853 protein-coding genes, 10 tRNA genes and 9 pseudogenes are annotated in these 896,634 nt (G+C 59.1%); 511 read left to right on the top strand and 361 right to left on the bottom strand.

Translation table 11 applies throughout. The features are described from left to right. Positions 1–87 precede the first annotated feature (87 nt). Positions 88–3,849 (top strand): CHASE domain-containing protein, encoded by a 3,762-nt coding sequence (locus ALTER154_RS04315; protein WP_160085398.1) that lies wholly within the window; start codon positions 88–90, stop codon positions 3,847–3,849. Between the two features lie 77 nt (positions 3,850–3,926). After that, positions 3,927–6,077 (top strand): EAL domain-containing protein, encoded by a 2,151-nt coding sequence (locus ALTER154_RS04310; RefSeq protein WP_160085397.1) that lies wholly within the window; start codon positions 3,927–3,929, stop codon positions 6,075–6,077. Between the two features lie 28 nt (positions 6,078–6,105). Here ALTER154_RS04310 and ALTER154_RS04305 read toward each other — a convergent pair whose 3' ends face one another. The 4 genes from ALTER154_RS04305 to ALTER154_RS04290 all read right to left on the bottom strand — a co-directional run bounded on the left by ALTER154_RS04305 (position 6,106) and on the right by ALTER154_RS04290 (position 10,931). Further along, positions 6,106–7,011 (bottom strand): acyltransferase, encoded by a 906-nt coding sequence (locus ALTER154_RS04305; protein ID WP_160085396.1) that lies wholly within the window; start codon positions 7,009–7,011, stop codon positions 6,106–6,108. A gap of 239 nt (positions 7,012–7,250) precedes the next feature. After that, positions 7,251–9,344 carry a phosphate acetyltransferase gene (gene pta, locus ALTER154_RS04300; RefSeq protein WP_160085395.1) on the bottom strand — a complete coding sequence of 698 codons (2,094 nt, stop codon included), beginning with the start codon at positions 9,342–9,344 and terminating at the stop codon, positions 7,251–7,253. A 27-nt stretch (positions 9,345–9,371) separates the two neighbouring features. Continuing rightward, positions 9,372–10,559 (bottom strand): acetate kinase, encoded by a 1,188-nt coding sequence (locus tag ALTER154_RS04295; protein ID WP_160085394.1) that lies wholly within the window; start codon positions 10,557–10,559, stop codon positions 9,372–9,374. Beyond that, positions 10,560–10,931, bottom strand: a complete 372-nt coding sequence (locus ALTER154_RS04290) for a DUF3565 domain-containing protein (RefSeq protein WP_160085393.1) — start codon at positions 10,929–10,931, stop codon at positions 10,560–10,562. It abuts the gene before it with no gap. On the opposite strand from ALTER154_RS04290, the gene ALTER154_RS04285 reads away from it, so the two are divergent. The 3 genes from ALTER154_RS04285 (at position 10,900) to ALTER154_RS04275 (ending at position 12,928) form a co-directional block, all read left to right on the top strand. Beyond that, a complete protein-coding gene (locus ALTER154_RS04285) occupies positions 10,900–11,385 on the top strand; it encodes a peptidylprolyl isomerase (RefSeq protein WP_090248959.1) in 486 nt (161 codons plus the stop codon). The genes ALTER154_RS04290 and ALTER154_RS04285 overlap by 32 nt on opposite strands. A 226-nt stretch (positions 11,386–11,611) precedes the next feature. Continuing rightward, positions 11,612–12,094, top strand: coding sequence for a glutathione peroxidase (locus ALTER154_RS04280; protein ID WP_160085392.1), 483 nt, complete (start codon positions 11,612–11,614; stop codon positions 12,092–12,094). A 96-nt stretch (positions 12,095–12,190) separates the two neighbouring features. Further along, complete coding sequence (locus tag ALTER154_RS04275) at positions 12,191–12,928, top strand: nitroreductase family protein (protein WP_160085391.1); 738 nt, start codon at positions 12,191–12,193, stop codon at positions 12,926–12,928. Positions 12,929–12,986: 58 nt separating this feature from the next. Here the strand turns inward: ALTER154_RS04275 and ALTER154_RS04270 are convergent, their stop codons facing one another. From ALTER154_RS04270 to ALTER154_RS04240, 7 genes are all read right to left on the bottom strand, one after another. After that, complete coding sequence (locus ALTER154_RS04270; protein WP_160085390.1) at positions 12,987–14,318, bottom strand: DUF58 domain-containing protein; 1,332 nt, start codon at positions 14,316–14,318, stop codon at positions 12,987–12,989. Between the two features lie 40 nt (positions 14,319–14,358). Further along, entirely contained in the window at positions 14,359–15,465 is a 1,107-nt protein-coding gene (locus ALTER154_RS04265; RefSeq protein ID WP_256665516.1) for a MoxR family ATPase, read from the bottom strand. Next, the gene (locus ALTER154_RS04260; protein WP_160085389.1) at positions 15,462–16,733 is read right to left on the bottom strand and encodes a DUF4350 domain-containing protein; all 1,272 of its coding nucleotides are present in this window, start codon (positions 16,731–16,733) and stop codon (positions 15,462–15,464) included. Before ALTER154_RS04260 ends, ALTER154_RS04265 begins: the two co-directional genes overlap by 4 nt. After that, positions 16,730–18,319, bottom strand: coding sequence for a DUF4129 domain-containing protein (locus tag ALTER154_RS04255; RefSeq protein ID WP_160085388.1), 1,590 nt, complete (start codon positions 18,317–18,319; stop codon positions 16,730–16,732). The genes ALTER154_RS04260 and ALTER154_RS04255 overlap by 4 nt, the downstream gene beginning before the upstream one ends. Beyond that, positions 18,306–19,286 (bottom strand): stage II sporulation protein M, encoded by a 981-nt coding sequence (locus tag ALTER154_RS04250; protein WP_160085387.1) that lies wholly within the window; start codon positions 19,284–19,286, stop codon positions 18,306–18,308. Before ALTER154_RS04250 ends, ALTER154_RS04255 begins: the two co-directional genes overlap by 14 nt. Then, positions 19,283–20,005, bottom strand: a complete 723-nt coding sequence (locus ALTER154_RS04245) for an RDD family protein (RefSeq protein ID WP_160085386.1) — start codon at positions 20,003–20,005, stop codon at positions 19,283–19,285. Before ALTER154_RS04245 ends, ALTER154_RS04250 begins: the two co-directional genes overlap by 4 nt. 101 nt (positions 20,006–20,106) lie before the next feature. Then, on the bottom strand, positions 20,107–20,868 hold the full coding sequence (locus ALTER154_RS04240; protein ID WP_160085385.1) for a hypothetical protein: 762 nt from the start codon (positions 20,866–20,868) through the stop codon (positions 20,107–20,109). A 171-nt stretch (positions 20,869–21,039) separates the two neighbouring features. On the opposite strand from ALTER154_RS04240, the gene sbcB reads away from it, so the two are divergent. Beyond that, positions 21,040–22,470, top strand: coding sequence for an exodeoxyribonuclease I (sbcB, locus tag ALTER154_RS04235; protein ID WP_160085384.1), 1,431 nt, complete (start codon positions 21,040–21,042; stop codon positions 22,468–22,470). 103 nt (positions 22,471–22,573) lie between these two features. Here sbcB and mvaT read toward each other — a convergent pair whose 3' ends face one another. Continuing rightward, complete coding sequence (gene mvaT, locus ALTER154_RS04230) at positions 22,574–22,948, bottom strand: histone-like nucleoid-structuring protein MvaT (protein ID WP_090248939.1); 375 nt, start codon at positions 22,946–22,948, stop codon at positions 22,574–22,576. Between the two features lie 295 nt (positions 22,949–23,243). Here mvaT and purU point away from each other — a divergent pair, with 295 nt between their 5' ends. From purU to ALTER154_RS04215, 3 genes are read left to right on the top strand one after another with little or no spacing between them, the layout of a single operon-like run. Then, the gene (gene purU, locus ALTER154_RS04225; protein WP_090248938.1) at positions 23,244–24,095 is read left to right on the top strand and encodes a formyltetrahydrofolate deformylase; all 852 of its coding nucleotides are present in this window, start codon (positions 23,244–23,246) and stop codon (positions 24,093–24,095) included. 44 nt (positions 24,096–24,139) lie between these two features. Beyond that, positions 24,140–24,565: a CBS domain-containing protein gene (locus tag ALTER154_RS04220; protein ID WP_090248937.1), complete on the top strand. Its 426-nt coding sequence runs from the start codon at positions 24,140–24,142 to the stop codon at positions 24,563–24,565. 27 nt (positions 24,566–24,592) lie between these two features. Continuing rightward, positions 24,593–24,778 carry a hypothetical protein gene (locus ALTER154_RS04215; RefSeq protein ID WP_160085383.1) on the top strand — a complete coding sequence of 62 codons (186 nt, stop codon included), beginning with the start codon at positions 24,593–24,595 and terminating at the stop codon, positions 24,776–24,778. 43 nt (positions 24,779–24,821) lie between these two features. On the opposite strand, the gene ALTER154_RS04210 is transcribed toward ALTER154_RS04215, so the two are convergent. Next, a complete protein-coding gene (locus ALTER154_RS04210) occupies positions 24,822–26,699 on the bottom strand; it encodes a methyl-accepting chemotaxis protein (protein ID WP_160085382.1) in 1,878 nt (625 codons plus the stop codon). 122 nt (positions 26,700–26,821) lie between these two features. Here ALTER154_RS04210 and ALTER154_RS04205 point away from each other — a divergent pair, with 122 nt between their 5' ends. Continuing rightward, on the top strand, positions 26,822–28,318 hold the full coding sequence (locus ALTER154_RS04205) for a helicase HerA-like domain-containing protein (protein ID WP_160085381.1): 1,497 nt from the start codon (positions 26,822–26,824) through the stop codon (positions 28,316–28,318). 55 nt (positions 28,319–28,373) lie between these two features. Here ALTER154_RS04205 and ALTER154_RS04200 read toward each other — a convergent pair whose 3' ends face one another. Together ALTER154_RS04200 and ALTER154_RS04195 are read right to left on the bottom strand one after the other, a co-directional pair. Beyond that, entirely contained in the window at positions 28,374–28,586 is a 213-nt protein-coding gene (locus ALTER154_RS04200) for a hypothetical protein (protein ID WP_090251216.1), read from the bottom strand. Between the two features lie 243 nt (positions 28,587–28,829). Further along, positions 28,830–29,585: an ABC transporter substrate-binding protein gene (locus tag ALTER154_RS04195; protein ID WP_256665513.1), complete on the bottom strand. Its 756-nt coding sequence runs from the start codon at positions 29,583–29,585 to the stop codon at positions 28,830–28,832. A 339-nt stretch (positions 29,586–29,924) separates the two neighbouring features. Between ALTER154_RS04195 and ALTER154_RS04190 the strand changes: the two genes are divergently transcribed. Further along, positions 29,925–30,209, top strand: coding sequence for a hypothetical protein (locus ALTER154_RS04190; protein ID WP_090248931.1), 285 nt, complete (start codon positions 29,925–29,927; stop codon positions 30,207–30,209). Between the two features lie 10 nt (positions 30,210–30,219). Here ALTER154_RS04190 and ALTER154_RS04185 read toward each other — a convergent pair whose 3' ends face one another. Continuing rightward, positions 30,220–30,765 (bottom strand): tetratricopeptide repeat protein, encoded by a 546-nt coding sequence (locus ALTER154_RS04185; protein WP_160085380.1) that lies wholly within the window; start codon positions 30,763–30,765, stop codon positions 30,220–30,222. A gap of 230 nt (positions 30,766–30,995) precedes the next feature. Here ALTER154_RS04185 and ALTER154_RS04180 point away from each other — a divergent pair, with 230 nt between their 5' ends. Further along, the gene (locus ALTER154_RS04180) at positions 30,996–32,129 is read left to right on the top strand and encodes a M14-type cytosolic carboxypeptidase (protein WP_160085379.1); all 1,134 of its coding nucleotides are present in this window, start codon (positions 30,996–30,998) and stop codon (positions 32,127–32,129) included. Between the two features lie 59 nt (positions 32,130–32,188). On the opposite strand, the gene gcvT is transcribed toward ALTER154_RS04180, so the two are convergent. The 5 genes from gcvT to gcvH all read right to left on the bottom strand — a co-directional run bounded on the left by gcvT (position 32,189) and on the right by gcvH (position 39,484). After that, positions 32,189–33,310 (bottom strand): glycine cleavage system aminomethyltransferase GcvT, encoded by a 1,122-nt coding sequence (gene gcvT / locus ALTER154_RS04175; RefSeq protein WP_160085378.1) that lies wholly within the window; start codon positions 33,308–33,310, stop codon positions 32,189–32,191. Positions 33,311–33,391: 81 nt separating this feature from the next. Beyond that, positions 33,392–34,768 carry an L-serine ammonia-lyase gene (locus ALTER154_RS04170; RefSeq protein WP_160085377.1) on the bottom strand — a complete coding sequence of 459 codons (1,377 nt, stop codon included), beginning with the start codon at positions 34,766–34,768 and terminating at the stop codon, positions 33,392–33,394. A 98-nt stretch (positions 34,769–34,866) separates the two neighbouring features. Next, complete coding sequence (gene glyA / locus ALTER154_RS04165; RefSeq protein WP_160085376.1) at positions 34,867–36,120, bottom strand: serine hydroxymethyltransferase; 1,254 nt, start codon at positions 36,118–36,120, stop codon at positions 34,867–34,869. Positions 36,121–36,238: 118 nt separating this feature from the next. Next, positions 36,239–39,091, bottom strand: a complete 2,853-nt coding sequence (gcvP, locus tag ALTER154_RS04160; RefSeq protein ID WP_160085375.1) for an aminomethyl-transferring glycine dehydrogenase — start codon at positions 39,089–39,091, stop codon at positions 36,239–36,241. A gap of 9 nt (positions 39,092–39,100) precedes the next feature. Further along, positions 39,101–39,484 carry a glycine cleavage system protein GcvH gene (gene gcvH, locus ALTER154_RS04155; protein ID WP_090248917.1) on the bottom strand — a complete coding sequence of 128 codons (384 nt, stop codon included), beginning with the start codon at positions 39,482–39,484 and terminating at the stop codon, positions 39,101–39,103. 566 nt (positions 39,485–40,050) lie between these two features. Between gcvH and ALTER154_RS04150 the strand changes: the two genes are divergently transcribed. The 4 genes and pseudogenes from ALTER154_RS04150 to ALTER154_RS21175 form a co-directional block, all read left to right on the top strand. Beyond that, positions 40,051–41,802 (top strand): DUF1302 domain-containing protein, encoded by a 1,752-nt coding sequence (locus ALTER154_RS04150; RefSeq protein ID WP_160085374.1) that lies wholly within the window; start codon positions 40,051–40,053, stop codon positions 41,800–41,802. A 29-nt stretch (positions 41,803–41,831) separates the two neighbouring features. Continuing rightward, positions 41,832–43,202, top strand: coding sequence for a DUF1329 domain-containing protein (locus ALTER154_RS04145; protein WP_160085373.1), 1,371 nt, complete (start codon positions 41,832–41,834; stop codon positions 43,200–43,202). Positions 43,203–43,357: 155 nt separating this feature from the next. After that, positions 43,358–45,586, top strand: a pseudogene (locus ALTER154_RS04140) (helix-turn-helix transcriptional regulator); the annotation flags it as partial. A 126-nt stretch (positions 45,587–45,712) separates the two neighbouring features. After that, a pseudogene (locus ALTER154_RS21175) lies at positions 45,713–45,898 on the top strand (response regulator transcription factor); the annotation flags it as partial. On the opposite strand, the gene ALTER154_RS04135 reads toward ALTER154_RS21175, so the two are convergent. After that, complete coding sequence (locus tag ALTER154_RS04135) at positions 45,895–46,698, bottom strand: transglutaminase family protein (RefSeq protein ID WP_160085371.1); 804 nt, start codon at positions 46,696–46,698, stop codon at positions 45,895–45,897. The pseudogene ALTER154_RS21175 and the gene ALTER154_RS04135 sit on opposite strands and share 4 nt — an antisense overlap. 115 nt (positions 46,699–46,813) lie before the next feature. Between ALTER154_RS04135 and ALTER154_RS04130 the strand changes: the two genes are divergently transcribed. Both ALTER154_RS04130 and ALTER154_RS04125 read left to right on the top strand, forming a co-directional pair. Then, positions 46,814–47,545 carry a hypothetical protein gene (locus ALTER154_RS04130; RefSeq protein WP_160085370.1) on the top strand — a complete coding sequence of 244 codons (732 nt, stop codon included), beginning with the start codon at positions 46,814–46,816 and terminating at the stop codon, positions 47,543–47,545. A gap of 66 nt (positions 47,546–47,611) precedes the next feature. Beyond that, positions 47,612–48,631, top strand: a complete 1,020-nt coding sequence (locus tag ALTER154_RS04125) for a Glu/Leu/Phe/Val dehydrogenase dimerization domain-containing protein (protein ID WP_160085369.1) — start codon at positions 47,612–47,614, stop codon at positions 48,629–48,631. A 65-nt stretch (positions 48,632–48,696) separates the two neighbouring features. On the opposite strand, the gene ALTER154_RS04120 is transcribed toward ALTER154_RS04125, so the two are convergent. Further along, entirely contained in the window at positions 48,697–48,957 is a 261-nt protein-coding gene (locus ALTER154_RS04120) for a YebG family protein (RefSeq protein ID WP_108485834.1), read from the bottom strand. Between the two features lie 147 nt (positions 48,958–49,104). Continuing rightward, positions 49,105–50,103 carry an MBL fold metallo-hydrolase gene (locus tag ALTER154_RS04115; protein WP_160085368.1) on the bottom strand — a complete coding sequence of 333 codons (999 nt, stop codon included), beginning with the start codon at positions 50,101–50,103 and terminating at the stop codon, positions 49,105–49,107. A gap of 144 nt (positions 50,104–50,247) precedes the next feature. Here ALTER154_RS04115 and ALTER154_RS04110 point away from each other — a divergent pair, with 144 nt between their 5' ends. After that, positions 50,248–51,429 carry a diguanylate cyclase domain-containing protein gene (locus ALTER154_RS04110; protein WP_160085367.1) on the top strand — a complete coding sequence of 394 codons (1,182 nt, stop codon included), beginning with the start codon at positions 50,248–50,250 and terminating at the stop codon, positions 51,427–51,429. Positions 51,430–51,550: 121 nt separating this feature from the next. After that, entirely contained in the window at positions 51,551–52,054 is a 504-nt protein-coding gene (locus tag ALTER154_RS04105; RefSeq protein WP_372239913.1) for a phosphate-starvation-inducible protein PsiE, read from the top strand. A 13-nt stretch (positions 52,055–52,067) separates the two neighbouring features. On the opposite strand, the gene ALTER154_RS04100 is transcribed toward ALTER154_RS04105, so the two are convergent. The 4 genes from ALTER154_RS04100 to arsB form a co-directional block, all read right to left on the bottom strand. After that, positions 52,068–54,704: a DEAD/DEAH box helicase gene (locus ALTER154_RS04100; RefSeq protein ID WP_160085366.1), complete on the bottom strand. Its 2,637-nt coding sequence runs from the start codon at positions 54,702–54,704 to the stop codon at positions 52,068–52,070. 175 nt (positions 54,705–54,879) lie between these two features. Further along, positions 54,880–55,758, bottom strand: a complete 879-nt coding sequence (locus ALTER154_RS04095; protein WP_160085365.1) for a helix-turn-helix domain-containing protein — start codon at positions 55,756–55,758, stop codon at positions 54,880–54,882. 86 nt (positions 55,759–55,844) lie between these two features. Further along, positions 55,845–56,600 (bottom strand): ABC transporter substrate-binding protein, encoded by a 756-nt coding sequence (locus ALTER154_RS04090; RefSeq protein WP_160085364.1) that lies wholly within the window; start codon positions 56,598–56,600, stop codon positions 55,845–55,847. Positions 56,601–56,793: 193 nt separating this feature from the next. After that, entirely contained in the window at positions 56,794–57,864 is a 1,071-nt protein-coding gene (arsB, locus tag ALTER154_RS04085; RefSeq protein WP_160085363.1) for an ACR3 family arsenite efflux transporter, read from the bottom strand. A 150-nt stretch (positions 57,865–58,014) separates the two neighbouring features. Here arsB and ALTER154_RS04080 point away from each other — a divergent pair, with 150 nt between their 5' ends. The 6 genes from ALTER154_RS04080 to ALTER154_RS04055 all read left to right on the top strand — a co-directional run bounded on the left by ALTER154_RS04080 (position 58,015) and on the right by ALTER154_RS04055 (position 63,390). Then, on the top strand, positions 58,015–58,788 hold the full coding sequence (locus ALTER154_RS04080) for a metalloregulator ArsR/SmtB family transcription factor (protein WP_160085362.1): 774 nt from the start codon (positions 58,015–58,017) through the stop codon (positions 58,786–58,788). 24 nt (positions 58,789–58,812) lie between these two features. Continuing rightward, entirely contained in the window at positions 58,813–59,523 is a 711-nt protein-coding gene (gene arsH / locus ALTER154_RS04075) for an arsenical resistance protein ArsH (RefSeq protein WP_160085361.1), read from the top strand. 62 nt (positions 59,524–59,585) lie between these two features. Further along, a complete protein-coding gene (locus ALTER154_RS04070; protein ID WP_160090007.1) occupies positions 59,586–59,912 on the top strand; it encodes a YnfA family protein in 327 nt (108 codons plus the stop codon). A gap of 24 nt (positions 59,913–59,936) precedes the next feature. After that, a complete protein-coding gene (locus tag ALTER154_RS04065; RefSeq protein WP_160085360.1) occupies positions 59,937–60,938 on the top strand; it encodes an ArsJ-associated glyceraldehyde-3-phosphate dehydrogenase in 1,002 nt (333 codons plus the stop codon). 244 nt (positions 60,939–61,182) lie between these two features. Next, on the top strand, positions 61,183–62,412 hold the full coding sequence (arsJ, locus tag ALTER154_RS04060) for an organoarsenical effux MFS transporter ArsJ (RefSeq protein WP_160085359.1): 1,230 nt from the start codon (positions 61,183–61,185) through the stop codon (positions 62,410–62,412). 72 nt (positions 62,413–62,484) lie between these two features. Further along, entirely contained in the window at positions 62,485–63,390 is a 906-nt protein-coding gene (locus ALTER154_RS04055) for a DMT family transporter (RefSeq protein WP_160085358.1), read from the top strand. On the opposite strand, the gene ALTER154_RS04050 is transcribed toward ALTER154_RS04055, so the two are convergent. Both ALTER154_RS04050 and ALTER154_RS04045 read right to left on the bottom strand, forming a co-directional pair. Then, positions 63,387–64,568: an AAA family ATPase gene (locus ALTER154_RS04050; RefSeq protein WP_160085357.1), complete on the bottom strand. Its 1,182-nt coding sequence runs from the start codon at positions 64,566–64,568 to the stop codon at positions 63,387–63,389. The genes ALTER154_RS04055 and ALTER154_RS04050 overlap by 4 nt on opposite strands. Before the next feature lie 52 nt (positions 64,569–64,620). Further along, positions 64,621–66,990 (bottom strand): DNA polymerase II, encoded by a 2,370-nt coding sequence (locus tag ALTER154_RS04045; protein WP_160085356.1) that lies wholly within the window; start codon positions 66,988–66,990, stop codon positions 64,621–64,623. Between the two features lie 152 nt (positions 66,991–67,142). On the opposite strand from ALTER154_RS04045, the gene ALTER154_RS04040 reads away from it, so the two are divergent. Then, positions 67,143–69,140 carry a U32 family peptidase gene (locus ALTER154_RS04040; RefSeq protein ID WP_160085355.1) on the top strand — a complete coding sequence of 666 codons (1,998 nt, stop codon included), beginning with the start codon at positions 67,143–67,145 and terminating at the stop codon, positions 69,138–69,140. Positions 69,141–69,169: 29 nt separating this feature from the next. Here ALTER154_RS04040 and ALTER154_RS04035 read toward each other — a convergent pair whose 3' ends face one another. From ALTER154_RS04035 to yaaA, 5 genes are read right to left on the bottom strand one after another with little or no spacing between them, the layout of a single operon-like run. Then, positions 69,170–70,030, bottom strand: coding sequence for a DMT family transporter (locus ALTER154_RS04035; RefSeq protein WP_160085354.1), 861 nt, complete (start codon positions 70,028–70,030; stop codon positions 69,170–69,172). A 43-nt stretch (positions 70,031–70,073) separates the two neighbouring features. Beyond that, positions 70,074–70,463 carry a hypothetical protein gene (locus ALTER154_RS04030; protein ID WP_160085353.1) on the bottom strand — a complete coding sequence of 130 codons (390 nt, stop codon included), beginning with the start codon at positions 70,461–70,463 and terminating at the stop codon, positions 70,074–70,076. Between the two features lie 11 nt (positions 70,464–70,474). Beyond that, positions 70,475–71,305: an SDR family oxidoreductase gene (locus ALTER154_RS04025; RefSeq protein WP_160085352.1), complete on the bottom strand. Its 831-nt coding sequence runs from the start codon at positions 71,303–71,305 to the stop codon at positions 70,475–70,477. Positions 71,306–71,339: 34 nt separating this feature from the next. Then, the gene (locus tag ALTER154_RS04020) at positions 71,340–71,804 is read right to left on the bottom strand and encodes a multidrug transporter (protein WP_090248869.1); all 465 of its coding nucleotides are present in this window, start codon (positions 71,802–71,804) and stop codon (positions 71,340–71,342) included. A 3-nt stretch (positions 71,805–71,807) separates the two neighbouring features. Then, complete coding sequence (gene yaaA / locus ALTER154_RS04015) at positions 71,808–72,587, bottom strand: peroxide stress protein YaaA (protein WP_160085351.1); 780 nt, start codon at positions 72,585–72,587, stop codon at positions 71,808–71,810. A gap of 140 nt (positions 72,588–72,727) precedes the next feature. On the opposite strand from yaaA, the gene dmeF reads away from it, so the two are divergent. The 9 genes from dmeF to ALTER154_RS03970 all read left to right on the top strand — a co-directional run bounded on the left by dmeF (position 72,728) and on the right by ALTER154_RS03970 (position 81,166). Further along, on the top strand, positions 72,728–73,729 hold the full coding sequence (dmeF, locus tag ALTER154_RS04010; RefSeq protein WP_160085350.1) for a CDF family Co(II)/Ni(II) efflux transporter DmeF: 1,002 nt from the start codon (positions 72,728–72,730) through the stop codon (positions 73,727–73,729). Positions 73,730–74,030: 301 nt separating this feature from the next. After that, positions 74,031–75,422 carry a PhoH family protein gene (locus ALTER154_RS04005; protein ID WP_160085349.1) on the top strand — a complete coding sequence of 464 codons (1,392 nt, stop codon included), beginning with the start codon at positions 74,031–74,033 and terminating at the stop codon, positions 75,420–75,422. Between the two features lie 145 nt (positions 75,423–75,567). Continuing rightward, positions 75,568–76,044, top strand: coding sequence for a cyclic pyranopterin monophosphate synthase MoaC (moaC, locus tag ALTER154_RS04000; protein WP_160085348.1), 477 nt, complete (start codon positions 75,568–75,570; stop codon positions 76,042–76,044). Then, complete coding sequence (locus ALTER154_RS03995) at positions 76,041–76,283, top strand: MoaD/ThiS family protein (RefSeq protein ID WP_160085347.1); 243 nt, start codon at positions 76,041–76,043, stop codon at positions 76,281–76,283. The genes moaC and ALTER154_RS03995 overlap by 4 nt, the downstream gene beginning before the upstream one ends. A gap of 2 nt (positions 76,284–76,285) precedes the next feature. Further along, complete coding sequence (gene moaE / locus ALTER154_RS03990) at positions 76,286–76,744, top strand: molybdopterin synthase catalytic subunit MoaE (protein ID WP_160085346.1); 459 nt, start codon at positions 76,286–76,288, stop codon at positions 76,742–76,744. Positions 76,745–77,021: 277 nt separating this feature from the next. After that, on the top strand, positions 77,022–77,798 hold the full coding sequence (locus ALTER154_RS03985; protein ID WP_160085345.1) for an ABC transporter substrate-binding protein: 777 nt from the start codon (positions 77,022–77,024) through the stop codon (positions 77,796–77,798). A gap of 237 nt (positions 77,799–78,035) precedes the next feature. After that, complete coding sequence (locus ALTER154_RS03980; RefSeq protein WP_160085344.1) at positions 78,036–79,085, top strand: PDZ domain-containing protein; 1,050 nt, start codon at positions 78,036–78,038, stop codon at positions 79,083–79,085. Then, a complete protein-coding gene (locus ALTER154_RS03975; protein ID WP_160085343.1) occupies positions 79,078–80,538 on the top strand; it encodes a S1C family serine protease in 1,461 nt (486 codons plus the stop codon). Before ALTER154_RS03980 ends, ALTER154_RS03975 begins: the two co-directional genes overlap by 8 nt. Positions 80,539–80,668: 130 nt before the next feature. Next, complete coding sequence (locus ALTER154_RS03970; protein WP_160085342.1) at positions 80,669–81,166, top strand: hypothetical protein; 498 nt, start codon at positions 80,669–80,671, stop codon at positions 81,164–81,166. 18 nt (positions 81,167–81,184) lie between these two features. Here the strand turns inward: ALTER154_RS03970 and ALTER154_RS03965 are convergent, their stop codons facing one another. From ALTER154_RS03965 to ALTER154_RS03945, 5 genes are all read right to left on the bottom strand, one after another. Then, positions 81,185–81,628 (bottom strand): hypothetical protein, encoded by a 444-nt coding sequence (locus ALTER154_RS03965; RefSeq protein WP_160085341.1) that lies wholly within the window; start codon positions 81,626–81,628, stop codon positions 81,185–81,187. Between the two features lie 29 nt (positions 81,629–81,657). Beyond that, positions 81,658–82,290 carry a transcriptional regulator gene (locus ALTER154_RS03960; protein ID WP_160085340.1) on the bottom strand — a complete coding sequence of 211 codons (633 nt, stop codon included), beginning with the start codon at positions 82,288–82,290 and terminating at the stop codon, positions 81,658–81,660. Positions 82,291–82,371: 81 nt separating this feature from the next. Further along, positions 82,372–83,499, bottom strand: coding sequence for an FAD-binding oxidoreductase (locus ALTER154_RS03955; protein ID WP_160085339.1), 1,128 nt, complete (start codon positions 83,497–83,499; stop codon positions 82,372–82,374). Then, the gene (locus tag ALTER154_RS03950; RefSeq protein ID WP_160085338.1) at positions 83,499–84,452 is read right to left on the bottom strand and encodes an ornithine cyclodeaminase family protein; all 954 of its coding nucleotides are present in this window, start codon (positions 84,450–84,452) and stop codon (positions 83,499–83,501) included. Before ALTER154_RS03950 ends, ALTER154_RS03955 begins: the two co-directional genes overlap by 1 nt. Positions 84,453–84,550: 98 nt before the next feature. Beyond that, positions 84,551–85,498: a GlxA family transcriptional regulator gene (locus ALTER154_RS03945; protein ID WP_160085337.1), complete on the bottom strand. Its 948-nt coding sequence runs from the start codon at positions 85,496–85,498 to the stop codon at positions 84,551–84,553. Positions 85,499–85,618: 120 nt separating this feature from the next. On the opposite strand from ALTER154_RS03945, the gene ALTER154_RS03940 reads away from it, so the two are divergent. The 3 genes from ALTER154_RS03940 (at position 85,619) to ALTER154_RS03930 (ending at position 87,449) form a co-directional block, all read left to right on the top strand. Beyond that, positions 85,619–86,089: a nuclear transport factor 2 family protein gene (locus tag ALTER154_RS03940; RefSeq protein ID WP_160085336.1), complete on the top strand. Its 471-nt coding sequence runs from the start codon at positions 85,619–85,621 to the stop codon at positions 86,087–86,089. 37 nt (positions 86,090–86,126) lie between these two features. Then, the gene (locus ALTER154_RS03935) at positions 86,127–86,447 is read left to right on the top strand and encodes a GIY-YIG nuclease family protein (RefSeq protein WP_160085335.1); all 321 of its coding nucleotides are present in this window, start codon (positions 86,127–86,129) and stop codon (positions 86,445–86,447) included. 66 nt (positions 86,448–86,513) lie between these two features. Beyond that, the gene (locus ALTER154_RS03930) at positions 86,514–87,449 is read left to right on the top strand and encodes a glutathione S-transferase family protein (RefSeq protein ID WP_160085334.1); all 936 of its coding nucleotides are present in this window, start codon (positions 86,514–86,516) and stop codon (positions 87,447–87,449) included. Between the two features lie 33 nt (positions 87,450–87,482). Here the strand turns inward: ALTER154_RS03930 and ALTER154_RS03925 are convergent, their stop codons facing one another. Genes ALTER154_RS03925 through ALTER154_RS03910 form a run of 4 tightly spaced genes read right to left on the bottom strand, consistent with a single transcriptional unit; the run spans position 87,483 to position 91,047 of the window. Further along, on the bottom strand, positions 87,483–87,800 hold the full coding sequence (locus tag ALTER154_RS03925) for a glutaredoxin domain-containing protein (protein ID WP_160085333.1): 318 nt from the start codon (positions 87,798–87,800) through the stop codon (positions 87,483–87,485). Positions 87,801–87,847: 47 nt separating this feature from the next. After that, a complete protein-coding gene (locus tag ALTER154_RS03920) occupies positions 87,848–88,666 on the bottom strand; it encodes a polyphosphate kinase 2 family protein (RefSeq protein WP_160085332.1) in 819 nt (272 codons plus the stop codon). A 2-nt stretch (positions 88,667–88,668) separates the two neighbouring features. After that, positions 88,669–89,676, bottom strand: coding sequence for a nucleoid-associated protein YejK (gene yejK / locus ALTER154_RS03915; protein ID WP_160085331.1), 1,008 nt, complete (start codon positions 89,674–89,676; stop codon positions 88,669–88,671). Positions 89,677–89,712: 36 nt separating this feature from the next. Further along, on the bottom strand, positions 89,713–91,047 hold the full coding sequence (locus ALTER154_RS03910; RefSeq protein WP_160085330.1) for a TAXI family TRAP transporter solute-binding subunit: 1,335 nt from the start codon (positions 91,045–91,047) through the stop codon (positions 89,713–89,715). A gap of 357 nt (positions 91,048–91,404) precedes the next feature. Here ALTER154_RS03910 and ALTER154_RS03905 point away from each other — a divergent pair, with 357 nt between their 5' ends. Next, positions 91,405–92,097, top strand: coding sequence for a hypothetical protein (locus ALTER154_RS03905; RefSeq protein WP_160085329.1), 693 nt, complete (start codon positions 91,405–91,407; stop codon positions 92,095–92,097). A 20-nt stretch (positions 92,098–92,117) separates the two neighbouring features. Continuing rightward, on the top strand, positions 92,118–93,974 hold the full coding sequence (locus ALTER154_RS03900; RefSeq protein WP_160085328.1) for a zinc-dependent metalloprotease family protein: 1,857 nt from the start codon (positions 92,118–92,120) through the stop codon (positions 93,972–93,974). A gap of 50 nt (positions 93,975–94,024) precedes the next feature. On the opposite strand, the gene yjeH is transcribed toward ALTER154_RS03900, so the two are convergent. Continuing rightward, the gene (gene yjeH / locus ALTER154_RS03895) at positions 94,025–95,293 is read right to left on the bottom strand and encodes an L-methionine/branched-chain amino acid transporter (RefSeq protein WP_160085327.1); all 1,269 of its coding nucleotides are present in this window, start codon (positions 95,291–95,293) and stop codon (positions 94,025–94,027) included. Between the two features lie 128 nt (positions 95,294–95,421). Between yjeH and ALTER154_RS03890 the strand changes: the two genes are divergently transcribed. From ALTER154_RS03890 to ALTER154_RS03870, 5 genes are all read left to right on the top strand, one after another. Next, positions 95,422–95,841 carry an Lrp/AsnC family transcriptional regulator gene (locus ALTER154_RS03890; protein ID WP_160085326.1) on the top strand — a complete coding sequence of 140 codons (420 nt, stop codon included), beginning with the start codon at positions 95,422–95,424 and terminating at the stop codon, positions 95,839–95,841. Between the two features lie 8 nt (positions 95,842–95,849). After that, positions 95,850–97,070: an exonuclease subunit SbcD gene (gene sbcD, locus ALTER154_RS03885; RefSeq protein ID WP_160090005.1), complete on the top strand. Its 1,221-nt coding sequence runs from the start codon at positions 95,850–95,852 to the stop codon at positions 97,068–97,070. Continuing rightward, a complete protein-coding gene (locus tag ALTER154_RS03880; RefSeq protein WP_160085325.1) occupies positions 97,067–100,501 on the top strand; it encodes an SbcC/MukB-like Walker B domain-containing protein in 3,435 nt (1,144 codons plus the stop codon). Before sbcD ends, ALTER154_RS03880 begins: the two co-directional genes overlap by 4 nt. A gap of 109 nt (positions 100,502–100,610) precedes the next feature. Beyond that, the gene (locus ALTER154_RS03875) at positions 100,611–101,402 is read left to right on the top strand and encodes an ABC transporter substrate-binding protein (protein ID WP_176600615.1); all 792 of its coding nucleotides are present in this window, start codon (positions 100,611–100,613) and stop codon (positions 101,400–101,402) included. A 69-nt stretch (positions 101,403–101,471) separates the two neighbouring features. Further along, entirely contained in the window at positions 101,472–102,758 is a 1,287-nt protein-coding gene (locus ALTER154_RS03870) for an AarF/ABC1/UbiB kinase family protein (RefSeq protein ID WP_160085324.1), read from the top strand. Here ALTER154_RS03870 and ALTER154_RS03865 read toward each other — a convergent pair. Beyond that, positions 102,755–103,897, bottom strand: a complete 1,143-nt coding sequence (locus tag ALTER154_RS03865) for an ABC transporter substrate-binding protein (RefSeq protein ID WP_160085323.1) — start codon at positions 103,895–103,897, stop codon at positions 102,755–102,757. The genes ALTER154_RS03870 and ALTER154_RS03865 overlap by 4 nt on opposite strands. Positions 103,898–104,018: 121 nt before the next feature. Continuing rightward, on the bottom strand, positions 104,019–104,813 hold the full coding sequence (locus ALTER154_RS03860; RefSeq protein ID WP_160085322.1) for an ABC transporter substrate-binding protein: 795 nt from the start codon (positions 104,811–104,813) through the stop codon (positions 104,019–104,021). A gap of 172 nt (positions 104,814–104,985) precedes the next feature. Here ALTER154_RS03860 and ALTER154_RS03855 point away from each other — a divergent pair, with 172 nt between their 5' ends. Both ALTER154_RS03855 and ALTER154_RS03850 read left to right on the top strand, forming a co-directional pair. Continuing rightward, positions 104,986–106,353, top strand: coding sequence for a hypothetical protein (locus ALTER154_RS03855; RefSeq protein WP_160085321.1), 1,368 nt, complete (start codon positions 104,986–104,988; stop codon positions 106,351–106,353). Positions 106,354–106,585: 232 nt separating this feature from the next. Next, positions 106,586–107,824 carry an SLC13 family permease gene (locus ALTER154_RS03850; protein ID WP_160085320.1) on the top strand — a complete coding sequence of 413 codons (1,239 nt, stop codon included), beginning with the start codon at positions 106,586–106,588 and terminating at the stop codon, positions 107,822–107,824. 10 nt (positions 107,825–107,834) lie between these two features. On the opposite strand, the gene rlmF is transcribed toward ALTER154_RS03850, so the two are convergent. From rlmF to ALTER154_RS03805, 9 genes are all read right to left on the bottom strand, one after another. Beyond that, positions 107,835–108,863 carry a 23S rRNA (adenine(1618)-N(6))-methyltransferase RlmF gene (gene rlmF / locus ALTER154_RS03845; RefSeq protein ID WP_160085319.1) on the bottom strand — a complete coding sequence of 343 codons (1,029 nt, stop codon included), beginning with the start codon at positions 108,861–108,863 and terminating at the stop codon, positions 107,835–107,837. Between the two features lie 90 nt (positions 108,864–108,953). Then, on the bottom strand, positions 108,954–109,517 hold the full coding sequence (locus tag ALTER154_RS03840) for a VTT domain-containing protein (protein ID WP_160085318.1): 564 nt from the start codon (positions 109,515–109,517) through the stop codon (positions 108,954–108,956). 15 nt (positions 109,518–109,532) lie between these two features. Beyond that, a complete protein-coding gene (locus ALTER154_RS03835; RefSeq protein ID WP_090248802.1) occupies positions 109,533–109,829 on the bottom strand; it encodes a helix-turn-helix domain-containing protein in 297 nt (98 codons plus the stop codon). Between the two features lie 52 nt (positions 109,830–109,881). Then, the gene (nhaD, locus tag ALTER154_RS03830; RefSeq protein WP_160085317.1) at positions 109,882–111,258 is read right to left on the bottom strand and encodes a sodium:proton antiporter NhaD; all 1,377 of its coding nucleotides are present in this window, start codon (positions 111,256–111,258) and stop codon (positions 109,882–109,884) included. 211 nt (positions 111,259–111,469) lie between these two features. Continuing rightward, complete coding sequence (gene nhaC / locus ALTER154_RS03825) at positions 111,470–112,933, bottom strand: Na+/H+ antiporter NhaC (protein ID WP_160085316.1); 1,464 nt, start codon at positions 112,931–112,933, stop codon at positions 111,470–111,472. Between the two features lie 101 nt (positions 112,934–113,034). Next, positions 113,035–115,866: a valine--tRNA ligase gene (locus ALTER154_RS03820; RefSeq protein ID WP_160085315.1), complete on the bottom strand. Its 2,832-nt coding sequence runs from the start codon at positions 115,864–115,866 to the stop codon at positions 113,035–113,037. A gap of 112 nt (positions 115,867–115,978) precedes the next feature. Beyond that, positions 115,979–116,377, bottom strand: coding sequence for a DNA polymerase III subunit chi (locus tag ALTER154_RS03815; RefSeq protein ID WP_160085314.1), 399 nt, complete (start codon positions 116,375–116,377; stop codon positions 115,979–115,981). 9 nt (positions 116,378–116,386) lie between these two features. Continuing rightward, positions 116,387–116,806: a DNA polymerase III subunit chi gene (locus ALTER154_RS03810; protein WP_090248792.1), complete on the bottom strand. Its 420-nt coding sequence runs from the start codon at positions 116,804–116,806 to the stop codon at positions 116,387–116,389. A gap of 298 nt (positions 116,807–117,104) precedes the next feature. Further along, the gene (locus ALTER154_RS03805) at positions 117,105–118,595 is read right to left on the bottom strand and encodes a leucyl aminopeptidase (protein WP_160085313.1); all 1,491 of its coding nucleotides are present in this window, start codon (positions 118,593–118,595) and stop codon (positions 117,105–117,107) included. Positions 118,596–118,738: 143 nt separating this feature from the next. Here ALTER154_RS03805 and lptF point away from each other — a divergent pair, with 143 nt between their 5' ends. Both lptF and lptG read left to right on the top strand, forming a co-directional pair. Continuing rightward, positions 118,739–119,860: an LPS export ABC transporter permease LptF gene (gene lptF / locus ALTER154_RS03800; protein ID WP_160085312.1), complete on the top strand. Its 1,122-nt coding sequence runs from the start codon at positions 118,739–118,741 to the stop codon at positions 119,858–119,860. Next, positions 119,853–120,914 (top strand): LPS export ABC transporter permease LptG, encoded by a 1,062-nt coding sequence (gene lptG, locus ALTER154_RS03795; RefSeq protein ID WP_160085311.1) that lies wholly within the window; start codon positions 119,853–119,855, stop codon positions 120,912–120,914. The genes lptF and lptG overlap by 8 nt, the downstream gene beginning before the upstream one ends. Positions 120,915–120,976: 62 nt before the next feature. Here the strand turns inward: lptG and ALTER154_RS03790 are convergent, their stop codons facing one another. The 3 genes from ALTER154_RS03790 to ALTER154_RS03780 all read right to left on the bottom strand — a co-directional run bounded on the left by ALTER154_RS03790 (position 120,977) and on the right by ALTER154_RS03780 (position 122,323). Further along, a complete protein-coding gene (locus tag ALTER154_RS03790; protein ID WP_160085310.1) occupies positions 120,977–121,471 on the bottom strand; it encodes an RDD family protein in 495 nt (164 codons plus the stop codon). 193 nt (positions 121,472–121,664) lie between these two features. After that, entirely contained in the window at positions 121,665–121,877 is a 213-nt protein-coding gene (locus tag ALTER154_RS03785; RefSeq protein WP_090248782.1) for a cold-shock protein, read from the bottom strand. Between the two features lie 361 nt (positions 121,878–122,238). Beyond that, a tRNA-Leu gene (locus ALTER154_RS03780) sits at positions 122,239–122,323 on the bottom strand. 559 nt (positions 122,324–122,882) lie between these two features. Between ALTER154_RS03780 and ALTER154_RS03775 the strand changes: the two genes are divergently transcribed. Both ALTER154_RS03775 and ALTER154_RS03770 read left to right on the top strand, forming a co-directional pair. After that, positions 122,883–123,716, top strand: coding sequence for a tyrosine-type recombinase/integrase (locus ALTER154_RS03775; RefSeq protein WP_160085309.1), 834 nt, complete (start codon positions 122,883–122,885; stop codon positions 123,714–123,716). A gap of 667 nt (positions 123,717–124,383) precedes the next feature. Then, entirely contained in the window at positions 124,384–125,016 is a 633-nt protein-coding gene (locus ALTER154_RS03770) for a recombinase family protein (RefSeq protein WP_160085308.1), read from the top strand. Between the two features lie 76 nt (positions 125,017–125,092). Here the strand turns inward: ALTER154_RS03770 and ALTER154_RS03765 are convergent, their stop codons facing one another. Next, complete coding sequence (locus ALTER154_RS03765) at positions 125,093–125,356, bottom strand: hypothetical protein (RefSeq protein WP_160085307.1); 264 nt, start codon at positions 125,354–125,356, stop codon at positions 125,093–125,095. 493 nt (positions 125,357–125,849) lie between these two features. Here ALTER154_RS03765 and ALTER154_RS03760 point away from each other — a divergent pair, with 493 nt between their 5' ends. Further along, positions 125,850–126,257, top strand: a complete 408-nt coding sequence (locus tag ALTER154_RS03760; RefSeq protein ID WP_256665476.1) for a KilA-N domain-containing protein — start codon at positions 125,850–125,852, stop codon at positions 126,255–126,257. A 17-nt stretch (positions 126,258–126,274) separates the two neighbouring features. On the opposite strand, the gene ALTER154_RS03755 is transcribed toward ALTER154_RS03760, so the two are convergent. Further along, complete coding sequence (locus tag ALTER154_RS03755; protein WP_160085305.1) at positions 126,275–127,276, bottom strand: hypothetical protein; 1,002 nt, start codon at positions 127,274–127,276, stop codon at positions 126,275–126,277. Positions 127,277–127,362: 86 nt separating this feature from the next. On the opposite strand from ALTER154_RS03755, the gene ALTER154_RS21115 reads away from it, so the two are divergent. After that, on the top strand, positions 127,363–127,734 hold the full coding sequence (locus tag ALTER154_RS21115) for a Rha family transcriptional regulator (RefSeq protein ID WP_372239912.1): 372 nt from the start codon (positions 127,363–127,365) through the stop codon (positions 127,732–127,734). Here the strand turns inward: ALTER154_RS21115 and ALTER154_RS03745 are convergent. Further along, positions 127,729–128,472: a hypothetical protein gene (locus ALTER154_RS03745; protein ID WP_160085303.1), complete on the bottom strand. Its 744-nt coding sequence runs from the start codon at positions 128,470–128,472 to the stop codon at positions 127,729–127,731. The two genes, ALTER154_RS21115 and ALTER154_RS03745, sit on opposite strands and share 6 nt — an antisense overlap. Positions 128,473–128,811: 339 nt before the next feature. On the opposite strand from ALTER154_RS03745, the gene ALTER154_RS03740 reads away from it, so the two are divergent. The 9 genes from ALTER154_RS03740 to ALTER154_RS03700 all read left to right on the top strand — a co-directional run bounded on the left by ALTER154_RS03740 (position 128,812) and on the right by ALTER154_RS03700 (position 136,887). Next, the gene (locus ALTER154_RS03740; RefSeq protein ID WP_160085302.1) at positions 128,812–129,096 is read left to right on the top strand and encodes a hypothetical protein; all 285 of its coding nucleotides are present in this window, start codon (positions 128,812–128,814) and stop codon (positions 129,094–129,096) included. Between the two features lie 11 nt (positions 129,097–129,107). Continuing rightward, complete coding sequence (locus tag ALTER154_RS03735) at positions 129,108–129,710, top strand: hypothetical protein (RefSeq protein WP_160085301.1); 603 nt, start codon at positions 129,108–129,110, stop codon at positions 129,708–129,710. 340 nt (positions 129,711–130,050) lie between these two features. Beyond that, positions 130,051–130,533, top strand: a complete 483-nt coding sequence (locus ALTER154_RS03730) for a ribonuclease H (protein WP_160085300.1) — start codon at positions 130,051–130,053, stop codon at positions 130,531–130,533. A gap of 291 nt (positions 130,534–130,824) precedes the next feature. Then, a complete protein-coding gene (gene queA / locus ALTER154_RS03725) occupies positions 130,825–131,874 on the top strand; it encodes a tRNA preQ1(34) S-adenosylmethionine ribosyltransferase-isomerase QueA (protein WP_160085299.1) in 1,050 nt (349 codons plus the stop codon). A gap of 14 nt (positions 131,875–131,888) precedes the next feature. Further along, positions 131,889–133,004, top strand: coding sequence for a tRNA guanosine(34) transglycosylase Tgt (gene tgt / locus ALTER154_RS03720; RefSeq protein ID WP_178126356.1), 1,116 nt, complete (start codon positions 131,889–131,891; stop codon positions 133,002–133,004). Between the two features lie 38 nt (positions 133,005–133,042). Then, complete coding sequence (yajC, locus tag ALTER154_RS03715; protein ID WP_160085297.1) at positions 133,043–133,378, top strand: preprotein translocase subunit YajC; 336 nt, start codon at positions 133,043–133,045, stop codon at positions 133,376–133,378. Between the two features lie 62 nt (positions 133,379–133,440). Beyond that, positions 133,441–135,309 carry a protein translocase subunit SecD gene (gene secD / locus ALTER154_RS03710; RefSeq protein ID WP_160085296.1) on the top strand — a complete coding sequence of 623 codons (1,869 nt, stop codon included), beginning with the start codon at positions 133,441–133,443 and terminating at the stop codon, positions 135,307–135,309. A gap of 9 nt (positions 135,310–135,318) precedes the next feature. Continuing rightward, a complete protein-coding gene (gene secF, locus ALTER154_RS03705) occupies positions 135,319–136,224 on the top strand; it encodes a protein translocase subunit SecF (protein ID WP_160085295.1) in 906 nt (301 codons plus the stop codon). Between the two features lie 126 nt (positions 136,225–136,350). Then, positions 136,351–136,887: a glycine zipper 2TM domain-containing protein gene (locus ALTER154_RS03700; protein WP_090248648.1), complete on the top strand. Its 537-nt coding sequence runs from the start codon at positions 136,351–136,353 to the stop codon at positions 136,885–136,887. Positions 136,888–136,950: 63 nt separating this feature from the next. On the opposite strand, the gene suhB is transcribed toward ALTER154_RS03700, so the two are convergent. After that, positions 136,951–137,766, bottom strand: coding sequence for an inositol-phosphate phosphatase (gene suhB / locus ALTER154_RS03695; RefSeq protein WP_090248646.1), 816 nt, complete (start codon positions 137,764–137,766; stop codon positions 136,951–136,953). Between the two features lie 144 nt (positions 137,767–137,910). Between suhB and trmJ the strand changes: the two genes are divergently transcribed. From trmJ to ALTER154_RS03590, 21 genes are all read left to right on the top strand, one after another. Next, entirely contained in the window at positions 137,911–138,681 is a 771-nt protein-coding gene (gene trmJ, locus ALTER154_RS03690) for a tRNA (cytosine(32)/uridine(32)-2'-O)-methyltransferase TrmJ (protein WP_160085294.1), read from the top strand. Continuing rightward, entirely contained in the window at positions 138,674–139,450 is a 777-nt protein-coding gene (gene cysE / locus ALTER154_RS03685; RefSeq protein WP_160085293.1) for a serine O-acetyltransferase, read from the top strand. Before trmJ ends, cysE begins: the two co-directional genes overlap by 8 nt. A 139-nt stretch (positions 139,451–139,589) precedes the next feature. Continuing rightward, positions 139,590–140,081 carry a Fe-S cluster assembly transcriptional regulator IscR gene (iscR, locus tag ALTER154_RS03680; protein WP_090248642.1) on the top strand — a complete coding sequence of 164 codons (492 nt, stop codon included), beginning with the start codon at positions 139,590–139,592 and terminating at the stop codon, positions 140,079–140,081. A 47-nt stretch (positions 140,082–140,128) separates the two neighbouring features. Beyond that, the gene (locus ALTER154_RS03675; protein ID WP_090248641.1) at positions 140,129–141,343 is read left to right on the top strand and encodes an IscS subfamily cysteine desulfurase; all 1,215 of its coding nucleotides are present in this window, start codon (positions 140,129–140,131) and stop codon (positions 141,341–141,343) included. 47 nt (positions 141,344–141,390) lie between these two features. After that, entirely contained in the window at positions 141,391–141,777 is a 387-nt protein-coding gene (gene iscU, locus ALTER154_RS03670; RefSeq protein ID WP_040261926.1) for a Fe-S cluster assembly scaffold IscU, read from the top strand. A 12-nt stretch (positions 141,778–141,789) separates the two neighbouring features. Further along, complete coding sequence (iscA, locus tag ALTER154_RS03665) at positions 141,790–142,113, top strand: iron-sulfur cluster assembly protein IscA (protein WP_090248639.1); 324 nt, start codon at positions 141,790–141,792, stop codon at positions 142,111–142,113. A gap of 7 nt (positions 142,114–142,120) precedes the next feature. Then, entirely contained in the window at positions 142,121–142,642 is a 522-nt protein-coding gene (hscB, locus tag ALTER154_RS03660) for a co-chaperone HscB (protein ID WP_160085292.1), read from the top strand. Between the two features lie 49 nt (positions 142,643–142,691). Next, positions 142,692–144,557, top strand: coding sequence for a Fe-S protein assembly chaperone HscA (gene hscA / locus ALTER154_RS03655; RefSeq protein ID WP_160085291.1), 1,866 nt, complete (start codon positions 142,692–142,694; stop codon positions 144,555–144,557). A gap of 2 nt (positions 144,558–144,559) precedes the next feature. Next, positions 144,560–144,901 (top strand): ISC system 2Fe-2S type ferredoxin, encoded by a 342-nt coding sequence (gene fdx / locus ALTER154_RS03650; RefSeq protein ID WP_160085290.1) that lies wholly within the window; start codon positions 144,560–144,562, stop codon positions 144,899–144,901. Positions 144,902–144,915: 14 nt separating this feature from the next. Beyond that, positions 144,916–145,116 carry a Fe-S cluster assembly protein IscX gene (gene iscX, locus ALTER154_RS03645; RefSeq protein WP_090248633.1) on the top strand — a complete coding sequence of 67 codons (201 nt, stop codon included), beginning with the start codon at positions 144,916–144,918 and terminating at the stop codon, positions 145,114–145,116. A gap of 94 nt (positions 145,117–145,210) precedes the next feature. Further along, positions 145,211–145,642, top strand: coding sequence for a nucleoside-diphosphate kinase (ndk, locus tag ALTER154_RS03640; protein WP_090248631.1), 432 nt, complete (start codon positions 145,211–145,213; stop codon positions 145,640–145,642). 23 nt (positions 145,643–145,665) lie between these two features. Further along, positions 145,666–146,814 carry a 23S rRNA (adenine(2503)-C(2))-methyltransferase RlmN gene (rlmN, locus tag ALTER154_RS03635; protein WP_160085289.1) on the top strand — a complete coding sequence of 383 codons (1,149 nt, stop codon included), beginning with the start codon at positions 145,666–145,668 and terminating at the stop codon, positions 146,812–146,814. A gap of 13 nt (positions 146,815–146,827) precedes the next feature. After that, positions 146,828–147,586 carry a type IV pilus biogenesis/stability protein PilW gene (pilW, locus tag ALTER154_RS03630; RefSeq protein WP_160085288.1) on the top strand — a complete coding sequence of 253 codons (759 nt, stop codon included), beginning with the start codon at positions 146,828–146,830 and terminating at the stop codon, positions 147,584–147,586. After that, a complete protein-coding gene (locus ALTER154_RS03625; RefSeq protein WP_160085287.1) occupies positions 147,586–148,614 on the top strand; it encodes a RodZ family helix-turn-helix domain-containing protein in 1,029 nt (342 codons plus the stop codon). Before pilW ends, ALTER154_RS03625 begins: the two co-directional genes overlap by 1 nt. 1 nt (position 148,615) lies before the next feature. Continuing rightward, positions 148,616–149,725, top strand: a complete 1,110-nt coding sequence (gene ispG / locus ALTER154_RS03620; protein WP_160085286.1) for a flavodoxin-dependent (E)-4-hydroxy-3-methylbut-2-enyl-diphosphate synthase — start codon at positions 148,616–148,618, stop codon at positions 149,723–149,725. Positions 149,726–149,743: 18 nt separating this feature from the next. Then, a complete protein-coding gene (gene hisS / locus ALTER154_RS03615; RefSeq protein ID WP_160085285.1) occupies positions 149,744–151,033 on the top strand; it encodes a histidine--tRNA ligase in 1,290 nt (429 codons plus the stop codon). A 100-nt stretch (positions 151,034–151,133) separates the two neighbouring features. After that, complete coding sequence (locus ALTER154_RS03610; protein ID WP_256665680.1) at positions 151,134–151,715, top strand: tetratricopeptide repeat protein; 582 nt, start codon at positions 151,134–151,136, stop codon at positions 151,713–151,715. Next, a complete protein-coding gene (gene bamB, locus ALTER154_RS03605; RefSeq protein WP_160016427.1) occupies positions 151,708–152,859 on the top strand; it encodes an outer membrane protein assembly factor BamB in 1,152 nt (383 codons plus the stop codon). Before ALTER154_RS03610 ends, bamB begins: the two co-directional genes overlap by 8 nt. A gap of 128 nt (positions 152,860–152,987) precedes the next feature. After that, complete coding sequence (gene der, locus ALTER154_RS03600; RefSeq protein ID WP_160085283.1) at positions 152,988–154,460, top strand: ribosome biogenesis GTPase Der; 1,473 nt, start codon at positions 152,988–152,990, stop codon at positions 154,458–154,460. Positions 154,461–154,580: 120 nt separating this feature from the next. Continuing rightward, positions 154,581–155,729, top strand: coding sequence for a pyridoxal phosphate-dependent aminotransferase (locus tag ALTER154_RS03595; RefSeq protein WP_160085282.1), 1,149 nt, complete (start codon positions 154,581–154,583; stop codon positions 155,727–155,729). Further along, positions 155,717–156,511 (top strand): amidohydrolase, encoded by a 795-nt coding sequence (locus ALTER154_RS03590; protein WP_160085281.1) that lies wholly within the window; start codon positions 155,717–155,719, stop codon positions 156,509–156,511. Before ALTER154_RS03595 ends, ALTER154_RS03590 begins: the two co-directional genes overlap by 13 nt. 9 nt (positions 156,512–156,520) lie before the next feature. Here ALTER154_RS03590 and ALTER154_RS03585 read toward each other — a convergent pair whose 3' ends face one another. Together ALTER154_RS03585 and ALTER154_RS03580 are read right to left on the bottom strand one after the other, a co-directional pair. Continuing rightward, the gene (locus ALTER154_RS03585; protein WP_218585075.1) at positions 156,521–157,276 is read right to left on the bottom strand and encodes an ABC transporter substrate-binding protein; all 756 of its coding nucleotides are present in this window, start codon (positions 157,274–157,276) and stop codon (positions 156,521–156,523) included. Between the two features lie 85 nt (positions 157,277–157,361). Beyond that, positions 157,362–157,736, bottom strand: coding sequence for a MerR family transcriptional regulator (locus ALTER154_RS03580; protein ID WP_160085280.1), 375 nt, complete (start codon positions 157,734–157,736; stop codon positions 157,362–157,364). Positions 157,737–157,812: 76 nt separating this feature from the next. Here ALTER154_RS03580 and ALTER154_RS03575 point away from each other — a divergent pair, with 76 nt between their 5' ends. Continuing rightward, positions 157,813–158,886 carry an SDR family oxidoreductase gene (locus ALTER154_RS03575; RefSeq protein ID WP_160085279.1) on the top strand — a complete coding sequence of 358 codons (1,074 nt, stop codon included), beginning with the start codon at positions 157,813–157,815 and terminating at the stop codon, positions 158,884–158,886. A 117-nt stretch (positions 158,887–159,003) separates the two neighbouring features. On the opposite strand, the gene ALTER154_RS03570 is transcribed toward ALTER154_RS03575, so the two are convergent. Next, on the bottom strand, positions 159,004–160,104 hold the full coding sequence (locus ALTER154_RS03570) for an alkene reductase (RefSeq protein WP_160085278.1): 1,101 nt from the start codon (positions 160,102–160,104) through the stop codon (positions 159,004–159,006). 119 nt (positions 160,105–160,223) lie between these two features. Here ALTER154_RS03570 and ALTER154_RS03565 point away from each other — a divergent pair, with 119 nt between their 5' ends. Beyond that, positions 160,224–160,592: a helix-turn-helix domain-containing protein gene (locus tag ALTER154_RS03565; RefSeq protein ID WP_275113183.1), complete on the top strand. Its 369-nt coding sequence runs from the start codon at positions 160,224–160,226 to the stop codon at positions 160,590–160,592. 53 nt (positions 160,593–160,645) lie between these two features. Here the strand turns inward: ALTER154_RS03565 and leuA are convergent, their stop codons facing one another. The 3 genes and pseudogenes from leuA to ALTER154_RS03550 all read right to left on the bottom strand — a co-directional run bounded on the left by leuA (position 160,646) and on the right by ALTER154_RS03550 (position 163,865). Further along, positions 160,646–162,316 carry a 2-isopropylmalate synthase gene (gene leuA / locus ALTER154_RS03560; protein ID WP_160085277.1) on the bottom strand — a complete coding sequence of 557 codons (1,671 nt, stop codon included), beginning with the start codon at positions 162,314–162,316 and terminating at the stop codon, positions 160,646–160,648. 320 nt (positions 162,317–162,636) lie between these two features. Next, positions 162,637–163,218 (bottom strand): annotated as a pseudogene (locus tag ALTER154_RS03555) (mechanosensitive ion channel family protein); the annotation flags it as partial. Between the two features lie 182 nt (positions 163,219–163,400). Continuing rightward, positions 163,401–163,865 (bottom strand): helix-turn-helix domain-containing protein, encoded by a 465-nt coding sequence (locus ALTER154_RS03550; RefSeq protein WP_160085276.1) that lies wholly within the window; start codon positions 163,863–163,865, stop codon positions 163,401–163,403. Positions 163,866–164,144: 279 nt separating this feature from the next. Between ALTER154_RS03550 and ALTER154_RS03545 the strand changes: the two genes are divergently transcribed. Both ALTER154_RS03545 and ALTER154_RS21170 read left to right on the top strand, forming a co-directional pair. Beyond that, on the top strand, positions 164,145–164,591 hold the full coding sequence (locus tag ALTER154_RS03545) for a hypothetical protein (RefSeq protein ID WP_160085275.1): 447 nt from the start codon (positions 164,145–164,147) through the stop codon (positions 164,589–164,591). Between the two features lie 3 nt (positions 164,592–164,594). Continuing rightward, positions 164,595–164,993, top strand: coding sequence for a hypothetical protein (locus ALTER154_RS21170; protein WP_372239911.1), 399 nt, complete (start codon positions 164,595–164,597; stop codon positions 164,991–164,993). 616 nt (positions 164,994–165,609) lie between these two features. On the opposite strand, the gene ALTER154_RS03540 is transcribed toward ALTER154_RS21170, so the two are convergent. Both ALTER154_RS03540 and ALTER154_RS03535 read right to left on the bottom strand, forming a co-directional pair. Further along, complete coding sequence (locus tag ALTER154_RS03540) at positions 165,610–166,359, bottom strand: hypothetical protein (protein ID WP_160085274.1); 750 nt, start codon at positions 166,357–166,359, stop codon at positions 165,610–165,612. 33 nt (positions 166,360–166,392) lie between these two features. Continuing rightward, a complete protein-coding gene (locus ALTER154_RS03535; RefSeq protein ID WP_160085273.1) occupies positions 166,393–167,301 on the bottom strand; it encodes a restriction endonuclease in 909 nt (302 codons plus the stop codon). 134 nt (positions 167,302–167,435) lie between these two features. Here ALTER154_RS03535 and ALTER154_RS21165 point away from each other — a divergent pair. The 5 genes and pseudogenes from ALTER154_RS21165 to ALTER154_RS03515 form a co-directional block, all read left to right on the top strand. Continuing rightward, a pseudogene (locus ALTER154_RS21165) lies at positions 167,436–167,540 on the top strand (hypothetical protein); the annotation flags it as partial. A gap of 184 nt (positions 167,541–167,724) precedes the next feature. After that, a complete protein-coding gene (locus tag ALTER154_RS03530; protein ID WP_160085272.1) occupies positions 167,725–168,882 on the top strand; it encodes an ATP-binding protein in 1,158 nt (385 codons plus the stop codon). A 1-nt stretch (position 168,883) separates the two neighbouring features. Further along, positions 168,884–171,109, top strand: a complete 2,226-nt coding sequence (locus tag ALTER154_RS03525; protein WP_160085271.1) for a hypothetical protein — start codon at positions 168,884–168,886, stop codon at positions 171,107–171,109. Positions 171,110–171,360: 251 nt separating this feature from the next. After that, on the top strand, positions 171,361–171,684 hold the full coding sequence (locus tag ALTER154_RS03520) for a hypothetical protein (protein ID WP_160085270.1): 324 nt from the start codon (positions 171,361–171,363) through the stop codon (positions 171,682–171,684). A gap of 10 nt (positions 171,685–171,694) precedes the next feature. Beyond that, entirely contained in the window at positions 171,695–172,618 is a 924-nt protein-coding gene (locus ALTER154_RS03515; protein ID WP_160085269.1) for a JmjC domain-containing protein, read from the top strand. Here ALTER154_RS03515 and ALTER154_RS03510 read toward each other — a convergent pair. Next, positions 172,603–173,478 carry a 2OG-Fe(II) oxygenase gene (locus tag ALTER154_RS03510; protein WP_160085268.1) on the bottom strand — a complete coding sequence of 292 codons (876 nt, stop codon included), beginning with the start codon at positions 173,476–173,478 and terminating at the stop codon, positions 172,603–172,605. The two genes, ALTER154_RS03515 and ALTER154_RS03510, sit on opposite strands and share 16 nt — an antisense overlap. Then, entirely contained in the window at positions 173,479–174,162 is a 684-nt protein-coding gene (locus ALTER154_RS03505; protein ID WP_160085267.1) for a 2OG-Fe(II) oxygenase, read from the bottom strand. It lies immediately after the preceding gene. 446 nt (positions 174,163–174,608) lie between these two features. Between ALTER154_RS03505 and ALTER154_RS03500 the strand changes: the two genes are divergently transcribed. Next, a complete protein-coding gene (locus ALTER154_RS03500; RefSeq protein WP_160085266.1) occupies positions 174,609–174,839 on the top strand; it encodes a hypothetical protein in 231 nt (76 codons plus the stop codon). 41 nt (positions 174,840–174,880) lie between these two features. On the opposite strand, the gene ALTER154_RS03495 is transcribed toward ALTER154_RS03500, so the two are convergent. From ALTER154_RS03495 to xseA, 17 genes and pseudogenes are all read right to left on the bottom strand, one after another. Next, positions 174,881–176,857 (bottom strand): hypothetical protein, encoded by a 1,977-nt coding sequence (locus ALTER154_RS03495; RefSeq protein ID WP_160085265.1) that lies wholly within the window; start codon positions 176,855–176,857, stop codon positions 174,881–174,883. 276 nt (positions 176,858–177,133) lie between these two features. Beyond that, entirely contained in the window at positions 177,134–177,790 is a 657-nt protein-coding gene (locus ALTER154_RS03490) for a hypothetical protein (protein ID WP_160085264.1), read from the bottom strand. 2 nt (positions 177,791–177,792) lie between these two features. Next, on the bottom strand, positions 177,793–178,152 hold the full coding sequence (locus ALTER154_RS03485; protein WP_160085263.1) for a hypothetical protein: 360 nt from the start codon (positions 178,150–178,152) through the stop codon (positions 177,793–177,795). A gap of 58 nt (positions 178,153–178,210) precedes the next feature. Beyond that, complete coding sequence (locus ALTER154_RS03480) at positions 178,211–178,564, bottom strand: histone-like nucleoid-structuring protein, MvaT/MvaU family (RefSeq protein WP_160085262.1); 354 nt, start codon at positions 178,562–178,564, stop codon at positions 178,211–178,213. Positions 178,565–178,634: 70 nt separating this feature from the next. Next, positions 178,635–180,497 carry an AAA family ATPase gene (locus tag ALTER154_RS03475; protein WP_160085261.1) on the bottom strand — a complete coding sequence of 621 codons (1,863 nt, stop codon included), beginning with the start codon at positions 180,495–180,497 and terminating at the stop codon, positions 178,635–178,637. Then, positions 180,494–180,934 carry an ABC-three component system middle component 2 gene (locus ALTER154_RS03470; RefSeq protein WP_160085260.1) on the bottom strand — a complete coding sequence of 147 codons (441 nt, stop codon included), beginning with the start codon at positions 180,932–180,934 and terminating at the stop codon, positions 180,494–180,496. The genes ALTER154_RS03475 and ALTER154_RS03470 overlap by 4 nt, the downstream gene beginning before the upstream one ends. After that, positions 180,931–181,995: an ABC-three component system protein gene (locus ALTER154_RS03465; protein WP_160085259.1), complete on the bottom strand. Its 1,065-nt coding sequence runs from the start codon at positions 181,993–181,995 to the stop codon at positions 180,931–180,933. The genes ALTER154_RS03470 and ALTER154_RS03465 overlap by 4 nt, the downstream gene beginning before the upstream one ends. Before the next feature lie 24 nt (positions 181,996–182,019). Further along, positions 182,020–182,634 (bottom strand): hypothetical protein, encoded by a 615-nt coding sequence (locus tag ALTER154_RS03460; protein ID WP_160085258.1) that lies wholly within the window; start codon positions 182,632–182,634, stop codon positions 182,020–182,022. Positions 182,635–182,828: 194 nt separating this feature from the next. Next, positions 182,829–183,458 (bottom strand): hypothetical protein, encoded by a 630-nt coding sequence (locus ALTER154_RS03455; RefSeq protein WP_160085257.1) that lies wholly within the window; start codon positions 183,456–183,458, stop codon positions 182,829–182,831. Between the two features lie 243 nt (positions 183,459–183,701). Beyond that, positions 183,702–184,130, bottom strand: a complete 429-nt coding sequence (locus ALTER154_RS03450; protein WP_160085256.1) for a hypothetical protein — start codon at positions 184,128–184,130, stop codon at positions 183,702–183,704. 41 nt (positions 184,131–184,171) lie between these two features. Then, complete coding sequence (locus tag ALTER154_RS03445; RefSeq protein ID WP_160085255.1) at positions 184,172–186,148, bottom strand: integrase; 1,977 nt, start codon at positions 186,146–186,148, stop codon at positions 184,172–184,174. After that, positions 186,145–188,037 (bottom strand): integrase, encoded by a 1,893-nt coding sequence (locus tag ALTER154_RS03440; protein WP_160085254.1) that lies wholly within the window; start codon positions 188,035–188,037, stop codon positions 186,145–186,147. The genes ALTER154_RS03445 and ALTER154_RS03440 overlap by 4 nt, the downstream gene beginning before the upstream one ends. Further along, entirely contained in the window at positions 188,003–189,445 is a 1,443-nt protein-coding gene (locus tag ALTER154_RS03435; protein ID WP_160085253.1) for a site-specific integrase, read from the bottom strand. The genes ALTER154_RS03440 and ALTER154_RS03435 overlap by 35 nt, the downstream gene beginning before the upstream one ends. Positions 189,446–189,520: 75 nt before the next feature. Next, positions 189,521–190,210, bottom strand: a pseudogene (locus ALTER154_RS03430) (mechanosensitive ion channel family protein); the annotation flags it as partial. A gap of 113 nt (positions 190,211–190,323) precedes the next feature. Beyond that, entirely contained in the window at positions 190,324–192,009 is a 1,686-nt protein-coding gene (locus ALTER154_RS03425) for a flagellinolysin (RefSeq protein ID WP_160085251.1), read from the bottom strand. Positions 192,010–192,113: 104 nt separating this feature from the next. Then, the gene (locus ALTER154_RS03420; RefSeq protein ID WP_160085250.1) at positions 192,114–192,938 is read right to left on the bottom strand and encodes a peptidoglycan DD-metalloendopeptidase family protein; all 825 of its coding nucleotides are present in this window, start codon (positions 192,936–192,938) and stop codon (positions 192,114–192,116) included. Positions 192,939–192,956: 18 nt separating this feature from the next. Further along, positions 192,957–194,336 (bottom strand): exodeoxyribonuclease VII large subunit, encoded by a 1,380-nt coding sequence (xseA, locus tag ALTER154_RS03415; RefSeq protein ID WP_160085249.1) that lies wholly within the window; start codon positions 194,334–194,336, stop codon positions 192,957–192,959. Positions 194,337–194,441: 105 nt separating this feature from the next. Between xseA and ALTER154_RS03410 the strand changes: the two genes are divergently transcribed. Then, positions 194,442–194,996: a sugar ABC transporter ATPase gene (locus ALTER154_RS03410; RefSeq protein WP_160085248.1), complete on the top strand. Its 555-nt coding sequence runs from the start codon at positions 194,442–194,444 to the stop codon at positions 194,994–194,996. 31 nt (positions 194,997–195,027) lie between these two features. Here ALTER154_RS03410 and ALTER154_RS03405 read toward each other — a convergent pair whose 3' ends face one another. After that, positions 195,028–197,145, bottom strand: a complete 2,118-nt coding sequence (locus ALTER154_RS03405) for a TonB-dependent siderophore receptor (protein WP_160085247.1) — start codon at positions 197,143–197,145, stop codon at positions 195,028–195,030. A gap of 169 nt (positions 197,146–197,314) precedes the next feature. Here ALTER154_RS03405 and guaB point away from each other — a divergent pair, with 169 nt between their 5' ends. The 5 genes from guaB (at position 197,315) to tadA (ending at position 205,204) form a co-directional block, all read left to right on the top strand. After that, a complete protein-coding gene (gene guaB, locus ALTER154_RS03400; protein WP_090248601.1) occupies positions 197,315–198,784 on the top strand; it encodes an IMP dehydrogenase in 1,470 nt (489 codons plus the stop codon). Between the two features lie 92 nt (positions 198,785–198,876). Beyond that, positions 198,877–200,457: a glutamine-hydrolyzing GMP synthase gene (guaA, locus tag ALTER154_RS03395; RefSeq protein WP_160085246.1), complete on the top strand. Its 1,581-nt coding sequence runs from the start codon at positions 198,877–198,879 to the stop codon at positions 200,455–200,457. A 217-nt stretch (positions 200,458–200,674) separates the two neighbouring features. Beyond that, the gene (locus tag ALTER154_RS03390) at positions 200,675–203,203 is read left to right on the top strand and encodes a mechanosensitive ion channel family protein (RefSeq protein ID WP_160085245.1); all 2,529 of its coding nucleotides are present in this window, start codon (positions 200,675–200,677) and stop codon (positions 203,201–203,203) included. Positions 203,204–203,348: 145 nt separating this feature from the next. Beyond that, the gene (locus ALTER154_RS03385) at positions 203,349–204,719 is read left to right on the top strand and encodes a multicopper oxidase family protein (protein ID WP_160085244.1); all 1,371 of its coding nucleotides are present in this window, start codon (positions 203,349–203,351) and stop codon (positions 204,717–204,719) included. 2 nt (positions 204,720–204,721) lie between these two features. Beyond that, positions 204,722–205,204, top strand: coding sequence for a tRNA adenosine(34) deaminase TadA (tadA, locus tag ALTER154_RS03380; protein ID WP_160085243.1), 483 nt, complete (start codon positions 204,722–204,724; stop codon positions 205,202–205,204). A 223-nt stretch (positions 205,205–205,427) separates the two neighbouring features. On the opposite strand, the gene mltF is transcribed toward tadA, so the two are convergent. Then, the gene (gene mltF / locus ALTER154_RS03375) at positions 205,428–206,888 is read right to left on the bottom strand and encodes a membrane-bound lytic murein transglycosylase MltF (protein ID WP_160085242.1); all 1,461 of its coding nucleotides are present in this window, start codon (positions 206,886–206,888) and stop codon (positions 205,428–205,430) included. Between the two features lie 164 nt (positions 206,889–207,052). Here mltF and purL point away from each other — a divergent pair, with 164 nt between their 5' ends. The 3 genes from purL to ALTER154_RS03360 all read left to right on the top strand — a co-directional run bounded on the left by purL (position 207,053) and on the right by ALTER154_RS03360 (position 211,713). Next, positions 207,053–210,949, top strand: a complete 3,897-nt coding sequence (gene purL / locus ALTER154_RS03370; RefSeq protein WP_160085241.1) for a phosphoribosylformylglycinamidine synthase — start codon at positions 207,053–207,055, stop codon at positions 210,947–210,949. A gap of 18 nt (positions 210,950–210,967) precedes the next feature. Next, positions 210,968–211,237, top strand: a complete 270-nt coding sequence (locus ALTER154_RS03365) for a CDGSH iron-sulfur domain-containing protein (RefSeq protein WP_160085240.1) — start codon at positions 210,968–210,970, stop codon at positions 211,235–211,237. Between the two features lie 158 nt (positions 211,238–211,395). Next, the gene (locus ALTER154_RS03360; protein ID WP_160085239.1) at positions 211,396–211,713 is read left to right on the top strand and encodes a YqfO family protein; all 318 of its coding nucleotides are present in this window, start codon (positions 211,396–211,398) and stop codon (positions 211,711–211,713) included. 45 nt (positions 211,714–211,758) lie between these two features. Here ALTER154_RS03360 and ALTER154_RS03355 read toward each other — a convergent pair whose 3' ends face one another. Together ALTER154_RS03355 and ALTER154_RS03350 are read right to left on the bottom strand one after the other, a co-directional pair. Continuing rightward, a complete protein-coding gene (locus ALTER154_RS03355; RefSeq protein WP_090248586.1) occupies positions 211,759–212,262 on the bottom strand; it encodes a murein L,D-transpeptidase family protein in 504 nt (167 codons plus the stop codon). A gap of 15 nt (positions 212,263–212,277) precedes the next feature. Further along, complete coding sequence (locus ALTER154_RS03350; protein ID WP_160085238.1) at positions 212,278–212,835, bottom strand: NUDIX hydrolase; 558 nt, start codon at positions 212,833–212,835, stop codon at positions 212,278–212,280. Positions 212,836–213,008: 173 nt separating this feature from the next. On the opposite strand from ALTER154_RS03350, the gene ALTER154_RS03345 reads away from it, so the two are divergent. From ALTER154_RS03345 to ALTER154_RS03325, 5 genes are read left to right on the top strand one after another with little or no spacing between them, the layout of a single operon-like run. After that, the gene (locus ALTER154_RS03345) at positions 213,009–213,614 is read left to right on the top strand and encodes a CoA pyrophosphatase (RefSeq protein ID WP_090248583.1); all 606 of its coding nucleotides are present in this window, start codon (positions 213,009–213,011) and stop codon (positions 213,612–213,614) included. A 19-nt stretch (positions 213,615–213,633) separates the two neighbouring features. Next, a complete protein-coding gene (locus tag ALTER154_RS03340; protein ID WP_160085237.1) occupies positions 213,634–214,158 on the top strand; it encodes a gamma carbonic anhydrase family protein in 525 nt (174 codons plus the stop codon). After that, positions 214,158–214,349: a DUF1289 domain-containing protein gene (locus tag ALTER154_RS03335; RefSeq protein WP_160085236.1), complete on the top strand. Its 192-nt coding sequence runs from the start codon at positions 214,158–214,160 to the stop codon at positions 214,347–214,349. Before ALTER154_RS03340 ends, ALTER154_RS03335 begins: the two co-directional genes overlap by 1 nt. Before the next feature lie 27 nt (positions 214,350–214,376). Further along, the gene (gene purT, locus ALTER154_RS03330; protein ID WP_160085235.1) at positions 214,377–215,558 is read left to right on the top strand and encodes a formate-dependent phosphoribosylglycinamide formyltransferase; all 1,182 of its coding nucleotides are present in this window, start codon (positions 214,377–214,379) and stop codon (positions 215,556–215,558) included. After that, complete coding sequence (locus tag ALTER154_RS03325) at positions 215,555–216,295, top strand: SGNH/GDSL hydrolase family protein (protein WP_256665442.1); 741 nt, start codon at positions 215,555–215,557, stop codon at positions 216,293–216,295. The genes purT and ALTER154_RS03325 overlap by 4 nt, the downstream gene beginning before the upstream one ends. Here ALTER154_RS03325 and ALTER154_RS03320 read toward each other — a convergent pair. Then, complete coding sequence (locus ALTER154_RS03320) at positions 216,261–217,550, bottom strand: HlyC/CorC family transporter (RefSeq protein WP_160085234.1); 1,290 nt, start codon at positions 217,548–217,550, stop codon at positions 216,261–216,263. The genes ALTER154_RS03325 and ALTER154_RS03320 overlap by 35 nt on opposite strands. 10 nt (positions 217,551–217,560) lie before the next feature. Further along, positions 217,561–218,361: an inner membrane protein YpjD gene (locus tag ALTER154_RS03315; RefSeq protein ID WP_090248574.1), complete on the bottom strand. Its 801-nt coding sequence runs from the start codon at positions 218,359–218,361 to the stop codon at positions 217,561–217,563. 156 nt (positions 218,362–218,517) lie between these two features. Between ALTER154_RS03315 and ffh the strand changes: the two genes are divergently transcribed. The 6 genes from ffh to ALTER154_RS03285 all read left to right on the top strand — a co-directional run bounded on the left by ffh (position 218,518) and on the right by ALTER154_RS03285 (position 222,664). Continuing rightward, the gene (gene ffh, locus ALTER154_RS03310) at positions 218,518–219,891 is read left to right on the top strand and encodes a signal recognition particle protein (RefSeq protein WP_160085233.1); all 1,374 of its coding nucleotides are present in this window, start codon (positions 218,518–218,520) and stop codon (positions 219,889–219,891) included. Positions 219,892–220,144: 253 nt separating this feature from the next. Beyond that, positions 220,145–220,396: a 30S ribosomal protein S16 gene (rpsP, locus tag ALTER154_RS03305; RefSeq protein WP_090239277.1), complete on the top strand. Its 252-nt coding sequence runs from the start codon at positions 220,145–220,147 to the stop codon at positions 220,394–220,396. Between the two features lie 5 nt (positions 220,397–220,401). Then, entirely contained in the window at positions 220,402–220,938 is a 537-nt protein-coding gene (gene rimM / locus ALTER154_RS03300) for a ribosome maturation factor RimM (RefSeq protein ID WP_090248571.1), read from the top strand. Between the two features lie 5 nt (positions 220,939–220,943). Beyond that, complete coding sequence (gene trmD / locus ALTER154_RS03295; protein WP_160085232.1) at positions 220,944–221,696, top strand: tRNA (guanosine(37)-N1)-methyltransferase TrmD; 753 nt, start codon at positions 220,944–220,946, stop codon at positions 221,694–221,696. 40 nt (positions 221,697–221,736) lie between these two features. Beyond that, entirely contained in the window at positions 221,737–222,087 is a 351-nt protein-coding gene (gene rplS, locus ALTER154_RS03290) for a 50S ribosomal protein L19 (RefSeq protein ID WP_090248568.1), read from the top strand. Between the two features lie 172 nt (positions 222,088–222,259). Next, the gene (locus ALTER154_RS03285) at positions 222,260–222,664 is read left to right on the top strand and encodes an acyl-CoA thioesterase (protein WP_090248566.1); all 405 of its coding nucleotides are present in this window, start codon (positions 222,260–222,262) and stop codon (positions 222,662–222,664) included. 22 nt (positions 222,665–222,686) lie between these two features. Here the strand turns inward: ALTER154_RS03285 and ALTER154_RS03280 are convergent, their stop codons facing one another. Next, positions 222,687–223,364, bottom strand: coding sequence for a hypothetical protein (locus tag ALTER154_RS03280; protein ID WP_160085231.1), 678 nt, complete (start codon positions 223,362–223,364; stop codon positions 222,687–222,689). Positions 223,365–223,587: 223 nt separating this feature from the next. On the opposite strand from ALTER154_RS03280, the gene xerD reads away from it, so the two are divergent. The 6 genes from xerD (at position 223,588) to ALTER154_RS03250 (ending at position 229,311) form a co-directional block, all read left to right on the top strand. Then, positions 223,588–224,484: a site-specific tyrosine recombinase XerD gene (gene xerD, locus ALTER154_RS03275; protein ID WP_160085230.1), complete on the top strand. Its 897-nt coding sequence runs from the start codon at positions 223,588–223,590 to the stop codon at positions 224,482–224,484. A 93-nt stretch (positions 224,485–224,577) separates the two neighbouring features. Continuing rightward, positions 224,578–225,303, top strand: a complete 726-nt coding sequence (dsbC, locus tag ALTER154_RS03270) for a bifunctional protein-disulfide isomerase/oxidoreductase DsbC (RefSeq protein WP_160085229.1) — start codon at positions 224,578–224,580, stop codon at positions 225,301–225,303. A gap of 112 nt (positions 225,304–225,415) precedes the next feature. Then, on the top strand, positions 225,416–226,720 hold the full coding sequence (locus ALTER154_RS03265; RefSeq protein WP_090248560.1) for a homoserine dehydrogenase: 1,305 nt from the start codon (positions 225,416–225,418) through the stop codon (positions 226,718–226,720). A gap of 65 nt (positions 226,721–226,785) precedes the next feature. Next, a complete protein-coding gene (gene thrC / locus ALTER154_RS03260) occupies positions 226,786–228,195 on the top strand; it encodes a threonine synthase (RefSeq protein WP_160085228.1) in 1,410 nt (469 codons plus the stop codon). An 89-nt stretch (positions 228,196–228,284) separates the two neighbouring features. Continuing rightward, complete coding sequence (locus ALTER154_RS03255; protein WP_218585074.1) at positions 228,285–228,545, top strand: ribosomal protein L7/L12; 261 nt, start codon at positions 228,285–228,287, stop codon at positions 228,543–228,545. A gap of 31 nt (positions 228,546–228,576) precedes the next feature. Next, positions 228,577–229,311 (top strand): ABC transporter substrate-binding protein, encoded by a 735-nt coding sequence (locus ALTER154_RS03250; protein ID WP_160085227.1) that lies wholly within the window; start codon positions 228,577–228,579, stop codon positions 229,309–229,311. An 83-nt stretch (positions 229,312–229,394) separates the two neighbouring features. Here the strand turns inward: ALTER154_RS03250 and ALTER154_RS03245 are convergent, their stop codons facing one another. Beyond that, positions 229,395–230,594, bottom strand: a complete 1,200-nt coding sequence (locus ALTER154_RS03245) for a CaiB/BaiF CoA-transferase family protein (RefSeq protein WP_160085226.1) — start codon at positions 230,592–230,594, stop codon at positions 229,395–229,397. 259 nt (positions 230,595–230,853) lie between these two features. Here ALTER154_RS03245 and ALTER154_RS03240 point away from each other — a divergent pair, with 259 nt between their 5' ends. From ALTER154_RS03240 to recJ, 3 genes are all read left to right on the top strand, one after another. Next, positions 230,854–231,417, top strand: a complete 564-nt coding sequence (locus ALTER154_RS03240) for a rhomboid family intramembrane serine protease (RefSeq protein ID WP_160085225.1) — start codon at positions 230,854–230,856, stop codon at positions 231,415–231,417. Between the two features lie 94 nt (positions 231,418–231,511). Continuing rightward, on the top strand, positions 231,512–232,051 hold the full coding sequence (locus ALTER154_RS03235; protein WP_160085224.1) for a YaeQ family protein: 540 nt from the start codon (positions 231,512–231,514) through the stop codon (positions 232,049–232,051). 172 nt (positions 232,052–232,223) lie between these two features. Next, complete coding sequence (gene recJ / locus ALTER154_RS03230; protein ID WP_160085223.1) at positions 232,224–233,936, top strand: single-stranded-DNA-specific exonuclease RecJ; 1,713 nt, start codon at positions 232,224–232,226, stop codon at positions 233,934–233,936. 4 nt (positions 233,937–233,940) lie between these two features. Here recJ and ALTER154_RS03225 read toward each other — a convergent pair whose 3' ends face one another. Then, complete coding sequence (locus tag ALTER154_RS03225; protein ID WP_160085222.1) at positions 233,941–234,612, bottom strand: transglutaminase-like cysteine peptidase; 672 nt, start codon at positions 234,610–234,612, stop codon at positions 233,941–233,943. 364 nt (positions 234,613–234,976) lie between these two features. Between ALTER154_RS03225 and ALTER154_RS03220 the strand changes: the two genes are divergently transcribed. Beyond that, positions 234,977–235,723, top strand: coding sequence for a tellurite resistance TerB family protein (locus tag ALTER154_RS03220; protein ID WP_090248548.1), 747 nt, complete (start codon positions 234,977–234,979; stop codon positions 235,721–235,723). A gap of 91 nt (positions 235,724–235,814) precedes the next feature. After that, positions 235,815–236,609, top strand: a complete 795-nt coding sequence (locus tag ALTER154_RS03215; protein ID WP_160085221.1) for a hypothetical protein — start codon at positions 235,815–235,817, stop codon at positions 236,607–236,609. Positions 236,610–236,612: 3 nt separating this feature from the next. On the opposite strand, the gene ALTER154_RS03210 is transcribed toward ALTER154_RS03215, so the two are convergent. Beyond that, positions 236,613–238,250, bottom strand: coding sequence for a diguanylate cyclase domain-containing protein (locus tag ALTER154_RS03210; RefSeq protein ID WP_160085220.1), 1,638 nt, complete (start codon positions 238,248–238,250; stop codon positions 236,613–236,615). Between the two features lie 170 nt (positions 238,251–238,420). On the opposite strand from ALTER154_RS03210, the gene prfB reads away from it, so the two are divergent. The 7 genes from prfB to ALTER154_RS03175 all read left to right on the top strand — a co-directional run bounded on the left by prfB (position 238,421) and on the right by ALTER154_RS03175 (position 245,081). Then, positions 238,421–239,516 (top strand): peptide chain release factor 2 gene (gene prfB, locus ALTER154_RS03205; RefSeq protein WP_160085219.1). Its coding sequence is split into 2 segments (ribosomal slippage): positions 238,421–238,492 and positions 238,494–239,516, totalling 1,095 coding nucleotides; the frame shifts between segments, so codons are not numbered across the junction. A 61-nt stretch (positions 239,517–239,577) separates the two neighbouring features. Further along, positions 239,578–241,080, top strand: coding sequence for a lysine--tRNA ligase (gene lysS, locus ALTER154_RS03200; RefSeq protein WP_090251173.1), 1,503 nt, complete (start codon positions 239,578–239,580; stop codon positions 241,078–241,080). Between the two features lie 127 nt (positions 241,081–241,207). Continuing rightward, positions 241,208–241,921: a TetR/AcrR family transcriptional regulator gene (locus ALTER154_RS03195; protein ID WP_160085218.1), complete on the top strand. Its 714-nt coding sequence runs from the start codon at positions 241,208–241,210 to the stop codon at positions 241,919–241,921. Between the two features lie 30 nt (positions 241,922–241,951). After that, positions 241,952–242,503 carry a hypothetical protein gene (locus ALTER154_RS03190; RefSeq protein WP_160085217.1) on the top strand — a complete coding sequence of 184 codons (552 nt, stop codon included), beginning with the start codon at positions 241,952–241,954 and terminating at the stop codon, positions 242,501–242,503. A gap of 20 nt (positions 242,504–242,523) precedes the next feature. Continuing rightward, positions 242,524–243,819 (top strand): flavohemoglobin expression-modulating QEGLA motif protein, encoded by a 1,296-nt coding sequence (locus tag ALTER154_RS03185; RefSeq protein ID WP_090248540.1) that lies wholly within the window; start codon positions 242,524–242,526, stop codon positions 243,817–243,819. Between the two features lie 117 nt (positions 243,820–243,936). Beyond that, entirely contained in the window at positions 243,937–244,683 is a 747-nt protein-coding gene (locus ALTER154_RS03180; protein ID WP_160085216.1) for a TIGR00266 family protein, read from the top strand. A gap of 92 nt (positions 244,684–244,775) precedes the next feature. Beyond that, the gene (locus tag ALTER154_RS03175; protein ID WP_090248537.1) at positions 244,776–245,081 is read left to right on the top strand and encodes a hypothetical protein; all 306 of its coding nucleotides are present in this window, start codon (positions 244,776–244,778) and stop codon (positions 245,079–245,081) included. Positions 245,082–245,083: 2 nt separating this feature from the next. Here ALTER154_RS03175 and ALTER154_RS03170 read toward each other — a convergent pair whose 3' ends face one another. Then, on the bottom strand, positions 245,084–245,425 hold the full coding sequence (locus ALTER154_RS03170; protein ID WP_160085215.1) for a pilin assembly protein: 342 nt from the start codon (positions 245,423–245,425) through the stop codon (positions 245,084–245,086). A gap of 160 nt (positions 245,426–245,585) precedes the next feature. Between ALTER154_RS03170 and ppc the strand changes: the two genes are divergently transcribed. From ppc to ALTER154_RS03135, 7 genes are all read left to right on the top strand, one after another. Further along, positions 245,586–248,222 (top strand): phosphoenolpyruvate carboxylase, encoded by a 2,637-nt coding sequence (gene ppc / locus ALTER154_RS03165; RefSeq protein WP_160085214.1) that lies wholly within the window; start codon positions 245,586–245,588, stop codon positions 248,220–248,222. Positions 248,223–248,468: 246 nt separating this feature from the next. Then, positions 248,469–249,116, top strand: a complete 648-nt coding sequence (gene adk, locus ALTER154_RS03160) for an adenylate kinase (RefSeq protein ID WP_090248532.1) — start codon at positions 248,469–248,471, stop codon at positions 249,114–249,116. A gap of 194 nt (positions 249,117–249,310) precedes the next feature. Next, positions 249,311–250,096 carry a 5'-nucleotidase, lipoprotein e(P4) family gene (locus ALTER154_RS03155; protein ID WP_160085213.1) on the top strand — a complete coding sequence of 262 codons (786 nt, stop codon included), beginning with the start codon at positions 249,311–249,313 and terminating at the stop codon, positions 250,094–250,096. A gap of 161 nt (positions 250,097–250,257) precedes the next feature. After that, positions 250,258–250,938, top strand: coding sequence for a tRNA (adenosine(37)-N6)-threonylcarbamoyltransferase complex dimerization subunit type 1 TsaB (gene tsaB, locus ALTER154_RS03150; protein WP_160085212.1), 681 nt, complete (start codon positions 250,258–250,260; stop codon positions 250,936–250,938). A 134-nt stretch (positions 250,939–251,072) separates the two neighbouring features. Continuing rightward, positions 251,073–251,414, top strand: coding sequence for a hypothetical protein (locus ALTER154_RS03145; RefSeq protein ID WP_160085211.1), 342 nt, complete (start codon positions 251,073–251,075; stop codon positions 251,412–251,414). Between the two features lie 137 nt (positions 251,415–251,551). Next, positions 251,552–252,412, top strand: a complete 861-nt coding sequence (locus ALTER154_RS03140; RefSeq protein WP_160089995.1) for a DUF72 domain-containing protein — start codon at positions 251,552–251,554, stop codon at positions 252,410–252,412. A gap of 13 nt (positions 252,413–252,425) precedes the next feature. Next, complete coding sequence (locus ALTER154_RS03135) at positions 252,426–253,118, top strand: extensin family protein (RefSeq protein ID WP_160085210.1); 693 nt, start codon at positions 252,426–252,428, stop codon at positions 253,116–253,118. A gap of 8 nt (positions 253,119–253,126) precedes the next feature. Here the strand turns inward: ALTER154_RS03135 and ALTER154_RS03130 are convergent, their stop codons facing one another. After that, positions 253,127–253,891: a hypothetical protein gene (locus tag ALTER154_RS03130; protein WP_256665419.1), complete on the bottom strand. Its 765-nt coding sequence runs from the start codon at positions 253,889–253,891 to the stop codon at positions 253,127–253,129. 106 nt (positions 253,892–253,997) lie between these two features. On the opposite strand from ALTER154_RS03130, the gene ALTER154_RS03125 reads away from it, so the two are divergent. Then, positions 253,998–254,786 (top strand): class I SAM-dependent methyltransferase, encoded by a 789-nt coding sequence (locus tag ALTER154_RS03125; RefSeq protein ID WP_160085209.1) that lies wholly within the window; start codon positions 253,998–254,000, stop codon positions 254,784–254,786. Positions 254,787–254,947: 161 nt separating this feature from the next. On the opposite strand, the gene ALTER154_RS03120 is transcribed toward ALTER154_RS03125, so the two are convergent. Continuing rightward, positions 254,948–255,586, bottom strand: a complete 639-nt coding sequence (locus ALTER154_RS03120) for a TetR/AcrR family transcriptional regulator (RefSeq protein ID WP_160085208.1) — start codon at positions 255,584–255,586, stop codon at positions 254,948–254,950. Between the two features lie 91 nt (positions 255,587–255,677). Between ALTER154_RS03120 and ALTER154_RS03115 the strand changes: the two genes are divergently transcribed. The 3 genes from ALTER154_RS03115 (at position 255,678) to ALTER154_RS03105 (ending at position 261,687) form a co-directional block, all read left to right on the top strand. Beyond that, positions 255,678–256,799 carry an efflux RND transporter periplasmic adaptor subunit gene (locus ALTER154_RS03115; RefSeq protein ID WP_160085207.1) on the top strand — a complete coding sequence of 374 codons (1,122 nt, stop codon included), beginning with the start codon at positions 255,678–255,680 and terminating at the stop codon, positions 256,797–256,799. 5 nt (positions 256,800–256,804) lie between these two features. After that, complete coding sequence (locus ALTER154_RS03110; RefSeq protein WP_090248522.1) at positions 256,805–259,885, top strand: efflux RND transporter permease subunit; 3,081 nt, start codon at positions 256,805–256,807, stop codon at positions 259,883–259,885. 362 nt (positions 259,886–260,247) lie between these two features. Beyond that, on the top strand, positions 260,248–261,687 hold the full coding sequence (locus ALTER154_RS03105; protein WP_090248521.1) for a sodium:solute symporter family protein: 1,440 nt from the start codon (positions 260,248–260,250) through the stop codon (positions 261,685–261,687). 1,569 nt (positions 261,688–263,256) lie between these two features. Here the strand turns inward: ALTER154_RS03105 and ALTER154_RS03095 are convergent. From ALTER154_RS03095 to plsB, 4 genes are all read right to left on the bottom strand, one after another. Next, the gene (locus tag ALTER154_RS03095; RefSeq protein WP_160085205.1) at positions 263,257–263,799 is read right to left on the bottom strand and encodes a hypothetical protein; all 543 of its coding nucleotides are present in this window, start codon (positions 263,797–263,799) and stop codon (positions 263,257–263,259) included. 202 nt (positions 263,800–264,001) lie between these two features. Then, on the bottom strand, positions 264,002–264,679 hold the full coding sequence (locus ALTER154_RS03090) for a DUF4197 domain-containing protein (protein WP_160085204.1): 678 nt from the start codon (positions 264,677–264,679) through the stop codon (positions 264,002–264,004). 137 nt (positions 264,680–264,816) lie between these two features. Continuing rightward, complete coding sequence (locus ALTER154_RS03085) at positions 264,817–265,032, bottom strand: hypothetical protein (protein WP_160085203.1); 216 nt, start codon at positions 265,030–265,032, stop codon at positions 264,817–264,819. A gap of 20 nt (positions 265,033–265,052) precedes the next feature. Further along, complete coding sequence (gene plsB, locus ALTER154_RS03080) at positions 265,053–267,536, bottom strand: glycerol-3-phosphate 1-O-acyltransferase PlsB (RefSeq protein ID WP_160085202.1); 2,484 nt, start codon at positions 267,534–267,536, stop codon at positions 265,053–265,055. Positions 267,537–267,747: 211 nt separating this feature from the next. Here plsB and ALTER154_RS03075 point away from each other — a divergent pair, with 211 nt between their 5' ends. From ALTER154_RS03075 to ALTER154_RS03040, 8 genes are all read left to right on the top strand, one after another. Beyond that, positions 267,748–268,047 (top strand): hypothetical protein, encoded by a 300-nt coding sequence (locus ALTER154_RS03075; RefSeq protein ID WP_160085201.1) that lies wholly within the window; start codon positions 267,748–267,750, stop codon positions 268,045–268,047. A gap of 23 nt (positions 268,048–268,070) precedes the next feature. Continuing rightward, entirely contained in the window at positions 268,071–268,913 is an 843-nt protein-coding gene (locus ALTER154_RS03070) for a DUF692 domain-containing protein (RefSeq protein WP_160085200.1), read from the top strand. Then, positions 268,910–269,617: a DUF2063 domain-containing protein gene (locus ALTER154_RS03065; protein WP_160085199.1), complete on the top strand. Its 708-nt coding sequence runs from the start codon at positions 268,910–268,912 to the stop codon at positions 269,615–269,617. Before ALTER154_RS03070 ends, ALTER154_RS03065 begins: the two co-directional genes overlap by 4 nt. A gap of 45 nt (positions 269,618–269,662) precedes the next feature. Further along, a complete protein-coding gene (locus ALTER154_RS03060) occupies positions 269,663–270,262 on the top strand; it encodes a DoxX family protein (protein ID WP_160085198.1) in 600 nt (199 codons plus the stop codon). A gap of 227 nt (positions 270,263–270,489) precedes the next feature. Continuing rightward, positions 270,490–271,821 carry an OprO/OprP family phosphate-selective porin gene (locus ALTER154_RS03055; RefSeq protein WP_090248507.1) on the top strand — a complete coding sequence of 444 codons (1,332 nt, stop codon included), beginning with the start codon at positions 270,490–270,492 and terminating at the stop codon, positions 271,819–271,821. 85 nt (positions 271,822–271,906) lie between these two features. Next, positions 271,907–272,824 (top strand): ParB/Srx family N-terminal domain-containing protein, encoded by a 918-nt coding sequence (locus ALTER154_RS03050; protein WP_160085197.1) that lies wholly within the window; start codon positions 271,907–271,909, stop codon positions 272,822–272,824. Between the two features lie 82 nt (positions 272,825–272,906). Next, positions 272,907–274,028 carry a GNAT family N-acetyltransferase gene (locus ALTER154_RS03045; protein ID WP_160085196.1) on the top strand — a complete coding sequence of 374 codons (1,122 nt, stop codon included), beginning with the start codon at positions 272,907–272,909 and terminating at the stop codon, positions 274,026–274,028. Positions 274,029–274,101: 73 nt separating this feature from the next. After that, a complete protein-coding gene (locus ALTER154_RS03040; protein ID WP_218585073.1) occupies positions 274,102–274,842 on the top strand; it encodes an MgtC/SapB family protein in 741 nt (246 codons plus the stop codon). Between the two features lie 158 nt (positions 274,843–275,000). Here the strand turns inward: ALTER154_RS03040 and ALTER154_RS03035 are convergent, their stop codons facing one another. The 4 genes from ALTER154_RS03035 to ALTER154_RS03020 all read right to left on the bottom strand — a co-directional run bounded on the left by ALTER154_RS03035 (position 275,001) and on the right by ALTER154_RS03020 (position 279,278). Continuing rightward, positions 275,001–276,833: an ABC transporter ATP-binding protein gene (locus ALTER154_RS03035; RefSeq protein ID WP_160085195.1), complete on the bottom strand. Its 1,833-nt coding sequence runs from the start codon at positions 276,831–276,833 to the stop codon at positions 275,001–275,003. A gap of 124 nt (positions 276,834–276,957) precedes the next feature. Beyond that, on the bottom strand, positions 276,958–277,512 hold the full coding sequence (locus ALTER154_RS03030) for a peptidylprolyl isomerase (RefSeq protein ID WP_160085194.1): 555 nt from the start codon (positions 277,510–277,512) through the stop codon (positions 276,958–276,960). 11 nt (positions 277,513–277,523) lie between these two features. Continuing rightward, positions 277,524–278,336, bottom strand: coding sequence for an alpha/beta fold hydrolase (locus ALTER154_RS03025; RefSeq protein ID WP_160085193.1), 813 nt, complete (start codon positions 278,334–278,336; stop codon positions 277,524–277,526). Between the two features lie 15 nt (positions 278,337–278,351). Next, positions 278,352–279,278, bottom strand: coding sequence for a LysR family transcriptional regulator (locus ALTER154_RS03020; RefSeq protein ID WP_090248496.1), 927 nt, complete (start codon positions 279,276–279,278; stop codon positions 278,352–278,354). Between the two features lie 77 nt (positions 279,279–279,355). On the opposite strand from ALTER154_RS03020, the gene ALTER154_RS03015 reads away from it, so the two are divergent. From ALTER154_RS03015 to rarD, 3 genes are all read left to right on the top strand, one after another. Continuing rightward, positions 279,356–279,670, top strand: a complete 315-nt coding sequence (locus ALTER154_RS03015; protein WP_090248494.1) for a 3-phosphoglycerate kinase — start codon at positions 279,356–279,358, stop codon at positions 279,668–279,670. Positions 279,671–279,812: 142 nt separating this feature from the next. Continuing rightward, positions 279,813–280,412, top strand: coding sequence for an FMN-dependent NADH-azoreductase (locus tag ALTER154_RS03010; RefSeq protein WP_160085192.1), 600 nt, complete (start codon positions 279,813–279,815; stop codon positions 280,410–280,412). A 200-nt stretch (positions 280,413–280,612) separates the two neighbouring features. Beyond that, positions 280,613–281,509: an EamA family transporter RarD gene (rarD, locus tag ALTER154_RS03005; protein ID WP_160089992.1), complete on the top strand. Its 897-nt coding sequence runs from the start codon at positions 280,613–280,615 to the stop codon at positions 281,507–281,509. Here the strand turns inward: rarD and ALTER154_RS03000 are convergent. Beyond that, positions 281,504–282,058, bottom strand: a complete 555-nt coding sequence (locus ALTER154_RS03000; protein WP_160085191.1) for a dihydrofolate reductase family protein — start codon at positions 282,056–282,058, stop codon at positions 281,504–281,506. The two genes, rarD and ALTER154_RS03000, sit on opposite strands and share 6 nt — an antisense overlap. A gap of 95 nt (positions 282,059–282,153) precedes the next feature. Next, on the bottom strand, positions 282,154–282,807 hold the full coding sequence (locus ALTER154_RS02995) for a 7-cyano-7-deazaguanine/7-aminomethyl-7-deazaguanine transporter (RefSeq protein ID WP_090248490.1): 654 nt from the start codon (positions 282,805–282,807) through the stop codon (positions 282,154–282,156). 253 nt (positions 282,808–283,060) lie between these two features. Between ALTER154_RS02995 and ALTER154_RS02990 the strand changes: the two genes are divergently transcribed. Next, a complete protein-coding gene (locus ALTER154_RS02990; RefSeq protein ID WP_160085190.1) occupies positions 283,061–284,410 on the top strand; it encodes a DEAD/DEAH box helicase in 1,350 nt (449 codons plus the stop codon). 67 nt (positions 284,411–284,477) lie between these two features. Here the strand turns inward: ALTER154_RS02990 and ALTER154_RS02985 are convergent, their stop codons facing one another. Then, complete coding sequence (locus tag ALTER154_RS02985; RefSeq protein ID WP_160085189.1) at positions 284,478–285,458, bottom strand: zinc-dependent alcohol dehydrogenase family protein; 981 nt, start codon at positions 285,456–285,458, stop codon at positions 284,478–284,480. Between the two features lie 121 nt (positions 285,459–285,579). Next, entirely contained in the window at positions 285,580–285,885 is a 306-nt protein-coding gene (locus ALTER154_RS02980; RefSeq protein WP_160085188.1) for a hypothetical protein, read from the bottom strand. Positions 285,886–286,059: 174 nt separating this feature from the next. On the opposite strand from ALTER154_RS02980, the gene ALTER154_RS02975 reads away from it, so the two are divergent. Continuing rightward, positions 286,060–286,452 (top strand): transcriptional regulator, encoded by a 393-nt coding sequence (locus ALTER154_RS02975; protein WP_160085187.1) that lies wholly within the window; start codon positions 286,060–286,062, stop codon positions 286,450–286,452. Between the two features lie 127 nt (positions 286,453–286,579). Beyond that, complete coding sequence (locus ALTER154_RS02970; RefSeq protein WP_256665411.1) at positions 286,580–287,359, top strand: ABC transporter substrate-binding protein; 780 nt, start codon at positions 286,580–286,582, stop codon at positions 287,357–287,359. 16 nt (positions 287,360–287,375) lie between these two features. Here ALTER154_RS02970 and ALTER154_RS02965 read toward each other — a convergent pair whose 3' ends face one another. Both ALTER154_RS02965 and ALTER154_RS02960 read right to left on the bottom strand, forming a co-directional pair. After that, on the bottom strand, positions 287,376–289,601 hold the full coding sequence (locus ALTER154_RS02965; RefSeq protein ID WP_256665409.1) for an LTA synthase family protein: 2,226 nt from the start codon (positions 289,599–289,601) through the stop codon (positions 287,376–287,378). 228 nt (positions 289,602–289,829) lie between these two features. Further along, on the bottom strand, positions 289,830–290,018 hold the full coding sequence (locus ALTER154_RS02960; RefSeq protein WP_169852821.1) for a hypothetical protein: 189 nt from the start codon (positions 290,016–290,018) through the stop codon (positions 289,830–289,832). Between the two features lie 312 nt (positions 290,019–290,330). On the opposite strand from ALTER154_RS02960, the gene ALTER154_RS02955 reads away from it, so the two are divergent. Further along, positions 290,331–291,173 carry a S1 RNA-binding domain-containing protein gene (locus tag ALTER154_RS02955; protein ID WP_160085185.1) on the top strand — a complete coding sequence of 281 codons (843 nt, stop codon included), beginning with the start codon at positions 290,331–290,333 and terminating at the stop codon, positions 291,171–291,173. A gap of 115 nt (positions 291,174–291,288) precedes the next feature. After that, positions 291,289–291,364 (top strand) — tRNA-Thr (locus ALTER154_RS02950). A gap of 14 nt (positions 291,365–291,378) precedes the next feature. On the opposite strand, the gene ALTER154_RS02945 is transcribed toward ALTER154_RS02950, so the two are convergent. Further along, a complete protein-coding gene (locus ALTER154_RS02945; protein ID WP_256665408.1) occupies positions 291,379–292,161 on the bottom strand; it encodes a thermonuclease family protein in 783 nt (260 codons plus the stop codon). Between the two features lie 35 nt (positions 292,162–292,196). Here ALTER154_RS02945 and ALTER154_RS02940 point away from each other — a divergent pair, with 35 nt between their 5' ends. Next, positions 292,197–292,532, top strand: coding sequence for a hypothetical protein (locus ALTER154_RS02940; protein WP_256665407.1), 336 nt, complete (start codon positions 292,197–292,199; stop codon positions 292,530–292,532). A 201-nt stretch (positions 292,533–292,733) separates the two neighbouring features. Here ALTER154_RS02940 and ALTER154_RS02935 read toward each other — a convergent pair whose 3' ends face one another. The 6 genes from ALTER154_RS02935 to ALTER154_RS20950 form a co-directional block, all read right to left on the bottom strand. Then, positions 292,734–293,171 carry an ABA4-like family protein gene (locus tag ALTER154_RS02935; protein WP_160085184.1) on the bottom strand — a complete coding sequence of 146 codons (438 nt, stop codon included), beginning with the start codon at positions 293,169–293,171 and terminating at the stop codon, positions 292,734–292,736. A 121-nt stretch (positions 293,172–293,292) separates the two neighbouring features. Continuing rightward, a complete protein-coding gene (gene msrA / locus ALTER154_RS02930) occupies positions 293,293–293,961 on the bottom strand; it encodes a peptide-methionine (S)-S-oxide reductase MsrA (protein WP_160085183.1) in 669 nt (222 codons plus the stop codon). A 2-nt stretch (positions 293,962–293,963) separates the two neighbouring features. Next, positions 293,964–294,479: a peptide-methionine (R)-S-oxide reductase MsrB gene (msrB, locus tag ALTER154_RS02925; RefSeq protein ID WP_160085182.1), complete on the bottom strand. Its 516-nt coding sequence runs from the start codon at positions 294,477–294,479 to the stop codon at positions 293,964–293,966. 118 nt (positions 294,480–294,597) lie between these two features. Next, the gene (locus tag ALTER154_RS02920) at positions 294,598–295,635 is read right to left on the bottom strand and encodes a GGDEF domain-containing protein (protein WP_160085181.1); all 1,038 of its coding nucleotides are present in this window, start codon (positions 295,633–295,635) and stop codon (positions 294,598–294,600) included. Between the two features lie 129 nt (positions 295,636–295,764). Continuing rightward, positions 295,765–296,199 (bottom strand): GNAT family N-acetyltransferase, encoded by a 435-nt coding sequence (locus tag ALTER154_RS02915; RefSeq protein WP_160085180.1) that lies wholly within the window; start codon positions 296,197–296,199, stop codon positions 295,765–295,767. 68 nt (positions 296,200–296,267) lie between these two features. Continuing rightward, complete coding sequence (locus tag ALTER154_RS20950; RefSeq protein ID WP_256665405.1) at positions 296,268–296,399, bottom strand: hypothetical protein; 132 nt, start codon at positions 296,397–296,399, stop codon at positions 296,268–296,270. A gap of 280 nt (positions 296,400–296,679) precedes the next feature. Here ALTER154_RS20950 and ALTER154_RS02910 point away from each other — a divergent pair, with 280 nt between their 5' ends. The 4 genes from ALTER154_RS02910 (at position 296,680) to ALTER154_RS02895 (ending at position 301,417) form a co-directional block, all read left to right on the top strand. Continuing rightward, entirely contained in the window at positions 296,680–297,453 is a 774-nt protein-coding gene (locus ALTER154_RS02910) for a PP2C family serine/threonine-protein phosphatase (protein ID WP_160085179.1), read from the top strand. Between the two features lie 23 nt (positions 297,454–297,476). Continuing rightward, the gene (locus ALTER154_RS02905; protein WP_160085178.1) at positions 297,477–298,979 is read left to right on the top strand and encodes a serine/threonine-protein kinase; all 1,503 of its coding nucleotides are present in this window, start codon (positions 297,477–297,479) and stop codon (positions 298,977–298,979) included. 133 nt (positions 298,980–299,112) lie between these two features. After that, a complete protein-coding gene (locus tag ALTER154_RS02900) occupies positions 299,113–299,967 on the top strand; it encodes an FHA domain-containing protein (protein WP_160085177.1) in 855 nt (284 codons plus the stop codon). 136 nt (positions 299,968–300,103) lie between these two features. Beyond that, on the top strand, positions 300,104–301,417 hold the full coding sequence (locus ALTER154_RS02895; RefSeq protein WP_160089984.1) for a phospholipase: 1,314 nt from the start codon (positions 300,104–300,106) through the stop codon (positions 301,415–301,417). Here the strand turns inward: ALTER154_RS02895 and ALTER154_RS02890 are convergent. The 7 genes from ALTER154_RS02890 to ALTER154_RS02860 all read right to left on the bottom strand — a co-directional run bounded on the left by ALTER154_RS02890 (position 301,374) and on the right by ALTER154_RS02860 (position 307,514). Further along, complete coding sequence (locus ALTER154_RS02890; protein ID WP_218585072.1) at positions 301,374–302,279, bottom strand: hypothetical protein; 906 nt, start codon at positions 302,277–302,279, stop codon at positions 301,374–301,376. The two genes, ALTER154_RS02895 and ALTER154_RS02890, sit on opposite strands and share 44 nt — an antisense overlap. Before the next feature lie 113 nt (positions 302,280–302,392). After that, positions 302,393–304,135, bottom strand: a complete 1,743-nt coding sequence (locus ALTER154_RS02885; protein WP_256665404.1) for an amidohydrolase family protein — start codon at positions 304,133–304,135, stop codon at positions 302,393–302,395. Between the two features lie 114 nt (positions 304,136–304,249). After that, positions 304,250–304,576 (bottom strand): DUF2025 family protein, encoded by a 327-nt coding sequence (locus tag ALTER154_RS02880; RefSeq protein ID WP_160085175.1) that lies wholly within the window; start codon positions 304,574–304,576, stop codon positions 304,250–304,252. Between the two features lie 141 nt (positions 304,577–304,717). Beyond that, entirely contained in the window at positions 304,718–305,296 is a 579-nt protein-coding gene (locus tag ALTER154_RS02875; RefSeq protein WP_160085174.1) for a hypothetical protein, read from the bottom strand. A gap of 14 nt (positions 305,297–305,310) precedes the next feature. Next, entirely contained in the window at positions 305,311–305,919 is a 609-nt protein-coding gene (locus ALTER154_RS02870) for a hypothetical protein (RefSeq protein ID WP_160085173.1), read from the bottom strand. Between the two features lie 90 nt (positions 305,920–306,009). Beyond that, complete coding sequence (locus tag ALTER154_RS02865; RefSeq protein WP_256665403.1) at positions 306,010–306,624, bottom strand: hypothetical protein; 615 nt, start codon at positions 306,622–306,624, stop codon at positions 306,010–306,012. 188 nt (positions 306,625–306,812) lie between these two features. Then, positions 306,813–307,514: a YebC/PmpR family DNA-binding transcriptional regulator gene (locus tag ALTER154_RS02860; RefSeq protein ID WP_160085172.1), complete on the bottom strand. Its 702-nt coding sequence runs from the start codon at positions 307,512–307,514 to the stop codon at positions 306,813–306,815. Between the two features lie 272 nt (positions 307,515–307,786). Here ALTER154_RS02860 and ALTER154_RS02855 point away from each other — a divergent pair, with 272 nt between their 5' ends. Then, on the top strand, positions 307,787–308,671 hold the full coding sequence (locus tag ALTER154_RS02855; RefSeq protein ID WP_160085171.1) for an EamA family transporter: 885 nt from the start codon (positions 307,787–307,789) through the stop codon (positions 308,669–308,671). On the opposite strand, the gene ALTER154_RS02850 is transcribed toward ALTER154_RS02855, so the two are convergent. From ALTER154_RS02850 to sstT, 3 genes are all read right to left on the bottom strand, one after another. Beyond that, entirely contained in the window at positions 308,668–308,919 is a 252-nt protein-coding gene (locus ALTER154_RS02850; protein WP_160085170.1) for a hypothetical protein, read from the bottom strand. The genes ALTER154_RS02855 and ALTER154_RS02850 overlap by 4 nt on opposite strands. A gap of 150 nt (positions 308,920–309,069) precedes the next feature. After that, positions 309,070–309,351, bottom strand: a complete 282-nt coding sequence (locus ALTER154_RS02845) for a peptidylprolyl isomerase (RefSeq protein ID WP_090248458.1) — start codon at positions 309,349–309,351, stop codon at positions 309,070–309,072. A gap of 197 nt (positions 309,352–309,548) precedes the next feature. Continuing rightward, on the bottom strand, positions 309,549–310,769 hold the full coding sequence (gene sstT, locus ALTER154_RS02840; RefSeq protein WP_160085169.1) for a serine/threonine transporter SstT: 1,221 nt from the start codon (positions 310,767–310,769) through the stop codon (positions 309,549–309,551). Between the two features lie 274 nt (positions 310,770–311,043). Here sstT and ALTER154_RS02835 point away from each other — a divergent pair, with 274 nt between their 5' ends. Further along, the gene (locus ALTER154_RS02835) at positions 311,044–311,703 is read left to right on the top strand and encodes a YceH family protein (protein ID WP_160085168.1); all 660 of its coding nucleotides are present in this window, start codon (positions 311,044–311,046) and stop codon (positions 311,701–311,703) included. A 52-nt stretch (positions 311,704–311,755) separates the two neighbouring features. On the opposite strand, the gene ALTER154_RS02830 is transcribed toward ALTER154_RS02835, so the two are convergent. Beyond that, complete coding sequence (locus ALTER154_RS02830) at positions 311,756–312,391, bottom strand: phage infection protein (protein WP_160085167.1); 636 nt, start codon at positions 312,389–312,391, stop codon at positions 311,756–311,758. A 446-nt stretch (positions 312,392–312,837) separates the two neighbouring features. Between ALTER154_RS02830 and ALTER154_RS02825 the strand changes: the two genes are divergently transcribed. Genes ALTER154_RS02825 through ALTER154_RS02810 form a run of 4 tightly spaced genes read left to right on the top strand, consistent with a single transcriptional unit; the run spans position 312,838 to position 316,747 of the window. Then, on the top strand, positions 312,838–314,079 hold the full coding sequence (locus tag ALTER154_RS02825; protein WP_178126355.1) for a glutamine synthetase family protein: 1,242 nt from the start codon (positions 312,838–312,840) through the stop codon (positions 314,077–314,079). Positions 314,080–314,133: 54 nt separating this feature from the next. Next, complete coding sequence (locus ALTER154_RS02820) at positions 314,134–315,450, top strand: MFS transporter (protein ID WP_160085165.1); 1,317 nt, start codon at positions 314,134–314,136, stop codon at positions 315,448–315,450. Then, positions 315,447–316,139: a TIGR04283 family arsenosugar biosynthesis glycosyltransferase gene (locus ALTER154_RS02815; protein WP_160085164.1), complete on the top strand. Its 693-nt coding sequence runs from the start codon at positions 315,447–315,449 to the stop codon at positions 316,137–316,139. The genes ALTER154_RS02820 and ALTER154_RS02815 overlap by 4 nt, the downstream gene beginning before the upstream one ends. Further along, complete coding sequence (locus tag ALTER154_RS02810) at positions 316,136–316,747, top strand: TIGR04282 family arsenosugar biosynthesis glycosyltransferase (RefSeq protein ID WP_160085163.1); 612 nt, start codon at positions 316,136–316,138, stop codon at positions 316,745–316,747. Before ALTER154_RS02815 ends, ALTER154_RS02810 begins: the two co-directional genes overlap by 4 nt. On the opposite strand, the gene ALTER154_RS02805 is transcribed toward ALTER154_RS02810, so the two are convergent. From ALTER154_RS02805 to flgA, 4 genes are all read right to left on the bottom strand, one after another. Next, positions 316,744–317,493, bottom strand: coding sequence for a flagellar brake protein (locus ALTER154_RS02805; RefSeq protein WP_160085162.1), 750 nt, complete (start codon positions 317,491–317,493; stop codon positions 316,744–316,746). The genes ALTER154_RS02810 and ALTER154_RS02805 overlap by 4 nt on opposite strands. Positions 317,494–317,573: 80 nt before the next feature. After that, positions 317,574–318,041 carry a flagella synthesis protein FlgN gene (locus tag ALTER154_RS02800; RefSeq protein WP_160085161.1) on the bottom strand — a complete coding sequence of 156 codons (468 nt, stop codon included), beginning with the start codon at positions 318,039–318,041 and terminating at the stop codon, positions 317,574–317,576. Between the two features lie 85 nt (positions 318,042–318,126). Continuing rightward, positions 318,127–318,471 (bottom strand): flagellar biosynthesis anti-sigma factor FlgM, encoded by a 345-nt coding sequence (flgM, locus tag ALTER154_RS02795; RefSeq protein WP_160085160.1) that lies wholly within the window; start codon positions 318,469–318,471, stop codon positions 318,127–318,129. A gap of 158 nt (positions 318,472–318,629) precedes the next feature. Next, positions 318,630–319,388: a flagellar basal body P-ring formation chaperone FlgA gene (gene flgA / locus ALTER154_RS02790; RefSeq protein WP_160085159.1), complete on the bottom strand. Its 759-nt coding sequence runs from the start codon at positions 319,386–319,388 to the stop codon at positions 318,630–318,632. A gap of 73 nt (positions 319,389–319,461) precedes the next feature. Between flgA and ALTER154_RS02785 the strand changes: the two genes are divergently transcribed. Together ALTER154_RS02785 and cheR are read left to right on the top strand one after the other, a co-directional pair. Continuing rightward, positions 319,462–320,394 carry a chemotaxis protein CheV gene (locus ALTER154_RS02785; protein WP_090248441.1) on the top strand — a complete coding sequence of 311 codons (933 nt, stop codon included), beginning with the start codon at positions 319,462–319,464 and terminating at the stop codon, positions 320,392–320,394. 44 nt (positions 320,395–320,438) lie between these two features. Further along, positions 320,439–321,266, top strand: a complete 828-nt coding sequence (cheR, locus tag ALTER154_RS02780) for a protein-glutamate O-methyltransferase CheR (RefSeq protein ID WP_167354419.1) — start codon at positions 320,439–320,441, stop codon at positions 321,264–321,266. Between the two features lie 72 nt (positions 321,267–321,338). Here the strand turns inward: cheR and ALTER154_RS02775 are convergent, their stop codons facing one another. Beyond that, positions 321,339–324,422, bottom strand: coding sequence for a transglycosylase domain-containing protein (locus ALTER154_RS02775; protein WP_160089978.1), 3,084 nt, complete (start codon positions 324,420–324,422; stop codon positions 321,339–321,341). Positions 324,423–324,723: 301 nt separating this feature from the next. Between ALTER154_RS02775 and ALTER154_RS02770 the strand changes: the two genes are divergently transcribed. Then, positions 324,724–325,410: a bifunctional 2-polyprenyl-6-hydroxyphenol methylase/3-demethylubiquinol 3-O-methyltransferase UbiG gene (locus tag ALTER154_RS02770; protein ID WP_160085158.1), complete on the top strand. Its 687-nt coding sequence runs from the start codon at positions 324,724–324,726 to the stop codon at positions 325,408–325,410. Between the two features lie 18 nt (positions 325,411–325,428). On the opposite strand, the gene ALTER154_RS02765 is transcribed toward ALTER154_RS02770, so the two are convergent. From ALTER154_RS02765 to metR, 7 genes are all read right to left on the bottom strand, one after another. Continuing rightward, positions 325,429–325,758: a DHCW motif cupin fold protein gene (locus ALTER154_RS02765; RefSeq protein WP_160085157.1), complete on the bottom strand. Its 330-nt coding sequence runs from the start codon at positions 325,756–325,758 to the stop codon at positions 325,429–325,431. A 25-nt stretch (positions 325,759–325,783) separates the two neighbouring features. Then, on the bottom strand, positions 325,784–326,524 hold the full coding sequence (locus ALTER154_RS02760; protein WP_160085156.1) for a glutathione S-transferase family protein: 741 nt from the start codon (positions 326,522–326,524) through the stop codon (positions 325,784–325,786). A 126-nt stretch (positions 326,525–326,650) separates the two neighbouring features. Beyond that, positions 326,651–329,797, bottom strand: a complete 3,147-nt coding sequence (locus ALTER154_RS02755; protein ID WP_160085155.1) for an efflux RND transporter permease subunit — start codon at positions 329,795–329,797, stop codon at positions 326,651–326,653. A 1-nt stretch (position 329,798) separates the two neighbouring features. After that, positions 329,799–330,881 carry an efflux RND transporter periplasmic adaptor subunit gene (locus ALTER154_RS02750; protein WP_160085154.1) on the bottom strand — a complete coding sequence of 361 codons (1,083 nt, stop codon included), beginning with the start codon at positions 330,879–330,881 and terminating at the stop codon, positions 329,799–329,801. Between the two features lie 5 nt (positions 330,882–330,886). Next, positions 330,887–331,543 carry a TetR/AcrR family transcriptional regulator gene (locus tag ALTER154_RS02745; protein ID WP_160089976.1) on the bottom strand — a complete coding sequence of 219 codons (657 nt, stop codon included), beginning with the start codon at positions 331,541–331,543 and terminating at the stop codon, positions 330,887–330,889. A 106-nt stretch (positions 331,544–331,649) separates the two neighbouring features. Beyond that, positions 331,650–332,414 carry an ABC transporter substrate-binding protein gene (locus ALTER154_RS02740; protein WP_206677978.1) on the bottom strand — a complete coding sequence of 255 codons (765 nt, stop codon included), beginning with the start codon at positions 332,412–332,414 and terminating at the stop codon, positions 331,650–331,652. A gap of 36 nt (positions 332,415–332,450) precedes the next feature. After that, a complete protein-coding gene (metR, locus tag ALTER154_RS02735; protein ID WP_108487605.1) occupies positions 332,451–333,371 on the bottom strand; it encodes a transcriptional regulator MetR in 921 nt (306 codons plus the stop codon). Positions 333,372–333,521: 150 nt separating this feature from the next. Between metR and metE the strand changes: the two genes are divergently transcribed. Together metE and ALTER154_RS02725 are read left to right on the top strand one after the other, a co-directional pair. Further along, complete coding sequence (gene metE / locus ALTER154_RS02730; RefSeq protein WP_160085153.1) at positions 333,522–335,825, top strand: 5-methyltetrahydropteroyltriglutamate--homocysteine S-methyltransferase; 2,304 nt, start codon at positions 333,522–333,524, stop codon at positions 335,823–335,825. 199 nt (positions 335,826–336,024) lie between these two features. Next, positions 336,025–337,014 carry an alpha/beta fold hydrolase gene (locus ALTER154_RS02725; RefSeq protein WP_090248424.1) on the top strand — a complete coding sequence of 330 codons (990 nt, stop codon included), beginning with the start codon at positions 336,025–336,027 and terminating at the stop codon, positions 337,012–337,014. Between the two features lie 15 nt (positions 337,015–337,029). Here the strand turns inward: ALTER154_RS02725 and ALTER154_RS02720 are convergent, their stop codons facing one another. From ALTER154_RS02720 to ALTER154_RS02685, 8 genes are all read right to left on the bottom strand, one after another. Continuing rightward, positions 337,030–338,115, bottom strand: a complete 1,086-nt coding sequence (locus ALTER154_RS02720) for an ABC transporter permease (RefSeq protein WP_160085152.1) — start codon at positions 338,113–338,115, stop codon at positions 337,030–337,032. Then, positions 338,112–339,077, bottom strand: coding sequence for an ABC transporter ATP-binding protein (locus ALTER154_RS02715; RefSeq protein ID WP_218585071.1), 966 nt, complete (start codon positions 339,075–339,077; stop codon positions 338,112–338,114). The genes ALTER154_RS02720 and ALTER154_RS02715 overlap by 4 nt, the downstream gene beginning before the upstream one ends. Next, on the bottom strand, positions 339,064–340,026 hold the full coding sequence (locus tag ALTER154_RS02710; protein ID WP_160085151.1) for an HlyD family secretion protein: 963 nt from the start codon (positions 340,024–340,026) through the stop codon (positions 339,064–339,066). Before ALTER154_RS02710 ends, ALTER154_RS02715 begins: the two co-directional genes overlap by 14 nt. Then, on the bottom strand, positions 340,016–340,687 hold the full coding sequence (locus tag ALTER154_RS02705; RefSeq protein ID WP_160085150.1) for a TetR/AcrR family transcriptional regulator: 672 nt from the start codon (positions 340,685–340,687) through the stop codon (positions 340,016–340,018). The genes ALTER154_RS02710 and ALTER154_RS02705 overlap by 11 nt, the downstream gene beginning before the upstream one ends. 122 nt (positions 340,688–340,809) lie before the next feature. Continuing rightward, positions 340,810–341,316, bottom strand: a complete 507-nt coding sequence (locus ALTER154_RS02700; protein WP_160085149.1) for a DUF1993 family protein — start codon at positions 341,314–341,316, stop codon at positions 340,810–340,812. Between the two features lie 155 nt (positions 341,317–341,471). Beyond that, positions 341,472–341,942, bottom strand: coding sequence for a MaoC family dehydratase (locus ALTER154_RS02695; protein ID WP_090248421.1), 471 nt, complete (start codon positions 341,940–341,942; stop codon positions 341,472–341,474). Further along, a complete protein-coding gene (locus ALTER154_RS02690; protein ID WP_160085148.1) occupies positions 341,939–342,901 on the bottom strand; it encodes an alpha/beta hydrolase in 963 nt (320 codons plus the stop codon). The genes ALTER154_RS02695 and ALTER154_RS02690 overlap by 4 nt, the downstream gene beginning before the upstream one ends. 72 nt (positions 342,902–342,973) lie before the next feature. After that, complete coding sequence (locus tag ALTER154_RS02685) at positions 342,974–343,702, bottom strand: ABC transporter substrate-binding protein (protein WP_160085147.1); 729 nt, start codon at positions 343,700–343,702, stop codon at positions 342,974–342,976. A gap of 185 nt (positions 343,703–343,887) precedes the next feature. On the opposite strand from ALTER154_RS02685, the gene fadD2 reads away from it, so the two are divergent. Continuing rightward, positions 343,888–345,576 carry a long-chain-fatty-acid--CoA ligase FadD2 gene (gene fadD2 / locus ALTER154_RS02680; protein WP_160085146.1) on the top strand — a complete coding sequence of 563 codons (1,689 nt, stop codon included), beginning with the start codon at positions 343,888–343,890 and terminating at the stop codon, positions 345,574–345,576. 378 nt (positions 345,577–345,954) lie between these two features. Then, positions 345,955–347,643, top strand: a complete 1,689-nt coding sequence (gene fadD1 / locus ALTER154_RS02675) for a long-chain-fatty-acid--CoA ligase FadD1 (protein WP_090248415.1) — start codon at positions 345,955–345,957, stop codon at positions 347,641–347,643. A 92-nt stretch (positions 347,644–347,735) separates the two neighbouring features. On the opposite strand, the gene ALTER154_RS02670 is transcribed toward fadD1, so the two are convergent. The 4 genes from ALTER154_RS02670 to ALTER154_RS02655 all read right to left on the bottom strand — a co-directional run bounded on the left by ALTER154_RS02670 (position 347,736) and on the right by ALTER154_RS02655 (position 352,902). Then, positions 347,736–348,107 carry a hypothetical protein gene (locus ALTER154_RS02670; protein WP_160089970.1) on the bottom strand — a complete coding sequence of 124 codons (372 nt, stop codon included), beginning with the start codon at positions 348,105–348,107 and terminating at the stop codon, positions 347,736–347,738. A gap of 2 nt (positions 348,108–348,109) precedes the next feature. Continuing rightward, positions 348,110–348,913, bottom strand: a complete 804-nt coding sequence (locus ALTER154_RS02665; protein ID WP_160085145.1) for a putative RNA methyltransferase — start codon at positions 348,911–348,913, stop codon at positions 348,110–348,112. Positions 348,914–349,059: 146 nt separating this feature from the next. Next, positions 349,060–350,214 (bottom strand): succinyl-diaminopimelate desuccinylase, encoded by a 1,155-nt coding sequence (dapE, locus tag ALTER154_RS02660; protein WP_090248412.1) that lies wholly within the window; start codon positions 350,212–350,214, stop codon positions 349,060–349,062. Between the two features lie 93 nt (positions 350,215–350,307). Further along, entirely contained in the window at positions 350,308–352,902 is a 2,595-nt protein-coding gene (locus tag ALTER154_RS02655; protein WP_160085144.1) for a glycosyltransferase, read from the bottom strand. 250 nt (positions 352,903–353,152) lie between these two features. Between ALTER154_RS02655 and tcdA the strand changes: the two genes are divergently transcribed. Together tcdA and ALTER154_RS02645 are read left to right on the top strand one after the other, a co-directional pair. Then, a complete protein-coding gene (tcdA, locus tag ALTER154_RS02650) occupies positions 353,153–353,974 on the top strand; it encodes a tRNA cyclic N6-threonylcarbamoyladenosine(37) synthase TcdA (RefSeq protein WP_160085143.1) in 822 nt (273 codons plus the stop codon). Positions 353,975–354,048: 74 nt separating this feature from the next. Next, positions 354,049–354,852 carry an ABC transporter substrate-binding protein gene (locus ALTER154_RS02645; protein WP_256665392.1) on the top strand — a complete coding sequence of 268 codons (804 nt, stop codon included), beginning with the start codon at positions 354,049–354,051 and terminating at the stop codon, positions 354,850–354,852. On the opposite strand, the gene ALTER154_RS02640 is transcribed toward ALTER154_RS02645, so the two are convergent. The 7 genes from ALTER154_RS02640 to map all read right to left on the bottom strand — a co-directional run bounded on the left by ALTER154_RS02640 (position 354,831) and on the right by map (position 362,761). Continuing rightward, positions 354,831–355,262, bottom strand: a complete 432-nt coding sequence (locus ALTER154_RS02640) for a SufE family protein (protein ID WP_160085142.1) — start codon at positions 355,260–355,262, stop codon at positions 354,831–354,833. The genes ALTER154_RS02645 and ALTER154_RS02640 overlap by 22 nt on opposite strands. Beyond that, positions 355,259–356,464 carry an aminotransferase class V-fold PLP-dependent enzyme gene (locus ALTER154_RS02635; RefSeq protein WP_160085141.1) on the bottom strand — a complete coding sequence of 402 codons (1,206 nt, stop codon included), beginning with the start codon at positions 356,462–356,464 and terminating at the stop codon, positions 355,259–355,261. The genes ALTER154_RS02640 and ALTER154_RS02635 overlap by 4 nt, the downstream gene beginning before the upstream one ends. An 83-nt stretch (positions 356,465–356,547) precedes the next feature. Then, on the bottom strand, positions 356,548–357,582 hold the full coding sequence (dapD, locus tag ALTER154_RS02630) for a 2,3,4,5-tetrahydropyridine-2,6-dicarboxylate N-succinyltransferase (protein ID WP_160085140.1): 1,035 nt from the start codon (positions 357,580–357,582) through the stop codon (positions 356,548–356,550). Between the two features lie 39 nt (positions 357,583–357,621). Further along, positions 357,622–357,969 carry an ArsC family reductase gene (locus tag ALTER154_RS02625; RefSeq protein ID WP_160085139.1) on the bottom strand — a complete coding sequence of 116 codons (348 nt, stop codon included), beginning with the start codon at positions 357,967–357,969 and terminating at the stop codon, positions 357,622–357,624. Further along, a complete protein-coding gene (gene dapC / locus ALTER154_RS02620; protein ID WP_160085138.1) occupies positions 357,969–359,165 on the bottom strand; it encodes a succinyldiaminopimelate transaminase in 1,197 nt (398 codons plus the stop codon). The genes ALTER154_RS02625 and dapC overlap by 1 nt, the downstream gene beginning before the upstream one ends. Positions 359,166–359,233: 68 nt before the next feature. After that, positions 359,234–361,936, bottom strand: coding sequence for a [protein-PII] uridylyltransferase (locus tag ALTER154_RS02615; protein ID WP_160085137.1), 2,703 nt, complete (start codon positions 361,934–361,936; stop codon positions 359,234–359,236). Between the two features lie 42 nt (positions 361,937–361,978). After that, the gene (map, locus tag ALTER154_RS02610) at positions 361,979–362,761 is read right to left on the bottom strand and encodes a type I methionyl aminopeptidase (protein WP_090248397.1); all 783 of its coding nucleotides are present in this window, start codon (positions 362,759–362,761) and stop codon (positions 361,979–361,981) included. A 285-nt stretch (positions 362,762–363,046) separates the two neighbouring features. On the opposite strand from map, the gene rpsB reads away from it, so the two are divergent. The 23 genes from rpsB to ispD all read left to right on the top strand — a co-directional run bounded on the left by rpsB (position 363,047) and on the right by ispD (position 388,777). Next, positions 363,047–363,790, top strand: a complete 744-nt coding sequence (gene rpsB, locus ALTER154_RS02605; RefSeq protein ID WP_090248396.1) for a 30S ribosomal protein S2 — start codon at positions 363,047–363,049, stop codon at positions 363,788–363,790. A gap of 182 nt (positions 363,791–363,972) precedes the next feature. Further along, positions 363,973–364,839, top strand: coding sequence for a translation elongation factor Ts (gene tsf, locus ALTER154_RS02600; RefSeq protein WP_160085136.1), 867 nt, complete (start codon positions 363,973–363,975; stop codon positions 364,837–364,839). Positions 364,840–365,029: 190 nt separating this feature from the next. Further along, complete coding sequence (gene pyrH / locus ALTER154_RS02595) at positions 365,030–365,779, top strand: UMP kinase (protein ID WP_090248393.1); 750 nt, start codon at positions 365,030–365,032, stop codon at positions 365,777–365,779. After that, a complete protein-coding gene (gene frr, locus ALTER154_RS02590; protein ID WP_090383231.1) occupies positions 365,769–366,326 on the top strand; it encodes a ribosome recycling factor in 558 nt (185 codons plus the stop codon). The genes pyrH and frr overlap by 11 nt, the downstream gene beginning before the upstream one ends. Positions 366,327–366,342: 16 nt before the next feature. Next, positions 366,343–367,098 (top strand): polyprenyl diphosphate synthase, encoded by a 756-nt coding sequence (gene uppS, locus ALTER154_RS02585; RefSeq protein ID WP_160085135.1) that lies wholly within the window; start codon positions 366,343–366,345, stop codon positions 367,096–367,098. Beyond that, complete coding sequence (locus ALTER154_RS02580; RefSeq protein ID WP_160085134.1) at positions 367,098–367,913, top strand: phosphatidate cytidylyltransferase; 816 nt, start codon at positions 367,098–367,100, stop codon at positions 367,911–367,913. Before uppS ends, ALTER154_RS02580 begins: the two co-directional genes overlap by 1 nt. After that, entirely contained in the window at positions 367,910–369,094 is a 1,185-nt protein-coding gene (gene ispC, locus ALTER154_RS02575; RefSeq protein WP_160085133.1) for a 1-deoxy-D-xylulose-5-phosphate reductoisomerase, read from the top strand. Before ALTER154_RS02580 ends, ispC begins: the two co-directional genes overlap by 4 nt. Before the next feature lie 21 nt (positions 369,095–369,115). Further along, on the top strand, positions 369,116–370,468 hold the full coding sequence (gene rseP / locus ALTER154_RS02570; RefSeq protein ID WP_160085132.1) for a sigma E protease regulator RseP: 1,353 nt from the start codon (positions 369,116–369,118) through the stop codon (positions 370,466–370,468). A gap of 89 nt (positions 370,469–370,557) precedes the next feature. Continuing rightward, complete coding sequence (bamA, locus tag ALTER154_RS02565) at positions 370,558–372,906, top strand: outer membrane protein assembly factor BamA (protein ID WP_160085131.1); 2,349 nt, start codon at positions 370,558–370,560, stop codon at positions 372,904–372,906. A 43-nt stretch (positions 372,907–372,949) separates the two neighbouring features. Next, entirely contained in the window at positions 372,950–373,453 is a 504-nt protein-coding gene (locus ALTER154_RS02560) for an OmpH family outer membrane protein (protein WP_090248384.1), read from the top strand. After that, positions 373,453–374,514, top strand: a complete 1,062-nt coding sequence (gene lpxD, locus ALTER154_RS02555) for a UDP-3-O-(3-hydroxymyristoyl)glucosamine N-acyltransferase (protein ID WP_160089966.1) — start codon at positions 373,453–373,455, stop codon at positions 374,512–374,514. Before ALTER154_RS02560 ends, lpxD begins: the two co-directional genes overlap by 1 nt. 48 nt (positions 374,515–374,562) lie before the next feature. Continuing rightward, complete coding sequence (gene fabZ / locus ALTER154_RS02550) at positions 374,563–375,003, top strand: 3-hydroxyacyl-ACP dehydratase FabZ (RefSeq protein WP_160015687.1); 441 nt, start codon at positions 374,563–374,565, stop codon at positions 375,001–375,003. After that, positions 375,000–375,776 (top strand): acyl-ACP--UDP-N-acetylglucosamine O-acyltransferase, encoded by a 777-nt coding sequence (lpxA, locus tag ALTER154_RS02545; protein ID WP_090248379.1) that lies wholly within the window; start codon positions 375,000–375,002, stop codon positions 375,774–375,776. The genes fabZ and lpxA overlap by 4 nt, the downstream gene beginning before the upstream one ends. Positions 375,777–375,779: 3 nt before the next feature. After that, positions 375,780–376,913 (top strand): lipid-A-disaccharide synthase, encoded by a 1,134-nt coding sequence (gene lpxB / locus ALTER154_RS02540; protein WP_160085130.1) that lies wholly within the window; start codon positions 375,780–375,782, stop codon positions 376,911–376,913. Continuing rightward, the gene (rnhB, locus tag ALTER154_RS02535) at positions 376,913–377,509 is read left to right on the top strand and encodes a ribonuclease HII (protein WP_160085129.1); all 597 of its coding nucleotides are present in this window, start codon (positions 376,913–376,915) and stop codon (positions 377,507–377,509) included. Before lpxB ends, rnhB begins: the two co-directional genes overlap by 1 nt. Positions 377,510–377,620: 111 nt before the next feature. Next, positions 377,621–381,142: a DNA polymerase III subunit alpha gene (dnaE, locus tag ALTER154_RS02530; RefSeq protein ID WP_160085128.1), complete on the top strand. Its 3,522-nt coding sequence runs from the start codon at positions 377,621–377,623 to the stop codon at positions 381,140–381,142. Between the two features lie 168 nt (positions 381,143–381,310). After that, positions 381,311–382,261, top strand: a complete 951-nt coding sequence (locus ALTER154_RS02525) for an acetyl-CoA carboxylase carboxyltransferase subunit alpha (protein WP_160085127.1) — start codon at positions 381,311–381,313, stop codon at positions 382,259–382,261. A gap of 60 nt (positions 382,262–382,321) precedes the next feature. Beyond that, entirely contained in the window at positions 382,322–383,638 is a 1,317-nt protein-coding gene (gene tilS / locus ALTER154_RS02520; protein WP_160085126.1) for a tRNA lysidine(34) synthetase TilS, read from the top strand. A gap of 168 nt (positions 383,639–383,806) precedes the next feature. Then, positions 383,807–385,438, top strand: coding sequence for a CTP synthase (locus ALTER154_RS02515; RefSeq protein ID WP_160085125.1), 1,632 nt, complete (start codon positions 383,807–383,809; stop codon positions 385,436–385,438). A gap of 4 nt (positions 385,439–385,442) precedes the next feature. Next, complete coding sequence (kdsA, locus tag ALTER154_RS02510) at positions 385,443–386,288, top strand: 3-deoxy-8-phosphooctulonate synthase (RefSeq protein WP_160085124.1); 846 nt, start codon at positions 385,443–385,445, stop codon at positions 386,286–386,288. 145 nt (positions 386,289–386,433) lie between these two features. Beyond that, entirely contained in the window at positions 386,434–387,723 is a 1,290-nt protein-coding gene (gene eno, locus ALTER154_RS02505; RefSeq protein ID WP_160085123.1) for a phosphopyruvate hydratase, read from the top strand. 65 nt (positions 387,724–387,788) lie between these two features. Continuing rightward, the gene (gene ftsB, locus ALTER154_RS02500; RefSeq protein WP_090248365.1) at positions 387,789–388,070 is read left to right on the top strand and encodes a cell division protein FtsB; all 282 of its coding nucleotides are present in this window, start codon (positions 387,789–387,791) and stop codon (positions 388,068–388,070) included. Further along, positions 388,067–388,777, top strand: coding sequence for a 2-C-methyl-D-erythritol 4-phosphate cytidylyltransferase (gene ispD, locus ALTER154_RS02495; protein ID WP_160085122.1), 711 nt, complete (start codon positions 388,067–388,069; stop codon positions 388,775–388,777). The genes ftsB and ispD overlap by 4 nt, the downstream gene beginning before the upstream one ends. Here the strand turns inward: ispD and ALTER154_RS02490 are convergent. Further along, positions 388,774–389,661 (bottom strand): LysR family transcriptional regulator, encoded by an 888-nt coding sequence (locus tag ALTER154_RS02490; RefSeq protein WP_160085121.1) that lies wholly within the window; start codon positions 389,659–389,661, stop codon positions 388,774–388,776. The two genes, ispD and ALTER154_RS02490, sit on opposite strands and share 4 nt — an antisense overlap. A gap of 125 nt (positions 389,662–389,786) precedes the next feature. Here ALTER154_RS02490 and ALTER154_RS02485 point away from each other — a divergent pair, with 125 nt between their 5' ends. The 9 genes from ALTER154_RS02485 (at position 389,787) to rpoS (ending at position 397,823) form a co-directional block, all read left to right on the top strand. Beyond that, positions 389,787–390,899, top strand: coding sequence for an S-(hydroxymethyl)glutathione dehydrogenase/class III alcohol dehydrogenase (locus tag ALTER154_RS02485; RefSeq protein WP_090248360.1), 1,113 nt, complete (start codon positions 389,787–389,789; stop codon positions 390,897–390,899). A gap of 40 nt (positions 390,900–390,939) precedes the next feature. Further along, entirely contained in the window at positions 390,940–391,785 is an 846-nt protein-coding gene (fghA, locus tag ALTER154_RS02480; RefSeq protein WP_160085120.1) for an S-formylglutathione hydrolase, read from the top strand. A 100-nt stretch (positions 391,786–391,885) separates the two neighbouring features. Next, positions 391,886–392,359: a 2-C-methyl-D-erythritol 2,4-cyclodiphosphate synthase gene (ispF, locus tag ALTER154_RS02475; RefSeq protein WP_160085119.1), complete on the top strand. Its 474-nt coding sequence runs from the start codon at positions 391,886–391,888 to the stop codon at positions 392,357–392,359. Beyond that, positions 392,356–393,414, top strand: coding sequence for a tRNA pseudouridine(13) synthase TruD (gene truD / locus ALTER154_RS02470; RefSeq protein WP_160085118.1), 1,059 nt, complete (start codon positions 392,356–392,358; stop codon positions 393,412–393,414). The genes ispF and truD overlap by 4 nt, the downstream gene beginning before the upstream one ends. Then, a complete protein-coding gene (gene surE / locus ALTER154_RS02465; protein WP_160085117.1) occupies positions 393,402–394,151 on the top strand; it encodes a 5'/3'-nucleotidase SurE in 750 nt (249 codons plus the stop codon). The genes truD and surE overlap by 13 nt, the downstream gene beginning before the upstream one ends. Before the next feature lie 41 nt (positions 394,152–394,192). Next, the gene (locus ALTER154_RS02460; RefSeq protein WP_178126354.1) at positions 394,193–394,828 is read left to right on the top strand and encodes a protein-L-isoaspartate(D-aspartate) O-methyltransferase; all 636 of its coding nucleotides are present in this window, start codon (positions 394,193–394,195) and stop codon (positions 394,826–394,828) included. Positions 394,829–394,850: 22 nt separating this feature from the next. Beyond that, on the top strand, positions 394,851–395,786 hold the full coding sequence (locus ALTER154_RS02455; protein ID WP_160085116.1) for a DUF368 domain-containing protein: 936 nt from the start codon (positions 394,851–394,853) through the stop codon (positions 395,784–395,786). A gap of 66 nt (positions 395,787–395,852) precedes the next feature. Beyond that, positions 395,853–396,707, top strand: coding sequence for a peptidoglycan DD-metalloendopeptidase family protein (locus tag ALTER154_RS02450; RefSeq protein ID WP_256665388.1), 855 nt, complete (start codon positions 395,853–395,855; stop codon positions 396,705–396,707). Positions 396,708–396,812: 105 nt separating this feature from the next. Further along, entirely contained in the window at positions 396,813–397,823 is a 1,011-nt protein-coding gene (gene rpoS / locus ALTER154_RS02445; protein ID WP_090248349.1) for an RNA polymerase sigma factor RpoS, read from the top strand. Between the two features lie 566 nt (positions 397,824–398,389). On the opposite strand, the gene fdxA is transcribed toward rpoS, so the two are convergent. Then, entirely contained in the window at positions 398,390–398,713 is a 324-nt protein-coding gene (gene fdxA / locus ALTER154_RS02440; RefSeq protein WP_090248347.1) for a ferredoxin FdxA, read from the bottom strand. A gap of 138 nt (positions 398,714–398,851) precedes the next feature. Then, entirely contained in the window at positions 398,852–401,425 is a 2,574-nt protein-coding gene (gene mutS, locus ALTER154_RS02435) for a DNA mismatch repair protein MutS (RefSeq protein ID WP_160085115.1), read from the bottom strand. A gap of 78 nt (positions 401,426–401,503) precedes the next feature. Between mutS and ALTER154_RS02430 the strand changes: the two genes are divergently transcribed. The 3 genes from ALTER154_RS02430 to recX all read left to right on the top strand — a co-directional run bounded on the left by ALTER154_RS02430 (position 401,504) and on the right by recX (position 403,626). After that, complete coding sequence (locus ALTER154_RS02430; RefSeq protein WP_160085114.1) at positions 401,504–402,016, top strand: CinA family protein; 513 nt, start codon at positions 401,504–401,506, stop codon at positions 402,014–402,016. Between the two features lie 90 nt (positions 402,017–402,106). Then, a complete protein-coding gene (recA, locus tag ALTER154_RS02425; RefSeq protein ID WP_160085113.1) occupies positions 402,107–403,150 on the top strand; it encodes a recombinase RecA in 1,044 nt (347 codons plus the stop codon). Positions 403,151–403,161: 11 nt separating this feature from the next. Next, a complete protein-coding gene (recX, locus tag ALTER154_RS02420) occupies positions 403,162–403,626 on the top strand; it encodes a recombination regulator RecX (protein WP_160085112.1) in 465 nt (154 codons plus the stop codon). A 198-nt stretch (positions 403,627–403,824) separates the two neighbouring features. On the opposite strand, the gene ALTER154_RS02415 is transcribed toward recX, so the two are convergent. Then, positions 403,825–404,904, bottom strand: coding sequence for an LOG family protein (locus ALTER154_RS02415; protein ID WP_160085111.1), 1,080 nt, complete (start codon positions 404,902–404,904; stop codon positions 403,825–403,827). Between the two features lie 132 nt (positions 404,905–405,036). Then, positions 405,037–406,440 carry an MBL fold metallo-hydrolase RNA specificity domain-containing protein gene (locus ALTER154_RS02410; protein ID WP_160085110.1) on the bottom strand — a complete coding sequence of 468 codons (1,404 nt, stop codon included), beginning with the start codon at positions 406,438–406,440 and terminating at the stop codon, positions 405,037–405,039. A gap of 129 nt (positions 406,441–406,569) precedes the next feature. On the opposite strand from ALTER154_RS02410, the gene ALTER154_RS02405 reads away from it, so the two are divergent. Together ALTER154_RS02405 and ALTER154_RS02400 are read left to right on the top strand one after the other, a co-directional pair. Continuing rightward, positions 406,570–408,972: a xylulose 5-phosphate 3-epimerase gene (locus tag ALTER154_RS02405; RefSeq protein ID WP_160085109.1), complete on the top strand. Its 2,403-nt coding sequence runs from the start codon at positions 406,570–406,572 to the stop codon at positions 408,970–408,972. A 36-nt stretch (positions 408,973–409,008) separates the two neighbouring features. Then, on the top strand, positions 409,009–409,209 hold the full coding sequence (locus tag ALTER154_RS02400; protein ID WP_160085108.1) for a hypothetical protein: 201 nt from the start codon (positions 409,009–409,011) through the stop codon (positions 409,207–409,209). Positions 409,210–409,212: 3 nt separating this feature from the next. Here the strand turns inward: ALTER154_RS02400 and ALTER154_RS02395 are convergent, their stop codons facing one another. After that, entirely contained in the window at positions 409,213–409,611 is a 399-nt protein-coding gene (locus tag ALTER154_RS02395; RefSeq protein WP_090248333.1) for a quorum-sensing-regulated virulence factor family protein, read from the bottom strand. Positions 409,612–409,829: 218 nt separating this feature from the next. On the opposite strand from ALTER154_RS02395, the gene ALTER154_RS02390 reads away from it, so the two are divergent. After that, entirely contained in the window at positions 409,830–410,540 is a 711-nt protein-coding gene (locus ALTER154_RS02390; RefSeq protein ID WP_090248332.1) for a tRNA-uridine aminocarboxypropyltransferase, read from the top strand. Positions 410,541–410,543: 3 nt separating this feature from the next. Here the strand turns inward: ALTER154_RS02390 and ALTER154_RS02385 are convergent, their stop codons facing one another. After that, positions 410,544–411,431: a DMT family transporter gene (locus tag ALTER154_RS02385; RefSeq protein ID WP_160085107.1), complete on the bottom strand. Its 888-nt coding sequence runs from the start codon at positions 411,429–411,431 to the stop codon at positions 410,544–410,546. Positions 411,432–411,629: 198 nt separating this feature from the next. Here ALTER154_RS02385 and erdR point away from each other — a divergent pair, with 198 nt between their 5' ends. Together erdR and ALTER154_RS02375 are read left to right on the top strand one after the other, a co-directional pair. Beyond that, positions 411,630–412,289, top strand: coding sequence for a response regulator transcription factor ErdR (gene erdR / locus ALTER154_RS02380; protein WP_160085106.1), 660 nt, complete (start codon positions 411,630–411,632; stop codon positions 412,287–412,289). Positions 412,290–412,356: 67 nt separating this feature from the next. Then, on the top strand, positions 412,357–412,722 hold the full coding sequence (locus tag ALTER154_RS02375; protein WP_160085105.1) for a diacylglycerol kinase: 366 nt from the start codon (positions 412,357–412,359) through the stop codon (positions 412,720–412,722). A gap of 8 nt (positions 412,723–412,730) precedes the next feature. Here the strand turns inward: ALTER154_RS02375 and ALTER154_RS02370 are convergent, their stop codons facing one another. Further along, positions 412,731–413,657 carry a LysR family transcriptional regulator gene (locus ALTER154_RS02370; protein WP_160085104.1) on the bottom strand — a complete coding sequence of 309 codons (927 nt, stop codon included), beginning with the start codon at positions 413,655–413,657 and terminating at the stop codon, positions 412,731–412,733. Positions 413,658–413,778: 121 nt separating this feature from the next. On the opposite strand from ALTER154_RS02370, the gene fpr reads away from it, so the two are divergent. Then, on the top strand, positions 413,779–414,558 hold the full coding sequence (gene fpr / locus ALTER154_RS02365; RefSeq protein WP_160085103.1) for a ferredoxin-NADP reductase: 780 nt from the start codon (positions 413,779–413,781) through the stop codon (positions 414,556–414,558). A gap of 48 nt (positions 414,559–414,606) precedes the next feature. Here fpr and ALTER154_RS02360 read toward each other — a convergent pair whose 3' ends face one another. The 11 genes from ALTER154_RS02360 to ALTER154_RS02310 all read right to left on the bottom strand — a co-directional run bounded on the left by ALTER154_RS02360 (position 414,607) and on the right by ALTER154_RS02310 (position 424,820). Next, complete coding sequence (locus ALTER154_RS02360; RefSeq protein ID WP_160085102.1) at positions 414,607–415,941, bottom strand: GGDEF domain-containing protein; 1,335 nt, start codon at positions 415,939–415,941, stop codon at positions 414,607–414,609. A gap of 195 nt (positions 415,942–416,136) precedes the next feature. Beyond that, a complete protein-coding gene (locus ALTER154_RS02355) occupies positions 416,137–416,550 on the bottom strand; it encodes a VOC family protein (RefSeq protein ID WP_160085101.1) in 414 nt (137 codons plus the stop codon). Between the two features lie 92 nt (positions 416,551–416,642). Next, positions 416,643–417,338 carry a tRNA (N6-threonylcarbamoyladenosine(37)-N6)-methyltransferase TrmO gene (gene tsaA / locus ALTER154_RS02350; RefSeq protein ID WP_160085100.1) on the bottom strand — a complete coding sequence of 232 codons (696 nt, stop codon included), beginning with the start codon at positions 417,336–417,338 and terminating at the stop codon, positions 416,643–416,645. Positions 417,339–417,377: 39 nt separating this feature from the next. Next, entirely contained in the window at positions 417,378–418,148 is a 771-nt protein-coding gene (locus ALTER154_RS02345) for an SDR family oxidoreductase (protein WP_090248321.1), read from the bottom strand. 370 nt (positions 418,149–418,518) lie between these two features. Continuing rightward, positions 418,519–418,980 carry a DUF1456 family protein gene (locus ALTER154_RS02340; RefSeq protein WP_090248320.1) on the bottom strand — a complete coding sequence of 154 codons (462 nt, stop codon included), beginning with the start codon at positions 418,978–418,980 and terminating at the stop codon, positions 418,519–418,521. A gap of 48 nt (positions 418,981–419,028) precedes the next feature. Beyond that, positions 419,029–419,739, bottom strand: coding sequence for an rRNA pseudouridine synthase (locus ALTER154_RS02335; protein ID WP_160085099.1), 711 nt, complete (start codon positions 419,737–419,739; stop codon positions 419,029–419,031). 188 nt (positions 419,740–419,927) lie between these two features. After that, positions 419,928–420,629 (bottom strand): ABC transporter ATP-binding protein, encoded by a 702-nt coding sequence (locus tag ALTER154_RS02330; protein ID WP_160085098.1) that lies wholly within the window; start codon positions 420,627–420,629, stop codon positions 419,928–419,930. Further along, a complete protein-coding gene (livG, locus tag ALTER154_RS02325) occupies positions 420,629–421,396 on the bottom strand; it encodes a high-affinity branched-chain amino acid ABC transporter ATP-binding protein LivG (protein WP_090248317.1) in 768 nt (255 codons plus the stop codon). Before livG ends, ALTER154_RS02330 begins: the two co-directional genes overlap by 1 nt. Next, positions 421,393–422,661: a high-affinity branched-chain amino acid ABC transporter permease LivM gene (locus tag ALTER154_RS02320; RefSeq protein WP_178093306.1), complete on the bottom strand. Its 1,269-nt coding sequence runs from the start codon at positions 422,659–422,661 to the stop codon at positions 421,393–421,395. Before ALTER154_RS02320 ends, livG begins: the two co-directional genes overlap by 4 nt. After that, positions 422,658–423,581, bottom strand: a complete 924-nt coding sequence (gene livH, locus ALTER154_RS02315) for a high-affinity branched-chain amino acid ABC transporter permease LivH (protein ID WP_090248315.1) — start codon at positions 423,579–423,581, stop codon at positions 422,658–422,660. The genes ALTER154_RS02320 and livH overlap by 4 nt, the downstream gene beginning before the upstream one ends. A gap of 117 nt (positions 423,582–423,698) precedes the next feature. Beyond that, positions 423,699–424,820: a branched-chain amino acid ABC transporter substrate-binding protein gene (locus tag ALTER154_RS02310; RefSeq protein WP_160085097.1), complete on the bottom strand. Its 1,122-nt coding sequence runs from the start codon at positions 424,818–424,820 to the stop codon at positions 423,699–423,701. 309 nt (positions 424,821–425,129) lie between these two features. Between ALTER154_RS02310 and ALTER154_RS02305 the strand changes: the two genes are divergently transcribed. The 4 genes from ALTER154_RS02305 to ALTER154_RS02290 all read left to right on the top strand — a co-directional run bounded on the left by ALTER154_RS02305 (position 425,130) and on the right by ALTER154_RS02290 (position 427,667). Beyond that, complete coding sequence (locus ALTER154_RS02305; RefSeq protein ID WP_160085096.1) at positions 425,130–425,447, top strand: DUF2288 domain-containing protein; 318 nt, start codon at positions 425,130–425,132, stop codon at positions 425,445–425,447. Positions 425,448–425,522: 75 nt separating this feature from the next. Further along, positions 425,523–425,891 carry a DUF5064 family protein gene (locus ALTER154_RS02300; RefSeq protein WP_160085095.1) on the top strand — a complete coding sequence of 123 codons (369 nt, stop codon included), beginning with the start codon at positions 425,523–425,525 and terminating at the stop codon, positions 425,889–425,891. 85 nt (positions 425,892–425,976) lie between these two features. Beyond that, positions 425,977–426,882, top strand: a complete 906-nt coding sequence (locus ALTER154_RS02295; protein ID WP_160085094.1) for an NAD(P)-dependent oxidoreductase — start codon at positions 425,977–425,979, stop codon at positions 426,880–426,882. Then, positions 426,879–427,667, top strand: coding sequence for a hydroxypyruvate isomerase family protein (locus tag ALTER154_RS02290; protein ID WP_160085093.1), 789 nt, complete (start codon positions 426,879–426,881; stop codon positions 427,665–427,667). Before ALTER154_RS02295 ends, ALTER154_RS02290 begins: the two co-directional genes overlap by 4 nt. A gap of 52 nt (positions 427,668–427,719) precedes the next feature. On the opposite strand, the gene ALTER154_RS02285 is transcribed toward ALTER154_RS02290, so the two are convergent. Beyond that, entirely contained in the window at positions 427,720–429,924 is a 2,205-nt protein-coding gene (locus ALTER154_RS02285; RefSeq protein ID WP_090248305.1) for a hypothetical protein, read from the bottom strand. Between the two features lie 309 nt (positions 429,925–430,233). Between ALTER154_RS02285 and ALTER154_RS02280 the strand changes: the two genes are divergently transcribed. Next, positions 430,234–431,565 carry an MFS transporter gene (locus tag ALTER154_RS02280; RefSeq protein WP_160085092.1) on the top strand — a complete coding sequence of 444 codons (1,332 nt, stop codon included), beginning with the start codon at positions 430,234–430,236 and terminating at the stop codon, positions 431,563–431,565. Positions 431,566–431,613: 48 nt separating this feature from the next. Here ALTER154_RS02280 and rapA read toward each other — a convergent pair whose 3' ends face one another. Next, on the bottom strand, positions 431,614–434,457 hold the full coding sequence (rapA, locus tag ALTER154_RS02275) for an RNA polymerase-associated protein RapA (protein ID WP_160085091.1): 2,844 nt from the start codon (positions 434,455–434,457) through the stop codon (positions 431,614–431,616). A gap of 174 nt (positions 434,458–434,631) precedes the next feature. On the opposite strand from rapA, the gene ALTER154_RS02270 reads away from it, so the two are divergent. The 4 genes from ALTER154_RS02270 (at position 434,632) to ccoM (ending at position 436,006) form a co-directional block, all read left to right on the top strand. Beyond that, complete coding sequence (locus ALTER154_RS02270; RefSeq protein WP_090248302.1) at positions 434,632–434,931, top strand: aspartate-semialdehyde dehydrogenase; 300 nt, start codon at positions 434,632–434,634, stop codon at positions 434,929–434,931. A gap of 41 nt (positions 434,932–434,972) precedes the next feature. Further along, positions 434,973–435,575 (top strand): alpha-ketoglutarate-dependent dioxygenase AlkB, encoded by a 603-nt coding sequence (locus tag ALTER154_RS02265; protein ID WP_160085090.1) that lies wholly within the window; start codon positions 434,973–434,975, stop codon positions 435,573–435,575. After that, on the top strand, positions 435,572–435,733 hold the full coding sequence (locus tag ALTER154_RS02260) for a hypothetical protein (RefSeq protein ID WP_090248299.1): 162 nt from the start codon (positions 435,572–435,574) through the stop codon (positions 435,731–435,733). Before ALTER154_RS02265 ends, ALTER154_RS02260 begins: the two co-directional genes overlap by 4 nt. Before the next feature lie 156 nt (positions 435,734–435,889). After that, positions 435,890–436,006, top strand: a complete 117-nt coding sequence (gene ccoM / locus ALTER154_RS21110; RefSeq protein ID WP_275941110.1) for a cytochrome c oxidase subunit CcoM — start codon at positions 435,890–435,892, stop codon at positions 436,004–436,006. Positions 436,007–436,098: 92 nt separating this feature from the next. On the opposite strand, the gene ALTER154_RS02255 is transcribed toward ccoM, so the two are convergent. Both ALTER154_RS02255 and ALTER154_RS02250 read right to left on the bottom strand, forming a co-directional pair. Continuing rightward, the gene (locus ALTER154_RS02255; RefSeq protein ID WP_160085089.1) at positions 436,099–438,030 is read right to left on the bottom strand and encodes a sensor histidine kinase; all 1,932 of its coding nucleotides are present in this window, start codon (positions 438,028–438,030) and stop codon (positions 436,099–436,101) included. Next, positions 438,023–438,709, bottom strand: coding sequence for a response regulator transcription factor (locus ALTER154_RS02250; protein WP_160085088.1), 687 nt, complete (start codon positions 438,707–438,709; stop codon positions 438,023–438,025). The genes ALTER154_RS02255 and ALTER154_RS02250 overlap by 8 nt, the downstream gene beginning before the upstream one ends. A 255-nt stretch (positions 438,710–438,964) precedes the next feature. On the opposite strand from ALTER154_RS02250, the gene ALTER154_RS02245 reads away from it, so the two are divergent. The 13 genes from ALTER154_RS02245 (at position 438,965) to ALTER154_RS02185 (ending at position 452,425) form a co-directional block, all read left to right on the top strand. Beyond that, complete coding sequence (locus ALTER154_RS02245) at positions 438,965–439,222, top strand: Flp family type IVb pilin (protein ID WP_218585070.1); 258 nt, start codon at positions 438,965–438,967, stop codon at positions 439,220–439,222. Between the two features lie 51 nt (positions 439,223–439,273). Beyond that, positions 439,274–441,217 (top strand): hypothetical protein, encoded by a 1,944-nt coding sequence (locus ALTER154_RS02240; protein WP_160085087.1) that lies wholly within the window; start codon positions 439,274–439,276, stop codon positions 441,215–441,217. Further along, complete coding sequence (locus tag ALTER154_RS02235) at positions 441,214–442,131, top strand: hypothetical protein (RefSeq protein ID WP_160085086.1); 918 nt, start codon at positions 441,214–441,216, stop codon at positions 442,129–442,131. The genes ALTER154_RS02240 and ALTER154_RS02235 overlap by 4 nt, the downstream gene beginning before the upstream one ends. A gap of 4 nt (positions 442,132–442,135) precedes the next feature. Further along, on the top strand, positions 442,136–442,801 hold the full coding sequence (locus ALTER154_RS02230) for a hypothetical protein (protein WP_160085085.1): 666 nt from the start codon (positions 442,136–442,138) through the stop codon (positions 442,799–442,801). Continuing rightward, on the top strand, positions 442,801–443,826 hold the full coding sequence (locus ALTER154_RS02225; RefSeq protein WP_160085084.1) for a hypothetical protein: 1,026 nt from the start codon (positions 442,801–442,803) through the stop codon (positions 443,824–443,826). The genes ALTER154_RS02230 and ALTER154_RS02225 overlap by 1 nt, the downstream gene beginning before the upstream one ends. Positions 443,827–443,939: 113 nt before the next feature. Beyond that, positions 443,940–445,991, top strand: a complete 2,052-nt coding sequence (gene cpaB, locus ALTER154_RS02220; RefSeq protein ID WP_160085083.1) for a Flp pilus assembly protein CpaB — start codon at positions 443,940–443,942, stop codon at positions 445,989–445,991. A gap of 106 nt (positions 445,992–446,097) precedes the next feature. Next, complete coding sequence (locus ALTER154_RS02215; RefSeq protein ID WP_160085082.1) at positions 446,098–447,549, top strand: type II and III secretion system protein family protein; 1,452 nt, start codon at positions 446,098–446,100, stop codon at positions 447,547–447,549. Positions 447,550–447,558: 9 nt separating this feature from the next. Further along, positions 447,559–449,196: an ATPase, T2SS/T4P/T4SS family gene (locus ALTER154_RS21105; RefSeq protein ID WP_160085081.1), complete on the top strand. Its 1,638-nt coding sequence runs from the start codon at positions 447,559–447,561 to the stop codon at positions 449,194–449,196. Next, a complete protein-coding gene (locus ALTER154_RS02205) occupies positions 449,197–450,054 on the top strand; it encodes a type II secretion system F family protein (RefSeq protein WP_160085080.1) in 858 nt (285 codons plus the stop codon). A 2-nt stretch (positions 450,055–450,056) separates the two neighbouring features. Then, a complete protein-coding gene (locus ALTER154_RS02200; RefSeq protein ID WP_160085079.1) occupies positions 450,057–450,935 on the top strand; it encodes a type II secretion system F family protein in 879 nt (292 codons plus the stop codon). Then, positions 450,935–451,288, top strand: coding sequence for a DUF192 domain-containing protein (locus tag ALTER154_RS02195; protein ID WP_160085078.1), 354 nt, complete (start codon positions 450,935–450,937; stop codon positions 451,286–451,288). Before ALTER154_RS02200 ends, ALTER154_RS02195 begins: the two co-directional genes overlap by 1 nt. Continuing rightward, positions 451,276–451,728, top strand: coding sequence for a tetratricopeptide repeat protein (locus ALTER154_RS02190; RefSeq protein WP_160085077.1), 453 nt, complete (start codon positions 451,276–451,278; stop codon positions 451,726–451,728). The genes ALTER154_RS02195 and ALTER154_RS02190 overlap by 13 nt, the downstream gene beginning before the upstream one ends. After that, positions 451,700–452,425 (top strand): TadE/TadG family type IV pilus assembly protein, encoded by a 726-nt coding sequence (locus ALTER154_RS02185; RefSeq protein ID WP_160085076.1) that lies wholly within the window; start codon positions 451,700–451,702, stop codon positions 452,423–452,425. Before ALTER154_RS02190 ends, ALTER154_RS02185 begins: the two co-directional genes overlap by 29 nt. Positions 452,426–452,434: 9 nt before the next feature. Here ALTER154_RS02185 and glpD read toward each other — a convergent pair whose 3' ends face one another. Next, the gene (gene glpD, locus ALTER154_RS02180) at positions 452,435–453,976 is read right to left on the bottom strand and encodes a glycerol-3-phosphate dehydrogenase (RefSeq protein WP_160085075.1); all 1,542 of its coding nucleotides are present in this window, start codon (positions 453,974–453,976) and stop codon (positions 452,435–452,437) included. A gap of 166 nt (positions 453,977–454,142) precedes the next feature. Further along, complete coding sequence (locus tag ALTER154_RS02175) at positions 454,143–454,901, bottom strand: DeoR family transcriptional regulator (RefSeq protein WP_090248296.1); 759 nt, start codon at positions 454,899–454,901, stop codon at positions 454,143–454,145. Between the two features lie 97 nt (positions 454,902–454,998). Between ALTER154_RS02175 and ybaK the strand changes: the two genes are divergently transcribed. The 4 genes from ybaK to ALTER154_RS02155 all read left to right on the top strand — a co-directional run bounded on the left by ybaK (position 454,999) and on the right by ALTER154_RS02155 (position 458,748). Then, complete coding sequence (gene ybaK / locus ALTER154_RS02170) at positions 454,999–455,469, top strand: Cys-tRNA(Pro) deacylase (RefSeq protein ID WP_160085074.1); 471 nt, start codon at positions 454,999–455,001, stop codon at positions 455,467–455,469. Positions 455,470–455,506: 37 nt separating this feature from the next. Next, complete coding sequence (gene glpK / locus ALTER154_RS02165; RefSeq protein ID WP_160085073.1) at positions 455,507–456,994, top strand: glycerol kinase GlpK; 1,488 nt, start codon at positions 455,507–455,509, stop codon at positions 456,992–456,994. 44 nt (positions 456,995–457,038) lie between these two features. Further along, positions 457,039–457,815, top strand: coding sequence for an ABC transporter substrate-binding protein (locus ALTER154_RS02160; RefSeq protein WP_160085072.1), 777 nt, complete (start codon positions 457,039–457,041; stop codon positions 457,813–457,815). A gap of 132 nt (positions 457,816–457,947) precedes the next feature. Then, a complete protein-coding gene (locus ALTER154_RS02155; protein ID WP_160085071.1) occupies positions 457,948–458,748 on the top strand; it encodes a PhzF family phenazine biosynthesis protein in 801 nt (266 codons plus the stop codon). 1 nt (position 458,749) lies between these two features. On the opposite strand, the gene ALTER154_RS02150 is transcribed toward ALTER154_RS02155, so the two are convergent. Both ALTER154_RS02150 and argF read right to left on the bottom strand, forming a co-directional pair. Next, the gene (locus ALTER154_RS02150; protein WP_160085070.1) at positions 458,750–459,856 is read right to left on the bottom strand and encodes an ABC transporter ATP-binding protein; all 1,107 of its coding nucleotides are present in this window, start codon (positions 459,854–459,856) and stop codon (positions 458,750–458,752) included. Beyond that, complete coding sequence (argF, locus tag ALTER154_RS02145; RefSeq protein ID WP_160085069.1) at positions 459,853–460,773, bottom strand: ornithine carbamoyltransferase; 921 nt, start codon at positions 460,771–460,773, stop codon at positions 459,853–459,855. The genes ALTER154_RS02150 and argF overlap by 4 nt, the downstream gene beginning before the upstream one ends. A gap of 308 nt (positions 460,774–461,081) precedes the next feature. On the opposite strand from argF, the gene ALTER154_RS02140 reads away from it, so the two are divergent. Beyond that, a complete protein-coding gene (locus ALTER154_RS02140) occupies positions 461,082–463,190 on the top strand; it encodes a molybdopterin oxidoreductase family protein (protein WP_160085068.1) in 2,109 nt (702 codons plus the stop codon). 120 nt (positions 463,191–463,310) lie between these two features. After that, complete coding sequence (gene grxD / locus ALTER154_RS02135; RefSeq protein WP_090248284.1) at positions 463,311–463,637, top strand: Grx4 family monothiol glutaredoxin; 327 nt, start codon at positions 463,311–463,313, stop codon at positions 463,635–463,637. Between the two features lie 70 nt (positions 463,638–463,707). Here grxD and bfr read toward each other — a convergent pair whose 3' ends face one another. Both bfr and ALTER154_RS02125 read right to left on the bottom strand, forming a co-directional pair. Then, positions 463,708–464,178: a bacterioferritin gene (gene bfr, locus ALTER154_RS02130; RefSeq protein ID WP_090248283.1), complete on the bottom strand. Its 471-nt coding sequence runs from the start codon at positions 464,176–464,178 to the stop codon at positions 463,708–463,710. Positions 464,179–464,374: 196 nt separating this feature from the next. Further along, entirely contained in the window at positions 464,375–464,593 is a 219-nt protein-coding gene (locus ALTER154_RS02125) for a bacterioferritin-associated ferredoxin (protein ID WP_160085067.1), read from the bottom strand. Positions 464,594–464,971: 378 nt separating this feature from the next. Here ALTER154_RS02125 and flgB point away from each other — a divergent pair, with 378 nt between their 5' ends. The 34 genes from flgB to ALTER154_RS01955 all read left to right on the top strand — a co-directional run bounded on the left by flgB (position 464,972) and on the right by ALTER154_RS01955 (position 506,360). Continuing rightward, the gene (flgB, locus tag ALTER154_RS02120) at positions 464,972–465,379 is read left to right on the top strand and encodes a flagellar basal body rod protein FlgB (RefSeq protein WP_160085066.1); all 408 of its coding nucleotides are present in this window, start codon (positions 464,972–464,974) and stop codon (positions 465,377–465,379) included. Between the two features lie 15 nt (positions 465,380–465,394). Continuing rightward, a complete protein-coding gene (gene flgC / locus ALTER154_RS02115; RefSeq protein ID WP_090248278.1) occupies positions 465,395–465,838 on the top strand; it encodes a flagellar basal body rod protein FlgC in 444 nt (147 codons plus the stop codon). 25 nt (positions 465,839–465,863) lie between these two features. Next, positions 465,864–466,532, top strand: a complete 669-nt coding sequence (gene flgD / locus ALTER154_RS02110; protein ID WP_160085065.1) for a flagellar hook assembly protein FlgD — start codon at positions 465,864–465,866, stop codon at positions 466,530–466,532. Between the two features lie 54 nt (positions 466,533–466,586). Then, the gene (gene flgE / locus ALTER154_RS02105; RefSeq protein ID WP_160085064.1) at positions 466,587–467,903 is read left to right on the top strand and encodes a flagellar hook protein FlgE; all 1,317 of its coding nucleotides are present in this window, start codon (positions 466,587–466,589) and stop codon (positions 467,901–467,903) included. A 206-nt stretch (positions 467,904–468,109) separates the two neighbouring features. Then, positions 468,110–468,850: a flagellar basal body rod protein FlgF gene (locus tag ALTER154_RS02100; protein WP_160085063.1), complete on the top strand. Its 741-nt coding sequence runs from the start codon at positions 468,110–468,112 to the stop codon at positions 468,848–468,850. A 46-nt stretch (positions 468,851–468,896) separates the two neighbouring features. Next, complete coding sequence (flgG, locus tag ALTER154_RS02095) at positions 468,897–469,682, top strand: flagellar basal-body rod protein FlgG (protein ID WP_090248273.1); 786 nt, start codon at positions 468,897–468,899, stop codon at positions 469,680–469,682. Positions 469,683–469,803: 121 nt separating this feature from the next. Beyond that, the gene (gene flgH / locus ALTER154_RS02090; RefSeq protein ID WP_160085062.1) at positions 469,804–470,544 is read left to right on the top strand and encodes a flagellar basal body L-ring protein FlgH; all 741 of its coding nucleotides are present in this window, start codon (positions 469,804–469,806) and stop codon (positions 470,542–470,544) included. A gap of 11 nt (positions 470,545–470,555) precedes the next feature. After that, on the top strand, positions 470,556–471,659 hold the full coding sequence (locus tag ALTER154_RS02085; RefSeq protein ID WP_160085061.1) for a flagellar basal body P-ring protein FlgI: 1,104 nt from the start codon (positions 470,556–470,558) through the stop codon (positions 471,657–471,659). A 13-nt stretch (positions 471,660–471,672) separates the two neighbouring features. Continuing rightward, positions 471,673–472,845, top strand: coding sequence for a flagellar assembly peptidoglycan hydrolase FlgJ (gene flgJ, locus ALTER154_RS02080; RefSeq protein ID WP_090248269.1), 1,173 nt, complete (start codon positions 471,673–471,675; stop codon positions 472,843–472,845). A 6-nt stretch (positions 472,846–472,851) separates the two neighbouring features. Next, complete coding sequence (flgK, locus tag ALTER154_RS02075; RefSeq protein ID WP_160085060.1) at positions 472,852–474,891, top strand: flagellar hook-associated protein FlgK; 2,040 nt, start codon at positions 472,852–472,854, stop codon at positions 474,889–474,891. Between the two features lie 30 nt (positions 474,892–474,921). Beyond that, positions 474,922–476,601, top strand: coding sequence for a flagellar hook-associated protein 3 (locus ALTER154_RS02070; RefSeq protein WP_160085059.1), 1,680 nt, complete (start codon positions 474,922–474,924; stop codon positions 476,599–476,601). Between the two features lie 338 nt (positions 476,602–476,939). Continuing rightward, the gene (gene rfbF / locus ALTER154_RS02065) at positions 476,940–477,710 is read left to right on the top strand and encodes a glucose-1-phosphate cytidylyltransferase (protein ID WP_160085058.1); all 771 of its coding nucleotides are present in this window, start codon (positions 476,940–476,942) and stop codon (positions 477,708–477,710) included. Further along, on the top strand, positions 477,701–478,765 hold the full coding sequence (rfbG, locus tag ALTER154_RS02060; protein ID WP_160085057.1) for a CDP-glucose 4,6-dehydratase: 1,065 nt from the start codon (positions 477,701–477,703) through the stop codon (positions 478,763–478,765). Before rfbF ends, rfbG begins: the two co-directional genes overlap by 10 nt. After that, positions 478,762–480,087, top strand: a complete 1,326-nt coding sequence (rfbH, locus tag ALTER154_RS02055) for a lipopolysaccharide biosynthesis protein RfbH (RefSeq protein ID WP_160085056.1) — start codon at positions 478,762–478,764, stop codon at positions 480,085–480,087. The genes rfbG and rfbH overlap by 4 nt, the downstream gene beginning before the upstream one ends. Further along, a complete protein-coding gene (locus ALTER154_RS02050; RefSeq protein WP_160085055.1) occupies positions 480,087–480,779 on the top strand; it encodes a sugar phosphate nucleotidyltransferase in 693 nt (230 codons plus the stop codon). Before rfbH ends, ALTER154_RS02050 begins: the two co-directional genes overlap by 1 nt. Next, positions 480,779–482,143 carry a CBS domain-containing protein gene (locus ALTER154_RS02045; RefSeq protein WP_160085054.1) on the top strand — a complete coding sequence of 455 codons (1,365 nt, stop codon included), beginning with the start codon at positions 480,779–480,781 and terminating at the stop codon, positions 482,141–482,143. The genes ALTER154_RS02050 and ALTER154_RS02045 overlap by 1 nt, the downstream gene beginning before the upstream one ends. Continuing rightward, positions 482,122–484,053 (top strand): N-acetylneuraminate synthase family protein, encoded by a 1,932-nt coding sequence (locus ALTER154_RS02040; protein WP_256665380.1) that lies wholly within the window; start codon positions 482,122–482,124, stop codon positions 484,051–484,053. Before ALTER154_RS02045 ends, ALTER154_RS02040 begins: the two co-directional genes overlap by 22 nt. Then, a complete protein-coding gene (locus ALTER154_RS02035) occupies positions 484,046–485,242 on the top strand; it encodes an FkbM family methyltransferase (protein WP_160085053.1) in 1,197 nt (398 codons plus the stop codon). The genes ALTER154_RS02040 and ALTER154_RS02035 overlap by 8 nt, the downstream gene beginning before the upstream one ends. A 5-nt stretch (positions 485,243–485,247) precedes the next feature. Beyond that, positions 485,248–487,038 carry a thiamine pyrophosphate-binding protein gene (locus ALTER154_RS02030; protein ID WP_160085052.1) on the top strand — a complete coding sequence of 597 codons (1,791 nt, stop codon included), beginning with the start codon at positions 485,248–485,250 and terminating at the stop codon, positions 487,036–487,038. Between the two features lie 2 nt (positions 487,039–487,040). Next, entirely contained in the window at positions 487,041–487,922 is an 882-nt protein-coding gene (locus ALTER154_RS02025; RefSeq protein WP_160085051.1) for a sugar phosphate isomerase/epimerase, read from the top strand. After that, positions 487,919–488,974 carry a Gfo/Idh/MocA family protein gene (locus ALTER154_RS02020; RefSeq protein WP_160085050.1) on the top strand — a complete coding sequence of 352 codons (1,056 nt, stop codon included), beginning with the start codon at positions 487,919–487,921 and terminating at the stop codon, positions 488,972–488,974. Before ALTER154_RS02025 ends, ALTER154_RS02020 begins: the two co-directional genes overlap by 4 nt. After that, positions 488,967–489,797, top strand: a complete 831-nt coding sequence (locus tag ALTER154_RS02015; protein WP_160085049.1) for an SDR family oxidoreductase — start codon at positions 488,967–488,969, stop codon at positions 489,795–489,797. Before ALTER154_RS02020 ends, ALTER154_RS02015 begins: the two co-directional genes overlap by 8 nt. Continuing rightward, positions 489,791–490,660, top strand: coding sequence for a class I SAM-dependent methyltransferase (locus tag ALTER154_RS02010; RefSeq protein WP_160085048.1), 870 nt, complete (start codon positions 489,791–489,793; stop codon positions 490,658–490,660). Before ALTER154_RS02015 ends, ALTER154_RS02010 begins: the two co-directional genes overlap by 7 nt. A 1-nt stretch (position 490,661) precedes the next feature. Continuing rightward, positions 490,662–491,732, top strand: coding sequence for an NAD(P)-dependent oxidoreductase (locus ALTER154_RS02005; RefSeq protein ID WP_160085047.1), 1,071 nt, complete (start codon positions 490,662–490,664; stop codon positions 491,730–491,732). Positions 491,733–491,845: 113 nt separating this feature from the next. After that, positions 491,846–496,894 carry a glycosyltransferase gene (locus ALTER154_RS02000; RefSeq protein WP_256665379.1) on the top strand — a complete coding sequence of 1,683 codons (5,049 nt, stop codon included), beginning with the start codon at positions 491,846–491,848 and terminating at the stop codon, positions 496,892–496,894. Between the two features lie 291 nt (positions 496,895–497,185). Continuing rightward, positions 497,186–498,670: a flagellin gene (locus ALTER154_RS01995; RefSeq protein WP_160085045.1), complete on the top strand. Its 1,485-nt coding sequence runs from the start codon at positions 497,186–497,188 to the stop codon at positions 498,668–498,670. A 72-nt stretch (positions 498,671–498,742) separates the two neighbouring features. Next, positions 498,743–499,135, top strand: a complete 393-nt coding sequence (locus ALTER154_RS01990; RefSeq protein WP_160085044.1) for a flagellar protein FlaG — start codon at positions 498,743–498,745, stop codon at positions 499,133–499,135. A gap of 77 nt (positions 499,136–499,212) precedes the next feature. Beyond that, positions 499,213–500,673 (top strand): flagellar filament capping protein FliD, encoded by a 1,461-nt coding sequence (gene fliD / locus ALTER154_RS01985; protein ID WP_160085043.1) that lies wholly within the window; start codon positions 499,213–499,215, stop codon positions 500,671–500,673. A gap of 2 nt (positions 500,674–500,675) precedes the next feature. Next, the gene (fliS, locus tag ALTER154_RS01980; protein ID WP_090248247.1) at positions 500,676–501,068 is read left to right on the top strand and encodes a flagellar export chaperone FliS; all 393 of its coding nucleotides are present in this window, start codon (positions 500,676–500,678) and stop codon (positions 501,066–501,068) included. Between the two features lie 72 nt (positions 501,069–501,140). Beyond that, the gene (gene fliS, locus ALTER154_RS01975; RefSeq protein ID WP_160085042.1) at positions 501,141–501,521 is read left to right on the top strand and encodes a flagellar export chaperone FliS; all 381 of its coding nucleotides are present in this window, start codon (positions 501,141–501,143) and stop codon (positions 501,519–501,521) included. Positions 501,522–501,548: 27 nt separating this feature from the next. After that, positions 501,549–501,845 carry a flagellar protein FliT gene (fliT, locus tag ALTER154_RS01970; RefSeq protein WP_160085041.1) on the top strand — a complete coding sequence of 99 codons (297 nt, stop codon included), beginning with the start codon at positions 501,549–501,551 and terminating at the stop codon, positions 501,843–501,845. Between the two features lie 236 nt (positions 501,846–502,081). Beyond that, positions 502,082–503,554 (top strand): sigma-54 dependent transcriptional regulator, encoded by a 1,473-nt coding sequence (locus ALTER154_RS01965; protein WP_090248242.1) that lies wholly within the window; start codon positions 502,082–502,084, stop codon positions 503,552–503,554. A 184-nt stretch (positions 503,555–503,738) separates the two neighbouring features. Continuing rightward, positions 503,739–504,947 carry a PAS domain-containing sensor histidine kinase gene (locus ALTER154_RS01960; RefSeq protein WP_160085040.1) on the top strand — a complete coding sequence of 403 codons (1,209 nt, stop codon included), beginning with the start codon at positions 503,739–503,741 and terminating at the stop codon, positions 504,945–504,947. 6 nt (positions 504,948–504,953) lie between these two features. After that, positions 504,954–506,360, top strand: coding sequence for a sigma-54 dependent transcriptional regulator (locus ALTER154_RS01955; protein ID WP_160085039.1), 1,407 nt, complete (start codon positions 504,954–504,956; stop codon positions 506,358–506,360). 78 nt (positions 506,361–506,438) lie between these two features. Here the strand turns inward: ALTER154_RS01955 and lapD are convergent, their stop codons facing one another. The 4 genes from lapD to ALTER154_RS01935 form a co-directional block, all read right to left on the bottom strand. After that, on the bottom strand, positions 506,439–508,388 hold the full coding sequence (lapD, locus tag ALTER154_RS01950; RefSeq protein ID WP_160085038.1) for a cyclic di-GMP receptor LapD: 1,950 nt from the start codon (positions 508,386–508,388) through the stop codon (positions 506,439–506,441). Between the two features lie 9 nt (positions 508,389–508,397). Beyond that, positions 508,398–509,090 carry a cysteine protease LapG gene (gene lapG, locus ALTER154_RS01945; RefSeq protein WP_160085037.1) on the bottom strand — a complete coding sequence of 231 codons (693 nt, stop codon included), beginning with the start codon at positions 509,088–509,090 and terminating at the stop codon, positions 508,398–508,400. Positions 509,091–509,199: 109 nt separating this feature from the next. Beyond that, the gene (locus ALTER154_RS01940; protein WP_160085036.1) at positions 509,200–509,613 is read right to left on the bottom strand and encodes a YbaN family protein; all 414 of its coding nucleotides are present in this window, start codon (positions 509,611–509,613) and stop codon (positions 509,200–509,202) included. A 9-nt stretch (positions 509,614–509,622) separates the two neighbouring features. Further along, on the bottom strand, positions 509,623–510,210 hold the full coding sequence (locus ALTER154_RS01935) for a YecA family protein (RefSeq protein ID WP_090248233.1): 588 nt from the start codon (positions 510,208–510,210) through the stop codon (positions 509,623–509,625). A gap of 165 nt (positions 510,211–510,375) precedes the next feature. Here ALTER154_RS01935 and recQ point away from each other — a divergent pair, with 165 nt between their 5' ends. From recQ to ALTER154_RS01900, 7 genes are all read left to right on the top strand, one after another. Next, complete coding sequence (gene recQ / locus ALTER154_RS01930; protein ID WP_160085035.1) at positions 510,376–512,502, top strand: DNA helicase RecQ; 2,127 nt, start codon at positions 510,376–510,378, stop codon at positions 512,500–512,502. 98 nt (positions 512,503–512,600) lie between these two features. Further along, entirely contained in the window at positions 512,601–513,764 is a 1,164-nt protein-coding gene (locus tag ALTER154_RS01925) for a diguanylate cyclase (RefSeq protein ID WP_160085034.1), read from the top strand. A 115-nt stretch (positions 513,765–513,879) separates the two neighbouring features. Then, positions 513,880–514,896: a DUF2804 domain-containing protein gene (locus ALTER154_RS01920; RefSeq protein WP_160085033.1), complete on the top strand. Its 1,017-nt coding sequence runs from the start codon at positions 513,880–513,882 to the stop codon at positions 514,894–514,896. Positions 514,897–514,988: 92 nt separating this feature from the next. Beyond that, positions 514,989–515,423 carry a MarR family transcriptional regulator gene (locus ALTER154_RS01915; protein WP_090248226.1) on the top strand — a complete coding sequence of 145 codons (435 nt, stop codon included), beginning with the start codon at positions 514,989–514,991 and terminating at the stop codon, positions 515,421–515,423. Then, positions 515,423–516,826: a DHA2 family efflux MFS transporter permease subunit gene (locus tag ALTER154_RS01910; RefSeq protein WP_160085032.1), complete on the top strand. Its 1,404-nt coding sequence runs from the start codon at positions 515,423–515,425 to the stop codon at positions 516,824–516,826. The genes ALTER154_RS01915 and ALTER154_RS01910 overlap by 1 nt, the downstream gene beginning before the upstream one ends. Positions 516,827–517,182: 356 nt before the next feature. Further along, entirely contained in the window at positions 517,183–519,147 is a 1,965-nt protein-coding gene (locus ALTER154_RS01905; protein WP_256665377.1) for a FimV/HubP family polar landmark protein, read from the top strand. 114 nt (positions 519,148–519,261) lie between these two features. Beyond that, positions 519,262–519,549, top strand: a complete 288-nt coding sequence (locus ALTER154_RS01900) for a SelT/SelW/SelH family protein (RefSeq protein WP_160085030.1) — start codon at positions 519,262–519,264, stop codon at positions 519,547–519,549. On the opposite strand, the gene ALTER154_RS01895 is transcribed toward ALTER154_RS01900, so the two are convergent. The 3 genes from ALTER154_RS01895 to ALTER154_RS01885 form a co-directional block, all read right to left on the bottom strand. Further along, entirely contained in the window at positions 519,550–520,401 is an 852-nt protein-coding gene (locus ALTER154_RS01895; RefSeq protein WP_090248220.1) for a DMT family transporter, read from the bottom strand. Beyond that, a complete protein-coding gene (locus tag ALTER154_RS01890) occupies positions 520,398–520,733 on the bottom strand; it encodes a tRNA-binding protein (RefSeq protein ID WP_160085029.1) in 336 nt (111 codons plus the stop codon). The genes ALTER154_RS01895 and ALTER154_RS01890 overlap by 4 nt, the downstream gene beginning before the upstream one ends. A gap of 108 nt (positions 520,734–520,841) precedes the next feature. After that, positions 520,842–521,591 (bottom strand): AraC family transcriptional regulator, encoded by a 750-nt coding sequence (locus ALTER154_RS01885; protein ID WP_160085028.1) that lies wholly within the window; start codon positions 521,589–521,591, stop codon positions 520,842–520,844. A gap of 125 nt (positions 521,592–521,716) precedes the next feature. On the opposite strand from ALTER154_RS01885, the gene ALTER154_RS01880 reads away from it, so the two are divergent. After that, positions 521,717–522,535 carry a UDP-2,3-diacylglucosamine diphosphatase gene (locus ALTER154_RS01880; protein ID WP_160085027.1) on the top strand — a complete coding sequence of 273 codons (819 nt, stop codon included), beginning with the start codon at positions 521,717–521,719 and terminating at the stop codon, positions 522,533–522,535. Next, on the top strand, positions 522,532–523,590 hold the full coding sequence (locus ALTER154_RS01875) for a glycosyltransferase family 1 protein (RefSeq protein ID WP_160085026.1): 1,059 nt from the start codon (positions 522,532–522,534) through the stop codon (positions 523,588–523,590). Before ALTER154_RS01880 ends, ALTER154_RS01875 begins: the two co-directional genes overlap by 4 nt. Here the strand turns inward: ALTER154_RS01875 and ALTER154_RS01870 are convergent. Further along, positions 523,583–524,971, bottom strand: a complete 1,389-nt coding sequence (locus ALTER154_RS01870) for an adenylate/guanylate cyclase domain-containing protein (protein WP_090248212.1) — start codon at positions 524,969–524,971, stop codon at positions 523,583–523,585. The genes ALTER154_RS01875 and ALTER154_RS01870 overlap by 8 nt on opposite strands. 171 nt (positions 524,972–525,142) lie before the next feature. Then, the gene (locus ALTER154_RS01865) at positions 525,143–525,460 is read right to left on the bottom strand and encodes an Mpo1-like protein (RefSeq protein ID WP_160085025.1); all 318 of its coding nucleotides are present in this window, start codon (positions 525,458–525,460) and stop codon (positions 525,143–525,145) included. Positions 525,461–525,612: 152 nt separating this feature from the next. Here ALTER154_RS01865 and ALTER154_RS01860 point away from each other — a divergent pair, with 152 nt between their 5' ends. Further along, positions 525,613–526,614, top strand: coding sequence for an AraC family transcriptional regulator (locus ALTER154_RS01860; protein WP_090248209.1), 1,002 nt, complete (start codon positions 525,613–525,615; stop codon positions 526,612–526,614). A gap of 8 nt (positions 526,615–526,622) precedes the next feature. Here ALTER154_RS01860 and ALTER154_RS01855 read toward each other — a convergent pair whose 3' ends face one another. Beyond that, positions 526,623–528,077: a TrkH family potassium uptake protein gene (locus ALTER154_RS01855; protein WP_160085024.1), complete on the bottom strand. Its 1,455-nt coding sequence runs from the start codon at positions 528,075–528,077 to the stop codon at positions 526,623–526,625. A gap of 72 nt (positions 528,078–528,149) precedes the next feature. Next, on the bottom strand, positions 528,150–529,604 hold the full coding sequence (locus tag ALTER154_RS01850) for a TrkH family potassium uptake protein (protein WP_160085023.1): 1,455 nt from the start codon (positions 529,602–529,604) through the stop codon (positions 528,150–528,152). Between the two features lie 154 nt (positions 529,605–529,758). Here ALTER154_RS01850 and ALTER154_RS01845 point away from each other — a divergent pair, with 154 nt between their 5' ends. Further along, the gene (locus tag ALTER154_RS01845) at positions 529,759–530,130 is read left to right on the top strand and encodes a YkgJ family cysteine cluster protein (protein WP_090248204.1); all 372 of its coding nucleotides are present in this window, start codon (positions 529,759–529,761) and stop codon (positions 530,128–530,130) included. A gap of 74 nt (positions 530,131–530,204) precedes the next feature. Next, the gene (locus ALTER154_RS01840) at positions 530,205–530,771 is read left to right on the top strand and encodes a nitroreductase family protein (RefSeq protein WP_160085022.1); all 567 of its coding nucleotides are present in this window, start codon (positions 530,205–530,207) and stop codon (positions 530,769–530,771) included. On the opposite strand, the gene ALTER154_RS01835 is transcribed toward ALTER154_RS01840, so the two are convergent. The 5 genes from ALTER154_RS01835 to ALTER154_RS01815 all read right to left on the bottom strand — a co-directional run bounded on the left by ALTER154_RS01835 (position 530,737) and on the right by ALTER154_RS01815 (position 534,152). After that, positions 530,737–532,080 (bottom strand): HAMP domain-containing sensor histidine kinase, encoded by a 1,344-nt coding sequence (locus ALTER154_RS01835; RefSeq protein ID WP_160085021.1) that lies wholly within the window; start codon positions 532,078–532,080, stop codon positions 530,737–530,739. The genes ALTER154_RS01840 and ALTER154_RS01835 overlap by 35 nt on opposite strands. An 86-nt stretch (positions 532,081–532,166) precedes the next feature. After that, entirely contained in the window at positions 532,167–532,586 is a 420-nt protein-coding gene (locus tag ALTER154_RS01830; protein WP_160085020.1) for a Spy/CpxP family protein refolding chaperone, read from the bottom strand. Positions 532,587–532,716: 130 nt separating this feature from the next. Beyond that, complete coding sequence (locus ALTER154_RS01825) at positions 532,717–533,394, bottom strand: response regulator transcription factor (RefSeq protein ID WP_160085019.1); 678 nt, start codon at positions 533,392–533,394, stop codon at positions 532,717–532,719. 3 nt (positions 533,395–533,397) lie between these two features. After that, a complete protein-coding gene (locus tag ALTER154_RS01820) occupies positions 533,398–533,799 on the bottom strand; it encodes a translation initiation factor 2 (RefSeq protein ID WP_160085018.1) in 402 nt (133 codons plus the stop codon). A gap of 53 nt (positions 533,800–533,852) precedes the next feature. Further along, a complete protein-coding gene (locus ALTER154_RS01815; protein ID WP_160085017.1) occupies positions 533,853–534,152 on the bottom strand; it encodes a YciI family protein in 300 nt (99 codons plus the stop codon). A gap of 151 nt (positions 534,153–534,303) precedes the next feature. Between ALTER154_RS01815 and ALTER154_RS01810 the strand changes: the two genes are divergently transcribed. From ALTER154_RS01810 to rluB, 7 genes and pseudogenes are all read left to right on the top strand, one after another. Next, complete coding sequence (locus ALTER154_RS01810; protein ID WP_160085016.1) at positions 534,304–535,167, top strand: PHP domain-containing protein; 864 nt, start codon at positions 534,304–534,306, stop codon at positions 535,165–535,167. 13 nt (positions 535,168–535,180) lie between these two features. Then, positions 535,181–535,810, top strand: a complete 630-nt coding sequence (locus ALTER154_RS01805; RefSeq protein ID WP_090251107.1) for an L-threonylcarbamoyladenylate synthase — start codon at positions 535,181–535,183, stop codon at positions 535,808–535,810. Positions 535,811–535,854: 44 nt separating this feature from the next. Beyond that, entirely contained in the window at positions 535,855–537,069 is a 1,215-nt protein-coding gene (locus ALTER154_RS01800) for a tryptophan--tRNA ligase (protein ID WP_160085015.1), read from the top strand. 173 nt (positions 537,070–537,242) lie between these two features. Then, entirely contained in the window at positions 537,243–537,941 is a 699-nt protein-coding gene (locus ALTER154_RS01795; protein ID WP_167144217.1) for a ScpA family protein, read from the top strand. Positions 537,942–537,943: 2 nt separating this feature from the next. Continuing rightward, positions 537,944–538,720: pseudogene (gene scpB, locus ALTER154_RS01790) on the top strand (SMC-Scp complex subunit ScpB); the annotation flags it as partial. Positions 538,721–538,768: 48 nt separating this feature from the next. After that, the gene (locus ALTER154_RS01785) at positions 538,769–538,948 is read left to right on the top strand and encodes a DUF1289 domain-containing protein (RefSeq protein ID WP_090248187.1); all 180 of its coding nucleotides are present in this window, start codon (positions 538,769–538,771) and stop codon (positions 538,946–538,948) included. Positions 538,949–539,069: 121 nt separating this feature from the next. After that, positions 539,070–540,269 carry a 23S rRNA pseudouridine(2605) synthase RluB gene (gene rluB / locus ALTER154_RS01780; protein ID WP_160085012.1) on the top strand — a complete coding sequence of 400 codons (1,200 nt, stop codon included), beginning with the start codon at positions 539,070–539,072 and terminating at the stop codon, positions 540,267–540,269. A 131-nt stretch (positions 540,270–540,400) separates the two neighbouring features. Here rluB and ALTER154_RS01775 read toward each other — a convergent pair whose 3' ends face one another. The 5 genes from ALTER154_RS01775 to ALTER154_RS01755 form a co-directional block, all read right to left on the bottom strand. Then, entirely contained in the window at positions 540,401–541,327 is a 927-nt protein-coding gene (locus ALTER154_RS01775) for a GGDEF domain-containing protein (protein ID WP_090248184.1), read from the bottom strand. A 216-nt stretch (positions 541,328–541,543) separates the two neighbouring features. After that, positions 541,544–542,284, bottom strand: coding sequence for a YciK family oxidoreductase (locus ALTER154_RS01770; RefSeq protein ID WP_090248183.1), 741 nt, complete (start codon positions 542,282–542,284; stop codon positions 541,544–541,546). 60 nt (positions 542,285–542,344) lie between these two features. Beyond that, positions 542,345–543,016, bottom strand: coding sequence for an N-acetylmuramic acid 6-phosphate phosphatase MupP (gene mupP / locus ALTER154_RS01765; protein WP_160089955.1), 672 nt, complete (start codon positions 543,014–543,016; stop codon positions 542,345–542,347). 266 nt (positions 543,017–543,282) lie between these two features. Continuing rightward, on the bottom strand, positions 543,283–543,981 hold the full coding sequence (gene ubiG / locus ALTER154_RS01760) for a bifunctional 2-polyprenyl-6-hydroxyphenol methylase/3-demethylubiquinol 3-O-methyltransferase UbiG (RefSeq protein WP_160085011.1): 699 nt from the start codon (positions 543,979–543,981) through the stop codon (positions 543,283–543,285). Between the two features lie 125 nt (positions 543,982–544,106). After that, entirely contained in the window at positions 544,107–545,426 is a 1,320-nt protein-coding gene (locus tag ALTER154_RS01755) for a TRZ/ATZ family hydrolase (RefSeq protein ID WP_160085010.1), read from the bottom strand. A 137-nt stretch (positions 545,427–545,563) separates the two neighbouring features. Here ALTER154_RS01755 and mtnA point away from each other — a divergent pair, with 137 nt between their 5' ends. From mtnA to ALTER154_RS01580, 36 genes are all read left to right on the top strand, one after another. Next, positions 545,564–546,640, top strand: coding sequence for an S-methyl-5-thioribose-1-phosphate isomerase (mtnA, locus tag ALTER154_RS01750; protein ID WP_160085009.1), 1,077 nt, complete (start codon positions 545,564–545,566; stop codon positions 546,638–546,640). A 244-nt stretch (positions 546,641–546,884) separates the two neighbouring features. Further along, positions 546,885–549,653, top strand: a complete 2,769-nt coding sequence (gene gyrA, locus ALTER154_RS01745; protein ID WP_160085008.1) for a DNA gyrase subunit A — start codon at positions 546,885–546,887, stop codon at positions 549,651–549,653. Positions 549,654–549,746: 93 nt separating this feature from the next. Continuing rightward, complete coding sequence (serC, locus tag ALTER154_RS01740; protein WP_160085007.1) at positions 549,747–550,832, top strand: 3-phosphoserine/phosphohydroxythreonine transaminase; 1,086 nt, start codon at positions 549,747–549,749, stop codon at positions 550,830–550,832. Next, positions 550,832–551,938 (top strand): prephenate dehydratase, encoded by a 1,107-nt coding sequence (pheA, locus tag ALTER154_RS01735; protein ID WP_167141464.1) that lies wholly within the window; start codon positions 550,832–550,834, stop codon positions 551,936–551,938. Before serC ends, pheA begins: the two co-directional genes overlap by 1 nt. A 91-nt stretch (positions 551,939–552,029) precedes the next feature. Further along, complete coding sequence (gene hisC / locus ALTER154_RS01730) at positions 552,030–553,136, top strand: histidinol-phosphate transaminase (protein ID WP_160085006.1); 1,107 nt, start codon at positions 552,030–552,032, stop codon at positions 553,134–553,136. Then, positions 553,133–555,388, top strand: coding sequence for a bifunctional prephenate dehydrogenase/3-phosphoshikimate 1-carboxyvinyltransferase (locus ALTER154_RS01725; RefSeq protein ID WP_160085005.1), 2,256 nt, complete (start codon positions 553,133–553,135; stop codon positions 555,386–555,388). The genes hisC and ALTER154_RS01725 overlap by 4 nt, the downstream gene beginning before the upstream one ends. Then, positions 555,385–556,071, top strand: coding sequence for a (d)CMP kinase (gene cmk / locus ALTER154_RS01720; protein WP_160085004.1), 687 nt, complete (start codon positions 555,385–555,387; stop codon positions 556,069–556,071). The genes ALTER154_RS01725 and cmk overlap by 4 nt, the downstream gene beginning before the upstream one ends. Before the next feature lie 152 nt (positions 556,072–556,223). Next, positions 556,224–557,915: a 30S ribosomal protein S1 gene (gene rpsA, locus ALTER154_RS01715; RefSeq protein WP_160085003.1), complete on the top strand. Its 1,692-nt coding sequence runs from the start codon at positions 556,224–556,226 to the stop codon at positions 557,913–557,915. A 152-nt stretch (positions 557,916–558,067) separates the two neighbouring features. Continuing rightward, positions 558,068–558,352: an integration host factor subunit beta gene (gene ihfB, locus ALTER154_RS01710; RefSeq protein ID WP_160085002.1), complete on the top strand. Its 285-nt coding sequence runs from the start codon at positions 558,068–558,070 to the stop codon at positions 558,350–558,352. A gap of 408 nt (positions 558,353–558,760) precedes the next feature. Then, on the top strand, positions 558,761–559,045 hold the full coding sequence (locus ALTER154_RS20940; RefSeq protein ID WP_256665375.1) for a hypothetical protein: 285 nt from the start codon (positions 558,761–558,763) through the stop codon (positions 559,043–559,045). A gap of 163 nt (positions 559,046–559,208) precedes the next feature. Continuing rightward, positions 559,209–559,412 (top strand): hypothetical protein, encoded by a 204-nt coding sequence (locus ALTER154_RS21160; protein ID WP_372239910.1) that lies wholly within the window; start codon positions 559,209–559,211, stop codon positions 559,410–559,412. Continuing rightward, positions 559,372–560,442 (top strand): LPS O-antigen chain length determinant protein WzzB, encoded by a 1,071-nt coding sequence (locus ALTER154_RS01700; protein ID WP_256665374.1) that lies wholly within the window; start codon positions 559,372–559,374, stop codon positions 560,440–560,442. The genes ALTER154_RS21160 and ALTER154_RS01700 overlap by 41 nt, the downstream gene beginning before the upstream one ends. Before the next feature lie 104 nt (positions 560,443–560,546). Beyond that, on the top strand, positions 560,547–561,860 hold the full coding sequence (wbpA, locus tag ALTER154_RS01695; RefSeq protein WP_160085000.1) for a UDP-N-acetyl-D-glucosamine 6-dehydrogenase: 1,314 nt from the start codon (positions 560,547–560,549) through the stop codon (positions 561,858–561,860). Between the two features lie 77 nt (positions 561,861–561,937). Then, a complete protein-coding gene (wbpB, locus tag ALTER154_RS01690; protein ID WP_160084999.1) occupies positions 561,938–562,888 on the top strand; it encodes a UDP-N-acetyl-2-amino-2-deoxy-D-glucuronate oxidase in 951 nt (316 codons plus the stop codon). Between the two features lie 199 nt (positions 562,889–563,087). After that, on the top strand, positions 563,088–563,669 hold the full coding sequence (gene wbpD, locus ALTER154_RS01685) for a UDP-2-acetamido-3-amino-2,3-dideoxy-D-glucuronate N-acetyltransferase (RefSeq protein WP_160084998.1): 582 nt from the start codon (positions 563,088–563,090) through the stop codon (positions 563,667–563,669). A gap of 3 nt (positions 563,670–563,672) precedes the next feature. After that, entirely contained in the window at positions 563,673–564,782 is a 1,110-nt protein-coding gene (locus tag ALTER154_RS01680; RefSeq protein ID WP_160084997.1) for a DegT/DnrJ/EryC1/StrS aminotransferase family protein, read from the top strand. 95 nt (positions 564,783–564,877) lie between these two features. Continuing rightward, the gene (locus ALTER154_RS01675; RefSeq protein WP_160084996.1) at positions 564,878–566,107 is read left to right on the top strand and encodes a lipopolysaccharide biosynthesis protein; all 1,230 of its coding nucleotides are present in this window, start codon (positions 564,878–564,880) and stop codon (positions 566,105–566,107) included. Further along, positions 566,104–566,715, top strand: coding sequence for an imidazole glycerol phosphate synthase subunit HisH (gene hisH, locus ALTER154_RS01670; RefSeq protein ID WP_160084995.1), 612 nt, complete (start codon positions 566,104–566,106; stop codon positions 566,713–566,715). Before ALTER154_RS01675 ends, hisH begins: the two co-directional genes overlap by 4 nt. Further along, positions 566,716–567,462, top strand: coding sequence for an AglZ/HisF2 family acetamidino modification protein (locus ALTER154_RS01665; RefSeq protein WP_160084994.1), 747 nt, complete (start codon positions 566,716–566,718; stop codon positions 567,460–567,462). A 15-nt stretch (positions 567,463–567,477) separates the two neighbouring features. Beyond that, positions 567,478–568,767, top strand: a complete 1,290-nt coding sequence (locus ALTER154_RS01660; RefSeq protein ID WP_160084993.1) for a hypothetical protein — start codon at positions 567,478–567,480, stop codon at positions 568,765–568,767. A gap of 59 nt (positions 568,768–568,826) precedes the next feature. Beyond that, positions 568,827–569,978, top strand: coding sequence for an N-acetyl sugar amidotransferase (locus ALTER154_RS01655; protein ID WP_160084992.1), 1,152 nt, complete (start codon positions 568,827–568,829; stop codon positions 569,976–569,978). A gap of 20 nt (positions 569,979–569,998) precedes the next feature. Continuing rightward, a complete protein-coding gene (locus ALTER154_RS01650) occupies positions 569,999–570,739 on the top strand; it encodes an AAC(3) family N-acetyltransferase (protein ID WP_160084991.1) in 741 nt (246 codons plus the stop codon). Next, complete coding sequence (locus ALTER154_RS01645) at positions 570,739–571,878, top strand: hypothetical protein (RefSeq protein WP_160084990.1); 1,140 nt, start codon at positions 570,739–570,741, stop codon at positions 571,876–571,878. The genes ALTER154_RS01650 and ALTER154_RS01645 overlap by 1 nt, the downstream gene beginning before the upstream one ends. Positions 571,879–571,925: 47 nt before the next feature. Further along, positions 571,926–573,014: a glycosyltransferase family 4 protein gene (locus ALTER154_RS01640; protein WP_160084989.1), complete on the top strand. Its 1,089-nt coding sequence runs from the start codon at positions 571,926–571,928 to the stop codon at positions 573,012–573,014. Between the two features lie 2 nt (positions 573,015–573,016). Continuing rightward, positions 573,017–574,105, top strand: coding sequence for a non-hydrolyzing UDP-N-acetylglucosamine 2-epimerase (gene wecB, locus ALTER154_RS01635; protein WP_160084988.1), 1,089 nt, complete (start codon positions 573,017–573,019; stop codon positions 574,103–574,105). Positions 574,106–574,177: 72 nt separating this feature from the next. Beyond that, positions 574,178–576,001, top strand: a complete 1,824-nt coding sequence (locus tag ALTER154_RS01630; protein WP_160084987.1) for a glucosamine 6-phosphate synthetase — start codon at positions 574,178–574,180, stop codon at positions 575,999–576,001. 16 nt (positions 576,002–576,017) lie between these two features. Further along, positions 576,018–577,247, top strand: a complete 1,230-nt coding sequence (locus tag ALTER154_RS01625; protein WP_160084986.1) for a glycosyltransferase family 4 protein — start codon at positions 576,018–576,020, stop codon at positions 577,245–577,247. After that, positions 577,244–577,837 (top strand): sugar transferase, encoded by a 594-nt coding sequence (locus ALTER154_RS01620; protein WP_306108823.1) that lies wholly within the window; start codon positions 577,244–577,246, stop codon positions 577,835–577,837. The genes ALTER154_RS01625 and ALTER154_RS01620 overlap by 4 nt, the downstream gene beginning before the upstream one ends. Then, positions 577,837–578,454, top strand: coding sequence for an acetyltransferase (locus ALTER154_RS01615; RefSeq protein WP_160084985.1), 618 nt, complete (start codon positions 577,837–577,839; stop codon positions 578,452–578,454). Before ALTER154_RS01620 ends, ALTER154_RS01615 begins: the two co-directional genes overlap by 1 nt. Positions 578,455–578,465: 11 nt before the next feature. After that, entirely contained in the window at positions 578,466–579,638 is a 1,173-nt protein-coding gene (locus ALTER154_RS01610; RefSeq protein WP_160084984.1) for a DegT/DnrJ/EryC1/StrS aminotransferase family protein, read from the top strand. A gap of 114 nt (positions 579,639–579,752) precedes the next feature. Further along, positions 579,753–581,681: a polysaccharide biosynthesis protein gene (locus ALTER154_RS01605; protein WP_372239941.1), complete on the top strand. Its 1,929-nt coding sequence runs from the start codon at positions 579,753–579,755 to the stop codon at positions 581,679–581,681. A 162-nt stretch (positions 581,682–581,843) separates the two neighbouring features. Further along, positions 581,844–582,167, top strand: a complete 324-nt coding sequence (locus ALTER154_RS01600) for a ComEA family DNA-binding protein (protein WP_160084982.1) — start codon at positions 581,844–581,846, stop codon at positions 582,165–582,167. Positions 582,168–582,294: 127 nt separating this feature from the next. Then, the gene (locus ALTER154_RS01595; RefSeq protein ID WP_160084980.1) at positions 582,295–582,666 is read left to right on the top strand and encodes a DUF2784 domain-containing protein; all 372 of its coding nucleotides are present in this window, start codon (positions 582,295–582,297) and stop codon (positions 582,664–582,666) included. 105 nt (positions 582,667–582,771) lie between these two features. Then, positions 582,772–583,578 (top strand): SDR family oxidoreductase, encoded by an 807-nt coding sequence (locus ALTER154_RS01590; protein WP_090248132.1) that lies wholly within the window; start codon positions 582,772–582,774, stop codon positions 583,576–583,578. Between the two features lie 128 nt (positions 583,579–583,706). Beyond that, the gene (locus ALTER154_RS01585; protein WP_160084979.1) at positions 583,707–584,873 is read left to right on the top strand and encodes a CynX/NimT family MFS transporter; all 1,167 of its coding nucleotides are present in this window, start codon (positions 583,707–583,709) and stop codon (positions 584,871–584,873) included. Positions 584,874–584,983: 110 nt separating this feature from the next. Beyond that, positions 584,984–585,412 carry a hypothetical protein gene (locus tag ALTER154_RS01580; protein WP_160084978.1) on the top strand — a complete coding sequence of 143 codons (429 nt, stop codon included), beginning with the start codon at positions 584,984–584,986 and terminating at the stop codon, positions 585,410–585,412. A gap of 15 nt (positions 585,413–585,427) precedes the next feature. Here ALTER154_RS01580 and ALTER154_RS01575 read toward each other — a convergent pair whose 3' ends face one another. The 5 genes from ALTER154_RS01575 to ALTER154_RS01555 all read right to left on the bottom strand — a co-directional run bounded on the left by ALTER154_RS01575 (position 585,428) and on the right by ALTER154_RS01555 (position 593,513). Next, a complete protein-coding gene (locus ALTER154_RS01575) occupies positions 585,428–585,676 on the bottom strand; it encodes a YheU family protein (protein ID WP_090248127.1) in 249 nt (82 codons plus the stop codon). Between the two features lie 168 nt (positions 585,677–585,844). Next, on the bottom strand, positions 585,845–588,598 hold the full coding sequence (locus tag ALTER154_RS01570) for a hybrid sensor histidine kinase/response regulator (RefSeq protein WP_160084977.1): 2,754 nt from the start codon (positions 588,596–588,598) through the stop codon (positions 585,845–585,847). A gap of 80 nt (positions 588,599–588,678) precedes the next feature. Further along, positions 588,679–589,869 carry an osmoprotectant NAGGN system M42 family peptidase gene (locus tag ALTER154_RS01565; RefSeq protein WP_160084976.1) on the bottom strand — a complete coding sequence of 397 codons (1,191 nt, stop codon included), beginning with the start codon at positions 589,867–589,869 and terminating at the stop codon, positions 588,679–588,681. A 61-nt stretch (positions 589,870–589,930) separates the two neighbouring features. Next, complete coding sequence (ngg, locus tag ALTER154_RS01560) at positions 589,931–591,670, bottom strand: N-acetylglutaminylglutamine synthetase (RefSeq protein ID WP_160084975.1); 1,740 nt, start codon at positions 591,668–591,670, stop codon at positions 589,931–589,933. A gap of 73 nt (positions 591,671–591,743) precedes the next feature. Next, positions 591,744–593,513: an N-acetylglutaminylglutamine amidotransferase gene (locus ALTER154_RS01555; RefSeq protein ID WP_160084973.1), complete on the bottom strand. Its 1,770-nt coding sequence runs from the start codon at positions 593,511–593,513 to the stop codon at positions 591,744–591,746. Positions 593,514–593,624: 111 nt separating this feature from the next. Here ALTER154_RS01555 and ALTER154_RS01550 point away from each other — a divergent pair, with 111 nt between their 5' ends. After that, entirely contained in the window at positions 593,625–594,098 is a 474-nt protein-coding gene (locus tag ALTER154_RS01550) for a MarR family winged helix-turn-helix transcriptional regulator (RefSeq protein WP_160084971.1), read from the top strand. Positions 594,099–594,135: 37 nt separating this feature from the next. Here ALTER154_RS01550 and dacB read toward each other — a convergent pair whose 3' ends face one another. Next, positions 594,136–595,584, bottom strand: coding sequence for a D-alanyl-D-alanine carboxypeptidase/D-alanyl-D-alanine-endopeptidase (gene dacB, locus ALTER154_RS01545; protein WP_090248117.1), 1,449 nt, complete (start codon positions 595,582–595,584; stop codon positions 594,136–594,138). A 234-nt stretch (positions 595,585–595,818) separates the two neighbouring features. On the opposite strand from dacB, the gene ALTER154_RS01540 reads away from it, so the two are divergent. Beyond that, positions 595,819–596,160, top strand: coding sequence for a YggL family protein (locus tag ALTER154_RS01540; RefSeq protein WP_090248116.1), 342 nt, complete (start codon positions 595,819–595,821; stop codon positions 596,158–596,160). 60 nt (positions 596,161–596,220) lie between these two features. Here ALTER154_RS01540 and ALTER154_RS01535 read toward each other — a convergent pair whose 3' ends face one another. From ALTER154_RS01535 to ALTER154_RS01505, 7 genes are all read right to left on the bottom strand, one after another. After that, positions 596,221–599,178, bottom strand: coding sequence for an HD domain-containing phosphohydrolase (locus tag ALTER154_RS01535; protein WP_160084970.1), 2,958 nt, complete (start codon positions 599,176–599,178; stop codon positions 596,221–596,223). Positions 599,179–599,277: 99 nt separating this feature from the next. Continuing rightward, on the bottom strand, positions 599,278–600,348 hold the full coding sequence (locus ALTER154_RS01530; RefSeq protein WP_160084969.1) for an FUSC family protein: 1,071 nt from the start codon (positions 600,346–600,348) through the stop codon (positions 599,278–599,280). A gap of 3 nt (positions 600,349–600,351) precedes the next feature. Continuing rightward, the gene (locus tag ALTER154_RS01525; RefSeq protein WP_160084968.1) at positions 600,352–601,683 is read right to left on the bottom strand and encodes a deoxyguanosinetriphosphate triphosphohydrolase; all 1,332 of its coding nucleotides are present in this window, start codon (positions 601,681–601,683) and stop codon (positions 600,352–600,354) included. Positions 601,684–601,765: 82 nt separating this feature from the next. Continuing rightward, a complete protein-coding gene (locus ALTER154_RS01520; RefSeq protein WP_160084967.1) occupies positions 601,766–602,929 on the bottom strand; it encodes an EAL domain-containing protein in 1,164 nt (387 codons plus the stop codon). A 73-nt stretch (positions 602,930–603,002) separates the two neighbouring features. Next, the gene (locus ALTER154_RS01515; RefSeq protein ID WP_160084965.1) at positions 603,003–603,359 is read right to left on the bottom strand and encodes a hypothetical protein; all 357 of its coding nucleotides are present in this window, start codon (positions 603,357–603,359) and stop codon (positions 603,003–603,005) included. After that, on the bottom strand, positions 603,356–603,739 hold the full coding sequence (locus ALTER154_RS01510) for a phage holin family protein (protein ID WP_160084964.1): 384 nt from the start codon (positions 603,737–603,739) through the stop codon (positions 603,356–603,358). Before ALTER154_RS01510 ends, ALTER154_RS01515 begins: the two co-directional genes overlap by 4 nt. A gap of 12 nt (positions 603,740–603,751) precedes the next feature. Continuing rightward, positions 603,752–604,069 carry a YqjD family protein gene (locus ALTER154_RS01505; protein WP_090248105.1) on the bottom strand — a complete coding sequence of 106 codons (318 nt, stop codon included), beginning with the start codon at positions 604,067–604,069 and terminating at the stop codon, positions 603,752–603,754. Positions 604,070–604,446: 377 nt separating this feature from the next. Between ALTER154_RS01505 and ALTER154_RS01500 the strand changes: the two genes are divergently transcribed. Continuing rightward, entirely contained in the window at positions 604,447–605,655 is a 1,209-nt protein-coding gene (locus ALTER154_RS01500) for an ammonium transporter (protein WP_108487423.1), read from the top strand. Positions 605,656–605,728: 73 nt separating this feature from the next. Here ALTER154_RS01500 and ALTER154_RS01495 read toward each other — a convergent pair whose 3' ends face one another. Continuing rightward, positions 605,729–606,982: an OprD family porin gene (locus ALTER154_RS01495; RefSeq protein WP_160084963.1), complete on the bottom strand. Its 1,254-nt coding sequence runs from the start codon at positions 606,980–606,982 to the stop codon at positions 605,729–605,731. A 259-nt stretch (positions 606,983–607,241) separates the two neighbouring features. Between ALTER154_RS01495 and ALTER154_RS01490 the strand changes: the two genes are divergently transcribed. The 3 genes from ALTER154_RS01490 to ALTER154_RS01480 are packed head-to-tail and all read left to right on the top strand — an operon-like array spanning position 607,242 to position 609,619. Then, positions 607,242–608,396 (top strand): DUF5610 domain-containing protein, encoded by a 1,155-nt coding sequence (locus ALTER154_RS01490; protein WP_160084962.1) that lies wholly within the window; start codon positions 607,242–607,244, stop codon positions 608,394–608,396. A 50-nt stretch (positions 608,397–608,446) separates the two neighbouring features. Continuing rightward, positions 608,447–608,695 (top strand): glutaredoxin family protein, encoded by a 249-nt coding sequence (locus ALTER154_RS01485; RefSeq protein WP_160084961.1) that lies wholly within the window; start codon positions 608,447–608,449, stop codon positions 608,693–608,695. A 39-nt stretch (positions 608,696–608,734) separates the two neighbouring features. Next, a complete protein-coding gene (locus ALTER154_RS01480) occupies positions 608,735–609,619 on the top strand; it encodes a chemotaxis protein CheV (protein WP_160084959.1) in 885 nt (294 codons plus the stop codon). A 53-nt stretch (positions 609,620–609,672) separates the two neighbouring features. Here the strand turns inward: ALTER154_RS01480 and ALTER154_RS01475 are convergent. The 3 genes from ALTER154_RS01475 to mobA all read right to left on the bottom strand — a co-directional run bounded on the left by ALTER154_RS01475 (position 609,673) and on the right by mobA (position 610,771). Then, positions 609,673–609,749: transfer RNA gene (locus tag ALTER154_RS01475), tRNA-Pro, on the bottom strand. 141 nt (positions 609,750–609,890) lie between these two features. Beyond that, the gene (locus ALTER154_RS01470; protein WP_090248095.1) at positions 609,891–610,112 is read right to left on the bottom strand and encodes a YgdI/YgdR family lipoprotein; all 222 of its coding nucleotides are present in this window, start codon (positions 610,110–610,112) and stop codon (positions 609,891–609,893) included. Between the two features lie 77 nt (positions 610,113–610,189). After that, on the bottom strand, positions 610,190–610,771 hold the full coding sequence (gene mobA / locus ALTER154_RS01465) for a molybdenum cofactor guanylyltransferase MobA (RefSeq protein ID WP_160084958.1): 582 nt from the start codon (positions 610,769–610,771) through the stop codon (positions 610,190–610,192). A 67-nt stretch (positions 610,772–610,838) separates the two neighbouring features. On the opposite strand from mobA, the gene moaB reads away from it, so the two are divergent. Beyond that, the gene (gene moaB, locus ALTER154_RS01460; RefSeq protein WP_160084957.1) at positions 610,839–611,378 is read left to right on the top strand and encodes a molybdenum cofactor biosynthesis protein B; all 540 of its coding nucleotides are present in this window, start codon (positions 610,839–610,841) and stop codon (positions 611,376–611,378) included. Further along, positions 611,375–612,589 carry a gephyrin-like molybdotransferase Glp gene (gene glp / locus ALTER154_RS01455; RefSeq protein WP_160084956.1) on the top strand — a complete coding sequence of 405 codons (1,215 nt, stop codon included), beginning with the start codon at positions 611,375–611,377 and terminating at the stop codon, positions 612,587–612,589. Before moaB ends, glp begins: the two co-directional genes overlap by 4 nt. 58 nt (positions 612,590–612,647) lie before the next feature. On the opposite strand, the gene ALTER154_RS01450 is transcribed toward glp, so the two are convergent. Then, positions 612,648–613,670: an AraC family transcriptional regulator gene (locus ALTER154_RS01450; protein ID WP_160084954.1), complete on the bottom strand. Its 1,023-nt coding sequence runs from the start codon at positions 613,668–613,670 to the stop codon at positions 612,648–612,650. Between the two features lie 125 nt (positions 613,671–613,795). Between ALTER154_RS01450 and ALTER154_RS01445 the strand changes: the two genes are divergently transcribed. From ALTER154_RS01445 to ALTER154_RS01435, 3 genes are read left to right on the top strand one after another with little or no spacing between them, the layout of a single operon-like run. Further along, on the top strand, positions 613,796–615,391 hold the full coding sequence (locus ALTER154_RS01445) for an FAD-binding oxidoreductase (RefSeq protein WP_160084952.1): 1,596 nt from the start codon (positions 613,796–613,798) through the stop codon (positions 615,389–615,391). Between the two features lie 2 nt (positions 615,392–615,393). After that, positions 615,394–617,001 (top strand): glycerol-3-phosphate dehydrogenase/oxidase, encoded by a 1,608-nt coding sequence (locus ALTER154_RS01440; RefSeq protein ID WP_160084951.1) that lies wholly within the window; start codon positions 615,394–615,396, stop codon positions 616,999–617,001. Further along, the gene (locus ALTER154_RS01435; protein ID WP_160084950.1) at positions 616,998–618,557 is read left to right on the top strand and encodes an FGGY-family carbohydrate kinase; all 1,560 of its coding nucleotides are present in this window, start codon (positions 616,998–617,000) and stop codon (positions 618,555–618,557) included. The genes ALTER154_RS01440 and ALTER154_RS01435 overlap by 4 nt, the downstream gene beginning before the upstream one ends. Before the next feature lie 52 nt (positions 618,558–618,609). Here the strand turns inward: ALTER154_RS01435 and ALTER154_RS01430 are convergent, their stop codons facing one another. After that, positions 618,610–619,308, bottom strand: coding sequence for a pirin family protein (locus ALTER154_RS01430; RefSeq protein WP_090251100.1), 699 nt, complete (start codon positions 619,306–619,308; stop codon positions 618,610–618,612). A 209-nt stretch (positions 619,309–619,517) separates the two neighbouring features. Between ALTER154_RS01430 and yegS the strand changes: the two genes are divergently transcribed. Both yegS and ALTER154_RS01420 read left to right on the top strand, forming a co-directional pair. Next, a complete protein-coding gene (gene yegS / locus ALTER154_RS01425) occupies positions 619,518–620,414 on the top strand; it encodes a lipid kinase YegS (RefSeq protein ID WP_160084949.1) in 897 nt (298 codons plus the stop codon). A gap of 153 nt (positions 620,415–620,567) precedes the next feature. Next, positions 620,568–621,503 (top strand): chemotaxis protein CheV, encoded by a 936-nt coding sequence (locus ALTER154_RS01420; RefSeq protein WP_090248080.1) that lies wholly within the window; start codon positions 620,568–620,570, stop codon positions 621,501–621,503. Positions 621,504–621,540: 37 nt separating this feature from the next. Here the strand turns inward: ALTER154_RS01420 and ALTER154_RS01415 are convergent, their stop codons facing one another. Next, a complete protein-coding gene (locus ALTER154_RS01415) occupies positions 621,541–622,020 on the bottom strand; it encodes a DUF1499 domain-containing protein (RefSeq protein ID WP_160084948.1) in 480 nt (159 codons plus the stop codon). Between ALTER154_RS01415 and ALTER154_RS01410 the strand changes: the two genes are divergently transcribed. Further along, complete coding sequence (locus tag ALTER154_RS01410; RefSeq protein WP_160084947.1) at positions 622,019–622,825, top strand: MOSC domain-containing protein; 807 nt, start codon at positions 622,019–622,021, stop codon at positions 622,823–622,825. The two genes, ALTER154_RS01415 and ALTER154_RS01410, sit on opposite strands and share 2 nt — an antisense overlap. 48 nt (positions 622,826–622,873) lie before the next feature. Here ALTER154_RS01410 and ALTER154_RS01405 read toward each other — a convergent pair whose 3' ends face one another. Beyond that, positions 622,874–624,799, bottom strand: coding sequence for a transglycosylase SLT domain-containing protein (locus tag ALTER154_RS01405; RefSeq protein ID WP_160084946.1), 1,926 nt, complete (start codon positions 624,797–624,799; stop codon positions 622,874–622,876). Between the two features lie 369 nt (positions 624,800–625,168). Here ALTER154_RS01405 and ALTER154_RS01400 point away from each other — a divergent pair, with 369 nt between their 5' ends. Then, complete coding sequence (locus ALTER154_RS01400) at positions 625,169–627,082, top strand: ATP-binding cassette domain-containing protein (RefSeq protein ID WP_160084945.1); 1,914 nt, start codon at positions 625,169–625,171, stop codon at positions 627,080–627,082. A gap of 58 nt (positions 627,083–627,140) precedes the next feature. Further along, positions 627,141–627,827, top strand: a complete 687-nt coding sequence (locus ALTER154_RS01395; RefSeq protein WP_160084944.1) for a hypothetical protein — start codon at positions 627,141–627,143, stop codon at positions 627,825–627,827. A 30-nt stretch (positions 627,828–627,857) separates the two neighbouring features. On the opposite strand, the gene ALTER154_RS01390 is transcribed toward ALTER154_RS01395, so the two are convergent. Beyond that, positions 627,858–628,298, bottom strand: coding sequence for a universal stress protein (locus tag ALTER154_RS01390; protein WP_090248071.1), 441 nt, complete (start codon positions 628,296–628,298; stop codon positions 627,858–627,860). 87 nt (positions 628,299–628,385) lie between these two features. Between ALTER154_RS01390 and ALTER154_RS01385 the strand changes: the two genes are divergently transcribed. After that, positions 628,386–628,823, top strand: a complete 438-nt coding sequence (locus ALTER154_RS01385; protein WP_160084943.1) for a hypothetical protein — start codon at positions 628,386–628,388, stop codon at positions 628,821–628,823. A gap of 83 nt (positions 628,824–628,906) precedes the next feature. Here the strand turns inward: ALTER154_RS01385 and ALTER154_RS01380 are convergent, their stop codons facing one another. Then, on the bottom strand, positions 628,907–629,725 hold the full coding sequence (locus tag ALTER154_RS01380) for a hypothetical protein (protein WP_160084942.1): 819 nt from the start codon (positions 629,723–629,725) through the stop codon (positions 628,907–628,909). A 481-nt stretch (positions 629,726–630,206) separates the two neighbouring features. On the opposite strand from ALTER154_RS01380, the gene fadB reads away from it, so the two are divergent. From fadB to ALTER154_RS01350, 6 genes are all read left to right on the top strand, one after another. After that, a complete protein-coding gene (fadB, locus tag ALTER154_RS01375) occupies positions 630,207–632,354 on the top strand; it encodes a fatty acid oxidation complex subunit alpha FadB (protein ID WP_160084941.1) in 2,148 nt (715 codons plus the stop codon). A gap of 30 nt (positions 632,355–632,384) precedes the next feature. Next, positions 632,385–633,560, top strand: coding sequence for an acetyl-CoA C-acyltransferase FadA (fadA, locus tag ALTER154_RS01370; RefSeq protein ID WP_090248066.1), 1,176 nt, complete (start codon positions 632,385–632,387; stop codon positions 633,558–633,560). A gap of 160 nt (positions 633,561–633,720) precedes the next feature. Next, positions 633,721–633,957 (top strand): DUF1653 domain-containing protein, encoded by a 237-nt coding sequence (locus ALTER154_RS01365; RefSeq protein ID WP_090387350.1) that lies wholly within the window; start codon positions 633,721–633,723, stop codon positions 633,955–633,957. A gap of 125 nt (positions 633,958–634,082) precedes the next feature. Further along, a complete protein-coding gene (gene topA, locus ALTER154_RS01360) occupies positions 634,083–636,692 on the top strand; it encodes a type I DNA topoisomerase (protein WP_160084940.1) in 2,610 nt (869 codons plus the stop codon). Positions 636,693–636,774: 82 nt separating this feature from the next. Beyond that, positions 636,775–637,293 carry a DUF6586 family protein gene (locus ALTER154_RS01355; protein ID WP_160084939.1) on the top strand — a complete coding sequence of 173 codons (519 nt, stop codon included), beginning with the start codon at positions 636,775–636,777 and terminating at the stop codon, positions 637,291–637,293. Between the two features lie 78 nt (positions 637,294–637,371). Next, a complete protein-coding gene (locus tag ALTER154_RS01350; RefSeq protein ID WP_160084938.1) occupies positions 637,372–637,605 on the top strand; it encodes a hypothetical protein in 234 nt (77 codons plus the stop codon). Positions 637,606–637,708: 103 nt separating this feature from the next. On the opposite strand, the gene sulA is transcribed toward ALTER154_RS01350, so the two are convergent. Together sulA and lexA are read right to left on the bottom strand one after the other, a co-directional pair. Next, complete coding sequence (gene sulA, locus ALTER154_RS01345; RefSeq protein ID WP_160084937.1) at positions 637,709–638,185, bottom strand: SOS-induced cell division inhibitor SulA; 477 nt, start codon at positions 638,183–638,185, stop codon at positions 637,709–637,711. Positions 638,186–638,195: 10 nt separating this feature from the next. Beyond that, positions 638,196–638,807: a transcriptional repressor LexA gene (gene lexA, locus ALTER154_RS01340; RefSeq protein WP_160084936.1), complete on the bottom strand. Its 612-nt coding sequence runs from the start codon at positions 638,805–638,807 to the stop codon at positions 638,196–638,198. A 272-nt stretch (positions 638,808–639,079) separates the two neighbouring features. Here lexA and ALTER154_RS01335 point away from each other — a divergent pair, with 272 nt between their 5' ends. From ALTER154_RS01335 to ALTER154_RS01320, 4 genes are read left to right on the top strand one after another with little or no spacing between them, the layout of a single operon-like run. Further along, complete coding sequence (locus ALTER154_RS01335; protein WP_090248055.1) at positions 639,080–639,787, top strand: TetR/AcrR family transcriptional regulator; 708 nt, start codon at positions 639,080–639,082, stop codon at positions 639,785–639,787. Positions 639,788–639,834: 47 nt separating this feature from the next. Beyond that, positions 639,835–640,359 carry a L,D-transpeptidase gene (locus ALTER154_RS01330; protein WP_160084935.1) on the top strand — a complete coding sequence of 175 codons (525 nt, stop codon included), beginning with the start codon at positions 639,835–639,837 and terminating at the stop codon, positions 640,357–640,359. A 21-nt stretch (positions 640,360–640,380) separates the two neighbouring features. Next, positions 640,381–641,379, top strand: coding sequence for a beta-N-acetylhexosaminidase (gene nagZ / locus ALTER154_RS01325; RefSeq protein WP_178126323.1), 999 nt, complete (start codon positions 640,381–640,383; stop codon positions 641,377–641,379). 10 nt (positions 641,380–641,389) lie between these two features. Then, positions 641,390–642,127, top strand: a complete 738-nt coding sequence (locus ALTER154_RS01320) for an S-methyl-5'-thioinosine phosphorylase (protein WP_160084933.1) — start codon at positions 641,390–641,392, stop codon at positions 642,125–642,127. Between the two features lie 62 nt (positions 642,128–642,189). Here ALTER154_RS01320 and ALTER154_RS01315 read toward each other — a convergent pair whose 3' ends face one another. Together ALTER154_RS01315 and mfd are read right to left on the bottom strand one after the other, a co-directional pair. Beyond that, on the bottom strand, positions 642,190–642,729 hold the full coding sequence (locus tag ALTER154_RS01315) for a CsiV family protein (protein ID WP_160084932.1): 540 nt from the start codon (positions 642,727–642,729) through the stop codon (positions 642,190–642,192). An 11-nt stretch (positions 642,730–642,740) separates the two neighbouring features. Beyond that, entirely contained in the window at positions 642,741–646,178 is a 3,438-nt protein-coding gene (mfd, locus tag ALTER154_RS01310) for a transcription-repair coupling factor (protein ID WP_160084931.1), read from the bottom strand. A 131-nt stretch (positions 646,179–646,309) separates the two neighbouring features. On the opposite strand from mfd, the gene ALTER154_RS01305 reads away from it, so the two are divergent. Next, a complete protein-coding gene (locus ALTER154_RS01305) occupies positions 646,310–647,776 on the top strand; it encodes a glyceraldehyde-3-phosphate dehydrogenase (protein WP_160084930.1) in 1,467 nt (488 codons plus the stop codon). Positions 647,777–647,838: 62 nt separating this feature from the next. Here the strand turns inward: ALTER154_RS01305 and ALTER154_RS01300 are convergent, their stop codons facing one another. After that, positions 647,839–648,399: a chalcone isomerase family protein gene (locus ALTER154_RS01300; protein WP_160084929.1), complete on the bottom strand. Its 561-nt coding sequence runs from the start codon at positions 648,397–648,399 to the stop codon at positions 647,839–647,841. 273 nt (positions 648,400–648,672) lie between these two features. Between ALTER154_RS01300 and ALTER154_RS01295 the strand changes: the two genes are divergently transcribed. The 9 genes from ALTER154_RS01295 (at position 648,673) to sthA (ending at position 657,297) form a co-directional block, all read left to right on the top strand. Then, positions 648,673–650,010, top strand: a complete 1,338-nt coding sequence (locus ALTER154_RS01295; protein WP_160084928.1) for a Na(+)-translocating NADH-quinone reductase subunit A — start codon at positions 648,673–648,675, stop codon at positions 650,008–650,010. A 3-nt stretch (positions 650,011–650,013) separates the two neighbouring features. After that, positions 650,014–651,225, top strand: coding sequence for an NADH:ubiquinone reductase (Na(+)-transporting) subunit B (locus tag ALTER154_RS01290; protein ID WP_160084927.1), 1,212 nt, complete (start codon positions 650,014–650,016; stop codon positions 651,223–651,225). Next, complete coding sequence (locus tag ALTER154_RS01285) at positions 651,218–652,006, top strand: Na(+)-translocating NADH-quinone reductase subunit C (protein ID WP_160084926.1); 789 nt, start codon at positions 651,218–651,220, stop codon at positions 652,004–652,006. Before ALTER154_RS01290 ends, ALTER154_RS01285 begins: the two co-directional genes overlap by 8 nt. Beyond that, on the top strand, positions 652,003–652,677 hold the full coding sequence (locus ALTER154_RS01280) for an NADH:ubiquinone reductase (Na(+)-transporting) subunit D (protein WP_178126322.1): 675 nt from the start codon (positions 652,003–652,005) through the stop codon (positions 652,675–652,677). Before ALTER154_RS01285 ends, ALTER154_RS01280 begins: the two co-directional genes overlap by 4 nt. After that, positions 652,677–653,285: an NADH:ubiquinone reductase (Na(+)-transporting) subunit E gene (nqrE, locus tag ALTER154_RS01275; protein ID WP_090248035.1), complete on the top strand. Its 609-nt coding sequence runs from the start codon at positions 652,677–652,679 to the stop codon at positions 653,283–653,285. The genes ALTER154_RS01280 and nqrE overlap by 1 nt, the downstream gene beginning before the upstream one ends. Before the next feature lie 15 nt (positions 653,286–653,300). Further along, on the top strand, positions 653,301–654,527 hold the full coding sequence (gene nqrF / locus ALTER154_RS01270; RefSeq protein ID WP_160084924.1) for an NADH:ubiquinone reductase (Na(+)-transporting) subunit F: 1,227 nt from the start codon (positions 653,301–653,303) through the stop codon (positions 654,525–654,527). Between the two features lie 2 nt (positions 654,528–654,529). Further along, a complete protein-coding gene (locus ALTER154_RS01265) occupies positions 654,530–655,555 on the top strand; it encodes an FAD:protein FMN transferase (protein ID WP_178126321.1) in 1,026 nt (341 codons plus the stop codon). Continuing rightward, positions 655,552–655,779 carry a (Na+)-NQR maturation NqrM gene (gene nqrM / locus ALTER154_RS01260; RefSeq protein WP_160084923.1) on the top strand — a complete coding sequence of 76 codons (228 nt, stop codon included), beginning with the start codon at positions 655,552–655,554 and terminating at the stop codon, positions 655,777–655,779. Before ALTER154_RS01265 ends, nqrM begins: the two co-directional genes overlap by 4 nt. A 123-nt stretch (positions 655,780–655,902) precedes the next feature. Continuing rightward, positions 655,903–657,297 carry a Si-specific NAD(P)(+) transhydrogenase gene (gene sthA / locus ALTER154_RS01255; RefSeq protein WP_090248029.1) on the top strand — a complete coding sequence of 465 codons (1,395 nt, stop codon included), beginning with the start codon at positions 655,903–655,905 and terminating at the stop codon, positions 657,295–657,297. A 156-nt stretch (positions 657,298–657,453) separates the two neighbouring features. Here the strand turns inward: sthA and ALTER154_RS01250 are convergent, their stop codons facing one another. From ALTER154_RS01250 to ALTER154_RS01240, 3 genes are read right to left on the bottom strand one after another with little or no spacing between them, the layout of a single operon-like run. Further along, positions 657,454–658,170 (bottom strand): glycerophosphodiester phosphodiesterase, encoded by a 717-nt coding sequence (locus ALTER154_RS01250; protein ID WP_090248028.1) that lies wholly within the window; start codon positions 658,168–658,170, stop codon positions 657,454–657,456. Further along, positions 658,167–658,469 (bottom strand): phosphodiesterase, encoded by a 303-nt coding sequence (locus tag ALTER154_RS01245; RefSeq protein ID WP_160084922.1) that lies wholly within the window; start codon positions 658,467–658,469, stop codon positions 658,167–658,169. The genes ALTER154_RS01250 and ALTER154_RS01245 overlap by 4 nt, the downstream gene beginning before the upstream one ends. Before the next feature lie 12 nt (positions 658,470–658,481). Then, positions 658,482–659,063: a PilZ domain-containing protein gene (locus tag ALTER154_RS01240; protein ID WP_160084921.1), complete on the bottom strand. Its 582-nt coding sequence runs from the start codon at positions 659,061–659,063 to the stop codon at positions 658,482–658,484. A 94-nt stretch (positions 659,064–659,157) separates the two neighbouring features. Here ALTER154_RS01240 and ALTER154_RS01235 point away from each other — a divergent pair, with 94 nt between their 5' ends. Genes ALTER154_RS01235 through ALTER154_RS01225 form a run of 3 tightly spaced genes read left to right on the top strand, consistent with a single transcriptional unit; the run spans position 659,158 to position 662,373 of the window. Beyond that, complete coding sequence (locus ALTER154_RS01235; RefSeq protein ID WP_160084920.1) at positions 659,158–660,408, top strand: lipoprotein-releasing ABC transporter permease subunit; 1,251 nt, start codon at positions 659,158–659,160, stop codon at positions 660,406–660,408. A gap of 37 nt (positions 660,409–660,445) precedes the next feature. Next, the gene (gene lolD / locus ALTER154_RS01230; protein ID WP_167144197.1) at positions 660,446–661,129 is read left to right on the top strand and encodes a lipoprotein-releasing ABC transporter ATP-binding protein LolD; all 684 of its coding nucleotides are present in this window, start codon (positions 660,446–660,448) and stop codon (positions 661,127–661,129) included. Then, positions 661,129–662,373, top strand: a complete 1,245-nt coding sequence (locus ALTER154_RS01225; protein WP_160084919.1) for a lipoprotein-releasing ABC transporter permease subunit — start codon at positions 661,129–661,131, stop codon at positions 662,371–662,373. Before lolD ends, ALTER154_RS01225 begins: the two co-directional genes overlap by 1 nt. Positions 662,374–662,424: 51 nt before the next feature. Here the strand turns inward: ALTER154_RS01225 and ALTER154_RS01220 are convergent, their stop codons facing one another. Then, the gene (locus tag ALTER154_RS01220; protein ID WP_160084918.1) at positions 662,425–662,958 is read right to left on the bottom strand and encodes a DUF2062 domain-containing protein; all 534 of its coding nucleotides are present in this window, start codon (positions 662,956–662,958) and stop codon (positions 662,425–662,427) included. Positions 662,959–663,092: 134 nt separating this feature from the next. Between ALTER154_RS01220 and ALTER154_RS01215 the strand changes: the two genes are divergently transcribed. From ALTER154_RS01215 to murB, 8 genes are all read left to right on the top strand, one after another. Continuing rightward, the gene (locus tag ALTER154_RS01215) at positions 663,093–665,318 is read left to right on the top strand and encodes a DNA internalization-related competence protein ComEC/Rec2 (protein ID WP_160084917.1); all 2,226 of its coding nucleotides are present in this window, start codon (positions 663,093–663,095) and stop codon (positions 665,316–665,318) included. A 72-nt stretch (positions 665,319–665,390) separates the two neighbouring features. Next, a complete protein-coding gene (locus ALTER154_RS01210) occupies positions 665,391–666,023 on the top strand; it encodes a MotA/TolQ/ExbB proton channel family protein (RefSeq protein WP_090248017.1) in 633 nt (210 codons plus the stop codon). Then, positions 666,020–666,448: a biopolymer transporter ExbD gene (locus tag ALTER154_RS01205; RefSeq protein ID WP_090248015.1), complete on the top strand. Its 429-nt coding sequence runs from the start codon at positions 666,020–666,022 to the stop codon at positions 666,446–666,448. Before ALTER154_RS01210 ends, ALTER154_RS01205 begins: the two co-directional genes overlap by 4 nt. Positions 666,449–666,461: 13 nt before the next feature. Further along, positions 666,462–667,463, top strand: coding sequence for a tetraacyldisaccharide 4'-kinase (gene lpxK / locus ALTER154_RS01200; RefSeq protein ID WP_160084916.1), 1,002 nt, complete (start codon positions 666,462–666,464; stop codon positions 667,461–667,463). Between the two features lie 61 nt (positions 667,464–667,524). Further along, entirely contained in the window at positions 667,525–667,710 is a 186-nt protein-coding gene (locus tag ALTER154_RS01195; protein ID WP_090387286.1) for a Trm112 family protein, read from the top strand. Further along, positions 667,711–668,475, top strand: coding sequence for a 3-deoxy-manno-octulosonate cytidylyltransferase (gene kdsB, locus ALTER154_RS01190; RefSeq protein ID WP_160084915.1), 765 nt, complete (start codon positions 667,711–667,713; stop codon positions 668,473–668,475). It abuts the gene before it with no gap. After that, complete coding sequence (locus tag ALTER154_RS01185; protein WP_160084914.1) at positions 668,475–668,939, top strand: low molecular weight protein-tyrosine-phosphatase; 465 nt, start codon at positions 668,475–668,477, stop codon at positions 668,937–668,939. Before kdsB ends, ALTER154_RS01185 begins: the two co-directional genes overlap by 1 nt. After that, a complete protein-coding gene (gene murB / locus ALTER154_RS01180; protein ID WP_160084913.1) occupies positions 668,936–669,955 on the top strand; it encodes a UDP-N-acetylmuramate dehydrogenase in 1,020 nt (339 codons plus the stop codon). Before ALTER154_RS01185 ends, murB begins: the two co-directional genes overlap by 4 nt. Before the next feature lie 103 nt (positions 669,956–670,058). Here the strand turns inward: murB and rne are convergent, their stop codons facing one another. Beyond that, positions 670,059–673,157: a ribonuclease E gene (gene rne, locus ALTER154_RS01175; protein ID WP_167141175.1), complete on the bottom strand. Its 3,099-nt coding sequence runs from the start codon at positions 673,155–673,157 to the stop codon at positions 670,059–670,061. 581 nt (positions 673,158–673,738) lie between these two features. Between rne and rluC the strand changes: the two genes are divergently transcribed. Genes rluC through sppA form a run of 3 tightly spaced genes read left to right on the top strand, consistent with a single transcriptional unit; the run spans position 673,739 to position 676,362 of the window. After that, a complete protein-coding gene (rluC, locus tag ALTER154_RS01170; protein ID WP_160084911.1) occupies positions 673,739–674,692 on the top strand; it encodes a 23S rRNA pseudouridine(955/2504/2580) synthase RluC in 954 nt (317 codons plus the stop codon). Then, positions 674,685–675,395, top strand: coding sequence for an HAD-IA family hydrolase (locus tag ALTER154_RS01165; protein ID WP_256665367.1), 711 nt, complete (start codon positions 674,685–674,687; stop codon positions 675,393–675,395). Before rluC ends, ALTER154_RS01165 begins: the two co-directional genes overlap by 8 nt. Further along, positions 675,385–676,362 carry a signal peptide peptidase SppA gene (gene sppA, locus ALTER154_RS01160; protein ID WP_160084909.1) on the top strand — a complete coding sequence of 326 codons (978 nt, stop codon included), beginning with the start codon at positions 675,385–675,387 and terminating at the stop codon, positions 676,360–676,362. Before ALTER154_RS01165 ends, sppA begins: the two co-directional genes overlap by 11 nt. A gap of 50 nt (positions 676,363–676,412) precedes the next feature. Here sppA and ALTER154_RS01155 read toward each other — a convergent pair whose 3' ends face one another. Then, on the bottom strand, positions 676,413–676,991 hold the full coding sequence (locus ALTER154_RS01155) for a nucleoside triphosphate pyrophosphatase (protein WP_372239909.1): 579 nt from the start codon (positions 676,989–676,991) through the stop codon (positions 676,413–676,415). A 122-nt stretch (positions 676,992–677,113) separates the two neighbouring features. Between ALTER154_RS01155 and ALTER154_RS01150 the strand changes: the two genes are divergently transcribed. The 13 genes from ALTER154_RS01150 (at position 677,114) to ALTER154_RS01090 (ending at position 687,166) form a co-directional block, all read left to right on the top strand. Then, the gene (locus ALTER154_RS01150) at positions 677,114–677,641 is read left to right on the top strand and encodes a YceD family protein (RefSeq protein ID WP_160084908.1); all 528 of its coding nucleotides are present in this window, start codon (positions 677,114–677,116) and stop codon (positions 677,639–677,641) included. A gap of 13 nt (positions 677,642–677,654) precedes the next feature. Beyond that, positions 677,655–677,837, top strand: a complete 183-nt coding sequence (rpmF, locus tag ALTER154_RS01145; protein WP_090247995.1) for a 50S ribosomal protein L32 — start codon at positions 677,655–677,657, stop codon at positions 677,835–677,837. Positions 677,838–677,840: 3 nt separating this feature from the next. After that, complete coding sequence (plsX, locus tag ALTER154_RS01140) at positions 677,841–678,851, top strand: phosphate acyltransferase PlsX (protein WP_160084907.1); 1,011 nt, start codon at positions 677,841–677,843, stop codon at positions 678,849–678,851. A 104-nt stretch (positions 678,852–678,955) separates the two neighbouring features. Further along, entirely contained in the window at positions 678,956–679,894 is a 939-nt protein-coding gene (gene fabD / locus ALTER154_RS01135; RefSeq protein ID WP_160084906.1) for an ACP S-malonyltransferase, read from the top strand. 15 nt (positions 679,895–679,909) lie between these two features. Then, a complete protein-coding gene (fabG, locus tag ALTER154_RS01130; protein WP_090247991.1) occupies positions 679,910–680,653 on the top strand; it encodes a 3-oxoacyl-ACP reductase FabG in 744 nt (247 codons plus the stop codon). A gap of 196 nt (positions 680,654–680,849) precedes the next feature. Next, a complete protein-coding gene (gene acpP, locus ALTER154_RS01125; RefSeq protein WP_058066290.1) occupies positions 680,850–681,083 on the top strand; it encodes an acyl carrier protein in 234 nt (77 codons plus the stop codon). Between the two features lie 107 nt (positions 681,084–681,190). After that, positions 681,191–682,435: a beta-ketoacyl-ACP synthase II gene (gene fabF / locus ALTER154_RS01120; protein ID WP_160084905.1), complete on the top strand. Its 1,245-nt coding sequence runs from the start codon at positions 681,191–681,193 to the stop codon at positions 682,433–682,435. Then, on the top strand, positions 682,435–683,250 hold the full coding sequence (gene pabC, locus ALTER154_RS01115) for an aminodeoxychorismate lyase (protein ID WP_160084904.1): 816 nt from the start codon (positions 682,435–682,437) through the stop codon (positions 683,248–683,250). The genes fabF and pabC overlap by 1 nt, the downstream gene beginning before the upstream one ends. A 3-nt stretch (positions 683,251–683,253) precedes the next feature. Then, positions 683,254–684,306, top strand: a complete 1,053-nt coding sequence (gene mltG / locus ALTER154_RS01110; protein WP_160084903.1) for an endolytic transglycosylase MltG — start codon at positions 683,254–683,256, stop codon at positions 684,304–684,306. A 9-nt stretch (positions 684,307–684,315) separates the two neighbouring features. Next, a complete protein-coding gene (gene tmk, locus ALTER154_RS01105) occupies positions 684,316–684,948 on the top strand; it encodes a dTMP kinase (protein WP_160084902.1) in 633 nt (210 codons plus the stop codon). After that, a complete protein-coding gene (locus ALTER154_RS01100) occupies positions 684,941–685,927 on the top strand; it encodes a DNA polymerase III subunit delta' (protein WP_160084901.1) in 987 nt (328 codons plus the stop codon). The genes tmk and ALTER154_RS01100 overlap by 8 nt, the downstream gene beginning before the upstream one ends. Positions 685,928–685,963: 36 nt before the next feature. Continuing rightward, positions 685,964–686,320, top strand: coding sequence for a PilZ domain-containing protein (locus tag ALTER154_RS01095; protein ID WP_090238100.1), 357 nt, complete (start codon positions 685,964–685,966; stop codon positions 686,318–686,320). Positions 686,321–686,383: 63 nt separating this feature from the next. Next, entirely contained in the window at positions 686,384–687,166 is a 783-nt protein-coding gene (locus ALTER154_RS01090; protein ID WP_160084900.1) for a TatD family hydrolase, read from the top strand. 236 nt (positions 687,167–687,402) lie between these two features. Here the strand turns inward: ALTER154_RS01090 and ALTER154_RS01085 are convergent, their stop codons facing one another. Further along, the gene (locus ALTER154_RS01085) at positions 687,403–688,536 is read right to left on the bottom strand and encodes an aminotransferase class V-fold PLP-dependent enzyme (protein WP_160084899.1); all 1,134 of its coding nucleotides are present in this window, start codon (positions 688,534–688,536) and stop codon (positions 687,403–687,405) included. Between the two features lie 76 nt (positions 688,537–688,612). Here ALTER154_RS01085 and ALTER154_RS01080 point away from each other — a divergent pair, with 76 nt between their 5' ends. The 5 genes from ALTER154_RS01080 (at position 688,613) to ALTER154_RS01060 (ending at position 692,469) form a co-directional block, all read left to right on the top strand. Beyond that, a complete protein-coding gene (locus ALTER154_RS01080) occupies positions 688,613–689,251 on the top strand; it encodes a TetR/AcrR family transcriptional regulator (RefSeq protein WP_090247979.1) in 639 nt (212 codons plus the stop codon). 79 nt (positions 689,252–689,330) lie between these two features. After that, the gene (locus ALTER154_RS01075) at positions 689,331–690,299 is read left to right on the top strand and encodes a GTP 3',8-cyclase MoaA (protein WP_160084898.1); all 969 of its coding nucleotides are present in this window, start codon (positions 689,331–689,333) and stop codon (positions 690,297–690,299) included. A gap of 27 nt (positions 690,300–690,326) precedes the next feature. Continuing rightward, a complete protein-coding gene (locus ALTER154_RS01070; protein ID WP_160084897.1) occupies positions 690,327–691,217 on the top strand; it encodes a radical SAM protein in 891 nt (296 codons plus the stop codon). Between the two features lie 76 nt (positions 691,218–691,293). After that, a complete protein-coding gene (locus ALTER154_RS01065) occupies positions 691,294–691,896 on the top strand; it encodes a DUF4823 domain-containing protein (RefSeq protein WP_160084896.1) in 603 nt (200 codons plus the stop codon). A gap of 3 nt (positions 691,897–691,899) precedes the next feature. After that, entirely contained in the window at positions 691,900–692,469 is a 570-nt protein-coding gene (locus ALTER154_RS01060) for a DUF1285 domain-containing protein (protein WP_160084895.1), read from the top strand. A gap of 68 nt (positions 692,470–692,537) precedes the next feature. Here ALTER154_RS01060 and ALTER154_RS01055 read toward each other — a convergent pair whose 3' ends face one another. Further along, positions 692,538–694,202 (bottom strand): electron transfer flavoprotein-ubiquinone oxidoreductase, encoded by a 1,665-nt coding sequence (locus ALTER154_RS01055; protein WP_160084894.1) that lies wholly within the window; start codon positions 694,200–694,202, stop codon positions 692,538–692,540. A gap of 320 nt (positions 694,203–694,522) precedes the next feature. On the opposite strand from ALTER154_RS01055, the gene ALTER154_RS01050 reads away from it, so the two are divergent. After that, a complete protein-coding gene (locus tag ALTER154_RS01050) occupies positions 694,523–695,272 on the top strand; it encodes an electron transfer flavoprotein subunit beta/FixA family protein (RefSeq protein WP_160084893.1) in 750 nt (249 codons plus the stop codon). Next, positions 695,273–696,202 carry an electron transfer flavoprotein subunit alpha/FixB family protein gene (locus tag ALTER154_RS01045; protein ID WP_090247967.1) on the top strand — a complete coding sequence of 310 codons (930 nt, stop codon included), beginning with the start codon at positions 695,273–695,275 and terminating at the stop codon, positions 696,200–696,202. Positions 696,203–696,268: 66 nt separating this feature from the next. Here ALTER154_RS01045 and ALTER154_RS01040 read toward each other — a convergent pair whose 3' ends face one another. Further along, on the bottom strand, positions 696,269–697,198 hold the full coding sequence (locus ALTER154_RS01040; RefSeq protein WP_160084892.1) for an alpha/beta fold hydrolase: 930 nt from the start codon (positions 697,196–697,198) through the stop codon (positions 696,269–696,271). A gap of 112 nt (positions 697,199–697,310) precedes the next feature. On the opposite strand from ALTER154_RS01040, the gene ALTER154_RS01035 reads away from it, so the two are divergent. The 8 genes from ALTER154_RS01035 (at position 697,311) to ALTER154_RS01000 (ending at position 704,798) form a co-directional block, all read left to right on the top strand. Then, the gene (locus tag ALTER154_RS01035) at positions 697,311–698,138 is read left to right on the top strand and encodes an ABC transporter substrate-binding protein (protein WP_160084891.1); all 828 of its coding nucleotides are present in this window, start codon (positions 697,311–697,313) and stop codon (positions 698,136–698,138) included. Positions 698,139–698,147: 9 nt separating this feature from the next. After that, positions 698,148–698,504 carry a DUF4398 domain-containing protein gene (locus ALTER154_RS01030; RefSeq protein WP_256665362.1) on the top strand — a complete coding sequence of 119 codons (357 nt, stop codon included), beginning with the start codon at positions 698,148–698,150 and terminating at the stop codon, positions 698,502–698,504. Next, complete coding sequence (locus ALTER154_RS01025; RefSeq protein ID WP_160084890.1) at positions 698,501–699,313, top strand: OmpA family protein; 813 nt, start codon at positions 698,501–698,503, stop codon at positions 699,311–699,313. The genes ALTER154_RS01030 and ALTER154_RS01025 overlap by 4 nt, the downstream gene beginning before the upstream one ends. A gap of 233 nt (positions 699,314–699,546) precedes the next feature. Then, positions 699,547–700,986: a PLP-dependent aminotransferase family protein gene (locus ALTER154_RS01020; protein ID WP_160084889.1), complete on the top strand. Its 1,440-nt coding sequence runs from the start codon at positions 699,547–699,549 to the stop codon at positions 700,984–700,986. Positions 700,987–701,064: 78 nt separating this feature from the next. Then, positions 701,065–702,798: a VWA domain-containing protein gene (locus ALTER154_RS01015; RefSeq protein WP_160084888.1), complete on the top strand. Its 1,734-nt coding sequence runs from the start codon at positions 701,065–701,067 to the stop codon at positions 702,796–702,798. Further along, positions 702,795–703,376, top strand: a complete 582-nt coding sequence (locus tag ALTER154_RS01010; protein WP_160084887.1) for an RNA polymerase sigma factor — start codon at positions 702,795–702,797, stop codon at positions 703,374–703,376. The genes ALTER154_RS01015 and ALTER154_RS01010 overlap by 4 nt, the downstream gene beginning before the upstream one ends. Then, a complete protein-coding gene (locus ALTER154_RS01005) occupies positions 703,373–704,149 on the top strand; it encodes a hypothetical protein (RefSeq protein ID WP_160084886.1) in 777 nt (258 codons plus the stop codon). The genes ALTER154_RS01010 and ALTER154_RS01005 overlap by 4 nt, the downstream gene beginning before the upstream one ends. Positions 704,150–704,300: 151 nt before the next feature. Next, on the top strand, positions 704,301–704,798 hold the full coding sequence (locus ALTER154_RS01000; protein ID WP_160084885.1) for a hypothetical protein: 498 nt from the start codon (positions 704,301–704,303) through the stop codon (positions 704,796–704,798). 34 nt (positions 704,799–704,832) lie between these two features. On the opposite strand, the gene ALTER154_RS00995 is transcribed toward ALTER154_RS01000, so the two are convergent. Then, positions 704,833–706,659, bottom strand: coding sequence for a long-chain-acyl-CoA synthetase (locus ALTER154_RS00995; protein ID WP_160084884.1), 1,827 nt, complete (start codon positions 706,657–706,659; stop codon positions 704,833–704,835). Positions 706,660–706,838: 179 nt separating this feature from the next. Here ALTER154_RS00995 and ALTER154_RS00990 point away from each other — a divergent pair, with 179 nt between their 5' ends. Further along, positions 706,839–707,213, top strand: coding sequence for a VOC family protein (locus tag ALTER154_RS00990; RefSeq protein ID WP_160084883.1), 375 nt, complete (start codon positions 706,839–706,841; stop codon positions 707,211–707,213). A 104-nt stretch (positions 707,214–707,317) separates the two neighbouring features. Further along, the gene (locus ALTER154_RS00985) at positions 707,318–708,100 is read left to right on the top strand and encodes an ABC transporter substrate-binding protein (RefSeq protein ID WP_160084882.1); all 783 of its coding nucleotides are present in this window, start codon (positions 707,318–707,320) and stop codon (positions 708,098–708,100) included. A 5-nt stretch (positions 708,101–708,105) separates the two neighbouring features. Here ALTER154_RS00985 and ALTER154_RS00980 read toward each other — a convergent pair whose 3' ends face one another. From ALTER154_RS00980 to ALTER154_RS00950, 7 genes are all read right to left on the bottom strand, one after another. Continuing rightward, positions 708,106–708,924: an NAD(P)-dependent oxidoreductase gene (locus tag ALTER154_RS00980; protein ID WP_160084881.1), complete on the bottom strand. Its 819-nt coding sequence runs from the start codon at positions 708,922–708,924 to the stop codon at positions 708,106–708,108. Positions 708,925–708,959: 35 nt separating this feature from the next. Beyond that, positions 708,960–710,948 carry an acetyl/propionyl/methylcrotonyl-CoA carboxylase subunit alpha gene (locus ALTER154_RS00975; RefSeq protein WP_160084880.1) on the bottom strand — a complete coding sequence of 663 codons (1,989 nt, stop codon included), beginning with the start codon at positions 710,946–710,948 and terminating at the stop codon, positions 708,960–708,962. Positions 710,949–711,003: 55 nt separating this feature from the next. Then, a complete protein-coding gene (locus tag ALTER154_RS00970; protein ID WP_160084879.1) occupies positions 711,004–711,801 on the bottom strand; it encodes an enoyl-CoA hydratase/isomerase family protein in 798 nt (265 codons plus the stop codon). A 149-nt stretch (positions 711,802–711,950) separates the two neighbouring features. Then, entirely contained in the window at positions 711,951–713,108 is a 1,158-nt protein-coding gene (gene atuD / locus ALTER154_RS00965) for a citronellyl-CoA dehydrogenase (RefSeq protein ID WP_160084878.1), read from the bottom strand. Positions 713,109–713,126: 18 nt separating this feature from the next. Continuing rightward, positions 713,127–714,743 (bottom strand): geranyl-CoA carboxylase subunit beta, encoded by a 1,617-nt coding sequence (gene atuC, locus ALTER154_RS00960; protein ID WP_160084877.1) that lies wholly within the window; start codon positions 714,741–714,743, stop codon positions 713,127–713,129. Positions 714,744–714,747: 4 nt separating this feature from the next. Further along, complete coding sequence (locus tag ALTER154_RS00955) at positions 714,748–715,617, bottom strand: SDR family oxidoreductase (RefSeq protein ID WP_160084876.1); 870 nt, start codon at positions 715,615–715,617, stop codon at positions 714,748–714,750. Positions 715,618–715,619: 2 nt separating this feature from the next. Then, positions 715,620–717,419: an acyclic terpene utilization AtuA family protein gene (locus ALTER154_RS00950; protein WP_160084875.1), complete on the bottom strand. Its 1,800-nt coding sequence runs from the start codon at positions 717,417–717,419 to the stop codon at positions 715,620–715,622. Positions 717,420–717,661: 242 nt separating this feature from the next. Between ALTER154_RS00950 and ALTER154_RS00945 the strand changes: the two genes are divergently transcribed. From ALTER154_RS00945 to ALTER154_RS00935, 3 genes are all read left to right on the top strand, one after another. Next, a complete protein-coding gene (locus ALTER154_RS00945) occupies positions 717,662–718,285 on the top strand; it encodes a TetR/AcrR family transcriptional regulator (RefSeq protein WP_160084874.1) in 624 nt (207 codons plus the stop codon). A 108-nt stretch (positions 718,286–718,393) separates the two neighbouring features. Beyond that, entirely contained in the window at positions 718,394–719,179 is a 786-nt protein-coding gene (locus ALTER154_RS00940) for an ABC transporter substrate-binding protein (RefSeq protein WP_241693705.1), read from the top strand. A 72-nt stretch (positions 719,180–719,251) separates the two neighbouring features. Continuing rightward, positions 719,252–720,073, top strand: coding sequence for an amino acid ABC transporter substrate-binding protein (locus ALTER154_RS00935; RefSeq protein ID WP_372239908.1), 822 nt, complete (start codon positions 719,252–719,254; stop codon positions 720,071–720,073). On the opposite strand, the gene ALTER154_RS00930 is transcribed toward ALTER154_RS00935, so the two are convergent. Further along, entirely contained in the window at positions 720,024–720,782 is a 759-nt protein-coding gene (locus ALTER154_RS00930; protein WP_160084873.1) for a CPBP family intramembrane glutamic endopeptidase, read from the bottom strand. The two genes, ALTER154_RS00935 and ALTER154_RS00930, sit on opposite strands and share 50 nt — an antisense overlap. A 20-nt stretch (positions 720,783–720,802) precedes the next feature. Further along, positions 720,803–720,970, bottom strand: coding sequence for a DUF2897 family protein (locus ALTER154_RS00925; RefSeq protein WP_090247932.1), 168 nt, complete (start codon positions 720,968–720,970; stop codon positions 720,803–720,805). Between the two features lie 183 nt (positions 720,971–721,153). Here ALTER154_RS00925 and ALTER154_RS00920 point away from each other — a divergent pair, with 183 nt between their 5' ends. Together ALTER154_RS00920 and ALTER154_RS00915 are read left to right on the top strand one after the other, a co-directional pair. Further along, positions 721,154–722,458, top strand: coding sequence for an ATP-binding protein (locus tag ALTER154_RS00920; protein WP_160084872.1), 1,305 nt, complete (start codon positions 721,154–721,156; stop codon positions 722,456–722,458). A gap of 1 nt (position 722,459) precedes the next feature. Then, the gene (locus tag ALTER154_RS00915) at positions 722,460–723,371 is read left to right on the top strand and encodes a response regulator (protein ID WP_160084871.1); all 912 of its coding nucleotides are present in this window, start codon (positions 722,460–722,462) and stop codon (positions 723,369–723,371) included. Positions 723,372–723,425: 54 nt separating this feature from the next. Here ALTER154_RS00915 and ALTER154_RS00910 read toward each other — a convergent pair whose 3' ends face one another. From ALTER154_RS00910 to ALTER154_RS00885, 6 genes are all read right to left on the bottom strand, one after another. After that, positions 723,426–724,772 carry a class II 3-deoxy-7-phosphoheptulonate synthase gene (locus ALTER154_RS00910; protein WP_160084870.1) on the bottom strand — a complete coding sequence of 449 codons (1,347 nt, stop codon included), beginning with the start codon at positions 724,770–724,772 and terminating at the stop codon, positions 723,426–723,428. 106 nt (positions 724,773–724,878) lie between these two features. After that, positions 724,879–726,669, bottom strand: coding sequence for an amidohydrolase family protein (locus tag ALTER154_RS00905; RefSeq protein WP_160084869.1), 1,791 nt, complete (start codon positions 726,667–726,669; stop codon positions 724,879–724,881). Beyond that, a complete protein-coding gene (locus ALTER154_RS00900) occupies positions 726,666–727,406 on the bottom strand; it encodes a sulfite exporter TauE/SafE family protein (RefSeq protein WP_160084868.1) in 741 nt (246 codons plus the stop codon). Before ALTER154_RS00900 ends, ALTER154_RS00905 begins: the two co-directional genes overlap by 4 nt. After that, the gene (locus ALTER154_RS00895; protein WP_160084867.1) at positions 727,406–728,188 is read right to left on the bottom strand and encodes an SDR family NAD(P)-dependent oxidoreductase; all 783 of its coding nucleotides are present in this window, start codon (positions 728,186–728,188) and stop codon (positions 727,406–727,408) included. The genes ALTER154_RS00900 and ALTER154_RS00895 overlap by 1 nt, the downstream gene beginning before the upstream one ends. Beyond that, on the bottom strand, positions 728,188–729,123 hold the full coding sequence (locus ALTER154_RS00890) for a bile acid:sodium symporter family protein (protein WP_160084866.1): 936 nt from the start codon (positions 729,121–729,123) through the stop codon (positions 728,188–728,190). The genes ALTER154_RS00895 and ALTER154_RS00890 overlap by 1 nt, the downstream gene beginning before the upstream one ends. After that, the gene (locus ALTER154_RS00885; protein ID WP_160084865.1) at positions 729,123–730,463 is read right to left on the bottom strand and encodes an NAD(P)/FAD-dependent oxidoreductase; all 1,341 of its coding nucleotides are present in this window, start codon (positions 730,461–730,463) and stop codon (positions 729,123–729,125) included. Before ALTER154_RS00885 ends, ALTER154_RS00890 begins: the two co-directional genes overlap by 1 nt. A 163-nt stretch (positions 730,464–730,626) precedes the next feature. Between ALTER154_RS00885 and ALTER154_RS00880 the strand changes: the two genes are divergently transcribed. Beyond that, the gene (locus ALTER154_RS00880; RefSeq protein ID WP_160084864.1) at positions 730,627–731,400 is read left to right on the top strand and encodes a spermidine synthase; all 774 of its coding nucleotides are present in this window, start codon (positions 730,627–730,629) and stop codon (positions 731,398–731,400) included. 6 nt (positions 731,401–731,406) lie between these two features. On the opposite strand, the gene ALTER154_RS00875 is transcribed toward ALTER154_RS00880, so the two are convergent. Further along, complete coding sequence (locus ALTER154_RS00875) at positions 731,407–732,198, bottom strand: crotonase/enoyl-CoA hydratase family protein (protein ID WP_160084863.1); 792 nt, start codon at positions 732,196–732,198, stop codon at positions 731,407–731,409. A 352-nt stretch (positions 732,199–732,550) separates the two neighbouring features. On the opposite strand from ALTER154_RS00875, the gene ALTER154_RS00870 reads away from it, so the two are divergent. Further along, positions 732,551–734,263 (top strand): DEAD/DEAH box helicase, encoded by a 1,713-nt coding sequence (locus ALTER154_RS00870; protein WP_169852824.1) that lies wholly within the window; start codon positions 732,551–732,553, stop codon positions 734,261–734,263. Between the two features lie 71 nt (positions 734,264–734,334). Here ALTER154_RS00870 and ALTER154_RS00865 read toward each other — a convergent pair whose 3' ends face one another. Further along, positions 734,335–735,105: a class III extradiol ring-cleavage dioxygenase gene (locus tag ALTER154_RS00865; RefSeq protein WP_160084862.1), complete on the bottom strand. Its 771-nt coding sequence runs from the start codon at positions 735,103–735,105 to the stop codon at positions 734,335–734,337. 169 nt (positions 735,106–735,274) lie between these two features. On the opposite strand from ALTER154_RS00865, the gene ALTER154_RS00860 reads away from it, so the two are divergent. Beyond that, positions 735,275–735,931, top strand: coding sequence for a thiopurine S-methyltransferase (locus tag ALTER154_RS00860; protein WP_160084861.1), 657 nt, complete (start codon positions 735,275–735,277; stop codon positions 735,929–735,931). A gap of 53 nt (positions 735,932–735,984) precedes the next feature. Here the strand turns inward: ALTER154_RS00860 and htpX are convergent, their stop codons facing one another. The 4 genes from htpX to ALTER154_RS00840 form a co-directional block, all read right to left on the bottom strand. Next, positions 735,985–736,857, bottom strand: coding sequence for a protease HtpX (gene htpX, locus ALTER154_RS00855; RefSeq protein WP_090247912.1), 873 nt, complete (start codon positions 736,855–736,857; stop codon positions 735,985–735,987). A 144-nt stretch (positions 736,858–737,001) separates the two neighbouring features. After that, positions 737,002–737,454 (bottom strand): hypothetical protein, encoded by a 453-nt coding sequence (locus ALTER154_RS00850; protein ID WP_160084860.1) that lies wholly within the window; start codon positions 737,452–737,454, stop codon positions 737,002–737,004. After that, positions 737,454–738,197, bottom strand: coding sequence for an SDR family NAD(P)-dependent oxidoreductase (locus tag ALTER154_RS00845; RefSeq protein WP_160084859.1), 744 nt, complete (start codon positions 738,195–738,197; stop codon positions 737,454–737,456). Before ALTER154_RS00845 ends, ALTER154_RS00850 begins: the two co-directional genes overlap by 1 nt. 11 nt (positions 738,198–738,208) lie before the next feature. After that, the gene (locus ALTER154_RS00840; protein ID WP_090247908.1) at positions 738,209–739,420 is read right to left on the bottom strand and encodes a pyridoxal phosphate-dependent aminotransferase; all 1,212 of its coding nucleotides are present in this window, start codon (positions 739,418–739,420) and stop codon (positions 738,209–738,211) included. A 245-nt stretch (positions 739,421–739,665) separates the two neighbouring features. On the opposite strand from ALTER154_RS00840, the gene msrB (ALTER154_RS00835) reads away from it, so the two are divergent. The 3 genes from msrB (ALTER154_RS00835) to ALTER154_RS00825 all read left to right on the top strand — a co-directional run bounded on the left by msrB (ALTER154_RS00835) (position 739,666) and on the right by ALTER154_RS00825 (position 741,127). After that, positions 739,666–740,061: a peptide-methionine (R)-S-oxide reductase MsrB gene (msrB, locus tag ALTER154_RS00835; RefSeq protein WP_090247906.1), complete on the top strand. Its 396-nt coding sequence runs from the start codon at positions 739,666–739,668 to the stop codon at positions 740,059–740,061. 110 nt (positions 740,062–740,171) lie between these two features. Next, positions 740,172–740,657, top strand: coding sequence for a glutathione peroxidase (locus tag ALTER154_RS00830; protein ID WP_090387165.1), 486 nt, complete (start codon positions 740,172–740,174; stop codon positions 740,655–740,657). Beyond that, positions 740,654–741,127 carry a MarR family winged helix-turn-helix transcriptional regulator gene (locus ALTER154_RS00825; RefSeq protein ID WP_160084858.1) on the top strand — a complete coding sequence of 158 codons (474 nt, stop codon included), beginning with the start codon at positions 740,654–740,656 and terminating at the stop codon, positions 741,125–741,127. Before ALTER154_RS00830 ends, ALTER154_RS00825 begins: the two co-directional genes overlap by 4 nt. Here ALTER154_RS00825 and ALTER154_RS00820 read toward each other — a convergent pair. Next, positions 741,103–743,415, bottom strand: a complete 2,313-nt coding sequence (locus tag ALTER154_RS00820; protein ID WP_160084857.1) for a response regulator — start codon at positions 743,413–743,415, stop codon at positions 741,103–741,105. The genes ALTER154_RS00825 and ALTER154_RS00820 overlap by 25 nt on opposite strands. Before the next feature lie 99 nt (positions 743,416–743,514). Between ALTER154_RS00820 and ALTER154_RS00815 the strand changes: the two genes are divergently transcribed. After that, positions 743,515–744,408, top strand: coding sequence for an ATP-binding protein (locus ALTER154_RS00815; protein ID WP_090247898.1), 894 nt, complete (start codon positions 743,515–743,517; stop codon positions 744,406–744,408). After that, a complete protein-coding gene (locus tag ALTER154_RS00810; RefSeq protein ID WP_160084856.1) occupies positions 744,401–744,883 on the top strand; it encodes a GAF domain-containing protein in 483 nt (160 codons plus the stop codon). Before ALTER154_RS00815 ends, ALTER154_RS00810 begins: the two co-directional genes overlap by 8 nt. A gap of 72 nt (positions 744,884–744,955) precedes the next feature. Here ALTER154_RS00810 and ALTER154_RS00805 read toward each other — a convergent pair whose 3' ends face one another. Continuing rightward, on the bottom strand, positions 744,956–745,618 hold the full coding sequence (locus tag ALTER154_RS00805) for a glutathione S-transferase family protein (protein ID WP_160084855.1): 663 nt from the start codon (positions 745,616–745,618) through the stop codon (positions 744,956–744,958). A gap of 50 nt (positions 745,619–745,668) precedes the next feature. Beyond that, entirely contained in the window at positions 745,669–746,436 is a 768-nt protein-coding gene (locus ALTER154_RS00800) for a hypothetical protein (RefSeq protein ID WP_160084854.1), read from the bottom strand. 223 nt (positions 746,437–746,659) lie between these two features. On the opposite strand from ALTER154_RS00800, the gene ALTER154_RS00795 reads away from it, so the two are divergent. The 4 genes from ALTER154_RS00795 to ALTER154_RS00780 all read left to right on the top strand — a co-directional run bounded on the left by ALTER154_RS00795 (position 746,660) and on the right by ALTER154_RS00780 (position 747,065). Further along, positions 746,660–746,735, top strand: a tRNA-Glu gene (locus tag ALTER154_RS00795). 38 nt (positions 746,736–746,773) lie between these two features. Then, a tRNA-Gly gene (locus ALTER154_RS00790) sits at positions 746,774–746,849 on the top strand. A 43-nt stretch (positions 746,850–746,892) separates the two neighbouring features. Beyond that, positions 746,893–746,968 (top strand) — tRNA-Glu (locus ALTER154_RS00785). 21 nt (positions 746,969–746,989) lie between these two features. Continuing rightward, positions 746,990–747,065: transfer RNA gene (locus tag ALTER154_RS00780), tRNA-Gly, on the top strand. A gap of 111 nt (positions 747,066–747,176) precedes the next feature. On the opposite strand, the gene ALTER154_RS00775 is transcribed toward ALTER154_RS00780, so the two are convergent. Both ALTER154_RS00775 and ALTER154_RS00770 read right to left on the bottom strand, forming a co-directional pair. After that, the gene (locus ALTER154_RS00775) at positions 747,177–747,587 is read right to left on the bottom strand and encodes a PA2817 family protein (RefSeq protein ID WP_160084853.1); all 411 of its coding nucleotides are present in this window, start codon (positions 747,585–747,587) and stop codon (positions 747,177–747,179) included. A 66-nt stretch (positions 747,588–747,653) separates the two neighbouring features. After that, a complete protein-coding gene (locus tag ALTER154_RS00770) occupies positions 747,654–750,101 on the bottom strand; it encodes an acyl-CoA dehydrogenase (protein WP_160084852.1) in 2,448 nt (815 codons plus the stop codon). 151 nt (positions 750,102–750,252) lie between these two features. Between ALTER154_RS00770 and ALTER154_RS00765 the strand changes: the two genes are divergently transcribed. The 5 genes from ALTER154_RS00765 to ALTER154_RS00745 all read left to right on the top strand — a co-directional run bounded on the left by ALTER154_RS00765 (position 750,253) and on the right by ALTER154_RS00745 (position 757,031). Further along, complete coding sequence (locus ALTER154_RS00765; RefSeq protein ID WP_160084851.1) at positions 750,253–750,912, top strand: transglutaminase family protein; 660 nt, start codon at positions 750,253–750,255, stop codon at positions 750,910–750,912. A 208-nt stretch (positions 750,913–751,120) separates the two neighbouring features. Continuing rightward, complete coding sequence (locus ALTER154_RS00760; RefSeq protein ID WP_160084850.1) at positions 751,121–752,053, top strand: ABC transporter ATP-binding protein; 933 nt, start codon at positions 751,121–751,123, stop codon at positions 752,051–752,053. Positions 752,054–752,064: 11 nt separating this feature from the next. After that, positions 752,065–752,844 (top strand): ABC transporter permease, encoded by a 780-nt coding sequence (locus ALTER154_RS00755; RefSeq protein WP_090251084.1) that lies wholly within the window; start codon positions 752,065–752,067, stop codon positions 752,842–752,844. Positions 752,845–752,934: 90 nt separating this feature from the next. Then, positions 752,935–753,966 carry an efflux RND transporter periplasmic adaptor subunit gene (locus ALTER154_RS00750; protein WP_160084849.1) on the top strand — a complete coding sequence of 344 codons (1,032 nt, stop codon included), beginning with the start codon at positions 752,935–752,937 and terminating at the stop codon, positions 753,964–753,966. Then, positions 753,963–757,031 carry an efflux RND transporter permease subunit gene (locus ALTER154_RS00745; protein ID WP_160084848.1) on the top strand — a complete coding sequence of 1,023 codons (3,069 nt, stop codon included), beginning with the start codon at positions 753,963–753,965 and terminating at the stop codon, positions 757,029–757,031. Before ALTER154_RS00750 ends, ALTER154_RS00745 begins: the two co-directional genes overlap by 4 nt. A gap of 48 nt (positions 757,032–757,079) precedes the next feature. Here ALTER154_RS00745 and ALTER154_RS00740 read toward each other — a convergent pair whose 3' ends face one another. Beyond that, the gene (locus tag ALTER154_RS00740) at positions 757,080–758,087 is read right to left on the bottom strand and encodes an NADP-dependent oxidoreductase (RefSeq protein WP_160084847.1); all 1,008 of its coding nucleotides are present in this window, start codon (positions 758,085–758,087) and stop codon (positions 757,080–757,082) included. A gap of 224 nt (positions 758,088–758,311) precedes the next feature. Between ALTER154_RS00740 and ALTER154_RS00735 the strand changes: the two genes are divergently transcribed. Together ALTER154_RS00735 and ALTER154_RS00730 are read left to right on the top strand one after the other, a co-directional pair. Beyond that, positions 758,312–759,073, top strand: a complete 762-nt coding sequence (locus ALTER154_RS00735; protein WP_090247880.1) for an SDR family oxidoreductase — start codon at positions 758,312–758,314, stop codon at positions 759,071–759,073. Between the two features lie 146 nt (positions 759,074–759,219). After that, entirely contained in the window at positions 759,220–760,104 is an 885-nt protein-coding gene (locus ALTER154_RS00730) for a bile acid:sodium symporter family protein (RefSeq protein ID WP_160084846.1), read from the top strand. A 61-nt stretch (positions 760,105–760,165) separates the two neighbouring features. Here the strand turns inward: ALTER154_RS00730 and cysB are convergent, their stop codons facing one another. The 5 genes from cysB to ALTER154_RS00705 form a co-directional block, all read right to left on the bottom strand. Next, complete coding sequence (gene cysB, locus ALTER154_RS00725) at positions 760,166–761,140, bottom strand: HTH-type transcriptional regulator CysB (RefSeq protein WP_090247877.1); 975 nt, start codon at positions 761,138–761,140, stop codon at positions 760,166–760,168. 113 nt (positions 761,141–761,253) lie between these two features. Next, positions 761,254–761,754 (bottom strand): universal stress protein, encoded by a 501-nt coding sequence (locus tag ALTER154_RS00720; protein WP_160084845.1) that lies wholly within the window; start codon positions 761,752–761,754, stop codon positions 761,254–761,256. 157 nt (positions 761,755–761,911) lie between these two features. Then, positions 761,912–762,817 (bottom strand): 5'-nucleotidase, encoded by a 906-nt coding sequence (locus tag ALTER154_RS00715; RefSeq protein ID WP_160084844.1) that lies wholly within the window; start codon positions 762,815–762,817, stop codon positions 761,912–761,914. 9 nt (positions 762,818–762,826) lie between these two features. Further along, positions 762,827–763,774, bottom strand: coding sequence for a putative 2-dehydropantoate 2-reductase (locus ALTER154_RS00710; RefSeq protein ID WP_160084843.1), 948 nt, complete (start codon positions 763,772–763,774; stop codon positions 762,827–762,829). Continuing rightward, complete coding sequence (locus tag ALTER154_RS00705; RefSeq protein ID WP_256665677.1) at positions 763,774–764,100, bottom strand: co-chaperone YbbN; 327 nt, start codon at positions 764,098–764,100, stop codon at positions 763,774–763,776. Before ALTER154_RS00705 ends, ALTER154_RS00710 begins: the two co-directional genes overlap by 1 nt. A 59-nt stretch (positions 764,101–764,159) precedes the next feature. Between ALTER154_RS00705 and ALTER154_RS00700 the strand changes: the two genes are divergently transcribed. Together ALTER154_RS00700 and ALTER154_RS00695 are read left to right on the top strand one after the other, a co-directional pair. Then, positions 764,160–764,579, top strand: coding sequence for a PilZ domain-containing protein (locus ALTER154_RS00700; protein WP_160084841.1), 420 nt, complete (start codon positions 764,160–764,162; stop codon positions 764,577–764,579). Between the two features lie 169 nt (positions 764,580–764,748). Next, a complete protein-coding gene (locus ALTER154_RS00695) occupies positions 764,749–765,825 on the top strand; it encodes a 3-deoxy-7-phosphoheptulonate synthase (RefSeq protein WP_167141038.1) in 1,077 nt (358 codons plus the stop codon). 64 nt (positions 765,826–765,889) lie between these two features. Here ALTER154_RS00695 and ALTER154_RS00690 read toward each other — a convergent pair whose 3' ends face one another. The 3 genes from ALTER154_RS00690 to ALTER154_RS00680 all read right to left on the bottom strand — a co-directional run bounded on the left by ALTER154_RS00690 (position 765,890) and on the right by ALTER154_RS00680 (position 768,291). Beyond that, positions 765,890–767,086: a benzoate/H(+) symporter BenE family transporter gene (locus tag ALTER154_RS00690; RefSeq protein WP_160084840.1), complete on the bottom strand. Its 1,197-nt coding sequence runs from the start codon at positions 767,084–767,086 to the stop codon at positions 765,890–765,892. Then, a complete protein-coding gene (locus ALTER154_RS00685; RefSeq protein ID WP_090247865.1) occupies positions 767,086–767,697 on the bottom strand; it encodes a LysE family translocator in 612 nt (203 codons plus the stop codon). The genes ALTER154_RS00690 and ALTER154_RS00685 overlap by 1 nt, the downstream gene beginning before the upstream one ends. 150 nt (positions 767,698–767,847) lie before the next feature. Then, a complete protein-coding gene (locus tag ALTER154_RS00680; protein WP_090247864.1) occupies positions 767,848–768,291 on the bottom strand; it encodes a MarR family winged helix-turn-helix transcriptional regulator in 444 nt (147 codons plus the stop codon). A 97-nt stretch (positions 768,292–768,388) separates the two neighbouring features. Here ALTER154_RS00680 and ALTER154_RS00675 point away from each other — a divergent pair, with 97 nt between their 5' ends. The 3 genes from ALTER154_RS00675 (at position 768,389) to ALTER154_RS00665 (ending at position 772,231) form a co-directional block, all read left to right on the top strand. Further along, positions 768,389–769,546: a PLP-dependent aminotransferase family protein gene (locus ALTER154_RS00675; RefSeq protein ID WP_160084839.1), complete on the top strand. Its 1,158-nt coding sequence runs from the start codon at positions 768,389–768,391 to the stop codon at positions 769,544–769,546. Between the two features lie 33 nt (positions 769,547–769,579). After that, on the top strand, positions 769,580–770,182 hold the full coding sequence (locus ALTER154_RS00670; protein ID WP_160084838.1) for a glutathione S-transferase family protein: 603 nt from the start codon (positions 769,580–769,582) through the stop codon (positions 770,180–770,182). A 114-nt stretch (positions 770,183–770,296) separates the two neighbouring features. Continuing rightward, positions 770,297–772,231: a DEAD/DEAH box helicase gene (locus ALTER154_RS00665; protein ID WP_160084837.1), complete on the top strand. Its 1,935-nt coding sequence runs from the start codon at positions 770,297–770,299 to the stop codon at positions 772,229–772,231. Between the two features lie 7 nt (positions 772,232–772,238). On the opposite strand, the gene ALTER154_RS00660 is transcribed toward ALTER154_RS00665, so the two are convergent. From ALTER154_RS00660 to ALTER154_RS00635, 6 genes are all read right to left on the bottom strand, one after another. Continuing rightward, positions 772,239–773,180 carry an iron-siderophore ABC transporter substrate-binding protein gene (locus ALTER154_RS00660; RefSeq protein WP_306108822.1) on the bottom strand — a complete coding sequence of 314 codons (942 nt, stop codon included), beginning with the start codon at positions 773,178–773,180 and terminating at the stop codon, positions 772,239–772,241. Positions 773,181–773,184: 4 nt separating this feature from the next. Next, positions 773,185–774,021: an ABC transporter ATP-binding protein gene (locus ALTER154_RS00655; protein WP_160084836.1), complete on the bottom strand. Its 837-nt coding sequence runs from the start codon at positions 774,019–774,021 to the stop codon at positions 773,185–773,187. Further along, the gene (locus ALTER154_RS00650; protein ID WP_160084835.1) at positions 774,021–775,064 is read right to left on the bottom strand and encodes an iron chelate uptake ABC transporter family permease subunit; all 1,044 of its coding nucleotides are present in this window, start codon (positions 775,062–775,064) and stop codon (positions 774,021–774,023) included. Before ALTER154_RS00650 ends, ALTER154_RS00655 begins: the two co-directional genes overlap by 1 nt. Positions 775,065–775,066: 2 nt before the next feature. Further along, the gene (locus ALTER154_RS00645) at positions 775,067–776,104 is read right to left on the bottom strand and encodes an iron ABC transporter permease (protein WP_160084834.1); all 1,038 of its coding nucleotides are present in this window, start codon (positions 776,102–776,104) and stop codon (positions 775,067–775,069) included. 58 nt (positions 776,105–776,162) lie between these two features. Beyond that, positions 776,163–778,136 carry a TonB-dependent siderophore receptor gene (locus ALTER154_RS00640; protein ID WP_160084833.1) on the bottom strand — a complete coding sequence of 658 codons (1,974 nt, stop codon included), beginning with the start codon at positions 778,134–778,136 and terminating at the stop codon, positions 776,163–776,165. A 61-nt stretch (positions 778,137–778,197) separates the two neighbouring features. After that, complete coding sequence (locus ALTER154_RS00635; RefSeq protein WP_256665355.1) at positions 778,198–779,418, bottom strand: MFS transporter; 1,221 nt, start codon at positions 779,416–779,418, stop codon at positions 778,198–778,200. A gap of 214 nt (positions 779,419–779,632) precedes the next feature. On the opposite strand from ALTER154_RS00635, the gene fhuF reads away from it, so the two are divergent. Then, on the top strand, positions 779,633–780,367 hold the full coding sequence (gene fhuF, locus ALTER154_RS00630; RefSeq protein ID WP_160084831.1) for a siderophore-iron reductase FhuF: 735 nt from the start codon (positions 779,633–779,635) through the stop codon (positions 780,365–780,367). A 41-nt stretch (positions 780,368–780,408) separates the two neighbouring features. On the opposite strand, the gene ALTER154_RS00625 is transcribed toward fhuF, so the two are convergent. The 4 genes and pseudogenes from ALTER154_RS00625 to ALTER154_RS00610 form a co-directional block, all read right to left on the bottom strand. Then, positions 780,409–781,011 carry an NUDIX domain-containing protein gene (locus ALTER154_RS00625; RefSeq protein WP_256665354.1) on the bottom strand — a complete coding sequence of 201 codons (603 nt, stop codon included), beginning with the start codon at positions 781,009–781,011 and terminating at the stop codon, positions 780,409–780,411. A 28-nt stretch (positions 781,012–781,039) separates the two neighbouring features. Next, positions 781,040–781,483: pseudogene (locus ALTER154_RS00620) on the bottom strand (NUDIX hydrolase). A 26-nt stretch (positions 781,484–781,509) separates the two neighbouring features. Continuing rightward, on the bottom strand, positions 781,510–782,055 hold the full coding sequence (locus ALTER154_RS00615; protein ID WP_160084830.1) for an AAA family ATPase: 546 nt from the start codon (positions 782,053–782,055) through the stop codon (positions 781,510–781,512). Positions 782,056–782,191: 136 nt separating this feature from the next. Beyond that, on the bottom strand, positions 782,192–782,593 hold the full coding sequence (locus tag ALTER154_RS00610) for a hypothetical protein (protein ID WP_160084829.1): 402 nt from the start codon (positions 782,591–782,593) through the stop codon (positions 782,192–782,194). Positions 782,594–782,707: 114 nt separating this feature from the next. Here ALTER154_RS00610 and ALTER154_RS00605 point away from each other — a divergent pair, with 114 nt between their 5' ends. Continuing rightward, positions 782,708–783,121: a hypothetical protein gene (locus ALTER154_RS00605; RefSeq protein WP_160084828.1), complete on the top strand. Its 414-nt coding sequence runs from the start codon at positions 782,708–782,710 to the stop codon at positions 783,119–783,121. Between the two features lie 82 nt (positions 783,122–783,203). Further along, complete coding sequence (locus ALTER154_RS00600; protein WP_160084827.1) at positions 783,204–783,707, top strand: plastocyanin/azurin family copper-binding protein; 504 nt, start codon at positions 783,204–783,206, stop codon at positions 783,705–783,707. 69 nt (positions 783,708–783,776) lie between these two features. Here ALTER154_RS00600 and ALTER154_RS00595 read toward each other — a convergent pair whose 3' ends face one another. Further along, on the bottom strand, positions 783,777–784,148 hold the full coding sequence (locus ALTER154_RS00595) for a glutaredoxin (protein WP_090247853.1): 372 nt from the start codon (positions 784,146–784,148) through the stop codon (positions 783,777–783,779). A gap of 134 nt (positions 784,149–784,282) precedes the next feature. Here ALTER154_RS00595 and ALTER154_RS00590 point away from each other — a divergent pair, with 134 nt between their 5' ends. Next, the gene (locus tag ALTER154_RS00590) at positions 784,283–784,519 is read left to right on the top strand and encodes a DUF3820 family protein (RefSeq protein WP_090247851.1); all 237 of its coding nucleotides are present in this window, start codon (positions 784,283–784,285) and stop codon (positions 784,517–784,519) included. A gap of 129 nt (positions 784,520–784,648) precedes the next feature. Here ALTER154_RS00590 and mqo read toward each other — a convergent pair whose 3' ends face one another. From mqo to nhaD (ALTER154_RS00560), 6 genes are all read right to left on the bottom strand, one after another. After that, positions 784,649–786,244: a malate dehydrogenase (quinone) gene (gene mqo / locus ALTER154_RS00585; protein ID WP_160084826.1), complete on the bottom strand. Its 1,596-nt coding sequence runs from the start codon at positions 786,242–786,244 to the stop codon at positions 784,649–784,651. Between the two features lie 387 nt (positions 786,245–786,631). Next, positions 786,632–787,180, bottom strand: coding sequence for a GTP cyclohydrolase I FolE (gene folE, locus ALTER154_RS00580; RefSeq protein WP_090247849.1), 549 nt, complete (start codon positions 787,178–787,180; stop codon positions 786,632–786,634). 86 nt (positions 787,181–787,266) lie between these two features. Then, a complete protein-coding gene (locus ALTER154_RS00575; RefSeq protein ID WP_160084825.1) occupies positions 787,267–787,824 on the bottom strand; it encodes a Smr/MutS family protein in 558 nt (185 codons plus the stop codon). Between the two features lie 310 nt (positions 787,825–788,134). Then, the gene (locus tag ALTER154_RS00570; protein ID WP_090247847.1) at positions 788,135–788,455 is read right to left on the bottom strand and encodes an LPXTG cell wall anchor domain-containing protein; all 321 of its coding nucleotides are present in this window, start codon (positions 788,453–788,455) and stop codon (positions 788,135–788,137) included. A gap of 123 nt (positions 788,456–788,578) precedes the next feature. Next, a complete protein-coding gene (locus ALTER154_RS00565) occupies positions 788,579–789,175 on the bottom strand; it encodes a cysteine hydrolase family protein (RefSeq protein WP_090247845.1) in 597 nt (198 codons plus the stop codon). 319 nt (positions 789,176–789,494) lie between these two features. Beyond that, entirely contained in the window at positions 789,495–790,724 is a 1,230-nt protein-coding gene (nhaD, locus tag ALTER154_RS00560) for a sodium:proton antiporter NhaD (RefSeq protein WP_178126320.1), read from the bottom strand. Between the two features lie 267 nt (positions 790,725–790,991). Here nhaD (ALTER154_RS00560) and prmB point away from each other — a divergent pair, with 267 nt between their 5' ends. Beyond that, positions 790,992–791,924, top strand: coding sequence for a 50S ribosomal protein L3 N(5)-glutamine methyltransferase (gene prmB / locus ALTER154_RS00555; protein WP_160084823.1), 933 nt, complete (start codon positions 790,992–790,994; stop codon positions 791,922–791,924). Between the two features lie 10 nt (positions 791,925–791,934). On the opposite strand, the gene ALTER154_RS00550 is transcribed toward prmB, so the two are convergent. Next, on the bottom strand, positions 791,935–795,411 hold the full coding sequence (locus ALTER154_RS00550; protein WP_160084822.1) for a PAS domain-containing hybrid sensor histidine kinase/response regulator: 3,477 nt from the start codon (positions 795,409–795,411) through the stop codon (positions 791,935–791,937). A gap of 242 nt (positions 795,412–795,653) precedes the next feature. Between ALTER154_RS00550 and ALTER154_RS00545 the strand changes: the two genes are divergently transcribed. Then, positions 795,654–796,223 (top strand): GNAT family N-acetyltransferase, encoded by a 570-nt coding sequence (locus tag ALTER154_RS00545; RefSeq protein WP_090247839.1) that lies wholly within the window; start codon positions 795,654–795,656, stop codon positions 796,221–796,223. Positions 796,224–796,226: 3 nt separating this feature from the next. Continuing rightward, entirely contained in the window at positions 796,227–797,060 is an 834-nt protein-coding gene (locus tag ALTER154_RS00540; RefSeq protein ID WP_160084821.1) for an AraC family transcriptional regulator, read from the top strand. Here ALTER154_RS00540 and ALTER154_RS00535 read toward each other — a convergent pair. Next, positions 797,057–797,848: a hypothetical protein gene (locus ALTER154_RS00535; protein WP_160084820.1), complete on the bottom strand. Its 792-nt coding sequence runs from the start codon at positions 797,846–797,848 to the stop codon at positions 797,057–797,059. The genes ALTER154_RS00540 and ALTER154_RS00535 overlap by 4 nt on opposite strands. Positions 797,849–797,912: 64 nt before the next feature. Further along, a complete protein-coding gene (locus tag ALTER154_RS00530) occupies positions 797,913–798,908 on the bottom strand; it encodes a S9 family peptidase (RefSeq protein WP_160084819.1) in 996 nt (331 codons plus the stop codon). A 162-nt stretch (positions 798,909–799,070) separates the two neighbouring features. Between ALTER154_RS00530 and aroC the strand changes: the two genes are divergently transcribed. From aroC to ALTER154_RS00505, 5 genes are all read left to right on the top strand, one after another. Further along, a complete protein-coding gene (gene aroC / locus ALTER154_RS00525; protein ID WP_160084818.1) occupies positions 799,071–800,162 on the top strand; it encodes a chorismate synthase in 1,092 nt (363 codons plus the stop codon). 58 nt (positions 800,163–800,220) lie between these two features. Beyond that, a complete protein-coding gene (locus ALTER154_RS00520; RefSeq protein ID WP_160084817.1) occupies positions 800,221–801,372 on the top strand; it encodes an MFS transporter in 1,152 nt (383 codons plus the stop codon). A 58-nt stretch (positions 801,373–801,430) separates the two neighbouring features. Then, a complete protein-coding gene (locus ALTER154_RS00515) occupies positions 801,431–801,979 on the top strand; it encodes an acireductone dioxygenase (protein ID WP_160084816.1) in 549 nt (182 codons plus the stop codon). A gap of 75 nt (positions 801,980–802,054) precedes the next feature. After that, complete coding sequence (locus ALTER154_RS00510; protein WP_090247827.1) at positions 802,055–802,246, top strand: PLDc N-terminal domain-containing protein; 192 nt, start codon at positions 802,055–802,057, stop codon at positions 802,244–802,246. A 2-nt stretch (positions 802,247–802,248) separates the two neighbouring features. Further along, the gene (locus ALTER154_RS00505; protein ID WP_160084815.1) at positions 802,249–802,803 is read left to right on the top strand and encodes a histidine phosphatase family protein; all 555 of its coding nucleotides are present in this window, start codon (positions 802,249–802,251) and stop codon (positions 802,801–802,803) included. Between the two features lies 1 nt (position 802,804). Here the strand turns inward: ALTER154_RS00505 and ALTER154_RS00500 are convergent, their stop codons facing one another. The 4 genes from ALTER154_RS00500 to ALTER154_RS00485 form a co-directional block, all read right to left on the bottom strand. After that, complete coding sequence (locus tag ALTER154_RS00500; RefSeq protein ID WP_160084814.1) at positions 802,805–803,302, bottom strand: methylated-DNA--[protein]-cysteine S-methyltransferase; 498 nt, start codon at positions 803,300–803,302, stop codon at positions 802,805–802,807. Between the two features lie 4 nt (positions 803,303–803,306). After that, positions 803,307–804,191 carry a DNA-3-methyladenine glycosylase gene (locus ALTER154_RS00495; protein WP_160084813.1) on the bottom strand — a complete coding sequence of 295 codons (885 nt, stop codon included), beginning with the start codon at positions 804,189–804,191 and terminating at the stop codon, positions 803,307–803,309. Positions 804,192–804,289: 98 nt separating this feature from the next. Continuing rightward, complete coding sequence (locus tag ALTER154_RS21155; protein ID WP_372239940.1) at positions 804,290–804,829, bottom strand: methyl-accepting chemotaxis protein; 540 nt, start codon at positions 804,827–804,829, stop codon at positions 804,290–804,292. A gap of 1,032 nt (positions 804,830–805,861) precedes the next feature. Next, positions 805,862–806,884 (bottom strand): AraC family transcriptional regulator, encoded by a 1,023-nt coding sequence (locus ALTER154_RS00485; protein WP_160084812.1) that lies wholly within the window; start codon positions 806,882–806,884, stop codon positions 805,862–805,864. A 119-nt stretch (positions 806,885–807,003) separates the two neighbouring features. Between ALTER154_RS00485 and ALTER154_RS00480 the strand changes: the two genes are divergently transcribed. The 8 genes from ALTER154_RS00480 (at position 807,004) to ALTER154_RS00445 (ending at position 815,031) form a co-directional block, all read left to right on the top strand. After that, positions 807,004–808,479: an NAD(P)/FAD-dependent oxidoreductase gene (locus tag ALTER154_RS00480; RefSeq protein ID WP_160084811.1), complete on the top strand. Its 1,476-nt coding sequence runs from the start codon at positions 807,004–807,006 to the stop codon at positions 808,477–808,479. Then, a complete protein-coding gene (locus ALTER154_RS00475) occupies positions 808,463–809,392 on the top strand; it encodes an alpha/beta hydrolase (protein ID WP_160084810.1) in 930 nt (309 codons plus the stop codon). Before ALTER154_RS00480 ends, ALTER154_RS00475 begins: the two co-directional genes overlap by 17 nt. Next, positions 809,393–810,154, top strand: a complete 762-nt coding sequence (locus tag ALTER154_RS00470; RefSeq protein ID WP_160084809.1) for an SDR family oxidoreductase — start codon at positions 809,393–809,395, stop codon at positions 810,152–810,154. A gap of 315 nt (positions 810,155–810,469) precedes the next feature. Next, positions 810,470–810,805: a ribonuclease E inhibitor RraB gene (locus tag ALTER154_RS00465; RefSeq protein WP_108490342.1), complete on the top strand. Its 336-nt coding sequence runs from the start codon at positions 810,470–810,472 to the stop codon at positions 810,803–810,805. Between the two features lie 111 nt (positions 810,806–810,916). Beyond that, positions 810,917–811,624 (top strand): type 1 glutamine amidotransferase, encoded by a 708-nt coding sequence (locus ALTER154_RS00460; RefSeq protein ID WP_160084808.1) that lies wholly within the window; start codon positions 810,917–810,919, stop codon positions 811,622–811,624. A 250-nt stretch (positions 811,625–811,874) separates the two neighbouring features. Beyond that, positions 811,875–813,284, top strand: a complete 1,410-nt coding sequence (locus tag ALTER154_RS00455; protein ID WP_160084807.1) for a circularly permuted type 2 ATP-grasp protein — start codon at positions 811,875–811,877, stop codon at positions 813,282–813,284. Positions 813,285–813,286: 2 nt separating this feature from the next. Next, positions 813,287–814,237 carry an alpha-E domain-containing protein gene (locus ALTER154_RS00450; protein ID WP_160084806.1) on the top strand — a complete coding sequence of 317 codons (951 nt, stop codon included), beginning with the start codon at positions 813,287–813,289 and terminating at the stop codon, positions 814,235–814,237. Next, positions 814,234–815,031 (top strand): transglutaminase family protein, encoded by a 798-nt coding sequence (locus tag ALTER154_RS00445; RefSeq protein ID WP_160084805.1) that lies wholly within the window; start codon positions 814,234–814,236, stop codon positions 815,029–815,031. Before ALTER154_RS00450 ends, ALTER154_RS00445 begins: the two co-directional genes overlap by 4 nt. Positions 815,032–815,649: 618 nt before the next feature. Here the strand turns inward: ALTER154_RS00445 and ALTER154_RS00440 are convergent. Continuing rightward, positions 815,650–816,462: a cytochrome c gene (locus ALTER154_RS00440; protein ID WP_178126319.1), complete on the bottom strand. Its 813-nt coding sequence runs from the start codon at positions 816,460–816,462 to the stop codon at positions 815,650–815,652. Then, entirely contained in the window at positions 816,459–816,818 is a 360-nt protein-coding gene (locus ALTER154_RS00435) for a rhodanese-like domain-containing protein (protein ID WP_160084804.1), read from the bottom strand. The genes ALTER154_RS00440 and ALTER154_RS00435 overlap by 4 nt, the downstream gene beginning before the upstream one ends. Before the next feature lie 674 nt (positions 816,819–817,492). On the opposite strand from ALTER154_RS00435, the gene ALTER154_RS00430 reads away from it, so the two are divergent. The 3 genes from ALTER154_RS00430 (at position 817,493) to ALTER154_RS00420 (ending at position 821,375) form a co-directional block, all read left to right on the top strand. Next, on the top strand, positions 817,493–818,698 hold the full coding sequence (locus ALTER154_RS00430) for an acetyl-CoA C-acetyltransferase (RefSeq protein WP_160084803.1): 1,206 nt from the start codon (positions 817,493–817,495) through the stop codon (positions 818,696–818,698). 16 nt (positions 818,699–818,714) lie between these two features. Continuing rightward, complete coding sequence (locus tag ALTER154_RS00425) at positions 818,715–820,859, top strand: 3-hydroxyacyl-CoA dehydrogenase NAD-binding domain-containing protein (RefSeq protein ID WP_160084802.1); 2,145 nt, start codon at positions 818,715–818,717, stop codon at positions 820,857–820,859. Between the two features lie 114 nt (positions 820,860–820,973). Next, positions 820,974–821,375: a lysozyme inhibitor LprI family protein gene (locus ALTER154_RS00420; RefSeq protein ID WP_160084801.1), complete on the top strand. Its 402-nt coding sequence runs from the start codon at positions 820,974–820,976 to the stop codon at positions 821,373–821,375. Between the two features lie 3 nt (positions 821,376–821,378). On the opposite strand, the gene ptrC is transcribed toward ALTER154_RS00420, so the two are convergent. Further along, positions 821,379–821,576, bottom strand: a complete 198-nt coding sequence (gene ptrC, locus ALTER154_RS00415; RefSeq protein ID WP_160084800.1) for a type III secretion system co-regulatory protein PtrC — start codon at positions 821,574–821,576, stop codon at positions 821,379–821,381. A 26-nt stretch (positions 821,577–821,602) separates the two neighbouring features. Continuing rightward, on the bottom strand, positions 821,603–821,737 hold the full coding sequence (locus ALTER154_RS20935; RefSeq protein WP_256665350.1) for a hypothetical protein: 135 nt from the start codon (positions 821,735–821,737) through the stop codon (positions 821,603–821,605). A 221-nt stretch (positions 821,738–821,958) separates the two neighbouring features. Here ALTER154_RS20935 and ALTER154_RS00410 point away from each other — a divergent pair, with 221 nt between their 5' ends. Further along, positions 821,959–822,687, top strand: coding sequence for an amidotransferase (locus ALTER154_RS00410; RefSeq protein ID WP_090247794.1), 729 nt, complete (start codon positions 821,959–821,961; stop codon positions 822,685–822,687). A 117-nt stretch (positions 822,688–822,804) separates the two neighbouring features. On the opposite strand, the gene ALTER154_RS00405 is transcribed toward ALTER154_RS00410, so the two are convergent. The 6 genes and pseudogenes from ALTER154_RS00405 to ALTER154_RS00385 form a co-directional block, all read right to left on the bottom strand. Continuing rightward, positions 822,805–823,776, bottom strand: a complete 972-nt coding sequence (locus tag ALTER154_RS00405) for a magnesium and cobalt transport protein CorA (protein WP_090247792.1) — start codon at positions 823,774–823,776, stop codon at positions 822,805–822,807. A gap of 132 nt (positions 823,777–823,908) precedes the next feature. Beyond that, positions 823,909–824,634 (bottom strand): 1-acylglycerol-3-phosphate O-acyltransferase, encoded by a 726-nt coding sequence (locus ALTER154_RS00400; RefSeq protein WP_090247790.1) that lies wholly within the window; start codon positions 824,632–824,634, stop codon positions 823,909–823,911. A gap of 12 nt (positions 824,635–824,646) precedes the next feature. After that, complete coding sequence (locus ALTER154_RS00395; RefSeq protein WP_160084799.1) at positions 824,647–824,949, bottom strand: hypothetical protein; 303 nt, start codon at positions 824,947–824,949, stop codon at positions 824,647–824,649. 92 nt (positions 824,950–825,041) lie between these two features. After that, positions 825,042–825,869 (bottom strand): methyl-accepting chemotaxis protein, encoded by an 828-nt coding sequence (locus ALTER154_RS21150; RefSeq protein WP_372239939.1) that lies wholly within the window; start codon positions 825,867–825,869, stop codon positions 825,042–825,044. Between the two features lie 30 nt (positions 825,870–825,899). Continuing rightward, positions 825,900–826,925: pseudogene (locus tag ALTER154_RS21145) on the bottom strand (cache domain-containing protein); the annotation flags it as partial. Positions 826,926–827,096: 171 nt separating this feature from the next. Beyond that, a complete protein-coding gene (locus tag ALTER154_RS00385) occupies positions 827,097–827,786 on the bottom strand; it encodes a crotonase/enoyl-CoA hydratase family protein (RefSeq protein WP_160084797.1) in 690 nt (229 codons plus the stop codon). Between the two features lie 171 nt (positions 827,787–827,957). Between ALTER154_RS00385 and ALTER154_RS00380 the strand changes: the two genes are divergently transcribed. Next, positions 827,958–828,200, top strand: a complete 243-nt coding sequence (locus ALTER154_RS00380; protein ID WP_160084796.1) for a hypothetical protein — start codon at positions 827,958–827,960, stop codon at positions 828,198–828,200. 92 nt (positions 828,201–828,292) lie between these two features. Continuing rightward, positions 828,293–828,382 (top strand) — tRNA-Ser (locus tag ALTER154_RS00375). 94 nt (positions 828,383–828,476) lie between these two features. Here the strand turns inward: ALTER154_RS00375 and ALTER154_RS00370 are convergent. From ALTER154_RS00370 to ALTER154_RS00310, 13 genes are all read right to left on the bottom strand, one after another. After that, on the bottom strand, positions 828,477–828,740 hold the full coding sequence (locus ALTER154_RS00370; protein WP_090247780.1) for a Txe/YoeB family addiction module toxin: 264 nt from the start codon (positions 828,738–828,740) through the stop codon (positions 828,477–828,479). Beyond that, complete coding sequence (locus ALTER154_RS00365) at positions 828,737–828,979, bottom strand: type II toxin-antitoxin system Phd/YefM family antitoxin (protein WP_090247778.1); 243 nt, start codon at positions 828,977–828,979, stop codon at positions 828,737–828,739. The genes ALTER154_RS00370 and ALTER154_RS00365 overlap by 4 nt, the downstream gene beginning before the upstream one ends. Positions 828,980–829,039: 60 nt before the next feature. Continuing rightward, positions 829,040–830,026, bottom strand: coding sequence for a tyrosine-type recombinase/integrase (locus ALTER154_RS00360; RefSeq protein WP_160084795.1), 987 nt, complete (start codon positions 830,024–830,026; stop codon positions 829,040–829,042). Beyond that, entirely contained in the window at positions 830,026–831,306 is a 1,281-nt protein-coding gene (locus tag ALTER154_RS00355; protein ID WP_160084794.1) for a hypothetical protein, read from the bottom strand. Before ALTER154_RS00355 ends, ALTER154_RS00360 begins: the two co-directional genes overlap by 1 nt. Positions 831,307–831,447: 141 nt before the next feature. Beyond that, positions 831,448–832,635 carry a zonular occludens toxin domain-containing protein gene (locus ALTER154_RS00350; RefSeq protein ID WP_160084793.1) on the bottom strand — a complete coding sequence of 396 codons (1,188 nt, stop codon included), beginning with the start codon at positions 832,633–832,635 and terminating at the stop codon, positions 831,448–831,450. Between the two features lie 12 nt (positions 832,636–832,647). Continuing rightward, positions 832,648–832,977, bottom strand: a complete 330-nt coding sequence (locus tag ALTER154_RS00345) for a DUF2523 domain-containing protein (protein WP_160084792.1) — start codon at positions 832,975–832,977, stop codon at positions 832,648–832,650. Position 832,978: 1 nt separating this feature from the next. Then, entirely contained in the window at positions 832,979–833,752 is a 774-nt protein-coding gene (locus ALTER154_RS20930; RefSeq protein ID WP_256665349.1) for a virulence factor TspB C-terminal domain-related protein, read from the bottom strand. Between the two features lie 633 nt (positions 833,753–834,385). Further along, positions 834,386–834,595, bottom strand: a complete 210-nt coding sequence (locus tag ALTER154_RS00335; protein ID WP_090247769.1) for a major capsid protein — start codon at positions 834,593–834,595, stop codon at positions 834,386–834,388. 13 nt (positions 834,596–834,608) lie between these two features. Further along, entirely contained in the window at positions 834,609–834,821 is a 213-nt protein-coding gene (locus ALTER154_RS00330; RefSeq protein WP_090247767.1) for a hypothetical protein, read from the bottom strand. Between the two features lie 106 nt (positions 834,822–834,927). Next, the gene (locus ALTER154_RS00325) at positions 834,928–835,296 is read right to left on the bottom strand and encodes a hypothetical protein (RefSeq protein ID WP_160084791.1); all 369 of its coding nucleotides are present in this window, start codon (positions 835,294–835,296) and stop codon (positions 834,928–834,930) included. Between the two features lie 179 nt (positions 835,297–835,475). Beyond that, positions 835,476–835,754 carry a hypothetical protein gene (locus tag ALTER154_RS00320; protein ID WP_160084790.1) on the bottom strand — a complete coding sequence of 93 codons (279 nt, stop codon included), beginning with the start codon at positions 835,752–835,754 and terminating at the stop codon, positions 835,476–835,478. A gap of 4 nt (positions 835,755–835,758) precedes the next feature. Then, the gene (locus ALTER154_RS00315) at positions 835,759–836,019 is read right to left on the bottom strand and encodes a DUF5447 family protein (RefSeq protein ID WP_372239938.1); all 261 of its coding nucleotides are present in this window, start codon (positions 836,017–836,019) and stop codon (positions 835,759–835,761) included. A 111-nt stretch (positions 836,020–836,130) separates the two neighbouring features. Then, positions 836,131–836,355: a DNA-binding protein gene (locus ALTER154_RS00310; protein WP_160084788.1), complete on the bottom strand. Its 225-nt coding sequence runs from the start codon at positions 836,353–836,355 to the stop codon at positions 836,131–836,133. A gap of 137 nt (positions 836,356–836,492) precedes the next feature. Here ALTER154_RS00310 and ALTER154_RS20925 point away from each other — a divergent pair, with 137 nt between their 5' ends. Both ALTER154_RS20925 and ALTER154_RS00305 read left to right on the top strand, forming a co-directional pair. Continuing rightward, positions 836,493–836,762, top strand: a complete 270-nt coding sequence (locus tag ALTER154_RS20925) for a hypothetical protein (protein ID WP_256665348.1) — start codon at positions 836,493–836,495, stop codon at positions 836,760–836,762. A 75-nt stretch (positions 836,763–836,837) separates the two neighbouring features. Then, positions 836,838–837,347 (top strand): hypothetical protein, encoded by a 510-nt coding sequence (locus ALTER154_RS00305; protein ID WP_160084787.1) that lies wholly within the window; start codon positions 836,838–836,840, stop codon positions 837,345–837,347. Between the two features lie 148 nt (positions 837,348–837,495). Here ALTER154_RS00305 and ALTER154_RS00300 read toward each other — a convergent pair whose 3' ends face one another. The 7 genes from ALTER154_RS00300 to ALTER154_RS00270 form a co-directional block, all read right to left on the bottom strand. Next, a complete protein-coding gene (locus ALTER154_RS00300; RefSeq protein WP_160084786.1) occupies positions 837,496–837,996 on the bottom strand; it encodes a hypothetical protein in 501 nt (166 codons plus the stop codon). 93 nt (positions 837,997–838,089) lie between these two features. Further along, positions 838,090–838,857, bottom strand: coding sequence for a DUF1883 domain-containing protein (locus tag ALTER154_RS00295; protein ID WP_160084785.1), 768 nt, complete (start codon positions 838,855–838,857; stop codon positions 838,090–838,092). 98 nt (positions 838,858–838,955) lie between these two features. Next, the gene (locus ALTER154_RS00290; protein ID WP_160084784.1) at positions 838,956–839,516 is read right to left on the bottom strand and encodes a hypothetical protein; all 561 of its coding nucleotides are present in this window, start codon (positions 839,514–839,516) and stop codon (positions 838,956–838,958) included. 97 nt (positions 839,517–839,613) lie between these two features. Further along, on the bottom strand, positions 839,614–840,312 hold the full coding sequence (locus tag ALTER154_RS00285) for a hypothetical protein (RefSeq protein WP_160084783.1): 699 nt from the start codon (positions 840,310–840,312) through the stop codon (positions 839,614–839,616). 122 nt (positions 840,313–840,434) lie between these two features. After that, entirely contained in the window at positions 840,435–840,794 is a 360-nt protein-coding gene (locus ALTER154_RS00280; protein WP_160084782.1) for a hypothetical protein, read from the bottom strand. A gap of 156 nt (positions 840,795–840,950) precedes the next feature. Beyond that, positions 840,951–841,472, bottom strand: coding sequence for a hypothetical protein (locus ALTER154_RS00275; protein ID WP_160084781.1), 522 nt, complete (start codon positions 841,470–841,472; stop codon positions 840,951–840,953). Positions 841,473–841,948: 476 nt separating this feature from the next. After that, the gene (locus ALTER154_RS00270) at positions 841,949–842,404 is read right to left on the bottom strand and encodes a hypothetical protein (RefSeq protein ID WP_160084780.1); all 456 of its coding nucleotides are present in this window, start codon (positions 842,402–842,404) and stop codon (positions 841,949–841,951) included. A 486-nt stretch (positions 842,405–842,890) separates the two neighbouring features. On the opposite strand from ALTER154_RS00270, the gene earP reads away from it, so the two are divergent. Further along, positions 842,891–844,024, top strand: coding sequence for an elongation factor P maturation arginine rhamnosyltransferase EarP (earP, locus tag ALTER154_RS00265; RefSeq protein ID WP_160084779.1), 1,134 nt, complete (start codon positions 842,891–842,893; stop codon positions 844,022–844,024). A 46-nt stretch (positions 844,025–844,070) separates the two neighbouring features. Further along, positions 844,071–844,643 carry an elongation factor P gene (gene efp / locus ALTER154_RS00260; RefSeq protein WP_090247751.1) on the top strand — a complete coding sequence of 191 codons (573 nt, stop codon included), beginning with the start codon at positions 844,071–844,073 and terminating at the stop codon, positions 844,641–844,643. Positions 844,644–844,788: 145 nt separating this feature from the next. Here efp and ALTER154_RS00255 read toward each other — a convergent pair whose 3' ends face one another. Beyond that, positions 844,789–845,745, bottom strand: coding sequence for a LysR family transcriptional regulator (locus tag ALTER154_RS00255; protein ID WP_160084778.1), 957 nt, complete (start codon positions 845,743–845,745; stop codon positions 844,789–844,791). A 106-nt stretch (positions 845,746–845,851) separates the two neighbouring features. On the opposite strand from ALTER154_RS00255, the gene ALTER154_RS00250 reads away from it, so the two are divergent. Beyond that, positions 845,852–846,607: a sulfite exporter TauE/SafE family protein gene (locus ALTER154_RS00250; RefSeq protein ID WP_160084777.1), complete on the top strand. Its 756-nt coding sequence runs from the start codon at positions 845,852–845,854 to the stop codon at positions 846,605–846,607. On the opposite strand, the gene ALTER154_RS00245 is transcribed toward ALTER154_RS00250, so the two are convergent. Continuing rightward, positions 846,597–847,451 carry a LysR family transcriptional regulator gene (locus ALTER154_RS00245; protein WP_160084776.1) on the bottom strand — a complete coding sequence of 285 codons (855 nt, stop codon included), beginning with the start codon at positions 847,449–847,451 and terminating at the stop codon, positions 846,597–846,599. The two genes, ALTER154_RS00250 and ALTER154_RS00245, sit on opposite strands and share 11 nt — an antisense overlap. Positions 847,452–847,548: 97 nt before the next feature. On the opposite strand from ALTER154_RS00245, the gene ALTER154_RS00240 reads away from it, so the two are divergent. The 3 genes from ALTER154_RS00240 (at position 847,549) to queF (ending at position 849,687) form a co-directional block, all read left to right on the top strand. Further along, positions 847,549–847,782 (top strand): DUF1127 domain-containing protein, encoded by a 234-nt coding sequence (locus ALTER154_RS00240; protein WP_160084775.1) that lies wholly within the window; start codon positions 847,549–847,551, stop codon positions 847,780–847,782. A 280-nt stretch (positions 847,783–848,062) separates the two neighbouring features. Next, complete coding sequence (gene pyrF, locus ALTER154_RS00235; protein WP_178126317.1) at positions 848,063–848,761, top strand: orotidine-5'-phosphate decarboxylase; 699 nt, start codon at positions 848,063–848,065, stop codon at positions 848,759–848,761. 95 nt (positions 848,762–848,856) lie between these two features. Continuing rightward, a complete protein-coding gene (gene queF / locus ALTER154_RS00230) occupies positions 848,857–849,687 on the top strand; it encodes an NADPH-dependent 7-cyano-7-deazaguanine reductase QueF (protein WP_160084773.1) in 831 nt (276 codons plus the stop codon). A gap of 48 nt (positions 849,688–849,735) precedes the next feature. On the opposite strand, the gene ALTER154_RS00225 is transcribed toward queF, so the two are convergent. Beyond that, positions 849,736–850,002, bottom strand: coding sequence for a DUF4404 family protein (locus ALTER154_RS00225; RefSeq protein ID WP_160084772.1), 267 nt, complete (start codon positions 850,000–850,002; stop codon positions 849,736–849,738). 141 nt (positions 850,003–850,143) lie between these two features. After that, positions 850,144–850,854, bottom strand: coding sequence for an HAD family phosphatase (locus ALTER154_RS00220; RefSeq protein ID WP_160084771.1), 711 nt, complete (start codon positions 850,852–850,854; stop codon positions 850,144–850,146). Between the two features lie 233 nt (positions 850,855–851,087). Between ALTER154_RS00220 and ALTER154_RS00215 the strand changes: the two genes are divergently transcribed. Beyond that, positions 851,088–851,789, top strand: coding sequence for a VacJ family lipoprotein (locus tag ALTER154_RS00215; protein ID WP_160084770.1), 702 nt, complete (start codon positions 851,088–851,090; stop codon positions 851,787–851,789). Between the two features lie 129 nt (positions 851,790–851,918). Here ALTER154_RS00215 and ALTER154_RS00210 read toward each other — a convergent pair whose 3' ends face one another. Then, positions 851,919–852,218, bottom strand: a complete 300-nt coding sequence (locus ALTER154_RS00210) for a PilZ domain-containing protein (protein ID WP_160084769.1) — start codon at positions 852,216–852,218, stop codon at positions 851,919–851,921. Between the two features lie 218 nt (positions 852,219–852,436). Between ALTER154_RS00210 and rssB the strand changes: the two genes are divergently transcribed. Together rssB and rssC are read left to right on the top strand one after the other, a co-directional pair. Next, complete coding sequence (rssB, locus tag ALTER154_RS00205; RefSeq protein WP_160084768.1) at positions 852,437–853,621, top strand: two-component system response regulator RssB; 1,185 nt, start codon at positions 852,437–852,439, stop codon at positions 853,619–853,621. An 8-nt stretch (positions 853,622–853,629) separates the two neighbouring features. Beyond that, positions 853,630–854,112: an anti-sigma factor antagonist RssC gene (rssC, locus tag ALTER154_RS00200; RefSeq protein ID WP_090251069.1), complete on the top strand. Its 483-nt coding sequence runs from the start codon at positions 853,630–853,632 to the stop codon at positions 854,110–854,112. A 57-nt stretch (positions 854,113–854,169) separates the two neighbouring features. Here the strand turns inward: rssC and tal are convergent, their stop codons facing one another. Together tal and dusA are read right to left on the bottom strand one after the other, a co-directional pair. Next, positions 854,170–855,096, bottom strand: a complete 927-nt coding sequence (tal, locus tag ALTER154_RS00195) for a transaldolase (protein WP_160084767.1) — start codon at positions 855,094–855,096, stop codon at positions 854,170–854,172. A gap of 41 nt (positions 855,097–855,137) precedes the next feature. Continuing rightward, the gene (gene dusA / locus ALTER154_RS00190; RefSeq protein ID WP_160084766.1) at positions 855,138–856,121 is read right to left on the bottom strand and encodes a tRNA dihydrouridine(20/20a) synthase DusA; all 984 of its coding nucleotides are present in this window, start codon (positions 856,119–856,121) and stop codon (positions 855,138–855,140) included. Positions 856,122–856,332: 211 nt separating this feature from the next. Here dusA and ALTER154_RS00185 point away from each other — a divergent pair, with 211 nt between their 5' ends. Beyond that, the gene (locus tag ALTER154_RS00185; protein WP_160084765.1) at positions 856,333–856,821 is read left to right on the top strand and encodes a sigma-70 family RNA polymerase sigma factor; all 489 of its coding nucleotides are present in this window, start codon (positions 856,333–856,335) and stop codon (positions 856,819–856,821) included. Between the two features lie 86 nt (positions 856,822–856,907). Here the strand turns inward: ALTER154_RS00185 and ALTER154_RS20920 are convergent, their stop codons facing one another. After that, positions 856,908–857,042 (bottom strand): hypothetical protein, encoded by a 135-nt coding sequence (locus ALTER154_RS20920; protein ID WP_256665344.1) that lies wholly within the window; start codon positions 857,040–857,042, stop codon positions 856,908–856,910. On the opposite strand from ALTER154_RS20920, the gene ALTER154_RS00180 reads away from it, so the two are divergent. The 6 genes from ALTER154_RS00180 (at position 856,998) to ALTER154_RS00155 (ending at position 867,210) form a co-directional block, all read left to right on the top strand. After that, positions 856,998–857,870, top strand: coding sequence for a FecR family protein (locus ALTER154_RS00180; RefSeq protein WP_372239937.1), 873 nt, complete (start codon positions 856,998–857,000; stop codon positions 857,868–857,870). The two genes, ALTER154_RS20920 and ALTER154_RS00180, sit on opposite strands and share 45 nt — an antisense overlap. Positions 857,871–857,975: 105 nt before the next feature. Next, complete coding sequence (locus ALTER154_RS00175) at positions 857,976–860,846, top strand: TonB-dependent receptor (protein WP_160084763.1); 2,871 nt, start codon at positions 857,976–857,978, stop codon at positions 860,844–860,846. Between the two features lie 18 nt (positions 860,847–860,864). Then, positions 860,865–863,654, top strand: coding sequence for a M16 family metallopeptidase (locus tag ALTER154_RS00170; protein WP_160084762.1), 2,790 nt, complete (start codon positions 860,865–860,867; stop codon positions 863,652–863,654). Next, positions 863,651–865,336, top strand: coding sequence for an ABC transporter ATP-binding protein/permease (locus tag ALTER154_RS00165; protein ID WP_160084761.1), 1,686 nt, complete (start codon positions 863,651–863,653; stop codon positions 865,334–865,336). Before ALTER154_RS00170 ends, ALTER154_RS00165 begins: the two co-directional genes overlap by 4 nt. 106 nt (positions 865,337–865,442) lie before the next feature. Further along, complete coding sequence (locus tag ALTER154_RS00160; RefSeq protein WP_160084760.1) at positions 865,443–865,721, top strand: hypothetical protein; 279 nt, start codon at positions 865,443–865,445, stop codon at positions 865,719–865,721. Between the two features lie 229 nt (positions 865,722–865,950). Next, positions 865,951–867,210: a nitrite reductase gene (locus ALTER154_RS00155; RefSeq protein ID WP_160084759.1), complete on the top strand. Its 1,260-nt coding sequence runs from the start codon at positions 865,951–865,953 to the stop codon at positions 867,208–867,210. Positions 867,211–867,223: 13 nt separating this feature from the next. On the opposite strand, the gene ALTER154_RS00150 is transcribed toward ALTER154_RS00155, so the two are convergent. The 5 genes from ALTER154_RS00150 to ALTER154_RS00130 form a co-directional block, all read right to left on the bottom strand. Then, the gene (locus ALTER154_RS00150) at positions 867,224–867,997 is read right to left on the bottom strand and encodes an ABC transporter substrate-binding protein (protein ID WP_160084758.1); all 774 of its coding nucleotides are present in this window, start codon (positions 867,995–867,997) and stop codon (positions 867,224–867,226) included. A 1,178-nt stretch (positions 867,998–869,175) separates the two neighbouring features. Beyond that, the gene (locus ALTER154_RS00145; protein ID WP_218585068.1) at positions 869,176–869,355 is read right to left on the bottom strand and encodes a hypothetical protein; all 180 of its coding nucleotides are present in this window, start codon (positions 869,353–869,355) and stop codon (positions 869,176–869,178) included. Between the two features lie 209 nt (positions 869,356–869,564). Beyond that, complete coding sequence (locus tag ALTER154_RS00140; RefSeq protein ID WP_256665343.1) at positions 869,565–869,906, bottom strand: cyclophilin-like fold protein; 342 nt, start codon at positions 869,904–869,906, stop codon at positions 869,565–869,567. A gap of 97 nt (positions 869,907–870,003) precedes the next feature. Further along, a complete protein-coding gene (locus ALTER154_RS00135; protein WP_160084756.1) occupies positions 870,004–871,245 on the bottom strand; it encodes an MFS transporter in 1,242 nt (413 codons plus the stop codon). Positions 871,246–871,261: 16 nt separating this feature from the next. Further along, positions 871,262–872,290 carry an alpha/beta hydrolase gene (locus tag ALTER154_RS00130; protein WP_160084755.1) on the bottom strand — a complete coding sequence of 343 codons (1,029 nt, stop codon included), beginning with the start codon at positions 872,288–872,290 and terminating at the stop codon, positions 871,262–871,264. A gap of 183 nt (positions 872,291–872,473) precedes the next feature. Between ALTER154_RS00130 and ALTER154_RS00125 the strand changes: the two genes are divergently transcribed. Together ALTER154_RS00125 and ALTER154_RS00120 are read left to right on the top strand one after the other, a co-directional pair. After that, the gene (locus ALTER154_RS00125) at positions 872,474–873,367 is read left to right on the top strand and encodes a LysR family transcriptional regulator (protein ID WP_160084754.1); all 894 of its coding nucleotides are present in this window, start codon (positions 872,474–872,476) and stop codon (positions 873,365–873,367) included. Positions 873,368–873,501: 134 nt separating this feature from the next. Next, a complete protein-coding gene (locus ALTER154_RS00120; RefSeq protein ID WP_372239936.1) occupies positions 873,502–873,741 on the top strand; it encodes an ABC transporter permease in 240 nt (79 codons plus the stop codon). Between the two features lie 76 nt (positions 873,742–873,817). Here ALTER154_RS00120 and ALTER154_RS00115 read toward each other — a convergent pair whose 3' ends face one another. Together ALTER154_RS00115 and ALTER154_RS00110 are read right to left on the bottom strand one after the other, a co-directional pair. Next, a complete protein-coding gene (locus ALTER154_RS00115) occupies positions 873,818–874,144 on the bottom strand; it encodes a hypothetical protein (protein WP_160084753.1) in 327 nt (108 codons plus the stop codon). A 469-nt stretch (positions 874,145–874,613) separates the two neighbouring features. After that, positions 874,614–875,495: a LysR substrate-binding domain-containing protein gene (locus ALTER154_RS00110; RefSeq protein ID WP_160084752.1), complete on the bottom strand. Its 882-nt coding sequence runs from the start codon at positions 875,493–875,495 to the stop codon at positions 874,614–874,616. Positions 875,496–875,628: 133 nt separating this feature from the next. Between ALTER154_RS00110 and ALTER154_RS00105 the strand changes: the two genes are divergently transcribed. The 8 genes and pseudogenes from ALTER154_RS00105 (at position 875,629) to ALTER154_RS00070 (ending at position 884,714) form a co-directional block, all read left to right on the top strand. After that, entirely contained in the window at positions 875,629–876,681 is a 1,053-nt protein-coding gene (locus tag ALTER154_RS00105) for an agmatine/peptidylarginine deiminase (RefSeq protein ID WP_160084751.1), read from the top strand. Between the two features lie 4 nt (positions 876,682–876,685). Next, entirely contained in the window at positions 876,686–877,594 is a 909-nt protein-coding gene (aguB, locus tag ALTER154_RS00100; RefSeq protein WP_160084750.1) for an N-carbamoylputrescine amidase, read from the top strand. Positions 877,595–877,596: 2 nt separating this feature from the next. Continuing rightward, a complete protein-coding gene (locus ALTER154_RS00095) occupies positions 877,597–878,694 on the top strand; it encodes an extracellular solute-binding protein (RefSeq protein ID WP_160084749.1) in 1,098 nt (365 codons plus the stop codon). Positions 878,695–878,969: 275 nt separating this feature from the next. Continuing rightward, positions 878,970–880,094 carry an agmatine/peptidylarginine deiminase gene (locus ALTER154_RS00090; RefSeq protein ID WP_160084748.1) on the top strand — a complete coding sequence of 375 codons (1,125 nt, stop codon included), beginning with the start codon at positions 878,970–878,972 and terminating at the stop codon, positions 880,092–880,094. Between the two features lie 249 nt (positions 880,095–880,343). Then, positions 880,344–881,803: pseudogene (locus tag ALTER154_RS00085) on the top strand (OprD family porin). A gap of 17 nt (positions 881,804–881,820) precedes the next feature. Beyond that, positions 881,821–883,605: an amidohydrolase gene (locus ALTER154_RS00080; protein ID WP_160084747.1), complete on the top strand. Its 1,785-nt coding sequence runs from the start codon at positions 881,821–881,823 to the stop codon at positions 883,603–883,605. 90 nt (positions 883,606–883,695) lie between these two features. Next, the gene (locus ALTER154_RS00075; protein WP_160084746.1) at positions 883,696–883,926 is read left to right on the top strand and encodes a hypothetical protein; all 231 of its coding nucleotides are present in this window, start codon (positions 883,696–883,698) and stop codon (positions 883,924–883,926) included. Between the two features lie 98 nt (positions 883,927–884,024). Next, on the top strand, positions 884,025–884,714 hold the full coding sequence (locus tag ALTER154_RS00070) for a PA2778 family cysteine peptidase (protein ID WP_160084745.1): 690 nt from the start codon (positions 884,025–884,027) through the stop codon (positions 884,712–884,714). A 66-nt stretch (positions 884,715–884,780) separates the two neighbouring features. Here ALTER154_RS00070 and ALTER154_RS00065 read toward each other — a convergent pair whose 3' ends face one another. Then, positions 884,781–886,064 (bottom strand): FAD-binding oxidoreductase, encoded by a 1,284-nt coding sequence (locus ALTER154_RS00065; RefSeq protein WP_090256185.1) that lies wholly within the window; start codon positions 886,062–886,064, stop codon positions 884,781–884,783. A gap of 186 nt (positions 886,065–886,250) precedes the next feature. On the opposite strand from ALTER154_RS00065, the gene ALTER154_RS00060 reads away from it, so the two are divergent. From ALTER154_RS00060 to ALTER154_RS00015, 10 genes are all read left to right on the top strand, one after another. Beyond that, positions 886,251–886,327, top strand: a tRNA-Val gene (locus ALTER154_RS00060). Positions 886,328–886,568: 241 nt separating this feature from the next. Continuing rightward, positions 886,569–888,491, top strand: a complete 1,923-nt coding sequence (gene thrS / locus ALTER154_RS00055) for a threonine--tRNA ligase (RefSeq protein WP_160084744.1) — start codon at positions 886,569–886,571, stop codon at positions 888,489–888,491. Then, complete coding sequence (gene infC / locus ALTER154_RS00050; RefSeq protein WP_169852835.1) at positions 888,491–889,042, top strand: translation initiation factor IF-3; 552 nt, start codon at positions 888,491–888,493, stop codon at positions 889,040–889,042. Before thrS ends, infC begins: the two co-directional genes overlap by 1 nt. A gap of 60 nt (positions 889,043–889,102) precedes the next feature. Continuing rightward, on the top strand, positions 889,103–889,297 hold the full coding sequence (gene rpmI / locus ALTER154_RS00045; protein ID WP_079202156.1) for a 50S ribosomal protein L35: 195 nt from the start codon (positions 889,103–889,105) through the stop codon (positions 889,295–889,297). Positions 889,298–889,322: 25 nt separating this feature from the next. After that, positions 889,323–889,679, top strand: a complete 357-nt coding sequence (gene rplT / locus ALTER154_RS00040) for a 50S ribosomal protein L20 (RefSeq protein WP_040069108.1) — start codon at positions 889,323–889,325, stop codon at positions 889,677–889,679. A gap of 95 nt (positions 889,680–889,774) precedes the next feature. After that, positions 889,775–890,791 carry a phenylalanine--tRNA ligase subunit alpha gene (pheS, locus tag ALTER154_RS00035; protein ID WP_160084743.1) on the top strand — a complete coding sequence of 339 codons (1,017 nt, stop codon included), beginning with the start codon at positions 889,775–889,777 and terminating at the stop codon, positions 890,789–890,791. A 45-nt stretch (positions 890,792–890,836) separates the two neighbouring features. Further along, positions 890,837–893,215, top strand: a complete 2,379-nt coding sequence (gene pheT, locus ALTER154_RS00030; RefSeq protein WP_160084742.1) for a phenylalanine--tRNA ligase subunit beta — start codon at positions 890,837–890,839, stop codon at positions 893,213–893,215. Between the two features lie 3 nt (positions 893,216–893,218). Then, positions 893,219–893,521: an integration host factor subunit alpha gene (gene ihfA / locus ALTER154_RS00025; RefSeq protein WP_003243414.1), complete on the top strand. Its 303-nt coding sequence runs from the start codon at positions 893,219–893,221 to the stop codon at positions 893,519–893,521. Further along, complete coding sequence (locus ALTER154_RS00020; RefSeq protein ID WP_160084741.1) at positions 893,502–893,858, top strand: MerR family transcriptional regulator; 357 nt, start codon at positions 893,502–893,504, stop codon at positions 893,856–893,858. Before ihfA ends, ALTER154_RS00020 begins: the two co-directional genes overlap by 20 nt. A 90-nt stretch (positions 893,859–893,948) precedes the next feature. Continuing rightward, positions 893,949–894,025: transfer RNA gene (locus ALTER154_RS00015), tRNA-Pro, on the top strand. A gap of 408 nt (positions 894,026–894,433) precedes the next feature. On the opposite strand, the gene umuC is transcribed toward ALTER154_RS00015, so the two are convergent. Both umuC and ALTER154_RS00005 read right to left on the bottom strand, forming a co-directional pair. After that, complete coding sequence (gene umuC / locus ALTER154_RS00010) at positions 894,434–895,708, bottom strand: translesion error-prone DNA polymerase V subunit UmuC (RefSeq protein ID WP_160084740.1); 1,275 nt, start codon at positions 895,706–895,708, stop codon at positions 894,434–894,436. Next, on the bottom strand, positions 895,701–896,138 hold the full coding sequence (locus ALTER154_RS00005) for a LexA family transcriptional regulator (RefSeq protein ID WP_160084739.1): 438 nt from the start codon (positions 896,136–896,138) through the stop codon (positions 895,701–895,703). Before ALTER154_RS00005 ends, umuC begins: the two co-directional genes overlap by 8 nt. Between the last annotated feature and the right edge of the window lie 496 nt (positions 896,139–896,634).

The raw sequence follows: 896,634 nt of genomic DNA, 5'->3' as shown, positions 1-896,634 counted from the left end.
CGTGACTAGACTGCTGGCAGTGGTTCATTTCAACCCTGCTGCCGCAGTGCCCAAACTGCGCCGACATGGACGATGACTGGAGAGCGCATGGACGATCGACTCATATTTCTCGCCCGCAAACCCTGGCTACCGTTGTGGGCCTCTCTGTTGGTGCTGGTCAGCCTTGGCAGCGTGTCGCTCTGGCAATGGCATGCTTGGAACCAGCGTGACCATCAACAGCGCCAGCAACAGTTTGAGGTGGAAGCGCTGGACATCAGCCAGCGCGTCATCAGTCGCATGCAGGCTTATGAAATGGTGCTGCGCGGTACGTCGGGCTTGATGACGGGCAGTGACTATGTGTCGCGTGAAGAATGGGAGCGCGCGATTGATCAGCTGCAGTTGCAGGATCGATACCCCGGTATTCAGGGGCTGGCGTGGTCCCGTTACCTGGCTCATGAGCAGCTTGAAGCGTTCCTCGCCGCGGAGCATGCGGCTGGGCGTGAGAACTTTCGTGTGTTCCCGCCGGGGCAGCGTGAACACTACCTATTAATTGATTACATCAGCCCCTTGGACTGGCGCAATCGACGGGTTCTGGGGTTTGACATGCTCAGCGAGGCCGTGCGCCGAGCGGCGGTTGATCAAGCCATGGACAGTGGCGTTGCAACCCTGAGCGCGCCGGTCACCCTGCTGCAGGAAACCGAAGAAAATGTGCAGGCCGGCGTACTGTTGTACCTGCCGGTGTACCAGCCTGGCAGGCCGCTGAGTACCCCCGAAGAGCGGCGCGCTGCTGTGCTCGGCATGCTCCACGCCGTCTTTCGCAGCCATGATTTGATGGAAGGGATTCTGGGCGCCCAGTCCAGCCGTTTTGCCATCACCTTGAGGGATCAGCAGGCTCCCGACATGCTGTTGCTCAGCGGTGGCATAGAAGGCGTTGACGCGGAAGCCTCGTTCCGTCATGCCATCGAACTGCCCTTGTACGGGCGTAATTGGCTGCTGGAAGTTAGCAGCACGGCCGTCTATGACGCTGCGCAGGTCAACCTAGAGGGGCATGCCAGCCTATGGCTGGGGCTGGTGGCTGCCGCCTTGCTGGCCTTGCTGGTTGGCGGCTACTTGTACCTGCGTGAACGTGAGTTGCACGCCAGCCACTTGGCGACCGACCAACTGCGTGAGCGTGAAGAGCGCTTCCGTCTGTTGATCGAGCGTCTGCCCGTAGCCACCTTGCTGTGTAACGCCCAGGGGCGGATCGAAATGGCCAACCGCAGCGCCGCCGATTTACTCGACTCAACGCCCGAAGGGTTGGTCGGTGAGCGGGTCAAGCGCTTTTTGCCCAGTATCGAGCAGCTCAGTTCGCTGGCGATTGATCGTGACAGCGCGGAGTTGTCCAACGAGTACCAGGCGCGCCGCGACCTTGGGGAAGAAGTCCCGGTGGCACTCAGTCTGAGCGTGTTGGGCGATTCAGGCGGGGTCAATTACCTGATCAACCTGATTGACCTGCGCGCCCGCAAAGGCGCCGAAGAGCGCTTTCGCCTGGTGGTCGAGGCCTCCCCCAACGCCATTGTGTTGATCGACGAGAACGGCTGCATCGCCATGGTCAATCGGCAGACCGAGCAGTTGTTCGGGTACGACCGCGAAGCCTTGCTGGCACAACCGGTGGAGATCCTGCTGCCCACGGCTTTGCGTAGCAGCCATGTGCCGATGCGCCAGGACTATCAGCGCAACCCGGAACCGCGGCGCATGGGTAATAACCGCGAGCTGTTTGGCCTGCACCGTGATGGCCGACAGATTCCGCTGGAGGTCGGATTATCACCAATCCGAGGCAGTGAAGATGCCTTGGTGCAGGCCGTGATCATCGACATCAGCGAGCGCAAGGCCGCCGAGCAACGCCTGCGTGATCAGGCCGAGCAACTGATTTTGGCCAACCGCTACAAGTCGGAATTTCTTGCCAACATGTCCCATGAGCTGCGCACGCCGCTCAACAGCATCCTGATCCTCAGCGATCAGCTACGCCTGAACAGTGCCGGCAACCTGACCGAGAAGCAGGCCAAACATGCCGATATCGTGCACCGTGCCGGCAGTGACCTGCTGCAATTGATTAACGATGTGCTGGACCTGGCCAAGGTCGAGTCCGGACGCATGCAGCTCAAGCTCGAACCGCTGAGCATGCAGGATATTCTCGTTGAGCTGGATGCCAGCTTACGGCCGATGGCGGAGATCAAAGGATTGCGCCTGCATACCCAGCTGGAAGCCGGGGTGCCGCGGGTGATTCACGCCGACCGCATTCGCCTGCAGCAGATCCTGCGTAACTTGCTGTCCAACGCATTGAAGTTTACCGAGCACGGCGAGGTGAGCCTGACGGTGTCCTGCGCCAGCGGTGAGCCGGAGGAGGGACATGAGCTGCTCAATTTCAGCGTGCGCGACAGTGGGATCGGTATCCCTGCCGAGCAGCATGAGCAGATTTTTCAGGCTTTTCAGCAGATCGACGGCTCTACGAGTCGGCGCTTCGGTGGCACGGGTCTGGGGCTTGCCATTACCCGTCAGCTGGTGCTGGCGATGGACGGCGAGATCAACCTGCAAAGCACCTTAGGCGAGGGCTCCTGCTTTACCGTGCAACTGCCGGTGCGGGTGGTGGCGCAGACTCAGGTGGAGTCGGCCGTGGACGCGCCGCAGCGCAGTGGTGAGGGCCCAGCTGTACTGATTGTTGAAGACGACGTGAATTTTGCGGCGGTACTGGCCGAGGAGGCACACGCCCACGGTTTTGCCAGTGTGCATTGCCGTTCTGGGGTGCAAGCCCTCAACTTGCTGCAGAGCGAGTGCTTCAGCGCGGTGATCCTGGATATTCTGCTGCCGGATATCAGCGGCTGGCAGCTGTTTCGCCGCCTGCGCAGCCAGGCCAGCCACCGCATCACGCCGGTGCACATCATCTCCTGCGTGCCGCAACCGGTGGACTGGAATGATGACGGCACGCGCTATCTGGTCAAGCCGATTCAGCGGGCTGATCTGGAGCAGGTGTTTGTCGACTTGCAACAGCTTGCCCCGTCGCCTGCCCAGCGCTTGCTGTTGGTCGAGGATGTTGAGGTTGAGCGCGAACATTACCGCGAGCATCTGCAGCAGCTGGGCTTTGACGTGCAAGCCTGCGCGCGAGCTGATGAAGCGCAGCGAGCTTATGCCAGCGGAGTTTTTAGTGCGTTGGTGATCGACCTTGATCTGCCTGATCAGGATGGCTTTGAACTGCTGGAAACCCTTAACCGGCAGCGCCCGCTGAATGGCACGCGTGTTGTGATCAATACCGGGGTGGATGTCACCCGCCAGGCCTTGCAGCGCTTGCGTCGTTACAGCGCGGTGGTGGTGCACAAGCATGGTGAGGACATGCAGGACCTGAGTGAGGCCGTGCAAGGCTTCCTGGGCAGCGTGCGCAACCCCACGCGGCTGGGAGCGCCACGCGCCGAGAATCCGCTGGAGGGCCGGCGCGTGCTGCTGGTCGATGATGACGTGCGCAATGTTTACGCCCTGACGGCCCTGCTTGATGAGGTCGGGCTGATTGTCAGCTCAGTCAAGGACGGGCAGGAGGCCATCAACTGTTATCAGCGCGAGCCGTTTGACCTGATCCTGATGGACATGGCCATGCCGACCATGGACGGCTACACCGCCACCCGTTTACTCAAGACCGAGCATGGGTGCAGCATTCCGATCATCGCCCTGACCGCCCATGCGATGAAAGGTGACCGGGAGAAATGCATCACCGCAGGCGCGGATGACTACCTGGCCAAACCGGTCAGTCGCGAGGCCTTGCTGGATTTACTGGTGCGTTGGCTGGCCAACAACGGTCCGCAAAACGGCTCATTTGCAGCATCTGCTGCACCACCGCAATAGTTTCGCTGTGGCCTGCTAACCTCAACCTCAACCGCAACAGGAGTCGCAAGACGCTCGCCAGGGACAAGGGAGGATTTATGGCACATGTACAGCTGAAGAGCGTGCCCAGCACGCAGATTCTGCTGGTGGTGGATGACCGTCAGGAAAACCTGGTGGCCATGCAAGCTCTGCTGGAGGAGGGCGACTGGCAACTGCGTTGTGTCGACTCGGGCGAGAGCGCCTTGCAGTGCATGCTCGAAGAGGACGTTGGCCTGGTGCTGCTGGATGTGCAGATGCCGCACATGGACGGCTTTGAGGTGGCGCGGCTGATGCGTGGTAACCCGCGTACGCGCTACACCCCGATTATCTTCGTCTCTGCCATCGCGCAGACTCAGGATTCGGTGATCAAGGGCTACGCCACCGGCGCAGTGGATTTCATGCTCAAGCCCTTCGATTCCAGCGTTTTGCGCCATAAGATTCACGCCCTGCTCGAACATGAGCGCAACCGCAGCGAGCTGCTGCAACTGACCCAGCAACTGGACACCGCGCGGGCGTTTAACGCCTCGGTGTTGGACAACGCCGCCGAAGGCATCATGGTGGTGGGCGAGGATGGTCGGATCAATTTCGCCAACCCGGCCATGGCACGCATGCTTGAGGGCTCGATAAACGATCTGGAAGGCAGTGAAATGCTCTCCTATCTGGTTAGTCCGCAAGTCACCAGTGACTGGCGGTTGTCCGAGTTTTACCTGCAGTGGCGGCGCGGTGAGGCCTATCGCCTGCATGACGCCAACCTGCGCACGCTGAACGGCGGGCAGGTGCCGGTGGCGCTGTCTTGTTCACCCTTGCCGCGTCTGCAGCACGCCATGGTGGTGATGGCGCTGGATATGTCGGTTGTGCGCCATCTGCATCAGCAACTGGAGTCACAGGCGATTACTGATGCCCTGACTGGCCTGCTCAACCGGCGTGGTTTCTATCAGGCGCTGGAGTCGGCGTTATCGCGGATCGAACGCAGCGGCCAGCGTATGGCGGTGCTTTATCTTGATCTGGATGGCTTCAAACGGATCAATGACTCCCTCGGCCACGACGTGGGCGACCGCTTGCTCAAACTGGTCGGTGAACAGCTAAAGGCCAGCCTGCGCCCCTATGACAGCCTGGCGCGGATTGGCGGCGATGAGTTCACTGCCCTGCTCGACAGTCTGGAACATCCGGAAGACGCCGCGCGCATCGCCGAAAAACTGATCGAGCAGGTGTCGGTGCGACATAACCTCGACGGCATCGAGGTGACTCTGGGCGCCAGTGTGGGCATTGCCTGTTTTCCCGAGTGTGGGCAAACCGTGGAAGGCTTGCTGCGCGCCGCTGACATGGCCATGTACGAGGCCAAGCGCACCGGTCGTCAGCAGTACCGTTTCTTCTCACAGGAAATGAACGGCCGCGCACGCTCACGGTTGATGCTTGAGGAAAGCCTGCGCAACGCCATCGAGAATGATGATTTCGTCCTGGTCTACCAGCCGCAGATTTACCTGGAGAGCGGGCGCCTGCGTGGCTTCGAAGCGTTGCTGCGTTGGCAGCATCGGGTTGCCGGCACCGTGGCGCCGGGGGTGTTTATTCCGCTGCTGGAGGAGACTCGTCTGATCAACCGCCTGGGCGGCTGGATCTTCAAGGCCGGGATCGAAAAATGCCAACAGCTGAGCCAGCAGTTCGGCAACGAGCTGGTGCTTAGCCTGAATGTCAGCCCAGTGCAGTTCGGCATGCCGCAGCTGGTCGACGACCTGCGCCGGGTACTTGAAGAGCACCAGTTGAACCCTCGGCAGCTGGAAGTTGAAGTTACCGAAAGCGCGTTGATGCAGGATCTGGAAACCAGCCAGGAACAGCTGCGTCAGTTGCGTAAGCTCGGGGTGAAGATCGCCATCGATGATTTCGGCACCGGTTATTCGTCACTGGCTTACCTGCGACATTTCGAGCTGGATACGCTGAAGATCGATCGCCTGTTTATCTCCAATATGCTCGACTCGCCGCGTGATGCTGCGGTGGTCAGCACCATCATCGACCTGGGCCGCAACCTGGGATTGGAGGTGATCGCCGAGGGCGTGGAAACCATGGCTCAGCGTGATTGGCTGGCGGCGCACAACTGCGCAATCATGCAGGGTTTTCTAGTCGCGCCGGGGTTAAACGCCGAGCAGATCAAAACCTTTCCCGCGCAGCTGGATTGGCACAATTTGCCGTTGCGTAACGAAAAGCCCGCTGGTTAGGCGGGCTTGAGGATTCAGCGATAGCGGCTTAGCGCGCGGGATAGCGCTTCTTCAGCTCGTCGAGCTGCGCATCCTTGTCCAGCCACAGCTGGTTGACCCATTGCTGGAACTGCAAGCGGTAGGCTTCGTCCTGATCATAGTTGCCGCCAATAAATTCCTTGGGAATCTGCAGCTGATCGAAACGCACGACTACCTGATCAATCCGTCCGCACAGCAGGTCCCAGAAACCGGGGTTGCCTTGTGGGTAATGGATGGTGACATTGACCAGGCTATGCAATTGCTCCCCCATGGCGTCCAGCACAAAGGCAATACCGCCGGCCTTGGGTTTGAGCAGGTGCTTGAACGGTGACTGCTGTTGCGCGTGCTTAGCCGGCGACAGGCGCGTGCCTTCGAGGAAATTGAACACCGACACCGGGTTGGTCTTGTAGCGCTCGCAGGCCTTACGCGTAGTGGCCAGGTCCTGGCCGCGTTTTTCCGGGTGCTTGGCTAGGTATTCCTTGCTGAAACGCTTCATGAATGGAAATTCCAGCGCCCACCAGCACAAGCCAATCACCGGCACCCAGATCAGCTCCTGCTTGAGGAAAAACTTGAGAAACGGAATACGCCGATTGAGCTGGTATTGCAGCACCAGAATATCCACCCAGCTCTGGTGGTTGCTGGTCACTAAGTATGAGTGCTGTTTATCGAAGCCACTCAGCCCGGCCACATCCCAATGCGTTCGGCCGACCAGGTTCATCCAGAACTTGTTGATGGAAATCCAGGCTTCGGCACTCGCGTGCATCATAAAGCGCAGGATGCGGTGTACCTCAGGTATGGGGACTAGCAGTTTCACCAGTGCCAGGATAAACAGCGGCCAACACCAGAACAGGGTATTGAGTGCCAACATCAGGCCGGCAAGCAGGCCGCGCAGTGGAGCAGGCAGGAAATGCAGCATTGGGGCAGGTGCCTCCAGAAAATGGGGCCAGGCTGGTTGCGGGCCATTGCTGTGGCGCTCAAGCGGCTTGATCCCCGACTTATCTACGCCTGCGGTTTTGCACCGCAGATCGGTCGGCGCACAGGTTAACGTCTGTGCACCGAACTGCAACCCCTCGAAATATGGGTTATCGCAGCGATTCGCGGATGTTTAGCACTTTTGCCTGGCCAGGGCCGCCTTTGAGCAGCCCTGGCTGCGCATCACTGCGGCAGGTTGGCGGCCTGGATTGCGGTCAGGGCGATGGTGAAGACGATATCGTCGACCAGTGCGCCGCGAGACAGGTCGTTCACCGGCTTGCGCAGACCCTGCAACATCGGGCCGACGCTGACGCAATCGGCGCTGCGTTGTACCGCCTTGTAGGTGGTGTTACCGGTGTTCAGGTCGGGGAAGATAAACACCGTGGCGCGGCCGGCGACCGGGCTGCCAGGGGCCTTCTGCCGGCCGACGCTTTCAATCGCCGCCGCGTCGTATTGCAGCGGGCCGTCGAGCAGCAGTTGTGGGGCGATGGCCTTGGCCAAGCGGGTGGCCTCGCGGACTTTCTCGACTTCTTCGCCGCTGCCGGAGTCACCGGTTGAGTAACTGAGCATCGCCACCCGAGGAATGATGCCGAAGGCGCTGGCCGAGGCCGCGCTTTGCAGGGCGATTTCCGCCAGCTCCACTGCTGTTGGATCAGGGTTTACTGCGCAATCACCGTAGACCAGCACCTGGTCGGGCAGCAGCATAAAGAACACCGACGACACCAGCTTATAGCCCGGTGCCGTCTTGATCAGCTGCAGGGCGGGGCGAATGGTGTTGGCGGTGGTGTTGATCGCCCCGGAAACCAGGCCGTCGACCTCATCCAGGGCGAGCATCATGGTGCCCAGCACCACGGTGTCCTCCAGTTGCGCGGCGGCCATCGGCGCGTTCAGCCCTTTGCCCTTGCGCAACTCGACCATGGGCTCGACATAGCGCTCGCGAATCAGATCCGGGTCGAGGATTTCCAGCCCTTCCGGCAGCTCGATGCCATGGGCGCGGGCCACCGCGTGGACGTCATCCGGTTTGGCCAGCAGCACGCAACGGGCGATGCCGCGTGCCTGGCATATGGCCGCGGCCTGCACGGTGCGTGGCTCGCTGCCTTCCGGCAGAACGATGCGTTTGTTGGCGGCCTTGGCACGTTGCACCAACTGATAGCGGAACGCCGGCGGCGACATGCGCAGCTCGCGTGGCGTGCCGCAGCGGGCGAATAGCCATTCATGGTCGATATGACTGGCGACGAAGTCGGCGACTTTATCTGCACGCTCCTTGTCGTCGACCGGGATTTCTTTGTTCAACCGGTTGAGGTTGGTCGCGGTGTCGTAGGAGCCAGTGCTCACCGTCATCACCGGCAAACCGCCCTGCAACGCGCCTCGGCACAGTTCCATGATGCGTGGGTCAGGCGCAAAGTCGCTGCACAGCAGCAAACCGGCCAGCGGCATGCCGTTCATCGCAGCCAGGCTGGCCGCGAGGATGATGTCGTCGCGGTCCCCTGGCGTCACCACCAAGGTGCCAGGCTTGAGCAGTTGCACGGTGTTGGCCACCGCGCGGGCGCAGAGCACGATCTTCAGCATGCGCCGCTGCTCGTAATCGCCGGCATTCAGCACCCGCGCGCCGAGCAGGTCGGCGATGTCGCGGGTACGTGGGGCGTTCAGTTCTTCCAGCCAGGGGATGCAGCCGAGCAGGCGGAAGTCATCGCCCTTGAGCAGTGGCGAGAGTTCTTTCAGGCGATTGGCGAAGGCTTCGATACCATCGTCACTGCGTACCTTGTTGAGGATCACCCCGAGCACTTTCTCGTCTTTTGGCCCGCCAAACAGTTGGGCCTGAATTTCCACTCGGTCGCTCAATTCGCTGAGGCTTTCCTGTTCCGGCGCTGAGACCAGAATCACCTCGGCATCCAGGCTTTTGGCCAGGTGGAAATTGACCCGCGCGGCGTAGCTGGCCTGGCGCGTCGGCACCATGCCTTCGACGATCACCACGTCTTTATCTGCAGCGGCCTGCTGATAGAGGCTGATGATTTCTTCCAGCAGTTCATCCAGCTGGCCGTCACCGAGCATGCGCTCGACATGCGCCAGGGCCAGCGGTTTTGGCGAATGCAGGCCGTGGGTACGGGCGATCAGCTCGCTGGAACGCTCGGGGCCCATGTCGCCCTGATGCGGCTGGGCGATGGGTTTGAAAAAGCCGACCTTGAGGCCAGCACGCTCCAGGGCGCCGACCAGACCCAGGCTGATCGAGGTAAGGCCGACACCGAAACCGGTGGGGGCAATAAAGAAAGTGTGCATTCGCGCTCCGTAGTAGTCAGGTGACGGTCAGGCTTCAAGTAGCGCCAGGGTGTCGAGGGCAATCTGTCGTTCTTCATTGGTCGGTACGACCAGCACGCGCGGGTGCCCGTGGGCCTGGATCGGCCCGGCCGCACCGCGCACGGTGCGAGCGTTGGCCTGCTCATTGAGGGCCAGGTTGAGCAATTTCAGGTGAGTGACGGTTTTGCTGCGGATCAGTGCCGAGTTCTCGCCAATACCGCCGGTAAAGACCAGGCCGTCGAGTTGTGGCAGTGCGCAGCTCATGGCTGCCAGGGATTTGGCCAGGCGGTAGCAGAACACCTCGATGGCCAGGGTGGCGCCGGCATGGCCCTGCTCGCGGGCTTGCTCCAGGGTGCGCATGTCGTTGGATAAACCAGACAGGCCCTGGAGGCCACTGTCTTTATTGAGCATGGCTTCGATCTGCTCCAGGCTCCAGCCCAGGGTGCGCGCCAGGTGGCTGTGCAGGTTGGGGTCGACATCGCCGCTGCGGGTGCCCATCACTACGCCTTCCAGCGGCGTCAGGCCCATGCTGGTGTCGCGGCTTTGTCCATCGACGATGGCGCAGGTCGAGCAGCCGTTGCCCAGGTGTGCCACCAGCCAGCTGCTGGCATTGACCGGCAGCCCGGCCATTTCTGCGGCGCGCTGGCTGACAAAACGGTGGCTGGTGCCGTGGAAGCCATAGCGGCGTACGCCGTGTTCGCGATACAGGTGTTCGGGCAGGGCATAGCGATAGGCGTGTTCGGGCAGGGTCTGGTGAAAAGCCGTGTCGAACACCGCCACCTGAGTCAGGTCGGGGAACAGCTTGATCGCCGCTTCGATGCCCAACAGGTTGGCCGGGTTATGCAGCGGTGCCAGCGGCGCGGTGGCGCGAATCGCCGCAAGGCTCAGCGCATCCAATCGACAGGCAGCAGTGAAATGCTCGCCGCCATGCACCACGCGGTGGCCAATACCGTGCAACTGACCGCCAGCGGCGGCCTGTACCAGGGGTAACACCTGGGCGAGGGCGGCGCGGTGATCGGCATGGGGCAGTATCAGGCTGTCTTTGCTATCGCCTTGTTGCCAGTGGACTTGTGCATCCGGGCTGCCCAGGCGTTCGGCCAGACCACTGAGAATAAAGGCATCTTGGTCTTCGTTGATCAGGGCAAACTTGATTGATGAGCTGCCGCAGTTGATCACCAGAATATTGCGTGCGGGCATTTACCGCTCCTTGTTCAAATCGTGGTTCGGGCGTTCTGTCGTCGCCTCGCTTGCGCTATTTTCAGCCGCGCACCAGCCGCAGAGGAACAGTTCTCCCACGTGCGCCTGGCGTTGATGAGCATCCAGCACCCACGCGCGATTCTGCCAGGGCGGCTGGTGGCGCAGGTGCTGAGTATGGCCGCAGGACAATACTGCCACCCAATGGCCGTGCTCATCCTGACGAAAATCAAGCACGCGCACTGAGGCCGCGCGTGGCCGTCCGTCTGTGTCCGGTTCGCTTTCGCGCGTGCCCTTGGGTAAACTTGCCCGCTCTTTATTTCCAAGCAAAAGGTCTCGCCCCATGCTGATCGCCGCCAATAAGGCCGTCTCCATCGACTATACCCTGACTAACGATGCCGGTGAGGTGATCGACAGTTCCGCAGGCGGCGCGCCGCTGGCTTATCTGCACGGTGCCGGCAACATCATCGGTGGCCTGGAAAAAGCCCTGCTGGGCAAGCAAGCTGGCGATGAGCTGGACGTGGCCGTTGAGCCAGAAGATGCCTACGGCGAATACAGCGCCGAGCTGGTAGCCACCCTCAATCGCTCGATGTTTGAAGGCGTTGATGAGCTGGAAGTCGGCATGCAGTTCCACGCCTCTGGTCCGGACGGTGGCATGCAGATCGTTACTATCCGTGAGCTGGAAGGCGACGACGTGATCGTTGACGGCAACCACCCACTGGCTGGCCAGCGCCTGCACTTCAAGGTCAAGGTTGTCAGCGTGCGTGATGCCAGCGAAGAAGAAGTTGCGCATGGCCATATCCATGGCGAAGGCGGTCATCATCATTGATGGTTTAGCCTTATGTGGTCGCCACGAGTCGACTTATGGTCGTATCAACCGTTGGCTTGACTGCTAAGCTGCAACAGAAGAAAGGCGCCTTCAGATAGGCGCCTTTTTTATGAGCCACCATCCTTGGCGGCTCACCCTGCGGGCCGTCGCGGTGCGACGTTAAAAATGGCTCCCGGCCATTTTTTGTCCGCTATACGTAACCTGTGTGTTCTCAAGGAGTTAGACCATGAGTGCCTTTCACGACCTCAACCTGCGTGCACTGGATGGCCAAGAGCTGCCGCTGGCACCCTTCAAGGGGCAGGTGGTGTTGGTGGTCAATGTGGCTTCCAAATGTGGCCTGACGCCACAGTACGCGGGCCTGGAAAAGCTCTATCAGCAATACAAAGGACAGGGCTTCAGCGTGCTCGGGCTGCCGTGCAATCAGTTTGCTGAGCAGGAGCCCGACAGCGAGGACGCCATTCGCGCGTTTTGCAGCCTCAACTACGGCGTGACCTTCCCGTTGGGCAGCAAGCTTGAAGTGAATGGGCCGGACCGCCATCCGCTGTATCGCCTGCTGGCAGGCGAGGGCGCCGAGTTCCCGGGTGACATCACCTGGAATTTCGAGAAGTTTCTCGTCGGTCACGACGGCCGTGTGCTGGCGCGTTTCTCGCCGCGCACCACGCCAGATGACCCGAGCCTGATCCAGGCGATCGAAAAGGCGCTGGGTTAAGGCCATTTGCGCCAAGGCTGCGGACTAAGCCGGTATACGGCTTGTTCGTGGCTGGGCATCGCGGCTTAATCGGGCAACCTGCCGAGGATGCCCCTGATGAGCCTGTTTCCCGCTGATACCGCCATTTCTCCCGCGACCCCCGCCGCACTGCGTGAGCTGATCGAAAGTCGCCGCGCAGTCCGCCGCTTTAAGGCCGAAGCGGTGCCTGATGAGGTGGTGCGTGATTGCCTAGAACTGGCAGTGCTCGCGCCCAACTCCTGCAACTTGCAGCCCTGGAGTTTCCAAGTGATTCGCGATCCGGCGTTGCTGGCCCGCTTGCACCCGGTGTGCATGAGTCAGAACGCCGCCAAGGCGCCGCTGATCATTGCCGTACTGGCGCGGCCGGACACCTGGAAGCAGGCTTGCCAGAACATCATCGACTATTGGCCGGAGCCGGAAGTACCTGCGCGGATTCGCAGCTTCTACAACAAGACCGCACCCTTTCAGTACAACCAGGGCCCATTCGGTCTGTTTGGGCTGTTCAAACGTCAGCTGCTGCGGGTGGCAGCCTGGCGCAAACCGTTGATGCGCGCGCCTAACAGCCAGGCGCAGATGCGCATCTGGGCGGTGAAATCCACGGCTCTGGCGGCGCAGAACCTGATGCTGGCCTTCCAGAGCCATGGCTATGCCACCTGCCCGATGGAAGGCTTCGATGAGGTGCGCCTGCGCAAGACGCTGAACATCCCGCGCCAGGCCTTGCCGATCATGCTGCTGGCGGTGGGCAAGCAGGACGAGAAGGGCGTGTACAACCCGCGTCTGCGCTTTCCGTTGGAGCAGCACGTGACGTGGCTATAGCCGTAGGTTGGGGCGGGGCGCTCAACGCCAACCTAGGTCGGCGTTGGCGTGGCCAGTGCTAGAGAACGCCGGCTTTTTTCCAGGCGAGATAACTGCTCACCAGCTGCGGTCCCAGTTCGCTCGGCCGCGCATCCAGCACCGGCACCTTGTTGGCAATCAGGCGTTCGTGCAGGCCAGCGCGGGCATTCAGGTAGTCAAGTGTGCCGCAGTAGTCCAGGGCGCCGGAGAGGTCCTGCACCGGGGTGTGGCGCAGGGTATCCAGCACTTCCTCACGCAGGCTGGCGACCAGCACGCGGTGCTGGCGGCTCAGGCGTTTGACCGCGCCGAGCAGGGCCTGATCATCTTCATCACGTAGGTTGGTCACCAGCACCACCAGGGCGCGGCGGCGCTGGCGGCTGAGCAGGTTTTCCACAGCGGCGGTGAAGTCTGCCGGTTGTTGGGTGCTGCGCAGGTCATACAAGGCATTAAGCAGCACATTCAGCTGCGCTTGGCCTTTGACCGGGGCGAGGAAGCGGTTTTGCTCGCCGGCAAAGGTCGATAGGCCAACCGCATCGCCTTGGCGCAGCGCTACGTAGCTGAGCAGCAGGCATGCGTTGAGGGCGTGATCGAAGTGCGACAGCTCGCCGTCCTGGCTGCGCATGCGTCGGCCGCAGTCGAGCAGGAAGACGATCTGCTGGTCGCGCTCGTCCTGATATTCGCGGGCAATCGGTGTGCGTTTGCGCGCAGTGGCTTTCCAGTCGATCTGCCGCAGCGTGTCGCCGTCGCGGAATTCGCGCAGCTGGTGAAATTCCTGCCCCAGGCCGCGGCGTTGCTGCTGGCGTACGCCCAGCTGGCTGAGCCAGTCATCTACCGCCATCAGTTGCGCGCCGTAAAGCCGGGCGAAATCTGGGTAGACGCGGGTTTCACCGGCTACGGGCAGATAACGCCGGGCCCGCCACAGGCCCATGGGGCTGGGCAGGCTGACTTCGCACTGCGGGAAATAGAAATGCCCGCGCAGCAGTGGGCGTACGCGGTAGCTGACCTGGGTCTGTTCGCCGGGGTGCAGATCAACCCTGAGCGGCAGGTGCTCGAAGGCCATATCGCCGGGCAGATGGTCGAACACCTCCACCTGCAGCGCACGTGTGTAGCTATGGTGCAGACTCAGCCGCACGTCGCTCCAGCGTCCAAGCGGCAGGTTGCCGGGCAGCTGGCGTTCGATGCGCGGCGAAGGTACTTGGCGCAGCAGCAGGGCGTCGATCAGCGTCAGACCGAGCAGCATCAGCAGCAGGCCCCAGTAAATCGGGGTGAAGCTGCGCGGCACGGCAACGCCCAGGGCGCTGCAGATACCCAGGGCAATGCCGAGCACGAACAGACCGGCGAGCAGCGCCAGCAGCGCGCGTGAGGGTTTCATGCGAGAGCGCCTTTCAATGCGGGCTTTTGCCAAGTGCGGGTCATAGGCGCGGTGCCGGGACCTGGTCGAGCAGCTGTTGCAGCACCTGATCCACCGACAGGCCTTCGATATCCAACTCCGGCGACAGCCGCACGCGGTGGCGCAGTACGGCCAGGGCGCAACCCTTGATGTCATCTGGCAGCACGAAATCACCGCCGCGCAGCAGCGCTCGGGCGCGGCCGCAGCGTACCAGGGCAATCGAGGCGCGCGGCCCGGCGCCGATGGCCAGACCCGGCCAGGTGCGGGTGGCGCGGGCGATGCGCACAGCGTAGTCGAGCACCTGCTCATCAATCGGCAGGTCGCTGGCAATTTTCTGCAACGCCAGTACATCGCGGGCCTGCAGCAGGGTGCGCAGCGGGGTTACTTCGAGCATGTCGGCTTTGCTTGAGCGCGCCACCTGGCGAACCATATTCAGCTCTTCGCTCTGCTCGGGGTAATCCATGCGCAGCTTGAGCATAAAGCGGTCGAGCTCGGCTTCCGGCAGCGGGTAGGTACCTTCCTGCTCAATCGGGTTCTGCGTGGCCAGCACCATAAAGGGCAGCGGCACATTCAGGGCGCGGCCTTCCAGGGTGACCTGACGTTCCTGCATGACTTCCAGCAACGCCGCCTGGGTCTTGGCCGGGGCGCGGTTGATTTCATCCGCCAGCAGCAGGTTGGTGAATACCGGGCCCTTGCGCAGTTTGAACTGCTCGCTTTGCAAGTCGTACACAGCGTGGCCGGTGACGTCGCTGGGCATCAGGTCCGGGGTGAACTGGATGCGCGCGAACTCGCCGCCAAAGCAGCGCGCCAGGGCACGCACCAGCAGGGTTTTGCCGAGGCCGGGAACGCCTTCGACCAGCACATGACCGCCGGCGATCAGGGCGCTGAGCACATCATCAATCACCGCCGTTTGGCCGATCAGGGCTTTCTGCAACTCCGCACGCAGCGCCTGAGCCAGCTGGCTGGCGCGCTGGCGCTGCGCATTCGGATTCGCCGCTGCGGGTGCCGGGGCAGCTGGTGCTGGGGCCGGTACAGGCGTTTCGGTGGCCGCAGCTTCGACAGTTTCAGCGGCGACAGGGGCTGATTCGATCTCGCTGTCCTGCTGTTCGGGTGTGTGTTCGCTCGTCATAGGGCATTCCTGAGGGTTTGCAGGTTGGCGACCTGGCGGGTGAAGTCGGCGGCAGCCAGGCGCTGCTTGGGCAACGGCCGCATGGCTTGGCTGATAACGCTAGAAGGCTGGCGGGTCAGGCGGCTAAGCACCTGCCACTGCTCGGCCACGGCAAGGCGTTCGAAACCGGGGTGACGATGCCGCGCGCGGCGCTGGATGTCTTGTTGCAAGCCTTGCAGCAGGCTGTGCTGGCCGTTGTGGCGCAGCAGGAAGTCAGCGCTACCGCGCAGATGTTCCTGCAGTTGGCGGCGATTGCGGCTGGCGGGCAACAGCAGCGGGCCTTGGCGCATGCCCAGATGCCACAGGCCGAATGCTAGCAACAGCACGAGTGCAACCAATGCCTGGGGGAAGTGCTCAAGCAGCAGGCTGAACAGGTCATCGCGGTCGGCGCGGTAGAGCAGGGTGACCTGGCTGTCTTGGGTCATGTACCAGAGCAACCAGGCGTTGTCGTATTCGCCGATGCCCTGGTTTTGCCAGATCCAGCTGTCGCTGACCACGCTGATCAGGCCATCGCCATGGTAGAGCTGCAGCAGGTGGGTGGCGGCGTCGCTGTTGGCCCAAGCGTGGGCACGGTTCTCGGAGTCGTAGAGGTGGAAGTCGGTGTCGAAGTTGAAGTAGGCCGGCGCCTCTTCGTTTTCCAGATACAGCTGGGTCAGTTCTGGGTAGGCATTGTCTGAACCTGTGGCTGCATCTGCCGCAGCCGCAGCCGCAGCCGCAGCCGCAGCTTCCGCTTCAGCCTGCGGCTCAGCGTCGGCCGTGTCCTCAGTCGAGGCGTCTTCTTCCGTTGCTTCGCTGGCATCTTCGTCGAGTTCTTCGCTTTCGTATTGCTGGATGCCCAGGCTGTCGAGCAGCAGATCGCCGCTTTTGCCTTCCTCTTCATCCCACAGCCGCTCGGCGACAAACAGCAGGTGGCCGCCTTTGGCCGTCCAGGCCAGCAGGCGTTCGGCCTGCTTGGGCGTCATGCGGTTGCGGTCGCCGAGCAGCAGTAGGGTTTGCCCGGCGCTCGGCAGGTCCTTCATGACCTCCAGGCCATCGGCGCGTTGTATCTGCAGGCCCTGTTTGCGCAGGAAATGCTCGGCGGCGAGGTAAGGGTTGGCCCGGGCCTCGGGTGCGGGGCCGTGCTCGAGGGTCTCCTCATAGGGCGTGAGTTTGCCCAGCAAGTAGATGCCGAGCAGGCCGAGCACCAGCAGTAATCCGGCACCGAGGAGGAACTGGAGACGCCGGTTCATGCCTGCGCCCCTTGTTCGAACAGGCGTCGCCAGGCATTGCACAGGCCCTGTTTGAGTGCCGCGGGCGGCAGTCGATGGCCGTAGGCGAGGTTCTGCCAGTGGCGGGTCAGGGCCTGGCTGAAGTGGCTGAGGTCTTTCTGCTGCAGCGCCTGCACCAGTTGCAGCACTTCGGCTTCGGTGTGCGAGTTTTTCAGCGGCAGGCGCTGTTCGTGCAGCATACGGCTGAGCAGGGCGCGGTAAAGCAGGCCGAGGGCGGCGCGTGGCTGTTCATCCCAGAGTCGTTCCACTTCACCGGGGACATCCGCTGGCAGGCTTTGTGGGGCTACTTCCAGGCCAAATAGCTGCTCAGGTGGCTGATAGGTGCGGGTTTGCGGCAAACGCAGGCGACCGGCAAAGGCGCTCAGCCAGTCGCGGTAGCGCCACAGCAACCAGGCGATCAGGCTGAACAGCGCCGCCCACAGCAGCACCTCGAAGAACAGCGCCACTGCATCGACGCTTTTCCAGAACTCGGTGAGTTTGAAGAATTTTTCCAGCAGTTCGATCAGGGCTTTGGCGTCTTCCTCGCTCGGCTCCTTGGGCTCTTCGCCGAGGCGCCAACGGGTGACGGTTTCACGGTGCTCGAAGGGCGGCTGATCGAGCAGCTGGCCTATGCTTTTTTGCGCTTCGGCGCTGGTCAGCGGCTGCTTGAGCAGGCGCTCGGCTTCTGGCCCTATGGGGTCTTCAACCGGCAGCGGGCAGCTGCTTGCGGTTGCGGTTTGGGTATCGGAGGCCATGGCGCTGTTTGGCAGCTGCATCAACAGCAGGCCGCAGCCCAGCAGCAGGGCATAAGCCACGCCCGTCAGGCGCTGGCGTAGCTGGCGGAAGACCAGTTCGATGTCCCAGGCTTCCAGAGCGGTGCGGCGGTTCAGGTAAAGGGTAAAGCCGCAGGCGACGTAGATCGGTTCCCAGAGAATCAGCATCAGAACGTAGGTCAGGTTGGACAGATGTTCCAGCCATAGCCACTCGCCAGACGCCGCATTGATCAGGCTGTCCCATGTCCAGTCTAGCTCAATCTGCGCCGGCAGCAGCATGTAGACGAAGCTGATAATGCCGAACCACAGCGCCATTTCCAGGTGCACGCCGACGATGGTGAGCCAGCTGGCACCGCCGGCATCGCGCTGGCCGAGGACAATCAGGCGTTGGCTGCGCGCCTTGCCGGACAGGCCTTCCAGCTGCATCACCGGCAGGTCGAAGCTGCGTGTGGGGCTTAGCCGGCGCCAAGTCAAACTGGCCAGCAGTTGCGGTTTGAGCAGACCGGGCAGGGCTTTTAGCGCCTGCTTGAGGCTCGGTGTGGCGCCGAACAGGGCATGCGAGAGGATGTACAGTGGCAGGCGTTCGAAAGCCGGTTTCAGCCACCAGAAAATCAGTACGGCGATGCTTGGGTAATCCCACAGCAGCAGGCACAGCAGGGCGAAAATCGGCACGGTGACCAAGGCCCAGCTGAGCATCAACAGGCCGGCCTGCTGTTTGGCCAGCAACACGCCGAGGTCGACGGCTTCCCAGGCGCTACGGGGGCGGATGGCGACGCTGGCATCAGTCAGGCGCATGTGCACCTCGGCCAGCCAGGAGGAGATAAGCCAGCACCAGCAGCCAAAGACCAGCGCCGACTGCATATTTGATCGCGGGGCTGGCCAGGTCCATGGATGACCAGTAGGCCTCGATAAACGCCGCCAGCAGCAGAAATACGATCACTCCGCCGACCAGCCGCACGCTGCTGCCGGCCGCGACCCGCAGCGCCTCGCCGCGTGGCAGGCGGCCGGGAACCAGCAGCGCCCAGCCGAGCTTCAGGCCGGCCGCGCCGGCCAGGGCAATGGCGGTGAGTTCGAAAGAACCGTGGCCGATGACGAACGACCAGAAGGTTTCACCGTAGCCAATTTGCGTCAGATGGCCGGCCACTGCGCCGATCATCAGGCCGTTGAACAGCAGGAAGAACAAGCTGCCCAGGCCAAACAGCAAGCCGCTGGCAAAGGTCTGAAAGGCGATGCCGATGTTGTTCATGATGTAGTAGCCGAACATCATCCAGTCATCGCCGGAGTCGCGTTCGCTGAAGCGGCCGATGCGCCTGGCGTCGGGGTCGTACATCTTTTCCATCTCGCCGACCTGGTCAGGCGCCATCACCCCGTAGACTAGGTCGGGGAAGTGATACACCAGCGTGCCCATCAGCAGCAGGCTGCCGAAAAACAGCAGGCTGGCGACCACGACAAAACGCCACTCGGCGCGCACCAGGCGTGGAAATCCAGCCAGGATAAACCCGAGCAGTTGCGCCCCCAGTGGGCTGCGATGGCGATAAAACTGCTGATGGCCGCGCATGGCCAGCAGCTGCAATTGCTCGATCAGGTGGCTGCTATAGCCCCGGCTCTGGGCCAGGGCTAGGTGCTGGCACAGGCTGCGGTAGTTGGCGGCAAAGGCCTTGCATTGCTGGCTATCGGCCTTGCCGCGCTCAATGGCTTCTAGCTGCGCATTAAAGGCTTGCCACTCGGCTTGGTGCTGGTGTTCAAACAGGCTCTGTTTCATGTCGGCCCCAACAAGCCACGGGCAATCCCGTGGATCTGCTGTTCGGCCAGCTCAGCAGGTACCTGCAAGGGCTCGGCAAGAATGCTTGCCAGCTCCTGACGCCGTGCACTGGATAGACTCTGCGCTCGCTCGGCAAAGCTGAGCAGGGCGCGCTGCTCACTCAGGCTCATGCTGAACGGTGCACGGATGGGCTCGGCTTGCGGTAGCTCGGGTGCTGCTGGGGCGTTATCGCGGTAAACCACCAAGGTGCCGGCGGCGATATCGCCGAGGCGCTTGAACGCTGGGTGATTCAGGCAGCTGAGAATACCCAGGGTGTAGCCAAACGGCAGGATGTCGACGAAACGCAGCAAATTGCGCGTAAGCGAGGCGGCCCAGCCAATTGGCGTGCCGTCATCATGAATCACCCGCAGGCCCATCATCTGCTTGCCCGGTGAGCGGCCCTGGTTGAGCACCTCAAACAGCACCATGTACCACCAGGTCACCAGAAACAGCAGGATGGTGCCCAGGCCCATACCGAACTGGCCGAGCAACGCCAGCACGGCAAACAATGCGCCGAGCAGCGCACCGCGAATCAGCAGGTCAATGCTAAATGCCAACGCGCGCGGCACTACCCCAGCTGGGCGCAGGATCAGGTCGATGCCTTCCGGTGTTTCCACCTTATAGCGGGTATCCAGCAGCGGGCGAGCGGCGACTGAAGCAGGGGTTGGCGTGGGCGACATCGGCAGACTGCGTCGAGGAAAGCCCGATGCTAGCCAGCAGCAGGCAGGGAAGCAACCGGCTCAGTGATCTGAACCGGCGCAGCGGGGTTATTTAGTCAGGATTATTGCGGCGCGGGCAGTACACCGAAGATGGTGCGATAGAGCACGCCCATGGCGATGACAAACAGCGGAATGCTCCACACCAGACCAATACCGAGCGGAATAGCGCTTATAAGCGTGATCAGGCCCAGCAGCAGGAACAAGCCGAACACCTTGAACCAGTGCTGGGTAATCGCCTTGCGCGAGGCTTCCAGGGCTTGCCACGGCGTCAGGCCGCGCTCCACCACCAGCGGAATGGCCAGCATATAAGCGATGGCCAGGTACAGGCCGGGAATGATCAACAGGAACATGCCGAGGTAGATCAGCAGCATGCTGATAATCGCGGTGATCACTAGCGGCACGGTGCGGCCGAAGTGACTGAAAATGTCATTGAAGCTGATCGGTTGGTCGGCGGCGCGACGGATACCGATCATATTGATCCCAGCCATAAAGGGATAAGCCAGGGCCGAAGCCAGAATGCCGATGACCAGTTCGGCCACGACCGCGAGCATTGGGCTGTCGCTTACCACGCCCAGCAGGCCGAAGAATCCGCCAATCAGAAAGGATGCAGTCAGCAGGACGACGTAGAACACCAGAAAACCACCGATGATGATGCCCTTGGTGCCTTTTACCCGTTGCCAGGCTTCGCTGAGCAGGTCACTGATGGTGAAGTCGTAGCCACGGCTCAGGGCTTCTTCGATGCTGGGCACCTGGCTGTCGCGCGGCGCTTCTTGCAGTGCACTGGCTGGAGCGGCGTAGGGATTGCTGGGGTTGATCTCACTCATGGGGCGTCCTTGTTCAGAGTGGTTAATCGGGCTTCCCACTTTAGTCTCCGCCAGGGTGCCCTACAAGGCACAGACCCCACGTGCGGCGTGCGCTGGCGCAAGGTTCTGCGCTTGTCTGCGTGATGCTGACGGGGTGGTAGACTGCCTGCGCCTCAGCATCAGGACATAACTGTGACTTCCAGCCTCTTTTGGTACGACTACGAAACCACCGGTATTGACCCGCGGCGCGACCGGCCGCTGCAGGTCGCGGGGATTCGCACCGATGAAGACCTCAATGAAATTGCTGAGCCGCTGAACATCTACTGCCAGCCCAGCGACGACATCCTGCCGCATCCGGCAGCTTGCCTGGTGACCGGAATTACCCCGAGCAAGCTGGCGCAGCATGGCCTGGATGAAGCCGAATTTATGAGCCGTGTGCATGCCGAGTTGTCGCAGCCGGGCACCTGCGGGGTGGGCTACAACAGCCTGCGTTTCGATGATGAGGTGACGCGTTACAGCCTATATCGCAACTTCTTCGATCCCTACGCTCGTGAATGGCAGGGCGGCAATAGCCGCTGGGATCTGATCGACCTAGTGCGTACGGCTTATGCATTGCGCCCGGAAGGCATCGTCTGGCCGGAAGAAGAGGGGCGGGTGACGCTCAAACTGGAGCGTCTGACTGCTGCCAACGGCATCGAGCATGGCCAGGCCCACGACGCGCTGTCCGATGTGCGAGCAACCATCGCCCTGGCGCGTTTGCTGCGCAACAAGCAGCGCAAGCTCTATGACTACCTGTATCAACTGCGCAGTAAACAGCGGGTGCAGGATCAAATACGCCTGTTGCAGCCGTTGGTGCATATCTCCGGGCGCTATGCCGGTGCGCGGCATTACCTGGCGGTGGTCTTACCGTTGGCTTGGCATCCGCGTAATCGCAATGCGTTGATTGTTTGTGATCTGCAGGCCGATATCTCGCCGCTGCTCAATGAGTCAGCTGAAACATTACGCACGCGCTTGTACACCCGTCGCGATCAATTGGCCGACGGCGAGTTGCCGGTGCCGCTGAAGTTGCTGCATATCAATCGTTGTCCCGTTGTTGCTCCGATGAATGTATTGCGCGCCGAGGATATTCAGCGTCTGCAGCTCGATGTCTCGGCCTATCAGGCACAAACCGAACAATTACGCAGTAGTCCTGGGCAGTGGCAGGAAAAACTGGTGCAGGTGTATGCCGAAGAGCAGTTCGCCGCCAATCAAGACCCTGAGCAGCAGTTATATGAGGGCTTTATTGGCGATCGCGATCGCCGACTGTGTGAGCAGGTAAGGCGTGCCGAACCGCAGCGTTTGGCCGAGGCAGTTTGGCCATTTGATGATGGGCGTTTGCCGGAGCTGTTATTTCGATACCGCGCGCGAAACTTTAACGCGACGTTGAGTGTTGAGGAGCAACAACGCTGGCGAACATTCTGTCAGCAGCGTCTGACGCAGCCCGAATACGGTGCCCCGAATACGCTTGAACAGTTCAACCAAGCACTTGCGGGCGTTCTTTCAGAGAGTGATTCGGTGCAACAAGCTATTTTGTTGGAGTGGCGCGATCATGCAGAACAGTTACGCCAGCGTTATGCCCTGTAGTTGATAGGTCTAAATGCTGTAGGCGTGACTGAAACAATGCCCATAAAAAACGCCAGCATCGCTGGCGTTTTTGCGTGAAGCTTGTGGCGCTTAAGCAGCAGGCTTAGCCCAGCAGGGTTGCCCAGCCTTCAACGACGTCACCGCCCCACTTGGCTTTCCACTCTTTCAGCGTCTTGTGGTTGCCGCCTTTGGTTTCGATCACTTCGCCGGTATTCGGGTTTTTGTACTGCTTAACTTTACGGGCACGTTTGGTGCCAGTTGTTTTGGCGGCGCGGGTGATTTTGCTGCCTTTGGCTTCTGGGTCGAGCATGGCAATGATGTCGCGCAGCGATTTCTGGTATTCACCCATCAGTGCGCGCAGTTTGCCTTCGAATTCCAGCTCTTTCTTCAGTTTGTCGTCTTGCGACAGATTTTTCAGGCGATCTTGCAGTTCTTTGATTGCTTCTTCGGTGGCGCGGTATTCGTTGATCAACGACATGATGGGTACCTGTATTCGGGATTGGCGATTAAGTGATAGCAATAGTAGTCAGGCACTTTTAACAAGTAAACCGCTTTATAGGTATTTTTTATGAATTGTATTGTTAAGTAACTGGGTGGCCGCTTGGCCTGTTGTATATAGCGAGTTATTAACTGTTTGGGCGGTAGTACTGCACTATTTCGCCAGCGGTAACTGTCCTGTTCTGTTGCCTGCCCTGGCATGTGCTGTCTGAGTACTGCAGTTTTTCCATGTTGAGACTAGAATGGCCGACTTTATTTGAGCCCCGGAGCCGTTGATGCGTACTTTTCGATTGGTCATTGCCTGTCCTGATCGGGTTGGAATTGTGGCTAAGGTGAGTAACTTTCTGGCCACCTATAACGGCTGGATTACCGAAGCCAGTCATCATTCGGATAATCAGAGTGGCTGGTTTTTTATGCGCCACGAGATTCGCGCGGACTCGCTGCCATTTGATTTGGATGGTTTTCGCCAGGCTTTTGCGCCGATTGCCCGTGAGTTTTCCATGGAGTGGCGGGTTACCGATTCGGCGGTTAAGAAACGTGTGGTGCTGATGGCCAGTCGCGAATCGCACTGCCTGGCCGATTTGCTGCACCGCTGGCACAGCGACGAATTAGATTGCGATATTCCATGCGTCATTTCTAACCACGATGACCTGCGCAGCATGGTGGAGTGGCATGACATTCCGTATTTCCATGTGCCAGTTAATTCGCAGGATAAACAACCGGCATTTGATGAGGTGGCGCGGCTGGTAAAAGCCCATGCCGCCGACGTAATTGTGTTGGCGCGCTATATGCAAATTTTGCCTGCGCCACTTTGCGCCGAGTTCTCCCAGCGCGTCATCAATATCCATCACAGCTTTCTGCCGTCGTTTGTCGGTGCCAAGCCATATCACCAGGCATCGTTGCGAGGGGTCAAACTGATTGGTGCGACCTCTCACTATGTAACCGAGGAGCTGGACGCCGGGCCGATCATTGAGCAGGACGTGGTGCGCGTCAGCCACCGCGATAGCATCGAAGAGATGGTGCGTCTGGGTAAAGATGTCGAGAAGATGGTGCTGTCACGTGGTCTACGCTATCACTTAGAAGACCGAGTGCTGGTGCACGACAATAAAACAGTGGTGTTCGACTGAGGCGTCATTAGGGTTCGGTTCAGCGCAGATAGAGGGTATTACTGATGCTCAAGTCAATCAAAGTGCGAGATTACATGACCCGCAATCTGGTGACTTTCCGGCCTGAAATGAACCTGTTCACCGCGATTAACCGCTTGCTTGAGCACCGAATCTCTGGCGCGCCGGTGGTTGACGGACAAGGGCATCTGGTGGGTTTGTTGTCGGAGGGCGATTGCTTGCGCGGCATCCTTTCTGGCGCCTACTACGAGTCAGCGGGCGGTGATGTCAGCGCTTACATGACCACCGAGGTGGAAGTGATTTCGCCGGAGGCGGATATCATCGAAATCTCCGAGCGCTTTCTGCGCGGCCGGCGCCGACGCCTGCCAGTGGTCGAAGACGGCCGTTTGATTGGCCAGGTCAGCCGCAGCGATGTGCTGCGTGCGGTCAAAGAGTTTGCCCAGCATGACGAAGGCCGTGTGGTGCTGAGTTGAAGGCTGGTAGCGTTCATTGGAGGTGTTATGACTGATCCACTCGCGCGTGGCACATCCAGCGCGCCACCAGTGCTTGGTGAGGGTTGTACGCAGCGCTATGACCCTGAGGCTTTAAGTCCTGAGGACGGTAGCGAATTTACCGATGCCGCCGAGTTATGGCGGCAGTTGCAGCAAGACGAACAGTCGCCAACGAACCACGAAAAGCAGAAATAAAAACGGGGCGCTCACTGAGCGCCCCGTTTGTTTTCCGCATGGGTTAAATGCGGAAGCTGTCGACCAGTTGCTTCAGGCGGCTGGCCTGTTGCTCCAGATCGCCGCAGGCACGCAAGGTGGCGTTGAGGTTTTCCACGCCTTCCTGGTTGAGGGTGTTGATTTCGGTGATGTCGACGTTAAGCGATTCGATCACCGAGGTCTGCTCCTCGGTTGCGGTGGCCACCGACTGGTTCATGCCATCAATTTCACCGATGCGTTCGGTGACGCTGCTTAGGCGGGCGCCGGCTTGGTTAGCGATCTCCACGCTTTCTTCGCTGTAGCGTTGGCTTTCAGTCATGGTGGTGACCGACTCGCGGGAGCCGACTTGCAGCTCTTCGATCATCTTCTCGATTTCCTGCGCCGATTCCTGGGTGCGGTGGGCCAGGTTGCGTACTTCATCGGCCACTACTGCGAAGCCACGCCCGGCTTCACCAGCGCGCGCTGCCTCGATAGCAGCGTTGAGCGCTAGCAGGTTGGTTTGCTGGGAGATGCTTTTGATCACCTCAAGTATCTGCCCGATATTCACCGTCTTGCTGTTGAGGGTTTCGATATTGCCGCAGGATGCGCTGATTTTTCCGGACAGTTCGTTCATCGCTTTGATGGTTTGTTCCACCACTTGGCGGCCGTCCTCAGCCAGGTGGCGTGCATCGGAGGCTTGGTTCGATGCATCGGCAGCGTTACGCGCAATTTCCTGCGCGGCGGCGCCCAGCTCATTAATCGCAGCGGCCACACTGTTGGTTCGGCTGGCCTGCTCGTCGGAGTTGATCATCGACGAGTTAGAGGCACCGACCACCAGTTTCGCCACTTCATTGACCTGGCTGGTGGCGGATGACACCTCGCGGATTGAACTGTGGATACGCTCAACAAACTGGTTGAAGGCACTGGCCAGGCGGCCAAATTCGTCGTTGGATTGAATGCTCAGACGCCTGGTCAGGTCACCCTCGCCTTGGGCGATGTCTTCCATGGCTTTACCCATGACATTCAACGGTTGCATCAGCACGCTGATCAACATGCTCAGCAGCAACATGATCAGCACCACCGCGATGATGGTGGCAACGATCGCCGAGGCGCGGAACTCGCTGAGCATTGAGTAGGCCTTGGCCTTGTCAATGGACAGGCCGACATGCCAGTTAACTGAGGGCAGGCCCTTGACCGGAGCGAAGGTGAGAATGCGCGTCTCGCCATTGAGTTCCGCTTCGCTGAACTCGCCGCTGATGCGCGGGGTATCTTGCGGGTAGACCTCACTGATGTTCTTCATCACCAAGGACTTGTCCGGGTGCACGAGAATCTTGCCATCCGCGCTGATCAGAAAGGCATAACCCATGCCGGCAAAGTCCAGCGAGTTGATGATGTCGACCAGGGTGTTTAGGCTCAGGTCGCCGCCAACCACTCCTGCCGCTTTGGCGGGCGTGGCGATGGTGATGATCAGTTCGCTGGTGGCGGCGTCGACGTAAGGTTCGGTGAGGGTAGTGCCGCCTGCTGCCATCGCATCCTTGTACCAAGGGCGTTGACGCGGATCGTAGCCATCCGGCATGTCCTCGTCCGGGCGCATGGTGAAGCTGCCATCAGCGCTGCCCAGGTAGGTGAAGGCGAAAGTGGAGGCCAGTACCTTCTGCTCCAGCAGTCCGGTCAGAACGTCGCCGGAAGAGTCGCGGGCGACGGATTGAGCAACGTTTTCTACCAGCAGAATGCGCCCTGACAGCCAGTTGGAAATATTACTGGCGGTGACATTCCCCATCTCCTTTAGGTAGCTTTCCAAATCATCTCGGATCGCGTTGCGTTGCAGGTAATCGTTGTAAAGCGTGAACAGCGAGAATGCGGCGATCACCACCAGCGAGGCGGCGAGCAGAATCTTGTGGCTGAACTTCAGGTTGTTGGTCATGGCGTCTTGCGTCCGGTGAGTTCTGGCATCAGTCTTGGGCTGATGTTAGGCAGTGGCTATTGCAGGGCACGCTAACTATGTCGGCCTAATTGCAGTAAAGCTTTAACCATGGAGATAACAAGATGGTGCAAACCGATCAGTTTGTTGTGGGGGCCGATCTTGAGGGGCTGCCGGTGGGGCAGGCGTTGCGTCTGGCGAACCGTCACGGACTGATTGCTGGCGCGACGGGCACCGGTAAAACCGTGACATTGCAACGCTTGATCGAAACCTTCAGCGATGCTGGCGTTGCGGTGTTTGCCGCCGATGTGAAGGGGGATCTCTGCGGTCTGGGGGCGGCTGGCGCACCGCAAGGCAAAGTGGCTGAGCGCATTGCCAGTATGCCCTGGCTCAACCATCAGCCGGTGGCCTACCCGGTAACCCTGTGGGATGTGCACGGCAAGAGCGGCCATCCACTGCGCACCACGCTGAGTGAGATGGGGCCTTTATTGCTCGGCGCGCTGCTGGAGTTGACCGACAGCCAGCAGGCTGCACTCTATTCCGCGTTCAAGGTGGCAGACCGTGAAGGGTTGTTGCTGCTTGATCTTAAAGACCTCAAAGCGCTGCTGGCACACTTGAAAAATCACCCCGAGGTGTTGGGGGAAGACAGCGCCTTGTTCACGGCCACCTCATCGCAAGCCTTATTGCGCAAGTTAGCCGGTTTGGAACAGCAGGGCGCCGAGGCACTCTTTGGTGAGCCGGCACTGCAGCTGGAAGACATTCTGCATCCAGACCGCGATGGTCGCGGGCGTATTCACCTGCTCGACGCTAGCCGCCTGGTGCATGAGGCGCCGAAGGTCTACGCGACCTTCCTGCTCTGGCTGTTGGCTGAGTTATTTGAACAGCTGCCTGAGCGCGGGGATGCCGATAAACCGCTTTTGGCACTGTTTTTCGATGAAGCGCACCTATTGTTTGCCGATACCCCAAAAGCCTTGCAGGAGCGCTTGGAACAGGTGGTGCGACTGATCCGTTCAAAAGGCGTCGGGGTGTATTTCGTCACCCAATCGCCAGGCGATTTGCCAGATGATGTGCTGGCGCAACTTGGCCTGCGTATTCAACATGGCTTGCGTGCGTTTACCGCGAAAGAACAGAAATCGCTGCGCGCGGTGGCCGATGGCTTCCGTCCGAATCCGACCATCGACACGCTGAAGGTGCTTACTGAACTGGGTATCGGTGAGGCCCTGGTTGGTACGCTGGAAGCTAAAGGCACGCCGGCCATGGTTCAGCGTGTTGCTGTTGCGCCGCCGCAGTCGCGTATCGGTCCGTTGAGTGAAAGCGAGCGAGCAGCGTTGATCCAGCAGTCCGCGTTGCGGGGACGTTATGACAAGCCAATTGATCGTGAGTCCGCCTATGAGTTGCTGACAGCGCGTGCAGAGCAAGCTGCGCAGCAGGCAGAGTCCAATAAACCGAGTTCAGCGAGCAAAGGCGAGGTCGGAGGCGGTATGGCCGGTGCTGCGGGCGAGCTGCTTGGCGGTTTGGCCAGCCAAGTGATGAAAACCGCCATGCGCCAGGCGGCCAATCAGATTGGTCGGCAGTTGGTACGTGGTTTGTTGGGGTCGCTGATGGGTGGTAAACGGCGCTGAAGGCGTGGCCATCCAGTTAGGGATGGCCACGCTATCTGACTGATGCGGCGGGGCGTCAGCCAGCTGCTTCGTCGGCCTTGGATTGGAGCTCTTTTTCGATTTTTACCAGTTCTTTTTCAAACGCTTGGTCGAGAAGGTTAGCCTTCTTGCGCCACGGCTTGCGCTCGGGGTCCGGTTGAGCGGCGTAGGTAATCACTTCTCCGCCGTATACATCCTTGTAACGCTGCGCCTGGCGCTCGAGTTCGGCGCGCAGTTCGTCTTTCGTCACGTAGTTACCCATGGTCTTGAACAGAATAGTGGCTGGATGCCAGGCATAGGGCCTGGGCACATGAGGCCGCCAAACAGGTTTAGTTCGCGCATTTAATAAGCGTGGCCAATAGTGTTGATGACTATTGCCGCGCCTGTTTGCCCTTTTATTGTGGATTACCTGAGCGAGTTGTCAGGTTTGTTAAAGGGCTAATTAGGCTGCGCCCGGCAATTATGGCGAAGCCAAGTTAAATGTCCAGCGTGCTTAATTGGCAGGTTGTAGACCGTAACGCTGCACGATGGTTGCAAGCTGGCCGTTATTGCGCAGTGAATTCAGCCCGCGATTAAATGCCTGGAACTTTACTGGGCTGACTCGCTTGCGGGAAAAACCAATGCCGTATGAAATTGACGTCAAATGTCCGGCGTTACGCAGCGCGTAGAGATATTCATGCTCGATCAAGTGACGAGCAACATCGCGATTAAGTAATACCACACCCTTTTCACCAAAGCGCCCGGCATTAAGCATCAGGAGCAGACGATGGTTGTTGGTCACCAATTTAATGTCGACATCCGGGGTGTTTTTCAGGCTTTCCTGCAGGACGAATGAAGTTCCGGACGGTCCGTATACGCCGATCTGGCGACCACGCAAATCATCGGGTTGAGTGAATTGAAAGTGATTTGAACGCAGGGTGTAAAAGTCGTAGCCGGAGGTCACCATCATGGGGGTGATTAGAAATGCCTTACGCCGTGCAGGCGACTGAATCACAGTGAAAATACCATCAACCTCACCGTCTTCGGCTTGTTGCAAGGCGCGCCGCCAAGGCAATACTTCAATTTCGCAATGCCACTGCAAGAGGCTACAGGTTGCATTAACTATCTCGGGCAGCGCGCCGCTGGCAATACCGCCGCGCGAAAAACTGAACGGTGGGAATTCCTCGGTTACAAAGTGAACCGTTTCGGCTGCAGCCGGGACGGCAGTTATCAAGGCCGTGACGAAAAACAATGCATGGCGTAACAGCACGACTTAATCCTTTAGTTGCGATGAACGCTCGCGGGTCTGCATGACCTAGTGTTTCTGGTGTGTACAGGGAACATTATTAACCGCGTCTGCGCGTAATTGCCTAGTGTCCTTTTGTGCCAGCGAAATGAACGATGTATTACGCATAGCACCCTGCATTGCCAGTGCGCGCCTAGCTGACTGGTAACACCTTGCAAACTCTATGCAATTGAGTAAATCCGTGTGCCTCCCTACATTTGCGCCCGCACCAGTGAGTCCCTGTTAGTGCTGGATCAATCCGGGTCATGGTCACTGGATCGCGGTCGTCAATCAGACCGCTCACGGCTGCTTATGGAGAACGTTATGCGTAAGTCGATGCAAATGGGTGTGCTGGGGTTGGTACTGATCGGCCTGGTCGGTTGTGAGGCGGCTGAGCAGTCTGCGCAAAAGCTGGCTGAAAAGGCCGAACAAGCCGTGGTGGATGTCGCCCGCGAAGCGGTTGATGAGACGGTGAAAGAGCTCAATAAGCAGGTGGACGAGGTGCAGCAGTCAACCAATGAGTGGTTGGGCGAGCCGGTTGATGAGGCTGAGCCGCAACAGCCTGAGCAGCCGGCAAGCGAGCTGGCGGAGCCCGCTACCGAGGCTTGATGCGAGGTTGTTAAGGGGCCTTGTTGAGTGCTTCACAGCTGGCGGCATAGCGTTGCTGGCAGGCGCTCTGGAACAACGCTTTGGCCTGGATCGGGTCGCGCGGCACGCCTTGTGCGCCCTTGAGGTAAAGGTTGCCAAGGATGTGTTGAGCCATCGGGTTGCCACCAGCGGCTGATTGGTTGAGGTACTTGAGCATCAGTTGGGGGTTGTTGAAGTCTGGATTGTCGCGGCCGGTGTACAGGTAGGCCAGGCTCACGGCAGCCATGGCATGGCCTTTGTCGGCGGCGAGTTTCCACCAGTACTCAGCCTGTTTGAGGTCCTTGTGCGGTTTGCCGACGAAGTACAGGCTGCCGAGCTGGAACTGACTGTTGAGGTCACCCCGGTTGGCCTGGCTGCGCAGGTTGGCCTCGTCGACGCTATTTTCGCTGGTCGCAGCGGTTGTCTGGGTCGGCGGGGCGTTACGGTTTTGCTCTGACTGGTTGGCGCAGCCGACCAGCAGCATTCCTGCGCAGAGCAGTATTACGAGTGAACGATGGCTTGGCAGCGGTTTGATCATGCGGATGGCTGCTCCCTTAAAGGTGGCGTTGGGGGTTAAGTCGAACCTGAGGCGGTTAAACACCAGACTGCAGGCTTACCGGTAAGTTGCGCGTTGTCCGAGGGCTGTCGCAGGCGCGAGTGTCGGGCGCAGTTGCAGAATCCATATCAGTTTGTCGCCTGCAGCGTTTCGCTGCTGCGCCAGAGCTGCGATTCTTGTTCATTCTTGCGCCCCAAGCCATCGAGGTCCCCATGCAGATCAGCTCCAACTTCGACAGCGGCAATATCGAGGTCATCGACGCCAGCAACCCACTGCAGGTGCAGCTGGCGATTCGTCCGGATCTCAACAGTGAACATTTCCAATGGTTCCACTTTAAGGTCGAGGGCTTGCAGCCTGGTCAGCCTTACGGCTTTAGCCTGGGCAACGCCGGGCAGTCGTCTTACAAGAATGCCTGGAGCGGTTACCACGCCGTAGCCTCTTACGATCAGCGCGACTGGTTTCGGGTGCCCAGCCGCTTTGAAGAGGGCGCGCTGAACTTCGACATTGAGCCGCAGCATGGGCAGATCTGGTTCGCCTATTTCGAGCCCTACAGCCGCGAGCGCCATAGCCAGTTGATCGAGGATGCGCAGCGTTTGGCGGGCGCCGAGCTGTTTGCCACGGGTAAGAGCATCGAGGGGCGGCCAATCGAGTTGTTGCGCATCAGCCGTAATCCGCAAGCGCAGCGCAAGATCTGGCTAATCGCCCAACAGCACCCCGGCGAGCATATGGCCGAGTGGTTTATGCAGGGGCTGCTTGAGCGTCTGCAGCGGCGCGATGATTCCGAGCTGAATGCCCTGCTGGAGAAGGCCGATCTGTACCTGGTGCCGAACATGAACCCGGACGGCGCCTTCCGTGGCCATTTACGTACCAACGTCGCCGGTCGCGACCTTAACCGCGCCTGGCAGTCGGCCAGCGAGGCGGACAGCCCGGAGGTGTATTTCGTCCAGCAGCAGATGCGCGCGGTGGGCGTCGATCTGTTTCTGGATATCCATGGCGATGAGGAAATTCCTCACGTGTTTACCGCTGGTTGCGAAGGTAATCCTGGCTACAGCCCGCGCCTTGAGCGATTGGAAAACCAGTTCCGCCAGTTGTTGATCGAAAACGGCGCCGAGTTCCAGACCACCTTCGGCTACCCGCGCGACGAACCGGGTCAGGCCAATACCACCCTGGCCTGCAATGCGGTGGGTATGGAGTTTGATTGTTTGGCCTTCACCATCGAGATGCCATTCAAAGACCACGATGATCGGCCCAATCCGCTGACGGGTTGGAATGGCGAGCGGTCGATGCAGCTGGGCAAGGATGTGCTCAGCGTTGCAGCCGCCATGGTCGGGCAGCTGCGCGATTAACAGGACGCTGGCGGGCAGGGTTGTTTGTCCTGCCCGCCAAGGTTGTCGCTAAGGTCGCTTTAGCCGCGGTAGTAGCGCTGCGGCACAAACGGGGTTTTGGCCACTTTCATCGCCACGCGCTTGCCGCGCACCATGGCCCATACCTCGGTATCCAGAGCGATATGGCTGTTCTGCACATAGCCCATGGCTACCGGCGCAGCCAGGGTAGGGCCGAAGCCGCCGCTGCATACGGTGCCGATCACCGTGCCATCGGCATCGACAATTTCTGCGCCTTCACGTACCGGTACACGCTCCTGCGGCAGCAGGCCGACGCGCTTGCTGGCAACGCCTTCTTGTTGCTGGGCGAAGATTCGCTCGGCACCTGGGAAGCCGCCAGCACGTGCGCCATCGGCGCGACGTGGCTTGGACATGGCCCACAGCAGGCTGGCCTCGATCGGCGTGGTGCTGGTGCTCATGTCGTGGCCATACAGGCATAGGCCGGCTTCCAGGCGCAGTGAGTCGCGCGCGCCAAGGCCGATGGCGGCCACTTCCGGTTCGGCCAGCAGGCTGCGCGCCAGGGTTTCGGCGTGGGCAGCCGGCACCGAGATTTCAAAGCCGTCTTCGCCGGTGTAGCCAGAGCGGCTGACGTAGCAGTCGACACCCAGCAGACGCACCGGGGCGAATTGCATAAAGGTCATCTTGGCGACTTCAGGGGCCAGGCGCGCCAGCACATCGACGGCTTTCGGGCCTTGCAGGGCGAGCAGGGCGCGGTCGAAGCAAGCTTCGATCTGGCACTGGCTGGAGATCTGCAGTTGTAGGTGCATGAGGTCCTTGTGCTTGCAGGCTGCGTTGACCACCAGAAACAGGGTGTCGTTGCCCAGGTTGGCGACCATCAGGTCGTCAAGGATGCCGCCCTGGTCATCGGTGAACATGGCGTAGCGCTGCATGCCCACGGGCAGGTCGATGATATCCACTGGCACCAGGCGCTCCAGGGCCTGTGCCGCCTGGGGGCCGCGCAGAATGATCTGACCCATATGCGACACGTCGAACAGGCCGGCGGCTTCGCGGGTGTGCAGGTGTTCCTTCATCACCCCGAGCGGGTATTGCACGGGCATGTCGTAGCCGGCGAACGGCACCATGCGCGCGCCCAGTTCGAGATGCAGGGCATGTAGCGGGGTTTTCGCCAGGGTTTCAGTGGTCATGCGGTTCTCCATGTCGGTAAAGGTTGTTTGTGGAGGCGCGAGCTAAAAGCGTCACGTCTACAGGCTTTATGGGATGCCGTGTCAGCACTCGACAATATTCACGGCCAGGCCGCCGCGGGCGGTTTCCTTGTACTTGTTGTTCATATCGGCACCGGTCTGGCGCATGGTACGGATCACTTTATCCAGCGAGACGAAATGCTGACCGTCGCCGCGCAGGGCCATGCGTGCGGCGTTGATCGCCTTCACTGAGCCCATGGCGTTGCGTTCGATACACGGCACCTGCACCAGGCCGCCGATGGGGTCGCAGGTCAGGCCAAGGTTGTGTTCCATGCCGATCTCGGCGGCGTTCTCCACCTGATTGACGCTGCCCCCAAGCACTTCGCACAAGGCGCCAGCGGCCATCGAGCAGGCCACGCCGACCTCACCCTGGCAGCCGACTTCGGCGCCGGAGATCGAGGCGTTTTCTTTGTAGAGGATGCCGATGGCGGCAGCGGTGAGCAGAAAACGCACCACGCCGTCGTCGTTAGAACTGGGGATAAAGCGGCTGTAGTAATGCAGCACCGCCGGCACGATACCGGCCGCGCCATTGGTGGGCGCAGTGACCACGCGGCCGCCGCTGGCGTTTTCCTCGTTCACCGCCAGGGCGTAGAGGTTGACCCAGTCAAGCACGCTCAACGCATCGCGCAGGCTGGCTTCCGGGTGCTTGCACAGCTGGCGGTGCAGGGCGGCAGCGCGGCGTTTGACCTTGAGCCCGCCGGGCATGATGCCCTCGTTGCGGCAGCCGGCCTCGACGCAATCCTGCATCACCTGCCAGATATGCAGCAGGCGCGCGCGGGTCTCGGCTTCCGGGCGCCAGGCGGCTTCGTTGGCCAGCATCACCTGGCTGATCGACAGGTTGTGTTCGGCGCAATGCGCCAGCAGCTGTTTGCCGGTGGTAAAGGGGTACTGCAGTACGGTGCTGTCTTCGACGATGCGGTCGGCGCCGGCGGCTTGTTCATCGACGACAAAACCGCCGCCCACCGAGTAGTACTCGCGCGAGCGGATCTGCAAGCCAGCGGCGTCGAAGGCGCGAAAAATCATGCCGTTGGGGTGAAAAGGCAGCGGCTTGCGGATCATCGCCAGGTGCTGTTTTTCGACAAAACGGATGGACTTTTCGCCGAGCAGTTTGAGCTCGCCGCTGCTGCGAATCGCTGCCAGGCGGGCGTCGATGGTATTGGTGTCGACGCTGTCCGGCTGTTCGCCTTCCAGGCCGAGTAGCACGGCTTTGTCGCTGCCATGGCCCTTGCCGGTGGCGCCGAGGGAGCCGTATAGCTCCACTTTCACGGTATCGGTGGCGGCCAGTAGCTCATCGCGGCGCAGGCCTTCGGCAAAGCGCAGGGCGGCCAGCATGGGGCCGACAGTGTGCGAGCTGGACGGGCCGATGCCGATCTTGAAGAGGTCAAAAACGCTAAGTGACATGCTTGCTCCGACTGCGTGTTTTGCTGCCGCCCTTGTGGGGCGGCGATTATGCGGCGCGCTGGGTAACCGCGCCGCGAGTGGCAAAATTGCGTGCTGTCTTAGTTAGCGTAGACCGGGAAGCTGGCGCATAGGTCCGCAACCTGACCGCGAACGCGCTCGATCACGGCTGGGTTGTCCAACTCATCAAGGATGTCGCAGATCCAGCCGGCCAGGGTGCGGCACTCGCCCTGCTTGAAACCGCGGGTGGTGACTGCCGGGGTGCCGATGCGGATGCCAGAGGTGACAAACGGCGACTGCGGGTCATTCGGCACGGCGTTCTTGTTCACTGTGATATGCGCCGCGCCTAGGGCTGCGTCGGCTGCCTTGCCGGTGAGGCCCTGCTTGATCAGGCTGACCAGCATCAGGTGGTTGTCGGTGCCGCCGGAGACCACGTCATAGCCGCGTGCAACGAACACCTCGGCCATGGCCTGGGCGTTGTTGATCACCTGCTGCTGGTAGGTCTTGAAGCCGGGCTCCAGCGCTTCCTTGAAACACACGGCCTTGGCCGCGATCACATGCATCAACGGGCCGCCCTGGCTGCCGGGGAACACGGCGGAGTTGAGCTTCTTCTCTATCTCTTCATTGGCCTTGGCCAGGATCAAGCCGCCGCGCGGGCCGCGCAGGGTTTTATGGGTGGTGGTTGTGACCACGTCGGCGAACGGAATCGGGTTGGGATACAGACCAGCTGCGACCAGGCCAGCAACGTGGGCCATATCGACAAACAGCAGTGCGCCAACCTTGTCCGCTATGGCGCGGAAACGGGCGAAATCCAGGGTGCGCGAATAGGCGGAGAAACCGGCGACGATCATCTTCGGTTTGTGCTCGACAGCCAGGCGCTCGACCTCGGCGTAATCGATCAGGCCCTGTTCGTCGATGCCGTACTGCACCGCGTTGTACAGCTTGCCGGAGGACGACACCTTGGCCCCGTGGGTCAGGTGGCCGCCGTGGGCCAGGCTCATGCCGAGGATGGTGTCACCAGCATTCAGCAGCGCCAGGTACACCGCGCTGTTAGCGGAAGAGCCAGAGTGCGGCTGCACGTTGGCATAGTCAGCACCGAACAACTGCTTGGCGCGTTCGATGGCCAGGGCTTCGACCTTGTCGACATGCTCACAACCGCCGTAGTAACGCTTGCCTGGATAGCCTTCGGCGTACTTGTTAGTCAGGCCGCTGCCCTGGGCCTGCATCACGCGCTGGCTGCAATAGTTTTCCGAGGCGATCAGCTCGATATGGTCTTCCTGGCGCTGCTCTTCGGCGTTAATCGCAGCGAGCAGGGCGTCATCGTAGCCTTGCAGTTGGTCGTGCTTGCTAAACATGGTGAGGCCCTCTGGTTTTTATATGAGGTGCAGCTAACCCGCCTCGGGTAGAGGTGAGTCGAAAATTGGGGAGAAAGCAGTCCTGCGGCCCGGAGGTGTTCCGGGCCGCGGGCTGTTATCACGCGTCCTGGTACGCCTCGATGGACGGGCAGGCGCAGATCAGGTTGCGGTCGCCGAACACGTTGTCCACGCGGCCGACCGGCGGCCAGTACTTGGCCTCGATCAGGCTGGCCACTGGGTACACGGCTTGTTCGCGGCTGTAGGCGTGAGTCCACTCGCCGACCAGTTCCAGTGCGGTGTGTGGGGCGTTTTTCAGTGGGTTGTCGTTGGCATCCAGCTGGCCAGCTTCCACCGCACGAATCTCGTTGCGGATGGCGATCATGGCGTCGCAGAAACGGTCCAGCTCTTCCTTGGATTCGCTCTCGGTCGGCTCGATCATCAGGGTGCCAGCGACCGGGAAGGACATGGTCGGGGCGTGGAAGCCGAAGTCGATCAGGCGCTTGGCCACATCGTCAACGCTGATGCCGCTGCTGTCCTTGATCGGACGGATATCCAGGATGCACTCGTGCGCCACCAGGCCGTTGCTGCCCGAATACAGCACGGGGTAGTGCTCTTCCAGGCGGCGGGCGATGTAGTTGGCGTTGAGAATCGCCATCTGCGAGGCGCGCTTGAGGCCTTCGCCGCCCATCATGCTGATGTACATCCAGGTGATCGGCAGGATGCTGGCGCTGCCGAACGGTGCGGCGCTGACGGCACCTTCCTTACGGGCCATATGGCCGTGGCCGGGCAGGAAGGGGATCAGGTGTTCTTTCACGCCAATCGGGCCGACACCAGGGCCGCCACCGCCGTGCGGGATGCAGAAGGTCTTGTGCAGGTTCAGGTGGGACACGTCGCCGCCGAACTTGCCCGGGGCACACAGGCCGACCATGGCGTTCATGTTGGCGCCGTCGATGTACACCTGGCCGCCGTTGTCATGAATGATCGCGCAGATTTCGCGGATGCCTTCCTCGAAGACACCGTGGGTCGACGGGTAGGTGATCATCAGCGCAGCCAGGCGGTCTTTGTGCTCTTCGGCTTTGGCCTTGAGGTCGGCGATGTCGACGTTGCCGCTGCTGTCGCAGGCGGTCACCACCACGCGCATACCGACCATGCTGGCGGTGGCCGGGTTGGTGCCGTGGGCCGACTGGGGGATCAGGCAGATATCGCGCTGATCATCGCCACGGCTCAGGTGGTAAGCACGAATGGCCAGCAGGCCGGCGTACTCGCCCTGGGAGCCGGCGTTCGGCTGCAGGGAGATGCCGTCGTAACCGGTGGCTGCGCAGAGCATGGCTTCCAGTTCGGTGGTCAGCTGAGTGTAACCCTGGCTTTGCTCGGCAGGGGCGAAGGGGTGCAGGTTGCCGAACTCGGCCCAGGTCACCGGGATCATTTCGCTGGCAGCGTTGAGCTTCATGGTGCAGGAACCCAGCGGAATCATGCTGCGGTCCAGCGCCAGGTCCTTATCGGCCAGTTTGCGCAGGTAGCGCATCAGCTCGGTTTCGCTGTGGTAGCGGTTAAATACTGGATGAGTGAGGATTTCGCTTTCGCGCAGCAGGCCTTTTGGCAGCTGAGCGATTACGCCGGCAGCCAGTTCAGCGAAGGCTGGAACGGTCTTACCTTCGGCGAAGACCGCCAGCAGGGCTTCAACGGCGACTTGGTCGGTGGTCTCGTCGAGGGACAGGCCCAGGCGCTCGCCATCGATTTCACGCAGGTTGATGCCGGCCGCACGGGCGGCTGCATGCAGGGCTGCCGTTTTGCCGCCGGTGGCCAGGGTCAGGGTGTCGAAGAAGAATTCCTGCTCAACCGTGTAGCCCAGAGCGCGTATGCCCTTAGCCAGGATCGCGGTGAACTGGTGCACGCGCTGAGCGATTTGCACCAGGCCTTTCGGGCCGTGGTACACCGCGTACATGCTGGCGATGTTGGCCAGCAGCACCTGAGCGGTACAGATGTTACTAGTGGCCTTCTCGCGGCGGATATGTTGCTCGCGGGTCTGCATGGCCAGGCGCAGGGCCGGCTTGCCGAAGCGGTCAATGGACATGCCGACCAGACGGCCCGGCATGTCGCGCTTGAATGCATCGCGGGTGGCGAAATAGGCGGCGTGTGGGCCACCGAAGCCCAGCGGCACACCGAAGCGCTGGGCGCTGCCCAGGGCCACGTCGGCACCGAATTCGCCCGGTGCAGTGAGCAGGGTCAGTGCCAGCAGGTCGGCAGCGACGGCCACCAGCGCATTGGCGGCGTGGAAACGCTCGACCAGCTCGCGGTAATCGAAGATGTCGCCATTGCTCGCTGGGTATTGCAGCAGCGCACCGAAGTAGACGCTGGCGTCAGTGATCGCAGCTTCGTCGCCGATCACAACTTCGATGCCCAGCGGCTCGGCACGGGTGCGCAGCACGTCGAGGGTCTGTGGGTGGCAATGCTGGGAGGCGAAGAAGGCGTTGCTGGCCTTGTTCTTCGACAGGCGCTTACAGAAGGTCATGGCTTCGGCAGCGGCGGTGGCTTCGTCCAGCAGCGAGGCGTTGGCGATCTGCATACCGGTGAGGTCGCTGATCAGGGTCTGGAAGTTCAGCAACGACTCCAGACGACCCTGAGAAATCTCTGGCTGGTACGGGGTGTAAGCGGTGTACCAGGCCGGGTTTTCCAGCAGGTTGCGCAGGATCGGGCTCGGCGTGTGAGTGCCGTGATAGCCCTGCCCGATATAAGTTTTGAACTGCTGGTTCTTGGCCGCAATGGTCTTGATCTTGGCCAGGGCGTCGGCTTCCGACAGGCCCGGCAGAGAGCCCAGCACGCTGGTGCCCTTGATGCTCTCGGGGATGACGTTATCGGTCAGTGCGTCGATGCTGGCGTAGCCGAGCAGTTCGAGCATGGCCGCGGTATCGGCATCACGTGGGCCGATGTGGCGGGCGACAAATTCGTTCTGGGTGGTCAGCTTGGTCATCACAATCTCTCAGGCGTCAGCATTGGCGTTGAGCAGGCGCTCGTAGGCGGCCTGGTCGAGCAGGTCGGCTACCGCGCTGGCATTGGCTGGACGGAAACGGAAGAACCAACCCTTGCCCAGGGGATCTTCGTTGACCAGCTCAGGGCTGGATTCTAGCTCGCCATTGACCTCGACCACCTCACCGTCCAGCGGCATGGCGATATTGCTCGCAGCTTTTACCGATTCCAGCACCGCTACTTCGTCACCCTCGGCGTAGCTCTGGGCTTCCGGCAGCTGAACGAATACCACGTCACCCAGGGCTTCCTGGGCATAGGCGGTGATGCCCACGGTAACCAGGCCATCGGCATCCTGACGCAGCCATTCGTGCTCAACGGTAAAACGCAATTCGCTCATGTGTACTCCTCAAGGGGGGTGACTCGCCCTTTCTGCTGGGGGCGATGTGCTGGACGCGCGTGCTGGGCACGAGCGGAAGGTGAAAAGACCATAGCAAAGTAGGTGCCATTGTTATTTTTATCAATAAAAACAATAACTTAAGTGCTTTTAGTTGGTATGGGTTTTTGTTGGTGTGTATTGAATTCAATACGCCGCTGATCGGCGCGTTCGCCACGCGCTGCGCAAAGGCTCTGGTGTCGTGGGCTGAACGGTTTGTGTCGCTTTCATTACGGTGTATTTAAATCGATACGTTTTTGTTGGGCTTGCGGGTTGTGTTGGAGTCACAGCGCCTGGAGGTGCAGGCAGCAACGTCAGCAGTGGTCAATACGTAACGGGCCGTCACTGTCATTCATCCGCCCTATAAAGCGCCATTGAACGGGTCGATGGATCGGCGGCGGGCTGGCTTTTTAGGGGCGTATTCACTCTTTTGGCTGACAGGGCAAATACCTCTTTCGGGCGCTTATCCCACTCAAGGTGGCTGGGTAGCGTGGAGGCTCAACACGAAACCCGCTTTCCAGGAGAGCCGCATGAGAACAAGAACAAGACATGCCATCTTCCAGCCCAGTGTTTTGGCGATTGCCATTGCTGTTGGCTGTGTCGCGCCTGTCCAGGCTATTACATTCAATATTGGTGATGTCGAAGCGCAGTTCGACTCTTCACTTTCTGTGGGGGCCAGTTGGAGCGTGCGCGGTGCCGATCCTGACTTTATCGGTACACGTAACGGCGGCAAGGCGTCCTCTCAGACCAACGATGACGGCCGCCTGAACTTCAAGAAAGGCGAAACCTTTTCGAAGATCTTCAAAGGCATTCACGACCTTGAATTGAAGTACGGGGATACCGGCGTGTTTATTCGCGGCAAGTATTGGTACGACTTCGAGACCAAGGACGAAAGCCGACTGCTGTATGACATCGACGACCACAACCGCAAGACGGCGGCACAAGCCTCTGGCGCGGAAATTCTCGATGCCTTCATTTATCACAACTACAACCTGGGTAGCATGCCGGGCAGTGTGCGGGTTGGTAAGCAAGTGGTCAGCTGGGGTGAGAGCACCTTTATCGGCAACTCGATCAACTCGATCAACCCCGTGGATGCTGCAGCGTTTCGCCGGCCTGGTGCGGAGATCAAGGAGGGGCTGATTCCGGTCAACATGCTCTATGTCTCGCAGAGCTTGACCGACACCGTCAGCATGGAAGCGTTCTACCAGCTGGAGTGGGACCAGACTGTTATCGATAACTGCGGGACGTTCTTTGCACCCAGCGACACGGCCGCCGATGGCTGTAACGACCGCCTGGTGGTCGCCGGGGCTGACGTCGCGCCTGATGCGTCAAAAAACACCGGTGCGCCAGGTAATCCGGTGTTCATTCCGCGCGGAGGGGATCGTGATGCGCGCGACAGTGGGCAGTTCGGCGTTGCCCTGCGCTGGTTTGCCGAGTCGCTGAACGACACGGAATTCGGTCTGTATGCGATGAATTACCACAGCCGTAGCCCGAGCGGCAGCATCATTGTCGGCACCGGGGCGCCACAGGCTGCCCGCTATTTTCTGGAGTACCCGGAAGATATTCGTCTCTACGGCGTCAGTTTCCAGACCAACGTTGAAGGCACTGCGTTGTCGGGTGAACTCAGTTACCGGCCTAACATGCCAATTGGTATCAACTCCACGGACATGACCTTTGCATCTCTGCGCCAGGGGTTTTCACCGGTATTTACCAGCGGTCATGGGCGCAATGCCGTGGGTGAGGAAGTGGCCGGTTACGTGCGCAAGCCAGTGACCCAGGCGCAAGTCTCGGCGGTGCAGTTTTTCGACCGAGTGCTCGGAGCCAGTCGCCTGACCCTGGTGGGCGAGGTGGGTTACAACCATGTCAGTGGCATCAGTGATGATCTCGGCGAGCTGCGTTTCGGTCGCGATCCGGTCTATGGCATTGGTCAGCTCAACCCCAACACGACCTGTACGGCAGGGGTGAACACCGCCAACCCTGACCAGTGTAATGACGATGGTTTCTTTACCAGCAGCTCCTGGGGCTACCGTCTGCGCGCCAGTCTCGACTACAGCAACGTCTTCGCCGGGGTCAACCTCTCGCCAAGCATTGCCTGGTCGCATGACGTCGATGGCTATGGCCCCAACTTCAGTGAAGGTAGCAAGGCGGTGAGCCTGGGCCTGAATGCTGACTACCAGAACACCTACAACGCCAGCCTCAGTTACACCGACTTCTTTGGTGGGGATTACAACACCAACGTCGACCGTGACTTTGTTGCCCTGAGCTTCGGTGTGAACTTCTGATCAACGCAGTGCAAAAGGATCCGTACACCATGAAAAATACAAGAATCCTGCAAGCTGGTGCGCTGCTGCTGACGTTGTTAGCCAGCAGCGTGATGGCCGCAGTCTCTGAGCAAGAAGCGGCGCAGTTGGGCACCAGTTTGACGCCGCTGGGCGGAGAAATGGCTGGGAATGCCGATGGCACTATCCCGGCCTGGGAAGGTGGCCTGTCTACCAGTGCGGCAGCGGTCGACGCCAAGGGGTTTCTCGCTGACCCCTTTGCCAACGAAACGCCGCTCTTCACCATTACTGCCGCCAATGCCGAGCAGTACAAAGACAAACTCTCCGCTGGGCAGATGGCGATGCTCAAGCGTTACTCGGACAGCTATACCATCCCGGTATACCCCACTCATCGGACTACATCCGTACCCGCTGCGATCGGCGAGGCAGCCAGGGTCAGTGCGGTCAATACCACGCCCGTTGACGGCGGGAACGGCCTGCAGAACTTCAACGCCAGCCGTTACTACGCCTTCCCCATTCCCAAGACTGGGGTTGAGGTGATTTGGAACCACATCACCCGTTACCGGGGCGGTAACACCCGTCGCGTGGTGACGCAGGCCACGCCGCAGACCAATGGCTCATACAGCTTGGTGAAGTTCGAGGACGAGGTGGCCTTCCCGGCGGACATGCCCGATCTTGATCCGGCCAAGGGCAGCAATATCCTGCTGTATTTCAAGCAGCGGGTGACCGCGCCTTCACGTCTGGCGGGTAACGTGCTGCTGGTGCACGAGACCATTGATCAGGTGAAAGAGCCGCGTCTGGCCTGGATCTACAACGCCGGTCAACGCCGAGTACGCCGCGCACCGCAGGTGGCTTACGACGGTCCGGGTACTGCTGCTGACGGCATGCGTACGGCCGATAACTTCGATTTGTTCTCGGGCGCGCCGGATCGGTATGACTGGCAACTGATCGGCAAAAAGGAAATGTACATTCCCTATAACAGCTACAAGCTGGATTCGCCGGCGCTGTCGTACGACGACGTGATCAAGGCCGGACACATCAACCAGGAGCTGACACGCTACGAGCTGCACCGCGTCTGGGAAGTGGTTGCCACGTTGAAGAGCGGCGAGCGGCACATCTATGCCAAGCGCCATATGTACATCGACGAGGACAGCTGGCAGATCGCACTGGTTGATCACTACGATGGCCGTGGTCAGCTTTGGCGTGTTGCCGAAGGACATGCGCAGCACTACTACAACCATCAAGTGCCGGGCTACACCCTGGAAGCGTTGTATGACCTGGTGGCCGGTCGTTACTTGGCTCTGGGCATGAAAAACGAAGAGAAGTCGGCGTATAACTTTGGTTTCAAAGCCACCGCTGCCGACTACACGCCAGCCGCCTTGCGCAGCTCCGGCGTTCGTTAGGCCGCACACTGCACGAAATACTCCGTGATTGGGCGGCCTTCGGGCCGCCTTTTTTATCGTTGGCCATCACCTCTCGTGATAGAGCTGTGAGCGATAGATGTTGAGGTTTAGCCTGCAGCAATCCGGTTCCTGCAAGAACAATAAAACGAGCCGTCATGAACGCATTAGCGCCTTTCCCGCAAAGCGCCACAGCGTCCGCGTGTGGCGGCGTACAACGCCCGCCACCTGGGCATATCGCTCGGCTATCCCTGCAGCAGCGGCTTTTGTCGCACGACTGCCGCCTGCGCTTGCTAGTCGGTCCGGCCGGGTTTGGTAAAACCGTACTGCTGGCAGATTGCGCCCGAGAGTGCCCGGCCACGCATCACCTGCTCTGGCTGAGCTGTGCAGGTGAAGGCTGGCATGCTGAACAGCTGGCGCAGCAGCTCGGCAAACTCCTCAATTACCCCGCAGACCTCAGCAGTGGTGAGTTGCTGGAGACCTTGGCGCAGGAGTCGCGGCCGCTGTGGATCATGCTCAATGACTACCCGGCGCAGCCGAATCTCGCCCTCGATGCGTACCTCAATCAGCTGCTGATGGTCACCCCCCCTGGCATTTGTTGGTGGCTGGGCAGCCGGCGGCGGCCGGTCTGTAACCTTTCCCGCCTGCTGCTGGAGGGCGAGCTGCTCGAGTTGGGTAGCAGTGAGCTGGCCTTCAATGAAGCAGAGGTGCTGGCCTGGCTGCAACAGCTGGACCCTGGCCGAAACGCCTGGGCGCACGCCCTGCATACACTGACCCAAGGCTGGCCGGCGGCCTTGCGCCTAGTGCTGTTGGCGGCTCAAGCCGAGCCGGCTGCGCTGAGCGCACCGCAGGACGGCGAACATGACCAACTGCTGGTCGAGTATGTCGAGCGCGAGGTGCTGCAACCGTTGCCCGATGAGCTGTTGCGCATACTTGAGCAACTGGCCCAGTTGCCGCGATTCAATCCGTCGCTCTGTGACTACTTGTTTGGTGTCGGCGAAGGCGCGCAGTGGTTGCGAGCGCTGATTGAGCGTGGCGTATTTATTCAGGAACTGGACACAGCCAAGGGCTGGTATGTGCTATTCCCACCGCTGGCTCGGTTGCTGCAGCGGCAGGCCATGAATCTGCCGTGCAGCGCGTTGCATGTGCATGCCAGTCAATGGTTTGCCAGTCATGGTGATATTCGCGCAGCGGTAGAGCACGCCTTGCTGGCCGGGCAACCGGACGTGGCCGGCAGTTTTCTTGAGCGTTTTACCGAGGAGCAGGTGCTGCAAGGGCAGGACCTGGCGCTGATTCTGCGCTGGCGCAGCGAGCTGCCGGACAGCCTGCTGTGCAGCACGCCACGGCTGATTCTGCTGAATGCCTGGGTGCTGCTACTGGTTGGCCGTCTGGATGAAGCGCAGACCTGTATCAATCAACTGGCACGCTTTCAGCCGCGCAGCGATGGCGCGCGAACCCGTGAGCTGTTCGCTCACTGGCAAGCTATTCAGGGCATCATCGCCTACGGCCGAGTCTGTGCCGTGGATGCTCGCGCCCACCTGCATGATGCTCTGCAAGGGCTGCCGCAAAGTGCGTGGGCGCAGTCGTTGCTATGTCGTTCGGCATTGACCTTGGTGGCCATTGGCGAAGGTCAGCTTGAGGTGGCACAGAAGCTCAGTTTTGAAGCGTTGAAGCAGGCGCGCCTGCATGGCAACCCAGTGTTTGAAGCCCTGCTTGAACTGGACCACGCCCTGTTGCTGGAAACGCGGGGTGAGTTTGCCCGCGCCGAAACGCTGCTGCAGCGGGTGCTGACGGCAACTGCACCGACCGCTTTACGCAACACACCGGTGCTGGCGCGGCTTGAGTTGCGTCTGGGGCGTCTGCAACTGCGCCAGGGGCGTGCAGATGAAGCGGAGGTAGCGCTGCAGCGCGGACTTGAAAATGCTCTTGTCTGTGGCGATCCAAGCGCGTTTCATGGCTACCTCGGCCTGGCCGAGTTGGCGATGGGGCAGGGTGATATGGCCACAGCCTTTGCTCACCTTGGCCAGGCTGAACGACAGATGCAGCGTCAGCGCGTCAATGAAACCCTGTACCGCGGCACCCTATTGTTGGCCAGCAGTCACCTGTGGATTGCCCAGGGCCACTATGCGCGGGCGCGCGTCGCGGCGACTCGGGTATTGAGTTATGAGCAGCGGGTTAAAGCGGTGTTGCCGACGCCGAACTTTCCCGAGCTGATTCCGCGGTTTCAAGCGTTATTGCTGCAATTGGACCGCATGCAGGGTGAGGATGTGCGCGAGCCTCTGCGGCAGTTGTTGGCGAAGGTGGCTGAGCAGGGTAGGCAGGCCCTGGTCAGCGACTTATGGCTGAGCTATGCCGATGCCTGTGCGGCCTGTGACGATAAGACGGGTGCTGAACAGGCTCGGCAAATCGGCCAGGCACTGCAGCAGCGCCTGGGCTATCGACGTCCGTGGTTCCGCGTGAAGAGCCCGGTGGAGGGCACGCCGTCTGCTGTGACCGTCGCCAGCAGCAATGCGCTGAGCAGCCGTGAGTTGGCGGTGCTTGGGTTGATAGCCCAGGGGCTGTCCAATCAGGAAGTGGCCGAGCAGCTGTTTATATCCCTGCACACAGTGAAAACCCATGCACGCCGAATCAACGGCAAGCTGGGGGTGGCGCGGCGCACTCAGGCGGTGGCCAAGGCCAAGGCGTTGGGCTTCTTCTAGTGCAGCGCTGGGCTGGCGCTGAGCAGGCGTAGGCGTTGGCTGAGTTGCAGGTGCTGCGCCGGGTCATCGCTGAGCAGCAGGGCGCACTGCAGATCGAAGCGCTCGCCCTGCGGGCAGTCGAGCCGTTGATAAATCTCGGCGCGGGCCAGGTGGTCCTGCAATGTTGGCGTGCCGAGCAGCAGCACGCGCTCGGCATCGCGCAGCGCGGCCAGCGGATCATCGTCCAGTTGATGCAGTTGCCGCAGGTTGCGCGACAGGCGCTGCACCATGCTGCGTGCGTCGCAAGGCTGCAGTTGGCTGGCGTTTAATTCGGCAGTCGGCCCCAGATGGCGTTGCAGCAGCTCGCGGCACTCGCGGGTATACAGCCGCCGGCCGCTGCAAGGGTCGAGTAGATGGTCGGCGCCGGGTACGCGTAGCAGGAAATGCCCGGGAAAATTGACCCCCTGTAATGGAATTCCCAGGCGCCTGGCCAGCTCCAGTGCCAGTAGGGCCAGAGTGAGCGGCTGGCCGCGGCGGCGCAACAACAGCTGATCCAGCAACGCGGCCCTTGGCCGTAGCGGGCGTTCGTCGTCCTCATGGAAGTCCAGCTCACTCAGCCGACGCAGCAGCGGTTGCGCCAGCTCCTGCAGCGGCAGGTTAGGCAACCCCTGACTGACCTGCTGCTGCAAACCGTTGAGCCGTTGCAGCACGTCGGTCGGTTGCAGCGTGGGCTGGTGTTCCACGGCAATCCACAGCGCAGCCTCAAACAGCGCAGGTGGTGTTTGTTCCAGGCAGGCAAGGCAGGCAGCGCGTGGGGTCATCACATTCTCCCAGGGTCTCTGGCTTTGTAGTCAAGCGCCTAACCTTCGTCCAGTACATTGTTGTTTCAGGGCTGTGGCAGTGTGGCTGCTGTGTTGTTGAACAAGGACGCCAAGCATGCCTGCAACCCTTCGCCGTTACACCCTGATCGTGCTGATACTGATGAGCCCTGTGCTGAGCGCGGCACAGGCTTCGCAAGCGCCGCTCCTGGCTCAAGAGTTGTCAACGTACCGGCTGCTAACGCTGTTTCACTTATTGCGTTTGGAGCAGGGGTCACCTGACGTGCAGGCACGCCTGGAGACAGAAGTTCAGCATTTCGCCGGTTTGTTAACTGCGCACCCTGAGGCGTTGCCAGCGCCGTTGCAGCAACAGGCGCAGCATTTTCAGGCGGTGTTGCTGAACAATGCCCGGTTGAACTACGAAGCGATTGATTTTTATGCCCTCGATACGCTTTCGCAGAGCGCCCATGACCTGCTGCAACTCAATCGGCAGCAGCAGGCGTTAGCGCCGGCCGCATCACCGACGTTGGACCTGCGTCAGGCCATCCTGATGCAGCAAATTGCTGCTGAGTATGTGCGTGAGGCCGCCAGTTTTGACTCCGGATCGGCGGTGTACGACAGCGCGCAGGAACGCTTTGAGCCTGTGGACGTGCTGGCCAAGGCCTTTCGCCAGCGGCTTGAGCAGCTGCAGCTAACCCTGGCCGGCAGTGCCGAGCAACGTAAAAAGTGGGGCCAGGTGCAGGTGATCTGGAATTACATTGAACAGCCGCTGCTGGAATACCGCGAGCGCTCGCTGCCCTTTGTCGTGAACCGCTACAGCGAACAGATTGTCACCCTGCTGGTGAACTGATCACCGGCGGGGTGTGATCAGTAGTGCTGCCTATACTGATGAGCAACGCAGTAGGGGAGCGACAGCATGTTTACCCTGATGGAAAGCGCTCGGCTGGAGTCGCTGCATTTTGCCGATGACCCGGCCACAGGCCTTAAGGCCATCATTGCTATTCACAACAGCCGCCTTGGCCCTGCGCTGGGCGGTTGTCGATACCTGCCCTATGCCGATGAACAGAGTGCCGTGGACGATGCCCTGCGGCTGGCCAAGGGCATGAGTTACAAGGCCGCGCTGGCCGGCTTGGCGCAGGGCGGCGGCAAAGCGGTGATCATCCGTCCTGCGCATGTCGAGAATCGTGGCGCGTTGTTTGAAGCCTTCGGGCGCTTTATCGACACCCTTAACGGCCACTACATCACCGCGATGGACAGCGGTACTTCCAGCGTTGACATGGACTGCATCGCTCAGCACACCCAGCATGTCACCAGCACCACGGCCGAGGGGGATCCGTCACCGCACACGGCGCTGGGTGTGTTTGCCGGTATCCGCGCAACCGCCCTGGCGCGCCTGGGCAGTGACAACCTGGAAGGTTTGCGGGTAGCGATTCAGGGGCTGGGCAATGTTGGCTTTGCGCTGGCCGAGCAGCTGCATGCTGCGGGGGCCGAATTGTTGGTCAGCGACTTGGATCACGGCCGCGTTCAGCTGGCAGTTGAACAGCTGGGTGCGCGGCCGGTGGCCAGCGAAGCCCTGCTCGCCACGCCCTGCGACATCCTGGCGCCATGCGGGTTAGGGGGTGTGCTGAACAGCACAAGCGTCGGGCAACTGCGTTGCTCGGCAGTGGCGGGCGCAGCGAATAACCAATTGGCCAGTGCCGATATTTCCGACAGCCTGCAGGCGCGGGGGATTTTGTATGCGCCGGATTATGTGATCAATGCGGGCGGCTTGATCTACGTGGCGCTGAAGCATCAGGGGGAGCCTCTGCCGGCAATCACCGCGCATTTGACGCAGATCAGCCGGCGGCTGACCGAGATATTCGGCCATGCCCAGGCCGACAAGCGCTCACCGGCAAGGGTCGCCGATGCGATTGCCGAGCGCTTGTTGTATGGCTGAATGTGGCACTGATAAAAACGCAAAACCCCAGTCATGGACTGGGGTTTTATTGACTGCCGCCGGCGTTACTCGGCAGCCGGTTCGCTCAGTTCACTCAAGGCATCAGGCTGGTTCTTGAATGCCTTGGCGAAAATGTCGCGGTTCTTCGCCATGTAGATACCCAGCTCTTCACCCTGGGTTTCATTCAGCGATGGCACGGCTTTTTGCAGCACTTCGGTGAGCAGCTCGGCCAGTTCGAGCATTTTGTCATGACGATCGGCTTCGGCTTTATCCATGAACAAACGCTCCAAATCCCGGCTGCTGCGGTACACCACTTCGACGGCCATTCATCACCTCTACGCCTTCACGCTAATAGGTTGCAGTTAACTGTTTATCTGTACAGTGGTTGCGAGCATAAAGAACTCGCCAGCATTTGACCAGCAGCAATTGCCATGCCGGCTAACACCATAGCCGATTCTGTGCGTCACAGCCGTTCAGCGGTCGCTGCGCAGCGGGCCGAACTCGGCCGGTACCCAGGCGTAGCCTGCACCTTCTTTGCGCACATGGCCCAGCCCTGGGAAGGGCATATGCGCACCAGCCACCCAGAGTTTTTCGCGGCTGGCGTTGGCGAATATCTGCTGGCGCGTAGCCTTGGCCTGTGTGCTGTCGATGTCGAACTCGATCACCACTTCCGGCTTGGCGAACTGCACCGCGTGGCTGTGCACAATATCGCCCCAGACCAGCAGGCTCTGGTTCTGTGAGGTGAACAGGTAGGAGCTATGACCGGGGGTGTGGCCGTTGCTCGGCACCAAGCTGACGCCTGGGAGCAGTGCGCTGTCCGGGGCGTACAACTTGAGACGCTGCTGAGCGTCGTAGGGTGCCACGGACTGCTTGGCCATCTGGAACATGCCGCGCATGGGCTCCGGGGCCTTTGCAGCCGCCTCATCGCTAAGCCAGAAATCCGCTTCGGCCTGGGGCACGTAGACGCTGGCATTCGGGTAGGCGGCCTGGCCGTCGCTGTTCAGCAGGCCGCAGGCATGGTCGGGGTGCAGGTGGGTGAGCAGCACAGTGTCCACCTGTTCCGGGCTATAACCGGAAGCTTTAAGGTTGTTCTGCACCACGCCCAGGGTTGGCCCGAAGCATTGCGCCGCCCCCGTGTCGACCAGCACCAAGTGGCTGCCTGTATTGATCAGGTAAGCGTTGACGGCGGTTTGCACGCCCTTACTGGAGTCAACGAACATGCGCGCCAGCAGGCTCTGGATATCCTCGGCGCTGGCGCCGGTGAGGATTTTGCTGTCGAGGTCAACGTAGCCGTCGTACAGCGCCGTCACTTCGAATTCGCCCAGGGTCATGCGGTAGAAGCCGGCGACCTGATTCTGCTGTTTGGCCACCGGCGCCGCATTGGCACTCAGGGGCAGGGTGTAGCCCAGGATCAGGGTCTGGGCTGCAAGCAGTGCGCTAAACAACCGAGTGCGGGTGAATGAGCTTGGCATGCTGATGTCCTCGTGTGGTTAGAAACCTATACGCAGCTTATACAGCTGAGACGAAATACTTGTACATTGTCGCCATAAGCTATTGTTGGGCGCAGTGGCCAACTCTACTATTCGGCACGCCATCGGCTCTCTGTGAGGTGCACCATGTTGCTGTCTGCGGGTCGAGTCGAGCGCAAATTGCTGGCCCTGTTGGCTGTTGCCTATCTCAGTCTATTCGTCATTGTCGGTGCCATCTGGGGCAGCCGCGCCCACTTGATCGACGGGCAGCGTGTTGAGGTGCTACACACCTCGCTTTATCAGCTCAGTGAAACCCTGTCCTTGCTCAAGGATGCCGAGACTGGGCAGCGCGGCTTTCTGCTGACGGGCGAAGAGTCATTTTTACAACCCTATAACGTGGCGGTGCAGCACTTGCACAGCCAGTTTCAAGCGTTGCGCGCGATACCGTTGATGGAGATGTACGCCGACGACATCGCGCGGATTGAGCAGCTCGCCGAGTTTAAAATGACCGAGCTAAGCGAAACCATCGCACTGCGTCGTTTGGCTGGCGCTGAAGCTGCCCGCCAGCGCGTGATGGACAATCAGGGCCGGCGTTACATGGATGAGCTGCGTGAGCGGATTAGCAGCCTGGAGGGCAACGTCAGTGATGAGCTTGAAGCGCTGCATGAAAGCACCGATGTTCGCTCGCAAGTCGCCATCTGGGGCGGCAGTGCGGTGGCGTTGCTGATGCTTGGACTGCTCGGCCTGACCTACCTCGACCTGCGCCGTGACCTGCGCGAGCGTGAGGAGCTGCTAAAACGTCTGGCCTTTGAATCGCAGCATGACGCCCTGACTCAGCTGCCAAATCGTCGCGTCTTTAACGATAGCCTCGATCAGGCCCTGGCCTTGGCGCGGCGCGCCGAGCGGCCGCTGGCGCTGATCTACCTGGATCTCGATGGCTTCAAACCGGTCAACGATGAACATGGTCACGCCACTGGCGACCGTGTGCTCAAGGCCATTGCTCAGCGCTGGCGGACGTTACTGCGCGAGGGCGAGGTATTGGCTCGGTTAGGTGGCGATGAATTTGCCGTGGTGGCCGAAGGGGATGTGGCGGCTATCGAGTGCCTGGCCGCCCGCATGATTACTGCACTGGATACGCCGCTGCTGGAAGAGATGCCGCATGTGCGAGTGGGCGTGAGCATCGGTATGGCGCAGTTTCCTCAGCATGGTGAAGACCGGCGTCGCCTGGTGGCGGCAGCGGATACTGCCATGTATCGGGCCAAGGAAGCTGGTAAGCATTGTTTCGCCTGGCCTGAGTCCAGCAGCGCCATTCCAGCCGCGGCGCTCTGATGCGCCCTGGGACGTGTCTTGGCCCACGTGAGTGCCATCTCCTGAGAGCTGGTCTTGTTTCTGCATGGTGCAGGTACATTCCGCGTTGGAGCGGACCGTCGATTTTGGGAGTGCAAGGATCGTGAAGGACAATCTGGCTGAACGCGCCCGCGAGCGCATGCATGGGCTGGCGGAATCGCTGGGCAATCTGTTGATGGAGGCGTTCCACTACCTGGCGCTGTTCGCCATCGGCGCCATCACCGCCTGGGCCGCGATCATGGCCTTTCTTGGCATGCTGGAGAAGGGCCATATCACGGTAGACGACATCCTGCTGCTGTTTATCTACCTCGAGTTGGCGGCGATGGTGGGGATCTATTTCAAGACCAACCACATGCCGATCCGCTTCATGATCTATGTGGCGATTACCGCGCTGACCCGCCTGATGATTTCCGATATCTCGCATAACCATAAGCCCGACATGGGTGTGGTGATGGTCTCCGGGGCGATTCTGTTGCTGGCGCTGGCGATCTTTGTGGTGCGCTATGCCTCTTCGCGCTTCCCCGCAGTGCAGGCCGGCGGTGCGCGGAAAAAGACCAATGCGGCGGATGAAGCGGCCGAGCGTGATGATGCGCAGAGCGATGACTGAGGCGTAGGGCTGATCAGTCGCTTAACGGCGCAAACAGCGCCTGCAGGTCGTCTTCGCTGAGCTGCAGCTGGGTCTGGCTGCCGCCTTCCAGCACGCCGCGGGCCAGGTTGGCTTTGGCCTGTTGCAGCTGCTGGATCTTCTCTTCCACGCTGCCACGGGCGATCAGTTTGTAGACGAACACCGGCTTGTCCTGGCCGATGCGATAGGCGCGGTCGCTGGCTTGTGCTTCGGCGGCGGGGTTCCACCACGGGTCGAAGTGGATCACCGTGTCGGCGGCGGTCAGGTTCAGGCCCGAGCCGCCGGCTTTCAGGCTGATCAGGAAGATCGGCAGTTCGCCGGCCTGAAACTGCTGCACCGGGGTGCGCCGGTCCTGGGTGCTACCGGTGAGCTTGGCGTAGGGAATGTTGCGCGCCTTCAATTCGGCTTCGATCAACGCCAGCATCGAGGTGAACTGCGAGAACAGCAGCACCCGCCGGCCTTCGGCAAACAACTCTTCAAGCATTTCCAGCAGACCGCTGAGCTTGCCGGAATCCAGGCTGGTTAGATTGCTGTCGCCCTCATCGCCGAGCAGGCGCAGGTCGCAGCAGGCCTGGCGCAGGCGTAAAAGCGCTTCGAGAATCACGATCTGACTGCGCGCCAGACCCTGGCGGGCAATCTCTGCACGGACCTTCTGGTCCATGGCCAGGCGCAGGGTTTCGTAGCGGTCGCGCTGCGCCGCGCTGAGTTCGACCCAGTGGGTGATTTCGGTTTTCGGCGGCAGCTCGCTGGCCACCTGCTCCTTGGTGCGGCGCAGGATAAAGGGCTTGATCCGCCCGGTTAGGTGCGTCAGGCGCTGCTGGTTGGCGTTTTTTTCAATCGGTGTGCGGTAGTCGCGGGTAAAGCTTTTGCTGTCGCCCAGCCAGCCAGGCATGAGGAAGTTGAACAGCGACCACAGCTCGCCGAGGTGATTCTCCAGCGGCGTGCCGGTCAGGCACAGACGTTGCCCGGCCTGCAGTTGCCCTGCGGCGACGGCGGCCTTGCTGCGTGGGTTCTTGATGTTCTGCGCTTCATCGAGAATCAGCAGGCGATAGCGGTAGGCGCTCAATGCCTTGAGGTCGCGCGGCAGCAGGGCGTAGGTGGTGAGGATGATCTGGTGCTCGTCGATCTGCTTGAACAGCGCACGACGTTTCGGCCCGTGCAGGGCCAGCACCTTGAGCTGCGGGGTGAAGCGCGCGGCTTCATCCTGCCAGTTGGGAATCAGGCTGGTGGGCATGACGATCAGTGCCGGCTGCTGCAAACGTCCGGCGTTGAACTCGCAGAGGATATGGCCGAGGGTCTGCAGGGTTTTGCCCAGGCCCATGTCATCGGCCAGCAGGCCGCCGACCTCCAGCTCAGCCAGGCCCTGCATCCAGGCCAGACCTTGCAGCTGATAGGGCCGCAGCTCCGCTTGCAAGCCGGCGGGCGCTTGCAAGGTGGCGCTGTCCAGCCGCTGCAGGCGTTCGGCGAAGTCGCGCAGCGGGCCGCCGCCTTGCCAGCTGATTGCCGGGCCTTCTTGCAGGTGATTCAGCCGTGCGGCATCCAGGCGCGACAGGCGCAGACGCTGGCTGGACTCGCCCGGCTCGCGCACGAACAGCTCGCCCAGGGTTGCCAGCAGCGGTTTCAGTCGCGCCAGCGGCAGGGCCACGCGCTTGTGGTTATGCGGCAGGCTGACCAGCAGCACCTCATCGTCATCGCGCTTGTTTAGCGCCTCGCCATTGAGCAGCCAGGGTGCGCGGCGGATGGCTTGCAGCAGAATCGGCAACAGGCTGATGCGCTGGCCTTCGACCTCGATCCCCAGTTCCAGATCGAACCAGGTTTGCTCGGGATCTTCTTCGACTTCGGCGTACCAGTCATCGACCTGTACCAGGTTGAACTGGAAGTCCGGCTGCATGCGGATTTGCCAGCCCTCTGCGCGCAGCGCTGGCAGATGCTCACGAATAAACTGCAACCAGGCAGTCTCACTGGGTTGCTCGTAAGCTTCGCCGGCGCTTTCCGGCAGCGCTTCGCTCTGCCGCAGTGCCACTTGCAGGCCTGTTTGTTCCAGGCGTTTGCGCAGCTGGGTTTCAGCGCTGATGTCACGCACGATGCGCAGGCTGTGCTGGGCGCTCTGCTTGATCAGCAGGTCTTTACCCTGTTTGCCGGAGGCCAGGTGGCCCTGGTAATCGAAGGCCAATGCGGCACGGTGCTGGGTCTGCTCCTGCATACGGCCCTTGCGCGCATCGAAGTGCACGCGCACCAGGCTGCCGAGGCTCAGTACTGGGCTGGGCTGCAGGTTTTCCAGGCACTCTTCGCGGGCCTGCGGGCTGCTGACGATCAGTGGCGAGAGGTCGACGCCTTGTTCCTGCTGGGTTTGCAGGGTGAGTAGGGCGCTGGCCACGTGTTTACAGTTGAAGCCCACCGGGCAGCTGCAATGGCCGGTTACGCCCCAGCCCTGGCCGTAATGATGCAGGGTGATGCGCTGTTGATAGGTTTGCGCACCGGAGCCACGGCAGCTGGCCAACAGGGTGCTGTCTTTGAGGCTGAGCAAACGGCTGCGGCCTTGTGCGGCATAGGCCTGACCGCGCAGCAAGTCGCCGTCGCCGAATTCTGCGCGCCAGTCTTCCTGGCGTAGATGCAGGATGTCGAGGGCCATCAGAGGCACCGGGCGGGCGAGTAGATGAATCGTGGCATGGGCAGCTTTCTCGAAGGCAGCCGATGATTCTTGCACAGCCAGCGTGGGATTAGCAGGCTGTTTTCAGGCTCATGGTGCGCAAGCTGCGTTGCCTGATAGGCGGGTATGCGGCGGGCTGATGCTGCTTGGCGTGGGCTCAGGGGCGTTGCAGGGCGGCGCGGTATTGCCCCGGCGTGGCGCTAAAGGCCTGGCGGAAACGGTTGTTGAAGTGGCTGGCACTGGCAAAGCCGCAGGCCAGGGCCACTTCAGCCAGTGGCAGCGTGCTGTGTTGCAGCAGTTGCTGGCCATGGCGCAGGCGTTGCGCCAGCACATAACGGTGCGGCGGCAGGCCGAAGCTGAGTTGGAACATTCTGGCGAAGTGGTATTCGGAGAGCGCACACAAACTGGCCAGCTGACCCAAGCTGAGCGCTTCACTGAGGTTGGCCTGGATAAACTCGCGCACTCGGCGGCGCTGGCTGGGTGCCAGGCCGCCGGTCAGGCGCAGGCCTTCGCGGCGGCCCACTTGGGACAGCAGCGCGTGGTTGATCAGGCCGTGGGCCAGGCTGCTGCTGAGCAGACGTTCGGCCGGTTCCTGCCAATCCAGCTGGCTCAGCTGACGAAAGCGCTGGGCCTGCTGCGGGTCGTCGAGAAAGGTGCCTTCGCGCAGTTCCAGTTCCCGTGGTTCGTGGTCTAACAGGTTGACGGCCGCCAGGGCGAATTGCTCCTGGCTGATATACAGATGGGCCAGATGGATTTCACCGTTGATCACCCACTCCGACTGATGGCCGGCCGGAAGGATGCACAGCTTGTCTGGCGCGCCTTTGCTGTGTGGGCTCTCGCGGCGGAAGGTGCCGGTGCCGCCGGCCAGGTAGCAGGACAGCGTGTGATGGCTGGGGGCTTCGTAATCGCGGGCATCATGACGGTTGCTCCACACGGCAGCCGCCAGCCCGTCGCCCAACTCGGCGCTGCGGTGCAGGCGGGTGTTGGGCGAGCTGTGCATGCTCTGGAAAACCTGTAGGTGCTCAAGTTGCGACATAAATCCTCCGTCGCTCCATGCTACGCCGGGCATGCCCGCGTGCCAGCCCCCGCGCGCGGAAAAGCGCAAGATTATGCAAGGCGCGGTTATCTGTAGCTGTCGAGTATTTCCAGGTAGCGTGGCTGTTGCTTGAGCGCATTCAGGCTGTTCTGCAGCCGGGTGAGCTGCACCGCGTCGGTGTCCAGGCTGAAGGCGTAATACATGGCGCTTTCCTTGAGCACATGCACCGGGGTGAAGTCGTGGCTGTGCATGTCCAGGTTGCGGATAAACCAGTAGGCGGTGGTTTCGTCGTAGGCCCATAGGTCGATACGGCTGTTATGCAGCAGGTTGGCCAGCTGAATCGCGCTGGCAGAGATCTGCAGCTGGTTGTCCTTGATACCAAGGCTATTCAGCAGGTGATGGCCGACATCATCGCGAATTACACCGATGCGGTGCGCGCTGAGATCTGCCGGTTGCTTGATCTGTAACTGGCGATCCTTGCGCGCCAATAGCACGATGCGGCTGGGCATGATCGGCCCGACCCACTTGAACTGCGGGCCTCGCTCCTCGGTGCGGGTCATGGAAAACAGCATCACCCCCGGACCTTTGCGCGCCATCTGATAGCCGCGCGCCCAGGGCAGTGAACGAATATCCCGGCGCGCGATGGGTAGGCCGGCGCTGGCGGCCGCTTCCAGCAGGATGTCCACGGTAATGCCACGGGCGATGCCGCTTTCGGTGTAGTTGTAGGGTGGGAATTCTTCGGTGATGAAGTCCAGCGACTCCCACTTAGCTTCGGCATACAGCGTCAGGCTGAAAAAACACAAGGAAACAAACGCAAGCGCGTTGCCAAGGCGAGAAGACATGCGGCGTACCTCAGGCTACAGCGACCGGCAACGCCGGGTGGCTCAGGCAGTGTGGCGGGGGCGCATGCGTCAGCGACACCCTGTATTGACGCTAGCCTGCCGGGCATAGGCTGTCGACCCGCCGCATATACCGCTCTGGATGGTAATTTTCGGGCATGCGAGTGAATGGCTATTAACCGTCGGGATCGAGCAGTCAGCCCTGCGTGCGCTCGTACCAACCCTTGCTGTTATTGACCATGCGCACCAGCCAGAGCATCACCGGCACCTCGATCAGCACACCGACCACCGTGGCCAGCGCTGCGCCGGAGTTGAAGCCGTAGAGCGCGATGGCCACGGCTACGGCCAACTCGAAGAAGTTCGACGCACCGATCATCGCCGCCGGTCCAGCGATATCGTGGCGCACCTTGAATTGCCGGCACATCCAGTATCCGAGGGCCGCGATAAACAGCGTCTGCAGCAGAATTGGCACTGCCAGCATGGCGATGATCAAAGGCTGGGCAACGATGGTCTGGCCCTGGAAGGAGAACAGCAGCACTAGGGTGGCCAGCAGGGCGAGGATGGAGAACGGGCCGATGCGCGCGAGCACCGCTTGCAACGCCGCATCACCCCGGCGCAGCAGATGCGCGCGGATCAATTGGGCGATGGCCAGGGGGATAACGATATACATCACCACCGACAGCAGCAGGGTGTCCCACGGCACCGGGATCGACGACACCCCCAGCAGCAGGGCGACGATGGGGGCGAAGGCGAACACCATTACCAGATCGTTGATCGCCACCTGGGTCAGGGTGAAGTTGGCGTTGCCCTTACACAGGTTGCTCCAGACAAACACCATAGCCGTGCAAGGCGCGGCGCCGAGCAGAATCAGCCCGGCTACGTAGCTGTCGATCTGTTCGGCTGGCAGCCAGTCGGTGAACACATGGCGCAGAAACAGCCAGGCCAGAAAGGCCATGGTGAACGGTTTGATTAGCCAGTTGATGCTCAGCGTCACGCCCAGGCCGGCGCGCTGCTGATAGACCTCACCAATCGCGCGAAAGTCGATCTTCATCAGCATGGGGATGATCATCACCCAGATCAGCAATCCCACCGGGATATTCACCTGAGCAACTTCCAGAGCGCCCACCGCTTGCGCTGCTTCGGGGGCGAACAGGCCGAGCAGGGTGCCGCCGATAATGCAGAGAAATACCCAGAGCGTCAGGTAACGCTCGAACAGACCGAGCGGCGAGCGGGTTTGAGGAGCGGAGGATTCTAGGGCATTGGCCATGCTGGATTCCTTGGGTGAGGGGCGAGTCTAGCCACTCCCGCTGCGGCCGGTGTTGATCTGGGTCGGCTTGGGGTAGATGGAATATACGGTTTACAAGATATATGGATATCAATATATTCGCCAAACCGTATTTGCATGACACCCATCGCCATGAGCCAAAAGATTCGCGTGCTGTTTCTCTGTGTGGCCAATGCTGCCCGCTCGCAGATGGCCGAAGCGCTGCTACGCCATACCGATCCCGAAGGCTACGAGGTTTTTAGCGCCGGCACTCTGCCTGGTGAGGTTGATCCGCGTGCACGTCAGGCCCTGGAGCAGTTGGGCGTCAGCAAGGAAGGCCTGCACAGCAAGGCGCTGGAGAGCTTCGATGGCCAGCAGTTCGATTACGTGATCACCCTGTGCGACAAGTCCGCCTTCGAGTGCAGCACCTTGCCCGGGGCTGGCGAATACATCGCCTGGGACTTCGAGGACCCGGCCAGCAGCCAGCAGCAGAATGCCTACACGCGTTGTCTGCAGCAGATCCACGAGCGCATCAAGATGTTCGTGCTGGTCAAAAGCAAATTCAGCCAGCCCACGCAGATGCTCGCCCCGGTGACCCTGTTCAAATGCCTGGCCGATGACACCCGCGCACGCATGACTCAGCTGATTGCTCAGGAGGGCGAGCTGTGCGTCTGCGAGTTGACCGCCGCCCTTGAGGAGAGCCAACCGAAGATCTCCCGCCATCTGGCCCAGCTGCGCGGCAGCGGCCTGTTGCAGGACCGCCGCGCCGGGCAGTGGGTCTACTACCGCCTGCATCCGCAACTGCCGGCCTGGGTCGGGCAGATCCTGAAGCAGGTGCTCCAGGCTGAAGACCCGCAACTGGCCGAGGATCGTTTGCGCCTGCACAGCATGCGTGACCGTCCTGATCGCGCCTCGTTGTGCGGCTGAGCCATTGTTTTCTGGAGCAAGACCATGATCCCCGAGTTGCCGAATATCGACTCTGAGCTGCTGGACATTCCCACGGCGGACACGCTGGTTCAGCCCACCGTCACCCATAAGCCGCGCATTCTGCTGCTGTATGGCTCCAACCGCGTGCGTTCCTACAGCCGCCTGCTGAGCGAAGAAGCCGCGCGCCTGCTTGAGCAGTTCGGCGCCGAAACGCGGATCTTCAACCCCAGCGGCCTGCCGCTGCCGGACGACGTCCCCGAAGACCACCCCAAAGTGCAGGAGCTGCGTGAGCTGGTGCTGTGGAGCGAGGGCATGGTCTGGTGCTCGCCGGAGCGTCATGGCGCGATGACCGGGGTGTTCAAGTCGCAGATCGACTGGATTCCCCTGAGCATGGGCGCGGTGCGCCCGACCCAGGGCAAGACCCTGGCGCTGATGCAGGTCAGCGGCGGCTCGCAATCCTTCAATGCGTTGAACCAGATGCGCGTGCTGGGGCGCTGGATGCGCATGTTCACCATCCCCAACCAGTCCTCGGTGGCCAAGGCCTTCCTCGAATTTGATAACGACGGGCGGATGAAGCCTTCAGCCTATTACGACCGCGTGGTCGACGTGATGGAGGAACTGATCAAGTTCACCCTGTTGCTGCGCGGCCAAACGGACTACCTGGTGGACCGTTACTCCGAGCGCAAGGAGTCCGCCGACGAGTTGAGTAAACGGGTCAATCAGGGATCCATTTAAGGTTCAGCCGCCAACCCTCCACACGCGTCCAGACCGACTGCGGGTCGGCTATTGAGGTCAGCATTCTAAACACCATTGGGCTTTTCGCCCTTACGGCCCTGGCCGAAATTATCGGCTGTTACCTGCCGTACCTGTGGCTCAAGCAGGGTAAGAGCATCTGGTTGCTGCTGCCGGCCGCTGTCTCGCTGGCGCTGTTTGCCTGGCTGCTGACTCTGCATCCAACTGCCGCTGGGCGGGTGTATGCCGCTTATGGCGGGGTGTATGTGGCGATGGCGATTATCTGGCTATGGCTGGTGGACGGTATTCGCCCGACCCATTGGGACCTGCTGGGCGCCGCTGTGGCCATGCTCGGCATGGCGATCATCATGTTTGCGCCGCGCAATATTTAACCTGTTCAACGAGAGAGTCTGTACATGGCTATCAAGGTAGGTATCAACGGTTTTGGTCGTATCGGTCGTCTGGCGCTGCGCGCTGCTTGGGGCTGGCCGGAATTTGAGTTTGTGCAGATCAATGATCCGGCCGGCGATGCGCCGACCCATGCCCATCTGCTGAATTTCGACTCGGTGCATGGCCGTTGGCAGCGCGAGGCCAGCAGTGAGGGCGAGTGCATCCTGATTGACGGAAAACGCATTCAGGTCACGGCCAACAAGACCATCGCCGATACAGACTGGAGCGGCTGCGATCTGGTGATCGAGGCCAGCGGCAAGATGAAAACCGTTGCGGTGCTGCAGGCGTATCTGGATCAAGGCGTTAAGCGCGTAGTGGTCTGCGCGCCGGTAAAAGAGCAGGGCGCGCTGAATATCGTGATGGGCGTTAACCAGCAGCTATTCGACCCGGCGCAGCACCGCATCGTGACGGCGGCGTCCTGCACCACCAACTGCCTGGCCCCGGTGGTCAAGGTGATCCACGAAAACCGTGGCATTCGCCACGGTTCGATCACCACCATCCACGACCTGACCAACACCCAAAGCATTCTCGATACGCCGCACAAGGATCTGCGCCGCGCACGTGCCTCAGGCATGAGCTTGATCCCAACCAGCACCGGTTCGGCCACGGCGATTGCCGAGATCTTTCCCGAGCTGCGCGGCAAGCTGAATGGCCACGCCGTGCGCGTACCGCTGGCCAACGCCTCGCTGACCGATTGCGTGTTCGAAGTGGAGCGCGCCACTACGGTGGAGGAGGTCAACGCACTGCTTAAGGCTGCCGCCGATGGGCCGCTGGCGGGCATCCTGGGTTATGAGGAACGTCCGCTGGTGTCCATTGACTACCGCACCGACCCGCGCTCTTCGATTATCGATGCGCTGTCGACCATGGTGGTCAACGGCACCCAGGTGAAGCTCTACGCCTGGTACGACAACGAATGGGGCTACGCCAACCGCGCCGTGGAGTTGGCGCGGATGGTCGGTGCGCAATAACTGCGGCCCTCTCCCCCAACCCCCGCTCTGCGCCCCAGCCCTTCGCAGAACTCAGGGCGCGTTAGCGGGCGAAGCAGTGCTTCGCTTTCCCCGCACCGCCCCGCAAGCGGGAGAGGGGAGTGTTACGCCTCCCGCTTTATTTCGTGGATTTCTTCAAGCCGCATGAAATCCGCTCCCTCGCCCCTTTGGGGAGAAGGTTGGGGAGAGGGGCTAAAGACACCGCGATTGATCAGGAAATCAGCACATGCACGCCTTATCCCGCCTAGCCCCCGAAGTGCGCCAATACCTGCTGGTTACCGGCAACTACTGGGCCTTTACCCTCACCGACGGTGCGCTGCGCATGTTGGTGGTGCTGCATTTTCATAGCCTGGGTTACACACCGCTGCAGATCGCTGCGCTGTTTCTGTTCTATGAGATTTTCGGTGTGGTCACCAATCTGGTCGGCGGCTATCTGGGCGCGCGCTTGGGGCTTAATCGCACCATGAATATCGGCCTGGGCCTGCAGGTGGCGGCGTTGCTGATGCTCACCGTGCCCGCGGCCTGGCTGACGATTCCCTGGGTGATGGGCACGCAGGCGCTGTCCGGTATCGCCAAAGATCTGAACAAGATGAGCGCGAAAAGCTCGATCAAGTTGCTGGTGCCGGACAGTCAGCAGAGCACGCTGTACAAGTGGGTGGCGATTCTTACTGGTTCGAAGAATGCGCTGAAGGGCGTGGGTTTCTTTATGGGCGGCGCACTGCTGGCGCTGCTCGGGTTCACTGGCGCAGTGCTGGCCATGGCGGCGGTTTTGGCGCTGATCTGGCTGGCCAGCCTGTTGCTGCTGAAAAAGGATCTGGGCAAGGCCAAGGCCAGGCCGAAGTTCCGCGATATTTTGTCCAAGGGCCGGGCGATCAACATTCTGTCAGCCGCACGCTTGTTCTTATTCGGCGCCCGCGATGTGTGGTTTGTGGTGGCGCTGCCGGTGTACCTGTCCAGCGTGTTTGGCTGGGATTTCTGGATGGTTGGCGGCTTTCTCGCGGCGTGGGTGATTGGCTACGGCATGGTGCAGTCCTTCGCCCCAGTCATCACCGGCAATGCCAGCGGCCAGTTGCCGGATGGCCGCGCGGCATTCGCCTGGGCTGCGGTGCTGGCCGGGTTGCCCGCCGCCATTGCCCTGGGTCTGAGCAGTGACTTGCCGGCGCAGTGGGTCTTGCTCGGCGGGCTGATGGTGTTTGGCGCGCTGTTTGCGGTGAACTCCTCGCTGCACAGCTACCTGATCGTCAGCTACGCAAAGGAAGACGGTGTGTCGCTGGATGTCGGCTTCTATTACATGTCCAACGCCCTCGGCCGGTTAATCGGCACGCTGCTGTCGGGCTGGGTGTATCAGGCCTATGGCTTGGAAGCCTGCTTGTGGGTGTCTTCGGCTTTTGTTCTGCTGGCGGCGCTGATCTCCATTGGACTGCCTCGGCACCGCGCGATCAGTCTGAAGGAGTAAAAAGCGCAAGTTTGTGCAAGAACAGCCAGGCCGATCAGGCGCAGACTTTTGAGTATTCCAAGGGAGTCTGTGATGAACCTGTCGCTCTATCTGTTGACCGTACTGATCTGGGGCACCACCTGGATCGCCCTCAAGTTGCAACTGGGCGAGGTGGCAATTGCTGCTTCCATCGCCTATCGCTTTGCCTTGGCCGCTGCCGTGCTGTTCGCCGTCCTGCTGCTTAGCGGCCGCCTGCAGAAACTCGATAAGCGCGGCCAGCTGATCTGCCTGGCGCAGGGGCTGTGTCTGTTCTGTATCAACTTTATGTGCTTCTACACCGCCAGCCAGTGGATCCCCAGCGGCTTGGTGGCGGTGATTTTTTCCACTGCAACGTTGTGGAATGCGATCAACGCGCGACTGTTCTTCAAGCAGAAGATCGCCGCCAATGTACTGGCCGGCGGCGCGCTGGGGCTGGGCGGCCTGGCGCTGCTGTTCTGGCCGGAACTGGCTGGACAGGAAGCCAGTCGTGAAACCCTGCTGGGTATCGGCCTGGCGCTGATTGGCACCCTGTGTTTCTCCGCCGGCAATATGCTTTCCAGTCTGCAGCAGAAGGCCGGGCTCAAGCCACTGACCACCAATGCCTGGGGCATGCTGTATGGCGCGCTGATGCTGGTGGCGATCTGCCTGGTCAGCGGCACGCCGTTTGGTTTCGAGTGGAACACCCGTTACATCGGCACCTTGCTGTACCTGGCGATTCCCGGTTCGGTGATCGGCTTTACCGCCTACCTGACCCTTGTCGGGCGCATGGGCCCGGAGCGCGCGGCCTACTGCACCGTGTTGTTCCCGGTGGTGGCACTGAATATCTCGGTGTTTGCCGAGGGCTATCAATGGACGGCCCCGGCGCTGTTCGGCCTGCTGCTGGTGATGCTGGGTAACGTGCTGGTGTTTCGTAAGCCCAAGGCGCTACCGGCAACGGTTGCCCTGGCCGCCAAGGGTTAACTCGGCCACTTCCACGCCGGCTCATCGAGCATGCCCTGGCCCTGGATCACGGTTTGTCCCAGCTGCTTTTCCAGGACGATGGCATTGCACTCGGGGTGTTGCTCCAGGGTGGCGATCAGGCGGCTGGCGTGGGATACCACCCAGACTTGGGTGTGCTGCGACGCGGCGATGATCAGCCGGCCGAGGGCTGGCAGCAGGTCGGGGTGCAGGCTGGTCTCCGGCTCATTCAGCACCATTAGCGATGGCGGCCGTGGGGTGAGTAGGGCGGCGACTAGCAGCAGGTAGCGCAGGGTGCCGTCCGACAGTTCGCTGGCCGACAACGGCCGCAGCAGGCCTTCCTGTTGCAGTTCTACGGCGAAACGCCCGCCTTGTTGAAAGTCGATACGCAAACGTGCGCCGGGGAAGGCGTCGCTGATGGCCGCATCCAGCGCAGCGGCATCGCCGATTTCACGAATGGTCTGCAACGCCGCCGCCAGGTCACGACCGTCGTGGTGCAAAACCTGCGTGCGGGTGCCCAGTTGCGGCTGGCGCGCGGGCGCGTCGGCATCGCTGCGGAAGTGATCGTAGAAGCGCCAACGGCGAATATGCTCGCGCAGGTGGGAGACTTCCGGGCAGGCCGGATCATTGCCGATCTGCTCATACAGGCTGTCGAAGCTCGGCAGGTGCTGGGCCATCACCTGCCAGTTGCGCCCCTCACGCATACGCACCATCGCGCCGGCGCGATCCACCAGCAGCGAGGCGGGGCGAAAGCTGCCCCTGGCCCAGATGCATTCACGTTTGATCTCGGGATCCAGAGCGAAAGCGCTGGGCATATCGCGGCTCTCACCGGAGTTGGACTCAGGTAGCCCGAGGGAAATGGCATAGCTGAAGTCATCGCCGGCAAAGCCCAGGCGCAAACGTCGGGCCTCCTTGCGTGGACCGCCTTGCACCGGCACCTCGCCGCTGAGCATGCGCCGGCTGAGGGTTTCCGGCCCGGCCCAGAAGGTGGAGTCCAGCCCGCCTTCGCGAGCCAATGCATTGACCACGCCGCCCTGGGCGGTTTCCGCCAGCAGGCGCAGGGCGCGATACAGGTTGGACTTGCCGCTGCCGTTGGCCCCAGTGACCAAATTGAGCCGCCCCAGCGGCAGCACCAGATTGTTGATCGAGCGGTAGTTGGCGACAGCGAGGGTGTGCAGCATGGGTGTCGTCCTGACGGTGGATTGATGGATGCTGGCAGCGTGTAGGGTGCGTTTAAAACAAGCCCAACTGTCCGCCGATCAGCGTGGCGAAGTCATCTTCTACAAACGGCAGGATGGCATCGGCCACCGGTTGCAGCTGGCGGCTCAGGTAGTGGTCGTAGTCGATGGCGGCGTTGCGTGCTTCCAGCGGTTGCGGGCCAGCGGTGGTGATCACGTAGCTGATCCAGCCGCCGCGTTGGTATTGCAGCGGGCGGCCGTGGGCGGCGTTGAACTCGTCAGCCAGGCGCGCGGCGCGCACATGGGGCGGTACGTTGCGTTCGTAATCGGTGAGCAGGCGGCGCAGGCGTTTGCGGTAGACCAGTTGCTCATCCAGCTCGCCGTTCAGGGTGCGCTCGACGTAGCCACGCACATAGTCCTGATAGGGTTGGCCGAGAAAGATGCGTTCGTACAGCTCGCGTTGAAATTGCTGGGCCAGCGGCGACCAGTCGCTGCGCACGGTTTCCAGGCCTTTGTAGACCATCTTGTGGCCACCGTCAGGCTGGGTGATCAGGCCGGCGTAGCGCTTCTTGCTGCCTTCCTCAGTGCCGCGAATGGTCGGCATCAGAAAGCGCCGGTAATGGGTTTCGAACTGCAGTTCCAAGGCGCTTTCCAGGCCGTACTCATCACGCAAGTGATCGCGCCACCAGGCATTGACCTTGGCCACCAGTGCACGGCCGATCTGTGCGGCGTCCTCTTCAGCATGCGGGCGTTTGAGCCAGACAAAGGTGGAGTCGGTGTCGCCGTAGATCACCGCATAACCCTCGGCTTCGATCAGCGCGCGGGTGCGGGCCATGATCTCGTGGCCGCGCAGGGTGATGGACGAAGCCAGGCGCGTGTCGAAGAAGCGGCAACCGCTCGAGCCGAGCACGCCGTAGAAGGCATTCATGATGATCTTTAGCGCCTGCGACAGCGGCGCGTTGTGTTCGCGTTTGGCCGCCTCACGGCCCTGCCATACGCGCTCAACTATGGCCGGCAGGCAATGCTGCGTGCGGGAGAAGCGCGCACCACGAAAGCCCGGCACCGAATGGGCGTCATCCGGCTGGCGCAGGCCCTCGATCAGCCCCACCGGGTCGATCAGAAAGCTGCGGATAATCGACGGGTACAGGCTCTTGTAATCGAGTACCAGCACTGACTCGTACAGCCCCGGCTGCGACTCCATGACAAAGCCGCCTGGGCTGGCTTGCGGCGGGTTGTCCCCCAGGTTCGGTGCAACAAAACCACGGCGGTGCATCAGCGGCATATACAGGTGCTCGAAGGCCGCCACCGAGCCTCCGCTGCGGTCGGCGGGCAGGCCGGTGACCGTGGCGCGCTCCAGTAGGAAGTCGAGGATCGCGGTCTTGCCGAAGATGCGTGTGACCAGCTCGCAGTCGCGCAGGTTGTAGCGTGCCAGAGCGGGTTTGTCCTCGCGGAACATGCGGTCGATTTCGTCCATGCGCTGGTAGGGCGTGGAGATGTCCTTGCCCTCACCGAGCAGGGTTTGCGCGACGTTTTCCAGGCTGAACGAAGGGAAGCTCCAGGTCGCCGAACGCAGCGCCTCGATGCCGTCGATGATCAAGCGGCCGGCGGCGTCGGCAAAGAAGTGACCGTTGCCGCTGCCATGCTCGCGCCACTGCATCTCGCTGCCATCACGGCCCAAACGCAGGGGGATGGCCAGGTTGCGCGCATGTTCATGCAGCACGCGCAGGTCGAACTGCACCAGGTTCCAGCCGATGATCGCGTCCGGGTCATGTGCGGCCATCCACTGGTTCAGGCATTCGAGCAACTCGCCACGGCTTGCGCAGTAGTGCAGCTGGAAATCCACCTGCGGCGGTTGTTCGGGCGCACGGCCGAGCATGTACACGTTGCGCTGGCCGCAGCCTTCGAGGGCGATGGAGTACAGCTCACCAAAGGCATTGGTTTCGATATCCAGCGAGGCCAGCTTGAGCGTGGGGCGGTAACCCTCGCAGGGCTTGATCTGTACCTCCAGCAGCAGGGCTGGATTGGTTGCATCGGGCGTGCCGGTGAACTGCACGGGAGCGGTGATAAAACGCTCCATCAGGTAGCGCTCGGGCGGTCGCACATCGGCTTCGTAAACGTCCAGGCCAGCGCGGCGCAGCTGTTTGTCGAGGTCCATCAAGGTACGGTGCTGTTGGCAATACAGGCCGAGCACCGGGCGCAGGTGAAAGTCCTTGAGGCCCAGCGGGCGTAGCTCGACGCCGCGCTCGTTGGCCAGCAGCGCTTGCGCCTGCTCGCGTTGCGCAACCGGGATAAAGGCCACCGAGGTTTGCAGCGGCAAGCGCAGCAGGCGCGGGCCGCTGTCGGTGGCCAACCAGAACTCCACCTGCGTGCCGGCCGGCGTATCACGCCAGTGTCGGGTCAGCAGAAAGCCCTGTTGTAAGTCCACCGCGTTGCTCTCGGGTCTGTATTGAGAGGCAATTCTACGCAGGCTTTTATCTGTATGCCTATACAGTTGTTGTGCGGCTGCCAAGCGGGCACAGACAAATCAGCTATTCCGAGTAAAATGCTCGGCCTGATTGACTGCCCGATAGCGAAACCATGTCCCTGCCCAAGCACCACCTCGAATTGCTGAGCCCCGCGCGTGATACCGCCATTGCCAAAGAGGCCATCCTGCACGGCGCCGATGCCGTGTATATCGGCGGCCCCGGCTTCGGTGCGCGGCACAACGCCAGCAATAGTGTGGCGGACATTGCCGAGCTGGTGCAGTTCGCCCACCTGTTCCATGCGCGGGTGTTCGTCACCCTCAACACCATCCTGCATGAGGATGAGCTGGAGCCGGCGCGGCAGATGATCTGGCAACTCTACGAAGCGGGCATTGATGCGCTGATCGTGCAGGACATGGGCGTGATGGAAATGGACCTGCCGCCCATCGAGATCCACGCCAGCACGCAGTGCGACATCCGCACCCTGGAAAAAGCCCGCTTCCTCGACAACGCCGGCTTCTCCCAGCTGGTGCTGGCCCGCGAGCTGAACCTGGAAGAAATCAGCAACATTTGCCGCAACGTCGATTCGGCGGTGGAGTTCTTTATCCACGGCGCGCTCTGTGTGGCCTTCTCCGGGCAGTGCAACATCTCCCACGCGCAAACTGGCCGTAGCGCCAACCGTGGCGATTGTTCCCAGGCCTGCCGCCTGCCATACACCTTGAAGGACGATCAGGGCCGCGTGGTGGCGTTTGATAAGCACCTGCTGTCGATGAAGGACAACAACCAGACCGACAACCTGATTCATCTGGTCGATGCCGGCGTGCGCTCGTTCAAGATCGAAGGGCGCTACAAAGATATGAGCTACGTGAAGAACATCACCGCGCACTACCGCCGCGAGCTGGATGCGATTCTCGAACAACGCCCGCACCTGGCCCGCGCAGCCAGCGGTCGCACCGAGCACTTCTTCACCCCGGACACTGACAAGACCTTCCACCGCGGCAGCACTGATTATTTCGTCACCGACCGCAAGGTGGACATCGGCGCGTTCGACTCGCCGACCTTTACCGGCTTGGCGGTGGGCTATATCGAGAAAGTGAACAAGCGCGACTTGATCGCCGTTACCGATACGCCGCTGTCCAACGGCGATGGCCTGAACGTGCTGATCAAGCGCGAAGTGGTGGGTTTTCGTAGCAACATCTGCGAGCTCAAAGGCGAGTTTGAAGAAGACGGCGAGAAGCGCTACCGCTACCGCGTCGAGCCTAATGAGATGCCCGAAGCCATGCACCGCGTGCGCCCGCAGCATCCGCTCAACCGCAACCTCGACCACAACTGGCAACAGGCCTTGCAGAAAACCTCCGCCGAGCGCCGCATTGCGGTCAGCTGGCAGTTGGCGGTGCAGGGCGATCAGTTGAATGTGAGCGTCACCAGTGAAGAGGGCATCAGCGCTCGCGTTAGCCTGGCCGGGCCGTTCGCCGCCGCCAAGGATGCTGAGCAAGCTCGCGAGCAACTGGCCGATGGCCTGAGCAAACTGGGCACCACCATCTACTACAGCACTGGCGCGCAGATTGACTGTGAGGCCGTGCCGTTTGTCCCAGGCTCGCAACTCAAGGCCCTGCGCCGCGAAGCCATCGAAGCGCTGACTCAAGCGCGCGTTGCCGCTCATCCGCGTGGCGGGCGTAAGCCGGTGAGCGTGCCGCCACCGGTCTACCCGGAATCGCACCTGACCTTCCTCGCCAACGTCTACAACGACAAGGCGCGCACCTTCTACAAGCGTTACGGCGTGCAACTGATTGATGCGGCGTATGAGGCCCATGAAGAGGCAGGCGATGTGCCGGTGATGATCACCAAGCACTGCCTGCGCTTCTCCTTCAACCTGTGCCCCAAACAGGCCAAAGGCGTGACCGGCGTACGCACCAAGGTCTCGGACATGCAGCTGATCCATCAGGACGAAGTGCTGACCCTGAAGTTCGACTGCAAACCGTGTGAGATGCACATCATCGGCAAGATGAAGGGCCATATCCTGCATCAGCCACAGCCGGGCAGCGCGCAAAGCAGCGGCGGTGTAGTGGGCTATATCACCCCGGATGACCTGCTCAAGACCATCAAGCGCTGAGTGTCGGTCAGCGGTTGCACACCGCCGCGTCAGCGGCGGGTTGGGCTGGCCTGCTTGCCAGTCAGGATCACCGGCGCAATGCCGCCGAGTATGGCCAGTGAGGCCAAGAGCAGACGCAGGCTGAGCGGTTCGGCGAGCAGCACCACACCGCCCAGCGCAGCGATCACCGGTACGCTGAGTTGCACGCTGGCGGCCGTGGTGGCTTTCAAGGCCGGCAAGGCGCTGTACCAGACGGCATAGCCGAGCCCGGATGCCAGCGCGCCCGAGGCGATGGCGTAGGCGATTCCTGCGGAGTGTTGCAGCGAGAGATCGCCGAGCATGGCGACACTCAGAATCAGCGCAATCGGCACCGCTCGGAGGAAATTGCCGGCGGTGACCTGCAGCGGATCGCCCGTGCCTTTGCCGCGCAACGAATAGATTCCCCACGCCATGCCCGCACCCAGCATCAGTGCCGAAGCCAGTGGCGGCGGTGCAGAGATACCCGGTAACAGCAACCCAACCAGCCCGCCAATGGCCAGCAACAGGCCGCCAAGCTGGGGCACTCGCAGGCGTTCGCCGCGGTACAGGCCATAACCGATCATGGTGCTTTGCACTGCGCCAAACAGCAGCAGGGCGCCGGTGGCCGTCGACAGTTCGAGGTAAGCGAAGGAAAAGCCGGCGGCGTAGGCAAACAGGGCCAGTGCTGATAGCCAGTTGCCTTGGCCAGCGGCGCTACCGGCGCGGATACGCACGATCAGCCAGAGCACGGCGGCCCCGGCGAGCAGGCGAATGCTGGTAAAACTGGCGGCATCAATGCTGCCGTCGGCGAGTGCCGCCCTGCAGAGCAGGGAGTTGGCCGCGAAGGCGATCAGCGCGAGTGTCGTCATGCAGACAAGGCGGGTGGATGACATGGGCGTTCCCACGGCGGCGTCAGTGGGACGTTTGGGGAGGCAGTCACTCACTGCGCTTGCCAAAACCCTTGGCGAGAAACAGCCAGGCCATCAGCGGATAACAGAAATAATGCAGGCCAAAGATCAGCAAACCCATGGGGCTGGGATCATCCTTCCACGCCATCATGGCCAGTAACCCCAGGTAGAGCAGCGCCAGGATGCCGCCATACAGCGCGACCAAGCGGCGACGTTCGCCTTGCAAGGGTGCGCGGCGGTTGCGCCAGGAGAACCACAGGGTCATACCAGCGGCCACCAGGGCGGCGATCAGCACCGTGGTCAACAGCCCGCCGAGTTTGACGAAGGTGCGCAGCAGCAGGTTGAGCACGATAACCGCCACCACGCCGCCAATGGCCAGGCGGGTAACCGCGACGCTGCTGGGGCTTGGCTCGCGCATGAGGCGTGCTCCTAGAGGCTGCGATTAAGGCCGAAACGTTTCTTTAAAACGGCTTCGAGCAGGCGTTTAGGCAGCAGCGCCGCCAGCAGCGGCATGCTGCGGCTGCCATTACCCAGGCGTACCAGGTTCGGCCGGGATTTACTCTGCACGGCGGCCAGCAGGTTGCGGGCAAAGTGGCTGGTGGGCGTGGGGTTATCCTGCGAGGCGTTGGCGCGGGCGCGGATGCCGTCTCGTATCGGCCACCACGGAGAGGCTTCATCAATCAGCTGTTCGGCCTGTTGGCTGGCGTTGGCGCCAAAGCTGGAGGCAATCGCGCCGGGCTGCACTTCCATCACCTCGATAGCGAAGGGTGCCAGTTCCAGGCGCAGGGCGTCGGTCAGAGCATGCACGGCGGCCTTGGAGGCGCAGTAGGCGCCTGCAAACGGGGTGACCAGCACGCCGGAGACGCTACCGATATTCACCACCAGCCCTTTGTTCTGCCGCAGAAGCGGGAACAGCGCGCGGGTCACGCCGACCAGCGAGAACACATTGGTTTCGAATTGCTTGCGCATGGCTTCGACACCACCATCGAGCAGTGGGCCCATGGCGCCGTAGCCGGCGTTATTGATCAGTACGTCGAGCCCGCCGATCTCCGCTTTCAGGCGTTCGGCCAGTTGGCCAAGACCCAGGCCATCGTTGACGTCCAGTTGTACGGCGTTAAAGCCCGCTTCGCTCAGGGCATTAAGGTCTTCAGCTTTGCGCGCAGTGGCCCAAACTTGATAGCCGGCCTGCTGGAACACCTCGGCCAAGGCGCGGCCAATGCCGCTGGAGCATCCGGTGATCAGTACGCTGGGCTGGGTCATGCAACTTTCCTTATTGTTTTAATGGGGGTAGCCGTCAACGGCTAAAGCTGCCCTGCAGGCGCTCAGCACGAAACTCCAGGGTCTTGGCGCGGTAGCCGCTGCGCAGCGTGGGCAGCGGCAGGCAGGCTTGCCAGTCGTCACCGGGCAACAATTCGCCAGGGCCACTGTAGTGCGGGGTTTCATACAGGCGCTCGGCCAGGTTGACGCTGTCGCCAGGGCGATAGGCGGCGATCTGCCAATGCAGCTCAAGCAGTGCGGCTTCGCTGCCATTCTTCAGGTTCAGGGCCAGCGGGCGATCCGCCGGGCAGCGCTCGGGGGCATAGTCGAGGCGTAATTCGAGGTGGGCCAGGTGGCGGTTCTCGCGGCTTTCCTGCCAGAGCACCCAGCTGGCGACCAGGCCCAGGCCGATCAGCGCCCCGAGGGAGATCGGCAGTGCCTTGCTCGGGTAGCGGATCAGCAGTATCAGCCAGCTCAACAGCAGAATTGCGCCGAATAGCATTATTCAGGCCTCGGGTTGGTCACGCAGGAACACCAGACTATCAGCCTTGGAGTGTTCCGCCGAATAGCGATAGCCCTGGTAGTTGAAGTCCTTGAGGCCGGCTGGGTCAGTCAGGCGCTCTTTGATCACGTAACGGGCCATCAGGCCGCGGGCTTTTTTCGCGTAGAAACTGATGATCTTGTACTGGCCGTTTTTAAGGTCTTTGAATTCGGTGTCGATGATCCGTGCATTCAATGCTTTGCGTTTCACTGCACTGAAGTATTCGTTGGACGCTAGGTTGAGCAGCACCTCGTCGCCCTGAGCCGCCAGCGCCTCATTCAGCCAGCCACTGATGCGCTCGCCCCAGAAGTCATAGAGGTTATTGCCGCGCGGGTTGGCCAGTTTGGTGCCCATTTCCAGGCGATAGGGCTGCATCAGGTCGAGCGGGCGCAGCACGCCATACAGGCCGGAAAGCATGCGCAGGTGGGTTTGCGCGAAGTCGAAGTCGGCCTCGCTGAAATCCTCGGCGTTAAGCCCGGTGTACACGTCACCCTTGAATGCCAGCAGCGCCTGTTTGGCATTGGACGGATTGAACGGCCGCACCCAGCTACCGAAGCGTGCAGCGTTAAGGCCGGCGAGTTTGTCCGAGAGGTGCATCAGCTCGGCGATCTGCGCCGGGGTAAAGTCGCGCAGCTGCTGGATCAGCTCCTGGGCGTGGTTGAGGTGTTCCGGTTGGGTAAAGCGTGGTGTGGCGGGCGGCGTCTCGTAATCGAGGGTCTTGGCCGGGGAAATCACCATCAACATAAAACTGTGCTCCTGAAAGTCTGCGGCGATTCTAGAAGCTGCTGGCGCTTGAGACTACCTATAAGGGCGATTGAGACGCTTGACCCAGGGGCCGCCACGGGGTTGTAGTCTGCCCAGGTCGAATCCTCCAAGGAGCTGTCATGACCGCCTGCAACCATTCGCGCTGGGAGCCATCCCACGATTACCGCCCGCTGGAAACCACTGCAGAGCGTCAGGCCTGGCGCGTTGCCGCGCTGACCGGGGTGACCATGCTGGTGGAGATTGTCGCCGGTTATGCGTTCAACTCCATGGCCTTGCTCGCCGATGGCTGGCACATGGCCTCGCATATGCTCGCGATTGGCCTGACGGCTCTGGCCTATCTGCTGGCGCGGCGTTACGCCAACGACCCACGTTTTGCTTTTGGCACCTGGAAGGTCGAGGTACTGGCCGGGTTCGCCAGCTCACTGATGTTGCTGGTGGTGGTGGCGATGCTGGCGTTCGAATCCTTCTGGCGTTTGTTGCAGCCCCAGGTGATTGCCTTCGAGATGGCGCTGTGGGTCGCCGTCGTTGGCCTGTTGGTCAACCTGGCTTCTGCCTGGCTGCTGCGTGATAGCCATGATCACGGGCATGCCCACGGCCAGGGCCATAGTCACGCTGGCGCGCATGCGCATGCTGATCACGATCACGATCACGATCACGCAGCGCCAGCGGCGGGCAAGGATCTTAATCGCCATGCCGCCTTTATCCACGTACTGGCCGATGCGTTGACTTCGGTGGCGGCCATTGTCGCCTTGCTGGGTGGCCTGCTGCTGGGCTGGGACTGGCTCGACCCGCTGATGGGCGTGATTGGCGCGGTAATTATCGCGGTGTGGGCCAAGGGCCTGCTGATCGAAACCGGCAAGGTGCTGCTCGATCGCGAGATGGACAGCCCGGTGGTCGAGCGTGTACGCAGCGCTTTGGCCCAGGAGGCAGACACTGAACTGGCCGATCTGCACCTATGGCGCGTTGGCCGGGCGCAGTTCGCCTGCATCGTCAGCGTGGTGACCCATGGCGACGGCTCGGCAGATCGCTACAAAGCGCGGCTGGCGGGGATTGCGGAGTTAGTGCATGTGACCGTGGAGGTCAATCGCTGTGCTCGTGAGCACGGGGTGGAGCGGGGCTGACGGGTAAAAATCTTACGGCCCGAAAGCCGGTGGGACTTCCGACTTTAACGGCGACCGCACAGGTCGCCAAGCGCTATTTGTCGCGCCGATAAATAAACCGGTAAATGCCGAAAAAAACGTTTTTCTGTCATCTTTTTTGGAGTATCTAAAAGGCAAGACCGCCGAACCCTGCAGACAGGTGGCGGCCATTGGCCCTCACCTTTTTGCAGCCTTCTCAGCCTCGGCACTGAGGAGTCGACGGCCCCTCCGCGGCGCAGACTCGCCCCTGCGTTGCTTGGCTACTACAAGAAGGTGACCGAGTATGGATGACCACGGACGCTCCAAGCCCACCGCCCCAACCCTGTACGCCCTCGACACCAATGTGCTGATCCACGACCCCAACGCGCTGCTGAATTTTCAGGAGCACCACGTTGCGATTCCCATGACCGTACTGGAGGAACTGGACAAGCTTAAAACCGGCAAACAGGGCGTGGCCGCCGAGTGCCGCCAGGCCATCCGTCTAATCGACAAGATTCTCGGCAGCGCCAACCCGGAGGAAGTGGAACACGGCGTTGCCATTCAGCGTGACAAGAGCGGCCCCTGTGGGTATTTGTCGATTCTGATGAGCAAGAGCGCCACCCCAGTCACCTGGCTGCCGGAAGACCTCAACGACAACAAGATCATCAACCAACTGGTCGAGCTGAAGTCCCGTCGCCCCGGTCTCAACGTGGTGCTGGTCACCAAAGACATCAACATGCGCCTCAAGGCGCGCGCCTGTGGCATCGATTCCGAGGATTACCATACCGACCAGTTGGTCGACGACGTGTCCTTGCTGTCGCAGGGTTACCACAACATGGACGGCTCCTTCTGGGACCGCGTGAACAAGGTGGAAACCCGTCAGGATCACGGCCGTACCTGGCACCGTGTGCAACTCACCGACAACCTGCCGGCGGTGCACGTCAACGAGTTCATCATCGACGAACAGGGCTTTGTTGGCTGGATCAAGGGCATCAAGCATGGCGAACTGCTGATTCTCGACATGCACCAGGAACCCTTGATGCATCAGGAAGCCTGGGGCTTGCGCCCGCGGGATATCTATCAGTCACTGGCGCTGTTTGCCCTGCTGGATCCGGACATTCACCTGGTCAACCTGTCCGGCGCAGCCGGTTCCGGAAAAACCATCCTGGCCCTGGCAGCGGCCATCGAACAGACCATGGTCAGCAAGCGTTACCGCCGGATTATCGCCACCCGCAGCGTGCAGGGGCTGGATCAGGAGATCGGCTTTCTCCCCGGCACCGAAGCCGAGAAGATGGAGCCTTGGCTCGGCGCGATCACCGACAACCTCGAAGCCCTGCATATGGACGACGAGAATACCCATGGCAGCGTCGACTACATCCTGCAAAAGGTCCCGCTGCAGTTCAAATCCCTCAACTACATCCGGGGCCGCAGCTTCCAGCAGAGCCTGATCCTGATCGACGAATGTCAGAACCTTACCCCGCACCAGATGAAAACCATCATCACCCGTGCCGGCAGCGGTTCCAAAGTGGTGTGCTTGGGCAACCTGGCGCAGATCGATACGCCTTACCTGTCGGCGCCCAGCTCGGGCCTGACCTACCTGACGGAGCGCTTCAAAGACTTCGAGCATGGCGTGCATATCACCCTGCAGGGTGTGCCGCGTTCGATCCTTGCCGAGTACGCCGAAACCCATATGTAACCCTCATCCGCGCTCGCCCAGCAGGCCGTTATGCCTGCTGGGCCGGACGCCGCTGTAACCTCCCGTCTGAATCACCTGGCATTCACAGGTGCCGAAACCTGACCCCTGGGTTTACAATCGCCGGACACCTGCCTGGAGTCTGTCTGTGTTAACCCATCTCGATTCCCAAGGCCGCGCCAATATGGTCGATGTCAGCGATAAAGCCCTGACCGTCCGTGAAGCCGTGGCCGAAGCTTTGGTGCGCATGCGCCCAGAAACCCTGCAGATGATTGCTCAGGGCGATCACCCCAAGGGTGACGTGTTCGCCGTGGCGCGTATTGCCGGTATTCAGGCAGCGAAGAAAACCAGCGACCTGATCCCGCTGTGCCACCCGTTGATGCTCACCAGCGTCAAGGTCGAGCTGACCCCTGAGGGCGCGGATGTCGTGCGCATCACTGCGCGCTGCAAGCTGACCGGGCAGACTGGGGTGGAAATGGAAGCTCTGACCGCTGCTAGCGTCGCCGCGCTGACCATCTACGACATGTGCAAAGCCGTGGATCGCGGCATGGTGATCGAAAGCGTGCGCCTGCTGGAGAAGGTCGGTGGCAAGAGTGGACACTTTATAGCTGGGGAAGAAGCATGATCCGCGTGCAGTATTTCGCCCGTTACCGCGAAGCCCTGGGTCTGGATGGTGAGCAGTTGAGCGCTGAATTCACCAGCCTTGATCAACTGCGTCAACACTTGCTGGCGCGTGGCGGGGTCTGGGAAGTACTGGCTGAGCAGAACCTTATGTGTGCACGCAATCAGGAACTCTGCAGCCTGAATGAGCCGCTGGCAGCAGGCGATGAAGTGGCGTTTTTCCCTACGGTCACCGGAGGCTGAGTATGGCCATCCGCGTCCAGTCGCAACCCTTCGATCCGGGCGTTGAGCTTAACGCCCTGCATGCCGCCAACCTGGGCATTGGCGCGGTGGTCTGCTTTGTCGGCTATGTGCGTGACTTCAACGAGGGGCGCGAAGTCGGCGGCATGTTTCTCGAACACTTCCCCGGCATGACCGAGAAGGCCCTGGGCAAGATTGCCGAGGAAGCCACTCAGCGCTGGCCGCTGTTGGGTATCGAGATCATCCACCGTATCGGTCGCTTGGAACCAGGCGAGCCAATCGTCTTTGTCGGCACCACCAGCGCCCACCGTCAGGCAGCCTTCGATGCCTGCAACTTCGTCATGGACTACCTGAAAACCCGCGCGCCGTTCTGGAAGAAGGAAGACACCGCTGAAGGCCCGCGCTGGGTCGAAGGGCGTTGCTCCGATCAGGCTGCTGCCGAGCGCTGGAAACAACAACCTTAAGCGGATTGTGCATGCATCGCCTGCGCTGGTATTTCAGTCGCAGCGATGACTGTTGCCCGGTTGACGATTTATACATATAAGTCCAGTATGGAATTTAAAGTATAAATCGAGACTGGCAAATGACCCGTCCACGTATGCTTATCAGTCATCGCTTCCCGCTCAGGTGCACACCTGATGCGCCTTTCTTCTGTCTTGCAGCAACTGTCGTTGCCCGCTTTACCTGCGCCGTAATGCCAGGTGAAACGGGCCTGTCACTCCCTCAGCAGGAATCCGCACAATGAAGAAAATCGTCCTGGCGGGCGGCATCGCCCTGAGCCTGATTGCATCCAGTCTGTTCGCCGCAGACAAACCCTTGCGCCTGGGTATCGAGGCCGCCTATCCGCCGTTTGCTTATAAAGAGGCCAGCGGGCAAATCGCCGGTTTTGATGTGGATATCGGCAACGCCCTGTGCGCTGAGATGAAGACCGAGTGCCAATGGGTCGAGCAGGAGTTCGATGGCCTGATTCCATCGCTCAAGGTGAAAAAGGTCGACGCCATTCTGTCGTCCATGACCATCACCGATGACCGGCGCAAATCGGTGGATTTCACCGGCAAGTACTACTACAGCCCGGCGCGCCTGGTGATGAAGGCTGGCAGTGAAGTCGCCGCTGATTTCAGCAACCTCAAGGGCAAGCGCATCGGTGTGCAACGCTCGACCACCACCGACCGCTTCGCCAGCGAGGTGCTGGCCGCACAAGGAGTTGAAGTGGTGCGCTACAGCTCGCAGAACGAGATCTACCTGGACCTGATTTCCGCGCGCCTGGACGGCACCTTGGCTGACGCCATCCCGGTCGATGAAGGCTTTCTGAAAACCGTTAACGGCAAGGGCTTTGCCTTCGTCGGCCCGGCGTTTACCGATCCGAAGTACTTCGGTGAAGGCGCCGGCATCGCCGTGCGCAAGGGCGACGCTGAACTGCTGGGCAAGCTGAATGCGGCCATCCAGGCTATTCGCGCCAGCGGCGAATACCAGAAGATTCAGGACAAGTACTTCACCTTCGATATCTACGGCGACTGATTGCATCAGGCAGTAAAAAGCCGCGCAGTGCGCGGCTTTTTACTGTTCGGCTTGTGTTTACAGCATGCCTAGTCACTTATCACCGCTCGCCTTCGCGGTAGCTCGCCCCGTCATATACAACATCAAGGCAAATTGCCATGATGCCGAAATCTATTACAAGCACGCTTGCGTGCGTTGGAGGTTTCAATGGTCGGGCACCCTACGAAGTCAGCCTGCTACCTGTTACTGGCCTTTTCCATGCTGGGTCTCAGCGGCTGCGCCTCCGATGGCGGCCTGGGGGAGTTGGCGGTTGTGGCGGCGATGGTTGCACCCATTCCTGGGGATGCCAGCGCGCTGCTTACAACGGCAGCCGTTGCAGGTGGAGCCGTCGCATTGGCTTCGGTCAGCTCGACAGAATCGACGCCTGGTGCTGTGCCTGTGCCGGGGCAAGCCGCGCCGTATAAACCGGACCTGCAGATGCTGGTGACCCGCGAAACGCCTGAACGCTATCGCCCACGTTCCTGCGAGTACATCGAAATGGCGCTGATTGAAGTGCCTGGCTATGTCGGCAGTAGCGAGCCTTTGCTGCAGCAGGCGGGCGAGGCCCGTAAGGTCGCTGCCAGCCAGGTCTGGTATGAAAAGGGTTGTACCCAGGCGAACCTGCCGCGCGGGATCATTGGCGTGCACATGGATACGGTTGACGCCGTCAGTGCCGCGCGGATATCAGCACCGACGACGGGCGTGCTGATCGATCGCACCGGGCCAGGCAGCAGTGCGCAAAATGCCGGACTCCTTAGCGGCGACATCGTGGTAGCAGTCAATGACCAGCCGATTGCAGACTCCGTCGACTTTCGCCTGGCCATTGCCAAAGCTCCCATCAGCTCCAGCATCAATCTCAAATACTGGCGTGCACACAACTTCTATACCGTTCCGGTCCTTATTGCCTCGTCGGGTAATCCGCCCCCGTTACTGCCGCTTGCCGCGCGCGGTAGCGCCACGCCGCTCAAGGCCACTTCTGCCTCGTTGCAGGGCATGAGCCTGGGCGTGGTGACGCCGTCTTACGCCAAAGCAGTGGGGCTGGCCTCGGCGAAAGGTGCCTGGGTGACGGACACCGTCAAGGGCAGTGCGGCGGATCGGGCGGGCATCAAGCCGCTGGATGTGATTGTCGAAGTCAGTGGCCAGGAAGTGGCCTCGGCCCAGGATGTCGCGGATATTTCGTCGCGCATGCGCGCCGGTTACAAGGCCACAGTCAGCGTCTGGCGCAACCAGGCTAAACGCGACGTGCAGATGGTGCTGCGCAATGAGTGATCACACCGTACTGGCTTTGCGTTTAGCGGCGCTGGCGGTTGCTTCGGCAGCGCTCTCCGGTTGTATGCATGCTGCTCACGCGGTGTTTTCTCCCGCGATGGAGGCGGCGATGGAGGCCTCGATAACGCCAGAAAAACTCGGCATCACCACCTCCACCTGGCGCGGTAAAAGCTGTAGTGAGCTGGAGGAAAGCCACGCCTATATGCTAGAGCTTCATCAGAAATCCAACCCATCAGGTGACCCGGGCATGGCCAGGGTTGATGGTTGGCAGATGGATGCGCTTAATCAGGTGCGCCGCGAGCAGGACTGCTTTGGCAGTACGGCCACGGTGCCGGCCTCTGGGCAGGTCACGGCTTACGGCTACTGCTTTTCCGGCACGGAAACGGTCAACTACCTGACTCCGGTGTTTACCTATCGCGACTTTTACACCGACGGCGGCGCGGCGGAGACCGCGGCGTTCAATGCGATGCTGCGCTCGACCTACGGGGTTACGGACGGCCGGGGTGGTTGCCTGATGGAGGACAGCCCGGCCAATGCCGCTGCAGAGATCGAGCGCCTTGCAAACCTAACCAGGCTACAAATGAACTGGGACACGGTGCACGTGCCCTGGACTCCGCCGCCGATTGAAAAGGCCGCCAAGCTAGCAACGCGAGCAGCAGCGGCGCCGGCCAGCGTTTCGCCTGCTGCGGCTAACATCGGCAGCAGCAGTATCGAGGCCACGGACCTCGGCTTGACCCTGGAAAGCCCGAGCTCGGAATTGGTCAGTGCCCTTGGCCTGAAAAGCCCTACCGGTGCCTGGGTAGTCAGCGTCACCCCTGGCAGCCCTGCGGCAAAAGCTGGCCTAAAGTCGATGGATGTGATCCTCGATGTGTCTGGTCAGGAAGTGCGCGGGCCAGAGGATGTGCAGTCGATCACCAGCCGTCTGCGCAGCGGCTACCGCGCGCCATTGGGTGTATGGCGCAATCGGGCGCAGCAGGAGCTTACGCTGGCCATTCCGACGCGCGCTGCGCCAGTTGCAGTTGCAGTTGCTGCCGTTGCTCAGCCGCCGGCGCCAGTGCCAACTCCGGTGATTGCTGCGCCTGCTGCCGCGCCCCAGGGCAATACCTTCTGCCATGCCTATATCTATGTGGTGAAGAAGCCCGGCGGCGTGCAATCGGCGATCTTCCAGAGCCCCAGCCCGCAGATAACCTCGGCCGGCATGATGACCACGCTCTCTGCCTTTGTGAACAAGGTCAGGCAGCAGCAGCCCGAGGCCTGGCGGCCGTTCAGCTTCCCTGAGGTGCAATGCAGTCCTCCTTCGGGTTACTGCTTTGCCAATGCGCAGAAGGCGTTGTTCAAGCCCGACCAGATGGCCGGCCAGTTCTGCTTCGCCACCCGCGCCGAAGCGCAGACGCATTACGACGAGTTCAACTCGGTGAAGCCGGTTTATGAAACGCTGGAGTGGCAGCCTTAAGCGCTTTCCAGCAGCCACCGCGCCAGGCTCAGCAGCATATGGCCGACGCACTGAGCCAAGACTGAATACACTATGCGCCAGACTATCCTGGGCCATAACTATGGCTCTACCGAACAAGGACCGCGCCTCCATGGCTTCCCCAGATAAACAGCAGAAACGCGTCCAGCGGGCCAAAGCCAAGGCCAAGCAGAACCGTTCGGGCAAGGCTAAAGCCCATGTCGTACACCCGCTGCTGGCCAACCCGTTGATTAACGAGCCGTTCGATGATGTGGAAATCGACCTGAGCACCTTCGACTTCAAAGACATCGAAGAGAACGGTTTCGACCCTGCGCACTTCGACGACCTGTTCCAGGCGATGAAGGTCGGCGAAGGCATCAGCCTGTTGGCAATGTGCCTGATATTCCTGCAATACCCGGTGTTGGAGTTGGTAGTGGCGGAGGAAGCGGAAGAGGCTGCCACGGACTTTATGATGGGGCTGCTTATTGTTTATCGCGCGATTTTCCACGATGAAGATGAAGACACTGCAGTGGTTTGGATCGGCAGCGACGCCTTCCAGCATGCCTACAACGAAGCATCGATGATCCTGCAGAAGAAAAACGCTCGCGGCATTTATGGTGCCCGCACTTAGTCGCAAAGCGTGATTTGCTCACATCTGTGTGAGGCGTCTGCGTAGTGACATTGCGAGAACATCAATAAGCCACCACAGCAGCAGGCCAGGTAGTAGAGCGATTGCAAGCAGATGCAGGCGCCCGAGAAACAGGGCGATGAAAATCGCTGACTGCGTCCAGGTATTACCAAAGGCTTGGGCGAATACCACGCAGCTAAAATAGGCCGCAAGCACAGCCAGCAGAACAAAGCTGGCCGCTCGCAAACGACGATTTTTCAACACTCTGATGAGGGCGGCGTAGAGCAATATGCTGGGCAGCGAGAGCAGCAGGATTTCCAGCAGCGGGTAATCGACATCGATTAAAAATGGCCATTCCAGCGTGCGACGCGGCTCACCGGTGACGGCGCAGATAAACAGCCCAGCCACCAGGGGAATGCCCAGCGCCTGAATGGTTGCGAGGATAAAACTGAGAAAGCGTTGCATGTCTGGCAGTCCTTGCCGAATGAGCGGGCTCAGGCCTCGCCCTTGATCTCTTTGAGGTGTTTGTACACCGTTGCGCGGCCCATATTCAGCACGTTGGCCACGTAGTTGGCGGCGCTTTTGCCTTTGAAGGCGCCTTCGGCGTGCAGGGCTTCGACCAGCTCGCGTTTGTGCTCGCGGGTCAGCAGGTTGAGACCGAGCTGGCGCTGGCGTAGCCAGCTGTGCAGGAAGGTGTTGATGCGCTCCTGCCAGTCGTCGCGGAACAGCGCGTCGGGCTGCGGCACCAGTTTGCTGGAGGAAAGAAACAGATCCAGCGCCTGCTTGGCGGTCTCGAACAGCGAGATATTCAGGTTGATGCACAGCACCGCGATGGGCGTGCCGGTGGCGTCGCGTAGCACGCTGCTGACCGAGCGAATCTTCTGGCCGTCCCAGTTGAGCTTTTCATAAGGGCCGATGGTGCGTTCGTCGACGTCGCCACTGAGCATGTCTTCCAGCGCCGCGTCATCACCGATCACCCGTTTGGAGATGTTGTTGGCGATGTAGTCGACCTTCTGCGTGCGCAGGTCGTGCAACACCACTTCGGCGTGGGGGAAGAACAGCGTGGCGATGGCGTCGGCGATGGTGCGGTAGTTGTCCAGCTCGGGGGCGGGGCGGGGCGGCGTCATGCGGCTAACTCTTCGGGCTCAGGTGGCGTTGCGAGTGTGCCGCAAAGCGCCCGAGGCGTCATCCTCGGGCGCTGCGACTGATTATTTGAGTAGGCGGGCAGGGGAGAGCATGGCTTCCGTAAGGCCAAATTGGCGCAAGTGTTCGGGCAGCGATTCACCACGAGCCAGGGCGGCGCAGGCCATGCCCATGGCGGCTGAGGTCTGGATGCCGTAACCGCCTTGCGCGGCCACCCAGAAGAAGCCCGCCATCTGCGGGTCGAAGCCGCCGACCAGATCGCCATCGGCGACGAAGGAGCGTAGGCCAGCCCAGGTATGCGCCGGGCGGCGAATGCTCAGGCTGGTGTGCTCTTCGATCTGGTAGATGCCCAGGGCGATATCCAGCTCTTCCGGCTGTACATCGTGGGGCTCGACCGGGTCGGCGTTGGCTGGCGAGCCGAGCAGCAGGCCGGCATCGGGCTTGAAGTAGAAGGATTCGTCCAGACTGACTACGCAGGGCCAGGCATGGCAGTCGATGCCTTCCGGCCCGTTAAAGGTAAAGGCCGCACGACGTTTGGGGATTAAGCCGATGGGGGCCACACCCGCCAGAGCGGCGATCTGGTCGCACCAGCCGCCGGCGGCATTGATCAGCACCTTGGCGCGGTATTGCGCGCTGCCGCAGTCCACCAACCAGACATCGCCGTCGCGCTGGATGCGTAGCACTTCGCAGTGGCTGTGGATTTCCCCGCCCTGCTGGCGTATGCCGCGCAGGTAGCCCTGGTGCAGGGCGTCGGTGTCGATGTCGGCGGCGCTGGGGTCGAGCATGGCGGCCTGCACCTTGTCGCGGCGCAGCACCGGCACCAGGGCGCAGGCTTCGTCGGCGCTAAGCAGGCGCATTTCCGCCACGCTGGCTTTGCCGCTGTCGAACTGGCGTTGCAGCTCGGCGGCATCTCCGGCGAAGTCCACCACCAGCTCACCGCGCGGGGTCAGTAGCGGGTGCTCGGCAAAGCCGGCCGGCGGCGCGTCGTAGAACGCGCGGCTGGCGGCGGTCAGGGCGCGCACCTGCGGCGTGCCGTAGGCTACGGTGTAGAGCGCGGCGGAGCGGCCGGTGGAGTGATAGCCGGGCAGTTGCTCACGCTCCAGCAGGATGGTTTTGCCATGGGCGGCGAGAAAGTAGCCGGTGGACGCACCGGCTATACCGGCGCCGATGATCAGGTAGTCCGCCTGGTGCATCAGCAGGTCTCCTGCTTGAGCTGGTATAGCGCGTGGGCCAGGGCGACATCTTCCAGGCCCAGGCCGATGGAGCGGAAAAATACTGAGCGGCGATAGTCCGGGCGCACGGCCTTACCGCTGACGAGCCCAGCCAGATCACCCAGGATGTCGGCACTGCTCCAGCCCAGACGGCTGGCCAGGAGCATTTCCCCCGCGCTATCCGGGGTGGTAGCGCGGTAGTCGCAGTAGACATCCATATTCAGCAGACTGGCGGGCGTTACTTCATGGGCGCGCGGCGCGTTAGTGCTGATTGAGGTGATCAGCGCCGGTTTATCCAGCTCGACGGGATCGAGCAACGGTTTCGCCGATGAAGTGCAGAGCATCACCACATCGGCATCGCGAATGGCGTCTGCCTGGCTGGCGCACAGCTGGATGCGTGGGTCGAGTTGCTGCAGCTTGAGCAGCTGCGCGCCGGTTTTGCCGGCCAAACCTGGTGAGTAAAGGCGGATGCTCTGCCACTGTCGCAGCTGTTTGGCGTAATGCACATGGGCTTGCGCCACGGCGCCGCTGCCGATCACCGCCAGGCGGTTGGCTTCGGGCGTGGCAAGGGCATCCACGGCCACTGCGGTGGTGGCGGCGGTACGTGCGGTGGTCAGGCTGCCGGCATCGCACAGCAGCAGTGGCTGGCCGGTTTGCATCGACATCAGCAGGGTCCAGGCGGTAATCAGCGGGCCTTGCTCGCGGACGACATAGGGCGAGGTTTTCACCCCGTACACACCCGCTCCGGCGAGTACGCCCAGGTAGTTGATAAAGTCGCCAGCCCCGTTGGGGAACTCCACCAGCTGCTGCGCCGGCTGCACCGCATGACCGGCGGCCAGCTCGCGGAACATGGTGACCATGGCCTGGTGTACATCGACCTGGGCCAGCAGCTGTTCGGCAGCGGTTTTATCCAGCACATAAGGGGTGGTCGACATGGGCGGCTCCGTACGAATTAAACATTTAATTCCATTTTGGACTTTAGTGTATTAATCGACAAGCGCTGACGCGGCATCTTGATACGCGGTGGCGACGTTCAGTGTGCTTGGCGTAAACGCTTGCGAAACGCCCCAGGGCTTTCCCCGCAGAGTTGCTTGAACAGCTTGGCAAAGGTGGCGCGGTCGGCGTACCCGACCTGCTCGGCGATCTGCTCCAGCGACGCCGGGCTGCGCAGGGCGCGCTGCGCGGCGCTAATGCGCACGCGCTGCAGATAGTCGTTGGGCGTCAGCCCGGTGCTGGCCTTGAAGCGGCGCAACAGGGTGCGCGATGAGCAGTTGGCTTCAGCGGCCAGGCGGTTGAGGTCGATAGCTTCGCCGTGATGGCGGTGCAGCCACTGCAACACCGGTGCGAGCGGACAATCGCTGCTGGGCGGCGGCAGCAGCGGGGCGAAGCGTGATTGCTGACCGCGCTGGCTGTCGAACACCAGGGCATTGGCGACCTGTTGTGCCAGCGCGTCACCCGCATGCTGGCGGATCAGGTGCAGGCACAAATCGAGTCCGGCGTGTGCGCCGCCGGAGCTGAGCAACTGGCCGTCTTCGCAGACCAGTTGCTCGATCTGCAGCTTGACCTGCGGGAAGCGCTGGCGGAACTGGCTGGCAAGCGCCCAGTGGGTGGTGGCGCGGCGCCCGTCGAGTACACCGGCAGCGGCCAGCAGAAAGGCGCTGCTGCACAGACTGGCCAGTTGTTGGGTGGGTGCGCGTTGCGCCAGCCAGGGCAGCAGGGCGGCGTTATCGCTCAGGGTGGTATCGATGGCGCTGCCGCTGGCAGCGAGCAGAATCAGCTCGGCATCCTCGGCCAGGCTCAGGTCGCCATCGACCTGGATCTGCGCAAAGCCCAGATCAACCGCCTTCCCATCCAGACTGACGCGCTGCAACTCGAACAACCGTTGCTCGGCCAGGCGGTTGGCCAGGGCAAAGGCGTCCATGGCCATGCTCAGGCTGGAACACACAGTTTGCGGGCAGACGTACAAGGCGATTTTCAGCATGACGTGTTCAGGCTTGATGAAGGGTTGGCGATTATTGACACAAGTATGTCTTTTGCGCCAATCGCGCGGCGGCGATTTAACGACAATACTGCTCGCACGTTCCCTACCGGAGTTCGCCCCATGACCCACCCCAACGCCGAGCTGATCACCCGTTTCTACCAAGCCTTCCAGCAGCTGGATGCCGAAACCATGGCCAGTTGTTACAGCGAGGATGTGCAGTTCAGCGACCCGGTGTTTACCGACCTGCGCGGCGCGGCTGCCGGTGATATGTGGCGCATGCTCTGCGCCAAGGCTCAGGGCTTTTCTCTGACCTTTGATGGCGTGGCGGCGGATGATCACTCTGGCAAGGCGCGTTGGGTGGCTACTTACACCTTCAGCCAGACGGGCAATCAGGTGGTCAACCATATCGAGGCCAACTTCCGTTTTCGCGACGGCAAAATCAGCGAGCATCGCGATCACTTCGATCTGTGGCGCTGGGCAGGTCAGGCGCTGGGCGTTAAAGGTCAACTGCTGGGTTGGGCGCCGTTTGTGCAAAACGCCATTCGCCAGCAGGCGGGTAAAGGTTTGGCGGCGTTCCGGAAGAGCCGTTAAGCTCGGCGACCTTGCTTATTGCCTGCCGATTTAACTGATGCCTGACTCCTCTTCTGTGCCTGAAACACCTGCCGCTAAACCCTGGTTTGTCTACCTGGTGCGTGCGGCCAATGGTGCGCTGTACTGCGGCATCAGCGACGATCCGCACAAGCGTTTTGCCAAGCACCAAAGCGGTAAAGGTGCGCGTTTCTTCCACTCCAGTCCGGCGCAGGCACTGGTGTATATCGAGCCGTGCGCCGGCAAAGGTGATGCATTACGCCGTGAACGGGCGATCAAGGCCATGAGCAAGTTGGCCAAGGAAACCCTGGTGGCCGCCGTGCCTGTTATCGCCGTAGCTGATAACGCACCATCAGGCTAAGCGGGTAGGCTGCTTCGGCTTGCGCGGGTAAGCTGCTGGTTTACCTGACCCCTTGCGGAGCCTGCCATGCACGAGTTGATCCTGCACCATTACGATGCCTCACCGTTTGCCGAGAAGGCGCGCCTGATGCTGGGTTTCAAGCAGCTGTCCTGGCGCTCGGTGGATATTCCGCGAATCATGCCCAAGCCCGATTTAGTGGCGCTGACCGGTGGCTACCGCAAGACTCCTGTGCTGCAGCTGGGGGCCGATATCTACTGTGATACTGCACTGATTGCGCGTCGCCTGGACGCGGAGAAAGCAACCCCTGCGCTCTTCCCTGAGGGCCAGGAGTTCGTTACGGCGAGCTTTGCTCAGTGGGTCGACTCGCAGATTTTTCAGCATGCGGTGAGCCTGGTGTTTCAGCCAGAGTCGGTCGCGGTGCGTTTCGGCAAGCTGCCGCCTGAGGCGGTCAAGGCCTTTGTCGCCGACCGTGCCGGGCTGTTTAGTGGCGGTAGCGCCACGCGTGTACCGGTGGAGGTGGCCAAGCACAACTGGCCGTCGCTGATGGGGCGGGTTGAGCAGCAACTGGCGCGCGAGGCGGGCGACTTCCTGTTTGGTGAGCCGTCGATTGCGGACTTCTCCCTGGCCCATTGTCTGTGGTTCCTCAAAGGCACCCCAGTGACCGCGCCGCTGGTCGATGCCTATCCGAATGTCAGCGCCTGGCTCGGCCGCGTGCTGGGCTTCGGTCACGGTGCATCCAGTGCGCTGAGTGCAGAAGACGCTATCGCCATCGCCCGTGCGGCGACGCCGGCGGCTCTGCCGGACGAGCCGTTCGCGGAACCCAACGGCCTCACGGTCGGTCAGCGGGTGCAGATTGCCGCCACCGATTACGGTGTCGACCCGGTAGAGGGCGAGCTCGTGTTCGCCGGTGCTGAAGAACTGATCCTGCGCCGCGAGGATGATCGTGCCGGTACCGTGCATGTGCATTTCCCGCGGCTGGGCTTTGCCATCAAGGCGTTGTAAGAGCCTGCTTACGGTCTATTGCGCGCTGGCTTTTCAGTAGGCAGCGCGCATCGTCTGCGGATCGTAACCGTGAATCAGCGTGCCCTTGATATCCAGCAAGGGCACGCCGCGCCCACCCAAAGCCTTGAAGGTCGCCTGGCCGGCGGGGTCTTTCTCGATATCAATTTCCCGGTAGGCAATCTGATCCTGTGCCAGTTGCTCGCGGGTTTTCGCGCAGTAGCCGCACCATTGCGTGGCATACAACACCACTTCGCCTGGTCGATCAGCCAGCGGCGGTTGAAACCAGCGTTGCACCGTGTCCCAGTGTTGGAAGAGCGCCAGGGCGCTAAGCAGCAGAATGACTTTCTTCATGGGGCGTTCCTTTGCCTGCTTGTGTCGATGGTCTGGTGAACCGTGTGCTAGCTGCGCTGCAAGTCTTCCAGACTGAACGGCGGCGGGGTATCCGGCCAATCCAGTTTTAGCCGCTCCAGCTCGCGGGCCAGCAGGCTTGCCACCAGCCAGTCGCGCAGCCAGCGATGATCCGCCGGAATTACATACCAGGGTGCTGCGTCGCTGTGGCTGGCTGCAAGTTGCTCGGCCCAGCGCTGTTGGCGCAGGTCAAATTCGCGGTAGGACTGCAGGTCGCTGCTGTGCAGTTTCCAGCGTTTATGCGGTTGTTCAACACGCTCCTGCAGGCGACGCTTTTGTTCATCTCTGGATAGCTGCAAAAAGCATTTCAGCGGTTGAATCGACTGGCTGATCAGCTGCGCCTCGAAGGCGTGAATCGCCAGTTGGCGCGCGGGGAGTTCGGCGGCGCTGCACAGGCCATCCAGCGGATCGCTGATCAGCCCTTCGTAGTAACTGCGGTTGAATACCCCGAGCAGGCCCAGCCCCGGCAAACGCCGTTGATAGCGCCAGAGAAAGTCATGGCGCTGTTCGCAGGCATCGGGCTTCTGAAAACTGTGGATGCGCAGACCCTGGGGATCGAAGCTGCTGATCACCCGGCGAATCACGCCATCCTTACCGGAGCAATCGGTGCCTTGCAGGATCAGCAGCAGGGCATGACGCCGGTTGGCCCAGAGCATGCGCTGTTGCTGGTTGAGCCAGGGGCGCAGTTCTGCCAGAGCCAGTTTGGCCGTTTGCTTATCCAGGCCGAAATCGCGCGCCGGGTCCTGGGCAAAAGGCGCTGCCGGGTCACAGCGGCAGGCATCCAGCAGGCTATCCGGCAGGCGGCTCATGCTTAGTTTTTACGGCGCTTAAGCTGATCGGTCAGCTGCGTCGGCAGGTTACGGATCACCAGGGTGTCAGTGCTTTCGTCGTACTCGATCTTCGAGCCGAGCAGGTGTGCCTCGAAGCTGATCGACAGGCCTTCTGCACGCCCGGTAAAGCGCTGAAACTGGCTGAGGGTGCGTTTGTCCGCCGGAAATTCCGGGGCCATGCCGTAATCCTTGTTGCGTATATGGTCAAAGAAGGCCTTGGGCCGTTCTTCGTCGATCAGTCCGGATAGCTCATCGAGGGTGATAGGCTCGCCTTGTTTGGCCTGGTTCGCCGCATAGCTGACCAAGGTCTTGGTCTTCTCGCGGGCCTGTTCTTCCGGCAGGTCTTCACTTTCCACGAAGTCACTGAAGGCTTTCAGCAGGGTGCGTGTTTCGCCCGGGCCGTCGACGCCTTCCTGGCAGCCGATAAAGTCGCGGAAGTACTCCGAGACCTTCTTGCCGTTCTTGCCCTTGATAAAGGAGATGTACTGCTTGGAGTTGGCGTTGTTGCGCCACTCGGAGATGTTGATGCGCGCCGCTAGGTGCAGCTGGCTCAGGTCCAGGTGCTTGGCGGCGGTCACGTCCAACGCCTCGTTCACCGCCACGCCTTCACTGTGGTGCAGCAGGGCGATCGACAGGTAGTCGGTCATGCCTTGCTGATAATGAGCGAACAGCACATGGCCGCCGGTGGACAGGTTGGATTCTTCCATTAGCTTCTGCAGCTGCTCGACCGCCTGACGGCTGAATGCGGCAAAGTCCTGACCTTCGTCGAGGTAGTGCTTCAACCAGCCGCTGAACGGATAGGCACCGGACTCCTCGTGGAAAAACCCCCAGGCCTTGCCCTGCTTGGCGTTATAGCTCTCGTTGAGGTCGGCGAGCATGTTTTCGATGGCTTGCGAGGCGGCCAGCTCGGTGTCGCGAGCATGCAGCACGGCGGGAGTGCCATCAGGCTTTTTGTCGATCAGGTGAACGATGCAGTGGCGGATCGGCATAGCGGCCTCGTGGTGCGTAAACGGAAAGCGCGCATCTTACCCGACCAGCTGCTTGGCAGTCGTGCGCTGCTGCAGTGCATGCAGGCGTTCGATCATGTAGCGCAGGTGCATATGCAACTGGTACAGCTCGCTGGAGTAGGACAGCGGTACTTCAATCCGCGCCAATTCATCCTCCAGGCGTTCCAAGCGGAGGATCTCAGCATCCAGGTCGCTGGGCAGTTTGCCTTTGTAGAGCTGCTGGTCGATCTCGCGCAGGTGTTTGTACCAGCGGTAGATGCGCGCGCGGATGCGCCACTGGTAGATCGGGCCGATGGCCTTGAACAGCGGGAACAACAGCACCAACAGTGGAATTGCCAGGATGATGTAGCGGTCAGCCAGGGAGGCAATACGGAACGGCAGATAGCGCTGCAGGATGGGCAGGCCTTTGTCGTAGTAGTACTCGGCTTCGTTCAGGGTATTGAGTGATAGCGGCGGTTTGGCCGGATAGCTGCCGGCCGGGTCGAGCAGGCTGCCATTCTTCAGCACAGTTTTCGCCGCTTCGAGGATCAGCGGGGTGAGTGACGGGTGGAATTCCTCGCCGGCGACCAGCGTGGCGACCGGGCCCAGGGTCACGATGTCTCGGTCTGGTGTGTTGTGCTGCATATCGAGCATGCCTTCGCCCACCTGCAACTGACTTAAGTAGGGCAGGCGTGCTAGGTAGGCTTCGGTGCGGCGCAAGCTGACCAGGCGTACTTTGGGCTCCGCAGCCAGGCGCTGGATCAAGGCATTTTCGGCGGGGCCCACGAAGAAGGCCGCGTCCAGTTCGCCCGCTATCAGCGCATCAGCGGCCTTGCTGCCGCCCATTTGTTGCCAGCGCTGTGGGTACTGTGGCGGCTCGATGCGGTTGGCGGCAAAAAGTGCCGCGGTTACTGCCTGGGTACCACTGTTGGCGGAGCCGATGGCCAGGCGCAGCTTGATCAGATCGCTCAGGCGTTCGAATTTGACTGTGTCGCCGAGAAACAGCCACAGCGGTTCGCGGTACATCACGCCCAGGCCATTGAGGGTGCTGCGCGCCTCGTCGCTAAGGGTCAGTTCCTGGCCGCTCTGGACCATGGCCAGTTCCACGTCGCCGCGACCCAGTTTGCCCAGATTGTCTGCAGAGCCCGCGCTCTCTACCAGTTCCAGGCTGAAACCCTGCAGCGCCAGTTCGTCCCGCAGCCGCTCGCCAAATGCATGGTAGCCACCGCCCACTGCGCCGGTCGCCATGCGGGCATGCATGGGCGGTGGTGGGGCAACAAAGTAGAAGAGGGCACCGACCAAGGCGGCCACTACGGGCACGATCCACAGGTTGGTCAACAACATAATCTTTAGGTCGCGCAGGATTCTTCGCATTGCAGTTCCTTGGCCTTGCTCTGAGTGCGTAAAGGTTAACCGTCCGGCGTCTTTTTCGCCTGTTGCCCTTGTACACGTGCGTCGTGCGGGCTGTGCCTGGCGCTCGATTTAGAGCGGAAACGAAGCGTCAGACAGCTTTATAAGCTTCTGGAATGCGTTTTTCAGGGTTTCTCTATAGCGAATTCGTCTTTGTGGGCGATGATAGCACTGTGATATCAATATTTTGACGTCAATAAAACGAACAACAACCGACCGTTGCTCCACGACGGTTTAACCTGTTCCGCGGTCTTTCAGGGATGCTCTTCCGTGGCTTCGCTCTAACCCGGCTGTTGCGGGTTGAACGTAGGAAGGTGGCCTATGCCCCGAACCCTGCTTTATGTGGCAGTAGCCCTGCTTGCCTCAGGTGCCACGCTTGCATTTTTACTGCACGAGCCTTCAACGGCCAACGTCGCTGTTACGCCTTCTGCCCCGTTGCCTTCTGCCCTGGCTGCTGCGGCGCCGTCCACTGGTTTGCTGCCGTCCAAGCCGTTCAGTGCACCGTCGGTTGCTGCTGCGGGTGTGGTCGCGAGCACGCCAGTTAAAGACGTATCGGTACAAGCGGCTGCACCGGCTGACAACGTGATTGAGCTCTGGGACAGCCGTTCGCTGGTGCCTGAGCAGCAAGACGAAATGACCCTCTACCGCACCAACATGCCGGTTTCTGCCCTTGGCACCCTGGCCGTGGGCAAAACCCTGCAGCTGGCCGTGCCGGGGCGCAAAGAACCGCTACGCGCCACGCTGGACGAGACCCACAACACCGGTGTCGCCGTTTGGAGCGGGTCGGTGCAAGGGGGGCAGCCGGAAGACTCGCTGACCGTCGTGCGCGGGCAACTGGAGACCCACATCACCCTGGCGACCAGCGATAAGACCCTGTCGTTTGTGGTGGACAACGCCACCGGCAGCACGCTGATTACCGACCAGAACGAGCTGCTGCTGCGTGCCACCCCGGACGCCCTCGTGACCCCTGAATCCACGCCGTTGCAGCCACTCCCACCGCCAACCCGCGGCTGAGTGCTACAGGATTAGACATCATGAAAAAATTATTCGTCTGCCTGGCCATGCTCTTGCTGGCCCCGTTGACTCAAGCTGCCACCGAACCGCGCACCGTCGATCTGCTGGTGCTCTACACCAAAGAGGCGCAAGCCCTGCCTAATGGGCGTGACATTGACGCACGCATCGCCAGCTACATCGAATTTGCCAACAACGCGTTCAAGAAAAGCAACGTCAACCTGCGTCTGCGCTTGGTCAACCGGCAACTGCTGAACTGGGCCAGCTACCCGACCATATCTGGCAAAGATTTGTCTGCGTTCGCCGCCGACCCGCGGGTACAACAACTGCGTGAAACCTACGGCGCCGACGTGGTGCAACTGATCAGCCGTACCCAAGTAGGCCAGGGCTATGGGGTGTGCGGCATTGGTTACGTGCTCTCCGGTCCGAAGAACAGCGGCACGTTCCAGAATGGCGCCTGGGCCAGTGCCTACGGCATCACCGGCGTGGATTGCAGCCTGAGCACCATGGCTCATGAGATTGGCCACAACCTGGGACTGCGTCATTCCTACGAGCAAGACCAGACCGAGGGTTACTACACCTACCTAGCCCGTGGCATTCACCAAGGCACCTATGAGTGGGGCCGCGGCTATGGCGTGCAGGGTCGTTTCGCGACCATCATGGCCTACCCGCAGGCGTTTAACGCGTCGGTGCAGGCGCCGTTGTTTTCCACCCCAGCCCTGGCTGACAGTACCTGTGCCAACCAGGCGTGTGGCCGTGCCAGCTATGCTGACGCCGCTCGCGCGCTAAATGACATGGCCGCACACATCGCCGCACTGCGTCCGACAAAAGTGCCCGAAACGGTCAACCCCACCAGCACGCCGACCAAACCTACTACGCCGACCACGCCCACTAAACCAACCACACCGATCCCGCCCGTAGCACCGCCGGTAACGGCTTGGTGCGCCAAGCCCGCCCTCACGAGCTTGGTAACCAACGGTGAGTTCCGCACCCTGGATGGTTGGAAAACCTTACTTAACGTGGCCAAGCTGAGCCAACTTAACGTCGGTAAAACCTGCCGTGACGACGCGTTGCAATTCGACCTACCGGCTGGTCGTGACGATATGCTCGCCACCTCTGTCGGCGCGCTCAAGGTGGGCGCCACCTACCGGTTGAAAGCCAAGGTCATGCTCAAGGGCACCAACGTGCGCGGTAACGTGTACTTAGGCATGGTCCATGAGGAAAACGCCGGTATCAGCTACAGCAGCGCCAACGGCGCGATCAAGTCGGTGACCAGCAGCGAGTTCACGCCCATCGACATGACCTTTATCTACCAGCCGCCACCCACCGTCATTCGTAACACCTACCTGGGCCTGTTAAGCGTCAACCGTTTGGGTGTGCTGCTGGACGAAGTTCAGCTCAGCGAAGTGACGCCCACCTCCGCGGTCAAGCCAGTTACGCCAGCGGCATTCAGTTGGCCGTTCGACAGCGCGATCGGTGAGTGGACTGGCTTCTACGGCAGCAATCGGCTCACCGCGCTGGCGAAGACCGGCAAGTCGCTGGAGGTCTATGCGCGTAAGGCCGATGGCACTGGCGCTAGCCTGTTGCTAGCCGGCAAGGTGCAGCCAGGTTTGTCGTATCGCTTTAGCGCTGACGTGATGGTGAGCCGCACCGCCAGCGTCGCTGCGCTGTCCTATGCCTACCTCTACCTTGAAGACACGTCCGGCAAAGCTCGTACGCTGTCACTCGGTGTGGTGAATACCAAGGGCGGCGTTTGGAGCAAGTTGCAGCAGAGCTTCCAGGTGCCGGCCGGCGCTTATCGGCGCATGGAACTGCTGGTGCTTGGTACCCGCCCAGACCAATCGCTGTACCTGGATAACATCAGCCTTAACCGGCTCTAGCCGAAAAAAACTGGCGCCCGTGGTTGGGGCGCCAGTTTTTTTGCCTGACGTTAATGCGCCGAAGAGGGTGAGGTCGGCGTACGACGGCTGCGAATACAGTCCAGCGCCGCCAAGGCCAGCAGCAGGCCCATGGCATACCAGGCGTCGTTACCCAGGGCGATCATCACCAGGGCACAGAGCAGCGCGCTAAACGCCGCCACCCACCGCCACAGCCCTTTTAACAGCACCCAACCAGCGGCCATGCTTAACAGATAAATCAGCACAAAGTTGCCATTGGCGTAGCGGATGAGTTGGTCCACCGACAGTTGCATCACCGCTGCCAAGCTGGCGCACAGGGCGCAGATCACCACCACCAGCAACAAGGCGCGAGCCGGCACACCGTGATGGTTGCGTTGGGCCAGCGGGCGCGGCAATTTGCCTTCATCGGCCAGGCTCCAGATCAACCGCGCAAAGCCCTGCACATAGACATTCATCGAAGCAAAGCAGGCCAAGTAGCCGATCAGCGCACTAAGCCAGCGGGCCTTGGCGCCGAACAGTTGGTCGAGCATACGCGGCAGGGACGCAGCATCGGTCTGCACATCGCCGTAGGCATGAAAACTCAACACCGCCACCGAAAAGGCCCAGTACACCAGGCCTGCCAGCAGCACACCCAACAGCAGCGCCAGTGGGAAGTCGCGTTCAGGGTTCTTGAATTCCTCGCCCATATGGGTAAAGGCTTCGATGCCGACAAAACACCAGAACATCACCCCCAGCGCGACGGGCAACAGATGCCAGGAACCACTCAGTTCCGGCAGCAAAGGTTGATTGGCGTGGGGCAAATCACCGGCCCACCAGATCAACCCCACCATGGCAATAATCGCCAAGGCAATCGCCCCCTGCACCATGCCCGAGGCCTTTGCCGGACGTTGGCCGAGGAGCAACATCGCCCCCAGCGTGGCGAGCTGAATCAGCAGCGCTTCACCGCGGCCGATGGCAAACAAGGCCTGGAAAAAACCGGTGGAAATATTCAGCGCTGCCGGCAAACCCACCGGCAACACCGCAAGAAACAGTAGGGCGCTGATACGCTCCATCCGCGACCCAAAGGCGCGGCCAATCAAATGCGGCGCGCCGCCAGCATGGGGAAAGTGCCGACCCAGCTGAGCGAAGGTAAACGCCACTGGCAGCACCAGAGCGATCAGCAGCATCCAGGCCCATAACGACGCCTCGCCGGCAGCAGTGGCGGCCAGCGCCGGGATCACAAAAATCCCGGTGCCCAGCAGTGAAGTACTTAGCAGGCCAATCCCTTGCAGCAGGCCCAATTCCGGGTTCAGACGACTCATGTTGTATGCTCTGCGGTTTCGTTAGCCATGTTAAATCGCCCGTCTGTTACAGGCTGCTGGCGAAGCGTCGGCTTTAACCGACGATCTGGCGCATTTGGCCGTCAAATTGCCTTTTCCGAGAGCCCCGCGTGGACAAGTTCGATCAGCAGATACTCGCCCTGTTACGCGCCGATGCGCGTTTGCCCGTCAGCCAGATCGCCCGCGAGGTCAACCTGTCGCGTTCGGCGGTCAGCGAGCGCATTCGTCAGTTGGAACACAGCGGCGTGATCAGCGGCTATCAGGCCCAGGTGACGGTGCCGGGCGCTGCTGGGATCAAGGCCTATCTGGAGCTGTTCTATCAGGGAGGGCGCTGCGAGCACTATGTCGAGCTGATGCGCGTATACCCGGAAGTGCGCCGTTGCAGTGGCATCAGCGGTGAGACCGATATGCTGGTGTCCATCGAAGCCGCGTCGATGCAGCGCCTGAGCGAGATTCGCGGCGAGATCGAAAACTTCCCCGGTATGCAGAAAGTGAAGACCCATATGGTGGTCAAGGACTGGCAGTTTTGACTCAGCCCATACGCATTTTGCACACCTCCGACTGGCACCTCGGCCAGCACTTTATGGGCAAGACCCGCCAGGCCGAGCATCAGGCGTTCTGCGCCTGGCTGATCGAACAGGTACGGGAGCAGGCGGTCGATGCCGTGCTTATTGCCGGCGATATCTTCGACACCGGCGCGCCGCCCAGCTACGCCCGCGAACAGTACAACCGCTTTATCGTCGAACTGCGTGGCACCGGCTGCGAGCTGGTGGTGCTCGGCGGTAACCATGATTCGGTGGCCATGCTCGGCGAGAGCAAGACGCTGCTGGCGCAGCTCGGTACGCGGGTGATTCCCGGCGTCTGCGAGCAGATGGATGAACAGCTGCTGGTGCTGCATCGGCGCGACGGTTCGCCCGGTGCGATCCTCTGTGGCATTCCCTTTATTCGTCCGCGCGATGTATTGCTTAGCCAGGCCGGGCAGAGTGCGCAGGACAAGCAGCAGTCGTTGCAACAGGCGATCCAGCAGCACTACCAGGATCTCTATGTCTTGGCCGAGGCCAAGCGTGCCGAGCTTGGTGTAGACCTGCCGATTATTGCCACGGGGCATCTCACTACTGTGGGTGCCAGTGCCAGCGATTCGGTGCGCGAGATTTATGTCGGCAGCCTGGAGGCCTTTCCCACCAGCGCCTTTCCGCCCGCGGCCTATATCGCCCTGGGGCATATCCACCGCCCGCAGAAGGTCGGTGGCCTGGAGCATATCCGCTACTGCGGTTCGCCTATTGCGCTGAGCTTCGATGAAGCCAAACAGCAGAAAGAGGTGCTGCTGGTGGAGCTGGATAGCAGTGGCTTGCGCCAGATCACCGCGCTGCCTGTGCCGCGTTTTCAGCCGCTGCTGTCCTTACGCGGCTCGCTAAAAGAGCTGGACGGGCAGATCAAGCAAGCGGCGGAGCAGGGCAGTGTCGAGCTGCCGGTATGGCTGGAAGTGCTGGTCGGTACCGACGATTACCTGAGTGATTTGCAGCTGCGTATCGCCGCCCTATGCGACGGCCTTCCGGTGGAGGTGCTGCGCATTCGCCGCGAGCGCGGTAATGCCAGCGCGAGCTTGCAGGGCCAGGCCAAGGAAACCCTGGATGAGCTAAGCGTTGATGATGTATTCGCCCAACGTCTAAGCAGCGAAAGCCTGGACGAAACCGAGCAGCAGCGCCTGCTGGGGCTGTATCAGCAAGTGGTAAGCGAGCTGCGCGAGGGCGAGGTATGAAGATCCTTAGCCTGCGCCTGAAAAACCTCAATTCGCTCAAAGGCGAGTGGAAGATCGACTTTACCGCCGAGCCGTTTAAGGACAACGGCCTGTTTGCGATCACCGGCCCGACCGGCGCGGGCAAGACCACGCTGCTCGACGCCATCTGCCTGGCGCTGTACCACCGCACGCCGCGTATGAGCACGGTGTCGGCCAGCGCCAATGAACTGATGAGTCGGCACACCGCCGACTGCCTGGCCGAGGTCGAATTCGAGGTCAAAGGCGTCGCCTACCGCGCGTTCTGGAGCCAGCGCCGCGCCCGCGATAAAGCCGATGGTGCGCTGCAGGCACCCAAGGTGGAACTGGCTGATGCCAGCGGGCAGATCATCACCGACAAGATCAACGAGAAGCTGCGTGAGACCGAGCGTCTCACGGGTCTCGATTTCGAGCGCTTTACCAAATCCATGCTGCTGGCTCAGGGCGGTTTCGCCGCCTTTCTCGAAGCCAATGCCAACCAGCGTGCCGAGCTGCTGGAAGAGCTGACCGGCACCGACATTTATGGGCAGATTTCTCAGCGGGTGTTCGAGCAGTGCCGCGAGGTCAAGTTTGCCCTCGACCAGCTGCGCGCCCGTGCCGATGGTGTCGAGCTGCTAAGTGAAGAGCAGCGCGCCGAGTTGCAAGCGCAGTCCAAACAACTGGCTATTGATGAAGCCGCACTTGGCGCCCAGCATGGCGAGTTGCAGCGCCAGCGCCGCTGGTGCGAGGAGCTGAGCAAGACCCAGGCTCAGTTGCACGCCAGCCAGCAGGCCGAGCAGGCGGCGCAACATGAGTTACAACAGGCCCAGCCGCAGCTGGCGCAACTGGCCGCCAGCGAGCCTGCGTTGCGTTTGCAACCGTTGCACCATGACTGGCAGCAGGCCCGCCAAAACCTGGCGCAGACAGAGCAGGGCTTGCAGCAGAATGCCGCTGAGCAGCGCCAGGTTGAGCAGGCGATTGCCGAGCACAGTTGGCAGGCCCGCGAACTTAGCGCCTTGCTGCTTGCCGATTGCCAGGCGCAGCGTCAGCAGCTGGCCGAACGCCTGCAGCTGGTGCAGCAACAACTGGCCGCGCAGCCGCAGCATGGCCGTCTGGGTGAGCAGCTGGGCAGTTGGGGCGAGCAGCTTAAGGTACGCGAGCAACAGATTGAGGAAATCGCCCAGCTGCAACTGAGCCAGCAGCAACTGCAAGAAACTATCACCGCGTCGCAGACGCAACTGAACCAGCAAACTGAACAACTTGGCGCCGAACAGCTTCGTCTGCAGCAGGCCCGCGAGCAGGAAAGCGCCGCGCAGCAGCAACGCGATGAGCTATTGGTTGGGCGCAGCGAACTGGCCTTGCGTGAGCGCTGGCAGCAGCTGCATATCCAGGGCGGTGTGCTGACCCAACTGGGCGAGTTGGCCACGGCCCAACAGCGCCTGGCGGTTGAGCAGAACCAGCTGACAACCGCCCTGATTAGCTTGCGTGAGCAGCATCAAACCAAGAACGCCGAAGTGGCGCAGCTGCGTCTGAGCTACAAGGACTTGCAGCAGCAGGTGCAGGCCCAGGAAAAACTGCTGGAGCAGGAACAGCGCATTCAGGCCCTGGAAGCCCATCGCGCCCAGCTGCAACCCGGTGAGGCCTGCCCGCTGTGTGGCTCTGAGTCTCACCCGGCGATCAGCGCCTACCAGGCCCTGGATGTTTCGGCGACCAAGGCGCTGCTCAATAACAAACGCACTGAGCTGGAAGCCCTGACTGAACAAGGTCGGCAACTGACTGGCGAGCTGGAAAAGCTCGCCGCGCGCCTGGAGCAGCAAGAGCAGCAGTTCGAGCGTGGCCAGCAGACCCAGGCCGAGCAGAGTGAGCGCTGGCAGGCGCTTAATGCTCAGCTGGAAACCCCGCTGACCGATGCCATTGCCCTGGCTGAGCAACAGGCGCAACAGCGCATTGAGCTGCAACAGTTGCAGCAGAGCCTCGAGCAGCTGCAACAGCTCAATAGCCGCCTCGAACAGTGCCAGCAGGCACGGCTGGTTCTGCAGCAATTGTGCAGCCAGCTGGAACAGCAGCAGGCGCTCAACCGCCTGCAACTGCAGCAGCGCCAGGAGCAGAACGAGCAAGGCCAGCTGCGTCTGCAGCAACTGTTGCAGGTTGCCAGCGAGCGTAGCGCCAGCCTAAGCCAAGCTTTGGCCGAGTTCGACTATCAGCTGCCGGACGACGCCAGCGCCTGGCTGGCTGAGCGTCAGGCCGAGTGGCAGCGCTGGCAGCACAATCAGCAGCAGTGCCTGGATTTACAGCGCGAGTTAAGCGAGCTGGATCATGGGCTACAAAACGCAGCTCAGCTTGCCCGGCTCTGGCAGCAACGCTGGGATGTATTGGGCCTGGCCGATCAACCGGCTTTGGCCAAGCCCGCCGATGCGCAGGCGGCTTTGCAGCAGGCGCAGATGCAACTGGAAGAGGCGCAGCGCCGCCAGCAGCAGCTTTCCGGTAGCCGTCAGGCCCTGGCCAGCCGTCTGCAGGATGATCAGGCGCGCCTGCAACAGACCGAGCAGCTGTGGACGGCCGCTCTGGTTGCCAGCCCTTATAATGCCGAAGCCGATTATCTGGCCGCCTTGCTGGATGAGGCGCAGCGTGCCGCGTTGCAGCAATTGCGTCAGCGTCTGGAGAAGGCCTTGAACGATGCTCAGGCCTTGGTCCGTGCCGCCACGCAGCAATTGGCCGCCCTACAAGCTAGCCCGGCCACCGCGCTTAGCCTGGCGCAGTTGGATGAGCAGCTGCTTGCTCTGAACGTCCAGCTAAAAGCCCTAAGCGAACGCCAGGGCGAAATCCGCGCTCAGCTGCAAGGTGACGACGCCCGAAGGCAAGGCCAGCAAAGCCTGTTTGCCGAGATCCAAGCCAAGCAGGGTGAATACGACTTATGGCAGCAACTTAACAGCCTGATCGGCTCGGCCGATGGCGCCAAGTACCGCAAGTTCGCCCAGGGACTGACCCTGGATCATCTGGTCTACCTGGCCAATCAGCAGCTCGAACGCCTGCACGGCCGCTACCAGTTGGCGCGGCGCAGCAGCGGAGAACTGGAGCTGGAGGTGATCGACACCTGGCAGGCCGATGCGGCGCGCGACACCAAAACCTTGTCCGGCGGCGAGAGCTTTCTGGTCAGCTTGGCCTTGGCCCTGGCGCTATCTGATCTGGTCAGCCATAAAACCAGCATCGACTCACTGTTTCTCGATGAAGGCTTCGGCACCCTGGACGGGGAAACCCTGGAGTTGGCGCTGGATGCGCTGGATAACCTCAACGCCAGCGGCAAGATGATTGGCGTAATCAGTCATGTCGAGGCGCTCAAGGAGCGCATCCCAGTGCAGCTGAAAGTGCACAAGGGCGTCGGCATGGGCTACAGCGGCCTGGATAAGCGCTTTGCGGTGAGTGTTCGAGACAATTGATCTGCGCCAGCGTTGCTTGGGCTATGCCTACCTATACTGAAAAACAGCGCGCAGGAAGCCGCACCCATTATCAGGAAACGACGCTTTCCACTGTCTCGGAGCATTGCACTTGGCCAAGCTGTTGATCTACCTGCTGTGCTGCTGTTGCCTGGTTTTTGATGCCCACGCGGCCCCACGTTCGGCCGAGGCTTTGACCCTCTGTTATGAAGACAAGAACTCTTACCCCTGGGTGATGGCCGACGGCCGCGGGCTCAATCTGCAGCTGCTGCGCCTGGTTGCCGATGCCTTGCCAGTGCAGTTCAGCTTTGTTGCCGTACCCTGGAAACGCTGCCTGTCCGGGCTTGCTCAAGGTACTTATGACGGCGCTTTTGCCTCCAGCTTTAAGGAGGAGCGTTTGCTTCTCGGTCGCTACCCACAGGATGCCGAGGGCCGGCTGGATGAACGCAAGCGACTGCACACCTCGATCTATGCCCTGTACCGACGCAAAGACAGTCTGGTGAGCTGGGATGGTGAAGAGTTTCGCCAACTGCATGGGCGGGTGGGGGCTTTGAGCGGCTTTTCGGTTGCCGATTTTATTCGCGCTCAGGGCGCCGAGGTGGACGAAACCAGCCGTGATCCCCTGGCGCTGTTGCAGATGCTCAGCCTTAAACGCATCGAAGCGGCGGCGCTACAGAGCCTGCGTGGCGACTTTGTGCTGCAGAGCAATCCTGAGCTGGCAGCGCTGCTGGAGAAGGTCAAACTGCCGCTGGAAGAGAAGGCCTACTACCTGATGCTGTCCAACGCCTATGTGGCGGATAACCCCGCGTATGCCGCGCGTATCTGGGATGAAATTGAGCGTCAGCGCGAGTCGGTGACGTATCGGCAGCAGGTGCGGGATTTTCTGGCACGCTCTCAGCCCTGAGTCGGTTAATGCTTGGAGCCTGTCAAGGGCAGGTGCATGATCGTGCTTCGCCTCAATGAGTATTGCTGCATGGCCAAGCCTCCCGCCGCTCCACCGTCTGCCTCTGCGCTTGGGCGCTTTCTGACCTTGGCCGGTACGGCCACACGTATCGGCGGTAGCGTATTGGGACAACGGTTGCGTCCAGGGCGCAGCGCGATTGATTGGCAGCCGGTGGGCGATCTGCTCACCGATGTCCTGGGTGAGATGAAAGGCCCGGTGCTGAAGCTGGGGCAAATGGCTTCGCAGTGGCAGGGTGTGTTGCCTGAGCCGGTGGCCAAGGCGCTGGCCTCGCTGCAGAACCGCGTACCGGCCTTGCCCTTCAGCGCACTTCGCGGGCACCTGCAGCAGGTGTATGGCGCGGACCTCGGGCAGTTCTTCCAGCAGATTGATGAGCAGCCTTTCGCCGCTGCGTCCCTTGGCCAGGTGCATCGCGCTATCGCGGCGGATGGTCGGGCGCTGGTGCTCAAGGTGCAATACCCAGGCATCGCCGAGATCTGCCAGGCGGATCTGCGCCAGCTGCGCCGCTTATTGCCGCTGGGGCGTCTGTTCCGCGCGCCGGCCGCGCAGCTGGAAGGGCTGTATCAAGAGCTGACCGCCGTGATTGAGGCCGAGCTGGATTACCCAGCGGAGATGCGCCGCTTGCAGGGTTTTCGCGCGCATTTCGCCGATTGGCCTGGCTTGCGTCTGCCGCAGCCGCAGGAAGACCTGTGCCGGCCCGGCGTGCTGGCGCTCAGCGAGGAAGCGGGCTTGCCGTTTGCCGAAGTCAGCCAGGCCAGTGCCGACGTGCGCGAGCGCCTGGCCCTGACGCTGGTGCGTTGGTTGAGTGCTCAAGCCTTTGAGCTGGGCCTGCTGCATGCTGATCCGCATCCGGGTAATTTCGCCTACACCGCCGCCGGTGAGCTGGTGGTGTATGACTTCGGCTGTGTGCAGGCACTGTCCGCGCCCTTGCTGGCGGCCTATGTACAAACCTACAAGGCACTGCAGGCCCGCGACGGCGAGCAGCTGGAAAAGGCCTTCCAGGCGCTCGGTACACGCCAGCCGCAATCCACCACACCCTATGGCTTGTACCGCCAGCTGCATGGCTTGCTCGGGCCGCTGTTGCAACCTGGCGTGCACTGGGACTTTGCCGCCACGCCGTTGCATGAACAGGTGCAACGGCTGTTACCCGATGTGCTGGGTGCGTTGGGCAGCCTGCAACCGGCACCGGCCACCTTGCTGGTCAATCGCACGTTGGAAGGGCATTACTGGAACCTCAGCCGCCTCGGCGTGGCGCTGCCGGTGGCCGATCTGTTGCAGGTACAGCTGGCTGGGCGTTAGCGCATGGTCTTGACGGGTACGGCTTGGCCATTTTCGATACGGGTCAGAAAGACCGCGCTGGAGCCCTGATGCTGACTGCGCGAGAACGCCACCTTGAAGCCGCCCAGGTCCGTTTCGAGGTGTTCCAGCGCATCGAGAAACGTCTCGCGTGTAGGCTCAGTACCGGCTTTGCGCAACGCCTGAGTAAACACCGCCGCGCCGATATAGCCCTCCAGCGAGGCATGGTCAAAATCGCCGGGTTGCATATCGGCCTGATAGGCGCGCACCAGCGCCAGCGAGCGGTCGTCAGGTGAGGGCACTACCTGGGATATATACACCCCATCACCATCACTGCCGATCTCACGGATAAACCCCTCGGTGCCGATAAACGACACGCTGATAAAGCGTGTATTGAAGCCCAGCGCTTTCGCCTGTTTGATCGAGGCCGCCAGTTGCCTGTAAGTGCCGACAAAGAACACCGCTTCCGGCCGGGTGCGCTGCAAGGCCTGGATGGCAGCAGTCACGTCCAGCGAATTGCGCTGGATGCGCGCTTGCGCATGAATCTTCAGCTCGCGCTTGAGCAGGGCGCCATTAAGGCCGCCCTTGACCGATTCACCGAAGGAGTCGTCCTGCATCAGGATGGCGATCTTGCTCAGCTTGAGGTCCTGGGTCATGCGCTCGACCAGATGCTCGGTTTCCTCGATATAGGACGCGCGAATATTGAACACCCCAGGTCTTGCCGGTGTGCGCAGAAACTCGGCGCCGGTAAAGGGGAACAGGTAAGGCACTTGCGCCCGCAGCGCCAGCGGCACGGCGGCGCGTGAGGTGGGCGTGCCGACATAGCCGAGCAGGGCGAACACCTGCTGGGTTTTCAGCAGGCTGCGGGTGTGTGCGGCGGTCTGGCTGGGCTCGTAGCCATCGTCGCGGCTGAGCAGGGTGATGCGCCGGCCATGCACACCGCCTTCGGCGTTGACGCGCTTGAAGTAGGCCTGAGCGCCATTGAGCATGCCCAACCCCAGGGCTGCCGCCGGGCCGCTCTGCGCATTGACCATGCCGATCCGCACTTCATCCGTGCTCAGGCCTGGCTCCGCTGCGCTGGCAAAACCCGGTATCAGCAGGCAGCTGATCACCAGGCCACGCAGCAGCTGTCGAGAGGTCATCGATACGCTCCTTGCCCTGATTGCAGGCGACTGCAGGACCTGCTCGTCCATTTCTTCTTGTTCTGGCTGTGCATGTGATCCTCTAAAACACTCTAGTCAGTTGTGCATAAAAGACCGGTTTTTACTCATTTGTGGGTGATGCTGACGGCTCCAGCTGGTACTTGCCTTGCTGTAGATCATCGAAATAACGCTGGTAACGGCCGCTGTCACGGTAAAGCTGCAGGCGCTTATTAAAGCGTTCGAGCAGCGCCGGGCTACTTTTCAGGCTTTTCGGCAGCATCAGGTAGCTGAGGTTGACCAGCAATGGTTTGGGGTGATGGGTGATCTTGGCCTGATCTTCCGCGCTGAAGTGGCTGCGCAGGGCGGCGTAACCGACGTTCATCTCCTGCGGGTAGAGCACCACACGCTCCTTGAGCAGTTTTTCGAAGTTCTGCTGGTCGCTGGAGACGCGCTCCATCTTCACCTTGTTCTCGGCGAGAAAGGCATCGAACTGCGGGCCATAACTGTATTCCAGGCCGCCGCCGAGGGTCATGCCTGTGAGATCATCAAAGCGCTGCCAGTCAAAGGGCAGGCTTTTCAGGTGAAAGAACACGAATTGCTCGTCGAGCAATGGCGCGCTGAAGAGAAAGTCAGCCTCGCGCTCGGCTTTGTGCATCCACACCGCGCTGGCGTCAAAGCGGCCCGCCGCAGCTGATGAATAAGCGCGTGGCCAGGGCAGAAATTGAAAGGTGACGCGATAGCCTTCATCGGCCAGCAGGTCACTGATCAGGTGGGCGATCACCCCGTTGTGTCGTAACTCGCTGGACAGATAAGGCGGCCAGTCGCCGACGCTGATCTTCAGTTCTGGCTGTTCGCTGGCTTGCGCGGGCAGCCCCAGCAACAGACAGAACCCGACGAACAGGTTTTTCCACTTCATCAAAGCCCCTTAGTGACTACCGGGAATATCGCCAACACGTGTTAATGACCTAGTAATACCACTGCGCAGGCGCAGATAAAACGCCATTAATGTTTCATTAAAACGTCATCGCGCGGGTGAAGACTGCTGCGGATTTGTTCAATCCCCATGTCTCTGCATAAGGATAGTTGCTGTGCTGCGAATCCCTACACTTTGCGCGCTTTTTGCCCTGGCTCCGTTGGCCTCTGCCCTTGAGCTTAAACCCCTGGCGCTGTACGAGAGCGGCTTTGCGGCCGGCACTGAAATTGTCAGCGCGCAGGCCTCGAGCATGCGCGTGATTGTGTCCAATAGTGCCGAAGGCTTGGTCGATGTGCTGCAGCTGGACCCGGCCAAGGGTCTCAATCGCATTGCCCGGCATAACCTGGTGGCAGCCGGTACGGGGGAAATCACCTCGGCGATTTTCCACCCCAGCGAAGACCTGTTTGCCGTGTGCATCCGCAACAGCGATGGCCTGAAAAACGGTCGCGTCGAGTTGCGCTCGGTGGCTGATGGCAAGCTACTCAATACCGTTGAAATTGGCATCTGGCCTGACAGCCTGGCGTTTTCGCCCAAGGGCGACTTCATCGTGGTGGCCAACGAAGGCGAAGGCTATGTGCGTGACGGTGAGGGTTTCCGCAGCGGTGAAGGCTCAATCAGCCTGATCGACCTGCGTGGCGGCGTGGCGGCGGCCAAGCACAGCCTGATCACCCTGCCGGACCTGAAAGGTGTCGAGGGCGCGACCCAGGATGAGCACAAGCGTCTGGTGGAACGGGTGATCGACGGCGAAGAGTTGAAAGTGCCGTTCGGCACCAGCCCTGAGCATATCGAACCGGAATACGTGACCTTCAGCCCGGACGGCGCGCGTGCCTACGTCAGCCTGCAAGAGAACAACGCGATTGCTGTGGTGGATGTGCTGCAAGGCAAGCTGGACAAAGTGTTTGGCCTGGGCACTGTGCGTCATGCCGCGGACATCGTCGATGACGGCAAGTACGCCCCGGCAGCCGAGCTGTTTGCTCTGCGCGAACCCGATGCCCTGGCGGTGAGCGCCGATGGCCGTTACCTGGTCAGCGCTGATGAAGGTGATACCGACCCGAAAATCGCCAAAACCAAGGCTGGCTTGCCTAGCGGTGGCGGTCGCACGGTCAGTGTGTTCGATGCCATGAGCGGCAAGTTGCTCGGTGATACCGGCAGCCAGCTCGACGATATGGCCGCCCAGGCCGGTGTTTACCCGGATGCGCGCAGCCCCAACAAAGGCAGCGAGCCGGAAGGTGTGGTGAGTTTCGATGCCTTCGGCAAACGTCTGGCGGTGGCAACCCTGGAGCGTGCCGATGCCCTGGCCCTGATCGACCTGGACCAGGCCGAGCAACCCAAAGTGCTGCAGGTCGTAGGTGCCGGTGAAGGCGCCGGCTCCGGCAACCTGGCGCCGGAAGGTTTGGCTCATGTTGAGCGTGAGGGTCGGCATTTCCTGGTCACTGGCCTGGAGAAGAGCGGCAACGTGGCGGTGTTCGAGCTGCTCAAGTAATACGCCTGTTCCGGCCAGGCGCGCTGTCTGCGCCTGGCCGAGTCTCAAACAAGCCGGCCTGTGCGCCGGCTTTTTATGGCCTGCCATCCCTGGTGGCCACCTTTCGCGTCGACGCTGCGCGACGTTGAAAATAGCTCCTGGCCCCTTTTTCTTTGCGGCCAGTTCCCCGTCAGCTTCAGGCCCTTTAGAGTGCTGCAGCGCAATCGCGCGGTTAACAGGGGATGACTGGCGCATGACCGTTTTGGTCGTTTCAATTCTGTTTGTATTGACCTACCTGGGCATGGCCGCAGGGGGCATTCGTGGCCTGCGCGTTGATCGCAGCTGGATTGCTGGCTGCGCGGCGGTGTTGCTGCTGGTCAGCGGCGCACAATCCCCGGCCGAGGCGGCCAGCCATCTGGATGCCGGTGCACTGTTGCTGCTGTTGGCGCTGATGCTGATCAGTGCGCAGTTCGACTTCTCCGGCGTGTACGCCTGGCTTAACCAGCAGCTCAGCCACTATGCCGAGCAGCCTGCACTGCTGCTGTTGGGCGTGGTTCTGTTGGGCGGCGTGCTGTCGGCGCTGCTGGTCAATGACATCGTCGCCTTTGCCCTGACCCCGTTGCTGTGCCATAGCCTGCTGGCCCGTGGCCTCGATCCACGGCCATTTCTCCTGGCATTGGCGCTGTCGTGCAATGCCGGCTCCTCCGCGAGCCTGATCGGTAACCCGCAGAACATCCTGATTGGCCAGGCCGGCGGCCTGGATTTCTGGTCTTACACCTTTATCGCCGGGCCACCTGCGCTGGCCGCACTGGCCATTACTTACGCGGTGATCTGGCTGCAGTGGCGCAAACGCTGGGGCACGGCCAAGCCGGCGGTACAGGCAGAGACTCCGGTGCAGCATATCTACGGCGTACGCAGTTACCTGAAGCCGCTGCTGGGCAGCCTGGTGCTGCTCGGGCTGTTTTCCACCAGCATGCCGCGGGAGATTTCTGCCCTATTGATCGCGGTGCTGGTGATGATCTCGCGGCGGGTGGACAGTCGCGACTATGTGCAGAAGGTCGACTGGAACCTGTTGCTGCTGTTTGCCGGGCTGTTTGTGGTAACGGGCGCGGCGATGAGCCTGCCGCAGGTCGCCGGTCTGGCCGGCAATCTGGCCGACTTGGGCCTGCTGCCGCACGGGGTGATCACCCTGGCGAGCCTGTCGCTGCTGGCCGGCAACCTGATCGGTAATGTGCCCTATGTGATGTTGTTGTTGGGCGTATTACCGGAGGCCAGTGAGGCCTTGTTGGTGAGCCTGGCGATCATGTCGACGCTGGCCGGCAACTTGCTGCTGATCGGCAGCGTGGTCAACCTGATCGTCGCCGAAAGTGCGCGGCGTCAGGGCGTGCCGCTGAGTTTTATCGACTTTGCCCGCAGCGGCGTGCCGGTGACCCTGCTGAGTATGGGCCTGGCTGGGGTATGGCTGGCGTTGGGCGGCTGGCTGCCCTGGTAAGTCTCCGCGGTTATTGCCAGCGGTTCTGCCGCCAGCGCTGTTGCTGTTCCGGCGTTTGGAAGGTCCAGGCGACAAAGCGGCTCTGCTTCTGGCCCTGCGCCATCTCAACGGTCTGTACCTGCAGCGCGCCGGCTTTCTTCAACGCGCTGTACACGCCCGGCAGGTTGCCTGCCTTGGAAATCAAGCTGCTAAACCACAGCACCTGCTGGCCAATCTCGACACTTTCCTTGATCAACTGGCTGACAAACGCCGCTTCGCCGCCCTTGCACCACAGCTCCGCCGCCTGGCCGCCGAAGTTCAGCACCGGCAGTTTGCGCTTGGGGTCGAGTTTGCCGAGGTTGCGCCATTTGCGCTTGCTGCCGCTGCTGGCTTCTTCCGCACTGGCGTGGAAGGGCGGGTTGCATAGGGTCAGGTCGAAGCGCTCATCGGCATGCAGCAAACCCTGGAAGATATGCGTGCTGTCGCGCTGCTGGCGCAGCTCAATCGCCTCGCTCAAGCCCGGATTGCCCTGCACGATGGTCTTGGCCGAGGCGATGGCGTTGGCAGCGATGTCCGAGCCGAGAAACTGCCAGGCGTATTCGCGGTGGCCCAGCAGTGGGTAGATGCAGTTGGCCCCTACGCCAATATCCAGCGCACGCACTTTGGCGCCGCGCGGGATTTCGCCGCCGTTACTGGCGGCCAGCAGGTCGGCCAGGTAATGCAGGTAATCGGCGCGGCCTGGGATCGGCGGGCACAGATAATCCGCCGGAATATCCCAATGCTGGATGCCATAGAACTGCTTGAGCAGCGCCCGGTTGAACACCTTGACCGCCGCCGGGTTGGCGAAGTCGATGCTTTCCTTGCCATAGGGGTTGATGATCACGAAGGTTGCCAGCTCAGGGCTGGCCTTGATCAGCGAGGGGAAGTCATAACGGCCCTGATGGCGATTGCGTGGGTGCAACTGGCCTTTGCTCGCATCGGCCTTGTTGGCCGCAGGTTTACTGGGCGCAGGACGCGGTGCGGCAGGTTTACGGCTGGGACGTTTTGGCGGCAGGGACATGGCAGGCGAATCTAAGACTTGGGGCGCGGGATTTTCCCACAGCTGGACGCAGGTTGCTTGCCGACTGTAGGTAAACGCTGGATGCCGGCGCTAGTGAGCAATATTGAGCAGCATGGCCAGGTAGTCGAAGAACACGCAGTACAGGGCAATGGGCAGCGGCAGGCCGAGCAGGGTGCCGAGCAGGTAGATACGAAAGCGCACGCCAGACAAGGCCAGCGCGTAGTTCAACGCCGGCACGGTCTGAAACAGGATGCGTAGACTGATGATGCTGGCCAGCGGATGGCGATCAAGGCCGCTTAGCAGGCGTTGCGCCAGCGGGTTGTTCAACTCACGCAGGGCGTTTCCGCCCAGATAGCGAATGGTGATGTAGGTGACGGTGCAGGACACGCAGGCCGCTATATAGGTGACGACACCGCCATACACCCGTCCCAGGGCCAGCACCGCAGCGGCGAGAAATACCCAGCCAGGAATCTGGATCAGATTGCCCAGGGCAAATAGCAGGGTAAACAGCAGCAGACCGACGACCGGATGCATCAGGAGCAGCGCCTGCAAGGCGTCGAGGTTGAACTTCGCGCGGATGCCCAGGGTTTCGAACAGCACGAATAGACCCAGCAGAAACAGGATGACCAGCAGCAGGCGGGAGGAACTGCGCATGGTGGCCTCGTGGCTTCAGGGGTAGCCGAGTACGGCTTTTATCTGCGCCAGGTTGGCGGCAATCCACTGCGGATTGATCGCGCCCCAGTCACGAATCTCGTAGTGCCCGGCGTTATTGCGCTCACCGCTTTGCTGGGCAAAGGTGCACTCGATATCCAGCTCGGCCAGGGCGCTCAGGGTGTCCTGGGCGGTACGCCGGGGCATGCCGGTGGCGTCCATCAAGGCGGGTACGTTGGTCGCTGTACCGCTGTCAATCAGCCAGGCCACGTATAGGCGACGGTAGAAGCTGCTGCGGGTTTTGCTGACATCCATGGGCATGTACCTGGTGTGATGCCGTGCGCAGGGCGCACGGCCTGGTGAAGGGTCAGCTCAAGGTGGCAATCGCGATATAGGTCGCGGCACCGGAAATGTAGCCGAGGAAGGCCAGCAGGCTGATCTTCTTCAAGTACCAGATAAAGTTGATCTTCTCCATGCCCATGGCCGCCACGCCGGCTGCCGAACCAATAATCAGGCAGCTGCCGCCGGTACCGGCGCAGTAAGCGAGCATTTCCCAGAAGGTGCCGTTGACCTGGAAGTTGCTCAGCCAGGCGGTGTCGGCACCGGCCAGTGCCAGCGCCTCCGGTGTGACCAGTGGGTACATCTTCATGGCGCCGGCTACCAGCGGTACGTTATCGACCACCGACGACAGCAGGCCGATGGCGATATTGATCGCATACACATTGCCCAGGCTTTCACGCAGCGCGACGGCAACCTGGGTCAGGTGGCCCGCAGTGGCCAGGCTGGAGACCGCCAGCAGAATGCCGAGGAAGAACAGCACGCTGGTGGTGTCGATACGTCGCAGTACGCCAACCACCGAGAGCGGGTGCTTGTCTTCGTCGTTCTTGCCGCGGTGAATCACTTCGGTGACCACCCAGAGCACGCCCAGACCGAAAAGGATGCCCATATACGGCGGCAGGTGAGTCACGGTCTTGAATACCGGCACGAACACCAGAGCGCCAATGCCCAGGGCAAACACCAGGTTGCGCTCGAAGGGCGTAGTCGGGTCGCGGCGTTCCTCGTCCGATTCGCTGATCAGGGGGCGCTGGATTTCGCCCTTCATGGTCATGCTGAGTACCAGCAGCGGCACCAGCAGGCAGACCACGCTGGGGATAAACAGGTTGGCGATGATGCCGCCGGTGGTGACTTGATTGCCGATCCACAGCATGGTGGTGGTTACGTCACCAATCGGCGACCAGGCGCCACCGGCGTTGGCGGCAATCACCACGATACCGACGTAGAACCAGCGCTCTTTTTGATCCGCTACCAGTTTGCGCAGCAGCGAAACCATGACGATGGTGGTGGTCAGGTTATCCAGCACTGCCGAGAGGAAGAAGGTGATCAGCGCCACCACCCAGAGCAGGGTGACGCGCTTGTTGGTGCGAATGCGGTCGGTGATGACCTTGAAGCCTTCATGGGCGTCGATCAGCTCGACGATGGTCATGGCACCCATCAGGAAGAACAGGATCTCGGAGATTTCGCCCAGATGATGGCGCAGCTCTTCGGTGACGTGATGGTCATTGCCACTGGCCCCGGCGGTGGCAGCACCGATCAGCGGCAGAATGCTGTCCGCACCGAGGACCAGCAGGGTCCAGCAAATCACCGCAGTCAGGATGGCCGACGCGGCTTTATCGATTTTCAGCGGGTGTTCGAGGGCGATGCACAGGTAACCGAGGACAAAGATCAGTGCCATCAACGCATACATGGTCAGAATTCCATTTGCAGGGCTTTTTTATTGATTTAGAGGTGCCGCGAGCTTTTGATGCGTGGACGAAGATGCCTGAAATGCTCAGAAATTGGGAGGGTATTTATCGTCAGTTAGCCTGCCTGCGACTTGCATAGGCGTTTTCTGACTGACCGGTTAGCGTTCGCGCGCCCGGACTGCGCGGGATACGCAGTCGCGGGCGGGTTTTGGCTCAGGCCTGCGACAGGTCGTCGCGTTCAGCGCTGTCCGGCATCACGGGCTGCGGCGGGAAGATAAACGCCAGGCAGATGGCCAACAGCGGCATCAGTAGATTGAAGAAGCAGTACGGCAGGTAACTCAGGGTCGCTACGCCCAGAGTGGCTGCCATATAGGCGCCACAGGTGTTCCACGGCACCAGCACCGAGGTCAGGGTGCCGCCGTCTTCCAGGGCGCGTGACAGGTTGACCGGGGCCAGCCCGCGCTTTTCATACTCGGCGCGGTACATACGGCCCGGCAGTACCAGGGCGATGTATTGGTCGGCGGTGATGATATTGGTGCCGATACTGGTGGCTATGGTGCTGGCTATCAGGCTGCTGGTGCTTTTCGCCAAATGCAGGGTGCTTTGCAGCAGGCGCTGGAGCAGGCCGAGTTTTTCCAGCACGCCGCCAAAGCACATGGCGCAAATGATCAGCCACACCGTAGTGAGCATGCTGCCCATGCCGCCTTTGGACAGCAGACCGTCAAGCGCAGGATTGCCGCTGCTGGATTCATAACCGGCGAACAGCGCCGTCCACACGGTTTTCAGCGGTGCCAGGCTGCCGGCCGCCGGATCGGCCAGACGTGCCATGACCTCGGGTTGAAACACCACCGCAAATACCCCGCCGAGCAGCGCGGCGACAAACACCGCCGGAAAGGCGGCCCACTGACGCACGGCGAGAAACAGCAGCAGCGCCACCGGCAGCAGCAGGTGCCAGCCGAGGCTGAACTGGCTTTCCAGTGCCTGCAGCACTTCGGCGATGCGCGCGGTGTCATGGCTGCTGTCGGCGCGCTGGCCGAGAATAAGGAACAGCACCAGGGCGATCAGCAGGGCCGGCACCGTGGTGCGCAGCATCAGGCGGATATGCGCAAACAGCTCGGCCCCGGCAGCGGCAGGCGCCAGGTTGGTGGTGTCGGAGAGTGGCGAGAGCTTGTCGCCGAAGTAGGCACCGGAAATGATCGCGCCGGCGGTAATCGCCGGGTCCAGGCCCAAACCGGCGGCCACGCCCATCAAACCGATACCCAGAGTGCCGGCCACGGTCCAGGAACTGCCGATGGACAGGGCGGTAAGGGCGCAGATCAGGCAGCTGGTGACGTAGAAGTATTCTGCCGAGATCAGCTTGAGGCCCAGCCAGATCATGGTCGGCACGGTGCCGGCAAGAATCCAGGTGCCGATCAGCGCACCGACCGCCAGCAGAATCAGGTTGGCCTTCATCGCCATATGGATGCCGGCGAGGATGCCTTCCTCGATCTGCGCCCACTGCAGGCCGTTCTTCAGGCCGACCAGGCCGGCGACAAAGGCGGCGCTCATTAGCGCGATCTGGTTCGGTCCGCTGGAGGAGCTGTCGCCATACAGGTAGACGGAGAGGCCCAGCAGCAACACCAGCACGCCAATCGGCAGCAGGGCATCGAGCAGGGAAGGGGAGCGTGTATCAGTCATGGGTGTACCGGTCGATCAATGAAACTGTGGCTGGAAAGCCCAACCCAGAAAAAACGAAACCCGCGCCGGTAAGGGCGCGGGCTGCGGGAGTTGCCAGAGGATCAGAGTGCGGCGATCTTGCCGCGCTGCTCAACCATCTTGCTCAGGGCTTGCTCAGCTTCGGCCAGCTTGGCGCGCTCTTTATCGAGCACTTCGGCCGGCGCCTTGGCGACGAAGCCTTCGTTGCTTAGCTTGCCGCCGACGCGCTGCACTTCACCGGAGAGACGGGCGATCTCTTTATCCAGGCGCGCCAGTTCGGCGTCCTTGTCGATCAGCCCGGCCATCGGCACCAGCACCTGCATATCGCCAACCAGAGCGGTGGCGGCCATCGGCGCTTCTTCACCGGCTTCCAGCACGCGTACCGACTCCAGCTTGGCCAGCTTGTTCAGCAGCGGCGCGTTGTCGGCCAGACGACGTAGGTCTTCCGCGCTGGCGTTCTGCAGGATGATATCGATGCGTTTGGCCATGGAGATTTTCATCTCGCCACGGATCTGCCGCAGGCCGAGCATCAGCTGTTTGACCCACTCGATATCGCCTTCGGCAGCGGCATCGATGCGGCTTTCATTGGCCACCGGCCAGGCCTGCAGCATGATGGTGTCGCCGCTGACGCCGGCTTGCGCCTTGATGCGCTGCCAGATTTCTTCGGTGATAAACGGCATAAACGGATGGGCCAGACGCAGCGCCACTTCCAGCACGCGAATCAACGTGCGGCGGGTGCCGCGCTGGCGTTCGATTGGCGCGGCTTCGTCCCACAGCACCGGCTTGACCAGCTCCAGGTACCAGGCGCAGTACTCGTCCCAAATGAACTCGTACAGTGTCTGCGCCGCCAGGTCGAAGCGGAAGGCGTCGAGGTGACGGGTCACGTCGGCTTCGGTGCGCTGCAGGGCCGAGATGATCCAGCGGTCCACCGAGGACAGTTCGACCGGCTCACCGTTGACGCCGGTGTCCTGGCCGTCGGTGTTTTCCAGCACGAAGTTGGCGGCGTTCCAGATCTTGTTGCAGAAGTTGCGGTAACCCTCAACGCGGCCCATGTCGAACTTGATGTCACGGCCGGTAGACGCCAGCGCCAGGTTGGTAAAGCGCAGGGCGTCGGTGCCGTAGGCAGCGATGCCTTCAGGGAACTCGGCGCGGGTCTGCTTGGCGATCTTCTCGGCGAGCTTGGGCTGCATCATGCCGCTGGTGCGTTTTTCCAGCAGCTCGTCGAGGGTAATGCCATCGACGATATCCAGCGGATCGAGCACGTTGCCCTTGGACTTGGACATCTTCTGGCCCTGGCCATCGCGCACCAGGCCGTGTACGTACACGGTCTTGAACGGGATCTGCCCGGTCAGGTGAGTGGACAGCATGATCATCCGGGCGACCCAGAAGAAGATGATGTCGAAGCCGGTGACCAGCACGTCGGTCGGGTGGAAAGTCTTCAGCTCGGCAGTCTGCTGCGGCCAGCCGAGGGTGGAGAAGGTCCACAGGCCCGAGCTGAACCAGGTGTCCAGAACGTCTTCGTCCTGGCGCAGGTTGGCGTCACCCAGGTTATGGGTGGCGCGTACTTCCGCCTCGTCACGGCCAACATAGACGTTGCCGGCATCGTCGTACCAGGCTGGAATGCGGTGGCCCCACCAGAGCTGACGGCTGATGCACCAGTCCTGGATATCGCGCATCCAGCTGAAGTACATGTTTTCGTACTGCTTGGGCACGAACTGAATCTCGCCGCTCTCGACCACGGCGATGGCTTTTTCGGCCAGCGGCTTGGTGCTGACGTACCACTGGTCGGTCAGCCACGGCTCGATGATGGTGCCGGAGCGGTCGCCTTTCGGCACTTTCAGGGCGTGGGCGTCGATGCTTTCCAACAGACCAGCGGCCTCGAAGGCGGCAACGATCTGCTTGCGCGCCTCGAAACGATCCAGGCCGGCGTATTCGGCCGGCAGGCTGCAGTCGATCTGGCTGTTGACGCTGCCATCGACATTGAACGCCTGGACCTGCGCAAGCACGGCGGCGTTCTTGTCGAAGATATTCAGCAGCGGCAGGTTGTGGCGCTTGCCGACTTCATAGTCGTTGAAGTCGTGGGCAGGGGTGATCTTCACGCAGCCGGTGCCGAACTCGGGGTCGCAGTAATCGTCGGCGATGATCGGAATGCGGCGACCTATCAGCGGCAGCTCGACAAAGGTGCCGATCAGGGCTTTATAGCGCTCGTCTTCCGGGTGCACGGCCACGGCGCTGTCGCCGAGCATGGTTTCCGGGCGGGTGGTGGCGACGATCAGGTAATTCTTGCCGTCGGCGGTGGTGTTGCCGTCAGCCAGCGGGTAGCGCAGGTTCCACAGGCTGCCTTTCTCGTCGTGGTTTTCCACTTCGAGGTCGGAGATGGCGGTGTGGAACTTGGTGTCCCAGTTGACCAAGCGCTTGCCGCGGTAGATCAGGCCATCTTTATGCAGGCGCACAAAGGCTTCTTTCACCGATTCGGACAAGCCGTCGTCCATGGTGAAGCGCTCGCGCGACCAGTCCACCGAGCTGCCCAGGCGACGGATCTGCCGGGTGATGGTGCCACCGGACTGCTCCTTCCATTCCCAGACTTTCTCCAGGAATTTCTCGCGGCCCAGATCGTGACGACCAATGCCGTCGGCGGCCAGCTGGCGCTCTACCACCATCTGGGTGGCGATGCCCGCATGGTCGGTACCCGGCTGCCACAGGGTGTTGCGGCCCTGCATGCGGCGGAAACGGATCAGCGCATCCATGATCGAGTTGTTGAAACCATGGCCCATGTGCAGGCTGCCGGTGACGTTCGGCGGCGGGATCATGATGGTGTAAGGCTCGCCTGCACCCTGCGGGGCGAAATAGTTGTTCGCCTCCCAGTTCTGGTACAGGGCGGTTTCAATGGCGTGCGGCTGGTAGGTCTTGTCCATGCGCGGCGGGACCCTTATGACGGCTAGACGGAAAAGCCGGCAAGTATAGCGGGGATGGCCTATATGACGTAAGGGCGCGCGCGGTACGGCTGACTGGTGGGCGTGCGTGTGGTTACGGACGACGCGGCGGAAGCAGTCGGGTCAGGCGCGCATCCAGGCGGCGTTTCAGCTCGGCCTCGATCTGCGGCACGAAATCGTCGATCACATCCTGCAGGATCAACTGGGCGGCGGCGCGCAGTTCACTGTCCAGGCGGTTCAGTTCGCTGTCGCGGCTGACGCTCTGGCTCACGGTTTCACGCAGGGTTTGCGCAACCGTTGGCTTGGGCGCGGGTGCTGGGGCGGCGGCCACGGGCGGTGGAGTGACGATCTCCGAGAGCAGGGGGATGCTGTCCGGATCGAGCGTGTCGACCAGCAGCGGTGGTTCGAGGTTTTCATCGCCCAGCAGTTGGCGGATCGACTCCAGGTCGTTCAGCAGTTGGGCGGGTTTTTGCGGCGGTTTTGGGGTGTCCATACTGTGCAACTAGAGTTCGACTCGTTTGGGATCATACCCGCGCTGCCGGTAGCTGCGGAAATTCTCCCGGCAGGCTGTCAGCAGGTCGGGTTCCTGGTTGACGATTTCAATCACCCGGCTAAAGCGCTCGACCTGGGGTGAAAGGGTGCTGCCGAGGTTGATCAGCACGCCCTGAGTGCTGCTGGGTTCTTCGTCCTGGCCAATCACCACCGGTGCGTGCGCGTCATCCTGGTAGAGGCTGTGCGGCACAAAGCTTTCCGCCTTGAAACGCCACAACAGTTCATCCACCTCGCTGCATTGCTGCGCATCGCTGCCGCGCAGAAACACCGGCAGGCCGGCGCGCCAGGCTTTCATCGCCAGCTGGCAGGCTGCGCGCAGGCGCTCGGCCGGCACGGCAGTAGACAGTACATAGAATTCTATTCGGGGCATGACGGCACGGTTTGGCGTTAGTTGCAGGAGCGGCTTGCTGACAGGCGTGCAGCTTACCAGTCAATCGCGGTTAACACCGCTCCCACAATGCGCCTGGAACTTAGAACCTGTTTCGGATCTCGCGAGCTAGAGCGAGACAAGGCAACAATGGCCGAGGAAGCGGAGTTTACGAGCTGTAAATGAGCATTACTCGTTTCACTCGCCCTTCGGGTCGCGCTAAAGCACGTTAGCCGCAAGCGGCTTTCGAGGCCATTTTTAACGCCGTATCGCCGACGCGCAGCAGATCCGATACAGGTTCTCAGGCGTTGCTGCGATCCAGCAGGTACTGCGTCAGCATCGGCACCGGGCGACCGGTCGCGCCTTTGTCCTTGCCACCGCTGATCCAGGCAGTGCCGGCGATATCCAAATGCGCCCAGTTGTAGGCCTTGGCAAAGCGAGAAAGGAAGCAGCCAGCGGTGATGGTGCCGGCTTTCGGCCCACCAATATTGGCGATGTCGGCAAACGGGCTGTCCAGCTGCTCCTGGTATTCGTCATACAGTGGCAGCTGCCAGGCACGGTCGTCGGCGGTCAGGCCGGCGCCGAGGATTTGCTGCACCAGTTCGTCGTTGTTGCCCATCAGACCGGAGACATTGCTGCCCAGGGCCACGATGCAGGCACCGGTGAGGGTGGCGATATCGATCACCGCTTGCGGTTTGAAACGCTCGGCATAGGTCAGGGTGTCGCACAGCACCAGACGGCCTTCGGCGTCGGTGTTGAGGATTTCCACGGTCTGCCCGCTCATGGTGGTGACGATATCGCCAGGGCGAGTCGCGCCGCCGCTTGGCATGTTCTCGGCGCAGGCCAGCAGGCACACCAGGTTGATCGGCAGTTGCAGCTCCAACACGGCCTTCAGGGTGCCGAACACGCTGGCGGCGCCGCACATGTCGTACTTCATCTCATCCATGCCGGCAGCAGGCTTGATGCTGATGCCTCCGGTGTCGAAGGTGATGCCTTTGCCGACCAGCGCGTAGGGTTTCTCGGTTTTCTTGCCGCCCTGATAGTTGAGCACGATCATCCGCGGCGGCTGGTCGCTGCCCTGGGCAACGGCGAGGAAGGCGCCGGCACCGAGTTCCTTGAGCTTCTTCTCATCAAGGATTTCGATCTTGAGGTTTTTGTAGGTCTTGCCCAGATTTTTGGCTTCTTCGGCGAGATAGCTTGGGTGGCAGAGGTTCGGCGGCAGGTTGCCGAGGTCCTTGGTAAAGGCCATGCCGGCGGCAATCGCCTGGGCGTGCGTGCTGGCGCGCTCGGCGTCGGCCAGGTTGGCTTTGTCCGTGAGCAGGGTGAGCTTTTTCAGCGCGCCGGCTTCGGCCTTCTGGCTCTTGAAGCGGTCGAAGCAGTAGCCGGCGTCGGCCAGGCTTTCCACCATCAGGCGGGTTTTGCCGTAGGTCTCGCGGCCCTTGACCTGCAGCTCGTCGAGCGCGAGTACCGCGTCGCTGCCACCGAGGCTTTTCAGGTTGTTGTAAACGGCTGTGATCAATTTACGCAGTTGGCGGTCAGACAGTTCGCTGTCTTTACCGGTGCCGACCAGCAGCACGCGTTCGGCTTTGAGGTTTGGCAGGTTGTGCACCAGCAGGGTCTGGCCGACCTTGCCGGCCAGGTCGCCGCGCTTGAGCAGGGCGCTGATCGCTCCAGCACTGGCGGTGTCGATGGCCTTGGCGGTTTCGCCGAGTTTTTTGCCCTCACCAACAGGGATAACCAGGGTGGCGGTTTTTAGTGTTTCTGGGCGTACGCTTTTAACAATAAATTCCATTACGTGGTGTCCCCAAGACAAGGCGTCGGTATTGCAGGATAATGCCGGCTATTTTTCGATGGTTCGCCAGTTGGGCGAGCCGGCAAGCAGTGCGGCTAGTTTGATCTTAGCCGCCTGAGCCTGACAACCCTGGAGTGTCTGGTTTGATCGTCTTCCGTTATCTGTCCCGTGAAGTGTTGCTGACCTTGAGTGCCGTGAGCGCGGTGCTGTTGGTCATCATTATGAGTGGCCGTTTTATCCGTTACCTGGCTCAGGCAGCGCAAGGGCTGCTCGATCCCGGTGTGCTGCTGCTGATCATGGCGTACCGCATTCCTGGTTTTTTGCAGCTGATCCTGCCGCTGGCGTTGTTTCTCGGCATCCTGCTGGCGTATGGCCGCATGTACCTCGACAGCGAGATGACCGTGTTGTCGGCCACCGGCATGAGCCAGCAACGCTTGTTTGCCTACAGCCTGGCACCCGCAACCCTGGTGGCGCTGCTGGCTGGCTGGCTGAGCCTGGGACTGGCACCGCAAGGCATTGAGCATGTGGCGCGGATTTTGAACCAGCAGAGCGCCATGACGGAGCTGGATACCCTGGAGCCTGGGCGTTTTCAGTCGATGAAGAATGGCTCGCGGGTGACCTACACCGAGGAGTTGTCCGAGGATCGCGGCTCGCTGGCTGGGGTGTTTATCTCTGAGAAGCAGCTGTCCAGCAGTGGTGATAAGGAGCGTGGTATCTCCGTGCTGGTGGCTGAATCCGGCCGTCAGGAGATTCAAACGGACGGCAGTCGCTACCTGATTCTGGAAAATGGCTACCGCTATGACGGTAACCCGGGCCAGGCGGATTATCGCGCTATCCAGTACGAAACCTACGGCGTGCTATTGCCCAAGCCGGAAGTGGCAGTGGAAATCACCGACCGCGAGGCCATGCCTACGCGCGAGCTAATTGGCAGCGACAAGCCACGTATGCAGTCTGAGCTGCAGTGGCGTTTGTCGATTCCAGTACTGGTCTTTGTCGTCACTCTGCTGGCTGTGCCCCTGTCGCGGGTTAATCCACGGCAGGGGCGCTTTCTCAAGCTGTTGCCGGCCATTCTGCTGTACATGGCTTACCTGGCGCTGTTGATTGGCGCGCGCGGTGCTTTGGATAAAGAAAAGATCCCCGCAGCCCTGGGCTTGTGGTGGGTGCATGGGCTGTTCGCATTGATCGGGCTGCTGTTGCTGTATTGGGAGCCGTTGCGCTTGCGCTGGGCAGCCCGTCGTGTGGCGTTGGAGGTGGCCCGTGGTTAAGTTGGATCGCTACATCGGCGCTCAGGTGTTTGTCGCCATTCTTGCTGTGCTAGGCATCATCGTCGGTCTGGCACTGCTGTTTGCCTTTATCGATGAGCTTGGGGATGTCGAAGGCAACTACGGCCTACTTGATGCCCTGGGGTATGTGCTGCTGACGGCGCCGCGGCGAATTTATGAAATGTTGCCGATGGCCGCCTTGATTGGCTGTTTGATCGGGTTGGGTTCGCTGGCCAGTAACAGCGAGCTGACCATCATGCGTGCGGCGGGTGTATCGATCGGGCGGATTGTCTGGGCGGTGATGAAACCGATGCTGGTGCTGATGCTGGTCGGCGTGCTAATTGGCGAGTACCTGGCGCCTTACAGCGAAAATCAGGCTCAGGCCAGTCGCGCCATGGCCCAAGGCGGCGGCGAAGCACAGAGCGCCAAGCGTGGCCTGTGGCATCGCCAGGGGCAGGAATATGTGCACATCAACGCCGTGCAGCCCAATGGCGTGCTGCTCGGGGTGACTCGCTACCGCTTCGACGACCACAAGCGTATGCAGTCCTCCAGTTTCGCTCGACGTGCGCAGTACCAGGGTGATCACTGGCAGCTGGAAGATGTTGCAACCACGCACTTCCGTGAGCGCAGCAGTGAGGTCATCAAGCAGGACAATGAGCGCTGGGATGTCGAGTTGACGCCGCAGTTGCTTGGCACCGTAGTCCTGGCACCTGATGCGCTGTCTATCACTGGGTTGTGGAGCTATATCCACTACCTGGCCGAGCAGGGGCTGAATAACAGTCAGTACTGGTTGTCGTTCTGGACCAAGGTGCTGCAGCCGCTGGTAACCGCAGCGCTGGTGTTGATGGCGATTTCCTTTATCTTCGGCCCGCTGCGCTCTGTGACTTTGGGGCAGCGGGTGTTTACCGGGGTGCTGGTGGGGTTCGTGTTCAAGATCAGTCAGGACTTGCTCGGCCCATCGAGCTTGGTGTTCGGCTTCTCGCCGCTGCTGGCGGTGTTGATTCCAGCCGGTATCTGCGCGCTGGCCGGCGTCTGGTTGCTGCGCCGCGCCGGTTGATTCAGGCGTAAAAAAGCCGGCGTGCACTTATTGGGCACGCCGGCTTTTTTGTATCTGGAGGTCTACTTCTTGTGGATGTTCTTCGGCAGCTGAATCACTTGGCTGTCCGAGTAGATGTCATGCCAGCTGCGCTTTTCTTTATCCCAAAGCACCCACAGAAACCCCAGGCCCAGCAGTAGCCAGGAGCCGATGGCAACCAGAAAACGCAGCAATGCCTGCCATAGGCTGATCGCCGTACCGTCGGGATTCTGAATGCGCAGGCCCCACACCTGCATGCCCAGTGTCTGGCCGTTATGCGTCCAGAACTTGGCGAAGAAGCCAAACAGGCTGAGAAACAGCACGGTCGAGAGCAGCGGGTCGCCATCCAAGGCACCAGCGTCGGACATCTGCTTTAGTTGCGCCTCGCCGTAGAAACCCATCAGGATCAGCTTGTAGACAAAGGTCACGACGATCAGCAGGGCGATACACAGCAGGAAGTCATAAAACATCGCGGCGAGGCGGCGGATTAGCCCCGCGGTGGGGAATTCACCCTGCGGGCGCAGCAGGTGTTTCGTCATGGTCGGCTCTTTAGTTATTCGGCTGGCGGAATGGCGGCAACAATAAGGCATCCGTGGGGGTGGTCGGCCATAAAAAATGATCGGTAATCATTTTTAACCTTGCCCAGCGACGGCTCCCAGGGATGGTCATCATGGATGACAAGGCACAAAAAACCCCTGATGTTGCCATCAGGGGTTCTTCAATGCGGCAGGATTATTCCTGGATTTGTACTTCGTCAGCCTGCATGCCTTTCTGGCCTTGCACAGCGATAAAGCTGACTTTCTGACCTTCTTTCAGGCTCTTGAAGCCGTTGCCTTGGATCGCGCGGAAGTGCACGAACAGATCCGGACCGCTTTCTGGCGTGATAAAGCCAAAACCTTTCTCGTCGTTAAACCACTTCACGGTACCGTTCTGACGATTCGACATGATGTATTTCCTTGAACCTTGAGTTGATGACAGCCGCTACTCGACATGAGGGGCTGAATACTGGTTGCAAGGTGGCAGGCGACGTCGAGCGGGATGTAGCGGATCTGGATGATCTACTGCACCAGGTCACGATTTTCGGCGACCCATGCAAACACAGTGGGGCAGACTTTACGCCAACTTCCCGGCAAATGCCAAGCCCGTGCAGGGCATGTAATTGCTGGGGTTCAGGTGTTTTCTGCGGCGCGTTGAGTGTGCCTTTATGGCGCGTTTGCGCGTGAGAAAGATGTCGCATCTGCATGCGCCCGGCTTTTTCGTAGGCAATAAAAAAGGCCTTGAATCTCAAGGCCTTTTTTCGAATCTATGGTGCCCCGGGGGAGACTCGAACTCCCACTTCTTTCGAAAACGGATTTTGAATCCGCCGCGTCTACCGGTTCCGCCACCGGGGCACAATGGCGGCGCAGTATAGGGATGGTGTTGGGGTTGGTCAATGCACTTGCTGCAAATCCTTGTATTTCAATGCTTTCGGGCCTCTTGAAGGCTTCCTGACGCTACCTCTCTGAGTGTGGAAGGCCCACGTCTGGCCGTTCACAGCTGAGTCACGCCCATGCACTTTGGTGACGCAGCGGTGTAGCAATGGTGACGCAGAGTTCAGCAGCAAAACGCTTCCTTCTTTCCGATTCCTCGGTCGCTCGGGTCAATTGTTCAGGACATGCGCGACAGGTCATCCACGACAGCCACTTGGTCGGCTTCCAGATGGTCGCAGGGGCGCGCTCAAGGGTTTTCCGGGTTCGCCTGCGGGGAAGCTATAGGACGCTTGGCCATTGGCCTGTAATGAGCGCGGAGGAGGCCAGGGCGGCAGCGCTGGATGCCTTGAGAGCAAGGCTTGGGGTTACTTCTAGGCAGGATGTTGCTCGGGTTGAGGTTGCGCCACTCCCAGCACCAGCGCTCGCACCTCCGGCTAAGCCAAAGACCAAGCCGGCACCGACACTGCAGGCGGTCTTCAACGTGTACCGCAACACTCGCAAGCTGAAGCCATCCACCGCTGACGACTATCAAAAGGTCTTCAACCGCTATGCCACTGACTGGCTTGAGCGAAGCTGGCTGGCCACAACCTCGGATGTCTTCGAGAAGCGATTCAACGAGGTCAGTGCTAAGTCCAAAGCGCAGGCCAATCAGCTTGCCCGTATCTTCTCTGCGGTCTGGTCGTTCGGGGCTGCTAAATACGGCATCACGGCCATCAACCCGACGCAGAGACTTAAGGCTATGGGTGGTCTTCACCACATCAAGCCAAGAGATGGCGTCATTCCTGACGCGCTGCAGCCAAGGTGGTGGAGGGCTGTTGAAGCATTGCCCGACAAGGAGGCTTCAGCGGCCTTCGTCTTCATTGCTCTGACCGGTTGCAGAAGAGGGGAGGCGCTGCGGCTGAAGACCACGGACATTGATTGGCAGGCAAAGACAGTCACCTTCCACGACACCAAGAACCGTAGCGACCACCGGTTACCGTTGTGCCGGCGGCTCTATGCGCTGCTGAAGGTTCACTGTGAGGGGCGTCAGGGCTTGGTCTTCCAGCTCACGACCCGTCGCTTGGAGTTGATGGTCGAGCATCTGGTCAATCAGCTGCAGTTCAAATGGTCGCCCCACGACTTGCGTCGGACGTTTGTCACCATTGCTCAGAGGACGCTCAAGGACTTGGCTACAGTCAAGCGGATGGTCAACCACAGCGTCGGTGGTGACGTGACCATGAAGCACTACCTGCGGTTGAGTGTGGAGGACTTGAGGGAGCCGATGCAGGCGGTGGAAAATGTATTCATGCAGTTGCTAGGGCGCGATTACAGGTAGGTGGGGTATGCAGGGTAAAAGTGTGGTCGTATCGGTCGTCATTGCGTGCATGTTGCTCATTCCAATGCTTTCCGTCGCTAACTGGTCTGCCGGTGAGAAGGCGCAGGCTATCGGTGAAACTGTTCTCGGTCAGGTCAGTAAGCCTATTGGAGCAGCGCTCACTACCCGAGATGTCGTCCAGGTATTGGGGGCGCATGGCTGTAATGCGTACCTACTGGATTTGGCGATTGAAGCCGTTCAACGACAGCGCTACGCCGAAGCATTAGAGTTAGACCATCGCCGAAAGTACTGCTTCCGATCTTCATGATGGGTGCTGCTGTGACTGTCCAGAATGTTTCTGGCGAAAAAATCTGAGCGCCCTTCTGTAATAAGGATTTGGTCGGCTTCCCCCGTACCGGGGGGGCTTTCATTTCGTCCCGACATCAAGCCCAGGCTTACCCTACCCATTGTCGACAGCCCAGCCTTGGCGTCCCTCTTTGCAGACCTTCGCTGCTGCCTGAGCCTAGGCATTGCCCCCTTCCAGCACCGCTCCGGGCGTTCTCTTTGGGTATACCTCGGCGACAACAGCAACAGCCCTTGAGTTTGTTGTCGTTTGACAGGGTATTGACCACTCATACGGCAACATACATAGTGACAACACCTTAACGACAACAAGGAGCTGTCACCCATGTTTGTCCGCGCATACCTCCGGGCATCCACCACTGAACAAGACGCCAGCCGCGCACGCTCTGCACTGGACGCCTTTGCACTGAGTCATGGCCTAGCCATTGCCAGCTACTACACTGAGAACGAGAGCGGCGCGTCTCTGCAGCGCCCTGAGCTGTTTCGCCTGCTGGCTGACGCAAAGCCGGGGGATGTTCTCTTGGTTGAGCAGGTCGACCGCTTGAGCCGTCTCACTGAGGGCGACTGGCAGCAACTCCGGGCGACCATCAAGGCGAAGGAGGTGCGGGTCGTAGCACTGGACTTGCCGACCTCTCACCAGTTCATGGCCACAGCCAACGCCACCACAGCCGACGCCTTCACCTCTCGGATGCTGGGGGCCATCAATGACATGCTGCTGGACATGCTCGCAGCGGTAGCCCGGAAGGACTACGAAGACCGACGCAGAAGGCAGGACGAAGGCATAGCCAAGGCCAAGGCTCAGGGGGCTTACAAGGGCCGAGGCATCGACAAAGACAAGCACGCCAGCATCCTAGCTCTGCTGAACAAAGGGACGGGCATCAGGGAGACGGCCAAGCTCTTGGGGGTCAGCACCAGCACTGTCCTGCGGGCGAGAGACAAGGCCACCGCCACAGCCTGACGCCTATCACCTACAACACAAAGACGAAGCCCCCGGAGGTCACCCAACGGGGGCTTGGCGTATCTGGGGGGGATGCTCAGGCTAGGAAGTCAGTCAGCCCCAGCGCCTCTAAGGCATCCTCCGGGCGATCTACTGTAGTGAACCACCAATCAGAGCAGGCAGCAGTCGCCACCACTTCCCCTGAGGCCTCCAAGGCCTGCGCCAGCGACCTAGTCACCAGCCACCACGCACCGGGGATATTCGGCACCCTGTCGGCTACTTCCGGCCAGTAATCCAACAGCGTCAGCGTCTGGTTAACAAAGACGTGCGGGCTGTTCTTGGTCGGTACTGCAACTTGCATCCGTTCTACTCCTTGTCTGTGGTCTTGAAACTTCCCCAGGCAGCCCCTGGAGAGGCGCATAGGATGCACAAGACCGAGCAGGATTTGCAGTCTACCCAGCACGATAGCTACACTTTAGACGCACGTTCAGAGCCAATTACAACCGCTTCCGAACACATCAGCCCAAGCGAAGACATCAAGCGTCTCGCGCTTTCCTCCCGTCGGTCTCATCCCCTGTTGTTTTCTACATTCCACTGTAGGAAAGGCCGCGCACACTGGCTGCGAAGCTATCACTGGAACTCAAGAGAGCGGCCATTAGCCGTCAGCGCGAAAGGTGAAGACGGCCGGCTCAGGGTGGCCCCAGTTACCGCCGTTACGGCCTCCGGGGGAGCCAATGATATTGCGGGAGATGTCCGCATTTTCCCGCCCCACGATGTGCTAACCGAGACACAATTAAATGAGCTGTTTCCGGCACAATTTCCACAAGAGCCTGCAGGCAATAGCAGGTAGTTAAATGTCGGGTTATCCGACTATTAATCCCTCCAAACCCAGGGGGTACTTCAACATGACCAAGGCTGCGAAGGTTTTCGGTAAACGCATGGACAACTTCTTCGCCAACGAGGGGACGCTTGAGTACATCAACGAACTGGAAAAATTAGTCCCTGGAATCCCAGTGATTAATACCAAGACCGGGAACGGGAAGTCTCCGATGGTAGGCACCTGGGGCCACCCGAAGCTGGCCGTCTTTTTCGCCCGTTGGCTGGACGTGAAGTTCGCTGTGTTCTGCGACATGGTCATCGACGACATCCTGAACAAGAAGGCCGAAGTCACCTTCACCTCTGAGGCTACAGCATCGAAGCTCGCCAAGACCCACCTCGACACTGCGCGTGAACTGGTCGCCACCCTGGAGGAGAACGCCTAAATCACGTAGGCCGCCCCCTATCTCTTGGGGGGCATGTCTTTACGGCTGATACCGAGACTCAAGCCTCTTGGAATTTGCTCAAGAGCTATGAGCGCAGTATTACTAGTAATAATTTTATTATTGAACAATATGGCGTAGGACGGAAACCATCTAAGAGTTTCCTTGTCAAACTCATATACCAACTGTTGAGCAGGAGTTCCTCTAGATTTCATTCTGTCTATTAGTTCTGCCGCTTTCATAGCTGCGCCTGAAAGCTCCTCATGGGCTTTAAAGTGCATAGACCTATCATTGCCACGAAGCAAGAATGAAACTTGGCAGCCCTTCTGATGTGTATGAATATCAAGAACAGGATTCATCCTGTCTGAGAGTTCCTCGCAAAGTTTTTTGATCCATGAATTTACAAGTCTGTAGGTGTCTTTACCGGCCTCAGATGCAAATGATTTGACAAACGGATTCCATACAAGAGCAACAAAAGCCAAGCCTACTATTATTAGCTCTTGTGCAGACTCAGCGGCATTATGAGAAAGCTCTACACGTTCCACTGCAATCGGGGCGCTTGATGTAACGCGACCTAGCCATTCTTCATCCACTTCCCTGGGGTCTGTCGCGACAACAATACAGCAGTCACTTGGAAAAGTAGGTAAGTTAGTGGGGAGCGAAATCTCCTCGTTTATTTCTAAGCCTAGCTCTTCAAAAGTTGAAGCATCCCCGCCAGCGTAATAACCCAATACAGCCACTACGAAGCATTCAGCTTCCTCGCTCTCAAAGTAAGCACTCTCAAGAACTTGGCCTGCCGGCTTGCCTGGGTCGTGATTGTTCAGAAGAATAAATGGAGATGTATTTATTTTTCTCACAAGCTCTATCGGGTCGACGGGGACTATTAACTCTCCCGTACTGTCTTTTTGAGCAGTCCACAATACAGCAGAAACGAAACTACCATACGCCTCATCACTACAGCGTTTGAACGCATCTTCTAGCCATGCTTGGGCGGCAGGTACTTTATCGATCAAACTAGACATGAAAGCTCCTTGGTCTCCATATCAGGAGTTATAACGCACTGACCACCTTCAACACCAACGCCACCCTGACCATGAGCAGCCGCGAAATGGCTGAGCTGACTGGTAAGCGCCACGACAGTGTGAAGCGCACCATCGAGACCCTTGTGGAGCGCGGTGTAATCGAATCTCCACAAATTGTGGAAATTAAAACTGCGACCAAAACCGGCACCGAGTACCGCATCGGCAAGCGCGACAGCTACGTCATCGTCGCCCAGCTAAGCCCTGAGTTCACCGCCAAGTTGGTTGACCGCTGGCAGGAACTGGAAGCCCAGGTAGCAGCCGCACCGAAGCTACCTCAGACCTTCGCTAAAGCCCTGCGTCTCGCCGCATGCTCTGCGTCGGCGAAGGCCACCTGCTATATCGGGATAATCAGCGGGTGTAGCCGGTCGACAGGAGGACTTCTCAACGTGTCTCTATAGCTTTCCGCTGGCAACCATTTGGTCGCAGACCGCCACGCGGTATTGGCCTCGTGTGTCAAGCGGGTATCTGTTACTAAGGTTCTTGCTAGCAAATTCAAATGCCCTAGTAATACGGCTTGCACTAGGGTTATCGTCTTTGTATAAATCTAAGATAGCTCTATACCGCCTCATTCTCTCTGCCTCGGAAACCATTATGTTATTCGTATCCAAACTACCGGTATAACAGGCCAGCGTCAGCGAGCCTAGAAGATTGTTCTTTCTGGCCACATAACCGCCGAACTCTACTTTTCTCTCAATCAAAGAGGCTGAAGCGATGGCTTTTATTTCACTTTCTGGCCGCCTGCATTCCTCAGCCTCTCTTTCAGTTACATTGTCACCAAACAATAACCGAGCGATACCGTTTTTCTTGTCGACCTCATAATAGCACTTGTTTTTATTGCCATATTCATAGTCGAAAACGGGAGCCTCATGCCACGTCAAAATTCCTTGGTCATTCAGATTTTCAGCCTCTTCCACAGCACTTTCATGCCAGCACACTCCTGAGCCGTATGGCCCACTCGCCTCACTCACTAGACGCCCCTTATCGTCTTTCGTCCATACACAATCTGTATCTAGACTACTAATGCGAGTAATTGCATACGGCTTGTCTAAAAATCTAACTTGATCTTTAGCACTCTCAGAAAGCGCAAAAGTTTGCGCCGAAATGAAAAAAACTAAAAAGGAAAATCTTGGTTTCATAAAATCAATCCGTACATGATGTATATTTATTAAACTCTGAAACTAATTTAGCGGATTACTCCGAGAGATGACGTTTTCTTCAGAAATTTCCAAGCCATGATTGGCATGCTGTTTGAACAACCCAAGGTATCGTAGGAGTTTGTTTTAGATACAAGCCTCAATGACACGCAGCCCGCTACTTCAGCTTCCGCAATACCCCCAGTACTAGCAGAAAGGCAAAGCGCTCAAAGCCCCGTCTTTCCTGCCTTTCAACACTCCCCGGCGACTCCTCCCGACACCCTGCAGGGCTAACCCTTGGCGGGGCGATGGCGTTCGCCTATCACACAGGAACACTACCCGATGAAGCATCAACTACCTGCGCCCCTGGTGCGCTTCCATGTCCATATGCGCCGCGACCATGCCACTCAGTTGGTCACCCTGGCCAACGCCTTGGCGGCACAGAAAGGTCGCGATACACGCCTGGGCGAAGCCCTGGAACTAGCCCTGGCTGCTGGCCTCAGCAATCCGCCTGCCGACCTCTTGGAGCTAGCCCAGGACGACAAGAGCGCGCCTCACTGGCTGCAGCTTGGCCCGGTCAATCGAATGGGCGGGAAGGCTCTCACCCCTGCTGAACTGAGCCGCTAAGGGGGGGGCGCATGGAGCAACTATCGAGCACACTTCCTGTTCTTGTCGAGGCCAAGACCGTTGCTGTTGTGCCTTGCGGTCTTGGTCTTCGCTTTTTCGTCGATATTGAGTCTGGAGAAATCCTGAATCCTACTGAGCAGATGCAGGCGAAGCTTCCGAAGCGCGACCTGCGCAGGTCTGCCTATGTTGGTATCACAACACCTTGGCCGGCCGCTGCCAGGGACGAAGATGAGCTGTGGAGAGCTGTTGAGTCATTCGACTGGTGGATGGGGCAGTCTATGGTCAACGCCCACAATATATTGCAGCTCTTGGATGTCGGCCTGAGCGACAAGGCTGTCAGGGTCTTCCACCATCTGGCCCGCGCTATATCAGGGCGTAATGTCTGGTTCGGGTCAGTGGCAGGATTGGTCGAGGCACTCGGCATCCCCCAGCGAACTGTCGAGCGAGCCTTGACCGAACTTGAGCAGTGGCGATTGATTGAGCGAAAGCACCAGGGGCGTCATTGGCCGTTGAAAGTCTGTCTTCATCCTTGGTATGCCTGGAGGGGTGACCTGCAACTCAGAGACCGGGTACTGCAGCAGTGGGTACTCAGAACCGCCAAAGCTGGCGGCTGATATTGGCTGTAGGCACCTTGTATCAAGGTGGTGGGAAAGCCCCCAGTAATATAAAAGACCACCAGCCCCACTACCTCCTGGAGGTCTCCGGGTGTTCGCCGTGGTGCTGTCGTTGTAGTTGCCCCTTTCAAAGGCAAGCCAAGCAAAGACCACCACCTGGGCCATCCCCAGGCGCAGCTCTAGGCGCGTCTCTCGGCCATCACATGGCATCCCCTTAAAACTTGGTCTTCCCCTGAAGGCCTTCGGCCTCGACTACCTGACCCGCATCACTGGAGGTCTTCACCTGAGTAACGTCAGGAGGTGGAGGCCTGCCCACGCATTTAACAAGGAGTACCTACCCATGAATGCTTACACGATCTACACCGACGGCGCATGCCACAACAATGGAAAGCCCAACGCCAGAGCAGGCTGGGGCGCAGTGCTGACCAATCCTCAAGGCGACACTCTGGAGATTGCCGGGCCAGTTCCTGAGGGGCAGCCACAGACCAACGGCAGGGCCGAGCTTATGGCAGTCGTCGAAGCCCTGGAGCGCTGCACCCAGGCTGCGCCTATCACTCTCAACACCGACAGCGCATACATCGCCAAGGCATTCCAAAGCTGGCTGGCGATCTGGAAGGCCAAGGGCTGGAGGAAAGCCGACAAGAAGCCCCCGGAGCATGTCGACCTATGGCAGCGGATTGACCAGTTGCTGCAAGGGAAGGAGGTCACCGCCTACTGGGTTAAGGCTCACAGCGGCATCCCTAGAAACGAGCAGGCCGACGCCTTGGCGACGCTTGGGGCAGGCGGAAATGTCGTCAAGAAGCGCTGCAATCTGCAGGTCTGATGCCGTTTGCTTTGGGTGGTCTTGAAGATGCCTGACGAGGCTGTCAGGATTGAGTCTTAACCGTGACTCAGTGGTGTAGCAGCGGCCTTGATGGCCTGAAAAGTGCGTTCTAGAGCGGTCTGGTAGTTGGTTGGAGTCATTTTGAATCCGCCGCGTCTACCGGTTCCGCCACCGGGGCACAATGGCGGCGCAGTATAGGGATGGTGTTGGGGTTGGTCAATCCACTTGCGTGGTCAGAATGCACTATTTCCGGTAAGCTTTGCCGCCCTGCTAGACGACCTCCTTCCTACCATGCGCGTTGCCGACTTCAATTTCGAGCTGCCAGACGCTCTGATTGCCCGCCATCCCCTTGCCGAACGTCGTGCCAGCCGTTTGCTGGTGCTTGATGGGCCGACGGGGGAGCTGGCTCATAAACAGTTCAGTGATTTGCTGGATTACCTGCGCCCTGGCGATCTGATGGTGTTCAACAACACCCGAGTGATTCCGGCGCGGCTGTTCGGCCAGAAGGCTTCGGGCGGCAAGCTGGAGATTCTGGTCGAGCGCGTGCTGGACGCTCATCGCGTGTTGGCTCATGTGCGTTCGAGCAAGTCGCCCAAACCGGGCTCGAGCATCCTGATTGACGGTGGTGGCGAGGCCGAGATGGTTGCGCGACACGATGCGCTGTTCGAGCTGCGCTTTGGCGAAGAAGTACTGCCGCTGCTGGAGCGGGTAGGGCATATGCCGCTGCCGCCCTATATTGATCGGCCGGATGAGCAGGCGGATCGCGAGCGCTATCAGACGGTGTATGCCGACCGTGCCGGCGCTGTCGCGGCGCCGACCGCCGGGCTGCATTTTGATCAGCAGCTGCTGGCTGCGATTGCCGAGAAGGGCGTTGAGCAAGCGTTCGTGACCCTGCACGTCGGTGCGGGTACCTTTCAGCCGGTGCGTGTTGAGCGCATCGAAGACCACCATATGCACAGCGAATGGCTGGAGGTCAGCCAGAATGTGGTCGATGCCGTTGCTGCCTGCCGCGCGCGTGGCGGTCGGGTGATTGCCGTCGGCACCACCAGCGTGCGTTCGCTGGAAAGCGCCGCGCGCGATGGCGTGCTCAAAGCCTTCAGTGGCGACACCGATATCTTTATCTACCCCGGCCGGCCGCTGCATGTGGTCGATGCGCTGGTGACCAATTTCCATTTGCCGGAATCGACCCTGCTGATGCTGGTGTCGGCGTTTGCCGGTTACCCGGAAACCATGGCGGCTTATCAGGCGGCGATTGCCGGCGAATATCGTTTTTTCAGTTACGGTGATGCCATGTTCATCACCCGCAATCCCGCGCCGCGCGGGCCAGAGGAACAGTTATGACGCGCACCTGCCGCATGTCTTTTGAATTGTTGGCAACCGAGGGCAAGGCGCGCCGTGGCCGGCTGACCTTCCCCCGTGGTGTGGTCGAGACCCCGGCGTTTATGCCGGTGGGTACCTACGGCACAGTCAAGGGCATGCTGCCGCGTGATATCGAGGCGATTGGCGCGCAGATCATCCTCGGCAACACCTTTCACCTGTGGTTGCGTCCCGGTACTGAGGTGATCAAGAAGCACGGCGACCTGCATGACTTTATGCAGTGGCAGGGGCCGATCCTTACCGACTCCGGCGGCTTCCAGGTGTTCAGCCTGGGCGCGATGCGCAAGATCAAGGAGGAGGGCGTGTACTTCGCCTCGCCGGTCGATGGCGCCAAGGTGTTTATGGGGCCGGAAGAGTCGATGCAGGTGCAGCGCGACCTAGGCTCGGACATCGTGATGATTTTCGACGAATGCACGCCGTATCCGGCCGAGTTTGATGTGGCCAAGCGCTCAATGGAGTTGTCGCTGCGCTGGGCGAAGCGCTCGAAAGAGGCCCATGGCGAAAGCACGGCAGCGCTGTTCGGTATCGTTCAGGGCGGCATGCATGAGGAGTTGCGCAAGGTCTCTCTGGATGGGCTGGAGCAAATCGGCTTTGACGGTTATGCCATTGGCGGCCTGTCAGTCGGCGAACCGAAAGACGAAATGATCAAGGTGCTCGATTACCTGCCCGCTCAGCTTCCGGCCGATAAGCCGCGCTACCTGATGGGCGTGGGCAAGCCGGAAGACTTGGTTGAAGGTGTGCGCCGTGGTGTGGACATGTTTGATTGCGTGATGCCGACGCGCAATGCGCGTAACGGCCACCTGTTTGTCGACACCGGCGTGCTGAAAATTCGCAATGCTTTCCATAAGCATGACAATTCGCCGCTGGACCCGACCTGCGACTGTTACACCTGCAAACATTTCTCCCGCGCCTATCTGCACCATCTGGATAAATGCGGCGAAATGCTCGGTAGCATGCTCAATACAATCCACAACTTACGGCACTATCAGGTGCTTATGGCTGGTTTGCGCGAGGCTATTCAACAGGGTACATTGGCCGCCTTTGTCGATGCCTTCTACGCCAAACGCGGGCTGCCAACGCCGCCACTGGATTGATCCCCAACTTTTAAAGACCCTTGCTACAGGAGTGTTACATGAGCTTTTTTATCCCCGCTGCTTTCGCTGAAGGCGCCGCACCGGCTGCCGGTCCTGCTGGTAGTGGCTTTGAATGGGTATTTCTGGTCGGCTTTCTGGTCATCTTCTATCTGATGATCTGGCGTCCACAGGCCAAGCGTGCCAAAGAGCACAAAGGTCTGATCAGCAGCCTGCAGAAAGGTGATGAAGTGGTAACCAGCGGCGGTATCGCTGGCAAGGTGTCGAAGGTTTCCGATGACTTCGTGGTAATCGAAGTATCCGACACCGTCGAGCTGAAGATTCAGAAAGTGGCGATTGCCGCTTCGCTGCCTAAAGGCACGCTGAAAGCGATCTAAGCAACACACCTTTACCATTCGACGGGGCGCTTAATGCGCCCCGCGTCATAACGGGCGGCGTCATGCTCAACAAATTTCCCCTCTGGAAGTACCTGCTGATTCTGGCCGTGCTGGCAATCGGCTTCTTTTATTCCGCGCCCAATCTGTACCCGGATGATCCGGCGATCCAGATCAGTGGCAACAGCTCCGCCATGCGCGTCGAGCAGGCCGACCTGGACCGCGCCAGCCGTGCGTTGGAAGCGGCCGGTATTAGCGTCAAAGCCGTCAGCCTGGCCAATCAGGGCCGTGCCGGTTTGCTGCGTTTGAACAGCGCTGAAGACCAGCTGCCAGCCAAAGAGCTGGTGCGCAAGGCCTTGAGTGATGAATTTGTGGTGGCCTTGAACCTGGCACAAACCACGCCGGACTGGCTGCGCAACTTGGGCGGCAGCCCAATGAAGCTTGGCCTGGACTTGTCCGGTGGTGTGCACTTCCTGATGGAAGTAGACATGGACAAGGCGCTGGATGCGCGCCGCAAGGTTTACGAGGGCGAGGTCAAGAGCCTGCTACGCAAAGAGCGCGTGCGTTATCGCAGCCTGCCTGAGCTTAATGGTGCCATCCAGTTGGGCTTTGCCGATGAGGCTGCGCTGGAGAAAGCCCAGCAGCTGATTCGCAAGGACTTCAACGATTTTGATATGACTACCGTGCAGCGCAGTGAGCTGCAGGTGCTGCGCCTGACCCTGACTCAGGCCAAGCTGGTTGAGATTCGCGAGTACTCGATCAAGCAGAACTTGACCACCGTGCGTAACCGGGTCAACGAGCTGGGTGTTGCCGAGCCGCTGGTTCAGCGTCAGGGTGCCAACCGCATCGTGGTTGAGCTGCCAGGTGTGCAGGACACGGCCGAAGCCAAGCGTATTCTCGGCAAGACCGCCAACCTGGAGTTCCGTCTGGCCGCCGAGCCGGACGCTGCCAAGGCTGCGACCGAAAGCTTCGAATTCCGCGAGGAAGGTCGTCCGCCAGCGCAGCTGGAGCGTGATCTGATCATCACCGGTGACCAGGTCACCGATGCTCAGGCCAGTTTCGATGAGAACGGCAGCCCGCAGGTCAATATCCGTCTGGATGGCCGCGGTGGTGACCTGATGAACCGCGCGACCCGCAATAACGTCGGGCGCAGCATGGCGGTGATCTTTATCGAGCAGAAGCCGGTAACCCGCTACGTGCGCCAGGTGGTTGATGGCGTCGAGAAGGAAGTCGAGCTGCAGACCTTCGTCGAAGAGAAGAAAATCATCAGCCTGGCCACCATTCAGTCGCCGCTGGGTAGCCAGTTCCGCATCACCGGTCTGGATGGTCAGGGCGAGTCGTCCGAGCTAGCCCTGCTGCTGCGTGCCGGTGGCTTGGCTGCGCCGATGTACTTCGCGGAAGAGCGCACAATTGGCCCGAGCCTGGGTGCTGACAACATTGCCAAGGGCGTTAGTGCCTCGCTGTGGGCGATGCTGTTCGTTTCGCTGTTTATCATCGCCATCTACCGCTTCTTCGGTGTACTGGCGACCATCGCTCTGGGTCTGAACATGGTGCTGTTGTTGGCGCTGATGTCGTTGCTCAGTGCCACGCTGACCCTGCCGGGTATCGCCGGTATCGTGCTGACCATGGGTATGGCGGTGGACGCCAACGTGCTGATCTTCTCGCGTATTCGTGAAGAGATCGCCAATGGCATGTCGATTCAGCGGGCCATCCATGAAGGTTTTGATCGGGCTTACTCGGCGATTGTCGACGCCAACCTGACCACTCTGCTGGTCGGCGGCATCCTGTTCGCCATGGGTACCGGGCCGGTCAAAGGCTTCGCGGTGACTCTGTCGCTGGGTATTCTCACCTCGATGTTTACCGCCATTCTGGTGACGCGTTGCATGGTCAACCTGACTTGCGGCGGGCGTGACTTCAAGAAGTTGTGGATTTAAGGGGCTGTGATGAATCGTACGATCAACTTCATGGGGGTACGCAATATTGCGTTCGCCTTCACCCTGCTGCTGACGTTGCTGGCACTGGTTAGCCTGTTTACCAAAGGGCTGAACCTGGGGTTGGATTTTACCGGTGGTACGCAAATCGAGCTGAGCTACGAGCAGCCGGCAGACCTCGGTAATATCCGTGAGCAGCTGGCTGGCGCTGGCTATGCCGATGCCGTGGTGCAGAGCTTTGGTGCCACCACCGATGTGGTGGTCCGCATGCAGGGCGATGACCCTGAGCTGGGTAATAAAGTAGCCGCAGCGTTGCGCCAAGCCGGAGAGCAGCTTGAGGTGAAAAAGGTCGAGTTCGTCGGCCCGCAGGTGGGTGAAGAGCTGCGCGATCAGGGTGGTCTTGGTCTGCTGCTGGCATTGGGCGGGGTGATGCTCTACCTGGCCTTCCGCTTCCAGTGGAAGTTCGGTTTAGGGGCGATTATCTCGCTGATCCATGACGTAATTGTCACTCTCGGCATTCTCTCGTTCTTCCAGATCACCTTTGATCTGACGGTGATGGCGGCGTTGCTGGCAATCATCGGTTACTCGCTGAATGACACCATTGTGGTATTCGACCGGGTGCGTGAGAACTTCCGCATGCTGCGCAAGGCAACATTGATCGAAAACATCAATATCTCCACCACGCAGACCCTGCTGCGCACCATGGCAACCTCAATCTCCACTTTGCTGGCAATTGCTGCGTTGCTGCTGTTCGCCGGCGACAATCTGTTTGGCTTCTCGGTAGCGCTGTTTATCGGTGTGAGTGCGGGTACCTACTCCTCGGTCTATATCGCTAACGTGGTGCTGGTGTGGCTCGATCTGACGGTCGATGACCTGATTCCGCCGGTGGTCGAAGAAGAGGTTGATGAGCGCCCCTGAATCTGTGCGTCCTATCGCAAATAGCTGAATGAGCCGGGCAGGTGTTGAACTTGCCCGGTTTTTTTATGCTCCAAGGCTGGGAGTTAGGCGCGTTAAGCGCTAAGCAGCGGTTTCAAGGAGGTATGTATGAATAAGTCGATGTTGGTGGGCGCGGTACTGGGGGCGGTGGGTGTGACGGCGGGTGGAGCAGTGGCTACTTACAGCCTCGTCAGTGCGCCTGAATATGCCGAAGTGCTGGCCGTTAAACCGGTCAAGGAAACCATCAAAACCCCGCGGGAAGTCTGCAAGGACGTGGCGGTCACTCGTCAGGCGCCGGTCAAGGACGAGCACCAGATAGCCGGTACGGCGATTGGTGCTGTGGTGGGTGGCCTGCTCGGTAACCAGGTGGGCGGCGGTAACGGCAAGAAACTGGCGACTGTTGCGGGTGCGGTGGGTGGTGGCTATGCCGGCAATAAGGCGCAGGAGCACTTGCAGAGCCGTGATACCTACACCACGACTGAAACCCGTTGCAGCACGGTAACAGACACCAGTGAGAAGTTGGTGGGTTACGACGTTAAGTACGAGTTGGATGGCAAAGTGAGTCAGGTGCGAATGGCCAGTGACCCGGGTCGTCAGATCCCGGTCAAAGATGGTCAGTTGGTGCTGGTTGATCAGTCCAACTGATCGAAGCATGTTTAGCAGGTACAAAAAAAGCGCCCCGCGGGGCGCTTTTTTATTGCGACTTAATCAGCGCTTCAAAGAAGCTGACAAGTGCGGCTGAATGGCTGTCAGGACAGCCTTGAAGCACTTGGTGTTGCCGGCAACGATCTGGCCTTTCTCCAAGAATTCGTGGCCGCCGCTGAAGTCGCTGATCAGACCGCCTGCTTCCTGAATCAGCAGTGCGCCGGCAGCCATATCCCACTCGGACAGGCCGAACTCCCAGAAGGCGTCGAAGCGACCAGCAGCCACGTAGGCCAGGTCCAGGCTGGCGGCACCCGCGCGGCGTACGCCAGCGGTTTGCCCAACCAAGCTGCGGAACATGCCGATGTAGTTTTCCAGGTTTTCCATCTGGCTGTCGCGGAACGGGAAACCGGTGCCGAGCAGGGCGCCTTCCAGGCTCTTGCGATTACCGACGCGCAGGCGGCGGCCGTTGAGGGCTGCGCCACGGCCACGGCTGGCGGTGAATTCCTCCTGGCGTACCGGGTCGATGATCACGGCGTGTTCAAGGCGACCGCGGTATTTACACGCAATGCTGACGGCGTAATGCGGAATGCCGCGGATAAAGTTGGTGGTGCCATCCAGCGGGTCGATAATCCACAGGTAGTCTGCGCCGTCGCCGCTGCCTTCGCTTAGGCCGCTTTCCTCGCCGAGGATGCCGTGGTTCGGGAATGCTTTGCGCAGGGCCTGAATGATCAGCTGCTCAGCGGAGCGATCAATTTCAGTGACATAGTCCTTGGCTTCTTTCTCGTCGACCGAGATGACGTCCAAGCGTTCGGTCGAGCGGAAGATCATTTCGCCGGCGCTACGGGCTGCGCGCAGCGCGATATTCAGCATGGGCTGCATGGATGTTCACCTGGGTCGTTAAAGAAAGCCGGCCATTCTAGCAGAAAAGCCCGGCGGTTGAAGTGCAACCTGCGTCTTGCGTGGCGTAAGGTAGGTGGCTTCTGTAAGATTTGCCCCTCAAAGCCTTGTCTGTGAGCGTTTGCGTTGCTGGAAAATATTCGCGTTGTGTTGGTCGGTACCAGTCACCCGGGCAATATCGGTGGGGCGGCACGGGCCATGAAAAACATGGGGTTGTCGCAGTTGGTACTGGTTGATCCGCGGGATTTTCCGAGCGAAGACGCGGTGGCCAGGGCCTCTGGCGCTACTGATATTCTCGATGCGGCGCAGGTGGTGGCCACGCTTGAGGAGGCGCTTGTCGGTTGTCGCCTGGTGCTGGGTACCAGTGCACGGGATCGGCATATTCCCTGGCCGATGCTGGAACCGCGAGAGTGTGGTGTGGCGGCGTGCGAGCAGGCCAAGCAAGGTGCGCAAGTTGCCTTGGTGTTTGGGCGCGAGTATGCCGGTCTGACTAATGAGGAGCTGCAGCGCTGTCACTATCATGTGCACATTCCCTCCGATCCGGCGTTCAGTTCGTTGAATCTGGCGGCGGCGGTGCAGGTGCTGGCGTACGAAGTGCGTATGGCCTGGCTGGCAACTGAGGGGCGGCCGGCCAAGCAGTCTGCAGTCGTCGATCCGGATGAAGAGCCGGTTGCTGCGGATGAGCTGGAATCGTTTTATCGTCACCTGGAGCAGGCGCTGGTTGAGATTAGGTTTCTTGATCCTGCCAAGCCGCGACATCTGATGAGTCGCCTGCGTCGCTTGTATGGGCGTAGCGCAGTGAGCAGGCTGGAAATGAATATCTTGCGCGGTATCTTGACGGAAACCATCAAGGCGGCGCGTGGCGAGCACCCTAAGCAGGAGAAGGCAGATGTTTGAGCGCATGCAAGAGGATATCCAAAGTGTATTTCATCGCGACCCGGCGGCGCGTAATGCCTTTGAGGTTGTCACTTGCTATCCGGGGTTGCATGCAGTCTGGTTGCATCGCGTAGCGCACGCGCTGTGGAGCGGTGGCTGGAAGTGGCTGGCGCGCGTGGTGTCGAACTTCGGTCGCTGGATGACTGGTATCGAAATTCATCCGGGCGCGAAGATCGGTCGGCGCTTCTTTATTGATCACGGCATGGGCATCGTTATCGGTGAGACCGCCGAAATCGGCAACGACGTCACCCTTTACCAGGGTGTGACCCTTGGTGGCACCAGCTGGAACAAAGGCAAGCGTCATCCGACGCTAGAAGATGGTGTGGTGGTTGGTGCTGGTGCCAAGGTGCTGGGGCCGTTCACGGTCGGCGCGGGCGCGAAGATTGGCTCCAATGCTGTGGTGACTAAAGAAGTCCCGGCGGGCGCTACGGCAGTCGGCATTCCTGGGCGGATCATCGTCAAAACCGACGATGAACAGGAGGCCAAGCGTCAGGCTATTGCCGAGAAGCTGGGTTTCGATGCCTACGGCGTAAGTCAGGACATGCCGGACCCGGTGGCGCGCGCCATTGGTCAGCTGCTTGATCACCTGCATGCGGTGGATGGGCGCCTGGAGGGCATGTGCGGCGCTCTCAAGTCTTTGGGCAGTGACTACTGCGCCAAGGATTTGCCGCAGCTGCGTGACGAGGACTTCGCTGGTGTGGTCAAAGACGCAGACAAGCCCGCGGCGTGATGGTGTGGTGAGGCGCATTTTGCTATGATACGCGCCCTCCATTCTGGCTAATCCCGACTAAAGCACTAGGTCTTATAGTTGACTTAAATGCTCGGGAATTGCATACTCGCGGCATATTGCGATCACGCGGTAATCCCTTATGCGACTCACCACCAAAGGCCGTTACGCTGTCACCGCCATGCTTGATCTGGCGTTGCACGCTCAGCGTGGGCCGGTGTCTTTGGCTGATATCTCCGAGCGGCAGGGTATTTCCCTTTCTTACCTGGAGCAGCTATTTGCCAAGCTGCGTCGTGGCAATCTGGTGTCCAGCGTGCGTGGACCTGGTGGCGGTTACCAGCTGTCGCGCGATATGCAGGGCATCCAGGTAGCTGAGGTGATCGATGCGGTCAACGAGTCGGTCGATGCCACGCGCTGTCAGGGGCAGGGCGATTGCCATGCCGGTGATACCTGTCTGACCCACCATTTGTGGTGTGACCTCAGTCAGCAGATACACGAATTTCTGAGTGGCATCAGTCTCGCTGACTTGGTGACCCGCCGTGAAGTGCAGGAAGTTGCCCAGCGCCAGGATCAGCGCCGCTGCAATGGCAGGACGCCGTACCTGGATAAGATCGAAACGTCCGCCGTCGATTGAGCGCAAAGCGCTGGCTAGCTCGCCTGATACCTGATTAGGAGAAAGTTATGAAATTGCCGATTTATCTCGATTATTCCGCCACTACGCCGGTTGATCCGCGTGTAGCGCAAAAAATGAGCGATTGCCTATTGGTCGACGGTAACTTCGGCAATCCGGCGTCGCGCTCCCACGTATTTGGCTGGAAGGCTGAAGAGGCCGTGGAGAATGCTCGCCGCCAAGTGGCTGAGCTGGTCAATGCCGACCCGCGTGAGATTGTCTGGACCTCTGGTGCCACCGAGTCCAACAACCTGGCGATCAAGGGCATTGCCGATTTCTACAAGAGTAAAGGTAAGCACCTGATTACCTCGAAAATCGAGCATAAAGCCGTGCTGGACACTATGCGCCAGCTTGAGCGTGAAGGCTTCGAGGTGACCTACATCGAGCCAGGTGAAGATGGTCTGATTACCCCGGCCATGATTGAGGCAGTGCTGCGTGAGGACACCATCCTGGTGTCGGTCATGCACGTGAATAACGAAATCGGCACCATCAACGACATCGCGGCGATTGGCGAGCTGACCCGTTCGCGCGGCGTGTTTCTGCATGTTGATGCGGCTCAGTCCACCGGCAAGGTGGCGATTGATCTGGAGTCGCTCAAGGTCGATCTGATGTCGTTCTCCGCGCACAAGACATATGGCCCGAAAGGCGTCGGTGCGCTGTTCGTGCGTCGCAAGCCACGTGTGCGTCTGGAAGCGCAGACCCATGGCGGCGGTCACGAGCGTGGTATGCGCTCCGGCACCCTGGCGACTCACCAGTGCGTCGGTATGGGTGAGGCGTTCCGTATTGCCAAAGAAGAAATGACCCAGGAAAACCAGCGCATCCAGGCCCTGCGTGATCGCTTCTTCAAACAGGTCGATGGTCTTGAAGAGCTGTACATCAATGGCAGCATGACCGCCCGCATACCGCACAATCTCAACCTCAGCTTCAACTATGTTGAGGGCGAGTCGCTGATCATGGCGCTCAAGGATCTGGCGGTGTCGTCCGGCTCGGCTTGCACCTCGGCTTCTCTGGAACCGTCCTACGTGTTGCGCGCCCTGGGCCGCAATGATGAGCTGGCGCACAGCTCTATTCGCTTTACCTTCGGCCGCTTCACCACTGATGAAGAAGTCGATTACGCCGCGCAGAAAGTGTGCGAGGCGGTGACCAAGCTGCGCGAATTGTCGCCGCTGTGGGATATGTACAAAGACGGTGTCGACATCTCCAAGATCGAGTGGGCGGCGCACTAAGTAGTCGCCGAGCAAGAGCGACTCTCTGATGAGGAAGGAATACCAGCATGGCTTACAGTGAAAAGGTCATTGACCACTACGAGAACCCGCGCAACGTCGGCAAGATGGACGCGGAAGACCCAGACGTCGGCACTGGCATGGTCGGCGCGCCGGCTTGCGGTGACGTGATGCGTCTGCAAATCAAGGTCAACGAGCAGGGCGTGATTGAAGACGCCAAGTTCAAGACCTACGGTTGCGGTTCGGCAATTGCCTCCAGCTCCCTCGCTACCGAGTGGATGAAGGGCAAGACCCTGGACGAAGCTGAAACTATCAAGAACACCCAGCTGGCCGAGGAATTGGCTCTGCCACCGGTGAAAATCCACTGCTCGGTACTCGCCGAAGACGCCATCAAGGCTGCTGTGCGCGATTACAAGCAGAAGAAAGGCTTGCTCTAAGGAGGTTTGTCGATGGCTATCAGCATGACCGAAGCAGCCGCTCAGCACGTGCGTCGTTCTCTTGAGGGGCGCGGCAAGGGCGAAGGTATTCGCCTGGGTGTGCGCACCACAGGCTGTTCCGGCTTGGCCTATGTGCTGGAGTTTGTCGATGAGGCCGCCAGCGAAGATCAGGTGTTCGAGAACCATGGCGTCAAGGTGATCATCGATCCCAAGAGCCTGGTTTACCTCGACGGTACTGAGCTTGATTTCGTCAAAGAGGGGTTGAACGAAGGTTTCAAGTTCAACAACCCAAACGTGCGCGGCGAATGTGGCTGCGGCGAAAGCTTCAACATCTGAGGCGCGTGTGGGCAGTCCTTGTCACTTTGCTTTATTCGACCTGCAGCCAGGTTTTCGGCTGGATCAGGAGCTGCTTGCCGCGCGTTACCGTGAGATGGCGCGGCAGATTCATCCGGATCGTTTTGCTGATGCTTCCGAGCGTGAGCAGCGCTTAGCCCTCGAGCAATCTGCCAGTCTCAACGAGGCTTACAGCACGCTCAAGAGTGCGCCGCAGCGCGCTCGTTATTTGCTGGCACTGCGCGGGCCCGAGCTGCCGCTGGAAGTTACGGTGCAGGATCCGGATTTTCTGCTGCAGCAAATGCAGCTGCGCGAAGAGCTGGAAGATCTGCACGACAGTGCCGACCTGGCCGGGGTGGCGCAGTTCAAGCGGCGTCTGAAAGTGGCTCAGGACGAGCTCAACGAAAGTTTTGCCGTTTGTTGGGATGATGCTTCGCGTCGCGAAGAGGCCGAGCGCCTGATGCGTCGCATGCAGTTTCTCGACAAGCTTTCTCACGAGGTCCGCCAGCTGGAAGAGCGCCTCGACGATTAACGCTGGCGCGCCTATTGCGGCGCGCCTGATATCTAAGCACTGATTAATCATGGCCTTACTGCAGATCGCTGAGCCCGGACAAAGCCCCCAGCCACACCAGCGTCGTCTGGCCGTGGGGATTGATCTGGGTACCACCAATTCGCTGGTCGCCGCCGTGCGTAGCGGCCTTTCCGAGCCGCTGGCCGATGCCGCTGGGCAGGTCATTCTGCCGTCTGCAGTGCGTTATCACGCTGATCGGGTCGAGGTAGGCGAGGTCGCCAAGGCGGCCGCATCGGCTGATCCGCTGAATACTGTGCTGTCGGTCAAGCGCCTCATGGGGCGCGGTTTGGCTGACGTCAAGCAGCTCGGTGAGCAGCTGCCATACCGCTTTGTCGGTGGCGAATCGCATATGCCGTTTATCGAGACCGTGCAGGGGCCGAAAAGCCCGGTTGAAGTCTCGGCGGATATTCTCAAGGTGCTGCGTCAGCGTGCCGAAGCCACCCTCGGCGGTGAGCTGGTGGGTGCGGTCATCACCGTGCCAGCCTATTTCGATGACTCCCAGCGCCAGGCCACCAAAGATGCTGCGCGTCTGGCCGGGCTGAATGTGCTGCGCCTGCTCAACGAGCCGACTGCAGCAGCAGTCGCCTATGGCCTGGATCAGCATGCCGAGGGTGTGGTCGCCATCTATGATCTTGGCGGCGGCACCTTTGATATTTCCGTATTGCGCCTGACCGGTGGTGTGTTTGAAGTGCTCGCTACCGGCGGTGATAGTGCGCTGGGCGGCGATGACTTCGATCACGCAATCGCTGGCTGGGTGGTTGAGCAGGCGGGTATTTCCTCTGACCTTGATCCCGCGCAGCAGCGCTTGTTGCTGGAAGCTGCTTGTGCCGCCAAAGAAGCCTTGACCGACAGTCCTTCGGCAAGCCTCAGTTATGCCGGCTGGGCAGGGCAGTTGAGTCGTGAGCAGTTCGATGCGCTGATCGAGCCCATGCTCGCACGCAGCCTCAAGGCTTGCCGTCGCGCGGTGCGTGATGCCGGCATTGAGTTGGATGAGGTTGAAGCCGTGGTTATGGTTGGCGGCTCCACCCGAGTGCCGCGCGTGCGTCAGGCCGTCGCCGAGTTGTTCGCCCGTGAGCCGCTGACCGACATCGATCCTGATCAGGTGGTGGCCATTGGTGCCGCTATCCAGGCTGATGCTCTGGCAGGCAACAAGCGCGGCGATGGCGAAGAGTTGCTGTTGCTGGATGTGATTCCGCTGTCGCTCGGCCTTGAAACCATGGGCGGGTTGATGGAAAAGGTGATTCCGCGCAATACCACCATTCCCGTGGCGCGCGCCCAGGACTTCACTACCTATAAAGATGGTCAGACGGCCATGATGGTACATGTGCTGCAGGGTGAGCGTGAGTTGATCAGCGATTGCCGTTCCTTAGCACGCTTCGAATTGCGCGGTATTCCGCCGATGGTCGCCGGTGCGGCGAAGATTCGCGTGACCTTCCAGGTTGACGCCGATGGCCTGCTCAGCGTTGCTGCGCGTGAGCTGGCTTCGGGCGTTGAGGCGAGTATCCAGGTCAAGCCATCTTATGGGCTGACCGATGGCGAAATTGCCCGCATGCTGCAGGATTCCTTCAAAAATGCCGGCGACGACAAAGTTGCCCGCGTACTGCGTGAGCAGCAGGTCGACGCCCAGCGTCTGCTGGAAGCGGTCGAGGCGGCGTTGCTGGCCGATGGTGAGCGTCTGCTGGAGGTCGATGAGCGTATGGCCATCGATGCGCAGATCGAGCAATTGCGCGATTTGATGGCCGGCACGGATGGCTTGGCGATTGAGCAGCAAACCAAACGATTGACCCAGGTGACCGATGCTTTTGCTGCGCGTCGCCTGGATGCCACGGTCAAGGCTGCGCTGGCCGGCCGTAGTCTTGATGAGATTGAGGAATAAGCATGCCGCAGATCATTTTTCTGCCCCACGCGGTGCTGTGTCCGGAAGGGCTGGTGGTCGAGGTTGCGCCAGGTACGTCTGTGCTCGAAGTGGCGCATGAACACCATATCGAAATTGAAAGCGCCTGTGGCGGTGTCTGCGCCTGCACCACTTGCCACTGCATTATTCGTGAAGGCTTTGACTCGCTGGCCGAGGCCGATGAGCTGGAAGAAGACATGCTCGACAAGGCGTGGGGGCTGGAGGCGCAGTCGCGGCTGTCCTGCCAGGCTATTGTCGGTGATGAAGACCTGACCGTGGAAATCCCCAAGTACTCGCTCAACCACGCTGCCGAAGCGCCGCACTGATTCAAGGAGTTGTTATGAGTCTGAAGTGGGTTGATGTTCTGGAAATCGCCATTCAGCTGGCGGAGTCCAAGCCTGAGGTAGACCCTCGCTACGTGAACTTTGTGGATCTGCATAAATGGATTCTGGCGTTGCCGGAGTTCAGTGACGACCCACAGCGCGGCGGTGAGAAGGTGCTTGAAGCCGTTCAGGCGGCCTGGATCGACGAGGCGGATTAACTGGCCTTTTGGCCTGGCCTACGCATTTAACCGGAACCCGCGTATAATTCGCGGGTTTAATTTTTCGCTTTAATCATTGTTTCTGGAGTTTCACATGGCTGTTCAACGCACTTTCTCCATCATCAAGCCGGATGCCGTTGCTAAAAACGTTGTTGGCGAGATCACCACTCGTTTCGAAAAAGCCGGCCTGCGCGTCGTTGCTTCGAAAATGGTTCAACTGTCCGAGCGCGAAGCGGCTGGCTTCTATGCTGAGCACAGCGAGCGCGGCTTCTTCAAAGACCTGGTTGCTTTCATGACCTCCGGTCCAGTTATCGTTCAGGTTCTGGAAGGCGAAAACGCTGTTCTGGCTAACCGCGAACTGATGGGCGCCACCAACCCTAAAGAAGCAGCTGCCGGCACCATCCGTGCTGATTTCGCTGTTTCCATCGACGAAAACGCTGTTCACGGTTCCGACTCGGAAGCCTCCGCTGCCCGCGAAATCGCTTACTTCTTCGCTGCCACCGAAGTTTGCGCACGTATTCGCTAAGCGAATCGGGTGAGGGTGAAGCCATGACTGAAGCTACCGGTAAAATCAATCTGCTGGGTCTGACCCAGGCAGAGATGGAACAATTCTTCGAAAGCATCGGGGAAAAGCGTTTCCGTGCCGGGCAGATGATGAAATGGATTCACCACTTTGGTATCGATGATTTCGATGCCATGAGTAACGTCAGCAAGGTCTTGCGCGAAAAGCTCAAGGCCTGTGCTGAGATCCGCGGCCCGGAAGTGGTCAGCGAAGATATTTCCACTGATGGCACGCGCAAGTGGGTAGTGCGGGTGGCGTCAGGCAGTTGTGTAGAAACCGTTTACATCCCCCAGGGCGCGCGTGGCACCTTGTGTGTGTCGTCGCAGGCCGGCTGTGCGCTGGATTGCAGTTTCTGCTCAACCGGTAAACAAGGTTTCAACAGTGATCTGAGTGCCGCCGAAGTGATCGGTCAGGTGTGGATTGCCAACAAGTCGTTCGGCAGCGTGCCGGCGAAGATCGACCGTGCCATCACCAACGTAGTGATGATGGGTATGGGCGAGCCGCTACTGAACTTCGACAACGTCGTCGCCGCCATGAAAATCATGATGGACGACCTCGGCTATGGCATCTCCAAACGCAAGGTGACGCTGTCCACCTCGGGCGTGGTGCCGATGATCGACAAGCTCGGCGAAGTGATTGATGTGTCACTGGCGCTGTCACTGCATGCGCCGAACGATGCGCTGCGCAACCAGTTGGTGCCGATCAACAAGAAGTACCCGCTGGAAATGCTGCTGGCGGCGTGCAAGCGTTATGTCTCGCGTCTCGGCGAGAAACGCGTGCTTACAATCGAATACACCCTGCTCAAGGATGTAAACGATAAGACCGAGCACGCTGAGGAAATGATCGCACTTCTCAAAGATGTGCCTTGCAAGATCAACCTGATTCCGTTTAATCCCTTCCCCCACTCCGGGTACGAGCGGCCTAGCAACAATGCGATTCGCCGTTTCCAGGACCTGCTGCATAAAGCCGGGCACAATGTCACCGTGCGTACCACGCGAGGCGAGGACATTGATGCGGCCTGTGGTCAGTTGGTCGGCCAGGTCATGGATCGTACCCGCCGTAGTGAGCGCTATATTGCTGTGCGTGAATTGAGTAGCGAGGCCGAAACGCCGAGTTCCGCCGCCAATCGAACCTGAGGGGAGGATACCCATGACCTTGCGTCCCGCGTTATTGCTGTTGGCCGCCAGTCTGTTAGTCGGTTGCGTTACAACCGGTAATGTCGATCCGATGAAAACGTCCAAAGGACGTGATGAAGCCCGAGATGCTTACGTGCAGCTTGGTATTGGTTATCTACAGCAAGGCGAGACCGAACGCGCCAAGATTCCGTTGAAGAAAGCGTTAGAGCTCGACTCATCGAATGCGGATGCACATGCTGCACTGGCGTTGGTGTTCCAGATTGAAATGGAGCCCAAGCTGGCTGACGATCACTACCGCAAGGCGCTCTCGCAAAACAGTGACGATGCTCGCTTGTTGAATAACTACGGTAGTTTTCTGTTTGAGCAGCAGCGTTACCAGGAAGCCTTCGAGCGCTATTCCCAAGCTGCTCAGGACACGCTTTATCCGGAGCGGTCACGGGTGTTTGAAAACCTTGGGCTGACCTCCTTGCAGCTCAAGCAGCGTGAGCAGGCCAAGGCCTATTTCGAGCGTTCGCTACGGTTGAATAGCCGCCGTCCCCGCGCGTTGATGGAAATGGCGCAGTTGTCCTTTGAGGACAAACAATATGTTCCCGCGCGGGGCTATTACGATAGCTACATGGCGCTTGCTCAGCCAGATGCGCGCAGCCTGTTGCTGGGCGTCCGGCTGGCGAAGATTTTCGAAGAGCGCGACAACGCGGCGAGCCTCGGTTTGCAGTTGAAACGACTTTATCCGGGCACGCCGGAATATCAGCAATACCTGTCGGAGCAATGATGAAAGCGGCGCATCCAGAAGTGCTAGCAGTTCCCCGTATCAACCCGGGTGAGACTTTGCGCAAGGCTCGTGAGGGGCGTGGTTGGACTATTGCCGAAGTTGCAGCGCAGCTTAATTTGACCCCTCAGCGTTTGAGCCAGGTCGAGCAAGGTGCCTTCGATAAGCTCCCTGGGCATACCTTTGCGCGTGGTTATGTCAGGGCCTACGCCAAGTTGCTGGACATCGATCAGAATCGTCTGGTGCTGGAGTTTGACCAATTCACTGGCAGCGATGCGGCGGGTAGCAGTGTTCACAGCTTGGGCCGTATCGAGGAGCCCGTGAGCTACTCGCAACGTATCTTGCGGATGGTCAGCTTTGTCCTCTTGCTGGCGCTAGCCGGTTTGAGCTTCTTCTGGTGGCAGGAGCAAGCCGAGCGGCGGGCCGAAGATCTGGCTTCAACCAGCCTTGAGCATGTTGAAGTAGACGGCGCCGACGGCACCACACAGATCCATCCGTTGGATGAACCGGAAGATCAAGCGGTAGAGGCCGCCCAGCTGGATGCAGGCGTGACGTTACCGCCACTTCCTGAGGGTGCTGCAGAGCTGTCCAGTACAAGCGGAGCCGAAGCTGCTGCCGTGGTTGCCCCTCAAGTTGAGCCGCCACAAACCCTTACCGATATAGCAGGTGCTCCTGCAGTGCCTGCTGCGTCTGCTGAGGTGTCGCCGGTAGTTGCTGACGCCCTGCCCGAAGTATCTTCTGTTGCTGCACCTGCACCTGCACCTGCACCTGTGCAGGCAGCAGCCGGTGAGGCGGTGGTTAGTCTGACCTTTATTGCTGATTGCTGGACGCAGCTGACAGATGCTAATGGCAAGGTGCTTTTCAGCGCCCTCAAGCGTAAAGGCGATAGCTTAGAATTGGCCGGTAAGGCACCACTGGAGCTGCGTCTGGGCTTCGCGCGAGGTGCTCAGGTGAGCCTGAATGGCAGTCCAGTTGATGTGGCCCCGTTTATCTCCGGTGAAACCGCGCGTCTGAAGTTGGGTGGGCAGTAACATGCATTGTGAATCACCGATCAAGCGGCGTGTTTCACGTAAAATCTGGGTTGGCTCTGTGCCGGTGGGTGGTGATGCGCCCATCGCCGTGCAGAGCATGACCAACAGCGACACCAATGATGTAGCAGCCACCGTGGCGCAGATTCGTCGCCTCGAAGATGCAGGCGCGGATATCGTGCGTGTCTCGGTGCCGGATATGGATGCAGCCGAAGCTTTCGGCAAGATTAAACAGCAGGTGCGTGTGCCGCTGGTGGCCGATATTCACTTCGACTATCAGATTGCCTTGCGCGTAGCCGAGCTTGGCGTCGATTGCCTGCGTATCAACCCAGGTAATATTGGCCGTGAAGACCGTGTGCGCGCAGTAGTCGAGGCGGCGCGCGATAAAGGTATTCCGATTCGCATCGGAGTCAATGCCGGGTCCTTGGAAAAGGACCTGCAAAAGAAATATGGCGAACCCACACCCGCGGCATTGGTTGAGTCGGCCCTGCGTCATGTTGAGCATTTGGATCGTCTGAATTTTCCCGACTTCAAGGTCAGCGTAAAGGCCTCTGACGTGTTTATGGCCGTCGAAGCCTATCGCCTGTTGGCCAAGCAGATTGAACAACCGTTGCACCTGGGTATCACTGAAGCGGGTGGTCTACGTTCGGGTACCGTGAAATCGGCGGTCGGACTGGGCATGCTGCTGGCTGAGGGCATCGGCGATACCATTCGTATCTCTCTGGCCGCCGATCCGGTGGAAGAGATCAAGGTCGGCTACGACATCCTCAAATCCCTGCGTCTGCGTTCCCGTGGCATCAACTTCATCGCCTGCCCAAGCTGCTCACGGCAGAACTTCGACGTGGTGAAAACCATGAACGAGCTGGAGCAGCGCGTTGAAGACCTTTTGGTACCGCTGGATGTTGCGGTCATCGGCTGTGTCGTCAACGGCCCAGGCGAAGCCAAGGAAGCCCATATTGGCCTGACCGGTGGTTCGCCCAACCTGATCTATATCGATGGCAAACCGGCGCACAAGCTGGGTAATGACAACCTGGTTGATGAGCTGGAAAAGCTGATCCGCCAGAAAGCAGCCGATAAGGTTGCTGCTGACGCCGCGGTCATCGTGCGCAGCTAAGACTGCTAAGGAATTGAAGTGAGCAAGCCCCTGCAAGCCATTCGTGGCATGAACGATATCCTGCCCGAGCAGACTCCGCTTTGGCGTTATTTTGAAGGTACCGTCGCCAGTCTGTTGGACGGTTACGGCTATCGGCAAATTCGTATGCCGATCGTTGAGTTCACCGAGCTGTTCAAACGTTCTATTGGTGAAGTCACCGATATCGTTGAAAAAGAGATGTACACCTTCGACGACCGCAACGGTGATTCCCTGACGCTGCGTCCGGAAGGTACTGCTGCCTGTGTCCGCGCGGTGCTTGAGCATGGCCTGTCCGGCGGTGGCCAGACCCAGAAACTCTGGTACATCGGCCCGATGTTTCGCCACGAACGTCCGCAGAAAGGCCGTTACCGCCAGTTTCACCAGATTGGTGTAGAGGTCTTCAACATCGACGGCCCGGATATCGACGCCGAGTTGATCGTGCTGACTTGGCGCCTGTGGGGCCTGCTGGGTATTCGCGATGCGGTGAAGCTCGAGCTCAACAGCCTGGGCACCAGTGCCGCGCGTGCCGTTTACCGTGATGCATTGGTCGAGTTCCTGACGGCTCATGCCGATCAGCTGGACGAAGACAGCCGTCGCCGTATGCACACCAATCCGCTGCGCGTGCTCGACAGCAAGGCTCCGGAAACGCAGGCGCTGTTGGTCAATGCGCCGAAGCTGGCGGATTACCTGGACGAAGAGTCGCGCGTGCATTTCGAGGGGCTTAAAGCCCGTCTGGATGCGGCAGGTGTGCCTTACGTGATCAATCCCAAGCTGGTGCGTGGGCTGGATTACTACAGCAAGACCGTGTTCGAGTGGGTGACTGATCAGCTCGGTTCCCAGGGCACAGTGTGCGCGGGTGGCCGTTACGATGGCCTGGTTGAGCAGATGGGTGGCAAACCGACGCCAGGCGTGGGTTTTGCCATGGGTATCGAACGTTTGGTGCTGTTGCTCGAAACTCTAGGTAAAGTACCGGCTGAAATCGCCCGTACGGTCGACGTTTACCTGTGTGCCTTTGGCGAGCCTGCTGAACTGGCTGCGCTGGCCTTGAGCGAGCGACTGCGTGACCAGCTGCCAAACCTGCGTCTGCAGGTGAATGCCGGGGCGGGTAGCTTCAAGAGTCAGTTCAAGAAAGCCGACAAGAGTGGCGCCTTGTACGCCTTGATCTTGGGTGAAGACGAATTGGCCCAGCAAGTGGTAGGTTGCAAACCGCTGCGCGGTCAGGGCGAGCAACAAAGTATTGCGTGGTCGGCATTGGCCGACCATTTGGCGACCAGCGCCGATCAGGCCTGAGCGCCTGTTGAGTGATTTAGCGAATAGGAGTGTTGGGGTGGTTTCGCGTACTGATGATGAAGAACTGGCGGTAATCAAGGACTGGTGGCAGCGCAATGGCATGCCATTGCTGACCGGTGTTGCGCTGGCCTTGGTGGTGGTGTTCGGCTGGCAGGGCTGGCAGAAATACCAGGCTAATCAGTCCCAGGGCGCCTCGCTGGTGTATCAGCAGTTGCTTGAAGCTGCGCTGGACCCGAGCGGCAAGCCCGATGCGAGCAAAGTTGCAGAACTGGCCAACACGCTGAAAAAAGATTTTGCCGGTACCCATTACGCGCAGTACGGCAGACTATTTGTGGCCAAGGTTGCAGTTGAGGCCGGCAAACTGGACGACGCTGCTAGCGAGTTGCAGGCCATTGTCGACAAACCGGCCGATGAAAGTCTGGCTGAGCTGGCCCGTCAGCGCCTGGCGCGCGTACTGGCTGCGCAGGACAAAGTTGAAGATGCCCTGAAGCTACTGGATGCCAAGGTTGCGCCGGCCTTTGTCGCCAGCCGTGAAGAACTCAAAGGTGACCTGCTGGTGCAACTCGGCCGTGCCGATGACGCGCATGCCGCTTACGAAAAAGCCAAGGCTGCGCTCTCTGAAGACGCCGCTGTCGGTGGTCTGCAAATGAAGCTGGATGATCTGGCAAAAGGGGATGCGTGACGTGATGCGCTGGAAGAATGCCGCACTGCTGGCCCTGGCCGTTCTGGCCGTAGGTTGCAGCAGCAATAGCAAGAAGGAACTGCCACCGGCCGATCTGCCCAAGTTTGAGGAAGAGGTTAGCCTGCAGAAAGAATGGAGTCGTTCGATTGGCGACGGCCAGGGCGAGTCCTTCAACATGCTGGTACCGGCGATTGATGGTGAGCAGATTTATGCCGCCGATGTCGAAGGCCTGGTTGTGGCCATGGACCGCATGACCGGCAAGGTCATCTGGAAAGCCGACCTGGAGCTCCCGGTGTCCGGCGCCGTCGGTGCAGGCTATGGCCTGGTTGTGGTTGGTACGCTCAAAGGCGAGATCATCGCCCTCGACACTGCCAGTGGTGAAGAGAAATGGCGCGCCCGCGTGACCAGTGAAGTGCTGGCTCCGCCTGCGCTGAACGGCGACGTGGTGCTGGTACAGACTCAGGATGACCGTCTGATCGCCCTGGACATGAACACCGGTGAGCAGCGTTGGATCTTTGAAAACACCCCGGCAGTACTGACCCTGCGCGGCACTGGTAGCCCGGTGCTGACCAACCGCCTGGCGATCGCCGGCCTGTCCACCGGCAAGGTGATTGCGCTGGATGCTCAGCGTGGTATTCCAGTCTGGGAACAACGTGTGGCTGTGCCGCAGGGCCGTTCCGAACTGGATCGCGTAGTCGATATCGACGGTGGTCTGCTGCTCTCGGCTGGCACCCTTTACGCCGTCAGCTACCAGGGGCGTGTTGCGGCGCTGGATCTGGAAAGCGGTCGTATCCTCTGGCAGCGCGAAGCGTCCAGTTCGGTTGGTGTTGCTCAGGGTTACGGCAGTGTTTACGTAAGCCTGGCCAGCGGTACCGTTGAAGGTATCGACGAGCGTTCGGCTTCGGCCTTGTGGAGTAACGATGCCCTGGCTCGCCGCCAGTTGTCGGCTCCGGAAGTGTTCTCCAGCTATATCGCGTTCGGTGACCTGGAAGGTTATCTGCACCTGGTCAGCCAGGTGGACGGTCGTTTTGTCGGCCGTACGCGTATCGACAGCGACGGCCTGCGTGCCCGTCCGCTGGTCGTGGGTGATTGGCTGTATGCCTACGGCAACGGCGGCAATCTGGTGGCTCTGACCATCAAGTGATCGCTCGCTGACGCGTTGGCTATGCTGCACAGCACCTAGGGTTGTGCAGCATAGCCAGCGTAATGAATTCCGGCCGCTGCCCCTGCAGCGGCTTTTGTATTTTCTGAAATAACGAAGTGGAGAGCCTAATGGTTCCCGTAATTGCCCTGGTGGGCCGCCCGAACGTCGGCAAGTCCACCCTGTTTAACCGCTTGACCAAGTCCCGTGACGCGATTGTCGGCGACCTGTCTGGTCTGACCCGTGATCGCCAGTACGGCGAGGCCAAGTGGCAGGGGCGAACCTATATCGTCATCGACACTGGTGGTATTTCCGGTGACGAGGAAGGCATTGACGCGAAGATGGCCGAGCAGTCGCTGCAAGCCATCGAAGAAGCGGATGCCGTGCTGTTTCTGGTGGATGCCCGCGCCGGGTTGTCCGCTTCCGATCAGATGATTGGTGAGCACCTGCGTCGCCGTAACAAGCGCAGCTTCCTGGTCATCAACAAGGTCGACAATATCGACGCCGACTTGGCCCGCGCTGAGTTCTCCAGCATGGGCATGGGCGAGTCCCTGGCGATTGCCGGTGCTCACGGTCGCGGTATCACTCAGATGCTCGAAGCCGTGCTGGGCTCCTTCCCCAAGGATGCCACCGAGCCGGAAGAGGGCGAGGAAGAAGAGATCGTTCTCGAAGGTCAGGAAGCCAAGCGTATTCCCGGCCCGAGCGAGAAGGACGGCATCAAGCTGGCCATCATCGGCCGGCCGAACGTCGGCAAGTCGACTCTGGTTAATCGCATGCTCGGTGAAGAGCGGGTTATCGTTTATGACCAGGCCGGTACTACCCGCGACAGCATCTACATCCCGTTCGAGCGCGATGACGAGAAGTACACCCTGATCGATACCGCCGGCGTGCGTCGCCGCGGCAAGATCTTCGAGGCGGTGGAAAAGTTCTCGGTGGTCAAGACCCTGCAGGCGATCCAGGATTCCAACGTCGTGGTATTCGTCATGGATGCCCGCGAAGGTGTGGTCGATCACGACCTCAACCTGCTTGGCTTCGTGCTGGAAAGCGGCCGCGCCCTGGTAATTGCCCTGAACAAATGGGACGGCATGGAGCCGAGCGAGCGCGATTACGTGAAAGTCGAGCTGCAACGCCGGCTGTTCTTCGTCGACTTTGCCGATATTCACTTTATCTCGGCGCTGCACGGCACTGGCGTGGGCAACCTGTACAAGTCGGTGCAGGCCTCGTTCAAGTCGGCAATCACCCGCTGGCCGACCAACCGTCTGACCACGATTCTTGAAGACGCCGTCAGCGATCATGCGCCGCCCATGGTCAACAATCGCCGCATCAAGTTGCGCTATGCCCACCTCGGTGGTGCCAACCCGCCGCTGATCGTGATCCACGGCAACCAGGTCGAGGCGGTACCCAAGTCCTATATCCGCTACCTGGAAAACACCTACCGCCGCGTGCTTAAGCTGGTCGGTACGCCGATCCGTATCGAGTTCAAGGGCGGTGATAACCCCTATGAGGGCAATAAGAATACCCTCACGGATCGTCAGGTGAACAAGAAGCGCCGCCTGATGAGCCACCACAAGAAGGCTGAGAAAAAGCGCAAAGACAAGCGCTAAGCTTGGATTTAAACGCTCTATAAAGGCACCTTCGGGTGCCTTTTGCGTCTCTGGGGTATCGGCTATCCTGCCGCATCACTAGCGCTCAAACTCGGCGCTTGGCCCAGGAATATTGCCTCGATGCTTATCAGCAAACTGCCGAACGTCGGCACCACCATCTTTACCCGCATGTCGCAGCTCGCCGTGGAAACCGGCGCGCTCAATCTGTCCCAAGGCTTTCCGGATTTCGATGGGCCGCAGGCGCTGCGTGATGCGGTCGGCCGACATATTGCTGCTGGGCATAACCAGTATGCGCCGATGACTGGCTTACCAGCGCTGCGCGAGCAGGTGGCTGCGAAGATTGCCCGCAGTTATGGCCGCACTGTCAGTGCCGATACTGAAGTCACCATCGTTCCCGGTGCTACCCAAGGCATCTTCTGCGCCATCCAAACGCTGATTCAGCCTGACGACGAAGTCATTGTCTTCGATCCCAGTTACGACAGCTACGAGCCCTCAGTCGAGCTGGCAGGCGGGCGCTGCGTGCATGTGCCACTGGCCTTGCCGGGTTTCTCCATCGACTGGCAGCGCCTGCAGGATGCGCTGAGCGACAAGACTCGCCTGATTATCCTCAACAGCCCGCACAACCCTAGCGGCGCGCTGATTTCACGGGCTGAGTTGGACCAGCTGGCGGGCCTGATCCGCGAGCGCGATATCTACCTGATCAGCGACGAGGTTTACGAGCATCTGGTGTTCGATGGTATCCAGCACGCTAGCGTTCTGGCCCATGACGAGCTGTATCAGCGTGCCTTTGTGGTCAGCTCGTTCGGCAAGACCTACCACGTCACCGGCTGGAAAACCGGCTATGTCGTGGCGCCGCCAGCCTTGAGCGCCGAGCTGCGCAAGGTTCACCAATACGTCAGCTTCTGTGGCGTGACGCCGCTGCAGTGGGCCCTGGCCGACTATATGGCTGAGCATCCCGAGCACGTCGAAGAGCTGCCTGCGTTCTATCAGGCCAAGCGTGATCTGTTCTGCGACCTGCTGGCCGGCTCGCGCTTTACCTTCACCCGCGCCGCCGGTACCTATTTCCAGTTGGTCGATTACTCGGCGATTCGCAGTGATCTGGATGATGTGGCCATGGCCGAATGGCTGACCCGCGAACATGGTGTGGCGGCGATTCCGGTGTCGGTGTTCTATCAGAGCCCACCTGCGGATTTGCGTCTGGTGCGTTTCTGCTTCGCTAAGCGTGAAGAAACCCTGCGCCAGGCGGCGGATAAACTATGCGCGATCTAAGCCTGTTGCCCGACCTCGAACTGGCGCTGATCCAGACCACCATGGCCTGGCAGGACCCAGCCGCCAATCGTGCGCATTTTGCATCCCTGCTGGAGCAGGCACGCGGTGCCAACCTGATCGTGCTGCCAGAGATGTTCAGCACGGGGTTCTCCATGGACTCCGCCGCGTTGGCCGAACCAGAAGATGGCCCAACCAGCCAGTGGCTGCGCGAGCAGGCTCAGTCGCTGCAGGCTGTAGTCACTGGCAGCCTGATTATCCAAACCGTTGATGGTTCCTACCGCAACCGCCTGCTCTGGGCACGCCCGGATGGTACTCTGGCGCGGTATGACAAACGTCATCTGTTTCGCATGGCAGGTGAGCACAAGCACTACAGCGCTGGCACTGAGCAGGTGCTGCTGGAGGTCAACGGCTGGCAGGTGCGCCCACTGATCTGCTACGACCTGCGTTTCCCGGTGTGGAGCCGCGATCCACAGACCACCGACCTGCTGCTCTACACCGCCAACTGGCCAGCCGCACGGCGCCTCCACTGGAACCGCCTGTTGCCAGCGCGAGCGATCGAAAACCTCTGTTATGTCGCGGCGGTAAACCGCATAGGCGAGGACGGCAAGGGCCATGCCTACAGCGGCGATAGCCAGGTGCTGGATTTTCAGGGAGAGCCGCTGCTGGAGCCGGGCGCGGTGGATGGCGTCTTTCGGGTAACCCTCAAAGCTGCCGAGTTGGCCGCTTACCGTGAGCGTTTCCCGGCTTATCGCGATGCGGATTCTTTTACCCTGGCTGACTGATGGGTGGTTTCACTGCTTTAGGTAGTGGTCGTAGATCGCCTGGTAGCGGCCGCTGGCCTTGAGTTGGGCGAGGCCGGCATTGAAGTCGTCGCGGATCTGCGGGTCGCGAAATACCGGTCGGTAGTTCTGCGGGTCTTCCTCGACGAACTGGTGCATGGCGATGGTTTTGGCCTTGAACAGGGTGGTGCGTTCAAGCAGCAGTTCGAAATAGCGATAGATGCTGCGATCACTCAGTACCAGATCGTAACGGCCCTTGTTTAGGCCAAGCACCTGGAGCTCCTGATTGTTCTGCTCGAAGTACAGGCCATCTTTCTGGCTGGCGGCCAACCATTCGGGGTAGCGCTGGGCGGCGCCCTGAAAGGCCACGATGCTAAGGCCCTTGATGTCCTCGGGCTTCTGGATGTCGAAGCGCCGGCCTTTCAGGCTGACAAACACGTTGTAGTAGATCACCGCTGGGTTGCCGTAGTGGCCACTTACAGCGGCAAGGTCCTGACCCAGGTCAGTCATGGCCGCATCCACTTCACCTTTGCGAAACGCCAGTGGCACGCGGGCCAGAGGAAAGTAGCGGGGTTCGAGTTTGTGGCCGCGAAAGGCCAGGGCTTCGCCAATCACTTCCAGCTCGATACCGCTGTCACTCTCTGGAAAGCAGAAGGGCGGAATCTTTTCACCGAAGGCCATGAGCACAGTGGCCGCGAGGCCATTTGCGCTGCAGGCGAGCAGCAGCGGCAGGCTGAGGGTGCACATCCAGTGTGTCAGTGAACGCATGGTCAGGTGCTCCTGCGATCCATGACGTCAGTGTAGTGATCGCCTGTTCGCTCGCCGTGCACTTGGTCTGAATTTCCAGGTTGATTTAGCCAGCTGCAGTGGGCTTCTGTTCGGCGGCGCTGGCTTCCAGGCGCAGTTTCTCACTGCGCAGAAAATCGCGCAGCTGCTGCAGGTCGGCAAGTTTCTGCTCCACCTCAACCAGCTTACGGCTTACCAGCTCGGCGCCCTGGGCGCAGTCGAGCTGTTGCTCGCGCCGGGCTTTGAGGATTTCGCCGATCTCACCGAGGGAAAAGCCCATGCCCTGCGCCTGCTGGATAAAACCCAGGTCATTGAGCGTTTGCTGGCTGTATTCGCGGTAATTGTTGTCGCGCCGCAGGGCGCTGATCAGCCCCAGGCTTTCGTAATAACGCAGGGTGTGACGGCTAGCGCCGCTGCGTTTTTCCAGTTCGCCTATGCGCATGAAAATCTCGCTTGACTGTAGAGTGTGCTCGACAGTTTAGCCTGCTCGGGTCACTAATGGTTCGGGTGGATTGATCATGAACAAACACTGTTTGGTAACCGGCGGCAGCGGCTTTATCGGTCAGCATCTTCTGGCGCTACTGACTCGTCAGGGCCATTCGGCGACGCTGCTGATGCGCCAGCCGCAAACCTTGCCGGCCTTGCGCGCACAAATTGAGCAATTGGGCGGCCGCGGTGAGCTGCTGACGGCGGTGGCCGGTGACTTGGGGCGCGCTGACCTGGGGCTAGATGGCACTGCACGTGAGCAGGTCCGTCAGGCTGCTGTGGTGTTTCACCTGGGCGCGCAGTTCGCCTGGGGGCTGGCTGCCGAGCAGGCGCGCCAGGTCAATGTCGAGGGCGCGTTGGCTGTGGCTGAGCTGGCGGCGCAGCAAGGCAGTCGCCTGCTGATGGTGGGCGGCTTTATGCTGGCGAATTATGAGCATCTACAGCGCATCGGCATTGAGCTGCAGCGGCCCGAGCGCACTGATTGGAACAAGGTCTATCAACGTACTGGCGCCTATGAGGGCAGCAAGCTGGAGGCGCATTTTCGCGTGCACGCGCGTATGGCTGAGCTGCAGGCGCCACTGACGGTGGTGCATCCGGCCACTGTATGCGGTCACAGCCGCAGTGGGCATATTCTGCCGGCGCAGCCATTGGCTGGGCTGGTCGGCAATCTGGCAGGCGGTTTGCTCGGGGCAATACCGGGCTCGACAGCACATTGGCTGCCGCTGGTCAGTGTGGATTTTCTCGCCGAGCTGATCGTGGCCGCGGCTTTTGATGAGCAGCAGGCCGGGCAGGAGATTCTCGCCCTGGATGCCGCGACGCCCAACCTGCAGGGCATGCTTCAGCAATTGGCCCACACGCTAGGCGTCAGCGCGCCAAGTCGGCATGTGTCGATTCCCTTGCTGCGGGCGTTGCTAAAAATTCCGGGTGTGCCGCGGTTGCTGCGTACCGATGCCGAGTCGCTGGATTTTATCCAGACCACTCGTTTCGATACCGCTGCGACGGATGCGCTGGTTCAGCGCCACAGGCTGGTATGGCCCGATATAACTCAAGCCTTGCGGATGACCGCGCGTTACCTGGTGTCTACGCCATCAGCAGTTAATGGCTGAGGCGCTGCGCGATTTACCTGCCATCTAAACTGCTTAAGGGCCGAGCGCATCCAGGTGGCTGTCTGACACATGGCAACAAGCGCCGGGCAAGCACCGGCGTTTGTTGCAGCAGGGGAGTTAGCTCATGCTTGGGTAGTCGGTGTAACCCTCGGCCCCACCGCCATACAGGGTGTTGCCGTCCAGTGGGTTGAGTTCAGCCCCGGCTTTAAAGCGCGCCAGCAGGTCTGGGTTGGCGATATAGGGGCGGCCGTAGGCGACTAGGTCAGCCAGGTTGTTGGCGATAGCCTGCTCACCGCTTTCCGCTGTCTGCCCACCCGCAATAATCAGCGTGCCCTTATAAAGGTTGCGAAGGGCGCGCAGCAGATCATCAAAGCCCTGGAAGGTGCCCCCCAGCCAATCCGGACGGTTGACGTGCAGGTAGGCCAGGTTGCGGCTATTGAGTTGGCTGACCAGGTAGCTGAAGGTCTCCAGTGGATTGGCATCGTGCACATCGCCAAAGGTACCCATGGGCGAAATACGGATGCCGACCTTGCGGCTGTCACCGACCGCAGTCACCGTAGCGTCCAGTACTTCAAGTACAAAGCGCGCGCGGTTTTCCACCGAGCCGCCATAGACATCGGTGCGCTGGTTGCTATTGGAACAGAGGAACTGATCCAGCAGGTAGCCGTTAGCAGCATGCACTTCAACACCATCGAAACCGGCCTTGATCGCGTTTTCACTGCCGTGAGCGTAAGCGCTTACAACGCCTGGCAACTCGCTCACTTCCAGTGCGCGTGGCATGGCAGTGGCAGCCTTGTGGTGGCTACCGTCAACTTCGACTACATAGCACTCGGCCTTAGCCTGGATGGCCGAAGGGGCTACCGGGTCGGCGCCGTTCGGTTGCAGCAGCGGATGGGAGATACGACCCACATGCCACAACTGCAGGAAAATGCGTCCGCCGGCTTTATGCACTGCCTGGGTGACCTGCTGCCAGCCGGCCACTTGCGCATCGCTGTGGATGCCCGGTGTCCAGGCGTAGCCTTGGCCTTCAGGGCAGACCTGGCTGGCTTCACTGATGATCAGGCCTGCGTTGGCGCGCTGGGCGTAGTAGCTGGCATTCAGCTCGCCTGGGACGTTACCCGGCAGACTGCGCTGGCGTGTCAAGGGCGCCATCACCAGGCGGTTGGGCAGCGTCAAAGCGCCAAGCTGCAGCGGTGCTTGCAGGTGTTCAATCGTCATAAAGCCTCCATCAAGGTCTTCGAAGTGGCTGTATAGGCCAAGGCGGCTATTATGCGCGTGGCAATCTTTTTAGGAAGTACGTACGATAAAGGCGGTAACTTACTTAAAGGTAACCATTAATGGCTGAGCAACAAGCCGGGACGGTTGAGAACAAGCGTCTGATGCAAGGCGATAAGGTCTATAGCACACCGATGGATGTCACCTTGGAGGTGATAGGTGGCAAATGGAAGGCTCTGCTGGTGTATCGCCTACTCAACGGGCCACTGCGCTTTTCAGAGCTGAAGCGGTTGGTGCCGGATATCACCGAGAAGATGCTGACTCAGCAGCTGCGTGAATTGGAGCGTGTCGGCGTGCTAACCCGAACTGTATTCGCTGAGGTACCGCCGCGAGTGGAATATTGCGTGACTGAGCATGGTGCCACGTTGCAGCCGGTGCTGGCTGCCATGTGTGAGTGGGGGCGTAGTCACTGGCAGCAGCAGAGTGAATGAGCAGTAGGGTATCGGGTCGCTAGCGGAGAGCGTCCGCCAGCGCCCGGTGCCTATCAGGCAGCTTGCTCTGCTGCCTGGCCGAGGGCGCGATTCAACGCGCTAAACAGCGCGCGGAAACTCGCCGTGGTGAGGTTTTCATCGATACCCACGCCGTGCAGCGCGCGGCCGCCGTTGACGCGCAGCTCGATATAAGCCGCCGCTTTGGCATTAGTGCCGGCGCCGATGGCGTGCTCGCTGTAGTCCATGATTTCCACGTCTACCGGCAGGCCGGCAACCAGGGCTTCCAGCGGGCCTTTGCCGATCCCGCGCCAATGCTGGGTTTCCCCGGCATTGATGACTTCCACATCGACCGCGCTGGTGCCGTTTTCTTCCTGCAGGCGATGGCCTTTCAGGGCATAGGGTGCGGTGGCCTGCAGGTACTCGGTTTCGAGCAACGTGTAGATTTGCGCGGCGGTCATCTCCAGGCCGAGGCGGTCGGTTTCCCTCTGCACCACCTGGCTGAATTCGATCTGCATACGGCGCGGCAGGTTGATGCCGTATTCCTGTTCGAGCAGGAAGGTGATACCGCCCTTGCCGGACTGGCTGTTGACGCGGATCACCGCCTCGTAATCACGGCCGATATCGGCCGGATCGATCGGCAGGTACGGCACTTCCCAGACTGCATCGGCCTGCTGCTGAGCGAAGCCTTTGCGGATCGCATCCTGGTGCGAGCCGGAGAAGGCTGTGTGTACGAGGTCACCTACGTACGGATGGCGCGGGTGCACCGGAATCTGGTTGCAGTCTTCGACCACCTTGCGCACGGCGTCGATGTCGGAGAAGTCCAGCTCGGGGTCAACGCCCTGGGTGTAGAGGTTCAGTGCCAGGGTCACCAGGCAGACGTTGCCGGTGCGCTCGCCGTTGCCGAACAGGCAGCCTTCGACGCGGTCGGCGCCGGCCATCACGGCCAGCTCGGACGCGGCGACGCCGGTGCCACGGTCATTGTGGGTGTGCACGCTGATCAGCACGCTGTCACGGCGGTCGATGCGACGGCCGAACCACTCAATCTGGTCGGCGTAGTTATTCGGTGTGGCGCACTCGATGGTCGCTGGCAGGTTAAGGATCAGCTTGTTTGCCGGAGTCGGCTGGAACACGTTGATCACCGCGTTACACACCTCGACGGCGAAGTCGATCTCGGTGCTGCTGAAGACTTCCGGCGAATACTCGAAGCCCCACTGGGTTTCCGGTGCAGCATCGGCCAGGCGCTTGATGGTCTGGCCAGCAGCCACGGCGATGGCTTTGACACCGGCCTTGTCCTGGTTGAAGACAATTTTGCGGAAGCTCGGCGCACAGGCGTTGTAGTAGTGGACGATGGCCTTCTTCGCGCCTTTCAGCGACTCGAAGGTGCGCTCGATAAGGTCGTCACGGGCCTGGGTCAGCACCTGGATGGTCACGTCATCCGGGATGTGGCCGCCTTCGATCAGCTCGCGAACGAAGTCGAAATCGGTCTGCGAAGCGGACGGGAAGCCGACTTCGATTTCCTTCAGACCCACGGCCAGCAGGCACTTGAAGAAGCGCATCTTCTTCTCGGCGTCCATCGGCTCGATCAGCGACTGGTTGCCATCACGCAGGTCGGTGGACAGCCAGATCGGCGCCCTGTCGATGATCTGGTCTGGCCAGGTACGGTCTGGAATCTGGATCTGGGTGAACGGGCGGTACTTGCTGGACGGGTCTTTAAGCATGCTCATGGTGTTGATCCTTGTGGCGCGGCTGCAAGCGGCGAGCCGGGCAAAAACTGAGAAAACAGGGCAGGGCGTGGGCGTGAAAATTCAGCCACGCAGTCGCTGGCTCACCAGGCAGAGGTTGGCGTGTTGGCGCAGCAGAATAAGGGTGTGGTAGGTGTTCATAGCGCCACCCTAATCTCTGAGGTCAAAGCTGGCAAGCAATGCTGAAAAATTGGTGTTTGAGTGCGGTTTAGGTGTTTTTAGGCGATTAATTTTGCGTAAAAAGTCGTGGGTAAGCGTTTGGATTGCGGGTGGCTCAGGTGTTTAGGCCGCCCGCTGTGGCGTCAAGGCTGAGAGCCAGGCAGCAGGTTGTGTTTCAGTTCACGCATGTCCGCCCCGCTCGGGTGCTGGAAGACCCGCAAACCGAACTCGGGAAGGATCGCCAGCAGGTGGTCGAAGATATCCGACTGAATAGCCTCATAGCGTGCCCAGACGATGGTGTTGGTGAAGCAGTAGAGTTCCAGTGGCAGGCCGTCTGCGGTTGGGTTCATTTGCCTGACCAGCTGGGTCATCTCCTGGTGGATACCAGGGTGCTGACGCAGGTAGTGCTCGACGTAAGCGCGGAAGGTGCCGATGTTGGTGACCCGCCGGGTATTTGCCGGCTCCTGGCTGGCCTCTGCCAGTGCGCTGTTCCAGCTGAGCAGCTCGCTCTGCTTGCTGTTCAGGTACTGGCCGAGCAGCAGAAAACGCTGCAGGCGGGTGATCTGCTCTGGGCTGAGGAAGCTGATGCTGGTTTGGTCAAGCAGCAGGCTGCGCTTGATTCGCCGTCCACCGGACTCCTGCATCCCGCGCCAATTCTTGAACGGGTCGCTGATAAAGCGTTTGGTCGGGATGGTGGTGATGGTTTTGTCCCAGTTCTGTATGCGTGAGCTCTTGCCTTAAATGGACACATCAATAATCGTAAAATCAGTCACTTAACCTTTTTTGCGATTTGTCCGTTTTTTGGACTTTTGAGGGACGTCTTAGCTGAAACTGAAGGCGGGACTACGGCCCACCTGCTCGCATGGGATAGCCGCACTAGATCGAGACAGCGGCAGGGGGGGCTGAGTTATTCGTCTTTAACCCAATATCTCTGCACCGTCCGAAGCCCCGCGCCCAACTTCCGGGCGATCTCTTCTTTGCTCAGCCCCTCGGCCTGCAAGGTAATGACAGCAAAGCGCGTGGCATCTGCCTTCTGCCCTCGAACCCCTCGAATCGCGTCATCCGCCGCAACTGGCTCAAACCGGCCAACGCGCAGCATCTCTTCCAGCCTCCCACTGCTCACTGCGATCTGCTCTTCAATGCTTCGACCAGATTGGCGTGCTTCAACGATCAGAAGCAGATCTGAGAGAGCTACCCCCAGCAGTTCACAGAGTGCAGCAAGAGTATCGAGACGAGGGAGGGTCTGGCCGTTCTCAATTCTACTTAGGTTTGCTTTGTGGATTCGTTCTGCACATTCAGTGCGTGATAGCCCCGCCTGAAGCCTCACATCCCGAAGCACTTGTCCCAGTACCTTTTCAAACCCCATTTTCATTGCGCTCAAAACCCAGCATCAGAGCAGTTTTGACTCGCCACATAGTTAGCTATTAAGCTAACTATGTGGCGTATTATCATAGCAGCAGAGCCTGTCAATACATGCTGATTGGTATTTTTGACGCAAGGTAAGCATGCGTGATGGACGCCAGCGGAACGCCAAGGCCAAGCCAAACGAGTCCGAAAATGCAATACCCAACTTCTGCTCCTAGCACCAAGGATTACGACTCGCCTGCTGGGCGACTTAGCAACCGAACAGATATTCGAAGCGGAGAAAATGATGGCTGCTCAAGCAGGACACACAGACTTTGAGTTCAAATCTGAAAGCCCAGGCCTGTGGTGCCTAAACAAGCAAGGCCGTGATCTCTTCATGAACATTACGCTTGCGCGCACAGGCACCGACAATGTCGTCAAAACAATCGCAAGCAACGACCCTGAGATTATCAAACGGACACTGAGTACCCCCGGTGACGGGCTATACGTCCGAAGTTTTCAGGCGGTTTTCAGTTGCAACTTTCCCGACAACTCTGGAATAGGAGTAGCTGATGTCCTCAAGTTCAAAGAGGAACGAACCAAGCGCGGGGAGCTTATACACCTCGTCCTCACAAAATTTGGCTGCCACCAGTTCGGAGGCCCGGCGAAATTGATGGCCAGCCAAGTGAAAATGGGGTCAGAGGTCGTGCTCTACACAGCTACGTCGCCTGCTCGACGCTATTACGGGGGATGAGCGATGGCCGAGTTACAGGAGATAACCGACCTGCTCTTTAGCACCGGGATTCCCATGCCTGGAGCATTGGTTGATCAGGAGGAAGCCATCAGGATCGTCCGGGAGCGCTTTCCGTACTCGGAATACTGCCTCGTCCGGGATTGGATTTGGATTGACCTATATGTGACGCCTGCACAGCACGCTGAGCTAGTGAGGACTCAGCGTCAGCCCGTACTCGCTTACGCACACACCGTGATTTACGACAGCTCGCGAAGGTGGGACGTAGGCGACTTCGTGCGTACTTCTTACCTGCATGCTTTCCACGACGGCTTTATGTTCCAGACCGTTAATAGGGTCTACATCTTGCTCGGTGACGGCGTGCGCAAGCGTGCAACCCTAGAAACGGTTGGGCGAGTTTTTTGACCACAATCGGCAGCTCGAAGCCATCAAGCACTAACGTAGAAAGCAGTGTGGACACGATGGATGAACCACACCAAGAAGCTCACGGAATGCGCTGCACCCTCTGCGGAGATCCCTGCCATGCAAGGCTTTGCGGCACGCTTAAGGGCAGCCTGCCAGGCGGCCACGAGGGGCAGAGTGACCATTACCTGGTTCACCTCTGCCAAGGCTGCTTCCTGGGTGTCTTGAGCTTCTTGCGGCAGGAGCGCCGGATCATGAATCTCTTCTACAACGAGCCCGGTGCCGATGACGAGTTTGGCCTAGTTACAGAGTCCCAAGATCAGCCGAGGCCATGATGCGCCAGTCTATCCGCGACTAAGTGATGCAGCTGACTTCTCGGCTCGAACAGAGATGTCATCCGCGCGTGGCAGAACAGCACAAGGCGCAGCTCGCCCGCCTTGATACTGCATGCGACGCTTTCAATGCTGCCGGCCAGTGGCGAGGATAGCTGCTAATCCCAATCGGCCAGAAGCAGTCATTTGATAAGAGCGGATTTCGACACTTAGCTGTCGTGGTGACCTGCAACAAGGACTAGACCGCTCACCAATGGCCAGTTGCTGCACCTAGTCGAGTCTAGAGATCAGCCGAAGTATTCCGGATATGCCGCCTGGAGGTAGCGCTTGCATAGCCCAGTAATGTACGCGTGAGCTTCTTCAAGCTTCATTGCGGGCGTCTTATTTGCCTTTACAATCTGCTTGAAGCCGTGGCGCGAATCAAAGCCTGCAAGAGAAAAATTATTGGCAGTATTGGTAAACGCTTTCCTATCTGCTGGCACATCGGTAAGTTGAAGCTTCTTTAAAGCAGCGTGCGAGTCAACGGTCTCCATTAATTTGTAGTAATTAGCCCAACTTCTATCGAGATCTAGATACTTCAAAATCATGTATACATCATGATGCTCAGTAGCTAGCACAAGAAGGCCGAGACGTGGCGATGCTTTTAGAGCATTTATCAGCTCCTCATTTCTTTTGCGGGGAGAGATTGCAGGACGTTGCAGTAGGCCTGAAACCGCGATTTTCTCCGAGAATTCAACGGGCTTCTCTCGAAAATTAATGCCATGAATGGAGAGTTTCCGATAGTCTTGCCAGAAAAAATCGGAGGCACCATTGAACAAACTTACCAGTTCGTATGACACCTGCCACACGATCTCCGAGTCTTGTTCATTCTCGAAGTAAAGTGAGTTGAAGCTGAAGTGATCGTTAAGACAGTCATGCCAGTGATCAATCCCGCCCCAGATCCGAAAATAATCCGTGCTAATGCCCGCTTCGCTGAGCTGGCGTAGATCTCGGGGATCGCCGTTCAGCATCACTTCCCAATCACTTTGTTGACACATACCAGCTTCCATTTTTGGCGTTTTGCCCCATATTTACTGCTTGGTTTTTCCGGTTATGGCATCGACGTAAATCAGGCCTTTCGTTTGTGCGGCTTTAATCTTGCGATCCAGCATCTCGGTGAAACCAAGTAGTCCCTCAAGCACAACAATAAGATCGCCGCCATCTACGAAAACGGTCTTGATAGCCTTACCCGCTACAAGCGAGCCCATTACTTGCTCGCTGAATCCATGAATCGAGAAGAAAAGCCCGCGTCCATACATTTTCCCTTCAATCTTACCGGCAAACTGATATACGGCTTCATTGGCGGCTGCTTTGTCCTGCCACTTTGCTTCGATGATATAGTGCTCTCCGTCGTACTTGACTGCACCGTCGATTTGCTCACCATTCACCCTGAAAGGTTCAGTCACCTCAAGTGAGGCCAGCTGGGCGAGCGACTGTAGAATCTTTTCTAACGCATAGCCTCGTTTTGCTCCGACTTCCTGTCCCTGAAGAAGAGCAATAAACTTGGTCTTGAGCTCAGGTAGTGTTGTGCTTGGGGCGCGAGCAGCAGACTCCTTACGCTCTCGTTCTTTTCGCTGCTGCTGAATCTTATGGTCGCGAATTTCCTGCAACTGCCTTAGATGTGTGATTGCACACTCTGCCTCGGTACGACTCAGTTTCTTGAGCGAGTCGAAGTAGTAAGAGTCGAAATGCTTCCAGGTGATGAGCGCCTGTAGCATCGCCCTAAACTGGCCGAGCCCCCCATCGGGTTTAGCGCTTAGATGTTTGAACATTGCATCAACGATTGCGTATCGATGCATGGCCTTGTGATCGCCAATGGCCTTGATATCGCTCTTTGTACAACTGTTTGTCTCGAAGAAGCCGACTATGTCGTCCTTGGGCCAAAGCAGCTTGAGAATACACTCACGCATGGCGAGTTTGATGTCATTTGGAAAGGTCATAAGGCGGGCGCTGCTGGCTACTGTGATTCACCAGATGGTGCCTTTTGCTACATTTTTTGGCCACTACATCTAGATCTGGACAGGTGGGTTTTGATGCCCATTCCTGGCCGACCGCTACCAAACCCATTGTGTACAAGCTTGAGGATCAATCCGGCGTGAGGCATCTGATCGCGGGGCATCTGAAAGACCGGAGTGATCTGCTTGATGGGCTTGACGTGCGGAGCAGGAACTTTCATTGATCCAAGCGGGGCAATTGTGCCCGCGAGCGGTATCTGCCCGCCTGTATTTGAGGCAGGAGTGATGGGTGTGGCAACGCGCTGTTGCTCAGGTGCCTATCGCGCCGCTTAAACCTGGCTATAAGATGGGGAAGATGTTCCCAGATGCTCGGCCAGTACTCGGAACAATGGATTGTCAGAGGTATTGATGAAGATCGCTAAAAGCCTAACGACCTATGAGCTCGAAGATCTCTATCCCATAGCCCAGGGTGATGCTGTCCTCCGGCTTCCAAAAAGCATGAGTCATGGTGGCTTATTGGGCATAGATGCTGCGCTTGCCCAGCTGGTAATCACCTGGGCTCGTGCTCATGAGCAAAGCGTTCTGCACCTCTATGCAGGAATCGAAGAAGCCCTGGATCAGATCTCGCAGTTAGGTAGATCCGCAGCAGGCCTGGCGGCCTTGATCATGGCTCAGAAGATTATGGCCGAGAAGCATGAATCCGTTGAGAAGCGGGCCGCGCTCACCATGATCAGGCCCTTCATCGAAGCGATGTACGAAGGCGACCTACGCAATACCTCGAATGAGCGTGGCGCACGACCTACCTCCATCAATCTATTCAGCATCAACTTCGCCCAGATGGAGTTCATCAAGCCTTTCTACTACGGGGAAAGTGCTCCGCAGATCCACTCTCACTCATCGTTCGCCAACCTCATTGAGAAATCGTCCGCTTTGATGCATACGAAGCAGGGTAAGAACTCATTGATCCGGGGTGGGCTGCCAGCGCTTGGAAGTGTGGTTGCCGAGTTGATTGCCAATGCTGATCAACACGCCGTTACCGATGTGCATGGCGTGAAGTACAAGAAAGGTTTGCGCGGCATTTCTGTGAAGGCCAGTCGGATTAAAAAACATGACATCCATCTTCATTCAGACAAGGAATCACAGTTCGCACTGTTCGTATTGAAGAATATGCTCAAGGGCGCCGAGTACCTGGACTTCCTGGAGATTTCTGTGATCGACGCAGGGCCTGGTCTTGCACGGAGATGGCTCTCTGCTAAAAAAGGCGTTCCAGTCGAGGATTTGAGTGAGCTTCCGCTGGCCGAGGAGCTGGAGGCGACTCTGGAGTGCTTCAAAAAGCACGTCACGACAAAAGAATCTGCAACCTCCGGCATGGGCCTGCACAACGCAGTGCAAGCGCTCAACAAGCTCAAGGCTTATGTTCGCCTTCGTACAGGTCGACTCTGTCTGTACCAGACGTTTCAGGGGTTCGATCAGGTTGTCGCGTACAACCCCAGGAGCTGGAGTGGTGAGCGCGAACTGACGGCAGCCGAAGGCACCGTATTTACGATCTGCATTCCGGTGAGCTGAGATGACAGATCTCTTCGATTTCGAGGTATGTCTCACCCCCTCTACAGGAGGGGAGCCTGCGCATGTTGTGGTGTTTTTCATTGGGCCTGAGCGGATCACGGCAGCCCATATCACTGAAGCGCTTCAGAGGCGGCTGAACGACTATATCCTCCCAGACCACGTCACGTTCCTTGTGCCTGAGTGTTACCGGCAATGGATTAAAGACCAATGCGCGGATAAAACGACGCCGCTTGCAATCGCTCTCGAAAGGCGTGCTCCAGGTGCGACTCTCTCCTATGGTTTCACCTTCTTCAACGAGCATGGGGATATCACCAAGTACGCTAACGTCGCTGGTGTGGCAAAGGAGATCAATCGGCTGATTACTGGCGCAGCGGATCAGATCGTTCAAGCCGGAATGAAGAAGCTGGTTAAGTGCACCTCGGTGCTTACCAAGGCGCCTGCTGGCTTCTTCTTTTCTAAGCCATCGTCGCGAGCGTCCAACTACTTCATCAGAGCCGAGAATCTGCTGAGCGAAACGCAGCACTCGCACTTTCTCGCTTTTGCATGCCTGAAGGTGATCAAGGACGCCTCCGAGAATGGTGTGCGAGAGCTTGATACGGTCTATCTCGATACGATGGCGTTTCTTCCAATCGCTCTCTCGATCCAACTGTTCCAGGCAAAATTCGGCAAGCCAACGATTCAAACCATCAAATCCTTTCATTCTCACGATGGCTTGCGGGATGGCCCATTGCCGAATGGGGCCTCCTCCTTGTGCTTGATCTCTGCGTCGACCAACTGCGGGTTGGCGAGGGAGTGGGTAAGGGTTAATGCGGCCTCGCCAAGCTTGGTCACGACTTTCCTCTCGTTCCTACCAGAGTCCGACTCGTGCAGAGTGCTTCATACCATCGAGAAACCAGACGATTTCGAATCTATAGCCGAGACCGAATCGACAGATGGCAGGAAGCTAATCCGCATTCACGGTGAGCGATTTGTAGCGGAGCATACCGAGACGCGGTTGCTCAATATCAGCATGGATCATCTGCCCGAAGGGCTTCAGTCCAAGTTCTATTCATACATGGGGCAGGGCCTGTTCACGTGCTTTAGCCAGATACCAAACCGAGAAAGGCAGCGGACTGTAAACGTCGACAAGGACAAGCTGGTAGCCACCAAGGAGTTCAACGACTGGTTCACCCAGGCATTGATGGAGGAGTCGCCGGCCTCTACCTCTTTCATCATCCACGACGATGATACGGCGAGCGAGAAGATGGCCCAGGACGCGCTGGATTTCTTAGTGGCGAGGGGGCTGACGTGCAATGTCGTTAACGCTAAGGATTTCAACCCGGACAAAAAATTTGATGGGTCAGTGATAGTCGTCGCCGCAGCAGCCGAACGGGGTACCCTGTTACTCAGTATCAGCCGCCGACTCAGGTCGGCCCAGAATTCAGGAACGCGCGTTTACCTCATAGGCGCGCTTCTGGGGCGCTCGTACGAACTGATGAGAGAACTAGCCGCCAACCTCATCCAGCCGCCCAAGGGCAGCCGAAAGTATGTGTTTAAGCCATACCTAGAAATTCCAGCTGCCAGCCTGTCCTGCAACAACCACTGGAAGCAAGAGTACAAGCTGTTGAGCCAACTGCTCGCATTCAACGGAGATGGTGCTTCAGATGAGGCGAAAGATCGCCTGAATGCGTTCGACCAGGCCGGCGTAGCAGGCCTTGCTGACCATGCCTTCTGGCAGAGCAGCGATCACCGCGGCCCGATGAGATTGACCAAAGGTTTTGCCTTTGTGAGTGGCACCAAGGATGTCACCGTGGCAGCATGCACAGACATCTTCCTAACCATCTTGTGGGTTCTCCAGAACGCCCGTGAGAATGCAAAGATCAAAGATGCGAAGCGCCTGGAGTCAGGTGAATTGCAGCAAGTGCTGCTATCGCCAGAGGTTTTTTCTCGATACGACGACGGCATCATTCAGGGCGCATTTCTCCGGGCAGCCTTGCCCACGGAGCTCGATTACAGTGCCCACGAATCCTACAGCGCATCCATGGCTGACATCATCCTTCGGGTTGCTCAAGGCTATGGCTATGAGCGGGGTGAGGCCGCCATGGAGTTCATCGCAGCTTTGGCGATAGGTAAGATTCGTTTGCACAAGGAAATCGACAAAAAGCTTAGAGCCAATATCGCGCAAGTCCTTCAGGGCAAGGTAGGCGATGTAGAGCTTTTACTGGGCGATGAAGCTTCCCCAATCTGACGCGCTCCGTTGCCACCCTGCTGTGCAGCAATGAATACGGTCTTAGCGGCACCTGACGCCTGCTTCATGCCTCTTTTAGCCTGTCGCATCAGGCTGGAGTCGGCCAAAAGCCGCCGGTGACGGCTATAAAACTCCCTAGCTAAATTTCCTCCCCCCCCCCACCAAAAAATTGTCATTTGCTGTATCCGAACTCTTCGGCTATAGAGAATAGCGGAGCAATATCACGCAAATAGAAAGCAGGAGCACTACAAATGGCAACGGAAAATACTCAAAAGCTCAATGTAGAAAAAATAGCAGAATTGCGTAAACAAATTGAGGCACAACTGAAGTCCAGCATTGCTGAAGATGGTACGGTTGACTTATTGAAGCTTAGAGAAAATAACAAGCCACTAGCCGAAGTATTTGACATTATTACACTATCAAAAACATGGCGAGACGATCCTAAGCAGTTTGCCAAGGATGTCGCGCGAATGGTCTCAGCCCGCGAACAAGACTCGGATTTAAGTTCCGCGCTTAAAAAGCTAGAAACAAGATTAGCCCCAAAAAAAACCAAGAACCAAAAGACATCCAAGTGATAGGTTTCCTATGCGCAATTTTGGAGATACCGAGGGCTTTGGGAGTGATCTGTTAAAACACCACTGGCGAAAATCGCCAGTCGTTGCCAAAAACGTGATTAACTCCAAAATCATTAGTCGGTTTAGTGAGGAAAATTTTCTGAGCTGGGCTGACAAGACTTCCGGTGCGATGAGAGTTTTCGAAAACAAATCTAATGGCGATTCAAGATCCGGATTGCTGAATCCCAAAAGTGCGCGTAGGTATTACAAACTTTTTAGAGATGCAAAATCAGCTTTCACCTTCCACATGAATGATGTAGAACTCGTAGATCCAGTAATTTTTAATCTCCGACAGTCATTCGGAATCCCCTTTTGGTGGAGACTTGATGACGTAATTTCTACGTTGTCTACACCGGAGTCAGGGATAGGATATCACGCAGGCCATGAGGACGGAATTATCGTTCAACTATATGGATCTCGACGGTGGCGTGTTTGGAAAGAAAGCTTCACTCCAATAGAATATCGGTATCAATTACTCGCACCAATCGAAGGCCCTAATCCCAGAATATCGCGCCCCCACCTTGAACGCGATATTTTGTTAGACGTACAGCTTTTTCCTGGTGATGTTTTGTATATCCCACCTTATTTCCCTCATGAAGGCGTCACAATAAACACCTCAGTGTCCCTTTCCGTTGCGTGGAAAGGAATCGGCCCAGCATCTTTCCTTCCAAATTCTATCTTTAAAGACGCTGCAAAAATAATAAACTCAGAGATACTAAGAAAGTCCACGATACTTTTTGAGGAGTGCTTTTCGGCAAACGAAGCCATTCACTTATGGCAAAGTAAATCTGTGAATACTATGCCTGAATGCTTGCGAGAAGGCCTCCTAGATAATGTTCATACATCTATAGAAAGGCATGTACTTAACTTGGCTCAGCGTTATTGTAATTCATAACGAAGAACGAGGGTTTGACGTGTATCGAATGCCAGCCTGCTCGGGCTTCCTGCCTTATGCGGAAGATCTCCTCTGAAAACAACCAATCTTCCTGGCTTTGGAAAGATAGCCGTGTGCGGCTCTCCACTCTCATTGCAAATAATCAGTTCGCCCCCCCAGTCTGGCTCCCATTTTCGATGGGAAAATAGAAGTGCTGTGATAGTCGGGCCAATCTCTGAGTCACGGTGATATGTTGGAGTATCGCCATAAGGTGTCATATAAGCCTTCGCCTCCACAAGTTTCAATTTTACTGACGGTAATAGCGAACAGCACGTAGCATCTATCCAGCTAATCGTCGGAACAGATTTTAGAATAGCTGATTCACTTTCTAAGGTTCTTACCCAATGTTTAGAGAATGCCGTTTGTTCACAGTCAACATCTGATAAGGAGAAAGCCTGTGTAGAAAACCAAGCCGCTAGCGACTCTATACATTCGGAATCAAACAAGTTGTCTACAACATACAGTGGAAGATTTGAGACGCTTTTCTCAGTGACTACTGGCTCCAAATTTCCGTAAGGTTTAAAGGTTGAGATACAGTCCGAAATTCGAAATCCTTTCCAATATTTTAGGAGTTCATTTCTAGAGGAAGGTATTAGCAAGCAAGCATCAATAAGGTCATCCAGCCTTGAGGGCGCGCTCACTTGATCAAGCGTTTCACATAGTTCTCCGATAGAGGTAGGAACCATACTGTTGCGGAGAAAGCTTAATATTTCACTGGAGAACCCCATGACTCCTGTAACTTTTTTCTCAGACTCAGCAATTGCGAACTGCAGGCGCTGGCCCGGCCAGATAATGGCGCGAGGGTTAGTCACGATTTTCATTCAATCTCCTTTATACTCGCCAGGACTCATTGAACATACCCCATGGGGAACAGATGATATCCGCGCATTCCAGTAATTTGCCAATAGCGTGACTCGGGGATTTGCAGGTGTTGTATTGGCCCAAATTACAGCGTGCGGTATGCTTCCACGGAATACTACTAGACGGCCCGCACGAGGAGACACAAGTTTGAATTCAGGAGGCAAAAATTCATCTTTGGGAAGATTGGTAAATATATGGTCTTGAGGACATGGTTTTTCACTGACCCAGAAAGCTGTTTCCCCTCCTTCGATTCCTTGGTTAGGCCCTACATACAAGACAGTTCCATGTACAGGTGTAAAAATAGTGCCATCCTTAGACCTTAGGAGTTCGTCGTTATCTATATGAAGATACCCAAAGGAGGGTGAATTAACCCCTGATACACGCGACCAAAGTTCCCACCCACCGTCTGCATCAAGATTTATCTGAAGACTTGCTGTTAGACTGTCTAAGTGGCGAGCAAGAAACGTGCTCAGCTGCTTGGGGACATAAGCCTCAAGAGCCTCGGAAACCTTGCCGGCTGCAATTAAATTATTGGAGATAAAAAAAGTAGAAGGCGGAAACCAAATAAACTGAAAAACCTCATGAAGAGCTTCCATTAACTCAGCATCATAGTAAAAATCAAGTATTCTTATCTCTGTACCCATGTATATCTATCCCGCATAAATTTCTACCGCACATCCATATAATCCTAGAATCCTATGGGTTTTTATTGATGAGCAAAAGTATAGATGCTTGCCGATAAATGTAAAATCCGGATCGAAAAGCTGAAAGCTATTAAACAGATATATGTGTTCCGTGATAAATTATCTTCATCTAGTTAAGCCCTGTTATGGTACACGCTACGCCTTACAAAATAACTGCATATGCCAATCTGGCTGTCCGTAAAATCCATTTAAGCCTGCCGTTCAAACCATAGTAATTTGCGTTGCTGCCCCCTGTCGTTGTCGAAGCGTTGCCCTTGCGGAGTTCAATGTTGGTGTTATGGGTACGCCCTTATCCGGCGTTCACCAAGTTTTAATCAAGGGCTGCGGTAGCGCGAAGGCCATAAACTCGCTTCTAAAAAATAGGCCCCCAGTATTGAGCGTAGCCAATGCGTCTATTGCAAATGATTGAGCAAAAATTTATTTCTTGGGGCTCAGGCGTCTTACAGGTGACAGGGAGCTATTGGCCGGAAGCAGGCGCTGGTGACAGGCAGCTACTGGCCGGTTCCTGCCTGTCGCGACAGGCGCCTCTCGGCCAGAAGCTGTTACTAGAGAAAGCTTTAATATTGCTGGAGATTGTCGCTCTCGAAGGTCGAGTTACGATCAAAATCAGCCATTAAGCATATTTAAGCCAGCCAGCGACGTTTAGATTTAGTGCTTTTCAGTTTGTGAAAAAATTTAGTATTTTCTCAGAAAGCCAATTCTCAATTACGCTATTAACCGACTTTACGCTAAGCCCAAACACCCAGCTCGATATCCCCCAAATTATATTTATTACCAATATCCCCATGGTGAGGGTCGGCGACAGTTTTAGCGACGGCAGCGCCGATGGGAAAACATTATCGGGCAACGCCTGCATGGCGGCTAGAATGAGAGAGACAATTAAGGCAAAACAAACAGGTATAGAGATGCAGCGAGCTACGACTCTAGAAAATTTCCTGATTTTCCTCTCTAGTGAAAGATTCTTTTTGAGCAGTCTTTCCTTTTCGCCTTGCTCGACGGCTCTGGCATTTCTTTCAGCTATTACCTCTGCTTGCGCCTCGTTACGCACTCTTTGAATTTCTTCGGCGTTTGCACGCTCAAGCTCCGCCATTGCTTTTTCGGAGTCAAGTAGATACTTGCGTTTTACACCTTCAACAATATCAAAAACATCATCATCTGAAAAATCATCACCAACATCGACAGAGACATCATGGACTGCTCTGAGAAGGTCTGCATCCCAGCGAACTAGTACAAAGTCCTCCTCCGAGATAGCTCCTCTTCGCTTAATGCGCTCTAAACGCTCCAAGAAAGCATCCCAAAACTTATCGTCTGTATATAGCAGACTGTAGGCAGTTGCAACGACCTGGTCTGTGGGTAGCTTATTAGTGATGTCAGGATTTTTTAACCAAAACATTATTGTCATCCACTGCTCTGTTACCACAACAGGAATGGCACTGCGATAATTGTTTTTGCTAAAAAATCCATTTGCAAATTTGGCAAGACCTGTGTTGCCTGTAACAAAAACGGAAAACTGCTCATTAAGACCTTGGATGTGCTTACCTTCACGCATGTTATGGGTGCGTGAGATACAGACGGTATCGTGCGTGAGGTCTTTGTCTTTTTTGAAGTTTTCTGCAATGGCTCGCTCTAAGCTCACTTCATCACATTGGAATCTTTGCTTTGCAGAGAATCCAATAACCACCTCTATTCCTTTGCTCTCTATGGTTCTCTGAAGTTTTTTGATTTCGGTGTCAAGTCGGGCTTCGTCATAGCCCTGAGATCTAAGAAGCTCCAGTGTCTTGGTGTTAAAACGCGTGAACACCTTTCTTGCGATATCATTTTTCCACGCAGACAAAAGGCTTTCTATCTCATCCAATGTTCTGTCATATATACAGACTTTTATCTTCAAATTTCTCAACAGCTCAATGAACTCCTCATTTGCCTGCTGATTAAATGATCCATTAAACCCTAGAAGTCCGATCACTAGAGGAGAATCTAGATATACAGTAATCTTCTCAAAAGTCTTTTTGCTTGTGCTCTTGTCGGCAAAGTATAAATAGTTCGCTAGAAGCATGCCTTTGACGCATCTGCCAAAATGCTCCATCAAATGAGCTTCTTTTCTGTGAATGTGACTAATAAAAGCAGCTATCACATGATTTGTATTCTTAATATCATTGCTCAGCTCCGCCTTGCTGTAAGCTCGCCGACTAATCGCTGATGAAACATTGTCCTGTATAAACTGGAAAATTAAATTTTCAGCATCTCGGAGGGTTAGTTCTTTTTGGAAGTTCTCAGAAGAAAAATCAGAAAGAGCCCCCTTTAAGCTGTCAAGGGATACCTGTAAGTCTTCTTTTTTTCGCTCGTAGCCATTTGACCACTCATCAATTTTTGCTGAGCACGGGATGAATGCATGGTTCTCTCTAATCAACAATCCCTTATTTTTTGCGCGGTTCATCAATACTTTTATGGCAGAAATTGGCGGTCGAAAACCAAAAAGCTCAGCCAGCTTTTCTTGTATCTCTGCAACTTGAACCACAGGCTTCTGAAGTTCGCGTATTGTTACTGCTATGAAGGGTAGAAAAAGGTCAATTTCATCATTAAATCTTTCAGTCTTTAGGGTTTCAAGCAGTGCAAGATTAATTAGTGGGCTTTCCATGGCGACCTTATTTCTGTAGGTTTATTTTTTACGATTTCAGTCCGGCTCATAATCTCAATGGTGGGATTTACAGCAGCCCCAGTATTGTTCTAAGCCTTCAATTGTTTCGTACGGAACGGGAGATTGCCACCCCCCACGAATGACAAAAACCTGTTTCGACATCTGATTGTTTAGGTGTGGTTTCAGAGCACTTCACTTTTTGATGAAAACATCCCCTAACAAATGGCAGCTACGTGGTCGATACCTGTCCTCCGTGAGATCCAACTGAGTACCTTGCTAGTGCGCAGGCTCGGTCTTTTTGGGGTAGGGAGGTTCGGCAGGTGGCAGGCAGTCAGCGAACTCCTTATAAATACCCGTCATGACGCCAGCCTCCGCAGGTACGCCCGCGATGATCAGCAGCAGATTGCCCGCAAGCCCCAGCAGGCCGTTCGAGTGCCGTATCTGCATAAGGGCAAGCTCCATCGGGAAGCCCCGGCCATGGCGATGCACCGCATGGATGCCGCCATGCACGTATGAGCTCAAGGGCTTCCAGGAGTAGTGCTTGAACTCGCGCAGGCCGGCGACAGGTACGTGGGCTGCCTTCGCTTCGATCTCATCGAGCATCCGGCTGAGCATTGGGATCTTGCTCGCTTGCTTAGCAGTCTCGCGTGTCAGCTCTGCAAGCATGAGTTCCACTTCCTGGTCAGAAGCACAGTGGTGCATCCAAATCGCTCGTACCAGGGACTCGTACTGCACGCGCAAGAGTGCCGCTGCTGATGTGCAGAGGCCAGCAGCTGTCAGGTACTTCAAGCTCTGAGCGTGTTCGAAGCAGAGGCTTGCTACCGAGCGAACTGCTTGCAGGCGCGAAGATCCGTCGAAAAGTGGAAGGCCCAGAAATTCTGCGATGCGAGCTTCAAGCTCTGCCGACCGACCAAGAAGTTGATTGAGATCCATAGCTACATCCCAAAATCCGCAACGGCTCTTAGTCGGCGCAATCCCGCTGGAATATGTGCAGCAGGAAGGTCAGACAGGAGGGTAATTGTCAGCCTGCCATGGAGGTGTCGCAGCACCTGGAAGTGCTCACGATTCATGGTGCGAAGTGCTCCGAGCAATGGCCGTTCCCCGGCCTCTACATTTGCCAACAAAAGCCCTATCAGTTGCGCCAACCCATACGCATTCACATGCCGGGGAAGCTCTTCGGCGAGCTTGCCCGTCAGCAGCTTCTCTAGAACGCCCGAGACGTTCTGCTCCAGCACTTGGGCACTGTACTCGACCAGCGCAATTGCCCAGAGCGACCTTGCCTGATCGCGTGTCATACAGCTACCAAAAACGACAAGGGCCGCAAATGCGGCCCTTCCGTACTTCTATACGCGCTTATTGCAGCCAACCATCAACTGTTTCGGCGCCGTACTGTTCTTTCCAAGCTTTGAGAATCTTATGGTTGCCGCCTTTGGTCTCGACCACTTCACCGTTGTTCGGGTTCTTGTAGGTCTTCAAGGCGCGCTCCTTGCGAGCGCCTTTAGGAGCAGCAGCACCTTTGCTTGCTTGCGGATCGAGCAGAGCAATGACGTTCTTCAGCGAGTAGTTGTACTCGGCCAGCAGGCCACGCAGTTTGCTTTCAAACTCGATTTCGCGCTTGAGCTTTTCGTCGCCTTTGAGGGCTTCGAGGCGCTTTTGCTGCTCGGCGATTTGGGCTTCGAGGGCTTTGTATTCAGCAATAATAGACATCGTCAGTCCTACTTTTAGAGATTACTTTTTTACTGCATTCGCAGGCGCTAAGCAATGCCCACAGGTTTCTCTAGCGCGGTTCCCTTTGGACTTGAGAGTAGTCCTTCCCATCAACAGGTGGAAAGAAACCAAATCTTCCCATATTCCTATTTTTCGAGAAATGGTAATAGGTCACGGCTGGGAGCAGAGATACGTCGGGTTCTTGGTTGTCGAAGATGATGATCTGCCGATCCTTGTAGTTTTCGGCAACATCGCTATAGAACGAATACACCATGTCTCCGGCAATCTTGTCAGCTTCGCTTTGCTCTTCGCCACGGTCTTGGTCGGCCTGTTTGTACGTGGTAAGAGGCGAGTCGAGTACTACAAAACCAGGATGTCGACCCAGTGGGGCAAGGTGTTGCATCAGGCCAATGACAAACGATGAAAAGCCGATGGCGCGATAACCCTTTCCGAAGTGAGGTCTTCTCTTGCCAGCGATCACCAAGTCTCGTTTCTTCGTGTCGAACTCAGTTGGCTTGTGGTTAGGAAAGTCCCAGCGCGCCAAGACATTTTCCACGGCTACCGACAGTTGTTTGAGTTCGTTGTTAAAGTCTGGAATTGCGTAATCATTTTGCTTCTCATCGAGCTTTCCTTTGAGTAGATCCAGCTCATGGTCAAGCTCGTCGAAGGAGCTGGCTTTATGTCGGAGAGCCAGGATTTTTCGCTTCAGCTCGTTGCAGTTATCTCTAATACCATTCACCGCGTCCAAGACATCAGTAAAGGACATTGAAAGTTTCTGTTCAATATTGAAAAGAGTATCCTTCAGGCTGTTGATTGAGGTTTGTTCAGTAGAAATCGTATTGCCTAGGTCTGCGAGTGCAACCGACAGCTCGTTTAGGTGGAAGTCAATTTTTGCACTTTCGGCCTGTACAGCAGGCAGGATGTCTGTAGGGGAGTTCTCTAAGTGATCATGGGGGACTTTGCTGCCACAGGTTGGACATAGAACTTCCTCGTATAGCTCAAGCAGGCCAGAGGCCTCGCTTATGCCCAAAAGGCGCTCCGCATCAGAGCGATATTTACCTTGCAGTGAGACAAGTCTATCCATCAGCCCTTGGTTTTCTGCAAGAGATTCAACTGCCGCCGAAAGATTGATCGATATTGATTGCTTGAAGTTTAACAGATGGTCATCTTCAGAGACCAGAGCGTTAAGCTCCCGCTCTCTTAGTTCTAGGAGAGTTTCTTGTTCTTCCAGATTCTCTTCAAGTTCATCGATCTCGGTCTCAAGCGGCAACTTTCCTTCAGGGTAAAGCCGCCCTAACAAGTACTCGACGGTGGAGATCTTCTGATTCAGGGTGGATTTGGATACCAAGTCTTTCTTGATCGACGCAACCTCGGCGTCATCCACCCCTGTTAGTAAAGTGCGCAGCAGCGATAGTTCGGACGTGGCTTCATTATTCTGCCCCGTTCCCAAGGGTGAGTATTCGGCCACAATCCTCGTCTCATCGATAACAAACACCTTCTCTAGGTTTCGCAGAGACAGCGAGGTAGTGGTTAACTTTTCCTTTCCTTGGAGAAGCTTCTTATCACTTAAGGATATCTTGTCCAGGAAGTAGTTCGATAAATTGTTGAGGTCGCCAAACTGATGCTTCGTTTTGAGCTTGCGAGGCGAGCAACCTGGCTCATACAGAAATATGGGTGCCTTTTCGCTCAGTTCCCGCGTTAAGGCGAAGCCAGAGCCATCGTCATGCTCGAACTGAACGGTCAGTGTGGTGTAGCCGGTAGACTCATCGATAGGTTTGGGCGGCTCCTCGGCGCCAAGAATAAATTTTATGCACTGGACGACGTAGGATTTACCTGTGTCGGATGCGCCCACGACTATGTTGGCGCCACGCTCAAAAAATAGTGCAGAGGAAACTTTGTTCTCGCCAGTGACAGTCAGGCTGCGAATAATCATCTGTAGCGAACCCTTGTGGTAAACAAGCTTTTCTGCTCCTCAAACAGCGCATCAAGGTTGTTCTCTATCCACGAGAGATTTTGAATAAGCTTTTTGTAGTAAGAGGATTTCAGCGCGCTTGTGTAGTAAATCGCCTTGTCTGTGGCCTTGTACTTTATGCCATCACGACCAATGCTTGTCGTGATTATGCCCTTGGATATGAAGTAGGCCAGCGTAGCGGGAAGTGTTTCTCTTCGCTTAATGATCTCGGCAAAGTGATTTGGAAGAGGTGGATGAACATTGGCTACACCATTGAATTCCTTGGAGTAGATTAATACATAATCTAAGAAGGCAAGCTGATCCAAATTTAGCTCTATATTTTCAATGTTGGCCAGAATCAGCGCTATGCGAGTGCCGACCTCAATCGGGCCATTGAATATTTCGACTGGTAGATTCATTTTTTAACCCACCGAAAAACCTGATCATTGACGATGTGGTGACACAGCCCCTTTTTGTCTTGAATTTTTATAAAGGGATGGAGTGGATGAGAGCTGTACTGTGCAAGAGCCGATATTTCACAGGTCTTTAAGTAGCGCGCATAGCCGTCCGTGTATTGCTGGTTCACGGTGGCAGAGATAGCCTCGTGGCACTCTTCTTTCAAATCACTGAAGTAACCGATGGGCAACCAGTCCCTGGAGAACCGCTCCAGGGACTCGGCGGCATAGAAGTTATTGCGGGCGCTTTTTAGCTCAACCTTGAAGTCTGGATGGTTGGCGATAGAAGACAGGTCTATGATTTCTCCCTTTTTATCGGAGAAAGCTTCAAGCAGAGCCGCTGTATAAATATGCTCTGACGCCGCAATGGCTTCAGGGGCTTTTGGTATTTCAGGCCTTCTTCTGTTGTAGAGCCCGAAGCGCAGCGTATGGAAAGGGGTTTTGCTGTGCAGCTCAATCAACGCCAGGGGAGGAATATCGTCGAAGATCGAGAAATCAATGGAGTCGATATGTGCAAGAAATTCTGAATCCAGTTCGATGACTTTGGATTTAGTAATTTTGCTTGCACAAGTTTTTTTCCATCGACCTAAAAGCTCAGATTTCAGTTTTTGCGGGTCTTGTAGGGCTTTGATGAGATTGGTGCTACAGCCCTTAGGCGTCACAAAAAAGTAGCGCTCTGGAAGCGGGTATTCGCCGATATAGGTGTAATAGCAAATCTTACCTATTTCTAAGACGGCATCTTCAACACTAAGCTTTTCTTTATAATGCTTGCACTGGTAATTACTCCATCTGGTTGCGGTGTAGGCGATTACGTCACGCCCCATATCCCCGCCGCCACCGCATTTCGTGACTTTGTGATACTGCTCCTTGAGGTAGTGCACGAGCTCAAGCGTGAAATCCTCCCAGTCGTCGGAGGACATTATTAACATTCTGTCCAGCACGGGTACGGGCGCTCCGATTTGGACATCCAAGGCCGTTGCAGAAAAATCAGCTGGCTTTGGTGGAGGGATTTCGCTCTCAATCATTTCGAGCCCCTTCTGGATCGGGCATTAGTATTTCTTGGACACATAAAACAGCCCGTTCCTTTCCTCAAGCTTATTTCCGGTAGAGATCAGTATTGAATCCAGCGCCAAGTCCCAAGGGATATTCTCCAGCGCTAGACTTATTGTCCCTTCCACGTCATTCGAAACGACGAAGTTTTTGCCTGCAAAGTCCGCTATCAGCTGGACGGAAGATCGCACGTCAATATCCATCAATCTGATGGTAATCGATTCGCCAGTAAACTCTCGATCTTGGATAAGGCTTTCTTTATCAAGATGGACAATGATCTTAGGCTTTAGGGAAAAGAGTGAAATCTGATCCGACGCCCCAAGCTGCACAACTCGGTGCTCTTCTTGATACCGGTCGGCTCTGACGGTAACTCCATAACGGCCCTGATTGAGGCACATCCCGTTATAGAAGGGCTTATCGAGCTCATTAATGTCGACCTTGGCCTCGAATGGATAGGCCTCAACCCGCAGGGCGACCTGGTCATTGGGGCAGGAGGAATGGCGGGGGCCAACCTCTAGATTTGCTATGGAAAGAATGCTTTGAAAGGCCGCAATTCCCGCTGTAAAGCCAGAGACGATTAGTCCGAGGGACTTTAGGGATTCGGGGAGGTGCATGGCGATATCCGTATCGACGAAAAGATAGCTTATAACCTGCATGGTCAGTGTAGGGCAATATCAAGTGGCCAGCACCTATCGCGAGCGAGGCTGGAGCACTCGCGCGAGCTTCGGCAGCCATTAGCGCAAACTGATGTACAGAACGCGTTTTATCCTAGGTAGTGACAGGGCTTCAGTCCTAATTTGGCATGCTGTCAGGGCTCTTCAATTTTAAATGAGGCGTGCTGGATCTCGTTAACGGCCTCGGCCACCAATTTGTCATATGTCCCTCGACCATACCTCTTAGCTAGGTAAATGGTCGCTTCATCAAGAACAACCAGGCACTTCATAGGACTTCCCTCCACGGGTTGGAGGGTGCAGGGGGCATCGGTGACAGCGAACTGAATGTAGCCGTCTAAAGTCGCTCTAAATCGATCTGCCCCGCCAAACGAGATGTCGATACTTTTAGTTCGGCATTTGAACTCTCGTTGGCCATCGGCAAATGGGTGGGCTTTATCAAAATCAAGCGGGAGCAGAGTCGCGATAAGCGAACTGTCAAAGCTGATTTGCCTTTCGACGTAAGGGGTGTAGTTGAGCACTTTATCAAGAAGACTTTCCTCCGGTTTTTCAGGCAAGGGGGCGATCAAAGAAATAGAGGCGCCAAAGCCTTTGACCACAACTTTTCCGGGATGCCTCTCAGCATGGATTATGCTGTGGGCAGAGGCTATGACTTTTCGCCCTAAGTAGTGAAACTCAGCATGACGCGCAAAGACAGTGGCTGCATACTCGCCATCAATAGGCCTCGGCTGATCATATTCAGTGGGGTAAAGGAGAGCGAAGACCATAAAAGCCCTTAGATGACTTAATAGGTTAAGTTAAACTGTCACGGTTCACGCTAGACGCGATTATGTAGAAGCGCAAGAAAAGGTAAGAGATGAGGAGCCCCAACTGGCAAATTAACTTTAGAGGTTGGGCGCTCTTACATCGGCGATGTTAATAACATCTGAGTAGTTTCACGAGCAGTTCAGATAGGCAGACTGATCAGTTGCTCATACTCTAAGTATCAGTTGTATATCCAGTGCTCCGTTTCAGGTTCGCTTGGCCTGCGGCAATGGAACGACATTGCTGACTTTCCTGAGCTGTTGCTGGGCCTTATCCCAGGCACGCAGCAGCATGAGCTCCCGCGCTAGGGCGGCTTTATATTTGCTTTCAAAGTCTTCTGCTGATACGCGGGCTTTCTCGGCTTTGAGTCTAGCCACTCGAATCTGGCTAGACCCAGGAGCTGCGTTTTCAGCTTGCTGTTTTGCTCGAATGCGAATTTCTCTGATCAGGGCATCAAAGATAGGCCGGCTCTTCTTGATGCTACCGGCGCTCCTACAGGCCTCCAGTGCCACAGCATTCAGTGTTATCTTGCTGCCTATGGGTACGTGCAAACTCTCGCCAGCCACTAGGCGGTTGAGCGCCGCATAGTAGGGTAATAGCGTTTGGGAGTCTGGGGCTTCGAGCTCATTCGCCATCTGAGGGCCTCTCTATCAAGGGGTAGGTCAGCAATCCAGATTCAGCCTTTCGCGAGGATACGATCTCGCAAAGCAATGAAGTCATCAAGGTTCTGTTTCTCAGCTCGGTGCTCCATGGTGCCGGCTGCGAGTTGCTCTAGGTCAAAAGCCATGACGGCGATGGTCTCGTTCATGACAGACTCTTTGCCAATTAAGGATTTGCAGCCGGGGCATGTGGTGAAATCCCCATGCGCGCGCCGGTCGCAAGGCGCTACAGAAGCGCATCCCCCGAGAGGGGTCTCCGCGAAAGCCATCAGGCCAACCTTCACTTTGTCATGAGTGTATTCCTCTGGCTCGTTTAGCCACACGGCTGAATCTACCCGTCCCTCCATAATTTCTCGTCCATGACTACCAAAAAGTCGTTCGCTTGATTGAAGTACTTCGCGAATGTACATCGCGCCATCGGCCTCCATTTTCGCATTCTTAAGCTCTTTGACGAGCTCGGGGTTTGCGAGATTGAAGTAGTAATTTTTGGCGGAGCAGCCGCGCATGTAGTAGGTCGACATGACGAGAGTTAAATGCCGGAGTAACCGCTTTAAAGATGGCAGCGTTATCAGGCCGCTTTGTCCAGCGAACACTGCGATGGAACGCCTGAACTGGTGGGAACTGACCTTCCAGGGTTGACCTATTTGGAATTTTTTGTCATCTCTCCAGTTTCTGAATGGATCAATTGATTCAAGTTCTTGTATGTCGGCCTCGTTTATAAGGACTGGTGGAAGCCTAAGATCAGGGCTTTTGGATGTGTGTATAGATTTTGTCTGTTTGCGGCTGCGGTTGGTGAGTATTGTAGGGGATAGGAATAGAAGATCATTGTTGTGTTTGGTGTGCGGCGCCAGAAACAAGTTAATTAATTCAAGTGTATTAATTGGCTTAAGGATGGCGTCGGTTGTGATCCATTTCATCTCCTTTTCTTCTGAGAATAATTTCGTGGTAACTCCAGCAACATAGAGAGCCTCATTGTTCCAGCCTTTAATACGCTCTAGGCTGTTGGTGCGTAAAGAGATTACTTCATGATGGCGCATGAGGGTTAGTAAATGAATTAAGTTCTTGCAGCAGTGCTGTACCAGAGCCAAGAAAGACGAAACACTGCTAACCATCTTCCAGTCGTACTTATTTAGAAGTTTCCCAAGGCCGTATTCGTATATGGCTTCCCTGAATCCAGCCGAATCAGCCTGCGAATGATCTGTGGGAGGCTTGTCACCGGTATTAAGTCCAATGCGATACTGGGATTTTGTTGATCGGCCAAAATAAGGTTCAGTGGTCATTTTTTCTAAGAAATTACTGAGTTGACTGTGGTGCTCCATGAAGTCATCAATGCATTCATGATACTGTCTATATTTGATATATAGTATTCTGCTTGGTATTACTGGAAACTGTTGGCCTTCAGTTCTAACTTCTCGTGCTATTTTTTGAATCAATGGGTAAATTGATCCATCAACCTCAAGCAATTTTTCTGCGCTGCGCAATGAGTTGAGTGTCCGGATGAGGCTTACTAATGTTCTGATTAAGCTGGAGGGGAGGTCTTTCTGAAATTCATCGAATGTAGCTAAACTAATGAGTAGGCTTTGAATCGTGATGCGTTTATTGGCGCAAAATTCGCACATATGCCGAAGTGTCAAGAGTACCGTCTGCATGTAACTGACGCGCAATGGTTTGCCTGATTTTGTATTTTGCGAAAACATTCTGATTATGAATATTTTTTTACATGTAGCGGCATTCTCATTTGATAGGGCTGACGATTTATATAGCGGTAAGAAATCGAAGTAAGCGTTGTCGGATACATGGTATGCGAATGCTGCAAGATGCCAAATGTCATGTTCGAAAAGGCTTATTGGTTCTCCGTCTTTTGTTCTTGAAATTACCGTGCCAGGCCCGATCCGGTTAAATGACATTCCATAGTAAATGTCAGTGGCCAGGAATTCATAGCGAAGTGGATATGGAGAGCTTTCTAGGCGAAAATCGCGAGGCTTGGTTTTCATTCAATCACCTTTGTCTTGATTAAGCGTTCATATGTGCGAAGCCAGTACTCAGTTAGTTTGAATTTTTCGTCGATATCTTTTTGAATGGCAGAGATGACACGTTTCATTTGGGGGCGAGCTTTCTTGAGCTCATCTAGAATTCGGTCAATTTGTAGAATTGATTCTCCGTGAACATTGTGAAATTGTTGCTCGGTTGAGCAGGCGGTAAGGTATGCATTGGTCACATACCTCATGCTCAGTAATTTTCGAACTGAAGCCTCGTTGGCGTGGAGCCGAAATTCGCTACAAAACACGCAGCCAATAAAGTCCTTGCAATTAGGCGTGTGTGCTACAGGGGGAGTACCTACGGCTTTAGGCGTTTGTGGCCCAGAGCACTCTCCAGCTGGAGTGTCGAGCTCTTTCGGCGCGTCAAGAATCGATATCAAATGGGTCAGCATCGTGCTGATCTCGTCGATTGCCTTCTTTTCCTCTGCTAGGGAATAGCGCTTGGCAACAGTCCTGACACTGCTCTGCATTATTGCGGCGACTACAGGGATCGGGTGATTCCTGCCAAGCAGGTATACACTTTTATACTTGCGCAGTTTTCTATAGCTTAGGCCTTGAAAGTTTGGGTCAAGAAATCTTCTGATTTGGTCATTGAAATTACCAATCGTCACTGATTTTATCGGCTGCCGGATTGGTTCTCCGTTAGTGATTTTAACAAATAGGTAGGGGTGATTATTGTTGGTGCAAATGTATTCTCTGAGCTTCAAAAACTTGTTCAATTGCTTTTTGAAGGTTTTTTGGATTTCGATTTCAATTTCCCTGCCCGCTGCGCGGGCCTTGGTTATTACGAATCCAGCGTTGTCACTGTTGGTATATTTCCCGCTCAGTGGTTCTAAATTTCTAATTGATGACTCATTCAAGCCAGAGTTTGCTGCGAAGAGAGATATAAAGGCGTCTTGAGCAAATTTTGCAAGCCACATTCTTTTAGGATGCCGAGGGTCATCGTTGGCATTTTTGAGGGTGCCGAGTGCTTCATTGCGTTGTCGAGCTACGTGATATTCTTGCTGAGAGGTTCTTGCTATGCACTCTGATAAACTATTAATCGCTCCTTTGGTGTAATCCCAGAAGATGCTTGCCTGTATCTTGGGGGTCTCTTGAATAATTTCTTCTGTCGTAATGGTGTATTCCGCTGGAAGCAGAATCGCGTTGGTTAAATTAAAGGGGATGGAGTGTGGGAAATCGAGCCCTTCAAGGATAAATTCTGATAGCCCATCAAACAGATATTGGCATGCTGTTAAGTGTGCGGCTATGGCCGCTTCTGAGGGGGTGTCAGTCTGCTCTTCATCAGAGTTACTGTTTGAGATGATCGGGAGGTCGCTCAGGAAGTTTATTTCTGTACTGGGGAAAAATATTCTGCCGCTTCTGAGTGCTTCGCTCTGTAATCTGTTGGCAGTAAAGGCCTTTATCCCATTTGAGTCTTTAATTCGGATCAGTAGGTTTTGGGTGTAAAGGTCAATGGCTTCTTTGTATGCGGACGCAGATTCAAAAAGATGGCTGAGTTTGTTGTCGTCACACCAGTCAACAAAATTGATCAGTTCGCACGCTTTGCAATACGTCGTGTATGCAGATGCACCGGTGAAGTACCTGCTGAGCAGGTCAATACACCAGAGTAGTATGCGTGAGGCGCGCTCTGGTCTCAGCGAGGCTTTGTTTACAGGCTTGGGGTAGACGCGGGTCTTAGTGTTGCGCTCAGCATAACAGACGGCGCCGATGTCGATTCTGCGGTCATTTGTGCAGCGGAGGATTAGATCTTCAATTGGCTTCGAAGCTAAAATTCGCCGGCATTCAACATGGTCGATGGAATAAAGTTCAACATAGTAATGGCGGCGCTCTTCTGGTTTCATTGTTTAACATTTCCTTTGAGATAATGTTCTGTAAGTGATTCTCAAAATCGGATTGCCCGTAAGCTACAAGTCCGCTTTCCTGTGGGAACTTGATGTAAAGCATTGATGTTTCTAAATTGCCGTGATTCATTCTTCTTCTAACTAGGTCTAGAAGTTCTAGTTGGTTCATTTTTCCGCTCTCCAGGTGTTTGCTGTTGTCTAAGACTAAGTTCACGCCAAACGAGGCCCTTAGGTCATGGAACTGATAGTTAAAACTGCTGCACGTTTCTTTAATTAGTTTGTTGATAGTGGCGATGTACTGGCGAATCGCAGAGCCTTTTTCGTTGCTGTAGCTGAAAGTTTCTTCATCAGCTGACGCCACGTAGTAAGGTTTTCCCGTTCTGGTTAAGAATAGATACTGAAGGCCGTCCTCTCTGATAGGTGACTTCATAGCTCTTTCCTTGTGTCGTGTTGAGTTGATGTAAATTTCAAGTTTGTGGTGCAGCCATGCAGGCATTAGCACTGTTTGGGGTTTTCCATTTTTTGCATCTACCGGAGTCCCTTCGCCAATTCTTATGCCATGGAGGGCGTATTGCATCTCATTGCTCTGACCCCCCAAGCCGCGTTTGATGCTGGAATGGCGCAGTGTAAGGACTGACTGAATGCGCATTCCTGTGGTTAGTGCAATTACGTGAACCAACAACATTTCGGTATTGCCAAGGTCGACTAATGTTTCTATTAGCGTTTTTTGGTATTCTTTGCTCAATGGGCAAAGCTTTCCCCCATCATTTATATACTTTCCTGTCGGTATGGGGGCGGCACTACTGAAGGTCAGGTCGGTGCTCGTTACTTGTTTGCTCTGTTGGAAGCCGTGCCTGTCTAGGAAGGCTACACTCCGATTCTTTTTCTCCCACATGTCTTGCTGTGGTTTAAAGCCTCTGCTTGTGAGAAGCCATATGTAGAATCCGATTACGCTATTTATCTTTCTATTTGCTGTGCTTCTTTTTAAATCATGTGTTGCAAGTAATTTTTTTAGCTCAGCTTTGTAGAAATAAGTTGGGCGATTAAAGGCGGGGCCACTGAAGTTTCGATAGTCACGTCCTCCGGCTAAGAGCGTGTTCATGAAGTGAGAGAGGTCTCCTGCGATGTTCGAAGCAGTGGATGCTTTGGTGCCAAGCTCTGTGACCCGCTCGAACAGGTAAAGGCTGCCCTCAGCCCAGAGTGAGCCGTCAGGCTGGACAATGACGAAAAGGCGGTTCGCGGAGGTGCGGTGGAGGGGTATTGCTTTGACTGGGTAGGGATCGAGATCAGTGTTTGCGTCGATCCGCAGCTCGTCTGGATCGCCGGGGGCGCAAGGCTCCCACAATGGGACGTTGGTCAGCCCCACCTTGTGGTAGAGCGCATGGTCTTCGGCTTGTCGACCTAGCATGGAAGACTCCTTGTTAAAGGTGTCTGTCCATAAAAGTAGACATCACGATAACTGTCAAATCGGTCGAGCTCACGCGTAGTTCTGCACCTTGACCGTGTGCAGGGCGATATCGATGACATCGCCGTCGGCGTTCAACTGTGGCATCTCGATCCAGTCACCGACGCGCACAATGTCGCTGGAGGATATCTGCACGCTGGCGACCAGGGACAGCAAGGTGTCCTGAAAAATCAGCATCAGTACGGCGGCCATTGCGCCCAGGCCAGACAGTAGAATCAGCGGCGAGCGGTCGATCAGGCTGGCGACCATGAGTATTGCGGCAATCGCGAAGAGCAGAATCTTCACCACCTGCACATAGCCCTTGATCGGCTTCAGGTGGGCATTCGGGCGCTTCTGGTAGCCGTTGTTGAGCAGCGTCAGCACGCCGCTGATGGCCAGAGCGATAGTCAGTACGATAAAAGCACTGCACACGTTGCCAGTTACCGCCACGGCAGCTTCCGGCAGGTTGGGCACCAGGGTGATGCCGACGGAAATGATCAGCGCAGGAACAATGTTTGCCAGTCGCGCGATCACCCGCGAGTCATGCAGGCTGCCGTCCTGGCCAATCGGCGTGGCCTTGAGTGCGCGGTACAGGCCGCGCAAAAGAATGCGTTTGACCACCCAGTTGGCCAACCAGGCTGCCAGTAGCAGCAGCGAGATGCCGGTCAGGCTATAGAGTGAGGGGTAATGCTCAAGCCACTGCTGTGTGTTGCTGTACAGGTCGTTCATGCCGCTCCTCGGGGCTCGCTCAACTTAATAACAAAGCAACCTTATCAAACGAGCACTTATTGGGCAGGGTGGCTTGGTTGCTGGACGTGTCTTAGGGCGTTGTCGAATTGGGCTTAGCCCAGCAAGCTGAGGACCGCCTGAGGGCGCTGGTTAGCCTGCGCAAGGACGCTTTGCGCGGCCTGCTCGATAATCTGGCGAGAAACCAGGTTAGAAGTTTCAGCTGCAAAGTCGGTGTCGAGAATGCGTGAGCGGCTGGCGGCAGCGTTTTCAGCGATGCTTTGCAGGTTGTTGATGGTGCTTTCCAGGCGGTTTTGTAACGCACCCATGTAGCCGCGTTGGCGGTCGATGTAGGCCAGTGCGTCATCAATATCCATCACCGCCAGGCCGGGTGTCTTACCGAGGTCCAGGCGGCCCAAGGCCATCGCATCGGCACTGAATGAGCTGAAGCCGATCTGGATCGTTTCATAGGCCTGAGCCCCGACTTGGAGCTGGGTGAGGGTGTTGCCGCCTACACCGTTGGCATTGAACAACTCCGGTTCGACCAGCGTAAAGCCCTTGGAACCCGGGAGCCCGGTGCCCTGGTTGGGCAGCACATTCTCGGCGGTGAGGACATTGCCACCGTCAGCGTCGAAGCCGCCAATCGCCCCAGTATCCGCGTTGCTCAGGTCCAGTCCTGCAACATAGGCCGCGGCATCAGCATTGAACTGAGTGCTGAAGTCCGCCTGGCTGCTGAAGGCGCCTTTACTGGCGTTGGTCAGGGCTTGATCCAGGGTAGAACCGCTGTTTTTTTGCAGGTAACCCATGATGTCTTTGATGTCTTTGATGCCTTTGCCACCCGCCGCTTTTATTTCTTCATGCATATACCGCACAGCAGCGTAACCGCCGGAATAACCGGCCGAAGCGCTGACATCGTCGGCATTAAATGCCGCCAGAATGGTCGCGGTATTGGTGCCTCCAGCGGTGTCTCCTGCAAGGCGCTCGTCCGCGCCTTGCAGCGCTTCTGCAGTGCCCTCAATAAACCAACTGGGTAAACCGGCGAAATTCATCGTGCGGCCCATGACGGCATGCGCCATCTCATGCGCGATGACTCGATCGGTATATTGCGGTGTGCTGCCGCCGTTGGGCAGGGTTGAGGCATCGAAGTAAGCCAGGTTGACGTTCAGAACCTGGTCAAAAATTTTGCCGCCGGCACCGGAGGTGCCTGATACAGAGGCCAGGGTTTGGCTGGACGAGTCATTGGTAAAGGTTATTTCCAGTTCAGCGCCATCGGCCGTCAGCCCGAAGGCGTCGAATACCCGCTGCTCACCTTCGCTGATCCAGAATCCTTTGAGGGCGTTCAACACGGCACGCTGATCCGGGTCGCCAAGGACTGAAAAGGTACCTTGGTCAAATACTTTGCGACCAGCAAAGGTCGTGGTTTCGTTGACGCGGTTGATTTCCTGCAACAGCTGCTGCGCTTCTTGATCCAGTGCAGTGCGCTCACTGGCACCGTTGGAGCCGTTCATGGCCTGCAAGCCGAGCGAGCGAATGCGCTGCAGAGCGTCGGTGACGCTTTGTAAAGCACCTTCCGCTACCTGCAGCAGCGATATGCCGTCGTTCGCATTGCGCGTGGCCACGTTCAGCCCCCGCACTTGCGAGGTCAAACGGTTGGAGATTTGCAGTCCAGCAGCATCGTCTTTGGCGCTGTTGATGCGCTGTCCGGTGGACAGGCGCTGCAGCGAAGTACCAAGTGCTGTGCTGTTGCTCTCCAATTGGCGGCGCGTGAACGACGACGAGATGTTGGTGTTAACCGTCAGCATCTACGTGTGTACCCGCTCGGCCGGACGGAAAGCCCGGCGTCACAGGCGTAATCGGCCTGCGCTGAAAAGGCTTGATAGGCTCGGGTGGGTAGGTCGACGAACGGTTAGGGCTTGAACGCACCGATAAAGATCGCGGGATCGACGCGGGCATCATTCAGGCTGACGTTCCAGTGCAGGTGCGGCCCGGTGGCGCGACCGGTGGCGCCGACGTTGCCGAGTAAGCCGCCACGGGGAATTTCATCACCGACTTTTACGCCGATGGCCGAGAGGTGGCAGAACATGCTGATCAGGCCCTGGCCGTGGTCGATAAAAACGGTTTTACCGTTAAAGAAGTAGTCGCCAGTCAGGATCACCTTGCCTGCGGCCGGGGCCTTTATCGGCGTGCCGCTATTGGCCGCGAAGTCCAGCCCGGAGTGCGGGTTGCGCTCCTCACCGTTGAAAAAGCGGCGCAGGCCGAAGGGGCTGGATAGCGGCCCGTTCACCGGCTTATCGAACAGCAGGTTGCTTGGCTGACGTGGACTGAACTGCTGGTAAGCGCGGGTTTGTTCGGCCAGTTCGCGTTCGATGCGCGCAAGGTTCTTGGCGTTTGGGTTGACCTGCTGTTGATTTTTGAGGGTGATGCGCTGTTCGACGTAATGCTTGCTGCCGACCTGAAAGCTCAGGGTCTGGCTGCCGTTAACGCTGATCTGCTGGTTGCCCGGCTTGATGCTCAGCGGAATACCGACAATGGCGATCCAGCGCTGCTGGTCCTCGTGAATCACCAGCACCGGCTTGTTCTGATAGCGCACGCTGGGTGCGCTGGCTGCTGGCCCTAGATCGACTACCGCCACGCCGCCGGGCACGGGTTTATTGAGCAGTCGGCTGATAAAGCCTTCGGCGTGGACGGGCAGGGCAAGGCAGAACAGGGTGAGCAGGGTGAATAGACGCATGGGGGACCTGTGTGGAAATCAATCGAGCAGCGAGAGGGTAACCGGCTGCACATGGTTGTCTTCGACCCGCACATCCAGCTCGCCGTTGCCCAGGCGCGCTTTCAGGCGCTGGCCGGGGCGGGTGTCGGCGGCGTTGCGGATGGCGCGGCCGCGCTCATCCAGCAGGATGCTATAGCCACGCCCGAGGGTCGCCAGCGGGCTGACCGCATGCAGCGTTTGCACGTGGCTATGCAGCTGCAGGCGGCGTGCCTTGAGGCCCTCGCGCATGCTGCGTTGCAGGCGTTCGGCCAGTGCCTGCAAGCGCTGGTCTAGCAGCTTGAGATTACGTTCCGGATGCAGGCTGAGCAGGCGGGTTTGCAGGTGATTCAGGCGTTCGCGGCGGCTATTCAGCTGGCGTGCGAAGGCGCGGGTCAGCCGCATATCCAGATCATCTACACGCTGAGCATGCTGGCGCAGGCGTTCGCCGGGATGGCGCAAGCGCCGCTGCAAACCCTCAAGACGCATGCGTTCGCGTTCCAGGCGGTGTTGCATGCGCAGGTTCAGGCGGCGTTTGAGATTGTGCAGGCGTTGCACCAGCTCGCTACTGTCGGGGGCCAGTAGCTCGGCGGCGGCGGAAGGTGTTGGTGCGCGTACGTCGGCGACAAAATCGGCGATGGACACATCGGTCTCATGGCCCACCGCGCTGACGATGGGCGTGACGCAGGCGGCAATGGCGCGGGCAACCGGTTCTTCGTTAAAGCACCAGAGGTCTTCCAGCGAGCCGCCGCCACGGGCCAGGATCAGCGCATCGAAGCCCTTGCTGTCTGCTACGCCAAGGGCGCGGACGATCTGCGCGGTGGCTTCGCGGCCTTGCACGGCGGTAGGGATCAGGGTCAGTTCGACTTGCGGTGCGCGGCGGCGAAATACGCTGATGATGTCGCGGATCACCGCGCCGGTGGGCGAGCTGATAATGCCAATACGTTTCGGGTGCGCTGGCAGGGCGACTTTGGCCTCGGCGGCGAACAGCCCCTCGGCGCTGAGTTTTTCCTTCAAGGCCTCGAAGGCCAGGCGCAGCGCGCCATCGCCGGCGGGTTCCACGGCATCAAGAATCAGTTGGTAATCGCCGCGCCCTTCAAACAGCGAGACCTTGCCACGCACCTTGACCGCCAGGCCATCACGCATTGCTTGGCGCACCTTGGCGGCGTTCTGCCGGAACAGCGCGCAGCGCACCTGAGCCTGGCTATCTTTAAGGGTGAAATAGATATGTCCGGACGCCGGCTTGGCCAGGTTGGAGATTTCCCCCTCGACCCAGATGCCGCCGAATACATCTTCCAGCAGCAGGCGTGCGCGGTTGTTCAGTTGACTGACGCTGAGCACCTCGCGGTCGAGGTTCAGGCGTTGGAAGGGATCTTTGATCATGGCCGGCATAGTAAAGGCTTTGCCCAGCCTGCCATAGGGGATTGGCCTTGACCGCCGCTGTAAGCCCTTTAAGCTGCGCGCCTTTAGCGCAAACCGAGTCCCGTTATGAGTGAGCAGCAGGCGATCGTCGTGCCGCAGATTTCCAGCTTTCCCGGCCACGAGGCACGCGCGCGGTTGATCGTGCGCTGGCTGGTTAAGCAGAACATCATCGAAGAACAGCTGACCACCTGTGGTCGCACCTTCAAACATATGGGCTACGGCATTGCCGAGGGCGCGCGGCGTGTAGTCGAGCGGCCCGAGTTGCTGCCGTTTGGGCAGGCAGTGCATGGCCTGGAGATCATTTATAAGCGCTGCATCTATACGCCTACGGCGGGCTTTTTAGAGGAGGCGGGCTGCCCTGAGTGTCGGCGCGAAGTGGGCGAAAGGTTGTTCGACAGCCTGGAGGAGTGGATGCCGGGGCATACCGATAACTTTCGCTGCCCGCTGTGCGGCCATGAAGACGATATCAACGGCTTTCTGTTTCTGCAGCCCTGCGGGTTTTCCAGCCTGGGTTTTATTTTCAATAACTGGGCGGATGCTGGCTTTAAGCAGAGCTTTCTCGATGAGTTTGCCGCGCGCTTGGGCTATCCGGTTTCCCTGGTGCGGGTCGATCTTTCTTAAGTAGGCTCATCCCTGAGCCCTGCTGAAAAGGTCAAAAATCGACGCTGGCCGATAGGCGTAGTTCGCGCGGTTCACCGACGGCGACGCGCAGGTTGCCGCCGCTGGAGGGGTAGTACTCCTGGTTGAATAGGTTGCGCGCATTCAGCTGCAGGCGGGTCTTGTCGCCCAGTAGCTGGCTTTCCCAGCTGAGAAACGCATCGGCCGCGGTGTAGCTGTCCAGCCAGAAGCTGTTGGCGTTATCGCCGGCGCGTTCACCGACATAGCGCGCGCCGCCGCCTACTCGCCATTGTCCGGCGTCGCTGGGCAGCGCCAGGTGGTGGGTCAGGTACAGGCTGGCTATATTCTGCGCGGCATTCACCAGTGCGTTGCCCTGGTTATCCGGGTCATCGAGGATTTCCGTATCGGTGTAGGCGTAGGTGCCGAGCAGCTCCCAACGTTCGGCAATTCGCCCGCTGATATCGATTTCCACGCCCCTTGAGCCCACCTTGCCTGCCGCTTCAGACACGGCGTTGTTGGTGACCACGACGTTTTCCTTCTCGATATCGAACAGTGCCAGGCTGGCGCCGATACCCTGGGGGAGGTCAAGTTTTACCCCTAGCTCGTAACTGCGACCTTCCTCGGGGTCGAATGCCTGGCTGGTGTTGGCGTCGGAGGCGTTGGGTACGAATGAGCGGCTGTAATTACCGTACAGCGAAACCTGTTGGTTGAGCTGATAAACCAAGCCGGCAAACGGCAAGAAGGCATTGTCTTGGCGGTCGGTGGTTTTCTTGTAGCTGTTGCCACGGCCTTGTTCGACTAACTGGTCAAAGTGCTGGTAGCGACCACCGGCCACGACTATCCATTGTTCGTTGAGGTGCCAGTTGTCTTTGACATACAGCGAGCGTGAATGCAGTGCGTCGCTTCTGTCGCTCTGCGCTGCGCTGATCAGCGAAGGTTCGGCAAGGTTGCCGTAGACCGGGCGGTAGATATTGAAGCCGCTAACCGCCGGGCCGCGGTAGGTGTCGCCGCGGAAGTTGTCGGCGCGCTCAGTATCGATGCCCAACAGCAAGTCATGTTGTTGGCCGAACACACTGGCGTTGCCGATCCAGTCCCAGGCCAGGTACTGGGTCTGGTTGTCGTGTTCGCTACCGTCGGCGCGGCGGCTGAGTGAGCCGGTGCTGGCGTTAAGCGCGTTGGGCCGCGCTTCGGCATAGTCGTAGCGCTCGTTGTTCCAGCCGTAGGTCAGGCGGCTTAGCAAGTCCGGGTTGAGTTGGTACTCGGCCTTGGCAGTGAGCAGCTCATCGGTGCCTTGGGCTTTAGCCCAGCTTTCGTTGAAGCGCGCGTTGTACTCGGTGCTCGCCGGTTTGCCGTTGATGATCACCGTGCCACGGTCGACCGGGGTCGAGTATTCCTTTTGCTCGTAGGCCAGGGTGATGCGCAGGTCTTCGCCGCTCCAGCTGAGGGACGGTGCGATCAGGCTGTGGTTGTCCGCGCCGAAATTGCGCCAATAGTCTTCGTGCTGGCGTTCGGCTATCAGTCGATAGGCAAAGCTGCTGTCGCCCAATGGGCCGGTGGTGTCGAGCATAAGGTTGCCACCACCTTCGCTGCTGGTTTCACCGCTGATCTGCGTGCTCTGCCGGTATTCAGGCTGCTTGCTGATCACATTGATCAGTCCGCCCGGTTCCATGGCGCCATAGAGCAGAGAAGCCGGACCTTTGAGCACTTCCACGCGCTCGGTGGTGGCGCTGAAGTTGCGCGACAGGCTGGAGCGAATGCCGTCACGCAGGATCGAGCCGTCGGCGTTGGTGCCGAAACCCCGTTTGACGAAGCCGTCCTGGGTGCCGGCCAGGGTGTTGCTCTGGCTTATACCGCTGACGAACTTCATCGCGTCGTCGAGCGATTGCACTTGGTAGTCCTCGATCACCTGCTCGGTGACCACTTGCACCGCCTGTGCTTCCTGCATGATGGGTACGGCGCTTTTGCTGGCGGTGCTGGCCGTGCTGGCGCTGTAGCCGGTTTGGTCTTCACGGGTGGCGGTGACGGCCTGGCTGGGTAGTTCCAATGGGTTGGCTACATCGGCAGCGAGGCTGCTGGCGGCAGGCAGTAACGCCAAGGCAAGGACGCTTAAGCGCCAGCCGGGCTGGGTGGGGGAGAGTCGGTTGAAAGACATGTGCTACTCAGATGCGGATGTTTTTGAGAATCATTATTATATTGTTCTCGTCCGCCTTCTGGATAGCGCCGCGTATGCGCGCAGGGCAATGTTGCAGTTTGCGTTGAGTGCAGGGGGGCGTCTGAGTATAATGGCGCGCTTCCAATTTTCCCGTCCGGGAGCCCCCGCCATGCTGCGTATCAGTCAAGAAGCTCTTACCTTCGACGACGTTCTACTTATTCCAGGTTATTCCGAAGTTCTGCCGAAGGATGTCAGCCTCAAAACGCGCCTGACCCGTGGTATTGAACTGAATATTCCGTTGCTCTCTGCTGCCATGGATACCGTCACTGAAGCCCGTCTGGCAATTGCCATGGCTCAGGAAGGCGGCATCGGCATCATCCACAAGAACATGACCGTCGAGCAGCAAGCTGCCGAAGTGCGTAAGGTCAAACGCTACGAGGCGGGCGTGGTCAAGGACCCGATCACCATCGAAGCCAACGCCACCGTGCGTGATCTGTTCGACCTGACCCGTATGCACAATATCTCCGGCGTACCGGTACTCAGCGATGGCGACCTGGTCGGCATCGTCACTTCCCGTGACGTGCGCTTCGAGAACCGCCTGGATGCCACCGTGCGTGAAGTGATGACGCCGAAAGAGCGTCTGGTCACCGTACCGGAAGGCGCCGACAAAGACGTGGTGCGCGAGCTGCTGCATAAGCACCGTATCGAGAAAGTCCTGATCGTCGATGATGCCTTCCGCTTGAAGGGCATGATGACCGTCAAGGACATCGAAAAAGCCAAAGCTTACCCGCTGGCCAGCAAAGACGACCAAGGTCGCCTGCGTGTGGGTGCAGCTGTCGGCACCGGCGCCGATACCGCTGACCGCGTCGCCGCGCTGGCTAATGCCGGTGTTGACGTAATCATTGTCGACACCGCCCACGGTCACTCCAAAGGCGTGATCGACCGCGTGCGTTGGGTCAAGCAGAACTTCCCGGACGTACAAGTGATCGGCGGCAACATCGCCACCGGCGAAGCCGCCAAGGCCCTGGCCGAAGCTGGCGCTGATGCAGTCAAGGTCGGTATCGGCCCTGGCTCGATCTGCACCACGCGCATTGTTGCTGGTGTCGGCGTACCGCAAATCTCCGCCGTGGCCAACGTTGCCGCCGCACTGGCTGGCACCGGTGTGCCGTTGATCGCCGATGGTGGTATCCGTTTCTCCGGTGACTTGTCCAAGGCCATCGTTGCTGGCGCGTCTTGCGTGATGATCGGTTCGATGCTCGCCGGTACTGAAGAAGCACCGGGCGAAGTCGAGCTGTTCCAGGGCCGCTCCTACAAGGCTTACCGCGGTATGGGCTCGCTGGGCGCCATGGCGCAGGCGCAGGGCTCTTCGGATCGTTACTTCCAGGACTCCTCGGCCGGTGCCGAGAAGCTGGTGCCGGAAGGTATCGAAGGCCGCGTGCCATACAAAGGTGCAATGGCAGCCATCGTGCACCAGCTGATGGGCGGCCTGCGTGCCTCCATGGGCTACACCGGTTGTGCAACGGTTGAGGAGATGCGCAGCAAGCCTGAGTTTGTGCGCATCACCGGTGCTGGCATGGCTGAGTCCCATGTACACGACGTACAGATCACCAAAGAAGCCCCGAACTACCGCGTGGGCTGATTGTTGATCAGTTGATATAAAGCCCGGGGCTGTCGCTGTTGTTTTACAGGGCAGCCCCGAGTCATTTGTGAATTTCGCTACGAGAGACGGTCATGGCTCATCAAGACATCCACGCTCACCGCATCCTGATTCTGGATTTCGGCTCCCAGTACACCCAGCTGATCGCCCGCCGCGTGCGTGAGATCGGTGTGTATTGTGAGCTGCACCCGTTCGACATGGATGAGGACGCGATCCGCGAATTCGCTCCCAAAGGCGTCATCCTCGCCGGTGGCCCTGAGTCCGTGCACGAAGCCAACAGCCCGCGCTGCCCGCAAGCGGTGTTCGATCTCGGCGTGCCGGTGTTCGGCATCTGCTACGGCATGCAGACCATGGCTGAGCAGCTGGGCGGCAAGGTCGAGGGTTCTGATCTCCGTGAGTTTGGCTATGCCCGCGTGGATGTGGTTGGCAAGAGCCGCCTGCTCGATGGCATCGAAGATCACGTCGACGCCGACGGCCTGTTCGGCCTAGACGTGTGGATGAGCCATGGTGACAAAGTCACCAAGATGCCGGCCGACTTCCACGTCCTGGCCAGCACCCCGAGCTGCCCGATTGCCGGTATGTTCAACGATGAGCGCCGTTACTACGGCGTGCAGTTCCACCCGGAAGTGACCCACACCAAACAGGGCGGCCGTATCCTGTCGCGCTTCATTCTCGACATCTGCGAGTGTGAAGCCCTGTGGACGCCGTCGAAGATTGCCGAAGACGCCATCGCCCAGGTGCGCGCCCAGGTCGGTGATGCCAACGTGCTGCTCGGCCTGTCCGGCGGTGTGGACTCCTCGGTGGTTGCGGCGCTGCTGCACAAAGCCATTGGCGATCAGCTGACGTGCGTATTTGTCGACAACGGCCTGCTGCGCCTGCACGAAGGCGAGCAGGTGATGGCCATGTTCGCCGAGAACATGGGCGTCAAGGTGATCCGTGCCAACGCTGAAGCGCAGTTCCTCGACAACCTGGCCGGCGAAGCCGACCCGGAGAAGAAGCGCAAGATCATCGGCCGCACCTTTATCGACGTGTTCGATGCCCAGGCCAGCCAGCTGGATAACATCCAGTTCCTCGCCCAAGGCACCATCTACCCGGACGTCATCGAGTCGGCGGGCGCCAAGAGCGGCAAGGCCCACGTGATCAAGTCGCACCACAACGTCGGCGGCCTTCCGGAAGAGATGAACCTGAAACTGGTCGAGCCATTGCGCGAACTGTTCAAGGACGAAGTGCGTCGTCTGGGTCTGGAACTCGGCCTGCCGTACGACATGGTCTACCGTCATCCATTCCCTGGCCCAGGCCTGGGCGTGCGCATCCTCGGCGAAGTGAAGAAGGAATACGCCGACCTGCTGCGTCGCGCTGACCATATCTTCATCGAAGAGCTGCGCAAGGCTGACTGGTACCACAAGGTCAGCCAGGCCTTCGTGGTGTTCCAGCCGGTGAAATCGGTGGGCGTGGTCGGTGACGGCCGTCGTTACGCCTGGGTTGTTGCCCTGCGCGCGGTGGAGACCATCGACTTTATGACTGCACGTTGGGCGCACCTGCCTTACGAGCTGCTGGAAACTGTCAGTGGCCGCATCATCAACGAAATCGAAGGCATCTCCCGCGTCACCTACGACGTGTCGAGCAAGCCGCCTGCCACCATCGAGTGGGAGTAACCAGAAGGGGCCTGCGGCCCCCTTTTTGTTGGCCCTGATCGGTTGCGCCTGCGTATGGGTATCGGGCAGCCGCTGTTCTCTATTGGCTTAGAGGCAGCGGCTGTTTTTATTCAGTCAGCCGCAGGCTGGCGAAACCTGCAGCGTTTATCGTGGCTATGCTCGGGCGGCGGATTGAACCAGAATCCAGGTGTCCGGCCATTTATGCAGGGAGATCACGATGACCGCACTATTTGCCTTGGCGAGCATGGCGCGGCGTTGCTGCCGTCAGGGCGCTGCAACCGAGGATAAGTTGCTTGGCCATCTGCTGGGGCTGGCCCTGAGCACTCTGCTGCTGGCCGTCAGCCCAGCGTGGGCGCAAGACGAATCAGCTTCTGTTGCTCCAACTGCCACGGCTGCTGCGGCGATTGCCCTGAGTGACATTCTGCTGCGCGCGGATGATGACCAGCGTCTGGCGGACCGTGCCAAACGCAGGGCAGCGAGTGCGGCCCCGGCTGCCGCGCTTGGCGCTCTGCTTGATGACATTGCGCGGCCCGTCGATGAGAAATTGCGGGCCTTCAGCGTGGATGAACTGCGCCAGCTGCCTTTTGTGCGTCTGGAGAGTCTGGCGCGCCACTGGAGCTTCGATGCCCACCGTATTCAAGCCTGGCGTACGCAGACGCGCGCCGTCACCAAACCTTATGCCGATGACACGGCTGAGCTGTCGCTACGCCGTGCACGTTGGCAGGCCACGCGCGTGGCGACCCCGGCAGACAGCATGCCCGTGCCTCTGGCTCGGCAGATCGACTTGATGATCAGCGAGCTGCAGGCGGCCGAGCAGGCGCTTGCAGCGCCGTTGGAGCAGCTGATTGAGTTGGGGCAACGGGCCAATGCGATCAATTCAAGTATTCAGCTTGGGCGCGAAGAAGTGGACAGGGTCATCAGCGGTGTTGATGCACGCCTGTTTAGCCGTGATTCGCTGCCGTTGTGGCAGGCGCTGCATGTACCTGACGACCAGCAAGCCGATGCGGATTCAGTGGTGCCGGGGCTGGATATTGAAGCCCGCTTTGCCGATGCCTACAGCGCGGTGAACGCCATCAAAGTACACACGATGCAAGCACTGCTGGTGCTGCTGTTGCTTGTGTTGCTCTGGCTGGCGCGCCAGCAGCGCTTGGCGCCTCACGTGAGCCGTGATGACGATAGCCAGCGGGTAGCCGCGCGCCCGTTGTCCGCCTGGTTGCTGCTGGCCGTGATGGTCGTGCAGGTGTTCGAGTCGGATGCACCCATGATGGCGCTTGAGGTGCTGACGCTGCTGGCAGTGGTGCCTGCGTTGCGCATGCTCCCGCAGCGTGCCCATGACCTGCTTGGCAGCTGGCCGCTAATGGCGGCTGGCTTGTATCTGGCAGACCGGCTGGGGGCGCTGTTATGGGGCGGTGAAGACTTTTATCGCGTGTTTCAGCTCGGGCTGACGGTCGTCGCGCTGCTACTCACGCTCTGGCTACTGCGGCAGATGCTGCGGCGAGCCGAACGCAGTGTCGGCTGGGCACGAACGATGGTGCGTGGAGCTTTCTGGCTGGGCGGCGGGCTGCTGCTGGCTTCGCTGCTGGCCAATCTGGCCGGTGCCGTGCTGCTGACTCAGACGCTCACCAGCGGGGTGATTGACAGCGGTTATATCGGCCTGCTGCTGTACGCCAGTATGACTTTGGTCAATGCGCTGCTGCGGATGCTGATGGAGCTGCCGGCTGTGCAGCGGGTATGGCTGTTTCGTCGACACGGCCAGGCATTGTTGAGTTGGTTGCGTCGCGCATTGTTACTGGCAGCGGCAGTCAGTTGGCTGCTGTACAGCATGGATCGCTTTCGCGTGTTGTTGCCGGTGCAGGCGTTCGTCAGTCAGGTGTTGGGCTATGACGTCGAGGTCGGCGAGTTGTCCATCAGCCTGGGAGATGTGCTGGTGTTTGCCCTGTCGGTGCTGATCACTATTGCTGCAGCGCGGGCGACCAAGTTGATACTGCGCGAGCAGTTGCAGGGACATAGCCGCTTGCCACGCGGGGTGGGCAACAGCATCGCCTCGCTCACCTATTACGCGCTGCTGTTGCTGGGCTTTTTGCTGGCGTTGTCGGCGGCGGGTTTCAAGGTCAGTCAGTTGACGCTGTTGTTCGGCGCACTGGGTGTGGGTATTGGCTTTGGCTTGCAGGGGTTGGTGAGTAACTTCGTGTCGGGGCTGGTGTTGATGTTCGAACGGCCGATTCAGCCTGGCGACGTTATCGAGATCAACGGCGCCAGCGGCAGCGTCCGCGAAATTGGCCTACGCGCCACCAAGATCCGTACCTTCGATGGCGCCGACATCGTGGTGCCTAATGGCACTCTGGTTGCCAATAACCTGACCAACTGGACGCTGCAGGACCGCAATCGGCGCATTGAAGTGCCGATCGGCGTCGCATACGGTAGCGACCCTGCCCAAGTGATTGAACTACTGGCCAGCGTGGCACGCGCTGTCCCTGGAGTGGCCGCAGAGCCTGCGCCGGTCGTGTTGTTGCAGGAGTATGGTGACAGCTCGCTGAACTTCAGCGTGCGCGCCTGGGCGCAGGACTACGACCGTTGGACCACTACGCGCAGCGAGCTGATGGTGAGCATGCTGCAGGCGCTTGCGGCGGCCAATATCAGCATCCCGTACAACCAGTACGACCTCAATCTACGCGGGGTGCCTGACGAGTTGACCGAGGCGATGCGCCAGGTCGGCCATGGCGGCGGTAAGTTGGACGCTTCCTGATCCCCTATGCCAGCGGTGCGGCAATCAGCCTCGATTTCAGGCTCGTCTTGAGCGCTAGTTAGATGAGAAACTATTGCATCTATCGGGAGTGAGTTCTTCCTCCGATGCATGGCCATGGCATATAGCCAGGCAACCTGGAGTGGATATGTTGTTTTCCCGCAGACAAATGCTGATCGGCCTGGCTGGGCTTGGCGTCGTCGGACTTGGTGCTGGTGGCGTGCGCTACTGGCTGGGTCGTCCGGAAAATGTGGCGACCCATGACTATGAGCTGATCGCCGCGCCGCTGGATATCGAGCTGGTGCCGGGGCAAACCACCTCGGCCTGGGCCTATGGTGGGCAAGCGCCTGGGGTCGAGCTGCGCTGCCGTCAGGGCGAGCGCTTGCGCGTGCGCTTCATTAATAAGTTGGACGTGCCGACCACTATTCACTGGCATGGCATCCGTCTGCCGTTGGCGATGGACGGCGTGCCTTATGTGTCGCAGGCGCCGGTGCTGCCGGGTGAATACTTCGACTACAACTTCATCACTCCCGACGCCGGCAGCTTCTGGTATCACCCGCACGTCGCCAGCGGCGAGCAGCTGGGGCGTGGGTTGGTCGGCGCGCTGATCGTCGAAGAGCGCGAGCCGACGGGCTTTCTCCACGACCACACGCTGAACCTGAAAAGCTGGCATATCGACGAGCAGGGCGCTTTTACCGATTTCAGCGTACCGCGCGAGGCGGCTCGTGGCGGCACCCCTGGGCGACTGAGTACGGTCAATGGCAAGCACGCGCCAACCCTGGATTTACCTGCCGGGCAGGTGGTGCGCCTGCGCCTGATCAATCTGGATAACACCCTGACCTATCGCCTTAACCTGCCCGGCGCGGATGCGCGTATCTATGCGCTGGACGGCAATCCGGTCGAGCCAAGGCCGCTGGGCAAGGAGTACTGGCTGGGGCCAGGTATGCGTATCGAACTTGGGTTGAAGGTGCCTGCGGCCGGCAATGAGCTGTCGCTGCGTAACGGGCCATTGCGCTTGGCGACCTTGCGCGCGCAGCCCAATGCCGAGGGGGCGGGTGAGTGGCCGCCTGCGCTGCCAGCTAACCCGGTGGCCGAGCCTGATCTGGCCAATGCGGAAACCGTCAAATTCAACTTCGAGTGGGCTGGTGCGGTATCGGTCGGTCTGGACCAGGGCGCGGCGCACAGCTTCTGGCAGATCAATGGCCAGGCCTGGGATATCAACGACAAGACCTGCGCCGACCGGCCAATTGCTCGGCTGCAGCTGGGCAAGAGTTATATCTTCGAGCTGCGCAACCTCAGCCAGTATCAGCACCCGATCCATCTGCATGGCATGACCTTTAAGGTGCTAGCCTCGGACCGCAAGTCGATCATCCCGTATTTCACCGACACCTACCTGCTGGGCAAGAATGAGCGCGCGCGCGTCGCGCTGGTCGCCGATAATCCCGGGGTATGGATGTTCCACTGCCATGTGATCGACCATATGGAAACCGGTCTGATGGCATCAATCGAGGTCGTTTAAGCGTGCGCCACCCCCTGATCATTGATCGCAGCCAGGATCAGCACTTTATGCGCGAGGCCCTGGCCCTGGCCGCCGAAGGTGCGGCCTTGGGCGAGGTGCCGGTCGGCGCAGTGCTGGTGCAGGATGGCCAGATTGTCGGGCGCGGTTTTAATTGCCCGATCTCCACGCATGACCCCAGCGCCCACGCTGAGATGGTGGCGATTCGCGCCGCCGCCCAGGCCGTGGATAACTACCGTCTGCCGGGCAGCACCCTGTATGTCACCTTGGAGCCGTGCAGCATGTGCGCCGGGCTGATCGTGCATGCGCGGGTGCAGCGCGTGGTGTATGGCGCAACCGAGCCTAAAGCTGGGGTAGCGTTGAGTCGCGGACAGTTTTTCAGCCAGGAGTTTCTTAATCACCGGGTGTTGATTGAGGGTGGCGTATTGGCGGAGGAGTGCGGTGCGGCGCTGAGTGCGTTCTTCAAGGCCAGGCGCGAGCAGCGCTAGAACTTATCCAAAGTCTGCTGCGCGTCGGCCCTGCGGCGTTAAAACCAGGCTCGGTAAGCCGCTTGCGGCTAACGCGCTTTAGCGCGACCCGAAGGGCGAGCGAAGCGGGTAATGCTCATTTACATCAGTAAACTCCGCTTCCTCGCCGTTTTGACCAGCCGGAGGCTGTTACTACGTAGCGCCTTGCAGGACTCTAGCTCGCGCGCCTTTGAAATAGGTTCTGTTAAAGCGGCGGGGTCTGCTCATTAGGCTGACGTTTGTCGATGCCCGGCACATGCTGATTGCTTTCGGCGATTTGCGAGCCTTCCAGCTGCGGCTGGGTTACCCAGGTGAGGATGTCGTAATAGCGGCGGATGTTGCGCACAAAGTGCACTGGTTCGCCGCCACGGGCATAGCCATAACGGGTTTTGCTGTACCACTGCTTCTGCGACAGGCGCGGCAGGATCTTCTGTACATCCAGCCACTTATTCGGGTCCAGGCCTTCGGCCTCGGTGAGCTTGCGCGCATCTTCCAGGTGGCCGCCGCCGATGTTGTAGGACGCCAAAGCGAACCAGGTGCGGTCCGGCTCTTGAATGCTTTCCGGCAGCTGGTTCTTTACATAGACAATATATTTGGCCCCACCTTCGATGCTCTGCTTGGGGTTCAAGCGGTCTGACACGCCCATGGCCTGGGCGGTGCGCAGGGTCAGCATCATCAGCCCGCGCACGCCGGTTTTCGAGGTGGCGGTGGGTTGCCAGAGTGATTCCTGATAACCCATGGCGGCGAGCAAGCGCCAGTCGACCTGATTGGCTTGGGCAGCTTCGCGAAAGTGTTTCTCGTAGCGCGGCAGGCGTTGTTGCAGGTGCTTGGCGAAGGTGTAGGCGCCGACATAACCGAGTACATCGACATGGCCGTAGTAGCGGTCTTTCAAGCGCTGCAGGCTGCCGTTCTGGTGCGCTCGCTCGATAAAGGCATTCATCTCATCAAGCAGGCTGCGGTCTTCACCAGGGGCTGTGGCCCAGGCCAGGTTTTGCGCATCGCCTAGGTCAAAGGCCACGCGCACGTTGGAGAAGTACACCTGATTCATCGCCAGCTCGTTGGAGTCGACCAGGGTCAGGTCGATTTGCCCTTCATCGACCATGCGCAGCAGGTCGACCACTTCAACGGCAGCTGACTCTTCATAACTCAGTTCGGGCAATTGCAGCTTGAGCGCCGCCAGTTGTTCGGCATGGCTGCTGCCTTTGAGCACCAGAATGCGTTTGCCGAGCAGATCATCCGGGCGGGTCGGGCGTTGCTGGCCGTTGCGATAAATCACCTGAGGGGTGACTTCGAGGTAGGGTAGGGAGAAGCGTGCGTGTTGCTGCCGTCCGTCGCTTTCTACCAAACCGGCGGCAGCCAGTACCGGCCCGTTGGGTTTGTTCAGGCTGGCGAACAGCTCGTCGAGGCTGTCGGCGGTTTCGATTTTCAGCTCAAGACCCAGATCATCGGCAAAGCGCTTCACCAGCTCGTATTCGAAGCCGGTTTCGCCGTTACGGTCCTGGAAGTAGGTGGCCGGGCTGTTGCGAGTGATCACCCGCAGTACACCCTCCGCCTGAACGCGCTCGAGTGTGCTGGGTTCTTCAGCACAGCCGCCGAGCACCAGGAGGATTCCGATCACCGACAGCCAGCAGGCGCAGCGCACGCGGAACGCAGATTGGGCAAACATTGGCGCAGTATACGCAAAGCATGGGGCGCGCCATATCTCGACAGCGGGTTGCTTCTCTGCTAGCGCAGTTGCTACGTTTGGCCCGCCTTCACGGGTGCCGTTGGCGGCGCTTTAGGCTAGAATGCACGGCCTCAAAGTACACCCCTTCCCAGAGGCTGTCCCCGATGTTGATCCTGCGCGGCGCTCCCGCCCTTTCTGCTTTCCGTCACGGCAAACTGCTTGAGCAACTGACCAGCAAGGTTCCTGCGGTCACCGGCCTGTATGCCGAGTTCGCGCATTTCGCTGAAGTCACCGGCGTTCTGACTGCCGACGAAGAGCAGGTATTGGCCCGTTTGCTGAAATACGGCCCGAGTGTGCCGGTGCAGGAGCCAAGCGGCCGCCTGTTCCTGACCATTCCGCGCTTTGGCACTATCTCGCCCTGGTCGAGCAAGGCCAGCGACATCGCTCGCAATTGCGGCCTGGCGAAGATTCAGCGCATCGAGCGCGGCCTGGCGTACTACGTCAGCGGCGAGCTGAATGCCGCCGAGGCGCAGCAGGTTGCCGACGTACTGCATGACCGCATGACCCAGCTGGTGCTGGATAACCTCGAAGGCGCCGCTGCGCTGTTCAGCCACGCCCAGCCCAAGCCGCTGACTGCCGTGGACATCCTCGGTGGCGGTCGCGCTGCGCTGGAGAAGGCCAACGTTGAGCTGGGCCTGGCGCTGGCCGAAGACGAAATCGATTATTTGGTGACCAGCTTCAATGGTCTGGGGCGCAACCCCCACGACATCGAGCTGATGATGTTCGCTCAGGCCAACTCCGAGCATTGCCGCCACAAAATCTTCAATGCCAGCTGGGATATCGATGGCGAAAGCCAGGAAAAATCCCTGTTTGGCATGATCAAGAACACCTACCAGATGCACAACGAAGGCGTGCTGTCCGCTTATAAGGACAACGCCTCGGTGATCGTCGGTAGCGTTGCCGGGCGTTTCTTTCCGGACCCTGAGACCCGCCAGTACGGCGCGACCCAGGAGCCCGTGCATATCCTGATGAAGGTGGAAACCCACAACCATCCGACGGCCATCTCGCCGTTCTCCGGTGCGTCCACCGGTTCCGGTGGCGAGATTCGCGACGAAGGTGCCACCGGCCGTGGTGCCAAGCCGAAGGCTGGGCTGACCGGTTTTACCGTATCCAACCTGAACATCCCCGGTTTCGAGCAGCCTTGGGAAGTGCCTTACGGCAAGCCCGAGCGCATCGTTACCGCGCTGGACATCATGATCGAAGGCCCGCTGGGTGGCGCGGCGTTCAACAACGAGTTTGGCCGTCCGGCCCTGACCGGCTACTTCCGTACCTTCGAGCAGGCGATCCAGACCCCGCGCGGTGAAGAAGTGCGTGGTTATCACAAGCCGATCATGCTCGCCGGCGGTATGGGCAACATTCGTGCAGATCACGTGCAGAAGGGCGAGATCACCGTGGGCGCCAAGCTGATCGTGCTCGGCGGCCCAGCCATGCTGATCGGCCTGGGCGGCGGCGCCGCTTCGTCGGTCGCCACCGGTGCCAGCTCGGCTGATCTGGATTTCGCCTCGGTACAGCGCGAAAACCCGGAAATGGAGCGCCGCTGCCAGGAAGTTATCGACCGTTGCTGGCAGCTGGGTGACAACAACCCCATCGCCTTTATCCACGATGTCGGTGCCGGTGGTATCTCCAACGCCTTCCCGGAACTGGTCAATGACGGTGGCCGTGGTGGCCGCTTCGAACTGCGCAACGTGCCCAACGACGAACCGGGCATGGCTCCGCACGAGATCTGGAGCAACGAGTCCCAGGAACGCTACGTACTGGCCGTCAGTGCTGTCGATTTCGAGCGTTTCAAGGCCATCTGTGAGCGCGAGCGTTGCCCGTTTGCCGTGGTTGGTGAGGCCACCGAAGAAGCCCACCTGACCGTGACTGACAGCCATTTCGCCAACACCCCGGTGGACATGCCGCTGGAAGTGCTGCTCGGCAAACCGCCGCGCATGCACCGTTCGGCCGCCCGCGAAGCTGAGCTGGGCGATGATTTCGATGCCAGCACCCTGGCCATCGACGAAGCCGTGACCCGCGTGCTGCATCACCCGGCCGTGGCCAGCAAGAGCTTCCTGATCACCATCGGCGACCGCACCATTACCGGTCTGGTTGCTCGCGACCAGATGGTTGGTCCGTGGCAGGTGCCGGTGGCTGACTGCGCGGTCACCGCCACCAGCTTCGACGTCTATACCGGTGAAGCCATGGCCATGGGCGAGCGCACGCCGCTGGCGCTGCTGGATGCTGCGGCGTCCGGGCGTATGGCGATTGGCGAGACCCTGACCAACCTGGCCGCATCGCGCATCGAAAAGCTCTCCGACATCAAACTGTCCGCCAACTGGATGGCCGCTGCCGGCCACCCGGGCGAAGATGCGCGTCTGTATGACACCGTGAAAGCGGTCGGCATGCAGCTGTGCCCGGAACTTGGCATCACCATTCCGGTGGGCAAGGACTCGATGTCGATGAAAACCCAATGGCGCGACGAGGGCACGGATAAGAGCGTGACCTCGCCGCTGTCGCTGGTGGTGACTGGCTTTGCTCCGGTCAGCGATATTCGCAAGACCCTGACCCCGCAACTGCGCATGGACAAGGGCGAAACCGACCTGATCCTGATCGACCTGGGCCGCGGCCAGAACCGCATGGGTGCCTCCATCCTTACCCAGGTGTACGGCAAGCTCGGCACCCAGGCACCGGATGTGGATGACGCTGAAGACCTCAAGGCCTTCTTCGCGGTGATCCAAGGTCTGAATGCAGACGGCCATATCCTCGCTTACCACGACCGTTCAGACGGCGGCCTGATGGTGACTGCGCTGGAAATGGCTTTCGCTGGCCACTGCGGCTTGAACCTGTTCCTCGACGCCTTGGCCGATAACAGCGCTGAGCTGGCCGCCGTGCTGTTCAACGAAGAATTGGGCGCGGTGATTCAGGTGCATCAGGACGCCACCCCGGAAGTGCTGGCGCAGTTCAGCGCCGCCGGTCTGGGCGACTGCGTGGCGGTGATCGGTCAGCCGGTCAACAGCGACGACGTGGCCATCAGCTTCAATGGTCAGCCGGTTTTCGGCGGTCAGCGCCGCTTGCTGCAGCGCCAGTGGGCGCAAACCAGCTACCAGATTCAGCGTCTGCGCGACAACGTGCAGTGTGCCGAGCAGGAGTTCGACACCATCCTCGATGAGGAAAACCCAGGCTTGTCGGCCAAGCTCAGCTTCGACGTCAATCAGGACATCAGCGCGCCGTATATCCGTAAAGGTGTACGTCCGCAGATCGCCGTGCTGCGTGAGCAGGGCGTCAACGGCCAGGTGGAAATGGCAGCGGCCTTTGATCGCGCCGGTTTCAACGCGATCGACGTACATATGAGCGACATCCTCAGTGGTCGCGTCAGCCTGGACGGATTCAAAGGTCTGGTCGCCTGCGGCGGCTTCTCCTACGGTGACGTGCTGGGTGCCGGCGAAGGCTGGGCCAAGTCGATCCTGTTCAACAGCCGCGCCCGTGATGGCTTCCAGGCGTTCTTCGAGCGCAAGGACAGCTTCAGTCTTGGCGTGTGTAACGGCTGCCAGATGATGAGCAACCTGCACGAGCTGATCCCTGGCACTGAGTTCTGGCCGCACTTCGTGCGTAACCGTTCCGAGCAGTTCGAAGCGCGTGTGGCGATGGTCCAGGTGCAGGAATCGGCCTCGATCTTCCTGCGCGGCATGGCCGGTTCGCGCATGCCGATCGCCATTGCGCACGGTGAGGGGCATGCCGAGTTTGAGAACGAGGAAGCTCTGCTCGAAGCCGATCTGTCCGGCTGCGTGGCCATGCGCTTTATCGACAATCACGGCAAGGTCACCGAGACCTACCCGGCCAACCCGAATGGTTCGCCACGCGGGATTACCGGCCTGACCAGCCGCGACGGCCGCGTGACCATCATGATGCCGCACCCGGAGCGGGTGTTCCGCGCTGTCCAGAACTCCTGGAAACCGGATGACTGGCAGGAAGATGCCGGCTGGATGCGCATGTTCCGCAACGCCCGCGTGTGGGTGGATTGATCCGGTTGGCGCGGGCTTATGTCGAGTAAGCCTGCGCCGATTCTGCCTGAGGTGCGCCAGGTCAAACCTGGCGATACTTTATTGCTGTGCCGCTGCGGGCGTTCGTCCCAGCTTCCCGATTGTGTTTCTGCCTGCCCTGATGCGCTTAAACTGCAGCCTGAACGTGAGCAGTTTCTGCTGCTTTGCCGTTGCGCGCGCTCGCAACGTCTACCTTACTGTGATGGTAGCCATAACCAGCCGGTAAGCGGCTTCAAGGCCCGCTGGCGGCGATTCTGGCGTGGTTTGTAGCCTGGGCTTATTAAGCTAATACGTTGAACACACAGCACATTATCCGGTCATAGGGTGCAAGTGTGATGGGCTGCGCGAATACCCGATAAGGCAAAATGCCATTATTGTGTGGCATCATTATCGAACTGTTTTTATCAGTCTTGCCGGCGGAGACTTCGATGTACAAGCTGTGTTTTTATGTGCCTGAAACTCATCTGGATGCCGTGAAAAGCGCGGTGTTCAGCGCCGGCGGCGGACGTATTGGTCATTATGATCAGTGTTGTTGGCAAGCCCTAGGGCAGGGCCAGTTCCGCGCTCTGGAAGGCAGTCAGCCATTTCTCGGTCAGCTTGGGCAGGTCGAACAGGTGGCAGAGTGGAAAGTCGAGATGGTCGTGGTCGATGAGCTGATCCATGATGCCGTTAAGGCCATGAAGAAGCAGCATCCCTATGAAACGCCAGCTTTTGAGGTGTGGCGGCTGTCAGATATCCAGTTCTAATTCATAAAAAAGGCGCCATGAAGGCGCCTTTTTTATGTCTATTGATCAGGGTCTGATTTCGATCAGGGTGCCGTCCTTGACCACTGCCCAGACCTCGCGCATATCAATGTTGCGCATGGCGATGCAGCCTTCGGTCCAGTCCAGGGTGTGGAACATCCACTCCGGGTATTCCTCATCCAGCGGCGTGCCGTGAATCATGATCATGCCGCCGGCCGGTACACCCTTGGCGCGGGCTTGCGCCTGGTCGCGGGCGTTGGGGTAGGAGATGTGCATGGACAGGTTGTACTTGTCGCTGGTCTTGCGCCAGTCGATCCAATAGAAACCTTCCGGTGTGCGCAGGTCGCCTTCGCGCTGTTTGGCCCCTTTAGGCTTTTTGCCCAGAGAGATGCGATAGGACTTGAGGGTGTCGCCACGGCTGATCAGGTGCAATTTGCGTTCAGATTTGATCACCAACACCTTGTCGATGGTTTTGCCATTAAGGGTCGGTGTGGTGCTGGCGGGAGCAGCCAGGGTAACGGTCAGGCAGAGTAGGGCGAACAACCAGCGCATCGTATTTCCCGTGAATCAAAAGGCTTTCTTGTAATGTGCGCGCAAGGCTTCGAGCGGCTCGTTGCGGACCGGGTAGTGCTGCTCGCGGCGGTCCGCGAAGTAGCATTCTAAGGTACGCCCGATGGTCGGGAAAGCCAGCTCTGACCAGGGGATGTCCTGTTCGTGAAATAGCTGAACCTCCAGGCTTTCTTCACCGGGGGCAAAGTCCAGGTCGACCAGCTCGGCGCGAAACAGCATATACACCTGATTGATGTGCGGCAGATCGAACAGGGTATAGAGGCTCAGGCTGCGCACCCGCGCGCAGGCTTCTTCATGGGTTTCGCGGGCGGCGGCCTGTTCCAAGGTTTCGCCGTTCTCCATAAAACCGGCCGGCAGGGTCCAGTAACCGCGCCGTGGCTCGATGGCGCGGCGGCACAGCAGCACCTGTTCGCCCCACACCGGCAAGCAGCCGGCGATGATGCGTGGGTTCTGGTAATGCACGGTCTGGCACTGCGCGCAGACGTGGCGCAGGCGGTTGTCCCCCCGCGGGATGATATGGCTTACCGCGCCGCCACAGTTGCTACAGAACTTCATGCAAGATCCTCGCTGCGTGTTGGCTATCTTGGCGCGCATTTCAGCTGCTCGGCAAGCGGCCTGGCAGGGCAAATTATCCAGCGCCTGAATGATTGCCGCTGCTGGCGCAGGGCTTGGGCCGTGCGCTGCTTTCGTGCCATGATCGAACGCAGAATAAAAGACCGAGAATCCTCATGCTGGACGAGTTGCTCCACCGCATGCGTGGCTATAGCCCGCACATTCTGCAGACTGACAAGCGCTACCCTGAGGCCGCAGTGCTGGTGCCCATCACCCGCAGCGATGAGCCGGAAGTGGTACTAACCTTGCGCGCTAGCGGTTTGTCTACCCATGGTGGTGAAGTGGCGTTTCCCGGTGGTCGGCGTGATCCGGAAGATGCCGATCTGGTCGAGACCGCTTTGCGCGAGGCTGAAGAGGAAATTGGCTTGCCGCCGGGTTTGGTCGAGGTGGTAGGTCCGCTAAGTACCCTGGTGTCGCGCCACGGTATTAAGGTCACCCCTTATGTCGGCCTGGTGCCGGACTTTGTCGAGTACAAGCCCAACGACGGTGAGATTGCCGCCGTATTTGCCGTGCCGCTGGCGTTCTTTCGCGACGACCCGCGGGAAACCACCCACCGTATCGATTACCTCGGGCGCAGCTGGTATGTGCCGAGTTACCGCTATGGCGAATATAAAATCTGGGGGCTGACGGCGATCATGCTGGTCGAGTTGGTCAACCTGGTGTTCGACGATGTGCATATCGATATGCATCAGCCGCCCGAGCACTTTATCAAGCTCACCTGAGCTTATTGAGGAAGCATCCATGAAATACCGCCTGGGTTCGTCCCACGTCGAGGCCCATGCCGACAGCTGGGTTGCACCGAATGCCACGCTGGTCGGCAAGGTCAAACTGGAGCCGGGTGCCAGCGTGTGGTTCAACGCCGTGCTGCGCGGCGACAATGAGCTGATTCATATCGGCGAGAACAGCAATGTGCAGGACGGTACCGTGATGCACACCGACATGGGCTTTCCACTGAATGTCGGCACTGGGGTGACCATTGGCCATAACGCCATGCTGCACGGTTGCACGGTGGGCGATTACAGCCTGATCGGCATCAATGCGGTGATCCTCAATGGCGCCAAAATCGGTAAGTACTGCATCATCGGCGCCAACAGCCTGATCGGTGAAGGCAAGGAAATTCCCGACGGCTCGCTGGTTATGGGCTCGCCCGGCAAGGTGGTGCGCGAGCTGTCCGAACCGCAAAAGAAGATGCTCGAAGCCAGCGCTGCCCATTACGTGCACAACGCCCAGCGCTATGCTCGTGATCTGCAGGAGCAGGACGACTGATGCAATCGCAGATACGTCCCGTTGCCTCGCCCTGCGTGCATGTCTGCGCGCTGGATGATGAAGATATCTGTATCGGTTGCCAGCGCACGGTCGCCGAAATCACCCGCTGGAGCCTGATGGATAACGCTGAGCGCCGTGAGGTGTTGGTGCAGTGTCATGAGCGGGCTAAGGCCAAAGGCATTCTGCTGTAACTTTCTTGATCAGTTTGAGGATTCACCATGCCCCGTATCGGAACCCCTTTGTCGCCGAGCGCGACCCGTGTGCTGTTGTGTGGCTCTGGCGAGCTGGGCAAGGAAGTGGTGATCGAACTGCAACGCCTTGGTGTCGAGGTGATTGCCGTTGACCGTTACGCGAACGCGCCGGCCATGCAGGTGGCGCATCGCAGCCACGTGATCAATATGCTCGATGGCGCAGCCCTGCGCGCGGTGATCGAGCTGGAGCAGCCGCACTATATCGTTCCGGAAATCGAGGCCATTGCCACCGCGACCCTGGTCGAGCTGGAGAATGAAGGTTTTACCGTTATCCCCAGTGCCCGCGCTGCGCAGCTGACCATGAACCGTGAAGGCATTCGCCGCCTGGCCGCCGAAGAGCTGGGCCTGCCGACCTCGCCCTATCAGTTTGCCGACTCCTTCGAGCAGTGCCGCGCCGCAGTCGAGAGCATCGGCTTTCCCTGCCTGATCAAACCGATCATGAGCTCTTCCGGCAAGGGCCAGTCGGTGCTGAAAAGCCTGGATGATCTGCAAGCTGCCTGGGATTACGCCCAGGCAGGTGGCCGCGCCGGCAAGGGCCGGGTGATCGTCGAGGGCTTTATCGATTTTGATTATGAAATCGCGTTACTTACCGTGCGCCACAGTGGCGGCACCACCTTCTGCGCGCCTGTTGGCCATCGTCAGGTCAAGGGAGACTACCAGGAGTCCTGGCAGCCGCAGCCGATGAGCGCCAAGGCTCAGGCTGAAGCCGAGCGCATCGCTCTGGCGGTTACCGGTTCACTGGGTGGGCGCGGGCTGTTCGGCGTTGAGCTGTTCGTCAAAGGTGATCAGGTGTGGTTCTGCGAAATCTCGCCGCGCCCGCACGACACCGGTTTGGTCACCCTGATTTCCCAGGATCTGTCCGAGTTTGCCCTGCATGCGCGGGCGATTCTTGGTTTGCCGATTCCAGCGATTCGTCAGTTCGGGCCGTCGGCTTCTGCGGTGATATTGGTCGAGGGCGAGTCGCAGCAGGTCAGCTTCGGCAATCTTGCGTCGGCTCTGGCTGAGCCGGATACCGCTTTGCGTCTGTTCGGCAAGCCCGAAGTCAGCGGCCAGCGTCGTATGGGCGTGGCGCTGGCGCGGGATGAGTCGTTACAAGCGGCGCGGACCAAGGCCACGCGTGCTGCGCAGGCGGTCAAGGTCGAGCTGTGAGTGCGTTACGGGCCTATGCCTGGTGGCTAGGCTTGGCACTGCTGGCGCCGATTGCCTTGCCGCTAGCAGTGCGCACGCGTCGTAGTGCGCTGCGTTTACCGCCAGCTGCAGGGCCATTGAGTGGCGTGGCTGGCGCAGATCTGCCGGGCGAGCCACTGCGCCTGCTGGTGCTGGGTGAGTCGACCGTAGTTGGCGTCGGTGTGGATGAGCTGGACGCCGCGTTGGTCGGGCAGTTGGCTACGGCGTTGGCTGCGCGATGCGGCCGTCCGGTTGCCTGGCGGGCGTGTGGCGAGAACGGCATTACGGCCGCGCAAGCCCGTGAGCGGTTACTACCGCAGGTGCTGGATCAGCCCTTTGATCTGGCGCTGCTGGTCTTCGGCGTCAATGACACCACCCACCTGACCTCATTACCCCGTTGGGACGCCGCACTCGGCGGCATGGCTGAAGCGTTGGCCGCGCGTGGTGCTCGAGTGGCGTTCAGCAGTGTGCCGCCGCTGCAGCATTTCAGCGCCTTGCCCTGGCTGCTGCGGCGTTTGCTCGGTATGCGCGCAGGCTTGCTGGATGCGCGCCTGCGTCAGTTGGTCGTGAGCCTGGGGGCAGGGCATCACGCGGTTGAGCTGGAATTTTCCGCCGAGTACCTGGCGCGTGATGGTTATCACCCGTCAGGTCTGGGCTATCGCGTGTGGGCGCAGGGGCTGGCCGTCAGTCTTGCGCCGGCGGCTCGGCGTGCGTCTTAGGTTTGGTTTGCCAGGCGCGCACGCTTTTTACCCGGTTATCTGACGACTGCAGAATCTCCAGGCGATAAGGGCCGATCTTCAGGCACACGGCGCTGTCGGGGATACTTTCCAGCGCCTCGGTAACCAGGCCGTTGAGGGTTTTCGGGCCATCGCAGGGCAGGTGCCAATCCAGTGCCTTGTTGATTTCTCGGATATAGGCGGCGCCATCGATTACCTGGGTGCCGTCTTCCTGAGGATGAATGTCCGGGCTGCGCAGGGTGTCCTGGTTGCTGAAGTCGCCGACGATTTCTTCGAGGATGTCTTCCAGAGTAACGATGCCGATCACATCGCCGTATTCGTCGACGACGATGCCGATCCGGCGTTTCTGCTTCTGAAAATTGATCAGCTGAGTCGACAGCGGCGTGCCTTCGGGTACGAAATACGGCTCGTTGCAGGCTGCTAGCAGCGCCTCTTTGCTCAGCTCGTTATGCGTCAGCAGTCTGGCAATCTGGCGCATATGCACGATGCCTTCGATCTGATTGATGTCGGTACGAAACACCGGCAGGCGCGTGTGGGTGGTGTTAGTCAGCAGGCTGATGATGCTTTCGAGGTCGTCATCGAGGTTGATGCCGGTGACTTCGTTGCGCGGAATCATGATGTCATCCACCGTCACCCGCTCAAGGTCGAGGATGCCAAGCAGCATGTTCTGGCGATTCTTCGGCATGCCGGCGCCGGATTCGCGCACTACACTGCGCAGTTCTTCGGTGGACAGGCTGTCGCTGGCGCGTTGCGAAGGATCGATGCCGAGCAGGCGCAGCAGCACGTTGCTGATGGTGCTGGTGGTCCAGACTACCGGGTAGAGCAGGCGTTGTAGCAGCAGCAGCAAGCGACTCGCGGGAAAGGCCACCAGTTCCGGGCGCAGCGCTGCCAAGGTTTTCGGGGTGATTTCGCCGAAAATCAGCACGACGATGGTCAGGCCAGCGGTGGCAATGGCGATCCCGGCTTCGCCCCAGATATCCACGGCCAGCACGGTGGCGATGGAGGCGGCGAGGATATTGACCACGTTGTTGCCGACCAGAATCGTGCCGAGCAGGCGGTCTGGGCGGCTGAGCAGGATAGTGACGCGCTTGGCGCCCTTATGCCCTTCCTTGGCCATGTGCTTGAGGCGATAACGGTTGAGGCTAAGCATCCCGGTCTCCGAGCTGGAGAAGAAGGCTGAGCACAGAATCAGAAAAATCAGCAGCCCAAGCAGGTAGCCGGAGTGAAGGTCGTCCACGGAAGGGGTCTCAGATATGCAGGATGAATTCGCGAACCAGCTTGCTGCCGAAATAGGCCAGCATCAGCAGGCAGAAGCCCGCCAGGGTCCAGCGAATGGCTTTGTGGCCGCGCCAGCCGAGTTGATGGCGGCCCCACAACAGCACGGCAAACACCACCCAGGCAAAGCACGAGAGGATGGTTTTATGCGCTAGGTGCTGGGCAAACAGGTCGCTGATAAACAGCGCGCCAGACAGCAGAGAGAGTGACAGCAATCCCCAGCCAGCCCAGAGAAAGCCGAACAGCAGGCTTTCCATGGTTTGTAGGGGTGGGAAGTTCTTGATCAGCCCGGACGGGTGCTTGTGCTTGAGCTGATGGTCCTGCAGCAGCAGCAGCAGTGACTGGAACACGGCAATGGTCAGCATGCCGTAAGCGGTGATCGACAGCAGGATGTGCGCCAGGATGCCGGGTGCTTCATCAATGGCCTGGGTGGTGCCGCTGGGCATAAATTGCGCGAGCAGCACCGTGACAAAGCCCAGGGGGAATAGCAGCAATAGCAGGTTTTCCACCGGGATTCGCATGCAGGCCAGTAGCGTCAGCAGAATAACGGCGGCGGCAATCAGGCTGGCGGCCTTGAAGAAGTCCAGCGACAGACCACTGGCATCGAACATCTGCAGAAACAGGCTGCTGCCGTGCAGCAGCAGCGCCAGTGTGCCGAGTGCAACCAGCAGGCGCTTATTGGATGTGCTGCGCTGTTGCAGGCGCAGGCCTTGATAGAGTGCGGCTCCGGCATAGAGGCAGGCAGCGGCGAGGCTGGGTAGCAGAGGGTGCATAAATCCTTGTCAGGCAAACCCGAAAGGCGGCCAGTGTGGCATACAACCCGTGCGCCACGAAAGCGTCTGGCGGTGTCGGTGCCTTGCAGTCTTCGCTATAATCCGCGACCTGTTGCAAGCCCACCCTCGGCTCGACTGAGCCTGAAAGGAACGCGCATGTTCGAAAATCTGACTGACCGCCTTTCGCAGACCCTGCGAAATGTCACTGGCAAAGCCAAGCTGAGCGAAGACAACATCAAGGACACCTTGCGTGAAGTGCGCATGGCCTTGCTCGAGGCTGATGTTGCCTTGCCGGTGGTCAAGGACTTCGTTAATAAGGTCAAGGATCGCGCGGTCGGCACCGAGGTGTCGAAGAGCCTGACGCCGGGCCAGGCGTTCGTGAAGATCGTTCGCGCCGAACTCGAAGAGCTGATGGGCGCGGCCAACGAGGACCTCGCGCTGAATGCCGTGCCGCCAGCCGTGGTGCTGATGGCAGGTCTGCAGGGTGCGGGTAAGACCACCACTGTCGGTAAGCTGGCGCGCTTCCTTAAAGAGCGCAAGAAAAAGACCGTGATGGTGGTGTCTGCCGACGTTTACCGTCCGGCGGCGATCAAGCAGCTGGAAACCCTGGCCACTGATATTGGCGTGACTTTCTTCCCCTCCGATCTCAGCCAGAAGCCGGTGGATATCGCTGAAGCGGCGATTAAGGAAGCCAAACTCAAGTTTATTGATGTAGTCATCGTCGATACCGCCGGTCGTCTGGCCATTGATGCCGAGATGATGGCGGAGATCCAGGCGCTGCATGCGGCGATCAAGCCGGTCGAGACTCTGTTCGTGGTCGATGCCATGACCGGTCAGGACGCCGCCAACACCGCCAAGGCCTTTAATGATGCGCTGCCGCTGACGGGCGTAGTGCTGACCAAGGTCGACGGTGATGCGCGCGGCGGTGCGGCGTTGTCGGTGCGTGCGATTACCGGCAAGCCGATCAAATTTATCGGTATGGGCGAGAAGACCGAGGCGCTGGAGCCCTTCCATCCGGACCGAATTGCCTCGCGCATTCTCGGCATGGGCGACGTACTCAGTCTGATCGAGCAGGCCGAGCAGACCCTGGATCGTGAGAAAGCCGAGAAGCTCACCAAAAAGCTGAAGAAGGGTAAGGGCTTCGATCTCGAAGACTTCCGTGACCAGCTGCAGCAGATGAAGAACATGGGCGGTCTCGGCGGCCTGATGGACAAGCTGCCACAGATGGGCGGCGTCAATCTGGCGCAAATGGGCAATGCCCAAGGCGCTGCCGAGAAACAGTTCAAGCAGATGGAGGCGATCATCAACTCGATGACGCCTCAGGAGCGCCGCGATCCTGACGTGATCAGTGGCTCGCGCAAGCGCCGCATCGCCATGGGTTCCGGTACTCAGGTGCAGGACATCGGCCGCTTGATCAAGCAGCACAAGCAGATGCAGAAGATGATGAAGAAATTCACCGCCAAAGGCGGTATGGCCAAGATGATGCGCGGCATGGGTGGGATGATGCCGGGCGGCATGCCGAAGATATAAGGAATCCGCGTCGGCAGCGATGTCGGCGCAAACCCCGCTGAGTTGGCGGGTGTTTACAGTAAACCCGCCTTTCGCGGGAGCTGATTGGCCGGTTTGGATAGCGGCCCTCTGGCAAATCTTGCTTGCACGGCCTCATGCGCCTGAAAAAGCCATTTGCAAAAATCCGGATATTCCTTAGAATATGCGGCCTTTCGGGCACCTATGCCCGCTGTGCATTTAGATTTGCAGCACCGACTACAGGAACTATGTTCACATGCTAACGATTCGTCTTGCCCTTGGCGGCTCCAAAAAGCGCCCGTTCTACAAAATCAACGTGACCGACAGCCGTAACCCACGCGACGGTTCGCACAAAGAAGAAATCGGTTTCTTCAACCCGATCGCTCGCGGTCAGGAAGTTCGTCTGTCCGTTAAACAAGATCGCCTGGCTCATTGGCTGAGCGTCGGCGCACAGCCGTCTGATCGTGTTGCTCAGCTGTTGAAGGATGCTGCTAAGGCTGCGGCCTAAGCAATATGAACGCGACGCCTGCTTCTACCGATGACTTGATCGTTATCGGCAAGATCTACTCCGTACATGGCGTTCGCGGTGAGGTGAAGGTGTATTCCTTTACTGATCCTGTTGCAAACCTGTTGGAGTACAAGACCTGGACGCTTAGGCGCGATGGCAGTGTCAAACAGGTAGAGCTGGTCAGTGGACGCGGGAGTGATAAATTCCTGGTCGCGAAGCTTAAGGGTCTTGATGACCGTGATGAAGCACGTCTTCTCGCGGGTTATGAGATCTGTGTTCCGCGCAGCCTGTTCCCTGATTTGGCCGACGGTGATTACTACTGGTACCAGCTGGAAGGTCTTAAGGTTATTGATCAAGCAGGGCAATTGCTCGGCAAGATCGATCATCTGTTTGAGACGGGTGCCAATGATGTGATGGTGGTCAAACCCTGCACCGACAGCCTGGATGGTCGTGAGCGCTTGTTGCCCTACATTGAGCAATGCGTGCTGTCGATTGACCTAAGTGCTGGCGAAATGCGGGTCGACTGGGATGCGGACTTCTAAGCCTGATGCCAAATCTGCGCGTTGAAGTCATTACGCTGTTCCCGGAAATGTTTGCCGCAATCAGTGAATACGGCATTACCAGCCGAGCGGTGAAGCAGGGTTTGTTGCAATTGACCTGCTGGAATCCGCGTAGCTACACCACAGACCGTCACCACACCGTGGATGATCGGCCTTTTGGTGGTGGCCCAGGCATGGTGATGAAGATCAAGCCGCTTGAAGATGCTTTGCTTGAGGCGAAGCGCGCTGCAGGTGGTGCGGCCAAGGTGATTTACCTATCGCCGCAAGGTCGCCAGCTGACGCAGTCAGCAGTACGCGAACTGGCTAATGAGGATGCATTGATCCTGATTGCCGGCCGCTATGAAGGCATTGATGAGCGCTTTATTGAGGCGCATGTCGATGAAGAATGGTCGATTGGGGACTACGTCCTGTCTGGCGGTGAGCTGCCGGCCATGGTGCTGATCGATGCGGTAACGCGCCTTTTGCCTGGTGCATTGGGTCATGCAAATTCGGCCGAAGAAGACTCCTTTACGGATGGCTTACTCGACTGCCCGCACTACACCCGCCCGGAGGTGTATGCGGATAAACGTGTTCCTGACGTGTTGCTTAGTGGCAACCACGAACACATCCGGCGCTGGCGTTTGCAGCAGTCCATTGGTCGGACCTACGAACGACGCGCCGATCTTCTGGAAAGCCGCTCGCTTTCTGGAGAAGAGAAAAAGCTGCTGGAGGAATACGTCCGCCAGCGGGACGATAGTTAATGTATCGATGACCGGCCGAGGCCTGTCTTAGGAGCGCAGCATGACCAACAAGATTATTCAGCAACTTGAAGCTGAGCAGATGGGCAAAGAGATCCCAACTTTCGCACCAGGTGACACCATTGTTGTCCAGGTTAAAGTGAAAGAAGGTGACCGTCAGCGTCTGCAGGCGTTTGAAGGCGTTGTTATTGCCAAGCGTAACCGTGGTCTGAACAGTGCTTTCACTGTTCGTAAGATCTCCAACGGTGTTGGTGTAGAGCGTACTTTCCAGACTTACAGCCCGCTGGTTGATAGCCTGGCTGTTAAGCGTCGCGGTGACGTGCGCAAAGCTAAGCTTTACTACCTGCGTGACCTGTCGGGTAAAGCAGCACGCATCAAGGAAAAACTGGGCTAAGTCTCAGCTTCCTTGTAAAAAAGCAGCCTTCGGGCTGCTTTTTTCGTTTCTGGGCCGGTGACTGGTAAGTTTTACCCGCCTTAGCTCTGCCCATTTGGCAGCGTGAAAATAATCATAATAACCTCCCGCAGCACAGTGGCAGCCACATCCGATTGATTCAGGCAGTAGTGGTATGACCCCGAGAGAGCAAGAAATCCTGCGGCGCATCGAGCTATCGGAAACCCGTGTGACCAAGGCGGTATTCCCGCCGACCACCAACCATCACAACACGCTGTTTGGCGGTACGGCGCTGGCCTGGATGGATGAAGTGTCGTTTATCGCCGCCACGCGCTTTTGTCGCTTGCCCTTAGTGACGGTGTCGTCTGATCGCATCGACTTCAAGCACGCGATTCCCGCCGGCTCGATCGTCGAGCTGATTGGGCGAGTGATCAAGGTCGGCAATACCAGCCTTAAAGTCGAGGTCGAGGTGTTTGTCGAAAGCATGTGCAGCGATGCCCGCGAGCGGGCAATCAGCGGCGTGTTTAGCTTTGTCGCGATTGACGGGCAGAAGAAGCCGGTGCCTGTGTTGCCAGTCTGAAGGCTGGTGTCTGCTGTAGGTTCTATTGGTGCAGGCTGATTCGCAGTGAGGCCTGCGACAGGTCGATATCGTGCAAGCTCAGGCTGCCGAAGCTCTGTCCTGGTGAGGCGCCGGCAACGCGGATGTTGTCGAAGCGCAGCTCACCAATCGAACTCGGCAGGCGCACATTGACTGAGCCATCGGCATTGATCGCAGAGGTCAGTTTGCTGGTGTCGTACTGCACATCCTTCATCGAGGTTTCCGCCTCAAGGCTGCTCAGTACCGGCATCACCAGTTTGCTTAACTGGCCAACGGTGCCCAAACCGTCACCGCTACCGGCTTGTAGAAACAGGCCTTGCAGCACGTCGTCTAGGCCCTGGGCGCTGACATTGCTCATTTCCATATCGCTCAGCGGGCGCAGGCCGCGTGGGGTTTCTTCCTGGCTGATGGCGCTGGGCAGGTTGCGTGGTGCATCGGCACTGGCAATCTGGAAGGGGCTGAGCAGGGCGGCGACCAGAGTGGCGGCCAGGCGCAGGTTGTTCTGTTTGCTGAGGGCTTTTTTCAGCTGGCGTTCAGTTAGCCAGCCTTGCTCGATCAGCGTCTCACCCAGGCGTTTATGGTTGGTGAGTTGCAGTTGAATGGCCGCATCCAGCTGGCCGCGGTTAATCAGTCCTTTGTTGATCAGAACCTGACCAAGGCGTGAGTTCTGTTGGCTGGACATACGTTGGCACCATTGTGCTGTAGTGGCGTGATGCAATCATGGTCTGCAAATGGGCATCTGTCACCCTCCCAAAGATAGGGTGACGACGGCTTTTTTCATTGGTCTCGCCACCGCTGGTCGGTTGTCTATCGACCTTCCGGTGCGGTCTTGCGTGCATGTGCTTAATGCTGGCCCATGACGCTGCGCTCGTGGACACTAGGGGCATATGGTTTGAGGTTTTTTGATGCCTGCTACTGATCACCCGTTGATTGACCGTTTTCTTGAGTCGCTCTGGCTCGAGAAGGGCTTGTCTGTCCATACACGCGCCGCCTATCGCAGCGATTTGGCGCTGTTCAATGGCTGGTTGCAGGCGCGTGATGTGCAGCTGGCTGACGCGGGACGTGAGCTGATTCTCGATCACCTGGCCTGGCGCCTGAATGAGGGCTACAAGGCGCGCTCTACCGCGCGCTTGCTCTCGGGTTTACGTGGTTTTTACCGGTTTCTCCTGCGTGAGCAGTTAATCAGCCGTGATCCGACTCTGCAGGTGGAGTTGCCGCAACTGGGGCGACCCCTGCCGAAGTCACTGTCCGAGGCCGATGTCGAGGCTTTATTAGCCGCTCCTGAGTTGGATGATCCGATTGGTTTGCGCGACCGCGCGATGCTTGAGGTGCTCTATGCCTGTGGCTTGCGCGTGAGCGAGTTGATTGGCTTGACGTTGGAACAGGTCAATCTGCGTCAGGGCGTGTTGCGGGTGTTTGGTAAGGGCAGCAAGGAGCGCCTGGTGCCGTTGGGTGAGGAGGCGATTGCCTGGATCGAGCGTTACAGCAAAGAGGCGCGACCGTTTCTGCTGGATGGCAAACCCAGCGATGTGCTGTTTCCCAGTCTGCGCGGCGAGCAGATGACCCGCCAGACCTTCTGGTACCGCATCAAGCACCAGGCCAAAGTGGCAGGGATCAGTAAAAGCCTGTCGCCCCATACGCTGCGCCATGCCTTTGCCACGCACCTGCTCAATCACGGCGCGGATTTGCGGGTGGTGCAGATGTTGCTGGGGCACAGTGATCTGTCAACCACGCAGATCTACACCTATGTTGCCCGCGCGCGGCTGCAGGAGTTGCATGCGCAGCACCACCCGCGAGGCTGAGAACGCCGTCCGGCCTGCGATGGTCGGCCTCTGTGGGCTTCTATGGTAGGCTGCGCCCATCCATTGTTAGGTCGTCTTCTGCCGGGAGTTTGTATGCGTTTTAACCGCATTGTTGTTGCATTGGCCTTGGGTCTGGCCAGCAGCGTGGGCGTTGCCGCCGATGCCGATCAGGCCATTCGCAACAGCCTGAAAGCTATCGATCCGGCTCTGCCGATTGAGGCAATTGCCGAAAGTCCGATGCCCGGCGTTTATCAGGTCGAACTGGCCGGTGGCCGGCAGCTGTACACCAGCGCCGACGGCCAGTTCCTGTTGCAGGGTTACCTGTTTCAGGTCAAGGACGGCAAGCCGGTCAACTTGACCGAAGCCGCTGAGAGTAAGGGCGTGGTCAAGCTGCTGGATGCCATACCTGCTTCGGAAATGGTGGTGTTTGCGCCTAAACAACCGAAAACCCATATCACCGTATTTACCGACACCGATTGCGGCTATTGCCAAAAGTTGCACAGTGAAGTGCCTGAGCTCAATCGTTTGGGCGTTGAAGTGCGTTACCTGGCCTTCCCGCGTCAGGGTCTGGAGAGTGCTGCGGCCAAAGAGCTGTCGAATGTCTGGTGCGCCAAGGATCAGCAAGACGCCATGAACCGTGCGAAGAGCCGTCAGGGCGTAGCGGATGCTCAGTGCGACAGCCCTGTTGCCAAGCAGTATGCCCTTGGGCAAATGATCGGGGTCAGCGGTACACCCGCCATCGTTCTGGCCAATGGCAAGATCATTCCGGGCTATCAACCAGCTCCGCAGCTGGCGAAAATTGCCCTCGAATCCAAATGATCTGAGGCATGCGCCTGATTGACTAATAAACAGCCGCTTCGTATGGTGCGGCTCTTTTCTACGGCCGGGGCTTGCTCCGGCCGTTTTACGCAGTGCAGATGGGGAGTTCAGTGTGAAACCGGTGAAAGTAGGCATCTGTGGGCTGGGTACCGTCGGTGGCGGTACGTTGAATGTACTCAAGCGAAATGCCGAGGAAATTACCCGGCGCGCAGGGCGCGGTATTGAAGTTGCCCAAATTGCCATTCGCTCGCCCAAGCCGCAGTACGACACGACCGGTATTAGCATCACCAACGATGTGTTTGAGCTGGTGAACAACCCTGAGATCGATATCGTTATCGAGCTGATCGGCGGTTACACCTTGGCCAAGGATCTGGTGCTCAAAGCCATCGAAAACGGCAAGCACGTGGTTACCGCCAACAAGGCGCTGATCGCTGTGCACGGCAATGAAATCTTTGCCAAAGCGCGTGAAAAGGGCGTGATTGTCGCCTTTGAAGCCGCTGTTGCTGGCGGTATCCCGGTGATCAAGGCAATTCGCGAAGGCCTGGCAGCCAACCGTATCAACTGGCTGGCCGGCATCATCAACGGTACTGGCAACTTTATCCTCAGCGAAATGCGCGAGAAGGGTCGCACCTTTGACGACGTGCTGGCTGAGGCGCAAGCGCTGGGTTATGCCGAAGCTGATCCGACCTTCGACGTTGAAGGCATCGATGCTGCACACAAGCTGACCATCCTGGCCTCCATCGCCTTTGGTATCCCGCTGCAGTTCGACAAGGCCTACACCGAAGGCATCACCAAGCTGACCACCGCTGACGTGAACTACGCCGAAGCGCTGGGCTATCGCATCAAGCACCTCGGCGTTGCCCGTCGTACCGACGCTGGTATCGAGTTGCGCGTACACCCGACGCTGATTCCGGCGGATCGTCTGATCGCCAACGTCAACGGCGTGATGAATGCCGTAATGGTCAATGGTGATGCCGCCGGCAGCACACTGTTCTACGGCGCGGGTGCTGGTATGGAACCGACTGCGTCTTCGGTTATCGCTGATCTGGTTGACGTAGTCCGTGCGCTGACAGCCGATCCAACCAACCGCGTGCCGCACTTGGCCTTCCAGCCCGACTCGCTGTCCGATCACCCGATACTGCCGATTGAAGCTTGCGAGAGCGCTTATTACCTGCGCATTCAGGCCAAGGATCATCCGGGTGTGCTGGCCCAGGTGGCGAGCATCCTGTCGGCACGCGGGATCAATATCGAGTCGATCATGCAGAAGGAAGTCGAGGAGCAGGACGGTCTGGTGCCGATGATTCTGGTCACCCATCGCGTGCTCGAGGCACAAATCAATGAGGCGATCAGCGCCCTTGAAGCTCTGACTGATGTGGTAGGCAGCGTTGTGCGTATCCGCGTCGAGCAGCTGAACTAATCCGCTTTTGGCCGCCGCAGCCGGGCTGCGGTGGCTCTCGAAGATTTAACCGAAGGTTTGCCCCTATGCGCTATATCAGTACCCGTGGCCAGGCACCGGCCCTGAATTTCGAAGATGTGCTGCTCGCCGGCCTGGCCAGCGATGGCGGCCTGTATGTACCGGAAAATCTGCCGCGTTTCACCCAGGAAGAAATCGCCTCCTGGGCCGGTCTGCCGTACCACGAGCTGGCCTTCAGGGTTATGCGCCCGTTCGTCACTGGCAGCATTCCGGATGCCGACTTTAAAAAGATCCTCGAAGAAACCTACGGCGTGTTTGCCCATGGCGCTGTCGCTCCGCTGCGTCAGCTGAACGGTAACGAGTGGGTGCTGGAGTTGTTTCACGGTCCGACCCTGGCGTTCAAGGATTTCGCCCTGCAGTTGCTCGGTCGTCTGCTTGATTACGTACTGGCCAAGCGCAACGAGCGCGTGGTGATCATGGGCGCCACTTCCGGTGATACCGGTTCGGCGGCCATCGAAGGCTGCAAGGCCTGCGACAACGTCGACATCTTCATCATGCACCCGCACAACCGTGTGTCCGAGGTGCAGCGCCGGCAGATGACCACCATCCTCGGCGACAACATCCATAACATCGCTATCGAAGGCAACTTCGATGACTGCCAGGAAATGGTCAAGGACAGCTTCGCTGATCAGGCTTTCCTCAAGGGCACCCGTCTGGTCGCGGTGAACTCGATCAACTGGGCGCGGATCATGGCCCAGATCGTTTACTACTTCCACGCAGCCCTGCAGCTTGGTGGTCCGGCGCGTTCCATCGCGTTCTCGGTACCGACTGGTAACTTTGGTGACATCTTCGCCGGCTACCTGGCGCGCAACATGGGCCTGCCGATCAGCCAGCTGATCGTCGCGACCAACCGTAACGACATCCTGCACCGCTTTATGAGCGGCAATCAGTATGTGAAGGACACCCTGCATCCGACCCTGTCGCCGTCCATGGATATCATGGTGTCGTCGAACTTCGAGCGTCTGTTGTTTGACCTGCACGGCCGTAACGGTGCGGCGATTGCCGAGTTGATGGCCACCTTCAAACAGGGCGGCGGTTTCAGTGTTGATCAGGATCGCTGGGCCGAAGCACGCAAGCTGTTCGACTCCCTCGCGGTGGATGATGCGCAGACCTGCGAAACCATCACCGAGGTATTTAACGAGTGTGGCGAGCTGCTTGATCCGCATACGGCCATTGGCGTGCGTGCTGCACGAGAGTGCCGTCGCAGCCTGGCGACGCCGATGGTCATCCTCGGTACCGCGCACCCGGTGAAATTCCCGGAAGCCGTTGAGAAGGCCGGTGTCGGTCAGGCGCCTGCCTTGCCGGCGCACCTGGCGGATCTATTCGAGCGTGAAGAGCGCTGCACGGTACTGGCCAATGACCTGAAAACCGTACAGGGTTTTGTGGCCCAGCACGGTAATCGCGGCAAGCCGCTGTAAGCCCGGCGCTGGTCAATAAAGCCGGTACCCGCAAGGGGCCGGCTTTTTTTGTGGCTATGCTCTGGCTACTTACCGGAGAGGGATGTGCGATGGCTGAGTCTGATCAGGATTTACCCGCGCAGGTAGTGGCGGCGCTTGAGCGTGGGCAGAAAATCGAGGCGATCAAACTGCTGCGCGAGCTCAGGGGGCTGGGCTTGAAAGAGGCCAAGGATTTAGTCGAGGGCTGCGGAACGGATCGACAGAGGGCAGGTGTATCGGTGGTGCAGTCGGGCGGGCATGGCGGTATCGTCTGGTGGCTGGGTTTGCTCGTGCTGGGTGCTGCAGTGGCCTGGTGGTTTGGCGCGTTTTAGCGGCAGAGTGTTGTGCAGTAGAGGTAGTCGGGTGAAGGGGTTGATCAAAGCGGTTGTGCTGCTGTGCGGTTTCTTTCCTCTGGCTGGTGTCCATGCCGCTAGTTTTGATGTTGGTTTTTATAACTACCCGCCGATGATGATCGAGCAGGATAAGACCGGCATCTATCAGGATATTTTCGATGAGTTGGGCAAGCTGACGGGCGATACCTTCAACGTGCAGTACTACCCCTATCCGCGCCTTGGCCTGTTGTTTAATGGCGGGCAACTGGATATCGAGCCGGGTGTTTATCCGGGGTGGGTGCAGGGGCAGTCGACGCCAGGGGTATTTTCGGTACCGTTTGGCAAGGTCGTCGATGTCATGGTATTTGCCCCAGGCAAGGCCTTCCCGGTGGCGCGGCCTGAGGATTTGCGCGGTAAGTCAGTTGGGTTAGTGCGTGGCTATGCCTACCCAGACCTGCGTGCGTTGATTGATGAGGGGCTGCTGGATCGGCGCAATGCACTGAATGAAGCGCAATTGCTGGAGATGCTGGCCAAATCGCGCTTCGATCAAATTGTGGTCAATAAGGCGATTGCGCAATACAGCCTGGCAAAGATCCCTGAGTATCGGGATCTCGAGATTGGCGATGTGATGAGTTCTTTTGATATCAGCATGCGTGTTCAGCCGCGCCATGAGGCCTGGGTCGGCAAGCTTGATGCAGCCATTCTGACGCTCAAGCAGCGCGGCGTTATTGAGGGGATCTACGCCAAATACGGTGTTCACCTCTAGCGTGCTGTTGGAAAACTACCTGCGTTGGCAATCCTGCGTTTAAAGCGATCTGTTAGCACAGTCCTTGTGCTGGAGCTGCTTCATTAGATGGCGCCATCGCTGCGCAAGTTGGCGATCTGTTCGCTGCTGTAGCCCAGACTACTCAGTACTTGCTCATTGTGTTCGCCAAGCTCCGGGCCGACCCAGTTTACCTCGCCTGGTGTGTCGCTCAGTTTGGGTACGATGCCCGGCATCTTGAAGGCTTTTCCGTCTGGCAGCTTGGCTGACAGGAGCATTTCTCGGGCGAGAAATTGTGGGTCGTTGAACATGTCTTCGGCGCTGAAGATGCGGCTGGCCGGCACATCGGCCTGGTTCAGTGTCGCCAGCACATGCTCCAGCGTCAGCGAGCCGACCCAGCGGTCGATCACACCATAAATCTCGTCGCGTCGCGCATCGCGTCCGTCATTGCTAGTCAACGTCACATCGTCTGCCAGGTCCTGGCGGCCGATGGCCTGCATAAAGCGCTTGAAGATCGCATCGCCGTTGGCGCCGATCTGGATATGTTTGCCGTCGCTGCTGGTATGGATGGAGGAGGGCGTGATGCCGGGCATAATGTTGCCGGTGCGCTCGCGGATAAAACCGAACACATCGAACTCCGGCACCATGGACTCCATCATGGCGAAGATCGCCTCATACAGCGCCACGTCCACCATCTGGCCGCTACCGCCGTTCACTTCGCGGTGTCGCAGCGCCATCAGTGCGCCGATCACGCCCCACAGCGCGGCAATCGAATCACCAATGCTGATGCCAGTGCGCACTGGTGGGCGATCCTCGAAACCGGTGATGTAGCGCAGCCCGCCCATGGACTCACCCACTGCGCCGAAACCCGGTTGATCTTTCATGGGGCCGGTTTGACCGAAGCCTGACAAGCGCACCATCACCAGCTTCGGGTTCAGTGCATGCAGCACGTCCCAGCCCAGGCCCAGTTTCTCCAGCACGCCGGGGCGAAAGTTTTCGATCAGGATATCCGCTTCACCAAGCAGCTTCTTCAGTACCTCACGTCCGGCCTCGTGTTTGAGGTTGAGGGTGATCGACTGCTTGTTGCGCGCCTGCACAAACCACCACAGCGACGTGCCCTCGTACAGCTTGCGCCACTTGCGCAGCGGGTCACCGCCATCGGGTGACTCGACCTTAATCACCTCTGCGCCGAACTCGGCGCAGATGCGCGAAGCAAAGGGGCCGGCGATCAGGGTGCCGAGTTCAATCACTTTCAGGCCGGCGAGGGGTTTGTTGGGCAAGGACATGTTGTCTCCTGGGCTGTGGGGCGCGGCTAAGCCTATTGCATTGTGCGCAGTTGGGCTATTGCTCCAGGCTGTTGCTGGAAGGGTGGCAGTTGCAGTGGTCAATCCGGCGCAATTTCCCCTCTGGCAAGCCCTGCGGATATCCGGCATAACGGCTCACCACTCTAATAAGTGCGATAAACACGATGATGACTGTCGAACCTTGCCTGCATAAGCACCTCTTCACCCCGCCGCAGCTGGGTTGTATGAGTGGTGAGCGGCCATGAAAACCTGGTTGCTGGTGCGTCTGCAGTTGCTGCTGGGTATCGCCTTGCTGATGCTGCTTTTGCAGGTGGGTAACAGCCTGAGCGGTTACAGCCTGAATATCTGGGGGGTGATACCGCGGCGGGTCGAATCCTTGCCGGGCATTATCTTTGCGCCCTGGTTGCATGGCGGCTGGGCGCATCTGTTGAGCAATCTCAGCGGGCTGCTGGTGCTTGGTCTGCTGGCGCTACTTGAATCGCGGCGCGACTTTATCAAGGCAAGTGTGGTGATACTGCTCGGCAGTGGCTTGTTGGTCTGGGTGTTCGGCCGCGAGGGTATCCATGTCGGAGCCAGCGGCTGGCTGTTCGGGCTTTGGTCGTTATTGCTGGCTCGTGCCTGGTTTCGCAGTAGTTGGCTGGACCTGCTGCTAGCGGTCCTGGTGCTGCTGTTGAATGGTGGCTGGGTATTCGGTCTGTTGCCGCAGCAGGGTATTTCCTTCGAATATCATCTGGCTGGCGCTTTGTGCGGTGCGCTCTACGCGGCCTGGCGCTATACCCCGCGGCGGCGACAGCAGGGCGGTTGAATGGGGCTCTGCTCCACCGAGCGCTCGGGTTCGTGGCGGGGCTGCCTTTGCGGTAGACTTGCCGGCTTATTCGACCAGTCAAGAAGCCCCGTCCATGGCCCTGCCGTCTACCACTTACAAAATCGAGCTGAACCTCACCGACATGGACCGCAGTGTCTATGAAAACCTGCGTTTTACCGTGGCCAAGCACCCTTCGGAGACCGAAGAGCGCCTGGCAGCGCGGCTGGTGGCCTATTGCCTGTTCTATCACGAGCAGCTGGCGTTCGGTCGCGGCCTGTCGGATGTCGATGAGCCGGCATTGTGGGAAAAGAGCCTGGATGACCGTGTGCTGCACTGGATCGAAGTTGGCCAGCCAGACAGCGACCGCATCACCTGGTGCTCGCGACGTACCGAGAAGTTCAGCCTGGTGGCCTACGGCAACCTGCGCGTCTGGCAGACCAAGGCGCTCGATCCGGTGCGCAGCCTGAAAAATATCAACGTCGTCGCCCTCGACCAGGAAGCCTTGGCCAAGCTGGCGCTGGATATGCCGCGCTCGCTGAACTGGAGCGTGATGATCAGCGACGGTGAGCTGTTCGTCACCGATGAGCGCGGCCAGCATGAGCTGCCGATCGAGTGGTTGGCTGGCGAGCGCTAAGAACCTATTTGCGATCTGCTGCGCGTCGGCCCTGCTGCGTTAAAAACAGGCTCGGCAAGCCGCTTGCGGCTAACGCGCTTTAGCGCGGCCCGAAGGGCGAGCGAAGCGAGTAGTGCTCATTCCCGTTTTGATTTCGGCGGGTTACACCCGCCCTACATGACAAAGAATAACCATGCGTATCGAGTCCCGCCCGCTTCCTGAAATCCTGCCTGATCTTGGCGCTCTGCCGCCACTGCTGACCCGCCTCTATGCCGCCCGTGGTGTGCAATCTGCTGCCGAGCTGGATAAAGGCCTGGCGCGGTTGATTCCCTACCAGCAGCTTAAAGGCATGGACACGGCAGTCGATTTGCTGGTGCTTGGGCTGCAGCAAGGCCAGCGCATGCTAATCGTCGGCGACTTCGATGCCGATGGTGCCACCGCCAGCACGGTGGGGATGCTTGGTTTGCGCATGCTCGGCGCAGCGCATGTCGATTACCTGGTGCCCAATCGCTTTGAGTACGGCTACGGACTTACGCCGGAAATCGTCGCGGTGGCGCTGGAGCGCGAGCCGCAATTGCTGATTACCGTGGATAACGGTATTTCCAGCGTCGAAGGCGTGGCCGCAGCTAAGGCCGCGGGGCTGACTGTGCTGGTTACCGATCACCATTTGCCCGGTGCCGAGTTGCCGGCGGCGGATGCCATCGTCAATCCCAACCAGCCGGGCTGTGCGTTCCCCAGCAAGGCACTGGCCGGCGTTGGCGTGATGTTCTATGTGCTGCTCGCGCTGCGTGCGCGGCTGCGAGAAACAGGTTGGTTCACTGCTCAGCGTCCAGAGCCGAACCTGGGCGAGCTGCTTGATCTGGTGGCCCTGGGTAGTGTCGCCGACGTGGTGCCGCTGGATGCCAATAATCGCATTCTGGTGCATCAGGGCCTCGCACGGATTCGTGCCGGCCGCGCGCGGCCGGGCTTGCGCGCGATTCTTGAAGTGGCAGGGCGTGATCATCGGCGCATTACCTCCACCGACCTGGGTTTTATCCTTGGCCCACGGCTGAATGCGGCCGGGCGGTTGGATGATATGGCGCTGGGCATCGAATGCCTGCTCTGTGAAGACGAAGCGCTGGCCCGCGATATGGCCGTGCAGCTCGATCAGCTCAATCAGGACCGCAAGGCCATTGAGCAGGGCATGCAGCGCGAGGCTTTGGCCCAGCTCAAGGACTTGCCGTTGGAAGACATGCCCTTTGGTTTGTGCCTGTTCGAGGCGGATTGGCATCAGGGGGTGATTGGTATTCTCGCTTCACGGATGAAAGAGCGTTATCACCGTCCGACCATCGCCTTTGCCGATGCCGGCGATGGCGTGCTGAAAGGCTCGGCGCGTTCGGTGCCGGGCTTTCATATCCGCGATGCGCTGGATGCTGTGGCCGCCAAACACCCTGAGCTGATCAGCAAGTTTGGCGGGCACGCCATGGCGGCCGGGTTGTCACTGCCGCAGGAGAATTTCGCGGCCTTCGCTGCCGCCTTCGATGCTGAGGTGCGTCGTCAGCTGTGTGAAGACGATCTGACCGGTCGTTTGTTGTCCGATGGCGCCTTGTCCATTGAAGAGTTCCACCTACCGCTGGCCAAGGAGCTGCGCAATGCCGGGCCATGGGGCCAGCATTTCCCTGAGCCGCTGTTTCATGGCGTATTTCAGCTGGTGCAGCAGCGCGTGGTGGGTGAGCGGCACCTCAAAGTGGTGCTGAAAAGCGAATGCGGCAGCGTGCAGCTCGATGGCATCGCCTTTGGTGTGGATCGCGAAATCTGGCCGAACCCGACCGTGCGCTGGGTCGAGTTGGCCTACAAGCTGGACGTCAATGAGTACCGTGGGCAAGAAAGTGTGCAGTTGCTGATCGCCCATATCAGCCCGCGCTGATTGGCTAGCTCTGCGGTGAGGGCGCGGCTGAGCCATCGGCCAGCGCGCGTTCGCTCAGCTCATTCCAGCGGGCGAGAAACTCCGGAGGCTGGCTGACGCGCTGCGGCGACTTGGCCAGAAACACACCGTGGTTATTGAAGGAATACACCGGCAGCAGATCGCCACGCTCACTGGCCGGGCGTATGCGTGGGTCGAGGTTGTCGAGAATCAGCGGTTGCTGGCTGCCGCTGGGGTAATAGGCCAGCACCATATGCGCTTGGTTCTGCTTGAGTGCCTTGACGAAAGTCAGGCGCAGTTTGTCGCTCGGCACGCCCATACGCACCAGGCTGAAGTATTTGGCGATGGCGAAATCTTCGCAGTCACCTTTGCCCAGGCGGAGTGTTTGCGCCGGCGTGGCCCAGTAATCGTCGGCTCCCCAGGCTTGCGGGTCACTGACAAAACTCACTGAACGGTTGATGAAGTGGTTGACCCGCTCCAGCTGGGCGCGCTCGTCGTCGCCAGCGGAGTTGTCGAGCAGGTTGAGCCAGCTGGCCAGACGCGTATCGCTGAGAGCAGTAGCCAGGGCGCTGTGCTGGGTAGTCGGCGCATCGGCCACCAGCGCCGGGCTGAATAGCCAGCAACTGGCAAGCAGGCTGCGCAGCAAACGGTGAGCGGGGCGATTGGCGCGTGGGTGCATGGCGCGAAGTCTCCGGCGTCGGCTCTTGATAGCCTTTTGCCGTTGCGAGGTTTGTGTGCCCGCCATCCTTGGCGGGCACCCTACGGGCCGTCGCTGTGCGACGTCAAAAATTGCTCCCGGCAATTTTTTGTAGCGCCATCCTATCGGCGTCAAATATAGATCGACCATCGGCAGAATGTGATGGTGACCACTATTTGACATATTTGCAGTCCTGTAACCGGCAGAAAACCGACGAATAGCCGGTTTTCATGGCTTTCACACTCGTTGGCAATCTTTCGAAGCACTCTGGCGTTAGGTGGCGAGAAACCTCCCTCTCTAGAATCGGTCTGTGTGCTTGCACAACCATTTTTAGGGAGAGCGCTTGATGATTACCCGTGGCTTGCTTGATCAGTTGTTGAAATCCGGCCAGGACCTGATGCAACAGAAATCCGCCGGTGGCAAAGGCGGTTCAGCGGGTGGCCTTGGCGGCGCTCTGGGCGGTTTGCTCGGCGGCGCCGGTAAAAGTGGCCAGGGCGGTGATCTCGGCACTCTGCTCAAAGGCGCGGGCGGTGGCGCGTTGGCCGCCGGCGCGCTTGGCATGCTGCTGGGCAACAAGAGTGCGCGCAAAATGGGCGGCAAGGCGCTGACCTACGGCGGCCTGGCCGCACTTGGTGTGGTTGCCTACAAGGCCTACAGCAACTGGCAGGCGCAGCAAGCCAGTGCGCCACAGGCTGAGCCGCAAACCCTGGACCGCTTGCCGGCACCACAGGCCGAGATTCACAGCCAGGCCATTCTCAAGGCGCTGGTGGGCGCTGCCAAAGCCGATGGTCATGTCGACGCCCGCGAGCGGGAGTTGATCGAAGGCGAGCTGGTCAAGCTCACCGGCGACGCCGAGCTGCAGCATTGGCTGCAGGCCGAATTGAACAAGCCGTTGGACCCCGCCGAAATCGCCCGTGCGGCCAGCACGCCGGAAATGGCCGCTGAAATGTATATCGCCAGTGTGCTGATGGTCGATGAAGAGCACTTTATGGAGCGTGCCTACCTGGAAGAGCTGGCCCGTCAGCTCAAGCTGGATCCGGCGCTAAAGGCCGAACTTGAGGCTCAGGTGCGTCAGGAGCTGGTGGCGGGCTAATAGCGCGTAGCGGCCATCTGCCCAGGGTTCTGGCCGCTAGCCGGCGGCCTCCCTATAATCGGCGCCTTTCCTCGCTATGGATGGACGCCCGATGCGCCGCACCTACACGAATTGCCTGCTGAGTCTGGCGCTGGTTCTTTTCAGCGCAATCGCGCAGTCCGCGCCTGATGTGGCGCTGACTCAAGTGCAGCTGGCGCAGGTACAGGTGTTTCGCGCCAGTACCGATCTGTTTATCCACCGCGGTGAAGGCGGGCATGCCGAGCTGGCAGCCAAGGTGCAGGCTGACCTGGGCAAACTACGTGAAAGCATGGCGACCTTGCAGGCGCAGCCGCTGACCGACTCGGCGCGCTTGGCGATGGAGCAGTTGCAGCCGCCATTGGCAGCCTTTACAGCGCTGGTCGAGCAGACCCTGGCCTATAACCCCAGCGAGCCGGACCTGCCGTGGGAATTCAACTTCCAGTACAGCAAGGCCCTGCGCGAGCTGGTGGCGGCCCTGGAGGCACTTGAGCAGCAACTGCTGAAAGGCCTGGCGCAGCCGTTGCCAGCGGCGGATCTGCGTTTGCAAAGCCTGCCGGCCAAGGTGCAATACCTGGCGGCGCGCTACACCGCGCGGGCTTATGTCGGCGATATCGAGACCCTGCCCGAGCAACAGCAGCATTACCTGAATCAGGATATCGATGTGCTGGCCAAGCAGGTTGATGCCGAACTCGCCACCCTAGCCACTGAGTTGACCGGCGAGCAGCAACAGCGTTTGCAACGGGCGCAGACGCGCTGGAAGTTTATCTACTCGCGTCTGGTCGGCTACAACGACAACCTGGTGCCGCTGGTGGTCGAGCGGCACGCGGCCGAGATGGCGGACCAGTTGCTGCGTCTGCGGGCTAAATAAGCCTCAGTGTTTGTAGGCCGTGTGGAACACCGCGCAGTTCTTGCCGGCATGTTTCGCCCGGTACAGGGCCTGGTCGGCCAGTTCCAGTGCTTCGGCCAGGTTGCTGCTGTCCAGCGGCCAGAGTGCTCCGCCGATGCTGCAGCCGACCTTGACCTGATTGTTGCCCAAATCGACCGGCGCACTCAGCGCCGCCAGGGTGCGTTCGGCTATCAGCTGCGCTTGCACCAGGGCTTCGCTGCTGGGTACCTGAAGCACCATCAGGAACTCGTCCCCGCCCAGGCGCGCGACCAGATCACCTTCGCGCAGGCAGCTGCGCAGGCGCACCGCCACCTCGCGTAGCAGCTGATCGCCTGCAGCATGGCCGAACTGGTCATTGATCGGCTTGAAACCATCCAGATCCAGATAGAACAACGCCAGGCAATTGCTGTTGGCCTGGCTGCGTTGCTGGGCGCGTGGCAGGTAGCTTTCCAAGGCGACGCGGTTGGGCAGGCCGGTGAGGGCGTCGTGGTGGGCGAGATTTTCCATGACGCCGAGGGCGTTTTGCTGGTGAGTCAGGCTCTCCACCAAATGGCGGATCGAGTTGCTGAGTGCTTCGATCTCCCGGGTGCTTTTCAGCTCCGGTATCGCACTGATTTCTCCGGCGCTGAGGCGGTCCGCCGCCTCGGCGATCTGCCGCAAGGGGCGGGTGAAGTAGCCGGTGATTAGCCAACCCAATAGCGCAAACAGCAGCGCCAGGACGCTACCCCAAAGCAGAATGTAGAGCGTGGTTTCGCGCGCTGGGGCGTAGGCTTCGTCCAGCGGTTGGCGGGCAATTACTGTCCAGCCCAGCCCCTTGTAATCCATGTGGCCTTGGCTCAGCGCCAGGCCCGTGAGGTACTGCTTGCCGTCCGGCCATTCCTGCACGGCCCACAAGTCATCGCGTTGCGTCACTTCGTTAAGGGCGGGCAGGTGCAGGCGTTGGCCGATCATGTCTTTGGGCGCCAGAAGGATCGTGCGGTCCTTGCCGATCACAAAGAACTCGACATTACGGCGTTTCTGGATCGGTTCGAGAATGGCCCGGCGCACTTCGTCAGCCCACGACCAGGACAGGTGCGAGGCCAACACGCCCACCAGGCTGCCGTCTGTGGCAAACACCGGCAGGCTGATATCAACGAATTTCATGGCCTCACCGGTTGGGTTGGGCAGCAGTTTGGCCAGCAGCACGGCTTCATGCACATCGCCGATAAATACGTTTTTTTGTGCTTCGAGGAACACGGGGCGCTGGCCGATGCTGGCGCCCTCAAGCACGCCATCGCTTGAGGCCAGCACCGTGCCCTGGGTATCGGTAAAACCGATCCAGGCGATGCTCGGGAATTCGGTTTGCAGGCGATCAAGCAACACGCGCACTTCAACAATATCGTCTGGCTGGCGCAGGGCGCGCAGTTTGCCGATCACCTGCAGCATGGCGGCGCGGCTCTGCATGTCACGGTCTAGGCGATCAACCATCATAAAGGAGACTTCGGCGAGGTCGCGGCCCACTTCCTCACGGATGCGCTGGCTGGCGTCATTGCCAATCAGGGTGCCGAGCAACCAGCTCAGGCTGGCGACCAGCAGGGCGATCAGAATGGCGAAGCGGCTACGCAGGCTGTGCGATGAAGTCATGGCACGACGGCTCCTGAGGGCGGGTAGGCAGTGTACAGGTGAGTTTGAGTATAGTGCGCCGTTGGTCTGCATGGCTGTGCGCCAGCGCCAATTGCGGGCTGCAAGGGCGGATTCGAGTGGGGTATACTCGCCGGCTTTTCCGAAAGTTTGACCTACGAGTGCTGCCAGCCATGGAAATCAACCCGATCCTTAATAGCATCAAGGACCTGTCCGAGCGCACCCAGACTATTCGGGGGTATCTTTGACTACGATCACAAGCATGATCGTCTGGTCGAAGTAAACCGCGAACTCGAAGACGCTAACGTCTGGAACAACCCCGAATACGCACAGAACCTGGGCCGCGAACGCGCCATGCTGGCGCAGATCGTCGAGACCATCGACGATCTTACTGGCAGTCTGGCCGACTCGCGCGACCTGCTCGATATGGCCGTCGAAGAGAACGACGAAGGTGCGGTGAGCGATATCGTCAGCGAAATCGAGCGCCTGCGCGGCATTCTCGAGAAGCTGGAATTCCGCCGTATGTTCAGCGGCGACATGGACATGAACAACGCCTACCTCGACATTCAGGCCGGCTCCGGCGGCACCGAGGCGCAGGACTGGGCCAACATCCTATTGCGCATGTACCTGCGCTGGGCTGACAAACGTGGTTTCAGCGCCGAGATCGTCGAGCTGTCTGCCGGCGAAGTCGCCGGGATCAAGGGCGCTACCGTGCACATCAAGGGCGAGTATGCCTTTGGCTGGCTGCGTACCGAGATCGGCGTGCACCGCTTGGTGCGTAAGAGTCCGTTCGACTCTGGCAACCGTCGCCACACCTCGTTCTCGGCGGTGTTCGTCTCGCCGGAAATCGATGACAACATCGAGATCGAGATCAACCCGGCTGACCTGCGCATCGACACCTACCGCTCCTCTGGTGCCGGTGGTCAGCACGTAAACACCACCGACTCGGCGGTACGTATCACCCACGTACCAACCAACACCGTGGTGGCGTGCCAAAACGAACGCTCACAGCATGCCAACAAAGACACCGCAATGAAGATGTTGCGTGCGCGCTTGTACGAGCAGGAAGTGCAGAAGCGCAACGCTGCCTCCCAGGCGCTGGAAGAGACCAAGTCGGATATTGGCTGGGGCCACCAGATCCGCTCCTATGTGCTCGATGCTTCGCGGATCAAGGATCTGCGGACCAACATCGAACGCAGCGATTGCGACAAGGTGCTCGACGGCGATATCGACGAATACCTCGAAGCCAGCCTGAAACAGGGCCTGTAAGACCTTTCAGTTCCTCCCCCTGTGCGGGGAGGTGACGAACCCGTGACGGAAACCGATGACCATGAGCGACCAACAACTCGACCAGCACGACCTGCAACAGGAAGAAAACAAGCTGGTTGCCCAGCGCAAGGAAAAGCTTGCTGCTATCCGTGAACAGGGCAATGCCTTCCCGAATGATTTCCGCCGTGACAACTACTGCGCCGACCTGCAGAAACGGTACGCCGAATCGAGCAAGGAAGAGCTGGCCGAGGCGGCCATTCCGGTCAAAGTGGCTGGGCGCATCATGCTCAACCGTGGCTCGTTCATGGTGATTCAAGACATGACCGGGCGCATCCAGGTCTACGTCAACCGCAAGACTCTGTCGGAAGAAACTCTGGCCGCGGTGAAAACCTGGGACATGGGCGACATCATCTCCGCCGTTGGCACCCTGGCCCGTTCCGGCAAGGGCGACCTGTACGTGGAAATGACCGACGTGCGCCTGCTGACCAAGTCGCTGCGCCCGCTGCCGGACAAGCATCATGGCCTGAGCGATACCGAGCAGCGCTACCGTCAGCGCTACGTTGACCTGATCGTCAACGAAGACGTGCGCCAGACGTTCCGCGTGCGCTCGCAGGTTATCGCGCACATCCGCAGCTTTCTGATGAAGCGCGACTTCCTTGAAGTGGAAACGCCGATGCTGCAGACCATCCCAGGTGGCGCAGCGGCCAAGCCGTTCGAGACGCATCACAACGCCCTAGATATGCAGATGTTCCTGCGTATCGCGCCGGAGCTTTACCTCAAGCGTCTGGTGGTGGGCGGCTTCGAGAAGGTGTTCGAGATCAACCGCAACTTCCGTAACGAAGGTGTCTCGACTCGGCATAACCCGGAATTCACCATGTTGGAGTTCTACCAGGCTTACGCCGACTACGAAGACAACATGGACCTGACCGAGGAGCTGTTCCGCGAGCTGGCTCAGCTGGTACTCGGCACCACCGACGTGCCTTATGGCGACAAAGTGTTCCACTTTGGCGAGCCGTTCGTGCGTCTTTCGGTGTTCGACTCGATCCTCAAGTACAACCCTGAGCTGACTGCTGCCGACCTGACCGACATCGACAAGGCCCGTGCCATCGCCAAGAAGGCCGGCGCCAAGGTGCTGGGTTTTGAAGGTCTGGGCAAATTGCAGGTGATGATTTTCGAAGAGCTGGTCGAGCACAAGCTGGAGCAGCCTCACTTCATTACGCGCTACCCATTTGAAGTGTCGCCGCTGGCCCGTCGCAGTGATGATGATCCGAGCGTGACCGACCGCTTCGAGCTGTTTATCGGTGGCCGCGAGATCGCCAACGCCTACTCCGAGCTCAACGATGCCGAAGATCAGGCTGCGCGCTTTATGCAGCAAGTGGCCGACAAGGACGCCGGTGACGACGAAGCCATGCACTACGACGCCGACTTCGTCCGCGCCCTGGAGTACGGCATGCCGCCGACCGCGGGTGAGGGGATTGGTATCGACCGTTTGGTGATGCTGCTGACTAATTCACCATCGATTCGCGACGTGATCCTGTTCCCGCACATGCGTCCGCAGGCCTGATGTTGCTAAGCCGCCTCCGGGCGGCTTTTTATTGCCTGGCTTTTTATTGTCTGCAGATGGATTATTTTTGAGATTTACTGACTAAGTCATTAGTAATCTTGAATAAACGACAGAGGATCGTCTTGCTGTGACAGCCAAGCCTGCCCAAGAAAGCGCCACCCTGGTGGCCAACGCCGTCGCCGAGAGCGTGCAATACCACGGCCGCAAAGCCAGCCGACAGGGCAGTGAACAGCGCCGCCAGGCCATTCTCGATGCCGCCATGCGTATTATCGTACGTGAAGGCGTGCGTGCCGTACGCCACCGCGCGGTGGCCGCTGAGGCCGAAGTGCCGCTGTCGGCGACTACTTATTACTTCAAAGACATCAACGACCTGATCACCGACACCTTCGCTCAGTTCGTAGAGCGCAGCGCAGCGCATATGGGCCAGTTCTGGAGCAGTACCGAAGGGTTGTTGCGTGAGCAGGTCAACCGTCTAGATGGCAGTGCCGAGGCGCGCCGGCGTCTGGCCAATGAAATCGCCCGGTTGGCGGTGGAGTACGTGCGTCAGCAATTGCTGACCCGCCGTGAGCACCTGCTGGCCGAGCAGGCCTTTCAGCAGGAGGCCTTGCTTAACCCACGCCTGCATGAACTGTTGCGGGCCCATCGGCAGATTCTGCTGCAGGGCGTGACGCACTTCTTTGAAGTGCTGGGCTCACAACAAGCAGAGCAGGATGCCAAGCTCTTGACGGCGATTATTGTGCGCATGGAGTATCAGGGCCTGCTTGATGGCGTTGATCATCTAGACAGTGAAGAGATGTTGGCCATGCTTAAACGTTATATGCATCTGGTACTGGGCTTGTAACCCGGTCAATCCGTTTACAAGGAGAGCTGAATGAAAGCCTGGCGCGCGCTGCTTGCCGTGTCCTTCCTGTTGCTTGGTGGCTGTCTGGTAACCTTCAAGGACCCGATTCCCGCCAATGAAGCAGCCCCGATTCCCTTGCTTGGCGAGTGGTCGCGCAAGAATGAGTGGGGCGAGCAGCTGTATCTGCAAATTACCCGCTCTGGCTCTAACGTTTACAAGGCGCGGGCCTATGTCGACAGCCTGGACAACCTCGACAGCGTCGAGGAGTACGGCTTTACCGTGGCCCATCATGGCCGCCGCTGGTACCTCTCTGTAGGGTTGCCGAAAAGCCTGGGGGCGAACTTCGCCATCGCCGGTTTTGAGCTGACCACCAGCAATGAGCTGGTGATCTACAACCTGGATGTCGACCGCATCCTTCAAGAGTTGGAGCAAGGTGCCTTACAGGGCGAGGTGATTGATGGTGCAGAAGGCGATGGCGTGCTGATCAGCAGCCCGCTGGAGCAGGTGTTCAGCTATCTCGACGATCAGGCCAATTCGGATGTGTTTATCGAAGTCGCGCGTTATCAGCGAGCGGGTGACTAGCAGGTTGTGGTGAGGAAAGCATGAACAGTCATACCGGGTTGGACGATTATCAGCTGATCGTGCGCGCGCTGTCCGACCGTCTAGTCGACGCGCAGACGCCGATTCGCGTGCTGGATGCGGTGAAATGGGACGACTCGATCCGTAGCGAGTTTCTCAAGCACAAAGGCAAGAAACTGCCAGCCGTTGACCGCGCCTACTACGCCAACCGGCCGCTGCCCTTTGATGCGGCGGCGAAGAAGCTGGAATTCCAGAATATCGAGCGCGACATCACTCGCCAGCTTGGCCAGTTCAACCCGGTGGGCAAGATCATGCGGCGCATGTGCCGCGAGTACCGCATGGTTATTCGCATGCTCGAAGCACGCGGCACCGAGGACTTTGGCCTGATCAGCCAGGAACTCTACGGTGCGGCTTCCGACGCCTTCCATGCCGGCGATCCAACCCTGGCCGACCTGGGCCTGATGTTTTCCGACTTCCTGAATAACATCGACAAGCGCGGCGACCTCAAGGATGAAGCCAAGACCCTGACCGCCAAAGAGGCCGTCAACCTGCTGCAACAGCGCCTGAACAAGGTGTTTGGCGAGGAGGAGGGCACCATTCGGGTGTTTGAGTCTGACGGTATTCTCGCCGATGCGGCCGCCGGTGCCGACTACATCAAGATCCGCGCCGATGCGATGTTCAATGAGCGCGATGTAAAAGCCCTGGAAGTGCACGAGGGCCTGGTGCACGTGGCGACCACCCTGAATGGTCTGAGCCAGCCGGTTTGCACCTTTCTGGCCAAGGGCCCGCCCTCGTCCACGGTGACCCAGGAAGGCCTGGCAATCCTGATGGAGGTGATCACCTTTGCCTCCTACCCAACCCGTTTACGCAAGCTGACCAACCGCACCCGCGCCATTCACATGGCTGAAGAGGGCGCGGATTTCCTGCAAGTGTTCGACTTCTACCGCGAGCAGGGTTTTAGCCAGGAGCAGAGCTACAGCAACGCCAACCGGGTGTTCCGTGGTTCCACCCCCAACGGCCTGCCTTTCACCAAGGACCTGTCCTACTTGAAAGGCTTCATCATGATTTACAACTACATCCAGCTGGCTGTGCGCAAAGGCAAGCTGGAGCAGATTCCGCTGCTGTTCTGCGGCAAGACCACCCTGGAAGACATGCGCTCCTTGCGTCAGCTGGTGGATGAGGGGTTGGTTGTTGCGCCCAAGTACCTGCCACCGCAGTTCAGTGATCTCAACTCGCTGTCGGCCTGGATGTGTTTCTCCAACTTCCTCAATCACCTGAGTCTTGATCGGATCGAAGCCGACTACGCCAACATCCTGTGACCATTTTGTTGAGCGCCGCCGCAACTCACTGACCTCTAATTGATCGTAGGTTGAGGCGTTAGTACGCCGCTAGACCCCGCCGCGTCGACGGCCACTGCCATCAGCTCAGGAGCCACTATGCCCAGCCATCAACTCGACTACGAAATCCTTGGCGCCTCCGCGCAGAGCGTGGAGGTCATTCTTGATCCCGGCGAAACGGTGATCGCCGAAGCTGGGGTGATGAACTATATGACCGACGGCATCCGCTTTGAAACACGCATGGGCGATGGTGCCGCCAGCGGTGTGCTGGGCACACTGTGGGGCATGGGCAAGCGCATGCTGACCGGTGAATCGCTGTTTATGACGCACTTCTCCAATGCCGGTAAAACCCCGGCGCGCGTAGCGTTTGCGGCGCCTTATCCCGGCACCGTGGTGCCGATCCAGTTGGCGGAGCATGGCGGTACGCTGATTTGCCAGAAAGACGCCTTTCTCTGCGCCGCCTATGGCACGGCAGTCGGGATCAGCTTTAACAAGCGTCTGGGCGCCGGTTTCTTCGGTGGTGAAGGGTTTATTCTGCAGAAGCTCGAAGGTGACGGCCTGGCCTTTGTGCATGCCGGTGGCACGGTCATTCGCAAGGAACTGAATAACGAAACCCTGCGCCTGGACACCGGTTGTCTGGTGGCTTTTACCAGCGGCATTGATTACGACATCGCCCTGGCTGGCGACCTGAAAAGCATGCTGTTCGGCGGCGAGGGGATCCTCCTCGCTACGCTCAAGGGCACTGGTACGGTGTGGGTGCAGAGCCTGCCGTTCTCGCGCCTGGCCGAGCGCATCTATGAAGCGACGTTCAAAGCACGCGAGGAAGTACGCGCTGGCGGCAAATGATGCGGCAATCTGGGCCTTTGCAGGCGTGAATGTTTGCTGCAAGCTGCGCCGCCTGTGCTTAGCCCGCTAACTGAAAAATCCGAGAGCCTGTTATGAGTGAAGTAAACCCCATCCCGCTGATCCTCACCGGTATTGGCAGCATCTGCGCCACGGTGGCTGTGCTCAGCTATTACGGCTACCTGCACATCGCCAAGCCAGAGGATGCGTTGCTGCTGTCCGAGTTCACCATGCTCAAGACGGTGCCGGGCGAGGACTATAAAGTCTCCCTCAAACCTGCCAGCCAAGTCGCCCAGTGCATTGATGGCGTACTGGTGATGTTTGACCTGGAGCAGAAGGGTCTGAGCGGCGTACTCGTCGACCGCCGCAAGCAGGCTGTGCGCTGCAGCGAAGGCCAATAACCTCAGCCCGTCTGCTTTTGCTGTTCGCTGAGGCGCTGCAAATGTCGGCGTGACAGGGCGAGGAAGCGCGGTGTGAGGCCGATGTCTTCATACAGCGGATCGCCCTGTTCATCGCTGGCCACCACCTTGCTGCCCTGAACGTAGGGCAGGCTGGCCTCCAGCTCATCGAGCGCGGCACCGAGCAATTCCCCGAGCAGCTCTTCAATGTGGTGCTTGGGGTACATCTCCTGCAAGGCCGCCAGACGCGCTTCGGCTTCCAGGTCGAGTCGTATCTGATAAGGCGTTGCGCTCAGCCGCCCTTGGGCATTCTCCTGCCAGTGCTGAACAAGCTCGCGAATCTTCATGATGACCTCGTGTCTGTTCTGTGCCCGCCCTGTGAGTCTGGGCTGGGCTTGCTTAACTCAGACTAGTGCCTGCCCCGATAAGTGCGGCCGCAGCGTCGCGCACTTGTAAGAAGTTGGCGCGCTGGGCACTCTGGAGGCAGGATCAGCGGAGGCAACACTCATGGCAGAAATCGACGCGCGTCTGCGCGAGGACGTCCACCAGCTCGGCGAACTACTGGGTAACACCATCAGCGTGCAGCATGGCGCTGCCTTTCTCGACAAGATTGAGCGCATTCGCAAGGGCGCTAAGGCCTCGCGCCGCGGTTCGCAGGAGGGTGCAGAGCAACTCAGTGCAACCCTCAATCAACTGGATGATGACGAGCTGCTGCCGGTGGCGCGGGCGTTCAACCAATTTCTCAACCTGGCCAATATCGCCGAGCAGTACCACCGTGTACGCCGCCGCGCGCCGGGTGAAGCGCAGCCGTTTGAAGACAATATGCTTGCCGATCTGCTGCAGCGGTTATCCAGCAACGGCCACAAAGGCGAGGCGCTGGCCCGTCAGTTCGGCCGCCTGGATATCGAGCTGGTGCTGACCGCGCACCCCACCGAAGTGGCGCGGCGCACCCTGATTCAGAAATACGATGCGATAGCCGAACAGCTGGCGGCCGGCGACCATAGCGACCTCTCGGCGGCCGAGCGTGAGCAGGTCAAACAGCGCTTGCAGCGGCTGATTGCCGAGGCCTGGCACACCGAGGAAATCCGCCGCAGCCGGCCGAGCCCGGTGGATGAAGCCAAATGGGGCTTTGCGGTGATCGAACATTCGCTCTGGCATGCCATTCCCAATGTGCTGCGCAAGGCCGATCAAGTGCTGCACAGCGCCACCGGGTTGCACCTGCCGTTGGATTCCGCACCGATTCGCTTCGCCTCCTGGATGGGCGGCGACCGCGACGGCAACCCAAATGTCACCGCAAGCATTACCCGCGAAGTGCTGCTGCTGGCGCGCTGGATGGCGGCGGATCTGTACTTGCGCGATGTCGATAACCTGGCCGCCGATCTGTCCATGCAGCAGGCCAGCCCGGCTCTGCTGGCGCGTGTAGGCGAGAGCGCCGAGCCCTATCGTAGTCTGCTCAAACAGCTGCGTGAGCGTCTACGTGCCACCCGCAGCTGGGCCCAGGCCGCGCTGCATGAGCAAGTGCCGGCGTCTGCTGCTGTGTTGCAGGACAACCGCGAGCTGCTCGATCCGCTGACCCTGTGTTACCAGTCGCTGCATGAATGCGGCATGGGCGTGATCGCCGATGGCCCGTTGCTCGATTGCCTGCGCCGCGCGGCGACCTTCGGGCTGTTTCTAGTGTGTCTGGATGTGCGTCAGGACTCCAGTCGCCACGCCGCCGCCATGAGTGAAATCACCGATTACCTCGGCCTGGGTCGTTACGCCGAGTGGGATGAAGAAGCGCGCCTGGCGTTTCTGCTGAAAGAGCTGGAGAACCGCCGGCCGCTGCTGCCGGGGCATTTCAAACCCAGCGGCGAAACCGCAGAGGTACTGGCCACCTGCCGTGAAGTGGCCAGTGCGCCTGCCGCATCCCTGGGTTCCTACGTGATCTCCATGGCCGGTGCGGCTTCCGATGTGCTGGCAGTGCAACTGCTACTCAAGGAAGCCGGGTTGCAACGGCCGATGCGCGTGGTGCCGCTGTTTGAAACCCTCGCCGATCTGGACAACGCCGGTCCGGTGATCAGCCGGCTGCTGGCGCTGCATGGCTACCGCGCGCGCTTGCACGGGCCGCAGGAAGTAATGATCGGTTACTCCGACTCGGCCAAGGACGCTGGCACCACTGCGGCGGCCTGGGCGCAGTACCGTGCCCAGGAAACCCTGGTGCAGGTGTGCCGTGAACAGGATGTCGAGCTGCTGCTGTTTCACGGCCGCGGCGGTACGGTGGGGCGTGGCGGTGGCCCGGCACATGCGGCGATTCTGTCGCAGCCGCCCGGTTCGGTGACGGGGCGTTTCCGCACCACCGAGCAGGGTGAAATGATTCGTTTCAAATTCGGCCTTCCAGATATCGCCGAACAGAACCTCAATCTCTACCTGGCAGCAGTGCTGGAAGCCACCTTGTTGCCGCCGCCTAGCCCGGAGCCGGCCTGGCGCGAGTTGATGGACAAACTGGCCAGCGATGGCGTCAGCGCCTACCGCGCGGTGGTGCGTGAACACCCGTTATTCGTCGACTATTTCCGCCAGGCTACGCCGGAGCAGGAGTTGGGCCGCTTGCCTTTGGGCAGCCGCCCGGCCAAGCGTCGCGAGGGTGGCGTCGAGAGCCTGCGCGCGATTCCGTGGATTTTCGCCTGGACGCAAACGCGCCTGATGCTGCCGGCCTGGCTGGGCTGGGAAGCGGCGCTGGACAATGCCTTGCAGCGCGGCGAAGGCGAGCTGCTCGGGCAGATGCGCGAGCACTGGCCGTTCTTCCGCACGCGTATCGACATGCTGGAGATGGTGCTGGCCAAGGCCGACGAGTCCATCGCCCAGTTGTATGACGAGCGTTTGGTCGAGCCAGCCCTGCGTCCGCTGGGTGAGCATCTACGCGGCCTATTGTCGCAGGCGGTGGTCGCAGTGCTGGGTTTGACCGAGCAGTCGCAGCTCTTGGCGCACAGCCCGGAAACCCTGGAGTCGATCAGTGTGCGCAACACCTACCTGGACCCGCTGCACCTGCTCCAGGCCGAGCTGCTGGCGCGCTCACGGCTGCGTGATAATCAGGCCGACAGCCCTCTGGAACAGGCCTTGCTGGTCAGTGTGGCGGGTATTGCGGCGGGGTTGCGTAACACCGGCTAGGCGTATTGCAGAGGGAAGAGGGGGCTTTCGCTGGAACATATGTAGTGCGCTGGCGAAAGCACTACCTTTCAGAGGTGGTCGCAGGTGTATCCGACTTTCGGTGGCTTGTGCGCTATGGGTGCGCTGTGTATCTTGAGCGGCCTTTCGGCACTCTGGCCCAGTTTGGCAGCGCTGCTTGAACAATTCTGAGATTGGCCCCACGAGGCGAGTCCGACGATTTTTACTTAAATCTTGAGGAGCACATCGATGCGCGTGATTTTGCTGGGGGCGCCCGGTGCCGGTAAAGGTACCCAAGCTGGTTTCATCACCAAGAAGTTTGGTATTCCGCAAATCTCCACCGGTGACATGCTGCGTGCTGCGGTCAAGGCTGGCACTGAATTGGGCCTGGTTGCCAAAAGCGTGATGGACAGCGGTGGTCTGGTCTCCGATGACCTGATCATCAATCTGGTCAAGGAGCGCATCGCCCAAGCCGATTGCGCCAATGGTTTCCTCTTTGATGGCTTCCCGCGCACCATTCCTCAGGCTGAAGCCCTGAAGGAAGCCGGCGTGGTCATCGACAACGTGGTCGAAATTGCCGTTGATGACGAAGAAATCGTCGGCCGTATCGCGGGTCGTCGCGTGCACCCTGCATCGGGCCGCGTCTACCACACCGAGCACAATCCGCCGAAAGTCGCCGGTATTGACGATGAAACCGGTGAAGCGCTGATCCAGCGTGACGACGATAAAGAAGAAACCGTGCGTCATCGCCTGTCGGTCTACCATTCGCAGACCAAGCCGCTGGTGGACTTCTATCAGAAGCTCGCTGCCGCTGATGGCACGCCGAAGTACAGCGCCATCGCCGGCGTTGGCTCGGTCGACGAGATCACTGCCAAGGTGCTTGCTGCGCTCAGCTAAGCCCTGCTGCAGTCAGCCAACGGCCCGCTTTTGCGGGCCGTTGTCGTTTCTGCGGTTGGCGCGCTGGACTCGCTGAGCGTCGTTCATGGAACAGTAACCTTGCTCGCCTAAGTTAGCATCGGTTTGGTCTATACCAGGATGGGCTGGTCGTAGGCATTAAGCCTTTACTTATACTAAGGAAGAGAGCGCATTCAATGACCGAGAAAACAGCAAAGAGTGCCATCTGGTTGGGCCTTGCGTTAGCACTGGTGGGGAGTCCTGCGACCTTCGCCGAGACTCCGGCGAAGCCCAAGACCGACTGCAGCGTTGCCGAGTTCACCATGGGGCTGCGCTTCCAGCAGCAATCGGCGGAAGTTCAGGCCCTGCAGCTGCAGGCGTACAACATCGCGACGCTGAAGCTGGATGCGGCAGTGGCCGCAGCGAAAGATCCGTCCAAGCTGGCCATCGTTACCGACTTGGATGAAACCGTTATTGATAACAGCGCCCTGCTTGCGCGTGATCTGGCCAACTGTCACACCTATGACGCCTGGGACACCTGGCTGCCTTGGGAGCGTGACGGTACTCCTGCGCTGATTCCAGGTGCGAAGCAATTTCTTGAGCACGCCGACAAGCTCGGGGTGACCATTCGCTACATCTCTGATCGCGCCGATGAGCAGAAGAAGTACACCCTGGCCACGCTGAGCAAGCTCGGGCTGCCGCAAATCTCTGAAGAAAGCGTGCTGTTGCTGGGGCCGCCTAAAGTGGAACGTCGCGCCATCGTCAGTGCAGATCATCAGATCGTGTTGCTGCTGGGGGACACCCTGCATGACTTCGATGCGCGTTTTCGCAAGACGCCGCTAGCCGATCAACGCGCTACCGTGGCCGCCGAAGCAGGTAAATGGGGCACCGAGTGGATTGTCTTCCCCAACGCGAGTTACGGCACTTGGTCCAAAGCGCCGTTGCAAGGTTGGGATGCCAAGACCGTTATCCAGCCCTGGTAAGCACGCTTTAGTCAGGCAGCAGCGGGCCTGTTCTGGCTCGCTGCAAGCTTGTGATGCTGTGAGTTCGCTCGCGTGACAGGCGCGCGCGACAGTGATTGCGCTGGAAAAAAATGCCTCAAGCCGGTCTAATGCCCGTCCATTTCGTCACCTGTCCGACTGCAATGACCACTCTCCTGGCCCTGGATACTGCCACCGAAGCCTGCTCCGTTGCCCTGCTGCATAACGGTCAGGTGCTCAGCCACTACGAAGTGATTCCGCGCCTGCACGCCCAGCGTCTGCTGCCCATGATCAAGCAGCTGCTAGCCGATGCCGAGGTGCCGTTGTCGGCGCTCGACGCAATTGCCTTTGGCCGCGGTCCTGGCGCTTTTACCGGTGTACGGATTGCCATTGGCGTGGTGCAGGGGTTGGCGTTTGCCCTGGAGCGTCCGGTGCTGCCTGTTTCCAATCTGGCCGTGCTGGCGCAGCGCAGCTTGCGTGAGCATGGCGCGCAGCAGGTGGCTGCAGCCATTGATGCGCGTATGGATGAAGTCTATTGGGGCTGCTACCGCGCTGAGCAGGGCGAAATGCGCCTGGCCGGCGTCGAGGCTGTATTGCCTCCGGAGCGTGCCTGTCTGCCGGGTGATGCCAGCGGCGACTGGTTTGCTGCCGGTACTGGTTGGGGCACCTTTGCAGCGCGTATTCCAGTTGCCGTCAGCGGGCAGGATGCCGCCATGCTGCCGCATGCCGAAGACCTGCTCAGCCTGGCGCGCTTTGCCTGGGCGCGTGGTGAGGCGCTGGACGCTGACCTGGCGCAGCCGGTCTACCTGCGGGATCAAGTGGCCACGCCCAAAGCCTCGGTTTAAACCGCTGGGTATCGGCGCACCTTCTGTCGCGCATATTGCCGCGTTGCACCGCGCTTGATTGCCAAGCCGGTCTACGGGGGCTAAATTGCCATCACTTGTGTCCATCGTTGGCTAAGCAAGCCGAGCAGTAACTGATGCGTATCGACGGTTTTACCTCCTCTTATTCGCCAGACCGCAGTGCCCGCTCGGGCTCTGCGGTTACGCCATTTCGCGAAGCACAGCGCGAGATTGAGGAGCGTCGCGAGCAGCCTGCATCACCTGCCAGCACCCAGGGCTTTGAGCCAGTAGCCCAAACGCGCAAGGTCGAAGCCGGTAATGCCAGCAGCGACAGCCTGCCTTCGCGCCTGCAAGACCAGCTGTATCAGCCGCCACTGAACAACCGCGCCGCCCAGGCGTTGGCCAGCTACAGCTCAACCGCCAGTTTCGCCAGCGAGGCGGATGCCCAGCAGGTTATGGGCCTCGACCTCTACGCCTAGAAGAACCCCTGCGAAACTACTGCGCTCGGCCATGCCGCGTTGATATCAGCCTCGTCGTACTCATATACAACTCGTACACTGCTCCCCTCAGCTGATTTCGTCTTTGCTCGCTACCTTTCTCAACGGTCTTCGAATTGATCTTGCCTTACTACCTCGGTTGCCCGTCATGGAGCGAGCCCGCCTGGCGCGGTTCTTTGTATCCAGAAGGCAGTCGCAGCGCCGACTTTCTGCCGTTGTATGCTCAGGTGTTCAATGCTGTTGAGGGCAATACCACCTTCTACGCAAAGCCTTCCGTCGATACCGTGGCCCGTTGGGCCGAGCGAATGCCGGCGCATCTGCGCTTTTGCGCCAAGCTACCGCGCGAGATCAGCCATAACGGCGACCTGCGTGACCAACTGAGCGCCAGCGACGATTTTCGCCGCCTATTGGCGCCGTTGGGTAAGCGGGTCGCGCCGTTCTGGCTGCAACTGCCCGCAAGCTTCGGCCCGCAGCGCCTGGCGGAGCTGAGCGCTTTTATCGAGCCTTGGCAGGCCGAGGCGCTGGCCGTCGAGGTGCGTCATCCGGCGTTCTTTGCCAAGGGCGAGGAAGAACGCAGCCTTAATCGTCTACTGCATGGCCGTGGTATTGAGCGCATCTGTCTGGATTCGCGGGCGTTGTTCAGCTGTGTATCCAGCGCGCCAGCCGTATTGCATGCGCAGGCCAAGAAACCGCGTCTGCCGCTGCGGCCCACTGCCTTTAGCCAGGCCCCGCAGCTGCGCTTTATTGGTCATCCCGAGTTACTGGCCAATGACCCTTTTATGGCGCCTTGGTTGGACAAGGTGGCGGGCTGGATTGAAGGAGGGCGCACGCCCTACGTATTCCTACATACCTCGGATAATCGCCTGGCTCCGCAGCTAGCACAGCGCTTCCACCAGCAATTGATGCAGCGTTTGCCAGGGTTGCCAGCCTTACCTCAGGTGCAGGTCGAGGACGAGGTCGAGCAGTTGGGCCTGCTCTGATAGGCTGCGCTCCATGACTTTATTCCGTGCTTTTCTGCTTCTCTGTGTAATGCTCGCCGGCCTGTTGCTGGTGATCTGGCGTGGCTGGCTGGATGTGCCGCCGCGCTGGAACCCCTGGGCAGTGCTGGATATTCGCGAGACGCCGAACCTGCTGACCAGCTTCAAGCTCTGGCGGTTGCAGGACGATCCGGCGCTATGCCAGCAGGCATTGAACACCTCTTCACTGCGCTTTACCCCGCAAGCCGACAGCAGCCCAGAGGTGGCCTGTCCGTTGAACAATACCCTGCGCGTACACAGCTCTGGAGTTGCTTTCAGCAGCAGCTTTATCGCCAGTTGCCCGCTGGCGGCGGCCTTTGCCCTGTTCGAGCAGCATGACTTGCAGCCAACAGCCCAGTCCGTGTTTGGTCAGCGCGTGGCGCGGGTTGAGCATGTGGGCAGCTTTGCCTGCCGTACCATTGCTGGCAGTCAGCGGCGTAGCCAGCATGCCTCGGCCAATGCGCTGGATATCGTCGGGTTTCGCCTGGCTGATGGGCGGCGCATCAGCGTGCTGCAGGATTGGCCCAAAGAGGGCAAGAACGCCGAGTTTCTGCGCCAGGTGCAGCAGGGGGCTTGTCGGCGCTTTAACACCACGCTGGGGCCGGAATACAACGCGGCCCATCGTGACCACTTTCATGTGGATATGGGGTTATGGCGCATGTGCCGTTAAGTAGCGGCTTAACGCTGCGCCAACAATAGGTCGGCAGCCTGGCCGCTGCGGCCGTCGGCGAACTCGAAGCGGCCGAGTTGGGCGATTTCGTCGTAGGCGCCCAGAGCAATCTTCACGTCGCGCGCTTGCAGGTCGATGGCGCTGACGCCAGCCTGGCTTAGCGACTGGCTCGACTGCCGACCCTGCGCGTCGAAACGAAGTAGGCTCAGGCGTTCGAAGATCGCATCCTGGCTGTCGATACGGCCATCGCCGTTGTCATCGTATTTGCGCAGTTCGGCAAAGCCGTTGGCTGCGCCATTCTGGTCGCCAAACAGCTCGCGACCATCATCAATGCGGCCGTTAGCGTTGCGGTCATAAGCGAGCAGGGCATCGTCGCCGGTGGGCACGCTGATCTGGTCGAGCTTGCCGTCGGCATCCAGATCGAAGCGTACCGAGCGGGCCAGGCCGCTGGTGCTGAAGCCGTTACCGGCCAGATCGAGCACCAGTGGATCGGTTTTCTTCGGTTCGGCGTTGATGTTGACGTTCAGCTCCAGCTCGCGCTGGGCTGCCATTTCCTGAAAATCACTGGCCTGGGCGGTGATAGCGGGCGGCTCGCTGGGCGTTTCCGGCGCCTTGGCAGGCGCTTCGGCTTCCACCTCATCGGGCATCAGGGTGCGCCGCAGGATTTGGTAATCCAGCGACGCGCGTTTGCCATCCTCCAGCGTCTCGCTGATTGAACTGGTATTAGCGGCCGACGGCGCGACGCTGCGTGGGGCGGAAATTACATCGAACATGGCGAACTCGGTGCGGCTGGAAGCTGCCGGGTCTGGCAAAATGCCGCTCAGGCAGGTTATCGGCCGCTGTGACGGTCAATTGAGTGATTTTTGAGCACATTTTCTGATGAGTGATGAGCGGCTAATAGCCAGAGTTCGTATGCAAGCCCTCGCTACCCATCTGCAGGCGGCGGCTGAAGCCTGGGCCGCGCGCCTGGGTTTACCGCTGGAGGGCGACAGCGAGTTTGCCCTGCAACTGGGTGAGGGCGGCTTGCAGCTGGTTGAGCTGGGCCCGCAGGCTCCGGGGCCGGTGAGAGTGGATTTTGTCGAAGGCGCTGTGGCGCATCGGCGGCTGTTCGGTGGCGGCAGTGGGCAGATGATTGCCAAGGCGGTTGGGGTGCAGGCTGGGGTGCGTCCGACTGTGTTGGATGCCACCGCTGGCCTGGGGCGCGATGCCTTTGTGTTGGCCAGCCTGGGTTGCCGCATGACCTTGATCGAGCGCCAACCGCTGATTGCCGCGTTGCTTGAGGATGGTCTCGTGCGTGCGGCGCTGGATCGCGATGTGGCGCCGATTGCTGCGCAGATGCGGTTGCTCAATGGTAATGCCATCGAGCTGATGCGCGCCTGGCAGGGCGAGCCGCCGCAGGTGATCTACCTCGACCCGATGTTCCCACACCGCGACAAGAGTGCGCTGGTGAAGAAAGAGATGCGCCTGTTCCGGCCCTTTGTTGGCGATGACCTGGATGCGCCCGCATTGCTTGAAGCGGCGCTGAACCTGGCCAGCCATCGGGTGGTGGTCAAGCGCCCACGCAAGGCCCCGCTGATTGAAGGCGCCAAGCCGGGTTATGCCCTGGAAGGCAAATCCAGTCGCTACGACATCTACCCGAAGAAGAAGCTGCAGCCAGCCAGCGAGTAACGCTGGCGACACCTTGCGCTAGCAGGCCGTTGAAAAACTACCTACGTTGCCAACGCGGCGTTAAAAACAGGCTCAAAATGCTCATTTACAACTTGTAAACTCCGCCTTTTCGCCTGTTTTGCCTTGCGCTGGCTGCCTCGCCTACGTTTTTCAACGGACTGCTACTCGGCGCGGAAGGCGCGCAGAAAAACGTCTACCGCATCGCGCACATGGGCTTCGGCCTCGTTGCCTTGCAAGGCCTCGCCACAGCCGATCAACAGGCGAAAGTTGGCACCGCCCTTGATCAGGCAGAAGAACTGGTCGGCGGCGCTCAGCGGGTCGGGTACGCGCAGCTTGCCGCTCTGGTCGGCGCTGCGTAGCAGCTCTTCCATGCCGTGCAGCACACGCTGTGGGCCGGCTTCATAGAACATCCGCGACAGCGTCGAGTCCTGCGCCGCCAGGCTCACCATCACCCTGTGCAGCTCCACGGACTCACGGCTGTTGATCAGCAGGTTAAAGCCGCGACCGATGTTCAGCAGCGTCTGCGCAATAGGTACCTGATCGTCCAGTTCGAAGAGCAGCTCGGGTAGTTGCTCTTCGCATTTGGACTTCACGGCTTCAGCGAACAGCTTCTCCTTGTCGGTGAAGTGGCTGTACACCGTGAGTTTGGAAACCCCGGCTTCCGCGGCAATTGCGTCCATGCTGCTACCGTCATAACCATTGCTAAGAAACAGGGTCTTCGCCGCTTCCAGAATGGCTTTGCGTTTGGCCAGATCTTTGGGTCGGCCGGGGCCGCTGGGTGGCAACACTTTGTTTGGCATTGGTCGTTTTTAATACTGGACTAGTGAGTTTGCTATTTTTACTATACCCGCCAGTATAAATATTCAAAAGCCTCCACAAAGGTTCGTCATCATGTTTCGTCATGCACTGTCTGTTGCGTTGCCTGTCAGTCTTATCCTGTTGCTCGGCGCTTGCGGTAATGGCGAGCCCGCCAAGATTGCCGTGCGTCCGGCCATGGTGGTGCAGCCGCAACTGGCTGGCGACCTGATGGATGCCTACCCCGGTGAGGTGCGTGCGCGCCTGGAGCCGGAGCTGGCGTTCCGTATCGGTGGCAAGGTGGCCAAGCGCCTTGTTGATGTGGGCGCGCGGGTGAAGAAGGACCAGCCACTGGCCGAACTGGACCCGCAGGACGTGCGTCTGCAGCTGGAGGCTATCCGCGCCCAAGTGGCGGCAGCCGAGGCCAACTTGCAGCTGGTACGTGCCGAGCGTGACCGCTACAAAACCCTGCTGGCGCGTAACCTGGTCAGCCGCTCGCAGTATGACAATGCCGAAAACACCTACCGCTCCGGTGAGGCGCGCCTGAAACAAGTGCGTGCTGAATTCAACGTGGCTAACAACCAGGCTGGTTACGCGGTACTGCGCGCGTCCCAGGACGGTGTAGTGGCGCGGCGGATGGTTGAAGTCGGCCAGGTGGTAGCCGCTGGGCAAACCGTGTTCACCCTGGCTGCGGATGGCGAGCGGGAAGTATTGATCAACCTGCCGGAGCAAGCCTTCGAGCGCTTTAAGGTCGGCCAGGATGTGGCGGTTGAACTGTGGTCGCAGCCGGATCAGCGCTTCCCGGGGCGCATCCGTGAGATGTCGCCATCGGCCGATCCGCAATCGCGCACCTTCGCTGCCCGCGTGGCCTTCGTGGAAGGCAAGGTGCCGGCCGAACTGGGCCAGAGCGCCCGCGTCTTTATCGCCCACAACGGCGACGTGCCGCTGGCCGTGCCGCTGTCGGCCGTGACGGCCGAGAAGGGCCAGCCCTATGTCTGGGTGGTCGACCCCAAGGATTCCACCCTCAAACGTACCGACGTGCGCATTGGTGCCTACGGTGAGAAAACCGTGCCGATACTCGAAGGCCTGCAAGCCACTGATTGGGTGGTAGCGGCTGGTGGTCAGGTGTTGCGTGAAGGTCAGCAGGTGCGTCCGGTGGACCGCGACAACCGTGCGGTGCAGTTGACGGCCAAGGCCGACCTGACGGTCGAGGAGTAAGCCCGATGGATTTCAACCTCTCCGCCTGGGCGCTGCGTAACCGCCAGATTGTCCTGTACCTCATGCTGCTGCTGGCTGTAGTCGGCGCTATTTCCTACACCAAGCTGGGCCAAAGCGAAGACCCGCCCTTTACCTTCAAGGCCATGGTGGTGCGCACCAACTGGCCAGGCGCGAGCGCCGAAGAGGTGGCCCGGCAGGTCACTGAGCGCATCGAAAAGAAGCTGATGGAGACCGGCGACTACGACAAGATCGTCTCGTTCTCGCGTCCGGGTGAATCCCAGGTGACCTTTATCGCCCGCGATTCGATGCATTCCGCCGACATTCCTGACCTGTTCTATCAGGTGCGTAAAAAGGTCAGCGATATTCGCCACACCTTGCCCCAGGGTATTCAGGGGCCGTTCTATAACGATGAATTCGGCACCACCTTCGGCAATATCTACGCACTGACCGGTGAAGGCTTCGACTACGCCGTGCTCAAGGATTACGCCGATCGCGTCCAGCTGCAGCTGCAGCGGGTCAAGGACGTCGGCAAGGTCGATCTGCTCGGTTTGCAGGACGAGAAGGTGTGGATCGAACTGTCCAACACCAAGTTGGCGACCCTTGGCCTGCCACTGGCGGCCGTGCAGCAGGCGTTGGAAGAACAGAACGCGGTGGCTGCCGCCGGCTTCTTCGAAACCGCTTCGGATCGCGTGCAACTGCGCGTCACCGGGCGTTTTGAAACGGTTGATGAAATCCGTAACTTCCCGATTCGTGTGGCCGACCGTACGTTCCGTATCTCTGATGTAGCCGAGGTCAAGCGCGGCTTCAATGATCCACCCGCGCCGCGCATGCGCTACATGGGTGAAGACGCCATCGGCCTGGCCGTGTCGATGAAGGCCGGTGGCGATATTCTGGTGCTGGGCGAGGCGCTGGAAGGTGAGTTCGCTCGCCTGCAGGAAACCCTGCCGGCCGGCATGCAACTGAACAAGGTGTCGGATCAACCAGCAGCGGTGAAAACGGGCGTTGGTGAGTTCGTTCGCGTGCTCACCGAAGCGGTGATCATCGTGCTGCTGGTGAGCTTTTTCTCCCTTGGCCTACGCACGGGTCTGGTGGTGGCGCTGTCGATTCCGCTGGTGTTGGCGATGACCTTCGCCGCCATGTACTACCTCGGCATTGGCCTGCACAAGATTTCCCTCGGCGCGCTGGTGCTGGCGCTGGGCCTGATGGTGGATGACGCGATCATTGCCGTGGAGATGATGGCGATCAAGATGGAGCAGGGATATGACCGCATTAAAGCGGCCAGTTATGCCTGGACCAGCACTGCCTTCCCCATGCTCACCGGCACCCTGATCACCGCCGCCGGCTTCCTGCCGATTGCCACGGCGCAGTCGGGCACCGGCGAATACACCCGCTCGATCTTCCAGGTGGTGGCGATTGCCCTGCTGGTGTCGTGGATCGCTGCCGTGGTGTTTGTACCGTACCTCGGCGCCAAGCTGCTGCCTGATCTGGCCAAGCTGCACGCGGCCAAGCATGGCGGCAGCGCCGACGGCCACGACCCCTATGGCACGCCGTTCTACCGGCGCGTGCGCACGGCGGTGGAGTGGTGCGTACGTCGGCGTAAAACCGTGATCGTGCTGACTATCGCGCTGTTTGTCGGCTCCATCCTGCTGTTCCGCTTTGTCCCGCAGCAGTTCTTCCCGGCCTCCGGCCGTCTGGAGCTGATGGTCGACCTCAAACTCAGTGAAGGTGCGTCCCTGGCCGCCACCGAGGAGCAGGCCAAGCGTCTGGAGAAATTACTCAGTGGCCATGAAGGCATCGACAACTTTGTCGCCTACGTCGGTACCGGTTCGCCGCGCTTCTACCTGCCGTTGGACCAGCAGCTGCCGGCTGCCAGCTTTGCCCAGTTTGTGGTGCTGGCGAAAAGCATCGAAGACCGCGAGAAGATCCGCACCTGGCTGATTGAGGTGCTGAACGACGAGTTCCCGACCCTGCGCACGCGTATCTCGCGTCTGGAGAACGGCCCGCCTGTGGGCTATCCGGTGCAGTTCCGCGTCTCTGGTGAGCATATCGACGAGGTGCGTCAGTTGGCCCGTCAGGTGGCCGATAAGGTGCGCGAGAACAGCCATGTGAGCAACGTGCACCTGGACTGGGAAGAGCCGAGCAAGGTGGTGCGCCTGAACATCGATCAGGAGCGTGCCCGCGCCTTGGGTGTGAGCACCGCCGATCTGTCGCGCTTCCTGCAAAGTTCGCTGACCGGCTCGCCTGTTAGCCAGTACCGCGAAGGTAACGAGCTGATCGAAATCCTCCTGCGCGGCACGGTGAGTGAGCGTCAGGAACTCGGCCTGCTGCCAAGCCTGGCGGTGCCCACCGATAATGGTCGCAGCGTGCCGCTTTCGCAGATCGCCACCCTGGAGTACGGCTTCGAGGAAGGCATCATCTGGCACCGCAACCGTCTGCCGACCGTCACCGTGCGTGCCGATGTGTATGGCAAGGAGCAGCCGGCCAGCCTGATCAAGCAGATCCTGCCAACCCTTGAGCCGGTGCGTGCACAGCTGCCTGACGGCTACCAGCTGGACGTCGGCGGCACCGTGGAGGACTCCAGCCGTGGGCAGAAGTCGGTCAACGCGGGTATTCCACTGTTTATCGTGGTGGTACTGACCCTGCTGATGCTGCAGCTGAAAAGCTTCTCGCGCTCGGCCATGGTGTTCCTCACGGCGCCGCTGGGGCTGATTGGCGTGACGCTGTTCCTGCTGATCTTCCGACAGCCGTTCGGCTTCGTTGCCATGCTTGGCACCATCGCCTTGTCGGGGATGATCATGCGTAACTCGGTGATTTTGGTCGACCAGATCGAGCAGGATATCGAAGCCGGTATGGACCGCTGGCACGCGATCATCGAAGCCACCGTGCGGCGTTTCCGGCCTATCGTGCTGACCGCTCTGGCGGCGGTACTGGCGATGATCCCGCTGTCGCGCAGCGTGTTCTTCGGGCCGATGGCAGTGGCCATCATGGGCGGCCTGATCGTCGCCACCGCGTTGACTCTGCTGTTCCTGCCGGCGCTGTATGCGGCATGGTTCCGGGTCAAGGAAGTGGAAGCGAAACCAGCCTGATTCAGCGGCAGACGATGTGAAAAGCCAGGCCCAGTGCCTGGCTTTTTTATGCCGGTCAGAAAAGTCGTCTGTCGGTCTACTGTCAAAAATATGCAACTGTCAGTGGTGCGCCCCGGCTGACTTTTACTGCGATTACAGTCTGTTACAGAGGTGTTTAGAGCGTTTCTTCGAATTATCTGCTTACGTTTCGTCGTTTTTGTTTGACATATTTTACGTATTTGCCAGACTGCGCGACCTTGAACGGGCGCGTGCAGTAACCCGTCGAGAATGGTCATAACAAAAACCTGTAGCCCATCGATCCGTCCTGCGCAGCCTGCGCGGGCCATGCATGCGGTGGGCTGACGTCTGTGGAACGGGAAAGCATGCTGATCTGGTTCGTTGCGCTCTATTTGCTGGTGACTGTCGCCATCGGTTTCTACGCCTCCACCCGGGTGCACAACACCCGCGATTTCGCCTCCGGTGGTCGCAGCATGGGCTTCCCCATCGTCGCCGCCATGGTGTTCGCCACCTGGTTTGGCTCCGAGGCCGTGCTGGGTATCCCCGCCACCTTCCTCGAAGAAGGCTTTGCCGGCATCGTCGAAGACCCATTTGGCTCATTTGGTTGCCTGTTCCTGGTCGGCCTGATCATCGCCCGGCCGCTGTACCGGATGAACCTGCTGACCATCGGCGACTACTTCAAGAAACGCTTCGGCCCGCAGGTCGAGCTGATCATCAGCCTGGTCATCGTCATGTCCTACCTGGGCTGGATCGCCGCGCAGCTGATTGCGCTGGGTCTGGTGTTCAACGTCATCTCCGACGGCAGTATCAGCACGACCCAGGGCATGTTCCTCGGCACCTTTATCGTGCTGATGTACACCCTGTTCGGCGGCATGTGGTCGATTGCCCTGACTGACTTCTTCCAGATGATCATCATCGTGGTTGGCCTGATCTACCTGGTCTGGCTGTTCAGCGACATGGCCGGCGGCGCCGACCTGGTGATCAGCAAGGCGGCCAGCGATGGCAAATTCACCTTTATGCACGCCTTCGAGCCCAAGGACATCGTCGCCTTTATCGGCGCCGCGGTGACCATGATGCTCGGTTCCATCCCGCAGCAGGACGTCTACCAGCGCGTGATGTCGGCCAAGAGCGAGAACATTGCTGCGCGTGCCTCGATGGCCGGCGCGGTGTTCTATCTGGGCTTCTGCATGCTGCCGATCTTCTTGGTGTACGCCGCCTCGATGATCGATCCGGCGCTGGTCGAGAAGTGGCTGACCGAAGACTCGCAGATGATTCTGCCGCTGCTGATCCTCGAAAAGACGCCGCTGTTCGCCCAGATCATGTTCTTCGGCGCGCTGCTCTCGGCCATCATGTCCACTGCCTCCGGCACCTTGCTGGCGCCGTCGGTAACCCTGACCGAGAACGTGCTCAAGCGCTTCCTGCCGGTGCTTAACGACAAGCAGTTCCTGCTGCTGATGCGCGTGACCATCGTGGTCTGCGCGGCGGCGACCCTGAGCTTTGCCCTGTATTCCGATGCGAGCATCTACGAGATGGTCGGCAACGCCTACAAGGTGACCCTGGTGGCGGCCGTGGTGCCGTTGTTTGCCGGGTTGTTCTGGAAGCGCGCTACCACCCAGGGCGCGCTGGTTGCCATCGCCTTTGGTCTGGTGTCGTGGATTTATCTGGAATACACCTGGAGCGAAGCTGCCTTCTGGCCGCCACAACTGGCGGGCCTGCTGTTCAGCATGGCCGGTATGTTGATTGGTACGCTGCTGCCGCAGTGGAGCCGTAACCACAACGGCACGCTGGTGGCGCAGGCGGAATAAGCCAGGCGCTTGGCCCACTAACCCCGCTGATTGGCGGGGTTTTTTTTTTCTGCCCCGGCGATGGCATGTCTCACCTTTGTAGGAGCGGCCCATGGCCGCGAGCTTTGCTGTTTCTGATTGGTATGGATGTGGCAGGTTTTGCGGCTTTGTTTGCGCCGTTTATGTGTTGTTTGGACTAACGGTTCCGCCCTTACGGCGGGTCACTTCTGGCAAGCGCCCCAGAAGTAACCAAGAGGTCTTGCCCCTTGCATCCGGCCCGACTTCGTCGGGTTCCCTCGCTCCATCATTGCTCCAGGGGCCCGCCGCGAAGGGCCATCCCTGGCCCATCGCGGCTCTCGCGGCATCCATGCCGCTCAACCCCTTGCGCAACGATTCCACTCGGCCTTCTGATGGGGCGTTTGGCGTCGTCTGTGAGGTTGTGGGCAAATGACAAAAAGGCCAAACCAGCGCTGCGTAGGATGGGTGGAGCGCAGCGATACCCATCAATCAACCGCATGGGTATCGCGCTGCTCAACTCATCCTACGAATGTCCGCCGACCTTGTAGGAGCGGGCTTGCCCGCGATGCTTTTGCTTCGGCTTTTCCGCTCTCCCTTCCACAACTCGCCCAAACAACGCGGTCCCCGAACCCCGTCAGGAGGCCGAGCGTAGGTGCTGTGGAGAGGGGCGTTTGGCATGGATGCCAAACGAGGTATGTCGGGCCATGGATGGCCCGTCTTGCCGACCCTCGGAACAGCGCCGGAGCGAGGGGAGTTGAGCGCAGCGAAACCCGGATGCCGGGCGCGCTTTCTCTTTGGTTACTTTCTCTTTGCGCGCGCAAAGAGAAAGTGACTCGCCGTAAGGGCGAAACGGTGACTGATAGTCGATGCGTATATCGCGGATATTAGGAGGTTGATAGGTGCTGCAGCACTCAGAGAACTTTATAAGTTGAAGGTGATACTAGATCTTTGTATGTCTGTAGAACAGATAAGACCCCAGTAATATTTATATTTCTTCTCCAGTTCCATGCAGAGCTGGAATCGCACGCTTGCGCATAGATGTAACGAAGAAATTGAGATGGAAGCATTGGGTTGTTGCAGATGTGGCTGATATTGTTTTTGTTGAGATACCAAACGTAGCCAGCTTTAGTGTCGGAGGTCGAGTAGTCTTTTCTTTGAAGTAATGGTTCCAAAGCGATTTCAGTCATGATCCTGTTATCGAATTTTTCCGAATAAATGACGCAATGTATGTGGGCGTGCGTTATACATCCGCCTGAATGCGAAGTCATAGTGCCGGCGCCGCTCTCGAAAAATACTAGTGTTTTGTCTGTTTTTTCTTGGATGTACGACCGTAATAAGTCTAGGACACCAAACCCCTCATCAATTTCAGCGGTTGATAGTTCGGCGAAACTATTTGCATGTTTCTTTGGTATAAGCATTGCGTGAGAGTGGTTCAGGGGACCGAAGCTTGGAATTACAAGAAAATTTGTTGACTCAAGGATGATGTTTTTCCTGGTTCTAATTAGTTCGCTATATGTTGGGTCGAATTTGTCGGTCTCTAGTCCGGAGACTTCAAGGCAGATGTTGCAGTTGTTAGTCATTGGATGCCTTCGGGATTACTTTTTCTGCCCATGCTGCTAAGCGGCTTAATACTAGGTCAGAGAAATACCCAAGTAAAAAGCACATGGCGAAGGCAGTTCTTGCAGACTCTTTCTCTTTAACTGAAAAAGGAAAGAAGTCGGCAGTGGCTAATAAATATGTAGAAAAAGCTACAAGGGATGACAGAAAAGGCGTCATTATGCGCCAGTAGAACTTATGAGGTTGCCAAGGAAATCCGTGCTGATCATGTTTTCCTCTCGCTGTTACACGATAGAACCATTTTGTGTCGTAGACCCAGCCTCCCAAAAAGCCACCTATGATAGCCATCATGGCCAGCTTGTCTCGGTGTGATATTCCAAGATCATTTCCGTAGAATTGAAGGCTTATCATTACTCCCGAAGCAATAAGTAAAGTAAGTATCAGGTAGAGGAATTCGAATGCAATTTGGCTTCTGTCGTTCGTGAAAAAAGGTACGCACTCGCGCCCCTCAAGGCCGTTATTGATGAGTGGGCTAGCTTTTTCATCTTTTTCAGTCATGCTGTCCCCCAAGTAAATTTAGATACTTTTAGTTCGAAGTTTAGATAAGTCGCTTGCCTAAGGTGCTTAGTCTTAATTTTTTTAGGGCTTTATATGTTTTGTCTGTTGCTTGATCAGTAGATGGTTTTGAAGGCCAGATTACTTATTTGCCCAGAAAAGCCAGACCTCACGGTCTGGCTTTTTCACATCGATCCAACCCGTCTTACAACGCCCCAAATACCTTCTTGGCCAAACTGGTCGCCGCACCAGCCGGATTCTCCCGGATGCTGGCTTCCTGCTCGGCGATCATGGCGAACAGGCCATCCAGCGCCTGCTCGGTTACATAGTTCTCGATATTCGCGCTTTTCGCGTCGATTACGCCGAAGCTCGCGGCTTGGCCGGCGAAGCTGTTGTACTGCTTGGCCAGGCCGACCTGGTCGGTGGCTTGTTTAACGATGGGCAGGAACTTGGCGCGAATCTGTTCGCGGCTGGTCTTGTTCAGGTATTGGGTGGCGGAATCTTGCGGACCGCTGAGGATGCTCTTGGCGTCCTGCACGGTCATCTTTTTCACGGAATCCACCAGCAGCGCCTGGGCTTGCGGTACGGCGGCTTCGGCGGCTTTGTTCATGCTCGCTTCAAGCTGATCAACCTGCGCGCCCATGCCCATCATCTTCATGGTTTTTGCGGCTTTGCCGAGGTTGCCCGGCAGCTCGATGCGTACGTCCGGGTTGTTGCTGAAACCGCCGGGTTTGCCCAGCTGCTGCACGGCTACTTTGGCGCCTTGGGTGAGGGCGTCCTTGAGGCCGCCGCTGGCGTCGCTTTGCGAAAGATCGGCCAGCGACAGGGCGAAAGCACTGCTGGAGAGGGCGAGGCCGGCGGCCAGGGAGATAAGACGGAGCATGATGGGCATCCTTGTGCGGTTGGTAAGGCAGTAACTGGAGCTTAACGGAGTGGCGCGCGCAGGCAAATCTGCAGTTGCGTCGCCGCTCTGGCAGGGCGTCGCGCCAGAAGGTCGCTGGAGAGGGAGAAGGGGCGAAGCTAGTTGGTTAAGCGCTGCAACTCGCGACGCACCATTTGTGCGTAGGCGGCGGGCTTAAGGGCATAAAGCTGGGCCGCCACCCAACTGAGCCAACGGCCACCCAACTCTGTCTTGGCGGCCAGCAGGCGCTGGGCTTCGGCTTCGGCCCGGGTCTGGTTGGCTTGGTGAAACTCCGCACGGGAGGGCCGTGCGGGTTGGTCGTTGGTTTCGCTCATAACGCTGCGGCCAGGCCGGTTTACACCGGCTCGGCGACATCCACGTTGCGATCCATGGTCACCTGGCGAATCGACAGGCGCAGCTCTGCCGGCAGCACGCGCTTGGCGGCGCCTTCGGCCAGTTCGCTGAGCAGCGGGTGGTGGCTGAGCTTGCCGGCTTCATCCTGACGCAGTACGCCCTGGTCGAGCAGGCTCTGGATAAAGTGACGGAACAGGCTCTTGTCGAAGAACTCCGGGGCGTTGAGGCCATGCAGGATCGACAGGCGCTGGGCCATCACGGTGCAGAGGTCTTCCAGCTCTTCGGCGCTGATGGCGTTCTGTCCGGCATTCAACAGCAGGGCGGTGGCCATATAGAAGCGCTGCAGGGTCTGCACGATGGCGCGGGCCAGCAGGGTGAGCAGGACGAACTCGCGCGAGCTGGGCGCCGGGCGGACATACATATCGCCGTCGAGCTTGAGCAGGCCCTGTTCAACGAAGGCGGTCAGCCATTGATCGACCACACCGTCCAGCTCATCCAGGTTCCAGCGGATAAACAGTTCGGCTTGCAGGTAGGGGTAGAGCGCGCGGGTGTAGCGCAGGATCTGCTCGCGGCTCATCCGTGAACTGCTCTGGAAGAAGCTCGCCAGCAGCGCTGGCAGGGCGAAGATGTGCAGCACGTTGTTGCGGTAGTAGGTCATCAGAACGGCGTTTTGCTCGTCCAGATAGAGAATCTTGCCGAGGGCATCCTTCTGTTCGGCGAGCAGGTCCATCTTCTGCACGTATTCGATCAGCGCCTGGCCGTTGCCGTCCGGCAGTGTGGTGTGCGGCGAGTAGGGCACGCTGCGCAGCAGGGCTAGATAGAGGTCGAGCACCCGCGACAGGGCGCGTTCGTCCAGGGCCAGTTTGCTGGTGGAAAGTAGCGCCAGGGCCACCAGGTTGACCGGGTTGATCGCCGCCGCCTCGTTGAGGTGCTGGGCCACGCGCTCGCCGAGGTTGTTGGTGGCTTCATTCAGCCAGGCCGGACGGTACTGCGTGCCGTAATCCTGCTCGCGCCAGTCGGGCTGCTCGCTGTCGAGGAATTCCGCCAGCTTGATCGGCTCGCCGAAGTTGACCCATACATGGCCGAAACGCTGCTTGAGGGCGCCGATGACCTTGAAAATATCGAAGATCGACTCTTTCTTCTTGCTCGCGCCGCGCAGCTCGCCCAGGTAGGTGCGGCCTTCCAGCACGCGCTCATAGCCGATATACACCGGCACAAACACCACTGGCAGGCGGTTGCTGCGCAGGAAGCTGCGCATGGTGATGGCCAGCATGCCGGTTTTCGGTTGCAGCATGCGCCCGGTGCGCGAACGGCCGCCTTCGACGAAGTACTCGACCGGGAAGCCTTTGCTGAACAGGGTGTGCAGGTATTCGTTGAACACCGCGGTATAGAGCGGGTTGCCCTTGAAGGTGCGGCGCATAAAGAATGCGCCGCCACGCCGCAGCAGGCCGCCGATCACCGGCATATTCAGGTTGATGCCGGCAGCGATATGCGGCGGCGTCAGGCCATTACGGAACAGCAGGTAGGACAGCAGCAGGTAGTCGATATGGCTGCGGTGACAGGGCACATAGATCACCTCATGGCCCTGAGCGACTTCCTGCACGCCCTCGATATGGTTGACCTTGATGCCGTCGTAGATCTTGTTCCAGAACCAGCTGAGCACCAGTTCGAGGAAGCGAATGGCGGTGTAGGTGTAGTCCGAGGCGATTTCGTTGCCATAGCGCAGGGCCTGGCTTTCGGCCTTCTCCAGGCTGATGTTCTCGCGTTCGGCTTCTTCGATGATCGCCTGGCGCACCTGCGGGCCATGCACCAGGCCTTTGACCAGGTTGCGTCGGTGCGACACGTCCGGGCCGATCACTGCGGCTTTCTGGTTGCGGAAGTGCACACGCAGGATGCGCTGGACCATGCGCAGGGTGCGCTCGTGGCCTTTGTCCTGCTCGACCAGCTCGCGCAGATGAATCGGCGTGGAGAACTGCACGCGGGTCTTACGGCCGAGAATCAGGATGCTCACCAAGCGGCGCAGACGCCCGGTGACCGCCCAGCTGTCGGCGAACAGCAGCTTCCACGGGCTGGTTTCACGGTCCGGCGACTGGCCCCAGAACACGCTGACCGGAATGATCTGCGCATCGTCCACCGCATGCTGGCTGAGTGCGCTGACCAGGCGTTGCAGGGTCGGCGAGATGCCACGTTTGTCCTGCCGCCCGAGCCAGTCGGGCTCTGGGGTCAGGTAGAAGAAGGCGGCAGGCTCCAGCAGCTCACCCACAGCCACCGGTAGCACCGGACGCGGCAGGCCGGCCTTGCGGCATTCCGTATCGACCACCGCCAGGTCACTCAGCGACGGCTGTTGCAGCACGTAGAACACCGGCTTGCTACGGTCGAGCTTGAGGGTGAAGGCGGACTGGTTGATGGTTTCCGAGCGCACCCAGAGGTACAGCACGCGGCGCAAGGTGCCAAAAACGAGACGGCGGAGCGGAGATCGGGTCATACGGAGTCTGCAGGCTTGAAAACGAGCATTTGCTCGGGGGGCGTAGTGTGCCGGATCGCTTGGCTGGCGGCAAAAATCTTCTAGGGTTTAGCAGGCGTCAGCTGGGTTGCGAAATTTTTTCAGCGCAGCTGTAACAGCCGCCGATCAGGCTCGTCTATTGGGCCGAGGCAGCCAATCGGCCGCCACTGTAAACCACCATCGGAGCGTTGCCATGAACCATCTGAACACTGTTGTTGCATCCCTGGGCGCGGTACTGCTGAGCAGCGCTGCATTGAGCGTACAGGCCGCGAGCAACCCGTTTGCCGCACAGGAACTGAGCAGCGGCTACAGCCTGGCTGCTGGCGAAAAATCTGCTGAAGGCAGCTGTGGCGAAGGCAAATGCGGCGGCGAAATGAAGAAAGCCGAAGGGGAAGGCAAGTGTGGCGAGGGTAAATGCGGTGGCGAAGCCAAGGCCGAAGGCGAAGGCAAGTGCGGTGAAGGCAAATGCGGCGGCGAGCAGAAAGCCGAGTAACGGACTGAGTGCAGGGGCAGAGCATGCAGATGGATTTCGTTAACGGTGCCGGGCTGGGCCTGCGTCGCGGCCTGCTTGGCGCGCTGCAGGAGTGCAGCACAGACGAGGTGGATTTCCTCGAGCTGGCGCCGGAGAACTGGATCGGTGTCGGTGGGCGCCTGGGCAAGCAGCTGCGTGCACTGAGCGAGCGCCTGCCGCTGCTCTGCCATGGTCTGTCCCTTAACCTCGGTGGCTTTGCCCCGCTGGACATCGAGCTGCTCAAAGCCATCAAGGGCTTTCTCGACCTGCATGGCGTACGCGGTTACAGCGAGCACCTGTCGGCTTGCGCCGACCATGGCCAGCTGTATGACCTGATGCCGCTGCCGTTTTCTGATGAGTCGGTGCGGCATATCGCCGAGCGCGTGCGCATCGTGCAGGACGTGCTGGAGCGGCCGCTGATCATCGAGAACGTCTCGGCCTATGCGCAGTTGCCGGGCGAGCTGGATGAACCGGCATTTGTCCGTGCGGTGCTGGAGCAGGCCGACTGCCAGATGTTGCTCGACGTGAACAATGTCTTCGTTAACAGCATCAATTTCAACTTCGATGCGGCCGCCTATATCGCTGCCATGCCCAGTGCGCGCATCGCTTATCTGCATGTGGCCGGGCATTACGACCAGGCCAGTGATTTGAAGATCGACACTCACGGCGCGCCGGTGATCGACCCGGTGTGGACGCTGCTGGAGCAGGCGTATGCCGCGCATGGTGTGCGTCCGACCTTGTTGGAGCGCGATTTCAACTTCCCACCGATTAGCGAGCTGTACGCCGAGGTGGCGCAGATTCGGCAGCTGCAAGCGGCTGCGGCTCCGGTGCGGAGTTACGGCACATGAGTGGCGTCGAAGCACAGCGCGCGTTTGCCGCGCGGATCCGCCAACCGGCAGAGCAGCCGCTGTTTGAGGGCGTTACGGCCGAGCGGATGGCGGTGTATGAAGCGTTGTTCTTCAACAATATCGAAGGCTTTATCAGCGGCGCCTTCCCGGTGCTGCACCGGCTGATCGAGGCTGATCGCTGGCAGCGTCTGGTACGCAGTTTTATTGCCGAGCATCAGGCGCGCACGCCTTATTTCTTGCAGATCAGCCAGGAGTTTCTCGCCTGGTTGCAGCAGGGCTATGTCGCCGAGGCGGGCGATCCGCCATTTATCCTCGAACTGGCGCATTACGAGTGGGTCGAGCTGGCGCTGGATGTCAGCGAGGCCGAGCTGCCTGCGCAGGGCTGGTCGCCACTGGCCTGGCCGCTGGCCTATCAGTGGCCGGTGCAGCGTATTGGTGGCGACTTCCAGCCGACAACGCCGCCGGGCGAACCGACCTGTCTGCTGGTCTGGCGCGATGGGCTGGACAAGGTGCGCTTTATGCAAATCAGCCCCTTTGCCTACCAGCTGGCGACACGGCTGCAGGCTGGTGAAGGCGCTGACGCAGCATTGTTGGCATTGGCCCAGCAGCATGGTCTGAGCGCCGACACACAGTTCTTCAGCAACGCTCACAACCTGCTGGCGGAATGGGGCCGCCAGGAAATCTGGCATTGCCCCACCACCTAATCACTTGACCCCGGCACCCTCGGTGTCGACTTGCGGAGATTTCCCATGCTGAGCTTTCTCAATCGTCTCCAGGATGCCCTGGACGCTACCCGTCGTCTGGATTTTATCGGTCCGTTATTGCTGCGCCTGTACCTGGTGCCGGTGTTCTGGATGGCCGGCATGCACAAACTGGCGGATATCGACGCCACCGCCGCCTGGTTCGGCAATCCGGATTGGGGCCTGGGCCTGCCATTTCCCGAGCTACTGGCCTGGGCAGCGGCGCTCACCGAGGCGGGCGGGGCGCTGCTGCTGTTGTTTGGCCTGGCGGTGCGCTGGGTGAGTATCCCGTTGATCGTCACCATGCTGGTGGCGATCTTTGCCGTGCACCTGCCCTTCGGTTGGCAGGCGATTGCCGATGCCGGCGCGCCGTTCGCCAATGAGCGGGTCATGGACTCGGTGGGCAAGCTCGAGCGTGCCCGCGAGCTGCTCAAAGAGCACGGCAATTACGACTGGCTGACCAGCAGCGGCAAGCTGGTTGTACTGAACAACGGTATCGAGTTTGCCGCCACCTACCTGGTGATGCTGGTGGCGCTGTTTTTCAGTGGGTCCGGGCGTTGGTTGAGCCTCGACTATTGGCTGGCCAAGGCCCTGCGCAAGCAGCCTTGAGCCGAACAGGGCCCGCCGCTGCAATGGCGCGGGCCTCTGGCAAAGCATTGAACTAGATCGGTTTTTATTGCTTATAGGTAAAGGAAGTAAAAAGTTCCGCTGTCATCAAATATTTATATATCAGCAACTGCCGTGAAATATCCCGCCGCCAAGATTCCCTCCAGCACGAACGAGCCCCAGCGCTCGGGTGTTTTCAACACTTAAAAGTCCATTTAGAGGAATCTTCGATGATCCGTAAGCACAGCTTTCGTGGAGTAATGGCCGGCTTCGCAACCAGCGCTCTGGCCCTGGCCGTTTCCGCCCAGGCTTTCGCCGGTACCGTCACCACTGACGGCGCCGATCTCGTGATCAAGACCAAGGGTGGCCTGGAAGTCGCCACCACCGACAAAGAATTCAGCTTCAAACTGGGCGGCAAGCTGCAGTGGGATGCCACCAACTTTGATGGTCTGCGCGCCGCAGCAGAGGACAGCCCGTTCGATAGCACTTTCAACACCTATATCCGTCGTGCTGAGCTGTCTATCGAAGGTGTTGCGTACAAGAACTGGGGTTACGGTTTCACCCTGGAACACGATGGCTCGGATGACAACGCGACTGAGTTTACCGATGCCTACTTCAGCTACGACGGTCTTGATTTTGCCAGCGTGACCATTGGTCGTTTTGGCGTGGATTACGGCTTGGAAAACACCACCAGCTCTTCGTGGATCACTGGTATTGAGCGTCCGTTCATGTACGACTACCTCAATGGTGACGAAGACACCAACTTTGGCGTGGCGGTTAAACACAGCGGCGACAATTATGGTCTGCTGGCTCAGGCTGCTACCTACAAGACCGAATACAACGATGGCGATACAGATAACGATGAGTCGTTTGGTTATACGCTGCGTGCCAACTGGGCTCCTTACATGAACGGTACCGACGTTGTTCACCTCGGCGCCAACTTCCACAGCAACAACCCTGATGACGACCGTGCCCGCGTTCGCACCCGTATGGGCCTGCGCAGTGATGGTGATGACCGTCTGGCCTTCACCGATACTCGCGTGACTGACAAAGATATCGAGTGGTTGCTGGAAGCCGGTGCCCAGTTCGGCGGTCTGCGTGCACAAGCTGAATACTTCAGCCGTAGCATCAGTGGCAAGAGCACAACTGGCACTTCCCAGGACGTTGATGTTGACGGTTACTACGCTCAGGTTGGCTACATGTTTGGCGGTGTTCGTGGTTTCAAAGCTGCCGATGGCAAGTGGGATAAACCAACTGAAGCCGGTGCAATCGAAGTGTTTGCCCGCTATGAAAACAGCACTATCGACGGTGATGCTTCCGCCGTTAGCACCAACATCATCGCCGGCGTGGCTCCGGTTAGCGTCAATGACGAGTTTGAAACCAGTGCCATGGTTGTCGGCGTCAACTACTTCCCGACTAAAGCCATTCGCATGAGCTTGAACTACGTCGATTATGAAGTTGACAACGTCAACACCAATGCCAGCCTGACCAAGAACGGCAAAACCTACAAAGTAGAAGACGACGGCCAGGCCATCGTTGGTCGTCTGCAGTACGTGTTCTAAGTAACACCGCTCAACTGCTGCTCCTATCTTTAAGCCCCGCCTAGTGCGGGGCTTTTTTTCGCAATTTTTATGTGGGGAAGGACCGATGCGCGTTTTTGCTGTGTTGCTACTGATGGCGGGTATGAGTGCTGCGGCTGTGGCTGAGGATTACCGTGCGGCCAAACCGGGTGAGTTGTTGCAGGTGCGCCTTGAACAGTTGCACCCGACCCAGGCCGTGGTGGGTTATGACCAGATTTTTTACAAACTGGGGCGTTTTGCCAAAGAGCCGAACAAACTCTTCGATGAGTACTGCGAGGGCAATGGCCAGGGCGAAAGCAGTAAGGTGCCAAAGGGCGCCAATCTGCATCAGCCGGACAGTTTTAGTTGCCAGGGCGCAGTGGCTTCACGCAGCAGTGAGATGAAAACCGTGGTGGTAGGCCCAGGGGGCCAGCTGTACCTGACCGACGGTCACCATACGTTCACCACGCTGTGGGAGCAGCCTGAAGGCGGTGCCAAGCTACAGATGTGGGTCAAGGTGACCGACAACTTCAGCGACAGCGCGGATCTGGCCAGCTTCTGGCAGCGCATGCAAACCGCGCGTAAGGTCTGGCTCAAGGATGGCCAAGGTCAGGTGATTACACCGGAGCAGATTCCAGCGCAGCTTGGCCTGGCCAATCTGGGCGATGATCCCTACCGCGCGCTGGTGTATTTCACCCGCGAGGTGGCGTACGACAAACCGCGTTCGGGCGACGTGGCCCCTGAGTTTCTCGAGTTCTACTGGGGCAACTGGCTGCGTGGCCAGCTCAATCTGAGTGAGTACGACCTACGCGACAAGGGTGACTACCGCGACGCGATTGCTGCCGCTGCCAAGCTGATGGTCGCCCTGAAGGCCGACAGCACGGTCGGTGACAGCGGCTTCAAGGCGGCGGAGCTGGGCGGCTACTCATCCGTCGACCGCAAGGAAATGGGCAAGATGGCCAGCAAGAAGCTGCCGTATATGGCTGCCTACAAGGCCACGCGCTGACACGGTCATATCGCGCCAGGCAAGGTGTCTGGCGCTGGGCTTGGCGCTATAGTGCAGCCTTGCCCGAATCGCCGAGCTACCGATGTTGCCTACCTGCCTGAAGTCCATCCATGAAATTGCCGCCAGTCAGTGGGATGCTCTGCTGACTGATGCGCAGCCCTTTTTGCGCCACGCCTTTCTCTCGGCGCTGGAGGATAGCGGTAGTGTGGGCGGGCGCACTGGCTGGCAGCCGGCTCATGCAGTTCTACTCGGCGAACAAAGCCAACTGCTGGCCGCCATGCCGGGCTATGTGAAAAGTCATTCCTATGGCGAGTACGTGTTCGATCATGGCTGGGCGGATGCCTGTCACCGAGCGGGCATCGACTATTACCCCAAACTGCTCGGTGCGATTCCCTTCTCGCCTGTGACCGGCCAGCGTGTGCTGGGCGAGCAACAGGCGGCCGGGCAGTTGCTCGATGAGCTAAGCGCTGGCCTTGAGCAGCAGGGGCTGTCGAGCCTGCATATCAACTTCACCACCGAGGCTGAGAATGCCCTGCTGCAGGGCCGTGATGGCTGGTTGCAGCGCCTGGGTTGTCAGTTTCACTGGCAAAACCGTGGCTACCGGGACTTTCAGGACTTTCTCGATGCGCTTAGCTCGCGCAAGCGCAAACAGATGCGCAAAGAGCGCGAACAGGTGGCGGGGCAGGGCATCGCGTTTGAGTGGCGTGAGGGCCATCAGCTCAGTGAGCTGGAGTGGGATTTCGTCTACCTGTGTTACGCCAATACCTACCGCGTGCGCGGCCAGTCACCTTATCTGACGCGCGCCTTCTTCAGCCTGCTGGCCGAGCGCATGCCTGCGATGATCCGTGTGGTGCTCGCCCATCAGGCCGGTAGACCGGTGGCCATGGCCTTTAGCCTGGTCGGCGGCGACAGCCTGTACGGACGCTACTGGGGTTGTCTGGCGGAGTTTGATCGGCTGCATTTCGAGACCTGTTTCTACCAGGGTATGGACCATGCCATCGCCGCTGGCCTACAACGCTTCGACGCCGGTGCCCAGGGCGAGCACAAGCTGATTCGCGGCTTTGAACCGGTCATCACCCACTCCTGGCACTACCTCTGCCACCCCGGCTTGCGCAATGCCGTGGCGAACTTTCTCGCCGAAGAACAGCACGGCGTGCGCGGCTACGCCGAACAGGCTCGCGAGCTGCTGCCGTACCGCCAATAGCACCGCCGGCTCGCGCAGCTTAGCGGGCCGGCAACTACGCTCTGAGCATGTCCGCAGCTGTGCGAGGTGTGTTGTGAGTGCATTTGCCCTGGTCGATAAGCTCTGGCTGCTGCCGGGCGTGGCGGTCAACCTGACCCTGTTTCTGAATATGCTTGGTGCGCTGCTGCTCGGCCTGCTGGTCGGTTATGAGCGTTCCTACCATGGCCGGGCGGCGGGCATGCGCACCTATGGCATGGTCTGCATGGCGTCTTGTGCGCTGACGGTGCTCTGCGTGTACCCGCAGCACTGGTTGGGTGATCACTCACTCTCCAGCGTCGACCCGACACGGGTGATTCAGGGCGTGGTCACCGGTATCGGTTTTCTCGGCGCTGGGCTGATCATGAAAGACGGCATGAGCATTAGCGGGCTGACCACGGCGGCGTCGATCTGGGCGTCTTCGGCGATTGGCGTTCTGGTGGGCGTTGGCTTTTATGGCGCGGCGGTGCTGCTCAGCCTGATTTCCGCCGGGTTGATGATGTGGGGCGCCAAGCTGGAAGCACGGCTGCCATCGCGCCCGGCGCTGGCCATTGTGCTGCGCTTCGCTCCGGGTTTTGTCCGCCCGCATGAGGCGCGTTTGCGCGAGATTGCCCGCGAACGCGGCTATGTGATTGCTGGTGGTTCGTTCACCGTGAGCTTTGAGCAGGGCCAGCTGGAATGGCGCTTTGTCGCCGTGGCGGTGGACGGGCAGAAGAGTGCACGGATCAGCGATATGGCCGATGAGCTGGCGCAGCTGGAAGGGGTGGCGAAGTTTCAGATGGCCCATGCGCGTAACTGAGCTTCGTCCATCCGTTCTTAAAGCCTATTCACGATCTCGCGAGCTAGAGTCCTGCAAGGCAAAAACAGGCGAGGAAGCGGAGTGTACTGTTGTACATGAGCATTCCGAGCCTGTTTTTAACGCCGCAGGGCCGACGCGCAGCAGATCGTGAACAGGTTTTAATCGACGCCGACAAAGCCACCCGTTTGATGCTGCCAAAGGCGTGCATAGAGGCCGCCTGCGGCGATCAGCTCACTGTGGCTGCCGGTTTCGACGATACGCCCCTGATCGATCACCACCAGCCGGTCCATACGCGCAATGGTCGACAGGCGATGGGCGATGGCGATCACTGTTTTGCCCTGCATCAGGGTATCCAGGCTTTCCTGAATGGCCGCTTCGATTTCCGAATCCAGCGCCGAGGTGGCTTCGTCCAGCACCAGAATTGGCGCGTCCTTGAGCAACACGCGGGCGATGGCGATGCGCTGGCGCTGGCCGCCGGAGAGTTTTACCCCTCGCTCGCCGATCTGTGCGTCGAAACCATGGCCGCCCATGCCGTCGTCCAGCAGCGGGATAAAGCTGTCGGCGCGTGCCTTGCGCACGGCGTCGAGCAGCTGTGCTTCGCTGGCTTCGGGTTTGCCGTAGAGCAGGTTGTCGCGGATTGAGCGGTGCAGCAGCGAGGTGTCCTGGGTGACCATGCCGATCTGCGCGCGCAGGCTTTCCTGGGCCACCTCGGCGATGTTCTGACCGTCAATCAGGATCCGCCCGCTCTCCAGGTCGTATAGGCGCAGCAGCAGGTTGGCCAGGGTTGATTTGCCCGCGCCGGACGGGCCGATCAGGCCGATCTTCTCGCCGGGCGCAACCGTCAGGCTCAGGCCGGCGATCACGCCGTTGCGCTTGCCGTAATGAAAGTGGATGTTGTCGAACTGCACGGCGCCCTGGCTGACGTGCAGCGGCTTTGCCTCGGGCTGGTCGAGTACCTGGCGCGGCTGCACGATGGTTTTCATGCCGTCCTGCACGGTGCCGACGTTCTCGAAAATGCCGTTAACCACCCACATGATCCATTCGGCCATGCCGTTGATGCGGATCACCAGGCCCAGTGCCAGGGCGATAGCGCCAGTGCTGATCAGTTGCTGATCCCATAGCCACAGGGCCAGCGCGCCGGTGCCGACGATCAGCATGCCGTTAAGGCAGGTGATCAGGAAATCCAGGGTGGTGATGATGCGCGACTGCAGGCGCACCTTGCCGAGCAATTCCTGCATGGCTTCGCGGGCATAGTGTTCCTCGACCTGGGTGTGGGCGAACAGCTTGAGCGTGGTGATGTTGCTGTAGCCGTCGACCACCCGACCCATGACTTTCGAGCGCGCCGTCGAGGCCGCCGCAGAGCGTTCCTTGATACGCGGCACGAAGTACCAGAGCGCCGCGCAATAACCGACTATCCACAGCAGCAGCGGGGCAATCAGGCGCAGGTCGGCGGCGGCGAACAGGTACAGCGCGCTGACGGCGTACACCAGTACATGCCAGAGCGCGTCAACCACCTGCATCGCCGAGTCGCGCAGCGAAGGGCCGGTTTGCATGATGCGTTGGGCGATGCGCCCGGCGAAGTCGTTCTGGAAGAAGCTCAGGCTCTGCTTGAGCACATAGCTGTGGTTCTGCCAGCGGATCAGGTTGGTCAGGCCGGGGTTGATGGTCTGATGCGTGAGCAGGTTATGCAGGCCGAACACCAGCGGGCGGATGACCAGCGCCACCAGCAGCATCCACAGCAAAGTGTGCTGGTGCTGCTCGAAAAACTCGCCACTCGGGGTGTTCTGCGTCATGTCGATCAGCTGCCCGAGGAAGCTGAACAGCGCCACTTCGATCAGGGCGGCGACGAAACCGACCACCAGCACGGCGAGCATCAGCGGCCAGACCTGGCGCAAATAGTAGGCGTAAAACGCCAGCATGCCGGCCGGAGGCTCGATATCCGGGCTGGCTTTGAAAACGTCGATCAGGTGTTCGAAGTGGCGGAACAGCATGTCAGGCATCCTGCCTAGATCAGGGAATAGCGCCCGATTCTAACGAGTTTGCCGGGGAGGGTGTTGCGCAGAAAAAGCAGGAGGGAAACGCGCGGGGTGAGCAGGCCCACCCCGCGTATGGATATCAGAGACGCTTGGCTTCGGTGATCAGCACCGGCTCACGGGGGACGTTCTGATGGCCGCCACGGTTGGCGGTCGGTACCTGGGCGATCTTGTCGACCACGTCCATGCCCTTCACCACCTTGCCGAACACCGCGTAACCGAAGTCACGCGAGCCGTGGTCGAGGAAGGCGTTGTCCTTGTGGTTGATAAAGAACTGGCTGGTGGCGGAGTCGCGTACCTGGGTACGGGCCATGGCCAGGGTGCCGCGCACGTTGTGCAGGCCGTTGTCGGCTTCGTTCTTGATCGGCGCCTGGGTGTCTTTTTGCTGCATGTCGGCATCGAAACCGCCGCCTTGCACCATAAAGCCCGGAATCACGCGGTGGAACTGGGTGCCAGCGTAGTAGCCGCTGTCGACGTAGGCGAGGAAGTTGGCGGTGCTGATCGGCGCCTTTTCGGCATCCAGTTCGATCTCGATTTCACCGAGGCTGGTGGTCAGCAGCACTTTCGGGTTTTCGGCGGCCAGCAGGCTGCCGGCAAACAGGATGGAGCAGGCGGCGAGGGTGAGGGTCTTGAACATGCGGGTAGTCCTTATTGTTGCGTGGCAGTGGGGGCGGCCTGTTCGACTTCGGCAAGGAAGGCTAGCAGGCTGCTGTTGAATTGTTCAGGTTGGTCCAGCGGTGTGGCGTGACGCGAGTCTTCGATTACCAGCAGGCGCGCATTGGGCATTTCGTCAACGTAGGCCTGCTTCTGCGCCACCGGGGTGTAATCGCGGTCGGCCGTGACCACCAGGGTCGGACAACTGATCCGCGCCAGGCGTTCCCGCACGCCCCAGCCGATAATCGCATCCAGGCTGGCAAGGTAAGCACGCTTGTCGTTCTGCGGCCAGCGCACCAGGATTTTCTGCCGTAGCTCTTCCTGTTCCTGCTTGGGGAACAACAGTTTGCCCAAGGCCTTGGCAATGGTGTCGAGGCTGAGCAGGCGCGACAGCGTCCAGCGTTTGGCGATCTCGATATAGTCGCGCGGGCTTTTCGCCTTCACTTCCGGGCCGCTGTTAACGATGCACAGGCTCTTCAGCAATTCGGGGCGATCCACGCCCAGCTGGAAGCCGATCATGCCGCCCATGGAAATGCCCACCAGATGTACCTGCGCCAGTTGCAGGTGCTCGATCAGCGCCGCCACATCCTCGGCGAAACCTTGAATGCTGTAGCGCTCGCGGGGTTTGTCCGAGCGGCCATGGCCGCGCACATCCAAGGCAATCACCCGGTAATGACGGGCCAGCTCGGGCACCTGGTATTCCCAATCGCGGGTGCTTGAGCCAAGGCCGTGTACCAGCAGCACAGGGGCACCGTGGCCATAGTCTTCGTAGTGCAGCTGGCAATCATCGTTGTTGAAGTAGGGCATCTGCGGGACTCCTTATCAGGCCGAGGGCAGCGGCGCAGCAAAGGCTGCATTTAACGGCGCAGCATCGAAACGCTGAATCAGCTCAACGAGAATCTGTGTAGCGGGCCCCAGGGGCTTGTCCTTGTTCGAGTAGAGGAAGAACAAGGGGTTGCGGCTGCCACCCTGGTCCAGTGGCAGCGGTTTGAGCAGGCCGTCCTTGAGCTCGCGCTCAATCATATGGCGTGGCAACCAGGCAAAGCCCAGGCCGTTGCCGACAAACGTGGCGGCCGTGGCCAGGCTGCCGACCGTCCAGCGCTGTTCGGCGCCGAGCCAGCCAACATCCTTGGGTTGTTGGCGACCTGAGTCGCGAATCACCACCTGCATCTGGGTTTCCAAGTCCTGGAAGGTTACGACGCGCTGCAGGCGATGCAGCGCATGATCGGGGTGAGCCACGGCGACAAACTCCACGGTGCTCATTTCCGCACCGAGAAAGCCGGGAATGTTCAGCGCGCTGATGGCCAGGTCGGCCATGCCGTCCTTGAGCACTTCTTCCACCCCGGACAGCACTTCCTCGCGCAGACGTACACGGCAGCCGCGGCTTTGCGGCATAAAGGCGGTCAGCGCGCGCACCAGGCGGGCGTTGGGGTAGGCGGCATCGACCACCAGGCGTACTTCGGCCTCCCAGCCTTGCTCCATATGGTGCGCCAGGTCTTCCAGTTGGCTGGCCTGTTTGACCAGTTGCCGCGAGCGGCGCAGCAGCACGTCGCCGGCTTCGGTCAACACCGCCTTGCGTCCGTCGATACGCAGCAGCGGTACGCCCAGCTGCTCCTGCATCCGTGCCACGGTATAACTCACCGAAGATTGTGAGCGGTGCAGCACCTCGGCGGCCTGGGCAAAACCGCCGTGATCGACCACGGCCTGCAGGGTGCGCCATTGGTCGAGCGTTACGCGGGGGGCTTTCATATTCGATTCCCGTACTGAGGGTGCAAACACCCACTCAATCAACCTAAACTGGCCGTCTTTTACCGGAGACTGCCCTGATGAAAAAGCTCTGTTGTGCGTTGCTGGCCTGCTTGCCGCTGACTGTAATGGCCTACCCGATCGAGGTGGAAAAACAGCTTAATGGTGCTGAAGTCTCCGCCACCACTCAGGAAATCGACCACAACATGGGTGCTGTGCAGCTGTACAACTATGGCCGTAGCGATGCCAAGTGCACGGCGGTTTTCCGTAACGGCCCTGAAGCGCCGCGCACCCGCAAGGTCGTCCTGCCCGCTGGTGACAGCAACAACTTGGCGGTGAAGTTCAGCCGTAGCATTATCAAGCTGCGGGTCAAACTAACCTGCGAACTGTCTTAATACTGGCCTGAGACTAAGCGCGGCCTGGCTATAAATCAAATTATTAGATTGTTTTGTGCGGTTATTTGCGCTTTTTAATCGAATTAAGTGCGCCTACTCTTTGTCCATCGACGTTCAACACCCCTTCGATGGAGCACACAACATGGCCAACGTCCTAGTAATTGAAAGCAGCGCCCGCCAGCAAGGTTCGGTTTCGCGTCAGCTGACGGCGCAATTTATCGCCAACTGGTCTTCTGCCAATCCGGCAGATCAGATCAAAGTGCGTGACCTGGCGGTTGATCAGGTACCGCATCTGGATGCCAACCTACTAGGCGGTTGGATGAACCCAGCGGAGCAACAGAGCGACGCCGAGCAAGCGGCGCTGGCGCTGTCCAACCTGCTGACCGATGAACTGCTGGCCGCCGATGTGCTGGTGCTGGCCGCTCCCATGTACAACTTCGCCATCCCCAGCACCCTGAAGGCTTGGCTCGATCACGTGCTGCGCGCCGGGGTGACCTTTAAATACACCGAAACCGGCCCGCAAGGCCTGCTCAGCGGCAAGCGCGCCTTTGTCCTGACCGCTCGCGGCGGCATCTACGCCGGCAGCGCTCAGGACCACCAGGAACCCTACCTGCGTCAGGCGCTGGCTTTTGTCGGTATCCACGATGTCAGCTTTATCCATGCCGAAGGCCTCAACCTGGGCAGCGAGTTTATGGAAAAGGGCCTGAATCAGGCCAAGGCGCAACTGGCCCAGGCCATCTGATTTTTCCGCAATATCTTGATCTCCTGGCGTCCGGTGCTCCTGGACGTCTCTGCCCGCTCTGCTGATGCAGTGCGGGCTTTTTTATGCCCTGCATTTTTGCACTGTACGGCTGTTTAAGTACCTGGCTGTGTCGCTTTGTGGCTGTGGTCTTCACTACAAGCCAGGCAAGATGTCAGGGTCTGATTAAGCAGGGTGGAGTGATGCAGCTGTCTGGGCGCGGTGTAGCGCTGTCGATTATTGCCTCGATGTTGTTTGCTCTGGTGCCGGGCTATGTACGGCTGTTAGCACCACTGGATGGCTTGCAGGTGTTTGCCCAGCGGGTGTTGTGGTCAATACCGGCGGTGTTGCTGCTGATCACTTTGTCGCGGCAATGGCCGGTGCTGCTCGCCGCCTGCGAACGAGTGCGGCGCGAGCCGTTGCTGTTCGCCAGTCTGCCGTTGGCCGCGTTGTTGATGGGGATTCAGTGGGCGCTGTTTGTCTGGGCGCCGCTGGCCGGACGCATGCTGGAAGTGTCGCTGGGCTATTTTCTGCTGCCGCTGGCCATGGTGCTGGCCGGGCGGGTGTTTTATGGCGAGCGGCTGCGACCATTACAGCGTCTGGCGGTGTTCTGCGCCTTGCTCGGCGTGGCCCATGAACTGTGGCTGACCCAGGCGTTCTCTTGGGTGGTGATGGTCACGGTGCTGGGGTATCCACCGTATTTCATGCTGCGCCGCTGGATGCGCCTGGACGCCTTGTCCGGCTTTGCCTTCGAGATGCTGTTTATGGCACCGGTGGCGATCTGGCTGGTGCTGCAATGGAGCCCGCCGCAGCTGTTCAGCCAGGCGCCGCAGCTGTGGTGGCTGCTGCCGGGGCTGGCGATCCTCAGCTCCCTGGCGTTTGCCGCGATGATGGCTGCCAGTCGTCTGCTGCCGATGGGCCTGTTCGGTATTCTCAGTTATGTCGAGCCGGTGCTGTTGTTTCTCGTAGCGCTACTGTTTCTCGGTGAGCAGTTCAATAGCGCGCAATGGTTGACCTACCTGCCGATCTGGCTGGCGGTACTGCTGGTCGGCTGGGACAGCGCGCGGCTATTGATCAAGCAGGCGCGGCAAGGTTTATAGAACGACATCCGCAGGGTTTTCCGGCAGCACCTGATAGTGCAGTTGCACCACGCCGCTGCTGAAACTGCGTTGTTCGTGCAGTCTCAGGCTGCGTTCCAGACCGCTGGCGAACATTGGAATACCGGCGCCCAGCAGATAAGGCACCAGGCTCACCACCAGCTCGTCGAGTAGGCCGGCAGCGAAACAGTTACCGGCCAGCGAACCACCGCCCACCAGCCAGATACGCTGATGGCCTTGTTCGGCCAGCGTCGTCAGGGCTTCGCTCGGTGTGCAATGGCGCATGCTTACGCCATCCGGTAATTGTTCGTGCGGATAGCGGGTCAGTACCAGGCAGGGTTTGCCGAGGTAGGGCCAATCCTCCTCGGCGTCCATCAGCGTGTCGAAGGTCATGCGGCCCATTAGCAGGGCGTCGATGCCGTCATAAAAGGCGTGATAACCGTGGTCGTCGCCAGCAGCCTGGATGCTTTCCAACCAATCGGCCCGGCCATCCGGGCGAGCGATATAGCCGTCTAAGCTGGCGGCTACGTAGTAGATCAGAGTGGGTTTCATGCTGATGCCCCCCGGCAACCGAACAAGCCCATGGCGAGGGCTGTTGAACGGTTGAGTCGGATTACGCAGCAAAGTTTCCTGCTGGTCTTGCGCGCTTAGCTGGCGGCCTGAGTACGCCCAGCCAACATGCGCAGAATGGCATTGAGCAACATACCGTAGAGCGGCACGAACAGCAGCAGGCTGACCGCCAGTTTGACCCCGTAATCGACCGTGGCGATCTCCACCCAGTGCTCGGCCATAAACGGGTTGCTGCTGTTCCAGAATGCCACCGAGAAGAACGCATAGGTGTCCAGCAGGTTGCCAAGGACGGTCGAGACTGTTGGCGCTACCCACCATAGCGACAGCTGGCGCAGGCGGTCGAATACCTGAATATCGAGGAACTGTCCCAGGACGTAAGCGAGGAAGCTGGCGATGGAAATGCGCAGCACGAACTCGTTGAACTCCAGCAAGGCGCCGAAACCGCGAAAGCTGGCTTCCTGAAACAGCACCGAGACGATGTAGGAAATCAGCAGCGCCGGCAGCATCACCCGAGCAATCACCCGGCGCGCCGCCTGTTTGCCAAGTAGGCGTACGGTCAGGTCAGTGGCCAGGAAGATAAACGGGAAGCTGAACGCGCCCCAGGTGGTATGCCAGCCGAACAGGGTGATCGGTAGCTGCACCAGGTAATTGCTGGCGATGATGATCAGGATATGAAACAGCACCAGTGCAATAAGCGCATTGCGCAGGCGCTGAGGGGCGGTAATAAGCATGACGGAACCTTTTTGCTGAATGGGGTTAGGGAACCCATGCCACCCGGAATTGAATGGCGGCGCGCATTCTACCGGCGCGATGCCGTATATGCGTAGTGGTCTGACGGGAGGCGTCGATCTGTGCTGTTTCTGCGCGCGGCTGCAGGGCCGACAACTAGGCTACAGACGCCGTTGGCCAGGCCGTTCGGGCTTTTAGCCGGCAGAACCGGTAATCTATGCCACTGTATTGCTGATTTTTTGTCGAGGTATACCCGTGTTTTCCCAATTCGCCCTGCATGAACGCCTGCTCAAAGCCGTGGCCGAGCTGAAATTTGTCGAGCCCACCCCGGTGCAGTTGGCGGCCATTCCGCTGGCGCTGCAAGGAAAAGACTTGCGGGTTACCGCGCAAACCGGCAGCGGCAAGACCGCAGCCTTTGTGCTGCCAATGCTCAATCGCCTGCTCGGCGATGGCGCTTCCCAGCCACGCATGAGCGTACGCGCGATGATCCTGCTGCCAACCCGCGAGCTGGCGCAGCAAACCCTCAAGGAAGTCGAGCGCTTCGCTCAGTTCACCTTCCTCAAGGGTGGTCTGATCACCGGTGGTGAAGACTTCAAGGTGCAGGCCGCCATGCTGCGCAAGGTCGACATCCTGATTGGTACGCCAGGCCGTCTGATCGAACACGCCAACGCCGGCAACCTGCTGCTCGATGAAGTCGAAGTGCTGGTGCTCGATGAAGCCGACCGCATGCTCGATATGGGCTTTGCTGAAGACGTGCAACGTCTCGGCGAGCTGTGCAATGCCGACCGCCAGACCCTGCTGTTCTCCGCCACCAGTGGCGGCGCAGCCCTGCGCGAAGTGGTCGGCAAGGTGCTGAAAGAGCCTGAGCACCTGCAGCTCAACCGCGTCAGCCAGCTCAATGAAGGTACCCGTCAGCAGATCATCACCGCTGACCATAACCATCACAAAGAGCGCTTGGTCGAGTGGTTGCTGAAAAACGAGACCTACGATAAGGCGATCATCTTCACCAATACCCGCGTCCAGGCTGACCGCCTGTACGGCAAGTTGGTCGCCCATGACTTCAAGACCTTTGTGTTGCATGGCGAGAAGGACCAGAAGGATCGCAAGCTGGCCATCGACCGCCTCAAGCAGGGCGCGGTGAAGATTCTGGTGGCCACCGATGTGGCGGCCCGTGGTCTGGATGTTGACGGCCTGGATCTGGTAATCAACTTCGATATGCCGCGCTCCGGCGACGAATACGTACACCGCATCGGTCGCACTGGCCGTGCTGGCGCTGAAGGTCTGGCGATTTCGCTGATCTGTCACAACGACTGGGCGCTGATGTCGAGCATCGAGCGCTACCTCAAACAGCGTTTCGAGCGCCGCAATATCAAAGACCTTAAGGGCATCTACCAGGGGCCGAAAAACCTCAAAGCGTCCGGTAAAGCGGTTGGCCCGAAGAAGAAAAAGGTCGACCCGAAAACGGGCAAGAAGCTGGCGAAAAAACCGGCAACCAAGGCTCCGAGCAAACGCAACACGATCAATCGGCCGAAACCTGATGCGCCGGTGCTGGTCAGCCAGGACGGCTTGGCACCGCTGAAGCGCCGTACTCCCGCAGCGGAATAACTCGGCTGCAGTGTGATTACAACGGCGGGTTGGCTGGGGAGCTAATCCGCCGTCGTCATTTCAGGGCTTACTTCGGTACGATCAATATCTTGCCATCGCGCTCACCACTGGCGGCAGCTGCTACGGCCTGCTTGATCTCGCTGACGTCATAGGTCGCAGCAACGCGGGTATGCAGCTTGCCGCTGGCGATCAGTTGTACCAACTCACCAAACACTTTCATTTGCTCGGCCTGGCTGGCGTTCTGGAACCACTTGGCCAGCCAGAAGCCGCGCAGGCTGACATCGCGGAACACAAACGAGGCGGGCGAAACCTGACACGGCTGACGGCTCATCATGCCGTAGTTGACCAATACGCCGCCCTCGCAAAGGCTGGCGGCCAAGTGATCAGTGGCTTCGCCGCCCACGGCATCAATGCCCAAGCGCACGCTTGTACCGCCAGTGGCGGCACGCACGCGTTTAGCCAGATCCGGACCGTCGACCAGCACCACGTCACCGCCTTCTGCTTCCACGCCGGCCACTGCCGACTCACGGCGTACCACGTTAATGGTTTTGAAGCCGCGCAGCTTGGCCAGCTGGATCAGGTAGCTGCCGACGCCGGAGTTGGCGGCGTTCTGGATCACCCAGTCACCGGGTTTGAGGTCGACGAATTCACTGAGCATCAGGGAGGCGGTCGGTGGGTTAACCGTCATCATCGCCAGTTGCTGTGGGTCGGCTTCCGGCAGGGGAATAAGTTTATTGGCCTGCGCATTCAAATGGCTGACCCAGGTGCCGCAGCCAACCGGTAACAGCACCATTTGGCCGACTTTGAGGTTACTGACCTCGGGGCCCAGTACTTCCACGCGGCCGACCCCTTCGTTGCCGCCTACTGCTGGCAGCGGCGGCAGCATGCCGTATTCGCCGGTCAGCGTAAGTACATCGGAGGGGTTGATCGGCGCAGCCAGAACCTTGATGCGTACCTGGCCCGCGCCAAGCTCTGGCAGCTGCAGTTCTACAGCGGCGATCACCTCGTGAGGTTGTGGGCCACGGTGTTGGTATTCGGCTTTAAGCATGGGAATTCTCCGGTAGAGGCTGAACAAAGTGGCTGAAGTCTAGACCGGAGTGGCCAAGGTGCGACGAATCCTCCGTTATCGATCTGGGTGATCGGCAGCGGTTGAACAAGCCGAGTGGTGGCTAGTTTGGGTCGTCTTGCATGTCATCGCCGGCTTTTTCCAGTTCATTGAGACGCTGGTCGTAGCCTTCGCAAGCGTTTTCCATCTCGTCAGAGGAAGTCTCGGGTGAGGTTTCCTTCAGTTCTGCGCGCAGCTGTTCCGCACGGGCAGGATCTTTTTTGGTGATCTCTGCGACTTTGGCAGCGAGTTGCCCGGCTTTGGCGATCGCCTCCTCGGAACTGCACGAAGCGTAGGCCGTGCTCTGGGCAAATAGAGCGAAGGCAGCGCAAAGGCTCAGAGCGGTTTTACTGGGCAGAGTGATCTTCATGGCAATGTCCTCGCGGGCGAATAGGCAGACGTGTTCGGTTGAGTAGGCCTGGGTGGGGAAAGTTCAGGTCGAACCTAAGCGGGCAGAGGTGGGTCGGAACTTAACAGGGCGGCGTGCAATGCAGCCCTCGCGCTTGCCACTGGGTTGAGCGCAACGCGAATGGGAGAGAGCGATATGTCTTATAACTGGGATCTTATCGAGCGCTTGCTGCATGAAGTGCAAAGTTCCGCCGGTAAAAACTTCGCGCCCCGTGCTTATGCCGAGGAGCTCGCGCAGGAACTTGAGCGTGCAGGTGAGCACACCGATAACTTGGATGCGTTGAAAGCACAGGCGGCGGAGTACGAATTGCAGTTGCTCGGCGCTGGCTTTATCGAACCTCGGCCGGAAGAAGAGGGCGGTAACGGCGAGAACTTCGTGCTGACCCCACGAGGCTTGCAACTGCTCAGCATGATTGATAGCAGCATTCCTGGGGGTGAGCATTCCCGTGAGTTGCTTGACGACCAGGGCCCGGCCGCGTTGTCGCCGGAGGTTTTTGCCGATACGGCGGCTAAAGCCAATCTCGTTTAACAACGTTTGGCAATGCGTGCTCAGCCGCTAGTGCACGGCTGGGCAGTTAGGCTTTCAGTCTTGCACTGAAAGCTGCTGGTGCGTGGCGTATGTCCGATTCGGAATAATCAATCTCACCGATAGAGCAATGCAGAGTCATGCCATAGCCGGCTATGCTGGGCTCTGGTTCAACTTGGGTATCGCTATGAAGTGGTTGTGGGTCTGTTGTTTGTTGTCGTGCAGTCTGAGCGTCTCGGCGCAAGCCTTGCGCGTAGGCTTTGGTACGCACAAACCGCCTTATATCTTCGAGAGTGAGGCCAGTGGCCTGGAGTACGACATCGTGATGACTGCCGCGCAGCGCGGGGGGCTGGAACCGATGGCGTACTACGCGCCGATGGAGCGCTTGAACCTGATGCTGAGCAAGGGCCATATCGACGTTATTGCCACCACCAACGAGCGCAGCGGTGGTTCTATTTTTTATTCGGATGCCTATATCCGCTACCAGAACGTCGCGGTGGCCTTGCGCTCGCGCAACCTGGATATCCAGCGCATCAGCGACCTGGTCGGTTACTCGGTCAATGCCTTCCAGCGTGCGCGCTTTCTGCTTGGCAGCGAGTTTGAGGCCATGGCTGCAAACAACCCGCGCTACCGCGAAGAAGCCTTTCAGATCGCCCGCAACCGCATGCTCTACAGCGGTCGGGTGGATGTGGTGGTGTCGGACATGCGCATCCTGCGTTACTTCAACCGCGAGGTGTATACCCAGGTCGATGTGACGCAGCCGCTGACCCTGTACCCGATTTTTGCGCCCACAGATTACAAGCTGGGTTGCCGCTTGCAGGCCGATTGCGAGCGCTTCAATCAGGGTTTGGCGGCGATTCGGGAGAATGGTGAATACACGACCATCGAGCGCCGTTACGCCGTGTATTGAAGGTCTGTGATTGTCGTCACTGGCTGACGGGCGCCACTTCTTCCAGGCTTTCTTGCGCAGCGAGCAGCTCCTCGCTGGGCAGGGGTAAGCTGCTGACGCTGAAATCAACAATCTCGATTGCACCCTGACCCTGGCCCAGCAGGTGGAAGGAGAACGCCTTGCGTGCTTGCGGGTTATCGAAGGTGAAGCTGACCTGGACGGGCTTATCGCGTGTCAGCAGTGGCAGCGTTGGGATCGCCACGTCGACATCGCGGTCGTATTCCTTAGTTTTCAATTGCAGCGTGGCGCCTTTTTTATCCATACGCAGGGCGCGGATTTTCAGGGTGACGGTGGTCTGGGTAGCTGCACCCAAGGTCAGGTACTGCGCGCCCACCAGGTTGTCTGCCCAATCATCACTGACGCTGGGTTTTAGCCTGATAGGCTGTTGGTTGGCGAACTGATAGCTTTGCTTGATCTGGCCGCCATTGCTCAGTGACTGGTCAAGCAGGGCCGCTTGCTGGCTGATCAGGCGTGCAGGTTTGCCGCTTAAGCGGCCCAGATAGCGTGCGCTGTCGGCAATAAAACCGGTGCTAGCGTAGCGTCGGCAGACATTCTGGAAGTCGCATTCGGTCAGCGTGCCCTGGCCGTCATGCTGGCGCAGCAACCCGTTGGTGTAGGAAATGATCTGGCGGCCAGTGGCGTAATCGCGCAGCAATGAGCGTCCGGCGATATTGCTCGGGACCGGGAAGGCGAAGTAGTCGAGCACCGACGCTGTCAGGTCGACATGGCCATACACGCCTTGCTTGATGGCGGGCAGTTGCGCCTGCTCGGGCGCCAGCAGCAAGTTGAAGCCCCAGGCCGAAGCCAGACGGACGTTTTCCAGGCCGTGTGATTCGTCCGAGGTGACGATCACCAGGGTGTCTTTCATCACGCCCTGTTTTTCCAGCGCGTTGAGAAAGTCAGCAACGGCATCGTCCAGGTAGGCAATCGCCGCCAGCTTGGCGTTAGGGTGGCGGTCCAGGTAGTCCTGCGGGGCGGAGTAGGGCTGGTGAGTACCCACGGTCAGCAGGGTCAGCATCCAGGGTTGGCGCTTCTTGCGCAGCTGTTGCACGTAACCCAGGGCACCTTCGAAGTAGGCCTTATCGTCCATGCCCCAGGGGAATTCGAGGTAGGGCTTGTTCTTGAACCAGTCGCGGCCCAAGGTCTTGTCGAAGCCCATCTGCGGCATGATTTGGTCTTTGGCCATAAAGCGCAGCCCGGCACCTTGCAGAAAGTGCGTACTCAGGCCGCGTTCGCGTAATTGCGCGGGCAGACACTGCTCACTGCGCGCCGGGTTGTTGAGCAGTTCAACGCCCTTCGGCGTGCCGGAGTCGAGTTTTTCGTAATCACCGCAAAGCATGGCGTATAGCCCGCGGATGGTTTGATGGTTATGCAGGACATAATCGGTGGTGAGCATGCCGCGTTCGGCCCACTGGCTCAGGCGCGGCATCGGGTCTTGCGCGTAGCTGCTGCCGATGGCCTGACGGCTGGCTTGCAGATAGGCGCCGGTTACGCCTTCCAGAGTAATGATCAATACGTTGCGGGCGCTGCCGGCTTGCTTGAGCAGCGGTGTACCGTGCAGATCAAGCTGATTCAGGCCGCTGATGTCAGGTGGGCTGCTCGGCTCGTCCCCCGCCAGCCAGTCGGCCAGGTGCTGTTGAGCGCCATTGGTACTTTCCGCCAGTAACTTGTGCGTCAGGTTGAACTGCAACCATTGGTCCGCTTCGCTGGGTTTGAATTGCTGGCCGACGGTGTGCACGACAAACAGGGCCAGTGGCAGCAACAGCCAGGCGCGTGCAAACGGCACGGCACGGCGCGGTGTTTGTACGCTGCGCAGGCCCAGGTAAAGCGCTATCAGCACGGCCATGGCTAAAGCCAATAATGGCTGGCTCAAACCACTGCCTTGGGTTGAATGACTGACAAACTGTGCGTCGCCTAAGTACTGCAAGTCGGCTGGCTCTGGCATGCGGCCTACGGCATTGACCAGCTCGGCGGTGCTCAGGGTGAAAATGCACCAGGTCAGCAGCAGAGCAATGCTCAGCAGCCACGAGCGTTGGTGCAGGATTACCACCAGCAAGCTGCCGATCGCCAGGTCAGACAGATAGCCATAGGTATGCGACCAGCCCAACAGGTAGCGGCTGAGCAATGGCAGGGCGAGTAACAACAAACCGAGGGTAAGCAGGGTGCTGGAAGGGTGTCGCAGCCAATTGCAGGTAACGCGCACGGGTACTCCTGGGGCGATTGCCATCGTTCAGCAGTGGCAATGCCGAAAACGCCGCAAATTGCGGGCTGACATGATTCTGAAACAAGGTTGTGCTAAGCGCCAGTGGGCGGGGCGTAAAAGGGTGAAACAACTGATGTCGGACTGAGGAAGGGGGCTTGGAAGCGGAGGGGGTTATGCACTGGCCAGCGCCTTGTCATTGCGAGCAAAGCGCTGCATGGCCAGAAAGCGTTACTTTTTACCGATGGTGATCTGCTTGGTGGTGCCGTACACCTGGCCGCTGACGCCTTTGGCAATTTGCTGAATTTCCCCGCCGGATTTCAGGAAGGCTTCGATCTGTGCGTCGATCGAGGCGCTGGTTTCCACGGCTGGAGCCGGCTTGGGTTTGCTGTTGGATGCTTTTACGCGCATGACGGCCATTAACCTACTCAAAAATTAATTTGGCCGCGCATAATACTCGAAATGCTTGACAATTGCTTGATAAATAAAGCTCGGATGTGGCGATATGCAGAGAGATTATTCTGTAAATAGCCCGGGTAATTAGCGGATATGCCAGTAAGTGGTTGTTTTAATAAGAATAGATAAATCGTATTGAGGCTGCGCCTTGCGATTTAGGCCATCGGTCGGATTGCTCCGTAGGTCATCAGGCTGGCGCCGTGCGATGGCCGGTAGGCCGAGAAATTCAGAGGCGAGTCGGCTAGAATGCCGGCCTGGTAATGAGGGTAGGGCATCATGGCTGTAATTGGACGAATGAATAGTTTGCAGGTCGTGAAGCACACCGACTTCGGCCTGTACCTGGATGGCGGTGCGGATGGCGAAATTCTATTGCCTAAGCGTTATATCCCGAGCGACACCCCAAGCGAAGTGGAAGACTGGTTAAACGTCTTTATTTACTTGGACAGCGAAGACAAATTAATTGCCACCACAGAAAAACCAAAAGTTCAGGTGGGTGAATTCGCCAGTTTGAAAGTTGTGGATATAAATCGCGTGGGCTTATTCCTGAATTGGGGTTTGCCGAAAGATTTATTGTTACCGCACTCCGAAGAAAAGCGCCCGTTGCAGATTGGTGATTACTGCGTGGTGCATGTATTCCTCGATAAACGCAGCAAGCGCATCACCGCTACCGCACGTCTGGATCGTTACTTGGATAACGTGCCAGCCAACTATACGGCGGGCCAGGAAGTTGATCTGTTGGTGGTCGAATCCACCGATATGGGCTTCAAGGCCATCATCAATGGCAAGCACTGGGGGCTGATACACAAGAATGAGCTGTTCAAGTTCGTGCGCAGCGGCATGCAGGAAAAAGGCTTTATCAAGGAAGTGCGCGCCGACGGCAAAATCAGCCTGAGCCTGCAACCGGTTGGCCAAGAAGCGGCCAGCAGCCTTGGCGAACAGATTCTGGCCAAGTTGCGCGAGCACGATGGCGTACTCAAGGTGAATGACAAAAGCTCGCCTGAAGAAATTGCTGGGTTGTTTCGCGTCAGCAAGGGCAACTTCAAGAAAGCCATCGGCGGCTTGTACAAACAGGGTCGCATCGTGATCCACGAAGACCGTATCGAACTGCCGAGCAAGTAACCACCGTTACACTTCACAGCAGCGCAAAGTCCGTGAGGTGTACGGCCGTCAGCTAGGCTTGGGATGACAGCTTGAGTCGCGTTGCATCTGGTGTGTGCGACTTAAGCAATATCTTGCCGGTGTAGCTCAGTCGGTAGAGCAGCGCACTCGTAACGCGAAGGTCGCAGGTTCGATTTCTGTCTCCGGCACCATCTCCCCCAATTTTCTAGCCGCCACCGAACTGAGAGAACGATGCCGTTCGACTGGGTTTGGTTTTTTGCGGCGCGGCAATTCTGCCGGCGTAGCGCCAGTCCCAGGGCGCGACGATGTCTTCGGCGGGTAGCTGCCAGAGGCCTTTACCCATGTTTCTGGCCAGGGTTTCGGCATCTTTGAGTCGGTGGTCTTTCAGCTGCTTGGTATAGGCCCAGGCAGCGCCTTGCGCGACCAGTGTGTAGTTCACGTCAGTGCCACCGACATAGGCGCGAGCCCGTGTGATGCCATATCGATCCACCTCGTTGACCTGCAGGACGACCTGTTTCTCCAGCACCAAAGCTGACAACGCCTGCTTGGCTTCGGCGCCATAGGGTTGCTTTCTTTCTGGTGCGTCAATTTCTGCGAGGCGAACCCGCAGCCGTTTATTCTCGGTGGTCTGGCAGCTGAATGTATCGCCGTCGCTGATAGCCACTGCCCTGCAGCTGAAGGGATCAGCAAGTGCCAGGTTGGGCAGGCTGATAAGAAATAGTAGAACGATGCGGAAGGTCATCTGGGCATGTTGCTCAAGCGAAGACGTAGTCGGTGATAGTAATAAATGCTTGGCGGATTTTGCGGGACGGGCATCGCGAAACAGCAGGTCAGCTTTACCCACGGGCTTTCTGCATTGGCTACGTGGGGGCTTGTGGTTTTCTGCGATTCGCGGATGATTGCTCAATATTTGAGCAGTTTTACGGCTCAAGTCTGCCAAGGTGGACCACAGGTCGGAACCGCAGGTGGGTTGCTGTTGCCAAACCATCAAGTTCGTTACGCGCCGATGGCGCAGAGGTTGTGATGACGATGTGTCGATATGCGATCAGCCTGGTTGGGCTGCTGTTGGTAACGCCGCTGTATGCCGAGCAGCTGGCGCCGCAGACGTTGCGGGTCATTCCGAAGACCTATATCAGCCCCGGTGCCAGTGGCAGCATCGGCAGCTCACAGACCATCGAAAGCCATAACCTCTATGGCGGGCAGCGCCTACCCGACGGCCTGCAGCGCCATGAGCAGCGCTACGGCAGCCAGTCGATAGAGAATCGCGGAACGATCAAGCAAACGATTGAGTACCCCAATGGCTATCGGGTGCAGCAGTATCCAGGTCAGAGCACTGAATACTATGAGCGCAGCCGCTAACAGGCCGTTGAAGAATTACCTACGTTGCCGATACTGCGTTGAAAACAGGCCGGGACGCGGCGTCTCGGAATGCTCATTTACAGCTCGTAAACTCGTGTGCGAGCCCAGTCCGCTTCCTTGCCGCTTTGAACAGCCTTAGGCTGTTACTAGCGTAGCGCCTTGTCTCGACTGCCTCGCTAACATTCTCAACGGCCTGCTAGCTCAGGCCGCCATCACCAAGCCCCAGCGCAAGCCTAGAAACGCCAGCAGGCCCAGTGGGCCGAACATTAGCGTCAGCACATAACAGGGCAACAGTGCCCAGTGGCTGATGCCGGCGATGGCGCCTTCGTGGCGGATATACAGCCCGACCATCAGATCGAACGCCAGAATATGTATCCAGGCTGCCAGTGCGGCTGTGGGTTGTCGCAGCAGTGAGAGCACCCCGCCGAGGCTAAAGAAACCGGGCCTGCCGCTACCCGGTTCAGGCCGCTGGCGCATGGCGACAAACAGCAGCCAGCTATAGACGATGGCCAGCAGGACCACGCTGAGGCCCAGTACCAGTTCATCGGTATAGGGCCAGAATGGCAGGCAGACCAGCATCAGCCAGCCGAACAGAGCGATCAGCGAGGTGAGTTTGAACAGGGGTTTCAACGGGGCCATGGCGTGCTCACTGGGCTAGGTGTGAACTCAACCATAGCGGATGCGGCGACTGCCGCACCCTGGTATCAGCGGCTGAATACAGCACCATCAGCGGACACGAGGGCTAGCCGATGGGCGCGGTTTATTGCTTCTTGCCCCAGAGTTGCTCCAAGCGTTGATCGCGACCGCAGCCGTTGCGGTAGTAGTTGTAGCGCAGCGGGTTACGTTGGTAATAGTCCTGGTGATAGTCCTCGGCTGGATAAAAGGTGCTGGCGGCGAGGATTTCCGTGACCACCGGGGCCGGCAAACGCCCGGATTTATCCAAAGTGGCTTTGGAGGTTTCGGCCAGTTGCTGCTCTTCGGCGCTGCTGTAGAAGATCGCGCTGCGGTATTGCGGACCGCGGTCGCAGAACTGGGCGTTGGCGGTCACCGGATCAATGGTGGGCCAGTAGGCCTCAAGCAGCTTGGCGTAGCTGGTCTTGCTGGGGTCAAAGCGTACGCGTACCGCTTCGATATGCCCGCTACTGCCGGCAGAGACCTGCTCATAAGTGGGATTGTCGACATGCCCGCCGATGTAGCCGGAGGTGGTGTCAATCACGCCGGGCACTTTGTCGAAGTCTGACTCGGTGCACCAGAAACAGCCGCCGGCGAAGATTGCCACGCCGGGGTTTTCCACTATCGGCGTTGCGGTTTTGGGCTGCGGCTGCGGCGCTTGCGCAGCTGTGGGTTCACAAGCGGCCAGCAGGCCGCCCAAAACGAGGATGCTGCTGGCCAGCAGACGGCGGCGCCAGGTGTAGGTGATAGCAGTCATGTTCAGCTCCGCAGCTCAGGTAAGGCTTCGCCTTGCGGGATAAAGCGCAAGGCCACGCCGTTGTTGCACCAGCGTTCGCCGCGCGGCTTCGGGCCGTCGTCGAAGACATGACCCTGGTGCCCGCCGCAGCGCGCGCAATGGTATTCGGTACGCGGGAAGAACAGCTTGAAGTCGCGCTTGGTACCCATATGGCCGGCAATCGGCTGGGTAAAGCTGGGCCAGCCGGTGCCGCTTTCATATTTGTCCTGGCTGGCGAACAGCGGCAGGTAGCAGGCGGCGCACAGGTAGGTGCCATCGCGTTTTTCCTGATTTAACGGGCTGCTGCCAGGCGCTTCGGTGTCCTCTTCGAAGAGCACGGCATAGGCTTCGGGCGTCAGCAGATCGCGCCAGTCGCTGTGAGGTTTATTCAGAGGCGTCACGCTACTGGCAACAGCTTCTGCCAGGCTAAGTGGGGCGTGACCGAGCAAGGGCAGGGCTGGCAAGAGGGCCATCCCCTTGAGCAGGGAGCGTCTTTTCATGGCAGTGCTCTGTATGAAGTGTGGCCAATAGACAGAGACAAAGCCGAGTTGTTACAGCCTTGCTCGCCGCGCGCGAGAATTTTTCCGCGCAAGTTGTAAGTAAAGATAAATCGAGGGATCAGGCGATGGGTAGGCTGCTGGTTTTATCCACGCCATCATCGATGACGATGCAGTTACGGCCGGCATTCTTGGCGCGATAGAGGCGTTCGTCGGCGCGCTGCAGCAGGCTTTCCCAGTGTTCGTCGCGGCGTAGGATGGCCCCGCCGACTGACATGGTCACCGCACCGCTGGGCCCGCGCAGGTGCTGCGCCACTTGCTGCTGCAGGTGTTGCGCGGCGGCCAGTAAGCCTGCGCGTTCGGTGTTGGGCAGCAGCAGGAGGAATTCCTCGCCGCCGAAGCGGAACAGTCGGTCTTCCTTGCGTGATGAACTTTTGATCAGTTCGACAAAGTCCACCAGCACCAGGTCGCCGGCATGATGGCCATGGTTGTCATTGATCCGTTTGAAATGATCGAGGTCCATCACCAAGACGCCGTAGCTGTTGCCGTGGCGGCGGTAAATGGAGGCGGCGATCTTCAGTTCTTCATTCATCGCTCGGCGGTTACGGGCGCCGGTCAGCGGGTCATGGATGGCCAGTTGCTGCAGTTGATCGCGCTGGGTGCTGGTGCGGTAGGCAAAGACGAAACTGAGGATACTGGCCATCATGCTGGTGACCAGAAATGACACCATCTGGTAGTCGCTTTCGAATACCGAGCCGGGTTTAAGTTGGCCGTAACCGACCAGCGTGGTGAGCACCAGAGTGGTGGCCAACAAGGCCTTGGCCGGCGACACCATAAAGAAATTGAACATGATCAGCGGGTAAATCCAGAACAGGCCGTTTACACCGAGGTTGATGGCAATCAGCGTTGCACCGGCGGAGAAAATGGTGGCCAGGTAGATGCCGGGTTTGATCGTGTCACCGGTGCGCCAGGCATAGATCACCGCCATCACTGTGGAGACAACGATCACGGTGTCGGAGGTGCCTACCAGGTAGTTGCCGGTCGCTAGCCGGTAAACGGCATAGGGGCTAATGCCAATCACGCCAAACAGGCCCATCAGCGTGATGATGGACAACTGGAAGTCGCTACGCAGGCGCCTGAGCAACCGCGATATCTGCATAGTTAAAGGCCACTGTTGTCGTTGTTATGAGCTAAGCATGCAGAGCTTGCCCTGGCGATGGCAATAGTAAAATTCTGCAACGTGCCAGCATGAGCCACTATCTGCCGAATGGTGTTGGTTTATCTGGTACTAAGGTTCCAGCCGTTGAGCGGTAAGGCTCGAGCTCGGCACGCGCACAAATGCCAGCAGGTTTTTGCTGCGCTGATAGCGCCTCAGGCGTTCAGCCAACGGCTGAGGCAGGTCGGTGCAGGGGGAAAAGCCCAGGCGCAGGTAGAAGTCGCTGAGCTGCGGGTGGCAGAACAGCCAGACCGGTGCCGGGCAATCGAGCAACGCAGTCTCGATCAACTGGCGCGCGATGCCTTGCCCCTGCCGAGTGCTATCGACCAGAAGGCTGGTCAGCCAATGTCCGTGCGCGACCGGGTGCAGGCATAGCGCCGCGAGGATATCCCTGTCTTCGGCTACCCAGAGCTGGGCGCCGGCTGCGGCGCGCATGGCTGATCGTTGATTGCGGTAGAACTTGTCAGCCAGTGGCTTGAGCGAGGCGGGGAGTTGGCGGTAGTGCATTGCAGGTACTGTTGCGACGGTGAGTGGATGCCTGAGCGCAAGCGCGATGCTTACCTCAGACGGGTGCTTCAGGCGTTGGCGGCGTGGCTGCCGAGCAGGGTTTTCGCACCTTGCTTGTCTTTCTTGTCCGTACGCTTTTCGCTGGCGGTTTTCAGCGGCTTTTTCTTCACTTGTTTCTTCGAATCCATACCTTTGCTCATGATCTTCACCTCTGACAATGTCGTGGTTGAATGTTCTGGAGCGGGCCATCCCCTCGCGGTGAGGCGAGGCTGGTACTTGGAGTCTACGCCCATGCAGGGCGAATAGCTGAGGCGTTATTTGGGCGTCTGGATGCAGGACAGGGTTCGACTGGTTAACAGTTCACCGGCAAAATCGGTGGATGGCGGTGACAGCCTGAGCGTGCCGCCGCATCATGGGCTTAATTACGCCGTGTACGGCCTGCTTGCTGTGCGACTGTTGAACCCCTAAGCCGAGACGTTGATGGAACAAGCGCTGATTTATGCCGGCCAGAGCGTGCCTGGGCGGGTGCGTGGGCACAATGAAGATGCTCTGTTGTGTTGCCCACAGCTGAATCTGTGGGCGATTGCGGACGGCATGGGGGGGCATCAATGCGGCGAAGTGGCCAGTGCCCTGGCCTTACAAACGCTGCAGGCGGCCTGTGCCGAAGGCCAGGACTTGGTGACGGCGGTGCATGCGGCCAATCGCGAAATCCTCAGCGTGGCGCGTACCGGTGAGCAGCGCGGCATGGGCACGACCTTGGTGGCGGTACACTTTGTTGGCGCGGCCTTCAGCATTGCCTGGGTCGGTGATAGCCGCGCTTATCGGGTCAGCGCCGGGAAGATCGAGCGTCTGACCCGCGATCACAGCTGGGTGCAAACGATGATCGATGCCGGACAGATGAGCGCCGAAGCGGCGCGTAGCCATCCGCAGCGCAATGTCATTCTGCAGTGCCTGGGCCGTGATGATCAGCCGCTGGAAGTCGGCATGTTGCAAGGCTCGCTCGGTGAGCATGAGTTGCTGCTGCTGTGCAGCGACGGCCTGACTGGCGAGTTGGAAGACGCGCAGATCCAGCAGCTGTGCAGTAACGCTCAGACCCTCGATGAGCTGGTAGAACAGCTGCTGGCGCAGGCCAACCAACTGGGCGGCAAGGATAATATCTCCTGTATCGTGCTCGGCCGTGATGCGGCCACGCACAGCGTCGAGGCCAAACCGCGAGGTTTGCTCAGCCGCCTGTTTACCTCCCGCAAGCCCTAATTCGCCGGTGTGCACTGACCCCCATGACTGAACAATTGCTCGAAATCCCCGGTTATCAGGTGCATGGTCGCCTGGGTAAAGGCGGCATGGCCGAGGTGTACCTGGCCACGCAGGCGTCCCTGCAGCGCAAGGTGGCGATCAAGGTGCTGCTGAGCGCGGATGATCAGGCGTTCAGTCAGCGCTTTCTCAAGGAAGGCCACATTGTGGCGTCCCTGCATCACCCCTCGATCATCACCATCTATGACATCGACCAGCTCGCCGATGGTCGCCACTACCTGACTATGGAGTTCGTCCCGGGTGGCGATCTGGCGCAGCACAAGGGCGAGGTGTTCGACCTGCCGCGCGCGCTGCGTATCGTGCAGCAGGTGGCCAGCGGCCTGGCGGTGGTACATGACAAAGGCCTGGTACACCGCGATATCAAACCGGCCAACATCCTCTTTCGCAGCGACGGCACGGCGGTGATCACCGACTTTGGCGTGGCCAAGGAAGTCGAGCTGGACCATGACCTGACCCAGTTCGGCATCGCCGTCGGCAGCCCGTCCTACAGCAGCCCCGAACAGGCGCAGTGCCAGGCACTGGATGCGCGCAGTGATATCTACAGCTTGGGGGTGATCCTGCTGGAGATGCTCACGGGCAGTAATCCCTACCGCGCCGCCAACTACACCCAGACCGTGATGAACCACCTGCAGATGGACGTGCCGCAACTGCCGGCGCATTTGCAGAACTACCAGTGGTTGCTCGATCGCATGCTGGCGAAAGAGCCGGATGAGCGTTTTGCTGACTGCAAGGTGCTGCTTGCCAGCCTCGATGAGCTGACCCACGATGACCCGGACAGCACGCGCATCGCCCCCGCGCTGAGCCTGAGCAAACCGGCCAAACGCAAAACTGCGCGCAGTACGCTGTGGGTCTCGCTGCTGGCCGGCATCGTGTTGCTGGCCGGTGCTGCCAGCGGCGGTTATTACCTGTACCTGCAAAAACAGATCAGCGACTACCTGGCGCGTGCCGAGCTGCGCCTGCAGAACGGCAGCCTGCTGGAACCGCCGCAGGACAACGCCGATTACCTGTTCCGCCAGGTGCTGGCGCTGGATGCGGATAACCCGGAAGCTCTGGATGGCCTGGCGCGGGTGCTGCAGGCGCGGATCAACCAGTACTTGGCGTTGGCTGAGCAGCGTCTGGCTGATCAGCAGTTGCTGCTGCCTGAGGATGACAGTGCGACTTACTACTTCCGTCAGGTGTTGGCCTGGGAGCCCGATAATCTGCTGGCCCTGGCCGGAATCAACCGGGTGGCGCAGCGCTATATCGAGCAAAGCGAAGCCGCCTACAAGCGCCGCGAGTTTGCCCTGGCCTTGGCGCTGGTGCAGCAGGGCCTGGAAGTGGAGCCGGCCAACGAGCCGTTATTGCAGTTGCTGGATGGCCACGAGCAGCGTGTGCGCCTGGCCCAAACGCCGCGGCGCCGGCCGGCAGCTGCTGAACAGCCGGCACCGGTAAACCCCGTCAAGCGGTTATGGAACAACCTATTCGATTAAGTTTTTATGCTGGCATATTGCTACTGGCTAGATTGGCAGGCAGCATGCGCGCCTCGTCCACCGTGCCGTATATGAATACCCAGGTACGACGGGTTACAGCTGGTTGTTTAACCGATGTTGGCGGAGTGCGTAGATGCTCAAAATTCACTTCAGTGATAATCGTCAGGCCCCGATCTGGTTGGTCGACGAGCGTTTCACCATCGGCCAGGACAGCCGCAACAGCCTGGTGCTGGAAGACCCTAGCATCGCTTCGTTTCACGCGGAAATCCGTCAGGATCAGGGCTTCTATTACCTGACCGATGTGGGCAGTCCGAGCGGCTCTTTCGTCAATGACGAGCGCGTCAGCACGCGCTTCCAACTGCGCGCTGATGACCGTGTGCGCCTGGGGGAGGTGGAGCTGCAGTTGGTCGACCCGGCGCGCAGCAAGACCCACACCGAGCAAGCCGCGCGCTGGTACTTGCAGGTGATTCAGGGTGAACACGAAGGCAAGAAATTTCATATCAACGGCTCCATGACTTTTGGCCGTTCGGTGAAGTGCGAGCTGTGCTTCAGCGATCAGGAGTTATCGCGCCGTCACTGTGAGTTCTTCCTCAAGGATGACGTGCTAGAGGTCAAAGACCTGGCTTCGGCTAACGGCCTACTGGTCAACCAACAGAAGGTCACGACGGCGGTACTGCAGCCGGGCGATCAGTTGAAGATGGGCTCGGTGAGCCTGCTGGTGATCGGTCCGAAAAGCACCGTGGCGACAAGCGAGGATGAAGACGCCACGCTGTTTATGCGCGCGGTGGACCTGCCAAAACCGCTCAAAGCGGCGCCGCTTTCCAGCTCGCCGAACAACCAGTCCAACCCGCTGCGCACAAACGTGCAGGCCAACCCGCTGCGTGCAGCGCCGGCCAATGAATCCCCTGGCTTGAACAAGCCGTTGCTGGCGTTGGCTGGGCTGTTGGTAACCGGGTCGGTCGCGGCGGTGGTGGTGTTTGTTCTCTAGCTCTGGCGGGCTCTGCGCGCACTGCGCTGCTCGATTGGTGAATGGGCTGACTTGATACGACAGTGCCAGGTGGCAGCTTTGGCGTTAGGCTACGTCCTTTGCACTGCCATCCGCTGTTGGAGTCTCCGTGAAGCCATTGCTCCTGTTGCTACCTGCCTGTTGCCTGGCGCTTCAGCCGTTCAATGCCCTGGCGTGGTCCAACCACTCGCTGGGCAGTCAGCTGGCCTTGCAGAACCTGCCGCAGTTGCAGCGCACACTGACCTATGAACCGCTGCAGACCTTTCTGGACGCACAGGCGCCGGCAATCGAGCAATTGCTGGATGAGCAGGAAACCTTTGCCCGTGCGCATTTTCCGGACTATCCACCACGCCCTGATGATCTGCGATTCGAGGCCGCGAGCACCCTGCCTGAGCAGCGTCGTGCCGCGTTTCTGCAGGCATTGCGGGTCAACCCGCAGATTCGTCTGGCTGGTTTCGTTCAGCAATTGCCGGGGCAGGCCGATGACGGCCGGCCGCGTCTGGCTGCCGAGCAGGTGCTGGTGTTTCGCAAGATCGGCCCCTGGAGCCACTGGCGTTATCTGGCACTGCAGCCGGGTGAGGCGGTGAGTGCCGTGCAGGTGCTTAGCAGTGCGGCCGATGAGCCGGACTATGGCCACGATATCAACCTGTTCAGCGACAACCCAGGCGATTCCGGCGCGCGCTACAACTTCGGCGTGCAGCCCTTCGGCGATGCGCGCTTCGAGTATTCCTCCCAGGCGCCATTTCATATCGGTTATTACCACGAGCCGGAGTTGGTGCTTCAGGCAGCGCCTTATCTACGCCGCACCCTGCCGCACTGGCGCATCTACCAATACACCGGGCTGGCGCGGCTGGCCTTGGCCACTGGGCACGACTACTGGGGCTATCGCTTCCTCGGCTGGGCGCTGCACTACATGCAGGACCTGACCCAGCCCTACCACGCCAAGACCGTTCCGGGCTTCAGTACGCCAGAGCTGATGCTGATTGCGCTCAAAGGCGCAGCCGGTTACCCGCAAGACCGCCAAGCAGCGATTGCCCGCGTGGCGGATCGGCACACGGCCATCGAGGAGTATCAGCTGGAGCGCATGCAGCACCTGATGGACGAACAAACGCCAGCGCCCCTGTTGCAGGCGTATACGCAAGCGCCACCGGATGCGTATCCGACTTATTCGGTGGATTACGCGCAGCAGGTGGTGGCGGCCGAGTCCTATGCCACGGCGGATGCGCTGGATCCGGTGATTGGTCAGTGGTTGGCCCGCAAGCCCGCGGCTGCGCCAGGGTTTAGCGGGGGGAATCAGCTGACTCAGGCTCAAGCCGACCCGGTACTTGAGCAGATGTTGGTGGTGCTGTTTAAACGCTTTGGCGCACACACCCGCAACGTTGTGCAGACTACTTTGGCGCCCCCTGTGTCTGGCGTAACTGCGTCGGACTGAACCACAGTTCACGCCTCTGCAGCGGGGTGGCACTGGGCAATAGCGGGTTGGGCAGTTCGATCACCTGGCGTTCGGCGTCTTGCAGATGCGCCAGGCTGTTGGCGAATTGTTGCTTGAACAACTGCTCAAAGGAGCCGTCCGCGACGGCGCGCTCCATGCCGATGCGAACGGTTTCGGCCAGTTCCGGACGTCGCGGTGAAAAGAAGAAATACAACGCTGTGGGGTAGTGCAGCAGCACATGCGGGTCGGCGACCAACTGCTGTGCCCGTGGGTTTTGCAGCTCGGTACCGATTTCCAGAATCGATCGCGGGAAGTAATCAAAGCGCCGTGCCTGCAGCATATGAAACAGGCTGGCATAATTGGACGACACCACCACGGGTAAGCCCTGGCTTTGCAGAATGGCGGTATCGGGCCAGTCGTGGCCCTGGCCTGCCGTAAACTGGCGCAGGTCATCCAGGGTTCGCACGTGCTTGAGCAGGTCCACGCGCTCGCGGGGCAGCAACGCGACACGCCAACCGAATAACCCTTTGTCCAACGGTATGCGTACAGGCAGTAGGCGTTCTTCGCGCTCGCGGCTGGTCATGCTCCAGACCACATCCAGGTGTTTGTCGTGTTGCAAATCAACCAACGCACGTTCTTGCTCCATACTGGTGTGCGTGGGTACTAGACGCAGTGGGCTGCCGGCTTTATCCAGCGCCAAGCGTAACTGAGCCAGCATGTAGTTGGAGCGCGACTCATCACCGTCACTCCAGCGCGGGTAGTAAATGGCGGTCGCGTCACTCGCGTGCACGGGCAATAACAAACCGCACAGCAACAGGCATAACAGCCAGCGCCAGACGGTCTGTTGCAAGGGGAGTGGCATATCGATATGAATCCTTTCAATACCGGCCCGGCAGGGTTCAGTGGGCAGTGCGGCGCGCATTATGCCAGCCTGGCGTCGCGACCGTATGCCGTAGGTCGATTGCCATTGTCGACTCAGGCCCTGCTGCGCAAGAACGCTCCGTAGCCACGCGCCTGCCCCAGGTCGCTGGCGAATACGCCTTGCTGGTACGCGATACGCCCGTTGATCACAACAGCATCCACGGCGTCGCCACGGTTGACCATGCGCTGCAAGCCGCCGAAGGCCTCCATCGGCGCTTCCTGGTAGCTGGCCAGGGATTCATCCAGCGCACTGGGGTCAATGATTACCAGGTCGGCACGAGCGCCTTCGTAGAGCCTGCCGGCGTCAATGTTGAACCACTCACCCAGCTCGCCTGTCAGGCGCCAGATTGCCGTTTCAATCGGCATTACCGGTTGGCCGCGTAGCTCGGCATCGCGCACCAGTTTGAGCAGGCGCACACCGAAGTTGTAGAAGGCCATATTGCGGATATGCGCACCGGAGTCGGCAAAACCGATCAGCGTACTTGGCTCGCACACCAGCTTCTCCACCACCTCGGGGCGATGGTTGGCGATCAACGTGCGCCAGCGCAGGCGCGGGCCGTGGGCCACCAGCAGGTCGAGAAACAGATCGGCCGGGTGTTCATTACGGGCCTTGGCCAGTTCGCCAACGCTTTTGCCGACCACGCTGGCGTCCGGGCAGTCGACAATCCAGGCGTCGTCGAAGTCGCGGTGCCAGACCCGTGGGCCGAATTTCTTCTCCACGTCCTGGCGAAAGCGCAGGCGGTAGGCCGGGTCCTGGAACAGTTGACTGCGCATGTCGTGGTTGGCCAGGTGCAGCGCGGCCTGGCCGGCGGGAAACTCCTCGAAAACCACAAACTCCATGCCGTCGGCGTAGGTTTCAAACGGCACCGGCAGGGTTTGCCAACGGAAGTCGGCATGGGTCAGGCGATTGATCCAGCGGGTCAGTGGGCCAAGTACCGGGGCGAGCCACGGGTCGGCTTTGACATCCATCAGGGTGATCAGGGTGGTCTTCAGCGGCTTGCGCCACCAACCGCCGATGCTGTCCCAGAGAAAGGCCAGCACGTTGAGTTTGGTCACCAGGTTCGGCGCGCCCTGATGGATGCGTCCGCGCCGGCGCAGGATCTTGTTCAGCCGCGCGTACTCGGCCCAGGGTGCATACACCGAGGGTAGGGATTTCGAGCGCTGGCGGTCGCCATCGAGCTTGTCCCAAGGGTTGGTCATGCTCGACAGGCCGAGCAAACCGGCGTCCAACGCTTCTTCCAGCAAGCGTTCCATCTGCTGTAATTCACCCTCGGTGGGGCGTACGTTGGCGTCTACGGCGCGTTCCAGGCCAAGCACGGCAACGCGTAAATCAGAGTGGCCGAGGAAGGAGCAGATGTTCGGCCCCAGCGGATGCTGATCGAGAAAGGCGGCGAATTCGCTGGCGCTGTGCCAAGTCTTGCGTGCCTGCAGCAGCGGCAGGACATGCTCGCGCGGCACCGATTCGACGCGGGTGAACAGGTCCGAGCAGTCTTCCGGGCCGGACAACACCATGCTGATCGAGCAGCTGCCGATCATCACAGTGGTCACGCCATGGCGCACCGACTCCTTGAGCGCAGGGGCGGCCACCAGTTCGGCGTCGTAATGGGTGTGCATGTCGATAAAACCGGGTGTCACCCAGCGGTTTTGCGCATCGATCACCTGGCCACAATCGCTCTCATCCAGGGCGCTGGCGCTGATGCAGGCCAGCTTACCGTCACGGATGCCAAGGTGACGCACGACGCCGGGCGCGCCGGTGCCATCGAAAAACAGCGCGTTTTTGATCAGCACATCGAACATCGGCAAGCTCCTTGGCGAGTGATTCTGACCCGTCGAGCTTAGTCTGCCGTACGCCGTTGTTGTGAGGGTGTAAGTGAACAACCCTCGGTCAATTCGGCCACCTCGCCAAGCTGCTCAAGCGTTAAGGCGACGGCGTTCGGCGCTGATCTCCGGCATATCGGTACGCCGCATATAGGCCCGCAGCGGTTCGCTGATCGCCAGGCGGTCATCGATGTTCTGTTCCAGCAGCAGTTGCAGGCGCGCGCGGTCGAGGCTCATCAGTTCGCCGTCAAAGGCACGCCAGACGAATTCGCACGTAGGCGTGATGCTCTGTTCGAGCACGTCGAGGCCAAAGGAGTCTTCGGAAAAACGCACGATATAGCGCCCGGTCTTGGCATTGAAACCGACAAAGCCCTGTAGTTGGTCGGCAGCCGCGCAGATGCTGGCAGAGGTGATGCTCATGGGACCCTCGTCGATGGCAATGGATGTCATCGGCATAGGCTAAAGCGCTCTGGGCAGAGGATCTTGCGATGGATCAATAAGTGAGTGGATGGGCTGTTGGGCACCACGACCATTGCGGTCGTGATGCCTGGTGCGGTGTGGCTAGATCAACTTCTGCCGTGCGGCTTCTTCCAGGCTGCTCTGGGTCAGCTGGTTGAGGATGGGGTCAATCGATTCGTTGAAGGGCACCGCCACGATCAGTAGCAGTTGCATCCAGGTGGTGATGGTTTCGCGTTTCTCGATGCGCCCGAGCACCTTGCCGTCACCATCCTTGAAGGTGGTTTCCATGCTCAGTTCATTGCTGAACTTGCCCGGTATTACAAACAGGGTGAAGCCGGTGATAAAGGCGCTGGCCAGGCTGCCGCGCTCATGGTTGCTGACGCGCACGCTGATATAAATGTCGGCTTTCTGCTTGGCCGTGGTGACGTTGCTGAAACGCTTGCTGTCCTGGTACTGGGTAACGACCAGCTTTTCCAGATTGGCCTGGTTGAAGCCCCCTGCGCGAGTCTGATCATTGAACAGGTATTGGCTATCAACTTTGACGTAGGCCGACTGTGTAGGTTGCTCACTGGCGGTCAGCGGCCACTGTTCAACCTGGGCCAGGTCGTGGTGCGAGTAGGACAGACAGCCCGTTAGCGAAAGTAGGGCAGCGGCGAGTAGGGCGGTAAAGACGGCTTTCATGCGTGACATCCTTGTTAGGGGCGAGCGAGTTGACGGGTGCTGTCCTGCAGCAGTTGTTCAACCAGTTGGTTCAGCTGGTCTGAGCCGAGCGACATGTTGAAATAGTCGTTGTCCCAGAGGCCTGTGTTCTGGTCGAGCTTGACCTGCTGACGGCTGCTGGCGAGCAGCTTGCCCTGGACGTCGGTGATCGACAGTTCGCCGGCCAGGTCGTATTTGTCGACATAGATGGGGCCGTTGACCCAGATCCACACAGTCAGTGTCAGCAGGGCTCCGGGGAAATAGGCTGGATGCGGTGTGCGCTTGCCTTTGAGCGAAGTTAGGTTGAGTTTGAGCAGCACATCCTGTTCGCCTAGGGTGGCGGGGAAGCTGATCACCTTGGCGAAGTACTCGCCCCGCTCGATGCGGTTACTCAGTTGTTCGGTGAACTGGCTGCTCAGGGTTTTGCGCAGGTTGTCGTTGATCTTGTTGTCGGTGATCTGTACGTCATCGACCATCACGGCGCGGGGCTGGGTGTAACTGGCGGGCTGCTTGGGGTCGCCAATCGGGCCGGCTGGGGTGAAGGATACGCAGCCGGTCAGGCTAAGGCTGAACAGCGCGGCTACAAGGTAATGCAGAGTTTTCATGGCTCATCCTTGATTGGGTGTTGCACGGCGATAGGCCACGCCAGGCAGCACATGGATACTGCCTGGCGTAGCGGGAAAGCGGGGGAGGGACTAACGGGTGCTGGAGAAGGCGCTGATCTTGCCGAATGGCGAACTTTGCATGCCCACCTTGACCGCCATCAGCGGCGAGTTGTTGACCCAGACATCGTCGATCACGATGGTTTCACCGATGTCGTCGTTATCGGCGGCTACCAGTAGGTAGTAAGTGCCGTCTTCGGCGGCTTCACCATCCCAGCTCAGGCTGATCTGCCCGACCACGGCCTCGGCACGCGAGGGCTTGTCGGCAATCACTGCGCCGTAGGCATCCAGCAGCATGGCGCGTGGTTTCAGGGCATATTTGCTGACGCCCATGCAGGGGTCGTTGCACAGTGAGTGCACGTTGAGCGTGTAGCGCTCGCCCTTTTTCAGCTGCAGGGAAAAGATCCGGTAGTTGGAGATCGAGCTGCCGAAGTCCAGGCGCGGCTCATCGGCGCTGATCGGCCACTGTGGTGCCAACAGGCCCGGGTTGAGCGGCAGCGGGATGGCCTGAGTGTTGTGGATGGCTTCCAGGGCGCTCTTGGCCATGGGACTTTTGCCCGCCTTGACGTCTTGCTGGTAGGTCGTCTGCGGGTTGCTGGCGCAGGCGCCAAGCAGCAGGCAAGCGGCCAGAATCAGAAACTTGTGCACGGTAAAACTCCTGTGTGACAACGTCCTTGTGTACACGCCGGGCGCTGGTGGCGCGGCGGGCGGCGATTCTACCCGCTTTGCGGGGCGCGGGCAGTGGTTAATCGACCGATTCGACGAACTGCGCACATTGATGGGGCAGTTGGTGGGCCCGCAGCGCATCCTGCACGGCGGGCCTGGTCAGTCTTTGTTTAGCCGGAAAGCCCGACGTAGACGTTCTGCACGTCATCGTGTGCGTCGAGGGCTTCGAGGAAGGCTTCGACTTCTTCCAGTTGTTCTGCAGTCAGGCTGTTCACCGGGTTTTTCGGGATATAGCCGATCTTCGCCGAGTTGACGCTGAAACCCTGTTCCGGCAGTGCGCGGCACACGGCGTCGAGGTCAGTCGGCTCAGTGATAAACAGGGTGTTGCCTTCATCGGCTGGCTCGAAATCCTGAGCGCCGGCTTCGATGGCGGCCATTTCCGGGTCGGCATCGCTCTCGGTACTGGCTTCGATCATGCCCACGTGGTCGAAATCCCAGGTCACCGAGCCGGAAGCGCCCATCTGGCCCTTGCGGAACAGCACGCGGACTTCTGCCACAGTGCGGTTGATGTTGTCGGTCAGGCACTCGATGATCACCGGCACCTGATGCGGGGCGAAACCCTCGTAGGTGGCGGAATGGAAGGTTACGGTGTCGCCCAAAAGGCCGGCGCCTTTCTTGATCGCCCGCTCGAGCGTTTCCTTGGGCATCGAGGCTTTTTTCGCTTGATGGATGGCCAGGCGCAGCTTGGGGTTCAGGTCCGGGTCGGCGCCGTTGCGGGCGGCGATCATGATTTCCTTGACCAAGCGGCCGAAGATCTTGCCTCTGGCGTTGGCCGCGGCTTCTTTAGGTTTGGCTTTCCACTGGGCGCCCATGGGTTTTCTCGTCGTTGCGGGTTAATAGGTGGGTCTCGAACCTGCTGTGCGCCGGTGATTAGGCGTTAACAATGGTCGCGCTTGCGCAGCGCAAGATCCGAAACAAATTCTAAAGGCTGCGATTCTAGCCCTTCGAGGCGCTGGCGGCACCTGTGGCGCTGCAATCTGCCGATCAGTGTTGTGCTGTACGGCTTATTTGCCGGGTTTCTGTATGGGCGTTATGGCGTTGCTGGCCGCTTTAATAAGCGCTGATTGATTAATCTGGAGCGTCCATGCAACCCAAGGATTTACTGCTGGCCCTGGTGGTGATCATCGTCTGGGGCATGAATTTTGTGGTGATCAAGATCGGCCTGCATGAGATGCCGCCGATGCTGCTGGGCGCGTTGCGCTTTCTTCTGGCGGCCTTTCCTGCCGTGCTGTTTATCAAGCGGCCACAGATTCCGCTGCGTTGGCTGCTGGCCTATGGCGTGACCATCTCGCTGGGGCAGTTTGCCTTTCTGTTCTCGGCCATGTCCGTTGGCATGCCGGCTGGCCTAGCGTCGCTGGTGCTGCAATCGCAGGCGCTGTTTACCCTGCTGTTTGCTGTGCTGTTGCTGGGTGAGCGTTTTCGCCTGGCCAATCTGTTCGGCCTGCTGGTGGCGGCCGGTGGGTTGCTGCTGATTGGCTCGCAGGGTAATGGCCTGATGACCCTGGCCGGTTTTCTACTGACCTTATGCGCTGCCGCCATGTGGGCGCTGGGCAATATCGTGACGCGCAAGCTGGGCAAGGTGAATCTGGTGGGCTTGGTGGTGTGGGGTAGCCTGGTACCGCCGTTGCCGTTTTTTGCGCTGTCCTGGCTGATGGAAGGCCCTGAGGTAATCGAGTCTGCGCTGCGCGGCTTTAGCCTGGATACCTTGCTGGTGCTGGTCTACCTGGCATTCGGCGCGACCATTCTGGGCTATGGCCTGTGGAGCCGCTTACTGTCGCGCTACCCAGCCAGCCAGGTGGCGCCGTTCTCGCTGCTGGTGCCAGTAGTCGGACTGACCTCATCGGCATTGCTGCTTGATGAGCGCCTGAGCAGCCTGCAGCTAGTCGGTGCGCTGTTGGTGATGCTCGGTTTGCTGCTGAATTTTTGCGGCGGTTGGTTGCAGGAGCGTTTGCGCGCGCGTTGGGCTTAACGTTTACCCATGGCGCGGCGAGTCCCACTTGGCGCTGGGCCAATCTTCTTTTCGTGGCTCGACTTGTTGCCCTTCTGGTGCCAGGGCTGATCGTCTTGTTTGCCTGAAGCGGCTTTGGCTGCGCCGAACAGCGAGGCAAAGCCGCTGGCTTTAACCGCGTTGGTGGCGTTGCTCTCGCTGGTGGACGGCGCGGCGCTGTCGGCAGACTGAACGGCGAGGGTGGGTTCAGCTGCTGGAATCTGGGTCATGGCGAGGTCCGCGGGTGCGAGAAGAAAAGGCCGGCGAGTATACCTGGCTATTGCCCGAGGTTCTGGACTGTTGGTCAGTGGCGTGGTGCCCGATGGGCGCTGCGCGAAAATAGGATTCGCCGGGCCGAGCGGCCCAGCGAAGAGGCAGGATCAGTCCTGGCGGCTGGTCACTTCCAGCAGGTGATAACCGAACTGGGTCTTCACCGGGCCTTGCACCACGTTGATTGGTGCGCTGAATACTACGGTGTCGAATTCCTTGACCATCTGGCCTGGGCCGAACGAGCCGAGGTCACCGCCGCTGCGGCTGGACGGGCAGCTGGAGTTGTCTTTGGCGACTTGGGCGAAGTCGGCACCGCCTTCGATTGCGGCTTTCAGTTCGTTGCACTTGTCTTCGCTGGCAACCAGGATGTGACGGGCAGTGGCGCGGGCCATGGGAATTACTCCTTATAAAGAAGCGGCAAAGCCTACCGGAATCGTTAGGTTATTCAAACGCTGGGCGTGCGACGTTTATCGGTTGAGTAATAAAAGCTGCCTGGAGCGCTGATTCACGCCGCGTTGCGTTGAACCCTGAATGGCGTGCATAAAAAAGGCTTACCCATGGGTAAGCCTTTTGTTGTTTCGGCCAGCGTTTAGCTGCGTTGTTGCTCAGCTTGGCAAGCGGCGGCGGTGAACAGCACATCGGTGGAGGAGTTCAGCGCGGTTTCTGCTGAGTCCTGCACTATGCCGATAATAAAGCCGACGGCGACCACCTGCATGGCTACATCATTGGGGATGCCGAACAGGCTGCACGCCAACGGGATCAGCAGCAGTGAGCCACCGGCCACGCCCGACGCGCCGCAGGCGCTGATCGAGGCGAGTAGGCTGAGCAGCAGGGCAGTCGGCAGATCGACAGCGATGCCCAGGGTGTGTACGGCGGCCATGGTCAGTACGGTGATGGTGATCGCTGCGCCGGCCATGTTGATGGTCGCGCCCAGTGGGATCGACACCGAGTAGGTTTCCTCATGCAGGCCCAGACGCTGGCAGAGCTGCAGGTTGACCGGGATATTGGCCGCCGAACTGCGTGTGAAGAACGCGGTCAGGCCACTTTCGCGCAGGCAGGTCAGTACCAGCGGGTAGGGGTTGCGACGGGTTTTGAAGTAGACAATCGCCGGGTTGGTCACCAGGGCGACAAACAGCATGCAACCGACCAGGACCAGCAGCAGGTGCAGGTAATCGAGCAGAGCGGACATGCCCGACTCGGCCAGCGTGGCTGCAACCAGGCCGAAAACCCCCAGTGGTGCCAGGCGAATCACCAGTTTTACGATGCTGGTTACTGCGTCGGAGAGGTCAGCGAGCATTTGCTTGCTGCTTGGGCTGGCGTGGCGGAAAGCAAATCCCAGGGCAATGGCCCAGGCCAGGATGCCGATAAAGTTGCCTTTGAGCAGGGCGTTGATCGGGTTATCCACCACATTCAGCAGCAGGGTTTTCAGCACTTCGCTGATGCCGCCGGGTGGCGACAGCTCGGCGCTGTTGCTCACCAAGGTCAGGCTGGACGGGAAGGCAAAGCTGGCGGCTACTGCGATCAGCGCTGCGCTGAAGGTGCCGATCAGGTACAGCAGCAGAATCGGTTTGATATGGGTCTGCTGGCCTTGCTGATGGTTGGCAATCGATGCAGCCACCAGTACGAATACCAGCACCGGAGCCACGGCCTTCAGCGCCGAGACGAACACCTTGCCGAGGAAGCTGACGCTCGCTGCGGCTTCAGGCAGGAGCAGCGCCAGGGCGATACCGGCCACCAGGCCGATAGCGATTTGCAGCACCAGGCTGGTGCGGTTGAGCAGTTGGACAAGCGGGTGTTGGGCAGTGGTCATGACATGCATCTCTACTTGGCGGGCAGGCCTGCGATCTCTTCATATTGCCTGCGGGGCTTGGGGCGCCGGGGGCTGGATGCATGGCTGCGGTGCGCGTTATGAGGCTTTTCGCGGGGGATGAAACAAGGCCACGCTGAAAAATAGCGCGCGACTCTACCACAGTGATCCGCTGTTAAGCGCTGGTGCAGTGCCAGCGCCGCCCAGCGGCAGTCATGCCTATCAACCGGCCGTCAGGCGGGCTAGGCTAGGGCCTTTGCGAGGCCATGAGGTGGTTATGTCCAACGAAGATGCGAACGCTATGGCGGTTGAAACCCTGACGATCGTCGAAGCGCGGGTACTGGGTTGCTTGATCGAAAAGCAGCTGACCACCCCCGAAGCCTATCCCCTGACGCTGAATGCCCTGGTGCTGGCCTGCAATCAGAAAACCAGTCGCGAGCCGGTGCTCAACCTTACCGCCGGCCAGGTCGGCCAGGCTCTGCGCAGCCTGGAGGGGCGTGAAATGGCGCGCCTGGTGATGGGGAGCCGAGCGGATCGCTGGGAACACCGCGCCGACAAAGCGCTGGAGCTGGTGGCGGCGCAGGTGGTGCTGATCGGTCTGTTGCTGCTGCGAGGCCCGCAGACCATCAACGAGCTGCTGACCCGCAGCAGCCGCATGCATGATTTTGATGATGCCGAGCAGGTGCAGCATCACCTTGAGCGCCTGATCAGCCGCGAACTGGCCTGCCTGTTGCCACGCCAGTCGGGGCAGCGTGAAGACCGTTATATGCATGTGCTGGGTGACCCAACGGATTTGCAGGCGGTATTGGCAGCCAGAGCCAGTGAGCCGCAGCGCGCGACGGCGGGGGGGCAGCAGGATGAGCGCCTGGAAGCTTTGGAGGCGCGGATTGCGGCGCTGGAAGAGCGCTTGGCGCAGTTGGAGTCGCCTGCGCAATAAACAAAAAAGGTGCTCGATTGAGCACCTTTTTTGTATTGCCTATTAGCTGTAATCAGCTAAAGCGCAGGCCTGGTGTACGTTCAGCACCACCTTCAGCGACACGGTTTGCGCCAGTGCGGTCGGCACCGTCTTCGGCTACACGCAGACGCTCTTGCAGGCGATCAGCACCCCCTTCAGCGACGCGGTTAGCGCCAGTGCGGTCGGCACCGTCTTCGGCTACACGCAGACGCTCTTGCAGGCGATCAGCACCACCTTCAGCGACACGGTTTGCGCCAGTGCGGTCGGCACCGTCTTCGGCCACACGCAGGCGCTCTTGCAGGCGATCGGCACCGCCTTCAGCGACACGGTTTGCGCCAGTGCGGTCGGCACCGTCTTCGGCCACACGCAGGCGCTCTTGCAGGCGATCAGCGCCACCTTCGGCGACACGGTTTGCGCCAGTGCGGTCGGCACCGTCTTCGGCTACACGCAGGCGCTCTTGCAGACGATCAGCACCGCCTTCGGCGATACGGTTTGCACCAGTGCGATCAGCACCGCCTTCAGTTTGCAGGTTGCTACCAAAACCCATCAGGGTTTTTACGCTGCTGTCCTGCTTTTCACCCAGCAGTGGCTGCGGGTTGTTCTGTGGCAGGGCAAAGGCGCTGATGGACAGGCTGCTCAGGATCAGGGCGGTGAGAATTTGCTTTTTCATGTTCAGGCTCCTCGTAAGGGCGGGTGTAAGTGAGTACGGAGCCAATCATACGGATGAAAATTTGATGAAGAAGTGCAGGCTGGGCATGGTAATCATCGACGGCATCGATAGTTGAATTAATAGTTTATTTATCATGTAGTTATATTTATTTTTGAGTGTCTATACGATGGTTTTTGGAGCGATTGTGCATGATCATTAATATCTAATTAGTCGATACATTTGACTGCGTAGCTTGCGCGTCAGGTATCGGGTGTGGCTTTGCTTGAAATATCGAACGGCTGGTGCGTATTTTGTGCGCCTCGCCGTGCAACTGCGGCCTCTTGCATCAATAAGGACAACAGCAAATGAGTACCCTCGACCGCACCGCCCTGGCTGAGTTGCTGCGTGGTGTTGATGAAGTTGAATGTGTAACGCCTGATCTCAACGGTGTGCCGCGCGGCAAGGTGATGACGGCTGAGGGTTTTCTGGAGGGACGGCGCTTGCAGTTAGCGCGCGGGGTATTGCTGCAATGCATCATGGGTGGCTATCCGGCGCCGTGTTATTACGGCAGTGATGACGGTGACCTGGCCTTGAATGCAGAACCGACACAGATTCATCGGCTGCCCTGGAGTGAAACGTCGCGCGCACTGGCCATCTGTGATGCTGATGAACTGGATGGACGTAGTTCCGGGTTGTCGACCCGCGGCCTGCTTAAGCAGGTAATTGCGCGTTACGCCAGTCATGGCTGGCAGCCGGTGGTGGCGACCGAACTGGAGTTTTTCGTGTTTGCCCGCAATGCCGACCCGCTGCAGCCATTTCAGCCGCCGCTCGGGCTAGATGGTCGGCGTGAAGACGGCGGCTCGGCCTTCGGTGTGAGTTCCAACAACGGGCTGCGTCCGTTCTTCCGTGAGGTTAATCAGTGCATGGCGGCGCTAGGGTTGCCGCGCGATACCTTTATGCATGAGATGGGCGTAAGCCAGTTTGAAATTAACCTGCTGCACGGCGATCCGCTGCTGCTGGCGGATCAGACCTTTCTGTTCAAACACCTGCTCAAGGAGGTCGCGCTCAAGCATGGGCTCACTGTGGTATGCATGGCCAAGCCGCTGGCGCATACCCCGGGCAGCTCCATGCATATTCATCAGAGTGTGGTGGAGCAGGGCAGTGGGCAGAATATCTTCAGCGCGGCCGATGGCCAGGCAACGTCGGCGTTCTATCAATTTATTGCCGGTCAGCAGGCCGCTATGGCTGATTTCACTCTGCTGTTTGCCCCGCATGTAAATTCCTATCAGCGCCTTTGTCATCCTTATGCGTCGCCGAACAATGCCTGCTGGTCGGAGGATAATCGCGCCGCAGGCCTGCGCATTCCGGCCAGTGCGCCAGTGGCGCGGCGGGTGGAAAACCGCTTGCCGGGCGCCGATGCCAATCCTTATCTGGCGCTGGCGGCGAGCCTTGCGGCGGGTTTGTATGGGATTGAACAGCAGCTGCAGCCCAGTGCGCCGATCCAGGGTGAGTTCGAAGTCCCGGACGAATTGGCGCTACCCTGTACCATGCATGCCGCGATCGAGCGTCTCAAGCGCAGTGCACTGGCGCAGGAACTGTTTGGTGCCGAGTTCATCGAAGGCTACATCGCCAGCAAGACGCTGGAACTCACCAGTTTCTTTGATGAAATTACCCCGTGGGAGCGCCGCGTGTTGGCGGCCCATGCCTAGAGTCTGACCGCCGAGCAGGGTTTCGGCGGCTTTTATGGAGACACCTGCCGCCCCATGTCTGTGATCCTCAAGTCATTTAGTTCGCTGTATTTCGCCACCCTGTTGATGCTGTTGGGCTCGGGTTTGTTGAGTACTTACCTGGCGTTGCGGTTGGCGGAAACGGCCGATGGACTCTGGGTCGGTGCGCTGATGGCGGCCAATTACCTGGGGCTGGTGCTGGGCGGCAAGATTGGCCACCGTCTGATTGCTCGGGTGGGTCATATCCGCGCCTATGTCGCCTGCGCCGGTGTGGTCACCGCTGCGGTTCTCGGGCATGGCTTGAGTGACTGGTTACCCAGCTGGTTGCTACTGCGGATGCTGGTCGGTCTGGGCATGATGTGCCAGTACATGGTGATCGAGAGCTGGCTCAATGAGCAGGCGGAAACCAGCCAGCGTGGCCAGGTGTTTGCCGGTTATATGGGGGCTTCCTACCTCGGCTTGATTCTCGGCCAGCTGGTTTTGGTGGTGCACCCGACGCTCGGTCTTGAGCTGCTGATGCTGGTGGCATTGTGCTTTGCCCTGTGCCTGGTGCCGGTGGCCTTGACCCGCAAACTGCACCCTGCACCCTTGCATCCAGCCCCGCTGGAAATGCGCTTCTTTATCGACCGTGTGCCGTTGTCGCTGACCACCATTGTGGTCGCGGGACTGCTGATTGGTTCGTTCTACGGCCTGGCGCCGCTGTATGGCACGCGCATGGGTTTGTCCACTGAGCAGATCGGTCTGTTTATGGGTTGCTGCATCATCGCTGGCCTGGTGGTGCAGTGGCCGTTAGGCTGGTTGTCTGATCGGCATGACCGCGTGCAGCTGATCCGTGGCTGTGCCGCGTTGCTGGCGCTGGCTGCGCTGCCTTTGGCGATTCTGCCGCAGGCCAGTTTGCCGCTGTTGTTTGCCGGCGGCTTTGCGGTGTGTGCCTTGCAATTCAGCCTCTATCCGCTGGCGGTGGCGCTGGCCAATGACCATGTTGAAGCCGAGCGGCGGGTATCACTGACGGCCATGCTGCTGGTGACCTTCGGTGTCGGCGCCAGTATCGGGCCGTTGCTGGCAGGCGTGCTAATGCGCTTTCTCGGCGCGAACATGTTGTATGCCTTCGTCTGCGGCTGCGCCTTGATTCTGGTGCTGCGTATCCGGCCGGAGCGCGTTACCCATCTGCATCAGGTCGTAGACGCGCCGCTGCACCATATCCCCATGCCAGACAGCACCACCAGTTCGCCGTTGACGGCGGCACTTGATCCGCGCGTCGATGAGCAGGTGGTGCAAGAGCAGATGCATGACACCAGTGCCGTGCAAGCGCCTGAAGGTGAATCGCCTACTCAGCCAGAGCCGCGCGGATGAAACCGTTGCTAAGCGTGGTGATTCCTGCGCGCGATGAAGCGCAAGCCCTGCCCGCATTGTTGGATGATTTGGCGGGACTTCGTGCCTCTGGTGCTGAGTTGATCCTGGTCGATGGTGGTAGCAGCGATAGCACTTGCGAGCTGGCACGGGGGCGGGTTGATCAAATACTTCGAGTGGCCCCTGGGCGTGCGTTGCAGATGAATGCCGGTGCGGCGGTGGCTTGTGGTGAATATGTGTGGTTTTTACATGCCGACACGCGGGTTAGTGCCGCGTCGCTCATGCGCTTACACGACGTGCTAAGTGAGCGACCTCTGTGGGGACGCTTCGATGTGCGTTTATCTGGGCAAGGGCTGGCACTGCGGCTGATTGGCGCGATGATCAGTTTGCGTTCGCGCCTGAGCGGTATCGCCTCGGGTGATCAGGGGATTTTTGTTGCCCGACAGTCCTTTGACGCGTTGGGCGGTTATGCACAGATCCCCTTGATGGAAGATTTACAGCTGTGCAAACGACTTAAGTCGCTGGCTCGACCGCGCTGTCTGCGTCCGCCCTTATTGACCTCAAGTCGGCGCTGGGAGCAGAACGGGATTGTGCGTACTGTGCTGCTGATGTGGCGCCTGCGGCTTGCCTACTACTGTGGTGTCAGTCCAGCAAAGCTGGCCCGCCAATACCGCCGAGGGTCATGGCTATGAACCTGTCGATCTCATTGCACCTGCTTGCTCGTTCACCGGTCGCGGGGCAGGTAAAGACTCGCCTGATTCCAGCCCTGGGCGCTCAGGGGGCCTGTGACCTGCAGCAAATGCTGCTAGAGCGCGCATTGCAGTTACCGGCTGACGGCTTTGCTGAGCGCTTTCTCTGGTTGGATGGCGTTCCCAGTACAAGTCTGCAGGCGCTGGCGCAGCGCCTTGGCTGGACGTTGGTCGAACAACCGGCTGGCGATCTTGGCGAGCGCATGCGCCGTATCGCCACGCTAGGGCTGGCTGAAAGTGATGCGGTAATCCTGATCGGCAATGACTGTCCGGCGCTCAATGGCGACTACCTGCAAGCAGCTTGTAGCGCATTGCAGGAGCGGTCTGTCGTGATTGGGCCTGCGGAGGATGGCGGTTATGTGCTGCTAGGGTTGCGTTGTATAGACGCAACTTTGTTCAGTGAGATGCCGTGGGGCACTGAGCGAGTGCTGGATATGACACTGCAACGCCTGCAGCAGCTGGACTGGCATCCGGGGCTGCTGCCCGCGTTGTGGGATGTGGATCGACCTGAAGATTTGTCTCGCCTGGCGGCGTTGAATATCGTGATCTAGAACAGTCCGTCACTTTCAAAGCGCCGCGCTTCGCGCTGCAGCTGGTAGACGAAGCGTTCGACCAGACGCTGTTCCTGGCCATTGATACGGTGAAAACGTGCACCGACAAAAGTGGTGTCTACCTTGTCTTCATATTGCACGTGCCGCATTTCGATGGCCGTGGTCATGGCGCCGAAAGGAAAGCGTGCAGTAAACCGCTCATAGACCTGGCCCGCCTGTAGGCTGCCGGTGATGTTGCCGGGAAAACGCAGCTTGCAGCCGGTTGCAGAGATATCCAGCAAATGCCCCGGTACGGCTGTAAGCAGCTTATCGCCGGCGAGCTCAATTTTGATCAGCTCACTTTGCTTAAGCGGCGCGCGGAAGGCACTACGCCGTTGGTGATAGGTCACCTCAAGCGGCATCGGGCTGAAATAGCAGCGCGCACCTTCATGGTCGGTAATGCGCACGCTTTGTTCGCATGTCCAGGCGACGCGGACACCATCATGGAAGGCTTCGACATTAAACGCCTCGCCATTAGCAAGGTAGCGCTCGCCATCATTCGGCATTAACTCGTCAAGAATCAGCAGGTTCTTGTCGCGATCAACTTCGATTACGTAGCTCTGGAAGCGTTGGTTACGTTCGTGGAAAGTGATGATCAGTGGGTCATGGTTTTGTTGCAGTTGGCGCAGGTTGGCAACTATTTCCACCGGTGCCTTGAGCACCTTGGGCGGCTGCGGGCCATCTTCCTGGCTAAAAGGACTGGACACGGTCCATAACTCTCCGAGCAAATACTATGGCACTAGCATACTGGCAATATGACAGTATGTCCCCTGTGCCTTGTTGGGTTTCAGGCCTGGCTAAGCGGGCGCTGCTGGCCGATTCTAGCGGCACTGCCGCGGCTGTCATAGAGGCTGGGTGTCTCGTTGCCGCGCAGAATGCCGAGCATGCTGTGAGCGGACGCCTGACTGGAACGAATCAACCGGCCATTGCGCAGATTGGCCGCTTGGCAGCGTTCGAGCAGGCTGTTGAGCTGGTCGCCACGCTCCAGCAACAGCTCGCCCTGATTGGACTGAGCTGCAAGCGTTTGCAGGCCAGCACGGTCGGTACTGAGGTTGAGACTGCTAAGCAGCTGGCTGCGTATCTTGCCGTGCTGGTCGAGTAGCGTCAGCAACGGCAGTTTTTCCGTGAGGATACTTTGCAGGCGAGGGAGGTCGCGGTCGCTGAGGGCTTGGAATTCGGTGTCGATCAATTCAAGCAACTGATCGGCGGTGCCGATATCGTTGGTGAACAGTTCAAGCAACTGGGTGTCGTGCATTGCAGGCTCTTCGGGGTAACAGGCACTGATGCGAGTAGCATTCAGCGTCTATTGGGCGACCAATTACCCCAGCGTAGCCCGGTGACTAGCGCTGGGATTCGAAATTAAGCAGTTTGCTGGCAACGCGCTGGCTATCAACTTGGTAACTGCCATCTTCAATTGCTTGCTTGAGTTGGGCAACGCGCTCTTTATTGACGGTTGGCTGGTCGCGCAACTTCTCGCTGACTTTCTGCAGTTGTTGCGCATCACGGCTCAGCTGCACGGACTCACCGCTTTTGCCGGCCTGTTGTGCCTGCTCGGCAGGGTTGGGGACGTTGCCAGGCTGTTTGCCGCTGATGGCTTCGTTCTGGCCACCTGCCTGCGCACTGCCGGCCCGCCCCGAATTGGCTGGCGATGCGGCATTGTTGAGCCGGTTGATGTCAATGACCATGATGCAAAACCTCGAACAGAGTTTGGACGCTTGCCTAGCTTGTCGGCATTGCCCTGGAAAACTTTAGGGCAAAAAAGTGTGCGCCAAATAACAGTCTAAACACAGTGTGGATAATCGTCAGCTCACCGAGTGAACAAAGTTTAAAACAAGAATCATGCCTACATCGCTACTTCAACCTGTCCAGGGCCGATTACACGGGCTCTGATCACTCTGTTCGAGCGTTGATTGCGCACACTGATCTGCTTGCCAATTATGCCGTCAGATAAGGCTTCGCCCTGCATTCGCACGCTGATACCTGCGCTGCGGGCGCTGATAACAACCTGATCACCTTTGCGGATGGCGTCGGCCATTTGTACATGGATGGGCGCAAGCACCTGGTCGGGTAACAAAGGGCGCGTCAATTTTTTGCCGATAGCTTGCTTAAGTGCAGTGAGATAACCCTGGTTGAGTAGGCCGACATCACGCTCAGCCAACATCACGTCCATTTGTGTCAACAGGATGTCGCGCTTCAATGGCCGGCTGGCGATCACCACCTCCCGGTACAGGCGCACTTGTCCGGGCACAAACACCGTCCAAGGCGAGGCGCCGTCACAGCGTACGCGCAGGGTGACGCGGCCAATCGGCTCCGCAGGGCTTTCCAAGGTTGTGGTCAGGGGCTGCTGGCACTCTGGCAGGCGCAAGCGTGGGTCGAGTCGGTTGATTTGAATCTCATGGCGGCCAGCGATGTTGCTACGCTGTAAATAATCGTTCACCGCTTGCTCAAGAAAAACTTCGCCAGCGCCGATAAGTTGTTCAGGTCGTGTGGCGTTGGCTGTTGCCAAAGCGCTATAGCCGACTGCCAGCAAAGCGGGTACAACTGCCAGCCAGTAGCGGCATTTTGCCAGTGAGTGTCGGTTCGTTGTCGTTTCAGTGTTCATATGGGTTAGATAGCAAGGCGCGTGCCGCCTGCTACGCTGACAGCAATCTGTTACTCAAATAAGGAGTTTGGGTATGGCCGGTGTGATGGATTCGGTTAACCAACGAACTCAGTTGGTTGGGCAGAATCGTTTGGAGTTGTTGCTGTTTCGTCTGAACAGCAACCAACTGTATGGGATCAATGTTTTCAAGGTGAAAGAGGTGCTGCAGTGCCCCAAACTCACCATCATGCCGAAATCGAGCCCGGTCGTGCGTGGTGTCGCCAATATCCGTGGCGGTACGATCCCGATTCTTGATTTGTCCATGGCCACCGGCAGCGCGCCGCTGGCTAACATCGACAACAGTTTTGTCATCATCACTGAATACAACACCAAGGTTCAGGGCTTTCTGGTGCACTCGGTCGAGCGCATCGTCAACATGAACTGGGAGTCGATTCATCCACCACCCAAGGGCACCGGGCGTGACCATTACCTGACAGCGGTCACCCACCTGGACGACAAGATGGTTGAAATCATTGATGTCGAGAAGATTCTGGCCGAAGTCGCACCGACATCTGAGGTGATCTCTGAAGGTGTGCTGAATGCGGAGACGCAGGCACGTGCGGTGAGCAAGCGTGTGTTGACCTGCGATGACTCTTCGGTGGCGCGTAAACAGGTGACTCGCTGCCTGGAAACTGTCGGCGTAGAGGTGGTTGCGCTGAATGATGGGCGTCAGGCACTGGATTATCTGAAGGCGATGGTGGACGAGGGCAAGAATCCCGCAGAAGAATTTTTGATGCTGATTTCCGACATCGAGATGCCGGAAATGGATGGCTATACCTTGACCGCGGAGATCCGCGCAGATCCGCGCATGCAAAAGCTGCACATCATCCTGCATACTTCGTTATCGGGCGTGTTCAACCAGGCCATGGTGAAGAAAGTCGGCGCGGATGATTTTCTCGCTAAGTTTCGCCCAGATGACCTGGCTGCACGGGTAGCTGACCGCATCAATATCGCGGCAGGGGACTGAGGGCTTTGCCCTCAGTGAATCATATGTTTGTCGAGGCCTCGCGAGTGTCTACAGGTAATTTGGATTTCGAGCAGTTCCGGACTTTCCTGGAAAAAGCCTGCGGCATCCTGCTTGGCACCAACAAGCAGTATCTGGTTTCCAGTCGGCTCAACAAGTTGATGGAGCAGAACAGCATCAAGACCCTGGGGGAGCTGGTGCAGCGCATGCAGACCCAGCCGCGCAGTGGTTTGCGCGAGCAAGTGGTCGATGCCATGACCACCAACGAAACCCTGTGGTTTCGCGACACTTATCCGTTTGAAGTGCTGAAAAACCGTGTGCTGCCGGAGATGATCAAGGCTAGCCCCGGTCAGCGCCTGCGCATCTGGTCGGCGGCGTGCTCTTCTGGGCAGGAACCGTATTCACTGTCGATGACCATCGACGAGTTCGAGAAGACCAATATCGGTCAGCTCAAGGGCGGTTTGCAGATTGTGGCCACCGACCTCTCGCCCACCATGCTGATCAACTGTAAATCCGGTGAATACGACAGTCTGGCGATGGGTCGTGGGCTTTCCCAGGAGCGTCTGCAGCGCTACTTCGACCCTAAGGGGCCGGGGCGCTGGGTGGTCAAACCTGCGATTCGTAGCCGTATTGAGTTTCGCCCTCTCAACCTACTGGACAGTTACGCCAGCCTCGGCAAGTTCGATGTGGTGTTCTGCCGTAACGTGCTGATCTATTTCTCGGCTGAGGTGAAGAAGGACATCCTCACGCGCATTCATGCCATGTTGAAGCCGGGCGGTTACCTGTTTCTGGGGGCTTCCGAAGCGCTTAATGGCCTGCCTAACCACTACCAGATGGTGCAGTGCAGTCCTGGGATCATCTACAAGGCGAAGTAACAGTCGTTGTATTGAAAAACGGGAGGCCATTTGCCTCCCGTTTTTTATTGCGGACAGTTTTTGATTCGTGCCCTACGAGTTGCTGACATGCGTTGCGGGGCTGGGTGGCAGGCACTGGCTGTGGGTATCTGGCTCAAGGTAGGGCTGCAGAATCGGGGCCATGCCCTTGAGCACCTGCACTGGCAGGGCTGAGGTGAAACGGAAGTTTTCTGCCGCACGGCCTGGGACGAAAGCGGTAAGCGTCCCGTAGTGGCGAGTACCGAGGTAGAACACGAACGTTGCCGTACGGTTCATCGCCCGCGAGCTGAGTACCCGGCCACCGGCGCCAACCGTTTCGATGCGATTGTCGCCAGTGCCGGTTTTGCCGCCGACTTTCAGCGGTTGACCGTCCGCCTGGATAAAACTACCGAGCAGGCGCCGCGCAGTACCGGCTTCAACCACATCGGCGAGGGCGCTGCGCAACGCGGCCGCAACCTCAGAGGCCATCACTCGTTTGCCCTCGGTTTGATCGCGTACCACCAGGGTGTCATAGGGCGTATCCGCAGCGAAATGCAGGCTGTCGATGCGCGCAGTGGGCTGCCGAATGCCGTCGTTCTGAATAATTCCAACCAGTTCGGCCAACGCGGCCGGCCGATCGCCGGAGCTGCCGATGGCGGTGGCCAGTGATGGCACCAGATGGGCGAAAGGGTAGCCGAGGTTTTGCCAGCGCCGATGAATATCGAGGAAGGCCTCTACCTCCAGCATGATGCGGATGCGGCTGTCGCGCGCGCTCTTGTGGCGACTGCGGAACAGCCAGCCGTAGACTTCCTGGCGTTCGTCCTGGCCGGCGGCCACCGCATTGCTGAAGGTCGCTTGCGGTTGTTCGATCAGGTAGCCCAAGAGCCACAGTTCAAGCGGGTGGACGCGAGCGATATAGCCCTGGTCAGGCAGGCTGTAGGTGCCGGGGCCGTAACTCTTATAGAGCTCGGCGATGCGCCTATCGCTGAGTTTTTCCTGGGGCAGGTACTTGCGCAGGAAGGCGGCGAAGCTGGCTTCGTCTGCATGCGGCATCAGGTAGCGGTGTACGGCAGCGAGGCGTACCGAGGTGTGGCGCAGGCCGTTGAGGAAGGTGTCCAGGCGCTGTTGCTCGGGCTGGCCCTGGTATTTACGCCAGAAACGCAGCAGGAAGGTGGTGCCTTCGCGGTCGGCGAAGTCTTGCAGGTAGGCCTGGCGGCGCGGGTCCTTGTCGTCCTTGAGCAGTTCGGCGCTGTTGTTCGGGCCCTGGTAGGTGCTGTAGCGCACCAGATCGCGCATCAGGCGGATAAATGGCAGATTGAGCGACTCGCGCAGGGCTTCGCGCATGCTGGCGATGCGCTGATTGTCCTCGCGGCGGAAGTTGGCGAAGGTGTGAATGCCACCGCCAGTGAAGAAGCGCTCGCCCGGGCTGGCCGAGTATTTGCGCTCCAGCGCGGCATCCAGCATGGCCGGTAGGCTGGCGTTGGGGGTGCTCTGCAGATAGCCGATGGCCCAGCGGGTGAGGTTGTCCTGAGCGTTGACTGCGCGCAATTCGCTGGCGCTTTGGCCGGCATGGCGCTGGTGCAGCTCGGCAATGATTTCCAGGTAGGTGGCCAGCACCCTGAGTTTGGCGGTGGAGCCCAGCTCCAGCTTGCTGCCTTCATTGATGTCGAACGGCTGGTCTGTGCTGTCGGTTTGCACCCGTACCACGCTGCCGTTACTGGTGCGCTCGAACAGGGTGAAGCTGTAGCGCACATCGGCAGTCTTTTCCGGGGACAGCAGACGCTCGCCAAACAGGCCGATTTGCCCGGCAAACTCCGGGTCGGCCAATTGCTGCAGGTAGTGGCTGGCGGCTTGCTGCAGCTGGTTGTTCAGCGTGCTGGTGGTGCTCAGGTCGAGGCGATCCAGGTCATACAGCGGCATGTTGAGCATGGCTGACAGGCGTGCCCGCGAAACGCTGATGCCCTTGTTACCGTCCACCACCTGTAGGTTGGGCTCCAGGGCCCAGTCGCGGTAGACCAGTGACTGGTTCAGTACCGCATCGCGTAGCGCCGCGTCAATCAGGCCGCCGCCGGCCAGCAGACGGATATGGCTATCGGTCAGTTCGGCCAGGTCATTACGCCCCTGAGCCAGGTAATACGAGGGGCGGCGCTGGGCAATCATGAGGGCCAGTACCTGACGCAGCGCCAGGCCGCGCTCGGCCAGGCTGGCATCTGGCGAGCGCGCTGGGTCGAGCAGCAGATTGACCTGGGTGAAGTCCGCGCCGAACCAGATGCGCAGGCCATCGGCCAGGCCATGCACTTCGCCATGCCCGGGAGCGGCAGACAGCGGCACGCTATTGAGGTAGTCGCGCACGATATTTTCCCGCGCAGCCAGTGTCTGCGGGCCGCTCTGGTAGGCGCGCACGCTGGCGGAAAGCATCTGCCGCAGTTTCTCCGTGGCCGACAAGGTCAGGCCATCCGGGGAGTGGCGGTACTTCTCCAGCTGGGTGGCCAGAGTGCTGCCGCCGGCAGACTGATCCTGCATGTCCAACAACTTGCCGACCTGGGAGATGGCCGCCATGACGAAGCGCGGCCAATCCACCGCTGGGTTGGCCAGCGGCTGCTCGGGGTCGAGCAGCTTGCGGTTCTCGATAAACAGCAGGCTGCTGGCTACCAGTGGCGGGATGGCGTTGAAGCTTGGGTAGCGCTGTTGCGGGTAGCGAAATTCATAGAAGGGCGTGCCGCTGCAGTCACTGATGCGCAGGCCACTCTGGATTTTTTCCGGGTAGGGGATAAACAGGCCGCGCTGGGCATAGTCGAGCAGGGCGGGGGAGAACTGCGCCTGCTGCTGCACGATGTAATTGCGCTGGCCAAGCCGTTCCAGCATCAGGGGCAGGTAGGTGTAGCCCTGGCGCTTATCGAAAGGGCCTTCTTTGGGATAGATGATAGATGGGCTGGGGCCTGGCTTGACCTGGTAGCTCAACGTTTGCGCATAGCGGCTGAGTTCCTGAGCCTGAAAGCGTGAGGTGCGCACTTCCTCGGCCAGCCAAAAGCCGGCAGCGATGCACAGCAGTAAAACCAGCAGCCAGAAAGTGACCTTCACTTTACTGATGCGCTTGCGCCGGTTAGGTGGTTCGCCGGCCGGCAGGGTGGTGATATCGAGTTGCCAAGGTGCGCCCATATTCATTTAGCCTGATGTACTCATCCATAGGTTTGACAGGTTGCTGAATAACATCAGCGGGCTTGAGCACTGAGTTCCTCTCAGCTGGCCACTGCCTGTAGTTTAGTCGTTGGCGCACCGGGCAGGCCGGGATGGGCTTGGCAGACGGAGGGTTTTTCATTGTTTTTTATCTGCCGATACGTGGATTAAGTGATCAGCGGCAACATAGATGTCCCGCAACTGGCGCAGGATTGCCTCTGGCGCTGCGGGCAACTGCAGATTGCTAGAATTTTGCCGTGACGGAACAGGCGACGAGTGAGCGATGCAGCGCGACCATCGGGAGCAACTCAACCTCAGTTGGCAGGCTAATGCCGATGCCTGGACGGCGGCCGTGCGCGAGCAGCGCATTGAAAGCCGCCGACTGGTGACTGATGCGGCCATCGTTCAGGCGATTCTGGCTCTGGCGCCCAAGCGTGTGCTGGATCTGGGGTGTGGCGAGGGCTGGTTGTGCCGTGGGTTGGTCGAACATGGCATCGAGGCGGTTGGCGTGGATGCTTCCGCTCCGCTGATTGCTGTGGCGCAGCAGGTGGCGACAGGTGCGTCGCAGTACCGCGTATGCGGCTATGCCGAGCTGGAAAGTCAGGCCGAGCTACTGGGCCGTTTCGATGTTCTGGTGTGCAACTTTGCCCTGCTGGAAGAACCCCTGACGCCGACCCTGAATGCCTTGCATGGCCTACTGGCGGAGGGCGGTCGCTTACTGATCCAGACCCTGCATCCCTGGCGTGCCTGCAACGATGCGAGCTATCGCGATGGTTGGCGGGTGGAAACCTTTGCCGGCTTCGGCGAGGGCTTTGCCCAACCGATGCCCTGGTTCTTTCGCACGCTGGAGTCCTGGCTGGCGTTGTCCAGTGAAACCGGCTGGCGTCTGCAATGGCTGCAGGAACCGTTGCACCCGGAGAGCGAACAGCCGGTTTCGCTGCTGATGCTGCTGAGCTCCGAGCGCAACTGATCAGGCCTGATAAAGCCGTCAGTCGACGATAAACAGCCGCGCCCCGCTGGCGGTGAACGAGCGGTGCGCCTCGGCCTGATCGGCGACCTGATAACTCATGCCTGCCGTCATCACAAAGCGCCGGCCATCTTCCAGCTCGGTGTGCAGTTCGCCTTCCAGGCACAGCAGGATGTGGCCTTTCTTGCACCAGTGATCGGCCAGGTAGCCGGCGCTGTACTCGACCATGCGCACGCGAATGTTGCCAAACATCTGGGTGCGCCAGTAGGCAATACCGGTTTCGCCGGCATGTTCGCTGCGCTCAACCTGGCTCCAGTCGGTAACGCCGAATGGGATATCGCTGAGGTTCATGGTGTTAGTCCTTTGCTCAAGCCGCTCAACTGCGGCGTTGACGGTCTTCTGCATAGCGGCGCATCACCCATTGGCCGGCCGGGTGAGCGTGCAGCTCATCAAGGAACGCCTGAGTCTTGGCATCGTGTCCGGCAATGCCTTCCCACGGCGTATCGGCCGGGGTGAACAGCGGAGCGAACAGGGCGGCGGCGCTGATATCGGCCAGGGTCAGCTGCTCACCGACCAGATAGCGTGATGGATCGCCATGAATACGCGACTCGATCAGTGCCAGGCCTTCGAGCAATTCGGCCTGGGATTTGGCCACCCGCGGCGGCGTAACGCCATACAGGCGTTGTACGCCGTTGATCAGCACCGGCTTCATCAGGTCGCGCAGGCCCAGCAGCGGGCGGTAGACCTTGAGCATGGCGTGCATCACCGAGTCCCATTGCTTGATCTGGCCGTACAACCAGCGGCGTACATGCACACCCAGGCGGTCGAACTGTTCTTCCAGCTCCAGCACCTCGGCGCGTTGTGCCGCGTCGGTCGGCAGCAGCGGACGCTCTGGATAATGCTGCTCCAGGTACAGGGCGATCTGCGTGGAGTCACCGATGACCTGCTCGCCATCCTTGAGGATCGGCAGGGTGACGATATTGGCCAGGCGCTTGCTTTTCAGCCGGTGCAGACCAGGAAAGAGGTTATCCACCTGAAAATCGAGGCCCTTGTGGTCCAGGTGCCAACGGGTTTTTTCGCAGTAGTGGGATATCGGGAACTGATAAAGCGTGCGCATGGTGGGCCCTCGACAATGATGCGCCGAGTGTACGGGCTGTTTGGTCGACTACCCAGTCGCAATCAGCAGTCCAGGCTTTCGTTGGGGGAGCCATTGCCCAGGCCACTGTAGACCTGGGCAAACAGCTTAGGGCGTGCGTTGCAGCTCGACCTTGCCGGTGGCACTGGCCAGCAGATGCTCCGGCAAGTCGAGCAGGTCATCATCGAAGGTTTCCAGCGGCGGCGGGCGACGCTCGAAACGCGAGCCGAGCACCAGCAGGCAAGGGGTCAGCAGCAGGGTCAGCACGGTGGCGAAGCTCAGGCCGCCAGCGATGGCGCTGGACAGCTGGGTCCACCACTGGGTCGACGGCGCGCCAAAGCCCAGGCTTGGGGTGAGCAGGTCAACGTTAACCCCGATCACCATCGGCACCAGGCCGAGGACCGTGGTCACGGCGGTCAGCAGCACTGGGCGCAAGCGCAGGCTGCCGGTTTCCAGCGCCGCCTCACGCGGCTCCAGACCCTGGCGGCGCAGCTGGTTGTAGGTGTCGATGAGGATGATGTTGTTGTTCACCACGATCCCCGCCAGGGCGATCAGGCCCATACCCACCATCACGATGCCGAACGACTGGCCATTGACCAGCAGGCCCATCAGCACTCCTGCGGTGGACAGCACGATGGCCGAGAGCACCAGCAGCGACTGATAGATGCTGTTGAACTGGGTCACCAGGATGATAAACATCAGGAAGATCGCCACCGCAAAGGCGGTGCCGAGGAAGGTCGCGGCTTCACGTTGGTCGGCGTCTTCGCCGGCGAACTTCACCTGCACATCAACGGGCACCTCGCCCATGGCTTCACGCAGGGCCTGCAGGCGCTCGTCTAGGCGCGCGCCTTCGGCGATGTCAGCTTGCAGAGTGATGGTGCGGTTACCGTCGACCCGGCGCAGGGTACCGACCTTCGGCGCCTGTTGCAGCGAGACGAAATTACTCAGCGGAATCTGCCCGGCCGGGGTGTTCAGGGTCAGGCGGCCGAGCTGGTCGAGGGAGCGCCAGTTGGCCGGCAGGCGCACGCGGATATCCACCTCGTCGGTGGCGTCTTCCGGGCGGTAGGTGGCCAGTTTCAGGCCGTTGGTGACCATCTGCACGGCATTACCCACGCTCAGCACGTCCGCGCCAAAACGCGCGGCCGCCTCGCGGTCGACCTTGACCCGCCATTCGATACCCGGCAGAGCACGGTCATCCTCAACATCCTTGAAGCCGCCCAGGCGCTGCATGTTGGTGCGCACCTGTTCGACCCACTGATCGGCCTTGGCCGGGTCCATGGAACTGACCTGTAGCTTCACGGGTTTGCCGCTGCTGGGGCCTTCTTCCTGTTTGCGGAACTCCAGCACGATGCCCGGGATGTCCGCCGTTCGCGTGCTCATGTCGGCGAGGATCTGGCCGGCCGAACGCCGCTCATGCCATTCGACGAACTGGAACTGCAGGGTGCCGATCACATCCGCACCAAGCTGGCCATCCGGCTGCGCTAGGGAGCGGGCGTATAGCGCCTTGACTTCACTCATGCCGAGTAGGCGTTTTTCCACCTGTTGCAGCAGGGCGTCTTTTTCTTGCACCGACAGGTCGCCCCGGGCGCGCAGCCAGATCTGCGCATTTTCCGGCTCGACTTCGGGGAAGAACTCCACGCCATGGTTAAAGCGGCCATAGGCGGTGTAGATCAACGCAATTACTGCGAGGATGCCCAGCAGGGTCAGACCGGGGCGCTTCAGTAACGTAGCGAGCAGGCGGCGATAACCGACGGCGCCACGGCCTGGTTGGGTGGCTTGCGGTAACGGTTGGCCACCGGTGACCGCGCCGAGCACCGGCAGGAATACCAGGGCCATGGCCAGAGAGGCCAGCAGGCAGACGATCACCGTGGCCGGCAGGTATTTCATAAACTGGCCGACTACACCGGGCCAGAACAGCAGCGGCAGAAAAACCACCAGGGTGGTGGCGGTGGATGCGATCACCGGCCAGGCCATCCGCGTGGCGGCATTGGCCCAGGCCTGGCGTGGCGTCTGCCCTTGATGCAGGTAGCGGTCGGCTAGCTCAGACACCACGATGGCACCGTCCACCAGCATGCCGGCCACCAGAATCAGGCTGAACAGCACGACGATATTCAGGGTGAAACCGAGCATCCAGATCAGCAGGATGCCGCTGAGAAAGGCCCCCGGAATGGTCAGTCCGACCAGCAGTGCCGAGCGCATGCCCATGCTCGCCACCACCAGAATCAGCACCAACACGATGGCGGTCATCACGTTGTTGAGCAGGTCACTGAGCATGCTCTGCACCTGCTGCGACTGATCCATGATGTAGCTGACCTTGAGGCCTTCAGGCAGCAGCGGTTGGGCTTTGACCATCAACGCCTTGACCTGCTCGATGGTGTCGATGATGTTCGCGCCGCTGCGCTTGGACACCTCCAGTACCACCGCCGGTTGGCCATTGATCCGCGCGTAGCCGGTGGGGTCCTTGAAGGTGCGGTGAATGGTGGCGACGTCGCCGAAGGTCACCACGCTGTCGCCGACCACCTTGATCGGCATGGACAGTACGTCTTCGAGGTCTTCGATCACCCCGGGCACTTTCATGCTCATACGCCCGGCACCGGTGTCCAGGCTGCCGGCGGCGACCAGGCGATTGTTGCGGCTGACCAGGTTGAACAGCTCGTTGTAATCGATGCCGTAGCTGTCGAGCACCTGTGGGTCTACGACGATTTCCAGCAGGTCTTCGCGGTCGCCGCCGATTTCCACCGACAACACTTCGGCGATGCCTTCGACGTTCTCTTTCAGGCGCCGGGCGATGTAGACCAATTCGGTTTCGGCAATCGGCCCGGACAGGCCAATCGACAGCACCGGAAACAGCGCCACGTTGACTTCATTGACCGTCGGTTCCTCGGCTTCCTCTGGCAGCTTGCTGCGGGCGGTATCAACCTTCTCGCGCACATCGGCCAGGGCCAACTTGGCGTTGAAGCCGGCGTCGAACTCCAGGGTTACCGAGGCATGGCCTTCGCTGGCCATGGAGCGCATTTCCTTGACCCCTTCGAGGCTGCGCAGCTCCTGCTCAAGGGGGCGAACCAGCAGGCGTTCGGCGTCTTCCGGGCTGATGCCTTCGAGGGTTACCGAAACATAGATGATTGGGATGCTGACATCCGGATTGGCTTCCTTGGGGATGGCGAAATACGCCGTCAGCCCGCCCAGCATAAGAAATAGCAGCACCAGCAGGCTGGTGCGGCTGCGGTCCAGCGCCGCAGCGATCAGGCCGTGCATATCAGCTACCCCCTTTGGCCAGCTGGCTGATCACCTGCTGGCCCGGCTCGACAAAGCCCTGGCCGAGGGTGATCAAGGCGACCTTGTTAGGCAGGCCGCTGACCCAGGCGCCCTGGTTGTCGACGCTGATCAGCTGCACCGGAGTGAACTCCACCTGTTGCTGCTCGTTTACCCACTTGACGCCATGCCGGCCGGCTTTATCCAGGCTCAGCAGGGCGGGCGACAGGCGATGGGCCAGGGCTTCGCCGGTCTGTACATGCAGGGTCGCGCTGGCACCCGCCAGGCGCAGGGCTTGCGGGTTATCAACCTTGACCTCGATGCGGAAGCTGCGCGAGCCCGGATCGGCGGCGGCGGCGATAAAGTGCAGCTCGCCCTGCAGTTCGCGGCCGTCGAGCAATTCGACCTTCACCGGCTGCCCCAGCTTGAGTTGGGTGACTTCCTGCTGGGCAATCTGCGCACTGACCTTGAGCTGGCTGATGTCCACCAGGGTCAGCAAGCTTTGCCCCGGCTGAACGAAATCACCCAGCTCGACCATGCGCTGGTCATACACCCCGGCAAACGGCGCGTTGATCTGCGTGTTGCCCAGCTGGATGCGTGCCAGGTCGAGTTCGGCGCGGGCTTTGGCCAGTTCGCTCTGCAGGCGGATCAGTTCATTGGTGGAAACCAGGTTGCGTTCACGCAGGCGTTCGGCGGCGCTGGCGTCGGCGGCGCGCTGGCGTACATCGGCCTCGCCCTTGGCCACTTGGGCCGGGCGGTTGTCGGTGGAGAGACTGAGCAGCAACTGACCCTGCTTGACCGGGTTGCCTTTGTCCTGATCCAGGCGCGTTACCGTGCCGCTGATCTGCGAACGCAGCTCGACCCGGCGCCAGGCTTCGATCTGCCCTTGCACCACATGCTGGCGCTGCATCGGGCTGGCTTCCAGCCACTGCACTTCAACCTTGGTCAGACCCTTTTCCGCCACTGGCGCATCGGCGGTGGCGGTTTCCTGGGTCTTGAACAGCGAGCCGCTGAACAGCCACAGCATGAGCAGCAGACTGATGGCGACGGCGATCAACCAGGGGCGTTTGGACAGCTGACTGAACATGGTGGTTACTCGTGGCAATGGGGTTGAGCAAGCAGTTCGGCGGCCTGAGTGCGCAGGCCAGCAATGATGAAATCGGTGACGCGGGCGAAGTACTCATCCAGGGCAATCGGCTCGGCCCAGTGGGCAAAGCCACCGGAGGCGATGCGTGCCATTACCCCGTTGACGCAGGCTTCCACGCCCCACAACAGGTTCTGACAGTCGCTCTGGCTCAGCGCCTGGTTGTTCAGGGCCACGCCGAGCATGTCGCTGAAGAACAGCTGGAATTCGCGCTCTATATCGAGGAATTGCTGGCGGTACGGGCTTTCCAGGCGCTCCTGAAACTCTGGGCGGTCGCAGTGCAGGCACAGCTGCGCCTGGATCGGGTTGGCCAGCATCTGCTCGAAGGCGCGGTGGATCACCCGGCGCATGGCGTCCTGTGCGGGGCTGGCGGCATGCAGCTGGCGCAGTTCCAGCAGGTTGGCGCGGCTGAGGTCGAGCACCAGGCGCGCATACAGCGCTTCCTTGCTGGGGAAGTGCTTGTACACCGTGCCTTTGCCGATGCCGGCGGCAAGCGCCACTTCGGCAATAGTCACGCGATCCCAGGGCTGCTCGGCAAACAGCTGGCGGGCCGCGTCTAGGAGGGCGTTCTCACGTTGTTCGAAGAGTTGATCTTGGTAGCGCATACGGATTTGTCGGAGGTTGTGACCGGTGGTCATGCTATGACTGTTGGTCACGATGCGGCAAGCCGGCAGTTGTAACAGGCTTTGCCGTGATTGGATGGATCAGCGTTTAAGGATGGTGTGATGTGCTGAGTGGTTGCCAGAGTTGCGCATAACGGCCGCTGTCTTTCAGCTCGCGCAGGCCCTGATCGAAGAGTTGCTGCAGGCGTTCGCTCTCAGGCAACTGGCGGGAGAAAATCAGGTGGTAATCCCAGGTATCGTAGGTTTGCGTGGTGGTCAGGTGGGCGCGTTCCTTGGCGCTGAGTTGGTTGAGCACATGGCTGCCCGAGCCTTTGACGATGTCCACCGCATCAATGCGCCCGGCGGCCAGCTTGCGCAGGTTGATCAGCTCATCCCCGCTGGCTTCGTACCGCACCCAGCCGCGCTGTTCGGCTTGCTCCAGCACTGGCATCTTCGCCGATCCCAACGGAATGCCGATGCGCAGACCATTGAGCTGCTCGGCCCCTGCGAGGCGGCCGTCCCAGCTGATCGGTTTGTCGCGACGGTAGAACAGCACCAGTTCATCGCTGTAGACCACAGCAGAAAACAGACAGTCGGCCTCGCGCTCCGGCGTGCGACCCCAGATGGCCGAGGCTTGCCAGTGACCCTGTTTGACCTCTGTGTAGGCGCGCTTCCAAGGGAAGAAACCGTATTCCACGCTGACGTTCTGGCTGGCGAAGACTTCGCTGATCAACTGCGGCACTACGCCGTAGTGAGGCAGCGATGCGCTGATAAACGGCGGCCATTCGCCGATGGCGATGTGTATTTTTTCCTGGCTATGCAGGGGCTGGCAGAGGCCAGCCCAGAGCAGCAAGACGGAAAGCAAACAACGCATGCAGTGCTCGATATTCAGGCGGCGGGTTATGCAAGCTTAGCCGCGTGCCACGCTGACGCCTTCCAGATTGGCGAAGGAGGTGTCCTTGGCGGTCAGCAGGAAGTCGCGCATAAACGGCGCGTCGAGCATGTCGGTGCGGATGCCGGCGTACAGGGTGGCGAACAGGCCCTTATCGCCCAGGCGTTTTGCCGTCACGTAGCCACGCGAACTGTATTCATGCAGCGCCCAGTTGGGCAGACCACACACGCCGCGGCCGCTGGCCACCAGTTGCATCATCATCACCGTCAGCTCGGAGGTGCGCACCTGCGCTGGTTCGACATCTGCCGGCTCAAGGAAGCGGGTGAAGATATCCAGACGGTCGCGTTCCACCGGGTAGGTGATCAGGGTCTCCGTGGCCAGGTCCTGCGGCTTGATGCACGGTTTGCTGGCCAGCGGATGCTGGTTGGCCACGGCGAGCATGGCTTCATAGGTAAACAGCGGCACATAGGTGATGCCGGCCAGCTCCAGTGGATCGCTGGTTACCACCAGGTCCAGATCACCGCGGGCCAGGGCGGGCAGTGGGGCGAAGGAGAAGCCCGAGGCCAGGTCCAGTTCCACTTCCGGCCAAGCATCGCGGAACTGGTCGATGGTCGGCATCAGCCACTGGAAGCAGCTGTGGCATTCGATGGCCATGTGCAGACGGCCGGCGGTGCCACCGGCCAGGCGGGCTAAATCACGCTCGGCACCGCGCAGCAGCGGCAATACCGTGTCGGATAGCTGCAACAGGCGCAGGCCGGCGCTGGTAAAGCGCACTGGCTTGGTTTTGCGCACGAACAGCGGCATGCCCAGACGCTCTTCCAACTCCTTGAACTGGTGCGACAGCGCTGATTGCGTCAGGTGCAGGCGTTCGGCGGCATCCACCAGGCTTTCGCTTTCGCGCAGAGCATGCAGGGTTTTCAGGTGGCGCAATTCGAGCATGGCGGGCCTCGGTGTTTGGCGGGTCGGCGTTCTAGCGACAAGCAGAACATGAGTAAAACTATAGATCAAGGCGAATAGATTGAGTTTGTCTCACTTAGGCGGGGTGCCGAGAATAGCCAGCATCTTATTGATCTGCTGGAGCGTTCTGACATGGCCCTGTCCCATTCCCTTGGTTTTCCGCGTATCGGTCGCGACCGTGAACTGAAAAAAGCCCTGGAGGCCTACTGGAAGGGCGAACTGGACGAGGCCGGCCTGCGGGCTGTAGGTCGTGAACTGCGCGCCGCCCACTGGCAGTTGCAGAAGGACGCTGGCATCGATCTGCTGCCGGTCGGCGACTTTGCCTGGTACGACCAGGTGCTAACCCACTCGCTGAGCTTCGGCGTGATCCCCGAGCGCTTTCGCCCGGCAGACGGCAAGCCGACCCTGGATACCTTGTTCGGCATGGCGCGCGGTGCCGTTGCAAACAAGAGCAGCCAGAGCGCCTGTTGCGCTGCTCATGCGCAAGAGATGACCAAGTGGTTCGACACCAACTACCACTACCTGGTCCCTGAATTTACCGCCGATCAGCAGTTCCAGTTGAGCTGGGAACAACTGTTCGAGGAAGTCGAAGAAGCCCACGCCCTGCGTCACCGCGTCAAACCGGTGCTGATCGGTCCGCTGACCTATCTCTGGCTTGGCAAAGCCAAGGGTGGCGATTTCGACAAGCTTGACCTGCTGGAGCGGCTGCTGCCGGTCTACGGCGAAATCCTCCAGCGCCTGGCCGCTCAGGGTGTGGAGTGGGTGCAGATCGATGAGCCGATTCTAGTGCTGGACCTGCCGCAAGCCTGGAAGAACGCCTTCGAGCGCGCCTATAACCTGCTGCAGCGCGAGCCCGGCAAGAAACTGATCACCACCTATTTCGCCGGCCTGGAAGACAACCTCGGCCTGGCCGCCAGCCTGCCGGTGGATGGCCTGCATATCGACCTGGTGCGTGCCCCTGAGCAGTTTCCGACCATCCTCGACCGTTTGCCGGCCTACAAGGTGCTGTCGCTGGGCGTGGTCAACGGCCGTAACGTTTGGCGTACCGATCTGCAAGCGGTGCTGGAGACGTTGCAACAGGCCCAGGAGCGGTTGGGCGAGCGCCTGTGGGTGGCGCCAAGCTGCTCGCTGTTGCACAGCCCGGTCGACCTGAACCGCGAGGACAAACTGGATGATGAGCTGAAAAGCTGGCTGGCCTTTGCCGTGCAGAAGTGTGAGGAAGTCGCACTGCTGACCACGGCGCTTAATAACCCGCAGGATGCTCAGGTGCAGGCCGCGCTGGCGCAGAGCCAAGCCGTGCAGGCCAGTCGCGCGCAATCGCCGCGTATCCACAAACCGGCAGTGCAGGCGCGTTTGGCTGCCATTACTGCCGCCGACAGCCAGCGTCAGTCGCCATTTGTCATACGCATCGAACAGCAGCGAGCACGCCTGCAGTTGCCGGTCTTGCCGACCACCACCATTGGCTCGTTTCCGCAAACCGCCGCCATCCGTCTGGCGCGTCAGGCATTCAAGGCTGGCAAGCTGTCGGCGGGGGATTACACCGAGGCCATGCACAGCGAAATCCGTCATGCCGTCGAGGTGCAGGAAAACCTCGGTCTGGATGTGCTGGTGCACGGTGAGGCCGAGCGTAACGACATGGTCGAGTACTTTGCCGAGCAGCTCGACGGCTATGCCTTTACCCGTTTCGGTTGGGTGCAGAGCTACGGTTCGCGTTGCGTAAAACCTGCAGTGATCTACGGCGACCTGAGTCGGCCCAAGGCCATGACTGTGGCCTGGATCGGTTATGCGCAGACCCTTACCCGCAAAGTGATGAAGGGCATGCTGACCGGCCCGGTGACCATGCTGATGTGGTCCTTCCCGCGCGATGACATTTCCCGTGAGCAGCAAGCGCGCCAGCTGGCTCTGGCCATTCGTGACGAGGTGGTGGACTTGGAAACGGCCGGGATCAAGATCATCCAGATCGACGAAGCCGCCTTCCGCGAAGGCCTGCCGCTGCGCCAGGCGCAGTGGCAGGGTTACCTGAACTGGGCCACCGAGGCCTTCCGCCTGTGCGCCTCGGGTGTGCGTGACGAAACGCAGATCCACACGCACATGTGCTATAGCGAGTTCAACGACGTGATCGAGTCCATCGCTGCCATGGATGCCGACGTGATCACCATTGAAACCTCGCGTTCGGACATGGAGCTGCTGGAGGCCTTCGAACGCTTCGACTACCCCAACGACATCGGCCCCGGCGTGTATGACATCCATTCGCCACGGGTGCCGGATAGCGGGGAGATGGTCAACTTGCTGCGCAAGGCTGCGCAGCGCATTCCGCTCGAGCGGCTGTGGGTCAACCCGGACTGCGGCCTGAAAACCCGTGCCTGGCCGGAGACCGAAGCCGCGTTGATCAATATGGTGGCGGCAGCTCGTCAGCTGCGTAGCGAACTGGCCTGATTGCCTTCACGAGCACGCCCCTGTGACTGCCCTGATCGGCTGTCGCAGGGGCTTTCGCTATTTTTTGTCGCGGTAGAAAGACCGCTCGTCTCCCTTCATCAAATTGTCACGCTTGTGTGGCAGCGCGCTCGCACAAACATCACCACACTCGCGTCTTAATGGGGTGCTGCGTTCTGCTGTCCCGGGTCTGGGTGATGTTATGCGTGGGTTGATTCTTCTCGCTGCACTGTTGTGCGGCCTGCCGGTTTTTGCGGCGCAGCGTTGTGATGTGGAGGTGCCGACGCACACGGCGGATGTGGGCGAGGTGCGTCTGGCGTATCAGAGCATTGGTCGCGACAGTGATCCTGCGCTGCTGCTGGTGATGGGCCTGGGCGGGCAGTTGATTCACTGGCCGGATGAAGTGGTGGCTCGCCTATGTGAGCAGGGCTTTCGGGTGATCCGCTTCGATAACCGCGATGTTGGGCTGAGCGCATGGGCTGGCAACGCGCCAGAAATCAATCTGACCTATGAAGCACTGCGTTATCGCCTCGGTCTGTCGGTGGCAGCACCCTACGGGCTTCGCGATATGGCCAAGGATGCCCTGGGCTTGCTGGATGCATTGGCCGTGCGTGAGGTTCACGTACTTGGGGCGAGCATGGGCGGAATGATCGCCCAGCATATGGCCGACCTTGCACCTGAGCGGGTGCAGAGCCTGACCTTGATTATGACCAGCTCCGGTGCCCAGGGGTTGCCGGCGCCAAGTAGCGCGCTACTGAGTCTGCTGGCCAAACGTGAAGCGCCCAACCGCGCGATAGCCCTGGAGCAGCAGGCCGACCTGCTGGCCGCGCTGGGCAGCCCGGCGGTCAGCGATGACCGGCAGTTACTGCTGCAACAGGCGCAGATTGCCTACGACCGGGCGTTCAACCCTGAAGGCGTGCAACGTCAATTGTTGGCGATTCTCGCGGAGCCGAGCAGGGTCGAGCTGCTTAACCGTCTGCGCGTGCCAACCCTGGTGGTGCATGGCACGGCCGACCCGCTGCTGCCGGTGATGCACGGCGTGCATGTGGCGGCGCATATCAAAAACAGCGAATTGAGACTGATCCCCGGTCTGGCCCACCGCTTTCAGGAAGCGTTCAAAGAACCCTTGCTGGCGGCGGTGTTGCCGCACCTGCAGGCCCATCGGGGCGATGGGCAGTGGGCGCGGTTGTAGTGATACGGCAGGCATTCAGTCGAGGCGTTTGCGCACGCGGGTCACGGCGAGACTGAGGGTCAGCAGGGTAAACAATAGCAATGCTGCCAGCGCCGGCCACTGCTCGCTCAGGTTGGCACCGCGCAACATGATGCCGCGTACCAGGCGCAGAAAATGCGTCAACGGCAATAGCTCCGCCAGCCATTGAGCGACCTTAGGCATGCCGGCAAACGGGAACATAAAACCGGATAGCAATATCTGCGGCAGAAACGTGAAGAATGCCATCTGCATGGCTTGAAACTGGCTGCGGGCCAGGGTTGAGACCAGTACGCCAAGTGACAGGCTGGCGCAGATAAACACCACTATCGCCACATACAACTCACCCAGTGAACCGCGCAGGGGAACGGCAAACAGCAGTTTTCCCAGAAGCAGCACCAGACTGGCCTGCAGCAAACCGATGGCGACAAAGGGCAGCACCTTGCCTAGGGTCAGCTCCCAGGGTGACATCGGTGTGGTGATGAGCATTTCCATGTTGCCGCGCTCACGTTCGCGCACCAGGGCAATGGCCGTGAACATCACCATGGTCATGGTCAGAATCACGCCGATCAGCCCCGGTACCGTATTGATTGGCGCCAGGCGTTGCGGGTTATACAGATTGAGCACTTCGATGCTGTTCACGTCACTGCGTGCGCGACCGGGAAGCGGGAAGGCTGCCAGCTGGCGTGCCGCTGATTGCACCACCTGATCGGAACCATCCACCACGATCTGCAGGGCTGGGCGATCGGCCTGCTCCAGACGCCTCTCGAAATCCCGCGGCAGTACCAGCGCTAGGCTGATCTGGCCCCGGCGCAGCAGTTCTTGCAGCTGCGCTGGGGAACTTAATGAATAACGCAGGTTGAGCACCTGGCTGGCGCCCATAGCGGCCACCAGTTCGCGCGAGCGGGCGGTGTTTGACTGATCCAGAACTGCGGCATCGAGGTTGCGCACATCCATGTTGATGGCATAACCGAAGAGCACCAACTGCAGAGTGGGGATGCCGATAATCATGGCAAAGGTCAGGCGGTCGCGACGCAGCTGGCGCAGTTCCTTGAGGACGATGGCGGCTAGGCGACGCAGGTTCATACTGGGTGGCATGCTGTAGGTTGGGTGGCGTGAAGAGGGCGCTGAGTGACACTGACAAACACGTCCTCAAGGTTCGCCGCTGCCGCTGTGATCCTGGCCGGGATACCGGCAGTCTTGAGGTGGGCAGCTATTTGTTCGGCGGGTTCGCCGGCAGTGCTGGCCATCAGCACGCGCAGGGCGTTGCCAACCTGAGTCAGGGCCAACACACCAGATAGGCTTTGCAGGGCTTGCTGTGCCAGGCGTGGCTGAGGGCATTCAACCAACAGGGGGTGACCGGGCAGATTGGCCATCAGCTCATTGGGGCTGCCGTCGGCAACCAGGCGGCCGCGATCGAGAATACCCAGGCGGGTGCAGCGCTCGGCTTCGTCCATGTAGTGAGTGGACACCAGCAGGGTGGTGCCGGCATCGGCCAACTCGAACAGCGAGTCCCAGAACTCGCGGCGCGACTGCGGGTCGACCGCGCTGGTCGGTTCATCCAGTAGCAGCAGATCGGGTTTGTGCAGCACCGCCCCGGCCAGCGCCAAGCGCTGTTTCTGCCCGCCGCTCAGGGTACCGGCGAGTTGCTTGCGCCGGTCGCCGAGCCAATAGCGCTGCAACAGTTCGTCGATTCGCTGGCGGGCCTGACGCCGATCAAGGCCCTGAATAGCGGCAAGAAACTCCAGGTTTTCGCTGATGCTCAGGTCTTCATACAGTGAGAACTTCTGCGTCATATAGCCAATACGTCGTTTCAGCGCTTCGGCATCACGGGGAATCTGGCTGCCCAGTACCTCGATACGGCCCGCGCTTGGTAGCAGCAGGCCACAGAGCATGCGAATGGTGGTGGATTTGCCGCAGCCATTTGGGCCGAGAAAACCGAAGACTTCGGCACGACGCACGCTGAGGTTGAGCTGGTCGACGGCCAGCAGCTCACCGAAGCATTTGCTCAGACCTTCAGCGCGAATGACCAGATCATTCCCCGGCATGGTCAATACGCTCGGCGTGCAGTGGCAATCCGGCGGGCAGCTGCCGCGCCGCATCGCCTTCGAGGACAGCTTCGGCGCGGTAGCTGAGGCGACTGGCATCGTCACCCACCAGGGCATAGTAGGGGGTGAAACTGGCCTCACTGGCAATGCTGCGGATGCGCGCAGCGACCGGTTCGGCGATGCCTTCGACCTGCACCCGCAGCCGATCGCCAATGGCCAGTCCGGCCCGTTGTGACGCCGGTATAAACAAGCGCGCATAAGGCGCTTGACCGCCCAGCAGGCTGACCAATGTGGCCCCGACCGGCGGCTGGTCACCCGGTTTGAAGGGCAGAGCATCGACGCGACCGGCATGCGGGGCACGCAGGCTCAGGCGTTCAAGGTTGAGCTGCTGCTGTTGCAGTACCGCGCGGGCGGCTGCCAGCGCGGCGCTGGCCTGTTCCAGTTGCTCCACACGGGCTCCGGCAGTCAGTTCGTTCAACTGTGCGCGGGCGTTGTTCAGCTCAGCTCGGGCGCTGTCGCGGTTGGCGCGGGCCGGATCAAGCTCGGCATTGGCGGCCATGCCACGCCTTTGCAGGGCCGCGATGCGCTGAAAGCTGCGCTCGCTCTCGGTGAGCCGCGCCTGGCTACGCGCCATCATGGCCTGGGCGGCTTCGATGTTTTCCAGGCGAGCGCCGTTACTTAGCTCACGCCAGCGGGCGCTGGCCTGTTCGACTTCAGCCTGCGCCTGCGCGACACGGGCCTTTTGCCTGCGCGGATCGAGTTCGAGCAGCAGATCCCCTACCGCGACCTGATCCCCTTCGGCCACCAGCCAGCGCAGAACCGGTTCAGAGGCTTCGGCCGGCAAGGCAATGCGATCCCATTCCAGCGTGCCCGGCAGGCTGTCTAGCCTTTGCGGGCCGCAACCTGAGCAGAGCAGGGCAATTGCCAGTAGCAGGTGTCTAGCGTTCATGAGGGGGTTCCAGGCCGTGTTCGAGCAGGGCGATGGTGTGACGTGCCAAGGCGTCATCATCCAGTTCGGCAGCGGGGAAAAAGCCGCGCCAGATCGGTGCGGCCGCATAGGGGAATAGGGTCAGACCGATCAGCGAAACCACCAGCAGCCGCGGATCGAGGTCAGGGTTGAGGGCCCCGCGTTGCTGGGCCGCCGTGAAGCGCGCTGCAAGCATGTGCGGGAGCATGGGGGCAAGGCGGCTCATCAGCAGATCGCGTAAACCGCCGCCTTCGCACAGTACTTCGCGCACCCACAGGGGAGGGAGCCAGGGGTGCTGCGCGACGATTCCGCGCATGCCCTGGATAAATCCGCGGACAAGTTCGATGGGTTCATCGCCGATCTGCCGCAGGTTTTGTCCCAGGCCCATCAGCAGTGGCAATACCCGCTCTTCAACCACGGTCGCGAGCAGTTTCTCCTTGTTGCCGAAGTAGTAATTGACCAACGCGGGAGTCACGCCGGCGGCACTGGCAATGGCACGCAGGCTGCTGTTGGCGATGCCCTGGTGGGAAAACGCGTGGAGTGCGGCATCCAGCAGGCATTCGCGCTGGACAATCGACTCGCCGGCTGGGCGGCCGGGAGCGCGGGGTGTGCTTGGCGAGAGAGGGGGGGCTGAGGTCGTCATAAATTGAATTTAAATTTAAATTTAATTAAATGACAAAAGCGATTTTGTAACGGCCGTCGGGGTGTGTGGAGGGGAGTAAAGCAAGCCCGGCGAACAACTCAAGTGTCCGCCGGGCTAACGGGCTAGCGAGTGCCGAGGAAATCGCGCTTGCCGATGCTGACACCGTTGTGGCGCAGGATGGCGTAGGCAGTGGTGTAGTGGAAATAGAAGTTCGGCATGACGTGATCGAGCAGGAAGGCCTGACCCTGGAAGTGGGTTTCCTTGTCGCGGCGCTTGAGGGTTACGGTGCGTGCTTCGCTGCCGTCGATCTGCGCAGCGTCGAGGCTGTGCAGGAAGTCCAGGGTCTTGCTGATGCGTGCCTGCAGCTCGGCAAAGCTGGCTTCATCATCGGCATGGCTCGGTGCGTCGACCCCGGCCAGCAGGGCAGCGCCGGCCTTGGCGCCATCACAGGCGATCTGCACCTGGCGGCTTAGTGGAAACATATCGGGAGCCAGGCGCGCGTTGAGAAATACGCTCTGCTCGATCTTCTTCTCTTCGGCGTGGGCAGCGGCGATACCGAGGATAGTCGATAGGTTGTTTAGCTGGCGGGTGAAGACCGGGATGGATGCTTGGTACATGGACAGGGACATGAGAATCTCCAGAAGCGCCGAAGCGGATTGCCCTGGCGCGATTGTTTAGAAGTGCGGTGCACCGCCGCAGGCAGCGGCGGTGACGTGGGCTAACAAGCTTAGAAGCTGTTGATGATCTTGCCGCCGAGCAACGGGCAGTCGATCGTGAGCAATTTTTAGCCGATGGTGATGGGCGGCAGCTGAGTCAGTTCAACGGTCTGCGCTTTGCGCGGGGCGAGGATTTCCGCTTCGCCATCGACCACCAGCTCATCGTTCTGGTTGAACACGCGAGTGGCTACACGCACGCGGAATTTTGGCAGTTTCTCAAGGATTTCAAGACGCACGGTGAGGGTGTCACCGAGCTTCACTGGTGCGGTGAAGCGCATGCTCTGGCCGATGTAGATGGTGCCAGGGCCAGGAAGTTCGCAGGCCACGGCGGCGCTGATCAATGCACCGCTGAACATGCCATGGGCGATACGCTCCTTGAACATGGTGGTGGCGGCATATTCAGCGTCGAGGTGCACCGGGTTGTGGTCGCCGGATACTTCGGCAAACAGCTGGATGTCGCGTTCGCTGACGGTCTTGCTGTAGCTGGCGGTCTGGCCGACTTCGAGGGCGTCGTAGGGCGTGTTGCTGCTCTGGGTCATTGGTGACTCTCTTGGCTCTGTTGGTGGCACTGGCGCGGTTGGCTGAGAGCCTGTTGCAACCAGTCGATGATGTAGGCGGTGACGTCGTCGCGGTTGCTCTCGTTGAGCAGCTCATGACGTGCATCGGGATAGAGCTTGACCTGTACGTGCTGGTTGCCGGCGGCGCTCAGGGCATTAGCCAGGTCTTGCTGACGGTGGCCGTCGCTGACCGGGTCACAGGCCCCGCCGATCACCAGCAGCGGCAGGCTGTTGTCGATCTGCGCAAGATTTTCCAGCGGGGTGATCTGTTGCAGGCCGCCGAGCAGGTCGACCCACAGCTGATTGCTGCAGCGGAAGCCGCATAGCGGGTCATTGATGTATTTGTCGACTTCCAGCGGGTCGCGGCTCAACCAGTCGAAAGCGGTGCGGTTGGGCTTGAAGGCTTTGTTAAATGAGCCGAACGAAACGAACTCCAGCAGCGCACTGCGCCCCTGCGCCCCTTGCCGCCAGCGCTCGAAGCGTGCCAGCAACTGGCCGGCGCGGTACAGCGCCACGGGTTGGTAGTTGGAGCCGGAAAGAATAGCGCCCTGCAGGCTGCAGCTGTGGTGCATCAGGTAGGCCTGGCTGATGTAGCTGCCCATGCTGTGGCCGAGCAGGAATATCGGCGTTTGCGGGTGGGTTTGGCGCATATGATGGTTAAGGTGGGCCAGGTCATTGACCACCAGCTCCCAGCCCTTGTTGTCGGCATAGTGGCCGAGCAGGCCATGTTCGGCAGTTTTACCGTGCCCGCGCTGGTCATGCGCATACACCTCGAAGCCTTGCGCCACCAGTGCTTCGGCCAGGCGTGCATAGCGCCCGCTGTGTTCGGCCATGCCGTGAGCGACCATCAGCAACGCTTTCGGCGGCTGTTCGGCGTACCAGCGGTTGATAAAGAGGGGCGCTGCATCGGTGCTATTGAGCCAGAACGCTTGGTGGAGCATGGCGAATCCCTTAAGCCTGCAGAAGCTGCGCATTGTGCACCCCGCGCGGCGCGGCGCAAAGTCCGTGCGGGTTTAAGGATTATGGCTGCGCAATATCTGCATATATTCGCCGCTGCTGTGTAGATCGCGCAGGCCCTGCTCAAACACTGCGCTCCAATCCGGTTCGCCGGGCTTGGCGGGAACAAAGCCGACCAGCAGCGGGACGCGCTCCAGCACATTGCCCTGCCAGCTGAGCTTGCCGCGCAGTTGCTCATCGTTGGCGATCAAATGGTTACCGACGATACGTTCAAGCAACACCATGTCGAAACGCCGGGCATTGAGCTTGCGCAGGTTACTGATGTCGTCCACGGCGTCTTCGAGGGTCAGCCCAGCGTCGAGAATATGCTGTGGGTAACCGTAGCCGCGCACGATGCCCAGGGTGCGCCCGCGTAATTCCTGCAGCTGGCTGAACTGCAGCGGATAACCGTTGCGGATAAACAGCCCCAGTTCGCTGTAAAACAGTGGGCGGGAGGGCTGCAGCCCTTCCTCGTTAATCTCCTTGGGCCACAGCGCCAGCGCGCCCTGGTAGTTGCCGTTGCCCAGCTCAACGCGCGCTCGCGCCCAGGGTAGAAAGTCGATCTGCAGCGGATAGCCGCGTACAGCAAAGGCGCGGCGGGTCAGGGCGACGATGCTGCCGCCATCCGGCAGGTGTTCAGAGCTGTAGGGCGGGTATTCCAGAGTGGCCATGCGCAGTTGTGGCTGGGCCTGCGCCGATTGCGCGAAGAAAAACAGCAATGTTGCAACGAATAGAACGATAGGCATGGGGAGCCGTCAGCGCAGGGTGCAGATTGGTTATAGGTGGCGCGGCAGGATAGTTCCATAGGGAGCGGCAAGATTCAGTGCGTCAATGACGCTGCTCGGCTATTTGCCTGTTTGGCGTTAGCTGTTAACTTCCAGCCAACTCCGCAGCGCGGATTAGACCATCTCAGGGCAAGAGGATAAAAATAATGCAGCCTGATTTCTGGAGTGACAAACGCCCGGCCGGCGTACCCAATGACATCGACCTGGGGGCTTACAAGTCGGTTATCGAGGTGTTCGAGCGTTCGTGCAAGAAGTTCGCCGACCGGCCCGCCTTCAGCAACCTGGGCGTGACCCTGACTTATGCCGAGCTTGATCGGCTCTCGGCGGCCTTTGCCGCCTACCTGCAAAAGCACACTGACCTGCAACCGGGCGAGCGCATCGCCGTGCAGATGCCCAACGTGCTGCAGTATCCGATTGCCGTATTCGGCGCTATGCGCGCCGGGCTGATTGTGGTCAACACCAACCCGCTGTACACCGCCCGCGAGATGCGCCACCAGTTCAAGGATGCCGGCGTGCGTGCGCTGGTGTACCTGAACATGTTCGGCAAGCTGGTGCAGGACGTGCTGCCGGATACCGAGATCGACTACCTGATCGAAGCCAAGATGGGTGACATGCTGCCTAGCCTGAAAGGCTGGCTGGTCAACACCGTGGTGAAGAAGGTCAAGAAGATGGTTCCTGACTACCACTTGCCGCAGGCGGTGGGCTTCAAGGATGCGCTAAAGCAGGGCCAAGGGCATGCGCTGAAGCCGGTCAAGGTCGGCCAGGAAGACATCGCCGTGCTGCAATACACCGGCGGCACCACCGGTGTGGCCAAGGGCGCGATGCTCACCCACGGCAACCTGGTGGCCAATATGCTGCAAGTCGATGCCTGCCTGTCGCAGCTGGGCAACGATGGCACCCCGCTGATGAAGCAGGGCCAGGAAATCATGATCGCGCCGCTGCCGCTCTACCATATCTATGCCTTCACCGCGAACTGCATGTGCATGATGGTCAACGGCAACCACAACGTGCTGATCACCAACCCGCGCGACATTCCAGGCTTCGTCAAGGAGCTGGGCAAGTGGCAGTTCTCTGCCTTGCTGGGCCTCAACACGCTGTTCGTCGCGCTTATGGATAACCCCGAGTTCCAGAAACTGGATTTCTCCAAGCTCAAGGTCACCAACTCCGGCGGCACCGCCTTGGTCAAAGCCACCGCCGAGCGCTGGCAGGCGATGACCGGCTGTACTGTGGTTGAAGGCTATGGCCTCACCGAAACCTCGCCAGTGGCCAGTACCAACCCTTATGGCGATAAAGCGCGTCTGGGCACGGTGGGCATTCCAGTGCCGGGTACGGCGTTCAAGGTCATTGATGATGACGGCGTTGAGCAAGGCCTGGGCGAGCGCGGCGAGCTGTGCATCAAGGGCCCGCAGGTGATGAAGGGCTACTGGAACCGTGAAGAAGCCACCGCCGAGGTGCTGGACGCCGAGGGCTGGTTCAAGAGCGGTGATGTGGCGGTGATCGACCCGGATGGCTTTGTGCGCATTGTCGACCGCAAAAAGGACATGATCATCGTCTCGGGTTTCAACGTGTACCCCAACGAGATCGAAGATGTGGTCATGGCTCACCCGAAAGTCGCCAGTTGCGCGGCCATCGGCGTGCCGGATGAGAAGTCCGGGGAAGCGGTCAAGCTGTTCGTGGTGGCCCGCGACAGCAGCCTCAACGCCGATGAACTGAAGGCCTACTGCAAGGAGAACTTCACCGGCTACAAGGTGCCCAAGCAGATCGTCTTCCGTGATTCGCTGCCGATGACCCCGGTAGGCAAGATTCTCCGTCGCGAGCTGCGCGATATCGCCTGACGCATACACGGTCGCGTCAATACAGCCGCAGGTTAAGCTGCGGCTGTATGAAACCTCCGCCAATCCCCGCGCAACCCCTGTAACTCGCTGCTTTCAGCGTCATCAATAAAAATGACTTAAATTGCCTTGTTGGTCATTTTTGTGACTGCTGCGGCGCTTATTGGTGCTAGTCGCTGTTTGGCAAAGCTGCTACTCTCGGGCGGCTTTTTTGTGATCCACCATCCATGGCGACCCTGCTTTCCAGGCTGTTGCTGTGTGACGTCAAAAATTGCTCCCGGTAATTTTTTTGCCGTTCAAATCGCAGAAAACACGCAAATCTACAATAAACAACCGTCTACGCGCGGTGAAGATCAAGCTGTTGCTGAGGAGTGGGCTTCCATGACCGAAAACTTTTGGAAGGATAAGTATCCCGTTGGGATTGCTGCCGAAATCAATCCTGACCAGTACCCGAACATCCAGGCGGTACTGAAAGAGTCCTGCCAACGCTTCGCCGACAAGCCCGCTTTCAGCAATATGGGTAAAACCATTACCTATGGTGAGCTGTACGAGTTGTCCGGCACTTTTGCCGCTTACTTGCAGCAGAACACCGACTTGCAGCCTGGCGACCGAATCGCCGTGCAACTGCCCAACGTGCTGCAGTATCCGGTTGTTGTCTTCGGTGCCCTGCGCGCCGGTCTGGTGGTGGTCAACACCAACCCGCTCTACACCGCGCGGGAAATGGAACACCAATTCAACGATTCCGGCGCCAAGGCCCTGGTCAGTCTGGCCAACATGGCCCACCTGGCTGAACAGGTCCTGCCGAAAACCGGGATCAAGACGGTCATCATCACTGAAGTCGGCGACATGCTTTCGCCGCTCAAGCGCCTGCTGGTCAACAGCGTGGTCAAGCACGTGAAGAAGATGGTCCCGGCCTACAACCTGCCGCAAGCCGTCAAATTCACTGCTGCCATGGCCAAAGGCCGTGGTCAGAGCGTGAAAGAAGCAGCTCCGGCCAATGGTGAAATTGCCGTGCTGCAATACACCGGCGGCACCACCGGCGTGGCCAAGGGCGCGATGCTCACCCACCGCAACCTGATCGCCAACATGCTGCAGGTCAAGGCACTGATGGGCTCAGAAATGAGCGAAGGCAGCGAAGTGCTGATCGCGCCATTGCCGCTGTACCACATCTATGCGTTCACCTTCCATTGCATGGCGATGATGCTGATTGGTGGGCACAACGTGCTGATCACCAACCCGCGTGATCTGCCGGCGATGACCAAGGACCTGGCCAAGTACAAATTCACCGGCTTTGTCGGCCTCAATACCCTGTTCGTTGCCCTGTGCAACAACGAGGACTTCCGCAAGCTGGACTTCTCTACCCTGAAAGCCACCTTCTCCGGCGGTATGGCGCTGCAACTGGCGACTGCCGAGCGTTGGAAGCAGGTGACCGGTTGCTCGATCTGCGAAGGCTTCGGCATGACCGAAACCAGCCCGGTGGCTTCGGTCAACCCGTTCAGCAATATCCAAATCGGCACCATCGGTATTCCGGTACCGTCGACCGTGTGTAAGGTGATCGACGACGAAGGTGTCGAGCAGCCGCTGGGTTCGATTGGTGAGCTGTGCGTCAAAGGCCCGCAGGTGATGAAGGGCTACTGGCAGCGCCAGGAAGCCACCGACGAAATCCTCGACGCCGAAGGCTGGTTGAAGACTGGCGATATCGCGGTGATTCAGGAAGACGGTTACATGCGTATCGTCGACCGTAAGAAGGACATGATTCTGGTGTCCGGCTTTAACGTCTACCCGAACGAGCTGGAAGACGTGCTCGCCACTCTGCCAGGTGTGCTGCAGTGCGCAGCCATCGGTGTGCCGGATGAGAAGTCGGGCGAAGCGATCAAGATCTTTGTGGTGGTCAAACCGGGTGAAACCCTGACCAAAGAGCAGGTGATGGAGCACATGCGCGCCAACGTCACGGGTTACAAAGTGCCGAAAGCGGTGGAGTTCCGCGACATCCTGCCGACCACCAACGTGGGCAAGATCCTGCGCCGCGAACTGCGTGATGAAGAACTGAAGAAGATGGGCAAGAAGTAAAATCGCGCTAAACAAAACCCCGCCTAGGCGGGGTTTTTTGTGTCTGCGACTAAACCGATCGAACAGCGGTGAGCTTTAGTTTCAGTGGTCGGTCAAGCTGTGCGCCAGGTGATTTCCTCTACGCCATCAGCGCTGATGCGCATCCAGCGGTCGGCTTGCTCGTCGCTTTCTTCTTCCTGCCAGCCGCCCGGCGCGCAGCGGACTTCAACATTCAGTGCGGCGTAGGCCGCTTGAGCGCAGGCCAGGTCGTCAGCCCAGGGCGTGGTATCACTTTCCAGATACAGGCTGTTCCATTTGCCAACCGCTTTGGGCAGCCAGGTGACGGGTACGTCGCCGGCCGTACATTTATAGGTCTGGCCTTTCTGCTGCCAAGGCGTGCAGCTGCCCAGTGCGCTGTTCAGCCACTCGCCGATGGCGGTGTGGTCGGCGTCTTTCAGGTAAATCTCGATATCCGGTTGGCGCATGGTCATAGTCTCTCGATCCAGTCGTAGCGGATGGCGACAGTTACGTCGCAAGGTTCGGCGATTACCGCCGCGCGGCGCTCGGCGCTGGCGCGCCAGCCGTGTGGGGTCATGGCTAGAAGGTCGGCGCGGGCCTCGCTGCTGTCCAGGTGCAGATTAAAGGTCAGGGTTTCGCTGTGGGCCAGGCGCATGCCCTCAGGGATCAGCTCCAGGTGTTTCTGATCATCGTAGTCACGCACTTCGTCGTACAGCTTCTGCCGCAACTCCATCAGGTGTTCGCGGGTCGGGCCCATGCGCAGCAGGCCACCACCGGTGGCGAGCAGGCGCTTGGCTTCTTGCCAGTCGAGCGGGCTGAAGACGCTGGCGAGTAATTGGCAGCTGGCGTCTGCCAGCGGCACACGGGCCATGCTCGACACCAGCCAGGTCAGCTGGGGCGCACGTTTGCAGGCGCGCTTGACCGCCTCGCGGGAGATGTCCAGGGCATAGCCATCGGCCTGTGGCAGGGCGTCGGCGATCTGTGTGGTGTAGTAACCCTCGCCACAGCCAATATCCAGCCAGCGTTCCGGGTTATAACCGGCAGCCAGTTCGGCCAGGCGCTGCGCCAGAGGGGCGTAATGCCCACCGTCGAGAAAGCGCCGTCGCGCCTCGACCATGGCGGCGTTATCGCCGGGGTCGCGGCTGTTCTTGTGCTGCACAGGCAGCAGGTTCAGGTAACCCTGGCGTGCGCGGTCGAAACGGTGGTTGGCCGGGCAGGCCACACCATTGTCGAGCGTCTGCAGCGGCGCCTGGCAGATCGGGCAGATCAGCATGCGAAAAATCCATTAACAGGCCGTCGCGAGCGCCCCGAGAGCAAGGCGGACGGAGCGCAGCGACGAGACATATCAAATAGATAGGCGAGGAGCGAGTACCGCCCAACGCAGCTATCGGGGTGCGTAGCAGGCTTGTTCATGGATTTTCATGCGAGCAGATTGACCAGGGTCTGGTAGTAAATTTCGGTCAGCACATCCAGATCACTGGCCAGCACGCGTTCGTCGACCTGGTGGATGGTGGCGTTGACCGGACCAAGTTCGACCACTTGGGTGCCAAGGGTGGCAATAAAGCGCCCGTCCGATGTGCCGCCGCTGGTAGACGGTTTGGTATCGCGGCCAGTGATGGCCTTGATGCTGGCCGCAACGGCGTCGAGCAAGGCACCTGGCTCGGTGAGAAAAGGCAGGCCGGAGAGTGCCCAGTCAAGTTCAAAATCCAAGCCGTGTTTGTCGAGGATGGCCTGAGTACGCTGCTGCAGGCCTTCTACCGTCGATTCAGTCGAGAAACGAAAGTTGAAGATGGCCTTCAACTCACCCGGAATCACGTTGGTCGCGCCGGTGCCTGCGTTGAGGTTGGAAATCTGGAAGCTGGTCGGCGGGAAGAACGCGTTGCCGTCGTCCCAATGCTCGGCGGCCAGTTCGGCCAGGGCTGGCGCGGCCAGATGAATCGGGTTGCGCGCCAGGTGCGGATAGGCCACGTGACCTTGCTTGCCGCGTACGGTGAGGGTGCAGCCGAGCGAGCCGCGGCGGCCGTTTTTCACTACGTCACCGACCAGGGTAGTGCTCGAGGGTTCGCCGACGATGCACCAGTCCAGGCGCTCGTTACGTTCGCGCAGGCGTTCAACCACCGCCTTGGTGCCATGGTGCGCCGGGCCTTCTTCATCACTGGTGATCAGAAAAGCGATACGGCCTTTATGGTCCGGGTATTCCGCAACAAAGCGTTCAACGGCGATGATCATCGACGCCAGGCTGCCTTTCATGTCCGCCGCGCCACGGCCACATAGCATGCCGTCTTCATCAATCAGTGCATCGAATGGCTGGTGCTGCCACTTCTGCACCGGGCCGGTGGGCACCACATCGGTGTGTCCGGCAAAGCACAGCACAGGACCCTCTTGGCTGCCGTGGCTGGCCCAGAAGTTGTCCACATCTTCGATACGCATCGGCTCGATGGTGAAACCGCAGGCGGCAAGGCGGCGCGTCATCTGCTCCTGGCAGCCTTCATCAAGCGGCGTGACGGAAGGACGACGAATCAGCTCACAGGCAAGCTCCAGCGTCGGGGAGAGGGGCGTGGCGTTGGCGGTCATTGCGGCTCCAAGGCGGCATCAAGCGGAAAGGCCGCCATCTTAAAGCAAAACGGCGGCCATTGGCCGCCGTCTAGCATTCAGGCACACCTGTGATCAGCTGGCCGCGGCGGTTTCCTGCGCGCTTGTCTGAGGCGCCGGCAGTGACGACAGCAAAGCCATGATCAGCGCCGCCAGGTAGGGCAGCGACTGCACCAGCAGCATGGCTACCCAGAACTTCACATCGGCGCTGGGCAAGCCCTGGACGATGCTGATGCCGATGGCCGAACCCCACAGCAGCAGCATGATAAACACTTCTTCGCGGGCCTCGGCCAAGGCCACCAGGATGCCGTGGTTGCTGGCCATCTTCGGTGTGCGGAAGAACGGAATAGTCTTGGTGAAGGTGCCGTAGAGCACCGCCTTGGCGATCGTGTGCGACAACGCCAGGCCTGCCAGCGCAGCCTGGAAGGAGCGCACCAAGTCAACTCCCATGGCCTTGCGGTAGAGGAACAGGATCTTGCCCAGCTTGAAGAGGAACAGCGCCAACGGCGGGATGGCGAAGATCATCAGCGGCGGGTCAACCCGCTGCGGCACGATGATCATCGCTGCCGACCAGAGCAGCGCACCGACGGTGAAGAAGATATTCAGGCCATCGGCGATCCACGGCAGCCAACCGGCGACGAAGTGGTAGCGCTGTCCGCTCTTGAGTTCGGAGTCCTTGCCGAGGAACAGGCTGCGTGCATGCCCCTTCATAATTTGAATGGCGCCGTAAGCCCAACGGAAGCGCTGCTTCTTGTAGTCGATAAAGGTGTCCGGCATCAGTCCCTTGCCGAAGCTTTCGTGGGCGTAGGCGGCGCTGTAGCCTTTCTCGAATACGCGCAGGCCCAGTTCGGCGTCTTCGCAGATGGTCCAGTCGGCCCACTTCAGCTCGTCCATCACGGTACGGCGGATCATGGTCATGGTGCCGTGCTGGATGATCGCGTCGCGATCATTACGCGTCACCATGCCGATATGGAAGAAGCCTTTGTATTCGGCATAGCAGAGCTTCTTGAAGACGTTCTCGTTGCCGTCACGGTAATCCTGCGGTGATTGCACCACGGCAATCTTAGGGTCGCTGAAGTGCGGCACCATGTACTTGAGCCAGTTCTTGTCGACGCAGTAATCAGCGTCGATCACCGCCACCACTTCGGCGTCCGGACAGGTGTGCGGCAGGATGTAGTTCAGTGCACCGCCTTTGAAACCGGCAATTGGTGCGACGTGGAAGAAGCGGAAGCGTGGGCCCAGGACTTTGCAATACGCCTCAACCGGCTCCCACACGGCCGGGTCCTTGGTGTTGTTGTCGATGATGATGACTTCGTAATCCGGGTAATCCAGTGCGGCCAGGGCGTCGAGGGTCTGTTTGACCATCTCCGGCGGCTCGTTGTAGCAGGGTACGTGCACCGATACCTTGGGGCGGTAGGCACTGTCGGCCAAGACCGGCTGGAACGGCCTGCGCCGCGCGCGGGTCCAGGCGGTTTCAGCCAGTTCGTGGGCTTCTGTCAGTAGGACGATAAACACGCCGAAGGCGCCAATGCCCAACAGCAGGCCAACCAAGGTGCTGAACCAAGTGCTGTACTGCTGGCTGTAGTCGTAGCCGATCCATACCAGGGCGGAGCCGCCGGCGAACGCGACAATGGTCAGGAAGGTGCGCCCGCGCTGACGCAGGGCACTGCCGTCGATAAGCATCAGCGCCAGGCTGAGCAGGGCTAGCACCACCGAACCGATGGCTAGCAAGCGCCACTGGGGAATCGCCACCACGGGGCCTTCGAAAGCGAATTTGGCCTGACGTTCGAGGTTGTAAACGCCCCAATACGCACCCACCGAGCCTTCATCGCTGGCTTTCCACGGCTGGTCGAAGGCTTCGATAACGAAGTAGTTGTAGCCTTTGGCATTGAGCGCATTGACCAGCGTACGCAGGTAAATCGCCTGGTCCGCTTGAGAGGCATCGGCGCCGCCGCGCATGCGGCCGTTGCTTGGCCAGCCAACTTCGGAAAGCAGCAGGGGTTTTTTCGGGAAGAGCTTTTTCAGGTCCTTGGCGCGCTCCAGCACGAACTCGGTGGAGTCCTCCATCGGCACGAATTCCCAGTAGGGCAGAACGTGGGCGGCGATCAGATCGACGTGCTGAGCCAGCTCTGGATGGTCCTGCCAGATGTGCCACTGCTCCGAGGTGGTCACCGGCACCTTGACTGCCGCGCGCACGCGGTCGATGTAGGCAATCAGATTTTCCGGGGTCACTTCGCTGCGGAACAGCGCTTCGTTACCGACTACCACGCGCACTACGCTGCGTGAGTTATTGGCTATTTCGATAGCTTTGGCGATTTCTCGCTCGTTGCGCTCCAGATCCGGGCTGATCCAGATACCTAGGGTCACGCGCAGGCCGAATTCTTCGGCGAGCAGGGGGATGTTGCCCAGTGGGCCGTCTACCGAGTAGGTGCGGATGTTGTCGGTGTGCGTGCTCAGCAGCTCCAGGTCAGCGCGCATCTGCTCATCGCTGGGGTAGGTGTCCTGCTGCGGGTTTTGCCCGGCGCGGAAAGGCGAGAAAGAAAATCCGGAAATCTGTTCTGGCCAATCCGGTGCGGTTACCGGGCGGTTATACAGCGCCCAGATACCGGTAAACACGGCGGCAATTGCCAGGAACATGACCAGGTTCAGTCCAAACTTACGCGAAGGCATAGTGTGCAGGTCCAGCGAAGGGGCAATAAAAAGCGACGAGCGTCGGGTGCCGCATGCTACGCCGCCGCCATTGGGCTGTATAGCCGGCAGGCGGGCATATTGATGGGACGATTGTCGGTCGTGAAGGTTCCGATAGTGGCAATGTGCTATGGCTGTTCATCGGATAGACAGGGCTAGGCCAAGACAGGGCTTGGGTGCGGCTCGTCGGCTACCTATAATGCGCGCCGCTTGTGGCTTGTGAGAGTGAAGAATGCCTGTGGATGAACAACGCTTTGCCGGGATCGCCCGTCTGTATGGTCGCCTGGGAGCCGAGCGGCTCGCGGCTGCGCATGTGGCGGTGGTCGGGATTGGCGGAGTGGGCTCCTGGGCAGCAGAGGCTTTGGCGCGCTCCGGAGTGGGCGAGATTTCCTTGTTTGATCTGGATGATGTCTGCGTCAGCAACAGCAACCGTCAGCTGCATGCGCTCGACAGCACGGTTGGTCAGTCCAAGGTCGAGGTAATGGCGGCGCGTATCCGCGCGATCAATCCGGCCTGTGTGGTACATGCGGTGGCGGATTTCGTGACCCGTGAGACCATGGCCGAATACATCACTGAGCACTTGGATGCAGTGATCGATTGCATCGACAGCGTCAATGCCAAGGCTGCACTGATTTCCTGGTGCAAGCGACGCAAGATCCAGGTGATTACTACTGGCGGCGCCGGCGGGCAGATCGACCCGACGCAGATCCAGGTCGGCGACCTGAACAAAACCTGGAATGATCCGCTTGCGTCCAAGGTGCGCTCCACCCTGCGCCGCGATTACGGCTTCTCACGCACGCCTGGGCGCAATTACAGCGTGCCCTGCGTGTATTCCAGCGAGCAGCTGCGCTATCCCAAACCCGACGGTACGGTGTGTCAGTACAAGGGTTTTGTGGGGGAGGGGGTCAAGCTCGACTGCGCTGGCGGTTTTGGCGCAGTGATGATGGTGACCGCGACTTTTGGCATGGTCGCCGCTGCGCGCATCGTCGATAAATTGGTTGCTGGTACTCGGCGGCCGGCAGAGCGGCGGCCCGCACATGATGATGTTGGCTAATATTTAAAGAATGACCGGTTGCGGTCGATGTTCAGCAGGGATGTGCTGGTAGTTCTCTTTTGAGGTGTGCTGTGTTGTCCCTGCTGCGTCATGTATTACGTCATGTCCCGCGATATGCGCTGCTGTTTGCTGCGCTCTCTGCTTGCCTGAGCGTCCATGCCCACTCGGTTGTGCGAGTTGGTACCGGTGACTGGGTGCCCTATGTTGATCAGCAGCGCAAAGATGGCGGCGCCTTGTCGCGGTTGGTGCGGGACATTTTCAAGGCGGCCGGTTATCAGGTTGAGTTCGTTTATTACCCCTGGGACCGCAACCTGCTGATGCTCGAGCAGGGCGGCCTGGATGCGGTGATGCCGTATATCTGCAGTAAGAGTCGCCAGCGTTTCACTGCATGCAGTGATGCCGTTGTGGCGGGGGACGTGGTGTTATTCCAGCGCAGCGACCAGCAACTTGCTTGGACCCGTTTCGGCGATCTTAAGACGTTTCGCATCGCTACGACGCTGGGCTACTCCTATGGTACGGAGTTTGATGCGGCACTAGATGCTGGGCAGTTGCAGGTGCAGCAACATGGCAAAGAAGACACTGGCTTCCGTTTACTGAGCCTGGGGCGGGTTGACTTCCACCCTCAGGATCGAGCGGTCGGTTATGCCATGTTGCGTCGCCTGTTTTCCGAACAGGAGCGAGCGTTGATTACCCATAATCCGCGTATTTTGCATGCTGAACCGCTGCACCTGCTGTTTCGCAAAGGTGATGCCAAGGCCGATCAGTTGCGTGAGATATTTAATACCGGCCTGCGTCGCCTGGCGCAGAGCGGTGAGCTGCAACGTTTGCAACAGGCCCTGTATTCTGGCAATGCCGATCAGTGGCGCGCCGCGCCCTGATCATTGGCATCTAGCAAGTGCTGCATCCGTGTCAGCACGGCCTGCAGGCCATTGCTGCGTGAGGGTGATAGGTGACGGGCCAGGCCAAGCTGGGTAAACCAGTCCTGCAGATCCAGCTGCGCCAGTTCGGATGCCGGCAGGCCGTTGACTCTGGCCAGCAGCAGCGCGAGCAAACCCCGCAACAGTCGTGCATCACTGCTGGCGCGAAACTGCCAGTTAGCGCCGTCCTGCTCAGCCAACAGCCACACCTGACTTTCACAGCCTTGCACCCGGTTGGCTTCAATGCGTTCGGCATCACTCAGCGGGACGAGCTGGTCGCCCCATTGCATCAGAAGGCGGGCGCGCTGTTCCCAGCTGGGGCTGGCGCCAAAGGCTTGCAGTGCAGTCTGCGCAGTGACAGGAAGGCTCATTGCAACAGCTCCAAGGCTTGATCCAGTGCGCTGAAAAAACGCTGTAAATCGCCGCCATCGTTATACAACCCCAGCGACACACGAATCGCCCCGTTCAGGCCGAGGCCCTGTAACAGCGGCATGGCGCAGTGATGGCCGGCGCGCACGGCGATGCCTTGTTCGGTCAGCAGGTGAGCCAAGTCGGCATGGTGCACGGCATCGACCACAAAGCTGACCAGCGCGACAGTCGGTGTACCGAGCAGGCGAAGGCCCTGGCGCTGCTGCAGCCCAGTGATCAGCTGGCTATGCAGGGCTGCTTCGTGGGCGCTTACGGCGCTGGCATTGAGGCTGTTCAGATAATCCAGGCTGGCGCCGAGGGCGATCACCGAGGCAATCGGCGGTGTGCCAGCCTCAAAACCCAATGGTGCTGGGCGAAAGCTGGCGCTGCTGTAGTCGGTGTGCAACAACATCTCGCCACCAAGCTGCCAGTGCGCCAGCTGCTCAAGGGCGTGCGTGCGGCCATAAAGCAGGCCCACGCCGTCCGGGCCATAGAGTTTGTGGCTAGAGCAGATATAGAAGTCGCAGCCCAGGGCTTGCAAGTCTTGGCGACCGTGCACCACGCCTTGTGTGCCATCGACCACAGTCAGTGCGCCTTGCTCCTGTGCCAAGGCCAGCAGCTGCTCAAGTGGCTGCCAGCAGCCGAGCACGTTGGACAGCTGGCTGACCGCCAACAGGCTGGTGCGTGGGCCGATCAGCTGCGCCGCTTGGGCTAGGTCGATCAACCCATGCTGATCCAGCGGCAGCACCACCAGCTTGAGCTGGCGGCGCAGCGCGAGTTGCTGCCAGGGCAGCAGGTTGGCGTGATGTTCCAGGGCGCTGATGACGATCTCGTCACCGGGCTGCAGGCGCTGCTCCAGGCCGTAGGCCAGCAGATTGAAGGCTTCGGTGGCGCTGCGGGTGAAGATGATCTGCTGCGCGCTGGGCGCATTTAGCCAGCGTGCAACCTTCTCCCGCGTGGCTTCGAAGGCGCGGGTGGCACGCTCGCCCGGCAGGTGCTGGGCGCGATGCACATTGGCTGCGCCACCGGCGTAATAGCCGAGCAGGGCATCGAGCATGGCCTGGGGTTTTTGCGCGGTGGCTGCGCTGTCCAGATAGGTCTGGCCTTCGGCCGCAAGGGCCTGAATGCCAGGGAAGTCAGCACGCCAGGGGGAGATCAGTGACATGGGCTAGGGCACCGCAGGAACTGTCTGTTGAGTATAAATAGACAGGCCGGGCATGGGCCCGGCCTGTGGTAACTGCGTGGCGCTTAGTTGTGCGCGTGCAGGGCTTCGTTCAGCTCGATAGCCGACTTGTGGGTTTTGCACTCCACGGCGCCGGTTTGCGAGTTGCGGCGGAACAGCAGGTCCGGCTGGCCAGCCAGGTCACGGGCCTTGAGCACCTTGACCAGCTTGTTGTCAGCATCGAGCAGAGCCACCTTGGTTCCGGCGGTGATGTATAGGCCGGATTCCACAGTGTTGCGGTCGCCCAACGGAATGCCGATGCCGGCGTTAGCGCCGATCAGGCAGCCTTCGCCCACGGAAATGACGATATTGCCGCCACCGGACAGGGTGCCCATGGTTGAGCAGCCGCCGCCCAGATCCGAACCCTTGCCGACGAATACGCCCGCCGATACGCGACCTTCGATCATGCCTGGACCCGCGGTACCGGCGTTGAAGTTGACGAAGCCTTCGTGCATCACGGTGGTGCCTTCGCCCACATAGGCGCCCAGGCGGATACGCGCGCTGTCAGCGATACGCACGCCAGCCGGCACCACGTAGTCGGTCATTTTCGGGAACTTGTCCACCGAGAAGACTTCCAGCAGATCGCCCTTCAGGCGCGCTTCCAGTTGACGCTCAGCCAGTTCACCGAGGTCGACGGCACCCTGGCTGGTCCAGGCCACGTTTGGCAGCAGCGGGAAGATTCCGGTGAGGTTCAGGCCGTGCGGCTTAACCAGGCGGTGCGACAGCAGGTGCAGCTTGAGGTAGGCCTCAGGCGTGCTGGTCAGCGCGGCGTCTTCGGCGAGCAGGGTGACCACCAACGGCTTCTGGCTTTCGGCCAGGCGGGTGAGCAGGGCGGACTGCTGGCTGTCGACATTTTTCAGTGCTTCGGCCAGATCGCCTGCCTGGCTGTTGGTCAGGCTGAGAGCCTGGCTGCCGCCTTGGTACGCGATTTTTTCCAGCACTTTGGCGACCAGTTCGCAGCTCGGGTTGAGCAGTGGCTGGGCGTAGAAGACTTCCAGCCAGGTGCCCTGACGGTTCTGGGTGCCAACGCCGAAAGCCAGGCTGAAGAGGGTTGTGCTCATGTTGTTTTCCTTACCGCAAATTCGTGTGGGCCGGCTGGTTCAAACCAGTTCGGCGGCATAACGGTCAGCCTTGAAGCCAACCAGGATCTTGTTGCCGAGATCCAGCACCGGGCGTTTGATCATCGACGGTTGGGCGAGCATCAGTTCGATCGCCTTGTGCTGATCGAGGTCGCTTTTCTGCGCCTCGTCCAGCTTGCGGAAAGTGGTGCCTGCACGGTTCAGGATGGTTTCCCAACCATGCTCATTGCACCACTTTTCCAGGTTGCCACGGTCTATGCCGCAGGCTTTGTAATCATGAAAGGCGTAGCTTACCCCGTGCTCATCGAGCCACGTGCGGGCTTTTTTCATGGTGTCGCAGGCTTTTATGCCAAACAGGGTCTTGCTCATCAGAGGCTCTTCACAAAATCACGGATACGTTCGGCTGCTGCCGCGCACTCGGCCAGCGGTGCGACCAGGGCCATACGCACACGGCCGGCACCCGGGTTGTTGCCGTCCACTGCGCGCGACAGGTACGAACCAGGCACCACGGTGACATGCTCGCGGGCAAACAGCTCGCGGGTAAATGTTTCATCGTCTATCGGCGTTTTCGCCCACAGGTAGAAACCGCCATCCGGCCGTTGCACATCCAGCACATCGCCAAGAATCGCCAGCACCGCGTCGAACTTCTCGCGGTACAGGTCGCGGTTGGCTTTGACGTGGGCTTCGTCGCTCCAGGCGGCGACGCTAGCTAGCTGGGTTTGCACCGGCATGGCGCAGCCGTGGTAGGTACGGTACAGCAGGAAAGATTTCAGAATGTCGGCGTCGCCGGCGACGAAGCCCGAACGCAGGCCTGGCAGGTTGGAGCGTTTGGACAGGCTGTGGAACACCACGCAGCGTTTGAAATCATGGCGGCCCAGTTCGGCGCAGGCCGTCAGCAGGCCGGCCGGTGGGGTGCCTTCATCGAAATACAACTCGCTGTAGCACTCATCCGCAGCGATCACGAAGTCGAATTTATCAGCTAGGGCGATCAGCTTTTTCAGCGTCGGCAGCGGAATCAGCGCGCCGGTCGGGTTGCCGGGTGAGCAGAGAAAGAGGATCTGGCAACGCTGCCAGACCTCGTCGCTGACGGCGTCGAAATCCGGGTTGAAACCATGTTCTTCCAGGCATGGTAGATAGTGCGGCTGCGCGCCTGCAAGAAAAGCCGCGCCTTCATAGATCTGATAGAAGGGGTTGGGGCTGACTACCAGGCCATCGACATCGCGCTTGACCACCGCCTGGGTAAAAGCAAACAGCGCCTCACGGGTGCCGTTGACCGGCAGCACGTGGCGCGCCGGATCGAGCACGCCGGCCGGCAGGCCAAAGCGGCGGTTACACCAGTTGGCGATGGCTTCACGCAGCGCCGGGATGCCCAGGGTGGTCGGGTAGACCGCAAGCTGGTCGAGGTTAGCGCGCAACGCCTCGGCGACAAACTCCGGCGAGCGGTGTTTCGGCTCACCGATCGACAGGGCAATCGGGCTCTTGCCGGCGGGAGCCTGTAGGGCGCCCAGCAGTGCGCGGAGCTTTTCGAACGGGTAGGGCTGCAGCTGGTTTAACGCGTCGTTCATTGTTGCTTCCTGAGGTCTGCCAGCGCCCGCATCCAAGATGGCGGGCGGCTCAAGGGTAATAAGGGGCTTTAAATAACGATTCGGCTTGGTTCGGCCTGCGTGCCTGAGGCATCGGACAGTTGCGCAACCATGGTTTCCTGCAGGCGTATGCACAGCTCGGGGTCGGACAGCGGCTGGTTGTGCGCATCGGTGACGAAGAACACGTCTTCCACCCGCTCGCCCAGGGTAGCGATCTTGGCATTCTGTAGCGACAGGTCGAAGTCGAGGAAGATTCGCCCGATCCGTGCCAGCAGGCCCGGTCGATCCGGTGCGGTGACTTCGAGGATGGTCACTGGTCGGTGCGCATCGTTATGAATGGTCACTTGCGGCGCAAAAGCAAAGTGCTTGAGCTGGCGCGGTACCCGGCGTTGGATAATGGCCGGGTAGTCGTCTGGGTTCTTCAATGCGTCGACCAAGCCCTGGCGAATCTCTTTGATCCGCACTGGGTTCTCGCCAATCGAGCCGCCTTCGCCTTCGAGCACGATGTAGGTGTCGAGGGTGAACTGGCTGGTGGAGGTGAGAATCCGCGCGTCATGGATATTCAGGTTGAGCTGGGCCATGGCCGCCACGGTCACGGCAAAGAAATCGTGCTGATCCTGGGCGTAGATGAATATCTGCGTGCCACCTTCAAACTCGCGCTGGGTGGTTTCCTTGATCAATACCAACGGCTCGCTGTTGTTGCCGTGTTGCAGGATCGCTTCGCTGTGCCAGGCCACGTCCGATGCCGTATGGCGCAGGAAGTAATCGTCACCCAGTTGCGACCAGAGCTGCTCGGCGTCGTCCGGGTCGGTGCCGCCGCGTACCAGAATGTCCAGCGCCGCGATTTGCGTCAGGCGTATCTGCTCTTCGCGGTCCAGTGGGTTTTCCAGGCCGCGGCGCAGCGCACGCTTGGTCTCGGTATACAGCTGGCGCAGCAGGCTGGCGCGCCAGGAATTCCACAGGCTGGGGTTGGTGGCGTTGATGTCGGCCACGGTCAGCACATAGAGGTAATCCAGGCGGGTTTGGTCGCCGACCAGGCGGGCGAAATCGAAGATTACCTGTGGGTCGGATAAATCCTTGCGCTGCGCCGTGGTGGACATCACCAGGTGGTGTTGCACCAGCCAAACGATCAGCTTGGAGTCCCAGTTTGGCAGCTGGTGGCGTACGCAGAAGGCTTCGGCATCCACTGCGCCGAGCTCCGAATGGTCGCCGCCACGGCCTTTGCCGATGTCGTGGTAAAGCCCAGCCATATAGATCAGCTCGGGCTTGGGCAGCTTGTCGATCAGTTTGCTGGCCAGGGGGAATTTTTCCGCCAGCTCGGTCCACTTGAATTTACGCAGGTGCTTGATCAGGTTCAGGGTATGCGCATCGACCGTATAGATGTGGAACAGGTCGTGCTGCATCTGCCCGACAATATGACCGAACTCCGGCAGGTACAGGCCGAGGATGCCGTAACGGTTCATTCGGCGCAGGTTGCGGTGAATGCCTTGCGGGCTTTTGAACAGTTCAACGAACAGACTGGTGTTGCGGATGTCACGGCGGAAATCATCGTCGATCAGGTGACGGTGCTCGCGCAGCAGGCGGATGCTGTTGGCGCACACGCCTTTGATGTCGGGGTGCTGCGCCATCAGCACGAAGATTTCCATGATGGCAAACGGTGTACGCTTGAAGACGTTGGGGTGCGCGACTTCGATATAACCATCCCGCAGCAGGAAACGACTGTTAAGCGGCGTGGCCTGGCCAATTTCGCCGGCGTTGAGGATTTGCTCTTCGAAGTGCTGGACGATCAGATCGCTCAATTCGGCGATCGCCATCACCACGCGGTAGTACTTCTGCATAAAGCGCTCAATGGCGCGCTTGCTGTCGCTGTCTTCGTAACCCAGTAGGGCCGCTACCTTGCTCTGGTGGTCAAACAGCAGGCGGTCTTCGGCGCGGCCGGCGAGCATGTGCAGTGCGTAGCGCACCTTCCAGAGGAATTCCTGACTGGAGGCAAGCAGGGCGTATTCGCTTTCCAGCAAAAAGCCCTGTCCGACCATGGCGTGCAGGTTCAGTGTCCCGAAATGCCGGCGCGCGACCCAAAGAATGGTCTGGATATCGCGTAATCCGCCGGGTGAGCCTTTGACGTTGGGCTCCAGGTTGTATTCGGTGTCGTTGTATTTGCCGTGACGGGCGCGCTGCTCTTTGTGCTTGGCCAGGAAGAACTGCTTGCTCGGCCACATCTGCTCGGTGCTGGTAACCGCCTGCATACGCTGACGCAGGCGCTCAGGGCCGGCGATGGTGCGGCTTTCCATCAGGTTGGTAATCACCGTGAGGTCGGCGCGTGCCTCTTCAGCGCACTCATCCACGCTGCGCACGCTTTGTCCGACTTCCAGGCCGATATCCCAGAGCAGGGTAAGGAAGCGTTCGATGGGCTCGCGGAAGGTCTCGTGGTCGGCGTTATCGAGCAGGATCAGCAGGTCGATATCGGAGAAGGGGTGCAGTTCGCCGCGACCGTAGCCGCCGACGGCGAGCAGGGCGATATCGGCGTCTTCACTCCATGACAGGCGATCCCAGGCCTCGCGCAGGATCTGGTCGACAAACCAGGCGCGGTCCTCAACCAGGCGGCGCACATCGCGACCACTGGTGAAACGCCCGTCGAGCACTTCGCGGGCGTGGCGAATGGCCTTTTTGAACGCCGCAATAGGGCTGGCCTTGAGGGCCAGTTCCGCCTGGAACTGGCCGCGGTCGAACAGCTCGGGATCTACCTGCGGCATTGCGGCCTTCCTTCTATCTATAAAGCAGACTCAGCGAGCGGCTCAGGCCGATGTACGGGCGATGGTGTCATCACTGCGCAGGGTGAAGATCTCGTAGCCATCAGCGGTCACCAGAATGGTGTGCTCCCACTGGGCGGAGAGCTTGCGGTCCTTGGTGATCGCGGTCCAGCCGTCACCCAGGGTGCGGGTTTCCGGGCGGCCCTGGTTGATCATCGGCTCGATGGTGAAGGTCATGCCTTCCTTCAGTTCCATACCAGTGCCGGCGCGGCCGTAGTGCAGCACTTGCGGCTCTTCATGGAACACCGCACCAATGCCGTGACCGCAGTATTCGCGCACCACCGAGAAACCGTTCTTCTCCGCATGCTTCTGGATCACTTCGCCGATATCGCCCAGGCGCGTACCGGGTTTGACCAGCTCAATCCCTTTATACATGCATTCCTGGGTGATCTTGGCCAGGCGCTCAGCCCACTCTGGCACTTTGCCGACCATAAACATCTTGCTGGTATCGCCGTGGTAGCCATCTTTGATCACGGTGATATCGATGTTGATCACGTCGCCTTCTTTCAGCGGCTTGTCATTTGGGATGCCGTGGCAGACCACGTGGTTGACCGAAGTGCAGATCGACTTAGGGAAACCTTTGTAATTGAGCGGCGCAGGGATGGCCTGTTGCACGTTGACAATATAGTCATGGCAGATGCGATCAAGCTCTTCGGTGGTGACGCCGGGCTTGACGTGTTCGCCAATCATTTCCAGAACTTCGGCAGCCAAGCGACCGGCTACGCGCATTTTCTCGATTTCGTCGGGCGTTTTGATGGTGACGGTCATGTGCGGCTCTCGAACGCGAACAGAAAGGGCGACATCTTAACAGCTACAAGCCGCCAGCCATAAGCGCCACGTTAAACCTGTGGCTAACTTGGCTGCATATGTTGCTGTCTGTGAGTAGCTTGGCCCTGACTTTTATGATATAAAACGCGCCGCTTTACGGGCTGTGTGCCCGAAAGCTTAAACCCACACACGTATCGACACGGTTTCCTGGGTGCCTGGCGACAAGTTCGCCGGGTTGGAGATCGGGATGCGTGGAGGCCTAACCCGACTTATCAAGGAACTATCATGTCCCAAGTCAACATGCGCGATATGCTGAAGGCCGGTGTGCACTTCGGCCACCAGACCCGTTACTGGAACCCGAAAATGGGCAAGTACATTTTCGGCGCGCGCAACAAGATCCACATCATCAACCTTGAAAAAACCCTGCCAATGTTCAACGAAGCACTGTCCTTCGTTGAGAAACTGGCTTCGGGCAAAAACAAGATTCTGTTCGTGGGCACCAAGCGTTCCGCTGGCAAGATCGTTGCTGAAGAAGCAGCACGTTGCGGTTCGCCGTACGTCGATCATCGCTGGTTGGGCGGCATGCTGACCAACTACAAAACCATCCGCGCCTCGATCAAGCGTCTGCGTGATCTGGAAGTTCAGTCCCAGGACGGTACTTTCGCCAAGCTGACCAAGAAAGAAGCTCTGATGCGCACCCGTGATCTGGAAAAACTGGATCGCAGCCTGGGTGGTATCAAGGACATGGGCGGTCTGCCAGACGCTCTGTTCGTGATCGACGTTGACCACGAGCGCATTGCTATCACCGAAGCCAACAAGCTGGGTATCCCAGTTATCGGCATCGTCGATACCAACAGCAGCCCTGAAGGCGTTGACTACATCATCCCAGGTAACGATGACGCCATTCGCGCCATCCAGCTGTACATGGGTGCAATGGCTGACTCGGTAATCCGTGGTCGCACCAACGCTAACGGCGGCGCCGACGAGTTCGTTGAGCAAGCCCCGGCTGCAGAAACTGCTGAAGGCTAAGTAAAGCGCGCTTAGCGTTTGCTTAGTTCGCAAAAAGGGGGCTTAGCCCCCTTTTTGCCACCTTGAAAACCATCGTCGACGTGCAGTTGCAATCGTTTCTGGTCATTGTCGGCAATGCGTTACGAATTGAGCGCCCGTTTTCGCGGGTGGAATGGTTAACAACCTATCCAGAGGATTTTGAAATGGCAGAAATTACTGCAGCGTTGGTTAAAGAACTGCGTGAGCGTACTGGCGAAGGCATGATGGATTGCAAGAAGGCCTTGACCAAGGCTGGCGGCGACATCGAAAAAGCCATCGACGACATGCGTGCTTCCGGCGCGATCAAAGCTGCCAAGAAAGCCGGCAACGTGGCTGCTGAAGGCGCGATCAGCATCAAGGAAGACGGCAAGACTGCCGTCATTCTCGAAGTCAACTCGCAGACCGACTTCCTGGCTCTGCAGGACGACTTCAAGAATTTCGTTGCTGCCAGCGTCGAGAAAGCCTTTGCTGACAAGATGACCGAAGTTGAGCCGCTGATCGCTGCTCAAGAAGAAGCCCGTCTGGCCCTGGTTGCCAAAACTGGCGAGAACGTCAATATCCGTCGTCTGGCGCGTATTGAAGGTGACGTTCTGGGTTCTTACCTGCACGGCAACAAGATCGGTGTTGTGGTTGTGCTCAAGGGCGGCACCGTCGACCTGGCCAAAGACATCGCCATGCACGTAGCTGCAAGCAACCCTGAATTCCTGCTGCCTTCGGAAGTTTCCGCTGAAGCCATCGAGCGCGAGAAAGCCGTGTTCGTCAGCCTCAACGAAGACAAGATCAAGGGCAAGCCGGCTGAAATCGTCGAGAAGATGGTTGCTGGTCGTATCCAGAAGTTCCTGGCTGAAGCCAGCCTGGTTGAGCAAGCCTTCGTTAAGGATCCGGAAATCAAGGTCGGTGCTCTGGCCAAGAAAGCCGGTGCTGAAATCGTTTCCTTCACCTACTTCAAGGTTGGCGAAGGCATCGAGAAGCCAGTCGATAACTTTGCTGAAGAAGTTGCTGCGCAAGTAGCTGCTGCCAGCAAGCAGTAAGACGGCTAACCGCTGTTGCCCCGAAGAGGCTGCCCGCTAACGCGCGCGGCCTCTTTGTCAAATTGAGGGCACAGCTAAGCTGTGGAGTGGTTGGTGCTTTGGCACCAATGACTCAGGGCGCTGTCGAAGCGCTCGATAAAAGCGAACCGAAGGTTTGCACAGAATTCAAACGCCGCAGGAGAGACTCGCAATGGCTCAGCAGATGAGTGGTCGTCAACCGCGCTACAAGCGCATTCTGCTCAAACTTAGCGGCGAGGCCCTGATGGGGTCGGAAGATTTTGGCATCGATCCCAAGGTGCTGGACCGCATGGCGCTGGAAGTCGGCCAGCTGGTCGGTATTGGCGTACAGGTCGGTCTGGTTATCGGTGGTGGCAACCTGTTCCGTGGCGCGGCGCTGAGCGCGGCGGGTATGGATCGGGTAACCGGCGACCATATGGGCATGCTGGCCACCGTGATGAACGCCTTGGCCATGCGCGACGCGCTGGAACGTTCGAATATTCCGGCCATCGTCATGTCGGCCATTTCCATGGTTGGAGTGACCGATCACTACGACCGGCGCAAGGCGCTGCGTCATCTGAAGACCGGTGAGGTGGTGATTTTCGCCGCTGGCACTGGTAATCCTTTCTTTACTACCGACTCGGCTGCCTGCCTGCGCGCCATCGAAATTGATGCCGACGTGGTGCTCAAGGCGACCAAGGTGGATGGTGTGTACACTGCCGATCCATTCAAAGACCCGCATGCCGAGAAGTTCGATCGCCTGACATACGATGAGGTGCTCGACCGCAAGCTGGGCGTAATGGACCTGACGGCTATCTGCCTGTGCCGCGACCATAATATGCCGCTGCGTGTTTTCAACATGAACAAGCCTGGTGCCCTGCTGAACGTTGTAGTCGGCGGCGCTGAAGGCACTCTGATTGAGGAAGATAAACATGATCAATGAGATCAAGAAAGACGCCCAAGTGCGTATGCAAAAGAGCCTGGAATCACTGGTTCATGCCTTCAGCCGAATCCGTACCGGTCAGGCCCACCCAAGCATCCTCGGTGGCGTGATGGTGCCTTACTACGGCTCCGACACCCCGCTGAACCAAGTAGCTAACGTCACCGTCAAGGACGCCCGTACCCTGCAGGTTGTAGCCTTCGAGCGCAACATGCTGTCTGCTGTCGATAAGGCGATCCAGAGCTCCGGCCTGGGCTTCAACCCGACCAATCTGGGTGAGCTGCTGCTGATCTCCATGCCGGCGCTGACCGAAGAAACCCGTAAGGGCTTCACCAAGCAGGCGCGTGATGCGGCTGAAGATGGTCGTGTGGCGGTGCGCAATATTCGTCGTGACGCCCTGAGCCAGTTGAAAGACCTGGTCAAGGAGAAGGAAATCAGCGAAGACGAAGAGCGCCGTGCAGCCGACGAAATCCAGAAGCTGACCGACAAGTTTGTCGCGGAAATCGAAGTGGCAGTGAAGCAGAAAGAAGCGGATCTGATGGCCGTTTAACGGCCAGGATATCGTCATGGAAAAGACCAAAGACGGTAGTCCGTTCGTCGTACCACGGCATGTGGCGATCATCATGGACGGTAACAATCGCTGGGCGAAGAAGCGTCTGCTGCCCGGCGTAGCCGGTCATAAAGCCGGTGTCGATGCGGTGCGTGCGGTGATCGAGGTGTGCGCCGAGGCGGGCGTCGAGGTGCTGACGCTGTTCGCCTTCTCCAGTGAAAACTGGCAGCGCCCGGCCGAGGAAGTCAGTGCGCTGATGGAGCTGTTCCTCAGTGCGCTGCGCCGCGAGGCGAAGAAACTCAATGCCAATGACATCAGCCTGCGCATCATTGGTGATCGTTCACGCTTTCACCCTGAGTTGCAGGCCGCGATGCGTGAGGCTGAAGCGCAGACTGCTGGCGACAAACGCTTTGTCCTGCAGGTGGCGGCCAACTATGGCGGTCAGTGGGATATCGCTCAGGCGGCGCAGCGTTTAGCCCGTGAAGTTCAAGGCGGTCATTTGCGCGCCGAGGACATCACTCCCGAATTGCTGCAGAGTTGCCTGGTAACCGGCGATTTGCCGCTGCCGGATCTGTGCATTCGCACCGGTGGCGAACACCGCATCAGTAATTTCCTGCTCTGGCAGCTGGCTTACACCGAGCTGTATTTCTCCGACCTGTTTTGGCCGGATTTCAAACACGACGCCATGCGCAAAGCCTTGGCCGATTTTGCTAGCCGCCAGCGTCGCTTTGGGAAAACCAGCGATCAGGTGGCTGCTGAGGCCCGTAGCTGATGCTCAAACAACGAATTATCACGGCGCTGGTGCTGTTGCCATTCGCCTTGGGTGGCTTCTTTCTGCTCAATGGCGCGCTGTTTGCGCTGTTTATCGGCGCGGTGGTCAGTTTGGGCGCCTGGGAATGGGCGCGGCTGGCAGGTTTTACTGCGCAGGTGCAGCGCGTGGCCTACGCCGCGCTGGTGGCCGCGCTATTGTTCGGTTTGTATTTGCTGCCAGCGTTGGCGCCTTGGGTGTTGTTGCTTGGGGTTGTCTGGTGGGGCGTGGCGACCTTTCTGGTGTTGGGTTATCCAGCCAGCAGCCGTCACTGGACGCAGGCTCCGGTGAGATTACTGATCGGCTTGCTGATTCTACTGCCGGCTTGGCAGGGCCTGGTGCTGTTCAAGCAGTGGCCTGAAGCGAATTGGCTGATTCTGGCGGTGATGGTGCTGGTATGGGGCGCGGATATCGGTGCCTATTTCGCCGGTCGGCGCTTCGGCAAGCGTAAGCTGGCCCCGCAGGTAAGTCCCGGTAAAAGCTGGGAAGGGGTGTTCGGTGGCCTGCTGGCGACCCTGCTGATCTGTGTGGGCGTGGCGATTTACCGTGACTGGTCGTTTACCAGTTTGTTGCTGGGCTTGATCGGCACCGCCGTGGTGGTGTTGATCTCGGTTGTCGGCGACCTGACCGAAAGCATGTTCAAGCGTCAATCCGGGGTTAAGGACAGCAGTAATCTGCTGCCGGGCCACGGCGGCGTGTTGGACCGTATCGACAGCCTGACGGCGGCAATCCCGGTGTTCGCTGCGTTGTTGTGGCTGGCGGGTTGGGGCGCGCTGTGAGTCATCCGCAGCAGATTACCGTGCTTGGCGCGACCGGCTCGATCGGTCTGAGCACCCTTGATGTCATCGCCCGCCATCCAGAGCGTTATCAAGTATTCGCGTTGTCCGGTTTCAGTCGTCTGACTGAACTGGAGGCGTTGTGCATGATCTACCGCCCGCGCTTTGCTGTGGTGCCGCAGGCTCTGCAAGCTCGCCATCTGCAGGATGGTTTGCGTGCGGCCGGCCTGACCACTCAGGTGTTGCATGGCCCCGAAGGGCTGTGTGAAGTGGCTGCGCATCCTGAAGTGGATGCGGTGATGGCTGCTATCGTCGGCGCGGCCGGTTTACCGCCGACCCTGGCGGCGGTCGAGGCCGGCAAGAAGGTGCTGCTGGCCAACAAAGAAGCTCTTGTGATGTCGGGCGCGCTGTTTATGCAGGCTGTGCGTAAAAGCGGCGCTGTGCTGTTACCAATCGATAGTGAACACAATGCGATTTTTCAGTGCCTGCCGGGTGACTACGCTCGCGGCCTGCAGCAAGTCGGTGTGCGGCGTATTCTGTTGACCGCTTCGGGCGGGCCATTTCGCGAAATGCCGCTGGAACAGTTGCATGCGGTCACCCCCGAGCAGGCGTGCGCGCACCCCAATTGGTCGATGGGGCGCAAAATCTCGGTCGATTCGGCGAGCATGATGAACAAAGGCCTGGAGCTGATCGAGGCCTGCTGGTTGTTTGATGCTACCCCGGCGCAGATTGAAGTGGTGGTGCATCCGCAGAGCGTGATCCATTCGCTGGTCGATTATGTCGACGGTTCGGTGCTGGCCCAATTGGGCAATCCGGATATGCGTACGCCGATCAGTCATGCTCTGGCCTGGCCAGAGCGAATCGACTCGGGTGTTGCGCCGCTGGATCTGTTCGCCATTGCTCGGTTGGACTTCCAGGCGCCTGACGAACAGCGCTTTCCTTGTCTGCGCCTGGCGCGTGATGCTGCGCAAGCCGGCGGTACCGCGCCAGCCATGCTCAATGCGGCCAATGAAGTGGCGGTTGCGGCCTTTCTTGAGCGACGCATCCGCTTTCCCGAAATCGCGAGTATCATCGAAGACGTTTTGCTCGCTGAGCCCGCCCTGGCGGTTGAGAGCCTGGATACGGTGCTGGCTGCAGATGGTCGGGCCCGCTATCTGGCCGAACAATGGCTGAGTCTGCGCTGATCACCGACGCGGAGAAGTTTGATGAGTGCGCTTTATATGTTGGTCGGTACCCTGGTTGCACTGGGTGTGCTAGTAACCATCCACGAATATGGGCACTTCTGGGTCGCCCGCCGATGTGGCGTCAAGGTACTGCGGTTTTCCGTCGGTTTTGGCAGCCCGCTGCTGCGTTGGCATGACCGCCAGGGCACTGAGTTTGTCGTGGCCGCCATCCCGCTGGGCGGTTATGTGAAGATGCTCGATGAACGCGAAGGCGATGTGCCGCCGGAGCTGCTTGATCAGTCGTTCAATCGCAAGTCAGTCCAGCAGCGTATTGCCATCGTGGCGGCTGGTCCGGTGGCGAACTTCCTCCTAGCGCTACTGTTCTTCTGGGTTGTGGCGATGCTGGGCAGCCAGCAGGTGCGCCCGGTTATTGGCGCGGTCGATGCGGGCAGTCTGGCCGATGTCGCTGGTTTGCAGGTCGGGCAGGAGATTGTTGCGGTTGACGGCGAGCCCACCACCGGCTGGGCTGCGGTAAATCTGCAGCTGGTTAGTCGGCTGGGGGAAAGTGGTCGTCTGGATCTCGCGGTACGCGAGCCGGGTTCCTCGGTCGACAGTCCTCGGCAGATCGTCCTGGATAACTGGCTGCGCGGTGCCGATGAGCCAGATCCCATCTCCTCATTGGGTATTCGCCCTTGGCGTCCGGCGCTGCAGCCGGTGCTGGCGCAGCTTGATCCTGAAGGTCCGGCATTTGCTGCGGGCTTGCAGGTTGGCGATCGCCTGCTGGCGCTCGACGGTCAGTCTTTGGCCGATTGGCAGCAGCTGGTGGATCAAGTACGTGGCTTGCCGGGTAAAAAGATTAGTTTGCGGGTAGAGCGCCAAGGTCAGCAGCTGGATGTGCCGTTGACTCTGGCCGCTCGGGGTGAAGCTGAGGCGCTGAGTGGTTACCTGGGTGCTGGTGTCGCGGGGGGCGAATGGCCGCCTGAGATGTTGCGCGAAGTCAGCTATGGCCCTTTAGAAGCCATTGCCGAAGGCGCCAAAAACACCTGGGCAATGAGCGTTTTGACCCTTAATTCACTGAAGAAAATGCTGTTTGGCGAGCTCTCGGTAAAAAACTTGAGCGGGCCGATAACCATTGCTAAAGTGGCGGGCGCTTCTGCTGAGTCAGGTTTGAGTGATTTTCTTAAATTTCTCGCCTACTTAAGCATTAGTCTGGGGGTTCTTAATTTGTTGCCTATCCCCGTGCTGGATGGGGGGCATCTGCTTTTTTATCTGGTCGAGTGGGTGCGTGGTCGCCCGCTGTCGGAACGGATACAGGGTTGGGGGATGCAGATCGGCATCAGTTTGGTCATCGGGGTGATGTTACTGGCCCTGGTAAACGACTTGGGTCGCCTGTAACCACTGCTGAATTACGCTCTCGGTACGAACAATACGTGTCGCACTAAGCGGCAGATTTTTTATTGTCAGTTGGAATAAGAAAGGACTTCATGAAACGTCTGCTGCTACCTGCGGTGCTTGCCGCACTGATGATCACCGAAGTTCACGCCGAGTCCTTCACCATCTCCGATATCCGGGTCACCGGTCTGCAGCGCGTTTCCGCGGGTAGCGTATTCGGTGCCCTGCCACTTAATGTGGGCGCGCAAGCCGATGACCGTTCGCTGGTTGAGGCGACACGCGAGCTGTTCAAAACCGGCTTTTTCCAAGACATTCAGCTCGGTCGCGATGGCGACGTACTGGTTGTGACCGTGGTTGAGCGTCCGTCGATTTCCAGTATCGAAATTGAAGGCAACAAGGCCATCACCAGCGAAGACTTGCTCAAAGGTCTCAATCAGTCCGGTCTGTCTGAAGGTGAGATTTTTCAGCGCGCAACCCTCGAAGGTGTGCGTAATGAGCTGCAGCGTCAATACGTTGCGCAGGGTCGCTACTCCGCCGAAATCGAAGCCGAGGTGATTCCGCAGCCGCGCAACCGCGTAGCGCTAAAGATCAATATCAATGAAGGCTCGGTTGCTGCGATTCAGCATATCAACGTAGTAGGTAACTCGGTCTTTGCTGATGAGGACCTGATTGACCTGTTTGAGCTGAAGACCACCAACTGGCTGTCCTTCTTTAAAAATGATGACAAGTACGCCCGTGAAAAGCTTTCCGGCGACTTGGAGCGCCTGCGTTCTTACTACCTGGATCGCGGCTATATCAACATGGATATCAGCTCAACCCAGGTATCCATTACCCCAGACAAAAAACACGTCTATGTCACCGTCAACGTTGATGAAGGCGAGAAGTACACCGTACGTGAGGTCAAACTCAGCGGTGAACTGAAGGTTCCGGAAGAAGACGTACGGGCCCTGCTGCTGGTTCAGGAGGGTCAGGTTTTCTCGCGGAAAGTGATGACCACTACGTCCGAGCTGATCACCCGCCGCCTGGGTAACGAAGGCTATACCTTCGCCAACGTCAATGGCGTGCCAGAAGCCCATGATGATGGCACTGTGTCGATTACCTTTGTGGTCGATCCGGGCAAGCGTGCTTACGTTAACCGCATCAACTTCCGTGGCAACACCAAGTCTGAAGACGAAGTGTTGCGCCGTGAAATGCGTCAGATGGAAGGTGGTTGGGCTTCGACGTACCTGATCGATCAGTCCAAGACCCGTCTGGAACGTCTGGGCTACTTCAAGGAAGTTAACGTCGAAACCCCACAGGTGCCAGGCACCGATGATCAGGTTGACGTCAACTACAGCGTGGAAGAGCAGGCTTCTGGCTCCATCACCGCCAGCGTTGGTTTTGCCCAGAACGCCGGTCTGATTCTCGGTGGTTCGATTACCCAGAACAACTTCCTGGGTACGGGTAACAAGGTCAGCGTCGGCTTGACTCGCAGCGAGTATCAGAGCAACTACAACTTTGGTTTTGTTGACCCCTACTGGACGCCAGATGGCGTTAGCTTGGGCTACAACGCCTTCTTCCGTGAAACCGATTACGACGAACTGAACACCGATGTATCTAGCTACTCGGTGGATAGCTACGGCGTGGGCGCCAGTATCGGCTATCCAATCAGTGATACTTCGCGCCTGACCTATGGTTTGACCGTGCAGAACGACAGCATCGGTACTGGTGTGTATACAGTCGATGAGATTTTCAACTTTATCGAGCAAGAGGGTGACAGTTATCTGAACCTGAAAGCATCGGTCGGTTGGTCTGAGTCGACACTAAACCGCGGCGTACTCGCTAACCGTGGCCACTCGCAAAGTTTGGTCTTTGAAACCACGGTGCCGGGCAGTGACCTGTCGTTCTTTAAGGTCGATTACCGTGGTCAGGTCTTCAAACCGCTGAGCGACACCTATACCCTGCGTCTGCATAGCCAGCTGGGTTATGGCGAGAGCTATGGCTCTACTTCCGATCTGCCGTTCTACGAGCACTACTACGCGGGTGGTTTCAACTCGGTACGTGGTTTCAAAGACAGCAGCCTTGGGCCGCGTAGTACGCCGAGCCGTGGTACTAACCCTGGTACAGCCTTCGACCCTGATCAAGACCCACTGCCCTTTGGTGGCAACGTACTGATTCAAGGTGGTGCTGAGCTGTTGTTCCCTATGCCTTTCGTGAAAGATCAACGCTCTCTGCGCACTGCGCTGTTCTGGGATGTGGGTAACGTCTTCGACACCAACTGTGGCAAGTCCCAGGAAGAGTGCGGCAGCATCGATCCAGGCAACTTGGCCAGCTCTGTGGGTGTTGGTTTGACGTGGATCACAGCCCTGGGCCCGTTGAGCTTCAGCTTGGCCATGCCAATCATCAAACCGGATGATGCTGATACGCAGATTTTCCAGTTCTCTCTCGGTCAGACGTTCTAAGCGTCGGATTTTTGAATACCAACAGTTTTGCAGGAGTTGCACCGTGCGTAAGTTGACTCAACTGGTTTTGTTAAGCGTTGCCCTGCTGGCAACCCCGGCTTTTGCCGAGATGAAAGTAGCGGTACTGAACTACCAAATGGCCTTGCTTGAATCTGACGCTGCCAAGCGTTACGCCGTGGATGCCGAGAAAAAATTCGGCCCGCAGCTGAATAAGCTGAAAACCCTGGAAAGCGACGCCAAACGCATTCAGGACCGTCTGGTCAAAGACGGCGAAAAAATGCAGACCGCTGAGCGCGAGCGCCTGGAGCTTGAATTCAAGCAAAAAGCTCGTGACTTCCAGTTCCAGTCCAAAGAACTGAATGAGTCTAAGGCCGTGGCTGATCGTGAAATGCTGAAGAAGCTCAAGCCGAACCTGGACAAGGCCGTGGAAGAAGTGATCAAGACCGGTAACTTCGACCTGGTGCTGGAGCGCGGCGCGGTGATTGATGTCAAACCTCAGTTCGACATCACCCGCCAGGTTATTGAGCGCATGAATCAGCTGCGCTGATCATGAGTGCAACGGTTTATACCCTTGGCCAGCTGGCCGAGCGTCTGGGCGCCATCTTGCGTGGCGACACAGGCAAGCCGATCAGCGGCTTGGCTACCTTGCAGGAAGCCGGCGCTGATCAGCTGAGCTTTCTCGCCAATGCGCAATACCGTAAGTTTCTCTCGGGCTGCCAGGCTGGCGCGGTGCTGTTGACCCCTGCTGATGCCGAAGGCTATGCCGGCAATGCCTTGGTCGTTGCTAATCCCTATCTGGCGTATGCCGAGCTCTCCCATCTATTTGACCGCAAGCCCCAGGCATTGCCTGGTGTGCACCCCACTGCTGTGGTGGCTGCGGATGCGCAGATCGATGCGACTGCCAGTATCGGCGCCTATGCGGTGATCGAGAGTGGCGCGCAGATTGCGGCTGGCGTAGCTGTCGGCGCGCAGTGTGTTGTTGGCGCGCGTTCGGTGATTGGTGAGGGCGGCTGGTTGGCCCCGCGAGTGACGCTGTATCACGACGTACGCATCGGTAAGCGGGTAGTTATTCAATCCGGCGCGGTGATCGGCGGTGAAGGCTTCGGCTTTGCCAACGAGAAGGGCGTTTGGCAGAAGATTGCGCAGATCGGTGGCGTGACTATCGGTGATGACGTCGAGATCGGCGCCAATACCACCGTCGACCGTGGTGCGCTGTCGGACACGCTGATTGGTAATGGGGTCAAGCTGGATAACCAGATCATGATCGCGCACAACGTGCAGATCGGCGAAAACACGGCCATGGCCGGTTGCGCGGGTATTTCCGGCAGTACCAAGATTGGCAAGAACTGCATGATCGCCGGTGGTGTGGGCATGGTTGGGCACATCGAGGTGTGCGACAACGTATTTGTCACCGGTATGACCATGGTCACCCGTTCGATCACTGAACCGGGGTCCTATTCCTCGGGCACCGCCATGCAGCCAGCTGCTGAATGGCGCAAGAGCGCGGCACGGATTCGTCAGTTGGATGATATGGCGCGCCGCCTGCAACAGTTGGAAAAGCAGCTGGCGGCCGTGACCCCAACCGCCGACACTTCATCTGATGCCTGAGCCGGTGTTTGCCGGCTTCTCTTTTTTCTCTTACAGGCTTCTCTGCACATGATGGACATTAACCAGATTCGCGAATACTTGCCGCACCGCTACCCGTTCCTCTTGGTGGACCGGGTGGCTGAGCTGGATATTGAAGGCAAGCGAATTCGCGCCTACAAGAATGTCAGCATCAATGAGCCGTTTTTCAACGGGCATTTCCCTGAGCACCCGATTATGCCGGGCGTGTTGATCATTGAAGCCATGGCTCAAGCAGCCGGCATTCTCGGTTTCAAGATGATGGACCTGAAGCCTTCCGATGGCACCCTGTATTACTTTGTTGGCTCCGACAAGCTACGCTTTCGCCAGCCAGTGGTGCCGGGTGATCAACTGATCCTCGAAGCCCGCTACCTTAGCAGCAAGCGCAGCATCTGGAAGTTCGAGTGCAAAGCTAGCGTCGACGGCAAGGAAGTCTGCTCGGCAGAAATCATCTGTGCGGAACGCAAGCTATGAGTTTGATTGACCCTCGCGCCATCATCGATCCCAGCGCCAAGTTGGCTGACGACGTCGTCGTCGGCCCTTGGTCGATAGTTGGGGCCGATGTAGAAATTGGCGAGGGTACAGTGATCGGCCCCCATGTGATTCTCAAGGGGCCGACGCGGATCGGTAAACACAACCGCATCTATCAGTTCTCTTCGGTGGGTGAAGACACGCCTGATCTTAAGTACCAGGGTGAGGCGACTCGACTGGTCATTGGCGACCATAACGTGATCCGCGAGGGTGTCACCATCCACCGCGGCACCGTGCAGGATCGCAGCGAAACCACCCTCGGCGACCACAACCTGATCATGGCCTATGCCCACATCGGCCATGACAGCGTGATCGGTAACCATTGCATCCTGGTCAACAACACCGCGTTGGCCGGGCATGTGTGGGTCGATGACTGGGCGATTCTCTCTGGCTACACCCTAGTCCATCAGTTCTGTCGTATCGGTGCGCACAGCTTTTCCGGTATGGGCACGGCGATTGGCAAGGATGTACCGGCATTTGTCACCGTGTTCGGCAACCCGGCCGAAGCGCGCAGCATGAACTTCGAAGGCATGCGCCGTCGTGGTTTCAGCGCCGAGGCGATTGCCGCCTTACGTCGCGCGTACAAGATTGTCTATCGCCAGGGACTTACGGTTGAGCAGGCGATGGCCGAACTGGCCGAGTCGTCTGCTGAGTTCCCCGAAGTCGCGATCTTCCGCGACTCCATTCAGGCTTCAAGCCGCGGCATTACCCGATAATTTATGACTGACCTGATGCGTGTCGCGCTGGTCGCTGGCGAGGCGTCTGGCGATATTCTCGGTGCGGGCCTGATGCAGGCCCTCAAAGCCAAATACCCACAGATCGAATTTATCGGTGTCGGTGGCCCGCTGATGCAGGCCCAGGGGCTGAATTCCTATTTTCCGATGGAGCGCTTGTCGGTGATGGGCTTGGTCGAGGTACTTGGCCGTCTGCCTGAGCTGCTGTCGCGGCGCAAGCGGCTGATCAATACCCTGATCGCGGCCAAACCGGATGTCTTTATCGGCATCGATGCGCCGGATTTTAATCTGACCCTTGAACTCAAGTTGCGTCAGGCGGGCATCAAGACCGTGCATTACGTCAGCCCGTCTGTGTGGGCCTGGCGGCAGAAGCGCGTGCTGAAGATTCGTGAGGCCTGCGACCTGATGCTGACCCTGTTCCCGTTTGAGGCGCAGTTCTATCAGGATCATCAGGTGCCGGTGCGCTTTGTCGGCCACCCGCTGGCCGATACCATTCCGCAGCAGGCGGATCGCGCCGCGGCCCGTGATGCGCTGAACTTATCGCATGATCAGCCAGTGGTGGCCCTGATGCCGGGTAGCCGTGGCGGCGAAGTATCGCGCCTGGGCAGCCTGTTTCTCGATGCCGCCGTGCGGTTGCGCACCTTGCGCCCCGGTATCCAGTTTGTCCTGCCCTGTTCCAGCCTGGAGCGCCGTGCGCAGCTTGAGCAGATGCTGGTGGGCCGTGATCTGTCGCTGACCTTGCTTAATGGCCGCTCCCATGAGGCGCTGGCGGCCTGTGATGCGGTGCTGATCGCTTCCGGCACGGCGACCCTTGAGGCCCTGCTGTACAAGCGACCTATGGTGGTGGCCTACAAGGTTGCGCCGTTGACTTACCGCATCCTCAAGCGCCTGGTCACCAGTGCTTATATCTCCCTGCCGAATCTGCTGGCTGAGCGTTTGCTGGTACCCGAGATGATTCAGGATGCCGCTACGGCTGAAGCATTGGCCCAGTTGCTGGCGCCATTGCTGGATGGCGGCGAGGTGCAGACCGAAGGCTTTGATGTGATTCACCGCGCACTGCGACGTGACGCTTCGGTGCAGGCCGCCAAAGCTGTGTTGCAGCTGACAGGTCGCGGCTGATGCAGCTCGGGCTGGATTTCACCCAGGTGCAGGAGCTGGTGGCTGGCGTCGATGAAGTCGGCCGTGGCCCGCTGTGTGGCGCAGTGGTGACTGCGGCGGTGATTCTCGATCCGGCGCGACCGATTCTCGGCCTGAACGATTCGAAAAAGCTCACCGAGGCGCGCCGGGAAAAACTCTTCGACGAGATTCGTGAAAAAGCTCTGGCCTGGTGCATCGCCCGCGCTGAGGTCGAAGAAATCGATCAGCTGAATATCCTGCAGGCCACCATGCTGGCCATGCAGCGCGCGGTCGAGGGCTTGAGCGTCACGCCCAAGCTGGCGCTGATCGATGGTAATCGCTGCCCGAAACTGCAGGTGCCCAGCGCCGCGGTGATTAAAGGCGATAGCCAGGTGCCGGCGATTGCTGCGGCATCGATTCTGGCCAAGGTCAGCCGTGATCGCGAGATGCAGCTGCTTGATAAGCAATACCCCGGTTACGGTATCGCCGGGCACAAAGGCTACCCGACTCCGGTACACCTGGAAGCGCTGCGGCGCCTAGGGCCGACCCCGATTCACCGGCGCTCTTTTGGCCCGGTACGTGCGTTGTTGGACGACTGACACAACGCTGGCGAAATTCCCTCGTTATCCTGTGCCCGGTAGCGCTTGTCGCGCGCTGCTGCGGTTGTACAATCCCTGCCTTGTCGTTTTTGCGTTTTGTATAGGACTGCCATGACCGCTTCGTTCGTCCACCTGCGTTTGCACACCGAGTTTTCCCTGGTCGATGGGCTGGTGCGGGTCAAGCCACTGATCAAGTCGGTGGCGGCAGCTGGAATGCCGGCGGTGGCGGTCACCGATATGAGCAATATGTGCTCGTTGGTGAAGTTCTATAAGGCGGCCATGGGCGGCGGTATCAAGCCAATCTGCGGCGCCGACATCTGGCTGGCCAGTGCCGATGAAGATGGCCCGCTCAGCCGCATGACCCTGCTGGCGATGAATGCCAAGGGTTATCGCAACCTCACTGAACTGGTCTCGCGCGGCTGGAGCGAAGGGCAGAGCAATGACCTGGTGATCATCCAGCGTGACTGGGTCAAGGAAGCGGCCGAAGGCCTTATTGCGCTCTCTGGAGCCAAGGAAGGCGAAGTCGGCCATGCCTTGCTCGATGGTGAGCCAGCGGCGGCTGAAGCCTTACTGCGCGAGTGGATGGAGGTGTTCCCCGAGCGTTTCTACCTGGAAGTACAGCGCACCAACCGGGTCAATGACGAAGAACATCTTCACGCTGCGGTGGCCCTGGCTGACAAGGTCGGAGCGCCGCTAGTAGCGACCAACGATGTGCGCTTTATCAAGCAGGACGATTTCGCCGCCCACGAAACCCGCGTGTGCATCGGCGAAGGCCGCAGTCTGGATGATCCGCGCCGTTTGCGCACCTATTCCGATCAGCAGTATCTAAAAAGTCCGGAGGAAATGGCCGAGCTGTTCAGTGACCTGCCGGAAGCGCTGGAAAACACCATCGAGATCGCCAAACGCTGCAATATCGAAGTGCAGCTGGGCAAGTACTTCCTGCCGGATTTCCCGGTGCCGGCCGGGCTGACCATGGACGAATACTTTCGCCAGGTCTCGTTCGAGGGCTTGGAAGAGCGCCTGGCGGTGCTCTGGCCGAAGGAGACCACGCCCAATTACGAAGAGAAGCGTCAGGTCTATATCGACCGGCTGAATTTCGAGCTGGATATCATCATCCAGATGGGCTTCCCCGGTTACTTCCTGATCGTAATGGACTTTATCAAGTGGGCGAAGAACAACGGCGTCCCGGTCGGTCCAGGCCGTGGGTCGGGTGCCGGTTCGCTGGTGGCCTACGTGCAGAAGATTACTGACCTCGATCCGCTGGCCTATGACCTGCTGTTCGAACGTTTCCTCAACCCGGAACGGGTGTCCATGCCCGACTTCGACGTCGACTTCTGCATGGACGGCCGCGACCGGGTAATCGATTACGTGGCCGAGAAATACGGCCGTAACGCGGTGAGCCAGATCATCACCTTCGGCACCATGGCGGCCAAGGCGGTGGTGCGAGACGTGGCGCGGGCGCAGGGCAAGTCCTACGGCTTGGCCGACCGCCTGTCGAAGATGATTCCTTTCGAAGTCGGCATGACCCTGGAAAAAGCCTACGAGATGGAAGAGCCGCTGCGCGACTTCCTCAAGGTCGACGAAGACGCCCGGGAAATCTGGGAGATGTCGCTCAAGCTCGAAGGCATCTGTCGCGGTACCGGCAAGCACGCCGGTGGCGTGGTTATCGCGCCAACCAAACTTACCGACTTCTCGCCGATAGCCTGCGATGACGAGGGTGGCGGCTTAGTCACCCAGTTCGATAAGGACGATGTGGAATCCGCCGGCCTGGTGAAGTTCGACTTCCTTGGTCTGCGCACCCTGACCATCATCAAGTGGGCGATGGAGACCATCAACCGCGAGCAGGCCAAGAAGGGCTTGCCGGATCTGAACATCGACTTTATTCCGTTGGACGACAAACCGACGTTCAGCATGCTGCAGAAGGCCGAGACCACTGCGGTGTTCCAGCTTGAATCGCGTGGCATGAAGGAGCTGATCAAAAAGCTCAAGCCGGACTGCCTGGAAGACATGATCGCTCTGGTGGCCCTGTTCCGTCCGGGGCCGCTGCAGTCGGGCATGGTGGATGACTTTATCAACCGTAAGCACGGTCGTGAGCCGATTTCCTACCCGCATCAGGACTATCAATACGCGGGTCTTGAGCCGGTGCTTAAGCCGACCTACGGCATCATCCTGTACCAGGAACAGGTGATGCAGATCGCCCAGGTCATGGCCGGCTACACCCTCGGCGGTGCGGATATGCTGCGCCGCGCCATGGGTAAGAAAAAGCCCGAAGAGATGGCCAAGCAGCGCGGTGGCTTTATTGAAGGCTGCGCCAGCAACGGGATCGATGCGAACCTGGCGGGTAACATCTTTGATCTGGTGGAGAAGTTCGCCGGTTACGGCTTCAACAAATCCCACTCCGCTGCCTATGGCTTGCTCTCGTATCAGACGGCCTGGCTTAAGGCGCACCACTCGGCGGCCTTTATGGCGGCGGTGTTGTCGGCGGATATGCACAACACCGACAAGGTGGTCACCCTGATCGAGGAATGCCGCAGCATGAAGCTGCGCCTCGATGCGCCGGATGTGAACATCTCCGAGTTCAAGTTCACGGTTAACAACGAAGGCTGGATCGTCTACGGCCTGGGTGCGATCAAGGGCGTCGGCGAGGGGCCAGTGGAGGCTATCGTCGAGGCGCGTCAGGAAGGACCGTTCAAGGACCTGTTCGACTTCTGCTCGCGCGTCGACCTCAAGCGCATCAACAAGCGCACCCTCGAAGCGCTGATCCGCAGCGGCGCGCTGGACCGTCTGGGACCGCATTTCCATGAAGAGCTGAAAGCCTACAAGGCCAATATCGACCGCAATCGCGCGGTATTACTGGGTGCAATGGAGGAGGCTGTGCAGGCCGCCGAACAGACTGCGCGCAGCGCCGAGAGCGGGCATATGGACCTGTTCGGCGGGGTATTTGCCGATGCCGAGGCGGATGTTTACCTCAATCATCTGCGTGCCCGCGAGCTGACGCTGAAAGAGCGCCTCAAAGGTGAGAAAGACACCCTGGGCCTGTACCTGACTGGTCACCCGATTGATGAGTACGAAGGCGAAGTGCGGCGGTTTGCCCGCCAGCGCATCGTCGACCTGAAAGCCGCACGCGGCGATCAGACGATTGCCGGTCTGGTGGTCAACCTGCGGGTGATGAAGAACAAGAAGGGCGACAAGATGGGCTTTATCACCCTCGATGACCGTTCCGGGCGTATCGAGGCCTCTCTGTTTGCCGAAGCTTTTAACAGTGCTCAAGCCTTGTTACAGACCGACGCCCTGGTGGTGGTCGAAGGCGAGGTGAGTAATGACGACTTTTCCGGTGGTCTGCGCCTGCGTGCCAAACGGGTGATGAGTCTGGAAGAAGCGCGAACCGGTCTGGCCGATAGCTTGCGTCTGAAGGTCGCCAGCAGCGCCTTGCAGGGCGATCGTCTGCGTTGGCTGGCCGACTTGTGCGGCCGTCATCGCGGTGCGTGCCCGATCACTGTCGACTACAGCGGCAGTGACGCCAAGGCGCAATTGCAGTTTGGCGAAGGCTGGCGCATTGAGCCGGCTGACAGTCTGATTCAGGCATTGCGTGACCAGTTCGGCCGCGACAACGTCTTTTTGCACTACCGCTGATTTGCGAGGCTCAGGCTTCGCCGGTCGGTCGTGATACCCAGTGGGTTCTGTATTGAAGGCTTTCGTACAGAACCGGGTGTCGACCTGAATGCGCCTGCTGCTATAAGGTAGAGCGCGATAACGGATACAGCTCCCGGCCACTTGGCCGTCGACGCAAGACGGATGACTATGAACCCGAATTTTCTCGATTTCGAACAGCCGATCGCCGACCTGCAAGCCAAGATCGAAGAGCTTCGCCTGGTCGGTAACGACAACTCGTTGAACATCAACGATGAAATCGCCCGCCTGCAGGACAAGAGCAGCTCGCTGACCGAAAGCATTTTCGGCAACCTGAGCAGCTGGCAGATCGCTCAGCTGGCGCGCCACCCACGCCGTCCTTACACCCTGGATTACCTGCAGCACATCTTTACCGAGTTCGATGAGCTGCATGGCGACCGTCACTTCTCCGACGATGCGGCCCTGGTGGGCGGCGTTGCCCGTCTGGATGGTGAGCCGGTGATGGTGATTGGTCACCAGAAAGGCCGTGAGATTCGCGAAAAGGTGCGCCGCAACTTCGGCATGCCGCGTCCGGAGGGCTACCGCAAGGCGTGTCGCCTGATGGAAATGGCCGAACGTTTCAAGATGCCGATCCTGACCTTTATCGACACCCCGGGTGCCTACCCAGGCATCGACGCCGAAGAGCGCAACCAGAGCGAAGCCATCGCCTGGAACCTGCGCGTTATGGCGCGCCTGAAAACCCCGATCATCGCCACTGTAATCGGTGAGGGTGGTTCCGGTGGTGCCTTGGCGATTGGCGTATGCGATCAGCTGAACATGCTGCAGTACTCCACCTATTCGGTGATCTCGCCGGAAGGTTGCGCCTCGATTCTGTGGAAGACCGCAGAAAAGGCGCCAGATGCCGCCGAGGCCATGGGTATTACGGCCGAGCGCCTGAAAGGCCTGGGCATTGTTGACCAGGTAATCGGTGAACCACTTGGCGGCGCACACAGCGACCCAGCTGCCGCCGCCGAGTCGGTGCGGCAGGCCTTGCTGACGCAGTTGTCCATGCTCAAGACCTTCGATACCGACGCGCTGCTCAAGCGTCGTTATGAGCGTCTGATGAGCTACGGAATTGCCTGATTGCTCGGTAGCTGCGCATACAACGGGCCTTCGGGCCCGTTGTTGCTTTAAGCTTGGCCGATGACTCCTGTGCATATTCGTTTGCGTGATGCCCTGCAGCCCTGGCGTAGTGCCTCGGGCTGGTGTGTAGCCTTGTCCGGGGGGCTGGATTCCACGGTGCTGTTGCACCTGCTGGCCAGCCTCGCGCAACGCGAGGCATTGCCGCCTCTTTCCGCCATTCATATTCATCACGGCCTGCAGGCTGCGGCCGATGCCTGGCCGGCGCATTGCCGTGAACTGTGCGCAGATTTGTCTGTGCCGTTGCAGATTGAATATGTGCAGGTAGCTTCCGGTGCCAGCCTTGAGCGTGCGGCGCGCGAGGCCCGTTACGCGGCTTTTGCGGCCCGTCTTGGCATAGGTGAACTACTGCTGATCGCGCAGCATCGTGATGATCAGGCGGAAACCCTGTTGTTTCGCCTGTTGCGCGGTGCCGGCGTGCAGGGTTTGTCGGCCATGCCGATGAGTCGTGCATTGGGGGGGGGGCAGCTGGTTCGGCCGCTACTCAACTGCTCGCGCGATGAGCTGCTGGCGTATGCCTGTGAGCACAAGCTGGCCTGGATCGAAGATCCGTCAAATGCGGATGAGCGCTTCTCGCGCAATTACCTGCGCCGTCAGGTGTTGCCTGTGTTGCTCAGTCGCTGGCCGCAAGCCGCTACCAATATGGCTCGTAGCGCCGCGCACTTGAGTGAGTCCGCGCAGTTGCTCGATGAATTGGCGCAGCAGGATATAGCCGCCGCGCGGGTGTCAGCCGAGTTTGCCTGGCTGCGGTTACCAAATCTGGCACTGCCTACGCTGCGCAGTCTGAGTGAGCCGCGTCAGCGCAATGCCCTGCGTTACTGGCTCCGCCCGCTGACGGCGATGCCGGATAGCGAACATTGGGCCGGCTGGCAGGCGCTGCGCGATGCAGCGCCGGATGCTGCGCCAGTCTGGAAGTTGGCAGCTGGGGAGCTGCGCCGCAGTGATGAGCGGCTGTGGTGGTTGGCCGGCGACTGGCTGCGCTCTCCAGTACCGGTCAATGTGACGGTTCAAGACAATCAGCAGTTGGTATTGCCCGCCAATGGCAGTGTGCGAATTGATGGTCAGCTGCCTGCAGGCAACTGGCAGTTGGGCTATCGCCAGCCCGGTGACCAGATATTGTTACCTGGGCGCGGAAACCGCGACCTCAAGCGTTTATTCAATGAGTTGCGCGTACCGGCTTTTGTCCGTGATCGCCTGCCGTTGCTGCGTCTGGATAACCAGGTGGTTGCAATCGCCAACCTGCCAGGTATGCAGGGCGCCGCTGATGGCAGCTGGCAATTGCATTGGCAGCCACCGACGAATGATCAAGGTTTGAGCTGATAAGCCCTTTCCGGTAGACTACGCTCCCGTCTTACTACAGCTTTTGTTGACTCCCTTTGGGAATCGGCAGGGCTAGCTAATTGCGGTGTATTGCAATTGGCCGCTTCGGTATTCCTTCGCTTTCCCCGGCGGCATTGACCGCTTAAACGCAGACTTCTAGGGTTTTTCATGACGCGCTACATATTCGTCACGGGTGGTGTTGTTTCTTCATTGGGGAAAGGCATCGCCTCGGCTTCATTGGCGGCTATCCTGGAGGCGCGGGGCCTGAAGGTCACCATGCTCAAGCTGGATCCCTATATCAACGTCGATCCGGGCACCATGAGCCCCTTCCAGCACGGTGAGGTGTTCGTCACCCACGACGGCGCTGAGACCGACCTCGACCTGGGCCACTATGAGCGGTTTATCCGCACCACCATGACCCAGAACAACAACTTCACCACCGGCCGCGTCTACGAAGACGTGCTGCGCCGCGAGCGCCGTGGTGATTACCTGGGTGCGACCATTCAGGTCATCCCGCACATCACCGACGAGATCAAGCGCCGCATCATCAAGGGTGCTGGCGATGCTGACGTGGCCATGGTTGAAATCGGCGGTACGGTGGGCGATATCGAGTCGCAGCCGTTCCTCGAAGCCATTCGCCAGCTGCGTGTGGAAGTAGGTGCCAAGCGCGCCATGCTCATGCACCTGACCCTGGTGCCGTATATCGCCACCGCTGGCGAAACCAAGACCAAGCCGACCCAGCATTCGGTGAAGGAGCTGCGCTCCATCGGCCTTCAGCCAGACGTGCTCATCTGCCGTTCCGATCACCCGATCGATATCTCCTCGCGTCGCAAGATCGCGCTGTTCACCAACGTTGAAGAGCGTGCGGTGATTTCCCTGGAAGACGTTGACACCATCTACAAGATTCCAGGCGTGCTGCATGCCCAGGGTCTGGACGACTTCGTCGTCGAGCGCTTTGGCCTGGAATGCAACGGTGCCGACCTGTCCGAGTGGGACCGCGTGGTCGATGCCAAGCTGAATCCGGAGCACGAAGTCACCATCGCCATGGTCGGCAAGTACATGGAGCTGCTGGACGCCTACAAATCGTTGATCGAAGCGATGAGCCATGCCGGCATCCAGAACCGCACCAAGGTTAACCTGCGCTACATCGACTCCGAAGACATCGAGAACAAAGGCACTGCGCTGCTTGAAGGCGTGGATGCCATTCTGGTTCCGGGTGGTTTCGGCCTACGCGGCGTGGAAGGCAAGATCAAGACCGTGCAGTACGCTCGCGAAAACAAGATTCCCTACCTGGGCATCTGCCTCGGCATGCAAGTGGCGGTGATCGAGTTCGCCCGCAACGTCTTGGGCTGGACTGATGCAAACTCCACCGAATTCGACACCGTCAGCACGCATCCAGTGGTCGGCCTGATTACCGAATGGCAGGATGCGACCGGCGTGACCGAGCAGCGTACCGATGCTTCCGACCTTGGCGGCACCATGCGCCTGGGCGCACAGGACTGCCAGCTGCTGTCTGGCTCGCAAGTGCACGCTTGCTACGGCAAAGATGTAATCGTCGAGCGTCATCGTCATCGTTATGAGGTGAACAACAACCTGTTGCCGCAGCTGATTGAAGCCGGCCTTAAGGTCACCGGCCGCTCAGGCGATGGCGCTTTGGTTGAAGTGGTGGAAGCACCGGATCATCCATGGTTCGTCGCTTGCCAGTTCCACCCGGAGTTCACTTCGACTCCACGCGATGGCCACCCGCTGTTCAGTGGCTTCGTGACTGCAGCGCTGACGCAAAAAGCCAAGAAGGCCTAGGGATATGGCGCAGAAAATCATCAAGGTTGGCGACATTCAAATCGCCAACGACAAGCCGTTTGTGCTGTTCGGCGGGATCAACGTCATCGAATCCCGCGATCTGGCCATGCGCGCCTGTGAAGAGTATGTGCGGGTTACCGACAAGCTCGGCATTCCCTACGTGTTCAAGGCCAGTTTCGACAAGGCCAACCGCTCGTCCGTAACCTCATTCCGTGGCCCAGGCCTGGAAGAGGGCATGAAGGTCTTCGAGGAAATCAAAAAGACCTTCGGCGTGCCGGTGATCACCGACGTGCATGAGCCGTATCAGGCGCAGCCTGTGGCCGATGTCTGCGACATTATCCAGTTGCCGGCGTTTCTTTCGCGGCAGACCGACCTGGTCGTGGCCATGGCCAAGACCGGCGCGGTGATCAATATCAAGAAAGCCCAGTTCCTCGCACCCCAGGAGATGAAGCACATCCTGGCCAAGTGTGAAGAGGCCGGTAATGACCAACTGATTCTCTGCGAACGTGGTTCCAGCTTCGGTTACAACAACCTGGTGGTGGACATGCTCGGCTTCGGCATCATGAAGCAGATGAACTACCCGGTGTTCTTCGACGTGACCCACGCCCTGCAAATGCCAGGCGGTCGCGCCGATTCCGCTGGCGGTCGTCGTGCTCAGGTCACTGATCTGGCCAAGGCAGGCATGAGTCAGGGCCTGGCTGGTCTGTTCCTGGAAGCGCATCCGGACCCGGACAATGCCAAATGCGACGGCCCTTGCGCCCTGCGTCTGGACAAGCTGGAGCCGTTCCTCACCCAGCTCAAGCAGCTGGATGATTTGATCAAGAGTTTTGCGCCGATTGAGACTGCCTGAAACGGCAAATCTCCGGTAAAGTGCAGTTTGTATACAATCTGACTAAATAGTCGGTACATATTGTGCGCTGGCTTAACCTTCGGCGTTCAATGAGTGTGCAACTCGGTACTACCCTTTTCGTCAATTTTTTGGAGTGCTACACGCAATGGCAAAGATCGTCGACATCAAAGGTCGTGAGGTTCTCGATTCCCGTGGTAACCCTACTGTGGAAGCCGATGTAATTCTCGAAGGCGGCATCATGGGTAGCGCCTGCGCGCCGTCCGGTGCCTCCACCGGTTCGCGTGAAGCGCTGGAATTGCGTGATGGCGACAAGAGCCGTTACCTGGGTAAGGGCGTGCTGAAGGCCGTGGCCAACATCAATGGCCCGATCCGCGACCTGCTGCTGGGTAAAGATGCAACTGACCAGAAAGCCCTCGACCTGGCGATGATTGCCCTCGACGGTACCGAGAACAAAGCCACCCTGGGCGCCAACGCCATCCTCGCCGTATCCCTGGCCGCTGCCAAGGCTGCCGCTCAGGCCAAGGGCGTGCCGCTGTACGCACACATCGCCGACCTGAATGGCACTCCGGGCGTCTACTCGATGCCGGTGCCGATGATGAATATCATCAATGGCGGCGAGCATGCCGATAACAACGTTGATATCCAGGAGTTCATGGTTCAGCCGGTAGGCGCGAAAACCTTCGCCGACGCGCTGCGCATGGGCACCGAGATTTTCCACCACCTCAAAGCCGTGCTGAAGGCCCGTGGCCTGAGCACCTCCGTCGGTGACGAAGGCGGCTTCGCGCCGAACCTGGCCTCCAACGAAGACGCCCTGGCTGCTATCGCTGAAGCCGTTGCTAACGCCGGCTACACCCTGGGCGACGACGTCACCCTGGCGCTGGACTGCGCTTCCAGCGAGTTCTTCAAGGATGGTCAATACGACCTGGCTGGCGAAGGCAAAGTCTTCAACGCCGAAGGTTTTGCTGACTACCTGGCCGGTCTGTCCGAGCGTTACCCGATCATCTCCATCGAAGACGGCATGGACGAGTCCGACTGGGCTGGCTGGAAAGTGCTGACTGACAAGATCGGCAGCAAAGTACAGCTGGTGGGCGACGATCTGTTTGTGACCAATACCAAGATCCTCAAGCGCGGTATCGACGAGTCGATCGGTAACTCGATTCTGATCAAGTTCAACCAGATCGGCACCCTGACCGAGACGCTGGAAGCCATTCAGATGGCCAAGGCTGCCGGTTACACCGCCGTGATCTCGCACCGTTCGGGTGAAACCGAAGACAGCACCATCGCTGACCTGGCGGTCGGTACTGCTGCTGGCCAGATCAAGACTGGCTCGCTGTGCCGCTCGGACCGCGTGTCCAAGTACAACCAACTGCTGCGCATCGAAGAGCAGCTGGCTGGCAAAGCACCTTACAAAGGCCGCGCCGAGTTCCGTGGTTGAACCCAGGCATGGTAAAAGAGGGGCGGCGCGAGTCGCCCCTTTTTCGTTCGGAAGCTTTTTACGCTATGCGCAATAACTTTTACTGGGTATTTATCGTGCTGATTGCCGTGTTGGCAGGTCTGCAGTATCGCCTGTGGGTCGGCGATGGCAGCCTGGCGCAGGTGGCCCAGTTGCAGCAGCAGATCGCCGATCAACAGGGCGAAAACCAGCAGTTGCAAGAGCGCAACCGGATTCTTGAGGCAGAAGTGCTGGAGCTGAAAAGCGGTATGGAAACCGTCGAAGAGCGTGCGCGGCATGAGCTGGGCATGCTTAAAGAGGGCGAAACCCTCTATCAGTTGGCTGAATGAATACCTCTGAATTACCCCCTTTCTGGGCGCTGATCCCGGCTGCTGGCATTGGTAGCCGGATGCGCGCCGATCGGCCCAAGCAGTACCTACAGCTTGCCGGTAAAAGCATTATCGAACACACCCTGGCGTGCTTTCTCGATCATCCGCAACTGCGTGCGGTAGTGGTCAGCCTGGCGGTGGACGATCCTTATTGGCCGAACTTGGGTTGTGCCAGCGATCCGCGTATCCATCGCGCCGATGGCGGTGTCGAGCGCGCCGATTCGGTGCTGAGCGGTTTGCTGCGTTTGAGTGAGCTGGGTGCCCAGGAGCAGGATTGGGTGCTGGTGCATGATGCCGCGCGGCCAAACCTAGCACGCAGTGATCTGGATCTGCTGCTCAGTGAGCTGGCTGATGACCCGGTGGGTGGCCTGTTGGCCGTACCGGCGCGCGATACGCTTAAGCGTGCTGGCGCCGATGGCCGGGTGCAGGCCACCATAGATCGCTCGATCATCTGGCAGGCCTTTACTCCGCAGATGTTCCGTTTGGGTGAATTGCAGCGCGCGCTAGCCGATGCGCTGATTGCCGGTCAGGCGATTACCGACGAAGCCTCGGCCATCGAGTGGGCCGGGCACGCGCCACGCCTGATAGAAGGGCGTGCGGATAACCTGAAAGTCACCCGTCCTGAAGATTTGCGCAGCTTGGCCAGCCTTTGGCACCTGAAGAGCTAGCGATACTCGCTGCGCTGCGCCAACCCCTGTTTAAGAAAGTCCACCAGTTGCCGCACCTTGGGTGATAGGTGCCGTTGCTGTGGATAGAGAGCCCACACTGCAGTGTCCGGTGGTTGCTGGTTATCAAGCAACGAGACCAGCGCGCCGCTGCGCAAATGTTCCAGCACGTAATAATCCGGTAGCTGACACAGTCCAAGGCCGCGTAATGCAGCTTCCAGCACCGCCTGGCCACTGTTGCAACGCCAGTTGCCCTGTACCCGCAGGCTGGAATCGCGGCCGCTGGCCTGAAAACTCCAGAGGTCCGAACTGCCGATCAGGCAGTTGTGTCGCGCCAGTTCCGACAACGAGTGCGGCCTGCCATAGTGCTGCAGGTACTCGGGGGCGGCGCACAGGTACATCTGCCTTGGTGCCAGGCGTGTGGCCACCAGGCTTGAGTCCTGTAGGCGGCCCAGGCGGATGGCCAGGTCGAGGCCGTCATGCAGCAGGTCGAGGGTGCGGTTGCTCAGTTCGATATCCACCCGCAATTGCGAATGCTGCAGCATAAAGTCGGTGACCAAGGGCACGATAAAGCGTTCGCCGTAGGCCACCGCGCAGGTCATGCGCAGCAGGCCTTTGGGTTCGCTGCCCAGATCGCCCACCGCGCGCAGGGCTTCTTCGCGGGCATCCTGCAGGCGTTGGCAGTGCTGCAAGAAGGTCAGCCCGGCCTCGGTCAGCGCAACACGGCGGGTGCTGCGGTAGAACAGGCGGGTTTGCAGGCGCTCTTCCAGGCGGGCGATTTGTCGGCTGACCTGGGATGACGACAGGCTCAGGCGTTCGGCGGCGGCGGTGAACTGGCCGCACTCGGCTACGGCGACAAATTCATCGAGGCCTTCCCAGCGATTCATGGTGGATATCCTTGGTACGGTTTGATTATCCCTGTATAGCAAGAATGTTTTGTTTTTTGGCGGATTATCTATCTGCATCACTGATCTACACTCTGCGCCACCGTTGAATCCGCTGGAGAGCGATCATGATCAAGTCCCGTGCTGCCGTAGCCTTTGCCCCTAATCAGCCGCTGCAAATCGTCGAAGTCGATGTGGCGCCGCCCAAGGCCGGGGAAGTGTTGGTGCGTATTGTTGCCACCGGCGTGTGTCATACCGATGCTTACACCCTGTCTGGCGAAGATTCCGAAGGGGTATTCCCGGCGATTCTTGGTCATGAAGGCGGCGGCATCGTTGAGGCGATCGGTGAGGGCGTGACCTCGGTCAAGGTGGGTGATCACGTGATTCCGCTGTACACCGCCGAATGCCGCGCCTGCAAATTCTGCAAATCCGGCAAAACCAATCTGTGTAGCTCGGTACGCGCCACTCAGGGCAAGGGTCTGATGCCGGACGGCACCAGCCGCTTCAGCTACAACGGCGAGCCGATCTACCACTACATGGGCTGTTCGACCTTCTCCGAATACACCGTGTTGCCGGAAGTCTCCCTGGCGGTGATCCCCAAGGAAGCGCCGTTGGAGAAGGTCTGCCTGCTCGGTTGTGGCGTGACCACCGGTATCGGTGCCGTGCTCAACACCGCCAAGGTGGAAGAGGGCGCTACCGTGGCGATCTTCGGCCTGGGTGGCATTGGTTTGGCGGCGATTATCGGCGCGAAGATGGCCAAGGCCTCACGCATCATCGCCATCGATATCAACCCGGCCAAGTTCGAGGTGGCCCGTGAGCTGGGCGCGACTGATTTCGTTAACCCGAAAGATTTCGCCAAGCCAATTCAGGAGGTCATCGTCGAGATGACCGACGGCGGCGTGGACTATTCCTTCGAATGCGTCGGCAATGTGCAACTGATGCGCGCGGCGCTGGAATGCGCGCACAAGGGTTGGGGCGAGTCGGTGATCATAGGTGTGGCCGGTGCCGGCCAGGAAATCAGTACCCGTCCGTTCCAGCTGGTGACCGGCCGCGTCTGGCGCGGTTCGGCCTTCGGCGGCGTCAAGGGCCGTACTGAGCTGCCGAGCTATGTGGAAAAGGCGCAGAAAGGCGAAATCCCGCTGGATACCTTCATCACCCACAACATGCCGCTGGAAGACATCAACAAGGCCTTCGACCTGATGCATGAAGGCAAGAGCATCCGCACCGTTATCCACTTCTGATTGCGCTGGGCGGCTGTAACAGCCGCCCAATGGAGGCCCCATGACCTTGGAAAATATTTCCTGCCAGAAGAGTGCCGGCGGCTGGCACAAGCGCTACCGCCATCGATCGGCGGTGCTGGGCTGCGACATGGTGTTTGCCGTGTACCTGCCGCCGCAGGCCGAGCAGGGCGGCAAACTGCCGGTGCTGTATTGGCTGAGCGGTCTGACCTGTACCGATGAGAACTTTATGCAGAAAGCTGGCGCGCACAAGTTGGCGGCCGAGCTGGGGATGATCATCGTTGCGCCGGACACCAGTCCGCGCGGCGCTGAGGTGCCGGATGATCCGGACAAGGCCTGGGACTTCGGCCTGGGCGCGGGTTTCTACCTGAACGCCACCCAGGAACCCTGGGCGCGGCACTACCGCATGTACGACTATGTGGTGCAGGAGCTGCCGGCGCTGATCGAGGCCAACTTCCCGGTATCCGACAAGCGCGGTATCAGTGGCCACTCCATGGGCGGGCACGGTGCGCTGGTCTGCGCCTTGCGCAACCCGGGGCGCTATCAGTCGTTGTCGGCCTTTGCGCCGATCAGCAACCCGAGCAACTGCCCCTGGGGCGAGAAGGCGTTCTCGCGTTATCTGGGCGACGAGCGCTCGCGCTGGCGCGAATGGGATGCCTGCGCCTTGCTCGCCGAAGCAACGGAAAAGCTGCCGATTCTGGTCGACCAAGGTGATCGTGATGATTTCCTGGAAAACCAACTTAAGCCGGATGCGCTCAAGGCCGCGGCGCAGGCCGCAGGGCATCCGCTGACCTTGCGCCTGCAGCCGGGCTATGACCACAGCTACTACTTTATCGCCAGCTTTATCGATGACCACCTGCGTCATCATGCCAAAGCGCTATTGAGCTGAACCGTCGCTGGCGGACGACTTTCGTTTCGCCAGCTAGCCGGCTCCTGTAGGCAGCTTTCAGTTAGAATCACGCCCTGACTTTTTCAGGGCGTTGTTTCTTATGCGTATTGGCCACGGCTACGATGTGCACCGCTTCGGTGAGGGCGACTTCATCACCCTGGGCGGCGTGCAGATTCCCCATAAATTCGGCCTGTTGGCCCATTCCGATGGTGACGTGCTGCTGCATGCCCTGAGCGATGCTCTACTCGGCGCGGCCGCGTTGGGTGATATCGGCAAACACTTCCCCGATACCGATCCGACCTTCAAGGGCGCAGACAGCCGCGTGCTGCTGCGCCATGTTCTCGGTCTGGTGCATGCCAAGGGCTGGCAAGTCGGTAATGTCGACGCCACCATCGTCGCCCAGGCGCCGAAGATGGCGCCGCATATCGAGACCATGCGTGCGCGGATTGCCGAGGACCTGCAGGTGAGCCTGGATCAGGTCAACGTCAAGGCCACTACCACCGAGAAGCTTGGCTTTACCGGTCGTGAAGAAGGCATTGCCGTGCATGCCGTTGCGCTGTTGGTCGCCCGATGAGCGAACTCGAATTGCTCGGCCCGCGCGCCTATGGCGAACCTTGCGGTACGGCGGTACTCAAGGCCGTGGCGGAGGATTTTCAGGTCGATGAAGTGCTGGATATTCCCCTGGCCGGCGAGGGTGAACACCTCTGGCTTTGGGTAGAAAAGCGCGAGCTGAATACCGAAGAAGCGGCCAAACGCATCGCCCGCGCTGCCGGCGTGCCGCTGCGGTTGATCAGCTATGCCGGGCTCAAGGATCGTCAGGCCCTGACCCGTCAGTGGTTCAGCCTGCACCTGCCGGGCAAAGTCGATCCCGATTTGAGCGCAGCCGAAGATGCCAGCCTGAGCATCCTCAAGCAGGTGCGGCATACCCGCAAACTGCAGCGCGGCGCCCATGCCGCCAATGGTTTTACCCTGCGCCTGACCCAGCTGGCTGCAGATCGCGAGGCGCTGGATAAGCGTCTGACGCAAATCGCTGCCCAGGGCATTCCCAACTATTACGGCTTGCAGCGCTTCGGCTATGAAGGCGGCAATGTCGCCCATGCCCGGCATTTTGCGGCGAACAAGAGCCTGCCGGAGAAGCGCAATGTGCGCTCGCGGGTGCTCTCGGCGGCGCGCAGTTACCTGTTCAATCAGGTGCTGGCCGAGCGGGTAGCTGCCGGCACCTGGAATCAGGCGCTGCTCGGTGATCTGCTGGCCTTTACCGACAGCCGCAGCTTTTTCCCTGCTGGCGAGACGGAGTGCAGCGATCCGCGCCTGGCGATTCTCGATCTGCATCCGACGGGTCCGTTGTGGGGCGCAGGCGTCTCTAGCGCCGGCGGTGTGGCGCAGGCGCTGGAGCAGGATCTGGCCGCACGCGAAAGCGTTCTGGTCGACTGGTTGGCAGAAGCGGACATGACGCACGAACGGCGTATCCTGCGCCTCCCCATTGGCGGCCTGTCGTGGCATTATCCCGAGCCTGACATTCTGCAACTGGAATTCGTCCTGCCGGCTGGATGCTTCGCCACCGTCTTGGTGCGTGAGCTCGTCGATCTGTTGCCTGCAGGGCAGACGGACAACCCATGCGTATTCTGATTTCCAATGATGACGGCGTTGCTGCGCCAGGCCTTGCTGCGCTGCATGCGGCGCTGGCCGACTATGCCGAGTGCACGGTCATTGCCCCTGATCAGGACAAGAGCGGCGCGAGCAGCTCGCTGACTCTCGACCGTCCACTGCACCCGACCACGCTGCCCAATGGCTATATCAGCCTGAACGGTACACCGACCGATTGCGTACACCTGGGCCTTAACGGCCTGTTGCCGCACGTGGCGGATCTGGTGGTGTCAGGCATCAACCTGGGCGCCAATCTCGGCGATGACGTGCTGTATTCCGGCACCGTCGCTGCGGCCCTGGAAGGGCGGTTTCTGGCGCGTCCGGCGTTTGCCTTTTCCCTGCTTTCGCGCATGCCGGACAACCTGCTGACCGCTGCCTATTTCGCGCGCAAGCTGGTCGAAGCCCACGAGCAACTCGATTTGCCGCCGCGCACCGTACTCAACGTGAATATCCCCAATCTGCCGCTGGAGCATATCCGCGGCATTCAGCTGACCCGCCTGGGCCATCGAGCCCGCGCTGCGGCGCCGGTGAAAGTGGTCAATCCGCGCGGTAAGGAAGGCTATTGGATCTCGGTGGCTGGTGATGCCGAAGATGGCGGCCCCGGCACGGATTTCCATGCGGTGATGCAAGGGTATGTCTCGGTCACCCCACTGCAGCTGGACCGTACTTTTGCTGATGGCTTCAATAGCCTGCAGCCCTGGTTGGAGGGGCTGCTGTGATCCGCCGGGAACAGGACGAGCTGCAGCATCGCGGCATCGGCATGACCTCACAGCGTACCCGCGAGCGTCTGATTCAGCGGCTGTACGAGGAAGGGCTGTCCAACGCCCATGTGCTGGAAACCATTCGCCGAACGCCGCGTCATCTGTTTGTCGATGAAGCCCTGGCCCATCGCGCCTATGAAGACACCGCCTTGCCAATCGGCAACAACCAGACCATCTCGCAGCCCTATATGGTCGCGCGCATGAGCGAGCTGCTGCTGGCGGCCGGTCCGCTGGACAAGGTGCTGGAGATCGGCACCGGCTCAGGCTATCAGACCGCGATTCTGGCGCAGCTGGTGGAGCGGGTGTTTAGCGTCGAGCGCATTCAGAGCCTGCAGGAAAAAGCCAAGGAGCGTCTGGCTCAGCTCAATCTGCGCAATGTGGTATTTCGCTGGGGCGACGGCTGGGAAGGTTGGAACGCACTGGGCCCGTACAACGGCATCATCGTCACCGCAGCGGCGGCCAATGTGCCGCAGGCATTGCTCGATCAGCTGGCTCCGGGCGGGCGTCTGGTGATTCCTGTCGGGGCAGGCGATGTACAGGAGCTGTTGCTGATCGTCCGTGAAGACGATGGCTTCTCCCGTCATGTGCTGGATGCGGTGCGCTTTGTGCCCCTGCTCAATGGGCCCCTGGCCTGATTCATTGTTTACGGATGAACTCATGAAGAAGTATTTCCTGCTCTACGCCAAAGGCATTGCCATGGGCGCTGCCGACGTAGTGCCCGGCGTATCCGGCGGCACTGTGGCTTTTATTACCGGTATCTATGACGAGCTGCTGCGCTCGATTGCCAGCGTGCCGGTAGCGATAGGGCTATTTCTGCGCGGGCGTATCGTTGAGGCCTGGAAGGCTGCCAATGCGACATTTTTGCTGGTGCTGCTGCTGGGCATCATGACCAGTGTCCTGAGCCTAGCGCGCTTGATCACCTACCTGCTGGATGAGCAGCCGATTCCGGTGTGGTCGTTCTTCTTCGGTCTGATTCTGGTTTCCACGCATTTGGTGGTTCGCGAAGTCCAGCGTTGGAACTGGACGCGGGTTGTCAGTCTGGTGCTAGGAGCGGCATTCGCCTACTGGATTACCGTAGCTTCGCCGCTGCAGTTGGGGCATGACCCATTGAGCCTGTTCTTCGCCGGTGCTATCGCTATCTGCGCGATGATTCTGCCCGGTATTTCCGGCAGCTTTATTCTGGTGTTGCTGGGCCTGTATAGCTTTGTGCTGACGGCGGTGAAGGGCCTGGATATTACTGTGCTGCTGATTTTTGCCAGCGGTTGCCTAGTGGGCATTGTTAGCTTCGCCGGGATTTTGCGTTGGCTGCTGGCGCGCTGGCGTGACCTGACCCTGGCGTTTCTCACGGGGCTGATGATCGGCTCGCTGAACAAGATCTGGCCCTGGAAGGAAACCTTGACCTGGCGTACCGATAGCCATGGTGAGCAGGTGCCGTTGCTGCAGGCGAACCTCTGGCCTGCGCAGTTCGCTGAAATCAGTGACCAAGACCCGCAGTTGCTCTTGGCGATTGCCCTGGCGGTTGCTGGCATCCTACTGGTGCTGGGCCTGGAGTGGCTGGCTGGGCGCAATCCGCAATCCGCAAAGCGCTGGTGATAACCCATAATTGCGGCACAATGCATGCCAGCAAGATGTAAGCAGTTTTACCCGAGGGAGATGCAGGTGAGTTTCACAGCCATTCAATTGCCGATTCGCGCCAGCAGTGCTCGTACCCTGTTGAGTGGCCTTGTCCTCAGTGCGCTGCTCAGTGCCTGTGCGAGCCCGCCACCGGGTGGCGTCAAGGTGGTTGACCGTGCCCATGGCGGTGCCAATCAGGCACCGCAGCGTCAGCCGGTCAGCAGTGGCCAGTATCAGGTGCAGCGTGGTGATACGCTGTACTCGATTGCTTTCCGCTTCGGCTGGGATTGGAAGGCGCTGGCTGCACGCAATGGCATTGCGCCGCCTTACCTGATCCGGGTTGGCCAGATCATTCGCTTTGATGGCCAGCCTGCCAGTCGTCCGCCTGCGGTGGCGACTGCGCCAGTCGTGGCCACGCCTTCCGGTCGGCCGAGCACACCCATTCAGACCAAGCCCGTGCAAACCCAACCGCCAGCGCCAGTGAAAACCACCCCAGCCGTCACTGCGTTACCGCCCACGCAGCGCTCTGCATCGGGCTGGCTGTGGCCTTCCAATGGGGCAGTTATCGGACGGTTTTCCTCAAACGGCAGTTTGAATAAAGGCATTGATATCGCCGGAGAATTGGGCCAGCCTGTTTTAGCTGCGTCTGATGGTTCAGTGGTCTACGCCGGGAGTGGTTTACGGGGCTACGGCGAATTAGTGATCATCAAACATAGCGATACCTACGTAAGCGCCTACGGCCACAACCGCAGGCTGTTGGTGCAGGAGGGGCAAAAGGTCAAAGCCGGGCAGAAAATTGCCGAAATGGGTTCCACAGGAACCGACCGGGTGAAACTTCATTTTGAAGTACGCCGCCAAGGTAAACCTGTCGACCCGCTGCAATACCTGCCGCGACGTTGATCTAGCGCTAGCCTGTCTCCACCACGTGGGAGGGACAGGCTTTGGTGTAACCAGGGATTTGGTCGCGCTAGGGCTTGCTGTCGAACTCAGCAAGGAATAACAAAAATGGCTCTCAATAAAAAAGAAGCGCCGGAGTTTGACGTCGATGATGAAGTGCTCCTGATGGAGCCCGCTATTGTCCTTGACGATGATTCAGACGAAGAAGCGCAACCGCCACTTTCCCGCAGCAAAGCAAAAGCATCCACAGCTAGCAGCAAGCAGCATAAGTACATTGATTACACCCGCGCGCTTGATGCCACTCAGCTGTACCTCAACGAAATCGGCTTTTCCCCTCTCCTGACTCCTGAAGAAGAAGTGTTCTTCGCGCGCTTGGCGCAGAAGGGCGACCCTGCCGGCCGCAAACGCATGATTGAAAGCAACCTGCGCCTGGTCGTGAAGATCGCTCGCCGTTACGTCAATCGGGGCTTGTCCCTGCTGGATCTGATTGAAGAGGGCAACCTCGGTTTGATCCGCGCGGTAGAGAAATTCGACCCCGAGCGTGGTTTCCGTTTCTCGACTTATGCCACCTGGTGGATTCGCCAGACCATCGAACGGGCGATCATGAATCAGACCCGTACTATTCGTTTACCTATTCATGTGGTCAAAGAGCTCAACGTCTACCTGCGTGCTGCTCGCGAATTGACCCAGAAGCTCGACCATGAGCCTTCGGCAGAAGAAATTGCCAACCTGCTGGAAAAACCGGTGGGTGAAGTCAAACGCATGCTCGGCCTGAATGAGCGTGTTTCCTCGGTGGATGTTTCACTGGGCCAGGATTCGGATAAAACCCTGCTCGATACCCTGACCGATGACCGCCCAACTGACCCCTGCGAGTTGCTACAGGATGATGACTTGTCGCAGAGCATCGATCAGTGGCTGTCCGAGCTGACTGACAAGCAGCGTGAGGTGGTGATTCGCCGCTTTGGCCTACGCGGCCATGAAAGCTGCACCCTGGAAGAAGTTGGCCAGGAAATCGGCCTGACTCGTGAGCGTGTTCGGCAGATTCAGGTCGAAGCACTCAAGCGTCTGCGGGAAATTCTGGAGAAGAACGGTCTGTCGAGCGACTCACTGTTCCAGTGAGCTTGATGCGTTAACACTCAACCCGGCCCTGGCCGGGTTTTTTGTACCTGTGTTCCATGCTAGCCACTCTCTAGTGAGCGACATGGATATCGCCATAAGATATTCCTGGCGAGTTTTGTGAGTACTTGTGTAAGCCATTGCTTACAGGGTGCGTAAGCCATTGGTGCGCAAGGTAGCCGGCGAAGTGCTCTGTGTTATTTTAAGTTATTGTTTTTAAACAATATTTAATTTTATTGGCGAAGGCTAAAGACCATTTGGATGGAGTTTTAAGCGCTTGTTAGGAAGGCAGAAATCGCTAGTATTACACCTGTGCTCAGGGACAAGCACAGGTTGTCAGGAAGATAATCAGGATATCGCAAGACGCGATTCATCAGGATGATGAGCTGGGAAATACAGGGACTAGGGACAAAAGAGTGGGCGGCGCGAGCCGCCCCTTTTTTTGCCCGCGTTTTGTGTGCCCACCGTTTGCAGATCACTCTGCGGGCCTTGCTCCAGGCTATTCGGGTCTGCAGAAAAGTAAAAACCCGCGCAAGGCGGGTTTTTTGTGTAGCCAGCGCAGCTAAATACTAGCGCTCCAGATACTGCAGCTTGTCCTTCACGCCATCCCACTCTTCAGCGTCCGGCAGGGACTCTTTCTTCTCGGTGATATTTGGCCAGACTTCGGCCAGATCAGCGTTCAGTTCGATGTATTCCTGCTGATCTTCCGGCACTTCATCTTCGGAGAAGATGGCTTGTGCAGGACACTCAGGCTCGCAGAGTGCGCAATCGATGCACTCGTCCGGGTGGATCACCAGGAAGTTCGGGCCTTCGTAGAAGCAGTCCACCGGGCAGACTTCTACGCAGTCGGTGTATTTGCATTTGACGCAGTTGTCGGTAACGACGAAGGTCATTTCTGATTCTCTCCTCGGGCGCCAGCCTGCCCCGTTCTATGCGGGTTTCAGCAGGCTAGGGGTAATGGCCACGGCTCAGGCTTTAAGTCGGGCAGTCATAAAAATGCGCGCGATTCTAACAGTTCGCACGCAATAACGTTAGAAGCGTGTCTTCCATGTATATAACAGTTCCAGCGCTTTACGCGGAGTCAGATCATCCGGGTTGATCTTGCGTAATTCCTCCTGCAGCGGGTGCGGCAGGCTGGCGAACATATCGCTTTGCATCGGTACGGCCGTCTGCCCTGGCTGTGTAGGCGTTAGTTCGTGGGGCAGGCTGGTGGTTTCCAGGCGCGCCAGATGCTCGCGGGCACGCAGGATAACCTCATTCGGCACGCCCGCCAGTTGCGCTACCGCCAGGCCATAGCTCTGGCTGGCAGGGCCAGGCAGCACGTGGTGGAGGAACACGATGCGCTCATTGTGCTCGGTGGCATTCAGATGCACGTTGGCCACGATGGGCTGGCTTTCCGGCAGCACGGTCAGCTCGAAGTAATGCGTGGCGAACAGGGTGTAGGCGCGCAGCTTGGCCAGCTGTTCGGCAGCGGCCCAGGCCAGCGACAACCCGTCGAAGGTGCTGGTGCCGCGGCCTACCTCATCCATCAGCACCAGGCTGCGTTCGCTGGCGTTGTGCAGGATGTTGGCGGTTTCGCTCATCTCCACCATAAAGGTCGAGCGGCCACCGGCCAGGTCATCGCTGGAGCCGATACGGGTAAAGATGCGGTCGACCAGCGACAGCTCGCAGCTTTTCGCCGGCACGAAGCTGCCAATATGCGCAAGCAGCACGATCAGTGCGGTCTGGCGCATATAGGTGGATTTACCACCCATGTTCGGCCCGGTGATGATCAGCATGCGTGTGTCGTCGTCCAGGCTCAGGTCGTTGGCCACAAACGGCGTGGTCAGCACCTGCTCGACCACCGGGTGACGGCCCTGGTCGATGCGCATGCACGGCTCATCTACAAAGCGCGGGCGATTGAGGTCCAGGTTCAGCGCGCGTTCGGCCAGGTTGCTCACTACGTCCAGTTCGGCCAGGGCCGCGGCGCTGTCCTGCAGCGGGCCTAGGTGGCTGATCAGGCGTTCGAGCAGCTCGTCATAGAGCATTTTCTCCCGGGCCAGGGCGCGACTCTTGGCTGACAGCGCCTTGTCTTCGAACTCTTTCAGCTCGGGGGTGATAAAGCGCTCGGCGCCTTTCAGCGTTTGCCGGCGGATATAGTCGGCCGGGGCCGATTCGGCCTGCTTGCTCGGTAGCTCGATAAAGTAGCCGTGCACGCGGTTGTAGCCGACCTTGAGGTTGGCTAGGCCGGTGCGGGCCTTCTCACGGGTTTCCAGGTCCATCAGGTACTGGCCGGCGTTTTCGCTGAGCGACTGCAGCTCGTCCAGTTCGGCGTCGTAGCCGGTTTTCAGCACGCCGCCATCGCGGATCACCGCCGGCGGGTTGTCGTTGATGGCGCGGGCCAGTAGCTCGGCCAGTTCTGGGTAGGTGCTGACTACGCCTGCCAGCTCGACGAGGTGCGGCGCTTCCAGATTGCTCATGGCCATCTGCAGCGTGGGCAGGGCGGCGAGTGCATCGCGCAGGCGTGCCAGGTCTCGCGGGCGCGCATTGCGCAGGCCAATACGGGCGAGGATGCGTTCCAGATCGCCGATTTCTTTTAACTGCGGCTGCAGGGTTTCGAAGCGGTAGCGTTCCAAAAGGCAGGCAATCGATTCCTGGCGTGCTTCCAGAATGGCCTGGTCACGCAATGGGCGGTTCAGCCAGCGGCTGAGCAAGCGGCTACCCATAGCTGTCTGACAACGGTCGACCACTGATTGCAGGGTGTTCTCGCGACCGCCGGCGAGGTTGATATCCAGCTCTAGATTGCGCCGGCTGGCGCCGTCGAGAATTACCGTATCGTCCAAGCGCTCATGACGCAGGCTGCGCAGGTGGGGCAGGGCCGTGCGCTGAGTTTCTTTGGCGTAGGCGAGCAGGCAACCCGCCGCACCGATGGCCAGGGTCAGGTTCTCGCAGCCAAAACCCTTGAGGTCCTGGGTGGCGAACTGTTGGCACAGGCTCTTATGAGCTGTGTCGCGCTCGAAGTCCCAGGGCGCACGGCGGCGCACGCCACGGCGCTTTTCCGCCGGCAAGCCTTGCGGCCAATCATCGGGAATCAGAAGTTCAACCGGATTCAGGCGTTCCAGTTCGGCCAGCAGGTTTTCCCAGCCGTTGATCTCCAGCACGCTGAATCGGCCGCTGGTGATATCCAGCACGGCCAAGCCAAACAGGCGCTCATCACCTAGCACCGCTGCCAACAGGTTGTCGCGGCGCTCGTCGAGCAGCGCCTCGTCGCTGACGGTGCCGGGGGTGATGATCCGCACCACCTGGCGTTCCACCGGGCCTTTGCTGGTAGCCGGGTCGCCGATCTGCTCGCAGATCACCACCGACTCGCCCAGCTTGACCAGCTTGGCCAGGTAGCCCTCCAGCGAGTGGTAGGGAATCCCGCACATGGGAATCGCCTGCCCGGCGGATTGGCCGCGAGCAGTCAGGGTGATATCCAGCAGCTTGGCAGCCTTTTTCGCGTCCTCGTAGAAGATCTCGTAGAAGTCGCCCATGCGGTAAAACATCAGCTGTTCCGGGTGCTGATTTTTCAGCTTCCAGTACTGCTGCATCATCGGCGTGTGAGAACTGAGGTCGCTTTGGCTCATCGTTTTAACTGTCCGGCTGAATCGCAAAAGCGCCTAGTGTACGGTATCGACCTGGCTGGCTTTAACCCCGGAGTGCAGATGACTGCTAATGAAAATGCCCTGACCCAACTGGCTGCCGAGCTGGGCGGGCAGCTGATTGCCGCCAAAGCTCAGGTGACGACAGCCGAATCCTGCACCGGCGGCGGTATTGCCGAGGCGATTACTCGGATTCCCGGTAGCTCGGCTTGGTTTGAAGCCGGTTATGTCACTTACTCCAACGCGCAGAAAACCAAGCAGCTGAGTGTGCCCGAGATGCTGTTCGCTACGGTTGGCGCGGTGAGTCAGGAAGTGGTCGAGACCATGGTGCGGGGGGCACAAACCAATAGTGGAGCGCGCTTTGCGGTGGCGGTCAGCGGTGTCGCGGGGCCGGATGGCGGTTCGCCAGAGAAACCGGTGGGCACGGTCTGGCTGGCCTGGGGTGATGGTGAGCAGCTATTCAGTGCGCGCCGGCAGTTTGCCGGGGATCGCAGCGAAGTTCGCCGACAAACGGTCGAGGCCGCGCTGGCTGGGCTGTTGCGCCTGCTTGCGCAAGAAAATCCAAACGCGGGGTAGGCGGGCGACTTGCCCTGTGGAATAATACTGTCTACTTATACAGTTGTTGGTGGCCGCTAGCTGGCCCTTCTTGATTACGTGAGGACTTAAATGGACGAGAATAAGAAGCGCGCCTTGGCGGCAGCCCTGGGCCAGATTGAAAAGCAATTCGGCAAAGGTGCAGTGATGCGCATGGGCGATCACGATCGCCAGGCGATTCCGGCCATCTCCACCGGTTCGCTGGGTCTGGATATCGCGCTGGGCATTGGCGGCCTGCCGAAAGGCCGAATCGTTGAAATCTACGGCCCTGAGTCTTCCGGTAAAACCACCCTGACCCTGTCGGTGATCGCCGAAGCACAGAAGCTCGGCGCCACTTGCGCCTTCGTCGATGCCGAGCATGCACTCGACCCTGACTATGCCGGCAAACTCGGCGTCAACGTTGACGACCTGCTGGTGTCGCAGCCGGATACCGGTGAACAGGCCCTGGAAATCACCGATATGCTGGTACGCTCCAACGCTGTTGACGTGATCATCGTCGACTCCGTGGCGGCCCTGGTGCCGAAGGCGGAAATCGAAGGCGAAATGGGCGATATGCACGTAGGCCTGCAGGCCCGCCTGATGAGCCAGGCGTTGCGCAAGATCACCGGCAACATCAAGAACGCCAACTGCCTGGTGATCTTTATCAACCAGATCCGTATGAAGATCGGTGTGATGTTCGGCAGCCCGGAAACCACCACCGGTGGTAACGCGTTGAAGTTCTATGCTTCGGTTCGCTTGGACATCCGCCGTACTGGCGCGGTGAAGGAAGGCGACGAAGTGGTCGGTAGCGAAACCCGCGTCAAAGTGGTGAAGAACAAGGTCGCGCCGCCGTTCCGTCAGGCCGAGTTCCAGATTCTTTACGGCAAGGGCATCTACCGCAACGGCGAGATCATCGACCTTGGCGTGCAGCTCGGTCTGCTGGAAAAATCAGGTGCCTGGTACAGCTATCAGGGCAACAAGATCGGTCAGGGCAAGGCCAACTCGGCCAAGTACCTGGAAGACAACCCGGAAGTGGCACGCACCATTGAAGGCTTGATCCGTGAGAAGTTGCTGGTGGTCAGTCCGACGGTCAAGGCCAACTCCACGGCCGATGATCTGGCTGACGCCGACGCCTGATTTGCCTGCCTATGTCCATTGCTCTGGATAACCCCGTCGCGGTGCGGCGGGCGGCCATGGATCTGCTGGCGCGACGCGAACATGGTCGGGTCGAGTTGACCCGCAAATTGCGCAGTCGTGGGGCGGCAGATGAGTTGATCGAAGCCGCTCTCGATCGCCTGGCTGAAGAAGGCTTGCTGTCTGAGGCGCGTTACCTGCAGGCCTTTGTCAGCTACCGGGCGCGATCCGGTTATGGGCCGTTGCGTATTCGTGAAGAGTTGACCCAGCGTGGCCTGACCCGCAGTGATGTCGAGCAGGCACTACGCGACAGTGGTATCGACTGGCGTGAACATCTGCAGGAAACCTGGCAACGCAAGTTTGCCGGTGAGCTACCCCGTGACGCCCGCGAGCGTGCCCAGCAGGGACGCTTTCTCAGTTACCGGGGTTATCCGCCTGAGCTGATCGGGCGCTTGCTACGCGGTGCGTTGGACGATTAAACCGAAGCTAGTTGTTCGCTGACCAGTTGTATCAGTTCCCTCCGTTCTCCCCGTTGCCTACTCCCACACGCCAATGATGCAGCAGTACCGGAAGCCAATGCTTTCCGTACTGAAATGAGTGAGGTTGATTTTTTCTTGTTAGCCAGCTGAGCCACGATTACCGATAGCCCGCAAGCAGGCTATCGGTTGGGCGATACATCAGCCGTTTTCCGCCCAGTTGTGCGACTGATTGACCAGGTCAAGCAGTTCGCGCAAGCGGCCGTGGTTGCGTCCGTTAAAGGCGAAAGCCAGGCGCGTCATGTGGCACAGCTCCGGTTCGTCCTGCTCGGAGTCGCAGCGCGCTTGCTGCTGGAAGTCGCCGTGCATGCACAGGTCGTGGAACTCATCGTTGAGTTGCTGCATGGCCGCATCGCTCAGCGCGTGGTTGAGGCGGATCACGTAGCGCTCCTTGATCCAGCGGCTGGAGTGATAGTTGCGGTAGAACTGGGCTATTTCCTCGGCTGCTTCTTCGGCGCTGTGCACCAGGCGCATCAGCCGCATATCGCTGGGCATGATATAGCCGTTGTCCTGCAGTTGTTCCTGCAAAAACGTCAGGGCGCTGGTCCAGAAGGTGCCGCCAGGTTGGTCGAGCAGCACCACGGGTACTAGTGGGCTTTTCCCGGTCTGGATCAGGGTCAGCACTTCCAGTGCTTCGTCCAGGGTGCCGAAACCACCAGGGCAAAGCACTAGGCCGTCGGCCTCTTTGACGAAGAACAGTTTGCGCAGAAAGAAGAAGTGGAACGACAGCAGGTTATTGCTGCCTTGTACGGTGGCATTGGCGCCTTGCTCGAAGGGCAGGGTGATATTGAAACCCAGGCTGTTTTCCAGCCCAGCCCCTTCGTGAGCAGCGGCCATAATGCCGCCGCCGGCACCGGTAATGACCATCAGATTGTGCTTGGCTAGAGTCGCGCCCAGGTCTCGGGCCAGACGGTAAACCGGGTGGCTGGACGGGGTGCGCGCCGAGCCGAAGACGGTCACTTTGCGCCGCCGTTTGAACTGTTCCAATGTGCTGAAGGCATGCTCCATTTCGCGCAGGGTCTGCAGCATGATCTTGGCGTCCCAGCGGTTGCGGTCGGCCTGCGCCATGCGCACAACCGTGCCGAGCATGGCCTGGTAGAGCTTGGTGTTGGGGCTGTCGGGCGGTGCGGCGAGGATGCCCAGTTCTTCCACTCGGGTGGTCAGGTCGACGCCACTGGTCTGAAAATGCCGGGACAAAAAATCGTCCGATTCATCGGGCATACAACTTCTCCTTCTGGTTGCCGGCCGAGCAGCTTATTGCCGCGTCGGCCTTGTCCTGAGTATGGCTGCTGGCTGAGGGATTGTGCGACGCATGCCCATGCGTGACAACCGACAGCCCATGCCAGGACTGCATCAGAGGGCGATTTGCTCGCCTGGTTCAGGGATGTTGGCGATCCAGTTCAGACGCTCGCGCAAGGCCAGTTGCAGGGCCTGCATCTTCTCCAGTTCGCCATGCACCAGGTACAGCTCGGGGTGGTGCTCGAAGTGGCTGACCCAGTCGAGCAGCTGTGATTGCCCGGCATGCGCGGAGAAGCCGCCGAGGGTGTGCACCTTGGCTTTTACCGCGATGCGCTGATGGAGGATTTTCACGTTCTCGGCGCCGTCGACGATATTGCGTCCCAGCGTGCCCTTGGCCTGGAAACCGGGAAAGATCAGGTGGCAATTCTCGCGCCAGAGGTTGTGCTTGAAGTGATGGACAATGCGCCCGCCGGTGCACATACCGCTGCCGGCGATGATGATTGCGCCGCTCTGTATCCGGTTTATCGCCATCGATTCTTCCGGGCTCGGCGTGCAGCGCAGGATTGGTAGCCAGTCTTCGATGCGTTTGCTGCCGCGGGCCTGAAAGGCGGCGCGGTCTTCGGCGGCAAACTGGTCCTGAAAACGCGAGTAGATGGCGTTGGCGCGGATTGCCATGGGGCTGTCGAGAAACACCGCTTGCTGCGGCAGTCGCCCTTCGTGGTAGAAACGCCCAAGGTAGTAGATCAGGTCCTGGGTACGACCGACGGCGAAGGACGGGATCAGCACGTTGCCGCCATCGCGATGGGCCTGCTGCAGAATCTCCGCCAGTTCTTCCAGGGTGGCCTCGCTGCAGCGGTGATCGCGGTCGCCGTAGGTCGATTCCAGCAGCACCACATCGGCTTTGTTCAGCGTGCTGGGGTCTTGCATCAAGGGCGAGCAGGTATTGCCCAGGTCGCCGGAGAACACCAGGCGGCGAGTCAGGTGGTGGTCCTGTACTTCGAGTTCGACAATCGCCGAGCCGAGGATATGCCCGGCATCGTGAAAGGTGACCTGCACGCCCTTGGCCACTTCGCGGCTTTCGCCATACAGCATCGGTCTGCGTTGGCTCAGCGTCTGTTCGGCGTCGGCGTTGGTGTAGAGCGGGCTGATTGGTGCCTTGCCCATCCGCGCGCGCCATTTGTTTTCCCACTCCGCGTCTTTCTCCTGAAGAACCGCGGCGTCGAGCAGCATCAATTCCATCAGCTCACAGGTCGCATCAGTGGCGAAGATCGGCCCGCGATAGCCGGCGGCTGTGAGTTTCGGCAGCAGGCCGGTGTGGTCAATGTGCGCATGAGAAATCACCACGGCGTCCAGGCTGTGCGGGTCAAAGGCAAACGGCGCGCGGTTGCCGTCTTCCTCTTCGCGGCGGCCCTGACGCATGCCGCAGTCGAGCAATACCCGTGCCCCGTCGCGGCTTTCGATCAGGTAGCAGGAACCGGTGACTTGTTGAATTGCGCCGAGGAAGTTGAGCAGGGCCATGGCTAATCCTTGAACAAGTTGAATGGGTGGCGCTTAAGGCTGACCCATCAGGTAACCGGGGGTTTTGATACAGGTCAGCATCTGCCTGTATCCCGCGCTCTAAGCTGACTAAAACTATCGGAGCCGCATATGACCCAGCTATTTCCCAGCGCCAGCGAGTTGGCCGAGCATGCCCGCCTTGAGCCAACCTTCGCCGCCTGGCAGCGCGGTTATGGTCCTTTGCAGCACAGTCCGCAGACCTGCGCTGCGGTCTACCGTATGGCCCACCAACTGGTGCAGGCCGGCGCGCAGGCGGATCTGCCGAGCGTCTACCGCCACTTTCACGCGCTGGATCGGCTGACGGCCGCAGGGCTGTGGCTGGTGGTGCATATGACCTATGCCCAGCGCGTGCGCCTCGATGGCGTGGCGTTGGCTGCAGAGGACTTCAAGGTGTCGCCCGAAGGGCATACCGGAGGTGCGCTGAATACGGTGCCGGCCTATGCCGGTTACCTGGCGTTGAATAACCTGACCGGGGAAACCCGTGGCTGGCTGATGGGCCAGGGCCACTGTGTGGCAGCCATCGAGGCGCTCAACCTGCTAACGGCCAATCAGCACCCGGAACAGGCCGAGCGTTACCCCTGTGACGAAACCGGGATGAGCCAGTTGGTGGCGGACTTCTACAGCTATGCGCAGAACGCCGCCGGCCAGGTCAGCGCGCCGCTGGGCAGCCACGTCAATCCGCACACAGCTGGCGGCATTGCCGAAGGTGGTTATCTGGGCTTTGCCGAGCTGCAATATACCCATCTGCCGTTACCCGGCGAGAAGCTGGTGACGTTTCTCTCCGATGGCGCGGCCGAGGAGCAACGCGGCAGTGACTGGATGCCGCGTTGGTGGCGCGCCGAAGATTGCGGCGTGGCGTTGCCGTTGATGATCGCCAATGGCCGGCGCATCGAGCAGCGTACCGAGCTGGCGACGCCCGCCGGGCTGGATAACTTCCGTGAGCACCTGCGTCATTGCGGCTTTGATCCCGTGAGTTTCGATGGCCGCGACCCGGCGGCCTTTGTCTGCGCGCTTTGGGAGATGGAGCAGCGTATGGGGCGCCGCGTGCAGGAGCTGCGTGATGGCGTGCTGAATTACCCGTTGCCGATGCCTTACGGCATTGCCGAAACGCTCAAGGGTTTCGGCTTTTACGGCGCTGGCAGCAATGCGGCGCACAACCTGCCGTTACCGGCCAACCCGCATACCGATAGCGGCGCCCGTGAACTGTTCAATCTGCATGCTGCGCAGCTTTGGGTCGCGCCGGAAGAGCTGAGCGCCGCCTGCGCACTGTTTGCGGATCGAGGCTCCCGCCCGCTGGAGCGCGATAACCCGCTGGCGCTGCGTCATCCAGCGCTGCCAAAACTGCCTGAGTTGCAGTATCAGGACGGCGCCTGCTCGCCGATGCTGGCCCTTGATCGTTTCTTTGTCGATCTGGTGCAAGCCAACCCGCAGTTGCGCCCGCGTGTCGGTAACCCCGATGAGCTGGCCAGCAATCGCCTGGGCGGCGTGCTCAAGGCGCTCAAGCACCGGGTGACCGCGCCGGAGAGCGAGCTGGAAGCGCTGGATGGCGCCATCATCACTGCGCTCAATGAAGAAGCCGTGGTGTCTGCCTGCTTGGCCAACCAGGGTGGCCTGAATCTGGTGGCGAGCTATGAGGCCTTCTGCGTGAAGATGCTTGGCGCAGTACGTCAACGCATTATCTTTGCCCGTCAGCAGAAAGAGGCTGGGCGCCCCGCAGGTTGGCTCGGCTGGCCGCTGGTGGCTACATCGCACACCTGGGAGAACGGCAAGAATCAGCAGTCGCACCAGGACACCACCTTCTGCGAGGCCTTGCTCGGTGAAATGAGCGATATGGTGCGGGTGGTATTTCCAGCCGACCACAATTCGGTATTGGCGCTGCTGCCGGGCATCTATCAGGCGCGTGGCCAGCTCGCCTGCATGGTGATTGCCAAACGTGAGCGGCCTTGTGTATTCACTCGCGAACAGGCCGAGCAGCTGGCGCAGGATGGCGCTGTTGTGCTGGCTGAGAAGCAAGGCGAGCAGCCTTTGCTGTTGATCGCCACCGGTAGTTATCAGTTGGCGGAAATGCAGCGCGCGGCCGTTCGTCTGAGCGCGGCCGGGTGCGCCTGGCGTCTGGTTTACTTGCAAGAGCCGGGGCGTTTTCGTGCGGCTCGCGATACCTGGGAACAGGCGGTGATTGTTGATGCCGAGCGGGTTGAGCGGTTATTCCCGGCTGCCAGCATAAAGCGTGTGCTGCTCACCCATATGCGCCCGGAAGTTGCCCGTGGGCATCTGTGGCCGCTGCTGGGTGAGGCTCGACACAGCCGTGTGCTGGGCTACCGTAATCGAGGTGGCACCCTGGATGAAGCCGGTATGTTGTTCGCCAACCAGGCGAGCTGGGCGCATGTGCTGGAGGCCGCTGCCGCGTTGCTGGAAAAACCGCTTGGCGATTTGCTCAGTGCCGAGGAGCAAGCAGCCGTGCAAGGGCGGGGAGAACCACACTGTCTGCGTTAGTGCAGGCCAGTGGGTGTGGGAAAAGGAGGGGCAGGTATGCCTAAATTGACTTTGGATCTTGATGCGGATTTGTACCGCTTGTTAGAGCAGGCAGCACAGCAGAACCAGATAAGCCTTGAAGAAGAGTGTTTGCATCGTCTTGAGGGCGGCGTTAGGCGTTCGCGCTATATGCATGCCTTGTTAGCCGATCTGCGCGCCGATGATGAGCAGCGGCGCGCGGAGCAAACGGATAGCTGAGGCTTACAGGCCGCAGTCGGCTTTGCTGAAACGCTCGGTGGTCACTGGTCGGTTGCTTTTGTATTCGCTGAATTCATAACGCAGCGCAGCGCCGCGGGCCAATAACTGGCGATACCCGGTGTTGCGGCACACGCTGTTAGCCAGTTGTGCGCGAACCACATCCGGGTTGCCACGCATTTGTGCCGCATGCTCGCTGCGTACGCTGAGGTGGTTGACCAGCTCACTGCCATCAACGGTATAACCTTGATCAAGAATGTCTTCATTGATTGCCCGTGGCGTGCCTACGCTGCTCTCGCGCGCGACTTTTTCCAGGGTTTTGCTCAGCTCAAAGTCTTTCAAGGTAGCGGCATGGGCAAACAGGGGCAGGCTCACTGCCAGGGTCAGGCTGATCAAACGCAGCATGGGGTTCTCCAAAGTCGATTCGCACCTTCTGACCGGCGCTACCGGGCAGAGGTTCAGTGGCGCCTATCTTACCCGTCTGCCGACACTTACGCAGTTACCACGGTAGGCCACGTAAGACGCACGGTTGAATACGCCTGAGCGGGCTTTGATAGACTGCCGCGCTTGCTGACCCCAGGATGACTCATGCCGTTTCTTCTTATCTGTCAGGTGTACGCCTGATGAGCCACGCTGTCTCGCGTTTACGCGCTGCGCGGATTGCCCGCAGTGCTAAACCATTTTTGGCCCGTGGTAGCCGCTCAGTGCGCTGTGACGAGTGCCGTTTGGTGATGACCCATTGCCTGTGTGCCTGGCGTCCGCGCATTGCTGCTACATCAGCGGTGTGTCTGTTGATGCACGATGTCGAGGCGCTCAAACCGAGCAATACCGGCTGGCTAATTGCCGATGTGCTGGCTGATACGTCGGCATTCGGCTGGTCACGTGTCGAGGTTGATGCCGAGTTGCCGGCGTTGCTGAACGATCCGCAGTGGCAGCCTTACCTGGTGTTTCCGGGCGAATACGTGGCCGCCGAACGAGTGGTCAGCGAAGTTCAACCCGCGCCCGGCAAGCGGCCTTTGTTTGTGCTGCTGGATGCCACTTGGAGCGAGGCGCGCAAGATGTTTCGCAAAAGCCCCTACCTCGACAGCCTACCTGTACTCAGCCTTCAGGCTGAGCAGCTGTCACGCTACAAGCTGCGACGCTCCAAACGCGATGACCATTTCTGCACGGCCGAGGTCGCGGCACTGTGCCTAGAGTTGGCAGGCGACCAGCGCGCGGCGGATGGTTTGAATGCTTACCTGGATGTTTTTAGTCAGCACTACCTGGCTGCCAAGGCACCGCGTGCGGTGCCATTGGATGATCCGTTGCACGAACGCCTGCGCGCGTTTCTCTAGCGGCTAGTGGGTCAGCTTCTTGGGCCACAACTGCGCCAACAGCATGCCGGCAAACATCAGTGCGCAGCCGAAGTAGCCGCGCAGTTCCAGTGATTCACCGAGTAGCCAGGTTCCGGCGATGGCGGCGAATACCGCCTCCAGTGAGAGGATGATGGCCGCATGCGAGGCGATGGCGTCTTTCTGCGCCACCACCTGCAAAGTAAAACCAATGGCCACGCCGAAGATGCCGCCATAGAGAATCGCCGGTCCCGCGGCGATGATCGCGTCCAGCTGAATTTCCTCGAAGACTACTGCCAGCACCAGGCTGATTACCGCGCAGGTGATGAACTGCACCAGCGCCAGGCGCAGCGGGTCATGGCGCCCGGCAAAGAAGCCCACCAGCAGTACATGCACGCCCCACACGAACGCCCCGGCCAGTTGCAGCCAATCGCCGGAGGCCACGGTAAAGCCCTCGCCGACGCTGAGCAGGAACATGCCGACCACTGCCAGGCAGGCGCCCAACCAGATACCCAGGCCGGTTTTATGGCCAATAAACAGCCCTAGCAGCGGCACGATGATCACGTACAACCCAGTGATGAAGCCCGAGTTGGTCACGCTGGTAAACAGCAGGCCAACCTGCTGCAGGTTGATACCCAAAGCTAGGGCCAAGCCCATCAGCACCCCGCCACGCAGCAACTGGCGGTTCAGTGGTGCGACTGTCGCGCTTTTGCTGCGACCTTCCAGCAGGCGTAGCACTGGCAGCAGAATCAGTGCTGCCAAGCCAAAACGCAGGCCGCTGTAGAGAAACGGGCCTACGGAGTCCATGCCCAGGCGCTGAGCTACAAACGCCGAGCCCCAGATCATGGCAGTCAGCAGCATTAACAGGTCGGCGCGCAGGGCGTGGCTTCGCATTTCAGGCTCTCGTCGGCAAAGCTGCGAACTGTGCCGCAAAGCGTCGTGCTTGACCACCCCGTCAGTGCTGGGCATGCTTGGTCGCTTTTCTGCGTTTTCAGGCTTGGTTGCGCCGCAACCCTGCGGCCTGTGCGCATTGTTCACCGTGCCCTGGACAGTACCCTGGCGGGTACCCACATAACAAAAACAGGATTCACCATGGCCGCTTTTGAAATCCTCATTGCTGACGATCACCCCCTGTTTCGCAGTGCCTTGCAACAAGCGTTAACCCTGGGGTTGGGGCCGGATGTACGGCTGGTCGAAGCCGCCAGCATTGCCGAATTGGAAGCCTGCCTGGCACAGAAGACCGACTGGGACCTGGTTCTGCTTGATCTCAATATGCCCGGCGCTTATGGCTTCTCAGGCTTGGTGTTGCTCCGTGGGCAGTACCCGCATATTCCGGTGGTGATGATCTCCGCTCAGGAAGAGCCGTCCATCGTTGCGCGCTCGCGGGAGTTCGGCGCCAGTGGCTTTATCCCCAAATCCAGCCCGCTGGAGACGATCCAGCAGGCAGTTCGCCTGGTGCTGGATGGTGAGGTCTGGTGGCCACAGCAGACTCAGGAAGCGATTGCCTTGTCGGCTGAAGCCAAAGCCGCCAGTGCAGGCCTGGCCAGCCTGACGCCGCAGCAGTTCCGCGTGCTGACCATGGTCTGTGATGGCTTGCTGAATAAGCAGATCGCGTATGAACTCAGCGTGTCTGAGGCCACGGTGAAGGCCCATGTGACGGCTATCTTCCGTAAACTGGGAGTGCGTACTCGGACTCAAGCGGCCTTGCTGCTGCAACAGCTGGAGTCGATTCCTTCACAAGCGGATGGTTAAGCGTCCGTTAATCTTTGCCTGGCAGGCTTGCCGCGCTGTTTTCCTTCTCTCGTTGTGATGACCCTCAATGTCTCCATTCAAAGGCCAGACCGGCCTTAAACGTGTACTCAATGCCACTGGTTACTCGCTGGCCGGCCTGCGCGCCGCTTTTACCGGTGAAGCTGCGTTTCGCCAACTGCTGCTGATCAACCTGATACTTGTGCCTTTGGCGTTCTACCTGGATGTCAGCCGCGTTGAACGCGCCTTGATGGTCGCGGTGTGTCTGCTGGCGCTGATCGTCGAACTGCTTAACTCTGCAGTGGAGGCGGCCATCGACCGTATTTCCCTGGAGCTGCACCCACTGTCGAAAAATGCCAAGGACATGGGCAGTGCCGCGCAGTTCACCGCCCTCAGCCTGATTGCCCTGGTGTGGGCGATTATCCTGTTCGGTTAATCCGCCTTTCAGGCAATAGTCGGCAGGACGATCTGGTCGCTGCGCGTCACGCCGGCGGTCAGGGCGCGGCACAGCTCGATGAACTCACGCATGGCGGCGGTCTGGTATTTCTGTTTGTGCCAGATAAAGTAGAACTGCCGGCGTAGATCCAGCTCAGGGGTTTCCACCGCCACCAGGCTGCCGCGGCGAAAGGCATCGCGCAGTGCCAGGCGGGAAATGCAGCCAATCCCTAGGCCTGATTCCACCGCACGTTTGATCGCCTCGGTGTGTTCCAGCTCAAGGCGAATATTCAGGCTGCTGGGGTGATGGCGCATGGCTTGGTCAAAGGTCAGGCGCGTACCGGAGCCTTGCTCACGTAGAATCCACGCCTCGCGCGTCAGCTCGTCGAGGCTCGCTTCACCGCGCTGCGCCAGCGCATGTTGCGGTGCGCAGAACACCACCAGCTCATCTTCAACCCAGGGCTGCACCTCGATATCCGGGTGCTGGCAGTCACCTTCGATCATGCCCATGTCCAGTTCGTAGTGGGCGATCTGCTGTACCACGTAGGCGGTGTTGTGCACCTGCAGCTTGACCCGGCACTCCGGGTGGCGCTGCATAAAACTGCCGATCAGCAGGGTGGCCAGGTAGTTGCCGACGGTGAGCGTGGCGCCAACGTTTAGCGAGCCGTAGCCACTCTTGCCGCCCAGCAGGCGTTCGATTTCCTTGGCCTGGTCGAGCAACGCCACCGCCTGTGGCAACAGTTGCAGGCCTAGAGCGTTGAGGCTGAGGCGTTTACCGGCGCGGTCGAACAGCTGGCAGTCGGACTGGCGCTCCAGTTCGCTGAGCGATGTGCTGGTGGCCGATTGCGACAGGGCCAGGGAGTCGGCCGCGCGCGACACGCTTTCATGCTGGGCCACGGCGACGAAGACTTGCAGTTGTCTGAGGGTAAATCGCATATCTATATAACCGATAACCTATATCTTGATAATCAAGTTAACAGATATTCTGCCGCTCATTACAATGCCGTGCAATTGCGCGCAGGCGCGCAGGCGACATTACCTTTGCGGAGCTCCGAACATGAGCAATCTTAACGCCGAGCGCATTCTTAGCGTTCACCATTGGAACGACACGCTGTTCAGCTTCAAGTGCACCCGTGATCCGGGTCTGCGTTTCGAGAATGGTCAGTTCGTGATGATCGGCTTGCAGCAGGAAACCGGCCGTCCGTTGATGCGCGCCTATTCGATTGCCAGCCCGAACTGGGAAGAGCATCTGGAGTTCTTCAGCATCAAGGTGCCGGATGGCCCGCTGACCTCGCAGTTGCAGCACCTCAAGGAAGGCGATGAGATCATCATCAGCAAGAAACCCACCGGGACCCTGGTACTGGATGACCTCAAGCCTGGCAAGCACCTGTACCTGCTCAGCACGGGCACTGGCTTGGCACCGTTTATGAGTGTGATTCAGGACCCGGAAACCTATGAGCGCTTCGAGAAGGTGATTCTGGTTCACGGCGTGCGTTATGTGAACGAAGTGGCCTACCGCGAATTCATCACCGAGCACCTGCCGAAGAATGAATTCTTCGGCGATGCGCTGAAGGACAAGCTGATCTACTACCCGACGGTGACCCGCGAGCCGTTTGAAAATCAGGGCCGCCTGACTGATCTGATGCGCAGCGGCAAGCTGTTCCAGGATATCGGCCTGCCGCCGATCAATCCGCAGGACGACCGCGCGATGATTTGCGGTAGCCCAAGCATGCTTGATGAAACCAGCGAAGTGCTCAACGAGTTTGGCTTGCAGGTCTCGCCGCGCATGCGCGAGCCAGGTGACTACCTGATTGAGCGCGCCTTCGTCGAGAAGTAAGCCTGCCGTTATCAAAAGCCCGCCAATCGGCGGGCTTTTTTATGCGCGCTATTCCAGCGCTAAGGCGCTGTGCGCACGGTTGCCGCCTTTCTGCTTGGCTTGGTACATGGCGTTGTCGGCATGTTGCAACAGTTGCTGCTCGTCCTGGGCGTGCTGGGGGTACAGGGCGATGCCGATGCTGGGCAGGACGGTCTGGCTCTGGCCACACACTTCAAAGGGTTGATTGAGGCTCTGGCGGATTTTCTCGGCTACCACGCTGGCGTGATCGGTCGAGTGAAAGTCTTCTAGCAGCACGACGAACTCATCCCCGGCAAAGCGTGCCACCGTATCGGATTCGCGCAGGCACAGCTGGATACGTTGAGCGACACCTTGCAGCAGTTGATCGCCCGCGGCATGACCGAAGCTGTCGTTGACCTGCTTGAACTTGTCCAGGTCAAGGAACAACAGCGCGACCTGCGACTGCTCGCGACGTGCGCGGGCCAAGGCCGTGTGCAGACGGTCGCGTAGGAGTTCGCGATTGGGCAGTCGGGTAAGTTGGTCGTACTGCGCCATAAACTGCAGCCGGCTGAGCATTTGCTGGCGCTCAATGGCCGCAGCCACCTGGGTCGAGACGAATTGCAGTAATTCCTGATCACGTTCGCTGTAGCGGGTGGAGGCGCTGCTTTGCACCAGCAGTGCGCCGATGATGCCTCTGTGTGAGTGCAGCGGCACGCCCAGCCAGCTGTGTGGCGATTCAGGATGCGGCTGGCTGGCATTGGGCAACAGCAAAGTGTTGCCGCTGCGAATGACCTGGGCACTCAACGTAACGGCATTCAGCGGCGAATCAGTCAGCGGAATGGGCAGGGGTTCGGCAGGGTAGGGGAAGCTTAATTCGTCGTTTTGTTCGTCATACAAGGCGACGGAAAAGCTCAGGGTTGGCAACAGTTCGCCAATAATCTGGTGCACCTGCTGAAAGAGGCCAAGCAGGTCCTTGGCCGAATGAGCGGCTTCGGAAATACCATACAGCGCGGTCTGCAGGGCTTCGCTGCGCTTACGCTCGGTGATGTCGTGGGCCACGGCGATGCGCACCTGATCATCTTCCGACCAGCGTGCAGACCAGAGGATATGCACGCTACTGCCATCCTTGCGCAGGTAACGGTTTTCAAACTGTGGTTTATGCACCCCGGCCATTACTTCCTTCGCCGCCAGCAGGGTTTTGGCGCGGTCTTCGGGGTGGACCATTTCGATCATCACCTGGCCGATCATTTCTTCTGCGCTGTAGCCGAAAATGCGCTGGCAGGCGGCACTGACAAAAACAAAGCGGCCGCGTTTGTCGACCACGCAGATGGCGTCGAGCAGCAGATCGACAAGGTTTTCGGTCGGCGCGTAGGTGCTGGCTTTCATGCGTTCACAGTGTGTCGATGTGTGATGACGGTTTATCGGGCCGCTTACTGGCGCTTTGGCAGCATGCCCCTTGCACTCACCATACCCGCAAGGCGTTGAACAGTGCACGTCTGTTTGTCGCCTGCAGGGCTATGCCGATCACTGCTGACGGGCGTCTACTCAGTGTAGAACGCCGTGTCGACGGCGTACTGCCTGTTATTGCGCGTGGCTAAAGCGCTGCCCGGAGACGGCCGGATGGTAGATCGGCTGTACCTTGTTGCCGGCAGGGTCGAGCAAGTGGAAGCTGTGCGCGCCGTCGCCATGGGCGAAAGGGCGGTCAAGCAGGGTCACGCCGTGTGCCTTGAAGTAGGCGTACCAGGCGTGCAGCTCATCGATGCTGTCGACGATAAAGCCGTAGTGATCCACTGCCTGCTCGCCGCTGCTGGGCACAGAAGCGCGACCTAGGGAGAGGTTGTCATTACCACAGGTCAGGTAGACCAGGTCCGGATTGGCGCGGTGCAGCACCTGCATGCCGAGAATACCCACATAAAAGCGTTCGCAGGCTTCCAGGTTAGGGACCAGCAGGGCGATATGGCGCAAGCCATTGAGGCGACCGGGGCGTTCGAGCATGATGAGCATCCTATTTTGTATACATTTATCTGGCAAATATAAGACAAAGTAGCTGCTCAGCCTATCCGCGCGTGTTGGGGGCGCGAACTAGATCAGCCGGCGGGCACGACTTCCAGCACGCAAATGCTGCCAGGCTGCGGGTAGTGCCAGTGCACATCGACATCCCAGAAACGCACGCCATAACGGCGCTCGGGACTGGGCTGCTGGTAGGCCGGGCGTGGGTCCTGGGCCAGGCATTGTTCGATCAACTCGACCAGCGGTTCATTCAGGCGCTGCCCATGTTCGTTTGCCTGGATCAGTGCACTGTCCTGCCAGCCGACGTCGATCAGTGCCGGCGCGCTGTCGGCGATGCGGTTGTAGGCTCCGGCGATGCTGTCGGCATAGGGCACGTAGGGTTTGATATCCAGCACCGGGGTGCCGTCGAGCAGGTCGATACCGGACAGCCACAGTTTGCCGGCTTCGACCTTGTCCAGTTTGACCACCGACTGGCCGATGCCATTGGGTCGGTGGGTAGCGCGGGTGCTGAATACGCCGACCGATTGATTGCCGCCCAGGCGCGGCGGGCGCACTTTGAGCCGCGGCTTGTCTTCCAGCGCCTGGTGAAACAGAAACAGCAGCCAGACATGACTGACCTTCTCCAATCCCTGCACTGCATCGCCGTTATCGAAGGGCGCGACCAGCTCCAGCACGCCACGGGCCGCTGGGGCCAATTGCGGCTGACGCGGAATGGCGAACTTCTCCTTGAAGCAGGAGCGAACAAAACCGATGGGGGAAACGGAGTAGGGCATGGCGGCGTGATCGAGTGAAAACGCCGCCATAGTACCTGACTATAGGTGAAAACCGCCGTCGATGGGGATGATCGCACCGGTCATGTAGGCCCCGGCCGTGCTGGCCAGGCTGATCGCCAGAGCGGCCATTTCCTCTTCGCGGCCCCAGCGCTGCATCGGGATCAGCGCGGTGTCTTCGGCCATGGCGGCCTCGTCGGTGGCGATATGCTGAGTCATCTTGCTCGGGAAGCGCCCCGGCGCGATCACGTTGACGTTGATATGTTGGCCGACCAGCTCGCGGGCGAGCATGCGCGACAGCTGATGCAGCGCCGCCTTGCTCGGGCCATAGGCGTAGGCGTCTTCGCCGTGGGAGGTGATGCCGGCGACCGAGCCGATATTGATCACCCGCGCTGGATTAGCCGCGCTGCCTGCCTTGCGCAGTAGCGGCAGCAATTGCTGGATGCAGCTGAATACCGAGGTCACATTGAGCTGCATGACCTTTTCCCAGCCCTTGGCCGGATAGCTTTCTAGTGGTGCGCCCCAAGTGGTGCCGGCGTTATTGACCAGGATATCCAGGCTGTTGATCTTGCCGGCCAACTGCTCAGCCAACACGTGCACACCTTCCTCGCTCGCTAGGTTGGCGGCGATGCCGTGGCAGGTGCCAAAGGCTGATAGTTCGGCAGCGGTTTGTGCGCAGGCTTCGCCGTCACGCGCGCAAACATAGACCGTGGCGCCGGCTTCGACAAAGGCTTTGGCGATCATCTTGCCGATGCCGCGTGTGCCGCCGGTCACCAGAGCGGTGCGGCCTTGCAGACTGAAGTAGGGGTGCATGGCGAATCCTTTTAACGGATGAGTGCCACTACCCTAATCATCTGACCGCGCCATGGCAGTCATCATTGCCTGTGGAAATACGCTGCCATGCGGGCAGGCATGGCAGCGCGGACTTAGAATCTGTTTACGATCTCGCGAGCTAGAGCCAGACAAGGCAAAAACAGCCAAGAAACGCAGCGAAGCGCAGTAACAGCCGCAGGCTGACCCGAAGGGTGAGCGTAGCGAATCAAGCGGAGTTTACGAGCTGTAAATGAGCATTACTCGTTTCACTCGCCCTTCGGGTCGCGCTAAAGCGCGTTAGCCACAAGTGGCTTGCCGAGGCTGTTTTTAACGCCGGATGGCCGACGCGCAGCAGATCGTAAATAGGTTCTTAGCCGCGAACGCGCAAGGTTAGACCCTTAAGGAAGTTGCGCAGGAACTGATCGCCGCAGGTGCGGTAGTTGCTGTGGCCGAACTTGCGGAACAGCGCACTCATCTCCGGCTTGGAAACCGGGCAGTCGACGCTGTTCATGATCGTGTGCATGTCGTCTTCCTTCAGCTCGAAGGCCACGCGCAGTTTCTTCAACACCATGTTGTTGGTCACGGGCAGCTCCAGCGGCTGAGCGGGGCGGCTGTCATCCTTGCCGCGCTTGAAGAACACCAGGCCGTCGAGGAAATGTGCCATCAGCTCGTCGTCGCAAGGAGTAAAGCCTTCTTCGTCTTCCTTCTTGAGCATGGCCGCGAGGTCGCTGGGGGCAACCTGTTTGCCGCTGAGCTTAATGATGTCGACCATCTGCGCGTCGCTGATGTCGAGGGTGTAGCGCAGGCTACGCAGTACGTCGTTGTTAAGCATGGAAAGGTCCTGAAAATGCGGCGGCTCAAAGCAGCCGTTAAAAAATGATTAGAAGCGTTCTTTACCGGCCAGGTAGCGCCATTGCCCAGGTTGAACCTTGGCCATCGGCACACCGCCGATACGGATGCGCTTCATACCCAGCACTTTGAGGTCGACGCTGTTGCACATGAACACGATCTGTCCGGGCAGCGGGTTCTTCAAAGCGAAGCGTAGGCGGGTTTCGTTCTGCCAGCTGACCTTGCAGGGTGGCAAGGCCACGCCATTAAAAGTCAGGCCGTGTGCCAAGCGCTTGAGCTGACTTGCACTCAGAGTGCCGACGACTTCGACCACATATTCCTGCTCCAGTTTGCTCAGGTCTTCCTTGAGCTTGCGCTCGATGCGCCAATCCTGGGTCAGTACATGCAGGCCATCTGCGCCAGCTTGCAGCGGTGCACAGCTGATCAGACGGGCGAAATGGCCTTTTAACGGGCGAACCCCCGAACTGTCTTCCGGCCAGTGATTGGCCGAGCTGATGCCTTCCACTGCGCGTTCCGGGTTATGCCCATTGGGCACATTCAGCAGCAAGGTGACTGGCTCGATCGGCGCCAGGACGGCATCGGGCAGCAGTTCCACGCGCTGTTCAGCGACTTTGAACTGGGGCTCTTCTACGACCACACCATCCACCGTGACCCAGCCGCCTTCGATGTAGAGTTCGGCCTCGCGGCGCGAACAGCCAATCACTTCGATCAGGCGTTTGGACAGGCGAATGGGGTCAGTCATAAAAGCGGTCATCGGCAAAAAAAGGGCCGCCATTGTAACCGGACAGGCCCCCGGTGCACGGAACATCGGGCGAACGGCGGCGATAAAAGCTGTTGTCAGTATTGAGGCAGAGACAGGCGGGCAGGGTTGGCTTTGTCCTCGGCAATAAAAAACCGCTCCGAAGAGCGGTTTTTTCAGCGAGGTAGCGCTTAACCGCCCAGATAGGCGTCGCGTACCTTTGGATCGTTGAGCAGTTGCTCACCGCTGCCTTGCATGACGATCCGGCCGTTCTCCAGGACATAGCCACGGTCGGCCAGCTTGAGCGCCTGGTTGGCGTTCTGCTCGACCAGGAACACCGTTACACCGTCCTTGCGCAGCTGTTCGATGATGTCGAAGATCTGCTGGATGATGATCGGGGCCAGACCCAACGACGGCTCGTCGAGCAGCAGCAGTTTGGGCTTGCTCATCAGCGCGCGGCCGATGGCGAGCATCTGCTGCTCACCGCCGGACATGGTGCCGGCGCGTTGGGCAAAGCGTTCCTTCAGGCGCGGGAACAGGTGCAGGACCTTGTCCAGCTGTTCCTGATTGTCGGCCTTGCTGCCGAAGAAGCCGCCCATCACCAGGTTTTCTTCCACGGTCAGGCGGGAGAACACCCGACGACCTTCCGGCACCACGGCAATGCTCTTGCGCATGATGCTCGAGGTGTCCTGGCCGATCAGCTCTTCACCCTGGTAGCGGATGCTGCCACTGCTCGCCTGGGGCGAGCCGCAGAGAGTCATCAGCAGGGTCGACTTGCCGGCACCGTTGGCGCCGATCAGGGTGACAATCTCACCCTGACGGACTTCGACGTTGACGTCATGCAGCGCCTGAATCTTGCCGTAGAAGGTGGAAACGTTCTCGAAATACAGCATCACGCTTCCCCCAAGTAGGCTTTGATCACGTCCGGGTTGGCGCGGATCTGTTCCGGCGTGCCGTCCGCCAGGGGCGTGCCCTGGTTGATCACGTAGATGTGGTCGGAAATGCTCATGACCAGCTTCATGTCGTGCTCAATTAGCAGCACGGTGACGTTGTGCTGGTCGCTGAGCACGCGGATCAGCGCCTTGAGGTCGTCGGTCTCGCGCGGGTTGAGGCCAGCGGCTGGCTCGTCGAGCATCAGGATGCTCGGGCGGGTCATCATGCAGCGGGCGATTTCCAGGCGACGTTGCTGACCGTAGGCCAGGGTGCCGGCCGTGCGGTTGGCAAACTCAGTCAGGTTGACCTGCTCCAGCCAGTGCGCGGCAAACTCCATGGCTTCGCGTTCGCTTTTACGAAACGCCGGGGTCTTCAGCAGGCCCGCCAGGTAGTTGGTGTTGAGGTGGCGGTGCTGAGCGACCAGCAGGTTTTCCACCGCCGTCATGTCCTTGAACAGACGCACGTTCTGGAACGTGCGCACCACGCCTTTGCGGGCGATCTTGTGGCCGGGCAGGCCTTCGATCTGCTCACCATTGAGGCGGATGCTGCCGCTGGTAGGCTGATAGAAGCCGGTCAGGCAGTTGAATACGGTGGTCTTGCCGGCGCCGTTCGGGCCGATCATCGACACAACCTGTTTTTCCTTGACCTGCAGGTTCACCCCGTTGACGGCCAGTAGGCCGCCGAAGCGCATGGACAGGCCGCTTACTTCTAGAATCGGGCGGCTCATTGCTTCAGCTCCAGGTGTGGACGTTGCATGGGCAGCAGACCCTGCGGACGCCAGATCATCATCAATACCATCAGGGCGCCGAACATCAGCATGCGGTATTCATTGAATTCACGCGCCAGTTCCGGCAGCAGAATCATCACGATGGCCGCGAGGATAATGCCGAGCTGCGAACCCATGCCGCCCAGTACGACGATGGCGAGGATGATCGCCGATTCGATAAAGGTAAACGACTGCGGGCTGACCAGGCCCTGACGCGCGGCGAAGAAGCTGCCGGCGAAACCAGCGAAGCAGGCGCCGATGGTGAAAGCCGAGAGCTTGATCGCGGTGGGGTTCATACCCAGGGCACGGCAGGCGATTTCGTCTTCACGCAGCGCTTCCCACGCGCGGCCGATCGGCATGCGCAGCAGGCGGTTGATCACGAACAGGGTCAACAGCACCAGCAGCAGGGCGATCAGGTAGAGGAAGATCACCTTGTTGATCGAGTTGTAAGCCACCCCGAAGTACTCGTGGAAGGTCTGCATGCCTTCAGCGGCCTTGCGGTCGAACGACAGGCCAAACAGCGTTGGCTTGGGGATCGAGCCGATGCCGTTCGGGCCACCGGTCAGCCAGGTCATGTTGTTCAGCAGGATGCGGATGATCTCGCCAAAACCCAGGGTCACGATGGCCAGGTAGTCGCCGCGCAGGCGCAGCACCGGGAAACCCAGGATAAAGCCGAAGAACGCCGCCATCAGGCCGGCAATCGGCAGACAGATCCAGAAGCTCAGGCCGAAGTAGAACGACAGCAGCGCGTAGCTGTAAGCGCCTACGGCGTAGAAGGCCACGTAGCCGAGGTCGAGCAGGCCGGCAAGACCGACCACTATGTTCAGGCCGAGGCCGAGCATCACGTAGATCAGGATCAGCGTGGCGATATCCACCGCACCACGCGAGCCGAAGAACGGCCAGGCCAGCGCAACGACGATCAGGCCAAGAACGATCCAGCGCTGGGTCGAGGGCAGGGTGAGGAACTCGCTGGCTTTGCCCGGCATGCTGGGCAGCTTGGGTGCATTGCTCCAGGCGGCGCTCAGGTGGTTGCGGAACAGTTGCCAGAAGAACATGGCAATCGAGCAGCCGAAGATGGTCCACAGCACGGCTGGGCTGGCGCCTTGCACTTCGAGCTTGATGCCGACAGTGGAGAGCTTCAGGCCGATAACCGGGTAGGCCACGGCCAGCACCAGCAAGGCGCTGAAGATCGCGGTTCTGAGGTTTTGGGTAATGGAGGTCTTCATACTTTTTCAACCTCCGGACGGCCGAGAATACCGGTTGGGCGGAACAGCAGCACCAGTACCAGCAGGCTGAAGGCCACCACGTCCTTGTACTGGTCGCCGAAGATATCGGCACCAAAAGCTTCGGCCACACCCAGCAGCAGACCACCGAGTACCGCTCCGGGAATGCTGCCGATACCGCCGAGTACCGCTGCGGTGAAGGCCTTGATCCCGGCGAGGAAGCCCAGGTGTGGATTGATCACGCCGTATTGCATGCCCAGCAGCACGGCGGCGATGGCAGCCAGTGCGGCGCCGATGACGAAGGTCAGGGCAATGATGTTGTTGGTGTTGATGCCCAGCAGGTTGGCCATCTTGATGTCTTCAGCGCAGGCGCGGCAGGCGCGGCCCAGGCGTGAACGGGAGATAAACAGCGTCAGGCCGACCATGACAAAGAAGGTGACGACGAAGATCAGTACCTGCATATAGGAAATCACCACGCCATTCATGGCGCTTTCGCCGAAGACGAAGTTGCCTGGTAGCAGGTTGGGGATCGATTTGTCCTTGGAGTCCTGCGCCAGGAGCACCTGGTTCTGCAGGAAGATCGACATGCCGATAGCGGAAATCAGCGGAATCAGACGGTTACCGCCGCGCAGAGGGCGGTAGGCGACCCGTTCGATGCTGTAGCCATAGGCGCTGGCGACAATGATGCTGGCGGCAAAGGCCGCAATCATCACGATGGGTAAACTGTCCAGGCCATACATGGCCAAGCCGGCGACCACAATGAAGGCTACGTACGAGCCAATCATGTAAACCTCGCCGTGGGCGAAGTTGATCATGCCGATAATGCCGTAAACCATGGTGTAGCCGATGGCGATCAAGGCATAGGTGCTGCCAACGGTCAGACCGTTAACCAGCTGTTGCAGGTAGTGATAAAGATCAGGCATTGCCTAACTCCTGGGTTGTCACGCAAGGCAGCGCTTTTGGCGCAGCATGCAACCGGAATTCTTCTAATAAACAAAACCCACTGCCGAAGCAGTGGGTTTTGGGTTCAGGCTAAGAGCTTACTTGGCTTCGGACTTGGTGCCGTCCTGGTGCCATTCGTAGACGACGAAGCTGAAGTCTTTCAGATCGCCCTTCTCGTCGAAGGCCAGGGTGCCAGTTGGGGTGTCGAAGCTGTTGGCGCGCAGGGCTGCGGCCACTTTAGCGGTGTCGTTGTCGCCAGCCTTGGTGATGCCTTCGGCGATCACTTGTACCGCGGCGTAAGCCGGGAACACGAACGGACCGCTGGAGTCTTCGTTTTTGGCTTTGAACGCATCAACCAGCGCCTTGTTGCGTGGGTCCTGGTCGAACGACTTCGGCAGAGTAACCAGCAGGCCTTCGGAAGCTGGGCCAGCGATGGCCGAGATTTCCTTGTTGCCAACGCCTTCTGGGCCCATGAACTTGGCGCTCAGACCTTTCTCAGCCGACTGACGCAGCAGCAGGCCCAGCTCTGGGTGGTAGCCACCGTAGTAGATGAAGTCCACACCGGCTTGCTTGAGCTTGGCGATCATTGCGGAGAAGTCTTTGTCGCCGGCGTTGATGCCTTCGAACATAACGACTTTGGTGCCTTTGCTTTCCAGAGTCTGCTTGACCGCGGTAGCAATGCCTTCACCGTACTGCTGCTTGTCGTGGATCACGGCAACCGCTTTCGGCTTGACGTGGTCAGCGATGAAGTTGCCAGCGGTTGGGCCTTGCAGGCTGTCCAGACCGATGGTGCGGAACACCAGCTCGTAACCGCGAGCGGTGATGTCCGGGCTGGTGGAAGCCGCGGTGACCATCAGAATGCCTTCGTCTTCGTAGATGTCGGACGCTGGCTGGGTGGAGCTGGAGCACAGGTGGCCAACTACGAATTTAACTTCGTCGTTGACGATTTTGTTAGCAACAGCAACGGCTTGCTTTGGATCGCAGGCATCGTCATACACCACGCCTTCGAGCATTGCGCCGTTCACCCCGCCGGCCTTGTTGATCTGCTCGATAGCCATTTTGGCGCCGATGAACTGCATTTCACCGTATTGCGCGACGGCGCCGGTGACTGGGCCTGCCAGGCCAATCTTGATGGTGTCAGCCGCTACCGAGTAGCTGGCAACGCCAGCCATGGCCATGGCGGCAAACAGTTTGGAAATCTGCTTAGTAGCCTTGTTCATAGTGCTCCACTCTTATTGGTTTTGATTGTTGTAGTTCTGGCGGCCAAAGCTGCAGAACCGGGTTGTTCCCCCGGTCATCCCCCCGGCAACTGTACCGGTGCAGTGTAGAGCGCGGCTTTGCGGCTTGAAAAGCGGCTTGCTGGGGGCAAAACCCTGAGGTGTCGCTTTAACGCAATAAACGTATAGAAAAACGGCGTGTCTTGATCGCCGTTGGCAACGTCGCGAACAGCGTTGCGAATTTGCCAGCGGGCTGGTCGACGCTATCATGGCGGCCGATTAAAAAAGCGGTCACCAATGACAGGGCAATCCATGACAGAACAACCTAGCACCCTCTATGCCAAGCTGCTTGGTGAAACTGCAGCTATTACCTGGCAGGAGCTACAACCTTTCTTCGCCCGTGGCGCCTTGCTGCTGGTCGACGGCACTCAGGATCTGATCGAAGTAGCGCAGGCTGTGGCGCAGAACGATCAGGAAAAAGTCGCCGCCTGGCTGGCTGCAGGTATCTTGAGCAAGGCTGACGACAGCCGCGCCGAAGACCTGCTAACCCGCGATCCAGAGCTGTGGGCGGTGGTAGTGGCGCCCTGGGTACTGGCGCAGGAACGCATTGAGCGAGCGCCGCTGCACTGATCTGGCGCGCGTATCACGCTTTATCCAGAGCAACTATGCTGGCAGCACCATGGACTGATTGCAGGAGCTGCCAGCATGTTTGAACCCGGACATCTGCATCGCGCCAATACCTTGGCTACGGCCGATGCGCCGCTGTTTAGTGTCGACTTGCATTACGAAGTACGCCAGGACCCGACCGAAGGCCCGATGTTGCACATGCGCATGCACGGTCAGGTGGAGGGTAAAGCGTTTGAGGAAATCTTCGAACTGCACCGCGATACCGCCTTCAACTTCGCCAGCGTGGCCACGCGCCTGGCGCACAAGCATGGCTTGCCGACCAACAGCAGCCTGATCATGCGCAGCCACGCCGAGTACGACCTGATGTTCGAAGACATCCGCGCCAAGCTCGGCGCGCAGAGCGGCGAGCCGGTCAACCTCGATCATCTGGAAAAAGACGGCCTGTAGGCCTGTTGCTCGGGCGTTGACTGGCGGGACAGGTTCCGCAGCCACTAGGTTAAGATGGCGACCATCAATGAGTCGGAGTCTGCCTATGTCCACCTCCCTTCCTGCTTTGGCATTTGCTGGTATTGGCCTGATGGGCCTGCCTATGACCCAGCGCTTGTTGGCCGCTGGTTATCCGCTGAGCGTGTGGAACCGTTCCCCTGATAAGTGCGCGCCACTGCAAGCGTTGGGGGCGCAGGTGATGACCAGCCCGGCGCAACTCTGTGCTCGGGCCGATATCGTCATGCTTTGCCTGGCCAATACTGAGGTGGTGCGCGAGGTGGTGTTTGGCCCTGGCGGCATCGCGGAAACGGCCAAGCCCGGACAGGTGTTGGTGGACTTCTCTAGTCTGGAACCGGCCGCCACCCGTGAGATGGCAGCTGAGTTGCACGCCCGTTGCGGCATGCACTGGGTCGATGCGCCCGTCTCTGGCGGCACGCCGGGTGCGGCCAATGGCACGTTGGCAATCATGGCCGGAGGGCGGGTTGAGGACATTGAACGCGTTAGGCCGATTCTCGCGCACCTGGGGCAACGCCTGACGCGCATGGGTGATGTCGGTGCGGGCCAGGTAACCAAAGTGTGCAACCAGATGATCGTTGCCTGTAATGCGTTGGTGATCGCCGAAGTAGTGGCCCTGGCCGAGCAGGCTGGGGTTGATGCCAGCTTGATTGCACCGGCGCTGGCCGGCGGTTTTGCCGATTCCAAACCGCTGCAGATTCTCGCGCCGCAGATGGCCGAGAGTCAGTTCGAGCCGGTTAAGTGGCATGTGCGCACTTTGCTCAAGGATCTCGACACGGCGGTCAAACTGTCGCAGCAGGTCGGCTCGGCTACACCGCTCAGCGGTCTGGCCGCGCAGCTGATGCGCCAACACGGCAGCCAGGGCAATCTGGAGCGTGACCCGGCGACGCTGGTGCAGCTGTATCGTGCGCAGCAGCCTCAAGAGCCACGGTCTTGAAGATCGCGGCCAACCTGTCGCTGCTGTTTACTGAGCTGCCGCTTATCGAACGAGTGGTGGCTGCCTCTGCAGCAGGCTTTGATGGCGTGGAAATCCAGTTTCCCTACGAGCTGCCGGCTATTGCTCTAAAAGAGGCGCTGGAGGCTGCGGGTATGCCACTGCGCCTGATCAACCTGCCAGCCGGCGACCTGATGAGCGGCGGGCCAGGTCTGGCTGCAGTGTCTGCGCGGCAGGCCGAGTTTGATGCTGCGTTGCAGCAGGCGTTGAGCTACGCCGCGATGGTGCGTCCGGCGTTGGTCAATGTGTTGCCGGGTCGCCTGGCTGAGGGCGTTAAGTCTGGGCAGGCGTTGGCCTGTTTGATCGCCAACCTGCGCAAGACCGCCGAAGCTTTTCAGCTATTGGGCATTGGCGTCGTGGTAGAAGCGATCAATCCGCTGGATATGCCCGGCTTTCTGATCAATACCCCGGCACAACTGGATGAGTTGCTCAGGGCTGTGGGCCATCCCAACCTGGCGGCGCAGTACGACCTCTACCATATGGCGCGGCAGGGCCTGGATATACAGGCTGGTATCGCGTTGTTGGCAGGGCGTATCGGCCATGTGCAGTTTGCCGATTACCCGGGGCGTGGTGCGCCGGGCCGCGGCGAGTTGCAGTTCGCGCCTTTGCTCAAGGCTTTGCGTGACGGTGGGTATGAGGGCTGGCTGGCAGCGGAATACCGACCGGGAGAGGCGGGCACCCAGGCCGGCCTGAACTGGCTGAGTGAATGGCGAGCCATGCTCGCCTGAGTGAGGCGCCTGTTTTTCGCAGCGACTGCAGCGAAAAACAGGCGCCTCGGCCTTACTCTTGCGGATCTTCTTGGTACTTATTGAGCGAGATAACCCGAGTCTTGCCGATGCGGTGACGGTAGATCTCGCGCAGGTACTTGATCGCTTTTTTAACGCTTTCACGGGACAGACGGATGTCGTTGATCGAGACGAATTTGTCCTGATCGTGGATCAGCTCGCGGTACTTCTTCTCGTACATCGGCTTGATCGCGTACCAGTTGGTGTCGAGGATTTTCGCCGGATTCTCGTACTCGTTGAGCATGGCGTCGACCCGTACTTCGTCGAACTCCTCGCTCATGATGAAATCGAGAATGGCGTTGTCCAGGCTTTCATCGAAACGATGCGGGTCGCGGGCGAAGCAGCGCTTGATAAAGGCCACGATCAGCGTCAGGAAGTCGTCCGACAGGCACGGGCTCTTGGCGATCAAGGTGGTCAACGACAGGTTGGCCGACGCGCCGATGACCAGTGCATAGCGCTTCAATGTGGTATTAGGGAACAAGCTATTGAGGTGGGTCTTCAGCCGGTTCAGGTCCATGTAGGACAGCTTGTAGTCTTTCGGCAGTGAAACGATCGACACCACCGAGGAGCAGTTCTTGAAGAAGTGCAGGTCACTGAGTTTGGCGGCGTTGTAATCGGACTTCTTGTACTCATCCAGCGCTTCGCGATACCGCTTGGACTCGATCGGCAGCAGGCTGATGCCCTCAATGGCCTGGGTGACCTTATTAAAGTGCGGCAGGTCGATGGAGCGGAAGAACAGGTCGTCGATATTCAGGCGTGACGGTTCTTTGTCCAGTACGCGGAATTTGTCCAGCGCGGCGGTGCTTTGTTCAGGCACCACTGATTCGGCATACGCCACCGCCACTGGGCCGGCCAAGCTCATAAACAGGTCGTTGGCGTCCAGGCGAATGGTTTCGCCGATGTCGATGCCCGCGCGGCGGAAGTAGTTCTGGTCGTAGTCGGTGGTCACCGCCTGGGCGGTGAGGATGTTGAAGATTTGCTGCGAGATGTACTGGTTGGCGTGACGCTCCATGGCGTTGACGTCGATGTTCTGGATATTGCCGTCATCGCTTTCCTCGGCGTAACGCATGATGTCGTTGGAAATCAGCATCATGGCGTTCCATGGGCGGATGCGGCGCATCACGCTTTCTTCGCTGTTCTCTTCATTGTCGAAGTTGTAGGAGAAATCCCATTCCTCGGCGAGGTACTTACACAGCAGGCGACCGGCGTTGATGTGCAGGGCTTCGGACATCTCGCTGCGTTGGTCGGAGATGTTCGGCAGGATGCAGATGCCGCTTGTGAAGATCGGCTCGAAGACAAAGCTGTGGTCGCGGTTTTCCGGGGTTTCGTCGAAGCTCTTGGTGTCGAAGGTCTTGCTCATGTAGGCGAATTGCTGGGCCAGGCCGAACTCTGAGGCCATGCCCGAACCGGTGCCGCCGCCGGCGCTGAAAATGTAGAAGTACAGGCGCGACTGATTGGCCTTGATGCCGCAGGAGTCGATCAGGTAGCTGTGAATGAATTTCCAGTCTTCATTGGTAAAGCGCTGGGTATCCTTGTTGAGGATGATCTTGGCCAGGTATTGCCCGAGGATCGGCGCGTTACCGGCGCCGCCGGCATGCACCTCGGAGAGGTCCATGATCTTCATCTTGCTGTAGTCGCTGAGGAAACCGCTGGTTTCGCCCTTGCGCGAGAAGCGGATGCGCCCCTCGATGTCCTTGTCCAGATCGCCGAGCATGACCAGTGGCTCGATCAGAAATACTGGCTTGCTGTCCTTGCTCGGTGCGCGCAATAGGTTGCTGCGAATCCAGCGGGTCGGGCGGAAGTCCTGTTCGGCAACGGTTTTTTCTTCGCTTTTGAATTCGCTCAGGTAGAACTGCCGAGCGTTGTAGACCAGTGAGGCGACATCTAGGGCGATGTTCGAGCCGCAGCGGCCAAGGCCAATCAGGCACACCGATGGGAAATGCTGTACCCGTCGGTCGTTCTCTTCGTCATGTGGCGCTGGAGGAAAGACCAGGCTGCGCAAGCCGTCGAGGTTGTCGAGGATGCGATCAATGTCGCGCTCGGTGAAATACATGTATTGCTCACCGCTGCTGTCGATGCGCACCGGTACCAGCGGTGCGGGGGGCGGCAACGGTTCAAGCGGGGCCAGCAGCGTATCAGCCAAGCCCGCCAGTGTGGCTTCGGTCGCAGGTGGGGTCACAGCGTCTTTTTTTGTTTTCATTTGGAGACAGTCCGGCGGCTAACGAGGGTGGAGCGGCAAATGGCCACATTTCGCTCAACAGGCTTGTTTGTAGCATGAAAAATGGAAAATCTCGCGGTTTCACATGGTTTTACTTAGGCATATTCGGAGTTTTTCCGATGCGCTTTGTGACCTGGGTGCTTGCTCGGGCGCCCATTACCCGGCATACACACCACAAATAGTCACAGACAGCATAGTCGCAAGGCTCTAGATTGCGCCTTCACGTGCTGGATACAGCGGTTGGCCAAGCGTCACCGACTTGCTTCGATAACAACAATAGAGATGGATTCCATGCAGCAGCAGTCCCTTCAAGCGACGAATGCCTGGCGCATTCTGTTCCTGCTTTTTCTCGCCAACCTGTTCAACTTCTTCGATCGCACCATTCCGGCGATCATCATTGAGCCCATCCGCATGGAGTGGAATCTCAGTGATTTGCAGCTGGGCTTGATCGGTACCGCCTTTACCATCGTCTATGCGATTGCCGGCATCCCGCTTGGGCGCATGGCCGATACCGGTGCGCGGCGCAAGATCATGGGTTGGGGCCTGGCGGTCTGGAGTGGCCTGACGGCGGTCAACGGTCTGGCCTGGAACTTCTGGAGCTTCCTGCTGATTCGCATGGGCGTCGGCATTGGTGAGGCCAGTTATGCACCGGCGGCCAACTCGCTGATCGGCGATCTGTTCCCAGCGCACAAACGTGCGCGGGCCATGGGCATCTTTATGCTCGGCCTGCCGATTGGCCTGCTGCTGGCGTTTTTCACCATTGGTGCGATGGTCAAGGCGTTCGACAGCTGGCGTGCCCCCTTCTTTATTGCCGCTGTGCCGGGACTGATCCTCGCTCTGTTTATGTTCTTTATTAAAGAACCCAAGCGCGGCGCGGCCGAACTGGTGCAATCGCGTACTACGCCGGTGGAAAAACCCCTGCGCAAGGTCATGGCGATCCGTACCTTCTGGTGGCTGGTGATGGCCGGCCTGGCCTTCAACTTCGCCACCTATGCCTGCAACTCGTTCATGGTGCCGATGCTGCAACGCTACTTCCTGATGCCGCTGGAGCAGGCCGCGATGGCCACCGGGGTAATCGTTGGGTTAACCGGCCTGGTTGGCCTGACCTTGGGCGGCTGGCTGGCGGACAAGATTCACCAGCGCTGGCAGACCGGCCGCCTGCTGTTTGCCGCACTGAGCATGTTGATTGCCTCTGTCGCCACGGGCTACGCCCTGCTGGCCGGGCAAATTGAAATCGCTGTGTTCGTGGCGCTGTTCAGCATTGGCTGGCTGTTTGCATACAACTTCTACACCTGCGTTTACACCGCGATTCAGGATGTGATCGAGCCCCGCCTGCGTGCCACTGCCATGGCGCTGTTCTTCGCCGGGCTGTATCTGCTTGGTGGCGGCCTTGGCCCATTGGCTGTGGGTATGCTGTCGGATCACTACTCCCATGCAGCAATGCTCGCCGCTGGGGCCAGTGAAATGAACGAAACCTTCAAGGCGGTTGGCCTGCATAACGCCATGTATCTGATTCCCGTGGCCTTGATGCTGACCATGGTGGCGCTGTTGCAAGCCTCACGCTGCTTCGTCGCCGATGCGGCCAAGATGCAGCAGGGTATGACTGAGGCGGTGCCTGCCTGACCCCAAAAAAAGGCCCGCATCTGCGGGCCTTTTGTTTTCTCGGCGAAATTAACCGGCAACCAAGACGCGTATGGCTTCCAGGCGCAACGCCGCCTTGTCGAGCATAGCCAGGCCTTGCTCGCGCAGCTGGCGCAGTGCGTTCAGTTCGCTGTCGCGCACGCTGGGGTTGACCGCTTGCAGGGCGATCAGGCGCGCCAGCTCTTCATCGGTTTCGGCGGCCAGGCGACGCTTGGCTTCGTCGACGCGCGCCGTGTGGCGTTCAGCAACCTTGCCTTCCCCGGCATTAATTAGCGGGTTGAGGCTGTCGCGCTGGGCCTGAACAAACTTGTTGGCACTGGCGCGCGGCACAGGCTCCAGCTGCTCGTTGAGCTTCTCGAACGAAACCTTGGCCGCCAGGTCGTTGCCGTTGGCATCGAGCAGGCAGCGCAGGGCGATCGGCGGCAGGTAGCGGCCCAGTTGCAGGGTGCGCGGCGCCACCACTTCGCTGACATAGAGCAGTTCCAACAACACGGTGCCGGGTTTCAGCGCCTTGTTCTTGATCAGCGCCACGCCGGTGTTGCCCATCGAGCCGGAGCGCACCAGGTCCATGCCGCCTTGCACCATGGGGTGTTCCCAGGTGAGGAACTGCATGTCTTCGCGGGCCAGGGCCAGGTCGCGGTCATAGGTGATGGTCACGCCTTCGTCGTCGCCCAGGGGGAAGCTGGCATCCAGCATCTTTTCGCTGGGACGCAGGATCAGCGCGTTGTCGGAATGGTCTTCGCTGTCGATACCAAAGGCGTCGAACAACTGCTCCATATAGATCGGCAGTGCGAACTGGTCATCCTGCTCGAGGATCGCCTCAACCAATGCCTCGCCTTCGCCAGCACCGCCGGAGTTGAGTTCCAGCAGGCGGTCGCGGCCTGCGTGCAACTCACCTTCCAGGCGAATGCGCTCAGCTTTGGCGTCATCAACCAGCGCTTGCCATTCACCGTCATCGCCGCTTTCCAGCAGCGGCAGCAGGCGGCTGCCGAACTGGTGCTGCAGGGCGTTGCCGGTTGGGCAGGTGGCGAGGAAGGCGTTCAGCGCCTGGTGATACCACTGGAATAGGCGTTCTTGCGGGCTGTTTTCCAGGTAGGGCACATGCAGCTGGATACGGTGCTTCTGACCAATACGGTCGAGGCGGCCGATGCGCTGCTCAAGCAAATCAGGGTGAGCCGGCAGGTCGAACAGCACCAGGTGGTGGGCAAACTGAAAGTTACGACCTTCCGAGCCGATTTCCGAGCAGATCAGCACCTGGGCACCGAACTCTTCGTCGGCGAAGTAGGCCGCCGCGCGGTCGCGCTCCAGGATGCTCATGCCTTCATGGAACACCGTAGCCGGGATGCCTTTGCGCACGCGCAGGGCGTCTTCCAGGTCCATTGCGGTCTCGGCATGGGCACAGATCACCAGCACCTTGAATTTTTTGAGCATCTTAAGGGTGTCGATCAGCCACTCGACGCGCGGGTCGAATTTCCACCAACGCTGCTCTTCATCGACATCCGGCTGCGCCTGGTAGCTGACTTCCGGGTACAGGTCAGCGTGCTCGCCAATCGGCAGCTCCATATATTCATCGGGGCTGGCCAACGGGTAGGGGTGCACTTCACGGTCCGGAAAACCCTGCACGGCGGCGCGGGTGTTACGGAACAACAGGCGACCGGTGCCATGGCGATCCAGCAACTCGCGCACCAGGCGCGCGGAGGCTTCGCTGTCACCGGCGTTGACCGCAGCCAGCAGCTCTTCACCGCCGGCGCCGAGGAAATCATGAATGGTTTTGTGTGCGGCATCCGACAAGCGGCCCTGGTCGAGCAGTTCCTGCACGGCTTCGGCAATCGGCTTGTAGTGCTCACTTTCGGCGCGGAAGGCGGCCAGATCATGGAAGCGGTTCGGGTCGAGCAGGCGCAGGCGGGCAAAGTGGCTGTCCTGACCGAGCTGTTCCGGGGTCGCGGTGAGCAGCAGCACGCCCGGGATGACCTGAGCCAGCTGTTCGACTAGGGCGTACTCGGGGCTAGCGTGTTCCGGATGCCAAACCAGGTGGTGCGCTTCGTCGACCACCATCAAGTCCCAGCCAGCGGCAAACAGCGCGTCCTGGGCCTTTTCGTCCTCGCACAGCCATTCCAGCGCGACCAAGGCCAGCTGGCAGTCTTCAAACGGGTTGCTGGCATCGCTTTCGATAAAGCGCTCTTCATCGAACAGCGCGACATCCAGGTTGAAGCGTCGGCGCATTTCCACCAGCCACTGGTGCTGGAGGTTTTCCGGTACCAGGATCAGCACCCGGCTGGCGCGCCCTGAGAGCAGTTGACGGTGGATCACCAGGCCTGCTTCGATGGTTTTGCCCAGGCCCACTTCGTCGGCCAGCAATACGCGCGGGGCGATACGGTCGGCGACTTCGCGGGCGATGTGCAGCTGGTGCGCAATCGGTTGCGCACGCACGCCGCCCAGACCCCAGAGGCTGGATTGCAACTGACGGCTGGTGTAATCCAGGGTGTGGTAGCGCAGGGCGAACCAGGGCAGCGGGTCGATCTGCCCGGCAAACAGGCGATCACTGGCCAGACGGAACTGGATAAAGTTCGACAGCTGGGTTTCCGGCAGCGTAACGCTTTCATGCTGTGCATTGAGGCCGTGATAGACCAGCAGGCCGTCGATGTCGTCGACTTCCTGTACGGTCAGTTTCCAGCCTTCGAAGTGGGTGATCTCATCGCCCGGCGAAAAGCGTACGCGGGTCAACGGCGCATTGCGCAGGGCGTACTGGCGGGTTTCGCCAGTGGCCGGGTAGAGCACGGTAAGCATGCGGCCGTCCTGCATCAGAACGGTTCCCAGCCCCAGCTCCGCTTCGCTGTCACTGATCCAGCGTTGCCCCGGTTCATACTGCGCCATGCTTGTCTCCCGCGTGAAAAAGCCGACTATGTTAACGCAGCGTCGGGCCGTGGCCAAAGGCGCATTGCTACGCATCGGGCACTTTGTGTGATTAGGTTGATCAAAAGTGTAGCGAGGCAAGGCTCAAGTCGCGGCTTGGCTGGCCGACAGTCTGACCAAAGGAGGGCTAAATAGATGCTGCCGCCGATCCCACACAGTCTGGTTCCGGTTACCGTCCAGCAGGACGTGGTCAAGCCGCGCCCGGAAATCCCGCCGGTTACGGCGTCTGCGGAAAGCTCCAAGGAAAGTGGCGTGAGCCTGGATAAACGCCACCCGCAGGAAGCGGAAATGCTGTTGCGCGAAGAACAGCGCCGTCGCCAGCGCCGTCACGGCTACACACCGGAAGAACTGGCCGAAGGTGAAGTGGCCGAGGCCGATGAGGCGGTGGTCAGTGAACTGCCACGTCAGGGTTTGTGGGTGGATGTGGAAGTCTGAGCTGGGCACACTAGGTGTTCCGCCTGTTCGAGTTTTGTTCCGTGGATCTATTTGCCGACAGCCCGTTGCAGTTGCCTGATGCTGACTTGCAGTTGCACGCGAGCTGGCTTGATGCAGCCACCGCCGATCATTGGCTGGCCGAGTTGAGTGCGCAGACGCCCTGGCAGCAGCCGCAGGTGCAGATATATGGGCGGCAACTGCCGGTGCCGCGATTGGTGGCTTGGTACGGTGACGACGAGGCCAGTTATCGCTATTCCGGGTTGACCCATCAGCCGTTGCCCTGGACGCCGCTGCTGGCGCAGATTCGTGCGCAGGTGGAGCGGGCAGTGGGGCAACCACTGAATGGCGTGTTGCTCAATTATTACCGTGATGGGCAGGACTCCATGGGCTGGCACAGTGATGATGAGGCCGAGTTGGGTGCCAACCCGCTAATCGTCTCGCTGAATCTGGGTGGCACCCGGCGCTTTGATCTGCGCCGAAAAGGGCAGAGCCGCATCGAACACTCATTGCCGCTGCCGCATGGTTCGCTGCTGGTCATGCGCGGGCCAACCCAGCATTATTGGCAGCATCAAGTGGCGAAGACGCGCAGCGCCTGCGCGCCACGCCTGAACCTGACCTTTCGTTTGATCAAGCCGAGACCATGAGCAAAGACGACAAGCTGATTGATTTCGCCGCCGAGCGCGACAAGCGCATCCATGACCTGCGCGACAAGAAACTCAATGAAATGCGCGATGCCTTCGAACAGGCCCTGCCGCTGCCCAAAGGCAAGAAAAAGCCCAAGGGCAAACCGAAAAAGCCTTGAGGCGGCTCCTTCACAGGCTGATTTGTTGATCTGGATCAGCTAATCAAAGCCTCATCTGGCCCGCGCCCGCCGCTTGTTGATCTGGATCAATGGCGCCCCTGCAGCCCCTGTTAACTTGAAGCCATACCCACACAGGCTTCACAGCAGGAGGCAACCATGTTTATCGATGTCGTAGTTCTCGCCGGTATCGGCACCGTCGGTCTGATGGTCGCCTTCTTCGCCGGTGTCGGTTATTTCATCTGGCAGGATTCGCACAAGCGCAAGCAGGGCTGATTCTGCTGTCAGGGGCACGCAAGGCAATTTGGGCGACTTCGGTCGCCCTTTTTTATGGCTGTTTCTCAACGTCAGTTAACAGGGCTTATATTTTATTGCAGGCATTCGCTTGTATGGCTATTTCGCTCAGTAACGACGATAGGCAGCGTTAATGTGACAGTTACGCCAGTCGTGGTGGAGTGCCAGAGAACTTCAGCGCCTATTGAAGCAGCGCGACGCTGTTGATTCTTAAGCCCTTTACCGTTAATTAGCGCGGACTGTTCTGCGCTAAAACCCTGGCCGTTATCTATGATGATGACTCTGATATGAGTCGAATCAGAAGATGTGGTGATGCGAATTTCCGTGGCATTGGTGTGTTTGATAATGTTGGAGAATGTCTCTTGAAGAATGCGCAAGATATGCAGCGCATTGCGCGGGTCAAGCCAGTCAAGTGCGGGAACATTTTGAATATCCCAGCGCAAGCGAATCCCGGCACTTTCCAGTCGCGGTGTTAAGCGGAATCTTAATGTGGCCATCAACAGTAATAAGTCGGCCTCTACGGGTTCCATCGAGTCAATAGTCAGTTTCAGGTCTTCAATGCAGTTTTTCAGGACGTCGGTCAGTGAAGATGCATCAAGATGACCTTTTTCAGCCTCAAGCAATGCAATGATCAATGATGAGCCCATGCCGTCGTGCATATCTTGCATGAGGCGTTGCCGCTCTTTGCTGAGTGTCTGGCGATGTTCTATTACGCGTAGGCGTTGATGGCTTTTCTTTAACTCATCTTCGCGCTCTTGCAGGCGAAAGGCCAAACTGGCATTGGTCATTTTGACATTGTCATTGGCCTTGAGAAAACGTCGAAAAATAATATGCATTACAATCAGGAAGGCGCCAATATTGCTGTAAGGCCCCAAGTAAATAGATTCGATACTTAAATAATTATTTTGCAGTAGCCAGTCATGGCAACCCAGCAACATGCCTGCTATCGCCCATCCGCTTAACAACAAGCCATCATTGCAGCGCGCCTGCCAAGACTGATAGGCGCCAACCCCTGCCACTAAAGAGCCTGTAATAATTAGCGCGCAGTAGATCAGTGGTGACAGGGCATAGGCATTCAGCAGCCCGGACAGCAGCGGCAGCGTAAGCACGCCGGCCAAAAGAGTAACCAAGGTGACAAGCGTACTCAGCCTTCCGGTCGGGCGATGGTGCAGGCTGCGTAGGAAGAAGTGAGTAACTAGCACCATCCAGAACAGCGCGTTGATTGTTAGCCAGCTAAACCAAGATTCCGGTATGGGTAGTTCAGTTTCACCCACGTAATAGTGCAGGGTGCGAATAAAGGATGCCGTTGAAATAAAGAAAAACAGCAAGTACGAGTGTTCGTGACGTGATTTGCACCAAACAAAAAATGAAAATAAGCCGACGGCTAGAAATACCACGCTGCTGGTATACGGCAACTGAACCTGCAGTAAATGCCGAAGCCGATAACGCCAGTTCAGGCTGCTGCTGTCTTGAACCCATATCGATGAAATACCGCCACCCGAATCGCTTGGGCGTTGGATGCGCAAGAGAATAACGCGTGGGCGTGGAGTGTCGGCTGTTGCATTTAAAGAAATACTAAGGGGGATATTCCAGCCATTCCAGTACACACCGCTATGCGACATATAAATAAGCTGGCCGTCTGCGTAGATGGCCAAGTTGCCGTCGGTTTTCCAACGTGGAATGTAAAGTTGTTGTTGTGATTCTGATGTTGAGGCGGGCAGTTGCAGGCGATACCAGGTTTCTATCGTCGGTGTTTTAGCGTTTTCATGCTCGGCTGAAGTGGGCAGCAATTGCCGGGTCAGGGCGTGCGGCAATGTAACCGTGGTCCAATTGTCAGGCAGCAGTTTCTCATCAACCCGTTGGGGTGGGGCGCTAAAACCCTGACTGGGGATGTTTAATAGTTGCGCGCTGGTAATGTGTAAGGATTCTGTTGCAGCCACTGCCGGAATACAGAGCGTTAGCAGTGCAGTTGTCAGCAATACGATCCCTGGCCATTGCTTAAGCACCTAGCAACCCTTGGCTGCGCGCTTCATAGATGGCTTCTGTTTTCGAGCTCACTTCAAGCTTCTTATAAATTCGCCGTACAAAGGTCAGCACCGTATGGCGTGATACGCCCATCAGCCCGGCAATCTCATCCGAATTAAAGCCTTTGGTGATGTACTCCAGCACCTGCTGTTCTCGGGTGGACAAGCGCGCGCGGGCAGCGTTGGCTGCGGTGGGTGCAAGGGGCTGTGTCGTGTCTGGTTGGCGAAAGCGCATGAGGATCTGCCGGGCGATCAGCGGGCTGACCGGGCTGCCGCCTTGGTGCAGGCTGCGGATTTCCGCGGCAATGCTGGCGGTGCTGCTGTCTTTAAGCAGATAGCCCGTTGCGCCGGCCTCAAGCGACTGCATCACATGCATCTCATCGCCAAAGGCGGTGCTGACCATGATGTTGCACTCGGGCCATTTGGCATGGGCGGCACGGATAACATCAATGCCCGAGCCGTCCGGCAGGCCTAGATCAACCAACAGAACATCCGCCGGCGCATGGTCGAGGATGTTTAAGCCTTCAATGCGCGTGCTCAACACGGCCACCAATTGCATATCGGTTGCTGTGGTGAAGGTTTGCCGCAGTGCTTGCTGAAAGGTTACATCGTCCTCAACCAGGATCACTCGAATCGGCATGCTGTCATTTTCGCTGCGCATCTTGATCCTGAATGAGACGAGTTCATTGCTGCGATAGTAGCGCAGCTCTACAGGCGGTATTGCCTTTACGGCTCAAGGCGGCAGCTTTATCTGTAGCTATAAGTGGGGACATACGGTGCGGGTTGCTCTCGCTTAGCATCGGTATACGAGAACGGTGCCTATGGCAGGGCGCCGGTCATCACCGCCCAGGTCAGTGAGTGGTTACGCCAGCAACCCTCCACCAAAACACACTCGGCCCAGACCAGAGGAAGCACCATGTCCATTAAGTTGCGCGCCCGCCAGTTGGGCCAAGGCATGACCGAGTACATCATCATCGTGGCCCTGATCGCGATCTCGGCCATCGTGGTTTACAACCTGTTCGGCAGCACCGTGCGCGAGCAGGTCGGTGACATGGCGGCGGAGTTGGGCGGTGGCGAAGCCAAGCAAGCGGCCGCCACAACAGGTACCGAAGCGCAGACAGCCGCTGGCGCCAAGCACAACTTGAGCAGTTTCAAGCAAGACGAACGCAAGTAATACGCGGCTGATCCCCCGGTTGTGAGCAGGCACCGGCAGTCGGGACAGGCCATGGTCTTTGGCCTGTTCTTCATCGGCATCGCGCTGATTGGCCTGATCCTGATGTACAACCGCGGCATACTGACCCGTGACCGTGTGCAGGTCGAGAACGCCGCGGATGCGGCCGCCTATTCGCAAGCCAAGCTGTTTGCTCGCCACCAGAACCTGATCGCCTACACCAACCGCGCCATCGTCGCTAATGAGATGTCGGTTGGTCAGGTGGTGGCGTTGATGTCCTGGTCCAAGCGCTACGCCAACATCCCGCGTTGGGTGAACACCTTTCCGCTCTACCAGATCCCTATCGCACCAGCGCCCAAGCCGACCGTCGGTGATGTGCTGTCCACCATCACGCTGCCCTATCAGGTACTCGGCACAGTTACGGGTACTGTGGCCAAGCCGCTGCTCGGTATCTACCCCGACGTGATCTCCAGTTTCAACCTGGTGATGGGCTTCTTCCAGAAGATCTTTGCGGTTGCCACCCTGGAGGCGCAGTTCACGGCACCGTTAACAATTGTCGATCGCCACGAGATGCCGGGCACCAACGATGACTTGAAAGTCGTCACCCTCAGCCATCTGTTATTGGCGCAGAACTTTATCCTGACGTACTTCGCCAGTGACCTGAATCTGAGCAGCCTGGCCAGCCAGGCAAAAAGTGCCAGTACGGCTGCCGGCGGCAGTGCGACCTCAGCCGATGACTTTGTCGCCGACTTTCTTGGCAGCCTTGCGCCCTCGACCATGCTGGTCAACACCGCGCCGGAAATGTACGACAACAGCACCGCCCAGAATGCCGACAACAGTGCCGCACGCACGGCAGGGCGCCAGTACGCGGCGATTATGAACAGCAATCGCAACGACTGGCTGGATGCGCGCACCTTCGATGCGACCGTCAGCTTTTCTCCGCCGGAGCTGCCGATTTATCTCGGCTTTATCACCATAAGGTTGGGTTTGGGCGTTGAGGTGGGCGTGTTCAACAATGGCGGCACCGCCTATGTCTACAACCCGAAGAGCACTGCTGCGGGCGGCAAAGGTATTCCGCATTACGGCTGGACGTCTGTCGACTTCAGCTCCATCGGTTTCAAGCTGCAAGTGTCACTGCAAATCGAAGCCTGCCTGCCGTTTGTAGGCTGCATCGAAATTCTCGACACCGACTTCCCCATTGAAATGGGCTTGCCGCTCAGCGCCGGCACGCACCAGCTGGTGGCCAAGGCTGGCGATCAGTTTTTGATTGGTTCGCAGTGGGGCAGCCCCACGCAAAACACCCCTGCCGGAAACCCGCGACCCTACGGCGAAGCCATGCAAACCGTGCATGCGGCAACCTGGATCTATGGCAACGCACTGGGCGTGTTCGGTGCCAATCAGGCGGAAGACGTCAGCACCGGCTATGGCGGCGCGCCGTCTTTTTTTAGCCTCGGTCGCGACTATCAGGGCCGTGGTACCAGTAACGAATTTACCGTGGCGGTGGCCAAACCACTGGGCAGCCTGCGTACCAGTGACAACCCGGCCAGCCTGGGCCTGGATACCGGCAAGTTTGCCCTCGACACCCGGGGCGTAACCGACAACGCGCTGTCGTCGCTGTGGGGCGGCCCTGACAACATGATGACCATCGCCTCGGCAGAGTCCTATTTCGCTCCACCGCCCGGCCGGGTAGAAACCCCCAATCAGTTCAGCCCCTTCTGGGATGCCCGCCTGCGCGAGCCGAGCCGCGTGGTGCAAATGATCGCCGCCGGGCAGATTGACCTGATGGCCGTGCTGGGCCTGCAACCTGGCGCCAGCACCTCGGCCATTGTCGGCGCAGTGCTCGACATTGGCCTGAAAAAACTGATCGAGCCGGGCAAGGATCGGGTCATCGACAAGCTGCCCTCGGTTATCCGTGGCCCGGTCAACCCGGTGCTCGACAAGTTCGTCGACACGGTTACCACCTCCGCAAGCGGCGCCGTCTCCGGGCTGCTGAAATGACCGTGGCCACCCATACATCCCCAACCCGCATGCGCGGTCAGGCCATGGCGGAATTCGTGGTCATGGTCGCGGGCGGCGTGCTGCTGCTGTTCGTGCTGGTACCGGTGGTGGCCAAGCTGGCCGACATGGCTTACACCGCCCAACAGGTGGCGCGCTATGTGGCCTGGGAACGCACCGTTTGGTTCGACACCAACAAGACACCGGGCGAGACCGACGATGGTGATACCGCCCAGCGCGGCAATGAGGCGGTATTGAAAAGTGCGGAAAAACGCCTGATGTCCTACTCGGCGGCGATCCAGCCGTTCACCGCTGCCGACATCGACGGCAACGTCAGCACCAGCAGCAACCACACGCTATGGCGCTGGACCCACGGCGGCGGGGCCAAGCCGATGACGGCCAGCGGCAGCATGCCGAGCACCTCCAGCTTGAGTGCAAAGGACACGCCGTCCTACAGCTACGACGTTATCGGCATTTACAACGACGCCATGGGTGGCGTGATGAAAGTGCTGAGCTTTTTGAAAATCGCCAAGGATGACGACTTTCTGCAAGTCGCCCACGAGACCGAGAACTTCTACAACCCCAACATCGTTATTCCCGTGGCCATGGCCGGCAGCCGCTTAGGCAGCCAGCCGTTGTTTGGCGGCGCCCTGGACAAACAGCTGAACATTCGCGCCCAGTCCGCGGTGCTCGCCGACGGCTGGAACGCTCAGGGCGATGCGCACTTCAAGGAGCGCGCTGACGACTTCGCCGTGGGCACCATGCTCAGCAACCCCCTGATCGAAGCCATTATCTCGACCATCGGCATCTTTGAACCCTCGTTCAAGGATGTCGAGTTTGACTATGTCGGCATCGAGCCCATCCCCGATAAGCCGGCCAAATGCACCAGCAGCACTGGGTTCTGTTACTTCGAATAAGCCTATGAAAATCATCCCGCTGCTCTTCCTCACCTCGTTACTGGCCGCCAATTGGGCGCAGGCCGAGTGTGATTACGACGATTTCCCGCTGATGCCGGACATGTTGGTTGCCAGTATCGGCAGCAACATTCAGTGGAATCAGACGCCCATGGCCGGGCGCAGTTTTCGCGTGCCTGCCGACCTGGCGGCCGTCAAAAACTTTTACGCCGAGGCCTGGGCCGACGAGGTCGACTTCTCGGCGTTCAACGGCTGGGAGCAGATCCTGCACATTAATCAACAGTGCATGATGATGATTCAGGTAAAGCGCCAGAACGATCGCTACAGCTATGGCCAACTGGTCATCACCAACCCCCCGGCAAGCGCTGGCGCGACGCCAGTGCTCGGCGATGGCATGCCGGTGCCGCCCGGCGCCCAGGTGATCAGTGACATGCGCAGCGATGACGACATTCGCCAAGGTCGCCTGGTGCTGTTGCTCAATGAAGAAGACATGAATACCACCGCCCAGTGGTACGAAACCGAACTCAAGCAGCAAGGTTGGAGCCTGGAGCAGCGCAGCCAACAGGCCAACGGCGTGGTGCTCAGCTACAGCCGCGAGCGTGAACTGATGACGGTCGGCTTGTTGCGCCATCAGGACAAGACCCAAGTGTTGGTCAACCGGATGGATCGCTGATGAAGCCCCAGCGCGGACAATCCATGACCGAGTACCTGGTGGTGCTCGGCGTTACCGGCGCGGCGTTGCTGCTGGCGGGCAACGATGTCGAGCGCCTGTTCGACAACGTGCGCAGCAGCTACAAAACCTACTCCAGCGAGATGAACAAGGTTCAGCTGTACAACAACGAAGCCGTGCGTTTCCTCGACCCCAGCCCGGATGACGGCTTCGATGACGGCCAGCCTGAGTCACCGCCGCCGACCGAGCCACAACAGCCTGCGAACGACAAACTCGCAGCACTGGACGAAGTGTATGACGCCAGCGGCGTTTATGTGGGGCGCCTGGAAAATAAAAAGCTAATCGACAGCGATGGTAAGGAAATTGGCAGGGACGACAGTGTAGAACTCGCCAAAATCAACCTGGTCGATCTCAATGGCCAGGCGCTGTATCCCGGCTTCAGCACTCGCCAGGTTTACGTCGACAGCACTGGCAAGCCACTGGTGCTGCAAGCACTGGCCAACGCCAGTGGTGAGGTGCTGGGGTTCGCGTACCTGAAGGGCAACAAGTACTACAACGCCTCCACCGGCAACGCGTTGAGCAAACAGCCTCAAGGGCTGACGCCCATCGCTACCCGTGACGTGCTGAAGTACTTCGAAGGTAAAACCTACGTCGCCAGTTACGAGGCCAACGGCCTGGTGTATGAGAGGGGCGATGCGCTGGGTATGGCCAGCAGTGCATTCACCAGTCCGCGCAAAGTAATTGGCGAGCTGGTCAGTCTCTACCTCACCCCTGCAACCGAAGCCGCCTGGAGCAAGCATTCGCTGTGCATCGTGCGCCCCTATGGCTGGGCCGCCGAGCAGGTCAATCCGCTGCCGGCAGCAGGCGCAACCGTGGTCATTGGCTCCAATGTGTACACCCAGTTCAGCGCACCCGACGCCCAAGTCAGCTACTTAGACAGCGCGGCGGACGCCTGCAAAGCACGCTTCTCTGTGCTGCAAACCAAGGACCCTGTTATCGGGACACAGTGGTCGCTGCGGCACAACTGATGCGCACCCGCGAGCCACGCCAGACACGCTGCAAACGCATAGAAAAACCATAAGAGACACCGATTAAACATTGCGCGTTTGCGCTGACTGCACTTTTTGCACTGGGGAGCACCATGTCATCTGTATCAGGAAAGAAACTGCTGATCATCGCGGTGGCGTGTGGCGTGCTCGCAGGGGCCATGGGCTGGATGTACCTGAAATCCAAGGAAGCCCAATACCGCGATGCCTATAGGCCGCCGGTAGAAGCCAAGGTCACGGTGGTTGTGCCACGGGCGGACATCGGCAAGGCCCAAGTGCTGACCCCGGAGCTGGTCGCCACCCTGGATGTGCCCAAAGACTACCTGGCCTCCAATGCCGTTCTGGCCGAGGACTGGCCCAAGCTTGAAGGCCGCATGACGGTTGCGCCGCTGCAACGTGGCCGGCCCATCAGTTGGGATGCTGTGGAGCAGGAACGCGTCTCGCGCTTCTCGGAGAACGTTGAGCTGGGTAAGCGGGTCAAGACGGTCAAAATCAGCAAGATCAATTCCTTTGACGGCATGCTGCGCCCCGGCGACCACATCGACCTGCTGGGCAGTTTTGCCGTCGGCGACATCGGCCTGCAAAAGCAGCCCAACTATGCCGACGATGTGGTGATCAACATCCTTGAAGACATCATCGTGCTGGCCGCCGGCCGCGAAGATGCCAGCGGCCACAAGTATGAAAACTACTACGACCAGAGCACGCCCGACGGCTTCAATATGAACTTTTCCACCCTGTCGCTGATGCTCACGCCGGCCCAGGTGGCACGGGTTGAGCTGGCGGAAAAATCCGGTGAGATGGTCGCCGTCCTGCGTCACCCCAAAGACACCAGCATGGCCGCACTCGGTCAGGTCACCGTCGCCAACCTGCTGGACCCGCCACCGCAGGAGCTAATCGACGTGGTGGTGGATGCCGACGGCAATCTGGTCGGTCGTATCGTCGGCGACAACATTGTCGGCGCCGATGGTCGCATCCTCGGCAAGATTGTCGACGGCCAGGCGGTGGGCTTCGACGGCAACGTGATCGGCAATATCGTTCGCGGCCTGAATGGCGACGACCCGCTGTTGCGCATGCATGAACGTGCCACGGTGGTGCGCGATGAGCAGGGCAATGTGCTCGGCCGTGTAGTTGACGGCAAGGTTATCGATGCCAGCGGTAACCCCATCGGCACTGTCGTTGATGGCAAGGCGGTCGGCGTGGATGGCAAGTCGCTGGGCAAGGTCGAAGCCTACGTCGTGCTCGACAGCCAGGGCCGCGTGGTCGACATGAGTCGCTCTCGGGTACAGGACCACACAGCACCGGCTAATCAAGAGCGCCAAGTGGTGCGCGATGCGAGCGGCAAGGTGCTCGGTCGGGTGGACGGCGACACGATCGTCGATGCCCAAGGCCAGGTGATCGGGCACCAGCGTGACGGCAAAGCGGTTGATCTCAACGGCAAGCCACTCGGCACGATCAGCACCGTGGTGCAAGACGCACAAGGCAAGATCGTCGGCGAGATGGGCCAAGTGGCGCGCGATGCCGACGGCAAGATCATCGGTCGGGTGGTCGACGGCCAATTGATCGGCAGCGACGGCAACGTGCTCGGCAACGTCAAGGACGGCCAGGTGCTGAGCCGCGACGGCAAGGTGCTCGGCCAGGTCGAGAACATTCAGCTCGACAGCAATGGTCGCCCTGTTGAGGGCAACGTGCGCGTGGCCCGCGATGCCAGCGGCAAGGTGCTCGGCACCCTGGTGGGCGACGACATTATCGATGCCCAGGGCCGCAAGGTCGGCAGCGTCAAAAATGGCGAAGTCCGTGATCTGGCCGGGCAGGTGGTGGCGGGTGCCCAGGTGGCGGTTCAGGGCGATGCCAAAGTCGTGGTGCGCGATGCCGAGGGCAACATCATCGGCACCTTGCGCGGCGACACCGTATTCGGCGCCGACGGCAAGGCCACGGGGAAACTGCTCAACGGCAAGCTCGTCGATGGCAATGGCAACGTGCTGGTCAGCGGCCTGACGGTGGCCGCCGAACAGGCCGCCAACCTGCCCAGCGAACAGTCGGGCAAAGCGCGCAACAAGCGCCTGGAGCCCACCCGCATGATCCAGTTCATTCCCGGCGGTACAGGCACCGCTGGCGTTATTCCCGTGCAGACCCTGCGCCTTGAATAAACCTCACCACCGCGCGCGGGCTGTGCCTGCGTCGACTCACTTAATTGCACACGCTGGGGCGACAATGAAAAGGCTACGAGTGTTATCGATAGTGTGCGGTGCCGCCATGGCCCTGCAGGTTCAGGCCGACGAGATTCCCGCGTCGATGGTGCTGTACGACGGCGATGTGCATGTGATCTTGGCCCCCGGTGTGGAGCGCGTGGCCGTCGGCAACGTGGAGATCATCAGCGCTACCATGCTGAAAAACGAAGAGGTGGTGATTACCGCAGAAACACCGGGGGAAACCACGGTGCAATTGTGGTTTGCCGATGACCAGCGCCAGGAGGTCAGCGTGGTGGTGGCCAAGGCCAATGGCTACCGCCAGGTCGGCGAGCTGCGCGCTTTGCTGTCGGATATTCCGGGGCTGCGCATCCGCACCGTGGGTCGCCAGGTGGTGCTGGAGGGTCGCCTGAGCAGTGAGTACCTGGCACGGGTCAAGGAAGCCGCCAAGTTCTATGAGAACGTGCTGGTGCTGGCCGAAGAGCAGACCGGCGCCGCCATCAAGGCCGACTCGGCCCAGGTGCTGCAAGAGGTCAAGGCCATGCTCGGGCAGATTCCCGGCATTCAGATCAAAGCCGTCGGCCGGCAGATTGTTATCGACGGCGATCTGGATGCCATCGACATCACCCGCATCGAGCTGCTCAAGGCACGCTACCCGGATCTGCTGGTGCTGGCCCAGCCGATGTCCAAGTTCCTCGCGCCGATGATCTATTTCGATGTGCGCATCACCGAGTTCGCCAAGGACGATGTGGAGGAGCTGGGCGTCAACTGGAGCACCAGCATCAATGGCCCGACGTTCGCCTTCAACGCCGACGGTGGCACCAACAACCTCTACCGTGGGCAGTTTCCCAGCGCCTCCGGCACCTTTGACGACCTCAACGATGCGGTTGGTGATGTCGGTTCCCACGCCTATTGGGGCGTGGCCAGTGAGATCACTTCGCGGATCAACCTGCTGGAGAAAAACGGCTCGGCCCTGACCCTGGCCTCGCCACGGCTCAGCGCCCGCAGTGGCGGCAAGGCAGAGCTGACCGTTGGCGGTCAGGTGCCGGTGGTGACCAGCAGCATCAACGGCCCCTCGGTGGAGTACAAGGACTTCGGCATCCTGCTCAATATCGAGCCGCAACTGTACGGCGGCGAAACCATCGCCACCAACGTCAAGGCGGAAATCAGCCAGCTGGACAAAGCCAACCAGGTCGGTGAATACCCAGCCTTCAAAACCCGCCGCACCGAGAACGAAGTGCAGCTCAAAGTGGGGGAGACCCTGGTGCTCTCCGGCCTGGTGACCGAGGACAGCCAATCAACCATTGAAGGCATCAAGTGGTTGATGAACATCCCTTACCTCGGCGCTCTGTTTCGCAATAAAAGCTTCAAAGGCAATCGCACTGAATTGGTGATTTTTATCACCCCGCGCCTGCTCACCGAAGGCGCCGACTCGCCGAACGTCAAAGAGCTCGCCCGCGAGAAACAGATGATCGAGAAGTACGCCAAAACCGTTGGCAATCTCGAACTGATTGATTGAGGGCTGAGCATGTTTGAAGTGGTGGTGACCTATAAAGGCGGCGAGCAGCTCGACATGCTCACCTGCACCTCGGCGCAATGCGAGGTGGGCAAGGCGCGAACCGGGCTTGTGCGCTTGCGCGGCTGGAAGGTGGCCCCCAATCACGCGCGCATCGAGCAATCGCTGGGCGGCCTGTTTGTGGAAAACATCAGCCGCGGCAACGAGCTGCTGGTCAACGGCAAACCCGTGGAACGCTTCGGCCCACTTAGCCCGGAAGACTTGATCGGCATCGGCGCCTACAACCTGCAAGTGCGGGCCGTTGGGCAGATCGAAACCGAGGCCGACACGCCGCTGCCACCGGATGCCGCGATCAGTAGCGGTGAGGACAACGCACCCTATATGGAGTGGTCGCAGTACGTGCAGGCGGAACTGTTCCGCGCCATGGACCTGCGGCGGATGAACCTCGACAGCATGGGCCCGCTGGAGGTGCGCAACAGCTTGTCCGAGTTGATCAACGGCATTACCGAGCAGATCGCCCATCGGCTGCCGGCCACGCTCAGTCGCGAGATTCTGCACAAGATCGTGATCAACGAAGCCGTAGGCCTGGGTCCGCTGGAAGACTTGCTGGCCGACCCCAGCGTGTCGGAAATCATGGTCAACCGTTACGACGATATTTACGTGGAGCGCTCGGGCCGCCTGGAGCGCACCGGCATCAGCTTCAGCTCCGACTCGGCCGTGCTGTCCACCATAGAACGGATCATTTCACCGCTGGGCCGGCGCATCGATGAAAGCTCGCCAATGGTCGATGCTCGCCTCAAGGATGGCTCGCGGGTCAACGCCATCATCCCGCCGCTGGCGCTGCGTGGGCCGTGCCTGACCATCCGTAAATTCTCGGAGAAAAAGCTCACCACTGATGACTTGCTGGGCTATGGCTCGATCAATGAACCCATGGTCGAGTTCCTGCGTATCGCTGTGGAGCAGCGGATGAACATCGTGGTGTCCGGCGGCACCGGCTCGGGCAAAACCACGCTGCTGAACATTCTCTCCAACTTCATCCCGCTGGATGAGCGCGTGGTGACCATCGAGGACGCCGCTGAGTTGAAGCTGGTGCAACCCCACGTGGTCTCCCTGGAAGCGCGCCCGGCCAACATGGAGGGTAAGGGCCTGGTGACCATTCGTGACCTGGTGCGCAACTGCCTGCGCATGCGCCCGGATCGCATCGTGGTCGGCGAGTGTCGCGGCGGTGAAGCCCTGGACATGCTGCAGGCGATGAACACCGGTCACGATGGCTCACTGACCACCGGCCACGCCAACTCGCCGCGCGACATGCTGCGCCGTCTGGAAGTGATGGTGCTGATGGCCGGCATGGATTTGCCCGTGCAGGCCATTCGCGAACAGATCTCCTCGGCCGTGCAGCTGATCGTGCAGCAAACCCGCTTTGGCGATGGCTCGCGGCGCATCATCAGCATCACCGAAGTCACCGGCATGGAGCAGAGCACGATCCTGCTCAACGAGATCTTTGCCTACCAGCAACAGGGCTTTGACGAGCACGGCCGGGTCAAGGGCCATTACCGCGCCACCGGGCAGATTCCCGAGTTCTACGAGGCGCTGAGCAAGCGCGGCATTGGCGTGAACATGGACATCTTTCACACCCCGGAGCGCCTGTAAGTGGCCGCCGTGTGGCTGGTGCTGTGCGCGCTGCTGCTGGCCGTTTCGGTCTGCGCGCTGGCCTTGCTGATCAGCCGGCGGGTGGCCGACAACCTGGACCATTATCGCCGGCAGTTTTCCCGCCGCGCCGAGTTGGAAATGGCCGACATGTTCATTTTCACCAGCGGCCGGCAAGTGGTCATCCTCACCCTGGTGCTGTTGTTGCTGGTGCCGGTGTTGCTCGAACTGCTGTTCCAGCTGCCGGTGGTCACGGCAGCGGGCATTGTGGTGACGCTGTTCACCCCGCACCTGATGTTCAATCACCTGCGCAAGGCACGCCTGAAGAAGTTCGAAGAGCAGTTGCCCGACGCTTTCATGCTGCTGTCCAGCAGCCTGCAATCCGGCGCCAGCCTGAACATGGCGCTGGAGAACGTGGTGCATCAGTCGCCGGCGCCGCTGAATCAGGAGTTCGGCCTGCTGATCAAGAACATCCGCCTCGGCGTCACCTTGGAAGAGGCGCTGATCAAGCTGGAAAAACGCCTGCCGTTGCCCTCATTCATCATGGCCAGCTCGGCCATTCGCATCAGCCGCGAAGTGGGCGGCAACCTGGTGGAAACCATCAACGGCATGGCCGCCATGCTGCGGCGGAAAAAAGTCATGGAGGGCAAGATCGACAGCCTCACCGCCCAGGGCCGCGCCCAGGGCACATTTATGGCCATGCTGCCGATCATGTTGGCCATCATCCTCAGCTTTATTGAGCCGGAAGCCATGCGCCAGCTCTACACCACCCGCAACGGCCTGATGGTGTTGGCGGTGATGGTGGTGATGGAAGTGCTGGGCTTTATGTTCATCAAAAAAATCACCCGGATTGACGCCTGATCATGAGCGAACTTCTTGTCCTGTTCAGCAGTGCCAGCCTGGGGGTGACCGTCACCTGCATCCTGCTCGCGGTGTTGTCGCTGTTCACCTTGCTGCCCGCGGAAAACCGCACCTACATGGACCCGGTGCCCGGCTGGATACGCCCGGTCTGGCCGCTGGTGCGCCTGGTTAGCCACTTCGCCTGCAGCAACCTGCCGCCCAAACTGATGGACTGGCTGGACGTGCGCATGCAGCGCACCGGGGCGCTTTATGTGCTCACCGCCGAAGACTTTCTCGCCCTGTGCATCACCATGGCGCTGCTGTTTCCGGTGCTGGCGATCCTGCCGATGGCCAGCGGCAAGAGCGGCATCCTCTGGTCGGTGGTGTTGTTGATGCTGCTGATGGGCGCCGCCTTGCCCGTCATGTGGATCAGCGACACGCACAAACGCCGCGACCGCGACATTGTGCGCAACCTGCCGGTGTTTCTCGAATACCTGTCCATGTGTGTCGACGCTGGCCTGAACTTCCTCGGTGCCTTGCAGCAGGCCGTGGATAAAGGCCCCGATGGCGCCATGAAAAACGAGTTCCGCATCGTGCTGCGCGATATCCGTTCCGGTCTGCCGCGCGCTGAAGCGCTGGCGCGCATGGAGCAACGCATCAACCTGAAGGATGTCACCACCTTCGTGCGCTCGGTGGTGCAGGCCGAGAAGATGGGCAGCAGCCTGCGCAACACCCTGCAGATACAGGCCCAGCAGCGCCTCGAAGAGCGCTTTCAGCGCGCCGAGAAAACCGCCATGCAGGCCCCCGTGAAGCTGATCATCCCGTTGATCATGTTCATCTTCCCGCTGACCTTCGTGATCTTGCTGTTCCCGATTGTGGTCAAGTTTATGGGGCAAACCTGATGCCTGAAGCCCTCGTCCTGCATGCCGCAGGCCATCGCCCAGCGAGCCGCTTGCAGCTGCAACTCGCCCATACACCCTGGGCACGGCTGCGCGGTTTGCTCGGCTACAAAACCCTGCCGGCCGGCCACGGCTTATGGCTGCGGCCGTGTAATTCCGTGCATTGCTGGTTTATGCGTTTTGCCATTGATGTGATCTACCTGGACGAGCAACAGCGGGTGCTGCAGATCCGCGCCCAGCTGCGGCCCTGGCAACTGAGCCTGTGCTGGCCAGCCAACAGCGTTATCGAAATGGCCGCCGGCGAATGCCAGCGGCTGAACATTACAGCGGGGGACCAGATCCAATGCGTGGCTTAATCCTCATCGCCCTGAGCGTTCTGTTGCAGGGCTGCGCCGGGCTTGGGCTCGGCAGCTCCAACGACCTGCTCGACCTTGAGCGCCAGGCGCAACAGGCCTACGCCAAAGGCAACTACGCACGGTCCAGCGAGTATTACGGCAAGCTGGCGACGCGCATGCCCACCGATGCCGACACCCGTTATCGCCTGGCCAATAGCCTGGCGCGCGAAGGCAATCATGGCCTGGCGATCCAGACTTACCGCGAAGCCTTGCTGCGTGACCCGCAGCACGCCGGCGCCTGGTACAACCTGATGCAGCTACAAGCGCAAGAGCTAACGCTGACAGCCATGGAGGCACGGCGTTATCTGGACCGAAAGAATCCCGGGGCACAGTCGGCCCTGAAACGCGCCGAGCAACTGATCGAGGTGTTTGATGAGCACGTCCCAGCCAGTACCGAGTAGCCGGCTGGATCGTGGGCAGGCCATGGTTGAGTTCCTGATCATCATTCCGGTGTTGATTCTGCTGATCTTCGGGGCGTTTCAAGCGACGTTGATCTATTCGGCGAAAAGCGAACTGAACTACGCGGCATTCCAGGCGGCTCGCCTCGGTGCGGTGAACAACGCGCAGTACGAAAGCATGCGCCGTGGCCTGCTGCGTGGCATGTACCCGATGTTCTCGCAATATCCGGAGGCCGAGCGGATGGACAAAACCGCCGAGGAGGTCGACAACTTCGTGCTGATCACCCGTATCAGCCCAGCGCTCAACAGCTTCAGCGCCTGGCAGGCGCCCCATGCCGGGTTACTGAGCAGCGGCCAAACCGCTCAAGCCATACCCAATGACAACCTGATGTACCGCTCGGCCCAGCAGAACCCGGTGTCGATTCAAGATGCCAATCTGCTGAAAATCCGCGTGCAGTATTGCGTGAAACTGATCGTGCCGATGGTCGAGCACCTGCTCAGCAGCGCATCGAAATTCAATCAGCGCCAATACGGCGGCAGCTTCAGCGAAAACTCCAAGCAGTCATGGGACCAGTACGCGGCCATCTGTGGCAAACGCAAGGGCTTTGTCCTGACTTCAGAGGCAACGGTGCGCATGCAGTCGGCAGCCGTGCATGACACGGAAAATTGCGGCGCGGGCAAGAAGATGCTCTGTCCCTGAAACAATCATTTACGCCGCGTGCGCATCTTCCGGGCTGCGCGGTGATTCGATGCGCAGGTAGCTGTCGAGTTTGGCTTGCTGCGCCGGGGTGGTGAACAGGCCGAGTTTGCTGCGGCGCCAGAGAATATCGTCTGCCTGCATGGCCCATTCTTCCTGGCACAGGTAGTCGACTTCGCGGGTGTACAGGCCTCCGCCCAGGTGTTCGCCCAGGTCGCTGAGGTTGCTCACGCCTTTGAGCATCAACCAGCTGCGGCTGCCGTAGCTGCTGGCCCAGCGCCGCGCCAGTGAGGTGGGCAGCCAGCCAAAGCGGGCGCACAGGGCTTCAATCAGTGCGCTCTGACTGTCCAGTTGTTCGGCGCCGGGCAGCAGGCTGCTGGCGGTCCAACTTGGGCCCATCTTGGGGAAAAAGGGCGCCAGTTGCGCCAGCGCCGATTCGGCGAGCTTGCGATAGGTGGTGAGCTTGCCGCCGAACACCGATAGCAACGGCGCTTCGCCGGGATGAGCGGAAAGTGACAGGGTGTAATCACGAGTGACTGCCGATGGGTCGTCCGATTCGTCATCACACAGCGGCCGCACGCCGGCATAGGTGTGCAGGATGTCGCTGCGCTGCAGTTGCTTCTTGAAGTGGGTGTTGACCACGTTCAGCAGGTAGTCGGTTTCTTCCTCGCTGATCGCCACTTTGGCTGGGTCGCCCTGGTATTCGCGGTCTGTGGTGCCGATCAGGGTGAAACGCTCCTGATAGGGGATGGCAAAGACGATGCGGCGGTCCTCGTTTTGCAGGATGTAGGCCTGCTCGCCTTCGAACAGCTGCGGCACCACGATATGGCTGCCCTGAATCAGGCGAATGCCGTAAGGCGACTCCTGTTTCAGGTCCTCGCGGATAAACCGCGCGACCCAAGGGCCGGCAGCATTGACCAGAGCGCGGGCGCGGATTGAAAACAGGCTACCGTCGCTGCGTTCCAGGTGGATATGCCACAGGCCCTTGCTGCGCCGCGCACTGACGCAACGGGTGCGACTGTGCACGTGAGCGCCTTGCTCGCGGGCTGCCATGGCGTTGAGTACCACTAGGCGGGCGTCATCAACCCAGCAATCGGAATACTCGAAACCGCGGCTGATCTCGCTTTTCAACGGGCTGCCGGCGCCAAAGCGCAGGCTACGCGAGCCTGCCAGTTGCTCGCGCTTGCCCAGATGATCATAGAGAAACAGCCCAGCACGGATCATCCAGGTCGGGCGCAGGTGCGGGCGGTGGGGGAGGATAAAACGCATAGGTTTGACGATATGTGGGGCTTTGCTAAGCAGCACTTCCCGCTCGGCCAGTGCTTCGCGCACCAGGCGGAATTCGTAGTGCTCCAGGTAGCGCAGGCCGCCATGGATCAGTTTGCTGCTGGCCGACGAGGTGTGTTGCGCCAGGTCGTCTTTTTCGCAAAGGAACACGGACAAACCGCGCCCGGCTGCATCGGCGGCAATCCCGACACCATTGATACCGCCGCCGATCACGGCAAGGTCATAAACTTCAGCGAGTGGAGTGTTGCTGGCGGGACGAGTAGGCATGGCGGCACCGAAAGTCAGTATTGAACTTTTAATGTTCACTTTCGAAAATATGCTAGTCGAATATGCACGGCTTCGCCACCCCGAAGTGCGCTTTCGCGCCCAGCGGTTGTGAGGAATTGGTAACGGGATATCGGCTAGGCAGGTGAGAGGGCGAGTGCTGGCGGTCTTACACCAGGTCGAGGTGTACTTTGTGCTCGGTGAGCAGGCGGTTTATGGCCGCGGACGGCGCGGCATCGGTGAACACCCGATCGACCAGGGCGACCGAGCCCAGACGCACGACTGCGTTGCGGCCGAACTTGCTGGAGTCGACGGCCAGAAATACCTGGCGCGCATTGCTGATAATCGCCTGGGAGACCCGCACTTCCTGGTAGTCGAAGTCGAGCAGACTGCCGTCTTCATCGATGCCACTGATGCCGACCAGGGCGAAATCGACCTTGAACTGCTGGATAAAATCCACCGCTGCTTGGCCGACGATGCCGCCGTCGCTGCGCACCGTACCGCCGGCCAGCAGCACTTCGAAGTCGGCCTTGGCGCTGAGCTGGGCCGCTACATGCAGGTTGTTGGTGATGATCTTCAGGCCCTTGTGGCCGAGCAGCTCACGGGCAATGGCTTCGGTGGTGGTACCAATGTTGATGAAGAGCGAAGCGTGGTTGGGGATCTGTGCGGCAATGGCTGCTGCGATGCGTTGCTTTTCATCGCGCATCTGCCCGGCGCGCATGCTGTAGGCGGTGTTCTGCGTACTGGAGCTTTCACTGGCTGCTCCGCCATGGGTGCGGCGCAGCAGACCTTGCTCGGCAAGCTGATTGATGTCGCGGCGGATGGTCTGCGGGGTGACGGCAAACGCCTGGGCCAACTCGTCGATGCTGACATAGCCGCGTTCGCGGGCAAGTTCGAGAATGTCGTGTTGGCGTGGCGGCAGGGTCATGAAAACTCCTTGAAAGTGCGCGCCATTATAGGCTGTCACCGCAGCCAATTTGCGGCTAAGGTACGCCAACTTTGTCAGATTGTTTTCACATTCGAACATGACGCCTGCTATCGATCTGCTGAAAAAGGCTAAAGCTGCGCACCAGGTGCACAGTTATCACCATGACCCCAAAGCCGCTTCCTATGGCCTGGAAGCGGTGGAAAAGCTCAACCTTGAGCCTGCTCAGGTGTTCAAGACGCTACTGGCCGCCAGTGAGAAAGGCGAGTTGCTGGTCGCTGTAGTGCCGGTCGCCGGTACGCTTGATCTGAAAGCCCTGGCGCAGGCCGCCGGCGTAAAGAAAGCCGATATGGCCGACCCCAATGCGGCGCAAAGGGCCACCGGTTATCTGCTCGGCGGCATCAGCCCGCTGGGGCAGAAGAAGCGCCTGCGTACTTTTATCGATGAATCGGCGCAGCAGTTTCCCAGCATTTATGTCAGTGCCGGACGGCGCGGACTGGAGGTGCAGCTAGAAGCTACTGTGCTGGCCCAGCTGACGCAGGCAATCTTTGCACCAATTGGTCGCGGCTAGCAGCCGCTCTACAGCCTATAAAAATAAGGAAATCTGCATGTCTCATTACCTGCTTGCCATCGACCAGGGCACCACCAGCAGCCGGGCTATTGTCTTCAGCGCCCAAGGGCTGCCCGTGGCGCGTGCACAGCAGGAGTTCAAACAGTATTTCCCGCAGGATGGCTGGGTTGAACATGACGGCGAAGAGCTGTGGCTGAGCACCCTCAAGGTCTGCCGTGAGGCGCTCAAGCAGAGCGGTTTGAGTGCCAGTGATGTGGCGGCTATCGGCATCACCAATCAGCGTGAAACCACCTTGGTGTGGGATGCGCAGACCGGTACACCGATCCATCCGGCGATTGTTTGGCAAGACCGCCGTACCGCTGACTACTGCGCCGAGCTGAAAGACGCCGGGTATGAAGCCGCGGTAGCGGCCAAGACCGGGCTGCTGATTGATCCGTATTTCTCGGCCACCAAGCTGCGCTGGATTCTGCATAAAGTGCCCGGCGCCCTTGAGCGCGCCGAACGTGGCGAGCTGCGCTTTGGCACCGTGGATTCCTTTTTGCTGTGGCGCCTGACCGGTGGCAAGTCGCACAAGACTGATGCCAGCAACGCCTCGCGCACCCTGTTGTTCAATATCCATACCCAGCAGTGGGATGAAGAGCTGCTCAAGCTATTCGAGATTCCCGCCAGCCTGCTGCCGGAGGTGCTCGATTGCGCCGCTGATTTCGGCATTACCGACGCCAATCTGCTCGGCGCCGCCATTCCGGTGCTGGGCATGGCCGGTGATCAGCAGGCAGCCCTGATCGGTCAAGCGTGCTTCGAGCCAGGTATGGTCAAAAGCACCTATGGCACCGGCTGTTTCATGATCCAGAACACCGGTAGCACGTCGGTGATCTCGAAAAACCGCCTGCTCACGACGGTTGGCTATCGCCTGAATGGCCAGGTCACCTATGCGGTGGAAGGCAGCATCTTTGTCGCTGGCGCTGCTGTGCAGTGGTTGCGCGATGGCATCAAGCTGATCAGTCATGCCCGAGATACCGAAGCCATGGCCGAGCAGACCGGTGATGCCTGCGGCGTTTACCTAGTGCCAGCCTTCACCGGCCTGGGCGCGCCGTACTGGGACCCGAAAGCCCGTGGTGCAATCTTCGGTTTGACCCGCGATACCGGGATCAAGGAAATCGTCACCGCCGGCTTGCAGTCAGTGTGCTATCAGACCCGTGACCTGCTCGAAGCCATGCGCCAGGACGGCGCGGCCGAACCGAGTGCGCTGCGGGTCGATGGCGGCATGGTGGAAAACAACTGGGTCATGCAGTTTCTTGCCGACATCCTCGGGGTGCCGGTGGAGCGTCCGGAAGTCACGGAAACCACAGCGCTCGGCGTGGCCTACCTGGCCGGCCTGCAAGCCGGGCTATATAAGGATTTGGCGAGCATTGCCCGGCATTGGCACCGTCAGCAGCGGTTCGATCCGCGCATGGCGGACAGTCATCGCAGCAAACTCTATGACGGGTGGCTGGATGCGGTGAAAAGGGTGCGCAGCGAAGGCTGAGGGTGGTAAAACTCCCTGCAACCTTATTGGTCTTGGAGCCCTGCATGTCGATATGCCGTCAGCTGGTCGCTCGTGGATTGTTACTCACGCTGCTGGGTTCTGTCGGCTGGGCGCGGGCAGAAACGCTGGTGATTGCTGGGGATATCTGGTGCCCGGTGAATTGCCAGCCAGGCTCCGAGCGGCCGGGCATTTTCGTTGAGTTGGCGCGGGAGATCTTTGCCGAATCCGGTATCGAGGTGCAGTACCAGGCGCTGAATTGGGCGCGTACTCTGCAGCAGGTGCGCCGCGGGCAGCTGAATGCGGCAATCGGTGCGGGCGTTGAGGATGCGCCGGATTTTCTCTTTGGCTCTACCCCCGTGGCGTCGTCGCGTAGCTGCTTTTTTACCTTGCCGGATTCCACCTGGCACTTTAGCGGTACTGAATCACTCGCCGAGCAACGCCTGGGGGTCATCAATGACTACAGCTATGGCGATGAACTGAACACGTATATCGCCTTGCACCACGGTGACAGCGAGCGCATCCAGATTGCCGCCGGTGATACGGCACTGGCCTTGAACATCGGCAAGCTGATGCACGGCCGGGTGGATGTAGTGCTGGAAAACGCCTGGGTGATGCAGGCCATGCTGGCCAGTCAGGGGCAGGCGGGAGGCTTGCGTGAGGCCGGGTGCCGCGCTCCGGATGTGCCGATCTACCTGGCGTTCTCCCCGGCACTGGAAAGCAGTCCACGTTATGTCGCGTTGTTTGAGCAGGGTGTGCAGCGTTATCGGGCCAATGGTCGCTTGCAGGCTTTACTGGCGGCGTATGGGGTGCAGGGTCCCTGACTGTGGTTGGTATCTGCTTGCCGAGCAAGGCTTGTGGGCGCGCTGTATGGCTGTAATTGGCCGCCGCTGTAGCGGTCATGTCGAGTCTGTTTTCGGCATGCTTTAACGCACGAAGAATCCGGAGTGCGTCCCATGCAGCTTGAATTTCACCAAGTCGATGCCTTTGCCTCGCAACCGTTTACCGGTAACCCAGCGATGGTCTATCGCTTGGATCGTTGGCTGGACGATGCCCTGATGCAGCAGATTGCCGGCGAGCACAACCTGGCGGAAACCGCCTTTGTAGTGAAGGAAGGCGCGGCCTGGCATATCCGCTGGTTTACTCCAACGGCCGAAGTGCCGCTGTGCGGCCATGCCACCCTTGCCAGTGCCCATGTGCTGTTCGAGGTCTACGGCGAACCGGGTGATGTGCTTGATTTCACCTGTTTGTCGGGTGCGCTGCGGGTCAGCCGAGCAGGCGGCATGCTGGTGCTGGATTTCCCTGTGCACCGCGCGCAACCGTGCGACTTACACGCAGACGTTGAGCGGGTGCTGGGGTTGCCGGTGGACAGTGTGTTGGCGTTGCATGAAGGGCAGGGGATTCAGGAACTGCTAGCGGTTCTGCCGAGCGAAGCGGCGGTGCAAGCGTATACGCCGGATCTGGCCGCTGTGGCCACGCTGCCCGGACTGGGCTTGCTGATCAGTGCGCCTGGTGAGCAGCATGACTTCGTCTCGCGCTACTTCGCCCCGTCTATCGGTATCAATGAAGACCCGGTGACTGGCTCAACCCATTGCATCCTTACGCCCTACTGGGCGCAACGCCTGGGCAAGACCCGGCTGAGTGCGTTCCAGTGTTCGGCGCGCGGCGGCGAGTTGCACTGTGAGCTGGTTGGCGAGCGGGTAAAGATTGCCGGCCAGGCGTTGTTGATTGCCAGTGGCCGGTTACTGTTGGGGTAGGTCAGCTGTCGCTGCTGTAGCGACGCACGCCCGACTCACCCAGGTTGACCTGGGCGGCGATGCTGCCGGGTGCGGGGAATACCACCAGATGGTCGGCGGCGACGCGGATGCCGACCTGCTGGCCGGGTAAGTGATCGGCGTGGCTGGGGAAGATTGATTCCAGCTGGCTGCCAGTGGGCAGTTGCAGGCGATACAGGGTCGCTGCACCGAGGAAGGTCTTACCGACGATCAGCGCCTTTTGCGTGCTGTCCGGGTCATACACGATATCGTCTGGACGCAGCAGCACGTCGACCGCACTGCCGGTTGGCCAGTTATAGGCGCGGTTGCCGCGAATCAGGCCCAGCTCAGTCTGAACAGAGTCCGGGCTAAGCAACTGGCCGCGAATAAAGTAGCCCTGGCCGATAAAGCTGGCGACAAACGGCGTCAGCGGTTCGTGGTAGAGGTTGAATGGGGTGTCCCACTGCTCCAGCTTGCCTTCCTTGAACACGCCGACGTGATCGCTGACGGCAAATGCTTCTTCCTGGTCATGGGTCACTAGAATCGCGCTGGTGCCACGGGCTTTGAGAATGTCGCGCACCTCATGGCTCAAACGCCGGCGCAGCTCGCCATCCAGGTTGGAAAACGGCTCATCAAGCAGCAGCAATTGCGGTTCCGGCGCCAGGGCGCGGGCAAGGGCTACGCGCTGCTGTTGGCCGCCGGACAGTTCATGCGGGTAGCGCTTGCCAAGGTGACCAAGCTTGACCAGCTCCATCAGCTCTTGGGTAACCCGCTCGCAATTAGGTTGTTTGCGGATGCCGAAGCCTATGTTCTCCGCCACGCTCAGGTGCGGGAACAGCGCGTAATCCTGGAATACCATGCCAATCCGGCGTTTCTCCGGTGCCAAGGTAAAGCCAGCTTTGGAGATAACCTCATCGGCCAGCTGGATCTCGCCTTCCAGCACCGGCTCAAAACCGGCGATGGCGCGCAGCGTGGTGGTCTTGCCGCATCCCGAAGGGCCGAGCAGACAGCCGATATCACCGGCATTCAGATGCAGATTGAGGTTCTGTACCACCGTGTGTCCGGGGTAGCCGCAGCTCAGGTCACGTAGGTTCAGCAGGGGCTGGTTCATGCGTGGTGGTACGCCGGTTCAACCAGAAATTCGAGCAGTGCCTTTTGTACATGCAGGCGGTTTTCCGCTTGATCCCAGGCGGCCGAGCGCGGGTCGTCGAGCAGATCGAAGCTGATTTCCTCGCCACGGTGAGCCGGCAGGCAGTGCAGGAACAGCACGTCGTCGGCGGCTGCATCGAGCAGTGCACGGTTGACCTGGTAGGGCTGGAACAACTTCAGGCGTTCGGCAGCTTCGTCTTCCTGGCCCATTGAGGCCCATACGTCGGTGCTTACCAAGTGTGCGCCGGCAACCGCTTCACGAGGGTCGCGCACGATTTGCACACGGTCGCCGGCAGCGGCGAGGAACGTGGCGTTTGGCTCATAACCCTCGGGGCAGGCGACGCGCAGTTGGAAGTCGAACTGCATCGCCGCTTCTATATAGGAGTTGCACATGTTGTTACCGTCACCGATCCAGGCCACGGTCTTGCCTTTGATGCTGCCGCGATGCTCCTGATAGGTCTGCATGTCGGCCAGCAGTTGGCAGGGGTGCAGGTCATCGGACAGGCCGTTGATCACTGCGACCCTTGAGTTGGCGGCGAATTCGGTCAAGGTGCTGTGGGCGAAGGTGCGGATCATCACCGCATCAAGCATGCGCGACATGACGATGGCGGCATCGCCGATCGGCTCGCCACGGCCCAGCTGAGTGTCACGTGGGGAGAGGAAAATGGCTTGGCCGCCGAGCTGGATCATGCCGGCTTCAAACGACAGGCGGGTGCGGGTCGAGGCCTTCTCGAAGATCATGCCCAGTACGCGATTCTTCAGCGGCTCAAAGAGTACACCGCGGTTGCGCAAGTCCTTCAGCTCCATACCGCGGCGGATCAGGCTCACCAGTTCATCCGGTGTGCAATCCATCAGCGAGAGAAAGTGTCTTGCGCTCATCGTTAACTACCTTTTGACAGCTGGGCGCAGGTTCAATGGCCTAATTAAATAGAAGAAACGGCAGAACCTGCGGCTGGGGGGCCGCACTATGCGACGAAACGGGGAAGTCGCGATCTTATAAGCAAACGCCGATCAGGCGCAAATTGCCTGCACGGTCACAGCGACAGGGGCTGTGTGAAAGACCATCCATCGGTCGACCTGATGCCGGGCAATTCACGTAACGAACCCTGCTGGTGCAGAGGGCAGGCAGCCGCCATAGTCATGGTTTACGGTGCTGCGTGCATCGAATCAAAACAAGAGGCTCGGCCATGACCAAAACCCTCCACCACCGTGCATGCCATCTCTGTGAAGCCATTTGTGGCCTGACCATTGAGACCGAACTGCAGGACGACGGCTCCACGCAGATCCGTTCGATCAAGGGCGATGCCCAGGACAGCTTCAGCCGTGGCCATATTTGCCCCAAGGCCGTGGCCCTGCAGGATATCCAGAGCGACCCTGACCGTCTGCGTCAGCCTATGCGCAGGGTGGGCAATGAGTGGCAAGCCATCGAATGGGATGACGCCTTTGAGTTGGTGGCCACGCGCCTGAGTGAGCTGCAGGCGCGGCACGGGCAGAACACCGTGGCGGTGTATCAGGGCAATCCGAGTGTGCATAACTACGGCTTGATGACTCACAGCAACTACTTCCTTGGCCAGCTGAAAACCCGTAACCGCTATTCCGCCACCTCGGTCGATCAGCTGCCGCACCACCTGACCAGCCACCTGATGTACGGCCATGGCCTGCTGATTCCGATTCCGGACATCGACCACACTGACTTTATGTTGATCCTCGGCGGCAACCCGCTGGCGTCCAACGGCAGCATCATGACCGTACCGGATGTGGAAAAACGCTTGAAAGCCATCCAGAAGCGCGGCGGTAAGTTGGTGGTGGTGGATCCACGGCGCAGCGAAACAGCAGCGATTGCCGACCAGCATGTGTTCGTGCGTCCGGGGCAAGATGCCGCGTTGCTGTTCGGTTTGCTCAATACCCTGTTTGAAGAAAACCTCGGCCGTGCCAGTCACCTGGCAGTTGATGGGCTGGATGAGGTGCGTCAGGCGATTGCCGGTTTCACCGCCGAAAGCATGAGCGTCCAATGCGGCGTGCCGGCGCAAACGATCCGCCAGTTGGCGCGCGACTTTGCCGCTGCCGAATCGGCGGTCTGCTATGGCCGCATGGGCGTTTCGACCCAGGCTTTCGGCACCCTGTGTCAGTGGCTGGTGCAGTTGATCAACCTGTTCACTGGCAATCTGGATCGCGTTGGTGGCGTACTTTGCACCGAGCCGGCCGTGGACCTGGTGGCCTCAACCTCCGGTGGGCATTTCAACCGCTGGCAAAGTCGCGTATCCGGCTTGCCGGAGTACGGCGGCGAATTGCCGGTGTCGGCTTTGGCTGAGGAAATGCTCAATGAGGGCGAAGGGCAGGTGCGTGCGCTGGTCACAGTGGCGGGCAACCCGGTGCTGTCCACGCCCAATGGTCGTCAGCTGGAGCAAGCGTTGGATGGTTTAGAGTTCATGCTCAGCATCGACTTCTATATCAATGAAACCACCCGCTATGCCGACCTGATCCTCCCACCGACTGGGCCGCTGGAACATGATCACTACGACACCACGTTCAATATGTTCGCGGTGCGCAATGTCACCCGCTTCAATGAAGCGGTGCTGGCCAAACCTGTCGGCGCGCTGCATGACTGGGAAATCTTCGTCGGTCTGGCCAAGGCCTTTGCCGCCAAGACGGGCGTGGAGCTGAAACCTACCATGGCTCCCGAGCAGATGATCGACATGTGGCTGCGGTTTGGTAGTTACGGCGACAAGTCGGAACATAAACTGTCGTTGGCTGCTCTGCGTGAGCACCCGCATGGGCTCGACCTAGGGGCGCTTAAACCCAACCTGAGCGGTCGTCTGAAAACCGCCAATAAGCAGATTCAAGCGGCACCTACGGTGATCATGGCTGATCTGCAGCGCTTTGCCGCGCAGCCTGCTGCCAAGGCGGATGAGCTGCTGCTGATTGGTCGTCGGCATGTGCGCAGTAATAATTCCTGGATGCATAACTATCACCGCTTGGTGAAGGGTAAGCCGCGCCATCAGCTGCTGATGCATCCGGTGGATCTGAGCCAGCGCGGGTTAACCGATGGCCAATTGGTGCGCGTGCGTTCGCGGGTAGGAGTCATTGAGGTAGAAGTTGCCGCCAGTGAAGACATGATGGCCGGTGTGGTCAGCCTGCCGCATGGCTGGGGGCATGCGCGCCCCGGCGTGCAGATGAGCATCGCCAGCGAGCAGCCAGGCGCCAGCGCCAATGACCTGACCGATGAGCGACAACTCGACGCCTTGTCCGGTAATGCGGCGCTGAACGGTGTGCCGGTGCAGGTTGAGGCGGCCTGATCAGGCGATATTCGGCATAAGTAAAGTGGCAGGGAAGGCCGAGCATCACGCTCGGCTTTTCGTTACAATGCCGCCACCGTGCCGACCCGTGAGTCGGGAAGTTAAGTCCTGAGGTGCCCAATGGATATCATCGAAACTATCAAAGAACAGATCGGCAATAACACCGTTCTGCTGTACATGAAAGGCTCGCCGAACGCTCCACAGTGCGGCTTTTCCTCCAAAGCTGCGCAGGTTGTGATGGCCTGTGGCGAGAAATTCGCCTACGTCGACATCCTGCAAAACCCAGAAATCCGCGCCAACCTGCCGAAGTACGCCAACTGGCCAACCTTCCCACAGCTGTGGGTGGGCGGTGAACTGGTCGGCGGCAGCGACATCCTCGCGGAAATGTTTGACAAGGGTGAGCTGCAGACCCTGATCAAGGACGCCGTGCAGAAAGCCAGCGCTTAATTCGTCTGCGCCATAAACAACAAACCCCGCCAAGAGCGGGGTTTGTTGTTTATGGCGCAGTGGTTTGCGCTTATTCGTCCATCTGTGACTGCAGGTAGTTCTGCAGGCCTACGGCTTCGATCAGGCTGAGTTGGGTTTCCAGCCAGTCGATGTGGTCCTCTTCCGAACAGAGAATTTCTTCGAGCAGTTCGCGGCTGGCGTAGTCGCCGATGCTTTCGCAGTAGGCAATCGCCGCTTTCAGGTCGATATGCGCTTTGTGTTCAATCTTCAGGTCGCACTCGAGCATTTCCTTGGTGTTTTCACCGATCAGGATCTTGCCGAGGTCTTGCAGGTTTGGCAGGCCTTCGAGGAAGAGGATGCGCTTGATCAGCTTATCCGCATGCTTCATCTCGTCGATGGACTCGTGATACTCATGCTCACCGAGTTTCTTCAGGCCCCAGTCTTCATACATGCGTGCGTGCAGGAAGTACTGGTTGATCGCGACCAGCTCGTTACCGAGGATCTTGTTCAGATGCTGGATGACCTTCTTGTCGCCTTTCATGTCTGCGTCTGCCTTGCAGGGGGAGTTAGCGTCAAATTCTGGGCCGATGGTTTTCGGCTGTCAAACCTAAGTGTTTGAATTTAAAGTTAAAATTAATATGAATACGAATGCTTAAGTTCTGCGCTTGGGCGCTAAGGTGTTGAATTTTAGGCATAAAAAAACCGGACGCTAGGTCCGGTTTTTTATAGCGCTAAATTCATGCGGCAACAAAGTTTGCCGGGTAGGCCATGGGCGCTTGGCTGCTTTGTACTTCGCTTAGGGTGTCGCGTACCACTTGTTTGGCCAGGCAAGCACATTTACCGCACTGGCTCGCAACACCCAGGGTGGCGCGCACGTCACGGTAGCTGCAGCAGCCTTCGTAGATGGCTTCGCGGATCTGACCGTCAGTAATACCTTCGCAGAGACACACGTACATGGTTAAGGCTCGTGGCAGGGCAGTGGCTAGTGCGAAGGATACTAATGTTAATGAGAATGCTTGTCAAAACTGTGTGTGGTTGATTGCGAATTGCCTGACGGACGGTGCAAGTGAGCGTCTGCCAGCGGGTGAGGTGATTTGCTTTGAGTCATCGCGGCCCATGTGGCAGTTAGCTGTGAGTGATCGGGCGTGCGGCAATCGACCGAGATTCGTTGCCGTCTGCTTGCCCATAGGCGGAAAGCAATTGCCGCTTTGCCACGCTCGGCGCCCCATTTATCAGTTAAGTAGTTGATAAATAAGTAAAAAATAATATGGCACAATCATTGCTTATGGTCTTGCACGGAAAGGCGCACCACCCACCGGCAAAGGTTTTAGACCATGAGCATCAGTTTCGATCGGGCACTCGGCATCCATGAAAAAGCACTGGGCTTTCGCGCTCAGCGCGCAGAAGTGTTGGCCAACAACATCGCCAACGCGGATACGCCGAACTACAAGGCGCGTGATCTGCAGTTTGCCAATGTGCTGGCAGAGCAGAGTGCAAAGAGCCAGCGTGGCCCGGTCAGCCTGAACCGTACGGATAGCCAGCATATTGCTGCCGAGGGGGTGGCCGGCGGTGATGCCAGCCTGGAGTACCGCATTCCTTTCAGCCCGTCGATTGATCAGAACACTGTCGACCTGCAGATCGAGCAATCCAACTACGCCGAGAACTCGGTGCAGTTCCAGGCCAGCTTCACTTTCCTCAACAGTAAGTTCAAAGGGCTGGTCAACGCCCTGCGCGGCGAATAACAGGAGCCTGATGCCATGTCACTAGCCAGTGTGTTCAACATTGCCGGAACCGGTATGAGCGCTCAGAGCACTCGCCTGAATACCATCGCCAGCAACATCGCCAACGCTGAATCGGTTTCTTCAAGCATTGATCAAACCTACCGCGCGCGCCATCCGGTATTCGCCACCATGTTCCAGTCCGCGCAGAACGGCGACCGTGGCTCGCTGTTTGCCGAGCAGGATGAAGCTGGCGTAGGCGTGCAGGTGCTGGGTGTGGTCGAAGATCAAAGCAGCCTGATGCCGCGCTATGAGCCGAATCATCCGGCGGCCGATGCCGGCGGTTATGTGTACTACCCCAACGTCAATGTGGTGGAGGAGATGGCTGACATGATCTCTGCCAGCCGGGCATTCCAGACCAATACCGAAATGATGAATACCGCCAAGCAGATGATGCAGCGCGTATTGACCCTGGGTCAGTAAGCCAGCGGATAAGGAGCGCAGACCGATGAGTACTGTTGGCGATGTGACTGGTTCGGCACTGGATCAATACCAGATCAAGAACGAAACCAAGACGAACAAAGACCTGGGCAAGAACGAGTTTCTTAACTTGCTGGTGGCCCAGTTGAATAACCAGAACCCGCTGGAGCCGCAAGGCAACGGCGAGTTTATCGCCCAGCTGGCGCAATTCAGTCAGGTGGAGGGCATCGAGAAGTTGAATACCAGCATGGGCTCGCTGCTCACGGGGTATCAGTCTTCTCAGGCGCTGCAGGCCTCTTCGTTGGTGGGGCGCAAGGTGATTATCCCAAGCGAAAAAGCCGTGGTTGATACCAGCGAGAGCTTTAAAGCCAGCCTGGTGCTGCCGGCGAGCAGCAGCAACGTCTACGTCAACATTTACGACAAGGCCGGTGCCGCGGTCGGGCGTGTGAACTTGGGTGAGCAGGCGGCCGGTAATGTCAGCTTTATCTGGGACGGCAAGGATGCCAGCGGCAATCTGTTGCCGCCTGGCACATACAAGTTCGAGGCGCAGGCTACCTACGCCGATGGCACCAAGGGGCTTTACACCATGCTGCCGGCTAACGTCGACAGTGTGACCCTGGGCGGCAAAGAGTTGATGTTGAACCTGGCTGGGCTCGGCAGCGTGCCAATGTCGCAAGTCCAGGTGATCGGTCAGTAATTAACAGGTTTTAGCCAGGTTATAGCCGCCGGCTGTCCGGCAAAGGAGTCTTCTATGGGTTTCAATATCGGTCTGAGCGGTCTGCGTGCCGCCACCAGCGACCTCAACGTGACCGGCAACAACATCGCCAACGCCGGTACTGCGGGCTTCAAGCAGTCACGTGCTGAGTTTGCCGATGTGTATGCCGCATCTGTGTTGGGTACTGGTTCGAACCCGCAGGGCAGTGGCGTGCTGTTGGCGGATGTGTCGCAGCTGTTTAATCAGGGCAACATCAATTACACGCAGAATGCCCTGGATCTGGCGATCAATGGCAATGGTTTCTTTCAGACCAGCAACAACGGCGACGTCAGCTACACCCGTGCGGGTTACTTCGGTACAGACCGCGATGGCTTTATGGTGAATAACTTTGGCTATCGGCTGCAGGGCTATGCGGTGGATGCCAACGGCAATTTGCAGAATGGCATCGTGAATGACTTACGTATCGAGACGGCCAGTCAAGAGCCTCGTGCAACCGAGAAACTTGAGCAGGTGTTCAACCTCAACTCGACCAATAAGGTACCGACCACCGTCCCGTTCAACCCGTCGGACCCCACAACCTATAACTCGTCAACCTCAACCAATATTTACGACACTCAAGGTAACTCACACGTATTCACCCAGTACTTTCTCAAGACGGGCCCCAATACCTGGCAGATGAATGTACTGATCGATGGGCGTAATCCAGATGATCCGACGTTGACCACGCCGTCGTCCGTGAATTTGCAGTTCACCACTGCTGGGCAGCTGGATATTCCTGCGCTGATCGCCTCGACACCGACAGGTTTTGCGGTGGATGCAAATGGTGTGATTAACCTGACCACCTGGGTTCCTGCTGCGCCGGATACCTCTATTCCTCCGGTGTGGAGCAGTAACGGTGCTGATGCCAGTGCTGCGGGTGTAGCGATCGATATTCGCCCATCGACACAGTTCTCCAGCAACTTTGCGGTCAATCGGGTCAGTCAGGACGGCTACACCACCGGTCAACTGGCAGGGTTGGAGATCGATGATACGGGTGTGATCTTCGCGCGCTACACCAACGGCCAGTCAAAGGTGCAGGGGCAGGTGATTCTGGCCAACTTTGCCAACGTGCAAGGCCTGACGCCGGTGGGCAAAACTGCCTGGGTGCAGTCCTTCGAGTCGGGTGAGCCGGTACGCGGAACCCCGCGCAGCGGCACCCTGGGTGCTCTACAGTCCGGTGCCTTGGAGGACTCCAACGTCGAACTGTCGGATCAGCTGGTCAACTTGATCGTGGCGCAGCGCAACTACCAGGCCAATGCCAAGACTATTGAGACCGAAAGTGCGGTGACCCAGACCATTATCAACCTGCGTTGATAGGTGTTGCCTGCGGCAGGCGCGTGCCTGTCGCGGGCGGCAAAAGTACGCCGCGCTGGCATTTAGAAGGCTCCTTTCGGAGCCTTTTTTATTTTATAAATTACATATAAATCAATTAGTTATATTTATTTTTTGAGTGCTGGCACAGCCGTTGCTTTAGAGCTTGCATAGAGCAGCAGGGCGGCAAGCCCACTCGGAGAATAACCATGGACAAGATGCTGTACGTTTCCATGACTGGCGCCCACAACAACACCCTGGCCCAGCGTGCCCACGCCAACAACCTGGCGAACATCACCACCAATGGTTTCCGCCGGGATTTCGAACAGGCGCGTTCCATGCCGATCTTTGGTGACAGTTATCCGTCGCGGGTTTACGCCATGAGCGAACGCCCGGGTACTGACTTTACTCCAGGCTCCCTGCAGGAAACGGGACGTGATCTGGACGTGGCGATTGGTGGCAAAGGTTGGTTAGCCGTGCAAGCACCTGACGGCAGCGAAGCTTACGTACGCACCGCCAGCCTGAATGTCGATGCCCTGGGCGTGTTGCGTACCGGCAATGGCTTGCCGGTGATGGGCAACGCCGGGCCGATTGCGGTGCCGCCAGAGCAGAAAATCGAAATCGGCAAGGACGGCACCATCAGTATTCGTGCCTTGGGTGAGGCGCCCAATGTGCTGGCCGAAGTAGATCGTCTGAAACTGGTCAACCCGGACCTCAAGCAGATGGAGAAGGGCACTGACGGCCTGATCCGCTTCAAGGGCCAAGGCCCGGTACAGGCGGACGCCAATATGGAGATTACCTCGGGCTTTCTCGAATCGAGCAACGTCAACGCCGTGGAAGAGATGACTGCGATCCTCTCGCTGTCCCGCCAATTCGAATTGCAAGTGAAGATGATGCGCACCGCCGAAGACAATTCGTCGGCCATGGCGCGCGTCTTGCAGATGACCTAATTATCAGCACGTGGCGTCGTTAAAACGGCGCCCGAGGAGAATCGATATGCTTCCGGCACTGTGGGTCAGCAAGACCGGTCTGTCCGCTCAGGACATGAACCTGACCACCATTTCCAACAACCTGGCCAACGTTTCGACCACGGGCTTCAAACGTGATCGCGCCGAGTTCGAGGACCTGCTGTATCAGATCCGTCGTCAGCCGGGTGGCCAATCCAGTCAGGACAGCCAACTGCCGTCCGGTCTGCAGCTGGGTACGGGTGTACGGGTGGTCGGCACGCAAAAGATCTTCACCGCCGGTAGCCTGCAAACCACTGAGCAGCCACTGGATATGGCGATCAATGGCCGGGGGTTCTTCCAGGTGCTGCTGCCGGACGGCACGGTGTCCTATAGCCGCGACGGTAGCTTTCACCTGAACTCCGATGGCCAGGTGGTGACGTCCAACGGTTATGCCCTAGAGCCTGCCATTGTGCTGCCCAACGAGGTGCGCACATTTACCGTGGGTGAAGACGGCACTGTGTCAGTCACCACCGCCGGTAACCCGCAGCCACAGATCGTTGGCAACCTGCAGACCGCAGATTTCATTAACCCGGCGGGGCTGGAAGCCATCGGCAACAACCTGTTTCTGGAAACAGCTTCCAGCGGCGCGCCGCAAGTCGGTACACCGGGGCTGAACGGCCTGGGCACCACGCTGCAGAACACTCTGGAAAACTCCAACGTCAGCGTGGTTGAAGAGTTGGTGAACATGATCACCACGCAGCGTGCGTATGAAATGAACTCCAAGGTCATTTCCACAGCTGACCAGATGCTTGGCTTTATTTCGCAGAATCTCTGATAGGTAAAGCGGGTTAGTCGCTCAGCGATGGGCTCGGCTTTGGATATGGCAAGGAATCGCTTGAACGGGTACTGGTGGCTCAGGTTGCGCACCACCCCAGGCAACGCATGAGGTAGTAGATATGAACCGGCTGATAATCATAAGTGCACTGCTTGGCCCTTTGGCTTTGAGCGGCTGCATGGCTCCCGCGCCTAAGCCGGATGATCCCTATTACGCGCCTGTGATGCCACGTACACCGCTGCCGGCTGCGCAGAACAACGGCTCGATCTATCAGGCCGGTTTTGAGAATGGTCTGTTCGGTGATCGCAAGGCTTACCGCGTGGGTGACATCATCACCATCACCCTGAATGAGCGCACCCAGGCCAGTAAGAACAGCAACAGCCAGATCAGCAAAGACAGCTCCGCCAATATCGGCGTGCCTAACCTGTTCGGTATGACGGTTTCTCCGCAGAATCCTTTGACCGCTATTGGTGGCCTGGGGCGTGTGGCCGAAGGGCTTGGTATGACTGCGGATAACCTGAGTTTGGGCTCAAGTTTTGATGCCGCACGCTCGGCGGATGGCTCTGGTGCAGCAGGGCAGAGCAATAGCCTTACCGGCTCGATTACCGTGTCGGTGGCCGAAGTGATGCCTAACGGCGTGTTACTGGTACGCGGTGAAAAGTGGATGACCCTCAATACTGGCGATGAGCTGGTGCGGATTGCCGGCCTGGTGCGCGCGGATGACATCGCCACCGACAACACTGTGTCTTCGACCCGTATTGCCGATGCACGCATCACCTACTCGGGCACTGGTGCCTTCGCCGATGCCAGCCAGCCGGGTTGGATGAGTCGTTTCTTTATTAGCCCAATGTGGCCGTTCTGAGGATGGCCACCATGACGCTTCCTAAATACCTAGTGGTGATTGCGGTCATGTTGATGGCGTCGCTGGCGCAGGCCGAGCGCTTGAAAGACCTGGCCAGCATCCAGGGCGTGCGTTCTAACCAGCTGATCGGCTACGGCCTGGTGGTCGGCCTTAATGGCAGCGGCGACCAGACCACCCAGACGCCGTTTACGGTCCAGACCTTCAACAACATGATGGCGCAGTTCGGCATCAAGGTGCCGCAGGGTGGCAACGTGCAGTTGAAGAACGTGGCTGCAGTGTCGATCCATGCTGACCTGCCGGCGTTCGCCAAGCCCGGGCAGACCATCGACATCACAGTGTCCTCCATCGGTAACGCCAAAAGCCTGCGTGGCGGGAGCCTGTTGATGACGCCGCTGAAGGGGATCGACGGCAATGTTTACGCCATTGCTCAGGGCAATCTGGTGGTCGGTGGGTTCGACGCCGAAGGCGGCGACGGTTCACGGATTACCGTCAACGTACCCTCAGCGGGGCGCATTCCCGGTGGGGCAACGGTCGAGCGCCCGGTGCCTAGCGGTTTCGATCAGGGCAACACCCTGACCCTCAACCTCAACCGTCCGGATTTCACCACTGCCAAGAATATTGTTGATCACATCAATGAACTGCTGGGCCCTGGTGTGGCGCAAGCAGTCGATGGTGGCTCGATTCGCGTCAGTGCGCCACTTGATCCGGGTCAGCGGGTGGACTACCTGTCGATTCTGGAAAACCTCGAAGTCGAAATCGGCCAGGCCGTGGCCAAAGTCATCATCAATTCGCGTACCGGCACCATCGTGATTGGCCAGAACGTGCGCGTACAACCTGCTGCTGTGACTCATGGCAGCCTGACTGTGACCATTACCGAAGACCCGATTGTCAGTCAGCCTGATGCCTTGTCGGGCGGCCAGACGGCGGTCGTGCCGCGGTCGAAGGTGAATGCCGAAGAAGAAGCCAAACCGATGTTCAAGTTCGGCCCGGGGACCACGCTGGATGAAATCGTCCGTGCGGTGAATCAGGTGGGCGCTTCGCCTTCCGACCTAATGGCCATCCTGGAGGCGCTGAAACAAGCCGGCGCTCTGCAGGCTGATCTGATCGTGATTTAAGGGAGCGCACGCTATGGACTCTCGCCTTTCAGCCGGTTTGCTCGGCGGCACCAGCACTGTCGACAGTGGTGCCTATAACGATCTCAATCGCCTCAACCAATTCAAGGTTGGCGGTGACAGCGAAAAAAACATCAAGAAGGTGGCTCAGGAGTTCGAGTCGCTGTTTCTTAATGAAATGCTCAAGGCCATGCGTTCGGCCAACGAAGTGTTCGGTGAAGGCAACTTCATGAACAGCAGCGAGAGCAAAACCTATCAGGACATGCACGATCAACAGCTGTCGGTGACCCTGTCCAACCACCAGAACGGCATCGGTCTGGCCGATGTGCTGGTGCGGCAGATGTCGAAGATCAAGGATGCGAGCAGCCGGCCTAACCCGTTTGCCCAGGTGGATGAGCCGGTGCCGAGCGCACCCAGCAAGCCCCTGGCCAAGGTCGACAGTGCGCGAGACGACACCTCATTGATCAACCAGCGGCGCCTGTCTCTGCCGGGCAAGCTGACGGACCGTCTGCTGGCGGGCATCGTGCCTTCGGCCACGGCCGCCGAAGGTCAGCCGTTGGCACAGAATGACTGGATTCCGGCCAAGGCTTTTGCCGCCCCCGCCGATACCGCGCTGGGGCTCAACGGCACGGATGCGATCACCGGCCGGCGCATTGCTCAACCACCGCTGGCGCCGGGCAAAGCCGCGTTCGGTTCGAAGGATGAGTTTATTGCTGCCATGTTGCCGATGGCCGAGAAGGCCGCCGAGAAGATTGGCGTCGATCCGCGTTACCTGGTGGCTCAGGCCGCACTGGAAACCGGTTGGGGCAAATCGATCATTCGTCAGCAGGACGGTACCAGCAGCCACAACCTGTTTGGCATCAAGACCCATAACACCTGGGAAGGCGACTCGGCGAGGGTGCTAACCACTGAATTCAAGGGTGGCAAAGCCGTCAAGGAAGCCGCTTCGTTTCGCGCCTATGACTCCTTCGAGCACAGCTTTAACGATTTTGTGAGCTTCCTGCAGGGCAATGGTCGCTACGAGAAAGCCCTGGCCAGCACTGACAAGCCTGAACAGTTCGCCCGAGAGCTGCAGAAAGCCGGTTACGCCACGGACCCGCAATACGCCCGCAAGATTGCTCAGATAGCGCGGCAAATGCAGACCTATCAAACAGTCGCGGCCGTCAGTACGCCGTCCACCAACGGATGATGAACCATGGCTGACTTACTCAATATTGGCCTGTCCGGTCTTGCCGCGAACAAGACCTCGTTGGCGGTCACCGGTCACAACATCACCAACGTCAACACACCGGGTTTCTCGCGCCAGGAGACTGTCCAGGCCACGCGTATTCCGCAGTTCAGCGGTGCCGGCTATATCGGCTCGGGCACCACGCTGGTCGATGTACGGCGCATCTATAACGAATTTCTCAATACCCAGGTACGTAGCAGCACGGCGCTTAACAGCGATACCCAGAGCTACCTGGGGCAGATCAATCAGCTCGATTCATTGCTGGCTGGCAGCACCACCGGCGTCAATCCTGGGTTGCAGAAGGTGTTTGCCGCGCTGCAAACCGCAGCCGAAGACCCAGCTAACATCCCGGCGCGGCAGCTGGCGCTGTCTGAAGCTGAGGGCTTGGCCAAGCGCTTCAATACTGTGTACGACCGCTTAAACGAGCAGAATGCCTTTATCAACAAACAGCTCTCGGCAGTGACGGATCAGGTCAATCAGTTGGCCACCTCAATCGCTGGGTACAACGAGGCCATCGCGGTGGCCGCCTCCAATGGTCAGCAACCCAACGACTTGTTGGATGCCCGTGAAGAGGCCGTGCGCAAGCTGTCGACCTTTATTGGCGTGACGGTGGTTGCGCAAGATGACAACAGCTACAACCTGTTTGTCGGCTCCGGTCAACCACTGGTAGTGGGCAGTACGGCATCGCGTCTGGAAGTTGTACCGGGCTTGTCTGACCCGCTGCGCAGTGAAGTTCAGTTTGTCAGTGGTAACTCACGCCAGGGCATTACCTCGCTGATTACGGGCGGCGAGATGGGCGGACTGATTCGCTACCGTGAGGATGTACTGGACACCACGCTGAACTCGGTTGGACGCCTGGCCTTATCCGTTACTGATCAGGTCAACCGCCAATTGGGTCAGGGCCTGGACCTCAACGGCCAGTTTGGCAATGGGCTGTTTCGCGAGCTGAATGACCCAGAATTGATTGGTCAGCGCAGTCTCGCGCGTATCGGTAATAGCGATACCACGGCCAACCTGAATGTACTGATTGAAGACACCACCCAGCTGACCACCAGCGACTATGAAGTGGAGTTCACCAGCGCCACGGATTACACCGTGCGACGTGTCAGTGATGGCACCAGCTTTGGTCCCTTCGACATTACCGTAGTGCCAGCGGCGGAGTTTGATGGCGTGTCGTTGAACGTCGCCAGTGGCACCTTTGCTGCCGGTGATCGCTTTCGGGTGATGCCGACGCGCAACGCCGGTGAGTCCATCCGTGCCGATATGAAACGGCCTGAAGAGTTGGCTTTTGCCGCGCCGCTGAAATCGCAAACCAGTCCGGCAAATATCGGCACTGGGGTAATCAGCCAGCCCACGCTGCTGACTGAAATCGACATCTATGACCCAGTGGCTCAAACCAACCTGGAAACCAGCCTGCGCAATGCGCCGCCGCTGCGTATTGTCATGGGTGCCGGTGGCGGGGCTACCCAGGGCTATGACGTCGTTGATATCAATGGCAACGTGATTGATACCGGGGTAATCGTGCCGGGGCAGAACAACAAGATCACGATTACCGTGCCCGCGACCGCTGGCCCACCCGCCGTCCCGGTGCCCTTTGACTATGAAGTGGCCATCAGTGGCCGGCCGCAAGGGGGCGACAACTTCTCGGTTTCCTTCAACACCAATGGGGTGTCTGATAACCGTAATGCCCTGAAGCTGATTGATCTGCAAAATCGCACGACCATTGGGATCAACCCATTGGCTCCAGCAACCACTGGATCAAGCTTTACCGATGCTTACGGCGATCTGGTGGAGCGGGTGGGCACCCTGACCAGTCAGGCGCGGGTTGATGGTGAAGCCACTGGCGCCATTCTCAAGCAGGCCACCGATAACCGTGATTCGATTTCAGCCGTCAATCTGGATGAAGAAGCGGCCAAATTGATTCAGTTTGAGCAGTACTACCAGGCCTCAGCGCAGATCATTCAAGTTGACCGCAGCCTGTTCGATACACTGATTAATACGTTCTGACGCGCCGTCTAGAACTTCGAGGTTAGTTTTATGGTGATGCGCATCTCTTCGATTCAGGCCTTCAATAACGGCGTCAACGGCCTTGGGCGCAACTATTCCAATGTGATCCGGACTCAGGAACAGATCAGCAGCGGGAACCGTATTCTTACCCCGGCCGATGACCCGGTTGCCTCGGTGCGTTTGCTACAGCTCGAACAGCAGCAGGCGGTATTGGGTCAGTACAAGGAAAACCTCACGGCGGCGAAGAACAGTCTGACTCAGGAAGAAACCACGATCACCTCGGTGGTGAACGTGTTGCAGCGTATCCGTGAGCTTGCAGTGCAGGCCGGTGGCGGCGCACTGTCAGGTAATGACCGTCGCTCGATCGCCAAAGAGCTGAGCGAACGCGAGGGTGAGCTGCTCAACCTGATGAACAGTCGTAACGCGCGTGGTGAGTATTTGTTCAGCGGTTTTCTTGGCAAAACCGAACCCTTTCTGCGTAACCCAGACGGCACGTATTCCTATCAGGGTGATGAGGGCCAGCGCAGCCTGCAGGTGGCCGGCTCGAGCAACGTGGCAATCAACGATAACGGCAAGCGCCTCTTTGAAGATGTGGCTAATGCGAATCGGATTATCAATGGGCTTGGCGTGAATAACGCTGCGTTACCAACGCCGCCGTTACCTGCCACCACTATTCCAGCGCTGCCGGCGGCAGATCAGCGGGTGTTTATCTCCCCGGGACTGGTGCAGGACAATCAAGCCTTCAACAGTAACTTTCGCGCTGGCGAGCCCTATTCGCTGGCGTTTGTCAGCGGTACTGAATTTCGCATCTATGACAGTGCTGGTGCGGACGTCACATCTGAGGTGCCCGGCGGTGGCGTGATTGACCCCTTGATCAATAGTGGTAACACCATCAATTTTCGTGGCATGCGTTTCCAGTTAGATGTGGTCCTGCAGCCTGGGGATAATGAGCTCGACCTGGACAACCTGTTGGCTGATACCGCCACACCGGGTACCCCAGGGATCAATACCCACAGTTTTACCCTGCAGTCCGCGCCCACGGACTTTTCAGTTAATCGCTCATCCACCAACAACTCGGCTGCCATTGTTGCTCCAGCAGGGATCAGCAACCAGGCAACCTTTGACAGCCAGTTTCCGACATCCGGGGTTGTCATACGGTTTACCGACGACACCAATTACGAGGTCTACTCTCAGCCAGTGGGACCGGGCAGCCCGGTATTAACGACTGGTGCCGTGGCGGGGCCTTATCCGGCAACCTTCAGCGTGTTCGGTGCTGATTTCACCTTGTCCGCTCCGGCGGCGGTCGCCGGCGGTGACGAATTCGGCGTGCAGCCGCAGTTTCAAGAACAGCGCAGCATTCTCAACACCATCAGCCGCCTGCGTCAGGCACTCGAGTCTTCCCCTACATCGCCGGCGGGTAACCTCGGTGTGCGCAACGAAGTGGCAATTGCCCTGACTAACTTGGACAACGGCATGGGCAGGGTGCTTGAGGTGCAGACTGAAATCGGTGCGCGGATGAACCTCATCGAAACCACCGAAATCGATAACGAAGATGTCACTCTTGTAAACAAATCCGTGCAGGCTGATCTGCGTGAGCTGGACTATGCCGAGGCATTGTCTCGCTTGTCATTTCAAACGATCGTGTTGGAGGCTGCGCAGCAAAGCTATGTGAAGATCGCGGGGTTAAATTTATTTAATCAGTTGCGCTAGCGCCCCCTGGTGCAATGGCCTTAATAGGCTCTGGAGCCATGTGGCAGGTTCTAATATGTTAATTACTTAACGCGAAACCCCAGCTTGCTGGGGTTTCGCGTTTCTCGTGTGTGGGAAGATGGCTGTTTAGCCTGTCTGGACTGTTGCGCTGAAGGATTGTGATCAGGTGTTTTGACCTGGCCAGTAGGTTGCTACTGTTTAATCAAACATAGTTGGCCAAGGTTTTGCTTAATCGGTAGTAGAGTGGGCAATGTGCTGTTTTATTGGCACTTTCCAATACGGCCTGTATTCATGGCCTAAAGGTATTTTTCAGTGATGCCCTGTTTGAGGTTTGAATAATGAAGGCAGTGATTTTGGCTGGTGGGTTGGGCACTCGCATCAGTGAGGAATCCCATCTCAAGCCAAAGCCCATGATCGAAATTGGTGGCAAGCCGATCATTTGGCACATCATGAAAATCTACTCCCACTATGGCATCAATGATTTCGTTATTTGCCTGGGCTACAAAGGCTATGTAATCAAGGAATATTTTGCCAACTACTTCCTGCACATGTCGGATGTCACGTTTGACATGGGCGAAAACCGTATGCACATCCATCAGCGTCACGCTGAGCCGTGGCGCGTAACGCTGGTTGATACGGGTGAATCAACCGGTACAGGCGGTCGTCTTAAGCGTGTACGCGACTACCTAGGTGATGAGGCCTTTTGCTTTACCTACGGTGATGGGGTCTCCGATATCGACATCCCAGCACTGATCGCTTTCCACAAACAGCATGGCAAATTGGCCACTGTTACCGCAGTACAGCCACCAGGTCGCTACGGTGCACTTGATGTCCAAGGGCAGGTGGTCAGTGGGTTTCAGGAGAAGCCCCTGGGTGATGGTGGTTGGATAAACGGCGGTTTTTTTGTACTGGAACCGGCGGTCATCGACTATATCGAGGATGACGCCACGACCTGGGAGTTTGAGCCCATGCGTGCGCTGGCCAGCGAAAGGCAGTTGATGAGTCACCTTCATCGTGGTTTCTGGCAGCCGATGGACACTCTGCGTGATCGGGTGTTCTTGGAGGATCGCTGGAAAAGCGGTGAAGCGGAGTGGCAGCTATGGCGGTGAGCCCGGACTTCTGGAGAGGGCGTAAAGTCCTGCTGACTGGGCATACCGGCTTCAAGGGTGGCTGGCTGGCGCTGTGGTTGCGTCAGCTCGGGGCTGATCTGCGTGGCTTTGCCTTGCCCGCGGCTACCACACCGTCGCTTTGGCAGGTGGTGCAACTGGATCAGCAGATCACGGGTGAGTTTGCGGATATTCGTGATGCCGCAAGGTTGAGTGATGTGTTGCTGGAGTTTCAGCCTGAACTGGTTCTGCACTTGGCTGCGCAACCCTTGGTACGTGAATCCTACCGAGCGCCAGCAGAGACTTATGCCACCAATGTCATGGGTACGCTCAACCTGCTGGAGGCTATTCGCTCTACTGATTCTGTACGCGCTGTTGTGGTGGTGACCACAGACAAATGCTACGAGAATCGCGAGTGGCCATGGCCTTATCGGGAGCAAGATGCTCTCGGAGGTTTTGATCCGTATAGCAGCAGCAAGGCATGTGTTGAAGTGCTGTGCGCCAGTTACCGCGACTCCTTCCTCAGGGCCTCAGGTGTTGCCTTAGCAACTGCTCGTGCGGGCAATGTACTGGGTGGTGGTGACTGGTCTGCGGAGCGCTTGATCCCCGATATCTTCAGCGCTTGGCAGCAAGGTCGAGAAGTGATTTTGCGCTACCCCCATGCGACTCGTCCCTGGCAGCACGTGCTTGATCCATTAATGGGGTATTTACAACTGGCCCAAGGACTGCTGACAGACCCTGAACGTCATGCTGCTGCTTGGAATTTTGGACCAGACAATGCCGGGCTCGCGACAGTGGAGGCAGTCGTGGCGCGTCTTGCGGAGCTCTGGCCAGGTGAGGCGCGCTGGTCTGCTTCTGCTGATGCCCAGCCGCATGAAGCGGGCTTACTGGCGCTGGACTCCAGCAAGGCCAGACAATCGCTGGGATGGGTGCCGCGCTGGTCATTGGATACGACGCTGAAGCACACACTGGACTGGCAGTTGGCCTGGCAAAACGGGCGTGACATGGCATGCGTTACCCGCGAACAGATCGCGGCTCACCAAGGCGAAATTCAATGAGTGACAGCACCGCGCAACAGTTGCGCCAACAGATTGCCGAGTTGGTCGGACGCTATGCCGAACTGCAGATGGCGCCTAAGCCATTTGTGGTGGGGCAGAGCTCGGTGCCGCCATCGGGAAAAGTGATTGGCGCGGGTGAGTTGCAGTCGATGACCGAGGCTGTGCTCGATGGATGGCTGACCACCGGGCGCTTCAATGAGGCGTTCGAGAAGCGTCTGGCCAAGTACCTTGGACGCCGTTGCGTCCTCACCACCAACTCAGGTTCATCAGCCAACCTGCTGGCATTTTCCGCATTGACCTCGCCGCGTCTCGGTGATCGGGCGATCAAGCCCGGTGACGAAGTGATCGGTGTAGCGGCTGGCTTTCCGACTACCGTCAACCCCATCCTGCAATTCGGTGCGGTGCCGGTTTTTGTGGATGTTGAATTGCCGACCTACAACATCGATCCGGCGAAGATCGAGGCGGCAATCAGCCCGAAAACCAAGGCCATCATGTTGGCCCACACGCTGGGTAATCCCTTCGATCTGAGTGTGGTTCGCGCCCTGTGTGATAAGTACGGCCTGTGGTTGATCGAGGACTGCTGCGATGCACTGGGGTCGACCTATCAAGGGCATATGGTCGGTACGTTCGGCGATATCGGTACCCTCAGTTTTTATCCGGCTCACCACATCACCATGGGTGAGGGCGGTGCTGTATTTACCAACAACCCGGCGCTTAAACGCATTATCGAATCCTTTCGTGACTGGGGGCGTGATTGCTATTGCGCGCCAGGTGAGGACAACACCTGTGGCAAGCGGTTTTGCTGGCAGTTGGGCGATCTACCAGAGGGTTATGACCACAAGTACACCTACTCACACTTGGGCTACAACCTGAAGATCACCGATATGCAGGCTGCCTGTGCGTTGGCGCAGATGGACCGCGTTGATGACTTCATCGTTGCCCGCAAGCGTAATTTCACTTGGCTCAGTGAGCGCCTGGCCGGCTGTCAGGATTTTCTAATTCTGCCGCAGGCCACGCCTGGTAGTGACCCTTCCTGGTTTGGCTACCCCATGACCTTGCGTGATGGTTGCGGTATCCGTCGGGTTGAGTTGCTGCGATATCTGGATGCGCAAGGTGTCGGTACACGGCTGCTGTTTGCCGGTAACCTGGTGCGTCAGCCCTATATGCAAGGCCGCAATTTCAGGGTCTCAGGTGAGTTGTCGGTAACCGATAAAGTGATGCACGACACCTTCTGGATCGGTGTGTGGCCTGGGCTTGGCGAGGAACATTTGGAGCACGCTGCGCGTTGTCTAGAGACTTTCTTTGGCTTGAGGGCGGGCTGATGAATGCCTATATCCTCTGCGGTGGCTTTGGCACCCGCCTGCGCAGTGTGATCAACGACACGCAGAAGGCCGTGGTGGATATTCACGGTCGTCCATTCCTGGCTCTGGTGCTGGCGCAATTGCGTGAGGCCGGTGTCAGTCGCGGTGTGCTCTGCGCGCATTATCGTGCTGATCAACTGGCCGCATTGTTGCCCTCGTTAGAGGCAGAGTCTGGTTTGCCGTTGCAGTTGGTGATCGAGGAAACCCCGCTGGGCACCGGTGGTGCTGTGCTGAACGCCTTACTTCAAGTGCCGCCTGATGGGCGTTATCTGGTGCTTAACGCGGACACTTTCCTTGATCCCTACGCGTATCGCCTTGCACTGGACAGCGAGCGAGACGTTCTGGTCGGCGTGCAGGTCGAGGATCGCTCGCGCTATGGCAGTTTGGATTGCTCTGCGCTGGGCGAAGTACTTGGTTTCGAGGAAAAAGGTCAGGCGGGACCTGGTTTGATCAATGCTGGCGTCTATGGTTTTACGGCTGGCGCGCTAGAGAATATGCCTGTCACAAGTTGTTCTATGGAGCATGACCTACTGCCGTCACTTATGCGTCAGCACAGGCTGTATGTACGTGAGTACAGCGGAGCGTTCGTGGACATAGGTACACCTGATTCTCTGGATGCGTTCAAGTCTAAATTGCGCGGGAGTGCCGTCTGATGAGCGTGCTGGTCAAGGAACTCACGATCGACATGCAGCAGACGATTCTTGATGCCATCAAATGCATTGAGTCCGGGAATCTGCAGATCGCCTTTGTCGTTGCCGCGGATATGCGTCTGCTCGGTGTTGTGACCAATGGCGATGTACGCCGTTACCTGTTGCAGGGTGGCTTGACCGATCAGCCCGTCACAGCCTGTATGAACCGCGAGTTTCGCAGCGTATCGATTACCACCCCGCGTGAAGATTTGTTGAAAGCGTTCGATCTCGGGCATAACGCTTTACCAGGTCTGGATGCCGAAGGGCGCCTTGTTGAGGTTTACACCCGCCAGATGGCGGCCAGCGCAGAGGTGCCTGTACTGGCACGTGCGCGTGCTCCGGTGCGGATGAGTTTTTGTGGCGGCGGTGCTGATCTGACCTACTTTTTTATCGACCACCCAGCTGCTGTGCTCAGCTGCACAGTGGGGCTCTATGCTCACGCAACCTTGGTCCCCCGTGACGATAGGCAGATCCATATTTTTTCCGAAGATCTAGGGCGTGAAGAACACTTCAATTCGCTGCCAGCACTGCTGTCGACTGCAGAGAAGAGCTTGCTGGCAACCATCGTTTCGGTGATCAAGCCCAAGTACGGTTTTGATCTGTACCTGCGCTCAGACTTTCCAGTGGGGTCTGGACTGGGAGGGTCTTCAGCGGCCACCATCGCTAGCATCGCGGCGTTCAATGAGTTGCGCCAGGATCGTTGGAACACTTATGAGATTGCCGAACTCGCTTTCCAGGCCGAGCGCCTGTGCTTCGGCATTGCCGGTGGTTGGCAGGATCAGTACGCCTCCGCCTTTGGTGGCTTCAACCTGATTGAGTTCGAGAACCAGCGCAACCTGGTTCACCCGATTCGCTTGGAAGAGGCTATCCGTAATGAACTGGAGTCATGCCTGGTGCTGTGTGACACCGGTATTTCCCATGACTCGGGGCGTTTGCATGAGCTGCAACGTGAAGAGATAGAGGCTGAGTCGTCACAAACTGAGCTGCTCAGCGCCAGTGTGGCGCTATGTCGACGTATGCACCGTTACCTGATGCGTGGTGAGCTGCGTGATTTCGGCCTGTGCCTCGATGAAGCCTGGCAGTTGAAGAAGCGCTTCTCCTCTGCGATCAGCCATGGTCGTCTGGATGCGATCTACGCCGCGGCGCTAGCGGCCGGGGCATTGGGCGGCAAGTTGCTTGGCGCGGGTGGGGGAGGCTTCTTTCTGTTCTACGTACAGCCACAGTATCGGCAGCGGGTTGTGCATGCAGTGCGTGCACTGGGCTGTCAGACCCAGAACTTCCGCTTTGAATCCAGCGGAGTAACCTCATGGCGAACAAAAATCCAATGACTCCTATTTTTCTTGACGGAATTGCGCTGGGCGGCGAGCGCGTCTTTGTGATTGCCGAGGCCGGAAACAATCACAATGGTTCGCTGGCGCTGGCCAAACGCCTGGTGGATGCAGCGCTCGATGCAGGGGCCGACTGCGTCAAGTTCCAGTTGCGCAACCGTGAGGCGCTGTACCGGCAAAAGGCTGATGGCTCGCGGGCCGAAGACCTTGGCGTGGAGTACATCCAGGACCTGCTGGACAAGGTTGAGCTGAGCGTCGAAGAGCATCGTGAGGTACGTGAGTACTGTAAACAGAAGGGTATTATTTACCTGTGCACACCCTGGGATGAGCCCAGTGTCGAGTTGTTGGCGGATTTTGATGTCGCCGCCCTGAAGATCGCCTCGGCTGATCTGTGCAATCCCTACCTGATTGCCAAGGCTGCAAGCCTGGGCAAGCCCCTGATTCTGTCTACCGGCATGTCCTTTGAGCACGAAATCGTTCGGGCCATTGAACAGTTGAATGCGCTTGGTACGCCATTCGCGCTGCTGCATTGCAACAGCGCCTATCCGGCCCCCGAGTCCGATATCCAGCTTGGCTACTTACGCCGGTTGCAGGAACTGCATGATCTGGTTGGCTACTCCGGCCATGAGCGTGGCATCGCCATTACCCTCGGCGCAGTCGCCCTGGGCGCCAAGCTGGTGGAGCGGCACATCACCCTGGATAGGGGTATGGAAGGACCGGATCACCTGGCTAGCCTTGAGCCGAGCGAGTTTCGCCAACTGGTCGACGGCATCCGTCAACTGGAACTTGCATTGCCTTGGCAAGGTCCGGGTCGCCATGCCAGCCAGGGCGAGCTGCTCAACCGCGAGAACCTCGGCAAGAGCGTGATCGCCGCACGCGACATCGCCCGTGGCACCGTCATGGACGCGTCGATGCTGCGTATCGCCAGCCCAGGCCAGGGTTTGCCGCCGTACCGTTTGCCGGAACTGCTGGGCAAACCGGCCGGACGCGATATCGCTCTGGGCGATTTCCTATTCGACAGCGACCTGAGCGAGCAGGCTCAGGAGCAGCGGCTGGCGTTCGACCTGCCGATTCGCTGGGGCGTGCCGGTGCGCTATCACGACTTCCGAGATTACCGTCGGCGGATCAGCCCGGATCTGTTCGAGTTTCACCTGTCCTACCGCGACCTCAGCCTCAAGCCGCAGCCGTTTCTCGCCGAGGTCGACTGTTCGCGCCTGGTGGTGCATGCGCCGGAGTTATTCGAGAACAGCGAGCTGCTGGATCTGGCGTCGGATGATCCGGCGTATCGCCAGCGCTCGATCGACAATCTGCAGCGGGTGGTGGACGCCACGCTGGAAATCGGCGAATTCTTCCCCAATGCAGATGCGCGTTTGATCGTGGCCAACATCGGTGGTTTTTCCGCTGACGAGCCGCGCCCGCTGGCCATGCGCCCGGAACTCTACGAGCGCTTCCACGAGGCCTGCCGTCAGGTGGATTTCGCCGGCACCGAGCTGATTCCGCAGAACATGGCGCCGTTCCCCTGGCACTTCGGCGGCCAGCGTCATCAGAACATCTTCATGATGCCCGAGGAACTGGCCGCACAGGCGCGTGACCATGGTCTGCGCCTGTGCCTGGACCTGTCGCACCTGCAGATGACCTGCTTCCACTTCGGCCTCGACTTCCAGCAAGCGCTGGCCCTGTTGCTGCCGCATTCCGCGCACCTGCACGTGGCCGATGCCAAGGGCACTAACGGTGAGGGCGTGCTGATGGGCACCGGCGACATCGATTGGCCGGCCACTTGGGCGCAGATTCGCCAGCACCCGCAGGTCAGCTTCATTCCCGAGGTTTGGCAGGGGCACAAGGATCATGGCGCAGGATTCTGGTCGGCTTTGCGTTACCTGCAATCATTGCGAGGCAGCAGCCATGTATAGCGAAACATTTATTCAGCGCCTTGATCGTTTGCTGGCCGAGCCACTCGATGAAGTGCGTGAGCGCCAGACGCAAACCCTGGATCGCTTGCTGGGCGGGCTGGATCAGCCATTCATCATGTTCGGTGCCGGCAACCTGGGGCGCAAGGCGTTGGCCGTACTGCAGGCAATGGGCGTCAAGCCAGAGGCCTTTATCGACAACAACCCCGTGCTGTGGGGGACGCAGATCGAGCAGGTGCCGGTGTTCGCACCAGCAGCGCTGGCCCAGCAATGGCAGGGGCCACTGCCAGGTGTAATCGCAACTATCTGGTGTGGCGAGGCGAGCGACCGTATGGTCGACCGACTGGACCCGCTACGCGCTCTAGGGTTCGAGCGCATCGCTCTGTTCGGCCATCTGGCCTGGCGTTACCCGCAAAGCTTCCTGCCGCATTACTCCCTGGATTTGCCAGAGAAGGTGCTGGCCGATGCCGAGCGCATTCGTTCGGCATTTGGTCTGCTGGGGGACGATGAGTCACGACAGTTGTTTATCGATCATGTCGAATGGCGGCTGTTTCTCGATTACGACCTATTACCGCCAGCTGCGCCACAGTCGATCTATTTCGACCGCTATTTCAGCAACGAGAACGTCGACGAGGTGGTGTACGACATCGGTGCCTTCAACGGTGACTCGGTGTTGGGCTATCTGGAAAGTGGTCGCCCCTTTCGCGAAATTCACTCGTTTGAGCCTTCGTCGAGCAACTACCAGGCACTGGTCAAGACTTTGCAGCGTCTGCAAGGGCACGGCAGTTTTCATGCTCACCAAATGGCGGTAGGCGATGCTTGTGGCGAGGTGCTGATCGAGGCTCAGGGCGGTCCGGCCGCGCGCGTGGGCAGTGGTAGCGAGCGGGTCACGGTGACCACACTGGATACGCTTTGCGGAAGCGTCGTACCGCCCACATTCATCAAAATCGATATCGAAGGTTTCGAGCCGCAATGTCTCGAAGGGGGACGCAAACTGATCAGTGAGCGACAGCCGCTGATTGCGGTGTGCGTCTACCACGAGCAGAACCACCTATGGACGATCTTGCTGCAACTTCACGCCTATCAACCTGGCTACAACTTCCGTCTTGGCCCGCATCTGGCCGAGGGCTGGGATCTGGTGCTCTATGCCGTTCCCCATAACCGACTTCCCCTGCATTCCGCTGCCGAGTAATTCCCATGCGCGTTGCCGATTACATCTTCGAATTCATCGCCAACCAGGGCGTCGGGCATGTGTTCTTCCTGCCGGGTGGCGGGGCCATGCACCTCAACAACGCCTTGCTGCGTCAACCACGGCTGACTGCCGTGAGCATGCTCCATGAGCAGGGCGCCGCGATCGCCGCCGAAGGCTATGCGCGTACCAGCGGTAAATTCGGTACCTGCCTAGTCACTTCCGGCCCCGGCGCGACCAATGCCATAACCGGCCTGGCCGGTGCCTGGTTCGAGTCGACACCGGCACTGTTCGTTTCCGGACAGGTCAAGCGTGCCGACCTCAAGGGAGATAGCGGCCTGCGTCAGCTCGGCACCCAGGAGCTGGATATCGTCAGTGTGGTCACGCCACTGACCAAGTATGCGGTGTGCCTGCTCGATCCGCTGCGCGTGCGCTATGAGCTGGAGAAGGCGCTGCACTTGATGCTCAACGGGCGCAAGGGCCCGGTATGGCTCGATGTGCCGCTGGATGTGCAGGCTACCGAGATCGCGCCGGAGCAGTTGGTCGGCTTTACCCCTGAAGCGGATGAACAGTCGCCAGTGCCGGACGAAGCCGCCGTGCACCGACTGGTGCAACGCCTGCGTCAGGCCAAACGCCCTGTGCTGCTAGTGGGCAATGGCGTGCATGCTGCCGGCGGCGAAATCGCCATGCGCGAGCTGACCGAGACGCTGGGACTGCCGACGCTGACTACCTGGATCGGCGCGGATCTGCTCGAATACGAACACCCACTTTACGTCGGCCGCTGTGGCACTGTGGCGCAGCGTGGTGCCAATTTCAGCGTGCAGAACGCCGACCTGGTCTTAGCCATCGGTTGCCGCATGGATTTTTCCATTACCGGCTTCAATCGCAGCCACTTCGCGCGTCAGGCCGAGATCGTGGTGGTGGACATTGATCCGGCGGAAATCGCCAAACTGGGCAACATGCCTGACGAGCGCTTCGTCTGCGATGCGCGCGTGTTTATGCAGCAACTTCTTGCCGCCAACGGTTCGCAGGCGCTGGATTGCCAGAGCTGGCGCGAGCGCTGCCAGGCCTGGAAGGCCGCCTACCCGGTGGTGCTGCCCGAGTACCGCAAACCGAGCGACTACGTGAACACCTACGTGTTCAGCGAAACCCTGTCTGAGGCCATGGCCGAAGGCGATCAGATTATCCCCGGCAGTTCCGGTGCCGCATTGGACACCTTCTGGCTGTCGGTGCGCCTCAAGCGCGGTCAGCGCGCGGTGGCGACTGGTGGACTGGGCTCGATGGGCTATGGCCTGCCGGCCTCCATAGGCGGCTGCCTGGGCAGCGGCAGTAGACGCACCATCTCGGTGGATGGCGATGGCGGTTTCGTGATGAACATCCAAGAGCTGGAGGTGGTGCGCCGCCTGCGTCTGCCGATCAAATACTTCGTGCTCAACAACAACGGTTATGCCTCGATCCGCGCTTCGCAAGGTGGCTACTTCAAGCAGACCATCGGTTGCGACCCGGATTCTGGGCTGACCCTGCCGGACATTTCCGCTCTGGCTGCAGCCTTTGGCCTTCCGGTGCGTCGTATCGATGGCAAGGCCGACCTGCGTCAGGCCATTGATGAGGCACTGGCGCTGGAAGGCCCGGTACTGTGCGAGGTGATGGTCGAGTCCGACCAGGCCATCGGCCCGCGCATCACCTCGAAGATCGGCCAGAACGGCGCCATGGTTTCCAGCCCGCTGGAAGACCTCTTCCCCTTCTTGGAACGCGATGAGTTGCGCGCCAACATGCTGATTCCGTTGGTGGACGACTGAAGATGAGCGATTACCTGAGCCAATACGCCGACGCCGGTCTTTACACCATGCAGGGTCGCCTGGGCGCGCCAGAGGCGGGGCGCTTCCAGTCCTTCCCGCGTCAGGGCTGGCGCCTGGAAATCGCTCGCGCCGCCGAGATCGGCCTGCGCGGTATCGAATGGATCTATGACCTATTCGGCGAAGGCGCCAACCCGCTGGAAACGGCCGAAGGGCGTGAGGAGCTCCGTGGCTTGCTCGCTCAGCACGGGGTCGCCGTGGTGTCGATTTGCGCCGACTATTTCATGGACCGTCCGATGCTGCGTTGCAGCCAGGCCGAGAACGCCGAACTGCTCGATCGCTTGCACTGGCTGCTGGGCATCTGTCCGGAAATGGGCGTGGGCCGCGTGGTATTGCCTTTCGTCGACGCCTCGCGCATTCGCGATGAAAGCGAGCGTGATCAGGTGGTTACTAATCTGCACCAGGTGCTACCGCAGGCCGAGCGCCATGGCGTTGAACTGCACCTGGAAACCGACTTGGCGCCGCAGGCGTTTCGTGAGCTGCTCGACCTGCTTGATCACCCGCTGGTCAAGGTCAACTACGATGCCGGCAACAGCGCCTCGCTGGGTTATCGCCCGGCGGATGAATTCGCTGCCTATGGCGCGCGCGTCGGCAGCGTGCACATCAAGGATCGCCGCCTGGGTGCCACGACCGTACCGTTGGGGCAGGGCGATACCGACTTTCCCAGCTTGCGCGAGCAACTGATCCAGTACGACTACCGCGGCGACTTCGTACTGCAGGTCGCCCGTGGCGAGGCCGGTGACGAACCGCGCTGGCTCGCCGGCATGGCTGCACTCGCATCCGACTGGCTGCGCGGTACGGCCTTCAATGAGAGAAAGACATCGTGAAGATTCTGTTCTGTGGCCTGGGTGGTATCGGCCAGCGCCACTTGCGCAACCTGCGTCAACTGCTCGGTGATGAGCTGCAGGTGCATGCTTATAGAGTACGCGGCCAACGCATCAAACTGCGCGACAACCTGACAGTCGACGAAGGCGCCGACCTCGAACGCGACTATGCCATCGTCGTGCATCACGACCTGGCCGAGGCGCTGGCCGAAAAGCCGGCTGCCGCCTTCATCTGCAACCCTAATTCGCTGCATGTTCCGGTGGCGCTCGAGTGCGTGCGAGCGGGGGTGCCGGTGTTCATGGAAAAACCGCTGGCCAGCGATCTTGCCGGCATCGACCAGTTGCTGGCCGAGGTGGAGCAGCGCCGCCTGCCGTTCCATGTTGGCTACAACTTCCGCTTCCACCCCGGTTTACAGCGCCTCAAGGCGCTACTCGAGAGCGGTTTCTTCGGCCGTGTGCTGAGTGTGCGTTCGGAAATCGGCGAGTACCTGCCCAACTGGCACCGCTACGAGGACTACCGGCAAATGTACGCTGCGCGCGCCGATCAGGGCGGCGGTGTGGTTCTGTCGCAGATTCACGAAATGGACCTGATCTACTGGTTCTTCGGCCTGCCACGCAGCATCGTCACCCATGGCGGCCAGCTCAGTCACCTGGAAATCGACGTCGAAGACACCGCCTCGTCGCTGATGCGCTGTGACGGTGCCATGGGCAGCTTCCCCATCCTGCTGCATCAGGATTACCTGCAACGCCCGCCGGTGCGCTGCTTCAAGATCGTCGGCGACGCCGGCTACGCCGAGATCGACCTGCTGGCCAACCGCTTGCGGGTTTACGGCGCCGAGGGCGAGTTGAGCGAGGAAAACGACTTCCCCGGTTTCGTGCGCAACGACATGTTCCTGGCCCAAACTCGGCATTTTCTCGATTGCGTGAACGGCTCGGCTACGCCGCAGGTGAGCCTGCACGATGGCCTGCAGAGCCTGCGCCTGGCGTTGGCTGCTTTGCGCTCGCTGAAGGAGGGCAGGGAAGTGGCGCTGAGCGAGGTGAACGTGCATGGCTAGCGTAGAAAGCCTGTTCCGTCTGGACGGTCGCGTGGCCGTCATTACGGGTGGTGCCGGCCTGCTGGGGTACCAGCATGCCGCGACCATCGCCGGGCTTGGCGGCATCCCGGTGCTGCTGGATATCAATGACGAAGCCCTGGCCACTAACGCCGCCAGGCTGGCCGAAGAAACTGGCTGCCAGGCTCCGAGCTACGTGGTCGACATCACCGAGCTGCAGGCACTCGAGGCCGTTGGGCAGCAACTCTTGGCCGAGCATGGCCGGGTGGACATACTGATCAACAATGCCGCGCGCAATCCCAAGGTGGAGAGCGCCGGTGACAAGGACTTCTCCCGTCTGGAGCACTTTCCCTGGGAGCAATGGCAACTCGACCTCAACGTCGGGCTGGGTGGTGCATTTAACTGCGCCAAGGTCTTCGGTGCGCAGATGGCGCGGCAGGGGCGTGGGGTGATCGTCAATATCGCCTCCGACCTGGGCGTCATCGCGCCGGATCAACGGCTGTACCGGGTGGATGGGCGTGAGGCCGAGCAGCAGCCGGTCAAACCGGTGACTTACTCGGTGGTCAAGCATGGACTGATTGGTTTGACCAAGTACCTGGCCACCTACTGGTGCGAACAGGGCGTGCGTTGCAATGCGCTCTCGCCTGGTGGCGTCTACGCCGGGCAGAACGATGTATTCGTCAGCAAACTGACGCAACTGATCCCGCTGGGCCGCATGGCCGAGGCCGACGAGTACCGAGGCGCCATCGCCTTCCTCTGCTCCGATGCGTCCACCTACATGAACGGCGCCAATCTGGTGATGGATGGAGGACGTAGCACATGGTGAGTTGCGAGTTGATCGCCCGGCATTGCATTTGCTGTGGTGGCAATCAGCTGCAGCGTTCGCCAGCGGTGTTGATGCCCTTCGTCGCGCACCGGGTTTTTGGTCACGAGCCCGTGGAGATAACCGAGGAGTGGGGCTTGCGCGATTTACGACCGGGCATGGCCTATACCCTATGCAACTCTTTACAGTGCCAGCATTGCGGAGTGTTGTTTCTCGATTATCGCTTTACCGATGAGCAAATGGCGGCTCTATACCATGGCTATCGGGACGAGGCGTATACCCGCCAACGTGATCATTACGAGCCGGGTTATGCCGTTATTGCCAGCCACTATCATCAACGTGAGGCTTACATCGGTGATGTTGAGTCATGGCTGGCTCCGCACTTGCCCGAGCGCCCAATCGTGCTTGACTGGGGCGGCGGTAGTGGGTCGAACACGCCCTTTCTTCAGCAGAGCAACGCGTTATATGTTCACGATATTTCTTCGGTAGAGCTCATGCCGGGTGTTGAACGGATAAGCGCTTCGCAACTCGCTGCAGGGTGTTACGACTTGGTCGTCTGCAGTCAGGTACTGGAGCACGTACCGTTTCCATTGGCCTTGATCAAGCAGATTCTTCCCGCGTTGGATGAACAGACACTGGTTTATCTGGAAGTGCCGTATGAAGCTCTCATGCGTGGGCATCCAGGTAGCCTGGGCCTTGCCGCTCTCAAACGTCATTGGCATGAACATATCAATTTCTTCACCCCACAGGCTTTGCATTGCCTGCTCGAGAGTGCGGAATTGGTACTGGTCGATAGCCATTTGCTGACGGTGGAGCTGGGGTGGCGGCAAAGCCAGGTGATCGGTGTACTGGCGAGGCGCGCCTGAAATGCAAGAGTTAGCCTTTTCACCTGATTCGGCACAGATCCGTGCTGATCTGCAAAACATTCCTGAAACTCTCGGTCTGCACGAGGCGTTAGACGGTAAACACTTGCTGCTCACCGGCGCCACCGGGTTCTTTGGGCGGTGGTTATTGGCTCTCCTGGCGCAGCTCAATGGGCAGGGGATGCGGGTCGATGTCTCAGCGTTGTCGCGCAATCCGTCGCGCTTTCTCGCACTACAGCCGTATTTTCGTGACTTACCTTGGCTGCACTGGGAGCAGGGGGACGTGCGTGACCTGCAGATACCCATGCAAAGAGCGCCGGATATGATCTTGCATGCCGCAGCTGATACTTCCGCTGCGGCGCATGCACGCCCCTTGGAACTTTTCGATAGCATCATCGGCGGGGCACGGAGGGTGCTTGAGCTGGGGGCGCAAAGTGGCGTGGATCGCATTCTACTCATTGGTTCAGGCGCCCAGTACGGTGTCATGTCTGCTTCTCAGCTAGTGGGCGAGGACTATTCGGGGGCTTGTGAAAGCTCATGCGTCAGTAGTGCCTATGGCGAGGCCAAGCGTGCCCAGGAAGTACTGGGAGCGATTTATGCAAAGGATCATGGACTTGATGTAGTCATGGCACGTTGTTTCGCATTTTCTGGTCCGGGGCTGCCGCTCGATGGGCACTTTGCAATCGGCAATTTTGTCCGCGATGCATTGTGTGCCGATGCAATCGTTCTGAAGTCTGCTGGGCAGGCCGTGCGTAGCTACCTGCATGGAGCCGACTTGGCTTGCTGGCTATTGGTTCTATTGCTGCGCGGCCAGTCAGGGCAGGTCTATAACGTGGGTTCCGACCAGGCCATCAGCATCGCTGACCTGGCAAGGCGTGTGGTGGCCAGAATCGCGCCAGACAAGTCGATAAAGATTCTGGGCAATGCTGACACTTGCGGACGATCGTTCTACGTGCCTGATGTCAGTCGAGCACGTGGTCTGGGATTAGACGTGTGGACGTCGTTGGATGCGTCCATAGACAGCATGGCTGCATGGGCTCGAGCCCATGGTTATGGTGAATCGACCGTAGATTGATAAGCCTTGCCGGATGGCAGGGATATGAAGAGGTAAGCGTAATGGAGTGGGCAGGCATAGCAGGCGGACGGTGTCCTGGGGCGCCTTGGCGGATTGGCGTCGCTGGTAGCTCAGTGGGTGATCCACAGCGGATATCCCTGCTCAACGAAAAAGACTGGCAGAGGCTCAGTGAGCTATTGCCTTGGTCGCAATTGCGCGAATACGGCGATGCCAATGGTTTGTTGTTCGAGCCTTTGCAGGCCGTTGATACACAGGGCTTCGACGCTTTGTTACAGGTCGTGCTCACTCGTGAATCTGAACCGAAAGTCTGTTTCGAGTCGCCGCTACGTCGTTACCTGTTGTTGCTGGATGCCGGACAGCGCTGTGAAGCAGTTTATGAGCACCACTTTGCACGCATCTTCATGCCTGGCTGCAACCCCCTCAGCGACGAGCGCCAGATTTGTCTGAACCCGTCTATTGAGATGGCTGAGCAGCCCGCGTCGCGTCCATTCGCTACCGAACAGGTAGCCGTTTATGGCCGAGAGGGCATAGATGATGTCAGCAAAGCGCATTTCGCCTATTGCGAGGGCGCTGAGCGCGTCTCGGGCTGGCTGTCCGATTGTTGGCTGGATTGTTTGCGTAATGGCATGGTGCCTGTGCACGTGGCGGACTGGCCGGTGCCTGCCTGGATCCCGGAAAACAGCTATGTGGACGGCAGGCGCTTTCCTGATCGCGATACGCTTGAGTTGTTTCTCGACACCATGGCGCCTGAGGATTATCGGGCGATGGTGGAGGCGATGCGGCACTTTTGGGCGAGTTCGGATAGCTATCCATACTCCATTGACGCCTGGATCAATGCTCTGACGGCGGCTGTTGCCGCTGATGCGATTCAGGTCAGGGGAGGCACTCCATTGATCAGTGTCATCATCCCCTCATACAACTATGGACGTTTCGTTGGGCAGACCGTCGCTTCGGTTTTGTCTCAGGGCGTCCAGTCTCTAGAGGTTCTGGTACTGGATAACGCCTCCTTAGACGAGACATCCGAGGTGATGAAGTCTTTTGCGACTGATCCGCGAGTTCGCTTCATGCGCAACCGTCGGAATATTGGCCCGAGTCACAATGTACTCAATGGGATGCGTATTGCGACCGGGCAATTCATGACAGTACTCATGGCCGATGACATATTGCTCAGCGGTCATTTTCTTCGATTGTTGCCGTTGTTGCAGGAACACCCTGAGTCTGCGCTTGGCTATGCGCCTGTAAATTACATCGACGACCAGGCCGCACCATTGGCTTCGCCACGCCATCCGGGGCACCGGCTCACGGATTATGTGGGTGACCGAAACGAAGTCGCTGATTTATTGGTATACGACAACTACATCACGCCTTCTGCCACTATCATTAGGCGTCAGGCGTTGTTGTCAGGCTGGTCTTGGAATCCCAGGCTGAAGGGAGCCGGTGACTGGGATATGGCCGTACAGCTAGCGGAGCGTAACCCGGATTTCATATTCACTCATATTCCGGGTGTTGGGTATCGTGTCCACTCTGAACAACATTCCACGGAGTTTTATGCCTCCACCGCTCCACTCGAAGACCACATTCTCATTGTTGAGGGTGTATTCGAGCGCGGCGCCGAACGTCAGTTAAGCGGGCGAGAACTGGATGTCGCGGCGCATCTTCGCGGACGGCTTGGCCAGTACCCCAATGAAAAGCATTCGCCGTTGGGTGCGCGCGTGCAGTCTCTGTGTGTGCGGCTCGAAGCACTGGCCGCGCTTGGCGAGCGCGCTCTGTTCTCCATCATCCTCACCACCTACAACCGCCCGGATCTGCTCAAGGACGCTTTGGCCAGTGTGGGCTCCCAGACCCTGCGCGATTTTGAAGTCATCCTGATCAATGACAACGGCGAGCCGGTCGAGCACCTGCTGGCTGCCTATGACTTCCCAATCACCTACATCCGCCAGGGGCGCAACCAGGGCCTCTCAGCGGCGCGCAACGCGGGGCTGGCGCTGGCGCGTGGGCGTTACATCGTCTACCTCGACGACGACGACATCTACTTGCCCAATCACCTGGCGGTGCTGGCCGAAGCCTTTGAACAGTATCCGGGCAGTGTCATTTATACCGGCGTGGAGTACGTCAACGAGAAGCTGGAAAACGGGCAGCGGCTCGAGTTGGGCCGTGGTCAGCCGTTCAAGCATCAGGTGTTCGACCGCGACCGCTTGTTCGTGCAGAACTACATCCCGGTTAACACCTGGGCGCATCCACGGCAGATGCTGGCGACCGTAGGCGAGTTCGACACCGGCCTCGCCGCGTTCGAGGACTGGGACATGCTCTTGCGTCTGGCCACGCGCTACCCATTTGTTCATGTGCCGGTTGTGACCAGTGAAGTTCATACGCGTGAGCAGAGTCCTAGTGACGATCACATGCTGGGTCGGGAGCGGAAGAACTTCCCGGCGCTTTATCAACTGCTGTATCAGCGTTACCCCGGCTCGGACAGTGAGGTATTGACGCATGAACGTGGGGATATGCTGCAACGTCTGGGCGTATCGGTGGAAGTACGCTCCAAAATACCTACTCTGCAGCGTTGGCTGGCGGAGCGTATTCCGACCGAGACGGAAAATCGCCTGATTAATGAATACCTTCAGGATCAAAATGGCGGCCCGCTAATCGGCATCATCGTGCTTGATCTTGAAGGGCAATCGCCGCCTTTGATGCAAACCCTAAAGAGCCTGATCGGCGAGCGCTGCCTGTATGCCACTCTGAAGATCGTGGTACTGACCAGTAGCGCTGATGTACCGAAAACCTCTGCGGCGGATAAGTTGCACTTCGTTCGACTGAGCGATGAAACCCTGGCGTCTCAGATTAACCGCGTAGTGAATGAGAGCGATTTTGCCTGGTTCATGCTGGCCCACGCCGGCGATGAGTTCACCCCCAGTGGCCTGATGGTCGCCGGGCTCGAGCTGGCGGCAAACCCGGAGTGCCGTGCAATTTATGGTGACCAATTGCAGCGCTTGCCTGATGGCAGCCTGGGTGGCGCCTTTCTGCCAGGGTTCAACCTCGATCTACTGCTCAGTTTCCCGCTGGTCATGGCGCGTCATTGGCTGTATCGCCGAGATATGTTCCTCGCTGCCGGTGCCTTCGACGCCGAGTTTCCCGAGGCATTTGAGTTCGAGCTGTTGACCCGGCTCATCGAGCAGGAAGGGTTGGTTGGTCTCGGGCATGTCGATGAACCACTGCTGATCACGGATGCGCCTGCGCTGCAGGATAACCCGGATGAGCGGCGCGTTATTGAGCGTCATCTAGCTCAGCGTGGCTATCAGGCTCGGGTTGTTCCGGGGTTGCCTGCGCGTTATCGCATTGATTACGGCCATTCGAATACACCGCTGGTATCGATCATTATTGCGGTCGACACGTCCCTTGTCTGTCTACAGCGTTGCCTGGACAGTGTGCTCGAGAAAACCCGCTACGGGCATTACGAGATCCTGTTCGGCGCCCATCAAGCGATGGATGCGGATACTCAGGTGTGGCTGCAGGGTATTGCTGATCTGGCAGATGCCCGGCTCCGGGTTGTTGCAGCTGCGGATATTACCCAGGCCCAGCATCAGGCTGCCCTGGCAGCTCAAGGCGAGTACTTGCTGTTGTTGTCTGGTGAGGCGGTCGCGGTGAGTGACAGTTGGCTGGACGAGTTGCTCAATCATGCGCAGCGTCCTGAAGTCGGTGTCGTCGGCGGCAAACTGCTGAGCGGTGATGGGCGTATTGATCAAGCTGGCTTGCTGCTCGGGCTGCGCGGTCCTGCAGGTCGTGCTTTTGCCGGTGAGGCAATGGACAGCGCGGGTTACCTCCAGCGTCTGCAGGTCGATCAGAACTACAGCGCCGTCAGCGATGCCTGCCTGATGGTCCGCGCTGAGATCTATCATCAAGTCGGCGGGTTGGATACCACGCTGAGTGCCTACCGTGATGTCGATTTCTGCCTTCGGGTGCGTTCAGCGGGTTACCTGACCGTATGGGCTGCTCATGCGGTGTTAATGCATGACCATGTATACCAAGAGGCTGACGTGGCTGAGCAGGATGCTCTCTACGAGCGTCACCTGCCCGATATTGCACGTGATCCTGCTTACAACCGTAATCTGGCGCTAAGCGGGCGCGGTTTTGATTTAGAAGCTGACGCCGGTTTGACCTGGCGTCCACTAAGTTGGCGCCCACTGCCAGTGGTACTGGCGCATCCGGCGGACCCCTTTGGCTGCGGTAACTACCGTGTGATCAAACCGTTCTCGGCGCTTAAAGAGCACGGAATGGTTGATGGCATGATGTCTATTGGGCTGTTGCAGGTGCCGGATCTGGAACGTCTTGATCCTGACGTGATTGTGCTGCAACGACAAATAGGTGATGAGCGGCTGGATGCGATGCGGCGGATCAAAAAGTTCTCGCGCGCTTTCACCATTTATGAGTTGGACGATTACCTGCCCAACCTGCCACTCAAAAGCGTGCATCGTCCGCAGATGCCAAAAGACATACTTAAGTCGCTGCGCAAGGGGCTGAGCTTTGTTGACCGCTTCACGGTATCCACTGCGCCGTTGGCTGAGGCCTTTGCCGGCTTGCATGGGGACATTCGGGTGGTTGAGAACCGCTTGCCGGTGGATTGGTGGAGCGGCCTCTCATCCAAGCGGCAACGCGGCAGGAAACCTCGCGTTGGTTGGGCGGGTGGTGTCAGTCATACCGGTGATCTTGAACTGATCACTGACGTGGTCAAAGAGCTGGCAGGTGAAGTCGAATGGGTGTTTATGGGGATGTGCCCGGACCGAATTCGCCCTTATGTACAGGAGTTGCATGCCGGCGTTGCAATTGATCTGTACCCAGCCGCATTGGCCCGGCTGGATCTGGATCTGGCTTTGGCACCAGTCGAGCAGAACCTGTTCAACGAATGCAAAAGCAACCTGCGTCTTCTTGAGTACGGCGCGTGTGGTTTCCCGGTGGTTTGCAGTGACTTGGTGTGCTACCAGGGCGCATTGCCGGTAACTCGGGTGAAAAACCGTTTCAAGGATTGGGTCGACGCCATTCGTATGCACATCAGTGATCTGGAGGCGAGTGCCAGGATGGGCGATGAGCTACGTCGTCAGGTACAGGATGGCTGGATGCTGGATGGGGCAAATATTGAGGCGTGGAGAGCCTCATGGTTGCCCGATTGATGCCGACAACATGCTGTCGGTTTGTGTGATGCATTAATAAAGCTGTTTTGGTGTGTGAAAAAATTTGGTATTTGCCGTCGGGATGTCGGCAGATACCAAATTTTTCTCGGTGTTGCCACTTAAGTAATTGTTCTATCTGCGGAAAAAAAAATAGAACGAGTTGCTAAAGCTGTTCCTAAGGCCGCCGATATAAAGATCGAATGCGAACTTTATGGGGCGTCTGAGCAAAGCAGGCCCGAAGCTCGCAGGCTCAGACAAACTCAGTAGCACGGTCCTTTGGAGGCAAACACCATGGCCCTTACAGTCAACACAAACGTAGCGTCACTCAACACCCAGCGTAACCTCAACAGCTCATCCAAAGGCCTGGACACTTCGCTGCAGCGCCTGTCCACTGGCTTCCGCATCAACAGCGCCAAGGATGACGCCGCCGGCTTGCAGATTTCCAACCGTCTGACCAGCCAGATCAACGGTCTGAACGTTGCGACCCGTAACTCCAACGACGGCATCTCCCTGGCGCAAACCGCTGAAGGTGCACTGCAGCAGTCGACTGGCATTCTGCAACGTATTCGTGACTTGGCTCTGCAGTCGGCCAACGGTTCCAACGGTGCTACCGAACGTGCCGCTCTGCAAGGCGAAGTGTCGCAGTTGCAACAAGAACTGAACCGTATTTCTGAAACCACCAGCTTCGGTGGTCGCAAGATTCTTGATGGTTCTTTCGGTTCGCAAAGCTTCCAGGTGGGTGCAAACGCCTACGAAACAATCAGCGTTTCGATCGGTTCTGCAGCCACTGATCGTATCGGTATCAACCGCTTTACCACTGATGGTGCAGCCGCAGCTGCTACTGCGTCGGGTGCTGCGTTCAGCGCCACCTCGGGTAGTGCCTACGGTGATGCGTCCTTCAATATCAACTCCAAACTGTCCGACGGTGATGTAGCCATTGCTGGTACAGCCAGCGGCTCGGCGAGTGAAGTGGCTCGTGCCATCAACGCTAAGAGCGACGAAACCGGCGTAACTGCCAACGCTCGTACCGTTGCCACATTGGGTGGTATCACTGCTTCGGGTACTGTTTCCTTCGACCTGTCTGGCCTGACCAGTAAGTCGCTTGAAACTGACTCAGCTACTGTTTCTGCCGTTGTAAACGATCTGACCGACCTGTCTTCCCTGGCCGATGCGATCAACCGTGAAACCGGTAAAACGGGCATCTCGGCTGTTTCCAAAGGCAGCACCATCGAGCTGGTCAGCTCCCGTGGCGATGCGATCAGCATCAGCAACTACGCGGGTTCAGGCGGTGCGAGCCTGACGACTAAGAGTTTTGACGGTGAGACCGATGTAGGTACTGCAGCTACCATTGCTGTTGGTGGCGGCGCGCGGGCTGACGGTCAAGTTCAGCTTGAAGCAGCTGATGCCTTCAGTGTGAACGGTCTGAGTGGTGGTTTGGGCGCTGATGGTTTCAGTGAGCTGGATGCGGTCAACACCATCGACATCAGTACAGCGACGGGTGCTCAGGATGCGCTGGGTATCATCAACGGTGCGATCTCTAACATCGATAGCCAGCGTGCCCAGCTTGGTGCTGTTCAGAACCGTTTCGAGAACACCATCTCGAACCTGCAGAACATTTCTGAGAACTCCTCTGCAGCTCGCAGCCGGATTCGTGACACTGACTTCGCTGCTGAAACTTCGGAACTGACCAAAAATCAGATCCTGCAGCAGGCTGGTACTGCGATCTTGGCCCAGGCTAACCAGTTGCCACAGGCTGTGCTCAGCCTGCTCGGCTAAGGGTAAACGCGCTAGACTGCGGGGAGAAGGGCTTAGCTCTTCTCCCCGTTCCCTCATTCTGAGGAGAAAGTTATGGACATTAGTTCAATTCAGGTTTCGTCGGCATCCACCGCTGTTGCTTCTAAAGCAGAGCGTACGCCCAGTCCATCTGCCAAGGTTGGTGCCGATGGTGTTGAGCGTAAGCCTTCTGAAGACGCTACAACTGGAAGCGCTACACAGTTAGAGAGCGGCCCTGCGGCTTCTCGTGAAGAGGTTGAAGCGGCAGTTGCGACGATTCAGGACTTTGTCCAATCAGTTCGTCGCAGTCTCAATTTCTCCCTTGAAGAAGGTAGTGGGCGTGTCGTGGTTAAAGTGACCGATGCAGGGTCGGGTGATGTGATCCGGCAAATCCCTTCTGAAGAAGCGCTGCAGTTGGCAGAGAATCTTTCGGAGGTCCGTAGTTTGTTATTCAAAGCTGAGGCCTAGCCAACAAGGTTGGCACAGCTTTTGACTGTTAACGCTTATCTAGCGTGATTGCAGTCATTATTTTGGCGAGGTGAAGCATGGTCGGGATTACGGGCATTGGCTCAGGAATCAAAATCGACGAAATCGTCACAGCGTTGGTCAATGCCGAAAGAGCACCCAAGACCAACCAGCTGGACCGTCTCGAGAAAACCACCGTTGCACGCATCTCAGCCATGGGCTCGCTGACCAGCGCGCTCAATACCTTCAAAACTGCCGTCGACTCGCTGAATAAGCCTTCATTATTCGAGTCGCGAACGGCGAGTTCCTCCAATACCAGCGCTCTTAAAGTTACCGCATCTACTACCGCCCCTGCAGGCAATTACAACGTGCAGGTCAAGCAGTTGGCGACCAGCAGCAAGGTAGCGTTGCAGTCGGTCACGGGTGGTAATACCGCTACATTCAACAGCGGTTCACTGACTATTTCTACGGGCAGTTCTAGCTTCGGTGTCAACATTACCTCTGGCAATAACACCCTGGCGGGTATGCGCGATGCAATCAACGAGGCGGGTAAAAGCAGTGGTGTGAGTGCAACCATCATCACGGATGATTCGGGCTCGCGGCTGGTGCTGAACTCAACCAAAAGTGGTGCAGGCAATGATATTCAGGTCGTAGCCAGCGAAGACAATGTCACCACTGGAGCCAACGCGTTGACCTCTCAGGCGTTTGCTCCGACGGTCGACCCCGGCAATGCCGATGCCTTCCTTAAACCTAATTCCACTACGGGTGCTGGTGGTGTGATCACCAAGGCTCAGTCGGCCAAGATATCGATTGATGGTTTGGAGCTGGTGCGCAATACCAACCGCATTGAAGACGCTCTAGAAGGGGTGACGCTGGATCTGACTGCAGCGCAGAGCGCCACTGATTTAGCCGATGGTAAAACCATCAGTGTCACTGTTGGCGTCGATAAAGGCGCAGTGAAAAGCAACCTGCAAAAGTTTGTCGACGCTTATAACGCGTTGATCAGTACAACGTCGCAATTGACTGCTGTCGTTCCAGTCGATGGCGGTAAGCCGGTAACCGGCCCTCTGCTCGGTGATTCGTCCATACGAAATGTGTTGTCCAGCCTGCGTAACGAAATGGTCAATATCACCGGCGAAGGCGGTGTTAAAGCGCTTGGAGGTTTGGGCATTACCTCTGATTGGAAAACCGGTCAGCTCAAGATTGATGACACGACGTTAACCAAGCAGCTGGATAGTAATTTCGATCAAGTGGCCGGTTATCTTGCCGGTGACAATGGCCTGATGGGGCGTCTATCCAACTCTGTTGGCGCTTATGTGGGCGCTACAGGTGTACTTAAGCAACGTACTGATGCGTTGCAAGTCACCAAGCTTGGTGTCGATGAGCAGCGCAAAGCATTGGCTGTTCGAGTCGAGAGTCTGCAAACGCGTCTTTATGCCCAATACAACGCTATGGATTCCCTTGTAGGGCGTCTGCAGAAAACCAGCGAGAGCCTGGCCAACCAACTTGCCAGCCTGCCAGGCTTCGTTAAAAAGGATTAGTAATGAGCAAGAAACCGATCGACACCTATAAACAGGTCAATACCAGTCATGATGTTTCGCCCTATCGCACCGTTCAGTTGTTGCTTGAGGGGGCACTGCAGCGCGTGATGTTGGCTAAGCATGCGCAGGTTGAGGGCGATGCCGAGATTCGCGGTATGGCTGTTGGCAGCACCATCACTATCCTGGGTGTATTGCAGGCCAGCTTGGACAAAGAGCTGGGTGGTGAGATTGCCGAGAACTTGGATTCACTCTACGACTATATGACGCGTCGTTTGGCGGGCGTAGCAGTCGACAGTACGCCGCGTACGCTGGATGAGGTTCAGGCGCTGCTTGAGCAAATCAAGAGCGCATGGGACGCCATCGGTCCAGAGGTTGAGCCAGCTGTAGGAAACTGATTTCGTTGCTAAAGCTTTGTTCTGCAGCGCCGATACCCAAGGTATTCAGTAAACAGAACAGCGAGAACAACGATGAACGCTATGGCGGCTCTCAAGCAGTATCAAACCGTCAACACTCAGGCTCAGGCTGTTGAAGCCAGCCCACATCGCTTGATTCAGATGTTGATGGAAGGTGGGCTGACGCGTTTGGCGCAAGCGCGTGGTGCGATGGAGCGCAACCAGGTCGCCCTCAAGGGCGAGCTGATCAGCAAGGCCATTGGTATTATTGGCGGCTTGCGTGAAGGTCTTAACCATGAGCAAGGCGGTGAAGTCGCTGCCAATCTCGATAGTCTGTACGAATACATGGCCACACGCTTGGTGGATGCCAATGTGCAGAATGAGATCGCGCCGCTTGATGAAGTTGCAGGCCTGCTGCGTAATGTAAAAGCTGGCTGGGATGCTATCGCTGAGTGATGCTGTTTCCCGCCTGAGGAATTGTTTATGAGTTCATCCGTGCAGCGTCTTGAAGAAACCGGTAGCGCATTGCGCACTGCGTTGGCCAGTCAGGATTGGGCCGCCATTGGCGATTTAGACCTACAGTGCCGCCTGGCTGTTGACGAAGCGATGGTTGAATCTGCGAACGATGAAGAAACCCTGCGTGCGCGCATGCAGGAGTTGCTGGATCTTTATCGCGAACTGGTGAATGTGTGCCAAGCCGAACAGCAGCGCTTGGCCCATGAGCTCGTTCAGCTGAACCAGTCGCAACAAGGTGCCAAGGTCTATCAGCTATTTGGTTGATTGGCTGTCTTCGGTCGATGCTGTCCAGTATCGACCTTCTGGTAACGCTTCATCTTCTCTCCATTTCCCCTAAGTTGTTGCTCAAGCTGAGTTTGCTTGGCGAGTCCAATAAAAAGCACGCCATTAAATTGACTATTAACAAAAAATTGACTTAACTACTGGCCAATTGCCGGCGCTGGGTTGAGCGATGTTTAGGCGGCGGGCGCGTTTTTCACTCCAGGATCAGTAAATAAATTATGTGGCGTGAAACCAAAATCCTCCTGATTGACGACAACAGCGAGCGCCGTCGCGACTTGACGGTGATCTTGAATTTTCTCGGTGAAGATCATCTGGCGTGTGACAGTCAAAACTGGCGTCAATGCGTCGCGGAATTGGGGTCTAGTCGTGAAGTACTCAGCGTCTTGCTTGGTGAAGTGAAAGCCAAAGGTGGCGTGCTAGAGATGCTGAAACAGCTGGCCGTCTGGGATGAGTTCCTGCCGACGCTGCTGATTAACGATCAGGTCGCTGCCGAGTGGCCAGAAGAGCAGCGCCGCTGTGTGCTGGCGACGCTGGAAATGCCGATGAGCTACAACAAGTTGCTCGACTCGTTGCACCGCGCCCAGGTTTACCGCGAGATGTACGACCAGGCTCGTGAGCGTGGCCGTCAGCGTGAGACCAACCTGTTCCGCAGCTTGGTTGGTACCAGTCGGGCCATCCAGCAAGTGCGACAGATGATGCAGCAGGTGGCCGATACCGAGGCCAGCGTGCTGATCCTTGGCGAATCGGGCACGGGCAAGGAAGTGGTCGCGCGTAACTTGCATTACCACTCCAAGCGTCGGGAAGCGCCTTTTGTACCGGTTAACTGCGGTGCAATTCCTGCCGAGTTGCTTGAGAGCGAACTGTTCGGTCACGAGAAGGGCGCATTCACCGGTGCTATCACCAGCCGTGCCGGGCGCTTCGAGCTGGCCAATGGCGGCACCTTGTTCCTCGATGAAATCGGTGACATGCCGCTGCCGATGCAGGTGAAGCTGCTGCGCGTATTGCAGGAGCGCACTTTCGAGCGCGTCGGCAGCAACAAGACCCAGAGCGCCGATGTGCGGATCATTGCGGCCACGCACAAGAACCTCGAGAAAATGATCGAGGACGGCAGCTTCCGTGAGGACCTGTATTACCGTCTCAACGTCTTCCCTATCGAGATGGCCCCGCTGCGTGAGCGTATCGAGGACATCCCGCTGCTGATGAATGAGCTGATATCGCGCATGGAGTTCGAGAAGCGCGGCTCCATCCGCTTCAACTCGGCTGCGATTATGTCGCTGTGCCGGCATGACTGGGCGGGTAACGTGCGCGAGCTCGCCAACCTGGTCGAGCGCATGGCGATCATGCATCCCTATGGCGTGATTGGCGTGGGCGAGCTGCCGAAGAAATTCCGCCATGTCGACGATGAAGACGAGAACATGGTGGCTAGCTTGCGTGATGAGCTGGATGAGCGCGCGACTATCCTCGCCGGTCTGCCGGGTGTGGATTCGATGGCCATGCTGCCGCCGGAAGGCCTGGATCTGAAGGATTACCTGGGCAACCTTGAGCAGGGCTTGATTCAACAGGCGCTCGACGATGCCAGTGGTGTAGTGGCGCGTGCTGCCGAGCGTTTACGTATTCGGCGCACCACCCTGGTCGAGAAGATGCGCAAGTACGGCATGAGCCGGCGTGATGATGAGGGGCTGGACGACTGACCTTTCTGCGTCAGGCAATCGTCAGTGACTTGGCGCAGCACCCCTAATAAAGCCGAAGGTTTGACGAAACCTTCGGCTTTATTTTTTATGGCATTGATTTAAAAGAATATTTTTTCAGGCACGGGTATTGCTATCTCTCTTGCAACTGACTGTCTTATGACGGCTCGCTGCGCGAGAGAGAACCATGAACGCCAACGCCCAACGCCCTGAAGAATCCGAAGCGCCCGCTCCCGTGGAGCAGGCCAGCCGTGCTGGGCTCGAACAGGCTTTTGCCTTGTTCAACCAGATGTCGACTCAACTCAGCACCAGCTACAGCATGCTGGAGGCGCGGGTAACTGAGCTTAAGGGCCAGTTGGCGCTGGTAAGTGCTCAGCGTATGCAAGAGCTGGCCGAGAAAGAGCGCCTGGCTCATCGCCTGCAGAGCCTGCTGGATTTGCTGCCCGGCGGGGTGATCGTGATTGATGGTCAGGGCGTGGTGCGTGAGGCCAACCCGGTGGCGCGTAACCTGCTCGGCCAACCGCTGGTGGGCATGCTTTGGCGCCAGGTGATCGCGCGTAACTTTGCCCCGCGCGAGGATGACGGTCACGAAATCTCCCTGAAGGATGGCCGGCGTTTGTCGATTGCCACCCGTTCCTTGCATGCCGAGCCAGGTCAGCTGGTGCTATTAACCGACCTGACAGAAACCCGGCGCTTGCAGGATCAGCTGTCTCGCCACGAGCGTCTGTCTGCCCTTGGCCGCATGGTTGCCTCTCTGGCGCATCAGATTCGTACGCCACTCTCTGCCGCATTGCTCTATGCCAGTCATCTGACTGAACAGGTACTGCCGGTTGAGCAGCAGCAGCGTTTTGCTGGCCGCCTGAAAGAGCGTCTGCATGAGCTGGAGCATCAGGTGCGTGACATGCTGATCTTCGCCCGTGGCGAACTGCCGTTGCCGGATCGCTTGGCGCCCAAGGCACTGTTCGAGGCTCTGCGCAGCGCCGCCGAACCCCACGTGCTTGATATGCAGGTGCGCTGGCAGTGCGACAGCCGCGCGGGCGAGCTGCTGTGCAACCGTGACACCTTGGTGGGCACGGTGCTCAACCTAATCGAGAACGCGATTCAGGCCGGTGGCCGTGAAGCGCGTTTGAAGATTCATCTGTATCAGCGCGGCGAAACGCTGCGCCTGTGCATCAGCGACAACGGTCCTGGCATCGACAGCGCTACGCTGGCGCGGCTTGGCGAACCCTTCTTTACCACCAAAACCACCGGCACCGGGCTTGGCCTGGCCGTGGTCAAGGCAGTGGCGCGTGCCCATCAAGGCGATGTGCAGCTGCGTTCGCGGCCGGGGCGTGGCACCTGCGCCATTCTCACCCTGCCGCTGCTTGGTGCTACGCACCCTTTGATTCAGGAGTAACCATCCATGGCGAGCAAAATTCTACTGGTCGAAGATGACCGCGCGTTGCGCGAAGCCCTGGCCGATACCCTGGCGCTGGGTGGGCATGATTACCGCGCGGTGGATTGCGCCGAAGCGGCGCTGCTGGCGATCGCCGAAGAACCTTTCGGCCTGGTGGTCAGCGACGTAAACATGCCCGGCATGGATGGCCATCAGTTGCTCGCGCAGATTCGTCAGCGTCAGCCGCAACTGCCGGTGCTGCTGATGACTGCGTTTGGCGCGGTGGAGCGGGCGGTGGATGCCATGCGCCAGGGCGCAGCGGATTACCTGGTCAAACCCTTTGAGCCAAAGGCGTTACTGACGCTGGTGGATCGGCATGCACTGGGGCGTATTTCTGTCAGCGAGCAGGATGGTCCCGTTGCCGAAGAGCCGGCCAGCGTGCAACTACTGGCGTTGGCCACGCGGGTGGCGCAAAGCGATTCCACGGTGTTGATCACGGGCGAGTCCGGCACGGGTAAAGAAGTGTTGGCGCGTTTTATTCACCAGCAATCGCCACGCGTCAGCAAACCCTTCATTGCGATCAATTGCGCAGCGATTCCGGACAATATGCTCGAGGCCACGCTGTTTGGTCACGAGAAGGGCGCCTTTACCGGCGCCATTGCCAGCGCGCCAGGCAAGTTTGAGTTGGCCGAGGGCGGCACCATTCTGCTCGACGAGATTTCCGAGATGCCACTGGGTCTGCAGGCCAAGTTGCTGCGCGTGCTGCAAGAGCGCGAGGTGGAGAGGGTTGGCGCGCGTAAGCCGATCACCCTGGACATCCGCGTGCTGGCCACCAGTAACCGTGACCTGGCCGCAGAAGTGGCGGCGGGGCGTTTCCGTGAAGACCTTTACTATCGCCTGTCGGTCTTTCCGCTGGCCTGGCGACCTCTGCGTGAGCGGCCGGCGGATATCGTGCCGCTGGCTGAGCGTCTGCTGGCCAAGTACGTTAAGAAAATGAACCACGCGCCGATTCGGCTTTCCCCGCAGGCGCAGGTGAGCCTGATGAGTCATAGCTGGCCGGGCAATGTGCGCGAGCTAGATAACGCCATCCAGCGTGCGTTGATTCTGCAGCAAGGCGGTCTGATTCAGCCGCAGGACCTCTGTCTGCTGGCGCCGATTGGTTCGGCCGTTACGCCGCCCGCGCAACCGCTGTTGTCGGTCGTGGTCAATAGCATACCTGCGCAGCAGGACGCCTCGCCTGCTGAAGCGGGCGCCTTGGGCGATGATCTGCGTCGGCATGAGTTTCAGATGATCATCGATACCCTGCGTGCCGAGCGCGGCCGCCGTAAGGAAGCCGCTGAGCGCCTGGGCATCAGCCCACGTACCTTGCGCTACAAGCTGGCGCAGATGCGTGATGCAGGGATGGATGTGGAAGGGTATCTGTTTGCCAGCTGAGCCGCTGGAGATGGGCTCTAAGCGCTGTACTTGAATCGGGGTAGGTCGAAGTCGGACTACCCCGTTTGCGTTGGCGGATCAGTCTTTCCACGGTTCTGGCGCGCCCAGTAGGCGACCCATTGCGCCGTACAGCCCCAGCTCCTTGAGCACTGCCAGCTCGCCCTCGGTCTCCACCATTTCCGCAATCAACGGCAGGTCAATGCTGTTGGTCGCGCGGAACACCGCCTCGATAAACATACGTTTGTCGCTTTCCTGATCGATAGCGCGGATATAGGTGCCGTCGAGTTTCAGGTAGGCGAGGCCCAGGTGGGTCAGGTTGCCGATCAGGCTGAAACGTCCGCCGAAGTGTTGCAGCCCGAGGCTAAAGCCGGTGTCGCGGATGCCCTGGCTAAGGGCTTCCAGCTCGGCCGCAGGTGGCAGGTGACGCTCGTCCACTTCCAGGGTCAGCAGGCTGGCCTGCTGCGGGTGCTGTCTGAGTATTTCGAACATGCGCTTGAGTGTTTCACTGTCACGCAGGGTCGCGGCCGACAGGCTCAAGGCCAGCGGCGCTGCATGCTGGCTGAGGTGCGCCAGGCTGTGTTCAAGCATGGCCAGGTCAAAACGCGCGGTCCAACCCAGGCGTTCAATCCATGGTAGGAAGCGACCGGCGGCAATCGCTTCACCTTGCGGGTCAAGCAGGCGCGCCAGCACCTTATGGTGCAGCAGCTGATTACGGTCGGCACATTGCGTGACCGGCTGGAAATACAGCTGCAGCTTGCGCTTGTTGAGTGCTTCGTCGATCCAGATGCGCCAGTCGTGCAATCCCTGAGTCGGTTGTGCGTTGTAATCATCCAGGCGTACCCAGTCGCGGCTCGGATCGTTCTGCGCTTGCGCCAGGGCCTGATCAGCGCGGCTGATGACTTGGCCGGGTTCTTCGCCTGGGCGGAAGGCGGCAATGCCCATGTGCGCTACCGGTGTGCAGTCGCTGGCGCCAGTTTGGCGCAGGCTTTCCAGGCCGGTATACAGCTCGCCGGCGAGCAGGTCGGCTTCTTCACTGCCAATGCCCGGGGCCAGCAAACTGAACTCGCCGCCACGGCTGCGTGAGGCCAGCCAGTCCGAGCGGTTGGTCTGATTGAGTAGGCGCTTGAGCAGCTCGCCAATGGCGGCAATCAGCGCGTCGGTCTGCTGACCGCCGAGGCGCTGGTTGAGCCCGCCGAGGTCGTTGACCCGCAGCAGCAGCAGATAGCCTTCGGCATTTTGCTCACTGACCACTAACTGGTGGGCCAGACGGATATCGAACAGGCGGCGATTGGCCAGGCCGGTGATGCTGTCCTGATAGGCCTCTTCACGCAGTTTTTCACTGCGCGCGGCTTCTTCGGCGAACAGAGTTTTTAGTTTTTCCACCATCTGGTTCATGGCGGTGACGACGCGTTTGAGCTCGGGTGTGCGCGGTACTTTGGGCAGGGTAAGAAACTCACGACGGGAAATGGCTTGGGCTTGCTGCACCATGTTGTCCAGCGGGCGCAGTTGGGTGCGCAGTAACCAGCCTCCGAGTACGGCGCTAACCAAACCACAGAGCAGCAGCCAGAGTAGGCTGCCAATAGCGCTGTCCCAGAGTTTAGCCAGGGCAAATTGCGGGTGGCTGAGGACTTCAACCCGTGCGGCCTGTTCCCAGCCGCGCATGATCAGCGCATCACCGCCCTGGGGCTTTAGGTTGACCAGCTCGCTGAACCAGACCGGAACGGTGTCGGCGCTGGCCTCGTCGCTGCGTCGCTCGACAATCACCTCACCGCCAGGGATGCGCACCACGCGGATGCTGGTGAAATAGCCGCTGTCGAAGATCGAGCTGACCATCAGCTCGATCATTGCTGGGTCATCTACGTGTGGGGTCATCGACAGGCCCAGTGCAGTCGCGGCGTCCTGGGCATGCGAGCGCAGCTGGCTGAGCAATTGCTCACGCGAGCTTTCCACCCCAGCAATAAAACTGCCGGTAAAGGCCACGACCAGAAACAGGCAGATGGCGAGAAATAGCTGCTTGAGTAGAGACATAGGTTCCTCCTAGCCTTCGCCGATGGCGAAGCCCTCCGTGCGCATTTTTTTCAAGATGTCCTGCCAGCGCGAGAGTTTCTTGGAGTCGCTCTTTCTGCTGGTGGAACCCGGTAGATAGAGGCCTTCGGCGTTGAATGCATAGACCGGCAGCAGGTCTTTACGTTGCGAGGCGGGTTTTATTTCATTTATCAGGTTGTCCAGCACCAGTGGTTCGGCACCGGGGCTGGCGTAGTAGGTCAGGACCATATGCGCCTGGTTGTAATTGAGCGCCTTGACGTAGGTGATGCGCAGTTTGTCGCTGGGGATGCCGAGGCGTCGCAGGGTGAAGTATTTGGCGATGGAATAGTCTTCGCAGTCGCCTTCACCCTTGATCAGCATCTCGATGGGCGTGGCCCAGTAATCGTTCTGTTTCCATAGGCGGATATCGTCGGTAAAGCGGATCTGCCGATTGAAGAAGCGGTTGACCTCGGTGAGCTTGTCTCTTTCGCTGCTGCTGCCACTGGCCTTGATTTGTGCTTCCCAGGCCTGGATACGCTGCTTGGCGGCACCGAGGTTGCCATACCGGGTTTCAGCATTTTGCAGGATCACGCCGAAGTCCCAGTTGGCCAGGGCGCTGGCCAAGCCAAACAAGAGTGCGCTGCAGCCAAACGCGGCTCGCTTGAGCGGTATCAGCTTGAGGGGAAGGTACTGACGGGCTGGCATGTAACGCGCCTCGACCAGAGATCAGGCAAGTCTAGGTGCAGCCTGTGCTTTTTGCCGCGTAGAACCTGAATCTGTGATGAGCGCTGTCGGCGATGGCAGAAGTGCGGGCTTAGGGTTTGATCCGGGTTTTCTGCTTGAGGATGTACAAGCTGACCACGACCGCGCTGGTCAGCATAAAAGCACGGGCCCAGAAAAATGGCACCAGGTAGCACGAAAGGCCGATGCTCAGCCACATCAGGCCTATGGCGTAGATCTTACCTTTGAGTGGAATACCCTGGCCTTCGAGGTAATCAACGATCCATGGGCCAAGCTGGCGGTGATTGACCAGCCACAGGTAGAAGCGCTTCGAGCTGCGCATAAAGCACGCTGCCGCCAACAGCAGAAAAGGCGTGGTGGGCAGTACTGGGAGGAAGATGCCGATAACACCCAGTGCCACGCTCAGCCAGCCGATGGCCAGCAGAACGTAGCGAATAACGGGGTTGCGCTGCTCTTGAACAGGCGGCACCGGAATCTCACGCGCCATGGCGCGTGCTTAGTGGTGGCGAGGCTTCAGAAGAGCCGGCTTTTCTTCCGGCGCATGGCACAGCAGGAACAGTGCGGTCAGCAGCTCAGGGATCTGCTCGACCATGCTGTCGACCAGGTCGCGGTCACGGGCGATCTCGGCGAATTCAGGTTGCTCGTCGAAAAGGCCTGAACCGACCATGATCGGCAGCAGCAGCTCGCTGACTTCATCTTCGGCGTCGTCGAACCATACCGCTTCACGCAGGAACACCCCTTCCATAAAGCCGATGCACCAGCCGCGCAGGTCGGAATCGTCTGGCTCTTCGCCCAGGTCGAGGTCGCACGGTACGTCGGGCTCATCGTCGCTGGCCAGTTGGCGGGCGATATGGCTTTGCAGCTGGATCAGTGTCGCTTCGATCTCTTCACGCTCTGCATCACTGCGGTAATGCGGCGCCTCGGAGAACAGCGCGTCAATCCATTCGCGCTCAGGAACCGGCTCTGGGCAGATCGACAACGCGGTCAGGTAGCCATGGGCGGCGATGTAGTCCAGTGCCTCTTCATGCAGCTCATCGGCATCGAGGAAGGCTTGCAGGCGGGAGAGTTGCTCGGCGAAGGACATCGGGGGCTACCTTGAAGGAGTAAACGAGGCTGAATTCTAGTCTAGAGCGGCCAGTGCAGCCATAGGCGCGGCCATGGCGGGTGAAAATCGGATCAAACGCCAGCATGCCTGCGCGTGCCCAAGCGGCACTTGCGTATAATGCGCGGCTTGTTTCGGAGACCCTTCATGCTCGAGCACGCGCAACGCATCCTCAAAGACGTCTTTGGCTACGACAGTTTTCGTGGCCGTCAGGGTGCCATTATCGAGCGCGTGGCCAGCGGTGGTGATGCCTTGGTACTGATGCCCACCGGTGGCGGCAAGTCGCTGTGCTTCCAGGTGCCGGCCCTGTTGCGCGATGGCCTGGCAGTGGTGGTGTCGCCGCTGATTGCGTTGATGGATGATCAGGTCGCCACTCTTGATGAGCTGGGCGTGGCCGCGGTGGCGCTGAACTCGACCTTGAGCGCCGATGAGCAGCGCGAGATCGCCGAGCGAATCAAACGCGGCGAAATCAAGATGCTTTACCTGGCTCCCGAGCGGCTGGTGCAGCCGCGCATGCTGAGCTTTCTGCAGAACCTCGACATTGCCCTGTTCGCCATCGACGAGGCGCATTGCGTGTCGCAGTGGGGGCATGATTTCCGCCCCGAATACCTGCAGCTAGGCCAGCTGGCCGAGCTGTTCCCTCACGTGCCGCGCATTGCTCTGACGGCCACGGCCGACATGCGCACCCGTGAGGAAATCGTCCAGCGCCTGCACCTGCAGAATGCCGAGCGTTTCCTGTCGAGCTTCGACCGGCCGAACATCTTCTACCGCATCGTGCCCAAGGAGCAGCCACGCAAGCAGCTGCTGAGCTTTTTGACTGCGCGCAAGGGCGATGCTGGCATCGTGTATTGCCTGTCGCGCAAGAAGGTCGAGGAAGTGGCCACGTTCCTCTCTGAGCAAGGCTTCCCCGCGTTGCCTTATCACGCCGGCCTGGCCAACGAGTTGCGCGCCTATCACCAGAAGCGCTTTCTCAATGAGGAAGGGCTGATCATGGTGGCGACCATCGCCTTCGGCATGGGCATCGATAAACCCAACGTGCGCTTTGTCGCCCACCTTGATCTGCCGAAATCCCTGGAAGCTTATTATCAGGAAACCGGTCGCGCCGGCCGTGATGGCCTGCCCGCAGATGCCTGGATGGCTTACGGCCTGCAGGATGTGATCTTCCTCAAGCAGATGCTTAACAACTCCGAAGGCGACGAGCGGCATAAGCGCGTCGAGCAGCACAAGCTCGATGCCATGCTCGCCCTGTGTGAGGAAACCCGCTGCCGGCGCCAGGCGCTGCTGGCTTATTTCGACGAAGACATGCCGCAGCCCTGCGGTCATTGCGATAACTGCATCGACGGTGTGCAGACCTGGGATGCCACCGAGCCGGCGCGTCAGGCGCTGTCGGCGATCTACCGCACCGGCCAGCGTTACGGTGTGGGGCATCTGGTTGATGTGTTGCTCGGGCGCGATAACGAGAAAATTCGTACCGTGGGTCATCAGCATTTGGCCGTGTTTGGTATTGGTAAGGCGCTGGCCGAGGGTGAGTGGCGTTCGCTGTTTCGTCAGTTGGTGGCGCGCGGTTTGGCGGATGTTGATTTGGACGGTTTTGGTGGGCTGCGCCTTTCTGACAGTTGCCGGCCTTTGCTCAAGGGAGAGGTCAGCCTGCAGCTACGCCGTGATCTGAAACCCCAGCAAAGCGCCAAAGCCTCCAGCAGCGCCGCCAGCCAACTGGTACGTGGCGAGGAGCGCGGCCAGTGGGAAGCGCTGCGCGCCTTGCGCCGCAAACTGGCAGAAGAGCATGGCGTGCCGCCTTATGTGATCTTCCCGGATGCCACCTTGCTGGAGATGCTGCGTAGCCAGCCCAGCACCCTGGCTGAAATGGCGCGGGTCAGTGGCGTCGGTGCGCGCAAGTTGGAACGCTATGGTGAGGCCTTCCTGGCGGTGCTCGGTGCGGATGATGAAGCACCGCGTGCAGTGGTCGACTTGCGCCACGAGCTGGTCAGCCTGGCCCGCGCGGGCATGACCCCTGCGCAGATTGCCAGCCAGCTGAGTTGCAGCGAGAAGAATGTTTACGGTCTGCTGGCCGAAGCCATTGGTCGGCAGCAGCTGTCCTTGGAACAGGCGCTGGATGTGCCTGAGGGATTGCTCGGCGAAATTCAGGATGCCTTCCTCGATGGCGAAGGTGAGTTGCCACCGGTAGCGGCGATCAGTGAGCAGTTTGCCGGGCGGGTTGAGCTGGGCATCCTGCACTGCGTACGTGCTGCCTTGCAGGCCGAATTCGAGGCCTGACACGCTTCGCGTGGCTGTTATCCCCGCGTATGGTTCGGCTTGTGGCACCCGGTATGAGCGGCTAAGGTGGTTTCAGCCACTCAGCTGCAGAGGTTCCGGTGCCGCTTTCCCATGCCTGGCTAGACGATGTTCGCCCCAGCCCCTATGCCGATCAGCTCGCCTTGGGTTTTCGACTGCTGCGTTTCTCTCGGCCGCTGGAGCAGGAGTACCGCAACTATGTGCGTGACGACACCTTCGATCTCAAGCGCATTGCCCTGGTTGTGGGCATTTTGGTGTGGCTGGCGTTTGCCGCGTTCGATTTCGTCCTGATTCGGGCGCCCGAGGTGTGGTGGATGCTGGCCATCCGCCTCGCCGTCTTACTGTTGCTGTGCCTGTTTGGTGTATTGCTGATTCAGCGCAAGCATGTTCATTTGCTGCAACCGCTTAGCTGGGTCAGCCTGCTGGCACTTGGCGCGGCAGCATCTCTGGTGGTGGGCATTGCCCATCGAGTGGACCCCAGTTACCCCTATGAAGGGCTGCTGTTGGTCTGTATGGCCGCCTACTTTCTGGCCGGGTTACGCCTGATCGAGGCGTTGTGCTGCTCTTTACTGGTGCTGTTGGTATACGTCTGTGTCGAGCTACTGGTCGCCGATTTACCCATGCCTAGGTTGATCAATAACACCCTGTTTCTACTGTTTGGCAACTTGATGGGCGCGGTAGGGTGTTACTTGCTGGAGTTCAAGTCGCGCGAGCATTTTTTGATCAGCCGGTTGATGCGCGTACTGGCCGATCACGACAGCCTGACCGGCTTGCACAACCGCCGCAGTTTCAACCGCCAGTTCGAGCGCCTCTGGCGTCAGGCGCAACGCGAACAGCGCAGCCTGGCGCTGTTACTCTGCGATGTTGATCACTTCAAAGCCTACAACGACCACTACGGTCACCAAGCCGGCGACAACGTGTTGCAGCGCATAGGCAGCCTGCTGCAGGACGCGGCACGGCGCCCACTGGACATTGCCGTGCGCCTGGGCGGTGAGGAGTTTGCCGTGTTGCTTTACGACATCGGTGAAGCCGAAGCGCGGCATCATGCCGAAGCCCTGCGTCAGACTCTGCAGACCTTGAACATCCAACATGTCGGCTCGGATACGGCAAGCATGCTGACTATGTCGATCGGCATTTCCTGCATCCAGCCTGCCGCTGGGGGGGCGTTGGCGCAGCTCTATGAGCATGCAGATCGCGCTCTTTATGAAGCCAAGGCGTTTGGCCGTAATCAGGTCGTGGCCTGAGAGTCTGGGCTTGAGGTGGCCGATTTTGCCGCTGCGCTTGGCGCCTGCGGTGAATGCTTGGAGCAAAGTCGCGGTGCTAGCATCGCTGAGGTTTTCTCCTTGAGTGATTGCTCCGATGGATCGACTGATTCAGGCCAACGGCCAGCCGCATTACGGCATCTTTCCCGCCGCGCCGGGGCTGATCAACTACCGCGATTTTGATTTCCGCTCGCCTATGGGGCGCAAGTTGGGTGCGTTGGCCAAATGGCGGCGTTTTCATCAATTCCAGTATTTCGGCCTGATCAGCGATGAGCTGATTGGCGGCTGCGCGCTGGCCAACCTCAGCCTGTTGGGTGTGGGGTTTGTCTATCTGTTCCACCCAGCCAGCGGGCGCATGATCGAGCGTCAGTTCAAGCTGCCGCTGGGCTTTGGCAGCCAGTTCTCGCAGACCCCAGATCAGGGCGTGTGCGAGGTGCGTAGCGGCGGCAATCTTCTGCGCTTGGAGAACAGCTCCTTATCGAAGGAAAAGCGTCTGCTGGTGGAACTGGATGATGGCACTCGCATCGACGCCTGTTTCTCTGAGGCACAACCTGCTTTTCAGCCGATGTGCATCAACACGCCGACGGCGGTCAATGGCTGGGTCTATGCACAGAAAGTGGCGGGGGTACGCTGCACCGGGCAAGTGCGCAGTGCGCTGGGGGATTTCGACCTGGCGCAGATCGCCGCATTTGCCCACCACGACTGGTCGGCCGGTTATATGCGCCCGGAGACCCATTGGAACTGGGCCTGCTTATCCGGTCCGGCCGGCGAGCAGCGGGTCGGGCTTAACCTGTCCTGCGGGGTCAATGAAAGTAGCTTTACCGAGAACTGCTTCTGGCTGGATGGCGAGCTGCTCAAGGTCGATACCGTGCGCTTTGCCTTTGATCGTGATCAGCCGCTGCAGCCTTGGTTGATCAACTCCTATGACGGCCAGGTGGAGCTGCGCTTCGAGGGACGTGGCCTGCACAAGGAGCGATTGAACGTGGGGCTGCTGGCGAGCAACTTCAAACAGATATTTGGCCAGTTCACCGGCGTGCTGCGCCCGACTGGCCGGCCCGAAGTGCGCATCGACAATCTCTGGGGCTTTGTTGAAGATCAGTATGTAAAGTGGTGAAACGGTTGTAAGCCTTCTGCAGGCTTGCCTCATGAAAAGGGTTATGGTTAGCTGGCTAATAATTAGTTTTTTATAGTTAAGAGCCGTTGTCCATGTCGCATACCGATCAACACCGTTTTGCCATGCAAGTTGCCCAGCTTTCCCGTGCCTGGCGCGCCGAATTGGATCGCCGCCTGGTCGGCCTGGGGCTTTCCCAGGCCCGTTGGCTGGTGCTGCTGCATCTGGGGCGCTTTGCCGAATTGCCGACCCAACGCGAATTGGCGCAGAGCGTCGGTGTCGAAGGGCCGACCCTGGCGCGTCTGCTTGACAGTCTGGAAGCCCAAGGCCTGGTCAGCCGCCAGGCAGTACCGGAAGACCGTCGCGCGAAGAAGATTGCCCTCAGCCCGCAGGCCCGCCCACTGATTGAAAAGATCGAAGCGATCTCTGCGCAACTGCGCCAGGAAGTGTTCGCTGGCATTGATGAAGACGAATTGCGCCGCTGCCAGAAGGTTCATGCCCAGGTGTTGAGTAACCTGGAAAAACGCTGATGCGTGACGACCTGCAGGCCCTGCAGCAACGTTTCGGTCCGCGTTACCCGCAGTGGCTGTTGGCGGTACTGATGGTCGGCAGCATGGCCATGGTCTTGGCCTCCACCAGTATCAACGTCGCCTTGCCGGCAATCATGGCGGACTTCGCCATTGGGCGGCCGCTGGCGCAGTGGTTATCCACGGGGTTTCTAGCGGCCATGACCGCTGGCCTGCTGCTTGCCGCCTGGGCCCAGGCGCGCTTTGGTGCGCGGCGTACGGCGCAGTTTGGTCTGCTGCTGTTTATCCTCAGTTCGCTGGTGGCGTTGGTGGCTCATGCGGCTTGGCAACTGATTGCCTTGCGCATCGTGCAGGGGCTGTGTGCGGGGGTTGTGCAGCCGCTGGCCATGGTGTTGATTTTTCGGGTGTTCGCCGATGGCGGCCGCGGCATGGCGCTGGGCATATATGGCCTGGGGGTGATGCTGGCGCCGTCGTTGGGGCCGGGAATCGGTGGTTACTTGGTCGATCATTTCGGTTGGCCGTCGATTTTCTGGATGCCGCTGCCGATGTGCCTGCTGGCCATGCTCGCCGGGCAGTGGTTGTTGCCCAGTGAACGTGCGGTCAGCACCCCGCGTCTGGATATTCAGGCCTTTGCCTGGCTGTGTGTGGCGATATTTGCAGCGTTGGGCTTTCTTGCCGAGGCGCAGCGTTTTGCCTGGACTGCGCCGAGGGTCTGGTTACCGGGTTGCCTCGCACTGCTGGCAGGTATGGCGTTTATCCTGCGCAGCCGGCGCGCTGCTCAGCCGCTGTTGCCGCTTGTCTTGTGGCGGCATGCCGGGTTCCGTAGCGCTAGTTGGGTCGCCTTGACCCTGGGGTTGGGCTTGTATGGTTCCACCTACCTGATTCCGCTGTATCTGCAGACCGTTGAAGGCTTCAGCGCCGGACGCTCGGGTCTGCTGCTGTTGCCGGCGGGAATCTTGATGGGCATGGCGTCCTTTCTCGGCGGCTGGCTCAGTGATCGGCTGTCTGCGGCCGTGCTGCTGAGTGGCGGGCTGTTGATCCTTGCCTTGTCGGCGGCGGGGATGGCTTGGGTTGAGCAGGGCGCCTCATTCATTCAACTGTGTTTCTGGGCCTGTGTCGGACGCATTGGTCTGGGCGTGTTGCTGCCGGCCTTGAGTACCGGGTCACTGGATATCCTTAGCCCCGATGAGCTGGCCCAGGGCGCAGGGGCTATCACCTTTGTCCGCCAACTGGGCGGCGCATTTGGGGTCAATCTGCTGACTTTCTTTCTGGAATGGCGGCACAGCGCCGAAGGCGGCGATCATTTCGCGGAGATGCTCGCCTTCAAGCAGAGTTTCTGGTTGGTGGCTGGCGTCTTCGCGATCACGGTTTTGGCGGCCTGGGGCGTCAAGTCGACCAGGCACTGACAGCTAAACGGTTGTGTGACGGAGTTGTCGTTTTCTTGGCTAAACGCCTATGCTTGCACCTGTAATGGCTTTTTGCCGAGCGGCGTCGGTTATTCGTCTATTCATTGCGCCGTATTTATGGCCATGCACCAGCCGGGTTAAACACGGAACGTACTTCCCAAGGCAACATTTGCCGATTCCTACTCTGTCGCAAGCGCTGGAAGCGCACGTCTTGGACGTGAAGTGGCGAGGGATTAGGGGGCGGAGTCACGGGAGCGTTTTTTATGGCAAAGGTTCGTCAGTTACTACTAGGTTTGGCGTCAAGTTCAGCTTTGTATTCAGGTTTAGTCCCTGCGCTCGGCTTGGGTGAGATCACCTTGCATTCGGCACTTAGTCAGCCGCTGGATGCCGAAATCGAATTGTTTGATGTAGGCGATCTGACCGCTGAAGACATGCGTGTGCGCCTGGCGCCTGCCGAAGTGTTCAGCCGTTCCGGCGTCGACCGTCTGTATTTCTTTAATGACCTGCGTTTTACCCCGTTGCTGCGGGGCGGCAAGAGTGTGATTCGCGTGGTATCGACGCAGCCGGTGCGTGAGCCTTACCTGGATTTTATTGTTGAAGTGGTCAGGCCCAACGGCCAGTTGTACCGCGAGTACACCGTATTGCTTGACCCACCCAGCTCTGCGGCTTACCGCAGCCTAGCGGCGCCTGCTGCATCTACAGTGCCTGTATTAGCACCGACTGTGACTCGTGCCGAGGCTGTTGAGCCTACACGGCCAGCGGTATTGCCCGCCGCGCAGCAGGGAAATCGCTACAGCGTGGTAAGCGGCGACAGCTTGTGGAAGATTGCCGAGCGTCTGGCCGCTGAGGCAGGGCAGGTAACACCTCAGTCGCTGATGCGTGATCTGCACGCGCTTAATCCGCAAGCCTTTATTAACGGTGATATCAATCGCCTGCGTGCCGGTGCGCAATTGCTCTTGCCCGATAGCCTCGCCAGTGCCGCACCTGCCATCGCCGAAGCCCCTCTTGCCGCAACGCTAGTGCCAGAAACCGATGCTGTGACGAATGATCAGCTGCCGGTCGATCCGCCAGCCGAGTTGCTGATTCAGGAGCAGGCTCGCGTCGAGCAGGAGCTGGCCAGCCAGATTAGTGAGACCCTGCAATTGCAACAGAGCCTGGCGCAGCTGGGCTTGCAGGTTCAGCAGCTGCAGGAGCAGATGGAGGCGCGTGATCAGCAGATTGCTGGCCTGCAGGCCGAGTTGGCCGCGCGTCGTGCGAGCGCCGAAGCAAGTACCGCGCCTGTGCCTGCTCCGGTCGCGGTAACCGCACCGGTTACGGCGGAATCAGGTAGCAACTGGCTGGCGATTATTGCCGGTCTGTTGGCGCTATTACTGGCCGGTGTCGTGGGGCTGTTCTGGCGCAGCAGAAAACCCGTTGAGCCAGCCCCTGTTGCGGTCGCCACTGCCGTGATGCCGGTCATGCAGACGGTGCCCAGCTCTGCTCCAGCGGCAGCCGTCACGCCGGCCGCCGCAGTGGCGCTCAATATGCGCGAGGTGCCGCGTGGTGGGCCGGTATGGCCAGCAGCGGGTGAGGATGCGCTGCAAAGTGCCAACGTGTATATCGCTTATGGCCGCCTGAATGAGGCCGCCAGTACGTTACGCAAGGCCTGGGAGGCTCAGCCGCAGCGCAGTGATATCGGTTTCCGCTTGCTGGAAGTTTTGGCGTTGTTGGGGGATGCCCAAGGTTTTATCGACCATGAAGCCGTGGTGCGGGCATCCGGCTTTACTCCGGCGCGGATCGACGAGTTGAAGGCGCGGCATGCCGGGTTGTTCAGCGCGACGCCGGCCAGTTTGCTGGACGATGTGGTGCTGGAGCTGGATGAGGTCGAGGCGCAGCCGTTGGTGGATGCTGCCAATGATGGCCAGCTCAATCTGGACGATATGTCGCTGGATGCCGACTGGGATCTGGTCAGCCCCTTTGCCCCAACTGCGCCGAACAAATTGGCTGACAAGGCCGGCAGCATTGCAGCGGCCAAGCGTAAGACTTCGGATATCTTCGAACTGTCCAGCAGCCGTGATGCCCGCAGCCCGTTTGCCGAGTCCATGCTGGTGGAAGAAACATCCAATGACGGTTGGGGTGGTGACGTCCTCGATGTGGAGCTGCTGGATGATTTTGATGAGCTGGCCAGCAACCGCGAAAACCTGTCCAAACTGAACATGGCTCTGGCCTATATCGAGCAGGGCAGCCTGGACAGCGCCTGCCAGATCCTCAATGAAGTAATCAACGAAGGCGATGAGGAGCAGAAGCAGGAGGCGCGTCAGCTGCTGGCTAAAATCGCCTGATTCAGAACGCTGTTGCTCAACACCCGCTAGCTTGCGCTAAGCGGGCGTTTTTCTTCTGCTGACCTATGGCAGCTGCGCGTTATCATCGGTTTTTCATCCGCCGTGAGCCTGCCAATGTCCAACCCCAAAGCCGAAGTAGTTATCACTTATTGCACGCAATGCCAGTGGCTGCTGCGCGCTGCCTGGCTAGCGCAGGAACTGCTGTCGACGTTTACCGATGATTTGTCCAAGGTTTGCCTGGAGCCCGGTACTGGTGGGGTGTTTCGCATCACCTGTGATGGTGTGCAGATCTGGGAGCGCAAGGCCGATGGCGGTTTTCCCGAGGCCAAGGTGCTCAAGCAGCGCTTGCGCGATCAGATCGATCCGGCGCGGGATCTGGGCCATAACGACCGCAGTCATTGATCACTTGGCCATCCGCGCTGATAGAAAAATCGCGCTGACAATCAGCAGCCCGCCCGCCAGCATGCGCAGGGTTGGCACCTCACTGAACAGCAGCCAGGCGAAGGCAATGCCGTAGATCGGCTCCAGGGCGAAAATCACCGCCGTAGTGCGTGCCTTGAGTACCCGCAGGCTGGCGACGAACAGGCTGTGCGCCAGGCCCGTGCAGAAGATCCCAAGCATGGCCATCCACAACCAGTCCTGTGCCTGCACGCTGGGCAGGGTTGGCCAGGCCAGCGGCAGGAATACCAGTAGCACGGTGAGGTTCTGGTACAGCGCCGCCTGGACTGGCTCGATGCCACGGGTGCTGGCGCGGTTGAGCAGCGACAGCAGGGCGAATAGCAGGCCGGAAAGTACTGCCCAGAGCAGGCCGCTGGTGGCCTGGCTGCTCAGGTCGAAATGCGGGGTGACCAGCACCAGGCCCAGGCACACCAGCGCCACCATGGCGTATTCGACCGGTCGGGTGCGCTCGCGGAATAGCAAACCTTCGAGCAGTACGGTAAAGGCCGGGAAACTGGCGAAGCCGAGGGTGGCGATGGCCACGCCGGAGATATGCACGGACTCGAAAAAACTCCACCAGTGACCGCCAAGCAGCAGGCCGCCAAGGGCCAGCAGGCTGGTTTGGCGCAGGCCGAGGCGTACCAGACGCGCGTTGCTGATCAGTTTGGCGAACAGCAGTAGGGCCGCCACGGCGAAGATGGCGCGGCCGGCGGATATCATCTGCGGGGTCGTATTCGCCAGCTTGCCAAATATGCCGGACAAGCCGAACAGCAGGGCGCCCAGATGAATTGCCCAGAGGGCATTACGTTGATTCATGCTAGGCGTGCGCCGTTGGGTAGCGGTTTGTCGAAGCCGGCCAGTACCACGCGGTTGTCGGCGTCATACACGCCGGTCACCAGCACTTCGGAGCGCACGCCGGCGATGCGCTTGGCGGCGAAGTTGCACACGCACAGTATTTGGCGGCCGACTAGCTGCTCGCAGCTGTAATGGCCGGTGAGCTGGGCGCTGGAGGTCTTGATACCCAGCTCGCCGAGATCCACTTCCAGCACATAGGCGGGTTTGTTGGCTTTTTCATTAGGTCGGGCGGTGCGAATGGTGCCGACGCGCAGCTCCACTTTTTCAAAATCCTGCCATTCAATGTTTTGCATAGGCGACTCCTCGATTCTGCCGGGCAGTCTAGGTGCCTATCTGCGCGGTTGTCTGTCGCGGGAATCGTGGGTTTTGTCGCCAGGCTCTCACAAAAGAGTGCCGGCAAATTAGTCGGTGCGGCGCAGTTGCCGAGGCGTAACGCCGAGATGCCGTGACAGGGCGGCGCTAAAGGCACTTTGCGAGCTGTAGCCGACCCGCGCAGCGATCTCGCCAATTGCCAGGTTGCTACCTTGGAGCAGTTGACGTGCAAGCTGCAGGCGACGGCTGCGCACGTAATCCATCGGTGTTTGCCCGGTTTCGGCGAGAAAGCGCGGATGAAAACGTGCTGCCGACAGGCCGGCCAGGCGCGCCAAATCGGCCACCTGCAAGGGGTGCGCGGCATGCTGGTCGATATGCGCATCCAGCGCCGCCAGCGGCAGGCGACTGGCGGCGTGGGCAGAAGTCTCGCCATTGGCCAGGCTGGCCAAGAGCAGAGCGGCGCCTTGCTGGGCAATGACCGGGTCATTGATTGGGCTGGCGGCCAGCCAGCTGACCAACTGGCTCTGCGCAGGGTTGAGGCTGACGGCGGCAGGTTTGTCCAGCAGGCGGCGAGTGGCATCCACGTGCCGGCCCAGCTGTTGTTGCAGCCAGCTGTCTGCGGGTACGTCGAGCACCAGGCAACGACTGCCGTCTTTGCTACCGCAGGCGTGCTGCGCAGCGCTGGGTACCACGGCCAGGGTCTGGTGTTTCACCTGGCTGCTTTGGCCTGCCACCTCGAACTCCAGCAGGCCGCTCAAGCCAAACACCAGCTGCGCATGGTCATGACTGTGGCTAAGCAGTTCATGGCTGTAGTGACGCAGCGAGAGCAGCGAGGACATGGTGGGCTCCTTGTTCGGCCAGCCAGTCTATACCCTTTAGAGGTTGTCACCGAATTGCCACGGCGCTGTCATGCGTCTTTCACTCCGTCTGCGCAGACTCGAGCAAACCCAGCCGGAGGTCGTCCATGACCAGCGCTCAGCTCGCCAAGCCCAGCCGCAAGCAACGTGTCCGTACCCTGTGGATTTCCGACGTGCACCTGGGCACCCGGGATTGTCAGGCTGAACACCTGGCGGCGTTTCTCAAACGCTACCAGACTGACAAGATCTACCTGGTCGGTGACATCATCGACGGCTGGAAGCTGCGCAGCGGGGTGTACTGGCCGCAGTCGCACAGCAACGTGATCCGCCGCCTGCTGACCATGAGTAAGCGCGGCACCGAGGTGGTCTACGTCACTGGCAACCATGACGAATTTCTGCGCCGCTATTCCAGCCTGATGCTCGGCAATATTCAGTTGGTCGACGAGGCCGAGCACTTCACTGTCGATGGTCGCCGCCTGTTGGTGATTCACGGTGACCAGTTCGACGTGATCACCCGTTACCACCGCTGGTTGGCCTTTCTTGGCGACTCGGCCTATGGCTTTACTCTGACCCTCAACCGCTGGCTGAATTTCTGGCGTAGCCGCTATGGCTATGGCTACTGGTCGCTGTCGGCGTACCTCAAGCACAAGGTCAAGAGCGCGGTGAATTTCATCAGCGACTTTGAAGAAGCCATCGTCCATGAGTGCGCCAAGCGTGGCTTCAATGGTGTCATCTGTGGGCATATTCACCATGCCGAAATTCGCCCGATGGGGGATGTCGAGTACATGAACTGCGGCGACTGGGTGGAGTCTTGCACCGCCTTGATCGAACATTTGGATGGCAGCATCGAACTGTATCGTCTGGCCGATGATCAGGCGCGCCAGCTGCAAGCAGCTCCAGTTGCGGCTGCCGAGCCTGCTCTGTGAGAATTCTGATCGTCTCCGACGCCTGGACACCCCAGGTCAATGGTGTGGTCACCAGTTTGCAGGCGTTGATCAGCGAATTGCGGAGTTTTGGCCATCAGGTCAAGTTGTTGTCGCCGGCTGACTTTCGCGCGCTGCCTTGCCCCAGTTACCCGGAGATTCCCTTGGTATGGAACCTCTGGCGGGTTGGGCCTGCCATTCGTGCCTTTCAGCCGGACTGCGTGCACCTGGCTACCGAAGGCCCACTGGGTTGGGCCGCACGGCGCTGGCTAAGCAAGCGTGGCCTGGCGTTCTCCAGCGCCATCCATACGCGTTTCCCCGAATACGTGCACACCCGCTGGCCCTGGATTCCACTGCGTTGGGGTTATGCCTTTCTGCGCGTCTTTCACCGGCCGAGTCAGGCCGTGCTGGTGACCACCGAGCGCATGCGCGACGAGTTTTCCAGTTGGGGCTTCAAGCGCCTGGTGCTGTGGTGCAAGGGCGTTGATACACGAGTGTTTCGTCCAGCCAAAACGCTGCCAAGCCCTGCCGAACCAGCGTTTCTGTATGTCGGGCGGATCGCCCCGGAGAAGAATATCGAGGCGTTTCTGGCCCTTGATCTGCCGGGGCAAAAGCTAGTGGTCGGCGATGGCCCGCAGCGCGAGGCATTGCAGGCGACTTATCCGCAGGTGAATTTTCTCGGCTACCAGCATGGCCAGGCCTTGGCTGAGGCGTTTCAGGCCGCCAGCGTACTGGTATTCCCCTCGCGTACCGATACCTATGGTTTGGTGATGCTCGAGGCTTTGGCCTGCGGTACGCCAGTGGCAGCGTTTCCGGTGGCCGGGCCGCTGGATGTGCTGCAAGAGGGCGTAAGCGGGGTCATGCTTGATGACTTGCGCGCGGCCTGTCTGGCGGCCTTGAGCTTGGATCGGGGGCGTTGCGCCGAGTTGGCCGCGCGACAATCCTGGCGGGCGTCAGCACTGGAGTTTCTGGCGCAGCAGCCGCTGCTGGATGGTGAGTTGTGTATGCCTGTTGTGCAGGACTCACACGCAGCGGGGCATAAGCAGGCGCTTACATGATCACCTTGTCACGCAGCTTGTCTGCTGCCTGACTAAGGGCCTGGATGACCTTTTCCTTGTCGAAATTCTGGATGCCATTGGTGTCCAGGTACATGGAGAAACCGGGCAGTTCGTGTTCGACATAGCTCGACGTGGCGCCCAAGTCGCGGCGGAAATCCACCACCTGGTAGATCTGCACCGGACGGGTAAAGCCCTTGACGGTGATCTGGCCCTTGTCGCGGCACATGATCACGTCCTTGATCAGTGAATAGGTCTCATGAGAGATCAGAATTTCGCCAGATTCAGCAGCGCTTTCCAGGCGGCTGGCGAGGTTCACGTCGCGGCCGATGATGGTGTAGTCCATGCGCGTATCGGCGCCGAAGTTACCTACCGTGCAGTAACCGGTGTTCAGCCCCATGCGGATTTCCAGCGGTTTGGTGATGCCCTGAGCCCGCCACTGCTGGCGTAAAACCTTCATATGTTTGCGCATGGCGATGGCCATGGACACGGCATTCACTGCATCTTTCTTGGCGCCTTTGCTGCTCGGGTCGCCGAAAAATACCATCACGCAGTCGCCAACGAACTTGTCGATGGTGCCGCCGTATTTCAGGCAGATCTTCGACATCTCGTTGAGGTAGGTGTTGAGCAGGTCGGTCAGGGCTTCCGCTTCCAGTTCCTCTGACAGCTCGGTGAAGCCTTTGATGTCGGAGAAGAATACCGTGAGCTTTTTACGTTGGGTCTCCAGACGCACGCTCTTCTTACCAGTGAAGATCGACTCCCACACCTGCGGTGACAGGTACTTGGCGAGATTGCGTGCTAACCGGGCAGCTTTTTCCTGTTCGCGGCTGATTTCGCTGCGCACCTGCGCCAGGCGCAGGCCCTGCTGGTGGACAAAATAGGCGGTGATGCAGATATACAGGGTGGTGAAGGCAATGCTGACCAGTGCCACCAGCGCCGGAGTGTGCACGTTGGGCTTGGCCTCAATCATGGCCAGGATAAAAACGGCACTGCTCAGGGCGATCAGGCCAGCCAGGCCGAGGTAACGCAGGCCGCCGATGACCAGGGCACTGAACGTCATGATCAGTAGCGCCATTAAACTGGGTACCACTGAGAAGCCCAGCAGGGCAATCGCACCGCCGCAGTGCAAGGCATCAATAAACAGCAGGCTGAGCATCGTGCGCTGCGGATGATCACGCTTGAAGCGCAGGCTCAGGTGGTGCGCCAGGTGCGGGTAAAGCAGGGCGTAGGGCACCATCCAGAGAATGTCGTAGCTGAAATGTTGGGTGTAGGTGCCGGCGGCAATGCTGGCTGCGATGGCGATATAGGCCAGTACGCGCGAGTAGTACTCACGCAGCGGTGGTGCCGGCAGTGCGGAAATTCGGGGGGCGCTTTTGACATTCATCCGATGGGACAATCCCTGCTGCTCGTCTGGCACCTCTGCTGGGTGCCTGGGTGGCGCGCCGTGCAGGCTGCGCGAAATAAGCCAGGGATCATAACCAAGCCCACCGCAACCGCCAAGCGCGGCGGCTGAACGGCAGGGCCGCATGGGTCAGTGGTCGCGCGCAGTGAGTGCCTAAAACTTGATGCGTCCGGTAAAGGCATCCTTCAGCATGACCCAGTCACCCATCAGCGAGTAGAACGGGTAGTCGAAGGTGGCGGGGCGGTTTTTTTCGAAAACGAAGTGCCCTACCCAGGCGAAGCCATAGCCCAGCAACGGGATGGCCAGCAGCCACAGCCAGTGTTGAGTGACCAGCGCATAGCCCAACACGCAGAGCACCAACAGGCTGCCGACGTAATGCAGTCGGCGGCAGGTAGCATTGCTGTGTTCCTGCAGGTAATAGGGGTAAAACTCGGCGAAGCTGCTGAAGCGTTCGTGGGTTTCAGTACTCATCGGGGGCTCCTCTTATTCTTTTGAGCGTCACCCAGCTTGCAGCTGTGGCGGCTTACTAGCAGTCTAGGTCGACTGACGCGCTGGGCCACTGACATTAGGTGCCAGTTTAGTATCCTTCTGTCGCCCCCTAGATTCCCTTATAAGAACAACTCATGAGCGAACGTACCACTTCATCCAGTTGGGCCTCGGGCATTGTCGCGGCCCTGGAGCTTGGCGGGGTTGATTGCCGCAGCCTGTTTGCCCAGTTGGGGCTCGACTATGCAGCCCTGACCGATCCCGACGCGCGGTTTGCCCAAGATGCGATGACCCGGCTCTGGCACATGGCCGTGGAGGCCTCGGGCAATCCGGCCATTGGTCTGAATATGGCGAAGATCTTGCGACCATCGTCCTTCAATGTGGTTGGGTATGCGGTGATGAGCAGTCGCAACCTGCAGGAAGGCTTTGCCCGGTTGGTGCGTTATCAGCGGATTATTGGCGAAGGGGCCGACCTCAGCTTTCATCCCACCCCGGAGGGTTATGAAATGCTGCTGGCGATCCATGGTGATCGCTTACCCTCGGCCCGGCAGAGCGCCGAAGCCTCGCTGGCGCACTCCCTGGCGTTTTGCCGTTGGCTGACCGGCAAACCGCTGCGCCCGCGGCGGGTGAGCTTTATCGGGCCGGCGCCGGAGGACATGGCGCCCTATGACGAAGTGTTCCAGTGTCCGCTGAAATTCAATGCCGAGCATTACGCCTTGCTGTTCGAGCGCGCGGACCTGGATGCTCCGCTGCCGTCAGCCAATGAGGCGCTGGCACAGCTGCATGACCGCTTTGCCGGAGATTACCTGGCGCGTTTTTCCGGTACACGAGTGACCCATCAGGTGCGTCAGGTGCTATGCCGTCTGTTGCCTCAGGGCGAACCCAAGCGTGAGGCGGTGGCGCAGGCGCTGTTGCTGTCTGAGCGTACGTTGCAGCGGCGCTTGCAGGATGAAGGCACCAGCTACCAGCACCTGCTCGACGATACGCGCCGTGAGTTAGCCGGTCAGTACCTGGGGCAGGCTAACCTGACCCTGCTGGAAATTTCCTACCTGCTGGGTTTCTCTGATCCGAGCAACTTCTTCCGCGCTTTCCGTCGCTGGTTTGACAGTACGCCGGGCGAGTACCGCGCGCGGCTGTAGCGACGCGCTTAGTGTCGCCAGAAGGCCGGCAGCATCAGCACCAACACGGTGAGGATTTCCAGGCGGCCGAGCAGCATGCCGAAGGTCAGCAGCCATTTGGCGGTGTCCGGAAGGCTGGAGAAGTTACCCGCCGGGCCAATGATCGGGCCCATGCCCGGGCCGACGCCGGAGACGGTGCTGGCCGCGCCACTGAGTGCGGTGATCCAGTCCAGGCCGCAGAGCGTCAGGCCCAATGCCAGCACGGCGATGGTGATGGTGAAGAAGAACGAGAAGGTCAGAATCGAGCGGACAATGTCTTCATCCAGATGGTGGCGGTTGTACTGCTGCTTGATCACCGCGCGCGGATGAATCAGCTGCATTAGGTTGGCCCTGAGCAGCACGTAGGCTACCTGAAAACGGAAGATCTTCAGGCCGCCGGCAGTTGAGCCCGAACACCCCCCGATAAACCCCAAGTAGAAGAACAGCATGCCGGCAAAACCGCCCCAAAGCGTGTAGTCACCTAGGGCAAAGCCGGTAGTGGTCATGATCGAGGTGGTGTTGAACGCCACGTGGCGAATGGCTTCGAGCCAGTGCAACTCGGTGCTGATGTAATACCACGTGCCGAGTAGCAGCCAGGTGCTCAGCAGAATGCCGAGAAAGCCCCGCACCTGCTGGTCGCGGATCAGCGCTTTGTAATTGCCGCGCAGCATTGAGGCAAACAGCACGAACGGCACACTGCCGAGAATCATCAGTACGATGGTCACCCAGTGCACGGCGGGCTCGGTCCATTTCCCCAGGGACTGATCAGAGGTGGAAAACCCGCCGGTCGCGATGGCTGACATGGTGTGGTTGATCGCATCGAATACGCCCATGCCAGCGGTCCAGAGTGCCAGGCAGCCGATGAGGCTGATGCCCAGGTAAGCGGCGATCATGTATTTGGCGACCATATGCGAGCGCGGCATGATTTTTTCGGAGCGGTCCGAGGATTCAGTCTGGAACAGGCGCATGCCGCCGATGCGCAGCATGGGCAGAATCGCCACGGCCATGGCGATAAAGCCAATCCCACCGAGCCAGTGCAGCAGAGAACGCCAGATCAGAATCCCCGGTGACATGCTGTCCAGCCCGGTGAGGACCGTGGCGCCGGTGGCGGTGATGCCCGACATGCTCTCGAACACAGCGTCGGTCACGCCCAGGTGTTGGGAAAACATGAACGGCAGTGCGGCGAACAGCCCCACCAGAATCCAGCTGGACACCGTCAGCAAGTACATGTCGCGTGGGCGCAGCTGCACGTCTTTGGGCCGGCCCTGGGCAATCATCGCGATACCCGCTATGCATGTGATCAGGCTGGACCAGAGAAACGCATTGAGCTCATCAGGCCGCGCAAACAATACGAGGGTCAACATGGGGACTGCCATGCTGATCGCCAGGGTCAGAAGAAAGATGCCATTGATAAACGCGATAATCCGCAGGGTCGGCCAAGCCATTTAAGCGTGTTCCATTCCATGAGTAGCAGGAGTCTAGGTGATCGGGCTGGCTTTTCGCTCGGTCGATTTCACTCAATGGCGCCAGAATGCTCGCGTGACCAGAACCAGTACGGTGAGGATTTCCAGTCGACCGAGCAGCATGCCGATGGTCAGCAGCCATTTGGCCGCATCCGGTAAGGTCGAAAAATTACCTGCCGGGCCGATGATTGGCCCTAGTCCCGGGCCCACGTTACAGACGGCTGTCGCAGCACCGGTTAGCGCGGTTACCCAGTCCAGGCCCAGTAATGTAAGGCCAAGGGCAATCACGCCGATGGTGATGGTGAAGAAAAACGAAAAGGTGATCAGCGAGCGGACAATCTCTTCATCGAGGTTGTGATTGTTGTACTGCTGCTTGATCACAGCGCGTGGGTGCACCAGTTGCTGCAGGTTGGCCCGCAGCAGCACATAGGCCACCTGAAAGCGAAAGATCTTCAGGCCGCCGGAGGTGGAACCCGAACAGCCGCCGACAAAGGTCAGGTAGAAGAACAGCAGCACGGCGAAACTGCCCCAGGTGGTGTAATCGCCCAGGGCATAGCCGGTGGTGGTGACCACCGAGGTGACGTTCACCGCAACGATGCGAAACGCATCCAGCCAGCTGTTATCCGAGTGCAGCCACAGCCAGGTACCGAACACCAGCCAGGTGGCCAGCAGAAAGCCGAGAAAACCGCGTACCTGGTGGTCCTTGAACAGCGCTTTGCGGTTGCCGCGCAGTGTGGCGACATACAGGGTAAAGGGCAGGCCGCCGAAGATCATCAATACCACTGCCACCCAGTGCACGGCTGGTTGGCTCCAGTTGGCCAGGGATGAATCCGAGGTCGAGTAGCCGCCGGTGGAGATCGAGGTCATTGCATGATTGATCGCATCGAAGGGCGTCATGCCCGCCAGCCAAAAGCCGAGAAAGCCGATCAGGGTCAGGCTCAGGTAGATAAGCAGAATGTATTTGGCCGCCATATGCGAGCGCGGCATGACCTTCTCGCCCCAGTCGGAGGATTCTGTCTGGAACAGGCGCATGCCACCAACCCGCAGCAACGGCAGAATCGCCACCGCCATGCCGATAAAGCCGATACCGCCCAGCCACTGCAGCATCGAGCGCCAGATCAGCAGGCCCGGTGATGCCTTATCCAATCCAACCAGAATGGTTGAGCCAGTGGTGGTAACGCCGGACATGGTTTCGAAGAAGGCATCGGTGTAGCTGATATGCTGAATCAGCACCATCGGTAGGGCGGCGAAGATGCACACCACCAGCCAGCTACCGGTGGTTAGCAGGTACATGTCGCGCGGGCGCAGATGCGCTTCTTTCGGTCGCCCAGGGAGGACCATGGCAATGCCAGCCACTGCGGTTACCAGGCTGGACCAGAGAAAGGCGTTGAGGTCGTCGGTGCGTGAATAGAGCAGCAGCGTCAACATGGGGATCAGCATGCTGACGGCCAGAGTGATCAGGAAGATGCCGAGAATAAAAGCAATGATGCGCAGTGTCGGCAATGACATGGAGTCGGCTCGGGCTCTGTAGGGCAAAGGGGCGTCATTCTACGCGCGCTGTAGCCGCTGTACAGCAGTCGTAATGCGTGCTTTACAAGCGCTTGGCGCTGCATAGAATAGCCACCAGGTGCCGGCCCTTGCCGGTTTCTGAGCCCGCCAAATCATGTCCGATAGTAATCCTTGTCTTAGCTGTGGCGCCTGCTGCGCGCATTTTCGTGTGTCTTTTTTCTGGGGGGAGTGCCAATCGGCCGGTGGTTTGATGCCGGACGATCAGGTTGTGCTGATCACCCCGCACCGTGTTGCCATGCGTGGCACGGAAAGCAAACCCACGCGTTGTAACGCCCTGCTGGGGGACGTTGGCCAGGGGGTGCGCTGTACGCTTTATGAGCAGCGCTCCAGCACCTGCCGCGAATTTGAGGCCTCCTGGGCCAATGGCGAGCACAATCCGCATTGCGATGCGGCGCGCAGTGCGCACGGCTTGCCGCCGTTAATGCCGCCGGTGTTGCCGAGCGTTTCTCCCGAGCGGGTGGCCTGAGAATCTGTGCGGATTGCCCCTCAGCTGCGCGCAGGCACTAGAATGGTCGACTGTTTCAATTGCCGAGGTGGCTGATGGACGCTCTTGATGCGTTGCTAAACCGTGTTTCTGCGCCGCGCCTGATGGCGCCTGCCCCTGATGCTGCTCAGCGTGAGCTGCTGTTTCGTGCCGCCTTGCGCGCGCCCGATCACGGTCAGCTCAAACCCTGGCGCTTCCTCACAGTGGAAGGCGAAGCGCTTGTGCAACTGGGTGAGCTGTTTGCCCGTGCATTACCTGCTGATGCCAGCCCTGAAGCCTTGACCAAAGCGCGTGCCATGCCACTGCGTGCGCCGTTGCTGGTGGTGGTGATTGCCCGCGTACAAGCCAGCCCTAAAGTACCAGAGCAGGAGCAAGTGCTGGCCGCCGGCTGCGCTGCCCACGGGATTCTGCTGGCTGCCCATGCGCAAGGTATTGGTGCGGTCTGGCGCACCGGTGATATGGCCTACAACCCGCAGGTCGCTGCTGGCCTGGGTCTGAGCGCGGATGAGCAGGTTATTGCCTACCTCTACCTGGGTACTCCGGAGCGCGAGTTACGTGCTGTGCCGCAGGTTCAGGTCGATGATTTTGTTACGGCCTGGTCGGCGCCTGATTCGGCAGAGTAAGCGGTAGGCGCAGGGTGGCGATAAAGCCGCCTTGCGCATGATTACTCAGCTCCAGTTGCCCGCCATGCCGCTCCGCCGCGCGGCGCGCGATGGCAAGCCCGAGGCCATGACCACTACTGGTTTGGCCGGGCGCGCGGAAGAAGGGTTCGCCAAGTCGCGTCAGCAGTTCAGGCGCAACGCCGGGGCCGTGGTCACGTACGCTCAGACATAGTTGCTCGGCGTTTCGGCTTGCCGTCAGTTCAATAGTTTGGCCAACCGGGTTAAAGCGCAGGGCATTGCGCAGCAGGTTATCCAGCGCGCGTTGCAGCATGTCCGGCCAACCGTTGAGCTGCAGGTCGCTTTCCAGCTGAATCTCGATTGTTTGCTCGGGCGCATCCAGGCGCGCATCGTCCTGCAGTTTGTGCAGCAGCTCACCCAGGTTGATTGGCTGCGCTGCGCCCGGTTCGGCGTCGAGGCGGGCGAGGGCGAGGATTTCGCTGATCAGCGCTTCCAGGCGGTCACACTCCTGGCTCAGGCGCGGCCAGTATTTTTCCCGTTCGGCAGCATCGGCGCGCTCGGTCAGCGCCAGGGCGATACGCAGGCGGGCAAGGGGCGAGCGCAACTCATGTGACACGTCGCGCAGCAGTTGGCGTTGGCTGCTGATCAAACCTTGAACACGTTCGCCCATGCGGTTGAAGTCACCCGCCAGTACGCCGAGTTCATCACGTCGCTCGGCCAGTTTGGCCAGGCTGTTCTGCTGGTAGGCAGTTTGTCCCAGGTCATGCACTGCGCCGCGCAGGCGATTCAGTGGGCGGGTGATAGACAGCGTCAGCCAGAGGCTGAAGAGGGTCAGCACCAACATGGCGATGCCCAGCGCGCTAAGCGGCCAAAGCAGGCTGTCGCGCTGCCAGGCGGCAACTTCTGGAATCGGGATGCGGTAAATAAACAGGTAGGTTTCGCCGCTATGTGGGCTGGTGTAATCGACACTCAAACGGCGCCAGGGCAGGCGCTTTTCATTGCGGTGACGGGCTTCAAAAGCCGCCGCACGCGGCGGGAAGGTGCCTTGAACGACCGGCTGGCCGCTGTCATCGAGGACCTGCACATCGATGCGGAACTTGCGTTTGCGTTGTTCGAGCAAATTTTGGGCTGCGCGCGGGCCTTTCTTTTCGTAACGTTGCGTCCACGTCTCGGCGAGGTCGTCCATGCCGGGGTGCTGGCTGAGCAGCCAGGCATCCTGATTGAGCATGCGCCCAAGCAACATGGACAGCCCGGCAACCAGGGCAATGGCCAGCCAGAAGCTGGCAAAAATGCGCCAGAACAGTGACCGCACGGTAGCTCCTTAGTGATGCAATAGTAGAAATGCTAACGCCCACCCGGCTGGAAAACCGGGTGGGCGTAGCGGCAACAATGCCTGGATCAGTTCTTTTTCGCTTGGTCTGCCTGCCAAGCCTTGAATGCCTGGTGCTCGGCGCGGCGCTCTTCCATCTTTTTCTGGTGTTCGTCGAAGGCTTTTTGCTGCTCAGGCTTGAGCAGGGCGCGGATGGCGCTTTGCTGTTTGTCCTTGGCGGCCTGCAACTCGTCCTGCATGGCTTTCTGTTCAGCGGCGGGCAGCTTGTCCAGGTAGCGCTGGGTGATCTCATGGCGACCTTGCATCTGCTCGCCCATCAGCTTACGGATTTCGCGGTGCTGCTCTTTGCTCAGGTCGAGTTCTTTAAACATCCGGGAGCCATGTTCGCCATGATGGCCGCCGCCGTGCCGTGGACCGTCTTCTGGCATGGCCATGGCCAGGGTTGGGAGCGTCAGGGCGAGCAGTACTGCGGTCAGGGTTTTACGCATGGTGTGTCTCCTTGTCTGAAACCGGTAAACACCGGATGAGCCCAGTCTAGGGCGGTCAAGGTCAAGGGCGGTCAGGGCAAGGTAAAGCTTAGGTAAAGAGCGCGGCGCAGCTGAATTACACAACCACGGCTCAGACGCTGTAGTAGTAACCGCGGCTACGTAGCGCCAAAATTCGCTGGCGGCCGTCGGCATGCGGGCCGAGTTTTTTGCGCAGGTTACTGACGTGCATATCCAGGCTGCGGTCATACAGGGTCAGTTTGCGGCCAAGGGCCAGTTGCGCCAGTTCCTGTTTATCCACCGGTTCGCCCGGATGTTGCAGCAAGGCTTCGAGGATGCGGCTTTCCGAGAGCGTCAGCAGCACTTCTTGTTCGCTCAGGGTCACGGTGCCGCGGGCCTGACTGTAATGCAGGTCACCCAGGTCGAGTGGGCTGCTGGGTGTGGCCGGCAGGCTGCGGCGTAACACTGCGCGCAGGCGCGCGGTGAGTTCGCGGGGGTCGCAAGGTTTGGCCAGGTAATCGTCGGCGCCCAGTTCAAGACCGAGAATCCGGTCTAGCGGTTCGCCGCGCGCCGAGAGCATCAGCACCGGCAGCTCCGGATGGTCGCTGCGTAACTGCTTGAGCAGCTCCAGGCCGCTGCCATCGGGCAGCATCACATCCAGCACCACGGCATCCGGGCTGTGTTTGGCGAGGGCATTGCGCGCGCTGTGGCCATCATGGCAGGCACTGACCTGAAAGCCTTCCTGGGTCAGCCAGCTGGTCAGCAGTTCGCAGAGTTCGACGTCGTCGTCGATTAACAGCAGATCACTCATGTGTCAGTTAAGCCACTCGCTGCGTGAGCTGCGGCCACGGCGTAGCAGGGCGCCGATGATCACCCCGAGTAAGCCGGCCCCGGCGCCCGTGGCAAACCACATCTGCTGTTCACTGATCAGCGGCTGCGGGGCGCTGGCGATGGCTTTTTTCAGCTGCAGCTTGAGGCGCTGGTTTTCCTGGCGCAGGCGCTGCAGCTGCACGGTGTCACGTTCGTTGCTGCTGGTCTGCAGTTCAGTCGCGAGGGCTTCGCGTTGCTCTTCGCTGAGCGCCAGTCGCTGCTCCAGTTCATCAATCTGCGTCTGCGCTGAGGTGGCTTCTGCCAATGGCAGCGGAGGGCTTTCCTCGGCCTGAGTGACGGCTGGCAAGCACAGGGTCAAGAGCAGAAACAGCGGGCCTGGACGCATCGGAACTCCTATCTTTGTAATTGTTGTTATGGGTTATTCAGCGGGAGATTGGCTCAAGGCAAGACCAATTTGAAGGGTTTTACCAGCACCGAGGCGTACACCCCAGCGGCGCGGTAAGGGTCGGCCTCAGCCCATTGTTGCGCGGTTAGCAGCGAGTCGAACTCGGCGACGATCAAGCTGCCGGAAAAGCCTGCGGGGCCTGGGTCATTGCTGTCGACGGCCGGGTGCGGTCCGGCGAGGATTAGGCGACCTTCGCTTTTCAGCTGCTCCAGGCGGGCAAGGTGCGCTGGGCGAGCACTCAGGCGGTTTTCCAGGGAGTTTTCCACATCGGTGGCAATGATCGCGTAGAGCATCTCAATCCTTAATAAGGTCGTCGGCGCAGGCCGCTGCCAGGGGAGAAAAGCAGCCCGGTCAGGCAAAGTCGAGGAAATATTGGTGCAAGCCAGCAAGAATCTGCATCTGGCGGCATAATATCAAACATAAATGACTCGGAAAGCGCCCCCTATGGATGTTGATTTGCATTGCCACAGCACCGCTTCAGATGGCGCACTCGCGCCCGCTGTGGTGGTGGCGCGGGCGTTTGAGCGCGGTGTGCGTGTGCTGGCGTTGACCGATCACGACACCCTTGATGGCCTCGATGAAGCAGTCGCAGCGGCGCAGGCATTGGGCATGCAGTTGATCAACGGTATCGAGCTGTCCTGCACCTGGGGCGGCGCGACCATTCATGTGCTGGGCTACGCCTTTAATCGCGATGCGCCGGCGTTACAGCAGGCAATTGCCGAATTGCACGATGGGCGCTGGCTGCGCGCTGCGGAAATCAGTAAGCGTCTGGAAGCCAAAGGTATGCCGGGGGCACTGGAAGGTGCGCGTGCTCTGCAGCAGGAGTTGGGCGACAGTGGCAATGCTCCGGCACGCCCGCATTTTGCCGACTTTCTGGTGCGCAGTGGGTACGTCAAGGACCGCGCTGAAGCATTCCGCAAGTGGTTGGGTTCAGGCAAGTTGGGGGATGTGAAACAGCATTGGCCGGAGCTGGCGCAAACTGTGGATACGTTGCGCCGAGCAGGTGCCTGGGTCAGCCTGGCGCATCCCTGGCAGTACGACTTTACTCGGAGTAAACGGCGTAAGTTAATTGCCGATTTTGTCGGAGCGGGTGGGCATTCATTGGAAGTGGTCAACGGCATGCAGCCGGCCGAACAGGTGGGCAGTCTGGCGATTCTGGCGAGGGAATTTGGCATGTTCGTCACCGCAGGCAGTGATTTCCATGCGCCTGGCCAGTGGTCTGAACTGGGCGTTTACCGCCCGGTGCCCGAGGATCTACCGCCCTTATGGGCACGGTTCCAACATGTCCAGCAGCCTACTGCACTTTGACCCGGGGCCTAGCGTGAGCCAATTCTTCCAGATTCATCCGGAAAACCCGCAAGCACGGTTGATCAAACAGGCCGTGGAAATCATCCGCAATGGCGGTGTGGTGGTCTATCCGACCGACTCTTCCTATGCAGTCGGCTGCCATATTGGCGACAAGAACGCCGTGGAGCGTATTCGCCGCCTGCGCCAACTGGATGACAAGCATAACTTCACCCTGGTATGCCGCGACCTGTCGCAGCTCAGCACCTTTGCCAAGGTTGATACTGCAGCCTTCCGCTTGCTCAAGAGCCATACCCCGGGGCCTTACACCTTTATCCTCAATGCCACACGTGAAGTCCCGCGCATGCTGCTGCATGCCAAACGCCGCACCATTGGCCTGCGTGTGCCTAATCATCCGATTGCCATGGCCTTGCTGGCCGAGCTGGATGAGGCATTGATGAGCGTGACCTTGATTTTGCCGGGCGAAACGCTGCCGATGAGTGATCCTTACGAAATGCGTCAGATGCTTGAGCATCAGGTCGATCTGATTATCGATGGCGGCTTCGGCGGCCTGGAAGCCTCCACTGTGGTCAGCTTGCTCAACGATGAGCCCGAGGTGTTTCGAGTGGGGTGCGGTGATCCGTCGCCTTTTACGAATGGCAACTGATCCTGGCTATAATCGGGTTCCTTTGAGTTTTCAGGTAATCCGTTTTGAGTCTTGTTGACGCTGAACGCCGCGTGCTGTCTGGCATGCGCCCAAGTGGCTTGTTGCACTTGGGGCAGTACCAAGGTGTGCTGAAGAACTGGGTGAAGCTGCAACACACCTATGAATGCTTCTTCTGCATCGTTGACCTGCACGCCCTGACCACTGATTACGACGATGTCGGCCCGCTGTCGCAGCGCGTCATGGACATGGCGGTGGACTGGTTGGCTGCCGGCGTGAGCCCCAGCTCAGCGACGCTGTTTATCCAGTCGCAAGTCCCTGAACACGCCGAATTACACCTGCTACTGTCGATGATCTGCCCGCTCAGTTGGCTGGAACGCGTGCCCTCCTATAAAGAACAGCAGGAGCAGCTGCACGGCAAGGATCTGAGCACCTTCGGCTTTCTCGGTTACCCCTTGCTGCAGGCGGCTGACATCCTGCTATACCGCGCAGGCGTGGTGCCGGTCGGCAGCGATCAGCTGGCGCATATCGAGTTTGCCCGCGATGTGGCGCGGCGCTTCAACCACTTGTATGGCCGCGAGCCGGGCTTTGAGGAAAAGGCCGAGGCGGCGATAATCAAGCTGGGCAAGAAAGCCGCGACGCTCTACAACAACCTGCGCAGGGCCTATCAGGAACAGGGCGACGCTGAGGCGCTGGAAACCGCGCGAGCCCTGCTCAAGGATCAGCAGAGCATCACCCTGGGCGATAAAGAGCGCCTTTACGGCTACCTGGAAGGTGGCGGCAAGATTCTGCTGATCGAACCGCAGGCCATGCTGGGCGATTCGCCCAAGCTGCTTGGGCTTGATGGCGGCAAGATGTCCAAATCCAATAACAATGCGATTTTCCTGCGTGACAGCGGTTCGGCGATCGAGGAGAAGATCCGCCGCATGCCGACTGATCCGGCGCGGGTGCATCGTGATGATCCGGGTAGCCCGGAGAATTGCCCGGTGTGGTCGCTGCATCAGCTGTATTCCAGCAATGAAACCTGCGACTGGGCACAGCAAGGCTGTCGCAGCGCCGGCATCGGCTGTCTGGAATGCAAGGCACCTTTGGTCGAAGCGCTGCAGCAGGAACTGCAACCTCTGCAGGCGCGTGCTGCGGATTATCAGGACAACCCTGATCTGGTCCGGCAGATTCTTGCCGATGGCGCCGAGCGAGCGCGCTCTGAAGCGCGCGAAACCCTCACTGAAGTGCGCCTGGCCCTTGGCCTGAATTACCGCTGAACCTGACGCTGTATCTACCTTCGAGAATGACCATGTCCAGCGTGCCAGCCCAGGAACATCCCGAGAGCCATCCCCAGGATCAGGCCAATGCGCAGCAGGAGCTGCCATTTGCCCTGGTGTATGGCCAGGCGGTCACTGAAATGCCGCTCGATCTGTACATCCCGCCGGATGCGCTGGAAGTGTTTCTCGAAGCCTTCGAAGGGCCGCTGGACCTGCTGCTTTACCTGATCCGCAAGCAGAACATCGACGTACTGGATATCCCGGTGGCGGAAATCACCCGCCAGTACATGGGCTACGTCGAGTTGATGCAGTCGGTGCGCTTGGAGCTGGCTGCCGAGTATCTGGTGATGGCGGCCATGCTCGCCGAGATCAAGTCGCGCATGCTGTTGCCGCGCTCCAGTGAGGCGGAAGCGGAGGAAGACGACCCACGCGCCGAGCTGATCCGCCGTCTGCAGGAATACGAGCGTTACAAGGCCGCCGCAGAAGGTATCGACGGCCTTAGCCGGGTTGGCCGTGACGTCACGGTGCCGCGTCTGGACGCGCCAGAAGCGCGGGCGCGCAAGTTGCTGCCGGACGTCAGCCTGGAAGAAGTGCTGCTGTCGATGGCTGAAGTGCTGCGCCGCGCCGATATGTTCGAAAGCCACCAGGTCACCCGTGAGGCGCTGTCGACCCGTGAGCGCATGAGCGAAGTGCTTGAGCGTCTCAAAGGCGGTGCGTTTGTGCCGTTTGTCAGCCTGTTTAGTGCTGAAGAGGGCAAGCTCGGGGTGGTGGTGACCTTTATGGCGGTGCTCGAGTTGATCAAGGAATCCTTGGTTGAACTGGTGCAAAATGAGGCTTTTGGGCCAATCCATGTGCGTGCGCGGGCTGAATAAGCATGAACCTTAACGAACCTCGCGAGCTGGCCAGCCTGCTCGAAGCCTTTCTGCTGGCATCCGGCAAACCGCAATCACTGGAGCGCTTGTTCGAGCTTTTTGAAGAAGCCGAGCGGCCGGAACCGGCGGTTTTCAAAAAGGCGCTGGCGCATCTGGGCAAGTCCTGTGAAGGGCGCGCCTTCGAGCTTATCGAGGTGGCGTCCGGTTACCGCCTGCAAGTACGCGAGAAGTTTGCGCCTTGGGTGGGTCGCCTATGGGAAGAGCGCCCGCAGCGCTATTCGCGCGCCATGCTGGAAACCCTGGCGCTGATTGCCTACCGCCAGCCGATCACCCGTGGCGAGATCGAAGATGTGCGCGGTGTGGCGGTGAACAGCCATATCGTCAAAACCCTGCTGGAGCGTGAGTGGATTCGTGTGGTGGGTTATCGCGATGTGCCGGGCAAGCCGGCGATGTTTGCCACTACCAAGGCCTTTCTCGATCACTTCAACTTGAAAAGCCTCGACGAGTTACCGCCCCTAGCCGCCCTGCGCGAGCTGGAACCGGAGCCGGCGCTTGCTTTTGAGGATGATCTGGAGGCGCCACAAAGCCTGCAGGCGCGTGCCGACCTGGCCCTGGCCGATGAGCCCGCGGTGGAAGCGAGCGAAGAAACCAGCTTCAGCAGCCTGCTGGCTGAACTCGACTCGATGGAGCAGGGTCTGAAGACTGACTTTGACGACTTACCCGAGCAGGACGATGAGCGTGACGATGCCGAAGATCCTCACAAAACCCTGGATAAAGAGCAGCTGCCTGACTGAAGTGCTGGTGGCACCAGTGAAGGCGTTAGCGCGGTGAAAGACCCCTGCATCAAGCTGTGCAAGTTCGAGCGCGATATCTGTCTCGGTTGCGGGCGCAGCAAGGCCGAGATCAAAGGCTGGAAGAAGCTCGACAAGCCTGCCCGACGTGCCGTTCTGGCCGAAGCGGATATGCGCTTGCTGAGTTTGGCGACCATCGGTCGACGCAAAGGCTGACGGCCACCGATCAGGCGACTAGCCTCAACCCGTGCGTAAGCGCCGCGTTTCGCGTATGCTCCGCGGCCCTTCGACGACTCGAGTCGTCCAATCACTAAAGAAAACACCGGGAGGTGCCCAGATGAGTGAAGAAATCGAAGAATACAGCCCCGCAGGCGAAAAACTGCAGAAAGTCATGGCGCGCATGGGCTTGGCTTCACGCCGTGAAATCGAAGCCTGGATTACCGCTGGCCGCGTCAAGGTCAACGGCGCAGTCGCCAGCCTCGGTGTGCGCGTTGACCTGCACGATGCGATTGCTGTCGATGGCAAGGTGATCCGCCGCGAAGAAGCTGCCGAAAACGTGCGTCGTGTCATCATCTACAACAAGCCTGAAGGCGAGATCTGCACCCGTGACGACCCAGAAGGCCGTCCGACTGTATTTGATCGTCTGCCCCGGCCGAAAGATGGCCGCTGGATCAATATCGGTCGCCTCGACATCAATACCACCGGTCTGCTGATGTTCACCACTGACGGTGAGCTGGCCAACCGCCTGATGCACCCGTCCTTCCAGATGGACCGCGAGTACGCCGTGCGCGTGCGTGGCGAGGTCGACGAAGAGATGATCGAGCGCCTGAAAGCCGGCGTGATGCTGGAAGATGGCCCGGCCAAGTTCACCGACATCAAGGTCGCACCGGGCGGTGTTGGCTTCAACCACTGGTATCACTGCGTGGTGATGGAAGGCCGTAACCGTGAAGTGCGTCGTCTGTGGGAGTCCCAGGGCCTGGTGGTCAGCCGTCTGAAGCGTGTGCGTTTCGGCCCGGTGTTTATCACCTCGGACCTGACCATGGGTCGCTGGCGCGAAATGAGCCAGCGCGAAGTGGATATTCTCAGCGAGGAAGTCGGCCTCAAGCCGGTCGCCTTGCCGGATATGAAGGAAAAAGCCCGCGACAAGATCGACCGTCTGCAGCGTAAGTCGGCCAAGCCAGTGGGTCGTGCCGCCCGCCCAGAGCGGACTCTGCGTCCAGCCCATGGCGGCGGCCCGGCAGCGGCTGGTGATCAAGGCCGTTCGCGTCCTGCCCGTGGTGAAAGTGATGAGCGTGGCGAGCGCCCGGTGCGCACCCCGCGTGCACCGCGTGCGGATCAGAGCAAGGGGACGCCGGTTGCTGAGCGTCCGAGTGATGTCAACAAGAAACGTCCGGCCAAGCCGGGTGCGCAACGCCCAGGTGTTGAGTTGACTGATCGGCCTTCGCGTAAGCCAGCGGGTGCGCCAGTTAAGCGCCGTAGCCAGTCAACCCGCGACGGTCAGCGTCCAGGTTTTGGTCGCGGTCCTAAGCCGGAGTAATCCATTACGGTGGATGTAAAAAGGCGACCCTCGGGTCGCCTTTTTTATGTCCTGCCATTCATGGCTGCCAACCTGCGGGTCGTGGCTGCGCGGCATTAAAAATGTTTCGCAGCCATTGTGTGTCGGCGGTGTTATCCAGCCATCGACAGGCGATTGCGGCCATCACGCTTGGACACGTACAGCGCGTTATCCGCACGGCGCAACAGGCTTTCCATGGATTCGCCCGGCAGCAGGGTGGCGCAGCCGAGGCTGACTGACAGCTCGATGGCACGGTTTTCCACCAGGTACTGGATGCCGAGAACGGCCATACGCAGGCGCTCGCCAACCATCGACGCGGCTTCACGGTTGGTGTTGGAGAGCAGCACCATGAATTCTTCGCCGCCGAAGCGGAACACCATGTCGACATTGCGCAGGCTTTCTTTCAGCGCGCTGGCGACGGCTTTGAGCGCCTGGTCGCCGATCAGGTGGCCGTGGGTGTCGTTGATGCGTTTGAAGTGGTCGATGTCGACCATCAGCACGGACAGTGGCTGCAGGGTGCGTCGGGCGATGTCGACTTCGCGCTTGAGTGTTTGCTGCATGGCGATACGGTTGCCGGTTTCGGTCAACGGATCACGCAATGCGCTTTGCACGGCTGCGCGGTAGAGCAGGGCGTTGCGCAGCGGGAACAGCAGGCTGGCGAGCAGCGATTCGAGTTGGCCCAACTCATCTTCACTGAAGCGCACGTTGCGGCGGAAGGTCAGTTCACCGAGGAATTCGCCGTCGTGATTCAACCGATAGCCAGCCGAATGGTTCGCGCGCTCGCCCAGCTCCAGGCGTAGGTCGCAGGAGGCCAGCTGGTAGCTCAGGGAGCTGAGCGGCACCAGGCGTTGCACTTCGCTGTAGAACAGCTCAAGAATGCGTTCGGCTTCGAGTGAGGTCTGCAGGCGCAGGCTCAGCTGTTGGCGCAACTGTGCCAGACTGACTGGTTTCAGGCTTTTCTGCAGGCGGCCGGCATAGCCGAGGCGCTGTAGTTTGGCAGCGTCGAAATCAATGGTGTTGGACTGGTTGTGCGGGGCCATGAAGCTCTACCTCTAGCGCAGTACGCGGCGATAGTTGGGCTAGAGCGAATTCCGTGCCAATTTCAAAATCACTTTAAAAGTGCTTTTAATTCATTGGCTTAGCGATTCATTAGGCGGGCGTGCGGCAAGGATTTGCCGGTTAACTGGCGGGACTGCTGGCAATCTGATGCCAGTGAATCGGGCTGCCGCCGGAAAACCGGCGGTAGCCGTCATGGTTTATTGCGCGTCAAATGCTTGGCCATTAACGCCTGTGCTGTCCGGTCCCATCAAGTACAGGTAAACCGGCATGATGGCTTCAGGCAGTGGATTGTTCTGTGGGTTCTCTCCGGGGTAGGCCTGGGCGCGCATATCGGTGCGTGTTGCACCTGGGTTGACGCTGTTGGCGCGCACGTTGGCAATGCCGTCGACTTCATCGGCCAGCACCTGCATCAGGCCTTCGGTGGCGAACTTGGATACTGCGTAGGCCCCCCAGTAAGCGCGACCTTTGCGCCCGACACTGCTCGAGGTGAATACCACCGAGGCGTCTGCCGACAGCTTGAGCAGCGGCAGTAGGGTGCTGGTGAGCATAAACATGGCGTTGACGTTGACCTGCATCACGCGCATGAAGTTGTCGCCGGACAACTGTTCCAGCGGAGTGCGCGGGCCAATGATCGAGGCGTTGTGCAGTACGCCGTCGAGTTTGCCGAATTCGGCTTCGATCATCGCTGCCAGTTCGTCGTACTGATGCGGCAGGGCGGTTTCCAGGTTGAACGGGATCACTGCCGCTTGCGGGTGGCCTGCGGCTTCGATGGCGTCATAGACGCGGCTGAGGTTGTCTTCGGTCTTGCCCAGCAGCAGCACCGTTGCGCCGTGGGCGGCGAAGGTCTTAGCGGCGGTTGCACCAATGCCACGGCCAGCGCCGGTCACCAGAATCACGCGGCCCTTGAGCAGGTCGGGGCGGGCGGAATAGTCATGCATGGGTAAAGCCTCATTAATTCAAAAGCGGGTGGCACGTGATGCGCGTCCGGTAAACCGTCTTCAACAGCTACACAGGGCTTGTTCGAGCACGGTGCGAAGTTCCAGTGGGTGGTCCACCACCGCGTCGGCGCCCCAGTTGCGTGGGTTGTCCTGCGGGTGGATATAGCCGTAGGTGACAGCGGCGGTCTTGCAACCTGCTGCGCGACCGGCTTCGATGTCGCGCTCGTCATCACCCACAAACAGGGTGGCGGCAGGTTCTACGCCCATCTTTGCGCAGGCCAGCAGGATCATCTCGGGGTCGGGCTTGCTGCGGCTGACGTGATCTGGGCAAACCAGCACGGCCGAGCGCTGCGCCAGGCCGAGTTGCTGCATGATCGGTTCGGCGTAGCGCACCGGCTTGTTGGTTGCCACGCCCCAGATCAGCTTGGCCTGTTCGATGTCATTGAGCAGCTCATTCATGCCGTCAAACGGTCGCGTCAGTACCGCGCAATGCGCCTGATAGCGGTCGAGAAACTCCAGGCGCAGGGCTTCGAAGCCTGCTGCTTCGGGGTCCATGGCGAAGTTGGCAGCGACCATGGCGCGCGCGCCGCCGGACACCTGGTCGCGGATCAGCTTATCGGCAATCGGTGGCAAGCCGCGTTCGGCACGCATGGCCTGGCTGATGGCGATAAAGTCCGGCGCACTGTCGAGCAGGGTGCCGTCCATATCGAATAAAACCGCGCGCAAGCGCATTGGGCGTGTCATTGGTTATTTCCCTTGCAGCGCCGGAGTATGTTTTGGCGCGAGGCCAGGCACGAGCCGTGAAGTTTGGTTATTCCAAATGAGTGGCGAGAAACGCAGCATCGCGCCAAAACAGACCCGGCCCTACGGGTTGCGCCAGAAAGCCGGCCATGCGTTGTTGCTGTCCTTGGCAATGGAACAACCATTGCCTGCGGCCAGCGCCTAGCCTGGCCGGCTTTCTGGCAGCAACGCTGCAGGGAAATAACGGATGGCACGCCCTACGCCTCCTTGAGGGTCTGGATCATGTAGTTGACGTCGACATCGGCTTCCAGCTTGTAGCGTTTGCTCAGCGGGTTGTAGGTCAGGCCGATGATGTCCTTGACCTCAAGACCCGCCTCGCGGCTCCAGGCGCCGAGCTCGGACGGACGGATAAATTTCTTGAAATCATGGGTGCCGCGCGGCAGTAGGCGCATCACGTACTCAGCGCCAATGATGGCGAACAGGTAGGCCTTGGGGTTGCGGTTGATGGTGGAGAAGAACACCTGGCCGCCAGGCTTGACCATGCGGTAGCAGGCGCGGATCACCGACGCCGGGTCGGGTACGTGCTCAAGCATTTCCAGGCAGGTGACCACGTCGAACTGTTCTGGCATTTCTTCAGCCAGGGCTTCAGCAGTGATCTGCCGGTATTCGACGCTGACGCCGGACTCCAGCTGGTGCAATTGGGCTACTGCCAGCGGTGCTTCGCCCATGTCGATGCCGGTGACGCTGGCGCCGCGCTGGGCCATGGATTCGCTGAGAATGCCACCACCGCAGCCAACGTCGAGCACCTTCTTGCCGGCCAGGCCGACGCGTTCTTCGATCCAGTTGACGCGCAGCGGGTTGATGTCATGCAGCGGTTTGAATTCGCTTTCACGGTCCCACCAGCGGTGGGCAAGGGCTTCAAATTTGGCGATTTCGGCGCGGTCGACGTTGCTCATATAAATCCCTGAATCAGGCGGCGGCGGGAGACTCATGTTGCCAGTTTCGCCGGGTGGATTGGACGCCTGTTATGCGTCCAATGTATGTCAGTTTGTCGCAGTGCCCGAATTCTCTGGGCTGGCTGTCACTTGCCGGCGATTTTCGCGCCCCAGGCGCGGGCGTTGGCGATGATTCGTTGTTCGTCCAGGCGCGTCAGTTGGCCGGCATCGAGCAATTGTTTGCCGCCAACCCACAGGTGTTCGACGCAGGCGCGGCCGCCGGCATAAAGTAGCTGCGATACCGGGTCATAGACCGGTTGCTGGGCCAGGCCGGAGAGGTTGAACGCCGCTATGTCTGCAGCCTTGCCCAGCTCCAATGAACCGATCTGCTCGTCCAGACCTAGGGCGCGTGCGCCGTTCAGGGTGGCCATGCATAGTGCGCTATGGGCGTTAAGTGCCGTTGCCGAGCCGGCCACGGCCTTGGCCAGCAGGGCAGCGGTACGGGTCTCGCCGAGCAGGTCGAGATCGTTGTTGCTGGCTGCACCATCGGTACCGATGGCCACATTGACCCCGGCCTGCCAGAGTTTTTCCACCGGGCAGAAGCCGCTGGCCAGCTTGAGGTTGGACTCCGGGCAATGGATCACGCTGCTGTTACTTTCCACCAGCAGGGCCAGGTCTTCATCATTAATCTGGGTCATGTGCACGGCCTGGAAGCGCGGGCCGAGCAGGTCGAGGCGCGCCAGGCGTGCCAGTGGCCGCTCGCCGCGCTGCTCCAGGCTCTGCTGCACTTCGAAGGCGGTTTCGTGCACGTGCATATGAATGCCGGCGTCCAGCTCTTCGGCGAGCACGCGGATATTTTCTAGCTTGTCGTCACTCACCGTGTAGGGCGCGTGGGGGCCGAAGGCGACGCTCAGGCGCGGGTGGTGCTTAAGGTCGTCGAACAGATTCAGGCCTTTGCGCAGCGCTTCGTCAGCGTCGCGGGCGCCGGGAATCGGAAAATCCAGTACCGGAATGGTGATCTGCCCGCGGATGCCGCTGCTGTGCACCAGCTGGCTGGCGGTTTCCGGGAAGAAATACATGTCGGAGAAGCAGGTAATGCCGCCCTTGAGCTGTTCGGCGATGGCCAGCTCGGTGCCGTCCTGAACAAATTGCTCGTTGACCCATTTGGCCTCGGCCGGCCAGATGTGCTTCTCCAGCCAGGTCATCAGCGGCAGATCATCGGCCAGGCCGCGGAACAGGGTCATTGCCGCATGTCCATGGGCGTTGACCAGGCCTGGCGTGAGCAGTCGTCCGGGCAACTCAAGCACCTGCAGGGCTGCGTGTTTAAGCGCTTCAGCGCGCGGTGCGATCAGTGCGATGCGCCCGTCGCGGATGCCCAGGCCGTGCTCCAGCAGCACCACGCCAGCTGGCTCGACCGGGACCAGCCAGGTGGGCAGTAGCAGCAAATCGAGCGGAGCTTGGGGCATGGGAAGGCTTCCGGCAGTCAGTAGAGTGGCGAGTTTATAGGGGAACGCCCTAGGCTTGAAGCTGCATGCAGCTGATCTGGCGCGATGTGCGCAGTGCTGTGCGTATAATGGTCGGCTTTTTCCGGCGGAGGTGTGTCATGCGCGAGCAACTGCTAGCGGCAGAGAAGGTCAGGGCCATCGAGTGGCGTGACGGCGCTCTGCACTTGCTGGATCAGCGCGCGCTGCCTTTCGAGGAAACCTGGCTGAGCTATCACTCGGCTGCGGATGTCGCCGAGGCGATCCGTAGCATGGTGGTGCGCGGCGCGCCGGCCATCGGCATCAGCGCGGCCTATGCGATTGTCCTGGCTGTAAGGGCTCGTCTGCAGGAGGGCGGCGACTGGCGAGCGGCATTGCAGGCGGATTTCGACCTGCTTGCTGCATCGCGGCCGACGGCGGTCAACCTGTTCTGGGCGCTTGAGCGCATGCGCGACCGACTGGGCCGGCTGAAAAGCCATGACGACCCGCTGACGCTGCTGGAGGTCGAAGCCATCGGCATCCATCAAAGCGATCGTGAAGCCAACCTGACCATGGCCCAGTTGGGCGTCGATCTGATCCGCAAGCACCAGGGCAATCAGCAGAACCTGCTGACTCATTGCAATGCTGGTGCTCTGGCCACGGGCGGCTTCGGTACGGCGTTGGGGGTGATTCGTGCGGCTTTTCATGATGGTTTGCTTGAGCGGGTATATGCCGGCGAAACCCGGCCCTGGTTGCAGGGCTCGCGCCTGACTGCCTGGGAGCTGGCGACTGACGGTATCCCGGTCACGGTGAATGTCGACTCTGCTGCCGCGCACCTGATGAAAACCCGTGGCATCACCTGGGTCATCGTTGGGGCAGACCGCATCGCTGCCAATGGCGATGTGGCCAACAAGATCGGCACCTATCAACTGGCGGTTAATGCCATGCACCACGGTGTGCGCTTTATGGTGGTCGCCCCCAGCTCGACCATCGACATGGCCATGGAGCATGGCGACGATATCGTCCTGGAAGAACGCGACCCCAGCGAGCTGCTGGAACTGGGCGGCAAGCGCATCGCCGGCGGGATCGAGGCGCTTAATCCGGTATTCGATGTGACCCCGGCGGACCTGATCGACTTTATCGTCACCGAGAAGGGTGTGGTTGATCGTCCGGATGCGGAAAAAATGGCGCAATTGATGTGTCGCAAGCGTCTGCACTGAGTTTTTCTGCGGGTGCGCACACCTAGTCGGTAGGGCGGCGCTGGGGATAGGTGCGACGCACTGATTGTGGTAAGCTCCGGCGGTTTTCGGGGGTGCCTGTTATGGGCCTCTTACCTGCGCAGATACATGGCATAACTTATTGATTTGTCGTGAGTCGCTATGAGCCTCAAGGCACGGCGACAGGCTCCACACCACTCAGGACGAGCGGCGCGGAGTTTCACCAGAAAAAGGAACAAGGCTACTCATGGGCGAACTGGCCAAAGAAATCCTCCCGGTCAATATTGAAGACGAACTCAAGCAGTCCTACCTCGACTACGCGATGAGCGTAATTGTTGGGCGAGCGCTGCCGGATGCGCGTGATGGCTTAAAGCCCGTGCACCGCCGTGTGCTGTTTGCCATGAGTGAGTTGGGCAACGACTGGAACAAGGCTTACAAGAAGTCCGCCCGTGTGGTCGGTGACGTTATCGGTAAGTACCACCCACACGGTGATACCGCGGTGTACGACACCATCGTCCGCATGGCGCAGCCATTCTCGCTGCGTTACCTGCTGGTCGACGGCCAGGGCAACTTCGGTTCGGTGGACGGCGATAACGCAGCCGCTATGCGATACACCGAAGTACGCATGACCAAGCTGGCCCATGAGCTGCTGGCTGACCTGCATAAAGAAACTGTGGATTGGGTGCCGAACTACGACGGCACCGAAATGATCCCGGCGGTAATGCCGACCAAGATCCCCAACCTGTTGGTCAACGGCTCCAGCGGTATCGCCGTGGGCATGGCCACCAATATTCCGCCACACAACCTCACGGAAGTGATCAATGGTTGTTTGGCGCTGATCGACAACGGCGAGCTGACTGTCGATGAGCTGATGCAATACATCCCCGGTCCGGACTTCCCGACAGCAGCGATCATCAACGGTCGCGCCGGCATCATCGAGGCCTACCGCACCGGCCGTGGCCGCATCTATATGCGTGCCCGCGCCATCATTGAAGACATCGACAAGGTCGGTGGCCGTCAGCAGATCATCGTCAGCGAGCTGCCGTATCAGCTGAACAAGGCGCGCCTGATCGAGAAGATTGCCGAGCTGGTTAAGGAGAAGAAGCTCGAAGGCATCACCGAGCTGCGCGATGAGTCCGACAAGGACGGCATGCGCATTGTCATCGAGCTGCGTCGCGGCGAAGTACCGGAAGTGGTGCTCAACAACCTCTACGCCCAGACCCAGATGCAGTGTGTGTTCGGCATCAACGTGGTGGCGCTGATCGACGGCCAGCCGAAGGTCCTTAACCTCAAGGACATGCTCGAAGCCTTTATTCTGCACCGCCGTGAAGTGGTCACCCGCCGCACCGTATTTGAGCTGCGCAAGGCCCGTGAACGTGGCCATATCCTTGAAGGCCAGGCGGTTGCCCTGTCCAACATCGACCCGGTTATCGCTCTGATCAAGGCTTCGCCGACCCCGGCCGAAGCCAAGCTGGCGCTGATCGCCACGCCGTGGGAATCCAGTGCAGTGGAAACCATGGTCGAGCGCGCCGGTGCCGACGCCTGCCGTCCGGACGATCTTGACCCGCAGTACGGTCTGCGTGACGGCAAGTATTTCCTCTCGCCGGAACAAGCCCAGGCCATTCTCGAGCTGCGTCTGCACCGTTTGACCGGTCTTGAGCATGAAAAACTGCTGGCCGAATACCAGGAAATCCTCACCCAGATCGGCGAGCTGATCCGCATCCTCACCAGCGCCACGCGTCTGATGGAAGTGATCCGCGAAGAACTGGAAGCGGTCAAAGCCGAGTTCGGCGATGCGCGCCGCACCGAGATTCTCGACAACCGTCTGGATCTGAGCCTGGCTGACCTGATCACCGAAGAAGAGCGTGTGGTCACCATCTCCCACAGTGGCTATGCCAAGAGCCAGCCGCTGCATGCCTACCAGGCGCAGCGTCGCGGCGGTAAGGGCAAGTCCGCCACCGGTGTGAAGGATGAGGACTACATCGAGCACCTGCTGGTTGCCAATAGTCATGCCACGCTGTTGCTGTTCTCCAGCAAGGGCAAGGTGTACTGGCTGAAAACCTACGAAATTCCGGAAGCCTCGCGCGCCGCCCGTGGTCGTCCGCTGGTCAACCTGTTGCCGCTGGACGAAGGCGAGCGCATTACCGCCATGCTTCAGGTCGACCTGGAAGCGCTGCGTCAGCAGGCGCCGGAAGGCGACGAGCCGGACGATATCGAAGGCGTAGTGGTCGAGGCTGAAGAAGTCGAAGACCTGGCCGAAGGCGATGACGTCGACGACGAGACCCCGGATGAACCGACCGGTGCCTACATCTTTATGGCTACGGCCAAAGGTACTGTGAAGAAGACGCCGCTGGTGCAGTTCAGCCGTCCGCGCAGCTCGGGCCTGATCGCCCTCAAGCTGGACGAAGATGACACCCTGATCTCCGCTGCCGTAACTGACGGCGCCCGCGAAGTGATGATGTTCTCCGACGGCGGCAAGGTCATTCGCTTTAAGGAAAGCAAGGTGCGCACCATGGGCCGTACCGCTCGCGGTGTGCGTGGCATGCGTCTGCCGGAAGGCCAGGAAATCATCTCCATGCTGATTCCTGAAGCCGACGCGCAGATTCTCACCGCTTCCGAACGTGGCTACGGTAAGCGCACCGCGATGGCCGAGTTCCCGCGTCGCGGTCGTGGCGGACAGGGCGTGATCGCCATGGTCAGCAACGAGCGTAACGGCAAGTTGGTCGGCGCCGTGCAGGTGCTTGAAGGCGAGGAAATCATGCTGATTTCCGACCAGGGCACTCTGGTGCGTACCCGTGTCAGCGAAGTCTCCAGCCTCGGTCGTAACACCCAGGGCGTGACCCTGATCAAGCTGGCCAAGGATGAAACCCTGGTTGGTCTTGAGCGAGTGCAGGAGCCTTCGGCGGAAGACGACGAAGAGCTGCTGGAAGGCGAAGAGGGTGTTGACGGCGCAGTTGCGGATGCAGGTGATGCACCCGAAGCCGCAGCTGACGAAAGCCCGATCAGCGAAGAGTGATCTGTCGGGGCGAGTGCGCTCGCCCCTGACGGAGTAGGATTTGGCGGCTGCTGGCACGCACCAGCCCGCCCACTATTTTGAGCGAGAGTGGATGTGAGCAAGCGAGCCTTTAACTTCTGCGCCGGCCCGGCCGCGCTTCCTGAAGCTGTTCTGCAACGCGCCCAGGCGGAGCTCCTCGATTGGCAGGGTAAAGGCCTGTCGGTGATGGAGATGAGCCACCGCAGTGACGAGTACACCGCCATCGCGGAAAAGGCCGAGCAGGATCTGCGCGACCTGATGGAGATTCCGTCCGACTACAAGGTGCTGTTCCTGCAGGGCGGTGCCAGCCAGCAGTTCGCTGAAATCCCGCTCAACCTGTTGCCTGAAGATGGCGTCGCCGACTATATCGACACCGGTATCTGGTCGAAGAAAAGCATCGAAGAAGCCAGCCGCTACGGTCACATCAATGTCGCCGCCAGCGCCAAGGCCTATGACTACTTCGCCATCCCAGGGCAGAACGAGTGGCAACTGTCGAAAGATGCCGCCTACCTGCACTACGCCAGCAATGAAACCATCGGCGGCCTGCAGTTCGACTGGATACCCGAAGTCGGTGACGTGCCGCTGGTGGCGGATATGTCTTCCGACATCCTTTCGCGCCCGATCGATGTGTCGAAGTTCGGCCTGATCTACGCCGGCGCGCAGAAGAACATCGGCCCCAGCGGCCTTGTGGTAACCATCGTCCGTGAAGATTTGCTCGGCCGTGCCCGCAGCGTCTGCCCGACCATGCTCAACTACAAGATCGCTGCCGATAACGGCTCGATGTACAACACCCCGGCGACCTTCTCCTGGTACCTGTCCGGCCTGGTGTTCGAGTGGCTGAAAGAGCAGGGCGGTGTGGCCGCCATGGAGCGGATCAACCGCGCCAAGAAAGACTTGTTGTACAAGGCCATCGATACCAGCGATTTCTACAGCAACCCGATTGCCCATAACGCCCGCTCCTGGATGAACGTGCCGTTCCGCCTGGCCGACGAGAAGCTGGATAAGCCGTTCCTCGCCGGTGCCGATGCGCGTGGCCTGCTCAACCTGAAAGGCCACCGTTCGGTCGGCGGCATGCGTGCTTCCATCTATAACGCCGTGGGCCTGGATGCGGTTGAAGCGCTGGTGGCCTATATGGCTGAGTTCGAGAAGGAGCACGGCTGATGACCGATCCAATTTCCGAGCAGGAACTGCAAGCCCTGCGCCTGCGCATCGACAACCTCGATGAGAAGATTCTCGCGCTGATCAGTGATCGCGCCAGCTGCGCTGAAGAAGTCGCGCGGGTGAAGATGAAGGCCCTGCCGGAAGGCGAAAAGCCGGTGTTTTACCGCCCGGAGCGCGAAGCCCAGGTGCTCAAACGCATCATGGAGCGCAACCAGGGGCCGCTGGGCAACGAGGAAATGGCTCGGCTGTTCCGCGAAATCATGTCCTCCTGCCTGGCCCTGGAAAACCCGCTCAAGGTGGCTTACCTCGGCCCGGAAGGTACTTTCTCCCAGGCTGCGGCGATGAAGCATTTCGGTCACGCAGTGATCAGCGTGCCGATGGCGGCTATCGATGAAGTATTCCGCGAAGTGGCCGCCGGTGCGGTGAACTTCGGTGTGGTGCCGGTGGAGAACTCCACCGAAGGCGCGATCAACCACACGCTCGACAGCTTCCTCGAGCATGACATGGTCATCTGTGGCGAAGTCGAGCTGCGCATTCACCACCACCTGCTGGTCGGTGAAACCACCAAGACCGACAAGATCACCCGCATCTATTCCCATGCGCAGTCCCTGGCACAGTGCCGCAAGTGGCTGGATGCGCATTACCCCAACGTCGAGCGCGTGGCGGTGTCGAGCAATGCCGATGCAGCCAAGCGCGTGAAAAGCGAGTGGAACAGCGCGGCGATTGCCGGCGATATGGCGGCCAGTCTCTACGGCCTGACCAAGCTGGCGGAGAAGATCGAAGACCGTCCGGACAACTCCACGCGCTTCCTGATCATCGGCAGCCAGGAAGTACCGCCGACCGGCGACGACAAAACCTCGGTCATCGTCTCCATGCGCAACAAACCGGGTGCACTGCACGAGCTGCTGGTGCCGTTTCACAACAACGGCATCGACCTGACCCGCATCGAAACCCGCCCGTCGCGCAGCGGCAAGTGGACCTACGTGTTCTTTATCGACTTCGTTGGTCACCACCGCGACCCGCTGATCAAGGACGTGCTGGAAAAGATCAATCAGGAAGCCGTGGCGCTCAAGGTGCTGGGTTCCTATCCGAAAGCGGTACTTTAAAACTGCTGCGGCACGCCTCAGGTCTCAAGCTACACGCGCATCGACGCCGGGCTGTACTTGGGGCTTGCGGCTTTAAGCGTGAGGCTTTGCTATGACCGATTTCCTCTCCCTGGCCCAGCCAGGCGTACAGCAGCTTTCGCCCTATGTGCCAGGCAAACCGGTGGATGAGCTGGCCCGTGAGCTGGATCTGGACCCGGCCAGCATCGTCAAGCTGGCCAGTAACGAGAATCCGCTAGGTCCAAGCCCCAAGGCGCTGGAAGCGATTCGCGGCGAACTGGCGGATCTGACTCGTTACCCCGATGGCAATGGTTTCGAGCTGAAAAGCCGTCTGGCTGCGCGTTGCGGCGTGCAGATCAATCAGGTCACCCTGGGCAATGGTTCCAACGACATTCTCGATCTGGTCGCTCGTGCCTATCTGGCCCCCGGCCTTAATGCGGTGTTCAGTCAGTATGCCTTTGCCGTTTACCCCATTTCGACCCAGGCCGTAGGTGCTCAGGGCAAAGTGGTGCCGGCGCAGGACCATGGTCACGACCTGGAAGCCATGCTGGCTGCCATCGACGCCAACACCCGCGTGGTGTTTATCGCCAACCCGAACAACCCGACTGGCACCTGGTTCGGCCCCGACGCGCTTGAGCGTTTTCTCGCTCGCGTACCCGGCAATGTGCTGGTGGTGCTGGATGAGGCTTATATCGAGTTCGCCGAAGGTGATGAGCTGCCGGACGGCCTCAAGTACCTGGCGCGCTATGACAATCTGCTGGTCTCGCGCACCTTCTCCAAGGCCTATGGCTTGGCGGCGCTGCGCGTCGGTTATGCGCTCAGCTCGGCGCAGATCGCCGATGTACTCAACCGTGTACGCCAGCCATTCAACGTCAACAGCCTCGCCCTGGCCGCGGCCTGTGCGGCGCTGGATGATGCCGATTACCTGGCGCAAAGCCGTCAGCTCAATGACGCCGGCATGGCGCAGCTGGAGGCCGGCCTGCGCGAGTTGGGTCTGAGCTGGATCTCGTCGAAAGGCAACTTTATTGCTGTGGACTTTGGCCGTGATACCGCTGCGATCAACCAGGCGCTGCTACGTGCTGGGGTGATCGTGCGCCCAGTGGCCGGTTATGGCATGCCGAACTTCCTGCGGGTGTCGATTGGCCTAACTGCTGAAAACGCGCGCTTCCTTGACGCCCTGGCCAAGGTGCTGAGCGCGTGAGTGAAGCCAAATCTGCTGTCACTCAGGTGCAACCTGCCGCCCCTAAGCTCGGCCGCCTGGTGGTTATCGGCCTGGGCCTGATTGGCGGCTCCTTCGCCAAGGGTTTGCGTGAGCGCGGCCTGTGCCGCGAAGTGATAGGTGTCGATCTTGACCCGGAGTCGCGGCGGTTGGCGGTTGAGCTGGGGGTGGTTGATCGCTGTGAGGTTGATCTGGCTGCCGCCTGTCAGGGGGCCGATATTATCCAGCTGGCGGTGCCTATCCTGGCCATGGAAAAGCTGCTCGCAGAGCTGGCCAAGCTTGACCTGGGTACGACGGTGCTCACCGATGTGGGCAGCGCCAAAGGCAATGTGGTGCGTGCGGCGCGCCTGGCCTTTGCCGGTAAAGCGGTGCGTTTTGTGCCGGGCCACCCGATTGCCGGCTCCGAGCAGAGCGGTGTGGAAGCGTCCAATGCGCAGCTGTTCCGCCGCCATAAGGTCATCCTCACGCCTTGCGAGCAGAGTGATGACGCAGCTCTGGCATTGGTCGACGCCCTGTGGCGCGAGCTGGGCGCGGATGTTGAGCATATGGAGGTCGAGCATCACGATCAGGTGCTGGCTGCGACCAGTCACCTGCCGCATTTGCTGGCCTTTACTCTGGTTGACTCGCTGGCCAAGCGCAGTGAGAACCTGGAGATCTTTCGTTACGCCGCCGGTGGTTTCCGCGACTTCACGCGGATCGCCGGCAGTGATCCGGTCATGTGGCACGACATCTTCCTCGCCAACCGCGAGGCGGTGCTGCGCACGCTGGACGTATTTCGCGACGACCTCGACGCCTTGCGCGACGCGGTCGACGCTGGGGATGGGCATCAATTGCTGGGCGTATTCACCCGCGCCCGCGTGGCCCGTGAGCATTTCGGCAAAATTTTGGCCCGTAGGGCCTATGTGGACGCTATGCACTCGAACGATCTGGTTTTTCTGGCTAACCCTGGCGGCAAACTCTCCGGGCGTATTCGCGTTCCGGGCGACAAGTCCATCTCTCACCGTTCGATCATGCTCGGCTCGCTGGCTGAAGGCACCACGCATGTCGAGGGTTTTCTGGAAGGTGAAGACGCGCTGGCGACGCTGCAGGCATTCCGCGACATGGGGGTGGTCATCGAAGGCCCGCATCATGGCCGCGTGACCATTCACGGGGTGGGGCTGAATGGTCTGAAGGCGCCGGCCGGTCCGCTGTACATGGGCAACTCTGGCACCTCGATGCGCTTGCTCTCGGGTTTGTTGGCAGCGCAACCGTTCGACACCACGCTGACCGGTGATGCCTCGTTGTCCAAGCGGCCGATGAACCGTGTCGCCAAGCCGCTGCGCGAAATGGGCGCAGTGATCGAAACCGGCCCGGAAGGTCGCCCGCCACTGATGATCAAAGGCGGCCAGCGCCTGACCGGGATGGATTACGAAATGCCCATGGCCAGTGCTCAGGTTAAATCCTGCCTGCTGCTTGCTGGGCTTTACGCCGCCGGGACCACCTCAGTGACTGAGCCTGCGCCTACCCGCGACCACACTGAGCGCATGCTGCGTGGCTTCGGCTACCCGGTAACCGTGGATGGCAGCACCGCCAGCGTCACCTCTGGCCATAAACTGACCGCGACCCATATCGAAGTGCCTGCAGATATCTCCTCGGCAGCATTCTTTCTGGTGGCCGGCAGCATTGCCGAAGACTCGGAGCTGGTGCTTGAGCACGTAGGCATCAACCCAACCCGTACTGGCGTCATCGATATCCTCAAGCTGATGGGCGGCGACATCACCCTGGAAAACCAGCGTGAAGTCGGCGGCGAGACCGTGGCTGATATTCGCGTGCGCAGCGCCAAGCTCAAAGGCATCGATATCCCCGAAGACCTGGTGCCCCTAGCTATTGATGAGTTCCCGGTGCTGTTCGTCGCCGCTTCGGTGGCTGAAGGCCGTACTGTGCTGCGTGGCGCCGAAGAGCTGCGGGTCAAGGAATCCGACCGGATTCAGGTGATGGCTGATGGTTTGATTGCTCTGGGCGTCAAGGCTGAGCCAACGCCAGATGGCATTATCATTGAGGGCGGCAGCATCGGCGGTGGCGAAGTTTGGGCGCACGGCGATCACCGCATCGCCATGTCGTTCAGCGTGGCCTCGCTGCGCGCCACTGCGCCGATCCGCATCCATGATTGCGCCAACGTTGCCACTTCGTTCCCCAACTTCCTCGCGCTGTCGGCTCAGGTTGGCATTCGTGTGGCCGAGGAGGGCAAGGCATGATCGTCGCACCGGTTATCACCATCGACGGGCCGAGCGGCTCGGGCAAGGGCACCATCGCCGGCCTGCTGGCTAAACAACTGGGCTGGAATCTGCTGGACTCGGGCGCGCTGTATCGCCTGCTGGCCTTTGCCGCCGGTAATCACGGCGTTGATCTGACCAATGAAGAGGCGATGAAACTACTTGCCGCTCATCTGGATGTGCAATTTATCGCCGCCGGTGGCGGTCATGGCCAGCGCATCATCCTCGAAGGGGAAGAGGTTACTGACCTGATCCGTAACGAGCAGGTCGGCGCCGGTGCTTCGCAGGTGGCCTCGCTGTCCGCCGTGCGTGAGGCTCTGTTGCAGCGTCAGCAGGCATTTCAGGAAATGCCAGGACTGGTTGCCGATGGCCGCGATATGGGCACTGTGGTGTTTCCGGATGCGCCGCTGAAGATTTTCCTCACCGCCAGCGCCGAGGAGCGTGCCCGTCGCCGTTACTTACAGTTGAAGGCCAAGGGCGATGATGTTAATCTCGCGAGTCTTCTTGATGAGATTCAGGCGCGCGATGAGCGCGATACCCAGCGTGCAGTGGCTCCGCTCAAGCCGGCAGTCGATGCGATCCAGCTGGATTCCACCGAACTCTCCATCGAACAAGTGCTTGAACGAATTCTGAGTGAAGTCGCCAATCGCGATCTCGCCGGATGATAAGAGCCACAGCTGCTTTAAGCTGACCGGCTCGCAAGGAGGCGTACGGGAACCCAGTCCTAGTCCCGTTTGCCTCTTTTTAAATGAACGTACCCACATTGTCTGGAATGTGGTTTGGGCGGATTCCCTGCCCTGAATCAACAGGAATTAAAATGAGCGAAAGCTTTGCTGAACTGTTTGAAGAAAGCCTAAAAACCCTGAATCTTCAGGCTGGCTCGATCATCACCGCTATCATCGTCGACATCGATTACCAAGCTGGTTGGGTAACCGTTCACGCTGGTTTGAAGTCTGAAGGCCTCATTCCGCTGGAACAGTTCCACAACGACGCTGGCGAGCTGACCATTAAGGTCGGTGACGAAGTTCACGTTGCCCTGGACGCGGTTGAAGATGGCTTTGGTGAAACCAAGCTGTCCCGCGAAAAAGCCAAACGTGCCGAGTGCTGGATCGTTCTGGAAGCAGCTTTCGCCGCTGAGGAAGTGGTTACGGGCGTTATCAACGGTAAGGTTAAGGGCGGCTTCACTGTCGACGTTAACGGCATCCGTGCGTTCCTCCCAGGTTCCTTGGTCGATGTCCGTCCGGTGCGTGATACCACTCACCTGGAAGGCAAAGAGCTCGAATTCAAAGTCATCAAGCTGGACCAGAAGCGCAACAACGTTGTCGTTTCCCGCCGCAGCGTTCTGGAAGCCGAGAACAGCGCCGAGCGCGAGGCTCTGCTGGAATCCCTGCAGGAAGGCCAGCAAGTCAAAGGTATTGTCAAGAACCTCACCGACTACGGCGCGTTCGTGGATCTGGGTGGCGTCGACGGCCTGCTGCACATCACCGATATGGCTTGGAAGCGCATCAAGCATCCGTCGGAAATCGTCAACGTTGGCGATGAAATCGACGTCAAAATCCTCAAGTACGATCGCGAGCGCAATCGTGTTTCCCTCGGCCTCAAGCAGCTGGGCGAAGATCCATGGGTTGCCATCAAGGCGCGTTACCCGCAGGACACTCGTGTTACTGCGCGTGTAACCAACCTGACCGACTACGGCTGCTTCGCAGAGCTGGAAGAAGGCGTGGAAGGCCTAGTGCACGTATCCGAAATGGATTGGACCAACAAAAACATCCATCCTTCGAAAGTCGTTAACGTCGGCGACGAAGTGGAAGTTATGGTTCTGGATATCGACGAAGAGCGTCGTCGTATCTCCCTGGGTATCAAGCAGTGCAAAACTAACCCGTGGGAAGATTTCTCCGGTCAGTTCAACAAAGGTGACAAGATCTCCGGCACCATCAAGTCGATCACCGATTTCGGTATCTTCATTGGTCTGGATGGCGGCATCGACGGCCTCGTTCACCTGTCCGACATCTCCTGGAACGAAGTAGGCGAAGAAGCTGTACGCCGCTTCAAGAAAGGCGACGAGCTGGAAACCGTTATCCTCTCCGTTGATCCGGAGCGTGAGCGCATTTCCCTCGGCATCAAGCAGCTGGAAGAAGATCCGTTCTCCGACTACGTTGCTGTTAACGATAAAGGCACCATCGTGCGCGGTATCGTTAAAGAAGTTGACGCCAAAGGCGCCATCATCACTCTGGCCGACGGCATCGAAGCCACTCTGAAAGCCTCCGAAATCAGCCGTGATCGCGTTGAAGATGCGCGCAACGTCCTGAAAGAAGGCGAAGAAGTTGAAGCCAAAATCATCAGCGTTGACCGTAAGAGCCGCGTAATCAGCTTGTCGGTTAAGTCGAAAGACGTTGAAGACGAGAAAGAAGCAATCAAAGAAATGCGTACTAAGCAGGACGAAGTTGCTTCTGCTGGTCCGACCACCATTGGTGATCTGATCCGTGCGCAAATGGAAAACCAGAACTAAGTTCAGGTAATCCAGAAAAAGGGCGACTTCGGTCGCCCTTTTTTGTGCCTAAAAATCGCTAAGGTGTTGTTTTATAGGCTGTTCAAATCTGACGAGGCATGCTAAAACCTTTTTATCTAGTGATCTAGCCGCTTGAAAAAGAAGGGAAAACCATGACCAAGTCGGAGTTGATCGAGCGCATCGTCACCCATCAGGGGCAGCTCTCGTCCAAGGATGTTGAGTTAGCGATCAAGACCATGCTTGAGCAAATGTCGCAGGCATTGTCCACTGGCGATCGGATTGAGATCCGTGGTTTTGGCAGTTTTTCGCTGCATTACCGCGCGCCGCGGGTTGGGCGTAATCCCAAGACCGGTGACTCGGTCACATTAGATGGTAAGTTTGTTCCGCATTTCAAGCCAGGTAAGGAGTTGCGGGATCGGGTGAATGAAGATGAATGACCAAACTTGAGCTGCTGCCGGAGTGGGGCGGTCGTAATTATTGAAATCGTCATTTCCCCAGCGTTGCTTTTTCGTCGACTGAGACTGGCTTCATCTTTTTATCATGGCATAATGCGCCCTTCTGAACTACCGGATCAGTTGCAGTCTATCCCGTATTGCTATCTGTCGTTTGGTCATGGACGTACTTTCCCTGAGTTAATGGATTAGCCGATGTACTTCCCCCATATCTTTCATCATGGTGTTGTGTCAGGCGTGGCCGCATCTTGCCGCCTACTGCTTATGGATATCGCCAGCAGGCTGTTGATCGATTGCGGCTTATTCCAAGGGGCAGAAGGTAAGACGAATCATGATGTCCGAGTCGAGGGTTGGCGTGCATAGCAGCCCCAAATCGACTGGTCTAGCCTCCCCGTGATCCTCTACTCCCTATTGGCCAGCCATTTCACTAAGGTCTACCGAGAGCTGTATCCCCTCTGGGAAGCTGAAGCTCTGTCGTGCCTCCAAAACGGGTGCAATCCTTCGGCATTTCGTAACCCGCTGACAGTTGACCATGGCCAGGCTCGCCTGGCCATGGTCAACTGTCAGGCCCAAGCTACTCAGCCTGTCACCTTTATCGCTGGTAACGGAATGTGTTCCAGTGGTTGTATCGTCAACTATCTCAAGGCCATGCAGGAAGGCATTATGTACTGTTTGTAGGGTATCAGTCTAAGGCACCACGGTTCGGCATATACGTCGGTTTCATACAGGCGGGTAAGTGTAAATGGACGAGCAGCGCTATGCCATTCGGGCTTAAGTGCATATCATATGCGGCTTTTCGGTACATGCGGATCTAAATGGATTGCTTTGGTTTTTTACCAGAATGCCCCAATGGCAGTCACAAGTGCGGATTGTTCACGGTCAGCTCGAGGAAAAGGGGCAATTGAGAGATGCACTAATTTTCCGATATCGTGGAAAAGAGCTAGTACTTGGCGCAGTGTTTTATGAGTCATTCTTAATATCGGGGCCGCAATTCAATGAGCGACATGAAAACTTCAAACAGCAGCCAAGCTATCTATGGCGATGAAATTGACTTGGTGGAGCTTTTTTGCGGCCTGTGGGCACAAAAGTGGCTGATTATTTTGGTCACCATGCTGTGCGTCATAGGCGCAGCAACATATGCTTTTTTTACTACGCCAGTTTATGAGGCGCGCATTGCTGTGCAGCCGCCTACTCTCAGTGATATTGCCGGTTTCAACCAGGGCCGGACGGGTGATAAAACAAGAGGTAATGGCTTAAAACCATTTGTGGTTGATGATGTTTATGCGGTTTTTTCCCGAAACCTCCAGTCTGATAGTTCTAAGCGTAAGTTTTTTCGTGAGGTCTATTTGCCGTCTCTGGATGAAGCACAGAGATCGGGGTCGCGAGATAGTCTTTATAAGAATTTCAATAATAAGTTGAGTATCAATGTGCCTGATAAAAACCAGCCGCAACGGTTTTCAGTTGCTGTGAACTATCATTCGCCACAGTTAGCTTCAGCTTGGGCAAAAGAATTTATCGATCAGGTGGCTGAGCGGTCACTGACTGAAATGCTTGAAAACGCGGAGCGCGAACTTGCTGTGCAGGCGCGCAATATTGAGCAGCAAATCAAGTCTGAGCAGGTGGGTGCCAAGAGTCGACGAGATGATCGAATTGTTCAATTGCAAGAGGCATTGAAGGTTGCAGAGGCAATAGGCTTGGACAATCCTCCTGTGATTACAGGGAGGGTTTCAAATGAAAGTGAGCTTTCCGCATTCATGGACGGCAGTCTAATGTATATGCGAGGGACTAAGGCTCTACGTGCGGAAATGCAAGTTTTGGTTGAGCGGTTATCCGATGATCCTTTCGTTCCAGAGCTGCGTGAATTAGAAGCTAAATATCAGGTGTTCTCGAGTGTAAGTATTAATCCCGAGAAGGTTGCAGTCTTTCGGCAAGACGGTGATATAGAAGTTCCAGATCAGCCCATTAAGCCTAAAAAAGCTCTTGTTCTAGTTTTAGGTGTTTTACTGGGTGGGGTGCTGGGTGTTTTTGCCGCACTTATTCGCTTGATACTTATAAAGCGTGCAGCCAGGTTCTGATTTTTTACTAGGGCTGAAAGTATCAGTTAGATGTAGCTCGTTTCATAAGTTTCTGAAAATATATTAAAATTAAGAGTTTAAGTTAGATATATCGGAGTTGTTTAATGTCTCAGCAGAAGCAGTCCAGCATTAATAAATTCAAAAACAAGGAAGCCCTCGTAGGTATCGTCGGGCTCGGATATGTCGGCCTACCCTTGATGTTGCGCTACAACGCAATTGGCTTTCGTGTGTTGGGCATAGATATTGATGAAAGTAAGGTGAGCAAGCTCAACGCTGGTCAGAGCTATATCGAACATATCCCCGCTGATAAAATCACGGCTGCCTGCCAAAGCGGCTTCGAGGCAACTACAGATTTTCGTCGGGTCAGCGAGTGTGATGCTCTGATTCTTTGCGTGCCGACGCCACTGAATAAATATCGCGAGCCGGATATGAGCTTCGTGATCGATACAACCAATGCACTCAAGCCCTATCTGCGTGCCGGCCAGATCGTTTCCTTGGAAAGCACTACCTACCCAGGCACCACCGAAGAAGAATTGCTGCCGCGTGTGCAGGAAGGGGGGCTGGTGGTAGGCGAGTCGATTTTCTTGGTCTATTCGCCTGAGCGTGAAGATCCGGGCAACCCAAACTTCGAAACCCGTACCATCCCAAAAGTTATCGGCGGTCATACCCCGGCTTGCCTGGAAGTTGGTATTGCCCTTTACGAGCAGGCAATCGATCAGGTGGTATCGGTCAGTTCAACTAAAGCGGCGGAAATGACCAAGTTGCTGGAAAACATCCATCGTGCTGTCAACATCGGTCTGGTCAACGAGATGAAGATCGTTGCTGATCGAATGGGTATCGATATTTTTGAAGTGGTCGACGCTGCCGCTACCAAGCCGTTTGGCTTCACAGCCTATTACCCTGGCCCCGGCCTAGGTGGCCACTGTATTCCCATCGATCCCTTCTACCTGACCTGGAAAGCCCGCGAATACGGCCTTCACACGCGTTTCATCGAGCTGTCCGGTGAAGTCAACCAAGCTATGCCCGAATACGTGCTGAGCAAGCTGATGGATGGTCTGAATAATAGCGGTAAGGCAGTGAAGGGCAGCAAAGTGCTTGTTCTTGGTATTGCTTACAAGAAGAACGTTGACGATATGCGCGAATCGCCCTCTGTGGAGATTATGGAGTTGATCGAGGCTAAGGGCGGCATTGTGGCCTACACCGACCCTCATGTTCCGGTTTTCCCTCAGATGCGCGAGCACCACTTCGAGCTTAGCAGCGAAGCTTTGACGGCCGATAACCTCGCTAGATTTGATGCTGTAGTCTTGGCCACCGATCACGATAAGTTCGATTACGAACTGATCAAACAACACGCCAAGCTGATTGTCGATAGCCGTGGCAAATACCGCGCTCCGGCTGCGCACATCATCAAAGCCTGATCACTGGCCCCCTATAACATTGCCTGGCAGGTCCGATTTATAGCCTGCCGGGTACTGATGCAATGCAAGGAACACCCATGAAAAATTTTGCCCTGATCGGAGCAGCCGGATACATTGCTCCCCGACATATGCGCGCTATTAAGGACACCGGCAACGTGCTGGTTTCCGCCTACGACATCAACGACTCGGTCGGAATCATCGACAGCATCTCGCCGCAAAGCGAGTTCTTCACCGAGTTCGAACGTTTCCAAGAACACTCTTATCGCTTGAGACGTGACCCAGCTAGTGCACTCGACTATGTCGCCGTTTGCTCGCCCAACTACCTGCATCATTCGCATATCGTCGCCGGTCTGCGCATGGGGTGCGATGTCATTTGCGAGAAACCGCTAGTACCCACACCGGAAAATCTCGATGAACTTGCCTTGGTCGAGCGGGAAACCGGCAAGCGCCTCTACAACATACTGCAACTGCGTCACCACCAGGCCATTCTCAGTCTTAAGGACAAGGTCGCCTGCGAAAACAGCCAACACAAATACGATGTCGAGCTGACCTACATAACCTCGCGTGGCAAGTGGTACATGGAGAGCTGGAAAGGCGACCCGCGCAAATCCTTTGGCGTGGCCACCAATATCGGTGTGCATTTCTACGACATGCTTCATTTCATCTTCGGCAAGCTGCAGCGCAACGTCGTGCATTTCGTTTCAGACTATAAAGCTGCTGGCTACCTCGAATATGAGAACGCCCGCGTGCGCTGGTTTCTCTCCATCGACGCCAACGACCTACCTGATTCCGTGAAGGGCAAGAAGCCAACCTACCGCTCCATCACCGTCAACGGCGAGGAGGTGGAGTTTTCGGAAGGCTTCACCGATCTACACACCACCAGCTACCAGGAAATCCTCGCGGGTCGTGGTTACGGAATCGAAGATGCGCGGCATTGCGTGGAAACGGTCAACACCATCCGCTGCGCTGCAATCGTCAGTGCGCAGAATAATGAAGGCCACCCGTTTTTGACGTCACAAGTCAAGTAACAGTTATCGGCATACCAAGTGCCTTGTCGCGAGATGGTCTGAAATAATCGGCCGATTTCGGATCATTCTTAGTTATTAAAGAATTGCTAAATTTAATTGGTTTTAAGTTGTCATTTTGTGCGTAGCTCGCCATTGCTATATTTATAGGTTTGGTCCTTTTAGGAAGATTTATTAATAATTAATTTCTGGATATTAACGTATGTCTTATACTCAGCACTCCAGTGCCATCGTCGATGATGGTGCCCAAATCGGCAAAGGCTCGCGCGTTTGGCATTTCGTTCACGTTTGTGGCGGCGCCCGCATTGGTAAGGGCGTATCTCTGGGCCAGAATGTTTTCGTCGGCAACAAGGTCGTGATCGGCGACAACTGCAAAGTGCAGAACAACGTCTCTGTGTACGACAACGTCACCCTCGAGGAGGGCGTATTTTGCGGGCCGAGTATGGTATTCACCAATGTGTACAATCCGCGCTCCTTGATTGAGCGTAAGGATCAGTACCGCGATACGTTGGTAAAGAAGGGCGCTACTCTTGGTGCGAATTGCACTATTGTCTGCGGTGTGACCATTGGCGAGTTCGCCTTCATTGGGGCTGGTGCGGTAGTCAACAAGGATGTGCCAGCCTATGCCCTGATGGTAGGTGTACCTGCCAGCCAGATTGGTTGGATGAGCGAGTTCGGCGAGCAACTGGCTCTGCCAGTGGCAGGCGAAGGTGAGGTTGCCTGCCAACACACCAGGGCACGCTATGTTTTGAGCGGTAATTCCCTAAGCAAAGTGGATGCGTAATACATGATCGAATTCATCGACCTGAAAACCCAGCAAGTCCGTATTAAGGATAAGATCGACGCTGGTATTCAGCGCGTATTAGCCCATGGCCAGTACATCCTTGGTCCAGAAGTCTCTGAACTGGAAGAAAAGCTTGCCGCCTTTACCGGCGCCAAATACTGCATTACCTGCGCCAATGGAACCGATGCTCTGCAGATTGCCCAGATGGCGCTGGGCATTGGACCAGGCGATGAGGTCATTACCCCAGGCTTCACCTACATCGCTACTGCTGAAACAGTGGCGATGCTCGGTGCAAAGCCCGTGTATGTGGATATTGATCCGCGCACTTACAACCTCGACCCGAATCTGCTTGACGCGGCCATCACGACACGTACCAAGGCGATTATCCCTGTGTCGCTGTATGGCCAGTGCGCAGATATGGACGCCATCAACGCTATTGCAATTAAACACGGCATTCCAGTAATTGAGGATGCTGCGCAGAGTTTCGGTGCTACCTATAAGGGCAAACGTTCTTGCAACTTGAGCACCATTGCCTGCACCAGTTTCTTCCCCAGCAAGCCGCTAGGTTGCTATGGCGATGGGGGCGCGATTTTCACCAATGACGACCAACTGGCAAAAGTTCTGCGTCAGATCGCGCGGCACGGTCAGGATCGCCGTTATCACCATATCCGGGTTGGTGTGAATAGCCGATTGGATACTATTCAGGCGGCGATTTTGTTGCCAAAGCTTGAAATCTTTGAGGAGGAGGTTCAGCTCAGGCAGCAGGTCGCAAACGGTTACGCGAGTCTTCTGAACGAAGCCGGCATCGCTGCGCCCTTTATCGAAGCGCATAACCAAAGTGCATGGGCACAGTTCACCGTCCAGTTGGAAAATCGTGAATTTGTGCAGGAACGTCTGAGTCTTATTGGTGTTCCGACTGCTGTTCATTACCCGATCCCTCTTAATCGTCAGCCCGCGGTCAGTGATGCTTATGCGATTCTGCCGGTGGGCGATGTCGTTGCTACCCGAGTGATGAGCTTGCCAATGCATCCTTATCTTTCTGGCGATCAGTTAAATAAAGTTGTAGCGCCACTGGTTGAAATTATGAATGGGGCATACGTTGCTAGTAATTAGTTCATCTGTAGCCTGGGTACCTCTTCGTCTGTATTGGCTCACTACACAAGCTTCATTAGCTCTGTTGAGTGGCTTTTTGCATCAGGCCTCAGCTAGTGAGTAGCTACTGGAAAAGCGTAGCTTCGGTGCTGACGGGTTCTGCCCTAGCCCAGGTTATTCCGATTATCGGATCGCTGGTAATTGCCCGTCTATACGCGCCAGCCGATTTTGGCGTGTTCTCGGCCTGGTTTGGTATAGTGCTGTTGCTCAGCGTGGTATTGACCGGTCGTTTCGAAATGGCTCTAGCGGTCGAGGTGGATGGTGAGCCACGTCGGCTTGCAGTTCTTTCTACACTAGCCACCGCATGTTTTGTGGCCGGGGCTGCGGCCATCTTGCTTGCTATAGGCGGATTGGTCGCGCCAGGCGGGATGAATGCTTTTCCAGCCGTGTTAATTTTCGCGTCGGTTCCGACTGGACTGGCAATCGCTGCCGCACAAACCTGGCAGTCCTGGGCCGCTGCAGAAGGTAGCTATCGTCAACTGTCTATGATGCGCATTGCACAGGCAGGCGCTGTCACGTTCATTCAGGTCATCGCAGGGGCATTTCACGCGTCCGCCGACACACTTGCCATTTCACACCTTATGGGTGTGATTGTCGGACTCGCTGTTTCAGCGTACCTGATGCCAGTGGGCACCTTTCCCGCCGGCCAGGCCATTGTGTCGATTCGAAGTTTCTGGAGTCGTCAACGTCGATTCCCGTTGTTGTCATTACCTGCAGATGCCATCAATACGGCGGCAGCCCAGTTGCCACTCCTTATCGTAGCCAGCCGATTCGGCGCAGAGACCGCCGGACTCTTGGCTATGACCATGCGTATATTGGGGGCACCCATTGGCCTGCTCGGTAAGTCGGTGCTCGACGTTTTCAAACGCCATGCTGCCACCAGTTTTCGCGAGCGCGGCGAGTGCCGCAGTGACTACCTCCGCACCTTCAAAGTACTGGCATTAGGCTCGCTTGCCTTTTGCGCAGTGATGGCCTTCGCCAACGAGCCGCTCTTTGCGCTGGCTTTTGGCGAAGAGTGGCGCGGCGCCGGCACGATCGCGGTTTGGTTGCTGCCTCTGTTTGCTCTGAGCTTTATTGCAAGCCCACTGAGCTATATGGTTTACATCGCGGGAAAACAACATGTGGATTTGTTTTGGCAGATTGCCTTGCTAGGCATGACCATTTCCAGCTTGAGCATCCCGACTAATCATCAACATGCGCTGCAGGCCTATAGTGCTGGCTACAGCATGCTCTACGTCATCTATCTAGTAATGTCGTATCGTTTTAGCCTGGGAGTGAGAAGTTGATTGCAATCATCGACTACGACATCGGAAATATCAGTGCGGTGGCCAACATGCTGCTGCGGCTCGGAATCCGATGCACGATTACCGCTAAACCGGAAGAGGTCGAGCAAGCCGAGCGTATCATCCTGCCGGGTAATGGTTCATTCGATGCATGCATGCAAAATCTCCGTGCAAGCGGACTGATTCCTGTGTTGGAACGCAAGGTACTCGAACAAGCTACGCCATTGCTGGGTATCTGCGTGGGTGCGCAGATGCTTGGCACCGAGAGTGCCGAAGGAATAGAGCGAGGGCTCGGCTGGCTTGACATGCGGGTGCGCCGCTTTCCGGAGATGCCCGGCCTGCGCGTACCTCATATGGGCTGGAATCAGGTGCGCCCTAGGTCGGACAGTCATCGTCTTACTCGCGACATGGCGGCCGAGGCGCGCTTCTACTTCGTGCACAGCTACTACATGGAGCCGTTTGATCCTGATGACGTTCTTCTGCTCGCGCACTACGGCATCGACTTCGCAGCGGGTGTATCGCGCGGAAACATCTCAGGTGTTCAATTCCATCCCGAGAAGAGTCATCGATTCGGTAAGCAACTCCTCGCTTCGTTTGTGAAAGGTGACTGAATGTACCGTGCACGTATCATTCCTTGCTTGCTCGTTCGTGGTAACGGGCTGGTCAAGACCCGTAAATTCAAGGAGGCGGTATACGTCGGCGACCCTATCAATGCGATACGGATTTTCAGTGACAAGGAGGTCGATGAGATCGTCGTCCTCGATATCGATGCATCACGAGAAGGAAGGGAGCCCAACTACGGGCTGATCGAGGAAATGGCTGGCGAGGCCTTTATGCCGCTGGCCTACGGTGGCGGTATCCGCAATCTCGAACAAGTTCGCCGTCTGATCCGCTCAGGAATCGAGAAAGTCGTTATCAATACAGTCGCAACCGAATCAATGGGTGTGATTCGCGAAGCTGCTGACATGTTTGGTAGCCAGGCAGTCGTTGGTGCAGTTGACGTCAAGAAGACTCTGTTCGGCGGATATCGTGTGGTTACAAAGTCGGCAACTGTCGACGCCAAAATTGGTCTCGATGAGCATATAAAGCAGTTGGTATCAGCAGGTATAGGCGAGATATTCATTAACAATGTGGATCGTGATGGCATGATGACAGGATACGATTTGCAGCTCCTGCGCAGTATTACGCAGACGGTAAATGTCCCGGTCGTGGCCTGCGGCGGTGCCGGCACCTTAGAGCACCTCTCGCAGGCGGTTACTGAGGGGGGGGCTTCAGCAGTCGCTGCGGGGAGTATGTTTGTGTTTCACGGAAAACACCGAGCGGTGCTCATCAATTATCCTAAGAATATTTGTCTATAAGTTCGGAAATAGCTAATGTCATCAATATTATCTCGGATAGGAATTTTAGTTTATGTCTATCTTTTGGCTTTAGGTATTATCTTGTCGTACAGTCTTCAGTTGGCTGAGATGAATGAATATATTGGTTATATAAAATTCCCAATAGATATCTACTATTTTTTAACTATACTAGTTACCGTTTCTGTGATTGGTGCATTTCTTCCGGTAGCAATTAGCAAGCCGTCAGATTTCTTTTCTTTTTTATATGGGTTATTTGTGCTCTTGCCATATGCGGTTCTATTTCCTATAAGGAGTATGATCTCTACTCAAGAGTTGGTTCTATATTTTTTTACGCTCGCGGCACCGCTTATCTGTATTCGGTTAGTGAGCCTGGCTGTGCCGCCTCTTAGAATTCCTAGATTGATTACCTTTGAGTCTGGAGTTTTTTTATTGACTCTGGTTTCTGTGGTTGGCGTAATTTTTGGTTTATTTAACCAACCGGTTTCGGCAGGCTTCGGTATTGATACCGCCTATGAGCGACGAATGGAAGGTAGAGATATTTATACTACTGGTTCGCTGTTGGCGTATTTAAGCAGTGCCATTGTCAATGGGTTCGCGCCTTTCTTAGCTTTTGTTGCAAGTTGGCTGCGCCGGATTTGGTTGTGGCTATTTTCGCTATTTTGTGGAGTTTCATTTTTTTACCTCCTTGGTCTAAAGGCACCTTTATTAATAATTGCTGTAGCTTCTGTAATCGGTTATTCGGTGCGTATAGGGAAAATGCATACAATGGTGAGGGCGATCAGTTTTCTATTGTTGGGGATATTCGCTTTGTTTTTAGTTGAGTATATTGCATTCAATTACTCTTTTGTCGCCGATTATTTTATTCGTCGCGCCCTGACCGTACCACCCTGGTTGATTTCAGCATATTTTGAGTTTATGGGGTCGACCGCTATGCATACCTGGATGGCACTGGAGGGTATAAACTCAACGGAACCAGTTACGTTTATTGTTGGTGAGTGGTTTCTTGGTATGGCGGGATTGAATGCTAATACTAACGCGTTTATCTATCAGCTCGCAGCTGGAGGCATTCCCATGTATGTCGCCACGATCCTGCTTGTTACGTTTGTCTTTGCTTTGCTCGATGCTAATTATAAGTGCACGAAAAATCCGGCCCTGATTTACATCGGATTCTCTTACGCAATTCTGCTCACCGAACAAGCAGCTACAACGGCTTTGGTTTCATCTGGAATCGGTATGCTTGTCCTTTTCGCTTTGTTCTCGGATATCGGTAAAACATCTTATAAATATACTCCCGCCCAAATCTGATTCGTCAGAGTAGGATAATTTTTTAGCTAATTTCCATATAACAATTTGGTTAACTCAGTATGCAAAATTCTGTTTCAACGGCTCAAGTCTGCAGCCGATGCGTGATGGACACCTCTGATCCGGAAATCACTTTTGATGAGCATGGCATTTGCAATCATTGTCATCAGTTTGATGAGCGGTCGTGTCGAGAATGGTTTCCGAACGAAGAAGGTCGTCGTCGCTGGGAGGCTCTGGTGCAGCGGATCAAAGTCAGTGGTAAGGGACAGGAGTATGACTGCATTCTGGGGTTGAGCGGTGGTGTGGATAGTTCTTATCTGGCAATCAAAATGCAAGAGTGGGGATTGCGTCCACTGGTTATGCATGTCGATGCCGGTTGGAACAGTGAATTAGCCGTTGCCAATATTGAGTCTATTGTCAAACATTGCGGTTATGATCTTCATACACATGTTGTAGATTGGGAAGAGATGAGAGATCTGCAGCTAGCCTATTTGCGCGCTGCAATAGCCAACCAAGATGTGCCGCAAGATCATGTGTTTTTTTCTAGCCTTTACCATTTCGCTACAAAGAATAACATTCGTTACATCCTTTCGGGCGGTAATTTGGCAACAGAGGGTATCTCACCTTCTGCCTGGCATGGTAGTGCGATGGATGCCATAAATTTGAATGCTATACATAATAAGTATGGCAAATCTAAGCTTAAGAATTATAAAACCATTAGCTTTTCTGAACACTATATTTGGTATCCGTTTGTAAAGAAAATGCGTACGGTACGCCCTTTGAATTACATGGTTTACGACAAGGCGGAAGCCTTGAAGGAATTACAGCAGACTGTTGGCTACAAACCGTACCCTCGCAAACATGGGGAGTCTGTTTTTACAAAGTTTTTCCAGAATTACTATTTGCCGGAAAAATTTGGTATGGATAAGCGCCGTCCTCATCTTTCTAGTTTGATTGTGTCTGGTCAGATGACGCGGGATGAAGCGATTGTGAAACTGGCTGAGCCTCTCTATGATTTGCAGGAGCTTGAGGTTGATATCGCTTATTTATGCAAAAAATTGCGCATATCGCGTGCTGAGTTTGATGAATTAATGCAGGAGCCGAATAGGCATTACACTGATTTCGAAAACTGGGATAGTCGTTATAAGTTACTCAAGAAGGCTCAGTTTTTAGTTGAGCGTATGCTGGGAAGGCGAGTGAATGTCTACTCCTAGCGTTTCGGGGGGCTATTATAATGATCGCGTGTAAATCAGGGATTTTGTATGTGCGTGCTGGTTTAGCGCCACTTGCGAAACAGATTCGAGCAGATAAAGGCGTAATTAATTTTTTACGAAATAGATTGGAGTTTGATGAGCTTATTGTCCCATATTTTCATGGTGCACGGCCTTTGTGGAGAACTCCTGCGCGCGTAGGCGAGCCATACAAAACCAATTCAGGATCATTAGGTAGGCTTGTTTCAGATATGCCTGAAGCGGTTGCTAGTCGACATCCTACTCATGCGTTTGCAGGGTATGGCGAGCGTGTTGCTCAGGTGCTAAAGCGACATAATGCTGATTCGCCTTGTTTTCTGCCGATTAAGGAGTTAGCGGAGCAGTTTGATTTTTCGATGTTACTTTTGGGCTGTGTTGATGAAAGTCCGGGCTTCTCAACAATTCATGTCGCACAGAACATATTGGGGTTGAGTCAACGACACTTAATTCGTTATCTCCTTCGGTGGGATGTAGTGGATGATGAACGAGTTTTTTCGAAAGTAGCGCCGGAGGCACCAGGGTGTAGCGAGTCATTCGGTAAGTTTTATAAACTTTATCAGCAAGATGATAATCTGGTGAAGGGTGAGTGGAACGGTGTGTCGTGGATATTTGTCCCTTCAGCTTTAAGAGCTTTACAGGTGGAGTTATCTGTTCTTCGTGAAAAGCCACGATTCGTTAAGTGTGAAAAGAGCTTCTGCCCAACTTGTAGCTTGAGGCTGTATTGATGAAGGTAAAACTATTTTCATCTAAGGTTAATTTGCAGCCAGGTGAGCCTTTGGGTGGGGGGGATGCAAGCCGAATGTCGTTGAGTTCAAGCGAAATGCTCGAATGCAATGGGTTCGAGGTTTGGACTCCAGATGGTTTTAATTATCGTATCTCTTCAGTCGATGCTTTGTATGCGGGACGTTTGGTCGAGTACTTTAATAAGGGTGATATAAATCATATTTTAGCGGCCACGCATACCCATTATGCTCCAATGCTCGATGATCGAAAGCCGCATATTGGTGAATTTAGTCAGGTTGGTTTTGATGCATATGTTGACGCTCTAGAACAGATGCATCTCGATGAAGTCGAGTCAACGGTATGTCGTCTTTATCGGTCCGAATTGGACGTTCCGGTATATCGTAGATTTGATTATCCAGATAATTTATTAAATCGGTTTTTATCGAGTCGTTTCGGGTTTTATCCGAATGATGCAAAAGTCATTGATAAATCAATTTATTTTTTTGAATTTTGTGATGACAAATGTGCCCATTTTGTCTTGGTTTATCATGCCTGTCATCCAACCAGTCGCGGTGTTAAGTGTGAGTTGTCTTCTGACTACATTGGCGCAGTTCGTCAGGCGGTTAGAGAGCGTTTTGATGTTGAAGTTGTAGTTTTTTTGCAGGGGTGTGCAGGTGATATTCGTCCGAATCTTGCTAAGAAGCGGGTTTCATGGCTTCCGCGTTTTCGTCTCAATTGGAAATTCAATTGGCATCCGGATGCTGCCGACATCCTTCGCTTAAATGAAAAATATATTGAAGCCGTCAAGGCGGCAGTTAAGTATCGAGTGGTCTCGTTGGTGGCCGATGAGTTTAATGTCCAGGCCCGGCAGCTAATTCCACTAGGTGGAGAGGCTGTAGATGCTTTTTCTGTCGAGTTTTTTCCTGGGGTGAAGTTTCATTTTTTTCCGTTCGAGATTTCACATCTCTATCATCTTGAAATCACTGCTTTTGAATCTTCTGATTTTCTTGTCTCATGTGCAAATGACACGATCGGATATCTATCGCATCCGGCCCAGCATAAAGCAGCAGGATACGAAGTTTGTGGCTCATTATATTACATGGGGCTGCAGGAAAAACTCGAAGTTAAGGAGTTGCTTTGATTAAGGTTGTTCATGTTAGTTCAGGTCACCACCGTAACGAGTTACGCGTGCACTTGAAACAATGCAATAGTCTTGCAGCTGCGGGATACCGTGTCTATTTTGTAGTGGCTGATGGTGAGGGTGACGCCAAGATTGGTAATGTCGAGGTTCTAGATGTCGGTATTCCCCATGGACGTTTTCAGCGTATGTTGGTGTTCCCAAAGCTTTTGCTGCGTAGAGCGCGGCAGATAAATGCGAGCATCTACCACTTTCATGATCCAGAGTTGTTGACGATAGCAATTGCGCTCAAGGGGCGTGGCGCCAAGGTCATCTATGATAGTCATGAAGATGTCCCTAGATCTATTATGAGTCGTGATTGGATCCCTTTTTTGATACGTCGAATAGTTTCTATGTGCTTCGAGTTTTTTGAGAACTTTGTCGCGCGTCGAATGGCTTGCGTGGTTGGGGCAACGCCATTTATAGCTGAGAGGTTTTCGAGTATAGGATGTCGGTCAATCGCTATTAATAATTTCCCCCTACAATCTGAAATTATTAGTGTGTCGGCTACTAGAAATCCTAACCCAGTAGTCTGCTTTTTAGGCGGGATCACGCTTGTCCGTGGGGTGCGTGAGATTATTGTTGCTTTAGCATCTCTACAGACAAAGATGGTTTTGGCTGGTCCTTTTGATAGCGACGATACAAGAAAGGAACTAGAGCGACTTCCGGGATGGCGCAATGTTGATTACTTGGGAAATATTGACCGTAAGTCAGCTGTTGAGGCTATGAGGGGGGCAATGGTAGGCATGATCTGCTATTTACCAGAGCCTAACCATGTTAATGCTTTTCCCAATAAGCTATTTGAGTATATGGCGGCTGGATTACCAGTGATTGCTTCCGACTTTCCTCTTTGGCGAGATATTGTTGATGGTGCTCAATGTGGGATTTGTGTCAATCCCGCTAATCCTGATGACATTCGCCAAGCAATTGCGCAAATGATAAGTGATCCCGACGGCTGTGAGCGGATGGGTGAAAATGGTCGTAGAGCAGTTCTAGAAAAGTACAATTGGCTTAATGAAGAAAGGAAGCTGATTCAGCTTTATCAGGAGGTTTTAGCCTCGAATGTTGTTCCGACCAGCGAAGCATCAGAGGGTAAGTAGTCATGAAAAAAGTCCTGACCGTCTTGGGTGCGCGCCCTCAATTTATTAAGGCCAGCGTAGTCAGTCACGCCATCGCTTCCACCTCTGGACTGGCCGAAGTGATGCTTCATACAGGTCAGCACTATGATGCCAATATGTCTGAAGTTTTCTTCGACGAGTTAGGTATGAACAAGCCGGACTATTTCCTAGATATCCATGGCGGTAATCATGGCGCCATGACCGGGCGCATGCTTGAAGCGGTGGAGCAGGTATTACTGCAGGAGCAGCCTGATGTTGTTCTAGTCTATGGTGATACCAACTCCACTTTGGCTGGTGCCTTAGCCGCAGCTAAGCTGGATATCCCAGTTGCGCATGTCGAGGCTGGACTTCGCAGTTTCAATATGAAAATGCCCGAAGAGATAAATCGTATCCTGACCGATCGCATCTCCCGCTGGCTATTTACCCCTACTCATACCGCTAGCGCTAATCTGTTGCGTGAAGGTCATGCGCAGAGCAGTATCACCGAAGTTGGCGATGTGATGTATGACGTTGCCTTACACCATGGCAGTCGTGTACGAGCGGATACCGGCTTGATGGCCGCGCTAGGTCTTACAGAAAAGGGTTATGTGCTTGCGACCATCCATCGTCAGGAAAACACTGATCACCCTCAGCGTCTTGCCGTCATTGTAGAAGCCCTTCGTGTTACCGCCCGTACTCTGCCTGTAGTTTGGCCGCTACACCCGCGTACACGTGCCAAGCTACAAAAAGCCGGTTTGCTGGAGGCGTTGGCCAGTCAAGTTACGTTGATTGATCCGCTTGGTTATCTGGACATGGTGCAATTGGAAAAATTTGCCGCGTTGATTGCTACTGACAGCGGCGGAGTACAAAAAGAAGCCTTTTTCTATCGGGTGCCCTGTATCACCGTGCGTAACGAAACCGAATGGGTGGAGCTTGTACAGGCTGGGTGGAATCGGCTGGCACCGCCGGAGGATGCGAGAGCAGTTCAGGCGGCTATGGATGCTGCTCTGGGTAGTCGAGGGCAAGATGTGCAGCCTTATGGGGCAGGTGACGCGGCGCGACGGGTGGCGGCTTCAATTCTCTTAAATTCTTAACTTCTAATTTAATAATCTTAAGCAAGTTTTCACTGTTCAGACGGTGATGCTGCTACTTTAAAGAGTCATTTTATGTGCGGAATTTTTGGCTTTATTGCCAGAGAGAAGGTTAACCAACAAAGTCTAATGACTCTGGCTTTGCACGCTAGGCAACGCGGGCGTGATTCCAGTGGTCTGATCTATACGGATAGTTCTAGTTATCAAGTCAAACGGGCCGATTACGACATTAAGAAGTTGATTTCTAATGTCAAGCCTTTCGAATCTTCTTTCGTCTTTGGTCATAGCCGTTTGATTACTAACGGTCTTTCTGACAATCAGCCGGTTGTTCGTGGTGATATTTGTGTTATCCACAACGGCATCATCGTCAATGATGCCGATGTGTGGAATCACATCAAGCCCGTCCGCGCTCTCGAAATCGATAGTGAGGTGATTGCTGCCATTGCCGAACAACATCTGGATGAGTCGGGAGACGATCTCGACGGGCTGGCGCATAAGGTGCTGACTTTGTGTGTGGGGGTTGTTGCCTGTGCGATAGTTATTCCTCGTTTGGGCAAAGCGTTGCTTTTCTCAAACAATGGCAGTCTTTATGTTGGTAACGCTCAGGAGGGTATCTGTTTTTCTTCGGAAATGTTCCCGCTTAGTCAGATTGGCTGCTCTGATATCAAGCAGGTTAAGCAAGACGCTTTTGTCTTGGATTTACCGACTTCTACAGTGATCAATGTTTCTGACGATAATCAACGTATTCATAACTTGATTCCGCCTTTTCAATATATTTCGTCCGAAGAAAAGCAACTGCTATATCCTCAGCCGAATCTGCGCCGTTGTACTCGCTGTATTCTTCCTGAGACGATGCCGTACATTATCTTTGATGCGGACGGCGTGTGCAATTATTGTCACTCCTATACACCACGCAATGTCCCTAAGCCAAAAGAAGAGCTCTTCAATCTCGTAGAGGGCTATCGCCGTGCCGGCGTTACCGACTGCATCGTGCCGTTCTCCGGTGGTCGTGATAGCTGTTACGGACTGCATCTGATAGTTAAAGAATTGAAAATGAACGCCGTCACCTATACTTATGACTGGGGCATGGTGACTGATCTTGGGCGGCGCAATATCAGCCGGATGAGCGCCGAGCTAGGTGTGGAGAATATTATAGTTGCCGACGATATCGCCAAGAAGCGTAGGAATATTGCCGTCAACCTTAAAGCTTGGTTGAAGGCTCCGCATCTAGGGATGATCAGTATCCTGACCTCCGGTGATAAGCACTTCTTCCGTCATATCGAAACGGTGAAAAAGCAGACTGGTGTCAGCCTGAACCTCTGGGGCGTTAACCCGCTTGAGGTTACTCACTTCAAAGCTGGCTTCCTCGGTGTTCCACCGGATTTCGAGGAAAAACGCGTATATATGCATGGCTGGCAAAAACAAATGGAATACCAGAGCTTACGTTTTAAAGCGATGCTCAAAAGTCCGGGCTATTTTAACAGCTCGCTTTGGGACACACTGTCAGGCGAGTACTACCGTAGTTTTACTGAGAAGAAGGATTACTACCATATCTTTGATTACTGGCGTTGGGATGAGAAAACCATCGATGACACGCTAATCAATGATTATGGCTGGGAGCTTGCAGTCGATACCAGTACTACTTGGCGTATCGGTGATGGTACTGCGGGCCTGTACAACTATATTTACTACCTCGTTGCTGGTTTTTCCGAGCATGACACCTTCCGCAGCAATCAGGTACGTGAGGGTGAGATTACTCGCGAGCGTGCACTCGAGCTAGTAAGTGAAGAAAACCGCCCGCGTTACCAAAACATTCGCTGGTACCTTGATGCCTTGGGGATGGATTTCACTGAGGTGATCAAAATCATCAATGCAATTCCACGTTTGTACAAAGACTGACGGACCAACTGACGCGATGAACAAAACAATCTGGTACGTCACGAAGTATTTTTCCCCTAAGACTGCCAATAGCCCCGGAGGACGGGGCTGGTTTTTGGTAGATGAGATGCGGCGCGCCGGTTGTCAGGTTGTCGTGATTAGCTCGGATTCCAACAATCTGGTGGATCTACCGGTATTGCAGGCGCGCGTAACGCTGCAGAACGCCGATGGTGTAAAAATCGTCTGGCTGAAAACGATGAAATACTCGGTTGCCAAGTCCTTGCGCAGGATTCTGAGCTGGTTTCATTTCGAGTGGAATCTGTTCTGGCTCGACAAGAGCCAGTTACCGCGGCCTGATGTGGTTATCATTTCCAGCCTTTCGCTGCTGACCATCATTAATGGTCTGTTGCTGCGCTTCAAATATAAGTCTCGGCTAGTATTCGAGGTACGCGACATTTGGCCACTCACCATTGTGGAAGAGGGTGGCTTCAGCAACCGGAACCTGTTTGTCAGGGGCTTGGCCTGGCTGGAGCGACTCGCCTACCGTAAGTCTGACTCTATCGTTGGTACTATGCCCAATCTGGCCGCGCATGTACGCAGCGAGATCGGCTGCGAGCGTCCGGTTTTCTGCGTGCCGATGGGGGTGAGTCAGGATCACTTGAACGACGTTGCCGATCTTCCCGTTGATTACGTTGAGCGCTACCTTTCCAGCAATAAGTTCAAGGTCGTGCATGCGGGCACTATCGGAATCACGAATGCGCTGGATGTGTTTTTCGCTGCGGCACAAGCGATGCGAGAGCACGACGATATCGAGTTCATCATCGTCGGCGATGGCGCCCTGAGGCAAAGCTATCAGAGTCAATATGGTCATCTAACCAACCTAGTGTTCGCTCCGAAGGTTGCGCGGAACATGGTTCAGGCAGTGCTGGAAAAGGGCGATCTCCTCTATTTTTCGGTTCATAATTCCAAGGTATGGGACTACGGTCAGTCTTTAAACAAGGTCATCGATTATATGCTGGCCGCCAAGCCTGTTGTGGCCTCTTATAATGGTTACCCATCAATGATCAATGAGGCTGGGTGCGGTAATTTCGTCCCTGCGAACGATGTTGATGCGCTCGTGGTCGCTATTCTTGAGATGAGTCGCCGGAACCAATCGGAGCGAGAAGAAATGGGTGTGAGAGGGCGTGAATGGTTGCTGCAGAATCGTAGCTACTCGAAGTTGGCCAGCGACTATCTAGCGATTCTTTTTCCAAGGGGCTGCAAGTGAAGCGGCTTCTGGATATTTTGCTTGCCTCGTTCTGTCTGATAGTCCTTGCTCCTATCATTGCCATCGTGGCGGTGTGTATTCATCGCAAACTAGGTTCGCCAGTAATTTTCTCGCAGGTTCGGCCAGGTCTGAACGGAGTTCCGTTTAAGATGGTGAAATTTCGAACCATGCTCGATGCTTTCGATGTCGATGGCAACCCGCTGCCAGACTCTCAACGAATGACGTCGTTTGGCAGTTTTCTGCGTTCCAGCAGCCTGGATGAGTTGCCAGAGTTGTGGAACGTACTCAAAGGCGATATGAGCTTGGTCGGTCCGCGACCACTGTTGATTGAGTACTTACCGCTTTACAGTCCCGAGCAGTATCGGCGTCATGAGGCGCGTCCTGGCGTTACCGGTTGGGCTCAGATCAATGGCCGCAATGCCCTGAGTTGGGACGAGAAGTTTAAGCTGGATATTTGGTACGTGGACAATCGTTCATTTTTGCTGGATTTGAAAATCATCCTCTTGACCATCAAAAAGGTAATTGTGCGCGACGGTATCAGTGCGGATGGGGAGGCAACCATGGCCAAATTCACTGGTAGAAAGTCTTAATGAAACTGGCCATTCTCGGTGCTAGCGGGCATGGCAAGGTGGTCGCAGATACTGCTGAATGCTGTGGATGGCAGACTGTTGAATTTTTCGATGACGCTTGGCCTGGGCTTCAAACAAATGCTGTTTGGCCAGTTGTAGGCGATAGCGCCGTTCTAATGGCCCGGTTAGCGGACTTTGATGGTGTTGCGGTGGCCATCGGCAATAACCGTATACGTCACTCTAAGCTACTTGAGCTGCGGGCGGCGGGGGCTTGCCTGGTAACATTGGTTCATCCCGCCGCCAACGTCAGTCGCTACGCCGCTATTGGTCAGGGGGCGGTGGTATTCGCTGGAACTGTAGTGAATGCTGGGGCATGCGTAGGTCAGGGTGCCATTCTCAATACTGGCTGCAGCATCGATCATGACTGTGTGTTGGGCGATGCCGTCCATATCAGTCCAGGCTCCCGGCTAGCAGGTGGTGTGCAAGTGGGTGACTTGAGCTGGGTCGGTATCGGTTCCAGTGTGCGTCAACTGGTTCGCATCGGCGAGCGCGTGATGGTTGGCGCCGGTTCGGCGGTCGTGAGTGATATTCCAGATGATGTGACTGTGGCCGGCGTACCGGCTAAAAGGATGAGGTAATCAGAGGTTTTATGCTCAACACCCCGTTTTCCCCTTGGCCCTCGTTCTCTGAAGAAGAGGCTAATGCTGTTCGCGATGTAATTCTTTCTAACAAGGTCAATTATTGGACGGGGAAGGAGTGCCGTGAGTTTGAGAAAGAGTTTGCGGCATGGGCCTGTAGCGAGCATGCCATCGCCTTGGCTAATGGCACTGTTGCACTGGATCTGGCGCTGCAGGCATTGGGCATAGGTGCAGGTGATGAGGTGGTTGTTACCCCGCGTACCTTCCTGGCTTCGGTGTCGTGCATTGTCAATGCCGGGGCGATACCGGTTTTTGCAGATGTCGATAGCGAGTCGCAGAACATCACTGCCGAAACCATCCGCGCCGTGCTAACACCGCGTACTCGGGCCGTAATTTGCGTGCATCTGGCTGGCTGGCCCTGCGATATGGACCCGATCATGGCGCTGGCCGTAGAACATGATCTTAAAGTGATTGAGGATTGCGCCCAAGCGCATGGTGCGTACTACAAAGGTCGCCCGGTTGGCTCGATTGGTCATGTCGGTGCCTGGTCGTTTTGTCAGGACAAGATAATGACCACTGGCGGTGAGGGCGGCATGGTTACCACTAACGATCGCGCTCTGTGGTCACGCATGTGGTCGATCAAGGATCACGGCAAATCGTGGGAAGCAGTTTACGAGCGTCAGCATGCGCCGGGCTTTCGATGGCTGCATGAGAGCTTCGGTACCAATTGGCGGATGATGGAGGTTCAGGCAGTTATTGGCCGGATCCAGTTGCAGCGTATGCAGGATTGGCACGCTAAGCGGTTGGCCAATGCCGAGCGTATCTGGTCGTCTGCGCAGGCGCTTGCTGGTTTGCGAGTACCAGCCGTGCCCTCAGAAGTCACGCATGCTGCTTACAAGTGTTATGTGTTTGTTGAGCCGGCTGCTTTGAAACCGGGTTGGGATCGTGATCGTATCCTCAATGAAATGACCGCTAGAGGCGTGCCCTGTTTTTCGGGCTCTTGCTCAGAGGTGTATCTGGAGAAAGCGTTCGATGGTACAGGCTGGCGCCCGGTAGATCGCTTGCCCGTTGTAAAAGAGCTGGGGAAAACCAGCTTGATGTTACTGGTTCATCCGACGCTTACAGACGCAGAAATTAATAAGACTTGTGATGTTCTGGTCGAAGTCATGCGGGAAGCCTGCTAGGCCGGGTTTTATTTTCCAAAGGATTGAGGAGTCGTTGTGCTAAGACTTGCTGAAACGTTGCGCAGTCGTTTGGTTAGTTTGCCACGGCGTCAAAAGCGACTGATTCAGGTGGCCATGGACGTGGTGCTTGTTTGGAGTGCGCTGTGGTTGGCGTTTGTTGTGCGCCTGGGCGATAGCCAGTCTATCGAGCCCCTTGGCGGACATGCCTGGTTGTTCGCTCTGGCGCCGATTATCGCCATTCCGATGTTTATTCGTTTTGGCATGTACCGTGCTGTTATGCGCTATTTCGGCAACGATGCGCTGCTGGCTATTGGTAAGGCTGTCACACTGTCGGCGTTATTACTGGCGTTGGCTGTTTATTGGCATCAGGCGGCGCCTAAGCTCATCCCGCGATCAATGGTGTTCAACTACTGGTGGTTGAGTTTGGTATTGGTCGGTGGGTTGCGTTTGATGATGCGCCAGTATTTTATGGGGGACTGGTTCTCTGCCGACCTGCCAACTAGGTTACAAGGTCGTGAAAGCGGTTTGCCCAAAGTCGCCATCTATGGTGCAGGTGCGGCTGGTAACCAGTTGGTTGCTGCGCTTAGGTTGGGACGCGTTATGCGCCCGGTAGCCTTTATTGATGACGATCCGGGCATTGCCAATCGCACGATTGCAGGTTTGCGGGTATACACCTCTAAGCATATTCAGCAAATGATTGATGAAACAGGTGCCGATGAAATTCTCTTGGCCATGCCTTCGGCGTCGCGTGGGCGACGGCGGCAAATTCTTGAGGAATTGGAAAACTTTCCGCTGCATGTACGCAGTATTCCCGGATTTATGGATCTGGCCAGTGGCCGGGTTAAGGTCGAGGATGTTCAGGAGGTGGATATCGCCGACTTGTTAGGGCGTGATTCCGTTCCGCCACAGCAGGTGCTATTCGAGCGCTGTATTCGCAACCAGGTGGTGATGGTCACCGGCTCTGGTGGCTCAATTGGAGCAGAGTTATGCCGACAAATTCTGCTCAATCAGCCTGCAATGCTGTTGTTATTCGAACACAGCGAGTTCAATCTTTACAGTATTCACAGCGAGCTTGAGGCGCGTATCAAGCGTGAGTCGTTACCGCTTCGCCTAGTGCCGATTCTCGGCTCTATCCGCAATGCCGATAGGCTGCTGGATGTTATGAATGCCTGGAAAGTGGATACGGTTTATCACGCTGCAGCCTATAAGCATGTGCCGATGGTGGAGCACAATATTGCCGAAGGGGTGCTGAATAACGTAGTGGGCACGCTGAATACTGCGCAAGCGGCGATCAGGGCCGGCGTGAGTAATTTTGTACTGATCTCCACCGATAAGGCCGTGCGTCCGACCAATGTAATGGGTAGTACCAAGCGTCTGGCAGAGATGGTGCTCCAGGCTCTTAGTCGCGAGTCGGCGCCAGTCTTATTCGAGGATGACAAGGCGCTGCGCCAACTGAACAAAACGCGTTTTACCATGGTGCGCTTTGGCAATGTGCTGGGCTCATCCGGCTCAGTTATTCCGCTGTTCCATGAGCAGATTCGCAAAGGCGGGCCGGTTACAGTCACTCATCCTAATATCACCCGCTACTTTATGACCATCCCGGAGGCGGCGCAGTTGGTGATCCAAGCCGGAGCGATGGGCAAGGGCGGGGATGTTTTCGTGTTGGATATGGGCGAGCCGGTCAAAATTGCCGAGCTGGCGGAGAAAATGATCCATCTCAGTGGCCTGAGCGTACGCTCTGCCAAGAATCCTCAGGGTGATATCTCTATTGATTTTACTGGTCTGCGTCCGGGCGAGAAGCTTTATGAGGAGCTGTTGATTGGCGATAACGTTAGCCCGACTGAACATCCTATGATCATGCGGGCTAATGAAGAGCACCTTTCGTGGGAAGCCTTCAAGGCGGTGTTAAGCGAACTGTTAGCTGCGGTGGCTCGTGATGACTATGATCGTGTGCGCCAGTTGTTGCGTAAGACGGTTAGCGGTTACAAGCCAGAAGGCGAGATTGTTGACTGGATACATATGAAGCGTCGGCTTGAGCCTTAGGGTTATGCAGTAAGGCCTAGTTGAGCAGGGTATAGCTGCAGGTTTTGCTGCCCGCTTCAGTGATGCATAAAGTTATTTGACAAGTGCATGGCAACAGCTAGTTTTTAGAGCGTGGAGAGGGAAGTCCCACGCTTTGAAAAAAACTAACGAAAGGATTCTCGTATGCTAAAAGTCAAACTGTGGTCTCTGTTTTTCGTTCTTCTTGCTTCTATACCCTTGGCGGTTTCCGCTGTTGAAACTAACACCCAGTCGGCATCCGTAGTTGAAACAGCCGAAGTGGCTCCAGTAGGTAAAGTCAATCTCAATACTGCTGATGCGGCCACTTTGCAACGTGAGTTGCTGGGGATTGGTGAGGTCAAAGCGCAGGCGATTGTTGCTTATCGTGATGAGCACGGCGATTTTGCTTCGGTGGATGAGTTGTTGGAGGTCAAGGGTATCGGCGAAGCAACGTTGGAAAAGAATCGCGACAAGTTGAGTATTAACTGACGCGTTTAGTAGTTTGAATTAAGGCCGGTTATTAACCGGCCTTTTTGCTTTCTGGCAATCAGGTTTTTAATAGTCGTTGCCTGTTATTTGACAACAATAAGGTTGAGGATTAATCGCGAGGCGCTTTATGGTTTGGTTGGCAGTGGCGGCAGATGCGGTGGTGGTCTTTCACCTGCTGTTTATTCTATTTGCGGTGTTGGGCGGTTTGCTGGTGTGGCGTTGGCACGGGCTGGTTTGGTTGCATGTGCCAGCAGCCTTATGGGGTGTGTTGGTGGAGTTGATGCATTGGCCCTGTCCGCTGACGCCGCTGGAACACAGCCTGCGTCTGGCTGCAGGGCAGGTGGGCTACAGCGGCGGTTTTGTGGAGCACTATTTGCTGCCGATCATCTACCCGGCTGGGCTGACACCGCAGATTCAGATTGGCTTGGGGGTGTTTGTTCTGCTGCTCAATGCGCTGATTTATGGCGTGTTGCTGTGGCAGCGTTGGCAGCGGCCGTGAGTTGAGCTTAGGCCGCCTTATTCAGATGGATGATGGTATGCGGGCAAGATAATTTACCCGGCTACACTGGCTCCATCAATCACAGCAGCACAAGGCAGCTTTCCTATGCAAAATCGCATGATGATCACCGGCGCAGGTTCGGGTTTGGGGCGTGAGATGGCCCTGCGTTGGGCGCGTGAGGGCTGGCAGTTGGCACTGTCGGATGTCAACGAGCCGGGCCTGGCGGAAACCCTGCAGATGGTTCGTGAGGCGGGTGGCGATGGCTTTACCCAGCGTTGTGATGTACGTGATTACAGCCAGCTGACTGCGTTTGCCCAGGCCTGTGAGGAGAAGCTCGGCGGCATCGATGTGATCGTCAACAACGCCGGTGTAGCCTCTGGCGGGTTCTTTAGCGAGTTGTCGCTTGAAGATTGGGACTGGCAGATCGCGATCAACCTGATGGGTGTGGTGAAGGGCTGTAAGGCCTTCCTGCCGTTACTGGAAAAGAGCAAAGGCAAAATCGTCAATATTGCCTCCATGGCAGCCTTGATGCAGGGCCCGGCCATGAGTAACTACAACGTGGCCAAGGCCGGAGTTGTAGCACTGTCGGAAAGCTTGTTGATCGAGTTGAAGCTGCATGAAGTCAGCGTGCATGTGGTGTGCCCTTCGTTCTTCCAGACCAACCTGCTGGATTCTTTCCGCGGTCCTACGCCGGCCATGAAAGCGCAAGTGGGCAAGCTGCTGGAAAGCTCACCGATCAGTGCGGCCGATATTGCCGATTACATCTACCAGGAAATCGGCAAAGGCGAGTTCATGATTCTGCCTCACGAACAGGGCCGTATGGCTTGGGCGTTGAAGCAGAAGAACCCGCAGTTGCTCTATAACGAAATGACAGCCATGGCCGACAAGATGCGTGCACCGCGCACCAAGTAATTTGACCTGTAGTGGTATAATTGCTGATTTATCAGTCAACTTTATCCCGTTTAGGGCTTGTCTGGTGTGAACTTGCGCTCTAAGGTTTGCGGCCATGTCGGTATGGCCGCGAAACTGATGGATTTACTGTGAAACCTTTCCCGCGGGCCCTGCTGTTGCTGGGCCTGATCCTGGCTGCAATCAACTTGCGACCCGGTATCACTTCTCTGGCACCGCTGATTGAGCGGATTGCTGAAGAACTGGCCTTGAGCCGTAGCCTGATCAGCCTCACCACTGCGCTTCCCGTGTTATGCATGGGTTTGCTCGCGCCTTTTGCGCCGCGTCTGGCGATGCGCCTGGGGCTCGAACGTACCATTGCCCTGTGTCTGGCGGTTATTGCTGTGGCGCTGTTGCTGCGTGCGGTAGGGCATGCCAGCGCAATTCTGATTGGCAGTGCGGTGCTGCTGGGCGCGGCCATCGCGGTTGCTGGGCCGTTGCTATCGGGTTTCATCAAGCGCCACTTCGCTGGGCGGATGGGCAGCGTGGTGGGCTGGTATTCGCTGAGCATGGCGATTGGCGGTGCGGGCGGTGCAGTACTGACGATACCGGCTACCCAGTGGTTGGCGAATGACTGGACCTATGGCCTGGCCATCTGGGCGCTACCGGCGGTCGTCGGTTTGCTGCTGTGGCTGTTCCTGCCTAACCGTGTCGAAGCCGAAAGCGAAGAGGGTGGCACCGGCTTGCCTTGGCGGCAGCCACGGGCCTGGTTGATCAGTGCATTTTTTGCCATCCAAGCCGGCTTGTTTTATGCCCTCGCCACCTGGGCCGTAGCGCGTTACAACGAAGCCGGGTTGAGCCTGATGCACAGCAATAGTCTGTTCAGTGTGTCGATGCTGATGGGACTGCCCAGCTCATTTCTGTTGCCCTGGTTGGCGCAGCGGTTCAAGAACCGTTACCTGCTGCTGGTCGGCTGTGGGCTGCTGTCGTCGATCAGCTTGGCGATGATTACCTTTCAACCGACCGTGCTGCCTGAACTTTGGGCGGTGACCATCGGCTTTGGTTTAGGCGGCTCGTTTGCCTTGTCGCTGGTGCTGCCGTTGTACGAGGCGGGATCGCCACTGGCGGTAAGCCGCTGGACGGCGATGATGCTGTGCATGGGATACAGCATTGCTTGTTTGACACCGGTATTGACCGGGTTGGCGCGCGATCTGGCGGGTAACTACCAGTTGCCGTTTATGGTGCTTACCGGGCTTGCAGTGCTGATGACGGTGTTGGCCTGGATGATGCGGCGCGGGCCGAAGCGCGCCTTTAGTTGACGCCGCTTAGGCGTCGCTATGCCACGGCAATGACGCTTATTTGGCAGTAGTTCCTTCCTTGCTCTGGACGGCTGTGATAGAAGGCAGCCTTGATTTGCTGGAGTGCCTGCGTGGAGTCCGAATCCATCGTTTATGGTTGCATCCGAGACTGGCCATCGGACAGTCCGGCGGAGAGTCGACTGCGCCGTGAAATCAATCGGCAAGTGCTCGAAGAGCTACCGGCCGGCGATGCCTGGAGCTTTCTCGGGCGTGAGATGTTCGCCTGCTGTGAACAACCGGGCGATGGCTTGTACCAGACCCAGGTGATCCACTTCGGCGCCAGCTACCGTACGGTGGAGTATGAGTGGAGCCTGTGGATCAAGCAGTTCGAGGCGCTGCTCAAGCGTCTTTACTGGGCCAGTGCGGTGGTGCACCTGGAAACCGAGCTGAACGGTACGCACACCTTTCGCTGGGAGTCCGACAGTGGCTTCCACAGCCCGCAGGAAGGTGAATTGCGCGTGCGTTGTGCCTGGGAGCGCGAGGGCGGCCTGCGAGGGTAGCCGGCCACATGCCCCTTAGTCTTCAAGACCCTCAAGCGCATCCAGCCACTCTTTCGGTACATCGCGCTTCAGCGCCAGCTGGCATTGCTGGCTTTCCGCATCAAACACAATCACTGCCTGGCCCTTGCTCAGCGCGTGGCGTACCCGTTCGATACGTGTATCCAGTGGAGTCTCGTCGCCGTTGTCGGTGCCGTCGCGGGTAACGAAGTCTTCGATCAGGCGGGTCAGGGTGTCAGCTTCGAGCAGGTGATAAGGGATCAGCACGGTAAGGCCTCCAGAGCGCAGCGCGGATGCTAGCAGGCCGTTGAGAAATTACCTACGTTGGCAGTGCTGCGTTAAAAACTGCCTTGAAAAGCCGCTTGTGACTAACGCACTTGAGCACGACCTCAGGGGCGATTCACAGGGCTCTGCGTGAGCATCTCTGCCGCGCCGCTACTGAACGGACGGCTCTGCATGCTGCAGATACGCTTCCAGGGTGCTGTACAGCTTGGCACTGTCCAGGGGCTTGCCGAGAAAGTCATTCATGCCTGCATCAGCGCCATGCTGGCGGTGCTCATCCAGGATATGGGCGGTCAGGGCGATGATAGGTACGGCTGGCAGGTTGTACTGACGCTCCAGGCGACGGATTTGCCGGGTGGCTTCGAAACCGTCCATTTCTGGCATTTCGCAGTCCATGAGAATCAGTTGCGTGGCATTGGGGTCGCGTTGGTACTCATTCAGCGCAGCCAGGCCATTGGTCACCAGGCGCACGTTATAGCCACGTTTTTTCAGAAAGCCCTGCACCACCAGCTGGTTCACGGGGTTATCTTCGGCCACCAGAATGCAAGGCGCGGTGCCTGTATCTGTGTGGGTTTTGGGTTGCGGTTGGATTTCCACGATACGCGGCTCTTCGTACAGTTCGAGTAGGGCACTGCGCAGGGCGTTGATGGCCAGCGGCTGAGGCAGCCCGAGCAGGCGCAGGCCGGCGGAGCTGGGCAGTTGCTGACAGTGTTCGGGCGCGCAGAGCAGCAGCACGCGTTGCCCAGGTTGCAGCAGTGGACGCAGCGAATCCAGCCAGTGCTGAATGCTACCCGGCCAAGGTGCCATCAGCACCAGCAGTGGCGGGGCGGAGAAGTCTTCCAGGTAACCTTGTAGGGTTTCCGGGTTCTGGCAGCGCTCGGTGCGCATGCCCCAACGCCCCAGCAAACGGCTCAAGGCATCGAGGCCGAGACCGTCGAGTGACGTCAGCAGAGCGGTGCGGCCCTTGAGCAGCTCGTGCAGTGGATCGGTCGGGAGTTCGTCAGCGCTTTGCGGCACATCGAAGGCAAAGCGCGTGCCCTGGCCGAGGGTGCTCTGCACCTCGATACGGCCGCCCATCATTTCCACCAGCTCCTTGCTGATCGCCAGACCCAGGCCACTGCCGCCGTAACGGCGGGTGGTGCTGGAGTCGCCCTGGGCGAAGGATTCGAACAATTGGGTCAGAGCTGTATCACTGATGCCAATGCCGCTGTCGCTGATGGCGAACACCAGATGCGGTTTGCCCTGGGAATCATTGCGCCGGCAGACATTCAGTGCCACGTGGCCTTCGGCGGTGAACTTCAGGGCATTACTGAGCAGGTTCATCAGCACCTGCTTAAGCCGTGTCGGGTCTCCCAGGGCACGGCGTGGCACGCCACTTTCCAGGCTGACATAGAGGCGCAGACGCTTATCCAGCGCCTGCCCGGTGAACAGGCTGAGGGTGTCGGAAATCAGTTCTTCCAAGTCGAATTCGATGTGTTCAAGGCTGAGCTTGCCAGATTCGATGCGCGCGTAATCGAGGATGTCGTTGATCACCGCCATCAGCGAGCTGCCGGAGCTGGAAATGGTGTCGACATAGAAGCGCTGGCTACGGTCCAGTGGGGTCTCTTTGAGCAGCTGCAACATGCCCAATACGCCGTTGAGTGGGGTGCGGATTTCATGGCTCATCTTGGCCAGAAAGCGGCTCTTGGCCAGGTTCTCGATTTCCGCTTGCTCAGCGGCGCGGCGCGACTGGAAGCCTTCTTCCTTGAGCAGGTTGATGCGGTCGGCCAGGCCGATGGACAGGGTGATCAGCTCGATGGTTACGCCGATTTTCACCACCGTTGCGCCGAACACACCCAGCACTTCCAGGCCCAGCGAGCCAGTGGTGGCTTGAATAAAGGCGAACAGCAAGATGGCCCAGGCCAGCGTGTAATAAGAGCCGTAACGTACACCGCGCCGCCAGACATAGACCCCGGTGAGCAGCAAGATCAGTGACACCAGCGAGACCGTGACGCTGGCCAGAATATTCCAGGCGTTGAAGCCGATCAGCGGCACTGACAACAGGCAGCCGGCGCAAGCCAGCATCAATAAGCGCAGGCCAGTGTCCAGGCGTGGAAAGTACTGCGGCGCATGCAGGAAGTGCCGGCTGAATTGAATGGCGGTGAGGCAATGCAGGTACATCAGGATGTAGATACTCACCGATTGGAACACCACATGCTCGGGCAGTAGCTTGAACAGCATGCCGTCGAAGCAGGCGGCCAGCAGGCCGACGTTGAGGTTGTAGGCCAGGTACCATAGGTAGGCCGACTCGCGCAGTGAGATAAACAGGAACAGGTTGTAGCAGAACATCGCAAACAGCACGCCATAGAACGCGCCATTGAATCCCATGAGGTTTTCCTGGGCGGCCGCGCTGGCTTGGTAGGTGCTGAAGAACAGCGGCATAAAGATCGTGCTGGTGGTCTCGACCCGTACCAGCAAGGTGCTTTCACCGGGCGTCAGCTCCAGTGGAAACCAGAAGTTGCGCACCTGAACGGGGCGCTGGGAGAAGGCAAAGCGGTCGCCGCTTTCCTGCATCTGCCATTGACCATCAGCGTGGCGCAGGTAGACCTGCAGGTGGTCCAGTAGGGGGTAATTGACTTCTAGGTAGCCGGCCAGGTCCTGTGCCAGGCGGTTGTTCAGACGTACCTTGAACCACCAGACCGAATCATTTTTGCCGAGGTTGGCGTGTTCGCCGTTGACAGGGGTAAAGCGCTCATCGCTGAGCGCGCCGACCTGTTCGGCGCTCAGCATGCCTTTTGAATCTTCCAGGTAAGCCATGGACGGGCCGAGTGACAGACGCAAATCGGCGCTGTCCAGTGTGGCAGGCAGCAACGCCCACGCCGGCCCACACAGCCAGAACAGCACCATCGCCAGCCATATCCGAGGCATTCACCGACCTCAATATTATTATCTGAGGCCAGATCCGGCCTCGCGTCATGCTGTCACTTTGCCCGGATGCGTGCGGCCCTTCAAGCGTCCTGATCGCGGGGGCGCAATAAGCTGTCAACCGTCGGTACACGGGTATCACTTTCCATCTGGGCATCGTGCTCCAGTTGGTGGCTGAAGCGATCTAGCGAGCCCTTCGCCGGCTGGGCATCGCTGGAGAATACCGGTGGGCTGAGCACGTAAGCGGCAAGCAAACGGCTGAGGGATTTGAGGCTGTCGATATGCGTACGTTCATAGCCGTGTGTGGCGTCGCAGCCGAAGGCCAGCAGGGCGGTGCGGATGTCGTGGCCAGCGGTGACCGCCGACTGTGCGTCGCTGTGGTAGTAGCGAAACAAGTCGCGACGTACCGGGATTTCATTCTCGCTGGCCAGGCGCAGCAGTTGGCGTGACAGGTGATAGTCGTAAGGCCCGCCTGAGTCCTGCATGGCCACGCTGACGGTGTGTTCGCTGGACTGCTGGCCCGGCGCAACCGGGGCGATGTCGATGCCGACAAATTCGCTGACATCCCAGGGCAGGGCTGCTGCCGCACCAGAACCGACTTCCTCGGTGATGGTAAACAGCGGGTGGCAGTCGATCTCCGGTTCCAGGCCGCTCTCTTTGATGGCTTTGAGTGCGGTTAGCAGCGCCGCGACGCCGGCTTTGTCATCCAGGTGACGCGCGCTGATATGCCCACTCTCGGTAAACTCCGGCAGCGGATCGAAGGCGACAAAATCGCCCACCGAGATGCCCAGTGATTCGCAGTCAGCGCGGGTGCTGCAGTAAGCATCCAGGCGCAGTTCGACGTGGTCCCAGCTGATCGGCAATTGGTCCACGGCGGTATTGAAGGCGTGCCCCGAGGCCATCAGCGGCAGTACGCTGCCACGAATCACGCCCTGGTCGGTAAACACGCTGACACGGCTGCCTTCGGCGAAACGGCTCGACCAGCAACCGACTGCGGCCAAGCCCAGGCGACCGTTGTCCTGCAGTTCGCGGACGATCGCGCCAATGGTGTCCAGGTGCGCCGAGACCGCGCGATCCGGGCTGCTTTGCTTGCCTTTGAGGGTGCCGCGAATGGTACCGCGCCGGGTCATCTCGAAGGGAATGCCGATCTCCTCCAGGCGCTCGGCGACGTAACGCACGATGGTGTCGGTAAAGCCGGTGGGGCTGGGAATGGCGAGCATTTCCAGCAGCACCTTCTGCAGATAGACGAGGTCGGGCTCTGGGAGTTGTTGCATGGAGTCTCCTCTACGGCGATTGCGCCCCTCTGCCGCAGCCGGAGAGGGGCTGGGGAATGGGTTAGCTGGGTGGCTGGCTCAAGGGAAATAGCAGGTCGATAAAGCGCTCTGCCGTGGGTTGCGGCTGGTGGTTGGCCAGGCCTGCGCGCTCGTTGGCTTCGATAAACACGTACTTGGGCTGATCAGCGGCGGGTACCAGCAGGTCGAGGCCAACCACCGGGATGTCCAGAGCGCGGGCGGCTTTTACTGCGGCATCGGCCAGTACCGGGTGGAGGACGTCGGTGACGTCTTCCAGGCTGCCGCCGGTGTGCAGATTGGCTGTCTTGCGCACGGCTAGGCGCTGCCCGGCTGGTAGCACGCTGTCGTAGTCGACGCCGGCGGCATGCAAGGTGCGCAGGGTTTCGGCGTCTTTGGGGATGCGGCTCTCGCCCTCGGTGGCAGCCTGCCGGCGACGGCTCTGTGCGTCGATCAGCTCGCCGATGCTGTGCTGGCCGTCGCCGATCACTTCCGCTGGGCGGCGAATGGCGGCGGCCACGACGGCAAAGCCGATCACCAGAATGCGCAGATCAAAGCCTGGGTGAAAGCTTTCCAGCAGCACGCGGCTGTCAAAGGTGCTGGCGCGTTCAATGGCGTCCTGCACATCCAGCGGCGTGCGCAGGTCCACCGCTACGCCCTGGCCCTGTTCGCCATCCACCGGCTTGACCACTAGGCTGCCATGCTCGGCGAGAAACGCGGCGTTGTCCTCGGCGCTGCCGGCCAGGCGCTGGGCGGGCAGGTGCAAGCCAGCGCGAGCCAGAGTGCGATGGGTCAGGCGCTTGTTCTGACACAGGGTCATGCTGACCGCGCTGGTCAGGTCGCTCAAGGATTCCCGGCAGCGGATGCGCCGGCCACCGTGGCTCAAGGTGAACAGCCCGGCGTCGGCGTCGTCGACCTGCACTTCGATGCCGCGTCGCAGCGCTTCATCGACGATGATTCGCGCGTAAGGGTTCATCGGTGTATGCGGGCCAGGGCCGAGGAACAGGGCTTCGTTGATGCCGTTTTTGCGCTTGATGCTGAAGGTCTGCAGCTCGCGAAAGCCCAGCTTGGCGTACAGGCCCTTGGCCTGTTCGTTGTCATGCAGCACGGACAGATCCAGGTAGCTCAGGCCGCGGCTCATAAAGTGTTCGATCAGATGACGTACCAGCACCTCGCCGACGCCAGGTCGGCTGCAGCGTGGGTCGACCGCCAGGCACCACAGGCTGCTGCCGTGGTCCGGGTCCTGATAGGCCTTGTGGTGATTGAGGCCCATCACGCTGCCGATAACCGCGCCGCTGTCCTCATCCTCGGCCAGCCAATACACCGGCCCACCAAGGTGGCGCGGGGTGAGTTTGCCGGGGTCGATCGGCAGCATGCCGCGCAGTTGATACAGCTCATTGATCGCCTGCCAGTCCTCGGCATTCTGTGCCCGGCGCACTCGGTAACCGCGAAAGCCCCGGCGCGCTGGGCGGTAGTCGGTAAACCAAAGACGCAGCGTGTCGGAAGGGTCGAGAAACAGCTGCTGCGGGGCTTGCGCCAGCACCTGGTGCGGCGCGGCCACATACAGTGCGATATCGCGCTCGCCAGGCTGCTCGGTCAGCAGGTCGCTGGCCAGGGCGGCAGCATCCGGGTAGGTGTGGCCGAGCAGCAGGCGGCCCCAGCCGCAGTGCACGGCTTGCGGCTCGCTGCGCGGTGCGTTGTGGCCCTCGGCCAGGCGCGCCTGCAGGCGCTCGTAGGAGGGCGCTTGGCCGCGTAGCAGGCGTTGATTAAAGGCAGTGGCACGCATTGGAGGGGTTCCTTTGCCGTGAGCAGGTGGCGGATGCTGCGGTGGCGGGTGTGTACCCAGCCACTGCAGCGCTCTACAGGCCGTGTTCGTTCAACCAGAGATTCAGCGCGGCTAACTGCCACAGCTTGGAGCCGCGCAAGGGCGTCAGTTGACCGTGCGGGTCACTCAGTAAACGATCTAGCATGGCCGGGTTGAACAGGCCGCGATCCTGGCTGGGGTCGAGCAGCAGGTCACGCACCCAGCTGAGGGTGGCGCCTTCCAGGTGCTTGAGGCCAGGCACCGGGAAATACCCTTTGGGCCGGTCGATGACGGCGCTGGGGATCACCTTACGTGCCGCTTCCTTGAGCACATGCTTGCCGCCATCCGGTAGCTTGAAACGCCCAGGAATGCGCGCTGAGAGCTCTGTCAGGCGATAGTCGAGGAACGGCGTGCGCGCCTCCAGACCCCAGGCCATGGTCATGTTATCGACCCGTTTGACCGGGTCGTCGACCAGCATCACCGTGCTGTCCAGGCGCAGCGCCTTATCCACAGCGGCCACGGCGCCAGGCTGGGCGAAATGCTCACGAACAAAGTCGCCAGCCATGTCGCCGGTTAGCCAGGCGGGCTGCACGCAGGCGGCGTATTCGTCGTAATCACGGTCGAAGAACGCCGCGCGGTAAGCGCCGAAGGCATCCTCGGCAGCGTCCACCTGCGGATACCAGTGGTAGCCGGCGAACAGCTCATCGGCGCCCTGGCCGCTCTGCACCACCTTGCAGTGCTTGGCCACCTCGCGTGACAGCAGGTAGAAAGCGATGCAGTCGTGGCTGACCATCGGCTCGCTCATGGCGCGGAAGGCGGCGGGCAGCTGTTCGAGAATCTCGTGCTCGCCAATACGCAACTGATGATGACGGGTGGCGAAGTGCTCGGCGATCAGGTCGGAATACTGAAACTCGTCACCGCGTTCGCCGCCGGCATCCTGAAAGCCGATGGAGAAGGTCGACAGGTTGTCCACCCCGGCTTCACGCAGCAAGCCGACCAGCATGCTCGAGTCGACGCCGCCGGAGAGCAGTACGCCGACGTCCACGGCAGCGCGTTGGCGGATCGATACCGCCTCGCGCATGCCGTCGAGCACGCGCTCTTGCCATTCTTCCAGGCCGAAGGCGATTTCCTCGCGCTGCGGGCCGAATGTCAGGTTCCACCAGGTCTGCTGTTCACAGTTGCCTTGGGCGTCGATACGCATCCAGCTGGCCGGTGCCAGTTTCTCCACCCCAGCCAGCAGGGTGCGCGGTGCCGGCACCACGGCGTGGAAGTTCAGGTAGTGGTTGAGGGCGACGGGGTCGAGGGTTTTGCCGATGTCACCGCCAGCCAGTAGTGCGGGCAGGCTGGAGGCAAAGCGCAAGCGTTCGCCCGTGCGTGACAAATACAGTGGCTTGACCCCGAGGCGGTCGCGGGCGATGAACAGTTGCTGGCTGTCACGCTCCCAGATGGCGAAGGCGAACATGCCGTTGAGCTTGGGCAGCAGGTCGCTGCCCCAGGCGTGGTAGCCCTTGAGCAGCACTTCGCTGTCGCCACCGGAGAAGAAGCGATAGCCGAGGGCTTTCAGCTCTTCACGCAGTTCCGGGTAGTTGTAGATGGCGCCGTTAAACACCATCGTCAGGCCCAGCTCGCTGTCGATCATCGGCTGGCCAGACGCTTCGGCCAGGTCCATGATTTTCAGGCGGCGATGGCCGAGGGCTAGCGGGCCTTGGCTGAAGAAGCCGTGGGCATCGGGGCCGCGGGCGGTCATGTGGTGGGTGATTCGCTCGACTGCAGCCAGGTCGGCCGGTCGTTGATCAAAACGTAATTCTCCAGCGATTGCGCACATAATTCCTTACCGGTATTGCCGTTGGGGAGTGGTTCGGGGCTGCCGAACCTTTTACACCAAAACAAAATAATGCTTTCATGTCAAAGTTTTATATCGAATTAAAAGGCGTATATGGTCGATAAAAAGGTTTCTACTGAAATAGATTTGTCATCTATTTCGGCCTTCGAACTGCCGCTGTTTCAGGCCTTGCGGCGTTTGCAGCAGGCCGGGGAAGTACATGCCAAACGGCTCGGTCGCTTTGGTGGGCTGACGCCGATGCAATTGATGATTCTGCAGGTGTTGGCGGGAGAGACACGCCTGACGGCCAGCGACCTGAGTGGTCGTGTCAGCCTGACGGCTGCGACCCTGTCCGGCATGCTCGACAGGCTGGAGGAAAAGGGCCTGTTGCAACGTCAGCGTGATGATCAGGATCGCCGCCGGCAGTGGCTGCTGCTCAGTGAACAGGGCCGCACCCTGCTGCAACAGGCGCCGAGCCTGCTGCCGCCGGAGTTTGTCGCGCGCTTTGCCGGTTTGCAGGAATGGGAGCGGCACAGCCTGACTGCCGCGTTGTTACGCGCGGCGCAGCTGTGTGGGGAAATGGAGTAAAACGCCGCGCCTGGGACGGCGCGGGATTGAGCGAGGGCTAGCGCTGGGCGCTGAGTTTGGGCTGCTTGTACAGATCAATCAGCACCTGATCGAGAATCGACGAGGCGCCCCAGGGGCGTGGATCGTTGAGGATCGCTACCACGGCCCAGCTGTTGCCGTTGCTGTCGCGGCTGAAACCGGCGATGGCACGCACGTTGTTCAGCGTACCGGTCTTGATCCGCGCCTCGCCCACCAGTGGGGTGCGGTGCAGGCGTTTGCGCATGGTGCCGTCCATTGCCACCAGCGGCAGTGAGGCCATGAACTCAGCGGCGTAAGGGCTCTTCCAGGCCGCCTGCAGCAGGGTCGCCATTTCCCGCGCGCTGACCCGCTCGGCACGCGACAACCCGGAACCGTTCTCCATCACCAGGTGCGGCGCGGTGATGCCTTTGCGCGCGAGCCAGCTGCGAATCACTCGTTGCGCTGCCTTGCTGTCGTCCTGGTCGGCGGAGTTGCGAAACTGCGCGCCGAGGCTCAAGAACAGCTGCCGGGCCATGGTGTTGTTACTGTATTTGTTGATGTCGCGGATGATCTCGGTCAGGTCCGGGGAGTAGGCGCGGGCCAGCAGGCGGGCTTTCTCCGGCACTGGCGCAAGACGGTCCTTGCCCATGATGCTGCCGCCCAGTTCCTGCCAGATGGCGCGGATGGCGCCGGCGGCGTAGCCCGGGTGATCCAGCAGCGACAGGTAGGTCTGCGAGCTGCAGCCTTCGGCCAGTTTGCCGGTCACGATGACCGTGGTACCGTCAAATTCGGTGACCGGGTTGTAGCGGACATCCGGCCAGCCCGGGCATTTGGCTGCCGGCAGGGCTTTGACGCGGTTGTCGATGCGAATAGAGGCAATCGGCGGCTCGGCGGCGATATGCACCTTGCCACCCTCGGTGCGGGCGATAAAACGCAGCGCCTTGAGGTTGACCAGCAGTGAGTCGGGGGCCACCAAGAACGGCTTGTTGGCGTCGCCGCCGTCGTCATTGAAGCTGGGCAGCTGTGGCTGTACGAAGTGGCTGCGGTCGAGTACCAGGTCGCCCGTCACCTGCAGCACGCCGTTCGCACGCAGGTCGCGCATCATCAGCCAGAGCTTTTCCATGTTCAGCTTGGGGTCGCCGCCGCCCTTGAGGTACAGGTTGCCGTTAAGCACGCCGTTCTTCAGTTGGCCATCGGTGAAGAATTCGGTTTTCCACTGGTGGGTCGGGCCGAGCAGTTCAAGCGCTGCGTAGGTAGTGACCAGCTTCATGGTCGAAGCCGGGTTGACGGAGATGTCGGCATTGAAATAAGTGCTATTACCCGGGCCGTTGAGCGGCACGGTTACCACAGACAGTGACTGGCTGCTGATCTTGTTGGCTTTCAATGACTGTTGAACTTTGTTTGATAAGCCCGGGGTGGCGGCCGCCAGCGGCAGGCAAACAGGTAACAGCAGGCCGGCGATGGCCAGGTGACGTAGGCTTTTGATCATGGGCGACTCCCCTCTAACTGAGGGACAAAGGTGACGCGAGGCATCTAACGAGGTTCCGTCGCGGGTTGGGATAATGTTGGCAATTATGCCCCAAGACAGTTCCGGCTGAGTGGCAGTAAATGCGATTGGCCGGGCTTTTCTGCAGGCTATCGGTTGACCTGTCGTCTTCCAGACGGGCGCGTAGGCCGCGAAACTGCTAGAGTGCCGCGCGTTATCACTTTTGAGGATTGTTCCATGGCTACTAACCGTTCCCGCCGTCTGCGCAAAAAACTCTGCGTGGATGAATTCCAGGAGCTGGGCTTTGAGCTGAACCTGAACTTCAAACAAGACCTGAGCGATGCAGCCATCGACAGCTTCTTGGAAGATTTTCTGCGTGACGCGATGGTCGCTAACGGCCTGGGCTATGTCGGCGGCGATGACTTCGGTCTGGTATGCCTGTCCAAGCGTGGCTCGGTCAATGAAGAGCAGCGTGCAGCTGTTGAAGCCTGGCTGAAAGGCCGTGACGAGCTGGTAGATTTCACTGCCAGCCCGCTGATCGACGTCTGGTACCCAGACAACTCGATCAATCAGGCCTAAGACCTGTGAGCAGGGCATGCATCGCGCATGCCCTGTTGCTTCGCCCTTCTGCAATTCCCGTCAGTCGCTCAGTCCAGCCTTGGCCAGCAGCGCAGCGATATCAACCTGGTCAATTTGCTCACGGCGCAAAAAGCGTTCGGCGTATTGCAGGTAGATTTTCTCCCGCACGAACAGCCCGAACAGCTCGGGGTCGATGTGTGCCCCCTTGCACATGCCCGCCATGATGTTGAGTGATTCCGACAGCAGTTTGCCTTTCTTGTAAGGCCGATCCACCGCCGTCAGCGCTTCGAAGATGTCCGCAATCGCCATCATCCGTGCTGGCAGGCTCATGTCTTCACGCTTAAGGCGTTTGGGGTAGCCCGTGCCGTCCATTTTTTCGTGGTGACCACCGGCAATTTCAGCGACGTTGGCCAGGTGCGCAGGGAAGGGCAGGTGGCTGAGCATGCGGATGGTCTGCACCATATGGCCGTTGATGATGAAGCGCTCCTCATTGGTCAAGGTGCCGCGTCCAATACCGAGGTTATACAGCTCGCCGCGATTGTGTTTGTAGTGTGGTATGTCCAGCTTGAAACCCCAGGGGTTGTCCTCGGCGATCAGTTCACTCTCAGGGCGCTCGATCAGGTGTTCGGGTTTGTCGCTTAGAAGCGTTTCCTGCACCGGTAAGGGCTGCGCCGGTGTACGTGATTGGCGCAGGTTTTCTTCCCAGGACACTCCCAGGCGATCATCCAAAGTGCGCGCCCAGGTGCGCGCGCCGATGCGGCGCAGGCATTCAAGATCGGCTTCGGCCATGGCTTCACCGCCCAGGTTGCAGCGGGCGATAAAGGCAAATTCGTCATCCAGAGTGGTGAGCAGCTCATCGCGCTCCTGGGCGAGGTTCGCAGCATCGCCACCCTGGCTGAGGTTCTCCCAGTAGCTGATCCAGGCATCGCGCTTGAGCACTTCGAAGCGCATGCGCACCTCGTGGATACGATCACAGATGGTTTCCAGCTTGGTGGCTTTATCCACCACGTATTCGGGCACAGTGACCTTGCCACAGTCATGCAGCCAGGCGGCGATATGCAGGGCTTCCCATTCTTCTTCACTGGGTTGGTAATCGCGGAATGCGGCTTCTTCGCTGGCTTCAGCCGCGCGGGCGAGCATCAGGGTAAGTTCTGGTACACGCTGGCAGTGGCCGCCGGTGTAGGGGCTTTTGGCGTCGATGGCGCCAGCGATCAATTGGATAAAGGCGTCGAGCAGTTTCTTTTGTTGATCGAGCAGGCGCTGGCTCTCAATGCACAGCGCCGCGACGCCGGAAACAGCCTCGACAAAGGCAATGCGCTCGGGGCGTAGCATGGCCAGGTCTGTTTCGTCACCGCTGTCGCGGTGCAGCAGTACCAGCACACCCAATGTCTGACCCTGGCGGTTGTGCAGGCCGGTGCAGACCAGGTGCGCACGCGGGCTGTCGAGGGTATGCAGCAGGCTCTGGAAACCCTGCGCATGCTCGAACCCCAGCGCCACGGTGACGCTGGTGCCGCCGGTGGCCGTTTGCGCTAACCAGCTGGGCAGGGCGGGGTCATCGGGGTCGAAACTCGGGATACGGTGTTCTTCCAGGTTGTGTTGCTGCTCGTTGATAAATAGGCCGTACGGCTCCAAGCGGCCGCTGCTGCTGTCGCGCAAATACAGCAGGCCACCGCTGGCTTCGCTGAGGTCGACGGTTTCACGCAGCACCCGGCGTAGCAAGGCATCGAAACGGGTTTCCGCTGAAAGCGTGGCGGTGATGTCGAGGAAACTGGAGATGGTGTCCTTCATCTTTCCCATCGACACGGCCAACTGGTCGACTTCCTTGACGAAGGAGCGGCCGCTGGCCGGGTAATCGAAATTGAAACTGCGAATGGCTTCGGCCTCGCCCACCAGCAAGCGCAACGGTTTGACCAGAATATTGGAAAGCAGCCAGCCCAGCGGTATGCATAAAAGCAGAATGCACAAGGTCAGTACCGCGCCCTGCCAGCGGATGCGGTAGGCATCCGCCAGCAGCTCGCTTTCCGGGGCCAGCAGGGCCAGGCGCAATCCCTGCGGGCCACCTTCGCTGAACTGGCTGTAAGAAATCTGCCAGCGCTGTTTATTCAGGCGCACGGAGCCTTGGCGATCCGCGTCGAGCCCGAGGCTGAGAAAGTCGGCCAGCACTGGGCTGAGGTCTTTGACTTGCGCCAGTTGCAGTGTTTCTCCTGGGATTACCAGGCGCGCGCTGTCCGGGTATGCAACCGCGCTGCCATCGGGGCTGTACAGCACCACTTCGGTAGAGGGGGTCAGGCGGTGTTCGGCCAGGGTGGCGGACAGGTCATCAAGGGTCAGGTCGGCCCCCACCACTGTGGTTTCAGTGCTTTTGCGAGCCAGGGTGGTGCCAATTTCTCCCGTGGAGAAGAAGGCATAGGGCGCGGTGGTGAAGTGCTCAGTGCTCTGCAGAGCACCGTTGTACCAGGGGCGAGTGCGCGGGTCATAGGTTTCTTTAAGGTTCTGCCGCCGGCTAATCGGTTGCAGTTGTTTGTCGAAGAACAGGTATTCGGAGTCCAGGCGTTGTTCACTGATGCGGTCGATGCTCCACACTTGATAGGCCGCATTGTCGGGTGCGAAGAAGATCTGCCGCAGTTTCTCGCTGCGCAGTGGGCGCACCATAAAGAAACTGCCATCGCCATAGCCGACATAGATTGAAGCCAGCTTGGGGTTGTCGCGCAGCGCCTGGCTGAAAATCGGCAGCATGACCATCCGTTCGTGGCGGTCGCGACCACTAAGCTGCTCGTTGCGCGCGAGCAGGTTGATCATGTTACGAATCGGTTGGTAGGTATTGCGCAGACTCGCCTGCACTTCTTTGCGCATCTGGGTGAACAGCTGGTCGCTGCTGCTGAGGATAATCTTGCTGGTCTGCTGGTAGTTGAAGTACCCCAGCACCACCCCGGAGCCCAGCAAAAGCAGGGTAAACAGCACGCTGATATGGATATGGAGCGGAAAACGTCGTTCCTTAGACCTTGCTGTCTGCTGCATCCGCGCATGTCCTTTTATGCCTTGGCCAAGCGCAAAGCATAGTGGAGCGTTGTGCGTTTTGCCGTGGCGCGAACACAGGTTTCTTGCGCTGCAACAGCTCTAGATTGGGCCTGTGCTGTGCTTGATTTTTTGCAGATTGTTTCGATGATCTAGCCAGCGCTCCAGGCCATACACCAGCAGCGCTACCAGCAATGCCAGGGCCACGCCAAGCAGGCTGTTGAACAAGCGCACCTGAGGCAGCTGCCAGTCATGCGCCAGGCTTTCGGCCAGCAACACGAAGCACACCGTCGTCTGCAGCACAAACAGGCCGTAATGGTTGGCCTGCAGGGCACGGCTAAGGGCGATCAGCGGTAGCAGTGTGGCGACCATCAGTGCCGGGTTTTGCATGCTGTGACCGAGCAGGATCAGCAGTGCTGCGGCGCCCAGGCTGGCGAGGATCGATTGCACGGCCCTTACCAGACTGCCCTGGAAGTCCAGCTGCAGGGTGGTCACTACAGTCAGTGTCAGCCAGTAGCCACGGTGCAACTCAGCCAGGTTGACGATCAGCCCGGAGAGGGCAAACGCCAAGGTGCAACCCAGTGCATGCAGGCGCCACTTTTGCTGTGGCAGGCGCTTGGCGTGGCGTTTGAGTACCTTGAAGATGCTGATAAAACGCGGCATATACGGCCACATGCGCAAGCCATGCATACCGCGCAGGCCGAAGGCCAGCAGCATCACCCAAAGTCCACCGAGGATGAACAGCATGGCAATGGCATACGGGTTGTTTAGCGAGCCCAGGCCCTGCTGACCGTGGCCGAGGCACAGACAGATGGCCAGGCCGATGCCTAGCTTGCCGGCTTCGCTGCCAAAGCGCTGCAGCCAGGCGAGCAAGAAACCAAACACCGCGAACACCAGCAAGCTGGCATACGGATGGCTGGCTGACCAGAAGCCCAACCCGGCGCTACAGGCGCCCAGGCCGCAGAGCATCAACATGCGCAGCATACCCAGGCGGTGCAGCGGGTTGGCCTGGGCAGCCTGGAAGGCACCTGCCGAAGCCCAGAGAAAACCCGGGTGAGCGCTGAACAGCCCGAGCAGCAGCGGCAGTGCACAGCCGAAGCCGGCAACCATCGCGGGGCCCCAGGCGGGCGGCCCGGCATGCCAGCTGAAGGTTTGTCGCAATAGGCTCGTCATGGCTTATACCGGGCTTGAGCGGCCCGTCATCTCGCGGGCCATTTCAGTAGCGTAGCTGTCAGTCATGCCGGCGATAAAGTCGATCATGCGCAGGAATGAGCGGTACAGCGGCCAGCTTGGGTCGGGTGCGTTTTTACCGAGCAGGTCAAGGATGCGTCGGTTCTTGAACGACGGTGTGCGTCCGCCATGCTGCTCCAGCGCTGCGCCGCAGAAGGCATTTAGCAGGATTTCCAGGGTGGTGTAGGCGCCGATCTCATGCAGGGTTTTGCGCTTGTCCTGAAAGATTTTCCGTCGGGCCATGTCCTTGGCACTTTGCACACAGCGCTTGGCGGTGCCGTGCATGTGCTCGACCAGATCACCCTGCAAGGTGCCGGCGAGCAGGGCATCCTGCTGTTCGACAAACGCTTCGGCGGCGGCATTGGTCAGGTGTTCGATGGCTTTGCCGCGCAGGATCGCCAGCTTGCGCCGCCGAGAATCGTCGGGGCCGAGCTGGCGATAGGTTTCTGGCAGGTCATCGCCGACTAGGTCGAGCAGCAGCGCCTCGACTTCGCTGTAATCGAGAAGCTCCATTTCCAGACCGTCTTCCAGGTCAATCAGGCCGTAGCAGATGTCATCTGCTGCCTCCATCAGATAGACCAGTGGATGACGCGCCCAGCGCTGTTCTTCCAGTTGCGGCAAGCCGAGTTTACTGGCGATCTGCTCAAGCAGCGGCAACTCGCTCTGGTAGCAGCCGAACTTGTGCTTCTTGTAGCCCAGCGCTTCGGCGTGACGTGCGGTCCAGGGGTATTTCAGGTAGGTGCCGAGCGTCGCGTAAGTCAGCCGGGTACCACCGTCGAACTGGTGGTATTCCAGCTGGGTGAGTACACGAAAGCCCTGGGCATTACCCTCGAAACTGAGAAAGTCACCGCGCTCGGCCGCACTCATCGAGTCCAGCCAGCCGCGTCCGGCGGCCTGCTGGAACCAGTGGCGGATGGCGTCTTCGCCAGAGTGGCCGAAAGGTGGATTGCCGATGTCGTGGGCCAGGCAGGCGGACTGCACGACCATGCCCAGGTCACTCGGCTCGCACCAGTCCGGCAGGGCATCGCGGATCATCTCGCCAACGCGCATGCCCAGCGAGCGGCCCACGCAGCTGACTTCCAGCGAGTGGGTCAGGCGGGTGTGGATATGGTCGTTGCTGGAGACCGGGTGCACCTGGGTCTTACGGCCTAGGCGGCGGAAGGCGCCGGAGAAGATGATGCGGTCATGGTCTTTGTGAAACGGGGTGCGGCCTAGTTCGACGACGCTGTGCGTCGGCTTGCCGAGTCGTTCACGGTTGAGCAGGGTTTGCCAATCCAAGGGTTGTCCTCGCCGTTACCTGGCTGTGGCAGCTAGCTTCGGGGTTCTAAGCCGATGATGCAAGGCGTGCGGCCCTATGCAGTCAAAACCCCGCTGCGTCGATATCGATCAGCAGCAGCCGTTTGCCGTTGTCGATGAATTGCCCGGCGGTCAGGCAGTACTGATTGGTGGTGGCATCACGGTAGGTGCTGGAGAGAATCAGCCGGCGTTCTTCCCAGCCTTCGGCCAGCAGTTGATAGAAATAGGGGCGCCATGACCAGTTATGCCCGACGTAACGCGCATCGCTGTGCCAGCTGTGCTCGCGCCACTCCAGGTTGGCGGTCAGCTGGGTGCCGTGGCGGTCGCATTGGTAGATGCGCAGCAGCCATGGGTAGGCGTGCGGTTGCGGTAGCTGATCGGGCTGTGAGCCGCTTTCAATCCAGGTCTTGAAGCTGTTCATCAGCTCACCGAGCTGCTGGCGCAGGGTCATCAGTCGCGCGCGTTCGGCGAGTTTTTGCTGCACATAGTGGTCGCGCAGCTGGGCAAAGCGTTTGACGAATGCGCTGCTGCTGAAAAAGGCCTCTTCGGGTTTGGCAAACAGATAGCCCTGCACATAACGCGCGCCGCACTCCAGGGCGAAATCCAGCTCTGCCTCGGTCTCCACGCCTTCTGCAATGATCCAGCAGCCGGTCTTTTCTGCCATCTGCGCCAGCGCCTTGACGATCTCGCTGCTTGGCCCGCCACGGGCGGCTTGCTGAAACAGGCGCATGTCCAGCTTGAGGATGTCCGGCTGCAGGGCCAGTACGCGGTCGAGCTGCGAGTAGCCTGCACCGAAATCGTCGATGGCGATGCGTGCGCCGGCTTCTCGATAGCGTTCCACCACGCCCGGCAGGCGTGAGCTGGCGCCGCCCAGTTCGGTGATTTCAAAGACGATACGTGCAGGGTCAATGCCACTGCGTTGCAGCTGTTTGAGGCTGGGCAAGGCTTGTTCAGGGCGCAGCCGGCTGATCCAGCGTGGCGAGATATTCAGGCTGAGAAACCAGTCTTGCGGGGCTTCATGAAAGCGCTTCAGAGCTTGTTCACGGACTTCGCGATCAAGGCGGCGCAGCGCGGTAGGCGGGGTTTTCGGGTCACTGAACAATGGGCCTGCGGAGTGCAGCTGGCCATCAGCGCTGCGCAGGCGCGCCAGTGCTTCGACACCGGCAATACGTCCGGTGGCGGTATCGATAAAAGGTTGAAAAACAGCAAGCGGTTGACCGTTGAACACTGCGCAGTTCCTTAGCCAGGCAGACGCCCCGGTGGGCGGCGAAGCCAGGTGACTAAGCAAGATCGTGGCCAGTTTAATCCCCTGCGCGGGTATCTTTAGTCGTGTCGGCGGATGTGTCTGGGCGTCGCGGCGGATTGCGCCGCAGCAGCGGGAAGGCGATCAGGGCGATACGCAGCCAACGGCGCCAGTGGCCACGGCGAATGCCGACGGTAGCCAGCAGCAGTGCGCCGCCAGCGACCCAAAGCGGTGCGTTGCTATTGCCCAGTTCTTCACGCCAGTGGTTGCGCCAGTACTGTGCCTGCCGCAGTGGTTGCAGCATCACCAGGGTTTCATGGCGCAGTTCCTGGCGGTGCATTTGCAGACGCATGCGCAGCAGGGTTTTGCGCAGCTCGCGGCGCGAGGCCTTGGCGGGTAGCTCGGGCATAGTCATGGCAGCAGTTGCTCACGGTCACGGGCCAGTTCTTCAAGGCTGGCGCTGAAGGGGGCTGGAGCATTGCGTACACGCTGCAACAGCGTGAACAGGGTGCCCAGCAGGCCCAGTGCATAGAAGCCACACAGGGCGCTGATAACCAGCAGGCGGTGCGTCTCCCAGAAGGCAACCAGCAACGCAGCCGACAGGCCGATGATCAGCAGCAGACCGAACAGCAAACTCAGGCTGGTCAGCACCAGCAGGCTGAGGGTGTGGCTTTGCTGCTCTTTAAGCTCTTCGCCAAACAGCGCGATATGGCCCTGCAATAACCCCAGCAAGGCGCTGGCAAATCGCCGTGGCGAACTGCCGCGACTTGGCGGGGTGGGCGGTGTTGCATCCATTAAGGTTTCTCTTTAGCGCCGGGTAATCAGCATGCCCAATAGCAGGCCAATGGCGGCAGCAATACCGAGGGTCTGCCATGGGTGAGTCTGCACATAGCCTTCGGTGGCTTCAATAGCCGCCTTGCCGCGGGCATGCAGTGCGTCTTCGGCGTTGTGCAGGGTACTGCGCGCACGGCCCAGGCTGCTGCGGATCTGCTCGCGCAGCTCTTCGGCCTGCTCGCCGGCGAGGCTGGCGGAATGCTGCAACAAGCTTTCGGTGTCGCGTACCAGCGCCTGGAACTCGTCGAGTAACTGATCCGAGCTGGACGATACGGGGGTCTTACGAGCCATGGTGTCTCTCCTTATGACGGGGCAGTGTAGGGGGTTCGAGTCCTCTGCGGGGCAGTGGTTCCTTTTTTCTTTGGTGCAGGACGGATGCAGCCGACTGATCGGCTGGTACAGCGCTTGCATTGCGCTGGTGCGCGCCCTTGCAGATGCGCTCCTTTATGGGGCTGTGAGGGTTCTGGCCAGGACGCCGTGGTGCATCAATAACTTATTAATAACTATGGAATAAGTACTTCGAGGCAAGGTTCAGTCAGCACCGGCTTGGTGCTGTACAGCCTGGGCCTCGGCAAGCTGGATCATGATGAGTGCCGCTATATGGTGCGTATTTATTGGTTTGTGATCCGCTTTGGTGCTTTTTCCCCGCGACGGAGTTTTCTTCGCAGATGGAAAACATCAACAGTGCTGTGGAAACCCTGATTCACGGCTCCAATACCTTGTTTATCCTGCTCGGCGCCGTGATGGTGCTGGCCATGCATGCTGGCTTTGCCTTTCTTGAAGTGGGGACGGTCAGGCAGAAGAATCAGGTCAACGCCTTGTCGAAGATCATCTCCGACTTTGCCGTGTCGGCCTTGGCCTATTTCTTTGTTGGCTACTGGATTGCCTACGGCGTGACCTTCCTAGAGCCTGCCAGCGTGCTGACGGAAGGCAACGGCTATGCGCTGGTGAAGTTCTTCTTTCTGCTGACTTTCGCGGCGGCCATCCCGGCGATTATTTCCGGTGGTATCGCCGAGCGCGCCAAGTTCGGCCCGCAGCTGTGTGCCACAGTGCTGATCGTGGCCTTTATCTACCCCTTCTTCGAGGGGATGATCTGGAACGGCAACTACGGCGTCCAGGCTTGGCTTGAGGCGCAGTTTGGCGCCACCTTCCATGACTTTGCCGGCTCGGTGGTGGTGCATGCGATGGGTGGCTGGCTGGCCTTTGGCGCGGTGATCCTGCTGGGGCGCCGTAACGGGCGTTACCGTGATGGCCGCTTGGTTGCTTTTGCCCCGTCAAATATTCCGTTCTTGGCGCTGGGTTCGTGGATTCTGATCATCGGCTGGTTCGGCTTCAACGTGATGAGCGCACAGACCCTGGGCAGCGTCAGTGGTCTGGTGGCGGTCAACACCCTGATGGCGATGGTCGGCGGTACGGTGGCGGCTTTGCTTGTTGGTCGTAACGACCCAGGCTTCCTGCACAACGGTCCGCTGGCTGGCCTGGTGGCGGTGTGTGCCGGTTCCGATCTGATGCACCCGGTTGGCGCTCTGGTTACTGGCGCGATTGCCGGTGCGTTGTTCGTCTGGGCGTTTACCGCGACCCAAGTGAAATGGAAGATCGACGACGTGCTCGGGGTTTGGCCGCTACACGGTCTGTGCGGCGTGTGGGGCGGTATTGCCTGCGGCATCTTCGGCCAAGAGATGTTGGGCGGCCTGGGCGGCGTCAGCCTGGCCAGCCAGTTTGTCGGCACCGCGCTGGGCGTGGTGGTGGCCTTGATTGGCGGCGTACTGGTTTATGGTGTGCTGAAGGCTACCGTGGGTATTCGCCTGAGCCAGGAGGAGGAGTACTACGGTGCTGACCTCTCGGTGCATAAGATTGGCGCTGTCAGCCAGGATTGATCGCTGAGCGTTAATGCAAAAGGCCCGGACAATATCCGGGCCTTTTTTATTACAACCGCTTAAGTGTTGAGGCTTAGAGCAGTGGCAGGGTGTAGCTGACGATCAGACGGTTTTCATCGAGGTCGCCACCAGTTGCAGCGGCGTTGCTGCGAACCATCGCGTTACGCCAGCGAAATGCAAGGTTCTTGAAGGTGCCTTCTTGAATGGTGTAACTGATATCCAGATCGCGTTCCCATTCCTTGCCATCGCGACCACCAGCCCCATCGAAGCCATCACCGGTGACGTAGCGCACGAAGGCATTCAGACCCGGCACACCGTAGGTGGCGAAGTTGATGTCGTAGCGCGCCTGCCAGGATTTCTCGTCCTTGCGGGTGAAATCGAGGATCTGCAGGTAGTTGACGATATAGGGGTCGGTCTCATGGAGGAAAGGGAAGGCGTTGTCGCCGCCGACCTTCTGGTAACCGAGGCGGAAGGTATGCGCGCCAGTGCCGGCCCAGAGATTGACCGAGGTCAGGTCGTTGTCTAACGCGCCGCCGAGGGCGCTGCCATTGTCCTGGGAGTCGAAGTAGGCCAGGTTGGCCCCCAGTTTCCAGTCACCGATGGGTTGTACGTGGATCAGGTTGTAGAGCTTCTGGTCGTAGATATCTTCCAGCTCGCCGTACCACAGGCCGACGGTGGTGTTGCCGCCGTTGAACTTGTAGTCGCCGCCGGCGAAGTTATAGCGGTCGCTCTCGCCGCCAACGTTGGTCGCAGTGATGTCCTGGCTGTCGGTTGAGTCGCGGAAGTTAACCTCGCGCAACTGGCCGCCATTGACGGTCAAGCCGTCAATCTCCTGGGAAGTGAGCATGCCGCCGGTGAAAACCTGAGGCAGCAGACGCGAGTCGCCGGAGGCCACGATTGGCAGTTTGGGCATCAGGCCGCCGACCTTACCGACGGTTTTGGATAGGCGCACCTTTGCAGCAGCGGTGGCTTCGGAATACTCGCCCGGCCCCTCATCGCCAAAGGCGTTGGGAAGCAGTTCGGTGCCGGCGCGCTCATCCGCCGAATCGAGCTTTAGGCCCAGCCCTGCGTAGGCGTCTAGGCCGAAGCCCACGGTGCCTTCGGTGAAGCCCGACTCGGCCTTGAAGAGAAAGCCCTGTGCCCACTCTTCACGTTTGGATTGCTGCGCCGCAGTGCTATTGCGCAGGTCGCGGTTCATATAGAAATTGCGCAGCTCGAGGCTGGCTTTGCTGTCCTTGATAAACTCTGCCTGGGCCAGCGATGGCAGGGTGAGGCAGGTGCCCAGTGTGGCGAATGCCACAGCGCGAGCGAGGGGAGATTGAGTCATTATTGTTAGCTCCTCGTGTGTGCGGGTCGGCTTGTGGCCGATCTGATACAGCGAGGCGCAATAAAGCATGGGGGCTTAGGCTTGGCTTTTAGACTTTGGTCTGCTCGGGCGCGCTCTGTGTGGGTGCAGCGTGCAACTGTCTCCGCTGCAATCGCTCTAGCCTGCTGGATGCGCCGTTGATCGGTTTATCCGCAATCAGGCTAAAGTTTCATCCCGCACGGCCGCCAACCAGTCAGATACACCGCCCAGGTACTTTGCCATGAACCCTCTGGCCGCAAATTTATCCTCTGCTTCACGTCCTACCTCCGCCACTGCTCAGCCGGTTGTGCGCAATGCTGCTGACGCGCAGGCGACACTGGCCAACCGTTTGGCTGAACGCCTTGGGCTTGAGCCGGGTGCATTGGCCGGCAAGGCCAATGATTACACCCCGGAGAAAGTCGCCGGGCGTATTCTCGGTTTTATCGAGCAGCGCCTGCAAAGCGAGCAAGCTGCTGGTGCCGACCCCAGCAAGCTCAAGGGTTTGCTTGAACAGGCGCGCAGCGGCGTAGAGAAAGGCTTTGCTGAGGCCCGTAAGATTCTCGACGGCATGGGGGTGCTGCAAGGCAAGGTGGCGAGCGATATCGACGACACCTACCAGAAAATCCAGGACGGTTTCAGTGACCTGGATAAACGCTTTAATCCTGATGCGGCCCTGGTTGAGGGCTCAACCAATATCGCCGCTTACAGCGAGCGGTTTGCCGCGCAAGCGGAAACCTTCGATATGGAAGTGACCACCCGTGATGGTGACCGCCTGTGGATTTCCATCGCTCAGGCTTCGGCCAACTGGTCGCAGAGTGGCGTTGTTGCCAGCAGCAATGGTAACGGCAGCTCGGTTGTGGCCAGCAGCCAATCCGGCAGCCTTCAGATTGGCGCTTGGCAAGTCAGCGTCGAAGGCGAGCTGGATGATGAAGAACGCGCCGCACTGGAAAAACTCTTCGGCCAGGTCCAGGACCTCTCCAACAAGTTCTATGCCGGCGATCTGTCCGGTGCCTTCGACCGCGCCATGGCGCTGGACATGGATGGCGAACAGTTAGCGTCGATGTCCCTGCGCCTAACTCAAACCACCGTTCGCCAAGCAACCGATGCCTATAGCGCCGTTGCACAGGACGGCGGCCAAGCAGCCAGCGCAGTAAACAGCTCGCTGATTGACTACGCCCAGGGCCTGCTCGACGCATTGCGCAGCGCCAGTCAGGTGGCTGAAGAAGGCACCGCAAAAACCAGCTTGCTGGATATGCTCAAAGGCGGCTTCTCGCTGAATGAGCGTTTTGACAGCGGTCGCCTGGACAAGGCCGAGCAGCTCAACAGCCGCTTGCTCGATGGCCTGCAGAACCTGCTCAACCCCGCCCTAGACAGCAGCAAGTCCTCGGACGCCTGAGTCAGGCGCAGTGCTAAACTGCACCTCCAGTAGTCAGTGGAGGTGCGCAGATGCTCCCGGAATGCCAATTATTCGGTACGCTCGGCTGCCACCTGTGTGAGGTGGCCGAGGCGTTGCTGATGCCTTTTGTCGAGCATGGCCTGTTGGTCGAGCTGGTCGATATCGCTGAGCAGGAGCATTGGGTCGAGGACTATGGTCTGCGCATTCCAGTGCTGCGCCGTATTGATACCGGTGCTGAGTTGAACTGGCCGTTCGAGGCTGAACAGATCGTTGAGTTCTTGCGTAATAGTCATGATTAGTGCGTTGGCACGGATGGCATTTTTACAGGACACATACGCATGAGCATCGTGCTAGGTGACGCACTGTCACTGCTGTTATTCCGCCTGCACAGCGGCCGTCTGTTGGGTATTAATCTCCTGAAAGTGCAGGAAATCATTCCCTGCCCGGCGCTGACCAAACTGCCCAGTCGTCATCCTCATGTCCGTGGCGTTGCCACCTTGCGTGGCTCGGCGCTAACGGTGATTGATCTGGGCAAAGCGATCGGCGAGCAAGGCGTGCCGGGCAATGATGACGGCTGTCTGATTGTGACGGAGCTCAGTCGCTCTCGGCAGGGCCTGCATGTGCAGAGCGTCGAGCGCATCGTGCAGTGCTACACCCGTGACGTTCGTCCCCCGCCGGCCGCGTCCGGCAGCAAAGCCTTTATCACCGGCGTGACGCAGATCGACGGCAAGATTGTGCAGATCCTCGATATTGAAAAAGTCCTGCACGAACTCGCGCCGATGAATATTGAGGAGTTGGATGATCAGCTGTTATCCGAGCGTGAGCGCGCGCTGCTTAAGGGGCGTCGTGTACTGGTGGTGGATGACTCCCACGTCGCGTTACAGCAGACCATGATTACCCTGCGCAAGCTGGAGCTGGATTGCCAAATGGTGCGCAGCGCCGCCGAAGCGCTGGAGTTACTGCAGCGTCAATTCGATGCCGGCGAGCCTATCGAGGTGTTGGTGTCGGATATCGAAATGCCGGAAATGGATGGCTATGACTTGGTGCGCACGCTGCGTAAAAAGCCGGATATCGGCCAGCTCTATGTTCTGCTGCACACCTCGCTCGACAGCACCATGAACACTGAAAAAGCCGAGGCAGTGGGCGCCAATGCGGTGTTGACCAAGTTCTCCACAGTGGACCTGAGCAAGGCCCTGGTGCATGCGTTCGAAAGCTTGCAATAGCTTTTCTCCAGGCATAAAAAAGCCCGCAATTAAGCGGGCTTTTTTATGTGATCTGGTCGGAGAGACAGGATTCGAACCTGCGACCTTCTCGTCCCGAACGAGACGCGCTACCAAGCTGCGCTACACTCCGAATGGGTCGAAATTTTACTGAGAAAGTTTTACCGCACAAGGGCTTAGGTTTTAATTTTTTCTATTGGCCAAGCGCTTTGAATATATCAATCAGAGTCCAGGCGCTGGGCAAGTAGTACGTGGCAGCGCCTGGGTTATCGGCTTACAGCTCTTTGACGGTACGCACTTGATCCTTGTTGACCTTGGCGCGTTTGCCATCGAGTTGTTCGAACTCGTAGAAGCCCGAATCCTCGTCAAAATTCGGCTCGTCGATGGTCTGAATTTCGCGGCCATCATTGAGGGTGATTACCGTTGGCGACGCGCAACCAGTCAGCGCGATCAGGCCCAAGGTAAGCAGCAATGCTGGAATAATCCGCTGAGACATGGGTTTCTCCTTGATTAGATAGATGTTTTTACCCTGCTTGTGACGAAACTTTGCCGTTCAAGTTCCCTTGCCGGTGTTTATCCGCGTGTCGTCAGCAAGTCGGGCGTGTTGAAGTTGGCCAGGCGAGGGTCACCGAGTGGGCACTCCACTGTCAATGGATCAAGGCTGCGCAGCCAGCGTTGCGGGCTGCGTTCGCCGGCTTGCCAGGCCTGCTCCAGGTCAGCATGCAGTGCACGGGGAATGACGCTGAACAGCGGTTCGAGAAACTCGCCCTGACGTACCACGACTGCGCGCTCACCGGCCAGGTTCAGTAGCGCCTCCAGCAGCAGTCTGTCGAGTTGCGGAGCATCACACGGCAGGATCAATACATTCGCCTGGCGTGCGGCGCGCAGGCCGGCGCGAATGCCCGCCAGCGGGCCTTGAAAGTCCGCCTCGTCATCACTGACCAAGCGATCCGCGAAGGGTGCATAGCGCTCGGCGTTGCGGTTGCAGGAGATAAGCAGGTCATCGGTTAGCGGCCGCACCAGCTCGTGCAGCCAGGCGATTAGCGGGCGGCCTTGCCAGTCGAGCAGGCCCTTGTCGGCACCGCCCATGCGTTGCCCACGGCCGCCCGCAAGCAGCAAAACAGAACAGCGGGGCAGGGTCGTGGGAGCGGGCATACGCAGTCTCCGAAAGCGGGCCTGTGATATAACGGCGGGCATTATCGCCCATAACTGGAAGCCTGCCATGAACCACAAGGCCGAGGCACATTTCGTGCCCTTGAATATCGCGGTGTTGACCGTCAGCGACACCCGCAGCCTGGAAACTGACACCTCCGGCCAACTGTTTGTCGACCGCCTGCAGGCCGCCGGCCATCAGCTCGCCGCCCGGGTTTTGCTCAAGGACGATCTGTACAAGATTCGCGCCCAGGTCGCCACCTGGATTGCCGAGGATCAGGTGCAGGTGGTGCTGATTACCGGCGGTACCGGCTTTACTGGTCGTGATAGCACACCGGAAGCGGTGAGCTGTTTGCTGGACAAGCAGGTCGATGGTTTTGGTGAGCTGTTCCGGCAGATTTCTGTGCCTGATATCGGCACCTCGACCATTCAGTCCCGCGCTCTGGCAGGCCTGGCCAATGGCACCCTGGTGTGCAGCCTGCCGGGCTCGACCAATGCCTGCCGTACTGCCTGGGATGGCATCCTCGGTGAGCAGCTGGATAACCGCCACCGCCCGTGCAATTTCGTTCCGCACCTCAAATCGGTGGCCGCCTGCGAGAGCCGTGGATGAGCTGCTGTGACAAGCCGGGATTAATGCCCGTTGAGGCGGCGCTGGCGCGGTTGCTGGCGCAGGCCGAGGCCAGCGCGATTGTTGAATGTGAGCGGGTCAAGCTGAGCGATGCCGCAGGCCGGGTATTGGCCGAGCCATTGCTGGCCGAGTTGGATCTGCCGCCCTGGGATAACAGCGCCATGGACGGGTATGCCCTGCGCTTGGTCGATTGGAATGGCGAGCCGCTGGTTGTCAGCCAACGCATCCAGGCCGGTAGCGCGCCTGCGCCTTTGCAGCCCGGCACCTGTGCGCGGATCTTTACCGGCGCGCCTCTGCCAGCCGGCGCTGATACTGTGGAAATGCAGGAAAACGCCGTGCTCGGTGAGGACGGCCGCGTTGCCTTTAGCGAGCCGCTCAAGCGCGGGCAGAACGTGCGCGCTCAGGGCCAGGAAACCCGTGTTGGCGATAGCGTTCTACCCGCCGGCACGCGTCTAGGTCCGATTGAGCTGGGTTTGGCTGCGTCCCTGGGTTGCGCTGAATTGAATGTGCGCCGCCGACCTCGGGTGGCGGTGCTGTCCACGGGGGATGAGCTGGTCGAACCGGGTCAGCCGCTCGGGCCCGGGCAAATCTACAACAGCAATCGCCGCGTGCTGATCGCTTGGCTGCAGCGACTGGGCTGCGAAGTTGTGGATGGCGGCATTCTGCTCGATGACCTGGAGCAGACCCGCGCAGCGCTAGCTGCGTTGAGTGATGTTGACCTGATTCTTTCCACCGGCGGCGTATCGGTGGGCGAGGCGGATTTCCTTGGCATGGCCCTGCGCAAAGAGGGCGAGCTGGCGCTGTGGAAACTGGCGATCAAGCCTGGCAAACCGCTGACCTGCGGGCAGTTTCGCGGCGTACCGGTGATCGGCCTGCCGGGAAATCCGGCCTCGACCCTGGTGACTTTCGGCCTGCTCGCGCGGCCGTATCTGCTGCGCCGTTTAGGTGTGCAGCGGGTCGAACCGCTGGGCTTTCCGATGCTGGCTGGTTTCACCTGGAGCAAGCCGGGCAATCGCCGCGAATACCTGCGCGCGCGTCTGGAAAACGGACGCGTGGTGCCTTATCCAAATCAAAGCTCCGGGGTGCTACGCAGCGCTGCCTGGGCTGAGGGTTTTGCCGAAGTGCTGGAGGGCACCACGCTTGCCGAGGGCGACAGCCTGAGGTTTATTCCGCTCAGCGAGATACTCGGTTAGATCCGCGTAGTTGCTGCCTCTTTGTAGTGGATGGCGCTTTACCCATCCACCAAGGTTGTCAGCTATTGCGCCGGCTCTCGCGAAATTCGCCTGGGGTCTGCCCGGTCCAGGTCTTGAAGCTGCGGTGGAACGAGCGCGACTCGGTAAACCCCAGATAGCTGGCGATATCCTGAATCGCCAGGTCGCTGCGCAGCAGGTAATGCTCGGCCAGTTCCTGGCGTAGTTCATCGAGAATCTGCTGGTAGCTGGTGCCGGCCAATTGAAGGTGACGCTGCAGGGTGCGCACCGTCATGTTGAATTTCTCCGCCACGCGTTCCTTACGTGGCAGGCCATCCTTGAGCAGCAAGCGCAGGGCGTTTTTTACCCGCTGCGGCAGTGGTTCGTTGTCGTCCAGTCCAGCCATCAGCGTCAGGGCGTGTTCTTCCAGGGTGCGCAACAAGTTGGCGTCGGCCTGGCGCAGCGGCACAGCGAGGTATTCCAGCGGCACGATCAGCGCATTGCAGCTTTGCTCGAAGCGGATCGGGCAGCCGAAAATCGTCTGGTACTCGGCAATATCGGCGCCCTCAGGCAGGGCGTGCTCGAACCACACCTCCCGTGGCGAGCTGTCTGAGTCGGAGATCCAGCGCGCATACAGCAACCACGAAGCCAGTACGTTTTCCACCATGTGCCGGCGGATCGGCTCAGCCTGATGGCGACAGGTCCAGATCAGGCGAACGTGGTCTGCGCCGGCCTCGACCCGGCTGACACCCATGTCCCCCACCAGTTTCTCGTAAGGCACGATGCGGCTCATGGCCTCACCGAGGGTTGCACAGTTCATGGTGATATAGCCCAGCACGCTCCACGAACCCGGCTGCACAAAGCGCGCGCAGTGCAGGCCAAACAGCGGGTCAGCCGATACCTTGAGCAAGTGATCGAGCAGGCGCTCATGGGTTTCACTGGGAATGCGTTTGCTGTTGTCGGCCAGGTCCTCGGTCTTGATGCCGGCGGCCGCCAACGCCTGGTCGATATCCAGGCCCAATTGCTCGGCGTGGCGCAGGTACTTGAGCAGGGAAGGGACAGAGGTATAACCGAGGTTTTCCATGAACTGTTCTTATTCTGAATGTCTTGATTGGCGATATCGCCTGGCTCGATACGACAGTGACGCCTTGAAACGGCCAGCTAGTATAGGCAGCCATCGAGGGTGACTGAAATATCCGGGAGATACAGATGCGACGTTGGAACGGCTGGGGTGATGACGCAACAGTGGTGGAACTGCCGGCCCATGGCGAGGCTTTTCTTGCCGAACTGGTCGGCTCGGGTCAGTTGCTGGCCGATGCCAGCCTGGAGCAGGTTCTGGCACAGGTGCCGGCCTCGCGTCTGCAGGCCCACCCGCTGATTTGCCTGAATGCCGAAGACCGCGTGCGTCACGCCCGTGGCCAGAGCCTGCCGGACTGGCTGGCGATGCGTTCCGGCGATTTTGGCGTGTTTCCCGATGGCGTGGCCTACCCGGAAAGCGCTGCGCAGGTCCGCGAGTTGCTGGCCTGGGCCAGCCAGCATGACCTGATCGTCATTCCTTACGGCGGTGGCACCTCGGTCGCCGGTCATATCAACCCACAGGCCAGCAACAAACCGGTGCTGACCCTGTCGCTGGCGCGCATGAGCAAGCTGATCGAGATCGACCACGACAGCCTGATTGCCACCTTCGGCCCTGGCGCCAATGGTCCGCAAGTGGAAAGCCAGCTGCGCGCTCAGGGCTACACCTTGGGCCATTTCCCGCAGTCCTGGGAGCTTTCGACTTTGGGTGGCTGGGTCGCCAGCCGTTCCAGCGGGCAGCAATCGCTGCGCTACGGACGTATCGAGCAGCTGTTTGCCGGCGGCAAGGTCGAGACCTTCGCTGGCACCCTGGAAATTCCGACCTTCCCGGCCTCTGCCGCGGGGCCAGACCTGCGCGAAATCCTCATGGGTTCGGAAGGGCGCTTCGGCATCATCTCCGAGGTCAAGGTACGCATCACCCGCCTGGCCGAGCAGGAAAATTTCTACGCGGTATTTTTGCCCAACTGGCAGCAGGCGCTGAGCGCCATTCGCAGCCTGGCCCAGGCGCGGGTGCCGTTGTCGATGCTGCGCCTGTCCAACGCCATTGAAACCAAAACCCAGCTGGCCCTTGCCGGCCATCCGCAGCAGATCGCCTGGCTGGAGAAATACCTGGCCCTGCGCGGCGCCCGCGAGGGCAAGTGCATGCTGACCTTCGGCGTTACCGGCAGCCGTACGCAGAATGCCGCCTCGCTGAAGCAGGCGAAGAAGTTGCTGAAGAGCTTTGGTGGCGTATTTACCGGCACCTTGCTGGGCAAGAAATGGGCAGAAAACCGCTTCCGTTTCCCCTACTTGCGCCACGGCCTGTGGGCCGCCGGCTACGCGGTGGATACCCTGGAAACCGCCACCGACTGGAGCAATGTCGATAACCTGCTGAACAAGGTCGAAACGAGCCTGCGCTCAGGCCTGAGTGAGGAGGGCGAGCAGGTGCATGTGTTTACCCACCTGTCCCACGTCTACAACGAAGGCTCGAGCATCTACACCACTTACGTGTTCCGCCCAGGTGCGAACTACGCCGAGGCCATGGCGCGCTGGCAGAAGCTCAAGCATGCCGCCAGCCTGACTATCGCCGAGAACCGCGGCACCATCAGTCATCAGCACGGTGTCGGCCGCGATCATGCGCCTTACCTGCCGGTGGAGAAGGGCGAGCTGGGTATGGCCACCCTCAAGGCGCTGGCTGGGCATTTCGACCCTGAGCAGCGCCTGGCTCCCGGCGTGTTGCTGCAGGATTGATGATGAGCCAGTGGAACGCCGCCTGGCGTGAACAGGCCTTGCCTGAGCTGGCTGCACGCGACTGGGACCTGATCGTCGTCGGCGGCGGCATCAGCGGTGCCGGAATTTTGCGTGAAGCGGCGCGGCGCGGTTGGAAATGCCTGCTGCTGGAGCAGCGCGACTTTGCCTGGGGCACTTCCAGTCGCTCCTCGAAGATGGTGCATGGCGGGCTGCGTTATATCGCCAAGGGCCAGTTCGGCCTGACCCGCGATTCGGTGCGCGAGCGCGAGCGCTTGCTGCAGGAAGCGCCGGGGTTGGTCGAACCCTTGAGTTTTATCATGGCGCATTACCAGGGCGGCTTTCCCGGCCCGCGAGTGTTCGGCGGGCTGCTGGCGGTGTATGACGCCCTGGCCGGCAAGCGCAATCACCTGTACTACCCGTTGCAGCAACTGCGTTATCTCGCCCCAGGTCTGAAGGAAGACGGCCTGCTCGGTGGCACGCGCTTCTTTGATGCGGTCACCGATGACGCGCGCTTGGTACAGCGCGTGCTGGGTGAGGCCCGTGCCGACGGCGGCGAAGCGCTCAATGGCATGCGCGTGGTCGAGTTACGGCGCGAAGAAGGGCGTGTCACTGGCCTGCTCGCCGAAGACAGCGAAAGCGGCCTGCAGTACCGCTTCAAGACCCGTGCGGTGGCGCAGGCCACAGGTGCATGGGCCGATCAGCTGCGGCAGAAAAGCGGGCTGGAGCATATCCGTCCGCTGCGCGGCAGCCACCTGCTGGTGCCGGCCTGGCGCCTTCCGGTGGCACATGCGTTTAGCTTTATGCATGCGGCGGACAAGCGTCCGGTGTTTGTCTTCCCCTGGGAAGGCGCGACGGTGATTGGCACCACCGACCTGGATCATCCGGCACCGCTAGCCGAAGAAGCACGGATCAGCTCGGATGAGGTTAAGTATTTACTAGATGCCTGCGCTCAGCAGTTTCCTACGGCACAGATCAAGGCAGCGGATGTGCTATCGACCTGGGCCGGGGTGCGCCCGGTGGTCACGGATGGCAGTGAAGGGCGCAAACCTTCGGATGAAAAACGCGAACATGCGCTGTGGGTTGAGCCCGGTTGCGTGACCCTGGCCGGTGGCAAGCTGACCACTTTCCGCCTGTTGGCGCTTGAAGTGCTGCAGGCTTGCGCGCCGATGGTTGGCCGTACGCTGGATGATCAGGGCGCGGCGACCTTTGCTGTCGTACCGCAGCAGCCGATGCCGCAGTTAAGCCCGGCTCAGCAGAAGCGCTTGATGGGTCGTTATGGCCGGGCGCTGCCGCAGGTGCTGGCGTTGCTCGATGAGCTGGGTGTCGAGCAGGTGGCCGGCACGGACACGCTGTGGGCCGAGCTGGCCTGGGCGGCCGAGCAGGAGCTGGTGCTGCACCTGGATGACCTGCTGCTGCGCCGCACACGTTTGGGCCTGCTGCTGGCGTGCGGCGCGGTGGCCGAACTGCCGCGTATACGTGCGCTGTGTCAGGCCCGCCTGGGGTGGGATGACGCGCGCTGGCAAGAGGAAGAACAGGCGTATCTGCAACTCTGGCAGCGTTGCTACAGCCTGCCGGCGGAAGATGGATCACGAGGAAGGACGGCGTCTTGAGCGAGAAAAGTTATCTGCTGGCCATCGACAATGGCACCCAGAGCATTCGGGCGCTGTTGTTCGATCTTCAGGGCAATCTGCTCGCCAAGGGCAAGGTGGAGCTTGAGGCCTATTACTCCAAGCAACCCGGCTGGGCCGAGCAGGACCCGGAATACTACTGGGCCAGCCTCGGCGAGGCCTGTGCGCAGCTGTGGCAGCAGGTGGATATCGACCGCAGTCGGATCAAGGGCGTATCGCTGACTACCCAGCGCGGCAGCCTGATCAATATCGATCAGCAGGGCCAACCGCTGCGTCCTGCCATGCTCTGGCTCGATCAGCGCCAGGCCGAGGTGCGCGGGCCGATCAAGGGGCCTTGGGGCTGGCTGTTCAAGATCGCCGGGGTACAGGCCACGGTGGATCATTTTCGCGCCCAGGCCGAGGTCAACTGGATCGCGCAGAACCAGCCGGACATCTGGGCCAAGACGCACAAGGTGCTGTTGCTTTCAGGGTTTCTTACTCACCGGCTGTGCGGCCAGTTTGTCGACTCGCTGACCAGCTGCGTGGCCTACCTGCCGTTCGACTACAAGCGCCTGCAGTGGGCCAAACCGGGCGACTGGAAATGGCAGGCCATGCCGGTGCGCCGCGAGCAGTTGTCGGAATTACGCAAGCCGGGCGAGTTGCTTGGCCACATCACGGCGGCGGCCAGCCGGCATACCGGGATTCCCGAAGGCTTGCCTCTTATTGCCGCAGGCGCTGACAAGGCCTGTGAAGTGCTCGGTGCCGGCGGTGTGGAACCGACTACGGCCTGTCTGTCCTATGGCACCACGGCCACCATCAACACTACACGTAGCAAGTACCTTGAAACCATCCCGCTGATCCCGCCATACCCAGCGGCGATTCCTGATCACTTCAACACCGAGGTGATGATCTATCGCGGTTTCTGGATGGTCAGTTGGTTCAAAAAAGAATTTGGTCTGCGCGAGATGCAGCGGGCCAAGGAGCTGGGCGTCGAGCCTGAGGCGCTGTTTGATGAGCTGGTCAACAGCGTGCCGGCCGGCTCCATGGGCCTGATGTTGCAGCCGTACTGGTCTCCGGGTATTCGTGAGCCAGGGTTGGAGGCCAAGGGCTCGATCATCGGCTTTGGCGACGTGCACACCCGCGCGCATATCTACCGGGCGATTCTGGAAGGGTTGGCCTATGCCCTGCGCCAGGGCAAGGAGAAGATCGAGAAGCGTTCGGGCACGCGCATCACCCGCCTGCGCGTTTCTGGTGGTGGTTCACAGAGCGATGCGGCGATGCAGCTGACGGCCGATATCTTCGGCCTGCCTGCCGAGCGCCCGCATCTGTATGAAACCAGCGGCCTGGGTGCGGCGATCAATTGCGCAGTGGGCCTGGGCCTGCACCCGGATTACCCAGCAGCGATCAAAGCCATGACCCGGGTCGGTGATGTGTTCACACCCAACCCAGAGGCGCAGCGCACCTATCAGCAGCTGTACACCCAGGTTTATCAGCGCATGTACAAGCAGCTGAAGCCGCTGTATCAGACCATTCGCAAGATTACTGGGTATCCGGCGTAAAGCCGCTTAGCGGCGCACAGGTTCTGCTGCGCCGCTAAGCCATCTCTGCTGGCTATGCCACATCCACCAGGATGATTTCGCTGTCTTCGATGGCCGTCACCCGGATCACTTCTACATCGCTGACTGCCACACCATCACGAGCCTGGGCGCTGACGCCGTTGACCTCAATGCTGCCGCTGGCGGCCACCAGATAAGCCTTGCGAGAAGCACCAATCGGATACTCGGTGCTTTGGCCCGCTTGTAGGGTGGCTGCGGCCATCCGCGCATTGGTACGGATCGACAGGGCGTCCTGATCTTCGGCAAAGCCGCTGGCCAGGGTGACGAAGGTGCCGGCGCGCTCACCTTTAGGGAACGGCTTGGCGCCCCAGGACGGCGGTAGGCCCGACTGGTTGGGTTGAATCCAGATCTGGAAGATCTTGGTGGTGGTGTCTTCCAGGTTGTATTCGCTGTGGGCAATCCCGGTGCCGGCGCTCATCACTTGCACATCACCGGCTTCGGTACGGCCATGGTTACCCAAGTTGTCCTTGTGGGTGATGGCCCCTTGGCGTACATAGGTGATGATTTCCATGTCGCGGTGCGGGTGGGTCGGGAAGCCGGTGTGCGGCGCGATTTCATCATCGTTCCAGACCCGCAGCGGCCCCCAGTTCATGCGCGCTGGGTCATAGTATTCGGCAAAGGAAAAATGATGGCGGGCATTCAGCCAACCGTGATGGGCACCGCCGAGCTCGGCGAAGGGGCGTACGTCGATCATCTGCATATCCTCATTTAAGGAGCACCGGCTTTCAGCGGCGGTGTTCATTGGCGATGTAAGGATGATCCAATAAATCAATACGATTAAAAATGCGTAAATATTGAGCTTAATAATCTATTTAGCTGATGTTTATTTCGTCACCAGCCGGCTGGTGCAACCTCATGCCCTGTTGCTGAATCTTTGTGTTGAAACGTGAAAGGATGCTGTGAATGCAAGAACGTAAAGCGCTGCTGATCCTGCATGGCAAGCAAGCTCTCAATGCCGAGGTGCGCGCTGCGGTGCAGGCGCGTCGTGAAGAGGGCTGGCAAGTGGATGTGCGGGTCACCTGGGAGGGTGGCGATGCACAGCGTCTGGTCAACGAGGCGTTGCAGGCGGGCTACCCAACCCTTATTGCCGGCGGTGGTGATGGCACTCTGCGTGACGTGGCTGAAGCTATGGCGTTGGCAAAAACCAAGGCAAGCCTGGCGCTGTTGCCGTTGGGTACAGCCAATGATTTTGCGCGTGCGGCCGGTATTCCGCTCGAGCCACTGGCTGCTTTGAGCTTGTTGGATTTACCGGCGCAGCCGATCGATCTGGGCGAAGTGGATGGTCAGGTGTTCCTAAATATGGCCACGGGCGGTTTTGGCTCTAACGTCACCGCCAACACGTCGGAAGACCTCAAACGCATGCTCGGCGGTGCTGCTTATTTTTTGACGGGCTTGACCCGTTTTGTCGAAGTGCAATCGTCGTTTGGCCGCTTTACCGGGCCTGATTTTCAGTGGGAAGGCGAGTTTCTCGCGCTCGGCATCGGCAATGGCCGACAGGCCGGCGGTGGGCATGTGCTATGCCCGCAGGCGCGAGTCAACGATGGTTTGTTGGATGTCTGCATCGTGCCGGCGGCAGCGGATGTGGTAGGCACCCTCGGTACGCTGCTGTCTGGCGGAATCAATGGCCTGCAGAGTGTAGCCCTCAGCGCACGGCTGCCTTGGCTGGAAGTCGAAGTCCCCGAAGGCCTGGATCTCAACCTTGACGGTGAGCCGATGGAAAGCCGCAAACTGCGGTTTGCGGCCAGGCCGAAGGCGTTACGTGTGCATTTGCCGGAAGACTCGCCGCTGCTGGTTGAATAAGTCGAGCGGCTTCTGCCGCCTGACTGGCCTAGTCGCCGCGCTTATCGCATGATGGCGCTGCGCCATCTGCCTTCAGATGCACGGCAGATGGCCGATACACCCGGGTATGGCTATTTGAGCTAGGCTAGATCGATAAGTGAACAGGAGCGCATGATGGCCGGCATTCTCGACTCAGTGAATCAACGCACCCAGCTGGTGGGTGAGAACCGCTTGGAAATTCTCATGTTCCGCCTGGCGGGTCGGCAACTGTTTGCGATCAACGTCTTCAAGGTTCAGGAAGTCCTGCAAATGCCCAAGCTGACCCTGATGCCGCAGCGTCATCGTTTTGTCTGTGGGGTGGTCAACCTGCGTGGGCAGACGCTGCCAGTGATCGATCTGTCCCAGGCCATCGGCATGCGCCCGATTGTGCCGGATGAGCGCAGCACCATTATCGTCACTGAGTACAACCGCTCGGTGCAGGCTTTTCTGGTCGGTGGGGTTGAACGCATCCTCAACCTTAATTGGGAATCCATCCTGCCGCCACCCGGTGGCGCCGGGCGTCAGCATTACCTGACCGCCATCACCAAGGTTGAAGACCAGATCGTCGAAGTGATCGACGTGGAAAAAGTCTTGGCGGAAATCAGCCCGATGAGCACCAAGGTCTCTCCGGAAAAACTCGCCGATCCGTTACTGGAGCATGCCAAAGGACGCGAAGTGCTGCTGGTGGATGACTCCAACGTGGCTATGAGTCAGCTCAAGGGCACCATGGCGCAATTGGATATCCGTTGCCATGCCGCCAGTGATGGCTTGCGTGCCCTTAACCTGCTGAAGAGCTGGGCTGATGCCGGCGTCGATGTGCATGAAAAGCTGCTGATGGTGATCACTGATGCGGAAATGCCGGAGATGGACGGCTACCGCCTGACCACCGAAATTCGCAACGACTCGCGTCTCAAGGACTTGTACGTGGTGCTGCACACCTCGCTTTCAGGCAGTTTCAACGAGGCCATGGTTAAGAAGGTCGGCTGCGACAACTTCCTCTCCAAATTCCAGCCGGACAAACTGGTTGATGTGGTGCACCAGCGTTTGGCCCTGCTGCACCCCGAGGAATAAGCCTGACGCGGGCGTCAGGCTGGCATGCACCTTCTGTTTATTCGCTTAGCCGCTGGCGCAGGTGTTCAATGCGCTCGCGGTTAACGTCGAAATCCGCGTAGCCCAGGCGCGATGCCGAGCGCACATCCACTCCGGCCGCTCCGATCATAAATTCCACATCATCGACAAAGCGCATCAGCTTGCTGCTGAATTCGGCGCGCAAATACCCCGGAGCCTCCTCCACCACGCTCACGCGTGGCTCTGCACTGAGTAACGCCTTAAGGCGTGCCTGGGTTTCTTCAGCGGTACCTTGCAGTGGCAGCGGTTCAATGGCGTGTCGCGCATCGTTGGCCTGGCTGTTTACGCAGTTCGGTGAGTCTGGACAGGCGCTCAGTTGTCCATCATGGATGCCCAGGTTATCCGGCGCAGTACCGCTGCAAGCGCTTAGCAATACCAGTAGCGGCAGGGCCAAAGCGGGCTTGTAGGTACGTCGGGTTGCTCGTATAAGTGCGTTTTGCCAAACGGAAGCTGGACTCATGTTGCATCTCTCCGGGTTGTACCGTTATCCACTGAAGTCGGCGGCGGGCGAAGCCCTGCGCGAAACGATGCTGGACGCTTTGGGCGTGCAGGGTGATCGCCGCTGGATGGTAGTCGATGCTGAATCCGGGCGCTTCCTTACGCAACGCTTGCTTGCGCAGATGACTCAGTTGCAGGCGCGCTGGCTGGGTAGCACGCACCTGCAACTGAGTGCGCCGGGCATGGCTGATCTGCAGGTAGCAGTGCCGGATGAGCAGGCCCCGCTGCGTGGCGTGACCATCTGGCGCGACAGTTTGCAGGTGCCGGACGCCGGTGATCAGGCGGCGCATTGGCTTAGCCAATTGCTTGGCCGTGCCTGCCGTCTGGTTCAGGTATCGGAGGCGCGGGCGCGGCAGGTCGATACGGCCTATGCCGAGGTCGGCGACAAGGTGGCGTTTGCCGATGGCTTTCCTTTGCTGCTGATCGGTCAGGCGTCGTTGGATGACCTCTCGGCGCGCATCGGTCGACCGTTGCCGATGCTGCGTTTTCGCCCGAACCTGGTGGTCAGTGGCAGTGAGCCCTATGCCGAAGACGGCTGGAAGCGCATTCGTATTGGTGAGCTGGAGTTTCGGGTGGTCAAGGGCTGCTCGCGCTGCATCATGACCACCCTCGACCCGCAGACGGGCGAGCGCAGCGCCGATCGCGAACCGCTGGCTACCCTGAAAACCTACCGTGAGCGTGAAGGCGAGGTGTATTTCGGGCAGAACCTGATCGCCTGTGGCGAAGGGCAGCTGCGTCTGGATATGCCGGTGCAGGTATTGGAGTAAACAGCGCTGCACGCTCAACCGTTGCAGTTGAGCGTGCCTATTAAGCTGTTACTGGTCGAAGTAACGCTCGTGCCAGGCCACCAGTGGCTGCGGCGCGTTGAGCTTCTCGCCGTAAATCACCGAGTAGGACAGCACGTTCTGTACGTACTGGCGGGTTTCATCAAACGGGATGTTCTCGATCCACACGTCATACGACAGATGATCCGCGCCGCGCAGCCACTGGCGCACGCGCCCTGGGCCGGCGTTATAGGCCGCAGAGGCGAGCACGCGGTTACCGTTGAACTGGCCGTAGATCTGGCTCAAATAGGCCGCACCCAGTTGGATATTGACTTCCGGACGGTAAGCCAGCTGTGGCGATGACAGCGGAATGCCAAAACGTTTGGCGGTTTCCTTGGCAGTGGCTGGCATCAGCTGCATCAAACCCATGGCGCCGACGTGGGATTTGGCATCGGCCATAAAGGCGCTTTCCTGGCGGGTGACGGCAAATACCCAGCTGGAATGGATGTCGCGGTTTTTCGCTTCACGCACCAAGTGTTCGCGGTGCGCCATGGGGAAGCGTACGTCCAAATCGTCCCAATACTGTGCCTGGCTGATGGTGCGGATAGCCGGGAAGTACCAGCCCATCTCATAGGCCAGACGCGCCTGGGCAACCATCTCATCGCGGCTGAACAAGCGGCTGACGTTGTACCACTCGCGCCGGCCATCGGCGACCTGACCACGGGCGTGGAACTCTAGAGCACGGCGAATCGCTGCCGAATTACGCACCTTCTGGATGGTCTGTGGGCTCAGGGTCAGTGGCTTGTTATTCAGTTGATAGGGCGCCTGCACCTGGTCGGCGGCCATAAAGCCGTAGAAGTCACGTTCCTTGGCCAGTGCCTGGTACAGCGCTTTCGGTTCCTGGCTGTTGGGCTGCGCCAGTTGCAGGCTGCGCGCCTGCCAGTAACGCCAGCGGTTGGTATTACCCAGTTCCGCAGGCATCCGGCGCGTCAGCTGGTTAGCCTCATCCCAACGGCCCAGGCGCAGCAGCAGGCGGGCGCGCCATTCGCTGACGGTGTTGTCCCGCAACTCGGGGTCGTACTTGGCCATGACCTGTAGAGCGCGGGAGTCGAAGCGCTTGGCCAGGGTCAGGCCGATTTCGCGGGCAATAGCCACCTGCTCGTCGCTGGAGAACTTCATCCGTTGGGCGTAGCCATCGAGCAGCTTAAGTGCGCTTTCCGGATCCTGGCGGGCCAGGCGGCGCAGGCCGAGGCCAACTACATCGGCCATGGCTGGGTCGGCTTGGGTAAAGCGTGCAGTCTGCTTCAGTAGCTCAGGTTTCTGCGCCACTTCTAGCAGGCGCTGGCCCTGGTTGCCCAAGGTTGGCATCGTCTTGATCAGGTGTGTAACCAGGCCATAGTAACGCGCTTCGGCCGCCAGCTTGGCGCGCTGCCAACGTTTCTGTTCGGTGAGTTGGCCTTCTGCGGCCCACATTGCGAACAGCGGGTCACAGGCATTGGGCTGTGATTTGCCCACCAGCCAGAGTTTCTCGGCGGTGGCGTTGCCTTCGGCGCGCATGCCGTGGCTCAGCTGGTACTGGCCATACAGGCAGTCAAGCTCAGTGAAATTCAGCTTCGGGTCGTAGTAATTAATAAAGGTTTGCCACTCGCCACGTTCAGCCAGCCAGCGCAGCCAGCGCAGCTTCATCCAGCTGATTTGCGGCAGGTCGCCATGCTCGGCGAGGAATTTCTCGATTTCGTCATTGCTGGCCCACTTCAGCCGGGCGGTCAGCTCGTCATACGCCAGGTAAGGCTCCAGCGGGTAATCATGTAGAGCACTGGCATAGCGCTGATAAGGACCTTTGTCGCCTTTGGCCAGTGCAGCTTTGGCTTGATCGTAATATTGACGTTGTTGCGTCAGGGTAGCGGCCTGCGCTGCAGAGACGCTCAAGGTGGAAACCAACAGGCAGGACAGCAAGCTGAACAGGGGACCGCGCATGACACTTCCAGGCAAATAGTGCGTATGGCCCTAGCTTAGTCGTTTGCCTATGGGCGGTGAAGGTGCAATGCGTTTCAACGCGTAATTGATCGCGCTCACCGCTGTTTTAGCCTGGGTAAGCGTGCTAGAGGGCTTGGCGCCAGGTGCGCCAGGAATCGCAGCGGAATTTACTGCGTGCACCGTTGAAATTGCCTGCTTGGTCGATGCGCTTCTCGGTTAGAATGCGCGCCCTGTTTTGTGGGTGCTTCCGGCAGCCATAGATGATTTTTTGGGTGTTTCAGGTTGCCGCTGTGCCCTGGATGCAACGAAGCCCGTTGCTCGGTTGCGGTTAAACCGGCTTTCACCCGTCGTTTTTTGTTGAGGCGTGCCATGACCCTGCTCAAGTTCACCGATATTTCCCTGGCTTACGGCGCAATGCCGCTCTTGGACAAGGTGTCTTGGCAGATCGCCCGTGGCGAGCGGGTGTGCATCATCGGCCGCAACGGCACCGGCAAGTCGAGCATGATGAAGCTGGTCAAGGGCGACCAGAAGGCAGATGACGGCGCTGTTTGGCGTGCACCCGGGCTGAAAATTGGTGAGTTACCGCAGGAATTGCCGGTGGCTGACGATCGCACCGTATTTGATGTGGTCGCTCAGGGTCTGGACGGCGTGGGCGAGTTACTTGCGCAGTACCACCACCTGGCGCAGAACTGTGTCACCGAAGCCGATCTGGACAAGTTGATGCATGTCCAGCAAGACCTCGAAGCCCGTGACGGCTGGCGCTTGCAGCAACTGGTCGACAGCACCTTGAGCCGCTTGCAGCTGCCGGCTGACAAGACACTGGCCGAGCTCTCTGGCGGCTGGCGTCGCCGCGTCCTGCTGGCTCAAGCGTTGGTTTCCGAGCCCGATCTGCTGCTGCTCGATGAGCCAACCAACCACCTGGATATCGGCGCGATTGCCTGGCTGGAAGAAGCCTTGGCGGATTTCCAGGGTGCAGTCCTGTTTATCACCCACGACCGTTCTTTCCTGCAGAACCTGGCCACACGCATCCTCGAATTGGACCGTGGCGGCCTGATCGATTGGAACGGCGACTACGCGAGCTTTCTGGTGCACAAGGAAGCCGCATTGGCCGCTGAAGAGACGGCCAACGCGCTGTTCGACAAGCGCCTGGCTCAGGAAGAGGTGTGGATTCGCCAAGGCATCAAGGCCCGCCGCACCCGTAACGAAGGCCGTGTACGCGCCCTCAAAGCACTGCGCGTAGAGCGCAGCGAGCGCCGTGAGCGCACCGGCAAGGCCAATATCCAGCTGGAAACCGCCGAGAAATCCGGCAAGCAGGTGATGGTGCTGGAAAACGTCAGTTTTGCGCATCCAGGTGGGCCGTTCCTGATCAAGGACTTCTCCATGGTGCTGCAGCGCGGCGACCGCATTGGGCTGCTTGGCGCCAACGGCACCGGCAAAACCACCTTGCTCAAACTGATGCTCGGCGGTTTGCAGCCCACCAGCGGTGAAGTGGCCGAAGGCACGCGTATCGATGTGGCTTATTTTGACCAATTGCGTCACCAGCTCGATTTGGAAAAGACCGTGATCGACAACGTCGCCGAAGGCCGCGACTTTATCGAGATCGACGGGCAGAACCGCCATGTACTGAGCTACCTGGGCGACTTCTTGTTCAGCCCGCAGCGTGCGCGCACGCCGGTCAAAGCGTTGTCCGGTGGTGAGCGGGCACGTCTCTTGCTCGCCAAGCTGTTCAGCAAACCGGCCAACTTGCTGGTGCTGGACGAACCGACCAACGACCTCGATGTGGAAACCCTGGAGTTGCTTGAGGAAGTGCTGCTGACCTTCCCAGGCACCGTGCTGATGGTCAGTCACGACCGGGCATTCCTCGACAACGTGGTAACCAGCACCCTGGTGTTTGAGGGTGAAGGGCTGGTGCGCGAATACGTGGGTGGCTATCAGGACTGGCTGCGGCAGGGCGGTTCGCCGCGTTTGCTTGGCGTCGGTGAGAGCAAAGCCGGTAAGCCTGAACTAGCCTCAGCAGTGGTCCCTGCACCCGTTGCAGCGGAGCCTGTTGTGGCCGAGGTGAGCAAGAAAAAACTCAGCTATAAGCTGCAGCGCGAGCTCGAAGCCATCCCAGGGCAGATTGATCTGCTGGAAGGCCAGGTTGCCAGCTTGCAGGAGCAGATCGGCTCGCCGAGCTTCTATCAGCAACCGGCAGAAAAAACCGCCGAAGTGTTGGCGAAGCTGCAGGCCGTGCAGCTGGAACTGGAGCAATTGGTCGAGCGTTGGGCTGAGCTGGAAGGCTAACCCACGGTATTAGGAAACGTGCTCAAACAGGATTTTGAGACTTCTGGCGGAGACAGTCATGGCCATCGAGTACCGCATCACTCTCGACGACAATCATCAGTTCAGCTACAGGATTGAGCTGAACCGAGTCTATGAGGTAGAGGTTGCGCAAAGCGCACCAGCCTGGACACGCCTGGAATATCAGCAGTGCAGTAACTGCCCCTTGAGTAAGGATAACTTCAGTCACTGTCCTGCTGCTGTTGACCTGCATCGGGTTATCGAGGATTTCCAAGGGCTGCCGGCGTTCAAGAAAGTAGCGGTGTGGGTGCGCACGCCCGAACGCGAGTACAACAAGCTGGTGGGTTTGGAAGAGGGCTTGCGTGCTCTGCTCGGGGTGATCATGGCCACCAGTGCCTGCCCAGTGCTGGGTAAGCTCAAGCCCCTGGCGCAACACCATCTGCCGTTTGCCAATAGCCAAGAGTTCATTTTGCGCACGGTGTCGTTGTACCTGACGCAGCAGTATTTCAACCTGCGTGAAGGGCGTGCTGCGGATTGGGAGTTGAAGGGGCTGGTGCGGATGTTCCAGCAGTTGCAGCTGGTGAATCAGGCGTTTTGGCAGCGTATTCATGCCACCTGCGAGGGTGATTCCAACCTCAAGGCGTTCCTCACCTTCTTCTCCATGGCCTCGAGCATGACCTATTCGCTGGAAACCCAGCTGCAGAAGATTCGCCCATTGGTCATGAGCTCACCCGATAGCGGTGAATAACGCAGCCGCGTTATTCACCCATCGCTCGCTTTATTCGGCTTTTTTCAGGCGTACGGCCAGTACATCGCAGGGTGCGCCATGCAGTACGTCATTGGCCGTCGAGCCCAGTAGCAACGCCAGACCATGACGGCCGTGGCTGCCGACAACGATCAGGTCGCATTGCTGTTCTTCCGCCAGGCGATGAATTTCCTGGCGCGGTTGGCCGTAGGCCAGATGGCGATGCTCGGCGCTCAGGTCGGGGTACTTGCCGGAAAATTTGTCCAGGCGCTCGCGGGCCTGGTCGAACTGTTGCTGTTGCAGCATCGATAGGTCCATTGGTACATCGCCACCAAAGGCCATGGCCATGGGTTCGACAATATGCACCACAGACAATGCGGCCCCGCTGCTGGCGGCCAGTTTCAGCGCGCGGTGCATCACCGGGTCGCATTCCTCGGTCAGGTCGACGGCGACCAGAATGTGCTGGTAGGGCATGGGGTAACTCTCCTTGCAAGTGGATCAATGCTTTTAGTATGGCCGTCCTGAGCGCTGATGACAGGCTTTTGCCGGTGAGATAACGATATGAGTCCCTGGTTTTTGCTTTTGCTCCTGGCTTTTTTGCTCAGCCCGCTGGCCTGGCTGGTTCCCTCGCGCCATCAGCGTGGGCAGATGGATGTGCGTCTGCAGGCGCGGCGTATGGGCGTGGCAATGCAGTTGTCGCGCCAGGAATGGCCGCATTGGCTGTTGCGTCAGCCACCGCACGCCTGCCCGCAATACCACCGGGCGCGCAAGCGCGGCCAAGTTGATAGTTGGTGCTACTGGCAGATGGAGCCGGGGCAGTGGGTGAATAAATGGCGCGAACCTTGTGCCGATCAAGCCCTGCTGGCGCAATTGCATACCTTGCCGGTGGATGCGTTCAAGGTTGAGGCGACCGATCAGATGCTGTCGGTCTGCTGGGGAGAGCGGGGTGCTGGCGAGGCGCTGGAAGCAATTGTCGCGTTTCTCCAGGCCAAAGCCTGAATAAAAGAAGGCCCAGTGCGAACACTGGGCCGGAGTACGGCCAGGCAGGCCGGTAAAACGAATGCGTATGGCGGCGGTCGTAATTAGAGGTTGGCGGCCGCGTACTGGCCGGAAATCTGCTCAATGCCTTGAATGATGGTGTTGGAGTACTTGTTAACCAGAAATGGCACGCTGTTCTCGTTGTAGTTGATCAGCGACTTTTCAATATAGCGCCATTTGGTGGCCACACTTTCCCAGGATTGCTTGAGCTGCGGTGTGTTCTTTGGGTCCTTCTCCAGTGCCGCCATCTTGCTGGCGAACTCACTGACCAGCTCCTCAATCGGTCGTGCATCGCCGCCGCCCATAAAGGTAGCGCCCACGGAGGCGCTGCGTGAGGCGTAATCCACTGCAATGCCCTGCATCAGAATGCTTTGCTCGCGGCTGCGTTGGGTCAGTGTCGGCACGCTGTAGCTGCCTTCCTGCTGGATCTTGGTATACAGCTCTTGGCTGAGAGCCATCAATTGCTGGTTGCGACCCGCCAGGTCAGCCACCGGCTGCAGGTCGGTATAGCCTTGGCTTTTCAGTGCGTTGATCAGGTTGTCGAGATCAATTTGGTAACCCTTCCACTGCTGGTCGAGCTGCGAGCGCAGGGCTTTTGAGCCTTCACCGGGCATGTCGGCCAGCGCCGTCATATGGTTGTTCACTTCGCTCAGCGAGTCGTTGATCATGCGTGCGTAGCGTTGATCGCCTTCCATGCCGTTAAACATGTAAAAGTCACCAAGCGATTTTTGCGCAGCCAGGCGTATCTGGTGCAATTTCAGCAAGCTGGTGGCGGCATCTGCAGCATGGGTTGCGGCGCTGAAAAGGGGGAGGGTGATTGCGAGCAGGGTGCTCAAAGCAATGGCAAGCATGCGGCTCGACATGGGGAAACTCCGTGCGCCCTTGATTGGGCTCTAATTGTTTTTGTTTTGGCTACGGGCGGTCTAAAACGGCCGTATTGAGACGACTGTACCTGCAGCTAAATCATTTTGCTAGGTTTGCGCTGGATCACACTTCTGTTCGCATAGCCGAAGAACTGCCGGCATATCGCTGCGGATAGCGGCGTTTTCGCTGCAGAGTAATCTGTGCGTCGGCAGATGCTGGAACGTAATTTTTTGTACGCCCAAGCAGTCACTACAGGCCAATTGACAAGTAGGGGCTTTTCCTTGAAGGTGTGCACACCCAAATCAAACGGGCGTATGAATTGAGCGTTTGCCTTCAAAGGCACCGCCTTTACAGCCCGATTATCGCGTCGGTGGGTGTGCCAGGCTGATTGGGGCTACTCTGAGACGGCTATGCCGTGGAGTAGCTTGCTGGTTGGCTCCGATGTGTACTGTTCAGCTTCCATACCGTGGAGATCAGTTGATGATTTACGAAGGTAAAGCCATCACGGTTAAGGCTCTTGAGAGTGGCATCGTCGAATTGAATTTCGACCTCAAGGGTGAATCCGTCAACAAATTCAACCGTCTTACCCTCAATGAACTGCGTCAATCTGTTGATGCGATCAAGGCCGATGGTTCGATCAAGGGCGTGATTGTCACCAGTGGCAAAGACGTATTTATCGTCGGCGCCGACATCACCGAGTTCGTCGACAACTTCAAGTTGCCGGATGAAGAGCTGGTGGCTGGCAACCTCGAAGCCAACAAGATCTTCAGTGATTTTGAAGACCTCAATGTTCCAACCGTGGTAGCGATCAATGGCATCGCCCTGGGCGGTGGTTTTGAGATGTGCCTGGCGGCGGATTACCGCGTCATGGCCGAAAGCGCCAAAGTTGGCCTGCCGGAAGTCAAACTGGGTATTTACCCAGGCTTCGGCGGCACCGTGCGTCTGCCACGCGTTATCGGTACCGATAACGCCGTTGAGTGGATTGCCGGTGGTAAAGAAAACAAAGCTGCTGACGCCCTGAAAATGGGTGCGGTGGATGCTGTGGTTGCCGCTGACAAGCTGCAAGCCGCTGCCCTGGACCTGATCAAGCGCGCCATCTCTGGCGAGCTGGACTACAAGGCCAAGCGTCAGCCGAAGCTGGAAAAGCTCAAGCTCAACGCGATTGAGCAGATGATGTGCTTTGAAACCGCCAAAGGTTTCGTTGCAGGTCAGGCTGGCCCGAACTATCCGGCGCCGGTTGAAGCGATCAAAACCATTCAGAAAGCTGCCAACTTCGGTCGCGACAAAGCGCTGGAAGTGGAAGCTGCTGGCTTCGTCAAACTGGCTAAAACCCCGGTTGCTGCCAGCCTGATCGGCCTGTTCCTGAACGATCAGGACCTGAAGAAGAAAGCCAAGCAGTACGACGAAATCGCCAAAGACGTGAAACTGGCTGCCGTACTCGGCGCCGGCATCATGGGTGGCGGTATCGCCTACCAGTCCGCTTCCAAGGGCACCCCGATCCTGATGAAGGATATCCGTGAAGAGGGTATCCAGATGGGTCTGGCCGAGGCTTCCAAGCTGCTTGGCGGTCGCGTTGCCAAAGGTCGTATGACCCCGGCGAAGATGGCTGAAGCCCTCACCGCTATTCGCCCGACAATGTCCTACGGCGACTTCGGCGCTGTCGACATCGTTGTCGAAGCCGTGGTTGAAAACCCGAAGGTCAAGCAGATCGTGCTGGCTGAAGTGGAAGGTGTGGTTAAAGAAGACGCCATCCTCGCGTCGAACACCTCGACCATTTCCATCAACTTGCTGGCCAAGGCCCTCAAGCGTCCAGAAAACTTCGTCGGCATGCACTTCTTCAACCCTGTGCACATGATGCCGCTGGTTGAAGTGATTCGTGGCGAGAAGTCCAGCGACGTAGCCGTGGCGACCACAGTTGCTTACGCCAAGAAAATGGGCAAGACCCCTGTTGTGGTCAACGACTGCCCAGGCTTCCTGGTTAATCGCGTGCTGTTCCCGTACTTCGGTGGCTTCTCCAAGCTGCTGGCATTCGGCGTGGACTTCGTGCGTATCGACAAAGTCATGGAGAAGTTCGGCTGGCCAATGGGCCCGGCGTACCTGTCCGACGTAGTCGGTATCGACACTGGTCACCACGGCCGTGACGTAATGGCTGAAGGCTTCCCGGATCGCATGGCTGTTGAAGGTCGTACTGCGGTTGACGTGATGTATGAAGCAGATCGCCTGGGCCAGAAGAACGGCAAAGGTTTCTACGCCTACGAAATGGATAAGCGCGGCAAGCCGAAGAAGGTTTCTGATCCGGTTGCCTACGACCTGCTGAAGTCCATCGTGACCGAGCAGCGTGAAGTGACTGATGAAGACATCATCAACTTCATGATGATTCCTCTGTGCATGGAAACCGTGCGTTGCCTGGAAGACGGCATCGTTGATACCGCAGCTGAGGCCGATATGGGTCTGATCTACGGCATCGGCTTCCCTCCGTTCCGCGGTGGTGCACTGCGTTACATCGATACCGTCGGTGTAGCCGAGTTCGTTGCCCTGGCCGACAAATACGCCGAGCTGGGCGCGCTGTACACCCCGACTGCCAAGCTTCGCGAAATGGCCGCTAACGGCCAGAAGTTTTTCGGTTAATCGCGGACAGACTAGAGCGAGAGTGAATTTATGAGCCTGAATCCTAGAGATGCAGTCATCGTCGACTTCGGCCGTACCCCGATGGGTCGTTCCAAGGGCGGCATGCATCGCAACACCCGTGCCGAAACCATGTCGGCCAACCTGATCAGCGGCGTGCTGGCACGTAACACCAAGCTGGATCCAGCTGAAGTGGAAGACGTGATCTGGGGCTGCGTTAACCAGACCCTGGAGCAGGGCTGGAACATTGCGCGCATGGCGTCGCTGATGACCCAGATCCCGCACACAGCTGCTGGCCAGACTGTAAGCCGCCTGTGCGGTTCGTCCATGAGCGCTCTGCACACTGCTGTGCAGGCTATCCAGACCGGTAACGGTGACGTGTTCGTCATCGGCGGTGTGGAGCACATGGGCCACGTTGGCATGATGCACGGCGTCGATCCAAACCCGCACTTGTCGCTCTACGCAGCCAAGGCCTCGGGCATGATGGGTCTGACCGCTGAAATGCTCGGCAAGATGCATGGCATCAGCCGTGAGCAGCAGGACGCATTCGGTGAGCGTTCGCACCGTCTGGCCCATAAAGCTACCGTCGAAGGCAAGTTCAAGGATGAAATCATCCCGATGCAAGGCTACGACGAGAACGGTTTCCTGAAGGTATTCGACTACGACGAAACCATTCGTCCGGAAACCACTCTGGCAAGCCTGGCTGCGCTGAAGCCTGCGTTCAACCCGAAAGGCGGCACCGTGACTGCAGGTACGTCCTCGCAGATCACTGACGGCGCTTCCTGCATGATCGTCATGAGCGCCCAGCGTGCCCAAGACCTCGGCATTCAGCCAATGGCAGTGGTTCGCGCCATGGCCGTGGCCGGTGTTGATCCGGCGATCATGGGTTACGGTCCAGTACCGTCGACTCAGAAAGCCCTCAAGCGTGCTGGCCTGACCATCAATGACATCGACTTCTTTGAGCTCAACGAAGCCTTCGCTGCCCAGGCCCTGCCTGTGCTGAAGGACCTGAAAGTGCTCGACAAGATGGAAGAGAAGGTCAACCTGCATGGCGGCGCGATCGCCCTGGGTCACCCGTTCGGTTGTTCCGGTGCGCGTATCTCCGGTACCCTGCTGAACGTGATGAAGCAGAATGGCGGCACCTTCGGTGTGTCCACCATGTGCGTAGGTCTCGGCCAAGGCATCACCACCGTCTTCGAACGCCTCTAAGCTTCACTGGGTGTAAGAGATGGAAAAACCGGGGCCAGGTGCCCCGGTTTTTGTTTTTATGCCGACCGTCACTGACGGTCTCCCTCCGGCCATCGCTCTGCGATGTGAAAAGTTTCTCCCGGATTTTTTCTCAGCGGAAAATCTTCAAGGACATGCCCTCATGCAACTACAGCCCGGCCTCTACCGTCACTACAAAGGCCCTGAGTACCGTGTGTTTGGTGTAGCCCAACATTCCGAAACAGAGCAGGCGATGGTGGTCTATCAGGCGCTGTACGGCGAGTTCGGCCTGTGGGTGAGGCCGCTGGAGATGTTCTGTGAAAGCGTTGAGGTGGACGGCGAGACGGTTCCACGCTTTGCTTTGATTCAGGCTGAAACCGCACTGTTTACTCGGCCTTGAGCTGACATCGGGCCATTGCTGCGCTTGACCTCGGCCGGACCACCACTATATATAGCGGTGCCGCGCTAGCAGGCAGTACAGCGCCTCCCGCATTTATTTACCGAATTTCAGGAATTTTCCAATCCATGGGCAAATCGCTGGTCATCGTGGAATCCCCGGCCAAGGCCAAGACCATCAACAAGTACTTGGGCAACGAGTACGTGGTGAAGTCGAGCATCGGCCACATCCGTGACCTACCCACCAGTGGTTCGGCGAGTACCGCCAAAGAGCCGGTCAAGCGTGGCAAGGCCGCTGCAGGTGAAGTGCCGGCGCTGTCGCCCAAGGAGAAAGCCAAGCGCCAATTGTTCGCGCGCATGGGGGTTGATCCCGAACATGGCTGGAAAGCCAAGTACGAGATTCTTCCAGGCAAAGAGAAGGTGGTCGAAGAGCTGCGCCGTTTGGCCAAGGATGCTGACACCATCTATCTCGCAACCGACTTGGACCGCGAGGGGGAAGCCATTGCCTGGCACCTGCGCGAATCCATCGGTGGTGACGACAGCCGCTACAAACGCGTGGTGTTCAACGAAATCACCAAGAAGGCCATCCAGGAAGCGTTTTCCAAGCCTGGCGAGCTGGATATCAACCGGGTCAATGCCCAGCAAGCGCGGCGCTTCCTCGACCGTGTAGTGGGTTACATGGTTTCGCCGCTGCTGTGGGCCAAGATCGCCCGTGGCCTGTCTGCTGGTCGTGTGCAGTCGGTAGCCGTGAAGCTGGTGGTCGAGCGTGAAAAAGAGATCCGCGCGTTTGTTCCGGAAGAATACTGGGAAGTGCACGCCGACCTGGGCACCGCCAAAGGCGCCAATGTGCGCTTTGAAGTGGCCCGTGAGAATGGCGCTGCGTTCAAGCCGCTGAACGAGGCCCAGGCAATGGCGGCCCTGGCCACGCTGAAAGCCTCCAGTTACAGCATCAGCAAGCGTGAAGATAAGCCGACCAGCAGCAAGCCTTCGGCGCCGTTTATCACTTCCACCCTGCAGCAGGCCGCGAGTAACCGCCTGGGCTTTGGGGTGAAGAAGACCATGATGATGGCCCAGCGTCTGTACGAGGCCGGTTACATCACCTACATGCGTACCGACTCGACCAACCTCTCGGCTGACGCCGTGAGCATGGTGCGCGGCTTTATCGAAGGCGAGTTCGGCAAGAAGTACCTGCCCGCCAACCCGATCGCTTACAGCAGCAAAGAAGGCGCGCAGGAAGCGCACGAGGCGATCCGTCCTTCCGACGTCAATCTCAAGCCGACTCAATTGTCGGGCATGGAACGTGACGCCGAGCGCCTGTATGAGCTGATTTGGCGCCAATTCGTTGCCTGCCAGATGCCGCCTGCTGAATACCTGTCGACCACAGTTACCGTGACGGCAGCGCAGTTCGAGCTGCGTGCCAAGGGCCGTATTCTCAAGTTCGACGGTTACACCCGCGTATTGCCGCAGCTAAGCAAGCCGGGCGATGACGATGTATTGCCGGAAATGAATCAGGGCGAAGTGCTCAAGCTGGTCAAGCTCGACCCCAGCCAGCATTTCACCAAGCCGCCTGCACGTTACTCGGAAGCTAGCCTGGTCAAGGAAATGGAGAAACGCGGTATCGGTCGTCCGTCGACCTATGCGGCGATTATCGGCACCATTCAGGATCGCGGCTATGTGGCGCTGCACAACCGTCGTTTCTACTCGGAGAAGATGGGCGACATCGTCACCGAGCGTCTGGCCGAAAGTTTCTCCAACCTGATGGACTACGGCTTCACCGCTGGCATGGAAGAGCACCTGGACGATGTGGCCCAGGGCGAGCGCGAGTGGAAGCACGTGCTTGACGAGTTCTATGGTGACTTCAAGAAGAAGCTTGAAGTGGCTGAGGCCGGCGAGGGCGGCATGCGTGCCAACCAGCCTACGCTGACCGATATCGCTTGCCGCGATTGCGGCCGACCGATGACCATTCGTACCGCATCAACCGGGGTATTCCTCGGTTGTTCCGGTTATGCACTGCCGCCGAAAGAGCGCTGCAAGGCCACCGTCAACCTGGTGCCGGGTGACGAAATTGCTGCGGATGACGAGGGTGAGTCTGAGTCGCGCGTGCTGCTCGGCAAGCATCGCTGCCCGATCTGCTCGACCGCGATGGACGCCTACCTGCTCGATGAAACCCGCAAGCTGCATATCTGCGGTAATAACCCTGATTGCAGCGGTTATGAAGTAGAGCAGGGCCAGTACCGCATCAAGGGCTATGAAGGCCCGAGCCTGGACTGCGACAAGTGCGGCAGCCAGATGCAGCTCAAGACCGGCCGTTTCGGCAAGTTCTTCGGTTGCACCAACAGCGAATGCAAGAACACCCGCAAACTGCTGAAAAGCGGTGAAGCGGCGCCGCCGAAAATGGACCCGGTGAAGATGCCGGAGCTCAAGTGCGAGAAGGTCAACGATACCTACATCCTGCGTGATGGTGCTTCGGGTCTGTTCCTGGCTGCCAGCCAGTTCCCGAAAAATCGTGAAACCCGCGCGCCCTTGGTGCTCGAGTTGATCCCGCACCGTGATGAGGTCGATCCCAAGTACCACTTCCTTTGCGATGCACCGAAGAAAGACCCGCAAGGTCGTGCGGCGGTTATCCGCTACAGCCGCAAGACCAAAGAGCAGTACGTGCAGACCGAAGTCGACGGCAAACCGACGGGCTGGCGTGCGTTCTATGACGGCGGCAAGTGGAAAGTCGAAGACAAGAGCTGATCAACAGCTGATTTAGCACGACGCGCGCTTGCCGCTGGCCGGCGCGCGTATGCTTATCTAATCCGTTATGGAGGGCGCCGCAATGGCCAATGAACTCTATACCCGCACCAATCAAAAAATCTTCTACGCCGGCCTGGCGCTGGAGTCCTGGCGTAAGGCTGAACAAAGCCAGAGCATGAATGCCTTGGCTTTGATCCAGGCTGAGCGTGAGGCCGCTTTGTTTCATCTCTACGGTGCTCTGTTGGGCTTGTGCCATGAGATTGCCGGTTACTACCGCTTGCCGGACAGCGCCGCGCCGCGGGCCGAACGCTTTCTCACCGAGGACGTGTTGCAGGCGGCGCCTAGCCAGGAGCTGGGTGAGCTGGTCGAGCTGGCACAGTCCGCCGACAGCTGGGTTGCTCAGCTGCTCAAGGCTTATGTCGAGCTGTTTCAGCCGCCGCAGGCTGGCAAGAAGTCTAAGGTCGATCCCGCTATACCGTTGATCACCGCGGTCAGCCTAGATGAAGAAGTTATGCCGTTGACGCAGGAAACGCTGGAGACGTGGCGTCAGCAGCTGAAGGCTCTGGCGCAGCGGTTTCGAGAAACCTTGAGCGAGTGGTAAGGCGCTGATTGGACCGGCGGACTAGGGCGAGCCCGAGTCGGCTGTTACACTGTCGGCCTATTGTGGAGAGCTAATCCAATGCCTACATCATTCCTGGAAATTGTTGAATTGCCCGACGGGCGTATTGCCCTGCGTCGTGCAGAGGATGAAGAGTCACTGGTGGTGCTGGTTTTTTCTGCCGATGCCAAAGCCTTCCTGCAGGGGCAGCACGTCGAAGTGGCTAAGGCCATGCTCAATGTTGGTGTGCAGATGGCGGGGCGATTAGCTGAAAATAACTTTCAGCATGAAGAAGGGCCACGGGTTCTGCATTGATTGCAGTTCTCTTGGTGGCTGAAATTACAACGATCTGCCAGCGTTTTGTTGCCTAGACCTCTTTTCGGCTAAGCCGCACGCTCCTTGTGCGACCTGAGGCCAATTATCCCAAACTGATATTTAGGCTTTGCGCCTTTCCCTGTCGGGCAGCCTGCTCAAGCTGTTGCCGCGCCTGACGCTCAAGTGGATGCAGCCAGCTGACAACGGTGTGGCTGCGTCCTAGCATGAGGGCCTGCTGGGCCAGTTCGAGCGGGCTTTGTGTACCCCGGGGATGCAGCAGCAGGATGCGTTCACGGTTCAGGCCCGCGTCGCGTAGCCAAGCTTGGGTCAGGCTTGATGGTGGCGCGATGAGGGTCAGCCAGCGTTCATCGTGGTTGTCACTAAGTTCACGCAAAATCGGCGCTAGAAGGTTCAGGCAGTGCCCAGCTGCCCCGCGCAGCGATAGCTCACTGAAAGCCTCTGTTTCATCATCCGGCCAGGTTAGCTCAGTGCTATCGGCAAATAATGGTGTCACTGTCGATGCCAGGAATGCATCGAACAAAGGCAGTTGTGTACGGTTCAGTGATTGCGGGAACTGCATAAATCCTCCACTAGCGGCGGATAACGCCGACGCTCAAGCCTTCAATAATCAGGTCCTGTTCTTCCAGGTTTACTTCGATCGGCGCGAACTCCGGATTTTCCGCAATCAGCCAGACCTTGTTGCCTTCACGCTTGAAACGTTTGACCGTTACTTCGTCATCGAGACGCGCCACCACTACTTGCCCGTTACGGGCTTCACGGGTGGTGTGTACGGCCAGCAGATCGCCATCGAATATGCCGATGTCCTTCATGCTCATGCCGCGTACACGCAGCAAGTAATCAGCCTTGGGGTGGAAGAAGTCTGGGTTGATCTTGCAGGACTCTTCAACATGCTGTTGCGCAAGAATCGGCGCACCTGCCGCAACGCGACCAATTACCGGTAAGCCTTCGTCCTCTTCAGCATTAGGCTCGAAGCCTGGAATGCGGATGCCGCGTGAAGCACCAGGCGTCATCTCGATTGCACCCTTGCGAGCCAGGGCCTTGAGATGCTCTTCCGCTGCGTTGGGGGATTTGAAACCCAGTTTCAAGGCGATTTCCGCTCGGGTAGGCGGGTAGCCGTTGTCTTCAAGGCACTGCTTGATGAAAGCGAGAATTTCAGCTTGGCGCGGCGTCAGTTTTAGCATGGTTGGCTCTGTTTTTTTGTACAGTGACTGGGATTATATACAGTGATCGGCGATTGGCAATCCTTGTGTTCTGATCTCTACTCAATTGACCTTCGTATCGTCTGTTGCAGTGCACTGTTACTCAGGCCGTTTATGGGGCGTCTAGCTAGGGTTAGCGCGTATCCTTGACGGATGTCTGTGACCACCCGGCCACAAGATGGTTTGCCCGGCTTGACAAGGCGGGCGACTGAAACGTATGTTTCAAACAAGTGTTTGTTCAGATGAAAAGAGTCATGGCCCAGTCGGAAACCGTTGAACGCATTCTTGATGCGGCAGAGCAGCTTTTTGCAGAGAAAGGCTTCGCCGAAACGTCGCTGCGCCTGATCACCAGCAAGGCAGGGGTCAACCTGGCGGCGGTGAACTACCACTTTGGCTCAAAGAAAGCCCTGATTCAGGCGGTGTTCTCGCGGTTTCTCGGGCCGTTCTGTGTAAGCCTTGAGCGCGAGCTGGACCGCCGTCAGGCGAAGCCGGATAGCAAGGTCAGTCTCGAAGAGCTGCTTGAGCTACTCGTTGAGCAGGCGCTGGCTGTAAAACCGCGCAGTGGTAATGACCTTTCAATTTTTATGCGTCTGTTGGGATTGGCCTTTAGCCAGAGCCAAGGACACCTGCGCAAGTACCTCGAAGAGGTGTACGGCAAGGTCTTCCGTCGCTACATGCAGCTGGTCCATGAGGCTGCTCCACGCATCCCACCGCTTGAACTGTTCTGGCGCGTGCATTTTATGCTCGGTGCGGCGGCGTTCAGCATGTCCGGGATCAAAGCCCTGCGGGCCATGTCGGAAACTGATTTTGGGGTTAATACCTCGATTGAGCAGGTCATGCGCCTGATGGTGCCATTTTTGGCCGCTGGCATGCGTTCGGAAACGGGCCTCGCTGATGAGGCTTTGGCCAGCGCTCAACTCAAACCACGTACTAAAGCGCCTGCTGTTCCCAGCAAAGCGTGATCGCTATGGGTGGGCTTGGTGGAGGCGATCCGCTAAGCTAGCCGCCCATGGCGAATCTCGATCTTCTTCATATCTCCCTCGCTGATCAGTGCCTGTATGGCTTTGCCAACGGTCAGCTGCAGCTGCGTCTGAGTGTATCCACTGCGCTGAATGGCGCTGGCGAACGTAACGGGTCTGGCTGTACGCCACGTGGTTTGCACACGGTCAGGGCGAAGATTGGTGAGGGCTTACCAATAGCAGCTGTATTGCGCGGGCGGCGTTGGACCGGTGAGGTCTGGTCGCCGGAGTTGCATGCACAATTTCCTGGTCGCGACTGGATCCTCACACGCATTCTCTGGCTGAGCGGCTGTGAGCCTGGGCGCAATCGTCTGGGCGCTGTCGATACCTTTCGCCGCTATATCTACATACACGGTACGCCGGACAGCGAGCCTATGGGCGTTGCGCTGTCGCATGGCTGTGTGCGCCTGCGCAACAGCGATCTGTTGGAACTCTTTGCGCGTGTCCCTGTTCAATGTGCGGTACAGATTGACGAGGCCGCCTGCCCCGAGTGGGCAGCGGCGCCTCTTATTTAAGGAAGAGTTGTGAGTTCACCCATGCAAGGTTCATTGATGCTGGATATCGCCGGCACCTGGCTGACCGCGGAAGATCGCCAGATCCTGCGTCAGCCGCAGGTGGCCGGGTTGATTCTGTTTGCCCGCAATATTGAAGACCCGCGCCAGGTGCACGAGCTGTCTGCTGCCATTCGCGCGGTTCGTCCGGACCTGTTGCTGGCGGTGGATCAGGAAGGTGGTCGCGTGCAGCGACTGCGTCAGGGTTTTGTGCGCTTACCGGCGATGCGTGCGCTGGCTGATAACCCCAATGCCGAGCACCTGGCTGAGCAATGCGGTTGGGTTATGGCGACCGAAGTGCTGGCTGCAGGGCTGGACCTGAGTTTTGCACCGGTGCTGGATCTTGATCATCAGCGCAGCGCTGTGGTGGGCAGCCGTTCTTTTGAACGTGATGCGCAGCGTGCGACTTTGCTGGCCGGCGCTTTTATTCGCGGGATGAACGCCGCAGGCATGGCCGCCACCGGCAAGCATTTCCCCGGGCACGGTTGGGCCGAGGCGGATTCCCATGTGGCCATCCCAGTGGATGAGCGCAGCCTGGAGCAGATTCGTGCAGTCGATTTACAGCCTTTTGCCCAGTTGAGTCAGCAGTTGGCTGCGGTGATGCCAGCCCATGTGATCTACCCTCAAGTGGACAGCCAGCCTGCCGGTTTTTCGCGGCGCTGGCTGCAAGATATTTTGCGTGGCGAGCTGGCCTTTGATGGGGTGATTTTCAGCGACGACCTGTCGATGGCCGGTGCCCATGTGGTGGGTGATGCGGCTTGCCGTATTGAGGCGGCGCTGACTGCTGGTTGCGACATGGGCCTTGTATGTAATGACCGGGCAGCGGCAGAGCTGGCCTTGAGTGCCCTACAACGTCTCAAGGTTGAACCGCCGCAAGGCTTGGCGCGCATGCGCCGGCAAGCCTTTCCTGGGGTTGAGTACCGGCAGAACCCGCGTTGGTTGGCTGCGCTGGGCAGTCTGCGTGATGCGCAATTAATCGACTGAGGAGTTAGGGATGACGGTTTACGCGATTATCGGCGGTACGGGACTGACCAAGCTGGACGGGCTGACCATCAAGGCCGCGCTGCATATCGATACGCCCTATGGCGCGCCCTCTGCGGCGGTGCTCAAGGGCGATTATGCCGGCCGCGAGGTGTTGTTCCTCGCACGTCACGGGCATCCGCACCGCATCCCGCCGCATCAGGTTAACTACCGCGCTAACCTCTGGGCGCTGCGTGAGGCGGGGGCTAAGGCCATCATCGCCGTGAATGCGGTGGGCGGAATTCACTCGGCCATGGGCACCGGGCACTTCTGCCTGCCGCACCAGATCATCGATTACACCTACGGGCGTGAGCACACCTATTTTGAGGGCGAGCTGGAACATGTCACCCATGTGGATTTCAGCCATCCCTATGACGCTGGGCTGCGCACCAAGCTGGCCAATGCACTGACTGCCGAACACTGTGCGTTCAGCAATCATGGGCTGTACGGCTGTACCCAGGGCCCGCGCCTGGAAACCGCTGCGGAAATCGCACGAATGGAGCGCGATGGTTGCGACATTGTCGGCATGACGGGAATGCCGGAAGCGGTACTGGCCCGTGAGCTGGCTTTGCCCTACGCCTGCCTGGCGCTGGTGGTAAACCCGGCCGCTGGCAAGTCCCGTGCGCTGATCACCATGGCGGAAATCGAGCGCGCCCTGGAAGAGGGGATGGGGACGGTCAAGGCCGTGCTAGCAAGGGTGCTGACCAGTTAGCTGGTCACCCTGCATTCACAAAAAAGGGCCGCATAATGCGGCCCTTTTTTGTGCCTGACTGTTCAGAGCGGGCTGACGCGAATCAGCATGCCCAGGCTGCCATTATCCACAAAGGTTAATTCGCCGCTGGTCAGGCGACTGCTTTGTTTGATGCGTTCGCTGTCCGCGATGGTGCCACTGGTGTCGATCTGATTAACCCAGATGTCGCTCTCTAGTTCGATCACGCGGCCACCTTTGAGGCCGATGGTGCCTTCGATCGGGAAGTGACCGAACTGTTCATCGCCGGCGCTGATAGCGACGCGGCTGATCGATTCACCCAGGCTTTGGGCCCAAGCTTTGTGCAGCAAGACCTCATAGCCGTTCGACGGGTTGAGTTTGCCGGCTTCGGCATTCAATGCGGGTGTGCGACTGTTGCTACCGTCTACTGGCAGCGCATTCTGTGCCCAGTTATCGGGTGGCAATTGGCCGGCGGAAATCGGCGTGGCGGCCTGGCGGAATACGATGACTTCAACCTGGTAGAGGCTTTCAGCCAGGGCGGCAGTGCTATTGAGCAGGCTCAGTAGAATGAGCGGCAGCAGGGCCAAGTTGCGGAGTGCGCGCATGGGGTAATCCTTTATGTAGAGGGAGTCAGGCGCTCGAACAGCGCTTCGAGTGTGTTAAATCGTTCTTCCGGGCGCTCCATCGGCACCTGGAATTTAAACAGCGTCGCACCTTCGAACTTGTAGCGGTTCGGTGCACCCTGAATCAGCTTGATCAGCGTCAGTGGGTCGACGCAGGTGTCGGCAGTAAATTCGATGCGGCCACCTTGCGGGCCCGCGTCGACTTTTTTGATGCCAAGCTTTTCTGCCTGTAATTTCAGCAGGGTGATGCGTACCAAGTTCTTGGTCGGCTCCGGCAGCAGGCCGAAGCGGTCGATCATCTCCACCTGCAGCTCTTTCAGGCCATCCTCGTCAGCGGCGTTGGCAATGCGTTTGTACATGATCAGTCGTGCGTGTACGTCAGGCAGGTAGTCGTCGGGGATCAATGCCGGCACGCGCAGGTTGATCTCAGGGCCGCCGCCAAGCGGTTGGTCGAGGTTGGGTTGCTCACCTTTGCGGATGGACTTCACTGCGCGTTCGAGCATTTCCATATACAGGGTGAAACCGACCGCTTGGATCTGACCGCTCTGGCCGTCGCCGAGCAGCTCACCGGCGCCACGGATTTCCAGGTCATGGGTGGCCAGGACGAAGCCGGCGCCAAGGTCTTGGGCGTTACTGATGGCCTCCAAGCGCTTCTGCGCGTCGTCGGTCATCTGTTTGCGTGGTGGAGTCAGCAGGTAGGCATAGGCCTGGTGGTGGCTGCGGCCAACACGACCGCGCAACTGGTGCAGCTGGGCCAGGCCGAACTTGTCAGCGCGCTCAATGATGATGGTGTTGGCGCTCGGCACGTCGATCCCGGTTTCGATGATGGTCGAGGCGATCAGCACGTTGAAGCGCTTGTGGTAGAAGTCGCCCATCACCTGTTCCAGCTCGCGCTCGCGCATTTGCCCGTGGCCGATGCCGATACGCGCCTCGGGCACCAGTTCAGCCAGGTCGGCGGCGCACTTCTCGATGGTTTTCACATCGTTGTGCAGGTAGTACACCTGGCCGCCACGCAGCAGTTCGCGCAGCAGGGCTTCTTTAATCGTCGGATTGTTCTGCTCCATGACGAAGGTGCGAACCGACAGGCGCCGTGCCGGCGGCGTGGCGATGATCGACAGATCACGCATGCCCGCCACGGCCATGTTCAGCGTCCGTGGAATGGGCGTGGCAGTGAGGGTGAGGATATCCACCTCGCTGCGCAGGGTTTTCAGCTGTTCTTTTTGGCGGACACCGAAGCGGTGCTCTTCGTCGATGATCACCAGCCCCAGGTTGCTGAACTTGACGTCGTCCTGCAGCAGTTTGTGGGTGCCGATGACGATATCCACTTTGCCTTCTGCCAGTTGCTGCATCGCGTCACTGACATCTTTGGCGCTCTTGAAGCGGCTCATCACCTCGACTTTGACCGGCCAATCGGCGAAGCGGTCGCGGAAGCTGTTGTAGTGCTGCTGGGCGAGCAGGGTCGTGGGCACCAGCACGGCTACCTGTTTGCCACCATGTACGGCAATGAACGCGGCGCGCATGGCCACTTCAGTCTTACCGAAGCCGACATCGCCGCACACCAGGCGGTCCATCGGTTTCGCAGTGAGCATGTCGCTGTAGACGGCTTCAATGGCGGCTTGCTGGTCAGGTGTTTCCTCGAAGGGGAAGCCGGCGCTGAAGGTGGCGTAATCGGCCTTCGGGTCGGCAAAGGCATAGCCTTCACGCGCAGCGCGGCGCGCATAGATGTCGAGTAGTTCAGCGGCGACATCGCGCACCTGTTCGGCGGCCTTGCGTTTGGCTTTCTGCCAGGTTTCCGAGCCGAGGCGGTGCAGTGGGGCAAGGGCATCATCGCTGCCGGTGTAGCGGGCAATCAGGTGCAGGCTGGCGACCGGGACGTAGAGTTTGGCTTCCTCGGCGTACATCAGGGCGAGGAATTCGGCGGCCTGGCCGTCGAATTCCATGGTCACCAGGCCCAGGTAACGGCCGACGCCATGGTCGATGTGCACCACGGGTGCGCCTTCGCGTAGTTCGGTGAGGTTTTTAATGACGTTGTCGCCGCCATCACGCGATTTTTCGCGGCGCCGGCGTTGCATAACGCGCTGACCGAACAAGGGGCTTTCGGCTACCAGGGCGAGGTTTTCAAGCAGCAGACCGTCATCCAGCGGGGCGATGCAGATACCGAGGCGCTGCTTGCTGGCTGTGAACGCCGGCCAGCTCTCGAATTCGTTCGGCTTGAGCTTGAGGCGTGCAAGGAGTTCCAGCAGCACTTCGCGTCGTCCGGCAGACTCGGCACAGAACAGCACGCGGCCGGGGTATTCCTCGATAAAGCGCCGCAGTGCTGCCAGCGGCTCACCGGCCTTGGCCTGGATTGCCAGGTCGGGAAGTGGGTTGGCGTCGAAGCGGGTGCGGCCGACGCCTTCTTCGATGTCGTCCTGGCTGACCACCACGCGCGGCCAGTTTTTCAGGCGGGCGAAGCAGTCTTCCACCGGGAGGAAGATATCCGCCGGCGGCAGCAGTGGGCGTTCCGGATCGACGCGGCGATCTTCGTAGCGGCTGCGTGCATCCACCCAAAACTGTTCAGCGGCTTTTTCGATGCCGGGTAGGGAAAATACCTGGGTGTCGGCCGGTAGGTAGTCGAAGAGGGTGGCGGTCTCTTCAAAGAACAGCGGCAGGTAGTACTCGATACCGGCCGGTGTGATGCCTGTGCTGAGGTCCTGGTAGATGGGGCAGCGGCGGAAATCTACATCGAAGCGTTCGCGAAAACGCCCGCGGAAATCGGTGACGGCTTTCTTTTCCAGCGGGAATTCGCGTGCTGGCAACAGCTTGATTGAATCAACCTTGTCGATTGAGCGCTGGGTTTCCGGGTCGAAGGTGCGCAGGGTTTCAATTTCATCATCGAACAGATCGATGCGGTACGGCTGGCTGCTGCCCATTGGGAACAGGTCAATCAGTGCGCCGCGCACAGCAAACTCGCCGTGTTCATACACCGTGTCAACGCAGCGGTAGCCGGCGGCTTCGAGGTTGCCACGCATTTGGTTGACGTCGAGCTGCTGGCCGACTTGCATGACCAGGCTACTGCCAAGCAGAAAGCGTTTCGGCGCTAGGCGGTGTAGGGCGGTGGTGATCGGCACTACCAATACGCCGTGCTTGAGCTCCGGCAGGCGATAGAGCGCTGCAATCCGCTGGGAAATGATGTCCTGGTGCGGTGAGAACAGGTCGTAGGGCAGGGTTTCCCAATCGGGAAAATGCAACACCGGCAACTGCGGAGCGAAAAAACTCAGCTCCTCTTGCAGGCGCTCGGCACTCTGGCTGTCGGCAGTCAGCAGCAGGGTGAAGCGTTTAGCATTGCTGGCGGCTTCGGCAATTGCCAGGCTCAGCGCGGCACCGGGCAGGTTGCCCCAGTGTTGTTTGCCGGCAGTGGCCGGCAGGGACGGTAGACGCAGTACAGGCACGGGCGGCTCACGGTCAGGACACAAGGTCGCCGATTGTAGCGGGCGTTTATGTGTGGTGTCAGTTACGACAGCCGTGCATTGCTCAAGCACGCGTGCGCCGTCATAATGTAGCCCCTTTTTTCAGCCCCTACATGTGGAAGGTACTGCCCGTGACTCAGAAGCCCGACCAGTGTCTCGGTGAGTGGATCGATCGAGAAGCCCTTGCGGAAGCGATGATTCCGATGATTGGCCAACTCTACCGTAACAACAACGTGGTCACCTCGATCTACGGCCGTGGTCTGATCAACCGTTCGGTGATCGACATTCTCAAGGCCCATCGCTTCGCTCGTCACCGCCTGACCGGTGACAGCGAGCTGTCGGTGCACGACACCTTCCAGGTGCTCAAGGCCATGAGCGAGCTTAAGCTGGGTGCTGCCTCTGTTGACCTGGGCAAGATGGTCAGCAAGTTCAAGGTTGAAGGCCAAGGCCGTAGCATCGAGCAGTTCGCCAAAGATGAACTGGTGGAAGTAGCCGGCAAGCAGAACAGCGAAGCCCGTGAAGGCACTGACGTTGTGCTGTATGGCTTCGGTCGTATCGGCCGTCTGCTGGCGCGCATCCTGATTGAGAAAACCGGTGGCGGCGACGGCCTGCGTCTGCGCGCCATTGTTGTGCGTAAAGGCGCGACCAATGACCTGGTCAAGCGCGCCAGTCTGCTGCGCCGCGACTCGGTACACGGCAAGTTCGATGGCACCATCACCATCGACGAAGAGAACAACACCCTCACGGCCAACGGCAACCTGATTCAGGTGATCTACGCCAAATCGCCAGCCGAGGTGGATTACACCCAATATGGCATCAAGAACGCGCTGCTGGTGGACAACACCGGTGTATGGCGTGATGCCGACGGTCTGGGCCAGCACCTGGCCTGCCCAGGTGTCGATCGCGTAGTGCTCACCGCGCCTGGCAAGGGCGCGCTGAAGAACATCGTGCACGGCATCAACCACGGCGAAATTACCGCTGACGACAAGATCATTTCGGCCGCTTCCTGTACCACCAACGCCATCGTGCCGGTGCTCAAAGCGATCAATGACCAGTACGGCATCGTTAATGGTCACGTCGAAACCGTTCACTCGTACACCAACGACCAGAACCTGATCGATAACTTCCACAAGGGCGATCGCCGTGGCCGCAGCGCACCGCTGAACATGGTAATCACCGAAACCGGTGCTGCCACTGCTGCTGCCAAGGCACTGCCCGTGCTGAAAGGCAAGCTGACCGGCAACGCCATTCGCGTTCCGACGCCGAACGTATCGATGGCCATTCTCAACCTCAACCTTGAGAAAGCCACCACCCGCGAAGAAGTCAACGAGTACCTGCGCCAGATGGCCATGCACTCCGACCTGCAAAAGCAGATCGACTTCGTCCAGTCGCAGGAAGTGGTCTCCACTGACTTCGTTGGCTCGCGCCACGCTGGTGTAGTCGATGCTGAAGCAACCATCTGCAATGACAATCGCGTTGTGCTGTACGTGTGGTACGACAACGAGTTCGGTTACAGCTGCCAGGTGGTACGAGTGATGGAAGACATGGCCGGGGTTAACCCGCCAGCCTTCCCGCGCTAAGCGCAGGGTGAATAAAAACGGGAGCTTCGGCTCCCGTTTTTTATTGCGCGCCGTGTGGCGCTTTAATCAGCCAGCAGGCTGGTGCGCAATTCATCCGACAGGCCGTCGGGCGAGAGCCATATGCCCAGATAGGCCCTGGCCAGTGCCGGGTTCAGGCTGGTGTAGGCGACTTTGCCGTTGATTTCCAAGGTGAGGCCGCTGCCGGCAGTGAAGTTCAGGGCGTAGCGATCACCGGGCTGAATATCCTTGAATGTAGCGTGCAGGGCATCCAGTTCGGGGCGTAGGCGTTGCAATGTGGCAGCGTCATGTTGGCGCTCAAGGGTGACCCACGCCGCTTTGACCACGTCTTGGCTGTCGATGTTGCGGAAGTAATAGAGCTCAAGGCGTTGCGTTAGCGGCGTACTGACCGCCTGGCGGGCGCTGGCTTCGGTCGGGGCATAGAAGGCTGCAGCGTAGACATCCGCCCACAGGTAGGTCAGTACGCTTTGGTTTTTGCGTTCCAGATTACTTTGCGCGAGTTCGTGAGTGGTGGCGAAGTTAGCTTCTTGCAGGCGTTCGCGGTTGTTGGCGAATACATCGCCGCTGAGCAGCAGTAGGGTGGTAAGCGCAATTAGCAGGCGCATGGTAAGGCTCCGGGTTGGTCTATTAGTCTTATGTCGCGCGCTGCGGCTTGGCCGTCAAGTTGCCATCTGTTGCCTTCTGTTACGTTAAACCGGATAAAAGCAAGCGCTTGGGTGGCCAGTGGCCGAAGGTGCGACTTATAATCGACCAGATTTTTTCCCGCGACCGACATCCTGTCCAGCGCCTAATGCGTTATTTGGCGTTGCGCCGCATTTTTCTGCGTTGGTGTCGTCCGTATTCTAAAAAAGCTTATAAATCAGTGGTTAGGCAAACCTATGATCAAAATAAAACATGGGCTTGATTTGCCCATAACAGGCGTGCCGGCGCAGCGCATTGAGGCTGCAAGGCCGGTGCGCAGCGTCGCCGTCATAGGCTTCGATTATCACGGTATGAAGCCTTCGATGGAGGTTCAGGTCGGTGACCGGGTCAAGCTTGGCCAGGTACTGTTCTCGGACAAAAAGTCGCCAGGCGTGCAATACACCGCTCCAGCTGCAGGCGTGATCAGCGCCATTCATCGCGGTGAGAAGCGGGTGCTGCAGTCCGTGGTGATTGATGTCGAGGGCGATGAGCACATCACCTTTGATCAGGTAGCAGTGGATCAGCTGGCGACTGTTGGCGATGCCAAAGTGCGCGAAGTGCTGCTGCAATCGGGTTTGTGGACTGCGCTGCGTGCACGTCCCTTCAGCAAGGTGCCGGCTGCTGATGCGAAACCCAGTTCGATTTTCGTCACGGCCATTGATACTCATCCGCTGGCCGCTGACCCGGCTGTAGTGATTGCCGAGTACGCCGCTGACTTTACCCATGGTTTGCAGGTGCTGAGTAACCTGGCCAAGGTGTTTCTGTGCAAAGCCGAGGGTGCGAGCCTGCCTGGCGAGCAGTTGGGTAATGTGCACACTGAAGCCTTTGCCGGCCCACACCCTGCAGGCTTGCCGGGTACGCATATTCACTTCCTGGATCCGGTCAACGCCACCAAGAGTGTCTGGTCGATCAATTACCAGGACGTGATTGCCATCGGCAAACTGTTCACCACAGGACAGCTGTGGACCGAGCGCGTTGTTGCGCTGGCCGGTCCAGTGGTCGAGCAGCCACGCTTGCTGCGTACCCGTTTGGGCGCGAGCCTCAGCGAGCTGACTGCCGGTCAGCTGCAGCCTGGGTTCAACCGGGTTATTTCCGGCTCAGTGCTGGGTGGCCGTACTGCGCAGGGTGCTTTTGCCTTCCTTGGTCGTTATCACCTGCAAGTGTCTTGTCTGGCCGAAGGGCATGAGCGTGAGCTGATGCATTACCTGCGTGCCGGGGTGAACAAGCATTCGGTGTTGAACATCTTTGTGTCCAAGCTGAGTGCAGCGAAGAAGTTCGCGTTCTCCACCACCACCAATGGCAGCCCACGCGCCATGGTACCGGTGGGCAATTACGAAGCCGTAATGCCGCTGGATATCCTGCCAACTCAATTGCTGCGCTACCTGATTGTCGGTGACACCGAGATGGCCCAGAAACTGGGTTGCTTGGAGCTCGACGAAGAAGACTTGGCGCTATGCACCTACGTATGTGCCGGCAAGTACGAGTACGGCCCGATCCTGCGCGATAACCTCGCCCGTATTGAGAAGGAGGGTTAAGTCATGGGTATCCGTGCATTCCTCGATAAAATCGAGCACAACTTCGAAAAAGGTGGCAAGTACGAGAGCTTTTATGCGCTGTACGAGGCCATTGACACCTTCTTCTATCGCCCTGGCAGCGTAACCAAGACCACCGCCCACGTGCGTGACGGCATCGACCTTAAACGCATGATGATCACTGTGTGGTTGTGTACCTTCCCGATGATGTTTTTCGGGATGTGGAACACCGGTTATCAAGCCAACCTGATTTTCGCGAACAGCCCTGAACTGCTGGCAGTCCAGGAAGGCTGGCGCTTTGCACTGATCGGTTCACTGGCTGGGTTTGATCCCAACAGCCTATGGGATAACTTTATCCAGGGCGCGGCGTATTTCCTGCCTGTGTATGCCACGGCGTTCATCGTCGGCGGCTTCTGGGAAGTGCTATTCGCGTCGATCCGCAAGCATGAAGTCAACGAAGGTTTCTTCGTCACCTCCGTGCTGTTCGCCCTGATTCTTCCGCCGAGCATTCCGCTGTGGCAGGTCGCTCTGGGTATCAGCTTCGGTGTGGTGATCGGCAAGGAAGTGTTTGGCGGTACCGGCAAGAACTTCCTGAACCCGGCGCTGACTGGCCGTGCCTTCCTGTTCTTCGCCTATCCGGCGCAGATGTCCGGTGATGCAGTTTGGACCGCGGTTGACGGTTTCGCTGGCGCAACCTCGCTGAGCCTTGCGGCTGCTGGCGGCATTGAGAATGTGGTGAGCAACGGCATCTCCTGGATGGATGCGTTCTTAGGGACCATTCACGGTTCCATGGGTGAGACCAGCACCCTGGCGATTCTGATTGGTGGCGGCATTCTGCTGATTACCAAGATTGCCTCCTGGCGCATTGTGACCGGCGTAATGCTGGGCATGATCGGCTTCAGCCTGCTGCTCAATGTGCTCGGTTCGAACACCAACCCCATGTTTGCTATGCCGTGGTACTGGCACCTGGTAGTCGGTGGTTTTGCTTTCGGTATGTTCTTTATGGCCACCGATCCGGTGTCGGCGTCCATGACCAATACCGGTAAGTGGATCTTCGGTGCCCTGATCGGGGTGATGGTGGTGATGATCCGTGTGGTCAACCCAGCGTTCCCGGAAGGCATGATGCTGGCGATCCTGTTCGCCAACCTGTTTGCACCGCTGATCGACCACTTTGTCGTTCAAGCCAATATCAAGCGGAGGCTGGCACGCAATGTCTAGTCAAAAAGAATCCACCGTCCGCACGTTGGTGGTGGCCCTGTTGGTCTGCCTGGTGTGTTCGGTGTTTGTTGCCGGTGCCGCCATTGCGCTGAAACCGACTCAAGTGGAAAACCGTCAGCTGGATAAGCAGCGCAGCATTCTGGCGATTGCTGGTCTAGGCGATGCCAGCATGAGCAGTGCGCAGGTCAAGGCGTTGTTCGCCGAACGCATCAGTGCGCGCATTGTCGATCTTGACACTGGCACCTTTAGCGATGCGCAGAACCCGGCTACGTTCGACCCTCTGAAAGCGTCCAAAGATCCTAAGCTGTCAGCCGCGCTGTCTGGCTCGGACGATATCGCTTCGATCAAACGCCGTGAGCGTTTCACCACGGTTTACCTGGTGGAGCAGGATGGCAAGCTGGAAACGGTCATTCTGCCTGTGCGCGGCTATGGCCTGTGGTCAACGCTGCACGGCTTTATGGCACTGCAGGGCGATCTGAATACGGTGGCTGGCTTCGGTTTCTACCAGCATGCTGAAACCCCTGGTCTGGGCGGCGAAGTGGATAACCCGAAGTGGAAAAGCCTGTGGCTGGGCAAAACCTTGTTTGATGACAAGGGCGAGCTGGCCATTCAGATCATCAAGGGTAACGTCGATGCGCAGAGCGCGCAGGCGACTCACCAGGTTGATGGCCTGGCGGGTGCAACCCTGACCAGCAATGGTGTGAATAACTTGCTGCACTTCTGGCTGGGAGAGAACGGCTTCGCCCAGTTCCTCGCCAATCTGCAAAAAGGGGAGGCTTGATCATGTCGCAGCCGACTATTAAAGAAGTTCTGCTCAACCCGATTTTCAACAACAACCCGATTGGTTTGCAGATTCTGGGTATTTGTTCCGCTCTGGCGGTGACCTCGAACCTGAAAACCGCACTGGTAATGTCGATTGCTCTGACCCTGGTAACCGGGTTCTCCAACCTGTTTATCTCGATGATTCGCAGCCAGATTCCCACTTCCATCCGTATGATCGTGCAGATGGTGATCATTGCTTCCCTGGTGATCGTGGTCGATCAGGTGCTCAAGGCCTTTGCCTTCAGCCTCTCCAAACAGCTGTCGGTATTCGTCGGTCTGATCATCACCAACTGCATCGTGATGGGCCGTGCTGAAGCCTTTGCCATGCAGAACCCGCCGGTGTTGTCGTTCTTCGACGGCATCGGTAACGGCCTCGGCTACAGCGCCATGCTGATCGTGCTGGGCATTGTTCGTGAGCTGTTCGGCGCGGGCAAACTGATGGGCTACGAGATCATTCCGGTGATCAACGACGGTGGCTGGTACCAGCCTAACGGTATGCTGCTGCTGCCGCCTTCGGCGTTCTTCCTGATCGGCTTGTTCATCTGGGCGCTGCGTAGCTGGAAAAAAGATCAGCTGGAGAAGCCAAGCTTCAAGATGGCTCCGCAGGTCTCGAATAAGGAGGCTTACTAATGGAGCATTACCTCAGCTTGCTGGCCAAGGCGGTGTTCGTTGAGAACATGGCATTGGCCTTCTTCCTCGGCATGTGCACCTTTATTGCGATCTCGAAGAAAGTCGAGACCGCGATTGGCCTGGGCATCGCGGTCATCGTGGTGCAGGTCATCACCGTGCCAGCGAACAACCTGATCTACACCTACCTGCTGAAAGATGGCGCCCTGGCCTGGGCCGGTTTGCCAGAAGTGGACCTGAGCTTCCTCGGGCTGCTCAGCTATATCGGGGTGATCGCGGCCATCGTGCAGATCCTCGAGATGTTGCTGGATAAGTATGTACCCAGCCTCTACAACGCCCTGGGGGTTTTCCTGCCGCTGATCACGGTGAACTGCGCCATCATGGGCGGCACCCTGTTCATGGTTGAACGTGACTACAACCTGGCTGAAAGTACCGTGTATGGCTTTGGTTCCGGCCTGTCGTGGGCGCTGGCGATTGCTGCGCTGGCAGGTATTCGCGAAAAGCTCAAATACAGCGATGTGCCAGACGGCCTGCAGGGCCTGGGTATCACCTTTATTACCATCGGTCTGATGTCTCTGGGCTTTATGTCCTTCTCCGGCGTGCAGTTGTAAGGAAGGGATGCATAGATGATCAATTTAGAGATCCTTATCGCCATCGGCATGTTCACCGGCATCGTGCTGGCGCTGGTGCTGGTTATTCTCGCGGCGCGCGCCAAGCTGGTTTCCAGCGGTGACGTGAGCATCGAGATCAACGGCGAAAAAACCATTGTGGTTCCTGCGGGTGGCAAGTTGCTGCAGACCCTGGCGGCCAACAATATTTTCCTGTCTTCGGCATGCGGCGGCGGCGGTACCTGCGCCCAGTGCAAGTGTGTGGTCGAGCACGGCGGCGGTGAAATGTTGCCAACCGAAGAGGCTGCTTTCACTCGTCGCGAAGCCAAGGCTGGCTGGCGTTTGTCTTGCCAGACTCCGGTCAAGCAGGACATGAAAATCGAAGTGCCGGAAGAAGTGTTTGGCGTGAAGAAGTGGGAGTGCACCGTTGAGTCCAACCCCAACGTGGCCACCTTCATCAAGGAGCTGACGCTGAAATTGCCGGAAGGTGAAAGCGTCGATTTCCGCGCCGGTGGCTATGTGCAGCTGGAATGTCCGCCGCACGAAGTGCATTACAAGGACTTCGATATTCAGGAAGAGTACCGCGGCGACTGGGACAAGTTTAACCAGTGGAAGTATGTGTCCAAGGTCGAAGAGACCGTGATCCGTGCCTACTCCATGGCCAACTACCCGGAAGAAGTGGGTCTGGTGAAGTTCAATATCCGTATTGCGTCGCCGCCACCGGGTAAAGACGATCTGCCACCGGGCAAGATGAGTTCCTACGTATTCAGCCTCAAGCCGGGCGACAAGATTGATGTGTACGGCCCGTTTGGTGAGTTCTTCGCCAAAGACACCGACGCCGAGATGGTCTTCATCGGTGGTGGTGCCGGTATGGCACCGATGCGTTCGCACATCTTCGATCAGCTCAAGCGCTTGAAATCGACCCGCAAGATCAGCTTCTGGTACGGCGCGCGCTCCATGCGTGAAGCCTTCTACGTTGAAGAATACGATCAGCTGCAGGCCGAGAATCCCAACTTCAAGTGGCATCTGGCGCTGTCTGATCCGTTGCCGGAAGACAACTGGACGGGGCTCAAGGGCTTTATCCACAACGTGCTGTACGAGAACTACCTCAAGGACCACCCGGCTCCGGAAGAGTGCGAGTTCTACATGTGCGGCCCGCCCATGATGAACGCCGCCGTGATCAAGATGTTGATCGATCTGGGTGTGGAGGAGGAGAACATCCTGCTCGACGACTTCGGCGGTTAATGATGAGCCATGTGCTACTGCGGCCCGTTATCGCTGTCAGCTTGCTGACAGCCCTAACGGGCTGTTGGTTTTCAGAGCGTGTAGAAGAGTTTGGCGGCCCGACCATGGGCAGCACCTACACCGTCAAATATGTGCGCAGCAAGGATTCACCGAGCGTTGAGTCACTCAAGCGCGAGACCGACGCCATCCTGGCTGAGGTTGACGTGCAGATGTCGACCTATCGCGATGATTCCGCAATCGAGCAATTCAACCAGACCCCAGCGGGTACTTGTCAGACCATGCCGGACGGGGTGCTGGAGCTGGTCGACGCCGGACGCCTGCTGCATGAGCAAAGTCAGGGTGCACTCGACCTGACCCTGGAGCCGTTGCTCGATCTGTGGGGTTTCGGTCCTAAGGCGCGCGCCGAAAAGGTGCCGACCTCTGAGCAATTGGTCGCCGCGCGTGCGCGGGTGGGCATGCAGCATCTGCGTCGTGACGGGCAGCAGCTGTGCAAAGAGGTTGATGTCCAGGTCGACTTCAACAGCATTGCTGCCGGTTATGCGGTGGACAAGCTTGTGCAGCGCTTCACTGAACTGGGCGTGACCAGTTATATGGTTGAGGTAACCGGTGAGCTTAAGGCCGCGGGTAAAAAGCCCGACGGTCAGCCTTGGCGCATTGGCCTGGAGGCCCCGCAGGACGGCCAGCGTGTCGCACAGCGGGTGCTGGCGGTCGATGGCTACGGCATTTCTACCTCAGGTGATTACCGCAATTACTTCGAGGAAGAGGGGCAGCGCTACTCGCACACACTCGATCCGTTGACCGGTGCGCCTATCACCCACAAGCTTGCAGCGGTAACCGTGGTGGACAAATCGACCTTGCGTGCCGATGGCTTGTCTACAGTGCTAATGGTGATGGGCACTGAGCGTGGCCTGGCATTTGCTGAGCGCATGGGGATTGCAGCGTTTTTCGTGACCCGTGATGGTGACGCTTTCGTCACACAGACAACTCAGGCTTTCGAGCAGCTATTCGCTGCAGGAGACGAGCAATGACGTTTTTAGTGGTGTTTCTGGTCATGGTGCTGGTAGTGGGCATGATGGCCGTGGGTGTGATCATGGGGCGTAAGCCCATCGCCGGCTCATGCGGCGGTATTGCCAATTTGGGTATTGAGAAAGAGTGCTCAATCTGTGGTGGCAGCCGTGAGAAGTGCGAAGAGATCAACAGCGAGCCACAAGGCAAAACCGAAGCCCTGGCTTACGACGCGACCAAACGCTAAACGTCCTGTGCCCCGCGAACAAGCTAGGCTGCAGTGAACGTATTGATTGTCAGGCTGCGCGTGCAGTGCTGGCCCTGCCGAGAGCACGGTATAAGTGCTCCGGTGTGATCTGAAGGAGTAAACATGGCGGTCTACAACTACGACGTAGTGGTGCTGGGTTCCGGCCCTGCGGGTGAAGGCGCGGCAATGAACGCAGCCAAGGCTGGGCGTAAGGTAGCCGTGGTCGACAGCCGCCGCGAGGTTGGCGGTAACTGCACCCACTTGGGCACTATCCCGTCCAAGGCACTGCGTCATTCGGTGCGGCAGATCATGCAGTTCAACACCAATCCGATGTTCCGTCAGATCGGTGAGCCGCGTTGGTTCTCCTTTCCGGATGTGCTGAAAAGTGCCGAGCGGGTCATCGCCAAACAGGTCAGTTCGCGCACTGGTTACTACGCCCGTAACCGTATTGATGTGTTCTTCGGCACCGGCAGCTTTGCTGATGAGCACACCATTGAAGTGGTGTGCGCCAATGGCGTGGTGGAAAAACTGGTGGCCAAGCAGATCGTCATTGCTACCGGCTCTCGTCCATACCGCCCACTGGACGTGGACTTTAATCATTCGCGCATCTACGACAGCGACACCATTCTCAGCCTGGGTCATACCCCGCGGCGCATCATCATTTACGGAGCGGGTGTAATCGGCTCTGAGTACGCTTCTATCTTCAGTGGCTTAGGCGTATTGGTCGACTTGATCGACAACCGCGATCAACTGCTGAGTTTCCTTGATGCGGAAATCTCCGATGCGCTGAGTTACCACCTGCGTACTAACAATGTGCTCATTCGCCACAATGAAGAGTACGAAAGTGTCGAAGGGCTGGATAACGGGGTCATCCTGCACCTCAAGTCCGGTAAGAAGATCAAAGCCGACGCCTTCCTCTGGTGCAACGGCCGTACTGGCAATACCGATCAGCTAGGTCTGGAAAATATTGGCATCAAGGTCAATAGCCGTGGCCAGATCGAGGTTGATCAGAATTACCGTACCCAGGTGTCGAATGTCTACGCGGCGGGCGACGTGATTGGCTGGCCGAGTTTGGCCAGTGCGGCCGCCGACCAGGGCCGTTCGGCTGCGGGCAGCATCGTCGATAATGGCAGCTGGCGCTTCGTTGATGACGTACCAACCGGCATCTATACCATTCCGGAAATCAGTTCGATTGGTAAGAACGAGCGCGAGCTGACCCAGGCAAAGATCCCTTATGAAGTCGGTAAGGCGTTTTTCAAAGGTATGGCCCGTGCGCAGATTTCCCATGAGCCGGTGGGCATGCTCAAGCTGCTGTTCCACCGTGAAACCCTGGAAGTGCTCGGCGTGCATTGCTTCGGCTACCAGGCCTCTGAGATTGTGCATATCGGCCAGGCGATCATGAACCAGAAGGGTGAAGCCAATACCATCAAGTATTTCGTCAACACCACCTTCAACTACCCGACCATGGCGGAAGCCTACCGGGTGGCGGCGTTCGACGGCCTCAACCGGCTTTTTTGAGCGGCTCCGGCCGGTGGCCTGAGCCGGCCGGGGAGAACCCGTTCAGCGACTCCAGCGACTGGCGTTGGCCTAATCGCGAAAGTTTCTGATCAGGCTTAACGAAAAACCGGCCCTTGCGGCCGGTTTTTCGTTTCTGTAGCGGGGCTATTCGGGAGGTTATTCCAGGGTCGCCACGGCCAGGCCGGGAAAGTCGGTGATGATGCTGTCCACGCCGAAGTCTGCCAGGCGGCGCATCAGGGCCGGTTCGTTGACCGTCCACACCGAGACGTGCAAGCCGGCTTTCTGCGCTTTGAGCAGGCGTTCCGGGGTGCACAGCGTCCAGTTCAGCGCGAGCAGGTGACAGCCGTAGTGCTTGGCCACTTTCAATGGGTCGAGCCAGGCGTATTCTGCGACCAGGCCACGTTGCAGGTGCGGCGTCAGGCGTTGCAGGGCGCCGAGCACTTCGCGGGAGCTGGAGGTTACGGTGACTTTGTCCGTCAGCTGGTAGCGCTCGGCCAATTCGGCAATCGCCTTGACCATACGCGCGGAGCGAACCTTCGAGGCGCTTTTGACTTCCAGTTGCCAGTGCTCGAAATCACAGTGCTGGAACAGCTCTTCCAGTCGCGGGATCGGGCATGGCGTAACGGCGCCAGGGCCGCCTCTGCGTGCGTCGTAAGTCACCAGCTCGGCCGCATCATGCTCAACGACCTTGCCGCGGTGGCCGGTGGTGCGCTTGAGGGTTGGGTCGTGAATCACCATCAGCTCGCCATCGCGCGACAGGTGCAGGTCCAGTTCGCAGCGGCGCACGCCGTGCTTGAGGCATTGCTGGAAGCTGGCCAGGGTATTTTCCGGCACCTCGCCTTTGGCGCCGCGATGTCCATAGATGACTGTCACTGTTGCTCCTTGTCGGGCAGGGTTGCGCCGGGCTGATGATGACGCACGCTGTTGATCACGTGTTTGTGCTCGAAGTAGACGCTGAATTCGCGGTAATCCCAGCGGGTGATCGGTGGGTTACCAACGCTAGGATGTTCTTCATCGGCCAGGCCGAAACGCTCGAGCACCGCGCGTTGTGATTCGCCGAACTGCGGCAGCTTTAGTATGCCGCCACCTTGCTGGCCGATAGGAATTTGCAGGGTATCGGCGTAAGTGCCGAGAGGCAGGAGCAGGGCGAAAAGCAGAAACAGACGGTGCATGGTGGCTCGCTATCAGGGTTGCAGAGGTTGCTCGCGGGCCTGGCGACGCTCCAGGGCCTGGCGCTGCAGAATATGCCGGGCAAGTAGCTGGCGCTGGGCATCGGTCAGGGCCTCGAATTCTGCACCAATCTCAAATTGCTGTGAGGGCAATGCTTGGCAATGCACCACCTTGGCCCGCAACAGCAGCCCCAGGGCTTGCGGCATCAGCACCATTTTCAGCGCCAGGTGCGCGCCGGCAGCGACCGGTTGAGGGTTATTGAAGCTGACACCGCCCTCGGACAGACTGACCCTGCGCGGCGTACCAATGTCGCGCAGCAGGCTCTGCGCCACGGCCTGACCGAGCAAGTCGATGCGCTTGTTCATCGCCTTGAGGTAGTTGGCCAGGGTGCGATCGCGTTCGGTGATGTGCCGCAGCAGGTGCTGCGACTCGAAGTCCATCAGGTGCAGGTCGCTGAGCAGGTTGAACAATGGCGAGTTGTCGTGAAGCTCGTCACTGGCCAGGGCTTCGGCGCCTGAGAGTAGGGTGAATTCCAGTGCGATCGTATCGTCGATACGATAGTATTCGCGGCGATCATCTTCATCTTGAGTCGGCATGGCGAACCCATGGCAGCAGTAGTGGTCAGAGTGTAAGGCTGCTCGCCAAGCCCCGCCACAAGGACGTTTCTTTTTCCCTCGAATCAGCCCCGACATGTTCAGACCTCTGTTCGTATTTATCGGCACGCGCTACACGCGGGCCAAGCGTCGCAACCACTTCGTATCCTTTATTTCCCTGACCTCGATGATCGGGCTGGCACTTGGCGTGCTGGTGATGATTCTGGTGTTGTCGGTGATGAACGGCTTCGACCATGAAATGCGCACCCGCGTGCTCGGCATGGTGCCGCACGCCACGGTTGAGAGCGCCACACCGATCAAGGACTGGCGCAGCCTGGCCGATCAGGCGCAGCGCAACCCGCAAGTGCTGGCGGTTGCCCCCTTCAGCCAGATGCAGGGCCTGCTGACCAACGATGGCAAAGTGCAGAAAGTGCTGATCAATGCGGTCGATCCGCAGGAAGAAGCCAAGGTCTCGATCATCGGCAACTTTTTTCAGCAGGGTCGCCTGGAGGCGTTGCAGCCCGGTCAATTCGGCATGGTGCTGGGCGACAAGGCCGCGGCCAAGCTCGGTGTTGGTCTGGGCGACAAGGTCACCTTTGTTGCCCCGGAAGTCACTGTTACTCCAGCCGGCATGTTTCCGCGCCTCAAGCGGTTTACCGTGGTTGGTATTTTCCATGTCGGCGCCGGCGAGATCGACGGTCACCTGGCCCTGACCCATGTGCAGGATCTGGCGCGCTTGCAGCGCTGGCAGGCCGATCAAGTGCAGGGTATTCGTCTGAAGTTCGCTGATCTATTTGAAGCTCCACGCACCGCTTGGGCATTGGCGCAAACCTTGGGTGAGGGTGACTACTATGCCCGCGACTGGACCCGTACCCACGGCAACCTGTACCAGGCGATCCGCATGGAGAAGGCGATGATTGGCCTGCTGCTGTTGCTGATCGTTGCGGTCGCTGCGTTCAACATCATTTCCACCCTGGTCATGGTGGTTACCGACAAGAAGGGCGATATCGCTATTCTGCGTACCCTGGGCGCGACGCCACGGCAGATCATGGCGATCTTTATGGTCCAGGGCACGGTGATCGGCGTATTCGGCACGGCGATTGGCGCGGTGCTGGGCTGCCTTGCCGCTTTGAATATCAGCAGTGCGATTGCTGCGTTGGAAGGATTGTTGGGGATCAAGTTTCTCAATGCCGATGTGTATTTCATTGACTACCTGCCCTCGCAGCTGATGCTGGCGGACGTGCTGCTGGTCTGTGGCGCGGCGTTGATTCTAAGTTTCTTCGCCACCCTGTATCCGGCCTGGCGCGCAGCGCGTACCCAGCCTGCGGAGGCGCTACGTTATGAGTGATCAGGTTATGAATGATCAGGTTATGAGTGATTCGGTTATGCAAGATCGTGCAGTGTTGAGTTGTCGCAACCTCGGTAAAAGCTACGACGAGGGCCCGCAATCAGTGGTGGTGCTGCATGATTTGCAGCTGGAACTGCACCCCGGCGAGCGCGTGGCGATTGTCGGCAGCTCCGGCTCGGGCAAGAGCACCTTGCTGAATATGCTAGGTGGCCTGGATACGCCGAGCACTGGCAGCGTCTGGCTGGCGGGCGAGGAGTTGTCGGCGCTGAATGAAAAGCAGCGCGGCCTGCTGCGTAACCGCGCCCTGGGTTTCGTTTACCAGTTCCACCACCTGCTGCCGGAATTTACCGCGCTGGAAAACGTGTGCATGCCTCTGCTGATTGGCCGCACGCCGATCAGCGAAGCGCGCCAGCGTGCCACCGCGCTGTTGGAACGGGTTGGCCTTGGTCATCGCCTGGCGCACAAGCCGTCTGAGCTTTCCGGTGGCGAGCGTCAGCGTGTGGCCATCGCCCGCGCGCTGGTCAATCAGCCGGGTCTGGTACTGCTCGATGAGCCCACCGGCAACCTTGATCATCACACCGCGCAAGGCATTCAGGATCTGATGAAGGAGCTGAGCAGCTCGTCGCAGACCGCCTTTTTGGTGGTGACACACGACATGGCGCTGGCCCAGCAGATGGACCGCATTCTGCGTCTGGAAGACGGCAAGCTGGTGGCCGCCTGATGTTTCGTCCGCTGAGTATCTTTATCGGTATCCGCTATACCGGGGCCAAGCGGCGCAATCACTTTATTTCCTTTATCTCGATGACTTCGATGATCGGCCTGGCCTTGGGTGTATTGGCCATGATCGTGGTGCTGTCGGTGATGAACGGTTTCCAGAAGGAAATGAGCACGCGCATCCTCGGTATGGTGCCGCACGCCAGCATCGCCGGGACGCAGCCGCTGGATAACTGGCAGCAGGTCGCTGCAGCCGCGAAGAACAATCCGCAAGTAGTCGCGGCAGTGCCGTTTGCCGAGCTCGAAGGCATGTTTTCGGTACGCGGAGCGATGCAGCCTGTGCAGTTACATGGCATCGATCCGGCGCTGGAACCGCAAGTGTCGATCATCGACAAGCATATGCAGCAAGGCCGTCTGAGCGACCTGCGTGAAGGTGAGTTTGGCGTGGTGTTGGGTGAGATTACCGCACGGCGCTTTCAGCTGCGGGTGGGCGACAAGCTGGCGCTGATCGTGCCGGAGCTAAGCACTGTGCCGGGTGGTATAAGCCCGCGTATGCAGCGCCTTAACGTGGTCGGCATCTTTAAAGTGGGTGCTGAACTGGACAGCTCGCTGGCGCTGATTCACGTTGCCGATGCGGCGCACATCCAGCGCATGCAGCCGGGTCAGGTGCAAAGCGTACGGCTGAAACTGCAGGATCTGTATCAGGCGCCGCAAGTAGCCGCGCAGATTGTCGGTGAGCTGGGCGCGGGTTACAGCTCAGCGGACTGGACCCTGACCCAGGGCAGCCTGTTCAGTGCAATGAAGATGGAGAAGACCATGATCGGCCTGTTGCTGCTGCTGATCGTTGCAGTGGCGGCCTTCAATATCATTGCGACGCTTATCATGGTGGTGGCAGACAAGGGCGCAGATATCGCCATTCTGCGCACCTTGGGCGCGACGCCGGCTCAGATCATGGGCGTCTTTATGGTGCAAGGTACGGTGATTGGCGTGATCGGTACTGTGATTGGCGCGGTGCTGGGGATTCTCGCGGCGCTGAATGTCAGCCAGTTGGTGGGCTGGATCGAGCGCTTGAGCGGTCAGCAGGTGATGAGTTCGGATGTGTATTTCATCAGCAACCTGCCGTCTGAGTTGCTGCTGTCTGATGTGCTGTTGATCTGCGGTGCAGCGTTCAGCCTGAGCTTTCTGGCTACCGTTTACCCATCTTGGCGAGCATCGCGCATTCAACCTGCTGAGGCGTTGCGTTACGAATAAGCTACGCTGGCAGAAACAAAAAAGCCGTTACTCAGTAACGGCTTTTTTGCATCAGTGCTGTACGTCTTGCTGCCGACGTTTTTCCTGGCGTTTGCGCCAGTTGTGTCGAACCCACCAGCGCCAGTAAGCGTTGGTGGCGAAGTAGCCGATCAGGGCGAACAGCAGGCCGAGTACTAACGAGCCCAGATAGAGCGGCTGCCAGTGGGTTTGCAGAACATGGCCTACCCAGCTAAGGGTGATGTGATCAGGCATTTGCAGGGTAGGCGTGTTCATCAGCCAGGCGCCGAACTTGTAGCTGCAGTAGAACACGGGCGGCATGGTGATCGGGTTGGTCAGCCAGACCAGACCAATCGAAATCGGCAGGTTACTCCGGGCTGGAATCGCCACGGCGGCGGCTGCGGCCATTTGCATGGGCATGGGGATCATTGCCCAGAATAGACCGATGGCCATGGCGCGTGAAACAGAATGGCGGTTGAGGTGCCAGAGGTTGGGATCGTGGATCAGGCTGCCCAGAAAGCGCAGGGATTTATTGCCCTTGATACGGTCTGGGTGGGGCATGTAGCGCTTGAATAAACGACGCGGCATGAAGGCTCTCTGGCGGGTAAAAGCGCCGATATTATGCACCCTTTGATGGCAGTCTGTTTTCACACTTTGTGACAGCAAATAAGCAAAAGCTGATCGATAGGTTAAATGCTGTATTCGACTCACGGAGCGAGTCTATGCGCACAGGGATTTTCGCGCTGGTGGTCGGACTGCTGGTGCTGCGCTACCTCCCGGCTTTGCCGCCCTTATGGCTGCTGGCTGTTCTGCCGGTCGCCGGTTTGATGCTGTTGCCATTTCGCAGCTATCCCATTGCCTTGTTTCTATTTGGCTTCACGTGGGCGTGCGTGTCGGCGCAGTGGGCACTTGATGATCGCCTGGCGCGGCAGTTGGATGCACGTACCTTGTGGCTGCAAGGGCAGGTGGTTGGCCTGCCCGAGGTGGGCGAGGGCGTGGTGCGCTTTCAGCTAGAACAGGTGGTTTCACGACGTGACACATTGCCCGCACGTTTGCGTCTGGCCTGGTATGGCGGGCCGGCAGTGCGCGCCGGTGAAACCTGGCGTTTAGCCGTACGCCTCAAGCGCCCTAATGGTCTGGTCAACCCTCAGGCATTCGATTACGAAGCCTGGCTCCTGGCGCAGCGCATTGGCGCCACGGGCACAGTAAAAAGCGGCGAGCTGATTGCCCCTGCCAGTGGAACAGGAGCCTGGCGCGACCGCTTGCGTCAGCGGCTCTTGGCAACGCCCGCGCATGGCCGCGAAGGCGCGTTAGCGGCTCTGGTGTTAGGGGATGACTCGGGGCTGTCGACTGCAGATTGGCAGGTGCTGCAGAACTCCGGCACGGTGCACCTGATGGTGATCTCCGGCCAGCATATTGGTCTGTTGGCGGCGCTGTTATATGGCCTAGTTGCCAGTTTGGCGCGCCTAGGACTTTGGCCGCGCAGTTGGTCCTGGCTGCCTAGTGCCTGTCTGTTGGCTTTTCTTGGTGCGCTGGCGTACGGCGTATTGGCAGGGTTTGAAGTACCAGTACAGCGCGCTTGCGTGATGATCGGCCTGGTGCTGCTCTGGCGCTGGCGCTTTCGCCATCTGGGTGTGTGGTTGCCTGTGTTGGTGGCATTACTTGCAGTGTTGCTGGGCGAGCCGTTGGCCAGTTTGCAACCAGGGTTCTGGTTGTCCTTTGGCGCAGTGATGCTGCTGATCCTGATTTTCAGCGGTCGGCTCGGTGCCTGGTCCTGGTGGAGCACCCTCCTGCGCGCGCAATGGGCCATGGCTATCGGCTTGTTGCCGCTGCTGCTTGCCCTCGGTTTGCCGGTGAGTGCCAGTGGCCCCTTGGCCAATCTGGTGGCTGTTCCCGTGGTGGGATTACTGGTGGTGCCGCTGGCATTGCTCGGCACCTTATTGATGCCCGTGCCTGGAGTGGGGGCTGCACTGCTCTGGGTAGCCGGCTGGGTGCTGGACCTGCTGTTCGAGTTATTGACGCAATTGGCCCTGTGGCTGCCGGCCTGGTTGCCTAGTGCTTTGCCATTCTGGGCTTGGCTTATGGTGGCGTTGGGCGCGTTGATTTTGCTGCTGCCAGCCGCTTTTCCAATGCGCAGCTTGGGTGCCTTATTGCTGCTGCCCTTGTTGTTCAGCCCGCAGCAGCGCCCGGAATACGGGCGAGCCGAAGTGTGGATGCTGGATGTCGGTCAGGGTCTGGCGGTGCTGGTGCGAACCCAGTCGCATGACCTGCTGTATGACGCCGGACCGCGCTTTGGCGAGTTCGATACTGGTGAGCGCGTCGTACTGCCTTCTCTGCGGGCGCTGGATGTCCGAGCCCTGGATCTGCTGCTGATCAGCCATGCTGATAGCGATCATGCCGGTGGCGCCGCAGCGATTCAGCGCGGTCTGCCGGTCAGGCAAGTGCTCAGTGGCGAAGCGGATAAGCTCGCGCCTTCACTGCAGGCCCAAGCTTGCGCCAGTGATCAGCACTGGCAGTGGGATGGCGTGCAATTCAGTACTTGGCGCTGGGATGGTGCGAGCGATGGCAATCAAGCGTCCTGCGTCCTGCGCATTGAGGCCAACGGCGAGCGCCTGTGGTTGACCGGTGACATCGATAGTCAAGCCGAGCGTGCATTGCTCAACAGCGATCTGTCCATGCCGGCAGAGTGGTTGCTGGCGCCGCACCATGGCAGTCGCAGTTCATCTTCGGCGGCTTTTCTGGAAAAGGTCAGACCCACAGCTGCTCTGGTTTCCCGTGGTGCGCACAATGCCTTTGGCCATCCGCATGCCGAAGTTATTGAGCGTTACCGGACGTTGGAGGCGCGGCTGTACGACACCGTCGAGCAGGGCGCGGTAAGGATTCGTTTAGGCGCATTCGAGCCTGCGCAGGGTTTGCGCTATCGAGCACGTTTTTGGCGGGAAAAATGAGAACGGCGGCGGTCGGCGAGGCCGCGGCCCTATGCTAGAGTGGCGCCACTTTTGTGAAGGGGATCTGCCACCGTGTGGGAACTGGTTAAAGCTGGCGGCTGGATGATGCTGCCGATCATTCTGTGTTCTATCGCTGCAGCCGGCATCATTGCCGAGCGCCTGTGGACGTTGCGGCCGAGCCGCATAACCCCACCCAACCTGCTCGGTCAGGTGTGGAAGTGGATCAAGGATAAGAAACTCAATAACCAGAAGCTCAAGGAGCTGCGCGCCAACTCGCCGTTGGGGCAGATCCTCGCCGCTGGCCTGGCCAACTCCAAACATGGTCGCGAGATCATGAAGGAGTGCATCCAAGAAGCTGCCGGACGGGTCATTCATGATCTGGAGCGCTACCTGAATGCCCTGGGCACCATTGCCGGTATCGCGCCGCTGCTGGGTTTGCTTGGTACGGTGCTGGGCATGATCGAAATCTTCAGCTCCTTTATGGGCTCGGGCATGGCCAATGCGTCCTTGCTCGCCGGCGGTATTTCCAAGGCGCTGATCACGACGGCGGCGGGCTTGATGGTGGCCATTCCGGCACTGTTCTTCCACCGCTACCTGCAACGCCGCGTCGATGAGCTGGTGGTCGGTATGGAGCAGGAGGCGATTCGCCTGGTGGAAGTGGTGCAGGGCGACCGTGATGTCGACATGGGCGAGGATAAGGCGTGAAATTCCGGCGCAAACCGCGGGAGAACGTCGAGATCAACCTGGCCTCGTTGATCGACGTGGTGTTTATCCTGTTGCTGTTCTTCGTGGTCACCACCACCTTTACCCGTGAGACCCAGCTCAAGGTCGATCTGCCGGAGGCCGCCACCGGCACGCCGCCGGAGCAGACCGAACTGAAGCAGCTGGAAATCCTGATTGCCGCCGATGGCAGCTACTCGCTGAATGCCAAGCAGTTGCTGAAAAGCGATCTGGAAAGCCTGATGGCTGCGCTGCAGAAGGAGTCGGAAGGTGATAACAGCCTGCCGCTTATCATCAGCGCCGATGCCAAGGCCCAGCATCAGGCGGTGATTACCGCTATGGATGCGGCCGGCAAGCTGGGTTTTGCCCACCTGCGCATGACCACCATCGAGGCGCAAGCCGCGCCTTGAGGGTTGCCCACTGATGAGCCTGTCCGCACGCCTTACTGCTGCCTGGTACGCCGGTCATCCGGCGCTGGGCCTGCTGCGTCCGCTGGAGTGGCTGTATCGCGCGGTGGTACAGCGCAAGCGTGCACGTTTTCTGGCCGGTGAGGGCGAGATCTACCGTGCTCCCGTACCGGTAGTGGTGGTCGGCAATATCACCGTCGGTGGCACCGGCAAAACCCCGATGATTCTCTGGCTGATCGAGCATTGTCGCCGTCAGGGGCTGCGCGTCGGTGTGGTCAGTCGTGGTTATGGTGCACAGCCGCCGCAGCTGCCCTGGCGCGTGCAGGCTGATCAGGCCGCCAGCGTGGCCGGTGATGAGCCGCTGCTGATTGTGCAACGCAGCGGCGTGCCGCTGATGATTGATCCTGATCGTGGAAGCGCTGTGGCGGCCTTGCTAGCGTCCGAACCGCTGGACCTGATCCTCAGTGACGACGGCCTGCAGCACTACCGCCTGGCCCGAGATCTCGAACTGGTGCTGATCGATGCCGCGCGCGGCTTGGGCAATCGCCATTGCCTGCCTGCCGGCCCGCTACGCGAGCCGGTCGAGCGTCTGCAGAGCGTGGATGCGCTGCTGTATAACGGCGCGTCCAGCGATCCGCAGGATGGCTACGGTTTTACCCTGCAGCCACGTACCTTGGTCAACCTGCGCAGTGGCGAGCAGCATCCGCTCAGTCACTTCCCGGCCGGTCAGGCCCTGCATGCGGTCGCCGGTATTGGTAACCCGCAGCGTTTCTTCAATACCCTCGAAGGGCTACACTGGCGGCCTGTCGCGCATGCCTTTGCCGACCATGCGCCGTACAGTGCCGAGCTGCTGAATTTCAGCCCGGAGCTGCCGGTGCTGATGACGGAAAAGGATGCGGTCAAGTGCCGTGCCTTTGCGGCTGATGATTGGTGGTACCTGGCGGTGGATGCCGAGCCTTCGGCCGCGTTTGTCGCTTGGTTTGATCAGCAATTGCAGCGTCTTGTGCCGCGCGCCTGACTGTTCTGATCATTCGGCGGCCTCGTCCGTCCCAGCAGCTGCTTCCTATCAAGGACCTCCCATGGACCCGAAACTACTCGACATTCTCGCCTGCCCACTGTGCAAGGGCCCGCTGAAGCTCGCCGCTGACAAGAGCGAGCTGATCTGCAAGGCCGACGCCCTGGCTTTCCCGGTTCGCGATGGCATCCCGGTGATGCTGGAAACCGAAGCCCGCACCCTCAACGTCGACGAGCGCCTGGACAAGTAAATGAGCACTGCCTTTACCGTTGTGATTCCGGCGCGTTTTGCTTCCAGCCGCCTGCCGGGCAAGCCGCTGCAGGATATTGCCGGCAAACCGATGATTCAGCATGTCTGGGAACAGGCGTGCAAAAGCAGCGCGCAGCAGGTGGTCGTCGCCACTGACGATGCGCGCATCGTTGAGGCGTGTCAGGGCTTTGGTGCGCAGGTGGTGTTGACCCGCGTCGATCACAATTCAGGCACCGACCGTCTGGCCGAGGTGGCGACGGCTCTAGGCCTGGCTGCTGACGCCATCGTGGTCAACGTACAGGGTGATGAGCCGCTGATTCCGCCATCGATCATTGATCAGGTGGCGGCCAATTTGGCAGCGAATCCGCAGGCGGCAATCGCCACCCTGGCTGAGCCGATTGAGGATGTGCAGGCGCTGTTCAACCCCAATGTGGTCAAGGTAGTCAGCGACAAGACTGGCCTTGCCCTTACCTTTAGCCGTGCGCCGCTGGCCTGGGCGCGGGATGCCTTCGCCAAGAACCGTGACGAGCTGCCAGCAGGCGTGCCATACCGTCGCCACATCGGCATCTACGCCTACCGTGCGCAGTTTCTGCATGACTTCGTCGCCTGGGGCCCGTGCTGGCTGGAAGACACCGAGTGCCTGGAGCAGCTGCGCGCGCTCTGGCATGGCGTGCGTATCCATGTCGCCGATGCCCTTGAAGCGCCGTCTGCGGGTGTCGACACACCGGAAGACCTGGAGCGGGTTCGTCGCCTGCTGGGGGCCTGATGCGCGTTCTGTTTGTCTGCCTGGGCAATATATGCCGCTCACCCACGGCCGAAGGCGTGTTGCGCCACAAGCTGCGTGAAGCCGGGCTGGAAGGGCGCGTCGAAGTAGATTCGGCCGGCACTGGTGACTGGCACGTGGGCAAGGCTGCTGATCTGCGCACGCGTCAGGCTGCGCAGCAGCGTGGCTATGACCTGTCTGCGCTGCGCGGTCGGCAGGTCAAAGCGGCGGATTTTCATGCCTTTGACCTGATTCTGGCGATGGATAACAGCAACCTGCACGACCTGCAGCAGCTGCGTGCGGGCAATGATGCGGCCGAGTTGGACCTATTTCTGCGTCGTTATCAGTTGGAGCTGGATGAAGTGCCGGACCCCTATTACGGTGGTGAAGCCGGTTTTGCCCAGGTGCTGGATTTGATCGAGCAGGCCTGTGATGCCCTGGTTATCGAACTCAAGGGGCGCTTATGAGCTTGCAGGTGCGCACCCAGGTATCGCTGAAGCCCTATAACAGCTTTGCCGTCCAGGCCCAGGCCAGCCATTTTGCCGAGGCTGAGAATGATCAGCAGGTGCGCGAAGCGCTGAGCTATGCGCAAACGCAGCAGTTGCCGCTGTTGTTGCTCGGTGGCGGCAGCAATCTGCTGCTCACCGCTGACGTTGAGGCGCTGGTTTTGCGCATGGCCAGTCGCGGTATTCGCGTACTCAGCGATGACGGCGAGCGTGTGCTGATTGAGGCGGAAGCGGGGGAGTCCTGGCATCCATTTGTGCAGTGGACGCTGGCGCAAGGTTTTGCCGGTTTGGAAAACCTCAGCCTGATTCCTGGCACCGTGGGTGCGGCGCCGGTACAGAATATCGGTGCGTACGGCGTTGAACTGAAGGATCTGTTTGCCGGTTTGACTGCTTTGGATAGGCACAGTGGCGAGCTGCGTGAGTTTTCTTTGCAGGACTGCGCCTTTGCCTACCGCGATAGCTTGTTCAAGCGCGAAAGCGGGCGCTGGGTCATCCTGCGGGTGCGCTTTGCCTTGAGCCGCGCGGCTGCGCTGCATCTGGATTACGGTCCGGTTCGTCAGCGTCTGGCGGAGCAGGGCATTGGTGTCCCGACGGCGCTGGATGTCAGTCAGGCCATCTGCGTCATTCGCAGCGAAAAACTGCCTGACCCGGCTGAGCTAGGCAATGCTGGCAGCTTCTTCAAGAACCCGCTGGTATCGGGTGAGCTGGCGCAACGCTTGCGCGCTGAGCATGCCGATCTGGTGGCTTATGCTCAGGCAGACGGACAGGTCAAGCTGGCCGCCGGCTGGTTGATCGAGCGGGCGGGCTGGAAGGGCTTTCGTGACGGTGATGCAGGTGTGCATCGTTTGCAGGCGCTGGTGCTGGTGAATTACGGTGCAGCCACCGGGGCGCAGTTGTTGGCACTGGCGCAGCGTATCCAGGCGGATATCGCCCAGCGTTTTGCGGTGGAGTTGGAGATCGAGCCAAACGTGCTGTAAGGCGTTTGGCGGCAGGCTGCGACCAGCGTATTGATAGCGCTGTAATAAAAGCCAGAACGCAAAAGGGGATGCCGAAGCATCCCCTTTTTTATTGCCTAGCGGATCAGACCTGCGGTTTGACCGCTTCTTTATCCTGCTCGTCAGCTTCTACTTCAGTAAACAGTGAGCTTTGCGGCTCCTGGCTTACTTCTGCTTCTACTTGCGCGGCGGTTTCGGCCTTGGGCTCGACGGCTTCGATGCTTGCAGGTGCTTCGGCTGCAGTTTCAACTACGGCTTCGGCAACCACTTCTGCAGCCGGCTCTTCAGCTACCGGTGCAGCAGCTTCAACCTGTACGGCAGCAGCTGGTGCTTCGGCGGCTTCGCGGGCGAGACGCTCGGCTTCACGCTGACGACGACGCACTTCGCGCGGATCGTTAGGCGCGCGACCGCTGCTGCTGACGGCAACAACAGGGGCAGCTTCGGCTGCTACAACTTCAGCTATTACGGCTTCGGCAACCGGCTCGGGTGCGGTAACCACGGCAGGCGCTTCAACAACCTCTGCAACCGGAGCTGGCGCCTCTACAACAGCAGGTGCTGGTGCAGCTTCGCTGACTTCGGTGGCATATACAGGTGCTTCGCTGGATTCGACAACCGGGTTGCTTACTGCTTCTACAACTACTGCCTCAACAGCGGCTTGTGGCGCTTCAGCGGCAGCGACTTCGCGTGGCTGCTCCTGCTCGACAACTACCGGTGCTGCTTCAACGGTTGCTTGGGCAGTTTCGTCTGCGCCGGTGATAACGGCGGCGGTTACTGCTGCAACTGTTGCGTTGTCGGCATCAGCTGATACTTCTGCGCCTTCCTCACTGCCTTCGATCGGGTTGCCGTTGGCATCGTTCTGGCGCTCGCGACGATTGCTGCGACGACGCTGGCCACGGGAGCGGCGACGTGGGCGATCGCCACCTTCGCTGCCTTCCTGCTCATCGTCCTGTAGCGCTTCTTCAGCGTTCAGTACTTCTTCATCGGCGGCTACAGCGGCCTGCTCAGCACGCGGCTGACGCTCTTCACGCGGTGCGCGCGGCTGGCGTGGTTCGCGTTGTGGGCGTTCGGCACGGACTTCTTCGCTGACCGTTGCGCTATCACCCGGTGCGGCATCCAGTGGCTCACGCAGTTCGCGCGGCTGGCGCTCTTCACGTGGCTTGCGGTCGCGCGGCTGACGCTCTTCGCGCGGTGGGCGCGATTGGCGCACTTCCTGCGGCTGACGAACTTCTACAACGTCGCGTGGGCTGCGTTCTTCACGTGGCGCACGTTCCTCGCGCGGTGCGCGTTCTTCACGGGCAACGCGTGGCTGACGTTCTTCGCGCGGTGCGCGCTCTTCACGAGGGCCGCGGTCTTCACGTGGTTTACGCTCTTCGCTGCTGCGACCACCGCGGTTGCGGTTCTGTTGGCGACCGTTACGACGCTCATCGCTGCGCTGAGGGCGTTCGCTGGTTTTCTTCTCGACGACGGCAGGCTTTTCCTCTTCCTTACCAGCGAACAGGCTGACCAGCGACTTGACCAGGCCTTTGAACAGGCTTGGCTCAGCGGCAGCAACAGGCTGTGCGGCTACTGCTTCAACCGGAGTTGGTGCAGTGCGCTGCGGCGCGGTTTTGATCGCTGCTTCCTGGCGAACCAGGGTGCGCGTTGCGGCGGCCTGCTTCTCTTCTTCCACTTCAATAGTCGCCATTTCATAGCTGGACTGAGTGGATTGCGCTTCAGGGCTGTCGTCACGGATGCGCGTAACTTCGAAGTGCGGTGTTTCCAAGTGATCATTCGGAATGATCACGATGCGTGCACGCGTGCGCAGCTCGGTCTTGGTGATCGAGTTGCGTTTTTCGTTGAGCAGGAAGGCTGCAACCGGAATTGGTACTTGCGCACGGACTTCAGCAGTGCGGTCTTTCAGGGCTTCTTCTTCGATCAGGCGCAGAATTGCCAGCGACAGCGATTCAACGTCGCGGATGATGCCTTGACCGTTGCAGCGTGGGCAGACGATACCGCTGCTTTCACCCAGGGATGGACGCAGGCGCTGGCGCGACATTTCCAGCAGGCCAAAACGCGAGATACGGCCCACTTGTACGCGGGCACGATCGGCTTCCAGGCTTTCACGGACTTTTTCTTCCACGGCGCGTTGGTTCTTCGCCGGGGTCATGTCGATAAAGTCGATGACGATCAGGCCGCCGATGTCACGCAGGCGCAGTTGGCGGGCGATTTCTTCAGCCGCTTCCAGGTTGGTCTGCAGGGCCGTTTCTTCGATGTCGCTGCCTTTGGTGGCGCGCGCCGAGTTGATGTCGATGGACACCAGGGCTTCGGTTGGGTCGATGACGATGGAGCCACCGGACGGCAGTTTCACTTCGCGCTGGAAGGCGGTTTCGATCTGGCTTTCGATCTGGAAGCGGTTGAACAGCGGCACGCTGTCTTCATACAGCTTGATCTTGCTGGCGTACTGCGGCATCACTTGGTTGATGAAACTCAGGGCTTCCTGCTGCGCTTCGATGCTGTCGACCAGTACTTCGCCGATGTCCTGGCGCAGGTAGTCGCGGATTGCGCGGATGATCACGTTGCTTTCCTGATAGATCAGGAAGGGGGCAGCGCGGTCCAGCGAGGCTTCTTTAATCGCGGTCCAGAGCTGCAGCAGATAGTCGAGGTCCCACTGCATTTCTTCGCTGGAGCGGCCGAGGCCTGCAGTGCGCACGATCAAGCCCATGTCGCTTGGCGCGACCAGGCCGTTCAGTGCTTCACGCAGCTCATTACGCTCTTCGCCTTCGATGCGGCGCGAGATACCACCAGCACGTGGGTTGTTCGGCATCAGCACCAGGTAACGACCGGCGAGGCTGATAAAGGTGGTTAGGGCTGCGCCCTTGTTGCCACGCTCTTCTTTCTCGACTTGAACAATGACTTCCTGGCCTTCCCGGAGCACGTCTTTAATGTTGACGCGACCTTCTGGGGCCTTGCTGAAATATTCGCGGGAGATTTCTTTGAGCGGAAGAAAACCGTGGCGTTCAGAGCCGAAGTCGACGAAAGCAGCTTCGAGGCTGGGCTCTACACGGGTAATTTTACCCTTATAAATGTTGGATTTTTTCTGCTCACGGGCGCCGGACTCGATGTCCAGGTCGTAGAGTTTCTGCCCATCTACCAGGGCAACACGCAACTCTTCGGGCTGAGTTGCGTTAATCAGCATTCTTTTCATGTAGTACCGTCGGTTTCCGGTGCTGGCGGAAGCGGCGTTCGGCACACACGACTTCAGGGGTCGGTGTCAGGTGCGTCAGGAACGGTCGTAAAGCGTTCCAGTGTCTAGCGGCGGTCAGCCAATTGTGCTGGGCCGCGACGGACGTCTCCTGCTCGCTGTGATAACAGAAAGCACTAAGTCAGGAGGAGGAATCAGCTGTTGGTAGCGGACGAGATGAAGCGTCTTGGTAAAGCGAGCTGCTACGCGGACCAACAGTTGTACATCTCCACCCTACACGTATCGCTGAAACTCGGGTGCCGCTCGCGAACATCCGCAGCGGGTTAACTATTACCGCAACCGTCCAAAGGGACTGGCTGCGCATCATGGCTTATAGGCTTTATTTCCGAGTTATTCACAGCCTTGGAGGCTTTTCTTTCGTTGAATAACCCGTCGGACGGCCTCACGTCCCAAATGGGTTGCGTTGGTTGGGGGATGGCAGTTTTGGCGATCATCCGCAAACCAAGCCGCTTTTGGCGGCGTTCCCGACTATAGCAGCAATGATTAAGTGCTTCAATTCCATAAAAAATTGTTATGATTGCGCGATGACAAATCCTTCCCCTCCAACCTCCGGCGTCCAGCTGCTCGAGGTTGCGCCGGAACTTGCCGGCCAACGCATTGATAACTTTCTTCGCACCCAGCTTAAGGGCGTGCCCAAGACTTTGATTTACCGGATTTTGCGTAAAGGCGAAGTGCGTGTGAACAAGGGGCGGATCAAGCCTGAATACAAGCTGCAGGCTGGTGACATTATTCGTGTACCGCCGCTGCGCTTGGCTGAACGCGATGAGCCCGAGCCGTTGGCGCAGGGGCTTTTGCAGCGCCTCGAGGCGGCGATTGTCTATGAAGACAAGGCGCTTATCGTGCTGAATAAGCCGGCGGGTATCGCTGTGCATGGCGGCAGTGGACTGAATTACGGAGTTATCGAAGCCTTTCGTCAGTTACGTCCGGATGCCAAGGATCTGGAACTGGTGCATCGTCTGGATCGTGATACGTCCGGTCTGTTGATGATTGCCAAGAAGCGCAGCATGTTGCGTCACCTGCACGAAGCCCTGCGGGGCGATGGTGTGGACAAACGCTATATGGCGCTGGTGCGCGGCCACTGGGCAACGGCCAAGAAACAGGTTAATGCGCCGCTGCTGAAGAGTAATTTGCGTTCCGGCGAGCGCATGGTCGAGGTCAATCCTGAGGGTAAGGAAGCGTTGACCGTTTTTCGTGTGCTGCGCCGCTTCGGCGAGTTTGCCACCTTGGTTGAGGCCAAGCCGGTCACTGGGCGTACCCATCAGATTCGTGTGCATACACAGTATGCCGGGCACTGCATTGCCGGTGACAGCAAGTACGGCGATGACGATTTCACCAAGGAAATTCGCGATCTAGGCGGTAAACGCCTGTTTCTGCATGCCTATGAGTTGGTTGTGCCGCTGCCTGAGGGTGGTCAACTCAAGCTTGAAGCTCCAGTCGATGAAGTGTGGGCGCGGACTATGGTGCGTCTCAGTGAGTGATTGTCAGGAGCGTGGTTACCAGCTGCTGATTTTCGATTGGGATGGCACGTTGGTTGATTCCATTGGTCGGATTGTCACTGCGATGCATATGGCTGCCGATGCCTGTGAGTTGCCGCGTTGCACGGATGAGCAGGTGCGCGGCATTATCGGCTTGGGTTTGCCTGAGGCGATTCGTTGTCTTTATCCGGATATGCATGATGCGCTTCTTGCGCAGCGCTTGCGGCAAAGCTACAGCGAAAACTACCTGGCTCTTGAGTCCGAGCCTTCGCCGCTGTTCCATGGCGTGGCTGAGGGTTTAGAGGCGTTTCGTGCCGACGGTTATCGCCTGGCGGTAGCGACTGGCAAAGGGCGGCATGGCTTGCAGCGCGTGCTGGCTGATCGTGGCTGGCTGGATTATTTCGACTACAGCCGATGCGCCGACGAAACGGCGAGCAAGCCGGACCCTCTGATGTTGCACGAGATTCTTGCGCAAAGCGGTGTTGCTGCTAGTCAGGCGCTGATGGTGGGTGACTCATCCTTTGATCTGTTGATGGCGCAGCGCGCTGGTATGGATTGTGTAGCGGTGGGTTATGGCGCACAGCCGTTGCAGGCGTTGCGTGAGTGTCAGCCAACGCTGGCAATAGAATGTTTCACCGAGTTGCGCGTCTGGCTAGGTCAGCGTGCGTCTAATCAGTCAGTTGAGGTGGTTTTGCATGGCAGATGAATGGAAGGCGTCGGCTGCTGCTGATGGCGACGGTAAAAGCTGGCAGCTGCTGGAGAAGACCCTGCTGGCCGGTGTGCAGGAGCAGCGTCGGGCGCGGCGCTGGGGGATTTTCTTCAAGCTGCTGACCTTCATTTATATCTTCGGCGCGCTGGCGTTGTTCTCGCCCATGCTTGCGATGAAAAAAGGCGCAACCACTGGCAGTCATACTGCGGTGATCGAAGTGCGCGGGATGATTGCCGATCAGGAATCGGCCAGTGCTGACAATATTGTCAGCAGCCTGCGTGCGGCGTTTGAGGATACCAACACCAAGGGCGTGATCCTGCGCATCAATAGCCCGGGTGGCAGTCCGGTGCAGTCGGGCTACATCTATGACGAGATTCGCCGCCTGCGCGCCGAATACCCGGCGATCAAGCTGTATGCAGTGATCACCGATTTGGGTGCGTCGGGTGCCTATTACATCGCTAGTGCCGCTGACGAAATCTATGCCGATAAAGCCAGTTTGGTCGGCTCCATTGGTGTCACAGCTGCCACCTTTGGTTTTGTGGGGGTAATGGAGAAGCTGGGTGTTGATCGCCGCGTGTATACCTCCGGCGAGCACAAGGCGTTTCTCGATCCGTTCCAGCCGCAAAAGGCCGAAGAGACCAAGTTCTGGCAGGGCGTTCTGGAAACCACCCATCGTCAGTTTATTGCCAGCGTTAAGCAGGGGCGTGGCGAGCGCTTGAAAGATGCCGAGCACCCTGAGCTGTTCTCGGGCTTGGTCTGGTCTGGCGAGCAGGCTTTAAAGCTTGGGTTGGTCGATGCCTTGGGCAATACCAGCTACGTGGCGCGGGAGGTGATTGGCGAGAAGGAAATCGTCGACTTCACGGTGCAAGAATCACCTTTCGATAAGTTTGCCAAAACTTTAGGTGCCAGCATGGCTGAGCGCATTGCCCTGTGGATGGGGTTCCAGGGGCCGGCGTTGCGCTAAGGTCTGTAGCTGTTGCAAGCAAGCCCGGTCATTGATCGGGCTTGTTGTTTTTAGGGGATATCGATGCCGCTGGCTTGCAGCATGTCCACCAGCCGGATCAGGGGGAGGCCGATCAGGCTGTTGCTGTCGCTGCCCTCGGTGCTGCGAAACAGGCTGATGCCCAGGCCTTCGGCCTTGAAGCTGCCCGCGCAGTCGAAGGGTTGTTCGGCGGTCAGGTAGCGCATGATTTGCGCTTCGCTGAGTCGGCGGAAATGCACCGTGAAGGGTACGCAGTCGGTTTGCTGCTGGCCGGTGGCGCTGTTAAGTAGGGTGAGGCCAGTCAGAAAGGTCACGCTATTGCCGCTGGCGGCCATTAGCTGTTCGCGAGCACGCTCCAGGGTGTGCGGTTTGCCGATGATTTGTGAGTCGAGTACCGCGACTTGATCTGAGCCGATGATCAGGTGCTGCGGGTGGCTAGCGCTCAGTGCTTGGGCCTTTTCCAGCGATAATCGGCGTACCAGGGCTTCAGCGCCTTCATTAGGTCGTCGTGATTCGTCGATTTGCGGAGCGCTCCAGGTGAAGGGTAAGCGCAGGCGGGTGAGCAGTTCACGTCGGTAGGGTGAGCTGGAGGCGAGCACCAGAGGCAGCACGGCTATTTCCTTCTATATATAGTTGTTTGCAGAGGGTGGGCGATTCTAGCTGTCGGCCCATATGCTGGACAGGCCGAATTTCCTTTGACAGCGGCGGGTTGCATCCCTAAAATGCGCCGCCTATGTCAAATGGCCCGATTCCACCTCACGTTGATCCGCGCAAATTAGCCGATCGCAGCGCCACCCTTGAAGGTGAGCTGCAACTGTCAGATTTGCAGCGACTCTGCGGCCCGCTTGCCGATAACCAAGGCATGGTGCGTGCGAAGTTCTTCTTCGAGCGCGACGAGCGCAATGCTGTAGTTTTTCACAGCGAGCTTGAGGTTGAAGTCAAGATGGTTTGCCAGCGTTGCCTGGAGCTGGTCACTTTGCCGATCCATAGCGCGTGTGATTACGCTGTGGTGAAAGAGGGTGCGAATACCCAGTCAGTGCCGCAAGGCTATGACGTGATTGAGTTGGGTGAAGACCCATTGGATCTGCTGGCGCTGGTTGAGGAGGAGCTTCTGCTTGCCTTGCCCATTGTCCCGGCTCATGACCCTAAAGATTGCCAGCAGCCGACCGGCCTCGAAGAGCCCGAGTCGAGCGAGGACGAGGTAACGCGGTCCAACCCGTTCAGTGTATTGGCGCAGTTAAAGCGTGACCCAAACGTTTAGGAGTTAATTAGTTATGGCTGTTCAGCAGAACAAAAAATCCCGTTCCGCCCGTGATATGCGTCGTTCGCACGATGCCCTCGAGGCCAGCACTCTGTCGGTCGAGAAAAGCACCGGTGAAATCCACCTGCGTCACCACGTATCGCCAGAAGGCGTTTACCGTGGTCGTAAAGTGATCGACAAGGGCGCTGACGAGTAAATCTTGTCCGCTCCGATCATCGCGATTGATGCAATGGGTGGGGACTTCGGTCCCCACTGCATTGTTCCAGCCTGCATCTCTTGCCTGGCTGAATACCCTTCGTTGCACCTGGTCCTCGTCGGCCAATCCTCGCTTCTTGAATCTCTGATTGCCCGCTATCCCAGCGTCGACCGTACACGCCTGTGCGTTGAGCATGCTGCTGAGATTATCGCCATGGACGAACGTCCGGCCCAGGCGCTGCGTGGCAAGCCGGATTCGTCGATGCGTATCAGCCTTGAGTTACTGCGCAGTGGTGCGGCGCAGGCCTGCGTCAGTGCTGGTAATACCGGGGCGCTGATGGCGTTGTCGCGCTATGTGCTGAAAACCCTGCCCGGCATTGATCGCCCGGCCATGGTTACCGCCATTCCGACTCAGGCGGGCTTTTGTCATCTGCTCGATCTGGGCGCCAATGTCGATTGCAGCGCCGAGCACCTCTATCAGTTTGCCGTGATGGGCTCCGTTACCGCCGAGGCGCTGGGTACGGTGCGTCCGCGCGTGGCGCTGCTGAACGTCGGCACTGAAGACATCAAGGGTAACCAGCAGGTTAAGCTGGCAGCCAGTCTGCTGCAGCAAGCGGAAGGTCTGAACTATATCGGTTTTGTCGAGGGCGATGGGTTGTATCGCGGTGAGGCCGATGTCGTGGTGTGCGACGGTTTTGTCGGCAATATCCTGCTCAAGTCCAGCGAAGGCCTGGCGGCAATGATTGCCGGGCGGATTGAGGTACTGTTCAAATCCAGCCTGGCGGCGCGAATGGTGGGGGTTTTGGCGCTACCGTTTTTGCGGCGCTTGCAGGGTGAGTTGGCCCCAGCGCAGCACAATGGTGCAAGTTTTGTCGGGCTGCAGGGTATTGTGGTGAAAAGCCATGGTGCGGCCGGGCCTGACGACTTTAAAAGCGCTATTCGCCGAGCTTTGCGGGAGATTGAAGAGGATTTACCGCAGCGTTTGCACGGTCGCCTGGGCGAGCACCTGCTTTAGAATGTGACCGCAGCGGGCAGCCTGTCATCCAACTGTCAGTTTCTTGCGCTTGGCTAGGCTGGGCGCGTATTACCGACGATCACGATCATTAGGAACAGGTTTCCATGTCTGCATCTCTCGCATTCGTCTTTCCAGGTCAGGGTTCCCAGTCGCTGAGCATGCTCGCCGAGCATGGTGCGCAGCGACCGCTGATCCTCGAGACCTTCGCCGAGGCTTCCGAAGCCCTTGGTTATGACCTCTGGGCGCTGACCCAGCAAGGTCCCGAAGAACAACTCAATCAAACCGACAAGACTCAGCCGGCGATTCTCACCGCCTCTGTTGCGCTGTGGCGGGTCTGGCTTGCTGAGAGCGCCGCGCGTCCGGCGTTTGTCGCCGGGCACAGCTTGGGTGAGTACTCGGCGCTGGTTGCTGCCGGTAGTTTGTCCTTGGCCGAGGCGGTCAAGTTGGTTGAACATCGGGGTCAGCTGATGCAGCAGGCTGTTCCAGCCGGGAAGGGCGGCATGGCGGCGATTCTCGGTCTGGAAGATGCTGATGTATTGGCTGCCTGCGCTGAGGCTGCGCAGGGTGAAGTGGTCAGCGCAGTGAATTTCAATGCTCCGGGCCAGGTGGTGATCGCCGGCGGCGCTGCTGCCGTTGAGCGCGCCATTGAGGCGTGCAAGGCGCGTGGCGCCAAGCGTGCGATGCCATTGCCGGTTAGCGTGCCGTCGCATTGCGCGCTGATGCGTCCTGCGGCTGAGCGCTTTGCCGAAGCAGTAGCGGCAATTGACTGGCAGGCTCCGCAAATCGCTTTGGTACAGAACGTCAGCGCTGCGGCAGTGACTGATCTGGAAGGGCTCAAGCGCGACCTGCTGGCTCAGCTTTACAGTCCAGTGCGTTGGGTCGAGTCGATTGTCTGCCTGTCTACGCAAGGTGTGACGGATCTGGTTGAGTGCGGTCCGGGCAAGGTGTTGTCTGGTTTGAACAAACGCTGCGTCAAAGGCATCAATACCCATAACCTGGACACCCCGGACGCCTTCGCTGCTGCGAACGCGGCCCTGGTCTGATTAAGGAGAAACGTTATGAGCCTGCAAGGTAAGGTTGCATTGGTCACTGGCGCAAGCCGCGGTATTGGCCAGGCGATTGCCCTGGAATTGGGGCGTCAGGGTGCCGTGGTTGTTGGTACCGCTACCACCGCTTCGGGTGCTGAGCGTATTGCTGAAACCCTGAAAGCCAATGGCATTGAAGGGGCCGGTCTGGTGCTCGATGTGAGCGACAGTGAATCGGTCGCCAGCACCCTCGAACATATCCAGCAACATCTTGGTCAGCCGTTGATTCTGGTCAATAACGCCGGTATCACCCGCGATAACCTGATGCTGCGCATGAAAGATGATGAGTGGTTTGATGTCATCAACACCAACCTGAGCAGCCTGTACCGGCTGACCAAGGCTGTGCTGCGCGGTATGACCAAGGCACGCTACGGGCGCATCATCAATATCGGTTCGGTGGTGGGCGCCATGGGCAACGGTGGGCAGGTCAACTATGCAGCTGCCAAGGCCGGTCTTGAAGGTTTTGGCCGTGCGCTGGCGCGTGAAGTGGGTTCGCGGGCTATTACCGTGAACGCCGTGGCACCGGGTTTTATCGACACTGATATGACCCGTGAATTGCCAGAAGCGCAGCGCGATGCGCTGCTGACACAAATTCCGTTGGGCCGTTTAGGGCAGGCCGAAGAGATCGCAAAAGTGGTCGCTTTCCTCGCTTCTGATGGCGCGGCTTACGTCACAGGCGCTACTATCCCTGTGAACGGCGGGATGTACATGAGCTGAATGTGACGGATGGCTTCAGAAAACTGTCATAGATGCTGTCTAAAATCCGTTATAAAGCTGCAACAGGTTTGTAGGCAGGTCGTTGAAGTGTTTGTGGGGCACCCCGGCATTCAGCTTGAAATGCTAAAAACCCTTTCTATACACTTGGTCGCAGAATAGCGGCCAAGATTTGTCCCATTAGGAGTGAGAACAACGTATGAGCACCATCGAAGAACGCGTCAAGAAAATCGTTGCCGAGCAACTGGGCGTCAAAGAAGAGGAAGTAACCAACAGCGCTTCCTTCGTTGAAGACCTGGGTGCCGACTCGCTTGACACCGTTGAGCTGGTGATGGCTCTCGAAGAAGAGTTCGAGACCGAGATCCCGGACGAACAAGCCGAGAAGATCACCACTGTTCAGGAAGCGATCGACTACGTTACCGCTCACGCGTAAAACGTAATCGTCGGATCCCGACTCGGAAAAGCCGCACTCCCTTCATCAGGCGTGCGGCTTTTCTTTAAGCGCTTTCCAGGCGTTGATAACTAGAAAAGGAGATTGCTGTGTCGCGTAGACGCGTCGTGGTTACCGGTATGGGCATGCTGTCGCCATTGGGTAACGATGTGCCGAGTAGCTGGCAGGGCATTTTGGCTGGCCGCAGTGGCATTGGCCTGCTTGAGCATATGGATCTTTCCGCTTTTTCCACGCGTTTTGGTGGTGCGGTAAAGGGGTTTAACGTCGAGGAATACTTGTCCGCCAAAGAGGCGCGCAAGCTCGATTTGTTTATCCAGTACGGTCTAGCTGCCAGTTTTCAGGCAGTGCGCAACTCCGGCCTGGAAGTCACCGATGCCAACCGTGAGCGCATCGGCGTGGCCATGGGCTCCGGTATTGGTGGCCTGACCAATATCGAGAACAACTGCAGATCGTTACACGAGCAAGGGCCGCGGCGCATTTCGCCGTTCTTCGTGCCTGGCTCGATCATCAATATGATTTCCGGCTTCCTGTCGATCCATCTGGGGCTGCAGGGGCCTAACTACGCCATCGCCACGGCCTGTACTACCGGCACGCACTGCATCGGCATGGCTGCGCGCAACATCATGTACGGCGAGGCCGATGTAATGGTTGCAGGCGGCGCCGAAATGGCCGCCTGCGGTCTGGGTATGGGCGGCTTCGGTGCTGCCCGTGCGCTGTCGACCCGCAATGACGAGCCGGCCAGGGCCAGCCGCCCATGGGACAAAGAGCGTGATGGCTTTGTGCTCTCCGATGGCGCTGGCGCGCTGGTGCTGGAAGAGTTGGAGCACGCCAAGGTGCGTGGTGCGACCATCCATGCCGAGCTGATCGGCTTTGGCATGAGCGGCGACGCTTACCACATGACCTCGCCACCGGAAGATGGCGCAGGCGCAGCGCGCTGCATGACCAACGCCTTGCGCGATGCCGGGCTGAATCCTGAGCAGGTGCAGTACATCAATGCTCATGGCACCTCGACCTCGGCCGGTGACAAGGCTGAAGTAGCGGCGGTGAAGTCGGTGTTCGGCGAGCACGCTTACAAGCTGGCCGTTAGCTCGACCAAATCCATGACCGGCCACCTGCTCGGTGCTGCCGGTGCGGTGGAGGCGATCTTCAGCATCCTTGCACTGCGTGATCAGGTGGCGCCGCCCACCATCAACCTGGATAACCCGGACGAAGGCTGTGATCTGGACTTCGTTGCGCACCAGGCCAAGGCCATGGCGCTGGATGTCGTGCTGTCCAACTCCTTTGGCTTTGGCGGCACCAACGGCTCGCTGGTGTTCCGCCGGTTCGCCGGTTGATGCTGAGCTGGGTCGATGGCCAGCCGGCCGAGCTGCTGTCCGTCAAGGATCGCGGCTTGGCCTACGGCGATGGGCTGTTTGAGACCATTGCCGTAAATGCCGGGCAACCAGTTCTGTTGCAGCGTCATCTGGCGCGCTTGGCCGAAGGTTGTGTGCGGCTGAAAATTCCCCTCGACCTACCCGCTATACGTACCCAGCTACTGGCCTTCAGTCAGCATCTGGGTGACGGCGTGGCCAAGTTGATCCTGACTCGCGGTGATGGGCAGCGGGGCTATGCGCCGCCACAGCCCGCCCAGCCTCGCGTGCTGCTGCAGGCTGCCGCGAAGCCGGTTTATCCCGAAGCCTATGCCGAACAGGGCGTGCGTCTGTTTGCTTGCACTACGCGTTTGGCCGATCAGCCGCTGCTGGCGGGCCTGAAGCATCTCAACCGACTGGAACAGGTACTGGCGCGCAGCGAGTGGCAGGACGCCGAGCATGCCGAGGGCCTGATGCTGGATAGCAGCGGCCGGGTGATCGAGGGCGTTTACAGCAACCTATTACTGGTCAGCGCTGGTGTGCTGATTACTGCTGACCTGTCGCGTTGTGGGGTTGCGGGTGTGATGCGCGCCGAGTTGTTGGAGCAGGCGGCTGCGCTGGGCATCGAGTGTCAGGTGCGTGATATCAGCTACGCCGAATTACTGGCGGCGGATGAAGTCATGCTGTGCAACAGCGTCTATGGCGTGTGGCCAGTTCGCGCTTTACTCGCACACGACTGGCCGGTCGGCCCGCTCACCCGTAAACTGCAGGCCATTGCCCGCGATCTACTGGACTGCTGATTCGTGATACGCAAATTTTTGCTGCTGCTGGAAGGCGTCGTGCTGCTGGCTGGCTTATTGGTTGCGTTTGCCGCTTGGCAACAGCATGTGGCACTGCAGCAACCGTTAAATCTCACTGATGAGCTTGTGGTGGAAGTGCCGGCTGGAGCGACGCCTGGTGGCGTGCTCAATCGTCTTGAGGCTGACGGCATCCTGGATCAGGCCTTCTGGCTGCGTCTTTACTGGCGTTTCAATCTGCGTAATGAAGCGCTGCACAGTGGCGAATACCGCCTGGTTCCCGGCACTACGGCACTGGATATGCTCGGCCAGTGGCGGCGCGGTGAAGTGCTGCAATACAGCCTGACGCTGGTAGAGGGCTGGAATTTCCGCCAGGTGCGCGCGGCACTGGCGCGTGAAACCCGGCTCGAACTCACCCTGAGTGAGCTGAGCGATGCTGAGCTGATGAAGAAGCTCGGCCTGCCCGGTTTGAATCCGGAAGGGCGTTTCTTCCCCGACACCTACAGTTTTGTTCGTGGCATGAGCGATCTTGAGCTGCTTAAGCAGGCGCATGCGCGGCTGGAGCAGGTGTTGGCTGAGGAATGGGCGCAGCGGGCCAAGGATCTGCCGTACAAAGAACCTTATGACGCGTTGATCATGGCCTCGATGATCGAGAAGGAAACCGGCGTGCCGCAAGAGCGCGGTGAAATTGCCGGGGTATTTGTACGGCGTCTGCGTATCGGCATGCGCCTGCAAACGGATCCAACCGTGATTTACGGCATGGGCGAACGCTACAACGGCCGCATCACCCGTGATGACCTGCGTCAGCCGACGGCTTACAACACCTACACCATCGACGGCATGCCGCCGACGCCAATCGCCCTGGTCGGCCGTGAAGCCATCCATGCCGCACTGAATCCGGTGGCCGGCAGCAGTCTGTATTTCGTTGCCCGTGGTGATGGCAGCCATGTGTTTTCTGACACCCTGGAACAGCACAACCGGGCTGTGCGTGAGTATCAGCTCAAGCGCCGCGCGGATTACCGTTCCAGTCCGGCCCCGGCCGTGCCCAATAATCAGTAAGGACAGCCTGTGAGCGGTTTGTTTATCACCTTGGAAGGCCCAGAAGGCGCCGGCAAAAGCACCAACCGTGACTACCTGGCCGAGCGCTTGCGTGAGCACGGTATTGATGTGCTGTTGACCCGCGAGCCGGGCGGTACGCCGTTGGCTGAACGGGTGCGCGAGCTGCTACTGGCACCCAGTGATGAACCAATGGCGGCCGACACCGAGCTACTGCTGGTGTTTGCTGCGCGTGCGCAGCACCTGGCGCAGGTGATTCGTCCGGCCTTGGCGCGTGGCGCTGTGGTGCTCTGTGACCGGTTTACCGATGCAACCTACGCCTATCAGGGTGGTGGCCGTGGTCTTTCCGAGGTGCGTATTGCCTTGCTGGAAGAGTTCGTGCAGGGCGCGTTACGCCCGGACCTGACCCTGGTATTCGATCTGCCGATTGAGGTGGGCCTGGCTCGTGCTGCGGCGCGCGGTCGACTGGATCGCTTCGAGCAGGAAGGCCGGCAGTTCTTCGATGCAGTGCGCCAGACCTACCTGCGCCGCGCCGCCGAGCAGCCGCAGCGCTACCGCATCCTTGATGCCTCGCAATCTCTGAGTCAGGTTCAGCGCGCGCTGGACGAGTTGCTGCCGCAACTGCTGGAGCTGCAGCGTGGCTGACGCTTACCCCTGGCAGGATTCTCTGTGGCAGCAACTAGCTGGGCGCGCGCAACATGCTCATGCCTATCTGCTGCACGGGCCGGCAGGCATCGGTAAACGCGTCCTGGCCGAACGCCTGATGGCGCGGCTGTTGTGTCAGCAGCCCGCTGGCCTGGATGCCTGCGGTCAGTGTAAGTCCTGCCATTTGCTGGCGGCTGGCACCCACCCGGATAACTACATTCTGGAACCGGAAGAGGCCGACAAGGCGATCAAAGTTGATCAGGTGCGTGATCTGGTCAGTTTTGTGGTGCAGACCGCGCAGCTGGCCGGGCGCAAAGTGGTGCTGGTCGAGCCGACTGAGTCGATGAACGTCAACGCCGCCAACGCCTTGCTGAAAAGCTTGGAAGAGCCATCCGGCAATACCGTATTGCTGTTGATCAGCCATCAACCCAGCCGCCTGTTGCCGACGGTGAAAAGCCGCTGCGTGCAACAGGCCTGTCCGTTGCCAAGCGAGGCGATGAGCCTGGCGTGGCTGCAGCAGGCGTTGCCCGGTTGTAGCGCTGAAGAGCATCGCGAGTTGCTCTTCCTTGCCGCCGGCTCGCCGTTAGCCGCGGTGAAGATGCATGAGCAGGGCGTTATCGCGCAGCGTGCGCAGGTGGTTGAGGGGGTGAAGAAGCTGCTCAAACATCAGATTGCCCCCAGCCAGTTGGCCGAAAGCTGGAATGCGGTATCTCTGCAGTTGCTGTTCGACTGGTTCTGCCAGTGGTCGCAGCTGATGCTGCGCTACCAACTGACCCGTGATGAAGACGGCCTCGGGCAAACCGATATGCGCAAGGTGGTGCAGTACTTGGCGGAGAAAACGCCGCAAGCGAAAGTGCTGAACATTCAGGATTGGTTATTGGCGCAGCGTCAGAAAGTCCTCGGCAAGGCTAACCTTAACCGTGTCTTGCTTCTCGAAGCCTTGCTGGTGCAGTGGGCAAGCCTGCCCGGACCGGGCTAGAATCGGCCATTAAGTGAATAAAATCAGGAATGCCGCATGAGTCTGCCTCCTAACTTGGGCCCGCGTAACGGAATTTTGTCGCTGACAATCAAGGACAAATCCGTGCTCTATGCCGCTTACATGCCCTTTATCAAGAACGGCGGCCTGTTTATTCCAACCAACAAGAGCTACAAGCTCGGTGATGAAGTGTTCATGCTGCTCAACCTGATGGATGAGCCGGAAAAGATTCCGGTCGCCGGCAAGGTGGTGTGGATTACGCCAAAAGGTGCGCAAGGTAACCGCGCTGCCGGTGTGGGTGTGCAGTTCAATGATGGCGACAACACCGCGCGCAACAAGATCGAAACCTACCTGGCCGGTGCGCTGACGTCGGATCGTCCGACTCACACCATGTAACTGGTTTTTCCTGCGTATCACGGTGCCCGCTTTGCGGCACCGATTATCAAGTGATTGTTCCCCATGCTGGTTGATTCCCACTGTCACCTTGACCGCCTTGATCTGGCCGCCCATGGCGGTTCACTCGATGCGGCGCTGGATGCTGCGCGGGCGCGCGGCGTTGGTCATTTCCTGTGCATCGGCGTCAGCGCTGACAATGCCGCTGCCGTCAAAGGCTTGGCTGAGCGCTATGCCGATGTCGATTGCTCGGTCGGTGTTCACCCGCTGGACCTTGAACCCGGTGCGGCGCCTGCGTTGGATTGGCTGCTCGGCGAATTGAACCACCCGCAGGTGGTGGCCATCGGCGAAACCGGCCTGGACTATCACTACGAGCCTGAGTCTGCGGCGCTGCAACAAACGTCATTTCGTTTGCACCTGGATGCGGCGCGGATCACCGGTAAACCGGTGATCGTGCATACCCGCGAAGCGCGCGCCGACACCCTGGCGCTGCTGCGCGAAGCGGCGTTGCCGCAAGCCGGCGTGCTGCACTGCTTTACCGAAGACTGGGAAATGGCCAAGGCCGCGCTGGATATCGGCTTTTATATTTCGCTGTCCGGAATTGTCACTTTCCGCAATGCCGAGGCGCTGCGTGAAGTGGCGCGCCAGGTGCCGGTCGATCGCTTGCTGGTGGAAACCGATTCGCCCTATCTGGCGCCGATCCCGCATCGCGGTAAGCCGAACCTGCCTGAGTACGTGCGCGATGTAGCCGAGTACCTGGCGGTGCTGCGTGGCGTGAGCTTCGAGCAATTGGCGGAACAGACCACGGCCAATTTCAAGCGCCTATTTCCGCTGGCCCGTGTGGTTTGATAGCAGTTGCCATATAAAACTGCGGGCAAAAAAAACCCGGCCTCTGGGGGATGAGACCGGGTTAAGACCATTAGGAGTAAATCAAGGTACGCGGTCCACGGTACCTTGCCTGGCGGGGCGCTTGGGGGATACGCCGCACACCAGTACTCCTTAGTATTGGTGAAGATTGCCGATCGTCCAGGCCGTTTGCCGTGATTCTTAAACGGATTTGGAATACAGAGTGCGCTGCTGAGTCCTCAAGCAGTCGCCAACTGCTGCAGCAGCGCCAATGCCTCTTCAATAACCCGAGGTTCTGTGTAGAAATGAGGCGACAGGCGGATACCCGCGCCGCGTTGCGCACAGATCACCTGCTGCTGTTTCAGTTGACTGAACAACGCCGAATTGTCCCAGCCATCCAGGCTGAAGGTCAGAATTCCGGCGCGCTGCTGGCGTTCCACGGCGCTGTGCAGGTGCGCACCAGGGATTTTGCTCAGCCCATCCAGTAGCCATTGCATGCGCTCCTGCAGGGCGTTTTCGACCGCCGTCATGCCCACTTCTTCCAGCAGCGAAAGGCTGGCTTCCAGCGCCATAGCACCAAGCATGTTCGGGCTGCCGCATTCAAAACGCCGAGCGCTCTGGGCGGGTTCCCAGCTGGTGCGCTGGTAGTCGCCGGCATGTTCGAGCATATGCCAGCCGTATTCATGCAGCTTGAGCTGCGCACGCAGGTCGCTGCGGCAATAGAACACCCCAAGGCCTTCCGGGCCGAGCAACCATTTATGGCCGTCGGCCATGGCAAAGGCGCATTGGCTGGCCTGCACATCGAAGGGCAGGGCGCCGAGCTGCTGGATCGCATCGATGCACAGCAGCACGCTGCGCGCCGCGCAGCCCTGGCCTAGGCGCGGCAGATCCAAACGCAGGCCGCTGGCGTACTGCACGGCGCTGATCGCCATCAGCCGGGTGCGCGGCCCACAGGCGGCGAGCAGGGCTGCTTCGGCATCACCCTGATGCAGATTGACCTGCACGACTTCGACGCCCTGAGGTGCGAGCGCTTCCCAGACAATCCGGTTGGAGGGGAATTCTTCGTCGCTGATCACCACCTGATCGCCAGGCCGCCAATCCAGGCCGAAGGCGACAAAAGACAAAGCTTCTGAGGTGTTTTTAACCAGTGCGATATCGCTATGCGAGGGCGCGTTGAGCAAACGCTGTAGACGTTCACGCAGGCGCCGCTCGACCTGTAGCCATGCCGGGTAGTCGCGGGCGCCGGTGCGGGCGTTCTCGCTGGCGAAGCGGCTAACCGCATCGACTGCCCGTTGTGGCCAAGGAGAAACGGCTGCGTGGTTCAGATAGCGCAGGCCGGGAAGTTGCGGAAACTCGTCATGAACTGCGTACATGGTCGGATGATCCGTGCAATTTGCCGTTAGTTAGGCATAATACGCGCCTTCGTTTTTTTGACCCCGTAGTCCTTTTATGCATAAAGAACCCCGCAAGGTCCGTGAGTTTCGCCGCCGCGAACAGGAAATTCTCGACACAGCACTGAAGCTCTTCCTCGATCAGGGTGAAGACAGCGTGACTGTGGAGATGATTGCCGACACGGTTGGTATTGGCAAAGGCACCATCTACAAACACTTCAAGTCCAAGGCGGAGATCTACCTGCGCCTGATGCTCGACTATGAGCGCGATCTCAACGAGCTGCTGCACTCGGCCGATGTCGACCGTGACAAGGAAGCCCTGTCACGCGCCTACTTCGAGTTCCGCATGCGCGATCCGCAGCGCTACCGCCTGTTTGACCGCCTGGAAGAGAAGGTGGTCAAGGGTAATCAAGTGCCGGAGATGGTCGAGCAGCTGCACAAGATTCGCGCCTCCAACTTCGAGCGCCTGACCCAGCTGATCAAGGGCCGCATTGCCGAAGGCAAGCTGGAAGACGTGCCGCCGTATTTCCATTACTGCGCCGCCTGGGCGTTGGTGCACGGCGCTGTGGCGCTGTATCACTCACCGTTCTGGAGCAACGTGCTGGAAGATCAGGAAGGTTTCTTCCAGTTCCTCATGGATATCGGCGTGCGCATGGGCAATAAGCGCAAGCGTGAGGGCGATACCCCGGCTAGCTGAGGTATTCAGCGGGTGGATAACGAATCTGCTGCGTTGGCGGCGCCCCTATAATCGGCGCCTACCTTTGCTGGAGTTATGCATGATCGTTGACCGCCAGGGCAGGCGCTTTCGCAATCTGCGGATCAGCCTGACCGCCGCCTGCAACTATGCCTGCACCTACTGCGTGCCCGACGGTAAGCGGCTGGTAGCCGCTCAGGACGAGCTCTCGGCCGAGGCCATGCTGCGTGGCGTGGCCTATCTGATTGAAGCCGCCGGTATTGAGCGCTTGCGCATCACCGGCGGTGAGCCGCTGGTCAGCCCCAAACTCGACGTTTTTTTGCGCGGCGTCAGTCAGCTCGGTTTGGCCGATATCAGCTTAACCAGCAATGGCCAGCTGCTGGCGCGCAAGCTGCCGCTGCTGCTGGAATGCGGCATCCGCCGCTTGAATATTTCTCTGGACACCCTCGACGCTGCGGCATTTCGCACCATTGCCCGTGGCGGCGATCTGGCGACAGTGCTCGATGGCCTGCAGCAAGCGCGCGCGGCAGGGATGCAGATCAAGGTCAATATGGTGCCGTTGCGTGGGCAGAACCTTGATCAGGTGCTGCCACTGCTCGACTACTGCCTGGCCAATGGCTTCGAGTTGCGCTTTATCGAGCTGATGCGCATGGGCCACCTGGCCCGCGACGGCAACAGCTTCCAGCGCCAGTTTGTCGGCATGCCGGAGCTGTTGGCGCTGATCGGCAGCCGCTACGACTATATTCAGGCGCACGCGCCGCTGGATGCCACCGCGCTGCGTTTCGCCATTCCTGAAGTGGGCCACTTCGGTGTGATCGCCAATGAAAGTGTGCCGTTCTGCCGTACCTGCTCGCGGCTGCGCCTGTCCTCGACCGGCTGGCTGCATGGTTGCCTGTCATCGAGTAATCGCCACTATGTGGGCGATTTGCTCGAAAAACCGCGCCACCAGGCGTTGCCTGCGTTGCAAGGCCTGTTAGTCAAGGCGCTGGGCGACAAACAGGATCTGGCATTCTCTGGCGGCGCGACTGTGATGAAGATTATTGGCGGCTAAGATCGCCACCTGCCTTGAGTGAAGACCATGCAAGATTTCCCCATCAGCTATATCGAGCCGGTGTTCCGCCCGCCCAGCGAAGCCCATTCGCTGATCCTGCCTGTGACCAATGGTTGCTCTTGGAACAAGTGCACGTTCTGTGAAATGTACACTCAGGAACAGAAGAAATTCCGCGCCCGCGATGAGGCGCAGGTGCTCGACGAGATTCGCCTGACCGGCGAGAAGATGATCGTGCAGCGGGTTTTCCTGGCCGATGGTGACGCCTTGGTGCTGCCGACGCGGCGTTTGTTGACCATTCTGCAAGCGATTCGCGAGCACATGCCAGAAGTCGAGCGAGTGTCGAGTTACTGCCTGCCGCGCAACCTGCGCAAGAAGTCTGTGGATGAGCTCAAGGAACTGGCCGATGCCGGCCTGCGCATGGCCTATGTGGGCTGCGAGTCGGGTGATGACGAGGTGCTGGCACGGGTCAACAAAGGCGAAACCTACGAGTCGAGCCTCAGTGCGCTGGTCAAGCTTGGCCAGGCTGGCATCACCCGTTCGGTGATGATCCTCAATGGCCTCGGCGGCACAAGCTTGAGTGAGCAGCATGCGGATAATTCGGCGCGTTTGATGAATGAATCGCAGCCGGAATTTCTCTCGACCCTGGTGGTGAGTTTTCCGACTGGTGAGGCGCGGTTTCGCAAAGGGTTTGCCGACTTCCGGCCGCTCGGTCAGCAGCAGCTGTTTGTTGAAGTGGAGCGACTGCTACAGAGGTTGGAGCTGCGCGATACGGTATTCCGCAGTGACCATGCCTCCAACTATTTGGTGCTCAAGGGCACTCTTGGCGCTGACAAACAGCGTCTTCTGGCACAGGTACGGCAGGCCATCGAGCAGCCGCAACAGGCGCGGTTACGCCAGGAGTGGCAGCGCGGGCTTTGATGCGCAGCAGGTGGCGTGAAATCTGCATCTAGGCTCTATACGCCGGTTTTCTGTCACCGGCTGCGGGAGATGCGTGATGCGTAGTGTGTTGCTGATAGTCGGTGTGGTGCTGCTGAGTGGTTGCATGAAGGCCAGTGACCTGGCGGATGAGGCGATCTATCAGTTGCGTGATGTGGGCGTGCTGGATCACAGCCAGACGCGTCGGGCCAGTCCGTGGCGTCTGCAGGCTGATTCCGTCATCTACATCGCCCAAGGGCATTTTGTGCCGCCCGGTGGTGCCTATCCACGGCCTAATGTGGTGGCCGAGGAAGCCTACAAGGGCTTTGTCGAGTACTTCCCCATGGTGCGTCGCGCCAAGGCGCCATTAGGTCTGGACGAGTCCCTGGCCGAGGCGCGCGAGGCGGGTGCACATTACCTGCTGTACAGCCGTTTCGCCTATGCCGATGACCGTATCGGCACGGTGGAGGAGTGGGAGGATCAGGAGGCACTGGACCGCCTGGGCACCGATCGCGGGGTGATTCAGTTGATGCTGATCGAGACCAATACTCGCTATTTGGTCGATACCACGCGCATTCGTAGCCGCGGAGGCTTCCTCACGCTTTATGATGCCAAGCCTGAGGACTTGATTGGTCCGGCGTTGCAAGATTATGCGCGGCGTTTATTGGGTTTGGGGCGTTGAGTGATGACTGATACAGGCAAGGCCGGCGACCTGCTGGCGCAGATACCCAAAGGCGAGGGCAAGGGCTTGCCACCGGTGCACCTGTGGCACCCGGAGTTCTGTGGCGATATCGATATGCGCATTGCCCGCGATGGCACCTGGTATTACATGGGGACGCCGATTGGCCGCAAGCCAATGGTCAAGCTGTTCTCCACTATCATTCGGCGTGACGGCGACAAGTACGTGCTGGTGACGCCGTTAGAGATGGTCGGCATTCAGGTGGATGACGCGCCCTTTGTCGCGGTCAGTCTGCAGGTAGACGGTGAGGGCGAGGCGCAGGTGCTGCGCTTTGTCACCAATGTCGAGGATGAGGTGGTGGTAGGTGCCGAACACCCGCTGCGGGTCGATCTGGATGCTGTGACCGAAGAGCCGGCGCCCTATGTATTGGTACGCAGCAATCTTGAGGCGCTGATCCACCGTAATGTGTTTTATCAGCTGGTCGAGCTTGCAGTACCAGGCGAGATCAATGGCAAGACCTGGCTGGGTGTGTGGAGCCGTGGTGAGTTCTTCCCTATAGGCCCGCAGCCGGACTGATCGTCTCCTCCAGTCGTGGTTGAATTTAGCGCAATAAAAAAGGCTCCCGAGGGAGCCTTTTTTGCGTCTTACATGTTGGGGTAGTTAGGCCCGCCAGTGCCTTCAGGGGCCACCCAGTTGATGTTCTGGGCAGGGTCCTTGATGTCACAGGTTTTGCAGTGCACGCAGTTCTGCGCGTTGATCTGGAACTTCTGCTCGCCATCTTCCTTGGTGATGATTTCGTAAACGCCGGCCGGGCAGTAGCGCTGCGCCGGTTCGTCGTACATTGGCAGGTTCTTACTCAGCGGAATGCTCGGATCGGTGAGCTTCAGGTGGCAGGGTTGTTCCTCTTCATGGTTGGTGTTGGAGAGGAATACCGAGCTGAGCTTGTCGAAGCTGAGCTTGCCATCGGGTTTCGGGTAGCTGATCTTCTGCGTCTCTGCAGCCGGCTTCAAGCAGGCGTAATCCGGCTTGGTGTCGTGCAGAGTAAAGGGCAGTTTGCCGCCGAAGATGTTCTGATCCAGCCAGTTGAAGCCTGCACCCATCAATGGACCGAACTTGTGCATCGCTGGAGCGAAGTTACGGGTGCGGAACAGTTCGTCGTACAGCCAGCTGGCTTTGAATGCATCGACATAACCGGTCAGTTGATCGCCGCCTTCTTTGCCAGCAAACAGTGCATCAGCCACGGCTTCAGCAGCCAGCATGCCGGACTTCATGGCGGTGTGGCTGCCTTTGATCTTGGCCACGTTCATGGTGCCGAGGTCGCAGCCGATCAGTGCGCCGCCGTTGAAGACCATTTTAGGCAGCGAATTGATGCCGCCTTTAGCCAGGGCGCGAGCACCGTAAGCCACGCGCTTGCCGCCTTCCAGGTACTGGGCAATCACTGGGTGGTGCTTGTAGCGCTGGAACTCATCAAACGGCGACAGGTGCGGGTTGCTGTACGACAGGTCGACGATCAGACCGACTACTACCTGGTTGTTTTCCAGGTGATAGAGGAAGGAGCCGCCGGTGTTTTCTTTGGCGACAATATCCAGCGGCCAGCCAGCGGTGTGCACCACCAGGCCTTGTTCGTGCTTGGCTGGGTCGATGTCCCAGATTTCCTTGATGCCGATACCGTAATGCTGAGCGTCGGCTTCGGAATCGAGGTCGAATTTCTTGATCAGCTGCTTGCCGATATGGCCACGGCAGCCTTCGGCGAACAGGGTGTACTTGGCACGCAGTTCCATGCCTGGGGTGTAGTAACCCTCTTTCGGGTGACCTTCGCGGTCGACACCCAGATCGCCGGTGAGAATGCCGTAGACCGCGCCTTCTTCGTTGATCAGTGCTTCCTGAGCGGCGAAGCCCGGGTAGATTTCTACGCCGAGGTTTTCCGCCTGCTGCGCCAGCCAGCGGCACAGGTTGCCCAGGGAAATGATGTAGTTGCCATGGTTGTGCATGGTCTTGGGTACGAAGAAGTCCGGAACCTTGGAGGCTTTCTCGGCATTCTTGAGAACGTAAATGTCGTCACGCTTGACTGGAGTGTTCAGCGGTGCGCCGAGCTCTTTCCAATCTGGGAACAGTTCATTCAGTGCGCGCGGCTCGAACACCGCGCCTGAAAGAATGTGCGCGCCGACTTCGGAGCCTTTTTCGACCACGCAGACGCTGATTTCTTTGCCGGCCTCGGCGGCTTTCTGCTTCAGTCGGCAGGCGGCGGACAAACCAGCTGGGCCGGCGCCGACGATGACGACGTCGAATTCCATAAATTCGCGTTCCACAGGCTATCTCCTACTCAGGGCTCTCTAATTTTATTTGGCGATCGAGCTCGTTCCGTGAGCGATGCTGGCGCATTATATCCAGACCCTTCGAATGGGCCAATACAAACGTTTGTTTGAATTTTCTGTAGGGCTGTTAGAATCTTACTACATCGCTGACGATTGGCCGCTTCGTTGTATTGACCAGTCTAGGTCGTGCGGTCAAGATACGGGCGGTTTTGTGTCTGCCGTTATTGGTCGACTCCCGGTTCCGGCCGGTCTGCAGTTCCCGCCATGTTCGCTTCTGGCGACATTCTTATTCACCGGAGAGTAACGAGGAATCCATGAAGGTTCTTGTAGCTGTCAAACGAGTGGTCGACTACAACGTCAAAGTTCGCGTCAAAGCGGACAACAGCGGCGTTGATCTTGCCAACGTCAAGATGTCGATGAACCCTTTCTGCGAAATCGCCGTGGAAGAAGCTGTACGCCTGAAAGAAAAAGGCTTGGCGAGCGAGATCGTTGTCGTCACCATCGGCCCGGCCACTGCTCAAGAGCAGCTGCGTACCGCACTGGCGCTGGGTGCTGATCGTGCCATCCTGGTTGAGTCTGCCGACGAGCTGAACTCTTTGGCTGTGGCCAAACTGCTCAAAGCTGTTGTTGATAAAGAGCAGCCTCAGCTGGTCATCATGGGCAAGCAGGCCATCGACAGCGACAACAACCAGACTGGCCAGATGCTGGGCGCGCTGACTGGTTTCGGCCAGGGCACCTTCGCTTCCAAAGTGGAAGTTGCTGGTGACAAGGTCAACGTAACCCGCGAAATCGACGGTGGTCTGCAGACCGTTGCGTTGAGCCTGCCGGCCATCGTGACTACTGACCTGCGTCTGAACGAGCCGCGTTATGCGTCGCTGCCGAACATCATGAAAGCCAAGAAGAAGCCGCTGGAAACCGTTACCCCGGGCGACCTGGGTGTTTCCACCGCTTCCACCGTGAAAACCTTGAAAGTCGAAGCGCCTGCTACTCGTAGCGCCGGCATCAAGGTCAAGTCCGTGGCTGAACTGGTCGAGAAACTGAAGAACGAGGCGAAGGTAATCTAAATGACTATCCTGGTTATCGCTGAACACACCAATGCCGCCCTGGCTCCCGCCACGCTGAACACTGTTGCAGCTGCCGCGAAGATCGGTGGTGACATCCACGTTCTGGTAGCCGGCTCCGCGTGCGGCGCTGCTGCCGATGCTGCTGGCAAGATTGCTGGCGTGGCCAAAGTACTGGTTGCTGACAACGCTGCTTTCGCGCATCAGCTGCCGGAAAACGTTGCGCCGCTGGTTGCCGAACTGGGCAAGGGCTACAGCCACATCCTGGCTGCTGCTACCAGCAATGGTAAGAACATCCTGCCGCGCGTTGCCGCTGCGCTGGACGTTGATCAGATCTCGGAAATCATCGCTGTTGAAAGCGCTGACACTTTCAAGCGTCCGATCTATGCCGGTAACGCCATCGCTACTGTGCAGTCTTCCGCTGCCGTTAAAGTGATCACCGTGCGTGCCACTGGTTTCGACCCGGTTGCTGCTGAAGGCGGTTCTGCTGCCGTTGAAGCCGTTGGCGGCGCAGCTGACGCTGGCAAATCGGCTTTCGTCGGTGAAGAACTGGCTAAGTCTGATCGTCCTGAACTGACCGCTGCCAAGATCGTCGTTTCCGGCGGCCGCGGTATGCAGAACGGTGACAACTTCAAGCACCTCTACGCTCTGGCTGACAAGCTGGGCGCCGCTGTTGGTGCCTCGCGCGCAGCAGTTGACGCCGGTTTCGTGCCGAACGACATGCAGGTCGGTCAGACCGGTAAGATCGTTGCCCCGCAGCTGTACATCGCCGTCGGTATCTCCGGCGCGATCCAGCACCTGGCCGGTATGAAAGACTCCAAAGTGATCGTTGCGATCAACAAGGACGAAGAAGCGCCGATCTTCCAGGTGGCTGATTACGGCCTGGTCGCTGACCTGTTCGAAGCTGTGCCTGAGCTGGAGAAACTGGTTTAAGCCGGTTTCCCTAGTGCAGAAGAAACCCGCTCATCGAGCGGGTTTTTTTATGCCCGCTCTTTCGCGTTAGTTCTGCTGGGCCTGGAGAAAGGCTCGGTAGTGTTCGGCGGTTTCCTGGGGGCGTTCGATCATCGGCGCATGGCCCGTATCCGCCATGATGGTCACGCTGGGTTTGCGCAGCAGCGGTTGCATGACCTCGATGCTGGAGACGTGCAAGGCCCGATCTTCGGCGCCCCAGATGATCAGCGTCGGCGCTTGGATCTTCGGTAGTTCAGGCTCCAGCGGGATATAGCGCTCGATCAAATGGACAAATACCTGGTCGTAGTGGGCGCTGTTGGCGATGGCCTGCTCGGCGAAATAGCGCTTGAGCGATTCTGTCAGGTAGGGCGGCTGCACGAAGATGAAGTCCAATAGGCGCTGAAAGTCCTCAGGGCGTTTCACCACCAGAGGATTAGGCTCGCCGTGCTGTAACCGTTGCATCAGTTCGCTGGGGTGTGGCGATGTGATGCCGGCGTTGTCGAGTAACGCCAGAGATAAAGTTCTATGCGGGTAGCGTGCGGCATACAGAGCGCTGATATGCCCACCCATGGAGTTGCCGATCAGGTGCAGCTGCTCAATTCCCAGTGCATCAATCACGCTGGCCAGTCGCTCGGTCTGGGTGCCTACGTCGTAGCTGCCAGCAGGTTTATCGCTGGCGCCGAAACCTGGCAAGTCGAGGGCTATAACGCGGTAATCCTGGCTGAGGTAGCGGGCGAAGCGCAGCCAGTTGTCCTTGTTGGCAGCAAAGCCATGCACCATCAGGATGGTTTGTGCGCTGCTTGGGCCGCCCTCGTAGTAATGAATGTTAAGATCGCCCACGCTGATTTGTTTAAGGCTCAGCCCGGCACGCTGCCGTTCCACCAGTTGTAGGGTCGTTAACAAGGCGGCAGGCGACAGGTAGAGCTGGGCGGCACTGCCTGCGAACAGCAGCATCAATGCGGCGATCAGTTTTTTCATGGCTAGTCTTTATCGCGAATTTGTATGAATGCGTATTAAGCTAGCATGATTCAGAAATCCCCCCGATGTGTGGCCGCAGACGCCCATCCAAGGTTAAGTCGAGAAGTCGCCAATGCTTGAGCGTGGTTTTTATAGGTCGGTTCTTCAAGTGTTCGCTTTATTGCTGATGCCAGCGTTTGCCGTGGCCGCAGGCAAGTGCGAGCGCCTGGTGGCGACGGGTAATCCGGAGTACCCGCCATATCTGTGGCGTGATCCGCAGAACCCCCAGCAACTGATTGGCGCCAATGCCGATCTGTTGCAACACCTGGCCAAAGAGCTGGGCGTGGTCGTGGATATCATCTACACCGGGCCCTGGTCGCGGGCTCAGGATGAGGTGCGCACCGGGCGTGTTGACCTGATTGCCGGTGCATTTCTGACGCTGCCGCGCCTAGAAAGCATGGACTATGTGCACCCCGCGTTCTATTTCACCCCCAGCGTGGTGTGGGTACATCGCGGTGCTGAGTTCCCCTATGCCGGCTGGGATGACCTGCGCAATCGAACAGGCGATACCTTGGTCAATAACAGCTTTGGTCAGACCTTTGATGCCTACGCCAAGAGCAACTTGACGTTGGAAGGCGTTGCCAGCTTGACCCAGGCGTTCCAGAAGCTTTTGCTGGGGCGCACCGACTACGTGCTGTATGAGCGTTATCCGGGGCAGGCGCTGGCTGATAGTCTCGGCATGCAAGACGATTTGCTGGTGCTTGATCCGCCGATCTCCAGTGAAGGCTTATACCTGACGCTGTCGCATAACTCGGCCTGCAATGACGCGTGGCTGCGCGGCATGCTGGCGAAGAAAATGAACGAGGCAGTTGCCAGTGGTTTGCCGGACGATTTGCTGCAGCGCAATCTACAGCGCTGGAAAGATCAACAGCTCACACCCAGTGCTGACACTGAACAGTAGGGAATACCTGTGATTTATCGACGTATCTGCGCGGCCTTGCTGCCGCTCATGCTCAGCGCTTGTGCATCCGACCCTGCGCCTAACGAGCAGCTTCGCTTGACCGAGCAAGCCCTCAGCCAGGCCAAGGCATTGGGTATGGCCGCCGAACAATCGGCCTCATTACGCCTGGCCGAGGAAAAGCTTTTGTTGGCGCAAACCGCCATGGCCGACGAGGATTACAAGCAAGCGCGGGTGCATGCCGAGCAGGCTGAGTTGGACGCACGTCTGGCCGAAGCGGAACATCTGACCGGAAAAAGTCAGCAGCAATTAGCCGAATTGAGCAACGCCATCAATCGTTTGCGCAAGCAGCTGGGAGGCTTGCAATGAAGCCTATTCTGCTCAGCCTATTAGGACTTGCCGCGGCCGTGTTGTTGGCAGGCTGTGCGTCATCGCATAACTCCAGTGATCAGGCTCTGCAGGCCGCGCATACGGCCTTTCAGCAGGTCAAAGAAGATGCCGATGTGTTGCGCAGCGCACCCAAGGACCTGATTCGCGCGGGCGAGTCGTTGGCCAAAGCCGATCGCCTGTCGAGCTACTGGGGCAGTACCGATGATGTCAGCCATTATGCTTACCTCAGTCAGCAGTACAGTGCGATTGCCAAGCAGAAGAGCGCGCTTAATCTGAACCAGGAGCGTGCAGTCAAATTGGAGCTGGAACGCCAGCGCCTACAGTTGGCCTTGCGTGAAGCCAAGCTGCTCAGCGTGCAGGATCAGAGCAACTGGCTTGAGGAACAGATGGTGAGCCTGGCGACGATTCAGAGCGAACGTGGCCTGGTGATGACCCTGGGCGATGTGCTGTTCGATGCTGGCCACAGTGACCTCAAGGCGTCGGCCAATCGCACCGTGTTGAAGCTGGTGCAGTTCCTTCAGCTTAACCCTCGACGCGTCGTGCGCATCGAGGGCTATACCGACAGCCGCGGCGATGCTCAGGAAAATCTTGAACTGTCTCGCGCACGCGCTCAGGTCGTGGCCGATGTGTTGGTCGATCTGGGCATTGATGCCAAGCGTATCGAAGTACAGGGCCATGGCGAGAGCTTCCCGGTCACCGAAAACGCCTCGGCAAAAGGTCGGGTGCAGAACCGCCGGGTGGAGATCGTGTTCTCTGATGAGCAAGGTAACTTAGGCTCGTCACGCTAAGCTTTCTGCCGTTAAAAGCCTCGGTTAGCCGGGGCTTTTTATTGCCTGCTATTTGGGTGAGTTAACGACTACGGGGTGTCTTCAGGTGCAGTTGCACAATCCGCACAATGAATGATTGAACCGTTACAGTCCTGGCAGATTGGCACTGTATCGCCCACAATTCTGTGAGCTGTACCGGTGCAATTATAAATGCCCGGTTTACTGTTACGGTTCAGTCAAGCAGGAACGCGGTCATGACCAATCTGTTGCTTTATCAGCGCATTGCCCAGCAGCTGGCGGAAGACATCCGCCGTGGCGTCTACCAGCCCGGTGAGCGTGTGCCTTCGGTGCGTAAGATGAGTGCGCAGCTCAGCGTCAGTCACGCGACTGTTCTGCAGGCTTACGCCAATCTGGAAGATCAGGGCCTGATTCGCGCCCGCCCGCAGTCAGGCTTCTATGTCCACCAGACCCCAGCCCTGACCGCGCCCACTCCCGATATTGCCCGCGTAGAGCGGCCTGGCTTGGTCACGCGCAGCAGCATCATCAACCAGGTGCTTACCGAATCTCGCCGCGAGGGTGTGTTTCCCCTCGGCGCAGCGGTGCCGCATGTGGATTACCTGCCGGTGCGCGCGTTGCACCAGCAACTCGCTAAGGTCACCCGTTTTCACAGTGCACGGGCCTTCAGCTATATGTTCAGCCCGGGTTTTGAGCCGCTGCGGCGCCAGGTGGCGATTCGCATGCGCGATGCCGGCGTGGTGGTTGACCCGACTGAAGTTGTGATTACTCACGGCTGCGTGGATGCCCTGCAGATGAGCCTGCGCGTGCTGACCAAGCCGGGTGATCTGATCGCCGCCGAGTCGCCGACTTATTACGGCCTGCTGCAACTGGCTGACCTGCTCGGCCTGAAAGTCATCGAGATTCCCAGCGACCCGACCACCGGCATCAGCCTGGAAGCCCTGCAACTGGCTGCCAACCAATGGCCGATCAAAGCGCTGGTACTGACTGCGCGGCTGAGCAATCCGCTGGGCGGTACCATTCCCGAAGAGCGTCAGCGCCAGCTGCTGCGTCTGGCCGGTGATTACGATATCCAGATCATCGAAGACGATATCTATGGCGAGCTGATGTTCGAGCAGGGCCCGACCAAGGCGCTCAAATCCCATGATCGCGAAGGGCGGGTGGTGTATTGCTCGAGCTTCTCCAAGACCCTCTCACCCGGTGTACGCATCGGCTGGATTGTCGCCGGCAAGTATCAGGATGAAATCCAGCGCCTGCAGACCTTCAGCACCCACTCAGCGTGCAGCGTGACGCAGATGGCGGTAGCGGCGTATCTGGAGAACGGCGGTTACGACCGTCACCTTCGATTTATCCGTCAGGAATACCGCAAAAACCTCAGCGCCTTCCAGCTGGCGGTGCAGCAATACTTCCCCGAAGGCACACAGATGAGTCGGCCCAAGGGCGGCTTTATTCTGTGGGTCAGCTTGCCAGCGCGGGTCAATACCAAGGACCTGCACGTACGCGCCCTGCAGCAGGGCATCAGCATTGCGCCGGGGTTGATCTTCAGTAATACCGAGCAGTTCAACCACTGCATCCGGCTGAACTGCGGCATCCCGTGGAACCGCGAAGCCGAGCGTGCCCTGATGACCTTGGGCATGCTGGCCGGGCAGCTGTGTCAGGAAGGCGCTGCGAGTTTTTAACAGCGGCTTAACCCGATTTAGCCAAGGGCTGCGTCTACCTGAGCGAATGGTTTATTTGATCGCTCAGGAGATGCCCCCATGTCTGCTTACCCCGTATTGCTTACCCGTCCTCTGCTTGCCGGTTTTGCCGCAGGCGTATTGATCAGCCTTGGTGCGTGCAGCGCCGCCAATCCCGAAGCGCCGGCCGCAGAGGCTGGCAGCCCGAAGCTGAGCGATCAGGTCCATAAGCGTGAACGCGCTGAGCTGCATGAACAGCTGGCCGCGGCACCCGCTGAACTGCAACGCAAAAGCCAGGTGATGCCCAGTGTGGCCTATGCGCCGATGCCGATGTCTGTGCAGGCCGATGCCTTGCCGCCGGGCTACCGTGATGAGAACCGCGAGCAGTATCAGAAACTGGCCGACAACCCGGTGCATGCCGTGGCCGAGACGCCGGTGTCGACCTTTAGCATTGATGTGGATACCGGCAGCTATGCCAATGTGCGGCGCTTCCTCAATGGCGGGCAATTGCCACCGCAGGATGCGGTGCGTCTGGAGGAGCTGGTCAACTACTTCCCCTATGCCTATCCGCTGCCCAAGGGCGATGTACCGTTTGGCGTGCACACTGAGCTCGCGGCCACGCCGTGGAACCCGGAGAGCCGCCTGCTGCGTATCGCCATCAAGGCTTCGGATCTGCGGGTAGACGAGCTGCCGCCGGCCAATCTGGTGTTTCTGGTGGATGTCTCCGGCTCTATGGATCGCCGCGATGGCCTGCCCATGGTGCAAAGCACCTTGAAGCTGCTGGTCGAGCAGCTGCGCGCCCAGGACAAAGTGTCGCTGGTGGTTTACGCCGGCTCATCCAGCGTGGTGCTGCAGCCAACATCCGGCAGTGATAAAGCCAAGATCCGCGCGGCTATCGACCAGCTTACGGCGGGCGGTTCAACGGCGGGCGAGTCGGGCATTCAGCTGGCCTACCAGCAGGCGCAGCAGGGCTTTATCGACGGCGGCATCAACCGCATCCTGCTGGCTACCGATGGCGACTTCAATGTCGGCATCAGCGATTTCGAAACGCTCAAGCAACTGGCCGCCGACAAGCGCAAAACCGGCGTCTCCCTGACCACCCTGGGCTTTGGTACCGATAATTACAACGAGCAGTTGATGGAGCAACTGGCCGACGCTGGCGACGGTAACTACGCCTATATCGACAACCTGCGCGAGGCGCGGAAGGTGCTGGTTGATCAGCTCAGCTCGACCCTGGCGACGGTGGCCCGCGATGTGAAGATCCAGGTCGAGTTCAACCCGGCTGAGGTCAGCGAGTACCGTCTGCTGGGCTACGAGAACCGCGCGCTGAAGCGTGAGGACTTCAGTAACGACAAAGTCGATGCCGGTGAAATCGGCGCGGGCCACACGGTAACCGCGCTGTATGAAGTGGTGCCGGTGGGCGGAAAGGGCTGGCTGGAACCGCTGCGCTATCAGCAAGCGGCCAAGGCGGACAGCCCGGCGGGCGAACTGGCCTGGCTACGCATTCGCTACAAGACGCCAGGGCAGGACGTCAGCAAACTGTTGGAGCAACCGATTCAGGCCTCTGATGTACGTGCCGTCAGCCAGGCCAGTGAAGACCTGCGCTTTGCCGCCGCTGTGGCCGCCTTTGCTCAGCAGCTCAAGGGCGATACCTACACCGGGCGCTTCAGCCTGGCCGACAGCGCCGAGCTGGCGCGTAACGCCAAAGGCGATGACCGCTTCGGTCTGCGCGGCGAGTTCGTACAACTGGTGGAACTGGCGCAGAGCCTGCAAACTGCGTCGAATCTTTCCACGACCGCACGAGTACAGCAGTGAATCGACCCCTCACGGATGACGACGCCGCCTTGTTGCGGCGTTACCGCCGCGGTGATGCGGCGGCTTTTGCCGAGTTGTATGAGCGTCACCGGCTCGGCCTGTTTCGCTTTCTATTGGGCTTGTGCGGCGACCACGCCCTGGCCGAAGAGGTGTTTCAGGATACCTGGATGAGCTTGATCCGCAGCCAGAGCGAACAGCGCGATAGCGTGCTGTTCAAGACCTGGCTGTACCAGATCGGCCGCAACCGGTTGATCGACACCTGGCGCAAGCACGGTCGTCACCAGGCGGGGCATGCTGAGTACGATGAACAGCAGCATGCCCCGCACGACCCGCAGCCGGGACCTGAGCAACAGCTCAGCCTGAGCCGCGATCAGCAGCGTTTAGAGGCCGCGCTGGCGGATTTACCGGCAGAGCAGCGCGAAGTGTTTCTGCTGCGCGCCCACGGTGATCTGGAACTGACCGAGATTGCCGAGCTGACCCAGATACCTACAGAAACGGTGAAAAGCCGTTTGCGCTATGCCCTGCAGAAGTTACGTCGGCTGCTGGCTGACCCGGCCGCCGAGGAGTTGCCCGTATGAACCACGATCAACACATACCCGATGAGCAGGAACGGCAAATGCTGGAGCATTTCCGCCAGCACAGCGGCGGCGAGCCCAGTGCGCAGCTGGATGCGCAGATTCTCGCGGCCGCCAGTGCAGCAGCGCGCAGCGCGGCCACAGCTGAAGCCAAGCCTGGCCTGAGCGCACGCCTGCACAGCTGGCTGTTCGGCGCAGGTGGTCGGCAGCGCTGGTCTGTGGCACTAGCTGGAGTCGCTTGCCTGGGGATTGGCGTGAGCCTGACCTGGCGCACCTTCGAGCAGGCTCCGGATGCCTTTGATGCCGTGCCCAGCGGCGCGCCGATGGCGCCGGCTGCGGCGAGGATGGCCCCGCAGTCTGCGCCGATACCCGCGCCGCTGGCGGAATCCGCTGTGGTGGCTGATGAGGCTGAACGCTCGCGTGCGGCGCAGCCTGCTCCGGTGATCCAAGGCTACAGTGCTGATGCCGCCCAGGCCGAGAAAAAGCTTTCGGCCGATGCCTCTAATCAGCTGTTGCACGAAGAGTCCGCAGCCGATGCGTTGCATGAGCAACTGCCACAAGCAGCCCGTGCGCCTGCTGTATCAGCCCCCGAAAAAGCGGCAGACGCAGCTGGCAGTCAGGCCGAACAGCAACTGCGCAGCGAGTTGCAACGCTTACTCAAATTGCGCCGTGATGGTTGGACGGACGAGGCCGATGCCTTGCTGTTACAGCTAATGCGTGAGCACCCTGAGCTGGATATCGACGCGCAATTGCAGCAACTGCAATCGGCTGAATAAGGCTGAATAGGTCAGTCGCTGGCGGCCATCGACACCGGTGGCCGTCGGCTGACTCTTAGCGCGCTGTTACCTGCCGTACGTATTGCGCGCTTGCCAGCGTGGGGGGGAGGGGCCAGCATAGCGACTTGTGTCACTGCCTTTGTACCTGCCCATGTTGCCTATTCGAAGCCTCGCGCTGCTGCTGACAATGCTGTCACTGGTGGCCTGCGAGCAAAGTACCAACCCTCCTGCAAAGCCCAAGGTTGAAACCACCAAGGCGCAACCCGCGCAAACCGTGGTTCCCAGCAAAGCGGACAAGGCTGAGCCGGCGCCTGTTGTGAGCAAGCCTGCACAGCACAAGGCTGTTGAAGCCAAACCTGCGGCAGCGGCACCTACCAAGCCGAAACCTGCTGTGGTTGCAAGCAAGCCCGAGCCCGCTGAAGCGAAAGCGCCGTTGGATCTGAAACTGCGTACTGATGTGTTTGATCCCCTGCAGCCAGTTGCACCGCTCAGCGACCTGTCGATCCCGTTATTGCCGCCTATGTTTGGCGACAAGGATAAGACTGAGGAGCCCTTTCAACTCAATGGCAAGCTGATCACTAACGAGCGCGATGACGATTACTGGCAATCGGTGGAAGGCGCGCAGTTGCAGTTCGAGTTCAAGCAGTAGCAGGCAGCGTTGATAGCCCGCCTGCTACCGTCAATCAGAAGCGATAGGCTTGCTCGCCAATGTCGGCGAACAGCGTCTGATCCAGTGGGGTAAAGCGCTGCTCGCCCGGCAGCCGCACCCACAGCGGCTCCTGTACGGCTGCGGGGTTGTAGGCGGCCTGCTTGAGATCGGTCTTCTTGTATTTGAAGGTGCCGGTGGTTTCCACCTCGCCCAGCTGGCGGATAAACAGCGGCGCGGCATACACCGGTAATTCTGCATCCAGGTACGCGGCAAGGGCGGCGCTATCCAGTTGCTGGCCTTCACTCAGACGCAGCGCGGCCATGCCACAGCGGCCGTTGGTGCCGGGAATTTCCACGCCATACACCACTGCATCTTCCACGCCGGGGAAGGCCCCGAGTACGTTCTCCACTTCGGTGGTCGAGACGTTTTCACCTTTCCAGCGGAAGGTGTCGCCGAGGCGGTCGACGAATTGCGCGTGCTTGCAGCCGATGTCGCGCATCAGGTCGCCGGTGTTAAACCAGGCATCGCCCTTCTTGAACACGTTGCGCAGGATCGCCGCTTCGCTCTTGGCCGGGTCGGTGTAGCCGTCGAACGGCCACTTGGCGCTGATCTCGCTGATCAGCAAACCCGGCTCGCCCTTGTCGGCCTTCTGCAGAAAGCCCTTGGCGTTGCGGATGGCGCAATCGTTCTCCAGGTCGTAGCGCACGATGGCGTAGGTGGCGGGGGAGAAGCCTACGGTGTTGTCGAAGTTGAATACGTTGGTAAAGCCGATATTGCCTTCGCTGGAGGCATAGAACTCGGTGATCTGCTCAACCCCGAAGCGCGCCTTGAACTCGGCCCAGATCGAGGGCCGCAGGCCGTTGCCGATCATGCAGCGCAGGCTGTTGTGCTTCTCCGCAGCGCACTCGGGCTGGTTGAGCAGGTAGCGACACAGTTCGCCGATATAGCCGAAGCATGTGGCTTGATAGCGCTGCACATCTGGCCAGAAGGCGCTGGCGGAGAACCTGCGGCGCAGGGCGATGGCCGCACCACCGGCCAGCGCGGCGCTCCAGCACACGGTCACGGCGTTATTGTGGTAGCAGGGTAGGGTCAGGTAGAGCACGTCCTGGTTGTTCAGGGTCAGGCCGGAGTGGCCGAAGCCGCCGTAAGCCTTGATCCACTTGCCGTGGCTCATGATCGAGGCTTTGGGCAGGCCGGTGGTGCCAGAGGTGTAAATCAGGAAGCAAGGGTCCTTCATCTGCACCTTGGCGCTGTCGGGCAGGTTATCGCTGGCCTGGCTGCGCGCCAGCTGCATCAAATTGGTCCAGCCGTCGGGGGCCTGGCCGGCGTCCTGTAGGCAGTCCCGATCAGCCACCCAGTAACGCGGTGTTTGCGGGTTGTCGAGTTGCTCGGCAACCTCTCTGAAGGCGACGAGCAGTTCTTCGCCGATCAGCACAAAACCTGGCTTGACCAGATTTAGGCTGTGCGCCAGCACCCTGCCGCGCTGGGTGGTGTTGACCAGCGCGCCCACCGCGCCGAGTTTGCTCAGCGCGGCAAGAGTAGCCAGCAGCTCCAGGCGGTTTTCCAGCATCACCGCCACCACACTGCCATGACGAACGCCTTCAGCCTTGAATGCCCAGGCCAGGCGATTGGCCCAGGCGTTGAACTGGGCATAACTGAGGCTGCGCGACTCATCCAACAGCGCCGGGCGCTCGGGGTATTGCTGCGCTGCCCGTTCCAGTGCCCAGGCCAGGGAGAGGTTCTTCTCGCGGTTGCGAATACCTGCGTAATACAGGCCGCGCAACATACGCGGCACTCGCGTTAGGTGCTGCGGTAGGCGGGTTAGGAAACGCAGCGGGGAAATCAGATCGGTCTGGCTCATGGCTCTCGCGCTTATGGTTGTTCTGCGGGGGCGAAGTGCCACTCTAGCCATCGTCCGATAGCGCTGCCATGGCTGTGGCGCATGCCGGACAAGGCAGCTCGGCAAATAACCACACAGGCCGTTGCCGAGCCATTCTGGGTGTGGCATTACAGGGAATGCTTAATGCTGAGGAGCCGGCGATGAACCTGAATCAAGTCACTGTTACGGTCACCGATGTGCCACGCGCGATCCGCTTTTACCAGCAACTGGGGTTGCAGCTGATTGTCGAGAGCCTGCCGGACTATGCGCGGTTCTGTTGCCCGGATGGCCAGGCCAGCTTTTCCCTGAGTCGGGTCGAAAAGGTGCCGGCCAGCCAGACGCTGATTTACTTCGAATGCGCTGCACTGGATCAGACTGTCGCCCACCTGCAGACCCTTGGCATCGTGTTCAGCATGCTGCCGACCGACCAGCCCTGGCTATGGCGCGAGGCCTACCTGCAGGACCCAGATGGCAATCCGCTGTGTCTCTATCACGCCGGCGAAAATCGTCTGAATCCGCCCTGGCGGCTGAGCTGAAACGCCAGGTCGATGTTTTTGCAGGCCGGCAAGCCACTGAAGCTGGCCTACGGCTAGACTCTCTACAGCGTTCAGTTCAACAGGTTTTACCCTAAGGTTTGTGCATGAGAACAACTCGCCGTGTTTCAGCTTCAACGCCTGTGTTTATCCTCTTTGCGCTGATCCTGCTGGCCCCGTTGGCGAGTGCCGACAGCCTGCGCGTTGGCTACTTCGACCTGCCGCCGCATACGCCGTTGCCAGGGCAGGCCGATACTGAAGGGACGGCGATTGCCTACTTCGAGAAAATTGCCGAGCGTATGCAGCTTAAAGCGGTGAGTTATCAACGTTATCCACTGTCGCGGCTGTTACAGATGCTGCAGCGTGATCAGCTGGATATGGCACTGATCCTGGCCAAGACTCCGGAGCGTGAAGCGACGCTGGTCTACCCGGCACAGCCCTTTGTGGTGGTGCAACCGTTGCTGCTGGTGGCCCGTGAGCACCCTCTGCAGCGGGTTGACTCGGTCGAACAACTGCTGCCCCTGCGCTTAGGTGCCTGGCAAGACGGCTACCGCTCGCCCATGCTGCGTGACCCACGCTTGCAACTGCAAACCCTGAGCAGCAGCAACGTATTGAACCAGAGCCTGGAGATGCTCCAGGCCGGGCGCCTGGAAGCGTTCTACTACCCCGATGACTTGGCCGTGCGCTATCAGGTGCAACACCTGAGCATGCAAGACAGCATTCGCTTGCTGCCGTTGCCCAGGGAGCACATGCAGTTGTATTCGGCATTCTCCCGCGCCGCAGCTGGGCGCTACCTGCAACGCTATGAGCGAGCGCAGGCCGAGGTGGCTGCGCAGCAGGGGTATGCGGCGTTTTTTACTGAACACCTATTACCGCCTACTGCGCACTAGGGCGGCTAGTCGACAAACAGATCGTTCATCAGTTTGCCGGCGGGGTCATAGCGGTACTGCTCGAAGTCGCTCTGGCCCTGCTCACGCAGAATTTCCTCGTCGATCAGCAGGCGTCCGCTGATGCTGCGTTCGCTGCTGGACAGGATGGCATGGGCGGCATCTGCCATGATCGCCGGCAGGCGTGCGGCCTTCATCACCGCCGGGCCGCCGGCCTCGAACTCGATGGCGGCGGTGGCGATCACCGTCTTTGGCCACAGCGAGTTGACGCTGATGCCGTACTTTTTGAATTCCTCATGCATGCCTAAAGTCAGCATGCTCATGCCGTATTTGGTGGTGGTGTAAGGGCCGTAATTGGCGAACCACTTGGGATCGAGGTTAAGCGGCGGCGACAGGCTGAGAATATGACCCTTGCTCAGCTTCAAGTACGGCAGGGCCGCCTGGCTGCAGACCATCACTGCGCGGGTGTTGATCTGGAACATCAGGTCGAAGCGCTTGGGTTCGAGTTTCTCCACACCGACCAGCTTGATCGCGCCGGCGTTGTTGATAAGCGCGTCGATGCCGCCAAAGTTTTCGGCTGCCTGGGCCATGGCGGCTTTTACCGCGTTTTCGTCACGTACATCGACTTGCAGGGCTAGGGCCTTGCCGCCGACTTCCTCGACCTCGGCGGCCACCGAGTGGATGGTGCCGGGCAGCTTGGCGTGAGGCTCGGCGCTTTTCGCCGCAATCACGATATTGGCGCCCACGCGCGCAGCGCGCAGCGCGATTTCACGGCCGATGCCGCGGCTGGCGCCGGTGATAAACAGGGTTTTGCCTTGCAGTGACATATGGCGTCTCCAATTTTATTTTTATGTAGGGTGGATCAGGCCTCTGCGGCTTCGATTTCTACCAGCAATTGGCGGTTCTTCACCTGATCGCCACGGCTGACGCCAATCCGCCGTACCACACCGTCGATGCTGGCTTTGAGCGGGTGTTCCATCTTCATCGCTTCCAGCACCACCAGCAGTTGGCCTTTGCTGACGCTGGCGCCTTCTTCCACCAGCACCTCGACAATCGCACCGTCCATCGGCGCCTTGACGCTGCCCGAACCGGCGCCGGCAGCGCTGCTGACTGGCAAATGGGTGATATCAGTTAGCTGCAGATTGCCGTTATGGCCGTACAGCCAGAGGTGTTCGCCGGCCAGGTGATAGGCCAGGCGCTGACGAATGCCATCCAGCTCCAGGGTGGCCCAGCGGCCGTCGCTGGCCAGCAGTGTGAGGCTGACCTGCTGTTCGCCAATCGTGGCCAGCAGGCTGGGCTGTGGGCCGTCGCCCAGCACTTGCAGCTCCACGGCAAATGGCTGTTCGCCCAGCTTGAGCAGAAAGCGCCAGGGCGCGCTGCCAGCATTGCGCCAGCCGGAGAGGCCTGGTTGGTGCGCACGGGCATTGGCCGATTGCTGGAACAGCAAGGCAGCGGCGGCGGCCAGTTCGCTGGCTTTTGGCGGCTGCGGGCTTAGGCTTGGGTCGCTGGCGAAATGCTCGGCGATAAACGCGGTGGTGGCATTGCCGGCGGCAAACTCAGGGTGGCTGAGCAGGTTGGCGAGAAAGCGCTGGTTGCCGTTGACGCCGAGCAGCACGCAATCCTCAACCGCACGCACCAGCTTGCGCCGCGCTTCTTCGCGGGTGGCGCCGTAGGCGATGACCTTGGCCAGCATCGGGTCGTAGAACGGCGTGATCGCTTGGCCTTCGACCAGGCCGTGGTCGATGCGAATGCCCTCGCGCAGCGCCGGCTCCCAGCGCAGGGCGGTGCCGGTTTGCGGCAGGAAATTCTGCGTGGCGTCTTCGGCGTACAGGCGCACTTCCATGGCGTGGCCGGTAAGGCGAATATCGTCTTGCTTAAGCGGTAGCGGCTGGCCTTCGGCGACGCGAATCTGCCAGGCGACCAGGTCCTGGCCGGTGATCAGTTCGGTGACCGGATGCTCCACCTGTAGACGGGTGTTCATTTCCAGAAAGAAGAATTCGCCGCTTTGATCGAGCAGGAACTCCACTGTGCCGGCGCCGACATAGTTGACCGAGGCAGCGGCCTTGACAGCCGCTTCGCCCATGGCCTGGCGCAGCTCGGGTGTCATCACCGGGCAGGGCGCTTCCTCGACCACCTTCTGGTGGCGACGCTGCACCGAGCAGTCGCGTTCGCCGAGATACACGATATTGCCGTGCTGATCGCCAAACACCTGGATTTCCACATGGCGTGGCTGGATCACCGCACGTTCGAGAATCAGCTCGCCGGAGCCGAAGGCATTCTGCGCCTCCGAGCGGGCGGTGCGGATCTGCGCCAGCAGCTCGCTGGATTCGTGTACCAGACGCATGCCACGGCCACCGCCGCCGGCACTGGCCTTGATCATCAGCGGGTAGCCAATACGCGCCGCCTCGCGGCTCAGGGTGTCGTCGTCCTGGGAGGCGCCTTCATAGCCGGGAATGCACGGCACGCCGGCTTCGAGCATGGCAATTTTCGACAGACGCTTGCTGCCCATCAGGTGAATCGCTTCCACGGTCGGGCCGATAAATACGATGCCAGCGGCCTCACAGGCGCGGGCGAAGTCGGCGTTCTCCGAGAGAAAGCCGTAGCCAGGGTGGATCGCGTCGGCCCCGGTTTTCTGCGCCGCGTCGATGATATTGGCGATCAGCAGATAGGACTGGTTGACCTGGGCCGGGCCGATGCACACAGCTTCATCGGCTTGCTGCACATGGCGTGCGCCGGCGTCGGCTTCCGAGTAGACGGCCACGGTGCGGTAACCGAGGTCTTGGGCGGTACGCATCACCCGGCAGGCGATTTCCCCGCGGTTGGCGATCAGGATTTTGTTAAAGGCGGGCATCTGTGTGCTCCTGCTGGGGTCGTAAACCTGGCGATTAGGTCATGTTGTAGGGGGCTTATTCAGCAGCCCACTTCGGTGCACGTTTTTGCATAAAGGCCATGGTGCCCTCGATGCCTTCGCCGCCGGTTACCGCTGCGGCAAACTGCTCGGCGGCGCGGTCCAGCAGTGGTCCGAGGGCTTCGTGTTCGGCGGCCAGTAGCAGGGCTTTGGTCTGGGCATTGGCCTGGGGGGCGCATTGGCGTACTTGGCTGAGTACCTGGTGTAAACGGGCGTCGACGGCTTCGCTATCGGCTTCGCTGAAATGCACCAGGCCCAGGCGTTCGGCTTCGCTGCCATTGAAGCGGGCGGCGGTTAGTGCCAGGCGGCGGGTCTGGGTCAGGCCGATACGCTTGACCACGAAAGGGGCTATTTGCGCTGGCAAAATGCCCAAGGTGGTTTCCGGCAGGCCGAACTTGGCGTCCTGCTGGCAGATGGCGATATCCGACACACAGGCCAGGCCAAAGCCGCCACCAAGCACTGCGCCTTCCAGCACGGCAATCAGCACCTGGGGGGTGTTCTGTGCTTCTTCCAGCAGGCTGCCGAAGGCGCGATTAAGGCTGCGGTAGGCATCGCCACCGGCCGCTCGGGCACCGGCCATATCCTTGATATCGCCACCGGCGCAGAAGTGCCCACCGGCACCGCGCAGGACAATCACGCGCACGCTCAGATCATTGCGCAGGCTTTCCAGCACCGCGCGCAATTCGCTGACCATGGCCAGGCTCATGGCATTGCGGCTGTCCGGGCGATTAAGGGTGATGTGCAGCACGCCGGCGTCGAGGCTCAGCAGCAGGGTTTCGCAGTTCGGTAGAGACATTTCATCGTTCCGTTGAAGTAGGGCGGGTGCAACCCGCGTTGTCATCAGCGCGGGTTGCACCCTCCCTACGGATCAGTCTTCTTATGGCCTGCCATCCCTGGCGGCCACCCTTCGGGCCGTCGCTACGCGACGTTAAAAATAGCTCCCGGCTATTTTTTCTTGCCAGGCAGAATGCCCATCAGCTTGCAGATAATGCCCAGCATGATTTCGTCGGCACCGCCGCCGATGCTCACCAGGCGCACATCGCGGTAAGCGCGGGCCACCGGGTTTTCCCACATGTAGCCCATACCGCCCCAGTACTGCAGGCAGCTGTCGGTGACTTCACGGCCGAGGCGGCCGGCCTTGAGCTTGGCCATGGAGGCCAGGTTGGTCACGTCGCGGCCGCGCACGTATTGCTCAGTGGCCTGGTAGACCAGGGCGCGCAGGCATTCGATTTCGGTCTGCAACTCGGCCATGCGGAAGTGGATGACCTGGTTGTCGATCAGCGCATTGCCGAAAGTTTTGCGCTCTTTGCAGTAGTCGATGGTGGCGTTGATGCAGTGCTCCAGGCCTTTGATCATGTTGGCCGCGCCGAACAGGCGCTCTTCCTGGAACTGCAGCATCTGCATCATAAAACCGGCACCTTCGTGGCCGATGCGATTGCGCTGCGGCACGCGTACGTTGTCGAAGAACACCTGAGCGGTCTCCGAACTGCGCATGCCGAGTTTGTCCAGGTGCGGGCTGAGAGTGATGCCTGGGGTGTTCATCGGCACCATGATCAGCGATTTATTGACGTGCGGTTTGTCGTCGCTGGTATTGGCCAACAGGCAGATAAAGTCAGCGGACGGGGAGTTGGTGATCCACATCTTGCTGCCGTTGATCACGTAGTCGCTGCCGTCTTTCTTGGCCGTGGTTTTCAGCCCGGCCACATCCGAGCCGGCGCCGACTTCGGAAACGCCGATACAGCCGACCATCTCGCCGGTAATTGCCGGTTTGAGGAATTCTTCGCGCAGCTCATCGGAGCCGAAGCGCGCCAACGCCGGGGTACACATATCGGTCTGCACGCCGATGGACATCGGGATACCGCCGCAGATGATGGTGCCGAACTCTTCAGCCGCGACGATCGAGTAGCTGTAGTCGAGGCCCATGCCGCCGAATTTTTCCGGCTTGGAGATGCCCAGCAAGCCGAGGTCGCCGGCTTTCTTGAAAATTTCGTGGATCGGGAAGCGGCCGTCTTTTTCCCACTGCTCGACGTGCGGGTTGATTTCCTTGTCGACAAAGTTACGGACCGTGCGGCGCAGCTCTTCGTGTTCTTGGGTGAAGATCATTTTTTATTCTCCGAAGGGTTACAGGCGGGCTACGCCGAAAGTGGTGGTTTTAAGCGGGCGAACAGCGGCTTCGGCACAGATATCCAGCAGGTAGCCGAGCAGCTTGCGCGTATCGCGCGGGTCGATCAGGCCGTCGTCCCACAGGCTGGCAGTGCCATAGAGCGCGGTGGACTGACTGTCGAGTTTTTGCGCAGTGACTTGCTCGAGCATGTCGAGCATCTTCGGATCGGCTTCCTTGCCTTCCTTAGCGTGCTTGTCCTCAGTGACGATGCGCAGCACCTTGCCGGCTTGGGCGCCGCCCATCACCGCGGTTTTGCTGTTGGGCCAGGCGAAGATAAAGCGCGGGTCCAGGCCACGGCCGCACATGGCGTAGTTGCCGGCCCCGTAGGAACCGCCGACGACAATGGTCAGTTTCGGCACCGTGGCGTTGGCCACAGCCTGGATCATCTTCGAGCCGTGCTTGATCACCCCGAGTTGTTCCGACTCGGTGCCGACCATAAAACCGGTGGTGTTGTGGAAGAACAGGATCGGCGTATTGCTCTGCTCGCACAGCTGGATAAATTGTGCCGCCTTGGCCGCGCCTTGCGGGGTGATCGGGCCGTTGTTGCCGATAAAGCCGCAGGGCTGGCCTTCGATCTGCAAGTGGCCGCAGACCGTCTGGTTGTCGAACTCGTTCTTGAAGTCGAGAAACGCCGAACCGTCAGCAATGCGGGCGATGATCTCGCGTACGTCGTAGGGCTTTTTGGCGTCGGCCGGCACCAGGCCGAGCAGCTCTTCGACCGGATACAGCGGCTCGCTGAAGGCCTTGACTGGGCGCGCCGGCAGTTGGGCATTCCACGGCAGCATGGTGAGGATTTCGCGGGCGATGCGTACGCCGTCGGCGTCGTTTTCCGCCAGGTATTCGGCGGTGCCGGCGACCTGGGCGTGCATCTCGGCGCCACCCAGTTGCTCGTCGGTGGCGATCTCGCCGGTGGCGGCCTTTAGCAGCGGCGGGCCGGCTAGGAACATCTTGGCCTTGCCACGCACCACCACCACATAATCAGACAGCCCCGGCTGATAGGCCCCACCTGCGGTGCTGGAGCCGTGCACCACGGTGATTTGCGGCAACCCCATGGCCGACATGCGCGCCTGGTTGGCAAAGCCGCGCGCGCCTTCGACGAAGATATCCGCGGCGTAGTTGAGGTTGGCGCCGCCGCTTTCGGTCAGCGCCACCACCGGCAGTTTGTTCTCGAAGGCGATCTGCTGCAGGCGCAGGGTTTTCTTCAGGCCGGTGGGGGAGATGGTGCCGCCCTTGATTGCGCTGTTGCTGGCGGTGACCAGGCAGCGCACCCCGGCGATATAACCGATACCGGAAATAATCCCGCCACCGGCCTGGGTGCCGTCCTTGTCGTCATGCAACTTGTAGCCAGCCAGCGACGACAGTTCAAGAAAGGGCGCGCCGGGGTCGAGCAGCAGGTTAAGGCGCTCACGCGGCAGCAACTGGCCGCGCTTTTCAAATTTTGCTTTGGCCTCGGCAGCCTTGTTTAGGCAGTTCTGTTCGATCTGGCGAAAGCTGTCGACGGCAGCGAGCATGGCTTCGCGGTTCTTGGCGAAGTCCTCACCATGCACGTCAATCTCGGAATGGATTACCGGCATGGCGTTACTCCTCGCCCTTGAGTACGTCAGGCACGTAGGCCCGATGGAAGCCGTTATAAGTTTCGCTGTTCTTCGCCTTGCCCAGGGTCCAGGCGCGCGTGCCCTGGCTCGCTGCGCCGTCGATGCGGATGGTATTGCCGCTGATGAAATTGGCGCCTGGCGTGAGCAGGAAGACGATGGCGGCGGCCACTTCCGATTCGCTGCCAATGCGTTGCAGCGGCACGTGATCCTTGAGTGAGCGGATCATGTTCTTCATCGATTCGGGGTAGGTGTCCATGCCGCTGGAGGCGATCCAGCCCGGTGCTACGGCGTTGACCCGTACCCCGGCATGACCCCATTCGTAGGCAGCAGTCTTGGTGAAGTTCTCCATGCCGGCGCGCGCCGCACCGGAGTGGCCCATGCCGGGCATGCCGCCCCACATATCGGCGAGCATGTTGACGATGCTGCCGCCGTGTTTGCTCATGCTCTGCAGGAACACTTCCTTGGCGATCAGAAAACCGCCGACCAGGTTGGTGCGCACCACGGTTTCGAAGCCTTTCTGGTTGATGCCGATCAGTGGCGCGGGGAACTGGCCACCGGCGTTGTTGACCAGGTGATGGATCTGCCCGCGCTCGGCGACCACGGTTTTGACCATGGCCTTGACCGCTTCTTCATCACGGATATCGCATACCTGGAAACTGGCTTGGCCGCCATCTTCAATAATTTCGCCGCAGGTGGCTTCGAGCTTTTCCAGCTTGCGCCCGACCAGCACCACATGGGCACCGAGGTTCGCCAGTTCATGGGCAGTGCAACGGCCAATGCCGCTGCCGCCACCGGTGACCATGATGGTCTGGCCGCTAAAAAGGCCGGGTTTAAACACCGAGTCGTAGCTCATTGTTATTGTCCTTGTTCGAGGCTAGCGGCCAGCGCCTTGGGCACCGGTATCGGGAATTCCAGCAACTGTTGGGCGAAGGCCTTGCCTTGCGGGTCGATGCGCAGGGAGGCGACGCCACCGCCGCCCAGGGCGTTCTCCAGCAGGAAGTTCAGGCTATGGCTGCCGGGCAGATACCAGCGGCTAACCTTGCCGGTTTGCGCATCCAGCGCGTGCTGCATCCATTCGGCCACGGCACCCTCACTCAGCGCAGCGGCGATCCAGGCCAAGTACTCGGGCTTTCTGGCCATTACGCCAATATTGCTGTGATTGCCCTTGTCGCCGGAACGCGCCACAGCCAACTTGATCAGCGGTACGCAGGCGTCGGCCTGGCCGCTTGGTAGCGGGGCGGATATATCGGCGGCGATCTGTGCGCTATCCAGCACCGCGATCTGCGGCAGTGCGACAGGTGTGCGTTCGCCGTTCAGTTCCACTTCCATCGCGCAGGCGCCTTTGTCAGCGAGAAAGCTGAACAGGCGGATTACCGGGTAAACCGTAGGGCGACCACCGACTATGCCGGTCAGCCCCGGTGCCATGCCGGTGGCTGCCTGGGCGATCTCGCGAGAGAACAGAATCAGCGCTTCTTTCTTCGCATGGCGCAAGGCGATCTTGATCACGATCTCGCGGGTGTCGGTGCGCTGGCCACGCTGGCCGTAGGTGGCTTCGGAACCCAGCAGCTCGATGCTGACTTCCTTGTAAGGCCCCCAGCCGCGCTCGACGAACATTTCTTCGGTCTTGCTGATGATCGCCTGGCTGACGCGCTGGGCTTTTTTTACCGCATCGATACCAGCCATCAAGCAGCTGGCGGTACAGCGGAAACCGTCTGGGTGAGTGGCGCTGACCTTGTATTGATCAGTCGGCGGCAGGCCGCGCGCACCTTTTAGCTCCACACGGTTGTCGCCGACCTGGCTCAGTTGCACCTGGGTGAAATCGCAGAGCACATCGGGTAGGTAATAGGCCCGTGGGTCGCCGATTTCATAAAGCATTTGCTCGCCCACGGTAAAAGGCGTGACCAAGCCGCCGGAACCATCCGGCTTGGTCACGACAAAGCTGCCGTCGGCTGCCACTTCCACCACGGGGAAGCCGATATGTTCGTAGTCCGGCACGCTTTCCCAGTCGGTGAAGTTGCCGCCGGTACACTGCGCGCCGCATTCGATGATATGCCCGGCCAGCGCGGCCTGAGCCAGCTGGTCGTAGTCGCTCCAGTTCCAACCGAATTCATGCACCAGCGCGGCGCTGACCACGGCGCTGTCGACTACGCGACCGGTGATGACGATATCCGCACCCAGTTTCAAGGCTTCGACAATACCCGGGGCGCCGAGGTAGGCGTTGACCGAAACGCAGAAGGGCGGCAATGGCGCGCCACTGAACATCTCGACTGTGCCGGCCTTGGCCAGTTCACCGAGCTTGGGTTGCAGGTTGTCGCCATGCAGTACGGCAATCTTCAGGTTGACCCCGGCTTGCTCACAGACAGCGGCCAGGGCAGCCGCGCAGGCGCTCGGATTGACGCCGCCAGCGTTGCTGATCACGCGGATGTTCTTCGCGGCGATCTCGCCTAGCAGCGGTGTCAGCACTTCAACAAAGTCGCGGGCGTAGCCTTCATCCGGCTTCTTCATCCGCGCGCCAGCCATGATCGACATGGTCACTTCGGCCAGGTAGTCGAATACCAAGTAATCCAGTTCGGTGCCCTTTACCAGCTGGGCGGCGGCGGTGCTGGTGTCGCCCCAGAAGGCGGAAGCGCAGCCGATGCGTACGGTTTTAGTCATTGGAATAGGTCCGCAACACATGAATAAGGTGAATTGAAGGCTACCAAGCAAGCGCTTGGTTGAAAAGCCCCGCGGCGAATCTTTCTAACCGAAAGTGTGGCCAAGCGCTTGCTTGGGTGGCTGGTGCAGCATAAATTTCACTAATAACGACAAGCACTTGGGTAAACCAGCTGAGAACCAGCGTGCAATTGCAGGCTGGGCCGCTTGGCCCGAGGCATAAAGAGAGTTGGAGAGTACTTAGCGTGGATGATCAACAAGCGCAGGCGGTGATGCAGCAACTGGTGGCCAGCGGACAGATCACCGATCCGGGCAGTGCACGCGGCAAGCTGCTGCAAACCGCAGCACACCTGTTTCGCAGCAAGGGTTATGAACGCACCACGGTGCGTGATCTGGCCAGTGCCGTGGGCATTCAGTCCGGCAGCATCTTTCATCACTTCAAGAGTAAGGACGAGATCCTGCGTTCGGTGATGGAGGAGACCATCCGCTACAACACCGCGTTGATGCAGGCATCGCTGGCCGAAGCGACGGACCTGCGCGGCCGCGTGCTGGCGCTGATCCGCTGCGAGCTGCAATCAATCATGGGTGGCACCGGTGAGGCCATGGCGGTGCTGGTGTACGAATGGCGTTCGCTGTCGGAGCCCGGTCAGGCGTTTATTCTCGATTTGCGTGATACCTACGAGCAGCTCTGGCTGCAGGTGTTGGGCGAGGCGAAGGCGGCTGGTTACTTCAAAGCTGACCCGTTTATTCTGCGTCGCCTGCTGACGGGTGCGCTGAGTTGGACCACAACCTGGTTCCGTCCAGAAGGCCCCATGACTCTTGATCAACTGGCCGAAGAGGCCCTGTCGCTGGTACTAAAGGACGCTTGAGGAAATTCAGCTACGCTACATGGCCTATTGATAGTATTTTGGCGCCAATGGATTACTGGTGTCTTAGGTCACGGAAGAAGTCGCTGCGTTTTTTCTGAGGTTCGCTGTGTGGCCGCGTTGTTACGGTGGGTACTGCTCGGATTGATGTTTTCTGCGGTGTGCGCTGTGCAGGCCGCAGAAGATGTACGAGTGGGGGCCTACCATTTCCCTCCTTATGTGATTAAACCCGAAAGCGAGCGCCCTGGCGGGCTGCTGCCCGAATTGCTGCAGGCACTCAATCAGATGCAAAGCGACTACCGCTTCAGCCTGGTCGCGACCTCAGCCATGCGGCGTTATCGCGATCTGCAAAGTGGTCGTTTCGACCTGATGCTGTTCGAGTCCCCAGTTTGGGGCTGGCAGGATACCCCGCACACTGCGCTGGACCTGCGTGTCGAAGATGCCGAAGTCTATGTGGCACGTCGGCAGCCAGGTCGTGATGAGCATTATTTCGACGAGTTCGCGGGTAAACGGATGGCCCTGTACAGCGGCTATCACTATGGTTTTGCCGGGTTTAACTCGGACAAACAGTTTTTAACCCATGCATTCAACGCGGTGTTGACCTATTCCCACGACAGCAATCTGATCATGCTCCTGCGCGGTCGCGCCGATGTGGCCGTCGTGACACGTTCATACCTACGCTCGTATCAGCAGCACTACCCTGAGCAAAGCAGCGCGTTGCTGGTTTCCCAGCGAGTCGATCAGATATACCAGCACCAAGCACTCTTCCGTCCGGAGTCGACGATACAGCCACACACTTTTGCCCGGCTGCTTGAGCAACTCAATCATGATAAACAGCTGGATAAGTTGCTTAATCGCTACCATCTGCGTGACGCATCGGCACTTATAAATGACTGAAAACGCTCTGTTCGGTCAGATTTTCCTGGGGTAGGCTGCTGGTACTCAAAAAAATAAGGAAGTTGTCGTCAAATGGGGTTCTTAGGACGCAGGGTAATTAGAGGGCTGGGCACGGGTTTGGCGTTGTTGCTCGCCGGGCCACTTATGGCCGCGCAGGAAGTGCGCGTGGCCTCTGTGTACTTCCCACCTTATGTGTTCAAAGCCGAGCAGACGCGCTCCACCGGCTTGCTCGAAGAGTTGGTCGTGGCACTGAATCAGGCCCAAACGGATTTCCACTTTGTCATGGTGCCAACCGCGGTTAAGCGGCGCTTTCGTGATTTCAAGCAGCAGCGTATCGACCTGGCGATTTTCGAGAACCCCGGTTGGGGCTGGCAGAACGTCCCACATGTGGCTCTGGACATGGGGCTGGAAGACTCTGAAGTGTTTGTAGCCCGCGCAAAGGCGAACCGTGGTCAAGACTATTTCGACTCGCTCAAAGACAAGCGCTTGGCCCTCTATCATGGCTATCACTATGCCTTTGCCGGCTTTGATTCCTCGCCTGAACACCTGACCAAGACCTTTAACGCCACCTTGACCCATTCCCACGAAAGCAATCTATTGATGGTATTGCACGAACGGGCGGAGATCGCCTTGGTCACGCGCTCCTACATTGGGGATTTTCTGGAGCGTAATCGGCAATACGCAGGGCAGTCGTTAATTTCCGAGCGTGCCGACCAGCGCTATCGCCATCATGTGCTGTTACGCCCGCAGTCGCCGATCACGCCTGAGCAGTTTGTGGCGCTGTATGAGCCGCTGCGCGATAGCGGCCAGTTGGAAGCGATTTTTAGCCGCTATCAGGTTGCGGTTATGCCGCGCGCAACGGATAGCTCAGTAGCAGCAGGTGCAGCACATTGACTGCACCATGCAGGGCGATGGCCAGGCTGATGCGTCCGCTGAAATGAAAAATCAACCCATAGCCCAGTCCGGCGACCCCGGCTACCACCGCGAATAAAGGACTGAAGGGCAGGTGCACCGCGGCAAACAGCAGCGTCGTCAGGCCAATCCCCGCCCAGGCACCGAGCCAACTGACCAGGTGGCGCTGCAACAAGGCGCGAAACAGTAATTCTTCGGCCAGCACGGCCACTCCCAGGTTGACCGCCAACCACAGCCAAAACCCGTCTGGCCATTTCGGCTGCCAGCCCACCAAGCCTAGCGCCAACGCCATCAGCGGTACACCGAGCAACGTCAGTGCGGCGGTGAGCCAGGCGTTTATGGGTAGTGGCTTGCTCGGCGTTTTCTGCCCCAGCCACCAGGCCAGCAGCGTGACACCTACCAGCAACTTGTCCCAGGACAGGCGCAGTGCGTATGGCGCGGCATCGACGCTGAGTTGGCGTGGCGACCATAACGGTGTGGCGCTAAAGCCTGGGACGAGGTGTGCGGCAAAGGCAATGCAGGCCAGCAGGCTCAGTCCTGTCCACAGTGCTGGGTGTAGGTGCTTTTCGACATACAACAGCCATGCACCGAGTGCGGCTCCAGCGGCCAACCCCGCCAGGTGGATATAACCCAGGGCAAACCCACTTGCCAGGCACAGGGCGGGGAGCAGCAGGCGCAGATGCAGTGGCATGAAACATCCTTGTAATGGGGTTAGCGCTGGTCAGCGTCCTTGGCTGCCTGTTCGCGTTCACGCTGGTGAATCTTTGTCAGCTGTTCTTCGCTCAAGGGCAGTGGTTTGGCGGTGCGCAGCAGCACCATCAAGCCGCCCACGATTGAGCCCAATACCAGAAGTATGAACAGCCAGATATACCAGGTCATAACACCATCCTTGCAGAGTTGAGCAGCCACCATAGCGCGCGGCAGTCGGTAATTAAACGGCAACAGCGTTTCGACGGGAGGCGCGCAAGGCTCTGGCGTGCGGGGTTAAATGTGATGACTGTCACATGGCGGCAACTTGGCGCTGGTTGAATGGCGGCTTTCCAACGCACAGGGAGTCTGCCGATGACCACTGTCAGCGCGCTCACGCGCTTGCTCAAGCCGGTTTCGCCGTTGGCTGCAGACATGAGCATCGCTGATGTGGCGGATCGTCTGCTGACGCCGGAGCTCAAAGCTTTTCTCTCGCTGCCCATTGTAGATAGCGCCGGCCGGCCGCTGGGCCTGGTCAGTCGCACCACCTTGCAGGACATCTTTATGCAGCGCTTCGGTCGCGATTTGCGCGGCCGTCACGCGGTGCAAGAGGTGATGAATGCGGCACCGCTGGTGGTCAGCCTGGATACCAGCCTGGAGGATGCGGCCAAGCAGATCACCGGGCAGTTGCAGTACCCGATTACTGAGGACTTTATCCTGGTCGACGCCCAAGGCCTGTATCGCGGCCTGGGCACTGTGCTCGATCTACTCAAGGCCATGGAGGCGCGCATCGCCCAGCGCAATTTGGTGCTGCGCAAGGCGCTTGTTGAGCTCAAGGAATCGCAGACTCAACTGGTACAGTCAGAGAAGATGGCATCCCTGGGGCAGATGGTCGCCGGCGTCGCCCACGAGCTGAACACCCCGCTGGGTTATGTGAAAAACAATGTGCAGCTACTGCGCGAACTGAGTGCGCCGCTGTTTGAACTGGCCGAGGCGCAGGCTGCTCTGGGCGATTGCCTGAACGATCCGACCTGTGATGAGGCGCGCCTGGCCATGGCCCTGGAGGTTGCTGCCGAAGCCCGTACTAAGGCTGCTCCGGAACTGTTGGTGGAGGACTTTACCCAGCTGTTCAGCGACACCCTGTATGGCCTGCAGCAGATTGCCGAGCTGGTGGTCGGGCTGAAGGATTTCGCCCGCCTGGACCGCGCCATGAGCGAGGAGGTCGATCTCAATGAGTGCATCCGCAGCGCCCTGGTGATTGCCCGTAACGGCATCAAGGACAAGGCCGAAACCATCCTGCAGCTTGGCGAGTTGCCGCGCATTCCCTGTGCGCCGTCGCAGATCAACCAGGTGCTGCTCAACCTGCTCAACAACGCCGCCCAGGCCATCGATGGTTTCGGTCAGATCCTGGTGAAAACCTGGGCCGACGACAGTGCCGTGTGCATTTCCGTGCAGGATTCCGGGCGTGGCATGCCACCTGAAGTGCTGGCGCGCATCTTCGATCCGTTCTTTACCACCAAACCGGTGGGCCAGGGCACCGGCCTGGGGCTATCAATCAGCTACAAGATCATCCAGGACCACGGCGGGCAGATCCGCGCAGCGTCCGAGCCTGGGCGCGGTACGCGCTTTCTGATCCGCCTGCCGCGTCCGCAGGCGCTGCCACTACAACGGAGTGCCTGATATGAGCGAGCCGATTCGTATTCTGTTTGTTGATGATGAAGAGCGCATTCTGCGCAGCCTGGCCCTGCAGTTTCGCCGTGAATATGAAGTGCTGACCGAGAGCGACCCGCGTCGCGCCCTGGAGCGGCTGAAAAGCGAGAATGTGCAGATCATCGTCAGCGACCAGCGCATGCCACAGATGAGCGGTGCCGAGCTGCTGGCCCAGGCGCGTGAGATTGTCCCCGATACCCTGCGCATTCTGCTGACCGGCTACAGCGATCTGGATGCCGCCGTGGAGGCGCTCAACAGCGGCGGTATCTTCCGTTACCTGACCAAGCCCTGGGATCAGCAGGAGATGGCCTTCACCCTGCGCCAGGCCGCGCAGATTGCTGCACGCCAGTTGCAGGCACCGAAAGTCTCGGCAGTCATACCGCCGGCGGCGCTCAATGTGCTGCTCTTGGATGAGGATGCGTCGACTCTGGATGTGGTGGCCGAGTTCTGCGTGGCCGGCGGTCATCGTCTGCTGCGCTCGGCTTCGCTGAGCGACGCCGTGATGCTGCTTAACAGCCAGCCGATTGATCTGCTGGTCAGTGACTTGCAAGTGGCTGGGGAAGACACTGCACCACTGCTGAAAAGCCTAGCCCAGGCCCATCCACGTCTGCTCAGCCTGGTGGTTACGCCGTTCTGCGATACCCAGGCGCTACTCAAATTGATCAACGAAGCGCAGATTTTCCGTTACCTGCCCAAGCCGATTCGTCGCGGGCTGTTCGACAAGGGCTTGTTGGCAGCGGCCGAACAGGCGCAGATCTGGCGCGCGCAGCCGGCGCAGGTAGTCACCCGCCTGGCGCAGCAGCCGCGTGAAGAACGTGATCGGGAGAAGGTCGGCAGTTTGCTCGGCATGCTCGGGCGTTTGCGTGAACGCCTGACTGCCTGAATGCATCCCGCTGCTGCGCCATTTACGACGTAGCAGCGGGGTTGGCAGCCGCCTTTAGCGGCGTACTTGCTTGAGGGTTTCGGCGATCAGGAAGGCCAGCTCCAGCGACTGGTCGGCGTTCATTCGTGGGTCGCAGTGGGTGTGATAGCGGTCCGACAGGCCGTCTTCGGTGATCGGCCGCGCACCGCCGATGCACTCGGTGACATTCTGCCCGGTCATCTCGATATGGATACCACCGGCATAGCTGCCCTCAGCCTGGTGCACGGCGAAGAACTGCTTCACTTCGGCAAGGATCTGCGCAAAGTCGCGGGTTTTGTAACCGCTTGAGGCCTTGATGGTGTTGCCGTGCATTGGGTCACTGCTCCACAGCACCTGGCGACCTTCACGCTGCACGGTCTGGATCAGGCGCGGCAGGCCCGCTTCCACTTTGTCTGCACCCATGCGCACGATCAGGTTGAGGCGGCCCGGATCGTTGTCCGGGTTGAGGATGTCGATCAGGCGGATCAGGTCTTCGCTGCCCATGCTCGGGCCGACTTTCACCCCAATCGGGTTGCCCACGCCGCGCAGGAACTCAACGTGCGCGCCGTCCAGCTGACGGGTGCGATCGCCGATCCACAGCATGTGCGCCGAGCAGTCGTACCAGCCGCCGGTAAGGCTGTCTTTGCGGACAAAGGCTTGCTCGTAATTCAGCAGCAATGCTTCGTGGGCGGTGAAGAAGCTGGTTTCACGCACTTGCGCCGCGCCGTCCATGCCGCAGGCGCGCATAAAGGCTAGGGTTTCGTCGATGCGGTCAGCCAGCTGGCTGTACTTCTCACCGAGCGCCGAGTTGGCAATAAAGTCGAGGTTCCACTGATGCACCTGATGCAGGTCGGCAAAACCGCCCTGGGCAAAGGCACGCAGCAGGTTCAACGAAGCGGTGGACTGGTGATAGGCCTGCAGCAGGCGCTCCGGGTCTGGCACGCGGCTGGCCGAGTCAAAACCGATACCGTTGACGATATCGCCGCGGTAGGCGGGCAGGGTCACGCCGTCGATGGTTTCATCATTGGCCGAGCGCGGCTTGGCGAACTGACCGGCCATGCGCCCGACTTTGACCACCGGGCAACCGGCGGCAAACGTCATGACGATGGCCATCTGCAGCAGCACCTTGAAGGTGTCGCGGATTTTCGCCGCGCTGAACTCAGCAAAGCTCTCGGCGCAATCGCCACCTTGCAGGAGAAACGCGCGACCCTGGGTGACCTCGGCAAACTGGCGACGCAGTTCACGGGCTTCACCGGCAAACACCAGTGGCGGATAACCGGCCAGGGTCTGCTCGACCTGGGCCAGTTGCGCGGCGTTCGGGTACTGCGGTTGTTGCTGGATCGGCTTGGCTCTCCAGCTTTCAGGGCTCCAGGGTTGCGACATTGCGGCTCTCGGCTTAAGTCAATTTAGGCGGACGGGCATGGTAACCGATAAGCCATCGCCGGCAAGCCGATAGGCGTGATAGAGCCGCTGCATGGTGACGTACGGCTCAGGCCGTGGCGGGTTTGAAACCTGCTGCTGGCGCTGTGCGCGGCGCAACGTCACGGCCAGGCAGAAAGCTGCCAAAGCCGGGTTGCTTGCCCAGCGCGTCGGGGAACTCGGCACCGCGGCGGTAGGCGATGCGACCGTTGATCAGGGTGGCGTCCACCGCCGCGTCATTGCGTTTGACCACGCGCTCCAGGCCGAGCACCTCCATCGGCGCTTCATGGATGTCGTCCAGCTCGTCGGTCAGCCCTTGCGGGTTGACGATCACCACATCAGCACGGTCGCCAACGCGGATAGTGCCGGCGTCGACCCCGATAAAGTCCGCCAGCTCGCCAGTCAGGCGGTGGATGGCGCGGCCCATGTCCATGAACGGGGTGCCGGTAAGTTCGGCATCGCGCACATATTTAAGGAAGCGCAGCGGAAAGTTGTACTGAGCGATGGAGCGCAGGTGTGCACCGGAGTCAGCGAAGCCCGGCTGGGTCCAGGGGCTGGAGAGCAGCTTGTGCATCACCGCCTCGCGCTGGTTACCGTAGCAGGTGGTCCACTTCAGTGCCTCGCGGTACTGGCAGGCCAGCTCGAAGTAGGCGTCCACCGGGTCCAGGCCACGGGCGGCGCCGAGCTGCTTGAAGTTCTTGCCGACCATGCTGGCGGCCGGGCATTCGGTTACCCAGCAGTCGGAGAAGTCGCGGTGCCATAGACCCTTGGTCAGCACGGCCTTGACCTGCTTTTTGAACAGCGCACGGAACTCCGGCTCTAGCACCTTGGCGTACAGCTCGTCCGGGTCTTTGATGTTGCGCAGGATCTCGCCCGCACCGAACTCCTCGAAGGCGTTCACATTCAGCCCTTCCAGGCGCAGTGTGAAGGGCGCTGGAAGAGTCTGCCAGCGGAAATGGCCGCGCAGCACGCGGTTAGCCAGCCAGCCAGAGAGGCGGGTGAAGTAATGCAGCAGCGGCTGGGATTTCAGGTCCAGGGCGGTAAGCATCGAGCATTTCAGCGGCTTTCTAAACCAACCGTGGGCCTGCCAGAGGAAGGCGAACACGTTGACCTTGGTCACTGCGTTGGGCGCCCCCTGCAGCACTGCGCCGCGACGACGCAGGATGGCGAACAGGCGCGAGAACTCCGTCCAGCTGGCGAAGGTCGAGGGCAGCGGGCTGGACCAGGCGCGGTCGCCATCCATCTTGTCCAGGCGCGTGGTCATCACCGACAAGCCGATGCAGCCGGCGTCCAGCGCCTCTTCCAGCAGTTGCTCCATGCGTGCAAGTTCGGCTTCGGTCGGTTTGACTTTGCTGGTGGCGCGCTCCAGGCCCATTACCGCCACGCGCAGTTCGGAGTGGCCAAGGAATGAGCTGACGTTCGGCCCCAGCGGCTGATGGTCATAGAACGCGCGGTAGCCGGCGGCGTCGCGCCAGGTCTTTTTCTGTTGCAGGATCGGCAGCACGTATTCACGCGGCACCGCTTCGACGCGGGTAAACAGGTCGGAACAGTCCTCTGCATCGGCCAACACCATGCTGATCGAGCAGGAGCCGATGGTCACGCTGGTTACACCGTGGCGCACGGATTCTTTCAAGGCGGGGGCGGCGATCACTTCGGCGTCGTAGTGCGAGTGGATTTCCAGAAAGCCCGGGGTGACCCACTTGCCGGCAGCATCCAGCACCTCGGGGCAACCGCTTTCATCCAGCGGGCTTAGGCTGAGTACATCAATGCGTCCGTCCTTGATGCCGATATGCCGCAGTTGCACTGGCTGGTTGCTGCCGTCGAAGTACAGGCCGTTCTTGATGATGATGTCGTGGCTCATAGCAAACTCCAGGGCGCAAGCAGCAGGCCGCCGGTGACCAGCAGCAACAGGTAGATGGCAATGCGGAAATGTTGTTCGTTGAAGCGTTGGTGCAGGCGTTCACCCAGCCACACACCGATCAGCAGCAACGGCGCGTAACTGGCGACTTGCGGCAGGGCGGGCAGCAGGCGGCCGTCGAGCAGAAAGGCCAGGGTCAACAGGCTGTTGAGGGTGAACCACACCGTGACCAGGGTGGCACGCAGGCGCGCCTTGTCCAGTTGCGTGCCGGTCAGGGCGAATACCAGCAGCGGGCCGCCGGAGGCGAACAGGCCGTGACTGATGCCCGCACACAGGCTGAGCAGGCGGCTAAGCCACATGGGGCGCACGGGCTGCACGGCCGCATGACGCAGGCGCCACAGTTCGCGAGCGGCAAACCACAGCACCAATGCGCCAAACAGGCGCTTTGCAAGGGCTGCGTCCAGGAAGGGCAGCAGGGCATAGCCGAGAGCCGTGCCGAGCAGCATGCCGGGCAGGATCATGCCCAGCAGCAGGCGGCGGTCGATCATCTGCCGATGCCGCCAGACCAGGTAGCCGGTCATGCAGATATTCAGTGGCACCAGCACCGGCAGCAGCTGCTCGATGGGCAACAGCAAGGCGCCCAGTGACAGGGCAATCACGATGCTGCCGAAACCAGTGATCGCCTCCAGGGTGTACGCCAGCAGGATAAAGCCCGCCAACGTTAGCCAGATAACGTCCATCAGCCCATCTCCTCAGCGAAGCGTGCACTCATCTTGCGGTAGTAATAACCGGGGGCAATGCGCCAGAGCAGGCTGGCCAGCCAGCTGCCACGGTCGGGAAACAGCCGCTCGCGGCCTTGCCTCTGTGCCTGGAGAATCTGCGCGGCCATCCAGTCGGCGCCGCGTATCTGGCCTACGGTCGAGCGGCCGTGTTGCGCCTGCAGACCGTCGCCGCCAAGGGCGTTCTGTTCGATGGGGGTGTCGAGAAAGCTGGGGTACACCAGCAGCATCTTGATGCCGTCACGGGCGGCCTCAGCGCGCAACACCTCGAAGAACTGGCCAAGGGCGCTTTTCGCCGCGCAATAGCCGGCACGACCGAGTACCGGCATCCAGCCGGCCATGGAGCCAATGGCGATGATCTGCCCACGGCTCTGGCGCAGCAGCGGCAGGGCGCTCAGGGTCAGTTCCACGGGTGCCTGGTAGTCGACGGCCATGACCTTGCGAAACACGGCTGGGTCGGTCTGCAGGGTAGGCGAGCGGTGGGTGATGCCGGCATTGTTGATCAGCACATCCAGGCGGCCGAAGCGCTCGCGGCAGGTTTGCAGCAATTGCTGATGCAGGTGCGGGTCGGTGATATCGCCGGCCAGGCCGATTACCCGCTCGGCGCCCAGCTCATTTACCCGCGCGGTCAGGCCGTCTGCATTGATATCGGTGAGCAGCAGATTGCAGCCTTGGCCGTGATAGGCGCGCGCAAGTTCCCAGCCGAGGCCGCTGGCGGCCCCGGTGATCAATACGATGTGCATTATTTTTCTCCAGCGCTGGCCAGGGCCGTAGGTGCGGGTGAGGCGGCGATGGGCGCGCTGCGCGACCAGATAAAGGCCAGGGTCAGGCCGCTGACCAAATGCCAGCAGCCCCAGAACGCGGCGATCAGCAACATGCCGCTGGCCTGCGGGAAGAAGGTGAAGATGATCACCAGGCCCAGGGCCGAGTTCTGGATACCCACTTCCAGGGTGATCGCCCGGCGATCCGCTGCCGGCAGCCCGGACAGCCGCGCGCAGCCGTAACCCACCGCTAAAGCCAGGGCGTTGTGCGCCACCACCAGCCAGAAGAACAGATGGAAGTGCGCGATGAATTGGTCGAAGTTGCGGCTGAAGGCCAGGGTGACGAAGGCCAGCATCACCAGCAGGGCAAAGATCCGCAGCGGCTTTTCCACCTTGAGCGACAGGCTGGGAAAGCGCCGGCCGATCCACATGCCGGCGATCAGCGGCAGGCCGAGCACCAGCAATACCAGGAGCAGCAGGCTGACTGGATCCATGGCTATCTGCGTCAGCAGTGGTCGGGTCAGCGGATTAAGCCAGGCGTAGAAGCCGAAGTTCAGTGGCGTCAGTACGCTGGCCGCGAGGCTGGATACCGCCGTCATGCTCACCGAGACCGCGACGTTGCCCCGCGCCATCCAGGTCATGATGTTGGAGAAGCTGCCGCCGGGGCAGGCCGCCACCAGCATCATGCCCAGGGCCAGCATCGGCTCGATGCGCAGCGCCCAGCAGGCCAGACAGGTCAGCGCCGGCAGCAGGACAAATTGCGCGAACAGGCCAATCAGCGGTGCCTTGGGCTCGCGGACGATGCGTTTGAAGTCATCCAGGCGCAGATCCAGCGAGACGCCGAACATCATCACCGCGAGGATGATGTTGATCAGCACCAGGCTGCTGGGGTCGAACTGGATATTCACCGGCTCCATCACAGGCTTCCTTCAACAGTGCGGCTGGCGGTAGCAGGCAGCGCAGCCAGGCCGGCGCGCAGGCTATTGCTGTGCTGCGCGATGCTTTGACGATAGCTGTCCTTGTGCACGTAGTAGGCCATGCGCTCCAGTTGCAGGTACTGGTAGCCGCCGTCCAGGCGTATGCCGGCGCGTTCGCGTTTGAGCACCTGGAAGTCTTTGGCCGCCTGGCTGCCGGCTTGCAGTCCTTTGATATAAAGCGCCACCAGCTCAGCCTGCTCGTCACGGCCCTGCCAGCCAAGGCCTGAGGCTTCGACCATGCCCAGCATAAACAGATCGTCGTACTCGGGATGGAACACATTCAGGTACAGCTGCGGCGCGCCGGCGTTGCTCGGCCAGTTAAGGTGCGCACGGTCGATAAAGGGGTAGTCGAGCTTGTAGCCGGTGCCTTGCAGAATCAGGTCGTACTCGGCCTGTTCGCCATCGCTGAAGGTCACCTGCATACCGTCGATTTTGGCCACATCGCGGCGCGCCTTGATATCGCCATGGCCGAGGTAATGCAGCACCAGGGAGTTCATCACCGGGTGTGACTCGTAGAGCTTGTAGTCCGGGTCGGGCAGGCCGTATTGCGAAGGTTTGCCGACCAGCGCGCGTATCAGCAGGCCATCGAGGAATTGCTTGAACGGGCGCGGCAGCTTGATCGCGCCGCCAAGCGTGTCGGTCGGCCGGCCCAGGGTGAATTTGGGCAGGAAGTAATAACCGCGACGCACCGACAGGTCCACCGAGACGGCGCGGTGCACAGCGTCCACGGCGATATCGCAGGCCGAGTTGCCGCAGCCGATCACCAGCACGCGCTTGCTGTCGAACACCGCTGCCGAGCGGTAGTCGCTGGAATGCATCAGCTCGCCGGTAAACGTGCCGGGTAGCGCCGGCTGATTGGGCGTATGCAGGGTACCGTTGGCCATCAGCACGCCGTCGAACAGCCATTCACGCTGCACGCCGTCGTACTCGCTGATCAGCTTCCAGCCCTTATCCAGGCGCTGAATTTCCACCACGCGAGTGTTGAATTGGTAGTGCGCATACAGGCCGAAGTGCTTGGCGTAGTCGCGGAAGTAACGGCGCATTTCACTGTGATGCGGGTAGGGGGCTACCTCGGCGTGCATCGGAAATTCGCTGAACTGGGTGGTGCCCTTGGAGGAAATCAGGTGCGCCGAGTCGTACATGGTGCTGTGCGGATTATCGATGTCCCACAGGCCGCCAACATCCGCGTGCAGTTCGAAACCGACAAAGTCGATGCCGTGCTTGTGCAGTTGACGTGCTGTACACAGCCCCATGGGGCCGGCACCGATAATGGCGTACATGGCAAACCTCGATATTTGTTTTTATTGTTGTAGCCGCATAACGACGAACTCGGCGCTCCCGACTGCGGCAAATTATCGCGTGACCAGGGGAGGGTGCCTCAATGACAATTAGCGCCTTTCCCCCGGCCGAAATGGTCGGGGATGTCACGGTGGAGAGTGGTGGATGCCAGGTTTACCCCCGGTCGGTCAGATGCCGGACCCGCTGTTGATCGCCGAAGTGCACGATGCCTTCGGGGTGATCCAGGTAGTCGAAATGGGTGCTTACCGCTTTCTCGAGTTCGGCGAAGCGATCGAGCAGAGCTGCGTGTATATGCCAGACCCCAGCTGGCTGGAGTACGACTACACCCGCGCCATGCTGCTTGGCGCGTTGTGCCATGAACACCCTGAAAGTGCTCTGTTTCTAGGCCTTGGCGCCGGCAACCTGACCCAGGCTTGCCTGAAGTTTCTGCCGCTGGACGATGTTGAGGTGATCGAGCTGCGCGCCGATGTGCCGCGCCTGGCCATGGAGCACATGGGGCTGACCGATGATCCGCGCCTGACCATTCGTATCGGCGATGCGCTGGAGCTGCTGGAAAGCGCGGAAAAGACCGACCTGCTGTTTGTCGACCTGTACACCGATCATGGCCCTGCAACTGGGCATCTTGCCTGGCGTTTTCTGGAAAATTGCCAGAAGCAGCTCAACCCCGGCGGCTGGCTGATTATCAACCAGTGGGCCGGCAACGACGGCAAACCACTGGGTGCGCCGCTGCTGCGCGGCCTCTACCACCGGCATTACTGGGAGTGCCCGGTGAAGGAGGGCAATGTCGTGTTGCTGGTGCCGGCGGATCTGGAGCAGGAAATCGACTTTGCCGAACTGCGCCGCCGCAATGAGCTGCTGGCGCCGCAGTTCGGTTATTCGCTGGAGTCGTTGATCAAAGCGGTACGTCCTGCGACCTGATCACGTTCAACGCCCTTTAAAGTCGCCCGGACGGCGTTCCTGCATCGCTCGCACGCCTTCCTGCGCATCTTCACTGGCCATCAGGCGAGTCACGGTCGGGTGCAGGCTGGCGGCTGCGGCAGCCGGGCCTTCGACCACGGCCTGGCGCGCCGATGCCAGGGTAGCCTGCACACCCAGCGGGGCTTGTGCGGCAATGCGTTCAGCCAGCCACAGTGCCTTGGGCAGCAGCTCTTCACTGGCCACCACCTGCTGGATCAACCCCAGGCGATAGGCTTCGTGAGCATCGAATTCATCTCCGGTCAGCAGCCAGCGCATGGCATTGCCCCAGCCAGCGCTCTGGTGCATGCGCAAGGTGGCGCCGCCGAATGGGAAAATCCCACGCTGCACTTCCATCTGCGCGAAGCGGGTATTGCTGGCGCACAGGTTGATATCCGAGGCCAGCATCAGTTCGATACCGATCGTGTAGCAGTAGCCCTGAGCAGCGACGATCACCGGTTTGCTCACTCGCGGCCCGCCGAACACCCCCCAAGGGTCACAGCCGTCGTCAGGTATCTTCCAGCCGGCGGCAAATTGCGCCGCTACGTTTGCCAGGTCCAAACCAGCGGTGAAGTGCTCACCGTGGGCAAATACCAGCGCCACACGTGCGTCGCTGTCGCGCTCGAACTCGCCGTAAGCCCGGCACAGATCATCCAGCATGGGCATATCGAAAGCATTGCGTTTGCTCGCTCGGTCCAGGCCGATCAACATGATCTGGCCACGTTTTTCACGGCTGACGCGGCCGCTGGTGCTTTGGGTCATGGCTGGGAGTCCTTGTGCGCAGGTAGGTGGGCTGGGGTTGAGGCCGTTACAGCATGGCAGTTGCAGGCTATCAGAGGATGGCTGTATGGCACGTTATAGGTGCTGCTTATGCATTTTTTATGCGTGGTTGATGGAAAAACAGGCACATCGGCCAGGTTTTCCGGTATAGTGCGCGCCGGTCAATTCTTGGCCACGTTCAGGTAGTACAACTCGCCCGAAGGTTTACTTTGGCAGTTAGTCCGTTTTGCGGACTATCCTTGACGATTCATTTATCACACGTTTTCGCAAATCCCCGCCGACATGGCTGCCAGGGTGACTCTCGGGTCTTACACGGCATGCGCAGCTTTGGAACATGGGTCTTTGCGGATGCACTAGAGGCAGACCCATGACCCAGGAAACCGGCGGCTTCGCCGCACTCGGACTCAACTCCAATATTCTCGCTGCACTGACCGCTGTTGGTTACGAAGAGCCGTCGCCGATTCAGGCGCAGGCCATTCCCGTGATTCTGTCCGGTCAGGACATGATCGGTCAGGCCCAGACCGGTACCGGTAAAACTGCTGCTTTTGCGCTGCCGATCCTGTCGAAAATCGACCCGGCCAAGAAAGAGCCGCAGGCGCTGATCCTCGCGCCAACCCGCGAGCTGGCCCTGCAAGTGGCCACCGCGTTTGAAACCTATTCCAAGCAGATGCCAGGTCTGAATGTGGTTGCCGTTTATGGCGGCGCGCCGATGGGTCCGCAGCTGAAGGCTATCCGTCAGGGTGCACAGGTCATCGTGGCCACGCCGGGTCGTCTGGTTGACCACCTGCGTCGTGATGAGAAAGTCTTGTCGACCATTCAGTACTTGGTCCTCGACGAAGCTGACGAAATGCTCAAGCTGGGCTTTATGGATGACCTCGAAGTAATCTTCGAAGCCATGCCAGCAAGCCGCCAGAGCGTGCTGTTCTCCGCTACTCTGCCGCATTCGATCCGCGCCATCGCAGAAAAACACCTGCGCGATCCGCAACACATCAAAATCGCTTCGAAGACCCAGACCGTGACTGCGATTGAGCAGGCGCACCTGATGGTCCACGCCGACCAGAAGCACGCGGCAGTACTGCGTCTGCTGGAAGTCGAAGAGTTCGACGCGCTGATCGGTTTCGTGCGTACCAAACAAGCCACCCTAGACCTGGCCGCTGCGCTGGAAGCCAAGGGTTACAAGGCTGCTGCACTGAACGGTGACATCGCCCAGAATCAACGTGAGCGCGTGATCGAGTCGTTGAAGGATGGCCGTCTGGACATCGTCATCGCTACCGACGTTGCTGCTCGCGGTCTCGATGTGCCGCGTATCACCCACGTTATGAACGTGGACATGCCGTATGACCCAGAGTCGTACGTGCACCGTATCGGCCGTACTGGCCGTGCGGGTCGTACCGGTCGCGCCCTGTTGCTGGTGACGCCACGTGAGCGCCGCATGCTGCAAGTGATTGAGCGTGTAACTGGGCAGAAAGTGGGTGAGGTGAAGCTGCCGGACGCTCAGCAAGTACTGGACGCACGCATCAAGAAGTTGACCAACAGCTTGGCGCCACTGGTGGCCGATGCCGAAGCCAGTCACGGTGATCTGCTGGATCGCTTGACGGCTGATATCGGTTGCAGCCCACGTGCTTTGGCCGCAGCACTCCTGCGCAAGGCCACCAATGGCCAAGCCCTGACCCTGGCTGAAGTTCAACGTGATCAGCCGTTGGTTCCGGGTAGTGGTAGCAGCGCTCCGCGTGAACGCAGCGAGCGCAGTGAGCGTCCTGATCGTGAAGGCAGCCGCGAGCGCCGTGCACCTGTGCCGTTGGCCGAAGGCCGCGCGCGTTGCCGCACCGCCTTGGGTGCGCGTGACGGGATTGCCGCGAAGAACCTGCTGGGTGCGATCCTCAACGAAGGTGGTTTGACCCGTGAAGACATCGGCCGCATTCAGGTGCGTGAGAGCTTCAGCCTGGTCGAGCTGCCGGAAGAAGGCCTTGATCGTCTGCTGGGTAAGTTGAAAGACACTCGCGTCGGTGGCAAGCCGCTGAAACTGCGTCGTTATCGCGAAGATTGATACTTCGCTGAATAAAAAAGCCCCGCTCAGTGCGGGGCTTTTTTATGGCTGTTACACAGTGGGCATAGGGCTTAGGTGAAGCTGTAGATATCCATCCCCAGCGCGCCCAGGGTGAAGCCGCTGTGCTCGACCTTGAACTGCCCGCCGGCGCTTGCGGCAAAAAATAGCGGCAGCAGGTGTTCATCGCTGGGGTGGTTGCGCGCAGCATAGGGGGCTTGCCGGCGATAATCATCGAGCGTGGCGTTGTCCTGTCTCGTCAGTTTATCCACGATCCAGTCACGGAAAGCCTGCGCCCAGGGCTTGATGACATCTGGACCCGCATGCCAGTCCAGTTCGCCGAGGTTGTGGGTGATGCTGCCCGAGCCGATCAGCAGCACGCCTTGCGCGCGTAAGCTGGTCAGTGCCTGGCCGACGCGGCGTTGCAGGGCAGGACCCTGGTGGCTGGGCAGGGAGATTTGCACCACGGGTATATCCGCCTGTGGGTACATCAGCGCCAGGGGCACCCAGGCACCGTGATCCAGCGGCCGTTCAGGATCCAGCTGGGCCGGAAGGCCGCCTTGCTTCAGCAGATTGACGATCTCGGCGGCCAACTCGGGCTCGCCTGGTGCTGGGTATTGCACCTGATACAGTTCAGCGGGAAACCCGTAAAAGTCATGCCAAGTTTGTGGGTGTACGGCGCTGCCAACCCGCAACTCACGACTTTCCCAGTGCGCCGAAACCAGCGCAATCGCGCGCGGTTTGGGTAGTTGGCTGGCCAGGCGGGCAAGAGCGGGGCCGCTGGCGCCGGGTTGCAGGGCCAGTATGGGTGAGCCGTGGGAGATAAATAAACTGGGCAGTGACATGACAGGCTCCTGATCGGTTTCCTGCATCTTCCATCAGTCAACCTGTACATAAAAGCGTAAAAGACTGGGTATTTAAATCGCTTAAATAGATGGTTTGCGTGGGTGGAGCTTCTTGGTCTTATGGGCCGGGTGCGTCACGATCTTTCGTCGAGTCTTTTCAGGAGTGGGTATGCACGCAGAATTTTGGCAGGCACGTTGGGCGCGCAGTGAAATCGGCTTTCATCTACCTGAGGTCAATCCCTATCTGCAGCAGTACTGGCCGGCGCTGGGTTTGCCGGAGGGCGCACGTGTGTTGGTGCCGTTGTGTGGCAAGAGCCTGGATCTGGCCTGGTTGGCGGGGCAGGGTTGTCACGTCGTCGGTGTTGAGCTGGCGCAGCGTGCAGTGGAAGATTTCTTCGACGAGCATAAGCTGCTGCCGGAGGTTAGTGAGGTCGGCGCGCTCAGGCTGTATCGGGCTGGCGCTGTGGAAATCTACTGCGGTGATTTCTTCGCCCTGACGGCGCAGCAGCTTGCTGGCTGCTCCGCACTGTATGACCGCGCCGCGCTGATTGCTTTGCCGCCAGAAATGCGCGCGCGTTATGTGGCGCATCTGACGCAAGTCTTACCCAGCGGCTGCCAGGGGTTACTGGTGAGCTTGGACTATGACCAGGCGCGGATGGACGGCCCGCCCTTCGCTGTGGCAGATGAGGAGGTGCAGCGCTTGTATACGCCTGAATGGCAGTTGCAGGAGCTGGTGTGCGGCGATGTGCTGGGCGATAACTGGAAGTTTTTAAAGCGCGGTCTCGAGCGCCTGGATGAGCGGGTCTATCAGCTGCGTAAAGACTGAATAACAGCCACAAAAAAGGGCGACTCAAGAGTCGCCCTTTTTGCTTTTGCTACTTAGCCGCGCTGACGCAGGGCTTCAATGCGGACTTCCAGTGGCGGGTGGGTCATCAGCAGACCAGCCAGGCCGCCTTTGAGGCCACCGTTGATGCCGAACGCGGTCAGGCTGTTAGGCATGGTGACCGGCACTTCCTGCTCAGCGCGCAGGCGCTGCAGAGCGGCGATCATGGCACCTGTGCCGGCCAGGCGTGCACCAGCTTCGTCGGCCTTGAACTCGCGCTTACGCGAGAACCACATAACGATGATGCTGGCCAGGATGCCCAGAACAAGCTCGGCGAAGATGGTGGCAACGAAGTAACCGATGCCTGGGCCGTCTTCGTTCTTCAGAATGACCTTGTCGACAAAGTTGCCGAAGATCCGTGCGAAGAACATCACGAAGGTGTTCACCACGCCCTGAATCAGCGCCAGGGTAACCATGTCGCCGTTGGCTACGTGGCCGATTTCGTGGGCCAGCACCGCGCGTACTTCGTCAGGCGAGAAGCGCTCCAGCAGCCCCTGGCTGACGGCTACCAGGGCATCGTTCTTGTTCCAGCCGGTGGCGAAGGCGTTGGACTCGTAGGCCGGGAAGATACCCACTTCAGGCATCTTGATCCCGGCTTCGCGGGACAGTTCTTCCACGGTCTGCATCAGCCACTGTTCATGGCGGGTGCGTGGCTGGGTGATAATTTCGGTCTTGGTGCTCATCTTCGCCATCCACTTGGACAGGAACAGCGAGACCAGCGAGCCGGCAAAGCCGAACACGGCGCAGAAAACCAGCAGGCTGCCATAGTTCTGGCCGGTAAAGCGGTCAACCCCAAGCAATTTCAGGGTGATGCTGGCGATGATCAACACCGCAATGTTGGTGGCCAGGAACAGCATAATGCGCATCATGGTGTATTGAGACTCCTCACGAAAATGTTCTATAAGGCCATTGGAAACCCTGTTTTGGCTGCTTCGCCGGGTTTTCAACGACCACTCTTGGATATGACGGCTATATAAGGGCGCACCCCCAGGCACTTCAACCTGGCGACTATTTCAAACTATGTCGCTTGCGCCGTTTAGGCTGGATTCGAACAGCAGGCGAGTCAGGCGGGCTATGCGCTCGCCATGCCTTTGGCCGAGCGCTTCGCGCAGCTGAAAGGCCAGGGTGGCGTGCACGCGGCGCACGCTGGGCGGCAGGGCGTCACCCTCTGGCAGGGCGTGAGGCACGCCGCGGGTCAGCCGCAGAAAGCCCTTTTCGCTGAGCACGGCCTGATCCAGTGCGTCGTAACCGATGGTGGAGTCAAAGCGGATATAGCCTTCCTCGGCCAGCCACAGCAGGGCGCCCAGGCAACTTTGATGGCGTGGTGTGGGCAGGCCGAACTCATCCGGCTCTTCGCGGCCGATCAGGTCTTCCACATACAGTGCGGATTTACTCGGAAATGCCTGGTACAGAGTCAGCATGCCGGCGGCGGCATCCTTGTAGAAGTCGTCGATCTGCAGGTCCATCAGAATTTGCCAATCATTGAGGTTGGAAGATAAGGCAGCACGCGGCCCAGGAGCGCCCAGGGCCAGCCAGGCACGTAGGCGCTAACATGGCGTTTGTCGATGTGCTTGGCGATCATCGCCGCGCCGCGTTCTACATCAATCAGAAATGGCCGGCTGGCCATATCGCTGTTCAAGGGCGTGTCGATAAAGCCCGGTAGCAGGAGCGTGGTGTCGATGTTCTTACCCAGCAGCTCGGCGCGGGTGGCTTCCATGTAGCTGATCAGGCCAGCTTTACTCGCCGAATAGGCCGCCGTATGCGGTAAACCGCGTTTGCCGGCGACTGAGGCGACGGCAACCAGGTGGCCGTGGCCTTGCTGACGAAACAGTGCGCAGGCGGCATCCAGGCAGGCAATCGCGCCGATCAGGTTGGTTTCCACGGTCAAACGTGCGCGCTTGAAATGGCCACCGCCGGCTTTACCGGTCAGTGCGATACCGGCATTGGCAATAATTCCGTCCAGACCACCGAGCAAGTTGGCGGCCAGGCCTACGGCGTCTTGGCATGCGTCGTAGTCGGTCACATCCAACGGCAAGACCACCACTTTGCGCTTGAAGCGCGCCTGCAGTTCGGCGGCTAAGAGGTGCAGGCTGTCTTCGCGGCGTGCGGCCAGGGCCAGGTCATAACCCTTGGCCGCCAATTCGCGGGCCAGAGCGGCACCGATACCAGAGCTGGCACCGGTTAGCAGGTAGCGTTTGCTCTGGTTCATGTGCGCTCCGATTACTGTTGGTAAGTCTTGAGGAAGCTGCCGATACGGCCGATGGCCATTTCCAGCTCATCCACGCGCGGCAAGGTGACCACGCGGAAGTGATCCGGCCACGGCCAGTTGAACGCGGTGCCTTGAACGATTAGCAGTTTTTCCGAGAGCAGCAGGTCGAGCACAAACTTTTCGTCGTTGTGGATCGGGCAGACTTTCGGGTCAATCTTCGGGAAGGCATACAGCGCGCCCATCGGTTTGACGCAGCTGACCCCGGGGATGTCGTTGAGCAGTTCCCAGGTACGGTTGCGCTGCTCCAGCAGGCGACCTTGCGGCAGCACCAGGTCATTGATGCTCTGGTAGCCGCCCAGCGCGGTCTGGATCGCATGCTGGCTCGGCACGTTGGCGCACAAACGCATATTGGCGAGGATATCGATGCCTTCGATATAGCTTTGCGCGCGGTGCTTGGGCCCGGAAATCGCCACCCAGCCGGAGCGGAAACCCGCCACGCGATAGGACTTGGACAGGCCATTGAACGTCAGGCAGAGCACGTCTGGGGCCAGCGATGCGGTAGAGATATGCTGGGCTTCGTCGTAGAGAATCTTGTCGTAGATCTCGTCGGAGAACAGCACCAGGTTGTGCTGACGGGCTAGTTCGACGATGTCCATCAACACTTCTTTGGAATACACCGCGCCAGTCGGGTTGTTCGGGTTGATCAGCACCAGGGCTTTAGTGTTTGGTGTGATTTTCGCGCGCATGTCGGCGATATCGGGGAACCAGCCCGCCTGCTCGTCGCACAGGTAATGCACGGGCTTGCCACCGGCAAGAGCCACTGCCGCCGTCCACAGCGGGTAGTCCGGTGCCGGAATCAGTACTTCATCACCGTTATTCAGCAGCGCCTGCATGGCCATCACGATCAGCTCGGATACGCCGTTGCCCAGGTAGATGTCTTCGATGCCAACGCCTTCTACCTGCTTCTGCTGGTAGTACTGCATGACCGCCTTGCGCGCACTAAACAGGCCCTTGGAGTCGCTGTAGCCCTGGGCTGTGGGCAGGTTACGGATTACATCCTGCAGAATTTCTTCAGGCGCTTCAAAACCGAACGGTGCCGGGTTGCCGATGTTCAGCTTGAGGATGCGATGGCCTTCCTCTTCCAGGCGTTTGGCGTGCTTGAGCACCGGCCCGCGGATGTCGTAGCAGACGTTGGCAAGCTTGTTCGATTTGCTGAACTGCATGTATGTGATCCCGAATGGTGGACGCCGCTGAATTACCCTGCAAAAAGACGCGATCTAACGAGCCTTGGCAGGTTGTAACGCCGGTGACAGACTGGGGTCGAATGATACGTGGCAGCCCGACCTTGGCAAAGGTACTGGTCGGGCTTTTTTATGGCGTGCCATCCATGGCCGCCACCCTTTGGGCCGTCGCTGCGCGACGTTAAAAATCGCTCCCGGCGATTTTTTCATGTAGAGGAGACTTGCCTGTGGACAAGCTGGAAAAACCCCTGGAAGCCTGGCGCGAAGAACTTTCCGAGGAGCAGTTTCATGTCTGTCGCCTGGGCGGCACCGAGCGCGCGTTTACCGGCCAATACCACGACAGCAAGGTGCCAGGTATTTACCACTGCGCCTGCTGCCAGGCTGAGTTGTTTGATTCGGACGCCAAGTACGACTCTGGCAGCGGTTGGCCGAGTTACTTCCAGCCCGTTAACAGCGAGGCCATCACCAGCCTGGATGACTTCAATCACGGCATGCACCGCATCGAAGTCAAATGCGCCAAGTGCGATGCTCACTTGGGCCATGTATTTCCCGATGGGCCGGCGCCAACGGGGCTGCGTTATTGCATCAACTCGGCATCGCTCAAGCTGGTGCCGAAGGCTTAATGCCATTGCACAGGCCCGCTATCAGCGGGCCTTATTTTGCTTTAATTAAATTGCGTACAATTTAATTGCTCGCTATCTTGCGTCCATTACCACTCCTCAGGATGACCAGCATGAGCAACGCACTCTTCGATATTCCGGTTACCACCATCAAGGGCGAGCAGAAAACCCTGGCCGATTTCGGCGGCAAGGCCGTGCTGGTGGTCAACACTGCCAGCAAGTGCGGTTTCACCCCGCAGTACAAGGGCCTGGAAAACGTCTGGCAGCAGTACAAGGATCAAGGTCTGGTGGTGCTGGGCTTCCCCTGCAACCAGTTCGGCAAGCAGGAGCCAGGTGATGAGGGCGCGATCAGTGAGTTCTGCGAGCTGAACTTCGGTGTGAGCTTCCCGTTGTTCAAGAAGGTCGATGTCAATGGCAGCGATGCCCACCCGCTGTTCGTCAACCTGAAGAAGAGCGCGCCGGGCCTGCTCGGCAGTCAGGGTATCAAGTGGAACTTCACCAAGTTTCTGCTGAGTGCCGACGGCACGGTGATCAAGCGTTTCGCCCCGACCACCAAGCCTGAGGACCTGACTGCAGAGATCGAAGCACTGCTGAAATGACTCAGGCCAGTTTGCACGCGGATGACGGGCTGCAGCTGGACAACCAGCTGTGTTTCAAACTCTACGCCGCTTCACGGGCGGTGATCCGCGCCTACAAGCCGATGCTTGATCAGCTCGGTCTGACCTACCCGCAGTACCTGGCCATGCTGGTGCTGTGGGAGTGGCAGCAGCAACCGCCGGCGTTGCCAACGGTCAAGGCGTTGGGTGAGCGTTTGTTGCTCGACTCCGGCACGTTGACGCCGCTGCTTAAGCGCCTCGAGCAGCAAGGCTTGTTACTTCGCAAGCGTTCGGCCAGTGATGAACGTGAGGTACACCTGGCGTTGACACCGGCCGGTTGCGCCTTGCGTGAGCAGGTGCTGCCGCTGAAAAGCCAGTTGTTGTGCGAGCGCGGTGTTGACCTGGATCAGGTCGCGGCGTTGCGCAGCCAGGTGGGCGTGTTGCTGGATCAGTTTATGACGCTTAACCACTGATCGAGCAGCACCGCTAGCTCGTCTTTACGGAAAGGCTTGGCCAGGTAGTCGTCCATCCCCGCAGCGCGGCAGCGCTCACGTTCATCTGACAGCGCATTGGCGGTGAGGGCAATGATTGGCAACTCGGCGAATTCGCTTTTCTGGCGAATTTGTCGGGTAGTTTCATAGCCGTCCATGACCGGCATGTTGCAGTCCATCAGAATCAGATCGACCGTCTGGTTTTCCAGCAAGGTCAGCGCTTCGCCACCATGATTGGCCAATAACACCTCGCAGCCGAGCTTGCTGAGCATGCCCTTGGCTACCAGTTGATTGACTGGGTTGTCTTCCACCAGCAAGACGCGCGCCTGGCGGCTGCGTTGCGGTTCGCTGTGCTGCTCGGTGGCATGTGCAGCGCCCTGGCCGAGAATGCGGCGTAAGGCCTGCAGCAGCACCTGGCGTGACAGCGGTCGGGCCAGTTGCTCGATAGGCGAAAGGTTCTCCACCTGTTCGCTGCTGAGAAAATTACCGTAGGCGCTGACCACCAGAATGGGCAGGCTGGAGTGCGCGCGCAGCTCATTCAAACGCTGCGGGCTGTCGCTGATCAGCACGTCCGCATCAAGCGGGCCCAGCACGCTGTCGGCATCCTGATGCAGATAGTGCAGGCCCCAAGCGGGCAGCAATCGGCTCAGCTGTTCACTCAGGCCTGAGCTCGCTGGGCTGAGGACAATAACGCGTCCGTGCAACACGGGAAGTGGCTGGGTGTGGTTCTGGCTGGGCAGCGGTAGGTCAACGCAGAAGGTGCTGCCGAAGCCTTCCTGTGTCTCCAGGCTCAGTTGGCCGCGCATGGCTTCGCAAAGCCGGCGAGTCAGGGCCAGGCCCAGGCCGGTACCGCCAAATTGCCGGGTGATACCAACGCCGGCCTGAGCAAACGGCTGGAAGATCCGTGCTTGAGCCTCTTCGGCAATACCGATGCCAGTGTCGCGCACAATGATCCTGACGCCACCGTCATGCGTGCTGACACTGATGTCTACGCGGCCAAAGCGGGTGAATTTCAGCGCGTTGGACAGCAGGTTGCTGACAATCTGCCTGACCCGCGTTGGGTCGCCGAGCAGCTGGTTGGGCAGCAGGGGATCAATCAGGCAGGTCAGTTCAACGCCGGGTGCGGCATTCTGCGACAGCAGGTTGGCGGTGTCTTCGACCATGCTGCCGAGGTCAAAGGGGATATGTTCCAGCTCCAGCTGCCCAGCCTCGAATTTCGACAGATCGAGAATGTCGTTAAGCAGCTCCACCAACACCTTGCCGGAGTCGTGGGCAATCGACAGCTGCTGGCGCTGCTCGTTATTCAGGGGGCCGTCCAATGACAGCGCAAGCATGCCCAGCAGACCGTTGAGCGGGGTGCGAATCTCGTGGCTCATATTGGCGAGGAAGGCCGAGCGCGCCTGGGCCATGTCCAGGGCCGTGCGTTTGGCTTGCTCCAGCTCGCGGTTGGAGTCGAGCAGGCGACTGTTGGCGGCTTCCAGCTGCTCGGTGCGCGCCGAAACCATGTCTTCCAGCTCGGCCAGGTAGCGGGTCAGGCGGGCTTCGGCTTGCTGGCGTTGCTCTATTTCGCTGGCGATGCTGCTCAGTTGGCGGTTGGTCACATCGACCAGCACACCGATCTCGTCGCGTTCATGGTTGGGTGGGTAGGGCAGCTTGGCATTATTGGGGCTGCGCAGGTCACGCTCGCTGAGGGCACGGATAAAGCCAGTGAGTGGCTTGGTCAGCATGAAGTAGAAGAGCACCAGCAAGATCAGTGACAGCAGCAGGCTACGGGCAAAACCGGTCAACAAGGTCAGCAGTGAGCGATTGAGGAAATGGCTGCCAAAGGCGTAGGTGTCGACTTCCAGGCTCAGTTTGCCCAGCGGCTCTTCGGGTGAATGGCTGACGAACAGGGCCGTTTCAAAGTGCCGGCGCTCGCCGAACATGAAATCGCTGAGCACCCGGTAGCGACTTTCCATGGCCGGGCGGCTAACGCTGGCCAGGGTGAGCTGATTGTTGTCGATGATTTGCGCGCTGATCACGGCCGGTGAGCGCAGCAGGCCCAGCACCAGTTCCTGCGCCAGTTCAGCGTCAATGTTGTAGGCGATGCGCGCAGCCGGGTTGTGGCTGATCTCCATCAGTGCGTTGATCTCGCGGTTGATGGAGGCATCTTCGCTGGCATAATCGATGCCCACTTGTATCAAGCTGAGCGCAGTGCCGAGGATGAAGGCTACCAATACGGTCAAACCGGCCTGTTTGAATGACAGGCGTTGGGTAAGCGCTATATCCATATTGGCCGGTTGATCTCATGTTGAATCGCTTGCCAAGCATAGCCCATCTGTTTTGCCGGACGGCAGTGGCAGAACAACTCGAAAACCCTGGAGTGTGTTGTGGATTCGCGTTTGAGTGATTTTTTGTTGCGTGCTGAGGCTGTGTTGGCGCGTCTGGAGCCTTTGCTGCCGGTGCAGCGCCCGGTTATCGACTGGCAGCAAAGCTTGGCTGCCCGCTGGCAGCGTGAGGGGCGCAGTGGCTATTTGGCACCGCTGCAGGTCAGTCTGGATGTGGAGCTGGCTGATTTGATCGGGGTGGATCGCCAGCGTGCTCAGTTGGCGCGCAATACCCAGCAGTTTATCCAGGGCCTGCCGGCCAACCATGCGTTGCTCTGGGGCGCGCGTGGTACGGGTAAATCATCGCTGGTGCGGGCACTGCTGGCCGAGCATGCGGCGGCGGGGCTGCGCCTGATTGAAATCGAGCGTGACCATCTGGCCGATCTGCCGCGCATAGTCGAGCAGTTGAGCGAGCTGCCGCAGCGTTTTGTGCTGTTCTGCGATGACTTGTCGTTCGAGGCCGGCGAGGGCGATTACCGCATGTTGAAAACCGTGCTCGATGGTTCACTGGAGCGTGCGCCGGACAATGTGTTGCTGTATGCCACCTCCAACCGCCGTCATTTGCTGCCGGAAAAACAAAGCGACAACGAAAGCTGGCAGCGGGTGGATGGCGAGCTGCACCCAAATGAGGCGGTAGAAGACAAGATCGCGCTGTCCGATCGTTTCGGCCTGTGGCTGTCGTTCTATCCATTCACCCAGGAACACTTCCTCGACGTGGTCCGGCACTGGGTCGAGGTGCATGCCGCGCAGGCCGGTTTGGCTTGGCAATGGGACGACGAGCTGGAAAAAGCGGCCATACGCTGGGCCTTGGGTCGCGGTAACCGCAACGGCCGCTGCGCCTATCAATTCGCCCGTGACTGGGTGGGCCTGCAATTACTGAGTAAGCACGATGATTGATTTACAACACAGCGGGCCAGGGCTCGATGGCTATCCACTGCTGGTGGCGCAGCTGCAGGCGCTGCTGGCGGGTGAGCGCGACTTTATTGCCAATGCGGCGCAGTTTTCGGCGTTTCTGTTTCAGGAGCTGAGCGACCTGAACTGGGCGGGTTTCTACCTGGCCCGTGGTGAAGAACTGGTGCTTGGGCCTTTTCAGGGCAAAGTCGCCTGCGTACGGATTCCCTTCGGCCGCGGTGTGTGCGGCGCCGCCGCGGCGACTGGGCAGACCCAACGGGTTGACGATGTGCATGCCTTTGCCGGGCATATCGCCTGCGACAGTGCGTCCAACAGTGAGCTGGTGGTGCCGTTTTTCAAGCATGGCCGTCTGCTGGGTGTGCTGGATTTGGACAGCCCGTCGCTGGCGCGTTTTAGCGCCGCAGATCAGGCTGGTATTGAACGCTTGGTCGAGGTATTTGTTGAGCTGACTGAATGCTGAAGGGGTGAGCAAACACAAAACACTAAAAAGCCCGGTGTCGACCGGGCTTTTTAGTGGATGGCGACTGGTTTTTCAGGCCTTACTGGCCATCTTGGCGAGCATTTTCAACTCACCGGGCAATACGCCCTGCACTGAATCACGCGCCATGATACGTGCAGCGTGCGCGCTCAGATTAGGCCAGCGTTGGGCGTCCACCTGCTCATCGCCATGCTGCATGTTGATCAACTGGCAAGTCAGGGCCAGATCGGCCAGGGTCAGGCTGTCACCCACCAGGTAATGGGCCGAGCCTAGGCATTTTTCCAGGTAGTCAAAGTGTGGCGGCAGCTTTTCAAGCAGGGCTTTCTGCACGGCCGCCTCGTCGCATTCTTGCCCCATGCTTGGCTTCAGTGCACGGTTACGGAATACCGTGAAGGTACAGAGTGGCGCCAGTTCATAATCAGCATATTTTTCCAGCCAGCGTACCTGTGCGCGCTGTTCAGCGCTCTGGCCTAGAAGGCTGCTCTGGGTCGGATACTTATCGTCCAGGTATTGGCAGATTACGCTGGAGTCGGCGAGGGTGAAATCACCATCTTTGAGCGCGGGGATACGTCCCAGTGGGCTCATGTCGCGGTACCAGGCTGGTTGGCCGAACGGCAGGATGATTTCCAGCTGGTAGTCCAGGCTCTTTTCAGCCAAAAACAGACGCACTTTACGAACGAAGGGTGACAGCGGTGCACCGTAAACAGTCAGGCTCATGCGCGGCACTCGTGGCAGATGGATAGCGCGCACGTTGTGCGCTGGAGGGGTTAGTCGTAGATGTTTTTCTTTTTCCACTCGTCGCCGCCGAGAGACTCCAGGCCGGCATCCAGTTCGCTGGGCTGCTCGGTGACGGGTTTACTGCTTTCTAGGACCATGGCGTTGGCGCGTGCCAATTGCTCTTCGAATTTCTTCAGAGCGTTTTGATAAGGAGCGGGGTCAGGCTGCTTGCGCAAATATTGTGCGCCGCGCTCGAACGCCAGGCGTGCTTGGCCAGGCTGGTTCTGCTGCAAGGCCTGTTGGCCAAGGTTGCCGAAAAATTCGATATGCACCTGAGTCAGCATGTGGCGCACTTCCTTCAACCAATGCTTGGCCTCACTGGCCGGAATAATTCCGTCTTTTGCAGAGCGGGTCAGTTGACCGTGAAGGCTTTCCAGCTGAAAGCGTACTTCCTTCGCTTTAGCTTCATTAATGATGGGTTGTGGCGGATTGTTTACGGTAATTGACTCGCCTTGGGCGATCATTTTGCGCAGCTCTTCAATATGCGCTTTGAGAGCATTGTTGCCCTTGTCATACGGCAGTACGCGTTCACTGAAGTGCAGCTGCAGGCGGCTCAGCAATAACTTCAATGCTGGCGTCATCAGTTGACCGGGGAGCGCTTCTGCGAGGTCCGTGCAACGGCGCAGGCGATCATTGAGGTCAGCCTTGATGCGCGCCTTCTCCAGTTTGTTGTTCTCGACCATATGATTGATGTAGGCAATGGCGATCAAAATAACGATGCCAGACACAATCAATATGGTAATCACGAGTGGGGACATGGGTGCAGCCTCTCGATCACCGGTTTTCGTCCGAGTGTAGTGCGTTAGCCGGGAGGCTGATAGAGCTGCCTCACATTCGCAGCTGAAGTCGTTGATTTATAAAAATTTTTACACAGAGGTTGACGGGCCTTACAAGGCTCCATAGAATGCGCGCCACTTCGTAGCGCAATGCCTCACGGCAAAACGTGTAGAAGCCGGATAGAAGTTGTAGTTTCCGGGCTGCGTCCCCTTCGTCTAGTGGCCTAGGACACCGCCCTTTCACGGCGGTAACAGGGGTTCGAGTCCCCTAGGGGACGCCACTTCTTTATGAAGTGTGCTGCTAAAAACCAAGTTGTATGCGGGAATAGCTCAGTTGGTAGAGCACGACCTTGCCAAGGTCGGGGTCGCGAGTTCGAGTCTCGTTTCCCGCTCCAAATTAAGGTGATCTGCTCAGGCAGGTAGCCGACAAGTTCCAAGGTCCCCTTCGTCTAGTGGCCTAGGACACTGCCCTTTCACGGCGGTAACAGGGGTTCGAGTCCCCTAGGGGACGCCATTTTGTTGTACCAAGTTGTATGCGGGAATAGCTCAGTTGGTAGAGCACGACCTTGCCAAGGTCGGGGTCGCGAGTTCGAGTCTCGTTTCCCGCTCCAAATAGTCAAAAACGCCGCTCATTGAGCGGCGTTTTTGTTTCTGCTGTTTTTAGTGCCCACAAAAAAGCCCGCCGGTTATGCCGTGCGGGCTTTTTTGTTTCTGACTTAGGCTCAGTGCTTGCCGCCCTGAGCGGGCATGCTCAGCAGCTGCTTTTCCTGATTCCAGTCGAAGGGTTCGTCGTTTTCTTCGGCGTAGAAGCGGCGTTCTTCGAGGGTTTGGTACATTTCGATTTCTTCGTCCGGCATGAAATGCAGGCAGTCTCCGCCGAAGAACCACAGCAGGTCGCGCGGTACCAAGTGAGCGATTTGCGGGTAGCGCTGGAAGATCTGGCTGATCAGGTCCTGGCCCAGGTAGAGGCTGGCCTCTGGGTCGCTCGGCAGGTCGATGAGCAATTCGTCGTAGCGCTCCAGGTACATGGCGTGGCTGTCATCGAGAATCTGCTCGGCTTCGCCCAGGGCGACCAGGATGGTGCGCAGGTGCTGCAGCAGGGCGAGGTGATGGTCGATGTGGGTGTTGGCCATGGGGCAATCCTGTAGGTAAAACGGGCGCGCAAGTATAAGGCTCGCGTCGCCCGCTGTCCCGTCGGTTTAACGCACCTTGCCGGAGCCCAAGGTCAGTTCCTCCTTGGCGAAGTCGTCGACATCGATCACCACCCGCCGCGCCGCTTCAGCCTGATGCAGGCTGTGCGCCTCTTCCGGGTTGAGAACCCCAGCAGCCAACGCGGCATCGATCAGGCTTTGCCCTGGCAGTTCCTGTACCTGGCCGGCTTTGACAGCCTTGTGCAGTTTCTTCTGCAGTCCCTGTACTTCTTGCAGCAGGTTCATCGCATATTGCAGAGCACCCACTGGGTCCTGTTCGGCTTGTGGGCGATAGCAGCCTTCGAGCAATTCCTCCAGCGCCGGATCACCGCTGTTACGGCCGATGATGCCAGCCACTTCGGCGTCCAGTTCATCGCTTGGGCCTTTGTGACGGCGGCCCAGCGGCAATACCAGCACGCGCAGAGCGCAGCCGAGCAGTTTGCTGGGGAAGTTGCTGAGCAGCTCTTCCAGTGCTTGTTCGGCCTTGCCCAAGCTTTCTTCCACGGCCCAGCGCAGCATGGGCTGTGAATGCTCCGGATAACCGAGGTCGTGGTAGCGCTTGAGCGCCGCCGAGGCCAGGTAAAGGTGGCTGAGTACATCACCGAGCCGCGCCGACAGGCGTTCGCGGCGTTTCAGTTCACCGCCGAGCAACATCATGCTGGTGTCGGCGAGCAGGGCGAAGGACGCTGCCAGGCGGTTGAGCGCGCGGAAATAAGGGCGGCTGATGCGATCGCCCGGCACCTGGCTGAAAGCGCCAAAGCCGAGGCTGAGCAGCAGGCTGCTGGCGGCGTTGCTGACGGCAAAACCGATATGTTGCAGCAGCAGTTCATCGAATTCCTGCAGCGCCTGGTCCTGGTCTTCGCGACTGGCCAGGGCCATTTCCTTGAGTACGTAGGGGTGGCAGCGAATCGCGCCCTGACCAAAGATCATCAGGTTGCGCGAGAGGATATTGGCCCCCTCCACGGTGATAAAGATCGGCGCACCTTGCCACGAGCGCGCCAGGTAGTTGTTCGGGCCCATGACGATGCCCTTGCCGCCGTGCACGTCCATGGCGTGGCTGATGCATTCGCGGCCGCGCTCGGTCAGGTGGTACTTGAGGATGGCCGAGAGCACCGAGGGTTTTTCGCCCAGATCCACCGCATTGGCAGTAAGGATACGTGCGCTGTCCATCAGCCAGGCGTTACCGCCGATACGCGCGAGGGCTTCCTGAATGCCTTCAAAGGCTGAAAGCGGCACGTTGAACTGCTCACGCACCTGGCTGTACTGGCCAGTGGTCAGGCTGGTGAACTTGGCAGCGCCGGTGCCGACGGCGGGCAGGGAGATGGAGCGGCCCACGGACAGGCAGTTCATCAGCATCATCCAGCCCTTGCCGAGCATCTCCTGGCCGCCGATCAAGTAATCCAGTGGGATAAACACATCCTTGCCTGAATTCGGGCCGTTCATAAAAGCCGCTCCAAGCGGCAGGTGGCGGCGGCCGATTTCGACACCAGGCGTTTCGGTGGGCACCAGAGCAAGGCTGATGCCCAGATCTTCCTCTTCACCCAGCAGATGCTCGGGGTCATAAGCCTTGAAGGCCAGGCCAAGCAGGGTGGCGACCGGGCCGAGGGTGATATAGCGCTTTTCCCAGTTCAGACGCAGGCCGATCACTTCCTCGCCTTGCCACTGGCCTTTGCAGATGATTCCGGTATCCGGCATGGCGCCGGCGTCAGAGCCAGCCAGGGGGCCAGTGAGGGCGAAGCAGGGGATGTCTTCACCGCGAGCCAGGCGCGGTAGGTAATGGTCACGCTGCGCATCGGTGCCGTAGTGCAGCAGCAGTTCGGCCGGGCCCAGGGAGTTGGGCACCATCACGGTGGAGGCCAGATCGCCGGAGCGGGTGGCCAGCTTCATGGCCACCTGGGAGTGGGCATAGGCGGAAAAGCCCTTGCCGCCGTATTGCTTGGGAATGATCAGGGCGAAGAAGCCGTGTTGCTTGATATGCGCCCAGGCCTCAGCGGGCAGGTCCATCTGCTGGCCGATCTGCCAGTCACTGACCATGGCGCACAGCGTTTCGGTGGGCCCATCGATAAACGCCTGCTCTTCTTCGGTGAGCTGCGCCTTGGGGTAGGCGAGCAGGGTGTCCCAGTCCGGGCGCCCGCTGAACAGCTCGCCATCCCACCACACTGTGCCGGCCTCAATGGCGTCGCGTTCGGTGGCCGACATCGGCGGCAGTACGCGCTTGAACCAGGTAAACAGCGGTGCTGTGAACAGGCTGCGGCGTTGTTGTGGCAACAGCAGTGGCAAGGCCACGGCCAGCAGGAGCAACCAGAGTAGGCCCATCAGCCAGACAGGTGCATGGCTGAACACGCCCATCAGAATTAGCAAGCCGGCCACGATTCCCAGTGCGGGCAGAGGCGCGGTGCGGCGGTGAGCGAGAAAGGCCGTGCTAAGCAGCAGGGCGATTAACCAGAGAGCGAGCATGCAGAATCCTCCATGATGACAATGCGTTGTTACGCACCATCACGAGCGTAGTCGTCATTGATGGCGACAAGAGCGGTGAGCTTGGCCGAATCGTCGTGACATTGGCCGGAGCCGCGTCGTTAGACTGGGTCTCTGTCATGGAGAAACCCTGATGCGTGAATACCTCGAGCCCGGCCGCTTCATCGATAGTGACCACCCAGTGCTGGTGGAGTTCGCAGAAAAGTTTCGCGGGGCCAGTCGTGACCCGCGTCAACAGGCGATCAATCTGTACTACGCGGTGCGCGATGAAATTCGCTACAACCCCTATGTGTTCAGCCGCGACCCCGACACCCTAAAGGCCAGTCACGCACTGCAGGCGGGCGAAAGTTACTGCGTGCCCAAAGCCACTTTGCTGGCTGCCTGCGCCCGCCATTGTGGTATCCCGGCGCGCATCGGCCTGGCGGATGTGCGCAACCACCTGGCTACTCCACGGCTGATGGAAATGCTGCGCAGTGAGGTGTTCGCCATGCACGGCTACACCGAGTTGTACCTTGAGGGCCGCTGGGTCAAGGCCACGCCGGCGTTCAACCTAGCGCTCTGTCGGGTATTCAAGGTGGCACCGTTGGAATTCGATGGCCTGAGCGACAGCGTATTTCACCCGTTCAACCAGCAGGGCGAGCGTTATATGGAATACCTGCATGACCACGGCCAGTTTGCCGATGTGCCGGAGCCGCTGTTCTTCGGTCATCTGGCTGCGTGTTACCCACATCTTTTTGCCGATGACGCGTTGTCGATCAGTGGCGACTTCGCCGCTGAGGCCGTGCCTGGATGATTTATCGACAGGGTTGATAAGCACCATCGGAAACGGCCGGGTTTAATCTGCGCCTGGCGCTGGTAGGCTGCTGCCCAGCCGTGGGGGCGGCAGTTTTGCGCAAAGATGCTGTGGTGGGGAGCTTCCAGGCGCTAGACTTGGGCCACTTCGCGCTGCAGGCGCAGCCCCTCTCGAATTTCTTTTTATCTGATCAGGTGTGCGCATTTTTATGAGTACTGCACTGTCCATTCGCCAGTTGACCAAGACCTATGGCAACGGCTTCCAGGCGCTGCACGGCATCGACCTGGACGTGGCTGAAGGTGATTTCTTCGCCTTGCTCGGCCCCAACGGTGCCGGCAAATCCACCACCATCGGCATTCTTTCCACCCTGGTGACCAAAAGCAGCGGCACGGTGAACGTCTTCGGTCATGACCTGGACAAACAGCCCTCTGCGCTCAAGCGCTGCCTGGGTGTGGTGCCGCAGGAGTTCAATTTCAACCAGTTCGAGAAGGCCTTCGATATCGTCGTAACCCAGGCCGGTTACTACGGTATCCCAGCGAAAATCGCCAAGGAACGCGCTGAGCAGTACCTCAACCAGCTCGGCTTGTGGGGCAAGCACAATGTGCCGTCGCGTGAACTGTCTGGTGGGATGAAACGCCGCCTGATGATCGCTCGTGCGCTGGTGCATCAGCCGCGTTTGTTGATTCTCGATGAGCCGACGGCCGGGGTTGATATCGAACTGCGCCGTTCGATGTGGAGCTTTCTCACCGAGCTGAACGAGCAGGGCATCACCATCATCCTCACCACCCATTACCTGGAAGAGGCCGAACAGCTATGCCGCAACATCGGCATCATCGACCACGGGCGGATCGTCGAGAACACCAGCATGAAGGACCTGCTGAAAAAACTGCATGTAGAAACCTTCCTGCTCGACCTCAAAGAGGCGCTGCTGGTGGCGCCGCAACTGATCGGCTACCCGGCGCAGTTGCTCGACGGGCATACCCTGGAAGTGCAGGTGGACAAGGCGCAGGGCATTACCGAGTTGTTCCGCCAGTTGGCCTTGCAGAACATCGAGGTGCTCAGCTTGCGCAATAAAACCAACCGCTTGGAGGAGCTGTTTGTTTCCCTGGTCGAGAAGAATCTGGCGAAGGTGGCGGTATGAGCACGGCTTATCTGAACTCCGAATTCACCGCCAACATGGTGGCGCTGCGCACCATCGTTTATCGCGAAATCCGCCGCTTTACCCGCATCTGGCCGCAGACCCTGCTGCCGCCAGCGATCACCATGGTTCTGTACTTCGTGATCTTCGGCAACCTGATCGGCAGTCAGATCGGCGACATGGGTGGCTTCACTTATATGGAGTACATCGTGCCGGGGCTGATCATGATGTCGGTGATCACCAACTCCTATGGCAACGTGGTGTCGAGTTTCTTTGGCAGCAAGTTCCAGCGCTCCATCGAGGAGTTGATGGTCTCGCCGGTGTCGCCGCATATCATCCTCACCGGCTATGTGGTCGGCGGTGTGCTGCGGGGCCTGGCGGTGGGTTTTATCGTCACTCTGCTGTCGCTGTTCTTCACCAAGCTGCAGGTGCACCACCTCGGCGTGACCGTGCTGGTGGTGCTGCTGACCGCGACCATCTTCTCCCTGGGCGGTTTTATCAACGCGGTGTTCGCGCGCAACTTCGATGATATTTCGATCATTCCAACCTTTGTGCTGACGCCTTTGACCTACCTGGGCGGGGTGTTTTATTCGATCACCTTGCTGCCGCAGTTCTGGCAAACCGTGTCCTTGGCCAACCCGGTGCTGCATATGGTCAACGCCTTCCGCTACGGCATTCTCGGGGTGTCCGATATCCGCATCGGCGTGGCCATCGGTTTTATGCTGGTCGCTACTGCTGTGCTGTATGGCGTGTGCATCCGCTTGCTGGTTAGCGGTCGGGGCATGCGCCAGTAACCGGCAACCAACATCGGGAAACATTTTTAACGGCTGATCTGCGCGGCTCGGCCGTTAGACTCAGCCTCTACAAAGAATTAGGGGTTGTATATGTTTGCCCGCGCACCTGCTCTGTTCGGTACCGTCTTTCTCGTGTGTTCGCTTGTCAGCGTGCCCGCGCACGCCAACGAAGGGCCACTGGTCGAGGTGGTCAAGGCCGAGCGAAGCTTGGTGCGCGATGAGCTGGTGACCTTTGGCTCGCTGAGCCCTGACGAGTCGGTGATGATCCGACCGGAAATCGCCGGGCGAGTGGCGCAGCTGCATTTTCGTGAAGGCCAACGCGTCGAGGCCGGTGCGTTGCTGATCAGCCTGGATGATTCGATTACCCGCGCCGAGCTGGCCCAGGCGCAAGCCAACCTGAACCTGGCGGAAAAGAACTTTCAGCGCGCACAGATGCTATTCAAGCGCGGCGCCAGTAACGCCCAGGCGCTGGATGAAGCCAGCGCGCAGCAGCAGGCCTCACGCGCCAGCCTGGCGCTGTCTCAGGCGCGCCTGGATAAGACCCGCATCCTCGCCCCCTACGACGGTGTCTTGGGTTTGCGCGCCGTCAGCCCCGGCGATTACCTCAGCGAAGGCCAGGACATCGTTAACCTGGAAGTGCTCGATCCGCTCAAGGTGGATTTCCGCATTCCGCAAAAAGCCGTCAGCCAGATTCGCCTCAAGCAGCTCATCGAAGTCAGCCTGGATGCTTACCCGGATGAGCGGTTTAACGGTGAGATTTTCGCCATCAACCCACGCCTGGACGAAGCCGGACGCAGTCAGGCGATTCGTGCGCATATCAGTAACAGCGATGGTCGCTTGAGCCCAGGGCAGTTCGTGCGCGTTTCGGTGATCCTCGCCGAGCGGCCGAATGCTCTGGTGATTCCAGAAGAAGCCATCATGCCGGTGGGCGATAAGCTGCTGGTCAATCTGGTTGTGGAGGGCAAGGTCGAGCTGCGTGAGGTCAAACTGGGCAAGCGTCTGGCTGGCAAGGTCGAGGTGCTGGAAGGCCTGCAGGGTGATGAAACCCTGATCAGCGCCGGCTGGCAGAAGGTTCGGGCCGGCGCGCCGGTACGCACCAAGGTAGTGGAGCAAGCGTCATGACCCTGTCGGATATCTGCATCCGACGGCCGGTATTCGCCACCGTACTGTCGCTGATTGTGGTGCTGCTTGGCTTGATGGCCTATGACCGCCTGGCCGTGCGTGAGTACCCGAATATCGACGTGCCGATTGTCACGGTCAACGTTACCTATCCGGGCGCCAGCCCGGAAATCATGGAGTCTCAGGTCGCCCAGCCGATCGAGGACGTGCTGTCGGGCATCGACGGGCTGGACTTCGTCAGCTCCATCAGCCGTTCGGAAAACACCCAGATCACCGCGCAGTTCCGCCTGGGCAGCAACTCCGATGAAGCTGCCAACGATGTACGCGACCGCCTGGGCCGGGTGCGTGGCCTGCTGCCGGATGAAATCGCCGAGCCCATTGTGCAGAAGGTCGAGGCCGATGCCCAGCCGGTGATCTGGATCGCCTTCTACAGCGAGCGCTACAGCGCCATGGAGATCACCGACGTGTTGGAGCGGGTGATCAAGGATCGCCTGCAGACCATCCCTGGCGTCTCCGAAGTGCAGATTCGCGGCGCGCGCACCTTTGCCATGCGCATCTGGCTCGACCCGGAGAAGCTCGCCGCGCACAACCTCACCGTGCAAGACGTGGAAGACGCCCTGCGCCGGCAGAACGTCGAGATTCCGGCGGGGCGTATTGAGTCGCAGCAGCGCGAATTCACCGTGCTCTCGGAAACCGACATGAATACCCCGGAGCAGTTTAATCAGCTGATTCTCGATGACTCGCGCGGTTACCTGCTGCGCCTGGCTGACGTTGGTTATGCCGAAATCGGCGCGGCGGACGAACGCAGTATTGTTCGCTATAAGGGCAAGCCGGCGGTTTCGATGGGCATGATCAAGCAGGCTACCGCCAACCCGTTGGATATCTCCGACGGCCTGGCTGAGGCCATGCCCGATGTACGCGCGCTGCTGCCGGAAGGCATGGAAATGGCGGTGGCCAACGATAACTCGCAGTTTATTCGCGAGTCGATCGACAATGTGTTTATCACCATCTGGGAAGCGGTGGGGCTGGTCATTCTGATCATCTTTATCTTCCTGCGTTCGCTGCGTGCCACCATTATTCCGCTGGTGACCATCCCGGTGTCGCTGATCGGTGCATTTGCCTTGATGTCGTTGATGGGCTTCACCATCAACACCCTGACGCTGCTGGCGATGGTGCTGGCCATCGGCCTGGTGGTGGACGATGCCATCGTGATGCTGGAGAACATCCACCGGCATATCGAGGAGGGCATGCAGCCGCTGCAGGCGGCGCTCAAGGGCAGTCGCGAGATTGCCTTTGCGGTCATCGCCATGACACTGACCCTGGCCGCCGTATTTGCCCCCATCGGCTTTATGCAGGGCACCACCGGCAAACTTTTTACAGAATTCGCCTGGACCCTGGCCGGCGCAGTGCTGGTGTCGGGTTTTGTCGCCCTGACCCTGACGCCGATGATGTGCGCTCTGTTGCTTAAGCCGCATCAGGCCGGTGAGCGGCACAACCGGGTGTACAACCTGATCGAGAATTTCCTCAATAGCCTGACTTACAGCTACAAGCATCTATTGGCCAAAGCACTGAGTGCCTGGGTGTTGGTGGTGGGCGTGTTGTTACTGACTATTGTGGCCTGCGTGCTGCTGTTCTCAGGGCTTAAATCCGAGCTGGCGCCGACCGAAGACACCGGCACCATTGTCGGTGTGTTCAACGGCCCTGACGGCGCCACTATCAACTACACCGGGCGTTATGCCCGCGAGATCGAAGCGGCCTACGACAGCATCCCGGAAACCAATCGCTACATGGTCATCGCTGGCTTTCCGACGGTGGCTCAGGGCATTTCCTTTATGAAACTGGAGGACTGGGCGGACCGCTCGCGCAGCCAGTTCGAGATTCGTAATGAGCTGCTGCCCAAACTGCAGGATATTGCCGGGGTGCGCGCTTTCCCGGTCAACCGTCCACCGCTCGGCCAGAGCGCGCGAAACCAGCCGGTGAACTTTGTGATTCGCTCGTCCATGGAGTACAGCGAGTTGCAGGGCTATGTCGATCAGTTGCTCAATCAACTGCGCGATTACCCTGGGTTGGAAAGTCTGGACAGCGATCTGAAGCTCAACGCACCGCAGCTCAAGGTCGCGGTTAACCGCGAACAGGCCGTAGCCGTGGGCACTGATGTGGCCACCATCGGCCGCAGCCTGGAAAGCCTGTTCGGCAGCCGCCAGGTGACGCGCTTCAAGCAGAACGGTGAGCAGTACGACGTGCTGGTGCAGTTGCAGGACGTGGATCGCAGCAACCCGCAGGATCTCGACCGCGTCTATGTGCGCGGCCGCGATGACAGCATGGTGCAGCTGTCCAATCTGATTGAGGTGCGCGAAACCGTGGCGCCGCGCGAGCTCAACCACTTCAACCAGCTGCGTGCGGTAACTGTGAGTGCCAACGTGGGCTCCGGCTACACCCTGGGGGAAGCCCTGGCACACTTGGAAAGCACAGCGCGCACGGTATTCCCGGCAGAGACGCAGTACGACTACACCGGCACGTCGCGAGACTTCAAGGAGTCCAGTGCGGGCATTGCACTGATCTTCGCGCTGGCTTTGGCGTTTATCTTCCTGGTGTTGGCGGCGCAGTTTGAAAGCTTTACTGACCCGCTGATCATCCTGTTCAGCGTGCCGCTGTCGATGGCTGGCGCCTTGCTGGCCCTGACGATGTTCGGCGGCACTTTGAACATCTACTCGCAGATCGGCTTGGTGACGTTGATTGGCTTGATTACCAAGCACGGCATCCTGATCGTCGAGTTCGCCAACGTGCTGCTGCGACAAGGGCATGAGTTGCGAGGGGCGGTGATTGAAGCGTCGGTGCAGCGTCTGCGGCCGATTCTGATGACGACCGGGGCGATGGTGCTGGGTTCGCTGCCGTTGGCGATTGCCACCGGGGCAGGGGCGGAAAGCCGTCAGCAGATCGGTATGGTGATTGTCGGCGGCCTGTTGGTAGGCACCTTCTTCACCCTGTTTGTAATCCCGACCCTGTACATGCTGCTGCGCCGCTGGCGGCCGATAAAGCAGGACAGTGAGGCAATGGCAGTCGCCTGATGCCTGGTTTTCGTAGGAGCGGCGCTTAGCCGCTCCTACGAAATTGCCTCAGTCGACTTTCAGCACCAGCTTGCCGAAGTTCTCGCCACTGAACAGCTTGAGCAAGGTTTCCGGGAAGGTGGTCAGATCGCTGACGATATCTTCCTTGGATTTCAGCTTGCCGCTGGCCATCCAGCCGCCCATCTCCGCCGCTGCTTCGGCAAAACGCGGAGCGTAGGTCATCACCACCATGCCTTCCATGCGTGCGCTGTTGACCAGCAGATTGAGGTAGTTAGCCGGGCCTTTGACCGCCTGTTTGTTGTTGTACTGGCTGATCGCGCCACAGATCACCACACGTGCCTTGAAGGCCAAGCGGGTGAGCACGGCATCCAGAATGTCGCCGCCGACGTTATCGAAGTAGACATCCACACCTTTCGGGCACTCGCGCTTGAGGCCGGCGATCACGTCTTCATTTTTGTAATCGATGGCGCCGTCGAAGCCCAGTTCATCAACCAGGAACTTGCACTTGTCCGCACCGCCGGCGATGCCGACTACACGGCAGCCTTTGAGCTTGGCAATCTGCCCGGCGACGCTGCCGACCGCGCCGGCTGCACCGGAAATCACCACCGTTTCACCCGCTTTCGGCGCGCCGACATCCAGTAGAGCGAAGTAGGCGGTCATGCCGGTCATGCCCAGTGCCGACAGGTACAGCGGCAGCGGCGCGCGCTTGGGGTCGACCTTGTAGAAGCCTTTGGGCTCACCGAGGAAATAATCCTGTACACCAAGGGCGCCATTTACATGATCACCCACGGCAAAGTCCGGGTGCTGCGAGGCCACCACTTCACCCACGCCGAGGGCGCGCATCACTTCACCAATGCCGACTGGCGGAATATAGGACTTGGCATCGTTCATCCAGCCGCGCATGGCCGGGTCCAGCGACAGGTAGGCGTTCTTCACCAGAATTTGGCCGGGGCCGGGTTCACCGACGCTGGTTTCGACATAGCTGAAGGTTTCGCGGCTGGGCAGACCGACTGGGCGTTGGGCAAGCAGGAATTGGCGGTTGAGTGGGGCAGTCATGGCAGGTACTCACTGAACGGAAAGCCTGTTGATAGCCCGTGCTGGTCAGCGGGGCAAGGTTTGCCCGTGGGCCGAATGCTTGTAAATCCATTCGAGTGATAGCCATGCTGGGGTGTTAATCACTCATTTCGATGGGGCTATCACCAGCAATTTGATAGTGCTGCCTTGGTACGCAGCAGCTGATTAGACTCAATGCAGTTTTTAATCCTTGCGAGGACACGCAGATGAGCTTGAGCTTTTCCGGCCGGGTTGCCCTGGTCACCGGTGGTGCAGCGGGTATTGGTCGTGCCACGGCACTGGCATTCGCCAACGAAGGCCTGCAGGTGGTGGTGTCCGACGTTGATGTCGACGGTGGCGAAGCGACTGCCGCGCTGATCCGTGAAGCGGGCGGCGATGCGCTGTTTGTACGTTGCGACGTGACCCGTGATGCTGAGGTCAAGGTGTTGATGGAGCGCACGCTGGGCGCCTACGGCCGCCTGGACTATGCCTTCAACAATGCGGGCATCGAGATCGAGAAGGGCAAGCTGGCCGAGGGCAGCGAAAGCGAGTTCGACGCCATCATGGGCGTCAACGTCAAAGGCGTGTGGCTGTGCATGAAGCACCAGATCCCGCTGCTGCTGGCTCAGGGCGGTGGCGCCATTGTCAACACCGCGTCGGTCGCCGGCCTGGGTGCTGCGCCGAAGATGAGCATCTACAGCGCATCCAAACATGCGGTGATCGGCCTGACCAAGTCAGCTGCTGTTGAATATGCAAAGAAGAAAGTGCGGGTCAATGCGGTTTGCCCGGCGGTGATCGACACCGACATGTTCCGCCGCGCCTATGAAGCCGACCCGAAGAAGGGCGAGTTCGCCGCCGCCATGCACCCGGTCGGTCGCATTGGCAAGGTCGAGGAAATCGCTACTGCCGTGCTGTACCTGTGCTGCGATAACGCGGCGTTCACAACCGGCCACGCGCTGGCGGTGGATGGCGGGGCCACCGCCATCTGATTTCCTTCAGTAATAAAAAAAGCGCCCATCTGGGCGCTTTTTTATACCTCGCCATTTCTTTCACCAAGTTGGCCACTAAAGTCACTGCAGTGTTCTACGTCGTTGTTCAAGATCGCCCAGCGCTTTGATCAAGGAGTTAGAAAGCCGTGACTGCTGACCCGTTATTGACCCTGTTCCTGCCCATCGCCTTGGGCATCATCATGCTTGGCCTGGGCCTGTCGCTGACCCTGGCCGATTTTGCCCGGGTGGTGAAGTTTCCCAAGCCGGTGCTGATCGGTTTGAGCTGCCAACTGTTGCTGCTGCCCGTGGTGTGTTTCTTCCTGGCCAAGGCCTTTGGTCTGGCCCCGGCGCTGGCAGTTGGTCTGATGCTCTTGGCAGCCTCGCCTGGCGGCACCACTGCCAACCTGTACAGCCACCTGGCGCATGGTGATGTGGCACTGAATATCACCCTGACGGCGGTCAATTCGGTGATCGCGGTGCTGACCATGCCGCTGATCGTCAACCTGTCGCTGGCCTACTTTATGGAAGGCGATCAGGCCTTGCCGTTGCAGTTCACCAAGGTGGTGCAGGTGTTTGTCATCGTCCTCGGCCCGGTGGCTATTGGTATCTGGATACGCAGCCGCTTCCCTGGATTTGCCGCACGTATGGAGAAGCCGGTGAAGATCATCTCCGCGCTGTTTCTGTTGATCATCATCATCCTGGCTGTGGTCAAGGATTGGCAGACCTTCGTCGACTACGCCCCCCTGGTGGGCGGTGCGGCGCTGGCGTTCAACCTGATCAGCCTGGCGGTGGGTTACTGGGTGCCGCGTTTGTTTAAGCTAAGCCTGCGCCAGTCGATTGCCATCGGCATGGAGATCGGCATCCACAACGGCACCCTGGCGATAGCCCTGGCACTGAGCCCGATGCTGTTGAATAACGCCACCATGTCGATCCCTGCGGCGATCTACAGCATCATCATGTTCTTCACCGCGGCAGCCTTTGGCTGGTGGGTGAACTTTGCTCATGGCAAAGAATTGAAAGCCACTGAATAAGTATCGCCGAGTATGAAAAAGCCCGTCACTTGGACGGGCTTTTTCATATCTGCAGGTTGGCTCAGTGCAGCGGCAGTTCAACGCCTTCGAACAGCTCTTCCAGCTCGACCTTGCTGTGGCACTGCACGGCTTTGGCCATCATGTCGCGGGTCAGGTGCGGGGCAAATTTCTCGATAAAGTCGCACATGAAACCGCGCAGGAAGGTGCCGCGACGGAAGCCGATCTTGGTCACGCTGGCTTCAAACAGTTCGCCGGCATCCAGCACCACCAGGTCCGGGTCGAGTTTGGGGTCGACGGCCATCTTGGCCACGATGCCCACGCCCAGGCCCAGGCGTACGTAGGTTTTGATCACGTCAGCGTCGGCGGCGGTAAACACCACTTTCGGCGTCAGACCGCGATGGCTGAAGGCTTCGTCGAGTTTGGAACGGCCGGTAAAACCGAACACGTAGGTGACGATGGAGTATTCGGCCAGGGCTTCCAAGGTCAGCTTCGGCAGCTTGGTCAGCGGATGGCCCTGAGGTACCACCACGCAGCGGTTCCAGCGGTAGCAGGGCATCATGATCAGGTCGTTGAACAGCTCCAGACCTTCGGTGGCGATGGCAAAGTCGACGGTGCCGTCGGCCGCCATTTCGGCAATCTGCATCGGCGTACCCTGGTGCATGTGCAGGGACACATCCGGGTATTGCTTGATAAAGGCACTGATCACCGGCGGTAGGGCATAGCGCGCCTGGGTGTGGGTGGTGGCGATGGACAGGGTGCCTTTCTTCTCGTTGGAGAACTCCTGGGCAATCTGCTTGATGCTTTCGACCTTGCGCAGGATTTCCCCGGCGGTGTTGATGATGCGCTCGCCCGCTGGGGTGATGCGGGTCAGGTGCTTGCCGCTGCGGGCGAAGACTTCAACCCCCAGCTCGTCTTCGAGTAGGCGGATCTGTTTGCTGATGCCGGGTTGTGAGGTGTAGAGGCTTTGTGCCGTGGCAGAAACGTTGAGGTCGTGATGCGCGACTTCCCAGATGTAGCGCAGTTGCTGAAGCTTCATAAAAATCCCTCAAAGCAAAAAGACGGCCGTTCAGGTTACCGGCGTTCTATATAACCATAATGATGATTGAAGCATTAAATCTAGACCAAAAATAGAAATGTGCTGCGCTTCTTCTAAAGATCACCTCGGCTGCGATGCTGCAGCATCGGCACCAAGTACACCGGTACTTCTGACAACTGCACCAGGCGCGACGCGGTACGGCCCAGTGGAATGTCCATATCCGTGCCGTGGCTGTGGCTACCTAGGACCAACAAATCCACACCGAGTTGCTGTGCTTCATCGAGTATCACCAAGGGGGGATCGCCCTGTACCACGCGTACCGCCTTGATCAGATCCAAGTCATGCAACGCTTCGCCAATCTCATCGCGAAAGCCCTCTAACACCCGCTGCTCGATACTCGCCATCACTGTGCTGAGGCCGTTGGTGCGCAGGTCCTTAAGGCGCTCTTCATCCAGGTAGGTTTGCAGCACTGATTCCGCAAACAGACCCATGGGCTCCACGGCGTGCACCACATACAGGCTGGCGTTGAAGGAGCGTGTGAGTGCCAGCGCATGCTGCAGGATGTAGGGGGCGTAAAGGCCTAGGTCGGTTGCATAGAGAATCGAGCGAATCATTCGGCCTCCTTGACTGCCAGACTGGCAGGCCTGATCTGAGCTTAGCAGTGCCCTCGATAAGTCAAAGAAAGCCGAAGTTTTGAGGACGAATGGTTATATAGGCTGGGAGATATGGTGCGCTTAGCGGCGAGGGCGATTGATCGCCCCCGCGCGGGGACTAGAGCTGCTGTTCGTTGCTGATACCGTGTGGCACATGGCCGGTAGGTACGACCTTGTTGGCTTTTTCGCAGTGGCCGGTTTGGTCGTCGAAAAACACGTCGGCGCCGAAGGTTTCCAGAATCGCGGCTTTTTCCAGGCCACCAAGGAAGAACGACTCATCCAGGCGGATATTCCACTCGCGCAGCGTGCGAATCACCCGCTCATGGGCCGGCGCCGAACGCGCTGTAACCAATGCGGTACGAATCGGGCACTGTTCTTCGGGAAACTCCTGTTGCAGACGGTGAAGGGCGGCAAGGAAGGGTTTGAATGGGCCGCCGCCGAGCAGCTCGCGGGCCGATTCACGTTCGTGGCTCTGGAAGGCTTCCAGGCCGGCCTGCTGATAGACCCGCTCGGATTCATCGGAAAACAGCACGGCGTCACCGTCGAAGGCGATGCGCAGCTCGTTACTTGCCGCGCGTCGAGCGCCGCCGGAGAGAATGGTCGCCGCACCGAAGCCGGCCCGCAGCGCACTGCGCACATCTTCGGCATGGGTGGAGAGAAACAGATGGCAGCCAAATGCGGCCAAATAAGGGTCGGGGCTACGCCCGCCAACAAAGGCCGCGCGGGATATGCCCAGCCCGTAGTGCTGGATCGAGTTGAACGCGCGCAGGCCGGTGTCGGCGCTGTTGCGCGAAACCAGGATCACCTCAACGCGCTGCTGATTGAGGGCCGTGTTCAGCTCCAGTAGTTTCTCGACCAGCGGAAAGGCATCCCCTGGCGGGAGGATCTCGTCCTCATGCTCAATCTGGTATTGGCGATAGGCCTCGACGCCCTGGCTTTCATAAATCTGATGGCTGTCGCACAGGTCGAATAGCGCCCGCGAGGAAATCGCCAGCACCAGTTTGTCGCCTAATCCCTTGCTCATGGCCGTGTCCTATTGTGCGCGTTGTTCGAGGAACCGCAGGGTCTGATAAAGCATCTCGGTGCGCGGCATGGCGCAGCCGGCCTGCGCCGCAGCGGCCAACGGCGCGGCGTAGATGGCGTGCAGCTCCAGTGGGCGCTGCAGGGCAAAGTCGTGGTACATGCTCGGCAGGTAATCCGGCATGCGGTCTGTGGCCGCCAACAGTTTGCCGGCAAAGCCTGCGGGCAACTGATAGCCACAGGCGCCGGCTGCATCCGCCACCTCTTGCATAATTGCCTCGATCAGCGCGCGGCTGTCAGTGTTGCCCATCAGCGCTGTGGTGGCGCTGTTCAGCAGCACGGCCAGGCCGTTGTAGGGCACGTTCCACACCAGCTTCTGCCAACGTGCCTGGTTCAGTTCGGCCATGGCGGTGGAGTCCAGGCCAGCAGCCTGGAACAGTGCACAGCCTTGTTCGAGGATCTGCTGACGGCTCTCGGCATCACTAGCCGGGCCTGAGTGATAGCCCAGATTGACGCTGCCCAACGCCTGATGCTCGACCACCCCCGGTGCGCTGCGATGGGCGCAGATATAGCAGAGGCCGCCCAGCAGGTGCAGCGAGTCCGGCAGCAGTGGGCGCAGTTCGTCTTCCACGGCCAGGCCGTTCTGCATCAGCACCACTTTGGCGCCGTGGGCGGCGGCCTGGCTGATCAGTGGAGCGAGTTCGGCGTTGCTGGTGGTTTTAGCGCCGATCAGCAGCCAGTCGCACGGCGGCATATCAGCCGATGACTGATACGCCTGCACGTTATCCAGGTGCAGGTTGCCATGTAGGGCACTGTTGACGTGCAAGCCTTGGCTGGCGACTGCGGCGAACTCGCTGCGCAGCAGAAAATGCACATCAAAGCCGGCGCGGGCCAGCATTAGGCCATAGAAGCCGCCAATGGCGCCGGAGCCGATAATGCCGATACGGGGAGTTGGGGTCATCAGGGTAAGTCCTCTGCGGGGCGCGACAGGGCAGTGTCCAGCGCCTGAATAAGTGCGGCGGGCTGCAGACGGCTCTGCAACGCGCCATAAAACTGACCATCGCGCACTACGAATAGCGCCGGGAGCTGAAATACCTCATAACGCGTCACTAAACCGCCGTTGTCGGCCGCATCGACCCAGGCCAGGCGTTGGATGGGTAAGGCTAACTTAGGTAGCTCACGCTTCACCCAGCGGCAACTGGCACAACCTATGCTGGTAAATATCAGCAATGAGATGCCAGGCGCGTCGAGCAAGTAGCGGTCTGCATCTAAATCGGTCAGTTCCAGCTCAGTCACTATACTGGCCAATGTGGTATCAAATTGATGGCATCCGAGGTAGTCATAAGATGCGTCACTTTTTGCGTCATCCCAGTGATATGCCCGTTGAGTTAGTGCTGCGTAAACAGGCGTTCGTGCCCAAGCAGCGGCTGAACAATATCAGTCTCGGCGGTGTGGCTTGCAACTCCAACCGTGCTTTTCGCCGAGGTACGGCCATCGAGTTGCGTATTCCGTTGTTCGGCGAGCATGCGCGTTACCCAGGCCTGGTGGCGTGGTGCCGCAAACAGGAAGACAAATACCTGGTGGGTATCGCCTTTGTCGATGAGGACACGCTGTTTCGCGCGCGTATGGTCGAACAGGTCTGCCAGATTGAGCATTATCGCCATCAACGCGAGCAGGAACTGGGCTGCAGCTTGCCGGTCGAGGTGGTGGCGCAGGAGTGGATCAGCCAGCATGCCGCCGAATTTTCCCGCGCCAGCCTGAATTAGTTGAATCGTCCACTCGGCGCGGCTTAAGCCGCAAAGCCCATTGTCGAGCCAGGCCTATACGCGCTAAGGTTCGGCTTCCCCGCTGTGCTCATATTGCTGTGCTCCGCCACACGGGGATCGCTGGCGGCCGGCACCCGTGACCTGATGACTCTGACTGATGAATAGCACGATGGCTGATTTACCGATTGATGACCTGAACGTTGCCTCCAACGAAACCCTGATAACCCCCGCACAGCTCAAGCGTGAAATTCCGCTGACCGATGCTGCTCTGCGCACGGTTGCCAGCGGTCGTGAGGTGATCCGCAATATTCTCGATGGCAAGGATCATCGCCTGTTCGTGGTGGTCGGGCCGTGCTCGATCCACGATATCAAGGCCGCCCACGAGTATGCCGAGCGCCTCAAGGCGCTGGCTGCCGAGGTTTCGGACAGTCTGTATCTGGTTATGCGGGTGTATTTCGAGAAGCCGCGTACCACTGTCGGCTGGAAAGGCCTGATCAACGATCCGTTTATGGATGACTCGTTCAAGATTCAGGATGGCCTGCATATCGGTCGCCAGTTGCTGCGTGACCTGGCTGAAATGGGCCTGCCGACCGCGACCGAAGCCCTCGACCCGATCTCCCCGCAGTACCTGCAGGACCTGATCAGCTGGTCGGCCATCGGCGCACGCACCACCGAATCGCAAACCCACCGCGAGATGGCCTCTGGTTTGTCCTCGTCCGTTGGCTTCAAGAACGGCACCGATGGCGGCCTGACCGTGGCGATCAACGCCCTGCAATCGGTCTCCAGCCCGCACCGTTTCCTCGGTATCAACCAGGAAGGTGGCGTGTCCATCGTTACCACCAAAGGCAATGCCTACGGCCACGTAGTGCTGCGCGGTGGCAACGGCAAACCGAACTACGACTCGGTGAGTGTTGCCGTTTGTGAGCAGGAACTGACCAAAGCCGGCATACGCCCGAACATCATGGTCGACTGCAGCCACGCCAACTCCAACAAAGATCCGGCCCTGCAACCGCTGGTGATGGACAACGTCGCCAACCAGATTCTCGAAGGTAACCAGTCGATCGTCGGCCTGATGGTGGAAAGCCACCTGGGCTGGGGCAACCAGTCGATTCCCAAGGACCTCAGCCAGCTCAAGTACGGTGTGTCCATTACCGATGCGTGCATCGATTGGGAAAGCACCGAGAAAACCCTGCGCGGCATGCACGCCAAGCTTAAGGATGTGCTGCCGAAGCGTCAGCGCGGCTGATTGCACCGGCTGTAACAAAAACGGGCTTATGTGTATGCATAAGCCCGTTTTTTATACCTGCTAATTACGCGTCTCGCTTGCCCCAGTTAAGAATCGCCAAGGTCAGCAAGCCCGCAACAATCCCCCAGAACGCCGAGCCCACCGAGAACAAGGTCATGCCCGAGGCGGTTACCAGAAAGGTGATCAGCGCCGCTTCACGCTCTTTCGGCTCGCTCATGGCCTGGGTCAGGCCGCCGATGATCGAAGCGAACAGAGCCAGTGCCGCGATGGACAGGATCAGGGCTTTCGGTAGCGCGGCAAACAGCGCGGCAAGGGTTGCGCCGAAGATACCGGCAATGCCGTAGAACACCCCGCACCAGATGGCGGCGGTGTAGCGTTTTTTCGGGTCTTCGTGGGCTTCCGGGCCGGCGCAGATCGCTGCGCTGATAGCGGCCATATGAATGCCATGGCTGCCAAAGGGCGCCAGCAGCATGGATGTCAGCCCGGTGGTGGTGAGCAGCGGGCTGGCCGGTACGTCATAACCATTAGCGCGCAGCACAGCCATGCCCGGCAAGTTCTGCGAGGCCATGGCGACGATAAACAGTGGAATGCCGATGCTGATGACCGCTGCCAGGGAGAAGCTCGGTGTGGTCCATTCCGGCACCGCCATTTGCAGCTCGAATTGCTCGAAATTGAGCAGGCCGAAGACCGCAGCCAGCACGCTGCCGACAATCAGTGCCGCCAGCACCGCATACCGCGGTAGCAGCCGTTTACCCAACAAGTAAGCGAGCAACATCGCCACCACCAGCAGCGGCTGCTGTTCGGCGGCTACGCAGATTTCCAGACCGATTTTGAACAGCACGCCCGCCAGCAGCGCTGCCGCAATGGAGGCGGGAATACGCCGCATTAGGCGGTCAAACGTGCCCGTCAGGCCGATCAGTACAATCAGCCCTGAAGCGAAGATATAGGCGCCAATTGCCTCGCTATACGGCACGCCGGGCAGACTGGTGATCAGCAGGGCCGCGCCAGGGGTGGACCAGGCGATCATGATCGGCGCGCGATAACGCAGCGACAGGCCGATGCAGCAGATCGCCATGCCAATCGACAGCGCCCAGATCCACGATGAAATCTGCCCGTTGGTCAGCCCTGCGGCTTGGCCAGCCTGGAACATCAGCACCAGCGAGCTGGTGTAGCCAGTGAGCATGGCGATAAACCCGGCGACTACCGCCGAGGTAGAGGTGTCGGCCAGCGGCCGAAGGCGGGTTTGCGGCAGGTCGTGCATCAGAGCAGTCCGGTGTCGGCGAAGATGGGGTACAGCGAGGCTACCAGCAGCAGAGCCATGCCGATATTGAATACGCGTAGCGCTCGGGCGTTGCTCAGCCAGTTGCGCAGCAGGCTACCGGCAACCGTCCACAGGCCGACGCTAGGGCAGTTGACCAGGGCGAACAGCGCCGCGATCAGCAGCACATTGACCACGAAGTTTTCCTGCGGGGTGTAGGTGGTGATAGCGCCGATGGCCATGATCCAAGCTTTCGGGTTAACCCACTGAAAGGCCGCTGCCTGGAGAAAGCTGAAAGGTTTGCTGCGCGTTGTGGCTTGGCTGTCTGGTGCGCCGGAGTTAGCAATTTTCCAGGCCAGGTACAGCAGGTAGGCCGCGCCCAGATAGCGCAATACGTCATACAGCAGCGGTACTTGTTCGAACAGCTGGCCCAAACCGAGGCCGACCGAGGCCACCAGCAGCATAAACCCCAGGCTGATGCCGAACATGTGCGGCAGGCTGCGGCGCAGGCCGAAATTCACCCCGCTGGCGAGCAGCATCATATTGTTCGGGCCCGGCGTCACCGAGGTGACAAAGGCAAAGGCGATAAAGGCGAGCAGCAGTTCGGTGGTCATGGCGCAGGCTCATAGCACTTATTGGGGGCAGTGCTGATCAGCCTAGGGGGAGATGCTCAGAGCGTCGCGGTACAGCGATGCAGGCAATGGGCGGTACAGTTTTAGTTGGCTCGGTCGCAGCGTCAGTACAGTTTTGCCGAGGGTGCTCTCTCAGCCTTCATTTGCGCTGTTGTGCAGGGTTTGGTTGACCTGTAACCAGCCGCTCACGGCTGTTTCTCCGGCTTCACTGAACGCCCGTTGCAGCAGCTTGGCCTGTTCACGGCGCAGAGCCTGTTCCAGCTTGGCGCCTTCAGCAGTAAAGCCGAGTAGGCGTTTGCGCTTGTCGTCTTCAGCGGCAAGGCTCTGCACCAGGTTCATTTCCAGCAGCTGACGCAGCGGGGTATTCAGCGCCTGTTTGCTTACACCCAGGTAGCCGAGCAGCTCTTTCATGCTCAAGCCGGGGTACTTGGCGATAAAGAACAGAATGCGGTGATGTACACGCGACAGGCCACGGCGAGCCAGCATCTCATCGGCCTTGGCGGTAAACGCCTGGTAACCGAAGAAGAACGCTTCCATGGCGGTCTGTTGAGTGTTTGGGTTTTTAAGGTCAAGCATGTTGACGTATCCAGGCTGATCGTCGTAGCTTCTGTCAAACAGAGCTTTGGTCAAACAGTTTGACCTATTTTTATTTGCCTTCGCTACCGGTGTATCCATGGCCTTCTCCGAACGTGTTGCCCGCCTGAAAAGCTCCCTGATCCGTGAAATCCTGGCTGCCGCGCAGCGTCCAGAAGTGATGTCGTTTGCCGGCGGTCTGCCGGCCGAGCCGATGTTGCCGCGGGTGGAATGGGCGGATATGCCCACCAGCATGGGGCAATACGGCACCAGCGAAGGCGAGCCTGAGCTGCGTGAAGCGATTGCTGAAGAGGCGCGCGCCTTGGGCGTACCCTGCGACGCCAGCCAGGTGCTGATCGTCAGCGGTTCGCAGCAAACCCTGGATCTGGCCAGCAAGCTGTTTATCGATCCGGGTACCGAGGTGTTGCTGGAGGCGCCGACTTACCTCGCGGCATTGCAGGCTTTTCAGTTGTTCGGCGCCGATTGCATCGCCGTGCCGCAGGAAGCCGATGGCCCGCAGATCGATGCGTTGCGCGAGCGGCTGCAGAACCACAAGCCGGCTTTCGTCTATCTAATCCCAACGTTCCAGAACCCATCGGCGGTGCGCTACAGCGAAACCAAACGCGATGCGGTGGCAGCCTTGCTCGATGAGTTTGGCGTGACCCTGATCGAAGATGAGCCCTACCGCGAATTGGTGTTTGATGATGGCAGCGCCACACCGATTGTCAGCCGCCTTAAACAGGCCAGCTGGATCTACACCGGCACTGTGTCGAAAACCCTGCTGCCTGGCCTACGCGTCGGTTACCTGATCGCCACCCCAGACCTGTACCCCTATTTGCTGCGGTTGAAACAGTCCGCTGACCTGCACACCAACCGTATTGGTCAGTGGCAGGCACTGCAATGGCTGGGCACACGGCATTACCGCGAACACTTGGCTGAATTGCGTGATTTTTACCGGGTACGCCGTGATGCCATGCAGGACGTGCTGGTCGAGCATTTCAGCGACCTGGCCGACTGGCAGATTCCTCAAGGTGGGCTGTTCTTCTGGCTGACCCTCAAGCAGCCGCTGGATACACGTACGCTGCTCGCGCCGGCGCTGGCGCAGAACGTGGCGTTTATGCCGGGCGAACCGTTCTTTATTGATCCGGACGCTAACCCTGGGCATTTGCGGCTTAACTTCAGCCACGTTGCACCGGAGCGCCTGAGTGAAGGCCTCAAGCGCCTGGCCGAGGTGATTCGCCAGGCACAAGCAAGCTAGTCCACGCGTTACGCAGGTTAGGAGGAGGGCGATATGTATAAGGTCTATGGCGATTACCGCTCGGGCAACTGCTACAAGGTCAAGCTGATGCTGCACCTGCTGGATCAGCCCTATGAGTGGATCCCGATCGATATCCTCAAGGGCGAAACCCAGAGCGACGCCTTCCTGGCCAAGAACCCCAACGGCAAGATCCCGGTGCTTGAGCTGGACGACGGCACCTGCCTGTGGGAGTCCAATGCCATCCTCAACTTCCTCGCCGACGGCAGCGCGTTTCTACCCAGCGAGCCGCGTCTGCGCACTCAGGTGCTGCAGTGGCAGTTTTTCGAGCAATACAGCCACGAGCCTTACGTCGCGGTGGCACGCTTCATCCAGCTGTATCAGGGCCTGCCCGAAGCGCGCCGCAGCGAGTACGAAGAGTGCCATGTGCGCGGTCATAAGGCACTCAAGGTGATGGAGAAGCAGCTGCAGCGCACGCCGTATCTGGTTGGCGAGAATTTCTCGATTGCCGATATCGCCCTGTACGCCTACACCCATGTGGCGGATGAAGGCGGCTTTGATCTGACGCCCTATCCGGCCATTCGCGCTTGGTTGGAGCGGGTTGCCAGCCATCCGCGTTATATCGGTATGCTCGACTGATAGCTGTCGGATCAGCTGAGCGGTGAGAGGCGCTGCCCTTTCTCACTGCTCAGTCGCCAGCTCGACGTAAAAAGCACTTATTATTCAACGATCTATCTTCTGGCTGGATCGCGAATGCCATCTGCTGTTCAGCGCTATAAGCGGCTGTTGTCCGCTGCACTGGCGCGCTACTTTCCCCATACCACAGCTTATCTGCGTGCCGAGCGTGAGGCGGCGGCGCAGTTAAAAAAGCCTACACCTAGGGCCAAAAAAGCCGCTAGCAAGGGTCAATCTGCTGGCGCGAAGCCGCCGGCAAATCCGCGCCGCGCTGCGAGTAAACCACGCTCTCAAGGCATTTACGGGCCGGCCATGCTGACAGTCGAGGCCGCGCAAGCTCAGGCCATGCGCGAGCAGGTGGCGCGGGCGGTGACGGCTGGGCTGCTCAGTGCGCCATCGGATGAACAGTGGGCGATGATCCTCAGCAATCATCCGCTGACGCGCATCTTCGCCGGGGCCGGTTCGGGCAAATCCACCACGCTGGTGCTGCGGGTGGTGTTTATGTTCTGTCACATGGGCATCAAGCCCGAGCAGCTGACGGTGATTTCCTTTACCAATGCTTCTTGCGCCGAGCTGCGCGAACAGCTGCTCAAGGTGTTGGGCTTCTTCAACTATCCCTTCGATGCTGTGCAGGGGCGCCAATGCGTGCGCACCTTCCACGCGGCCATGGGCAGCGTGGCCAAGGGCGTACTGAACAATCCACGCTGGTTCGAACAGCTGGACGACCCGCAGGCGGCGAGCCGCGAACTGGATAACCCACTCAGCGCCGGACGGCTGCGGCCGGCCCAACAGCGTCTGCTCAAGCAGGCTTACCAGCAGTGCTATGCCGAGCAGCCGGAGTTTCGTCAGCGGGTGCATAGCCTGCTGCAATTACCCTTGCCGCCGGCTGAGAGTAAGCGTCTGCCGAAGGCGCCGTTGGATGCCTACAAGCTGTCGGGCGAATTCAGTTCTGCGCCGCTCTATGAGGCGTTCTACGCCCAGGCCGGGTTTGCCGAAAGTATCGGCGTTGAGCTGTCGACTGTGCAGCCGCAACGCCTCGACACTGCAACGCCAGTGCGTGAGTTTCTTGAGGCATTGCTGCTGTTCTGGCCCTATTTCCAGCGCGCTTTGCAGGAGCAGGGGCTGTTTACCTTCAACGCCGCCTTTGCCCAGCTCACGGCAAGGCTGAATGCAGACGGGCAGGGCGTGGCAGCGTCACTGCTGACACCGTTCAGCCATCTGCTGATTGATGAGTTTCAGGACATCTCGCCGCAGATCGTCCAGTGGCTGCAGGCCGTGCAGCGCACGCTGGCCGGGCAGGGGGCTGCGGTCAGTCTGATGGCCATCGGCGATGACTGGCAGTCGATCTACGGCTGGCGCGGCAGTTCGCCGGAGCTATTTATCGACTTTGATCGGCACTTTCCCGGGAAAGGTAAAGCCAAGCGCAGCGCCGTTCTGACCATGGCCAACAACTACCGTTCGATTGAGCCGATTATTCGTGACGCTGAAGCGCTGCTCGGCGACGTGCAGCACAAACAGGCAAAGGCCAGCCAGGCGATTAAAGCCACGCAACCGGGCGATCATGGCGTGCGCCTGATTCAGCGCTTCGACAGCAAGGCGCGTTTGCCGGAGCTGTTCAAACAGATCAGCGCGCAGTGCGCTTACGCCGCCGAGCGCAACAGCCGCGAACGGAATGCCGTGCTGCTACTGAGCCGGCGGAATGAGCCACTGCAAGCCATCACCGCGCAGCTGGACAAGAAACTGCCGGTCAAGGCCTACACCATCCACCGCGCCAAGGGCCTGCAAGCTGAAGTGGCGATCATCCTCGATGACTGCCAACCACCCGAGCCGCACCCGCTACGCAATGCGCTGTATGCCTACTCGGGCTTCTTCAGTAGTAGCTACGACCAGGCCATGCAGGATGAAAGCCTGCGCCTGGCCTATGTTGCCGTCACTCGCGGCGTCAGCCGGGTGTTCTGGTACTGCCAGAAGACTCAGGGCGCAACGCGCATCCTGGCGGGGCGGGACAAGTAGCCGTTGCTCAGTTCCTGATCGGCTGTGTATCGGCCTTGCCGAGCAGCTGTTCTATATCGGCGATCACCTGCAACGCGGCCTGCGGGCCGCCGAGCGAGGTCCACAGCGAGCCATCGACCGCGCCGAAACGCCGGCCCTGGATTGCCGACAGTTGCTTGAACGCTGGGGTCTGTTCGGCCTGTTGCAGGGCTTCCACGGCTTCGCCGCTGGTGCTAAGGGTGCCGATCACCAGCCAGTCGGCATCCAGCAGTTGCAGTGATTCCAGGCTGAGGGCCATGGAATGGGTGTGGCCGGGGTCCTGTTGGTAGCTGGGGCGCAGCAAGCCAACGTCGGCGATCACGCTGCTGGCAAATGCATCCTTGAACATGTAGGACGGGCCTTTGGGGTTCCAGCGCACGATGCTGAAAGTCTCGCCTTGGTGAGCCTTCAAACGATCGCGGGCTTCGGCGGCGCGGGCGTTGTAGCGTGCCAGCAGCGCTTCGGCGGCAGCGCTTTGGTTGAGCGCGTTGGCGGTGCGTTGCAGGCTTTCCTGCCAGGGCTTGGCCCAGGCGAAGGTGATCACCGTGGGGGCGATTTCATTGAGAATCGCCAGTTGCTCGGGTTTCACCGGGCCGGTAAGGATCAGGTCGGGCTCCAGTTCCAGCAGGGTTTCCAGGTTCGGGTTGTCGATATCGCCGACCACCTTGATCCCGGCCACCGTTTGGCTGTCGAGGTAACGCGGTGGCGCGGCCTGGCCACGGCCGTTGATGGTGCCAATCGGGGTGATGCCCAGGGCCAGCGCCGCATCCAGATCCAGTTCACTGAGGGTGATTACCCGTTGCGGCGCGCTCGGCACAGTAACCGGGTTGCCGAAGGCGTCTTCGATCTGGCGAGTGTCGGCCACGGCGGTCGCGCTTAACAGCTGGCTGACCAGCAGCAGGGGCAGGCTCCAGCGCAAAAGAGTAGTCATCGGATTAGTCCTGTTCAGAGTGGGCGGGCTTGCGCCGGCGTGGCACCACCACGGGGGCGCCGTCATCAGGCGCCGCGAGGATGTCCACGTCGGTGTGGTAGAGCTGGTCGACCAGGGTTTTATTGATCACCTCGCGGGCCGGGCCCATGGCGGCGATACGGCCGTTGTCGAGGGCGATGATTTCATCGCAGTAGCGCGCGGCCACCCCCAGGTCGTGAATCACGATCAGCACGGTGCGGCCCTCGCCGACGATATTCAGCACCGCCTCCATGACCTCGGCCTGGTGGCCGATATCCAGAGCACTGGTGGGTTCATCGAGCAGCACCAGGTCGGTGTTCTGCGCCAGGATCATACCCAGCCAGGCGCGCTGGGCCTGGCCGCCGGACAGCGAGGAGGCGACCTGTTGCCAGATATCTTGCAGCTGCATGGCATCGCGGGCGCGGGCGACCTGGCGGGCGTCTTCCGCGCTCCACTGGTTGAACCAGCCCTGGTGCGGATGGCGGCCGTATTGCACCAGTTGTTCGACGCGAATGCCTTCGGCCATCACCGGGCGCTGCGGCAGAAAGGCCAGCTCGCGGGCCAGGGCTTTCATTGCGTAGCGTTGCAGCGGTATGCCGTTGAGTTCGACTTGGCCGCCCTGCAATGGCAGTTGCCGCGCCAGCAGCTTGAGCAGGGTGGATTTGCCGCTGCCGTTGGGCCCGACAATGCCGATCAGCTTGCCCTTGGGCAGCTCGAACGAGACGTCCTGCAGCACGCTCTTGGCCTGGTAGGCGAAGCTCAGGTTATGCGCACGCAGTTGCGCAGGTAGGGGCTGGGGTATCGGCGTGGGTAACAGGGGCATCAATCGGAGCCTTTGCGGTCTTTGAGCAACAGGATCAGCAGCAGAACGCCGCCGAGCAGGCGGGTCATGATCCCGGTGGGGATTTCTTCGGGCTGCGCCAGCAGGCGCGCCAGGGTGTCGCTGCCCACCAGCAGCACCGCGCCACATAACGCTGCCAGCCAGATCGGCGCGAGGTGATCGCGGGCCAGCCAGGAGGCGATGATCGGCGCGGCCATGGCGATAAAGATCACCGGGCCGCCGATGGCGGTGCCCAGCGCCGCCACCAGAATCGCCACGCCAAGCACTGTCAGTTGCAGCGCCGCGACCTTGATGCCGAGGTTCTGCGCCGTCGCCTCGCCGAAGCGCAGCAGCGCCAGCGGGCGGTTAAGCCAGGCCAGCAGCGGGCAGAGCGCCAACAGAATCAGCGCAATCGGTGTGACCGTCTGGTAGCTGGCTCCGGCGAAGTGACCCATGGTCCACAGGTAGATGCTGCCCAGGTGCACCAACGGTTGCGTGGCCATCATAAAATCACCGATGGCGCCGAGCAGCTCCGACAGGGCGATTCCGATCACGATAAACAGATAACCCTGCTCGCCTGGCCGGCGGCAAAGTACGAACAGCGCCACCGCTGCCAGCGCCGCACCCAGTGGTGAGGCCCACCAGGGCCAGCTGCCAACAGTCAGATAAAGGGCAAAGCCGATCACCGCCAGCGATGCGCCTTCGTTGACCCCTACCATGTCCGGGGTGGCCAGGCGGTTGCGTACCAGGGTCTGGATCAGGCAGCCAGCCATGCCCATGGCGAGTCCTGCGACCACCACGGCGGCGACGCGGGGCATGCGGATCTTGAACACCATGATGTCGTTGAGCTTGCTGCCCTGGCCGCTCAACGTGGCCAGTACGTCGAGCACGCCCATGCGCCCGGAACCGAGGCTGATGGCCATGATTACCAGCGCCAACAGCACCGCAAGCACCAGCAGGCTGAGCAGCCAGGTGCGCCGATGCAGCAGCAGATTGAGTTGGCCCAAACGCAGATGCCAGAGCCCGGAGGGTTGATGGCTGGGCATGCTTATTTCACCGCCAATAGAGAACGGAAACCGCCGCGCAGGACGATGGCGATCAAGGCCGGCGCGCCCAGCGCAGCGAGTAGGGTGCCTACCGGCAGCTCGTAGGGTTGCACCAGCCAGCGCGCGAGGATGTCGGCGGCGAGCAGAAACAGCATGCCGAACAGGCTGGAAAACAACAGCTGACGCAGCAGACCCACCGGCTCCAGTAGGCGAGCGCAATAGGCCGCCAGAAAGCCGACAAAGCCAATCGGCCCGGCCAGGGCGATGGCGCAGGCGGTCAGCAGGGTGGCGGCGAGCAGCACGCCAACGCGCACCCAGGTAGTCGAGATGCCCAGGGCGCGGGCCTGGCTGTCGCCCATCTGCATCAGCGTCAGTTGCCGGCAGAGCAGGGCGGCGAGCACCAAGCCAAGCAGCGCCAGTGGGCTGATCGTGGTCACTGCAGACAGCTCGGAGGCCGACAGTGAGCCGAGGTTCCAGTAGCGAAACTGCTCCAGCGCCACCCGTGTGGAGAGCAACAGAAAGTTGGCGATACCGCCGAATACCGCCGCCAGCGCCATGCCGGCGAGGATCAGCTTGAGCGGGCTGGCCTGGCCAAGCATTACGCCGATGCCGAGCACCAGCAGATTGCCCAGCAGCGCCCCGGCACCGGCCCAGAGCAGGTAACCATGGGTGGATTCGACGCCAAAGTAGATCAGCCCGATCACCAGTCCGAGCACCGCGCCAGCGTTGACCCCGAGCAGGCCGGGTTCGGCCAGTGGGTTGCGGGTGGCGCTTTGCAACAGAGTAGCGGCCAGTGCCAGGTTGGCGCCGACCAGCAACGCCGCGAGGGTGCGCGGCAGGCGCAGGCTGTTAACCACCATGGCCAGTTTGTCATCGGCCAGGCTGCTGGGGTTGCCCAGTAGAAAACCGAGCACATCCGCCGCGCCGTATTGCCCGGCACCGGTGGCCAGGGATAGCGCCAGCAGGCCAAGCAGCAACAGGCTGCCGGCGAGCAGGACGTGGCGTTGCTGGATATGGAAGGTGCGGGTTAGTCGGCTCATGGTTCTACTGGACAGAATTCGGGTAACCCCGGCGACAGGTGCCGCCGGGGTACGGGTGTTACAGGTCGTAGCTGAAGCCGACGAACACAGTGCGGCCCATCAGGAGATGGTCGATGGACTGCGCCACATCATCACGTTTGCTATCGGTCAGGTTGTTTACCCCGGCCTTGAGCGCGAGTTCCTTGGTGGCCTGGAACTTGGTGCCCAGACTGACGGTGTGGTAAGCATCCGATTCAACACTGGAGGCCTTGTTGGGGATGACCAGCATCTGATTGCCGGTGTACTGGTAGTCCAGGTTCAGGCCCAGTTTCGGCAGTACCTGCCAGTCGAGGCCGATGTTGCCAACGTGCTTCGGGCTGTAATTTAGCTCGTTGCCCGTGTCACGGTTTTCGGCGTCTGAGTAGGTGTAATTGGCGCGTGCGGTCACTGCATCGGTAAAGGCGTAGCTGCCTTGCAACTCATAGCCCTGAATACGCGCTTTGCTGACGTTGGTGTAAGTCATGACACGTGGCCGGTAGAGCGGCGGCCGCCAGCTGTCGCTGACGATCATGTCTTCAATCTCGTTGTTGAAGAACATAATGCCGGCTTGCAGGCGCTCGTCCTGATACAGGGTGCCCAGCTCATAGCTGACCGAGGTTTCCGGTTTCAGATCCGGGTTACCGACGATCTGACACATGCCACGGCAAGCCAGTACGCTGTAGTTCTCGTCGGACTGGGTAATGTCCGGTGCCTTGAAGGCCTTGCCCAGGCCACCCTTGAGCACCCAGTTGTCGGTGAGGTTGTAGATGCCGTATAGGCGCGGGCTAAATGCTCCGCCAAACACTTCGTGGTCATCCCAGCGGCCGGCGAGAGTGATATCGAGGGCGCCAAGGGAAAACTCGTCCTGCAGGTAGACGGCCTTCTGGTCGACTTCGGTTTCCTTGCCGAGGTTCTGGTTGTGCTCCAGGGTTGTGCGACGCAGCTCGCTACCGGCGGTCAGCAGATGGCTGCCCAAGGTGGTCGAGATCTGGCCGTCTACGGTGTGGTTATTCTGCTCCACTTCACCCACACGGCCGCGCAGTGTGGTCATGATCTGCGAGTCGTCGGTCAGATCGACCTCTTCGTAGTAGTAGCGCACGCGGGAGTTGAAGCTGTCCCAGTTGCCGTTATGCGACAGGCCGAAAGTGGTGCGATCCATTTCCTGCTCGTTAGTGACCAGCGGGGCAGGGGCGCCGGCATTGTTCCAGCGTGCCTTGCGCTCATCCTTGCGGTGGCTGAAGTCCAGGTCGATGCTCTGCTGCTCGTCGAGCAACCAGCTCAGTGAGCCAAGCACGTTGGCGCCCTGACGCTTTTCTGTGGCGTCGGTGCCCTTGAGGCTGAGCTTGTCGGTTTGCCAGGCGGCCTGGTCGGTGGATTCGACAATCAGATTGCCCAGCAGCTTGTCCTCAATCAGCGCGCCGCTGAGGTAGCCGCTGCTGATGTGACGGTCACCGTTATCACCCTTGGTCGGGTGCTCGTAGCTGTAGGCCACGCCGGCTTCGGTGCTGTTGGTGGGCTGACGCAGGATCACGTTGACCACGCCGCCCAGGGCATCGGCGCCATATAGCGAAGACATCGGGCCACGGATCACTTCGATGCGCTCAACCGCTGCCATGGGGATCGAGGACAGGTCGAAGTCGTTGGCGTAATTGGAGGTCAGGGCGTCACGTGAGTTGATGCGGCGGCCGTTGACCAGCAGCAGGGTGTAATCCGAATCCATACCGCGAATCTTGATCTCCTTGCGGCCATAGGCCGAGGAGGTATTGATGTGTACGCCCGGCAGACGTTTTATCGCATCGGCTAGGTCGTAGACCGGCATTTTGTCCAGCTCAGCGCGGGTGATAACCGAGGCGCTGGCGGGAACGCTCAACTGGCTGTGTGCCGTTTGCGAGGCGGTGACGATGCTGTCTTCCAGGGTGACGCTGTTGTCGGCCAGCGCCGCGAAAGGCAGCAGACCACCCAGTACGCCCACCGAGATGGCGCGACGGCGATTGATGTTTCTGACAAAAGACATGACAGGTTCCATTTGAGTAGGTGTTGACGCGTTTACAGCTGATCACTGGTGATCGGCGGTTTCAGCCCGCCTGTGTTGTTATGCCTGCGGTGTGGCTGGCGGCGTCGCGTCGCCGGATGCCGCGTTGGAGCAACCACATACCCACCCCCGTGAGTATTCCGACGACCACATAAAAGCCGCTTAACTGGTTGAAGCCTTGAAGCTGGTTGTCTGCGCCGGTGCTCAGGTAGAGCGCCGAAAACAGGCTGCCGAGCCCGGCAGCGACATTGCTGACGGTGCCCTGAAACGCCATAAAGGCGGCGCGCTGGTGCGGTGGTGGGATCGCTGCGGCAATGGTCATGCTGCTGTTGGTGCGCACCGCGCTGGCGGCCATAAACAGCACGAAGACCAGGTAGATCGACAGGCCAATCGGAGTGGCGAAACCCAGTAGCGTGGTCAGTGCCAGACCGAAGCTGCTGAGCAGAATCACCGTCAGCGCCTGGCCACGGTCGATCCAGATACCGCCCAGGCGCATGGCTGCCAAGCTGGCCAGACCGCCGCAGAGAAACAGCAGGCCGATCTGCTCGCGGGGAAAATTCAGGTTGAACTGGAAGTAGTTGGAGAAATGCGGCACCAGCAGAAAGTGGCCGAATATCTGCAGCGCGGTGATCGCCAGTGCGCCCAGGCACAGCGGTGATTTCAGCAGCGGTAACACGGAGCCGCTGGGCCGCGAAGCGCTGGCCTGAATGTGCAGCAGCAGGTGACACAGCAGCGCCAGCGCCAGGCCCAGGCCGCCGAAGACGATAAAGGGCGCCTGCCAACTCCAGCGCAGCGCCAGCTCCAGAGCCAGGGGCACCACCACAATCGCCGCCAGAGAAAAGCCCATGCCGATATAGGCGAGTTTTCGCCCGCGCTCGGCCGGCGGGATGATGTCGAGCATGCTTGCCATCAGCAGCGCGCCCATGGGCCCGGCAACCAGGCCGGAGAGCACAAACAACAGAATCAGCTGCTCGGCGCTGCTGGTCAGGGCGCAGGCCATCAGCAGGGCGAAACGCAGGGTTAGAAGGATCACCAGCGCCTGTTTGCGTTGCAGGCGATCCAGCCAGGGCGCTGCCAGAGCCATGCTCAGGGCCGAGGCGAGCGTGGCGCCGCCACTGATATAGCCGACATGGCTGGCCTGCATGCCGAGGTCGCGTACAAGGTCCGGACCCAGGGGCATCACCATCATCAGGCTGCCGATGGAAAGCAGGTTGATCAGCATCGCCAGATGCACGGCTGCTTTCGAGTGTCCTACATCATCCATGTGCATAACCGCTCTAGATTGGGCGCGGGCTGCATCTTAAGTAATGAATCAGCATTGCGCAAATGCTAATCGTTAGCGTTAATATTGGCTTTTGTGACGAGTAAAGGCATTGCACGCCAAGGATTATTCCAAGAACAACGTTGCTGTTGAGGCGCCGAATTTGCCTGTAACCGCAGCTCTTGCGACCTCAACGGATACCTCTGTGGAGGGAGAAATGTTGTCCGAGCTGACCACGCTGTTCAGTGGCGATCTGGCGCGTTACCGCAATGTTTTTGTGGCGGCAGATGATCCGCGCGAGGCCATCTCTGGCGAGGAATTCCTTCAGCCGCAGACGCTGAGTACCTTGATGGCGCGCTTCCGCCCGCAGTTCGCGACGGCTGACCAGCGCGGTTTGGCGTCGATCTGGGCCAATCAGTACTTTATGCGCCTGTTTCCGCCGGTGATCAGTGCGGCGCTGCTGCTGAACCAGCGTATGCCGCTGCGGATTGAGCAGCTTGCGATCATCGTTGATGGCGAAGGCTTGCCGCTGGTGTTCAAACTGCCTGGGCCGTGCGAGCCGCTGCCGCCGCCGCACAATCCCTTCGAGCGTTTTGCCCATCTGCTCGATGACAATCTGCAGCCCTTTATCCAGGCACTCTGCGCCCATACCGGAGTATCGGCGAAAGTGCTCTGGAGCAATGCCGGCAACTACTTCGAAGCCTGGCTCGGGCAACTGCAAAAACGCAGCGAGCAAGCAGAGTTATTGCTCGATGGCCAGCGGCTGCTAAGCACCGCGCAACGCCCGGATGGTTCGCGCAACCCGCTGTATGCGCCAATCCGCTATATCGATATCGAGCACACCGACGGCCAGGTGCGCCCCTGGCGGCAGCGACGTTTGTGCTGCATCCGCTATGTGCTGCCAGGGGTGGAATTGTGCCCCAACTGCCCACGGTTAAAGCAGCCTAAGTAGCTTGTGCTATGCACCGTGCAGCAGGTCATGGGTGTATTAGGTCAGCTTTTTTGAGTGGCGATGAGCTGCTGTGAGAGCACCTGTAAGGGCTTATGCGTCTCCGCGCTCGTGGCGTAAAGCCGGTTTCTGATCTGTGCCCAGGCTGCCTGAAATAGCGTGTGACAAGGCGCGGGCAAATCAGCATTCAACGGATGCCAGAAGAACTCAAAGACATGTCCGCCATCATCATGTGTGTCGAAACGCCACTGCTGGGGTAGCGACTCTGTGACCTCGCAAAGTTGAAACGACCAGATCTGTTGCTCGTACCTGGAATTCCAACTGCCTAGATCCCTTACTGCCTGGGCATTACGAATGCCCGATTCTTCAGCAAGCTCGCGCACGGCTGCATGTGCAGGCCGCTCAGCCATTTCAATGGTGCCCTTCACCAGTTGGTAACCCGCCAGCGGATGTTTGAATACCAGCAGGTGCTCCATGCCGTCAATGATCCGCATAACCACAGGGCATGCTTTTGTCGCAAGCAGGTCGGGCGCTGGGGCATCCTTCAAGTCAGTCTCCATCAGGGCCTCAGTAATGGGCGCTTTCTGTACCAGGAATTCCAGATTGCTACGAAAATTTCGCATTGCCCACATCGCATGAATTGCCATGTAGCCGCCCCAGACTACCTTCGGGCCGTCACAACAGTGATGCTCGCTTGAGCAGATCGTAGAGTCCTTCAGGTACTAGTGGCGATGCAAGGGTGAAGCTGGCGCTGGAGTGCCACGCGGCTCTGAACGGCGCGCCATCGCTTTCGTGGCCGTCTAGCCAGGGTTGTTCATAGACCTCTGCGTCGTCAAACCTGGCATCGTAGACCTGAACAATCTCGTGCCCCGGCTTGCCTGCTTAGGTGAAGATGCTTTCCAGCGTGCCAATCAGGCGAATGTCGCTGATCGAGCGACCCAGTTCTTCCTGCACTTCGCGGACGATGGCGTCGTGACTCCTTTCGCCGAATTCAATGCCGCCACCAATGGGGCGAAAGAGCGTCCGGTTCTCATCGGCGTCGTGGAATTGGTTGACCAGTATTTTCCCCTGATGATGAAAAATGCACAGCGCGAGCGGGCGAATGAAGTGTTTTGCCACGAGTAATAATCCCTTTATTCGGGTCGTCAGTTGATCGAACTGGGCCGGGTTGCAGGTGTTGCGGGCAACTGAGCCAGGAAGGCGGCAATCTCTCGACCGCCTCGTAGATGCACTGTTGGCACCGTCGGGCCGATGGCCATGCGCACTGCCTCGATACCTTGGCGGTAGCCATGGTCGAACTGCCAGACGAATTTAAGAAAATCCAGAAATGCCCGGTCGAGTTGCTCTCTACAGCCAGCCGGAAGGTCGGGGCGCGGTCGGTTCAAGACGCTACGCACGATGACGCGCCTAAGGCAGGACAGTCGCGGCGTATCCAGCCAGATGATCAGATCGGCGCTGGGCAGGCGCAGGTCGAAGGTGCGGCGGGCGTAGTTGCCTTCGCAGATCCAGGCCTCCGTTGTGAGCGCATTGCGGACCCTTTCACGGAACTGCGCCGCGTCGGGCTCGACCCAGCCGGGCTCCCAGAACAGGGCATCAAGATGCACGACGGCTACGCCGAGGCGCTTGCCCAAGGCCCGCGCCAGTGTGGACTTGCCGCTGCCGGCATTGCCCAAAATCACAATCCGTTGCACGAGGGACTTCCATCCGTGGAAAAGGGGCGGCGATTCTGCTGATTTTTACCAGCCTGTCAACCGCGCGGTCTTCGGCTCATGCAGTCGACCGGGGGTTAGCCCTTTTTGCCATTTCACGACCCTCTTAGCCAGCCCCTCAAATATCGCGAAACAGGTCATGGGCGTTCAGCAGGTCGTAGGCGATCTGCGGGCGTTTCTCCAGACCGCGGCGGATGGCGGTGGGAATGGCCTGACGGGTTTTGCGACAAAGGCCGGGGAGTTCATCGATCTCGATCTGGATACCGCGCATGCTGCGTACTTCATTGAAGCCTGGGGCAACCGCGACGCGCACACCGAGCTGCTCGTAGATGCGTCGCTGCATCTTCTCCAGATCCGCCAGGCTCTCAAGGTTTTCCAGGCGCTCTAGCAGGCGCTTTTCCTCGGTGCGGGTGAGCAAAAGGATACGCACATCGCTATTGGCTTGCTGCAATAGCTGCTCGCGCCCGCAATCGCAGGCACCGGGTGGGCAGGGTTGGCGCAAGGGCGGGATGTTGGTCATGGGCTCCGATCATAGCCAGCTGCGGGGGCTTTTGCCCATGCTCGGGCATGGACAAAGCTGCTATTGGGCGGATAATCCGCCTCCATGTCTTTGCCTACGACAACATCCAACGCCATGCGCTCACTGCGAACTGCCCTGATTTGCATGCTGATGCTCGCCTTGCCAGCGCAGAGCATGGCGGCTCTCAGCATGCAGTTATGCGCGGTAACCCAGCAGAGCGGGCCGATGGCCAAGGCTGATGCGCAAATGGCGGCGCACCATCCGGGCGCGATGGTCATGGCTCAGTCGGCTGAGGCGTCTGCCCATGGCCAACATCACGCCGGCGACAACTCCAGCAAGTTCCTACCTGCCGCCGGTAACAGCTTGTGCAGCCTTTGCGCGTTCTGTGTCGGTGCGGTGGCCCTGAGCACGGTGATTGTCAGTAATTCTCCACTGCAAGCAGTCGAGCCGTCCCTGGCGCGACTGGATCAGTTTGTCGGCTTTATCAGCGAACCCCTCGAACGTCCGCCGCGGTTATTTCTCGTCTGAACACCGTGTTGTTGTGTGTGGCCAGCTCTGTGGCGCGGTCTGCTCACAGCATTTATTCAGTTTTTATTCCGAGAAATTAACCATGAGTGCATCTTCAAGTTCCGTTGTCTTGCTGTTGAGTCTGGGCCTGCTGTTGGGCAGTGGCGCTGCGTGGGCCGCTGGCGAGCATCACGGCGGGCATCACGCGGCAGTGCCGGCCAAGCAGCAGAAGGCCTGGGGGATTGCCGGCGAGCCGGAACAGGTCAGTCGTACCATCGAAATCAGTATGAGTGATCAGATGCGTTTCAGCCCCGATCAGCTTGACGTCAAGCAGGGCGAAACCATCCGCTTTGTTCATCGTAACGAGGGGCAGGTTATGCACGAGTTCGTGCTCGGCACCCAGGCTGAGTTACAGGCGCATGCTGCGATGATGACGACATCTGCGGGCATGCAGCATGAGTCAGCGGATATGACGCATGTTGCGCCGGGACAACAGGAGGAGGTTGTCTGGACCTTCAATCGTGTCGGTGAATTCGACTTTGCCTGCCTGATTCCCGGCCACTACCAGGCCGGAATGGTCGGCAAGGTACGCGTGTTGGCGAACTGAATGGCTGGGCTGAGTGATCAGCTATAGCGCTGAAACAACCGGGGCCGCTAAGCGGCCCCGGTTGTTTGTTCAGACTGCAGCGAAGCGCTCATCGAGATAAGCGATGATCGCTTTGGACTCGTACAGCCAGGTGCTCTGGCCGTTTTCTTCGATGCGCAGGCACGGCACCTTGATCTTGCCGCCTTGCTGTTCCAGCTCGCTGCGCGCCTGGGCGTCGTTTTTCGCGTCGCGCAGGGCCACTGGCACATTCAGCTTGTGCAGGGTGCGGCGGGTTTTTACGCAGAACGGGCAGGCGTGGAACTGGTACAGCGCGAGGTTGCTGGCGCTTTGCTCGACCGCAGCCTGAGCTTCTGGGGTGCGTTTAAGCTTGGCCGGACGGCTGATCCAGTCGAGGAAGATGATCAACTGGCCGAGGCCAATGCGCAGTGCCTTGATAATCATGCGGGGGCAAACCTTGGGTAGCTAAATACGGGCGCGCAGCTTACCCGAGTTTGCTGCGATTGGCCCGGCGCTGGCCGTGCTCCCGGTCGAACGGCATAATTTGCGCTCGATTGCCTGACCCTGCTGAGCCTGCGATGAAACCCGAAGACCTGTTGCTGCTGGTGACCCGCGAAATGCCGTTTGGCAAATACAAAGGCCGTTTGCTCGCCGATCTGCCGGGTAACTACCTCAACTGGTTTGCCCGTGAAGGTTTCCCCCAGGGTGAAATCGGTCGGCTGCTGGCGCTGATGCAGGAGATCGACCATAACGGCCTGTCGGGCCTGCTCGACCCTTTACGCACCAAGCCACGCGTGCCGTTCAAGGGCCAGTAGGCTTTCACAGTGCAATAAAAAACCGGCTTGTGGCCGGTTTTTTATTGCACGCCATCCATGGCGGCAGGGTGTGTCGCCGTAGCGACGGTAAACAGTGCTTCGGGCAATCTGCATTGCCCAGCAGGCGCTTTACTGCGCCTGGCTGACCTCTGGGGTGAGGGCCAGCGGTGGCACTTCAACGAACTCCAGTTGCAGGCGTTCGCTGCTCCAGGCGCGGGTCTGATTAGTCAGCGCCAGGTCGTCATTCAGCTTTTGGCCGTAGGACGGGATGATTTCTTTCAGCTTGGTTTGCCATTCGGGGCTCTGCATCTCGTCCTTGAAGGTCTTCTCCAGCACCGAGAGCATGATCGGCGCAGCCGTCGAGGCACCTGGCGAGGCGCCTAGCAGGGCAGCGATGCTGCCATCAGCGGCGCTGACCACTTCGGTACCGAACTGCAGAATGCCGCCGTGTTCGGCGTCTTTCTTGATGATCTGTACGCGCTGACCCGCCTGGATCAGCTCCCAATCCTCCGATTTGGCATTGGGGAAGTACTCGCGTAGCGAATCCATGCGGTCTTCCTGGCTGAGCATCAGTTGGCCCATCAGGTAGGTGCTGAGCGAGAAATTATCGATGCCGGCATGGGCCATCGGCAGGATGTTGTCGGTGGTCAGCGCGCTGAAGGTGTCGAGCAGCGAGCCATTTTTCAGAAACTTGGTGGAGAAGGTGGCGAACGGTCCGAACAGCAGCACCTTTTGGCCCTCGATTACACGAGTGTCGAGGTGCGGCACGGACATCGGCGGCGAACCGACTGAGGCCTTGCCGTAGACCTTGGCCTGATGCTGCGCGACGATTTCCGGGTTGCTGGTAGCGAGGAACGAGCCGCCGACCGGGAAGCCGGCATAGCCTTCGCCTTCACTAATACCGGACATCTGCAGCAGTTTCAGCGCAGCGCCGCCAGCGCCGATAAACACAAACTTGGCGTTGATGGTTTTCTCGGCGCCGCCGTTGGCCAGGTCGGCCACCTGCACGTTCCAGGTGTTGTCGGCATTGCGCTCGATACCGCGCACTTCATGCTGCAGGTTAAGGCTGACGTTGTCCTGCTGGCTCAGCGAATCGAACAGCTGGCGGGTGATTTCACCAAAGTTGACGTCGGTGCCGATCGAGACGCGGGTGGCGGCAAGTTTTTGCCCAGGCTCGCGGCCTTCCATCACCAGCGGTACCCACTGCTTGATCTGCTGCGGGTCTTCGGAATATTCCATGCCACGGAACAGCGAACTGGCTTGCAGGGCGGCATGGCGCTTCTTGAGGAACTCGACGTTGACATCACCCCAGACAAAGCTCATATGCGGCACGTTGTTGATAAACGAAGGCGGATTGTTAAGCACCTTACGCTCGACCTGATAGGCCCAGAACTGTTTGGAAATCTCGAAGGATTCGTTGATTGCCACCGCCTTGCTGATATCGATGCTGCCATCGGCCAGCTCGGGGGTGTAGTTCAGCTCGCAGAAGGCCGAGTGGCCGGTGCCGGCGTTGTTCCAGGCATTTGAGCTTTCGTCGGCGACGCGGTCGAGGCGTTCGTAAATGTCGATGCTCCAGCCGGGCTCCAGTTCATTGAGGTAGGTGCCCAGGCTGGCACTCATGATGCCGCCGCCAATCAGCAGAACATCCACGGATTTTTCCGGCTCGGGGTGCTTGGCGCAGCCGATCACGCTCAGGCACAGCAGGGTCAATAGGAGCTTTTTCATTAAACCAACCATTTCAATCGGTGAAGTCAAAGTGACGGCCTGCGCCGACACGGGATCAGGCGTGTGGCAATAGCGTGCTGGCCCGTCGGCGAGCGACAGGCGCGGGGCAGGGTGTGCAGGGCGTCGTGTGCATAACGGCAGCGGCCCAAGGCGCGGCGACTGGCGTTGCCTGGGCTAATCGCAAGAAGCATGCCCGCCACTGCAAAGCGTTGGACTGCGGCGCGCTGCCGCAGTTGCACGGGTTTGCTCGACGGCTCTAGGTGGCGTGATCTCGCCATGCTCGGGCGGATTTATTGCGGCTTTTGGCGGAATCTCGCCGCTTGCCTTGAGGATGTGCAGGCAGAAAAAAACCGGCGCAGGGCCGGTTTCTTCTGACTCAGACCTTGATCAGTTATTGATCAGGCTGAGAAATTCACTGCGTGTGGCGGCGTTTTCACGGAACTCGCCGAGCATCACCGAGGTAACCATGGAGGAATTCTGCTTCTCCACACCGCGCATCATCATGCACATGTGCTGTGCTTCGATCACCACTGCAACGCCGAGGGCGCCGGTGACCTGCTGGATGGCTTCGGCGATCTGCCGGCTGAGGTTTTCCTGGATCTGCAGGCGGCGTGCATACATATCGACGATGCGGGCGACTTTCGACAGACCGAGCACCTTGCCGTTGGGGATATAGGCGACATGGGCCTTGCCGATAAAAGGCAGCAGGTGGTGTTCACACAGCGAATACAGCTCGATGTTCTTCACCAGCACCATTTCGCTGTTGTCGGAGCTGAACAGCGCGCCGTTGGTGACTTCTTCGAGGGTTTGCTGATAGCCCTTGCACAGGTACTGCATGGCTTTGGCGGCGCGCTTGGGCGTGTCGAGCAGGCCTTCGCGGGATACGTCTTCGCCAAGTTGGCCAAGGATCTCGGTGTATTGCTGTTCCAGGGACATGGACAATCTCGTAGGTCTTTCTGAAGGGCGCAGGTTAGGCCGCGAGGGTCGGGCTGGCAAGTGCGCAGGCCGCCAGCCGCAGGGGCTTATTCGTCGCGGCCATCCATCATGGTGCGCTTGAGCATCACATACACCGCGCCGGTGCCGCCGTGTTTGGCCAGGCAGGAGGTGAAACCGAGCACTTGTGGGTGTTGGCGCAGCCAGGTGTTGACGTGGCTTTTGATCATCGGTTTGCGGCCGTCCATGCGCACCGCCTTGCCGTGGGTAATGCGCACGCAGCGCACCTCCAGTTTGTTGGCCTCGGCGATAAATTCCCACAGGGTGTCGCGGGCTTTTTCCACGCTCATGCCGTGCAGGTCAAGGCTGCCTTCGAAGCTGATCTGGCCCAGTTTGAGCTTGCGCATCTGGCCATCCTGCACGCCGTTGCCGGCCCAGTACAGCGGGTCTTCGGCGCCGACGTCGATCACGAACTGGTCGGACAGGCCGTCGACCTTGATTGAATCCACGCGCGCCGTAGCAGCCTGACGCAGGGTGGCCAGCTGGGCGCGGTTAGGTTTTGGTTTGCCAGTGTCGGCGCGGTCATGCTTGATCGGTTTGACGCCGCGCAACTCGGCTTTGAATAGGGAAAAATCGTCGTCTTGCATTTAGGGTCTGTTACCGTTTTGTCGTGGCTGCGCCGGAGCCTGTTTTAGCGCGAGGCAAGGCACGAGACGCGAAGTTTGGTGTTCCAAATGAGTGTCGAGAAACGCAGTATCGCGCTAAAACAGGCCCGGCCCTTCGGGTTGCGCGAAAAATCTCGCCATGCGGTGTTGGAGGTCTTGGCAAGGGAGCGACCATTACCTGCGTCCTCCGCCTAGCCTGGCGAGATTTTACGCGGCAACGCGGCTCGCGACAAAACGGTAACAGACCCTAGATCTCCGCGAAGGCCGTTAGTGTAACCAAGCTGCCCGGCACTCAGTCGCGCTTTTTCATCAGATGTGGGGCCATGCTTAGGTCGCTGGGACGGCGCAGGCGGCGTCGGCAGCGGCGCCACAGCAGCACGCCGAAGGTCAGCAACAGCAGCCCGATCACTACAAAAACGCTGGCGGCGGCTGGCGATTCGTTCAGGGGGCCGAGCGCAGCAGGTTGGCCGAGCAGGGTGGCGATGCCTGCCATGCTCAGCAGTATGCCGAATGTGGCAAACAACGCTGCCAAGCCAGCGCCGAGGCGCAGGCGCCAGTTGCTGGCATTGCGTGGGCGCAGGCGGCGTGCATCAAAACCATCGGCGTGTTTCATTCCGATTTCCTCATGCCAAGTTCCTTGGTGGCTATCGGCGGTATGACCGGCCCGGGCTGGCGGGGTTCAACTTCGCCGTTCAGCCGCTGTGCAAGTTGCGAACTGCTGCGCGCTGGCGGTGAATCAGATCAGCGCACTGGCGCGCGGCACCACGGCGGCGAAATTGTCGCCCAGGGCGATCATCTCGGCACGGTGCATGTCGGCCGCGCTGATGACGTGGCCGTCTGGGGTTGGCAGGTCACGGGTGGCGCAGGCGGCATCGACTACGGTGCAGCGGTAACCATAGTCCTTGGTGGCGCGCACGGTGGTGCTGATGCTCGAATGAGTCATAAAGCCGCAGACGATCAGGTCCAGATGTCCTAAGGCCTGTAGGCGCTCGTGCAAGTCGGTGCCGTTGAATGCGTTGGGCATGCGTTTCTCAATGACCAGCTCCCCCGGCAGCGGAGCAGCTTCCGGCAGGTGATGGCCACGTGGGCCGCGTGGGTCGAGCAGGCCGTCAGGAATACCCAGGTGTTTGACGTGAACAATGGCACTGCCTTGTGCGCGAGCGGCTGCGAGCAGTTTGGCGATTTCTTCCAACGCGGCATCCAGCCCCGGGAGTTGCAACACGCCGCTGCGGTATTCCTCTTGCGCATCAATGATCAGCAAGGTCGCATTGCTCAGGCTGGCGGGGGCATGGCCGCGGCCAGTGAGGGCGAACATGGTTTTAGGGGCGGACATGGCAGGAACTCCAGGCTGGCATGGACAGTGGGTCTATTGTCCGCCTGTGCTGCGCTGCTGTGAACCTTTGTGGTCGATGATCTTGCGTACTGCCTATACGGCGAGCAGAATCGAGGGGCTGCCGAGGAACGGCTATTTCAAGCAAAGGAGCTGCAATATGAGCCTGATTGCACTGTTTTCCGAACATTTCTGGCTGTTGTTTGCCGTGGCGATTTCCATCGCTGTGCTGCGCGAATTGCACCTTAAACGAGACTAATGGTGGTGTGCGCCAACGCCGCATTCATCGACAAACGCCAGGGCATGCCCTGGCGCTTTCGTTTTAGTACAGGCCAAACAGTTCGAACTGCAGGTACCAGATACCCAGCGAGCCGAAGAAGTTGACCAGAATGGCCGGCAGAAACTTCAGGTGCACGGCGAAGCTGTAGGTCTTGTCCAGCGACATCGCCATGACTCCCGCAGCGGAGCCGACCACCGTCAGCGAGCCGCCAATCCCCACCATCAGCGCATTCAGCGCCCACTGATTGAGCCCCAGCTGCGGGTTGGACATTAGCGCAGCTGCTTCCACGGGCACGTTATCCATAACACCGGACGCGACCCCTAGCACCACGTTAACGGCGGTGGGGTGCAGCACTTCGAACAGTCGCGAGATATATGACAACCAGCCGACGTGGTTAAGGCAGGCCACCGAAGTGATGATGCCGATAAAGAACAGCAGCGCGTTCCACTCGACCTTTTGCAGTTGATCCTGCCACGGCAATTCAATGCCGCGGCGCATCAGCAGCCAGGCATACAGGGCGACGATGCCCAGGCCGATGCCGATGGCAAACTCGATGCTGACTTTCAGCAAGATATTGCACAGCACCGCGCCAAATACGGCAAAGAAACCGACTATCGCCAGGCCCGCGCCGCCGGGTTTGAGTGCGGATTCGGCCTGGTCGGCCACTTGAATCAAGTCCTGGCCAGTGAGTTTGCGCAAGTAAAAGAAATGCAGGGTCGCGGCAAACAGCAACCAGCCGATCAAGGCTGAGGGGATCAGCAACAGCAGGCCGGCAATGCTGATCTTGCCGGCCAGCACCACCATCAGGCTGGTCGAGGTGCCAAGGAACCACACCCCGGAGTTGGAGGCGACCACGATGTTGCACAGCGAAATATGCGTATAGCGCTGATTGGTTGAGATGTTTTTCACCGTTTTGCCAAAGATCATCGCCGTGGTGATGTTATTGAGAAACGGTGAGAGCAGCGCCGACAGCGCGCCTGTGGCCCAGAACATACCGCGCGCACCGAGGCCCTTACGCATCAGGTAGCCATTGAGGGCGGTGAAGACGTTCCTCTCGTTGAGCAGCTCGACCACCATCCACATAAACGCCATAAAGGCGATCAGACCGAACAGTTCTTCCTTGATCTCGCTCTGCGCATGCAGAAAGAACTGAAAACCATTGGGGTCGTAAAGCGCGTAGTGGGCACCGATAACGATCAAGCCGGACATCATGAACATCGCCGGTTTGAACTTATCCATCTCCAGTTGTGCTTCAAAAACGATTAGCGTCATGCCAATCAAAAATATCGCCAGCACGAGCAAGCCCGTGATCGAGAACGGATCTATGACCATTTTTAGGAATGTCTTGAGAAGGGAGGGAAAGGGTTTGGAATTGGTAACAAAATTATACTGATGCGTATGAGGCTTGTGCAGGCCTACTTTGTGACTGTGGCGGCCTATATAGTCAGCAATGCGTCGCGTGGCTTAACGAACGCTCACCCGGCGCGGGTGGGCGCGCCGGGCTGCTAGAATGGCGCACTTTTTTTGTGGAGAGCTGCCGTGACTGACGCTACACATGCCTACCCAACCCGCCTGCGTACCGTGCGCGACTACATTCGCTGGGCAGTCAGTCGGTTTCATGGCGAGGAGCTGTTCTTCGGCCACGGCACCGACAATGCCTGGGATGAAGCCCGCCAGCTGGTGCTCGGTGCCCTGCACCTGCCTTACGAAATTGCCGACAGCTACCTCGATTGCCGCCTGGAAGACGCCGAACATGCGCACCTGCATGCTTTGCTCGCACGGCGCATCGATGAGCGCGTACCGACCGCTTACCTGCTGGGCGAGGCCTGGTTCTGCGGCATGCCATTTATTGTTGATGAGCGTGTGCTGATACCACGCTCACCGATTGGTGAGTTGATCGAGCAGCACTTCGAGCCCTGGCTGGCGATGGAACCGGCGCGGATTCTCGATTTGTGCACCGGCTCGGGCTGCATTGGCATTGCCTGTGCCTACGAGTTTCCCGAGGCTGAAGTGGTGCTGGGTGATCTGTCGTTTGAGGCGCTGGAAGTGGCCAATCAGAACATCGAGCGCCACGGCCTTGAGGACCGCGTGTACACCGTGCAGGGCGACGGTTTTGCTGGGCTGCCAGGCCAGCGTTTTGACCTGATCGTATCCAATCCGCCGTATGTGGATGCCGAGGATTTCGCCGATATGCCGGCCGAATACCAGCACGAGCCTGAGCTGGGCCTGGCCTGCGGTGACGATGGCCTAGACCTGGTGCGGCGCATGCTCGCCGAGGCGGCAGATCATCTGACCGAAAAGGGCGTGCTGATTATCGAAGTCGGCAATAGCCAGGTGCATGTCGAGGCGTTGTACCCGGAAGTCGATTTCACCTGGCTGGAATTCGAGCGTGGCGGTCACGGCGTATTTCTGCTCGCAGCTGCGCAATGCCGTGAGCATCAGGCGCTGTTCCGCCAGCGCCTGCAAGGTTAAGAGCCGGTTCTCAGCGCAGCGCTAGATGGCGGCTGAGCAGGGCGCGCAAAGCGGCCGGTTTGACTGGCTTGGGCAGGTAATCCAGGCCGGCGGCATGCACCTGAGCGATCAGCTCGGGGCGGCCGTCGGCGCTGATCACCACACCCGGTAGCGGCTCGCCCAAGCGCGTGCGCAGCCAGGCCATCAGCTCGGTGCCGGTTTCGCCGTCATCCAGGTGGTAGTCCACCAGTGCCAGCTGCGGCCGCACGTTTTCACTCAGCAGGTGCTCGCACTCCAAGCGATTGCGTGCCGTCCACACCTGACACCCCCAACGTGACAGCAGGCTGTGCATGCCGGCGAGGATGCTGTCCTCGTTGTCGATACACAGCACCTGGATGCCGGCCAGTGCTTGTCCATTGTGGTCGGGTTGGCTGAGTAGCACCGGCGGTTCGGCGTGCAATGCCAAGGGAATGGTGACGCTGAATACGCTGCCTTTGCCTGGCCAAGAGCGTACTTCCAGCTGATGACCGAGCACTCGGCACAGGCCGTCAGCAATCGCCAGGCCTAGGCCCAGACCTTTTTCAGCGCGGGTTTGGTGGCTGTCCAGACGTTTGAATTCCTCAAAAATCACTTTGCGTTTGTCTTCCGGTATTCCCGGTCCGCGGTCCCAGACTTCCAAACGCAGCTGCTGGCCGTTGCGGCGTACGCCGAGCAGCACACGGCCCTTGGCGTAGCGGAAGGCGTTGGTCAGGAAGTTCTGCAGGATGCGCCGCAGCAGTTTGATATCGCTGTCGACCCGCAGGCGGCTGCCGCGCAGGCGGAAGTCCACGCCGTGTTCGGCAGCCAGCACCCTGAACTCTGCACCCAGGGTGTCGAACAAATTGTTCAGCACAAAGGCATGACGGTCCGGAGTGATGCGGCCGTTTTCCAGGCGCGAGATGTCCAACAGGTCGCTGATCAGGTCCTCGGCCGAGCGCAGCGAGCTGTCCAGATGGCGCACCAGTTCACGGGCATCGGCGGGCAGGGCGTCGTCCTGATGGGACAGGGCGGCGGAGAACAACCGCGCAGCATTCAACGGCTGCATCAGATCATGGCTGACGGCGGCCAGAAAGCGGGTTTTCGACTGGTTGGCGGCTTCGGCTACGCCCTTGGCTTCGGTCAGCGCTTGGTTCAGTTGTGACAGCTCCTGGGTGCGCTCGCTAACGCGTTGTTCCAGGCCTTCGTTGGCGTCTTTCAGTGCGCGCTCGGCTTCACGGAACTCGGTGATATCAGTGAAACTCATGACAAAACCGCCGCCTGGCATGGGGTTGCCGATCAGCTCGATCACCCGGCCGTTGGGGAACAGTCGCTCTGAAGTGTGCGCCGTGCCCTGGCGCATCCAGTACAGGCGTTTGCTGACGTGCTCCTCGATATCACCGCCGCCGAGCAGGCCGCGTTCGGCGTTGAAGCGGATCAGTTCAGCCACCGGGCGGCCGACATACACCTGGCCCTCGGGGTAATTGAACAGCTCGATATAACGGTGGTTCCAGGCCACCAGGCGCAGCGATTGGTCGACCACGCTGATGCCCTGGGTGATGTTCTCGATGGCGCCTTGCAGTAACGCACGGTTGAACTGCAGCACTTCCGAGGCTTCGTCGACGATGCGCACCACATCCTCGACCTGCATCTCGCGGCCTTCGATGGCCGCCTTGACTACGGCGCGCGTCGATGAGGCGCCGAGCACACCAGCCAGCAGGCGTTCGGTGTGGGCGATCCATTCACTGTTGGCGGTCTGGTTGGGGTCGAAGCCTTTGCCCTGGCGGTAGGCGAAACGCATAAAGCTTTGCCGTGCGCGGTCTTCACCGACAAAACGGTTGGCCAGCAGCAACAGGTCGCCGACCTGCACCGCGAGCATGCTGCGGTTACTCGGTTTGTTGCCCAGGTCATGGCCGATAAAGCGCCCGGCCTGCCAGTGCTCGGCCACCCGGGTGCGCGAGAAGTAGGAAACCCAGGCAAACAGCAGGAAGTTGCCGGCCAGGGACAGCACCACCCCACGGGTCAGCGGGTCGACCTGAAAACCAATCGGCCCGTACAGCAGGGTGTGTATGCCCGGTAAGGCATCCACCGGCCAGCCCAGGCTGCGCGATACCAGCGGCATGACCAGGGTGTAGAACCAGATCAGCGCGCCCACGAACAGCCCGGCGAATACGCCCTGGCGGTTGGCCTGCTTCCACACCAGTGCGCCGAACATCGCTGGGGCCAGCTGGCCGATGGCGGCGAAGGAGACCTGGCCGATGGTTGCCAGGCTGGCGTTGGAACCGAGCAGGCGGTAGCACACATAGGCCAACAGCAGAATCACCACGATGCTTACCCGTCGCGCTGTGAGCATCCAGTAACGGAATGCTTCAAAGGGCCGTTCGGTGTTCTGCCGGCGCAGCAGCCAAGGCAGCAGCATGTCGTTGGAAATCATCGTCGACAGCGCCACTGAGGCGACAATTACCATGCCGGTGGCCGCCGATGCGCCGCCGATAAAGGCCAGCATGGCCAGCGCCGGATGGGCTTCGGCCAGCGGCAGGCTGATCACGAAGGAGTCGGGGGTGATACCGGCCGGCAGCAGCATCTGCCCGGCCAAGGCAATGGGCACCACAAACAACGCGGCGAGTATCAGGTAGGCGGGGAACACCCAGCGCGCCAGGCGCAGATCCTTGGGCTCGATGTTTTCCACCACGGCCACATGAAACTGACGGGGCAGGGCGATGATGGCAATCATCGCCAGCCCCGTCTGGGTCATCATCGCCGGCCAGTTCACGGTTTCTGCCCAGAAGCCCGCCAGTTCAGTGCTGGCTTTAGCCTGGCTGAACAAGTCGCCAAAACCGTTGTACAAACCGTAAGTCACAAACGTGCCGACGGCGAGGAAGGCCAGCAGCTTGACCAGTGACTCGAAGGCAATTGCCAGGACCATGCCGCGGTGGTGTTCGGTGACATCCAGGTTGCGTGTGCCGAACAATATTGTGAACAGTGCCAGCACCAGTGAGACGATCAACGCGGTGTCCTGAGCGCCGGTGCCATTGGCGCCGGCGCCTGCGCCGCTGAGCAGGTTGACCCCAAGCACGATGCCTTTGAGCTGCAAAGCGATATAGGGCAATACGCCAACCAGGCAAACCAGCGCCACTACTACAGCCAGCGTCTGGGATTTGCCGTAACGCGCGGCGATAAAGTCAGCAATCGAGGTGATGTTTTCCTGTTTGCTGATCATCACCATCTTCTGTAGCACCCAGGGGGTGAAGACCAGAACGATGATTGGGCCTAGATAAATCGGCAGGAATGACCACAGCTGCTCAGCGGCCTGGCCTACAGCGCCGAAAAACGTCCAGCTGGTGCAGTACACCGCCAGCGACAGGCTGTACACCCAGGCGCGAACCTTCGGATGCATGGGCGTGGCGCGGCGGTCGCCGTAGAAGGCGATGGCGAAAAGAAGGGCCATGTAAATCAGCGCAACCGCGGCGATCAGCCCGCTAGACAGGGTCATGCAAACTCCGAAAACAAACTATAGGGGGCTGCCGGGGTCTTACCTGGCAGCGCAGCGGCTGCCCAGAGCCTACCGCATCAGCGTCGACGGCAGATGATGGGTGTCAGTCTCGCAGCAAAGTCGCGATGCGTCAGGCACGACCAAGGTCGCACTGGTGTAGAACCTGTTGCTGTTGTGGATTGTGCACACGTGTTGGCCCTGTTAGCGTGTCGCGCCTGCGACTCTGTCCGAGGAGGGACCCTATGTTCAAGCCGCAACTGATTACCCTGCAACGTGGTGGTTTGCGCATCGAGCCAATGGTCGATGCCGATATCCCGGCTTTGATCAGCCTGGCCGAAGCCAATCGCCAAGAATTGATCTACATGAGTGGCAGCCTGCGATTGGACTGGTACCGCCTAGGGCTGCTTGATCAGCGCGAAGGGCGGGCCTTGCCCTTTGTGATTCGCCTGGGCGACCAGCTGGTGGGCACTACCCGTTTCGGCGACTTTATGAACAGCTTGCCCGCCGCGGAGATTGGCTGGACCTGGCTGGATCGCAGCCAGCACGGCACGGGCCTCAATACCACTATCAAGTATCTGATGCTCAAGCACGCTTTTGAGCACTGGGGGCTGGTCCGCGTTCAGCTAAAAACCGCTGCGAGCAACCTACGCGCTCAACGTGCCATCGAAAAGCTCGGCGCGCAGCGCGAAGGTCTGCTGCGAAACCATCGCCGCCTGGCCGACGGGCGTTTGGACGACAGCGTGTTGTACAGCATCACGGATCACGACTGGCCGGCGATCAAGCAGCAGCTGGAGGCGCGTTTCAGCGGTTGACTCATGGCGCAGGCACACAGCGAGCAGACACGGTTCTGGCAATCACGCGAGTTGGGCGGGGTAGAGCTGTTGCAGGCGCATTATGTTGAGCAGCGCTTTTCCCCGCATGTGCATGAAGGGTTTGTCTTCACCGTTATTGAACATGGTGCGCAGCGCTTTCGTCATCGCGGCAGCGATCATCTGGCGCCGGCCGGCAGCATGGTGCTGATCAACCCGGACGAGCTGCATACCGGCTCCAAAGCTCATGATCTGGGTTGGCATTACCGCGGTTTTTACCCGGACAATACGCAGGTATGCGGCGTGCTCGCGGAGCTGGAATGGGGTCAAAAGGGCATGCCGTCATTCGCGCTCAGCGTGCTGCATGATCCACAGCTGCATCACCAGTTCGTCACCTTGCATCAATTACTGGACAGCCAGGCGTCGGCGCTGCAGCTGCAAACTGCCTGGCGTGAGGCGATTCTGCTGCTGTTTCAGCGCCATGCGCATCTGCCTGAGGTCCTGGCACCAGGCCATGAGCCGCATGCGGTCAGCCGCGCCAAAGAATTACTCAGCAGCCAGCTGGCGTCGCCTCCTTCATTGGAGGAACTGGCGCAGGTGGTGGGCTTGTCGCCATTTCATTTCGCACGCGTATTCCGCCGCGCCACCGGCCTGCCGCCGCATAGCTGGCTGATGCAGCGCCGCCTGGAACAGGCTCGGGCGTTATTAAGGAATGGCTGTGCGCCGCTGAGTGTGGCGATGCAGCTGGGGTTTGCCGACCAGAGCCATCTGAGTCGGCAGTTCAAACAGGCCTATGGCGTGGCGCCAGGGCAGTATCGCCAGGCCCGCGCCATCCGTTAGCGCGTGGCAATCCAGATCAGCAACCCCGCCTGAAACACGCAGAAGGCCACCAGGCAGGTAATGGTGAAGCGCAGACCGTTGTCTTCGCGTTTGAAAACCTCAATGCGCTCTTCCAGTTTGCGTACTTTCACTTCCTGCTCGCGCAGGCTCTGGTCAGCCTGCTGCAGCATGCTGGCGGCGTCCAGCAACTCGACGATCTGCACTTTTTCCGTATGCCAGTCGCCATGCAGTGAGCTGACCCGTGGTGCGACGCAATGCGCCTTGATATTCAGTGGGTCAAGGTACTCGACGACAAAGCCCTGGGCCTGCAGGCAGTGGTCGCGACGCGTACGGGCTTCTTCACTGAAGGCGTCCTTGCTGGGCAGTATGGTGTTGGCCACTTGATAGTGGGCGAAGTGCTGACGCGCCCAGCTAATCCCCTGGGCCAGCATAAAGCGCCCTAAACCTCGGTTTTCCGGCTGCACCTGCAGTGCGCTGTCGGGGCCGAAACTGAGCAGGCGTTGTTCGTGATCGGCCCAGACTTCGAGAATATTCTGCTCCTTACGCACCCGCTGACCGGGGAGCTGCAAGCTTAAACGCAGCAAACTGTGTTGCTTGCCCAGCCGCTCGACGCGGCCGAACTGGATAAAGCGCAAGGGGCGTGCGCCAGTGTGGCGGTCGGTGGGCAAGGCGGTCAGGCGCAAGAGGCGAAAGTGCTCGGGCGCAAGATCGGCCCACGGGTGGGCTTGCTCGACGACATCCTGCGAAGCGGCGTCGGTATCGTTCTGTGGTTCTGGGTTGTCAGTCATACACGGCGATCCTGTGCGCGACATCTTCAGGTGTCGTCTGATGCGCTTATCGGCCGCCGCTCGGCTAACTGGAGGCTGGCTTTTTGCCGCTGCGCTGGATGAACTGGGCGATCTGCTCGCCCAGCCCCTGTGCCAACGGTAGCCGAGGATTGTCATAGCTGGCCAGTTGCGCCGGTAAATCCAGCGCGCTGATGCGCAGCAGATGGTTCATCCCGGGGATGATCAGCAACTCGGCATCAGGCTTGGCCGCCTGCAAGGCATGGGCATCGGCGACACTGACCTGAATGTCGTGGCTGCCTTGTACGATCAGCGCCGGAATCTGCAGGCGGGCAAAGGCTTGACCGGGGTTCTGCCGCAGCAGCGAAATCAAATAGGGCTGCACACTGGGGCGAAACAGCACCTGCAGGTCTTTGGGCACTTGCGGGGTGAGTTGCCCGGCCAATAGGCGGTCAAGCAGGTGATTGCTCTGCGCCATGAGATGTGGGGGCAAGCGAGCGGCGAGTTGCTCACGTAATAACTGATCAATCGGCCGCGAGCTGCCGGCAATCGCCACCAGGGCATCGGCCTGGGCCTGTTCGGCCGCCAAGCTGGCAATCAGCGCACCTTCGCTGTGGCCGATGAGAATCAGTCGGTCAAACGCCGGATCAGTCCTGAGCAGCTGTGCCCAGCCCACGGCATCGCTGACATACCCCTCGACACTGAGGTTGCGTTCATCTGGGGTGGCGGCGCGGCTCGCGGCTACACCGCGTTTGTCATAGCGCAGGCTGGCGATGCCCTGTTTGGCCAGACTTTGCGCCAGGCGCTTGAGGCTGTCGCTCTGGCCGCCTTCGGGGTTGTTGCCGTCACGGTCGGTGGGGCCTGAGCCGGCAATCAGCAACGCCACGGCCACCGGCTTGCTGTTGCTGGGCTTGAGCAGCGTGCCATGCAGCGTACCTTGACCGGTCTGCAGGCGCATGGGTTGCTGCACGCTGCTGTGTGCGGTGGTGGTGTGGGCGGCGTTGGGCGCGGCATTTAGCAGGGCGCTGCAGAAAAGAAGGGGCAACAGAAGAGCTCGGGTCATGGAAAGGAACTGCCGGGGGTGAGCATCTTGGACGTTTATCTGCCCTGAAGGTTCGAGGATGATCTGCGCGGACGCCACGGGTATACTCGCCGCCTTTATCCAAATGAGGCTTTGCGCCGGCTGGCGTAGCCTCGGAGCTGATTTTCGCGGAGCGTTTTGCACATGTCCGGCAATACCTACGGCAAGCTGTTCACTGTCACCACCGCCGGCGAAAGCCATGGCCCAGCGTTGGTCGCCATTGTCGATGGCTGTCCGCCGGGGGTGGAGATTAGCCTGGAAGACCTGCAGCGCGATCTTGATCGGCGCAAACCAGGCACCAGCCGTCATACCACCCAGCGCCAGGAAGCCGATGAGGTGGAAATCCTTGCCGGTGTGTTCGAGGGCAAGACCACCGGTTGCTCGATTGGCCTGCTGATCCGCAATACCGACCAGAAGTCCAAAGACTACTCGGCGATCAAGGACTCCTTCCGCCCGGCCCACGCCGATTACACCTATCACCACAAGTACGGCGTGCGTGACTACCGCGGTGGTGGCCGCAGTTCGGCGCGCGAGACCGCCATGCGTGTGGCCGCCGGGGCCATTGCCAAGAAATACCTGGCGACTCAGGGCATCGTGATTCGCGGCTACATGAGCCAGCTCGGCCCGATTGAAATTCCGTTCAAGACCTGGGACAGCGTCGAACAGAACGCCTTCTTCAGCCCCGATCCGGACAAAGTGCCGGAGCTGGAAGCCTATATGGACCAGCTGCGCCGTGATCAGGATTCGGTTGGGGCGAAGATCACCGTGGTTGCCGAGGGCGTGATGCCCGGCCTGGGCGAGCCGATTTTCGACCGCCTGGACGCCGAACTGGCCCATGCGCTGATGAGCATCAACGCGGTCAAGGGCGTGGAAATCGGTGCGGGTTTCGCCAGCGTGGCGCAGCGCGGCACCGAGCACCGTGACGAGATGACGCCTGAAGGTTTCCTCTCGAACAATGCCGGTGGCATTCTCGGCGGGCTTTCCAGCGGCCAGCCGATTGTTGCGCACCTGGCGCTCAAACCGACCTCGAGCATCACCACGCCGGGGCGCTCGATCGATGTTCACGGCAACCCGGTGGATATCATCACCAAGGGCCGTCACGACCCGTGCGTGGGCATCCGCGCTACACCAATCGCTGAGGCGATGATGGCCATCGTGCTGATGGACCACCTGCTGCGCCATCGCGCGCAGAATGCCGATGTGCGGGTCAGCACGCCGGTGCTGCCACAGCTGTGATCAACGCTGCTGCGCGGCCACGTGCGCTCCGCAGCACGCTACCGGGTTTGTGCCCAGCATGAGCCCGGTTTTGCCGTACTGGCGTCTGTCCGGTTTCTACTTCTTCTATTTCTCGCTGCTCGGCGCCACCGCGCCCTTTCTCGCGCTGTATTTCGATCACCTGGGGTTTTCCGCTGCGCGGATCGGTGAGCTGATCGCCATTCCCATGCTGATGCGCTGCATTGCGCCGAATATCTGGGGTTGGCTGGGCGATCACACGGGCCAGCGCTTGGCTATTGTGCGCTTTGGTGCGCTGTGCACGCTGCTGTGCTTTGCCGGCATCTTTATCAGCCAGAGCTACGCCTGGCTGGCGCTGATCATGGCGCTGCATGCGTTCTTCTGGCACGCGGTGCTGCCGCAGTTTGAAGTCATCACCTTTGCCCATCTCAAAGAGCAGGCGGCGCGCTACAGCCAGATCCGTCTTTGGGGCAGCATCGGCTTTATCGTCGCAGTGGTGGGCCTCGGCAAGCTGTTCGAGTTGCTCAGCCTGGATGCCTATCCCTGGGCGCTGATTCTGATCATGAGCGGCATCGTCTTGAGCAGTTGGTGGGTGCCTAATGCACAGCCGCAGTTGCGCCCCAACACCCTGGAGCAGGGCGGCTTTCTCCAGCAACTACGGCGGCCGGGGATTCTCGCCTTCTACCTCAGCGCCGGGCTGATGCAGTTGAGCAATGGCCCGTACTACACCTTTCTCAGTTTGCACCTGGAAGCACTAGGCTATTCGCGCGGGGTGATCGGCCAGCTGTGGGCGCTGGGCGTATTGGCCGAAATCGTGCTGTTTATGGTCATGGCCCGGTTGCTGGCGCGCTATTCCCTGCGTACCGTGCTGCTGGCGAGCTTTCTGATTACTGCCGTGCGCTGGCTGTTGCTGGGTAATCTGGCTGGGCATTTGCCGGTGCTGCTGTTCGCTCAGCTGATGCATGCGGCGACTTTTGGCAGTTTCCATGCGGCGGCCATGCATTTTGTTCAGCGTAGCTTTGCCGATCGCCAACAGGGGCAAGGCCAAGCCTTGTATGCCGCGCTGGCGGGCGTGGGCGGCGCATTGGGCGCGTTGTATTCGGGCTATAGCTGGCACAGCCTCGGTGCGGCCTGGACCTTTGCCATCGCCAGCCTGATTGCCCTGGCGGCTGCGGTGATTACCGCGCGCTATATGCGCGATGAGCGTCCTTGAACCTTTAGCTGTTGAATTGAACCGCTGACTTGAAACCGACTGTACGAGAGCCTTGAGCATGAGCAGCCTGACCGTCTACCACCAGTCTTCGCCCGAGTACCCGAACAAGCTGCTGACTCACGCCGAGGACATCGCCAGCACTCTGGCTGCTGTTGGCGTGCAATTCAGTCAGGTGCCGGTTCAGCAGGCGGTCACGGCCGGTATAGCCAGTGATGAGCTGCTGGCGGCCAGTCGCGTACAGGTCGACCAGCTGATGACCGCGTATGGCTACGCCACTGCCGAGGTGCTGAGCCTGTGTGATGAGCGTGGTGAGGGCAGTGAGCTGGCCCGCCGCCTGCGCGCAGAGCAATCTTGTCAGCCGGCCCACCTGCATTACTACCTGGCCGGGCGTGGCCTGCTGGCGCTGCATATCGGCGAGTACGTCTACAGCCTGTTGTGCGAGAAGGGTGATCTGCTGCTGTTGCCCGCCACTACGGCGCATTGGTTCGATGGCGGCGAGCATCCACGGTTTGCCGTGCTGCGTCTGTTTGACAGCGCCAAGGTGCCTGATTTTGTGCCTGTCGCGGGTGAGTTTGCCGCCGCCTTTGCGGGGCTGGATGACTGCTGATAGGTAAAGCGGCTGAACTCTTCTGGCCAGCGTCTATCCTACTTAAGCGATCCCTTCGCATAGGAGCAACACCATATGGGTTCAATGTTCAACGGTTTACTGGGTCTGGTCATTCTGGCGCTGGATATCTGGGCGATTCTCAGCGTCATCAAAAGCAACGCCGAAACGGGCATCAAGGTGTTGTGGATCTTGCTAATCGTACTGTTGCCGGTGATCGGTCTGATCATTTGGGCGCTGTTGGGGCCTCGCGGTACGGTCAAGTTCTAGTTATGCGGCGGGCCGGCGTGTGGTGGTTGGCGCTTTGCCTGTTGAGTGGCGCGGTTCAGGCCAGCGATAAGCACGCCTGGGTTGCGCTGCGTGAAGGCCGCGCCGTACTGCTGTTGCGCCATGCCACAGCGCCCGGTACGGGTGATCCGGCGAATTTCCAGCTGAATGATTGCCGCACCCAGCGCAACCTCAATCAAGTTGGCCGTGAGCAGGCGCAGCGCTGGGGACAGTTGTTGCGTAGTCAGTGGATCGAGCCGCGTCTGCTCAGCAGCCGCTGGTGCCGCGCTCAGGATACGGCCCGCGAAATGGGCTTGGGCGCAGTCGAAGCGCTGCCCGCCTTGGATTCATTCTTTCAAACACCCAACACCGCCCGTGAGCAAACCGCCGCGCTGATCGAGCAGATCAATGCACAACCGCGTGGTGCGCCGTTGGTGCTGGTCTCCCATCAGGTCAATATCACCGCGCTGACCGGCATCTACCCGGCGTCTGGCGAGGGTCTGATTCTGGCGTTGCCGCTAGAGGCTCCGGCGCGCGTGCTGGCGCGGGTTCAGCCCTAGGCTAAATGCTCAGCAAGCGCTGTTCCGGCAGCTGCGCCCCTTCGAGCTTAAGCAAAAGCGCCTTGCGCGGCAGGCCGCCGGCATAACCGGTCAGGCTGCCGTCACGACCGATTACACGATGGCAGGGAATGATGACGGCAATCGGGTTGGCGCCATTGGCTGCGCCGACGGCGCGCACCGCCTTGGGCCGCGCGATCTCGGCGGCGAGGGCGCTGTAGCAGCTGGTTTGGCCAAACGGGATGGTCTGCAACGCTTGCCAAACGGCTTGCTGAAACACCGTGCCTTGCGGCGCCAGGTGCACTTCGAAGCGCTGTCTACGCCCGGCGAAATACTCATCCAGCTGTCTGCACACTTCATCCAGTTCATTGGCGGCGCTACGCCAGCGTTCGCCGATATGCCAGGGCTTGTCATCGATATCCATCAGCAGTTGTTGCAGGCCGGTTTCGTCAGCGGCCAATAGCAGGCGGCCAATTGGGCTGTCGTGGTAGCGGTAGAACATCGCTTCAACCCTCCGAGTAGTTGTGCCACAGGTGTGCCGCGGCATAAGCGCGCCAAGGTCGCCAGGCTTCGGCGCGGGCCTTGAGCTGTTTGGCGTCGATGCCTTCCTGCCCCCACACCGGCGCCTTGAGCAGGCCCAGGTCGCTGGCGGGAAATGCATCGACCTCGCCAAAGGCGCGCAGGGCAATGTATTCCGCCGTCCACGGGCCGATGCCGGGTAGGGCACACAGCTGCTCGACAAAGGCTGTGTAGCCGTTTTGCAAATCCAGACGCAGTGCCCCGCTGGCCACCTGCCCAGCGAAGTGCTGCAAGGTCTGCACGCGTTTGCCGGGCATGCCAATGCCGTCCAGATTGGCGTCAGCAATGGCTGCGGCTGTGGGGAACAGCCGTTGAATATCGGTCGCATCGGCAAACTGCAGTGATTCACCCAGACGCGTAACCAGGCGGCCGGTAATGGTCACTGCCGCCTTGACCGTAACCTGCTGACCCACAATGGCGCGCACGGCCTGCTCGAACGGCTCGAAAGCAGTCGGCAGGCGTAAGCCGGGATTTCGCGCAACCAGCGGGCCGAGCTGCGTATCGTTAGCAAAGTGCGCGCTGATCTGCTGCGGCTGGCAGTCCAGATCAAACATTTTGCGCACCCGCGCAGTAAGCGTCGCCAGACAGGTCTGCAGCGATTCGCTGTAGTGCAGCTGCAGCGCGTGCTGATCAGCCAGGGGTTGCACGCGGAACCAACCAGGTTGGTCCTCCAGTAGCACGCTGCGCGCGTAACTGTGCGGTTGCAAGCTTTCCACCCCAGCCAGGGCACGGAGGGCAAAGTGCGCGTGGAATTGTTGCCACTGCCAGGGCGGTTGATAGCTCAGAAGCAGAGTGTGGGGTGATTGGTTCATGGCCGAACAATAACCGCCGTTCGGCTGGCTGTCAGCGCAGAACTGACTTTCAAACTGGCGTTTACCCTCTCCCTGGCTTGGGAGAGGGTGCGTGCTAGCTAAGCGCTGGCCACGCGCTGATGCAACTGATGCGACAGCTGCTCCAGCTGTTGGCCCAGGTGCACCAGCGACTCCTGAGCATCCAGCAGTTCGGCGCTGGCGGCGCGTTGGCGTTGGCTGGCGTCACGTTGCGCGGCGCTGTTGTCGCGCACGTGCAACAGTTGCTGGTGCGCCTGGGTAAGTGCCTGGCTGTGTTGCAGGATTGAGCTGGAGAGGTTGTCAGTCAGCCCGGCGTTGCTGCTCAGCGCGCTGCCTACCTCACTGACCTGCATCGCCCCGGTGTCGATGATCTGCTGCGACTGGCCCAGCACGCTCTGTACGGTGTCGGCAGTTTCATTGCTGCGCTGTGAGAGGTTACGCACTTCATCGGCCACCACCGCAAAGCCGCGGCCATGCTCACCGGCGCGGGCGGCTTCGATGGCGGCGTTAAGCGCCAGCAGGTTGGTTTGCTGGGCGATGGCGCTGATCATCTGCATGGATTCGGCGATGCGCTGGTTGCTCTGCTGAATGGCCTGCATGCTGGCTTGCGCATCTTCCATGCGCTGTGCGCAGACATTCACCTGGCTGCTGCTGTGCTGGGTGTCCTGGCTGAGCTGCTGCATATGGCCGGTGCTAGCGGCGAGGCTGTCGAGCACTTCATGCAGCGCCAGATCCAGCTGGTGCATGGCATCGGCCTGCTGTTGCACATCGGTATCGATGCTCTGGCAGCGCTGGCGGATACCACCGAGGGTCTGTTGCAGCTTGCCGGCCATCTGTAGCAAATCGCTGGCGGTGCTGCGCACGTCATCGACGATGCCGCCGAGTTGATCCTGATTACGCGCGGCGCGCTGACCGAACTCGCGGGATTCATTGAGCGCCTGTTCGGCATCGGCCAGGGCCTGATTACGCAGTTGTGCGCTGTACCACTGCGCCAACCAGACGGTCAGTACGGGCAGTATGTAGCCCGAGTAGGTGTTCACCGCCGCATCACGCGGGCTCAGTTCGAACACCGGCAGGCTGGCGCCACTGCGTTCCAGGCGGATCAGCCAGAACACGAACAGCACCTGAACCAGGCTCCAGACCATGGCGCTGCGGGTGCCGGCCAGCAGGTAGGCGAAGACGATAATCACCGCCGGCCAGTAGATATGCGCCGAATGCAGGCCGCCCAGCTGGTAGATCAGCAGCATCGAGTAACTGGCCATGCTGGCCAGCGCCATATTGGCTGGCACAGCCAGCGGCAGCAAGGCGCTGCGCAGTACCAGCAGCATCAGCGGCATGCCGAGCACCAGCAGCAACGAGCCATACATCAATGCATCGTTGCCCAGGCGGCCCCACTTGATACAGCTGTACAGGCCAATGACCATGCTGCACAGGGCACTGAAGGCGAGGGTACGGGCCAACAGGATGCTGGCCTGGTCGGTCAAATCATGTGGCAGGAACTGCCCAAGGAAACCCTGTCGCATGAAAACTCCAGTCAGTAGGTTGTTCAGCAGTATCGGCGCAAATGGCCGCCGGCTTTAGGGTGGAAAGTGCCAATTTGGCGGATGAAATAGCAAAGTGCCATCTGCACCGACGACTTGTCAGTCGTATTTTCAGGCCAGCGTTTGACGATACTGCCCAGGCGTGAGGCCTTTCCAGCGTTTGAAGGCATGCAGGAAATTCGACACCTCGCTGTAGCCCAGGCGTTCGGCAATCTCCTCCTGGCTCAGGCTGGCGATGGCCAGCAATTCCTCGGCCAGGGCCTGGCGCACTTCTTCCTGTAACTGGCGAAAGCTGCTGCCTTGCTCTTCCAAACGGCGACGCAGGGTACGGCTGCTGATGTTCAGTTCGCAGGCGATGACTTCCATGTCCGCCAGCCGTCCCGGTGTGCTCAGCAGGCGATCACGAATCTGTCCGGCCAGGCCGCTGCGCACCTGACGTTTGGCCAGCAGGGCCTGGCATTGCTGCTCGCAGAGCTGAGCGCTGTGCGGATTGGCGCGGGGCAGTGGCAGATCAAGCAGGTGACGGGAAAAGCTGATGCGGTTCTCTGCGCAGGCAAACTCCGGCAGCAGGCCGAATTGCTCGATAAAGCGTGCAGTGTCAGCCGGCGCCGGCATGCTCAGTTGTACGCGATCCAGTGGCATGCGGTTGCCGGTCAGTTCGCGCTGAATCACCATCACCGCCACGGTGTCGCGCAGCAGGAGAAAGTCGCGCACCTGATCTGGCAAATGGCTGCCGTCCAGCTGCAGATGCGCCTGGTCGGCGTCTTCACGCAAGCTGATGCGGTTAAAGGCAAAGGTCAGGTCCAAGTAGCGCAGTCCGAGGTCGGCAGCCTGGCGGAAGCTCTGACTGCTGAGCAGGGCGTAACCCCAGATGCCATAGGTGGTCAGTTGATAGCGCAAACCGGCTTGCAGGCCGAGGTCATCCCGGCCAGGCAGGGCCTCGATCAGGTTGCGGATCAGCTGCAGCTCCTGCGCACCTTCGATTTCACTGTGCAGCTCGGCCAGTTGCAGGGGGCTGAGTCCGGTGTCGCGCAGGCAGTGTTCGACACTCAAACCATGGTCGAGGCCCAGCTGGGTCAGCAGTTGCACACTGGTGATGCTGCGTCGTGGCAGGCTGTAGGGAAGAGCCGACATGCAGTTATCCGCTGATTTGTCCGAAAGTCACAACCGATTGGCCGACTATGCCATAACCTCTCACGTGCCGTGCAAGTAGCATCTTGGTATCCGCACTGTTTGCGGTTGGGGATATAAAAATGCACAACACTTCCCAGAACCAGGCCCCGTTGCGCGTGCTGATTATCGGCAGCGGCTTTGGCGGCCTGGGCATTGCCATCCAGTTACAGAAGGCCGGGATCGAAGATTTTCTGATCCTGGAGAAGGCTGCAGAAGTCGGCGGCACCTGGCGTGACAACAGCTACCCGGGGGCGGCCTGCGATGTGCCGTCGCATCTTTATTCTTTTTCCTTCGAGCCGAAAACCGACTGGAGCCGCAAATTCGCGCCCCAGGCGGAAATCCATGGCTACATGCTGCACTGCGTGGCCAAGTATCAGCTGCGGCCGCGTATTCGTTGCAATGCCGAAGTGGCGTCTGCCGCTTTCGATGCGGCCGCAGCGCTGTGGCGGGTAACCCTGAGCTCTGGCGAAGAGCTCTGCGCCGAGGTGCTTATTAGCGCCTGCGGCCAGCTCAATCAGCCGGCCTATCCAGCGTTGCCTGGAATTGAGCAGTTCGCCGGGGAGGCCTTTCACTCGGCGCGCTGGCGGCATGACCTGGACCTGACCGGCAAGCGCGTGGCGGTGATCGGCACCGGCGCCTCGGCGATCCAGTTTGTTCCGCAAATCCAGCCCAAGGTCGAGCTGCTGCAGCTGTTTCAGCGCTCGCCGGCCTATGTGCTGGCCAAGCCGGACCGCGCCTATCGGCCGTGGGAACTAGCGGTAATGCGCCGGCTGCCCTGGCTGCAACGCATCGACCGCGGCCTCAAGTACCTGCAACACGAGGTTCGCGGCCTAGCGTTTATCAGCATGCCGTGGCTGATGAAGCTGTTTCGCTTCAGCTTCGAACGGCACCTTAATCAGCACATCAGTGATCCGCAGCTGCGCACCCAGCTGCAGCCGAATTACCCCATGGGCTGCAAGCGCATCCTGATCAGCAATGACTACTTCCCGGCCCTGGCGCAGCCCAATGTGGCGGTGATCAGCGAGGCGATCAGCCGCGTCGGCGAGCGCGCCATCATCACCGCCGATGGCCGCGAGCACCCGTGCGATGTACTGATCTACGGCACCGGATTTGCTGCCACGGATTTTCTCGCGCCGATGCAAATTCGCGGGCTCGACAGGCAGGAGCTGAACCAGGCCTGGCGCGACGGCGCCGAAGCCTACAAGGGCATCAGCGTCAGCGGTTTTCCCAATCTGTTTATTCTTTACGGGCCGAATACCAACCTGGGGCATAACTCGATCATTTATATGCTCGAAAGTCAGTTCCGCTATGTGCTCGGCTGCATCGATTTGCTGCGCCAGCAAGGCGTCCGTTATGTCGACGTAAAAGCCGCAGTACAGCAGCGCTACAACCAGCAGATTCAGGCCAGCTCACATCGAACGATATGGGAGCAGGGCTGCTCAAGCTGGTACAAAACCGCCTCCGGCAAAAGCACCAATAACTGGCCGGGCTATACCTTCACTTACCGCCAGCAGACCCGCGCACCGGAGCTTGATGACTATGAATGCACCCGTTGAATTCACCGCGCCGGCGGCCGATCAGGCACTGCTGCGCAGCGTTTTGCGTACCAGCCTGCGCCTGCTGTTCCGTGGTCTGGTACGCCCACCCATGCCGATTGCCGGACAGCGCGCGGTGCTGCGCCTGCTGACAGCCGCCAGCCCGGCGCCGAGTGGCGTTACCCGTAGCGCCGGCACCTTGGGCGGGCGATCCTGTGAGTGGCATAAACCACAGAGTAGTCGCGGCACGGTGCTGCTTTACCTGCACGGCGGTGCATACCTGATCGGCGGGGCGAATACCCACCGCACGATCTGCTCGACCCTGGCCAAACGCGGACAGATGGATGTGTGCGCGCTGGATTACCGCCTGGCACCTGAGCATCAGTACCCAGCCGCCCGTGACGATGCGTTGGCCGCGTTTCAGGAGCTGTTGAAGCTAGGTTATACGCCCGAGCAAATCGTGATTGGCGGCGATTCGGCCGGTGGCAACTTGGCGCTGATTACCAGTTTGCGTTTGCGTGATCTGGATCTGCCGCAACCGGCAGCGTTGGTGTGCTTCTCTCCGGTCACTGACTTTACCGGTACGCAGCTGCACGAGCCGCCAGCCGGTGACCCGCTCATCCACCGCAAATGGGTGGAGCAGGCGCTGGCGCTGTATTGCCCGGCAGGCTTGGCGCATGACGACCCTGGCTTGTCGCCGCAGTTTGCCGATCTGCATGGCCTGGCCCCTGTATTGATTCAGGTTGGTGAAGACGAAATTTTGCGTAACGACAGCCTGCGTTTTGCCGACAAGGCCCAGGCGGCGGGTGTGGATGTGCGCCTGCAGCGTTATCCGAACCTGTGGCACGTGTTTCAGGCCCACGCGGGCATGCTCAAGGCCGCCGATTTTGCCCTGGCTGAAGTGGTGAGTTTTCTGCGTGAGCGGGGCTGCTGAGTGAACAATATTCTGATTACCGGCGCCGCGTCAGGGATCGGCGCCGCCACCGCCAGGTTGTTTCATCAACACGGCTGGCAGGTTGGGTTGCTGGATATCAATCACCAGGCGCTGACTCAGTTGGCCGGTGAGTTGGGTAACGTCTGGCATGCCGAGCTGGATGTGGCCGACCCGGCGGCAGTCAAGGTCGCCCTGGCGGACTTCTGCGCTCTGCATGGCGGTCAGTTGCGCCTGCTGTTCAACAGCGCGGGGATTCTGCGGTGCGGGCACTTCGAGGACATCGAGTTGAGCGAGCATGCGCGCATTCTGCAGATCAACGTGCAGGGGCTGCTAAATATGACCCACGCGGCCTTTCCTTATCTGAAAGCCACGCCCGACGCCCAGGTGATCAATATGGGCTCGGCCTCCGGGCTCTATGGCGTACCGCATCTGGCCAGCTATTCGGCCTCCAAGTTCGCCGTGCGCGGGCTGACCGAGGCGCTGGACCTGGAGTGGGCCAAGCACGGTATCCGCGTCGGTGACCTGATGCCGCCGTTTGTCAGCACGCCGATGCTTAACAACCAACGCTTCCAGGCCCCGGTATTGCGCCGTCTGGGCGTCAATCTGGAGGCTGAAGCCGTGGCTCATGCTGCTTTGGCGCAAAGCCATAGTCGTGCAGTACACCGGCCGATCAGCCGACAATTCAAGCTGCTGTACTGGTCCGGCCAGCTGACGCCCGCCTGGCTGACCCGGCGCATCATGGCTTGGCTTAGTCGCGACTGATGGATTGCTTGTGTGGCTGAAACAACTTTCGCTGGGCAAATGCGCGCTGATGGGACTAGTCTGCAACTAACGCTTCTGACTTGTTCGCTCTGAACAAGCCTGCGTTGACCAGCCCTGGTTTCAGGTCTGGCTTATGACATATCAAGCAGCATATCGCTTGATTCTCGGGCGGCACTGCAATCGGTGCCGCAACACCGCTGAGGCTCTGGCGGTAGCAATGGGAAAGCGTTTACCAGGTCGTAGCACTGCAGTATCGACACCTAGTTGGTTCTTTAGCGTCCTGTAAATTTGTCCATCGCCTGAGGAGGTCACTTCATGAGCACAGCCTTGCACGATGATGTCAGTAACGGGGTTTTACGGCGGATGAAGGAGGGTGGCTTCGACTTTGCCAGCTTCCATCCCATCGAGTTCTACGCCCTTTTCCCTGATGAGGAGCGGGCCCGCATGGCCACCCGCAAATTTCGAGGTGAGTCTTTACACGCCCTGGTGACCGAGCGTGATGACGGTGTCTGGCACCTGCAAGTCAGTAAAGTAATGTTCGCGACATACCACGGCATCGATGACTTCGAGCATGACCTGGAGTCAGTCGTGGCGCCGCTTGGCGGCAAACTGGATGGGTGGGGTGTTACCCAGGAGGTAAGGCAGCCCTGAAGTCTGCACACGGGCCGGCCATAAGCTGGCCCGTGTCATTTCTACCTCGCCGACGCGCGCCCAGCCAATCGCCCCTCGACCCCAGCCCGTGCTTTGCTTCAGACTTGGCGCATGACTGACATCCTGATTCTTACCCATATCGATTACTGCCCGCCGGCCCACCTGGGCAAGGTGCTTGAGCAGGCTGGCCACCCCTATACCGTGTTACGCGCTGACCTCGGTGAGCTGGAAGGCATTGATCTGGACCGACCCAAGGCCGTGGCCATCATGGGCGGACCAATGAGCGTCAATGATCAGCTGCCCTGGCTGGCCACCGAGGTCGCCGCGCTGCAGCACTTTATCCGCCGCGATATTCCGCTGATCGGCCACTGCCTGGGCGGCCAGCTGTTGGCCAAGGCCCTAGGCGCGGACATCAGCCGCATGCCTTACACCGAAAGTGGCTGGCAGCAGCTGACCCGTCTGGACCAGGCGGCGCCCAGCCCCTGGTTACAGCATGTGCCTGAGCAGTTCCAGATCTTCCAGTGGCATGGCGACAGCTTTGCTATTCCCGAGGGTGCACAGCCTTTGCTCAGTAGCCCCTGGTGCAGCAACCAGGCATTTGCCTGGGGCGATAAAGTCTTGGCCCTGCAAGGCCACCCGGAAATGGACGAAGCCCTGGTCCGCCAGTGGCTCGGCGACTGGCATCACCTGCTGGATGAAAGCCAACCCAGCCAGCAGAGCAGGGCGCAGATGCTCGACCAACTGCCCGCCAAAATTGCCGAGCTAAACCGCGTAGCAGAAGGCTTCTATCGCCACTGGCTGCAACTGGCCGGGTTCTGATGCTCGGCTAGGGTGGATGACGCTTTCCCATCCACCAGTGGTTGCCGTGCGGTGGATAAAAAGAGCGTTATCCACCCTAAGGACTGGCCGCCTTAAAATGGCGCGCGCTGCGACCTGGCGGTCACCATTGCGCCCTGGCTTGGTGCGTTGCTTGTGTCGTAAATACTCAAGTTACTGATTTAAAACATTTTTATTGTATGGCGCGAGCCTTGCAAAGCTGTCTCCATGTCCGGGTGACAAGGAGTACGGCATGGTCCGCACCTTTTATGACGAGATGTACGACGCGAGTGGCGCTGTCCGCCCGCACTACCAAGCATTTGCCCGCTGGTTAGCGGATACGCCGGATGAACTGCTGGCCCAGCGCCGCCGGGAAGCCGACCTGCTGTTCCACCGCGCGGGTATCACCTTCACCCTGTATGGCGACGACCAGGGCACCGAGCGGTTGATCCCGTTCGACATCATCCCGCGCAGCATCCCTGCCAGCGAATGGCGCATCGTCGAACGCGGCTGCATCCAGCGCGTGCAGGCGCTGAACATGTTCCTCGCCGACCTCTACCACGACCAGCGCATCATAAAGGCCGGCATCGTGCCCGCCGAGCAGGTGCTGGCCAACGAGGGTTACCAGATCGCCATGCAGGGCCTCAACCTGCACCGCGACCTCTACGCCCATATCGCCGGGGTTGATCTGGTGCGCGATGGCGACGGCAGCTACTACGTGCTGGAAGACAACCTGCGCACCCCGAGCGGCGTCAGCTACATGCTCGAAGACCGCAAGATGATGATGCGCCTGTTCCCCGAGCTGTTCGCCGCCCAGCGCGTGGCGCCGATCGATCACTACCCGAACCTGCTGCTCGACACGCTGAAGTCCTCCAGCCCGCTGGATAACCCCAACGTCGTGGTGCTGACGCCGGGGCGCTTCAACAGCGCCTATTTCGAACACGCCTTCCTCTCCCGCGAAATGGGTGTGGAGTTGGTAGAAGGTGCAGATCTGTTTGTGCGCGACGACAAGCTGTTTATGCGCACCACCGCCGGGGCCAAGCAGGTGGACGTGGTCTACCGCCGTCTCGATGATGCCTTCCTCGACCCGCTGGCCTTCAACCCGGACTCCATGCTCGGTGTGCCGGGCCTGCTGGCCTGTTACCGCAGCGGCAACGTGGTGCTGGCCAACGCCATTGGCACCGGGGTGGCGGACGATAAATCCATCTATCCCTATGTCGACGACATGATCCGCTTCTACCTCAGCGAAGAGCCGATCCTGAAAAACGTACCGACTTTTCAGTGCCGCAAGCCGGCCGAGTTGTCCCACGTGCTGGCCAACCTGGAACACCTGGTGGTCAAGGAAACCCAGGGCTCCGGCGGCTACGGCATGCTGGTCGGCCCGGCAGCCACCAAGGCCGAAATCGAAGACTTCCGCGCCCGGCTGATTGCCCGTCCCGAGGCCTATATCGCCCAACCGACCCTGTGCCTATCGACCTGCCCGACCTTTGTTGAACGCGGTATCGCGCCTCGGCATATCGACCTGCGGCCATTCGTTCTATCCGGCAAGGAAACCCGCATCGTCCCCGGCGGCCTGACCCGCGTCGCGCTGCGCGAAGGCTCGTTGGTGGTCAACTCGTCCCAGGGTGGCGGCACCAAAGACACCTGGGTGGTGGAGGACTAACCATGCTTTCAAGAACTGCCTCTGATCTGTACTGGATGTCGCGCTACCTGGAGCGCGCGGAAAACCTCGCGCGCATGCTTGAAGTCAGCTACTCGCTGTCGCTGATGCCGCAGGACGGCCGCGGTGATGGCCTGGAAGAACTGGCCCTGCCGCTGCTGATTACCGGCACCCTCGACGATTACCTGGAGCGCCACGGCCCGCTGCACGCCGAGCGCATGCTGCACTTCTTCGCCCTCGATGCGACCAATCCGGCGAGCATCTACTGCTGCCTGCAGGCCGCGCGCAGCAACGCCCACGCCGTGCGCGGGCGGATCACCGCCGACATGTGGGAAAACATCAACGCCACCTGGCTGGAAATCCACGGCATCGCGCAGCAAGGCCTGAGCCGCTACGGCATCAGCCGTTTCTGCGAATGGGTCAAGGAGCGCTCGCACCTGTTCCGTGGTGCCACCTTCGGCACCATCATGCGCGGCGACCCGTACCGCTTTATCCGCCTGGGCACCTTTATCGAGCGCGCCGACAACACCCTGCGCCTGCTCGATGCGCGCTATGAAATGCTCGGCGAAGACATCGACGAAGTCGACGGCCGACCGGCACGTAGCTACTACCAGTGGACCGCGCTGCTGCGTGCGCTGTCCTCGTTCGAGGCCTTTGCCGAGATCTATCGTGGCTCGCCCGGTACGCGCAAAGTCTCCGAACTGCTGTTACTGCGCGCCGACGTGCCGCGCTCGCTGCGCGCCTGCATGGACGAACTGAGCCTGATGCTCGCTAGCCTGCCTGGCGACAACGGCCGCCCGGCCCAGCGCCTGGCCGCCGAACTGGAAGCGCGGCTGCGCTATACCAGCATCGAAGAAGTACTCGACGAGGGCCTGCACGCCTGGCTCACCGATTTCATCCTGCTGGTCCGCCAGCTAGGCCAAGCCATCCAAAGTTCCTACCTGGAGGTCGCATGAGACTGTCTATCAGCCACGACACTGCCTATCACTATGAAGACCAGGTGCGCACCAGCATCCAGTACCTGCGCATGACGCCGCACGACAGCGAGCGTCAGCAGGTACTCAGCTGGCAGTTGACCCTGCCGCGCCCGGTGCGCGCCCAGCTCGACCCCTACGGCAATATCCTGCATGTGCTGACCATGGATGAGCCGCACGAATCCATCGTTATCGGCGCCCGTGGCCAGGTGGAAATCGACGAAGCGCGAGAGGCCGAGCACGAAAGTCAGTCGGCGCTGCCGTTTCTGCGCTTTACCCGCCTGACCGAAGCCGACGAAGCCCTGCGCGAGTTTGCCAAACTGCAAAGCCGCAGCCGCCCGGACCGCAGCGGTCTGATCGACCTGATGCATGCGTTGAATGCGCATATCCGTTACCAGCCGGGCAGCACCGCTGTGGAAACCAGCGCCAGTGAAGCCTTCGCCGGCGGCAAGGGCGTTTGCCAGGATCACGCTCACGCCTTCCTGGCCTGCGCGCGCAGCCTGGGCGTTCCAGCGCGTTATGTGTCGGGCTATCTGTTTACCGACAGCGAAGACCACCTGGCCAGCCATGCTTGGGCCGAGGCCTGGCTGGACGACGCCTGGTACAGCTTTGATGTGACCAACTGCCTGGCCAAACCGGAGCGGCATTTGAAGTTGGCGGTTGGTCTGGACTATCTGGATGCCTGCCCGGTACGCGGTATGCGTCGGGGTGGCGGTATTGAGCAGATGCATGCGCAGGTGGAGGTTGCACCGCTGGTGCGGGTGCAACAGCAGTAGGCTCTTAAAGCCCCTCTGCCCGCTTGCGGGAGAGGGGTTGGGGAGAGGGGTTTATGGCGTACGACACCGCCCTCGAATGAAGCCTGCTTCGTGGGGTAGATTAGTGGCGCTAATCCGAGATTGATGGTTCTGCTCGGAGCTTGAGCGCCACCTAACCCACCAAGCGTTTGTCGGCTCTAATTTTGGTTTCGCCCCTTACGGGCGAGTCCCTTTTGGCAATTGCCCCAAAAGGAACCAAAAGGTCTAGCCCCGACATCCGGCCCTGCCTGCGGCAGGGTTCGTTCACGCCATCATTGCTCCGAGGGTCGGCGTACAAGGGCCGTCCCTGGCCCTTTACACCTTTCGCCGCATCCATGCGGCTCACCCCTCTACACAACGATTCTGTTCACCCTCCTGAAGGGGCGTTTGGCGTCGTCTGCACGTTTTGTGTGGATTGACTAAAAGCCAAAGCAGATGCCTGCCACCAAGACGATTTGATGAGTATCACGTTGCTCAACCTGCGCGGCCCGACCCATCCTACGAACTGGCGGGCTCTGCGAAACCTGTAGCAGCGGCGGGAACGCCTAGTTATCGGCCGTGATGTTTTTGTATTCACCTCGATTTGCGGCAAGCCCGTTCCTACAAAGGCTGCACTTTGCGCCCCGCCATGTGCCATAAATACTCAACCAACACCCCCAGTTCCTTGTCACTCAATACCTCAACCGCAAACCCCGGCATCTTCCCCTGCGGCCAGCGCCGCAAACTTTGTGGATCGCGGATATAGCGGGTTAGAAAGTCGCCACTGAAATACTCCGTCGGGTTATGCGGAATATTCAGATCGGGGCCGAATTGTGAGTCGCCTGCGCCATTCAGGCGATGACAGGCCATGCAGTTCTTCTGGTATTGGGCAAAACCGGCCTGCACCGCTGGGCTGGCTTCGGCGGCGGGCAGTAGCTGCGGGAAGCGCTGCGCTACCGGGGCCAGTTTACGGATGGTGGCCAGCTGGAAGGGCCATTGCTCGGGGCCGATCTGGCTGGCTGCGGGGTTTTGCCAGACCAGGTAGAACGGCCCGGCGCTGGGTTTGCCGTTGCCCAGGGCGGGCCAGGGTTGGGCTGGATCTTCGATGGCTAGCCAGGCTTTGCTGCCAGCTTGGCTGAGCGCGGGGGCGGCGGAGAGTTCGGCGGCAAAGCCGTCGCTGGCGACCAGTTGCAGGTGGTCGCCCGGCTGCACGCCTTCCAGCAGCGCGGCCAACGGCACGGCGCGGTAGCGCATGCTGCGTTTGTAGCTGACGTCGTCGCTGATCTCGACGTTTTGCGCCTGCGTGTGGGCGAGCAGTTGCGCGCTGCTCAGGCGCTGGCTGCCGTTGCCCAGCTCCAGGGTCAGTTCGGCGGCGTGCAGGTGGGTGAAGGGTAGGAGGGCGAACAGGGCGATACCAAGAGCGCGTTTGTTCAATCCTGCGACTCCAGGGCGAGTTTCAGTTCGTCATAGCCGCCCGCGTTGATCAGGTTGCTATAGCCCATGGCGCGCAGGCTTTCTTCGGCGATGCTGGAGCGACGGCCGCTGCGGCAATACAGCACGATGGGCGTGTCCTTGTCCGGGGCGATGGCGCTGATGCGGCTGGCGATCTGTTCGTGTTCGATCTGCTCTGCCCCGGGCAGTGCGCCAGCGGCGAATTCTTCGGCGGTGCGGACATCGATCAGCACGCTTTCCGGTGATTGCAGGGCGACAACGGCGGCGCTGAGTTCGGCTTCGCCGGCCAGCAGAGGCAGGCTGACCAGCAGGCCGAGGGTGGCAAATAGTGTGCGCATGATGTGCTCCTTGGGTTGATTGAAATCACCCTAGCACAGGCGCTGCTTTGCACGTGTTTGTTGAGTTAGCGCTGCCGCTGCCGGCTCACTCCACGGTGGCAGGCAGGGCAGGAAGTCAGGGGGTTAACTGACCAAGCGGGTCAGGTTGGGAAGAATCAGAATGACGGTGGTGGCAAACACGATCATGCCTGCCTGACGCATTTTCACTAGATTGAACATGGCGGTTGGCCTTGTTGTTTTTTGCGGGTGGTCGTCGCTGTCCTGCGTAATGTGCGGATGCGACGCCACGCCTCGTGTTGATCATTCAAGCCGTCCCGGCAAAACCCGGCGACGACGCCTACAACAGCCGACCTGCGCTCTATTTGCCGGTGGCTTGATTCAACTGTAGGGGCGTGCAGCACCTGGCTATAGACGCCTTGATTACTAAGGTGCGTGGGCTAGTTGCCAGCGGTTATGACGCGCGGCCTGCAACAGGCAAGCGGACCTTGAGCTAGACGCGCTTGTGGGCCTTCGTCCAGTGATTGACCGTTTGTCTGAGCTGAGCGGTCAATAGGCCTGAGCACTTCGGTCATTGAGACTACTTCGGCTCGGCGTATGGTAGGCCCACTCAACAAAAACAGGCGCGGGCCTCACCTGCGCCATCAGCCACCCTCCATTGGAGGTCTGAGGACGCCATGACCGAAGCATATATTTTCGATGCCGTGCGCACGCCCCGCGGCAAGGGCAAGAAGGACGGCGCGCTGTACAGCGTCAAGCCTGTCGACCTGATCGCCGGCCTGCTCAAGGCGCTGCAAGCGCGCAATAACCTGGACACCAGCCAGGTCGATGACATCGTGCTCGGCTGCGTAACGCCGGTGGGTGATCAGGGCGCGGATATCGCCAAAACGGCAGCCATGGTCGCCGATTGGGATGTCAGCGTGTCGGGCGTGCAACTCAACCGTTTCTGCGCCTCGGGCCTGGAAGCGGTGAACCTCGGCGCGATGAAGGTGCGTTCCGGTTTCGAGGACCTGGTAGTGGTTGGCGGCGTCGAGTCGATGTCGCGCATTCCCATGGGCTCCGATGGCGGCGCCTGGGTGATGGATCCGGCGACCAATATGCACACCCACTTCACTCCGCAGGGTATCGGCGCCGATCTGATCGCCACCCTGGAAGGTTTTAGCCGCACCGACGTCGACAGCTTTGCCCTGCGCTCGCAGCAAAAGGCCGCCCGCGCCAGCAAGGACGGTTCGTTCAGCAAATCTATGGTTCCGGTGGCCGATCAGAACGGTATCGTTCTGCTCGATCACGACGAATTTATCCGTGGCGAATCCACCCTCGAAGGCCTGGGCAAGCTCAAGCCAAGCTTCGAGATGATGGGCCAGATGGGCTTCGACAGCACCGCGCTGCGGGTTTACAGCCATGTTGAGCAGATCAACCACGTGCATACCCCGGGCAACAGCTCCGGCATCGTCGATGGCTCTGCCCTGATGTTGATCGGCTCCGAGGCCAAAGGTAAAGAACTGGGCTTGAAGCCGCGTGCACGCATCGTCGCCACTGCTGTGACCAGCACCGACCCGACCATCATGCTCACCGGCCCGGCGCCGGCCACCCGCAAGGCGCTGGCCAAGGCCGGGTTGAACGTCAACGACATCGACCTGTTTGAGGTCAACGAGGCGTTTGCCTCGGTGGTGATGAAATTTATGAAGGACATGGGCGTCAGCGAGGACAAGGTCAATGTCAACGGCGGCTCCATTGCCATGGGGCACCCGCTGGGTGCAACCGGTTGCGCCATTCTTGGCACCCTGATTGACGAGCTGGAGAAGCGCCAACTGCGCTACGGCCTGGCCACCCTCTGTGTGGGCGGCGGTATGGGCATTGCCACGATTATTGAAAGAGTTTGAGGCGGAGATAAGAAAAATGACTGACGCCATCCGTTACGAAAAAGGCCAGGACAATATCGTCGTTCTGACCATGGACATGCCCGGCCAGAGCGCCAATACCATGAACGCGGTGTACCGCGAAGCCATGGGCAAGATTGTTGACCGCCTGGAGGCCGAGAAGGATTCCATTGCCGGGGTCATCCTCACCTCAGCGAAGAAAACCTTCTTCGCCGGCGGCGACCTCAATGAGCTGATCAAGGTCACCAAGGCCGATGCGCCTGCCTTCTACCAGATGATCCTCAATATCAAGGGCCAACTGCGCAGTCTGGAGTGCCTCGGCAAGCCGGTGGTTGCTGCCATCAATGGCGCGGCCCTGGGCGGCGGCTGGGAAATTGCCCTGGCCTGCCATCACCGTATCGCCCTGAACAACTCCAGCATCCAGCTCGGTTTGCCGGAAGTGACCCTCGGGCTGCTGCCGGGCGGCGGCGGGGTGGTGCGCATGGTGCGTATCCTCGGCTTGGAAAAAGCCCTGCCGTATCTGGCTGAAGGCAAGAAAGTGCGTCCCGATGCGGCGCTCAAGGCCGGCCTAATTCATGAACTGGCCAGCGATAGCGATGACCTGCTGACCAAGGCTCGCGCCTTTATTGCCGCCAACCCGACCGCTGTGCAGCCGTGGGACGTGAAAGGCTACAAGATTCCCGGCGGCACGCCGTCCAGCCCGAATGTGGCGCAAATGCTGGCCATCGCGCCAAGCGTGCTGCGTGACAAGACCAAGGGCTGCTTCCCTGCGCCGGAGAAGATCATGTGCGCCGCCGTTGAGGGCGCGCAGGTTGATTTCGACACCGCGCAGATCATCGAAGCACGCTACTTCACCGAGCTGACCACCGGCCAGGTGGCGAAGAACATGATCGGCACCTTCTGGTTCCAGCTCAATGAAATCAACGCCGGCGGCTCACGTCCGCAAGGCTTTGAGCCCTATGTGACCAAGAAGGTCGGTGTGCTCGGAGCAGGCATGATGGGCGCCGGTATTGCCTATGTATCCGCGGTCGCCGGTATCGACGTAGTGCTCAAGGACATCTCCATCGAGGCCGCTGAGAAGGGCAAGGACTACTCGGCCAAGCTGCTGGAGAAGAAAGTTGGCCGTGGCCAGATGAGCGCTGAGAAGCGCGATGGCATTCTGGCGCGGATCAAACCCACCGTCAGTGACGCTGACTTCGAAGGCTGCGACCTGATCATCGAAGCCGTGTTTGAGGATCGTGACCTCAAGGCCAACGTCACCGCAGCTGCTGAGCGCGCGGCGCTGGCTGACGCGGTGATTGCCTCCAACACCTCAACCCTGCCGATTACCGGCTTGGCCACGGCGGTGCAGAAGCAGGATAAGTTTATCGGCCTGCATTTCTTCAGCCCGGTGGACAAAATGCCGCTGGTGGAAATCATCAAGGGCGAGCACACCAGCGACGAAACCCTGGCGCGCGGCTTCGACTACGTCATGCAGATCAAGAAGACCCCGATCGTGGTCAACGACAGCCGTGGCTTCTTCACCTCACGGGTGTTTGGCACCTTCACCAACGAAGGCTTGGCCATGTTGGGCGAGGGCGTGAGCGCGGCGATGATCGAGAACGAAGCGCGCAAAGCCGGGATGCCGGTCGGCCCACTGGCGATCAGCGACGAAGTGTCGATGAGCCTGATGAACCATATCCGTCAGCAGACCATCAAGGACCTCGCAGCCGAAGGCAAGCAGATTCCCGAGCACCCGGCATTTGCCGTGATCGACATGATGCTCAATGAATACAAACGTCCGGGCAAAGCAGCGGGTGCGGGCTTCTACGATTACCCTGCAGGCGGCAAGAAACACCTGTGGCCAGAACTCAAGGCGCGTTTCGAGAAGCGCGATGCGCAGATCTCGCAGATCGACGTGCGTGATCGCATCCTGTTTATCCAGGCCATCGAAACCGTGCGCTGCGTTGAAGAGGGTGTGCTCAAGTCGGTTGCTGACGCCAACATTGGTTCGATCTTCGGCATCGGTTTTGCGGCCTGGACCGGTGGGGCGTTGCAGTTTATTAACCAGTACGGGGTGAAGGATTTCGTCGCCCGTGCCAAGTACCTGGCTGAGCAGTATGGCGAGCGCTTCCTACCGCCGGCGTTGCTGCTGGAGAAGGCGGCGAAGAACCAGAGCTTCTAAATCCGTCGTGTTAAAGCAGATGTACTGAAAACCGGCTCCCTGTGAGCCGGTTTTTTTATGGGCATGACACTAGACTGCTGCAACAGCCACGCAGGTGTGGCGCAAGGAGGTGTTATGAAAATCGGGATAAGCAGTGCGCTGGCAATCAGCCTGGGGTTATTGGCCGCGCCGGTGTGGGCGGATGACTGCGCCAATGCCATGGATCAACTCACTCTCAACCAGTGCGCGGCGGCGGACTACGCCGCACAGGACAAACGCCTGAATCAGCTCTACGGCGATTATCGCAAGCGTCTGGATGATGGGCAGAAGCAGCAACTCAAAGACGTCCAGCTGGCCTGGATCAAATTCCGCGACCTGGCCTGCGCGTTTGAGTCGGCGTCGGTAGAGGGCGGCTCGGCCTATCCGATGGTGCTTAACGGCTGCCTGACGCAAAAGACCGCCGCGCGGGTCAAGGAGCTGGAGCAGCTGGCCGTCTGTGAAGAAGGCGACCTCAGCTGCCCGATGCCAGTGCAATAACTGTCAGCAGGCCTGGCGGCCGCAAACGAGCTGCTGGATAGCCTGACGCTCGCTCAGGTGAGTGGGCATGCGCAGGGTGGTTAAGGTGCCGTCGCTAAGCTGGATAGCCAGCTCGGACTCGAAGTGGATGCCGCTGTCGTCAACAGTGGCATAGGTCACGCCATAGACGTTCTGGTTGCTCAGCGATTGGGCGATGCTCATGGCGTTCTCCTGATTGCGGGGCGCAGTTATCTAGCGGCGTTCTGGTCCGCCTTGAGTTGTGCGGCTTGCACTTTCTCGGCTTGGCGCTGGTTGCTCGCACTGTGGTTGCTGTTGAAGGCGGAAGCGGCAAGCAGGCTGGCGATAGCGGAAAAACTGGTCATGCTGGTGTCCTCTGGTGGAGTGGGCGCACTGCCCGATGGCAAGATCATCTGCGCGTGCCGCTATCGACAGAAGTGAATGGTGCTTATGGTGACTATCGAGGGCGCTGATGGGACCCGGGTAATTGGTCGGGTTTGCCCCGTGGCTATTGCCTTGCAGCCTGTCAGCAGGCACGCTTGCGCGCTGGAAAAACAACCCTCCTGCGCCCTAGGTAACCGCCCATATGCCGCTGCAGATCTGCATCCTGGAAACCGATGTTCTTCGCCCTGAATTGGTCGACCAATACGACAGTTATGGCCGTATGTTCGAGCAGTTGTTCGCCCGTCAGCCGATTGCTGCCGAGTTCAAGGTGTACAACGTGATGGAGGGGCATTACCCGCCGGACAGCGAGCGCTACGATGCCTATCTGGTGACGGGCAGCAAGGCAGACTCCTTCGGCAGCGATGCCTGGATCCAGACGCTTAAAACCTACCTGCTGGAGCGCTACAACCGGGGCGACAAGCTGCTCGGCGTGTGTTTCGGCCATCAGCTGCTGGCGCTGTTGCTGGGCGGCAAGGCTGAGCGGGCGGTGCAGGGCTGGGGTGTGGGCATTCATCAGTACCGTATGGCGAACAAACCAACCTGGATGAGCCCTGATCTGGAAGACCTGACTCTGCTGATCAGCCATCAAGACCAAGTGACCCAACTACCGGAAAAAGCTACGTTGCTGGCCAGCAGCGAGTTCTGCCCGATTGCCTCCTACTGCATCGGTGATCAGGTGCTGTGCTTCCAGGGCCACCCCGAGTTTGTGCATGACTATTCGCGCGCGTTGCTCGATCTGCGTCAGCAGCACATTGGTGAGCCGACCTACTCCAAGGGCGTCGACAGTCTGCAGCGCGATCATCAGGGCCACACCGTGGCTGAATGGATGATGCGCTTTGTCGCCCAGGGCCGTGCCGGTTTGGCCGAATAAGCGACGTTTGTGTAAAAAAGCCCGGTCAGTGACCGGGCTTTTTTTATGGCGTGTCATCCATAACCGCTACCGTGCGGGCCGCCGTTGCGCACCGTTAAAAATCCTTCCAGACGATGATTACAGCCAGCCGGAGCGTTTGAAGCTGATGAAGAGCCCAGCACAACCGGTGGTGATCAGTCCGAGCACTCCGAAGTAGCCGTAGTGCCAGGTCAGTTCCGGCATGTTTTGGAAGTTCATCCCGTAGATTCCGGCTACAGCCGTTGGGAAGGCCAGAATCGCGGCCCAGGCGGCGAACTTGCGCTGGGTCACGCTTTGCCGAGAGGACTCCAGCAGCAAGCCAATTTCGATGGCGTGATCAGCCATTTCGCGCAGGGCGGTTAGGTCTTCCAGCAGGCGGTTGACGTGAATCGCCACGTCGCGAAAGTAGGGCCGCATGTTCTTGTCGATAAACGGAAACTCTAGGCGCTGCAACTCCTGGCAGATTTCTGCTAGCGGCCCGATGTAGCGACGCAGGCGGAGCAGATCACGGCGCAAACCCTGAATGCGCTCGACATCGGCCTGGCTCAGCGGGTTTTTCAGCACGTGCTGCTCCACCTCCTCAAGCTCGCTGTGGTAGCTGTCCATCAGCGGGCGGTAGTTCTCGATCACGAAGCTGAGCAGGGCGTAGAGCACGAAGTCTTCGCCGTGTTCGAGCAGCAGCGGGCGCGCCTCGCAGCGTTGGCGCACCTGCGAGTAGGGCGCGGACTCGCCGTAACGGGCGCTGATGATGTAACCGCTGCCGGCAAACAGCTGGGTTTCGACAAAAGTCAGTTCGTCGTTGACCCGGATGGGCGAGTAGAGCACCAGAAACAGCGCATCGCCGAAGGTTTCCAGCTTGGGCCGGGTGTGCCGCTGCAGGGCGTCTTCCAGCGCCAGTTCATGCAGGTCGAATTGCTGCTGCAGGCTGGTCAGCTCTTCGGAGCAGGGGTCATGCAGGCCAATCCAGACGAAGTGCCCCGGTTTTTTCGACCATGGTTTACCTTCGTCGAGGCTGATAGTGGTGACTTTTTTGCCCTTGCTGTACACGGCGGCAGCCACAACGCGACCCATAAAATCTCTCTTATTGGTGGTGAACTCAGCACGCAGCTTAGCGGCTTAGTCGCTGCCAGTGGACGATGTGAAGTACTGCCAGCAAGAAAAAGCCCAGCACTTGGCTGGGCTATGTAGGCGCAGCGAGCAGTCTCAGGCGCGTTGGCTGAGTTGCTGATCCATGGCGTCGATGCACTGTTGCATCTGCGTGCGGCAGGTGTCGATCAGCTGTGGCAGATCATCCTGCGTCAGGCCTGCCGTAGGAATGGCAGGCAGTGAGCGGATCATGATTTCGCCGCTGTTCCAGCGGTTGAGGTGCAGGTGGTTAACGTAGGTACTGACGCACACCGGGATAATCGGTACACCAGCGGCAATGGCCATCTGAAACGCGCCTTTCTTGAATGGCAGTAGCCCTTTGCCCAAGTTGCGGGTGCCTTCGGCGAACACCCAGATCGAGGTGTCTTTGTGCTTGAGCGTCTCAGTGGTGGTGAGCATGGCCTGCTTGGCGCGCACGGCATTACCGCGATCGAGCAAGACATTGCCCGCCAGCCAGTACAGTTGACCGAAGAATGGCACCCACTTCAGGCTCTTTTTGCCGATGCTTACGGTGCGTTTGGGCACCACGCGGCCGAGCACGTACAGGTCATAGTTGGACTGGTGGTTGGCGACGATCACGCAGGAACGCTGATGGTCGAGCAGTGGCTGTACATCGGTCTTCAACTTCCAGCGTAATAGCCACTGCGCCGGGATGCTGTACAGGCGTGCGCACAAGCGGCTGTTATCTGGATTAAACGGGCGGCAGATGCCAAGCAGCAGGCCTAGGATGCCGGCGAGGATAAAGTGCACGCCCATCGCCAGCATGCGCAGAAGAAAAAGCATTTGGTACGCCCGTCATAGGAAAAAGGCGCGCAGTGTACGGGCGTGCACTGCTTTCGGCAATTGATGCTGATCAGAGGTCGTTACCGCTTGTTGCGCCATTGTTAGAGCCGCTGCCAGGGTCAACCGAGCGTAATATTGATACGTGTATAGCCCATGTGACCCGTGTTCACTGGAGAGGGTAGGGCTTTCAACCAACCTGTTCAGCCCACTGCTGGCAAAGATGCCTTCGCTGCGCATCTGCTGCAGCTTCCAGAGAATCGATAGGCGATCATTGATATACACATCAATACGTTTCGCCTGGGCGATGCTAAGCAAGGCCAGGCACAGGAGCCACGCGACGAGTATGCCTAATCGCTTTTTCGATTGGCGCTGGCAGCACGCGAAGGTGCCGCCCGATGTCGGGAAACTCAGACCTTGAAACGCCCGAGCAGATGGTCCTGCTGGCCGACCTGTTCGACCATCACGGCGCACTGACGCACCTGTTCTTCAGCGCCGGCGGCCACTTCATGGCTGATGTCGCGAATGTTGGTAGTGTTGCGGTTGATTTCCTCGGTGGTGGCGCTCTGCTGTTCAGCAGCGGTGGCGATTTGCAGGTTCATGTCGTTGATCCGGGTGATCGCATCGCTAATGCGCCCAAGCATGTCGTTGGCCGCGCCGGCCTCTTCGGCGGTTTTGCTGGCAGTGTCGCGGCTCTGCTGCATGCGCGATTCGGCCTGTTTCACCCCGGATTGCAGCTGGTCGATCATCTGGCGGATTTCCTGGGTCGACTGCTGGGTCCGTGAGGCCAGTGAGCGGACTTCATCAGCCACCACGGCAAAGCCACGGCCGGATTCACCGGCGCGTGCCGCTTCGATAGCGGCGTTAAGGGCAAGCAGGTTGGTCTGGTCGGCAATGCTGGTAATCACCGACAGGATCGATTCGATGTTGTGGCTAAGCTTGGCCAATTCGTTAATCGCATGGCTGGTCTCGTCCATTTCATCGGCCAGGTGTTTGATCGCCTCGGTAGAGCGCGACACCACGCGTACGCCATTTTCAGTCTCCTCGTTGGCCGCCAGCGCGGCTTGTGCCGCAGCCTGTGCATTACGCGCCACTTCTTCGGCGGTGGAGGCCATTTCCTGCATGGCGGTGGCCAGCTGATCAAGCTCCTGCAGTTGTTGCTGCAAGCGATTGGCCGCCTGGTTGGCTTCGCTGGAGGTCAGTGTGGTGCTTTCACGCACCTGCCTGGAACTGCCCATCACCTCGCTGATCAAGCTCTGCAGGCTTTGCAGGAAGCTGTTGAACTCCTTGGAGACCAGGGCAATTTCATCGTTGCCGGTGGCGGGCAGGCGACGAGTCAGGTCGCCTTCACCGCTGTTTACCTCATGCAGAGAGTTGTGCAGATGGTCGAGGGGCTTGAGCAGGTTGTTCATCAGCACACCCAGCACGATCAGGCTGATGATCACCCCCAGCATGGTGCCTATCACCGCGCGCCAGCTCAGGGCATTGGCTTCGGCCATGACGATGCCCTTGTCCAGCACCACGCCGATATACCAGTCCATTCCCTTGAGGTTGGGCAGCGGGGTGAAGGACACCAGCAGATCCTTGTCGCCGCCACTGGTTTCCTGCAGCTCCTTGTTCAGCGCAGGGCTCTGGCCGTCGAATAGTTCGCTGTAGCTTTTGCCGTTCAGCTCGGTGTTGGGGTGGGAAATGATGTTGCCGTTGCGCGTGAGCAGAAAGGCGTAGCCGGCGCCGTTGAAATCCAGGGTGTTGACGGCATCCGCCACAGTTTTCAAGCGGATATCACCGCCCATTACCCCTAGAAATTCGCCGGCATTGGTGATGCGCGTAACGGCAGAAATCAGGATTTCACCCGTAGTGGAATCCACATAGGGTTCGGTCAGTACGGCTTGTATGCCGTCTTTACCCGTCGCGTACCAGGGCCGTTGACGACCATCCCATTCAGGGGCGGGCTTCCATTCATCGCTGTTCTTGATCGGCTTGCCATCGCTTTGCAGGGCACCAAAGACCAGGATGAATTCGTTCTTCAGCATTGGTGTGTTGACGATGCGCTGGGTTTCTTCGGGGCTGTAGTTGCTGTCGATGCTCTGCGCCATCAGGTCCATCAGCTTGAGCTTGGCGTTGAGCCAGTTCTCGATCTGCCTGGCGAGTGCGTTACTTGATTCTGCGATGCTGGCTGCCACCTGACTCTGGAGGGTGGCGCGAACCTGGGTGACTTGCGCCAGCGACAGCAGGCTGGTGGTGAGGAACAACACGATGGCCGCGGCCAGACCAACCTTGTGGGCAATCTTCATAACACGCTCCCGGCGGCAATTTCGAATCGATTGGTGAGTGCCTCTGCTCCTTGGCCATACTTATTAAAAGTAATACAGCCTGGACAGATTGCTTGCCGGTTTGCCACTGTTTAGCCATTAAATGCAAAAAGCCCGGCGCAAAGGCCGGGCTCCTGGTGCTGCATGATGCGTTTACACCATGTGCTGTTTGTCCAGCTCGACAGCTTGGTCGAGGGCTTCGAGCAGCGCCTTGCGCACTTTCAGCTTGGTGTTCTTATGCGCCGTCATGTTGATTTTCTTCATCTGCTGGGCAACTGCCAGCGCCGTGGCGTGCAGCTGTTCGGCTGGCACCACTTTGTCGAGGAAGCCAGCATCCACAGCGCTTTGCGGGTCAAACATCTCGCCATTGATCACCGAGCGGTGGAAGGCTGATTTGCGCAGGCGGTCACGGGCCAGCTCGATGCCAGCGTGGTGCATGGTCATGCCGATCTGCACTTCGTTGAGACCGATGCTGAACGCGCCTTCAACGCCGATACGGTAGTCGGACGAGAGCAAAATAAAGGCACCCTTGGCGACCGCATGACCTGGGCAGGCAACGATGATCGGGAAGGGGTGAGCAAGCATGCGGCGCGCCAGCGTGGAGCCGGACGCCACTAGGTTGATGGCATTTTGCGGGCCGGAAGTCATCACTTTGAGGTCGTAGCCGCCCGACAGAATGCCCGGCTGGCCGGTGATGATAACGATGGCCTTGTCCTGCACGGCGCGATCCAGAGCCGCATTGAAAGCAGTGATCACGTCCGGGGAGATGGCATTTACCTTGCCATTACACAGGGTCAGGGTGGCAATGCCATCGTCGAGTTGGTAGCTGATCAGGTCGCTCATGGTCGGGTTCCTTGTGCTGAAGTGCAGCAGACGTTACTCATCCGCACTGGCCAGGTAAAGCACGATGGCTGACTGGCTGGTCAGTGAGCGCGGCTGCTTCAGCTATGACCTTGATCAAGATCGGTAATTGGTCGGCTGTGCGGATGCACCGCTACCGTCGACACTTTATTCATGAGCGATGACGCTATGCGTGGTTTAACCCTCTCTTTCAGGTCCTGGCGCGTTGCATTGGCCTTGCTGCTATTGCTCGGGCTGCTCTGGCTGGCCACCGAACCGCGCAGCCAAAACCCTGTCGGCGTGCTGGGCTTGTTTGCTTTCAGCCTGTTTGTCTCGCTTAGCTTTATTCTGTTCGGCCAACACCGATTTGAACCCAATCCCGCTAAGTCCTCCCCCGAGGACCAGCATTTGGCATAAGCACATGAATCTTTTGAAAAAAGATTTTGCCTTTGGCTGGCTGTTCGGCTACATTTGCGCGCCTCGACAGACAGCAATGTGTGTCTAGACCCGGTGAAGTGTCCGAGCGGTTGAAGGAGCACGCCTGGAAAGTGTGTATACGAGAAATCGTATCGTGGGTTCGAATCCCACCTTCACCGCCAGATTGATACAGCTAAAGCCCTGATAACTCACGAGTTGTCGGGGCTTTTTGCTTTCTGGCGTTCGGTGGTGTCGATGAAGTGTCGAAAGGCTGGTTTACTCGTAGTGCGACCAGAGGCGCAGAACCTTCACCACTTGTTCATCCTGCAGCACCATGTAAACCAGACGGTGCTGAATGTTGATGCGGCGTGAGTAAGCCCCGGCGAGATCCCCGACCAACTTTTCATAGGGGGGAGGGTTCTGAAACGGGTTTTCCTGTACGACCGCCAGCAGGGCTTTAGCCTTGTCCTTTAAGCCAGCCGCTGCCAATTTTTGTGCATCTTTCTGAGCTTGCTTTGTGTAGACGAGCTGCCAATTCACCAATCCAGATCCTTAGCACATTCCTCGACCGGTTCAGCCATGCCTTCCTTGATGGACTCGCGCATGCCAGGAACTGACAGCAGATACAGAGTCTCTTGAATCGCTTCCCAGTCTTCTGCAGACACCAGAACAGAGTTGGTGCGCTTGCCTGAAATCAGGATCGGTTGGTGCGATTCGGCGGATTGATCCATGAGCCGGTATAGGTTTGTCCGTGCTTCGCTTGCGGTTAGGGTTTGCATGGGGCCTGGCCTCCTATGTCGTTATGGCTAGCGTACGCCAAAACGTACGTTTTGTTAACGTCATTTGTCGGCCAGCGGGTTGAGCGATAAAGCATCCTGCAGGTGATCGGGTGACAGGTGCGCGTAGCGCATGGTCATTGTCAGGCTGGAATGGCCCAGGATCTTCTGCAGGGTCAGGATGTTGCCGCCACGCATGACAAAGTGACTGGCGAAGGTGTGCCGCAGTACGTGGGTGGCTTGGCCTTCTGGCAGCTTGATCGAGGTGGTTTCCAGTACCCGGCTAAAGGTCACCATGCAGTTACTGAACAGGCCGTTTTGCTTGAAGTAGGTCTGTAGCTGCTTTTCCAGGGCTTCGCTGATGGGGATAGTCCTTGTGCGGCGTGACTTGGTATTGGCGAAGGTCACGGCGCCATTTTTCACCCGTTCAGGCGTTAGGGCCTGAGCTTCACCCCAGCGCGCACCCGTTGCCAGACATACGCGAGCTACAAGGCCAATTCCCGGCGTGGTGTCGCGTGCATCCAAGGCGGCCAGCACTTCGTTGATTTGAGGCACGGACAGGAAGGAGAGGGGCCTTTCCTGCAGGCGAAGGGGCCGGACGTTAATCAGCGGGTTGGGGTAGTCGATTTCACCCAGGCGATGCAGTTCATTGAATACGGCCTTGAGGTAGCCGAGGCGGTTATTCAGGGTTTTGCCTTTCACGCCGCTATCAAACTGTATACGCCGGGTTTCGCAGTAGGCGTTGCCGGTAAAGGTTACGGCAACTGGGTCGCCCAGATCCTTGGACAACTTGGCGAGGATCTGCTTTAGCCGTGCAGCATCCGCCAGGGTGTGGCCGTGCAGGTCATAGTAACGGTCGCACAACTCAGACAGCCGGCGTTTGTCCTTGGGCTTGGGTGACCAACTGGGCGTTTCGATGCATTTGGTTCTGCAGGTCGCTTCAAACCGCTGGGCCTCGCCTTTGGTCTTGAAGGTTTTACGGAAGCGTTTGCCCTTGACGGGTTCTACATCGACCTTCCAACGACCGTCCGGTAGTTGTTCGATAGACATTAGACGGCACGCCCCCAACGTACGTTGCGTTCTTCAAGCAGGTTTTTGATGTGCTTGTATATGTCGTGCTCGCTCATTTCCTTGGCGGCATAGTGGTCGCGAATTACCGGCCAGCATTCCCAGGTTTGCAGCCGGTCAAACGCCTTTTTTGCGCCCACGCGTTCCCTTGCCAGCAGGCTGACGAAGTTACCCAGGAACAGTTCGACGTTTTTGCCCGAGAAGCCACGGGAGGTCTTGTAGTAGCGCTTGTATTCGGTGTCCTCAAGCAGGGAATCAACAGGTAGATCCACGCGCACATCCTCGCGAATGAGTGTCCAGATGGGGGAGAAGTAACCAGGGCGGTCGAGCAACTTGAATTGGCGCAGGCCATAGCGCCACAGGCCGTCCAGATGACCCGCAAACGCTGCAAACGAACTGGTGTCGATGGCTTCACCGGTTCTCACGTCGAGTGAGCCGCTAGCGAATTGTTGGATGATCGAGTGGTGATAGCGCAGTTCTACGCGCCATACGGCTTGGTCGGGGTTGTAGTTGTCGGGGTCTTTTTCGTCGAAGCTGTCACGACGCTTCCAGACGCTTTCCCAGTAGTCGAGCTTGTCAGTTGCGCGGGCTTGCTCGGTCTTGTTGTAGATACAGAGCTGAACGCCGTTGGCAGAGCCAAACATGGAGGTTTCGCCACGTCCGTAGGTGCTGGATTTGGTGGCCCAGTTGATTTCGTTGATGCCGGTTATGTCACGCTGCACGCGGGCTTTGCAGTGCATGCGGGCCACCAGATCGGCGGGAGGTGTCCAGCCCTGGAGGTCTAGCGCGAGGTGTACGGCGCATTGGTTGATTTCTACGTGAGTCAGTACCTGGGCGGCGTAAAAATCTAACCGTGCCTGAAGGCGCTCAGGCGACAGGCTGTCGATTGCATGGGGTGACACTTCGATTTTCAGGTGTGGGCCGATGGTGTCTAGCTTGGCGTTGAAGTTCTTCACCAACAGGATGATGCCCAGGTCAGCATTCTGCAGCTTGTACTGGTAACCCGAGTCACGGCCAACACGGCCTGAGTGCCAACGCTGGCCCGCAAAGTCGACCAGGGTGCCCGGATTTTCGAATAGGGCCATGATCTCGGGGCGGATCAGCCCTTTGTAGAGTTGGCGCACGGTGTCGACGCCACAGCGGAGCAGGCGCACGCCTGACAGGTCAGTGAGTGCAGCACTGGCCGCATCTATGAATAAACGACCTCGTTTGCATTCCAGGCCGGTCAGTCGATCAAGTCTTCTTTGGTCTTTTACGCTCATCTGTTTTTCCTTTATTGACCAATAATGGCCACTTTCATTCGGACTTATATGACGTGTTACAGGGACGTCAGCGCGCGCATTTGGCGCGGCGCTCGTACCTCGCGCATGCGCTCAAATGCGCCAAGCGAAGGCGCTGAGTGATCACCATAGGAATCGGCCTTTCTCGTATGGAATACGGGTCACGGTGACGCCCTTGGGGGCTTCCTGGGGTTGTTGCGGCTGCTGCTGGGGTTGGTTGTTGGCTTGCTGCAGGTCGGGGCGCGCGCCGGGGTCAGGGCGGGCCGGATCGAAGGCGCCGCGCTCTACCGTGTTCTTGCAGTACGAGAACGAGGTTTTGTGCCAGCTGCCTTGCTGGGTGAAGCACTCGCAGATAAAGGCTTTTTCCTGCGTTCTTACGACCCGGTAGCGCTTCGAATTGCGGTCGATGTAGCCCTCATCCGAACTCATGACGCAGGACAGCCGCGGGTAGCTTTGCGGCTTGGTCAGTTCGTCGTAGATAGGGGCGGAGCTGGGCACGTCCGGTATGCGAGGGACACGGGCGGCAAGGTATTCATCCAGGCTGAGTGCCTTCTTGCCTGGTTTGTTGCTGACCGGGTTTATGAGTGAGCCGACCGAGCTTTTCACTTGATCGACCACGCCGGTCGGGGTGCTGGTTTCGGCCTGGGCGTTGGCGGCAGCTTGCTCGGTCTGTTTGCCGGCTTCGTAGCGTTCGTAGGCGCGGTAGACCATGAAGACGGCACCGGCGATGACCAGTACGGCCAAGATGAATTTGGTCGGTAGCTTGGTCTGAAAATGGTGCTGGGCGTTGCTGCTGGTGTAGACGCTGAAAAACTTCTTATCGAGGCGTACCGTGGTTTTCTCGGCATCCTTGAAGCTGGATTTCACTTCTACTTTTTCAATCACCGAATCGGATTCAAAGCGCAGCAGTTGCTGGGATTTGAAGACGCGCCAGTAGTGGATATGACCATTGCACAGGCGGCGCAGGTGCACGTCGAGATAGCGCGGGTCCTGGGTGATCAAGTGCACTTCATGGCCGCTATGGCGCATGGTTTCAAAGCGGGTGATGTGTTCAGGCGGACGCGCCCGAGGATCACGACCACCAAACCAGCCTTGGGCCTCGTCGACGACAATGATTGAGTCGTTGGGCAGTTCGAACCACTTTTCGGGATCATCGAACTTGTACCACGACGCTTTGAGCTGTTCTGGCTGCAGGCCGTTGATGTTGTGGAAGTAGACGGTGCGGCCTTCTGCGTGAGCCTTCTGATCCACTTCCTTGATGGTGTTGAGGGTCTTGCCGTGGCCGGGTTTGCCGGTGCGGATATAGAGCATGGGTGCGCCCCCTTATGCTTCGATGGAGGTGCCGCCCGGCTTGCGCCAGACCTGATTACGTTTGCGATCCTGGGCCTTGTTGATGCCCGCGATGATGAAGCGGGTGAACACGGCGGACAGCATGATGTTTATCGCTATGTCGATCTTGGCCAGCCCAAGGATTTGCTGAATGACGATCCCCGAGTTGCCCATATTGGTGATCATGTAATCGCGGGCGGCGTTGATCAGCGCGTTGAAGCCGAAGTAGGTCACGAAGCCAAAGCCGATGGCGCGAAAAACAGTCATCACCAGCGGGCCGGCGATCTGCCAAAGGAACTGGGCTACCCATAGAAATGCAGGCATATCACTCACCTCCTGAGGCGCGGCCAACGTAGACGGCGTAGAACAGTGAGGCCGCTATGACGATCAGGTAGCCAAGGTCGGTGGCGAACTGGCACAGCGGCTCATAGGAAAATTCAAAGGTGCGGCCACCTTGGGTTTGTAGGGTGAAGGTCTTGGCCGGTGGGCACGCTGCAGGCAGAAAGCGCGGATCGGTCGGGCCGCTGAATAGGCCGGACACATCAATTTCACCGTCGCCTTCGTCGAGCTTGGCGCTGTCGCCTTTACCGTTGATAAAGCCGGTGATGTCGCCTTCTTGTGCGGGGAAGTTTCCAGCGGCTTGGGCATCGCAACGGGCGCGCTTTTGCGTGTCGAGAATGGCGCATTGAATGGCATCACCGGAGCAGGCCAAGGGCTGATCACAGGCAAGACCGGAGGCGCTACCGCCGTCACTGTCGCCGCCACCTGGGTTGGTGCCGCCATTGCCCGGATTGGTGCCACCGTTACCGGGGTTGGTTCCGCCGTTACCAGGATTAGTGCCGCCGTCACCTGGGTTTGTGCCACCGTCGCCGGGGTTGGTGCCGCCATCGCCTGGGTCGGTCGGATCAGTAGGGTCAGTGGGGTCTGTCGGATCCGTTGGGTCAGTCGGATCGGTTGGATCAGTGGGGTCTGTAGGCTCAGGTGGTGGCGGGATTTCCGGCGGGGCTGGGTTGGAGGCGGACGAGCAAGTGGCACCGTCTAGGGTGTAATCGACATTGGCGTAGATCAGGTCATGCAGATTTGAGGCAGGGTCTGGCACTGCAAACAGGTCTTGGGATTGCTCAGCTGACCGGGTGGCATTGCAGCCGGAAAGGCAGAGCGTAGACGGTGCGTTATTGCCGAAGCTGGTGAACGAGGCATCACCAATGGCGCGTTCTTCTCGACCGATAGGGAAAGAGCGAGATTCGCTGCTGTCAGCTTCACAGACAGGCTGCAGGACAGCGGCGACGGTTATGCCACCGACTTGACCGGAGCCTGTCTTTTTTGAACCGCTTGAAGGGTGGGAAAACTCATAGATGCAATTGTTGTTAGGGCCGTTGAGCTCAACAGAATCAGTGAGCCTTGAAGCTGTCCAGCCGGGCTGCGAGAACGGAAACGTGCGAGGATCAATGGCCGACAGAGAAATCAGAGAGCACGCCTGAAAGGGATCAGGGGCATAGAGTTCATCGCCTACGGTGAGCTTGTACGGGCGTTGATTAGCAGCATGAGCCAGCGAGCAGGAAAGGAGCGGCAGCAGGCAAAACAGCAAGCGTAGTTTCATGGTCAGACCCGCCCGAAAAATACGAGGTACAGCGCCACCACGGTGACCAGCAGGACGTAGAGTTCGTAGTTCATTGAGTGGCCCTGAAAAGTAAGTCCCGCCGTAGCGGGACTTGGGTGAAGCGCGCAGCGATTACAGAGCGCGGCGCATGTACTTGAAGGCAGCAGCGGCGACCAGTACGCCGAAGACAGCCCAACCGATGGTGCCGACGTCGGTGCCAGCGGTATCCAGTGCTGCAGTGGCCTCAGGCGGCACAGCGGCATAGGCTTGTTGAGTGGCCAGGACACCCAGGGCAGCGGCAGCGCCGAGGGAGCGTTTCAGGTTTTGCAGTTTGTTTTTCATGGTTGTTACCTCGCTATTTCAGGACTTTTTTCAGAACCAGGAAGCCGAACACCAGGGCAAACAGCACGATGGTTTCGCCCTGCAGCTCGCTGACCTGATCCCAACTGAGTGCAGTGCCATACAGGCCCTGCATTTCCTCGCTTGTGAGGTTGAGCAGCTGACCGGCGCAGATGGGTTCACCACCTGGGCCGGCCACCCATTCGCCCTCGCAGGCCAGAAAGTTCACAGGGGGCTCCGGCAGTGCGGACACGCGCAGATCACACGCCAGCTAGCAGCGGGCGAGGTCTTGCGGCAGTGATTGCAGAACATCCACACCACGGGAGCCGGCCTGCTTAGGACTTGGCCGGGTCAGCAGCCTGGGCCGCTGGTTTGGCTTGCTGCTGGGCGTTGGCTTGTGGAGCGGCAGCGCGGGCGGTTGGTTTGTCTACCGCTTCGATGTGCAGGGCGAGATTCTTGCCCTTGTTCTGGCCACCACGGGCAACATCGAAGGTGATGCGCACCAGTTGCAGGGGTTCGAACTGGGCGCCGGCGTTAAACACTTCGTCGGCGGCGTCTTCGGAGATCGCCATGCCGATGATGGACAGGCCGTGTTCGGTCTTGCCGTCCGGTTCATCGCCGTAAAAGACCTTGGCGTATTTGGTGTCTTCCACCTGGGTCATTTGGGTGCCGAGAAATGCAACTTCCATAGTTGAACGAGCCATCGGTATTTCCTCTTTTCAGTTGCGCGTTAGTGCGCGGTTTTGCCTTTCTGCAGGCCGAGCGATCCCGAGCAGGTGAACTTTCAAAGTTCGAATCTGCTGGGTTGTTTCGGCTTGCCGGGGTTTAAAGCCGGGTGATGCGTTGAACTGTTATGCGGTGGACACCAAGGGCCGCGCCCTTGTCATCCCGTTTCGCCACCTGCGCCCGCGACTGGTAAACCAGTCCCGGACACAGGCGGCGATCTACTGGGCGGGTCTGCCTTGATATGTGTGGCGACAATTGCAGCGAGCAGGCCGCAGGTGAAGCCGTGGAGTTCGGCGCGGGTATAGGCCAAACGTGGATCAGCACTGCTGCGAGTGGCCGTGGTGCGATCCAGGCGGCCCAGGCAGTAGCCGATAGTCAGGCAGGCAATAGCAGCCAGAAACGCAAGAACCATGGGCATATCGTCAAAGCCGCTCATGCGCTCACCCCACCAGTTGGAAAGGTTCGTGCAGAGGCACGAAAGGCACCGGCTTGCCGATGTTGGCCACAACGCTCCAATACTTGGGCGGTCGGTCGCTTGGCGTGTGTTTCGCGCAGGTAAAGGCCGGTGTGATTTCCCACTGGGACAGCAAGGGCGTCCAGACACCAGCGACGAGGCGCATTTTCAGCGTGCGCACGGGTCGGGCAGACGCGGGGCGGCATTGGTCGCAGGGTGTGGACGGGCAGAGATCGGGCTTGGCCATTTCGGCCTTTGACCAGCAGACAGAGCAGTCGCAGTTCTGGGCGTGCTGCTGGTAGCTGTATGGCGTCATAGCTCATGCCCTCACCAGGGAGGCAGGAAACAGAATTAATGGTCATGCCATGAATTCCTTTTCCATGAGGTGTTGGGTGAGCAGCGCGACATTGACCATGACGTGCTTGCCGACCTTGTGAGAGGGGATATAGCCGTTGCGTATCCACCCCCAAACAATGTCGTGGTCATTATTCATGCGAATCCAGTTCGCAAACTCGCGCCAAGGCATCACCGGAGGTGGTGTCAAAAGGTCTTTCAGCGTGAGGTTGATTTCTTCCCCATTCATGGCCTTTCCTGCACTATGTTGGTCTTTATTGGGCTATATGAGTTCATTTCTGGAGTGTAGATATTGAACTCGTTGGGCAATCATAACAGTTCAATCCTAGAGTTCAAATATTGAACTCGGAGAGCTTTTAGATCTTTATGGAATCAATGCAGGACAGGGCCATAACCCTAATTTATAAGACCGGCCTAGACGACCTCGTAAGGCAGTCAGAAATCAGCTACAGCCGATGGAAGAACCTTCGCCACAAAAAGGTGAGGTTGAGTACTGAGGAGGTAGAGGTGCTGGTAAAGATCTACCCGCAATATGCGCTTTGGGTAGCGAGCGGCCATACAGCCCCAGAGTGTGGTCAGACAAGCCCCGAGTACGACGAGGCCAACCGAAACTTGACCAGTCAAAACGCGGGATAGCGATTACCAAGGAAGTGACTAGGCGCTGGTACGCCCGAAAGCACTGGATCAGGTGAGTTAGAAGGGACTCTAGGAATGAATAAACGTGACATCGATGACCAGCTGAAAGTCCTCAGCTTCGACATGGATGAAGAAATTGACGATCGCAACGAACGTCGAGGCTACAGAAAGGTTAGCGCCAGGCGCGCACATCCACCCATGGATACAAGCCACGCAATAATCCTAGCTGCGATGATCATTGTCGGTGGCATATGGGGAGGAAAGCTGGTTTACGACTACATACAAGAGCAGCGCTTAAAGGCCGCGTTAAACGAAGCCGCCATATACATGGAGCGGAGCTTTCGGGAAGCCACCCTGCAGTCGAAGCAGGCACACGCCGAAATGCAGCAACGAATGGCTGCAGCAGAGCGGCTGCGACAACAACGAGAAGCCCAGGTACAAGCAAACAGACAAGCAGAGCTTGCAAGAGTGCAACAGGAGCAACGCTATTCATCTGATGCATGTAAGTTCTGGTGGAATCAATACAGAGTTAATCCATCAGAACGAAATGCGCAAAAAAAGAAAGAGTCTTGTGATTTGCCTTGATGCGACACAAGTCTGTGGGATGTTCCACTAGTGTGTGTTATTTCATGAAACATGACATAACCTAACGTTTGGTTAAGGGGAGGGCGTTAGCCCGTCCCAGTAAGCGAAGCGAAAGAGTTGACCAGTTGTTAGGTTTTTAGCTTACGGATCAAAATTCAAGCTCTTTTGATTTCCGCATTGTTTCTACGACCCGCTCGTGCGCATACACATAAGAGCTTCTTATTCTTTGCAGTCGAATTTTGAATTCATCATTGTTAAGTTTTAGCGCATCGCTTTTAAGTTCTTCGTCGTCATTTTTTACCCGCTCCAATTCTTTTATTGCTCTTTGTAGGTCTGTATCAGCTCTAGATTTTTCTATACGGGCCTGGTGTTGAGCCTTCAAGACGATGCCGCTTGCGATTAAGCTCCCACCAGTAGCCGCTACAGTAAAACCGACGAGTGCAGCTGAAAGTTTAAGATCTGGGAATATTTCCGCGACTAGCTTGATCTCTGACCCATGCTCGAATATGTAGGAGAACCACCCTCCTGTTAGAGCTAAAGCTAATCCACATAAGACTAAGAAAAATGGTTTTCGGTACAAACTCCCTGAGAGTAGTCCCCACGGGCCAACAATAAATGCGAACACAGTAATTAATGCAAACCAAAGCATGATGATCCTTGTTGACCTAATGATTAAGCTAAGGGGCCGGCGTTAGTAGGTCCCAGAGAGTGGAGTGAGCGATTTGAGCGCATTGTTATGCGCTTATTGCGCAGACCTCAATAGCTCAGCAATCTCTTTTGCAATTTCTTCGATGGTATGTGTCGCGGTGCTGCGAGCAACTTTATCCGCAAGGGACGGACTAAAGTCAACAACTTGTTGTTTTGTTATGTTGTGCCAGATAGGTAGAAGAATTTGCTCCCCGGATATTGTTTTTGTAACCATGCCGTCTAGCTCGTAATTGGTCCAGCCTTTCTTTATGAAAGATGGGGATAACACCACTAGTCCGACACGACTATTGGCAAGACCCTTGTCGATTTTTTGTCTTAAGCTGTCACCAATACGAAGAGTCATTTCATCGTACCAAACATTCAAGCCTTCATTTATGAGCGCGTTGGCCAAAGGCCTAACAAAATCATCTTTGTCTTCTGATGCATGAGAGATGAAAACATCATGAGTTTCACCACCTGATTCTGTTGGTGGAGGTAAATTATCTCGTACAAGGCTTGGTACATCTGATAGTGGTCGCTCTTGAATTTCAGCAAGCGCTCCTGGAATAACTCGAACGGAAGCTCGTGTGCTACCTCTAAGGCCTTGCATGTCAACAGCAACATGCCAATGACCGGAGTTTGGAATCTGTAGCCTAATAGGTGATTTTTTTGCCAAGCCTCCAGTGTATCTGTGCTGCCTACCATTCTTATAGCTGCTGAAATTTGAGCTATCCATTAATCGAACATTGGCGCCACTTGTCAGTGTAACTTCAACGATCTCGCCCTTTTTTCTATGACCTAGATCAGTATGTATAAATTGCATTCTGGCTACTCCTTGTCTGGAAAATGGCATAACGTTTAGTTAAGGGGCCGGCTTTAGCCGGTCCCGAGTGAGCGAAGCGAACGGCTTTGAACTAACTGTTATCCGAGTCGACTAGTTATTTTTTGGCCAATAGAAATAGCTGATTTTAGTATTGCAAGTAATTCTTCGAAGGCTTCAGCATCACCTCCTGTTTCAGCTATTGGGCCACCTAGTGTGACGTCTTGAACTACAGCGTCAATTAGTTGATGAAATTCAATTATGCTTGCTGCTAGCGATGGATTAACGATGCCAATATTTGCGACATGAAATTGATAAACTCTAGAGTAGTGCTCTGGAATTCTTACGCTGAATTTATACAGGGCTTCTGTGTTTTCTTTTAGATAAGCCACTGCCTCTTCAACGCTGTCGAGGTATTTTCTGTGTTCGACTATTTTAAGAAGGGCCGATATTTCAGATAGCAGTGCCGTTGTTATGGCATCTTTCTCATGGCGACGTTTTCTTGCTTCTATTATGTATGTGGGGAAAAATGTTGAAACTCCACCTATAAATGCACCGCCAATCGCCGCTATAACAGGAAGCCATTCGTTCTGGTTTTCTGAAAATAGTAACTTAATTGTTTCGATTGTTTGTACTGCTTCTAGCAACTGTTGGGTTTCCATACGGCACTCGCGGCTAGGTTTGTATAATGTTTGGTTAATGGCGGGCTTTAGCCCGTCTCTGCGAGCGGAGCGAGCGATTTGAAACAGTTTTTAGTTGTTACGGCACAATACCTTTTGCAAGGTCTTCGTACATTTCCATGAGCGCTTCAAAATATGTTATGCCTCTATCTTTTACGGAATTTCCAAAGCCTCTTTCAGCCTTGGCTTCCAAAAGATCAGCCGGCCTGTAACTTTGTCGCAACTTATCTTGCCCAAGCATTTTCTTTGCCGTATCAACGAAGTCGGTTATGCATTTGCTAGATGAGTGTGCTGTTCTGTTGCGTATTCGTACGGCATTTTTTAAGGTTTCAATCTTTGGATGTATTACGTTTTGGAAGGGCTGTCCGTGATCAAGGAAAAGCTTCGCGGCATTGATAACGTCGTTTGGTGAGCCAAACCCTATGTAGTTTTTGTATGGGTTAAATTTAGGGTCTCCCATTATTACCTCGTATGAGTGAGAGATACCTGATGTAGCACCCATTCGGAGGGTCGGCTGATAGCCTGAGTCAGTTTTAGCTCCTGCAAGGTAACGAACTAAAACTTGCTCTAAGAAGTCTTCCCAGCTAGCAACCACGCCCATGAATGCAAGTTCCACTACTCGTTGGGCATGCTTTACATGGATTCGTGGCGTGCTTGAGTTTGGGTTAATAGCGGCAACACTCTTTATTTTCGTGACTAGACTTCGTGCCGAATCTATATCTTTTATAAACGATTTTTTTAAGTGATCTACTTTTGGTGGTCTTCCAGCCTTAGCCATTTAGCGATTCCTTTGCGTTGGCACGATATTGATTGAACAGCTAACAATTGATCTAAGTAGCGAGCTTCAGCCCGTCACGGCGAGCAAAGTGAGCGATTTGAGAGCATTGTTAGATGTAAATATTAATCATCAATATCTTCGCCTCTTAAGAGCTTATCCTCTTGTATTTCTTCGATGTCATCCTCAGATAATTTTCTTTGAGAAAGCGGAATAATTATATTGGCCTGATCGATGACGGCTTCTATTGCGGATTCAAATTCAGGCTTAGCTATATCATCTAGCGATGAATTGAGAAATTCATCTGGTAGATCAATTTTTAAGCCTAGATGATCATCATGACGTACCAAAACCTTATCGGTATTCCCAAGATCAACCAAAGCATCTACAAGCTCTTCAACGGTCTCAAATTCAGTGTCAGGATTAAACGAGCCGCCATCACCTAGTATACGAGCAATATCTTCTAAACTTTCAATTTTTTCCATGATATGTAATTTCCTGTGTGGTGTGAGTTGGTAACGCACGTTATTTCGGGATGCTGCTAACGTTTGGTTAAGTGGCGAGCTTTAGCCCGTCCCAATGAGTGAGGTGAGCGATTTTAATCACTTGTTAGCTGGCAAGCCAGCCTGATTGGTCAATGTCTATGATTTGTTTGCCTTTTTATGCTTTCTATTTATGAGGTAGAGCCGGATATTACTCCAAGTAGTTAGCAATTTACCGATAACAACATAGAAAATCCAGCTGTAGTACTTTGCTTCAAAAGACTTATCGAAGCCATGGCCGTAGTTATATTTTCTAAGCTGGCCGGCATCAATAACCTCAACATCAACGCATTGGAGCCTTCCGTTTATTGCTTGATCTAATAGAAACTCTTGCAGAGCTTCACTCGACGAAAGCGACTCTTCAGTTAGTCTGAATTTCTCGAATCGCGGATAGTTGTAGTCGTTAGCATAAATAGGGACTGTCTTTTTATAACCATCTTCGGTGTGCAGCTTGGCTAAATACTTAACATCTGATCCATAATATCCCACACCTTCTTTGGGGCGCATTGGAATTATTGATGCTGTCATATGGTTGTTGAAAAAATCAAAAACAGGATCCCATCTATCTATCCGCTCTTTCACCACATACTTCCCATGAGAAGTTGATAGGACGAGATTCATCTTTACCTTTTGAGGGTTGAGCAATTTGTCTAATTTAACTCGATTCATGCTCAAGCAATAGAAATCGACTGGCCCATAATGATTTGTGTATGATTCATATGATTTTAAAATTTTTGGTTCATGCTCAAAATCATCTAGTTCGATATAGTAGTTAGTGCCAGTCCGCCAAAAAATCTTAAATATAATTACAGATCTATCTTGAAGTTCTCTAGAGTAATACTGCTTACATATTTATCTTCTGCGTATGAGCTAGAGCTAATGCAAAACTGACCTTTAATATGTGTCCCAGACTTTCGTCGGTAATTCCTAACCGCAAAATACAAAGCTGTAAGCGATATCGCCAAAGCTATGTAAGGAATGAGATCCTTGATGCTCAAATCATGCTCCATATGAGGCTAACGATTAAGCTAATGGACGGCCAAAAGTGCAGGTTTTGGACGTCCAGCGAACGGAGTTAGCGATAGTTGAGCGCATTGTTATGCGGAGCTTCCGCTTTGGTTGGATATAAATGGTGTGCGCCGAACCGTGTATTGATGAGAGCAGGCAGGGCAGACATGCGTAAACCTATTGGTGGATAGGATTACCAGTGGACGTTTTTTATGGTCGACTTCCCAGCATTTTAGACAGTAAGGAGCCCCGGTTGCCTTTCCGGATGCGTCGATTTTGTAGTAAGCATCACCATATTTCTTAATTGTTGATTTGCTTTGAAATGCATCTTTAAGCTCTTGGATGCATTTATCTTTTTCTAAGATTTTTTCTTGAATTTCTGATAACTCTATCTTTACATCAGCAAGAGCGCCCACAAGCTCCGCCAATTTAAGTTTTAGTTCCGCTTTTTCCAGCGAAAAATCACTGTCCTTTAATAGTCGGGCAATATCTGTGGCTGTCTTGATCCCGCTTAGAGCTGTTGCGATAAGTGTCATGTCAGCCATAAATTTCTCCGCGATGAATAACTATGATTAGGCGACATTCCTATCGCATAAAACACCTGAAGGTGTCTGATAACGGTCCTTGTCACTCGCTAAGCTTTGAATTTCATCCAAGCCCGAGCAGAAAACACGGCACGGGAAAGATGAAAAGCGGCATGAGGCAAGACTTGGGGCTGATTGATAGCACCATTGAAGTTAGAAGCTACTGGCAGGCTCCATAGCTGTCTAGCCAGCGTGTCGAAAAAGTGTCGAAATCACTAGCCAGAGAAGGCCAGCATTGGACAGAATGGCGGCCTGCAGCGGTGCGGACTTGCTGGTTTTATCCAATAAAGGTCAGCAACGGAGGGGTGTCGAAACGGGTTCGAATCCCACCTTCACCGCCAGATTAATTGACGAAAAGCCCGACCTTGTGTCGGGCTTTTTCGTTTCTGGCATTTGCTGAAGGCTTGGCTGTCTTTAAGGTGAGTGCACTACATAACGGAGCCACCCATGCGCCCCACGTGGGATATTTTCTGCAGCGTTGTCGATAACTACGGTGATATCGGGGTGACCTGGCGCTTGGCTCGACAGTTAGTGGCCGAGCATGGTTTGGCTGTGCGGCTGTGGGTGGATGATTTGAGTGCGTTTGTGCGGCTGTGCCCGCAGGCCGATGTAGCTGCACTTCGACAACACCAGCAGGGCGTCGAAGTCTGTTGGTGGGGCGATGATTGGCAGGCCGTAGACCCCGCTGATGTGGTGATCGAGGCTTTTGCGTGTGAGTTGCCCGCTTCATATATAGCTGCGATGGCAAGGCGTGCGCAGAAACCGCTTTGGCTCAACCTTGAATACCTGAGTGCCGAGGAGTGGGTTGAGGGCTGCCACGGTTTGCCATCCCTGCAGTCCAACGGCTTGTCGAAGTTCTTCTTCTTTCCTGGTTTTACAGCCGGCAGCGGCGGTTTGTTGCGCGAACGTGATTTGCTTGAGCAGCGTCGTGCGTTTCAGGCGGACAGCGGTGCTCGCGAGGTATTTCTGCGCAGTATCGGCGTAGCGCCATTGCCCGGTGCGCGGATGATTTCGCTGTTTGCCTATGAGAACGCCGCGCTGGCCAGCTGGCTGGACGTGCTGGCTGCCGATATCCAGATCAATCAGCTGCTTGTGCCGGAAGGGCGCATTCTGCAGGACCTACAAACGTGGCTCGATTGCTCAGCCTTGCGCACTGGCGATATGCAACAGCGCGGTCAGCTGCATATCCAGGTGCTGCCGTTTATCCAGCAGGATCAGTACGACCGGTTGTTGTGGAGTTGCGATTTCAATGCGGTGCGCGGCGAGGACTCCTTTGTGCGTGCGCAATGGGCTGGCCGGCCGCTGCTCTGGCACATCTACCAGCAGGCTGATGACATCCACTTGGAAAAGCTCGATGCATTTCTTGCGCACTATAAAGCGGGTTTATCAGCGGATGGGCAGCGTGCCTTGGTCGAGCTGTGGCATGCCTGGAATACCGGCCAATCGGTCAAAGAAAGCTGGAGTCAGCTGCTGCAAGGCTGGCCCGAGCAGCAGGAGCACGCCGAACAGTGGTGTCTGCAACGGGCTTCTCAGGCCGATCTTGCCGAGGCGCTGGTGAAGTTTTACCTAAATTGGCTATGATACGCGGCCAAGAATTTTGTAATTCCATCCAAACCCGGATATTCGTATGAAAACCGCACAAGAAATGAAGCCCAACAGTGTGGCCCTGATTGACGGCCAACCTTGGCTGATCCAGAAGGCCGAATTCACCAAGTCCGGTCGTAACAGCGCCATCGTTAAAATGAAGCTGAAGAACCTGCTGAGCGGCTCTTCGACTGAAACTGTTTACAAAGCCGACGACAAAATGGAGCCGGTGATCCTTGATCGCGTAGACGTGACTTACTCGTACTACAGCGAGCCGAACTACGTCTTTATGGACCAAGAGTTCAACCAGTACGAGCTGAACAAAGACGATCTGGAAAGCGTAATGCCGTACATCGTCGATGGCATGACTGACGTCTGCGAAGCCGTATTCTTTGAAGGTAAAGTGGTTTCGGTTGACCTGCCTACCACCATCGTTCGCCAGATCACCTACACCGAAGGTTCCGCCCGTGGCGACACTTCTGGCAAAGTGATGAAGCCAGCCAAGCTGAGCAACGGCACCGAGATCAAAGTTGCTGACTTCTGCAACATCGACGACTGGATCGAAATTGATACCCGTACCGGTGAGTACAAATCCCGCGCTAAAGCACCGGTCTAAGATCGGCTTTAACGGCGAGAAGAAAGAGCCCGACCTAGCGTCGGGCTTTTTTATGGCCAGCCATCCAGGGCGGCCAGTCTTTGGGTCGTCGCCGCGCGATGCTGAGCAAGACTTCCGACCATTTTTGTGCGTGCTGTATCAGCCTTTAACCACGTTGCAGGCCGCTTTGCAGTGCCAGGTCCCATGGCGCTACTGGACCGAAGCGGGCCTTGAGAAACTCCAGCAACAAGCGGCTGCGCGAGTCGGTTTCACGCTCCAGACGCAGGGCGTAGATACCGCTGGGTTCGGGCGCCGGCAGGCCGTTTTCACAGAACAGCGGCCGTAATTCACCACGCAATAAATAGTCGCTTATCAACCAGGTTGGTAGATGGGCAATGCCCAAGCCTGCGAGGGCGCTGAACAACAGCGCCTCGGCATTGTTGGCAGTCATGCGCAGGCGCTTGGGGCGGCACAGTTGCAGCTTGCCATCCTGTTCAAAGCGCCAGGCATAAGGCGGTGCCAGGCTGTCCCAGTCGAGGCCGTCATGCTCCATCAGTTCGCCGGGGCTGCGTGGTACGCCGCGGCGTGCCAGGTAGTCAGGGCTGGCGCAGACGACCCGCACCATCGGCGACAGCGCCGTGGCGACCAGGCGTGTGTCGGCAAGGGGGCCGATGCGCAGCACCAGGTCGACCTCACCCAGGTGCGTGCCATGCAGGTCGACGAAGCTGTCGATCAGGCGCAACTGCACATCCAGCCCAGGATAAGCGACCAGAAACTCGGCTATCGCGGGGGCCAGATGGCGCCGGCCGAACGGTGCCGGGGCGTCGATGCGGATCAGCCCTTCCGGCGCGCTGCTCAGTGATACAGCTTCGGCACGGGCCAGATGTAACTCGGCGAGAATGCGCCTGGCCCGTTCGGCAAACGCCAGGCCGGTGGAGGTGGCGCGTACGGCATGGGTGCTGCGGCTGAACAGGTTGCTGCCCAGCGAACGTTCCAAGGCATCGATGCGCCGTGCCACAGCCGAGGGCGTTAGCGGGTGTCGCCGGGCTGCGGCGGAAAAGCTGCCGGTTTCCAGCACATCGAGAAACAGGCTGAGTTGGTCGGTCAGGCTATCGGGGTTCATGGTCAAGGTCTGCTGTGCGTTATATGCATAGCCATTTTGCGTTGCTGTGCGTTTCGCGGCTAGTGGCGAATAATTAGGCTGTACAGCTTCATTCTGGAGCCTACCGATGACCTTGCTCGATTTTGCCTTGAACCTTCTGCTCGGACTGGCCCTCGGCACTCTTGGCGGTCTGTTTGGGATTGGCGGTGGGCTGATCGCCATTCCGGCGCTCGGCGTGTTGTTTGGCCTGGATCAACAGCTGGCTCAGGGTACGGCGCTGGTGATGGTGGTGCCGAATGTGCTATTGGCGCTGTGGCGTTATCACCAGCGCAACCGTATCGACTGGCGGCATGCGTTGGCCCTGGCGGTGCCCAGCCTGATATTTGCCGTGCTGGGAGCTGGCTGGGCAGTCACTGTGGACGCCGAGCGCATGCGCCATGGGTTCGTGGTCTTCCTGGTGTTGCTGGCGGTCTACAACCTCTCTGGGCTGTACAGCAAGCCTGCCATGCTGTTTGTGGGCATGCGTTATCCCTGGCCTTGGTTGACGCTATTGGGCAGCGGCGCCGGTTTGCTTGGTGGGTTGTTCGGTGTGGGCGGAGCTGTCTTAGCAACGCCTGTGTTGACCACCGTATTCGGCACCAGTCAGGTGGTCGCGCAAGGGCTCTCTCTGGCGCTGGCGGCGCCGAGCACTGCGGTCACCCTGGCCACTTATGCCGCGCATGATCACGTCGACTGGTTGCTGGGCGCCCCTTTGGCGCTGGGCGGGTTGTTGAGCATCAGCTGGGGGGTGAAGTTCGCGCATGCGTTGCCGGAGCGGGTATTGCGCGGCCTATTTGCCGGTTTTCTGCTGCTTTGCGCGGTATTGCTCGCGCTTAAAGTCTGAAACCTCCGACGATTTGTTCGGCCAGAGTCTCGGTGACCTGGGTTTGCGTGTTGTTGTTGCGCAGCAGCACGATGCTGGCAGAGGGCAGGGCCGGCATGCCTTCGGCCTCGCCAATAATCTGCAAGTCTGGGGTGATCAGGCTTTGCAGCTGGGCGGTAATCGCCAGGCCGGCGCTGACCGCTGCCATGATCGCCGACAAACTGGGGCTGGTGTAGGCAATGCGGAAGTTACGCCCCAGCGCTTCCAGGCCGTTGCAGGCCCAGGAACGGCAGAAACACTGCGAGTTGAACATCGCCAGCGGCAGGGTTTCTAGCTCATGTAGGTTGGCGTTGCGCGCTTGCGCCCAGGCCAGGTGTTCCTGGCGCAACAGCTGGCCGATTTCGGTACCTGGCTCGCGGGTGACGATGGTCAAGTCGAGGTCCTGGCGCTGCAGCAGTTGGAAGGACGGTTCGCAGTGCAGCTCGACCTGCACCAGCGGATAGGACTGGGCGAACCGCACCAAAATGCCCTGCATAAAGCGCATCACATAGTCGTCCGGGGTGCCGATGCGCACGGTGCCGACCATATGCGGCTCGCGCATGCTGTTCATCACCTCGGCGTGCAACTTGAGAATACGCCGTGCATAGCTCAGCAACAGCTGGCCCTCGGCTGTGAGGCTGAACTGGCGGCCGTCGCGAATGAACAGTGGACGCTGCATCACGTCTTCTTCCAGGCGCTTCATCTGCATGCTGACCGCTGATTGGGTGCGGTTGACCATTTCCGCTGCGCGTGTAAAGCCACCGTGATCTGCAATCGCGACAAAGGTACGCAGCAGTTCGCTGTCGATGCTCGGGTAACTGGCCATACATCAATCTCTGAGATGCATTGCATAAGTAACATTCGTTGGATTGATCATAAGTCGAGCGCGAGACTGTCGCCAACCCCACAAGGAGGGCGACGAGATGAAAGGTCAAAAAGGTTATGCAATAGCCAGTGCTGGGCGCTTAAAGAGCCGTCGGCCGACTGAAATACTGCGTGCGCTTGGTCGCCAGTTTGCCCGCTGGTGGCAGTTGGCCGAGCAGCGGCGGCGCCTTGCGATGCTTGATGATGCAGCGTTGAAGGATCTGGGTTTAAGCCGTGCGGATGTTATCCAGGAAAGCGAGCGTTCATTCTGGGATGACCCGCTGGTGCGCTGATTGGTGGACGCTACATGCCGAGGCTGTGAACGGATGGGCTTGAGTTCCGGTGGCTATGAATCGTCCACAGCGTGCTTTTCGAGCGCAGCCGCGCTTGTGGACCAACGGGCAGACGCTATTTACGCTCGATAAGAGGCTGTGGCGCCTGCCAAGTCGCTGCTAGCCATTTGTGGTTTAGGCGGTGTAATAGCGTATCGATGTGGGCGGATCACCGGAGCGGCAAGCCTGCGGCGCATCCGCTACAATGCGCGCCGAATTTGTCTTGCCCGAGAGCCCGCCCATGTCCGCTTGCCAGACCCCAATTATCGTTGCCCTGGATTTCCCGACCCGTGATGCCGCGCTGGCATTGGCTGATCAGCTAGATCCTAGGCTCTGCCGGGTCAAAGTGGGCAAGGAGCTGTTTACCCGTTGCGGACCGGAGATCGTCAACGTGCTGGCCGGCAAGGGCTTCGAGGTGTTTCTCGACCTGAAATTCCACGATATTCCCAACACCACGGCCATGGCTGTTAAGGCAGCTGCCGAGATGGGCGTGTGGATGGTCAATGTGCACTGCTCGGGCGGCCTGCGCATGATGGCGGCTTGCCGTGAAACCTTGGACAAGCTCGCTGGGGCCAAGCCGTTGTTGATCGGCGTCACCGTGCTGACCAGCATGGAGCGCGAAGACCTTGCGGGCGTTGGCCTGGATCTCGAACCGCAGGCGCAGGTGCTGCGTCTCGCTGGGCTGGCGGCACAGGCCGGTCTGGATGGCCTGGTGTGTTCGGCTCAGGAAGCGCAAGCGTTGAAGCTCGCTTACCCGGCGTTGCAACTGGTGACGCCGGGGATTCGTCCGGCCGGCAGCGCCCAGGATGACCAGCGCCGTATTCTGACTCCGCGTCAGGCGTTGGATGTAGGCTCGGATTATCTAGTGATCGGCCGCCCGATTAGCCAGGCTGCCAATCCCGCCCAGGCGCTGGCAGCGGTGGTGGCTGAGCTGGCCTGATGCTGCTGTGGCAAGGCCGACATCGGTCTTGCCACACTGAATCTGCTTTCAGAGTTGTATACAATCACCGCGTCTCGACTAGCCAGGTTTTCTCCATGCATCCCGCCGCCGAAGATTCGCCACTGGGCAAATCCAGCGAATACATCGCTACCTACACCCCGTCTTTGTTGTTCCCTATTCCGCGTGCCGCGAAATGGGTCGAGCTGGGCCTGAGCGCCGAGACGCTTCCGTATCAGGGCGTGGATTTCTGGAACTGTTTCGAGTTGTCCTGGTTGTTGCCGTCGGGCAAACCGGTGGTGGCCATGGGCGAGTTTGCGATTCCCGCCGACTCGCCGAATATCATCGAGTCGAAATCCTTCAAGCTCTACCTCAACTCGCTAAACCAGTCGGTGTTCAACAGCGCTGACGAACTGGCGGCGGTACTGATAAAGGACCTCTCGGCAGCCGCCGGCAAACCGGTTGGCGTGCGTGTGCGCAGCCTGGCTGAGGTGACGGCCGACGGTATGCAGGCTGCGCCTGGGACCTGCATTGACGAACTGGATGTAGCCATCAGCAACTATGCGCAGCCGCAGCCTGAGCTGCTGCGCTGCGATACGGATCGAGTGGTCGAGGAAAGTCTGCACAGTCACCTGCTCAAATCCAACTGCCCGGTCACCGGCCAGCCAGATTGGGGCACGCTGGTAGTGGAGTACCGTGGCCTGGCGCTGGATCACGCCAGCCTGTTGGCTTACCTGGTGAGCTTTCGCCAGCATGCGGATTTTCACGAGCAGTGCGTGGAGCGAATCTTTCTCGACCTGCAGCGCCTGCTCAAGCCTGAGCACCTGACGGTGTATGCGCGTTATGTGCGCCGTGGCGGGTTGGATATCAACCCCTATCGCAGCAGCGGGCCCATCAGCCCAGATAATCAGCGTTTGGTGCGCCAGTAATGCAAAACCCCAGCTAAGTGCTGGGGTTTTCGTTAGTGCTGCATGCGTTTAAATACCCATATTGGCCAGGCTCTGCACGATATTACGCAGGGTGCCGGCGAGGGTCGGGTGGCTGGCTTCGAAGCGCTCCACCGCGAGGTTGACCCCGTCGATCAGGGTTGCGTCAGGGGCAGCTGCAGCCTGGCGGGCCAACTGCAGTTCAATTTCCTGAGTCAGCACAAACAGTTCAGCACGTTCTTCTTCTGTCAGTAGTGGTTGCTCGGCCAGTTGGTCGCGCAGGTCTTGCAGTTGTTGCTGCAGGCGGCTTGCAGGCATGAGGTTCTCCCTTTGGTGATCAACTCATTGACTGACCTTGCGCGGGGGCGAAAGGTTCGGCATGTCTTCAGGTTAATCCAAGCCGGAGGGCTTTGCTTGCTTTGGATCAAGCTCCGGGCAATACAGGCCTAGCGCGCTGTTTCAAGGTTTTTCACCTTTTTGCCGACGTAGGCTGAGGTCCGCCAGGCAGGTGGGTAGGTCACTGAGTTGATCAATGACCGAGTGTACGCCAAGGCGGTAAAGACTCAGGGTGGCTTGGCTGCGCAGGCGATCACGCTCGCCCATTGGCAAGCTTTGCCAGTCAGCAAGTGCCAGGCCGCATAATGGGCCACTGATGGCCAAACCTATGGTCCAGATGCCGGCATTTAGCGCGGCTTGCAGCAGGCGCGGTTCACCACTGACCAGTACGCAGCCTTCAATTTTATCAACGTGCATGGCCATCAGGCTGAGCCAGATGGCATCTGGAGCTGGCCATGGGCGATGGCGGTGGGGCGGGAAACCTGGAAGCCATTCTGGGAGTGCACCCGCCAGGCTGATGCTGGCATCGCGCGGCAGTTCATCTAACCAGGCACAGGGCACCGCTTGCTGGCGCAGCTGTTCAAGCAAGGGCAGGGCAGATGCAGTGGCTTCAGCCTGTGCGCGTGCGGTCTCGCACAGTGCTTGCTGGTATGTCAGCCACTCTGCTGGCTCCGGTTCGCGACCCAGAGCGTTTGGCAGGTTCGACAGGTTTACCGCGGTCGGGTACAGGCGTTGCAAGGTGAGAGGGGCCGTGCGAGCGCCAAAGTCCACCAGGCAGCCGGACAGGCTAAACAAAATGGCATTGAAGGCGGGCGAGGTGGTGGGCGACTGCATGGGCCGTCCTTGAAAATGGTCTAGTCCAGGTTAACGGTCCCAGGTTACAAGCAGATGAAGGCTTTATTTCTTTGCGTGTTGTCGCTGAATGCTGAGTTGTATGGCAACAGCCAGTAAGATTTTCAGCTATTTGATCGTCCGCTATGCTGCCTATTTAGTGGGCTGCCGCCTTATACTGCTCGGCCTGATTTGACGGCCTGCGGCCGCCTAAGAATTTTCAAGGAGCGACTGTGATGCGTGTAACCGGTGCGAGTTGGATTGAACGACTGAGCCTGTTGATTGCCTGTACCGGCGTGCTCTTGCTGCCTGCACTGGCGCAAGCCAACGAAGAAGACCCTTGGCAGGGCTACAACCGCTTTATGTTCAAGGTCAACGACAACGTTGATGCCTATACCCTCAAACCATTGGCCCAGGGATATCAGGCTGTGGCGCCGCAACTTGTTGAAGACGGTGTCAGTAATGTCTTCCGCAATATCGGGGATTTACGCAATCTGGCTAACAATCTGTTGCAGGGAAAGTTGCATAACGCCGGCGTGGACAGCGGTCGCTTGATCTTCAATACCACCTTCGGCTTGCTGGGTTTCTTCGACGTGGCGACCCCGATGGGGCTGCAGCGTAGTGATGAGGACTTCGGTCAAACGCTAGGCGCTTGGGGGCTGGGCAGCGGCCCTTACGTGGTGCTGCCGCTACTTGGGCCAAGCACCGTGCGTGATACGTTTGGCCGTGTTCCTGATTCGATGTTGACTGCGCCGATGCACATCGACCACGTTCCGGCCCGCAATGTGGTGACTGGGGTTGAAGCCGTGAGCCTGCGGGCCAACTTGCTAAAAGCCGAGCGTATGGTCAGCGGCGACAAGTACATCTTTATTCGTAATGCCTATCTGCAGAATCGCGAATTCAAAGTGCGCGATGGCGAGGTCGAGGACGACTTCTGAGTCGCTGATGTGCATGTAAACGGCCTGAAGCCGTTCCTTATTGCTCAGCGCTCTCTGCAACGCCCATGCATGAATGGCGAACAACAAAAAGGCGGCCACTGAGGGCCGCCTTTTTGTTGTTTTAACGTGTCAGTTCATGGAAATAATCGCCAAGCCTAATGCCTGGCGGCCATCTTCTAGGGTGCTGACGCGCATCACTTCGGCTTGCGCGTCCAGGCCGCGCAGTTCGTTATGCTCCGACGCGATGTGTACACGCACTTTGTCGCCCGTCTTTACTGCGCTGTCGGCCTCCAGCTGCATGCCGGTGCTGGAAAGGTCGAGGCACAGGGCAGGAATCTCCTTGCCATCGTGGTGCAGGGTCACAGGTGCTTCTAGCCGCATGCGGATGTAATCGCGTTTCTCACTGTAGGCACGATCATTCTGGCTCATGGGGCTTTTTCCTCTTGTTATGGGGGTTGTCCTGCAGCTCTTATAACCTTGGCCGATTTGAGGTGTAAAGTCGTGTTGCGACGACCGGCGTACGCTTGAATCGCATAACGGATGGGAGTACCGTCTGCGCCTTAAAGCAAGCCGAGTTCGCGCGTGTAAGCTCCGGCCCTCACGCACTAAACCCAACCCATACCCGGCGCAGTTTGCCTGGATACCTCATGCACAAAACCAGTGCCACGCTGCTGATTATCGATGACGACGACGTAGTGCGTGCGAGCCTCGCAGCCTACTTGGAAGACAGTGGTTTTCATGTGCTGCAGGCCGCTAATGGCTTGCAGGGGCTGGAAGTCTTTCATGCCGAGTCGCCGGATCTGGTGATCTGCGATCTGCGCATGCCGCAAGTCGACGGTCTTGAACTGATCCGCCGCATCAACGCCCTGCAGGTTGAAACCCCGGTGATCGTGGTGTCCGGTGCAGGCGTGATGAGCGATGCCGTAGAGGCCCTGCGTCTGGGCGCCGCGGATTACCTGATTAAGCCGCTGGCGGATCTCGCTGTGCTTGAGCATTCAGTGCGTCGTGCGCTGGACCGCACCAACCTGCGCCTGGAAAACCAGCGCTACCGCGACGAGCTGGAAACCGCCAACCGCGAACTGCAAGCCAGTCTGCACCTGCTGCAGGAGGATCAGAACGCCGGTCGCCAGGTGCAGATGAACATGCTGCCGGTGACGCCGTGGCAGGCCGATGGCATGAGCTTCGCGCATCAGATCATTCCATCGCTGTACCTGTCGGGCGACTTTGTCGACTATTTCCGCGTCGATGACAGCCGTATCGCTTTTTATCTGGCCGATGTTTCTGGGCACGGCGCGTCTTCGGCATTTATCACCGTGCTGTTGAAGTTTATGACCACACGCCTGCTCTATGAGTCGCGGCGCGGCGGCAACCTGCCGGATTTCAAGCCCTCTGAAGTGCTCGGTCATATCAACCGTGGTCTGCTCAACTGCAAGCTGGGCAAGCACGTGACCATGCTTGGCGGTGTGATCGACCAGGTCAACAACCGTCTGACCTATAGCATTGGCGGCCATCTACCGCTACCGGTGCTCTACAGCGACGGTCAGGCGCGTTACCTGGAAGGCCGCGGTCTGCCGGTTGGGCTGTTTGTAGAGGCAGAATACAACGATCTGGAACTCGAACTGCCTGAGGCCTTCAGCTTGACGCTGCTCTCCGACGGCATCCTCGATCTACTCCCGGGCGATACCTTGAAAGACAAGGAAACCCTGTTGCCGCAGCTGATCAGTTCTGCGGGCGGCACCCTGGATGGCTTGCGCAAGGCTTTTGGGCTGGCCAATCTGGGGGATATGCCGGATGATATCGCCTTGCTGGTGTTAAGCAGGAACCTTGCATGAACCCTGGGATAAGCCCCGGTCGAATCCAGTTTGCCGAACAAAACGGTACCTTCATCCTGAAGTTTGTCGGTGAAGTGCGCCTGACGCTGTGTTCGGCACTGGATGCAACCATTGAGAAAATTTTCACGGCGCTGAATTTCTCAGCCATCGTGATTGATCTCACCGAAACTCGCAGTATCGACAGCACGACCCTCGGGCTTTTGGCCAAGTTGTCGATACTCTCGCGGCAGAAAATTGGCCTGTTGCCAACAGTGGTAACGACGCACGCCGATATCACACGTCTGCTGCAGTCGATGGGGTTTGATCAGGTTTTCAATATTGTCGATACGCCGGTGCCGTGCCCGGATTGTCTGGACGACCTGCCGTCTCAGGATCAGTCAGAAGAGCTTGTGCGTGCCAAGGTGCTGGAAGCCCATCGGATTCTCATGGGGTTGAATGAGTCCAATCGCGAAGCCTTCCATGACCTGGTCAATGCCCTTGAGCATCATTGATTCGAGTGGCTAAAAAAACGGGGCGCTCATTGAGCGCCCCGTTTGCTTTCAGGCCATTCAGGCTTGAGCGGTGAGCAGTTTTTCCAGCTTTTCCTGATCGCGGGCAAACAGACGAATGCCTTCGGCCAGCTTTTCGGTGCCCATGGCGTCTTCATTCATCGCCCAGCGGAATTGGCCTTCGCTCAGGCTCTGCTTGGCTTCGGCAGCTTTGCCAGGGCTGAGCAGGCGCGCCAGTGGTTGCTGATCATCGGCCAGTTGCTGCAGCAACTCGGGGCTGATGGTCAGGCGATCACAGCCAGCCAGTTGTTCGATCTGGCCGATATTGCGGAAGCTCGCGCCCATCACCACGGTCTGGTAGGCGTTGGCTTTGTAGAAGTTGTAGATGCGCGTAACCGACTGCACGCCGGGGTCTTCTGCGCCGACAAAATCACGGCCTTCGGCCTTCTTGTACCAGTCGTAGATACGCCCGACGAAGGGCGAAATCAGGTACACACCGGCATCGGCACAGGCCTGAGCTTGGGCGAAAGAGAACAGCAGCGTCAGGTTGCACTGAATACCAGCCTTTTCCAGCTGCTCGGCGGCGCGGATGCCTTCCCAGGTCGAGGCGATCTTGATCAGTACGCGTTCACGTCCAATACCGGCTTCTTCGTACAGGCCAATCAAGCGCTCGGCACGCTGCAGTGTGGCCTGGGTGTCGAAGGACAGCCGGGCATCCACCTCGGTAGAGATGCGGCCCGGGATGATCTTGAGGATTTCACCGCCCACAGCAACGCCAAAATGGTCACAGGCCAGGCCTAGATCGCCTTTGCCGGCAGTCACTGCGCTTTTCAGCAGTGCGCTGTAACCAGGCATGGCAGCGGCTTTAAGCAGCAGGGAAGGGTTGGTGGTGGCATCAACCGGCTTCAGGCGGGCGATGGCGTCTAGGTCGCCGGTATCGGCGACCACGGTGGTGAACTGCTTGAGTTGATCCAGCTTGGAGGTCATGACACAGCCTTGTCGTTGCAGATGCACCGACCTTACCCGAGTCAGCGGCCTTGCAGCAATTGCGCCGCTTGATCGAACAGCGCCAGTGGTTCGTTGGTCTTGTGAATGTCCACCGAGAGCAGCTGGCGAAAGCGCCGCGCGCCATTAAAGCCCTGGCCCAGGCCGAGCATATGGCGGGTGATGTGGTGCATGCTGCCACCTTCGGCCAGGTGCGCGGCTATATAGCCACGCATGCTCTGCATGGCCTCGAAACGACTCAGCACTGCGCTCGTTGAGCCAAACAGCTGCTGGTCCACTTGGGCCAGCAGGTAAGGGTTGTGGTACGCCTCGCGACCCAGCATCACGCCATCGAAGGTTTGCAGGTGCTGCTGGCAATCCTCAAGGGTCTTGATGCCACCATTGAGGATGATTTCCAGCTCGGGGAAATCCTGCTTGAGCTGCGCCGCCACCTCGTAGCGTAGCGGCGGCACTTCGCGGTTCTCCTTGGGCGAGAGGCCCTCCAGGATGGCGATCCGCGCATGCACAGTAAAACTGCGACAGCCGGCATCACGCACGGTGCCGACGAAATCGCACAGCTCGGCATAGCTGTCGCGGTCGTTGATACCAATGCGGTGCTTCACCGTTACCGGGATATCCACCGCATCCTGCATGGCTTTCACGCAGTCGGCGACCAGTTGTGGATGGCCCATCAGGCAGGCGCCGATCATATTGTTCTGCACACGGTCGCTGGGGCAGCCGACGTTCAGATTGATTTCGCTGTAGCCGACAGCCTCACCCAGCTTGGCGCAGGCTGCCAGATCTGCCGCTACGCTGCCGCCGAGCTGCAGAGCCAGCGGGTACTCCGCCACGCTGTGGCGCAGAAAGCGTGCGGTATCTCCGTGCAGGATCGCCCCTGTGGTGACCATCTCGGTATACAGCAAGGCGTGCTTGGACAACTGGCGTAGAAAAAAGCGGCAGTGACGGTCCGTCCAATCCATCATGGGGGCACAGGAAAAACGGCGGGAAAGGGGAATAGTTTGCTGCATTGAAGATGCCGGTAAAGAAGTATCAGGTGATTTTATCAGCCTGCGCTATGCCACGTCCGCTTGTGGCTGTTAGTTCTTCGGTAATTAACGACGGGCAGTTTCTATTGTTTTTCAGCATTTCGTGAATGGCTGAAAACGGCCAAAATCATCAATTGATAATAATTCCTATTGCTGTTAGATTGGCGTCTCCTTTCTCAAGCCTTCCCATTCCGTGCCCGACTCGCACCATCGACTCGATCTCTATCTCGCGCACCGCTCAGAGTTGGTCGACTATGCGGCTCCCATCGTTGGCAGCCGCGCTGGTGCCGAGGATGTCGTGCAAGAGGCATGGCTGCGCTTTGTCGCTGCGCAGGGCGTAATTACCCAGCCGTCGTCCTATCTGTACCGAATAGTTCGCAACCTGGCGCTCGACCATATAAGGCGGGATCGAGGTGAGGATTCTGGAGACGATGCTTCCTGGCTAGAAGGGGTTGCCGATCAATCCCCGGGGCCTGAGGCTCACGCTGTCAGCAGTAATGAGCTACAGCGTGTCAGTGAAGCACTTGAACGGCTGCCGGAGCGAACGCGACGTGCATTCGAACTCTACCGCCTGCAAGGCTACACGCTGCAACAAGTGGCTGATGCCATGGATATCTCGATAGGTACAGTTCACCAACTGGTGCATACCGCGTTGCGCAGCTGTGTCGATGCGTTGGAGTAGCGGCAGTTGAAATTCTCCATTGCCCGAAACGTCTTTTGGTCATCAGTAGTTGGCTATGCGACCCTATGGGACCTTTTTCGGAACGCTCAACGACAATGACCGCTGATCACCGCGACCCAGTAGATGTAGCTCTGGATTGGCTGCTGCAGGTCCAGCAGAGTCCGGAGGATGGCCAGTTGCGCGAGCGCCTGGCCGGCTGGTTGGCCAGTGATGAGGCGCATCTCATCGCTTATCGAAAGGCGGAGAGGGCGTGGGGGATCAGCGGCCTGTTGCCGGAGCAGCACCTTCCTGTTCAGTTGCCTGTATCCACTTCAAGATTGCCTCCAGCCAGGCCAGGGCGCCGACGACGTTTGGCGCAGGCAGTCGCAGCTATGGCGGCTTGTTGCACTCTGGCGCTGCTCGTGCAGAACCTCTACCCGACTCTGCGTGCGGACATAGTGACCGCTACGGGTGAGCGCAGAGACGTGCAATTGCCGGATGGCAGTCAGTTGACCCTAGATGCGCAGTCCTCCGTTGCCTTCGACTTCGCTGATGGGCGCCGAGAGGTGCAAATACTGGCGGGACAGGCCTACTTCAGGGTGGTCAAGGATTCCGCACATCCCTTCCGCGTGCTCACCGGACAGCTAAGCGTCACGGTGACGGGAACGGCATTCAACATCGACAGTACCCGCCAGCGGGTCAATGTGGCCGAGGGTAGTGTTCGCGTTTCCGGGCCTTATGCTGCCGAAATCAGCCTGCTTCCTGGGGATGGTGTGGCGCTTTCCGCGAGCGGTGCTCTGCAGCCAAATGACCAGCCTGTTGGCCAGGTTGCTGCCTGGCGGCAGGGGCGCCTTATCCTGCGTCAAGAGCGCATCGCCGATGTCATTGATGCTTTGCGCCCTTACTGCCGTGACGTCTTGCTGCTACGCGATAACGATCTGGGCGAGAAGCGTATTACCGGCGTGTATGACCTCGACGATCCGGATAACGCCCTTCGCGCGATCCTGCGAATGCATGGTGGTGAGTTGCGGCGAGTTGGCCCTGTACTGCTGATTGGCCGTAGTCGCTAATTATTTTCAAATAATTCTGAAAAAGTTCGTACCTCACTGCGTCTTTGATCCCGAGCGATCCAATTGATATGGATTCGCATTAACTTTATCGGGAGTTCGCGGTATATGCAGGTGCTCAGAACACGCGGCCGTCCTCGTCTATCCGTACTGGCCTTGGCTCTCGGTACTCTGCTTTCCAGCATACCGGCCGCGGCGGAGCAGGAAGGCGCAGCTAACCTGGCGCAGATCCATCACATTTCCATCCAGGCACAGCCACTGACGGATGCTCTGATCGAGTTTGCTCAACAGAGTGGCGTGCAGGTCAGCGTGGACACCGAACTGCTCGACGGCCTACGGAGTTCGCCAGTCGAGGGTGATCTGAGTGCTGGAGATGCCTTGCAGCAATTGCTCCGCAACAGCGGCATTGAGTGGAAGCTAAAGCAGGACGTACTCACGTTCCATAGACGTCAGGAAGAGAGCGACGTCCTAAGATTGGGCAGCATGGTCATCCTGGGTCAAACGGCGAATCCCTATCAGGGCGAAGAGCGAATTGACCGTCGCGCCATCGAGAACTTTCCCGGCGCCAATGGTGACATCACCAGCCTGCTGAAAATGCACCCAAGTGTTCGCTTCGATACCACTCAGCAAAGCTCCAATACCCCCGGCGAGATCAACCCGGCTGACATCAGCATAAACGGCGCCAAGTTCTACCAGAACAATTTCATGGTCGATGGCGTCAGCATCAATAACGACCTTGACCCTGGGGCCAGCAGCGCTACTCGTAACGACTACAACGGTATTTATGATCTGCCGAGTAATGCCTTTGGCATTGCGCTCGATGCCGATCTGCTGGAGGAGGTGCTGGTTTATGACAGTAACGTGCCGGTCGAATATGGTGGGTTCAACGGGGGGGTAGTCAATGCCATCACCCGCCGCCCACGCGAGGGCTTTCACGGCAAGATTTCCGCTAGCATGACCCGCTCTGAGTGGACTGAGTACCACCTTAATGGTGATGAGATCAGCGATGAGGAGTTCGAACGTTCCAGCGACCAAAGCAACCAGCCGGAATTCAAGAAGCTCACCCAGCGCGTCATGCTTGATGGCATGGTCACGGAGAACTTCGGCCTGATCGGTAACTTTGTGCGTAAGACTTCGGAGATTCCCGTGTACGCCTATGAAGGCGGCTACGTGAGTCAGGGGGACTCGCTCAAGCGTGAGCAGACCCGCGAGATCGACAACTACATGATCAAGAGTTTCTGGACGCCCAACGACAGGCTTGATCTCACCATGAGCTTGGTGGATGCGCCGGCCGGTGGCCAATACTTCAAGGCGAACCAGAAGAACTCTGGTTTCGTCATCGATCAGGGTGGGCAGACCGTAGCCCTGCAGGCGGTCTGGTCTGGTGACACTGTTACCTACATCAACAAGCTGTCTTACAAACAAGTGCAGACCTCGCGCGATGCCGAAAGCAACGTACTCAAGTCGTGGCGGTGGTCGCAGGCGAAGAACTGGGGCAGTCCTTACAACGACGATGGCGTGCTATCGAACGCCTCGACCAGTATCGAGGGCGGCATGGGCGACTTGGAGCAGAGTCAGACTGGCTTCGAGTACAGCCTCAAGGGTGAGGTGCAAGCGTTCGACATCCTGGGCGCAACGCACCGCATCAGCAGCGGGCTGGAGGTCGGCTACCAGAAAGCCCGCTACGAAGTCATGGAGGACTCCTGGACCGCCTCTACGCCCTACTTGACCGCTGCTAACGGCAGTACGTCCTGTACCACCGCTAGCGGTGCAGAGGACGATGAGTATTGTTCGGTCAGCATCAACGCTACGGGTACTGCGCAGCGCCAGTATTTCCGAAACCTCAATTACTATCGCGCCGGCGAGATTGAGGTAGCGCAGACTGACTTTGCAGTGTTTTTCCAGGACGAGATACAGGTCGGCCGTCTCAATCTGCGGCCTGGCCTGCGTTTGGATGGCGACGATTACATGGATAAGAAGACGCTGGCGCCACGGTTTGCCGCTAGCTACGACTTATTCGGTGATCAGAGCAGCATGCTCAGTGCGGGTTTGAACCGCTATTACGGCCGCAACCTGTTCAAGTATCGACTGGCCGATGGCCGAGAGTCTCTGCTATCGCGCGCCACTCGAGGCACCTCGACCGGTAATACCATTACCGATTTCGGTACCCTTGTGGGCTACGGCGTGGATGACACCAGCTTCCGTCGCTTGGACATTCCCTACGACGATGAGTGGATGCTGGGCATCGCCCAAAAGTTTGCCGATCTACGCTTTGATCTCAAATACGTGCATCGCGACGGTCGTGACCAAGTGGTTCGTTCCCGCGCCAAAGATTTGGGTCTGGAGGCTGGCGATGGCAGCAGCACCATCAGCAATTACTTCACCTACACCAACGCCGGTGAGAGCAGCAGCCAGACGGTCACACTGAGCATTACCCCGTTGCACAACCTACGCTTCGCCGGCACTCAAACAACCTGGCAGTTGGCGTTGGACTGGAGCAAGACGGAAAGTAACAACGGGGACTACGAGCAGTACCTCGATACTGAAAAGCTCGCTGATGAAGACGTGTATTTCAATGGCCAGTTATTGCCCTACAGTGAATTGCCGACCAACAACTTCAACCGCCCCTGGACGGCACGTCTGAATACGGTCACCAGCATCCCGCAGCTGAACCTGACCTTGAGCAACTTCTTCCGCTACCGCGGTGCCTACGAGCAGATCTACCAGGCTAACCCAGACACTATCGTGGTCGACGGCACCACTTACGACTACTACCAGACTGGCGATGTGCGAGCAGCGCCAACCTGGGATGCTCGAGTCAAGTGGGAAATTCCAACCGCAGACGAACAGGCTCTGTATGTAGCCGTGGACATCACCAATGTCACCGACGAGGTCAACGACATCGTCAGCGATACGAACGGCAGTCTGAGTTACGAAACTGGTCGCCAGTACTGGCTGGAAGTCGGCTACACCTTCTGAGCATAACGAGAAAGCCTGATGAAAATCCTACGCGCGGGGCTGCTGGCCTCGTTGGCGATGCTTAGCATTGCCTGTACACAGCTGCCTGCTGGCAACGCAACCGATACTGCCCAGCGGGACGAGCGTGTGATCGAAGGGCGTTTGGACAATGGTTTGCGCTATCGCCTTGTACCTACGCAGGAGCAGCCTGGGCGTCTAGATATACGTCTGCGAGTCGATGCCGGCTCGGTGGATGAGCGTGCAAATCAGGTCGGTGTCGCCCACCTGCTGGAGCATATGCTGTTCTATAACCGCGACGCTCGGCAGCGCAGCGTACGCCAGCGGCTGCAAGCAGCTAGCTGGGTGCAGGGCCGCAACTTCAACGCCATGACCAGCGCCGAAAGAACCCAGTATCTGTTGAGCCCACCGGCCGGTAACAAGGAAGTCGAGCTGGCCCTTGGGACGTTGGCTCAACTGCTGTTTAAGCGGGACTTCAGTGCTGCTGATCTGGATTTGGAACGCCCGATTGTCATCGAGGAGTGGCGCGGCGGCTTAGGCGTGGCGCAGCGAATGAATGATCAGCGCCGTGACAGTCAGCGGGTTGGCTCACGCTATGTCGGGCACCCAACGATTGGTTCTGAGGCGGCCATTCGCGGCGCGTCGGTAGCCAGCCTATGGGATTTCCATCAGCGCTGGTACGCGCCCAACAATATGCAGCTGAATATCGTGGGTGATTTCGATCCGGCCGAACTGCAAGCGCAGATTGCCAAGGCTATGGGTGGCGCAAATAAGCGAGAGGTGCCAGCACGCGATCTCGATCTGCCATTGCAGCCGGGACTCAAGACCTTTCGCCTGCAAGACAGTGAGAGCGGAAGCCATCAGGTAGCTCTGCTATTTCGCGGACACTACAAGGCCAATCGCCCTGACACTCTGGCTGGCCGACGCGAGCGTTTGCTCGACCGCGTAGCCACACGCATGTTGCTTATACAACTGCAGCGCCAACCTCTACCGGATGGGGTGCGTGCCTACAGCATGCAGCGAGTTCAAATCGGCGAACACTCTGAAGTGTTGGCTCTGGCAGCTTCGTTGGAACACTCAGTCCACGAGCAGGCACTGCGGAGCCTGCTTATCGAGGTTCAGCGCCTGCGCCGTTTCGGGTTTTATCAGAGCGATCTGGATCGTGAGAAGGGCAAGCTGCGAAAGATTGGCGAAGACATGCTGGCGCGCGGTGACTCGAGGGATTTCACCGCTTGGGTAGAGCTATTAAGTGATCCAAGCCAGGCCGAAGGGCGGATACAGACGCGCAGCATGATCGCGCGCGACAGCTTGCCACTGATCGAATCAATCCGTCTGGACGAGATAAATCAGCGGGTGACGCGTTGGACTGACAGCGAAGATCTGGTGTTGCAGTTCAGCGCGCCTAACGAGCGATCACTGGCTTTGCCCAATACCGAACGGTATCAGGCTCTTCTGGTGGGCATTGATGTATCTGGTCTCGCTGAGCCTAAGCAGGAAGTAAAACAGACCCCGTTAGTGGTGCCCGAACTGCCTGCTGCAGAACGCCACGGCAGTGTTGAAAGTGTGCGACGTTTCGATGCCGAGCGGGTGCAGTATTGGATGTTGAGCAACGGAGATAGGCTGGTCTGGCTGCGTCGGTCGGGTGACGATGGCAAGGCCAGCCTTCATATCGAGTCTGGCAGTGGCTATCGACATGCTGATGCCGAACCCTGGCTGGAGCAGAGTGCAGCTCAACTGGTCTGGAACAGCCCGCCACAAGGCTTCGATGAGCAGCAGTGGCAATCTTGGTTACAGCGTGAGCGTTTACACCTGAGTCAGGACCAACAGCCGTTGCATACGACCTACACCTCAGAGGTCGACGTTGAGCGTCTAGTCGATCTTTTCGCACTTTACCGTACCCGTGTGAGCCAACCTGGGTTGCCCGAGGAGGCGGTGGTGCAACTGCGCGAGGATCTTGCTCGTCGCCTGCGGCAGGAGCCGTCGACGGCACGCGAGACTCAGGAGCGGGCATTGGCTCGGCTGCGCTTCGGCCCACAGCCGAGTGGTCTTCCTGATGCAGCCGAGCTGCATGGGGTAAGTCGTACCGATTTGCTTGACGCCTGGGCACGGCAGATGGCGGCACCGGTCACCTACTATCTTTCCGCCGATGTGGATGAGGCGCAGCTGCGTGAGTGGGTCAGCACTGAGCTGGCGGGCATCGCAAGGGGCCGTTTGCCTAACGGCGAGCCCCTGTTGCAGCAGCCCGGTGTACGCCAAATGCGCCTGGCTAATGCGATTGAGCCGAGAGCAACGTTGCAGGTTCTTGGGTATGCCGAGCGTGCCTGGACGCCGGAAGATGCTGTACGCGTGGCCACTCTACGCCAGCTCGCCAGAGAAGCGCTCAAAGAACGCTTACGTGGGGAGGCGCGTGCTCTTTACCAACTGACTTTCGACAGTGAGCTGAATCCGGCCAATGGGCGTCTGGAGACTCGCTTGCTGTTCAGCTGTGACCCGCATCGCATAGAAGAGTTGTGGCTGCAGGCTGATGCTGTGCTGCGTGAGCTGCCGCAGCGGATAGAGGAGGGCAGAGTCGAGCAGTTACGCAATGCGTTGGAGCGTGAGGAACAGAAGCGCTTGAGCGATAACTCCACGCAGTTGCATCGGTTGATTCTCAGTGATCGTCGCTGGGGTGATCCACGTTACCTCTCCAGTCAAACCAGCCTGGCCGAGGCCCTGCAGCTTGAACCACTGCGTGAGCTGGCCAGACAGTTGCTGCCGGTTGATAACCGTGTGCGCCTAGACGTTTTGCCGCGCGTGGAGCCTGATGCATGAAGCTGCTGCGTAATTTCCTGCGGCTTGTTGGTGCCTATTGGCTCGACCGGCGCAACTGGCAGTCCTGGTTGTTGCTGGCGAGCATCATTGGTCTCGGTCTGGGGATCGTACAGATCAACGTGCGGATCAATGCCTGGAGCAAGACCTTCTACGACACCTTGGGCGAGTTTGATACCGATGCCCTGTATGGGTTGATGGGCGAGTACTCGTTATACATCGGCATATTCGTGCTGATTGCTGTCTACAAAGCTTGGCTGCGCAAGGCGCTGCTACTGCGTTGGAGGCAGAGTATGAGCGAGCGACTGATCGGTGATTGGCTTCAGGGTCAGGCTTACTACCGGCTTGGCCTTGAGGGGGAGCCAGACAACCCGGATCAGCGAATAGCCGAGGACGTTAACCTGCTGGTCACCCGTAGTGTCGATCTGTTGGTTTCCTTCATTACCAATGTGGCCCAGGTTACTGCGTTCGTCGGCATTCTCTGGGCGTTATCCGGTACCCAAGAGTTCGAGCTATTCGGCTATCGATGGCAGGTGGAGGGGTATCTGGTCTGGATTGCCGTCATCTACACGCTGGTCGGCACTCTGGTTACTCACTGGCTTGGGCGTCCGTTACACCGCTTGAACTACGCCCAGCAGAGCCGTGAGGCAGACTTTCGTGCCGACCTGCTGCGCAAGCGTGACCATGCCGAGCAGATCGCTCTCTATCGGGGAGAAGAGGCTGAGCGTCAGCAACTGCGTGTGCGTTTTCAGGCTATTGCCGAAAACTGGTGGCGGTTGATGGTGCGCGAACGCAACCTGGGTTTCTTTGTGGTCGGCTACGACCGCGTGAGCAACATCATTCCCATCTTCGCCGCATTGCCACTATTCCTGGCCAAGACCATTACCCTGGGTGGACTGATGCAGGTGCGAACCGCCTTCTCCGCAGTACAAGGTTCGCTGAGCTGGTTCATTGGTGCCTACACCACCCTGGCGGAGTGGAGTGCAACCGTTGAGCGTCTCGGTCAATTCGAGGAGGCCATCGTTCGCACTCGCCAGCAAGTTCGTGAGCCGCTGTGCGGGGACTGCCTGCGCCTAGATCGTTTGGATGTACTGCTGCCAAACGGCGAGCCGCTCATGTGCGATTTGCGTGGGCAGGTGCAGCATAGCGAGTGGGTTCGCTTGGCGGGACCTAGCGGGATGGGCAAATCCACTTTGCTGCGAACTCTGCAGGGCCTTTGGCCCTATTATCGTGGAGCGTGGCAGCTACCGAACGGGCGCAGTTTGCTTCTGCCGCAGAAGCCATACCTGGCAGCGCTACCGCTGCGCGAACTGTTGGTCTATCCATCGGCCGACATGCTGGCTGATCAGCGTCTGCGTGAGGTGCTCGAACAGGTCGGGCTGCCACACCTGGCTTGCCAGCTAGAACGTCAGACCGAGTGGGAGCGCGAGCTTTCAGGGGGTGAACAGCAGCGCCTTGGTTTGGCGAGGGCTCTGCTGTTTCAGCCTCACACGCTCTACCTGGATGAAGCGACCAACCAACTGGATGACCGGGCGGCACAGTCACTGTTGGCCATGCTGCGACGCGAGTTGCCGCAGTGCACGGTGATCGGTGTCAGCCATCAGGAGCGGGTTCAGGCGATGTTTGACCGCAGCCTAGAGTTGACTGCACAACGCGAAGAACTGGCTGCTGCGGTTCCTGCATAAAACAGCATGCCGGGTTGATGTTGGAGCGCAGTAAACCGCCGCAATGAGTTGCCCAGAGTCGATGAAGATTTTTTACCAATCAAATGCCTGACAAAAGGAACCGGGTATGGACCTGACACTGGATGCTGCGCGAGCAATGCGGGATGGCGGTATAGATGCGATGGCTGCTCTGGATGAGATGCTAAGTGAGGCGCTGAAATATCTTCCCGAATCGCAGCATGCGGATGTAAAACTCGCCACTGGCCGCGTTATGGGGCTGGTCATTGAGGAAATTATTAATCGAGCCATTGCTGCATTTCCGGAACTGAATCCGAGTGAACAGACCTGGGCCTTGGTAGCCAAAACCAAAGCCCTAAAGCGCGCAGCAAAGACGGATTTTCGATGAGCAATCGTTGACCGACTTGTCCTCTCCGTGTGCTCGTAAGATGCCGGTGCTGCCTCTAGCCAAGCATCGCAAACGGCTAAAAGCTGTCGCCCCGATATATCTAAATAGCTATCGCCTTTCGGCGAGAACTGGCCTGCTTGCTCATCAGGCTATGGTAGAAGAATCCCCGCTTGGTGCGGCATGCAGCATAATGGATGCTGTTCGGCTCGCTGAAAAACAAGGAAGTTGTATGCGCTCTATCCGTTGTACCCGCAGTGTTCTCTTAGGCTTGCAACTCATCTTGGCGTTGTTGTGGCTGCAGGCGTTGCCGCTCAGCGCCGCTCAAGCCCCTCCCAGTTCAGTGGAGTTTTCCGTCTGGAGTCGTAGCTGGATTGGCACCTTGGGGAGCAAGCAGGTAGAGGTCGAGCTTAACCGCACTGCCGATAGCTTTTCGGGCAGCTACTGCTATCAGCCCTGCCGAGCCGAGACGCGCAGGCAGCTGGTGCTGAACGGCCGGATGCGAGGCGAGGGGGCCTTGCTGAGCGAGCGAGATAGCGGAAATGGCGCTGCTGAAACGGGTACCTGGCATATCGAGTCTTTTGAGGGCGGTACTACGGGCACTTGGACCTCGCCCAATGGTAAGCGGACGCTTCCATTAGTCTTAAACCAGAACCAGGACGATCTGGAGGCTCGCTTCCCCTATGACATACGGCTGCTAGCCGATGCTCTACCAGAGGAAGAGGGCGATGGTTGCCCAAATCCGCCGCGGGTTTCAGCTATCCGCCTCTACAAAGATGGTGCATTAATCCAGACTCTGGTGACTGAGTCCCAGGGAACCTGCGGCATTTTCACGCCCGATCTGATTGACGCGAACTTCGATGGTTGGCCTGACCTAAGTCTCGCCATGTTTCTCCCCGCGGGTCCGAACATTCCGCATCAGACCTGGCTTTACGACGTGGCCACAGGCCGCTTCGTCGATGCACCCGCTGGGTTGCAGGGCATCAGCTCGGCCGAGTTCGACCCGCTTCATCGGATCGTCTACTCCTACTGGCGAGCCAGTTGCTGCGAGCACGGCGTTTCAACCTATCGTTGGACCGATGGCGACGTCGAAGAAATCGACTCCCAGAGCAGTTACTTTATGCCGCTGGTGGACGGAAGCGAGCGACGTCTTTGCTACATAACGCCGAGCTATCAGAACGGTGAAATCGATTTCATCAGCCGGGTTGAGCAGACAGGCGATGGTTCGTTGAAACTGCGTCAGGTCGAACCGAAAACCTGCGACATCGATGCCTGGGTATTTCTTGAGCGCACGTATATCGACATCTGGCAGCTCAGCCAGAACGGACAGAAACCGACCCTTTTGCGAACTGAAGAAATAGCCTGGAAACAGACAAACACGTCTGCCGGCCCGCGCTTTTGTCCCGAGGTGCCGTTCTTCGACAGTGGGCGTATCAAGCGCGTAGTGCTCAGTGAGAATCCTGATCTGTGCAGTGAGCAGAAACCCGATTAGGGTTCGTTACGCTTTAGAGATTTGAAGAAGATATCGCCGATGGGTTTAGCTGTGGCCTGACTGGTTGCGTATACCGTTGTACGATTTTCGAAAGCGTTCCATCGGCGCGTATACGGGCGATAGCTGCATTCAGGGGCTGAAGCATGTCGGCGCGTGAGCTGTGCAGGCGAATGCGTAGCTCTGAGCGGTTCACAACAGGTCCCCGTTCAATCTTCACCGCACGCCCTCCGATTTCTGGGTGACTTGCAAGGAGGTAGGTCAGTTCAAGACGATCAATGATGCCGGCTTCGGCTCGACCTAAGGCCACGCTATTGAGTTGCGCTGTGCTGTTGGGGCTGTCGACACGTGCGAAGTATTGGCTGCCGGCATAGCCGTAGCCCCTAACTGTCGAAATGGTTCGTCCTTGCAGGTCTTGCAGTTTGCTGAAGGAAAATTGGCGTCCTGGGGGGAATATGATCACCTCTTCCGCACTCATAAGCGGATCGCTCCAGAGCGAAACCTTGACCTGCTCGGGATCTTTACGCCACTCAATATCGACGCAGCACTCAAGCTGAACGAGACCCTCTCGAAAATACTTTTGGGCGCGTAACGGTGGTTGTGGGGTATCCGCCTCCAGGGTTACTTCCAGCTGGGTGTCGAGTGCCTGCATGACATCGCTGAGAATCCCGCTGACCTGACCGTCACGAAAAATCCAGTAGGGCTCCCAACTCTCATTGGTAACCGCATACCTTAATGTGGATGCTTGCACCGTCAGCGGAAATGCCAGCAGCAAGAAAACGACTCGCATGAAGCAGCTATTCACCTACTACCCCCTCAACAACGACTGCACTTATCTGCTGCTTGGTTTCTGATGAATCACACAGCTGTCACTGGTATGACGAGTCAGCCACTCAATAGGAAAAGAAGAGCGGCCTGGTGAGTTGTCTATACTCGGCACAAGCTCAATACCATGGAAGGTATGTCATGTCCCACCTCATGCTAACCCGCCGCGCAGGCCAATCCATCGTCTTAAGTCTTGCGCCTGATGCTGATCCTGAACTGGTTCTCCGACAGCTTTTACGTGACTGAATCACCATTGAAATCCACCAAGTAGAACGCGGAAATGTCCGTGTTTCCAGCGATGCGAAATGCACCATCCAGATTCTGCGAGATGAATTGATTCACGCTTAGGGCTTGGTCTACCACGGACAGCTTATGTGGTGAGTTGTCCTGGCCACCAGCACACGCAATGGCAAAACTGGTGGAGAACGACCCATAGCAGGATGCCACTATGGATCACTCGGTTACAAAATCAATGAGGCTTTAGCCGCATCTATTTGTCGCACCATTTGGTGGGAGCTGGCTTTGGTTTCAATGGCAAGGGCAGTGAAAGCCCCGACTTTCCGAGGGATATCATTTTGTAAACCGTCAGCACGCAGAACATCTGTTCGCCCTCAGGTGTTTTCCTGGGGTTCATGCCCACAACGACTTCATAGTACTGACCTGCATCAAGATCAAAGACCTTAGCGTCTTGGCGACAGACTGGATATGAGCTGCCGTACCCGCCCATAGCTGCGCCTAGCGTGGTTATCTGAAACGGAGCGTTTGTGGGCACTACGTACTCGGTCTCCACCTCAACGTACATACCTTCAGCCATCCGAATATTTGGCTTCAGGTCAATGAGCTTGGGCGCATACGTTTTGGCATACCCTCGATCTTGCTAGTCTTCAGCGGGTACTAAGCCCAGGTTTGGTGAGGTGTTCCGTCTTCGTACTGACGACCCGCTTGAGCCATCAGATGCCGAGGCTGTGGCGCGCAGTTGGAGGTAATGCTGTCGCCGTAAACGCTTGCATTGGTTATGACGCGCATGTGTGCGGTATCAGCTGACTGAGGTGGATCTACATAGGGGACAGAGGGGACTCCACCACAACCAGCGAGTAACGCTATGAGTGCAATACAAGAGGCGTTACGCATGCCAGTACTTCCTTACGACTTGAAAAATGAAAACGCAGAGGAGCTAATCTCTACAGCGCTTTGTGCAGCGGAGGTTGAGAGAGTCACAAAGCTCGCCAGTGCCTGTGCGGAAAACAAAAAACCCGCCGAGGCGGGTTTCTTCAAGACCATTCCGACATCCTGTCGGTAGCCATCCAGGCCATGGTCGATCATCCTTGATCCTGAGCGCGTCCTGCACTTCAGTTGATATGGTTAGATTAGGCTCAACGGCTAAGGTAAAGCAGAGGACATTGCTACCAGCGCGTGTAAGCTTTTGGCTATAAGGTATTCGTTGTCACGACCGATTGTGAACAACTCTAGCCAATCTGGCTGGCAGATATAGGCCAATAGTAGACCTTCACTGTGCTTGCTTTGCGCCGCTATTAGTTCACAGAAAAGTGAATAGTCACATCGCCCCGGCCTAACGCTTCAGCTAGCTCATCGGGGCTATCGACACGCCCAATCCTGGTGTAGGAGTAGGTCGACTCGAACGTCTGGTAGAAAATCACCAGCGTATCCGTGCCGTACAGCATCAGATCACCATTACGGATCGTGCCGGGCCTTGCTGCGCGGGTTGGCAGCCGCTGCGGCAGGTTTGCATATTTCTCGTTGCCATTGAGTTCGCTCATGTCCAGGGTAAGGGGTAATAGTTGTGCAAGTGCCCGTGAGGTCTCGCTATCGTCGAGGGTGATTGCGATGCGCTGTGCCCCAATGGTCATCCACATAAGATCCTCCTTTAAATTTGTCTCCGCGAATGTGCATTCACTCAGGATTAACAGTAGGCATAACCGAACGCTCGAGAGGCAGAAGTGTTGGCTGACCTTATTCATCTTGAAGACGCCTTCCTCCAGCTTGCTGATCCGCCTGCGCACGCATGGCCAGAACGGCAAGAGCAGCGCCAAGCAGCAGAATGGCTGCACTTGCAGTAAAGGTGCTCTGGTAGCCGCTGTGGTCGAACAACCAGCCGCCCAGTGTTGAGCCCGAAGCAATAGCAAACTGCACCACAGCTACCATCAGCCCGCCACCTGCCTCGGCATCATCGGGCATCGCTTGTGCAATCCAGCTCCACCAGCCAACAGGCGCTGCCGTAGCCATCAGCCCCCACAAGCCCAGCAATATCGCCACTGGAACGACCCAGCCTCCGGTGGGGATCAACGCGAGAGCAATGACCACCATGAGCACTGGAATAGCAGTCAACGTGCGATACAGGTCCTTTTCCAGGCGTGCGCCGATCAGCAGGGTTCCACTCAAACCGGCTAGACCCATAAAAAGTAGGATCAATGACAGGGTGGTGGCATCAACCAGGGTCACCATTTCGAGGAAGGGCCGCAGGTAGGTGAACAGAGCAAACTGCCCCATGAAGAAGGCGCCGCAAGCCGCCATACCCAACGCCACCGAACGAGTCCTGAGCAGCATGAAAATACCGAGTGCAGGACTCTTTCGCACTGGGGCCCTCATACTCGGCAGACTGAACCACTGCCAGGCCAGTGCAACGAGCGCCACCGGCACCAGGCAGAAGAACGTTCCCCGCCAACCGATTACTGAGCCCAGGTAGCTGCCCAGTGGCGCCGCGATCACCGTGGCCAGGGCATTGCCACCGTTGAAGATGGCCAGCGCCTTGGGCACTTGATCATCGGGCACCAGGCGCATGGCCGTGGCCGCCGACATTGACCAGAAACCGCCGATGACCACGCCTAACAATGCTCGCCCTACCATGTAGAGGGTGAAGCTCGGCGCAAGCGCTACAACGGCACCGGAGATCGCCATCAGGACTGTCAGGATAAGCAGGAGCATCTTGCGATCCATGCCTCCGACCAGCCTGGTTATCGACAGACTGGTCAACACGGCGAACGCCCCAGATATGGCGATACCCTGTCCTGCAGTGCCTTCGCTGACCTGAAGGTCCGTTGCCAGGGGCGTGAGCAGACTGACGGGCATGAACTCCGAGGCGATCAGGGCAAAGACACAGAGCGTCATCGCGAAGACCCCACCCCAATGACTGGGGCGGGGCAGCGGCTGGTCAGTTGCTATGGCGCTTGGCTGGGCGGCAAGTTGGGTCGTCATGATGTCTGCCTGCGGATCACTTCAGGCTGTTCTTGAAGAACTGGGTAAGTTTGTCGAAAGGAATCAGTTGCACCCGGTCATACAGGTCGACGTGCCCGGCGTTAGGGACGATGAATAGCTCCTTGGGTTCACCCGCCAAGCGGAAGGCCTCTTCACTGAACTCAAGTGAGTGAGCGTTCTCGCCTGCGATAAAGAGCATCGGACGCGGAGAGATCGTCTCGATGTCCGAAAACGGATAGAAGTTCATGAACTTGATATTGCTGGTCAGCGTCGGGTGTGTGGTCAGCTCGGAGCTGGAACCCGCCGGGGTGAACGCGCCGCGTGCGGTGCGATAGAAATCGAAGAACTCACGCTGAATCGGGTGGGTGTCATCTGTCAGCTCATGCACCGTGCCGCTGGTGTATTGCGTCTTTCCGCCCGTGAACTCCACGTAGCGCTGCTCGGCTGCGGCGGCAATTGCCTGCTTGCGCTGCTCCAGGGTTTGCGAATGTTTGAGGCCGTTGCGGTTGGCGGCCCCCATGTCATACATGCTGACCGTTGCAATCGCATTCATACGCGGGTCGATCTTGGCTGCACTGATTACGAAGCTGCCGCTGCCACAGATACCCAGCACACCGATGCGCTGGCGATCCACAAACGCCTGGGTGCCTAAATAGTCGACAGCCGCACTGAAATCTTCCGCGTACATATCGGGGAGAACGGCGTTGCGCGGGGAGCCCTCGCTCTCACCCCAGAACGTCAAGTCCAATGCCAGGGTCACGAAGCCTTGCTCCGCCAGTTTCTGGGCATACAGGTTGGAACTCTGCTCCTTAACCGCGCCCATGGGATGGCCAACGATGATTGCCGGGCTGCGTATGGACTTACCTACGCTCTTGGGGATGAACAGATTGCCCACCACCTTTATGTGGTACTGGTTGTTGAAGCTGACCTTTTCCATGGTCACCTTGTCGCTCTTGAAGAAATTGTCAGCACCGTTGGACATATCGGCTCCTAGAGCTGTGATCGAGCTGAGCAGAAGGCCTAGCGCTACAAAAAGTCTGTTCATGGGGATGGTCCTCTTCATGGGTTGAAGATCAATCGCGGAGTTGGCTCTGGCGTTTGTTTGGCCCCACTCGCGGGAGAAGACGCAAATGGGTGGAAGGCATTGTCGTGAAAAAATTAGGCTTTGATTAGCTAATGAATGCTTAAAGCCGCTATAACCTGTGCTACTCAATCAGAGGATGGGCGCATGCCTCGACATAACTTCAACGATCTGCAGGCCTTCGTGACAGTGGCTCGCGAAGGCAGCTTTACGCGCGCAGCAGCACACTTAGGGGTTACCCAGTCGGCAGTCAGTCAGGTGGTGTCCGGACTGGAGGCAAGGCTGCAGATCCGCCTGCTCACACGTACCACTCGCAGCGTTTCCCTGACGGTGGCCGGTGAAAGGCTGATGGAGGCTATCGGCCATCGTTTCGACGAGATAGAAGCCGAGCTGGATGCCCTGACCGAGCTGCGCGACAAGCCGGCAGGCACGGTGCGCATCACCTGTGGCGACAACATCATCAAGACGACCTTGCTGCCCAAGCTGATCCCCGTCCTGGCGGCCTATCCGGATATCAAGCTCGAATTCAATATCAACTATGGCTTCTGTGACATCGTGGCTGAGCGTTTCGATGCTGGCGTGCGCTTCGGCGCCACGGTGGCGCAGGACATGATTGCGCTGCCCATCGGCGGCGCCCTGCGCATGGCCGCAGTGGCTGCACCCAGCTACTTTGCCGAGCACCCCATGCCCAGGCATCCGCACGATCTAGCGGTGCATCGGTGCATCGATATCCGCTTTCCTACCTACGGCGGGGTGGATGCCTGGGAGTTTGAGCGCAAAGGCAAAAAACTGAAGGTGAGGGTCGAAGGGCCGTTGGTATTCAACACGACGACCCATATCGCGGACGCCGCTGTCGGTGGTTTGGGAATTGCCTATCTACCCGAAGATGAGTTCGCTCCGCACCTTGAAGAGGGCCGGCTGATTCGTGTGCTGGAGGACTGGTGCGAGCCATTTTCCGGCTATCACCTCTACTATCCCAGTCGTAGACAACCCTCACCGGCCTTCGCTCTGGTGCTCGAAGCATTGCGAGTGACGAAGTAGAGCAACAGCGCCGGATCGCCCCGGAAATTGGTTACCTCCGTTCCCGCTTCTGGCCCTGAGCGACGGCCGGGCTTCGACCGTCGCTATGAATTGCATGGTTAACCCTCGGCCTGTTCCGCCATTAATGCGATCACATCCTTTTCAATGGTTTTTTCTTCGGCACCACACCGCGCGAGAGCATGCCCGAGCTGGTACAGCAAATCATGTTGGTGGCGCCCACCACCCACTTCGTCGATCTGGCCCAGGCGATTCTCTATCGCGGCGCCGGGTTTGCGACCGTCTGGCCGCAGTTCCTGGCGATCATCGGCATCGGCGCGTTGTTCTTTGCCGGCGCGCTGCTGCGCTTTCGCAAGACGCTGGCACAGATGTCCTGAGGGTGGCGCAGCAAGGGCTTACGCCACCACGGGGTTTGCGAGTAGTTGGCGACAGATAGAAATTGGCCAGCCGTGCTTAAACAAATACCTGCCGAGCCATCCCGCGCGGGATGCGGTTTCTACCCGGCAGTTGCTCCAGGCGTTGCTGCCATTCGGCTCGGGGTTTCAGGGTAGCGGTTGGCTTTACCATTTCAGCCACTGCGGCAGCGGCCTTCGCCGCTTTTGCGGCGGCTCTAAGCTCAGCAAGGCTTGGGGTTTTACGGACAGGTTCGGCAGTGCCTTTTTCAACGCTGCGCAGGCACAGCTTGCATGAAACCTGAGTGACATCCTGGGTGCTGCTCAGGTTCGAGCCGGTGCGTCCACATGCGATATTTTCCGCGGACGCGGTGTAGTGAATAGCCAACGTGTTGTCTCCTGCATTTTTGGGGCGCGGGATTCTACACGCTTCGCTTCGCACGCCAACTGCTTATCGTTGTGTTGCGGCAGAGTTGTGGGGAAAGGTCGAACAGTGGTGCCATGTTCAAGCCTGTGTAGTTGCGCGTGATAACCCCTTTGCCTGGGTTTGCGCAGGACCGCGGCAGTTGCTGGGCGGGTTGCTAGCTAACTGCACGATAGGCAGCTGTCGGCCGATTCTGTTGAAAAAGTCCCGTCGCGATTTTTCCCCATGAAAGAGTGTTAGCGACGTTGAAATCTGGTTCGCTCAGAAGACGAAGCTGTCTTGGTTTTTACGTAGCAACGCCGAAATCGAGCGATTTTCGAGCTGCCGAAAAGAAGCTCTCTCCGAAACCGACTTTTTCAACACAATCGGCCAAAAGCGGTCGTTCGTTAGGTACAAAGGCATGGGCGCCTCACCGCGTTATGAGTGCCATATTCTATAAAGGATGCGTAGTCAGCCTTGCTGCCACCAAGTTGTGAGTCAGCCAGTCACTAAAGCTGCGCGTCAGCTCGCTGCTCTCGCTATCACGGTGCACCAGCCAGGCCCAGTTGGGACCGCGCACCGTCTGTTCCACCAGGGGCTGCAGCAGACCATTGCGCCGCGCCTGGTCAGCCAGCAACTGGCTGACCAGGGCGATGCCCAAGCCTTGGCTGGCTGCATCCAGCAGCAGGCCGGGGTCGGAAAAATTCAGCCCGTGACTCTGCTGGCCCACATCCTGCCCGCCTTGTACGGCCCAGTGGCTCCAATCCATCTCCCGTTCGCCATGCAGGGTGCAGCGCTCGTCTGGTTGTTGCGCCAGCAGGCTGGGGTGGGCCGCTGGATAGAGGCGGTCTTCCAGCAGCACGCGAAAGCTGCACTCGGCCTGGGCAGTGAGGTCGTCACGCACGGCAAGGTCGATGGTCTGAGTGGTCATGTCCGGCACCTCATCACTGGTGAACAGCCACAGGTCGATTTCCGGGTGCAGGCGATGAAATTCACCCAGGCGCGGCACGAGCCAGTGGCGGGCGAAGGCCGGTGTGGTGTTGACCACCAGTTGGTTGGGCTTGCGGTATTGCTCCAGGCGACGGATGCCCACTGCCAATTGCTGCAACAGCGATTGCGTCGTGCTGAGCAGGTCATGTCCGGCATCGGTCAGGCTAACGCTGCGTCCACTGCGGTGGAACAGCGGCTGTTCGAGGAATCCCTCCAGGCTGCGAATCTGTTGGCTGATCGCCGACTGAGTCAGGTGCAGCTCCTCGGCCGCCTTATGGAAACTGCCCAGGCGGGCGGCGGCTTCGAAGCCGCGCAGGGCGTTTAGAGGCGGCCAATGTTTAAGCATGATTGATAAGCCTTTCTAATCTGATGTGCGCAAAATCTATCGTTTGTTGTGGCGTTTTTACAGGCCTAGCATGCAAGTCATCACCGCATTCGCGGTTTTCAGTGATAACAATGACTTAACTGAAGGCACTTGTATGCAGCATAGCGCAGTCGCAGAAAATTCCTGGTTCATGCCCGCCGAATGGGTTCCGCACGCCGCGACTTGGATGGTCTGGCCTCACAATCAGGCGCTCTGGGAGTCCGGCTGGGGTGTCACCCTGGCCGAGGTGCAGGTGGACTTCGCGCGGGTGGCCAACGCCATTGCTCGCTTCGAACCGGTAAAGATGGTGGTTGATCCATCGGCAGCGCTGCGTGCACGTGAGTTGTGCGGGCCCAACATCGAGTTGCTTGAGCTGGCCGTGAATGACAGCTGGTGCCGCGATTCCGGGCCGAGCTTTGTCTGCCATCCGCAGCGTGGGGTGGCCGGTGTTAGCTGGCGCTTCAATGCCTGGGGCGGCAAATCCGAGCATGATCTGGATGAGAGTCTGGCCCGGCGCATTCTCAACGGCCTGGGGATGGACTGCTTCGGCACACCATTGAGCAACGAGGGCGGCGCGATCCATGTGGATGGCGACGGCACGCTGATCACCACCGAATCGGTGCTGCTCAACCCCAACCGCAATCCGGGGATGAACAAGGCCGAGATGGAAGAAATCTTCGCCCGCCTGCTTGGCGTGAAGAAGACCATATGGCTGCCGGGTGATCCGCAGTACGTGACGGGCGACATGACCGACGGCCATATCGATGGCGTGTGTGCCTTCGCCAAGCCCGGCGCGCTGCTGGTCGACGCCACCCGCGATCAGGGCTCGGTGTATGCCGAGGTAGTGCGCGAAAACCGTCGCGCCATCGAGCTGGCCACCGACGCCCGCGGCCGCAAGTTCGAGCTGCTTGAGCTGTTCGAGGCCACCGATGCGGTAGACACTGAGGCCGAGGTGTTCTGCGCCTCCTACACTAACTTCTACATCTGCAACGGCGCGATCATCATGCCGGCCTACGGCATTGCGGCGGACGAGGAAGCGGCGGCGACCCTACGCCTGGCCTTCCCGGGCCGCGAAGTGGTGCCGGTGCAGATCAACCAGCTGGCCCATGGCGGCGGCGGGGTGCATTGCATCACTCAGCAGCAGCCGGCCTGGCCGCTGAAGGGGTGAAGTCATGAGCAAACTGACCGTCGCCACCACCCAGTTCGCCTGCAGCTGGAACCTTGAGCAGAACCTCGATCAGGCCGAGCGCCTGGTGCGCGAGGCGGCCGCCAAGGGCGCGCAACTGATCCTCTTGCAGGAGCTGTTCGCCACCCCGTACTTCTGCATCGAGCAGGACCACAAGCACCTGGCGCTGGCCGAGGAATACAGCCAGAGCCGCGTGCTCAAGCGCTTCGCCGCCTTGGCCAAGGAGCTCGGTGTAGTGCTGCCGCTGTCCTGGTTCGAGAAGGCCGGCAACGCCTACTTCAACTCGCTGAGCGTGGCCGATGCCGATGGCCGTCTGCTTGGGGTGTACCGCAAGACCCATATTCCTAACGCCATTGGTTACCAGGAGAAGGAATACTTCAGCCCCGGTGACAGCGGCTTTCGCGTCTGGGATACCGCCTTCGGTCGCATCGGCGTGGCCATCTGCTGGGACCAGTGGTTTCCCGAGACGGCGCGCTGCCTGGCCTTGCAGGGCGCCGAGGTGCTGCTGTTTCCCACCGCCATCGGCTCCGAACCGGGCGCGGCGGCATTGGACTCGCGCGACCATTGGCAGCTAACTCAGCGTGGCCATGCTGCCGCCAACATCATGCCGGTGATCGCCGCCAATCGCGTCGGCCGAGAGGTGGCGACCACTGATCCAGCCTTGCAGATGAGCTTCTACGGCTCGTCCTTTATCACCGACCACAAGGGCAAGTTGCTCGCCGAGGCTGATCGCGACAGCACGGGTGTACTGGTACGCGAGCTCGATCTAGCCGCGATGGGCGAAGAACGCCAGACCTGGGGCATCTACCGAGATCGTCGCCCGGAAATGTACGGCCCGCTGCTGGGCCTGGACGGACGGCAAACACATGTGCGCTGGAATCACCAAGGAGTCTGATGATGAAATCTGGTAATGCCTTACTGATCGCCTCGCTGAGCCTGGCCCTGGGTTGTGCCCAGGCCTGGGGCCAGGCCGAAGAAAAGATTCTGCGCCTCTACAACTGGGCTGACTATTTCGCCCCGGAGACCCTAAGCAATTTCACTAAGGAAACCGGCATCCGGGTGATCTACGACGTCATGGAAGGCAGCGAAACGCTGGAGGCCAAGATGATGGCCGGGCGCAGCGGTTATGACCTGATCTTCCCGGGTGACACCGTGGCCGAACGGCTGATGCGTGCCGGTGCGCTGCAGAAGCTGGACACGTCCAAGCTTGAGCATCTGAATGACATCGAGCCGGGTCTGCGCAACCTGCAGACCAAATACCCCTACTCGCGGCATGCCACCGTGCCTTACACCTGGGGCTCGATTGGCCTGACCTACAACACCCAGATGATTGAGCAGCGCATGCCTCAGGCACCGGTCAATAGCCTGGACATGCTGTTCAAGCCGGAGCTGGCCGCCAAGTTCGCCGATTGCGGCATCTCGATGATCGACTCGCCGGACGAAGTGCTGGCCGTGGTGCTCAACTACCTCGGGCATGAGCCTCGCAGCGGCAAGGCGGAAGACCTGGCTGAGGCGCTGGCGCTGCTGAAAAGCATCAAGCCCTATGTGCGCAAGTTCCAGTCGCAGCCGGTCACCCAGCTGGTCAACGGTGAAATCTGCCTGTCGCTCGGCTACAGCGGCGACATGACCCAGGCCCAGCGCACGGCGGATGAGGCGAAAGCGGGTCGGACCTTTGGCTACCGCATCCCGGTGCAGGGCAGCACCATCTGGATGGACACCATGGCCATCCCGGCCGATGCCCAGCATCCGGAATATGCCTACGCGCTGATCAATTTCATCATGCGTCCGGAGAACATGGCGGCGATCAGCAATGCCACCGGTTATCCAACGTCCAGCGCCAAGGCCCGGCCGTTGGTGGCTGAAGACATGCGCAACAACCCGGATATCTATGCCGATGAGGCCACCTATGCGCGGCTGATTCCCGGCAAGGACATTCCGCAGCGCGACATGCGCGCACGCATGCGCACCTGGAGCACCTTCAAGACCGATCTCTAGGCTTTACCGCCTGCCTGTTAGCCGTCGCCCGTTCCTTGTTGCCAACTGCCGCGCCATCGGCGCGGTCAGGCGGTAGCGTGCGGCCGCAACGGAGATAACAACAGGTGCGAGTTGCCGCGAAACCAGAAGTCAAGGCCGTTGCGGCCGGCAGCAAGAGCAACGCGTTGCAACCGCCTGTGGCGGGCAGGAGCAGCACGCCATGGAGGGCCTTGCCGGACGCTGCGAAGGGCGTTGACCGGCGGGTATCCATCATAAAAAAGAGAGGGTGCAGCACCATGTCTACACGTCGTGATTTCATCAAACAATTGACGGCCGCCGCAGGTTTGGGCGTCGTCGCCTCCATGGGCATCGGCCTGAGCGCGCCGCAGGTGCGCGCCGCGCTGGGCAACAGCTGGCACATGCCGGACGAGAACGAACTGCAGGAGCGAATCTTCCTGGCGTTCGCTGCCAGCGCGGCAGTCTGGGATGACTGGGCGACCCCGGTAAACAACTGCATCGCGCTACTGGCCAAGACCATTGCCAAGTACCAGCCGGTGACCGTGCTGTGCCGGGCCAACCAGCTGGCGCTGGCCAAGAGCAAGTGCGGCACCACCAATATCAAGTTCCTCACCATGCCACTGGACGATGTCTGGGTACGTGACTACGGCGGCTGCTTCGTGGTTGACGGTCAGGGCGGTCGCGGCTTGGTCGACTTCAACTTCAACGGCTGGGGTGGCAAGCAGACGGCGAGCAACGACACCCAGGTTGCCGATGCGCTGAGCTACGAAACCTATGCCACCTATATCGCTAGCCAGCTGACCGGCGAGGGCGGTGGTATCGAGGTGGATGGCCATGGCACGGCGATCATAACCGAGAGCTGTTGGGTCAACAGCAACCGCAACCCGGGCATGAGCAAGGCGCAGATAGAGGCTGAGCTGAAAGCCAACCTCGGACTGCGCAAGATCATCTGGCTGCCGGGGATCAAGGGCAAGGACATCACCGATGCCCACGTCGACTTCTACGCGCGCTTCGCCTCCAAAGGCGTGGTGATCGCCAACCTCGATAACGACCCCAAGTCCTACGACTACGCGGTGACCCGCACCCACCTGAATATCCTCAAGGCCGCCACCGATGCCGATGGCAACAAGCTGGTGGTGCATACCCTCCCGCCGCCCCTGAAAAAACGCAGTAACGTCTACACCCAGAACAACCCGGATTTCGCCCCCGGCTATATCAACTACCTGCCGATCAATGGCGCGGTGATCGTGCCGCAGTTTGGCGACAGTGCCGCCGACAAATTCGCCAAGGACCTGCTGGCCAAGCTGTATCCGGGGCGCGTGGTGGTACAGGTGAATATCGACCCGATCGCCGGTGGCGGCGGTGGTATCCACTGCGTGACTAAGAACATGCCGGCGGTCTGAGTGCGTTTTTGCTCCTGAGGGGTTTTGTGTAGCCCCTTATTTAGCTGTGTCGTGGTTGTGCGCTAGGTCGTTCGGAGGCTAGCGAGTTGGTGCACGCGCTGGCTGCTTACCGTCAGTACAGGGGGATTTTGGCCGCGACATGGCTGTTTTTATTCCCGGGTTTATGGCGCTGGCCCAGCGGTTACTCGAATTGAGTGCCTGAGGCCGTGAACGGCCCGTATCCAAATCAATAATAAGGAACAACCTCTCATGCAAATTAAGACGTGCAGCGCCATGGCGCTGGCCATCTCGGTGGCTACCCTGCAGTTGGCGAACGCCGCCGATGAAGTAGCCGTCGAGCAATTGGCGCGCGGCCTGGCCGACTCCAGCCAGGGGCAGTCGAAGGGCTTTATCGAAGACAGCCAGCTGAACCTGCTGAATCGCAACGTGGCGATCAATCGCAACTTCAAAAACAACAATAACGCCGCCGCTAATGCTGCCGACGGTTTTAACGATGGCGTCAACACCAACCAAGGCGCGATCAACGAGTGGGGGCATGCCGCCATGCTCACCTACACCTCGGGCTTTACCCAGGGCACCGTGGGCTTCGGCGTGGACGCGTTTGCCAATGGCGCGGTGCGCCTGACCGGCGGCGCGGGTACCGGTGGCACTGGCGGTGTGGGCGGGGTTAACGTGTTTCCGGGCAGCAATCATTGCGACGATCTGACCGGCAGTTGCCAAGGTGAAGACGCCTACGGTCTGGCCGGTGGTGCAGTCAAACTGCGGGTTTCCGAAACCGAGCTGAAAGTCGGCAACCTGCAACCCAATAGCCCTGTGTTCGGTTACAGCGATCTGTACCTGATGCCGCAGCACTTTACCGGTGGCCTGGTCACCAGCAACGAGATCAGCGGCCTGGCCTTGCAAGGCGGTCACTTCACTTCCGGCAATGCTGAAAATAGTACCAACCAGGACGGTAATCTGGGCACCACCTACGGCCAGACCGCGTTCCAGCGTGCCGATTTTGTCGGTGCCGATTACAGCTTCAGTGACACCTTGTCTGGCGGCCTGCATGCCTCCAAGTACCAAGACGTATGGCAGCAGTATTACGCCGACCTCTACCACAGCCTGCCGCTGGGCGAAGAGACTGCGCTGAATACCAGCATCGCCTATTACAAAACCGACGACAGTGGCGATGCCACGTTAACACCGACGCCTACAGCGTGGCGCTGGCCTTGGTCGCTGGTGCGCACAGCTTTACCTTCGCCCACCAGCGGGTAAACGGTGATACGCCGTTCGACTACCTGGGGGTGGAAACCGGCGACGGCAAGTTCAACCCGGCCGGTTCCATCTGGCTGGCCAACTCCTCGCAGTTCGCCGACTTCAACGCCCCGGGCGAGAAGTCCTACAAGCTGCAATATGACCTCGACGTCGCCAGCTTCGGGTTGCCAGGCCTGAGCTTTATGGTTCGCTACGTCCGCGGTAGCGGTGCCGACGGCCGCGCGGCCGACGCCGAAGGTGCCTACGCGTTCTACAACGAGCTGGAGGATGGCCAGGAGTGGGAGCGCGATATCCAGGTGGCCTACGTGCTGCAAAACGGCCCGGCCAAGGACCTGTCCTTCACCCTGCGCCAAGCCACTTACCGCGGTAATGACGCTATGAACGCCACCAACTCCGGGGCGGATAACGATGAATTCCGCCTGATCACTTCCTACCCGTTGGATATCCTCTAAGCCCGGCACAGCCGTGCGTGCACGGCTATATTTTCTGCAGCACGCCGCCGTTATCGCCAGCCCTGGCGGTAGCGGCTTTGTGTTTTATCCCTGTGCCGGCTGACGAGGCTGGTGCGCATTACGACGAGGCCTTGCCCATGCGCAGCTCACATTCCCTGGCGCTGGTTCTGCTGCTCGGCAGCAACCTGGCGCTGGCCGATCAATCCGCCACCCTATTGCTGCACAACGCCACGATCTACACCGTCAATGCAGAGCAGCCCTGGGCCAGCGCTATGGTGATCGATGAAGACGGCAGCATCGTCGCCATCGGCGATGACGAGGATGTCGCCGACTATGTCGATGACGAGACCGAAACCGTCGACCTCGAAGGCCGCTTGGTGCTGCCGGGCTTCCAGGACACCCACGCCCACGTGCTGGATGCCTCCTCCGAGGCCCAGGGCGACTGCAAGGTCGAGGCAGCGGATGACGTGCAGCAGTGGTTGCAGGCGATCGCCGCCTGCAATAAACAGGACGACGGCGACTGGCTGCTGGGCTGGGGCTTTTCCCTGCACAGCCTGCTGGATCAGCAGAAAACCCCGCGCGAACTGCTCGACGGCATTGTCAGCGACCGCCCTGTGGCGATCATGGAAGAAACCTCGCATGCTTACTGGCTCAACTCCAAGGCGCTGGAGCAGGCCGGCATTACTGTCGATACGCCGAACCCGGAGGGTGGCATCATCCTACGTGGCGCGGCTGGCGAGGCCACCGGTGTGCTGCTGGATAACGCTGGCGATCTAGCCCTGGACAGGGCATTGCCGCCGTCCAAGGCGCTCGAAGAGGTCTACTACCAGGCGGTGCTGGCCGGGCAGGACGAGCTGGCAAAAAATGGCATCACTTCGGTGGCTGATGCACGGGTGTTCTGGCAGCGCGGGCATATGCAGGCCTGGCAGCGGGCGGCGCGCAATGATGAGCTGACGGCGCGCACCACGCTGGGCTTGTGGGCCTACCCGACGCGGGACGATGACACACAGCTGGCCGAGCTCAAGGCCTTGTATGACGAAGGCTCCGCCGACAGCCTGCTGCACGTCACCCAGATCAAGTTCTATGTCGACGGCATCATCCACAACACCACCGCCCGCCTGCAGCGGCCCTATAACCAGAACCTGCCAGGGGTCGAAGCGAAAGGCCTGTACTACTTCAGTCCTGGGCGTCTCGAACGCTACAGCCGCGAACTGGCCAAGGCCGGTTTCGATATGCATATCCATGCCATTGGCGACCAGGCCGTCAGCGATGCCCTGGACGCTATCGATGCCACTGGCGGCCAAGGCCGTCACCGCATCACCCACGTCGAACTGGTGGCCAAGCAAGACATCCCGCGCTTTGGACAGCTCGAAGTGATCGCCGACTTCCAGCCAAGCCCGTACTTCACGCCGTCATTTCTGAAAAGCAACGAGCCGATGATCGGCCAGCGCGCCTACGCGATGCTGCCCATGCGCGAACTGTATGACTCCGGTGCGCGTGTCACCCTTAGCTCCGACTGGGACGTCAACCCGCTTTCGCCCCTGGGCATCATGCAGAATGCCCTGAGTTTAGGTGAACGTGGTCTGCCGAACCTGGAAGCCGCAATCAAGGCCTACACCTTGGATGCGGCTTATACCCTGCGCCAAGAAAAGGACACCGGCTCGCTGGAAGTGGGCAAACAAGCCGATCTTATTGTGCTCGATCAGAACATCTTCAAATTGCCAATTAATCAGCTCGGCAAAGCCAAGGTTCTTTGGACTTTGCTTGGCGGCGAGGAGGTCTATCGCAATGCATCCTTCTAAAGGGCTATCCCGCCACGAGTAAAACGTCCGCTTCTGGCCGGTTACAGGTGCTGAAGGCAGGTGGTTATGAATCTAAGACGGTTTCCCGGCATGAGTGAATATGCCCAATCCATCATCGACGCAACGAAGACGCGCCGAGAAAGCGCGGTTAGAGGCGTGCTGGCAGGTGCAAAGTTATTGGGCATAGGGGGCTGTTTGTTTGACGGCGAGCGCAAGGTCTGCGGTCGTAAATCGGTGGTGTGCCGGGTGAAGGCAGCGTTGGCTGCAGTGCCGGGCAGTTTATCGGCCTGGAGAGGGTTTTCGTTTGTGCGTGTGACTTGAGCACTGTCTGCCGGAAACTCGGCATTTTGCGCAGATAGGTTGGGGCATCGGCACTTCATCGTTATGCTCTGCGCCACAAACAAGCCAGTGGGTGAGTGATGTTTCAGTCTGTGCGCGTAGTAAAGCTTCTGCCAGTAGCCCTGTTTTTTCTGCTCGCTGCCTGCGCTGGTGGGCCGCAGCTGCAGCCTGAGACCAAGCGCTTGCCCGAGCGGGTCGAGTTGGCTGATGTGCCGTTTTTTCAACTCAGTGATGCGCAGGGCGGGCCTTCGGCGTTGGCGGCGTTACTCAATCATCATGGTGTGATCAGTAGCCCCGGCCTGGTGGATGAGCGCATTCAGCAATTGGCCAAGGGACAAAGCGCGCAAGTCGGCCTTGAAGCGGCGGCTCGCTCTTATGATCTGCTGGTCTACCCCTTGCCGGGTAACCTGGATGCGCTGATGCAGCAAGTGTCGGCAGGTCATCCAGTGCTGGTGATGCAGGATCGTTTATTTGGCGGGCCGGGCGCGCAGTTTGCGCTGCTGGTTGGCTATGACCAGCGTGAGCGCACACTGGTGCTGCGCTCTGGCAACACCCGGCGTTGGTACACCAGCTTTGCTAGCTTCGACGATGCGTGGGGTGAGGCGGGGCGCTGGGCTGTATTGGTCATGCCTACCGATCAGTTGCCTGCGCAACCAAACAAACAGACGTGGATGGCGGCCGCGCAGGAATTGCAAAAGCAAGGTCGTGCGACTGCGGCGCAGCGGGCGTTGCGCACGGCGCGTCAGGTTTGGCCGGATGCGCAGCTGTAAAACCGTCGAAAGATAGAATGCAAAACGGCACCTCTTAAGGTGCCGTTTCTGTTTGCGGGTTGTGCTTTAGACGCCCAGCTTGTCACGCAGGGTGTAGTACCAGGCACCCAGAGCGCTGAATGGCACTTGGAACAGGCGGCCGCCGGGGAAGGGGTAATGCGGCAGATCGGCGAAGGCGTCGAAGCGCTCTGCCTGGCCGCGCAGGGCTTCAGCCAGCACTTTGCCGGCTAAGTGTGTGTAGGTCACGCCGTGGCCGCTGCAGCCCTGCGAGTAGTAGATGTTGTCGCCCAGGCGGCCGACCTGCGGTAGGCGCGACAGGGTCAGCAGGAAGTTGCCGGTCCAGGCGTAGTCGATCTTCACGTCCTTCAGCTGTGGGAAGGCTTTAAGCATTTTCGGGCGAATAATCGCCTCGATGTTCGCCGGATCGCGTGCGCCGTAGACCACGCCGCCGCCGAAGATCAGGCGCTTGTCGCTGGTCAGGCGGTAGTAGTCGAGCAGGTAGTTGCAATCTTCGACGCAGTAATCCTGCGGCAGCAAGCTTTTCGCCAGCTCAGCGGACAGGGGTTCGGTGGTGATCACCTGGGTACCGCACGGCATCGACTTGGCCGACAGCTCCGGAATCAGGTTGCCCAGATAGGCGTTACCGGCGACGACCACGAACTTGGCTTTGATCCGGCCGTTGGGCGTGTGCACAACAGGGTTGGCGCCGCGATCAATGCGGATAGCGGGGGATTGTTCATAGATCACGCCACCCAGCGACTCAACGGCAGCCGCTTCGCCCAGTGCCAGATTGAGCGGATGTATGTGACCGCCACTCATGTCGAGCATGCCGCCGACATAGGCGTCGCTGTCCACTACTTCACGAATGCGCTTGGCGTCCATCAGTTCCAACTGAGTATGGCCGTAGCGTTCCCAAAGCTTTTTCTGCGATTCCAGGTGTTTCATGTGCTTTGGGGTGTTAGCAGCGAAGACGCCACCGTCCTTGAGGTCGCACTGGATGTTGTACTTGGCGATGCGTTCGCGAATGATGCGGCCGCCTTCGAACGCCATATCGCCCAGCAGTTTCGCCTGCTTGGGGCCGACACTGCGTTCGATCACGTCGATATCGCGGCTGTAGCTGTTAACGATTTGTCCGCCATTACGACCCGATGCGCCAAAACCGACCTTGGCCGCCTCAACGATGCTGACCTTGAAGCCACTCTCAAGCAGGGCGATGGCGGTGGATAGACCGGTGTAGCCCGCGCCGACGATGCACACGTCAGTCTCGACTTCACCATTCAATTCTGGGCGCTCCGGTACCGGATTGGCGGAGGCCGCGTAATAGGATTGTGGATAAGCTGTGTGCGCCATTTTGCAACCTCTGTTCTTTATTTTTTACGAATGGACAGATGCTACCTGAGTTGAAAATGCCCGGCTAGTGGCCTGTGCGAAATATTAAACGCGCTGTAGAACAGTAAAAAATTCAGTTATTCAGACAGTTAGCGTAAAAAATAGGTTGACAGTTTTTTGCGCGGCCGTAGAATGCGCACCCATCGTAGGCACGTAGCTCAGTTGGTTAGAGCACCACCTTGACATGGTGGGGGTCGTTGGTTCGAGTCCAATCGTGCCTACCAAATTTGGTAGAAAAAGGGTCGCTTAGGCGGCCCTTTTTTATTGGGTTCTTGCCAGTAAGCCCGGCTTTCTGCAAGCATCCGTGGGGTAAATCGTTGTTTCAAACCTCCAGTGACCCCGGTTCGGTTTTGGTTGGCTGAAAAGCTCCTGCCATTGTAAGGCAGGTTTACCGCCGCATCGCTTACTGGCTCATCCCAACCCATGTGGCCTTTGGTAGAGGTCACCACTAGGAGAGGAGGCGCCATGCCCATCATTACTCTTCCCGACGGCAGTCAGCGTTCGTTCGATCACCCGGTATCCGTACTCGAGGTGGCGCAATCTATTGGTGCTGGCCTGGCTAAGGCCACGGTAGCTGGTAAGGTCAATGGCAAGTTGGTTGATGCCTGTGATCTGATTGATAGCGACGCAACTCTACAAATCATTACGCCAAAAGATCAGGAAGGCCTGGAAATCATTCGCCACTCCTGTGCGCATTTGATTGGTCATGCGGTCAAGCAGCTGTTTCCTGCTGCCAAGATGGTGATCGGTCCGGTTATTGACGAAGGTTTTTACTACGACATCGCCTCTGAGCGTCCTTTCACTCTAGATGATGTGGCAGCAATCGAGCAGCGCATGCAGCAGCTGATCGAGAAGGACTACGACGTCATTAAGAAAGTGACGCCACGCGCTGAAGTTATTGATGTCTTCACCGCTCGTGGTGAAGAGTACAAGCTGCGTCTGGTTGAAGACATGCCGGACGAGCAGGCCATGGGTCTGTACTACCACGAAGAGTACGTCGACATGTGCCGTGGCCCGCATGTGCCGAATACGCGCTTCCTCAAAGCGTTCAAGCTGACCAAGTTGTCCGGTGCCTACTGGCGCGGCGATGCCAAGAACGAGCAGTTACAGCGCGTGTATGGCACGGCTTGGGCTGATAAGAAGCAGTTGGCGGCTTATATCCAGCGTATCGAAGAGGCCGAGAAGCGCGACCATCGCAAGATCGGTAAGCGCCTTGATCTGTTCCATACCCAGGAAGAAGCGCCGGGCATGGTGTTCTGGCATCCCAATGGCTGGACCATCTATCAGGTGCTTGAGCAGTACATGCGTGGTGTTCAGCGCGACAACGGTTACCAGGAAGTGCGTACGCCGCAGGTGGTTGATCGTGTGCTGTGGGAGAAATCCGGGCACTGGGGCAATTACGCTGACAACATGTTCACCACTCAGTCGGAAAGCCGCGACTACGCGATCAAGCCGATGAACTGCCCGTGCCATGTGCAGATATTCAATCAGGGGCTCAAGAGCTACCGCGAGCTGCCGCTGCGTCTGGCTGAGTTTGGCTCCTGTCACCGTAATGAGGCATCAGGCGCCCTGCATGGCATCATGCGCGTGCGTGGCTTCACTCAGGATGACGCGCACATCTTCTGTACTGAAGAGCAGGTCAAGAAAGAAGCCGCAGATTTCATCAAGCTGACCTTGCAGGTTTACGCTGACTTCGGTTTCAGCGATGTCAAGATGAAGCTCTCAACCCGCCCAGCCAAGCGTGTGGGCGATGATGCGTTCTGGGATCGTGCCGAAGAGGCGCTGGCCAATGCGCTGAACGAAGCGGGTCTGCCTTGGGAGTATCTGCCAGGAGAGGGCGCATTCTACGGTCCTAAGATCGAATTCACGCTGCTCGACTGCCTCGGTCGTGCCTGGCAGTGCGGTACCCTGCAGTACGATCCGAATATGCCGCAGCGCCTGGAGGCGAGCTACGTTTCCGAAGACAACAGTCGCAAAGTACCGGTCATGTTGCACCGGGCGATTCTCGGTTCGTTCGAGCGTTTCATCGGTATTTTGATTGAGCACTACGAAGGTGCGTTCCCAGCTTGGCTGGCTCCGACTCAGGCCGTGGTGATGAATATCACTGATAAACAGGCCGATTTTGCCCTCGAAGTGGAGAAATCGCTCAATCAAAGCGGTTTTCGTGCCAAGTCTGACTTGAGGAACGAGAAGATAGGCTTTAAAATCCGCGAGCATACTTTGCTCAAGGTTCCTTATCTCTTGGTTATCGGAGATCGGGAAGTTGAGACGAAAACTGTCGCCGTGCGTACCCGTGAAGGTGCTGATCTGGGCTCAATGCCCGTCACTCAATTCGCTGAATTTCTTGCGCAGGCGGTTTCCCGGCGTGGTCGCCAAGATTTGGAGTAATCATTATTAAGCGTGAAATGAGACAAGATAAACGAGCTGCACCGAAGGCCCCGATCAACGAGAATATCTCGGCACGTGAGGTTCGGTTAATTGGCGCTGAAGGTGAGCAGCTTGGGATTGTGTCAATTGAAGACGCGCTTCTTAAGGCCGAAGAGGCCAAGCTGGATCTGGTAGAGATTTCTGCCGATGCAGTGCCACCTGTTTGCAAGCTGATGGACTACGGCAAATCGATCTTCGAAAAGAAGAAGCAGATTGCTGCTGCAAAGAAAAACCAGAAGCAGATTCAGGTTAAAGAAATCAAGTTTCGTCCAGGGACGGAGGAAGGGGATTACCAGGTAAAACTACGCAACCTGGTACGTTTCCTTAGTGATGGGGACAGGGCCAAGGTATCGCTTCGATTCCGCGGCCGTGAGATGGCGCATCAGGAGCTGGGCATGGAGTTGTTGAAGCGGGTTGAAGGTGACCTTGCTGAATACGGCACCGTTGAACAGCATCCAAAGATGGAAGGACGCCAGCTGATAATGGTCATCGCCCCCAAAAAGAAGAAATAATCACCAGGGCACGGCAGGCCTTGCGGTTATGTTTATCAACTGAATGCGGAGTATCCGAACATGCCAAAGATGAAAACTAAGAGTGGTGCAGCCAAGCGTTTTCTCAAAACCGCTAACGGCTTCAAGCACAAGCACGCTTTCAAGAGCCACATCCTGACCAAGATGTCCACTAAGCGTAAGCGTCAACTGCGCGGTAGCACCATGGTGCATCCGTCTGACGTAGCAAAAGTGGCGCGCATGCTGCGCGTTCGTTAATCGGTCAAGATAGAGGAAATTACTCATGGCTCGTGTTAAGCGCGGCGTTATCGCTCGCAAGCGTCACAAAAAAATTCTGAAACTCGCTAAAGGCTACTACGGCGCACGCTCACGCGTATTCCGTGTTGCCAAGCAAGCGGTGATCAAGGCAGGCCAGTACGCCTACCGCGACCGTCGCCAGAAAAAACGTCAGTTCCGCGCTCTGTGGATCGCTCGTATCAACGCTGGTGCTCGTGTTAACGGTCTGTCCTACAGCCGTTTCATTGCCGGCCTGAAAAAAGCGTCCATCGAGATCGACCGTAAGGTACTGGCTGATCTGGCAGTGAACGAAAAAGCGGCGTTTGCTGCGATTGTCGAGAAAGCGAAAGCCGTACTGGCTTAAGTCCCCGACAATCACCGGGCTCGCCCGGTGCTAAACGTCACCAATAGGGGAAGAGCCTTTAAGCTCTTCCCCTATTTCGTATCTGGAGTCTGTAAATGGAAAATCTGGATGTGCTGGTCTCGCAAGCGCTTGAGGCCGTTAGCCACACCGACGATGTGAATGTCCTGGAGCAATTGCGGGTTCACTATCTGGGCAAGAAAGGCGAATTGACTCAGGTGATGAAGACCCTGGGCAATCTGTCGGCAGAAGAACGTCCACAAGCTGGTGCGTTGATCAATGCCGCCAAGGATCAGGTTCAGGATGCTCTTAACAGCCGTAAGGCAACTCTGGAACAGGCCGCGCTGAGCGCCAAGCTCGCCGCCGAAAAAATCGACGTGACACTGCCAGGTCGTGGTCAGACTTCTGGTGGTCTGCATCCGGTAACCCGGACGCTGGAACGCGTTGAGCAGTTTTTCACCCGTATTGGCTACGGCATTGCCGAAGGCCCGGAAGTTGAAAACGACTATCACAACTTTGAAGCGCTCAATATTCCAGGCCATCACCCGGCTCGGGCGATGCATGACACCTTTTATTTCAACGCGAATATGTTGCTGCGCACCCACACCTCTCCGGTCCAGGTGCGCACCATGGAATCGCAGCAGCCGCCGATCCGCATCGTTTGCCCTGGCCGTGTTTATCGCTGCGATTCCGATATCACACACTCGCCGATGTTCCATCAGGTAGAAGGCCTGCTGGTCGATGAGGGTGTGAGCTTTGCTGACCTCAAGGGCACCATCGAAGAGTTCCTTCGGGTGTTCTTCGAGAAGCCGCTGGGCGTACGTTTCCGTCCCTCATTTTTCCCCTTCACCGAACCATCGGCTGAAGTCGATATGCAGTGTGTGATGTGCAGCGGCAAAGGCTGCCGCGTTTGCAAGCAGACCGGTTGGCTGGAAGTCATGGGCTGCGGCATGGTGCACCCGAATGTGCTGCGCATGTCTGGCATTGATCCAGAGAAATATTCCGGCTTCGCCTTCGGCATGGGGGTTGAGCGTCTGGCCATGCTGCGTTACGGCGTTAACGATCTACGGCTGTTCTTTGATAACGACCTGCGGTTCCTGGCGCAATTTCGCTAGCGCCCTCGCATTCCGTAATCGAATTGGTTCAGGAGAACAGACAGTATGAAATTCAGTGAACAATGGCTGCGTAGCTGGGTAAATCCGGATGTTGCGCGCGATGAGTTGGTGGCCCGCCTATCGATGGTCGGTCTGGAAGTCGATGCGGTAACGCCTGTGGCAGGTCAGTTCAGTGGCGTTGTGGTGGGCGAGATTCTTAGCGCTGAACAGCACCCTGATGCTGACAAGCTGCGTGTCTGCCAAGTCAGTAACGGCAATGAAACATTCCAAGTCGTTTGCGGTGCACCAAATGCTCGCGTCGGTATCAAGATTCCCTTCGCCATGATCGGCGCTGAGTTGCCTGGTGATTTCAAGATCAAACAGGCCAAGTTGCGTGGCGTGGAGTCTCAGGGGATGCTCTGTTCGGCTTCCGAGTTGCAGGTCAGTGATGACAACAGTGGACTCATGGAGCTGGCGGCGGATGCACCTGTTGGTCAGGACATACGCATTTATCTGGGCTTGGACGATGCCAGCATCGAAATCGGGTTGACCCCAAATCGTGGTGATTGTCTGTCGCTGGCCGGCTTGGCTCGTGAAGTGGGCGCGATCTACGGCGCGACTGTGGCACCTGTGTCTGTCGCTCCGGTTGCGGCTTCCCATGACGAAGTACGCTCGGTTGATGTCTTGGTCCCTCAAGCATGCCCGCGCTACTTGGGGCGGGTTGTGCGCAACGTCGACTTGTCCAAGCCTACGCCGCTGTGGATGGTCGAGCGTCTGCGTCGCTCCGACATTCGTAGCATTGATGCTGCCGTTGATATTACCAACTACGTAATGCTTGAGCTCGGTCAGCCTATGCATGCTTTTGATCTTGCTGAGATCAATGGTGGTATCCGCGTGCGTATGGCTGAAGAGGGTGAAAAGCTGGTTCTGCTGGATGGGCAAGAAGTCAGCCTGCGAGCAGACACCCTGGTGATCGCTGACCATAATCGCGCTTTGGCTATTGCCGGTGTGATGGGCGGTGAACATAGCGGTGTAAGTGCTAAAACGCGTGACCTGTTCTTGGAAAGTGCTTTCTTCGACACCATTGCGGTAGCTGGCAAAGCCCGTTCCTATGGACTGCACACTGATTCATCGCATCGGTTCGAGCGCGGTGTTGACTCGCAGCTGGCGCGCCATGCGATGGAGCGTGCAACCGAACTGCTGTTGGATATCGTCGGTGGTGAAGCTGGTCCTGTCATTGAAGTGGCCAGTGCCACCGACTTGCCTAATATTGCGCCAATTACCTTGCGAGCCGAACGCATCAGCCAAATGTTGGGTATGGACATGGAGGGCGCTGAAGTTGAGCGTCTGCTCACAGCGTTGGGGCTCGGTGTGACCGTTCAAGGCGCTGGTGAGTGGCTAGTCGATGTGCCGAGTCATCGCTTCGACATCAGTCTTGAAGTCGATTTGATTGAAGAGTTGGGTCGTTTGTATGGATATAACCGTTTGCCGGTTCGCTATCCGCAAGCGCGTCTGGCTCCGCAAGCTAAAGCCGAGGCTGCTGTCGACCTACCTGCACTGCGTCGTTTGTTGGTTGCCCGTGGTTATCAGGAAGCGATTACCTACAGCTTCATTGATCCCAAGTTGTTCGAGCTGTTCAATCCAGGTGTTGCGCCGCTGATGTTGGCGAACCCGATTTCTGCCGATATGGCAGCAATGCGCTCTTCCTTGTGGCCTGGTCTGATCAAGGCGCTTGAACACAACTTGAATCGTCAACAGTCGCGTGTGCGTCTGTTCGAAAGCGGCTTGCGTTTTGTTGGGCAGCTCGAAGGTTTGAAGCAAGAGCCGATGCTGGCGGGCGTAATTTGTGGCGGTCGCCTGGCTGAGGGTTGGGCGCACGGTCGAGATGATGTCGACTTCTATGATGTTAAAGCCGATGTCGAAGCCTTGCTGACCAGTGCAGGAGCGGGTGGTAGCTTCACCTTCGTGCCGGGTGAACATGCTGCGCTGCACCCAGGGCAAACAGCGTGTATCGAGCGCGAAGGGCGAGTAGTCGGTTTCCTGGGTGCGATGCATCCCGAGCTGTCGAAAGCGCTAGGCCTAGATCAAACCGTCTTTATGTTTGAGTTGGTGCTGGCTGAGATCACTCAAGGCGTTATGCCAAAGTTTCAGGAGTTGTCTAAGTTCCCCGAAGTGCGGCGTGACTTGGCTGTGCTGGTTGACCGTGACGTGCCTGCACAGGATTTGCTCGGTGCAATTCGTGAGGCTGCAGGCGAATGGATGACTGACCTCAAGCTATTTGACGTGTATCACGGTAAAGGTATTGATCCTCATAGAAAAAGCCTTGCCGTTGGCTTGACCTGGCAGCATCCATCGCGCACTCTTAATGACGATGAGGTGAGCACCACAATGCAAAATATTCTCACCTCCCTGGAACAAAGGTTCAACGCCACGTTAAGGAAGTAGCGTATGGGGGCTCTGACGAAAGCTGAGATGGCGGAACGTCTGTATGAAGAGCTGGGCCTGAATAAACGGGAAGCCAAGGAGTTGGTGGAGCTGTTCTTTGAGGAGATCCGCCAAGCGCTGGAGCTCAACGAACAGGTCAAACTCTCGGGGTTCGGTAACTTTGATCTGCGCGATAAGCGTCAGCGCCCCGGCCGCAATCCAAAAACAGGAGAGGAAATTCCGATCACGGCTCGCCGTGTCGTGACTTTCCGTCCAGGCCAAAAACTTAAAGCCAGGGTCGAGGCGTATGCTGGAACCAAGTCATAACGACGAACTGCCCGTCATACCCGGCAAGCGCTACTTCACCATCGGTGAAGTTAGCGAACTCTGTGCTGTAAAACCGCACGTGTTGCGTTACTGGGAGCAGGAGTTCCCACAACTCAACCCGGTTAAGCGGCGTGGTAATCGACGCTATTATCAGCGCCAAGATGTGTTGATGATTCGGCAGATTCGCGCGCTCTTGTACGACCAAGGCTTTACCATCGGCGGAGCGCGTCAGCGTCTTTCGGGTGATGAAGCTAAAGATGACAGCACCCAGTACAAGCAGCTGATCAAGCAAATGATTACCGAGCTTGAAGACGTGTTGATGGTGCTTAGAAAATAGTCGCTCTATTCAAAAAAGTTTCCACATTTCAGGAGCTTAATGTATAGTCCGCGACGTTTTCTGGTATAAGAAAACTGATTCACGCCTAGTCGGGGCGTAGCGCAGTCCGGTAGCGCACTAGCATGGGGTGCTAGGGGTCGAGTGTTCGAATCACTCCGTCCCGACCATATATATACAAAAAAGCCTAATCATCTAATGCTGATTAGGCTTTTTTGTGGGCGGTTATTTTCCAATGCGTAAGTTTGGCCCGACATTTACCTTTTCTAAAATGCTTATCGCTGACACAGCCATCGGGTTGACCTTCGTTTTATATGGAGGTTGCAGTGTGAAACATCGGCTTAACGATCAGTCAGTGGCGACTTGCTCCACAGGGTGCACGTCATCTGCGTGTTGAGGTCGATAGTGGCCTATTTATACGATGTTTTGGCGACCGGCAAAGTCTCCGAGGTTGAATGTTCAAAGGCGAGTCTGGCTTGAACACAGGTGTGAGAACAGTGATTTAAGCTTGAGATCTCATGGCTTCTAGTGGTCGTGGCATGAGAGATCGTGTGGTGGGCTCTACTGAGATTAAAAATCTATTGTGCTTTAACCTTAAACAGGTCCTGCCACCTAGTCGTGTAAGCCGGTGATAGCAGCTCCCGACGCATGCTCCACTCTGTGTGTTTGGTGATTCGTGCAGGCTTCAATGTCCCGCGCCCCCATCGTCCGTTGATGGCGTCCAGTGTTTTCATCAGGTGCTCGGTTCTCATGGTTTGTTCGGGTGTAAATAGATCTTTTGTGTATTCGTCACGTCGGCACAGATCCAGCAGCAGTACCTGAGCTTTGGCATAGCTAAACCCATTACGATAAAGCCGGCTTATTCCCTCACGCGCTGCTGAAATGATCAGGCGTGTGTCGTCGGTCGGGTAGGGCAGCTGGCAAATCAGACCATTGGCATATTTAGCCTCTGCAGGGTTGAACATACCGGTACGCAGGCTGATGCGAATCTGCCTACACAGTGAGCCTTGTTGACGCAGTTTTTCAGCCGCTCGGGTGGCGTATGCAGTAACGGCTTCCTGAATCGGTTCGATGGTTTTCAGGCGTTTGCCGAACGAGCGACTGCAGCAGATCGCCAGTTTGGCTGGCTCAGTTTCTTCGAGTGCTAAGCAGGCAGTACCGCGCAGTTCGCGTGCGGTTTTCTCGATCACCACATTGAAGCGCTTTCGCAGTTCTCGAGCATCATGTCTAGCCAAATCCCAGGCGGTTTTGATGCCCAGTGCGTTTAGATGAGTTTGCATGTGTGCGCCGATTCCCCAGACTTCTCCTACGGGCACGATATTAAGTAGCTTGTCGCGCCGGATCGGATCGCGTAGGTCGACGACTCCGCCGGTCTGTTTTTGCCAGCGTTTGGCGGCATGGTTGGCCAGTTTCGCCAAGGTTTTGGTTTCAGCGATACCGATACCAACAGGGATGCCCGTTTTCTGCCTGATCTCGTTTTGGAGTGCTCTGGATAGATGCTCTAGTGGCTCCGTGATCCCGGAAAGGTCGGCAAAGGCCTCATCAATGCTGTAAACCTCAACGGCCGGCAGGCGCGCTTCTATGATGCTCATCACTCGCTCGCTCATGTCGCCATAGAGTGCGTAGTTGCTGCTGAAAGTCATAATGCCATGACGGTCGAGTTCGCCACGGATTTCATGGAATAGCGCCCCCATTTTTACGAAAGGTTTAGCGTCTGCAGAGCGAGCAATTACGCAGCCATCGTTGTTGCTTAGTACCACGATAGGTGTGTGCTGTAGGTCAGGCCGGAACACTCGCTCGCAGCTTGCGTAGAAGCTGTTGCAGTCGATTAGTGCGAACGCTGGCTCAGGCATGGTGGCGGTGGTTCCTCAGGCTGTGACTCACAACCCCCCAAATCATCAGTTCGTCATCGTCAAGTACGTAGCGAGGTGCGTAATCAGGGTGCTCGGATTGCAGCACATACGACTTATGGTGCCGGCCCAAACGTTTGACGAATACATCACCATTTAGACAGGCCACAACGATGTCGCCCGGCTTTGCTTCCAGTGCGCGACTGACGATCAGGTAATCGCCATCGAAGATTCCTGCGCCATTCATGCTTTCACCGCTTACCAGCGCGACATAAGTGTGCGGTGTATTGATGTCGAGAAGCTCGTCCAGAGACAGTTTGTGTTCCATGTGATCCAGGGCAGGACTGGGAAAGCCGGCGGGAATGTGCGCCTCAAAAAATGGAAGGTGAGTGCAATTGGTGTGTAGTTCGCTAAGGATCTGAGCGTTGCTCATAGGGGAATCGCCTTTACTGGTTTTATATACAGTATCCGGTGGTTTTTAGATTCGACAAGGGGTGTTCGTCGGCGTGCACCTCAGGCTGCTTGAGTGTTATGGCAAAATTTTGTGCATCGCACCTGTGTGCTTGATGATTGGGGGCTTCTGGTTCTGGTTCTGGTTCTGGTCCTGATGCTGATGATCTTGTCAGGCTGTTTGCATGCAGCACTGCTATTGATCGGCTAGTGCCGCTTTCTTTGGGGGGGGGGCGTCGCTTCTTTCATATATGGATGCAGTGCATCCCTACCTGGGTTTAAAGAAGGGGGCGTTTCTGTAGGCGGCGCGCTAGTGGTTTGTGTGGCTACAGCCCTTGAGTTCGGGGGTGTTGAAACAAAAGCGCAATAATCATTGACCTTCGTTTGCCAGTCCCTATAATGCGCACCTCTTCAGGCGTAAGTAGCTCCTTAAACTTCTTATAAAACAAGAAGTTAGATTTAAAAAGGGCTTGCAAAGC

Origin of the sequence: Pseudomonas sp. 9AZ (assembly GCF_902506525.1) — a bacterium.
Classification (GTDB): Bacteria; Pseudomonadota; Gammaproteobacteria; order Pseudomonadales; family Pseudomonadaceae; genus Aquipseudomonas; species Aquipseudomonas peli.
This window is presented reverse-complemented; position numbering and strand designations above follow the sequence as displayed.

What these genes read in the sequence shown, in the direction of transcription:
- ALTER154_RS04315 (WP_160085398.1), top strand. Translation starts at nt 88, where the DNA reads ATGGACGATCGACTCATATTTCTCGCCCGCAAACCCTGGCTACCGTTG.
- ALTER154_RS04310 (WP_160085397.1), top strand. Translation starts at nt 3,927, where the DNA reads ATGGCACATGTACAGCTGAAGAGCGTGCCCAGCACGCAGATTCTGCTG.
- ALTER154_RS04305 (WP_160085396.1), bottom strand. Translation starts at nt 7,011, where the DNA reads ATGCTGCATTTCCTGCCTGCTCCACTGCGCGGCCTGCTTGCCGGCCTG.
- pta (WP_160085395.1), bottom strand. Translation starts at nt 9,344, where the DNA reads ATGCACACTTTCTTTATTGCCCCCACCGGTTTCGGTGTCGGCCTTACC.
- ALTER154_RS04295 (WP_160085394.1), bottom strand. Translation starts at nt 10,559, where the DNA reads ATGCCCGCACGCAATATTCTGGTGATCAACTGCGGCAGCTCATCAATC.
- ALTER154_RS04285 (WP_090248959.1), top strand. Translation starts at nt 10,900, where the DNA reads ATGCTGATCGCCGCCAATAAGGCCGTCTCCATCGACTATACCCTGACT.
- ALTER154_RS04290 (WP_160085393.1), bottom strand. Translation starts at nt 10,931, where the DNA reads ATGGAGACGGCCTTATTGGCGGCGATCAGCATGGGGCGAGACCTTTTG.
- ALTER154_RS04280 (WP_160085392.1), top strand. Translation starts at nt 11,612, where the DNA reads ATGAGTGCCTTTCACGACCTCAACCTGCGTGCACTGGATGGCCAAGAG.
- ALTER154_RS04275 (WP_160085391.1), top strand. Translation starts at nt 12,191, where the DNA reads ATGAGCCTGTTTCCCGCTGATACCGCCATTTCTCCCGCGACCCCCGCC.
- ALTER154_RS04270 (WP_160085390.1), bottom strand. Translation starts at nt 14,318, where the DNA reads ATGAAACCCTCACGCGCGCTGCTGGCGCTGCTCGCCGGTCTGTTCGTG.
- ALTER154_RS04265 (WP_256665516.1), bottom strand. Translation starts at nt 15,465, where the DNA reads ATGACGAGCGAACACACACCCGAACAGCAGGACAGCGAGATCGAATCA.
- ALTER154_RS04260 (WP_160085389.1), bottom strand. Translation starts at nt 16,733, where the DNA reads ATGAACCGGCGTCTCCAGTTCCTCCTCGGTGCCGGATTACTGCTGGTG.
- ALTER154_RS04255 (WP_160085388.1), bottom strand. Translation starts at nt 18,319, where the DNA reads ATGCGCCTGACTGATGCCAGCGTCGCCATCCGCCCCCGTAGCGCCTGG.
- ALTER154_RS04250 (WP_160085387.1), bottom strand. Translation starts at nt 19,286, where the DNA reads ATGAAACAGAGCCTGTTTGAACACCAGCACCAAGCCGAGTGGCAAGCC.
- ALTER154_RS04245 (WP_160085386.1), bottom strand. Translation starts at nt 20,005, where the DNA reads ATGTCGCCCACGCCAACCCCTGCTTCAGTCGCCGCTCGCCCGCTGCTG.
- ALTER154_RS04240 (WP_160085385.1), bottom strand. Translation starts at nt 20,868, where the DNA reads ATGAGTGAGATCAACCCCAGCAATCCCTACGCCGCTCCAGCCAGTGCA.
- mvaT (WP_090248939.1), bottom strand. Translation starts at nt 22,948, where the DNA reads ATGTCGTTGATCAACGAATACCGCGCCACCGAAGAAGCAATCAAAGAA.
- purU (WP_090248938.1), top strand. Translation starts at nt 23,244, where the DNA reads ATGCGTACTTTTCGATTGGTCATTGCCTGTCCTGATCGGGTTGGAATT.
- ALTER154_RS04220 (WP_090248937.1), top strand. Translation starts at nt 24,140, where the DNA reads ATGCTCAAGTCAATCAAAGTGCGAGATTACATGACCCGCAATCTGGTG.
- ALTER154_RS04215 (WP_160085383.1), top strand. Translation starts at nt 24,593, where the DNA reads ATGACTGATCCACTCGCGCGTGGCACATCCAGCGCGCCACCAGTGCTT.
- ALTER154_RS04210 (WP_160085382.1), bottom strand. Translation starts at nt 26,699, where the DNA reads ATGACCAACAACCTGAAGTTCAGCCACAAGATTCTGCTCGCCGCCTCG.
- ALTER154_RS04205 (WP_160085381.1), top strand. Translation starts at nt 26,822, where the DNA reads ATGGTGCAAACCGATCAGTTTGTTGTGGGGGCCGATCTTGAGGGGCTG.
- ALTER154_RS04190 (WP_090248931.1), top strand. Translation starts at nt 29,925, where the DNA reads ATGCGTAAGTCGATGCAAATGGGTGTGCTGGGGTTGGTACTGATCGGC.
- ALTER154_RS04185 (WP_160085380.1), bottom strand. Translation starts at nt 30,765, where the DNA reads ATGATCAAACCGCTGCCAAGCCATCGTTCACTCGTAATACTGCTCTGC.
- ALTER154_RS04180 (WP_160085379.1), top strand. Translation starts at nt 30,996, where the DNA reads ATGCAGATCAGCTCCAACTTCGACAGCGGCAATATCGAGGTCATCGAC.
- gcvT (WP_160085378.1), bottom strand. Translation starts at nt 33,310, where the DNA reads ATGACCACTGAAACCCTGGCGAAAACCCCGCTACATGCCCTGCATCTC.
- ALTER154_RS04170 (WP_160085377.1), bottom strand. Translation starts at nt 34,768, where the DNA reads ATGTCACTTAGCGTTTTTGACCTCTTCAAGATCGGCATCGGCCCGTCC.
- glyA (WP_160085376.1), bottom strand. Translation starts at nt 36,120, where the DNA reads ATGTTTAGCAAGCACGACCAACTGCAAGGCTACGATGACGCCCTGCTC.
- gcvP (WP_160085375.1), bottom strand. Translation starts at nt 39,091, where the DNA reads ATGACCAAGCTGACCACCCAGAACGAATTTGTCGCCCGCCACATCGGC.
- gcvH (WP_090248917.1), bottom strand. Translation starts at nt 39,484, where the DNA reads ATGAGCGAATTGCGTTTTACCGTTGAGCACGAATGGCTGCGTCAGGAT.
- ALTER154_RS04150 (WP_160085374.1), top strand. Translation starts at nt 40,051, where the DNA reads ATGAGAACAAGAACAAGACATGCCATCTTCCAGCCCAGTGTTTTGGCG.
- ALTER154_RS04145 (WP_160085373.1), top strand. Translation starts at nt 41,832, where the DNA reads ATGAAAAATACAAGAATCCTGCAAGCTGGTGCGCTGCTGCTGACGTTG.
- ALTER154_RS04135 (WP_160085371.1), bottom strand. Translation starts at nt 46,698, where the DNA reads ATGACCCCACGCGCTGCCTGCCTTGCCTGCCTGGAACAAACACCACCT.
- ALTER154_RS04130 (WP_160085370.1), top strand. Translation starts at nt 46,814, where the DNA reads ATGCCTGCAACCCTTCGCCGTTACACCCTGATCGTGCTGATACTGATG.
- ALTER154_RS04125 (WP_160085369.1), top strand. Translation starts at nt 47,612, where the DNA reads ATGTTTACCCTGATGGAAAGCGCTCGGCTGGAGTCGCTGCATTTTGCC.
- ALTER154_RS04120 (WP_108485834.1), bottom strand. Translation starts at nt 48,957, where the DNA reads ATGGCCGTCGAAGTGGTGTACCGCAGCAGCCGGGATTTGGAGCGTTTG.
- ALTER154_RS04115 (WP_160085368.1), bottom strand. Translation starts at nt 50,103, where the DNA reads ATGCCAAGCTCATTCACCCGCACTCGGTTGTTTAGCGCACTGCTTGCA.
- ALTER154_RS04110 (WP_160085367.1), top strand. Translation starts at nt 50,248, where the DNA reads ATGTTGCTGTCTGCGGGTCGAGTCGAGCGCAAATTGCTGGCCCTGTTG.
- ALTER154_RS04100 (WP_160085366.1), bottom strand. Translation starts at nt 54,704, where the DNA reads ATGGCCCTCGACATCCTGCATCTACGCCAGGAAGACTGGCGCGCAGAA.
- ALTER154_RS04095 (WP_160085365.1), bottom strand. Translation starts at nt 55,758, where the DNA reads ATGTCGCAACTTGAGCACCTACAGGTTTTCCAGAGCATGCACAGCTCG.
- ALTER154_RS04090 (WP_160085364.1), bottom strand. Translation starts at nt 56,600, where the DNA reads ATGTCTTCTCGCCTTGGCAACGCGCTTGCGTTTGTTTCCTTGTGTTTT.
- arsB (WP_160085363.1), bottom strand. Translation starts at nt 57,864, where the DNA reads ATGGCCAATGCCCTAGAATCCTCCGCTCCTCAAACCCGCTCGCCGCTC.
- ALTER154_RS04080 (WP_160085362.1), top strand. Translation starts at nt 58,015, where the DNA reads ATGAGCCAAAAGATTCGCGTGCTGTTTCTCTGTGTGGCCAATGCTGCC.
- arsH (WP_160085361.1), top strand. Translation starts at nt 58,813, where the DNA reads ATGATCCCCGAGTTGCCGAATATCGACTCTGAGCTGCTGGACATTCCC.
- ALTER154_RS04065 (WP_160085360.1), top strand. Translation starts at nt 59,937, where the DNA reads ATGGCTATCAAGGTAGGTATCAACGGTTTTGGTCGTATCGGTCGTCTG.
- arsJ (WP_160085359.1), top strand. Translation starts at nt 61,183, where the DNA reads ATGCACGCCTTATCCCGCCTAGCCCCCGAAGTGCGCCAATACCTGCTG.
- ALTER154_RS04055 (WP_160085358.1), top strand. Translation starts at nt 62,485, where the DNA reads ATGAACCTGTCGCTCTATCTGTTGACCGTACTGATCTGGGGCACCACC.
- ALTER154_RS04050 (WP_160085357.1), bottom strand. Translation starts at nt 64,568, where the DNA reads ATGCTGCACACCCTCGCTGTCGCCAACTACCGCTCGATCAACAATCTG.
- ALTER154_RS04040 (WP_160085355.1), top strand. Translation starts at nt 67,143, where the DNA reads ATGTCCCTGCCCAAGCACCACCTCGAATTGCTGAGCCCCGCGCGTGAT.
- ALTER154_RS04035 (WP_160085354.1), bottom strand. Translation starts at nt 70,030, where the DNA reads ATGTCATCCACCCGCCTTGTCTGCATGACGACACTCGCGCTGATCGCC.
- ALTER154_RS04030 (WP_160085353.1), bottom strand. Translation starts at nt 70,463, where the DNA reads ATGCGCGAGCCAAGCCCCAGCAGCGTCGCGGTTACCCGCCTGGCCATT.
- ALTER154_RS04025 (WP_160085352.1), bottom strand. Translation starts at nt 71,305, where the DNA reads ATGACCCAGCCCAGCGTACTGATCACCGGATGCTCCAGCGGCATTGGC.
- ALTER154_RS04020 (WP_090248869.1), bottom strand. Translation starts at nt 71,804, where the DNA reads ATGCTATTCGGCGCAATTCTGCTGTTGAGCTGGCTGATACTGCTGATC.
- yaaA (WP_160085351.1), bottom strand. Translation starts at nt 72,587, where the DNA reads ATGTTGATGGTGATTTCCCCGGCCAAGACCCTCGATTACGAGACGCCG.
- dmeF (WP_160085350.1), top strand. Translation starts at nt 72,728, where the DNA reads ATGACCGCCTGCAACCATTCGCGCTGGGAGCCATCCCACGATTACCGC.
- ALTER154_RS04005 (WP_160085349.1), top strand. Translation starts at nt 74,031, where the DNA reads ATGGATGACCACGGACGCTCCAAGCCCACCGCCCCAACCCTGTACGCC.
- ALTER154_RS03995 (WP_160085347.1), top strand. Translation starts at nt 76,041, where the DNA reads ATGATCCGCGTGCAGTATTTCGCCCGTTACCGCGAAGCCCTGGGTCTG.
- moaE (WP_160085346.1), top strand. Translation starts at nt 76,286, where the DNA reads ATGGCCATCCGCGTCCAGTCGCAACCCTTCGATCCGGGCGTTGAGCTT.
- ALTER154_RS03985 (WP_160085345.1), top strand. Translation starts at nt 77,022, where the DNA reads ATGAAGAAAATCGTCCTGGCGGGCGGCATCGCCCTGAGCCTGATTGCA.
- ALTER154_RS03980 (WP_160085344.1), top strand. Translation starts at nt 78,036, where the DNA reads ATGCTGGGTCTCAGCGGCTGCGCCTCCGATGGCGGCCTGGGGGAGTTG.
- ALTER154_RS03975 (WP_160085343.1), top strand. Translation starts at nt 79,078, where the DNA reads ATGAGTGATCACACCGTACTGGCTTTGCGTTTAGCGGCGCTGGCGGTT.
- ALTER154_RS03970 (WP_160085342.1), top strand. Translation starts at nt 80,669, where the DNA reads ATGGCTTCCCCAGATAAACAGCAGAAACGCGTCCAGCGGGCCAAAGCC.
- ALTER154_RS03965 (WP_160085341.1), bottom strand. Translation starts at nt 81,628, where the DNA reads ATGCAACGCTTTCTCAGTTTTATCCTCGCAACCATTCAGGCGCTGGGC.
- ALTER154_RS03960 (WP_160085340.1), bottom strand. Translation starts at nt 82,290, where the DNA reads ATGACGCCGCCCCGCCCCGCCCCCGAGCTGGACAACTACCGCACCATC.
- ALTER154_RS03955 (WP_160085339.1), bottom strand. Translation starts at nt 83,499, where the DNA reads ATGCACCAGGCGGACTACCTGATCATCGGCGCCGGTATAGCCGGTGCG.
- ALTER154_RS03950 (WP_160085338.1), bottom strand. Translation starts at nt 84,452, where the DNA reads ATGTCGACCACCCCTTATGTGCTGGATAAAACCGCTGCCGAACAGCTG.
- ALTER154_RS03945 (WP_160085337.1), bottom strand. Translation starts at nt 85,498, where the DNA reads ATGCTGAAAATCGCCTTGTACGTCTGCCCGCAAACTGTGTGTTCCAGC.
- ALTER154_RS03940 (WP_160085336.1), top strand. Translation starts at nt 85,619, where the DNA reads ATGACCCACCCCAACGCCGAGCTGATCACCCGTTTCTACCAAGCCTTC.
- ALTER154_RS03935 (WP_160085335.1), top strand. Translation starts at nt 86,127, where the DNA reads ATGCCTGACTCCTCTTCTGTGCCTGAAACACCTGCCGCTAAACCCTGG.
- ALTER154_RS03930 (WP_160085334.1), top strand. Translation starts at nt 86,514, where the DNA reads ATGCACGAGTTGATCCTGCACCATTACGATGCCTCACCGTTTGCCGAG.
- ALTER154_RS03925 (WP_160085333.1), bottom strand. Translation starts at nt 87,800, where the DNA reads ATGAAGAAAGTCATTCTGCTGCTTAGCGCCCTGGCGCTCTTCCAACAC.
- ALTER154_RS03920 (WP_160085332.1), bottom strand. Translation starts at nt 88,666, where the DNA reads ATGAGCCGCCTGCCGGATAGCCTGCTGGATGCCTGCCGCTGTGACCCG.
- yejK (WP_160085331.1), bottom strand. Translation starts at nt 89,676, where the DNA reads ATGCCGATCCGCCACTGCATCGTTCACCTGATCGACAAAAAGCCTGAT.
- ALTER154_RS03910 (WP_160085330.1), bottom strand. Translation starts at nt 91,047, where the DNA reads ATGCGAAGAATCCTGCGCGACCTAAAGATTATGTTGTTGACCAACCTG.
- ALTER154_RS03905 (WP_160085329.1), top strand. Translation starts at nt 91,405, where the DNA reads ATGCCCCGAACCCTGCTTTATGTGGCAGTAGCCCTGCTTGCCTCAGGT.
- ALTER154_RS03900 (WP_160085328.1), top strand. Translation starts at nt 92,118, where the DNA reads ATGAAAAAATTATTCGTCTGCCTGGCCATGCTCTTGCTGGCCCCGTTG.
- yjeH (WP_160085327.1), bottom strand. Translation starts at nt 95,293, where the DNA reads ATGAGTCGTCTGAACCCGGAATTGGGCCTGCTGCAAGGGATTGGCCTG.
- ALTER154_RS03880 (WP_160085325.1), top strand. Translation starts at nt 97,067, where the DNA reads ATGAAGATCCTTAGCCTGCGCCTGAAAAACCTCAATTCGCTCAAAGGC.
- ALTER154_RS03870 (WP_160085324.1), top strand. Translation starts at nt 101,472, where the DNA reads ATGGCCAAGCCTCCCGCCGCTCCACCGTCTGCCTCTGCGCTTGGGCGC.
- ALTER154_RS03865 (WP_160085323.1), bottom strand. Translation starts at nt 103,897, where the DNA reads ATGACCTCTCGACAGCTGCTGCGTGGCCTGGTGATCAGCTGCCTGCTG.
- ALTER154_RS03860 (WP_160085322.1), bottom strand. Translation starts at nt 104,813, where the DNA reads ATGAAGTGGAAAAACCTGTTCGTCGGGTTCTGTCTGTTGCTGGGGCTG.
- ALTER154_RS03850 (WP_160085320.1), top strand. Translation starts at nt 106,586, where the DNA reads ATGACCGTTTTGGTCGTTTCAATTCTGTTTGTATTGACCTACCTGGGC.
- rlmF (WP_160085319.1), bottom strand. Translation starts at nt 108,863, where the DNA reads ATGTCCCTGCCGCCAAAACGTCCCAGCCGTAAACCTGCCGCACCGCGT.
- ALTER154_RS03840 (WP_160085318.1), bottom strand. Translation starts at nt 109,517, where the DNA reads ATGCGCAGTTCCTCCCGCCTGCTGCTGGTCATCCTGTTTCTGCTGGGT.
- ALTER154_RS03835 (WP_090248802.1), bottom strand. Translation starts at nt 109,829, where the DNA reads ATGGATGTCAGCAAAACCCGCAGCAGCTTCTACCGTCGCCTATACGTG.
- nhaD (WP_160085317.1), bottom strand. Translation starts at nt 111,258, where the DNA reads ATGTATGCGTTGATGGCACTGATCTTTGTCCTCGGTTACCTGTGCATC.
- nhaC (WP_160085316.1), bottom strand. Translation starts at nt 112,933, where the DNA reads ATGACTGATACACGCTCCCCTTCCCTGCTCGATGCCCTGCTGCCGATT.
- ALTER154_RS03820 (WP_160085315.1), bottom strand. Translation starts at nt 115,866, where the DNA reads ATGGACAAGACCTACCAGCCGCACGCCATTGAAACCGCCCTGTACCAG.
- ALTER154_RS03815 (WP_160085314.1), bottom strand. Translation starts at nt 116,377, where the DNA reads ATGGACACCCCAAAACCGCCGCAAAAACCCGCCCAACTGCTGAACGAC.
- ALTER154_RS03810 (WP_090248792.1), bottom strand. Translation starts at nt 116,806, where the DNA reads ATGCCCCGAATAGAATTCTATGTACTGTCTACTGCCGTGCCGGCCGAG.
- ALTER154_RS03805 (WP_160085313.1), bottom strand. Translation starts at nt 118,595, where the DNA reads ATGGAATTTATTGTTAAAAGCGTACGCCCAGAAACACTAAAAACCGCC.
- ALTER154_RS03790 (WP_160085310.1), bottom strand. Translation starts at nt 121,471, where the DNA reads ATGACGAAACACCTGCTGCGCCCGCAGGGTGAATTCCCCACCGCGGGG.
- ALTER154_RS03785 (WP_090248782.1), bottom strand. Translation starts at nt 121,877, where the DNA reads ATGTCGAATCGTCAGAACGGTACCGTGAAGTGGTTTAACGACGAGAAA.
- ALTER154_RS03770 (WP_160085308.1), top strand. Translation starts at nt 124,384, where the DNA reads ATGTTTGTCCGCGCATACCTCCGGGCATCCACCACTGAACAAGACGCC.
- ALTER154_RS03765 (WP_160085307.1), bottom strand. Translation starts at nt 125,356, where the DNA reads ATGCAAGTTGCAGTACCGACCAAGAACAGCCCGCACGTCTTTGTTAAC.
- ALTER154_RS03760 (WP_256665476.1), top strand. Translation starts at nt 125,850, where the DNA reads ATGTCGGGTTATCCGACTATTAATCCCTCCAAACCCAGGGGGTACTTC.
- ALTER154_RS03755 (WP_160085305.1), bottom strand. Translation starts at nt 127,276, where the DNA reads ATGTCTAGTTTGATCGATAAAGTACCTGCCGCCCAAGCATGGCTAGAA.
- ALTER154_RS21115 (WP_372239912.1), top strand. Translation starts at nt 127,363, where the DNA reads ATGGCTGAGCTGACTGGTAAGCGCCACGACAGTGTGAAGCGCACCATC.
- ALTER154_RS03745 (WP_160085303.1), bottom strand. Translation starts at nt 128,472, where the DNA reads ATGAAACCAAGATTTTCCTTTTTAGTTTTTTTCATTTCGGCGCAAACT.
- ALTER154_RS03740 (WP_160085302.1), top strand. Translation starts at nt 128,812, where the DNA reads ATGAAGCATCAACTACCTGCGCCCCTGGTGCGCTTCCATGTCCATATG.
- ALTER154_RS03735 (WP_160085301.1), top strand. Translation starts at nt 129,108, where the DNA reads ATGGAGCAACTATCGAGCACACTTCCTGTTCTTGTCGAGGCCAAGACC.
- ALTER154_RS03730 (WP_160085300.1), top strand. Translation starts at nt 130,051, where the DNA reads ATGAATGCTTACACGATCTACACCGACGGCGCATGCCACAACAATGGA.
- queA (WP_160085299.1), top strand. Translation starts at nt 130,825, where the DNA reads ATGCGCGTTGCCGACTTCAATTTCGAGCTGCCAGACGCTCTGATTGCC.
- tgt (WP_178126356.1), top strand. Translation starts at nt 131,889, where the DNA reads ATGTCTTTTGAATTGTTGGCAACCGAGGGCAAGGCGCGCCGTGGCCGG.
- yajC (WP_160085297.1), top strand. Translation starts at nt 133,043, where the DNA reads ATGAGCTTTTTTATCCCCGCTGCTTTCGCTGAAGGCGCCGCACCGGCT.
- secD (WP_160085296.1), top strand. Translation starts at nt 133,441, where the DNA reads ATGCTCAACAAATTTCCCCTCTGGAAGTACCTGCTGATTCTGGCCGTG.
- secF (WP_160085295.1), top strand. Translation starts at nt 135,319, where the DNA reads ATGAATCGTACGATCAACTTCATGGGGGTACGCAATATTGCGTTCGCC.
- ALTER154_RS03700 (WP_090248648.1), top strand. Translation starts at nt 136,351, where the DNA reads ATGAATAAGTCGATGTTGGTGGGCGCGGTACTGGGGGCGGTGGGTGTG.
- suhB (WP_090248646.1), bottom strand. Translation starts at nt 137,766, where the DNA reads ATGCAGCCCATGCTGAATATCGCGCTGCGCGCAGCCCGTAGCGCCGGC.
- cysE (WP_160085293.1), top strand. Translation starts at nt 138,674, where the DNA reads ATGTTTGAGCGCATGCAAGAGGATATCCAAAGTGTATTTCATCGCGAC.
- iscR (WP_090248642.1), top strand. Translation starts at nt 139,590, where the DNA reads ATGCGACTCACCACCAAAGGCCGTTACGCTGTCACCGCCATGCTTGAT.
- ALTER154_RS03675 (WP_090248641.1), top strand. Translation starts at nt 140,129, where the DNA reads ATGAAATTGCCGATTTATCTCGATTATTCCGCCACTACGCCGGTTGAT.
- iscU (WP_040261926.1), top strand. Translation starts at nt 141,391, where the DNA reads ATGGCTTACAGTGAAAAGGTCATTGACCACTACGAGAACCCGCGCAAC.
- iscA (WP_090248639.1), top strand. Translation starts at nt 141,790, where the DNA reads ATGGCTATCAGCATGACCGAAGCAGCCGCTCAGCACGTGCGTCGTTCT.
- hscA (WP_160085291.1), top strand. Translation starts at nt 142,692, where the DNA reads ATGGCCTTACTGCAGATCGCTGAGCCCGGACAAAGCCCCCAGCCACAC.
- fdx (WP_160085290.1), top strand. Translation starts at nt 144,560, where the DNA reads ATGCCGCAGATCATTTTTCTGCCCCACGCGGTGCTGTGTCCGGAAGGG.
- iscX (WP_090248633.1), top strand. Translation starts at nt 144,916, where the DNA reads ATGAGTCTGAAGTGGGTTGATGTTCTGGAAATCGCCATTCAGCTGGCG.
- ndk (WP_090248631.1), top strand. Translation starts at nt 145,211, where the DNA reads ATGGCTGTTCAACGCACTTTCTCCATCATCAAGCCGGATGCCGTTGCT.
- rlmN (WP_160085289.1), top strand. Translation starts at nt 145,666, where the DNA reads ATGACTGAAGCTACCGGTAAAATCAATCTGCTGGGTCTGACCCAGGCA.
- pilW (WP_160085288.1), top strand. Translation starts at nt 146,828, where the DNA reads ATGACCTTGCGTCCCGCGTTATTGCTGTTGGCCGCCAGTCTGTTAGTC.
- ALTER154_RS03625 (WP_160085287.1), top strand. Translation starts at nt 147,586, where the DNA reads ATGAAAGCGGCGCATCCAGAAGTGCTAGCAGTTCCCCGTATCAACCCG.
- ispG (WP_160085286.1), top strand. Translation starts at nt 148,616, where the DNA reads ATGCATTGTGAATCACCGATCAAGCGGCGTGTTTCACGTAAAATCTGG.
- ALTER154_RS03610 (WP_256665680.1), top strand. Translation starts at nt 151,134, where the DNA reads ATGCCATTGCTGACCGGTGTTGCGCTGGCCTTGGTGGTGGTGTTCGGC.
- bamB (WP_160016427.1), top strand. Translation starts at nt 151,708, where the DNA reads ATGCGTGACGTGATGCGCTGGAAGAATGCCGCACTGCTGGCCCTGGCC.
- der (WP_160085283.1), top strand. Translation starts at nt 152,988, where the DNA reads ATGGTTCCCGTAATTGCCCTGGTGGGCCGCCCGAACGTCGGCAAGTCC.
- ALTER154_RS03595 (WP_160085282.1), top strand. Translation starts at nt 154,581, where the DNA reads ATGCTTATCAGCAAACTGCCGAACGTCGGCACCACCATCTTTACCCGC.
- ALTER154_RS03590 (WP_160085281.1), top strand. Translation starts at nt 155,717, where the DNA reads ATGCGCGATCTAAGCCTGTTGCCCGACCTCGAACTGGCGCTGATCCAG.
- ALTER154_RS03585 (WP_218585075.1), bottom strand. Translation starts at nt 157,276, where the DNA reads ATGCGTTCACTGACACACTGGATGTGCACCCTCAGCCTGCCGCTGCTG.
- ALTER154_RS03580 (WP_160085280.1), bottom strand. Translation starts at nt 157,736, where the DNA reads ATGCGCATAGGCGAACTGGAAAAACGCAGCGGCGCTAGCCGTCACACC.
- ALTER154_RS03575 (WP_160085279.1), top strand. Translation starts at nt 157,813, where the DNA reads ATGAACAAACACTGTTTGGTAACCGGCGGCAGCGGCTTTATCGGTCAG.
- ALTER154_RS03570 (WP_160085278.1), bottom strand. Translation starts at nt 160,104, where the DNA reads ATGACGATTGAACACCTGCAAGCACCGCTGCAGCTTGGCGCTTTGACG.
- ALTER154_RS03565 (WP_275113183.1), top strand. Translation starts at nt 160,224, where the DNA reads ATGGCTGAGCAACAAGCCGGGACGGTTGAGAACAAGCGTCTGATGCAA.
- leuA (WP_160085277.1), bottom strand. Translation starts at nt 162,316, where the DNA reads ATGAGCATGCTTAAAGACCCGTCCAGCAAGTACCGCCCGTTCACCCAG.
- ALTER154_RS03550 (WP_160085276.1), bottom strand. Translation starts at nt 163,865, where the DNA reads ATGAAAATGGGGTTTGAAAAGGTACTGGGACAAGTGCTTCGGGATGTG.
- ALTER154_RS03545 (WP_160085275.1), top strand. Translation starts at nt 164,145, where the DNA reads ATGGCTGCTCAAGCAGGACACACAGACTTTGAGTTCAAATCTGAAAGC.
- ALTER154_RS21170 (WP_372239911.1), top strand. Translation starts at nt 164,595, where the DNA reads ATGGCCGAGTTACAGGAGATAACCGACCTGCTCTTTAGCACCGGGATT.
- ALTER154_RS03540 (WP_160085274.1), bottom strand. Translation starts at nt 166,359, where the DNA reads ATGTGTCAACAAAGTGATTGGGAAGTGATGCTGAACGGCGATCCCCGA.
- ALTER154_RS03535 (WP_160085273.1), bottom strand. Translation starts at nt 167,301, where the DNA reads ATGACCTTTCCAAATGACATCAAACTCGCCATGCGTGAGTGTATTCTC.
- ALTER154_RS03530 (WP_160085272.1), top strand. Translation starts at nt 167,725, where the DNA reads ATGAAGATCGCTAAAAGCCTAACGACCTATGAGCTCGAAGATCTCTAT.
- ALTER154_RS03525 (WP_160085271.1), top strand. Translation starts at nt 168,884, where the DNA reads ATGACAGATCTCTTCGATTTCGAGGTATGTCTCACCCCCTCTACAGGA.
- ALTER154_RS03520 (WP_160085270.1), top strand. Translation starts at nt 171,361, where the DNA reads ATGGCAACGGAAAATACTCAAAAGCTCAATGTAGAAAAAATAGCAGAA.
- ALTER154_RS03515 (WP_160085269.1), top strand. Translation starts at nt 171,695, where the DNA reads ATGCGCAATTTTGGAGATACCGAGGGCTTTGGGAGTGATCTGTTAAAA.
- ALTER154_RS03510 (WP_160085268.1), bottom strand. Translation starts at nt 173,478, where the DNA reads ATGAAAATCGTGACTAACCCTCGCGCCATTATCTGGCCGGGCCAGCGC.
- ALTER154_RS03505 (WP_160085267.1), bottom strand. Translation starts at nt 174,162, where the DNA reads ATGGGTACAGAGATAAGAATACTTGATTTTTACTATGATGCTGAGTTA.
- ALTER154_RS03500 (WP_160085266.1), top strand. Translation starts at nt 174,609, where the DNA reads ATGCGTCTATTGCAAATGATTGAGCAAAAATTTATTTCTTGGGGCTCA.
- ALTER154_RS03495 (WP_160085265.1), bottom strand. Translation starts at nt 176,857, where the DNA reads ATGGAAAGCCCACTAATTAATCTTGCACTGCTTGAAACCCTAAAGACT.
- ALTER154_RS03490 (WP_160085264.1), bottom strand. Translation starts at nt 177,790, where the DNA reads ATGGATCTCAATCAACTTCTTGGTCGGTCGGCAGAGCTTGAAGCTCGC.
- ALTER154_RS03485 (WP_160085263.1), bottom strand. Translation starts at nt 178,152, where the DNA reads ATGACACGCGATCAGGCAAGGTCGCTCTGGGCAATTGCGCTGGTCGAG.
- ALTER154_RS03480 (WP_160085262.1), bottom strand. Translation starts at nt 178,564, where the DNA reads ATGTCTATTATTGCTGAATACAAAGCCCTCGAAGCCCAAATCGCCGAG.
- ALTER154_RS03475 (WP_160085261.1), bottom strand. Translation starts at nt 180,497, where the DNA reads ATGATTATTCGCAGCCTGACTGTCACTGGCGAGAACAAAGTTTCCTCT.
- ALTER154_RS03470 (WP_160085260.1), bottom strand. Translation starts at nt 180,934, where the DNA reads ATGAATCTACCAGTCGAAATATTCAATGGCCCGATTGAGGTCGGCACT.
- ALTER154_RS03465 (WP_160085259.1), bottom strand. Translation starts at nt 181,995, where the DNA reads ATGATTGAGAGCGAAATCCCTCCACCAAAGCCAGCTGATTTTTCTGCA.
- ALTER154_RS03460 (WP_160085258.1), bottom strand. Translation starts at nt 182,634, where the DNA reads ATGCACCTCCCCGAATCCCTAAAGTCCCTCGGACTAATCGTCTCTGGC.
- ALTER154_RS03455 (WP_160085257.1), bottom strand. Translation starts at nt 183,458, where the DNA reads ATGGTCTTCGCTCTCCTTTACCCCACTGAATATGATCAGCCGAGGCCT.
- ALTER154_RS03450 (WP_160085256.1), bottom strand. Translation starts at nt 184,130, where the DNA reads ATGGCGAATGAGCTCGAAGCCCCAGACTCCCAAACGCTATTACCCTAC.
- ALTER154_RS03445 (WP_160085255.1), bottom strand. Translation starts at nt 186,148, where the DNA reads ATGAAAACCAAGCCTCGCGATTTTCGCCTAGAAAGCTCTCCATATCCA.
- ALTER154_RS03440 (WP_160085254.1), bottom strand. Translation starts at nt 188,037, where the DNA reads ATGAAACCAGAAGAGCGCCGCCATTACTATGTTGAACTTTATTCCATC.
- ALTER154_RS03435 (WP_160085253.1), bottom strand. Translation starts at nt 189,445, where the DNA reads ATGCTAGGTCGACAAGCCGAAGACCATGCGCTCTACCACAAGGTGGGG.
- ALTER154_RS03425 (WP_160085251.1), bottom strand. Translation starts at nt 192,009, where the DNA reads ATGCTGACGGTTAACACCAACATCTCGTCGTCGTTCACGCGCCGCCAA.
- ALTER154_RS03420 (WP_160085250.1), bottom strand. Translation starts at nt 192,938, where the DNA reads ATGCGTCTATTCACCCTGCTCACCCTGTTCTGCCTTGCCCTGCCCGTC.
- xseA (WP_160085249.1), bottom strand. Translation starts at nt 194,336, where the DNA reads ATGATCAAAGATCCCTTCCAACGCCTGAACCTCGACCGCGAGGTGCTC.
- ALTER154_RS03410 (WP_160085248.1), top strand. Translation starts at nt 194,442, where the DNA reads ATGAGTGAGCAGCAGGCGATCGTCGTGCCGCAGATTTCCAGCTTTCCC.
- ALTER154_RS03405 (WP_160085247.1), bottom strand. Translation starts at nt 197,145, where the DNA reads ATGTCTTTCAACCGACTCTCCCCCACCCAGCCCGGCTGGCGCTTAAGC.
- guaB (WP_090248601.1), top strand. Translation starts at nt 197,315, where the DNA reads ATGCTGCGTATCAGTCAAGAAGCTCTTACCTTCGACGACGTTCTACTT.
- guaA (WP_160085246.1), top strand. Translation starts at nt 198,877, where the DNA reads ATGGCTCATCAAGACATCCACGCTCACCGCATCCTGATTCTGGATTTC.
- ALTER154_RS03390 (WP_160085245.1), top strand. Translation starts at nt 200,675, where the DNA reads ATGACCGCACTATTTGCCTTGGCGAGCATGGCGCGGCGTTGCTGCCGT.
- ALTER154_RS03385 (WP_160085244.1), top strand. Translation starts at nt 203,349, where the DNA reads ATGTTGTTTTCCCGCAGACAAATGCTGATCGGCCTGGCTGGGCTTGGC.
- mltF (WP_160085242.1), bottom strand. Translation starts at nt 206,888, where the DNA reads ATGTTTGCCCAATCTGCGTTCCGCGTGCGCTGCGCCTGCTGGCTGTCG.
- purL (WP_160085241.1), top strand. Translation starts at nt 207,053, where the DNA reads ATGTTGATCCTGCGCGGCGCTCCCGCCCTTTCTGCTTTCCGTCACGGC.
- ALTER154_RS03365 (WP_160085240.1), top strand. Translation starts at nt 210,968, where the DNA reads ATGTCGAGTAAGCCTGCGCCGATTCTGCCTGAGGTGCGCCAGGTCAAA.
- ALTER154_RS03360 (WP_160085239.1), top strand. Translation starts at nt 211,396, where the DNA reads ATGTACAAGCTGTGTTTTTATGTGCCTGAAACTCATCTGGATGCCGTG.
- ALTER154_RS03355 (WP_090248586.1), bottom strand. Translation starts at nt 212,262, where the DNA reads ATGCGCTGGTTGTTCGCCCTACTCTGCCTGACCGTTACCCTGGCTGCT.
- ALTER154_RS03350 (WP_160085238.1), bottom strand. Translation starts at nt 212,835, where the DNA reads ATGAAGTTCTGTAGCAACTGTGGCGGCGCGGTAAGCCATATCATCCCG.
- ALTER154_RS03345 (WP_090248583.1), top strand. Translation starts at nt 213,009, where the DNA reads ATGCTGGACGAGTTGCTCCACCGCATGCGTGGCTATAGCCCGCACATT.
- ALTER154_RS03340 (WP_160085237.1), top strand. Translation starts at nt 213,634, where the DNA reads ATGAAATACCGCCTGGGTTCGTCCCACGTCGAGGCCCATGCCGACAGC.
- ALTER154_RS03335 (WP_160085236.1), top strand. Translation starts at nt 214,158, where the DNA reads ATGCAATCGCAGATACGTCCCGTTGCCTCGCCCTGCGTGCATGTCTGC.
- purT (WP_160085235.1), top strand. Translation starts at nt 214,377, where the DNA reads ATGCCCCGTATCGGAACCCCTTTGTCGCCGAGCGCGACCCGTGTGCTG.
- ALTER154_RS03315 (WP_090248574.1), bottom strand. Translation starts at nt 218,361, where the DNA reads ATGCACCCTCTGCTACCCAGCCTCGCCGCTGCCTGCCTCTATGCCGGA.
- ffh (WP_160085233.1), top strand. Translation starts at nt 218,518, where the DNA reads ATGTTCGAAAATCTGACTGACCGCCTTTCGCAGACCCTGCGAAATGTC.
- rpsP (WP_090239277.1), top strand. Translation starts at nt 220,145, where the DNA reads ATGCTAACGATTCGTCTTGCCCTTGGCGGCTCCAAAAAGCGCCCGTTC.
- rimM (WP_090248571.1), top strand. Translation starts at nt 220,402, where the DNA reads ATGAACGCGACGCCTGCTTCTACCGATGACTTGATCGTTATCGGCAAG.
- trmD (WP_160085232.1), top strand. Translation starts at nt 220,944, where the DNA reads ATGCCAAATCTGCGCGTTGAAGTCATTACGCTGTTCCCGGAAATGTTT.
- rplS (WP_090248568.1), top strand. Translation starts at nt 221,737, where the DNA reads ATGACCAACAAGATTATTCAGCAACTTGAAGCTGAGCAGATGGGCAAA.
- ALTER154_RS03285 (WP_090248566.1), top strand. Translation starts at nt 222,260, where the DNA reads ATGACCCCGAGAGAGCAAGAAATCCTGCGGCGCATCGAGCTATCGGAA.
- ALTER154_RS03280 (WP_160085231.1), bottom strand. Translation starts at nt 223,364, where the DNA reads ATGTCCAGCCAACAGAACTCACGCCTTGGTCAGGTTCTGATCAACAAA.
- xerD (WP_160085230.1), top strand. Translation starts at nt 223,588, where the DNA reads ATGCCTGCTACTGATCACCCGTTGATTGACCGTTTTCTTGAGTCGCTC.
- dsbC (WP_160085229.1), top strand. Translation starts at nt 224,578, where the DNA reads ATGCGTTTTAACCGCATTGTTGTTGCATTGGCCTTGGGTCTGGCCAGC.
- thrC (WP_160085228.1), top strand. Translation starts at nt 226,786, where the DNA reads ATGCGCTATATCAGTACCCGTGGCCAGGCACCGGCCCTGAATTTCGAA.
- ALTER154_RS03255 (WP_218585074.1), top strand. Translation starts at nt 228,285, where the DNA reads ATGGCTGAGTCTGATCAGGATTTACCCGCGCAGGTAGTGGCGGCGCTT.
- ALTER154_RS03245 (WP_160085226.1), bottom strand. Translation starts at nt 230,594, where the DNA reads ATGTCCTTGCCCAACAAACCCCTCGCCGGCCTGAAAGTGATTGAACTC.
- ALTER154_RS03240 (WP_160085225.1), top strand. Translation starts at nt 230,854, where the DNA reads ATGAAAACCTGGTTGCTGGTGCGTCTGCAGTTGCTGCTGGGTATCGCC.
- ALTER154_RS03235 (WP_160085224.1), top strand. Translation starts at nt 231,512, where the DNA reads ATGGCCCTGCCGTCTACCACTTACAAAATCGAGCTGAACCTCACCGAC.
- recJ (WP_160085223.1), top strand. Translation starts at nt 232,224, where the DNA reads ATGCGTATCGAGTCCCGCCCGCTTCCTGAAATCCTGCCTGATCTTGGC.
- ALTER154_RS03225 (WP_160085222.1), bottom strand. Translation starts at nt 234,612, where the DNA reads ATGCACCCACGCGCCAATCGCCCCGCTCACCGTTTGCTGCGCAGCCTG.
- ALTER154_RS03220 (WP_090248548.1), top strand. Translation starts at nt 234,977, where the DNA reads ATGATTACCCGTGGCTTGCTTGATCAGTTGTTGAAATCCGGCCAGGAC.
- ALTER154_RS03215 (WP_160085221.1), top strand. Translation starts at nt 235,815, where the DNA reads ATGCGCCGCACCTACACGAATTGCCTGCTGAGTCTGGCGCTGGTTCTT.
- ALTER154_RS03210 (WP_160085220.1), bottom strand. Translation starts at nt 238,250, where the DNA reads ATGACTTCATCGCACAGCCTGCGTAGCCGCTTCGCCATTCTGATCGCC.
- lysS (WP_090251173.1), top strand. Translation starts at nt 239,578, where the DNA reads ATGAGCGACCAACAACTCGACCAGCACGACCTGCAACAGGAAGAAAAC.
- ALTER154_RS03190 (WP_160085217.1), top strand. Translation starts at nt 241,952, where the DNA reads ATGAAAGCCTGGCGCGCGCTGCTTGCCGTGTCCTTCCTGTTGCTTGGT.
- ALTER154_RS03185 (WP_090248540.1), top strand. Translation starts at nt 242,524, where the DNA reads ATGAACAGTCATACCGGGTTGGACGATTATCAGCTGATCGTGCGCGCG.
- ALTER154_RS03180 (WP_160085216.1), top strand. Translation starts at nt 243,937, where the DNA reads ATGCCCAGCCATCAACTCGACTACGAAATCCTTGGCGCCTCCGCGCAG.
- ALTER154_RS03175 (WP_090248537.1), top strand. Translation starts at nt 244,776, where the DNA reads ATGAGTGAAGTAAACCCCATCCCGCTGATCCTCACCGGTATTGGCAGC.
- ALTER154_RS03170 (WP_160085215.1), bottom strand. Translation starts at nt 245,425, where the DNA reads ATGAAGATTCGCGAGCTTGTTCAGCACTGGCAGGAGAATGCCCAAGGG.
- ppc (WP_160085214.1), top strand. Translation starts at nt 245,586, where the DNA reads ATGGCAGAAATCGACGCGCGTCTGCGCGAGGACGTCCACCAGCTCGGC.
- adk (WP_090248532.1), top strand. Translation starts at nt 248,469, where the DNA reads ATGCGCGTGATTTTGCTGGGGGCGCCCGGTGCCGGTAAAGGTACCCAA.
- ALTER154_RS03155 (WP_160085213.1), top strand. Translation starts at nt 249,311, where the DNA reads ATGACCGAGAAAACAGCAAAGAGTGCCATCTGGTTGGGCCTTGCGTTA.
- tsaB (WP_160085212.1), top strand. Translation starts at nt 250,258, where the DNA reads ATGACCACTCTCCTGGCCCTGGATACTGCCACCGAAGCCTGCTCCGTT.
- ALTER154_RS03145 (WP_160085211.1), top strand. Translation starts at nt 251,073, where the DNA reads ATGCGTATCGACGGTTTTACCTCCTCTTATTCGCCAGACCGCAGTGCC.
- ALTER154_RS03135 (WP_160085210.1), top strand. Translation starts at nt 252,426, where the DNA reads ATGACTTTATTCCGTGCTTTTCTGCTTCTCTGTGTAATGCTCGCCGGC.
- ALTER154_RS03130 (WP_256665419.1), bottom strand. Translation starts at nt 253,891, where the DNA reads ATGTTCGATGTAATTTCCGCCCCACGCAGCGTCGCGCCGTCGGCCGCT.
- ALTER154_RS03125 (WP_160085209.1), top strand. Translation starts at nt 253,998, where the DNA reads ATGAGTGATGAGCGGCTAATAGCCAGAGTTCGTATGCAAGCCCTCGCT.
- ALTER154_RS03120 (WP_160085208.1), bottom strand. Translation starts at nt 255,586, where the DNA reads ATGCCAAACAAAGTGTTGCCACCCAGCGGCCCCGGCCGACCCAAAGAT.
- ALTER154_RS03115 (WP_160085207.1), top strand. Translation starts at nt 255,678, where the DNA reads ATGTTTCGTCATGCACTGTCTGTTGCGTTGCCTGTCAGTCTTATCCTG.
- ALTER154_RS03110 (WP_090248522.1), top strand. Translation starts at nt 256,805, where the DNA reads ATGGATTTCAACCTCTCCGCCTGGGCGCTGCGTAACCGCCAGATTGTC.
- ALTER154_RS03105 (WP_090248521.1), top strand. Translation starts at nt 260,248, where the DNA reads ATGCTGATCTGGTTCGTTGCGCTCTATTTGCTGGTGACTGTCGCCATC.
- ALTER154_RS03095 (WP_160085205.1), bottom strand. Translation starts at nt 263,799, where the DNA reads ATGACTGAAAAAGATGAAAAAGCTAGCCCACTCATCAATAACGGCCTT.
- ALTER154_RS03090 (WP_160085204.1), bottom strand. Translation starts at nt 264,679, where the DNA reads ATGCTCCGTCTTATCTCCCTGGCCGCCGGCCTCGCCCTCTCCAGCAGT.
- ALTER154_RS03085 (WP_160085203.1), bottom strand. Translation starts at nt 265,032, where the DNA reads ATGAGCGAAACCAACGACCAACCCGCACGGCCCTCCCGTGCGGAGTTT.
- plsB (WP_160085202.1), bottom strand. Translation starts at nt 267,536, where the DNA reads ATGACCCGATCTCCGCTCCGCCGTCTCGTTTTTGGCACCTTGCGCCGC.
- ALTER154_RS03075 (WP_160085201.1), top strand. Translation starts at nt 267,748, where the DNA reads ATGAACCATCTGAACACTGTTGTTGCATCCCTGGGCGCGGTACTGCTG.
- ALTER154_RS03070 (WP_160085200.1), top strand. Translation starts at nt 268,071, where the DNA reads ATGCAGATGGATTTCGTTAACGGTGCCGGGCTGGGCCTGCGTCGCGGC.
- ALTER154_RS03065 (WP_160085199.1), top strand. Translation starts at nt 268,910, where the DNA reads ATGAGTGGCGTCGAAGCACAGCGCGCGTTTGCCGCGCGGATCCGCCAA.
- ALTER154_RS03060 (WP_160085198.1), top strand. Translation starts at nt 269,663, where the DNA reads ATGCTGAGCTTTCTCAATCGTCTCCAGGATGCCCTGGACGCTACCCGT.
- ALTER154_RS03055 (WP_090248507.1), top strand. Translation starts at nt 270,490, where the DNA reads ATGATCCGTAAGCACAGCTTTCGTGGAGTAATGGCCGGCTTCGCAACC.
- ALTER154_RS03050 (WP_160085197.1), top strand. Translation starts at nt 271,907, where the DNA reads ATGCGCGTTTTTGCTGTGTTGCTACTGATGGCGGGTATGAGTGCTGCG.
- ALTER154_RS03045 (WP_160085196.1), top strand. Translation starts at nt 272,907, where the DNA reads ATGTTGCCTACCTGCCTGAAGTCCATCCATGAAATTGCCGCCAGTCAG.
- ALTER154_RS03035 (WP_160085195.1), bottom strand. Translation starts at nt 276,833, where the DNA reads ATGCTGTTCCGCCACTTCGAACACCTGATCGACGTTTTCAAAGCCAGC.
- ALTER154_RS03030 (WP_160085194.1), bottom strand. Translation starts at nt 277,512, where the DNA reads ATGTTCAAGACCCTCACCCTCGCCGCCTGCTCCATCCTGTTTGCCGGC.
- ALTER154_RS03025 (WP_160085193.1), bottom strand. Translation starts at nt 278,336, where the DNA reads ATGCCCTACTTCAACAACGATGATTGCCAGCTGCACTACGAAGACTAT.
- ALTER154_RS03020 (WP_090248496.1), bottom strand. Translation starts at nt 279,278, where the DNA reads ATGAAAGCCCCCCGCGTAACGCTCGACCAATGGCGCACCCTGCAGGCC.
- ALTER154_RS03015 (WP_090248494.1), top strand. Translation starts at nt 279,356, where the DNA reads ATGAAAAAGCTCTGTTGTGCGTTGCTGGCCTGCTTGCCGCTGACTGTA.
- ALTER154_RS03010 (WP_160085192.1), top strand. Translation starts at nt 279,813, where the DNA reads ATGGCCAACGTCCTAGTAATTGAAAGCAGCGCCCGCCAGCAAGGTTCG.
- rarD (WP_160089992.1), top strand. Translation starts at nt 280,613, where the DNA reads ATGCAGCTGTCTGGGCGCGGTGTAGCGCTGTCGATTATTGCCTCGATG.
- ALTER154_RS03000 (WP_160085191.1), bottom strand. Translation starts at nt 282,058, where the DNA reads ATGAAACCCACTCTGATCTACTACGTAGCCGCCAGCTTAGACGGCTAT.
- ALTER154_RS02995 (WP_090248490.1), bottom strand. Translation starts at nt 282,807, where the DNA reads ATGCTTATTACCGCCCCTCAGCGCCTGCGCAATGCGCTTATTGCACTG.
- ALTER154_RS02985 (WP_160085189.1), bottom strand. Translation starts at nt 285,458, where the DNA reads ATGCTTAAAGCCGAATACCAACACCGTGGCCCACAACCTCACGAGGTG.
- ALTER154_RS02980 (WP_160085188.1), bottom strand. Translation starts at nt 285,885, where the DNA reads ATGAAGATCACTCTGCCCAGTAAAACCGCTCTGAGCCTTTGCGCTGCC.
- ALTER154_RS02975 (WP_160085187.1), top strand. Translation starts at nt 286,060, where the DNA reads ATGTCTTATAACTGGGATCTTATCGAGCGCTTGCTGCATGAAGTGCAA.
- ALTER154_RS02970 (WP_256665411.1), top strand. Translation starts at nt 286,580, where the DNA reads ATGCAGAGTCATGCCATAGCCGGCTATGCTGGGCTCTGGTTCAACTTG.
- ALTER154_RS02960 (WP_169852821.1), bottom strand. Translation starts at nt 290,018, where the DNA reads ATGGCCGTCATGCGCGTAAAAGCATCCAACAGCAAACCCAAGCCGGCT.
- ALTER154_RS02955 (WP_160085185.1), top strand. Translation starts at nt 290,331, where the DNA reads ATGGCTGTAATTGGACGAATGAATAGTTTGCAGGTCGTGAAGCACACC.
- ALTER154_RS02945 (WP_256665408.1), bottom strand. Translation starts at nt 292,161, where the DNA reads ATGGTTTGGCAACAGCAACCCACCTGCGGTTCCGACCTGTGGTCCACC.
- ALTER154_RS02940 (WP_256665407.1), top strand. Translation starts at nt 292,197, where the DNA reads ATGACGATGTGTCGATATGCGATCAGCCTGGTTGGGCTGCTGTTGGTA.
- ALTER154_RS02935 (WP_160085184.1), bottom strand. Translation starts at nt 293,171, where the DNA reads ATGGCCCCGTTGAAACCCCTGTTCAAACTCACCTCGCTGATCGCTCTG.
- msrA (WP_160085183.1), bottom strand. Translation starts at nt 293,961, where the DNA reads ATGACTGCTATCACCTACACCTGGCGCCGCCGTCTGCTGGCCAGCAGC.
- msrB (WP_160085182.1), bottom strand. Translation starts at nt 294,479, where the DNA reads ATGAAAAGACGCTCCCTGCTCAAGGGGATGGCCCTCTTGCCAGCCCTG.
- ALTER154_RS02920 (WP_160085181.1), bottom strand. Translation starts at nt 295,635, where the DNA reads ATGCAGATATCGCGGTTGCTCAGGCGCCTGCGTAGCGACTTCCAGTTG.
- ALTER154_RS02915 (WP_160085180.1), bottom strand. Translation starts at nt 296,199, where the DNA reads ATGCACTACCGCCAACTCCCCGCCTCGCTCAAGCCACTGGCTGACAAG.
- ALTER154_RS20950 (WP_256665405.1), bottom strand. Translation starts at nt 296,399, where the DNA reads ATGAGCAAAGGTATGGATTCGAAGAAACAAGTGAAGAAAAAGCCGCTG.
- ALTER154_RS02910 (WP_160085179.1), top strand. Translation starts at nt 296,680, where the DNA reads ATGGAACAAGCGCTGATTTATGCCGGCCAGAGCGTGCCTGGGCGGGTG.
- ALTER154_RS02905 (WP_160085178.1), top strand. Translation starts at nt 297,477, where the DNA reads ATGACTGAACAATTGCTCGAAATCCCCGGTTATCAGGTGCATGGTCGC.
- ALTER154_RS02900 (WP_160085177.1), top strand. Translation starts at nt 299,113, where the DNA reads ATGCTCAAAATTCACTTCAGTGATAATCGTCAGGCCCCGATCTGGTTG.
- ALTER154_RS02890 (WP_218585072.1), bottom strand. Translation starts at nt 302,279, where the DNA reads ATGCCACTCCCCTTGCAACAGACCGTCTGGCGCTGGCTGTTATGCCTG.
- ALTER154_RS02885 (WP_256665404.1), bottom strand. Translation starts at nt 304,135, where the DNA reads ATGTTCGATGTGCTGATCAAAAACGCGCTGTTTTTCGATGGCACCGGC.
- ALTER154_RS02880 (WP_160085175.1), bottom strand. Translation starts at nt 304,576, where the DNA reads ATGAGCATCACCTCTGCCAGCATCTGCGCGGCTGCCGACCAACTACAG.
- ALTER154_RS02875 (WP_160085174.1), bottom strand. Translation starts at nt 305,296, where the DNA reads ATGAAAGCCGTCTTTACCGCCCTACTCGCCGCTGCCCTACTTTCGCTA.
- ALTER154_RS02870 (WP_160085173.1), bottom strand. Translation starts at nt 305,919, where the DNA reads ATGAAAACTCTGCATTACCTTGTAGCCGCGCTGTTCAGCCTTAGCCTG.
- ALTER154_RS02860 (WP_160085172.1), bottom strand. Translation starts at nt 307,514, where the DNA reads ATGGGCGCCCAGTGGAAAGCCAAACCTAAAGAAGCCGCGGCCAACGCC.
- ALTER154_RS02855 (WP_160085171.1), top strand. Translation starts at nt 307,787, where the DNA reads ATGCAACCCAAGGATTTACTGCTGGCCCTGGTGGTGATCATCGTCTGG.
- ALTER154_RS02850 (WP_160085170.1), bottom strand. Translation starts at nt 308,919, where the DNA reads ATGACCCAGATTCCAGCAGCTGAACCCACCCTCGCCGTTCAGTCTGCC.
- ALTER154_RS02845 (WP_090248458.1), bottom strand. Translation starts at nt 309,351, where the DNA reads ATGGCCCGCGCCACTGCCCGTCACATCCTGGTTGCCAGCGAAGACAAG.
- sstT (WP_160085169.1), bottom strand. Translation starts at nt 310,769, where the DNA reads ATGACCACTGCCCAACACCCGCTTGTCCAACTGCTCAACCGCACCAGC.
- ALTER154_RS02835 (WP_160085168.1), top strand. Translation starts at nt 311,044, where the DNA reads ATGTCCAACGAAGATGCGAACGCTATGGCGGTTGAAACCCTGACGATC.
- ALTER154_RS02830 (WP_160085167.1), bottom strand. Translation starts at nt 312,391, where the DNA reads ATGAAAAAGCAAATTCTCACCGCCCTGATCCTGAGCAGCCTGTCCATC.
- ALTER154_RS02825 (WP_178126355.1), top strand. Translation starts at nt 312,838, where the DNA reads ATGACGGCTGAGGGTTTTCTGGAGGGACGGCGCTTGCAGTTAGCGCGC.
- ALTER154_RS02820 (WP_160085165.1), top strand. Translation starts at nt 314,134, where the DNA reads ATGTCTGTGATCCTCAAGTCATTTAGTTCGCTGTATTTCGCCACCCTG.
- ALTER154_RS02815 (WP_160085164.1), top strand. Translation starts at nt 315,447, where the DNA reads ATGAAACCGTTGCTAAGCGTGGTGATTCCTGCGCGCGATGAAGCGCAA.
- ALTER154_RS02810 (WP_160085163.1), top strand. Translation starts at nt 316,136, where the DNA reads ATGAACCTGTCGATCTCATTGCACCTGCTTGCTCGTTCACCGGTCGCG.
- ALTER154_RS02800 (WP_160085161.1), bottom strand. Translation starts at nt 318,041, where the DNA reads ATGCACGACACCCAGTTGCTTGAACTGTTCACCAACGATATCGGCACC.
- flgM (WP_160085160.1), bottom strand. Translation starts at nt 318,471, where the DNA reads ATGGTCATTGACATCAACCGGCTCAACAATGCCGCATCGCCAGCCAAT.
- flgA (WP_160085159.1), bottom strand. Translation starts at nt 319,388, where the DNA reads ATGAACACTGAAACGACAACGAACCGACACTCACTGGCAAAATGCCGC.
- ALTER154_RS02785 (WP_090248441.1), top strand. Translation starts at nt 319,462, where the DNA reads ATGGCCGGTGTGATGGATTCGGTTAACCAACGAACTCAGTTGGTTGGG.
- ALTER154_RS02775 (WP_160089978.1), bottom strand. Translation starts at nt 324,422, where the DNA reads ATGGGCGCACCTTGGCAACTCGATATCACCACCCTGCCGGCCGGCGAA.
- ALTER154_RS02770 (WP_160085158.1), top strand. Translation starts at nt 324,724, where the DNA reads ATGCAGCGCGACCATCGGGAGCAACTCAACCTCAGTTGGCAGGCTAAT.
- ALTER154_RS02765 (WP_160085157.1), bottom strand. Translation starts at nt 325,758, where the DNA reads ATGAACCTCAGCGATATCCCATTCGGCGTTACCGACTGGAGCCAGGTT.
- ALTER154_RS02760 (WP_160085156.1), bottom strand. Translation starts at nt 326,524, where the DNA reads ATGCGCACGCTTTATCAGTTCCCGATATCCCACTACTGCGAAAAAACC.
- ALTER154_RS02755 (WP_160085155.1), bottom strand. Translation starts at nt 329,797, where the DNA reads ATGCACGGCCTGATCGCTGCGGCGCTGGACCGCAGCCGCACCAGCCTG.
- ALTER154_RS02750 (WP_160085154.1), bottom strand. Translation starts at nt 330,881, where the DNA reads ATGTTCAGTCAGCTGTCCAAACGCCCCTGGTTGATCGCCGTCGCCATC.
- ALTER154_RS02745 (WP_160089976.1), bottom strand. Translation starts at nt 331,543, where the DNA reads ATGCGCTACCAAGATCAACTCTTCGAACAACGTGAGAACGCCCTCCTA.
- ALTER154_RS02740 (WP_206677978.1), bottom strand. Translation starts at nt 332,414, where the DNA reads ATGCGTTGTTTGCTTTCCGTCTTGCTGCTCTGGGCTGGCCTCTGCCAG.
- metR (WP_108487605.1), bottom strand. Translation starts at nt 333,371, where the DNA reads ATGCTCGAATTGCGCCACCTGAAAACCCTGCATGCTCTGCGCGAAAGC.
- metE (WP_160085153.1), top strand. Translation starts at nt 333,522, where the DNA reads ATGGCCCTGTCCCATTCCCTTGGTTTTCCGCGTATCGGTCGCGACCGT.
- ALTER154_RS02725 (WP_090248424.1), top strand. Translation starts at nt 336,025, where the DNA reads ATGCGTGGGTTGATTCTTCTCGCTGCACTGTTGTGCGGCCTGCCGGTT.
- ALTER154_RS02720 (WP_160085152.1), bottom strand. Translation starts at nt 338,115, where the DNA reads ATGAACCTGCGTCGCCTAGCCGCCATCGTCCTCAAGGAACTGCGCCAG.
- ALTER154_RS02715 (WP_218585071.1), bottom strand. Translation starts at nt 339,077, where the DNA reads ATGCCGGGGAATGATCTGGTCATTCGCGCTGAAGGTCTGAGCAAATGC.
- ALTER154_RS02710 (WP_160085151.1), bottom strand. Translation starts at nt 340,026, where the DNA reads ATGAACGCTAGACACCTGCTACTGGCAATTGCCCTGCTCTGCTCAGGT.
- ALTER154_RS02705 (WP_160085150.1), bottom strand. Translation starts at nt 340,687, where the DNA reads ATGACGACCTCAGCCCCCCCTCTCTCGCCAAGCACACCCCGCGCTCCC.
- ALTER154_RS02700 (WP_160085149.1), bottom strand. Translation starts at nt 341,316, where the DNA reads ATGTCCCTGTCCATGTACCAAGCATCCATCCCGGTCTTCACCCGCCAG.
- ALTER154_RS02695 (WP_090248421.1), bottom strand. Translation starts at nt 341,942, where the DNA reads ATGACCCAGAGCAGCAACACGCCCTACGACGCCCTCGAAGTCGGCCAG.
- ALTER154_RS02690 (WP_160085148.1), bottom strand. Translation starts at nt 342,901, where the DNA reads ATGCTCCACCAAGCGTTCTGGCTCAATAGCACCGATGCAGCGCCCCTC.
- ALTER154_RS02685 (WP_160085147.1), bottom strand. Translation starts at nt 343,702, where the DNA reads ATGCCTATCGTTCTATTCGTTGCAACATTGCTGTTTTTCTTCGCGCAA.
- fadD2 (WP_160085146.1), top strand. Translation starts at nt 343,888, where the DNA reads ATGCAGCCTGATTTCTGGAGTGACAAACGCCCGGCCGGCGTACCCAAT.
- fadD1 (WP_090248415.1), top strand. Translation starts at nt 345,955, where the DNA reads ATGACCGAAAACTTTTGGAAGGATAAGTATCCCGTTGGGATTGCTGCC.
- ALTER154_RS02670 (WP_160089970.1), bottom strand. Translation starts at nt 348,107, where the DNA reads ATGCGCCAACCGGATATCGAGATTTACCTGAAAGACGCCGACCACACC.
- ALTER154_RS02665 (WP_160085145.1), bottom strand. Translation starts at nt 348,913, where the DNA reads ATGCTGATCTGCCCGATCTGCCAGGCGCCGCTGCAGACGCTCGACAAT.
- dapE (WP_090248412.1), bottom strand. Translation starts at nt 350,214, where the DNA reads ATGACCGCCAACGCCACGCCCCTCTCCCCGACGCTGGAGCTTGCCTGT.
- ALTER154_RS02655 (WP_160085144.1), bottom strand. Translation starts at nt 352,902, where the DNA reads ATGCCTTCGCGTAAGTTTGGACTGAACCTGGTCATGTTCCTGGCAATT.
- tcdA (WP_160085143.1), top strand. Translation starts at nt 353,153, where the DNA reads ATGCCTGTGGATGAACAACGCTTTGCCGGGATCGCCCGTCTGTATGGT.
- ALTER154_RS02640 (WP_160085142.1), bottom strand. Translation starts at nt 355,262, where the DNA reads ATGAGCCTTCCTGTCACTGCGCAGACTGCACTGCAAGCCTTTGGCGCC.
- ALTER154_RS02635 (WP_160085141.1), bottom strand. Translation starts at nt 356,464, where the DNA reads ATGTCACTGATCTCCCCCTGGCGTGCTGACTTCCCTGGCATTCAGGCC.
- dapD (WP_160085140.1), bottom strand. Translation starts at nt 357,582, where the DNA reads ATGAGCACAACCCTCTTCAGCCTGGCTTTCGGCGTTGGCACCCAGAAC.
- ALTER154_RS02625 (WP_160085139.1), bottom strand. Translation starts at nt 357,969, where the DNA reads ATGAGCAAGACCCTGTTTGGCATAAAAGCCTGCGACACCATGAAAAAA.
- dapC (WP_160085138.1), bottom strand. Translation starts at nt 359,165, where the DNA reads ATGAACGACGCGTTAAACCAGCTGCAGCCCTACCCGTTCGAAAAGCTC.
- ALTER154_RS02615 (WP_160085137.1), bottom strand. Translation starts at nt 361,936, where the DNA reads ATGCCGCAGGTAGATCCCGAGCTGTTCGACCGCGGCCAGTTCCAGGCG.
- map (WP_090248397.1), bottom strand. Translation starts at nt 362,761, where the DNA reads ATGACCGTCACCATCAAAACGCCCGACGAAATCGAGAAAATGCGCGTA.
- rpsB (WP_090248396.1), top strand. Translation starts at nt 363,047, where the DNA reads ATGTCCCAAGTCAACATGCGCGATATGCTGAAGGCCGGTGTGCACTTC.
- tsf (WP_160085136.1), top strand. Translation starts at nt 363,973, where the DNA reads ATGGCAGAAATTACTGCAGCGTTGGTTAAAGAACTGCGTGAGCGTACT.
- pyrH (WP_090248393.1), top strand. Translation starts at nt 365,030, where the DNA reads ATGGCTCAGCAGATGAGTGGTCGTCAACCGCGCTACAAGCGCATTCTG.
- frr (WP_090383231.1), top strand. Translation starts at nt 365,769, where the DNA reads ATGATCAATGAGATCAAGAAAGACGCCCAAGTGCGTATGCAAAAGAGC.
- uppS (WP_160085135.1), top strand. Translation starts at nt 366,343, where the DNA reads ATGGAAAAGACCAAAGACGGTAGTCCGTTCGTCGTACCACGGCATGTG.
- ALTER154_RS02580 (WP_160085134.1), top strand. Translation starts at nt 367,098, where the DNA reads ATGCTCAAACAACGAATTATCACGGCGCTGGTGCTGTTGCCATTCGCC.
- rseP (WP_160085132.1), top strand. Translation starts at nt 369,116, where the DNA reads ATGAGTGCGCTTTATATGTTGGTCGGTACCCTGGTTGCACTGGGTGTG.
- bamA (WP_160085131.1), top strand. Translation starts at nt 370,558, where the DNA reads ATGAAACGTCTGCTGCTACCTGCGGTGCTTGCCGCACTGATGATCACC.
- fabZ (WP_160015687.1), top strand. Translation starts at nt 374,563, where the DNA reads ATGATGGACATTAACCAGATTCGCGAATACTTGCCGCACCGCTACCCG.
- lpxA (WP_090248379.1), top strand. Translation starts at nt 375,000, where the DNA reads ATGAGTTTGATTGACCCTCGCGCCATCATCGATCCCAGCGCCAAGTTG.
- lpxB (WP_160085130.1), top strand. Translation starts at nt 375,780, where the DNA reads ATGACTGACCTGATGCGTGTCGCGCTGGTCGCTGGCGAGGCGTCTGGC.
- rnhB (WP_160085129.1), top strand. Translation starts at nt 376,913, where the DNA reads ATGCAGCTCGGGCTGGATTTCACCCAGGTGCAGGAGCTGGTGGCTGGC.
- dnaE (WP_160085128.1), top strand. Translation starts at nt 377,621, where the DNA reads ATGACCGCTTCGTTCGTCCACCTGCGTTTGCACACCGAGTTTTCCCTG.
- ALTER154_RS02525 (WP_160085127.1), top strand. Translation starts at nt 381,311, where the DNA reads ATGAACCCGAATTTTCTCGATTTCGAACAGCCGATCGCCGACCTGCAA.
- tilS (WP_160085126.1), top strand. Translation starts at nt 382,322, where the DNA reads ATGACTCCTGTGCATATTCGTTTGCGTGATGCCCTGCAGCCCTGGCGT.
- ALTER154_RS02515 (WP_160085125.1), top strand. Translation starts at nt 383,807, where the DNA reads ATGACGCGCTACATATTCGTCACGGGTGGTGTTGTTTCTTCATTGGGG.
- kdsA (WP_160085124.1), top strand. Translation starts at nt 385,443, where the DNA reads ATGGCGCAGAAAATCATCAAGGTTGGCGACATTCAAATCGCCAACGAC.
- eno (WP_160085123.1), top strand. Translation starts at nt 386,434, where the DNA reads ATGGCAAAGATCGTCGACATCAAAGGTCGTGAGGTTCTCGATTCCCGT.
- ftsB (WP_090248365.1), top strand. Translation starts at nt 387,789, where the DNA reads ATGCGCAATAACTTTTACTGGGTATTTATCGTGCTGATTGCCGTGTTG.
- ispD (WP_160085122.1), top strand. Translation starts at nt 388,067, where the DNA reads ATGAATACCTCTGAATTACCCCCTTTCTGGGCGCTGATCCCGGCTGCT.
- ALTER154_RS02490 (WP_160085121.1), bottom strand. Translation starts at nt 389,661, where the DNA reads ATGAATCGCTGGGAAGGCCTCGATGAATTTGTCGCCGTAGCCGAGTGC.
- ALTER154_RS02485 (WP_090248360.1), top strand. Translation starts at nt 389,787, where the DNA reads ATGATCAAGTCCCGTGCTGCCGTAGCCTTTGCCCCTAATCAGCCGCTG.
- fghA (WP_160085120.1), top strand. Translation starts at nt 390,940, where the DNA reads ATGACCTTGGAAAATATTTCCTGCCAGAAGAGTGCCGGCGGCTGGCAC.
- ispF (WP_160085119.1), top strand. Translation starts at nt 391,886, where the DNA reads ATGCGTATTGGCCACGGCTACGATGTGCACCGCTTCGGTGAGGGCGAC.
- truD (WP_160085118.1), top strand. Translation starts at nt 392,356, where the DNA reads ATGAGCGAACTCGAATTGCTCGGCCCGCGCGCCTATGGCGAACCTTGC.
- surE (WP_160085117.1), top strand. Translation starts at nt 393,402, where the DNA reads ATGCGTATTCTGATTTCCAATGATGACGGCGTTGCTGCGCCAGGCCTT.
- ALTER154_RS02460 (WP_178126354.1), top strand. Translation starts at nt 394,193, where the DNA reads ATGACCTCACAGCGTACCCGCGAGCGTCTGATTCAGCGGCTGTACGAG.
- ALTER154_RS02455 (WP_160085116.1), top strand. Translation starts at nt 394,851, where the DNA reads ATGAAGAAGTATTTCCTGCTCTACGCCAAAGGCATTGCCATGGGCGCT.
- rpoS (WP_090248349.1), top strand. Translation starts at nt 396,813, where the DNA reads ATGGCTCTCAATAAAAAAGAAGCGCCGGAGTTTGACGTCGATGATGAA.
- fdxA (WP_090248347.1), bottom strand. Translation starts at nt 398,713, where the DNA reads ATGACCTTCGTCGTTACCGACAACTGCGTCAAATGCAAATACACCGAC.
- mutS (WP_160085115.1), bottom strand. Translation starts at nt 401,425, where the DNA reads ATGAGCCAAAGCGACCTCAGTTCTCACACGCCGATGATGCAGCAGTAC.
- ALTER154_RS02430 (WP_160085114.1), top strand. Translation starts at nt 401,504, where the DNA reads ATGACTGCTAATGAAAATGCCCTGACCCAACTGGCTGCCGAGCTGGGC.
- recA (WP_160085113.1), top strand. Translation starts at nt 402,107, where the DNA reads ATGGACGAGAATAAGAAGCGCGCCTTGGCGGCAGCCCTGGGCCAGATT.
- recX (WP_160085112.1), top strand. Translation starts at nt 403,162, where the DNA reads ATGTCCATTGCTCTGGATAACCCCGTCGCGGTGCGGCGGGCGGCCATG.
- ALTER154_RS02415 (WP_160085111.1), bottom strand. Translation starts at nt 404,904, where the DNA reads ATGCCCGATGAATCGGACGATTTTTTGTCCCGGCATTTTCAGACCAGT.
- ALTER154_RS02410 (WP_160085110.1), bottom strand. Translation starts at nt 406,440, where the DNA reads ATGGCCCTGCTCAACTTCCTCGGCGCAATTCAACAAGTCACCGGTTCC.
- ALTER154_RS02405 (WP_160085109.1), top strand. Translation starts at nt 406,570, where the DNA reads ATGACCCAGCTATTTCCCAGCGCCAGCGAGTTGGCCGAGCATGCCCGC.
- ALTER154_RS02400 (WP_160085108.1), top strand. Translation starts at nt 409,009, where the DNA reads ATGCCTAAATTGACTTTGGATCTTGATGCGGATTTGTACCGCTTGTTA.
- ALTER154_RS02395 (WP_090248333.1), bottom strand. Translation starts at nt 409,611, where the DNA reads ATGCTGCGTTTGATCAGCCTGACCCTGGCAGTGAGCCTGCCCCTGTTT.
- ALTER154_RS02390 (WP_090248332.1), top strand. Translation starts at nt 409,830, where the DNA reads ATGAGCCACGCTGTCTCGCGTTTACGCGCTGCGCGGATTGCCCGCAGT.
- ALTER154_RS02385 (WP_160085107.1), bottom strand. Translation starts at nt 411,431, where the DNA reads ATGCGAAGCCACGCCCTGCGCGCCGACCTGTTAATGCTGCTGACTGCC.
- erdR (WP_160085106.1), top strand. Translation starts at nt 411,630, where the DNA reads ATGGCCGCTTTTGAAATCCTCATTGCTGACGATCACCCCCTGTTTCGC.
- ALTER154_RS02375 (WP_160085105.1), top strand. Translation starts at nt 412,357, where the DNA reads ATGTCTCCATTCAAAGGCCAGACCGGCCTTAAACGTGTACTCAATGCC.
- ALTER154_RS02370 (WP_160085104.1), bottom strand. Translation starts at nt 413,657, where the DNA reads ATGCGATTTACCCTCAGACAACTGCAAGTCTTCGTCGCCGTGGCCCAG.
- fpr (WP_160085103.1), top strand. Translation starts at nt 413,779, where the DNA reads ATGAGCAATCTTAACGCCGAGCGCATTCTTAGCGTTCACCATTGGAAC.
- ALTER154_RS02360 (WP_160085102.1), bottom strand. Translation starts at nt 415,941, where the DNA reads ATGAAAGCCAGCACCTACGCGCCGACCGAAAACCTTGTCGATCTGCTG.
- ALTER154_RS02355 (WP_160085101.1), bottom strand. Translation starts at nt 416,550, where the DNA reads ATGCTCGAACGCCCCGGTCGCCTCAATGGCTTGCGCCATATCGCCCTG.
- tsaA (WP_160085100.1), bottom strand. Translation starts at nt 417,338, where the DNA reads ATGCCCTACTCCGTTTCCCCCATCGGTTTTGTTCGCTCCTGCTTCAAG.
- ALTER154_RS02345 (WP_090248321.1), bottom strand. Translation starts at nt 418,148, where the DNA reads ATGCACCCCTACTTCAGTCTGCAAGGCCGCACCGCTCTGGTGACCGGC.
- ALTER154_RS02340 (WP_090248320.1), bottom strand. Translation starts at nt 418,980, where the DNA reads ATGCTTAACAACGACGTACTGCGTAGCCTGCGCTACACCCTCGACATC.
- ALTER154_RS02335 (WP_160085099.1), bottom strand. Translation starts at nt 419,739, where the DNA reads ATGACTGACCCCATTCGCCTGTCCAAACGCCTGATCGAAGTGATTGGC.
- ALTER154_RS02330 (WP_160085098.1), bottom strand. Translation starts at nt 420,629, where the DNA reads ATGCTGTATTTCGAGAACGTTTCCACCTTCTACGGCAAGATTCAGGCG.
- livG (WP_090248317.1), bottom strand. Translation starts at nt 421,396, where the DNA reads ATGAGCCGCCCGATTCTAGAAGTAAGCGGCCTGTCCATGCGCTTCGGC.
- ALTER154_RS02320 (WP_178093306.1), bottom strand. Translation starts at nt 422,661, where the DNA reads ATGAAGACCTCCATTACCCAAAACCTCAGAACCGCGATCTTCAGCGCC.
- livH (WP_090248315.1), bottom strand. Translation starts at nt 423,581, where the DNA reads ATGCCTGATCTTTATCACTACCTGCAACAGCTGGTTAACGGTCTGACC.
- ALTER154_RS02310 (WP_160085097.1), bottom strand. Translation starts at nt 424,820, where the DNA reads ATGAACAAGGCTACTAAGCAGATTTCCAAACTGTTTGCCGCCATGGCC.
- ALTER154_RS02305 (WP_160085096.1), top strand. Translation starts at nt 425,130, where the DNA reads ATGACAGAACAACCTAGCACCCTCTATGCCAAGCTGCTTGGTGAAACT.
- ALTER154_RS02300 (WP_160085095.1), top strand. Translation starts at nt 425,523, where the DNA reads ATGTTTGAACCCGGACATCTGCATCGCGCCAATACCTTGGCTACGGCC.
- ALTER154_RS02295 (WP_160085094.1), top strand. Translation starts at nt 425,977, where the DNA reads ATGTCCACCTCCCTTCCTGCTTTGGCATTTGCTGGTATTGGCCTGATG.
- ALTER154_RS02285 (WP_090248305.1), bottom strand. Translation starts at nt 429,924, where the DNA reads ATGAAAACAAAAAAAGACGCTGTGACCCCACCTGCGACCGAAGCCACA.
- ALTER154_RS02280 (WP_160085092.1), top strand. Translation starts at nt 430,234, where the DNA reads ATGCAGCAGCAGTCCCTTCAAGCGACGAATGCCTGGCGCATTCTGTTC.
- rapA (WP_160085091.1), bottom strand. Translation starts at nt 434,457, where the DNA reads ATGGCGCAGTATGAACCGGGGCAACGCTGGATCAGTGACAGCGAAGCG.
- ALTER154_RS02270 (WP_090248302.1), top strand. Translation starts at nt 434,632, where the DNA reads ATGCTGCCGCCGATCCCACACAGTCTGGTTCCGGTTACCGTCCAGCAG.
- ALTER154_RS02260 (WP_090248299.1), top strand. Translation starts at nt 435,572, where the DNA reads ATGAGCAAAGACGACAAGCTGATTGATTTCGCCGCCGAGCGCGACAAG.
- ccoM (WP_275941110.1), top strand. Translation starts at nt 435,890, where the DNA reads ATGTTTATCGATGTCGTAGTTCTCGCCGGTATCGGCACCGTCGGTCTG.
- ALTER154_RS02250 (WP_160085088.1), bottom strand. Translation starts at nt 438,709, where the DNA reads ATGCGCAGCGAAAATGACAGCATGCCGATTCGAGTGATCCTGGTTGAG.
- ALTER154_RS02245 (WP_218585070.1), top strand. Translation starts at nt 438,965, where the DNA reads ATGTCCATTAAGTTGCGCGCCCGCCAGTTGGGCCAAGGCATGACCGAG.
- ALTER154_RS02240 (WP_160085087.1), top strand. Translation starts at nt 439,274, where the DNA reads ATGGTCTTTGGCCTGTTCTTCATCGGCATCGCGCTGATTGGCCTGATC.
- ALTER154_RS02235 (WP_160085086.1), top strand. Translation starts at nt 441,214, where the DNA reads ATGACCGTGGCCACCCATACATCCCCAACCCGCATGCGCGGTCAGGCC.
- ALTER154_RS02230 (WP_160085085.1), top strand. Translation starts at nt 442,136, where the DNA reads ATGAAAATCATCCCGCTGCTCTTCCTCACCTCGTTACTGGCCGCCAAT.
- ALTER154_RS02225 (WP_160085084.1), top strand. Translation starts at nt 442,801, where the DNA reads ATGAAGCCCCAGCGCGGACAATCCATGACCGAGTACCTGGTGGTGCTC.
- cpaB (WP_160085083.1), top strand. Translation starts at nt 443,940, where the DNA reads ATGTCATCTGTATCAGGAAAGAAACTGCTGATCATCGCGGTGGCGTGT.
- ALTER154_RS02215 (WP_160085082.1), top strand. Translation starts at nt 446,098, where the DNA reads ATGGCCCTGCAGGTTCAGGCCGACGAGATTCCCGCGTCGATGGTGCTG.
- ALTER154_RS21105 (WP_160085081.1), top strand. Translation starts at nt 447,559, where the DNA reads ATGTTTGAAGTGGTGGTGACCTATAAAGGCGGCGAGCAGCTCGACATG.
- ALTER154_RS02200 (WP_160085079.1), top strand. Translation starts at nt 450,057, where the DNA reads ATGAGCGAACTTCTTGTCCTGTTCAGCAGTGCCAGCCTGGGGGTGACC.
- ALTER154_RS02195 (WP_160085078.1), top strand. Translation starts at nt 450,935, where the DNA reads ATGCCTGAAGCCCTCGTCCTGCATGCCGCAGGCCATCGCCCAGCGAGC.
- ALTER154_RS02190 (WP_160085077.1), top strand. Translation starts at nt 451,276, where the DNA reads ATGCGTGGCTTAATCCTCATCGCCCTGAGCGTTCTGTTGCAGGGCTGC.
- ALTER154_RS02185 (WP_160085076.1), top strand. Translation starts at nt 451,700, where the DNA reads ATGAGCACGTCCCAGCCAGTACCGAGTAGCCGGCTGGATCGTGGGCAG.
- glpD (WP_160085075.1), bottom strand. Translation starts at nt 453,976, where the DNA reads ATGCCTACTCGTCCCGCCAGCAACACTCCACTCGCTGAAGTTTATGAC.
- ALTER154_RS02175 (WP_090248296.1), bottom strand. Translation starts at nt 454,901, where the DNA reads ATGACCCTGCCGCCACGCCAACACGACATTCTCGAACTTGCCCGCGAA.
- ybaK (WP_160085074.1), top strand. Translation starts at nt 454,999, where the DNA reads ATGACGCCTGCTATCGATCTGCTGAAAAAGGCTAAAGCTGCGCACCAG.
- glpK (WP_160085073.1), top strand. Translation starts at nt 455,507, where the DNA reads ATGTCTCATTACCTGCTTGCCATCGACCAGGGCACCACCAGCAGCCGG.
- ALTER154_RS02160 (WP_160085072.1), top strand. Translation starts at nt 457,039, where the DNA reads ATGTCGATATGCCGTCAGCTGGTCGCTCGTGGATTGTTACTCACGCTG.
- ALTER154_RS02155 (WP_160085071.1), top strand. Translation starts at nt 457,948, where the DNA reads ATGCAGCTTGAATTTCACCAAGTCGATGCCTTTGCCTCGCAACCGTTT.
- ALTER154_RS02150 (WP_160085070.1), bottom strand. Translation starts at nt 459,856, where the DNA reads ATGAACCAGCCCCTGCTGAACCTACGTGACCTGAGCTGCGGCTACCCC.
- argF (WP_160085069.1), bottom strand. Translation starts at nt 460,773, where the DNA reads ATGAGCGCAAGACACTTTCTCTCGCTGATGGATTGCACACCGGATGAA.
- ALTER154_RS02140 (WP_160085068.1), top strand. Translation starts at nt 461,082, where the DNA reads ATGACCAAAACCCTCCACCACCGTGCATGCCATCTCTGTGAAGCCATT.
- grxD (WP_090248284.1), top strand. Translation starts at nt 463,311, where the DNA reads ATGGATATCATCGAAACTATCAAAGAACAGATCGGCAATAACACCGTT.
- bfr (WP_090248283.1), bottom strand. Translation starts at nt 464,178, where the DNA reads ATGAAAGGCGACAAGAAGGTCATCCAGCATCTGAACAAGATCCTCGGT.
- ALTER154_RS02125 (WP_160085067.1), bottom strand. Translation starts at nt 464,593, where the DNA reads ATGTACGTGTGTCTCTGCGAAGGTATTACTGACGGTCAGATCCGCGAA.
- flgB (WP_160085066.1), top strand. Translation starts at nt 464,972, where the DNA reads ATGAGCATCAGTTTCGATCGGGCACTCGGCATCCATGAAAAAGCACTG.
- flgC (WP_090248278.1), top strand. Translation starts at nt 465,395, where the DNA reads ATGTCACTAGCCAGTGTGTTCAACATTGCCGGAACCGGTATGAGCGCT.
- flgD (WP_160085065.1), top strand. Translation starts at nt 465,864, where the DNA reads ATGAGTACTGTTGGCGATGTGACTGGTTCGGCACTGGATCAATACCAG.
- flgE (WP_160085064.1), top strand. Translation starts at nt 466,587, where the DNA reads ATGGGTTTCAATATCGGTCTGAGCGGTCTGCGTGCCGCCACCAGCGAC.
- ALTER154_RS02100 (WP_160085063.1), top strand. Translation starts at nt 468,110, where the DNA reads ATGGACAAGATGCTGTACGTTTCCATGACTGGCGCCCACAACAACACC.
- flgG (WP_090248273.1), top strand. Translation starts at nt 468,897, where the DNA reads ATGCTTCCGGCACTGTGGGTCAGCAAGACCGGTCTGTCCGCTCAGGAC.
- flgH (WP_160085062.1), top strand. Translation starts at nt 469,804, where the DNA reads ATGAACCGGCTGATAATCATAAGTGCACTGCTTGGCCCTTTGGCTTTG.
- ALTER154_RS02085 (WP_160085061.1), top strand. Translation starts at nt 470,556, where the DNA reads ATGACGCTTCCTAAATACCTAGTGGTGATTGCGGTCATGTTGATGGCG.
- flgJ (WP_090248269.1), top strand. Translation starts at nt 471,673, where the DNA reads ATGGACTCTCGCCTTTCAGCCGGTTTGCTCGGCGGCACCAGCACTGTC.
- flgK (WP_160085060.1), top strand. Translation starts at nt 472,852, where the DNA reads ATGGCTGACTTACTCAATATTGGCCTGTCCGGTCTTGCCGCGAACAAG.
- ALTER154_RS02070 (WP_160085059.1), top strand. Translation starts at nt 474,922, where the DNA reads ATGGTGATGCGCATCTCTTCGATTCAGGCCTTCAATAACGGCGTCAAC.
- rfbF (WP_160085058.1), top strand. Translation starts at nt 476,940, where the DNA reads ATGAAGGCAGTGATTTTGGCTGGTGGGTTGGGCACTCGCATCAGTGAG.
- rfbG (WP_160085057.1), top strand. Translation starts at nt 477,701, where the DNA reads ATGGCGGTGAGCCCGGACTTCTGGAGAGGGCGTAAAGTCCTGCTGACT.
- rfbH (WP_160085056.1), top strand. Translation starts at nt 478,762, where the DNA reads ATGAGTGACAGCACCGCGCAACAGTTGCGCCAACAGATTGCCGAGTTG.
- ALTER154_RS02050 (WP_160085055.1), top strand. Translation starts at nt 480,087, where the DNA reads ATGAATGCCTATATCCTCTGCGGTGGCTTTGGCACCCGCCTGCGCAGT.
- ALTER154_RS02045 (WP_160085054.1), top strand. Translation starts at nt 480,779, where the DNA reads ATGAGCGTGCTGGTCAAGGAACTCACGATCGACATGCAGCAGACGATT.
- ALTER154_RS02040 (WP_256665380.1), top strand. Translation starts at nt 482,122, where the DNA reads ATGGCGAACAAAAATCCAATGACTCCTATTTTTCTTGACGGAATTGCG.
- ALTER154_RS02035 (WP_160085053.1), top strand. Translation starts at nt 484,046, where the DNA reads ATGTATAGCGAAACATTTATTCAGCGCCTTGATCGTTTGCTGGCCGAG.
- ALTER154_RS02030 (WP_160085052.1), top strand. Translation starts at nt 485,248, where the DNA reads ATGCGCGTTGCCGATTACATCTTCGAATTCATCGCCAACCAGGGCGTC.
- ALTER154_RS02025 (WP_160085051.1), top strand. Translation starts at nt 487,041, where the DNA reads ATGAGCGATTACCTGAGCCAATACGCCGACGCCGGTCTTTACACCATG.
- ALTER154_RS02015 (WP_160085049.1), top strand. Translation starts at nt 488,967, where the DNA reads ATGGCTAGCGTAGAAAGCCTGTTCCGTCTGGACGGTCGCGTGGCCGTC.
- ALTER154_RS02010 (WP_160085048.1), top strand. Translation starts at nt 489,791, where the DNA reads ATGGTGAGTTGCGAGTTGATCGCCCGGCATTGCATTTGCTGTGGTGGC.
- ALTER154_RS02005 (WP_160085047.1), top strand. Translation starts at nt 490,662, where the DNA reads ATGCAAGAGTTAGCCTTTTCACCTGATTCGGCACAGATCCGTGCTGAT.
- ALTER154_RS01995 (WP_160085045.1), top strand. Translation starts at nt 497,186, where the DNA reads ATGGCCCTTACAGTCAACACAAACGTAGCGTCACTCAACACCCAGCGT.
- ALTER154_RS01990 (WP_160085044.1), top strand. Translation starts at nt 498,743, where the DNA reads ATGGACATTAGTTCAATTCAGGTTTCGTCGGCATCCACCGCTGTTGCT.
- fliD (WP_160085043.1), top strand. Translation starts at nt 499,213, where the DNA reads ATGGTCGGGATTACGGGCATTGGCTCAGGAATCAAAATCGACGAAATC.
- fliS (WP_090248247.1), top strand. Translation starts at nt 500,676, where the DNA reads ATGAGCAAGAAACCGATCGACACCTATAAACAGGTCAATACCAGTCAT.
- fliS (WP_160085042.1), top strand. Translation starts at nt 501,141, where the DNA reads ATGAACGCTATGGCGGCTCTCAAGCAGTATCAAACCGTCAACACTCAG.
- fliT (WP_160085041.1), top strand. Translation starts at nt 501,549, where the DNA reads ATGAGTTCATCCGTGCAGCGTCTTGAAGAAACCGGTAGCGCATTGCGC.
- ALTER154_RS01965 (WP_090248242.1), top strand. Translation starts at nt 502,082, where the DNA reads ATGTGGCGTGAAACCAAAATCCTCCTGATTGACGACAACAGCGAGCGC.
- ALTER154_RS01960 (WP_160085040.1), top strand. Translation starts at nt 503,739, where the DNA reads ATGAACGCCAACGCCCAACGCCCTGAAGAATCCGAAGCGCCCGCTCCC.
- ALTER154_RS01955 (WP_160085039.1), top strand. Translation starts at nt 504,954, where the DNA reads ATGGCGAGCAAAATTCTACTGGTCGAAGATGACCGCGCGTTGCGCGAA.
- lapD (WP_160085038.1), bottom strand. Translation starts at nt 508,388, where the DNA reads ATGTCTCTACTCAAGCAGCTATTTCTCGCCATCTGCCTGTTTCTGGTC.
- lapG (WP_160085037.1), bottom strand. Translation starts at nt 509,090, where the DNA reads ATGCCAGCCCGTCAGTACCTTCCCCTCAAGCTGATACCGCTCAAGCGA.
- ALTER154_RS01940 (WP_160085036.1), bottom strand. Translation starts at nt 509,613, where the DNA reads ATGGCGCGTGAGATTCCGGTGCCGCCTGTTCAAGAGCAGCGCAACCCC.
- ALTER154_RS01935 (WP_090248233.1), bottom strand. Translation starts at nt 510,210, where the DNA reads ATGTCCTTCGCCGAGCAACTCTCCCGCCTGCAAGCCTTCCTCGATGCC.
- recQ (WP_160085035.1), top strand. Translation starts at nt 510,376, where the DNA reads ATGCTCGAGCACGCGCAACGCATCCTCAAAGACGTCTTTGGCTACGAC.
- ALTER154_RS01920 (WP_160085033.1), top strand. Translation starts at nt 513,880, where the DNA reads ATGGATCGACTGATTCAGGCCAACGGCCAGCCGCATTACGGCATCTTT.
- ALTER154_RS01915 (WP_090248226.1), top strand. Translation starts at nt 514,989, where the DNA reads ATGTCGCATACCGATCAACACCGTTTTGCCATGCAAGTTGCCCAGCTT.
- ALTER154_RS01910 (WP_160085032.1), top strand. Translation starts at nt 515,423, where the DNA reads ATGCGTGACGACCTGCAGGCCCTGCAGCAACGTTTCGGTCCGCGTTAC.
- ALTER154_RS01900 (WP_160085030.1), top strand. Translation starts at nt 519,262, where the DNA reads ATGTCCAACCCCAAAGCCGAAGTAGTTATCACTTATTGCACGCAATGC.
- ALTER154_RS01895 (WP_090248220.1), bottom strand. Translation starts at nt 520,401, where the DNA reads ATGAATCAACGTAATGCCCTCTGGGCAATTCATCTGGGCGCCCTGCTG.
- ALTER154_RS01890 (WP_160085029.1), bottom strand. Translation starts at nt 520,733, where the DNA reads ATGCAAAACATTGAATGGCAGGATTTTGAAAAAGTGGAGCTGCGCGTC.
- ALTER154_RS01885 (WP_160085028.1), bottom strand. Translation starts at nt 521,591, where the DNA reads ATGTCCTCGCTGCTCTCGCTGCGTCACTACAGCCATGAACTGCTTAGC.
- ALTER154_RS01880 (WP_160085027.1), top strand. Translation starts at nt 521,717, where the DNA reads ATGACCAGCGCTCAGCTCGCCAAGCCCAGCCGCAAGCAACGTGTCCGT.
- ALTER154_RS01870 (WP_090248212.1), bottom strand. Translation starts at nt 524,971, where the DNA reads ATGAATGTCAAAAGCGCCCCCCGAATTTCCGCACTGCCGGCACCACCG.
- ALTER154_RS01865 (WP_160085025.1), bottom strand. Translation starts at nt 525,460, where the DNA reads ATGAGTACTGAAACCCACGAACGCTTCAGCAGCTTCGCCGAGTTTTAC.
- ALTER154_RS01860 (WP_090248209.1), top strand. Translation starts at nt 525,613, where the DNA reads ATGAGCGAACGTACCACTTCATCCAGTTGGGCCTCGGGCATTGTCGCG.
- ALTER154_RS01855 (WP_160085024.1), bottom strand. Translation starts at nt 528,077, where the DNA reads ATGGCTTGGCCGACCCTGCGGATTATCGCGTTTATCAATGGCATCTTT.
- ALTER154_RS01850 (WP_160085023.1), bottom strand. Translation starts at nt 529,604, where the DNA reads ATGTCATTGCCGACACTGCGCATCATTGCTTTTATTCTCGGCATCTTC.
- ALTER154_RS01845 (WP_090248204.1), top strand. Translation starts at nt 529,759, where the DNA reads ATGTCCGATAGTAATCCTTGTCTTAGCTGTGGCGCCTGCTGCGCGCAT.
- ALTER154_RS01840 (WP_160085022.1), top strand. Translation starts at nt 530,205, where the DNA reads ATGGACGCTCTTGATGCGTTGCTAAACCGTGTTTCTGCGCCGCGCCTG.
- ALTER154_RS01830 (WP_160085020.1), bottom strand. Translation starts at nt 532,586, where the DNA reads ATGCGTAAAACCCTGACCGCAGTACTGCTCGCCCTGACGCTCCCAACC.
- ALTER154_RS01825 (WP_160085019.1), bottom strand. Translation starts at nt 533,394, where the DNA reads ATGAGTGATCTGCTGTTAATCGACGACGACGTCGAACTCTGCGAACTG.
- ALTER154_RS01820 (WP_160085018.1), bottom strand. Translation starts at nt 533,799, where the DNA reads ATGCGTCCAGGCCCGCTGTTTCTGCTCTTGACCCTGTGCTTGCCAGCC.
- ALTER154_RS01815 (WP_160085017.1), bottom strand. Translation starts at nt 534,152, where the DNA reads ATGCTCTACGCGATCATTGCCACCGATGTGGAAAACTCCCTGGAAAAC.
- ALTER154_RS01810 (WP_160085016.1), top strand. Translation starts at nt 534,304, where the DNA reads ATGGATGTTGATTTGCATTGCCACAGCACCGCTTCAGATGGCGCACTC.
- rluB (WP_160085012.1), top strand. Translation starts at nt 539,070, where the DNA reads ATGAGTGAAGAAATCGAAGAATACAGCCCCGCAGGCGAAAAACTGCAG.
- ALTER154_RS01775 (WP_090248184.1), bottom strand. Translation starts at nt 541,327, where the DNA reads ATGGCCCCGCACAACCAGTCCAACACCATTGATTTCGACGCTGCCAAA.
- ALTER154_RS01770 (WP_090248183.1), bottom strand. Translation starts at nt 542,284, where the DNA reads ATGCATGACTATTCCGCCCGCCCCGACCTGCTCAAGGGCCGCGTGATT.
- mupP (WP_160089955.1), bottom strand. Translation starts at nt 543,016, where the DNA reads ATGCGCTTGCGCGCGGTTTTATTCGATATGGACGGCACCCTGCTCGAC.
- ubiG (WP_160085011.1), bottom strand. Translation starts at nt 543,981, where the DNA reads ATGAGCAACGTCGACCGCGCCGAAATCGCCAAATTTGAAGCCCTTGCC.
- ALTER154_RS01755 (WP_160085010.1), bottom strand. Translation starts at nt 545,426, where the DNA reads ATGCCCCAAGCTCCGCTCGATTTGCTGCTACTGCCCACCTGGCTGGTC.
- mtnA (WP_160085009.1), top strand. Translation starts at nt 545,564, where the DNA reads ATGCGCGAGCAACTGCTAGCGGCAGAGAAGGTCAGGGCCATCGAGTGG.
- gyrA (WP_160085008.1), top strand. Translation starts at nt 546,885, where the DNA reads ATGGGCGAACTGGCCAAAGAAATCCTCCCGGTCAATATTGAAGACGAA.
- pheA (WP_167141464.1), top strand. Translation starts at nt 550,832, where the DNA reads ATGACCGATCCAATTTCCGAGCAGGAACTGCAAGCCCTGCGCCTGCGC.
- hisC (WP_160085006.1), top strand. Translation starts at nt 552,030, where the DNA reads ATGACCGATTTCCTCTCCCTGGCCCAGCCAGGCGTACAGCAGCTTTCG.
- cmk (WP_160085004.1), top strand. Translation starts at nt 555,385, where the DNA reads ATGATCGTCGCACCGGTTATCACCATCGACGGGCCGAGCGGCTCGGGC.
- rpsA (WP_160085003.1), top strand. Translation starts at nt 556,224, where the DNA reads ATGAGCGAAAGCTTTGCTGAACTGTTTGAAGAAAGCCTAAAAACCCTG.
- ihfB (WP_160085002.1), top strand. Translation starts at nt 558,068, where the DNA reads ATGACCAAGTCGGAGTTGATCGAGCGCATCGTCACCCATCAGGGGCAG.
- ALTER154_RS21160 (WP_372239910.1), top strand. Translation starts at nt 559,209, where the DNA reads ATGCCCCAATGGCAGTCACAAGTGCGGATTGTTCACGGTCAGCTCGAG.
- ALTER154_RS01700 (WP_256665374.1), top strand. Translation starts at nt 559,372, where the DNA reads ATGAAAACTTCAAACAGCAGCCAAGCTATCTATGGCGATGAAATTGAC.
- wbpA (WP_160085000.1), top strand. Translation starts at nt 560,547, where the DNA reads ATGTCTCAGCAGAAGCAGTCCAGCATTAATAAATTCAAAAACAAGGAA.
- wbpB (WP_160084999.1), top strand. Translation starts at nt 561,938, where the DNA reads ATGAAAAATTTTGCCCTGATCGGAGCAGCCGGATACATTGCTCCCCGA.
- wbpD (WP_160084998.1), top strand. Translation starts at nt 563,088, where the DNA reads ATGTCTTATACTCAGCACTCCAGTGCCATCGTCGATGATGGTGCCCAA.
- ALTER154_RS01680 (WP_160084997.1), top strand. Translation starts at nt 563,673, where the DNA reads ATGATCGAATTCATCGACCTGAAAACCCAGCAAGTCCGTATTAAGGAT.
- ALTER154_RS01665 (WP_160084994.1), top strand. Translation starts at nt 566,716, where the DNA reads ATGTACCGTGCACGTATCATTCCTTGCTTGCTCGTTCGTGGTAACGGG.
- ALTER154_RS01660 (WP_160084993.1), top strand. Translation starts at nt 567,478, where the DNA reads ATGTCATCAATATTATCTCGGATAGGAATTTTAGTTTATGTCTATCTT.
- ALTER154_RS01655 (WP_160084992.1), top strand. Translation starts at nt 568,827, where the DNA reads ATGCAAAATTCTGTTTCAACGGCTCAAGTCTGCAGCCGATGCGTGATG.
- ALTER154_RS01650 (WP_160084991.1), top strand. Translation starts at nt 569,999, where the DNA reads ATGATCGCGTGTAAATCAGGGATTTTGTATGTGCGTGCTGGTTTAGCG.
- ALTER154_RS01645 (WP_160084990.1), top strand. Translation starts at nt 570,739, where the DNA reads ATGAAGGTAAAACTATTTTCATCTAAGGTTAATTTGCAGCCAGGTGAG.
- wecB (WP_160084988.1), top strand. Translation starts at nt 573,017, where the DNA reads ATGAAAAAAGTCCTGACCGTCTTGGGTGCGCGCCCTCAATTTATTAAG.
- ALTER154_RS01630 (WP_160084987.1), top strand. Translation starts at nt 574,178, where the DNA reads ATGTGCGGAATTTTTGGCTTTATTGCCAGAGAGAAGGTTAACCAACAA.
- ALTER154_RS01625 (WP_160084986.1), top strand. Translation starts at nt 576,018, where the DNA reads ATGAACAAAACAATCTGGTACGTCACGAAGTATTTTTCCCCTAAGACT.
- ALTER154_RS01615 (WP_160084985.1), top strand. Translation starts at nt 577,837, where the DNA reads ATGAAACTGGCCATTCTCGGTGCTAGCGGGCATGGCAAGGTGGTCGCA.
- ALTER154_RS01610 (WP_160084984.1), top strand. Translation starts at nt 578,466, where the DNA reads ATGCTCAACACCCCGTTTTCCCCTTGGCCCTCGTTCTCTGAAGAAGAG.
- ALTER154_RS01605 (WP_372239941.1), top strand. Translation starts at nt 579,753, where the DNA reads ATGGACGTGGTGCTTGTTTGGAGTGCGCTGTGGTTGGCGTTTGTTGTG.
- ALTER154_RS01600 (WP_160084982.1), top strand. Translation starts at nt 581,844, where the DNA reads ATGCTAAAAGTCAAACTGTGGTCTCTGTTTTTCGTTCTTCTTGCTTCT.
- ALTER154_RS01595 (WP_160084980.1), top strand. Translation starts at nt 582,295, where the DNA reads ATGGTTTGGTTGGCAGTGGCGGCAGATGCGGTGGTGGTCTTTCACCTG.
- ALTER154_RS01590 (WP_090248132.1), top strand. Translation starts at nt 582,772, where the DNA reads ATGCAAAATCGCATGATGATCACCGGCGCAGGTTCGGGTTTGGGGCGT.
- ALTER154_RS01570 (WP_160084977.1), bottom strand. Translation starts at nt 588,598, where the DNA reads ATGCCTCGGATATGGCTGGCGATGGTGCTGTTCTGGCTGTGTGGGCCG.
- ALTER154_RS01565 (WP_160084976.1), bottom strand. Translation starts at nt 589,869, where the DNA reads ATGCAACAACTCCCAGAGCCCGACCTCGTCTATCTGCAGAAGGTGCTG.
- ngg (WP_160084975.1), bottom strand. Translation starts at nt 591,670, where the DNA reads ATGCGTGCCACTGCCTTTAATCAACGCCTGCTACGCGGCCAAGCGCCC.
- ALTER154_RS01555 (WP_160084973.1), bottom strand. Translation starts at nt 593,513, where the DNA reads ATGTGCGCAATCGCTGGAGAATTACGTTTTGATCAACGACCGGCCGAC.
- ALTER154_RS01550 (WP_160084971.1), top strand. Translation starts at nt 593,625, where the DNA reads ATGGTCGATAAAAAGGTTTCTACTGAAATAGATTTGTCATCTATTTCG.
- dacB (WP_090248117.1), bottom strand. Translation starts at nt 595,584, where the DNA reads ATGATCAAAAGCCTACGTCACCTGGCCATCGCCGGCCTGCTGTTACCT.
- ALTER154_RS01540 (WP_090248116.1), top strand. Translation starts at nt 595,819, where the DNA reads ATGGCTACTAACCGTTCCCGCCGTCTGCGCAAAAAACTCTGCGTGGAT.
- ALTER154_RS01535 (WP_160084970.1), bottom strand. Translation starts at nt 599,178, where the DNA reads ATGCAGCAGACAGCAAGGTCTAAGGAACGACGTTTTCCGCTCCATATC.
- ALTER154_RS01530 (WP_160084969.1), bottom strand. Translation starts at nt 600,348, where the DNA reads ATGACGAGCCTATTGCGACAAACCTTCAGCTGGCATGCCGGGCCGCCC.
- ALTER154_RS01515 (WP_160084965.1), bottom strand. Translation starts at nt 603,359, where the DNA reads ATGACTATGCCCGAGCTACCCGCCAAGGCCTCGCGCCGCGAGCTGCGC.
- ALTER154_RS01510 (WP_160084964.1), bottom strand. Translation starts at nt 603,739, where the DNA reads ATGGATGCAACACCGCCCACCCCGCCAAGTCGCGGCAGTTCGCCACGG.
- ALTER154_RS01505 (WP_090248105.1), bottom strand. Translation starts at nt 604,069, where the DNA reads ATGGCTCGTAAGACCCCCGTATCGTCCAGCTCGGATCAGTTACTCGAC.
- ALTER154_RS01500 (WP_108487423.1), top strand. Translation starts at nt 604,447, where the DNA reads ATGGAAAACATCAACAGTGCTGTGGAAACCCTGATTCACGGCTCCAAT.
- ALTER154_RS01495 (WP_160084963.1), bottom strand. Translation starts at nt 606,982, where the DNA reads ATGACTCAATCTCCCCTCGCTCGCGCTGTGGCATTCGCCACACTGGGC.
- ALTER154_RS01490 (WP_160084962.1), top strand. Translation starts at nt 607,242, where the DNA reads ATGAACCCTCTGGCCGCAAATTTATCCTCTGCTTCACGTCCTACCTCC.
- ALTER154_RS01485 (WP_160084961.1), top strand. Translation starts at nt 608,447, where the DNA reads ATGCTCCCGGAATGCCAATTATTCGGTACGCTCGGCTGCCACCTGTGT.
- ALTER154_RS01480 (WP_160084959.1), top strand. Translation starts at nt 608,735, where the DNA reads ATGAGCATCGTGCTAGGTGACGCACTGTCACTGCTGTTATTCCGCCTG.
- ALTER154_RS01470 (WP_090248095.1), bottom strand. Translation starts at nt 610,112, where the DNA reads ATGTCTCAGCGGATTATTCCAGCATTGCTGCTTACCTTGGGCCTGATC.
- mobA (WP_160084958.1), bottom strand. Translation starts at nt 610,771, where the DNA reads ATGCCCGCTCCCACGACCCTGCCCCGCTGTTCTGTTTTGCTGCTTGCG.
- moaB (WP_160084957.1), top strand. Translation starts at nt 610,839, where the DNA reads ATGAACCACAAGGCCGAGGCACATTTCGTGCCCTTGAATATCGCGGTG.
- glp (WP_160084956.1), top strand. Translation starts at nt 611,375, where the DNA reads ATGAGCTGCTGTGACAAGCCGGGATTAATGCCCGTTGAGGCGGCGCTG.
- ALTER154_RS01450 (WP_160084954.1), bottom strand. Translation starts at nt 613,670, where the DNA reads ATGGAAAACCTCGGTTATACCTCTGTCCCTTCCCTGCTCAAGTACCTG.
- ALTER154_RS01445 (WP_160084952.1), top strand. Translation starts at nt 613,796, where the DNA reads ATGCGACGTTGGAACGGCTGGGGTGATGACGCAACAGTGGTGGAACTG.
- ALTER154_RS01440 (WP_160084951.1), top strand. Translation starts at nt 615,394, where the DNA reads ATGAGCCAGTGGAACGCCGCCTGGCGTGAACAGGCCTTGCCTGAGCTG.
- ALTER154_RS01430 (WP_090251100.1), bottom strand. Translation starts at nt 619,308, where the DNA reads ATGATCGACGTACGCCCCTTCGCCGAGCTCGGCGGTGCCCATCACGGT.
- yegS (WP_160084949.1), top strand. Translation starts at nt 619,518, where the DNA reads ATGCAAGAACGTAAAGCGCTGCTGATCCTGCATGGCAAGCAAGCTCTC.
- ALTER154_RS01420 (WP_090248080.1), top strand. Translation starts at nt 620,568, where the DNA reads ATGGCCGGCATTCTCGACTCAGTGAATCAACGCACCCAGCTGGTGGGT.
- ALTER154_RS01410 (WP_160084947.1), top strand. Translation starts at nt 622,019, where the DNA reads ATGTTGCATCTCTCCGGGTTGTACCGTTATCCACTGAAGTCGGCGGCG.
- ALTER154_RS01415 (WP_160084948.1), bottom strand. Translation starts at nt 622,020, where the DNA reads ATGAGTCCAGCTTCCGTTTGGCAAAACGCACTTATACGAGCAACCCGA.
- ALTER154_RS01405 (WP_160084946.1), bottom strand. Translation starts at nt 624,799, where the DNA reads ATGCGCGGTCCCCTGTTCAGCTTGCTGTCCTGCCTGTTGGTTTCCACC.
- ALTER154_RS01400 (WP_160084945.1), top strand. Translation starts at nt 625,169, where the DNA reads ATGACCCTGCTCAAGTTCACCGATATTTCCCTGGCTTACGGCGCAATG.
- ALTER154_RS01395 (WP_160084944.1), top strand. Translation starts at nt 627,141, where the DNA reads ATGGCCATCGAGTACCGCATCACTCTCGACGACAATCATCAGTTCAGC.
- ALTER154_RS01390 (WP_090248071.1), bottom strand. Translation starts at nt 628,298, where the DNA reads ATGCCCTACCAGCACATTCTGGTCGCCGTCGACCTGACCGAGGAATGC.
- ALTER154_RS01385 (WP_160084943.1), top strand. Translation starts at nt 628,386, where the DNA reads ATGAGTCCCTGGTTTTTGCTTTTGCTCCTGGCTTTTTTGCTCAGCCCG.
- ALTER154_RS01380 (WP_160084942.1), bottom strand. Translation starts at nt 629,725, where the DNA reads ATGTCGAGCCGCATGCTTGCCATTGCTTTGAGCACCCTGCTCGCAATC.
- fadB (WP_160084941.1), top strand. Translation starts at nt 630,207, where the DNA reads ATGATTTACGAAGGTAAAGCCATCACGGTTAAGGCTCTTGAGAGTGGC.
- fadA (WP_090248066.1), top strand. Translation starts at nt 632,385, where the DNA reads ATGAGCCTGAATCCTAGAGATGCAGTCATCGTCGACTTCGGCCGTACC.
- ALTER154_RS01365 (WP_090387350.1), top strand. Translation starts at nt 633,721, where the DNA reads ATGCAACTACAGCCCGGCCTCTACCGTCACTACAAAGGCCCTGAGTAC.
- topA (WP_160084940.1), top strand. Translation starts at nt 634,083, where the DNA reads ATGGGCAAATCGCTGGTCATCGTGGAATCCCCGGCCAAGGCCAAGACC.
- ALTER154_RS01355 (WP_160084939.1), top strand. Translation starts at nt 636,775, where the DNA reads ATGGCCAATGAACTCTATACCCGCACCAATCAAAAAATCTTCTACGCC.
- ALTER154_RS01350 (WP_160084938.1), top strand. Translation starts at nt 637,372, where the DNA reads ATGCCTACATCATTCCTGGAAATTGTTGAATTGCCCGACGGGCGTATT.
- sulA (WP_160084937.1), bottom strand. Translation starts at nt 638,185, where the DNA reads ATGCAGTTCCCGCAATCACTGAACCGTACACAACTGCCTTTGTTCGAT.
- lexA (WP_160084936.1), bottom strand. Translation starts at nt 638,807, where the DNA reads ATGCTAAAACTGACGCCGCGCCAAGCTGAAATTCTCGCTTTCATCAAG.
- ALTER154_RS01335 (WP_090248055.1), top strand. Translation starts at nt 639,080, where the DNA reads ATGGCCCAGTCGGAAACCGTTGAACGCATTCTTGATGCGGCAGAGCAG.
- ALTER154_RS01330 (WP_160084935.1), top strand. Translation starts at nt 639,835, where the DNA reads ATGGCGAATCTCGATCTTCTTCATATCTCCCTCGCTGATCAGTGCCTG.
- nagZ (WP_178126323.1), top strand. Translation starts at nt 640,381, where the DNA reads ATGCAAGGTTCATTGATGCTGGATATCGCCGGCACCTGGCTGACCGCG.
- ALTER154_RS01320 (WP_160084933.1), top strand. Translation starts at nt 641,390, where the DNA reads ATGACGGTTTACGCGATTATCGGCGGTACGGGACTGACCAAGCTGGAC.
- ALTER154_RS01315 (WP_160084932.1), bottom strand. Translation starts at nt 642,729, where the DNA reads ATGCGCGCACTCCGCAACTTGGCCCTGCTGCCGCTCATTCTACTGAGC.
- ALTER154_RS01305 (WP_160084930.1), top strand. Translation starts at nt 646,310, where the DNA reads ATGTGGAAGGTACTGCCCGTGACTCAGAAGCCCGACCAGTGTCTCGGT.
- ALTER154_RS01300 (WP_160084929.1), bottom strand. Translation starts at nt 648,399, where the DNA reads ATGCGCCTGCTAATTGCGCTTACCACCCTACTGCTGCTCAGCGGCGAT.
- ALTER154_RS01295 (WP_160084928.1), top strand. Translation starts at nt 648,673, where the DNA reads ATGATCAAAATAAAACATGGGCTTGATTTGCCCATAACAGGCGTGCCG.
- ALTER154_RS01290 (WP_160084927.1), top strand. Translation starts at nt 650,014, where the DNA reads ATGGGTATCCGTGCATTCCTCGATAAAATCGAGCACAACTTCGAAAAA.
- ALTER154_RS01285 (WP_160084926.1), top strand. Translation starts at nt 651,218, where the DNA reads ATGTCTAGTCAAAAAGAATCCACCGTCCGCACGTTGGTGGTGGCCCTG.
- nqrE (WP_090248035.1), top strand. Translation starts at nt 652,677, where the DNA reads ATGGAGCATTACCTCAGCTTGCTGGCCAAGGCGGTGTTCGTTGAGAAC.
- nqrF (WP_160084924.1), top strand. Translation starts at nt 653,301, where the DNA reads ATGATCAATTTAGAGATCCTTATCGCCATCGGCATGTTCACCGGCATC.
- ALTER154_RS01265 (WP_178126321.1), top strand. Translation starts at nt 654,530, where the DNA reads ATGAGCCATGTGCTACTGCGGCCCGTTATCGCTGTCAGCTTGCTGACA.
- nqrM (WP_160084923.1), top strand. Translation starts at nt 655,552, where the DNA reads ATGACGTTTTTAGTGGTGTTTCTGGTCATGGTGCTGGTAGTGGGCATG.
- sthA (WP_090248029.1), top strand. Translation starts at nt 655,903, where the DNA reads ATGGCGGTCTACAACTACGACGTAGTGGTGCTGGGTTCCGGCCCTGCG.
- ALTER154_RS01245 (WP_160084922.1), bottom strand. Translation starts at nt 658,469, where the DNA reads ATGCACCGTCTGTTTCTGCTTTTCGCCCTGCTCCTGCCTCTCGGCACT.
- ALTER154_RS01240 (WP_160084921.1), bottom strand. Translation starts at nt 659,063, where the DNA reads ATGCCGACTCAAGATGAAGATGATCGCCGCGAATACTATCGTATCGAC.
- ALTER154_RS01235 (WP_160084920.1), top strand. Translation starts at nt 659,158, where the DNA reads ATGTTCAGACCTCTGTTCGTATTTATCGGCACGCGCTACACGCGGGCC.
- lolD (WP_167144197.1), top strand. Translation starts at nt 660,446, where the DNA reads ATGCAAGATCGTGCAGTGTTGAGTTGTCGCAACCTCGGTAAAAGCTAC.
- ALTER154_RS01225 (WP_160084919.1), top strand. Translation starts at nt 661,129, where the DNA reads ATGTTTCGTCCGCTGAGTATCTTTATCGGTATCCGCTATACCGGGGCC.
- ALTER154_RS01220 (WP_160084918.1), bottom strand. Translation starts at nt 662,958, where the DNA reads ATGCCGCGTCGTTTATTCAAGCGCTACATGCCCCACCCAGACCGTATC.
- ALTER154_RS01215 (WP_160084917.1), top strand. Translation starts at nt 663,093, where the DNA reads ATGCGCACAGGGATTTTCGCGCTGGTGGTCGGACTGCTGGTGCTGCGC.
- lpxK (WP_160084916.1), top strand. Translation starts at nt 666,462, where the DNA reads ATGAGCCTGTCCGCACGCCTTACTGCTGCCTGGTACGCCGGTCATCCG.
- ALTER154_RS01195 (WP_090387286.1), top strand. Translation starts at nt 667,525, where the DNA reads ATGGACCCGAAACTACTCGACATTCTCGCCTGCCCACTGTGCAAGGGC.
- kdsB (WP_160084915.1), top strand. Translation starts at nt 667,711, where the DNA reads ATGAGCACTGCCTTTACCGTTGTGATTCCGGCGCGTTTTGCTTCCAGC.
- ALTER154_RS01185 (WP_160084914.1), top strand. Translation starts at nt 668,475, where the DNA reads ATGCGCGTTCTGTTTGTCTGCCTGGGCAATATATGCCGCTCACCCACG.
- murB (WP_160084913.1), top strand. Translation starts at nt 668,936, where the DNA reads ATGAGCTTGCAGGTGCGCACCCAGGTATCGCTGAAGCCCTATAACAGC.
- rne (WP_167141175.1), bottom strand. Translation starts at nt 673,157, where the DNA reads ATGAAAAGAATGCTGATTAACGCAACTCAGCCCGAAGAGTTGCGTGTT.
- rluC (WP_160084911.1), top strand. Translation starts at nt 673,739, where the DNA reads ATGACAAATCCTTCCCCTCCAACCTCCGGCGTCCAGCTGCTCGAGGTT.
- sppA (WP_160084909.1), top strand. Translation starts at nt 675,385, where the DNA reads ATGGCAGATGAATGGAAGGCGTCGGCTGCTGCTGATGGCGACGGTAAA.
- ALTER154_RS01150 (WP_160084908.1), top strand. Translation starts at nt 677,114, where the DNA reads ATGTCAAATGGCCCGATTCCACCTCACGTTGATCCGCGCAAATTAGCC.
- rpmF (WP_090247995.1), top strand. Translation starts at nt 677,655, where the DNA reads ATGGCTGTTCAGCAGAACAAAAAATCCCGTTCCGCCCGTGATATGCGT.
- fabD (WP_160084906.1), top strand. Translation starts at nt 678,956, where the DNA reads ATGTCTGCATCTCTCGCATTCGTCTTTCCAGGTCAGGGTTCCCAGTCG.
- fabG (WP_090247991.1), top strand. Translation starts at nt 679,910, where the DNA reads ATGAGCCTGCAAGGTAAGGTTGCATTGGTCACTGGCGCAAGCCGCGGT.
- acpP (WP_058066290.1), top strand. Translation starts at nt 680,850, where the DNA reads ATGAGCACCATCGAAGAACGCGTCAAGAAAATCGTTGCCGAGCAACTG.
- pabC (WP_160084904.1), top strand. Translation starts at nt 682,435, where the DNA reads ATGCTGAGCTGGGTCGATGGCCAGCCGGCCGAGCTGCTGTCCGTCAAG.
- ALTER154_RS01095 (WP_090238100.1), top strand. Translation starts at nt 685,964, where the DNA reads ATGAGTCTGCCTCCTAACTTGGGCCCGCGTAACGGAATTTTGTCGCTG.
- ALTER154_RS01090 (WP_160084900.1), top strand. Translation starts at nt 686,384, where the DNA reads ATGCTGGTTGATTCCCACTGTCACCTTGACCGCCTTGATCTGGCCGCC.
- ALTER154_RS01085 (WP_160084899.1), bottom strand. Translation starts at nt 688,536, where the DNA reads ATGTACGCAGTTCATGACGAGTTTCCGCAACTTCCCGGCCTGCGCTAT.
- ALTER154_RS01080 (WP_090247979.1), top strand. Translation starts at nt 688,613, where the DNA reads ATGCATAAAGAACCCCGCAAGGTCCGTGAGTTTCGCCGCCGCGAACAG.
- ALTER154_RS01075 (WP_160084898.1), top strand. Translation starts at nt 689,331, where the DNA reads ATGATCGTTGACCGCCAGGGCAGGCGCTTTCGCAATCTGCGGATCAGC.
- ALTER154_RS01070 (WP_160084897.1), top strand. Translation starts at nt 690,327, where the DNA reads ATGCAAGATTTCCCCATCAGCTATATCGAGCCGGTGTTCCGCCCGCCC.
- ALTER154_RS01065 (WP_160084896.1), top strand. Translation starts at nt 691,294, where the DNA reads ATGCGTAGTGTGTTGCTGATAGTCGGTGTGGTGCTGCTGAGTGGTTGC.
- ALTER154_RS01060 (WP_160084895.1), top strand. Translation starts at nt 691,900, where the DNA reads ATGACTGATACAGGCAAGGCCGGCGACCTGCTGGCGCAGATACCCAAA.
- ALTER154_RS01050 (WP_160084893.1), top strand. Translation starts at nt 694,523, where the DNA reads ATGAAGGTTCTTGTAGCTGTCAAACGAGTGGTCGACTACAACGTCAAA.
- ALTER154_RS01045 (WP_090247967.1), top strand. Translation starts at nt 695,273, where the DNA reads ATGACTATCCTGGTTATCGCTGAACACACCAATGCCGCCCTGGCTCCC.
- ALTER154_RS01040 (WP_160084892.1), bottom strand. Translation starts at nt 697,198, where the DNA reads ATGAAAAAACTGATCGCCGCATTGATGCTGCTGTTCGCAGGCAGTGCC.
- ALTER154_RS01035 (WP_160084891.1), top strand. Translation starts at nt 697,311, where the DNA reads ATGCTTGAGCGTGGTTTTTATAGGTCGGTTCTTCAAGTGTTCGCTTTA.
- ALTER154_RS01025 (WP_160084890.1), top strand. Translation starts at nt 698,501, where the DNA reads ATGAAGCCTATTCTGCTCAGCCTATTAGGACTTGCCGCGGCCGTGTTG.
- ALTER154_RS01020 (WP_160084889.1), top strand. Translation starts at nt 699,547, where the DNA reads ATGACCAATCTGTTGCTTTATCAGCGCATTGCCCAGCAGCTGGCGGAA.
- ALTER154_RS01015 (WP_160084888.1), top strand. Translation starts at nt 701,065, where the DNA reads ATGTCTGCTTACCCCGTATTGCTTACCCGTCCTCTGCTTGCCGGTTTT.
- ALTER154_RS01005 (WP_160084886.1), top strand. Translation starts at nt 703,373, where the DNA reads ATGAACCACGATCAACACATACCCGATGAGCAGGAACGGCAAATGCTG.
- ALTER154_RS01000 (WP_160084885.1), top strand. Translation starts at nt 704,301, where the DNA reads ATGTTGCCTATTCGAAGCCTCGCGCTGCTGCTGACAATGCTGTCACTG.
- ALTER154_RS00995 (WP_160084884.1), bottom strand. Translation starts at nt 706,659, where the DNA reads ATGAGCCAGACCGATCTGATTTCCCCGCTGCGTTTCCTAACCCGCCTA.
- ALTER154_RS00990 (WP_160084883.1), top strand. Translation starts at nt 706,839, where the DNA reads ATGAACCTGAATCAAGTCACTGTTACGGTCACCGATGTGCCACGCGCG.
- ALTER154_RS00985 (WP_160084882.1), top strand. Translation starts at nt 707,318, where the DNA reads ATGAGAACAACTCGCCGTGTTTCAGCTTCAACGCCTGTGTTTATCCTC.
- ALTER154_RS00980 (WP_160084881.1), bottom strand. Translation starts at nt 708,924, where the DNA reads ATGTCACTGCAAGGCAAAACCCTGTTTATCACCGGCGCCAGCCGCGGC.
- ALTER154_RS00975 (WP_160084880.1), bottom strand. Translation starts at nt 710,948, where the DNA reads ATGCCCGCCTTTAACAAAATCCTGATCGCCAACCGCGGGGAAATCGCC.
- ALTER154_RS00970 (WP_160084879.1), bottom strand. Translation starts at nt 711,801, where the DNA reads ATGTCTCTACCGAACTGCGAAACCCTGCTGCTGAGCCTCGACGCCGGC.
- atuD (WP_160084878.1), bottom strand. Translation starts at nt 713,108, where the DNA reads ATGATCTTCACCCAAGAACACGAAGAGCTGCGCCGCACGGTCCGTAAC.
- atuC (WP_160084877.1), bottom strand. Translation starts at nt 714,743, where the DNA reads ATGCCGGTAATCCATTCCGAGATTGACGTGCATGGTGAGGACTTCGCC.
- ALTER154_RS00955 (WP_160084876.1), bottom strand. Translation starts at nt 715,617, where the DNA reads ATGAGCTACGACTCGGTGTTTAAACCCGGCCTTTTTAGCGGCCAGACC.
- ALTER154_RS00950 (WP_160084875.1), bottom strand. Translation starts at nt 717,419, where the DNA reads ATGACTAAAACCGTACGCATCGGCTGCGCTTCCGCCTTCTGGGGCGAC.
- ALTER154_RS00935 (WP_372239908.1), top strand. Translation starts at nt 719,252, where the DNA reads ATGGGGTTCTTAGGACGCAGGGTAATTAGAGGGCTGGGCACGGGTTTG.
- ALTER154_RS00930 (WP_160084873.1), bottom strand. Translation starts at nt 720,782, where the DNA reads ATGCCACTGCATCTGCGCCTGCTGCTCCCCGCCCTGTGCCTGGCAAGT.
- ALTER154_RS00925 (WP_090247932.1), bottom strand. Translation starts at nt 720,970, where the DNA reads ATGACCTGGTATATCTGGCTGTTCATACTTCTGGTATTGGGCTCAATC.
- ALTER154_RS00920 (WP_160084872.1), top strand. Translation starts at nt 721,154, where the DNA reads ATGACCACTGTCAGCGCGCTCACGCGCTTGCTCAAGCCGGTTTCGCCG.
- ALTER154_RS00915 (WP_160084871.1), top strand. Translation starts at nt 722,460, where the DNA reads ATGAGCGAGCCGATTCGTATTCTGTTTGTTGATGATGAAGAGCGCATT.
- ALTER154_RS00910 (WP_160084870.1), bottom strand. Translation starts at nt 724,772, where the DNA reads ATGTCGCAACCCTGGAGCCCTGAAAGCTGGAGAGCCAAGCCGATCCAG.
- ALTER154_RS00905 (WP_160084869.1), bottom strand. Translation starts at nt 726,669, where the DNA reads ATGAGCCACGACATCATCATCAAGAACGGCCTGTACTTCGACGGCAGC.
- ALTER154_RS00900 (WP_160084868.1), bottom strand. Translation starts at nt 727,406, where the DNA reads ATGGACGTTATCTGGCTAACGTTGGCGGGCTTTATCCTGCTGGCGTAC.
- ALTER154_RS00895 (WP_160084867.1), bottom strand. Translation starts at nt 728,188, where the DNA reads ATGCACATCGTATTGATCACCGGGGCCGCCAGCGGCCTCGGCTGGGAA.
- ALTER154_RS00890 (WP_160084866.1), bottom strand. Translation starts at nt 729,123, where the DNA reads ATGGAGCCGGTGAATATCCAGTTCGACCCCAGCAGCCTGGTGCTGATC.
- ALTER154_RS00885 (WP_160084865.1), bottom strand. Translation starts at nt 730,463, where the DNA reads ATGTACGCCATTATCGGTGCCGGCCCCATGGGGCTGTGTACAGCACGT.
- ALTER154_RS00880 (WP_160084864.1), top strand. Translation starts at nt 730,627, where the DNA reads ATGCCAGGTTTACCCCCGGTCGGTCAGATGCCGGACCCGCTGTTGATC.
- ALTER154_RS00875 (WP_160084863.1), bottom strand. Translation starts at nt 732,198, where the DNA reads ATGACCCAAAGCACCAGCGGCCGCGTCAGCCGTGAAAAACGTGGCCAG.
- ALTER154_RS00870 (WP_169852824.1), top strand. Translation starts at nt 732,551, where the DNA reads ATGGGTCTTTGCGGATGCACTAGAGGCAGACCCATGACCCAGGAAACC.
- ALTER154_RS00865 (WP_160084862.1), bottom strand. Translation starts at nt 735,105, where the DNA reads ATGTCACTGCCCAGTTTATTTATCTCCCACGGCTCACCCATACTGGCC.
- ALTER154_RS00860 (WP_160084861.1), top strand. Translation starts at nt 735,275, where the DNA reads ATGCACGCAGAATTTTGGCAGGCACGTTGGGCGCGCAGTGAAATCGGC.
- htpX (WP_090247912.1), bottom strand. Translation starts at nt 736,857, where the DNA reads ATGATGCGCATTATGCTGTTCCTGGCCACCAACATTGCGGTGTTGATC.
- ALTER154_RS00850 (WP_160084860.1), bottom strand. Translation starts at nt 737,454, where the DNA reads ATGGACCTGCAGATCGACGACTTCTACAAGGATGCCGCCGCCGGCATG.
- ALTER154_RS00845 (WP_160084859.1), bottom strand. Translation starts at nt 738,197, where the DNA reads ATGAACCAGAGCAAACGCTACCTGCTAACCGGTGCCAGCTCTGGTATC.
- ALTER154_RS00840 (WP_090247908.1), bottom strand. Translation starts at nt 739,420, where the DNA reads ATGCAGTTCAGCAAATCGAACAAGCTTGCCAACGTCTGCTACGACATC.
- ALTER154_RS00830 (WP_090387165.1), top strand. Translation starts at nt 740,172, where the DNA reads ATGAGCAACGCACTCTTCGATATTCCGGTTACCACCATCAAGGGCGAG.
- ALTER154_RS00825 (WP_160084858.1), top strand. Translation starts at nt 740,654, where the DNA reads ATGACTCAGGCCAGTTTGCACGCGGATGACGGGCTGCAGCTGGACAAC.
- ALTER154_RS00820 (WP_160084857.1), bottom strand. Translation starts at nt 743,415, where the DNA reads ATGGATATAGCGCTTACCCAACGCCTGTCATTCAAACAGGCCGGTTTG.
- ALTER154_RS00810 (WP_160084856.1), top strand. Translation starts at nt 744,401, where the DNA reads ATGATTGATTTACAACACAGCGGGCCAGGGCTCGATGGCTATCCACTG.
- ALTER154_RS00805 (WP_160084855.1), bottom strand. Translation starts at nt 745,618, where the DNA reads ATGAGCCTGACTGTTTACGGTGCACCGCTGTCACCCTTCGTTCGTAAA.
- ALTER154_RS00800 (WP_160084854.1), bottom strand. Translation starts at nt 746,436, where the DNA reads ATGTCCCCACTCGTGATTACCATATTGATTGTGTCTGGCATCGTTATT.
- ALTER154_RS00775 (WP_160084853.1), bottom strand. Translation starts at nt 747,587, where the DNA reads ATGGCCAACACCCACATCGACCATCACCTCGCCCTGCTGCAGCACCTG.
- ALTER154_RS00770 (WP_160084852.1), bottom strand. Translation starts at nt 750,101, where the DNA reads ATGCTCGCTCTCTGGTTAATCGCCCTGCTGCTTAGCACGGCCTTTCTC.
- ALTER154_RS00765 (WP_160084851.1), top strand. Translation starts at nt 750,253, where the DNA reads ATGCGTGAATACCTCGAGCCCGGCCGCTTCATCGATAGTGACCACCCA.
- ALTER154_RS00760 (WP_160084850.1), top strand. Translation starts at nt 751,121, where the DNA reads ATGAGTACTGCACTGTCCATTCGCCAGTTGACCAAGACCTATGGCAAC.
- ALTER154_RS00750 (WP_160084849.1), top strand. Translation starts at nt 752,935, where the DNA reads ATGTTTGCCCGCGCACCTGCTCTGTTCGGTACCGTCTTTCTCGTGTGT.
- ALTER154_RS00745 (WP_160084848.1), top strand. Translation starts at nt 753,963, where the DNA reads ATGACCCTGTCGGATATCTGCATCCGACGGCCGGTATTCGCCACCGTA.
- ALTER154_RS00740 (WP_160084847.1), bottom strand. Translation starts at nt 758,087, where the DNA reads ATGACTGCCCCACTCAACCGCCAATTCCTGCTTGCCCAACGCCCAGTC.
- ALTER154_RS00735 (WP_090247880.1), top strand. Translation starts at nt 758,312, where the DNA reads ATGAGCTTGAGCTTTTCCGGCCGGGTTGCCCTGGTCACCGGTGGTGCA.
- cysB (WP_090247877.1), bottom strand. Translation starts at nt 761,140, where the DNA reads ATGAAGCTTCAGCAACTGCGCTACATCTGGGAAGTCGCGCATCACGAC.
- ALTER154_RS00720 (WP_160084845.1), bottom strand. Translation starts at nt 761,754, where the DNA reads ATGATTCGCTCGATTCTCTATGCAACCGACCTAGGCCTTTACGCCCCC.
- ALTER154_RS00715 (WP_160084844.1), bottom strand. Translation starts at nt 762,817, where the DNA reads ATGAGCAAGGGATTAGGCGACAAACTGGTGCTGGCGATTTCCTCGCGG.
- ALTER154_RS00710 (WP_160084843.1), bottom strand. Translation starts at nt 763,774, where the DNA reads ATGACCCCAACTCCCCGTATCGGCATTATCGGCTCCGGCGCCATTGGC.
- ALTER154_RS00700 (WP_160084841.1), top strand. Translation starts at nt 764,160, where the DNA reads ATGCGTCACTTTTTGCGTCATCCCAGTGATATGCCCGTTGAGTTAGTG.
- ALTER154_RS00695 (WP_167141038.1), top strand. Translation starts at nt 764,749, where the DNA reads ATGGCTGATTTACCGATTGATGACCTGAACGTTGCCTCCAACGAAACC.
- ALTER154_RS00690 (WP_160084840.1), bottom strand. Translation starts at nt 767,086, where the DNA reads ATGCACGACCTGCCGCAAACCCGCCTTCGGCCGCTGGCCGACACCTCT.
- ALTER154_RS00685 (WP_090247865.1), bottom strand. Translation starts at nt 767,697, where the DNA reads ATGACCACCGAACTGCTGCTCGCCTTTATCGCCTTTGCCTTTGTCACC.
- ALTER154_RS00680 (WP_090247864.1), bottom strand. Translation starts at nt 768,291, where the DNA reads ATGCTTGACCTTAAAAACCCAAACACTCAACAGACCGCCATGGAAGCG.
- ALTER154_RS00675 (WP_160084839.1), top strand. Translation starts at nt 768,389, where the DNA reads ATGGCCTTCTCCGAACGTGTTGCCCGCCTGAAAAGCTCCCTGATCCGT.
- ALTER154_RS00670 (WP_160084838.1), top strand. Translation starts at nt 769,580, where the DNA reads ATGTATAAGGTCTATGGCGATTACCGCTCGGGCAACTGCTACAAGGTC.
- ALTER154_RS00665 (WP_160084837.1), top strand. Translation starts at nt 770,297, where the DNA reads ATGCCATCTGCTGTTCAGCGCTATAAGCGGCTGTTGTCCGCTGCACTG.
- ALTER154_RS00660 (WP_306108822.1), bottom strand. Translation starts at nt 773,180, where the DNA reads ATGACTACTCTTTTGCGCTGGAGCCTGCCCCTGCTGCTGGTCAGCCAG.
- ALTER154_RS00655 (WP_160084836.1), bottom strand. Translation starts at nt 774,021, where the DNA reads ATGCCCCTGTTACCCACGCCGATACCCCAGCCCCTACCTGCGCAACTG.
- ALTER154_RS00650 (WP_160084835.1), bottom strand. Translation starts at nt 775,064, where the DNA reads ATGCCCAGCCATCAACCCTCCGGGCTCTGGCATCTGCGTTTGGGCCAA.
- ALTER154_RS00645 (WP_160084834.1), bottom strand. Translation starts at nt 776,104, where the DNA reads ATGAGCCGACTAACCCGCACCTTCCATATCCAGCAACGCCACGTCCTG.
- ALTER154_RS00640 (WP_160084833.1), bottom strand. Translation starts at nt 778,136, where the DNA reads ATGTCTTTTGTCAGAAACATCAATCGCCGTCGCGCCATCTCGGTGGGC.
- ALTER154_RS00635 (WP_256665355.1), bottom strand. Translation starts at nt 779,418, where the DNA reads ATGGATGATGTAGGACACTCGAAAGCAGCCGTGCATCTGGCGATGCTG.
- fhuF (WP_160084831.1), top strand. Translation starts at nt 779,633, where the DNA reads ATGTTGTCCGAGCTGACCACGCTGTTCAGTGGCGATCTGGCGCGTTAC.
- ALTER154_RS00625 (WP_256665354.1), bottom strand. Translation starts at nt 781,011, where the DNA reads ATGGCAATTCATGCGATGTGGGCAATGCGAAATTTTCGTAGCAATCTG.
- ALTER154_RS00610 (WP_160084829.1), bottom strand. Translation starts at nt 782,593, where the DNA reads ATGACCAACATCCCGCCCTTGCGCCAACCCTGCCCACCCGGTGCCTGC.
- ALTER154_RS00605 (WP_160084828.1), top strand. Translation starts at nt 782,708, where the DNA reads ATGCGCTCACTGCGAACTGCCCTGATTTGCATGCTGATGCTCGCCTTG.
- ALTER154_RS00600 (WP_160084827.1), top strand. Translation starts at nt 783,204, where the DNA reads ATGAGTGCATCTTCAAGTTCCGTTGTCTTGCTGTTGAGTCTGGGCCTG.
- ALTER154_RS00595 (WP_090247853.1), bottom strand. Translation starts at nt 784,148, where the DNA reads ATGATTATCAAGGCACTGCGCATTGGCCTCGGCCAGTTGATCATCTTC.
- ALTER154_RS00590 (WP_090247851.1), top strand. Translation starts at nt 784,283, where the DNA reads ATGAAACCCGAAGACCTGTTGCTGCTGGTGACCCGCGAAATGCCGTTT.
- mqo (WP_160084826.1), bottom strand. Translation starts at nt 786,244, where the DNA reads ATGAAAAAGCTCCTATTGACCCTGCTGTGCCTGAGCGTGATCGGCTGC.
- folE (WP_090247849.1), bottom strand. Translation starts at nt 787,180, where the DNA reads ATGTCCCTGGAACAGCAATACACCGAGATCCTTGGCCAACTTGGCGAA.
- ALTER154_RS00575 (WP_160084825.1), bottom strand. Translation starts at nt 787,824, where the DNA reads ATGCAAGACGACGATTTTTCCCTATTCAAAGCCGAGTTGCGCGGCGTC.
- ALTER154_RS00570 (WP_090247847.1), bottom strand. Translation starts at nt 788,455, where the DNA reads ATGAAACACGCCGATGGTTTTGATGCACGCCGCCTGCGCCCACGCAAT.
- ALTER154_RS00565 (WP_090247845.1), bottom strand. Translation starts at nt 789,175, where the DNA reads ATGTCCGCCCCTAAAACCATGTTCGCCCTCACTGGCCGCGGCCATGCC.
- nhaD (WP_178126320.1), bottom strand. Translation starts at nt 790,724, where the DNA reads ATGACGCTAATCGTTTTTGAAGCACAACTGGAGATGGATAAGTTCAAA.
- ALTER154_RS00550 (WP_160084822.1), bottom strand. Translation starts at nt 795,411, where the DNA reads ATGACCCTGTCTAGCGGGCTGATCGCCGCGGTTGCGCTGATTTACATG.
- ALTER154_RS00545 (WP_090247839.1), top strand. Translation starts at nt 795,654, where the DNA reads ATGTTCAAGCCGCAACTGATTACCCTGCAACGTGGTGGTTTGCGCATC.
- ALTER154_RS00540 (WP_160084821.1), top strand. Translation starts at nt 796,227, where the DNA reads ATGGCGCAGGCACACAGCGAGCAGACACGGTTCTGGCAATCACGCGAG.
- ALTER154_RS00535 (WP_160084820.1), bottom strand. Translation starts at nt 797,848, where the DNA reads ATGACTGACAACCCAGAACCACAGAACGATACCGACGCCGCTTCGCAG.
- ALTER154_RS00530 (WP_160084819.1), bottom strand. Translation starts at nt 798,908, where the DNA reads ATGACCCGAGCTCTTCTGTTGCCCCTTCTTTTCTGCAGCGCCCTGCTA.
- aroC (WP_160084818.1), top strand. Translation starts at nt 799,071, where the DNA reads ATGTCCGGCAATACCTACGGCAAGCTGTTCACTGTCACCACCGCCGGC.
- ALTER154_RS00520 (WP_160084817.1), top strand. Translation starts at nt 800,221, where the DNA reads ATGAGCCCGGTTTTGCCGTACTGGCGTCTGTCCGGTTTCTACTTCTTC.
- ALTER154_RS00515 (WP_160084816.1), top strand. Translation starts at nt 801,431, where the DNA reads ATGAGCAGCCTGACCGTCTACCACCAGTCTTCGCCCGAGTACCCGAAC.
- ALTER154_RS00510 (WP_090247827.1), top strand. Translation starts at nt 802,055, where the DNA reads ATGGGTTCAATGTTCAACGGTTTACTGGGTCTGGTCATTCTGGCGCTG.
- ALTER154_RS00505 (WP_160084815.1), top strand. Translation starts at nt 802,249, where the DNA reads ATGCGGCGGGCCGGCGTGTGGTGGTTGGCGCTTTGCCTGTTGAGTGGC.
- ALTER154_RS00500 (WP_160084814.1), bottom strand. Translation starts at nt 803,302, where the DNA reads ATGTTCTACCGCTACCACGACAGCCCAATTGGCCGCCTGCTATTGGCC.
- ALTER154_RS00495 (WP_160084813.1), bottom strand. Translation starts at nt 804,191, where the DNA reads ATGAACCAATCACCCCACACTCTGCTTCTGAGCTATCAACCGCCCTGG.
- ALTER154_RS21155 (WP_372239940.1), bottom strand. Translation starts at nt 804,829, where the DNA reads ATGGAAGATGCGCAAGCCAGCATGCAGGCCATTCAGCAGAGCAACCAG.
- ALTER154_RS00485 (WP_160084812.1), bottom strand. Translation starts at nt 806,884, where the DNA reads ATGTCGGCTCTTCCCTACAGCCTGCCACGACGCAGCATCACCAGTGTG.
- ALTER154_RS00480 (WP_160084811.1), top strand. Translation starts at nt 807,004, where the DNA reads ATGCACAACACTTCCCAGAACCAGGCCCCGTTGCGCGTGCTGATTATC.
- ALTER154_RS00475 (WP_160084810.1), top strand. Translation starts at nt 808,463, where the DNA reads ATGAATGCACCCGTTGAATTCACCGCGCCGGCGGCCGATCAGGCACTG.
- ALTER154_RS00465 (WP_108490342.1), top strand. Translation starts at nt 810,470, where the DNA reads ATGAGCACAGCCTTGCACGATGATGTCAGTAACGGGGTTTTACGGCGG.
- ALTER154_RS00460 (WP_160084808.1), top strand. Translation starts at nt 810,917, where the DNA reads ATGACTGACATCCTGATTCTTACCCATATCGATTACTGCCCGCCGGCC.
- ALTER154_RS00455 (WP_160084807.1), top strand. Translation starts at nt 811,875, where the DNA reads ATGGTCCGCACCTTTTATGACGAGATGTACGACGCGAGTGGCGCTGTC.
- ALTER154_RS00450 (WP_160084806.1), top strand. Translation starts at nt 813,287, where the DNA reads ATGCTTTCAAGAACTGCCTCTGATCTGTACTGGATGTCGCGCTACCTG.
- ALTER154_RS00445 (WP_160084805.1), top strand. Translation starts at nt 814,234, where the DNA reads ATGAGACTGTCTATCAGCCACGACACTGCCTATCACTATGAAGACCAG.
- ALTER154_RS00435 (WP_160084804.1), bottom strand. Translation starts at nt 816,818, where the DNA reads ATGCGCACACTATTTGCCACCCTCGGCCTGCTGGTCAGCCTGCCTCTG.
- ALTER154_RS00430 (WP_160084803.1), top strand. Translation starts at nt 817,493, where the DNA reads ATGACCGAAGCATATATTTTCGATGCCGTGCGCACGCCCCGCGGCAAG.
- ALTER154_RS00425 (WP_160084802.1), top strand. Translation starts at nt 818,715, where the DNA reads ATGACTGACGCCATCCGTTACGAAAAAGGCCAGGACAATATCGTCGTT.
- ALTER154_RS00420 (WP_160084801.1), top strand. Translation starts at nt 820,974, where the DNA reads ATGAAAATCGGGATAAGCAGTGCGCTGGCAATCAGCCTGGGGTTATTG.
- ptrC (WP_160084800.1), bottom strand. Translation starts at nt 821,576, where the DNA reads ATGAGCATCGCCCAATCGCTGAGCAACCAGAACGTCTATGGCGTGACC.
- ALTER154_RS20935 (WP_256665350.1), bottom strand. Translation starts at nt 821,737, where the DNA reads ATGACCAGTTTTTCCGCTATCGCCAGCCTGCTTGCCGCTTCCGCCTTC.
- ALTER154_RS00410 (WP_090247794.1), top strand. Translation starts at nt 821,959, where the DNA reads ATGCCGCTGCAGATCTGCATCCTGGAAACCGATGTTCTTCGCCCTGAA.
- ALTER154_RS00405 (WP_090247792.1), bottom strand. Translation starts at nt 823,776, where the DNA reads ATGGGTCGCGTTGTGGCTGCCGCCGTGTACAGCAAGGGCAAAAAAGTC.
- ALTER154_RS00400 (WP_090247790.1), bottom strand. Translation starts at nt 824,634, where the DNA reads ATGCTTTTTCTTCTGCGCATGCTGGCGATGGGCGTGCACTTTATCCTC.
- ALTER154_RS21150 (WP_372239939.1), bottom strand. Translation starts at nt 825,869, where the DNA reads ATGGGCAGTTCCAGGCAGGTGCGTGAAAGCACCACACTGACCTCCAGC.
- ALTER154_RS00385 (WP_160084797.1), bottom strand. Translation starts at nt 827,786, where the DNA reads ATGAGCGACCTGATCAGCTACCAACTCGACGATGGCATTGCCACCCTG.
- ALTER154_RS00380 (WP_160084796.1), top strand. Translation starts at nt 827,958, where the DNA reads ATGAGCGATGACGCTATGCGTGGTTTAACCCTCTCTTTCAGGTCCTGG.
- ALTER154_RS00365 (WP_090247778.1), bottom strand. Translation starts at nt 828,979, where the DNA reads ATGCAAACCCTAACCGCAAGCGAAGCACGGACAAACCTATACCGGCTC.
- ALTER154_RS00360 (WP_160084795.1), bottom strand. Translation starts at nt 830,026, where the DNA reads ATGTCTATCGAACAACTACCGGACGGTCGTTGGAAGGTCGATGTAGAA.
- ALTER154_RS00355 (WP_160084794.1), bottom strand. Translation starts at nt 831,306, where the DNA reads ATGAGCGTAAAAGACCAAAGAAGACTTGATCGACTGACCGGCCTGGAA.
- ALTER154_RS00350 (WP_160084793.1), bottom strand. Translation starts at nt 832,635, where the DNA reads ATGCTCTATATCCGCACCGGCAAACCCGGCCACGGCAAGACCCTCAAC.
- ALTER154_RS00345 (WP_160084792.1), bottom strand. Translation starts at nt 832,977, where the DNA reads ATGCCTGCATTTCTATGGGTAGCCCAGTTCCTTTGGCAGATCGCCGGC.
- ALTER154_RS00335 (WP_090247769.1), bottom strand. Translation starts at nt 834,595, where the DNA reads ATGAAAAACAAACTGCAAAACCTGAAACGCTCCCTCGGCGCTGCCGCT.
- ALTER154_RS00325 (WP_160084791.1), bottom strand. Translation starts at nt 835,296, where the DNA reads ATGGCTCGTTCAACTATGGAAGTTGCATTTCTCGGCACCCAAATGACC.
- ALTER154_RS00320 (WP_160084790.1), bottom strand. Translation starts at nt 835,754, where the DNA reads ATGAGCGGCTTTGACGATATGCCCATGGTTCTTGCGTTTCTGGCTGCT.
- ALTER154_RS00315 (WP_372239938.1), bottom strand. Translation starts at nt 836,019, where the DNA reads ATGGCCAAGCCCGATCTCTGCCCGTCCACACCCTGCGACCAATGCCGC.
- ALTER154_RS00310 (WP_160084788.1), bottom strand. Translation starts at nt 836,355, where the DNA reads ATGAATGGGGAAGAAATCAACCTCACGCTGAAAGACCTTTTGACACCA.
- ALTER154_RS20925 (WP_256665348.1), top strand. Translation starts at nt 836,493, where the DNA reads ATGGAATCAATGCAGGACAGGGCCATAACCCTAATTTATAAGACCGGC.
- ALTER154_RS00305 (WP_160084787.1), top strand. Translation starts at nt 836,838, where the DNA reads ATGAATAAACGTGACATCGATGACCAGCTGAAAGTCCTCAGCTTCGAC.
- ALTER154_RS00300 (WP_160084786.1), bottom strand. Translation starts at nt 837,996, where the DNA reads ATGCTTTGGTTTGCATTAATTACTGTGTTCGCATTTATTGTTGGCCCG.
- ALTER154_RS00295 (WP_160084785.1), bottom strand. Translation starts at nt 838,857, where the DNA reads ATGCAATTTATACATACTGATCTAGGTCATAGAAAAAAGGGCGAGATC.
- ALTER154_RS00290 (WP_160084784.1), bottom strand. Translation starts at nt 839,516, where the DNA reads ATGGAAACCCAACAGTTGCTAGAAGCAGTACAAACAATCGAAACAATT.
- ALTER154_RS00285 (WP_160084783.1), bottom strand. Translation starts at nt 840,312, where the DNA reads ATGGCTAAGGCTGGAAGACCACCAAAAGTAGATCACTTAAAAAAATCG.
- ALTER154_RS00280 (WP_160084782.1), bottom strand. Translation starts at nt 840,794, where the DNA reads ATGGAAAAAATTGAAAGTTTAGAAGATATTGCTCGTATACTAGGTGAT.
- ALTER154_RS00275 (WP_160084781.1), bottom strand. Translation starts at nt 841,472, where the DNA reads ATGAATCTCGTCCTATCAACTTCTCATGGGAAGTATGTGGTGAAAGAG.
- ALTER154_RS00270 (WP_160084780.1), bottom strand. Translation starts at nt 842,404, where the DNA reads ATGGCTGACATGACACTTATCGCAACAGCTCTAAGCGGGATCAAGACA.
- earP (WP_160084779.1), top strand. Translation starts at nt 842,891, where the DNA reads ATGCGCCCCACGTGGGATATTTTCTGCAGCGTTGTCGATAACTACGGT.
- efp (WP_090247751.1), top strand. Translation starts at nt 844,071, where the DNA reads ATGAAAACCGCACAAGAAATGAAGCCCAACAGTGTGGCCCTGATTGAC.
- ALTER154_RS00255 (WP_160084778.1), bottom strand. Translation starts at nt 845,745, where the DNA reads ATGAACCCCGATAGCCTGACCGACCAACTCAGCCTGTTTCTCGATGTG.
- ALTER154_RS00250 (WP_160084777.1), top strand. Translation starts at nt 845,852, where the DNA reads ATGACCTTGCTCGATTTTGCCTTGAACCTTCTGCTCGGACTGGCCCTC.
- ALTER154_RS00245 (WP_160084776.1), bottom strand. Translation starts at nt 847,451, where the DNA reads ATGGCCAGTTACCCGAGCATCGACAGCGAACTGCTGCGTACCTTTGTC.
- ALTER154_RS00240 (WP_160084775.1), top strand. Translation starts at nt 847,549, where the DNA reads ATGAAAGGTCAAAAAGGTTATGCAATAGCCAGTGCTGGGCGCTTAAAG.
- pyrF (WP_178126317.1), top strand. Translation starts at nt 848,063, where the DNA reads ATGTCCGCTTGCCAGACCCCAATTATCGTTGCCCTGGATTTCCCGACC.
- queF (WP_160084773.1), top strand. Translation starts at nt 848,857, where the DNA reads ATGCATCCCGCCGCCGAAGATTCGCCACTGGGCAAATCCAGCGAATAC.
- ALTER154_RS00225 (WP_160084772.1), bottom strand. Translation starts at nt 850,002, where the DNA reads ATGCCTGCAAGCCGCCTGCAGCAACAACTGCAAGACCTGCGCGACCAA.
- ALTER154_RS00220 (WP_160084771.1), bottom strand. Translation starts at nt 850,854, where the DNA reads ATGCAGTCGCCCACCACCTCGCCCGCCTTCAATGCCATTTTGTTTAGC.
- ALTER154_RS00215 (WP_160084770.1), top strand. Translation starts at nt 851,088, where the DNA reads ATGCGTGTAACCGGTGCGAGTTGGATTGAACGACTGAGCCTGTTGATT.
- ALTER154_RS00210 (WP_160084769.1), bottom strand. Translation starts at nt 852,218, where the DNA reads ATGAGCCAGAATGATCGTGCCTACAGTGAGAAACGCGATTACATCCGC.
- rssB (WP_160084768.1), top strand. Translation starts at nt 852,437, where the DNA reads ATGCACAAAACCAGTGCCACGCTGCTGATTATCGATGACGACGACGTA.
- tal (WP_160084767.1), bottom strand. Translation starts at nt 855,096, where the DNA reads ATGACCTCCAAGCTGGATCAACTCAAGCAGTTCACCACCGTGGTCGCC.
- dusA (WP_160084766.1), bottom strand. Translation starts at nt 856,121, where the DNA reads ATGCAGCAAACTATTCCCCTTTCCCGCCGTTTTTCCTGTGCCCCCATG.
- ALTER154_RS20920 (WP_256665344.1), bottom strand. Translation starts at nt 857,042, where the DNA reads ATGCGCCTCATCACTGGCCAACCAGCCGGCCAGGCGCTCGCGCAACTG.
- ALTER154_RS00175 (WP_160084763.1), top strand. Translation starts at nt 857,976, where the DNA reads ATGCAGGTGCTCAGAACACGCGGCCGTCCTCGTCTATCCGTACTGGCC.
- ALTER154_RS00170 (WP_160084762.1), top strand. Translation starts at nt 860,865, where the DNA reads ATGAAAATCCTACGCGCGGGGCTGCTGGCCTCGTTGGCGATGCTTAGC.
- ALTER154_RS00165 (WP_160084761.1), top strand. Translation starts at nt 863,651, where the DNA reads ATGAAGCTGCTGCGTAATTTCCTGCGGCTTGTTGGTGCCTATTGGCTC.
- ALTER154_RS00160 (WP_160084760.1), top strand. Translation starts at nt 865,443, where the DNA reads ATGGACCTGACACTGGATGCTGCGCGAGCAATGCGGGATGGCGGTATA.
- ALTER154_RS00155 (WP_160084759.1), top strand. Translation starts at nt 865,951, where the DNA reads ATGCGCTCTATCCGTTGTACCCGCAGTGTTCTCTTAGGCTTGCAACTC.
- ALTER154_RS00150 (WP_160084758.1), bottom strand. Translation starts at nt 867,997, where the DNA reads ATGCGAGTCGTTTTCTTGCTGCTGGCATTTCCGCTGACGGTGCAAGCA.
- ALTER154_RS00145 (WP_218585068.1), bottom strand. Translation starts at nt 869,355, where the DNA reads ATGATCGACCATGGCCTGGATGGCTACCGACAGGATGTCGGAATGGTC.
- ALTER154_RS00140 (WP_256665343.1), bottom strand. Translation starts at nt 869,906, where the DNA reads ATGTGGATGACCATTGGGGCACAGCGCATCGCAATCACCCTCGACGAT.
- ALTER154_RS00135 (WP_160084756.1), bottom strand. Translation starts at nt 871,245, where the DNA reads ATGACGACCCAACTTGCCGCCCAGCCAAGCGCCATAGCAACTGACCAG.
- ALTER154_RS00130 (WP_160084755.1), bottom strand. Translation starts at nt 872,290, where the DNA reads ATGAACAGACTTTTTGTAGCGCTAGGCCTTCTGCTCAGCTCGATCACA.
- ALTER154_RS00125 (WP_160084754.1), top strand. Translation starts at nt 872,474, where the DNA reads ATGCCTCGACATAACTTCAACGATCTGCAGGCCTTCGTGACAGTGGCT.
- ALTER154_RS00110 (WP_160084752.1), bottom strand. Translation starts at nt 875,495, where the DNA reads ATGCTTAAACATTGGCCGCCTCTAAACGCCCTGCGCGGCTTCGAAGCC.
- ALTER154_RS00105 (WP_160084751.1), top strand. Translation starts at nt 875,629, where the DNA reads ATGCAGCATAGCGCAGTCGCAGAAAATTCCTGGTTCATGCCCGCCGAA.
- aguB (WP_160084750.1), top strand. Translation starts at nt 876,686, where the DNA reads ATGAGCAAACTGACCGTCGCCACCACCCAGTTCGCCTGCAGCTGGAAC.
- ALTER154_RS00095 (WP_160084749.1), top strand. Translation starts at nt 877,597, where the DNA reads ATGAAATCTGGTAATGCCTTACTGATCGCCTCGCTGAGCCTGGCCCTG.
- ALTER154_RS00090 (WP_160084748.1), top strand. Translation starts at nt 878,970, where the DNA reads ATGTCTACACGTCGTGATTTCATCAAACAATTGACGGCCGCCGCAGGT.
- ALTER154_RS00075 (WP_160084746.1), top strand. Translation starts at nt 883,696, where the DNA reads ATGAGTGAATATGCCCAATCCATCATCGACGCAACGAAGACGCGCCGA.
- ALTER154_RS00070 (WP_160084745.1), top strand. Translation starts at nt 884,025, where the DNA reads ATGTTTCAGTCTGTGCGCGTAGTAAAGCTTCTGCCAGTAGCCCTGTTT.
- ALTER154_RS00065 (WP_090256185.1), bottom strand. Translation starts at nt 886,064, where the DNA reads ATGGCGCACACAGCTTATCCACAATCCTATTACGCGGCCTCCGCCAAT.
- thrS (WP_160084744.1), top strand. Translation starts at nt 886,569, where the DNA reads ATGCCCATCATTACTCTTCCCGACGGCAGTCAGCGTTCGTTCGATCAC.
- rpmI (WP_079202156.1), top strand. Translation starts at nt 889,103, where the DNA reads ATGCCAAAGATGAAAACTAAGAGTGGTGCAGCCAAGCGTTTTCTCAAA.
- rplT (WP_040069108.1), top strand. Translation starts at nt 889,323, where the DNA reads ATGGCTCGTGTTAAGCGCGGCGTTATCGCTCGCAAGCGTCACAAAAAA.
- pheS (WP_160084743.1), top strand. Translation starts at nt 889,775, where the DNA reads ATGGAAAATCTGGATGTGCTGGTCTCGCAAGCGCTTGAGGCCGTTAGC.
- pheT (WP_160084742.1), top strand. Translation starts at nt 890,837, where the DNA reads ATGAAATTCAGTGAACAATGGCTGCGTAGCTGGGTAAATCCGGATGTT.
- ihfA (WP_003243414.1), top strand. Translation starts at nt 893,219, where the DNA reads ATGGGGGCTCTGACGAAAGCTGAGATGGCGGAACGTCTGTATGAAGAG.
- ALTER154_RS00020 (WP_160084741.1), top strand. Translation starts at nt 893,502, where the DNA reads ATGCTGGAACCAAGTCATAACGACGAACTGCCCGTCATACCCGGCAAG.
- umuC (WP_160084740.1), bottom strand. Translation starts at nt 895,708, where the DNA reads ATGCCTGAGCCAGCGTTCGCACTAATCGACTGCAACAGCTTCTACGCA.
- ALTER154_RS00005 (WP_160084739.1), bottom strand. Translation starts at nt 896,138, where the DNA reads ATGAGCAACGCTCAGATCCTTAGCGAACTACACACCAATTGCACTCAC.